The 922746-nt window shown below is 55.1% G+C and carries 803 protein-coding genes, 10 tRNA genes, 12 pseudogenes and 4 riboswitches (1 of these 829 running past the window's edge); of the genes and pseudogenes, 306 read left to right on the top strand and 519 right to left on the bottom strand.

The window, feature by feature from the left end; translation table 11 throughout:
- The first annotated feature begins 4 nt into the window (after window positions 1–4).
- Together CPH65_RS18070 and hspQ are read left to right on the top strand one after the other, a co-directional pair.
- Complete coding sequence (locus CPH65_RS18070; RefSeq protein ID WP_096175142.1) at window positions 5–1045, top strand: CoA ester lyase; 1041 nt, start codon at window positions 5–7, stop codon at window positions 1043–1045.
- A gap of 198 nt (window positions 1046–1243) precedes the next feature.
- On the top strand, window positions 1244–1576 hold the full coding sequence (gene hspQ, locus CPH65_RS18065; RefSeq protein WP_172891546.1) for a heat shock protein HspQ: 333 nt from the start codon (window positions 1244–1246) through the stop codon (window positions 1574–1576).
- 121 nt (window positions 1577–1697) lie between these two features.
- Here the strand turns inward: hspQ and CPH65_RS18060 are convergent, their stop codons facing one another.
- Window positions 1698–2345, bottom strand: coding sequence for an invasion associated locus B family protein (locus CPH65_RS18060; RefSeq protein WP_197703885.1), 648 nt, complete (start codon window positions 2343–2345; stop codon window positions 1698–1700).
- A gap of 385 nt (window positions 2346–2730) precedes the next feature.
- On the opposite strand from CPH65_RS18060, the gene CPH65_RS18055 reads away from it, so the two are divergent.
- The 3 genes from CPH65_RS18055 (at window position 2731) to CPH65_RS18045 (ending at window position 7899) form a co-directional block, all read left to right on the top strand.
- Window positions 2731–4635 (top strand): extracellular solute-binding protein, encoded by a 1905-nt coding sequence (locus tag CPH65_RS18055; protein ID WP_096175141.1) that lies wholly within the window; start codon window positions 2731–2733, stop codon window positions 4633–4635.
- Between the two features lie 131 nt (window positions 4636–4766).
- Entirely contained in the window at window positions 4767–6473 is a 1707-nt protein-coding gene (locus tag CPH65_RS18050) for an AMP-binding protein (protein WP_096175140.1), read from the top strand.
- 79 nt (window positions 6474–6552) lie between these two features.
- On the top strand, window positions 6553–7899 hold the full coding sequence (locus CPH65_RS18045; RefSeq protein WP_096175139.1) for a hypothetical protein: 1347 nt from the start codon (window positions 6553–6555) through the stop codon (window positions 7897–7899).
- A 26-nt stretch (window positions 7900–7925) separates the two neighbouring features.
- Here CPH65_RS18045 and mfd read toward each other — a convergent pair whose 3' ends face one another.
- A complete protein-coding gene (gene mfd / locus CPH65_RS18040) occupies window positions 7926–11423 on the bottom strand; it encodes a transcription-repair coupling factor (protein WP_096176495.1) in 3498 nt (1165 codons plus the stop codon).
- Window positions 11424–11523: 100 nt separating this feature from the next.
- Window positions 11524–11823 carry a succinate dehydrogenase assembly factor 2 gene (locus tag CPH65_RS18035; protein WP_096175138.1) on the bottom strand — a complete coding sequence of 100 codons (300 nt, stop codon included), beginning with the start codon at window positions 11821–11823 and terminating at the stop codon, window positions 11524–11526.
- Between the two features lie 278 nt (window positions 11824–12101).
- On the opposite strand from CPH65_RS18035, the gene recG reads away from it, so the two are divergent.
- Window positions 12102–14207, top strand: coding sequence for an ATP-dependent DNA helicase RecG (gene recG, locus CPH65_RS18030; RefSeq protein ID WP_096175137.1), 2106 nt, complete (start codon window positions 12102–12104; stop codon window positions 14205–14207).
- Between the two features lie 49 nt (window positions 14208–14256).
- Here the strand turns inward: recG and CPH65_RS18025 are convergent, their stop codons facing one another.
- The gene (locus CPH65_RS18025) at window positions 14257–15078 is read right to left on the bottom strand and encodes a DUF502 domain-containing protein (RefSeq protein WP_096175136.1); all 822 of its coding nucleotides are present in this window, start codon (window positions 15076–15078) and stop codon (window positions 14257–14259) included.
- Between the two features lie 210 nt (window positions 15079–15288).
- Between CPH65_RS18025 and CPH65_RS18015 the strand changes: the two genes are divergently transcribed.
- Window positions 15289–15672, top strand: a complete 384-nt coding sequence (locus CPH65_RS18015) for a YbaN family protein (RefSeq protein ID WP_096175134.1) — start codon at window positions 15289–15291, stop codon at window positions 15670–15672.
- 33 nt (window positions 15673–15705) lie between these two features.
- Here the strand turns inward: CPH65_RS18015 and glmS are convergent, their stop codons facing one another.
- Both glmS and glmU read right to left on the bottom strand, forming a co-directional pair.
- Window positions 15706–17532, bottom strand: a complete 1827-nt coding sequence (gene glmS, locus CPH65_RS18010; protein WP_096175133.1) for a glutamine--fructose-6-phosphate transaminase (isomerizing) — start codon at window positions 17530–17532, stop codon at window positions 15706–15708.
- Between the two features lie 130 nt (window positions 17533–17662).
- The gene (gene glmU, locus CPH65_RS18005) at window positions 17663–19012 is read right to left on the bottom strand and encodes a bifunctional UDP-N-acetylglucosamine diphosphorylase/glucosamine-1-phosphate N-acetyltransferase GlmU (protein ID WP_096175132.1); all 1350 of its coding nucleotides are present in this window, start codon (window positions 19010–19012) and stop codon (window positions 17663–17665) included.
- Between the two features lie 168 nt (window positions 19013–19180).
- Between glmU and CPH65_RS18000 the strand changes: the two genes are divergently transcribed.
- Together CPH65_RS18000 and CPH65_RS17995 are read left to right on the top strand one after the other, a co-directional pair.
- A complete protein-coding gene (locus CPH65_RS18000; protein WP_096175131.1) occupies window positions 19181–20257 on the top strand; it encodes a hypothetical protein in 1077 nt (358 codons plus the stop codon).
- A gap of 153 nt (window positions 20258–20410) precedes the next feature.
- Window positions 20411–21334, top strand: a complete 924-nt coding sequence (locus tag CPH65_RS17995) for a DMT family transporter (RefSeq protein WP_197703884.1) — start codon at window positions 20411–20413, stop codon at window positions 21332–21334.
- Between the two features lie 4 nt (window positions 21335–21338).
- On the opposite strand, the gene CPH65_RS17990 is transcribed toward CPH65_RS17995, so the two are convergent.
- Window positions 21339–22076, bottom strand: a complete 738-nt coding sequence (locus CPH65_RS17990) for a cytochrome c biogenesis CcdA family protein (protein WP_096175130.1) — start codon at window positions 22074–22076, stop codon at window positions 21339–21341.
- Between the two features lie 415 nt (window positions 22077–22491).
- Between CPH65_RS17990 and CPH65_RS17985 the strand changes: the two genes are divergently transcribed.
- The 3 genes from CPH65_RS17985 (at window position 22492) to CPH65_RS17975 (ending at window position 23755) form a co-directional block, all read left to right on the top strand.
- Window positions 22492–22567 (top strand) — tRNA-Lys (locus CPH65_RS17985).
- Between the two features lie 214 nt (window positions 22568–22781).
- A tRNA-Lys gene (locus tag CPH65_RS17980) sits at window positions 22782–22857 on the top strand.
- Between the two features lie 430 nt (window positions 22858–23287).
- Window positions 23288–23755: a DUF4864 domain-containing protein gene (locus CPH65_RS17975; protein ID WP_157747779.1), complete on the top strand. Its 468-nt coding sequence runs from the start codon at window positions 23288–23290 to the stop codon at window positions 23753–23755.
- Window positions 23756–23841: 86 nt separating this feature from the next.
- Here the strand turns inward: CPH65_RS17975 and tgt are convergent, their stop codons facing one another.
- The 5 genes from tgt to coaD form a co-directional block, all read right to left on the bottom strand.
- Window positions 23842–25002, bottom strand: a complete 1161-nt coding sequence (gene tgt / locus CPH65_RS17970) for a tRNA guanosine(34) transglycosylase Tgt (protein WP_096176493.1) — start codon at window positions 25000–25002, stop codon at window positions 23842–23844.
- Between the two features lie 83 nt (window positions 25003–25085).
- Window positions 25086–26135 (bottom strand): tRNA preQ1(34) S-adenosylmethionine ribosyltransferase-isomerase QueA, encoded by a 1050-nt coding sequence (gene queA / locus CPH65_RS17965; RefSeq protein ID WP_096175128.1) that lies wholly within the window; start codon window positions 26133–26135, stop codon window positions 25086–25088.
- Between the two features lie 267 nt (window positions 26136–26402).
- On the bottom strand, window positions 26403–26876 hold the full coding sequence (locus tag CPH65_RS17960) for a peptidylprolyl isomerase (protein ID WP_096175127.1): 474 nt from the start codon (window positions 26874–26876) through the stop codon (window positions 26403–26405).
- Window positions 26877–26975: 99 nt separating this feature from the next.
- The gene (locus CPH65_RS17955; RefSeq protein ID WP_096176492.1) at window positions 26976–27473 is read right to left on the bottom strand and encodes a peptidylprolyl isomerase; all 498 of its coding nucleotides are present in this window, start codon (window positions 27471–27473) and stop codon (window positions 26976–26978) included.
- Window positions 27474–27517: 44 nt separating this feature from the next.
- On the bottom strand, window positions 27518–28018 hold the full coding sequence (gene coaD, locus CPH65_RS17950; RefSeq protein ID WP_096175126.1) for a pantetheine-phosphate adenylyltransferase: 501 nt from the start codon (window positions 28016–28018) through the stop codon (window positions 27518–27520).
- Window positions 28019–28241: 223 nt separating this feature from the next.
- On the opposite strand from coaD, the gene CPH65_RS17945 reads away from it, so the two are divergent.
- Window positions 28242–28466 carry a hypothetical protein gene (locus CPH65_RS17945; protein ID WP_157747778.1) on the top strand — a complete coding sequence of 75 codons (225 nt, stop codon included), beginning with the start codon at window positions 28242–28244 and terminating at the stop codon, window positions 28464–28466.
- A 125-nt stretch (window positions 28467–28591) separates the two neighbouring features.
- Here the strand turns inward: CPH65_RS17945 and gyrA are convergent, their stop codons facing one another.
- Window positions 28592–31426, bottom strand: coding sequence for a DNA gyrase subunit A (gene gyrA, locus CPH65_RS17940; protein ID WP_096175124.1), 2835 nt, complete (start codon window positions 31424–31426; stop codon window positions 28592–28594).
- A 218-nt stretch (window positions 31427–31644) separates the two neighbouring features.
- Between gyrA and CPH65_RS17935 the strand changes: the two genes are divergently transcribed.
- Window positions 31645–32274 carry a MarC family protein gene (locus tag CPH65_RS17935; RefSeq protein ID WP_096175123.1) on the top strand — a complete coding sequence of 210 codons (630 nt, stop codon included), beginning with the start codon at window positions 31645–31647 and terminating at the stop codon, window positions 32272–32274.
- Window positions 32275–32355: 81 nt separating this feature from the next.
- Here CPH65_RS17935 and CPH65_RS17930 read toward each other — a convergent pair whose 3' ends face one another.
- Complete coding sequence (locus CPH65_RS17930; protein WP_096175122.1) at window positions 32356–35562, bottom strand: efflux RND transporter permease subunit; 3207 nt, start codon at window positions 35560–35562, stop codon at window positions 32356–32358.
- A gap of 9 nt (window positions 35563–35571) precedes the next feature.
- Window positions 35572–36588, bottom strand: coding sequence for an efflux RND transporter periplasmic adaptor subunit (locus tag CPH65_RS17925; protein ID WP_096175121.1), 1017 nt, complete (start codon window positions 36586–36588; stop codon window positions 35572–35574).
- Between the two features lie 169 nt (window positions 36589–36757).
- On the opposite strand from CPH65_RS17925, the gene CPH65_RS17920 reads away from it, so the two are divergent.
- Window positions 36758–37705 carry a cation diffusion facilitator family transporter gene (locus tag CPH65_RS17920; RefSeq protein ID WP_096175120.1) on the top strand — a complete coding sequence of 316 codons (948 nt, stop codon included), beginning with the start codon at window positions 36758–36760 and terminating at the stop codon, window positions 37703–37705.
- A 174-nt stretch (window positions 37706–37879) separates the two neighbouring features.
- A protein-coding gene (locus CPH65_RS17915) for an IS630 family transposase (RefSeq protein WP_096171592.1) occupies window positions 37880–38946 on the top strand; the annotation gives its coding sequence in 2 pieces (ribosomal slippage) (window positions 37880–38384 and window positions 38384–38946; 1068 coding nt in all).
- Window positions 38947–38962: 16 nt separating this feature from the next.
- Here CPH65_RS17915 and CPH65_RS17910 read toward each other — a convergent pair.
- On the bottom strand, window positions 38963–39478 hold the full coding sequence (locus tag CPH65_RS17910; RefSeq protein ID WP_096176491.1) for a single-stranded DNA-binding protein: 516 nt from the start codon (window positions 39476–39478) through the stop codon (window positions 38963–38965).
- Window positions 39479–39877: 399 nt separating this feature from the next.
- On the opposite strand from CPH65_RS17910, the gene uvrA reads away from it, so the two are divergent.
- Window positions 39878–42757: an excinuclease ABC subunit UvrA gene (gene uvrA, locus CPH65_RS17905; RefSeq protein ID WP_096176490.1), complete on the top strand. Its 2880-nt coding sequence runs from the start codon at window positions 39878–39880 to the stop codon at window positions 42755–42757.
- Between the two features lie 658 nt (window positions 42758–43415).
- Window positions 43416–43568 carry a DUF1127 domain-containing protein gene (locus CPH65_RS17900; RefSeq protein WP_096176489.1) on the top strand — a complete coding sequence of 51 codons (153 nt, stop codon included), beginning with the start codon at window positions 43416–43418 and terminating at the stop codon, window positions 43566–43568.
- Window positions 43569–43875: 307 nt separating this feature from the next.
- Here CPH65_RS17900 and CPH65_RS17895 read toward each other — a convergent pair whose 3' ends face one another.
- A complete protein-coding gene (locus CPH65_RS17895) occupies window positions 43876–44508 on the bottom strand; it encodes a hypothetical protein (protein WP_197703882.1) in 633 nt (210 codons plus the stop codon).
- A gap of 179 nt (window positions 44509–44687) precedes the next feature.
- On the opposite strand from CPH65_RS17895, the gene trmFO reads away from it, so the two are divergent.
- Window positions 44688–46130 carry a methylenetetrahydrofolate--tRNA-(uracil(54)-C(5))-methyltransferase (FADH(2)-oxidizing) TrmFO gene (gene trmFO, locus CPH65_RS17890; RefSeq protein ID WP_096175119.1) on the top strand — a complete coding sequence of 481 codons (1443 nt, stop codon included), beginning with the start codon at window positions 44688–44690 and terminating at the stop codon, window positions 46128–46130.
- Here the strand turns inward: trmFO and CPH65_RS17885 are convergent.
- The 4 genes and pseudogenes from CPH65_RS17885 to yajC form a co-directional block, all read right to left on the bottom strand.
- Window positions 46122–47024: a squalene/phytoene synthase family protein gene (locus CPH65_RS17885; protein WP_096175118.1), complete on the bottom strand. Its 903-nt coding sequence runs from the start codon at window positions 47022–47024 to the stop codon at window positions 46122–46124. The two genes, trmFO and CPH65_RS17885, sit on opposite strands and share 9 nt — an antisense overlap.
- Window positions 47025–47039: 15 nt before the next feature.
- Window positions 47040–47549 carry an Mth938-like domain-containing protein gene (locus CPH65_RS17880; protein ID WP_371359348.1) on the bottom strand — a complete coding sequence of 170 codons (510 nt, stop codon included), beginning with the start codon at window positions 47547–47549 and terminating at the stop codon, window positions 47040–47042.
- Between the two features lie 4 nt (window positions 47550–47553).
- Window positions 47554–50169 (bottom strand): annotated as a pseudogene (secD, locus tag CPH65_RS25085) (protein translocase subunit SecD).
- Between the two features lie 101 nt (window positions 50170–50270).
- Window positions 50271–50567, bottom strand: a complete 297-nt coding sequence (yajC, locus tag CPH65_RS17870) for a preprotein translocase subunit YajC (RefSeq protein WP_096175117.1) — start codon at window positions 50565–50567, stop codon at window positions 50271–50273.
- 279 nt (window positions 50568–50846) lie between these two features.
- Here yajC and CPH65_RS17865 point away from each other — a divergent pair, with 279 nt between their 5' ends.
- The 3 genes from CPH65_RS17865 (at window position 50847) to CPH65_RS17855 (ending at window position 54111) form a co-directional block, all read left to right on the top strand.
- Window positions 50847–51725, top strand: a complete 879-nt coding sequence (locus CPH65_RS17865) for an ATP-binding protein (protein ID WP_096175116.1) — start codon at window positions 50847–50849, stop codon at window positions 51723–51725.
- Between the two features lie 49 nt (window positions 51726–51774).
- Window positions 51775–51990, top strand: a complete 216-nt coding sequence (locus CPH65_RS17860; protein WP_096175115.1) for a hypothetical protein — start codon at window positions 51775–51777, stop codon at window positions 51988–51990.
- A gap of 438 nt (window positions 51991–52428) precedes the next feature.
- Window positions 52429–54111: a methyl-accepting chemotaxis protein gene (locus tag CPH65_RS17855; protein WP_096175114.1), complete on the top strand. Its 1683-nt coding sequence runs from the start codon at window positions 52429–52431 to the stop codon at window positions 54109–54111.
- Window positions 54112–54290: 179 nt separating this feature from the next.
- On the opposite strand, the gene CPH65_RS17850 is transcribed toward CPH65_RS17855, so the two are convergent.
- From CPH65_RS17850 to CPH65_RS17830, 5 genes are all read right to left on the bottom strand, one after another.
- Window positions 54291–54758, bottom strand: coding sequence for a DUF1203 domain-containing protein (locus tag CPH65_RS17850; protein ID WP_096175113.1), 468 nt, complete (start codon window positions 54756–54758; stop codon window positions 54291–54293).
- Window positions 54759–54909: 151 nt separating this feature from the next.
- Window positions 54910–57768 carry a valine--tRNA ligase gene (locus CPH65_RS17845; protein WP_096175112.1) on the bottom strand — a complete coding sequence of 953 codons (2859 nt, stop codon included), beginning with the start codon at window positions 57766–57768 and terminating at the stop codon, window positions 54910–54912.
- A 287-nt stretch (window positions 57769–58055) separates the two neighbouring features.
- Window positions 58056–58796, bottom strand: coding sequence for a PopZ family protein (locus tag CPH65_RS17840; protein ID WP_096175111.1), 741 nt, complete (start codon window positions 58794–58796; stop codon window positions 58056–58058).
- A 309-nt stretch (window positions 58797–59105) separates the two neighbouring features.
- Window positions 59106–60491 carry a TolC family outer membrane protein gene (locus CPH65_RS17835; protein WP_197703881.1) on the bottom strand — a complete coding sequence of 462 codons (1386 nt, stop codon included), beginning with the start codon at window positions 60489–60491 and terminating at the stop codon, window positions 59106–59108.
- Window positions 60492–60860: 369 nt separating this feature from the next.
- A complete protein-coding gene (locus CPH65_RS17830; protein ID WP_096175109.1) occupies window positions 60861–61514 on the bottom strand; it encodes a protein-L-isoaspartate O-methyltransferase in 654 nt (217 codons plus the stop codon).
- A gap of 324 nt (window positions 61515–61838) precedes the next feature.
- Between CPH65_RS17830 and CPH65_RS17825 the strand changes: the two genes are divergently transcribed.
- A tRNA-Cys gene (locus CPH65_RS17825) sits at window positions 61839–61912 on the top strand.
- A gap of 57 nt (window positions 61913–61969) precedes the next feature.
- On the opposite strand, the gene CPH65_RS17820 is transcribed toward CPH65_RS17825, so the two are convergent.
- A complete protein-coding gene (locus tag CPH65_RS17820; RefSeq protein WP_096175108.1) occupies window positions 61970–62701 on the bottom strand; it encodes a Card1-like endonuclease domain-containing protein in 732 nt (243 codons plus the stop codon).
- Between the two features lie 231 nt (window positions 62702–62932).
- Between CPH65_RS17820 and cobD the strand changes: the two genes are divergently transcribed.
- Both cobD and cbiB read left to right on the top strand, forming a co-directional pair.
- Window positions 62933–63961 carry a threonine-phosphate decarboxylase CobD gene (cobD, locus tag CPH65_RS17815; protein ID WP_096175107.1) on the top strand — a complete coding sequence of 343 codons (1029 nt, stop codon included), beginning with the start codon at window positions 62933–62935 and terminating at the stop codon, window positions 63959–63961.
- Window positions 63958–64965, top strand: coding sequence for an adenosylcobinamide-phosphate synthase CbiB (gene cbiB, locus CPH65_RS17810; protein WP_244574444.1), 1008 nt, complete (start codon window positions 63958–63960; stop codon window positions 64963–64965). Before cobD ends, cbiB begins: the two co-directional genes overlap by 4 nt.
- 27 nt (window positions 64966–64992) lie before the next feature.
- Here the strand turns inward: cbiB and CPH65_RS17805 are convergent, their stop codons facing one another.
- The 3 genes and pseudogenes from CPH65_RS17805 to CPH65_RS17795 all read right to left on the bottom strand — a co-directional run.
- Window positions 64993–66462, bottom strand: coding sequence for a cobyric acid synthase (locus CPH65_RS17805; protein ID WP_096175106.1), 1470 nt, complete (start codon window positions 66460–66462; stop codon window positions 64993–64995).
- Window positions 66463–66501: 39 nt separating this feature from the next.
- Window positions 66502–67056, bottom strand: a complete 555-nt coding sequence (cobU, locus tag CPH65_RS17800) for a bifunctional adenosylcobinamide kinase/adenosylcobinamide-phosphate guanylyltransferase (RefSeq protein WP_096175105.1) — start codon at window positions 67054–67056, stop codon at window positions 66502–66504.
- A 125-nt stretch (window positions 67057–67181) separates the two neighbouring features.
- Window positions 67182–67385: pseudogene (locus tag CPH65_RS17795) on the bottom strand (hypothetical protein); the annotation flags it as partial.
- A 286-nt stretch (window positions 67386–67671) separates the two neighbouring features.
- Here CPH65_RS17795 and CPH65_RS17790 point away from each other — a divergent pair.
- From CPH65_RS17790 to CPH65_RS17740, 11 genes are all read left to right on the top strand, one after another.
- A tRNA-Asn gene (locus CPH65_RS17790) sits at window positions 67672–67747 on the top strand.
- Between the two features lie 116 nt (window positions 67748–67863).
- Entirely contained in the window at window positions 67864–69444 is a 1581-nt protein-coding gene (locus tag CPH65_RS17785) for a DUF6538 domain-containing protein (protein ID WP_096175104.1), read from the top strand.
- 288 nt (window positions 69445–69732) lie between these two features.
- Window positions 69733–70185 carry a hypothetical protein gene (locus CPH65_RS17780; RefSeq protein WP_157747777.1) on the top strand — a complete coding sequence of 151 codons (453 nt, stop codon included), beginning with the start codon at window positions 69733–69735 and terminating at the stop codon, window positions 70183–70185.
- A gap of 334 nt (window positions 70186–70519) precedes the next feature.
- Window positions 70520–72988: a class I SAM-dependent DNA methyltransferase gene (locus CPH65_RS17775; protein ID WP_096175102.1), complete on the top strand. Its 2469-nt coding sequence runs from the start codon at window positions 70520–70522 to the stop codon at window positions 72986–72988.
- Entirely contained in the window at window positions 72978–74261 is a 1284-nt protein-coding gene (locus CPH65_RS17770) for a restriction endonuclease subunit S (protein ID WP_096175101.1), read from the top strand. The genes CPH65_RS17775 and CPH65_RS17770 overlap by 11 nt, the downstream gene beginning before the upstream one ends.
- Before the next feature lie 17 nt (window positions 74262–74278).
- Window positions 74279–77545 carry a type I restriction endonuclease subunit R gene (locus tag CPH65_RS17765; protein ID WP_096175100.1) on the top strand — a complete coding sequence of 1089 codons (3267 nt, stop codon included), beginning with the start codon at window positions 74279–74281 and terminating at the stop codon, window positions 77543–77545.
- Window positions 77545–78297, top strand: coding sequence for a M48 family metallopeptidase (locus CPH65_RS17760; protein ID WP_096175099.1), 753 nt, complete (start codon window positions 77545–77547; stop codon window positions 78295–78297). Before CPH65_RS17765 ends, CPH65_RS17760 begins: the two co-directional genes overlap by 1 nt.
- A gap of 651 nt (window positions 78298–78948) precedes the next feature.
- Window positions 78949–81387, top strand: a complete 2439-nt coding sequence (locus tag CPH65_RS17755; protein ID WP_096175098.1) for a MobA/MobL family protein — start codon at window positions 78949–78951, stop codon at window positions 81385–81387.
- 189 nt (window positions 81388–81576) lie between these two features.
- Complete coding sequence (locus tag CPH65_RS17750; RefSeq protein WP_096175097.1) at window positions 81577–82143, top strand: hypothetical protein; 567 nt, start codon at window positions 81577–81579, stop codon at window positions 82141–82143.
- Between the two features lie 84 nt (window positions 82144–82227).
- Window positions 82228–82632 carry a hypothetical protein gene (locus tag CPH65_RS17745; RefSeq protein ID WP_096175096.1) on the top strand — a complete coding sequence of 135 codons (405 nt, stop codon included), beginning with the start codon at window positions 82228–82230 and terminating at the stop codon, window positions 82630–82632.
- 290 nt (window positions 82633–82922) lie between these two features.
- Window positions 82923–83240, top strand: coding sequence for a hypothetical protein (locus CPH65_RS17740; RefSeq protein ID WP_096175095.1), 318 nt, complete (start codon window positions 82923–82925; stop codon window positions 83238–83240).
- Window positions 83241–83380: 140 nt separating this feature from the next.
- On the opposite strand, the gene CPH65_RS17735 is transcribed toward CPH65_RS17740, so the two are convergent.
- Complete coding sequence (locus CPH65_RS17735; RefSeq protein WP_096175094.1) at window positions 83381–84559, bottom strand: Fic family protein; 1179 nt, start codon at window positions 84557–84559, stop codon at window positions 83381–83383.
- A gap of 678 nt (window positions 84560–85237) precedes the next feature.
- Between CPH65_RS17735 and CPH65_RS17730 the strand changes: the two genes are divergently transcribed.
- The 4 genes from CPH65_RS17730 to CPH65_RS17715 all read left to right on the top strand — a co-directional run bounded on the left by CPH65_RS17730 (window position 85238) and on the right by CPH65_RS17715 (window position 88598).
- Complete coding sequence (locus CPH65_RS17730; RefSeq protein ID WP_157747776.1) at window positions 85238–86380, top strand: OpgC family protein; 1143 nt, start codon at window positions 85238–85240, stop codon at window positions 86378–86380.
- A 424-nt stretch (window positions 86381–86804) separates the two neighbouring features.
- Window positions 86805–86921 (top strand): multicopper oxidase domain-containing protein, encoded by a 117-nt coding sequence (locus tag CPH65_RS24845; RefSeq protein ID WP_096176485.1) that lies wholly within the window; start codon window positions 86805–86807, stop codon window positions 86919–86921.
- 178 nt (window positions 86922–87099) lie between these two features.
- Complete coding sequence (locus CPH65_RS17720) at window positions 87100–87633, top strand: L,D-transpeptidase (RefSeq protein ID WP_096175092.1); 534 nt, start codon at window positions 87100–87102, stop codon at window positions 87631–87633.
- 398 nt (window positions 87634–88031) lie between these two features.
- Window positions 88032–88598, top strand: coding sequence for an exopolysaccharide biosynthesis protein (locus CPH65_RS17715; RefSeq protein ID WP_157747775.1), 567 nt, complete (start codon window positions 88032–88034; stop codon window positions 88596–88598).
- Between the two features lie 218 nt (window positions 88599–88816).
- On the opposite strand, the gene CPH65_RS17710 is transcribed toward CPH65_RS17715, so the two are convergent.
- Both CPH65_RS17710 and CPH65_RS17705 read right to left on the bottom strand, forming a co-directional pair.
- Complete coding sequence (locus tag CPH65_RS17710) at window positions 88817–89674, bottom strand: SDR family oxidoreductase (protein ID WP_096175090.1); 858 nt, start codon at window positions 89672–89674, stop codon at window positions 88817–88819.
- Between the two features lie 69 nt (window positions 89675–89743).
- A complete protein-coding gene (locus CPH65_RS17705; protein ID WP_096175089.1) occupies window positions 89744–90538 on the bottom strand; it encodes an SDR family NAD(P)-dependent oxidoreductase in 795 nt (264 codons plus the stop codon).
- 383 nt (window positions 90539–90921) lie between these two features.
- Here CPH65_RS17705 and CPH65_RS17700 point away from each other — a divergent pair, with 383 nt between their 5' ends.
- From CPH65_RS17700 to CPH65_RS17685, 3 genes are all read left to right on the top strand, one after another.
- Entirely contained in the window at window positions 90922–92610 is a 1689-nt protein-coding gene (locus CPH65_RS17700) for an alpha-amylase family glycosyl hydrolase (protein WP_096175088.1), read from the top strand.
- A 27-nt stretch (window positions 92611–92637) separates the two neighbouring features.
- Window positions 92638–94323, top strand: coding sequence for an alpha-glucosidase (locus CPH65_RS17695; protein WP_096175087.1), 1686 nt, complete (start codon window positions 92638–92640; stop codon window positions 94321–94323).
- A gap of 556 nt (window positions 94324–94879) precedes the next feature.
- Complete coding sequence (locus CPH65_RS17685; RefSeq protein WP_096175085.1) at window positions 94880–97288, top strand: ATP-binding protein; 2409 nt, start codon at window positions 94880–94882, stop codon at window positions 97286–97288.
- A 12-nt stretch (window positions 97289–97300) separates the two neighbouring features.
- On the opposite strand, the gene CPH65_RS17680 is transcribed toward CPH65_RS17685, so the two are convergent.
- A complete protein-coding gene (locus tag CPH65_RS17680; RefSeq protein ID WP_096175084.1) occupies window positions 97301–98014 on the bottom strand; it encodes a response regulator in 714 nt (237 codons plus the stop codon).
- Window positions 98015–98178: 164 nt separating this feature from the next.
- Between CPH65_RS17680 and torC the strand changes: the two genes are divergently transcribed.
- The 5 genes from torC to CPH65_RS17655 all read left to right on the top strand — a co-directional run bounded on the left by torC (window position 98179) and on the right by CPH65_RS17655 (window position 104501).
- Entirely contained in the window at window positions 98179–99363 is a 1185-nt protein-coding gene (torC, locus tag CPH65_RS17675; protein ID WP_096175083.1) for a pentaheme c-type cytochrome TorC, read from the top strand.
- The gene (gene torD / locus CPH65_RS17670) at window positions 99356–100051 is read left to right on the top strand and encodes a molecular chaperone TorD (protein ID WP_096175082.1); all 696 of its coding nucleotides are present in this window, start codon (window positions 99356–99358) and stop codon (window positions 100049–100051) included. Before torC ends, torD begins: the two co-directional genes overlap by 8 nt.
- Before the next feature lie 62 nt (window positions 100052–100113).
- Window positions 100114–102579 carry a trimethylamine-N-oxide reductase TorA gene (torA, locus tag CPH65_RS17665; RefSeq protein ID WP_096175081.1) on the top strand — a complete coding sequence of 822 codons (2466 nt, stop codon included), beginning with the start codon at window positions 100114–100116 and terminating at the stop codon, window positions 102577–102579.
- A gap of 74 nt (window positions 102580–102653) precedes the next feature.
- Window positions 102654–103634 carry a GTP 3',8-cyclase MoaA gene (gene moaA / locus CPH65_RS17660; protein WP_096175080.1) on the top strand — a complete coding sequence of 327 codons (981 nt, stop codon included), beginning with the start codon at window positions 102654–102656 and terminating at the stop codon, window positions 103632–103634.
- A 60-nt stretch (window positions 103635–103694) separates the two neighbouring features.
- Window positions 103695–104501: a hypothetical protein gene (locus tag CPH65_RS17655; RefSeq protein ID WP_172891543.1), complete on the top strand. Its 807-nt coding sequence runs from the start codon at window positions 103695–103697 to the stop codon at window positions 104499–104501.
- Between the two features lie 115 nt (window positions 104502–104616).
- Here CPH65_RS17655 and recJ read toward each other — a convergent pair whose 3' ends face one another.
- The 5 genes from recJ to CPH65_RS17630 form a co-directional block, all read right to left on the bottom strand.
- Window positions 104617–106422: a single-stranded-DNA-specific exonuclease RecJ gene (gene recJ / locus CPH65_RS17650; protein WP_096175078.1), complete on the bottom strand. Its 1806-nt coding sequence runs from the start codon at window positions 106420–106422 to the stop codon at window positions 104617–104619.
- A gap of 144 nt (window positions 106423–106566) precedes the next feature.
- Entirely contained in the window at window positions 106567–107556 is a 990-nt protein-coding gene (gene glpX / locus CPH65_RS17645; protein WP_096175077.1) for a class II fructose-bisphosphatase, read from the bottom strand.
- Window positions 107557–107632: 76 nt separating this feature from the next.
- Window positions 107633–108952 (bottom strand): homoserine dehydrogenase, encoded by a 1320-nt coding sequence (locus CPH65_RS17640; protein ID WP_096175076.1) that lies wholly within the window; start codon window positions 108950–108952, stop codon window positions 107633–107635.
- Window positions 108953–109159: 207 nt separating this feature from the next.
- The gene (locus CPH65_RS17635; protein WP_096175075.1) at window positions 109160–110338 is read right to left on the bottom strand and encodes an LL-diaminopimelate aminotransferase; all 1179 of its coding nucleotides are present in this window, start codon (window positions 110336–110338) and stop codon (window positions 109160–109162) included.
- Between the two features lie 199 nt (window positions 110339–110537).
- On the bottom strand, window positions 110538–110876 hold the full coding sequence (locus tag CPH65_RS17630) for a hypothetical protein (protein ID WP_096175074.1): 339 nt from the start codon (window positions 110874–110876) through the stop codon (window positions 110538–110540).
- 427 nt (window positions 110877–111303) lie between these two features.
- Between CPH65_RS17630 and phaC the strand changes: the two genes are divergently transcribed.
- The 4 genes from phaC to CPH65_RS17600 all read left to right on the top strand — a co-directional run bounded on the left by phaC (window position 111304) and on the right by CPH65_RS17600 (window position 122009).
- The gene (gene phaC, locus CPH65_RS17625; RefSeq protein ID WP_096175073.1) at window positions 111304–113160 is read left to right on the top strand and encodes a class I poly(R)-hydroxyalkanoic acid synthase; all 1857 of its coding nucleotides are present in this window, start codon (window positions 111304–111306) and stop codon (window positions 113158–113160) included.
- Between the two features lie 974 nt (window positions 113161–114134).
- Window positions 114135–119618 (top strand): glutamate synthase-related protein, encoded by a 5484-nt coding sequence (locus CPH65_RS17610; RefSeq protein WP_172891542.1) that lies wholly within the window; start codon window positions 114135–114137, stop codon window positions 119616–119618.
- Between the two features lie 51 nt (window positions 119619–119669).
- On the top strand, window positions 119670–121421 hold the full coding sequence (locus CPH65_RS17605; RefSeq protein WP_096175069.1) for a sulfite reductase flavoprotein subunit alpha: 1752 nt from the start codon (window positions 119670–119672) through the stop codon (window positions 121419–121421).
- A gap of 267 nt (window positions 121422–121688) precedes the next feature.
- Window positions 121689–122009, top strand: coding sequence for a YARHG domain-containing protein (locus tag CPH65_RS17600; protein WP_157747773.1), 321 nt, complete (start codon window positions 121689–121691; stop codon window positions 122007–122009).
- 131 nt (window positions 122010–122140) lie between these two features.
- Here CPH65_RS17600 and malQ read toward each other — a convergent pair whose 3' ends face one another.
- The 11 genes from malQ to CPH65_RS17545 form a co-directional block, all read right to left on the bottom strand.
- Complete coding sequence (gene malQ, locus CPH65_RS17595; protein WP_096175068.1) at window positions 122141–124228, bottom strand: 4-alpha-glucanotransferase; 2088 nt, start codon at window positions 124226–124228, stop codon at window positions 122141–122143.
- The gene (gene glgX, locus CPH65_RS17590) at window positions 124225–126324 is read right to left on the bottom strand and encodes a glycogen debranching protein GlgX (protein ID WP_096175067.1); all 2100 of its coding nucleotides are present in this window, start codon (window positions 126322–126324) and stop codon (window positions 124225–124227) included. Before glgX ends, malQ begins: the two co-directional genes overlap by 4 nt.
- Window positions 126325–126345: 21 nt before the next feature.
- Window positions 126346–127785, bottom strand: coding sequence for a glycogen synthase GlgA (glgA, locus tag CPH65_RS17585; protein ID WP_096175066.1), 1440 nt, complete (start codon window positions 127783–127785; stop codon window positions 126346–126348).
- Window positions 127786–129051, bottom strand: coding sequence for a glucose-1-phosphate adenylyltransferase (gene glgC, locus CPH65_RS17580; RefSeq protein ID WP_096175065.1), 1266 nt, complete (start codon window positions 129049–129051; stop codon window positions 127786–127788).
- Window positions 129052–129097: 46 nt separating this feature from the next.
- Complete coding sequence (gene glgB, locus CPH65_RS17575) at window positions 129098–131299, bottom strand: 1,4-alpha-glucan branching protein GlgB (protein ID WP_096175064.1); 2202 nt, start codon at window positions 131297–131299, stop codon at window positions 129098–129100.
- A gap of 190 nt (window positions 131300–131489) precedes the next feature.
- The gene (locus tag CPH65_RS17570; RefSeq protein ID WP_244574443.1) at window positions 131490–133871 is read right to left on the bottom strand and encodes a glycogen/starch/alpha-glucan phosphorylase; all 2382 of its coding nucleotides are present in this window, start codon (window positions 133869–133871) and stop codon (window positions 131490–131492) included.
- A 494-nt stretch (window positions 133872–134365) separates the two neighbouring features.
- Window positions 134366–135781, bottom strand: a complete 1416-nt coding sequence (locus CPH65_RS17565) for a phosphomannomutase (protein ID WP_096175062.1) — start codon at window positions 135779–135781, stop codon at window positions 134366–134368.
- Window positions 135782–135970: 189 nt separating this feature from the next.
- Window positions 135971–136645, bottom strand: coding sequence for a DUF459 domain-containing protein (locus tag CPH65_RS17560; RefSeq protein WP_157747772.1), 675 nt, complete (start codon window positions 136643–136645; stop codon window positions 135971–135973).
- Window positions 136646–136914: 269 nt separating this feature from the next.
- A complete protein-coding gene (locus CPH65_RS17555) occupies window positions 136915–137205 on the bottom strand; it encodes a hypothetical protein (protein WP_157747771.1) in 291 nt (96 codons plus the stop codon).
- Between the two features lie 15 nt (window positions 137206–137220).
- Complete coding sequence (locus CPH65_RS17550) at window positions 137221–138627, bottom strand: MBOAT family protein (RefSeq protein ID WP_096175059.1); 1407 nt, start codon at window positions 138625–138627, stop codon at window positions 137221–137223.
- Between the two features lie 63 nt (window positions 138628–138690).
- Entirely contained in the window at window positions 138691–141063 is a 2373-nt protein-coding gene (locus CPH65_RS17545) for a GDSL-type esterase/lipase family protein (RefSeq protein ID WP_096175058.1), read from the bottom strand.
- A gap of 593 nt (window positions 141064–141656) precedes the next feature.
- Between CPH65_RS17545 and CPH65_RS17540 the strand changes: the two genes are divergently transcribed.
- Window positions 141657–143321: a CapA family protein gene (locus tag CPH65_RS17540; protein WP_157747770.1), complete on the top strand. Its 1665-nt coding sequence runs from the start codon at window positions 141657–141659 to the stop codon at window positions 143319–143321.
- 40 nt (window positions 143322–143361) lie between these two features.
- Here the strand turns inward: CPH65_RS17540 and CPH65_RS17535 are convergent, their stop codons facing one another.
- The 14 genes from CPH65_RS17535 to uxaC form a co-directional block, all read right to left on the bottom strand.
- Window positions 143362–145836 carry a glycoside hydrolase family 3 C-terminal domain-containing protein gene (locus CPH65_RS17535; RefSeq protein ID WP_096175056.1) on the bottom strand — a complete coding sequence of 825 codons (2475 nt, stop codon included), beginning with the start codon at window positions 145834–145836 and terminating at the stop codon, window positions 143362–143364.
- Between the two features lie 42 nt (window positions 145837–145878).
- Window positions 145879–148305, bottom strand: coding sequence for a glycoside hydrolase family 2 protein (locus CPH65_RS17530; RefSeq protein WP_096175055.1), 2427 nt, complete (start codon window positions 148303–148305; stop codon window positions 145879–145881).
- 286 nt (window positions 148306–148591) lie between these two features.
- On the bottom strand, window positions 148592–149215 hold the full coding sequence (gene eda / locus CPH65_RS17525) for a bifunctional 4-hydroxy-2-oxoglutarate aldolase/2-dehydro-3-deoxy-phosphogluconate aldolase (protein ID WP_096175054.1): 624 nt from the start codon (window positions 149213–149215) through the stop codon (window positions 148592–148594).
- A gap of 8 nt (window positions 149216–149223) precedes the next feature.
- Window positions 149224–150156 carry a sugar kinase gene (locus CPH65_RS17520; RefSeq protein ID WP_096175053.1) on the bottom strand — a complete coding sequence of 311 codons (933 nt, stop codon included), beginning with the start codon at window positions 150154–150156 and terminating at the stop codon, window positions 149224–149226.
- A 74-nt stretch (window positions 150157–150230) separates the two neighbouring features.
- Complete coding sequence (gene kduD / locus CPH65_RS17515; RefSeq protein WP_096175052.1) at window positions 150231–150989, bottom strand: 2-dehydro-3-deoxy-D-gluconate 5-dehydrogenase KduD; 759 nt, start codon at window positions 150987–150989, stop codon at window positions 150231–150233.
- A 26-nt stretch (window positions 150990–151015) separates the two neighbouring features.
- Window positions 151016–152476, bottom strand: coding sequence for a tagaturonate reductase (locus CPH65_RS17510; RefSeq protein ID WP_096175051.1), 1461 nt, complete (start codon window positions 152474–152476; stop codon window positions 151016–151018).
- Window positions 152477–152521: 45 nt separating this feature from the next.
- A complete protein-coding gene (locus tag CPH65_RS17505) occupies window positions 152522–154063 on the bottom strand; it encodes a UxaA family hydrolase (protein ID WP_096175050.1) in 1542 nt (513 codons plus the stop codon).
- The gene (gene uxuA / locus CPH65_RS17500; RefSeq protein WP_096175049.1) at window positions 154063–155244 is read right to left on the bottom strand and encodes a mannonate dehydratase; all 1182 of its coding nucleotides are present in this window, start codon (window positions 155242–155244) and stop codon (window positions 154063–154065) included. The genes CPH65_RS17505 and uxuA overlap by 1 nt, the downstream gene beginning before the upstream one ends.
- Before the next feature lie 134 nt (window positions 155245–155378).
- Window positions 155379–156203: a 5-dehydro-4-deoxy-D-glucuronate isomerase gene (kduI, locus tag CPH65_RS17495; RefSeq protein WP_096175048.1), complete on the bottom strand. Its 825-nt coding sequence runs from the start codon at window positions 156201–156203 to the stop codon at window positions 155379–155381.
- Between the two features lie 119 nt (window positions 156204–156322).
- Complete coding sequence (locus tag CPH65_RS17490; protein WP_096175047.1) at window positions 156323–156640, bottom strand: cupin domain-containing protein; 318 nt, start codon at window positions 156638–156640, stop codon at window positions 156323–156325.
- A gap of 10 nt (window positions 156641–156650) precedes the next feature.
- Window positions 156651–157931, bottom strand: a complete 1281-nt coding sequence (locus tag CPH65_RS17485; protein ID WP_096175046.1) for a TRAP transporter large permease — start codon at window positions 157929–157931, stop codon at window positions 156651–156653.
- A 4-nt stretch (window positions 157932–157935) separates the two neighbouring features.
- Complete coding sequence (locus CPH65_RS17480) at window positions 157936–158460, bottom strand: TRAP transporter small permease (RefSeq protein ID WP_244574442.1); 525 nt, start codon at window positions 158458–158460, stop codon at window positions 157936–157938.
- A 75-nt stretch (window positions 158461–158535) separates the two neighbouring features.
- Complete coding sequence (locus CPH65_RS17475; protein WP_096175044.1) at window positions 158536–159510, bottom strand: TRAP transporter substrate-binding protein; 975 nt, start codon at window positions 159508–159510, stop codon at window positions 158536–158538.
- A gap of 28 nt (window positions 159511–159538) precedes the next feature.
- Complete coding sequence (uxaC, locus tag CPH65_RS17470; protein WP_096175043.1) at window positions 159539–160945, bottom strand: glucuronate isomerase; 1407 nt, start codon at window positions 160943–160945, stop codon at window positions 159539–159541.
- Between the two features lie 180 nt (window positions 160946–161125).
- Between uxaC and CPH65_RS17465 the strand changes: the two genes are divergently transcribed.
- Complete coding sequence (locus CPH65_RS17465) at window positions 161126–161827, top strand: GntR family transcriptional regulator (protein WP_096175042.1); 702 nt, start codon at window positions 161126–161128, stop codon at window positions 161825–161827.
- Between the two features lie 175 nt (window positions 161828–162002).
- Here CPH65_RS17465 and CPH65_RS17460 read toward each other — a convergent pair whose 3' ends face one another.
- The 9 genes from CPH65_RS17460 to CPH65_RS17420 all read right to left on the bottom strand — a co-directional run bounded on the left by CPH65_RS17460 (window position 162003) and on the right by CPH65_RS17420 (window position 174101).
- The gene (locus CPH65_RS17460) at window positions 162003–163517 is read right to left on the bottom strand and encodes an aldehyde dehydrogenase (NADP(+)) (protein WP_096176483.1); all 1515 of its coding nucleotides are present in this window, start codon (window positions 163515–163517) and stop codon (window positions 162003–162005) included.
- A gap of 164 nt (window positions 163518–163681) precedes the next feature.
- Window positions 163682–165349 carry a hydantoinase B/oxoprolinase family protein gene (locus CPH65_RS17455; RefSeq protein ID WP_096175041.1) on the bottom strand — a complete coding sequence of 556 codons (1668 nt, stop codon included), beginning with the start codon at window positions 165347–165349 and terminating at the stop codon, window positions 163682–163684.
- A gap of 3 nt (window positions 165350–165352) precedes the next feature.
- Entirely contained in the window at window positions 165353–167422 is a 2070-nt protein-coding gene (locus CPH65_RS17450; protein ID WP_096175040.1) for a hydantoinase/oxoprolinase family protein, read from the bottom strand.
- A gap of 104 nt (window positions 167423–167526) precedes the next feature.
- Window positions 167527–168504 (bottom strand): ABC transporter permease, encoded by a 978-nt coding sequence (locus CPH65_RS17445; RefSeq protein ID WP_096175039.1) that lies wholly within the window; start codon window positions 168502–168504, stop codon window positions 167527–167529.
- Window positions 168505–168506: 2 nt separating this feature from the next.
- Window positions 168507–170033, bottom strand: coding sequence for a sugar ABC transporter ATP-binding protein (locus CPH65_RS17440; protein WP_096175038.1), 1527 nt, complete (start codon window positions 170031–170033; stop codon window positions 168507–168509).
- 134 nt (window positions 170034–170167) lie between these two features.
- The gene (locus CPH65_RS17435; RefSeq protein WP_157747769.1) at window positions 170168–171160 is read right to left on the bottom strand and encodes a sugar ABC transporter substrate-binding protein; all 993 of its coding nucleotides are present in this window, start codon (window positions 171158–171160) and stop codon (window positions 170168–170170) included.
- A 116-nt stretch (window positions 171161–171276) separates the two neighbouring features.
- On the bottom strand, window positions 171277–171834 hold the full coding sequence (locus CPH65_RS17430; protein WP_244574441.1) for a GAF domain-containing protein: 558 nt from the start codon (window positions 171832–171834) through the stop codon (window positions 171277–171279).
- On the bottom strand, window positions 171834–173072 hold the full coding sequence (locus tag CPH65_RS17425; RefSeq protein WP_096176481.1) for an amidohydrolase family protein: 1239 nt from the start codon (window positions 173070–173072) through the stop codon (window positions 171834–171836). The genes CPH65_RS17430 and CPH65_RS17425 overlap by 1 nt, the downstream gene beginning before the upstream one ends.
- 27 nt (window positions 173073–173099) lie before the next feature.
- The gene (locus tag CPH65_RS17420; protein WP_096175036.1) at window positions 173100–174101 is read right to left on the bottom strand and encodes a 4-hydroxyproline epimerase; all 1002 of its coding nucleotides are present in this window, start codon (window positions 174099–174101) and stop codon (window positions 173100–173102) included.
- 229 nt (window positions 174102–174330) lie between these two features.
- Here CPH65_RS17420 and CPH65_RS17415 point away from each other — a divergent pair, with 229 nt between their 5' ends.
- The 6 genes from CPH65_RS17415 to CPH65_RS17390 all read left to right on the top strand — a co-directional run bounded on the left by CPH65_RS17415 (window position 174331) and on the right by CPH65_RS17390 (window position 180209).
- Entirely contained in the window at window positions 174331–175053 is a 723-nt protein-coding gene (locus CPH65_RS17415) for a GntR family transcriptional regulator (protein WP_096175035.1), read from the top strand.
- Window positions 175054–175295: 242 nt separating this feature from the next.
- Window positions 175296–176225 (top strand): dihydrodipicolinate synthase family protein, encoded by a 930-nt coding sequence (locus tag CPH65_RS17410; protein WP_096175034.1) that lies wholly within the window; start codon window positions 175296–175298, stop codon window positions 176223–176225.
- 196 nt (window positions 176226–176421) lie between these two features.
- The gene (locus tag CPH65_RS17405; protein ID WP_096175033.1) at window positions 176422–176805 is read left to right on the top strand and encodes a hypothetical protein; all 384 of its coding nucleotides are present in this window, start codon (window positions 176422–176424) and stop codon (window positions 176803–176805) included.
- A 211-nt stretch (window positions 176806–177016) separates the two neighbouring features.
- On the top strand, window positions 177017–177688 hold the full coding sequence (locus CPH65_RS17400; RefSeq protein WP_096175032.1) for a response regulator transcription factor: 672 nt from the start codon (window positions 177017–177019) through the stop codon (window positions 177686–177688).
- Window positions 177689–177718: 30 nt separating this feature from the next.
- Window positions 177719–179125 carry a sensor histidine kinase gene (locus CPH65_RS17395; protein ID WP_096175031.1) on the top strand — a complete coding sequence of 469 codons (1407 nt, stop codon included), beginning with the start codon at window positions 177719–177721 and terminating at the stop codon, window positions 179123–179125.
- Window positions 179126–179132: 7 nt separating this feature from the next.
- Entirely contained in the window at window positions 179133–180209 is a 1077-nt protein-coding gene (locus tag CPH65_RS17390) for an ABC transporter substrate-binding protein (RefSeq protein WP_096175030.1), read from the top strand.
- A gap of 9 nt (window positions 180210–180218) precedes the next feature.
- Here CPH65_RS17390 and CPH65_RS17385 read toward each other — a convergent pair whose 3' ends face one another.
- The 10 genes from CPH65_RS17385 to CPH65_RS17340 all read right to left on the bottom strand — a co-directional run bounded on the left by CPH65_RS17385 (window position 180219) and on the right by CPH65_RS17340 (window position 189735).
- Window positions 180219–180827, bottom strand: a complete 609-nt coding sequence (locus tag CPH65_RS17385; RefSeq protein ID WP_197703879.1) for an alpha/beta hydrolase — start codon at window positions 180825–180827, stop codon at window positions 180219–180221.
- Window positions 180828–180925: 98 nt separating this feature from the next.
- Complete coding sequence (gene citX, locus CPH65_RS17380; RefSeq protein WP_096175029.1) at window positions 180926–181480, bottom strand: citrate lyase holo-[acyl-carrier protein] synthase; 555 nt, start codon at window positions 181478–181480, stop codon at window positions 180926–180928.
- Window positions 181477–182457: a triphosphoribosyl-dephospho-CoA synthase CitG gene (gene citG / locus CPH65_RS17375; RefSeq protein WP_096175028.1), complete on the bottom strand. Its 981-nt coding sequence runs from the start codon at window positions 182455–182457 to the stop codon at window positions 181477–181479. Before citG ends, citX begins: the two co-directional genes overlap by 4 nt.
- Window positions 182454–183962, bottom strand: coding sequence for a citrate lyase subunit alpha (gene citF, locus CPH65_RS17370; protein WP_096175027.1), 1509 nt, complete (start codon window positions 183960–183962; stop codon window positions 182454–182456). Before citF ends, citG begins: the two co-directional genes overlap by 4 nt.
- Window positions 183963–183978: 16 nt before the next feature.
- Window positions 183979–184851, bottom strand: coding sequence for a citrate (pro-3S)-lyase subunit beta (citE, locus tag CPH65_RS17365; protein WP_096175026.1), 873 nt, complete (start codon window positions 184849–184851; stop codon window positions 183979–183981).
- Window positions 184848–185144: a citrate lyase acyl carrier protein gene (gene citD / locus CPH65_RS17360; protein WP_096175025.1), complete on the bottom strand. Its 297-nt coding sequence runs from the start codon at window positions 185142–185144 to the stop codon at window positions 184848–184850. Before citD ends, citE begins: the two co-directional genes overlap by 4 nt.
- A 183-nt stretch (window positions 185145–185327) precedes the next feature.
- Window positions 185328–186371, bottom strand: coding sequence for a [citrate (pro-3S)-lyase] ligase (citC, locus tag CPH65_RS17355; protein WP_096175024.1), 1044 nt, complete (start codon window positions 186369–186371; stop codon window positions 185328–185330).
- Window positions 186372–186701: 330 nt separating this feature from the next.
- Window positions 186702–188243, bottom strand: a complete 1542-nt coding sequence (locus tag CPH65_RS17350; protein WP_096175023.1) for a tripartite tricarboxylate transporter permease — start codon at window positions 188241–188243, stop codon at window positions 186702–186704.
- Between the two features lie 12 nt (window positions 188244–188255).
- Window positions 188256–188687, bottom strand: a complete 432-nt coding sequence (locus CPH65_RS17345) for a tripartite tricarboxylate transporter TctB family protein (RefSeq protein WP_096175022.1) — start codon at window positions 188685–188687, stop codon at window positions 188256–188258.
- Between the two features lie 64 nt (window positions 188688–188751).
- A complete protein-coding gene (locus CPH65_RS17340) occupies window positions 188752–189735 on the bottom strand; it encodes a tripartite tricarboxylate transporter substrate binding protein (RefSeq protein WP_096175021.1) in 984 nt (327 codons plus the stop codon).
- A gap of 374 nt (window positions 189736–190109) precedes the next feature.
- Here CPH65_RS17340 and CPH65_RS17335 point away from each other — a divergent pair, with 374 nt between their 5' ends.
- The 6 genes from CPH65_RS17335 to CPH65_RS17310 all read left to right on the top strand — a co-directional run bounded on the left by CPH65_RS17335 (window position 190110) and on the right by CPH65_RS17310 (window position 196905).
- A complete protein-coding gene (locus tag CPH65_RS17335) occupies window positions 190110–191855 on the top strand; it encodes an ATP-binding protein (protein ID WP_096175020.1) in 1746 nt (581 codons plus the stop codon).
- Complete coding sequence (locus CPH65_RS17330) at window positions 191852–193192, top strand: sigma-54 dependent transcriptional regulator (RefSeq protein WP_096175019.1); 1341 nt, start codon at window positions 191852–191854, stop codon at window positions 193190–193192. The genes CPH65_RS17335 and CPH65_RS17330 overlap by 4 nt, the downstream gene beginning before the upstream one ends.
- Before the next feature lie 161 nt (window positions 193193–193353).
- Entirely contained in the window at window positions 193354–194364 is a 1011-nt protein-coding gene (locus tag CPH65_RS17325) for a C4-dicarboxylate TRAP transporter substrate-binding protein (RefSeq protein ID WP_096175018.1), read from the top strand.
- 112 nt (window positions 194365–194476) lie between these two features.
- Window positions 194477–195109, top strand: a complete 633-nt coding sequence (locus CPH65_RS17320; protein ID WP_096175017.1) for a TRAP transporter small permease subunit — start codon at window positions 194477–194479, stop codon at window positions 195107–195109.
- Between the two features lie 11 nt (window positions 195110–195120).
- Window positions 195121–196521 carry a TRAP transporter large permease gene (locus CPH65_RS17315; protein ID WP_096175016.1) on the top strand — a complete coding sequence of 467 codons (1401 nt, stop codon included), beginning with the start codon at window positions 195121–195123 and terminating at the stop codon, window positions 196519–196521.
- A 165-nt stretch (window positions 196522–196686) separates the two neighbouring features.
- Window positions 196687–196905: a hypothetical protein gene (locus CPH65_RS17310; RefSeq protein WP_096175015.1), complete on the top strand. Its 219-nt coding sequence runs from the start codon at window positions 196687–196689 to the stop codon at window positions 196903–196905.
- A gap of 20 nt (window positions 196906–196925) precedes the next feature.
- On the opposite strand, the gene CPH65_RS17305 is transcribed toward CPH65_RS17310, so the two are convergent.
- Window positions 196926–197423: an ATP-binding protein gene (locus CPH65_RS17305; RefSeq protein WP_096175014.1), complete on the bottom strand. Its 498-nt coding sequence runs from the start codon at window positions 197421–197423 to the stop codon at window positions 196926–196928.
- A 48-nt stretch (window positions 197424–197471) separates the two neighbouring features.
- The gene (locus CPH65_RS17300) at window positions 197472–198209 is read right to left on the bottom strand and encodes an NAD(P)-dependent oxidoreductase (RefSeq protein ID WP_096175013.1); all 738 of its coding nucleotides are present in this window, start codon (window positions 198207–198209) and stop codon (window positions 197472–197474) included.
- A 100-nt stretch (window positions 198210–198309) separates the two neighbouring features.
- Here CPH65_RS17300 and CPH65_RS17295 point away from each other — a divergent pair, with 100 nt between their 5' ends.
- Window positions 198310–199215, top strand: a complete 906-nt coding sequence (locus tag CPH65_RS17295) for a LysR family transcriptional regulator (protein ID WP_197703878.1) — start codon at window positions 198310–198312, stop codon at window positions 199213–199215.
- Here CPH65_RS17295 and CPH65_RS17290 read toward each other — a convergent pair.
- Complete coding sequence (locus CPH65_RS17290; protein ID WP_096175011.1) at window positions 199202–199690, bottom strand: heme-degrading domain-containing protein; 489 nt, start codon at window positions 199688–199690, stop codon at window positions 199202–199204. The two genes, CPH65_RS17295 and CPH65_RS17290, sit on opposite strands and share 14 nt — an antisense overlap.
- A gap of 121 nt (window positions 199691–199811) precedes the next feature.
- Entirely contained in the window at window positions 199812–200705 is an 894-nt protein-coding gene (locus tag CPH65_RS17285) for a LysR family transcriptional regulator (protein WP_096175010.1), read from the bottom strand.
- A 102-nt stretch (window positions 200706–200807) separates the two neighbouring features.
- On the opposite strand from CPH65_RS17285, the gene CPH65_RS17280 reads away from it, so the two are divergent.
- The gene (locus CPH65_RS17280; RefSeq protein ID WP_197703877.1) at window positions 200808–201713 is read left to right on the top strand and encodes a DMT family transporter; all 906 of its coding nucleotides are present in this window, start codon (window positions 200808–200810) and stop codon (window positions 201711–201713) included.
- Between the two features lie 83 nt (window positions 201714–201796).
- On the opposite strand, the gene CPH65_RS17275 is transcribed toward CPH65_RS17280, so the two are convergent.
- From CPH65_RS17275 to CPH65_RS17255, 5 genes are all read right to left on the bottom strand, one after another.
- On the bottom strand, window positions 201797–202744 hold the full coding sequence (locus CPH65_RS17275; protein WP_096175008.1) for an ABC transporter substrate-binding protein: 948 nt from the start codon (window positions 202742–202744) through the stop codon (window positions 201797–201799).
- A gap of 49 nt (window positions 202745–202793) precedes the next feature.
- Window positions 202794–203771 (bottom strand): ribose ABC transporter permease, encoded by a 978-nt coding sequence (locus tag CPH65_RS17270; RefSeq protein WP_096175007.1) that lies wholly within the window; start codon window positions 203769–203771, stop codon window positions 202794–202796.
- Window positions 203772–203805: 34 nt separating this feature from the next.
- The gene (locus CPH65_RS17265; protein WP_096175006.1) at window positions 203806–205350 is read right to left on the bottom strand and encodes a sugar ABC transporter ATP-binding protein; all 1545 of its coding nucleotides are present in this window, start codon (window positions 205348–205350) and stop codon (window positions 203806–203808) included.
- Window positions 205338–206117, bottom strand: a complete 780-nt coding sequence (locus tag CPH65_RS17260) for a DeoR/GlpR family DNA-binding transcription regulator (protein WP_096175005.1) — start codon at window positions 206115–206117, stop codon at window positions 205338–205340. Before CPH65_RS17260 ends, CPH65_RS17265 begins: the two co-directional genes overlap by 13 nt.
- Before the next feature lie 456 nt (window positions 206118–206573).
- Window positions 206574–207596, bottom strand: a complete 1023-nt coding sequence (locus CPH65_RS17255; RefSeq protein WP_096175004.1) for a LysR family transcriptional regulator — start codon at window positions 207594–207596, stop codon at window positions 206574–206576.
- Window positions 207597–207765: 169 nt separating this feature from the next.
- Between CPH65_RS17255 and CPH65_RS17250 the strand changes: the two genes are divergently transcribed.
- From CPH65_RS17250 to CPH65_RS17240, 3 genes are read left to right on the top strand one after another with little or no spacing between them, the layout of a single operon-like run.
- Window positions 207766–208857 carry a GNAT family N-acetyltransferase gene (locus CPH65_RS17250; RefSeq protein WP_172891541.1) on the top strand — a complete coding sequence of 364 codons (1092 nt, stop codon included), beginning with the start codon at window positions 207766–207768 and terminating at the stop codon, window positions 208855–208857.
- Between the two features lie 15 nt (window positions 208858–208872).
- On the top strand, window positions 208873–209169 hold the full coding sequence (locus tag CPH65_RS17245) for a hypothetical protein (RefSeq protein WP_096175002.1): 297 nt from the start codon (window positions 208873–208875) through the stop codon (window positions 209167–209169).
- Entirely contained in the window at window positions 209162–209371 is a 210-nt protein-coding gene (locus CPH65_RS17240) for a hypothetical protein (protein ID WP_096175001.1), read from the top strand. The genes CPH65_RS17245 and CPH65_RS17240 overlap by 8 nt, the downstream gene beginning before the upstream one ends.
- Before the next feature lie 52 nt (window positions 209372–209423).
- Here CPH65_RS17240 and CPH65_RS17235 read toward each other — a convergent pair whose 3' ends face one another.
- The 3 genes from CPH65_RS17235 to bla form a co-directional block, all read right to left on the bottom strand.
- Entirely contained in the window at window positions 209424–210269 is an 846-nt protein-coding gene (locus tag CPH65_RS17235; protein WP_096175000.1) for a glycosyltransferase family A protein, read from the bottom strand.
- A 2-nt stretch (window positions 210270–210271) separates the two neighbouring features.
- Window positions 210272–211537: an FAD-dependent oxidoreductase gene (locus CPH65_RS17230; protein ID WP_157747767.1), complete on the bottom strand. Its 1266-nt coding sequence runs from the start codon at window positions 211535–211537 to the stop codon at window positions 210272–210274.
- A gap of 441 nt (window positions 211538–211978) precedes the next feature.
- Window positions 211979–212860, bottom strand: a complete 882-nt coding sequence (gene bla / locus CPH65_RS17225; protein WP_096174998.1) for a class A beta-lactamase — start codon at window positions 212858–212860, stop codon at window positions 211979–211981.
- Between the two features lie 193 nt (window positions 212861–213053).
- Here bla and CPH65_RS17220 point away from each other — a divergent pair, with 193 nt between their 5' ends.
- Window positions 213054–213926: a LysR family transcriptional regulator gene (locus CPH65_RS17220; RefSeq protein WP_096174997.1), complete on the top strand. Its 873-nt coding sequence runs from the start codon at window positions 213054–213056 to the stop codon at window positions 213924–213926.
- A gap of 201 nt (window positions 213927–214127) precedes the next feature.
- On the opposite strand, the gene CPH65_RS17215 is transcribed toward CPH65_RS17220, so the two are convergent.
- A complete protein-coding gene (locus tag CPH65_RS17215; RefSeq protein WP_096174996.1) occupies window positions 214128–215453 on the bottom strand; it encodes a class I SAM-dependent methyltransferase in 1326 nt (441 codons plus the stop codon).
- A gap of 591 nt (window positions 215454–216044) precedes the next feature.
- A riboswitch (cobalamin riboswitch) is annotated at window positions 216045–216255 on the top strand.
- A gap of 127 nt (window positions 216256–216382) precedes the next feature.
- On the opposite strand from CPH65_RS17215, the gene CPH65_RS17205 reads away from it, so the two are divergent.
- Genes CPH65_RS17205 through CPH65_RS17185 form a run of 5 tightly spaced genes read left to right on the top strand, consistent with a single transcriptional unit; the run spans window position 216383 to window position 221254 of the window.
- Entirely contained in the window at window positions 216383–217522 is a 1140-nt protein-coding gene (locus CPH65_RS17205) for an ABC transporter substrate-binding protein (RefSeq protein ID WP_096174994.1), read from the top strand.
- A gap of 39 nt (window positions 217523–217561) precedes the next feature.
- Window positions 217562–218617, top strand: a complete 1056-nt coding sequence (locus tag CPH65_RS17200) for an ABC transporter substrate-binding protein (RefSeq protein ID WP_096174993.1) — start codon at window positions 217562–217564, stop codon at window positions 218615–218617.
- Entirely contained in the window at window positions 218617–219741 is a 1125-nt protein-coding gene (locus tag CPH65_RS17195; protein WP_096174992.1) for an iron ABC transporter permease, read from the top strand. Before CPH65_RS17200 ends, CPH65_RS17195 begins: the two co-directional genes overlap by 1 nt.
- Entirely contained in the window at window positions 219738–220511 is a 774-nt protein-coding gene (locus tag CPH65_RS17190; RefSeq protein WP_096174991.1) for an ABC transporter ATP-binding protein, read from the top strand. The genes CPH65_RS17195 and CPH65_RS17190 overlap by 4 nt, the downstream gene beginning before the upstream one ends.
- A complete protein-coding gene (locus CPH65_RS17185; protein WP_096174990.1) occupies window positions 220508–221254 on the top strand; it encodes a (2Fe-2S) ferredoxin domain-containing protein in 747 nt (248 codons plus the stop codon). The genes CPH65_RS17190 and CPH65_RS17185 overlap by 4 nt, the downstream gene beginning before the upstream one ends.
- Window positions 221255–221609: 355 nt before the next feature.
- On the opposite strand, the gene CPH65_RS17180 is transcribed toward CPH65_RS17185, so the two are convergent.
- From CPH65_RS17180 to CPH65_RS17165, 4 genes are all read right to left on the bottom strand, one after another.
- Window positions 221610–222089 carry a DUF1636 family protein gene (locus tag CPH65_RS17180; RefSeq protein WP_096174989.1) on the bottom strand — a complete coding sequence of 160 codons (480 nt, stop codon included), beginning with the start codon at window positions 222087–222089 and terminating at the stop codon, window positions 221610–221612.
- 32 nt (window positions 222090–222121) lie between these two features.
- Window positions 222122–222352: riboswitch (cobalamin riboswitch) on the bottom strand.
- A 454-nt stretch (window positions 222353–222806) separates the two neighbouring features.
- Window positions 222807–225323 (bottom strand): ferrous iron transport protein B, encoded by a 2517-nt coding sequence (gene feoB, locus CPH65_RS17175; RefSeq protein WP_096174988.1) that lies wholly within the window; start codon window positions 225321–225323, stop codon window positions 222807–222809.
- A gap of 16 nt (window positions 225324–225339) precedes the next feature.
- Window positions 225340–226406 (bottom strand): IS630 family transposase gene (locus CPH65_RS17170; protein ID WP_096171592.1). Its coding sequence is split into 2 segments (ribosomal slippage): window positions 225340–225902 and window positions 225902–226406, totalling 1068 coding nucleotides; the frame shifts between segments, so codons are not numbered across the junction.
- A gap of 82 nt (window positions 226407–226488) precedes the next feature.
- Window positions 226489–226752 (bottom strand): FeoA family protein, encoded by a 264-nt coding sequence (locus CPH65_RS17165; RefSeq protein WP_096174987.1) that lies wholly within the window; start codon window positions 226750–226752, stop codon window positions 226489–226491.
- A 258-nt stretch (window positions 226753–227010) separates the two neighbouring features.
- On the opposite strand from CPH65_RS17165, the gene CPH65_RS17160 reads away from it, so the two are divergent.
- Both CPH65_RS17160 and CPH65_RS17155 read left to right on the top strand, forming a co-directional pair.
- Window positions 227011–227325 (top strand): hypothetical protein, encoded by a 315-nt coding sequence (locus tag CPH65_RS17160; protein WP_096174986.1) that lies wholly within the window; start codon window positions 227011–227013, stop codon window positions 227323–227325.
- A 159-nt stretch (window positions 227326–227484) separates the two neighbouring features.
- A complete protein-coding gene (locus tag CPH65_RS17155; protein ID WP_096174985.1) occupies window positions 227485–228270 on the top strand; it encodes a DUF4198 domain-containing protein in 786 nt (261 codons plus the stop codon).
- A gap of 300 nt (window positions 228271–228570) precedes the next feature.
- On the opposite strand, the gene CPH65_RS17150 is transcribed toward CPH65_RS17155, so the two are convergent.
- The 5 genes and pseudogenes from CPH65_RS17150 to CPH65_RS17130 all read right to left on the bottom strand — a co-directional run bounded on the left by CPH65_RS17150 (window position 228571) and on the right by CPH65_RS17130 (window position 232734).
- Window positions 228571–229329 (bottom strand): ABC transporter permease, encoded by a 759-nt coding sequence (locus CPH65_RS17150; protein WP_096174984.1) that lies wholly within the window; start codon window positions 229327–229329, stop codon window positions 228571–228573.
- Window positions 229326–230243 carry an ABC transporter permease gene (locus tag CPH65_RS17145; RefSeq protein WP_172891540.1) on the bottom strand — a complete coding sequence of 306 codons (918 nt, stop codon included), beginning with the start codon at window positions 230241–230243 and terminating at the stop codon, window positions 229326–229328. The genes CPH65_RS17150 and CPH65_RS17145 overlap by 4 nt, the downstream gene beginning before the upstream one ends.
- Window positions 230244–230252: 9 nt before the next feature.
- Window positions 230253–231740, bottom strand: a complete 1488-nt coding sequence (locus CPH65_RS17140) for an ABC transporter substrate-binding protein (RefSeq protein WP_096174983.1) — start codon at window positions 231738–231740, stop codon at window positions 230253–230255.
- A gap of 228 nt (window positions 231741–231968) precedes the next feature.
- Window positions 231969–232186: riboswitch (cobalamin riboswitch) on the bottom strand.
- Window positions 232187–232409: 223 nt separating this feature from the next.
- Window positions 232410–232613 (bottom strand): annotated as a pseudogene (locus tag CPH65_RS17135) (IS3 family transposase); the annotation flags it as partial.
- Window positions 232597–232734 (bottom strand): transposase, encoded by a 138-nt coding sequence (locus tag CPH65_RS17130; RefSeq protein WP_096174982.1) that lies wholly within the window; start codon window positions 232732–232734, stop codon window positions 232597–232599. The pseudogene CPH65_RS17135 and the gene CPH65_RS17130, both read right to left, overlap by 17 nt.
- 565 nt (window positions 232735–233299) lie before the next feature.
- Between CPH65_RS17130 and CPH65_RS17125 the strand changes: the two genes are divergently transcribed.
- Window positions 233300–234058 (top strand): DUF6538 domain-containing protein, encoded by a 759-nt coding sequence (locus CPH65_RS17125; protein WP_371359462.1) that lies wholly within the window; start codon window positions 233300–233302, stop codon window positions 234056–234058.
- 31 nt (window positions 234059–234089) lie between these two features.
- On the opposite strand, the gene istB (CPH65_RS17120) is transcribed toward CPH65_RS17125, so the two are convergent.
- Both istB (CPH65_RS17120) and istA (CPH65_RS17115) read right to left on the bottom strand, forming a co-directional pair.
- Complete coding sequence (istB, locus tag CPH65_RS17120; RefSeq protein ID WP_096174980.1) at window positions 234090–234848, bottom strand: IS21-like element helper ATPase IstB; 759 nt, start codon at window positions 234846–234848, stop codon at window positions 234090–234092.
- A 13-nt stretch (window positions 234849–234861) separates the two neighbouring features.
- Window positions 234862–236391 (bottom strand): IS21 family transposase, encoded by a 1530-nt coding sequence (istA, locus tag CPH65_RS17115; protein WP_096174979.1) that lies wholly within the window; start codon window positions 236389–236391, stop codon window positions 234862–234864.
- A gap of 204 nt (window positions 236392–236595) precedes the next feature.
- Between istA (CPH65_RS17115) and CPH65_RS17110 the strand changes: the two genes are divergently transcribed.
- Window positions 236596–237282, top strand: coding sequence for a hypothetical protein (locus CPH65_RS17110; protein WP_172891539.1), 687 nt, complete (start codon window positions 236596–236598; stop codon window positions 237280–237282).
- Window positions 237283–237631: 349 nt separating this feature from the next.
- Here CPH65_RS17110 and CPH65_RS17105 read toward each other — a convergent pair whose 3' ends face one another.
- On the bottom strand, window positions 237632–237982 hold the full coding sequence (locus CPH65_RS17105; protein WP_096174977.1) for a transposase family protein: 351 nt from the start codon (window positions 237980–237982) through the stop codon (window positions 237632–237634).
- A 96-nt stretch (window positions 237983–238078) separates the two neighbouring features.
- Here CPH65_RS17105 and CPH65_RS17100 point away from each other — a divergent pair, with 96 nt between their 5' ends.
- Entirely contained in the window at window positions 238079–238291 is a 213-nt protein-coding gene (locus tag CPH65_RS17100) for a hypothetical protein (protein WP_096174976.1), read from the top strand.
- Window positions 238292–238345: 54 nt separating this feature from the next.
- On the opposite strand, the gene CPH65_RS17095 is transcribed toward CPH65_RS17100, so the two are convergent.
- The gene (locus tag CPH65_RS17095; protein ID WP_096174975.1) at window positions 238346–239149 is read right to left on the bottom strand and encodes a DUF2066 domain-containing protein; all 804 of its coding nucleotides are present in this window, start codon (window positions 239147–239149) and stop codon (window positions 238346–238348) included.
- A gap of 291 nt (window positions 239150–239440) precedes the next feature.
- Here CPH65_RS17095 and CPH65_RS17085 point away from each other — a divergent pair, with 291 nt between their 5' ends.
- The gene (locus CPH65_RS17085) at window positions 239441–240064 is read left to right on the top strand and encodes a LysE family translocator (RefSeq protein ID WP_096174973.1); all 624 of its coding nucleotides are present in this window, start codon (window positions 239441–239443) and stop codon (window positions 240062–240064) included.
- Between the two features lie 166 nt (window positions 240065–240230).
- Here CPH65_RS17085 and CPH65_RS17080 read toward each other — a convergent pair whose 3' ends face one another.
- The gene (locus tag CPH65_RS17080) at window positions 240231–241130 is read right to left on the bottom strand and encodes an NAD(P)-dependent oxidoreductase (RefSeq protein WP_096174972.1); all 900 of its coding nucleotides are present in this window, start codon (window positions 241128–241130) and stop codon (window positions 240231–240233) included.
- 436 nt (window positions 241131–241566) lie between these two features.
- Window positions 241567–241702, top strand: a riboswitch (TPP riboswitch).
- Window positions 241703–241816: 114 nt separating this feature from the next.
- On the opposite strand from CPH65_RS17080, the gene thiC reads away from it, so the two are divergent.
- Window positions 241817–243619 (top strand): phosphomethylpyrimidine synthase ThiC, encoded by a 1803-nt coding sequence (gene thiC / locus CPH65_RS17075; RefSeq protein ID WP_096176478.1) that lies wholly within the window; start codon window positions 241817–241819, stop codon window positions 243617–243619.
- Window positions 243620–243672: 53 nt separating this feature from the next.
- Here the strand turns inward: thiC and CPH65_RS17070 are convergent, their stop codons facing one another.
- Together CPH65_RS17070 and CPH65_RS17065 are read right to left on the bottom strand one after the other, a co-directional pair.
- Window positions 243673–244131, bottom strand: coding sequence for an NUDIX hydrolase (locus tag CPH65_RS17070; RefSeq protein WP_096174971.1), 459 nt, complete (start codon window positions 244129–244131; stop codon window positions 243673–243675).
- 55 nt (window positions 244132–244186) lie between these two features.
- A complete protein-coding gene (locus CPH65_RS17065; protein WP_197703873.1) occupies window positions 244187–245071 on the bottom strand; it encodes a LysR substrate-binding domain-containing protein in 885 nt (294 codons plus the stop codon).
- Window positions 245072–245252: 181 nt separating this feature from the next.
- Here CPH65_RS17065 and CPH65_RS17060 point away from each other — a divergent pair, with 181 nt between their 5' ends.
- Entirely contained in the window at window positions 245253–245870 is a 618-nt protein-coding gene (locus CPH65_RS17060) for a LysE family translocator (protein ID WP_096174970.1), read from the top strand.
- A gap of 67 nt (window positions 245871–245937) precedes the next feature.
- Here the strand turns inward: CPH65_RS17060 and CPH65_RS17055 are convergent, their stop codons facing one another.
- Window positions 245938–246483 (bottom strand): carboxymuconolactone decarboxylase family protein, encoded by a 546-nt coding sequence (locus tag CPH65_RS17055; RefSeq protein WP_244574439.1) that lies wholly within the window; start codon window positions 246481–246483, stop codon window positions 245938–245940.
- Between CPH65_RS17055 and CPH65_RS17050 the strand changes: the two genes are divergently transcribed.
- Window positions 246469–246954, top strand: a complete 486-nt coding sequence (locus tag CPH65_RS17050) for a MarR family winged helix-turn-helix transcriptional regulator (protein WP_096174968.1) — start codon at window positions 246469–246471, stop codon at window positions 246952–246954. The genes CPH65_RS17055 and CPH65_RS17050 overlap by 15 nt on opposite strands.
- A 47-nt stretch (window positions 246955–247001) precedes the next feature.
- Here CPH65_RS17050 and CPH65_RS17045 read toward each other — a convergent pair whose 3' ends face one another.
- Window positions 247002–247880: a LysR family transcriptional regulator gene (locus tag CPH65_RS17045; RefSeq protein ID WP_096174967.1), complete on the bottom strand. Its 879-nt coding sequence runs from the start codon at window positions 247878–247880 to the stop codon at window positions 247002–247004.
- 93 nt (window positions 247881–247973) lie between these two features.
- Between CPH65_RS17045 and CPH65_RS17040 the strand changes: the two genes are divergently transcribed.
- Window positions 247974–248438, top strand: coding sequence for a cupin domain-containing protein (locus CPH65_RS17040; RefSeq protein ID WP_157747762.1), 465 nt, complete (start codon window positions 247974–247976; stop codon window positions 248436–248438).
- A 50-nt stretch (window positions 248439–248488) separates the two neighbouring features.
- On the opposite strand, the gene CPH65_RS17035 is transcribed toward CPH65_RS17040, so the two are convergent.
- Window positions 248489–249382 carry a LysR family transcriptional regulator gene (locus CPH65_RS17035; protein WP_096176476.1) on the bottom strand — a complete coding sequence of 298 codons (894 nt, stop codon included), beginning with the start codon at window positions 249380–249382 and terminating at the stop codon, window positions 248489–248491.
- 235 nt (window positions 249383–249617) lie between these two features.
- Here CPH65_RS17035 and CPH65_RS17030 point away from each other — a divergent pair, with 235 nt between their 5' ends.
- From CPH65_RS17030 to CPH65_RS17020, 3 genes are all read left to right on the top strand, one after another.
- Complete coding sequence (locus CPH65_RS17030) at window positions 249618–250844, top strand: MFS transporter (RefSeq protein WP_197703872.1); 1227 nt, start codon at window positions 249618–249620, stop codon at window positions 250842–250844.
- A 246-nt stretch (window positions 250845–251090) separates the two neighbouring features.
- A complete protein-coding gene (locus CPH65_RS17025) occupies window positions 251091–251543 on the top strand; it encodes a GNAT family N-acetyltransferase (protein ID WP_157747761.1) in 453 nt (150 codons plus the stop codon).
- 38 nt (window positions 251544–251581) lie between these two features.
- Complete coding sequence (locus CPH65_RS17020; RefSeq protein WP_096174964.1) at window positions 251582–252121, top strand: DMT family transporter; 540 nt, start codon at window positions 251582–251584, stop codon at window positions 252119–252121.
- Here CPH65_RS17020 and CPH65_RS17015 read toward each other — a convergent pair.
- Window positions 252072–252563 (bottom strand): annotated as a pseudogene (locus CPH65_RS17015) (transposase); the annotation flags it as partial. The gene CPH65_RS17020 and the pseudogene CPH65_RS17015 overlap by 50 nt on opposite strands.
- An 11-nt stretch (window positions 252564–252574) precedes the next feature.
- Between CPH65_RS17015 and CPH65_RS17010 the strand changes: the two are divergent.
- Window positions 252575–253798 carry an IS256 family transposase gene (locus CPH65_RS17010; protein ID WP_096171596.1) on the top strand — a complete coding sequence of 408 codons (1224 nt, stop codon included), beginning with the start codon at window positions 252575–252577 and terminating at the stop codon, window positions 253796–253798.
- Here CPH65_RS17010 and CPH65_RS23985 read toward each other — a convergent pair whose 3' ends face one another.
- On the bottom strand, window positions 253799–253957 hold the full coding sequence (locus tag CPH65_RS23985) for a hypothetical protein (protein ID WP_157747760.1): 159 nt from the start codon (window positions 253955–253957) through the stop codon (window positions 253799–253801).
- The gene (locus CPH65_RS17005) at window positions 253942–254493 is read right to left on the bottom strand and encodes a winged helix-turn-helix domain-containing protein (protein ID WP_157747456.1); all 552 of its coding nucleotides are present in this window, start codon (window positions 254491–254493) and stop codon (window positions 253942–253944) included. The genes CPH65_RS23985 and CPH65_RS17005 overlap by 16 nt, the downstream gene beginning before the upstream one ends.
- Here CPH65_RS17005 and CPH65_RS17000 point away from each other — a divergent pair.
- Together CPH65_RS17000 and CPH65_RS16995 are read left to right on the top strand one after the other, a co-directional pair.
- Window positions 254482–254976 (top strand): DMT family transporter, encoded by a 495-nt coding sequence (locus CPH65_RS17000; RefSeq protein ID WP_096174962.1) that lies wholly within the window; start codon window positions 254482–254484, stop codon window positions 254974–254976. The two genes, CPH65_RS17005 and CPH65_RS17000, sit on opposite strands and share 12 nt — an antisense overlap.
- Before the next feature lie 301 nt (window positions 254977–255277).
- Complete coding sequence (locus tag CPH65_RS16995) at window positions 255278–255697, top strand: hypothetical protein (protein WP_096174961.1); 420 nt, start codon at window positions 255278–255280, stop codon at window positions 255695–255697.
- Between the two features lie 32 nt (window positions 255698–255729).
- Here the strand turns inward: CPH65_RS16995 and CPH65_RS16990 are convergent, their stop codons facing one another.
- Entirely contained in the window at window positions 255730–256389 is a 660-nt protein-coding gene (locus CPH65_RS16990; RefSeq protein WP_096174960.1) for a transglycosylase domain-containing protein, read from the bottom strand.
- Window positions 256390–256715: 326 nt separating this feature from the next.
- Window positions 256716–257521, bottom strand: a pseudogene (locus tag CPH65_RS16985) (PLP-dependent aminotransferase family protein); the annotation flags it as partial.
- Window positions 257522–257652: 131 nt separating this feature from the next.
- On the opposite strand from CPH65_RS16985, the pseudogene CPH65_RS16980 reads away from it, so the two are divergent.
- The 3 genes and pseudogenes from CPH65_RS16980 to CPH65_RS16970 form a co-directional block, all read left to right on the top strand.
- Window positions 257653–257895, top strand: a pseudogene (locus CPH65_RS16980) (LysR substrate-binding domain-containing protein); the annotation flags it as partial.
- 103 nt (window positions 257896–257998) lie between these two features.
- A complete protein-coding gene (locus CPH65_RS16975; protein WP_096174958.1) occupies window positions 257999–258571 on the top strand; it encodes a TetR/AcrR family transcriptional regulator in 573 nt (190 codons plus the stop codon).
- Window positions 258564–259541 (top strand): NAD(P)-dependent oxidoreductase, encoded by a 978-nt coding sequence (locus tag CPH65_RS16970; RefSeq protein WP_157747759.1) that lies wholly within the window; start codon window positions 258564–258566, stop codon window positions 259539–259541. The genes CPH65_RS16975 and CPH65_RS16970 overlap by 8 nt, the downstream gene beginning before the upstream one ends.
- 316 nt (window positions 259542–259857) lie before the next feature.
- Here the strand turns inward: CPH65_RS16970 and CPH65_RS16965 are convergent, their stop codons facing one another.
- The 3 genes from CPH65_RS16965 to CPH65_RS16955 all read right to left on the bottom strand — a co-directional run bounded on the left by CPH65_RS16965 (window position 259858) and on the right by CPH65_RS16955 (window position 262950).
- Window positions 259858–261081: an IS256 family transposase gene (locus CPH65_RS16965; RefSeq protein WP_096171596.1), complete on the bottom strand. Its 1224-nt coding sequence runs from the start codon at window positions 261079–261081 to the stop codon at window positions 259858–259860.
- 96 nt (window positions 261082–261177) lie between these two features.
- Window positions 261178–262578, bottom strand: a complete 1401-nt coding sequence (locus CPH65_RS16960; protein ID WP_157747758.1) for a hypothetical protein — start codon at window positions 262576–262578, stop codon at window positions 261178–261180.
- A 60-nt stretch (window positions 262579–262638) separates the two neighbouring features.
- A complete protein-coding gene (locus CPH65_RS16955; RefSeq protein WP_096174956.1) occupies window positions 262639–262950 on the bottom strand; it encodes a hypothetical protein in 312 nt (103 codons plus the stop codon).
- A 208-nt stretch (window positions 262951–263158) separates the two neighbouring features.
- Between CPH65_RS16955 and CPH65_RS16950 the strand changes: the two genes are divergently transcribed.
- A complete protein-coding gene (locus CPH65_RS16950) occupies window positions 263159–264109 on the top strand; it encodes an IS481 family transposase (RefSeq protein WP_096174221.1) in 951 nt (316 codons plus the stop codon).
- Window positions 264110–264312: 203 nt separating this feature from the next.
- Window positions 264313–265379 (top strand): IS630 family transposase gene (locus CPH65_RS16940; RefSeq protein ID WP_096171592.1). Its coding sequence is split into 2 segments (ribosomal slippage): window positions 264313–264817 and window positions 264817–265379, totalling 1068 coding nucleotides; the frame shifts between segments, so codons are not numbered across the junction.
- Between the two features lie 215 nt (window positions 265380–265594).
- Here CPH65_RS16940 and CPH65_RS16935 read toward each other — a convergent pair.
- Both CPH65_RS16935 and CPH65_RS16930 read right to left on the bottom strand, forming a co-directional pair.
- Window positions 265595–265684, bottom strand: a tRNA-Ser gene (locus CPH65_RS16935).
- A gap of 203 nt (window positions 265685–265887) precedes the next feature.
- Window positions 265888–266514, bottom strand: a complete 627-nt coding sequence (locus CPH65_RS16930) for a TetR family transcriptional regulator (RefSeq protein ID WP_096174954.1) — start codon at window positions 266512–266514, stop codon at window positions 265888–265890.
- A gap of 179 nt (window positions 266515–266693) precedes the next feature.
- Here CPH65_RS16930 and CPH65_RS16925 point away from each other — a divergent pair, with 179 nt between their 5' ends.
- Entirely contained in the window at window positions 266694–267788 is a 1095-nt protein-coding gene (locus CPH65_RS16925; protein ID WP_096174953.1) for an efflux RND transporter periplasmic adaptor subunit, read from the top strand.
- 12 nt (window positions 267789–267800) lie between these two features.
- The gene (locus tag CPH65_RS16920; protein WP_096174952.1) at window positions 267801–270881 is read left to right on the top strand and encodes an efflux RND transporter permease subunit; all 3081 of its coding nucleotides are present in this window, start codon (window positions 267801–267803) and stop codon (window positions 270879–270881) included.
- A gap of 142 nt (window positions 270882–271023) precedes the next feature.
- Here CPH65_RS16920 and rpsI read toward each other — a convergent pair whose 3' ends face one another.
- The 3 genes from rpsI to CPH65_RS16905 all read right to left on the bottom strand — a co-directional run bounded on the left by rpsI (window position 271024) and on the right by CPH65_RS16905 (window position 273113).
- Window positions 271024–271506, bottom strand: a complete 483-nt coding sequence (gene rpsI / locus CPH65_RS16915; RefSeq protein WP_096174951.1) for a 30S ribosomal protein S9 — start codon at window positions 271504–271506, stop codon at window positions 271024–271026.
- Window positions 271503–271970, bottom strand: coding sequence for a 50S ribosomal protein L13 (gene rplM, locus CPH65_RS16910; RefSeq protein ID WP_096174950.1), 468 nt, complete (start codon window positions 271968–271970; stop codon window positions 271503–271505). The genes rpsI and rplM overlap by 4 nt, the downstream gene beginning before the upstream one ends.
- A 231-nt stretch (window positions 271971–272201) precedes the next feature.
- Window positions 272202–273113, bottom strand: coding sequence for an aminoglycoside phosphotransferase family protein (locus CPH65_RS16905; protein ID WP_157747757.1), 912 nt, complete (start codon window positions 273111–273113; stop codon window positions 272202–272204).
- A 220-nt stretch (window positions 273114–273333) separates the two neighbouring features.
- On the opposite strand from CPH65_RS16905, the gene CPH65_RS16900 reads away from it, so the two are divergent.
- The 3 genes from CPH65_RS16900 to CPH65_RS16890 all read left to right on the top strand — a co-directional run bounded on the left by CPH65_RS16900 (window position 273334) and on the right by CPH65_RS16890 (window position 276196).
- A complete protein-coding gene (locus CPH65_RS16900) occupies window positions 273334–274149 on the top strand; it encodes an enoyl-CoA hydratase (RefSeq protein ID WP_096174948.1) in 816 nt (271 codons plus the stop codon).
- A gap of 11 nt (window positions 274150–274160) precedes the next feature.
- Window positions 274161–274586, top strand: coding sequence for a CoA-binding protein (locus CPH65_RS16895; protein ID WP_096174947.1), 426 nt, complete (start codon window positions 274161–274163; stop codon window positions 274584–274586).
- A gap of 329 nt (window positions 274587–274915) precedes the next feature.
- The gene (locus CPH65_RS16890; RefSeq protein WP_096174946.1) at window positions 274916–276196 is read left to right on the top strand and encodes an O-acetylhomoserine aminocarboxypropyltransferase; all 1281 of its coding nucleotides are present in this window, start codon (window positions 274916–274918) and stop codon (window positions 276194–276196) included.
- A 72-nt stretch (window positions 276197–276268) separates the two neighbouring features.
- Here the strand turns inward: CPH65_RS16890 and CPH65_RS16885 are convergent, their stop codons facing one another.
- Window positions 276269–277366, bottom strand: coding sequence for a COX15/CtaA family protein (locus tag CPH65_RS16885; protein WP_096174945.1), 1098 nt, complete (start codon window positions 277364–277366; stop codon window positions 276269–276271).
- Between the two features lie 303 nt (window positions 277367–277669).
- On the opposite strand from CPH65_RS16885, the gene CPH65_RS16880 reads away from it, so the two are divergent.
- Window positions 277670–277867: a DUF2842 domain-containing protein gene (locus tag CPH65_RS16880; protein ID WP_096174944.1), complete on the top strand. Its 198-nt coding sequence runs from the start codon at window positions 277670–277672 to the stop codon at window positions 277865–277867.
- Window positions 277868–277870: 3 nt separating this feature from the next.
- On the opposite strand, the gene CPH65_RS16875 is transcribed toward CPH65_RS16880, so the two are convergent.
- Window positions 277871–279691 (bottom strand): hypothetical protein, encoded by a 1821-nt coding sequence (locus tag CPH65_RS16875; protein WP_157747756.1) that lies wholly within the window; start codon window positions 279689–279691, stop codon window positions 277871–277873.
- 249 nt (window positions 279692–279940) lie between these two features.
- On the opposite strand from CPH65_RS16875, the gene CPH65_RS16870 reads away from it, so the two are divergent.
- From CPH65_RS16870 to CPH65_RS16825, 10 genes are all read left to right on the top strand, one after another.
- On the top strand, window positions 279941–280498 hold the full coding sequence (locus tag CPH65_RS16870) for a polysaccharide biosynthesis/export family protein (protein WP_244574438.1): 558 nt from the start codon (window positions 279941–279943) through the stop codon (window positions 280496–280498).
- A 188-nt stretch (window positions 280499–280686) separates the two neighbouring features.
- Complete coding sequence (locus CPH65_RS16865) at window positions 280687–282222, top strand: undecaprenyl-phosphate glucose phosphotransferase (RefSeq protein WP_096174942.1); 1536 nt, start codon at window positions 280687–280689, stop codon at window positions 282220–282222.
- A gap of 158 nt (window positions 282223–282380) precedes the next feature.
- A tRNA-Pro gene (locus tag CPH65_RS16860) sits at window positions 282381–282457 on the top strand.
- A 506-nt stretch (window positions 282458–282963) separates the two neighbouring features.
- Window positions 282964–285138 (top strand): EAL domain-containing protein, encoded by a 2175-nt coding sequence (locus CPH65_RS16855; protein ID WP_244574436.1) that lies wholly within the window; start codon window positions 282964–282966, stop codon window positions 285136–285138.
- Between the two features lie 269 nt (window positions 285139–285407).
- A complete protein-coding gene (locus CPH65_RS16850) occupies window positions 285408–286181 on the top strand; it encodes a LuxR family transcriptional regulator (RefSeq protein ID WP_096174941.1) in 774 nt (257 codons plus the stop codon).
- 84 nt (window positions 286182–286265) lie between these two features.
- A complete protein-coding gene (locus CPH65_RS16845; RefSeq protein ID WP_096174940.1) occupies window positions 286266–287171 on the top strand; it encodes a proline iminopeptidase-family hydrolase in 906 nt (301 codons plus the stop codon).
- A gap of 3 nt (window positions 287172–287174) precedes the next feature.
- Window positions 287175–288116, top strand: coding sequence for an ABC transporter permease (locus tag CPH65_RS16840; RefSeq protein ID WP_096174939.1), 942 nt, complete (start codon window positions 287175–287177; stop codon window positions 288114–288116).
- A complete protein-coding gene (locus CPH65_RS16835; RefSeq protein ID WP_096174938.1) occupies window positions 288116–288967 on the top strand; it encodes an ABC transporter permease in 852 nt (283 codons plus the stop codon). The genes CPH65_RS16840 and CPH65_RS16835 overlap by 1 nt, the downstream gene beginning before the upstream one ends.
- The gene (locus CPH65_RS16830; protein WP_096174937.1) at window positions 288964–290631 is read left to right on the top strand and encodes an ABC transporter ATP-binding protein; all 1668 of its coding nucleotides are present in this window, start codon (window positions 288964–288966) and stop codon (window positions 290629–290631) included. Before CPH65_RS16835 ends, CPH65_RS16830 begins: the two co-directional genes overlap by 4 nt.
- A 38-nt stretch (window positions 290632–290669) precedes the next feature.
- Complete coding sequence (locus CPH65_RS16825; RefSeq protein WP_096174936.1) at window positions 290670–292187, top strand: ABC transporter substrate-binding protein; 1518 nt, start codon at window positions 290670–290672, stop codon at window positions 292185–292187.
- A gap of 168 nt (window positions 292188–292355) precedes the next feature.
- On the opposite strand, the gene CPH65_RS16820 is transcribed toward CPH65_RS16825, so the two are convergent.
- Window positions 292356–293909 carry a D-aminopeptidase gene (locus tag CPH65_RS16820; protein WP_197703871.1) on the bottom strand — a complete coding sequence of 518 codons (1554 nt, stop codon included), beginning with the start codon at window positions 293907–293909 and terminating at the stop codon, window positions 292356–292358.
- Between the two features lie 248 nt (window positions 293910–294157).
- Between CPH65_RS16820 and CPH65_RS16815 the strand changes: the two genes are divergently transcribed.
- Window positions 294158–294451: a hypothetical protein gene (locus CPH65_RS16815; protein WP_096174935.1), complete on the top strand. Its 294-nt coding sequence runs from the start codon at window positions 294158–294160 to the stop codon at window positions 294449–294451.
- Between the two features lie 891 nt (window positions 294452–295342).
- On the opposite strand, the pseudogene CPH65_RS16805 reads toward CPH65_RS16815, so the two are convergent.
- The 6 genes and pseudogenes from CPH65_RS16805 to CPH65_RS16780 all read right to left on the bottom strand — a co-directional run.
- Window positions 295343–295583: pseudogene (locus CPH65_RS16805) on the bottom strand (MerR family transcriptional regulator); the annotation flags it as partial.
- Window positions 295584–295747: 164 nt separating this feature from the next.
- Window positions 295748–296053, bottom strand: a complete 306-nt coding sequence (locus CPH65_RS16800) for an integration host factor subunit alpha (protein ID WP_096174934.1) — start codon at window positions 296051–296053, stop codon at window positions 295748–295750.
- 208 nt (window positions 296054–296261) lie between these two features.
- The gene (locus CPH65_RS16795) at window positions 296262–297239 is read right to left on the bottom strand and encodes a beta-ketoacyl-ACP synthase III (protein ID WP_096174933.1); all 978 of its coding nucleotides are present in this window, start codon (window positions 297237–297239) and stop codon (window positions 296262–296264) included.
- A complete protein-coding gene (plsX, locus tag CPH65_RS16790) occupies window positions 297240–298292 on the bottom strand; it encodes a phosphate acyltransferase PlsX (protein ID WP_096174932.1) in 1053 nt (350 codons plus the stop codon).
- Window positions 298293–298467: 175 nt separating this feature from the next.
- Window positions 298468–299070 carry a DUF177 domain-containing protein gene (locus CPH65_RS16785; protein ID WP_096174931.1) on the bottom strand — a complete coding sequence of 201 codons (603 nt, stop codon included), beginning with the start codon at window positions 299068–299070 and terminating at the stop codon, window positions 298468–298470.
- Window positions 299071–299232: 162 nt separating this feature from the next.
- Window positions 299233–299778, bottom strand: coding sequence for a ubiquinol-cytochrome C chaperone family protein (locus tag CPH65_RS16780; RefSeq protein WP_157747754.1), 546 nt, complete (start codon window positions 299776–299778; stop codon window positions 299233–299235).
- A gap of 288 nt (window positions 299779–300066) precedes the next feature.
- Here CPH65_RS16780 and CPH65_RS16775 point away from each other — a divergent pair, with 288 nt between their 5' ends.
- The gene (locus CPH65_RS16775) at window positions 300067–300543 is read left to right on the top strand and encodes an outer membrane protein assembly factor BamE (protein ID WP_096176471.1); all 477 of its coding nucleotides are present in this window, start codon (window positions 300067–300069) and stop codon (window positions 300541–300543) included.
- Between the two features lie 99 nt (window positions 300544–300642).
- Here the strand turns inward: CPH65_RS16775 and thiL are convergent, their stop codons facing one another.
- The 12 genes from thiL to CPH65_RS16715 form a co-directional block, all read right to left on the bottom strand.
- On the bottom strand, window positions 300643–301638 hold the full coding sequence (thiL, locus tag CPH65_RS16770; protein ID WP_096174929.1) for a thiamine-phosphate kinase: 996 nt from the start codon (window positions 301636–301638) through the stop codon (window positions 300643–300645).
- A 54-nt stretch (window positions 301639–301692) separates the two neighbouring features.
- Window positions 301693–302193: a transcription antitermination factor NusB gene (nusB, locus tag CPH65_RS16765; RefSeq protein WP_096174928.1), complete on the bottom strand. Its 501-nt coding sequence runs from the start codon at window positions 302191–302193 to the stop codon at window positions 301693–301695.
- Window positions 302190–302648, bottom strand: a complete 459-nt coding sequence (gene ribH / locus CPH65_RS16760) for a 6,7-dimethyl-8-ribityllumazine synthase (RefSeq protein WP_096174927.1) — start codon at window positions 302646–302648, stop codon at window positions 302190–302192. Before ribH ends, nusB begins: the two co-directional genes overlap by 4 nt.
- A 128-nt stretch (window positions 302649–302776) precedes the next feature.
- Window positions 302777–303388 carry a riboflavin synthase gene (locus tag CPH65_RS16755; RefSeq protein WP_096174926.1) on the bottom strand — a complete coding sequence of 204 codons (612 nt, stop codon included), beginning with the start codon at window positions 303386–303388 and terminating at the stop codon, window positions 302777–302779.
- Window positions 303389–303394: 6 nt separating this feature from the next.
- On the bottom strand, window positions 303395–304549 hold the full coding sequence (gene ribD, locus CPH65_RS16750) for a bifunctional diaminohydroxyphosphoribosylaminopyrimidine deaminase/5-amino-6-(5-phosphoribosylamino)uracil reductase RibD (RefSeq protein ID WP_157747753.1): 1155 nt from the start codon (window positions 304547–304549) through the stop codon (window positions 303395–303397).
- A gap of 54 nt (window positions 304550–304603) precedes the next feature.
- Window positions 304604–305089, bottom strand: a complete 486-nt coding sequence (gene nrdR, locus CPH65_RS16745) for a transcriptional regulator NrdR (RefSeq protein ID WP_096174924.1) — start codon at window positions 305087–305089, stop codon at window positions 304604–304606.
- Window positions 305090–305157: 68 nt separating this feature from the next.
- Window positions 305158–306468, bottom strand: coding sequence for a serine hydroxymethyltransferase (gene glyA / locus CPH65_RS16740; protein WP_096174923.1), 1311 nt, complete (start codon window positions 306466–306468; stop codon window positions 305158–305160).
- Window positions 306469–306895: 427 nt separating this feature from the next.
- A complete protein-coding gene (locus CPH65_RS16735; protein WP_096174922.1) occupies window positions 306896–307087 on the bottom strand; it encodes a serine hydroxymethyltransferase in 192 nt (63 codons plus the stop codon).
- A gap of 18 nt (window positions 307088–307105) precedes the next feature.
- Entirely contained in the window at window positions 307106–308428 is a 1323-nt protein-coding gene (locus tag CPH65_RS16730; protein ID WP_096174921.1) for a murein L,D-transpeptidase, read from the bottom strand.
- Window positions 308429–309112: 684 nt separating this feature from the next.
- Window positions 309113–309625 (bottom strand): transcriptional regulator LdtR, encoded by a 513-nt coding sequence (gene ldtR, locus CPH65_RS16725; protein WP_096174920.1) that lies wholly within the window; start codon window positions 309623–309625, stop codon window positions 309113–309115.
- Between the two features lie 389 nt (window positions 309626–310014).
- Window positions 310015–310437: a hypothetical protein gene (locus CPH65_RS16720; RefSeq protein WP_096174919.1), complete on the bottom strand. Its 423-nt coding sequence runs from the start codon at window positions 310435–310437 to the stop codon at window positions 310015–310017.
- Window positions 310434–311462 carry an enoyl-CoA hydratase/isomerase family protein gene (locus CPH65_RS16715; protein ID WP_096174918.1) on the bottom strand — a complete coding sequence of 343 codons (1029 nt, stop codon included), beginning with the start codon at window positions 311460–311462 and terminating at the stop codon, window positions 310434–310436. The genes CPH65_RS16720 and CPH65_RS16715 overlap by 4 nt, the downstream gene beginning before the upstream one ends.
- 371 nt (window positions 311463–311833) lie before the next feature.
- Here CPH65_RS16715 and hemB point away from each other — a divergent pair, with 371 nt between their 5' ends.
- Window positions 311834–312832, top strand: a complete 999-nt coding sequence (hemB, locus tag CPH65_RS16710; protein WP_244574655.1) for a porphobilinogen synthase — start codon at window positions 311834–311836, stop codon at window positions 312830–312832.
- A gap of 13 nt (window positions 312833–312845) precedes the next feature.
- Here hemB and CPH65_RS16705 read toward each other — a convergent pair whose 3' ends face one another.
- Both CPH65_RS16705 and CPH65_RS16700 read right to left on the bottom strand, forming a co-directional pair.
- Window positions 312846–313376 carry a GNAT family N-acetyltransferase gene (locus CPH65_RS16705; RefSeq protein WP_096174917.1) on the bottom strand — a complete coding sequence of 177 codons (531 nt, stop codon included), beginning with the start codon at window positions 313374–313376 and terminating at the stop codon, window positions 312846–312848.
- Window positions 313373–313939, bottom strand: coding sequence for a helix-turn-helix domain-containing protein (locus tag CPH65_RS16700; RefSeq protein ID WP_096174916.1), 567 nt, complete (start codon window positions 313937–313939; stop codon window positions 313373–313375). The genes CPH65_RS16705 and CPH65_RS16700 overlap by 4 nt, the downstream gene beginning before the upstream one ends.
- Window positions 313940–314089: 150 nt before the next feature.
- Between CPH65_RS16700 and CPH65_RS16695 the strand changes: the two genes are divergently transcribed.
- The 5 genes from CPH65_RS16695 to CPH65_RS16675 all read left to right on the top strand — a co-directional run bounded on the left by CPH65_RS16695 (window position 314090) and on the right by CPH65_RS16675 (window position 320302).
- Window positions 314090–315328: a threonine ammonia-lyase gene (locus CPH65_RS16695; protein WP_096174915.1), complete on the top strand. Its 1239-nt coding sequence runs from the start codon at window positions 314090–314092 to the stop codon at window positions 315326–315328.
- Between the two features lie 257 nt (window positions 315329–315585).
- Window positions 315586–316113: an RDD family protein gene (locus tag CPH65_RS16690; protein ID WP_096174914.1), complete on the top strand. Its 528-nt coding sequence runs from the start codon at window positions 315586–315588 to the stop codon at window positions 316111–316113.
- A 372-nt stretch (window positions 316114–316485) separates the two neighbouring features.
- The gene (locus CPH65_RS16685) at window positions 316486–318315 is read left to right on the top strand and encodes an SLC13 family permease (RefSeq protein WP_096174913.1); all 1830 of its coding nucleotides are present in this window, start codon (window positions 316486–316488) and stop codon (window positions 318313–318315) included.
- Window positions 318316–318403: 88 nt separating this feature from the next.
- Complete coding sequence (locus tag CPH65_RS16680) at window positions 318404–319150, top strand: arginyltransferase (protein WP_096174912.1); 747 nt, start codon at window positions 318404–318406, stop codon at window positions 319148–319150.
- A gap of 123 nt (window positions 319151–319273) precedes the next feature.
- A complete protein-coding gene (locus CPH65_RS16675) occupies window positions 319274–320302 on the top strand; it encodes an endonuclease/exonuclease/phosphatase family protein (protein WP_096174911.1) in 1029 nt (342 codons plus the stop codon).
- Between the two features lie 6 nt (window positions 320303–320308).
- Here the strand turns inward: CPH65_RS16675 and parC are convergent, their stop codons facing one another.
- From parC to rpoZ, 10 genes are all read right to left on the bottom strand, one after another.
- On the bottom strand, window positions 320309–322549 hold the full coding sequence (parC, locus tag CPH65_RS16670) for a DNA topoisomerase IV subunit A (protein WP_197703870.1): 2241 nt from the start codon (window positions 322547–322549) through the stop codon (window positions 320309–320311).
- Between the two features lie 224 nt (window positions 322550–322773).
- Window positions 322774–323850: a hypothetical protein gene (locus tag CPH65_RS16665; protein WP_096174910.1), complete on the bottom strand. Its 1077-nt coding sequence runs from the start codon at window positions 323848–323850 to the stop codon at window positions 322774–322776.
- 155 nt (window positions 323851–324005) lie between these two features.
- Window positions 324006–324746: a DNA repair protein RecO gene (gene recO, locus CPH65_RS16660; RefSeq protein ID WP_096174909.1), complete on the bottom strand. Its 741-nt coding sequence runs from the start codon at window positions 324744–324746 to the stop codon at window positions 324006–324008.
- A 135-nt stretch (window positions 324747–324881) separates the two neighbouring features.
- Window positions 324882–325814 (bottom strand): GTPase Era, encoded by a 933-nt coding sequence (gene era / locus CPH65_RS16655; protein WP_096174908.1) that lies wholly within the window; start codon window positions 325812–325814, stop codon window positions 324882–324884.
- Between the two features lie 33 nt (window positions 325815–325847).
- Window positions 325848–326555 carry a ribonuclease III gene (gene rnc, locus CPH65_RS16650; protein ID WP_096174907.1) on the bottom strand — a complete coding sequence of 236 codons (708 nt, stop codon included), beginning with the start codon at window positions 326553–326555 and terminating at the stop codon, window positions 325848–325850.
- Window positions 326556–326797: 242 nt separating this feature from the next.
- Window positions 326798–327553, bottom strand: a complete 756-nt coding sequence (gene lepB / locus CPH65_RS16645) for a signal peptidase I (RefSeq protein ID WP_096174906.1) — start codon at window positions 327551–327553, stop codon at window positions 326798–326800.
- Between the two features lie 254 nt (window positions 327554–327807).
- The gene (acpS, locus tag CPH65_RS16640; protein ID WP_096176468.1) at window positions 327808–328224 is read right to left on the bottom strand and encodes a holo-ACP synthase; all 417 of its coding nucleotides are present in this window, start codon (window positions 328222–328224) and stop codon (window positions 327808–327810) included.
- A 40-nt stretch (window positions 328225–328264) separates the two neighbouring features.
- Complete coding sequence (locus CPH65_RS16635; protein ID WP_096174905.1) at window positions 328265–328876, bottom strand: DUF2062 domain-containing protein; 612 nt, start codon at window positions 328874–328876, stop codon at window positions 328265–328267.
- 219 nt (window positions 328877–329095) lie between these two features.
- Complete coding sequence (locus tag CPH65_RS16630; RefSeq protein ID WP_096174904.1) at window positions 329096–331324, bottom strand: bifunctional (p)ppGpp synthetase/guanosine-3',5'-bis(diphosphate) 3'-pyrophosphohydrolase; 2229 nt, start codon at window positions 331322–331324, stop codon at window positions 329096–329098.
- A 466-nt stretch (window positions 331325–331790) separates the two neighbouring features.
- Entirely contained in the window at window positions 331791–332195 is a 405-nt protein-coding gene (rpoZ, locus tag CPH65_RS16625) for a DNA-directed RNA polymerase subunit omega (RefSeq protein WP_096174903.1), read from the bottom strand.
- A 375-nt stretch (window positions 332196–332570) separates the two neighbouring features.
- On the opposite strand from rpoZ, the gene CPH65_RS16620 reads away from it, so the two are divergent.
- Entirely contained in the window at window positions 332571–333158 is a 588-nt protein-coding gene (locus CPH65_RS16620; protein WP_096174902.1) for an NYN domain-containing protein, read from the top strand.
- Window positions 333159–333305: 147 nt separating this feature from the next.
- Here CPH65_RS16620 and CPH65_RS16615 read toward each other — a convergent pair whose 3' ends face one another.
- From CPH65_RS16615 to CPH65_RS16595, 5 genes are all read right to left on the bottom strand, one after another.
- Window positions 333306–334352, bottom strand: a complete 1047-nt coding sequence (locus CPH65_RS16615; RefSeq protein ID WP_096176467.1) for a dipeptidase — start codon at window positions 334350–334352, stop codon at window positions 333306–333308.
- A gap of 151 nt (window positions 334353–334503) precedes the next feature.
- Entirely contained in the window at window positions 334504–334800 is a 297-nt protein-coding gene (locus CPH65_RS16610) for an AzlD family protein (protein WP_096174901.1), read from the bottom strand.
- Entirely contained in the window at window positions 334800–335552 is a 753-nt protein-coding gene (locus tag CPH65_RS16605) for an AzlC family ABC transporter permease (RefSeq protein ID WP_244574434.1), read from the bottom strand. Before CPH65_RS16605 ends, CPH65_RS16610 begins: the two co-directional genes overlap by 1 nt.
- Window positions 335553–335723: 171 nt before the next feature.
- On the bottom strand, window positions 335724–336185 hold the full coding sequence (locus CPH65_RS16600; protein ID WP_096174899.1) for a YtoQ family protein: 462 nt from the start codon (window positions 336183–336185) through the stop codon (window positions 335724–335726).
- Window positions 336186–336263: 78 nt separating this feature from the next.
- On the bottom strand, window positions 336264–336695 hold the full coding sequence (locus tag CPH65_RS16595) for a helix-turn-helix domain-containing protein (protein ID WP_096174898.1): 432 nt from the start codon (window positions 336693–336695) through the stop codon (window positions 336264–336266).
- Between the two features lie 84 nt (window positions 336696–336779).
- On the opposite strand from CPH65_RS16595, the gene CPH65_RS16590 reads away from it, so the two are divergent.
- Window positions 336780–337550 (top strand): cation transporter, encoded by a 771-nt coding sequence (locus CPH65_RS16590; RefSeq protein ID WP_096174897.1) that lies wholly within the window; start codon window positions 336780–336782, stop codon window positions 337548–337550.
- Window positions 337551–337728: 178 nt separating this feature from the next.
- Here the strand turns inward: CPH65_RS16590 and CPH65_RS16585 are convergent, their stop codons facing one another.
- Window positions 337729–338040, bottom strand: coding sequence for a hypothetical protein (locus CPH65_RS16585; protein ID WP_096174896.1), 312 nt, complete (start codon window positions 338038–338040; stop codon window positions 337729–337731).
- A gap of 316 nt (window positions 338041–338356) precedes the next feature.
- On the opposite strand from CPH65_RS16585, the gene CPH65_RS16580 reads away from it, so the two are divergent.
- The gene (locus CPH65_RS16580) at window positions 338357–338905 is read left to right on the top strand and encodes a GNAT family N-acetyltransferase (protein ID WP_096174895.1); all 549 of its coding nucleotides are present in this window, start codon (window positions 338357–338359) and stop codon (window positions 338903–338905) included.
- A 39-nt stretch (window positions 338906–338944) separates the two neighbouring features.
- Here CPH65_RS16580 and CPH65_RS16575 read toward each other — a convergent pair whose 3' ends face one another.
- Window positions 338945–339238, bottom strand: a complete 294-nt coding sequence (locus tag CPH65_RS16575; RefSeq protein WP_157747751.1) for a hypothetical protein — start codon at window positions 339236–339238, stop codon at window positions 338945–338947.
- 267 nt (window positions 339239–339505) lie between these two features.
- On the opposite strand from CPH65_RS16575, the gene CPH65_RS16570 reads away from it, so the two are divergent.
- The 3 genes from CPH65_RS16570 (at window position 339506) to CPH65_RS16560 (ending at window position 344712) form a co-directional block, all read left to right on the top strand.
- Complete coding sequence (locus tag CPH65_RS16570; protein ID WP_096174893.1) at window positions 339506–340096, top strand: PadR family transcriptional regulator; 591 nt, start codon at window positions 339506–339508, stop codon at window positions 340094–340096.
- Between the two features lie 182 nt (window positions 340097–340278).
- Complete coding sequence (locus tag CPH65_RS16565) at window positions 340279–341349, top strand: efflux RND transporter periplasmic adaptor subunit (RefSeq protein ID WP_197703867.1); 1071 nt, start codon at window positions 340279–340281, stop codon at window positions 341347–341349.
- A gap of 3 nt (window positions 341350–341352) precedes the next feature.
- A complete protein-coding gene (locus CPH65_RS16560; RefSeq protein ID WP_096174891.1) occupies window positions 341353–344712 on the top strand; it encodes an efflux RND transporter permease subunit in 3360 nt (1119 codons plus the stop codon).
- A gap of 81 nt (window positions 344713–344793) precedes the next feature.
- On the opposite strand, the gene CPH65_RS16555 is transcribed toward CPH65_RS16560, so the two are convergent.
- The 8 genes from CPH65_RS16555 to CPH65_RS23980 all read right to left on the bottom strand — a co-directional run bounded on the left by CPH65_RS16555 (window position 344794) and on the right by CPH65_RS23980 (window position 351078).
- Window positions 344794–345684 (bottom strand): phosphatidylcholine/phosphatidylserine synthase, encoded by an 891-nt coding sequence (locus CPH65_RS16555; RefSeq protein ID WP_244574433.1) that lies wholly within the window; start codon window positions 345682–345684, stop codon window positions 344794–344796.
- A gap of 74 nt (window positions 345685–345758) precedes the next feature.
- Window positions 345759–346460, bottom strand: a complete 702-nt coding sequence (locus CPH65_RS16550; protein WP_096174890.1) for a phosphatidylserine decarboxylase — start codon at window positions 346458–346460, stop codon at window positions 345759–345761.
- Window positions 346461–346675: 215 nt separating this feature from the next.
- On the bottom strand, window positions 346676–347341 hold the full coding sequence (locus tag CPH65_RS16545; RefSeq protein WP_096174889.1) for a gamma-glutamylcyclotransferase family protein: 666 nt from the start codon (window positions 347339–347341) through the stop codon (window positions 346676–346678).
- Between the two features lie 14 nt (window positions 347342–347355).
- Entirely contained in the window at window positions 347356–347907 is a 552-nt protein-coding gene (locus CPH65_RS16540) for an N-acetyltransferase (protein ID WP_096174888.1), read from the bottom strand.
- A 33-nt stretch (window positions 347908–347940) separates the two neighbouring features.
- Window positions 347941–349317 (bottom strand): glutathione-disulfide reductase, encoded by a 1377-nt coding sequence (gene gor / locus CPH65_RS16535; RefSeq protein ID WP_096174887.1) that lies wholly within the window; start codon window positions 349315–349317, stop codon window positions 347941–347943.
- 263 nt (window positions 349318–349580) lie between these two features.
- Window positions 349581–350114, bottom strand: coding sequence for a DUF2059 domain-containing protein (locus CPH65_RS16530; RefSeq protein WP_096174886.1), 534 nt, complete (start codon window positions 350112–350114; stop codon window positions 349581–349583).
- Window positions 350115–350170: 56 nt separating this feature from the next.
- Window positions 350171–350869 carry a ribose-5-phosphate isomerase RpiA gene (gene rpiA, locus CPH65_RS16525; RefSeq protein WP_096174885.1) on the bottom strand — a complete coding sequence of 233 codons (699 nt, stop codon included), beginning with the start codon at window positions 350867–350869 and terminating at the stop codon, window positions 350171–350173.
- A gap of 59 nt (window positions 350870–350928) precedes the next feature.
- On the bottom strand, window positions 350929–351078 hold the full coding sequence (locus CPH65_RS23980) for a hypothetical protein (protein WP_157747750.1): 150 nt from the start codon (window positions 351076–351078) through the stop codon (window positions 350929–350931).
- 101 nt (window positions 351079–351179) lie between these two features.
- On the opposite strand from CPH65_RS23980, the gene gph reads away from it, so the two are divergent.
- Window positions 351180–351857, top strand: coding sequence for a phosphoglycolate phosphatase (gene gph, locus CPH65_RS16520; RefSeq protein WP_096174884.1), 678 nt, complete (start codon window positions 351180–351182; stop codon window positions 351855–351857).
- A gap of 219 nt (window positions 351858–352076) precedes the next feature.
- Entirely contained in the window at window positions 352077–352394 is a 318-nt protein-coding gene (locus CPH65_RS16515) for a hypothetical protein (RefSeq protein WP_157747749.1), read from the top strand.
- Window positions 352395–352439: 45 nt separating this feature from the next.
- Here CPH65_RS16515 and CPH65_RS16510 read toward each other — a convergent pair whose 3' ends face one another.
- Together CPH65_RS16510 and fumC are read right to left on the bottom strand one after the other, a co-directional pair.
- A complete protein-coding gene (locus tag CPH65_RS16510) occupies window positions 352440–353087 on the bottom strand; it encodes a GntR family transcriptional regulator (RefSeq protein WP_096174882.1) in 648 nt (215 codons plus the stop codon).
- Between the two features lie 195 nt (window positions 353088–353282).
- Complete coding sequence (gene fumC, locus CPH65_RS16505) at window positions 353283–354674, bottom strand: class II fumarate hydratase (protein WP_096174881.1); 1392 nt, start codon at window positions 354672–354674, stop codon at window positions 353283–353285.
- Window positions 354675–355055: 381 nt separating this feature from the next.
- On the opposite strand from fumC, the gene CPH65_RS16500 reads away from it, so the two are divergent.
- Window positions 355056–355631 (top strand): DoxX family protein, encoded by a 576-nt coding sequence (locus CPH65_RS16500; protein ID WP_096174880.1) that lies wholly within the window; start codon window positions 355056–355058, stop codon window positions 355629–355631.
- Window positions 355632–355722: 91 nt separating this feature from the next.
- On the opposite strand, the gene CPH65_RS16495 is transcribed toward CPH65_RS16500, so the two are convergent.
- On the bottom strand, window positions 355723–356097 hold the full coding sequence (locus tag CPH65_RS16495) for a DsrE family protein (protein ID WP_096174879.1): 375 nt from the start codon (window positions 356095–356097) through the stop codon (window positions 355723–355725).
- Window positions 356098–356126: 29 nt separating this feature from the next.
- The gene (locus tag CPH65_RS23975; protein ID WP_157747748.1) at window positions 356127–356342 is read right to left on the bottom strand and encodes a hypothetical protein; all 216 of its coding nucleotides are present in this window, start codon (window positions 356340–356342) and stop codon (window positions 356127–356129) included.
- 220 nt (window positions 356343–356562) lie between these two features.
- Between CPH65_RS23975 and CPH65_RS16485 the strand changes: the two genes are divergently transcribed.
- Window positions 356563–358179, top strand: coding sequence for a fumarate hydratase (locus tag CPH65_RS16485; RefSeq protein ID WP_096174877.1), 1617 nt, complete (start codon window positions 356563–356565; stop codon window positions 358177–358179).
- Between the two features lie 92 nt (window positions 358180–358271).
- On the opposite strand, the gene tnpA (CPH65_RS16480) is transcribed toward CPH65_RS16485, so the two are convergent.
- From tnpA (CPH65_RS16480) to CPH65_RS16470, 3 genes are all read right to left on the bottom strand, one after another.
- Window positions 358272–358706, bottom strand: coding sequence for an IS200/IS605 family transposase (tnpA, locus tag CPH65_RS16480; protein WP_096175682.1), 435 nt, complete (start codon window positions 358704–358706; stop codon window positions 358272–358274).
- 342 nt (window positions 358707–359048) lie between these two features.
- A complete protein-coding gene (locus CPH65_RS16475) occupies window positions 359049–360353 on the bottom strand; it encodes a hypothetical protein (protein WP_157747747.1) in 1305 nt (434 codons plus the stop codon).
- A gap of 368 nt (window positions 360354–360721) precedes the next feature.
- Window positions 360722–362026, bottom strand: a complete 1305-nt coding sequence (locus CPH65_RS16470) for an autotransporter outer membrane beta-barrel domain-containing protein (RefSeq protein WP_096174875.1) — start codon at window positions 362024–362026, stop codon at window positions 360722–360724.
- Window positions 362027–362570: 544 nt separating this feature from the next.
- Here CPH65_RS16470 and CPH65_RS16465 point away from each other — a divergent pair.
- On the top strand, window positions 362571–363167 hold the full coding sequence (locus CPH65_RS16465) for a L,D-transpeptidase (RefSeq protein WP_096174874.1): 597 nt from the start codon (window positions 362571–362573) through the stop codon (window positions 363165–363167).
- Window positions 363168–363277: 110 nt separating this feature from the next.
- On the opposite strand, the gene CPH65_RS16460 is transcribed toward CPH65_RS16465, so the two are convergent.
- Window positions 363278–363634 (bottom strand): gamma-butyrobetaine hydroxylase-like domain-containing protein, encoded by a 357-nt coding sequence (locus CPH65_RS16460; RefSeq protein WP_096174873.1) that lies wholly within the window; start codon window positions 363632–363634, stop codon window positions 363278–363280.
- A 279-nt stretch (window positions 363635–363913) separates the two neighbouring features.
- Here CPH65_RS16460 and moaA (CPH65_RS16455) point away from each other — a divergent pair, with 279 nt between their 5' ends.
- The 3 genes from moaA (CPH65_RS16455) to CPH65_RS16445 all read left to right on the top strand — a co-directional run bounded on the left by moaA (CPH65_RS16455) (window position 363914) and on the right by CPH65_RS16445 (window position 367304).
- Window positions 363914–364939, top strand: coding sequence for a GTP 3',8-cyclase MoaA (gene moaA / locus CPH65_RS16455; protein ID WP_096174872.1), 1026 nt, complete (start codon window positions 363914–363916; stop codon window positions 364937–364939).
- Window positions 364940–365001: 62 nt separating this feature from the next.
- Window positions 365002–365967 carry a DMT family transporter gene (locus CPH65_RS16450; RefSeq protein WP_096174871.1) on the top strand — a complete coding sequence of 322 codons (966 nt, stop codon included), beginning with the start codon at window positions 365002–365004 and terminating at the stop codon, window positions 365965–365967.
- A 128-nt stretch (window positions 365968–366095) separates the two neighbouring features.
- Window positions 366096–367304 (top strand): multidrug effflux MFS transporter, encoded by a 1209-nt coding sequence (locus CPH65_RS16445; protein WP_157747746.1) that lies wholly within the window; start codon window positions 366096–366098, stop codon window positions 367302–367304.
- Between the two features lie 23 nt (window positions 367305–367327).
- On the opposite strand, the gene apbC is transcribed toward CPH65_RS16445, so the two are convergent.
- Window positions 367328–368482, bottom strand: coding sequence for an iron-sulfur cluster carrier protein ApbC (gene apbC / locus CPH65_RS16440; RefSeq protein ID WP_244574432.1), 1155 nt, complete (start codon window positions 368480–368482; stop codon window positions 367328–367330).
- Between the two features lie 243 nt (window positions 368483–368725).
- On the opposite strand from apbC, the gene mobA reads away from it, so the two are divergent.
- The 5 genes from mobA (at window position 368726) to CPH65_RS16415 (ending at window position 372942) form a co-directional block, all read left to right on the top strand.
- Complete coding sequence (mobA, locus tag CPH65_RS16435) at window positions 368726–369466, top strand: molybdenum cofactor guanylyltransferase MobA (protein WP_244574431.1); 741 nt, start codon at window positions 368726–368728, stop codon at window positions 369464–369466.
- Window positions 369467–369513: 47 nt separating this feature from the next.
- The gene (gene mobB, locus CPH65_RS16430; protein ID WP_096174869.1) at window positions 369514–370086 is read left to right on the top strand and encodes a molybdopterin-guanine dinucleotide biosynthesis protein B; all 573 of its coding nucleotides are present in this window, start codon (window positions 369514–369516) and stop codon (window positions 370084–370086) included.
- A 457-nt stretch (window positions 370087–370543) separates the two neighbouring features.
- The gene (locus tag CPH65_RS16425) at window positions 370544–371317 is read left to right on the top strand and encodes an ABC transporter substrate-binding protein (protein WP_096174868.1); all 774 of its coding nucleotides are present in this window, start codon (window positions 370544–370546) and stop codon (window positions 371315–371317) included.
- A 66-nt stretch (window positions 371318–371383) separates the two neighbouring features.
- Window positions 371384–372094: an ABC transporter permease gene (locus CPH65_RS16420; protein WP_096174867.1), complete on the top strand. Its 711-nt coding sequence runs from the start codon at window positions 371384–371386 to the stop codon at window positions 372092–372094.
- The gene (locus tag CPH65_RS16415; protein ID WP_172891538.1) at window positions 372091–372942 is read left to right on the top strand and encodes an ABC transporter permease; all 852 of its coding nucleotides are present in this window, start codon (window positions 372091–372093) and stop codon (window positions 372940–372942) included. The genes CPH65_RS16420 and CPH65_RS16415 overlap by 4 nt, the downstream gene beginning before the upstream one ends.
- Before the next feature lie 103 nt (window positions 372943–373045).
- On the opposite strand, the gene CPH65_RS16410 is transcribed toward CPH65_RS16415, so the two are convergent.
- On the bottom strand, window positions 373046–374083 hold the full coding sequence (locus CPH65_RS16410; RefSeq protein ID WP_096174866.1) for an aldehyde reductase: 1038 nt from the start codon (window positions 374081–374083) through the stop codon (window positions 373046–373048).
- A 188-nt stretch (window positions 374084–374271) separates the two neighbouring features.
- Between CPH65_RS16410 and CPH65_RS16405 the strand changes: the two genes are divergently transcribed.
- From CPH65_RS16405 to CPH65_RS16395, 3 genes are all read left to right on the top strand, one after another.
- Window positions 374272–374790 (top strand): TetR/AcrR family transcriptional regulator, encoded by a 519-nt coding sequence (locus CPH65_RS16405; RefSeq protein ID WP_096174865.1) that lies wholly within the window; start codon window positions 374272–374274, stop codon window positions 374788–374790.
- A 313-nt stretch (window positions 374791–375103) separates the two neighbouring features.
- A complete protein-coding gene (gene glyS / locus CPH65_RS16400; RefSeq protein WP_096174864.1) occupies window positions 375104–377176 on the top strand; it encodes a glycine--tRNA ligase subunit beta in 2073 nt (690 codons plus the stop codon).
- A 108-nt stretch (window positions 377177–377284) separates the two neighbouring features.
- Complete coding sequence (locus CPH65_RS16395; protein WP_096174863.1) at window positions 377285–378157, top strand: NAD(P)-dependent oxidoreductase; 873 nt, start codon at window positions 377285–377287, stop codon at window positions 378155–378157.
- Window positions 378158–378392: 235 nt separating this feature from the next.
- Here CPH65_RS16395 and CPH65_RS16390 read toward each other — a convergent pair whose 3' ends face one another.
- Together CPH65_RS16390 and CPH65_RS16385 are read right to left on the bottom strand one after the other, a co-directional pair.
- The gene (locus CPH65_RS16390) at window positions 378393–378872 is read right to left on the bottom strand and encodes an Lrp/AsnC family transcriptional regulator (RefSeq protein WP_096174862.1); all 480 of its coding nucleotides are present in this window, start codon (window positions 378870–378872) and stop codon (window positions 378393–378395) included.
- 166 nt (window positions 378873–379038) lie between these two features.
- Complete coding sequence (locus tag CPH65_RS16385) at window positions 379039–379671, bottom strand: uracil-DNA glycosylase family protein (RefSeq protein ID WP_096174861.1); 633 nt, start codon at window positions 379669–379671, stop codon at window positions 379039–379041.
- Between the two features lie 170 nt (window positions 379672–379841).
- On the opposite strand from CPH65_RS16385, the gene CPH65_RS16380 reads away from it, so the two are divergent.
- The gene (locus CPH65_RS16380; RefSeq protein ID WP_096174860.1) at window positions 379842–381377 is read left to right on the top strand and encodes a HAMP domain-containing sensor histidine kinase; all 1536 of its coding nucleotides are present in this window, start codon (window positions 379842–379844) and stop codon (window positions 381375–381377) included.
- Window position 381378: 1 nt separating this feature from the next.
- Here the strand turns inward: CPH65_RS16380 and CPH65_RS16375 are convergent, their stop codons facing one another.
- On the bottom strand, window positions 381379–382236 hold the full coding sequence (locus CPH65_RS16375) for a DMT family transporter (RefSeq protein ID WP_096174859.1): 858 nt from the start codon (window positions 382234–382236) through the stop codon (window positions 381379–381381).
- A gap of 320 nt (window positions 382237–382556) precedes the next feature.
- Window positions 382557–383570: a nicotinate-nucleotide--dimethylbenzimidazole phosphoribosyltransferase gene (gene cobT, locus CPH65_RS16370; RefSeq protein WP_096174858.1), complete on the bottom strand. Its 1014-nt coding sequence runs from the start codon at window positions 383568–383570 to the stop codon at window positions 382557–382559.
- 244 nt (window positions 383571–383814) lie between these two features.
- On the opposite strand from cobT, the gene cobS reads away from it, so the two are divergent.
- The 3 genes from cobS (at window position 383815) to CPH65_RS16355 (ending at window position 385872) form a co-directional block, all read left to right on the top strand.
- Window positions 383815–384678, top strand: coding sequence for an adenosylcobinamide-GDP ribazoletransferase (cobS, locus tag CPH65_RS16365; RefSeq protein ID WP_096174857.1), 864 nt, complete (start codon window positions 383815–383817; stop codon window positions 384676–384678).
- A gap of 148 nt (window positions 384679–384826) precedes the next feature.
- Window positions 384827–385027, top strand: coding sequence for a DUF1289 domain-containing protein (locus CPH65_RS16360; RefSeq protein WP_096176463.1), 201 nt, complete (start codon window positions 384827–384829; stop codon window positions 385025–385027).
- Window positions 385028–385191: 164 nt separating this feature from the next.
- Window positions 385192–385872: a TIGR02281 family clan AA aspartic protease gene (locus CPH65_RS16355; protein WP_096174856.1), complete on the top strand. Its 681-nt coding sequence runs from the start codon at window positions 385192–385194 to the stop codon at window positions 385870–385872.
- A 13-nt stretch (window positions 385873–385885) separates the two neighbouring features.
- Here the strand turns inward: CPH65_RS16355 and dusA are convergent, their stop codons facing one another.
- Window positions 385886–386842 carry a tRNA dihydrouridine(20/20a) synthase DusA gene (gene dusA / locus CPH65_RS16350; protein WP_096176462.1) on the bottom strand — a complete coding sequence of 319 codons (957 nt, stop codon included), beginning with the start codon at window positions 386840–386842 and terminating at the stop codon, window positions 385886–385888.
- A gap of 143 nt (window positions 386843–386985) precedes the next feature.
- Between dusA and CPH65_RS16345 the strand changes: the two genes are divergently transcribed.
- The gene (locus CPH65_RS16345; protein WP_096174855.1) at window positions 386986–387672 is read left to right on the top strand and encodes a hypothetical protein; all 687 of its coding nucleotides are present in this window, start codon (window positions 386986–386988) and stop codon (window positions 387670–387672) included.
- Between the two features lie 180 nt (window positions 387673–387852).
- Here the strand turns inward: CPH65_RS16345 and istB (CPH65_RS16340) are convergent, their stop codons facing one another.
- Complete coding sequence (gene istB, locus CPH65_RS16340; RefSeq protein ID WP_096174854.1) at window positions 387853–388611, bottom strand: IS21-like element helper ATPase IstB; 759 nt, start codon at window positions 388609–388611, stop codon at window positions 387853–387855.
- Between the two features lie 11 nt (window positions 388612–388622).
- Window positions 388623–389456, bottom strand: coding sequence for a hypothetical protein (locus CPH65_RS16335; RefSeq protein ID WP_096174853.1), 834 nt, complete (start codon window positions 389454–389456; stop codon window positions 388623–388625).
- Between the two features lie 72 nt (window positions 389457–389528).
- Between CPH65_RS16335 and CPH65_RS16330 the strand changes: the two are divergent.
- Window positions 389529–390751 (top strand): annotated as a pseudogene (locus tag CPH65_RS16330) (IS256 family transposase).
- Here the strand turns inward: CPH65_RS16330 and istA (CPH65_RS16325) are convergent.
- Window positions 390657–391472: an IS21 family transposase gene (gene istA / locus CPH65_RS16325; RefSeq protein ID WP_157747745.1), complete on the bottom strand. Its 816-nt coding sequence runs from the start codon at window positions 391470–391472 to the stop codon at window positions 390657–390659. The pseudogene CPH65_RS16330 and the gene istA (CPH65_RS16325) overlap by 95 nt on opposite strands.
- Window positions 391473–391787: 315 nt before the next feature.
- Here istA (CPH65_RS16325) and CPH65_RS16320 point away from each other — a divergent pair, with 315 nt between their 5' ends.
- Window positions 391788–392882, top strand: coding sequence for a transposase (locus CPH65_RS16320; protein WP_096176461.1), 1095 nt, complete (start codon window positions 391788–391790; stop codon window positions 392880–392882).
- Here CPH65_RS16320 and CPH65_RS25080 read toward each other — a convergent pair.
- The 4 genes and pseudogenes from CPH65_RS25080 to CPH65_RS25075 all read right to left on the bottom strand — a co-directional run bounded on the left by CPH65_RS25080 (window position 392866) and on the right by CPH65_RS25075 (window position 395231).
- Window positions 392866–393036 (bottom strand): integrase core domain-containing protein, encoded by a 171-nt coding sequence (locus tag CPH65_RS25080; protein WP_197703916.1) that lies wholly within the window; start codon window positions 393034–393036, stop codon window positions 392866–392868. The two genes, CPH65_RS16320 and CPH65_RS25080, sit on opposite strands and share 17 nt — an antisense overlap.
- The gene (locus CPH65_RS16315; RefSeq protein WP_197703865.1) at window positions 392975–393676 is read right to left on the bottom strand and encodes a DDE-type integrase/transposase/recombinase; all 702 of its coding nucleotides are present in this window, start codon (window positions 393674–393676) and stop codon (window positions 392975–392977) included. The genes CPH65_RS25080 and CPH65_RS16315 overlap by 62 nt, the downstream gene beginning before the upstream one ends.
- On the bottom strand, window positions 393673–393990 hold the full coding sequence (locus CPH65_RS16310; protein WP_096174851.1) for a DUF1153 domain-containing protein: 318 nt from the start codon (window positions 393988–393990) through the stop codon (window positions 393673–393675). The genes CPH65_RS16315 and CPH65_RS16310 overlap by 4 nt, the downstream gene beginning before the upstream one ends.
- Window positions 393991–394279: 289 nt before the next feature.
- A pseudogene (locus CPH65_RS25075) lies at window positions 394280–395231 on the bottom strand (IS630 family transposase).
- 158 nt (window positions 395232–395389) lie between these two features.
- On the opposite strand from CPH65_RS25075, the gene CPH65_RS16300 reads away from it, so the two are divergent.
- Window positions 395390–396147 (top strand): IS5 family transposase gene (locus CPH65_RS16300; protein WP_371359346.1). Its coding sequence is split into 2 segments (ribosomal slippage): window positions 395390–395722 and window positions 395725–396147, totalling 756 coding nucleotides; the frame shifts between segments, so codons are not numbered across the junction.
- A 134-nt stretch (window positions 396148–396281) separates the two neighbouring features.
- Here CPH65_RS16300 and CPH65_RS16295 read toward each other — a convergent pair.
- Entirely contained in the window at window positions 396282–397268 is a 987-nt protein-coding gene (locus CPH65_RS16295) for an IS30 family transposase (protein ID WP_096174849.1), read from the bottom strand.
- A gap of 309 nt (window positions 397269–397577) precedes the next feature.
- Between CPH65_RS16295 and CPH65_RS16290 the strand changes: the two genes are divergently transcribed.
- The 3 genes and pseudogenes from CPH65_RS16290 to CPH65_RS24685 form a co-directional block, all read left to right on the top strand.
- On the top strand, window positions 397578–398285 hold the full coding sequence (locus CPH65_RS16290) for a hypothetical protein (protein WP_172891537.1): 708 nt from the start codon (window positions 397578–397580) through the stop codon (window positions 398283–398285).
- Between the two features lie 18 nt (window positions 398286–398303).
- Complete coding sequence (locus CPH65_RS16285; protein ID WP_157747744.1) at window positions 398304–399119, top strand: hypothetical protein; 816 nt, start codon at window positions 398304–398306, stop codon at window positions 399117–399119.
- Window positions 399120–399331: 212 nt separating this feature from the next.
- Window positions 399332–399415: pseudogene (locus CPH65_RS24685) on the top strand (transposase); the annotation flags it as partial.
- A gap of 30 nt (window positions 399416–399445) precedes the next feature.
- On the opposite strand, the gene CPH65_RS16280 reads toward CPH65_RS24685, so the two are convergent.
- The 3 genes from CPH65_RS16280 to istA (CPH65_RS16270) form a co-directional block, all read right to left on the bottom strand.
- On the bottom strand, window positions 399446–400114 hold the full coding sequence (locus CPH65_RS16280; RefSeq protein ID WP_157747743.1) for an IS30 family transposase: 669 nt from the start codon (window positions 400112–400114) through the stop codon (window positions 399446–399448).
- A 217-nt stretch (window positions 400115–400331) separates the two neighbouring features.
- Complete coding sequence (istB, locus tag CPH65_RS16275) at window positions 400332–401114, bottom strand: IS21-like element helper ATPase IstB (RefSeq protein ID WP_096171584.1); 783 nt, start codon at window positions 401112–401114, stop codon at window positions 400332–400334.
- Window positions 401115–401143: 29 nt separating this feature from the next.
- Window positions 401144–402697 (bottom strand): IS21 family transposase, encoded by a 1554-nt coding sequence (gene istA, locus CPH65_RS16270; protein WP_096171585.1) that lies wholly within the window; start codon window positions 402695–402697, stop codon window positions 401144–401146.
- A 136-nt stretch (window positions 402698–402833) separates the two neighbouring features.
- On the opposite strand from istA (CPH65_RS16270), the gene CPH65_RS24680 reads away from it, so the two are divergent.
- Together CPH65_RS24680 and CPH65_RS24315 are read left to right on the top strand one after the other, a co-directional pair.
- Window positions 402834–403502, top strand: a complete 669-nt coding sequence (locus CPH65_RS24680) for a transposase (RefSeq protein ID WP_256385224.1) — start codon at window positions 402834–402836, stop codon at window positions 403500–403502.
- Window positions 403480–403884 (top strand): integrase core domain-containing protein, encoded by a 405-nt coding sequence (locus CPH65_RS24315; RefSeq protein ID WP_244574654.1) that lies wholly within the window; start codon window positions 403480–403482, stop codon window positions 403882–403884. Before CPH65_RS24680 ends, CPH65_RS24315 begins: the two co-directional genes overlap by 23 nt.
- Window positions 403885–404066: 182 nt before the next feature.
- Here CPH65_RS24315 and CPH65_RS16260 read toward each other — a convergent pair whose 3' ends face one another.
- The 19 genes from CPH65_RS16260 to CPH65_RS16165 form a co-directional block, all read right to left on the bottom strand.
- On the bottom strand, window positions 404067–404864 hold the full coding sequence (locus tag CPH65_RS16260) for an IS30 family transposase (protein WP_157747742.1): 798 nt from the start codon (window positions 404862–404864) through the stop codon (window positions 404067–404069).
- A 453-nt stretch (window positions 404865–405317) separates the two neighbouring features.
- Window positions 405318–405803: an Lrp/AsnC family transcriptional regulator gene (locus CPH65_RS16250; protein WP_096174844.1), complete on the bottom strand. Its 486-nt coding sequence runs from the start codon at window positions 405801–405803 to the stop codon at window positions 405318–405320.
- 115 nt (window positions 405804–405918) lie between these two features.
- Window positions 405919–407298, bottom strand: coding sequence for an aspartate aminotransferase family protein (locus CPH65_RS16245; protein WP_096176459.1), 1380 nt, complete (start codon window positions 407296–407298; stop codon window positions 405919–405921).
- Window positions 407299–407366: 68 nt separating this feature from the next.
- Window positions 407367–408854, bottom strand: coding sequence for an NAD-dependent succinate-semialdehyde dehydrogenase (locus CPH65_RS16240; RefSeq protein ID WP_096174843.1), 1488 nt, complete (start codon window positions 408852–408854; stop codon window positions 407367–407369).
- A 156-nt stretch (window positions 408855–409010) separates the two neighbouring features.
- Window positions 409011–410174, bottom strand: coding sequence for an acetylornithine deacetylase (argE, locus tag CPH65_RS16235; protein ID WP_096174842.1), 1164 nt, complete (start codon window positions 410172–410174; stop codon window positions 409011–409013).
- A 120-nt stretch (window positions 410175–410294) separates the two neighbouring features.
- Window positions 410295–411488, bottom strand: a complete 1194-nt coding sequence (gene doeA / locus CPH65_RS16230; RefSeq protein ID WP_244574653.1) for an ectoine hydrolase DoeA — start codon at window positions 411486–411488, stop codon at window positions 410295–410297.
- A 46-nt stretch (window positions 411489–411534) separates the two neighbouring features.
- Complete coding sequence (gene eutC, locus CPH65_RS16225; protein WP_096174841.1) at window positions 411535–412518, bottom strand: ectoine utilization protein EutC; 984 nt, start codon at window positions 412516–412518, stop codon at window positions 411535–411537.
- Window positions 412519–412527: 9 nt separating this feature from the next.
- On the bottom strand, window positions 412528–413514 hold the full coding sequence (eutB, locus tag CPH65_RS16220; protein WP_096174840.1) for a hydroxyectoine utilization dehydratase EutB: 987 nt from the start codon (window positions 413512–413514) through the stop codon (window positions 412528–412530).
- A 67-nt stretch (window positions 413515–413581) separates the two neighbouring features.
- Complete coding sequence (locus tag CPH65_RS16215) at window positions 413582–414346, bottom strand: aspartate/glutamate racemase family protein (protein WP_096174839.1); 765 nt, start codon at window positions 414344–414346, stop codon at window positions 413582–413584.
- Between the two features lie 48 nt (window positions 414347–414394).
- Window positions 414395–414841 carry a universal stress protein gene (locus tag CPH65_RS16210; RefSeq protein ID WP_096174838.1) on the bottom strand — a complete coding sequence of 149 codons (447 nt, stop codon included), beginning with the start codon at window positions 414839–414841 and terminating at the stop codon, window positions 414395–414397.
- 18 nt (window positions 414842–414859) lie between these two features.
- Window positions 414860–416143, bottom strand: a complete 1284-nt coding sequence (locus CPH65_RS16205) for a TRAP transporter large permease (protein ID WP_096174837.1) — start codon at window positions 416141–416143, stop codon at window positions 414860–414862.
- 9 nt (window positions 416144–416152) lie between these two features.
- On the bottom strand, window positions 416153–416722 hold the full coding sequence (locus tag CPH65_RS16200) for a TRAP transporter small permease (RefSeq protein ID WP_096174836.1): 570 nt from the start codon (window positions 416720–416722) through the stop codon (window positions 416153–416155).
- An 89-nt stretch (window positions 416723–416811) separates the two neighbouring features.
- Window positions 416812–417843, bottom strand: a complete 1032-nt coding sequence (gene dctP / locus CPH65_RS16195) for a TRAP transporter substrate-binding protein DctP (RefSeq protein WP_172891536.1) — start codon at window positions 417841–417843, stop codon at window positions 416812–416814.
- Between the two features lie 267 nt (window positions 417844–418110).
- Window positions 418111–419520, bottom strand: coding sequence for a PLP-dependent aminotransferase family protein (locus CPH65_RS16190; protein WP_096174835.1), 1410 nt, complete (start codon window positions 419518–419520; stop codon window positions 418111–418113).
- Between the two features lie 112 nt (window positions 419521–419632).
- Window positions 419633–420412 carry a FadR/GntR family transcriptional regulator gene (locus tag CPH65_RS16185; protein WP_096174834.1) on the bottom strand — a complete coding sequence of 260 codons (780 nt, stop codon included), beginning with the start codon at window positions 420410–420412 and terminating at the stop codon, window positions 419633–419635.
- Window position 420413: 1 nt separating this feature from the next.
- Complete coding sequence (locus tag CPH65_RS16180; RefSeq protein WP_096174833.1) at window positions 420414–421394, bottom strand: ABC transporter ATP-binding protein; 981 nt, start codon at window positions 421392–421394, stop codon at window positions 420414–420416.
- Entirely contained in the window at window positions 421387–423324 is a 1938-nt protein-coding gene (locus CPH65_RS16175; RefSeq protein ID WP_096174832.1) for a dipeptide/oligopeptide/nickel ABC transporter permease/ATP-binding protein, read from the bottom strand. Before CPH65_RS16175 ends, CPH65_RS16180 begins: the two co-directional genes overlap by 8 nt.
- Window positions 423324–424268 (bottom strand): ABC transporter permease, encoded by a 945-nt coding sequence (locus CPH65_RS16170; protein ID WP_096174831.1) that lies wholly within the window; start codon window positions 424266–424268, stop codon window positions 423324–423326. Before CPH65_RS16170 ends, CPH65_RS16175 begins: the two co-directional genes overlap by 1 nt.
- Window positions 424269–424444: 176 nt before the next feature.
- Window positions 424445–426001: an ABC transporter substrate-binding protein gene (locus CPH65_RS16165; protein ID WP_096174830.1), complete on the bottom strand. Its 1557-nt coding sequence runs from the start codon at window positions 425999–426001 to the stop codon at window positions 424445–424447.
- A gap of 158 nt (window positions 426002–426159) precedes the next feature.
- On the opposite strand from CPH65_RS16165, the gene CPH65_RS16160 reads away from it, so the two are divergent.
- Entirely contained in the window at window positions 426160–427407 is a 1248-nt protein-coding gene (locus CPH65_RS16160) for a Zn-dependent hydrolase (protein WP_096174829.1), read from the top strand.
- Between the two features lie 7 nt (window positions 427408–427414).
- On the top strand, window positions 427415–428359 hold the full coding sequence (locus CPH65_RS16155) for an acetamidase/formamidase family protein (RefSeq protein ID WP_096174828.1): 945 nt from the start codon (window positions 427415–427417) through the stop codon (window positions 428357–428359).
- A gap of 74 nt (window positions 428360–428433) precedes the next feature.
- Here CPH65_RS16155 and CPH65_RS16150 read toward each other — a convergent pair whose 3' ends face one another.
- From CPH65_RS16150 to CPH65_RS16080, 15 genes are all read right to left on the bottom strand, one after another.
- Window positions 428434–429438 carry a TIGR03842 family LLM class F420-dependent oxidoreductase gene (locus tag CPH65_RS16150; RefSeq protein ID WP_096174827.1) on the bottom strand — a complete coding sequence of 335 codons (1005 nt, stop codon included), beginning with the start codon at window positions 429436–429438 and terminating at the stop codon, window positions 428434–428436.
- Between the two features lie 45 nt (window positions 429439–429483).
- Window positions 429484–430152 carry an NADPH-dependent F420 reductase gene (gene npdG / locus CPH65_RS16145; RefSeq protein WP_096174826.1) on the bottom strand — a complete coding sequence of 223 codons (669 nt, stop codon included), beginning with the start codon at window positions 430150–430152 and terminating at the stop codon, window positions 429484–429486.
- The gene (gene cofE / locus CPH65_RS16140) at window positions 430149–430919 is read right to left on the bottom strand and encodes a coenzyme F420-0:L-glutamate ligase (RefSeq protein WP_096174825.1); all 771 of its coding nucleotides are present in this window, start codon (window positions 430917–430919) and stop codon (window positions 430149–430151) included. Before cofE ends, npdG begins: the two co-directional genes overlap by 4 nt.
- Window positions 430916–431530, bottom strand: coding sequence for a 2-phospho-L-lactate guanylyltransferase (cofC, locus tag CPH65_RS16135; RefSeq protein WP_197703863.1), 615 nt, complete (start codon window positions 431528–431530; stop codon window positions 430916–430918). The genes cofE and cofC overlap by 4 nt, the downstream gene beginning before the upstream one ends.
- Before the next feature lie 35 nt (window positions 431531–431565).
- Window positions 431566–432546, bottom strand: a complete 981-nt coding sequence (gene cofD / locus CPH65_RS16130; protein ID WP_096174823.1) for a 2-phospho-L-lactate transferase — start codon at window positions 432544–432546, stop codon at window positions 431566–431568.
- Window positions 432543–433808, bottom strand: coding sequence for a 5-amino-6-(D-ribitylamino)uracil--L-tyrosine 4-hydroxyphenyl transferase CofH (gene cofH, locus CPH65_RS16125; protein ID WP_096174822.1), 1266 nt, complete (start codon window positions 433806–433808; stop codon window positions 432543–432545). The genes cofD and cofH overlap by 4 nt, the downstream gene beginning before the upstream one ends.
- On the bottom strand, window positions 433805–435028 hold the full coding sequence (gene cofG, locus CPH65_RS16120; protein WP_096174821.1) for a 7,8-didemethyl-8-hydroxy-5-deazariboflavin synthase CofG: 1224 nt from the start codon (window positions 435026–435028) through the stop codon (window positions 433805–433807). The genes cofH and cofG overlap by 4 nt, the downstream gene beginning before the upstream one ends.
- Before the next feature lie 220 nt (window positions 435029–435248).
- The gene (locus tag CPH65_RS16115; RefSeq protein ID WP_096174820.1) at window positions 435249–436244 is read right to left on the bottom strand and encodes an ABC transporter substrate-binding protein; all 996 of its coding nucleotides are present in this window, start codon (window positions 436242–436244) and stop codon (window positions 435249–435251) included.
- A gap of 71 nt (window positions 436245–436315) precedes the next feature.
- A complete protein-coding gene (locus CPH65_RS16110; protein WP_096174819.1) occupies window positions 436316–437161 on the bottom strand; it encodes an ABC transporter permease in 846 nt (281 codons plus the stop codon).
- On the bottom strand, window positions 437158–438021 hold the full coding sequence (locus CPH65_RS16105) for an ABC transporter permease (RefSeq protein ID WP_096174818.1): 864 nt from the start codon (window positions 438019–438021) through the stop codon (window positions 437158–437160). Before CPH65_RS16105 ends, CPH65_RS16110 begins: the two co-directional genes overlap by 4 nt.
- A complete protein-coding gene (locus tag CPH65_RS16100; protein ID WP_096174817.1) occupies window positions 438014–438820 on the bottom strand; it encodes an ABC transporter ATP-binding protein in 807 nt (268 codons plus the stop codon). The genes CPH65_RS16105 and CPH65_RS16100 overlap by 8 nt, the downstream gene beginning before the upstream one ends.
- An 80-nt stretch (window positions 438821–438900) precedes the next feature.
- Window positions 438901–440355 carry a dihydropyrimidinase gene (gene hydA, locus CPH65_RS16095; RefSeq protein WP_096174816.1) on the bottom strand — a complete coding sequence of 485 codons (1455 nt, stop codon included), beginning with the start codon at window positions 440353–440355 and terminating at the stop codon, window positions 438901–438903.
- A 134-nt stretch (window positions 440356–440489) separates the two neighbouring features.
- Window positions 440490–441731 carry a Zn-dependent hydrolase gene (locus tag CPH65_RS16090; RefSeq protein WP_096174815.1) on the bottom strand — a complete coding sequence of 414 codons (1242 nt, stop codon included), beginning with the start codon at window positions 441729–441731 and terminating at the stop codon, window positions 440490–440492.
- Window positions 441732–441933: 202 nt separating this feature from the next.
- A complete protein-coding gene (locus tag CPH65_RS16085) occupies window positions 441934–443424 on the bottom strand; it encodes a CoA-acylating methylmalonate-semialdehyde dehydrogenase (RefSeq protein WP_096174814.1) in 1491 nt (496 codons plus the stop codon).
- A gap of 3 nt (window positions 443425–443427) precedes the next feature.
- Entirely contained in the window at window positions 443428–444735 is a 1308-nt protein-coding gene (locus CPH65_RS16080; protein WP_096174813.1) for an aspartate aminotransferase family protein, read from the bottom strand.
- Window positions 444736–445023: 288 nt separating this feature from the next.
- Between CPH65_RS16080 and CPH65_RS16075 the strand changes: the two genes are divergently transcribed.
- The gene (locus CPH65_RS16075; RefSeq protein WP_096174812.1) at window positions 445024–445650 is read left to right on the top strand and encodes a TetR family transcriptional regulator C-terminal domain-containing protein; all 627 of its coding nucleotides are present in this window, start codon (window positions 445024–445026) and stop codon (window positions 445648–445650) included.
- A gap of 95 nt (window positions 445651–445745) precedes the next feature.
- On the opposite strand, the gene CPH65_RS16070 is transcribed toward CPH65_RS16075, so the two are convergent.
- The 10 genes from CPH65_RS16070 to CPH65_RS16025 form a co-directional block, all read right to left on the bottom strand.
- Window positions 445746–446246: an MgtC/SapB family protein gene (locus CPH65_RS16070; RefSeq protein ID WP_096174811.1), complete on the bottom strand. Its 501-nt coding sequence runs from the start codon at window positions 446244–446246 to the stop codon at window positions 445746–445748.
- A 71-nt stretch (window positions 446247–446317) separates the two neighbouring features.
- Window positions 446318–447349 (bottom strand): sodium:calcium antiporter, encoded by a 1032-nt coding sequence (locus CPH65_RS16065; protein ID WP_096174810.1) that lies wholly within the window; start codon window positions 447347–447349, stop codon window positions 446318–446320.
- 193 nt (window positions 447350–447542) lie between these two features.
- Window positions 447543–448427 carry a dihydrodipicolinate synthase family protein gene (locus CPH65_RS16060; protein ID WP_096174809.1) on the bottom strand — a complete coding sequence of 295 codons (885 nt, stop codon included), beginning with the start codon at window positions 448425–448427 and terminating at the stop codon, window positions 447543–447545.
- 46 nt (window positions 448428–448473) lie between these two features.
- Window positions 448474–449742 (bottom strand): four-carbon acid sugar kinase family protein, encoded by a 1269-nt coding sequence (locus CPH65_RS16055; protein ID WP_096174808.1) that lies wholly within the window; start codon window positions 449740–449742, stop codon window positions 448474–448476.
- A gap of 103 nt (window positions 449743–449845) precedes the next feature.
- Window positions 449846–450919, bottom strand: a complete 1074-nt coding sequence (locus tag CPH65_RS16050) for an exo-alpha-sialidase (protein ID WP_096174807.1) — start codon at window positions 450917–450919, stop codon at window positions 449846–449848.
- A gap of 100 nt (window positions 450920–451019) precedes the next feature.
- Window positions 451020–452027 (bottom strand): ABC transporter ATP-binding protein, encoded by a 1008-nt coding sequence (locus CPH65_RS16045; RefSeq protein WP_371359345.1) that lies wholly within the window; start codon window positions 452025–452027, stop codon window positions 451020–451022.
- Window positions 452024–453025 carry an ABC transporter ATP-binding protein gene (locus CPH65_RS16040; RefSeq protein WP_096174806.1) on the bottom strand — a complete coding sequence of 334 codons (1002 nt, stop codon included), beginning with the start codon at window positions 453023–453025 and terminating at the stop codon, window positions 452024–452026. The genes CPH65_RS16045 and CPH65_RS16040 overlap by 4 nt, the downstream gene beginning before the upstream one ends.
- A 27-nt stretch (window positions 453026–453052) precedes the next feature.
- Entirely contained in the window at window positions 453053–454006 is a 954-nt protein-coding gene (locus CPH65_RS16035; RefSeq protein ID WP_096174805.1) for an ABC transporter permease, read from the bottom strand.
- Window positions 454006–454962, bottom strand: coding sequence for an ABC transporter permease (locus CPH65_RS16030; RefSeq protein ID WP_096174804.1), 957 nt, complete (start codon window positions 454960–454962; stop codon window positions 454006–454008). The genes CPH65_RS16035 and CPH65_RS16030 overlap by 1 nt, the downstream gene beginning before the upstream one ends.
- A gap of 76 nt (window positions 454963–455038) precedes the next feature.
- A complete protein-coding gene (locus CPH65_RS16025; protein WP_244574428.1) occupies window positions 455039–456652 on the bottom strand; it encodes an ABC transporter substrate-binding protein in 1614 nt (537 codons plus the stop codon).
- Between the two features lie 250 nt (window positions 456653–456902).
- On the opposite strand from CPH65_RS16025, the gene CPH65_RS16020 reads away from it, so the two are divergent.
- The gene (locus tag CPH65_RS16020) at window positions 456903–458798 is read left to right on the top strand and encodes a sigma 54-interacting transcriptional regulator (protein WP_172891535.1); all 1896 of its coding nucleotides are present in this window, start codon (window positions 456903–456905) and stop codon (window positions 458796–458798) included.
- 5 nt (window positions 458799–458803) lie between these two features.
- On the opposite strand, the gene CPH65_RS16015 is transcribed toward CPH65_RS16020, so the two are convergent.
- From CPH65_RS16015 to CPH65_RS15975, 9 genes are all read right to left on the bottom strand, one after another.
- Window positions 458804–459727, bottom strand: a complete 924-nt coding sequence (locus CPH65_RS16015) for a BREX system ATP-binding domain-containing protein (RefSeq protein WP_096174801.1) — start codon at window positions 459725–459727, stop codon at window positions 458804–458806.
- The gene (locus tag CPH65_RS16010) at window positions 459724–460449 is read right to left on the bottom strand and encodes an HAD family phosphatase (RefSeq protein ID WP_096174800.1); all 726 of its coding nucleotides are present in this window, start codon (window positions 460447–460449) and stop codon (window positions 459724–459726) included. Before CPH65_RS16010 ends, CPH65_RS16015 begins: the two co-directional genes overlap by 4 nt.
- Before the next feature lie 57 nt (window positions 460450–460506).
- Entirely contained in the window at window positions 460507–462120 is a 1614-nt protein-coding gene (locus CPH65_RS16005) for an FGGY-family carbohydrate kinase (RefSeq protein ID WP_096174799.1), read from the bottom strand.
- Window positions 462121–462241: 121 nt separating this feature from the next.
- On the bottom strand, window positions 462242–462973 hold the full coding sequence (locus CPH65_RS16000) for an SDR family oxidoreductase (protein ID WP_096174798.1): 732 nt from the start codon (window positions 462971–462973) through the stop codon (window positions 462242–462244).
- 40 nt (window positions 462974–463013) lie between these two features.
- Window positions 463014–463739 carry an SDR family oxidoreductase gene (locus CPH65_RS15995; RefSeq protein ID WP_096174797.1) on the bottom strand — a complete coding sequence of 242 codons (726 nt, stop codon included), beginning with the start codon at window positions 463737–463739 and terminating at the stop codon, window positions 463014–463016.
- Window positions 463740–464076: 337 nt separating this feature from the next.
- The gene (locus CPH65_RS15990; RefSeq protein ID WP_096174796.1) at window positions 464077–465057 is read right to left on the bottom strand and encodes an ABC transporter permease; all 981 of its coding nucleotides are present in this window, start codon (window positions 465055–465057) and stop codon (window positions 464077–464079) included.
- Window positions 465047–466549, bottom strand: a complete 1503-nt coding sequence (locus CPH65_RS15985; protein ID WP_096174795.1) for a sugar ABC transporter ATP-binding protein — start codon at window positions 466547–466549, stop codon at window positions 465047–465049. The genes CPH65_RS15990 and CPH65_RS15985 overlap by 11 nt, the downstream gene beginning before the upstream one ends.
- A 70-nt stretch (window positions 466550–466619) precedes the next feature.
- A complete protein-coding gene (locus tag CPH65_RS15980) occupies window positions 466620–467537 on the bottom strand; it encodes an ABC transporter substrate-binding protein (protein ID WP_096174794.1) in 918 nt (305 codons plus the stop codon).
- Window positions 467538–467637: 100 nt separating this feature from the next.
- The gene (locus CPH65_RS15975) at window positions 467638–468522 is read right to left on the bottom strand and encodes an AraC family transcriptional regulator (RefSeq protein WP_096174793.1); all 885 of its coding nucleotides are present in this window, start codon (window positions 468520–468522) and stop codon (window positions 467638–467640) included.
- A gap of 400 nt (window positions 468523–468922) precedes the next feature.
- On the opposite strand from CPH65_RS15975, the gene CPH65_RS23970 reads away from it, so the two are divergent.
- On the top strand, window positions 468923–469183 hold the full coding sequence (locus CPH65_RS23970) for a hypothetical protein (protein WP_157747741.1): 261 nt from the start codon (window positions 468923–468925) through the stop codon (window positions 469181–469183).
- 112 nt (window positions 469184–469295) lie between these two features.
- Here CPH65_RS23970 and CPH65_RS15970 read toward each other — a convergent pair.
- The 25 genes and pseudogenes from CPH65_RS15970 to nifH all read right to left on the bottom strand — a co-directional run bounded on the left by CPH65_RS15970 (window position 469296) and on the right by nifH (window position 490548).
- Window positions 469296–470517, bottom strand: a pseudogene (locus CPH65_RS15970) (FGGY-family carbohydrate kinase).
- Window positions 470483–471526 carry an NAD(P)-dependent alcohol dehydrogenase gene (locus CPH65_RS15965; RefSeq protein ID WP_096176455.1) on the bottom strand — a complete coding sequence of 348 codons (1044 nt, stop codon included), beginning with the start codon at window positions 471524–471526 and terminating at the stop codon, window positions 470483–470485. The pseudogene CPH65_RS15970 and the gene CPH65_RS15965 overlap by 35 nt, the downstream one beginning before the upstream one ends.
- A gap of 392 nt (window positions 471527–471918) precedes the next feature.
- Window positions 471919–472806 (bottom strand): nitrogen fixation protein NifM, encoded by an 888-nt coding sequence (gene nifM, locus CPH65_RS15960; RefSeq protein WP_096174792.1) that lies wholly within the window; start codon window positions 472804–472806, stop codon window positions 471919–471921.
- Window positions 472803–473312, bottom strand: coding sequence for a nitrogen fixation protein NifZ (locus CPH65_RS15955; protein WP_096174791.1), 510 nt, complete (start codon window positions 473310–473312; stop codon window positions 472803–472805). The genes nifM and CPH65_RS15955 overlap by 4 nt, the downstream gene beginning before the upstream one ends.
- 8 nt (window positions 473313–473320) lie before the next feature.
- Entirely contained in the window at window positions 473321–473635 is a 315-nt protein-coding gene (gene nifW, locus CPH65_RS15950; RefSeq protein WP_096174790.1) for a nitrogenase-stabilizing/protective protein NifW, read from the bottom strand.
- Window positions 473632–474180 carry a hypothetical protein gene (locus CPH65_RS15945; RefSeq protein ID WP_157747740.1) on the bottom strand — a complete coding sequence of 183 codons (549 nt, stop codon included), beginning with the start codon at window positions 474178–474180 and terminating at the stop codon, window positions 473632–473634. The genes nifW and CPH65_RS15945 overlap by 4 nt, the downstream gene beginning before the upstream one ends.
- On the bottom strand, window positions 474173–474955 hold the full coding sequence (cysE, locus tag CPH65_RS15940) for a serine O-acetyltransferase (protein WP_096176454.1): 783 nt from the start codon (window positions 474953–474955) through the stop codon (window positions 474173–474175). The genes CPH65_RS15945 and cysE overlap by 8 nt, the downstream gene beginning before the upstream one ends.
- Window positions 474901–476079 carry a homocitrate synthase gene (gene nifV, locus CPH65_RS15935; protein ID WP_096174788.1) on the bottom strand — a complete coding sequence of 393 codons (1179 nt, stop codon included), beginning with the start codon at window positions 476077–476079 and terminating at the stop codon, window positions 474901–474903. The genes cysE and nifV overlap by 55 nt, the downstream gene beginning before the upstream one ends.
- A 71-nt stretch (window positions 476080–476150) precedes the next feature.
- Window positions 476151–477359, bottom strand: coding sequence for a cysteine desulfurase NifS (nifS, locus tag CPH65_RS15930; protein ID WP_096174787.1), 1209 nt, complete (start codon window positions 477357–477359; stop codon window positions 476151–476153).
- A gap of 13 nt (window positions 477360–477372) precedes the next feature.
- Window positions 477373–478350, bottom strand: a complete 978-nt coding sequence (gene nifU / locus CPH65_RS15925) for a Fe-S cluster assembly protein NifU (protein WP_096176453.1) — start codon at window positions 478348–478350, stop codon at window positions 477373–477375.
- Window positions 478351–478417: 67 nt separating this feature from the next.
- Entirely contained in the window at window positions 478418–478741 is a 324-nt protein-coding gene (locus CPH65_RS15920) for an iron-sulfur cluster assembly accessory protein (RefSeq protein WP_096176452.1), read from the bottom strand.
- 260 nt (window positions 478742–479001) lie between these two features.
- Window positions 479002–479337 (bottom strand): ferredoxin, encoded by a 336-nt coding sequence (locus CPH65_RS15915; protein ID WP_096174786.1) that lies wholly within the window; start codon window positions 479335–479337, stop codon window positions 479002–479004.
- 33 nt (window positions 479338–479370) lie between these two features.
- Complete coding sequence (gene fdxB / locus CPH65_RS15910) at window positions 479371–479718, bottom strand: ferredoxin III, nif-specific (protein WP_096174785.1); 348 nt, start codon at window positions 479716–479718, stop codon at window positions 479371–479373.
- Between the two features lies 1 nt (window position 479719).
- Window positions 479720–479935, bottom strand: coding sequence for a CCE_0567 family metalloprotein (locus tag CPH65_RS15905; RefSeq protein WP_096174784.1), 216 nt, complete (start codon window positions 479933–479935; stop codon window positions 479720–479722).
- A gap of 27 nt (window positions 479936–479962) precedes the next feature.
- On the bottom strand, window positions 479963–480445 hold the full coding sequence (locus tag CPH65_RS15900; protein ID WP_096174783.1) for a NifX-associated nitrogen fixation protein: 483 nt from the start codon (window positions 480443–480445) through the stop codon (window positions 479963–479965).
- Window positions 480446–480448: 3 nt separating this feature from the next.
- Entirely contained in the window at window positions 480449–480943 is a 495-nt protein-coding gene (locus tag CPH65_RS15895; protein WP_157747739.1) for a NifB/NifX family molybdenum-iron cluster-binding protein, read from the bottom strand.
- Complete coding sequence (gene nifN / locus CPH65_RS15890; RefSeq protein ID WP_096174781.1) at window positions 480897–482315, bottom strand: nitrogenase iron-molybdenum cofactor biosynthesis protein NifN; 1419 nt, start codon at window positions 482313–482315, stop codon at window positions 480897–480899. Before nifN ends, CPH65_RS15895 begins: the two co-directional genes overlap by 47 nt.
- A 4-nt stretch (window positions 482316–482319) precedes the next feature.
- Window positions 482320–483723 carry a nitrogenase iron-molybdenum cofactor biosynthesis protein NifE gene (nifE, locus tag CPH65_RS15885; RefSeq protein ID WP_096174780.1) on the bottom strand — a complete coding sequence of 468 codons (1404 nt, stop codon included), beginning with the start codon at window positions 483721–483723 and terminating at the stop codon, window positions 482320–482322.
- A 149-nt stretch (window positions 483724–483872) separates the two neighbouring features.
- Window positions 483873–485105, bottom strand: a complete 1233-nt coding sequence (locus CPH65_RS15880) for a DUF6129 family protein (RefSeq protein ID WP_197703862.1) — start codon at window positions 485103–485105, stop codon at window positions 483873–483875.
- Window positions 485102–485803, bottom strand: coding sequence for a dinitrogenase iron-molybdenum cofactor biosynthesis protein (locus tag CPH65_RS15870; protein ID WP_096174778.1), 702 nt, complete (start codon window positions 485801–485803; stop codon window positions 485102–485104). Before CPH65_RS15870 ends, CPH65_RS15880 begins: the two co-directional genes overlap by 4 nt.
- Before the next feature lie 95 nt (window positions 485804–485898).
- Window positions 485899–486096 (bottom strand): 4Fe-4S binding protein, encoded by a 198-nt coding sequence (locus CPH65_RS15865; protein ID WP_096174777.1) that lies wholly within the window; start codon window positions 486094–486096, stop codon window positions 485899–485901.
- A gap of 52 nt (window positions 486097–486148) precedes the next feature.
- Window positions 486149–486361, bottom strand: a complete 213-nt coding sequence (nifT, locus tag CPH65_RS15860; RefSeq protein WP_096174776.1) for a putative nitrogen fixation protein NifT — start codon at window positions 486359–486361, stop codon at window positions 486149–486151.
- A gap of 81 nt (window positions 486362–486442) precedes the next feature.
- Window positions 486443–488014 carry a nitrogenase molybdenum-iron protein subunit beta gene (gene nifK / locus CPH65_RS15855; protein ID WP_096174775.1) on the bottom strand — a complete coding sequence of 524 codons (1572 nt, stop codon included), beginning with the start codon at window positions 488012–488014 and terminating at the stop codon, window positions 486443–486445.
- 102 nt (window positions 488015–488116) lie between these two features.
- The gene (gene nifD, locus CPH65_RS15850) at window positions 488117–489589 is read right to left on the bottom strand and encodes a nitrogenase molybdenum-iron protein alpha chain (protein WP_096174774.1); all 1473 of its coding nucleotides are present in this window, start codon (window positions 489587–489589) and stop codon (window positions 488117–488119) included.
- Window positions 489590–489663: 74 nt separating this feature from the next.
- On the bottom strand, window positions 489664–490548 hold the full coding sequence (gene nifH / locus CPH65_RS15845) for a nitrogenase iron protein (RefSeq protein WP_096174773.1): 885 nt from the start codon (window positions 490546–490548) through the stop codon (window positions 489664–489666).
- A gap of 454 nt (window positions 490549–491002) precedes the next feature.
- On the opposite strand from nifH, the gene CPH65_RS15840 reads away from it, so the two are divergent.
- On the top strand, window positions 491003–491854 hold the full coding sequence (locus CPH65_RS15840) for an SIR2 family protein (RefSeq protein ID WP_096174772.1): 852 nt from the start codon (window positions 491003–491005) through the stop codon (window positions 491852–491854).
- A 104-nt stretch (window positions 491855–491958) separates the two neighbouring features.
- Here the strand turns inward: CPH65_RS15840 and CPH65_RS15835 are convergent, their stop codons facing one another.
- The 8 genes from CPH65_RS15835 to CPH65_RS15800 form a co-directional block, all read right to left on the bottom strand.
- Window positions 491959–492558 (bottom strand): nitrogen fixation protein NifQ, encoded by a 600-nt coding sequence (locus CPH65_RS15835; RefSeq protein WP_157747738.1) that lies wholly within the window; start codon window positions 492556–492558, stop codon window positions 491959–491961.
- Window positions 492558–492917: a 2Fe-2S iron-sulfur cluster-binding protein gene (locus CPH65_RS15830; protein WP_096174770.1), complete on the bottom strand. Its 360-nt coding sequence runs from the start codon at window positions 492915–492917 to the stop codon at window positions 492558–492560. The genes CPH65_RS15835 and CPH65_RS15830 overlap by 1 nt, the downstream gene beginning before the upstream one ends.
- Before the next feature lie 72 nt (window positions 492918–492989).
- On the bottom strand, window positions 492990–493280 hold the full coding sequence (locus CPH65_RS15825; protein WP_096174769.1) for a 2Fe-2S iron-sulfur cluster-binding protein: 291 nt from the start codon (window positions 493278–493280) through the stop codon (window positions 492990–492992).
- A 126-nt stretch (window positions 493281–493406) separates the two neighbouring features.
- Window positions 493407–494669, bottom strand: coding sequence for an FprA family A-type flavoprotein (locus CPH65_RS15820; RefSeq protein ID WP_096174768.1), 1263 nt, complete (start codon window positions 494667–494669; stop codon window positions 493407–493409).
- Window positions 494670–494679: 10 nt separating this feature from the next.
- Window positions 494680–494955, bottom strand: a complete 276-nt coding sequence (locus CPH65_RS15815; RefSeq protein WP_096174767.1) for a 4Fe-4S binding protein — start codon at window positions 494953–494955, stop codon at window positions 494680–494682.
- A 10-nt stretch (window positions 494956–494965) separates the two neighbouring features.
- Window positions 494966–496579 (bottom strand): nitrogenase cofactor biosynthesis protein NifB, encoded by a 1614-nt coding sequence (gene nifB / locus CPH65_RS15810; protein ID WP_096174766.1) that lies wholly within the window; start codon window positions 496577–496579, stop codon window positions 494966–494968.
- Between the two features lie 227 nt (window positions 496580–496806).
- On the bottom strand, window positions 496807–498438 hold the full coding sequence (nifA, locus tag CPH65_RS15805; protein ID WP_096174765.1) for a nif-specific transcriptional activator NifA: 1632 nt from the start codon (window positions 498436–498438) through the stop codon (window positions 496807–496809).
- A 25-nt stretch (window positions 498439–498463) separates the two neighbouring features.
- Window positions 498464–499294 (bottom strand): ATP-binding protein, encoded by an 831-nt coding sequence (locus CPH65_RS15800; RefSeq protein WP_096174764.1) that lies wholly within the window; start codon window positions 499292–499294, stop codon window positions 498464–498466.
- A 316-nt stretch (window positions 499295–499610) separates the two neighbouring features.
- Here CPH65_RS15800 and rsxA point away from each other — a divergent pair, with 316 nt between their 5' ends.
- From rsxA to CPH65_RS15765, 7 genes are all read left to right on the top strand, one after another.
- Window positions 499611–500192: an electron transport complex subunit RsxA gene (gene rsxA / locus CPH65_RS15795; RefSeq protein WP_096174763.1), complete on the top strand. Its 582-nt coding sequence runs from the start codon at window positions 499611–499613 to the stop codon at window positions 500190–500192.
- 22 nt (window positions 500193–500214) lie between these two features.
- Window positions 500215–500751, top strand: coding sequence for an RnfABCDGE type electron transport complex subunit B (locus tag CPH65_RS15790; protein ID WP_096174762.1), 537 nt, complete (start codon window positions 500215–500217; stop codon window positions 500749–500751).
- Window positions 500752–500777: 26 nt separating this feature from the next.
- On the top strand, window positions 500778–502316 hold the full coding sequence (rsxC, locus tag CPH65_RS15785; protein ID WP_096174761.1) for an electron transport complex subunit RsxC: 1539 nt from the start codon (window positions 500778–500780) through the stop codon (window positions 502314–502316).
- Window positions 502313–503404, top strand: coding sequence for an RnfABCDGE type electron transport complex subunit D (locus CPH65_RS15780; RefSeq protein WP_096174760.1), 1092 nt, complete (start codon window positions 502313–502315; stop codon window positions 503402–503404). The genes rsxC and CPH65_RS15780 overlap by 4 nt, the downstream gene beginning before the upstream one ends.
- Complete coding sequence (gene rsxG, locus CPH65_RS15775; RefSeq protein WP_197703861.1) at window positions 503401–504138, top strand: electron transport complex subunit RsxG; 738 nt, start codon at window positions 503401–503403, stop codon at window positions 504136–504138. Before CPH65_RS15780 ends, rsxG begins: the two co-directional genes overlap by 4 nt.
- Window positions 504135–504827 carry an electron transport complex subunit E gene (locus CPH65_RS15770; RefSeq protein ID WP_096174759.1) on the top strand — a complete coding sequence of 231 codons (693 nt, stop codon included), beginning with the start codon at window positions 504135–504137 and terminating at the stop codon, window positions 504825–504827. The genes rsxG and CPH65_RS15770 overlap by 4 nt, the downstream gene beginning before the upstream one ends.
- A gap of 99 nt (window positions 504828–504926) precedes the next feature.
- The gene (locus tag CPH65_RS15765) at window positions 504927–505187 is read left to right on the top strand and encodes an RnfH family protein (protein ID WP_096174758.1); all 261 of its coding nucleotides are present in this window, start codon (window positions 504927–504929) and stop codon (window positions 505185–505187) included.
- Window positions 505188–505210: 23 nt separating this feature from the next.
- On the opposite strand, the gene CPH65_RS15760 is transcribed toward CPH65_RS15765, so the two are convergent.
- Window positions 505211–505867, bottom strand: coding sequence for a class I SAM-dependent methyltransferase (locus tag CPH65_RS15760; protein ID WP_096174757.1), 657 nt, complete (start codon window positions 505865–505867; stop codon window positions 505211–505213).
- A 156-nt stretch (window positions 505868–506023) separates the two neighbouring features.
- Complete coding sequence (locus CPH65_RS15755; protein WP_096174756.1) at window positions 506024–507616, bottom strand: MBL fold metallo-hydrolase; 1593 nt, start codon at window positions 507614–507616, stop codon at window positions 506024–506026.
- 253 nt (window positions 507617–507869) lie between these two features.
- On the opposite strand from CPH65_RS15755, the gene CPH65_RS15750 reads away from it, so the two are divergent.
- Window positions 507870–508595 carry a TIGR00730 family Rossman fold protein gene (locus CPH65_RS15750; protein ID WP_244574426.1) on the top strand — a complete coding sequence of 242 codons (726 nt, stop codon included), beginning with the start codon at window positions 507870–507872 and terminating at the stop codon, window positions 508593–508595.
- Between the two features lie 25 nt (window positions 508596–508620).
- On the opposite strand, the gene CPH65_RS15745 is transcribed toward CPH65_RS15750, so the two are convergent.
- Together CPH65_RS15745 and CPH65_RS15740 are read right to left on the bottom strand one after the other, a co-directional pair.
- On the bottom strand, window positions 508621–509028 hold the full coding sequence (locus tag CPH65_RS15745; RefSeq protein WP_096174754.1) for a hypothetical protein: 408 nt from the start codon (window positions 509026–509028) through the stop codon (window positions 508621–508623).
- 2 nt (window positions 509029–509030) lie between these two features.
- A complete protein-coding gene (locus CPH65_RS15740; RefSeq protein WP_157747737.1) occupies window positions 509031–510326 on the bottom strand; it encodes a DUF2793 domain-containing protein in 1296 nt (431 codons plus the stop codon).
- A gap of 166 nt (window positions 510327–510492) precedes the next feature.
- Between CPH65_RS15740 and CPH65_RS15735 the strand changes: the two genes are divergently transcribed.
- Window positions 510493–511518 carry an adenosine deaminase gene (locus CPH65_RS15735; RefSeq protein WP_096174752.1) on the top strand — a complete coding sequence of 342 codons (1026 nt, stop codon included), beginning with the start codon at window positions 510493–510495 and terminating at the stop codon, window positions 511516–511518.
- A gap of 21 nt (window positions 511519–511539) precedes the next feature.
- On the opposite strand, the gene hemH is transcribed toward CPH65_RS15735, so the two are convergent.
- From hemH to CPH65_RS15710, 5 genes are all read right to left on the bottom strand, one after another.
- Window positions 511540–512574 (bottom strand): ferrochelatase, encoded by a 1035-nt coding sequence (gene hemH / locus CPH65_RS15730; RefSeq protein ID WP_096176450.1) that lies wholly within the window; start codon window positions 512572–512574, stop codon window positions 511540–511542.
- Window positions 512575–512845: 271 nt separating this feature from the next.
- Entirely contained in the window at window positions 512846–513586 is a 741-nt protein-coding gene (locus tag CPH65_RS15725) for an RlmE family RNA methyltransferase (protein ID WP_096174751.1), read from the bottom strand.
- 74 nt (window positions 513587–513660) lie between these two features.
- Window positions 513661–515514, bottom strand: a complete 1854-nt coding sequence (locus tag CPH65_RS15720) for a Ppx/GppA phosphatase family protein (RefSeq protein WP_371359344.1) — start codon at window positions 515512–515514, stop codon at window positions 513661–513663.
- A 340-nt stretch (window positions 515515–515854) separates the two neighbouring features.
- Entirely contained in the window at window positions 515855–516649 is a 795-nt protein-coding gene (locus CPH65_RS15715) for a hypothetical protein (RefSeq protein ID WP_157747736.1), read from the bottom strand.
- Window positions 516650–516691: 42 nt separating this feature from the next.
- Window positions 516692–517021, bottom strand: coding sequence for a hypothetical protein (locus tag CPH65_RS15710; protein WP_096174749.1), 330 nt, complete (start codon window positions 517019–517021; stop codon window positions 516692–516694).
- 580 nt (window positions 517022–517601) lie between these two features.
- On the opposite strand from CPH65_RS15710, the gene CPH65_RS15705 reads away from it, so the two are divergent.
- The 4 genes from CPH65_RS15705 (at window position 517602) to CPH65_RS15690 (ending at window position 521284) form a co-directional block, all read left to right on the top strand.
- Window positions 517602–517675, top strand: a tRNA-Gln gene (locus tag CPH65_RS15705).
- Between the two features lie 542 nt (window positions 517676–518217).
- Window positions 518218–519585: a four-carbon acid sugar kinase family protein gene (locus CPH65_RS15700; protein ID WP_096174748.1), complete on the top strand. Its 1368-nt coding sequence runs from the start codon at window positions 518218–518220 to the stop codon at window positions 519583–519585.
- A 2-nt stretch (window positions 519586–519587) separates the two neighbouring features.
- Window positions 519588–520415 carry a DeoR/GlpR family DNA-binding transcription regulator gene (locus tag CPH65_RS15695; protein WP_096174747.1) on the top strand — a complete coding sequence of 276 codons (828 nt, stop codon included), beginning with the start codon at window positions 519588–519590 and terminating at the stop codon, window positions 520413–520415.
- Between the two features lie 14 nt (window positions 520416–520429).
- Window positions 520430–521284, top strand: coding sequence for a class I fructose-bisphosphate aldolase (locus tag CPH65_RS15690; protein WP_096174746.1), 855 nt, complete (start codon window positions 520430–520432; stop codon window positions 521282–521284).
- Between the two features lie 153 nt (window positions 521285–521437).
- On the opposite strand, the gene CPH65_RS15685 is transcribed toward CPH65_RS15690, so the two are convergent.
- The 10 genes from CPH65_RS15685 to CPH65_RS15640 form a co-directional block, all read right to left on the bottom strand.
- Window positions 521438–522610, bottom strand: a complete 1173-nt coding sequence (locus CPH65_RS15685) for a M20 aminoacylase family protein (protein ID WP_096174745.1) — start codon at window positions 522608–522610, stop codon at window positions 521438–521440.
- A gap of 3 nt (window positions 522611–522613) precedes the next feature.
- On the bottom strand, window positions 522614–523081 hold the full coding sequence (locus tag CPH65_RS15680) for an L-2-amino-thiazoline-4-carboxylic acid hydrolase (protein ID WP_096174744.1): 468 nt from the start codon (window positions 523079–523081) through the stop codon (window positions 522614–522616).
- A gap of 13 nt (window positions 523082–523094) precedes the next feature.
- A complete protein-coding gene (locus tag CPH65_RS15675) occupies window positions 523095–524405 on the bottom strand; it encodes an FAD-binding oxidoreductase (protein ID WP_096174743.1) in 1311 nt (436 codons plus the stop codon).
- A 178-nt stretch (window positions 524406–524583) separates the two neighbouring features.
- Window positions 524584–525291: an ABC transporter ATP-binding protein gene (locus tag CPH65_RS15670; protein ID WP_096174742.1), complete on the bottom strand. Its 708-nt coding sequence runs from the start codon at window positions 525289–525291 to the stop codon at window positions 524584–524586.
- Window positions 525291–526043, bottom strand: coding sequence for an ABC transporter ATP-binding protein (locus CPH65_RS15665; protein WP_096174741.1), 753 nt, complete (start codon window positions 526041–526043; stop codon window positions 525291–525293). The genes CPH65_RS15670 and CPH65_RS15665 overlap by 1 nt, the downstream gene beginning before the upstream one ends.
- A complete protein-coding gene (locus tag CPH65_RS15660; protein ID WP_096174740.1) occupies window positions 526040–527041 on the bottom strand; it encodes a branched-chain amino acid ABC transporter permease in 1002 nt (333 codons plus the stop codon). The genes CPH65_RS15665 and CPH65_RS15660 overlap by 4 nt, the downstream gene beginning before the upstream one ends.
- Window positions 527034–527945 carry a branched-chain amino acid ABC transporter permease gene (locus CPH65_RS15655; protein ID WP_096174739.1) on the bottom strand — a complete coding sequence of 304 codons (912 nt, stop codon included), beginning with the start codon at window positions 527943–527945 and terminating at the stop codon, window positions 527034–527036. The genes CPH65_RS15660 and CPH65_RS15655 overlap by 8 nt, the downstream gene beginning before the upstream one ends.
- Before the next feature lie 73 nt (window positions 527946–528018).
- Complete coding sequence (locus CPH65_RS15650; RefSeq protein ID WP_096174738.1) at window positions 528019–529131, bottom strand: ABC transporter substrate-binding protein; 1113 nt, start codon at window positions 529129–529131, stop codon at window positions 528019–528021.
- A 172-nt stretch (window positions 529132–529303) separates the two neighbouring features.
- Window positions 529304–529813 carry an L-2-amino-thiazoline-4-carboxylic acid hydrolase gene (locus CPH65_RS15645; protein WP_096174737.1) on the bottom strand — a complete coding sequence of 170 codons (510 nt, stop codon included), beginning with the start codon at window positions 529811–529813 and terminating at the stop codon, window positions 529304–529306.
- An 80-nt stretch (window positions 529814–529893) separates the two neighbouring features.
- Window positions 529894–531582 carry an aminotransferase class V-fold PLP-dependent enzyme gene (locus CPH65_RS15640; RefSeq protein WP_096174736.1) on the bottom strand — a complete coding sequence of 563 codons (1689 nt, stop codon included), beginning with the start codon at window positions 531580–531582 and terminating at the stop codon, window positions 529894–529896.
- Window positions 531583–532009: 427 nt separating this feature from the next.
- Here CPH65_RS15640 and CPH65_RS15635 point away from each other — a divergent pair, with 427 nt between their 5' ends.
- Window positions 532010–533119 carry an endonuclease/exonuclease/phosphatase family protein gene (locus CPH65_RS15635; RefSeq protein ID WP_157747735.1) on the top strand — a complete coding sequence of 370 codons (1110 nt, stop codon included), beginning with the start codon at window positions 532010–532012 and terminating at the stop codon, window positions 533117–533119.
- 62 nt (window positions 533120–533181) lie between these two features.
- Here the strand turns inward: CPH65_RS15635 and CPH65_RS15630 are convergent, their stop codons facing one another.
- On the bottom strand, window positions 533182–533787 hold the full coding sequence (locus tag CPH65_RS15630) for a TetR family transcriptional regulator (RefSeq protein WP_157747734.1): 606 nt from the start codon (window positions 533785–533787) through the stop codon (window positions 533182–533184).
- Window positions 533788–534031: 244 nt separating this feature from the next.
- Between CPH65_RS15630 and CPH65_RS15625 the strand changes: the two genes are divergently transcribed.
- Together CPH65_RS15625 and CPH65_RS15620 are read left to right on the top strand one after the other, a co-directional pair.
- The gene (locus CPH65_RS15625; RefSeq protein ID WP_172891534.1) at window positions 534032–535165 is read left to right on the top strand and encodes an efflux RND transporter periplasmic adaptor subunit; all 1134 of its coding nucleotides are present in this window, start codon (window positions 534032–534034) and stop codon (window positions 535163–535165) included.
- Between the two features lie 16 nt (window positions 535166–535181).
- On the top strand, window positions 535182–538295 hold the full coding sequence (locus tag CPH65_RS15620; protein ID WP_096174732.1) for a multidrug efflux RND transporter permease subunit: 3114 nt from the start codon (window positions 535182–535184) through the stop codon (window positions 538293–538295).
- 138 nt (window positions 538296–538433) lie between these two features.
- On the opposite strand, the gene phnN is transcribed toward CPH65_RS15620, so the two are convergent.
- The 14 genes from phnN to phnG all read right to left on the bottom strand — a co-directional run bounded on the left by phnN (window position 538434) and on the right by phnG (window position 551492).
- Complete coding sequence (gene phnN / locus CPH65_RS15615) at window positions 538434–539039, bottom strand: phosphonate metabolism protein/1,5-bisphosphokinase (PRPP-forming) PhnN (protein WP_157747733.1); 606 nt, start codon at window positions 539037–539039, stop codon at window positions 538434–538436.
- 34 nt (window positions 539040–539073) lie between these two features.
- Window positions 539074–540228, bottom strand: coding sequence for an alpha-D-ribose 1-methylphosphonate 5-triphosphate diphosphatase (locus tag CPH65_RS15610; protein WP_096176448.1), 1155 nt, complete (start codon window positions 540226–540228; stop codon window positions 539074–539076).
- A 75-nt stretch (window positions 540229–540303) separates the two neighbouring features.
- A complete protein-coding gene (locus CPH65_RS15605) occupies window positions 540304–540993 on the bottom strand; it encodes a DUF1045 domain-containing protein (RefSeq protein ID WP_096174730.1) in 690 nt (229 codons plus the stop codon).
- 38 nt (window positions 540994–541031) lie between these two features.
- On the bottom strand, window positions 541032–542612 hold the full coding sequence (gene phnE / locus CPH65_RS15600) for a phosphonate ABC transporter, permease protein PhnE (protein WP_096174729.1): 1581 nt from the start codon (window positions 542610–542612) through the stop codon (window positions 541032–541034).
- Window positions 542613–542626: 14 nt separating this feature from the next.
- On the bottom strand, window positions 542627–543610 hold the full coding sequence (gene phnE, locus CPH65_RS15595) for a phosphonate ABC transporter, permease protein PhnE (RefSeq protein WP_096174728.1): 984 nt from the start codon (window positions 543608–543610) through the stop codon (window positions 542627–542629).
- 212 nt (window positions 543611–543822) lie between these two features.
- A complete protein-coding gene (gene phnD / locus CPH65_RS15590) occupies window positions 543823–544737 on the bottom strand; it encodes a phosphonate ABC transporter substrate-binding protein (RefSeq protein ID WP_096174727.1) in 915 nt (304 codons plus the stop codon).
- Window positions 544738–544822: 85 nt separating this feature from the next.
- Window positions 544823–545668, bottom strand: coding sequence for a phosphonate ABC transporter ATP-binding protein (phnC, locus tag CPH65_RS15585; RefSeq protein ID WP_096174726.1), 846 nt, complete (start codon window positions 545666–545668; stop codon window positions 544823–544825).
- A 262-nt stretch (window positions 545669–545930) separates the two neighbouring features.
- Entirely contained in the window at window positions 545931–546587 is a 657-nt protein-coding gene (locus tag CPH65_RS15580; RefSeq protein ID WP_096174725.1) for a DapH/DapD/GlmU-related protein, read from the bottom strand.
- A 7-nt stretch (window positions 546588–546594) separates the two neighbouring features.
- Entirely contained in the window at window positions 546595–547368 is a 774-nt protein-coding gene (gene phnL, locus CPH65_RS15575) for a phosphonate C-P lyase system protein PhnL (RefSeq protein ID WP_096174724.1), read from the bottom strand.
- 13 nt (window positions 547369–547381) lie between these two features.
- Window positions 547382–548158 (bottom strand): phosphonate C-P lyase system protein PhnK, encoded by a 777-nt coding sequence (gene phnK / locus CPH65_RS15570; protein WP_096176447.1) that lies wholly within the window; start codon window positions 548156–548158, stop codon window positions 547382–547384.
- A gap of 59 nt (window positions 548159–548217) precedes the next feature.
- Window positions 548218–549168, bottom strand: coding sequence for an alpha-D-ribose 1-methylphosphonate 5-phosphate C-P-lyase PhnJ (locus CPH65_RS15565; protein ID WP_096174723.1), 951 nt, complete (start codon window positions 549166–549168; stop codon window positions 548218–548220).
- Window positions 549165–550322 carry a carbon-phosphorus lyase complex subunit PhnI gene (locus tag CPH65_RS15560; RefSeq protein WP_096174722.1) on the bottom strand — a complete coding sequence of 386 codons (1158 nt, stop codon included), beginning with the start codon at window positions 550320–550322 and terminating at the stop codon, window positions 549165–549167. Before CPH65_RS15560 ends, CPH65_RS15565 begins: the two co-directional genes overlap by 4 nt.
- 1 nt (window position 550323) lies before the next feature.
- Window positions 550324–550980 carry a phosphonate C-P lyase system protein PhnH gene (phnH, locus tag CPH65_RS15555; RefSeq protein WP_096174721.1) on the bottom strand — a complete coding sequence of 219 codons (657 nt, stop codon included), beginning with the start codon at window positions 550978–550980 and terminating at the stop codon, window positions 550324–550326.
- On the bottom strand, window positions 550980–551492 hold the full coding sequence (gene phnG, locus CPH65_RS15550; protein WP_371359343.1) for a phosphonate C-P lyase system protein PhnG: 513 nt from the start codon (window positions 551490–551492) through the stop codon (window positions 550980–550982). Before phnG ends, phnH begins: the two co-directional genes overlap by 1 nt.
- Before the next feature lie 243 nt (window positions 551493–551735).
- Here phnG and phnF point away from each other — a divergent pair, with 243 nt between their 5' ends.
- From phnF to CPH65_RS15530, 4 genes are all read left to right on the top strand, one after another.
- Window positions 551736–552494, top strand: a complete 759-nt coding sequence (phnF, locus tag CPH65_RS15545; protein WP_096174720.1) for a phosphonate metabolism transcriptional regulator PhnF — start codon at window positions 551736–551738, stop codon at window positions 552492–552494.
- A gap of 230 nt (window positions 552495–552724) precedes the next feature.
- A complete protein-coding gene (locus CPH65_RS15540) occupies window positions 552725–553189 on the top strand; it encodes a YbhB/YbcL family Raf kinase inhibitor-like protein (RefSeq protein WP_096174719.1) in 465 nt (154 codons plus the stop codon).
- Window positions 553190–553308: 119 nt separating this feature from the next.
- Complete coding sequence (locus CPH65_RS15535; protein ID WP_096174718.1) at window positions 553309–553647, top strand: hypothetical protein; 339 nt, start codon at window positions 553309–553311, stop codon at window positions 553645–553647.
- Window positions 553648–553854: 207 nt separating this feature from the next.
- Window positions 553855–554478: a response regulator transcription factor gene (locus tag CPH65_RS15530; protein WP_172891533.1), complete on the top strand. Its 624-nt coding sequence runs from the start codon at window positions 553855–553857 to the stop codon at window positions 554476–554478.
- 15 nt (window positions 554479–554493) lie between these two features.
- Here the strand turns inward: CPH65_RS15530 and CPH65_RS15525 are convergent, their stop codons facing one another.
- Window positions 554494–556401 (bottom strand): hybrid sensor histidine kinase/response regulator, encoded by a 1908-nt coding sequence (locus tag CPH65_RS15525; protein ID WP_172891532.1) that lies wholly within the window; start codon window positions 556399–556401, stop codon window positions 554494–554496.
- A 327-nt stretch (window positions 556402–556728) separates the two neighbouring features.
- Between CPH65_RS15525 and CPH65_RS15520 the strand changes: the two genes are divergently transcribed.
- The 3 genes from CPH65_RS15520 to menA all read left to right on the top strand — a co-directional run bounded on the left by CPH65_RS15520 (window position 556729) and on the right by menA (window position 559719).
- On the top strand, window positions 556729–557382 hold the full coding sequence (locus CPH65_RS15520) for a DUF4202 domain-containing protein (protein ID WP_157747732.1): 654 nt from the start codon (window positions 556729–556731) through the stop codon (window positions 557380–557382).
- Between the two features lie 400 nt (window positions 557383–557782).
- Window positions 557783–558538, top strand: a complete 756-nt coding sequence (locus tag CPH65_RS15515; RefSeq protein WP_096174714.1) for a CbiX/SirB N-terminal domain-containing protein — start codon at window positions 557783–557785, stop codon at window positions 558536–558538.
- Window positions 558539–558792: 254 nt separating this feature from the next.
- Window positions 558793–559719, top strand: a complete 927-nt coding sequence (gene menA / locus CPH65_RS15510) for a 1,4-dihydroxy-2-naphthoate octaprenyltransferase (RefSeq protein WP_157747731.1) — start codon at window positions 558793–558795, stop codon at window positions 559717–559719.
- Between the two features lie 82 nt (window positions 559720–559801).
- On the opposite strand, the gene CPH65_RS15505 is transcribed toward menA, so the two are convergent.
- Entirely contained in the window at window positions 559802–560284 is a 483-nt protein-coding gene (locus tag CPH65_RS15505; protein ID WP_096174712.1) for a copper chaperone PCu(A)C, read from the bottom strand.
- A gap of 287 nt (window positions 560285–560571) precedes the next feature.
- Between CPH65_RS15505 and CPH65_RS15500 the strand changes: the two genes are divergently transcribed.
- Window positions 560572–561459 (top strand): bile acid:sodium symporter family protein, encoded by an 888-nt coding sequence (locus CPH65_RS15500; protein WP_157747730.1) that lies wholly within the window; start codon window positions 560572–560574, stop codon window positions 561457–561459.
- A gap of 182 nt (window positions 561460–561641) precedes the next feature.
- Here CPH65_RS15500 and CPH65_RS15495 read toward each other — a convergent pair whose 3' ends face one another.
- The 5 genes from CPH65_RS15495 to CPH65_RS15475 form a co-directional block, all read right to left on the bottom strand.
- On the bottom strand, window positions 561642–562757 hold the full coding sequence (locus tag CPH65_RS15495) for an ABC transporter ATP-binding protein (RefSeq protein ID WP_096174710.1): 1116 nt from the start codon (window positions 562755–562757) through the stop codon (window positions 561642–561644).
- Window positions 562758–562806: 49 nt separating this feature from the next.
- Window positions 562807–564453, bottom strand: a complete 1647-nt coding sequence (locus CPH65_RS15490; RefSeq protein WP_096174709.1) for an alpha-glucosidase — start codon at window positions 564451–564453, stop codon at window positions 562807–562809.
- 55 nt (window positions 564454–564508) lie between these two features.
- Window positions 564509–565666 carry a carbohydrate ABC transporter permease gene (locus CPH65_RS15485; RefSeq protein ID WP_096174708.1) on the bottom strand — a complete coding sequence of 386 codons (1158 nt, stop codon included), beginning with the start codon at window positions 565664–565666 and terminating at the stop codon, window positions 564509–564511.
- A gap of 2 nt (window positions 565667–565668) precedes the next feature.
- On the bottom strand, window positions 565669–566679 hold the full coding sequence (locus CPH65_RS15480; RefSeq protein WP_096174707.1) for a carbohydrate ABC transporter permease: 1011 nt from the start codon (window positions 566677–566679) through the stop codon (window positions 565669–565671).
- Window positions 566680–567074: 395 nt separating this feature from the next.
- The gene (locus CPH65_RS15475) at window positions 567075–568436 is read right to left on the bottom strand and encodes an ABC transporter substrate-binding protein (RefSeq protein WP_096174706.1); all 1362 of its coding nucleotides are present in this window, start codon (window positions 568434–568436) and stop codon (window positions 567075–567077) included.
- A gap of 430 nt (window positions 568437–568866) precedes the next feature.
- On the opposite strand from CPH65_RS15475, the gene CPH65_RS15470 reads away from it, so the two are divergent.
- Window positions 568867–569859, top strand: a complete 993-nt coding sequence (locus CPH65_RS15470) for a substrate-binding domain-containing protein (protein WP_244574425.1) — start codon at window positions 568867–568869, stop codon at window positions 569857–569859.
- Window positions 569860–569942: 83 nt separating this feature from the next.
- On the top strand, window positions 569943–571307 hold the full coding sequence (locus tag CPH65_RS15465) for a GH1 family beta-glucosidase (RefSeq protein WP_096174704.1): 1365 nt from the start codon (window positions 569943–569945) through the stop codon (window positions 571305–571307).
- A 248-nt stretch (window positions 571308–571555) separates the two neighbouring features.
- On the opposite strand, the gene CPH65_RS15460 is transcribed toward CPH65_RS15465, so the two are convergent.
- From CPH65_RS15460 to CPH65_RS15435, 6 genes are all read right to left on the bottom strand, one after another.
- Window positions 571556–572002: an Lrp/AsnC family transcriptional regulator gene (locus CPH65_RS15460; RefSeq protein WP_096174703.1), complete on the bottom strand. Its 447-nt coding sequence runs from the start codon at window positions 572000–572002 to the stop codon at window positions 571556–571558.
- Between the two features lie 451 nt (window positions 572003–572453).
- Window positions 572454–573809, bottom strand: a complete 1356-nt coding sequence (locus CPH65_RS15455; RefSeq protein ID WP_096174702.1) for an amidase — start codon at window positions 573807–573809, stop codon at window positions 572454–572456.
- 264 nt (window positions 573810–574073) lie between these two features.
- Complete coding sequence (locus CPH65_RS15450) at window positions 574074–576284, bottom strand: anthranilate synthase component I (protein WP_096176445.1); 2211 nt, start codon at window positions 576282–576284, stop codon at window positions 574074–574076.
- Window positions 576285–576665: 381 nt separating this feature from the next.
- Window positions 576666–578810: a methyl-accepting chemotaxis protein gene (locus CPH65_RS15445; protein WP_096174701.1), complete on the bottom strand. Its 2145-nt coding sequence runs from the start codon at window positions 578808–578810 to the stop codon at window positions 576666–576668.
- Between the two features lie 261 nt (window positions 578811–579071).
- Entirely contained in the window at window positions 579072–581219 is a 2148-nt protein-coding gene (locus CPH65_RS15440) for a methyl-accepting chemotaxis protein (protein WP_096174700.1), read from the bottom strand.
- A 267-nt stretch (window positions 581220–581486) separates the two neighbouring features.
- Window positions 581487–582188 carry a response regulator transcription factor gene (locus CPH65_RS15435; protein ID WP_244574424.1) on the bottom strand — a complete coding sequence of 234 codons (702 nt, stop codon included), beginning with the start codon at window positions 582186–582188 and terminating at the stop codon, window positions 581487–581489.
- 420 nt (window positions 582189–582608) lie between these two features.
- Here CPH65_RS15435 and CPH65_RS15430 point away from each other — a divergent pair, with 420 nt between their 5' ends.
- The 3 genes from CPH65_RS15430 (at window position 582609) to CPH65_RS15420 (ending at window position 589746) form a co-directional block, all read left to right on the top strand.
- On the top strand, window positions 582609–584042 hold the full coding sequence (locus tag CPH65_RS15430; RefSeq protein WP_096176443.1) for a short-chain fatty acyl-CoA regulator family protein: 1434 nt from the start codon (window positions 582609–582611) through the stop codon (window positions 584040–584042).
- Window positions 584043–584347: 305 nt separating this feature from the next.
- The gene (gene pepN, locus CPH65_RS15425) at window positions 584348–587041 is read left to right on the top strand and encodes an aminopeptidase N (RefSeq protein WP_096174699.1); all 2694 of its coding nucleotides are present in this window, start codon (window positions 584348–584350) and stop codon (window positions 587039–587041) included.
- 188 nt (window positions 587042–587229) lie between these two features.
- Window positions 587230–589746: a PAS domain-containing sensor histidine kinase gene (locus CPH65_RS15420; RefSeq protein WP_096174698.1), complete on the top strand. Its 2517-nt coding sequence runs from the start codon at window positions 587230–587232 to the stop codon at window positions 589744–589746.
- Window positions 589747–590072: 326 nt separating this feature from the next.
- Here the strand turns inward: CPH65_RS15420 and CPH65_RS15415 are convergent, their stop codons facing one another.
- The 36 genes from CPH65_RS15415 to CPH65_RS15240 all read right to left on the bottom strand — a co-directional run bounded on the left by CPH65_RS15415 (window position 590073) and on the right by CPH65_RS15240 (window position 626222).
- A complete protein-coding gene (locus CPH65_RS15415) occupies window positions 590073–593054 on the bottom strand; it encodes a bifunctional [glutamine synthetase] adenylyltransferase/[glutamine synthetase]-adenylyl-L-tyrosine phosphorylase (RefSeq protein WP_096174697.1) in 2982 nt (993 codons plus the stop codon).
- 49 nt (window positions 593055–593103) lie between these two features.
- On the bottom strand, window positions 593104–594612 hold the full coding sequence (locus CPH65_RS15410) for an ATP-binding protein (RefSeq protein ID WP_244574423.1): 1509 nt from the start codon (window positions 594610–594612) through the stop codon (window positions 593104–593106).
- An 84-nt stretch (window positions 594613–594696) separates the two neighbouring features.
- The gene (locus CPH65_RS15405) at window positions 594697–595374 is read right to left on the bottom strand and encodes a response regulator transcription factor (protein WP_096174696.1); all 678 of its coding nucleotides are present in this window, start codon (window positions 595372–595374) and stop codon (window positions 594697–594699) included.
- Window positions 595375–595629: 255 nt separating this feature from the next.
- On the bottom strand, window positions 595630–597150 hold the full coding sequence (locus tag CPH65_RS15400; RefSeq protein ID WP_096174695.1) for a Do family serine endopeptidase: 1521 nt from the start codon (window positions 597148–597150) through the stop codon (window positions 595630–595632).
- A 355-nt stretch (window positions 597151–597505) separates the two neighbouring features.
- Complete coding sequence (locus CPH65_RS15395) at window positions 597506–598771, bottom strand: Hsp70 family protein (protein ID WP_096174694.1); 1266 nt, start codon at window positions 598769–598771, stop codon at window positions 597506–597508.
- 106 nt (window positions 598772–598877) lie between these two features.
- Window positions 598878–600098 (bottom strand): alpha/beta fold hydrolase, encoded by a 1221-nt coding sequence (locus CPH65_RS15390; RefSeq protein WP_371359342.1) that lies wholly within the window; start codon window positions 600096–600098, stop codon window positions 598878–598880.
- 133 nt (window positions 600099–600231) lie between these two features.
- A complete protein-coding gene (locus CPH65_RS15385) occupies window positions 600232–600765 on the bottom strand; it encodes a cytochrome c-type biogenesis protein (protein ID WP_244574422.1) in 534 nt (177 codons plus the stop codon).
- Window positions 600758–602749, bottom strand: coding sequence for a heme lyase CcmF/NrfE family subunit (locus tag CPH65_RS15380; RefSeq protein ID WP_096174692.1), 1992 nt, complete (start codon window positions 602747–602749; stop codon window positions 600758–600760). The genes CPH65_RS15385 and CPH65_RS15380 overlap by 8 nt, the downstream gene beginning before the upstream one ends.
- A gap of 62 nt (window positions 602750–602811) precedes the next feature.
- Entirely contained in the window at window positions 602812–603267 is a 456-nt protein-coding gene (gene ccmE / locus CPH65_RS15375; protein ID WP_096174691.1) for a cytochrome c maturation protein CcmE, read from the bottom strand.
- A gap of 71 nt (window positions 603268–603338) precedes the next feature.
- Window positions 603339–604559, bottom strand: a complete 1221-nt coding sequence (ccmI, locus tag CPH65_RS15370; RefSeq protein WP_096174690.1) for a c-type cytochrome biogenesis protein CcmI — start codon at window positions 604557–604559, stop codon at window positions 603339–603341.
- Between the two features lie 206 nt (window positions 604560–604765).
- Window positions 604766–606163, bottom strand: a complete 1398-nt coding sequence (locus tag CPH65_RS15365; RefSeq protein ID WP_096174689.1) for a hypothetical protein — start codon at window positions 606161–606163, stop codon at window positions 604766–604768.
- 182 nt (window positions 606164–606345) lie between these two features.
- Window positions 606346–606819, bottom strand: a complete 474-nt coding sequence (locus CPH65_RS15360; RefSeq protein ID WP_096174688.1) for an RT0821/Lpp0805 family surface protein — start codon at window positions 606817–606819, stop codon at window positions 606346–606348.
- A gap of 303 nt (window positions 606820–607122) precedes the next feature.
- A complete protein-coding gene (locus CPH65_RS15355; protein WP_096174687.1) occupies window positions 607123–608532 on the bottom strand; it encodes an ATP-binding protein in 1410 nt (469 codons plus the stop codon).
- Window positions 608533–608543: 11 nt separating this feature from the next.
- A complete protein-coding gene (locus CPH65_RS15350) occupies window positions 608544–609209 on the bottom strand; it encodes a response regulator transcription factor (RefSeq protein WP_096174686.1) in 666 nt (221 codons plus the stop codon).
- A 68-nt stretch (window positions 609210–609277) separates the two neighbouring features.
- Window positions 609278–609586: a PepSY domain-containing protein gene (locus tag CPH65_RS15345; protein ID WP_096174685.1), complete on the bottom strand. Its 309-nt coding sequence runs from the start codon at window positions 609584–609586 to the stop codon at window positions 609278–609280.
- A 291-nt stretch (window positions 609587–609877) separates the two neighbouring features.
- Window positions 609878–610147, bottom strand: a complete 270-nt coding sequence (locus CPH65_RS24130) for a hypothetical protein (protein WP_172891531.1) — start codon at window positions 610145–610147, stop codon at window positions 609878–609880.
- Between the two features lie 11 nt (window positions 610148–610158).
- Window positions 610159–610368, bottom strand: a complete 210-nt coding sequence (locus CPH65_RS15335) for a hypothetical protein (RefSeq protein WP_096174683.1) — start codon at window positions 610366–610368, stop codon at window positions 610159–610161.
- Between the two features lie 56 nt (window positions 610369–610424).
- Window positions 610425–614306, bottom strand: coding sequence for a glycoside hydrolase/phage tail family protein (locus CPH65_RS15330; RefSeq protein WP_096174682.1), 3882 nt, complete (start codon window positions 614304–614306; stop codon window positions 610425–610427).
- 27 nt (window positions 614307–614333) lie between these two features.
- Window positions 614334–614816, bottom strand: a complete 483-nt coding sequence (locus CPH65_RS15325; protein WP_096174681.1) for an NlpC/P60 family protein — start codon at window positions 614814–614816, stop codon at window positions 614334–614336.
- Window positions 614791–615681 carry a DUF2163 domain-containing protein gene (locus CPH65_RS15320; RefSeq protein ID WP_096174680.1) on the bottom strand — a complete coding sequence of 297 codons (891 nt, stop codon included), beginning with the start codon at window positions 615679–615681 and terminating at the stop codon, window positions 614791–614793. Before CPH65_RS15320 ends, CPH65_RS15325 begins: the two co-directional genes overlap by 26 nt.
- The gene (locus tag CPH65_RS15315; protein ID WP_172891530.1) at window positions 615678–616304 is read right to left on the bottom strand and encodes a DUF2460 domain-containing protein; all 627 of its coding nucleotides are present in this window, start codon (window positions 616302–616304) and stop codon (window positions 615678–615680) included. The genes CPH65_RS15320 and CPH65_RS15315 overlap by 4 nt, the downstream gene beginning before the upstream one ends.
- Window positions 616305–616505: 201 nt before the next feature.
- A complete protein-coding gene (locus CPH65_RS15310) occupies window positions 616506–617105 on the bottom strand; it encodes a phage tail tape measure protein (protein WP_096174678.1) in 600 nt (199 codons plus the stop codon).
- The gene (locus tag CPH65_RS25070) at window positions 617095–617304 is read right to left on the bottom strand and encodes a phage tail assembly chaperone (protein ID WP_371359461.1); all 210 of its coding nucleotides are present in this window, start codon (window positions 617302–617304) and stop codon (window positions 617095–617097) included. Before CPH65_RS25070 ends, CPH65_RS15310 begins: the two co-directional genes overlap by 11 nt.
- 26 nt (window positions 617305–617330) lie before the next feature.
- The gene (locus CPH65_RS15300) at window positions 617331–617720 is read right to left on the bottom strand and encodes a gene transfer agent family protein (RefSeq protein ID WP_096176440.1); all 390 of its coding nucleotides are present in this window, start codon (window positions 617718–617720) and stop codon (window positions 617331–617333) included.
- Between the two features lie 27 nt (window positions 617721–617747).
- Window positions 617748–618167 carry a phage major tail protein, TP901-1 family gene (locus CPH65_RS15295; RefSeq protein WP_096174676.1) on the bottom strand — a complete coding sequence of 140 codons (420 nt, stop codon included), beginning with the start codon at window positions 618165–618167 and terminating at the stop codon, window positions 617748–617750.
- A 43-nt stretch (window positions 618168–618210) separates the two neighbouring features.
- Window positions 618211–618618, bottom strand: coding sequence for a DUF3168 domain-containing protein (locus CPH65_RS15290; RefSeq protein ID WP_157747729.1), 408 nt, complete (start codon window positions 618616–618618; stop codon window positions 618211–618213).
- 2 nt (window positions 618619–618620) lie between these two features.
- Window positions 618621–618884, bottom strand: a complete 264-nt coding sequence (locus tag CPH65_RS15285; RefSeq protein WP_096174674.1) for a hypothetical protein — start codon at window positions 618882–618884, stop codon at window positions 618621–618623.
- Window positions 618877–619233: a head-tail adaptor protein gene (locus tag CPH65_RS15280; RefSeq protein ID WP_157747728.1), complete on the bottom strand. Its 357-nt coding sequence runs from the start codon at window positions 619231–619233 to the stop codon at window positions 618877–618879. Before CPH65_RS15280 ends, CPH65_RS15285 begins: the two co-directional genes overlap by 8 nt.
- Before the next feature lie 9 nt (window positions 619234–619242).
- Window positions 619243–619803 (bottom strand): phage head-tail connector protein, encoded by a 561-nt coding sequence (locus tag CPH65_RS15275; RefSeq protein WP_096174672.1) that lies wholly within the window; start codon window positions 619801–619803, stop codon window positions 619243–619245.
- Between the two features lie 121 nt (window positions 619804–619924).
- Window positions 619925–621181 (bottom strand): phage major capsid protein, encoded by a 1257-nt coding sequence (locus tag CPH65_RS15270; protein WP_096174671.1) that lies wholly within the window; start codon window positions 621179–621181, stop codon window positions 619925–619927.
- Window positions 621182–621225: 44 nt separating this feature from the next.
- Window positions 621226–621936: an HK97 family phage prohead protease gene (locus CPH65_RS15265; protein WP_096174669.1), complete on the bottom strand. Its 711-nt coding sequence runs from the start codon at window positions 621934–621936 to the stop codon at window positions 621226–621228.
- A gap of 180 nt (window positions 621937–622116) precedes the next feature.
- Window positions 622117–622299, bottom strand: coding sequence for a hypothetical protein (locus CPH65_RS15260; RefSeq protein WP_096174667.1), 183 nt, complete (start codon window positions 622297–622299; stop codon window positions 622117–622119).
- Window position 622300: 1 nt separating this feature from the next.
- Complete coding sequence (locus CPH65_RS15255) at window positions 622301–623551, bottom strand: phage portal protein (RefSeq protein WP_244574421.1); 1251 nt, start codon at window positions 623549–623551, stop codon at window positions 622301–622303.
- A 27-nt stretch (window positions 623552–623578) separates the two neighbouring features.
- A complete protein-coding gene (locus tag CPH65_RS15250) occupies window positions 623579–624850 on the bottom strand; it encodes a DNA-packaging protein (protein ID WP_244574420.1) in 1272 nt (423 codons plus the stop codon).
- Window positions 624834–625382 carry a hypothetical protein gene (locus CPH65_RS15245; protein ID WP_096174659.1) on the bottom strand — a complete coding sequence of 183 codons (549 nt, stop codon included), beginning with the start codon at window positions 625380–625382 and terminating at the stop codon, window positions 624834–624836. The genes CPH65_RS15250 and CPH65_RS15245 overlap by 17 nt, the downstream gene beginning before the upstream one ends.
- Window positions 625383–625670: 288 nt before the next feature.
- Entirely contained in the window at window positions 625671–626222 is a 552-nt protein-coding gene (locus CPH65_RS15240) for a YcgN family cysteine cluster protein (protein WP_096174657.1), read from the bottom strand.
- Window positions 626223–626457: 235 nt separating this feature from the next.
- Between CPH65_RS15240 and CPH65_RS15235 the strand changes: the two genes are divergently transcribed.
- The 3 genes from CPH65_RS15235 (at window position 626458) to CPH65_RS15225 (ending at window position 630036) form a co-directional block, all read left to right on the top strand.
- On the top strand, window positions 626458–628650 hold the full coding sequence (locus CPH65_RS15235) for a transglycosylase domain-containing protein (protein ID WP_197703858.1): 2193 nt from the start codon (window positions 626458–626460) through the stop codon (window positions 628648–628650).
- 274 nt (window positions 628651–628924) lie between these two features.
- On the top strand, window positions 628925–629479 hold the full coding sequence (locus tag CPH65_RS15230) for a DUF1214 domain-containing protein (RefSeq protein WP_157747727.1): 555 nt from the start codon (window positions 628925–628927) through the stop codon (window positions 629477–629479).
- Complete coding sequence (locus tag CPH65_RS15225; protein WP_096174652.1) at window positions 629476–630036, top strand: DUF1254 domain-containing protein; 561 nt, start codon at window positions 629476–629478, stop codon at window positions 630034–630036. The genes CPH65_RS15230 and CPH65_RS15225 overlap by 4 nt, the downstream gene beginning before the upstream one ends.
- Before the next feature lie 59 nt (window positions 630037–630095).
- On the opposite strand, the gene CPH65_RS15220 is transcribed toward CPH65_RS15225, so the two are convergent.
- Window positions 630096–630956 carry a hypothetical protein gene (locus tag CPH65_RS15220; protein WP_157747726.1) on the bottom strand — a complete coding sequence of 287 codons (861 nt, stop codon included), beginning with the start codon at window positions 630954–630956 and terminating at the stop codon, window positions 630096–630098.
- Between the two features lie 371 nt (window positions 630957–631327).
- Between CPH65_RS15220 and CPH65_RS15210 the strand changes: the two genes are divergently transcribed.
- Window positions 631328–634456, top strand: coding sequence for a DUF2336 domain-containing protein (locus CPH65_RS15210; protein WP_157747725.1), 3129 nt, complete (start codon window positions 631328–631330; stop codon window positions 634454–634456).
- Window positions 634457–634531: 75 nt separating this feature from the next.
- On the opposite strand, the gene CPH65_RS15205 is transcribed toward CPH65_RS15210, so the two are convergent.
- From CPH65_RS15205 to CPH65_RS15195, 3 genes are all read right to left on the bottom strand, one after another.
- Window positions 634532–634888, bottom strand: a complete 357-nt coding sequence (locus CPH65_RS15205) for a DUF1491 family protein (protein WP_096174642.1) — start codon at window positions 634886–634888, stop codon at window positions 634532–634534.
- A gap of 30 nt (window positions 634889–634918) precedes the next feature.
- Entirely contained in the window at window positions 634919–635746 is an 828-nt protein-coding gene (locus tag CPH65_RS15200; protein ID WP_096174639.1) for a peptidoglycan-binding protein, read from the bottom strand.
- 83 nt (window positions 635747–635829) lie between these two features.
- Window positions 635830–637659, bottom strand: coding sequence for a PAS domain-containing sensor histidine kinase (locus CPH65_RS15195; protein WP_157747724.1), 1830 nt, complete (start codon window positions 637657–637659; stop codon window positions 635830–635832).
- A gap of 813 nt (window positions 637660–638472) precedes the next feature.
- On the opposite strand from CPH65_RS15195, the gene CPH65_RS15190 reads away from it, so the two are divergent.
- Complete coding sequence (locus CPH65_RS15190) at window positions 638473–638778, top strand: DUF5330 domain-containing protein (RefSeq protein WP_157747723.1); 306 nt, start codon at window positions 638473–638475, stop codon at window positions 638776–638778.
- Between the two features lie 334 nt (window positions 638779–639112).
- Complete coding sequence (locus CPH65_RS15185; RefSeq protein ID WP_096174631.1) at window positions 639113–639538, top strand: SufE family protein; 426 nt, start codon at window positions 639113–639115, stop codon at window positions 639536–639538.
- A 39-nt stretch (window positions 639539–639577) separates the two neighbouring features.
- Here CPH65_RS15185 and CPH65_RS15180 read toward each other — a convergent pair whose 3' ends face one another.
- Both CPH65_RS15180 and CPH65_RS15175 read right to left on the bottom strand, forming a co-directional pair.
- A complete protein-coding gene (locus tag CPH65_RS15180; RefSeq protein ID WP_096174628.1) occupies window positions 639578–640435 on the bottom strand; it encodes a DUF6456 domain-containing protein in 858 nt (285 codons plus the stop codon).
- An 11-nt stretch (window positions 640436–640446) separates the two neighbouring features.
- A complete protein-coding gene (locus CPH65_RS15175) occupies window positions 640447–640863 on the bottom strand; it encodes a helix-turn-helix domain-containing protein (protein WP_096174626.1) in 417 nt (138 codons plus the stop codon).
- A 247-nt stretch (window positions 640864–641110) separates the two neighbouring features.
- Here CPH65_RS15175 and CPH65_RS15170 point away from each other — a divergent pair, with 247 nt between their 5' ends.
- Entirely contained in the window at window positions 641111–641476 is a 366-nt protein-coding gene (locus CPH65_RS15170; protein ID WP_244574419.1) for a DUF6477 family protein, read from the top strand.
- Window positions 641477–641544: 68 nt separating this feature from the next.
- Here CPH65_RS15170 and CPH65_RS15165 read toward each other — a convergent pair whose 3' ends face one another.
- The 8 genes from CPH65_RS15165 to CPH65_RS15130 all read right to left on the bottom strand — a co-directional run bounded on the left by CPH65_RS15165 (window position 641545) and on the right by CPH65_RS15130 (window position 648332).
- Window positions 641545–641958 (bottom strand): MucR family transcriptional regulator, encoded by a 414-nt coding sequence (locus tag CPH65_RS15165; protein WP_096174623.1) that lies wholly within the window; start codon window positions 641956–641958, stop codon window positions 641545–641547.
- Between the two features lie 323 nt (window positions 641959–642281).
- Window positions 642282–642626 carry a monovalent cation/H(+) antiporter subunit G gene (mnhG, locus tag CPH65_RS15160; protein WP_096174620.1) on the bottom strand — a complete coding sequence of 115 codons (345 nt, stop codon included), beginning with the start codon at window positions 642624–642626 and terminating at the stop codon, window positions 642282–642284.
- Between the two features lie 2 nt (window positions 642627–642628).
- On the bottom strand, window positions 642629–642979 hold the full coding sequence (locus CPH65_RS15155) for a cation:proton antiporter (RefSeq protein ID WP_096174617.1): 351 nt from the start codon (window positions 642977–642979) through the stop codon (window positions 642629–642631).
- A complete protein-coding gene (locus tag CPH65_RS15150; protein ID WP_096174615.1) occupies window positions 642979–643458 on the bottom strand; it encodes a Na+/H+ antiporter subunit E in 480 nt (159 codons plus the stop codon). Before CPH65_RS15150 ends, CPH65_RS15155 begins: the two co-directional genes overlap by 1 nt.
- Window positions 643458–645113, bottom strand: coding sequence for a Na+/H+ antiporter subunit D (locus CPH65_RS15145; protein ID WP_096174612.1), 1656 nt, complete (start codon window positions 645111–645113; stop codon window positions 643458–643460). The genes CPH65_RS15150 and CPH65_RS15145 overlap by 1 nt, the downstream gene beginning before the upstream one ends.
- Window positions 645114–645126: 13 nt before the next feature.
- Window positions 645127–645504, bottom strand: a complete 378-nt coding sequence (locus tag CPH65_RS15140) for a Na+/H+ antiporter subunit C (protein ID WP_096174610.1) — start codon at window positions 645502–645504, stop codon at window positions 645127–645129.
- Between the two features lie 6 nt (window positions 645505–645510).
- Window positions 645511–645918 (bottom strand): MnhB domain-containing protein, encoded by a 408-nt coding sequence (locus tag CPH65_RS15135; protein WP_096174607.1) that lies wholly within the window; start codon window positions 645916–645918, stop codon window positions 645511–645513.
- On the bottom strand, window positions 645915–648332 hold the full coding sequence (locus CPH65_RS15130; protein ID WP_096174604.1) for a putative monovalent cation/H+ antiporter subunit A: 2418 nt from the start codon (window positions 648330–648332) through the stop codon (window positions 645915–645917). Before CPH65_RS15130 ends, CPH65_RS15135 begins: the two co-directional genes overlap by 4 nt.
- A 466-nt stretch (window positions 648333–648798) precedes the next feature.
- Between CPH65_RS15130 and msrB the strand changes: the two genes are divergently transcribed.
- Complete coding sequence (gene msrB, locus CPH65_RS15125) at window positions 648799–649200, top strand: peptide-methionine (R)-S-oxide reductase MsrB (protein WP_096174602.1); 402 nt, start codon at window positions 648799–648801, stop codon at window positions 649198–649200.
- A 153-nt stretch (window positions 649201–649353) separates the two neighbouring features.
- Window positions 649354–649872: a DUF3592 domain-containing protein gene (locus CPH65_RS15120; protein WP_096174600.1), complete on the top strand. Its 519-nt coding sequence runs from the start codon at window positions 649354–649356 to the stop codon at window positions 649870–649872.
- Here the strand turns inward: CPH65_RS15120 and CPH65_RS15115 are convergent.
- Window positions 649862–650197 carry a 5-carboxymethyl-2-hydroxymuconate Delta-isomerase gene (locus CPH65_RS15115; protein WP_157747722.1) on the bottom strand — a complete coding sequence of 112 codons (336 nt, stop codon included), beginning with the start codon at window positions 650195–650197 and terminating at the stop codon, window positions 649862–649864. The two genes, CPH65_RS15120 and CPH65_RS15115, sit on opposite strands and share 11 nt — an antisense overlap.
- Window positions 650198–650299: 102 nt before the next feature.
- Between CPH65_RS15115 and CPH65_RS15110 the strand changes: the two genes are divergently transcribed.
- From CPH65_RS15110 to CPH65_RS15095, 4 genes are all read left to right on the top strand, one after another.
- Window positions 650300–650818 (top strand): GNAT family N-acetyltransferase, encoded by a 519-nt coding sequence (locus tag CPH65_RS15110; RefSeq protein ID WP_096174594.1) that lies wholly within the window; start codon window positions 650300–650302, stop codon window positions 650816–650818.
- Window positions 650819–650912: 94 nt separating this feature from the next.
- On the top strand, window positions 650913–653033 hold the full coding sequence (locus tag CPH65_RS15105) for a S9 family peptidase (protein WP_096174591.1): 2121 nt from the start codon (window positions 650913–650915) through the stop codon (window positions 653031–653033).
- 211 nt (window positions 653034–653244) lie between these two features.
- The gene (locus tag CPH65_RS15100) at window positions 653245–654312 is read left to right on the top strand and encodes a glycosyltransferase family 4 protein (RefSeq protein WP_096174588.1); all 1068 of its coding nucleotides are present in this window, start codon (window positions 653245–653247) and stop codon (window positions 654310–654312) included.
- Between the two features lie 218 nt (window positions 654313–654530).
- Window positions 654531–655130, top strand: coding sequence for a superoxide dismutase (locus CPH65_RS15095; protein WP_096174586.1), 600 nt, complete (start codon window positions 654531–654533; stop codon window positions 655128–655130).
- A gap of 115 nt (window positions 655131–655245) precedes the next feature.
- On the opposite strand, the gene CPH65_RS15090 is transcribed toward CPH65_RS15095, so the two are convergent.
- A complete protein-coding gene (locus CPH65_RS15090; protein ID WP_157747721.1) occupies window positions 655246–655593 on the bottom strand; it encodes a hypothetical protein in 348 nt (115 codons plus the stop codon).
- Between the two features lie 256 nt (window positions 655594–655849).
- Entirely contained in the window at window positions 655850–656704 is an 855-nt protein-coding gene (locus tag CPH65_RS15085) for a branched-chain amino acid aminotransferase (protein ID WP_096174582.1), read from the bottom strand.
- A gap of 420 nt (window positions 656705–657124) precedes the next feature.
- On the opposite strand from CPH65_RS15085, the gene CPH65_RS15080 reads away from it, so the two are divergent.
- Window positions 657125–657802 (top strand): haloacid dehalogenase type II, encoded by a 678-nt coding sequence (locus CPH65_RS15080; RefSeq protein ID WP_244574418.1) that lies wholly within the window; start codon window positions 657125–657127, stop codon window positions 657800–657802.
- On the opposite strand, the gene CPH65_RS15075 is transcribed toward CPH65_RS15080, so the two are convergent.
- From CPH65_RS15075 to CPH65_RS15055, 5 genes are all read right to left on the bottom strand, one after another.
- A complete protein-coding gene (locus tag CPH65_RS15075) occupies window positions 657799–658305 on the bottom strand; it encodes a hypothetical protein (protein ID WP_096174580.1) in 507 nt (168 codons plus the stop codon). The two genes, CPH65_RS15080 and CPH65_RS15075, sit on opposite strands and share 4 nt — an antisense overlap.
- Complete coding sequence (locus CPH65_RS15070) at window positions 658305–658892, bottom strand: TIGR00730 family Rossman fold protein (RefSeq protein WP_096174578.1); 588 nt, start codon at window positions 658890–658892, stop codon at window positions 658305–658307. The genes CPH65_RS15075 and CPH65_RS15070 overlap by 1 nt, the downstream gene beginning before the upstream one ends.
- A gap of 108 nt (window positions 658893–659000) precedes the next feature.
- On the bottom strand, window positions 659001–659321 hold the full coding sequence (locus tag CPH65_RS15065; RefSeq protein WP_096174575.1) for a heavy metal-binding domain-containing protein: 321 nt from the start codon (window positions 659319–659321) through the stop codon (window positions 659001–659003).
- Between the two features lie 134 nt (window positions 659322–659455).
- Window positions 659456–661615, bottom strand: coding sequence for a methylmalonyl-CoA mutase (gene scpA, locus CPH65_RS15060; protein WP_096174573.1), 2160 nt, complete (start codon window positions 661613–661615; stop codon window positions 659456–659458).
- Between the two features lie 12 nt (window positions 661616–661627).
- On the bottom strand, window positions 661628–663484 hold the full coding sequence (locus tag CPH65_RS15055; protein ID WP_096174570.1) for a methylmalonyl-CoA mutase subunit beta: 1857 nt from the start codon (window positions 663482–663484) through the stop codon (window positions 661628–661630).
- A gap of 866 nt (window positions 663485–664350) precedes the next feature.
- Between CPH65_RS15055 and CPH65_RS15050 the strand changes: the two genes are divergently transcribed.
- Window positions 664351–665088 carry a helix-turn-helix transcriptional regulator gene (locus CPH65_RS15050; protein ID WP_096174567.1) on the top strand — a complete coding sequence of 246 codons (738 nt, stop codon included), beginning with the start codon at window positions 664351–664353 and terminating at the stop codon, window positions 665086–665088.
- A gap of 128 nt (window positions 665089–665216) precedes the next feature.
- Here CPH65_RS15050 and tnpA (CPH65_RS15045) read toward each other — a convergent pair whose 3' ends face one another.
- The 3 genes from tnpA (CPH65_RS15045) to CPH65_RS15035 form a co-directional block, all read right to left on the bottom strand.
- Window positions 665217–665651 (bottom strand): IS200/IS605 family transposase, encoded by a 435-nt coding sequence (gene tnpA, locus CPH65_RS15045; protein WP_096175682.1) that lies wholly within the window; start codon window positions 665649–665651, stop codon window positions 665217–665219.
- A gap of 184 nt (window positions 665652–665835) precedes the next feature.
- The gene (locus CPH65_RS15040) at window positions 665836–666246 is read right to left on the bottom strand and encodes a DUF4332 domain-containing protein (RefSeq protein ID WP_096174565.1); all 411 of its coding nucleotides are present in this window, start codon (window positions 666244–666246) and stop codon (window positions 665836–665838) included.
- A 125-nt stretch (window positions 666247–666371) separates the two neighbouring features.
- On the bottom strand, window positions 666372–666758 hold the full coding sequence (locus CPH65_RS15035) for a hypothetical protein (protein ID WP_096174563.1): 387 nt from the start codon (window positions 666756–666758) through the stop codon (window positions 666372–666374).
- Between the two features lie 315 nt (window positions 666759–667073).
- Here CPH65_RS15035 and CPH65_RS15030 point away from each other — a divergent pair, with 315 nt between their 5' ends.
- The 7 genes from CPH65_RS15030 to CPH65_RS14995 all read left to right on the top strand — a co-directional run bounded on the left by CPH65_RS15030 (window position 667074) and on the right by CPH65_RS14995 (window position 676631).
- Entirely contained in the window at window positions 667074–668663 is a 1590-nt protein-coding gene (locus CPH65_RS15030) for a helicase HerA-like C-terminal domain-containing protein (RefSeq protein ID WP_096174560.1), read from the top strand.
- A gap of 220 nt (window positions 668664–668883) precedes the next feature.
- Window positions 668884–669738, top strand: a complete 855-nt coding sequence (locus tag CPH65_RS15025; RefSeq protein ID WP_157747720.1) for a hypothetical protein — start codon at window positions 668884–668886, stop codon at window positions 669736–669738.
- A gap of 135 nt (window positions 669739–669873) precedes the next feature.
- Window positions 669874–671262: a M20/M25/M40 family metallo-hydrolase gene (locus CPH65_RS15020; protein ID WP_096176436.1), complete on the top strand. Its 1389-nt coding sequence runs from the start codon at window positions 669874–669876 to the stop codon at window positions 671260–671262.
- A gap of 379 nt (window positions 671263–671641) precedes the next feature.
- On the top strand, window positions 671642–672244 hold the full coding sequence (locus CPH65_RS15015; RefSeq protein ID WP_197703857.1) for a DUF1131 family protein: 603 nt from the start codon (window positions 671642–671644) through the stop codon (window positions 672242–672244).
- Between the two features lie 107 nt (window positions 672245–672351).
- Window positions 672352–674214, top strand: a complete 1863-nt coding sequence (locus CPH65_RS15010; protein WP_157747719.1) for a hypothetical protein — start codon at window positions 672352–672354, stop codon at window positions 674212–674214.
- 211 nt (window positions 674215–674425) lie between these two features.
- Window positions 674426–675433: a methylmalonyl Co-A mutase-associated GTPase MeaB gene (gene meaB / locus CPH65_RS15000; RefSeq protein WP_371359341.1), complete on the top strand. Its 1008-nt coding sequence runs from the start codon at window positions 674426–674428 to the stop codon at window positions 675431–675433.
- 349 nt (window positions 675434–675782) lie between these two features.
- Complete coding sequence (locus CPH65_RS14995) at window positions 675783–676631, top strand: response regulator (RefSeq protein ID WP_096174550.1); 849 nt, start codon at window positions 675783–675785, stop codon at window positions 676629–676631.
- Between the two features lie 13 nt (window positions 676632–676644).
- Here CPH65_RS14995 and CPH65_RS14990 read toward each other — a convergent pair whose 3' ends face one another.
- From CPH65_RS14990 to CPH65_RS23965, 3 genes are all read right to left on the bottom strand, one after another.
- Window positions 676645–677682, bottom strand: coding sequence for an asparaginase (locus CPH65_RS14990; RefSeq protein ID WP_096174548.1), 1038 nt, complete (start codon window positions 677680–677682; stop codon window positions 676645–676647).
- A 124-nt stretch (window positions 677683–677806) separates the two neighbouring features.
- Entirely contained in the window at window positions 677807–679105 is a 1299-nt protein-coding gene (locus CPH65_RS14985; protein WP_096174545.1) for an SDR family oxidoreductase, read from the bottom strand.
- Window positions 679106–679399: 294 nt separating this feature from the next.
- The gene (locus CPH65_RS23965) at window positions 679400–679657 is read right to left on the bottom strand and encodes a hypothetical protein (RefSeq protein WP_157747718.1); all 258 of its coding nucleotides are present in this window, start codon (window positions 679655–679657) and stop codon (window positions 679400–679402) included.
- Between the two features lie 156 nt (window positions 679658–679813).
- Here CPH65_RS23965 and CPH65_RS14975 point away from each other — a divergent pair, with 156 nt between their 5' ends.
- Complete coding sequence (locus CPH65_RS14975) at window positions 679814–680737, top strand: LysR family transcriptional regulator (RefSeq protein WP_096174539.1); 924 nt, start codon at window positions 679814–679816, stop codon at window positions 680735–680737.
- 88 nt (window positions 680738–680825) lie between these two features.
- Here the strand turns inward: CPH65_RS14975 and CPH65_RS14970 are convergent, their stop codons facing one another.
- On the bottom strand, window positions 680826–681305 hold the full coding sequence (locus CPH65_RS14970; RefSeq protein ID WP_096174536.1) for an Rrf2 family transcriptional regulator: 480 nt from the start codon (window positions 681303–681305) through the stop codon (window positions 680826–680828).
- A 357-nt stretch (window positions 681306–681662) separates the two neighbouring features.
- Here CPH65_RS14970 and CPH65_RS14965 point away from each other — a divergent pair, with 357 nt between their 5' ends.
- The 4 genes from CPH65_RS14965 to CPH65_RS14940 all read left to right on the top strand — a co-directional run bounded on the left by CPH65_RS14965 (window position 681663) and on the right by CPH65_RS14940 (window position 687797).
- The gene (locus tag CPH65_RS14965; protein ID WP_096174534.1) at window positions 681663–682655 is read left to right on the top strand and encodes an SLAC1 anion channel family protein; all 993 of its coding nucleotides are present in this window, start codon (window positions 681663–681665) and stop codon (window positions 682653–682655) included.
- Between the two features lie 681 nt (window positions 682656–683336).
- Window positions 683337–684932 (top strand): acetyl-CoA hydrolase/transferase C-terminal domain-containing protein, encoded by a 1596-nt coding sequence (locus CPH65_RS14955; RefSeq protein WP_096174529.1) that lies wholly within the window; start codon window positions 683337–683339, stop codon window positions 684930–684932.
- 703 nt (window positions 684933–685635) lie between these two features.
- Window positions 685636–686229 (top strand): transglutaminase-like cysteine peptidase, encoded by a 594-nt coding sequence (locus CPH65_RS14945; protein WP_096174525.1) that lies wholly within the window; start codon window positions 685636–685638, stop codon window positions 686227–686229.
- Window positions 686230–686543: 314 nt separating this feature from the next.
- The gene (locus tag CPH65_RS14940) at window positions 686544–687797 is read left to right on the top strand and encodes a TIGR03862 family flavoprotein (RefSeq protein WP_096174522.1); all 1254 of its coding nucleotides are present in this window, start codon (window positions 686544–686546) and stop codon (window positions 687795–687797) included.
- On the opposite strand, the gene CPH65_RS14935 is transcribed toward CPH65_RS14940, so the two are convergent.
- A complete protein-coding gene (locus CPH65_RS14935; RefSeq protein ID WP_096174519.1) occupies window positions 687798–688652 on the bottom strand; it encodes a D-amino-acid transaminase in 855 nt (284 codons plus the stop codon).
- Between the two features lie 323 nt (window positions 688653–688975).
- On the opposite strand from CPH65_RS14935, the gene CPH65_RS14930 reads away from it, so the two are divergent.
- Window positions 688976–689890, top strand: a complete 915-nt coding sequence (locus CPH65_RS14930; RefSeq protein ID WP_197704068.1) for a cation diffusion facilitator family transporter — start codon at window positions 688976–688978, stop codon at window positions 689888–689890.
- Between the two features lie 3 nt (window positions 689891–689893).
- Here CPH65_RS14930 and CPH65_RS14925 read toward each other — a convergent pair whose 3' ends face one another.
- The gene (locus CPH65_RS14925; RefSeq protein ID WP_096174517.1) at window positions 689894–691111 is read right to left on the bottom strand and encodes an oxidoreductase; all 1218 of its coding nucleotides are present in this window, start codon (window positions 691109–691111) and stop codon (window positions 689894–689896) included.
- Window positions 691112–691304: 193 nt separating this feature from the next.
- Here CPH65_RS14925 and CPH65_RS14920 point away from each other — a divergent pair, with 193 nt between their 5' ends.
- Window positions 691305–692264 (top strand): nitronate monooxygenase family protein, encoded by a 960-nt coding sequence (locus tag CPH65_RS14920; RefSeq protein WP_096174514.1) that lies wholly within the window; start codon window positions 691305–691307, stop codon window positions 692262–692264.
- A 54-nt stretch (window positions 692265–692318) separates the two neighbouring features.
- On the top strand, window positions 692319–692732 hold the full coding sequence (locus CPH65_RS14915; RefSeq protein WP_096174512.1) for an MAPEG family protein: 414 nt from the start codon (window positions 692319–692321) through the stop codon (window positions 692730–692732).
- Between the two features lie 70 nt (window positions 692733–692802).
- On the opposite strand, the gene CPH65_RS14910 is transcribed toward CPH65_RS14915, so the two are convergent.
- A tRNA-Pro gene (locus CPH65_RS14910) sits at window positions 692803–692879 on the bottom strand.
- Between the two features lie 256 nt (window positions 692880–693135).
- Here CPH65_RS14910 and CPH65_RS14900 point away from each other — a divergent pair.
- Window positions 693136–693210, top strand: a tRNA-Gln gene (locus CPH65_RS14900).
- Window positions 693211–693312: 102 nt separating this feature from the next.
- Here the strand turns inward: CPH65_RS14900 and CPH65_RS14895 are convergent.
- Window positions 693313–693915: an exopolysaccharide biosynthesis protein gene (locus CPH65_RS14895; RefSeq protein WP_157747715.1), complete on the bottom strand. Its 603-nt coding sequence runs from the start codon at window positions 693913–693915 to the stop codon at window positions 693313–693315.
- Between the two features lie 427 nt (window positions 693916–694342).
- Between CPH65_RS14895 and CPH65_RS14890 the strand changes: the two genes are divergently transcribed.
- The 3 genes from CPH65_RS14890 to CPH65_RS14880 all read left to right on the top strand — a co-directional run bounded on the left by CPH65_RS14890 (window position 694343) and on the right by CPH65_RS14880 (window position 696936).
- Entirely contained in the window at window positions 694343–695374 is a 1032-nt protein-coding gene (locus CPH65_RS14890) for a substrate-binding domain-containing protein (RefSeq protein ID WP_157747714.1), read from the top strand.
- 165 nt (window positions 695375–695539) lie between these two features.
- Complete coding sequence (kdsB, locus tag CPH65_RS14885) at window positions 695540–696334, top strand: 3-deoxy-manno-octulosonate cytidylyltransferase (RefSeq protein WP_096174503.1); 795 nt, start codon at window positions 695540–695542, stop codon at window positions 696332–696334.
- Entirely contained in the window at window positions 696331–696936 is a 606-nt protein-coding gene (locus CPH65_RS14880; RefSeq protein ID WP_096174501.1) for a histidine phosphatase family protein, read from the top strand. The genes kdsB and CPH65_RS14880 overlap by 4 nt, the downstream gene beginning before the upstream one ends.
- Before the next feature lie 114 nt (window positions 696937–697050).
- On the opposite strand, the gene CPH65_RS14875 is transcribed toward CPH65_RS14880, so the two are convergent.
- From CPH65_RS14875 to CPH65_RS14835, 9 genes are all read right to left on the bottom strand, one after another.
- Window positions 697051–698685 (bottom strand): FGGY-family carbohydrate kinase, encoded by a 1635-nt coding sequence (locus CPH65_RS14875; protein ID WP_096174498.1) that lies wholly within the window; start codon window positions 698683–698685, stop codon window positions 697051–697053.
- A 167-nt stretch (window positions 698686–698852) separates the two neighbouring features.
- On the bottom strand, window positions 698853–700475 hold the full coding sequence (locus CPH65_RS14870; RefSeq protein WP_096176432.1) for a fucose isomerase: 1623 nt from the start codon (window positions 700473–700475) through the stop codon (window positions 698853–698855).
- Between the two features lie 129 nt (window positions 700476–700604).
- Window positions 700605–701606, bottom strand: coding sequence for a TRAP transporter substrate-binding protein (locus CPH65_RS14865; RefSeq protein ID WP_157747713.1), 1002 nt, complete (start codon window positions 701604–701606; stop codon window positions 700605–700607).
- 57 nt (window positions 701607–701663) lie between these two features.
- Window positions 701664–702941 (bottom strand): TRAP transporter large permease, encoded by a 1278-nt coding sequence (locus CPH65_RS14860; RefSeq protein ID WP_096174493.1) that lies wholly within the window; start codon window positions 702939–702941, stop codon window positions 701664–701666.
- Window positions 702941–703453, bottom strand: a complete 513-nt coding sequence (locus tag CPH65_RS14855; protein ID WP_096174490.1) for a TRAP transporter small permease — start codon at window positions 703451–703453, stop codon at window positions 702941–702943. Before CPH65_RS14855 ends, CPH65_RS14860 begins: the two co-directional genes overlap by 1 nt.
- 86 nt (window positions 703454–703539) lie before the next feature.
- Window positions 703540–704493 (bottom strand): phosphoglycerate dehydrogenase, encoded by a 954-nt coding sequence (locus CPH65_RS14850; RefSeq protein WP_096174488.1) that lies wholly within the window; start codon window positions 704491–704493, stop codon window positions 703540–703542.
- A 16-nt stretch (window positions 704494–704509) separates the two neighbouring features.
- Window positions 704510–705463: a dihydrodipicolinate synthase family protein gene (locus CPH65_RS14845; RefSeq protein WP_096176431.1), complete on the bottom strand. Its 954-nt coding sequence runs from the start codon at window positions 705461–705463 to the stop codon at window positions 704510–704512.
- Window positions 705464–706028: 565 nt separating this feature from the next.
- On the bottom strand, window positions 706029–706955 hold the full coding sequence (locus CPH65_RS14840; RefSeq protein ID WP_096174485.1) for a dihydrodipicolinate synthase family protein: 927 nt from the start codon (window positions 706953–706955) through the stop codon (window positions 706029–706031).
- Between the two features lie 75 nt (window positions 706956–707030).
- A complete protein-coding gene (locus CPH65_RS14835) occupies window positions 707031–707909 on the bottom strand; it encodes a ribokinase (RefSeq protein ID WP_096174482.1) in 879 nt (292 codons plus the stop codon).
- A gap of 111 nt (window positions 707910–708020) precedes the next feature.
- On the opposite strand from CPH65_RS14835, the gene CPH65_RS14830 reads away from it, so the two are divergent.
- The 3 genes from CPH65_RS14830 (at window position 708021) to CPH65_RS14820 (ending at window position 710090) form a co-directional block, all read left to right on the top strand.
- Window positions 708021–709103, top strand: coding sequence for a LacI family DNA-binding transcriptional regulator (locus tag CPH65_RS14830; RefSeq protein ID WP_096174479.1), 1083 nt, complete (start codon window positions 708021–708023; stop codon window positions 709101–709103).
- Between the two features lie 160 nt (window positions 709104–709263).
- Window positions 709264–709647, top strand: a complete 384-nt coding sequence (locus tag CPH65_RS14825) for a biopolymer transporter ExbD (RefSeq protein WP_157747712.1) — start codon at window positions 709264–709266, stop codon at window positions 709645–709647.
- A gap of 26 nt (window positions 709648–709673) precedes the next feature.
- Complete coding sequence (locus tag CPH65_RS14820) at window positions 709674–710090, top strand: biopolymer transporter ExbD (RefSeq protein WP_096174474.1); 417 nt, start codon at window positions 709674–709676, stop codon at window positions 710088–710090.
- A gap of 140 nt (window positions 710091–710230) precedes the next feature.
- Here the strand turns inward: CPH65_RS14820 and CPH65_RS14815 are convergent, their stop codons facing one another.
- The 7 genes from CPH65_RS14815 to CPH65_RS14785 form a co-directional block, all read right to left on the bottom strand.
- Entirely contained in the window at window positions 710231–710803 is a 573-nt protein-coding gene (locus tag CPH65_RS14815; protein WP_096174471.1) for an EF-hand domain-containing protein, read from the bottom strand.
- A gap of 280 nt (window positions 710804–711083) precedes the next feature.
- Window positions 711084–712748: a thiol reductant ABC exporter subunit CydC gene (gene cydC / locus CPH65_RS14810; protein ID WP_157747711.1), complete on the bottom strand. Its 1665-nt coding sequence runs from the start codon at window positions 712746–712748 to the stop codon at window positions 711084–711086.
- On the bottom strand, window positions 712741–714531 hold the full coding sequence (gene cydD, locus CPH65_RS14805) for a thiol reductant ABC exporter subunit CydD (RefSeq protein WP_096174467.1): 1791 nt from the start codon (window positions 714529–714531) through the stop codon (window positions 712741–712743). The genes cydC and cydD overlap by 8 nt, the downstream gene beginning before the upstream one ends.
- A gap of 146 nt (window positions 714532–714677) precedes the next feature.
- Window positions 714678–714821 (bottom strand): cytochrome bd-I oxidase subunit CydX, encoded by a 144-nt coding sequence (gene cydX / locus CPH65_RS14800; protein WP_096174465.1) that lies wholly within the window; start codon window positions 714819–714821, stop codon window positions 714678–714680.
- Window positions 714822–714847: 26 nt separating this feature from the next.
- Window positions 714848–716005 carry a cytochrome d ubiquinol oxidase subunit II gene (gene cydB, locus CPH65_RS14795; RefSeq protein WP_096174463.1) on the bottom strand — a complete coding sequence of 386 codons (1158 nt, stop codon included), beginning with the start codon at window positions 716003–716005 and terminating at the stop codon, window positions 714848–714850.
- 24 nt (window positions 716006–716029) lie between these two features.
- The gene (locus tag CPH65_RS14790) at window positions 716030–717616 is read right to left on the bottom strand and encodes a cytochrome ubiquinol oxidase subunit I (RefSeq protein ID WP_096174460.1); all 1587 of its coding nucleotides are present in this window, start codon (window positions 717614–717616) and stop codon (window positions 716030–716032) included.
- Window positions 717617–717728: 112 nt separating this feature from the next.
- Window positions 717729–718133, bottom strand: a complete 405-nt coding sequence (locus tag CPH65_RS14785; RefSeq protein WP_096174458.1) for a hypothetical protein — start codon at window positions 718131–718133, stop codon at window positions 717729–717731.
- 435 nt (window positions 718134–718568) lie between these two features.
- Here CPH65_RS14785 and CPH65_RS14780 point away from each other — a divergent pair, with 435 nt between their 5' ends.
- Together CPH65_RS14780 and CPH65_RS14775 are read left to right on the top strand one after the other, a co-directional pair.
- The gene (locus tag CPH65_RS14780) at window positions 718569–719600 is read left to right on the top strand and encodes a four-carbon acid sugar kinase family protein (RefSeq protein ID WP_096176430.1); all 1032 of its coding nucleotides are present in this window, start codon (window positions 718569–718571) and stop codon (window positions 719598–719600) included.
- 25 nt (window positions 719601–719625) lie between these two features.
- Window positions 719626–720381: a FadR/GntR family transcriptional regulator gene (locus CPH65_RS14775; RefSeq protein WP_096174456.1), complete on the top strand. Its 756-nt coding sequence runs from the start codon at window positions 719626–719628 to the stop codon at window positions 720379–720381.
- A gap of 116 nt (window positions 720382–720497) precedes the next feature.
- Here CPH65_RS14775 and pdxA read toward each other — a convergent pair whose 3' ends face one another.
- From pdxA to CPH65_RS14745, 6 genes are all read right to left on the bottom strand, one after another.
- Window positions 720498–721484: a 4-hydroxythreonine-4-phosphate dehydrogenase PdxA gene (pdxA, locus tag CPH65_RS14770; protein WP_096174453.1), complete on the bottom strand. Its 987-nt coding sequence runs from the start codon at window positions 721482–721484 to the stop codon at window positions 720498–720500.
- Window positions 721485–721540: 56 nt separating this feature from the next.
- Window positions 721541–722506 (bottom strand): phosphoglycerate dehydrogenase, encoded by a 966-nt coding sequence (locus CPH65_RS14765; RefSeq protein WP_096174451.1) that lies wholly within the window; start codon window positions 722504–722506, stop codon window positions 721541–721543.
- The gene (locus tag CPH65_RS14760; RefSeq protein ID WP_096174448.1) at window positions 722506–723387 is read right to left on the bottom strand and encodes a dihydrodipicolinate synthase family protein; all 882 of its coding nucleotides are present in this window, start codon (window positions 723385–723387) and stop codon (window positions 722506–722508) included. Before CPH65_RS14760 ends, CPH65_RS14765 begins: the two co-directional genes overlap by 1 nt.
- A gap of 4 nt (window positions 723388–723391) precedes the next feature.
- Window positions 723392–724894, bottom strand: coding sequence for a tripartite tricarboxylate transporter permease (locus CPH65_RS14755; RefSeq protein WP_096174445.1), 1503 nt, complete (start codon window positions 724892–724894; stop codon window positions 723392–723394).
- A gap of 121 nt (window positions 724895–725015) precedes the next feature.
- Complete coding sequence (locus tag CPH65_RS14750) at window positions 725016–725981, bottom strand: tripartite tricarboxylate transporter substrate binding protein (protein WP_096174442.1); 966 nt, start codon at window positions 725979–725981, stop codon at window positions 725016–725018.
- Window positions 725982–726016: 35 nt separating this feature from the next.
- Window positions 726017–726478 carry a tripartite tricarboxylate transporter TctB family protein gene (locus CPH65_RS14745; RefSeq protein ID WP_096174440.1) on the bottom strand — a complete coding sequence of 154 codons (462 nt, stop codon included), beginning with the start codon at window positions 726476–726478 and terminating at the stop codon, window positions 726017–726019.
- Window positions 726479–726881: 403 nt separating this feature from the next.
- Between CPH65_RS14745 and CPH65_RS14740 the strand changes: the two genes are divergently transcribed.
- On the top strand, window positions 726882–728000 hold the full coding sequence (locus CPH65_RS14740) for an iron-containing alcohol dehydrogenase family protein (protein ID WP_096174437.1): 1119 nt from the start codon (window positions 726882–726884) through the stop codon (window positions 727998–728000).
- A 1073-nt stretch (window positions 728001–729073) separates the two neighbouring features.
- Complete coding sequence (locus tag CPH65_RS14735) at window positions 729074–730471, top strand: bifunctional enoyl-CoA hydratase/phosphate acetyltransferase (RefSeq protein ID WP_096174435.1); 1398 nt, start codon at window positions 729074–729076, stop codon at window positions 730469–730471.
- Window positions 730472–730578: 107 nt separating this feature from the next.
- On the opposite strand, the gene CPH65_RS14730 is transcribed toward CPH65_RS14735, so the two are convergent.
- A protein-coding gene (locus CPH65_RS14730) for an IS630 family transposase (RefSeq protein ID WP_096171592.1) occupies window positions 730579–731645 on the bottom strand; the annotation gives its coding sequence in 2 pieces (ribosomal slippage) (window positions 730579–731141 and window positions 731141–731645; 1068 coding nt in all).
- 620 nt (window positions 731646–732265) lie between these two features.
- Window positions 732266–732421, bottom strand: a complete 156-nt coding sequence (locus CPH65_RS23960) for a hypothetical protein (RefSeq protein ID WP_157747710.1) — start codon at window positions 732419–732421, stop codon at window positions 732266–732268.
- A gap of 300 nt (window positions 732422–732721) precedes the next feature.
- Here CPH65_RS23960 and CPH65_RS14725 point away from each other — a divergent pair, with 300 nt between their 5' ends.
- The 7 genes from CPH65_RS14725 to CPH65_RS14695 all read left to right on the top strand — a co-directional run bounded on the left by CPH65_RS14725 (window position 732722) and on the right by CPH65_RS14695 (window position 740953).
- Window positions 732722–734209: a YdiU family protein gene (locus CPH65_RS14725; protein WP_096174433.1), complete on the top strand. Its 1488-nt coding sequence runs from the start codon at window positions 732722–732724 to the stop codon at window positions 734207–734209.
- A 216-nt stretch (window positions 734210–734425) separates the two neighbouring features.
- Window positions 734426–735337, top strand: coding sequence for a pirin family protein (locus tag CPH65_RS14720; protein ID WP_096176429.1), 912 nt, complete (start codon window positions 734426–734428; stop codon window positions 735335–735337).
- A gap of 73 nt (window positions 735338–735410) precedes the next feature.
- On the top strand, window positions 735411–736010 hold the full coding sequence (wrbA, locus tag CPH65_RS14715; protein ID WP_096174430.1) for an NAD(P)H:quinone oxidoreductase: 600 nt from the start codon (window positions 735411–735413) through the stop codon (window positions 736008–736010).
- A 210-nt stretch (window positions 736011–736220) separates the two neighbouring features.
- Window positions 736221–737210: a glutathione S-transferase family protein gene (locus CPH65_RS14710; RefSeq protein ID WP_096174428.1), complete on the top strand. Its 990-nt coding sequence runs from the start codon at window positions 736221–736223 to the stop codon at window positions 737208–737210.
- A gap of 245 nt (window positions 737211–737455) precedes the next feature.
- On the top strand, window positions 737456–738586 hold the full coding sequence (locus tag CPH65_RS14705) for an S-(hydroxymethyl)glutathione dehydrogenase/class III alcohol dehydrogenase (RefSeq protein WP_096174425.1): 1131 nt from the start codon (window positions 737456–737458) through the stop codon (window positions 738584–738586).
- A 296-nt stretch (window positions 738587–738882) separates the two neighbouring features.
- Complete coding sequence (locus CPH65_RS14700; protein WP_096174423.1) at window positions 738883–739764, top strand: DMT family transporter; 882 nt, start codon at window positions 738883–738885, stop codon at window positions 739762–739764.
- A gap of 358 nt (window positions 739765–740122) precedes the next feature.
- Window positions 740123–740953: a universal stress protein gene (locus CPH65_RS14695; RefSeq protein WP_157747709.1), complete on the top strand. Its 831-nt coding sequence runs from the start codon at window positions 740123–740125 to the stop codon at window positions 740951–740953.
- Between the two features lie 22 nt (window positions 740954–740975).
- Here the strand turns inward: CPH65_RS14695 and CPH65_RS14690 are convergent, their stop codons facing one another.
- Entirely contained in the window at window positions 740976–742136 is a 1161-nt protein-coding gene (locus CPH65_RS14690; protein WP_197703856.1) for an iron-containing alcohol dehydrogenase, read from the bottom strand.
- Between the two features lie 645 nt (window positions 742137–742781).
- On the opposite strand from CPH65_RS14690, the gene pflB reads away from it, so the two are divergent.
- Complete coding sequence (gene pflB / locus CPH65_RS14685) at window positions 742782–745028, top strand: formate C-acetyltransferase (RefSeq protein WP_244574414.1); 2247 nt, start codon at window positions 742782–742784, stop codon at window positions 745026–745028.
- A 156-nt stretch (window positions 745029–745184) separates the two neighbouring features.
- The gene (gene pflA, locus CPH65_RS14680; RefSeq protein ID WP_197703855.1) at window positions 745185–745964 is read left to right on the top strand and encodes a pyruvate formate-lyase-activating protein; all 780 of its coding nucleotides are present in this window, start codon (window positions 745185–745187) and stop codon (window positions 745962–745964) included.
- Window positions 745965–745967: 3 nt separating this feature from the next.
- Here pflA and CPH65_RS14675 read toward each other — a convergent pair whose 3' ends face one another.
- Window positions 745968–746981, bottom strand: a complete 1014-nt coding sequence (locus CPH65_RS14675; RefSeq protein ID WP_096174414.1) for a Gfo/Idh/MocA family protein — start codon at window positions 746979–746981, stop codon at window positions 745968–745970.
- An 85-nt stretch (window positions 746982–747066) separates the two neighbouring features.
- Entirely contained in the window at window positions 747067–747942 is an 876-nt protein-coding gene (locus CPH65_RS14670) for a LysR family transcriptional regulator (RefSeq protein ID WP_096174412.1), read from the bottom strand.
- Between the two features lie 98 nt (window positions 747943–748040).
- Here CPH65_RS14670 and CPH65_RS14665 point away from each other — a divergent pair, with 98 nt between their 5' ends.
- A complete protein-coding gene (locus CPH65_RS14665; RefSeq protein WP_096174409.1) occupies window positions 748041–749000 on the top strand; it encodes a TDT family transporter in 960 nt (319 codons plus the stop codon).
- A 98-nt stretch (window positions 749001–749098) separates the two neighbouring features.
- On the opposite strand, the gene CPH65_RS14660 is transcribed toward CPH65_RS14665, so the two are convergent.
- Window positions 749099–752542, bottom strand: a complete 3444-nt coding sequence (locus tag CPH65_RS14660; protein ID WP_096174407.1) for a pyruvate carboxylase — start codon at window positions 752540–752542, stop codon at window positions 749099–749101.
- Between the two features lie 613 nt (window positions 752543–753155).
- Here CPH65_RS14660 and CPH65_RS14655 point away from each other — a divergent pair.
- Together CPH65_RS14655 and CPH65_RS14650 are read left to right on the top strand one after the other, a co-directional pair.
- Window positions 753156–753536 carry a hypothetical protein gene (locus CPH65_RS14655; protein WP_096174405.1) on the top strand — a complete coding sequence of 127 codons (381 nt, stop codon included), beginning with the start codon at window positions 753156–753158 and terminating at the stop codon, window positions 753534–753536.
- Between the two features lie 48 nt (window positions 753537–753584).
- Complete coding sequence (locus CPH65_RS14650; RefSeq protein ID WP_096174402.1) at window positions 753585–754145, top strand: TetR/AcrR family transcriptional regulator; 561 nt, start codon at window positions 753585–753587, stop codon at window positions 754143–754145.
- Here the strand turns inward: CPH65_RS14650 and CPH65_RS14645 are convergent.
- Entirely contained in the window at window positions 754123–755805 is a 1683-nt protein-coding gene (locus CPH65_RS14645; RefSeq protein WP_096174400.1) for a tetratricopeptide repeat protein, read from the bottom strand. The two genes, CPH65_RS14650 and CPH65_RS14645, sit on opposite strands and share 23 nt — an antisense overlap.
- A 495-nt stretch (window positions 755806–756300) precedes the next feature.
- Here CPH65_RS14645 and CPH65_RS14640 point away from each other — a divergent pair, with 495 nt between their 5' ends.
- Window positions 756301–761856 carry an alpha-2-macroglobulin family protein gene (locus tag CPH65_RS14640; RefSeq protein ID WP_172891528.1) on the top strand — a complete coding sequence of 1852 codons (5556 nt, stop codon included), beginning with the start codon at window positions 756301–756303 and terminating at the stop codon, window positions 761854–761856.
- A 110-nt stretch (window positions 761857–761966) separates the two neighbouring features.
- On the top strand, window positions 761967–764108 hold the full coding sequence (pbpC, locus tag CPH65_RS14635) for a penicillin-binding protein 1C (RefSeq protein ID WP_096174396.1): 2142 nt from the start codon (window positions 761967–761969) through the stop codon (window positions 764106–764108).
- Between the two features lie 27 nt (window positions 764109–764135).
- Here the strand turns inward: pbpC and CPH65_RS14630 are convergent, their stop codons facing one another.
- From CPH65_RS14630 to CPH65_RS14620, 3 genes are all read right to left on the bottom strand, one after another.
- Window positions 764136–764732 (bottom strand): TetR/AcrR family transcriptional regulator, encoded by a 597-nt coding sequence (locus tag CPH65_RS14630; protein ID WP_096174394.1) that lies wholly within the window; start codon window positions 764730–764732, stop codon window positions 764136–764138.
- A 458-nt stretch (window positions 764733–765190) separates the two neighbouring features.
- A protein-coding gene (locus tag CPH65_RS14625) for an IS630 family transposase (RefSeq protein ID WP_096171592.1) occupies window positions 765191–766257 on the bottom strand; the annotation gives its coding sequence in 2 pieces (ribosomal slippage) (window positions 765191–765753 and window positions 765753–766257; 1068 coding nt in all).
- A 493-nt stretch (window positions 766258–766750) separates the two neighbouring features.
- Window positions 766751–767485 (bottom strand): glutathione S-transferase family protein, encoded by a 735-nt coding sequence (locus CPH65_RS14620; RefSeq protein ID WP_096174392.1) that lies wholly within the window; start codon window positions 767483–767485, stop codon window positions 766751–766753.
- A 558-nt stretch (window positions 767486–768043) separates the two neighbouring features.
- Here CPH65_RS14620 and CPH65_RS14615 point away from each other — a divergent pair.
- Window positions 768044–769276: an NAD(P)/FAD-dependent oxidoreductase gene (locus CPH65_RS14615; protein ID WP_096174389.1), complete on the top strand. Its 1233-nt coding sequence runs from the start codon at window positions 768044–768046 to the stop codon at window positions 769274–769276.
- A gap of 11 nt (window positions 769277–769287) precedes the next feature.
- Here CPH65_RS14615 and guaD read toward each other — a convergent pair whose 3' ends face one another.
- On the bottom strand, window positions 769288–770592 hold the full coding sequence (gene guaD / locus CPH65_RS14610; protein ID WP_096174386.1) for a guanine deaminase: 1305 nt from the start codon (window positions 770590–770592) through the stop codon (window positions 769288–769290).
- Window positions 770593–771023: 431 nt separating this feature from the next.
- Here guaD and CPH65_RS14605 point away from each other — a divergent pair, with 431 nt between their 5' ends.
- The 3 genes from CPH65_RS14605 to nagA all read left to right on the top strand — a co-directional run bounded on the left by CPH65_RS14605 (window position 771024) and on the right by nagA (window position 774122).
- Complete coding sequence (locus CPH65_RS14605; protein ID WP_157747708.1) at window positions 771024–771959, top strand: BadF/BadG/BcrA/BcrD ATPase family protein; 936 nt, start codon at window positions 771024–771026, stop codon at window positions 771957–771959.
- The gene (locus tag CPH65_RS14600) at window positions 771952–772812 is read left to right on the top strand and encodes a GntR family transcriptional regulator (protein ID WP_172891527.1); all 861 of its coding nucleotides are present in this window, start codon (window positions 771952–771954) and stop codon (window positions 772810–772812) included. Before CPH65_RS14605 ends, CPH65_RS14600 begins: the two co-directional genes overlap by 8 nt.
- A 149-nt stretch (window positions 772813–772961) precedes the next feature.
- Window positions 772962–774122 carry an N-acetylglucosamine-6-phosphate deacetylase gene (gene nagA / locus CPH65_RS14595; RefSeq protein WP_096174379.1) on the top strand — a complete coding sequence of 387 codons (1161 nt, stop codon included), beginning with the start codon at window positions 772962–772964 and terminating at the stop codon, window positions 774120–774122.
- A 240-nt stretch (window positions 774123–774362) separates the two neighbouring features.
- Here the strand turns inward: nagA and CPH65_RS14590 are convergent, their stop codons facing one another.
- Window positions 774363–775214: an SDR family oxidoreductase gene (locus tag CPH65_RS14590; protein ID WP_096174377.1), complete on the bottom strand. Its 852-nt coding sequence runs from the start codon at window positions 775212–775214 to the stop codon at window positions 774363–774365.
- 140 nt (window positions 775215–775354) lie between these two features.
- Here CPH65_RS14590 and CPH65_RS14585 point away from each other — a divergent pair, with 140 nt between their 5' ends.
- Entirely contained in the window at window positions 775355–776266 is a 912-nt protein-coding gene (locus tag CPH65_RS14585; RefSeq protein ID WP_096174374.1) for a LysR family transcriptional regulator, read from the top strand.
- Window positions 776267–776331: 65 nt separating this feature from the next.
- Here CPH65_RS14585 and pntB read toward each other — a convergent pair whose 3' ends face one another.
- The 8 genes from pntB to CPH65_RS14545 form a co-directional block, all read right to left on the bottom strand.
- Complete coding sequence (gene pntB, locus CPH65_RS14580) at window positions 776332–777738, bottom strand: Re/Si-specific NAD(P)(+) transhydrogenase subunit beta (protein ID WP_096174372.1); 1407 nt, start codon at window positions 777736–777738, stop codon at window positions 776332–776334.
- A gap of 15 nt (window positions 777739–777753) precedes the next feature.
- A complete protein-coding gene (locus tag CPH65_RS14575; RefSeq protein ID WP_096174369.1) occupies window positions 777754–779325 on the bottom strand; it encodes a Re/Si-specific NAD(P)(+) transhydrogenase subunit alpha in 1572 nt (523 codons plus the stop codon).
- Between the two features lie 436 nt (window positions 779326–779761).
- Window positions 779762–780448 carry a 6-phosphogluconolactonase gene (pgl, locus tag CPH65_RS14570; RefSeq protein ID WP_157747707.1) on the bottom strand — a complete coding sequence of 229 codons (687 nt, stop codon included), beginning with the start codon at window positions 780446–780448 and terminating at the stop codon, window positions 779762–779764.
- A gap of 256 nt (window positions 780449–780704) precedes the next feature.
- The gene (locus CPH65_RS14565) at window positions 780705–781712 is read right to left on the bottom strand and encodes a glucokinase (RefSeq protein ID WP_096176427.1); all 1008 of its coding nucleotides are present in this window, start codon (window positions 781710–781712) and stop codon (window positions 780705–780707) included.
- A gap of 247 nt (window positions 781713–781959) precedes the next feature.
- Complete coding sequence (locus CPH65_RS14560) at window positions 781960–782502, bottom strand: biotin transporter BioY (protein ID WP_096174365.1); 543 nt, start codon at window positions 782500–782502, stop codon at window positions 781960–781962.
- A 29-nt stretch (window positions 782503–782531) separates the two neighbouring features.
- Complete coding sequence (locus CPH65_RS14555; protein ID WP_096174363.1) at window positions 782532–783197, bottom strand: energy-coupling factor transporter transmembrane protein EcfT; 666 nt, start codon at window positions 783195–783197, stop codon at window positions 782532–782534.
- On the bottom strand, window positions 783197–784039 hold the full coding sequence (locus CPH65_RS14550; RefSeq protein WP_197703854.1) for an energy-coupling factor ABC transporter ATP-binding protein: 843 nt from the start codon (window positions 784037–784039) through the stop codon (window positions 783197–783199). Before CPH65_RS14550 ends, CPH65_RS14555 begins: the two co-directional genes overlap by 1 nt.
- Before the next feature lie 135 nt (window positions 784040–784174).
- On the bottom strand, window positions 784175–786082 hold the full coding sequence (locus tag CPH65_RS14545) for an acyl-CoA synthetase (RefSeq protein ID WP_197703853.1): 1908 nt from the start codon (window positions 786080–786082) through the stop codon (window positions 784175–784177).
- A gap of 322 nt (window positions 786083–786404) precedes the next feature.
- On the opposite strand from CPH65_RS14545, the gene CPH65_RS14540 reads away from it, so the two are divergent.
- Together CPH65_RS14540 and CPH65_RS14535 are read left to right on the top strand one after the other, a co-directional pair.
- On the top strand, window positions 786405–786743 hold the full coding sequence (locus CPH65_RS14540) for a metal-sensing transcriptional repressor (protein WP_096174360.1): 339 nt from the start codon (window positions 786405–786407) through the stop codon (window positions 786741–786743).
- 7 nt (window positions 786744–786750) lie between these two features.
- On the top strand, window positions 786751–788085 hold the full coding sequence (locus CPH65_RS14535) for an MFS transporter (RefSeq protein WP_096174357.1): 1335 nt from the start codon (window positions 786751–786753) through the stop codon (window positions 788083–788085).
- 69 nt (window positions 788086–788154) lie between these two features.
- Here the strand turns inward: CPH65_RS14535 and CPH65_RS14530 are convergent, their stop codons facing one another.
- From CPH65_RS14530 to CPH65_RS14500, 7 genes are all read right to left on the bottom strand, one after another.
- A complete protein-coding gene (locus CPH65_RS14530; protein WP_096174355.1) occupies window positions 788155–788976 on the bottom strand; it encodes a sugar phosphate isomerase/epimerase in 822 nt (273 codons plus the stop codon).
- 54 nt (window positions 788977–789030) lie between these two features.
- Complete coding sequence (locus CPH65_RS14525) at window positions 789031–789864, bottom strand: carbohydrate ABC transporter permease (RefSeq protein ID WP_096174353.1); 834 nt, start codon at window positions 789862–789864, stop codon at window positions 789031–789033.
- A complete protein-coding gene (locus CPH65_RS14520; protein WP_096174351.1) occupies window positions 789861–790730 on the bottom strand; it encodes a carbohydrate ABC transporter permease in 870 nt (289 codons plus the stop codon). The genes CPH65_RS14525 and CPH65_RS14520 overlap by 4 nt, the downstream gene beginning before the upstream one ends.
- A gap of 153 nt (window positions 790731–790883) precedes the next feature.
- Window positions 790884–792164, bottom strand: a complete 1281-nt coding sequence (locus CPH65_RS14515; RefSeq protein ID WP_096176424.1) for an ABC transporter substrate-binding protein — start codon at window positions 792162–792164, stop codon at window positions 790884–790886.
- 78 nt (window positions 792165–792242) lie between these two features.
- Window positions 792243–793328, bottom strand: a complete 1086-nt coding sequence (locus CPH65_RS14510; RefSeq protein ID WP_096174349.1) for an ABC transporter ATP-binding protein — start codon at window positions 793326–793328, stop codon at window positions 792243–792245.
- A complete protein-coding gene (locus CPH65_RS14505; protein WP_096174346.1) occupies window positions 793325–794119 on the bottom strand; it encodes a DeoR/GlpR family DNA-binding transcription regulator in 795 nt (264 codons plus the stop codon). Before CPH65_RS14505 ends, CPH65_RS14510 begins: the two co-directional genes overlap by 4 nt.
- Before the next feature lie 364 nt (window positions 794120–794483).
- The gene (locus tag CPH65_RS14500; RefSeq protein ID WP_096174343.1) at window positions 794484–795551 is read right to left on the bottom strand and encodes a GlxA family transcriptional regulator; all 1068 of its coding nucleotides are present in this window, start codon (window positions 795549–795551) and stop codon (window positions 794484–794486) included.
- 196 nt (window positions 795552–795747) lie between these two features.
- Here CPH65_RS14500 and CPH65_RS14495 point away from each other — a divergent pair, with 196 nt between their 5' ends.
- Window positions 795748–796272 (top strand): isochorismatase family protein, encoded by a 525-nt coding sequence (locus tag CPH65_RS14495; protein ID WP_096174341.1) that lies wholly within the window; start codon window positions 795748–795750, stop codon window positions 796270–796272.
- A gap of 22 nt (window positions 796273–796294) precedes the next feature.
- Here CPH65_RS14495 and CPH65_RS14490 read toward each other — a convergent pair whose 3' ends face one another.
- The 9 genes from CPH65_RS14490 to CPH65_RS14450 all read right to left on the bottom strand — a co-directional run bounded on the left by CPH65_RS14490 (window position 796295) and on the right by CPH65_RS14450 (window position 807441).
- On the bottom strand, window positions 796295–797836 hold the full coding sequence (locus CPH65_RS14490) for a sulfatase-like hydrolase/transferase (protein ID WP_172891526.1): 1542 nt from the start codon (window positions 797834–797836) through the stop codon (window positions 796295–796297).
- 7 nt (window positions 797837–797843) lie between these two features.
- Window positions 797844–798617: a phosphonoacetaldehyde hydrolase gene (phnX, locus tag CPH65_RS14485; protein ID WP_096174339.1), complete on the bottom strand. Its 774-nt coding sequence runs from the start codon at window positions 798615–798617 to the stop codon at window positions 797844–797846.
- Entirely contained in the window at window positions 798614–799852 is a 1239-nt protein-coding gene (locus tag CPH65_RS14480; RefSeq protein ID WP_096174336.1) for a 2-aminoethylphosphonate--pyruvate transaminase, read from the bottom strand. Before CPH65_RS14480 ends, phnX begins: the two co-directional genes overlap by 4 nt.
- A 36-nt stretch (window positions 799853–799888) precedes the next feature.
- Window positions 799889–801061: an ABC transporter ATP-binding protein gene (locus CPH65_RS14475; protein WP_096174334.1), complete on the bottom strand. Its 1173-nt coding sequence runs from the start codon at window positions 801059–801061 to the stop codon at window positions 799889–799891.
- The gene (locus CPH65_RS14470) at window positions 801058–802059 is read right to left on the bottom strand and encodes an ABC transporter ATP-binding protein (protein ID WP_096174332.1); all 1002 of its coding nucleotides are present in this window, start codon (window positions 802057–802059) and stop codon (window positions 801058–801060) included. Before CPH65_RS14470 ends, CPH65_RS14475 begins: the two co-directional genes overlap by 4 nt.
- Before the next feature lie 21 nt (window positions 802060–802080).
- Complete coding sequence (locus tag CPH65_RS14465; RefSeq protein ID WP_096174330.1) at window positions 802081–803256, bottom strand: ABC transporter permease; 1176 nt, start codon at window positions 803254–803256, stop codon at window positions 802081–802083.
- 2 nt (window positions 803257–803258) lie between these two features.
- A complete protein-coding gene (locus CPH65_RS14460; RefSeq protein ID WP_197703852.1) occupies window positions 803259–804254 on the bottom strand; it encodes an ABC transporter permease in 996 nt (331 codons plus the stop codon).
- Window positions 804255–804364: 110 nt separating this feature from the next.
- Window positions 804365–806419, bottom strand: a complete 2055-nt coding sequence (locus CPH65_RS14455; protein WP_096174327.1) for an ABC transporter substrate-binding protein — start codon at window positions 806417–806419, stop codon at window positions 804365–804367.
- 149 nt (window positions 806420–806568) lie between these two features.
- On the bottom strand, window positions 806569–807441 hold the full coding sequence (locus CPH65_RS14450) for a LysR substrate-binding domain-containing protein (protein WP_096174325.1): 873 nt from the start codon (window positions 807439–807441) through the stop codon (window positions 806569–806571).
- A 254-nt stretch (window positions 807442–807695) separates the two neighbouring features.
- On the opposite strand from CPH65_RS14450, the gene CPH65_RS14445 reads away from it, so the two are divergent.
- From CPH65_RS14445 to CPH65_RS14425, 5 genes are all read left to right on the top strand, one after another.
- Window positions 807696–809171, top strand: a complete 1476-nt coding sequence (locus CPH65_RS14445) for a UbiA family prenyltransferase (RefSeq protein WP_096174322.1) — start codon at window positions 807696–807698, stop codon at window positions 809169–809171.
- Window positions 809172–809185: 14 nt separating this feature from the next.
- Complete coding sequence (locus CPH65_RS14440; RefSeq protein WP_244574413.1) at window positions 809186–810538, top strand: FAD-binding oxidoreductase; 1353 nt, start codon at window positions 809186–809188, stop codon at window positions 810536–810538.
- A 115-nt stretch (window positions 810539–810653) separates the two neighbouring features.
- Window positions 810654–811136, top strand: coding sequence for an EamA family transporter (locus CPH65_RS14435; protein WP_096174320.1), 483 nt, complete (start codon window positions 810654–810656; stop codon window positions 811134–811136).
- A complete protein-coding gene (locus tag CPH65_RS14430; protein ID WP_096174317.1) occupies window positions 811136–812158 on the top strand; it encodes an NAD(P)-dependent oxidoreductase in 1023 nt (340 codons plus the stop codon). Before CPH65_RS14435 ends, CPH65_RS14430 begins: the two co-directional genes overlap by 1 nt.
- Window positions 812159–812313: 155 nt before the next feature.
- Window positions 812314–813669: an aspartate aminotransferase family protein gene (locus CPH65_RS14425; RefSeq protein WP_244574649.1), complete on the top strand. Its 1356-nt coding sequence runs from the start codon at window positions 812314–812316 to the stop codon at window positions 813667–813669.
- A 99-nt stretch (window positions 813670–813768) separates the two neighbouring features.
- Here CPH65_RS14425 and CPH65_RS14420 read toward each other — a convergent pair whose 3' ends face one another.
- Complete coding sequence (locus CPH65_RS14420) at window positions 813769–815415, bottom strand: hypothetical protein (protein WP_096174312.1); 1647 nt, start codon at window positions 815413–815415, stop codon at window positions 813769–813771.
- A gap of 240 nt (window positions 815416–815655) precedes the next feature.
- The gene (locus tag CPH65_RS14415) at window positions 815656–816285 is read right to left on the bottom strand and encodes an NAD(P)-dependent oxidoreductase (protein WP_096174309.1); all 630 of its coding nucleotides are present in this window, start codon (window positions 816283–816285) and stop codon (window positions 815656–815658) included.
- Between the two features lie 84 nt (window positions 816286–816369).
- On the opposite strand from CPH65_RS14415, the gene CPH65_RS14410 reads away from it, so the two are divergent.
- Window positions 816370–816963, top strand: a complete 594-nt coding sequence (locus tag CPH65_RS14410) for a TetR/AcrR family transcriptional regulator (protein WP_096174306.1) — start codon at window positions 816370–816372, stop codon at window positions 816961–816963.
- Window positions 816964–816997: 34 nt separating this feature from the next.
- Here the strand turns inward: CPH65_RS14410 and CPH65_RS14405 are convergent, their stop codons facing one another.
- Window positions 816998–817228: an RND transporter gene (locus CPH65_RS14405; RefSeq protein WP_096176420.1), complete on the bottom strand. Its 231-nt coding sequence runs from the start codon at window positions 817226–817228 to the stop codon at window positions 816998–817000.
- Between the two features lie 298 nt (window positions 817229–817526).
- Here CPH65_RS14405 and CPH65_RS14400 point away from each other — a divergent pair, with 298 nt between their 5' ends.
- On the top strand, window positions 817527–818327 hold the full coding sequence (locus CPH65_RS14400; RefSeq protein ID WP_096174303.1) for a tellurite resistance TerB family protein: 801 nt from the start codon (window positions 817527–817529) through the stop codon (window positions 818325–818327).
- 4 nt (window positions 818328–818331) lie between these two features.
- Here CPH65_RS14400 and CPH65_RS14395 read toward each other — a convergent pair whose 3' ends face one another.
- On the bottom strand, window positions 818332–818826 hold the full coding sequence (locus CPH65_RS14395) for a GNAT family N-acetyltransferase (RefSeq protein ID WP_096174300.1): 495 nt from the start codon (window positions 818824–818826) through the stop codon (window positions 818332–818334).
- A 12-nt stretch (window positions 818827–818838) separates the two neighbouring features.
- Window positions 818839–819516: a helix-turn-helix domain-containing protein gene (locus tag CPH65_RS14390; RefSeq protein WP_197703851.1), complete on the bottom strand. Its 678-nt coding sequence runs from the start codon at window positions 819514–819516 to the stop codon at window positions 818839–818841.
- A 204-nt stretch (window positions 819517–819720) separates the two neighbouring features.
- Between CPH65_RS14390 and gcvP the strand changes: the two genes are divergently transcribed.
- From gcvP to CPH65_RS14375, 3 genes are all read left to right on the top strand, one after another.
- Window positions 819721–822588 carry an aminomethyl-transferring glycine dehydrogenase gene (gene gcvP / locus CPH65_RS14385; protein WP_096174298.1) on the top strand — a complete coding sequence of 956 codons (2868 nt, stop codon included), beginning with the start codon at window positions 819721–819723 and terminating at the stop codon, window positions 822586–822588.
- 43 nt (window positions 822589–822631) lie between these two features.
- Window positions 822632–824047, top strand: a complete 1416-nt coding sequence (locus CPH65_RS14380) for an L-serine ammonia-lyase (RefSeq protein ID WP_096174295.1) — start codon at window positions 822632–822634, stop codon at window positions 824045–824047.
- A 497-nt stretch (window positions 824048–824544) separates the two neighbouring features.
- Window positions 824545–824814, top strand: a complete 270-nt coding sequence (locus CPH65_RS14375) for a hypothetical protein (protein ID WP_096174293.1) — start codon at window positions 824545–824547, stop codon at window positions 824812–824814.
- Between the two features lie 25 nt (window positions 824815–824839).
- On the opposite strand, the gene CPH65_RS14370 is transcribed toward CPH65_RS14375, so the two are convergent.
- From CPH65_RS14370 to CPH65_RS14340, 7 genes are all read right to left on the bottom strand, one after another.
- Window positions 824840–825541 carry a GntR family transcriptional regulator gene (locus CPH65_RS14370; RefSeq protein ID WP_157747705.1) on the bottom strand — a complete coding sequence of 234 codons (702 nt, stop codon included), beginning with the start codon at window positions 825539–825541 and terminating at the stop codon, window positions 824840–824842.
- A 302-nt stretch (window positions 825542–825843) separates the two neighbouring features.
- On the bottom strand, window positions 825844–827064 hold the full coding sequence (gene nqrF / locus CPH65_RS14365) for an NADH:ubiquinone reductase (Na(+)-transporting) subunit F (protein WP_096174288.1): 1221 nt from the start codon (window positions 827062–827064) through the stop codon (window positions 825844–825846).
- 12 nt (window positions 827065–827076) lie between these two features.
- Window positions 827077–827685: an NADH:ubiquinone reductase (Na(+)-transporting) subunit E gene (nqrE, locus tag CPH65_RS14360; RefSeq protein ID WP_096174286.1), complete on the bottom strand. Its 609-nt coding sequence runs from the start codon at window positions 827683–827685 to the stop codon at window positions 827077–827079.
- Window positions 827686–827687: 2 nt separating this feature from the next.
- Window positions 827688–828347: an NADH:ubiquinone reductase (Na(+)-transporting) subunit D gene (locus CPH65_RS14355; protein ID WP_096174283.1), complete on the bottom strand. Its 660-nt coding sequence runs from the start codon at window positions 828345–828347 to the stop codon at window positions 827688–827690.
- Window positions 828347–829162: a Na(+)-translocating NADH-quinone reductase subunit C gene (locus CPH65_RS14350; RefSeq protein ID WP_096174281.1), complete on the bottom strand. Its 816-nt coding sequence runs from the start codon at window positions 829160–829162 to the stop codon at window positions 828347–828349. Before CPH65_RS14350 ends, CPH65_RS14355 begins: the two co-directional genes overlap by 1 nt.
- Entirely contained in the window at window positions 829155–830363 is a 1209-nt protein-coding gene (locus CPH65_RS14345; protein WP_096174279.1) for an NADH:ubiquinone reductase (Na(+)-transporting) subunit B, read from the bottom strand. Before CPH65_RS14345 ends, CPH65_RS14350 begins: the two co-directional genes overlap by 8 nt.
- Before the next feature lie 3 nt (window positions 830364–830366).
- Entirely contained in the window at window positions 830367–831716 is a 1350-nt protein-coding gene (locus CPH65_RS14340; protein ID WP_096174276.1) for a Na(+)-translocating NADH-quinone reductase subunit A, read from the bottom strand.
- A 321-nt stretch (window positions 831717–832037) separates the two neighbouring features.
- Between CPH65_RS14340 and CPH65_RS14335 the strand changes: the two genes are divergently transcribed.
- Both CPH65_RS14335 and nqrM read left to right on the top strand, forming a co-directional pair.
- Window positions 832038–833069 (top strand): FAD:protein FMN transferase, encoded by a 1032-nt coding sequence (locus CPH65_RS14335; protein WP_096174274.1) that lies wholly within the window; start codon window positions 832038–832040, stop codon window positions 833067–833069.
- A 42-nt stretch (window positions 833070–833111) separates the two neighbouring features.
- Window positions 833112–833381, top strand: a complete 270-nt coding sequence (nqrM, locus tag CPH65_RS14330; protein WP_096174272.1) for a (Na+)-NQR maturation NqrM — start codon at window positions 833112–833114, stop codon at window positions 833379–833381.
- A gap of 134 nt (window positions 833382–833515) precedes the next feature.
- Here the strand turns inward: nqrM and CPH65_RS23955 are convergent, their stop codons facing one another.
- Window positions 833516–833704 (bottom strand): hypothetical protein, encoded by a 189-nt coding sequence (locus CPH65_RS23955; RefSeq protein WP_157747704.1) that lies wholly within the window; start codon window positions 833702–833704, stop codon window positions 833516–833518.
- 103 nt (window positions 833705–833807) lie between these two features.
- Here CPH65_RS23955 and CPH65_RS14325 point away from each other — a divergent pair, with 103 nt between their 5' ends.
- The 5 genes from CPH65_RS14325 to CPH65_RS14305 all read left to right on the top strand — a co-directional run bounded on the left by CPH65_RS14325 (window position 833808) and on the right by CPH65_RS14305 (window position 840011).
- A complete protein-coding gene (locus CPH65_RS14325) occupies window positions 833808–835145 on the top strand; it encodes an MATE family efflux transporter (RefSeq protein WP_096174269.1) in 1338 nt (445 codons plus the stop codon).
- On the top strand, window positions 835142–836104 hold the full coding sequence (locus CPH65_RS14320; protein WP_096174266.1) for a S9 family peptidase: 963 nt from the start codon (window positions 835142–835144) through the stop codon (window positions 836102–836104). Before CPH65_RS14325 ends, CPH65_RS14320 begins: the two co-directional genes overlap by 4 nt.
- A gap of 146 nt (window positions 836105–836250) precedes the next feature.
- Window positions 836251–837144, top strand: a complete 894-nt coding sequence (locus tag CPH65_RS14315; RefSeq protein ID WP_157747703.1) for a DMT family transporter — start codon at window positions 836251–836253, stop codon at window positions 837142–837144.
- Window positions 837145–837250: 106 nt separating this feature from the next.
- On the top strand, window positions 837251–838213 hold the full coding sequence (locus CPH65_RS14310; RefSeq protein WP_096174261.1) for an alpha-1,2-fucosyltransferase: 963 nt from the start codon (window positions 837251–837253) through the stop codon (window positions 838211–838213).
- A gap of 166 nt (window positions 838214–838379) precedes the next feature.
- Complete coding sequence (locus tag CPH65_RS14305) at window positions 838380–840011, top strand: alpha-D-glucose phosphate-specific phosphoglucomutase (protein WP_096174258.1); 1632 nt, start codon at window positions 838380–838382, stop codon at window positions 840009–840011.
- 79 nt (window positions 840012–840090) lie between these two features.
- Here CPH65_RS14305 and CPH65_RS14300 read toward each other — a convergent pair whose 3' ends face one another.
- Window positions 840091–841251 (bottom strand): methyl-accepting chemotaxis protein, encoded by a 1161-nt coding sequence (locus tag CPH65_RS14300; protein WP_096174255.1) that lies wholly within the window; start codon window positions 841249–841251, stop codon window positions 840091–840093.
- Between the two features lie 68 nt (window positions 841252–841319).
- A complete protein-coding gene (locus tag CPH65_RS14295; RefSeq protein WP_096174252.1) occupies window positions 841320–841871 on the bottom strand; it encodes a PAS domain S-box protein in 552 nt (183 codons plus the stop codon).
- A gap of 481 nt (window positions 841872–842352) precedes the next feature.
- Here CPH65_RS14295 and CPH65_RS14290 point away from each other — a divergent pair, with 481 nt between their 5' ends.
- On the top strand, window positions 842353–843267 hold the full coding sequence (locus tag CPH65_RS14290) for an MBL fold metallo-hydrolase (protein ID WP_096174250.1): 915 nt from the start codon (window positions 842353–842355) through the stop codon (window positions 843265–843267).
- A gap of 48 nt (window positions 843268–843315) precedes the next feature.
- Here the strand turns inward: CPH65_RS14290 and CPH65_RS14285 are convergent, their stop codons facing one another.
- Both CPH65_RS14285 and CPH65_RS14280 read right to left on the bottom strand, forming a co-directional pair.
- Entirely contained in the window at window positions 843316–844203 is an 888-nt protein-coding gene (locus CPH65_RS14285) for a DUF1499 domain-containing protein (RefSeq protein ID WP_096174247.1), read from the bottom strand.
- 193 nt (window positions 844204–844396) lie between these two features.
- Window positions 844397–844984 (bottom strand): flavodoxin family protein, encoded by a 588-nt coding sequence (locus CPH65_RS14280; RefSeq protein WP_096174245.1) that lies wholly within the window; start codon window positions 844982–844984, stop codon window positions 844397–844399.
- 138 nt (window positions 844985–845122) lie between these two features.
- Between CPH65_RS14280 and CPH65_RS14275 the strand changes: the two genes are divergently transcribed.
- The 8 genes from CPH65_RS14275 to CPH65_RS14240 all read left to right on the top strand — a co-directional run bounded on the left by CPH65_RS14275 (window position 845123) and on the right by CPH65_RS14240 (window position 856826).
- Window positions 845123–846121 carry a LysR family transcriptional regulator gene (locus tag CPH65_RS14275; RefSeq protein ID WP_096174243.1) on the top strand — a complete coding sequence of 333 codons (999 nt, stop codon included), beginning with the start codon at window positions 845123–845125 and terminating at the stop codon, window positions 846119–846121.
- Window positions 846122–846138: 17 nt separating this feature from the next.
- Window positions 846139–846636 (top strand): GNAT family N-acetyltransferase, encoded by a 498-nt coding sequence (locus CPH65_RS14270; RefSeq protein ID WP_157747702.1) that lies wholly within the window; start codon window positions 846139–846141, stop codon window positions 846634–846636.
- Window positions 846637–847039: 403 nt separating this feature from the next.
- Entirely contained in the window at window positions 847040–849103 is a 2064-nt protein-coding gene (locus CPH65_RS14265; protein ID WP_096174239.1) for a bifunctional diguanylate cyclase/phosphodiesterase, read from the top strand.
- Window positions 849104–849274: 171 nt separating this feature from the next.
- Complete coding sequence (locus tag CPH65_RS14260; RefSeq protein WP_096174236.1) at window positions 849275–851062, top strand: PhnD/SsuA/transferrin family substrate-binding protein; 1788 nt, start codon at window positions 849275–849277, stop codon at window positions 851060–851062.
- A complete protein-coding gene (locus tag CPH65_RS14255; protein WP_096174234.1) occupies window positions 851059–851676 on the top strand; it encodes a response regulator transcription factor in 618 nt (205 codons plus the stop codon). The genes CPH65_RS14260 and CPH65_RS14255 overlap by 4 nt, the downstream gene beginning before the upstream one ends.
- Window positions 851677–851863: 187 nt before the next feature.
- The gene (gene dsrO, locus CPH65_RS14250; protein WP_096174231.1) at window positions 851864–852625 is read left to right on the top strand and encodes a sulfate reduction electron transfer complex DsrMKJOP subunit DsrO; all 762 of its coding nucleotides are present in this window, start codon (window positions 851864–851866) and stop codon (window positions 852623–852625) included.
- A complete protein-coding gene (gene nrfD / locus CPH65_RS14245; RefSeq protein ID WP_096174228.1) occupies window positions 852625–853740 on the top strand; it encodes an NrfD/PsrC family molybdoenzyme membrane anchor subunit in 1116 nt (371 codons plus the stop codon). Before dsrO ends, nrfD begins: the two co-directional genes overlap by 1 nt.
- An 11-nt stretch (window positions 853741–853751) precedes the next feature.
- A complete protein-coding gene (locus CPH65_RS14240; RefSeq protein WP_096174226.1) occupies window positions 853752–856826 on the top strand; it encodes a molybdopterin dinucleotide binding domain-containing protein in 3075 nt (1024 codons plus the stop codon).
- 90 nt (window positions 856827–856916) lie between these two features.
- On the opposite strand, the gene CPH65_RS14235 is transcribed toward CPH65_RS14240, so the two are convergent.
- Complete coding sequence (locus CPH65_RS14235) at window positions 856917–857786, bottom strand: transglutaminase family protein (protein WP_096174223.1); 870 nt, start codon at window positions 857784–857786, stop codon at window positions 856917–856919.
- Between the two features lie 337 nt (window positions 857787–858123).
- Here CPH65_RS14235 and CPH65_RS14230 point away from each other — a divergent pair, with 337 nt between their 5' ends.
- Complete coding sequence (locus CPH65_RS14230) at window positions 858124–859074, top strand: IS481 family transposase (RefSeq protein ID WP_096174221.1); 951 nt, start codon at window positions 858124–858126, stop codon at window positions 859072–859074.
- Here the strand turns inward: CPH65_RS14230 and CPH65_RS23950 are convergent.
- Window positions 859071–859220, bottom strand: coding sequence for a hypothetical protein (locus CPH65_RS23950; RefSeq protein ID WP_157747701.1), 150 nt, complete (start codon window positions 859218–859220; stop codon window positions 859071–859073). The genes CPH65_RS14230 and CPH65_RS23950 overlap by 4 nt on opposite strands.
- Before the next feature lie 2 nt (window positions 859221–859222).
- Here CPH65_RS23950 and CPH65_RS23945 point away from each other — a divergent pair, with 2 nt between their 5' ends.
- The gene (locus tag CPH65_RS23945; RefSeq protein WP_157747700.1) at window positions 859223–859624 is read left to right on the top strand and encodes a hypothetical protein; all 402 of its coding nucleotides are present in this window, start codon (window positions 859223–859225) and stop codon (window positions 859622–859624) included.
- 266 nt (window positions 859625–859890) lie between these two features.
- Here CPH65_RS23945 and CPH65_RS14225 read toward each other — a convergent pair whose 3' ends face one another.
- Window positions 859891–860241, bottom strand: a complete 351-nt coding sequence (locus CPH65_RS14225) for a hypothetical protein (RefSeq protein WP_096174218.1) — start codon at window positions 860239–860241, stop codon at window positions 859891–859893.
- Between the two features lie 292 nt (window positions 860242–860533).
- Between CPH65_RS14225 and CPH65_RS14220 the strand changes: the two genes are divergently transcribed.
- Both CPH65_RS14220 and CPH65_RS14215 read left to right on the top strand, forming a co-directional pair.
- Window positions 860534–860740 carry a cold-shock protein gene (locus CPH65_RS14220; RefSeq protein WP_096174216.1) on the top strand — a complete coding sequence of 69 codons (207 nt, stop codon included), beginning with the start codon at window positions 860534–860536 and terminating at the stop codon, window positions 860738–860740.
- 76 nt (window positions 860741–860816) lie between these two features.
- On the top strand, window positions 860817–861026 hold the full coding sequence (locus CPH65_RS14215; protein ID WP_096174213.1) for a hypothetical protein: 210 nt from the start codon (window positions 860817–860819) through the stop codon (window positions 861024–861026).
- A 73-nt stretch (window positions 861027–861099) separates the two neighbouring features.
- On the opposite strand, the gene CPH65_RS14210 is transcribed toward CPH65_RS14215, so the two are convergent.
- Complete coding sequence (locus CPH65_RS14210) at window positions 861100–862671, bottom strand: inorganic phosphate transporter (protein ID WP_096174211.1); 1572 nt, start codon at window positions 862669–862671, stop codon at window positions 861100–861102.
- A gap of 365 nt (window positions 862672–863036) precedes the next feature.
- Window positions 863037–864386, bottom strand: coding sequence for a sodium:alanine symporter family protein (locus tag CPH65_RS14205; protein WP_096174209.1), 1350 nt, complete (start codon window positions 864384–864386; stop codon window positions 863037–863039).
- Between the two features lie 351 nt (window positions 864387–864737).
- On the opposite strand from CPH65_RS14205, the gene CPH65_RS14200 reads away from it, so the two are divergent.
- The gene (locus tag CPH65_RS14200; RefSeq protein ID WP_096174206.1) at window positions 864738–865046 is read left to right on the top strand and encodes a Dabb family protein; all 309 of its coding nucleotides are present in this window, start codon (window positions 864738–864740) and stop codon (window positions 865044–865046) included.
- Window positions 865047–865151: 105 nt separating this feature from the next.
- On the opposite strand, the gene CPH65_RS14195 is transcribed toward CPH65_RS14200, so the two are convergent.
- The 8 genes and pseudogenes from CPH65_RS14195 to CPH65_RS14160 all read right to left on the bottom strand — a co-directional run bounded on the left by CPH65_RS14195 (window position 865152) and on the right by CPH65_RS14160 (window position 875659).
- Window positions 865152–866099 carry an MYG1 family protein gene (locus CPH65_RS14195; RefSeq protein ID WP_096174204.1) on the bottom strand — a complete coding sequence of 316 codons (948 nt, stop codon included), beginning with the start codon at window positions 866097–866099 and terminating at the stop codon, window positions 865152–865154.
- A gap of 144 nt (window positions 866100–866243) precedes the next feature.
- Window positions 866244–867195 (bottom strand): annotated as a pseudogene (locus CPH65_RS25065) (IS630 family transposase).
- A gap of 156 nt (window positions 867196–867351) precedes the next feature.
- A complete protein-coding gene (locus CPH65_RS14185; RefSeq protein WP_096174201.1) occupies window positions 867352–870381 on the bottom strand; it encodes an efflux RND transporter permease subunit in 3030 nt (1009 codons plus the stop codon).
- 3 nt (window positions 870382–870384) lie between these two features.
- Window positions 870385–871464: an efflux RND transporter periplasmic adaptor subunit gene (locus tag CPH65_RS14180; protein ID WP_096174199.1), complete on the bottom strand. Its 1080-nt coding sequence runs from the start codon at window positions 871462–871464 to the stop codon at window positions 870385–870387.
- A 469-nt stretch (window positions 871465–871933) separates the two neighbouring features.
- Window positions 871934–872578, bottom strand: a complete 645-nt coding sequence (locus CPH65_RS14175; protein WP_096174197.1) for a nucleoside triphosphate hydrolase — start codon at window positions 872576–872578, stop codon at window positions 871934–871936.
- Window positions 872579–872930: 352 nt separating this feature from the next.
- Window positions 872931–873007, bottom strand: a tRNA-Pro gene (locus CPH65_RS14170).
- A gap of 279 nt (window positions 873008–873286) precedes the next feature.
- Window positions 873287–874894: a bifunctional UDP-sugar hydrolase/5'-nucleotidase gene (locus CPH65_RS14165; protein ID WP_096174195.1), complete on the bottom strand. Its 1608-nt coding sequence runs from the start codon at window positions 874892–874894 to the stop codon at window positions 873287–873289.
- Between the two features lie 336 nt (window positions 874895–875230).
- Window positions 875231–875659 (bottom strand): YchJ family protein, encoded by a 429-nt coding sequence (locus tag CPH65_RS14160; RefSeq protein ID WP_096176418.1) that lies wholly within the window; start codon window positions 875657–875659, stop codon window positions 875231–875233.
- 153 nt (window positions 875660–875812) lie between these two features.
- Between CPH65_RS14160 and CPH65_RS14155 the strand changes: the two genes are divergently transcribed.
- The 3 genes from CPH65_RS14155 (at window position 875813) to CPH65_RS14145 (ending at window position 877877) form a co-directional block, all read left to right on the top strand.
- On the top strand, window positions 875813–876796 hold the full coding sequence (locus tag CPH65_RS14155; RefSeq protein ID WP_096174192.1) for an aldo/keto reductase: 984 nt from the start codon (window positions 875813–875815) through the stop codon (window positions 876794–876796).
- Between the two features lie 46 nt (window positions 876797–876842).
- Window positions 876843–877502, top strand: a complete 660-nt coding sequence (locus tag CPH65_RS14150) for a GDSL-type esterase/lipase family protein (protein WP_096174189.1) — start codon at window positions 876843–876845, stop codon at window positions 877500–877502.
- 114 nt (window positions 877503–877616) lie between these two features.
- Entirely contained in the window at window positions 877617–877877 is a 261-nt protein-coding gene (locus CPH65_RS14145; RefSeq protein ID WP_096174187.1) for a hypothetical protein, read from the top strand.
- 12 nt (window positions 877878–877889) lie between these two features.
- Here the strand turns inward: CPH65_RS14145 and CPH65_RS14140 are convergent, their stop codons facing one another.
- From CPH65_RS14140 to CPH65_RS14130, 3 genes are all read right to left on the bottom strand, one after another.
- On the bottom strand, window positions 877890–878645 hold the full coding sequence (locus tag CPH65_RS14140; protein WP_096174185.1) for a crotonase/enoyl-CoA hydratase family protein: 756 nt from the start codon (window positions 878643–878645) through the stop codon (window positions 877890–877892).
- A 145-nt stretch (window positions 878646–878790) separates the two neighbouring features.
- Entirely contained in the window at window positions 878791–879027 is a 237-nt protein-coding gene (locus CPH65_RS14135) for an exodeoxyribonuclease VII small subunit (protein WP_096174183.1), read from the bottom strand.
- A 257-nt stretch (window positions 879028–879284) separates the two neighbouring features.
- Window positions 879285–880220 carry a histone deacetylase family protein gene (locus tag CPH65_RS14130; RefSeq protein ID WP_096174181.1) on the bottom strand — a complete coding sequence of 312 codons (936 nt, stop codon included), beginning with the start codon at window positions 880218–880220 and terminating at the stop codon, window positions 879285–879287.
- 365 nt (window positions 880221–880585) lie between these two features.
- On the opposite strand from CPH65_RS14130, the gene CPH65_RS14125 reads away from it, so the two are divergent.
- The 4 genes from CPH65_RS14125 to CPH65_RS14110 all read left to right on the top strand — a co-directional run bounded on the left by CPH65_RS14125 (window position 880586) and on the right by CPH65_RS14110 (window position 882994).
- Window positions 880586–881080 (top strand): DUF805 domain-containing protein, encoded by a 495-nt coding sequence (locus CPH65_RS14125; RefSeq protein ID WP_096174178.1) that lies wholly within the window; start codon window positions 880586–880588, stop codon window positions 881078–881080.
- A gap of 242 nt (window positions 881081–881322) precedes the next feature.
- Entirely contained in the window at window positions 881323–881820 is a 498-nt protein-coding gene (locus CPH65_RS14120; protein ID WP_096174176.1) for a twin-arginine translocation pathway signal, read from the top strand.
- Window positions 881821–881828: 8 nt separating this feature from the next.
- On the top strand, window positions 881829–882461 hold the full coding sequence (locus CPH65_RS14115) for a ferric reductase-like transmembrane domain-containing protein (RefSeq protein WP_096174173.1): 633 nt from the start codon (window positions 881829–881831) through the stop codon (window positions 882459–882461).
- Between the two features lie 95 nt (window positions 882462–882556).
- Window positions 882557–882994, top strand: coding sequence for a DUF805 domain-containing protein (locus tag CPH65_RS14110; protein WP_157747699.1), 438 nt, complete (start codon window positions 882557–882559; stop codon window positions 882992–882994).
- 105 nt (window positions 882995–883099) lie between these two features.
- Here the strand turns inward: CPH65_RS14110 and nadC are convergent, their stop codons facing one another.
- The 3 genes from nadC to nadA all read right to left on the bottom strand — a co-directional run bounded on the left by nadC (window position 883100) and on the right by nadA (window position 886972).
- Complete coding sequence (nadC, locus tag CPH65_RS14105; RefSeq protein ID WP_096174167.1) at window positions 883100–883993, bottom strand: carboxylating nicotinate-nucleotide diphosphorylase; 894 nt, start codon at window positions 883991–883993, stop codon at window positions 883100–883102.
- A gap of 90 nt (window positions 883994–884083) precedes the next feature.
- Complete coding sequence (locus CPH65_RS14100; RefSeq protein ID WP_096174165.1) at window positions 884084–885727, bottom strand: L-aspartate oxidase; 1644 nt, start codon at window positions 885725–885727, stop codon at window positions 884084–884086.
- A gap of 165 nt (window positions 885728–885892) precedes the next feature.
- Window positions 885893–886972, bottom strand: a complete 1080-nt coding sequence (gene nadA / locus CPH65_RS14095) for a quinolinate synthase NadA (protein ID WP_096174162.1) — start codon at window positions 886970–886972, stop codon at window positions 885893–885895.
- Between the two features lie 888 nt (window positions 886973–887860).
- Between nadA and CPH65_RS14090 the strand changes: the two genes are divergently transcribed.
- Window positions 887861–889081 carry an MFS transporter gene (locus tag CPH65_RS14090; protein ID WP_096174159.1) on the top strand — a complete coding sequence of 407 codons (1221 nt, stop codon included), beginning with the start codon at window positions 887861–887863 and terminating at the stop codon, window positions 889079–889081.
- Between the two features lie 37 nt (window positions 889082–889118).
- On the opposite strand, the gene CPH65_RS14085 is transcribed toward CPH65_RS14090, so the two are convergent.
- A complete protein-coding gene (locus CPH65_RS14085; protein ID WP_096174157.1) occupies window positions 889119–889529 on the bottom strand; it encodes an RT0821/Lpp0805 family surface protein in 411 nt (136 codons plus the stop codon).
- A 146-nt stretch (window positions 889530–889675) separates the two neighbouring features.
- Here CPH65_RS14085 and pdxH point away from each other — a divergent pair, with 146 nt between their 5' ends.
- Entirely contained in the window at window positions 889676–890272 is a 597-nt protein-coding gene (gene pdxH, locus CPH65_RS14080; protein WP_096174155.1) for a pyridoxamine 5'-phosphate oxidase, read from the top strand.
- Between the two features lie 247 nt (window positions 890273–890519).
- The gene (locus CPH65_RS14075; RefSeq protein WP_096174153.1) at window positions 890520–891143 is read left to right on the top strand and encodes a LysE/ArgO family amino acid transporter; all 624 of its coding nucleotides are present in this window, start codon (window positions 890520–890522) and stop codon (window positions 891141–891143) included.
- A 258-nt stretch (window positions 891144–891401) separates the two neighbouring features.
- On the opposite strand, the gene CPH65_RS23935 is transcribed toward CPH65_RS14075, so the two are convergent.
- Together CPH65_RS23935 and CPH65_RS14070 are read right to left on the bottom strand one after the other, a co-directional pair.
- A complete protein-coding gene (locus CPH65_RS23935) occupies window positions 891402–891584 on the bottom strand; it encodes a hypothetical protein (protein WP_172891524.1) in 183 nt (60 codons plus the stop codon).
- Between the two features lie 564 nt (window positions 891585–892148).
- Window positions 892149–893141 carry an MDR family oxidoreductase gene (locus tag CPH65_RS14070; RefSeq protein ID WP_096174151.1) on the bottom strand — a complete coding sequence of 331 codons (993 nt, stop codon included), beginning with the start codon at window positions 893139–893141 and terminating at the stop codon, window positions 892149–892151.
- Window positions 893142–893466: 325 nt separating this feature from the next.
- Here CPH65_RS14070 and CPH65_RS14065 point away from each other — a divergent pair, with 325 nt between their 5' ends.
- Window positions 893467–894195: a hypothetical protein gene (locus tag CPH65_RS14065; RefSeq protein WP_096174148.1), complete on the top strand. Its 729-nt coding sequence runs from the start codon at window positions 893467–893469 to the stop codon at window positions 894193–894195.
- A 39-nt stretch (window positions 894196–894234) separates the two neighbouring features.
- Here CPH65_RS14065 and CPH65_RS14060 read toward each other — a convergent pair whose 3' ends face one another.
- The 8 genes from CPH65_RS14060 to CPH65_RS14025 form a co-directional block, all read right to left on the bottom strand.
- Window positions 894235–894858, bottom strand: coding sequence for a class I SAM-dependent methyltransferase (locus CPH65_RS14060; RefSeq protein WP_157747695.1), 624 nt, complete (start codon window positions 894856–894858; stop codon window positions 894235–894237).
- A 442-nt stretch (window positions 894859–895300) separates the two neighbouring features.
- Window positions 895301–896356: a ribonuclease I gene (locus tag CPH65_RS14055; RefSeq protein WP_157747694.1), complete on the bottom strand. Its 1056-nt coding sequence runs from the start codon at window positions 896354–896356 to the stop codon at window positions 895301–895303.
- Window positions 896357–896526: 170 nt separating this feature from the next.
- A complete protein-coding gene (locus CPH65_RS14050) occupies window positions 896527–897009 on the bottom strand; it encodes an ATP F0F1 synthase subunit B (protein WP_096174141.1) in 483 nt (160 codons plus the stop codon).
- An 11-nt stretch (window positions 897010–897020) separates the two neighbouring features.
- A complete protein-coding gene (locus CPH65_RS14045) occupies window positions 897021–897602 on the bottom strand; it encodes a F0F1 ATP synthase subunit B (protein WP_096174138.1) in 582 nt (193 codons plus the stop codon).
- 174 nt (window positions 897603–897776) lie between these two features.
- Window positions 897777–898004 (bottom strand): F0F1 ATP synthase subunit C, encoded by a 228-nt coding sequence (locus tag CPH65_RS14040; RefSeq protein WP_096174135.1) that lies wholly within the window; start codon window positions 898002–898004, stop codon window positions 897777–897779.
- A 96-nt stretch (window positions 898005–898100) separates the two neighbouring features.
- Window positions 898101–898853: a F0F1 ATP synthase subunit A gene (locus CPH65_RS14035; RefSeq protein ID WP_096174133.1), complete on the bottom strand. Its 753-nt coding sequence runs from the start codon at window positions 898851–898853 to the stop codon at window positions 898101–898103.
- A gap of 119 nt (window positions 898854–898972) precedes the next feature.
- Window positions 898973–899335, bottom strand: a complete 363-nt coding sequence (locus CPH65_RS14030; protein WP_096174131.1) for an AtpZ/AtpI family protein — start codon at window positions 899333–899335, stop codon at window positions 898973–898975.
- Window positions 899336–899705: 370 nt separating this feature from the next.
- Window positions 899706–900656: an IS481 family transposase gene (locus tag CPH65_RS14025; protein WP_096172544.1), complete on the bottom strand. Its 951-nt coding sequence runs from the start codon at window positions 900654–900656 to the stop codon at window positions 899706–899708.
- A 319-nt stretch (window positions 900657–900975) separates the two neighbouring features.
- Here CPH65_RS14025 and CPH65_RS14020 point away from each other — a divergent pair, with 319 nt between their 5' ends.
- On the top strand, window positions 900976–902592 hold the full coding sequence (locus tag CPH65_RS14020) for an insulinase family protein (protein WP_096176417.1): 1617 nt from the start codon (window positions 900976–900978) through the stop codon (window positions 902590–902592).
- Window positions 902593–902608: 16 nt separating this feature from the next.
- Window positions 902609–904078 carry a pitrilysin family protein gene (locus tag CPH65_RS14015; protein WP_244574411.1) on the top strand — a complete coding sequence of 490 codons (1470 nt, stop codon included), beginning with the start codon at window positions 902609–902611 and terminating at the stop codon, window positions 904076–904078.
- Between the two features lie 38 nt (window positions 904079–904116).
- Here the strand turns inward: CPH65_RS14015 and CPH65_RS14010 are convergent, their stop codons facing one another.
- Window positions 904117–904959, bottom strand: a complete 843-nt coding sequence (locus CPH65_RS14010) for a DUF2066 domain-containing protein (RefSeq protein WP_157747693.1) — start codon at window positions 904957–904959, stop codon at window positions 904117–904119.
- A gap of 28 nt (window positions 904960–904987) precedes the next feature.
- Window positions 904988–906784, bottom strand: a complete 1797-nt coding sequence (locus CPH65_RS14005) for an acyl-CoA dehydrogenase (protein ID WP_096174126.1) — start codon at window positions 906782–906784, stop codon at window positions 904988–904990.
- A 368-nt stretch (window positions 906785–907152) separates the two neighbouring features.
- On the opposite strand from CPH65_RS14005, the gene CPH65_RS14000 reads away from it, so the two are divergent.
- The 3 genes from CPH65_RS14000 (at window position 907153) to CPH65_RS13990 (ending at window position 911090) form a co-directional block, all read left to right on the top strand.
- Complete coding sequence (locus tag CPH65_RS14000; RefSeq protein WP_096174124.1) at window positions 907153–908178, top strand: L-threonylcarbamoyladenylate synthase; 1026 nt, start codon at window positions 907153–907155, stop codon at window positions 908176–908178.
- Between the two features lie 206 nt (window positions 908179–908384).
- Entirely contained in the window at window positions 908385–908837 is a 453-nt protein-coding gene (gene mscL, locus CPH65_RS13995; RefSeq protein ID WP_096174122.1) for a large conductance mechanosensitive channel protein MscL, read from the top strand.
- A gap of 231 nt (window positions 908838–909068) precedes the next feature.
- Window positions 909069–911090 carry a bifunctional UDP-sugar hydrolase/5'-nucleotidase gene (locus CPH65_RS13990; RefSeq protein WP_096176415.1) on the top strand — a complete coding sequence of 674 codons (2022 nt, stop codon included), beginning with the start codon at window positions 909069–909071 and terminating at the stop codon, window positions 911088–911090.
- A gap of 63 nt (window positions 911091–911153) precedes the next feature.
- On the opposite strand, the gene CPH65_RS13985 is transcribed toward CPH65_RS13990, so the two are convergent.
- The 3 genes from CPH65_RS13985 to CPH65_RS24875 all read right to left on the bottom strand — a co-directional run bounded on the left by CPH65_RS13985 (window position 911154) and on the right by CPH65_RS24875 (window position 914675).
- Window positions 911154–911561, bottom strand: a complete 408-nt coding sequence (locus tag CPH65_RS13985) for a VOC family protein (RefSeq protein WP_096174119.1) — start codon at window positions 911559–911561, stop codon at window positions 911154–911156.
- Window positions 911562–911686: 125 nt separating this feature from the next.
- Window positions 911687–913093, bottom strand: coding sequence for a hypothetical protein (locus tag CPH65_RS13980; RefSeq protein WP_096174117.1), 1407 nt, complete (start codon window positions 913091–913093; stop codon window positions 911687–911689).
- 127 nt (window positions 913094–913220) lie between these two features.
- The gene (locus CPH65_RS24875; protein ID WP_096174114.1) at window positions 913221–914675 is read right to left on the bottom strand and encodes an OmpA family protein; all 1455 of its coding nucleotides are present in this window, start codon (window positions 914673–914675) and stop codon (window positions 913221–913223) included.
- Between the two features lie 263 nt (window positions 914676–914938).
- Here CPH65_RS24875 and CPH65_RS13970 point away from each other — a divergent pair, with 263 nt between their 5' ends.
- A complete protein-coding gene (locus CPH65_RS13970; protein WP_096174112.1) occupies window positions 914939–916174 on the top strand; it encodes a winged helix-turn-helix domain-containing protein in 1236 nt (411 codons plus the stop codon).
- Here CPH65_RS13970 and CPH65_RS13965 read toward each other — a convergent pair.
- Window positions 916171–916623, bottom strand: a complete 453-nt coding sequence (locus tag CPH65_RS13965) for a MarR family winged helix-turn-helix transcriptional regulator (protein WP_157747692.1) — start codon at window positions 916621–916623, stop codon at window positions 916171–916173. The two genes, CPH65_RS13970 and CPH65_RS13965, sit on opposite strands and share 4 nt — an antisense overlap.
- Window positions 916624–916692: 69 nt before the next feature.
- Here CPH65_RS13965 and CPH65_RS13960 point away from each other — a divergent pair, with 69 nt between their 5' ends.
- Both CPH65_RS13960 and CPH65_RS13955 read left to right on the top strand, forming a co-directional pair.
- Window positions 916693–917256 (top strand): cytochrome b, encoded by a 564-nt coding sequence (locus CPH65_RS13960; RefSeq protein ID WP_197703849.1) that lies wholly within the window; start codon window positions 916693–916695, stop codon window positions 917254–917256.
- Between the two features lie 645 nt (window positions 917257–917901).
- Window positions 917902–918546 (top strand): HAD-IA family hydrolase, encoded by a 645-nt coding sequence (locus CPH65_RS13955; RefSeq protein WP_096174107.1) that lies wholly within the window; start codon window positions 917902–917904, stop codon window positions 918544–918546.
- A 31-nt stretch (window positions 918547–918577) separates the two neighbouring features.
- Here the strand turns inward: CPH65_RS13955 and ybaK are convergent, their stop codons facing one another.
- Together ybaK and CPH65_RS13945 are read right to left on the bottom strand one after the other, a co-directional pair.
- Entirely contained in the window at window positions 918578–919054 is a 477-nt protein-coding gene (ybaK, locus tag CPH65_RS13950) for a Cys-tRNA(Pro) deacylase (protein WP_096174105.1), read from the bottom strand.
- A 94-nt stretch (window positions 919055–919148) separates the two neighbouring features.
- Window positions 919149–920141 carry a DnaJ C-terminal domain-containing protein gene (locus tag CPH65_RS13945; RefSeq protein WP_096174103.1) on the bottom strand — a complete coding sequence of 331 codons (993 nt, stop codon included), beginning with the start codon at window positions 920139–920141 and terminating at the stop codon, window positions 919149–919151.
- Between the two features lie 197 nt (window positions 920142–920338).
- Here CPH65_RS13945 and CPH65_RS13940 point away from each other — a divergent pair, with 197 nt between their 5' ends.
- Window positions 920339–921391, top strand: a complete 1053-nt coding sequence (locus CPH65_RS13940) for a M42 family metallopeptidase (RefSeq protein ID WP_096174101.1) — start codon at window positions 920339–920341, stop codon at window positions 921389–921391.
- Between the two features lie 327 nt (window positions 921392–921718).
- On the opposite strand, the gene CPH65_RS13935 is transcribed toward CPH65_RS13940, so the two are convergent.
- Window positions 921719–922300, bottom strand: coding sequence for a helix-turn-helix domain-containing protein (locus CPH65_RS13935; protein ID WP_096174098.1), 582 nt, complete (start codon window positions 922298–922300; stop codon window positions 921719–921721).
- Window positions 922301–922422: 122 nt separating this feature from the next.
- Window positions 922423–922746, bottom strand: the 3' end of a protein-coding gene (locus CPH65_RS13930; protein ID WP_096176413.1) for a glutaminase. It continues 609 nt past the right edge of the window; the window shows 324 of its 933 coding nt (coding positions 610–933); its start codon lies beyond the right edge, outside the window; it ends in the stop codon at window positions 922423–922425.

Genomic DNA, 922746 nt, shown 5'->3' with positions numbered 1-922746 from the left:
AACCATGAAAAGCCCAAGTGCCTTCTACAAGCCGCTCGCAATCGGAGCGCCTGCTCCTTATCGGGAGAAACCGGTTCGGGTCGAGCGCATGATTCACTTTGTGCCGCCGCACATCGAGAAAATGCGCGCCAAAATCCCGGATATGATCGCCAAGGTGGACGTGATCCTTGGCAATCTGGAAGACGCGATCCCGGCCGATATGAAGGAAGAAGCAAGAAAAGGCTTTATCCGACTGGCGCAGGACAATGAGTTTGGTGAGACCGGGCTCTGGGCGCGCGTGAACTGCCTCAATTCGCCATGGCTGCTCGACGATATTACCGAGATTGTCGGAGCCGTTGGGGACAAGCTGGATGTGATCATGCTGCCCAAGGTCGAAGGGCCTTGGGACATCCATTATCTTGATCAGTTGTTGGCCCAGCTTGAAGCAAGGCATGCGGTAAGCAAGCCGATTCTGATCCATGCCATTTTGGAGACCGCCGAGGGCGTGAACAACGTCGAGGCGATCTGTGCTGCCTCCCCGCGCATGCATGGCATCTCTCTTGGTCCGGCGGATCTGGCAGCTTCACGGGGTATGAAAACCACAAGGGTCGGTGGCGGTCACCCCGGTTATCGGGTCTTGGCCGACCATGCCGAGGGTGTAGAACGCAGCTTTTATCAGCAGGATTTGTGGCACTATACCATCGCCAAGATGGTTGATGCCTGCATGGCCCATGGCTTGAAGGCATTTTACGGCCCGTTCGGCGACTTCTCCGATCTTGACGCCTGCGAAGCACAGTTCCGCAACAGCTTTCTGCTTGGTTGCATGGGCACCTGGACGCTCCATCCCAGCCAGATCGGCATCGCAAAACGGGTTTTCAGTCCCGAGGCCGATGAGGTGAAAATGGCGCTAAGGATCCTTGAAGCGATGCCGGACGGGAGCGGTGCGGTGATGATTGATGGCAAAATGCAGGATGATGCTACATGGAAGCAGGCCAAGGTGATTGTTGATCTAGCCCGGCAAGTGGCTGCAAAGGACCCTGAAATGTCCAAGATCTACGGGCTTTAGGAGCGATTGACGACTTGCGTTTCTGGCTGGATCTGAAAAGAAACTTGACTCTGCCTGCTCACCATGGCTTTTTGCGCCCCTTGTTTCCTCCCCTTCTGCATCTGTCTGCAATGGACATAGCTTGTCAGCCCAATCATATGTTAGGCTAGGCAGAACGGCCCTGGGAACAAAACAGAAAGGGTATCGGAGCCTGGTACAATGGCAGAAATGAAAACCGCAAAGTTCCAGATCGGTCAGATCGTGCGCCATCGGGTCTATTCGTTCCGAGGCGTGGTCTTTGACGTTGATGCGGAGTTTGCCAACTCCGAGGAATGGTATGATTCCATTCCTGAGGATGTGAGGCCGCGCCGTGACCAGCCCTACTATCACCTGTTCGCAGAGAATGACGATACGGAATATATCGCCTATGTCTCCGAACAGAATCTTCTCAGAGATGATAGTGGCGAGCCAATTCGGCATCCACAGGTGCGGCAAATCTTCAAGGGTATCAAGGAAGGCATCTATCAGCCTGAAGACGACCTCTTGAATTGAGACAGATAGGACAGTCCGACATCGAGAGCGGACAATCCGGAACGATGAATCAAAAAACCGCGATCAATTGGATCGCGGTTTTTTGATTCATGAAGCTTTTGCTCGTGGGCTGTGGTCAGCCCTATTGAGCGCCGTCTTCGGATTTTTTCTTCTGCTCAAGCAGTTTCTGGCGCTGCTCTTCAGCACGCTTGCGCAGCTGTTCCTGCAGCTTTTTCTGATCTTCTGCCGACTTCTGAATGTCGATCGGCTCGCCATCATAGGCAGCCGTGAAGCCGCTGAGGGTGAGATCGAAGCGAACGGGCTGTGCCTGCTGGTTGAGGGCAGTCACGGAAATGGTCGCGCCCTTCTTCATCTGCTCGATGTAATTTTCATCAACGGCCAGATCAGAGAAGCAGGCGTTGGGGAAGCAGATTGAGAAAGTGCCTTTAAGCTGTTTTCCCTTGTCGATTTGAACCGTCAGACCGTGGCGCAGGAGCATGCCGGGCGTAATCGCGATGACCAGTGCCTTGCGCTTCGCGCCTTCCAGTTCCCGCACCGAAATGGAGGCAAGGAACTGACCGGTTGAGGCTTTCTTTTCCTGGGTGATCGCGCAAAGCTGCTTCTGGCTTTTTTGATCCGTATTGCAGAATTTAAGCCAGTTTTTCACTTCTGGAACTGCGTTTGTATTGTCTTGAGCGTATGCGGACGGTGCCGCAAGCGAAACGAGCGCAATTGCTGCGGCTGCGGTAGCTGGCTTGATAAGTTTTAAAGCCTTGTCAATCATGACCATGAAAGAGAATCCCGATTTTTCATTCAATTTTGATTGGGAGGCGAAAGTCCCGAAATCTGGTTGTCAGTTCGATGGAACCGATATTGAAGCAATGGACATTGCACCACTGGCAAGACTGAGACGTAAGCCAACGTGAGCGATAAGCGAACAAAAGCCACTCATCCATCCAATAACAGACCCGAACCCCGTTGCGAACCTCTTCATTCACAATGAATTGGGCAGAATAGTGACTGCCGTAAGACTTCTACAGACTTGTTGCAAAAAATTCCAGTGCGCAGAAACGCTGTGTGGTCGTTTTCCCGCCTGTGTTAGATTTGTCAGCAAATGATTCTGAAGATGAAGTAACGCCTGTTGCACCGGATGCCAACGGCGTGAGGAGCCCCCAATGTCCCACTCCCTAGTGTCGTTTCCACCGTCGGCTGGTCGTCTTTGCTCGAAGGTCTTGTCCGGGAAAGTCATTGATCAGGGATTGAAAGTCTTCTCGGTTTTATCCCTTGCTGTGGGGCTGCTGGCCGGAGCGTCTGTTGCCTCGTGGGGCGAACCGGTGCACGGCATAGCAATGCATGGCGAGCCCAAATATCCAGCTGACTTTGTGCATCTCGATTACGTCAATCCGGACGCGCCCAAGGGCGGGAAAATAACCTATGGCGGTCAGGGCAGCTTTGACAGTCTGAACCCCTTTATTCTTAAAGGGGTCGCTCCGCGGGGATTGTGGGACGATAGCTACGGCCTCAATGTTTACGAGCCACTCCTGATGAGGACCGCTGATGAGGCCTTTTCGCTGTATGGATTGATCGCGGAGTCGGTCGAGTTGCCCGAGGATCGGTCTTCCATCACCTTCACCTTGCGCGACAATGCCAAATTCTCGGACGGTCACGTGATTGATGTGGAGGATGTGAAATTTACCGTCGATCTGCTCAAGGAATACGGGCGTCCGGCATATCAGAGCCGCCTCAAGCGGGTGGTTTCCATCGAAGAACCGGGGCCAAGACAGATTCGGTTCGTGTTCGAGAATGGTGAAGACCGTGAATTGCCGCTACTCATCGGTACGCTGCCGGTTTTGCCAGCCCATGTGATCGATCCGGAAAAAATCTCCAAATCAGGCATGTATGAGTTCATCGGGTCCGGGCCTTATGTGCTGGACAGGATCGATGCGGGCACCAAGATTGTTCTCAAGCGCAATCCGGATTATTGGGCCAAGGACCTGCCGATCAAGATCGGGCAGGACAATTTCGATGAAATCCATGTCGAGTATTTCCGCGACAATACGGCGATGTTCGAGGCCTTCAAAAAAGGCGTGTTCGATGTGTTGCCCGAATCCGATCCGGCGCGGTGGGCCAATCAATATGACTTTACCTCTGCCAAGGATGGCCGTGTCAAACAACGGGTTTTTGAATCGAGGTTACCCAAGGGCATGTCGGGTTTTGTCTTCAACACGCGCAAACCTGTGTTTGAGAACCGGGCCGTGCGGCGGACGCTTGCCAAACTGTTCGATTTCAACTGGGTGAACAAGAATCTCTACTACGGCCTGTTCACACGCTCTTCGAGCTATTTTGAAAGCTCGATCCTATCATCGGTCGGCGTTGAGGCAAACGAGGCGGAACGGGCCCTGTTGGCGCCCTATATCGACAGCATTGATGCGGACATTCTGGACGGTACCTATAGGCCGGTTTCGGCTGAGGATGGCCGGGAAATGCGGCAATTGATGCGCGGGGCGATCGCCGATCTGGCCGCCGAGGGTTATGTGCTCAAGAACGGGGTGATGACCCACGCAGAGACGGGCCGTCCGCTGGCGTTCGAGTTTTTGGCAACATCCAGCGAACAAGAGCGTCTGGCACTTACCTACAACCGCATCCTGCAGCGGATCGGGGTCAAGATGTCGATCAGAACCGTGGATTCAGCGCAGTATTGGGAGCGGCGCAAGACCATGGATTTCGACATGATGAAGATGTCGTGGAGCGCGTCGCTATCACCGGGAACTGAACAATATTCTCGCTGGCACTCCTCACAGCGCGACCAGGACGGCTGGTTCAATCAGGCCGGTGCAGATGATCCGGCGGTCGATGCCATGATCGAGGCTCTGCTTGCTGCGCGTTCGCAGGACGAGTTCACCGCCGCCGTGCGTGCGTTTGATCGGACCTTGATCAATGGCTACTACGTGTTGCCCCTGTTTCACAAGAAGGATCAGTGGGTCGGCATTTGGACCCGGATCGGCATCCCCGGCAAAGAGGTCAAGGGACGTCCGCTGTCCGGTTATCGTCCGACGGTCTGGTGGTATCGGGGCGAATAAATCCTGTTTTTAGCCAATAACATGGTTAACAAGGCTTCTGTTCTTTCCCAAGGGGATATGTTCGCTTTTGTGGAATCAGGTAGACTGTGACGTGAACCAACTAAGAGTCATTGATTCTCAAGAGGCTGTACATGCTGCTCTCCACTCCGGACGAAATTGAAAACTATCGGACTTCCGGTCTATGGGGAGATGCGCGTATCGATCAATTGTTCGTCGGGCATGCGCAGGACAGAGGCGATGAAATCGCGCTGATTGATGATCAGGATCATCATGCAGTGACCGGGCGCAAACCTCAGTGTTTGTCGTTTCAGCGCACCTGGCGACGGGTGGTTGGGCTTTGCAACTTTCTGTCCGGCGTTGGCATGAAGCCCGATACCGTCGTGGCGGTTTTGCTGCCCCCTTGTGCTGATGCGGCGGTCCTCAGTCTGGCTGCAAGTCGTATGGGCTATATTCTTGCGCCCCTGCCTCTGACCGTTGGCGAGTTGGAGATGCGCGAGAAGATCGAGCAGCTCGGAGCCAAAGCCATCGTTTGCTGCGCCCATTATGAAAATGAGCCGGTTGCCGAGCGTGCCCGCAATGTCGCAGCGGAGCTTTTCTCCATCCGGTTTGTCTTCTCCATCGGTGACGGGGCCCCGGAAGGGCTGATCGAGTTGCAGGGTGTGCTGGACGATGAGGACAGCGTTGATGACGAGCAATTGTGGGATGTCCCTGCCCTGCCGTCTGCCGACGTGGTTCTGAGCGTCAACTGGTCTGCCGCGTCCGCCCAGCCTTCACAGGCGTTGGGGCGCAATCACAACCAGCTGCTTTCCGCCGCGCGCCATGTGCATGAGCAGACTGACCTGGAGGCTGGTGATTGCCTGATGCTTGTTCATCACATGACAGGGCTTGTGGGCCTTGCCGTGGGCCTTGTCGGAGCCTTTGACGTCGGGGCTCGTGTGCAGTTTCATCATTTTCGCACTGCGGCGAAGCTCTCCCAGACCATGTGCGAATTCGGCACGCAGCATGTCTGCATGCCCGGCGTGCAGTGGCCGGTGCTTCACGGCATTCTGCCCATGGAGGTGCGGGAGCAGCTCAAGAGCGTGATGCTGGTCTGGAACCGCAGCCATCGCAGCAAGCGGGTGTTCGGTCAGAACGAAACCGCAGCCCGGCTTCTGGACATCACCAATTTCGGCGAGTTGGCGTTGTTCTGTCAGTTGCGCCGCCATCCCGACGAGATCGGCTCCATTCCACTTGGTGAGATCCCTTCTCGCGCTGCGTCAGAAGCTGCATGGATGGAAACCCATCTGTTCGGTATGGATGAAAGCCGTCTGGAAACCGATGGCCAGATCGTTGCGGGAGAATTGTGCCTTAAAAGCGCGATGTTGCCCAGCAGCAGCTATCCAATTGCTGGCGCCATTGATGGCGTCCCTCTGAATGCGACCGAAGAAGGGTTCATTCACACTGATATCGGCTGCCATCTCGTGACCGAGGAGCATGGCGAACAACGCGCGCTGTTCCGTCCTCTGGGAGAACTGTCTGACATCCTGACCATGGGCGCGCTCAGTGAACGGGCCTCCGATCTTGATGCCCTCTACAAGGAGTGCGTCGGGGTTCACGATGCCGGGGCGTTTCTTGTGGCCGGGGCGACCGATGGTCCATCGCGCCTGATGGCGGCTCTTGTCGTAGATGATCGAGATGTTGCCCGCGAGAACTTCTATGCCTTTCTCAAGGAACGCAAGGTTTCCCCCACCCGGTGGCCGCGGGACATCATCTTTGTCGAGGCGATTCCGCGCAACACCAAAGGCGTCGTTCAGCGTGACAGTCTGATCGAGGCGGCCGAGCTTGAAAAGGTCGCATAGAATTTCTTCTTTTGCCTGCCAGCCATTGTCAGCCGATTAGTGCCTGTCAGCTTGTATCAAAGGGTTTTCAGTAAGCGGTATGGCCAAACAAACGCTGATTTTCACGCATCATGATTGCGGGCTGGACGTTCCTCAATGGGCCGAAATGCTGATCGAGGCCAATTTTGCCTGTTGGGCACATTGTGTGCATTCGGAAGAGAAGCCGGACGATGTGTCGCTTGCGGCTGATATCCTGATGCTGGATCTGCTCGATGTTCCGCAGGAAGAAGTGGCTGACGTGATCATGCGCGCCTCTGACTTGCGGCACAGCCTTGGCTTTGCAGATGCGCGGGTGCCAATGGTGGCGATCGCTCATCCAGCCGTCATGTTTGACGAGGATATGCTCAAGCCCTTCTCCGATGTTATCAAGCCGCCGCTTACCTTGGATCTGATCGCCAATCGGCTGATTTCCCTGATGCGGCTTGCGACCATGCGGCGCGAGGCTGAAAGGCGATCCCAAACATTCAAACGGTTCGGGGTTGGCCTGCCCGTGGTGCCACCTCCTCGTCTGATGGAAAAGCAGGAGCTGCTCTACTTGGGCGCGGGCACGGCCCTGTTGCCGATTGAGACCGCTCTGCGAAGTGAAATCGAGATTGTCGCGGCGCTCAGCCCCTCGATGGCGCTGCATTATCTGGAGACGCATCCCTTTGATGCCCTGATTGTCGAGGTCAGGGATTACAATGAGCATCTGATCCAGTTTATTGCGGATCTCAGGCGCAATTCGAACTATTTCTCGTTTCCCATCATTGTTGTCTGTCACAAGCGGGCGACCGAGGATGGGTTGGCGGCGTTGGCATCCGGGGCCAACGATATTGTTTCCTTTCCCTTCTCCGAACGGTTTTTCGAGAACCGCATTGAAATTCTCGTGCGGGAAGAGCGTTACCGGCGGCAATTGCGCAAGATTTTCACCGAAGCCCGGCTTCTGATGCCGACGGATGAGGTAACGCGGCTTTATTCGGAAGAGTTCCTGAAGACCCATCTTGATGTGCTCAATGAACAAGACGGGGCCGTCTCAATGACGTTTGCCGGTCTTGACGTCAGCTTTGACGCGCCGGATGGCACGCAGGCGGAGGTGCCTGAGCCTTCGCTTCTTGCGCGCGTTGGACGGTTCGTGTCCTCGCTCATGCGGGCCGAAGACATGCTGACCCGCCTCGACAACGGTCGCTTTGTGGCGTTCTTTCCGGATACGGATCTGTTCGAAGCACGAATTGCCCTGCAGCGGATCCGCTCGATTGTTCACCTCAGTCCATTCGTGCAGAAAAACGCCAGCTATGGTGTGACGGTGACGCTCGATTTCTCTTTGCATCATTGCGATACGCATCAGCCGGATTTCGACCCGGACCGGATCCTAAAGGATCTATTCGAAAATCCGGTGATCCGCTTCTAGAACAGCGCGCGCGACGGAAGTTGACCTCAGCTCTGCTGGGCCAACTTTGCAAGTTGCGTCATGATCACGGCTGTGCCTTTCAGGCGGGCGTTGGGCGTTGCCCAATCGCGTGCAAGAAAGATCTTCTGATCGGGACGGATTTTGGCCAACAGCCCCTGCTCGGTGATATAAGCGACCAACCCGGCGGGATTGCTGAATTCGTTGTTGCGGAAGGCAATGACCGCCCCTTTGGGGCCAGCGTCGATCTTCTCGACATTGGCCTTGCGGCACAATCCCTTGATATAGACGATCCTCAAAAGATGCTTGACCTCGTCCGGCTGCGGGCCGAAGCGGTCGGTCAGTTCGGCTGCAAAATCGTCGATTTCATCCGCTTCAATCAGATCGGCCAAGCGGCGATAAAGATTGAGGCGCAGTTGAAGGTCGGCAACGTAGGAATCTGGGATGAGAACCGGGGTGCCAATGGCGATCTGCGGCGACCATTTGTCTTCCATGATCGTCAGATCACCCGAGCGCAGGGAGGCAACAGCTTCTTCCAACATCTGCTGGTAAAGCTCGTAACCGACTTCTTTGACATGGCCGGATTGCTCTTCGCCCAAGAGGTTGCCCGCGCCTCGGATATCAAGGTCGTGGCTCGCCAGCTGGAAGCCTGCACCAAGAGTATCGAGGCTTTGCAGGACTTTGAGGCGGCGCTCGGCGGTGGGCGTGAGGGTCTTTTTGGCCGGAACGGTGAACAGCGCATAGGCACGGGTTTTGGAGCGCCCTACCCGTCCGCGTAGCTGATAGAGCTGGCTGAGGCCAAACATGTCGGCCCGGTGGACGATGAGCGTGTTTGCGGTCGGAACATCGATGCCGGACTCGACAATCGTTGTCGACAACAGCACATCAAAATGCCCGTCGTAGAAAGCGGTCATGACGTCGTCGAGCTGCCCGGGGGGCATTTGTCCATGGGCGACGGCGACCTTGACCTCAGGCACCTGCTCGGTGAGGAACTGATGCACCTGAGCGATATCCGTGACACGCGGGCAGACATAGAAGCTCTGGCCGCCGCGATACCGTTCACGCAAAAGCGCCTCGCGGATGGTGAGCGCGTCGAAGGGGGAAATGAATGTCCGCACAGCGAGGCGATCAACCGGCGGGGTGGCGATCAGCGACAACTCGCGGACGCCGGTCAGCGCCAATTGCAGGGTGCGCGGAATTGGGGTTGCCGACAGGGTCAGCACATGCACGTCGGCCTTCAGTTCCTTGAGGCGCTCCTTGTGCTTGACCCCGAAATGCTGCTCCTCATCGATGATCAGCAGACCAAGGTCCCGGAAGTCGACACTCTTGCCAAGCAGAGCGTGGGTGCCAACGACGATATCGACGGAGCCATCCTTGAGCCCCTTCTTGGTCTCGGACAGCTGCTTGGGCGTAACGAGCCGTGATGCCTGCGCCACGTTGAGTGGGAAACCGACGAATCGGTCGGCAAAAGTCTTGTAATGCTGGCGAGCGAGCAGTGTCGTGGGAACGACAACAGCCACCTGGCGACCGTTCATGGCCGCGATGAAAGTGGCGCGCAGAGCAACTTCGGTCTTGCCAAAGCCGACATCACCGCAGACGAGCCGATCCATCGGACGGCCCGAGCCCATGTCGTCGAACACCTGCTCGATGGCATTGAACTGATCTTCGGTTTCGTCGAACGGGAAGCGGGCTGAAAACTCGTCATAAAGCCCTTCTGGCGGTGTGATCCGTTCGGCCTGTCGCAATTCGCGCTCCGCAGCCACCTTGATCAGCTCGTCCGCCATCATGCGGATCCGGGCTTTCATCTTGGATTTGCGGGCCTGCCAGGCAACACCGCCGAGCTTGTCCAGTTGGGCTTCGGTGTCCTCCGAACCATAACGTGACAAAAGCTCGATATTCTCTACCGGCAGAAACAGCTTGTCTCCACCCGCATAGTGGATCTCGAGGCAATCGTGCGGCGCGCCGGCTGCATCGACGGTTTGCAGTCCTTGAAAGCGTCCGATGCCGTGCTCGATGTGAACGACGATATCACCCTGCGTGAGGCTGGCTGCCTCGGTGAGGATATCGGAGCTTTTCTTGCGGCGGCGCTTGGAGCGGACAAGGCGGTCGCCCAGAATGTCCTGCTCGCCGATGACGGCATCTTTTTGCGTCTCGAAGCCGCTTTCAAGCTCGAGAACCGTGATGCCGACCTGTTTGGGCATGATCACGGTTCGGGTCGACCAGCTTTCATAAGGAACGAGGCCTGTCATGCCGTGGTCGGTAAGCACCTGATGCATCCGTTCGGCTGATCCGGCAGACCAGCAGGCGATGGTGACGCGTTTCTTGTCGGTCTTGAGGGTCTTGATGTGCTCGATAACCGCATCAAAGACATTCACACTGTCGGCGCTGCGCTCAGCGGCGAAGGTCCGCCCCTGCTTGCCGCCCAGATTGACGATTGCGCCGACGCCCGTTTCGGGCACATCGAAGGGCGACATGCGAACCCGCGGCAAGGTGCCGATGAGACCGGTCCAGTCTTCCCGGGTAAGATAGAGCAGGCTTGGATCGATGGGTTTATAGGGAACCCCCTGCTCCAGCCCGGCTTCCACCCCTTCCTTGCGGGATTCGTAATGGTCCTTGATCAGCGTGATGCGTTCATCGATGGCATCATCGCTCAAGGGATCGAGTATCAGCGGCGCTTCGCCCGTGAAATCGAACAGGGTCTCAAGATCGTCATTGAAGAAGGGAAGCCAATGCTCAATGCCCTGATAGCGCCGACCATCGCTGACGGCCTGATAAAGAAGATCGTCCCGGGTGGCGGCTCCGAAGCTGGACGTGTAGCGACGACGAAATTGCGAGATCGTCTCCTCATTGAGGATGACTTCTGACGCGGAGACCAGATCAAGGCTTCTGAGCTGACCGACCGTGCGCTGGCTCTGAGGGTCGAAGCTGCGAATGCTTTCGAGGGTGTCGCCGAAGAAATCAAGGCGCACGGGTTCTTCGGCTCCGGGCGCGAAAAGATCGAGAATGCCGCCTCGAGCAGCATATTCGCCGTGTTCACGCACGGTTGGCGTGCGCAGAAAGCCGTTGGCTTCCAGCCAGACAATGAGGTCGTCCATGTCGACTGAATTGCCCGGTTTTCCGGACCAGCTTTGTTTCTTGACCGATGAGCGGCTCGGCACGCGCTGCAATATCGCATTGACCGAGGTCAGCAAGACGACTGGACCATCGAACGTGTCATAGGCAAGGCGTGACAATGCCGTCATGCGGCGCGCGGAAATCTCACTGTTGGGTGACACCCGATCATAGGGAACGCAATCCCAGGCGGGAAAAGACAGGCACGAGATCTTTGGTGAGAAGAACCGCAAGGCCTGTTCAATGGCCGCCATGCGGCGGTCGTCCCGCGCAATATAGACCGACACCACGCCTTGCGCTTTTGTCTTCATGTGGGCATGTGCCACTTCGGACACGGCAAAGCCTTCCAGCCCGTCAGGGACATGGCTGATGTGAAGCATCATGGAGCTTTGAAGGGCGTCTGAAATGGCGGTCATGAAGGGAGCTGTCAGTATAAAGAATGGTGCGCAGAGCGCATCGGGCATGGCAGAGTTCTGTCATGCCCACGGAGGGAAAGCCAAGATTGATCGAGATTGATCAGAGCAGGCCGCTTTCGAAATTTTCGTGGTAATTCTTGATCTTGTGGAACGTCGGGCAGTCAAAGGCTTCAGGTACGGGGATCTCATCGGTGAACCACTGCATGAGATCGCGGTCGAACTGATCCATCAGCATTTCCAGTTCCGTGAGCTCCTGATCCGTCAGGTTGTGAATCTCACCATCAACGAAACGACCGAGCATCAGGTCCATTTCCTTGATCCCTCTGTGCCAAGCGCGCATGAGAATTTTCTTGCGGCGGACATCGAGGCCGTCGCTGCTAAGGGTGCTGCCATGGGACATCGGTCTTGCTCCTTGTTAAAGCATTTTGCAAAGCGACTGTTTCACGCTGTGCGGGCTTCGTCTGGCGGTCTTGTCAAATGTTGGCCCTGTATAACCCCTGCGGACTGGTTTGTCAGCTACAGATCGGCGAGTTGTGATAAAACAAAGAGAGAACATTGCTTGACGAGACCGGTGCGTTTGGCCATGTTTGTATTGATGGCGATGTTGCCGTGATTCAGGACCTGAATGACGCTCGTCGTTGTCATCTTTATCTCACGTGGAAAAGCAGTCGGTCGGTCATGCGCCCCAATCATCTCAACAGCTATTTTTCTTCTCTAAGCTCTTTGAAGGGGGTGGGGCCGAAAATGGCGCAGGCCTTTGCCAAGTTGCTCCGGGGCGATGTCCTTTTGGAGCCGCGACGGATCGATCTGCTGCTGCATATGCCGGTCTCCGTCATTGATCGCAACCTGCGTTCATCTCTTGCGATGACCCCGGACGGGGTGATCGTGACGGTCAAGGTGACGATAGACAAACACCTGCCTCCACCACGAAACAACAAGCGGGTGCCCTATCGCATTCTGGCGCATGATGAGACCGAAGAGCTCACGCTGACCTATTTCCACGCCAAGGGAGGCTATCTTGAGCGGCAGATGCCTGTTGGTGAAGTGCGGTATGTGTCGGGGCGGCTCGAGCGCTTTCAGGGCGCGCCGCAGATTACCCATCCTGACTATGTTGTCGATGAGGATGATTTTGCCACCCTGCCGCTGATTGAACCGGTCTATCCCCTCACCGCAGGGGTATCGGGAAAGCTGGTGCACAAGACATTGCTGGCCGCGTTTGAGGGGCTAGAGCCGCTTCCTGAATGGCAGGACGGGGTTCTGCTCGACCGGGAGCACTGGCCGTCCTTCCTTGATGCGCTGCACACACTCCATGCCCCGATGGGCCTCGACGATCTGGCCTTCGAGTCTCCTGCTCGTCAGCGGCTCGCCTATGATGAATGTCTGGCAAGCCAGCTCGCGCTTTCACTTGTTCGCAGCAATGTGAAAAAAGTCGCCGGTCTTGCAAGGCGGTGGGATGGCCGACTGAAGACCGCCCTGATTGCTGCCCTGCCCTTCACGCTGACTGGCAGTCAACAGTCGGCAATTGCCGACATCGAGGCAGATTTGGGTGTGGCGGAGCGCATGCTGCGGCTTGTTCAGGGGGATGTGGGCAGCGGCAAGACGATGGTGGCGCTGATTGCCGCGGCGGACGTTATCGAGTCTGGATCGCAAGCCTGCATGATGGCGCCGACGGATCTTTTGGCGCGACAGCATTTCCAGTCCGTCAAAGGCCTCTGCGAAACCGTCGGGATCCGGGTGGCGGTGTTGACAGGCAAGGATACCGCAGCAACCAAACGCACCACTCTTGCGGCATTGCATAATGGGGATATCGACTTTCTCATCGGCACACATGCGCTCTTCCAGCAGTCGGTTGATTTCGCCGATCTTGGGCTTGCCATCGTTGATGAACAGCATCGGTTCGGCGTGCACCAAAGGCTGGCGCTTTCATCCAAGGGGCAGGCGACGGACCTTTTGGTGATGACCGCAACGCCCATTCCGCGCACGCTCGTCCTCACCCATTATGGTGACATGGATGTTTCGCTGCTGACGGAAAAACCGGCTGGACGCAAACCCATCGATACTCGCACCATGAGCGTTGATAGATTGGGCGAACTGGTTGCGCGGCTTGATCAGGCTCTGGCACAGGGCGCCAAATGCTATTGGGTCTGCCCGCTGGTCGAGGAATCCGAGGTGCTCGAGGTCACGGCGGCGCAAGAGCGTTTCGAGAGTCTCAAACCGGTGTTCGGGCACAAGGTCGAGCTTATTCATGGCCGGATGACGAGCGAAGAAAAACGAACCGCTATGGACCGGTTCAAGGATGGCGATGCGCAGATCCTCGTTGCAACGACGGTGATTGAGGTGGGTGTTGACGTGCCCGAAGCGACCATCATGGTGATTGAACATGCCGAACGGTTCGGGCTGGCGCAATTGCATCAGCTCAGGGGGCGTGTCGGGCGGGGAGATCGTGCCTCGTCCTGCATCCTGTTGTTTCAGGGGCCGCTTGGTGCCATCGCCAAGGAACGGCTGAAGATGATGCGAGAGACCGAGGATGGCTTCGAGATCGCCGAGGCGGATTTGCGACTGCGCGGCGAAGGTGATGTGCTGGGCACCAAACAGTCAGGCATGCCGGGTTTTCGTCTGGCGGACGCCGAAGCGCATAAGGGTCTGATGGAGATGGCGCGCAAGGAGGCGCGCCTGATCGTGGAGAAGGATCCCCAGCTTGAGGGGAGCCGAGGCAAGGCCTTGCGAGATCTACTCTATCTGTTTGAGAGAGAATCCGCGATCAGGCTTTTGAAGTCGGGCTGATCATCACCAATGGTTTTGATAGCGTTATCGATGCCCTCTTTCGGGATATCTATCGCGCGGCATGATCATCGGTCAGGGCGGGGCTGCCCTTATCGGATGGAGTGCTCACGTTCTCCGAGGGCATATCAAGCGGCTCAGACCGGAACAATTGCGCAACCTTTTCTTCCTCTTCGGCAGCGGCGTTCTCCTCGATGAAATCGGGGCTGACAAGGCCGGCTGAGATCACCAGCTTGGCTGCGTCTTCGACACCCATGTCGAGCAAGATGACATCCCGGCGCGGCACGAACAAAAGAAAGCCAGAGGTCGGGTTGGGAGTCGTGGGCAAGAAGACGGACAGATAGGTGTCGCTGGTTTCATCACTCTTGCGAAGCCTGTGGTCGACTTCCCCCTTGGTTTGGGTCGCGATGAAAGCCAGCGCCCAGATGCCGCGGCGGGGATATTCGATGACGGCTGCCTTGGTGAAGGTCTTGCCTTTTTGCGAAAGAGCCGTCTGGAAAATCTGCTTCAGCGCATTGTATAGATTGCGAACCAGAGGCATTCGGCCAACCATCAACTCACCGAATGTCACAAACGAGCGTCCGACGAAGTTGGCGGTCAGGGCACCAAGGATGGTCAGGATGAGGATCGAGAAGATCAATCCGACACCGGGCACCGAAAAGGGCAGGTAATTGTCCGGGTTATAGATGTGCGGAATGTATGGTTTTACCTGCGCATCAACCCACTTGATGAAGGACCACGTAATGTAGATCGTGATGCCGATGGGTGCTGCAATCACCAGACCAGTGAGGAAATAGTTGCGCATACGCGCGCCAAACCTCAGCCTTACGTGATCGGGCAGTTCCGCAGTTTCTTGATGTTTCTGTTTTTTCATTACTTTTTATCGCGTTTTGACACCCGGAACTTTCGCATCATGCAAGCCGGTCCTATATAAATAGTGTGGTTGGAGAAATGTTCAAAGCGCTTAAGACGCAATCCAGAAAGAATTCTATGCACATCCTGTTGCGAAAACGAGCAGTCGTCGCTATCTCCGGCAAGACCGTCCGCTCGCTTTGGCGATGTCCCCCCTCGCAGGAACCTGTCCATGGATAGACTGAAACGACCTTTCTTCTTGGCGCTGGGTCTCCTGCTGTGTGCTGTTGGCGTGGTGGGCGCGTTTCTCCCCCTTTTGCCTTCGACCATTTTTTTCATCATGGCCGTCTATTTCTTTGGTCGATCTTCACCCAAGCTTGAGGCCTGGGTGCTGGATCACCCCATATTCGGACCACCCGTGATTGCCTGGACCGAACACAAGGCGATACCGCGCAAAGCCAAGCTTTTGGCTTTCGCGGGAATGGCCTTCGGATTTGCCATGTTCATCTATCTCACCCGGCCTGACACTTTGTTGCTGGCGGGTGTCGCGTTGTTTTTTATTGCGAGCGCCGCCTATGTCGGCACGCGCCCAGAAGGGCCGAAGTCGGACGAATAGTCTGACTTAAGCTTAGGGCATTGCGCGACCGGACTACTCGACGGTGACGGATTTTGCGAGGTTTCTGGGCTGGTCGACGTCGGTGCCCATGAAATTGGCCGTGTGATAGGCCAGAAGCTGAACCGGCATGGCAAAGACGATTGGCGCAATGATCTCGGGCACTGTCGGCATCTCGATCACCTTGCAATCTTCAAGGCCGTTCTTGTAGGCCCCCGCCTGATCGGTGATGAGAATGATGCGGCCATCCCTTGCCGCGACTTCCTGCATGTTCGAGACGGTCTTGTCATAATAGCTGTCGTGCGGCGCGATGACGACCACCGGCATGGTCTCGTCAATGAGGGCGATGGGCCCGTGTTTGAGTTCGCCTGCTGCATAACCTTCCGCATGGATGTAGGAAATTTCCTTGAGCTTCAGCGCGCCTTCCATGGCGAGCGGGAAGTTGGTGCCGCGCCCCAGATAGAGCACATGCTTGACCTTGGAGAGGTCGTGGGCCAGCTCTGCAATGCTGTCCGATGCCTTCAATGCCTCGCGGATATAGCGTGGCAGCTCGCTGAGCGCCTTGGTGTAGGCCTGTTCTTCTTCCGACGTGATAGTGCCGCGGGCGCGACCGGCCATAATCGCGAGTGATAGCAGCACCGACAGCTGGCAGGTGAAGGCCTTGGTCGAGGCTACTCCGATTTCGGGACCGGCAAGGGTCGGGAAAATGGCATCGCTCTCGCGAGCGATGGTGCTTTCCGTCACGTTGACGATGGACGCGATATGCTGACCTTGCGCGCGGCAATATCTCAGGCACGCCAGCGTGTCGGCTGTCTCGCCGGACTGGGAGATGAACAGCGCAAGGCCGTCCTTTTCCATCGGCATTTCGCGATAGCGGAACTCGGATGCGACATCGATATCGACCGGAAGACGAGCCAGCTTCTCGAACCAGTATTTGGCAATGACCCCGGCATAATAGGCTGTGCCGCAAGCGCTCATGGCGATGCGGCTCAGTTTGGCAAAATCGAACGGCAGATCCTGCGCAAGGCGTACGGTGCCGCCGGCAAAGTCAACATAGTGGGCGAGCGTGTGTTGGATGACTTCGGGCTGCTCGTGCATTTCCTTTTCCATGAAATGCTTGTAGTTGCCCTTCTCGACAATGTTGGCAGACGCCATTGCGGTGGTTGCCGCACGGGTGACCGGATTGTTGGCCTCGTCATAGATCTGCATCGAAGTGCGACCAAGAACCACCCAGTCGCCTTCTTCGAGATAGGTGATCTCGTCGGTGAAAGGCGCCAGCGCAAAGGCGTCCGAGCCGAGGAACATCTCGCCATCGCCATGGCCGACGGCAAGCGGCGAGCCGCGACGGGCGCCGATCATCAGATCCTCTTCCCCGCCGAAGATGATGCCAAGCGAAAAGGCCCCGTGCAGACGACCAAGAACCGCCGCAACGGCATCGACCGGAGCCTTGCCAGTGTTCAGCTCTGACTGAATCAGATGGACCACGGTCTCGGTGTCGGTTTCGGTCTCAAACGCATGGCCCTTGGCAGTCAGCTCGTCGCGCAGCTCGCGGAAATTCTCGATGATACCATTGTGGACCGCGGCGACGTTGCCAGCCTGATGCGGATGGGCGTTGGTCTCGTTGGGGATACCATGGGTGGCCCAGCGGGTGTGGCCGATGCCGATATTGCCCGGCAGCGGGCTCGCCTCCAAGAGCTGTTCGAGATTGCGTAACTTGCCCGGCGCGCGCCTGCGGCCCAGCTGACCATCGGAGATTGTCGCGACACCAGCGGAATCATAGCCGCGATATTCAAGTCGCTTCAGCGCATCCACCAGTTGGGGCGAGACAGGGGTCTTCCCCAGAATTCCGACAATGCCACACATAGCAATCTCTTTCCTGAACAATGAATTTGGTAAACATTGGGTAACGCAGAAATGCGGTTTCGCGGAAATCAAATCCCGTTGCAATTTCTAACGATGGTCTGCTTGATCATGCTGGCTTTCAAGCCGGGTATCAGTGTTTCTTCTTTGCCGCCTTCTTTTGCCTGAAGGACGCGGCCCATCCGGATTTGACGGTCGGGCGGGCGCGGGTAAAGGCGAGGTCATCTGCTTCAACCGGGTCCGTTATGGTGCTTCCCGCGCCGATGATGGCGCCATCCCCGATCGTGGCCGGAGCGACAAGCGCGGTGTTGGATCCGATAAAGGCTCCTTTGCCGATGTCGGTCTTGAACTTGTCGAAGCCATCATAATTGCAGGTGATGGTGCCTGCGCCAATGTTGGCTTTTTCGCCCACACGGGCGTCGCCAATGTAGGACAGATGGTTCACCTTCGCGCCCTTTTCGATGCGGGCCTTCTTGATCTCGACAAAGTTGCCAACCTTGGCCCCCTCTTCCAGTACGGTGCCCGGACGCAGCCGGGCATAGGGGCCGATGACGCAGCCGTCTGCGACCTTGGTAGACTCGACGTAGGAAAAAGCGCGAATGGTGACATGGTCGGCAATGGTGACACCGGGGGCAAAAATGACGTTCGGTTCAATCAGAACATCGCGGCCCAGCTTGGTATCGTAGGCGAAATAGACGGTCTCGGGCGCGACGAGCGTTGCCCCTGCGGTCATGGCTGCGTCGCGTGCGCGCCGTTGAAATGCGGCTTCCACATTGGCCAGATGCTGGCGGTTGTTGACCCCCTGCAATTCGTCTTCATCGGCTTCCACGGCTGTGGCGCCGAGCCCTTTTGCCAGGGCCTTTTCAACCGCGTCGGTCAGGTAATATTCTTTCTGGGCGTTGTCATCATCAATGGCATCGAGCAATTCGAGCACATGCTTTCCGGAAAAGCCCATAATCCCGGCATTGCAGAAGGAAATAGCGAACTCTTCGGGCGTGCAATCCTTGGCTTCGCGAATAGCAACCAGCTTTCCGTCTTGCTCGATGAGACGGCCATAAGGATCGGGCACGTCAGAGCGGAAACCGAGCACAACGACATCATGCCCCTCGGCTATGCTGTCACGCACCGACTTGAGGGTGTCGGATGTCAAAAGCGGGGTATCACCGAACAGCACCAGCACGTCATCCTTGGGATCGATGAGATCTGCCCGGGCGGCAAGCACGGCATGGGCGGTTCCCAGACGGTCTGTCTGTATGTGCGCATTGACAGCGGGATGGATTGCCGTTGCTGCCCTTTGGACCGCTTCCATGTCTGGACCGACAACAACCGAGATCAGATCAACACCGGCTTCGCTTGCCGCCTTGGTCACGTGACCAATCATCGACAGCCCTGCGATCTGGTGCAAGACCTTTGGTTGGTCTGATTTCATGCGAGTGCCCTGCCCCGCGGCCACGATAATTGCCTGACATGTGCGCCGGGTCATGAATGCTCTCCTTGCGTCGGAATCGTTTTGATATATATCGGTAATCCAAGATTAACTAAGGATCAATTGAGACAGTTGTGAGAACAGCCTTGCGGGACTGAGAAAAAAAGACTTTGCTTAACGAAGCGTGAAACAAAAGATTCGCGTGGTACGGAGGCACTTGAAGAGATGGCGCTGCCAGGCAAAACCATCTTCGACGTGACCATGATGGCTGGTTGGGCATTTGCGGCAGTCCTGATCGGTTTGGTTGCGTTGACGTTGGTGGATGACAATGGCGACACCGCAGACAAGTCCAGTGTTGTAGCAACATTGGACAATGCTGAAACGCGTCTTGTTACCGGATCTGTGCCTGATCCGTCCGACGCGCCGGGCAGAAAACCTTCGTCAGAGCTGATTGAAGAGCAAAATCAATCTTATGATCCCTTCATCAAATCAGCAGAACAGAATGCCAATCAGATGCAGGACGTGCTGGCAGAGCTTCGCTCTCTCAAGCAGGAAGTCGCCTCGTTTCATGTCAGCATCAGCCGAATGCGAGTCGAGAACAATCGTCTGAGACAGCGGTTGGCCAAGGTCGAGCTGGGCGATGGTACCGGTAAGGACAATGTTCGTGTGGTCGAGTTGCCGCGTCGCGACGATCCAACTTCGATCATCCTGAACGGCCGCAAATTGCCCAAAGAACAAGAGATTGATTTTTCTTCGACAGGATCGATCCGCCCCGCACAAAACATACCCGAGGCAGGCCAGAGGCAGGCATCCCCCAAGAAACCTGTTTCAAAGCTGAATGCATCCAGAATTCAGGTGAGCGAGGAACCACTCAGCATGGATCTGGTTGAAGGGGATCAGGCGGACAAACCGATGATGCCTCGCATAAAGCCCATCGACCTCGTAGGGGATGGCAAGCTCCCGGAAGGGGCTGAGGATCCTGTGAGTGAAGTGGTCGACAACCCTCCTCTTCCCGGCAAGGCAAGCCAAACCACCTTTGCCGTCGATCTGGGTCAGTTCATCTCTTTTTCCGAAATCAAGGCGGCCTGGAAGGAAATTTCAAACTCTCAGAGCGAGCTCTTGGGGGATTTGTCCCCGCGAAGCTGGGTTTCACAAGGTGAAAACAATCGGCTGGCTCTCGATTTGATCGTCGGCCCGCTGCAAAATGCAGCCGATGCCGCGGCTCTTTGTGCCCGCCTCAAGTTTCAGGACTATGCCTGCAATGTCGCAACCTATCGCGGGCAAGAGCTTGCCGAGATGTAGCCGGAGAGGTCAATATCCTCCCGACTGTCTCTGAGACGCCCGTACAACGGGCATGGAGATGCAGCCCCCGGCGAAATCTAACAATTGCTGGTGTCTTCTTTTGGGTATAGACACTGGGATCATCTTGTCTGACATTTGAAAGACCCTTCTCCCGTGTCTCCCACCACTCTGGCCTATGCCCTGTTGGCGTTCTGTCCGTTCTTCATGGCGTCCAATATCATCATCGGTGCCGTTGCCGTCCGGACCGTCGAGCCCTTTACGCTGACCTTCCTGCGCTGGGGGCTGGCCTTCTTGATTATCCTGCCGTTTGCATGGCGCGCGATGATCAAAAGTCGTGAAACCTTGATCCGGCAGTGGCGGTTGGTCTTGTTGAACAGCTTTTTGTTGATGGTTCCGTGCGGAGCGGGTGTCTATTGGTCGTTGAAATACACTTCCGCGACCAACGGAACGCTGATCTATACCGCCACGCCTGTGCTTATTATCGTGATGGAATGGCTGTTTCGGGGCCGCGCGATTTCAACGCGGGAAATCATCGGCATTCTTTTTGCCATGTGCGGCATTCTCTGCATCATCTTCAAGGGCAGTCTTGCGGTGATGATGGATGTTCAGTTCAATGCGGGTGATCTATTGTTCGTGGTGGCTGCAAGCGGCTTTGCGATCTATTCGGTGGTCTCCAAGTCCAAGGCCTTGCAGCCGGTGCCAATGGTGGGGATGTTCGCCGTTGTCGCGGTCGTCGGTGCCTTGATGCAGATCCCGGTGATGGCGTTCGAACTGGTCGAATATGGCTTTCCGCAGGCGCTTGATCAGTGGCTGAGCATAGGCGGACTGGCGCTCGTTGCCTCTGTTCTCGCCTTCATCACCTATCAGTATGGCATCTTGGTTCTCGGGCCTTCTACCGCGGGCATGGTGATGTATCTGTTGCCGCCGGTCGGGGTGTTGCTGGCTGTGGTGTTCCTGGGAGAGGACTTCAAGACATTTCACTTGTTTGGTCTTGTGCTGGTCATGTCGGGGATCATTCTTGCGACCTTCCCCCGGCGCTATCTGCCTCAGATGTTCACCGGTTCCAAAGTGTCCTGACCGATCAGCCGATTGTGCTGAGCCCCGGGAGCATTTCCTGCAGCCAGAATGCGGCATTCTGCACCTGCCCGGTGACGAACAGAATGCCGGTCAGCACGAGCATTCCGCCCATCACTTTTTCAACTGTTCCCATATGCTTGCGCAGGCCGCTCATGGCGCTGGTGAATTTGCCGGCAAATACGGCTGCGAGAAGAAACGGAATGCCAAGGCCAAGGCTGTAGGCGGTCAGAAGGATCATTCCTTGCTGGATGTTTTCCTCTGTTCCCGCAATAGCCAGAATGGTTGCCAGAACCGGGCCGATGCATGGGGTCCAGCCAAAAGCAAACGCAAGGCCGATCAGATAGGAACCAACAAGGCCTGCCGGTTTGCGCGACACATTCACCCGTGCTTCGCGGTAAAGAAACCCGATCCGGAAAACACCCAGAAAATGCAGTCCCATGATAATGATGACGGCGCCAGCCACATAGGACAGCATTCCCATATGCATCTTGAGATACTGTCCGATCACGGAAGCGCCCGCACCAAGCAGCACGAAGATCGTCGAAAAGCCGAGCACAAAAGCGAAGGCCGAAAAGAACACCTGAGCGGCAGCTCTCTGCTTGTCTTTGGTCCCGGTGAATTCATCCATCGAGACGCCAGCGATAAAACACAGATAGGGTGGAACCAGCGGCAGGACGCAAGGTGAGATGAAGGAGATCAGACCGGCCAAAAATGCCCCGGGGATAGTTACGTCGAAAGCCATGGTATCTTTTCTTCTTTCTTCACGCTCACTGTTTGCTAGGGCCGGACGGTCGCAATAACGGTGCGCAATACGGCTCGCCCCCTCATTAGCGACATGTCGTAAGCATGTCCAATCACGCCCTTGCGACTGCGTGTGAAACTCTTGGCATCCACTGTGCCCGGCGATGCACCGGACATGATAACTGAGTGAGAGCATACCCCTGTTTGCGCCGTAAACGACATGAGACAGGGCGTCGCTGTCGCTACGGATGAGGCCACATCATAACACCAACACTTTGGCGGCAAAAACGTCATTCTATAGAAGCAAATCACGGATTTATGACCTTGGTCGAGTTTTCCCACGAAAATTCAAAGGAATTTGGTGTTGGTGTTGACTGAGCGGAAAAATCCGTTACAAAGGCGCTCACCAACACGGAGTGCCCGTAGCTCAGTTGGTAGAGCATCCGACTTTTAATCGGACGGTCGAAGGTTCGAATCCTTCCGGGCATACCATGCTTTCCCAAAAATTCGCCAATGCCAAACGCTTCCGAGCGATTGACGATGCTTTGATTTTGTTGCAGAGGTTGGTGAAACAAGTGTGTGCAGGAATTAGCTGTAGAAAACAGCTTTTTGCAGCAGCGGCCTCTCGACTGGGAGGATTTATCTGTTACAACAGGCACACTTCATGATTTGATGACGGGACGGTTTTTCTCGTTGTTTGTGGTATGTGCCCGTAGCTCAGTTGGTAGAGCATCCGACTTTTAATCGGACGGTCGAAGGTTCGAATCCTTCCGGGCATACCATCCCCTTTTCTTCCCCAAGATTGCGTTCCCTCATCGCTGCGTTGGCAGGTGTTCTCGCTGTTCGAGTCTGTCCGATTCCTCGCTTCGTCATTTACCGACTTGCAATGCCGGACAATCTCTTTCCGTGAAACAAGTTTATTCACAGCGCAGTCTGCTTCGGTGACTGGGATGTAATGTGACAATCTAGTGACTTGTAATCGCTACATTGTGACGCACAAAGTGCGTCATTTGTCGCCTGTTGGCAGTCTTTAGTTTTCGCCCATCCATATAAAATTATTGTGATTTCTCTAGGAAAGCGCACAAATTGCGTTACACTTTTCTGTGCGTACAAGATGAAGTGCCCCAGGGATGCTGGGATAATGCAAGGAGAAGAAGCCAACCAGATACGGAGTCATGTCATGAAACATGTCCTATTTGCGCTGGTATCTGTTTGGCAGCGTTCGTTGCCCAACCGGCTATCAGTGCCGAGAATGCCGCTCCCAAAGAGCCCCCGAAGATCGTTGTAGCCAAAGCCGAGCAGAGCGATGCGGAGCGCCTGCAGGTGGCGAATGTTGATCGCAAGACCATCAAGTTTGTGGTGAAACTGCACATCGCGAGCCTCAACCAGCAACGCGCCGATCTGTTCTCGCAGACCTTTACCAAGAAGACGCAGGAAGCATTCGAGTCCCCCGGCCATATGCTGGCGTTTTTCTCGATTCGGTATATTCCGGTGGTGCATGCCAAATCGTTCGACTTCGATGGTCTCGATCTGGAAGGCAAGGTTCCTGTTCAGCATGGCTATCTGACGGATTCAAAAGGCAACCGGTGGCGCCTGTCCTATGGCTTGCAACATATCGGCAATGGTGACTGGCGGATCATCTCAACCATCATAGAGCATGCGCCGGGCAATCCGACGTAGCTTTTCATGATCGGTGTGACCGTGTCCTCCCGACTGCGGGATGTCGTCTCAGTCTGCGCCATGTTCTGCCAAGAGGACTTGCGGCGCTAGAGAGCAGGAATGTCTCCCCGGGTCCAGGCTTCCTTGACGGATGCCTTGTGATCTGTAAACCGGCCTTCTGAGATGGCATCCCGCATACCCTGCATCAGGTCTTGATAGTAGGCGAGATTGTTCCATGTCAGCAGCATGGATCCGAGCGCTTCATTTGATTTCACAAGGTGATACAGATAAGCGCGGGAATAGTCTCGCGCCGCCGGACAGGCACTTTCCGGATCAAGCGGGCGCGGATCGTCCTTGTGGCGGGCGTTCTTGAGGTTGATCTTGCCAAAGCGCGTGTAGGCAAGGCCGTGCCGCCCTGCCCGCGTCGGCATGACGCAATCGAACATGTCGACGCCGCGACTGACCGATTCAATCAGATCATCCGGCGTGCCGACACCCATCAGATAGCGCGGCTTGTTGTCTGGCAGCAGCGGACAGGTAATGCCGAGCATATCGAGCATGACCTCCTGCGGCTCACCGACAGCAAGACCGCCGATAGAATAGCCTTTGAGGTCCAAAGCTTTGAGAGCGAGAGCTGATTCCTCGCGCAGACGCGGAATATCGCCGCCCTGCACGATGCCAAACATGGCCTGCCCCGGACGGTCGCCAAACTGGGTCTTGCAACGCTCTGCCCATCTTAGGGAGAGCTGCATCGCCTTTTCGATTTCTTCTTCACTCGCCGGCAGCCGGGTGCATTCGTCGAGCTGCATCTGGATGTCGGAGCCAAGGAGGCACTGGATCTCGATGGAGCGCTCCGGTGTCATCATGTATTTGACGCCGTCGATGTGGGATTTGAACTCCACACCCTTCTCGCTCATCTTTCTCAACTTGGCCAGCGACATGACCTGAAACCCGCCGGAATCGGTGAGGATCGGATAGGGCCAGTTGGCGAATTTGTGCAAGCCGCCAAGCTCTGCAATGCGCTCCGCGCCGGGCCGCAGCATGAGATGATAGGTGTTGCCAAGGATGACATCGGCACCGAGATCGCGCACTTGACCGGGATACATGAACTTGACTGTCGCAGCCGTTCCCACCGGCATGAAGGCCGGGGTGCGGATGGTGCCGCGTGGCATGGTGACCTCACCGCAGCGGGCCGCACCATCGGTCGCATTGAGCTTGAAGGTGAAGTCAGTTGGGCGCGGCTCGGGCAATGGCTGTCCTTTGCCCATGCGGTCGGAACCCAGGGGCGGTGTTGCTGTGGCGGATGTGGTTTGCTCTGTCATGATGCTTTGACCTCCTGCGCTTTGGCCCGTCATTTCGGGCGTAGCAGCAGCGAGGAATCTCCGTAAGAATAGAAACGATAACCATTTTCAATGGCATAGGCGTAAGCAGCCTGCATCCGCTCCGGTCCCATGATGGCAGACACCAACATGAAGAGCGTGGATTTGGGCAGGTGAAAGTTGGTCATCAGGCCATCAATGGCACGGAAGGCATAACCCGGCGTGATGAAAATATCCGTGTCCCCACTGAAGGGCCGAATGGTGCCATCAGCGTCCGCTGCGCTTTCCAGGAGGCGCAAGGAGGTGGTGCCAACCGCGATGATCCGGTTGCCGCGGGCACGGACTGCATTGAGATGGTCGGCAAGCTCCGGCGTGATGACGCCCCATTCGGCATGCATCTTGTGGTCGTTTGTGTCATCGGCCTTGACCGGCAGGAAGGTCCCTGCCCCGACATGCAGTGTCACGAAATGCCGTTCGATGCCTTTTGCGTCGAGCCGCTCAAACAGACGGTCAGTGAAGTGCAGACCGGCCGTAGGGGCGGCAACGGCGCCTTCTTCTCGGGCATAGATGGTTTGATAGTCTGACTTGTCGCGTTCGTCTTCTGCCCGCTTCGAGGCGATGTAGGGCGGCAGGGGAACATGCCCGACCTCCGCAATGGCCGCGTCGAGCTGTTGGCCTTCGCAATCAAAGCGCAGAACCACTTCGCCCGCGTCACCCTTCTCGCAGATGGTGGCTGACAGATGTGCTCCGAATTCGACGCGGTCGCCGAGTTGGACCTTCTTGGCTGGCCGGGCAAAGGCGCGCCAGGTCGAAAGGTCTTCGCGCTTATGAAGATTGAAATGCACACCGGCCCGGATGTCGCCGCGCACGCGTGTGCCCTCGAGTTCAGCCGGGATGACCTTGGTGTTGTTGAAGATCAGCGCGTCACCGGGCGCGAGAAAATCAGGTAGATCGAGCACCTGATAGTCTTCAAACGCCCCTTCGGGCGGGACAAACAGAAGCTTGGCTTCGTCTCGCGGATTGTGCGGTCGCAGCGCTATGCACTCGGGCGGGAGGTCGAAGTCGAAGAGATTGACAAGCATCGGTTCTGATGATCCTGAAGGCGATATCCGGCCCAGTCGGCGGCGCCTCTCACTGGTTCTGGCACGATTGGCGAGCCGCGTTCATCAAAAGATGAGATGATCCCGGGGCGTCATGAATGGGCGGGTTCTTAGCCCGCATTTCCCGCAAGTTCAAGCCGTTTGTGTGCCGGCAAGCCGCGCTGCTGCGCATTTTAGGTATCAAAAAGCCCGGAGGGGTGAGAGACCAGTTGGTCTCCCACCTTGATCCGGGCTTTTAAGCTCTTGGCTTTAGAGGTCTGCTGCGACCTTCATTGAAACAATGCTGTCGGGATCCTGAACAGGTTCACCGCGCTTGATTTTGTCGATGTTTTCCATCCCTTCGATGACCTGACCCCAGAAGGTATACTGGTTGTCGAGCCAAGGGGCCGTGTCAAAGCAGATGAAGAACTGGCTGTTGGCAGAGTTGGGATCCATCGCGCGAGCCATGGAACAGGAACCGCGCACATGTTTGGTTGCACTGAACTCTGCTTTCAGGTTCGGCTTGTCGGAACCGCCGGTGCCGGTGCCATGCGGGCAGCCGACCTGTGCCATGAAGCCATCGATCACCCGGTGGAAGACGATGCCGTCGTAGAAGCCTTCGCGCGACAGTTCCTTGAGGCGCTCACAATGGGCCGGAGCAAGATCGGGGCGCAGTTCGATGACGACTTTGCCCTTGGTGGTTTCCATGACGAGCGTGTTTTCGGGATCTTTGATTTCAGCCAATGGTCTGTTCCTTGGTTTTAGATGGTAGCTCTCCGGGCGGTGCCTTTCCATGAGTTCCGCCAGGGTGTGTCGGTAGATGGTGCGGATCTCCGTCGCGGTCTATTCGTCCACGACCTGCATCTTGACGATGACGTCCGGATTTGCCGGTGGCTCACCCTTGTTGATCTGGTCGATGAACTCCATGCCTTTTTCAACTTCGCCCCAGACGGTATACTGGCCGTTTAGCCAAGAAGCGTCAGCGAACATGATGAAAAACTGGCTGTTGGCGCTGTCCGGATTTTTGGAGCGTGCCATGCCAAGCACGCCGCGCTCAAAGGGGTGCGCGTTGAATTCTGCCTTGAGATCAGGGAGATCGGAGCCTCCGGTGCCATTGCCTCGCGGATCACCGGTCTGGGCCATGAAGCCGTCAATGACACGATGGAATTTGAGGCCGTTGTAGAAACCTTGTTTGGTCAGGGTCTTGATGCGTTCGACATGGTTGGGAGCCAAGTCGGGGCGCAGCTTGATGACCACACGGCCATAGGCGGTGTCGAGATAGATTTTTTCCTCTGCCTGTGCGGACAGAGGGGCTGTCAGCAAGAATGCGGCAAAGAGCATAAAGAGGGCTGCAAATGTACGACGCTCGGTCATGATGGTTCCTGTCAAGATGTGAGCTTCTTGTCAAAGGCGTCTTTGACTGCCTTGGGTACAAAGGGAGAAATGTCTCCCCCCATGATGGCAACCTGGCGCACCAGACTGGCAGCAATGTGGCGCACAGCACCACTGGAGGGCAGATAGACGGTTTGCACGTCGGGGGCCAGAGTTTCGTTCATTCCTGCCATCTGCATTTCATAGTCGAAATCCGTCCCGTCGCGAAGTCCGCGGATCATCATGGTCGAGCCGGTGCGCACCGCCGTCTCAATGACCAGATCATCAAAGGCGACGACTTCGAACTCCGTTCCGGTTTCACCAGCGATCGGTGCCACGACGTCATGGACGAGCGTGAAGCGCTCCTCGGTGGTGAAGAAAGGCTTCTTGCCATGGTGGACCCCGATTGCAATCACCAGCTTGTCGACGACGCGACAGGCCCGGTGAACAATGTCCAGGTGTCCAAGCGTTATGGGATCAAACGATCCGGGATAGAGTGCGGTTTTTTTCGACATGGTCCTCCTCCATACCGTTCCCCCTCTTTTATCACAAGCAGGAATCGACTAACGGATCGTGCCTGTAAAAAAATGAACCATTTGATGCCTGCGAGTGTCTTATCTCTGTGGCCATGAAAAAACATGAATGCCACATGAACAAAAAAGTCAGGGCTCTTTCATGTACACAGAGCTAAAAGTTTGTTAACTGCATAAGGGCAAAATCGGGGCAAGGGGTAGGATTATGGCAACTTTGACAAAAACTCAGTTGATGGTCGCAACAGGAATTCTGATCTGTGTTTTGGGGCTTTCATTCATCGCGATGAGCGAAAGTTCAGCGCTTTCTGATGGTTATGGCACGCCAATGACACTTTCGAGCGTGGAGTTTTCCTTGACGGCGAGCAATGACGAGTGCGTTGCCATCAAAGGATCCCAGGGCTGCGAAGTCCGCAATGTGTCGATGTTCTGAGCTTTCTCATTGGGCCTTATTGGCAAAATGAGAACTCTTTATACCGGTCTCGTTCGCTGGGGCTGATTTGGAATTTGAAAAACGGGGCCTTTGAGGCCCCGTTTTCTTTTCCACTGGAATTTTCATCATTCGTCTTCAGAGGGTCCATCTTCAGAGGGTCCATCTTCAGAAGGCCCGGTTTCAGACGGTCCATCCTCTGATGGATCGGTTTCCGGTGATGTTTCATCAAGCTCCAGCCCTTCGGCCTCCTGATGATCCACTTCAGAGATCAACTCAACCGAGACGACCTGTTCATCATCGCGCGTCTTGAAGACCGTCACACCTTGTGTCGACCGTCCAGCGATGCGGATACCGTCGATCGGGCAGCGAATGAGCTGTCCGGCGTTGGTGACAAGCATGATCTGATCGCAGTCCTCTGCCGGGAAGCTTGCAACCAGACGGCCATTGCGATCATTGACCGCCATGGCCGCAATGCCCTTGCCGCCACGACCGGAGGTCCGGTATTCGTAGGACGAGGTCCGCTTGCCATAGCCATTCTCGGAAATGGTCAGAACAAACTGCTCCGAACCACCCATTTCGGCATAGCGTTCAACCGGCAGGGATGCCGCTGAGGCTTCGAGCGGTGCTTCGCTTTCCTCGCCATTGAGTGCTCGCCGCGCCGCGCTGGCCTGACGCAGATATTCGGTGCGTTCTTCCGGCGTTGCTTCGAAGTGATGCAGGATCGACATGGAAATAACCTTGTCATCCTCTTCCAGACGGATACCGCGCACTCCTGTGGAGCCACGAGACTGGAAGATGCGCACATCCCCGACAGGGAAACGAATGCACTGGCCTTTGGCCGTGGTGAGCATCACGTCGTCGATAGCGTCGCAGGTTTCGACCCCAACGATGCCGTCTTCAGGCACGCCATCCGGGCCGTCCTCGAATTTCATTGCGATCTTACCGTTGCGGTTGACCAGCTTAAAGTCCGAAAGCTTGTTGCGACGGACCGAACCGGAGATCGTCGCGAACATCAGATCCAGTTTTTCCCAGCTCTCCTCGTCTTCGGGCAACGGGAGAATCGAGGTGATCCGCTCACCCTGCTGCAGCGGCAACAGGTTGATCAGGGCCTTGCCCTTGCCTTGTGGTGCGGAAAGCGGCAGACGCCAGACCTTCATCTTGTAGGCGATGCCGCGGGACGAGAAGAACAGCACCGGTGTGTGGGTGTTGCCCACGAACAGCCGGGTGACGAAATCCTCATCCTTCATGGCCATGCCTGCGCGACCCTTGCCGCCACGGCGTTGAGCCCGGTAGGTGGACAGGGGAACGCGCTTGATATAGCCGGCGTGGGACACGGTGACGACCATGTCTTCACGCTGGATCAGGTCTTCGTCGTCAAAGTCTGCGCCACCTTCGATGATTTCGGTTTTGCGCGGCGTTGCAAACTCTTCCTTCAGCTCGATCATCTCGTCCTTGACGATCGTGTAGATCCGTTCGCGAGACCGCAGGATGTCGAGATAATCGGTGATTTTCTCACCCAGAGCATTCAGCTCGTCGCCCACTTCGTCGCGGCCCAGAGCCGTCAGGCGCTGGAGGCGGAGGTCGAGAATGGCACGGGCTTGCTCTTCGGACAGGTAATAGGTGCCGTCTTCATTCAGCTTGTGCCGCGGATCATCAATCAGGAGGATCAGTGACTCGACATCACGTGCTTCCCAGCGGCGCTCCATCAATTGCTGACGGGCCGTCGCAGGATCGGGCGCCTGACGAATGAGCTTGATCACTTCGTCAATGTTGGCCACAGCAATGGCCAAGCCAACCAACACGTGCGCCCGCTCGCGGGCCTTGTTGAGCAGATATTTGGTGCGGCGGCTGACAACTTCTTCGCGGAAGGCATTGAAAGCCAGCAGAATGTCACGCAGGTTGAGCAGCTCAGGCTTGCCGCCGTTCAGCGCCACCATGTTGCAGCCGAAAGACGTCTGCAACTGGCTGAAGCGGTAAAGCTGGTTCAGAACAACGTCCGGCACGGCGTCGCGTTTCAGTTCCACGACAACACGCATACCCAGACGGTCCGACTCGTCGCGGATGTCCGAAATGCCCTCAATGCGCTTGTCACGCACGGCCTCGGCGATCTTTTCGATCATCGTGGCCTTGTTGACCTGATAAGGAATTTCCGTGACCACAAGGGCCATGCGATCCTTGCGGATCTCTTCCACATCGACCTTGCCGCGCATCATGACCGAGCCGCGACCGGTGTTGTAGGCGCTGCGAATGCCTGCACGGCCAAGGATAAGGCCACCCGTCGGGAAATCCGGACCGGGCACAATTTCCATCAACTCGTCAGCCGACAGGGTCGGATTGTCAATGAGCGCGATGGAGGCATCAACCAGTTCACCCAGATTGTGGGGCGGAATGTTGGTTGCCATGCCGACTGCGATGCCCCCTGCCCCATTGACCAGAAGGTTGGGGAAACGGGCAGGCAGAACAACGGGCTCGCTCTCGGTCGAGTCGTAGTTGTCGCTAAAGTTTACGGTATCTTTGTCGAGGTCACCCAGAAGAGTCGTCGTGACTTTCTCAAGACGACATTCCGTGTAACGCATGGCCGCGGCGCTGTCGCCATCGATGGAGCCAAAGTTACCCTGTCCATCAATCAACGGGACGCGCAGGGAAAAACTCTGCGTCATGCGCACGAGCGCTTCATAGATCGCACTGTCGCCATGGGGATGATATTTACCCATCACATCACCGATGACGCGCGCTGATTTACGGTAGCCCTTGTTCCATTCGTAGCCATTTTCATGCATAGAATAGAGAATGCGGCGATGAACGGGTTTGAGACCATCCCGAACATCAGGCAGCGCACGGCTGACGATCACGCTCATGGCATAATCGAGATAGCTGCGTTTCATCTCTTCGGTGATGGAAATGGGCTGGATATAGGCGGTAGATCCGTCGCCCGGTTTTGTATCGTTTGTATCTGTCAAAGGCGTGTCTCGAATCCTTGTCAAAAAGGTAGTTCTGTATAGCCGATTTATGGTCTGTCGGCAAAATTTTGACCGCACCCTGTGAGCAAGTTTTCAGTGGATTGATGCATCGGGTGGTTCCTGCTATTCGAGCTGAACGCGCACAGGCCTTATTGATACAATCTATCTTAATTGCCATGGCGGTTTTGTCGCCCCTGAACCAATGGAAAGCCCCGGAAATGCTGCCCTTTGACATGATGCTCAATGCTTTTGCCACTTTGTTCGTGACAATCGACCCGATTGGTCTCGCGCCGATCTTTCTGGCTGTGACCAGCGAAGCGACGAAGCAGGAACGCATTCAGATCGGCATTCGCAGTGTGGTCGTGGCGGCTGGCATTCTCCTTACCTTTGCCTTGGTGGGGCAAGTGATTCTCTCGGTGCTGGGTATTTCGCTGCCGGCGTTTCGGATCGCGGGGGGCATTTTGCTTTTCGTCATCGCCTTCGAGATGGTTTTCGAGAAGCGCAAGGAGCGCAAGTCGAAATCGGCGGAACGGGTTATGTCTGATGACGAGATGCATAATATCGCGGTCTTTCCGTTGGCAATTCCTCTGATTTCTGGACCCGGAGCAATTTCTGCGGTTCTGCTGCTCTCGTCTCAGACGTCCAACTGGGTCGAGATGGGGTCGGTTCTGTTTGTCGTCGCTTTTGTTTTGTCTCTGGTGCTTTTCACCTTTGTCGTATCGGGCTGGGTGGAAAAGATGCTTGGCGACAATGGCCGCAATATATTGACCCGCCTTTTGGGCGTGCTGCTGGCGGCGCTGTCGGTGCAGTTCATTGCGGACGGTGTGAAGGCCCTCATAGTTGGCTGACTGAATGACCTCTTGCTCAAACAACAAAAGCCTGACGCGGTGCGCCAGGCTTTTTTGTTATATGGATCTCAGTGACCGGGATCACATCTTCCTGTCCACGCCTTTCAGGGCGATATAGATCGCGGGGATGACCAGCACTGTGAGGAGCGTCGACGAGGCCAGCCCGAAGAGCAACGAGATTGCCAGCCCCTGAAAGATCGGGTCCGCCAGGATTACCGCCGCGCCGATCATTGCCGCCAGAGCGGTGAGCATGATGGGTTTGAAGCGGATGGACCCGGCCTCAAGCAAGACGTCCTTCAAAGGCCTGCCGGAGCCCTTTTCATGCCCGACAAAATCGACCAGAAGGATAGAGTTGCGCACGATGATGCCGGCAAGTGCGATGAAGCCGATCATCGATGTGGCTGTGAAGGGCGCGTTGAACAGCCAATGACCGATCATGATGCCGATCAGCGTGAGCGGAATTGGCGTCAGTACAACCAGCGGAACCCGGAACGAATGGAACTGGGCCACCACGAGGGCGTAGATTGCCAGAATGGCGATGGCAAAGGCAGCCCCCATGTCGCGGAAGGTAACCCATGTGACTTCCCACTCGCCATCCCACAACAGAGCGACTTCGGTTTCATCCTTGGGCTGGCCATGGAGGATGATGTGCGGTTTGGGCAGATCGCCCCAATCGTGGGCGTCGATCTTGTCCTGCACGGCAAGCATGCCATAGATCGGGGCTTCGAAGTCTCCGGCTAGGTCTGCCACGACCATCTCGGCGGATCGGCCATTGTGCCGGAAGACAGGGAAACTGGCCTTTTCGCGATCAATGCGGACAACATCACCAATTTCGACGACACCGCGATTGCCGGGGATGGCGTTTTGCGGCACGGGAATGGTGAGTAGCCGCTCGGACAGCGTCAGATCGGACCTGTTCGGTTTGACCGCGATCTCAACTGGACGACGCCCGCCTCCCTTGTGGGAATAGCCGACAACCTGACCATTCAAATAATATTGGATGGTCTGGTAGACATCGCCCTGTTCGACTTGATGATATTCGAGATTGTCCTGATCGATGCGGATGCGGGCCCGGTCCGAGGGGGTGCCGAAGCTGTCATCGACGTCAACAATGAAGGGGACGTCTTCGAACAGCTTGCGCACTTCGGTTGCCACGGCGCGACGGGTTTCCGGATCAGGACCATAGATCTCTGCCAACAGTGTCGATAGAACCGGCGGTCCGGGTGGGACTTCCACCACCTTGATGCTGGTGCCGTCCACTACGGGCAAATCTTTCAGTCTTTCGCGGATCTCAAGTGCGATGGTGTGGCTGGAGCGTTCCCGTTCGCCCTTCTCGGTGAGATTGACCTGCAGGTCGCCCTGCTCTGGATTGGCGCGCAAGAAATAGTGGCGCACAAGACCGTTGAAGCCAAAGGGCGCTGCTGTTCCCGCATGAGACTGGATCGAGAGAATTTCCTCGATGTCGTCCAGACGATGAGCGGCTTCCATCAGAGTGCGGTCTGTTGCCTCCAACGTTGCCCCTTCAGGCAGATCGACGATGACCTGCAGTTCGGACTTGTTGTCGAAAGGCAAGAGCTTCACGGTGACGTGCTGGGTGTAGATCAGCAGGGTTGAGGCGATGGTCGCCCCGCCCACAATGAGCAGGAAGGCCCATGACCGTCCCCTGCCCGACAGAATTGGGCGGGCGATCAGGCGATAGGCGCGACCGAGAATGCCTCCGTCTCTGTCTTCGCTGTGGCCGGGCTTGCCGAAGATGTTCATCAGCCATGGCGTCAGCATCACTGCAACGAAGAAGGACAATACCATCGCAGCGGAAGCAACCGCGGGAATCGGGCTCATGTAAGGGCCCATCATGCCCGAGACGAACATCATGGGCAGAAGCGCTGCCACGACGGTCAGTGTTGCGATCACGGTGGGGTTTCCAACCTCGGCTACGCCTTCGATTGCGGCCTGAATCTTGGAACGACCGTCTCCCATTGCCCAGTGGCGGGAGATGTTTTCGATCATGACAATCGCGTCATCAACGAGGATGCCGATGGCAAAGATGAGCGCAAAGAGCGAAACGCGGTTGATCGTGTATCCCATCAGATAGGCGGCAGCGAGCGTGAGAAGAATGGTCGTGGGAATGACGATGAAGACCACGATGCCTTCGCGCAGGCCGATAGCGATGCTGACCAGAATGACGATCGAAATAGTCGCAAGACCAAGATGATAGAGAAGCTCGTTGGCTTTCTCGTTTGCCGTTTCCCCATAGTTGCGCGTGACATCAACCCTGACGCCGTCGGGAATGATCTGGCCCTTGAGTTCGGAGACGCGATCCTCGATGGCGTGCGCAATATCGACCGCGTTGGCACCCTTGCGTTTGGCGATGGCAAGCGAAACCGCAGGCATGCGATTAAAGCCGCCCCCATCCTTTTTCGTGAGATGCCAGACGCGATGATCGGTCTGACTGCTGCCAACGACAACCTTTGCCACGTCCTTGACATAGACGGGACGATTGTCTCGGGAGGTGAGCAGCAACAGGCCGATGTCTGGGATGCCATGAAGGGTCTGACCGACGGCAACCGGAAGGCTCGTATTCGTTTCGCGCAGATTGCTGACCATGAACGAGGTGTTGGCCGCCTGAACCTTGCCCACAAGCTGTTGCAGGGTGATGCCGTAAAGCGCCAGCTTTTCAGGGTCTGGTTCGACGCGGATCTGGTCGGTCTGGCCGCCGACAATATAGGTCAGGCCGATATCGTCCAGTTTGGATAGTTCGACGCGCAATTCGTCAGCAATATTATAAAGAGCGGTATCATTCCAGCGATCAGCGACGGTCTTGTCCGGTGAGAGCGTCAGCACGGTGATTGCGACATCGTCGATGCCTCGGCCAATGATCAATGGCTGCGGGATGCCCACGGGGATGGACGTCAGATTGGCGTTGATCTTGTCATGAACACGCAACACGGCAGCATCGGAACTGGTGCCGACCAGAAAACGGGCTGTGACAACCACACGGTCGTCGTAGGAGTTGGAATAGACGTGCTCGACGCTATCGATGCTTTTAACAATCGTCTCCAGCGGCTCGGTAATGAGCTTGACCGCATCTTCGGCCTTGAGGCCGTCCGCGCGGACCTGAATGTCAACCATCGGCACCGAAATCTGCGGTTCTTCCTCACGCGGGAGCGCCATCAGGGCGACAAGTCCCAAGGCAAAGGACGTTATGAGCAGAAGCGGTGTCAGTGGGGACGTGATGAAGCTTCGAGCCAGATTGCCCGAGATGCCCAGATGCTTGGATTTGGTTTCCATGATTGATCCTCAGAGCTCGAGCAGCACGTCGCCGGCTTCAAGGCCGGACAGGATCTCGATCATCGGCTTGCCATCCTGATGATGGACCTGGCCAATCTGGACCGCGATCTCGGAACTGGTGCCATCCGGTTCTTTGAGGCGTACGAAATCGACACCATAGCGGGTGAAGACCAGATCCTGAGGCACAAGATAGGTGTCCCGCAATCCAGCCTTAATGCGCACCTGAATGCGCTCGCCGACGAAATAGTCGCCAAGCCCCTCAACGTTTGCATCTGCCAGAACGCGGCCATCCGCAATTTGTGGGTAGACCTTGGCGATTTCGCCGCGTCGGGTGCAACTACCGTCGCAATTGGCTCCTCGTTCGGCGATTTCGATCATATCCGCCTTCTTGAGGAATTGCGCATGCCTTTCAGGCAGAGACAGGCGCAGAATATAGTTGTCCCGGGCGATGGTCGCGACAGCCTCGCCGTTCATGACCACCGAGCCAACTGTGATGGGGACGTCCAGAACGCGCCCGGCCTGAGGTGCCAGTACGGCCCCTTCCTCGAGTTGGCGGACGATTACGGCACGCTCGGCCTCGGAGGCTTCGAGCCGACTGTTGGCGACGTCAAGCTGGGTGTTGACCTGATCAAGCCTCGATTTGGTTGCCGATCCGCGCTTGAACAATTGGTCAACTCTTGCCTTTTCGGTCTTGATGTTGTCGATCTCGCGTTCGGCTGCACGAATCTGCGCCTCAATCGCATCGATGCGCAGATCCAGCTTCGGATCGCGAACAACCGCAATGGTTTCCCCTTCTTTCACGAAGCTGCCTTCGGTTACGGTCAATTCCGTGACTGTTCCGGCGGTGCGCACCCTCGCTGGAATGGAATCTGTGCTTTCCACGGTTGCGTAAACGGCCTTCTTGTCTTCGATGGCCTGTTTGGTGACAGTGAAGTCGGCGGCATGCGCAACTGAACCGGTCACGGTGAGAACGAATAGGCAGGCAGAGAGAAATGCCTTGCCTTTTGGTGTCTGTGCCTTGCACATTGCGGTTCACTCCTGACGGTGAATTGTAATATTAGAAAATACGAATATAAGAATTATAAGGAATTGTCAAAGGGCTAAGCGTGATTTTGGCTGTTTTCCTCAGGCTTGGCATCCGGTATTAACGTTATGTGACATTTCATCTGACCGAGGCATTTCAAGGAGACTGGTATTGGCTTCCCACGGATCAAAAAAAGTAATCTATGCGGCCCTTGCGGGTAACAGCCTGATTGCTCTGACGAAATTCATAGCAGCCTCTATTACGGGATCATCCGCGATGCTCTCCGAGGGCATTCATTCGCTCGTCGATACAGGTAATCAGGGGTTGTTACTCTATGGTATGAGAAAGGCCGCAAAACCGGCTGACAAGAAGCATCCGTTCGGATATGGCGCCGAGCTGTACTTCTGGGCTTTCGTGGTTGCACTGCTGATTTTTGCGGTTGGTGCTGGCTTGTCGATTTACGAGGGTGTCAACAAGGTTCTTGAGCCGCATCCCGTGGGTGACCCAACCATCAACTTCGTGGTTCTGGGGGCTGCGCTTTGTTTCGAGGGATGGGCCTGGTGGATTGCTTTGAGAGAGTTCAGCACCACCAAGGGCAAGATGGGCTGGCTGGAAGCGGTAAGTCAATCCAAGGATCCGACGGTCTTTACGGTTCTGTTTGAAGATTCCGCAGCCATGCTCGGTCTTTTCGTGGCGGCCGTTGGGATTTCCATTTCGCACTATTTCCACATCCCGTGGATGGATGGCGCCGCTTCGATTGTCATTGGCATCATTCTGGCGTGTACCGCCTTCCTGCTTGCCTATGAGACCAAGGGCTTGCTGATCGGCGAGGCTGCCTCGGACGAGATGGAGCAGGAAATTCGGTCCATCGCTTCATCGCATCCGTCCGTGACCATGGTCAACGAACTAAGGACACTGCACCGCGGTCCCAAGGAGATCCTTGTTACGCTCAGCATCGACTTTGAAGACACGATGCAGGTCTCCAAACTTGAAAGCGTCATCGCTGATCTTGAGGAGCATATCCGGGAGCGGTTTCCCCAGATCCGTCGCCTTTTCATCGAGGCACAATCGCACAAGGATCATGAGACCGTCGCCAAACTATTTGACGATCCCGTGTAGTCCTGCATTTGCACTGGTGGACCTACGAAAAAACCCGGCTTTCGAGCCGGGTTTCTTGTATTTTGCGATCATTCGATCAAGATCGGCAGTCATACCAAGGGCGTGAAGTTCTGACTCTTTAGGGATTCCATTTTTAGCACTGGCGTGATTCAACATGGCAAAGGAGATTTTGCCATGTCTGCCGCTTTGATTCTTAGCGATGCTTTTGACGCCGATAGTTTGCGCCGTCTTGCCAAAGGATGCCGCAATGCCAAACAGAGCCGCCGCCTACTGGCCATTGCGGCTGTCTATGACGGCATGAACCGTGCTGATGCCGCCAAAGTCGGCGGTATGGACCGCCAGACTTTGCGAGATTGGGTTCTTCGCTTCAATGAGCAAGGCACCGATGGTCTTGTCGACATCAAAGCAACCGGCGCTCCCATGCGCTTGAGCCCAGAACAGCTCGAAGAGTTTGTTGCTATCGTTGAAACCGGTCCTGATCCTGAGAAGGACGGCGTCTCTGTCTGGCGTAGCCAGGATCTGGTGCGTGTGATCCAAGAGCGGTTTGGGGTCTCCTACAAGGAACGTGGAGTACGGGATCTTTTGCGCCGCATGGGGTATGTGCGCATATCTGGTCGACCTCAACATCCAGAACAAAAGCCTGAAGTCATTGATGCTTTCAAAAAAACTTCTCCGCAACGTTGGCAGCGCATGTAGGCCATTTGCCAAAGAACAAGCCCATCGAGATTTGGTGGCAAGATGAGGCTAGGCTTGGTCAGAAGAATGGACTGGCCCGACTATGGGCAAAAAAGGGAACCAGACCACGTCTGCCAGCCGATCAGCGATATAAAAATGCCTATCTGTTCGGTGCAATATGTCCAGCGCGTGGCGTTGGCGCGGGATTGATGATGCCTTTTGCAAATACACAGGCCATGCAAATGCACCTCGAAGAAGTCTCAAGGACAGTGGCGCGCGGCGCTCATGCCGTGGTGCTGATGGATCGTGCCGGATGGCATACGACAAGCAGACTCAACGTGCCCAAGAATATCACCATCCTCCTGTTGCCTTCCAAATCACCGGAACTGAACCCAGTTGAGAATATTTGGCAGTATCTGCGCGGTACCTTCCTGTCCAATCGGGTCTTCGAAGACTATGCCGCCATTCTTGATGCTGGTTGCCAAGCATGGAAGAGCCTCTCCGCCAACCCAACCATCATCCATTCAATAGGTATGAGAAAATGGGCTCAAGAAGGTCAGAATTAAATGCCGTTGGTATCAATCAAAATGGAATGTCGTCGTCCATTTCGTCGCGGAAATTGCTCGATGGCTGGCTTGGGCTGGATTGCCGGCCATAGGATTCTTCTTGCGGCTCGCTGGCGAAGCTCCTGCCCGGCCCGCCGAAATCGTTGTTCTGCTGACCGGCAAAGCTGCCGCCGCCTTCATTGCGGTTGTCGAGCATGGTCAGGGTCGAGTTGAAGCCCTGTAGAACGACCTCCGTGGAATAACGATCCTGTCCGTTCTGATCCTGCCACTTGCGGGTCTGAATCTGGCCTTCAACATAGACCTTGGAACCCTTGCGCAAATAGCTCTCCGCAACACGGGCAAGCCCTTCACTGAAGATGACAACGCGGTGCCATTCGGTGCGCTCGCGGCGTTCGCCGGAATTGCGATCTTTCCAGTTTTCGGATGTTGCGATCGACAGGTTGACGATCTTCCGGCCGTCTTGCGTGGTGCGAATGTCGGGGTCAGCACCCAGATTGCCCACGAGAATGACTTTGTTGACGCTTCCGGCCATTGGTTTGTCCTTTGTCTGCTTCTGTCCGTCGCCTTTCGAGCTGACGTTGAGTTGGAGGTCAGCATAGGCGGGATTGGACGACAGTTCCATACGGGATTGGTTCAATCCCCATGCTTTGGTTGGGTCAATGGTGCGGTGTTCCATCTGACCCGCTGTGCATGATTGTAGAACAAAGTGTGTACAAAAGCTAGGCCAGACGCTAGTATGCGTGCACCGGAATCACCTTTGAAGCCTGATTGTCTTTGCAATTTATAACCCTATATGGGAGAGGAAGGCCATAAAACGGGTCTGAGGGATCACCCGGTGATCCAAGCAAAGCCCGACGACCGTACCATCCCGAACGACCAATCATACGACGAGCGGTTCAACCGTTCGACCGATAAATTGATAGATAGCGATATGGATAAGCCAGCAATTTCTTCGAACAAGTTCATTTCGATTCGCGGTGCCCGAGAACATAACCTGAAGAATGTCGACGTTGATATTCCGCGCGATCAATTGGTTGTCATGACCGGATTGTCAGGCTCGGGCAAGAGCTCGCTGGCGTTCGATACGATCTATGCAGAGGGCCAGCGCCGGTATGTAGAATCGCTGTCGGCCTATGCACGGCAATTTCTGGAAATGATGCAAAAGCCGGATGTCGACCAGATTGACGGCCTGTCTCCCGCCATCTCGATCGAGCAGAAGACCACCTCGCGCAATCCGCGCTCGACGGTGGGCACGGTCACTGAGATCTACGACTATTTGCGCCTGCTTTATGCCCGTGTTGGCATTCCCTACAGCCCGGCGACCGGGTTGCCGATTGAAAGCCAGACGGTCAGCCAGATGGTTGACCGGGTGATGGAGCTTCCCGAGAAAACCCGCTTTTTGCTGATGGCTCCCATCGTTCGCGGACGCAAGGGTGAATTTCGCAAGGAACTGGCCGAATTGGTCAAACGCGGTCTGACGCGTTTTCGGATCGACGGGCAGATGTATGATGACGGCGAGTTGCCGACACTCGACAAGAAATTCAAACACAATATTGATGTCGTCGTGCACCGGATGGTGGTCAAGGAAGGCATCGAGAAACGGCTGGCTGATTCGCTTGAACTCAGTCTTGAACTCGCCGAAGGCCTCGCGGTGGTCGAGCTGGTTGACGAAAAGACCGAAGACGGTGAGCCAAGGCAGATCACCTTTTCCGAAAAGTTTGCCTGCCCGGTCTCAGGGTTCACGATCTCCGAGATCGAGCCACGGCTGTTCTCGTTCAACAACCCGTTTGGTGCCTGCCCTGTTTGTGATGGGCTCGGCAGCGAGTTGAAAGTCAGCCCGGAGCTGGTCGTTCCGGACATGTCCCTTAGTCTCAAGGATGGCGCGATTGCGCCTTGGGCCAAGGGCACATCTCCCTTCTACCGCCAGACCCTCGATGCGCTCGCCAAACATTACGATTTTTCACTGACCGTGCCGTGGGAACAGCTTTCCTTCAAGGCGCAGGAAGTCCTTCTCTACGGCACCGGCAAGGAAAAGGTCCAGTTCGTCTATGACGATGGTGCCCGGTCCTACAAGACCCAGAAGCCGTTCGAAGGCGTGATCCCCAATCTCGAGCGCCGGTTTCGCGAGACCGAAAGCAACTGGTCGCGGGAAGAGATCAGCAAGTATCAATCAACCCATCCCTGCTCGGCCTGTGATGGGCACCGGCTGAAGCCGGAGGCGCTTGCAGTCAAGCTGGACGGGCGTCACATCTCGCAGATCGCGAGCCTGTCGATCCGTGAGGCGCGGCGGTGGGTCAACGAGTTGCCGGACACGCTGACACCCAAGCAGTTCGAGATTGCCGAACGGATCCTCAAGGAAATCCGCGAGCGCCTTGTCTTTCTCAATGACGTTGGGCTCGACTATCTGTCGATGTCGCGCAACTCTGGCACGCTTTCGGGCGGTGAAAGCCAACGCATTCGTCTTGCCTCCCAGATCGGGTCCGGTCTGACCGGTGTGCTGTACGTGCTTGATGAGCCGTCCATCGGTCTGCATCAGCGCGACAATGCGCGCCTCTTGGAGACCCTCAAACATCTGAGGGATCTGGGCAACACGGTGATTGTTGTCGAGCATGACGAGGATGCGGTGCTGACGGCTGATTATGTGATTGATGTTGGGCCTGGGGCCGGGATTCACGGTGGCCGGATCGTCAGTGAAGGCACCCCAGCTGAAATCATGGCCGACCCGGCTTCCCTGACGGGGCAGTATCTCTCCGGCGTCAAGGAAATCAGCGTCGACAACGATCTGCGCAAGGGCAAGAAAGGCAAGGCCATCAAGGTGGTCAACGCGCGCGGCAACAATCTCAAGAATGTCACAGCCTCGATTCCGCTCGGGACGTTTACGTGCGTGACCGGTGTGTCCGGCGGCGGCAAATCGACCTTTTTGATTGATACGCTCTACAAGGGCGCTGCGATGAAGCTCAATCGGGCGCGCAACATGCCCGCCCCGCATGACCGGATCGAGGGGCTGGAACATATCGACAAGATCATCGATATCGACCAATCGCCCATCGGGCGGACGCCGCGATCGAACCCGGCGACCTATACGGGCGCTTTCACGCCGATCCGGGACTGGTTTGCTGGCTTGCCCGAAGCGAAGGCGCGGGGCTATGCGCCCGGTCGCTTTTCCTTCAACGTCAAGGGTGGGCGTTGCGAGGCCTGTCAGGGCGACGGGGTGATCAAGATCGAGATGCACTTTCTGCCCGATGTCTATGTCACCTGCGACGTCTGCAAGGGGCATCGCTATAACCGCGAAACCCTCGAAGTGGAATTCAAGGGCAAATCCATTGCTGATGTTCTCGACATGACCGTCGATGAAGCTGCGGATTTCTTCTCGGCGGTGCCGTCGGTACGCGACAGGATGGTCACGCTCCAGCGTGTGGGGCTGGGATATATCAAGGTCGGCCAACCGGCCACCACCCTGTCGGGTGGCGAGGCCCAAAGGGTGAAACTCTCCAAAGAGCTATCGAAACGCTCGACCGGTCGAACCCTCTATATCCTCGATGAACCGACGACGGGCCTTCACTTCCATGATGTAGCGAAGTTGCTTGAGGTCCTGCATGAGCTGGTCAATCAGGGCAATACGGTTATCGTCATCGAGCATAATCTCGAAGTCATCCAGACTGCCGACTGGATTCTTGATCTTGGTCCAGAGGGTGGAGATGGAGGTGGTGAGATCGTCGCCGAAGGGACACCGGGCGATGTCATGGCGGTTGAACAGAGTTACACCGGGGTCTTCCTCAAGGAGATGCGCGACCGCCGGAAAAAGGTCTGACCGCAAGATGGTCTGACCGCGCCTCCCCCCGCCAATGCGTGTGCCATGCATTCGAGGACTCGAGAGAAATACTTATCCAGTCAGTGCCGAGGGCGGGTTTTTCGGTCGCTCGACCGGGTTAATATAAGTGCGTGACCTTATGCTGTCGCCTGATCCGATGCGCTTGATGCATGCTGGGCGGCAGGTTCTGCTTTTCTTCAACCCTTGCGCTGTGATGCACGGCAATTTGGCGATTCACTTGTCGTTGTGCGCCGCACCAAAGTGGTGTTTTCCCTGTTTCGCATAGCTCGATGCCTAGGTATTTCTCCGTTAAAACTGCCACTTTATGAGCTTGACAAACTGCACATACGTATAACTGCATATAATTTGGCCGATTTGCGCCCAATGCGTTTCTTCGGTGGTTTCGTTTTAAACCACTGAATTAAAGAGATAATATTTTCCGCTATGTGAAATTGATGGGGCGGCATGAAGTTCCATTCTTAAATTGCATGAGTTGCAAGGCAGCTATGCATTATCTTGCAATGCACATTAAAAAATTTTGCGCTATATATCAATTCAACGAAGCGAGGCGAGTGTTTTAGGCGTCTAGCGAATAGATCTCGCAGAAGAACGAACTTGTACCACGACTGAGTTAAACATCTTAACTAGAGGATAGATGATGATTGACAATGTTATTCATAGCTATCGTCAGTGGCGCAATTACCGTGACACAGTCGATGAGCTTAGCCGTTTGAGCAGCCGCGATTTCGAAGAAGTCGGCATCAGCCGCGCTGACATTACCCAGATCTCTCGCAGATCTGTCGGACGATAAAATTCAGGAATTCAGACTTCTACCTCCTCCCAGAAGTCTGGACAGTTTCAAAACGTCTCCTCCCCGTTTTGGAACACCATTAGAAGCCCACCGGACCTCCTCCCCCGGTGGGCTTTCTTCTTTTCAGACCATCCCCTTCCAATTCATGGCTCCAGCAATCCTGGAACTGGCGCAGTTTCTGCCGCGGTTGCATACTGCATGCATGTCAAACCGTCCTTGCACATCATGGCGATGCGCATGAGAAACCGTGCCTTCTGTTGTCACAGTAAGGTACACTAGGGTGAAAACAGCTGGATGGTGTTTTTGATCAGGAGGAAGTTGACTCGCTCAACCAGACGTCAAGTGGCTTGATAACCGGGAAGACACCGTTGTCGAACTTCCAGCTGTCGACCGCGTAGCGCTTGCCACTTTTCTTGTTCTTGATAACGGCTGTTGCGTGAGGATAGCGACCATCCAGAAAAAAGCCGCGAGCGACGGGGGCCTGATACTTGTAGTGTGTCAGCAAACCGTGCTTTTGCGCGAAGACGAGAAGGGATGTGGTGTTGCTGGCTTCGTCGATGCAATCCATTTGGCCGGGCACGCCGGAATTGTACATATCAAGGCCGCCCTTGTCCTTGTCGGATCCGACTGCCGGGCCGACACGCTTTTCGAACCAGACGACAGCCTTGCCGATGGCCTTGCGCTCTGCTTTCGGGCTTCTCTTACCCCGTGCAAGAATGCGCTTAAGTTTTCTGATGTCCTTTTTTGTCGGATGGAATGCATATTTGAGTTTGCAACCGAAGGCGTGACAGACATAAATGGTCGACTTGGTCACCGGACGATTGTTCATCGTCTTGATCCAGCGATCGGGCGAATCCGACTTTTGTGTTGCACAGCTGCCAAGGGCTGTTGCGACGATAAGGGCGAGCAAGGATCTGTTCCACTTTGATATGGCGACCATTATTTTTTGCGAATCCCTTGGCTGGTTAGAATTTCTAACTGAGATATCACTTCGAATTGTTCCTGCCAATTGCAAATCGGCGGGTTTCAAGGGCATCGCGGTCTTGAATTTTGATGTAGGAGTGGTAGTAGTCCCATTTCGTCAGAACAGCTTTTCTCGCGTGTTTTGACAATGCACTCATGCAATCGGAAGGACCGGACAAGGTGAAGCAATCCAACAGACCCGTTACGATTATCGGAGCCGGCCTTGCCGGTTCGGAAGCCGCCTGGCAGCTTGCAAACCATGGCATTCCGGTCGTCCTTCACGAAATGCGCCCGGTAAAGTCGACGGATGCGCATGTGACGGACCATTGCGCCGAACTCGTGTGTTCCAATTCGTTCCGCTCGGATGACCATGAAGCGAATGCCGTGGGCCTTCTGCATCAGGAAATGCGGGAGGCGCAGTCCCTGATCATGACGGCGGCTGATGCCAATGCGATCCCCGCAGGGGGGGCCTTAGCCGTTGCGCGTGAGGCTTTTTCGGAAGCTGTCACCGAGAAACTTCATGCCCATCCCCTGATTGCGATCGAGCGCGGCGAGGTGGATTCACTCCCCGACCCGGATGATGGCCTCAGTCTCGTGGCAACGGGACCGCTGACGTCCGAAGCCTTGTCGCAATCGATCCTTGCGGCAACGGGCGAAGAAGCCCTTGCCTTTCATGATGCGATTGCGCCGATCATTCATTTTGACTCAATCAACATGGACAAGGCCTGGTTTCAGTCGCGCTACGACAAGAAGGGACCAAACGGCACGGGCGCGGACTATATCAATTGCGCCATGAATGAAGATGAGTATCGCGCGTTCATCGAAGCGATGCTGGCAGCAGAGAAAACCGAATTCAAGGATTGGGAAAAGGCGGCCTATTTCGACGGCTGTCTGCCCATTGAGGTGATGGCGGAGCGGGGATATGAAACGCCGCGCTTCGGTCCGATGAAACCGGTTGGTTTGACCAATCCGCACAAGCCCGATGAAGATCCATACGCTGTTGTGCAGTTGCGTCAGGATAACAAGCTGGGCACGCTTTTCAACATTGTCGGCTTTCAAACCAAAATGAAATATGGCGCGCAAGCAGAGGTCTTCCGCATGATTCCCGGCCTTGAAGAGGCGCAATTTGCCCGGCTGGGCGGCATTCACCGCAACACGTTCCTCAATTCACCCAAGCTGCTTGATGAGACCCTGCGCCTTAAATCGCGCCCATCCCTGCGCTTTGCTGGCCAGATCACGGGTTGCGAGGGTTATGTGGAATCCGCCGCCATCGGCCTGTTGGCGGGACGGTTCATCGCGGCTGAAATCCATGGGTGTGATTTGTTGCCACCGCCTGAAACCACCGCCTTTGGCGCGCTGCTTGGCCACATCACGGGTGGGCATCTGATCGATTCAAATGGTGGTCGACGGTCCTTCCAGCCGATGAACGTCAATTTCGGCCTTTTCCCGCCTGCAGAGTTTTCGCGGCGGCGAGAGGATGGGTCCAAGATGCGCGGTGTTGAGAAGCAGCTTTCCAAGAAGAAGGCCCAGACCCACCGAGCCTTGCAGGATGTTCGTGTCTGGCTTGACACGATCGCAATGTCTGATGCACTAGCCTAAAGCGGCCATGCGGACGACGCTCGCATAAAGCCGCCAATTGGGGACTTTGAGCGCAGCGAGAGGTGCTTTTTCTCGTTTTTTGAGCAGGAGAGCAGCGGGCGCCAGCATGAGATAGGCAGGCAGCAGATGCGCCTGACCTTCCGATTTTGCGGGTCGGAGGTAGGCTATCGCCTTGCTGTGATGCGCGTCAGCCAATTGGCACAAGTCTCTGATTGCGCTAGATAGTGCGGTCTCTTGTTTTCCTGCCCAAATATCATTGGTGGATAGCCCATAACGCGAAAATACCTCGACTGGCAGGAACAGTCTTTGATGGCCTGCGTCTCGCTGCCAATTGTAGAGATGGTTCGACAGGCTGATTGCCATGCCAGCATGTCCGGACAAATCAGCAATGGAGGTGAGCGGCTTGCCGTCATTGAGAATTTGCGCTGCGAGCATGAGCGGCAGCGCCCCTGTTTCCCCGGCATAGGTTTCATAGGCAGCGAGATCCGGCATCGGGTCGTTGTAAAGATCGAACCGTCGCGCTTCAAGAATGTGCGTAAAAGTCGCCAGTGGCAATTGATATTGCCTGATCACGGATCGGATTGCCGAGGCAAGTGGGCCGATATTGGCTGCGCCACATCCTTGCGCATCTCGTACCTGAGTATCCCCCGTTGCAGTCGCTTCGAGCGTATCCTTCCACCACTGTAGGCGGATTTCACCCATAGCGGGTTCCGAAATCTGTTGAGATAGACGGGCAATCTCTGCAAGAAAGGCATAAAGCACCATCAGGGCGGGGCGATGCACATCCGGCGCGACCAACGCAATGAAATGGGCGAGCGGATCGGTTCGCTTCACCTCGGTCTGACAAAATGCAAAAGATGGATCGGTCGCATTCCTATGGTCGATCCGTGCCATGACCTCGCCCTCCCGTCAATCCACTGGCAAGAGAGCAGCAGCGACGGCACGATCCTCTGACAACAGGATGTTGAGAGTGCGAACAGCCGCGCCGGTGTCCATGATATCCAGCTTGATGCCTTCGGCGCGAATGGCGCTGCAAAGAGCGGGGTCGGGTGGAGTCAGTGTCTTACCAGTGCCAATGAGGAGGATTTCGATCTCGTCCTTTTCCTTCATCAAAGCCGCGAGGCTCTGAAGCGTCGGTGTTTCTTCCACATCCCAGCGTCTGATGCCGCTTGGCAGGAACAACAGCGCGCCTTGATGGGACATGGTGCCAAATCGAAACCCGCCATCGCCATAATAGTCGATGGGGTCATGGCCGGGGTAGAAGACTTCGGTCATCTCAAGGCCGGCTGCCAGCGCGACGGCGTTTTCAACGTGTCCGTCAGACTGGTCTGCGAAATCGGGCAGGTTTGTGCCCTGCCCGATTTCGGATTTTGGGGTCGCGGGCGTGTCTTTGTTGCCCTTGAGCCATTTGAAAATCATGCAACTAAGATGCTGTCACGTTGCCGGATCCGTCTGTTTCTTCCTCTTGGTGCACCTGTTCAGCACGCAGATTGAGGAAGATGAGCAGCGGCGCCGCGATGAAGATCGAGGAATAGGTGCCGACAAAAACACCCCAGATCATCGCGAAGGTGAAGGATCGAATGACCTCACCACCGAGGAAATAGAGCGAACCAAGCGCAAGCAGGGTTGTCACGGACGTCAGCAAGGTCCGGGATAGCGTCTGGTTGATCGAAAGGTCGAGTACCTCTTTGAGCGGCTTTTTCTTGTATTTGCGAAGATTTTCGCGAATGCGGTCATAGACCACCACGGTATCGTTGAGCGAATAGCCCACGATCGTCAGGATTGCGGCGATGGTTGTCAGGTTGAATTCGATCTGCAGCAAGGCGAACACACCGATGGTCAAGAGCACGTCATGCACCGTTGCGACCACCGCACCGAGGGCGAATTGCCATTCAAACCGGAACCAGATGTAGACCAGTACGGCAAAGAGTGCGGATAGCACCGAGATGGTCCCGGCGCTTGCCAGCTCACCAGACACACGGGGCCCGACCACCTCGACACGGCGATAATCGACGCTGCTGCCGAGGGTTTCCTTGACCTGATCGACGACGAGCTGTTGTGCCTCTTCGGCGCTCAGTTCGTCGGTTGGCTCCTGGGTCTGAATCCGGATGAGGACATCATCGGGTGCCCCGAATTCCTGTACCTCGACATCGCCAAGGTCTAGCGCGTTTAGATTGGCTCGGATGTTGGCAACATCTGCAGTCTCTTCCGCGGTCTTGATTTCGATGAGCGTTCCGCCCTTGAAGTCGATACCGAAGTTGAGGTTGAAGATCAGATAGAGCACCATCGAGGCAACGATGAGCAATGAGGACATCGGGAAGCTCCAATAACGGTGCTTCATGAAGCCGATGTGGGTGCCATCCGGGATAAATCGAATAGGTTTCATGAGATTATCTCCGGTCGGTCAAATGGGCAAGCCGGACGGACGGCGATACTTGAGCCAAGTCGCGACCAGCAGGCGGTTCAGGGTGAAGGCGGAGAAAACGGTCGTCAAAATACCAACGGCCAGCGTCACCGCGAAGCCTCTCACAGGGCCGGAGCCAAGGGAGAAGAGGATCACGGCAGCAATGAAGGTGGTAATGTTGGCGTCCAGAATTGTCCCAAGCGCGCGGCTGTAACCGGCGTCGATGGCGGCAATGGTTGAACGTCCGAAATTGTTTTCTTCGCGTATGCGTTCATAGATCAGCACGTTGGCATCCACTGCCATACCGACCGTCAGCACGATACCGGCGATACCGGGCAGTGTCAGTGTTGCTCCAAGCCCTGACAGGACTCCGAGGAGCAGGGTGACGTTGAAGACCAGCGAGACGTTGGCAAAAAAGCCAAACAGGCCATAGCTGATGAACATGAAGACGACGACTGCGGCTGCGCCAACCAGACCAGCCACCTCACCAGCTTCGATTGAGTCCTGGCCGAGGCCCGGGCCAACGGTCCGCTCTTCGACAATCGTCAGGTCGGCAGGTAGAGCCCCCGCCCGCATCAGCACGGCCAGATCGTTGGCGCTGTCCACCGTGAACGAGCCGGAAATGACCCCGGAGCCACCACGAATGGGTTCACGAATGGAAGGGGCCGAAATCACTTCATTATCGAGGACAATGGCGAAAGGACGGCCAACGTTGCGCTCGGTCACGCGGGCGAACTTGGTCGCGCCAGAGGTGTTGAAGCGGAAGGAGACGACCGGTTCGTTTGTCTGCGGATCAAAGGACGGTTGCGCATCGTCGAGCTCATCGCCGGAAATCAGGACCCGTTTCTGAACCAGATACGGGGTGCGCTGATTTTCGGGCAGCGGATTCTGCGGATCTGCCGTTTCATACAGAACTTCGGAGTCAAGCGGTGGGCGGGATTGCAGTGCCGACTCGGCGGACATGGTTGTATCGACCATGCGGAAGGTGAGCTTCGCAGTCGACTCCAGAATATTCTTCAGGCGATCCGCGTCCTGCAGCCCGGGAACCTGAACCAGTATGCGGCTTTCGCCTTCACGCTGAATGGATGGTTCCGTTGTGCCCAGTTCGTCGACGCGTCGGCGGATAACCTCGATGGACTGAGACACAGCATTGGAGACGCGAGTGGAAATGCCCTCTTCGGTCAAGGAAAGACGGAAGATACCATCGTCGCTGACATTGAGTTCGGCTTCGTTTGCTCCGCCACCGGTCAGCATGTTGCTGGCAACCGGCTGGACGAGCGTTCTCAATTTGGTGGTTGCTGCATCAATATCCGCCAAGTCCCTCAGACGGACCTGAACCGCGTTTTTGCGGATCGCAAGGCCGGTATAGCCGATCTTGTCCTCGCGCAGCAGCGTGCGGACATCCCCACGCAGGATATCAAGGCGCTCACGGATCACGCCTTCCTCTTCGACCTGAAGCAGGATATGAGCCCCACCCTGCAAATCGAGGCCCAAAACCAACTTTCCGTTGGGGAGCCAGGAGGGATAATATTCATTCAAGGTTTTGTCGGAAAAGAGATTGGGCAAAGACAAAAGAATACCACAGAGTACTGTGGCTAGCACCAATCCCACCTTCCATTTGGCGAAATGTAGCATGCGGCAATCCTACCATATTGGCAGAGCACCCGGTTTGTGATCCGGGTGCGTTGGGTCATTATCAGGGGCTGATCCCTGTCGAGATCAAGAGGGGTGCGCGATTATTTCGCGTCCCCAGCCGGCTCGCCTTTGGCGCGGACTTCGGCGATGTTCCGGCGAACGATCTTGACTTTGACGCCGTCTGCAATTTCTACCGTGATTTCATTTTCGTCTGTCGCATTGGTGATCTTGGCAACAAGACCGCCTGAGGTCACGATGGTGTCGCCGCGGCGCACGTTCGCAACCATTTCTGCATGCTTTTTCACCTGCTGGCGCTGCGGACGAATGATCAGGAAATACATGATCACGAAGATCAGGACAAAGGGCAGAATTTGTAGCACGGGACTGGTAGCGTCCATCGAAGACTCCTTTTGCGACCCCACGCTTATCGCTCGGGCGCTTACTGAATTATGTCGGACCACCCGGGGTGGCCACCGTTTGATTTGAGCGGACTATAGCGTTCCAAACGGACTTTGCAAACATCGCGTTTGGCGGTTTGCAAGGCGCGGTCCAACTCTGCTAATCAGGGCCTAGACATAATGATCCTTTTGACAAGATGAAAGGGAAAAAGGGCAACTATTGACCCTTTATCGCCGACTTCGTTTGTCAGAGTCGAAATATTTGGAGTTGGATAGCCCATGTCAGCCGTTGAGTTGGAAAAAATCGCCGCTTTATTACAAAATATTCATGCAGCAATCGAGCGGGCGGTGCCGCCCAAGCAGGAGCCCACTGATCTTTCAGCAGCAGATGCGTTTGTCTGGCATGCCACCCCTGCCCCACACTTACAGCCCGTCTCCAGAGTCAATCGCGTAGCACTCTCCATGCTCAAGGCGGTTGATCGCAACCGGGACATGATTTTGGAAAACACGCGGCGGTTCAGTCTGGGGCTTCCAGCAAACAACGCGCTGTTATGGGGTGCGCGCGGCATGGGCAAGAGCTCATTGGTCAAGGCCTGTCATGCGCAGGTCAATGAGGAGCGGTCCGGGGAACTTGCTCCGCTCAAGCTGATCGAGATTGCGCGTGAGGATATCGAAACCTTGCCAATCTTGATGAACATTCTGCGCGGCCGGGACGAGCAATGCATCCTCTTTTGTGACGATCTGTCGTTTGATACCGGTGACACCGCCTACAAGTCCCTGAAGGCCGTGCTTGATGGCGGCATTGAGGGGCGCCCGGACAATGTGCTCTTCTATGCGACTTCGAACCGTCGCCATTTGATGCCGAGGGACATGATCGAGAACGAGCGGTCCACTTCAATCATGCCCAGTGAAAGCGTGCAGGAAAAGGTCTCCCTTTCAGATCGGTTCGGTCTCTGGATCGGGTTTCACAATTGCAGCCAGAGCGACTATCTCGATATGGTCAATGGTTATGTGTCGGAATACGGCATCGAGGTTGACGCGGACGAGCTTCGGGCATCAGCCCTTGAATGGGCCACGACGCGTGGTTCCCGATCTGGCCGCGTCGCGTGGCAGTTCATTCAGGAACTGGCCGGAGCGAAGGGTGTCAAGTTGGGGTGAGGTTCGCCGAGGGCTTGTTCGCAGCGCTGCACATGGCTATCATCCGTTCATGAAAATTCTTCTCTACATCGTCGCAGCTATTGCGTTTGTCATTCCATTTTTTGCATGGATGTATCTAGTCGGCCTCGCGAATGCGTTTGGTAGTGTCAATGCCACACAGACGTTCAGTTCGGCTGACTATTTTGATTTGGGTTTCTTGGCTTTCGCAGCCGTGCCTTGGCTTATCAGCATCGTCTGTGTGTTTTTTGCGTCGAGAATGCCTTGAGCTTAATGCCTTGATTGTGTCTGCACTCTCACTTTGCGGCCCCTTTGACAGGATTGCGAACTCTTGCAGCCGCAAGATTAGCTACTGTACATCTTGCGATGTTGCCGGTTCGCATATTTCCTTGAAATGACGGGACTTGATAGAATCGATGCGTTAACCAGTCGTACTGGCAGGGCGGCGTGATTGTTTCGATTGTTGCTGGATGGTTTCCAAAGACAAGCGTTCCTAGAAAAATGCCTAAGTACATGTACTTCAACGACAAATTTACTTGCAGTCACGTGGGAATTGCTGTTGCCGATTAATGGTTTTTTCATACGACTTTAGCATAGATCAGATCTAGAAGGTTATAGCCAAAACACCATTTCTAGGCTTTGTGGTTCCGCCAGGAAGTTTAGTTATTTCGATCTAAATGATCGGTTTCTGGTCGGAGAAGATGACATGAACTGGTTCCTCAAGACAGTATCCGCAAAGCTTTATGGGCTTGTGTTCTTTTTCAGCATTGCTTTTGTGAGCATGCTCGCATTCCAGATGTGGATGCTTGACATAAACCTGCACGACTTCAAGAAGCAAGAAGTCAAGTCCGTGGTGGAAGCGGCCTACAATATTGCCAACCAGCACTACCAGATGGCGCAAAGCGGCAAGCTTAGCGAAGCTGAAGCCATGGAAAGGGCAAAAGATGCATTGCGTGGCATACGCTATGCAAAAAATGACTATGTGTTCGTCTACGACTTCGATGCGACCACTGTGGTACTTCCTAGCAAGCCACACCTGGAAGGCGTGAACAGAGCTGACGACCGCGATGCCAACGGCAAGTATCATGTCAAGGAAATTATCAATACCGCACAGCAAGATGGCGGCGGTTATGTGGATTATACTCTGAAAAATTCTGATGGCGAAAAATACAAAAAGCTTAGCTATGTAAAGGCGTTTAATCCTTGGGGTTGGGTTTTCGGATCTGGCGTCTTGTTGACGGATGTTGACGATGCTTTCGTTTCCTCGGCGATCGAAAGTGGCAGCATCGCAGCCATTTTGATAACCATTTGCGCCGTAATGGGGTTCTTGCTGGCACGTGCAATTGCAACGCCGATCAGGGGGCTGAATAGCTCCATGTTGGCGATTGCTGGCGGCGATCACGATGTTCAGGTGAACGGAACCGATCGGGCGGATGAGATCGGTGATATGAGCCGTGCGGTCGAGACCTTCTGTCAAAATGCAGTCGAACGCAAGCGGCTCGAATCTGAAACCGGCCAGAACTCCGAAAGGCAGAAGCAGCGCATGGCGCGTCTCGAAACCCTCATCCACTCGTTCCGGGGGAATGCTGATCGTGCATTGGAACTGGTCAGTCACAACACCGAAAAAATGGATGAGGCTGCTGGCAGGGTGAAAAGCATTGCGGCTGAGACGGAGCATGAGACGATGGCTGCCGCCAGCGCCGCGGAGGAAGCGACCAGCAATGTCGAGAATGTTGCGTCTGCAACGGAAGAATTGACCGTGTCCATCTCCGAAATCATGGGACAGGCGACAAGAAGCAAGGACATGGTCGCAAAGGCCAATGCCGGTGCGGAAGAATCCAATCACAAAGTAGCGAGCCTCGAAGTGGCCTCTCACAAGATCGGTGAGGTCGTCAGTCTCATTCAGGCGATTGCGGAACAGACGAACCTGTTGGCGCTGAATGCGACGATTGAAGCTGCTCGTGCTGGCGAGGCTGGTCGGGGCTTTGCCGTTGTTGCCGCAGAGGTCAAGGAGCTTGCTACCCAGACCTCCAAGGCAACCGAGGAAATCAGCGCTCAGGTTAGCGCCATTCAGTCCTCAACCAATGAGACGCTGACGTCGATCACCGGGGTTTCGGAGATCATGCGCGAAGTCGATATGTACACGACTGCCATTTCCACCGCTGTCGAGCAACAGGGCGCGGCAACCGGTGAGATTGCGTCCAATGTTCAGGAAGCCGCTCAGGGTACGCAATCAGCAACGGCCAATATGCATGCGGTAAGCGGCAAGGCACGAGACACCACCGGTTCAGCCGATGTCGTGTTGACCGCAGTGACGGAAATGAAAGTCAGCACCGATGAATTGAAAGGCCTTATCGGTGAATTTCTTGACGAGGTCAGCGCTGCATAGCAAAGGCCTTTCAAGCAAAGTCTCTCCCGTTAATGAAAGAACCCCGGCGACATGCTCGTCGGGGTTTTTCGCACTGCGGTCGGTCTTGAATGGGTCGAGATGACTAGTCGCCTCTCAAGGCTTGGCGAGGTCGACCGAGGCTAAAACCATGAGGCCCAAAGTTCTGAAAAGAACCAGCGCTATGCTCGGTCAATCCGGGCAGCAAAGCATCCTTGCTTGGCGTAGTGGGCGTGAATGTAGCGCACCGAACTAGCCGAAAACATTTCCTTGATGGTCGCCGCGATCTCTTCGCCGGTCGCCAGATCAGCGGTGAGCATCATGTCGGCTTCGTCAAAGGCTCTCAGAGCAATCATGCGCCGCTTCATCACATCAGGCACAATATCGGTCAGAGAGGTCGCCTCTTTTGCGTCTTCCCAAACATAGATGGCGTGGGAGGAGCGATAGGGCGACGACGTTGGCAGGTGCTCGTAATTGAGCAGTATGGCACTCTCTCCGATGTCGAGATCGCGCAAGCAGATGCGGTCTGGCAAGCCCGGGTTGTTCGTTGCCACATGCCGCACCGCGTTGTGCTGCGCCAGCGCCTCATCTGAGAGGCCGAAGAGATGGCGAAAGCGGTCTGGGCTGAGGCCTTCGATGCGGAAGCTCATGGGGGAGATCCTTTAAAAGTCGTGATTTTTGGGATCTTCCCCTGCCCTTCACGCCCATGCAGCCCGTTTCTTGCTTATCCAGATGGACGCAACAAAAAAGCCCCGGTGAACGGCTCCACCGGGGCTTTGATAATAGTCGAGTTCAACAGGCCTAACTGGCGGCCAGAATGCGATCAAGCGCTTCCTGAACCTTGGCTTTGAGAGCATTTTGCTCTTGAAGCTTTGCTTTCTGTTCTGCGACGATTTCCTCAGGCGCATTGGCGAGGAATTTCTCGTTGCCGAGCTTGGCTTCGAACTTGGCCGCGACCTTGGCGATCTTGTCGAGCTCTTTCTCCAGACGCGCCTTCTCTGCGGCAAGGTCAATGACACCTGCAAGCGGCAGACAGACGGTGGCTTCGCCGACAACAACCTGAGCTGAACCTTGAGGAACCGTGTCGGAGACCTTGATGTCTTCACAGCGCGCAAGGCGTTTGATGACGGCGTCCTGAGCGGCAAGGCGGGCCTTGGTTTCATCCGATGCGCCGACGATTTCCAGTTTTAGCTGGGTCGACGGGGTGATGTTCATCTCTGAGCGGATCGAGCGAACCGCAGAAATGAAGTCGACCATCCAGTTGATCTCATCGGCTGCACCGGTATCCGGGATGGAATAGCTCGGCCAGTCTTCAAGTGCCAGCAAGCTGTTGCGTTGCGGGCCACTCTTGCCGGTCTCCGCCCAAAGCTCTTCGGTGATGTAGGGCATGATCGGATGCAGCAGCAGGCAGATCTGATCGAGAACCCAAGCCGCGCAGGCCTGAGTTTCCGTTTTGGCTGCGCTGTCTTCCTCGGTCTGCAACACCGGTTTGGACAGCTCGATATACCAGTCGCAATAAAGGTTCCAGACAAAGCGATAGAGCGTGTTTGCCGCATCATTGAAACGATAGGTCTCAATGGCGTCGGACACCTCATCGGCTGTCTTGGACAGCTCAGTGACGATCCACTGATTGACCGTTTCCTTGACGGCGGTCGGGTCGAAGCCTTCTGAGCGCGCGCAGCCGTTCATCTGGGTGAAGCGGGTGGCGTTCCACAGCTTGGTGCCGAAGTTGCGATAACCGGCGACCCGGCTGGTGGCCAGCTTGATGTCGCGCCCTTGAGCGGCCATGGCCGTGAGGGTGAAGCGGACCGCATCGGCCCCATATTCGTCGACCAGATCAAGCGGATCAATCACGTTGCCCTTGGATTTGGACATCTTGGCGCCGTGCTCATCACGGACCAGCGCATGAACATAGACCGTGTGGAACGGTTCTTTCTTCATGAAATGCATGGACATCATCATCATGCGGGCAACCCAGAAGAAGATGATATCAAAGCCGGTTACGAGAACGTCGGTCTGATAATAGCTCTCAAGCTCGGGCGTTTTGTCGGGCCAGCCAAGGGTTGAGAATGGCCAGAGCGCAGAGGAGAACCACGTGTCGAGAACGTCCTCATCGCGGGTCAGTTCGACATCCTTGCCGAATTTTTCTTTGGCCTGAGCCTTGGCTTCGGCCTCATCATAGGCAACGAAGACAGATTCTTCGGGTCCATACCATGCCGGGATCTGATGGCCCCACCAGAGCTGGCGCGAGATGCACCATGGCTCGATGTTTTCCATCCACTCGAAGTAGGTCTTCTCCCAGTTCTTGGGAACGAAGTTCGTGCGGCCTTCCTTGACCGATGCAATGGCGGGTTTGGCCAAGGTCTTGGCGTCGGCAAACCACTGGTCCGTCAGCATCGGTTCGATGACGACGCCGGAGCGGTCGCCGAACGGCTGCATTATCTTCTTGCTTTCAACGAACGGGATCTCGTTGCCTTCATCGTCCTTGGTGAAAACGCAGAGGCCTTCTTCGTTGATGGCTTCGACGATCTTCTTGCGCGCTTCAAAGCGATCAAGGCCGCGATATTCATCCGGAACAAGGTTGATGGAATCGACGAATGCTTCATCGGGAAGCTCGCCGGTTTTCGCAAGTTTTACAGCTTCTTTCGCGCAGAACTCATAGGGTGCGCCATCGGCGCGCAAGGCGGCCTTCTCGTCCATCAGACGATAAAGCGGGATCTTGTTGCGGCGAGCAACCTGATAGTCGTTGAAGTCGTGGGCGCCGGTGATTTTAACCGCACCGGAGCCGAAATCGGGATCGGGATATTCATCTGTGATGATCGGGATCAGGCGGCGGTGTTCTTTGGGGCCGACCGGGATTTCGCACAACTTGCCAAGGATCGGTGCATAGCGCTCATCGGACGGATGAACGGCAACGGCACCATCGCCCAGCATGGTTTCGGGGCGCGTTGTGGCAATCGAGATATAGTCGCGCTCTTCTTCAAAGATGACGTTGCCGTCTTCATCCTTCTCGACATAGGTGTAGGTTTCCCCACCAGCGAGCGGATATTTGAAGTGCCACATGTGGCCGTCGACTTCTGTATTCTCGACTTCGAGATCGGAAATCGCGGTTTCGAATTTGGGGTCCCAGTTAACGAGGCGCTTACCGCGGTAGATCAGGCCCTCATTATAGAGCTCGATGAAAACCTTCTGAACGGCTTTCGAGAGGCCCTCGTCCATGGTGAAGCGTTCGCGCGACCAGTCAGCGGTCGCTCCAAGGCGGCGGAGCTGATTGAAGATGGTTCCGCCAGACTCGGCCTTCCATTCCCAGACGCGGTCGATGAATTTTTCGCGGCCCATATCGCGGCGGCTCGGCTCGTTGTTGGCGGCCAACTGGCGCTCGACAACCATCTGCGTGGCGATGCCTGCATGGTCCATGCCGGGCTGCCACAAAACGTCCCTACCCTTCATGCGGTAGTAGCGGATCATGACGTCCTGCAGGGTGTTGTTGAGAGCGTGGCCCATGTGCAGGGACCCGGTCACATTCGGCGGCGGGATCACGATGCAGAAACTGTCCTGCCCGTCTTTCTTGCCAGCACCAGCCTTGAAGGCACCAGCCTGTTCCCATGCCTCGTACAAGCGCGGCTCAACGGCCGCAGCATCGAATGTTTTCTCCAGCATTGTTCTTCCATATCGCAGGGCTTGCCAAAGCCAGAGCGCTTTGGCGGCCTGTCCATCTAGAGTCCCGATCGGCTTCACTCAGTGTTGGTGAAACGGATCGCACACTGTCTCGGGTAAGGTGTAAATCCCATTCTCCCCATGCATGTCAACCATTTGCAGCCATCATGCGGGTTTCTAGCCGATGCACAGAGGGTTTTGTAGGGATAAGTGTCGTTGCGTGCCGCACACGACCGCACACGCCAACTGTCAAAGAGTGGGGGAAATAACGTTGAGATTGGTGCGGGTGGTCAGCGGAAATGCTGCTCACCCCTTGACACTCGCTCAATTTCGGCGCGCACGAGCCGTTCGACCATCACGGGAAGATTTTGGTCGAGCCATGCCTTCAGCATCGGACGGAGCATGTCTTCAACGACATTTTCCATGGTCCGTGTGTTGTTGGACAGGATTGTGTGCGTCAGGTCTCCAAAGGCGCTGTGAACGGCCTTGGATGTGTTGTCAGACACCAATGGTGCGCCGCGCTCGACATCTGGCAGCGGGCCGTCCGGCGTCGGGGACGCATCGAAGGTTGCCTTGAGCATTTCCGGGACTTTTTCGTCCAAAGTCTCCTGAATGGCCTTTTCGAACGCAGATGCAGGGTCTTGCTCCGGCTCGTCTTCTTCTTCCTGCTCTTCAGCTTCTTCGTTCGCGAAGACCAGATCCTCTTCCTGAGGTTCAACCAGATCGGTTTCCTGCCATTCGGACTGAAGTTCCAGGACGTCGTCGGAGGATTCTTCTTCCTCCTCCTCCTCCATGGCGGCCATGGCCGCAGCCATGTCGTCTTCAGGCTCCTCCGCCGGGGCGGGGCTGTCAAACAGAGCGTCGAGATCGTCCTGACTGAGCATGCTCGTGTCAGACTCGTCCTCTTCTGCTGCCTTTTCTTCGGGCGCGGGATCGTCGGCTATTGCAGCTTCTTCATCGGAAATGATCCGGCGAATGGACGCCAGAATTTCCTCCATTGAGGGTTCTTGAGCTGCACTTGTATTGGACATGGCCTCACCCGAAACTACCGACTACAGGTCTCAACGCTGATCATATACCGCCGCGGATATGATTCGCGCATCCTATAACTATAGGCTGTTTGCGAAATTGTTGAAATGCGTTCCGAAAAAAAGCAGGATTGTCATGTGGAGGGAAGCGATAATCCGTTAATTTCCCCGTTATCCATCAAGTAAAGAAAGGGAAATTCGGATTTCTGAACCCTCGCCTATTCTTGTTGCGAAGCGCTGATTGCTGTGGATTGAAACACGAAGACCGGACTTTCAAAGCCCGGTCTTTGCGGAATTCTATCCTTGCTAATCTTACCGACCATCCGGGGTGCGAAGGCCAATCCACTTGTCACGAACAGCCTCGTAGTGCTCATTCGGATTGTACTGTGAAACTTTGAGCTTCAGATTCTGAGCGCTCAATGTTCCCACGGCCGATGCGACCGAGAAGGATGCGACGATGCGATCATGCTGCACCTGGACGAGGGAAATCCGCGCATTGATCAGTTCTGCCTGCGAGTCGAGAACGTCTAGCAAGGTGCGCTGGCCAACTTTCTGCTCTTCAATCACCCCTTGAGTTGCGAGGCGAGAAGCCCTGACCGTTGCCTGTGCCGCCTCAATCTGGGGAATGGCGGCGTTCAAGATCGACCAAGAGGAAACGATCTGGGCGCGGATCTGATTGCGGGCCAAGTCTAGTTGGATCCGGCGCTGACCAAGCGTTTCCTTGGCCTGACGTACCTGAGAGTGCGTGGCGCCACCCTGAAAGATCGGGATGTTCACCGCACCAGTGATCGATGCGGAATTGGTCGCACCGTCAATGTTGCGACCACTGTTGTTGTTGCTCCAAGACCGTCCAGCATTGGCACTGACTGAAACGGTCGGCAACAGAGCGCCTTCGGCAATCTTCACGTCAAGCTGAGCCTGATCGACTTGATGCAGGGCTGCGAGAATAGAGGGATGGTTCGACAGGCCCTGTGACAGCGCAGCTTCGAGCGATTTTGGGAACAGGTTGTCCACAGCATAACCGGCAACCAGCGTGTTTGGCTTCTTGCCGACAAGCAATTCATAGGTGGCCCGGCTCGACGCGAGCTGTGCTTCTGAAAGCTTGACCAGAGAGATGGCACTCGACAGGCGCGCCTCTGCCTGACTGACATCAGTGCTGATGGTCTCTCCGACCGCAAAGCGGTCACGGGCTGAACGTGCCTGTTCCTGAAGGAAGGCAACATTCTGCTTGCGCAATTCGAGGATGGCCTGATTCTGAAGGATATCCATGTAGGCGGTTGCGACATCGAGAAGAACGGCCTGTTCGGTTGCCTTGAGATTTTCACGCGCTGCCTGAACCGCTGATTCGGCCTTCTTGACGCCATTTTTGGTGCGGTTACCGCGATACAGAATCTGTTGAACTTCCATACCGATGTTGGAGGAATTCTCCTGATTTCTGCGGCTCGTGCCACTCACGAATTCGCTTTCGCGCCATGACCGCGTTGCCGATGCACTGCCATTGATGGAAGGACGGTATCCCGACAATGCTTGGGGGACGTTCTCGTCAACGGAGCGCAGACCCGCGCGTGTTGCGTTCAATGTTGCATTGTTCGTATAGGCCAGCGAAAGAGCCTCTGAAAGGCTCTCGGCACTGGCAAAACTTGTCATGAATAGCAACGCGGAAACGCTGCCAAGGGTCAATTTACGTAGACCAGCCACACCGGATACTCCCACAGGATTTCGCCCGAAGTTACACATAAACTGTGAACGGGCATTCTGTTTTTTCGATTTCGGTGGGACTTTAGCCGCTGAGCTTTGATTTTCCTAGAGCCAGAATGTTTGATTCCTTTAAAAAAGCCTTAATGCAGCTTTGAGGCAACAGGTTACGTGGTACGTAAGCTCCTATGGGGTAGGCACAGACGCCCTTAGGGTTCCCTTGACGTCGTCACCATCTCGTCCTCTGCCGGCATTGGGGACGAAAGAGACTGCTAGCACCTCTAAAAAGATGTGGAGATTAGGAATAGCGTCTGAGCTGAACCTAGCGATATGAAACCCGTGATTGGTAGGTTTTACAAGGCAATCACTTTTTTACAGCGTAAAAGTCTCGGGCTTGCTGAACTCTTTGAGAATCGGAGCGTTGGTATCAAATGCTGCAATGCGGGAGAAATGATCTCCGGTTCTGAGAATCTTCACCGCCTCGGCACGGCGATCATTGCCATCGACTGTAACGAGGCGGCCACCGTCCTTGAGCTGCTCAAGCAGATGTTGCGGGACTTGCCCGACGGTTCCTTCGATAAGGATGACATCATAAGGCCCCTCTGAGGAGACGCCTTCGGCCAGATCGCCGGAAATGACGGCAACATTGTCATATCCAAGATCAGAAATTGTGTCCTGCGCGCGCTGGACGAGGTCCTCGTCGTTTTCTACCGCGACTACCGTATTGGCAAGATGCGACACGAGCGCAGCGGAGTAGCCGGAGCTCGCCGCAATGACAAGAACCAGATCATCGGTTGCGATGTCAGCCAGTTGCAGCAGTTTTGCCAGTGGTGAAGGCTGCATCATGATTCGCTCATCGGAAATCCGGATGTCTGCATCCGAATAGGCAAAGGCCTTGCTGCTTGAAGGGACAAACAGCTCTCTTGGTACGGTGAGAAAGGCATCAAGTACGTTATAGGCTGTCACGTCGGTCGTTCGGATCTGGGTATCGACCATCTGACGCCGCGCCTTGCTTGTTCCGACCATGTTTGCACTCCCCGTGTCACCATTTTCTGATCCGGCAGTCTTGCCGTCAGGGCGTTGTTTGTACCAGCCACGCAAAAGCCGTCAGAATTTCGCGATTCCGATGCAAGGTTTCACATCACACCCTATTGTCCTTATCGCCGTGCCGGGAAGGTTGCAAGGTTTGAGTTTTGGGAAATTGGTCGATGGTCCTCTCATCCCTTGCCCATTTTGTGCCCTTTCCGGTGGCGGAATTGTGCGTTGTTCATAAAAAATACAAAATACCTTGGAAATAGACTTGAGTAGCCATGAGCCTTTTGCTATTGAGCTCGCACCACTCGATCGGATGGCTCGATGGCGGAGTGGTGACGCAGCGGATTGCAAATCCGTGTACGCCGGTTCGATTCCGGCTCGAGCCTCCAACCCTTCTCCTTGATACTATTATTTCGTTTCAGACGCGCAAGCGATGTGGCTTCGCATCAATTGTTAGATTTTGGGCGGCCCATTGCTTCGACCAGATGTGGCCATTCGAGCTCTTCGAGCGTGATGAGATCGACCTTCAAGGCACGGGCCTTGCCGAACAGCCCTTCGTATTTCGGTTCTCTGGCGATCTCGTCATAAAGATCTGATGAGATGATCAGACCGACATAGGCCTTCTCTCCCCCGAAATGATCGCCAAGATTGTCCGCTTCGTGCAGCGCCTGCATCAACTTCTTGCGGCTACGGTCGTTCGAGCTCTTGAAAGTCGCGCCATAGGCTTTGCAGGAATAGAAGGCCAAGCGCTCGCCAAATCGGGCAATGACGTCAACTTCGTTCTCACCGTGGTAGCCATCGATGCTCCAGCGGATGTGCTGCCCGAAAAGTGCTTGGTCGGCACCCGCTTCGAGAGCCGCGAGACAACTGACTTCTTCGAGCCATCCGCCGGTGATGAATCGGCGCGCGCTTGATGTTAACGCGCCGAGCGTTCCCTCAGGCGTCTCACCCGCAAGGCCAACCGCCTCCAGAGCCTTTATGATTCTCGCTTCCGTCTGGCTTAGACCGCTGCGTTGCAATTGCCCCTTGAAAAGGCGCTTTCTGATCCGCTCGAACACACGATAGTCATTGGCAATCGCGATGGAGGCGGGTTTGTGGGCTTGTGCTGCGACAAGATCACCAGAGTTGCGTATGTCGAGTGTGGCACCATGACCTTCGATCAATTTTTCAATTGTCATGCAAACGTTCCAAGCTGTTATTATAAAGCGCATGAATCGGCTGGTTCTGAGGGGCTTTCAAGGGCTAAGCATGAGTTAAAGCGCATATTGTGTGCTCAGAAAAGGGCCTCAATTGCATGAACAGTCAAGAAGGTGGGCTTATACCCATTTTGGGGCTTTGCATTTGCATCCAAAGTCCAAAGGGGCTATGTCCTAGTCGAAATCTCAAAAATATAGAATGGATGTCGGGTTATGGTTGCCAGCGACGATAATATCATGATGCACGGCGGGGATCTATCTGTTGCCATAGCGCGCTTCGGCGGGGCTCGTGAGGACTGGCTCGATCTTTCCAGCGGTATCAACAAGACAAGCTATCCATTTGACAGAGAAATCGCTCTGGATGCGATTGATTGTCTGCCCAACCAGGTCGATATGGTTGATTGTCTGGCGGCGGCGCGCCGCGCCTATGGCGTTCCTGATGAAGTTTCCATTGTCGCCTCTCCCGGCACACAGTCTCTCATTCAGTCCATGCCTGTACTTTTGGGGACCAACCAGAGCTGCCTCATCATTGGTCCCACCTACAGTGAGCATCAGCGCTCAATGGCGCGTGCTGGCGTCGATGTGGCAATGGTTCAGGATGTTCCCAAGGAATTCTTCCCCGGTGATTGCCTGCTGATCGTCAACCCCAACAATCCCGACGGTCGCCAGATCGAGGCGGGCAAGCTGATTGAGCTGGCGAACAAGCTGCAAAAGCAGCGCGGGCTTCTGATCGTCGATGAAGCTTTTGCCGATGTTGTTCCGGACAACAGCATCGTGTCCCAATTGGGCGCGTTGCCCAACACCGTCGTTCTGAGATCTTATGGCAAGTTCTTCGGCATGTCGGGGATCCGCCTAGGGTTCCTGCTGGGCCATGAAGTCCAGTTGAGCAAGATTCGTGACATGTTGGGCCCCTGGGCCGTGTCGACCCCTGCCCTTCGTGTGGGAACGCAGTCGCTCAATGATATTGAATGGCAAAAACAGCAGCGCGCCTTCCTCACCGGACGGGCCGAGAAGCTCGACGAGGTTTTGGAGAAGCGTGGTCTTTATATCGCTGGTGGCACGCCGCTGTTCCGGCTGGTGATCAACGAAGAAGCGCGGGCGCTTCATCGCAAGCTGGCGGAAATGCACATCTGGACCCGCATTTTCGACTATCGCGCCGACTATTTGCGGATCGGCATTCCGATCGATGACGAGGCTCTTGAGCGGCTTGATGATGCATTGAGCAAGGTTTCTTTGCGGTGATCCTCTCCGGTGGCGGTCTTCTTTTTGCCGTTGTCATTGCTTTGCTGGTTGATGCTCTGTTTGGCGAGCCCGAGTGGGTCTGGCGCAAGGTGCCGCATCCTGTTGTATGGTTCGGCAAGCTGATCGATATCTGGGATCATTGCTTTAATGATCCCAATAAACATATCTCATCCTCCTCCCGTCGTCTTTCAGGTTTTGTTGGCCTGGCGCTGGGCATTGTGTGCCTTGGTCTTGCTGCATGGTTGATCGAAGCCGTGCTTTTGATGGCTGGCTGGGTCGGATATCTGGTAATCGGTGTTGCCGGATCGGTTCTTGTGGCCCAGCGTAGCCTTTATGATCATGTTCAGGCGGTGCAGGATCCGCTCGCCCTTCACGATATCGCGGGTGGACGGCAGGCTGTTTCGATGATTGTCGGCAGGGATCCAAAAAAGCTGGACGAGCCGGGTATTGCTCGAGCGGCGATTGAGAGCCTTGCGGAGAATTTCTCCGATGGCATCGTTGCTCCCGTTTTCTGGTTTTGTCTTTTCGGGCTGCCCGGCCTCATCATCTACAAGTTCGTCAATACCGCTGACAGCATGATCGGTCACAGGACCGAGCGATATGAGGCCTTTGGCTGGGCGGCAGCCCGGTTTGACGATCTGCTCAATCTGGTTCCGGCGCGATTGACCATGGCGCTGTTGCTATTCGCGCCTTTCCGCTCCGAAGCGTCTATGCGCTCAAAGGCTGTTTCTCAACTGTGGCAGGGCATTCTGGCAGATGCGCCCCGTCACCGCTCGCCGAATGCTGGCTGGCCCGAGGCCGCGATGGCACAGCGGCTTGATATCGCGCTTTCCGGCCCGCGCTACTATGGTGACGCACTGACGGATGAGCCATTCGTCAATCCGGATGGCAAGCGCGAGATCGGAGCTGCGGAGATCGAGGCATCGCTCTCGCTTTATCATTCTGCCTGCTGGATCGAGGGTGGATGCGTTGCCGCCTTGGCGCTTTTTTCCAATCTTCTCTAGTCACCAATTTCCAGACATCAAGCCCGTTCAAAGCCCGCCTTGGGCAATTGCAAGCAGGCCATCCGTGTCGAGATTGTTCGCGACGTGATCGGCCAATAGGTCCAATGTTTCATCCACCATCGCATCGTAGGAATGGGCGGAGGTCTGATGGCCCAGACTCTTGAAGAATTGCCCGCGGAAGGTGTCCTGATTGAAAAGGCCGTGAATGTAGCTGCCCATGATGCGCCCGTTGGGGGATCGGGCCCCTTCGCTTTGGCCTTCGATCTCAAACAGCGGTCGGGAGCTATCCGGTCCATCACTCGACCCGATATGGATCTCATAGCCATGCATGGGGCTTTGGCTTTCAATGTGGGTGCCCTCTATCCGCACCGTGCGTTTCTCTCCGTCCATCACGGTTTCGATGTCGAGCAGGCCGAGGCCTTCGCATTTTGAGCCTGCAGGTCCTTCGACCCCTTGCGGATCATGAATGTATCGGCCGAGCATCTGGTAGCCACCACAAAGGCCGAGCACATGACCACCCTTCCGAGCATGGGCCTTGATATCGATATCCCATCCTTCGCGCTTCATGGCTTCGAAATCGGCAATGGTGGATTTTGAACCGGGCAGGATGACAAGATCAGCGTCGAGCGGAAGCGGTCTTCCACTTCGTATCATTTCAACCGATATGGATGGATCCGAGCGCAGGGCGTCTAGGTCATCGAAATTGGCGATGCGCGGCAAGACCGGCACGACGATTTTGAGGCTTCCATCCTCGTGAGTACCTTTTGCATCGCGGGACAGATCTTCGCTGTCTTCAGCTGGAAGCTTTGCTGCATGGTCGAACCAGGGCAGAACTCCGAAAGAGGGCCAGTCTGTTTCACTGGTAATGATATCGAGACCCGATGTGAACAAGGTCGGATCACCGCGAAACTTGTTGATGACATAGCCGCGGACGAGCGCGCGGTCTGCGGCGGGCAGAATGTGACGTGTGCCCACGAGCGAAGCGATGACGCCGCCCCGGTCGATGTCGCCGATGAGAATGACCGGTAGCTTGGCTGCTTCGGCAAACCCCATGTTGGCAATGTCCCCTGCCCTCAGGTTGACCTCCGAGGCGCTGCCAGCACCCTCAATCACGACGATGTCGGCATCTGCCTTGAGATGGTCATACGAGGCCATCACGGCGCTGAGGAGCGATTTCTTGTGGCTTGCGTAGTCGCGGGCCTTCATCTGGCCGATTGCCTTTCCCTGCACCACCACCTGGCTTCCCGTGTTGCTCTCTGGTTTTAGAAGAACCGGATTCATATGGATGCTCGGTTCGAGCCCGCAGGCTAGGGCCTGAAGCGCCTGAGCGCGGCCGATCTCGCCGCCTTCCATGGTAACCGCTGCATTGTTCGACATGTTCTGTGGCTTGAAGGGGGCGACCTTGAGGCCTTGATTCTTCCAATGGCGGCAGAGGCCAGCCACCATCATGGATTTGCCGACGTTCGATCCGGTGCCCTGAAACATGATGGCGGTCATGATGCTGTCTTTCCGATTGTCTGCGCTGTGCGGTTAGCCTTAGAGGCTTATCTGTGGGGTGGGTGACGGTTTGAGCAAAAGAGGCAGTCCGGCCCGGATCTCAATGACGCGGTCGCAGGTTCTGGCAAGCTTCTGGTTGAGGCTGCCCTGAAGGTCCCGAAAGGCGCGCCCGTCTGCTGTCACCGGCACGATCCCCTGCCCCACTTCGTTGGAAATGAGCAGAATGTGTGCCTCGCACGCCAAGAGCGCCTGACAGAGGCTTTCCACATGGTCCTCCAACGGGTGGCCGTGAAAAAGGAGATTGTTCAGCCACATGGTCATGCAATCGATCAGGATGACCTGTCCGGGGTGACAGGCTTGTGTGAGGACGTCAGCAAGCATGATTTCTTCTTCGACGCATTGCCAACGGGGACCGCGTCGGAGCTCGTGTTGCCGGATTCGCTCGGCCATCTCTTCATCGTGTTCAAATCTGGGAGATGTTGCCACATAGAGCAATTCATAGGGGCTTTGTGTGCAGAGAGACTCTGCAAAGGCGCTCTTGCCGGATTTGGCGCCACCAAGAATCAGCGTGGTTCTTATGTCCTGAGCTGTCATTGGTCTGATATATCCTTGCGGGATGAAGGGTCCTTGGGCGCTTGTCTGGCGCTCGCTTCTTCATCCGGGGCGTCCGGGCCATCCGGTACTTGCGAGCGGCGGCGCTTTTCAAGCTTCACATCCCACTTTCTGCGATATTTGCGCAAGTAAGGCAAATCGATCGAAAGGACCATCAGACCCAAGGGAATCATCCAGAAGCCCAGCACCGGCAAAAACCCAAGGATTCCCCCTACAATCAACGCGCTTCCGAGTGATTTGCGTGCGAGCGGCGTTCCGGGTATCGGAATCCTCCAGCGGGCAATCTGAATCTCTCGCTTTGGTTTGATCATCGGGCGGGGCGTCTTTGGCTTGGTGTCAGGCTGGTGACATGCCTTTATGGCACGAGATGCAAAGCAGTTAGCATGGAAATGTGCGGAAAATACACTTTTTAGCGAGATATACCGCCTTCTTGGAATGCTGCTCTTTCACAAACAGGTGACAAACCTGTCAGCCCGGTCTATTCTTCCACAAGAGATGCGATAAAGTTCAAAAAAGGGGCTTGGCAATCGGGCAAAGCTCGATTAGAAACCACCACACCAACGTTGAGGCGCGCAAGACGCTTCGCGGCAAAAGTTTTCCCCAGTAGCTCAGTTGGTAGAGCAAGCGACTGTTAATCGCTGGGTCGCTGGTTCGAGTCCGGCCTGGGGAGCCATATTAGGGCCTTCTGATTGATTTCAGGAGGCCCTTTTTCGCAGAAATCAGCCATCTTCATTGAATCGCAAGGACTATTGCAATAGAAAATGCAATAGGAATGCAATAGAAAATGGGATGGATTCTGCCATGGGCAGCATGCGAGAAACAAAATACATCACCAAAAATCGTGGCGTGTTCTATTATACCCGATCTATTCCCAAAGATGTCCGTGGTCTCGACGACAGGCCCAACCCTATCCAGAAATCGCTTAAGACAAAGAATGCGGATATCGCCATGTCTCGCCGAGACGTTCTCGCCGATGCGGACGAACGTTTTTGGCGATCGTTGCGCGTGACCGGAAAGCCCTTTCAAAGCGCCACAGACCTCGCTGTGGCAAGCAATGACCTCATGCAGCTCTTTGGTACAGAAAGGGTGCCGATGAAGCTTCCCAGCCTGCCAAATGGCAAAGCTGGCGCTACCTTGCATGAACATTATCAAGAAGAGCTGAAAGAAATTTTTGCAGGGCCAGCTGATGGCCAGCTGAGCAGATTCGATTCCTGGCTTGATACTTTGCCTGCCGATATCGCGGATATGTATCGCGGGATCATGCATAATGCGCAGAAGGTTGGTTCCGTTGCCATAAATTTTGACGACCCATCTCAGTTTGTTCGGGCTTCCATGGGAGACTACAGTCAGTCAGACGACGAGAATCTAAAGCTATCCGAAGCACTTGAGGATTTCTTTGAAAAGTTTGCGGTAGCCAAGATGGAGGGGATGTCGAAAGCGCAGAAGAAGAACCACAAGAACCCCAAAAAGCGCGCTGTGGTAAGATTCATAGAACTGGTGGGCGATGTGCCGTTGAAGAGCATAACACGCCATCAGGCCATTCTGTTCAAGGATCACTGGCTCAATTTGATCCATAGACCTGTGGAGGGAGCAAGGCCACTCACCCGTTCCGGCGCGCTCAAAGAGCTGCAGGACCTTTCCTATATATGGCAGTGTTATGCGGATGAGCATAACTGGTTGAACAAGTATGGCCAACGGAAAGAAAACCCCTTCGCAGGCCTGAAGAAGCAATTTCCGGCTCCGCAAAAGACTTCGCCACGAGATTCTACCGAAACGCGCGTAACATTTTCAACCGCAACAATACGGGATAAATGGCTGCAGGGAGTCGGATTGACCGGAACCAACGAACAGGCACGGCGAATTTTGTATACAATCGTCGAGACCGGCTGCGGACCCCAGGAGCTCCTTCATCTGACGGCCGAGAAAATCTGCCTCGATCATCCTATTCCTCACATCCTGATAGCCCCGACGTTGCAAGGCGAGCTTAGAAATATAGTTAAAACCAATAGCAGGGTCAGAGCAGTACCGTTGGTCAGTATTGCTTTGGAATCGATCAAAAGGCACCCTGAAGGCTTCCTGCGCTATTACGACAAGTCAAATGCCTTCAGTTCGGCCGCCAATAAGTTTCTCTTGGGCAACGGCCTTCGCACCGAGAAAACCACAGTATATTCCCTGCGACATGAGTATACTGAACGGTTGCGCCAAAATGCGGTGCCTGAGCATATTCAGCGCCACATCACGGGGCATGCAGATGATATTCATGGCAGATATGGTGCTTTTCCCGACGATCCTGATTTCGATGACAAACTGCAGGAGATGGCATGCTGGATGGAGAAGGCCGCCCTGCCCTTCGACGTCAATGTGGTTTAGCAAGTTTCGGCTTTTATCCAGGTTTGGAAATAGTTGCTGTGATTGCGGCAACTGGACGCGCAGATTGGAGCTTTGCGATGTGTATCGTTTCGTTTGCGAAATAAATATTGTTTCATTTGATGTGAAATTTTATTATATGACTAATTTTGTGGTGATTTTTGTTTGATGAATATAGTGAATTCGTTGGATTTCGCGCTTCTGGTCTGAGTTCGAAGCCTCTGCCGCCCCTGATTGCTGCCTTCATGGGTAAATCAGCAATCAGAGACGGCAGAAAATGGAGAATGTATTGTGACAGACCTGTTTATCTCTATGGGCCATGACATCAGCGTGAAGAATTTAGGTAGTGGATCATTCAGATGTCGAGAACTGGCGTCTGATGAAGTTGCCAAGGTGATCGCTGAGACAAGAGCTAGTGGTGGTGAAATCTCGGGTTACTATAAATTCGACTCCGATTTGTCCGATGATTGCATGAAGCAGTTCGATGAGCTGCTCCTCGCTTTTGAAGCTATCACGGGGACAAGATTGACCAGAAATGATTTCATGAGTGAGCCCGACGAGGATGGCGATCAATTACCCAATCTCAACTATATGACAGCGGTCGATGAAACCTGCCGCATGCTGGTGGTGGGTTACTTCTTCCAATTCAATCCACCCTCAAACATGTCTCCAAAGGCGTGGAAGGAGAGTTTCATGGTTGCGCGGGATCATATGGAATTTAATCTAATAGAACAGGTGCTCTAAACGTGGGCTGCAAACAGCGATGAAATCCTGGCCGAAGTAGCCCAAGAACCTCTAGTTTCGCGGATAGTGGCGAACGAGTTAACGTTGTAATGTCTACAGGACTGTTGGAAGCGTGGCTCAAGACATACCTACCAGAATCCGGGATGCCTTCGAGGTAGAGATCGAATGGCTTCTGGAGTGAGTGTTTTAGGTGCTAGATGGCTTATTTCACTAAATATTATTGACACTTGCAACCGCCGACGCAAGGCGTATAGATCTGATTATTATAATCGCTGCGTTCTGAAACAATACTGGTCCACTATCGGACGCAGTCAAACAAGACGAGAATAACAATATGCCTTTGACGCTTGCTCAGCTTGAGCGACACCTTTTCAGTGCTGCAGACATTCTCCGCGGTAAGATGGATGCATCCGAGTTCAAGGAATACATTTTCGGCATGCTTTTCTTGAAGCGCTGTTCAGACGTGTTTGAGCAGGCTCGTGAAGCCGTCATCCAGAAACGGATTGCAAGTGGAGCTTCGCCCGAACAGGCCGCAGAAGATGCAGAGAACAAGGTGTGGTACGGCAAGAGTGGGACATTCTGGGTGCCCCCTCACTCCCGCTTCTCTTATCTCGTTGATGAAGCCCATGAGAATATCGGCGACAAGCTCAACAAGGCACTTGGCGGCATTGAAGAAAACAATATCGCGCTGGAAGGTGTGCTGGAACATATCGACTTTAACCGTAAGGTCGGCCAAAGCAAGATCAGTGACCAGAAATTGCGTCAATTGATCACCCATTTTGGAATGATCCGCCTCCGAAACGCTGACTTTGAGTTTCCTGATCTTCTTGGTGCAGCCTATGAGTATCTGATCTCTCAATTCGCTGATTCAGCAGGGAAAAAAGGCGGTGAATTCTACACGCCGCGCTCAGTTGTCCGGATGATGGTCCGGCTCCTGAAGCCTGCCCTAGAACATGATATCTATGATCCCTGCTGCGGGTCGGGCGGTATGCTGATCGAGGCCAAGGACTATATCGATCGACATGGCCAGGACGGCCGCAAGGCCAACCTCTTCGGCCAGGAGAATGCGGGCACAGTCTGGTCCATTGCCAAGATGAACATGCTGTTGCATGACATCAATAGCGCAGATCTGCGCAATGACGATACCCTGGCAGCCCCACAGCATGTTGAGAACGGCGAGCTGCGACGGTTCGACCGGATCCTCACCAATCCGCCTTTCTCGATCAATTGGGGATCGAAAGACAAAAACACAAAAGGTGAATTCGTCTGGAAGCCGCAATTCCCCGAACGTTTCTTCCATCAGGTTCCCTTGGGTTCCAAAAAGGCCGACCTCATGTTCCTCCAGCATATGCTGGCGGTTACGCGCGACGGCGGTATGGTCGCCACGGTCATGCCTCACGGCGTTCTCTTTAGAGGGGGTGACGAAGGCCGGATTCGGCAGCAGATCATCGAGAAGGACATGATCGAGGCTGTTATCGGCCTTGGTCCGCAGCTTTTCTATGGAACCAGCATTCCCACCTGTGTGATCGTGTTGCGCCAGAATGTCTCCAATGGTGCCAATCGCGTCTCCGGCAAGCCGAAGGATCGTCAGGGCAAGGTGCTGTTCATCAATGCCGACCGCGAATATGCTGAAGGTCGGGCGCAGAACCATCTCATGCCCGAGCATATCGAGAAGATCGTCACCATCTTCGAGGAATTCCGCGAAATCCCAGGTTTCTCGACGATTGTCGACGTGAAGACCCTGAAAAACAATGACTGGAACCTCAATATCCGCCGCTATGCCGACAACGCTCCGCCGCCGGAGCCACATGATGTTCGGGCGCATCTGGTTGGTGGTGTTCCTAAGGTCGAAGTCGAGAGCAAGGCTGGGCTTTTCACCTCACATGACCTCGATCCGATGGACCTGCTCGTGCCGCATGATGAGCACTATCTGGATTTCCGGGCTGAAATCGCCAAAAGAACCGATATCAAGCCTATGGTCGAAGACAATGCTGGCCTCAAGGCGCGTGAGGCGGCCATCCTTGAAAGCTTCAATGCCTGGTGGCGTGACCATTCGGATGACATCACAGCCCTTGCCGGAACAGAGGATGCCGAGGCACTCATCGGCTTGCGCAGTACTCTGCTCAATAGCTTTTCGACCACGCTTGAAAAGTTGAAAATGCTGGATCCGTTCACCGTGCGCGGTATCATCGCCCAGTTCTGGGAGCAGTCCCATTTCGACTTTCTCACGCTCATGGCGCGCGAATCCAAAGGCGTGATCGATGCCTGGCGTACATCCATTGTCACCGCCCTTGACGACAAGAGTAGCAAGGAAAACCCGCTGGACCACAAGCTTGTCTCTTTCCTGATGGCCGATTTCGTGCGGGAGCTGACCGAGCTCGAGGCCCGCAAGGCCGAGCTTGATGCCGAGATCAAGGCCGCAACCTCCACGCCCGAAGAGGACGAGGAAGAGAATGACGATGCCGAGCCCGTGGATGAGACTCAGATCAAGAAATGGAAGGCAGAGCTGAGGAAGGTCAAGAAATCTCTCAAATCCCGGCAAGATGCGTTTTCCGAGACCCTCAACCGGGACGTCGACGGGCTTTCGCCTGAGGCCGCCTCTGATCTGCTGCTGACTATCCTGCATGATGACATAGAGAAGATCCTCTGCCGCTACATTGTTGCACAACGCAGCCGGATCGTTGCGTCATTCGAGACTTGGTGGGACAAATATCACGAGACTTTGATGGAAATCGAGGACAAGAGGTCCAAGGCCACTGAAAAGCTGGCAGGGTTCCTGAAGGGGTTGGGCTATGTCGTCTGAAACTATTAATCCGCTAATGGCCTCATTGCCTTTGCGGGAACTCTTCAGGATCAATACGGCTCAGATAAATCCGAAATCCTCTCGCAACTCTCTATTTACACATTACAGTATTCCTGCCTTTGACAAATTCGGTGGTCCTGTGACTGAACCTGGAGAAGAAATTGAGAGTAATAAGTTTCTTTTGAATAAACCATGCATCCTCGTATCAAAGCTGAACCCTAGAAAACCACGTGTAAAAGCGGTTTTTCCAATCGAAGAGAATACATGTGCGTCGACTGAGTTTATTTGTTTTGAGCCAATCAACCAAGATGTTAATTTGAGATTCTGGGAATCATATTTTGAAAGTCGACGTTTTTCTTCTGTTCTTGCCAAAGTTTCTGTAGGGTCAACGAATAGCCACACTCGTGCGTCACCTCGGGAAACGCTACTCTGGCTAGTACCAAACCCTTCTATTGCTCTTCAGAACAAGATCGCCGAGCTCCTTGATACTCTGGATGAGGCGATACGGGAGACTGAGACGGTGGTGGCCAAGTTGAAGGCCATGAAGCAGGGGCTGCTCAATGATCTGCTGACCCGCGGCATCGACGCCAACGGCAACCTCCGCCCCACCCTGTCCGAGGCTCCCCATCTCTACAAACAAACCCCTCTCGGCTGGCTGCCGAAGGAGTGGGATGTATCTTATCTGCGAGACATTACAAGTTTGATTACCAGCGGATCCCGAGGGTGGGCAAAATACTATGCTGCGGACGGGCAATTATTCATCCGAAGTCAAAATGTTCGGATGGGAAGCTTTGATCTAACAGATAGACAGCACGTGAATGTTGCAGCTTCTACCGAAGGGGCGCGAACTGAAGTGGAAGCATCTGACTTCTTGGTAACGATTACCGGGAACGGTGTGGGCAATGCTTGTGTTGTTCCGGACACATGGAACGAAGTGGCTTTTGTTAGTCAACATGTCGGATTAGTTCGCTTTTATAACAAAAGCCTCGGCGCATACGCTGGGCGCTACTTTGTCGCTGGAGGGCCAGGGAACTCTCAAATCCTTGACGCACAATATGGGCAGAGCAAACCAGGACTAAATCTCACAAGTCTTCGAGAGCTACGAATGGGGATTCCACCAGAGCGTGAGTGCTTGCGATTGATGCGGATTTTGGCAGATGCTGATGTAAAGATTTCTGTCGAATGCACGCTTCTCGAAAAGCTTCGCCTTCAGAAAACCGGCCTGATGGACGACCTGCTTACTGGTCGGGTGTCTGTCAAACCGCTGCTATAAACCGAGGGGGGCAGGTTATGGGTCATGAATATACCGATGTTGAAAAACCCTTCATGGACCAATGTGTCGCCATGGGTTGGCAGGCGCAGACGGGCAACATGGATGACCCAACCCTGACGGGACGAGCGAGCTTCAAGGCGGTCATCGCCGAGGCAACCTTGCGCGAGCGCCTTCGTTCCATCAATCCCGGCCCTGATGGCCAGCCCTGGCTTGACGATGCCCGCATCTCCGAAGCCGTCAGCGCCCTCACGCGCCACGGCAAGCAGGGCCTGATGGAGGCCAATCAGGCGGTAACCGAGCTGCTTCTGAAGGGGCTGACCGTTGATGGTCTGCCGGGCTGGGACGGCGGGCGCAGCCAGACCATCCGTTACATCGCCTGGGATGATGTGGACGCCAACAGTTTCACCATTGCAAACCAGTTTCGCGTTGACTGTCCTCCCGGCTATGACACGGGCAAAGGCTTCATCATCCCAGATGTCGTTCTTCTCGTGAACGGCATTCCCCTGGTGGTGGTCGAAGCCAAAAGTCCCGGAATCCCGGAACCTTTGGCCGAAGCGGTCAAGCAGCTCCGCCGCTATCACAATGCCCGCAAGGCGGCGTTGGAAGTTGAGGAAAACGAAGGCGCACCGGCCCTTTTCGCCTCTGCTCAGCTGTTGATTGCCACAAGCTTCGATCAGGCCCGCGTCGGCTGCATTGGGGCCGGGCTGGACTATTACGGCCAGTGGAAGACCGTTGTCGGCCCGGATGGTTCCGGCTCTGAGGATGACATTGCCAAGGCAATGGGCAAGAAGAGTCTGTCGGAGCAGGAGCGTCTTGTCGCCGGTTTGCTGCGCCCTGCCCATCTGCTGGATATCGTTCGGCACTTCATTCTGTTCATGCAGGCCGGTGGCCAAACAATCAAGATTGCCTGCCGGTATCAGCAATATCGGGCCGTGAACCGAGCCCTTGAAAGGCTGAAAACCGGCGAGACACGCGCAGAAGATGGCGAATATGATCGCCGGGGCGGCATCGTCTGGCATACGCAGGGCTCGGGCAAGAGCCTGACCATGATGTTCATGATCCGCAAGATGCGCACCGATACGTGCCTGCGGAAATTCAAGGTGATCATGGTCACCGATCGCCGCGATCTTCAGAGCCAACTTTCCGAAACAGCGATGCTGTCGGGCGACGTCGTAGAAATGGCTTCATCCTCTGGGGCCTTGAAAGAACTGGCCCGGCGGAAGGGGCCGGGACTGATCTTTGCCACGATCCAGAAATACCGCACCGATGAGGATACCGCAGATGCGGCTAAAGGGCCGGTCTTCGAGGTATTGAACGAAGACGAGTCTATCCTCGTTGTTGTCGATGAGGCCCATCGGACCCAGGCGGGCGATCTGCATGCCAATCTGCTCGCCGCGCTCCCCAATTGCGCCCGGATCGGCTTCACTGGCACACCCATCATTATGGGAGAGAAGAAGCGCACGACCCAGATTTTCGGCGAATTCATCGACAAATATACGATCAAGGAAGCCGAAGCCGACGGTGCCACCGTTCCCATCCTCTATGAGGGACGCACGGCCAAGGGAGCCGTCAAGGACGGTGCCACGCTGGACGATCTGTTCGAGGACATGTTCAGTGATCGAACAGAAGAAGAATTAGAGGCAATCCGCCAAAAATATGCCACCAAAGGCAATATTCTCGAGGCCCCGGCACTGATCGCCGAGAAGGCCCGTGACATGTTGCGGCACTATGTGACCAACCTTCTGCCTAATGGTTACAAGGCGCAGGTGGTGGCCTATAGCCGGACCGCAGTGATCCGATATTACTCGGCCTTTCTCGTGGCCAAAGAAGAGCTTCTGGCCGAGGCAGAGCACTTGTCAGATAGCGACAAGGCTCTGGATGATGAAGAGCTCTGCACAAGGCCGCCGCGCCTGCAGGCGCTGGTTCAGGCCTGGCGATATCGGGAAACCCTCGCAAAGCTGGAATTTGCGGCAATCATGTCCGGCGACAATAACGACGATGCGAGCTGGAAACAGTGGACTGACGGATCTGCCCAGGAAGCTAGGATCAAACGGTTCAAGAAGCCCCTCTTTCACAAGGATGAGACAAAGTCTGATCCTCTGGCTTTCCTGATTGTCAAATCCATGCTTCTGACAGGCTTCGACGCTCCGATCGAGGGTGTGATGTATCTTGACCGATCGATCAGGGAAGCCGAGCTTTTACAGGCGATTGCGCGCGTGAACCGGACCGGGTTCGGCAAGACATGCGGGATTGTTGTCGATTACTTCGGTGTCGCCCATCACCTTAAAGCCGCTCTTGCGGCCTATTCCGATGAGGATATCGATGGTGCATTGGCAAGCCTGAGCGATCAGGTTCCTGTCTTGAGAGACCGATATATCCGCGTTATCGACATTTTCAGGCATGCCGGGCTGGATGACATTTCAAATGACGAAGACTGCCTGAACGTTCTCGCAACCGAGAAAGTGCGTGCAGAGTTCACCGTGAAGCTCAAGGATTTCCTGAAGTCTCTTGAGATCATTCTGCCGCGCCCCGATGGCCTGCCCTTCGTGAAGGACGCTAAACGGCTTGCCTATATTCATGCCCGCGCCCGCAATCGCTATCGTGACGTTGCAGTCATCGGGTCGGATGTCGGCGCCAAGGTGCGTAAGCTGATTGACGATCACGTCATCTCCCTTGGGATCGATCCCAAGATCCCGCCGGTGCAGTTGACCGATGCCGAGTTCGAACATCAGGTCGAACAGGCAGCGGGCAATCGCGCCAAGGCGTCGGAAATGGAGCATGCAATCCGCTCCTTCATCCGGAAAAATCTCGATTCAGATCCCGTTCGGTTCAAGAAAATCTCCGAGCGGTTGAACCAGATTCTCGATGGCTTTGGGCAGCAGTGGGATCAGATCATAGATCAGCTTCAGGCAATCATTGACGACTTGCGATCGGATTCTCAGAAGGCAGATAACAGTGGAGCAGATATTCCTGACATCTATGTTCCATTCTTGCGGACTGTTCTCGACGCCTGTGGGGCAGATGAGGCCAGCTCTGCAGCGGAACTTCGCGCCTATCATGTTTTGACCATGGTGGTCGTTGATCGCATCGTGGAAGAGATCTTGGCCAATCGATCCATATGGAGTGGCTACAAGATGGCTGATCAGGAAAATCTTCGCGCCGAGATTTTCGAGATCATCCTAGACCAGCCGGTGAAGGGAATGGATGTTGTCTTGGCCGAGAGACTTGCCGACAAGATCATGCAGCAAGCCAAAGCCAACGATGACAAGCTGAGAGGTATCTGATGCCGGACTTACCACTGTCACCAGTAAGAACTGGAGGAAAGTCGGCACGCGAGAACGATCACAGGATCACAGTTGATGATCTTGTCTTTGCGGTTCAACGCAGCGATCGCCGTAAAACCATACAGATAACAGTCGAACGGACCGGCGATTTGTCAGTGACCGCCCCGACACAGGTTGCCGATCAAGATCTCGTCGATTTCATAGAAGAGAAGCTTCTCTGGATTCACACAAAGATTCAGGAGAAGGCAAGACTGCAACAACGGACACCGGTCAAGGAGTTTGTTGAAGGTGAAGGTTTCCTTTATCTCGGAAAGAGCTACAGACTTAAGCTCGTCGAACGGCAGCTTGTTGATCTCTCACTGAAGAACGGTCGCTTTTGCCTTCGAAAGCCGTCGGTTAACAGAGGACGTGATATTTTCGTTTCATGGTACATAAGGCGGGCCCAACAGTGGTTTGAAAAGCAGGTATCGGAAAACGCAAGCCGCATGAGCGTGAAAATAAAAGAGGTAAAGGTGCAGGACCTTGGCTATCGATGGGGCTCATACGGCAGCGATGGCCGAATTCTCTTCCATTGGAAGGCCATCCTCTTGCCGCCACGCATAGCTCAATATGTTGTCATTCACGAGCTCGCTCATGCGCACCATCCCGACCATTCTGCAGATTTCTGGATCAAGGTCGAGCAGCATCTTCCCGACTGGAGATGGCGGAAGGCATGGTTGGCAGAAAACGGAATTCAGGTTGAAGGGTTATAGAAACTCGCCATCCCTGGTCGTTCCAAAAAAGATTGCTGACAAACTGGTTTGTTGTGGGAGTTCTGAGCCGAAGACTGCGCATTTGATTTGCGCTATCTGACGTCTTAGGTGAAACAATCCGTTGCTGCAAATGCCTTCTTAAGGTCGAGTCTTGCATCTCCCTGCGATGACATTTTGCGTTGACACGCAGATCAAGTTTATCTGGCTACCGCGGCCTACCTCTCTCTTTCCATATCTCATCCAAATTAACGTAGCAGATCTGTTATAGCGCACTAACATGGGCGTGGAACTATAGCTTTGTTGCTCCCAATCTCGGCGCCAGTCGTCTTGTTCACCTGATCGAAGTTAAAGGTGATTCAGCGATCGAATGCGCGAACCCGTCCGGCTGAACTTGCGCGTAAAAGTGTAGCCGCACAAAAAAATCTACACAAGACGTAGCGGGATTCCGCAAAGGCCCCAGCTTCCTTCTCAGAAGCTTGAGAAGAGTAGCCCCCCTCGGCGATTGAGAGGGCGCAATAGATGATTCCAAGGGTCTGATTGAAAATCAGCTGCCTTGGAATCCCTCCACCTGAACGGTGGCCTTGCGCGCTGTCTGCGGATCCTGCCGGAGGCCTTTTCTCGAGCAACACGCTCGAGAAATGAGGTCTGCCCTTGCCCGCAGAATTCTACGAATTCCACTCTGCCTTTGAGACAATTTCGACCGACACCCGTTCGAAGGCGTCGGTGAATTTGTCTCAAGGCAAACAGCTGGCAATGGCAAACCTCAATTACATCCTGCGGCCCAGCGCCACTCGATACGAGCAATGCCAACATATATTTGCTCGCACGAATGGCGTGACCTACGGATGCGTGGACAGCGTCGCCGACAAAAAAGAAATGGTGAAGCGTTGCGAAGAGGCCCTTAGCAAGCGGGCCCAAAAGTCTGCCAAAAACAGGTCGGCGAAAGGTGGCGGCCTGGGCAAAGCTGGCGACAAAAACAAGGCCAAAATCAAAGGCGTCGCGCTCTGCTATAAAGGCGTGATCGCTCTGCCCGCTGACGCCAATCCGCTACATCTGATGCATATGGCCCAGGAAATCCTTGAACATCTTGCTGCCGACTCTGAGGCTATGGTCGTAGCGGCGATCCATTATGATCGGCCCGGTAATCCTCACCTGCATTTGTGGATCGTGGACGGTCCTGAGACGATGGAATCGGCACGAGCCAGAGCTGAAGAAAGAAAGGCGCAACGATCTGAAGACGATACAAAAAAGACTCGTGTTAATCGCCGGGATCAGGTGCGTCTCAATGAAAGATACGGCTACAAAAACGGGCGACATGAGATTGGTCAGATCATCGATCGGATCTCCGTGTGTGAAGGTTTGCGTCGGCCTCAACTGCTTACGCTGGCAGAAAGAGGGCTCGACAAACTGCCTCAGGTGCATGAAGGGCCAGAGCCAAAGCATAAGTTCGAAAGATACGGGCCAGATGCCGATCTGTCCTATCAAGCGCAGGAAAAGCTGCTTACAAATTTCTGGCGAATTTTGCGGAACAATTATGATGTTTCAGCGTGGGATCCGGCCAAACCAATCGTCGCTGACATTGAGATCTTTCCAGATCGTCTGCGTTCCTTCGCAGGCTGGGCGATCGAGCAGATCAATGAATACGTCGACAAGGGGCACCATCAAACAGTCTATGCGGCAATGCCAACTTTGGCACTGACCCAACAATTACTCGGCCCATTTTGGCAAGGTTCTCGGGCGCAAAAGAAGAAGAGTCTTGCTGAGCATGCAGCAACTCCGATAACTGAAATATCTGGCGATGGGGCCGATCAGCAGGCAACCGAACAGCAACCGCCGCTGCAGAAAATGCAGCTGACAATGGAGCCCGCAGAAATCAGCTCTGCCAAAAATATCCAGCCCAAGATTGAAGAAAGCCTTCCCGCCGAACCTGAGCATCCCAAAGCTGTTTTGGGTGAGAAAGATACTACTTCGAGCCTTGAAGAATTTAAAAGCGTTGAGTTGGAATTCGATCAGATTTGTAGCTCTTTCTGGTGTGAGTTCCTCGAGAAGGAATGGGACGCTCTGGATGCGCAACCCATGGAACTAGGTTCTGGACGATCACGAAGTTCAGTGCAACGGGTCCATCAGGCAGCAAAAGCTGCAATTGATCAAGACGGTTCAACATTATCTCGTACCGAGGGTCTCAACTCGTCTCGGCAACATCAGGAAACTCATCGAGAAATGGCCTATGCAGACAAGCTACTGTCATCAGTGCCCACTCTCGTAATCGAACGGTTGATGGGGGAAATTGATTACCAAGAATTCGAGAAAGAACTGGATCTGGATGGGACGGAAATTGCTGCGGCGCCATCAATTATCTCGCCACAGGCACCACTTTTGCCATCTGCGCCAAACAAGGCCGTTACAAAAGACGCATTTTCATATGAACCGATCAAGACAACTCAACTGGATCCAGATTGGGAGGAGTGGGATGAGGAATGGAGTGCTGTTGAGATTGTCGGCATTAACAGCAGAAATCATACCCCCAGTAAAACCTTGGCAGCAGAGCCTGCCCCTCAGATCAGGACACCGCTGAATAAAGAAAGTCTTCCGCCTGCAACGATTGGCGCGATAGACAACGTCAGTAAAGAATCTTCTACGGCACAGCCACCTGCGCAGACAGCTCGCAAATCTCCTCGAAAATCCCTTCAGGAAGGAATTCAGATGTGTCTTGATCGACAATCTCTTCGATCATCTTCAGACCCGATCAAAAACGCTCAGGCCGACCATGCCCGTACTTGCGAAGTGTATCGTCGCAGAGGTTTATTCAAGGCCGTATTCGATAAAGATACTGCTCGCTATGACGCTGTATTATCGCCCGAAGAAGACAAAGATCGTCTCACTTGGCATTTTTATGACCTGTGCCACAAACAGCTCCATGATCTCATCCAAAAGCTTCCTGAGCTCAAGCGGCACATGGTAGTTTATTCCCGATCCAGTTCGAAAGTTCGAGATGTGACGGGAGCTCCGCCCTCTTGGTCTGAAATTAAGGAAATCGTCATACAGCGTCTCCGGAATTCAAGTCGACATAGGTCTGATGATGAGAGATAGCTACATCCTCAAGGAGGAAATTATCTTCCCCTCTCCTTAGAATTTTTATTTCATTTGAAGTGAATTGCCATTCGGGCAACCGAAATGTGCGCAGCGGGTCTGGTGACGCCGCGCCCGATCCGGTTCGCCAGAAAGAGAAAACAGAAAAGGCAGGTGTCAAAATCCCTTCAACCAAGGTCGGAGATATTTATGACCACCGCCAATAATTTGTCTGCGAAGCACGCCAGCAACTGGCAAGACACTGTCAGCTGTGGCGACATTGTTGCCTTTGAGATGCCTTCAGAACATCTCCACAATCCTCTACAACCACCCAAGAAGGCATTGCCATGGCTTGTTGTCGACGAGGCAATCTATGTCGGCACCCGTTATCTGACCCTCGCACGGGGACATGCCATCGGGACAACTTTCAACCACGGAGCCCAAATCCGGGTCGAACATTCTGCCGCCTTTGGTGCTGCAGGTCTCTCACAGCCAACAGTCTACAATCTGCGTGGCCTTGTGATTGTCTCTGTCAACCATGAAGGCTTTGCACCCAACAAGGATGGAACACCAGTCCTTGGTCGGTTGGTTGGCGACGAGCTCGTTCAGTTGGAACACCTTAGAGCTCGTATCCATGCCATCAACGTTGAGCACGCAGAAGGACGAGCCGATCTGCTCAAACTGCAAGCCCTGCTTGCCAAGAGATCTGGCCGCCAAATGTCCGGGATGATTATCCCTGCGCCGATTGCCATCCCGACACCCGATCCCCAGCAGTAGTCACAGAGTGCTTTGAGATTTGTCCGACCAGCCACGGTGTCGGCCGGACAAATCACTAAACCAATCTCTACGAAAGGAAGTTACATGCCCCTTATTCCCGAAACCTATCGCCACAATATTTCGCTTCTTGTTGATCAGCACAAGACCGATGCCAGCCGCATCATCGATATCGGAGCCGATGCAATCTGCGCGGCCCGAAGGGCGTTATCCTCTATGCCCGATATTGCAGTCGGCGATATTTTCGACGACATCAGGCCATTACATGCCCTGATCGATGCTGTCAGCAATCGCTGTGTTCTGGATCCGCAATTTGACGAGATCGTCGACGATTTGCTGGAGGCTTTGCCCAACCTGGATGAGGCCGATCCTTTGGCTTCATCCTACGCCAGTATCCGCGCTGATCTGCAAGAAGCTCAGTATTTTGCCAATCGGTTTCTGGATATCATTCACGCTGAGAAGCGACGGGCACAATCGTTCAGAGAGATGTAAATCAAGTAAAGCGCACCGAACAACCTCGCCATCCATAACGTGATGGCGAGGCCAATGAGACAGCATCGACGGCAAAGCAGATCGTTGCGACGGAAACGGCAGAAACCTAGAATAAACCCTCATGAATTCAATTGGTTAACTTTATTGTCAATTTCATTTGGGTTTGTGAAAATTTTGCCCTATGAAAAGCCGCACATATTGCGCCCATCGCCAGCGATCACCGCGGCCTAAATAACGCACATCGGGACTGACAAGATCCCTGATCTCTTCGAATATATCAGGAGAACGAGGTGATCAAAGAGCTTTTCGGCACAAATCTCGGTCTTGAGAGCGTTTTTCTCTCGAAATTGACGATTTCTGGTTTGGGAGGCTATTGCCGTTTTCCCTATTTGCTGAGTGGTCAATCATTGACAGGCCCTCGGCAGCACAAACGCTTGCCGCAGAAACACCAAATTGGTTTGTTCTTCATGGATAATTCTATCGATGTCGACAAGAAAGACAATAATACGCGCCGTAAAGCACCTCGGGAGCTGAGTGGTGAAGATTATCTGATTATCTTCGATGTCATGAACAAGGAAATCAGACGCCGTCTCCTATCCGACAGTTGAAGGAGGCGTTTGAAATACAGGAAAACATCTTTGATAAACTTATGTTTGTGCGAAGAGATGTTGGATTCACATCCGAAGTTCGACACCTGCTGATGGCGCGATGGATTGGGGGCTGTTGACGTCCTGATTTTCCCTGTGAGCTAGTATTCCAGCGGTTCGCTGCCGTGGTTTAGGATGTTGAGATATTGACGGTAGGCAAAGACTTTGTTGCGCTCCTTGCCGGTTATCTCATGCACAATTCCAAGTTCTTCTAATGTTGTGAGGCTGCGCAACACGGTAGGCAGGGAGATGCCACATGCGTTTTTTAATCTGGTGGTATTGGTGACAGGTTGCTTTTGTAAATAGGCATGGATTGAGAGCGTCGCTGCTGTGGATTTGCCCGACTCTTCAATTCGTGTTCGATCTGTATCGAAAAGCAGAATCATGTGTTTCGCTGCCTGTGTTGCTTGATTGGCTGTATCGATCACTCCGGTAAGAAAGAAGGTAATCCAGTCTTCCCAGTTTCCTGTCTCGCGTACATTCTGCAGATGATCGTAATACGCTTGCCTATTGGCCTTGAAATACAAGCTCAGATAGAGAAGCGGCGCTTGTAGCACTCCTTCGGCGCACAATATGAATGTGATCAGCAGGCGCCCCAGTCGTCCATTCCCATCCAGAAAGGGGTGGATGGTTTCGAATTGCACATGAGCCAGTGCCGCCTTGATCAGAACTGGAAGGCGGACAGTTTCATCGTGAAGGAACTTCTCAAATGAATCGAGGCAGTTCATCAACTCTTCTGGTGGGGGAGGAACAAATTTCGCTGTGTCTGGTCGTGTTCCTCCGATCCAGTTCTGGCTAACTCGGAATTCTCCTGGGCTCTTGTTGCCGCCTCTTGCGTTGTTTAGCAACTTTGAATGGATCTCGCGAATGAGCCTTAGTGAAAGCGGAAACTCTTTAAGACGTTCCATGCCATAGTTCATTGCTGCAACATAGCATGAGACTTCTGTCACATCGTCAAGGGGGGCTCCGGGTGCCGCTTCCGCTTCGAACAGAAGCAAATCAGAAAGTGATGACTGGGTGCCTTCAATTTGGGATGAAAGAACCGCTTCTTTCCTGATATACATATAGAGAAATAAGGACGGGTCCGGCAAAATAATGCTGATGCCATCCAGTCGCCCAAGAGCCGTGCTCGCACGATCAAGCAGAGGATAGAGCTCTTCCATCCGAAGTGGTGGGTTGGGAGGCAGCGGTTTGGGAACATATGAAAAGTAGGATGTCCGACCACCAATTGAACATTCTTTTTTCGTTCCAATACGGGCTGTAAGGTCAAATTCGGTCATTAAATAACGTTTTCTCTGATTTTTGTTAGTTAATTACTGTAACTAACACGCATGAAAGATGCAAGAGAACAACTAACGTAAAGTGCGTTTTTCGTTATTTAAAATTGATATTCTGCCTTGTAGTCGAAGGTGGTAGAGGCGCGAGGTCATGCTGCCGTGACTGCTCGGGAGTAATGTTTGAAGTGATGCCGTTGCTTGACGGATATTCACATGAGGCTACCGTTTTCCAGCAGATAGGTTCCGGATTTGACGGTTCAGACACGCTCTGATAGTACATATTCACAGGTGTTTGGTGCAATAGAAAACGCAATAGAAATGCAATAGGTTTTTGAGGTTTGATTGGTTGAAAAATGGCCAAAATTGGCCATTTTAGAGGTCGGTTCGAGTCCGGCCTGGGGAGCCACTTTAGGGCCTTCTGATTAAGCTCAGGAGGCCCTTTTTCATGGAAATGTGGCGCAGCTTTTCGCTTTGCACTGGTCGGCGTTTTTCTTTGTATAATCCCTGTCGCTAGATAGTCCGCTTAAGCAGGCTTTTTTTGCCCCAGGCGATGGACTCATGGCTAACTGCTCGTTCCATTTTTACGACATGATTTCCCTCTACGTTACCTACCTGCTTGACAATCAAACGAGGCGGCCTCGCCCAGGAGGGGATAGCGGGAGGAGTGAAGGAACAAAGCAGGTGGGTGAAGAGCCGACGACCAAAGGCGCTCAGACTTCTGGACGCGATCTCAGAATTGACGTTTTGCGGGGCTTGGCGCTGGTTACGATTTTCATCGACCATGCGCCAAAGAACCCTTGGGCATCCTATACAATAGGAAAGTTTGGTTTCTCCGACGCTGCCGAAGCGTTTGTCCTCATGTCAGGCATCGCCGCGGGCCTTGCCTATTCTCGCCCTTTCTTTGGCGACAACAGCAAACAGGCCTGCATCAAAATCTGGCGGCGTGCCGGCGTGATCTATGGGGCGCATATTTTCGCGACAGTCGCGGTTATCGGTCTTTTGTTGGCGCTTTCACTGATCTGGCCCTTGATGCCTTTGATCAAGGAACTGAATGTTGCACCTTTCCTGCAGCATCCGATCCAAGCCACAACCCGCCTGTTCTTGCTGACCTATCAGCTGGGCTACTTCAACATCTTGCCGCTCTATACCGCATTGTTGCTGGTTTTGCCGTTGTTCTTGCTGGTTGGCCGGTGGCGCTTGGATGCGCTGTTGGGACTATCCGCAGGCCTTTGGTTGGTGACCCATTTGATCGGTCTTTACGTGCCCGGATGGCCGTCCGGGGCGCGCTGGTTTCTCAATCCGTTCGGATGGCAGTTGCTGTTTGTTTTTGGGCTGATGGTGGGCATTCGCAAGAAACAGGGCCGCATGCTGGTACCTTTCGCCGGATGGTTGTATGCCGCCTGCATCGCATTCGTTATTGCTGGTTGCTGGTGGCAGCTTTCCGGTCGGCCAGCCCTGCCCCGCGTCAGCCTGATGCCGGGATTTGTCTATGACATGACCAAAGACAATCTAGCCTTTTTGCGCCTTCTGCATATCCTCGCGTTGGGGTATGTCATCGCGCATTCGAAGTGGCTAAGCTGGCTGCTGCAGCAGCGCTTTTTCATCCTCTTTGCCGTACTCGGGCAGGTCAGCCTGACGACCTTTGTCACCGGCTCCCTGATCGCGGCTTTCCTGCATATGCTGCGGGTTGTCGTGCCGCAGGATGTTTTTCTCGACACAGTGTTGCTGTTGCTTGGTGTCGCCATTCAATACGGCCTCGCCCGTCGAGCGCTCAATGCAAAGAAAACCGCCCGCCTCAATAAAAGGACGCTCAGCGCGGCATAGCTGATGGCGGCTGCCTGCAAAGAAAACTCATGTGGGAAGACTAATATTCTGGGCGCAGAAGCTACGAAACCAAGAAGGCGAAATTCCGGTTTGCCTTCGAGAGCCTGCGAGAATGTAAAAGAAAATGCCGATCAATCCTGTTTTGGCCTTACTGTTCATGGAACCTTTCGCCTCTTCGCGAATTTGTGACTCTGTAATGCGAGCTTTCGTGCCGTGGTGGCGTGCCGGCGCGTAAGGTTCACAATCTGATTGCTCTGGTTTTGGCACCGGAGCCTCCGCCTGCCCGGTCCGCCTGATTGAATTTTCAGGGACAAAGCTATTTTAATCGAAGGCCAGAAATCATGAAAAAGACACTTGTATCTGCTGCTATCACGTTGACTGCGGCACCGACAGCCTTGGCCTCTTTCGCTCTGGCCCATAAGGGCTGCTGAGGAGTGGCTGCCTCTTCATCGCCGACAATCCTGCAAATCGGCTTCTGCACTGTCATATACTCGAACATGCCGCTGACGGCATTGCCACTTGGTTTGAAGTAAGTGAATGATTTCAATATGAAAAAGAATAGAAAAATGCGTAATTCTCACTCAGCAGATCATAAAGAGGTTTCACGTAGGGCTCTTTTGAAAGGTACGATACTGACAAGTTTCGGGCTTTTGGCGGCCTGTAGTACGCGTTCCGAGCGGCCTCGGGCGAACCTGAACCCACCCGATCCATTCCAGGCAATGTATGGCCCCCTCCCCTATGAGCGGTTCCCGCTGCCTGCGGTCGATATATCAAAGATCGACAGAAAATTTCTGCGACAGGAAGTGCCCTATAGAACGAATGAAAAGGTCGGAACACTTGTTGTCGATACGCGCAATTTCTTCCTTTATCTTGTTCAGGAGCATGGCCGCGCCATACGATACGGAGTGGGGTTGGGACGTGCCGGATTTGAATGGTCAGGGCGCGCGATTGTCGCACGAAAAGCCATCTGGCCGACTTGGACCCCTCCCGAAGAAATGATTTCAAGAGAGCCAGAACTTGAACAATGGAGTTACGAGAATGGTGGCATGCCTCCCGGACCGGACAATCCGCTAGGGGCTCGTGCGCTCTATATCTTTCAGGATGGCAAGGATACGCTTTACCGAGTTCACGGTACCGCCGAAGTCTGGTCAATCGGCAGAGCTGTCTCCTCTGGCTGCGTGCGGCTGCTCAATCAAGACATCATTGATCTTCACCGCAGGGTTCCCAACCAAACCCCGATTGTCGTGATCTAGAGACGGGCAGCGCTTGGTATCTTTGACCCAGTCTTTAACCTTTGAAGCAAGTCGATGATATGAACGGCTCGCTTCTGATGCCAAGGGAGATAATCGCAACAATCAGAGCCAATTCACTTTATGTCTTTCCACCATTTTTAGATGTCGTACATCCTAAATATATTCGCCGTTTTCCCTGTCTTAAGGCGCGTGGTTTCGACCGATAATTTGCAATGGGTCAACCCAAAACCAAATTCCAGCAGTCCTTCTCAGGTTCAATTTTTACTGGAACCATACGAGTTCAAGTGAGTTGTTCCTGAAGAAATTGAAGGAAATGAAATGGAATTTGGCGCGTTAAGAACAAAAAGAAGTCAACACAATGCCCAGCACAAACTAAGGACTTCGAAATGCGTGGGACGATGAAATTAACGGATATATTGAAGAAAATTCATAAGGATACGGACGGCAATAAAATCGAAGCCGGAGAAATGGTGGATATTCTGGAGCATCGAGGTTTCGGTCCGTTGTTGCTCGCGGCTTCCTTGCTTACTGTTTTGCCGACCGGCGGTATACCCGGTGTGCCGACGGTCACCGCCATTCTCGTAATCCTCATCGCCGGACAAATTCTTTTCGGCCGTCAATGTCCTTGGGTGCCAGAGTTTTTGCGCAAACGCTCGATCGAGAAAGAGACCTTCGAACAGACGCGTAAAAAGGCCGAGCCTTACACAAAATTTTTTGATCGTTTTCTAAAGCCGCGTTTGAAAGGCTTGATGTCGAGTGGCGTCGTCAAAGCAGTCGCTGTTTTGTGCATTGTCTTGGCATGTCTTATGCCGCCTTTGGAAGTGGTGCCATTTGCTGCGATCTTGCCAGCTTTGGCTATTGCTTTGATGGCCGTGAGTTTGAGTGCCAAAGATGGAATTGTTATGATTGTCGGACTTGTCATCGCATCTGTCGGGATTTTGACTTCCGGATATCTGTTATTCTAGAAACTGGATATAAGCCCTTCGGATTTTGAAAATCATCGTTGGCGCTGTGACTGTGAGTATAATGCGGTCGCCAGCAAATTTGCTCCGCCCTCCCAAGAGGATGTGCAATACGGTATCCCCTATGTTCTTTTGGACAAAACAAAAGCCCCGTCGCGTGTTCGCGGCGGGGCTTTTTGTTCTTTTACACGGAGTAACCGCTTCGGGCGACTGCAAGTTATCTATGCTCCGACGATCTTGCCTCCGTTGGGATGCAGGGTTTGTCCGGTGAAGTAATTGCCATCGGATGACGCAAGGAAAAGATAGGCGGTTGCGACCTCCCAAGGCTGACCCGCCCGTCCCAACGGGGTTTGCACACCAAAGTCATCGATCATTTCGGGCGGCATTGATCCGGTGATAAAGGGCGTCCATATCGGGCCCGGAGCAACTGCGTTGACGCGAATGCCCTTCTCGGCCAGATTGAGTGCCATCGAGCGCGAGAATGCAAGCGTCGCACCTCGCGTGGTGGAATAGGTGATGAGACTGTCATTGCCCTTGAAAGCATTCACCGAGGTCGTATTGATGATCGATGCGCCTTCCTTCAGATGCGGCAAAGCTGCCTGAGTGCAGAACATGTTGGCATGGATATTGGAATCGGTCATGCGTTTGAGCCGATCTTCGGTAAGATTGGCAAAGTCACTGTCTATCCATTGTAGAGCAGCATTGTTGATCAGGATATCGAGCTGTCCGAAACGATCAATTGTCTGGTTTATGGCATCAAAGGCATGGTCCCTTCTGGAAAGGTCGCCGCGGATAAGCAGGGCTTCACCGCCCTCTTCTTCTTCGACGATGCGACGGGTTTCTTCGGCATCGCGATCCTCATCAAGATAAGCAATGGCAACTTTTGCTCCTTCTCGGGCAAAGAGCACGGCGACGGCTCGGCCTATGCCGCTGTCACCGCCCGAAATGAAGGCGACTTTGTCATTCAGTTTCCCCACTCCCGGATGTCGGGGCATGTAATCCGGCTTGGGGATCATTTTGTGTTCGTCACCGGGCATGCTGTCCGGTTTGCGATCGGGCGTTGTATGTTGTTCATTCATCTCTCTGTCCTGTTGGTTTATTCAAATCCGTTCTGGTTTTCAGAGCTTGAAATTGGTGCATTTTGATTGTCAGCTATTCATCGCGCCGACAGCGCCTCCATCGACGCGGTACGCAGAGCCATTGGTAAAGGAAGCTACATTTGAACACAGCAGTGCCATGACAGAGGCCACCTCTTCGGGTTGTCCTCGTCGCATCAAAGTCAGATATGGGCGCTCTTCCTCAAGGAAGCTTTCGATTGCTTCTTCCTTGGATACACCCAGATCATCGCTGCGCTTGTCCATCATGCCATCGGTCATCGGGGTCTCGATGAAGGCGGGAGCAACTGCGTTGATCAGGACGCCTTTGGGTCCATAGGCCAGAGACGCGGATTTGGTGTAGTTGAGAAGCGCTGCCTTGGATGCATTGTAAACTGCTTCTTCTGGGTAGGGCTGAACCGCATTCTCAGAAACAGTGAACACGATGCGCCCCCAGCCTTTTTCGACCATTTGCCCGACCAAGGCGCGAGCGATGCGTACGGAGCCGAGAAAGTTGATCTCCCAACAAGCGCGGAACTCCTCATCGGTCATTTGCAACGGATCCCCCTTGGCGCCGGTGATCCCTGCCGTATTCACGAGGATGTCGACGCCACCGGCCGTCAGACCTGAGGCGGCCAGAACATCAGCGCCGCTTTGATCCGTAACATCGACAACAACTCGGTCGACAACATTCGGGATATCATCGGTATCGCGTTCAAGAGAGTCTGCGTCGCGTCCGGTCAGAATGAGTCTTGCGCCTTCTGCTGCGAGAGCTTTGGCACTTGCCTTAGCGATGCCTGAAGAGGCTCCTGTGATAACGGCAAGCTTGTTTTCGATTCCTAGATCCATGTTACAATCCTTCCGTATCCTTGACATTGTCCAACGTGCGCGCCACAGCCTAGCCTGTTGCATCGGCGCTTCTGACCATAAACATGGCGGGCGATGCTCGCGTGTTGGACGCTTTCATTTGGCCAACGTGTCGTCATGAAGAATGGTTCCCTTTTTCACTCAGTGAGCTTTTTTTTAAAAAGGCCGGGTCGAAGGGTCGGTTTTGGCTGTTGTTTGGTCGATAAGGAACAAAATCGAATTCCGATGGTTTCATACAGAAGGGTCATGCAGGCCGGGATCTCACTAGCATGATACTGCAGCGGCCCCGGCGCCAAGCAGACCATGACTATCCCTGATCACATGCGTCACGGGTGATCGGGAGCACAAATCGAGCAGGATTCAAAATGCCAGCAACAGAACGCGACGCTGAACTTGTCTATGCAATCACGCACTTGGGGCGCCCGCCGCAACCACCCGAATGGTGGCGGGGCGCTGTTTTCTACGAAGTTTATTTGCGCTCGTTTATGGACAGCTCCGGGGATGGCCTTGGAGATTTGCACGGGATCATCAACAAGCTTGACTATATCCAAGCGCTCGGTGTGGAAGGCCTATGGATCACCCCGCCCTATGCATCGCCCCAGACAGACAACGGGTATGATGTGAGTGGATTCCGCGAGATACATCCGCCATTCGGCACGCTTGACGATGCCAAGGAACTCATAGAAGAGGCACACAAGCATGACCTGAAGATCATGTTCGATCTGATCATTGGGCATACATCCGAGGAACACCCTTGGTTTCTGGAAAGCAGCTCCTCACGCGACAACAACAAAGCCGACTGGTATGTCTGGTCCGACCCAGCTCCGGATGGAGGCCCCCCCAATAACTGGATCAGCTCCTTTGGTGGCCGCGCATGGCGGTGGGTGCCGCAGCGCGCGCAGTTCTGTTATCGACCATTCCTACGCAGCCAGCCAGCCCTGAATCTTTTCAATCAGGACGTTCTCGATGAGATGCTGGATGTCATGCGTTTCTGGCTCGATATGGGGTTGGATGGCTTTCGTCTGGATGCGGTGCAATGCCTGACGTATGATCAGGATTTGCGCTCCAACCCCTCCGCGCGGCACTCAGACAACCCCTTCGTCGGGGGCGGTCCCAACAACCCGTTCAAGCAGCAGCTTCATCTGTTTGATCGCGATGTACCGGAGACGATTCAGGTTCTGCACCAGATCCGGGCGGTGGCCGAAGAATATGATCCCCCAAAAGTCCTCATCGGTGAGTTGGCCGACGTCGACAGCTCTCGGCTTGCTCCCAAGTATTCGGTTGGCAACGAACGTCTGCACGCGGTCTATGATTTTGATATTATCAATCGCTGCAATTCCCCACGGGACTGGGAGGAATTGCTCGAAGTACGTTCACGCTATCTCGTTCCAGGATCGAGCCTTAATGTCTTCACAAACCACGATTCAGAACGCTCTGTCTCCCACCTGATGAAGGAGGCTTGCGCGAATTGCCAGAGAGATGCAGCAGCCAAACTGTTGCTGTTTCTGCAAGGCACTCTCGCTGGAGGGGCTATTCTGTTCCAGGGTGAGGAACTTGGCTTGCCGCAGCCTGTTCTGGACAAGGACGAAATCAAGGACCCCTGGGCCAAGGCCCTCTGGCCAGACTTCACGGGGCGGGACGGTGTTCGGTGTCCCATGCCCTGGGAGTCCCAATCACCCCATGGCGGCTTTACGCAGGCAGACCAGCCTTGGCAAAAGCTTCCAGACGAGCATATAGCTCTCAGTGTTGATCGGCAGGAAGACGATGATGACTCCGTCTTGCGTTTCACGCGCCGACTGTTACGCTGGCGTAAGGATCTGCCCCTGCTGAAAACCGCAGTTGAACGCTTGCTACCTACGACGACGGACGATGTGATCGCTTTCGAGAGAGAACGATCAGGTGAAAATCTGTTCTGTTATGCCAATTTCAGCCTCGAAGCGCGCGAGATCGAGCTGCCTCACGCGGCTCTGCGCGTGGAATTCAGCAATGGCGAAATTACCCTGGCAGGCGACACCCTTCATCTGGGCCCACTTGGTGTGGCTGCCCTCGCCTAACTTAATTCCAATTATCAAGGAGCTCTCATGAACGTCGTTGATCATCCCCGCTCCCCCTTGAATGATTCATCAAACCGGTCTGTGCACTGGTGGCAGCGCGCCACCGGCTATCAGGTCTATCCCCGCAGTTTTGCCGATAGCAATGGCGATGGCATGGGGGACATTCCCGGCATCATCTCCAAACTCGGTCATCTGGTCGATCTGGGCGTCGGCTTCATCTGGCTCTCCCCGGTTTATGTGTCTCCCATGGTCGATAACGGCTATGATATCTCTGACTACCGGGATATCGCGCCCGAGTTCGGAACGCTGGATGACATGGACAGGCTAATTGCCGAGGCAGAGGAACGCGGAATTGGCATCGTGATGGATCTGGTCGTAAACCACAGCTCCTCCCTACATGAGTGGTTTCGCACAGCGAGGGTATCGCGGGATGCTCCCGAGCATGATTACTACATCTGGCGCGATCCTGCTGATGATGGCGGGCCACCAGATGACCAGACTGCGGCCTTTGGTGGCTCTGCCTGGACCTGGGTTGAGGAAGTCGGCCAATATTACTTTCATTATTTCAGCCCCGCACAACCTGATCTCAACTGGCAGAACCCGACTTTGCGTGCCGAGATTTATGACATGATGCGCTGGTGGCTTGATCGAGGCATCGCCGGTTTCCGGATGGATGTCATTAGCCTGATCGGCAAGGATGTCGACGCGCGTATCTATGAGGAAGGCCCCGATCTGCATCGTTTCTTGCAGGAGATGCACGAGGAAGCACTAAAGGAGCGTGACATCCTCACCATCGGCGAGAGCTGGGCTGTTTCTCCTGAAACCGGACTTCTTTATTGCGGTCGGGATCGCAAGGAACTCGATATGGTGTTCGAATTTTCTCACATTCGCGAAGGTTGGGATCCAGAGCATGGCAAATTTGCGCCCAAGCCCTTCGATCTGGTCACTCTCAAGCGGGCCATATTTGAATGGCAGGACTTGTTTCGAGAGGATGGCTGGAACGCGTTGTTCCTGTCCAACCACGATCTGCCGCGACAGGTCTCGTTCTATTGCGATGATACCACCTATCGGCGGGATTCGGCGCGCATGCTTGCAACGGTCCTGCATCTGCTCAAGGGGACGCCCTTTATCTATCAAGGCGAGGAAATTGGCATGACCAATGCCCGTTTCACCCGCATTGACCAGTATAAGGACCTTGAAACACTAAATCATTTTGAGGATCAGATTGCGAAAGGTGTGCCACCCGAGCAGTTTATCGCCGGAGCCAACAGAAACAGTCGCGACAATTCCCGCACGCCCATGCAGTGGACGTCAGCTCCCAATGCCGGCTTCACTGCCGGTACGCCATGGATCGAGATGAACCCGAATGCGGACGAGATCAATGTCGAGCAGGATATGGCGCATCCAAAAAGTATTCTGGCCCATTACAGGAAACTGGTTGAGTTGCGTCTGAATCTTGACGTGATCGCGTTCGGCCAGACAAAACCGTTGCTCGAAGATGATCCGTCAATCATGGCCTATTTACGTGAGCTGGATGATCAGCGTGTCCTTGTGGTAGCAAACTTCACTGCGGAGACACAGAGCGTTATGCTGCCTGCCGATGTTCGTGGACTTGGAAAATGTCTGGTTGCATCTCATGACCATCACGAGCGTATCGGTCCCGATCTTGAACTGGCACCCTATGAGAGCTTCGCGTGCCTGATGGAAGCATAAAGAGTTTGCGAACATCAAAGAGCGCCAAGCATTCGGACTGAACACCTTGATGGAGTGTGGCTCTCGGTGACTGGATCTTCGGGTTGCCATACTGCAGATCCTGCCAGCAACGATGTCTGAAACAAACTGAAGTGTATTTGCGGTGAAGGTTCAGAGCGTCTGGCAGCTCTCTTGACACATAACTCAGCTGATTTGAGAAAACAGTTTGTCAACGGTACCTAGGAGAACAACGAGGACGACCGGTAGCATTTCACGCCCCGCGTGGTGATCCACCTCGTGACCCATGTTGTCTTCTGCCCGGACAAAGACAAGACGATCCGAAGGCAATATGATTTCGATAAAGATACCGGACATAAGGAATTATGCGTAAACAAATTGAAACCGGTCGGCGTTGCGATTGGAAAATTCATCGCAACGGGTTTAGCCAGATCCATACGGACAACGAAGATCAAACAGAAGGCCCGCAGATCTGCTACACTGATCCGATTGACTGTCCCGGATTTTGGCAAATTGGCAATCGGGGCTGGCGCGGACTATCACCGGACGGATCCCGAGAATGCAAAGCTTGAAGCGCCTGATTGAAGAGCACGAAGACTGGTTGATAACGCGTGTCGTGGACTATGCCAAGGCCCTTGGTTACGCCGAATATACCTCAACCCTCAAGGAGGCCTGGCGGGCTTCGATATGCGGTTTGAGCGGCCCCATGATCGCAGCCATCGAGCTCTATGATGAACCGCCTGAAATCATCGCAGGTGATGATTTCAATCGCCATCCGATTACCGCCTTCGGCATCGAACAGGCGCGCCATCATCGCGCCCGCGGCATCACTCTGGCCCAGTTTCTTGGACTTACGAAATATTATCATCAGAGCTATGCGGATCTCGTTGACGAGATGGGCGACAGTCTCAATGACCGCAAGAAAGCTCGGCTATTTGTCGACCGCTTTTTCGATCTCGTTGAAATCGGCTTTTGCTCGGAGTGGCGCAGCGTCCCCGAAAACGCCAAGCTCCTCGAAGTCCAGAATGAGAATCGCCAGATTACCAATGAGAAGAACAAGTATCTCACGATCTTCGAAAGCCTCAACGACCCGGTGGTCCTTCTCGATTCCAGTTACAAGATCCAGAACATGAATCTCGCTGCCCAGACGTTGTTCGTTGGCTGGAGTGAACCGGGGGCGATCTATTATTCCAGCGGGCAAAGCGCCAGATTGGAAAGCCAGCTGGATAGCCTGATCCCCTACGCCAAAAGCAAAACAAATTTCCAAAGCGTGCTCCAGACCAATGAAGGCGCGCGGCATTTCGATGTGCGCATTCAGGATATGCTCGACATCAGCGAGAAGTTTCTGGGCACCGTGATGATCTTCAATGACATCAGCGAGCACAAGCGCGCACGAGAAGCTGCCGAAGAGGCCAATAGGGCCAAATCGGACTTTCTTGCCACGATGAGCCATGAAATCCGGACACCGCTTAACGGCATTCTTGGACTCGCAAGGCTTCTTGCCGATACGGAAACATCGGAGCGCCAGAAGAACTACATCAACGGTATCCGAAGTTCGAGTGAAGTGCTGCGCTCGGTTATCAATGACATCCTCGACTATCGCAAGATCGAAGCGGGTGTGCTGGAAGTCGAGGTCATGGACTTCGAGTTGTCTTCGATTGTCAAACGGGTGACCGATGCTGTCGACGCCACGGTGATCAACAAGGCCCTCGACTTTTCCGTGCAGATTGATGATCAGCTGCCGCATGCCTTGCGCTCTGACCCGACAAAAATCTGCCAGATCCTGCTCAATCTTGTCGGCAATGCGGTCAAGTTCACCGAAGAGGGGCGCGTGGACGTTCGCATTGGCCATGAGGAAATCTCGGATGCAACGGGCGAAAAACGGACCAATGCCGTCCGCTTTGAGGTTCGCGATACCGGAATCGGAATTGGAGAAACGGACAAGGCGCTCCTGTTCGAGCCCTTTACGCAGGCAGGAAACGCTCACAGCAAGTTCCTTTTCGGAGGAACAGGTCTGGGCCTTGCGATCTGCAGAAAATTGACGGCGTCAATGGGTGGCACCATCGACTGTGAAGCCCTTACCGAGGGTGGCAGCCTGTTCTGGTTTACGGTCCCCTACGATCATGTCTTTGATGCTGACGCTTCAAATAAGCGGAAACGCATCGACGCAGCAGCGCTCTCCGGACTCAGGATTCTTCTTGTTGAGGATAACCCGGTCAACCGCATGGTCACCGAAGGCTATCTCGACAATCTGTCTCACACATGCACCAGCGTGACCAACGGCAGAGAGGCGCTTGAGCTCCTCGAAAGGCAATCCTTCGATCTGGTCTTGATGGATGACCGGATGCCAGTCCTTACAGGCCTTGAAGCCCTTACCCGGCTACGTGCCCATCCCGATGCGTCCCGCGCCAACACTCCCGTCATCATTCACAGCGCTTGCATCACCAAGGACGAAGTCGACCGGGCTTTCACCCATGGCGCCGATGGCTTCCTGAGCAAGCCCTTCACGCCTGATGATCTCGCCCACGCCATCGTTGACTGTATGGCCGCCGAGTTGCAATCAGCAAGACCCAAGGAGCCAGATACATTAGAGGAAGCCCCGGAAGTTCCTCCCGACATCATCGACGAGGCACAGCTTCGTCAACACCTGAATGCGCTTGGAGAGGACCGGACCAAACGCATTGTCGACGCCTATCTGACTTCGTCCACCCATCTGATCGATCAGATCCGTGTTGCAACGGGGAAAGACGATTTCGATGAGCTGAGACACGCGGCCCATTCGCTTAAGGGTGCTTGTGGCAATGTCGGGCTTTCTTATCTCGCCGATCTGGCTTTCGATCTGGAAAAGGCGTCGGAATACCGCAACGAGGACCGCGCGCAATTCCTTGCACAGAAGATCTGCCACATCGGTAAGGACGCATCGCAGAAACTGCTCGATAGCTGGCAAACCATGATCGAAACGGCGTGATCCGTCTCTGGATCAGGCCGCTCGTGCCCCACCGGTAAATACATAGCCTACACCATGCACTGTCACGATCAGTGACGGAACCTTTGGGTCGTGCTCGATCTTCTTGCGCAACCGGGCGATCAGCACGTCAACCGTCCGATCACTGGGATCAAACTGCCTGTGGTCGAGATGATCAAGAAGGTTGTCGCGGGTAAGCACCTGTCCCTTGTGGGAGGTCAGGGCAGAAAGCAGCTCGAATTCGCCGCGCGTCAGATGCACCGGCTCGTCGTCCATGTCGATGAGCATCCGCTGATCCAGATCGAGCCGCCAGTTGGCAAACTGGACAACGCGATGCTCCGTGTTGTTGTGACGTGCCGCCCTCACCCGCCGGATGACATTCTTGGCCCGCGCCAGCAATTCGCGGGGATTGAAGGGCTTGGTCACATAGTCATCCGCTTCCATTTCGAGCGCAACAATGCGATCGATATCATCTGATTTTCCCGTCACCATGATGATGCCCACATCGGAAATGCGACGCGTGTCCTTGAGCAGAGTTAGCCCGTCTTCATCGGGTAGATGAATATCGAGCATGATCAGATCGATCTTCCCCGCAGCAAACGCCCGCCGCATCTCCGCTCCGGTCTCCGCCTCGGTTATGAGATAGCCTTCGGATTCGAAATAGCCCGAAAGCATCGTACGGCTGGTCGGCTCATCCTCGACGATCAGAATGTGTGCTTTTTCAGACATAAAGGGTCCCTTCGGTCGAAATATTACATTCTGTTAACATGATTTTACATCCAGTACACACCCGCAGCGAACCTTATTAACACCGCGAGCCTAAATATCTCTCAGACAAGGGGAATCGATACCGGAGACACCGGGATTCTACGAATGAGCAAGGGAGATCTTTGATGAAACTGTTGCGAGCATTGTGGCGCGCATTGTGGAGCAAGCATGCTGCAATTCCGATAGCAATTCTATTGGTGGGTGCGTTCGGCACAGGCATCATTTTCTGGGGTGGATTCCATTGGGCAATGGAATCGTCCAACAGCATAGAATTCTGTACGTCCTGTCACGAGATGGAAAGCACCGTCTATCCCGAATATAAGCAGTCCGTGCACTATTCGAACCCCTCGGGCGTCCGTGCCATCTGCTCGGACTGCCACGTGCCCAAGGACTGGTATCACAAGGTCCGCCGTAAGATTGTGGCCTCGAAAGAGCTCTACCATCACCTGATGGGCACCATCGATACCAAGGAAAAGTTCGAAAACCACAGGCTTGAGCTTGCCCAGTCGGTATGGGCGGAAATGGAAGCGAACGACAGCCGTGAATGCCGCAATTGCCATTCATTCGATGCTATGAACTTCGAAAAGCAGCACCCGGATGCCTCCAAGCAGATGATGCAGGCCAAGGAAAACGGCGATACTTGTATCTCCTGTCACAAGGGCATCGCCCACAAGATGCCGGACATGTCATCAGGCTACAAGAAGCTCTTCAAAGAACTCACTTCCGTATCAGCCAGTGAGGTCGAAGGTGCTGACAAGCTGATCACCGTTCAAACCAAACCCTTTTTCCTCGACAAGGATGCTGCCGAGAATGATGGCAAGGCATCAGGCAAACTGCTTTCAGCCACTGAAGTCTCTGTTCTCGAACGATCCGGTGACCTGCTCAAGGTGCGTCTTGAAGGCTGGCAGCAGGATCAGGTTGATCGGGTGATTTATGCCATGAGAGGCCAACGCATTTTCGAAGCGACCCTCGCCAAGAGCAGTACAGATGCCGTTGAACGCCTGTCAACAGAAACGGATCCTGATACCGAACTCGTATGGCACAAGATGCAGGTCGAAGGTTGGGTTACTCAGAATGACCTCGTCAGTGACGAAGAGAAGCTCTGGAAATACGCCGATGAACTCTATGGCGCCTCCTGTGCGACCTGTCACTCTCGCCCTGATCCGGGACACTATCTGTCGAACCAGTGGATCGGCGTTCTGAAATCCATGAAGCGTTTCGTCTCCATCGATAAAGAGCAATATCGCTTCCTGCAGAAATACCTCCAGCTGAACGCCAAGGACACAGGCGGAGCGAGCCATCATGAATAAGCCGCTCTCACCGAATGTCTCTCAGGACATGGTGGAAACGCACAGCCCCGCCGAGGAATCGGCGGGGAACAACGAAGAAGCAGACACCCGTCGCGCCGTGATCTATCGCTGGCTGGGTAGCCTGTTCGCCCGCGAGCTGTCGCCGGACATGCTCGCCGCCTACGACACCGAAGAGGGACAAGCCTTTCTCGATCTCCTGATGGAGACCGACGAAACCCTCTTCGCCGAGCTGCGACGCTTCGTTGATCCCAACGAAGCGTCCGCTCAGGCGATCGACGCTCTGGGCGGCGACTTTTCCAGACTGTTCCTCGGAGCAGGTGGACGGCACAGCGCCCCTCCGTATCAATCTGCATACGAGGGCGAACACGGGCGGCTTTATGGCGACGCAACCGGTCGGATGACAGTCGTGTTGCGCGACCTGGGCATGCAATTGCCTGACGACTTTCCCGAACCGGCAGACCACATCAGCATTCAGCTCGATGTCATGGCCCTGTTGGCTCAGACCGCCTCGCAAGAGCAGCAGATCGCATTCATCGATACGCATCTGATCCCATGGCTCCCGGCCTTTGCCGAGCGCTGTAAGGCATTTGATCATAACGGTTTCTACGCCGCGGCATCTGCGGCATTGGTCGCGATGATCGAGATAGACCGGGATCGGCTCGAGAAGAGCCTGGACCCGAAGAAATAAGCAGGATGTTGACCCCGGTTATGGGGCCAAATCAAGACTAGAAATCCAAGGAGGACAGCTTCATGTCAAATCCATTCAATAGCTACAAATCCAGACGCGACTTCATGAAGGGCGCCACTGCACTTGGCGCATTCGGGGTCTTTGCACCATCACTTCTGCGCGCTGGCGCTGCCCGCGCTGCTGGACCGGACGGCCAGGTTCTGACCGGCTCGCACTGGGGTGCTTTCAACGCCATCGTCAAGGATGGCCGCTTTGCAGACATCACGCCTTGGGATGGTGATCCCGCTCCGAGCGATCAGCTTCCGGGCATTCTCGACTCGGTCTATTCCCCGAGCCGCATCAAATACCCAATGGTTCGCCGGGCTTATCTCGAAAACGGACCGGGCGCTTCTGTTGAAACCCGTGGGCAGGACGATTTCGTCCGCGTCTCCTGGGACAAAGCTCTTGAGCTTGTCGTTTCCGAGTTGAAACGCGTAAAAGAAGAATATGGCTCTGCCGGGACCTTCGCCGGTTCCTATGGCTGGAAGAGCCCGGGCAAGCTGCACAACTGTCAGGCCCTCCTGCGCCGTGCTCTCAACATCGGCCTTGAAGGCGCTTTCGTGAACAGCTCGGGCGACTATTCGACCGGCGCCTCCCAGATCATCATGCCGCATGTTCTCGGCACGCTGGAAGTCTACGAACAGCAGACCGTCTGGCCTGTCGTTGTTGAAAACACCGACACACTGGTCTTCTGGGGTTGTGATCCGCTCAACACCAATCAGATCAGCTGGCTTGTTAGCGATCATGGCAACTTCCCATACTTCGATGAATTCAAGAAAACCGGCAAAAAGGTCATCGTCATCGATCCGATGAAGACCAGAACAGCCAAATTCTTTGATGCAGACTGGATTGCGATCAAGCCGCAGACCGACGTTGCCATGATGCTCGGCATTGCGCATACGCTTTATGCCGAAGAACTACATGATGCGGACTTCCTCGACGAATACACCTCGGGCTTCGACAAGTTCGTGCCTTACCTGACCGGTAAAAGCGACGGCACGCCGAAAACCGCTGAATGGGCAGAAGGCATTTGCGGTGTTCCGGCTGATACCATCAAGGAACTGGCTAAACTGTTCCAGTCCTCGCGCACGATGCTTTCAAGCGGCTGGTCGCTTCAGCGTCAGCACCATGGCGAACAGGCCCACTGGATGCTGGTCACCCTTGCTTCCATGCTCGGCCAGATCGGTCTGCCCGGTGGCGGCTTCGGTCTTAGCTACCATTATGCAAACGGTGGCGCTCCTTCCGCCAACAGCCCGGTTCTTCCCGGCATCACCGATGGTGGACAGGCTGTCGATGGGGCAGCATGGCTTACCAGCGCCGGTGCAGCATCCATCCCGCTTGCGCGCGTTGTCGACATGCTCGAAAATCCGGGTGCGGAATTCGACTTCAATGGCACCAAGTCAACCTACCCCGAAGTCAAACTGGCCTACTGGGTCGGCGGCAACCCGTTCACCCACCATCAGGACAGGAACCGCATGGTCAAAGCCTGGCAGAAGCTGGATACCTTCATCGTGCAGGACTTCCAGTGGACACCGACGGCTCGCCATGCGGATATCGTCCTGCCGGCAACAACGGCCTACGAACGCAACGACATCGAACATGTCGGTGACTACGCCATGCGCGCCATCATCGCGATGAAAAAAGTCATCGATCCAGTCTTCGAAGCTCGCACCGACCTCGATATCTTCACCGAAATCGCAGATCGTCTTGGCAAGAAGAAAGAGTTCACCGAAGACAAAGACGAAATGGGCTGGATCAAGTCCTTCTACGAAGAAGCGGTCAAACAGGGCGAAGCCAAGAATATCGACGTGCCTGATTTCGACACCTTCTGGGATGCGGGCATCAAAGAGTTCGAGGTCACCGACGCAGGCAAGAGCTATGTTCGGTATGCCGATTTCCGCGATGATCCGTTGCTCGAGCCACTCGGCACCCCAACTGGTCTGATCGAGATCTACTCGCGCAATATCGAGAAAATGGGTTACGACGATTGCCCGGCCCATCCGACATGGATGGAACCGATAGAACGTCTCGATGGTCCCGATACCAAGTATCCGCTGCATGTAGACACCAAACATCCTGAAAAACGCCTGCACAGCCAGCTCTGCGGTACGAGCCTGCGCAAGGAATATGCGGTCGCAGACCGTGAACCTTGCTTGATCAACACCAAGGATGCTGAAAGTCGCGGGATTGCAGACGGCGACGTCGTCCGCATCTTTAACGACCGTGGTCAGGTTCTTGCCGGTGCCGTTGTGACCGACGAGATCCGTCCGGGTGTTCTGCGGTTGTCTGAGGGTGGCTGGTACAGCCCGGTTGAACCCGGTAAGGCTGGTAGCCTTGATGCCTATGGCGACGCCAACTGCCTGACCGTCGACATCGGAACGTCCAAGCTGGCACAGGCCAACTGTGGTCACACCGCTGTCGCGGACGTCGAGAAATTCACCGGTGACCTGCCTGAGATCACTGTCTTCTCGACACCGAAAAACGGGTAACCGTTAAGCATTAACGACTTGAGGAACGGGCCACGGCCCGTTCTTCCCAAAATAACAAGGGCGGAGTGATTACAATGGCCTGGACGGACCCCTTCGGACGACAGATCGACTATGTACGGCTCTCGGTGACGGACAAATGCAATATCCGTTGCTTCTACTGCATGCCAGAGCGCCATAACTCCTTCATCACGCCAAGCCATTATCTTACCTTTGACGAAATCGAGCGCGTCGTTGCCGCCTTCTCCGATCTTGGCGTTTCGCGCATCCGCCTGACGGGCGGTGAGCCGCTGGTTCGCAAGGGTCTGCCTGATCTCATTTCCCGACTCTCTGCCGTTCCCGGCATCCAGGATCTGTCCATGAGCACCAACGCCATGCTGCTCGGGAAACTGGCCGATACGGTATTCAAGGCCGGTGTGTCGCGACTTAACGTCAGCCTTGATACTTTGAAGGCGAGCCGTTTCAGCGAAATCAGTCGCGGCGGCAAGCTTGATGACGTGCTCACAGGCCTTGCCAGCGCCAAACAGGCTGGCTTTGAGCCCATCAAAATCAACATGCTGGTTATGAAGGGCATCAATGACGATGAAGTCGTGGACCTTGCCAGCTTCTGCATTGCCAATGGCTTTGCCCTGCGCTTCATTGAAACCATGCCCATGGGCGCGAGCGGACAGGAGGCCTATGGCCACTATCTTGACCTTTCCGTCATCCGCGACCGACTTTCTGAGCGCTTTGACCTCGTCCCCAGTGTCATGGCAGGCGGTGGCCCTGCGCGCTACTTCCGCGTCAATGGCACCGAGACCAACATCGGCTTCATAACGCCTCTCTCTCAGCATTTCTGTGCAACCTGCAACCGTGTTCGTATGTCGGCGGACGGTACGCTCCATCTGTGTCTCGGCAACAGCCACAATATGGCCCTGCGCCCTCACCTGCGAGACGGCATTTCGGATAGCGGCCTTCGTGACCTTCTGATCGAAGCGTTGGCATTGAAACCATGGCAGCACAATTTTGAGGACCGGCCCGACCACGTCACCCGCTCCATGGCGACGACGGGCGGCTAGGAAACGCCTCCAAGACGACCGAACAAGCTTGTTCTAAAGCGTGTCGCAGTTAATGTGGATTTGATCCCGATTTTCGGTACGGACGCGAGTGCCGGGACTGAGCACTGTATCAACTTTGGATATGGTGAGGGGCGTGGTGTCAGTTTTGACGGTCTGGACTACATCGCGTCCAATGCCGATCTGCTCCAGGTGCTGGGTGCAAATGATGACGCCGGTGCGATGCATTATATCAATTACGGCTATCAGGAAGGACGCGGCAGCTGGTTTGACGGGATCACCTATCTGGCTAGCAACTCGGATCTCATCGGCGTGTTTGGTGCAAATGAACAAGCCGCTGTCGAGCACTACATCACCTACGGCTTTTATGAAGGTCGTGAGGCTGATTTCGATGTTTATCAATATCTGGAGAACAACAGCGATCTGGCCGCGATCTTCGGCAACAATTATGCCGCAGCCACAGAGCATTATGTAAACTGGGGATTTAATGAAGGTCGGACCTGGTACAACGGGCTCGAGTATATCGCCTCCTATACCGATTTGATGAATGCCTATGGGGCGGACGCGGATGCCGGCATGAACCATTATCTGTCGTATGGTAGAGGACAGAACCGAACCCAAACCTTCGACGGGCTTGAGTATATTGCCTCCTATTCCGATCTGATTTCCGTCTTCAAGGCAGATGAGGATGCGGGAGCAACTCACTTCATTGAATATGGGCGATTTGAAGGGCGTGAGGCCACCTTCGATCCTGAGGCCTACTTGCAAGCCAATGCTGATCTGGCGTCCGTCTTCGGGTCAAATCTGGAAGCCGCGACGGAGCATTATATCAATTATGGCTTTGAAGAAGGCCGAGATGCGGGGGCTTGATCCACGCTCCGTTTAGCGTGGCGTCTTTATGAGCTTAATCTAGCTGAAAAATGATGAAGTCGTCCCGTTAAGCGGGGCGACTTTTTTGGTTCGGATCAAGCTGAATTGGCGGATCTCAAAGCGTCGCTTCGGCGGCATCGATGATACGCACTTGCACAGTTGGTCTGCCTTGCCAGTAGTCGAGGCTGAGACTGCCGGCGATGTGGATGCTCTGTCCTCGCTTGTCGAGGAGCAACTTGCCCAAGGGCTCCTCAGCGGCGCGGAAGCAAATGCCTTTCAGCTTGCCACCCGAGGCATTGCCGATGGTGCAGCGGACGTGCCCCCCCTGCCCGACGACATCGGCAAAAGTGATCTTGTGCGACGGGAATACGAACACCGGCTCGGGATTTCCCGCTCCATATGGCCCTGCCTTTTCAAGCAGCTTCACCAGGTCTTCCGTCGCGCCTGATGCGGTAAGGGCCGCATCGATTTTCAAGTCGTCAGCCGACCAGGAGTCCTTGACCTGCTGAGACAATTCATCATTCAGGAAGCCGTGAAAGGCCTCAATCTGTTGTTGTTCGATGGTCAGGCCTGCCGCCATGGCGTGCCCACCTCCCTTGACCAGCAATCCCTTGTCACACGCGGCTCTAACCGCTGCGCCAAGGTCTGAACCGGGAATGGACCGGCCGGACCCCGTGCCGATGTTGTCGGGGTTGAGCGCGACGGCAAAGGATGGGCGGCGAAAGCGTTCCTTTAGCCTTGATGCCAGCAGTCCGACGATCCCCGCATGCCAGTCACGGCTGTGCGTGATGAGGCTGACACTGTCCGGATTGTCCATCAACTGGCGGTCCGCTTGAGCAATGGCTTCTTCAAGCATGATCTGCTCAAGAGCCTGTCGCTCCTTGTTGAGGCGCTCCAGCTCATTGGCGAGATGATCCGCCTCGTCCTTGTCATGGCAGGTCAGCAGTCTTGATCCAAGAGCGGCGTCGCCGATCCGTCCGCCTGCGTTGATGCGCGGTCCAAGCAGGAACCCAAGATGATAGGGGCTGACGGGCCCCGAAACCCGCGAGACGCCTTGCAGGGAAGAAAGCCCGATGTTGCTATGCGCACGGATGGCCACAAGGCCCTTGACGACAAAAGCCCGGTTGAGGCCAATCAGCGGCACCACATCACAAACGGTTCCAAGGGCGACCAGATCAAGCCAGCTGAGAAGGTCAGGTGCCGCGCAGCGCGACTGATACAGGCCCCGCTGTCTGAGAAGCCGGTTGACGGCGACAAGGGTCATGAATGTCACGCCAACAGCGGCGAGATGCCCGAGTTGGCTGAGATCATCGTGCCTGTTCGGATTGACCAGCGCTGCGCACGGGGGCAAGGTCTCTCCGACCTGATGGTGATCAACGACGACGATGTCAATGGCACGTTTTTGCGCCTGCTCCAGGGCCTCGAACGATGTCGACCCGCAGTCGAGGGTCAGGATCAGTTGGTGTCCCTGATCGATAAGCGTATCGATCGCGTCGGGGTTGGGACCATAGCCTTCAAATATGCGGTCCGGGATATAGATGCTGGCTTCACAGCCGCAATGGCGCAGAAAGAGAGCCATCAAGGCACTGGACGTTGCTCCGTCGACATCATAATCACCGAATATGGCGATCTTTTCGCGCTTCTCGATTGCCTCAGCGATACGCGCGGCGGCTGTGTCCATATCTGTGATATCAGACGGGTCCGGCATCAATCGTTTGAGACTGGGTTCCAGATAATGCGCCGCACTGTCCAGTGTCTGGCCACGCGCGGCCATGACCCTTGCCACGATATCCGGAACATCAAGGCTCTGGGCAATCGCACCTGCAAGCTCAATGCCGCGCACGTCGAGCTGCTCTACCCAGCGACGCTGTTTGGCGGAGCGGGCGACGCCCAGATAGGGTGGCGATTTGACTGCAGTCATCTGCGAGGCGCTTCTTTTAACGAAAAGGAATCACGGGGTGGTCGCGGTGAATTTAACACGGCGCGCCCGAGGCAACAGAGAAAAGGCGGACTTTCCAGCCCGCCTTGGTGTCTTATGCAACTTAATCAATGATCCATGGTGCGATCAATCGAGGTGGAATTTCTCGAACTCGCGATGCTCGGTTTTCACCCAGCGCACGGTGCCCGTCGACGAGCGCATCACGACTGTTTCGGTCTTGATGACGTCACGGCCGAATTTCACACCTTCCAGAAGGTTGCCATCGGTCACGCCGGTTGCGGCAAAGGTCACATCGCCCCCGGCCAGTTCGATCATTTCGAATTTTTTGGTGGGATCTGCAATCCCCATGCGAATCGTGCGGTCGCGCTGTTCTTCGCTATTGATGACCAACCGACCCTGCATCTGACCGCCGATACAGCGAAGAGCCGAGGCGGCAAGTACGCCCTCAGGCGCGCCCCCGATCCCCATGTAGATGTCGATGCCGGTCTCGTCCGGGTCTGTCGTGTGGATGATACCCTGAACATCGCCATCACCGATCAGCCGGATGGCTGCGCCGGTGGTTCGAATTTCTTCAATAAGACGCGCGTGGCGTGGACGGTCGAGCACACAGACGTTGAGTTCGTTCACGGCAACACCCTTGGCCTTTGCTAAGGCATTGAGGTTGTCGATCGCGCTCGCGTCAAGATCAATAAGGCCTTTGGGATATCCCGGACCGATAGCGATCTTGTCCATATAAACATCGGGCGCGTTGAGCAGGCTGCCTTCGTCGGCAATCGCAATGACGGCCAAGGAATTGGGCTGGTTCTTGGCGCAAAGGGTAGTGCCTTCAAGCGGATCAAGAGCGATGTCAACCTTGGGGCCGTTCTGATTGCCGACCTCTTCGCCGATGTAAAGCATCGGGGCTTCGTCGCGTTCGCCTTCGCCGATCACGACTGTTCCCATGATGGGCAGTTGGTTCAATTCTCGCCGCATGGCATCGACGGCTGCCTGATCTGCTGCTTTTTCGTTGCCTGCGCCGCGGAGGCGAGCTGCTGAAACAGCCGCTCTCTCTGCCACACGTACGATCTCCAGCGTCAGAATTCGATCCAGTACTGCGGCTTCTCTGATTTCACTCATATCTGCCCCCCTTTGCAATTTGCGATTGATGCCCGACCAAAATTCAATGGGAAATCCAGACGTAATCAGGAAAACCCTATAACCTTTCTATTCTAATCATCTGGGGTGACGCTACAATATGACCATCATTTTCCATGGCTTGCAGCGCTTTACGCACAGCTTCCTCGGTCGTTTTATACGTTAGGAGCACAATATCCTTGTATGGAGGCTCGGCTTTCGGGCTGGACGGTTTGGATGATGCACGTTTTCTTTGCACGATGCTCTCGAGCGAAATGTCTTGCTCAGCCATTCTTTGCGCGATGGCTGCAAAGGCTCCGGGGCGGTCGTTGACCGTCACACGGATGTAGTATCCGCCCGAATGCGCACGCATTTTGGCGCGGACATTTGGCACCAGTTCGCTCACCGGAAGCCCCAGCGGCTTGATCATCAGTCCCCGTGCAATATCGACAACATCGGCAACGACGGCAGAGGCGGTTGCGTCACCCCCTGCTCCCGGTCCGGCCAAGGTGATCGAGCCTATGGCATCGCCGTCAATGGCAACCGCGTTGGTCACATCAGAAATCTGCGCAATCTCGGATTCTTTTGGCACCATGGTCGGATGCACGCGCTGTTCGATGCCCGTGTCGGTCTTCACGGCAACGCCAAGCAGCTTGATGCGAAATCCCAGATCGTCCGCTGCCGCAATATCCGCCGTCGTGATCGAGGTGATGCCTTCAAGGAAGATCGTGTCGGCTTCGATTTCGGTACCGAACGCAAGGCTGGCCAGAATGGCCAGCTTGTGTGCCGTGTCGTTGCCTTCAATGTCAAAGGTCGGATCGGCTTCGGCATATCCCAAGCGCTGTGCATCCGCGAGGCAATCGGCAAACGAGATGCCCTCATCTTCCATACGCGTCAGGATATAGTTGCAGGTGCCGTTGAGGATGCCATAGACCCGGGTGACATTGTTCGATGCCATGCCTTCCCGCAAGGTTTTGACAATCGGAATGCCGCCAGCCACTGCGGCTTCGAAGTTGATGCAGACGTTGTTTTCTTCAGCCAGGCGGCTGAGCTCATTGCCATGCTTGGCAAGCAGCGCCTTGTTGGCGGTCACGACATGCTTACCGGCTTTTATGGCGGCACGGACCGAGCTTTCGGCCGGACCGTTGTCTCCACCGATGAGTTCGACAAACACATCGATATCATCGCTCTTGGCGAGATCCGCCGGGTCATCAAACCATTCATAACCGGACAGATCGACACCCCGATCCTTGTTGCGGCTGCGCGCGGAAATGGCGGTGATCTTGATCGAACGCCCCGATTTGACAGCCAATTCGTTTTCCAACTTGTGCAAGCGTTTCACAACAGAAACGCCTACCGTACCAAGGCCTGCCAGGCCGAGCTTCAAGGGGGCGACCATTGAATCGTTATCCAGTCTTATCTTGTTCGTTGTTTGACCAGTTCAGCCAGATGAAACGCACCGTCGGCTCTTGGGATAGCCTGCGATCCATCAATGCTGTGGTGAAATGTCCATCTCAATCATGCGTCGTCCGCAAACAGCCATCGGCATGACGCTCTCAGGCAGTTCGCGGACGACAGAATTTATCGGTTGGGGTTGTTGCACACTTTAGTCGGCGGATGCAAGAAACCGTCGGATATTTCTTGCGGCCTGACGGATGCGCTGTTCGTTTTCAACGAAGGCCAAACGCACATATTCATCACCATATTCGCCAAATCCGATACCCGGGGCGACTGCGACATTGGCCTCTTCGACCAGACGCTTGGCAAATTCCAGCGAACCTGCTTCCTTGAACCGCTCCGGCATAGGCACCCATGCGAACATTGTTGCCGAGGGGCTCGGGACTGTCCAACCGGCGCGGGTGAAGCTTTCCACCATCACATCGCGGCGTACCTTGTAGACTTGACGCGCTTCCTCAATGCAGTCTTCCGCGCCATTGAGGGCCGAGGCAGCCGCAACCTGAATGGGCGTGAAAGCACCATAGTCCAGATAGGATTTAACCCGAGTAAGGGCCTTGATCATGTGTTCGTTACCGACAGCAAACCCCATCCGCCAACCGGGCATGGAAAAGGTCTTCGACAGCGACGTGAACTCGACCGCAATGTCCTTGGCGCCCTCGACCTGCAAGATCGATGGTGGTGGATTGTCATCGAAATAGATCTCGGCATAGGCGAGATCGCTGAGGACCATAATGTCATGTTCCTTGGCGATCTTGATGACCTTCTTGTAGAAGTCGAGATCGACCGTGTAGGCCGTCGGGTTTGACGGGTAGTTGACGATCAGCGCAATCGGCTTGGGGATCGAATGACGGACCGCGCGATCAATGGCGCGGAAGAATTCATCATTCGGCTCGGCGGGCATGGAGCGGACCACGCCGCCCGACATGATGAAGCCGAACGAGTGAATCGGATAGGTCGGATTGGGCACCAGAACAACGTCGCCCGGGCTGGTGATGGCCTGCGCGATATTGGCAAAGCCTTCCTTTGAGCCAAGGGTGGCAACGATTTCGGTTTCCGGATCGAGTTTTACACCGAAACGGCGCTCATAATATGAGGCCTGAGCACGACGCAATCCGGGGATGCCGCGCGACGTGGAATAGCGGTGGGTGCGTGGATCCAGTACGGTTTCGCTGAGCTTGTCGACGATGTGTTTGGGTGTCGGCAGATCGGGGTTGCCCATTCCAAGATCGATGATATCCGCACCCGCCGCTCGTGCCTTCGCCTTAATCCGGTTGACCGGTTCAAAGACATAAGGTGGGAGACGGCGAATCTTATGGAATTCATCCATGGTCAGGCTCCTCGATAGATTGCTGGAGACGGATAGTTAGGCTAATGCCGGTGAAATGATACCGAAAATGGCGTCAGTCGCATCAATATGCCACCTCTATTTCCATTTTTGCACATCCCATTTATCGCAAGGGCCAAGGATGTGGGGAAAGACCGATCGCGGTTACAAAGGGGGGGGGGTGGCTGAGCGATGCGCTTGACTAGTTGGCGTTCTTTTTGGCGAGGTTTCGCAATTCCTGCTCAAGACGGAGACGTTCCTGCTCGCTGTGCAGTTCCTGCCGGTTGGTGGTGATGTCTCGAATGGGTGGGAAGTCGGCAGTGCTCTCTGGCTCGGTGAGAAGGTGTACGGAATAGCGCATTTGTGAAGGGGTAGCCGTGTTAACATAGTCGTTTACCGGCTTTCCCTCCTCAAGCAATTTTTGCTGCTTGGTCACCGGGGCGTCCGTTTGGGCGGGTCGCGCAAGTGATTGCTGCTGGAGCGGTTCGACATCAGAGGTTATGCAGCCTGCGAGAAAAACAGGCGCAAGAATTGCGATCATTGCCGCTCGTATCGTCGCTGATGAAGTGGTGCGTGTCATATTCGTCAAACTCGTAAAGTCCAGCGCAGGTGCCAAGTCGCCATTTCGGGTGCGCGTTGCGGGGCAAAACACAAGGGTGATTTGCTCTACACCCAGTCTGTCATAAAGATAGGTATTTGAGGACCAGAATTAAGTGGCGATGTGTCACCCCCTGTCGGAATTTTCCAGTTATTCCCTCAAAACGACGCGGTCAAGCTAGAATAAGTTTAAAAAACTCCCACAATGTAACCATAGGGCGACTTGTCAAAGGCCTGCCTTTTGCGTCCTAATGCCCCAAGGAGGAGCGGCAAATGGCTCGATCTTGGCGTCGTGCGCACCAGCGAAGGCGTTATCGGTCTTGAGCATCAAGCGCTGGCCCTCAGTCACAGGAGCGTTGTAGCGGGGACCCATGGCCAACGACACAAAGCGTGAGAATCAAGACAAGGACAAGACGCCCAATGCCCCCGACGAAGAGCGGGGTAAGGATCTTGTCCAGTATATGGTTCACGATCCCGAGAAATTCGCGGTCAATTTAGCCCGAATTGTCGAGGAAGCTGGCAAAGCAGCTTCGGCCTATCTGAAGCCACGCGAAAATGGCAAGGACGACGCAACGGTTGAAACCGTCAATCATATGGTCCGCACCTTTGGTCAGGTCGGGCAATACTGGACCTCGGACCCTCAGCGGGCGATGGAAGCGCAGACCCGGCTCTGGGGACGCTATATGGATCTGTGGGGCCAGTCGGTGCGCAAGATGATGGGCGAGGAAGCCGAGGATGTGGCGCCTCCCCCCAGCACCGATCGCCGTTTTTCGGATCCCGAATGGGAAAACAACCAGTTCTTCGATTTCATCAAACAGCTCTACATCATTACGTCCGACTGGGCCGAAGGCATGGTCAACGATGCCGTAGATCTGGACGAGCACACACGTCACAAGGCCCATTTCTACCTTGAACAAATCCTCGGTGCGCTGGCGCCATCCAATTATGTGCTGACCAATCCGGAGCTGCTGCGTGAAACCATGCAGAATGACGGTGAAAACCTGATCAGAGGATTGCGGATGCTGGCGGAGGATATCGAAGCCGGTGGTGGCGATCTTCTCATCCGACAGTCAGACAATTCAGGGTTCGAGCTTGGCAGAAATGTCGCGGTGACGCCGGGCAAGGTAATCGCTCAAAGTGACATTTGCCAGATCATCCAATATGAAGCCAAAACCGATGAAGTCCTCAAAACCCCACTGTTGATCTGTCCGCCGTGGATCAACAAATTCTATATTCTCGATCTCAACGAAAAGAAGAGCTTTATCAAATGGTGTGTCGAACAGGGGCACACTGTTTTTGTGATATCGTGGGTCAATCCAGATGAGTGCCTCAAGGACAAAGGCTGGTTTGACTATATTGAGGACGGAATTCTTTTCGGACTGGATACGGTGCACCAAGCCACAGGCGTGCGCAAACCCAATGTCATGGGCTATTGCGTCGGCGGAACGCTGCTCGCCAGCGCCCTCGCCTACATGGCATCGAAGCGCATGGCGCGCATCAACAGCGTTTCGTTTCTAACGACACAGGTCGATTTCTCCCAAGCAGGTGATCTCAAGGTCTTTGTTGATGAAGAGCAACTGACCGAGCTGGAAGCGCAAATGGCGCGCGATGGTTATCTGAATGGCAAGAACATGGCCAGCGCCTTCAACTCGCTGCGCCCCAATGATCTGATATGGCCCTATTTCATCAACAATTACATGCGCGGCAAGGAACCCTTCCCGTTTGACCTGCTCTTCTGGAACTCCGATTCCACCCGCATGACGCCTGCCAATCACTCGTTCTATTTGCGCCAATGCTATCTTGAGAATGCACTAGCCAAGGGAGAGATGGTCGTCAACGGCGTGAAACTCGATCTTGGCAAGGTCAAGTGGCCGATCTATTCACTCGCGACCAAAGAGGATCACATAGCACCGGCGCGTTCCGTCTTTATCGGCAGTAAGTTGTTTGGAGGCCCGGTTGATTATGTCATGTCTGGCTCCGGCCATATCGCCGGGGTGGTCAATCCACCTGACAAAACCAAGTATCAATATTGGCACAGCGGTTCATTTGATGGAACGTTGGAGGATTGGCAGGCAACAGCAAAAGAAGTGTCCGGCTCGTGGTGGCCACATTGGCATGAATGGGTCAGGCGACAAGGCGATGAAATCGTGCCTGCGCGATCGGTCGGGGGCAAAAAATGCACGCCCATTGAGGATGCTCCGGGAAGCTATGTTCGGATGCGGTCCTGAGCCCTCTCTTTTTGCTTCTCTCGAGATGTGCGAAATTGGTTTGAACTCACTGCGGCTTCATGGCGTCCAACAAGACATGGGTCATGACAGCAATCGCCAGAGGAGTTCAACTCCATGCCATACACCGACAGCAGACAAGGCTCGGGTCCGATTTTGATTGACGAAAAGGCAATCCCCCTTAAAGGCTCTGTCCTGCTACAGGCACTTGTGCTCAGCGGATACAGCCGCGTCAGCACTTCAAAGCCAGACCGGAACGGTGCAGGCGGCGCTGCCACAACGTCAGGAACGCCTTCAGCGTCTTCCCGGCGAGGATAAACAAACACGGATGCTCTCTGGTTGGCCTACATTTTGCTTATAATAATCTATAACCAAATCCTTTGGTTGCGTGCTGATTGTTGGCTCAAGGAATTTGTACGTGACACATTGATTTTTAAAACCAGTAGCCACAGCCCTCACGGGTTGTGGCTTTTTGACGCAAAAAATGCGGAAAACTCCTTAGTTTTCCCTAAGCTTTGCGTTCCGGAACAATTGTATTTAATTCACGGAGATAGAGAAACAAATGTGCTGTTTGGCATGAATTTCAGCTCCCCGGTGCAATTTTTCTCCGCTTTTGCAAGTAAGGCGCTTGACGCCTCTCTGCTTAACAATTACGCAGACACTCAGTTCTGAAATCCATTTTCTCGGCATTTGTTCTATAGTTAGATGAATGCTCAGGATACTTGCGCCTCTTTTTACAGGGCAAGCGGGTTCGTGCTTGGCGTAGCGACAGGATCTGCCGCAATGCTGACCATAAGCTCTCAGCGTAAGCACTGCCTTAGGCAGTTGGAGATGAAAGGAGCCGGATCGTTTGTGTTCCGGCGCTCAGATGGACAAGTCAGATTGTCCAGTTTCGAAAAAACGTCGGCGCTCAGCGCTTTTGACCTGATCATCAGGTCAGGAGTATGGAGTGCAGACCACAAGTGAGGATGAACGGTTTGGATCAGTCTCAGAATCAATACGGCCTTTATGATCACAGCTTTGAGAAAAGCAGTTGCGGCGTTGGTTTCATGACCTACAAGTCTGGTGTGCAAACCCATGACGTACTGGACAAAGGTTACGAGGCACTTTGCACCATTCCCCATCGTGGCGGCATGAGCGCCGAAGGCGTGGGTGATGGCGCCGGGGTTTGTATCGATCTGTCTGTTTCCTTCTTCCGCAAGATCACCGGTATGCCCAAGCTGGAGCTTGGCGAGTTCGGCGTTGGCAACTTCTTTTTGCCTGAGGATCGTAAAGCCTGGGGCGCTGCGGACAAGCTGATCAAGGAAAGCCTTGAGAAGCACGACCTCAAGATCATTCTGGTGCGCGATGCGCCGGTCAACCAGACCGTGATCCGTCCTGCAGCCCTCAAATACATGCTGACCGTTCATCAGGTGGTCTTTGTGAAGACCGACGAGATGGATGCCAAGACGTTTGATCGCAAGATCCATGATGCATTGATGGATATCGAGGCCGTTGCCTATCTCGACCCCGCTCTCAAGGGTCTGTATCCGGTTTCCATGTCTGCCCACACGCAAGTGTATAAAGGCCGTCTGAACTCCAACGAGATCATTCCCTATTTTCTTGATCTGATGGACGAGGATCACGAGATCCACTCGATGTTCTTCCATACGCGTTTTTCGACGAACACCGAGCCGCAGCCATCCATGGCGCAGCCGTTCCGTCTGATGGCACACAACGGCGAGCTGAATACGGACAAGAAAAACCGTCTGTCGGAAGCTGCCATCGCGCAGATGAAAAACCAGCAGATCTATTCTCCTCCGGGACAATCGGACTCGGCCCGTCTTGACCAGACGCTAGAGCGCCGCCTGATCGAGGACGATCTCGACCTCATCACCGCCGTGGTTGCGATGATGCCTCCCGCATGGGAAAATGACAGCCGCGTCTCCGATGATGTCAAGGTGATGCTCGAATACTTCTCCCTTTATGAGGAGAAGAACGACGGACCGGCGGCGCTTATTTTTGGCAACGGCACGGTGATTGGTGCGCGTCTCGACCGGCTTGGTCTGCGTCCCTTGCGCTCGGTTGAAACCGATGAGTATCTTTGCGTCATGTCCGAGGCTGGCCAGATCGATTTCCCGGCAGCCTCCATCACGCGTCGCGGGCGCATCGAAGCGGGCGGCATGCTTTACTTCGATCATGCGACCAAGAAGTCCTACACCTCGACTGAAGCTCTTGAAATGCTCGCCACGAAGCGGGATTATCGGGCGCTGTTGGAAGAGGCTCGGAACAATCTGTCTGACCTGCCGAAGGTTGAGGGCGAAACCGAAGTTGCCGAAAGCTTCAACGACAATCAGCGTTCTGTCGCCTATGGTCTCAATCAGGAAAGCTACAAATTCCTGATGGATCCGATGATGCAGCTGGGGTCTGAGAAGATTTCCGCGATGGGGTATGGCGTTGCCATCAACTCGCTCACCGATCAGGAAGGCGGGATGGCGAAGTATTTCTCCCAGCGCTTTGCTCAGGTGACCAACCCGCCACTCGACAGTTTGCGTGAAGCGGATGGCATGACCTTGCGCGTTGCACTCGGTGCGAAGCCCAATTTCAACAAGGATGCCACCAAACAGCTCGTGGTCCAGACGCCTGTCCTGTCGCCTGATGATCTCGCGACGATCCGGTCTCAGTCGGATGTCAAAGTCACCGAAATCGAGGCGGTATTCCAGGCTGATCACAAGGCCGATTCAGCCAAGGCTGTTTCGGATCTTCTTGCCGCGGTCCATGACGTTTGCGATCAGGTTGAAGATGCGGCGCGCAACACCGGTGGCATCGTCATTTTGTCGGATGCCATGGTCGATCAGACTCTGGCGGCCATTCCGCTCATTCTGATCATTTCGGCTGCAAACCAACGCCTGATTGAACAGGGTTTGCGCTTCCGCGTTTCCCTTATTGCAGAAAGCGGGCAGATTGCTTCTGCGCATCAGGTTGCAACGGCGCTTGGCTTTGGGGCGGCGGCTGTGATGCCGATTGCTGTTGAAGCGCGTGCCCGCGAATTCGCAAAAGGTGATCCTGCCGAAACGCGCGCTGGCATTGCCCGCTATATCAAGGCGGCCAACAAGTCTTTGATGAAAACGATGGGTAAAGTCGGTCTGTGTACTGCGGAAAGCTATATCGGCGGCGAGTTTTTCGAGCCGAACTTCCTTGATACCGATGAACCTCTGCTCAATCGCTTCTTCCCCAACATGAAGAACACGGTTGGTGGGGTCGATTTTGCGGCAATTGCTGACAGTACCCTTCGTTGGCATGAGCGTGCCTGCGAGGTGAAGTCCGAGGACGACATTCCGCTTCTTGGTCTTTTCAAGGAGCGGGCGGACGGTGCTGGCCATACCTACGGAACGACCGCGGTGCGCGGGTTTGTCGATATGACCGAAGAACAGGTCCAGTCAGACAAACGGGCTCCGGAAATGGGCGACGCGGACGAGACGGATTTGCGTCTTTTGCCCGTTGCGCGGCTTACGGATGCGTATGGCAAGGATTCTGACGCCTACCGGAACACCAACTTTGCGCGCCTGATGCCTGAAGAAATCGACGCCTTCAAGATTACGCAGGCCTATCGTCAGTTCGTGCTAGATCTGAGCAAGGAGCGTGAAGCACGCCCTGCGGCCCTGCGCGATGTTTTGGCCTTCCCGGCCGACGTCATCTGGGCGCACTCTGCGGACGAGTTCAAACAGGAGCTCTTCAAGCACGACCTGATCGGCAACAACAACTTTGTTGTTCGTGGCATGAAAGTGGTTTCAAAGGGCGAAGACCGTTTTGTAGTCAGCCTTGATTGCCCGGTTGGCAATCACGACAGGGTGGTCGCGCTTTCGGTTGCCTTCAAGACCAAATTCGGCGACGAGATTCTCGCGCTTGAGACCAAAGAACATGAAATCCTGCTCACAGTCAAAGGCGTCGCACTTGGATATTTTAACAATGTGATCGAAGCCAATCCGATGGTTGATCTCGATGCCGTCCAGCCAGCCCATGAGATCTCAGCGAAGCTTGCGTCCGGCGCGATGTCGCACGGGGCCCTCGTTGCTCCGGCGCACGAAGCTGTGGCCCATGGCACGAACATGGTTGGCGCCTTCTCCAACTCTGGTGAAGGCGGCGAGCACATGTCTCGCTACGGCACGATCCGTTCCAGCCGCATCAAGCAGCTGGCATCGGGGCGCTTCGGTGTCTGGACCGGGTATCTGGCCGATCCGACCCTTGAAGAGCTGGAAATCAAGATTGCTCAGGGTGCCAAGCCCGGTGAAGGCGGACAGTTGCCCGGCAAGAAGGTGACGGTGGAAATCGCTGCGGCCCGTGGTGGAACGCCCGGCGTCGAGTTGATCTCGCCTCCTCCGCATCACGATACCTACTCCATTGAGGATCTCGCACAGCTCATCCATGACGCCAAGGCGGCGCGTGTTCGCGTGGTCGTCAAGCTGGTATCATCCGAAGGGATCGGCACCATCGCTGTTGGTGTTGCCAAGGCTGGTGCCGATGTCATCAATATTGCCGGCAATACGGGCGGCACCGGAGCCGCGGCCGTGACGTCGCTCAAGAATACCGGTCGTGCTGCAGAAATCGGCCTTGCCGAAGTGCATCAGGCCCTGTGTGTCAACGGGCTGCGAGACAAGGTTATCCTGCGTTGCTCAGGTGCGCACCAGACCGCATCCGACGTCATTAAGTCCTGCCTTTTGGGCGGTGACAGCTTCGAGTTTGGCACGACGGCTCTGATGATGCTCAAGTGCGTCATGGCCAAGAACTGCAACGTCAAGTGCCCGGCTGGTCTGACGACGAACTCGGAAGTGTTCGACGGTGACCCGCGTGCCCTTGCCCAATATCTGCTGAACATTGCACATGAGGCCCGCGAAATTCTCGCCTCTCTGGGCTTCAAGTCCATGCGTGAGGCACGTGGGCGGTCCGATTATCTACATCTCGTGAAACATCCTCGCGCCATCGGCCAGATGGATCTGCGCAAGATGCTGACGGTTGTCGAGGAAGTCCATATCAAGGAACCGGTTTATCTCGAAGCCAATTTCGAGATCGACGACATGCTCTTGAAGGAATTCCGCAATCAGGCCATCCAGCGCCATCAACGCAGTGCCAAACTGGTCGTCGCGCGCAAGCTGGACAACCGGCACAAAACGGTTGGTGGACAGCTGGCCATCGACATCGAGCGGATGCTGCAGCATGAAATTTCTGAAAAGCATGTGAAATCCATGCCGATGGTCTACACCGATGACCGTGGCCGCAACCTCATCAAGCCCGAGCTGCTGCAGATCTATACGCATGGATCTGCTGGTCAGTCGTATGCTGCTTTCTGCAACTCCGGCATGGTGTTCCAACATACGGGCACTTGCAACGACGGTGTTGGCAAGGGCGCGTCCGGCGGCAATATCGCCATCCATTGTGCTGGGGGCGGCGAGAAGGAAAATTATCTCATCGGCAACTTCGCCCTGTTTGGCGCGTCGGGATCATCGCTGTTCGTTGAAGGCGGCGCTGGTGACCGGTTTGGCGTCCGGAACTCCGGTGCGACAGCCGTCGTCGAAGGGGTTGGTGATTTCTGCTGCGAATATATGACCAACGGTGCGATCTTGAACCTTGGCGGTTTCGGCAAGGGCTTCTGCAACGGCATGTCCGGCGGGGTGGCCTATCAGTATGATCCGTATGATCAGCTGGAAAGCCTCTATAGTCACGACTCGGTCAAGCTGCACCGACTGGATGCAGACAGTGATCGTGCGAGACTGCACCGGATTGCCGTCGAAACGCTTCTCGAGCGCCATATCAAGTTCACTGGCTCGAAGAAGGCACAGTTCCTTCTTGAAAACTTCGAGACCGAAGTGTGCAACTTCAAATTCGCAACGCCGTTGGCACTTGAGACCTATCAGAACTATGAGGCGATCCTCAAAGCCAACACGCGCAAGGAGCTGGTCGAGGAACTCGCCAACGCTCTGGTGTCATTCCAGATCCGCAAGTTCAAGGAAGCCTATCGGGATGGCCGGATCATTGCGGATGGGGCCGTGCCGCAGCATGGCGAAAGCGACACGCGGCTGATGTATGAGCTGATCAACAACTTCACGGTGATCAACATGGCTCAGCAAATCGTCAAGGGCCGGTATCGTGGAGAAGACGTCGCGCAGAACATTCTTGACGCGGGTGTACGCAAGCTGATCCTGACAGAAGACTTCACCCTGATGACCAAGCTGTCAGGCATCGCACGTCAGGCGATCGCGGACTATTCCGACATGGAATTGGCCGTGATGGTTTCAGACAAGCGTATGAAAGACTACAAGACGGCACTGTCCAACCGAAATGTCCGGCTGATGGATTCCATCGGAACCTATGGCTGGATCCTGCTTCAGGATCGGTTGAACCGTGCAGCAATGGGCGAGCTGCCGGACTTTGAAGTTCTTTTTGCTCGGACTTCCAGCATGGAATTGGTCAAGCAGGTGTCTTAAGGCACTTGCTCCCACTCCCTACCAGCCATTTCATGAAGACGGACAAGAGTAATGAAAGTTCCATACCTTCCCAAAGATGCGCCTTTTTCCGACGATCAGAAATCCTGGCTCGCCGGGTTCTACGCCGGCCTGCATACGCAGATGGCGCAAGGACAGCAGACCGCTCCTTCCAGTGACAAGGCAGCCCTGACGGCCAATGTGCTATTTGGCACCCAGACGGGCAACTCCGAAGGGGTGGCCGAAGACCTTGCTGCTGTCATGAAGGCCAATGGCGTCAATGCCAAGGTGTCGTCCCTTGATGACATCGAAGCTGAAGACCTGACCAAGATGGACTATGTGTTGCTCGTCACCTCGACCTATGGTGAGGGCGAAATGCCGGACAATGCCGAGCTGTTTTGGGATGCCTTGAAGGCGTCCACGATGCCGCGTCTTGAGCATATGCACTTCGCGGTTCTGGCGCTGGGCGATACGGCCTATGATGATTTCTGCGAAGCGGGCAAGCAGTTCGATCTGCGCTTCGAGCAACTTGGCGCGAAGCGCTTGGTGCCGCGCGTGGACTGTGACGTGGACTTTGAGGAAGATGCCGAAGGGTGGAGCACCGCTGTCATCGAGGAACTCTCGAAGTTCAAGCCCGAAGGCAGCGATGAACCCGTCGCCTCTGCGGATGAAGTGGCCAAACCGGGCAAGTCGAAATGGACGCGGAAAAATCCGTTCTTGTCGCCCGTAACGACCAACCGTCTGCTGTCCGGCGAAGGATCTGCCAAGGAAATCCGCCACTACGAGTTTGATCTGTCCGAAGACGGGCCAAGCTATGTGGCCGGTGACGCTTTCAACATTATCCCCACCAACGATCCCGAACTGGTTGCTGCCTGGCTCGGCTATATGGGCGTTCCGGGTGACACCGACCTGCCCGGCAAGGATCTGCCATTGTCGGACTTGCTGCTCAACCAGCTTGAGATTTCGACGCCGAACAATGACTTCATCAAGGCCGTCGCCGAACGCACGGATGATGACCACCTGAAGCATATTGTCGGTCATGGGGACAAGGAAGCCATGGAGGCCTATCTGTGGTCCAAGGATGCGCTTGATGTCGTCATGCTGCATCCGAAGGCCCAGTTCAGCGTCGCTGAGCTTGTTGATCTCTTCAAGCCATTGCAGCATCGTGCCTATTCGATCTCGTCAAGTTCGAAGATGCATCCGGACAGTGTGCATCTGACCATTGCTTCGGTGCGCTACAACAGCCATGGTCGCAGTCATGGTGGCGTTGCGTCCTGTTTTCTTGCCGATCGGGTCGGATCGGACGCTGCGCGGGTGTTCGTCTCACCGAACAAAAGCTTCCGCGTGCCGGAAAACAACGATGCTCCCATGATCATGGTTGGTCCGGGCACCGGTATTGCTCCTTTCCGTGCGTTCCTTCAGGAACGTCAGGCGATTGGAGCTCAGGGGATCAACTGGTTGTTCTTTGGCGATCAGCATGAAAGCTGCGATTTCATCTACAAGGATGAACTCATGGACATGCAGAATGCTGGTGTTCTGCATCGTCTGGATCTTGCCTTCTCGCGTGACCAGAAGGAAAAGATCTACGTCCAGACCCGCATGCGCGAGAATGCCAAGGATCTTTATGCTGCGCTTGAGGAAGGTGGACACTTCTATGTCTGCGGTGATGCAACGCGCATGGCCAAGGATGTGGATCAGGCACTTCTGGATATTGTCGCTGAGCAGGGCGGCCTTGGCGAAGACAGTGCGATTGACTATGTGAATGCGCTGAAAAAAGACAAGCGTTACGTCCGCGACGTTTATTGATACCTCTCCGCGACACGAACACAAAAAAGCCGGCCCATCGAGGCCGGTTTTTTATTGGGTACGCTGTGCTTTCAGGTCCTATATTTTCATCCAACCTGTACCCATGCGCATTAACTGACCGTCCGTTTTGAACAAAGTTGCGCTCGTTTTGCGCTATGCTACTAGTACATCCAATCGCATTGTTAGTTTGTCTCGACTTGCGTATAATTACGATGCGGCTTTGGACAAACGACAACGGGGCCACCCGTTTTGTCAGGAGGTATTCAGATGGCCAATCTTCTTTCCTTCTCACGCAAGATGCTGATTGCGACCGGTTTTCTGCTTGCTGCGACGGTAACCACTGTTCCGGGCACGGATTTTTCCTTTGTCAGCAACGCCAATGCGCAGGGTTATCGGAATATGACCTGTGGCGAGCTCTGGTATGAGCGCAACGCGATTTACGCTCAACAAGGCTATTGTTTCAAAACACGTCGAGCCCGCCAGACCTTTGGTCCCCGATGCTATTCGCCATGGGGCCGGCTGACCGCTTCACAACAACGCCGCGTTAACCGCATCGTGGGTTGGGAACGCCGGTACGGCTGTCGCTAGTTTGCCGACGGCTGCAGCAATGGTCTTTACTTTGCCAATTTGACCGATTGGTTCGGTAACAGAAAACCCGCGAGCTTTATGGCGCGCGGGGTGTTTCTTTATTTGCCTTAAAAAGCGAGCCTAAGCGACCGCTAATCCACTTGGAGTGATGGGGACGGATGGATGTTCCTGCCTGCCTCTTCCATCATTTCCGAGACGCTTTCGAATGCGGGTTCTTCGTGCATTTCATCGAGGGTCAGCGGGCATTTGCGACGCCAGTTTGGATGTTGGTCGATGGTACCCGGAAGGTTCTGGGCCTCTTCTTGTGACAGAATGTCATCAAGGGAGAGCGCGATCATCGCGACGTCCGAATGTGCCAGTGAACCATGGACCACTTCGAACAGATGTTCAAAGCTCAAATCCTCATGCCGCGCCGGATCGGGATCCAATTGTGCAAGTGCCTGCACATCGGCCTGACGCTGCTCGAGTGCAGCATCGGACTGGCGGTTTTCTTCTTCGGCCAACCGATCCCGCCATTTGATGTCGGTGCCGGACATGAAGCCTTTGAGCGTGGGTGTGTCGTGCGTACTAAAGCAGGCAAGGCTGTATTTTCTCAGATCATTGGGGTGCTTGAAGCTGCCGTCATCCCATTTTTCATACTGCAGAACCGAATAGCCGTAGATGCCACGGGATTGAACCTGATCGCGGAAACCGTCCGGCACCAGCCCCAAATCTTCGCCAATGATGGCGGTCTTGGTTTCATTGGCCTCAATCGAGAGGATGGCCAGCAGGGTGTCCAATGGTTGCGTGACATAGGCGCCGGGGTTGCCATCTTCGGGGATCCAGAAACTGCGATTAAGACCGAGAACATGATCAATTCTCAATATGCCCGCATAGCGCATCGCAGAGCGGAAGATATGCCGCAAAGACTTGTAGCGTGTTTCTGCCAGCTTGCGGGGCGCGTAGGTCATCAGTCCCCAATTCTGGCCATCGGGTCCGAGCTGATCCGGCGGAGCCCCGAGTGAGACGCCATGCGCAACGCTGTCATACTCGCACCAGCTCTCTGCTCCATCACGGCGTGAGCCGACGGCCAGATCGAGATAAAGGCCCATGCCCGAACCATTGTCCTTGGCGGAAGTCTGTGCTTCTCCGAGCTGAACATTGGCAACCCACTGCAGCCAGCAATAGAACTCGATGCGGGCCGAAAACTGGTCCGTTGCATCTTCAAGCGTTTTGGGGTCACGGTCCCTTAACGGCGCGGGCCACTTCTGCCATTCCTGACCGTAGCGTTCAGCCAGCGCCTCGAACAGGGCAAAGCGTTGCAGATAGTCACCCCGCCGCTCCTTGAAGGCCTCATAGGCCTGTCGGGCCTGAGGCTCAGCATGTTGCAGGAAGATCGTGTAGAGGTCGCGCAAAGCGGCGTTGTGGCAGGTGCGGTGCGGGATATAGTCCACCCGCTCACTGGCGCGCAACTCTTTCCATTGGGTTTCAACGGCCTGAAGGATGGACTGCGCCTGAGGTGAGCCCTTGATCCCGGGAATGGCGTCTGTTGCGATATGCTGCGTGTTGAAGAAGCCCCTGTGGCTTGGCGAATAGGGGCTGATGGCGTAGGGGTCTGAAAAGCCCAGCGAATGGACCGGGTTGATGCCGATGAAGCTGCCCCCCAGCCCCTCGATGAACTTGACCATATTGGCAAGGTCAACATAGTCGCCGATGCCGGAGTTTCGATCGGACCGAATGCCATATTGAGGCACGGTGACGCCCCATATGCGGCTGCCGCCACCCAATTGCTCAATTGATGGAGCAAGGATTGGCGCCGATATGATTGTCACAATTTCCACCCGGTCGCCAACTTCGCAAACCAGATCATGGATCCCTGCGGGCAAAGGAGGCAGAGAAATATGAGTGTCGGCGATTCCGCTTAGCGGCGCTCCCGTGTAATGCGATGCGACCCGGTCATCAAGACGGATGTGCCACCGGGCGCCTAGACCAAAATGGCATTCATATCCATACCCAGTGCTGGTGATCAGTTCGCGCGGAAACCACCGATCCTGTTCCGCAAGGACGAAGGCGTCGACCGCCTCCTTGATCATGGCGTCATTGTCCAGTTGCAGCCCGTTTGCCTGCAAAAGTGCCCTTTGTGTTTCTGGTGATGTGTGGACTTGGTGTCCGTCAAAGTCGTAATAGAAAGGATGGATCCCGAAATGCGCAGCCAGGGCGTTCAGATTTTCCACAGTCATGCAAGGGCACTTTCAGATTGTAGTATGAGGGCAACGACAGATGAACCGGACACTTCTGTGACTTCATCGCGGGTTTCTCGGCTCGGATACTGAATGTGACGCGCCGTGTCGATCGCCCTCACCCAGTGATAGCCGTCAGGAGCCGATGGTAGAACGACGCTGGCTGCTACATTGCTGCGATTGAAAATGGTGAAAACCACGTCATCGTCTTTTTGCCAGACAGGGGCCTCTGCCGAGCATCGCAAGGTCAGGCAGAAGCTAGACAAGCCCGGATCACGCCATTGCAAGGGGAACCCACCGAAATCGGTCCATTCCACATCCTTCAGATCGTCTTGCTCGCGCTTGGCACCATGTAGAAAACGGTCCTGCCGCAAGGCTTTGTGTTCTTTGCGGAATTCAGACAGATAGCTGACGTATTCCTTCAACTCCTCATCCGTCTGGTCCCAACTTACCCAGCCAATTTCATTGTCCTGACAATAGGCATTGTTGTTGCCCTGCTGACTGTTGCCGATTTCATCACCGGCCAGCAACATCGGCGTGCCCTGACTGAGAAACAAAGTCGCGAGCAGATTGCGCTGGCGACGATGACGGCGCGCATTGACAACGGGATCGTTGGTTTCTCCCTCATAGCCGCAATTATCGCTGAAGTTGGCTCCATGCCCGTCCATATTGTTCTCGCCGTTGGCAAGGTTGTGACGGTTGTTGTAGCGGGTAATGTCAGCGAGGGTGAAGCCATCGTGGGCCGAGATGAAGTTGACCGATGACCAGGCGCGGCGCCCTGCCCTGTCGAACTTGTCAGCAGACCCCAGAAGACGTGAGGCCAGATCCGGAGTGGTTTGCGGGTCGCCCTTCCAATACCGACGGGTGGTGTCGCGATAGGTGTCGTTCCATTCGGAAAATTCGGGCGTGAAGCCGCCAACCTGATATCCGCCGGGGCCAATGTCCCAGGGTTCTGCGATCAAACTAACCTTGTTGAGCACCGGATCCTGTCTCAATGCGTCGAGAAAACCGCCTCTGGGGTCGAAGCCATATTCTTCCCGGCAGACCGTTGTCGCGAGATCGAACCGGAAGCCGTCAATCCCCATTTTCTGTACCCAGAAACGCATGGAATCGAGAACCAGCCGCAGCACGTAGGGATGCGCCACATTCATCGTGTTGCCACAGCCTGTATCATTGGCATAGTAGCGCGGTTGCCCTTGAATGAGGCGGTAGTATGAGGCGTTGTCCAGACCTCGGAAACAGAGTGTAGGGCCATTCTGGTCACCCTCGGCGGTGTGGTTGTAGACCACATCGAGATAGACCTTGATGCCCGCTGCCTGCAGTTTCTTGACCATCGATCGAAAGCCGAGAATGCCCTTGGGGCCGAAATAGCGTGGCTCGAGCGCGAAGAATCCGATCGAGTTATAGCCCCAGTAGTTGCGCAAACCCTTGTTGATCAGAAACTCATCATCCAGAAAGGCGTGGCAGGGCATCAACTCGATTGCCGACACATTCATTGTCAGCATGTGATCGATCATGACGTCGCTGCACAGTGCTTCATAGGTTCCGCGAACAGTCTCATCAATGCCCGGATGGAGCATGGTCAGCCCCTTGGCGTGGGCTTCATAGATAAGATCCCTATCGTTGAATTTGCGCGCTTCATTTTCCATGAACGAGAACAGGGACGGATCGGAGACAACCGACTTGGGCACGCAGCTTGCGCTGTCCGCGGCACCAAAAGTCAGATCCCCCCCGGATGCGCCCTTCTGGTAGCCAAACAGGGTGGCTGATGGTGTCCAGCCGCCATGCATTTCGGAGGTGTAGGGATCGAGAAGCAATTTGTTGGAATTGAACCGATGACCCTGTTCAGGCGCATAGATGCCGTGCGCTCGATAGCCGTAAAGCGCGCCGGGTTTAATGCCATCAACATAGCCGTGCCAAACCGGGCCGGTTCTTTCGGGCAACGATATGCGGTCAAGCTCACGTTCACCATCTGGCGAAAAGAGGCAGAGGTCAATGTGGCTGGCGTTCTCCGAAAAAACGGCGAAATTGGTGCCCTCTCCATCGAAGAAGGCACCCAACTTATGCGGACTCCCGCTCGACACTTTATATTTCATGCACTAGTCGATCCTGGTGGCTTACTCTTTGGTCAATTCTTTAAACAAGTTTGCATAAACCTCGGCCGAGCTGTTCCAGCCCACTTCCTGTGCCATGGCTTTACGAATCATGGTTTTCCAAATTTTGGTATCTTTAAACAAATCACATGTGCGGTGAATAGCCCGGTCGAGAGCCTCGACGGTCACCGGCGTAAACTGAATGCCCGTTGCGCATTTGGATGTGATAGCAGCTGCGTTGGCATCAATGACCGTGTCGGCCAATCCGCCCGTGCGGGCAACCACCGGAATGGTGCCATACCGCAGGCCAAACATTTGGGACAGGCCACAGGGCTCGAACCGGGACGGCATCAATATTGCGTCCGATCCACCCTGCATTTTATGGGAGAGTTCCTCGTCATATCCGATCTTCACACCGACCGAGCCGGGGAACCGTTTGGCCATGGCGAGATAATTCTCTTCCATATGCCGTTCACCCGATCCCAATACGATTAGTCGCGCACCACGCTTGATGATGGTGGGGATCGAATCGAGCAGAAGATCGAGCCCCTTTTGGGTTGTCAGGCGTGAAATGACGCAAAACAGCGGTGCATCCTCGCTTGGCTCGATGCCGAAATGCTGCTCCAGATAGATGCGGTTTGCTTCCCTGCGATTGAGCGAGCGTGGGCTATAGGTGTTGACCAGGCTCGGATCGTCTTCGGGATTCCAGGTGTCAAGATCAATCCCGTTGAGAATGCCAACGAGATCTGTCTGACGACTGCGCAAAAGGCCTTCAAGACCCATGCCATATTCCGGGGTCAAGAGCTCCGTCGCATAGGTCGGACTGACAGTGGTGATCTTGTCAGCCAGCGCAATGCCACCCTTGAGAAATCCTACATGCCCCCAGAACTCGAACCCGTCGGGCGTGTAGAGCCCTTCGGTCAGTCCGAGCGTTTCTCGTATTTCCCCGTCAAAGAGGCCCTGGAAGGCAATGTTGTGAATGGTCATCACAACTGGGGGCGCCTTCCGGCCGGACTGCTGCAGATAAACGGGCACCAATCCGGCTTGCCAGTCATGGGCATTGATGACATTCGACTTCCAGCCTCCCACGCCATCAAGGCCGATCTTTGCGCCCAAAAGACAGAGAGCACCAAAGCGGAGGGCATTGTCTTCCCAGTCATAACCCTCTTCATCCAAATAGATGGATCCACCACGATCAAACAGATGATCGGCTTCAAGCAGAAGAAGGTTTATTCCCTTTGCCCGAACCGAGACAATTCTGGCTGGGCCACCAAACAGGTCCTCAAGTTCCAGCTCAACATCACCATGTTTGATCCATTGCTTGAGCGCAGGATAGGCTGGCAGGAGTACTTTGACCGTATGTCCCAATGCCTCAAGAGCCTTGGGGACTGAGCCGATGACATCGGCCAGCCCGCCGGTCTTGACAAATGGTGCACATTCAGACGCAACAAATAAGATGTTCATTTACAGATCCAGCTTGTCAATCATCGACTGGGTTATCAAACAAATACCATTCTCGGTGCGCCGGAATCGCTTGGCATCCAGTTCGGGATCTTCCCCGACTACCAGACCTGGCGGGATGACCACATCGCGATCAATGACAACATCCTTGAGCTGGGCTTTGCGGTTGATTTCAACATTGGGCAGCGCAACAACGCCACTGAGTTTGGAATAGGAGTGGGCCATGACACCGGTAAACAAAAGGCAGCGATTGAGCGACGCACCGGAAATGATGCAGCCACCACAGACCATGGACGAGACCGCATGACCGCGGCGCCCTTCCTCATCGTGGATGAATTTTGCAGGCGGGGTCAGTTTCTGATAGGTCCAGATCGGCCAGTCATTGTCATAGATGTCAAGTTCAGGAATGAAATCCGTCAGATCGATATTGGCTTCCCAGAACGCATCAATGGTTCCCACGTCGCGCCAATAGGGCTTCTGTTCGAGGCCCGTACGGACACAGGAGCGACTGAACGGATGGGCAACAGCGGTTCCCAGCTTGACAAGTTTTGGAATGATATCCTTGCCGAAATCGTGATTGGAATTGGGATCATCCGCATCTTCACGCAGGAGCTCATAAAGGAATTTCGCTTCAAACACATAGATGCCCATGGAGGCAAGTGCGCGCGTCGGATCGCCGGGCATGGAAGGCGGATTTGCCGGCTTTTCAACGAAATCAAGGATGCGGTCGTTCTCGTCCGTGTGCATGACACCGAAAGCAGTGGCTTCTTTCAGCGGGACTTCGATGCAGCCGACGGTCACATCCGCACCGGTCTCGACGTGCTGGCGCACCATCAGGGCATAATCCTGCTTGTAAATGTGGTCACCGGCCAGAACCACCATATATTTCGGACCGTAGCTTTCCAGAATATCAATATTCTGATAGATGGCGTCCGTGGTGCCCTTGTACCAGTTCTCATCATCCATGCGCTGGGATGCCGGTAGAATATCCAGAAACTCGTTACGCTCCTCGCGCAGAAAGCCCCAGCCCCGCTGCAAGTGACGAATGAGACTGTGTGCCTTGTACTGAGTTGCGACACCAATTCGGCGAATACCGGAATTGACCGCATTGGACAGAGCAAAGTCGATAATGCGACTTTTACCGCCAAAATACATGGCTGGCTTTGACCTTTTTTCGGTCAGTTCTTGCAGACGGCTTCCCTTGCCGCCGGCAAGAATGAACGCCATTGACTGGTTCGCCAGTTTGGATGTCTCTCGATCTAATTTCATTGCAACCTCCCGCCTTTTGTCTGATCTTGTGTGATCATTGTCTGTCTCATGCCTGTTCCAACTGGAAGTAGAGCGTCGACAGTGGTGGCAACGTCAGGGACAAAGATTGGGTCTGACCGTGCGATGCCGTGTCTTCAGTTTCTTTGAATCCGAGGTTCCCTCGGCCTCCACCGGCATAAAGACTTGAATCCGTATTCAGAATTTCATTCCATTTTCCGGGCTTGGGAACGCCAATCCGGTATTCCTGACGCTCGACCGGCGTCATGTTGCTGACAACCAGAACCGGAGCGGCTCTATCCCGGCCCCAACGCACCCATGCGAAAACGGAATCCTCATGAGCGTTGACCTCGATCCACTGGAAGCCTTCGGGCTTTGTATCCAGTTCGTGCAGAGCCGGAGTTTCGCGATAAAGCGTATTGAGTTCCCGCACCAGTGACTGAACACCGCGTTGAAAATCATGATCCAACAAGTGCCAATCGAGGCTCTTGTTGTGGTTCCATTCGGCACCCTGCCCAAACTCACCACCCATGAACAGCAGCTTCTTGCCCGGATGCGCCCACATGTAACCGTAGTAGGCGCGCAGGTTGGCAAACTTATCTGCAGGATATCCTGGCATGCGGTCGAGCAGCGAGCCTTTACCGTGAACCACTTCATCGTGACTGAGCGGCAAGATGAAGTTTTCTGAAAAGGCATAATGCAACCCGAAGGTCATGTCATGATGATGATACTTGCGATGTATCGGCTCTTGCGCCATGTATCGCAGGGTATCGTTCATCCAGCCCATGTTCCACTTGAAGCCGAACCCCAGACCGCCATAGCTGGTCGGAGCGCTAACGCCTGGAAATGCGGTCGATTCCTCTGCCACAGTCATGATGCCTTCAGCTTCCTGATAGGCGATCGTGTTCATGTTGCGCAGGAAATCGATGGCTTCGTAATTCTCGCGTCCCCCGTCCTTGTTTGGAACCCATTGGCCATCCTCGCGAGAATAATCGCGATAGAGCATCGACGCCACAGCGTCGACGCGCAGACCATCAATATGGAACTCCTTGAACCAGTATAACGCATTAGCCGACAAAAAGTTCGCAACTTCGGCACGACCAAAATTGTAGACGAGCGTATTCCAGTCCGGGTGGAACCCTTCCCGACGATCCTCATGTTCATAGAGTGCCGTGCCGTCAAAGCGACCAAGGCCGTGAATGTCTTCAGGAAAATGCCCCGGAACCCAGTCTATCAGAATGCCGATATCAGCGGCGTGACAGGCTTCCACGAACCAGCGGAATTCCTCCAGCGTGCCGTGCCGGATGGTCGGCGCGAACAGGCCAATCGGCTGGTAGCCCCATGATCCGTCGAACGGAAATTCCGAGATCGGCATCAGTTCGATATGGGTGAAACCCATATCCTTGACGTAGGCAATCAGTTCGTGAGACAGCTCGTGATAGGACAAAGGACGATTGCCTTCGTCCGGAACCCTTTTCCAAGAGCCCAGATGCACTTCATAAATGGATATCGGCTTGTCGATGCTGTTCAGATCGCCACGCTTGCTCATCCAGTCGCCATCCTGCCATTCATGGCCGTCAAGCTTGCGCACGATAGACGCAGTCCTAGGTGGATGCTCTGAACCGAACCCGACCGGATCGGATTTCAGCGGCAACAGATTGCCCTGACGATCAAGGAGCTCATACTTGTAGGGCTCTCCATCGGAAATGCCGGGTAGGAAGATTTCCCAGACCCCTGTCACGCCGCGCTGGCGCATCAGATGCAGGCGTCCGTCCCAATTGTTGAAATTGCCAACCACGGATACACGCCGCGCATTCGGTGCCCAGACCGCAAAATGCGTCCCCTCGACGCCCTGATGCGTCATGACGTGGGCGCCAAGCACCTTCCAGAGTGAATGATGAGTGCCTTCGCCGAGCAGATATTCATCCAACTCGCCGATCACCGTGCCAAATCGGTAGGGGTCTTCCTGTATCCAGACATGGTTGCCTGTACTAACGCGGAGCTTGTAGGCAAACCAGTCGGAGCGGTTCTCAATCACATTGCAGAAAACATCGCCATAATCGGGATCTCGCTCGAGTTCGACCATCGAAGATCCGGTTTCCCAATCGATGACCTCGACGGTTGCAGCCGAGGGAATGAAAACTCTGATGACCAGCTTTCCTTCCCATTCCTGCATTCCAAGAACACCATAGGGGTTGCCGTGGGTTCCGAACTGGATGGCTTGTGCGTCTCGTCGGGATATATATGTCATAGATCCGCCTTCTCCCTCAATTTTCTTTTCACGGTAGAGCAAATACCGGTCAATTGGAACCGTTAGTGCGATATATCCCTTTGTTTTCATGCCGGTTCTTTAGGCCCATTGCGTCTTGCCGACGTAAGTGCCACATACGAAAACCGGCCGATCCAGCAAGTGGACCGGCCGGATCAAGACCCTGATTAATTTAGTAAAGTGAACGTGTGTTCCAAATGTCCTTGGCATAACCCATGATGGTACGATCCGACGAGAACCAACCAACATTGGCCGTGTTAAGGATGGCCATCTTGGTCCACATTTTGGTGTCCTTGTAGGCTTTATCCACCTTGCGTTGACAGTCGAAGTAGGCATCGAAGTCACAAGTGACCAAGAAATAGTCGCTCTCGTACATCATCTGCACGATGGATCCGTAACGATGCTGTTCATCGGGGGAGAAGACTCCGCTGGCGATCTGGTTGAGGACCCGATAGAGCCGCGGACTGGCCTCAATTGCCCGGCGGGCATATTCGGGCTGCTTGCGGCGCTCAACCACTTCAGAGGCAGTCAGACCGAAGAGGAAGAAGTTCTCAGGTCCGACATGCTCGCGGATTTCAACGTTTGCACCGTCAAGTGTCCCGATTGTCAGGGCACCGTTGAGGGCAAATTTCATATTCCCCGTACCGGAGGCTTCCTTGCCAGCGGTCGAAATCTGCTCAGACAGATCAGCCGCCGGGATCAGAACCTCAGCCATAGACACATTGTAGTTCGGCGGGAAGACGATCTGCAGATAGTCTTTGGTTGCCGGGTCGTTGTTGATCACCGTCGCGACATCGTTGATCAGGTGAATGATCTGCTTGGCCATGGCATAGCCAGGGGCTGCCTTGCCGCCGAAGATCTTGACGCGCGGGGTCCATTTCTTGTTCGGGTTGTCCTTGATCTCGTTCCAGTAGGCAACGGTCTCGAACAGGTTCATCAGCTGGCGCTTGTATTCGTGGATACGCTTGATCTGAACGTCAAACATGGCGTCGGGGTTGATCTCAACCTTGGTCTTGCCTTGCAGCCAAGTGATCAAGTCATCCTTGTTCTTGCGTTTGGCAGCCATGAATTGTTCCTGAAAGGACGCATCTTCAGCATACTGGCTGATACGCTCCAGGCGTTCGAGATCGTCGGGCCAATCCACCCCAATCGTCGAATTGATCAGTTCGCGCAAGGGCTGGTTGCAGTTATAGAGCCAGCGGCGCGGCGTGATGCCGTTCGTTTCATTGATGATTCGATCCGGATAGACCTTATGCAGATCACCAAAGACCGTTTCCTTGACGAGTTCGGTGTGCAAGGCCGAGACACCATTGACTTGATGGGCCATGATGAAGGCCAACTCACCCATGTTGACATTGCCATGATCAATGATGCGAATGTCCGAACCGGTTGCCTTGAGATGCTGATCCTGAATTATTTCGATGATGCGATAGTGGCGCGGCAGGACGCGAGCAAACAGGTGTTCAGGCCAGCGTTCCAAAGCTTCTGGAAGCAGAGTGTGGTTGGTATAGCCAAGGCACTGACGGGTGACGTCAATGGCGTCCATCATGTCCATGCCATGAACATCGCTAAGCAGACGGATAAGCTCTGGGCCAGCAATCGCCGGATGGGTATCGTTGAGCTGAATAGCGGCCTTTTCCGATAGTTTGGAAAGATCTTCATTGGACGAAAGATACCGACGGATCAAATCCTGAATGGAGGCTGAGGTGAAGAAATATTCCTGCTTCAACCGCAACTCTTTACCGATATCGGTCGTATCATCTGGATAGAGCACGCGGGAAATGGTTCGAGCCAGCGCTTCAGGCGCGGTGGCACCGAGGAAGTCCCCCCTATTGAAGCTCTCCAGGTCGAAGGCACGGGTGGGTTTTGCCGCCCACAGACGAAGGGTGTTGCACCATCTGGCCTGCCATCCGAGTACCGGGGCATCATAGGCTTGCGCGCGCACCGTCTCGGACGGATGCCAGACGGCCTTGCCGTCGGATTCGCTAACATGGCCACCAAAGCCGATGGGGTAAGAGACTTCGGGGCGCTCGAATTCCCATACGTTGCGTTGCGCAAGCCAGCCTTCGGCTGTTTCGACCTGCCGCCCGTTTTCGAAATGCTGTTCGAACAGACCGTGCTCGTAGCGGATACCGTAGCCGTGTGCCGGAATGCCAAGGGTCGCGAGCGAGTCAAGGAAACAGGCTGCGAGGCGACCAAGGCCACCGTTGCCGAGTGCTGCGTCCGGTTCATTGGAAACGATGGTGTCGTAATCCTGACCCAGATCGTGCATGGCCTGGCGCGCGACATCCTCGAAGCCGAGGTTGATGGTCACATCTTCTACCAATCGCCCGATGAGAAACTCCATGGATAGATAGTAGACGCGCTTGGCATTGGCTTCATAGGTCTTGCGCGTGCTCTCGAACCAGGGATCAACAACCATGTCCCGAATGGCGAGAGAAAGGGCAACCCGCCAGTCATAAGGTGTGGCGTGTCCGGCGTCCTTGCCCAAGGAGTATTTCAGGTGGCGAAGAATGTCCTGCTTGAGCTTGATTTGAAAAATCTTTGTATTCATGGGTCCCATCGTCCATCTGTTGTCTTACGGGCTTAACAATCCCATATGCGGCCAAAATGGCTCATCTGGTGAATTCTGTGTCGCTTTAAAGGTGTCTATTCAAAAGGGTCTCATTATCTGTCTATAAGCCACGCCTATGTCATGAAGGTCTATCGTGAATATATATTTTAAGTACACCTTATTCGCCTGAAACTACGGCAAAATTGATAGCTCGTCCAATGCTGTCTGCGCTATTGGATCCAATTTGCTCTTTTTGAGTGCAGATTCCTGTTTTTTCAGCACCACTCAAGAAAGATTGCTCAACCGGCAAGCAAATGCAAATGGTTACGGAATCGAAATGATGCGATATCCCCCACCCAATGACGCTAATTTTATCGCTCGGCGCCGTGAATTGACCGCAACACATGCGGGCTATAATCCGGTTGCCTATTCCGAACGCCCCATATGCGACGATGAAACACATCAGAGGGACCAATTGGGGTAACTGGCGGCGCTCATGAGAAAGCGCGAATAAGATCAAGGCCTTTTTTAAGCAGAGCGCTTGCGGCCTCTTGGGTTGGCGCTTCAACGTAGCAGCGCATTTCGGGCGCATTTCCCGAGGGACGAAAGTGGATGACCGTGTCGTCTTCAAGCGTCACCCGCAATCCGTCTATATCGCTTGTGCTTTGTGGTGTGCCGACGGGTGCCAGAAATTGTGCCAAATTATCTTTTGATCCACGCAGATGGGCCATCAGGGCTGCACTTCTTTCCTGAGCGAAATCGGTCACTCTTTCAGCGGCTGCAACAGGCAAATTGTAGGCGCTCACGAGATCGGAGAGTGCCCCGCCCCTCGTCCGTGCAAGGTACAGGGTTGCCAGAATGGGGAGAAAGCAATCCCGCGTTGGCAACGGGGCAAGTGTACCCTGTGCCACAGTCATGGGAGACGCCGTCAGAAAGCCGCCATTGGCTTCAAATCCAACGATGCCGTTTCGGCCTTCTTTTACCTCTTGTTCCATTCCTTCAATCACGAAGGGTGAGCCTACCTTGGTTCGGATGACGTCGAGCTTGAGACAGCGTTCGATGCCTGAATTGGATGTAACCGGTGTTACAATGACACCGGCGCCAAGGAACTGCGAAGTCAGAACGCCCAGGAGGTCCCCTCTCAAGGGTTGACCTGTTTCGTCGGCAACCAGTGGCCGGTCGGCGTCCCCGTCGGTGGAGACAAGGGCATCCAGACCATGCTCGCTTGCCCAACCTTTCAACAGCGCCACCGTCTCGGGCGATACGGCCTCAGTGTCAACCGGAATGAAGTGATCCGAGAACCCCACCTCAACAATGCTGGCACCGTAGGCTTTCAGGCACTTGGAGAGCATATCCCGTCCGACCGACGAATGCTGATAGACGCCGACTTTCATGCCTTGAAGGGCTTCTTTGCCGAGAATGCGAGCATTTCGAGCTTGGAACAGCTCCATGGCCGCGTCGTCATCGCTGATTTCGGGCGCGTCGCGGCACACCTCGACCGAGCCGTCCAGCTTCGCGGCCCATCGGGACAAGGCCAATTCGTCGCTCTTGTTGATTTCACCGCTCGGCAAGTAGAATTTGATGCCGTTGCGGTCGGCAGGAATGTGCGATCCGGTGATCATCACGCTGGCGCATTGGTCCTGAAGCCCCTTGAGCGCCAACGCTGGCGTTGGAATTGTTCCGCAATCAACCGGCACGAGCCCGCAGGACCGAATGGCGCCGAAGCAGATGGCTGCAATGTCAGGACTTGACGGGCGAAAATCCTGCGCCACGAGCATTGGATCTCCTTGCTGCGCAAGGTCCTGTTCCAACAGGTAACGACAGAAGGCCGTCAGGTACAAGGCGGCTGGCATTCCGGCAAGCTCTGTGGACAGTCCGCGCAATCCGCTTGTGCCGAATTTTACCTGCATTTTGTACTCCTGACTTTCAAAATAATGGCCTCTGCCTCAGTTCGGATGCACTGACACGGTGGTCTCCGATATCAACCGTGACGTTCTGCTTGTCAACTCCTGTCGGTTGATTTGGGACTGTTTCCATAGGCATGAAAAAGGGCCGCATCTTGGCAGCCCTTTTCATAATCCATTGCGGATTTGATCGGATCAATTGCTGATCTGCATTTCTTTTGCCACACGAACGCCAAGGTCTGCATAGCCAGCTGGTGTGAAATGCACCTTGTCCTTGGCCCTCAGTAGACGCTTTTTGCCATCAGCGGTCTCGCCGCTCATCTGGAATTTGCCGTTGCTGTTGGCGAACCAGTCCCAACTGTCGATATAGGTGATGCCATTGAGCTTGGCGCGCGCTCGGAACATGTCATTGAGATACTGGTAGCCGTCGGCGAAGTTGCTTTTGCCTACGATGGGCAGGCCGACCCAAAATACTTCTCGCCCCGGTTTCTTCACCGCATTGGTAATCTCGTCGATACGCTCGTTGTAGTGCTTGACCCACCCTTTGGACTGGAAGTGATAGGCTTTGGAGTTTTCCCGGATCGACTGAAGATCGTTCGCTCCAAACATCAGAATGTAGATATTGGAATCGTCGGTTTGAGAAATCTTTTTCGCGGCTTTGGACCAGTCGTATCGGTCATAGCGAACAAGGCCGGTGTTAACGCGGGAGTATTTCTGAACCTTGAGCTTTTCGTTCTTTCGCGCCAGATGAGTGAGGCCGATATAAAGCCCGACCGCCAGAGAATCCCCCAGAATTGCAACCGAAGCGGTGTCCCGCTTTTTGATTGTCTGAATTTTGGGGACTTTCTTTTCTTCTTCAATCTTGAGCACGGAACTGCCTGCGGCGCAGGCAGACGTCGCAACACCAATTCCTACTAGGCAGGCGGTTATCTTAAAAAAATTTAGAAATTTCATGTCAGTTATCATGTTCATCATCGCTCTGGCTCTGAACAGAAGTAATTTTATGCTGCAAAAGATACTTAGCAAATCGTTATTTCACAACCGGAAAGACAAACCGACATCCAAGATTTTCTCAATCACGCTTAATGTGAAAACTCGGTTTTGAGTCTGTCAGTGTACATATGAGCAGAAAAATTGGCTCAAAATGTGTAGTCCTGCAAGGACAGGATGAAGTCTCCGACGTGCTCCCCTACGTTTGTGGCACCAATCTCCTGCATCAGCTGATGCCAGCTTTGTGCCGCAGAGATAATCTCTTCCGCGAGAGGGCTTGGCGGTAGATCATAGGTCCAGCTTACCAGCCCGCCTGATTGAAAGGCAGCCAGAAGCAGCGTTGTTGCGATCAGGATGGCCATGGTTTGGCGCACGCGCTTCATCGTTCTGTCATCCGGCTTGCCAGTGCCGTGTGTTAAATCCTGTCTGGTGTTGCTCATTGTCATGGGTCATCCCTAGAACTGGAAATAGATGAAAGGCGCGGTTCCGAACGGGGCAATCTGCTGTATGGCCACCATGCCAAGAGTAAAGATGACCATCATCCCTAAGGTTCCGGTTTTTGACAGGGCCCAGTAGCAGCGCTCATAGCTGCGTTCCGGCATGAACTGGCCGATGGCGCACACGAGGATCAGTCCGGCGATAAAGGGTGTGAACTGGAAAATATCGGTGGTGCCAAAGGTGATGCCTTGCAGATAAGCAAGCGCCAACTCAAGGGAGCTTGCGCGGAAGAAGATCCAGGCAAGGCAAACGATATGGAAGGTCACGAGCACGCCAATGATGCGCCCTGCTCCCTTATCCACCCAGCGACGGATGCCAAGCAGCCGCTCGATGATCAGAGCCAGCCCGTGGATCGTTCCCCAGATCACGAATGTCATCGCAGCACCGTGCCACAATCCACCCAGGAACATGGTTAGAAACAGGTTGCGATAGGTTTTCAAGGGTCCGTGCTTGCTGCCACCAAGGGGAATGTAGAGGTAATCCCGCAACCATTGGGACAGAGAGATATGCCACCGGGTCCAGAATTCCTGCAAGGATGCCGACCGGTATGGCTGGTTGAAGTTGCGCTTGAAGTGATAGCCGAGCAAGGCGGCGATACCGATGGCTATGTCGCTGTAGCCGGAGAAGTCGCAATAGATCTGTGCGGCGTAGGCATAGACGGCCATGACCAGCTCAAAGCTGGAGGCCATCTCCGGCGCGACGAAGATGTTATCGACATAAAGGGTTGCCAGATAGTTGGCGAGTACCATCTTCTTGAGCATTCCAATGAGAATGAGGAACAGACCCTTGCTCATCATCAGACGTGTCAGCACCGGTGTTGCATCGAGCTGCGGCATGAAGTGTGCAGCTCTGACAATCGGGCCAGCAACCAATTGCGGGAAAAAGGAAATATAGAGCGCAAGATCGCTGAAGGAACGGGTTGCAGGTATCTCGCGCCGGTAGACATCGACGACATAAGAGATGCTCTGGAATGTAAAGAAGGAAATCCCGACAGGGAGAATGATTTCAAGAATCGGCAGGTCGCGTTCGAGGCCGATCCGGAAAAACAGCTCGCGCAGGCTTTCCATGAAGAATCCGGCATATTTGAAATAGCCGAGCAAGCCGAGATCGATGGTCACCACGAGGGCAAGGATTATCTTGCGCCGTCGCGCTTGGTCGCTGCCATCGATCCAGAGGCCGCCGATGTAGCTGACCAGCGCGTTGAACAGGAGCAAGAAGCAAAAGGCCCAGTCCCAGTAGCCATAGAAAAAATAGCTTGCAATGAGAAGCAGGTGCTTTCTGTTCTCGGCTCGCTCGCGCAATAGCCAGGACGCAAAAAATACGACCAGAAAGAATATGCCAAAATCGACAGTCGGAAACAGCATGAACCAATACGCAAATCAGAGAACGAGCCCCATCGAGACCCAACGATTGGCCGACATTGGGGGCTAATTCGAGGCTATTTTCAAGCTGTTTTTAACCTGCTGTTCCAGATAGTCGACAAAGGCACCGGCACTGCGATCATAGCCGCGCGGCGTCAGATGAACCCGGTCTTTGGCTGCCAGACGCGGATTGCTGGTCGACCATTTGGTGACACCACAGCGCCCGCCCATGGCCGATGACCAATCCCAATAAAGGGCGTCATAGCGTTTTGCCAGAGTCTTGAGCGTATCTCGGACTGTACCCAGTTTCTTGGGGGTGTACCAACCTCCACCACAGGACGGACCACCAGAGCGGCGGCGCGCACCATCGGACGGACCAACGAACATCAGTGCGGCATTGGGAGCGGCGGCACGCATCTTGTCCAGAAGCGACGTGGCTGTTTTGGTGTAACGGTTCATGTTCAGGTTGTCGTTATAGCCTTCGTTGGTGCCATAGCCATAGACGATCAAGTCTGGATTGATCCGTTTGATGTCATTGGCAATAAGCTTATCGGACCAGCGGTCGGTAACATCGACCGTCGCTCCGGAAATGCCAAAGTTCACATACTGGATCCCCGGGTTGTCCTTGCCGCTGGCCCAGTTCAGAACCGTCGTCTTGCCGCCACCGGCGTGCGTGACCGTGAGGGTCTTGGAGCGACCGGTGATGCGAACAGTTTTCGATCCGGCCTTTGCGGCATTGGCTGAAACGCGTTTGCTACCTGCCTCGGTCGCAATGGTCGCGCTTCCCTGATTGGGGCCGACGTAAAGCGTGACTTCCGCCCAGTCAAAGGCACCAGTTTTCGACGTCAGTGTCATTTTGGCGCCTCTCGACGAGGTTGCAACGCGAACACCAGATAGACCGTACGGTCCACTCTTGACCTTGAGAGAGTTGGCTGAAGACCAGCCGCGACTTGCTGTCAGTGACAGGCCGTCGGCATGCGCCCATTTATAAGCCTTTGCCGGGATAACAGCACCGCGCCCCGCGTCTCCATAGATTTTCTGAAGACGCTTGCGGATGCCGCGTGTCAGTGAGTCCGAGGCGATGTGACTATCACCGATATGCAGAATGCGAATCGGCCGATCGGAATTGCCCGCGCGGAGTGCAGCCATCTTGGACAGGAAGCTTGCTGCTCTGCCGCTCACCGGTGCACGAGGTTGAACCGGTTCGGGGTCGGCTTCAAACCCGGTCGTTGGCGCGATAGATGCCAGTTTGACTTCCCGTGCCTTTTGCAAGGCGATCAGTTCCTCGGGCTTGGACAGCGGCAGTTTGAGAAGACGGGCTCCCGTTTCCACGGGATCGGCAATCGGCGTTTCCGGAGCGGATTCAGGAATTGTCTTGATCGTTGGCAGGGCGGCGAGCACCATCTTGCTTTTGGATGCGTCTTCCTGAGGGGCTGCCTCAGCGCCTGTGTCAGCCTTCATCAGCGCCAGAGGATCGCGAATTTTCTGCGTGGTTGCCTCGGGCGTATTCGTCGTTGCAAGACCCGCTGTTTCGACGCGGTTATAATCGCCTTTGAAGGACAATTCGCTGTCGACATCGTTGTTGAGATCCGACAAGGCAACGGCTTTGAAGGTCTGTGTTTCCGCGAGCATCGGGAAATCAGCGTAAAGCATCCGCGCATGAGGAGGCGCCGCGCTGGATGCCGTTCTGGCGCGTGCCAGATCTTCTTTTGTCAGGGCCCAGCTGCTATCGATCCGCACACGCGAGTAAAGAGACTTGAGCTCGCCGAGTGCGCGCGTCATGTCAGCCTTTTCTTGTTGCAGCATGGCGATCTGAAGCTGCATGTTGCGATTTCTCTGCTCCAGCCGAGCAATAGTCTGAGCACTGGACTGGAGTGTTGCTTGTTGCCTAGAGAACCCGCTGACGTCCGGACCGATCTCCATTCCCTCAATTGATGAGTCGGACGGATTGATCTGGTTCATCATATTGTCGGACTGAAGCAGAAACAGGCCAACGAATGACAAGATGACAAGGATTCCGAGAAACCCCAGAGCCACAAGCAGGGCCGCGGTCAGTCCTCTCTCGTCCCGATGACGCCTTTGTGCCTGTGTCCGCTGGAGTTGATGTGCGGTCGGCAAATTTCGCTGCACCTGGCGGATTCGCGCAGGCTGAGGCATTCCGGGCTGATGATGCGGCGCGTTCTGGTTCGGGAACAGAGGGATTGGCTGGGCGACGTTGGCCGGGTTGGCGGCTGCGGGGTGCTGATGCACCCTACCCCTTGGCTGGCCGCTCTGAGGCATTCCGGGATTGGCTCCCTGCGCGTGACTGGCATGGTTGGCTGTTGCCTGCCGCATGGTTGCCTGATGCGATGGACCCGTCTCTTGCGGAGTGGGTGCTGGCTGGTGCGGCATCTGCTGCCCGTCCGCTGTGACCCATTGCTTCATTTGAGTTTGAGACATGAAACTGAACTCTGCTTACACGAGGGATGATCCATCCCGATAAACGGCAACCAAGACTTAATTCACGAACCTTGCGCCAGCCCTATTCAATTAAAACATGCGCTTACATGCTTAATATTCCCTAAAGACGGTTTTTGCCATCGCATGGGCCAGTAACAAGTCGACAATTTCGCTGACCACTTGTCGCAAAAGAGACCTTTCAAAAATCAGACACCAAATTTCGCATAGACTTTTGGCAACAATAGGACCGCATATAACAGTCCGCGCCCGAAATATTAACATCAGTAGGACGCAATTAACAGTTGCCCAATTCACTCGATAGATTTTCTAAGTGCTGTTTTCATGCGGCGACAATTTACCAAAGACTCATATATTCAAATACTTCATCGTTTTTTAGTCGGTTTCGTATTATTTTACATACAACCTGATATTGGAATTTTGTATTTTTCGAGGTCTTTGTAATGATTGCTCGAGTATATTGCAGATCAAGGTCGCCATTCAAAATATCTCTTCGACTGAGTCTCTGGTTCTCAGCGAGCATCTATTCATTGCTTTGTACTCAGCCTGCTTGGAGCGACCTCATCGCACCCGACATGGCAACAATGACAAGCTCGACGCTCGCGTCACTCGAAACCGACGTTCCTGCTGATTCTTACCGTGCTCACCAGACAGCTCCACCCGCAACTCACCTTGTCCTCGTGATGGTTGGTGATACAGGCTTTGCGCCCAGCCGGGCCAAACCTCATCCTATCCGCGTCGTTAAGTACGGAACGGTTCTGACGTTTGCAGAAACCCTTAAATACATCCGAGACGATATTGATGGAGACATAAACTTTGCCAACATGGAATCTGTTGTCTCCGCATCGGCAAGCCTGAGACCCAGACCCAAGAAATACAATTTCGTCACGCATCCGAATGGCGCCAAAGCGTTGGTGGACGCCGGGTTCAACCTGTTCTCCCTAGCCAACAATCACGCCTATGATTATGGCAACCAAGGCGTGATTGATACCTTGCAGAATGTTGAGCCGCTCAAGGCGCATGGTCTTCTGGCCTATGCCGGTGTTGGTAAAACCCGGCTACAAGCGGCTCATACACCTGTTTTTATGGTCAAATCAATGAAAGTGGCGTTTGGCTCCATCGGGATCGGAGGCGGCGGTGCCGGTCGCGCTGCCGCCAACAAGGTAGGTCAGCTCAGCCTTTTTCATCAGCCGGACAAAACACTTCTTGCCAACAACCTCAGGCTTGCTCCAGCCGATCTGCGGCTTCTGTCAGTTCATCATGGACCAGAACGTCATATTCGTCCGTCCGGGCATGAGGTGGGTTTTCAGCGCAAGTTGGTCATGGATGCCAATGCCAATGTGATGCTCGGACACCATGCGCACGTCGCTCGCGGGATCGAAATGATCGACGGGCGTCTGATTGTCTATGGTCTGGGGAATTTCAATCATCAAGGCACAGCCAACATGAATGGCAAGAGCGGATGTCATGACTACAGTCTGATGGTCAAGGTGCATTTGGTTCACGAGACAGGCCACGCCCCCGCGATCGCTGCGGTGGAGGCGCTGCCAATCAACTGGACGCATATGCAGCCGCGGCGCGTTACGGGGAAACAAGGTGCCCGTCGCATTGCGATCCTCAACGGACTATCCGCGCAGTTCGATGATGCCCGGGTCGGTTCAAAAGGCGTCCGGTTCATGGCACAAACAGACGGATCGGGGATTTATTGCACCAAGGCTGCCACTGGGCACCCTGCCACTCGCCAGTTATGCTCAAATTTCAGCCCGATGCATCTGGCGAGTGCGGGCGTCTATCGACGTGCTGTTGCGACATGCGGGCGCTCGGCCCCAACGACAATGATCGCCAACGCCCTTGGGCGTGACACCAACAAGGGAACCCGCCTTGCCAGCTTGAATGCTCCTCGTGCGATAACCGCCTTGCCATTTGAACACATTGAGAATCAGGTGCCCACCTTGAAGCCGGGCCTTTCAATGCTGGGTGTATCGAGTGTCTTTTCCCTCAGTTTTCCCCCTGAGAAAGAGGGCAAAAAGCCCATAAAAAGCGCACATGCCATGGCGCGCGACATCCCGGACACTTACCGGCTGGCTCAGAATCCCCGCCACTGGCCAAAAGGCATGCCGCTTGCGTGGGCGGCACCTGAAGATGAAAGCCAAGCGGCCAAAGCCAAGCGCTGGCGAGCCCGGCACTATACGGTTGCCGAAGTCGAAACCCTTTTGCGCAAGCGTGGCCTGATCGAATAGTCCTCAAAGTAGAGCAAGAGCGCTGCCTTAAAACCCTGCCTCACACTGGTATCGTCAACCCGGGCATGGAAACCGTTCCTGTCTGGTGGATGTCGGTTACCGAAAAGCCGATATCGATTTGAAATGCGCCGGCCTCGACGCGCCAGAGGCCTTCGGTTTCATCGAAGAATGCAAAATCTCTCGCGCCAAGGTCGAACGTGATTTGTTGTTTTTCATCAGGGGCAAGCGTGACTTTTCTGAAGGCCTTCAGCTCGCGTTTGGGACGATTGACCGATGCCTCGATGTCCCGCACATAAAGCTGGATCACGGTCGAGCCTTTACGCAAACCGACATTGGTGAGGACAATCGATACCGACGCCCCATCCGCTTTTGGTGTAACCACCATTTCGGACAAGGTAAATTCGGTGTAGCCAAGGCCGTGCCCAAAGGGGAAGAGCGGCTTGAGATCGTGTTCCAGATAGTGGCGATAGCCCACAAAGACCCCTTCATCGTACCGTACCGTTCCGTCCTTGCCCGGATAGACGGCGGGATCTTTGGACCAGGTCGGGTTTTCCTCCCAATGCATCGGGAATGTTTGCGGCAACCGCCCTTGCGGCTCGACGTCGCCAAAGAGCACGTCTGCAATGGCGTTACCGGCTTCCTGTCCTGGATACCACGCCTGCAGGATTGCGCGCACGTCAGTATCCCAAGGCATTTCTACCGGCCCACCGGTTTGCAGCACAATGATCGTGCGCGGATTGGCCGTTGCAACCGCGGTGATGAGTTCATCCTGCCGTCCGGGCAAGCGGATGGATTCCAGATCCGAGCCTTCGGTGTCCCATTCACCGGACCTGCCGACAAAGACCAACGCCACGTCACTCTCATTGGCAGCAAGGGCCGCGTCCACGATATCCTTGTCTTTCATGCGCGCGGCGATACCAACTCGAAAGGCGGCATAGACAAGAGTGGATGCTTCATTGGAAATGAATTCGATGGTGATGGTGTAGGCCTTACCGGCCTCGAGAGACAAGGTCCCGATTACCGGATCACACCCTTCTTCAAAGAAGGTGCGCCCCTTCTTCCAATCGGTATGCGCATCGACGACAAGCTCGCCATCGACGAAGAGTTTGGTATAGCCGACGGTATTGACGCCAAATCGATAGGTGTCAGTTTGCTCGGGGGTAAATGTTCCCGTCAGGCGGACTGAGAAGCGGCGCGGATTGACTTTCCCATCTGCGATGGGAGGCGCCCACAACACCTCTGCCTCGGAGAGACGTTCCTTATGGACCGGCTCTCCTGCTAGTTTCTGATTGTCAAAGAATTCCGCCTCAAGATCGCCTGTCCAGAGTGGCTCGAAACGGTGATTGTCGCATCCCTTGGCATAAACGATACCGTCTTCGCCGAACTTATCGACAATCGCCTCATGCGGAGACACAGCGTAATGGGCATTGAGCATGGCCGAGCCGCCGCCCATGATCCGCGCTGTTTTGGCGTTGGGGCCGATGACCGCGATCTTTTTGATGCTCGGATGAAGAGGCAGGAGTTGGTTTTCATTTTTGAGCAAGACTGTGCCCGCAGCACCTGCGCGGCGTATGAGCGCTTGGTGGGCGGGATTGTTGTCCGATGCCTCAGCCGCCGTGCCATCGTCGTTCAGCGCACCGGTTCTCTTCATGAAAGTCAGAATATTGAGCACGCGGGACCGGATCGTCTCGCGAGAAACCTCCCCGCTTTCGACCGCCATGATGAGCTTTTTGCCTCTGTCGCGGGTCGGGCCGGGCATTTCCAGATCGAGACCAGCATTGACCGTCGCTGCAGTGGAATGGGAGCCGTACCAGTCGGACATGACCAACCCGTCATAGCCCCAATCACCACGCAAAACGCCTTCCAGAAGCCAGTCATTCTCAGATGCAAACGGTCCATTGAGCCGATTGTAAGACGTCATGACGCCCCATGTTCCGGCGATCTTGACTGCATCCTCAAATGGTCGCAGATACACTTCCCGCAAGGCACGCTCTGAGATTTGCGAGTTCATGGTCGTGCGCTCGACTTCACTTTCATTGCCAACGAAATGTTTGATCGTGGCGGCAACGCCCTCATTTTGCAGTCCTTTGATATAGCTGACGGCCAGCGCTGCAGTCAGTTCAGGATCCTCTGAGAAACACTCGAAGTTCCGACCGTTGGTAACGGACCGGTGAATGTTGACCGTTGGAGCGAGTAGCGCATGAGCCGCCTTGGTTTTCACCTCTTGAGCAAGTGCCGCGCCGATTTCACCAATCAGGTCCACATCCCAGGTTGCGCCAAGGGCGATACCGCAAGGAAAGCAGGCCGCAGGGATCCCCTCCATGATACTGCCGCCGTTCCCGGCCCCTCTGGCGCCGTTCGGCCCGTCCGTCACCCTCAAGGTGCCGACACCGAGCCGCTCGATTGGATTGACCGACCAGAAATCCTGTCCTGACAGAAGCGACACCTGCTCTTCCAGCGTCATGCGGTCCACCAGTTGGTTGAGGTCTTCCGGTGGCAACGTGGGATCAGTCATCTGGCTTCCTCTCTTGGACAAACTATTTGGTTCCACACCATGCTAGGCGCATGTCGCAGCGTGCAGGTCCTTTACAGATATTATAACGCTAGACACAGGTTCAAGAGGCTTGAAAAAGACCTCGACCGGCTCACCGGGGAGCATGGTGAATGCATTGTCGGAAAACCGCCCGGCCACATTGGCCTCAAGGGCGACAAAGAAAGCCGGTTTTTCACAACGCAGCCGGACCTTAAAGCCATCGTTCACCTCGGAGATGTCCATGAGGATGGCGGCTGGCTGCAAATCATATGTCTTGTAGGGCTGAGGCGCATAATGATCGTGGCACCATGTTTCATCATGCTCGTGCTTCCAGCGGAAGATCAGGATTTCCTGCTCCGCAACACCATCGATCCGCGCAATCTCCTCTGACCTATCCGGTGACAGATCGATTGTTTCATTGGCGATGATCCGGTCGCCACCACGCGGTGAAATCGCCGAAATCTCGAGGGTAACCCTGGTATTCTCCGGCAGGTCGCTCACCGCAGTGAAGACCAGTTCACGCGCATCTGGCATGACCGACACATAGACCGGGGCATAGAATTTCTTTGCCATGTGGTGCAACAGCTTCCAGCCGCCGCCATAATCGAGAGACGACCAGGAACAGACGGGCCATGTGTCATTGAGCTGCCAAATCAGCGTACCCATGCAATGGGGCTTCAAGCTGCGCCAATGGCTAACCGCTGTCTTGATGGCAAGCCCCTGCTGGATTTGGGACAGGTAGACGAAGTTCTCGAAATTATTGGGGAAGCGGAAATAGCGAAACATCGTCTCGGCTATGCGTGCATTGCCGCCAGCGTTCTTCTGGTGGCTTTCAAACACAGGTGCCGAGATGTTGAAATCCTCCGGCCCGGCAAACGTGCGAATGACATTCATCGACGGATAGGACTGGAAGCCGAATTCAGAGCAGAAGCGTGGTGACACGTCGCGATAATGTTCGAAGTCGCGCCCCTCGTGCCAAACGGACCAGAAATGCATGTCACCCGAGCCATCAGCATGCCACGCATCACCGAAGTTCATCGGCCCCGGCGTTGGTGACGACGGCCACCAGATGGCAGTGGGATCAGTTTTCAGCAACTGATGCTCAATGGCCCGGTTGAGCCGATCATAATTGACCAGATAGCAATCACGGTCCTTTCTGCTTTCCTCGAACCAATTGAGCGCGCCGACAAGTTCATTGTCGCCGACCCAGAGCGCCGTCGAGGCATGGTGGTGCAGGCGGGCGACGACCTCGCGAACTTCCGCTTCGACTTCGGTGACAAACGCGGGCGTTGAAGGATAGAGATTGCATGCGAACATGAAATCCTGCCAGACCAAAAGTCCCAGCCGGTCGCAGGCGTCATGAAACCAGTTCGGCTCGTAGCGTCCGCCTCCCCAAACACGGATCATGTTCATATTGGCATCAACCGCCGACTGCAGCAGATCCTCCACGCGATCCGGTTCAATCCTGCCGAACAAAGCGTCGGCGGGAATCCAGTTTGCACCCTTTGAGAAAACGGGGCGTCCATTGACCTTGAAGTAGAAGCTCCGGCCTGCTTCGTCCGGTTCGCTGACCAGTTCAATCGTGCGCAGACCTATACGCCGGTGTTCCGATTGCCCATCGAGGGAGACGATCAGATCATAAAGTGGCTGATCCCCCTGCCCGACTGGCCACCAGAGCCTGGGATTTTCGATCTCGAAGCTGGCTGATACCGTTGGATTGTCCGCGCCAGAAGGCACCGGAACGGAGAGCGTCTTGTCGGCAAATTTGAATGTCAGCGCATTGCTGCCCTTACCGCGCCCCTCCAGATGCGCGTCAATGGTGACTGTTACAACATCGTCCTTGTGAGCCTGTGCGATGGCAAGCCGGTTGATACGCATGTCGGCCTTCGGTTCAAGCCGGATCTTTCCTGCAATGCCAACGGGAGCGAGGGCAATGTTCCAGTCCCACCCGAAATCACATTGGGGTTTGCGCAACATATTGCCGTTGGCAATGGGTGAGTTCTCGGCGTGGTAAGGGATGAAAAAGGGCTGCGCTGCCTGTCTCTGATTCGCTTCCTTTGTGACGGCATGCAACCGGATCTCAAGGGTATTGTCACCAACAGTCGCGTGATCGGCCAAATCCACCCGATAGGTGCGATGAGCATTCTGCGTTTGCAGAACAACCTCACCATTCAGAAAAATCGTGGCGACCGTATCGATTTCGCCAAGGACAAGAATGGTTTCCTTGCTGTCCAGTCTGAATGTTTTAGACAGGATCCAGTCGCGCTCTGATATCCAACGCAAGCCATATTCGTTGCGCGCCCAATAGGGATCATCAATCAGTCCCGCGTCCCTCAGCCCGGTGATGACATCTCCGGGCAAGAGCATCGAAAAGTCGTATTCTCCCAGCCCATCGGAGATGTGCCATGCGCCTCCCAGTTCAATTGCGTCTGCATGTTCTGAAAATTTCATGGTCGTCCTCCGCGGACTGTTATGTGGGCTTTGTCTGCGGATTGAACGCGCACATGCGTGCATGCTCCGCTCCATACACGCTTAGCATCGGAGGGCGTTCAGAAAAAGCCGATTTGTACGGAGGTCCAACACAAACTGATCGACCGCAAGATACGGTTTGGGTGGTTTGATACTGATTATGATGCGTCGAACCAAGCCCGGATTGGGTTCTGGCTAGTTACCAATAATTCAGTTTGATACAAAAAGGCCGCGAGCAAGGTTATGCGCGCGGCCTCAGGTTGGTTGATCAGATTTTGCTGGCGGCCGCCGCACGTTCGGCGATGGCATCCCAGTTCTTGTTGTTCACATCGTCAAGCGGCGCTATCCACGTGCCGCCGACAGCAAACACATTCTTCTGCGACAGGAAGTCGTTGGCATTGTCAGGTTTGACGCCACCGGTCGGGCAGAAGGAAATGTCGGATACCGGCCCCGCAACGGACTTGATCATATTGATGCCGCCCACGACAGAGGCCGGGAACAGCTTTTGTTCTATAATGCCGGCATCGCGCAAGGTGAGCATTTCACTCAAGGTAGCGGCACCGGGCAGGAACGGCCAATCGGAGATTTCCAAAGCTCGAAGCAAAGAGAAGGGCGTCCCCGGCGAAACACCAAAGTGCCCGCCGGCTGCCTGTGCCTGGCTGAGGTGCTGCGGTGTCAGGATTGACCCAACACCGATCACGCATTCGGGAACATGTTTCGCGATTTCCTCAACAGCAGCAAGGGCAGCCTCGGTGCGCATGGTCACTTCAACGACGGGTAAGCCGTTTTCGACAAGGCACGAAGCAAGAGGGACCGCATCTTCGACATTTTCGATGACCACGACCGGGATAACACGAGCCCCTTTGCAAAGGGATGAAACTTGAGTTCTCATATCGGTTCCTAAAATTCTACGCGCGTCCAAAGGGACGGATCAATGACAGCTCCGGGATGCATGATGACCTTCCCTGCGATGGTGTGGGCCATTTGTGCCGCTTCGGCAAAATCATGTCCCAACGCCCGCATGCCAAGATAGCCGGCAGCGAAGGAATCCCCTGCCCCGGTCGTATCCTTGGGTTTAAGAAGCTCCGGCGGGGGAGCATCATGAAAGCCTTCACTATCGAGCACAATGCAATTGGCGCCACCTTCCTTGACCACGACTTCAGCTGCACCCCACTGGCGCCAGCGATCAGCAACGGACTGTGCTGTTTCATCGGGCCACAAGGCCTGATGATCATCGATGGTTACCAGAGCGAGATCAGCAAGGGACGCCGCACGTTCGTAGGCTGCGCGGCAGATATCACTGTCCGGCCATAGCTTGGCGCGATAGTTGGGATCGAACCCAATCTGGACCTTGCCTTTTACAGCGGCCAAAGCCTCAAACAGGTTGTTGCGTTGTTCCTCGTCCAGAATGGCGAGGGTAATACCCGAGAAATACACCAGATTGAAGGTTTCCAGAAGATCCTTGATCTTGTCAACGGACCAGCCTGCGAACATCTGCTTGGCGGCTGCATCATTGCGCCAATACTGGAAAAAGCGTTCTCCGCTTTCATCATTCTCGATCAGATACAATCCGGGTGTCTTGTCTTCCACCATGGTAATGGAATCGACATTCAACCCCTCATCCACCAGCAATTTACGGATGCCATTGCTTTGCGGATCACTTCCGAGGCCTGTAACATAAGAGACCTCGATCTCCGGCGAAAACTGGCGGGAGAGATAGATTGCGGTATTGAAAGTGTCTCCGGCGAAACCCTGTTTAAACAGGCCTTTGCCGGCGGGGGATAATTCGATCATGCACTCGCCGATCGAGGCAAGTCTGACAGTCTTGTTCATGGCATCTCGGCCAACGGCCCCTTCGTCCCCCGCGCGGTATGCCCGCACAGGGTAAGGGGTGTTTGGCCGCCCTGTTATCGAGCTAACCAACCGCCATCGACGGCAATTGTGTAGCCGTTGATATAGGAAGATGCTTCCGAGCACAAGAAGACGACCGGTCCGGCAACGTCTGACGGCAGCCCCCAACGATCTGCAGGGATGCGGCTGAGGATTTCTGCACTGCGAACAGGGTCTTCGCGCAGCGCTTGAGTGTTGTTGGTCGCCATGTAGCCCGGCGCAATGGCATTCACGTTGACATTGTGCTTGGCCCATTCATTGGCCAACAGACGGGTCACGCCCATCACAGCGGATTTCGAGGCCGTGTAGGACGGCACACGAATGCCACCCTGGAAGGACAGCATGGATGCGATGTTGACGATCTTGCCGCCGTCACCCTGTTCGATGAACTGTTTTGCCACGGCCTGAGACAGGAAGAACACCGACTTGATGTTGATGTTCATCACGTCGTCCCAGTTTTCTTCGGAGAACTCGATGGCGTCTTCGCGGCGAATGATCCCGGCATTGTTGACCAGAATGTCGATGCGTCCATATTCGGCAACCGTTTTGGAAACGATATCGGGGATATCGTCCATTTTCATCAGGTTGGCTCGGATGTCGAGGAACTTGCGGCCAAGGCCCTCGATCATGTCCTTGGTTTCGGTTGGTTCTACAATGTTGACACCAGCGATGTCACAACCGGCTTGAGCAAGGCCGTAAGCCATGCCCTGTCCAAGCCCCGTGTCGCAGCCTGTTACGAGGGCAATCTTGCCGCCCAGGTCAAATTTCTCTTTCATGACATAGTCTCCAATTGGCTTGGTGATCAAAGGTTCATCCACTGGTCGAGACGATCCAGTGTGAAAGGTTCGGCTTTGAGGAAATCATATGCGGCCATGACGGTCGCAACGAGTTCCTCCGATGCAAGGCTTTTGCCCCAGAAGGCTTCATCCGCGAGATAGGCTTCCACCATGGCGGCCAGCCCTTCTGTTTCGCCTTTTTCCCTGAGTGCGCTGAATCGCACGATGACATCGTCCGCATCGCGCGGCGGATAGGTTTCGGCATGGGCATAGTCGCCCGTGTAGAAGGCCAGCCAAGCGGCAAGAGACAGGCTCATATGGCTTGGTGGTTTACCGCTCGCCTGCCAATGCTTTTCGAAGCGCGGCAGGTTGCGGGTGTGGAATTTGGCGACGCCGTTAAGTGAGATGTCGTGCCAACGGTGCAGGATGTAGGGATTGGCGAAGCGGCGCAGGACATCGGCACAGAACTGCTTTAACTCATCTTCTGGCAGCGACAGGTGCGGCATGATTTCCTGCTCGAGCATCCCCAGGAGAAACCTGTTGGCAGCCTCGTTCTGCATGGTTTCACGAACGGATTCGACTCCGGCAAGCAGAGCGAGCGGGCAAAGGCCCGTGTGCGCCCCATTGAGAATGGCAACCTTGCGTTCCTTGTAGCCATCGGCATTCTCGACGATGATGGTGCCATCATCGTTATCGGCCAAGGGCAGGCAGAGATCTGGCTGATTTGCGCGCTGTTCGATGACGAGGAAGTGGAACAGTTCGGTCGCGACCATCAGCGGGTCATGATAACCAAGCTCCGCTTCGATGCTTTCGACCTCGTCACGCGGATAGCCCGGCACGATCCGGTCAACGAGAGTATTGTAGAAGGCGTTCTTGCCTTTTACCCAAGCAATGAACACATCCCCAAGGTTCCAGTCTTCGCAATGTTTGAGGACGCATTTTTCCAACTCGTCTGCATTGTGATCAATGAGTTCGCAAGGGAGAAAATGAAATCCGGGCGCTTTGGCTTTTCCGCACGTCTCAAAGCGTTCCAACAACAGCCGGGTGACTTTGGCCGGGAAAGATGCCGGTGGCGTGTCATCGGCCTTGCAGCTGGCATCGTAGGTGATCCCGGCTTCGGTGGTGTTGGATATGACGACAGAAAAGTCGATATTACGCGCAAGTCCTAGAAGCGTGTCCCAATCATGAACCGCAGAGATCTCGCGGCGGATACAGCCGACTTGGCGGGCTTCGGAAACAGCCTTGCCATCGCCATCCACGCCGCGGGAAAGAACCGTATAAACGCCATCGCTGTCATTGAGGGAAACAGGGATGCCCCCGTCGATGGGACGCACCACAACGACGCCGAAATCCTCTCCAGCGTGCTCGTTCATCCGGTCGATTTTCCAATCCATGAACGCCCGGAGGAAGTTGCCTTCGCCGAACTGGATGATCCGTTCGGTGGGACGTTGGCGCCCTTGGAGTTCTTTTTCGTTGATATGTTCCATTCTGATTTCACCTGATTTTCTGGCTGATAGAGATGTCTGGCGGGGTCACATCACTGCGCCGACCTGCCAGGGAACAAACTCGTTGTCGCCAAGACCCAGCAGTTCTGATTTGGTTTTCTCGCCTGACGCCACCTTGATGATGAGATCGAGGATTTCTGCACCCTTGGCCTCAAGAGACACGCCAGCGCTCAGGATGTCCCCGCAGTTGATGTCCATATCGTCGGGCATCTGCTTGAACAGCATGTCGTTGGTGGCGACCTTGATGGTCGGGGCCGGTTTGGACCCGAATGCTGATCCGCGCCCGGTGGTGAACACCACCATATGAGCCCCCCCTGCAATCTGGCCTGTGGCGCAAACCGGGTCATAGCCGGGCGTATCCATATAGACGAAGCCCGGTTCGGTGACCTTTTCGGCGTACTCATAGACAGCCGTTAGCGGTGTCGAGCCAGACTTTGCCGTCGCGCCAAGGGATTTCTCGAGAATTGTGGTCAAGCCACCGGCCTTGTTGCCCGGACTGGGATTGTTGTCGAGGCTGCCTTCATTGATGGCGACGTAATTCTCCCACCACTTGACCTGACTAATCAGCTTGTCGGCGATGTCTTTATTGGCCGCACGGCGGAGCAAGAGCTGCTCGGCTCCATAGATTTCTGGCGTTTCCGACAGGATCGCCGTCGCGCCAAGTCCTGCCAGCATGTCGGTGGTCTTGCCCAGTGCCGGGTTGGCCGTGATGCCCGAGAAGCCATCCGAGCCGCCGCACTGCAGCGCAATCTTGAGTTCGGAAACTGAACATTCCTCCCGTTTTGCCTTGTTCACTTCGGGAAGCAGTTCGAGCACTTTAGCCTTGATGGCATCAATCGTCTGTCGCGTGCCGCCGACTTCCTGAATAGCGAGGCTGTGGAAGGTTTCCATGGTGCTCTGGTTTTTGGCGTCGAACAGCGACTTCATGCGGGCGATCTGCATCATCTCGCAGCCAAGGCCGACAAAGATCGTCGCACCGGAGTTGGGATGGGTGGCGTAACCCCACAGCACCCGCTCCAGCAGCTCATAGCCCTTTTGCGCACTCATGCCACAGCCGGTTCCGTGCGTCAGACCGACAATCCCATCGACATTCTCATATTGATCAAGGACACCCGATGCGAGCAGTTCCTGCGAGGCGTGCTGAATGACGGTTGCCGAGCAATTCACCGTTGCACAAAGTGCGATCATGTTGCGCGTTCCAACCTCACCATTCTTGCGGCGATAGCCCATGAAAGAACGCGGTTTCATGCTTGGAATAGCAGCTTTGGCCGTTTCCAGATCCTTGCCGATCTGATAGTCCTGCCCATGATCGGTGAAGGCACAATTGTGAGAATGCACGTGATCGCCAGCAACAATCGCCGATGTCGCACGACCGATGATTTCGCCGAACTTGACGATGGCATCACCCTCGGCATGATCCTTGAGTGCGATCTTGTGACCGGCCATGACATTGTTCGCAAGGGATGCTCCGATTTCAAGCGGATCATCGCCCTTCTTTGCCCCTGAAGGCAGAATGGCGATGGTATCAATCGGATTGAGAACAATGTGCTTGCTGGTGCTGCTCGTCATCAGTTCTGTCTTTCGTGTTTGATGCCGGCTATGACGCCGCGCAATTCGGCGAGACCACGCAGACGGCCTATCATCGGATAGCCCGGATGGGTCTTCCGGTCGGCATCGCTGAGCAGCTCGTGGCCATGGTCGGGCCTCAAGACAATGTCGCAATCATCTCGCCCTTCGTCTTTGCGGCGCTGTTCCTCGGTCAACAGAACCGCTACCAATTTGGCCATGTCGGTATCGCCTTCCAGATGCGCAGCTTCTTCGAAAGAGCCGTCGGGGAATTTTCGGACATTGCGCAAATGAGCAAAATGGATCTTGTCGGCAAATCGTTCAGCAATTGCCGGGATGTCATTGGCCGGATTGGCCCCGAGCGAGCCAGAGCAGAGGGTCAGGCCATTGTTGCGGCTTTCATGCGCGCCCAGAACCCAGGCAATATCATCGCCGGTGGAGACAATGCGCGGCAGGCCGAGAATGTCGCGCGGAGGATCATCGGGATGGACAGCCAGTGAAATGCCAAGTTCTTCAGCGGCAGGAATGACTTCATCCAGAAAGCGCTTGTAGTTGGCACGCAGAGCGTCCTTGTCGATATCCTCGTAGAGCTCAAGACCCTTGCGCAAGCCTTCGATATCGTAGCGATCGTAGGCTCCGGGAAGTCCGGCCATTACGGATTGCATCAGAAGATCTCTGTCAGCCTCGCTCGATCCGTCAAACCAGATGCGGGCGGCCTCAAGTGCTTCAGGGCCATAATCATCTTCGGCGCCGGGCCGTTTGAGCATGTAGATCTCAAGCGCGGCCATCTTGCCAGCATCGAAGCGAAGGCAGGAGCCGCCCCGTGCGACGGGAGCCGTCAGGTCCGTGCGGGTCCAATCGAGCAGCGGCATGAAATTGTAGCAGATGACCTTGACGCCTTCAGCGGCCAGATTGGCCATGGACTGACGATAGTTCTCGAAGAACTGGCCAAGGTCCCCTTCCCCGCGCTTGATCTGTTCATGGATCGGCAGGCTTTCAACAATGGGCCAGTTGAAGCCTTCGGCCTCGATTGTCGCGCGCATTTTGGCGACGACATCGCGCGGCCAGACTTCGCCATACGGAATTTCATGCAAGGAGGAAACGATGTCCGTCGCACCGCTCTGTGCGATTTCAGGAAGTGAGATCCGATCAAAGGATCCGTACCAGCGCCAACCTTCTTTCATCTTGATCCCCTACTCGTCTGTCATATGATCTATGCCCTTCATCGTCCGATGAAGGGGTAAAAAGCCCGAAAGGCCCCTTTGCGGGGTCTTTCGCGGATTTGCACTCTTGAAGCCTTAGCCCCGACTTTCGCGGCTTAACGCAGGTCTTCCATGGCAACGAAGTCCATGTCGGTATAGTCGACATTGTCGCCGGCCATGGCCCAGATGAAGGTATAGCTGCCAGTCCCGGAGCCGCAGTGGATCGACCACGGCGGAGAGATGATGGCTTCTTCATTCTTGATCACCATGTGACGGGTTTCATCCGGCTTGCCCATGATGTGGAAGACACGGGAGTCAGGATCCATGTCGAAGTAGCAATAGGCTTCCATGCGGCGGTCATGATGGTGCGCTGGCATGGTGTTCCAGACCGATCCGCCGTGGAACTGGGTGTAGCCAAGGATCAACTGGCAGGATTCCATCACCAGCGGATGAATGAACTGGTTGATCGTGCGCTCGTTGGCGGTTTCCGGTGCTCCAAGCTTAAGCTTGGCGGCATCCTCGATTTTCACCAGTTTGGCGACGAGCTCCTTGTGAGCCGGTGCAGAGGTGATGTAGAAACGCCCGTTGCCGGAATAGGTGACCGCGCCTGAGCCTTTTGGCAGATACAGAACATCGCCACGATCCAGCACATAATCCACGCCAGCAGCTGAAACCGTGCCCTGTTCGCCAATATTCACGACACCCATTTCACGGCGATCAAGAATGCTGTCGGTGCCGCATTCAGCGACCTTGTCGAGCGTCAGGCTGCCTCCATTGGGAACAGCGGCACCAACGATCATGCGATCGTAATGGGTGTAATTGAGGCGAATTTCTCCCTCGGCGAACATGTTTTCGAACAGGAAATTGTCGCGAAGACCCTGAGTGTCCAGTGTTTTGGCATATTCAGGATTGACCGCCTGATAAGTCTTTACAGTTAGCATGAAACATCATCCTTTTGAATTGAGCCGACACCGCGATGGCAAAGCAACGCAGTTGGCCTCGGCTTTAGAGGCTCAAGGGCACAAGGGAAAGTCCCTATGTACCTGAGATCCTTGATGTATTAGAGGAAGTCGTCCCGGCGCGGCGTGAAGCTGTCAATGAGTGTGCCGGGTTCTATGCACACACAGCCGTGCCTGGCATCGGAGGGGATGACAAAGCTGTCACCGGGCCCAACTTCGAACTGATGCTCCCCAATCGTGAAACGAAACCGGCCAGATTTGACAAAGGTTGACTGCACGTGGGGATGGTTGTGAAGGGCACCTTCGGCGCCCTCCTCATTGAAATTGAAAGCCACCACCATCAACTCGGGACTGTCAGCGATGACCTGACGCGACACCGGCTTGCCGTCATCGACGAGTGGAAAGGATTTTACATACATTTCGTCTCTCCTAATGGAACAGGCTCGGCAGCCAGAGGGACAGGAACGGGACATAGGTCACCAGCATCAGAACAGCAAAGGCTGCGCCATAGAATGGCCAGATGGTCCGAATGACGTCCCAAACCGGTATCTTGCCGACCGCACAGCCGACAAAGAGAACCGTTCCCACCGGAGGTGTACAAAGGCCGATACCGAGGTTGAGGATCAGGATCACGCCGAAGTGGATCGGATCAACACCAAAGGCCATGGCAACAGGCAAGAAGATTGGCGTGGTGATGACGATCAGCGGCGACATGTCCATGAACGTACCAAGCATCAGGAGCATCAGGTTGATCAGCAGCAGAATGACAATCGGGTTGTCAGAGATGTGCTTGAGGATTTCAACCAGTGTTGCAGGAATCCGCAAGTAGGCAAGCAGCCAGCCAAAGGATGCAGCACAGCCGATCACCAGAAGCACCATCGCAGTGGTGCGCACTGCCGCATTGGTCGCACCGACAAACTCTTTCCAGTTCAGCGTTCTGTATCCAAGCACAGTGACCAGCACGGCATAAACCGCTGCGATGCAGGAGCTTTCAGAAGCGGTGAAGACACCGGAGCGAACACCACCGAAGATGATGCCGATCAGCATGATGCCCGGAACCGCGTTTATGAACATGCCGCCAAGGGCTTTCCAGCCAGCGAACGCTTCTGTCGGGTAGTTGCGTTTCTTGGCAACGAAGTAGGCCACAATCATCAGGGCCAGAGCCAGAAGAAGACCGGGAATAATCCCCGCGGTAAACAGATCGGCGATCGAGAGTCTGCCGCCTGCGGAAATGGAATAGATGATCAGGTTGTGAGAGGGAGGCAGCATCAGAGCAATCAGAGCTGCGAGAACCGTGACATTGACACCATAGGAGACATCATAGCCGCGTTCTTTCATCTGCGGGATCATGATGCCGCCAATGGCAGTGGCGTCAGCGGCTGCTGATCCGGAGATGCCGCCGAACATGACGGAGGCCATAATGTTTACCTGACCAAGGCCGCCCCGTATGTGTCCGACCATACCACCGGCCAGCCCAACAAGCCTTCGGGCAATATCACCTCGCACCATCAATTCACCGGCAAAGATGAAGAAGGGAATCGCCATCAGCGCGAACACCGAAACACCAGAGTTGAGGCGCTGGAAGACAACGACGGGAGGGATACCGAGATAGAGAATGGTGGCAAAGGAGGCAACGCCGAGGCAAAACGCAACGGGGGTGCCGATCAAGAGCAGCACAATGAATGTGCCAAAAAGTACCCAGATTTCCATCGCATTATTCCTCGTCGATGCTGGTTTCGGCAAAACGAGCGGTGGGCAGTCCAGCCGCACGACGCGCCAGTCGTTCAATGGAGAAAAGCATCATCAAGACACCACCACCTACCAGAGGCATGAAATTGACCGCGTCACTGAAGCCAAGCGATGGGATTTTGATATGCCAGCCAGCAAGCATGAGCTGGGATCCGTACCAGGTCATGCCAAGTCCGAAGGCGGCGACAACGACGTCGGACAAGCTGTAAAAGACCAGCTTGAGCTTTTCCGGGATGAACATGACAAGGACGTCGAAACTGAGGTGGTTGCCCTCGCGGATACCGACAGCGGCACCGAGAAAAATGAACCAACCCATAAGGATAACGGCTGCGGGTTCACTCCAGACAATGGAATCGTTCAGCACGTAACGAACGAACACCTGCGAAAAGACGAAAATCGTCATCAAGATCAGACCGGCACCAGCCAGCCAAAGTGCAAGAGTTGAGATGAGGCTCGTTACTCTTGCTATGGATTTCAATTGGGCCTGCACGGGATCCTCCAAACAAGGAAAAGGTCCATGGCGCCCTGCCCGGTTGAGGCAAAGCGCCATGAAACCAGTTTTCTATCAGTCAGTCGCGCGGATGCGTTTGACCAGATCTTTCAGGTTGTCGGAGGTAACGTGTTTTTCGTACACCGGATCCATGGCATCCATGAATGGCTGCTTGTCAATTTCGGTGATGATTTCAACACCAGCTTCACGGACTTTTTCTTCGGAGGCTTTTTCGCGAGCGGCCCAGAGTTCACGCATTTTCGGCGTGGAGTCTTTGGCAGCTTTACGAACGGCGGCTTTGTCTTCGTCGCTGAGTTTCTCCCAGGATATTTTCGACATAACCAGAATTTCCGGAACGATCAGATGCTGGTCGAGGGTGTAATAACCCGCAACGTCATAGTGCCCGGACGATTCAAAGGAAGGCCAGTTGTTTTCAGCTCCGTCGATAACGCCGGTTTGGATGGAAGAGTAGACTTCACCGTAAGGCATCGGCGTGGCGTTTGCACCAAGAGCGGTCATCATGTCGACGAAGATGTCGGACTGCATGACGCGGATTTTCATGCCTTTCAGGTCATCGATGGACTTGATGGGCTTGACGCTGTTGTAGAAGCTTCGTGCGCCGCCATCATAGAAGGTCAGGCCAACATAACCATGCGGCTCGAATGCAGCCAGGATCTGATCGCCAATCGGGCCATCAACAACGCGGTGCATATGGTCGACATCTTTGAAGATGTATGGCAGGGATACAACTTTGGATTCCTCAACGATGTTGTTGAAAGGACCGAAAGAAACGCGGTTGAGATCGATCACACCGAATTTGGTCTGTTCAATGGAGTCTTTTTCTTCGCCCAGCTGAGCGGAATGAAAGACTTCAACACAGATACGACCGTCGGTGCGTTCCTTGAGCAATTCCCCCATGTATTTCACTGCTTCAACCGTCGGATATCCATCAGGATGGGTATCGGAAGATTTCAGCGTAATCTCGCATGCGCTTGCAGCCGTCATCATCGCGACGCTTGCAACCAGTGCAGCTGATAGTTTCTTAAGCATTCTTCTGTTCCTCCAAGAATGTGGCTCTTCAGAGCCGGTAGGCCTGCTTGGCAAGCCGATAGGTGAGATCAGTAGCGACCTCAAAAGCCTCGTCCTCAACCAGTCGCCCCGAAGCAACCAGCGTGGCGAGGAAGGCACTGTCCACCCGGCGCGCCACATCGTGACGAGCCGGAATGGAGCAGAAAGCGCGGGTGTCATCGTTAAAGCCGACAGTGTTGTAGAAGCCCGCAGTTTCGGTATTCATTTCGCGGAACCGGCGCATACCTTCTGGACTGTCATGGAACCACCATGCAGGACCAAGGCGGAGCGCTGGATAAACACCAGCAAGCGGGGCCAGTTCGCGAGAATAGCTTGTTTCATCAAGGGTAAAGAGCACAACCGTCAGGTCACGTTCCATCCCGACAGCATCAAGCAGAGGCTTGAGTGCGCGCACATAGTCGGTCTGAGTGGGAATATCGAACCCCTTATCGAGACCAAATGTATCAAATACGGGCGTGGAATGGTTGCGGCTGCTCCCGGGATGGATCTGGAGCACGAGACCGTCCTCAAGGCTCATGCGGGCCATCTCGGTGAGCATGTGTCCACGGAAGATGTCAGCCTCTTCAGCAGAGCATTGTCCTTGCAAGGCTTTTGCGAAAAGAGCGGCAGCCTCGGCCTGAGGCAAGTCTTCGGTCCGGGCTGTTGGATGGCCATGATCTGTCGACGTCGCTCCCATACTTTTGAAGTATGCCCGACGATTTCGGTGAGCGGCTAGATAGCCATCCCAACTCGTCGCTTCAACACCGGCCATCTCGCCGAATTTTTCAACATTCCGGGTAAAGTCTTTGTAATGGGGATCGACAACAGGATCGGGACGATAGGCAGTGATGACTTTGCCTTTCCATCCGCTTTCCTTGATTGTGCGGTGCCATTTCAGATCATCAAGCGGCGATTCTGTCGTTGCCAACGCTTCGATGTTGAAGCGTTCAAACAGTGCACGGGGTTTGAATTCGGGCTTTTGAAGACATTCTGCAATATGATCGTAGGCTCGATCCGCATTGTCTTCATAAACCCACTCGGACCAGCCAAACACCTGTTCAAATGCATGGGATAGCCACATCCGGGACGGTGTCGCCCGGAACAGGTGAGAATGCTTGGCGAACAGACGCCAGATCTTGCGGCCATCCGTTTCGGTCAAACCGCCATCGATGCGCGGCACGCCCAAATCTTCAAGCTTGACGCCCTGAGAGCAGAGCATGCGGAATACATAGTGATCGGGGGTGATAAAGAGCTGAGCGGGATTTGGGAAATTCTCGTTCTCCGCAAACCAGCGCGGATCCGTGTGCCCGTGAGGACTGAGAATGGGAAGTTCTTTGACGCTGTTGTAAATATCTCGCGCCAGAGTCCTTGCAGACTCTTCGATTGGAAACAGACGATCAGGATCGAGCTTGCGCATGATCTTTCCTTACTTATGACACCCGCAGCCTAGCAGTATTTTCATTTTCAGGCCACTAGTATCTAGGATCCTAGTTTTTTTTAAGCTAGGATCCTACTAACCCAATCGGTAAAGTTTGTAAAGACGACCATATCTTTGTAAAGACGACAATACCGAAGATACCAAAGAGCGGAGTGTTCAATGGCCATAGACTCTCTACAGGCTGCTCCTTTAACCATCCAACGAACGGCTATTGCCGATCGTATTTTTGATGAACTGCAACATCAGATTCTGTCACTTGACCTCAAACCGGGTACAAAGGTCTCAGAGGCAGATGTTGCAAAGGTTTTTGGCGTCTCCAGACAGCCAGTGAGGAACGCTTTTTTCCGCCTTTCAAAAATGGGATTTCTCGATGTTCGTCCGCAGGTTGCCTCGCGCATATCCTTCATATCCGAAGAGGCTGTTTTAAAAGCCCGTTTCATTCGCTGCGCACTCGAATCAAAAGCTGTAAAAATGGCCTGCGATGAACTGTCGGAAGAGGATATACATGCCTTGACCGGGCAGATCGAGCAGCAGGGAAAGGCAGTCGAAACCAAGGCTTCGGATCTTTTCCACCGGCTGGATGAAGATTTCCACCGGGAAATCTACGAGCGTGCCGGCGTTGGTTTCGTGTGGGATTTGATAAAAGAAAACAAGGCGCACATGGACAGGGTCCGCTATCAGTCCCTCCCGCTCAATCTGGACAATGCATTCCAGTGCCACAAGAAAATTCTCGCTGCGATCAAGGCAAGGGACAAGGAATGGGCGGCACGGGAGATGGACCTCCACCTCTCAGAAATATTCTCTTTGCTCAAAACCGTGCGCGAGGAGTATCCCGAATATTTCGAAGAAGAAACTGCCTGACCTCGCTCCTCTTCGCAAGGCCATCCCATCTTTGAGAAGCGATGGCTTGTAGCGAATCTCTGTGCGTCCCCCGCCCTGAAGATTCCCCCCCGAAAAACAAAAAACTCCCCACCGCGATCACGTCACCGCAGCGGGGAGTTTGTTTTTTATTATCGTATATCTTTGCCGGTCCGGACTAGACCAGATCAGAGGGCAGGATGGCCGCCGGGATGTTCTGGTAGCAGACGGGACGCAAGAAACGACGGATGGCAAGCGTGCCAACAGACGTAGCACCGAAGTTCGTTGAGGCGGGGTATGGGCCGCCGTGGACCATGGTGTCGCAAACCTCAACGCCCGTGGGGAACCCGTTGGCCATCACACGTCCGGCCTTGCGCTCCAGTACCGGAAGAAGTTTGCCCGCATCATCCATGTCGCCTTCATCCATGTGAAGGGTCGCGGTCAGCTGACCTTCAAACGACTTGGCAAGCTCGACCATCTGTTCGATATCCTTGGCGACCACGACAAGACCGAGCGGTCCGAACACTTCTTCACTCAGCGTTTCGTTGCCGAGCCAATCTTCAGCAGAGACCTTGAACAGGAACGGTTTGGCTTCGCGCCGGTCGCACATGGAGGTCAGGAGCTGCTGCACACCGGGCTGTCCCTGAACCTTTTCAGCACCAGAGCGGTAGGCATCGGCGATGCCGTCGGTCAGCATGACCTGGCTTCCGGTCTCGGACAGCGCTGCCAAGGCGGCATCAACGAACGCGTCATAGGCCGGGCCTTCCAGAACCACCGCAATGCCCGGATTGGTACAGAATTGCCCGGCTCCCATGGCAAGAGATCCTGCCCAGCCCTTGCCCATGGCTTCACCGCGAGCAGCAACGGCCTGAGGCAGAATGAACATGGGATTGACCGAACCAAGTTCGCCAAAGAACGGAATGGGTTCGGGACGGCTGGCGCAGAGATCGTAAAGCGCACGGCCACCAGCAAGCGAGCCGGTGAAGCCTGCGGCCTTGATGAGCGGATGCTGAACCAGTGATGTGCCTACGACCCGCGATCCACCATGCACCATGGAGAACACACCCTTGGGCATGTTGCAGCGTTCGATGGCGGCCTTGAAGGCATCGGCGACGAGTTCGGCCGTGCCCGGATGGGCATCATGCCCCTTGACGACGACGGGGCACCCTGCAGCCAAAGCAGACGCGGTGTCACCACCAGCGACCGAAAATGCCAACGGGAAGTTGGACGCTCCGAAGACTGCCACGGGACCGATGGGCCGCTGCATCATGAAGAGCTCGGGACGCGGTAACGGCGCTCGTTCGGGAAGGGCTTCATCATGGCGACGGTCCAGATAGTCCCCTTTGCGAATGTGCGAGGCAAAGAGTTTCAGCTGGCCAGTGGTGCGGCCGCGCTCTCCTTCAAGGCGCGCCTGGGGAAGCGCGGTCTCTGCCATCGCCATTTCCGTGATGTCAGCACCGCGACTTTCGATTTCCTCTGCAATGGTTTCAAGAAATACCCCGCGATCTTCGCGGCTTGAATAGCCATAGGTCCAGAATGCGTCTTCAGCCGCCTTGACCGCAGTATCAACCAACTCCGGCGATCCGTGGAAAAAGTCATATGCTCCACCGGTTGCCGGGCTGGACGAAAAGGTCTTGTCTCCTTCGATCCATTCGCCTGCAATCAGATGTTTGCCATGAGGTTTGTATGCCATTGTTGCCTCCTTGGGGGTGGCTTTTTCTAGAATTGATGTGTTCGTCATGCCAAAACCGCCCGTTGCCGGGCGGCTTGATTTTTGTTTGACTGCTTTACAGGAACAAGGCCCGTTGTTGTTGCAGTCCGATGATCTTTTGTCGCGTCTGGTCCCGCTCAGGGTGATCAGGCTCCAGACGAATAGTCGTAAATCTCGCGAGCGCGTTCCTCTGTCAGATAGTCATTCTTGATGTCTTTTGCGATGGCTGCGCGGCTTCGATCCTGTGGATCACCATATCCGCCTCCGTTGCCAGTGACGAGACGAATGATGTCCCCTTCGTTGACAACCACGTTGGTTGCAAAGGAAAAGCGCTCTTTGGTGCCATCAGTGCGGCGAAGCTCGACATAGTTGGTTGATCCATCGAGCCCTCCGGCAACACCCCAGGGCGGAATGCGGGAGCGGGTATAGCCAACCGAGAAGAAATTGTTGTTGGCACGGACACGATAGTGAACATCGATGCCCTTGCCGCCGCGCCATTCGCCCTCGCCGCCCGGCTCGGCGTTTAGGGCGATCTGGTCAACGCCGAGGCCATACCGCGCTTCTGCTATTTCTGCCGGACAATTGAACGTTTCGCCATGGAAGCCGGAGAATTGCCCGGAAGGACCATCGCTTCCCTGCCATGCGCCCCAACCGCCGACTTGCGGCTCGACGATGGTGTAGTGACGCCCGGTATCGGGATGCGGCCCACCCACGTTTGTGCCGCAGATCGAAGCAAAGTTGCCTGCCGGGATCACTCCGGGGAAATGGTTAGCCAAGGCCCGGAGCAGCATGTCAAACAGTCGGATTTCGACCTCGGAATAATAACCAAGGGCGCCGGGCATCTCGACATGAAAGATGGTTCCGGGCTTGGTGATGACATTTAGTGGCTTGAAAAAGCCGCCGTTGCCTGGCGCATCCGGATCGGTGAAGGCCTTGAAAGCCAGCTGCACAGCGATCTCGGTTCCCTCACGGGAGGAGTTTGACGATCCAGCTTGTATCGGGTTGTCGGTGAGATCCACAATGAATTCATCATCGGTGATGGTCAGCGCGACCTTGTGAATGTCACCGGTGTCCTGTTCTTCCTCAAAGGTGTAGGTGCCCTTGGGTATGGTCTTCAGAGCCACCCTCGCCCGGCGCTCGCCAAGAACCATATAGTCCGCGACGGCGGCCTCATAGGTATCGGCGCCGTATTTGGTCGCCAATTCGAGGATGCGCCGCTCGCCGATCCGCAATCCTGCAATACCGGCCCACAGATCGCCTTTCAAATAATCAGGCAAGCGGGTGTTGGTGTAGAGGATATCGAACACGGCCTTGTTTTCCCGGCCTTCTTCAAAAAGCTTGACCGCAGGAATGCGGATGCCTTCCTGAAAGATCTCTGTGGCCTCTGAGGACATGGACCCCGGAACGTTGCCGCCAACGTCGTTCCAGTGGGCAATATTGGAAACCCATGCGATCATCTGGCCTTCATGAAAAACCGGGGCGGCCAGCACCATGTCATTGAGATGCGTCACGCCGCCATAATAGGGATCGTTCGAGGCAAAGACATCACCGGGCTTGATATCCTCAAGCGGGTATTTCTTGAGGATGCCCATGATGGCCTTGTCGAGTACACCGATGAAAGCGGGAATGCCAGCGCCAGAGGCCGCAATCTCACCGTTCTTGTCGAGCACCGAGGTGGAAAGGTCGAGCACTTCATAGATGATGGCGCTCATGGAAGTTTTCACCTGAGCGTAGAACATTTCATCCGCCACAGCTTCCAGAGCATTCTGGATGATGTCGAAGGTGACGGGGTCGTAGGTTTTCTCTGTGGTCATGGGTCAGCCCCGAAAATCGATGTGCGTGTTGCCGAAGTCGTCAATGGTGACGTGGTTGCCCGGATGAACCACAATAGTGGTTCCCGGATCCTCAATGATTGCCGGACCATCGAACGTCATACCCGGCTCGAACATGGTGGCGTCGTAAATCGTCGCCTCATGAACACCCTCGGTCGCGTAGTCGACTGGACGCGTGCCCTTGACGGCATCCTCGATCTGTTTGCCTGTGGTTGGAAGCGGCACGATTTCGAGTTTGCCGACCTCGGATGACGCGATGAGATGGATGCCGACAATCTCAACGCCGGCATCGAGGCGATAGGTATATTCGCGCTCGTAGACCTCGTGGAAATCCTCGATCATCTTTGTAATGACATCTTCGGTGACTGTGGTGGACGGGATCTGGACCTCGACGCCGAACTCCTGGTTCTGGTAGCGACAACGCACTTGCGGTTTCATGATGACCTTGTCGCGCGCAACCCCTTCACGGCCGAATTCATCACGCGCCAGCTCCATGACCTGAACGAGAAGCTCATCAAGGCCGTCGTGGTCAGTCGCTTCCATCAGGCGGGTGACAAAATAGTCCCGGCGGAGGTCGGACATCATCATCCCCCAGGCGGAGAACACCGGCGCACCGCGCGGTACGACGACCTTCTTGACGCCCAGCTCCTGACCGAGCGCAACACCGTGCATAGGACCACCGCCACCAAAGACAACCAGCGTGAAGTCTCGCGGATCATAGCCACGGTTGACCGAGACGAGCTTGAGCACATTGACCATGTTGGAGTTGGCAATCCGGACGATCCCGCGGGCCACGTCTTCCGGGCTGGAATTGAGCTTTTCGGCCAATTTTCCCAGGCTGTCATCGACCGCGCCCATGTTGGCAACAACGGAGCCGCCGCAGAAATAGTCCTTGTTGATGCGACCAAGTGCGAGGTTCGCGTCGGTCGTTGTGGCATTCTCACCGCCACGACCATAGGCTGCTGGTCCGGGCGAGGCACCAGCTGATTGCGGCCCCACATGCAGTTTGTCGAAGTCATCAACCCATGCGATGGATCCGCCGCCGTTGCCGATTTCAACGAGATCGACCACAGGCACCATGATCGGATATCCTGCCGACTTGCCATTGCGCTCGATCCAGTAGTCGGTCTTGATGGTCACTTCGCCATTCTCGATCAACGAGCATTTGGCGGTCGTTCCACCAATGTCGAGTGCCAAAACATTGGGCTCTCCGATGATGCGGCCAAGCTCGGCAGCACCCCAGAACCCCGAAGCGGGACCACTTTCGACCATGGTGATCGGCACGGCCTTGATGGCATCGACCGAGTCCACGCCACAGTTGGATTGCATGATGAAAAGCTGCCCTTTGTAGCCCTTGTCATTGAGGCCGGTTTCCAGCTTTTCAAGATAGCGTTGGGCCTTTGGCTGCACATAGGCGGACAGGATTGTAGTGTTGGTGCGTTCATACTCGCGCCATTCACGCGTGATCTGATGGGAGGCGACCACGGTCACTTCCGGCCAGCGCTTTTTCAGCTCTTCGGCAATCGCTTTTTCATGCTCGGGATTGGCATAGGCATGAAGCAGACAGACCGCAATGGCCTCGATGCCTTCGGCCTTGAACAGAGCGATGGTTTCATCGAGCGAAGACAGCTCGAGCGGAGTGACGATGTTGCCCTTGTAATCCATGCGTTCGACGATTTCACGGCGCAGGTAGCGTTCCACGAACGGCGTCGGCTTCTTGTACGTCAGATTAAAGAAATCAGGACGGTTGCCTCTACCGATTTCAATCGAATCCCGGAAGCCCTTGGTCGTGATCAGGCCGACTTTCGCGCCTTTGCGCTCAGTCAAAGCGTTGATGACAACGGTGGTTCCGTGAGCAAAAAAATCAACCTCGGTGATGTCGACATTGCCTTTTTCGAGAACGTTCAACACTCCCTGCTCGAAATCCGGCGGTGTCGTATCAGATTTGGCGGTTCTGACGGTTTGAACACCGGAGGCTTTGTCTGTTTCGAAATAGACGAGGTCGGTGAATGTCCCGCCAACATCCGTTGAAACTCTGGTTATGGTGTCACGCATGGATTGCTCTTCTTGGTTTTCGACCCTGTCCGCTCTTTTGCCCGCGGGGCGTCTTTTTAGCGAACGGGTCAAGTCCGATTTGTTTTGTTGCTTTGGATTGGCTCTTAACGACGTCTCGCGCCTGACGCAGCGAGGGCAACAGCGATCACGATGATCACACCCGTGGTCAGGTCCTTGAAGAAGGGATTGACGTTGAGAATGTTGAAACCGTTGCCAATGAGGGCCATCAGCAGCACCCCGGCCACGGATCGCCAGATAGCCCCCGAACCACCAAGGATCGAGGTGCCACCCAAAATGACAGCGGCGATGGCTTCAAGCTCCATGCCGGCACCGGCCTGAGGCTGGGCCATGGAAATACGCGAGACGGCGATCACACCGGCGAGCCCGGCAGCCATGCCGGTCAGGCTGAACGTTGCGATCTTGACCAGATTGGAGCGAATTCCCGAGAGGATTGCCGCCTCTTCATTGCCACCAACCGCAAAGACACGGCGACCGAAGGTCGTGGCATTGAGCAGAACCATCATGGTCAGCATGAAAAGAACCAGCACGATCACGGCGACATTGACGAGGCCAATGCGCTCGCGGCCAAGCCAGGAGAATTCGGCGATGCGAACCGGGATCAAGGTGCCACCGGTGATGAGGATCGCCACCCCGCGATAGACCAGACTGGTGGCAAGGGTCACGAGGAAAGAATGCACCCCAAAGCCGGTAATGATTGCGCCATTGATAAAGCCCAGACAAAGGCCAATCAGCGGCCCGATAAGGATGGCCAGATAGGGATCGATATTGATGGCGGTCCAGCCGGCGGCAACAGAGGCGACCCCGAAGATGGCACCTGTCGAGAGATCGAATCCGCCGCCGATGATGACGAGCGTCAGGGCGCAGGCGATGATCGCCAGCGGCGTGCTCTGATTGAGAATGTTGAGCAGGTTGCGGGCGGTAAAGAAGCTGTCAGATGCGAAGCTCAAGCCGACAAGCAAGGCAACGATAATGATCAGCACACCATATTCTCGCGCAATCTGACCGGGAGACAGTCTGGAAAAGCGCGAACCGGTGCTGGAGGATGAGGAAATGTCGGTCATGGTTATGATGCCTTGGAAACTGCTTGTTGGCCCTGCTGCTGGAAAATCCGCTTGAGCGCCACTTCGACACTCAGATCACTGGACGGACTTTCCGCAAAGATGCGGCCTTCGCTCATGAGATAGGCGCGGTGGGACAAGTTGAGGACTTCTTCCAGTTCGGAGGAAATCAGCACAACGCCAACCCCGTTGGCGGCCATCTCGACGATAAATTCATGGATACGCTGGCGCGCTCCGATGTCGACGCCCCGGCTCGGTTCATCAAGAATAAGCAGCTTGGGTGTCTCGGCAGCCCATTTGGACAGAAGAACCTTCTGCTGGTTGCCGCCCGAATAGAAAGCGACTTCACCGTCGACCTTGGAGGGAACAATACCGAAATGATCGATCATGCGCTGCGCACGGTCGCGTTCACGGCTTGGAGAAATGAACCCAAACTTGCTGATCGCCGCGAGGGATGCCAGCGAAATGTTGGGGCGGGTTGTCTGCGTAAGAACCAGCCCCTGTTTGCGCCGATCTTCCGGCACAAAGGCGATGCCCTGTTTGATGGCCTTGGCCATTGTCAGATCATGCTGTTGGGCGCCGCGAATGATATAGTCTCCGCTCGCGATCGGGTCGGCTCCGAACATGGCCCGGCCGAGTTCTGTCCGGCCCGATCCAACCAATCCTACCAATCCGACAATTTCACCGGGGCGCACCTTGAGAGAAATGTTCTGAAGGCCGGTATCCGTCGAAACGTTGATCAACTCGACGACGCTTGGCTGATGGATTTCGGGCACCGGCGGCAGTTTTGGCCAGATGATCTCGGACGCTTCGCCCAGCATGGAGTCAACCAGTGACTGCTTGGTCTCACCTTTGATCGGATCGGTACGGATCACTTCGCCATCGCGCATGATGGTCACCTGATCGCAGTTTGCAAGAATGTGATCGAGGAAATGGCTGACATAGATCACCGTCACGCCCTGCTCTTTCAGGCGTGCAATCAGAACATGCAGTCGGTCGGCTTCATCCTCGGTTAGAGAGGATGTCGGCTCGTCCATGATGATCACCTTGGCCTCGCGCGCAATGGCGCGCATGATCTCGACCTTCTGTCGTTCTGCGATCCGCATGTCAGCAACTCTGGCCGAGGGATCAAGGCCGAAGTCGCAGGTCTTCTCGAGTTGATAAAACCGCTCCAGATCACCTTTTACAAGCAGGCCTGCACGGTTGGTTTCGAGCCCGAGAAACACATTTTGAACCACATTGAGGTCCGGCACGAGTTGCAGTTCCTGGTGGATCATGGCAACACCGCGGCCCAGTGCGTCGCGCGGAGAAAACCGGGTGACGGTTTCACCAAAAATCTCGACGCTGCCTTCATCGGCTGAATAATATCCACCGACGATCTTGCCAACGCTCGACTTGCCAGCGCCATTCTCTCCAACGAGGGCATGCACCTGACCCTTTTTGAAGTCGATATTGATATTGTTGAGAATGCGTGTGCTGCCGAAACTCTTGGCCACGGCCTTGACACGCACAGCAATGTCACTTGCGGACATGATGATCCTTCCTTCCGAGCAGAGTACCGGATTGGCAACAGCAGGATTGGCCGTGCCAGATCTGACAGAGAAAGCGTGAGCCGGACGGCTGCAAATGCCCGGCTCAGCTCCTTCTGACTTTCAAGCAGGTGGGGTTAGCCCTGCCATTCGGCCTTGAAGTTAGGATGTGCGTCGAGCCATTCCTTGGTGACAATGGCAGGAATATCACGAAGGGAGGATTCGTCGATCCATGTCGGCACGTCTTCGCCCTCGAGGGATTTCACCATGGCATCAAGAGCGGCTGCCCCCATGGATTCGGGGAACTGCGCCAGAGAGGCATCGTAGGTTCCTGCACGAATTGCATCGACCGTGATCTGATTGAGGCCACCACCGATCATGTAGATGCCAGAAATGTTGAGACCTGCATCCTCGATAGCGATTTCAGCGCCCATGAGATGCTGGTCGGCATTGGACAGGACAGCATCGATGTCCGGGTTGGCCTGCAGAATGTCCTGCATGGCGACCAGAGAGGCATCCGGGCTGTAATTGCCTTCTCCGGTGGCGACGATCTCGATATTGTCGTGCGCGCCGAGAACTTCCTTGAAGGTGTCGTTGCGCAGATTGTCGAACGGATAGATCAACTGGCCTATGAGCACGACAACCTTGCAGGGATCCTTGTCTTCACAGAAGTCTACAACGGCTTCGGCCTGCTTTCGCGCGCCAATCGATGGGTCGGACGCAACTGTGGTGGTTAGGCCGGGTACCTGCGGTTCCATGTTGGAAAGTTCAGGACCGATCGGGAATAGTGTTGCACCGACCTTGACGCCAGCCTTGACGGAATCTTCCAGCGCGGTTGCGATCCCGACAGTGTCGTTCGGGGTGACGATGATGGCCTGAAAACGTCCGCCGGCGGTCAGATCCTCGACCTGCGAGAACTGCGTGGTTGCGCTGAACTCGCCATCAAAAATCTCGGTGGAGACGTTGTCGTATTTCGCTGCGGCCTTTTTGATGCCTTCGTAGATGGCCTGGTTGAAGCCATTCTGGGAGGATGCTGCGAGGAATGCGATATTGATATCTGCGGCCTGAGCTGCGCCAAACGGAATAGCGGCAAGGCACAAGACGGATGCCAGTTTATTCAGAATTTTCATCGGTTTTGATCTCCTGAGAGGTGAATGCTGTTTTCGAAGACCTTTTCGGCCTTTCGTTGTTGTTGTCTTTTCACTCAGCTTCATTGTGTGTCTGAGTTTTCATGACTTGAACTGCTTCAGGCGGCTCCTTCCATCTCCTTGGGCCCATCGACAGAAAGCCCTGAATGGAAGGTTGCTGTTTCGATGTCCTTCATATGCAGCAGGAGGAACGCCAGTGTTGCGACGGGCTGCCACGCCCGGGCCAATTTCACACGTTCGGGCGTGAAATGACCTTTGACATTCAGCAGATTGACCGTTCCGATCACTTCGCCGTTGGCAATGGCTGGCAGGTTTAGATTGGATTCGAACCCGAGTGCCTGAATCTTTTCCCAATCGAAAAACACTTTGGCAATCTGTTCTATCCCGGTCGACGAGAAAATCTGTTTTTTGGCGATCACCGTGTCGAAGAAGAGATTGCGGTCAAGGCGTTTGAAGTTTCCGACTGGATAGGCCTCCAGATCCTCAGAAAAGACACGTCGGGACCGCATGTTTTCAAGATCGTAGATGGAAGCTGTCATCAGCTTGTTGCCGACCAGATCATTGATTCCGGTCTGAAGGGAGGCGAACACCTTGGCGGCGGCGTCTTCCTCATGCATGAGGCCGGACAGCTCGGTTATATCAAACGGGGGGATCATCAAGCCACCTCTTTGTAGTCACGCGCAACAACGCCATTCTTGACCACCAGTTGAAGATGATCCTTGGGCCGACCGAGCAGCGTGATGTCTTCGAACGGATCGCCGTCAACAACGATAAAATCAGCCTTGGCACCCTTGGCAATGACACCGACTTCGCCTTTGCGCTTGCAAAGCTCAGCGCCAATTTCCGTCACCGACCGCAGTATTTCGGTGGGTGTCAGAACCTTGGCAAGCAGGTCAAATTCCATGCCGCCATATATCCGCAACTGGCCGAGTAGATCGGTTCCGAATGCCATGGGCAGTCCGGCGTCCTTCATGATCCGAAGGGATTCCAGACCCTTGTCGCGCACGACATCGATCTTGGCCTGTTCTGATTGACCAAGACCGAGGGCTGCGCCTTCAAGCTTGAGTCCTTCGTAGGCGACAAGGGTTGGCACTGCAGTGCACCCCAGATCCGCCGCTTTCTTTGCGGTGTCCGAGGAGATGAGGTTGCAGTGCTCAAGAGATGTGACACCCAGATCAACACACCGGCTAATGGCCAGATCGTGGTAGGTGTGCGCCGAAACATAGGTGTTGGCATTTGTTGCCTCTTCCACCATGGCGAGGATTTCGGCGTCCGAATATTGCAGCGAGTCGATCGGGTCATTGGGGGAGGAAACACCGCCATTGGCCATGACCTTGATGAATTTTGCGCCTTCCTTCAGCATCTTGCGGCAAGCGCGCCTGACGTCATCAACCCCATCGACCAGAACACCCATGTTGCCCAAACGCCAGCCCAGACTGTCGGGCCGAATGTCCGTGCGATTGCGCAAATCCGTATGGCCGCCGGTCATAGACAGACCCTTGCCGCAGATGACGAGGTCAGGGCCATCAATCAGACCATCCTCTACGCCCTGCACAAGGCCGAGATCGGCCCCACCGAGATCACGCACGGTGGTAAAGCCCGCATCAAGAAGGCCGTTCATCACCCTGACCGCGCGCAGTGCCGCGAGACTATCGGGCGCAATGGCGTTCGACCAAAGATCGAGAGAATGGGCAACGACATGGAAATGACAATCAATCAGCCCCGGCATGAGGGTTTTGCCGGCAAGATCGATCACCTTGGATCCTTCAGGATGACCGCATCCAGCGCCGATGTCGGAGATAAGATCACCCTCAACAACAACGGTGCTCGGAGCGGTCAGTGTGCCGTCCTCAAGGTCCAGCAATCTTGCATTTGTGTAGGCTGTGATTGTCATTTCCATTCCTTTTGACCGCCCGCGTCTTCAGACTACGGTGAACCCGTGTGCGTATGGGTCGCGATCATCGATAAAGATTGTATTGAAGCCGGTCTGCCTGGCCCAACCACCGATAGAGGGGATAATGGCGTCCTTGTCCCCTACCCTTGCCGCCGCCTCGACCCGTCCATGAAACAGACTGCCGATGATGCTTTCGTGGACGAAATCATCCCCGACATTGAGGCGCCCCTTGGCCACCCAATGGGCCATTCGAGCCGAGGTCCCCGTGCCGCATGGTGAGCGATCTATAGCTTTCTCGCCATAAAAGACGGCATTACGTGCGGTGGCATCAGACTGGGTGGGCTTGCCGGTCCAGAGAATGTGCGAAAGCCCGTTGATGGCGGGATTTTCAGGGTGGATGAACTGATACTTTTCATTGAGTGCTGCCCGCAGTTTCGGGCTGAATCCGACGAGTTCACCGGCCGAAAAATCAGCCATATCTGCAAAGCAATCCTGTGGCTCAACGATGGCGTAGAAGTTGCCACCATAGGCAACATCAGCCGTTACGCTGCCCAATCCTTCAACCTCGGCACTCAGCCCTTCGGCATAAAGGAACGCGGGAACGTTGGTGAGACGAACCTCCTCGACAAAACGCCCTTCCTGACGATACTCGACCGTCACAAGCCCTGCGGGGGTATCAAGACGCAGTTTTCCGGGCTCTTTGGGCGAGACAAGTCCATTTTCGATGGCCATCGTCACGGTCCCGATCGTGCCATGACCACACATGGGCAGGCAGCCGGATGTCTCGATGAACAGCACCGCAACGTCGCAATCATCGCGCGTCGGAGGATAGAGGATCGAACCCGACATCATGTCATGACCACGTGGCTCAAACATCAATCCCGTGCGCACCCAATCGAACTCGGCCAGGAAGTGCGCGCGTTTCTCGATCATGTTGGTGCCTTCAAGGCGCGGTCCACCACCAGCAACCAGCCGAACCGGGTTGCCACAGGTGTGGCCATCAATGCATTGAAACGTGTAATTCGTCATTTTGATTGTTCCGACAAGCTTGAAAATCGCGCTCTGAAGGGATTGGAAGGACGAGCGTGAAGGGTGTTTATAAACCCGTACTAGTCCTTACAGGTGGCCTGTTGTCGCAACCGTAGCAGCTTGCATTCTCATTGTCGACAATAAATATTTTGTTTTTGATATAGCGTTGCATCCAAATATTATGCAGACTGTACTTTTGATGTTCAACTCATTGGATGACAGATCATAAATGACGAAATCACCGACCAAAAAAAATGGCAAAACGCCATCAACCCACCGCCGTGGTTCCGGCGTTTCCCATGTTTATGAAATCCTTAGGAACGAGATCATCGAGCTCAAACTCAAACCGGGCAGCCCCATCGACGAAGTGCAATTGTCCGAACGCTTCTCTCTTTCCCGCACGCCCATCCGCGAGGCGCTGGTTCGTCTGGCAGCCGAGGGACTGATCACCACTTTGACGAATCGATCAACGATCGTTTCACAGATCGACTTTCTCAATCTGGGCGATTTCTTCGATGCCCTCACGCTCATGTATCGCATCACGACACGGCAGGCCGCACTCAATCATAGGCCCGAAGACATTACCGACATCCGCGCCTTGCAACAGGGTTTCGCCGAGGCCGTTGAACAGCAAGACGTGCTGACGATGATTTCCGCCAACAGGGACTTTCATGTCCGCATCGCCCAAGCTGGCGGCAACCACTATTATATTGATCTGTTCACGCGTTTGCTTGATGAAGGTCGGCGGATCCTTCGGCTCTATTATTCGTCTTTCAATGACAAGCTGCCACAGCAATATGTCAGTGAACATGAAGACATGATCAACGCAATCCTTGCGCGCGATGTCGAACAATCCGATGTATTGGCAACAGCCCATGCGGATCAGATAGTCAGACAGATTCGGTCCTACATCACCGCCGACAATCGGCCCAATGCATCCCTATCAATCTAGGCAAGCAGAAACACAGCCTCGACATAACCCTATAAAATTACAAGGTTTTGTGCTCTGTTGCGCACGAATTCACATTAAATATTTTATTTGTCGACAATTAGTCGGCATTGATGTATAAATTGGTCAACACCATCGTGGCGATGGCGGTTGCTCCGAGGTCGCCAGCAAGACAAAACCGGGCCTTTTCACAGCTGTTCCGACACTCAGCTTTCGCAGGCCATGGTTCCAGAAAGGCAAATTTGATGACTGAGACTGTTTTCACTGGCTGCATGCCCGCGTTGATGACCCCCTGCAAGCCGGACCGCACGCCCGATTTCGACGCCCTTGTCGCGACAGGCAAGGAACTGATCGAAGCAGGCATGTCCGCTGTGGTTTATTGCGGGTCCATGGGCGACTGGCCGCTGCTCAACGACGAGGAGCGCATGGAAGGCGTGGAGCGTCTCGTAAAGGCTGGCATTCCGGTTGTTGTCGGGACAGGCGCGATCAACACCAAGGCAGCAGCAGCAATCGCGGCTCATGCAGCAAAGGTCGGGGCCGCCGGTCTGATGCTTATTCCACGCGTGCTGTCGCGCGGTTCTTCCAGCTCAGCGCAGAAAGCACACTTCTCAGCCGTTCTTGAAGCTGGCAAAAGCCTTCCGGCCGTGATCTACAACAGTCCCTATTATGGTTTTGCAACCCGTGCCGACCTGTTCTTTGCCTTGCGTGAGAGCCACCCCAACCTCATTGGTTTCAAGGAATTTGGCGGGACCAAAGATCTGACTTACGCCGCAGAACACATCACTTCGGGTGATGACTCTCTCACCTTGATGATTGGCGTCGATACCACCGTTTATCATGGCTATGTCAATTGTGGTGCCGGCGGCGCCATCACCGGCATTGGCAATGCGCTACCCAAGGAAGTGCTGCATCTGGTTGACCTTTGCCAGAAAGCCGCCACAGGGGATGCGGACGCGCGCCGCAAAGCCCAGGAGTTGGAAGAAGCCCTTCATGTGCTCTCAACCTATGACGAAGGCCCGGATCTCGTTCTCTACTACAAGCACCTGATGGTGCTCGCTGGCCACCCCGAATATGAACTGCATTTCAACGAAAGCGACACTCTGAGCCCGGCGCAACGTGGATTTGTTGAAATGCAGTATAATCAGTTCAAGTCTTGGTACGCCAACTGGGCCTAAAGCCGTTGCGTCTGTCAGCCCAGACTTCAACTGTAGCAACTGTAAATGCACTTAGAAATCATGCCGCGCCCTTTTGATCGGGCGCGGCCTTTTTGTTCGCTGGCCAGAATTAACCAAAAATTCATATTAAAATTGAACCACAGCAGACGACGTGCCATGTAAATAGATGAACAAAGCTCCCACTAGCAGAAGCACAATGTATTTATTTATCGGCCGTTTTTTCTGGATTGCTTATAGCGGAGCCCTGATTTTACTCGGCATGCTTTACTTCGACGTGCCCCGCCTTCTTTTGCTGCTCTTTTTGCTTGTTCTGATCGGGGCCTTTGCGCTGAGCCTGATCATCCAACTGCTGACGCTTGAAGCCAAGCCTTCCGAATTTGATGTAACCGATGAGGGCAAAAGCGAAGAGAAGACGCTCAGTTTCCGGCCCTTGCGCACAATCACACCGATCGCCAGCGGATTTCATCCCAGTCGCCTTTACATGTTGGCGACCGTGATCGGCTCATCCAGAAAGCGTGGTGCAAAGGATCAGCCTATTTCCAAGCATACCGGGTTACCCGGCAGCAAGGCACATCACTAGGCACCAATGGCACATGAAAAGCCCGCTTGTCGCGGGCTTTCTCATGGTCTCATCGCCGCGCAACCGCCGGTCTCCTCGACAGAACAGACATTGAGCGAGCTTGACCGCGATTTGTTTCCATCTAAACTCGTCGTCGGTCATGCCAAACAAGGACCGGCGGATTGCCAATCCATGTCTGGCTTCGGGGAGGAATGGAACCAAAGCGGCCCATATGCGAATCTTGCTTGTAGAAGACAATTGCGCCCTTGCTGAAACCGTGGTGGAGCGGTTCCGGGCTGAAGGGCATGTCATCGATCATGAAGGCGATGGCGAGGAAGCGGAGTATATCCTGCGGCACAAGCAGTTTGATCTCGTACTACTCGACATCAACCTGCCGAACCGAAGCGGCTTTGAGCTGTTGCGCGGCATCCGTGCGCGCAATTTGGACACGCCGGTTCTGGTTCTCTCCGCCCGCTCGGAAATCGATGACCGTGTCGTGGGTCTTGAAGCGGGCGCAGATGACTATCTCACAAAGCCCTTTGACTTCCGCGAGTTGATCGCGCGATGCCGCGTGCTCGCGCGGCGCAAGTCTGGCGTTGCCAAGAACCTCTTTCGGGCTGGAAACCTGACCTTCGACTGGGGGTCGAAACTGGCCAATATCGACGGTGAGGACGTTGAGCTGCGCAACAAGGAAGTGCAACTGCTCGAAATGTTTCTGGTCAATCTAGATCGCGTCGTCACCAAGGAGGAAATCGCAGACAGAATTTACTGCTTTGACGAGGTACCCACGCACAACGCCATTGAGCAGACGGTCACACGGCTACGCCGCAAGCTCGAAGGCTCGCCCTTCCTGATCAAGACGATCCGTGGTCTGGGCTACATTGGCCATATCGATGACACTTGAGCTCCGCACCGATCGACACCGGCACCCCGCATGACACCTCACCCCAAGCGCCTCAAGCAAAAGTCCCTGCGCCATCGCCTGCTCCTGAGCATGGGCGCGGCGTTTCTGGTGATCCTGACCGTGATTTCCATCGGCCTTTGGGGGTATGCGCGGCAGGCTGCGAACAAAGCCTATGATCGCCTTTTGCATGGCGCAGCGCTCTCCATTCTGGAACGGGTGAGCTATTCTGCGGATCAGGTGCGGGTTGACCTGCCCTACTCTGCTTTCGAAATCCTTGGCCTCGCCATGGATGATCGGGTTTTCTATCGCATTTACACCCGCGAGAATGGCACCATCACGGCGTCACATGACCTGCCAATGGCCAAGAATTACGAGCCAGCAGAGCGGCCGGTCTATTGGGACAGCCAGTTTAGTGGTGAAATGGTGCGCTTCATGCAGCAGTCTCGGCTAATCACCGAGGGTGAGCGCTCCTTTTGGGTGATCGCAGAACTGGGCCAGACACGCATCGCAAGAAACGCAATGACGGCAGATCTGTTCTGGCGCGGGTTGGCCGTCGCGGTTTTCATCACAGCGGTCGGCCTGTTGTTCGTCTGGTTCGGCATCAATCGTGCTTTGCACCCACTCATCTATGTTGAACGGGATCTTCGTAAGCGGGACATTTCGGATTTCACGCCCCTGCCTGTGACGCCACCAAGGGAGGTGGCCAGTCTCGTCATGTCGATCAACAGTTTTATCACCCGGCTAAAGAACAACCTCGATCACTCACAGACCTTCATTGCGGATGTCACCCACCAGATCAGAACCGCCTTGTCAGCACTGCAAGGCCAGTTGGAACTTGCGACCAAGGAGACGGATTCCGATGCGCTGGCGGTGCGCATCAATAAGGCCGAGCAACAAAGCCGCAACACAATCCGGCTCACCAATCAGTTGCTGGCCCACGCAATGGTGATCCACCGGGCTGATCAGAAAATGATGGCAGATTTTCATCTCAAGGATGTCTTAAAAAACACTCTGGAGACGATCCTCCGGGAGCATCTGAAATCCAATATCGAATTCACCTTCGACATTTCGCCGCGCATTGAGAATGGACCTGAGGATGCGGACCTGTTGTTTGGCGACCATATATCCATTCGCGAAGCGCTCAAGAACATCATCGACAATGCCATCAAGCACGGGCCGCCGGACAATCACATTAGGATTTCGCTTGATCTTGTTGGAAATGATATGGTTTTGGAAGTTGCGGATTCCGGCCCGGGCATTGCGCCCGATGATCGCGAAAAGGTGCTCGAGCGGTTCTATACCACGGCTTCTGATGGAGAAAATTCCGGTCTGGGGCTCAGCATCGTTGATGAAGTGGCGCGCAGTCACAACGCGCAATTGGTTCTGAATCAGTCGGATCTGGGCGGTCTCAGTGTCAAACTGGTGTTCGAGAGATAGGGTCATCATGCATCACACCAAGCGACGAGTTTCAACCATCTTCGCCTTCAGCCGTATGTCTGTCGCTCTGCTGTTCGGGCTGTTCCTCACTGGATTGATCGGACAAGCCAGCGCCGAGACAAAGCTGAACATCTGGGGCAGTACAGACACCTCGGCCTTTACAAGCCTGATCCTGACCTTTGAAGCGCAGAACCCGGACATCGACATCATTTATCACGAGCTTAGTTCCAATGAGCTTTATGATCAGGTCAAGACTACCCAGAAAAAAGGCGATGAACCCATCGATCTCGTCATCAGTTCGGCGATTGATCTTCAGGTCAAGCTGGTCAACGACGGCCTCGCGTCCCCTTATGTGTCCGATGCTACAAATCTGGTGCCGGACTGGGCCCGCTGGCGAAACGAGCTTTTCGGTTTTACCTATGAGCCGATCGTTCTTGCCTATAACAAGGCAGCCTTCAAGGGCTATCCCTTGCCCAAGAGCCACGCCGAACTTGCCGAGTTGATCATCAGCAACATCAACTACTTCAAATTTAGGGTCGGCACCTATGATGTTAACTCATCCGGCGCGGGGTATCTTTTCTTCACGCAGGACGCCCTGCAAAGCAATCAGATCTTCAGGCTGATTGAAGCCTTGAGCCGCGCCCAGATGCGCACTTTTGGCTTTACAGCCGCTATTCTGGATGCCGTGGCGTCCGGCGAGCTTTTCCTTGGCTATAATGTGATCGGCACCTATGCGCTTGAACGGGCGAAAAATGACCCCAATCTCGGTGTCCTGCCGTTCAAGGATTACACAATCGTGATGGCCCGCACGGCCTTCATCTACAAATATTCTCCCAATCGGGACGGTGCGGAGCGCTTTTTGGAATATCTTCTGTCCGATCAGGGACAGCAGGTCATTGCCGACGATTCTTCGCTCATCCCGATCTCCCCAACCTTGCGGAGAGAAAGACTGCCCAAGGATGGAACCAACGCCTATCTTCCCATCAAACTGGGCGTGGGCATTCTGACCTATCAGGACAGCCTCAAACGGCAGTCTTTCCTTGAAGTATGGAACAGTATTTTCAGCCAGTCCAACTCTGACTAGCTCGTTGGTTCAAGCATCAATCTTGGCTGTGGCAGGGGCGTTTTCATCAATGCGTTCAGCAAGATCAAGCAGAATGCGAAGCCCATAGGGCCAGCGCCCGAAACCGGCTTCGGAGTTTATGTGTCCCGCTTCGCCAAGATCGATGAAGTCCGCCCCCCAGCCCTTCGCCAAGACCTGTGCGCGCTGGAAAGAAATCAGCTTGTCGTTGTGACTGGCCACCAGGGTTGTCGGGACATCAAGGCGTATGTCAGGAATACGTCCCTCGGCTTCAAAACGGACTGGTTCTGCCGGTGCAACAAACATCGCCCCGGAAACGTCAGAGTCGTGTTCGGCGATGACGCAGGCCGATGCCAAAGCGCCCAGAGAATGGCCAATGAGGATAGAGGGGCGGTCCTGCTCTGCGACAGTGCGCTTGATGGCATCAATCCAGAGATCGATATCGCGCTGCTCCCAACGCCGCTGTGCAATGCGCTCGAATATTTCGATATCCCGTTCCCAGAAGCTTTGCCAGTGCTCGGGCCCGCTGTTCTTGAAGCCGGGTACGAGAATAAATGAATATTTTTTCGAATAACCCTCAAGGGCCTCAATAAGCTGCGGGTCTGTTATCTGCCTGACCACTTAGTTGCTCCAAATCATCGCCCTGTTCATCAGGTCGTGAACATACTTTATTCTCTTCCTCTTCAATCTTCAACGTGTGACGGTCAAATTGCAACCATTCAACGATGTTCGCTATCCTCAGGCTGCCAACCCGTCACGATGGCTTTCATTCCTTCGCGCAATTCCTCAATCGTATGTGCTCGGGATCTGGCGCAGGCGTGGGCCTCTTCGTCGCAGAGCAGGCATTTTCGCGGCGGAAAGCCTACCTGCTTGCGGGACAGGCCCTCCCCTTGAGCGCTATGCACATCAAGGTCCCATAGTCTGCCCAAGGGATGAGACACTTCGATCGCCACCATCGCGCGTTTTAGTGTTTCAGGCGTCGCATCGACAAGATAGAGACATTCTGGACCCGATGCCACCTCGCCAGTCCAAACCGTCTCGTATGACCATCCCTGTTGTTTGAAAGATCGATCAATCGCGGTCCGCGCTTGATCGGCAAGAAGGAGAGAAAGAGCACAGGTCTTGATGGCGCCGGGCATGACGATTGTCATGGTCAGACTCGGCAAGTGATGCCTTTGTTGCGCCGCGACCCGCCTCTGGACGCGCTGGTCTTTTGCAGAAAGGATCTCCGGCACAGTGACGACCGGACCATCGAGGAGCCCAGACTTCTTCATTCGGCGGCCTCCCGATCACTTGCTTGCATCACACGGGGGATTTGGCTCAAAAACCATGTGACGGCAACAAGATCCGCACTGCCGCCGGGGCTGAGATTGCGTGCGATGAGATCATCATCCATTGCCATCAGATCCTCATGGAAACGGTCCGAATTGACGCCCCCAGTCTTTCTAAGATCCCGTGCCAGCCGGCGCACCAGAAACAGCTCTTCGATCCCGCCTCTCGTAACCAGATTGGTGTCGCGATTGTGAGCGAGCAGCTCAAGCATGGCCGCCAAGAGGGCGCTTTCTGTGTCGTGGCCATTTTGGATGGCGCGGGAAAAGGCTGGCAACGCGTAGCGCATGACAGTCGGAAAGCCGCCCTCGGCCTCCCCGCGCGCGCCAGACAAACCGTAGCGGCGGAAGATATGCTCACCTGCCGTTGTCGCGGTGTGGCGTTGTCTCACCAGTTCCCGATCCACCAGACCGGACAGCATTTCGGCGACTGATTGACAAAGCAGCTCCGGTGTCAGAGACCTGCCCTGCCCAATACACCGTCCGGCAGCGCCCAGCAGAAGGCCAAAGGCGAAAATGGCTCCCTTGTGAGTATTGATGCCGCCCGTTCCTCGGTTCATGGCGTTCTCACAGGTGAGACCATGGCTGCGCAATTGCGCAAAGGCCTGTGGTGCCGGATCGTGAGATGTATCCCGCCCAAGAGTGACAAATTGTGCAAAGTGAGGATGAAGCACCTCCGCGCTCGCCATGAAGGTGGTGAGCGTCATATCCTCGTGCGAGCCATTGTTGCGCCTGTCCACGAGACCCGGTTTGGGCGTGAGGGTGGCTTCCGCAATCAGGGCTTCGTGGGCCAGATCCGCCAGCGCCTGATCAATGTTGCCTTCTACCCCGACCTGCAGACCTTTTGCCTCAGTGGCAATTGGTGTCGCAGCCCGAAGGGCTAAATTGATGTTGGCACTGGCTGGGATCTCAAGTTTCGTCATGAAGCGACCTGATGCACCTGATCAATGACCGTTCCATCCCGGTAGCGAACGATGCCAACGACCTTGTCGAGAAACTCGATTGGCTTTGGCTTACCGGTGATGTTGATGGCACGGCTGTGCAATTCCTCGATTGACATAACAGGCAGGTTTGCGGCCTTGAGCCGTTCAGCAACGTCTGGCCGGTTCGGATTGACCGCAATGCCGTGATCGGTGACGAGTACCCCGATGGTCTCTCCGGGCGTCACCCGAGTGGTGACCTTTTCAACGACGGTGGGAATGCGTGAGCGGATCAACGGAGCGGCAACAATGGACAGCTTGGCTCCTGCGGCGGCATCGCAATGGCCACCGGACGCCCCCCGCATCACACCGTCGGACCCGGTCAGAACGTTGACATTGAAGTCGAGGTCAATTTCCAGCGCCGACAGGATTACCATGTCGAGCCGGTCAACAACGGCGCCCTTGGAGAGCGGGTTGGCGTAATAGTGCGTCGAAATCTCGACGTGCTTTGACGAGCTTTCCAGAGAGCGGGCCGCGGCGCTGTCAAAACTCTGTGTGTCGAGCAGCACATCGATCAGCCCCTTTTCGTGCAGATCGACCATACCGCCGGTCTGGCCACCAAGAGCCCATGCGGCCTTGATGCCCTTCTGCCGCATGCGATCTTCGATGAAGCGCACTGTAGCCGTCGAGGAGCCGCCCGTACCGGTCTGCATGGAGAAACCATCTTCGAAATAACCGCCATTGACCATCACTTCTGCCGACAAGCGCGCAATCAGCAGTTCACGCGGGTTGGTGGTCGCGCGGGCCGCTCCGACGCTAATCTTGGCCGGATCACCGACTTCATCGACCTGTACGATATAATCAACCTGATCATGGCGGATACTGGCCGGAGTGTTGGGGAACGGCACAATGTCCTCGGCCAGCATGATGACTTTCTTGGCATAGTGGGCATCGACCATCGCGTAACCGAGAGAGCCACACCATGACCGGCCAGAGACACCATTGGCATTGCCGAACGGGTCGCAGGCCGAAACGCCAAGGAAGGCAAGGTCGATTTCGATTTCGCCGCGTTCGATTAACGCCACACGGCCACCATGGGAATGAATGGTGATCGGCTCATCCATCAGGCCGTGGGAAATTGCGTCCGCGAGCTTTCCGCGCATACCGGAGGTGAAGATCTTGCGGATCACGCCGGACTTGATGTGCTCGATCAGCGGCGAGTTGGCGGTTACCAGCGAAGACGAGGCCAGCGTAAGATCGTGAAAGCCCATTTCAGCCAGAATGCCAACAACCATGTTGATGACCTTGTCGCCTTCGCGGAACGCATGGTGGAACGAGATCGTCATGCCATCTTCGAGGCCAGCAAGTTTGACGGCTTCCTGAACCGTTTTAACAAGCTTGCGATTGAGCTTGGTCTCCTCGTCGGCCAGATATGGGACGTGAGCCGCAAACCCGGCATAGGGTTCGAGTGCACTCAGACGAGCGCCTTTGTCATTTTGCGATGCCATTTTCTGATCCACTTTCCTACTGTCTCACCCCGGAAGCCTGCGCCTTGCTCAGCACGCGCTTGGCATTCTCAACGATCGGCGCATCGATCATCTTGCCGTTCAGCGCAATGACCCCGAGCCCTTCGGCTTCGGCCTTTTCGGCTGCGGCAACAACGCGATTGGCATAGTCGACATCTTCCTGCGTCGGTGCATAGGCATTGTGAAGCAATTCGATCTGTCGCGGGTTGATGAGGGATTTTCCGTTAAAGCCCAGTCGCTTGATGATCCCGACTTCCCGAAGAAAGCCTTCTTCGTCATTGAGGTCCGAGAAGACCACATCGAAGGCATCGATCTTGGCTGCGCGCGCGGCATGGAGCACGGCACAGCGGGCATAAAAGAGTTCGGTCCCGTCCCCGCGTTCGGTCTGCATGTCCGTTACATAGTCAAAGCCAGCGAGCGCAATGCCCATCATGCGCTTGGAAGCCTTGGCGATATCTACGGCGTTGACCACCCCGGATGCAGACTCGATAGCGGCCATCAAAAGCGTCGAGCCAACCTCTCGGCCACAAGCTTTCTCAATAGCCTCAACCTCTGCTTCCAACTCATAGACATCATCTGCGGTTTCGGTCTTTGGCAGGCGAATGACGTCGACCCCACCGCGCACCGCGGCCTCCAGATCGTCTCGTCCGAAGGGCGTTGAGAGCGGATTGATGCGCACGACCCGTTCAACATTTTCATAAAGATCGGATTTCAGGGTGTGGTAGACCAACAGGCGAGCAGCATCCTTCTCCCTCAGGGAGACCGCATCTTCAAGGTCAAACATGACCGAGTCCGGTTTGAAGATGAAGGCGGTCGACAGCATCGCCGCGCTGGAGCCGGGGATGAACAGCATGGAGCGTCGCAATGTCATGACAGTACCTCCCAATTGATGGCTTTGTTGCCTGCTGCGCGCATCAGGGCTGCCTCAACGCGCGCTTCAATCACGCAGTCCAGCGCCCCCTTGTCCTCAATGATGACCGTGGCCCCCTCCGTCACCCCAAACTTGGTGAGCGCGTCTTCGACGACCTTTCGGATCTGATCGCCGAACTGATGCGCAACTTCGCTATTTACGATCAATTCCAGGGGACCGTCTATTGGTGAGACCCTGACAAACAGATCACTCGATTCGAGCGTGCCAGCCAGCGCCTCCTGAACGACCTTCATATTCGACTCCTCTTAATCAAAATGCAGTGTCTACTCCGAGATACGGAGCATGCCGCGAGGTCGGGGCGGGAAGCGGTCTGGCGGACAGTGTGCCACACAACACTTGGCGTCCCTGTTTCCTTCGTGAAACGGCCGGTGAGGCGGACTGCGCAAAACTGGCCACCGCCCTCACCCGGCTTCACGCTAATTGTTGCTCCGTTTGGACCTGTCGAGATATTTCTCGACAATCAGGTTGTAGGTCGGCTCCGGAACGAGCTTTTTAACGCGGTCCATATTGCCAGCCTTTAGCAGTCGGCGAACCTCGGAGGCAGACACGGCAATGCCGTCTCTCTGCGTTCGCTCCAGCTCCACGACATTGACCGGCCAGGCAACAGAGCTGGGTTCCTGAAGCCAGTACATCATGTCGTTGTTGTATTTTCTTGTGGTATCGCAAAAAGGCTCTGTGCCAACGAAGCGGTGAGTGATGCCCAGAGCCGGTGCGATGTATTTTCGAAACAGCAATAGATCCACTGCGGTACGGCACTTGCCCACCATGCCCTTGTCCTTGAAGAAATAGGCCGGGAACGTCGCCCGCGAGATCATGTATTTCGACCCTTCGTGCAAGGTCAGATTGGGGATGTCTTTCGTCATTTCCTGAGCCAGAGCAAACCGGTCCTGATAGGAAAAGAGAGACGCGTCTTCCTTGACAATGAACAGATGCAGCCAATCACTCGCCTTGGCCGCTTCCCTGATCAGGTATAGATGCCCGAGCGTGAAGGGATTGGCATTGGCAACGACGCAGCCAATCTTTTTGGCCTCCACTCTCTGTCGAGTAAGGGTTTCGCAGTAGGAACGAATGCCTACCGGCGTGTTTTCCAGCAAAGTTGTCTGATGGGGCACTTCGACAAGCGGGTAGAAACCGCACCCGAGGAAAAAGTCCGCTGTGTGGGGCTCGGTATAGACGAACAGGATCGTATGGCCCTGTTCCTGGGCCAGATAGACCACCTCGCTCACGAGCCGGAGGCTCAAGGCACTGCCGCGCAACTCGGGCGTGATCGCCACATCCTTGATGATGCCCTTTTCAAAGCCGGCACAGGCAACAATCTTGCCGTTATCCCTGCAGACGACAAAGGCCTCGATATGCTTTTCATAATCGAGACCGCAATCTGCAAGCAATCCGACGATTTCCTGACGGGCATGCGGGTCGAATGCGGGTTCGACCGTCTCAAATTCCAATCCGTCGCTCACTCGCGCTTCTCCTCCGGCCACAAACGGAACAGCACGTTCCAGCTTAAGACCTTTCTGGCGCTCTCTGTGGAGCACTGGCACAGAGCGAAGGTTGTTTCAACGCCCGAACCAGCAGGTCAGGCCTTAGTCCATTCTCGCCTTTTCCTGCCGCATCGTCGCGCCGGAAAATCGATGGCAAAGGGATCTAGCAAGGCCTCATTCATTGCGCATGATCGCCTGTCTTTGTTGGCGATCTTCAAGAGGCGGGCGTTGTCACCCGCCTCTGATTTTTCTGATACAAGAGCGCATTGTTGATAGGTCACAATGCCAGCGTCAACAGGGCCCTAAGGCTCAGTTAGACCCTTCGTCCTGAGCTTCTTCGGTTACCGTCTTCATCTTCTTGGGCAGGAACCGACCAACAAAGATTGGCAACACAAAGCCGATGATGGAAATGCTCCAAAGCGTGATGGCAAGCGGGCTCTGGAAGAGAACGGTCCAGTCACCGTCAGAGATCGTGATCGCGCGGCGCAGGTTGCTTTCCATATTGTTGCCTAGCAGCACCCCGAGAATCACCGGCACAAGCGGCACACCAAGTTTTCTAAGTGCCCAGCCCACGACACCGAAGGCGATCATGATGAGCAGGTCGAAGGTGGAACCAGCAATCCCGTAGATGCCGACAAAGCTGACCATCGCAACGATTGGCATCAGAATGCGCGGCGGCACCAGCAACACGCGAATGAACATGCTGACAAACGGGATGTTCAGCAGCAACAGAATGAAGTTGCCAATGAAGAGCGCGGCAATCAGACCCCAGACCACTTCAGGGTTGTTGTTGAAGAGCAACGGCCCCGGCGTGATGTTGAGCGCCAAAAGCACAGCCAGCAAAACCGCTGTCGTCCCTGACCCCGGAACACCAAGCGCAAGCATTGGCACGAGCGCACCACCGGCAGCGGCGTTGTTCCCCGCTTCAGGAGCAGCGACACCGCGTGGGTCCCCCTTGCCAAAGGTGCCGTCCTTGTCGAGAAGGCGTTTCTCCATGGAATAGGAGATGAACGATCCCAACGAGGCCCCGGCCCCGGGCAGAACACCGGCAATAAAGCCGACCACACTGGTCCGCAAGATGGAAGGCACACTGCCCATGAAGGTCTTCATCGACGGGGTCAGACGCCCCAGCTCGACTTTCTTGCCTTCAGCATCGGCACTGCCCTGGCGGTTTTCAATGAAGATAAACACTTCAGACAGGGCAAACAGACCAACGATGGCAACAAGGAAATCGATGCCGTCATAGAAGTGGACCATGCCGAAGGTGAAGCGGGGAACACCGGTTTGGGTATCGACCCCGACCATTGCAAGGCCAAGGCCCAACATGGCAGCGAAGGCTGATTTTGCCTGATTGGTTGAAGACACGCCGCCAAGCGTCGCAAAAGCGAGCGCAAACAGCGCGAAATATTCTGCTGGTCCAAAGGCCAGAGCAATCTTGACGAGCTGCGGCGCCAAAAGCACCAAGCCGCAAGTGGCGAGGAACGACCCGATGAACGAAGCAAAACCGGAGAGCGAGAGAGCTTCACCGCCCCGCCCCTGCTGGGCCATCGGATAGCCATCGATACAGGTCATCAAGGCCGGTGCATCACCGGGAATGTTGAGTAGGATCGAGGAAATACGGCCACCATACATGGCACCGTAGTAAACGGACGTCAGCAGGATCAGAGAAGGCGTTGCCCCCAGCCCCAGCGAGAAGGCCAGCGGAATGAGAATTGCGACACCGTTCGAGGGCCCAAGGCCCGGAAGCGCGCCCATGATGGTGCCAAGAAAACAGCCGACAAAGGCCAGCAGCAGATTCTGCCACGTCAGCGCAATGGCGAAGCCGTCAAGTAGCGAAGATAGAGTATCCATTGTCAGCGCACCCTAAAAGCCTAGTGGTCCCTTGGCCAAGGACAGGCCAAAGAGCAAATGGAAGATGACGTAGATGCCGACCGAGATCGACACACCGACGATCAGGGAGCTGATCGCTGACGTCCCAAGACGCCAGGTCAGATAGGCCGAAACCACGGCGGTCGCGATAACGAAACCAACGACGGTCAAGAATTCGGCATAAAGCACCATGGCAATAATGGCCGCGACGATCTCAGCAAACCGGTTGAGCGTCGGCCACTTGGGCTCGGCGTCTGGTTTGATGATGATGAACACGGAAGAAATTGCCAGAATTGCCGCGATGATCAGCGGGAAAGCTTTGGGGCCGACCGCATCGGAGAGGAAACTTTCCTCAATCAAAAAAGCGGAATAGGCAAAGAGCGCGGCGAGCAGAAGGCCGCAGATACCGAAGATACGATCACTCATAATGTCCCCCTCAGACAGGAGCTGTGGCGGCAAGCTTGGTACCGCCACAGTATAAGTTCAGAAGTTATTTGATGATGCCGATATCGCGAGAGATCTTCTGGATCTTTGCAACGGATTCCGCAACGAAGCTCTGGAATTCTGGGCCCTGCAGGTCAAGAGGAGCCAAACCGTTGTTTTTCATGACGGCTTTCCATTCCGGCGCATCGTAAAGGGTATCAATTTTGGAAACCCACGCTTCATAAGCTTCATCGCTCATGTCTTTGGGAGCATAGAAGCCGCGCCAGTTGGCACCAATCGCATCGATGCCCTGTTCTTTTGCAGTCGGGAAGGCAGCATAGTCGCCATCAAGGCGTTCGGGAGACAGAACGGCAATCACGCGGATATCACCAGAGTCTACAAAGCCTTTTGCTTCGGAAATATCACCGGAGAATGCCTGCACGGAACCGGCCAGAAGCTGTGTCACGGCTTCTCCACCACCGTCAAAGGCAATGTATTTTACCTTGCGAACATCGGTGATGCCCGCAGCGTTGGCTGCAATGAGAACCTTGAGGTGGTCCCAGCCGCCGACAGCAGATCCACCGGCAACGGCGACCGAAGACGGTTTGGTCTTCAGCGTTTCCATCAATTGGCCCAGATCCTTGATCGGGCTGTCTTTGGCGACAGCAATCACACCATAGTCAGCGCCGATGGCACCAACCCAGCGGACCTGATCCATCGTGTTGCCCGGATAGGCACCCTGAGCGAGACGAGTGGCCGTTGCCGAGGAAGCTGCCACGATCAGGTCATTGTTATCGTTACGTTTATTGACAACTTCGGCAAAGGCAACACCACCACCGCCACCGGCTAGGTTGCTCACCTGCATGGTCGAATCGAGCAGGCCAAGATCCTGCATGGTCTTGCCAACCTGACGGCAGGTGAAGTCCCAGCCGCCGCCCGGGTTTGCGGGGGCTATACACTCTGGATTTTCAGGCTCAAAGGCCTGAGCAGCGACTGGGACAAGTGCGAATGCCGCCACGGCGACAGCCGTGCGTACAACTTTGGAAATCATGTTTTCTCCTCCACATAGAACCGGCACAAACTTTTGCGCCGGTCAACTGGAGGGATCATAATCGCCGAACCTGACACCTAGCTGTCACAGATCGTGCTTCTGAGGCCTTATACGCACATTGAGCCGCCATTCGTAGCATTCGACCGGCTGTGATCTCGTCTTGCGGTTCAAATACTGTCTCAAAAAGCAGACGATGCTGCTTTGCCTTTTCTATTGAGTCGCCATCAATGCTTGCCAACCCCGGCCGCCTTGCACTCCCCGTTCGGGATGCAAGGCGGCTTTCGTTGACTTAGCGGCAACTTGTCGGTTTGGAACGAGGTGGATATAGTGCTCGCTAACTTTCGCGTCTCTCGTTCCGTTCCAGAGCTGGTGTCATGCGTTCCGTTCGACCTTTTGTGATCCTCTTTGTCGTCGTCGCTCTGGCCAGCAGCATTTTCTGGGCGTCCTCACGCTATTTTCAGAGCCTTGAACTGACGCAAGGTGAAGGCCGGTTGTCACTTTATCGCAGCACCGTCACCGCCGTGCTTCAACGCTTTTCACATCTGACACATATTCTGGCGCGGGATCCGATCGTGATTGCGACCGCTGAAGGTGGCGACACGGAGCGGCTCAACAGGCGCCTGAGGGACTTTGTCGAAAAGTCCGGGCTCAATTTCATCTATTTGATGAACACCGATGGTGTCACGATCTCTGCTTCGAATTTCGACCAGCCATCCAGCTTTGTCGGTGAAAGCTATGCTTTTCGTCCCTACTTCCAGATGGCGATGCAAGGCAAGCAGGGCCGTTTTTACGGCATCGGAGCCACAACGGGGCTGCCGGGATATTTCATTTCCAATGCGGTTCTGAACAGACAAGGCGAGACGATCGGCGTGATCACGATCAAGATTGATCTGTCCGAGTTGCAGGAAAGCTGGCGCGAGGCCGGAGAGAATGTCCTTCTGGTCAATTCCGACGGTGTCGTTCTGCTCGCCTCAAGTCCCGAATGGCGCTATCGCACCCTGTTCGATCTAACCGAGGCGCAGAGGAAACGCATCCGCGCCTCGAAACAGTTTTCAAACAAGGTTCTAGCCCCACTCGACTGGCACCCGATCAATCGGACGCGCGCCGAGATTGGCGGGCGCCAATATCTTCATCTCATTTCCAATGAGCTCCCGCATGACTGGGCATTGCACTATTTCGCCAGCGATGATCGGGCCACCGCTCGCAGCTGGTTGGTCTCCGGTGTCGTGGTCATCCTGGCGGGTCTCATGATCATGTATTTGCAATTGCAGCGTACGAGACGCATCGGGGCCGCGCTTGTCAGAAGCGAGCAGAACGAGGCCCAGTTGCGCCAGTCGAACGAGCGCCTTGCTATCGAAATTACGGAGCGCCGGGAGGCGGAGCGCCGCCTCAAAAAGACACAGGACGAGCTGGAACGTGCCAGCCGTCTCGCGGCACTGGGGCGTCTGGCGGCGCTTGTCACCCATGAGTTGGGCCAACCGATTGCCGCCATGCGCAATCATCTGGCGGCAGCCGAGCTGACCGAACAGGCAAATCCGCAAGTTACAAGCCGGATCGAAGGCCTCGTTGACAGGATGGAAGGCATCACCAGACAGCTCAAATTCTTTGCCCGCACGCAGGAAGAAGAGTTTGAAGCGGTCGATCTACGGCAAGCCATGCAGGTTTCCATCGGCCTTGTCGATCCCAACTTGTCTGAACATGATATAGAGGTGTCTCTCGACATGCCGGACCATCCCGTGCTGGTCTATGGCAACCGTCTGCGGCTTGAGCAGATCATGACCAATCTCGTGCGCAATGCCGCCGATGCGGTGGAAGATACGGACGATCCAAAGATCTATGTCGAAATTGGCCAAGCGCGCGAAACCGCGTGGTTCGAGATATCCGACAATGGACACGGGCTTGGCGAGGCCACGCTGGATGACTTGCAGGAACCTTTCGTCACCACACGGGAAAGCGGGCGCGGCATGGGGCTCGGCCTTGCCATCAGCGCCGGGATCATCAAGGATCACCACGGCCAGATGACAGCCCGCAATATTGCCAGCGGCGGCGCGCTTTTCCGTGTCGCCTTTCCCCGCCATCAGGCTGATGAGCGAGACAGGCCGGAAGGGATACAGACGTGAGTGACAAACGCCAGCACAGCATCCTCATTGTCGATGACGACAAGGCCATGCGCCAATCCCTGATCGAGTTGATGGAAGCCGCGGGATGGCGCGTGGAAGCAGTTTCTCGTGCCAACCGGGTTGCTGGTGTGCTCTCCGACTTCACTCCCGATGTAATCTTGTCGGATGTTCGTATGCCGGGCATGTCGGGCCTTGAACTCTTGGCAAGTCTCGATCTGCCGCTCTCGCCACCTCTGGTGCTCATCTCTGCCCACGGCGACATCCCGATGGCCGTGCAGGCCATTCAGGACGGGGCCTACAGCTTTGTAGAAAAGCCCTGTGAGCCAAGACGTCTCCTGACGATCCTGCGCAACGCCGCCCAGCAATATCGCATGAAACAGAGCAACAATCGTCTCAAGAAGCGATTGATGCGCCTGTCCGGTTTGGATCGGGTGCTTATCGGTCAGAACAGGGAAATTGAGGCCCAGCGGCAGGACATATTGGAGCTGGCAGACATCCAGACCTCAGTGCTTGTTCAGGGAGAGACGGGAACGGGTAAGGAGGTTGTTGCACGAGCCTTGCACGATCTCGGCCCCAATGCTGACGGGCCTTTTCTTGCCATCAACTGCGCCATGCTGTCCCCCGACACGTTCGAAACGGAGATGTTCGGCATATCGGAGGGCAAGGACGGACGCCTGCTGGCGGCGGCGGGCGGCACATTGTTTCTTGATGAAATCTGCTCCTGTCCCATGCCAGTGCAGGCTCAGCTCCTGCGCGTGATCGAGAACAAGAGAATCTTACCCGTAGGCAGCACGGCCCCCATCCCGGTCGACTTCCGCGTGGTGTCAGCGAGCAATGAAGACGTCAACGATGCTGTCGCGGACAAGAGGCTAAGGCAGGATCTTCTGTTTCGGATCAACACCTTCGTTTTGTCGGTTCCTGCGCTCAGGCACCGCCGAGATGACATCATGCTGTTGATGACGCATTTTCTTGATGAGTTCGCCAGGATCTACGACTGTGCACTGCCGGAATTGCAGCCAGACGACATCGCCATGCTGATGGCCCATGACTGGCCGGGCAATGTGCGCGAGTTGCGCAGTGTCGCCGAGCGGCGGGTGCTGGCAGAAAGGCGCGGCAAGCGGTCCATGTCTGATGTCATCAATGCGGAATTGACGCTGGATGACGGTCCCAACAGCCTGCGCGATGCGGTGGCGGCACTGGAACGGGAATTGATCAGCAAAGCCATTCAAGTGCATGAGGGACGCATGGATTCCGCCGCCGAAGCTCTGGGAATCGGCCGTAGAACACTTAACGAGAAAATCGTCAAACTCGGCTTGGACAAAGACTCGCTGCTGTAATACTTTGTATTAATGCCGCGATATCGTGTATTTCTCAACCTTGCGGAAATCCGCAGGCACCCTCATACGAATTGCGCAAATTTCTTCCTAGTCAAACGCGATCAAATGAATAATGCTGTTCGGTATATTATTCATCGCGTGCTTTTTTGGGAGGAACAATCATGCGAAATCTTCTTGGCGGCGTCGCCATTGCTGCTCTTTCTTTGTCTTTTGCTGCTGAAGCCTATGCCTTAGAGTGGAATGTCTCTCTATGGGGCAAACGCCGCGCCTTTACTGAAAATGTCGAAAAGCTGGCGGAGTTGGTGAAAGAAAAGACCAACGGCGATTTCATCCTCAACATCAGCTATGGCGGTTTGTCCAAAAACCGCGAGAATCTCGATGGCATCTCGATCGGTGCCTTTGAGATGGCTCAGTTCTGCGCTGGCTATCACCGCGACAAGAACCCGTCCATCACGGTTCTCGAATTGCCGTTCCTTGGCGTCTCTTCGCTGGAGCAGGAAGCCAAGCTTTCCATGGCCGTCTACAATCATCCGGCGGTGAAGAAAGATCTGGCGCGCTGGAACGCCACGCTCTTGATGCCGTCTCCGCTACCGCAGTATAATATTGCCGGTGTCGGTGATGCACCCAAGACCTTGAAGGATTTCGAAGGTTTGACGGTCCGCGCGACAGGCGGCATCGGTTCGGCCATGGAAACAGTGGGTGCCGTTCCCACCTCCATGTCTGCATCAGAAGTTCGTCAAGCCATGGACAGCGGTGTCATCAAGGCCGCAGCCTTCGCACCGCATGCCCACATGTCCTTCGGCACCATCGAAAATGCGACATGGTGGACCACCAACCTCAACCCCGGTTCGGTGAACTGCCCGGTCGTGGTCAACACCGATGCACTCGATGGCCTGTCCGAGGAGCATCGCGAAGCCCTGCTTGGGTCCGTCGATGAAGCCATTGCCTATTACATCGACAATTATAACAATAAAACGATGAAGGCTTGGGGCCCTGCTCTTGAAGAACGCGGCATCGAGAAGGTCACCTTCTCGGACGAAGAAATTGCCAACTTCAAGAAAGCAGCCGCTGATCCTGCCGCCACGGCATGGATCGAGGAAAACACCCGGCGCGGTCTTCCTGCCCAAGAGCTGTATGATCTTGTCACCGGCATGATCGAAGCGGACAAATAACGCACAATCCCGGCCCTGTGTACTCATTGCACAGGGCTTCCTGATCCATGCGTATCCCATCAGCTGATGGTCTTGCTGATGGGGCACGCATTCGAATGCATGGAGGCTCGCCATGGCCGGTCGCTCACTCCTGTTGACCGACGACAGCATACTTAGCAAAATCGATCAATCTTTCAACAAGCTGGAAGCCACACTCGCCTTCATCAGCGGCTTCACCGTGTTCCTTCTGATGATTCTGGCGGTCATTTCCGTTGGTGGCCGAAATCTCTTCAATCAGCCGCTTTCGGGGTATGTTGACTGGATCGAACAAGCCATGCCGCTGATCGCGTTCATGGGCATTTCCTATGTTCAGCGCAATGGTGGCCACATCCGGATGGATATGGTTGTTGGCGTTTTGCGCGGGCGACCGCTCTATCTGGTCGAATGGATCACGACTTTCGCCATCCTGATTTTGATGGCGCTCATGGTTTGGGGAACGTGGGCGCATTTCCAGCGCTCCTTCGACTTCAACATGCCCATGTGGAGCCGTGATAGTTCGATGGATATCGCCCTGCCAATCTGGCCTGCCAAACTCTTGGCCCCGGTCGCCTTCTCGGTTCTGTGCGTCAGGCTCGTGCTTCAACTTTGGGCTTATACGCGGGCTTTCATTCGTGATGACCAGGCGCCAATTGCAGTGCCGCTCATCGCAGATGCGGCAACGCTCGCCGCAGAAGAAGCTCAACATGTTTCCAGTCAGAACGACTAAGGAGTGCTGATATGAATCCCCTTGATATTGGCCTCATCGTTACCGCGGGCCTTCTTGTGATCGTGCTGCTTGGCATGCGCGTTGCCTTCGCTGCCGGCTTGGCTGGACTGATTGGTCTAGTCTGGATCTTCTGGGCAAAGCGTGGCTATGACATGGAGCACCTGACTTGGGCGCTCACAGTGGCCACCAAGACCGCCGGTCAGGTGCCCCACTCCAAGATCGCCTCGCAGGCGCTCAGCCTCATCCCGACCTTTATCCTTATCGGTTATCTGGCCTATTACGCTGGTCTGACAAAAGCGCTGTTTGAAGCAGCAAAGAAGTGGCTTGCCTGGATGCCGGGAGGACTAGCTGTTTCGACCGTCTTCGCTACGGCGGGCTTTGCAGCCGTATCTGGCGCGTCGATTGCGACATCAGCTGTGTTTGCGCGCATCGCCATTCCTGAAATGCTGGCCATCGGCTATGACAAGCGCTTTGCCGCCGGTGTGGTTGCTGCGGGTGGCACACTCGCTTCGCTCATTCCGCCTTCGGCCATCCTTGTCATCTATGCCATCATCGTCGAGCAGGATGTCGGCAAGCTGCTGCTTGCAGGGTTCATCCCCGGGGCCTTTTCGGCGCTTGTTTATGGCTTGCTCATCGTTGGCATGGCAATGGCGATCAAGGGCTTTGGCCCGTCGCTTAGCGGCTTTACATGGCGAGAACGGTTTGCCGCCCTGCCGCCAGCTCTGCCCATTGTGGTGGTTGTCCTGACCATTATCCTCTTCGTCTACAATCCGTTTGGCGGCGATGCATGGGGGACACCGACCGAAGGTGGAGCCATCGGGGCCTTTGTGGTGTTCCTGATGGCGGTCTATCGCGGCATGCGTTGGGAGCAGTTCAAGGACGCCCTTTTGGAGACGGCAAAACTGTCGGTGATGATCTTCACGATCATCTGGGGCGTGCTGATCTACGTCCGCTTCCTCGGCTTTGCCGATTTGCCGGGTGCCTTCTCGGCGTGGCTGACATCACTCACCCTGTCTCCGATGCTGATCCTTGTCTGCATTCTGCTCGCTTATGCAGTGCTGGGCATGTTCATGGATGCCATCGGCATGTTGCTCTTGACCCTGCCGGTCGTCTATCCGGCGGTGATGGCACTCAATGGCGGCGAGTTTGTCTCAGCGGCAGACAGCACATTTGGCATGAGCGGTCCCATGTGCGCGATCTGGTTCGGCATTCTGGTGGTCAAGATGGCAGAGTTTTGTCTCATCACGCCGCCAATCGGGCTCAACTGCTTTGTTGTGGCCGGGGTTCGAGATGATCTGTCGGTGCAGGATGTCTTCAAGGGGGTTACGCCCTTCTTCATCGCCGACGCCATCACGATTGCCTTGCTGGTCGCCTTCCCGGCGATTGTCCTGTGGCTGCCGTCGCAGGCTTAGCGGACATCATCTGAGCTAAAGATCAGCAGCGCCGGAGTGTCTCTGGCGCTGTTTCTTTATCTGCCAGTAGGTATTAGTCCCGATCTCGCAGCACCTCGACATTGCCCGGAATTGCTGTTTATCATTGGGGTCATGGAACCATTGGCCACAAACACCAGCTCCCCAATGCTGGACGCCGTCGCGTCAGGCGGTCTGCCGCATGTGCTGCTCGGCATCGTGGTTGCCGTTTTGATGGGGTATCTCTATCTCAGGATTGCCCGGCATCGCTCAGCATGCTCGTCCTGCAACAGTGGTTCGGCCGGATGCTCATCCTGCAGTCTTCTCGGTCAGGTGACGTTTGACACGACTACGCCTCTATCCTCAAAGTCGGACGATCAATCCTGAACTTGAACCAGACAAGCGGTCTATGACTCCACCCGATGCGTGACAATGGTAAAGCCTTCCTCGGGTGTCGGCGGGACAAAATGCGCCGAGAACCGTTCGAATTGCTCTTGTGTGACAGCGAACGGATGCTCGCCGCTTGCATTGCGTTTCTGAAGCCTTTTGAGACAGACATCATCTGATGCATCCAAGAGGTGTAACGCGTGATCTGCATCTGTCTGTGCGAGGATGTCGCGCATCCATTGGCGGGTTTCGACCGTGTTGGCGGGGAAATCGAGCACGACGGAAACACCGGCTTTCAGCAATTCGAGGATATGCGGGCCCATGACGGATTGCAGTTTGGCAGCACAGCGCAAATAGTCCTTGCCCGTTGCCATCTGGTCCGCAAAAAGAGTGCCCAGCCAATCATCTTCAGAAATCCGGACCGTCTTGTCTCTGCTGGCCAGCTCTGATGCCAATGTTGATTTTCCAGCCGCGATCTTGCCGCACAACATATGCAGTGTTGGCTTCATGGATGTCATCAGTCTTTCCCTTTGTTGTTTGATTTGATGAGCTCCGCAAAGAAACCATCAATCCGTAGAAGGTTCAACCCGGTTGTAAATAACGGGCATTTGGCCCTTCCATTGGCGCCAAACCGCATCGGAACAGATCAATTCGGCCATGAAATGCGCCACGTTGATGCGACTTGTGGTGCCTGCGTCAAAAATTGCACTTCTTGTTGGCGACGGGTGAAGGGTGTAGGCCGTGACCTCCTCCAGATCGATCAGCCCATCGGGGCGAACGGCAACCCATTCAATCCGTTCATCGTCTTGGCCGATCCGAGTACGCAGAAAATCGGCTGCCTTTTCATTGTCCAAGTGGGGCGGCAAGAAGACCCGCAAAAGGCCGATCACCAAACGTTGGGCACAGGAGACGTGCTCTTCAAGATCCCGATTGCTGTTGCCTGTCGTGTTCATCAGAACAAAGCGCACAGGCGCATTGGCATTATGCTGTTGAATGGCTCTGGCAAGACGACGCGTTGCATCTGTTACCAGACGGCGTGGATGGCCGAACATGCCCTTGAAGGTGAGATTATGCCCCAGGCAAGAGGCCACGGCGGAGCATCCGTCCACCAGTTTGGCCATCTCTTGGTCATCAAGATCAAGAAGGCTTGCCTCAATCAGGTCAAGCCCTTTGTGATGTCGTAGTTTGTCCGGCAAGCTTTCAGCTGAGCGAACCACCGCCCTCACCCGCTCGCCCCTATTGAGCAATTGCTCCACCAGCCGCAGCCCCGTTGCGCCACTTGCTCCCACCACCAATGTTGTCATGTCCGTTCCGATCCTGCTCGTTGCTTTGGTAGGAGAGATTTAGAACAGCGCTCTGATTATGCAAATTGACTAATTTCTGCATTTTGATATGCATATATGCATGGATTGGCGTTCGGTAAAATTTGATTGGAACAAGGCTCGGGCCTTTTTGGTGACAGCCGAGGAAGGCTCGTTGTCGGCTGCGGCGCGGGCATTGGGTATGGCTCAGACGACTCTTGGCCGACAGGTTGAAGGCCTTGAAGAGGAATTGGGTGTCATTTTGTTCGAGCGGGTGGGCAGAGGTCTCACTCTGACGCCGAGCGGGGTGGATCTGCTTGAGCATGTCCGCGGCATGGGTGAAGCAGCTGGACGCGTGTCTCTTGCGGCTCTTGGACAGACACAGGCTCTTGAGGGGACGATCTGCATTTCGGCCAGCGAGACCTATGCGGCTGTGCTCCTGCCGCCGATCATCGCAAAATTGCGAAGGCAAGAGCCGGGTATTCAGGTCGAGATTGTCGTTGCCAATCACGCCAGCGATCTAAGGCGCCGGGAGGCCGATATCGCCATCCGCAATTTTCGCCCGACCGAACCTGACCTGATAGCCAAAAAGCTCGCCGATGCCTATGCAGTCTTCTACGCCACGCCGGACTATATGGCCCGATTGGGCGAGCCTGTGCAGCTTGAAGACCTGAAGCGCGCTGACTTTGTTAGCCTCGATCACGCGGGCATGATGATGAACGCCCTCAATGGTATCGGACTCGGCCTGACCAAAGCGAATTTCCCGATCCTTACAGAGAATTATCTGGTCATGTGGGAACTGGTTCGCCAAGGCGCGGCGATTGGCATTCTGGATTCTGTCATCGGCGATGCGGACCCTGCAGTCAGGCGGGTGGTCCCGGACATGGACCCATTGGTCTTTCCGATCTGGCTTGTTGCCCATAGAGAGCTGACAACGAGCCGACGAATCCGAATGGTGTTTGACTTTCTCGCCGATGAGCTGAAGCGCGCGCCTGTCAAGAAGCCTTGAGATAGTCCTGCAACACCTCAACAACCAGCGCATGATCCTCGATCTGAGGCAGGCCGGAGACTGTCACCGTGCCGATCACCGCACCGTCTTTCAGTCGGATCGGAAAGGCTCCGCCGTGAGCGGCGAACTGGTTGTCCGGCAGCATGTATTTCTGCTCAAGGCTCTGCCCGGCCAATCGGCACGTCGCACCCATGAAGAGCGAACTGTGGTGAAACCGGTTCACCACCCGCCTCTTGCGCAGGATCCACTGAGCATTGTCAGGCGAGGTGCCCTTGAGGGCCATATGAAACAGGCAATGGTCCCCGCACGTAATATCAATCGCGATCGACAAAGACCGCTTTTCCGCCAAGGCGACCAGACGACGTCCCACCTCGTGAGCATCGGCAACAGAAAAGGTTTCGAACCGAAGGTCTTCCTCGTGGGCGGACAATTCCGCCAGAAGATCTGTATCGTTGAGGTCGGTTAGCTTGGCCATATCTCACTCCCTATTGTCTTTGCATTCGTCGCGATTTGATTTTGAACGCCCTTTGACCTTCACCCTAAGGGCTGCACAGTTACTTTGGCAAACGCTTCAGGCAACAATAAGAAAAAACGCCTCACGCAAGTTCCGATCTAAGCCACGCAATCAATTGGTCAACCGCGGCATGGCGCGTTCGCTTGGTGCCGCGGAATATGGAAATCTCGTTTGGTCGGCGCAAAGAAAGGCCTCCGAGCTTGCGCAACTTTCCCTCTTCCAGCATAGCCTCGACAGTTCGCCCCCAGCCAAGGGCGACACCCTGCCCTGCCACGGCTGCCTGAAGCACAAGCGGGTAGCTGTCAAAATAGATCATCTGAATATCTGACGGACGCGCTTGTCCGTTGGCGGCAAACCACTCAGGCCAATCGAACCAATCCTGCGGCACGACCCGATGGGACAAGAGCGGCACCTGCGTGATGTCTATCTCGGCGTCACCATCCGGCGATTGAGACACCAGCGCGGGAGCACATACGGGGAAAATTTCGTCTGTTGCGGTAAAAAGGAGCCGCGCCGAACCAGAAGCACGCCCTGTCGTTTGCAAAGCAACATCGAATGGTTCCCGTGCCTTGGTCAAAGGCTCAAGCGCACTGACAATCTGGAGCTGGATTTCCGGGTATTTCGCATGAAAACGCGAAAGACGGGGCATCAACCAGTAGAAGGCTTCACACAACTGACAGCGCAAGACCACGGTTTCGGGATCATTGGTTCCGGTGATTGTTTCGACTTCCGCTCTGATCATGGCAAGAGCCTCGGTGATCACCTGACCCAATCGTCGCCCCTCGTCTGTGAGGAACACGGCGCGGTTCCGACGTTCGAACAACGCGACACCAAGCTCGGCTTCCAGTTGGCTGATCTGACGGCTGATGGCGGTCTGGGTCAGACCGAGCTCGTCAGCTGCCTGCGTGAAACTCTCATAGCGTGCGGCAGCCTCAAAAGGCTTCAATCTGGACAGTTGGAACTGATCATTTTGCATGCGAATTAATCATGTATTTTTCATAATACTCATTATCTTGTGCGATATATTACATGCTTTCATGCACAAATGACATTCTTATTGTTCCCATCCGATCACCCCTTGAAGCAAGGACTCGGTGCTCTTTCCATCACGTGCGCCGTGTTGTTGCTATCGCTGTCTGATGCTCTCGTGAAGCTCAACAATCAAAGCTTCGCTTTGGGGCAATTGCTTCTCATCCGGTCCCTCGTGGCGATGGGGCTTTTGATGGCGCTTCTGCTGGCCTGCCAAACATTCCAGTCCGGTTTCTCTATCCGTGCGTTCCTAGTCGCACACAAACGACCTTGGCTCTGGGCGCGCAGCATGTGCCTTGCTCTGATGTGGGGCTGCTATTATGCCTCCCTGCCCTTCTTGTCTTTTTCATTGGCTGCGGCTTGCTACTATACCGCGCCGGTCTGGATGGCTATTCTGTCGTCTGTCCTGCTCGGTCGGCGCATGCGGGGGCGCGAGATTCTTGCGATCATTCTGGGGCTTTGCGGGGTCATGACGATCCTGCGACCCGGTCTGGAGAACGTTTCCATCGCAGCTATTCTGCCTTTGCTCGCCGGTTTCTTGTACGCGCTTGCAGCCATCATCACGTCACGCCACCTCAAACAGGTTCCCGCCCTTGTTGTTGCCATCAATCTCAATCTGGTGATTGCCAGCACGGCGGCGGTTTCTGTCGCAGGGCTGATGTATTTCGGTCCCGAGCATCAAGCGAGCTTTTTGCTATCCGCATGGTCCAGTGTGGATTGGAATGGTGGTCTCCTCCTTATCGGGCTTGGGGGCCTGCTGGCTATCATCACCTTTTTGGTCGCGGTCGCCTATCAGTCATCACCGGCTCCGATTATCGGATTGTTCGATAACGGGTATCTCGCCTTTGCGATCCTGTGGGGCATCCTGCTGTTTGAGGATTGGCCTGACCTCATCGCGTGTCTTGGGGTCATGCTGATTGGCGCAGGGGCGCTTCTGGCATCTGCGAGGCAATAAAAACGCCGGGCCTTGCTTTCAAGCCCGACGCTTTGTGTTTCATGTGCTAGTGAGGAAGAAACGCCCTCCTCTTCCCGCATGCCTTAGCGCGGGGACGTCCAGCCTTTGTAATCATCGATATTATCTGCAGTGATCAGCACCGGATCGATGAGCACAGTGTCCTTCTCGGGCACGCGACCGTTGAAGAAGTCGTAGCCCATTTTGAGCGCTTCACCAGCCATCACATACGGATCCTGAGAGGCAGATGCCTTGAGAAGTGCATCCGGGTCTTTCAGGGCTTTTTCGGTATCTGGAGCACCATCAACACCGGTGATGATGATTTCGGTGCGGCCAAGCTGCTTGGCGGCAAGCTGTGCGCCCAGAGCCATCGGATCGTTGGCACCGAAGACTGCGTCCAGATCGGAGAAGCGGGTCAACAGGCCCTGCATCACATTCATGCCGCCTTCACGCGCGGCAAGACCATTCTGGTCGCTGGAGACAACATTGATGCCATCATTTGCATTGAAGACATCCAAGCAGCCGTTGAAGCGGTCGTTGAGGGACGATGAGGACGGTCCTTTGATAATCGCGACATTGCCTTTGCCATCCAGTGCATCAACAATGTACTGGCAAGCCTTGGTCCCGGCTGCGATGTTGTCAGTCATCACGGTGACATCAGCCCCCGGCGCAGACACGTCGAAGGCAGCGATGGTGATGCCAGCCTTCTTGGCGCGGTTCACCGCTGGTGCGATGGCCGTGTCATCGACTGCGTTGAGCATGATGATGTCCACGCCCTTGGCGATGAAGCTGTCAATCTGGCTGACCTGCTTGTTGAGATCATAATCTGCCGAAACAGAGGTGATTTCCACGTCCGGATTGATTTCCCGCGCGCGGTCCTCGATGCCCTTGATGGTGGCAACAAAGAAGGGGTTGCCCAGAAGTCCGACAGAAATACCGATGCTGTTGAGCGGTTTGTCTGCGGCCTGAGCACCGCCAGTCACGATGGCCAGAGCGGTGGCTGCTCCGATCAAAAGTTTTGATGCAATACGCATGTTTTTTCCTCCCATTTGTAGTTGCTGGATTGAAAGAGCCCGTCAGTTGTCAAGTTGCACTCTTGCCGCGGAAGCGGTCGAGAGCAACGGCTACAATAATGACAAGCCCCTTGATGATGAACTGCCAGATATCCGATGTACCGGTTAGGATCAGGCCGTTCGAAAGGACAGCGATGATCAATGCACCGATCAGCGTGCCCGTGATTGAGCCGACACCACCGACAAAGCTGGTGCCGCCCAAAATGACCGCCGCAATGGCGTCAAGCTCATAGGATTGGCCAAGCTGCAATCCGTTGGCCGCATAAAGCCGCGCCGCAGACATCACGCCGCCAAGGCCGGACATAAGCCCCGACATGCCATAGACGAACAGCAGCACAATCGGCACCTTGATACCGGTCAGTCGGGCGGCCTCCTCGTTGCCGCCAACCGCGTAAATCCAAGTGCCCAGCACGGTTCGGCGCAGAATGAACCATGACAGGATGATCACCAGAATGGCGATGATCGCAAGGATCGGAACGCCCAGGATAGTCCCGTCGCCGATCACGGAGAATGGCAGATCGGAGTTGAAAACTGTCGTATCGCCCCCCATCAGACGCGCCACACCGCGCACCGCCGTCAGGGATCCGAGCGTGACAATGAAAGGCGGCAATTTCAAAAGCGCCACCAATGCGCCGTTGGCCAGACCGAACACAAGACCAATTGCCATACCGGCTGGCACCCCCAGCCATCCGATGCCGGGGACAAGCGAAATGACGACTGCGGCCATCGCGGAGGCCGCCAGTATGGAGCCGACGGACAGGTCGATCCCGCCCGTCAGGATCACATAAGTCATGCCCGCAGCCAGCACGATGTTGATCGAGGCCTGCTGCATGACAATGGACAAGTTACCGGCGGCGAGGAACTTGCCGGATAACAGGTGAAAGCCGATGGCCAACAGGATCAAAACGGGCAACATGCCCAGCGCCCTGATGAGCCCGCCGAACTGCGCGGACTTCTTTTTGTTTTCGGTATCTGAGGCGACGCTCATTTGTAACAATTCCTTCCCAAGCAATGCTCACGTCTTATGCTGATTTGGCTTTCAGAGAGCCGGTGGCCAGACGCATGATGGCTTCCTGAGCGATGGGGGCGTCCGGGCTTGCCTTCATTTCTCCGGCAATCTCGCCCTCTCGCATGACCAGCACTCTGTCTGCAACTCCGATGATCTCTGGCAGCTCGCTCGATATCATCACGATCGCCAGACCATTGGCGGCCAATTCGTCGATCAGGCGGTAGATTTCAGATTTCGCTCCCACGTCCACGCCGCGGGTGGGTTCATCAAGAATGATAACCTTTGGGCGAGCCTCCAGAAGTCGGGCGAGAAGCACCTTTTGCTGGTTGCCACCGGACAGGGATCCGACGAGGACGGTGGGGTTCTGTGCCTTGATTGACAGGGTATCGAAGGCCTTGTCAGCTCGCTTGCGCGCGGTGTTGAAATTGCGCATGCCCATCGCGCCTGCGTCCTCTTGCATGACGCACATGTTGATGTTGTCTGAAATAGACATTTCCAAAAACAGGCCAAGTTTCTTGCGGTCCTCAGTGAGATAGACGATGCCCTGATCAAGGGCGTGACTGGGACTGGTTGGCGTTGCATTCTTGCCATCGATCTCGATGCGTCCGGTCAGCGCCTTGTCCGCGCCGTAGATCATGCGGGCCAGCTCTGTCCGGCCTGATCCAACCAACCCGGCAATCCCGAGCACCTCTCCGTGATGGACGACAAACGAACAGTGCTTGACCTTTTTGTCGTCCCCCAGATCTTCCACCGACATGGCGATTTCGCCAAGGGTTTCATCGGGGTGATGCTCCTTCTTGTAGAAGGTTGACAGCTCGCGCCCGACCATCATGGAAATCAGCCTCTCGGCATTGATATCCTCTTTGTCCAGCGTGCCGATATAGTTTCCGTCTCTCAGAACCGAGCAGCGGTCTGCCAATCGGTACACCTCCTCCATGCGATGGGAAATGTAGATAACGGCAATGTTGTCCTTCTTGAGGGCCTCGATGACCTCGAACAGTTTTTCGGTTTCCCGGTTGGAAAGAGCTGTTGTCGGCTCGTCCATGATGATGATGCGGGCATTCGAGGACAGAGCCCGTGCAATCTCGACCATCTGGCGCTCCCCCAGCGACAGATCGGCGACACGCGTTGATGGTTCAAACTCGACGCCAAGTCGATCAAGTATCGGTTGCGTTTCCTGGCGCATGGCCGCTCGGTTGACCACACCACGGTTCGCGCGTTCGTTGCCCAGAAAGATATTTTCAGCGACGGTCAGATTGGGAGCCAGTGATAATTCCTGATAGATCACCGCGATGCCCTGAGACTTGGCAGCCTTGGGGTTGCCGGTGATCACCGGTGTCCCTGCCACCAGCACCTCTCCACCCCGATCCGAAACATAGGCTCCCGACAGGATTTTCATCAGCGTCGACTTGCCCGCTCCGTTCTCCCCCATCAGAGCATGAACCTCGCCGCCGTAAGCGGACAGGGCAACACCGGACAGGGCTTTCACCGTACCGAACGTTTTCGAGATATCGCGCATTTCAAGGATTGGCTTGTTCTGGTTATTCATGCTGCGCATCCTCCATTTTGTTCCGCCACCAAATAGTCAACTCCCTCATTTTCGAGCATACGGGCATCTTTATCGGACAGGCCGTCATCTGTAATCAGCTTGGAAATCCGGTCAAAAGGCACAGCAAGCGTGCTCGGACTATCGATGAATTTACGGCTATCCACCAAAACGATAACCTCTGTGGCCAGTTTGATCATCTCGCGGGTCAAGCGCACCAACATGGGGTTTGTTTCCAGAAGCCCAAACGCATTCACACCTTGCGCCCCGACGAAGAACTGATCCGCGTAGAACTGGTCGTCCGGCTGGGCTGCACTGAACAGGATACCGGGTTCGCGATAAAGCGCACCTCCGCCGACGAGCAACTGGCAATTGCTGTGTTCAAACAGATAGGCTGCAAGCGGCATGGATTGGGTAAAGATGCTCAGATTGCGCAGTGCGATCTCGACTCCGAAGTGAAAACAGGTCGATCCGCCATGGATGATAATGGCGTTGCCATCCCGAACCAAGCCGCTGGCTTTGCGTGCAATGGCCTTCTTGGCGTTGACCGCCAGATCACGATTTTCAAAGAAAGGCAAAGAGGGTCGGTCGCTCGTGGGCACGGGCATGGCCGCGATCCCCCCATGAACCTTCTGTCCCATGCCAGCTTCGACGAGTTTGTCGATATCCCGCCTCACCGTTGCCGGTGAAACACCGATGGTCCGAACAAGCTCGTGTACCGACAGGAATGGCTGCTGCTGCAGCAACTCCACGATCGTGCGATGCCGTTGCGTCTCCATTGTTCCCGCCCTCCCCTGCGGGATCAAATTTTGTCAGAGTGTGAACGATATAGCTCACAGCAACAACAGCACAGCTGGGGCGCAACAGTATATTCTATAAAAATAGCAGTATAATCTATATTAGCCGTAGAATGGATGACAAAATTCAATCACTGACTTGTAATTTTCGCAAGCAAATTGATACTATAGTTCTATAATGCCGCCACTACAAAATCCAAACAAACGTTTGCTTTCTCTGTAAAAGATGAAAATGAAGAGAACATTTTGCTGATTTTCCCTTCTGTATCGACATGTTGTTCTTTGTTATATTTGCATTATTCAATATATCATCAGAAAATACCAATGATTGTAAGTTTTTATCAACGCAACTAGAGAAAAAATTCCAACACCCGCCAACAGTCGGAGCGCAGGATCGGAGCGCTCCTTTCGATCGGTTGCCCGGGTTATCAGGTTGGCCTAGCCCGACTTGACAAAATGGCTTGTCCCGGCGACGAAACCGTCGAAATATTCTTTCATGCGCACCGGATCTTGTTGTTCCTCGATCTGCTCCGGGGGTAGAAACTCATCATGGAACCAAGGGTATGTGTTGGCGTTGAAGCAGGATGCGAGCCAATCGACAAAGCGTCTGTGCCGCGCGGATTTCAGAACTTCCGGATGGCACGTCATCCAGATATCAAGAGACAACCTGAGGCCGGGAATGTTGACAGGCTCGACATTGCCGCCGATGAGACGCGCATAGCTGGGCAACATACCAACGCCCACGCCTTTTGCGATCGCCCAATAGTGGGCTGACGAGAAGTTGGTCTTGATTGCGACCATGCGCTCGGCCACCCCCGCACCGAACAATTCTGCCAGATCGAAGTTCTTCGGCCGGTCGGCATCCTGTTCCACGATGCGATGCTGGGCCAGATCGACGATGCTCTTGGGCACGCCGAAACGCTCGATATAGTGTTTGCTGGCCCAAGGCACCAGATGCAGCTTACCAAGCTTACGCCGGATAAGATCGGGGTTGGTTGGCTCTTCGAGCTGGACGGAGATGTCCGCCTCCAGACGCATCACATCCACAGACTTGATCGCGCACTGTAATTCGATCCGGTTGATCCCGGCGACATCCTCGACAAACTCACTCAGTTGCGGAATGAGCCAGAAGGTGCCTAGACCTTCGGTGATGGCAACACGGATCGGCCCTTGCATTGTGTTGGTACTCGCAGATGCGGCCCGCCACAGATCGTGCATGGAATTCTGGACTTCCCGGGCAGAGACAACAACCCGCCGCCCTTCTGCGGTCAGCCTCAGCCCGTTCGGCTCGCGGAAAAACAACGGATAACCAAACTGATCCTCCATCCGTTCGATCGTCTTGCGAATGGTGTTGAGGGACATGGAAATGGTATCCGCAGCACCCTTGAAGCTACCTTTCTCTGCGACCGTGAGAAAGACACGGACCAGATCCCAATCCATATTTGCCCATGGATTATTCATTTATGCACATCCCCTAATCAACATTTGCTCACGCGAAAACACCAAGCACTACGATAGCATACTTCCATATTGGCAGAACCAGAGCAGGATGTGCAACATGATCCGACAAACACCATCAGACGACTTGGTAAATAAGAAGGCGCTGCAGCGAGCATTGAGCCGCGTAAAGGTGACAAATCAGGTTGACTTGGCAAATGTCTCCAGACTTCTCGTTCAGGCCGAAGCGGCGATTGGAGCTTTGACCAGTCCCGAGGTCATTTTGAAAGTCGCCGACCACAATCCTGACTCCATCTGGCTTTTCTCGCGCCAAAACGCCAAGCGGCCCGAAGGGTTTCATGCGTTTCTTCTGCTCAATGAAAAGGGCCGGCGCGGGCTGCTCGATGGCACGCTTGATCTGCAGGACCCTCCGCTCGACTGCATGGTCTGTCAAGGCGAGTCGCCTGCTCTGATCTATGTCTGGGCGCTCTATACACCGGGCATACTCGCTGCAGGCATGGAAACCATGCTCGACCATTTTGCCTCTCCACGCTACGCGCATGTTGATATGATCTCACGCGCAGCGACGGACCATGGCGAGCGCGCCATGCAGCGTCTCGGGTTTGTCAAAGGCTGCACACTTGACGGGTTCGCACATCCCGACCTTTTCATCTTGGCTCGGTCTTCACGCACCGTGCAATCACTTCGCCCTCGCTATGACAGCTATGAGCCGGGTCAGCACCGGACGGGCATCACAGTCGTTCACGAAATTTCCGATCTGATGAAAGTGGCCGCGATCCGCAGTGCGGTTTATATCGGCGAACAAAGCTGCCCCTACGCAGAGGAATTCGATGGCAATGACTTTGCCGCGACCCATCTGCTGGCCTATGTCGACGACGAGCCGGTCGGTTGCATGCGGCTTCGTTTCTTTGGTGATTTCGCTAAGCTTGAGCGTCTCGCGATCCGCAAGGAATACCGTTCCAGCCGCGTCGCGTTCCAACTGGTGCGGGCGTCTGTTGATCTGTGCCGCGCGAAAGGCTTCCGCCGGATTTACGGCCATGCACGCAAGGATCTGCTGCATTTCTGGAAGCATTTTGGCTTCAATGTGAAGGGCAGCGCAACAGAGTTTGATTTTTCCGGCATCGATTTTGTCGAGATGCTTGATGAAATCCATCCAACAAACGATGCAATCTCGCTGACCGACAGCCCCTATCGCATCATCCGTCCTGAAGGCCAATGGTCCAGACCGGGTGTTCTGGAAGGGCCGATGGCTTCAGCGTCATAACGTGTGGAGGACGCCATGAGTGATACAGGCCAAGTTTCGGAGCTGATACGCGATTTGACGTCCTGCAAGCAGCAGGCCGAGCGCATCGGGCTGGGCTTTCTGAGCGACTTGCTGGCTATGGCTTTGTTGGAAACCGCCTTGCAGGCGATCGGAGGCAAAGAAGCCTTAGCCAACCCGAATATGAGACTGGAGCGGTTGATAGAGCTTAAGCTCCGCACCGCGCTAGGAGGCGGTTCGGGACAGAATATCGTCCCCATGTGTCCCGAACCGCATTCCCCATTAAGAAGCAGGAGAGAATGGTCCGATGAATAGCACCGCGCAAGAAGCAGGCATCAATCTCAGTAGGCCAACTATCGCGGACATGGCCGAAGACACATATGTCAACATTCTCATGGCACTTGAGGGTGCCAAGGTGATTGGCGACGCCACACTCATCTATCTTTTGAAGATGTCGCTCGAACAATTGTGCTCGGAGAGAACGCCTTCCAAAGGACCGATGAGACGGCGCCGCTGATCAGGGTGTCGCTGCAAAAGCCTTGGTTGGCCCTCAAGGCACCGCATTGCGCCTAGACAGCCATCGCCTCCTGAAATGCAGCTCTTAGATAAGATGGCGTTTCCCGCACCTGATTGGGGTCCTTCCTGTGCTCGATCAATGCGTCAACAAGAGGGTCATCGTGCAGACGCATCCGCGCCAGTGATCCGAGCGTTTCGCAATGGGCGTCCCACGCCTCAATCAGTTCGTCTTTGGGAATTTTTTCCCAAGCCGTATGTGTGTTGCGATTGTTTGAATTCTTGAAGTAGAGGGGCTTTGGCACGCGCCGCAATTCCCCAAGGAGTGCCTGCTGAAGAATCCATGTCGTATCGACGCAATAATCGGTCGGTGGATTGTAACGCATTTTCAGCATGGGCCAATTCGACCGCTGCCGTCGCATCAAGGCCCGATAGCAATAGCCATTGTAGAGATTTTCCATCACGTGGCGCGTTCGGTCTTCAAGCTCTCCCAAAACTTCGGATGCCTCCATGATGCCGCCCGCATGCTCGATGTCGCTGTAGGCTGCGAACGCCTGTGGATTCTCTTCAAGGCAGGCAAGGCACTCTTCTACGTAAGTTGGCGACAAAACATCATCGTGCGGAAGCACCATGAAATACTGCCCCCTCGCCTTCGATAAAACGAAGTTGGTGTTCTGGACCCAACCCAACCGTTTGGGCTGGTCAATCACCCTTACCTTATCGTGGTCGCGGTAGCGATCCAAGGCCGGCGTGGGGATGCCGTCATCATTGGAGACCACGATCTCGATATCCTCGACCGTTTGCATCAGAGCGCTATCAAGCGTGGATGCAATGAAGGCCTGTGCGTCATAAGCCGGTATGCATATGGAAACCAGCGGGCGTTGTTTGCGAAACCAGGCCATATCTATCGTCCCCTTACCCGTTGGCTGCACTCATGGGCGCACCGAGCTGCAGAGGTATATTTTCCTGTTTCAACGCTCCAATAGCCGGGAGCCAGCTCAACCGATCCATAACTGTGTCGTTCATGCAATTTGCTTTGCGGATCTTGAATATCCGATTGCGCCCTTGCGGCGATAAAATCGCCAACAATGTGGGCATTTTCGAGCGGCTTGCTGGAAAGCAAAGCCTCGAAGGTTGTATCCATGGCTGAATAGCCCTTCCATGTTTTTAGTATTGCCTTTTCAGGGTCATCAATTCTTGGCGGTTCGTCCTTTGCTAGGTCAGTACTGCTGAAACACATTCCAACCGGATACCAACTGCAATAGTGCGTGTCTTCCACTGAGTGGTAAACACTGTCCCCAAAGGCCCCAAGCACCGCGGTGCTGTTCCTTGGCGGTTCACCTCCAAATGCCGCTCGGGCATTTTTCAGAACAACACCAAACTTGTAACGGTAGAACCATTCGCCGTCATCGGGGAAACCTGATGCGGCATCTAGGCGTCTGCGCCCTGCCCAAGCACAATTGACAATCTGGTCAAAAGGCCCCTCGTCACGGAGATCGGACGCTTCAAAAGTGACAAACCAGGCATTCCGTTCTGAGCGGATTTTCGAAATGGCAGTGCCGACCCGCACCTCAATTTTCGGATGCAAAGAGACACATTCGCGAATCTTTTGTGCGATTGCCGCGGGCCATACACCCTGCTCCGGGGTGCTGAAGCGCGCCTGAAGATTGGTGTTATCCGTTCCAGACCGCACGACCGGCTGCAAATTGCCCTGTCCCAGATACGATGCCGATTTGGTCGCCACCTGCTCTTTGAGATACTGCATGACCAAATTGAAATGGGCCTCGATGGCGTCGGCGGATAGCATGGACGAATTCGGCACGAGATAGTCGAACCTGTCATACAGCATTTCGTCAAACTCACGGGATGAGATCCATCGCTCCAGAACCGGTCTGAATTGCAGGGCGTCATCAATCATTCGCTTTGCTGTGCGAAAACTCGTATCCGCGGCATAGACAAAGCCCAGATGGATCTTCCCCTCGTTCGCGTACGATGCGCGTGTCAGGATCTCGGCCTCTTTTTCAAAGAGAACGACACTCCGGCCAGATTCGGCGAGTTCCAAAGCAATGAGGCAGCCGGTTAAACCACCACCAACAACAGAAATGGACATGAAGGTTACAAAAACACTTTTTCTATGGGGCCAATTATCGAAACGGGCTGAATAGAACAATCCATATCAGATGTTCAACCTCCCTTAAAAATCGGCAGGTGTTGTCAGTTTTATATCGCTTTGCCCAATAGGGTCAATGGAGTGCTGCGTTGATGACGACGCAAGTGTATCAACATCCCGACCGAGCGAAACCGTGAGAGCGACTAAGGTACACATCCAGCTCGATCTTGCAATCAGTGTAACCACGACCAACCAGTGTCTGGCCCTGATCAACCCTACTTGGGTGGTCCGGTTTGAATGCTAGCCCGTTCGCCATACCGGAAGGGCTATAAAGGGCTGCTATTCGCGAATACCCTCAAAGAAAGAGCACATGATTTTACGGGCGGTCTGAGTACTTCAGACCACCCGCACGGGTGTCCCCTCTCCCAAAAATCAATGTTAGTTGTGTTGGCCTGATCACTGACATTGTTACAAACGAGAGGGTCGTTGCTGTTTTGCCCGCTAGCGGCGCTCTCTGATCTCGGAAATGATGGCCTTTCCTATGTCTGAAATCACCTGATTTCGCAGCTCAAAAGCGGCCTTGGTTTGCGTGATGTAGATGGCCGCAAGATAGGTCTGGCCTTCTGGCGTTTGGATAAAGGCGACGATCCCCCGTGTGCCATTTCCTCCAGCCCCGGTCTTGTCTCCGATGATCCACCCATTCGGCACATGGGGGCGGATCAACTTATCAGCGACCTTATCATCAATCATCCACTGCTTCAGATGTTGAGCGGAAGCAGGTTGAAGGGCGTTGCCAAATAGAAGCTTGTCCAAAGAGGTCGCTATTGCGCGCGGACTTGTTGTGTCTCTCGGATCCAAGGGAGTGGCTTCATTCAACTCTGGTTCCCATCTGTCCAAACGGGTTGTTGTGTCTCCGATCTGACACAGAAAGTCAGTCAGGCCTTCTGGTCCCTTGACACGTGATAACAACAGGTTCGCCGCAGTATTGTCGCTCATCGTGATCGCCGCCTCGCACAAATCAGCGAGCTTCATTCCACCAGTCACATGCTTTTCCGTTATCGGCGCCCAAGAGAGCAGATCTTTTTTGCTGTAGGTAACCAACTCGGCTAGACTTTCTTGTCCGTCATCGACGCGCCTGAGAACCGCACCGCACAACAACGTCTTGAACGTGCTGGCCATAGGAAAGCGTTCATCGGCACGATAGCTGATTTCCCAGTCCGACGAGCCATCGCGCAGGATAACACCGATGCGCGCATCGAGCTTGCCTTCCCATGTCGAGACGGTCGTCTTGAGGCCCTGAGCCGCCACAACGCTGGACAACGTCGCACATAGGGCGAGGCTCAGCCCGGCGGCCCTGAGGAAAGAAAGGCAGTTTCTAGTCATTGATAATCTCCTATTAGCCTTATGCGGAAACACCATGCGAGTGATGTCCTGCACGGGGTCACGCTCAAGGGCAAGAGCCAACACGAGGTGTCGCTCGAACATTAAGTGATGTCATTTTCTGTACTATGGTCATGAGTTGTTCTAGGATCAAACGACTAATTTTCGTATGTAGCATTATATTGAGTCATGTAAGATGGATCGCCCCGATATTCCTCTCAACGCGCTGCGCACCTTTGAAGCAGTAGCAAGACAGGGCAGCTTTACAAACGCTGCAATAGAACTTCGCGTCACTCAAGCGGCTGTCAGTCATCAGATTGCGCGGCTGGAGGAGCTCTTGGGCTTTCAGCTCTTTCACCGCACGCGCGGAGGGCTTTCGCTTACGTCAGAGGCCAATCTGCTATTGCCCGTTCTCACCTCCAGCCTTGACCGCATCGGGGGTATGCTCGACAGGGTTCAGGGGCACCGCTTTGAAGAAACGCTGAATGTTGGTGTCGTGACCACATTTGCCGCGGGTTGGCTTTTAGAACGGCTTGAGGAATTCGAGAGCCTTTACCCAGAAATCCGCATCAGGCTATTCACAAACAACAACAGGGTGAATATCGCACAGGAGGGACTGGATGCTGCGATCCGGTTTGGTGACGGCAGGTGGTCAGGTCTTGAGGCAAAGCCGCTCATGACAACACCCCTAACGCCGCTGTGTGCACCGTCAGTTGCAGCGCGCCTTGAAGGGGATAAGACACGCCTGCCCGATCATGTTCTGCTCAGATCCTACCGCGCGGATGAATGGCCGCTCTGGTTCATTAAGACCGGGATGGTTCCGCCGCTTTTGGAAGGCCCCGTTTTTGACTCGTCAGTGGCCATGGCAGATTTGGCAGCTGGTGGATATGGCATCGCATTGCTGCCAGTCAAAATGTTTCAATCCCGCGTAGCTATGGGCAACCTTGTGCGGTGTTTTGAGGAAGAAATTGTGACGGGTAGTTACTGGATTACCAGGCTTTCCACGAAAGAGCCGAACCCGGCATATGCAGTGTTTGAAAGCTGGTTGATACAAGCGACTTCGTCTTGACCAAACCGTTGTCATGAATGGTCTGTGTTATCTGACTAAAAGCTTTTACCTGTATTCCGCACTATTTATGCTTTCGCAAGCGAAATGCTTAGCAAAACCACGTCCTCATTCCCGCCATTCGTGCAAGGCGCAGCATTTTTATCGACCGGACGACGTTTAGAGGGGGCGGCTTTAAATATCAGGTTCGCCTTTGGCCGCCGTTCAGCGATAGAGATCTGCCCGGCTTGGCGGCAGATTTGCCGGCCCCTTGGGATTCTTGCTTACCAGCACCTGATAGAGTCTGGCCGAGCCGCGCAGGAAGGCAAGCGATGAGCCGGACAGATAGGCGCTCCAGATGCGGTAGACGTCCTCTCCCACCAATTCAACCGCCCTGTCGCGGTTAGCCTCCAGCCGATCAAGCCAGAGTTTTGTGGTCCACTGATAGTGCTCGCGCCAACCTTCCACATCCATCACCTCGAACTTATTCCGCTCAAGGCTAGAAATGGTTCGGCCCAGATCGATTAACTCGCCGCCGGGGAAGATGTATTTCTGTAGTGCGCGCTGCTCGGGGCGGGAGGAGAAGCGGTTCTTTCCCTTCTGGCCCTTCTTGGCCTTGCGGGAAATGGCGTGGTTGAGAAACAGTCCCTTGTCGACGAGCAAACGGTTGATGGTGGCGCAATAGGTGTCGAGATTGTCTTCCCCGACATGTTCCATCATACCGACCGAGGCGATCTTGTCGAAGGGGCCTTCGAGATCGACATAGTTCTTGAGCTCCACACTGACGCGGTCTTCAAGACCCTTTGCCTTAATCTGTTCGCGGACATGGATCAACTGGGCATCGGACAGGGTAACGCCATGGGCATGCACACCATAATTCTCGGCGGCATGAAAGATCAGGGCGCCCCAGCCGCAGCCGATATCCAGAAATCGCTCACCGGGTTTGAGGCGCAGCTTGCGGCAGATCATATCGAGCTTGTCATGCTGGGCCTGATCTAGCGAATTGTTCCAGTCCGAGAAATAGGCGCAGCTGTAGAGACGCCGCTCATCGAGGAACAGTTCATAGAAATCGTTACCGACATCATAGTGGAACTGGATGAACTCGGTCTCGTCGCTCTTGGGCCGGTTTTTTCCATGGTCACTCTCGTCACCGGAAAAGGCCCGACCGGCGTTAAGGTCAACACCGGGAGCGAAGAGGAAGGCGGACAGGAAGGAAAGGATGGTGCCCTTCGGTATCCTTTTGAGGCGTTTGCGCGAAGGGGAAAAGGCGAATAGCAGGCCGACATCATAAAGCGTACCGCCCTTGATATCGATTAGACCCTTGATATAGGGGCGGATAATGCGGTCAAGGCCGGGGCGGCGCAGCAGCGACGCGATGACGCCCGGATCGGCGATCCGGATTGTGAGGTCGGGGTCAGGCTTCCTACCCAGCGGCACCCTCGTCCCGTCCCAGAGTTCAATGGCGATGTCGGCATCGAGTGCCTTGGCCACCTCGTCAAGAAGGGCAAGTGTTGCCTTCAGTTGCCGCTGCGTTCCATTTTGCCCTGTCATGATGATCCCGTCCGTTCGTTCCGGAGGCAAAGGATACCAGCCGGTTCCGACATGAATAGGCCGCAAGTGTCACCGGAATATGGCGGAGGAGGGAAACGTCTTCTTTCTTGTGTTGCTTGACCAATGGAACAATGACTCCTTCTCAGACAGCGCTCGAAAGGCCGCAGAATTGGTTCCCGCCATGCGAAAGGGGATTTTGGACGAGTTGCAGGCACTGAAGCTCCTTCAGGATCAGCCTGATAGTGCAGATGCCTACCGGGCTGCTCAAGAGATCGTCAAAAAGCGAGGTCTCGAATTTGCCCCCCATGCGATTGTGCTAGACCATCCGATCCAGAGGTGGTCCTGGTTTCTAAACCAGTTTGCAGCCCAAATCAGGTGGGTCGGGTTTTCACATCAGGATGCTAGTCTCTCCATACCATTCGTCGTGTCATATGCCTCACTCGGTTCCGCAGGATCGAGAGACCTTTGAACGAATTTTATTCGAAAACTGATGCATCTGGTATTATTGATCGAATAAACAGAACTCGCTTCTCGCACCCATCCCTTTGATCAAATTGAGAGGGGCTACGATTGACAGCTTTTGTCAAAGGTCGCATAAAAGTGTTCGTCGGTTTCCTTGACGGAATGAAAAGGGAATCCGGTGCGTGGCAGATGCTTGAGCCTGTCGCCAATCCGGAGCTGTCCCCGCAACTGTAAACAGAGAGCGCCCTCAAGCTGGCCACTGGATCGAAGTAGATCTGGGAAGGTCGGGGAGCGTAATGACCTGTAAGCCAGGAGACCTGCCGACGTCCATTCATTCAACCCGGGCGGGGTGTCCTGGAGGAGGGTCGCATGACAATGCGCATATCTTTGCGTCTTCGCCATATCTTTTCTGATTGCATCAGACTTGCCCGACTTCGGTTGCTTCGCCGCATCTGGAGCACGGGATTATGCTTTTATCTTCCCTCGGTTCGGGATTGGTCCGCGTCGCTTTTACGCACGGAACGACCACCCCGCAGCTGCCCTACGTATTTCAATCAGGTCTTTCCGCTCGACAGATTGCCGGTGCCATCATCGCCTTCATGGTCGGGCTGTTCTTGTTTTTAGGTACGGCGCTGGCTGCACCCATTTCAGTTACTGATGAATCCGATGTAACCGTCACTTTCGCCGAGGCTGTCGACCGGATCGTGGCCTTCAATGCCTATAATGGCGAGTTTGTCCGGGCCGTTGCCGGGATCGAGACCCTTGTCGGCATGGATGGCAATGCGCTGAAGGAAGTTGGCTATTGGCCGGATGACGGATCTGTCGCGGTTGCTGGTGTCAATCAGCGTGAACCCGACTATGAGGCGATCATCGGTCTGGAGCCGGATGTCGTGATCTTTCCGCGCAACGGGGCATGGCAGGAAGCGCGCGACAAGCTCGCAACCTTCGACATCCCCGTTCTGGTGCTGACGGGTTGGGATCCCTTGCGTCACACAGCCAACGTTGCCGCCATTGGTGATATCACCGGTCATCCCGACCGGGCAGAAAAGCTCAATGCCTTTTTCACGGGTTATCAGGACCTGCTCAAAGAGCGTCTCAAAGGCGTCAAGAAGCGCTCGATATATGTGGAGCATGGTGCTGACTATCATGCTCCGACCCCCGGTTCCGGCTGGCATGACATGATCGCCGAAGGGGGCGGTGACAGCATTCTGTCCGACATTGACATCGCCAAACAGCCTGCTTCGAAGGGGTCAGTACATTCCTTTGTGCTCGAACCGGAGTTTATTCTCAAGAAAGATCCCGAAGTCATCATCAAGTTTCATCAGCGATCCTATCTTCCAGCCTCCAAGGCAGCGCAGAAGGTGCATTTCGACAGTTTGCTGGCGCGTCCTGGGTGGTCGGACTTGCAAGCCGTGAAGAATGGCGAGCTCTATACCGTCAACTGGTTCGCCTCTGGCGCATGTTCGAAAATCATCGGGTCGCTCTATATCGCCAAATGGCTGTACCCGGATCAATTCGAGGACGTTGACCCCGATGAAGCGATGCGTGTCTGGCTGGAAGAGTTCCAAGGCGTCAAGGATCCAAGCGGATACAGTTACCACGAATAGATTTTCATCCAACCCACTCCCAGAAACATGAGAGATCATATGAAACACCTCTTTCGGCTGCTCGCAGCAGCAATCGTAACACTCTGGTCGTTGGCTGCCATCGCGGCCCCGATCGAAATCACCGATGACAGCGGTCGGACGATTATCTTCGACAAACCACTGAAACGCGCGGTCGTCTTCAACCGTTACAATGCTGAGTTCATTCGTGCTGTGGCTGGCATGGACGTGATCGTCGGCGTCGACAGCTGGGTAACCCGCGATCCGACCTACTGGCCCAACCTAAAGGAGGGGATGCTGGTCGGTGAAGGGCAGAGAGAGCCCAACTATGAGGCCATCATTGCGCAAGAACCGGACGTGGTCATTTTTCCGCGCAACGGCAGCTGGCAGGAAGCCATCAAGACGCTTGAGCCATTCGACATCCCCGTTGTTGTTCTCACCGGGTGGGACGTGCTGAAGCATGTCTCCAACATTACCTCTTTCGGCAAAATGTTCGACGCTGAGGAAAAGGCGGCCCGGCTCAACGAGTTCTACACTGGCAACATGGCTCTACTCAAAGAGCGGCTAGAAGGTGTGGAGCGCAAGGACGTCTATCTCGAAGAAAAGACGCCGTATCGCTCAGTGCTGCGTGGCTCCGGCTGGCACGACATGATCGAAGCCGCTGGCGGGCGCAACATCTTTGAGGATGTCGACATCGATACCCAGCCCAAGGAGCGCGGCAGCGTTCACAATCACGAAGTGGACCCCGAAGCGATCCTTAAGGCGCAGCCTGACATGATCGTCAAATTGCAGCTCGGCTCCTATCCACTCCACCCGCAAAGCTTCACCAAAGCCTTCTTTGAAGAATTAGAGGCCCGTCCGGGCTTTGACGAAGTGCCAGCGGTGAAGAATGGCGAGGTTTACCACATGAACTATTATCTGGCAGGTGGCTGCTCCAAGATGATCGGCGCCTTGTCGATTGCCAAGTGGCTCTATCCGGATCGCTTCGAAGACATTGATCCCGATGCAGTCATGAAAACTTGGCTGGAGGACTTTCAGGGTGTGACCTATCCGGGACGCTACTGGACCAAGATCTCTGAACTGGAAGCGGGACAGTGATGAACAGGGTCTTCCCTCCATCGGAGGTCGCTCTGTCCGGTTCGTCATCCAGTGATCAATCGGCAACCATCCGGCGGGCTTATGCTCGCCGGACCGTTCGTGCCTCGCTGACCTGTCTTGTGGGGCTGGTGTTGTTGGTGCTGCTCTCTGTTTTTGCGGTTTCCCTTGGTGCCAATGACATTTCGCTGGCTGAAGCCTTTCAGATTCTTCTGGGACCTGTTTTGCCTGACAATCTTATTGCCGAGGTCTCCGTTCTACAGGAGAAGGTCGTGTTGCAATTGCGCCTGCCGCGCATAGTTATGGCCATCGTTGGTGGAGCGGGTCTGTCCGTCGCGGGCGTCATGATGCAGGGGATCACGCGCAATCCGCTCGTCAGCCCCTTTACCGTCGGATTGTCCCCGGCAGCGGCCTTTGGGGCGGCATTGGCTATCCTGTTCGGAGCGCTGCAGTTGCCCCACGTCGGCACCTATATGATTGTTGGAGGGGCCTTCGCGTCTTCTCTCATTTGCGCTGGGATTGTCCTTGGAATCGCAGGATTTAGTGGCATTTCGGCCACGACAATCATTCTCGCAGGCATCGGGCTAACCTATCTGTTCAGCGCCTTCACCGCGACCCTGCAATTTGTTGCCACGCAGGAGCAACTGGCTGCCATCGTCCACTGGACATTCGGCTCGCTCAATGCTGCCGGTTGGGAGGAAGTTGGCTTCTCTGCGGTCATGCTCGCCATTGCGGCTCCTGTGTTTTGGCGTATGGCGTGGGCACTCAACGCCATGGCTGCGGGAGAAGAAACGGCTGCTTCCCTTGGCTATGATCTCAAGTCGATCCGGCTGGTGACGGCGCTCCTATCGGTGCTCGTCACAGCCTGTATCATCGCCTTCACCGGGGTGATCGGCTTCATCGGGCTGGTCTCGCCCCATATCGCGCGCATGTTGATCGGCAATGATCACCGCTGGCTGGTGCCGTTCTCAATGATCGTGGGCGCCGTCCTGTTGCTGGTCGCCGATACGATCGGCCGATCCCTTTTCTCACCTGCAGTCATTCCTGTCGGCATAGTCGTTGCCTATGTGGGCGTTCCGCTCTTCGTGCATCTGATCTTGAGACAACGCCGGAGGGCCATGCAATGATCCGTATTGAAAACCTATCTCTTTGCTATGGCAAACGCACCATCCTTGACGACATTTCCCTCGCCGTGGAGAAGGGAGAATGCGTCGGTCTGCTCGGGGCCAATGGTGCTGGCAAGAGCACGCTTCTCAGGTGTCTTGCGCGGCTTGCTACGTCGGACAGCGGCAGCATCGAAGTGGACGGGAAGGCAATCGACACCTATCCACGCCGCGCGTATGCCCGCCATGTGGCCTATGTGCCTCAGCATATCCCGGATGATGTGGCGCTATCGGTGGTCGATCTGGTTCAGCTCGGACGGACACCGCACCTGAACGGTGCTTTGGGAGCGCGTGATCGCGACATGGTGATTGCTGCCCTTGAGCGGGTCAACATGGCCCATCATGCATTCTCTGAGGTTTCAAACCTATCCGGAGGTGAACGCCAGCGAGTTGCCATCGCACGGGCCCTAGTGCAGGAGCCTCAGCTTCTGCTGCTCGATGAGCCCACCTCGGCACTCGATCTCAAATATCAGATGGAAACGATGGCCTTGATCCGGACGCTTGCGACCGAGACGGACATGACCATCATCATCGCGGTTCATGATCTTTCCCTTGCCGCCCGCTATTGCTCACGGTTGGTTCTTCTGGCTGAGGGGCGCATTCGTGCGCGCGGAGACTGGCAGCACGTTCTCACAGCCGATCATATCTATCATGCCTATCAGGTCGAGGCCCTCGTAGGCGAAGTTCAGTCCTACCCTTATGTGTTGCCAATCGAAAGCGGAGATGTGCGATGAAACCTTACATTCTATTGCTGGCCAAGGCGGCCATGGCTGCCAAACCCAGAGAGGAATTGCAAGGATTGTGTGAGGCGATCTCTGCAAGAAATCCTCACTACACGACAACATATGCCTTGCAGGAACTTGGAACACCGTCGCTGCGCGCCCGCCTCGGCGAACTTGCCGATCTCAAGGTGCCCGAAGTTATCATCGTCTCGCTGATCTTTCCGATGGAGCCAGCCTTTCCTGCTTGGATCAGAAAATCGGTTCATCGCTGGATCGAACAGCGCGGCGATGCATTTTTCCCGCGCATCAGGATCGCGCATCCTCCCATCGGGGAAACTGACCGGCTCTGCGACATGATCGAGGCGCTGACCTTTGCGGCGGATGAAAGCGACATTGTTCAGGAGCGTGTTAAGGTGCCAAAGGGAACCGTTGTGCCCGATCAGAAATATCGTCTGCTGGTCTGTATGGGGGGAGCCTGCAATGACGCTGGAGCGAGCGTCCTCTACAGTCATCTGCGATCCGAACAGGACCGTTTGAAGCTGAGGGACAGCGGCGCTGGCATGATGAGTTGCAAAACCAGCTGCCTCGGCCCGTGCAGTCTTGCTCCTGTCGTTCAGGTCTGGCCAGAGGGCACTGTCTATGGCGGAGTGGACGAGAAGGATATCGACGAAATTCTCGACAACCACATCCAGAATGGAGCGCCGATAGATGATCTCAGCTATCCAACGAATGGCAAAAAGCAGACACTGAAATGAACGGAGCCTTTTAGCTGGCTTCAACGTGAGAAAAGAAGCGATCAGGTCGGAAGATCCTTTGTTGAGAAAGGACCCCTACCCCGTTTGCGGAATGGGTACGGCTCCGACTCTGATCGCAAGTGAGACCGAAACAGCCAAAAGCACCAGACCAGTCTCAAGATGAGCTTTGAGATAGGAAAGGATGGTCGACCTTCTGACTAAGGCCGAAAAATTGGCTGTTCCGGTCATCCTCGGTAACTCCTGTGCGCCTTGAACGGCGTTGGAGTGGTTCCTTGAGCGTCCCGTGTGAGGACGTCGGCTTTCTTCAGGGCAGAGATAGCAGAAGCGGTCGCCAGCATTTTGAATTGCGCAGCTCTCATGCCGCTTTGCTCTTTTCTTCATTGAGTTCGATGACGTATATGGCGGCGGGCACCAGAACAGGCTTGTCGATGTTCGACTTCCGCGCGGAGCTCGACTTGCTCCAGCCGCTACCGGGCGCAACTATTGACTGCGCCAGCTCGACAAGAACACCGAGGTCCTGATTCTCGGTGACATCGCCAAACAGATAGATATGATTGCGGGTGGCGAGCCATCCGACGAGACACTTTTCTGGACATTGGGGCAGGTCCGAATATCCAGAGATCTCGAACGCGTCCTCAATCATCGGTCGAGCTCTGTGAATAGCCGTGCTCAGTGCCTCAACAAGCCCATAGCCTGCCGTGCAAGCGCCTTGCGTGCGCTGACATGTGGTGCATAACGAGATCTGATGTGAAGCAGTGACGTCCAAGCTCTCCTCCGCTGAGTTGCGGGGAAAAGGACGACTGTTTAGATAGTTGGCAATGGCCAAATCGAGCATATTCAGTCACCTTCCGGAACACCCCGTCCGGGTTACGTTGATAGAAAGATGGCAGGTCTCCTGACTTGCGGGTCATTGCTCAATCGACCTTCCCAGGATGACTTCGGATTTCTCCAAATCCCAGTGGCGTATCGATTCTCACTCGCCGCTTACAGTTGCGGGGGCAGTCACGGAGTTGGCGCCTTTTGGCTATTCCTCACCGTGTTCCCTTTTCATCCCAATGGCATTTCAGCCGATCGGAAACCATCGCTGCTATGTTGGTCTCACCGATGTGCTATAGCAAGCAGGAAATCTCACTTGATGTGGAAAAGAGGAAAAGGAACGAAGTGTTTCCGAAAATCAAGCCATTCTTGCCCCAAAGTGCTCCTACCGCCCTTTGGGGGCGGTGAAGTTGAGATCGCTATAGATCGTACGCTCGCCATATCTGTGGCAGAGGCCTTTGACTTCAATCGCCGTTTCGCTTTGGAGCATCTTGACCTCCGAAAGGTGGGTCCAGAGGGGTTTCACTGTCAAATTCGAAATTGCTTGTGCTACAACCCGAGCAGCCCGGCCCTCCTGTCGGGCATGAAGAGCAGGCTCCCCTGCCGCGCCAGAGCTTGATATAGAGATAGCCAAGCGCTGCGGCTACGACCAACCCGAGCAAGGCAAGATCCAGAAAGCCCGAACCTGCGGCGTCAAACACAGATGTGGTAGACTGATTTTGAGTGGGATCCATAGTTAGTCCTCCCGCGAACTGATGAGCGTGCCAAATGAGACTGGCCTCTCGTGCCGTCCACTAGCCAGTCCAACGACAATCAACAAGGCAAGGGCCGAGAAATAGACGATCGACATCATTTGAATGCCCGTCAGTTCAAACAGATTGCCCAAGGTGTAGACCAGACTTGAAACAGCAAGGCCAAGAGCTGTCGGGAACAGGATCGAGAAAACCATCCACTTGTAGGATCCGGTCTGAACCTTGACCATCACCGTTGTGGCAAGGCAAGGCGGATAGAGCGCAAAGAACAGGATCATCGACACGGCAAGCAAAGCAGTCGCACCTGCTGCTTGTGTCTCAGAGCCCATGCGCTCTTCTAGGGTGGCATTTTGGTCCTCGTCCTGCTGGAATAGAACGCCAAGTGTGGCAACAGAGCTCTCTCGGGCGGCGAAAGACGACAGCAGAGCCACATTGATCTTACAGTCGAAGCCAGCAAATTGTGTAACAGGCTCGAGCGATCTGCCAATAGAACCAAGGAAAGAAGTCCTGATCCGTTCCTCTTTCATGCCCCGCCGGATCGATTTGCGCGCTTTGGAGAGAGACCTTAGAGATCTGCTTGCCTTTTTAGCGACCTTGTTCCCCTTCGGTGGCTTTACCATTGAATAGAAGGAAGGGTTTTGCGCTTTAAAGCTGACATTCACGGCCTTCGAACTCGCCCCCCCGCCCGCATTCAGTTTGGCCCGTTTGTAGTCATTGTAAAAATTAACTAGATCAACGACATTTTCATTGCTCGCCTGTTCCTCGAACTGGGTTCCCTTAACACTCTTCTGGAACTTGGCGATGGCCGCAGCACCCTGAGCCTCAAATTCAGCCATACGCTCACTGGACAGACCGGGGAACTGCAACAGCGTGAACACTACGACCGCGACGGCGACCACGATGGTTCCCACTTTCTTGATGTAAATCCACGTGCGTTCGATTGAGCGTCTGAGCACGGCAGAAACGGTTGGGATGTGATAGGCGGGTAACTCCATGACGAAGGGAGAGGTTTCCTGCCCCTTAAGCAGGGTCATCGTGAGCAACTTGGAAACCAGCAGTGCAAAGATTACCGTCATCGTCGAGATGTAGAACATCATCAGGGATTTATCTTCGACAAAGAATATGCCGAGCAGCAGGGTGTAGAGAGGGACTTTGGCAAGGCAATTCATAAAGGGCACGGCGAAGATGGTCGCCATGCGGGCTCGGTTGTCCGGAATGCCCTTGGTAGCCATGATGCCAGGTACGGCACAACCTCCGGCAAACACGCCACCAAGTATGAGCGGAAGGGTGCTTTGTCCATGCAATCCAAAGCGATGTAGTACCTTGTCGAGAATGAAGGCGATCCTCGCCATATAGCCCGAATCCTCGAGGATGGCGATGAGTGCGAACAGTATGATGAAGATCGGCACATAGTTGAGAAGCGTGTTGGCGGAATCAACCAGCCACAGCCCCATTGCACGGACATAAGGGTCTTCAAGAAAGCCTGCATTGGGCAAAATGCCCGCAACCAGCTCGCGGAACTTGGCCAGAATGGGCCATGTATAGTTGGTTAGCTCGTAGCCCCAGACAATCGAGATCTGATAGATCAGAAAGACGGTCAGGATGAGCACCAACGGAGCAAACCAGCGATGGAGCACCACGCGGTCGATTTTGTTGGTAATGCTCTCACCACCATTGTTGTTGCCCATGACATAGGCGTCCATTAGACCGGCGACCTGCTTGTCGCGCTTCGTGATAATGTGATCCGATGCGCTGGTACCTCCGGACTGCCTTGAGAAAAGCTCGGACAGTTCATCGGCCTTGGCTTTGATGTCCTCGGCCCATTCAAATCCGGCGCTTTCTTCGAGCAACGCCCGAACCTGCTGATCCTGTTCAAGCAGCTTGATCGCCAGCCAGCGTTCGGGAAGGTTCCACTCCGCTGCGCAATCGCGTAGAAGCACCGCAAGGTCGGCAATCATCGGCTCGAGCGATCCGTAGTGAACGACATTCATTTCCCTCGCCGGGCGACTGGCCTCGTCCTCAATCGCGTTCCGAAGCGAATCTCGGCCGATGCCGCGGCTCCCGATCGTCTCGACAACCGTCAGACCGAGCCGCTTCGATAGACCCTTCACATCAATCTCGATGCCGCGCCCCTTTGCCATGTCCATCATGTTCAAGGCCAGAACGGATTTCAGCCCCATCTCCAGCAGCTGGAAGGTCAGATGCAACGAGCGGCGCAGGTTGGAGGCATCCACAACGTTGACTGCGACATCGGGTCGCTCCTTGATTAGATAGTCTCTGGCGACCCTTTCTTCGAGGGAAAACGAGGTCAGCGAATAGGTGCCCGGCAGGTCAACAGCAAGCACCGACGCGCCGCCATAGGAGTAGCGCCCATACTTCTTGTCGACCGTCACACCAGGGTAGTTGGCCACATGTTGTCTCGCGCCGGTCAACAAGTTGAACAGTGTTGATTTTCCTGCGTTTTGTTGACCCGCGAGTGCAACTTTTATTATCTGCGTCATATCATACCAACGGCATTTAATTCTGACCTTCTTGAGCCCATTTTCTCATACCTATTGAATGGATGATGGTTGGGTTGGCGGAGAGGCTCTTCCATGCTTGGCAACCAGCATCAAGAATGGCGGCATAGTCTTCGAAGACCCGATTGGACAGGAAGGTACCGCGCAGATACTGCCAAATATTCTCAACTGGGTTCAGTTCCGGTGATTTGGAAGGCAACAGGAGGATGGTGATATTCTTGGGCACGTTGAGTCTGCTTGTCGTATGCCATCCGGCACGATCCATCAGCACCACGGCATGAGCGCCGCGCGCCACTGTCCTTGAGACTTCTTCGAGGTGCATTTGCATGGCCTGTGTATTTGCAAAAGGCATCATCAATCCCGCGCCAACGCCACGCGCTGGACATATTGCACCGAACAGATAGGCATTTTTATATCGCTGATCGGCTGGCAGACGTGGTCTGGTTCCCTTTTTTGCCCATAGTCGGGCCAGTCCATTCTTCTGACCAAGCCTAGCCTCATCTTGCCACCAAATCTCGATGGGCTTGTTCTTTGGCAAATGGCCTACATGCGCTGCCAACGTTGCGGAGAAGTTTTTTTGAAAGCATCAATGACTTCAGGCTTTTGTTCTGGATGTTGAGGTCGACCAGATATGCGCACATACCCCATGCGGCGCAAAAGATCCCGTACTCCACGTTCCTTGTAGGAGACCCCAAACCGCTCTTGGATCACACGCACCAGATCCTGGCTACGCCAGACAGAGACGCCGTCCTTCTCAGGATCAGGACCGGTTTCAACGATAGCAACAAACTCTTCGAGCTGTTCTGGGCTCAAGCGCATGGGAGCGCCGGTTGCTTTGATGTCGACAAGACCATCGGTGCCTTGCTCATTGAAGCGAAGAACCCAATCTCGCAAAGTCTGGCGGTCCATACCGCCGACTTTGGCGGCATCAGCACGGTTCATGCCGTCATAGACAGCCGCAATGGCCAGTAGGCGGCGGCTCTGTTTGGCATTGCGGCATCCTTTGGCAAGACGGCGCAAACTATCGGCGTCAAAAGCATCGCTAAGAATCAAAGCGGCAGACATGGCAAAATCTCCTTTGCCATGTTGAATCACGCCAGTGCTAAAAATGGAATCCCTAAAGAGTCAGAACTTCACGCCCTTGGTATCAGTCCTCGCTGACTTCGATCGTTGCCGCTTCACGGCGGCGCAAGGTGATGTCGGTTGCGTCGAGCCGCAACTCCAGCGGGTCATTGAGAGGGGCTGCTCGGACCACCAAAACCCGCGTCTCCGGCATGAGGCCAAGGTCGAGTAGCCTTTGGCGCACGGCCTCCGTTGAATGGTGTCGTCGGATGGTGACTTTGTTGCCTGGCATAATATCGTTTAAAGTCAGAGACTTATGTTCCGAATTGGGTGGACTATTTTTGCTCATGAATGACGCCAATTCCGTGTTCAAAGGTTCAACATAGATAGGCCGGAGGGCGTGGTCTTCGGTCTGGTCTGAATGCGATTGCGAATGATTACCATTTACAACATGACGCTCGCATAATAAAGTAAAACTTGAGACAAAAATTCAGATTAAAGAAAAGTTTTGGTCTCCGCACCGATTTTTGGAATGATTTTAAAGTAAAAATCTATCCGAAGGAGGTGTGCGACATTTTGTTACATGATAAATAGGGAGTGGTACTTAATGAAACGTCTCGTCTCGAGCTTTGCTTTCTCAATACTTCTATTGACAGGGGCAGCTTCAGCCCACACGCCTATCTGTGCATGCTATGACAACGGAGATGGAACCGTACTGTGTGAGGGTGGATTCTCCGATGGGTCCTCTGCCTCCGGCGTCGCCATGAAGATCTTTGATGGCAGCGAAAACCTGATCCTGGAAGGAAAAATGACCGTAGATAGTGAATTCGAATTCGATAAGCCAGATGGCGACTACAAAGTCATTTTCGATGCAGGCCCCGGCCATGAAGTTGAGATCAACGGTAGCGATATTGTCGAGTAAATCCTGAATCCCCCCATGTCGCCTTTTTAAGTGGGCGGCATCACTTCCAAACCAATCCGAGATGCCTTGCCGTGAGTTGGATGACAGCTTGCTGACGGGAGGACTCGTTCTTTCTGAACTTGAGAACAATTTTTCTGAAACGCTGAGGAGCGCAGAAACATGAAAAAGCTTTTGACAGGGGTCGCGCTGGCCGCCATTGCAATGTCCAGCACAGCTGAGGCCCATTTCCAATTGCTCTATACGCCGGAAGTTATGCTCGACAAGGCGGCGAAAATTCCCTTGAAAATGATGTTTGGCCATCCGATGGAAAACGGCCATGCCATGGATATGGGCCAGCCGGAAGCCTTTGATGTCTATTTCAAAGGCAAAAAAACCGATCTGCTACCGACATTGAATCCGATCGTCTGGAAGGGCGCCCACAATGACGCCAAAGGATTCGAGACCTCATACAAGATCAAGCGCAACGGGGATTATATCTTTGCCCTGACCCCTACGCCCTACTATGAGGAAAGCGAAGACATCTACATCCAGCAGATCACCAAGAGCTTCGTTAACAAGGCCATGCCGACCGACTGGAATGAGCCTCTGGGACTTGCGACAGAGATCGTTCCTTTCAACAAGCCCTATCAGATCTTTGTTGGCAGCTCATTCACCGGCCAGGTACTGTCCGAAGGTAAGCCTGCCGCAGGCATCGAATGCGAGATCGAATATATCAATCCGACGGTCGATCTGGAAGCCAACGCCTTCTCCAAGGAAGCCGATGGGCCGGTTCCCGACAGCGCAATTGTTGCCTTCACCGATGCTAACGGCATGTTCAGTTTCGGCCTGCCACGCGCGGGCAAATGGGGCTTTGCCTGCATGGGTGCGGGGCCCGCGACCGAACATGAAGGCAAGGAACTTTCTCAAGATGCAGTGCTCTGGATCGACGTCACAGAGTTCAAATAGGCCTGTGCCGACCGTCCAATCGCTAGACATAGCTCTTTTCGGGCTTTAGCTGGCATTAAAAGGTGCCATGGAAAGTCTCTCACGACTTGATTCCCGCAGATGTTGCCATCCGAGATTTTATTCACGGGTGGCTTAACTCTTTTCCGCTCAGGGTAGAGCTGCCGAAGATTTAAGCAGCTCCCCGATACAAGCTTATCCTTATACCTGCTATGTTTTTATCGACGCCCGTTTCAAAACGCCATAACGCCCCAAATGTGGCCGTATCCCGAACTGCTTTCGCAATGAACACCTTTGCTTTGTTCAGTCATGATCAAAGGTGTGATGGAGAGTGAATACCACGACTGACAGAGCAATACCTGGCCAGATCATTAACATCGGATGATCGAATATGAACATGCGATATTCAAACAACATGCTGCCCCAGTCTGGCTTGGAGGGATCCACGCCAAGCCCGATGAAGGCAAGAGAAGCATAGGCGACTGCGGCGGCTCCCATCTGATTACCAAGATACGTGAAAAGCGTTGGCAATGTGTTTGGCAAAACATGGCTGAAAAGAATCGCTGTGCGGGATAGTCCCATTGCATGGGCAGACAGAATGAAAGGCTGGCCTAGCAAGCGCTTCGTCAAGCCGTGCGCCATTAGGGTTTGTTGGCCAATCCCGGCCAATCCAAGGGCCAAGCCACCCGTAACGGGCGACAGGCCCAAAATGGACGCAGCGCAAAGAGCAATGATCAGAGTTGGCACCATCAGAAAAAGCTGGGTCGTGCGCAAAACTCCCTCTTCAGCCCAACCACCAAGAAGAGCGGCCATACTGCCAAACATCGTTCCGTTGACAAAGCCGATAAGCGCAACAAGACACAGAACCGTCCCGGTTCTCCATCCCCCAACCATGATCCTGGATAGCACATCTCGCCCCAAATGATCCGTCCCCAGAAGGTGATCGCGACTGATTGGAGCAAACTTGGACAAGACATCGACAGCATCAGGATCAACCGGTTGCCAATAGCCACACAGGCACAGCAAGACAAGAAGCAGAGCTATTCCATAGAATCGGTTCATGAAACCCTCGGATCCAACCAGCGCTGGATAACCTTGACGAGAACCGAAATGAGGACCATCCAGAGAGCGACCACCATGACGTAGGCCTGCAGGATCATCTGATCTCGTGCCTCGATGCTTTTAACGAGAAACTGGCTGATGCCGGGAAAGTTAAACAATATCTCCATGGTCGCGGTGCTGCCGATCACCCAGCCAGCTTCTGAATGGACCGCAGAGAAAAGCGCGAACAGCGCACTCTTGTTGCAGTGGTGCCACAATGCCTGCCGTCTCGTGAGACCCTTGGAGAGGGCCGTTGCAAAATAGGGTGCGGTGATGCAGTCGCGCAGGGCTTTGCGATAAACGCGAGCAAATACTGCCGTTGAATGCAGCGCGATCAGGCAGATCGCCAAAAATAGAGTTTCGACGTCTTGAGAAAAGGGGCGTAGCCAATGCAATTTGGCACCCAAGACCCATAGCAACACCAATCCGCTCCAGAATGCAGGCACTGTTTGCACGAAAACCGACAGGGTGCGACTAAAGTGATCGACCACACCTCCCGGTTTAAGCGCAGCAAAGAAACCAAGAGGAATGGCCATAATGCCGGCAAGGGCCAAACCGCAAAACCCTAACAAGAAAGAGATTGCTAGCCGCTCAAGAAACTCAGCAAAGACCAGTTGGCCGGATTGGAAAGAGCGCCCCCAATTTCCTGTTACAAAGCCCAGGAGCCAATTGAAATATCGAATTAGAAAGGGCTGATCCAATCCCCATTCCTGACGAAGGGCCGCGACAGTTTCATCCGTCGCGGCCAGATTCCAGGCTCTAATTGCAATGTCGACCGGATCGGAAGGCATGTTGATGATGACCGCAAAAGTGATTATGGAAATCACCAACAAGCTTGAGAGAATACCAGCCGTCTGTCGCAAAAGAGCTTTCATTTTTTGAGACTATTCACCAATATCGGCGCGCAGCACGTGATAGTCAGAACCCCATGGCTGGTAGTTCTCCAAACGTTTGGACATCCCGGCATACCAGACCGGAGAGACAAGGAAACTGATCGGAACATCCTCGAACAGTTGTGTTTGTGCTTCCAAAGCCAGTGCATTGCGGTTGTTTGCGTCGCTCTCACTCGCAAATTTGGCGACAATGGCATCAAATGCCTTAGACGAATATTTGGCGTGGTTCATAGACGCACCAGTAGCCAGCATGGAGTTAAGAAAGAACGCCGGATCTCCGCTTGGTGCGGTATGTTGCGCCCACAAGGCGATGTCATATTCCCCTTCGCCAACGACTTGCGAAATGTTGTCGACAATTCGGGTTTCGAGAGCAATACCAACACGTGCCAACTCCGCTTTGACCACCGGCAGCATCGTGACGAGATCAGGGCGTTGTGGGTAGGTCAAAGCTAACAGCGTCAGGGCTACGCCATCCTTTGTGCGCACTCCATCAGATCCTTTCACCCACCCCGCTTCCTCGAGCAGAGACGCGGCTTTTTCGAGATCCGTAGGTCGAGCTTGTTTGGCTGCAAAGGGGAAGTAAGGAGCATAGGCGCCAATTGCAGGCAAGCCACCGTTGATCGCAGCAACCAACTCTTTGCGATCAAATGTTAGATCAAGAGCTTGACGCACGCGCTTGTCGGACAAGGCCGGGCGAGTTGTATTTAGCCATGCAAAATACTGATAGCCGACAGGGAATGACTTGACCGTGAGATCAGGATTGGAATTGAGCCGAGAGACCGTCTCGGAGGGTAATCCGAATGCCAAATCGAGTTCGCCGGATTCCAGCGCCAAAGTCATTGCTTGAGCATCGCCGAATTTGTGAATAGTGACAGGCGAGCGGTTTTCGGCACCTTCATAATAGGCATTGGGAACCAACTCGATGTCAGAGTCCGCCTTGAAGCTAGTGACCGCATACGGACCGGAAAAAACAGCCTGCCCATCACCCGTAGGCTTGAAGGCAATCAGAGGCCATTCGGCAAACAGGGCTTGAATGCGTGGCACAGGCTTCTCAGTGGTCACTTTAAGGGTGAGATCAGCCAAAGCTTCAAAGCTCAGTTTGCCTCCTGTTGCCAATGCAGCTTTGTTGTCGGCAAAGACTTCTTCAAAACCGGCAGCCAGAGTTTTCGCATCAACAGCAGAGCCGTCAGAGAAGAAATTGCCGGGTGCGAGCTCGATTTCCCAAGTCAGATCACCTGTCCTTTTGGCATCGTTTGCGAGTTGGGGCACCAACGCGCCTTTCTCATCAACGGAGAACAGATTCTCGCCAATGCCATGGCTGACCAGAGCCCAGCCATTGGACCCCTTGGTGGGTTCAACGCCTCTAGTGAGATAGGTTTGGCCGACTTCGATCGGTTCTGCCGCCCAAGCCGTGGCAGCGCCGATAATGCCGACCGCGATTAGTGAGGCCTGAATAAAGCTGGTTTTGCTGAAGAGCATAATGCATTCCTTGACATAGTGACCACGCGCTCTCGTTAGAGAGACATCATGGTTTTGGCCAATAGAATCGAGAAATGGAGTGGATTGATCCCGCCAAGCACAGGCCGTTGGTCATCCTCACTTCACCCCGAAGCTTTTTTGACAATGAGCAAGGCAGCAGCAGAAAGCGCGGATAGAGGCCCATCCTTCACAATCGCCGGAGCACCCCGCCCGGTTGATAAAAGGCTCTTTGAAGAACCCCTCGAAGGCAGGTCTCCTGGCTTGCGGCATATCAGATCTAAGCGCCTTCCCGGGGGCTTTGCCCCAGTGGCATGTTGCTCAGTCCTATCCGCTTACAGTTGCGGGGGCAGCTATGGCATCGGTCCCGAGTTGGGTCACCCTCACCATATTCCCTTTTCATCTCCCGTAGCATTCGCCTTGGGAGAACCTTCGCCAGCGTTTTTACATCACGCGCCCGCGGTGTCAATTGCTCACTTAGGCACAATTTTTACTGAAACAAACAATCGAACTCAGTACTCAAGATCGAGCCACGAATTTTGAGAATAACAAAACCGGCGAACAGGCTTAATTCTGCGCTCGGTCTCGTGAGGAAGCCTCAAGATAGTCTGGAGGGTGTGGCTGAGATTTTTCCATATGAATTGCCCCTAGAATTGTAGACACCTCGGGGCTTCAAATTTTTAGTCGCTCATATTCGACGGGCGAGAGCATTCCGTTTGTAGCGTGTTTGCGTTTTGGATTGTAGAACATTTCGATGTAGTCGAAGATGTCCTGTCTGGTATCAGCCCTTGTTTTGTAGACTCGTCGCCGGATGCGTGCTCTCTTGAGCAGGTTGAAAAAGCTTTCGGCAACAGCATTGTCATGGCAGTTTCCACGCATAAAGCGAATGGCTACTGACACCAAGCCGCTCAGATACCTCTGCAACGGAGTACCCTCGCTCGGTGATTTGCTTGACGGCTTCAATCTTGAATTCTTCAGTGAAATGGGAATTGGGCATCGTAGTCTCCTTGCCTCATTTTTAGGGGACATGGTGTCTACAATTCTAGGATTTCAGCAAGAAATCTGAGTGCAGCCCTTTTTAAACGGAAGCCGCCCGACCTTGCCGCTGCTGTCAGGTCTGGAACCGAGATACCTCGAATGAACGCTTTTAGTTCGCGGCTCTGGAGATCTCGCAACTGCAGAAAATGGCAGCTATCCGCCCGGAACAGACCTGCTGTAAAGCAGGCGCATAATCGCATGCTGCAATTCATGTAAATCGACCAATGCCGAGCTACTTAGCTTGAATGCATCCCTTGCAGGTTGAAGCGCTCAGTCTGCTCCATCAACATGGAAAATTGAAGAAAACCGTGGAAAGGACCATAGACCTTTGCATAGATTTGTGTAGCAAATTTGGGGATCTTGCGGGAGCTCGCGCATCGAGCGATTGAATTTACTATAGAAATTTCAATTTATCGCTTAGAAAATGGCGGAGAGGAAGTCCTTCTGGTGGATCTGGCCGATATTGATTTCTCTTTTTGTTTCTAGAAGTTTAGCCCTACTTGCATTGTGAGCATTCAAACGGAATGTGTAGCAAAAAGTGTAGCAACCGTCGTTGGCCGGACGACGTTGCAACACTGGTGAAAAGGGTACAATTCATGAGCGGTTTGATCAAGCGCGGAAAAGGGACTTTCCATTTCAGGATGCGGGTCCCGAAGGAATATGTCGGTATCGCCGGAAAGACCGAGATCCATCGAACATTGAAGACAGACAGCGCTCGCCAGGCCGCCGAATTGGCTCCAGCCATGAGGAAGGGAATCTTGGACGAGCTTGAGGCTTTGAAGCTTCTTCAGGACCAGCCGACTAGTACCGATGCCTACCGGGCTGCTCAAGATATCGTCAAAAAACGAGGTCTCAACTATCTGCCGTCTGAGTCATTGCTGTTGGCTCCGCTGGAGGAGACCCTGGTTCGCTTCGAAAAACTTGCGGAAGGAGATGATGTTGGGGCTGCCCGTGCTCTTCTCGGAGGTGTTGAAGAGCCAGGTTTGCGGTTGTCAGAATTGGTGGGCAACGTTGAAGAATTCTGCGCTCATGACAACAGGCACAAGAATGACGACCAATTGCGCAAATGGCGTAACCCAAGGAAAAAGGCGGTCCGAAATCTGATGAAATCAATCGGAAACAAGGACATCCTCGTATCAGAAATCGACGCCGCCGCTGTCCAAAAACACAAGATGTTCTGGCAGAAAAAAGTCTCTTCGGGAAAAACTGCGGATTCCGACGTATCCGCGCAGTCATTCCAACAACATCCGCGCACCCATTCCGGGCTATCCGCGCGGCTCTGATGCATTGCCGTGAGGCGGTTGATTTTTGATATCAGTTCTGGCCGGTTTCGTCATCCATTTTGACGTGAGTTTTTCGGAAGGATTGCCCCTCGAGTTCGATGCGATAGGAGTTGTGCACGAACCTGTCGAGGATGGCATCTGCGAAGGTCGGCTCGCCAATGACATCATGCCATGTGCTGATGGGCAGTTGGCTGGTAATGAGCGTCGAACTATTGCCATATCTTTCTTCGACGATTTCAAGCAAGTCGCGCCGCTGGCTGGCATTGAGGCGATCCGGTCCCCAATCATCAAGAATAAGCAACTGTGCTTTCGTGAGGGTCCTGAACAGACGTGGGAAGCGCCCATCGCCGTGAGCCAATTCCAGCTCATCGAACAGGCGCGAGGTGCGCTTGTACAGGACCGTGATGCCATCCCGGCAAGCAGCCTGTGCAAGGGCGCACGCAAGCCAAGTCTTGCCGACCCCGCATGGCCCGACGATGCTCAAATTCCTTTTGTCGCCGATCCATTTGGACGTCAGTAAGGTCTGGAACAGGGCTTTGTCGAGACCGCGCCGTGCCCCATAATTGACGTCTTCCGGTGAGGCGCCGACATGACGCAGGCGAGCAGCCCGCATTCTGCTTTCAAACCGCTTGGTTTCGCGATTGACGCTTTCCCGCTCGACCAGAAGAGCCAACCATTCGGCATGGGTCAGGTTAGCGGAGCCATCTTGCCCCTCAAGCTCGGCAAAGGCCTCGGCCATGCCATCGAGTTTGAGGGATCGTAATTTGTCCAGGGTTGGATGTATCAGCATTGTTATCTTCTCCTTAATGGAAGTATTGAGACCCACGGATATTGGAGTGAGTGATCACAGGGCCGTCCGAGGGCTTTTCTCGACGTTTGCGATCCAGCCCACTTTTGAGAATGGACTGTACGGATGTATAGGAATGGGCATTGATGACGAGTGCCGGCTCGCAGGCTGCATCGAGGCGATCGGACCCAAAACTCTTGGCTAACCGAAGGACACCCATGCAGGTGCGATAGCCTTGTTCAGGATGGTTTCGTTTGCGCATGACGACATCCACGAAGGTCTCAACATGGGGGCCTATCCTGACAGCTTTCTCGCGCATGGCCTCTGGTGTCCAGCCTGAACGGAAGCGATGATTGGCTGGCATATGCTCCCGCAGTGTCGTATGTTGGCGGTTACCCGATGACCGGGCATGTGCGGCAACTCTCTGACTTTTATGGAAAATCTCGATGGTGCGGGCTGTAATCCGAACCCAGAGATCCTGACGCAGCAATTGATAGGGCACCGAGTAATAATGGTGATCAATGTCGACATGATAATCGAGCCCGGCCCGGCACTTCTTCCATTCAGCATAGACATAAGGCTCTTTGGGTAACGGCTTCAGAGCTGGTTTGTCCAGGGTCTCGAACAAGGACCGGCGGCTTGCACCCAGATGCCGGGTCACCTTGCCATTCAATTGATCCTGTAATGGCCGGATGGCGGCATTCAGTTCATCGAGGCCAAAGAATTGGTGATTGCGAAGCTTGGCCAGAATCCAGCGCTCGGCCAATTGCACAGCCGTCTCGACCTTGGCCTTATCGCGTGGTTTGCGGGGCCGGGCTGGCACAACGGCAGTATCGTAATGAGCTGCCATATCGCCATAGGTGCGATTGATCACCGGGTCGTAAAAGCAGGCCTTCGTCACCCCTGACTTGAGATTATCAGGCACGATCATACCCGGCACGCCGCCGAAGAAGGCAAGAGCCCGGGTGTGGCTGCCAATCCAATCCGGCAGGCTCTGGGTCCAGGTCGCCTCACAATAGCTGTAGCTCGATGCGCCGAGCGTGGCCACAAAGATTTGGGCCGTCCTGATCTCACCGGTCTTGGGGCAGGCCACATCCACAGTCTGGCCTGCATAGTCGACGAACAATGTCTCGCCGCCTGCATAGCGCTGGCGCATCACAGGCCTGAGTTTGCCTTCCCAGCGGGTATAGAGTTCGCAATACCGACTATAGCCATAACCATCAGGATGGGCTTCACGGTATTCCTGCCACAGGAGCATCAGCGTCACGCCCTTGCGGCGCAGCTCCGCATGCACGCAAGTCCAGTCTGGCAACGGGATCGGCTTGGTGTCATCCTTGTCCCGGATGGGATAAAGCAATTTCTCGAGATCGGAATCGCTCAGATCTGCAGGCAACGGCCAGGATAGTCCGGCCTCTTTCGCGCGGTACAGATACTCGCGCAATGTCGTGCCACCTATCGACAGACTGGAAGCGGCCTGACGGGTTGACATACCCTCACAAGACAGGCGGAGAGCTTCTCTTATTTTTCGCATTGGCAATCTCTTCATTGGGCAACCTTCCAGTCCAAAAAAAGGAAGGGTAGCCTGCTGCTGATTGCCTCGCAGCATTACATCAGGGGGGGCGCGGATGCCCCGGAATCACTGCGCGGATCCGATCGGAATCGGTGCGCGGATAAAATTGGAATCCATGCGCGGATGTGCCCGGAATGCGCAAAAACAAAGCCTGATACTGCCAACAAGGATTTTATCCTCATGCGTTCGATGCTAAGCGCCTATTACGAAAGCATCGGAATGACTGAACCGCCCAAGCTTTATCAGGGCATTGGCATCAAGAAGGACCGTTATGATAAACCCAACCGGAAACTCGAGATCCCGGTAAACTGGATGACGGAGAAATGGTTTGCCCCTGGTGCTTTGGATGGTATCAATGACGAAGTGATCGACATTCTGCTGATTTCCATCGAAACAGGGTGCCGTCAGAGTGAGATTTCAAATTTGCCCCCGCATTCGATTGTACTGGATCATCCGATCCCGCACCTTCATATCAAGGTGGAAGAAGGAGACATATGTCGCGAGGTTAAGAATACAGCCTCTCAAAGGATGGTACCCCTCGTCGGTGTCGCTCTGGCAGCAGCCAAACGGCACCCAGAAGGATTTCCAAAGTATCGTGGCAACAGCAACTATTCCAACACGATAAACAAGACTCTCAGGAAAAAAGGCCTGCTGCCTTCAGAGAAGCACACAGTCGGCGGCACAAGGCACTCGTTTGAATCTCGCCTCAAGAAGGTTCAACTGCCCAATGACGACCGTGGCGAATTGATGGGCCACAGCGTCAAGGCCATCCGGGATCGCGAACTCTATGGCGATGACATGACCCTTGAGGACAAATTGGCCTTGCACAAGCTTATCGTACTTCCCGTGCCCAAACATTTGGAATGACCCCTGCCCCTTAACACCATGACCAGAACACCACAACCGAAAGCACTTCCTTGCATGAGGCGCTCCCGTCGTTGATCCGTGAAAAGACGGTTCTCATTTGGCGGCTTTGGCGATCTATTTATGAGCCGAAATGTTCCCCGTCAGCGCATATGGGTCCAAATAGGTTGATTTGCTAAGAGAGGTATTTTGTCTCATCGTAATCCCATAGGAGTGGGTATGAGACAGACATCAGGTAAAGGGCGCAGCGCGTCCGAGAAGATAGTCAAAGAAATCAAGCGAGCCACCCGCAGCAAAGTATCGGCATCATAAGACGATTGGCAAAGGCCGCTGCAGGTCTCCCATCAAGCGCTCAGCCGAGGTGGTGAACGATAGTCTCCAAGCGTTGGGTTCGCCGACTGTAGCGAGCCAAGGCACGGTCATCAAACCTCTCACAGACTATCCGTCGCCCGCACAGAACTTTGCCACACCAGAAACGACGGACCTTGATAACCAGTTGTACGCACCGCCCGCCGAGGGGAAGGTCTGCAACTCGTCTTATATATCGGCTTTGAATGCGTCGACTTGGCTGCCCGCAGTCGGGACATACCCCTGAACGAGAACGTGGCCGCAGCTGAATTTGCACACTCCCTCCGGCGATTTGGATTGAATTTACTGAAAAGCCGTAAGGCACGAGGCTTTCGCACTGAAATCGATGATGCATAGCGGATCCTCCGATGAATCAGCCAAAGCATGCACTACATCTTCAGCAAATATGAGCTAGAACCAATTTTAAGTACTGAAGGTGGCTTAATTTTGAATGATCATTGACAGTGTGGTTCTCTCCTCCGTCATGGAAACCTCCTGTCTGAAGATCGAGAACACCTCAATCGTCAGTCAGACGACGATGATCGCAAAACAGACTTATCTCAGAGTGTTAACGGCACCAGCCACCCGCACCCTTGCCGCGAGTGCGGCTTCGTCCATGGGCCGAAATTACGGTAATTTCTCCATTTCTAATGGGCTCAGGTAGAAGGTCCTTTTATACATTAGCCCGTTATATCAATCAGCATTTTTTGCATTCCGCTCATCTTGACTGCGATAGAATCTCAGCAACGGTACCAAGAGCGGCACGAAACGAGCTATCAAAGGTTTCTTCCGTCCCCTCCCACTGGTTATCCTGCCCGGCAACTCGCATTTGCCAGCGCGATTTCCAATGAAGATAACTGTCATCCCATGTAAGAACTCCGCGCAGGGCAATATCGCCGCCCAGATATTCAGCAAATTCATTGAGAGTTGTCGAGGACAAATTTTCCATTTTTACCTCCTCTAGCTTTGCGATGTCTGGTAGGGCGACTTCAAGCCCTAACTTGTCCGCTTCGGCCATCAATGCTTCGCGTTGACCAATGCCCTTATCCGTGTCATTAGCAAGAAAGAAGCCGCTTCCCTTGAACTCGACTTTAACGAGAGACAAAATTCTGGGGCGTGGCAACTGCCACTTGTGAAACCCGAACTTGCTGATTATGGCATCGATCTTTTCTGGATCGAAGTGCACCGTCAGATCAAATGGGCGGTCTCGCGAGCCCTGTTCATCATGGTGGGGAATCCCTTCCATTCGGTCGCGATAGCTGTATCCAGCCACATAATCGCCAGCCTTATCTATTTCGTCCTCAAGGTTGCTGACCTTCAGGAGACTAGACGTTCCTGAGACCTTTACAAGAACCTGCCTGAAGGTGTCTTGAATACTAGGTATCCTTGTTTCTTCACGCTCTCCTGTTACGAAAGTGGTGGCTCTGTATAGGTCGGCATCTTCCGAAGCCGCTGGTATGCCCGGATGACAGAGCAGCAGCACCGGAAAAAGGAACTTTAGATTCTCTGCAATAAAACGCATCCGCCAATCCCCCACTGAAGGCTTTCTACCTAGTGTCGCAACCGCAGTCTGCACCAAACGACCATAGCCTAGCAAGGGTGATACCACAGCTTCTAGAGAAGGCCACAATCATAGGCCTCTTTGACAATTGTTATCTCATATTCGCTTTGCTATGGAGCATCTTGCTCTTTCAGGATACTCCAGATATGGTTGTTCTCTTGGATATTGTGCTCATTGGATTTGGAGCCGTTCTGGCCTCCACAAGATCAGAAATTAGCGGTTTGGACTGAGCGCAAATAAAGGATCAAGTAAATGGCACTGGACACATGGCTAGCCTACACGATCGCTTGTATTGTGTTGACCCTAATTCCGGGGCCTAGTGTTTTGCTCGTGATCAGCCTGTCACTGACGCGAGGGCGACTGGCGGCATTGATGTGTATTCTCGGTGACGTCATAGGCAGCATAATCCTCATGGGGCTGTCATTTGCAGGTGTTGGTGCGATCCTGGCAACCTCTGCATTTGTGTTTCAATCCGTCAAATGGGCGGGAGTGCTGTATCTGGCTTATCTTGGCTACAAACAAATCCGTTCAGCGCGCCTGAACACCGCTGAAGCCGCCCCTCTCACTCATGAAGGGCATGGTGGTTGGAACAGCTTTTGGGTTGGTACCGTAACTGCCATCCTCAATCCCAAGGCGATTGTCTTCTATATCGCCTTTCTTGCACAGTTCATTGATCCGAACACAAACCTGTCTGTACAACTGGGCCTTCTAACGCTGACGTCCAGTCTTGTGGTCATCATATTGCTTGGAGGCTACGCCTTCATCGCCGATAAGGCACGTGCGGCCCTTAAAAGCTCAGAGGCACTAAAGCGTGTGGAATATGCTGGTGGAGGTCTCATGATTGGCGGAAGCGTTCTCATGGCAACGACGCGATGAGCATTGGGATCAAAGTGATTTGGTCTGCGAAAATAGGTCGCAGGACAAAAGCTATTCAGACGTGATCAGCGAAGACCAGTTGTTTTTGGCATAACGCCGACCACCATTGTTGCAACCTTCCGAGTGCTTCATAACTGGTGAAATGATGATTGAGGAATAGAGCTGATTACATTTTAGAACCAGCGATGTTTTTTCTCTTCTTCAATGCCTTTCCCACCGAAATCATATCCTCCTTTTCCAAACCCATCTCGACGGCCTCTCGATAGAGGCTTGAACAAACCTTCATCAAGGGTGATGGAGCTTCGACGGAGCTGGCGCTTTCCATCACGAGTTGGCAATTCTTCCAAACATCCTGAATGCCTGCCTGTCGGGACATATCACCGGTACAGAGCTTGGCAAGTTTGGTTCTGGAAACATCACTCGCCATCGGACCTGCATTCAAGATGTTTGTGAAAAGCGCAGTGTCCAATCCGTTTTGTTCAGCCAAGTTCCATGCTTCGGCCAGCCCGGTGACCATATTGATCAGGTAGCTGTTTACTGCAAACTTCATCTGAAGAGCCTTGGGGATCTGTCCGCACTCAAAAACGTCTTTGCAACATGGCTGAAGAAGCTGGCGGACCACCTTCGTTTCCTCATCGTTGCCCGCCAGAAGACTGACAAGTTGTCCAAGTTGAGCTGGTTTCTTGGAACCTGAGACAGGGGCTTCGACATATCTGCCTCGTGCCAGAGAAATGTCCACGGATAAGGATTCTGAGTAATCCGCAGATACGGTTCCCATTGAAACTACGAGTTTATTGGCCACCAAAGATGCGAAGCCATCTGTATTTCGGGACAGAACAGCATCAATAGCGACCTCATCAGCAAGCATAAGCAGGATGGTCTGGCATTGAGCAAACACATCTTCTGCAATTGCAGCAATAACTGCGCCCGCTTCTCTCAGCGGATCGGTACGAGAGGATGTTCGGTTCCAGATGACAAGCGGTACACCTGTTTCTGCGAGCCTAAGAGCGATAGGCGTTCCCATGGTGCCAAGGCCAATAAAGCCGATCGCATCACTTCCGTGCATTTCTCTTCTCCCGAAGTTGAACCGTTAGAAGAAAATTTAGCCAAATATGGACGTGCAGAAAAACGAATAATTTAAAAGGTTCAGTTCAAATTTTCTGCACTATTCAACCCATCACTACGGGTCGGTTCATCTGGAAATACAGATTGGGGAAAGCCTTGAAATATTACTAAAGCAGTCCCCAAAAGAGCAGTTACCCAGCACCAAAAGCGCTAAAATCAGCGGAAAATTGGCGCACCTTCTGCAGAGGCGACCCTCATAATTCAATCAGAGTGAGGCACCCTAGAACGATACCTCGTCATAAAAGTCGTATCAGAAAAAGGCGATGAGCTGGGCAAGAAAGAAAGAAAAACTTTGAACTAATACTTCAATAAAACAGATCCATTCCACGCAACACTTCAAATTAATTGACAAATATGAAGAAGATTCGTATTCTACAAATCCTCACACGGGGGGTCTCGACAAGAAACTGAGATACTGCTGGCACCTGAACCTCTTGAGTTCGAACGCAGCGCAGTGACCCGATGAACCTGATCCAGTTCATACTGGCGTAGGGATGGTGTTCTGGCTGCACAGCTTCAGGGAAGAAGGTCTAACCACGCATCCTTTTTCCGGACTGCTTCGCAGCCTTCTCTCCACTCAACGCGGAACTGGGTCTCCAATGCTTCAGAGCTATGGAGGCTCCAACCATGCAGAATCTCTCATTTACCGTCACCACTGGCCCACTACCCGCATCACATCGCATATGGATTGATGGCGCCCAATACCCCGATATTCACGTCCCGATGCGGGCCATTGCTGTCCATCCGACCGCAGGCGAGCCGCCCGTGATCGCATATGACAGCTCCGGCCCTTACACCGATCCAGATGCTGACATCGAAATCAGCAGAGGGTTGGCTCGTCTGAGAGAAGACTGGATCGCAGCACGAAACGATACCGTTTCCTATCAAGGCCGAGTGATAAAACCAGAGGACAACGGATTTGCGGAAGGGGAACGGCTCACACCGCCTTTCCCGATAAGGCACACACCGAGACGAGCGGCGAATGGCGAGGCGGTCACCCAAATGGCCTATGCCCAAGCGGGCATTATCACACCGGAAATGGAGTTTGTGGCCATTCGCGAAAATCTGGGCCGAGCCGCGCAAAGCCAATCTCAGGCTCCTGATGGCGAAGCATTCGGCGCCTGCATTCCGGACGTCGTAACCGCTGAGTTTGTCCGTAGTGAAATCGCCAAGGGCCGGGCCATTATCCCCTCCAACATCAATCATCCCGAAGCCGAACCGATGATTATCGGTCGGAATTTTCTGGTAAAGATCAACGCCAACATCGGCAACTCCGCCGTCACCTCTTCCATGGCTGAAGAAGTGGAGAAGATGGTTTGGGCCACCCGCTGGGGTGCCGACACGGTGATGGATCTCTCGACCGGGCGCAACATCCACAATATCCGCGACTGGATCATTCGCAACTCTCCAGTACCAATCGGAACGGTGCCCCTGTATCAGGCCCTCGAGAAAGTGGGCGGCATTGCCGAAGACTTGAGCTGGGACGTATTCCGCGACACCCTGATCGAACAGGCAGAACAGGGCGTGGACTATTTCACGATCCATGCGGGTGTACGCCTGCACATGATTCCGATGACCGTCGAGCGTGTCACGGGCATTGTCAGTCGGGGTGGATCGATCATGGCGAAGTGGTGCCTGCACCATCACCGGGAGAGCTTCCTTTATGAGCATTTCGAAGAGATCTGCGAGATTGCCCGCGCCTATGATGTCAGTTTCAGTCTGGGCGATGGCCTTCGCCCCGGCTCTATCGCCGATGCCAATGATGAGGCCCAGTTCGCAGAGCTGGAGACACTTGGTGAACTGACGCAGATCGCGTGGGACAAGCAATGTCAGGTCATGATTGAAGGCCCCGGACATGTCCCGATGCACAAGATCAAGTCCAACATGGACAAGCAGCTTGAAACCTGCGGAGAAGCACCCTTTTACACTCTTGGACCTCTCACAACCGATATCGCACCGGGCTACGACCACATCACGTCGGGGATCGGCGCTGCGATGATTGGCTGGTTTGGAACAGCGATGCTCTGCTATGTGACCCCAAAGGAGCATCTGGGTCTACCCGACAGGGATGATGTCAAAACAGGGGTGATTACCTACAAGATTGCCGCCCATGCAGCCGATCTTGCCAAGGGTCACCCGGCGGCCCGGATCCGTGATGATGCCTTGTCGCGCGCGCGCTTCGAGTTTCGTTGGGAAGACCAGTTCAACCTGTCCCTTGACCCGGAAACCGCACGATCGATGCATGATGAAACCTTGCCAAAGGAAGCACACAAGGTTGCGCATTTCTGCTCCATGTGCGGTCCCAAATTCTGTTCCATGCGCATCTCCCACGACATTCGTGCCGAAGCACAGAAGGAAGGCATGGAAAAAATGGCCGAGAAATTCCGGGAAACAGGAGAGCTCTATATGCCATTGGATTCTTCCCACTAAGAAGGAATCTCCAAAGCCCTGATCCTGATGGCTTCTGGATCAGGGCGCCCTGCCTAGCGCTGTGGTTTCCCCATCATTTGGGCTGCTTGCCGTACTAACTCGGCGAGATCAAAACTGCGCGCAAGGTCAAGCGTGCGTAGTTGATCCAGCTCCACCCACCGCGCATCAACGGCATCATCGCCAGCTTTCAAACTCCCCCCAAGATATTGGCACAAAGTAACGATGAGAATGAAATGCTGCTCCACCTCTCCGTCTGCATTCTTGTCAAAAGCGTCGACGGCCGAAAGGATCTTGAGGCCCTTGCCAAGGACACCCGTTTCTTCGCGCAACTCTCGCATGGCAGCGTCTAGCAAAGGCTCTCCTTTTTCCACCTTGCCACCCGGGAAGACCCAACGTCCAGCATCCGGCCGGTTTGCGCGGCGCACAAGGAGCACTTTGTTATCCCTGATCACGGCAGCAAGAACTCCGGCAATCGGTCTGTCTGTGGGGAGGGGCGTTTGAGATGCACACATAAGGGCCTCGTCGAGTAAACCAATCTGGAACCAGCCACAACCACAGCGCGGACGTTCACCCGGCCGTGTTGGACCCGACACGTTCAAGGGTCTCTTGCCGCAAGATTGCAGCCAGAGGCTCTGCAACAGGCGAGATGTTCGGGGCGCGAAGCAAACGAAGCTCTATCGCCGGCAACTCAGGCAATCCGAGTTCCTCCCGCAAAGACACCATATCCTGCGGCCTTCCATAGTCTGTGCGCACTGCGATGCCCAAACCCGATCGTAAAGACGCCCAGACACCCGGCAAGCTGGGTGTTGTCAAGGCAGCTCTCCAGCGGACCCCTTGCCGCTCCAGAGATGACAGGGCAGCTTGCCGAAACAGACAGGGATGGTTGAACAGGACCAGAGGAATAGCCTGCGGATCAATGATCCTCTCTCTCCAATTCTCGTGCGCGAGCCATATCATGGGAAGCTCGAACAGCAGCTCGCCCTCCATGGGGCTGCCTGATTTGTAGAATGCAATCGCAGCGTCCAGACGACCTGCCCTGACCTCTTCCGCAATCCGATGGTTTTCGCCAGCACGCACCTCAACATGCACGGCATCATGCCGCTGCCCGAAGGTGGCCAGTGTCGCGGGCATGACATCATCAAAGAAATCCTGAGGCATCCCCACACGCACAGATGCTCTTGTCGTGGCCGCTCCCATGGCGAGAGCAGCCTCATCGTTGAGCGCAACGATGCGTCGGGCATAGGCGACGAATGCCTCACCCGCTTCAGTGGGCACCAGACCACGCCCCTTGCGCGTGAACAGCTGCGTCCCGGCCTGCTGCTCAAGCTTTTTCAGTTGCATGCTAACCGCGGATTGCGACCGGCCGAGCTGGATTGCCGCGCGTGCGAAACTGCCAAGATCTATGCCTGCAACGACCGTACGAAGAGCATCAATATCAAAAGACGGGGACACTTCAAATTTCCTGAACTGATGATTTTAATAAATTCAATTTTCGCAAGCATCGCATTTCAATAGGCTGGAATCAAGACTTGAACCCTTCCTATGGAAACCGCACTCAATCGGTTGGCGGCCGATTTGGCTCATAACCTCACAGCCCACTCCCTTTCGCACTCGACAAAGCGAACCTCTGATCATGGTCCAAAACCTTGTCCTTCTTCTTCTCGCGGCGCTTCCCCTGATGGGAAGCCCGGGGCCGGCAACACTCAGCCTTGCCAGTCTGGGATCTGCATTCGGCTTCACTTATTCTGTACGTTACCTTCTGGGAATTATTCTTGGGACCAACTTCGTTCTGCTGATCGTCGCCACCGGGCTGACGGCCGTGATAACCGCCCAACCAACAATTTTTGCTGGCCTGCAACTGTTGGCCGGCACCTATATTCTTTATTTGGCCTATAGGATCGCCACGGCACCGACGTCTGGTGGAGCGAAACCGCAGCCCATGGAGACAGCCTCACGATCACCACTATCCTTTTGGGGCGCCTTGGGTTTGGCAACAACCAATCCCAAAGCCTACGCGGCCATTGGTGCAGTCTATGGTAGTCATTCCATCTTTCCGGCTAACTTTACCCTCGACGTGACGGTGAAAATCCTGACTCTGGGCAGCGTCATTGTTGTTGTGAACACCATTTGGCTGGCTTTTGGTGCAGCCTTCTCAAGGCACCTGCAAAGCCCCCGCATCGGGCGGGCAATCAATGTCACCTTTGCAGTGATGCTGATCGCATCTGTGGGCATTGCTGTGTGGCCAAACTAGGTGCATCTCGTTGCGCGTTCCGTATCATGATTATATTTTGAAGCCGTCAAGGCAAACTAGACCGCTGTCACCCTCGCGAGAAGTGAAGGGCTCCGGCGATGCGGTTCCAGGCATTGATATTCGCAATTGCCACCGTCAGATGGACAATCTCGGTCTCGCTGAAAGCGGCCTTGATCGCATTCATCTCACTCTCAATCACGGGGGCGGTGGGCGAATATGTGACATGTTCCGCCCAAAGCAGCGCAGCCCTCTCCCGATCTGAGAAGACCGTTGAATCCCGCCACACCGAAACAAAGTCGAGCTTGGCTTCATCAACACCAACACGCCGTGCGGCGTTAAGATGAAGCCCATTGCAAAAAGCGCAACAATTGATCTGCGAAATCCGGATCTTGATTATCTCGGTCAGGGTCTTTTCGAGCCCGCCCCCGTCAACTGATTTGCTCATCGCAAGCAGAGCGGCATGTGCCGCTGGGGCCAGCTTTTCGAATGAAGAGTAGGAAAGTGAGTGCTCGCTGAAACCTGAAAGCGCATTCATGTTGTAACCTTTCATCATTTGATATATTGTCAGAACTCTTACATTAATATCAGAGTTCTGACAATGATCAAGAGACACGCCCCGTCGAGCCTCCCAGAGAGCGGAGAAGGAAAGCGCGGAGAAGACGGATATCTGGGCTACTTGCTCCGCCAGGCGGCGAACATATATCGCTATCAAGTGGAAAACGTCCTCTCCGACCTCCCTCTCACCCAGCCACAGTTTTCCGCTTTGGTGATGCTCGAAGCCTATCCGGAGCATTCCAGCGCTGATCTGGCACGCATGGCTTTTCTTACCCCGCAAACCATGAGCGTCATCCTCAATAATCTATCAAAGGCGGGCCTGATCACCCGAAGACCACACGATCATCATGGAAGAAAGCAGCATATTGAGCTTACCGATTTGGGGGGTGACGTTCTGAGCTCGGCAAAGGATCGAGTCTATTCGCTCGAGAAGGATCTGCTTGAGGGCATGTCCCGTGGCGAAGAGAGCACCATAAGACGATGGTTATCGAGAATGGCCAAGAGTGGCGATATCTCCCAATCTCAATAGTCTCAATTTTGAGGCCCGAACTGGGCATGCCAACTTCACTTCCCCAATCAGGGTGAGCCCAGCCGCATCTGAGCGACCAAAACGTCAGCGAATGCGCGAACCCGCGGCGTGATGTCGGCGCGACTGGGAAATGTGATATTTAGTTGCGTAGCTCGAGATGTAGCGTCCTCAAACACTGGCCTAAGGGTTCCCTCAGAGACCGCATTTTTGCATACTCCTGCAGGCAGCAATCCCACACCGACACCGGCTATAATGAGATCGCGAATGAGAAAGTGGTTATCCGCCGTGATGATACCCTCTGGCAAAGCTCCTTCAGCAAGCACGAACCGTTCAAGAAACGCGCGCAGATCTTCAGGGGGCGCAATGAAGTCCTGAAGATCTTCAAGCCTTGAAGGCAAACCTCTCCGATCAATCCATTGCGCGCTTGCATAGAAGCGCCATGTCACATCAGTCAGTTTGCGCTCCACTCTATCCAAGTCTCCTCGATCTCCGACCCTGAGGGCAATATCGACATTGTCACCAATCAGGTTAAGCGCGCTGTTTGTCAGCATGAGATCGAAGAAGACGGCTGGATGATCTCTGCGAAAGTCCGCTATTGCGTTAACAAGCACGCCGGTTGGAAAATCGGCTGGAGCCGTAATCCTAATAAGCCCGTTCAGATGCCCCTGTTCGTTGCGAACATGGTCCAGTGCACTCTGCAGTGTTCCGAGCCCCGGCTCGACGCGCTCAAACAACAAACGCCCGTCATCCGTCAGCGAAACGGACCGTGTGGAACGTTTCAACAATCGAACCCCGAGCGCTCTCTCAAGGGATCTCACATGCAGGCTCACAGTGGAGCGCGGCATCGAGAGCTTCCTTGCTGCTGCAGAGAAACCGTTGGATAGCACCACTTGAACGAAGGTTTGAAGATAGTCCAGCTTTTCCATTGTGCAGAATATTGCCCATAGATGATGAAGTTAGGTATCTTATCTGAACAAGCTTCTGGGTCTAGGCTTCTCCTAGAAATAAGGAGAAGCCATATGTCAAAGTCATCACCACTACAAAACGCACCTCAATCAGGCCTCTTGACCTCAAGTGGCTTGGCACAATTCTCCGGCATCGATGCAATCATCCTTTTGGGAGGTACATCAGCGCCATTCACCGTTATGGACCTGATCATCAAACCGGGAATGGGAGCACCGGCCCACATCTCGTTTCACGAAGACAAACTCTTTCATGTCTTCAATGGCACCTTACTCTTTCTCTCTGGGGAGGAGCGCATTCAGATACAGCCCAACAACCATGTATTCATTCCCAAGGGTACCATTCACGGCTTCAAGGCTCTTGGAGATGAACGCGCTCGCATGACACTCGTCTCAACGCCTGCCGGGCATGATCGCTTTTTCGCAGCAATGTCAGAGCTATCGGTCCCTCACACTCCCGAAGAGGTCGCAAGCGTCTGCAAACGCCATGGCCAAGCGATTACCGGCCCTCTGGTTTCATGAAATCGTGAACTGCCTGCAGAGGATGGGCACAGCACAGTTGGAGCTAAGGACTACATCGCGGGGGAGAGCAATCTCGTTGTCATAAAGTCAATAAAGACCCGCAGCTTTGGTGAAGGATACCGGCTGGACGGCCACAAGACATGAAAGCTTCCAGTGTTCCGGACGGCTCCCCCCAGAACACGCATGAGAGCCCCATTGGCCACGCCATGCTGAACGACAAAATCGGGAAGGCACGCAATACCCAGTCCATTCTCTGCCATATAGAGTAACGGATCGACTGCGCTCGCGGTTGCTGCACAAGGAATATCGACGAGTTCCCCAGCGCTCTCATCAAAAATGAGCCATTCTTCAATCTTGCCGGTTGAAGGGTAGCGATGGCGCAGGCAACGATGATCTGCGAGCTCGATTGGCCGTTCCGGAACTCCTCTTTCCCCAAAGTAGCTCGGAGACCCCACAAGACTATATCGGAAGGCACCAACCTTTCGCGTCATCAGTCTGGAGTCTCCGGTTTCACCCGTTCTGACAACTACATCGAACCCTTCCTCGATCACATCGACGACACGATCACTGAAGTCGAGATCAAGCACGATGTCTGGCCATTCCCGCATGAAGGCCGACAATGCAGGCATCAGGAGCATGCCAACCATCGGCAGGCTGATACGCAGCACGCCGCTCGGAGTGGCGTGAGATTGGGACAACTCTGCCTCTGCAGCTTCGAGCTCCCCCAGGATCCGGCGGGATCTCTCCAGAAGCAGGGCACCCTCGGACGTCAATGTGATGGCACGGGTGGATCGATGAAACAACCGCACCCCCAGCCTCTCCTCCAACCGCGCCACTGCTTTGCCAACCGCTGATGATGACGTGCCAAGGCGATGCCCTGCGGCAGTAAAGCTGCGGAGTTCCGCCGCATGAACAAACACGTGAAGCGTCGTCAGGCTATCTATGGATGCAACATCCATAGCGGACATATTAGTCCGAAGTCATCGGAATTGCAGCCTATTTTTCCGCAATCATGGCTGTGCAAGCATCGGCCTTCGCTACAACACACCATGAAAGGTCTATTTATGCCCGCACTCTGCGCATTGATCATTCCAAAGCTGGATCTTCCCAGCTTCACCGATGGAAGATCCGAGACTCTGCGATCCCTCAACCCAGCCTGCGTCAGCGAGGACATCAGTCATGACTTGCACTAACCGCATCTCTGAAGGCGCCGCGCCCTCAGGCTCTGACAAGCTTCCCTTGGGCGGATTGCTGGCCCTGTCCATGGCTGCCTTCATCACCATCCTGACCGAAGCGCTTCCTGCAGGCTTGCTCCCACAGATAAGCGCAGGCCTCATGGTATCCGAAGCTGAAGCAGGGCAGCTTGTCAGTGTGTATGCCCTCGGCTCGCTCACGGCCGCAATACCGCTGATGCTTCTCACCCAAGGAGTGAGGCGCCGTCCCCTTTTGCTGACCGCCATTCTGGGATTTCTGGCTTCAAATTCGGTTACAGCACTTTCAGACAGTTATGCGCTAACGATGGTTGCCCGCTTCATCGCCGGGGTCTCGGCTGGGCTGCTATGGGCCCTCATTGCCGGATACGCGACGCGCATGGCACCACCTCATCGCAAGGGACGGGCCATTGCGATCGCGATGGCGGGAACTCCTCTTGCGCTTTCACTTGGTGTGCCCTTGGGCACCTTCATGGGTGGAGCATTAGGCTGGCGCGCCTGCTTCGCCCTTATGAGCATCCTGACAGGTCTCCTGATCATATGGATTCTTGCCGTGGTTCCTGACTTCTCTGGTCAGCCGGCACGGACGCGTCAATCATTAAGACACGTCTTTCGCCGCCCCGGCATTGCCGCGATATTGTTCGTCATGTTCGCCTTTGTCCTTGGCCACAACATTCTCTACACCTACATCGCCCCACTGCTCGCTCAGGCGAGGATGGCAACCCGCATAGATGTGGTTCTGCTGGTATTCGGGATTGCATCCCTCGTCAGCATCTGGATTGTAGGCCTGTTCATTGACGGTCGCTTGCGCCAGCTTACCCTTGCAAGCATCCTGCTATTTGCATGCGCCGCCGCCATCCTGTGGTGGATGAAAGACAATGCCTCCATGATCTACATTTCTGCCGCCATATGGGGCCTTTCCTTCGGAGGCTGTGCAACCTTGTTTCAAACAGCTAGCTCAGATGCCGCAGGACCCGCCGCAGACCTTGCCCAATCGGTTCTCGTAACCGTTTGGAATGCGGCTATTGCGGGTGGCGGTGTTGTCGGCGGACTGTTGATCAACTCGATCGGGGTCAGCTCGTTTGCACCGGTTGTGTTGGTGTTGATCACCTTATCCTACATCGTCACCCTTTTGTCCTACCGATCTGGCTTTCCATCGGAACGCTTCACCCACATGAGGCAATCGGAGTCATAAAGCTCTCATGAGCCGGAGAGAGAGACATTGCGTTCACGCCGAAGCCTCTCTCCGATAATCAGTAGACTCGCGTGTTTGAGGAAAAGGCTCCATCGCGAACACTTCTGAATTTTCAAACTGACAATTTCGCATAATTCGATATTCAAAATCGTCATGACTGGCTAAAATGCAATACACAACTCCAAGACGTCTATGGAACGAAGAATAAAGCCAAGCATAAGATCCCAAGAAAGCCACTTGTCGAGAATGATAGAGAACAATCACCTGAATACCGTGTACGAGGCCACATGTGGCAGCTTCACGATTACAACAGATCAATCTCTTCTGGACATGCATCATATCGTTGATCGACTGAAGAACGAAGCTTATTGGGCACAAGACGCAAATGCCGACATGATCGCCAAAGCGATGAGAAATTCATTGGTTTTCTGTCTTCGCAATGAGGAGGGAGCGCAGTGTGGGTTTGCGCGCGTCGTGACAGATTTTGCCCTTTTCGCCTATCTCAGAGACGTGTTCATCGACCGAGGCTATCGTGGTCAGGGGCTGGGGTCATGGATCACAGAAACAGCTCTGTCCCACCCGGAGCTCAAAGATATTCCCAGTTGGATGTTGGCGACAGAAGACGCTCACGGTGTTTATGAGAAGATGGGTTTTCACCCGCTAAAGCGACCAGACAATTACATGCAACGCCTGACCTGACGGCCGGTGGCCTCAGCACATACTTATAAGAAGGAAACGTGTCAGATCTTCGCACCATCAAGGCCCAATCCACCTTCGGTATCTTGCTCATTGCCACAGCGTCGCTGACCGTACCGATCGTAGATGGGATTGCCAAATTGCTGGCGGAAACATACTCGCCTTTGTTGATCGCCTGGGCTAGATATGCGGTTGCTACTCTCATTGTGCTGCCTGTGGCTTTCAGCAAAATGGGCAGGAGCCTGTTTCCAAGAACAGCGCTTTTGCTCCAGGTCCTGCGGACGATTTGTCTCGTTGTTGCGATGACGCTCTTCTTCTTCTCACTGCAGAGCACACCTCTTGTGACCGCAATCGCAGCCTATTTCATTGGCCCAATCGTTGGGATGATATTGTCCATTTTCTTCCTCAACGAAGAGCCTTCCTTGGTCAAGATAACGTGCACCCTGCTATCAATCGCGGGCATGCTCATCATTTTGAACCCACTGGAAGACGCTAGCTTGGGAGTTGGCCTCGCTCTCATACCAACGGCATTTAATTCTGACCTTCTTGAGCCCATTTTCTCATACCTATTGAATGGATGATGGTTGGGTTGGCGGAGAGGCTCTTCCATGCTTGGCAACCAGCATCAAGAATGGCGGCATAGTCTTCGAAGACCCGATTGGACAGGAAGGTACCGCGCAGATACTGCCAAATATTCTCAACTGGGTTCAGTTCCGGTGATTTGGAAGGCAACAGGAGGATGGTGATATTCTTGGGCACGTTGAGTCTGCTTGTCGTATGCCATCCGGCACGATCCATCAGCACCACGGCATGAGCGCCGCGCGCCACTGTCCTTGAGACTTCTTCGAGGTGCATTTGCATGGCCTGTGTATTTGCAAAAGGCATCATCAATCCCGCGCCAACGCCACGCGCTGGACATATTGCACCGAACAGATAGGCATTTTTATATCGCTGATCGGCTGGCAGACGTGGTCTGGGGACTATGCAGAATTTTGTGCCCTGGCGTGGTAACTCTAATATGAGGAGACCCACGTATGAGCATCGACAAAGCCCTTTTGGATCATCTGATGGAAGGCCGCAAAGCGGGCGATCTGTTCGGAGAGGACGGGATTCTGCAAGAACTGACCAAGGCGCTGGCCGAACGAGCCCTGAGCGCCGAACTGGACGAGCATCTGACCGAAGAACGCGCCGATGCGCCGCCTGAAGGCGCGAACCAGGCGCTAAATCGTCGCAATGGCCGCAGCCAGAAGACGGTGACCACCGACAGCGGGAAGGTCATTCTCGACATTCCCCGTGACCGCAACGGCAGCTTTGATCCTCTGCTGATCGCCAAGTATCAGCGCCGCTTTCCCGAGTTCGACACCAAGATCATCAGCATGTACGCGCGCGGGATGACGACCCGCGAGATCCAGGGGCATATCGAGGATATCTATGGTATAGAGGCGTCCCCGAGCCTGATTTCGGCGATCACCGATGCCGTGATGGAGGAAGTGACCGCCTGGCAGAACCGCCCGCTGGAACCGTGTTATCCGATTGTGTTCATGGACGCGATCCGGGTCAAGATCCGCACCGACGGCGTGGTTCTGAACAAGGCGGTTTTTGTGGCCCTGGCTGTTCTCCCGGACGGCACCCGCGACGTTCTGGGGCTTTGGTTCCAGGCCAATGAGGGTGCCAAGTTCTGGGCTAAAGTTCTCAGCGATCTGCGCAACCGTGGCGTTCAGGACATTCTCATCGCCGTCGTGGACGGTCTGAAGGGCTTCCCCCAGGCCATCGAGGCAGCCTTTCCTCAGACCCAGGTCCAGACCTGTATCGTGCATCTGCTGCGCCATTCCATGAGCTTTGCCAGCTACAAGGATCGCAAGGCCGTCGCAGCGGCTCTTAAGGCTGTCTACACCGCTGTGGACGCCACAGCCGCGGAGGCGGCGCTGGCGGAGTTCGAAAACAGCGACCTTGCCGCCAAATACCCGGCAATCGCACCGAGTTGGCGCCGGACTTGGAACGAGGTGATCCCGTTCCTTGACTATCCGCCCCAAGTGCGCAGGCTGATCTACACCACGAACGCCATTGAAGCACTGAACTCGAAAATCCGCCGGGCCGTTCGCTCCCGCGGGCATTTCCCCAGTGACGAGGCAGCTGCGAAATTGATTTATCTCGCGCTAAATGCTACCTCTGTGGAATGGAAACGCTCCGTGCGCGAATGGCACTCAGTGAAAAGCCAGTTCGCAATAATGTTCGAAGATCGTTTCCAAATGGCGTAATTAATGCGCCAGGGCACAAAATTCTCCATAGCCCCGTGGTCTGGTTCCCTTTTTTGCCCATAGTCGGGCCAGTCCATTCTTCTGACCAAGCCTAGCCTCATCTTGCCACCAAATCTCGATGGGCTTGTTCTTTGGCAAATGGCCTACATGCGCTGCCAACGTTGCGGAGAAGTTTTTTTGAAAGCATCAATGACTTCAGGCTTTTGTTCTGGATGTTGAGGTCGACCAGATATGCGCACATACCCCATGCGGCGCAAAAGATCCCGTACTCCACGTTCCTTGTAGGAGACCCCAAACCGCTCTTGGATCACACGCACCAGATCCTGGCTACGCCAGACAGAGACGCCGTCCTTCTCAGGATCAGGACCGGTTTCAACGATAGCAACAAACTCTTCGAGCTGTTCTGGGCTCAAGCGCATGGGAGCGCCGGTTGCTTTGATGTCGACAAGACCATCGGTGCCTTGCTCATTGAAGCGAAGAACCCAATCTCGCAAAGTCTGGCGGTCCATACCGCCGACTTTGGCGGCATCAGCACGGTTCATGCCGTCATAGACAGCCGCAATGGCCAGTAGGCGGCGGCTCTGTTTGGCATTGCGGCATCCTTTGGCAAGACGGCGCAAACTATCGGCGTCAAAAGCATCGCTAAGAATCAAAGCGGCAGACATGGCAAAATCTCCTTTGCCATGTTGAATCACGCCAGTGCTAAAAATGGAATCCCTAAAGAGTCAGAACTTCACGCCCTTGGTATCATTGCGGGCGCATGCCATGGCGGATATCTCGTTCTTACAAAGAAGGCTTCTCGAGCAGGCAACCCGCTTCAAACGCTTTGCTTTCAATGCGCGGTCGGAACTTTGCTGCTTAGCCCGCAGGCTTTTTTTACATTCGAGCTGCCACCCGTGAAGACGATTTGGCTTTTTGCGGTGATGGGAGGCTTTTCGGCGCTGGCGCATTTCATGACCATCAAGGCATTCCAATATGTTGACGCGTCAACCTTGTCGTCATTGGTCTACCTTGAGCTAGTGGGTGCCGTGATCTTTGGCCTCTTCGTATTCAGAGACATCCCCGACATACCAACGATACTTGGGGCCCTGCTCATTGCTGCATCTGGCTTCATTCTTCAGCGCTATCATTCAATGATGGAAAGGCGCGCGCTTTCAGCAAGTCAGGGACTCGGGTAACGAGAAGATCAAACATTGAGGCCCTTCTCTAAATAATTATATCAACTTTATTGAAGTAACAGTTCTAATTTACGCATTCACTACGCCCATATTTATACAATCATTCAAATTGACTCCTGAATAAATTACCGATCAAATGGGAATATATTTCCTACCTTCGCATACTAAATTCAACATAACGTCAAAAAACAATCCTATTTAAGCAAACAATTCTGCGCCATGTCGATTTTTTATTTAATCCGAAAAGTTGGCACAGCCTTTGCCTACTATCAAGATCATAATACAAAGGAGAAAATCAATCATGAGCACAATAGGATCAAGCTACAACTTCGTCACACTCAGCACCTTCAACAATTCGAAACAATCTGCATCTGAAACCAGATTTGACAGCAGCCCGAAGCAAGCCGAAGAGGCTGTAGGTCCAAAAGGATCGGAGCATCTGTCAGAATTGATGACCGATCTGAAAGACCTGAAACAGCAACAGGTCCACATGTCTCCGAGAGAATATCTCTCCGCTTCTTTAACGCTGAAAGAACAGATATCGTCCGAGAGGATAAAGGCCGGAGAGCAGCTTGACGTGTTTGATGTCCAGTTTGAGGGACAGATCTTCCAGTTGGCTGGCAAGATCTACGGCCCGGAAACACTGAACGCCATCAAAGATTTGAGCTTTGGAGAACAGGATCAGTTTCGAATGCAGCATTCCGTCGACATCAAGAGCTAGCATGCATGATGCAATGGTGGCGGACCTCAAGGTTACTCGCGACATCCTTCCAACCACACATCAGAATTGCTGAGTGCGGAACACGATCCCGCCACCAGCCGTGATATACGCTCAACGCGCTGTTTCAAAGCAGCATCTTGAGCATGGAGATTGTAACGACTGGGCGCAATGATCACGGCGACAAGGGTTAAAAACTGATCATCGTCTAACTCAGCGGGTTGAAGGCCATAGACAATTTCGCTCGCATGATGAAACCCGGTTAGCCAGCCATCGGGCCCCTGCCCCATTTCAAGGGTATCAAGCCACAAGGCCATGATCTGCTTTTTGGATAGCTCCTGTTCCAATCCAAAGGCATAGCCAGTCTGCCGGATCTTTCTTATCCCAGGTTTGAACTGCTTGAAGCCTACGCGCTTCGCCAAGGACTGGCTGATGGTCGTTAGTCCTGCACCCGGCGTTGTGACATCTACGCCGTTATGGTGTTCAAAATTAGGGTCTTGGACGAGCAGAATTTGCCGGTATCGATCGGCTCCAAGTGAAGCCCCACCGCGGTTTTCGGAGAGTATCGTGTTAGCGCGTTGCCGTAATGCCGCACTGTCGCCCAATGCGTCGAAGTAGCCAAGTGCCCCATACAATGCTACCGTCGAAATGCATATGAATAGAAAGAGGAGTGTGATCTTGAAGAACCGTCTCATGGCATAACCCTGTTCTCGGGGAGCCAGAGGAGCAATCCCCGTTGGCGGTCCCGTTTCCAAAGTAGATATTAGTCAGGCATGACAGGGAGGAAAATTGAATTTTCCGAAATTCTCAATCCGCCTTTGCTGAAGCATCCGACGGGGACGCGAACCTGTTGACTGCCTCCTCCTCCCAAGACGCGCGTGCACCATTACTTCGCGGTTGAAGGCACATAGTTGCACGTCAAAACGGACCTATTCACAGCAAACGCAAAAACGGATTCATAAACACAACTCGCTCAATAATCCCCCCATACAACGTGACCATTATGAAGTTGGAAACCTATTCAATGGGCTCTCTTCATGGCGTCAACCAAGATTGCGAACAGTCTGTCATCGCCGCTTTGAGCAACGTTGAAGCGCATGAAACCGCTTGCAGCCCGGGACAGGCTGAAGGCATTACCCGGCGTAAGGACGACATCCTGTGCCAATGCATGGCGGGCAACATCTGCAGCATCAAGCCCATCCGGCAGTTTACACCATAGGAACATGCCTGCAGTTGGCTCGAGCCATGGGGCCAGTCCAATCTCAGCAAGGCGAGAGATTGTCTCACTCATGGAGCGTGACAATCAAGAACGCAGGGCATCCATATGCTTGCGATAGCTGCCGTCCTTGAGCAGGGTCAACACCAGCTCAGCGGAGAAATGCCCTCCCCCAAAAGACGTCGCGATCTTCAAATCAGCGAGATCCTCGATCCAGTCCTTGGGCGCGGTGAGGCCTCGACTTCAAAATCAGCAAAGATATCATCCTCAATGATTGTCATCTCGGACAGTTCAGCCAACTTGAGCAAGCGATGAGTCACGACCGGTGACAGTGTTGCGTCTGTTGGATTGTGCAGCGCCGAATTGGTGATGTAGATCCGCGGCTTGTGTTCGGTTATCGCTTGTTCGAACAAGGTGAGATCCGGGCCCGATGGCGTGTAAGGCACACTGATGATCTCGGCTCTATGGGCGCGCAACAAGGCATGGAAATTGAAGTAGCAAAGATCGTCGACCAACACCTTGTCGCCCGGTTCGATGAGAAATCGGCAAAGCAGATCAACCGCTTGGGTGCCTGATTCCGTCAGGATAATCTAATCGGGAGAAGCCTCGATGTATTGACCCATTGAAAATCTGCTCATGCTATAAGTGAGGAAAATAGCGATGAGTATTACGATGGACGGCAAGGACAGGCCCAGCGAGTGTCTCCGTCAATCCGATCCTCAATCTGGCATCACACGTCATGGTGCGCGATGCGGTCAGGATGGGAGTGGGGGCTGCGCGCCTGCCGATATCCCTCGTCAGTCCTGACATCGCCGATGGCACGCTGGTCCATTGGGGCGATGTCGAAGGATCGGAGATCTCATTGTGGACGCTCTACCCGACGCGCCGGCTGCTGAGCGCCCGCGTGTCTGCCTTCCTCGACCATTTGAGGGAGGCCTTCCCGAAGGGAACACCGGACGAGCTCGCAAACTATCTCGGAAGATAGAGCATCAAGTCTCCTCCGGCAGTGCCGCCGGAGGGCCAGCGCCTTGACAGTTGATTACTCCACGTTTATATCCGAACGGTCGGTAATAAATAAGGAGAGCATTATGCCCCGTCCTCGCATGCATGATCAGGAAAATATTCTTGATGCCGTGGAACGTGTGATCGCCCGCGATGGTGTTCTGACGCTGGGCGCCGTTGCGAAAGAGGCGGGGGTTTCCAAGGCGACTGTTCTTTACGAGCACACCAGCAAACGGGATCTTCTGGCTGCCCTCGTCGCACGGACGATCAAGGCTGATAATGCGTTCAATGCGCGTTGCGAAGCAGAATTCGCGGGACAAGAGGACGCGCCGTTGCTCGGCAGGGTGGAGGCCACCAAGCGAACGCTGTGGGGCAATGAAGGCAACGCCGCCGTCCTCGGACTGATCTCTGCGCTGATGCAGGATGAAGCGCTTCGCAGCGTGTTCCGTTCCAACCAGACAAATCTGCGCGAGACGGTAATTGAAGCCGCAGCCGATGCCCGCACCACACGTCTCGCCTGGCTTGCTCTGGAAGGCCTCAAGTTCCAGCAGCACATGGGGTTGGTTGAATGGAGCGAGACCGAACGCACCGAAATCCTCGAAGACATAGAAACGCTGGTCCGAAAAAGGACACTCACCGGGGAGAGCTCAAATGACTAAACGTCATATCTTTCTCACCGGCGCGAACGGCTATGTAGGGCGAAACCTCATTCGACATTTCAAGAATGGCGGACATCAGGTAACTGGCCTCGCGCGCAGCGACCAAAGCGCAGAGCTGATAGCCGGATTGGGAGCCAACGTGGTTCGGGGTGACCTGCTGCGCGACGACCTTTCACCGCTGATGACCGGAGCCACAGAATTGGTTCACGCGGCCGCCAACCTCGACCATGGATCTGGTCGGAACGCTTATGAACAAAATGCCCGTGGTGCCGAGGCCGTCATTGCCGCAGCCTCAGATGCGGGAATCCGACGCCTGGTTCACATCAGTTCGGATTCCGTGTTGCAGGATGGCCACCCACTGAGGAATGTCGATGAACACCATCCCCTTCCCCGCCGTCCCGCCGGTGCCTACTCTTGCGGCAAGGCCGAAGCAGAGCGGATCGCACTGAATCGCAACAGTGACACCATGGCCGTCATTGCCCTTCGTCCCCGCATGATCTGGGGGCGCGACGACACCACGGCACTGCCGACGCTGGCGGCCATGGTGCGAAACGGACAGTTCGCCTGGATCTCCGGAGGACATTATCTTTGCTCCACGACCCATGTGGGCAATCTGTGCCATGCGGTAGACTTGGCACTAACCAATGGGCGAGCCGGTGAAATCTATCATATCTCCGACGGTCCGGCCCGATCATTTCGGGAAACTGTGACGGGCCTGCTGGCAACGCAGGGGATTTCGCCCCCCAACAAATCAGTCCCGCGCCCCATTCTGCGCCTGATTGCGCGTGTGGGCGATGGTCTCTATCGTCTGTCTGGAGGCCGGCTGCGCGGACCTCTGAGTTTTCAGGAATATGCGACGAGTGCTGTTGAGATCACGCTCGATATCTCCAAGACTAAACAGGAGCTCGGCTATCTACCGATCGTCGGCTGGCAGGAAGGACTGGAAGAGCTCAGGGTTCGAAACCGATAATCTGCCGGAAGGAAAGCCGTTCATGAAGTGAGCTACCACAATTGGACTTGATATAGCCAAGAGTGTTTTTCAGGTTTACGGGATCAGCAAGGAAGGCGCGGTCATTGTTCGCCAGAAGTTACGGAGCAACACTGTCAACGTCTCTGGAATTGAAAAGTGCCCGTTGGAAGGAAGCGAACAGCGATACACCGGGACACTTTGCCCGTAGACGTTAGATACACGCGGCAGATCTCCTTGCTTGTGGATCGTTGCGTTATTTCAGTCTTCCCGGATCACCCAATGGGGCTATGGAGAATTTTGTGCCCTGGCGCATTAATTACGCCATTTGGAAACGATCTTCGAACATTATTGCGAACTGGCTTTTCACTGAGTGCCATTCGCGCACGGAGCGTTTCCATTCCACAGAGGTAGCATTTAGCGCGAGATAAATCAATTTCGCAGCTGCCTCGTCACTGGGGAAATGCCCGCGGGAGCGAACGGCCCGGCGGATTTTCGAGTTCAGTGCTTCAATGGCGTTCGTGGTGTAGATCAGCCTGCGCACTTGGGGCGGATAGTCAAGGAACGGGATCACCTCGTTCCAAGTCCGGCGCCAACTCGGTGCGATTGCCGGGTATTTGGCGGCAAGGTCGCTGTTTTCGAACTCCGCCAGCGCCGCCTCCGCGGCTGTGGCGTCCACAGCGGTGTAGACAGCCTTAAGAGCCGCTGCGACGGCCTTGCGATCCTTGTAGCTGGCAAAGCTCATGGAATGGCGCAGCAGATGCACGATACAGGTCTGGACCTGGGTCTGAGGAAAGGCTGCCTCGATGGCCTGGGGGAAGCCCTTCAGACCGTCCACGACGGCGATGAGAATGTCCTGAACGCCACGGTTGCGCAGATCGCTGAGAACTTTAGCCCAGAACTTGGCACCCTCATTGGCCTGGAACCAAAGCCCCAGAACGTCGCGGGTGCCGTCCGGGAGAACAGCCAGGGCCACAAAAACCGCCTTGTTCAGAACCACGCCGTCGGTGCGGATCTTGACCCGGATCGCGTCCATGAACACAATCGGATAACACGGTTCCAGCGGGCGGTTCTGCCAGGCGGTCACTTCCTCCATCACGGCATCGGTGATCGCCGAAATCAGGCTCGGGGACGCCTCTATACCATAGATATCCTCGATATGCCCCTGGATCTCGCGGGTCGTCATCCCGCGCGCGTACATGCTGATGATCTTGGTGTCGAACTCGGGAAAGCGGCGCTGATACTTGGCGATCAGCAGAGGATCAAAGCTGCCGTTGCGGTCACGGGGAATGTCGAGAATGACCTTCCCGCTGTCGGTGGTCACCGTCTTCTGGCTGCGGCCATTGCGACGATTTAGCGCCTGGTTCGCGCCTTCAGGCGGCGCATCGGCGCGTTCTTCGGTCAGATGCTCGTCCAGTTCGGCGCTCAGGGCTCGTTCGGCCAGCGCCTTGGTCAGTTCTTGCAGAATCCCGTCCTCTCCGAACAGATCGCCCGCTTTGCGGCCTTCCATCAGATGATCCAAAAGGGCTTTGTCGATGCTCATACGTGGGTCTCCTCATATTAGAGTTACCACGCCAGGGCACAAAATTCTCCATAGTCCCGCATTCGACCGCAAAAAGCAAAGAACTGGAATGAAATTCTATGCCAAAAAAGTTTGCGACAGGCCCGTATCAATCTCTGACGTTACATGTGCGAAAGATGCAATATTCTGATCAAAGACATAGTCTAGTGCTCTTCCGTAGCCTGAATTGGTCTGAGACATATCAAACCCCAGATCGCTAAGTGTTTGCGAAATTGATCCACCAATATGGGCGTCAGCATTCCGGAGGTCAGCGGTCAGAAACAGCGGAGCCAGTCGAGAATCTCGACCGGTCACCTCAGCGTCTTGATGTCCGGCATCAAAGCTAGAGACTGTCTCGCGGTTGCTATTAAGCCTCTCAAGAACATTCGTCAGAACCTGTAGAAGTTTTAGACTGCCGAAGCTCTTGTATTTTTTGCTGTCATGACCGGCTTGATCGATAACTTTTCTAACGACGCCATTGGGAAGTTTTTGCCATAACTCATGAATTTCTTTACATCGTGAGAGAAACTGTTGCTCGGTCATGTCAAGAGGCGCAACCTGAGCAAGACGGCTAAGTTTAGGATATGGCAACCACCGCTCAGCGCGTAGCTCTTCACGGGATATACCAATCAACTCTTCGGAGGATAGACCGTCGCTCCCCAACTCCCCCGCTAACCATGCGAGTCCATCTGCCAGGTCCAGAAGCGTATCAAGAAAGCGCTGGACTTTTGCAACGATATGCTCTTCTTCCAAGTCAGTTTGATCGACACCCCCTAGAGCAACAGTATGCGAGTGCGCCCAAACTATTTCTCTATCCGGCTTGCCTTTGTACAATTCACGGAGGCGAACCTTTATCAAGTTTCGTCCTATGCGGCGGCAATCAGTGAAGGACCATTGCCCAGAGTAAGATGGATTGCATGTCCAACTGCCATTGTCTTCAAAAGGAGTGGTCTCGTAAAAGCTGTTCTGTTCATAGCGCTCCAGAAAGCGGTCGTCGAGGTATATGATTGAAGGATCTACCAGTGCATTAGCACGTTGATGATTCATCACCCCACTCACACCGGGCCAAGTCAAGCTATCCGCCGATTGTAATTGGCATTTCTCGGGAGAAATGGAACAAACTACAGCCCAAAGCTGAACCAAAATCTTGCCATTGATGCGCCGAATGCATAGATCATACCATCCACCGTCAGGCTTGAAATTTATGTGTGTTTTCGCCCCCAGCAGTGTCGTTATGTCTGGAGTGTCAGTGATGTTAGCTTCATAGAAAAACACTCTCGTTCCGTATTTTCCACGCATCCAAAGGTAATTCCTAAGATATTCATTGGACATTCGCCAACTGATGTTTCTGCTAGAACTAAAATGATACGAACTAGAAACCTCCCCTTCGGCCACACTAAATTCGGGAAGGGCCAAGTCATCATATATGATTTTTTGGTCGTTTCCGCCGACACATCGGGGTGACAAGCCGAGTGTCATCCATACCTTTTCAGCTAAATTATAGGTATAGAATGCCCCATTTCCGCAAGATGCTACGACTTAATCATAGCCCGATATGTTTGGCGCAGGATCAACCAGCCCGCCACATTCATCAACAATAGGAGTTGAAAAGTTCACGACACCGTCAGACGTTTCATGGAAGTCGTCCAATGAAATCGTATCGGGCCCATCTGTTAAGGCCAAAATCATGTGTATGTATTCGTAATGTGGGCCGTATTGATCATGCTCATAGCGCGATGATATTTCGGGGCGCTCAAATGAGTCTAAGCCGATTGGTGTGAGCAGCGCCTTTAGCTTCGGTGAAATACTGTCGTCTGGGAGCGGCAAATCATGAATGAAGTTTGGGAACATAATTTTTCCGAAGGTTCAATGGTGACGTTTGGGCAAATAAATTGAGCAATAGCAGAAAGAACTGAATAGTCGTTCAAAAAAACTGATGGATCGGAACACTCAAGCAATTTAAGGAAATTCGGCCGCTATGCAAGGTCTGCTTAGAGGTTAGGTGTTTGATCCCATGCTTTGATGGTGCACCTTTCTCATTTGAATGGAGGGAAGCACTATGGGCCAAGTTCTACACGGCAGCGCCACGACGACAGAGGCAGTCCGTCGAGCAATACAAAATAGTCAAGAGAGCCTGAGAGTGCTTTCCAAGCGATACGGCATCAATCAGAAAACGGTCGTCAAGTGGAAGACGCGCACCTCACAAGCGGACTTAAGAACCGGACCGAAGGAGCCACGTTCGACTGTGCTTTCGCGGCAAGAAGAAGCGACCATTGTCGCCTTCCGCAGGCATACCTTGTTGCCTCTCGACGACTGCCTTTATGCACTCCAGCCGACAATCCCGCATCTGACGCGCTCTTCACTGCACAGATGCCTGCAACGACACGGAGTTTCGCGACTACCGAGTGTCGAAGGCGACAAGCAGCCAAAGAAGCGTTTCAAGAGCTATCCGATCGGCTATTTCCATATCGATATTGCCCAGGTACAGACAGCTGAAGGCAAGCTCTATCTCTTTGTGGCTATTGACCGGACTTCCAAGTATGCCTTCGTTGAACTCTATACCAAGGCAGGAAAGATGAATGCTGCACAGTTCCTGCGCAATCTGGTCGCCACTGTGCCCTATACCATCCATACTGTTCTGACCGACAATGGCATCCAGTTCACCAATCGGTCTCGCGATCTCCATGAGTTCCAGCACATCTTTGACCGGGTCTGCACTGGAAACGGCATTGAACACCGCCTGACAAAAGTGAAGCACCCATGGACCAACGGTCAGGTCGAGAGGATGAACCGGACTATTAAGGATGCCACCGTCAAACGGTTCCATTACGACGATCACGAGCAACTCCAGAAGCATCTGGCTGTTTTCATAGATGCCTACAACTTCGCTAGACGATTGAAGACGCTAAGGGGCCTGACCCCATACGAATTTATCTGCAAAAAGTGGACAGAGGATCCGGAAAGATTCAAAATGAATCCGATCCATCAAATCCCGGGACCGAACAGTTAGGCTTGAGTGTGGTTCGCCCTTGCAGCGAAGGGCAACTTCCCGCCCGGAACAGACCTGCTGTAAAGCAGGCGCATAATCGCATGCTGCAATTCATGTAAATCGACCAATGCCGAGCTACTTATACCAAGGGCGTGAAGTTCTGACTCTTTAGGGATTCCATTTTTAGCACTGGCGTGATTCAACATGGCAAAGGAGATTTTGCCATGTCTGCCGCTTTGATTCTTAGCGATGCTTTTGACGCCGATAGTTTGCGCCGTCTTGCCAAAGGATGCCGCAATGCCAAACAGAGCCGCCGCCTACTGGCCATTGCGGCTGTCTATGACGGCATGAACCGTGCTGATGCCGCCAAAGTCGGCGGTATGGACCGCCAGACTTTGCGAGATTGGGTTCTTCGCTTCAATGAGCAAGGCACCGATGGTCTTGTCGACATCAAAGCAACCGGCGCTCCCATGCGCTTGAGCCCAGAACAGCTCGAAGAGTTTGTTGCTATCGTTGAAACCGGTCCTGATCCTGAGAAGGACGGCGTCTCTGTCTGGCGTAGCCAGGATCTGGTGCGTGTGATCCAAGAGCGGTTTGGGGTCTCCTACAAGGAACGTGGAGTACGGGATCTTTTGCGCCGCATGGGGTATGTGCGCATATCTGGTCGACCTCAACATCCAGAACAAAAGCCTGAAGTCATTGATGCTTTCAAAAAAACTTCTCCGCAACGTTGGCAGCGCATGTAGGCCATTTGCCAAAGAACAAGCCCATCGAGATTTGGTGGCAAGATGAGGCTAGGCTTGGTCAGAAGAATGGACTGGCCCGACTATGGGCAAAAAAGGGAACCAGACCACGTCTGCCAGCCGATCAGCGATATAAAAATGCCTATCTGTTCGGTGCAATATGTCCAGCGCGTGGCGTTGGCGCGGGATTGATGATGCCTTTTGCAAATACACAGGCCATGCAAATGCACCTCGAAGAAGTCTCAAGGACAGTGGCGCGCGGCGCTCATGCCGTGGTGCTGATGGATCGTGCCGGATGGCATACGACAAGCAGACTCAACGTGCCCAAGAATATCACCATCCTCCTGTTGCCTTCCAAATCACCGGAACTGAACCCAGTTGAGAATATTTGGCAGTATCTGCGCGGTACCTTCCTGTCCAATCGGGTCTTCGAAGACTATGCCGCCATTCTTGATGCTGGTTGCCAAGCATGGAAGAGCCTCTCCGCCAACCCAACCATCATCCATTCAATAGGTATGAGAAAATGGGCTCAAGAAGGTCAGAATTAAATGCCGTTGGTATTAGCTTGAATGCATCCCTTGCAGGTTGAAGCGCTCAGTCAGCTCCACTCAACATGGAGAATTGAAGAAAACCGTGGAAAGGGCCATAGACCTTTGCATAGGTTTGTGTAGCAAAATGTGTAGCAAATTTGGAGGATCTTGCGGGAGCTCGCGCATCGAGCGATTGAATTTACGATAGAAATTTCAATTTATCGCTTAGAAAATGGCGGAGAGGAAGGGATTCGAACCCTCGAGACAGTTACCCGCCTACGCCCTTAGCAGGGGCGCGCCTTCGACCACTCGGCCACCTCTCCGCAGTCGTGTTTAAAGATCAAGGAGGTGTGAAGCAACGTCTATTTTGTCATGTGTTTGACATTTCCACATGAGCCTAAGCCCTTGGCTGATGTGCGCTTGTGGTTTTGTGCCAATCTTTGTTGACTTGCGGTGACTGAACGAACCGGATGGGCGGCTTCTGCGATCGGTCGGGCCTCGACCATATTGGTTCGCGAGAAAGAATTCATTTGGATGGCTTCAAGGCACCGTCGAGAAAGTCAATCATGATGATGTGCCCGTCCGTTCCGACATCGAGATAGCGAAATGGCAGCAGTGACTGGTGGACCACCCCAAGCAGCAGACAGAAGAAGCTGAGCGATGCGTGCTTTGTATTCAGGGAATCACGCAGCTGCCCTGCCCTGTTGATCGCATCGAAACTCTGTTGCAAGGTATCCAGGACCATCGCATGGGCTTGTTTCAGAAAGTCCAGCAACTGACCATCCTTCACGGATGTTTCCATATTGTGCATGAGTATGAACAAGGCCCGGGCCAGGCGCTGATCGCTGGCGATGAGGCTGAGCAACCTTGATACTGCAGCCCGAAAGTCTTTTGCCGGATTGTCCTCTGACAGTTCGTTGAGTCCGAGGCTGATCGGATTGAACACCGGCTCTGCGTGATGCTCCCAGATTGCCTGCACAATGTCGGACTTGCTTGAAAAATGCCAATAGACCGCCCCACGCGTCATGCCAGCGTGACGGGCGATTTCATTGAGTGTCGTCTGCGTATAGCCCTGATTGTAGAAAAGCTCGGACGCAGCATCCAGAAGCGTGTGGTAGGTCTGCTCCGCCTGTTTCTTGGTCTTTCGGGCCATTGCGTCTCCTATATGGTGTTTATGGATGGTGTTTATGGGCTTGTCGTTAACGACGCTTGATTGAAAAGTCTCGGTACCTTTGACAATTCACTTTACAATTATACATACATGTATGTATTTAAATATTCAAATCACAAATTCGAGTCCTCCTCTTTTCCTCAATCCTGTGATAGCGAGCCATGATCAAACATTTCGCCATCGTTCTCGTTTCTGTCGGCTTGCTTGCCGGTTGCAGTGACGGTCTTTTTCCTGTCGGCGCGCAAGAGGCTCAGAAAGAAGATCCCCTTGCCCGCCCTGCCAAGATAGCAACGGCCCAGAAGGTCGCCTTCAGCATTCACAAGACGTTCCCCAGCGTCACGCATGCCTCGCGCAGTTCCGTTCTGGCGTTCCGCGTTCCCGGCCAAATCAGCGACTTGCCGGTTCGCTCAGGGGAGGCCCTTAAGGAAGGTGACGTTATAGCGCGCCTCGATGACGCGACCTACCAGAATGCTCTGGCCGAAAAGCAAGCCAGCTTCGATCTAGCCAAGACACAACTTGAGCGAACAAGAACCCTGTTCAAACAAAATCATGTCGCCAAAGCCTCGCTCGACACGGCCCAGTCCACCTTTGATTCTGCGGCGGCAGCCTTGAAAAGCGCCAGAGAGAATGTTGACTATGCCACGCTCCACGCTCCCTATGACGGCACGGTCGCGACGGTCGATGTGGAGCGCTACCAATATGTGGGCGCTGGCACCACTGTTGTGAACTTTCAGGATGGCGACAATATCGACGTCATTTTCAACGTGCCTGAAAAGATCTTCCTGATTTTCAATCCGATGAAGCTCGTCGTCAAACCACAAGTCAATGTGCGCTTTGACGCGCTGCCGAACAGGGTCTTTACCGCCGTCTACAAGGAGCACGAGGCGCAGCCTGACGCAGTGACCCGTTCTTTCAGGGTTACGGTTACGATGCCGCGACCTGAAGACATTACGGTTCTTCCCGGCATGAGCGTCAGTGTCGATATAGACATGGTAAAGGCGATGAGTAGTCAGGGCATTAAGGGTCTTGTCGTCCCGCTCGGCTCTGTTTTTGATGAAGGCGGTAAAAAGTGGGTCTGGAGGGTCGACGAGAACAACCAGACCCGAAAGACCGCAGTGGATGTGTTTGGTATTGAGGAAGGCGCCATTCGTCTCAAGTCCGGCCTTGATGAAGGTGATCGCGTGGTTGCCGTCGGGGTTGCTCATGTCACAGAAAGCATGAAGGTGCGTCCCTATAAGAAGGAAGGCGGCCTGTAAGGGTTAAATCTCATGAACTTGACAGATTACGCCATCGAAAAGAAAACCGTCAGCTGGATGATGACTATCCTCCTGCTGGTTGGAGGGGCTATTGCCTTCATGGATCTGGGACGCCTTGAAGATCCTGAATTCACCATCAAGCAGGCTGTCATCGTAACCGGTTATCCGGGTGCGTCAGCCCTTGAGGTTGAAGAGGAAGTCACGCTACCCATTGAGACAGCCCTGCAGCAGCTCGCCTATGTCGACAATATCACCTCGGTTTCATCGGCTGGTCTCAGCCAGGTTACCGTCGAAATGAAGCCCTCCTACCGAAAGGATGATCTGGCCCAGATCTGGGATGAGATGCGGCGCAAGATCCGGGACATGCAGGCAAGCCTGCCGATCGGTTCGGGCACCCCGATCATCAATGACGATTTTGGCGATGTCTACGGCATCTTCATGGCGGTCACTGGCGATGGCTACAGCCATCAGGAACTCAATGACTATGCAGATTTTCTCCGACGCGAACTTGTGCTGGTGGACGGCGTCGGCAAGGTCTCTGTCAGTGGCGAACTGCAAAAACAGATCATCCTTGAGGTCAGCCGCGCAAAATTGAGCGCCTATAATCTTTCTGTTGCCAGCCTGCAGAAACTTCTTCAGGACCAGAATCTCGTTTCCAACGCCGGCAACATCAAGGTCGGCAGCGAGTATATCCGGATCAGCTCGACCGGCTCATACGACGATGAAAGCAAGATCCGCGACGTTCTGTTGGGCCAGACAGGAGATCAGTTGATCTATCTGTCAGATGTCGCTGACGTCAAAACCGGCTATAAGCAACCGCCTGATCATGTCTACCGTTTCAACGGCAAACAGGCACTGTCTCTGGGTATTTCCTTTTCTTCCGGTGTCAATGTGGTCGAGGTCGGTGGGCGTATAAAGGACCGACTTGCCGAGCTGGACTATCAGCGCCCGGTCGGGATCTCGCTTTCAACGATCTATGATCAGCCCGCTCTGGTTGCTGCCTCGATCAACAGCTTCCTCGTCTCGCTTGCGCAGGCGGTTGGTATTGTCATCGTGGTTTTGCTCGTCACGATGGGTCTTCGGTCCGGTATCCTGATGAGCCTTGTGCTGTTGCTGACCATCTCAGGCACATTCATCGTGATGAAGATTGCTGCCATCGACCTGCACCGCGTTTCGCTGGGCGCGCTGATCATTGCGCTTGGGATGCTCGTTGACAATGCGATCGTGATCACGGACGGGATCCTGATTGGTCTCAAACAAGGTTTGACGCGTGTACAGGCTGCACGCAGGATCGTCTCGCAGACCGTCTGGCCGTTGTTCGGCACAACGGTCATTGCAGTGGTTGCCTTTGCGCCTATCGGCTTGTCACCGGACCAGTCTGGTGAATTCACGGGCTCTCTATTCTGGATCCTTCTGATTTCGTTGATGATCTCATGGATTCTGGCCATCACGTTGACGCCGTTTTTGGCGTCGCTGATGTTCTCGGAAGCAAATGTGAAGACGGACGGAGAAACGGAAGACTCAGATCCATATCAGGGCGTTTTCTACCATCTTTACAAATGGGGATTGCTTCTCGCCCTGCGGTTTCGATGGCTGACTGTCATTGTCCTTCTGGGCGGCCTCGCTGGCGCCATTTATGGCTTTGGTTTTGTTAATCAGGCTTTCTTCCCGCCGTCCAACCTGCCGTCCTTTACGGTGGACTACTGGCTACCGCAGGGATCGGACATTCGCAAAACCATCAAGGACATGACCCAACTGGAGGCTGTGCTTGAGAAAAACGACAAGATCAAGCAGATCACGACGACCATCGGTCAGGGCGCGGCACGGTTCATGCTTACCTACAATTCAGAGCGCAGTTACGCCAACTATGGCCAGTTCATCATTGAGGTGAACAAGTATGAAGACCTGCCCGGGGTGCGGTCCTGGGTCGATAAAACACTCAAGGAGCGTGCTCCTCAGGCGTTCATCAAGTCGGATCGGTTCCAGATCGGGCCAGCCAATGCAGCCAAGATCGAGGCGCGCATCAGCGGGCCGGATCCGGCAGAGCTGCGCCGGATCGCGCGTGACATCATGGCGATTTACCGCAAGGATCCTGACACGATCAATGTGCGTCATGACTGGCGGGAACGCACCAAGGTTTTAAGGCCTCAGTTTGCCGAAGCGGAAGCCCGACGCTTGGGAATCTCCAAAGCGGATGTCGACAGGGCCATCCTGATGAATGTGAAGGGCATTGAAATCGCCAAGGTTCGCGAAGGCTCCACGACCTTGCCGATTATCCTCAGGCCACCGCTTGATGAACGATCAAGCGTCGAAGATCTGGGCAACATTCAGGTCTACAGCCCGGTTCTGAAACGCTATGTCGGCATTGATCAGGTGGTCTATTCCATTGATCTTGAGTGGGAAGACCCCTTGGTGATGCGCCGCGATCGCAAGCGCACCATCAAAGTCTGGGCCGACCCGGATCCGGACTCGGACACCAACAGCTTTGCCCTGTTCGAGCGACTGCAGCCGCAGGTCTCAGCACTCGAATTACCGCCGGGCTACGCCCTTTCGTGGGGTGGCGAGCATGAGTCCCAGTCGATGGCGAACGAAGCTGTCTTTACCTTCGTGCCGCTGGGAGTGCTGGTGATGTTTGCGATCACCGTGATGCTGTTCAATTCCTTCAAGCAGACCCTTGTGGTCTGGCTGACGGTGCCGCTCGCCATTATCGGTGTGACCGCCGGGCTGTTGCTGTTCGATCAGCCATTCAGCTTCACCGCTCTTCTTGGCTTCCTGTCGCTTTCGGGCATGTTGCTCAAGAATGGTATTGTTCTGATCGAGGAGATCAAACGGCTCAATGAGGAGGACGGGCTCAACATGCATGATTCCATCACGCGTGCCGCCGTTTCGCGCCTCAGGCCGGTGACCATGGCGGCATTGACGACCGTTCTTGGCCTTCTGCCTCTGCTGTTTGACATTTTCTTCGCTCCGCTCGCGGTTACGATCATGTTCGGGCTGACGGCAGCAACGGTCCTGACGCTGATTGTCGTTCCAGTGCTTTTTGCCCTCTTCTACGGCATATCCTATCGGCAGGGCGAAACCATCACGTCGTGATCTTTGTGCCAGCGACTTAACGCATCAAAAAGGGCTGTCATGAGACAGCCCTTTTTTGTGGACGACACGCATAGGACAAACAAAAAAGGCGGCCCGAGGACCGCCTTCTTGAAACTTGATTGTTCTTTCGAACTCCGTGCGATTAACGCTTGGAGAACTGGAACGAACGACGAGCTTTTGCGCGACCGTATTTCTTACGTTCAACGACACGAGAGTCGCGAGTAAGGAAGCCGCCCTTTTTGAGGACAGCGCGCAGGCCCGGCTCGTAGTAGGTCAGAGCCTTGGAAAGGCCGTGACGGATGGCACCAGCCTGACCGGACAGACCACCACCAGCAACAGTGCAGATGATGTCGAACTGGCCAGCGCGATCAGCTGCGATGATGGGCTGCTGAACAACCATCTGAAGAACGGGACGACCGAAATAGTCGGGCATCTCTTTCTTGTTGACGGTGATTTTGCCGGAACCTGGTTTGATCCAGACGCGGGCAACAGCATCTTTACGTTTGCCGGTTGCATAAGCACGGCCAAGGGCATCGAGCTTCTGAACATGAACCGGAGCAGACTCTTCAGCTTCAATGCCAACTGCGGAGCCGAGATCTTCTAGAGACTGGACTGAATCACTCATTTGACGACCCTCACGTTTTTGGCATTCAAGGATTTGACGTCCAGCACTTCAGGAGTCTGTGCTTCATGCGGATGCTCGGAACCGGCATAGACGCGCAGATTTGAAAGCTGGGTACGGGTCAAAGGACCGCCCGGCATCATGCGCTGCACGGCTTTCTGAAGCACACGCTCGGGGAACTTGCCCTCGATGATCTGGCGTGCGGTACGCTCTTTGATGCCGCCCGGATGGCCAGTGTGCCAGTAGTATTTCTTGTTCTCGTATTTGCGGCCGGTCAGCATGACCTTGGCAGCATTGATGACGATAACATTGTCACCGCAATCCATGTGCGGTGTAAAGGTAGCTTTGTGCTTGCCGCGCAGACGCATCGCGATCAGCGAAGCAAGGCGACCCAGCACCAGATCTTCCGCATCGATCAGAATCCATTTCTTCTCGATATTGGAAGGATTTGCAGAAAAAGTTTTCATTGCTCTTCCGTTCTCAGTGTCGTTATGACAACGCGAAACGGCGACCGTTGAGCTGGTCGCCGCAATGTCTGGCGCTGTTTATATGGATCTCTAAAACTTTGTCAAGCAATTTCACTCGAAAAACATCAATGAAATCAATAGTATGATTTTACGGTATTTATTTACCACATAAAACACTCTGTTTGTGGCGGAAAATGACCCGCCAGTTCATGCCTGTCGGCAAACAATGCCTCATGAGGTCGCACGATCTCGGCCACCTCCCTCCTCCATCAACCACCTCACGGTTTCGCAATGCATCTTTTCATGCGGGCTGCCCTGACACCATGCGACCGTTTGAAGGATGGTCCAACCCAAGGCTCGCTCCCTGTTCAGATGAAACATGCGGCACAATTGGTCCAGTCTGGTCATGGTCTCTATTTTGCTGTGGCCAAACTCGAAGCCTCTGACAATTGAGGCAAGAGCAAATTCACGCTCGCCAATCAGCGGCTTGGGGTCGATTGCCAGCCAGGGCGTACGTTCTGCGGCAAGAACATTGTGCCCATGCAAATCCTGATGCAACAGAACCTGCTCTCCTTGTGTATCGATCAGACGTGTACCCCAATTCAGCGCGCAGTCAATGAGGGGCACCATGTCCGGGCTGCTTTGCTCGCGGATCAGGTGCAGATTTTTCATCCACATGCGGGCTTCCTCTTCGAGACGCCTTACGGGTTCATCCGTTTTCACCCACAGACGCGGCAGGATATCGGCATAAACCGCCAAAGCAGTCCGCATGCCGCCAGCCAGAAAGGTGCCGGGCCGACAGGCCTCAAGCAACAGGGCGTGATTGAGAGGATCATGATCAAGCAGATAGATTGCGCCATTGCCATTCCAGATTCGTAAGGCTGCGGCTTCATCACGGCATTCTCGATGGGGCCACTGGATCTTGAGAACCATGGGCGTGGCAATCCCTCGCTTGACCACAGGCAGGACCAAAGACACAGATCCGCCACCATGCGGCTCTCCAGCCAATTCAAGCCCCCACTGCCAACACACATGCTGCAGCGTTGTTGGGAGGCGATTAAGCCAGTCCTGCCCTGTTTCTACCTCCGCGAGCCAACCAAGTGACTGACGGACCTTTTCGTGCTGGGTAATCGGTTTGATCACAGAGCTGCTCTCCCTCGTCCCTATTGGTGCCACTGGAAAAGCTGCTATGCAAGAGGACAACTTGACTCTCTTCTTGGCCCGTGATCAATCTCCGAACTCGTGTGAAATGCCGCCGCGTTTCTTGGCCGCTCGCACTCGATTTTGTTGCTTCAACCGACATGCGCTTCAATCCATCAAGCAGAAGAAGTGCAAGCATGAACTTGAATTGAGGAGACCGAATATGTCGGCCATCACCCCCGAAAAAGCCTCTCTTGTCCTTGTTGAACAGAATGGTCCCGTGCGGCGACTAACCATGAACGGGCCAAAGGGGCGCAACCTTCTGACCGAAGAAATGATGGCCAGCCTCATCCTTGAGCTTGAACGTGCCGGTCAGGACGAATGCACGCGCGTGATTATTCTGGCAGCCAACGGCCCGGTCTTCTGCGGTGGCTACAATCTCAACGACTTCACGGCGCACCGGTCGGATTCGGATGGCGGCAAGCATTTCTTTGCCCGGATCACGCGTACCAGCGTGGCGCTGATGCAGACCATCATCAACATTCCCAAGATGGTCATAGCTGAAGTTCAGGGACCGGCCTATGCAGCGGGTTGTCAGTTGGTCGCGACTTGTGATCTGGTCATCGCTGTCAATGAAGCGACGTTCCGAACGCCGGGCGTTGATATCGGCGTGTTTGGCACGACCGCCATGGTGGCCCTCACCCGCCTCATTCCGCCCAAACAGGCGATGGAAATGCTGATCACCGGCGAGCCGATCGACGCCCATACTGCCAAGTCCTACGGGCTGGTCAACCGGGTTGTTCCGCTTGAATATCTTCAGACCGCTGTTGACAAATATGCCTCCGAGATTGCCAACAAGTCGTCAGACGCCATCAAGTTCGGTAAAGAAACCTTCTATCGACAGGCTGACATGACCCTCAATGAGGCTTATGATCTTGCGTCCCATGTCATGACAGAGAACCTTCTGCATGCCGACGCAAAAGAAGGAATCAGCGCCTATCTCGAGAAGCGCGACCCTGTCTGGCCCAGCAAAAAATAGAGGCAGCTCTCGTGGACCACACGCATTATTCCGACGACTATATCCGAACTATTCTTGACGATGTCAGAACCATTGCGCTCGTGGGCGCAAGTGACAAGCCATCTCGCCCGAGCTATCAGGTGATGGAATTTCTGCTTTCCAAGGGATACATCGTCATTCCCGTCAATCCGGGACAGGCAGGCGGCGAAATTCTCGGGCGCCCGGTCGTTGCCACATTGGCGGACATCAGCGATCCGGTTGATATGGTCGATGTCTTTCGCAATTCCGAAGCTGCTGGCGGTGTCACGGATGAAGCCATCGCGGTCGGGGCCAAGGTTGTCTGGATGCAGGTGGGCGTGATCAATCATGAGGCCGCGGCGCGTGCAGAAGCAGCGGGCCTCAAGGTCGTCATGAACCGCTGCCCCAAGATCGAATACCCACGCGTCGTATCTGACTAGCCCCACCCTCGGGCTCTCAGCTCGCCCAGCGATTTCGCAGTCTGGCGCGATGGAATGGCGCACATGCCGTGTCGTAATATTTGATTGCAGCGAATGCGCGCTTCAAACGCCATAGGTTTTCGCCTCACTATTTTCGGTCAGATGAAATTAGAAAATATGTGCGCCGATGACTTTAAATTTGAAATTCAATTTTCATATTTGAATTAGCGAACGATGGCGCGCTGAGATAAAGTCCTTCCACATATTGCCACCAAACGCTGGCCGCCAACCTCCTCAAGGAATGCGCGGCCCCAATCGTCATTGAACAAGAATCGAACAAGGGGGATATCATGAGCAATGAAACCACGCCCGGCTTTGCAACTCAGGCCATCCACGCAGGTTCTGCTCCAGATCCGACAACCGGAGCACGGGCAACACCGATCTATCAGACCACGTCCTATCAGTTTCGCGATACCGATCATGCTGCAGCCCTGTTCGGGCTTCAGGAATTCGGGAACATCTACACCCGTATCATGAACCCGACGCAGGCTGCGCTTGAAGAGCGGATTGCAGCGCTCGAAGGCGGGACCGCAGCGCTTGCGGTCGCTTCCGGCCATGCCGCGCAGCTCGTCACCTTTCACGCCCTGATGAGCCCCGGTGACAACTTCATCGCTGCCGACAAGCTCTATGGCGGTTCGATCAACCAGTTCAACCATACCTTCAAGAGCTTTGACTGGAAGGTCAAATGGTCCGACGCGAGCAACCCGGAAGCCGCACGCGCCCTGATCGACGAGAAAACCAAAGCGATCTATATCGAGAGCAATGCCAACCCGGGCGGGTTCATCTGTGACATCGAAGGTTTTGCCAAGGTGGCGCATGACGCCGGCATTCCGCTGATCGTCGACAACACCATGGCCACGCCTTACCTGTGCAAGCCGTTCGATCATGGCGCGGACATCATTGTCCACTCGATGACCAAATTCATTGGCGGTCACGGCAATTCCATGGGCGGAATCATCGTTGATGGCGGTAAGTTCGACTGGTCAGCAAGCGACAAGTTCCCCATGCTGAGCGAGCCGCGCCCTGAATATAATGGCGTCAAGATGCACGAGACGTTCGGCGGCATTGCGTTTGCCATCGTTTGCCGTGTCCTTGGCCTGCGTGACCTTGGCCCGGCTATTTCTCCGTTCAACGCCTTCCAGATCCTGACCGGTTGCGAAACCCTGCCACTGCGCATGGACCGTCACTGCGAAAACGCCATGGCGATTGCCAAATGGCTCGAAACACATGACAAGGTCAGCTGGGTTTCCTATGCCGGTCTGGAATCGAGCGAACACAATGCTCTGGCGCAGAAATATATGCCCAAGGGCGTCGGCTCGGTCTTCACATTCGGGCTCAAGGGTGGCCACGAGGCCGGGGTGAAATTCATCACCAGCCTCAAGCTTCTGAGCCATGTTGCCAACATCGGCGACACCCGCTCACTGGCCATTCATCCGGCATCGACCACGCACAGTCAGCTCACGGATGAGCAGAAGTCTGCTGCAGGCGCTGCTCCAGACACGATCCGCCTGTCCATCGGCATCGAGGATCTGAAAGACATCAAGGCCGACATCGAACAGGCGATGGCCTGATCAAATCGGAATAACGAAAGCCGGGAGCGATCCCGGCTTTTTTATTGCGGTTATCTGCGTCAGACATCTAAGTCAGAAGCGCACCGCATTGTCATAAAGATCGCGCACCTTGATCGTTGTCACCCCCAGAAGAATAACGGCTAGCGCCTGATGGGTCATGGCGGCATGTAAAGGCACCACGAGCAACAACGTGACGATTCCGATGATAATCTGAAGCGCCACAAGCACCCCCACCACCGTCGCTGCGATTGTCATCTGCGCCGCATAGGGATCACGCCAGGTTCGCACCCAGATGAACAAGGTCCACAAAGCGATGACATAGGCCAGTATGCGGTGGTTGAACTGGATGGTCATCCGGTCCTCGAAGGCGGCGAGCCAAGGCGGATCGAACACGAACAGACCATCCGGGATCAACTGTCCATCCATCAAGGGCCAGGTGTTGTATGTCATCCCCGCATGGGTGCCAGCAACCAGACCACCTAGGAAGATCTGCATAAGCAGGAGCAGGAGCAGGATGCTCGCAGGCAGGATGTGACGGTCGGCACTGACACACTCCGGCATCCGATCAGCGCGCCGATAGCCTCGCGCCACCCAGATCAGCATGACAAAAATGACAGCGGCAAAGGTGAGATGGGTCGCAAGGCGGTATTGGCTGACATCAACCCGGTCAACAAGGCCGGACGCCACCATCCACCAGCCGACGCCCCCTTGCAGGGCGCCCAGCCCCAACAGCACCAATAGACCGGGCTTTATGCCATCAGACAGACGCCCCGTCAGCCAGAAGAACAGCATGGGCACGAAAAAGGCGACCCCGATGAAGCGCCCAAGCTGGCGATGGCCCCATTCCCACCAGAAGATGAATTTGAACTCATCAAGCGACATGCCTTTGTTGACGCGCTGATACTCGGGATATTGCCTGTATTTCTGGAATTCCTCAGTCCATTCAGCAGCGGACATGGGAGGAATAGCGCCGTGGATCGGCTTCCACTCCGTGATCGAGAGGCCGGAGTCCGTCAGGCGCGTCGCTCCCCCCACGACAACCATCAACAGCACGAGAAAGGCGACGAAATAGAGCCAGTTTCGAACAACCGGGCGGGCTCGTCCGACTTTGCTGGGCGCCCTGTCTACATATCGGCTGGCCCTCTCGGCCGCAGAGATCTGCTCGTCCATGGGTTGGATTCTCCCTCGATCTGACCGTGTTCTCACCTCTCGGTGTGAAGCGATTCCCTGTTCGGCAACAAATGTCTAAAAGAGTTATACGCGATGGAATTGCCGTTTGCCCATGGGGTGCTGTGCAAAATATCGAGAATGCCAACAGAGTGCGCACAGGCATGTTCGTCCAAAGTCGCGACCGTCGTTTTTCCCGGTCCTGACGGTTTCGGCTTTTCTCTGCCTGCAAGCTGGGCTATCACGTCCAGACGGCTTTGCACGCTCAAGCCCGCAACGCACCATAGACAAAGGCCCGGCTGACACATGAACAAACGCACCCGTAAATTCTTCGGAATGATCGCTCTTGTGAGCCTGATCGTGTTCTATGCTGCTATTGGTATGACACTTGGCGCCGTGGTTGTGGCGCGGGCCGAACCGTGGATGCAGATCCTGTTCTTTATCGTCACTGGCGCGCTTTGGGTGATCCCTGCCGGCTTGATTATTCGCTGGATGGAGAAGTAACGGCTATTCTGCCGCAACAGGGGTTGGAGACTGCCGCATCTTGGCGATCCGTTGCTTGAGCAGCCGTGGTCCGAGCGGCAGGATCAGGCTCTCGCTATAACCAAAATCACACATGACGTCATTGATCTGCTTTATCAGGTTGATGTCCGAGAGCGGGGCATGAATGCACGCGACAGTGCTGCGTCCTCCGCCAAAGGCCCTGAGTGCTGCCTCATCGCTATAGAATGGTCCCAGATCCACAAACACAATATCGAAAACGGTCTCCAGCGCTTGCATGAAATTGGCAAGTTTTTCGCTCGCGAAGTCTTCTGAATGCAATGACCGATATCCAACGGACACAGAGCAGATCCCCGTGGCCCCATCGCCATGGATGAGGTCTCCTCCCCGTGCCAGATCATCGATCAGATCAGAAAGGCCCACGCGCAGCTTGCCGCTCTGTTTGCGGTTGAAGGTTCTATTCTCGTCAAGGCCGACATGAATGATCCGCAAGCCTGCATTGGCAAAGCTTTTCAGCGTGTCCGTTCCCAAATCTCCCCAATCCGGTTCTTCGGAGATCAAGACAACGCGCTTGGAGGTATGCTTGGACGCCAAACGGGCAATGTCTGAGACATGGCCACCCACGCCACTGAGAGCCAAGCGATGAAGAGCCAACCGATTGTTGGGTCTTGGCTCAATGGGTTCGGTCTTTTCCCGTTCACCAGATTGCTCTGCAGGGCTCTGCTCGTCATCTGAACGACCCTCACCTGCATTTTTAGCAGTCAGGCCCACCTTGCTTTTGATCTTGACAGATATGACCTCTGACCATTTGGGGGCCTGGCGCTTTGCAGCTTTGGGTTTTGCCGAAACATCACCCGATGCTTTCGACATCAAACGGAACCAGCGCAGCGCATTGGCGGACAAGAACAACAGCGCCACCAACAGACCATAGAGTGCGGCAGGGTCATGGATGACCCGGGTTGGCGCAGTGGCTTGCGATAGCAAACGGGCGCGGGGCGGCAACAAGTCCAGTTCCAGTCTGGTTTCCGCCTCGCGTTGCCGAGCCATCATGCGGTTGAGCATGCTTTTCTGCGCCCGCTCCTGAGCGATGAGCGACACCAGTTGCTCCCCTTCGTCCAAGCCAGGTTCGGCTGTGGCGAGGTTGGTGCGGCTCAGCTGGGCCTGAATCCGCCGAATGCGGTCCAGCAAGCGGTTGCGATGGGATGCGAGTTGATTGACATCCTCAGCCAGTTTGTCGACAGCCTGCTGCAATTCGGCTTTTTGATTATCCTTGAGGTTTGCGAGATAGAGCGACGCCAGCCGGTTGGCAATTTCCGCAGCCTGCTCCGCATCTGGAGCGAGAAACCCGAGCTTGACGATACGCTTTTCCGGATCGGGCTGGACGATAATGGACTGGTTGATATTGCTCGCTAGCTGCGCAGAGCTTTTGCTAATCAGCAAATCTGCTCCCAAAAAGGCCAGAATCCTGTCCAGTACGGATCTTCGTGCAAAATAGGGATCCGATCGCAGATCAAAGGCGTCAGCGATATCAATTGCGACGGATTGCGACGGCAAAAGCGCGTCCAACTCTTCGGCGTCGATGCGTGCCTTGGCTTTCTCTTCGACCACAGCAGCCTGTTTTACAAGATATTGCTCCTGCTGGCTGAGCAGAAGCACACGTGCCGTTGCCTGATAAACCTGGGCTGGATGTTTCATCGCACCATAGACACCAGCACCGATCAACATGGATGCCACCAGCGTCAGACATAGCCTGCGTTTCCAGTTCGGCAGCGAAAAGCGAGGTTTTGATACTCGCTCCCCTGCCCGATCAATTGGGGCATCGCTCACTTGTTCTTTTTGGTGCTCGTGTGTTGGTCGAATCGACATTGGCATGCAGCTCGAAGAGTCGTTTTTTCAATTGCTGCAGGAATATAGTAACCAAGTTCTTAACAAACCCTACCAAGCGTCCCAAAATCGACCAAAATCGTGCAATTTGCAAACATCAAAAGTTAATTTTTGGCGTTTGAGGCAAAATTTTACGACCCATTAACCACAATATCGTTAGCTACGGGCAGTCTATCAACCCGAGTCGATTCCATGTTTTTACGCGTCTTCCTTGTTATGATCATCGCGATTGGTCTTTCTGGCTGTACAGGCTATCGACCGGCCGGGGATGCCTTTCACAAGTCACTTGTCGGACCTTACCTTTTGGATTCTGGCGACAAGGTGCGGGTCATCGTGTTCAATCAGACCGAATTGAACAACGAGCACACGGTTGATCAGTCGGGTTACATCAATGTGCCGCTCATCGGCAATGTGGCTGCGCGCGGCAAGCAAACCAGCGAACTTGCTCATGATATCGCCACCCGGCTCAGCAATGGCTATATCCGCAATCCGGATGTATCGGTTGAGATTTCGCAATATCGGCCCTTCTTCGTGATGGGCGAAGTCAACACGGCCGGGCAATATGCCTTCGTTACCGGCATGACGGTTCAGACGGCAATCGCCATCGCGGGCGGGTTCACACCACGCGCCCAGCAGCGATTTGTTGACATCACGCGCCAACTCAATGGCAAGATCCTGACAGGCCGTGTGCGCCTCACCGCACCTGTGCGCCCGGGCGACACTATCTATGTCAAAGAGCGCTTTTTCTAAAGGTCAACACCAGTTTCAGCCAATCATAGCTCAAGTATCTTTTCCTATCGGGTGATCTTTGCTTTTTTTTTACCCTATGGTCCAAAAGGTAGCTCGTAGAGACATAAAAAATATTCTATTAAATCTTCCTCATAATTTGACTGATATCTGTGCTTGTAGAACAAAGTTCAAAGGCATGGTGTCAAAGAATGCAAGCTCTGGATCCCAATACAGCTTTCTCGCCAAACGCAGTGCGTTCGGTTCCCTTTGAGGAAAGCCCGAATCCGAACAAGCAAATTTCAGATATGGCACGGGATGTGGCGTCGGAGTTTTCCGCAACCACATATGCGTCTTCCATGGTTCGCGGCATCATCCAACTGACCGACTTTGTCCTTATGACAGTGCTCGGTGTGGTCGCGTCCCTGATTGTTGGGGGTGGCTATCTCTTTGACATGCAGATACCGCTTCTCTTGTCGATGCTCGGTGCCGGGATTTTTGTTCTCTTTCTCCTGGCAGCTGACGGGTATCAGATTCACGCGCTAAACTCCGTTGCACCGCAGATCGGCAAGGTTATTGGCGCTTGGACGCTGGTAACCATCCTGTTTTTGCTGATCAACTTTCTTTCTGGCACGCCCCTTGAAGAAAACCGTAGTTGGCTGGGTCTTTGGTTCATCGTTGGGATCGGTGCGTCCGGTGTGGCACGTGCCATCGAAAGCACGCTCATTCTAAGGTGGAAAAACAACGGGCGGCTCGAACGTCGGGCCGTCATCGTCGGAGGCGGCAAGCCCGCGGCCGATATCATTCAGACCCTCGAAAGTCAGGATGGCAACGACATCCGGATTTGCGGCATTTTCGATGACCGCGACGATGAGCGGTCTCCTGCGATCGTGGAAGGCTATCCGAAACTCGGCGACGTCGACGATCTGGTAGAATTTTCACGCCTGTGCAAGATCGACATGCTGATCGTGACGATTCCCGTCACCGCTGAGAACCGCGTTTTGCAGATGCTTCACAAACTGTGGGTTTTGCCGCTCGACATTCACCTCAGCGCGCATATGAACAAGATGCAGTTTCGCCGCCGGACATACAGCTATGTGGGCAAGCTGCCGACCGTTCCTGTCTTTGCCAAGCCGATTGCGCACTGGGGATCGCTGGGTAAACGGCTGTTTGACCTGTTCTTTGCCACCCTCGCTTTGATCGTTCTCTCGCCTGTGTTCTTGATCACGGCAATCGCCATCAAACGGGACAGCGAAGGACCGATCATTTTCAAGCAGAAGCGCCTCGGCTTCAACAATGAGGAAGTGGTCGTCTGGAAGTTCCGCTCTCTCTATCACAATCAGAGTGATCAGACCGCGAAGAAGTCCGTCACCAAGAATGATGACCGGGTGACCCCGGTCGGCCGTTTCATCCGTCGCACTTCGATTGATGAACTGCCGCAGCTGTTCAACGTGTTGTCCGGTACCCTGTCGCTCGTTGGTCCGAGGCCACATGTATCGCATCAACAAACCAATAATCGCCTGTTTGAAGAAGTTGCTGACGGCTACATGGCCAGACACAAGGTCAAACCCGGCATCACCGGCTGGGCTCAAATCCATGGCTGGCGCGGTGAAGTGGATGACGAAGAGAAGCTCAAGGAACGTGTCCAGCACGATATCTATTATATCGAAAACTGGTCGCTGGCGCTCGATTTCTACATTCTTTTCATAACGCCTTTCAAATTGCTGTCTCAGGAAAATGCTTACTGATCATAGGCTTCTCAAGTGATATCAAGCAGCGCGCGCTCCGGCGCGCGTTTGGCGTTCAGCGCTTGAAAGCATCAAAAACAGAAAGCTTGAGGATAATAGAAATTCCGTTCAAGAGATTGTTGCAAGCCGATGACATTGCGACTATAAAGCCCTCGTGTCGGAGCGTAGCGCAGTCTGGTAGCGCACTTCGCTGGGGGTGAAGGGGTCGTAGGTTCGAATCCTATCGCTCCGACCATTTTCTTCCCCCCAAAGCCTAGGTGGCATGGGACTATCCTTAGGGATATCCAACCAGCGCCACTGGCATCTGTCCCAAAATAGCTTGACATCGATGATTTCATCAACTCCACCTGTCGAGTTGATCGGGTCGTCGCGGCCGTTCAGCAGGTCATCGCGTCCATTCCCGGTTATTATGTCGTCGTCATCTTCACCGAACAGTTTGTCCGCCTGGTCTGACCCAACGATCGATCGTGACCGCCACCACCATAAAAGACAGTTCTGTTTGCTAAGCTTGTGTTTTCTGAGTTTGTCACCACCTTCACGTAGAGCGCAACATCCGAGCGTTTTCACTTTATTCGGAAGGTTAGTAATTAGTTATTCACCTAAACCAAACGTTTTTTGGTCATGCTAACTGTCTGTTACCGCCATGATGTCAAGGATAGCGGGCATATGGGGGTGAATAGACTATTGGCTCTGGTCTGCATCGTTTAAACCGCAGGCCATCCGCAGAGAGTGGTGTTGTTGATGAACCTAGATCTCATGCGTTTCAATCGGCTCACTGTCCGCGTGACAGCTTTGTTGATCGTGATGGTATCACTTTCAATCCTTGTGATGGCTCATCTGAGCTACACAAAGCTCCATGAAGTGACAGAGGACAACGCTTCGATCCGGATTGACCGGGCGGCGCGCGCCGCTGCGTCCATTTTCAGCCACAGTCTCGACCACGAATTCGAGATCATCCGGGATCAAATGGATAGACCTCAGGCGGTCCACATTGTATCCGAGACAGTCGAGACAGCCCTTACCTTTCGCCCTGAGCATGATGTGGTGCTCAAGGAAATCGGGATGACCAATCAGGGAGCAGCGAACCTGTTCAAGCTCAATCCCGAAACAATGAGCTTCGACCGCATCGCCACCACATTCCGCAGACCGGACGGCTCCATGCCGCCACCCATGTCCCTGTCTGAGGGCCACCCAGCCTATAAAAATCTGATCGCCAACAAGCCGTTCACTGGCGATGTTCCCGTCATGGGGCGATTGCGGCTTGCCTATCTTACTCCCATCCAGTCGCGCGAAGGTGCCGTAGCAGGCGCTCTGGCGGTCGACGTGGGATGGGTTGATGATCTTCATATAAACCGCATAGAAATGCAGACGTTGATCATCGGCTATGCCATCGTCATCCTGTTGCTCGTCGTGGGGGTCGGCGTATGGCAAATGACAGCCGAACTGCGTCCTTTGAAGAGACTTGTGCGCTTAGCAAACGATCTGGCGGCAGGAAAGAACACAGGTGATGTGCCCTTCACTGAGCGCTCCGGGGAAGTCGGCGCGTTGGCTCAGGGCCTGTCGCGTGTCGTCGAGATGCAACAAAAACTGAGCTATCTGGCCTACACCGACACTCTGACCGGACTGGGAAACCGCAGCCGATATCTGACCGATCTGCGTGAGGCCGTCTTGCAAAGCAAGAAAGGCGAGCGCGAATGGATGCTTCTGCACATTAACATCGATCGGTTCAAGGACGTGAATGTCGCCTTCGGTCAGTCAGTGGGCGATACGCTTCTGAAGTGCGTTGCCAAAGCCATCGAGGCAGTCGCAGGTAAAGAGGCTCTGATTGCGCGTCTTTCTGCTGATCATTTCACCGTTCTGCTACCACAGGACGGCTCGGGTAGCACTTCAAGCAACTACGGCGACCTGTTGCTGCGTCTTTGCAAGCCCATCGAACTCGGTTCTACCGAGGTTCACATGAGCGCCGCCATCGGCGTTGTCCATCTGGCACGCGATGCCGACACAGCCGATGATGCTCATTTGAAAGTCGATCTGGCCCTTCGTCAGGCGAAGGAAGACGGAGGCAACTGTTGCGCTGTTTTTGCAGAGGAGATGTATCTTGTCCTTCAGAGCCAGATAGAGCTTGAACGCGCTCTTCGCGAGGCAATAAGAAAACGGGCCATACAGCCCTATTTCCAGCCCCAGTTCGATCCCTCAACCAATCAATTGACCGGCCTTGAGGCTTTGGCGCGCTGGCATCATAAAACCAAGGGCATGATCTCACCGGGAGCGTTCATCCCGATTGCGGAATCGACCGGACTGATCGTCGATCTGGGGACACTCATTCTCGACCAGACCTGCAGCCAAGCACGGAGCTGGCGCGATTCCGGCTTCGATTTCAAACATCTGGCCGTGAATGTGTCGCCTATCCAGCTCCTGCAACCGGACTTTCCCCATATCGTCCGAGGGCTTCTCGAAAAGTACGAACTGGCAGGAAGCAACATCTGCCTTGAGGTCACTGAGAATCTGTTTCTGGATCAAGATGAAGGTCATGTTGGGAGCATTCTGGATAGGCTCAAAGCGCTCGGTCTGCTCATTTCCCTTGATGATTTCGGCTCGGGCTATTCATCGCTGGGCTACCTCAATCGCCTTCCCTTCGATCAGTTGAAGGTTGATCGTACCTTTGTGATGAATGTCGACAAGGATCATAAGAACCAGCAGTTGCTCGCCGGCATTGTGACGCTGGGCCATGGTCTGGGTCTCACGATTGTTGCGGAAGGAGCCGAAACACGCGAAGAGGTCGATTGCGTTGCAAAGCTTGGCTGCAATTCGGTTCAAGGGTTTGCCTATGCCCATCCGATGCCTGCAAAAGACATCCCGGCAGCCTTGAAGGCCATTCAATCACAAGACCATATCATGACACGCAGGAGCGCCTGACGCGGCATTGCTGCGGCCGGAGAAGGGCCTGATTTCAAGACAGCCAAGCAAGCAAGTCAGCTCACTCCTCCATGCAGTCTGGCAGCGTCTCCAGACGTAAGTTTCTTGCCAGCAGGGGCTCTCTCCAACGCGATTTCAGGCCAAGCACAACCTTCGGTTATCGCTAGCAAAATCTCTTTTTTCGGGCTCGCGCAGGCGTGATCAAGCCCCGCCCTTTTAGTGGCACGGCATTTGCTTGGTAACCGTGTCGTGCATGAAAGGAATTGTCGATGAGCATTTTGAACAAGGAGGCCTTGATCAATCTTTATCCCGGTATTGCATTGGAAGATGCGATGCAGGTTGCACAAGTGGCATTGGAGGATTTTGGTTTTGACGTTTCGACTTATGATTTCTCACCCGTTCCTTTGACCTATGAAGGCAAGTTCATCTTCCCCACGGTCTATGACATGCGCAACGCTCCCAGCGACATGGTCGATCTGTGGTGCGCCGAACGTTACTATGAGCAGGATCCGGTGATGGATGCCTCGCGTGAGATCACGCGCCCTTTCACATGGACCTATGACGGTCGGCAAAGCGATGTGATGGAGAGAATTCTTGATGACAGGCATCAGCCGGTGATCAACTACCTGTGCGACACGGGCATGCGATGCGGTATCACCGTACCCATTCGTTGCCCCGATGGAGCGCTGGCCACATTTACCGCCATGAGCACGTCCAGGATCGACAATGCGGATCTTGATTATGCCGTCTCCTCAGTCGGTTATCTGGCTCATGCATTGCACGACGCGGTTATTGACGGCTTCGAGGATGACGCCTTTCTCACCCCTCATGTGTCCCTGACGAAGCGGGAACAGCAATGCCTTGCACTGTGTGGTCAAGGTCTGACTGCAAAGGAAATCGCCCATCATATCGACCGATCGATTCCCACCGTTACCCTGCATCTGACGTCGGCGACGAAAAAACTTGGTGCCCGCAACAGATTTCAAGCTCTCGTGATGGCATCACACTATCGATTGCTCGAAACGAGCCATCGGACACATTGAAAACCTATAAAATTCCATAGCTATTTTCGAAAGCCTTAGTGTGGTTTGCTTTACCTCTGAACCAAGAAATAAGAGGTACATGTCGTGGCGGATTTCGAAACACAAGAGGGTTTTTCTCCTTATCAGGGCTACCAGACCTGGTACCGCATTAGCGGAAATCTGAAATCCGACAAGCTGCCGCTGGTCATCGGTCACGGCGGCCCCGGCTGTGCACATTACTATGTCGACAGTTTCAAGGAACTGGCAAAGACTGGGCGCCCGGTCATCCATTATGATCAATTGGGCAATGGCCAGTCGACACACCTGCGCGAAAAAGGGCCTGATTTTTGGACAATTGACCTTTTTTTAGGCGAACTGGATGCATTGCTTTCGCATCTCGGCATTCAGGACCGCTATGCCTATCTGGGGCAAAGTTGGGGTGGAATTCTGGGGTCAGAACATGCAATTCAGCAACCTGAAGGCCTGAAGGCTCTTGTAATCGCAAACTCACCATGCTCTATGCCTGTTTGGCTCAAAGGTGCATCCGAGCTTCGTTCGAAGCTGCCTCAGGATGTTCAGGATACCCTGCTTTTGCACGAGACAGCTGGCACCCTTGACCATCCCGACTACAAGGCAGCGACGGAGGTTTTCTACGACCGCCATGTCTGCCGCATGAAGCCCCGTCCGGTAGAAGTCCAGAAGACATTCGATGTAATGGATGAAGATCCCACCGTATATCACACGATGAACGGTCCGACCGAGTTTCACGTCATCGGCACATTGAAAGACTGGTCTGCCGTTGGCCGTCTGCATCAGATCTGCGCGCCAACCCTCGCGTATCGCGGTGCCTATGACGAAGCTACCACCGAGTGTTTGCAGCCCTTCTGGGACGAAATTCCTGATGTGACTGCGCATGTTTTTCCAAATTCGAGTCACATGCCGCATGTCGAAGAAAAAGAAAGTTGTATGGCCGTTGTTGAATCCTTCTTGTCCAAATATGACAGCGAGTGAGCAATGCTAGGTCGCTATCGCTTTGTCCTGTTCCGCCCTTTTCAGCTGTTGCCGGTATTGTTCGGCATCTCGGTTGTTACCTTTATTCTCGTTCGGCTCATCCCGGGTGATCCGGCACGGGTGTTGCTCGGCACGCGTTCCACGCCAACGGCCATTGCCAAGATTAGGGCGCAGTACGGCCTCGATGAATCGATGCTGACGCAGTATTTCTATTTCCTCAAGAATCTTGCAAACGGCGAGATGGGGCGCTCAACCCTTTATAAGATTGACGTTCTGGATCTGATCCTGACGCGTATCGAGCCGACCCTCATGCTGGTGTTGTTATCGGTGCTGCTGTCCTTGATCATCGCCGTGCCTCTAGCCGCTTTGTCGGCTCGCAATCAGGGCCGTGCGGCTGACCATGTCGCCCGCATTCTGGTAACAGCCGGGCTCGGTTTTCCGCAGTTCTGGCTTGGGGTCATGCTCATCATTCTGTTTGCAATTCAGCTCGACTGGCTGCCAGTGTCTGGATATGGGCGCACCTTCTTCGATAAATTCACCCACCTTGTCCTGCCGTCGTTGACGGTGGCCCTGTCGCTGTCCTCGGTGATCACGCGCAGCCTCAGGTCTGCCATGATTTCCGGTCTCAGTTCGGATGTGGCCACAGCGGCCCGGGCCCGCGGGGTTTCGGAAAAAATGGTCTTCTGGCGCCATGTCGTGCCCAACGCTCTTGTACCAACCATCAACCTTCTGGCGGTCAACATCGGTTGGCTGATTGGTGGCACGGTCGTTGTCGAGAGCGTTTTTGCGCTGCCGGGCATGGGCCAATTGCTGGTTCGAGGCATTTTCTCGCGCGACTATATGGTCGTGCAGGGTGTAGCCATGGTGTTCGCGGTTGCGACCCTTTTGATCAACTTCGCGGCAGACATTCTGACAGCCGCCCTTGATCCGAGGGTGAAATTCTGATGACGAACACAAAGCATTCCTTTCTTACGCCCAACTGGCGCGCCATTCTGAGCAATCACAGCACCCTCACGCTGGGCTGTTGCATTCTGGCTCTGTTCGTCATTGCTGCGGTGTTTGCGCCTCTTCTGGCTCCTTATGACCCGATTTTGCAGGATCCAACGGCACGCCTTCATGCGCCGTCCCTGCTGCATCCGTTCGGGACCGACAACTTCGGACGCGACGTTTTCTCCCGCGTGATCTGGGGCGTTCGCATCGATTTGCAGATTGCGCTGATTGGCGTGCTGTTCCCGATGATCATCGGCACCCTGCTTGGCACTGTGGCCGGGTTCATGGGCGGCATTGTCGATACCATCCTGATGCGGATCATCGATATCGTGCTTGCCTTCCCCTTTTTGGTTCTGATGCTCTCCATCATCACCATTTTGGGGCCGGGCCTGACCAGTTTCTATATCGCAATGGCGCTTGTCGGCTGGGTGAGCTATGCCCGCCTGGTGCGTGCACAGATCCTTGTTTTGAAAACGATGGATTTTGCCGTTGCAGCCAAGAGCCTCGGCTTTTCGAAACTGCGCATCATGTTCCGTCACCTGTTGCCCAACGCCCTTACCGGTTCCATCGTCTTTGCGATGTCGGACGTCATTCTGGTGCTGCTCAACGGTGCCGCCATCAGCTATCTGGGACTGGGTGTTCAGCCTCCCGCCGCAGAATGGGGCATCATGGTTGCCGAGGGACAAGGGTTCATCTCACAAGCCTGGTGGATCACCTTCTTCCCCGGCGTGTCCATCGTCATTCTTGCCCTTGGTTTTTCGCTTCTGGGTGATGCCCTTGGCGACATGTGGGAGGCAAAGACATGAGCGCCCTTCTTTCGGTACAGGATCTTTCGGTTGAATATAAGGACCATCTTGAGACGCGGTCTCTGCTCAAAGACGTGACGCTAGATCTTGGCAAGTCTGAGATCGTCGGGCTGGTGGGTGAGAGCGGCTCTGGCAAGAGCTTGCTGTGCCGGGCTATCATCGGCCTGTTGCCCTCGCCCAAACTCTCCATCACCGATGGTGACGTGCTGTTGCAGGGCCGGTCTTTGTTGGCGCTTGATGAAAGCGCCATGACGCAAGTCCGAGGCGGGCGCATCGGCATGATCTTCCAGAACCCGACGAGCCATCTCGACCCGGTGATGCGCATCGGCGATCAGATCTGCGAAGGTCTTTTCCGGCACGGCACATACACCAAGGCTCAGGCGAAAACCGAGGCTGTCAGTCTGCTTGATCAGGTTGGCTTCCCCGATCCGGCACGCGCCTTTAGAAGCTTTGCGCATGAATTCTCGGGCGGCATGCGCCAGAGAGCCATGATAGCCATCGCTCTGGCCTGTGAGCCCGACATCCTGATCGCGGATGAACCAACCACCGCCCTTGACGTCACGGTTCAGGCACAAATTCTGGAGCTTCTCGTCGAGTTGCGGGAAAAACGGGGTCTCTCGATAATTCTCATCACCCATGATCTGGGTGTCGTTGCCCAGACCTGTGACAGGATCGCCGTCATGCAGGCCGGTGAGATCGTTGAGATGGATGAGAAGCGCAAACTGCTTGCCTCCCCTTCTCACTCCTACACTCGCACTCTGATCGCCTCCCATCCATCCTTTGATGCTGACGAAGCACCTCAGACAAGTCTGGCTATCGAAGACGATGAGCATTCGCTTGCGCCGATCTTCGAAGTTGATGATCTCGTAGTTGAATTCAATTCCGGCAAGGGCTGGTTCTCGAACAAGCAGTCGTTTCAAGCGCTCGCAGGTGTCAGTTGCCAGATCTTCCCGGGGGACACCGTCGGGATTGTCGGCGAAAGTGGCTCTGGCAAAAGCACGATGGCCAGAGCCATGATCGGCCTCACTCCGGTTACGGCGGGGCATGTGACCTATGATGGCTCGGTTTTGACGCTCAACAAGGATCTGGCTCTCAAACGCCTGCGCCGTGAAGTCGCGATGGTGTTTCAGGATCCCTACAACGCGCTCAACCCGCGCCTGACCGTCGAGGCCGCCCTGCGCGAGGTTCTGGAAACCCAAGGCGAGATTGCCAAGAATGCGATTAGCGCACGGATCGACGAGTTGCTTGATCTGGTCGGGCTCGACAGGAGCTTCAGGGACAGAAAACCCAAGAGCCTGTCTGGTGGCCAATGTCAGCGCGTTGGTATCGCCCGCGCCCTCGCCGTCAATCCCAAAGCGATCATTGCCGACGAATGTGTAGCGGCCCTTGATGTCACCATTCAGGCGCAGATCATTGCCCTGTTCAAAGACCTTCAGGAGAAGATGGGCCTTACGATCATCTTCATCGCCCATGATCTGGCGATCGTCAGAGAGCTTTGCGAAACCGTGATCGTGATGCATCACGGACGCATTGTCGAAGCAGGCCGAACAGAACACGTGTTCAACAATCCCAAACAAGACTATACCGCCAATTTGCTGTCCGCGATCCCCAACATCGATCCGGACAAGCCGATCGGCACAAAACTCGCCGCTCTCGCAGAATAAAACCAATAAAAATCGCTCAACAGAAGGAACTAACATTGATGCTTAAACGATTTACCCGAGTGGGACTTATAGCTCTTACCATGGCCATGGGAGCCGTCACATTGGCTGATGCCGCTGGCGTTCTGTCCATTGGTCGTCGTGAGGATTCCAGCACCTTTGATCCGATCAACACGGCTCAGAACATCGACTTCTGGGTGTTCATGAATGTTTATGACGTGCTTGTACGCGTCGATAAAACCGGTTCCAAACTCGTTCCCGGTCTGGCCGAAAGCTGGGACATCTCCGACGATGGCCTGACTTACACGTTCCATCTCCGGGACGCAAAATTCTCCGATGGCTCGCCCATCACCGCTGAAGATGCAAAATTCTCTCTGGAACGCATTCGCGATGATGAGCTTTCCCTATGGTCTGACGGTTACAAGATCATCGCCGACATGAAGACACCAGATGACAAGACGCTGGTCATCACCCTGTCTGAACAGTCCGCACCGTTCCTCTCCACGCTTGCGATGCCGGCAACCTCTGTCATTTCCAAGGCAGGCCTTGAAGAAATGGGTCAGGAAGCCTATTCCCAGAACCCGATTGCTTCAGGTGCCTTCACTGTCAAGGAATGGCTGCGCGGTGATCGTGTCATTCTGGCCAAGAACCCGGAATTCTGGCAGGCCGACACTGTAAGCCTTGATGGTGTCGAGTGGATTTCCATGCCAGACGACAACACCCGCATGCTGAGCGTGCAGTCCGGCGAGCTGGATGCAGCTATCTATGTGCCCTTCTCTCGCGTTGAGGAGTTGAAAGCCAACAAAGATCTGACCCTTCACATCGAGCCTTCCACCCGCGAAGATCATCTGCTGATGAACCATGAGCACGATTATCTCAACAACGTTCATGTCCGTGCAGCCATTGACTATGCGATCGACAAGCAATCCATCGTTGATGCCGTCACCTTCGGTCAGGCGACTGTTGCCAACAGCTATGTTCCGGCTGGTGCTCTTTACCACAGCGATGAAAATGGCGCTCGTCCGTTTGATCTGGAAAAGGCCAAGGCTGAACTGGCTGAAGCCGGTGTGTCCGACATTTCCCTCGACTATCTTGTGAATGCCGGCAACGAAGTCGATGAACAGGTTGCCATCCTCATCCAGCAGCAGCTGTCTGCAATCGGCATCACCGTCAATCTCATCAAGATGGACGCAAGCCAGACCTGGGATATGCTGGTTGATGGCGAGTATGACCTGTCCATGATGTACTGGACCAACGACATTCTCGACCCGGATCAGAAAACCACCTTCGTTCTGGGCCATGATGTCAACATGAACTACATGACCCGATACAACAACGAAAAGGTCAAACAGCTGGTTGCTGATGCCCGTCTCGAACTGGATGCGGACAAGCGGAAAGCGATGTATTTCGAAATCCAGAAATTGGCCAAAGCCGATGCCCATTGGATCGACCTGTTCTACAGCCCGTTCATCAACGTTAGCAGCAAAAACGTTGAGAATTTCTACCAGAACCCGCTCGGTCGGTTCTTCCTGGAAGACACTGTCAAGAATGCTGAATAAGGGAGTTTGATGTCGCGTACCGTGTCCCCCCCAAGGAAATAGCGGTACACTGATCATGTTTTAAAGGTTCAAACCAACACTTGATCAAAGGCACAAACAGAAGGCCGGCTGCTCACATATGGCAGCCGGCCTTTTTCATGTCTGGGTGGTGATGATTAAGAGCGCAAATTACAGACGGCGATAGGAAATCTTCCGGGCCAGCCAGCATCCGATTGTCAGGCTTTCGATTTTGCCCGATGTATCTCGTTTGGCCAAAACGGTCCAGTCACCCGGCGCGGGCGCATCCATGGAGCGCAATGTAACCATGACCCAGGCATCAGGACCAACCGGATGAATCCGCTCCATTATGCCCACCCCAAGAATTCCTTCGCAGCGCGCATAGAGACCGCCCCCCTCCGCCACGATCGTCAATGTCGCGTCGAGTTCGTCACAATAGTAACGCCCTTCGAGATCAGAATCCGGTGTGATAGGCTCAGTGGGTAGTGGCGTCAGGCTGGCTGTGAGGTTTTCGCCCGAACGTGTCATGGTCAGGGTCTCTCCACTGCGGGAAATGGCCAGTTCCTCACCTTTCAACCCCTTGTCGCCATCGCAAAATACGGCTTCTTCCGACGTGGAGTATGTCAGGACACCACCAGAGCGATTGCTCTTTATGCGGGCGAGCATGCCAGTTTCTTCACAAAGCCATTGGCCTTCCCACTCAAGTGGGATCGGGCTATGGCTTTCGGGCTGATGCCCGATTGCGGTGTGAAACAATGAAGCCGCAGCACCAAATGTATCCGCTTCATGGTTGAAAATCACCACGACCGACAGACGTTCTTCAGCACAATGCATGCGGAACGCGCGAAAGCCACGCAAGGCCCCTGCATGGCCGGTCACTTTCCGTCCAGCCATTTCCATATGTGCCAGCCCATAGCCATAGCTTGCGGGACTGCCATCTTTGAATGTTGGCTCGACCGAAAGACGCTGATAAAGACCATTTGGATCATCAACCGAGCTGTCGATCCAACTTTCATAGGCCAGCATGTCTTCCAAAGAGGCGGAAATGCCGGCATCACCGAACCAGTAAATACCGTTATCGGCGGGCATGAAACCGGTGGTCTCGCTACCTTCATACCCAACGACATCATCTGCCGGCACCCGGCTGTCTGGTGTGAGCGCAACGGTTTTCATTCCGGCTGGACCCCAGATGATCTCGTTATAGAGCCCCTGCAAAGAACGGCCGGTTTCTCGCTCGATCACTTCGCCCAGAAGCCGGAAGTTGCCATTGCAATAGGAATAGCTGGTGCCAGGTTCGAAGTGACAGCTTTTTATCCGATCAAACATTTTGAACGCATCATCGCGAGCAAAAGTCTGTTCCGCCTTGGCCCCTTGCAGAATGGTCAGAGCCCAATAGTCGCGCAAGCCTGACTGGTTGTCGGCCAGCTCCTTGACGGTCGGCAGCGTCCCTTTGAAATTGGGAAGAAGATCCGCCAATCGCTCATTCAGAGGCGTGAAGTCCTCGAACGCATGAAGCATGACACCACAGGTGAACTGCTTTGAAATCGAACAGATTGGCAAACGTGTTTTGGCTGACATTTTTCGGTGTGAGGAGAGATCTGAATAGCCCCATGCACGCGATGCAATAACCTTTCCGTCCTTAACGACACCAGCGACGCCGCCCGGGCCCCGATAACTATTGGGGAGCGCATCAAGGGCCTTTTCCAACTTGGCTAAATCTACCATGATCAATCCAAACTATTACAATGAAATCAGATAGATAGAATAGCAAAACACCTTTATGAAAACAATCATTTAAGGGCAAGAAACAGCGGCAAATCTTCCTCTTCTGAGGCATTGCTTTTCGGTTTTCGAGCGGAGACCGTCCAACTGCAAACGGTTGATCCCTCCCCAATGCATCGAACGCCCAAATCATTCGAATTTTAACGATCTGCATAGCGCTTTCTTAAAATCTGCGCTTTAAACTGCACGTCATGATCAACGCTCTGAACATCTCAACCGCAGGCATGCAAAATGCCGCCAACAGGCTCGAGGATATCGCTGCAGGTATCGCGAATCCTGTGCCGGACCGCACGCAACAGCCTGCTGTCAAGGCAGAGCGGGAGGTGAAACCCGAGGAACCGATTGCACCTGTCAGTGCATCGCCCAGTCTGGAGCCGGAACGTCTGGTTGAGTTGATCGAGACCGAGCAAGCCTTCAAGGCCAGTGCACTCGCAACCAAGTCAATCGTGTCGGCATCGCAAGAGCTGATGGAAGCCTTGCGCTAAAAACCTCAATTTATCAATATTTTATAGGAAATCAGTCGTTTCGCGCCTGATCGAGAAGCCGTTTGCATTCGAGCAATTCGAAAAGCGTGGATTGCAATCGGCGCACGTCATCGCGCGCGATGCCTTGATCTTCGGTCTTGGCGTGACCCTGCTGTGTGCTGTCTGCACGCACCCGAAAACGCGAGAACAGCCCGGTTCTCTGCTCTTCTTCCAACAAGCGCGCTCGGCCATCCTCCACACTGATCGAAGCACTTTCCCCGCGCAAAAACTTGGGGTCGCCTTCTCTCAGACCTCTAGGAGACGGGGGATTCTGAGCGGGGCCATTCAGGTCTGGCGCTGGAGTTGGTGCTTGTGGCGATGGCGCAAAGGCAGGTGCCGCCTGTTCATGGGGCACGAACGATTGTTGTGGGGGCGCTGCAGCCGGAGGAACTTGTGGCTGCGGGGCTTGCTGCTGAGGCTGGACCTGAGGTTGGTGCTGAGGTTGCTGGTCCGTTGCAGGCTCTGCAGGATAGGCATATGCCGCGCTGGCGGTGGGGCCCGCTTCCACTTTCCTTGCCGCTTGCGACAGCATCTGCTGAGCGGATGCTGGCGGTTGCTCTGCAGGATGATGATGAACCGGATATGGATGTTGCTGCGGTGGGGCAACGAACGGATGGCCGGGCGCCGGAGTGCCTTGCATTGGTGCTGTCGGCTCCTGCCGGGCCATTTGTGGCGCAGCGGTCTGGGGCGCTTGGGGCATCACAAGGGGTGGCCGCTGCAGCTCCAACTGGTTCGGTTCGGCGGCGTTGGCGTTTGCCGGGTGCACAGGAGACGCTTCGCCCTGTTCCCCTGTGCTGGCCTGCACATCACCAGCAGCCCCGTCCTCATTGACCGTGTCGATCACATGGCGCGCACCCTGTTCCTTGAGAATGCGCTGAACGCCCTTGATGGTGTATCCTTCATCATAGAGCAAATGGCGAATGCCGCGGAGCAGATCCACATCATCGGGGCGGTAGTAGCGCCTGCCACCGCCGCGTTTCATGGGTTTGATTTGTGAAAATCGCGTTTCCCAGAACCGAAGCACGTGTTGAGGCAGGTCGAGGTCTTCCGCGACTTCACTTATTGTTCGGAATGCATCAGGACTCTTGCGCAAGCTATTCACCTAACACGCTTTTCCACCGCTATCAGTGTATTTTTGAATATAGTTATCGCAGGCGAGCATCACTCACTCGTCAAACGAAGACTCACGTCTCAAAACGAATTGATATTCAAAATGATCCGACCCAGACAGTACCGCTCTTTGTGTTGATATCAGGGCTATTTGGGCGCCAGAGAGTCGTTGATCTTCTTCTTCAGAACGTTGGAAGGCTTGAACACCATGACACGTCTCGGGGAGATGGGCACCTCTTCACCGGTCTTTGGATTGCGCCCGACCCGTTCGTTTTTGTCGCGCACGAAAAAGGTGCCAAAGGAAGACAATTTGACCTGCTGGCCTTCAACGAGGCAGTTGCTCACTTCTTCCAGTACCATTTCAACCAGTTCGGCGGATTCCGTGCGGGAAAGCCCGACCTTCTGATAGACAGCTTCGCACAAATCTGCGCGCGTTACCGTTTTGCCCCCCATGTCATAGTCCTCTTATTATTTAGCTAGATTTCTCAATGACTCATCTAATCAGTGAAGGGTATTGCTGTAATGCGAATCCGTCAACTGTCGTGATGCGTAAAAATGGTGCGGACATGGTAGCATTGTGTCGCAAAGAGCGCCATTGTGAAAACAAGCGGAACACAATCCCGTACAATTCTGTTCAGATATGTTTATGAAAGCCTGAATCCTACCAGCGCAGCAGCACGGATCCCCATGTAAACCCGCCACCCATCGCCTCGAACATGACCAGATCACCTTTCTGGATTCGTCCGTCGAGAACAGCTTCATTCAAAGCAAGGGGTATAGAAGCAGCCGAGGTGTTGCCGTGCCGGTTGACCGTGACCACCACCTTCTCCTGTGGGATCCCGAGTTTTCTGGCGCTGGCATCAATGATGCGCTTGTTGGCCTGATGCGGGACAAACCAGTCAAGATCATCCGCTTTTACACCAGTCGCTTCGAAGGCATCGGTAATGACGTCGGTGATCATGCCGACCGCATGCTTGAAGACTTCTTTGCCTTCCATGCGAAGGTAGCCCGTCGTCTTTGTGGTCGATGGGCCTCCGTCAACAAAGAGCTTGTCCTTGTGGCGGCCATCAGAGCGGATGTGGCTGGTCAGAATGCCCCGGTCGGACACGTTGCCTTCCCCCTCCTCGGCTTGGAGCACGACGGCACCTGCGCCATCGCCAAACAGCACACAGGTGGTCCGGTCCTCAAAATCAAGAATACGGGAGAATGTCTCGGCGCCAATCACCAGCGCCGTTTTCGCCTTGCCGCACTGGATGTAGAGATCGGCAGTGGAGAGCGCAAACACGAAGCCGGAGCAAACAGCCTGCATGTCAAAGGCCGCACCATGGTTGATACCAAGCCTGTTCTGAATTTCAACAGAAGTGGCCGGAAAGGTATTGTCCGGCGTTGCTGTCGCACAAATAATCAGATCAACGTCCTGGGCATCGATACCGGCATGCTCAAGCGCTGCCCGTGCAGCGTTGTAGCCTAGGTCTGATGTATATTCGCCTTCGGCAGCAAAATGCCGTTGTTCGATGCCGGTCCGCTGACGGATCCATTCGTCTGACGTATCGACTGTTTTGGCCAACTCGTCGTTGGTAACACAATTTTCTGGCAAGTAGGATCCGGATCCTACAATGACGGACCGTAACACGCTCACTTATGCGTTCTCCTCGTCAACCGCGATGCGGTTTTTATGATAAACAGACAGATCCTGTTCAATTTTTTCGGTTAGGCCATTTCTGACCATGTCGTACGCGAGACCGATTGCGCCGGCGAACCCTTCACCATCGGTGCTGCCGTGGCTCTTGATCACGATGCCATTGAGACCAAGAAAGACGCCGCCATTCACCTTGCGCGGGTCCATCTTCTCCCTCAATCGGTCAAAGGCAGACTTGGCAAACAAATAGCCGATTCGAGACATCAGCGTGCGGGTCATTGCGGAGCGCAGATATTCACCCAGTTGCTTTGCCGTACCTTCTGCTGTTTTCAGGGCGATATTGCCCGAGAAACCTTCGGTCACGACGACGTCGACCGCGCCGGTGCCCAGATCATCGCCCTCGACGAATCCCTTGTAGTTGAGATGGGGCAAGTTGAAATCGCGCAGCATGCGCCCTGCTTCCTTGACTTCATCCAGACCCTTGACGTCTTCCTCGCCGATGTTCAGAAGTCCAACGGTTGGACGATCAATGCCAAACAGCGAACGCGCCATCGCGCCACCCATCATGGCAAAATCAAACAACTGTTGGGCATCCGCGCCGATGTTGGCCCCCACATCAAGCACAACGCTCTCGCCGCGCAGGGTTGGCCAGATCGCAGCGATCGCCGGACGCTCGATGTCGGCCATCGTACGCAGGCAGAATTTTGACATGGCCATCAGAGCGCCAGTGTTTCCTGCAGAAACGCAGACATCCGCTTCGCCGATTTTGGTGGCTTCGATCGATTGCCACATGCTCGACTTGCCGCGACCACGACGCAAGGCCTGACTGGGTCGTTCATCCATCTGGATGACAATCTCGCTGTGATGAAAGACGCTGGCCTGTTTCACACGGGGGAAATTCTCGAGCAACGGTTCGACCTGATCCTTGTCGCCGTAAAGCACATAGCGAATGTCCGGGTGTCGGACGAGCGCGATGTCGGCTCCTTCCAGCACAACGGACGGCCCGTTGTCGCCCCCCATCACGTCAAGCGCTATATTGATTGAATCGGCCATTCTTACTTCTCTGTGCGGCTTTGATCATCCGACCGGATGGTTGGGTGATAGCGTTAAAACTGGTCAAAAACAGGACACCTGCCCAAAAGTCATGCGCTGTTGCAACAGACCCGGTGGACAATATCTGTTTCCCGAGAAGAAACAACCGCCTTCTTGGTGAAACTGCCCAAAGGCCCTAGTTCTGATCGTCTTTTGTCAATTTGTCCTTGAGGCCGGCAAGTGCCGCAAAAGGCTTGTCTTCGGTTGCCTTGGCGGGATCATCTTCGAGATGACCATCAAATTCCACTCCGGGAACACGCGGATAGTCATCAAGCGCCATGGTGAAGAATTCTTCGGCGTAGCGTCCCACATCGATCTCATCACCGGAGAAGGTTTCGGGGGGATCCTCGCCTTCCGGATCGACCACCATTTCACCGCCGGATTCGGCATTGTTCGGACGCAGGGCATATTTGGATCCTTCGGGAACCAGCGTCAAAAACAGGGGTTCGTCGATGGTTTCCGGAACTGGCTTCAGCGTTACGACACAGGCCTGCTCGACCTCGCCCATTACGCGCCCTTCGATCCTTGCGCCAGTCTTCTTCCAGGGCAAAACCTTGGCGTCAATGGCATAGGTGTTGACTGCCAGGACGCCCAGACGCTCGCGCAATGCTTCACGCACTGCGGCATCAGCGGTGACCTTCACGGTTTCACCCAAACTCTTGAGCCGTGGGATCGTTACCGGGAGTGACAGGACGGGGTCTATGATGGGGGCGTCTTCCATCTTGTCTTTCCTTGTCATGGGTTCAACCCTTCCTTATTGCTCTGACGCGGTGGTTCGTTTTCATTCTTCTTCTGCTACAAATGCTGCATCCATGGCAATGGACTGACAGATATTTATGGGAGTTTTCCGTATGGTTCTGTCTTGTTTGGCCGTATTTCAAACGGAGCCCGGCGGTCACGCTCAGGTGTTGTGGTCTGGCAACGACGCAAATTCGATCTTGCCGGATGCAAAATCTTCAACGCTCTGACCGTCAAGCTCAGTTGCACTGGCAAATACATAATTCGCCATTTTCCGGGATTCAACGGTTACATCCTGTGATCGCGCAAAGACATTGCGCTCGATCGCTTCTGCCAGTCTTTCCTCACTATCGGCGCGTGCTGCGTCATAGGCTTCCACGCGGCCATAGAAATGTTGGGCCATCTTCTTGATTTTCTTGGGCACCGAGAGGTCGCCGACACCGCGCTCCCGCAGGGAATCATCCATATCGCGGAAGAAGCGATCAAACACCGCCTGTCCCAGTGTCTTGGCTGCGCTGTCTTCCTGCCGCAGGCGATAAAGAAGCATATAGGCATGAAGGACAATCATTTCGAACCGGCCATTGGTGGAATCTTCCACGCCATAGTCCAAATAGAACTCCGGTTGCCTCGCCTGTGCCACGATTGCCTCATAGAGTTCCGCAGCAGCTTTTTCCCGGTCGGTTTCCTTGCGGAATAGTCTAAAGATCATCAGCCTGCCTGTTTGAACCTTAATTTCTTGCTGGCCTGATGCATTGCCTCGTAAAGGTCGGGCAAGAACAACAAGCGAATTGAACACATTCCTAACCGATATGGGATAGGATTTGCCAGAATTCATTGCTCCTTTTAGCAACAAAGATTGCATTTGAGGAGCAAAACGGATACCGATCAAGACCAAAAGTGACCCGCCGGGGCTCAAGTTACCATTCGGCGGCAATCTGACTGGAACAGTTACCATCAGGAGTATCAGGCTCACATGCGCAGTTCGAGCTTCAAGACCATGGAAAATGGCACATCATCCAGCAGTCGTTCATCTTTTTCCTTGCGCTCTGCCTGCCTTGCCGCTGCGTGCTGCGGCAGCTTGCTGTTGGCCGGATGCATGACGGAAACCACGTCGGTGCACGGCTTTGTTCCGTCCGACTATACCCTTGATCAGATCGTCGAAGGTTCCAGCCGCGAACAGGTGTTACTGACGCTCGGATCGCCATCAACGACGGCTGACTTTGGCAACGAAGTTTTCTACTATATTTCTCAGACGCGCAAACGTCCCGTTGCCTTCATGAATCCCAAGCCCGTCGACCAGACCGTTGTTGCCGTCTATTTCGATGAGGAACAAAGGGTTTCGCGGACCATCAAATATGGTCTGAAAGATGGCAGATTGTTTGACTTCACCAATCAGGTGACACCGACCGGCGGTGAAGAAGTCAACTTCCTCAACCGCATCATGAGCAATGTCGGACCGCAGATTGGCGGCTGATTCCTCCAGATCGCATTATGCCGAATGATATCAGGGCTCTCGCATTTGATTGCGAGGGCCTTTTCTTTTGGTCATTCTGGGAATGCAGACGCCGTGCGATCAGAAATGCTCGTAGGAAGGGTGGTCAGTCTGTGGTTTCACATTGCCCTTGGCATCAACGCAGTTGACCCCTGCCCCGTCGCGCACCCGTCCAATACGGGTAACAGGCACAGTGAGTTCTTCAGCGTGTCTCTCGATGCTGTCCCGCATTGTCGGACTTGCCGTGAACAGAAGTTCATAGTCGTCGCCACCATAGAGCACGCGATCAAACAGGGTTTTGTCCTGCTCCAGGGCGCTTTTGGCCGCGTTGGACAGAGGAATGGCCGCCTCGTCAATTTCAAGACAAACACCAGCGGCTCGCGCCATCTTGCCCGCATCACCGACCAGACCGTCTGATATGTCCATGGCCGCCTTTGCTGTGGCTTTGAGCAACGTTGCGCATTCGGTCCGGGCTTGCGGAAGGAGAAAGCGATCAAGCAGCCAGGCCTCTTGGTCCTTGCTGATGCGGCCGGAAAGTTCACCCTTGCGCACCATAAGCCCCAGCGCTCCGTCGCCGATGGTTCCTGTCGCATAAAGATCATCGCCGGGGCTCGCATTCGGGCGCACAATCGTGCGGTCTTTGGGCACCGTTCCAAAGGCCGTTACAGAAAGGATGAGACGCTCCGGGCTTTTCACCGTATCGCCACCAAGCAGGGGAAAATTGAACGCGTTCTGGTCGAGCCTCAGTCCCTCGCAAAAGGCTTCAAGCCAGCTTTCGGTCCAATCGGACGGCAGACCCAGTCCGAGCAGATATCCCAATGGCTTCGCCGCCTTGGCAGCCAAATCCGAGAGATTGACGCGCAACGCCTTGCGCGCGATGTTGACGGGATCATCGTCCCGAAAGAAATGAACATCGGCAACGATCATGTCCTTGGTGATGACCAGCTGCGTGTTGTCTGGAACGGTGAGGAATGCCGCGTCATCCGTCAGCCCGAAGGAGGCATCTGGATCGCAAAGAGGGGCAAAATAGTGCTCGATCGTTGCGCTTTCACTGCGCCGGACGGCCTTGTCTGCCATTCCCCTCAATGCCTTTCCCATCCATGTCTGCCCGCAATCAGAGTGCGGTCAGCGTCATTGTTTTGTGGCTGATGGTTTGTGCTTGACTTCATCGGGCCGAACTTTGCGCGCCAGCGCATCAAGGACGCCATTGACCATGCGGGGTTCCTCACCTTCAAAGAAGGCTTTGGCGACATCCACATACTCGGTCAGGATCACAGCGGCGGGCACATCTTTGCGGCTCTCCAATTCATAGAGGCCGCAGCGCAACAGCGCCCGCATGGTGGAATCGATTCTGGCAAGCGGCCAGCCTTTTTCCAACGCGAAGTGGATCATCGGATCGAGGGTACGCTGTTCACGCACCACACCGCAGACGAGATCCTTGAAATAGTCGAAATCCGCCGGAAGGTAGAGCTCTTCGTCCACTTCCTTGCCGAGCCGATAGAGTTCAAACTCTTGCAACACGTTAGTTAGCGGTGTTCCGCCGATGTCCATCTGATAAAGGGCCTGGACGGCGCCCAGACGGGCCGATCCGCGCTGATTTGCGGTGCGTACCGGTTTATCCTGCTCGCTCATTCTTCAATACCGAATTTTGATCGGAGCTCCACCATAGCCAGTGCGGCCTGTGCGGCGGCTCCACCTTTGTTCTTGTCGCTCACACGGGCACGCGCCCAAGCCTGATCGCCATTTTCGACGGTTTGAATACCATTGCCGACAGCAATGCATCCTTCCACCGAAAGGTCCATGATGGCGCGTGCGGATTCATTGGAGACAATATCATAGTGGGATGTCTCGCCACGGATCACGACGCCCAGAGTGACGTAGCCATCATAGTCATTGATGCCTTCTTCAACCGAGGCAAGCGCCATGGAAAGAGCGGCGGGGATTTCCAACACACCGGGAACCGCAATCCGCTCGTAGGAGGCGCCAGCTTCGTCCAGCGCGGCCATTGCGCCGCGGGCCAGTTCATCCGCCAGATCCTCATAGAACCGGGCTTCGATGATCAGAATATTCGTGGCTTTGTCGCTCATTGACGTGATCCCATAGACTTAATCGGCGAAGTGCCGTGAGCGCGTGTCAAATCATGTCCGGGCTGGTTTGTCCAGTCCTATTTGCGAGTGCCTCGGGCAAATTCCAAGCTGCGGATGGTCCGGTTGCATCAGCTCGGTTTGTATTCGCTCAGCCGCGCGATATAGCGCGCCATCATGTCCACCTCAAGATTGATCTTGTCGCCGACCTGCTTTTCACCAAATGTGGTGTGAGCGATGGTATGGGGAATCAGAAAGATGGTAAAGTCATCCCCGTCAACGTCATTGACCGTCAACGAGCAGCCATCAAGGGCGACTGAGCCTTTTTGTGGAATGAAACGGGCAAGCTGATCCGGGGCGCGGAGCTTGTAGAACACGCTGTCTGGGTGATCGACACGCTCGACGATCTCTGCCATGCCGTCCACGTGGCCCAGCACCAGATGCCCGCCCAATTCATCACCCATCTGCAGGGAGCGTTCGAGATTGAGTTTGCGTCCAACTGCCCATTCGGAGGCCGTGGTCAGGTCAAGTGTTTCCTTGGCGGATTCGACCACAAAGAAGTTGCGCCCGTCATCCATAGCCCCCGCCTCGATGACGGTGTGGCAAACGCCGCTGCAAGCTATTGAAGCGCCCACGGCAATGGTCTTGGGGTCAAAATGTGTCGCAATGCGAACGCGCTGGCCAGCCGGAATGTCTTCGCGTACCACGACTTCACCGACGTCCGTAACAATACCTGTAAACATAAGTCTTTATTTCCTCTGATATAATGCGGAAAGACTAGCGGCTCGCACATAAGTCTGCAAGCGATCCGTACCAGCGTGTTTTGTTCTCTCCAAAGAAAGCCCGGCTGCCTGAAGCATCGCGTCGGGATCATCGCCCAGCCCCTTCAGCCCGTGCTCACCAACCGTCTTGGAGCCACGGTAGAGATGAAACTCATCAACAAAAGCCCCTGTCAGCAGAGCTTCAGCAAGCTTTGCTCCGGTTTCGGCAAAGAGCCGATTGATGCCCCGGTCTCCAAGCAATCGAAGAGCTGCGTCAAGGTCCACCCTGCCCTCTTTATCTGCTTCAACCAGATGCACGGTGCAGCCATGGTCTTCGAGCAGCAAGGCCTTTTCCGTTGAAATTGCACCTGTAGTCAGGATCATCACCGGCACGTCCCGTGCCCCATGCACCAGAGCGCTGGTCTCTGGTGTACGGCCCTTGCTGTCAAGGATGACACGGAGCGGAGAGCGATGCTCAAGCCCCGGGAGACGCACGGTCAGGCTCGGATTGTCAACAAGAACCGTCTCAACCCCAACAAGGATGGCATCAGCTCTTGCCCTCATGGCATGGGTATGGCGCTTCGCCTCAACACCCGTAATGGGATAGTTGCCGACGCCCTGCTTGCCGATCATTCCATCTGGAGACAGGGCCATTTTGGCTTCAAGCCAAGGCGTCCCTCGCGTTATCCGAGACAAAAAGCCGGCGAGATTTCGATGGGCGACGGGTTCCAAAAGACCCGTTTCGACAAGGATACCGGCCTCCCTCAGCATAGCAAAACCGAGCCCTGAAACGCGAGGATCCGGGTCCGGGTGGGCACAGACGACACGGGCGATCCCCGCCTCTATCAAGGCTTCTGCGCACGGTGATGAGCGTCCATGGTGTGAACAGGGTTCGAGCGTCACATAGGCAATTGCGCCTCTGGCAGCAGCACCGGCCTCGGCTAGAGCAACACGCTCTGCATGCGGTCGGCCACCTTGCTGTGTCCAGCCTATGCCCAGAATGTCCGTGTGGTTGGGATGATGGCGAGCGATCACGCAGCCGACGGCGGGATTGTCACCCGTCGCGCCAGCAAAGCGGGCCCCGAGCCGTAGGGCCAGATCCATCAATTGATGATCGGTCAAGGCTTGTGAGACCTGCTGCATCCTCATCCCTTGTTCGTCACGATCTGCCAATCGAAGCGAGGGGGACCCTGCAGGCTAGTCTTCGTCCTGCCCGGGATCGTCCTCGTCCTGATCGGATGACATTTCGTTGAGCATGTCCGAGAAGTCTTTTGCCTCCCGGAAATTCTTGTAAACCGAAGCAAAGCGAATATAGGCGATTTCGTCGAGACCTTTAAGCCCTTCCATCACCAGCGTGCCGATATGCTCGGCCTGCACCTCCGCATCCCCCGTGCTCTCAAGCTGGCGAACAATGCCCGAGACCATACGCTCGACTTTTTCGATATCGACGGGACGTTTGCGCAACGAGACCTGAACGGACCGCATCAGCTTGTCGCGATCAAAGGGAACCCGACGTCCGGTGCGCTTGACCACCGACAATTCGCGCAACTGTACGCGCTCGAATGTGGTGAAACGCCCGCCGCAGCCGGTACAGACCCTGCGGCGGCGAATGGCGGTGTTGTCTTCTGTAGGTCGAGAATCCTTCACTTGTGTGTCATCACAACCGCAATAGGGGCATCTCATGGCTCGACCTCTTCGGTATTGCGCTGGCACCGGCCAGTCATGGGGCGATGCCAGCGTTGGAAACGCTTTTAGAGATCCGTGTAGATCGGGAAACGGTCGGTCAGTGCGATGACCTTTTCCTTCACCGCTGATTCCACGGCTCCATTGCCTTCTTCCCCATTTGCGACAAGGCCGTCAAGGACTTCAATGATCAATTGTCCGATCTGTTTGAACTCCTCAACACCAAAGCCGCGCGAGGTGCCTGCCGGGGTACCAAGACGGATACCGGAGGTGATGGCAGGCTTTTCGGGATCGAAGGGAACGCCGTTCTTGTTGCAGGTGATGTAGGCCCGCCCCAGAGCAGATTCCACGACTTTACCGGTCAGGCCTTTGGGGCGCAGATCAACGAGCAGCAGATGGTTGTCGGTACCGCCGGACGACAGTTCTACACCACCGGCATAGAGCGTGTCGGCCAACGCGACAGCATTGTCCTTCACTGCCTGTGCGTAGACCTTGAATTCCGGGGTCAGCGCTTCACCGAACGCAACGGCCTTGGCCGCGATGACGTGCATCAGCGGTCCACCTTGCAGACCCGGGAAGACTGCCGAATTCACTTTCTTGGCAATATCAGCGTCATTGGTCAGGATCAGACCACCGCGGGGACCACGCAGGGTCTTGTGGGTGGTTGAGGTCGCGATATGAGCATGCGGGAACGGGCTTTCATGCAGTCCCGCTGCCACGAGGCCAGCAAAGTGAGCCATGTCGACCATCAGGTAGGCGCCAATGGAATCAGCAATTTCGCGGAAACGTTTGAAATCGAACTCGCGGCTGTAAGCGGAGCCACCGGCGATGATCAACTTCGGTGAATGTTCTTTTGCCAACTCTTCGAGCTGTTCAAAATCAATGCGGCCGTCCTGCTTGCGCACGCCATACTGGATGGAGTTGAACCATTTGCCGGACTGGTTGGGCTTTGCACCGTGGGTCAGGTGACCACCAGCGTCAAGACTCATACCCAGGATGGTATCACCCGGCTTGATCAGCGCCATGAAGGCGGCCTGGTTGGCCTGCGAACCGGAGTTGGGCTGAACGTTTGCGAATTCGCAACCGAACAGCTTGGTAACGCGTTCGATCGCCAGATCTTCGGCAACGTCTACATGCTTACAACCACCGTAATAGCGACGGCCCGAATAGCCCTCGGCATATTTGTTGGTCATCACCGAGCCCTGCGCTTGCAAGACGGCTTTGGAGACGATGTTTTCCGAAGCGATCAGCTCGATTTCGTGCTTTTGGCGACCGAGTTCATCCTCGATTGCCTTGGCAATGGCCGGGTCGGCACTGGCGAGATCACGTGTGAAAAATTCCGGGAAAATGGCTCCCGATTTGGTTTCGGTTGCGGACATGGAACCTACCCCTTCTCTTGACGAGAGCGTATCCACTGCGCTTGGATCACCAAGAGGACGGGATACGTTTCTTTTCGCATTGAACAGCAATTCCAGCGACAAGGTCACCGGAACAGCCTAGCTGACTTGAAGCGCCGTCTTGCTTGAAGAAACCGTTATTCTTCCGACAAGACCGGGCGTGATCGGGTGATGCAAAAGACATTGATCCGAAGGCCCTTTGCTACCACAAATGCCCACTCTCTGTCTGCCATCAATATCTGAGTGGATGTCAACGCAATGGACACATTTCAGCATCATTATGTACTAAAAATGCGATCCGACTGCAGAGACATCAATCCGAATTAGCACAGTCGTTTTGCAAACCCAAGCGGATTTCACTCTGTGTCACGCGTTACGAAATGAATTCTATTTAACAATTGGAGAGGCCCTAGTGTCCCAATTGCTTCAGCCGCATCTTGAGCTTGCGCACGGCAAGGTTCTGAAGCTCGAGTCGCGAGACCGTTTTCGGGCCAAAAACGGTCACTTCAACGCCAGTTGCAGCGTCAACGGCAACCGCCTTCATTTGCGGGCCGATGACGAAGAACTCAATGTAGATTTCACCAGCGTTTGGTGACACCATAAGGTTGGCTCCCGCCTATTATTGCTGTATCTGGCCGCTTTGGGCGACAACCGGGGTCATGGCATTGAGACCATCACGGTTATAGATGTCTTCGCGGAAATGGATCATGCCACCCGAGGTCGCCCAGGCAGTGATGTAGGTCATGTAGATAGGCACCTTGCCACGAACCTTGACGTCTTCTCGCTCACCGGAGCGGATAACATCGTCAATGGCCATGCGATCCCAACCAGGGGTGTCTTCCAAAACCCAAGTCACAAACTCTCGCACGTTCTGAACGCGTACACAGCCCGACGAGTGGAAACGGTAGCTGTTGCCAAACAGAGTCTTTGAAGGCGTGTCGTGCAGGTAAACGGCGTGCGTGTTATGAAAGTTGATCTTGATGGACCCCATGGAGTTCTTGGCACCCGGCTCCTGACGGAACTGGTAGTTGAGGGCGTCATCCGTGGTCCAATCCACCTGAGTGGCATCAAGCTCGACGTTGTTCTTCAAGTCCCGGATCTTGATCTTGTTGTCGCGCAGATAGTTGCGATCCTTCTGCATTTTTGGGATCAGATCCTTGAGAATGATGCTTTTGGGAACATGCCAATAGGGATTGAAGTTGATTTCATGGATGCGCGATTTCAGAACCGGGGTCTGACGGTCGATCTTGCCAACGACGCCAGTGTGGCGAGAATGCACGAAGCCGTTTTCCACCGTTTCAATTTCAGCAGCCGGGATGTTGACCATAACGTATCGGTCGCCGAGATAACCGGACATCGAACGGACGCGGACCAAGTTGGTCTCCAACTGGCGCAGGCGAATTTCGGCCGGCACATTCATGGCTGCAAGCGTATCATTGCCGACGATGCCGTCGGGATCGAACCCATGCCGCGACTGAAAGCGCCTTACGGCAGCATCGACATAGGAATCAAATACATCGCTCACACCGATATCCTGCTTGAGATCACCGGACATGGTGAGCCTCTGCCGAAGGATATTGACAGCGTTCGAGCGCATGCCGATGCGCATCGTTTGACCATCAGGAACAATTGGCCATCCGCCTCGCTGCACGATGCCATAGTAGAACTGCATCGCGTTTTCGATGTTCTCGGCGGTGGATTTCGACAAGGTCGGCTCTGCAGACCGTACCGCGGCGACCGTCTGACCGGGCGTATCGAAACGATCCCCCCACTCGACCTGGTTTTGTCGAATCACATCATCGATCGGATTGATGGCCTGAGCCCATACCGGGCTCGATGCCGTGACCGCAAAGCCAGCAAGCAAAGACCCACTTGCCGTGAGGAATGTGCGGCGGGACGTCCCGGCGTCAGAGCCGAAATTGCAGTCTTCGGGGGTGGACATCTTTTTGGTCTTGATTACCACTTATCACTCCATCGTTCGATTGATCATCCCACATTCGGGGACGTATCGAACCTTGCATTGGTCAATTCTGTTCCGTTCAACTCATAAACACATGGAATCACGATACTATGACTCGGGCAGTGCTTGGCAACACATTGCTTCCCGATGCTGTCACTTCCATGTGAATGATATACTCTCATAACAATCCCAAACACCTTTGGTTCCGTACATTAGCCAAGGATGCTTGTCGTTCTCAGCCCTAAGGTCGAGCATGCCGAGCATTGCGATTGGGATACGACGCGTCCCGAAACGAACAGAAACGTCGTTCGAGAGTTTGTGATGCTCCAGCGATGCCAAGGGAATGTGGCAAATTCAGGATGAACGCAAGATGAACCGGCCTGCCGCTTGTTAACGTTGGCGGGTATGACTTTTTTGCAACAGAAGTGCAGAGGAGGCTTAAGACTCTCGTTTGTGGCCGATTATTTCTGACAGCAGCAAGGGCCCTGCCCAAAACGATAAAAGCCCCGCAGGGGAGCAACCCTGCGGGGAACTGGTCATGAGGTCAGTTTCTGAACGTGCACGTCGTCGGCACTTGTGTCGCGTATCATACCGGACGATTTCGTTGTCCACGTTGTCGTGTTGAAGGCCAGGCCTTCATATCTCTGCCAAGCGCGTCGGCAGAAACTAGAGCCGGTACAGGATCTGGTCGGTCCAGAAGCGTTCCAGTCGCTGAAGTGATTTGTTCAGCGCGGCAAAGTCTTCCGGCGCGATGCCTCCAACCTGCTGGATCGTGGCGATGTGGCGCTCGTAGAGCTCACTCACGATCTTGCGGATCTCAAGTCCTTTATCGGACAGGGAAATGCGGACCGAGCGGCGATCAACACGTGAGCGCTCATGATTCACATAGCCCATGTCGACCAGTTTCTTGAGGTTATAGGATACGTTCGACCCCTGATAGTAACCACGGGAGCGAAGCTCACCTGCCGTTACTTCGGAATCGCCAATGTTGAACAGGAGCAAAGCCTGTACGCTGTTCACGTCTGTCCGGCCGCGGCGTTCAAATTCATCCTTGATCACATCAAGAAGTCTGCGATGGAGTCGCTCCACCAAACGAAGGGCATCCATGTACAGCGGCTGAAGATTCATATCTTCTTCGGTCTGGCCAGTCGTGTCCACTGCTCTCTGTGCTGTCATCATTCTACTGAGCCTCACATTTTTTTCTGTCTGACTGCTGGCGGTTTCCCCGCTTCTTGTGTGACATTAGCTCGCCAGACATAAAAACTGCTTAAATAACTGCCTTAACAAACACTTAAGTGCAAAAAAGCCAGCATTTTGGCGCGTCGACTTGGAATGGTGGTAAACAGTAAGTTATAGTTTTCGTTTCCGGGCTCATTTTCTAAGTACTTGTACCGCCACCCTCATACGATTCTAAGGTGCCAGGAATCTACAGCCCGCCATGATGCTCTGCCAAAAAGGCTTCATTAAGCACATTTGCACCGTCTCCGAGGGGCGTGTTAACGCCTTCAGACGTGCTGACAGATGCAATAGAAACGATATTGAAAGGCTGCGTTTCGCCAGCGCGACAGCTATTCGGCTTGGTGGCGTCTTGCTTTCATATAGATCACGCCACAGCTGACAGCCAGAGCCACAAGCGCAAGCAAGTGCAGAAAAGAGACCGCTGCAGGCTGAAAAACAAAGTCTTCAAACCAGATGATGGCAGTGGTCTGGGCTATGGCGCTCAAGCCCCACATGACCACACCCCAGAATGTCAGTTGCCACACGCCTACGGATGCGATGAGGAACGAGCAGGCCAGCAACACATGCATAGCGGCGATCCGCCAATCATTCGCTTCGAGCGAGCTCACCCCGAAGGCGCCAATCAGCCCTACCCAGTAGAGCAACCCGGTTATCATCAGAAACAGACTGGCGAGGCGCGCCAGAACGACGAACCAGAAGGGCAGGTTTTCTCCCCATATCTGGGGGGCATGATCTGTCAGTTTAAGGGTCATTGCGAGTTGAACGTCAATTCCTGATCTTCAAGCGGCGCGAAATGGTCTTTAATGTGCGCTGCGTCTACCTTATCAAAGTTATCCGGATTCCAGTGCGGTTTCTTGTCCTTGTCAACCAGAGTCGCACGCACCCCTTCATAAAAATCGCTGTCCTTGAGGATGCGCTTGACCATGCGATACTCCATTTGCATGCACTCCTCAAAGGATTGATCTGTTCCGCGCCTAATTTGTTCAAGGGTAAGATGCACCGATGTCGGGGACTTTTCGACCATGCTGTCCAGCGTTTTACGCGCAAAGTCGCTTTCACTTGCCCTAAGGGCCGCGAGCACGTCAAGAGCATTGTCGCTGGCGAACAGGTCATTGAGCTCATCAAGCGTTTCTGACGGGCTTTCGGGGTCGACAGGTTTGTGCATCGCATCTAGGAGCGCTTCGGGATCTTCGCCTTCAGACAGGCGCTCGATGATCTCGTCGAAGCGTTCACCGGCAATCGCGTGCGTACCAAGACCAAATGCAAAGCAGTCGCCGCGCTTGACCCGCGCCCCTGTCATTCCACAATAATATCCAGCGCGTCCGGTCATGCGGGACAACAGGTAAGAGCCACCAACATCGGGGAAAAAGCCGATGCCCACTTCGGGCATGGCAAACAGGGTGTTTTCCCCGAGCACCACATACCGCCCGTGCATAGAAATGCCGACACCTCCGCCCATGACGATGCCATTGATCAGGGAAATGTAAGGTTTGGGGTAGCGATGAATGGCCTGATTGAGGGAATATTCGTCGTAGAAAAAGTCATAAAGAGGATTTTCACGCGAGTCATACACGGCGCGAATGTCGCCGCCCGCACAAAAGGCCTTTTCACTTGCAGATGTGACCACAACGGCCGAGATAGTGCTGTCGTCACGCCAGACAGTCAACTGACCGGCCATGGCCTTGACCATGGGCTGGCTCAGCGCGTTGAGTGCCTTGGTCCGGTTCAGCGTGATCAGTCCGATGCATCCACGTTGCTCGAAGAGAATATCGTCCATCTGGTAATCAATCCTTTTGCAGGCCTTATGCTCGCGGCCTCATCGTCAATCTGTGATCTTCCGCATTTGCCCTGCCCGCATAGCAAGCCGCGACTGTTTGGGCAAGCTGAGTAATGGCACCTATGTGTGCAGTCAGAGCGCACGTTTCCAGCGCGCTGTTTTGTCGGCTCTATCGCGCAGTTTTCGATCCTGAACGATCATTACAAATTGGTCAGTTTTCTTGTTCCTGAAATGTGATAAGCATGGGCCAACATCCGGCAGGAAGTGCCGCAACCCGCGTATGTTTCGGCATGCACTCTCACAACAAGACAGGACGAAGACAAGCCATGACCCGCTCTACCCGAACCCATGTGGAAAATCCTCTTACCACGATGTTCGATGTAGGAACGATCACGGGCGGCAGACGCATGCGGCGCAACCGCCACAGCAACTGGTCTCGGCGTCTCGTGCAGGAAAACGCCCTGACGGTCAATGATCTGATCTGGCCCTTGTTCGTGGTGGATGGCCAAAACCTGACCCAGCCCGTTAGCTCCATGCCAGGGGTTGAACGGCTTTCGGTTGATAATGCGGTGCGCGCTGCGGAAAAGGCGGCAAAACTGGGCATCCCAGCCATTGCGCTCTTCCCCTACACCGACCCGGCCCTTCGAGATGACGTTGGCAGCGAGGCTCTTAATGAGAATAATCTCATCTGCTCTGCCTTGCGTGCCATCAAGCGTGAAGTTCCCGATATTGGCCTGATGACCGATGTCGCACTCGATCCTTACACCAGCCATGGTCATGACGGTCTTTTGCACGACGGCGTCATCCTCAATGATGAAACCGTCGAGCAGCTCACCCGTCAGGCGCTGGTTCAGGCCGAAGCGGGTGCGGACATCATCGGTCCGTCTGACATGATGGATGGTCGTGTCGGCGCCATTCGCGAGACCCTTGACGGCGCGGGCTATCGCCACAAGCAAATCATGGCCTACACCGCCAAATATGCATCGGCCTTTTATGGCCCGTTCCGGGATGCTGTGGGTGCCAATGCAACACTCACCGGAGACAAGAAGACTTATCAGATGGATCCGGCCAACAGCAACGAGGCCCTGATCGAAGCCGAACTCGATATCAATGAGGGTGCGGACATGCTGATGGTCAAGCCTGGCATGCCCTATCTCGACATCCTTCGCCGGCTCAAGGACAACTTCTCGATGCCGACCTTTGCTTATCAGGTGTCCGGGGAATATGCGATGATCTGCGCAGCCGGTCAGAATGGCTGGCTCGATCAGGATCGCGCCATGTGGGAAAGTCTCTTGGCCTTCAAACGCGCCGGCGCAGACGGGATTCTTACCTATTTTGCACTCACAATCGCCGAAGAACTGGCCAAATAGGGTTTGTCCGGTTCTATCGCAGAATCTTGTACATGTAGGTCGTTGAATCCAGACGATCACTATCGGTCGCGCGGGCAAAATTGGGAATGCGCCCGCCGATCTTATAGTCGAGCAGGATATAGAGTGGCTCCGCCTGATCGCCGGATCTTGTGTCGAGCGTGATCAGCGTCTTGTCGAGGCTGCGGGCCTCCTTTTCGAGCATCTCCATCAAAGACGTCGCAATGCCGCGCTTTCGAAAATGGGGATGGACCAGAAGCTTTGATACCTCGCAGCGGTGCGCCTGATTGGGCGGCAGATCGCTGTTCATCTGGACCGTGCCGACAATGCGCCCGTCGATGCGCGCCACAAACAGTGTAGCTCCGCCTTCTTTCACCTTCGGAAACACCTTGTCTTGCCAGAATTGCGCCGCCTGTTCGGCATCGAACGGCTGGACAAAACTGACGCTTGCTCCACTTGTTACACAGGCGAATAGGATTTCGGCAAGATCAGCGAGAGACGGGTCCAGCGCATCGACTGAGAGTTTCTCGTAGGCAATTGAGGTCATTTTCTTTCCTGGGAGATGATGACAAGCAGATAGTGCGCACCCATTTCGGGGTCGGCTCGAAACTCGCTTGCTTGTGCGAGCAAATAACGAAGGCAATCACCGGGGCCAAGCCGATAGCGATTTTGATCAACGACGATATCAAGACCGCCTTCATGCATATACAGATGATGCTCGAGATTTGGCCTGACGGGAGTGTCATAAACCAGATGCGCGCCCGGTGGAAGGCTGCATTCAAGCAACTCCCCGGCCAATTGGGGGGATGGCGGCGAAATTGAGCGCCGCTTGAAGCCATTCGCCGGATCAAGCCAGACCGCTTGCTGTTCGGGCGAGATGAGCGGCGTCATCGTTTCCTCCGCCATCATCATCAAGCGAGAGACCGGCATACGGTACGCCGTGCAGATTCGATTCAGCATCTGGGCTGTGGGCGAAACGTCCCCCTTCTCGAGCCGGGAAAGCGTTGCCCGGCTGACGCCACTCTTTTCAGCCAATTGGTCGAGAGACCAATCGCTTTGTTTGCGCATCTGCAGAAGTCGGCCAGCAATGCGTTCACTTAAATCATCCATGAAATTTCCATATAAGAGATTTCCTCTCGTATATGAGATATGGCATTTTTGACCTCTGGTAAAGACCAAAAACCAATTCATTGTATTTGAAACCAGAGCCCTCTTGAGGCACAGTCTGCGCACGCCGGTTTGAAAAGGACAGTATGATCAATGACAGACAAGACCCAGTTTCCCGCCCGTCCGTCCCTGACCGATATTCTCAAGGCCGCTGAGCAGATCAAGGGATCGGTTCTGCGCACGCCCACCCTGCCCGCACCCAAGCTGTCGCAGATCCTAGACACCAATATTTACGTCAAATACGACAATATGCAGGTAACCAACGCCTTCAAGGAACGCGGCGCACTGAACAAGCTTTTATCCCTGAGCGAAGACCAAAAAGCCTGTGGCGTGATCGCCATGTCGGCCGGCAATCATGCCCAGGCCGTGGCGCTGCATGCAACGCGCCTTGGCATTCCTTCAACCATCGTGATGCCCGAATTCACGCCCTTCGTAAAAGTCGCTGCGACCAAGGCAAACGGGGCCAATGTGATTCTCGAAGGCGAGACCGTCGCCGAGGCGGGCGAAGCGGCCATGAAACTGGCTGAGGAAAAGGCCCTCACCTTCGTGCATCCCTATGACGATTTTCATGTGATCGCAGGACAGGGCACCGTGGCGCTGGAAATGATCACCGATGTTCCGGATCTTGATGTTCTCGTCATTCCGATCGGTGGTGGCGGCCTGATATCCGGGGTCTCGATTGCTGCCAAGGGACTCAAGCCGGAGATAGAGATCATTGGCGTGGAAACAGAACTCTATCCGACCATGTATAATGAACTCAAGGGCGTTGACCTCGCCTGCGGCGGCCAGTCGCTGGCCGAAGGAATCGCGGTGAAAAAGGCCGGGCAGCTGCCTGCCCTCATCGCGGCAGATCTTGTCTCTGACATCATCCTCGTCTCGGAGCGACAGATCGAGCAGGCAATCAACGCCTATGCGACGCATCTCAAGACCATGGCAGAAGGGGCTGGCGCTGCGGGGCTAGCCGCAATCATTGCCGAGCCACATCGTTTCAAGGGCAAGAAAGTGGGCCTTGTCCTGTGCGGAGGCAACATAGATCCGCGCCTCCTGTCCTCGATCATCGTGCGCCAGTTGGGCCGCAAACAACAGATCGTCGGTTTGAGGATCACCATCCCGGATCGTCCCGGAATCTTAGGCGAAATCTCCACCGTGATCGGCGATCTGGGCGGCAATGTTCTGGAAGTTGATCACCACAGGACTTTCCTCAACGTGCCGGTTCGGGGGGCGTCCATCGACATCACAATTGAGACCCGAGGTGCTGATCATGCCCGCGAAATCATCGAGGGCATTGAAGCCAAAGGACATCATGTCGAGCATCTCAATCCACCCGAATGACGGCTCCCCTATTTAGAGTAACACATGAGGAATTTTCCGTATCCTATTGCGAACGAATCATAATCGTGAATCGCTGAAAGGCGGCTTTCTGATTTGTGGGGATGCCATCCCATCGGCTTCACCATCAAACAGGCGGGCCTCTCTTGAAATGGGATGGCGGCATCACAATCTGTTGAAAGACGGCGCAGCCACGAGGTGAGAGCGACAGGTTTGTGCCATCTGCATTGCTCTTGTGACCAGAGAGGATCGACCATCCGATGACCCCAGCCGAAACGGCTCACGACCATACCAGTGACAGACAGCAGGCTTTTGACCCGTCAAAGCATCCTGCCTTGTTCGATGGAATTTTGTCCCGCAGGGCTCTGGCGTTCCTTTTTGATGCCGTCATGATCATGATTCTGATGGTCATCCTGTCTTTTGTGATCGCGGTGCTCGGCGTCGTAACTCTCGGGCTTGGCTTTTTGCTTTATGCCATTCTCTTCCCGGTAGCAGCCCTTGGCTATGCGGCCTTGACGCTCGGCAGCTATAAGGCAGCCACACCGGGAATGCGTATGATGGGCCTTGAAATGCGTCTGTGGTATGGTGCCAAGCCCTATGCATTGCTCGCAGTCATGCACAGTCTGCTGTTCTGGGTTGCCGGGTCTATATTGACCCCGTTCATCATTCTTGTCGGCCTTTTCACCCGCCGCAAACAATTGTTGCACGATATCGTGCTGGGCACTGTGGTTGTTGACAGGGATGCGCTGCGCGAACTAGAACACCAAAGGACGTATCAGGCCTCCTGATACGACACGGCAAAGGGCCCGACATTGTGCGGGCTTTTTTTGTGCCCTGAGCGACCAAAAGGGCCGTTGATATTTCGATTTTACACTTTTGTATGCGCCGAATTGTCCTTACGTTTTCATTGAAAACCTGCTTATAGTCAGAATCACGATCAGGCCGAACCAGACGGGATTGCGACTTCCATGTCCACAAGGATGCATTTTGACAGGGCAGTCTACGCATCCGTAGACTTGCAATAAATGCCTGATATAATTGATACAAGAACTTTCCCTTCGGCTCACGGGACCGGGCCGTTTTGAAAGGGTTCTGGTTTTTCCTTTTGGGGAACACTGACAGACCGCCCCCAGTCCCGACTAGCAAGGATCGTCCATTTGATGCAGCTGACCGTCGAGATGCAAATGTGGCTCACATTTGCGGTAATCGGACTGACAATTGTTTCATACGCTTTGGAATATTTCGCCATCGAAGTAACGGCACTCGGCTCTCTTTTGCTGCTGATGCTGATCTTCGTCGGCTTGCCTTCAGGCAATGATGCTGCCGAGCTTCTCGCCGTTGACGATCTGCTCTCGGGATTTGCCAATCCAGCTTTGCTTTCGGTTCTTTCCCTTCTGGTGATCGGGCAGGCCCTGTTTCAGACCGATGCCCTTGATGGACCGTCGCAATTTATAACCCGTCTGGCAAAGAGGCAGCGCTATCTCGCATTCATAGGCGTCTATATCACGGTCGCAGTCATCAGCGCCTTCATCAACAACACGCCGGTTGTGGTGATGTTCCTGCCGATCATGACGGTCGTTGCCTCCAACCTGCGCCTTTCCACCTCCAAGGTCCTCATGCCGCTATCGTTCGTCTCGATTCTGGGCGGCATGACAACATTGATCGGCTCCTCGACCAACTTGCTCGTTGCGGAAGCTGCGCGTCAGGAAGGGGTGGTTGATCTCTCATTCTTCGACTTCACTGCCATCGGATCGATGGTGGCCGGGATCGGTGCGATCTATGCCTTGTTCATCATGCCGCGCATTCTCATACGCCGCGAAAGCATGCGCGATGAGCTCGGCCAGACCACAGGCAAACAGTTCATTGCGCAAATTCCAATTTCCCATGGCGATGCCCTTGTGGGTCAGAAGTCCGTGGCTGGAATGTTTCCCATGCTCAAGGACATGACAGTTCGTCTGGTACAGCGGGGAGAGACCCCTCACCTGCCACCCTTTGATGGCATTGTTCTCAGACCCGGCGACACTGTGGTGGTCGCAGCGACCCGTCAGGCCCTGACGGCAGCCTTGAAAGGCGGTCACACCGTTGCACCGGATGGCAAGGATGAGGAAGTGGCCAACTTCTCACCCAAATCCGACTTCACGCTGGCCGAAGTTATTGTGCCGCCCGCCTCGCGCATGACCGGCCTGACCCTTGAGTTGTCCGGCATGCGCGCCAAGACCAAATGTCTTGCTCTTGGCGTCCAGCGCCGCTCGCGGATGCCCAGAATGGCCATGAGCGACATACGGCTCGAAGCCGGCGATGTTCTGCTGGTCGGCGGCGCACGGGACGACGTTGAAGCGCTACGCATGAACAAGGACCTGCTTTTGATCGAGCTGTCCAAGACCGAGATACCGCAAAGACGTTACGCGTTTCGTGCATTGCTGATCTTTCTTCTGACTGCCCTCACGGCCTCAACGGGCATTTTGCCGATTGCCACGGCGGCCCTTGGCGGGGCTTTCCTGATGATCGTCAGCAAGTGCATCAACATGAGGCAAGCCCTTCGCGCACTCGATAGCCGGATCTATATGCTGGTTGGATCATCTCTGGCCGCAGCCGTCGCGATGCAGAAAACGGGGGGCGCGACCTTCATCGCAAGTGCTTTTGTCGATCTGATGCAAGGGCGTTCCGTGCCGGTGATCCTCTCCGGCCTCTTCCTGCTCGTTGCAGTCCTGACGAACATCCTGTCCAACAATGCAACGGCGGTGCTGTTCACCCCAATCGCCCTGTCGATTGCGCAACAGTCGGGAATGCCCGCTGAGCCGTTCATCATTGCCGTGATCATCGCGGCCAACTGCTCCTTTGCCACCCCGATCGGATACCAGACAAACCTGCTCGTCATGGGGCCGGGCCACTATCGATTCTTCGACTTTCTCTATGCTGGCATTCCGCTGATGATCATCGTATGGCTCAGTTTCTCCTTCATCGCACCATGGTACTATGGCATCGGCTAGCGGTCATGAGAGATCAGCCCTCAAACGACTCTTTTCAATTCCTGTGAAACGTGTTTTCATAAGACTGCAATAATTGAGTCCGGGATATATGACGAGCCACCTTCTAGAGCATCCTCAATTCTATCTGACCGCCCCGCAGACATGTCCCTATCTTGAAGGGGAAATGGAGAGAAAGGTCTTTACCTATCTGGTGGGCGAGGAAGCTGCTCGGCTGAACAACATCCTGTCCCTTGGTGGCTTTCGCCGCAGTCAGACCATTGCCTATCGCCCGGCCTGCGAGCGCTGCCGGGCCTGCCTATCAGTCAGGGTGTTGGCGCCGCTCTTTTCTCCCACACGCAACCAGACCCGTGTCCTCAAGCGCAACAGGGATCTGATCGCCCGAGTTGGCCCGCCCGTGGCAACCAGTGAACAATATGAGTTGTTTTCGCGCTATTTGAATTCGCGCCATGAAGACGGTGGAATGGTTGGGATGTCGCACGGCGATTATGCCGAAATGATCGAGGAAACCCATATTGATACCATGGTGATCGAATATCGCCTGCGTGATCCGGACAGTGGCATAACGGGACGCTCGACGGGGGACCTCGTGGGGGTCGCGCTCACCGACCGCATCGAAGGTGGCACCTCTATGGTCTACAGCTTCTTCCGTCCGGACATGGAAAAAAGAAGCCTTGGCACCTTCATCATTCTTGACCATATACGCCGCGCCCAGCAGGAAGGCCTCGACCACGTCTATCTGGGCTATTGGGTCAAGAATTCTGACAAGATGGCCTACAAGTCGCGTTTTAAGCCGCTGGAATTTCTCGGCAATCAGGGCTGGGAACTTCTTGAATAGGCACTTTTGTGACAAATTCGGCGCTGCGAGGTGGACCACGGTTGACTGGTCACACCATTGCCACAAAGCTGCACGATCCAGACGCCTTTCAAACGACCCGCAACGTGAGGCTCCAATAGCAACATGATATCAAGAGTGCGTGCGTTCCTCGACCTTGCCATTTTGGTCGGAGCCATTGTGGCTGCGTTGCTGGCGGTCTCCGGTCTCTTGGGCGGTGTCTTCGCCATCTTTGATCTGGTCAATCACTTCCAGCTGCTGATTTTTATTGCCACCATCGCCGGACTTGCCGCCAGTCTGATCTGGCCTTTTCAAAAGTCGGCCTTTCGTCGCCCTGTCCAGCTTTTGCTCCTTGTTCCCCTCATCTGCTCAACACTGCTCCTTGGCCCGGACGCCGTCCGCCGCGTCCTTTCTGCAGAAGCTGACCCATCGATGCTCATTGAGCAAAATCGCGCCCCTCTCAAACTCATGAGTTTTAACATCTATCTGGGCACATGGGATGGAAACGGACTTGCGCGATCAATCCTTGCGCACAATCCTGAAGTGGTGAATTTGCAGGAGTTTCCGCCCAAGCGGTTCCGCAGGCAGCAGGCTCTGAATAAGGCCTATCCGCATCAGGCAAAGTGTGACGATTGGAAAACCTGCACGCTCGGCATCCTGTCGAAATATCCGCTCACAGACATCAAGCATTTTGATCTCAATGATGGACCTGGACGCAATCCCATTCACGGCAAGATGCTCGCGGCAACCATCAATGCGCCGGGGCGAGCGCCGCTAAGACTCTACAATGTTCATTTTGGCTGGCCGCTGCCGCTGTCAGCAAAGCAGACACAGTTCAAGCGTGCGGCTGAGATCATCGCAGTTGACGCCGCCAACAACCCCAACCAGATTGTCGCCGGTGACTTCAATGCCACCGGATGGTCCTTTGCGGTTGACGGATTTGCCGATCAGCTCGGCTTTTCGCGCCGGAGCCAGTTTTTGCCAACTTTCCCGGCCCCCTTCTCCAAGATCAAGGGGCTGTCACCCCCGGCGTTCCTGAGCCTTGATCACGTCCTCACGGGCCCAACCCTATCGTCAGGTCCCGTTGTCAGGGCATCGGCGCTCTTGGGTGACCATTGGCCGATCCTCACAACGCTCTATATCCCGAAACGCTGAGACGGCTTAGTTTTCGAACTTGTTGCTGCGCGGGAAGCCGTTGGGCGGCATGCGTCCGGCCTGAGCCCGCTCGCCGAGCCATTCTGTCATCTCATCCAGTGATCTCGTAAAGGTGCGGCCCGAGCTATCATGCCAGCTTAGTCCGTCCTCTGCCTTGAACACCTTGGCATCGGATATGCCGCCGTCCTTGTAGCGCTGAAGCATCACGCCCCTGCCGCGGTTCATCTCCGGCAGTTGTTCTGCTTCGAACACAAGAAGCTTGCGGTTCTGGCCGATCACCGCAATCCGGTCCCCATTGGCCTCAACACAGATCTTGGCCTCATTGGGAGCCGACACATTGAGCACCTGCTTGCCCTTGCGGGTGTTGGCGATGAGATTGTCTTCGTTGACGATGAAACCGCGCCCATCCGTTGAGGCCAGCAAAAGCTTGCGTCCGGGTTTGTGCACGAACATGTCGACCACATCGATGCCGGGCTCCATCTCGATCATCACGCGGATCGGCTCGCCATGGCCGCGCCCACCGGGCAGCTTGTCGGCCTGGAGCGTATAGAAGCGCCCGCATGTGGCCATGAGCAAAAGCTTGTCGGTCGTCTCTGCGTGGAAGGCAAATTTGAGCTTGTCCCCGTCCTTGAAGTTGAGGGTCGAGAAGTCGGTTATATGTCCCCGTAATGCACGGATCCAGCCTTTTTCCGACAGCACGAGCGTCACGGGCTCGCGCTCGACGAGTGCCATATTGATGTCTTCGATGTCACGTTCGGAAGCTTCGCCGAACCCGGTGCGACGAGCGCCAAGGTCCGTTTCCGGGCCAAAGGTCTTGTAGATCTCACGAATCTGCTTGGAAATTTTCTTCCATTGCAGGTCTTCCGATCCCAGCAGTTCGATGATCTGGTCCCGCTCCTTGCTGAGATTATCATGCTCAGTGCGGATTTCCATTTCTTCGAGTTTGCGCAAGGACCGCAAACGCATGTTGAGGATCGCGTCGGCCTGTACCTCGGTGAGATTAAAGGCCTTCATCAATTCGTTTCTTGGCTCGTCCTCGAAGCGGATGATACGGATCACCTCATCAAGATTGAGATAGGCAATCAGATAGCCATCGAGGACTTCAAGGCGATGCTCGATCTTGGCAAGGCGATGCCGCGACCGACGCTGCAAGACATCACGGCGATGATCAAGCCAGTGCTGAAGAACCGAGCGTATCCCCAGAACCTTAGGCACGCCAGCATCCGTCAGCACGTTCATATTGAGCGGTATGCGGCTCTCAAGGTCAGTGAGTTTGAACAGGGCTTCCATCAGAAGATCCGCATCGACCGTGCGGTTCTTTGGCTCCAGCACCACGCGAATGTCTTCAGCGGATTCGTCCCTCACGTCCACCAGAAGCGGTAACTTGCGGTTCTGGATCAGATCGGCGATCCGCTCGATAAGGCGCGATTTCTGAACCTGATAGGGAATTTCGGTGACGACAATCTGATAGGCGCCACGAGCCATCTCTTCCTTGTGCCATTTGGCGCGAACCCGGAACCCGCCTTTGCCTGTCCGATAGGCATCGAGAATTTGCTCTCTGCCTTCCACCAGAATGCCGCCGGTCGGGAAATCCGGTCCGGGGACCAGTTCGAGCAGCTTTTCATCGGAACAGTTGGGATATTTGATCAGATGCAGCGAGGCTTCGCACAGCTCGGACACATTGTGCGGCGGAATCGATGTGGCCATGCCGACAGCAATCCCACTTGAACCATTGGCCAACAGATTGGGGAAACTGGACGGAAGGACGATGGGCTCGCTGTCTTCGCCATCATAGGTCTCACGAAAATCAACAGCGTCCTCATCGATGCCTTCCATCATAAGGCGGCCGACTTCGGTCATGCGGGCTTCGGTGTAACGCATCGCGGCGGCGCTATCACCATCGATGTTACCAAAGTTGCCCTGACCATCAACCATGGGGTAGCGCGAGGCGAAATTCTGCGCAAGGCGCACCATGGCATCATAAACGGCGGTATCACCGTGCGGATGGTATTTACCGATCACATCACCGACAACACGTGCGGATTTCTTGAAGCCGCCGTTTGGGTCCATCTTGAGCTGCCGCATGGCAAACAGGATGCGTCGATGTACCGGCTTCATGCCGTCGCGAACATCCGGCAGGGCACGCTGCGTGATGGTGGACAGGGCATAGGCGAGATAGCGCTCTTCCAGCGCTTCGCGCAGGTTGATGCTCTCGAGTGTCCCAGACTTTACGATATCGTTTCCCAATTTCGGTCTCCTGTGGGCCTCTGATTAGCGAAATTGGCCGATTCGTGCAATTGCAAGACTTCGTTTCACCCCGAGTTACCCCAAAGGATCGACGCAGTCTCAAACAATCGCTTTGCTTGCGGTGGTTCCACTTCTTGCCGCGGCGTTGGGGCCACGGAAAAACGCCTGATGCTTGAAAGCCCGAGCGTTTCCATTTCCGAGTCACCATGACATCAAGCGTTGCCTTAGCGAACGACTATTCCCAAATTCGCCAGCTTCGACAGTGTGCCCGACGGAACAGATACCAGACGCCAGTTCAACTCATTTGCAGGCCAGACGCGCACATAATGCTTCTTTATTGTTCCAAGCATGTCGTTGCGCGTTGCATAGATCGTGGATGTAGCGGTGCATTTCGGTGGTTTTCTTGAGCTGTAGAAACTGATTTTCTCCGCCACGCCAACATTCTTTTTGTGCTTGCTGTGATCAAGCATATCTTGCGTCACAACATCGAAATAGTAGAAATTATGTACCTTGAGCAGGCCATTGCCCTCTTTGACTGCATCGCGCTTTGCAGTGCGCTGCTCGTTTTGGCGCGTCGCCTTCATCAGATTGTCCGTGATCGCCGACTTGAGGTCAACATAGCGCCAGCATTCCAGCTGCAAAGGCATGCCGGAATAGACAAGCTCTCCCTTGGTCCCTTGGTCAGCGGCCTTGGCTTTCGCCTTTTGAGGTTTGGCAGATTGGGTCTTGGCGGACTTGGATTTGGCGACCTTGGGTTTGTTCTTGTTTGGGTTTGCTTTTGACCTCTGAAAGCTGAGTTTCATCTCAAGCGCTCTGATGCGGAAATTGTTTGAGTGGTCACGACGCTTTGCCCAGTCAACGAGATTTTGGGCGGTCTTAAAATTCTGCTTGAGATATTCACCGGACGCAAATTCCTCAGCCAGATCGATAGCCGCATTGATTTCGCCTGCATCTGCTGAGTCGAAGAGATACTCCTTGCCCTGTTTGATGTTGGCATCAAATCCGCCGGTGCCCCTGATCATATTCCGTCCCACGGTTCGTGCCGCGCCTGCATCTCCCGCATCAGCCGCCATCAACAGCAGCTCTTTTGCCTTTGACTTTGAGCCGGTGTAGGTGCTTTCACATTTCTTGTTCATGTAAAGCCAGCGAAGCCAGAGCATCGCGCTGGGCGATTTCCTCTCATAGGCCCCTTCCCGGATTTCTTTCAGACCACTGAGCTTGCCAGAGCAGGTCGCTTTGGCGATGTCTGCATAATTGGAGTTCGCTGACGCCTCGGAGACAGAAAAACCAGTAGCGGTCACAACAAACAGTGATAAGAATAATTTTCGTGATTTCATATATTTGAACAAAGCATACACCCCGAATTTGGACGCCCACCATCCTAAGTATTTTGGCGTAACAGGCAAGATGCGATATGTGCGTTCTGAGAGGGTTTCGGCCACCCCATCAGATGTGGTCACTCTGAGAGGTCAAGATCCCGGCGGATGGCATCAATGAAGCTGGCCCGGATCGAAGGCGATGTCGCCCCGTTCGGCTGATAGAGATGCTTGTCAAGGAAATAGGCACTGAGGCGGAAACCGTCCGACAGTTCGGCAAAGGTCAGCCGGTTGCCCAAAGCTTGCCCTTTGAGAAATGCCGGGAGCGGCAGCATCCGGTCCTGATAGGGCCGCCCTGCCTCAGCGGAAACCGCCCTGCCCGACTTTGGCGAAACATAGATGAGATCCCCGGTTTGTCCCGTGGCAGCGCAGCGATCCAGCGACAAGCCAAACCCGAGTTCGGTGAGCAGCGCAAGTTCGTAGCGCACCAAGAGCTCGCCGGCGATATCGCCTTCTTTGAGTTCATCAACGATCACGCTAAGAGCATTAAAGAGATAGGGGTGCGGGTCTCGTTCAGGCAGCAGGCGCGTGAGTTCCGCAAGGAATTGCATGCCGTATGTCCCGAGCGGTTTGGCCATCAGGGCCGCTGCTCGTGAGGTGTCAAGTTCTGCCGTGAATTGGCCGATATGATTCTCAAGGCGTGCGCGCCACGTAACACGAAGACCATTGCCAGGCTGAAGAACCGGCTGAAGTCGCTTCGAGCGCCCTCCCCGCACCAGCCCCATATGACGGCCGTGACTGCGCGTCATCACCTCCAGCAAAACCGAGGTTTCGCCGTGACGCTTGGTGCCCAGAATGATTGCGTCGTCTGTCCATTCCATGGCTCAGAGATTGAACTGATTTAAGGGGAAAGAAAAGCCGCGAAACAGGTCACGCACATATGGCGTGCGGCAGAGGCTCTGGGTGAGGCATATTTATGGTCAGCCTCACCCTTTATTGCCTGATTGTGGGCCAGATTAAAGCGGGAAATCCAGTCCCATTTCGCGGTAGCGTTCCGGATCATCGACCCAGCGCTCACGAACCTTGACGAAGAGGAACAGATGGACCTTGGTCTCCAGAAGCTCGCACAACTCTTCGCGCGCGGCCGTAGAAATGGCCTTGATCGACTTGCCGCCCTTGCCCAGCACAATCATCTTCTGATTGTCGCGCTCGACATAGATCACCTGTTCGATCTTGACCGAGCCATCTTTTTTTTGCTCCCACGTCTCTGTTTCAACGGTCGAGGCGTAGGGCAGCTCCTGATGCAGGCGCATGAAGACCTTTTCGCGGGTGATTTCAGAGGCCAACTGACGCATGGGCAGATCTGAAATCATGTCTTCGGGATAGAGCCACGGTCCAATGGGCATCTTGTCGGCGAAATAGTCGAGCAGATCATCGGTGTGATCGCCATTGAGAGCGGACACCATGAAAGTTGCTTCAAACTCGACCTGTTCATTCAACCTTGAGGCCAACGCCAGAAGGCTGTCGCGCTTCACCAGGTCGATCTTGTTGAGGATCAGGACCTTTGGCAGTTTGATGTCTGCGAGGCGCTCGAGAATATTCTCGATCTGCTCGTTTATGCCCTTGCGGGCATCAACAATCAGGCCGATGCAGTCAGCATCCTTGGCCCCACCCCAGGCGGTGTTCACCATGGCGGTTTCCAAGCGACGCTTGGGTGCGAAGATGCCGGGCGTGTCGACGAAGATCATCTGCCGATCATCCTTGAGCGCAATGCCGCGGATGAGGGATCGGGTGGTTTGCACCTTGTGCGTCACAATCGACACCTTGGAGCCAACGAGCTTGTTAACCAGCGTTGACTTACCCGCGTTGGGTGCGCCGATGAGGGCGACATAGCCGCAACGGGTCTTCATATCGGGTGTCTGTGTGTCTTGAGAGGATGTATCTGTCATATGTGTCCTAAGCGGTAGGTAATCGGAACGGGATCAGGCTTGATCGTCGTTCCACTGTCCTTCTCTGATGAGCATCGAGCGGGCCGCTTCCTGTTCTGCGATCCGCTTTGACGAGCCCTTGCCCACGGCCGGTTCAAGGGATGGTACCTTGACCTTGAGGGTGAATTCTGGCGCATGATCTGGGCCGGTTCGTTCCATGAGGCTGTAAACGGGTGGCGGCAACTTGTTGCCCTGAACCCATTCCTGCAAGGTGGTTTTGGGATCGCGCAACGGTCCGGACCAATCCAGCATCCGCTTTTCCCAATATCGGGTCACAATCTTGCTGGCTTCATCGAGGCCACCATCTATATAGACCGCACCTATGATGGCTTCGCAGACATCGCCCAGGATGGCTTCTTTTTTGCGACCACCGGCCTGTGCCTCGCCTTCGCCGAGACGGATAAAGGGCCCGACGCCGATTTCCCGAGCAACATCAGCGCATGTTTCATTGCGCACCAGCCCGTTGAAACGACGTGCAAGTTCTCCTTCATCAGCCTTGGGGAAGGCCTTGAGCAACATATCGGCAACCACAACAGCCAGCACACGGTCTCCGAGGAATTCGTGCCGCTGATAGGTCTGCTCAACCTGCATTTTTGGTGATGCAACCGTGCTTGTATGGCAAAGCGCTCTTTCAAGCTGGCCCACATCCTTGAACTTGTAGCCAAGATGATCTTGCAGCTTGCCTACGTCTAGCCGTTTCATCCTTACCCTTTCTTCGTATTCTCTTCTACTGGCAGCCCACAGCCAGCGATCGTATGAGTGCAATGGAGTCGTTTCCGTCTATATCACAATTCAGGCGGAAAACCGACAATGCCGCGAGAGGGATCCATCCTCACGCGGCATATCTCGACCAGTGGTCGCACTTGTCTATCAGCTTTTGATGCGTCGTCAATCAAAACCGGACGACTGACAGGCTCTGGCGATGAAACCCGCTTGTGCTGTTCTCAAAGACCGGTGAACCAACGATCCCAACGAGCAGCACTCGGCCACGTCCAGATCTGCCATGGAGCCTTGCCCTCTCCGATGGAGAAGAAGATCACCTGAGCCTTACCGATCAGATTCTCGAACGGCACATAGCCGACGCCGCTGAGAACGCGACTGTCAGAGGAATTGTCCCGGTTGTCGCCCATCATGAAATAGTGCCCTTCGGGCACTTCGTAGACAGGGGTGTCATCAAGATAGTTGTTCTCGCGAAGATCGAGCGTGTCATAGCTGACGCCATTTGGAAGGGTTTCCTCATAGCGCGTCACGCGAACCTTGTTGCCCTGTTCGTCCTCGTCGATGAAATCTTCGATTTTGGTGCGCTCGACACCCTTGCCATTGATATAAAGCTGACCGCCGATCATCTGAATCTTGTCACCGGGAAGTCCGATCACGCGTTTGATATAATCGGTGGCATTGTCACGCGGCAGCTTGAAGACCACAACGTCGCCGCGCTCCGGCTGGCTGCCGAACAGGCGACCAGAGAACAGCGGAGGACCGAAGGGGATTGAGTAGCGCGAGTAACCGTAGCTGTATTTCGAGACAAAGAGATAATCCCCGACCAGCAAAGTCGACTTCATCGAGCCCGAAGGGATCGAAAAGGGCTGGAACAGAAGGGTCCGTACCACCAGAGCCAACACCAGGGCCTGGGCAATCACCTTGATGGTATCACCAAGACCGCCCTCGGTTTCTTTCATGCTATCGTCCGACACGCTCATTCTCTTTTCCACTCGGGGCCCGATCCTGTCGGGGCCGCCTGATATCCGGGGCAGGCACGAACGATCCTTTTAAATAGGCCATAAGCAACGAGAGGCAAGGTCTCGAAGCGGTCAAGATGGCGGGCTCGTTCCTGTCCTATTACTCAGAGTGCATAGGCCATCGAAGGGCTTCATGCAACAAAATTTAGGCCCATTGAGTTGCACCCAAGTTGGGCAAACCTGTGTTTAGAAGAAAAGAATGACAAGAAAGATGTCTATTGCGGCGCAGGCCAACTATCCGGGCGTGCTGAAATGATCACATAGGCCTGGGCGATTGGATACTCGTCGGTGATTGTCAGGTCTATCTGCGGCGTGAAACCATCCGGGATCATTGCATTGAGCCGGTCAAGCGCGCCGCCGGTCAGAACCATTGTCGGTTTACCCGATACCAGATTGGAAACACCCATGTCGCGCCAGAACACGCCATGGGATAGCCCTGTGCCAAGCGCCTTGGAACAGGCTTCCTTGGCAGCAAACCGCTTGGCATAGGAGGCGGCGCGCTGGGCTCTTTTCTCGGACTTGGCTTGCTCGCGTGGCGTAAAAATGCGGTTGATGAAGCGGTCCCCGAACCGTTCGAGGGACTTTTCGATACGGCGAATATCGATCAGGTCGTTGCCGGTGCCAATGATCATGTCTGTCTCAGCCACCAAGTGTTTGTTTTGAATGGGTAATCTAGACCGCGTGGTTGTGATCTGTTCCACCCGCTTCGTGCTCAGCAATCGCGGTGCGCCAGCGGCCAGCCTCGAAGGCCTTACGCGCCAGAAAGGCTTTGCGGCGCTTCTGATAGGCTACGGCCGCTTGTCGGGTAATGAAATAGAACAGGACAGCAAAAACCAGTCCCACCGGTATAGCGCCAATCGCCATAACCTTGATCGTCGGCCAGATTGCGGAAAATGACTCGTGCACCAGATCGTGCTTGAGACTGTGCATCTGGCCTTCGACAATGCGCCTGCCCGTCAGGAAACAGCCTGTCGAATAGGTTGCGCCCCAGATGAAGGGAAAGGTGATCGGGTTGCCGACTGCCGTTCCGATTGCCGCCGCGAGCAAATTTCCGCCAATGAAAAAAGCGATGGCCCAACTGATGAGGAAATGAAATCCCAGAAAAGGTGTGAAGGATGTAAAGACACCCGCCGCCACACCTGCTGCGATCATGTACGGTGAGCCGGACAAGCGCAGGATTCGTTTGATGAAGTACTTGCCTGATCGGAGCCAGTTGCGGCGCGGCCACAAAAAGATTCGAATGCGCTCAAGGAGCTTAGGTTTATTTCTGCGTCGAAAAAGCACGAGCCCTTACGCTTCCCTCACTCTGTCCAGTGGATTTGTCACCAGATCATTACTCCTGAATTTGCGTGTCTTGGGTATACAGCCCCCACCTGTCAGCGACCAGTGGTGAAATCAAACTATACCGAATAAACACAAACAATTTGCTCACAAGATGTCATCTACACGAATTTTATTGCCGTTAGGCAAACCCCAAAAGCGCTCCGCCAAACCCGCCCGAGATTAATTGACCCTTTCGACCTTGGAGATTGATTTCTTGCTCCTCACCTGCTCGATGATCCGGTTGAGGTGATTGAGGTTCCAGACCGAAACATCGATGATCATTTCAAAGAAGTCACTAACCCTCTGATCCATCTTGATATTTTCGATATTACCGTCATTATCAGCGATGACGGTTGCGATTTCTGCAAGACCACCCGGCTCGTTCAAAACACTCACCTTGAGCCGTGCCGGGAAACGCTCGGAGTTTTCTTCGTCAATCTCCCATCGCACATCCAGCCAGAGATCGGGACTGTCGTCGAAATGGCTCAGGGATGGGGAATGAATCGGATAAATGGTTACCCCCTTGCCCGGCGTCAAGATTCCGACGATACGATCTCCGGGGACAGCACCCCCTTCGGGTGCGAACGAAACCGGCAGATTGCCCGAAAGCCCTCGGATGGGGATCGAGACATTATCGGCGTCGTTTTTCTTTTTGGTACTGGTGCCGGGAATGCGGAATTTCATGGCCGAAGCCTGCTTCAGGCCAAACCAGCCCTCACCGCGTTCTCCCTCGCTCTGCGCTGCGCGCTGATCCTGATAGTCCGGGAAGACGGCCTCAAGCACCATGCGAGAGGGCAACTCGCCGCGTCCGACAGCGGCCAATGCATCCTCGACAGTCTGATAACCCAGACGGGTAAGACCGACCTTGAGCTGGTCTTCTGAATAGGCGCGATCTGCACGCTTGAAGGCATTGCTCAAAATCTGCTCGCCAAGGCCCGCATATTGCGCACGCACCGCAACACGAGTGGCCTTGCGGATCGCGGCTCTTGCCTTGCCGGTCACAACAATGCTCTCCCACGCAGCTGGTGGTGTCTGGGCCTTCGAGCAGATGATGTCAACCTCGTCGCCGTTATTCAACTGGGTAACCAGAGGCATGATGGCGCCATTGATCTTGCAACCGATGCAGGTGTTGCCGATACCGGTGTGAACCGCATAGGCAAAATCGATGGGAATGGCCCCACGCGGCAGCGCTATGACGCGACCTTTGGGCGTAAAACAGAAAACCTGATCCTGAAACAGCTCAAGTTTGGTGTGCTCCATAAACTCTTCAGCCGAGTTGCCAGACGCGAACAATTCCACCGTCTGGCGCAACCATGCATAAGCCTTGCTGTCCTTGGCCAACTTGCCAAGAGACCGCCCGCCCTTGGTCTTGCCGGTGACGTCCTTGTAAAGTGCGTGGGCGGCGACACCATATTCTGCGAATTGGTGCATCTGGTGGGTGCGGATCTGAAGCTCGACACGCTGCCGTCCTGGTCCGATCACCGTTGTATGGATCGATTGATAATCGTTTGGTTTTGGCGTCGAGATGTAGTCCTTGAAGCGCCCGGGAACAGAGGGCCAAATCGTATGAACGATGCCAAGTGCCTGATAGCAGCTCTCGATATCATTAACGAGGACGCGAAAGGCGTAGATGTCGGACAACTGCTCGAAACCGATGGATTGGCGCTGCATCTTGCGAAAAACAGAGTAAGCCTGCTTCTCGCGCCCGCGCACCCTCGCGTTGAGCCCCTTTTCTTCAAAGACTTTGGTCAGCTCGCCCTCAATTTCTTGAATGAGCGACTTGTTGGTAACGCGGACTTCTTCCAGCTTTTGGGAAATCGCTTCATAGGCTTCGGGGTTGATATATCGAAAGGACAGCCCTTCGAGCTCTTCCCGGATATCCTGCATCCCCATGCGTTCTGCCAGAGGGGCATAGATATCGATGGTTTCCTGAGCGATGCGAGAGCGCTTGTGCTCTGGCACGAAATGCAGCGTGCGCATGTTATGCAGACGGTCGGCGAGCTTGACAATCAAAACGCGGACGTCATCGGAAATCGCCAGCAGGAGCTTGCGCAGGTTTTCCGCCTGCTTGGTTCTCTTCGAGACGAGATCAAGCTGGGCAATTTTGGTCAACCCCTCAACGAGCTTGCCAATTTCCGCGCCGAACAGATTGTCGATTTCGCTGCGGGTTGCGTCGGTATCCTCAATCGTGTCATGCAGCAAACCGACCGCGATTGTGCCGTCATCGAGCCGCAGATCGGTCAGGATACCGGCCACTTCCAGAGGATGTACGAAATAGGGATCACCAGAGGCGCGTTTCTGCGCTCCATGCTTTTGCATGGAATAGACATAAGCCTTGTTCAAAAGGGCTTCATCGGCATTTGGATTGTAGCTAGAAACTCTTTCAACGAGCTCATACTGACGCATCATGGCAAGTGAGGTACCTTACAAACCCTGACCCTTTCGATGGATCAGACGTTCTGACTTTATTGTTACACGATTTTGTGGAAGAACAACGTCCCCTAAAGATATGTGATCCGAAGGCAGAAAGGCAAGCACCTTCCGTTCTTCTTTTTGGACAGGTCCTTCCCTCTCTCATGGCAAATGATAGAGGTGAAATACTTGCCAAATACCTGCCATCAATGAGATTCTATAAAAATACCACACCTGAATGTGAGGGCCACCCGGACCACTGGACAGGTCCGAGTTGATGACTGTTGCGCCGCATTACACACCCGTCCGGCACAGGTGCGATCGCGTGCACGCATCGGTTTGGCACCGATGTTACCGAAAGGATCGAAGGAATTGACCCAACGACAGTCATAAAAAAAGCGGGCCGCTCTGGCCCGCCTGAATTTTGTCTTGTCTTGATCGACGACTTCAGTCGTCGCGCAGATCAATCATCGCTGCGATCTGGCGGAACGAGGCTTTCGAGACCGCGCAGCAGCTCTTCTTCTGACATCTGATCGAAGACCATCTCGTTCTTGGGCTCGCTTACGACATCTTCATATTCGGTGGTCGCAGCTTCATCAGCCGTGATCATCTGAACATCATCGGTTTCCGGCTCGTCCACTTCCACATATTTCTGCAGGGAATGAATGAGGTCTTCCTTGAGGTCGCCCGGAGAAACGGTCTCATCTGCGATTTCTCGCAGGGCAACGACGGGGTTCTTGTCGTTGTCGCGATCAACGGTAATGGATGAGCCGCTTGAAATCATGCGAGCGCGGTGGCCCGAAAGCAGCACCAGTTCGAAGCGGTTTTCAACCTTATCAACGCAGTCCTCAACGGTCACGCGTGCCATATAGCATCTCCTGAATGGGGGGATTCACCCCTTGCAATAAAGCTTATACCCTTGCTTGACAAGGCCAGAAACGTGTTTTTCAATTGGAATAACCGAATTTTTTGGGGAGTTTTAACGTTGGCTCGTCAAATTTTCGCTCAATTGCTCTGGCAAATTTCAACTAATTTGCTTTAGAGCATAGTTATTCTCATGTTTTCAATATAGAATAGGAATCGATTTGATTTCATGTGATTGCAGTTTCTGTTTCCATTGATCAGACGCATTAAAGAGCGTTTCATTCTTTTCAGGCAATTTTCGCCGCGCCATGCGACAAAGTCAACTCCCCTCACGTGAAGCCGGATCCAACGAGAACCATTATATAAGAAGGAAGCCCCCGTGTTCGATCCTCGAGAAAAGGTTGCGCTGTTCATAGACGGCGCCAACCTCTACGCCACCACAAAGACGCTTGGGTTCGATATCGACTACAAGCGCCTGCTCAAAGAGTTTCGCGGTAAAGGGTATCTGCTGAGAACCTATTACTACACTGCCTTGGCGGAAGATCAGGAATATTCCTCAATCCGGCCTCTCATTGATTGGCTCGACTACAACGGCTATCATGTCGTAACCAAGCCGACGAAGGAATTCACCGACTCAGCCGGCCGCCGCAAGATCAAAGGCAATATGGACATCGAGCTGGCCATCGACGCGATGGAACTGGTCGAGCATGTGGACCATTTTGTCATCTTTTCCGGCGATGGCGACTTCCGCAAGCTTGTTGAAGCCTTGCAGCGTCGTGGCCGCAAGGTGAGCGTGGTCTCCACCATGTCGACCCAGCCGCCGATGATCGCCGACGAGTTGCGTCGACAGGCAGACCATTTCATTGATCTCGCCCATATCGCGGATCGGATTGGTCGCGACGCCTCTGATCGTCCGCAGCGCGCGCCGGTGCATGATGACTACGAAGATCAGGATTTGGAAGACTGATTTCCTGATCCCCTTCCCGTCAGCAGGCTCTCGCCGACGCAGATGTCAATCAATCGGCCCCTCAACTGTCAGGTTTGATGCGCTTTGGCGCATCAATATCCCTTTTGGAGCTATGTCCAGAGCTCCAGATTTGGGGCCTGTGAGGCGTCAGATTCCAGTCTTTTCGAGCATCGAAATCCAGTTTCGATAGGCAATCTTCTCGATCAGATCATCGCCAAAGTCACGCGCGCGCATCTGGGCAATCAAAGCCTGATTTCCAGACACATCATTGATCTGGTTCGGAACCATCGCGCCATCAAAATCAGAGCCAAGCGCCACCCCGTCTTCTCCAAGATAGTCAAGAAGATAGGCGATGTGATCGACCATCCGATCCAGCGAAACATCCCGGTTGAACTTGTCCCCATCGGAGCGCAGGAAACCGACCGCATAGTTCAGGCCGACCAAACCTTTGCTCTCTGCGATCGCGGTAAGCTGGTCGTTGGTTAGATTGCGCGGTGACTCGCAGAGCGCGTGGACGTTCGAGTGGGTGGCAACCAGAGGCTTTGTTGAAACGCTGTTTACATCCCAGAAGCCCTGCTCATTGAGATGGGACAGGTCGATCAGGATACCGAGCTTGTTGCATTCTCGAACCAGCTCTTTTCCTGCGTCGGTCAGGCCCGGACCATGATCGGGCGACCCGGGGAAATTGAATGGCACACCATGACCGAAAATATTGCTGCGGCTCCAGACAGGCCCCAGTGACCGCAAACCAGCGGCGTAAAGAACCTCGAGCGCGTCAAAGTCAGCATCAATCGCCTCAGCGCCCTCAATATGGAGCATGAGCGCAACGGCTCCGTCTTCCATTGCCATCTTGATTTCGAGGCTGGACCGACAGATCTGTACCCGAGCTTTGGACTGCCGCGCCAAGCGAAAGGCGCCAGCCATCATCGACAGGGTCTGGTTCAGTGCATACCCCTGATCAAGTTCCTGCTGCATTTGCGAGAACTCAAGCGGTTTGCCGGGTTCTTGAGGCGGCGGCACGAAGATGGCGAAGAGACCGCCGGCCAAAGCGCCGGCCTGCGCTTTTGGAAAGTCGATATGAAGGCTCTTGTCGCCCTTCAAGAAAGAGATCGTCTTATTGGAGCGTCTGGCCATGTCCAGGCGAAGCAGTGTGTCATTATGGCCATCAAATATTGGAACTGCGTTATCTGTCATACCGCCTTGGGGCATCCTCGTCAGCTTCAAAGCACCCCGCGAATGGAGCGCCCTTTTGGTTGTTAAACGAGGTTACCATAGTAGCCAAGGATCGAGTTGACCATCCTTAGTGGCGTCTTTCCTTGAATAGTGGCCTTGAATTCAGGCTTTTTTATCCTGAAAAATGGCGCAGGATGACAAGCAAGAAAGTACCAATCGCCACAATATAGATAAGCGAGAATCGAAAACCGGCGAGAATCGCAACGGCCATGACGATCCATTCATTGGGCCCTGCGTTGATCGTCGCGGGCGCGACGAGCGTTGTCAGGACGGCTGCGGGCACGGCATCAAGACCTGCCTGAACACGCGGGTGAATGCGGTCGAAACGCGAAAGAACCAAATGGCCCCCAATACGCGTGAGATAGGTGACCAGAGCGCCGCAAAGGATAAGGATGACATTGTAGGACATCACTGGCTACCCTCTTTTGCACCGTGCGATGGATTGGGCGTCTGACCGCTATCATCTTGATTTTTGGCTTGGGCATTAGGCGAGAATATTGCGGCAAACAGAATGCCGCAGATCGCACCAATGGACACATGCCATGGAGACCCGATCGTATAGTTGGCAACAATCGAAGCTGCCGCACTGATAGCGACAACCGGCAGCCAAAATGTTCTTTTTCTAAAACTGAGCACAAGACCTGCGAAATAGATGGGCAAAATGAAATCAATGCCCCAGGTGTGGCTGTCTTCAAGAAAATTGCCGAAGATTGCGCCCAGCCATGTCATGCTGACCCAGCCAATATAGGTGACGATCACGAGGCCGAAATACCAAGGAACCTGTATTTCCTCGCCAAATTCAGATCGACGTTCAGCTTCGGCATAGGCCGGATCCACCAAAAAGAAAAAGGCCAGCATCTGGCGACCAAATGACCAGTGGCTGATCTTCTGGCCAACGGATGCAGAGTATAGGATATGGCGGAAATTGACCGCAAAGATAGACAGGACAATCAACCAGCCCGGGATATTTTGCCCAAACATCTCAATGCCGACCAATTGGCTGGCACCGGCGAAGATCGTGGCGCTCATCAAAACCGCCTCGAACACGCTCATGCCGCCATCCACGGCAACGGCTCCGAACAGGGCACCAAATGGCCCCGCCGTCAGAATAACCGGAATGGACCGCTTGGCGCCATCCAGAAACAGGAGTGTCGGTGTCATGCTATCGTCGGGAAGGCGCTTTTTTGTCATGAACCTTCTATAGGACAGTATCGTCCAAAGGTCACATGAATTCGATTGAAGCATTCATTCCGCAAATCAATGAATCAAGGGGATGCATTGCCCCTTCGCTCGATCATCGTCTTGTATAGCCCGCAGTTTGGCGCGTTGGGTTCAAGTCCCCTGCCCCAATTCGCCTTTGATCACATAGGACAGGATCTGAACGATCTGCTGGGATGTTTCTGCAACTGCCAAGGCGGCGGCATCCACTTCCTTAAGGGCATGACGATGCTCGTCTGAGTGCATGACAATCAGCGGCTTGCCAAGGGCAGCGGCATATCCTGCGTCAAACGCTGCATTCCACTGGCGATACTTCTCGCCAAAGCGCACGACAACGATGTCGGCCTGTTCGATCATGGTCCGGGTGCGAATGGCATTGAGCTTGGCTCCCTTGTGATCATGCCAGAACGGTTTGTCCTCGGCACCGAGAATGGCAACGCCACAGTCGTCAGATGACGCATGATCAGTAACGGGAGCACCAAAAGAGACAGGAAGGTTCAAGGCATTGGCTCCCTGTTCGATTTCCTCGCGCCAATTGGTGTGGATTTCACCGGACAGATAGATGGACCAGACCATCGGGACCTCCTTTTTACATCTCATTTTGCTGTGCGACCTGAACGGTCCTGAGGAACCGAACAGCCCTTTTGCCGTGGATCAGAATCGTTCGGGCAATGGGCTGTGATCATGCAGACAGTGGTCATGATCGGCAAGGCTTTCAAGCACCTGACATTCTTTGACGCATCGGCCATTGCAACAGGACATGCGCTCCAGTTCATCCTCCAGACGCTTCAATCTCTCGATCCTCTCGCGCACGTCGTCCAGATGGCGGATCACCATTTCATGAGCCATATGGCACGGATTGTCATCATCACCATTCAGCAGCAACAGAGACTTGATATCGTCAAGCGGAAACCCGAGTTCCCGTGCATGGCGAATGAACGTCAGCCGCTTGAGGCCGTCCTGATCATAACGGCGCTGGTTGCCCTCGCTGCGAATGGCAGGAGCCAAGAGGCCGATCTGCTCGTAATAGCGGATCGTCGGCACCTTTACGCCGCTCGATTTGGACAGATTGCCGATCGTCAACATTCTGAATTTTTCCTCTTGAAGCTATAGTCACTAGAGGGATTATAGTCCCATCCAACGGACGTGATCCATAGGATAGTGCAAAAAATGACTCTCAACCACGCTCAGGAAATCGATCATCATTCGGACTGTTGTTCAGGCACGGATGCGTCATGCGGTTCCGCCACACACACACATAATCACGCGCATGGTCAGGTGGAAACAAAGGAACAGGGCTGCTCGGACCATGCCTGCGGCTGTTCCGGAAACCCGGTTTTTGACGGCGTTGATCCGCGCTACAAGATGGTATTGTGGACCGTCATCGCTTTGAATGGCGGCATGTTCCTGATCGAATTGCTTGGCGGTAAGTTGGCCGGGTCACAAGCCCTTCAGGCCGATGCACTCGATTTTCTGGGGGATGCCGTCACTTACGGCATGAGCCTTGCTGTGATCGGCATGAGCCTTCGGGTCCGTTCGACGGCCGCCATGGTGAAGGGGGTCAGCCTGTTGCTGATGGGGATTTGGATCTTTGCCTCAACGCTTTACCAGATCTATTTTCTCGATGTGCCGCGTGCCGAAATCATGGGTGTGATCGGCTTCATGGCCATTGCTGCCAATGTTGCCTCGGTCTTGCTCTTGATGCGCTACAAGGACGGCGATTCCAATGTGCGGTCTGTTTGGCTGTGTTCGCGCAACGATGCGATTGGCAATCTTGCGGTTCTGGGCGCGAGCCTGTCGGTCTATTTTACAGCTTCGGCATGGCCGGATATTCTGGTCGCTTTGATAATGGCAGGCCTGTTCCTACGCTCGGCTCAACTGATTTTGGTGCAGTCGTTGGGAGAATTCAGGCAAAGCCATTCCTCTGGCGCTTCGGCCTAGGCAAGCGACTCGCCTTGGCCAAAATGATGCCCTCAGCGTCCAGAGGGATCGTGTTAAGACCCAGATAGACTTGGATCGATAGCAACTTGAAAGACAAGAAAAGCACCGGCTCATACAATCTGTCGGTGCTTTCTGATATGTGCTTTTAGATTTGCGCGACTATGTTTCTTGCGACGGATTATTTCGTTTCCAAGCGCAGGCTTGCAGTTCTCACGCTTTTTGGCGTGTTAACGGCTATGACTTCCTGACTCATTTCCGTCATCTTGGTGTGAATGATCCCCATGAGGATTTCACTGCCGGTGAATGTCACACCAACCGCACCCGTCAGGATCATGGCATAAAGGCAAAGCTGGATCGTATATTGCCGGCCCATCTTCATGACAACGCCCAGCTTCTGCCTGTCGATCCTCATGTCGGCTCGACGCTCATTCCAGTATTGCTTGCCCTGCTTCTCCAGGCGGTGAAAGGCCTGTTTCAAACCGTTGATCATACCCGTCGTCCCCGCAGTCAAATTGTCGTCAGTCAGACAATTCTTGCCACCCGGCGATTATTCAACCGATAAAATCATCGTTTTTTCATGATGTTAGGGATCAAAATCTCCGGCCATGGTTTGCACGAGGTTAAGACCCGCACCTCTTGGTTAAGGCACGGTTTTTATCACTGCCAAAATGCATTGGTCATTGAAAGGGAGTGGTTTACCATCCGTTTCACTCTCAGGCAGATTGCAAATTGGCACGCGTGGCGTCATGGTGCTGAGGCGTCGGCGCATAATCTTCTTTTGCTTTCACCTTTGACAGACCGTTCAGATGCCCCATTCCACAATCAAACCCGCCCCCGCCTCATCCGCCTTCACTCTACGCCCTGCGTTGGCACCTGATTCTGAGGCCATACTGCGCATCTATCAGGACGGAATTGATACAGGCAACGCCACGTTCACATCTGCGGTGCCGTCATGGAAGGACTGGAGTGATGCTCATCTTGATTGCTGCCGCATCGTCGCGATGGAGAAGGACGCGGTGGTTGGCTGGGCCGCGTTGTCACCGGTTTCCGGACGCAGCGTTTATGCGGGCGTTGCCGAAGTGAGCGTCTATGTTGCCGCTAGCCGGTGCGGCTGCGGCCTCGGAGGGCTCCTGCTCGAACGGCTGATCAAGGAAACGGAGGCACATGACATCTGGACGCTGCAGGCCGGTGTCTTTCCTGAAAACAGCGCCAGCCTCAATGTGCACAAGAAGCATGGCTTCCGCGTCGTTGGCATCAGGGAACGGCTGGGAAAGATGACCTATGGTCCGATGGCAGGCAAATGGCGGGATTTGGTTCTGCTCGAGCGTCGCAGTGATGTCTCGGGCACAGACTAAACGCGTCGCTCATCCGAACCGTTCAGACAGCGCCATGGGCTAGAGGTCATCCCTTGGCAAGCTCATCACGGCAGCCCCCATCGCGACACTACAGAAGGTGATCAGCAGGCCAAAGAACAGCAGTGCCATGGGCACAATGGGATTTTCGCTTTCAAAAATCAGGATCTGAAGCCCGGCTGCGTTGGTGATCAGCAAACCCGAGAAGATGACGATAGTCGCCACCAAGCCGATCAACCAGTTGATTGCCAACAGGCGAACCAACGGGTTTTGAAACACGCCCATATTTCCAGACTGCTTGCGCTTTTCTTCTGATATCAGATCAGTAATCGGCATGATCGTCCCTGTTGGTTGGTGACGCGGGTGGTTGGTGACGCTGGGCATTTGTAATCATTCTAAATCAATAATGGTTTTTCCTTAAGACAAAAATGGTCTCAACGGTAGAGACGCATCGACGCATATCAAACAATCATATGCTCGTTTGATATATGATCTGGACAAATATATCAAACGTATATATACGATAGTTGCAACCAAACAGTTCGTTGGCGTTGCGATTCAAGAACCGGTTTTTCGCAAGACCTGCGAAATGAAAGATAGATCATGAATGTAAGTAGCATATGTCTGGCAATCCTGTTCTGTGGGGACATGACCGGTTACGATATTCGCAAAATTTCGACCGAGGGCAGTTTCTGCTTCTTTGTCGAAGCGAGTTACGGTTCAATCTACCCTGCCCTCACACGGCTGGAGCATGAGGGTTTGGTCACCTGCAGGCATGAAGCGCAGAACGGAAAACCGGCGCGTAAAGTGTACTCTATCACGGAGAGTGGTCGGCAGATGTTCCTCAAGGAGATGCTGCAACCACACAAGGAAGATATCTACAGATCGGAATTCCTGCTGCTTTCCATTTACGCCAGCCTGCTCGGCCCGGATGTGGTGCAATCAGCGATTGATCGACAGATTGAGCTTCTTGAACAGGAACAGCAGCTGATCAACGCATGCGACGGGCCGATTAGCGGCGCAACCGCCGAAGATGCCCCCAAAGATGTCAATCAAGTTCTGGTTGAACAGGCGGGAAACTGGGCTCGCAGCTACGGCAACTATTGTGTTTCAGCTGGAATTGACTATTTGAAGAAGCATGGTGTGGAATTGGTGGAAATTGCTCGCAAGGGACAATCCACCGTTGAAAGTTAGAAGTGTTCTTGGGTGACTTTTCGGATCGCAGAGTCTGATCTGCGACCACTGAGCTAATTTATTGTTTTTGCCACCCCCACAAATCTGTGACGCGTGGCCTATTCGAGGGAAAAACCATGGCATTGCGATTGAAGGGCTCATACGGGCTTGCATTGCTATTTACGACTGGAATTATCGGTTGGATGGCAACTGGTGAAACGGTCTTTAGTGGGCAACCAAACGAAAATGCGAGCCCGCCACCCGCGGTTCGCAATCAACAGGCGGACGAAGAGACCATGCGCGTTGCCGTCAAGCGTTTCACGGCACAGCAACGGGAAAATCACCTCATCATCCGTGGCCGGACCGAGGCGGACACAAAAGTATCTGTCAGAGCGGAGACGACTGCCATCGTTCGTGACCGTCTGGTCAACAAAGGGCAAACTGTCGAAAAGGGCGATCTTCTCTGCCGCCTTGATATCGGGTCGCGCGAAGCAAGCCTTGCAAAAGCCGAAGCCTCACTTGCCCAAACCGAGTTCGATCTCAAAGCAAAGCAGACGTTGGCAAAAAAGGGTTTCGCCTCAGAGACCCAGATTGCGGCATTGAAGGCCAGTCGTGATGCATCTCTGGCCGATGTGAAGGATGCAAAACTTGAGCTGGCACGCACCGAAATTCGCGCCCCGCTCGCAGGCATCGTTCAGGGGGCCCTGGCGGAAGTGGGTGACCAACTTGCGGTCGGCGGTGTTTGTGCGGAAATCATGAAGTCTGATCCGATGCTTGTTATCGGTCAGGTCTCCGAACGGAATGTTCAGAAAGTCAAAGTCGGAACCGAGGCCGAGATCACGCTTGTTTCGGGTGAGGTCACAAAAGGCAAAGTCCGCTATGTCAGTTCGGCATCTGATGTCGAGACTCGTACCTTCCTTGTTGAAGTGGTGATCGACAACAAGGACGGACGCATAAGGGATGGCGTCACGGCTGTCGCCAATCTGGAATTGGAGCCGCTCAAGGCCCATTTCATGAGCCCGGCCCATCTGACGCTTTCGGACGCCGGACAAGTGGGCGTCATGACGGTTGAGAATGATATTACCAAGTTCACGCCGGTTGCCATCCTGTCCAGTGATCCGGAAGGGGTCTGGGTCACAGGCCTCCCCGACACAGCCGAGGTCGTGATCGTGGGCCAGGAATATATCAAGGACGGCCAGTCAGTGGTCGCCGTTCCCGCCGGCTCCCAATTCGAAGGCGCGAACAAGAATGCGCTCCTCAAGGAAAAGGGCTGACCTATGAACGGTATTCTTGACACAATCCTTCGGGCAAGACGCACGGTCATGACCATGATGCTGGTCCTGATCGCGGCGGGGTTTGCCAGTTACATCTCCATTCCCAAGGAGTCCAATCCGGACATTGACGTCCCGGTTCTCTATATCTCGATGTCACAGAACGGTATCTCGCCTGAGGATGCGGCACGTCTGTTGATCAAGCCGATGGAGAACAAGCTGCAGGCGCTGGATGGCGTAAAGGAAATGACAGCCACCGCATCGGAAGGCCATGCCTCCGTTGTGTTGGAATTCGATGTCGGGTTCAACAAGGATCAGGCCCTTGCGGACGTGCGCGACAAGGTGGATCAGGCCAAGGCCGAACTCCCCAGCGACGCGGACGAGCCAACCATCAATGAGATCAACTTTTCGCTTCAGCCAACTATCTATGTGACCCTTTCGGGGGCCGTTCCTGAACGCACGCTCTATCAGCACGCCAAGCGTTTGCAGGATGAGCTGGAAAGCGTTTCTACGGTTCTGGAAGCCAATCTGAGCGGATCTCGGGAAGAAGTTCTTCAGGTCGAAATCGATCTTTTGAAGCTGGAATCCTACAACGTCACCCAGACCGAACTGCTCAACGCCGTTTCTCTCAACAACCAGTTGGTTCCCGCCGGCTTTCTCGACAATGGCAAGGGACGGTTCAACCTCAAGATCCCCGGCCTTATCGAGACCGCGCAAGACGTTTATTCCATCCCGATCAAGCAGAATGGCGAAGGGGTTGTCACCCTTGGTGACATTGCCCAGATCAAGCGGACCTTCAAGGACCCTTCTGCCATTACCCGCGTGAATGGCAACCCTGCCATCTCGATCGAGATTAAAAAGCGCACGGGTACGAACATCATCGAGAACAACGAAGCCGTCAGAGCCGTTGTCAAAAAGGAGATGGCCAACTGGAACCCGGCGATCAAGGTTCGCTTCATGCTCGATGAAGCCAAACCGATCTTTGATACGCTTGGCTCTCTTGAATCCTCCATCATGACCGCCGTCGCGCTCGTCATGATGCTGGTTCTGGCGGCTCTCGGATTCAGGTCTGCCCTATTGATCGGCATCGCGATCCCCACCTCCTTCATGACGGGCTTCCTTGTGCTCTCGGCGCTAGGCATGACCCTCAACATGATGGTGATGTTCGGCCTTGTGCTGACAGTGGGGATGCTGGTTGACGGTGCCATCGTGATCGTCGAATATGCTGACCGCAAGGTGGCGGAAGGCATGGAACGCAAGGAAGCCTATATCAGGGCTGCCAAGCTTATGTTTTGGCCGATCACCTCCTCGACCGCAACAACGCTTGCTGCCTTCCTGCCCATGCTTCTCTGGCCCGGTGTTGTTGGCGAGTTCATGAGCTATCTGCCAATCATGGTGATCATCGTACTGTCGTCGGCCCTGCTGACGGCGATGATTTTCCTGCCCGTTACTGGTGGTTTTATCGGCCGGAACAAGGCGAGTGCGGAAGAGATCGCCAATGCGGAGCATCTGTCGGGCACGCATAAGTTCAATGCCAAAGAAATAAAAGGCTTCACGGGTATCTATGCCCGTTTCCTGAATGCTCTGGCCTCGCATCCGATCGGCAACCTTGGCACCATTGCCGCTGTCTGTCTGATCGGTTTCGGGATTGTTGCCAGCTTCATGCAGCACAGCAAAGGCGTCGAGTTCTTCGTTGATGAAGAACCGCGCATTGCGATGGTCTATGTGTCGGCTCGCGGCAATATGAGTGCGGTTGAAAGCCGTGCATTGGTCAAGGCCGTTGAAGAAGAAGTGCTTCAGGTCGAGGGTGTCCGCGATGTGGTGTCCAACTCTGCGCCATCGGGCTTCAGCTCCGGTCCCGCTATGGGGGATATCGGCGGAGGCGGCTCCAAGCCCGTCGATGCCATAGGCACACTCAACCTCGAGCTTGACGACTATTGCTGCCGTCGGCCCTCCAAGGAGATCTTTGCCGAGATCCGCCAGAGGACAGCGGACATTCCCGGCATCCGCATTCAGGTCTCCAAGGTCGAGGGTGGCCCGCCAACCGGCAAGGACGTCAACCTGCAGATCACATCTGCCAACTATGATCAGGTGGCAAATGTCACCGCTCTGGTGCGTCGGCATTTTGATACTGTGCCCAAGCTGATGGAGATTGAAGACACCCGTCCCCTGCCCGGTATCGAGTGGGAGCTTCTGATCGACCGAGAGGAAGCCGGGCGTTACAACGCCTCGATTGCCCAAGTCGGTTCAATGGTCCAGCTCGTGACCAATGGATTGTTGATTGGCAAGTATCGACCGGATGATTCCGACGACGAGCTCGATATTCGTGTTCGCCTGCCGGAAGACCAACGCAGCATCAGTCAACTCGACCTGATGAAGCTGATGACGCCCAACGGCCAGGTCCCCATCGGCAACTTCGTCAAGGTCGCTCCCAAACAGGAGGTCTCCTCGATCAGTCGCGTCGACGGCTTCTATGCCATGAACGTGAAAGCAACCGTTGACCAAAGTGACGGGACCACCGTCGACGAGAAGGTCAAGCAGATCGAGAGCTGGATCGACACTCAGGACTGGCCTTCGGGCGTGATGTTCAAGTTCCGCGGTGCGGATGAGGATCAGGCAGAATCCAGCCAGTTCCTCGGCTATGCCGCTATCGGATCCCTGTTCATCATGGCGATCATCCTGATCACCCAGTTCAACAGCTTCTACCAGACAGCCCTGACGTTGATGACTGTCATTCTCTCGATCTTCGGCGTGCTTCTTGGCATGCTGATCACGGGACAGAAGTTTTCCATCGTCATGTCGGGCACCGGCGTCGTGGCTCTTGCCGGTATCGTGGTCAACAACGCGATCGTGCTTATCGATACCTACAACCGGTTCCGGGCGGACGGTATCGACATTGTCGACGCGGTGGTCAAGACCGCTGCCCAGAGGATCCGTCCGATCCTCCTGACGACGATCACCACAATCGCGGGTCTGATCCCGATGGCGACGGGCATCAACTTCGATTTCTTCAATCGGGTGATTTCCGTCGGCTCGATCACGGCTGACTGGTGGGTTCAATTGTCAACGGCCGTTATCTCCGGTCTTGCCTTCTCGACCCTATTGACGCTGATCCTGATTCCGGTTCTGCTGGCTTTCCCTTCCGTCACGCTGAAACCCTTCTTCCTTATGATCTGGCGTTTTGTGAGCAGAAAGGTATCGGCTTGGAAGACGAGTGATGGCGAAGCGCCTCAAGACGGAGATACGTTTACCTCCGAGGAGAGCGACAACAGCCGGTTGGTCACTCTTGACGATCACAAGAAGCGAAAGAAAAAAGAGCTCCCTGATCCCCTGCCGCCAAGCGAAATGCCGCATGCTGCGGAATGAAATTAAAAAGAAAGCCCGCCTTTGATCAGGCGGGCTTTTTCTTGATAACGTCAGCCAACGGTTAGTCTCAGGCAATCCTGATCAGGCTGCGGGATCGTCTTCATCATCCGTTCCGATTTCATCCTTGCCGTCCGCTTCCGTCCATTCACCCGAGAGCATGCGCTCGTTGGCACGATACCAGGAACGGCGCGCAAAAGGGATGGACAGAAGATAGAGCAGCACAAAGCCGGACAGAACCAGCCAAGGATAGGAAAACAGCAAGGCAACCGCAGCGACAAGCCCCACCATCAGCGGCAACACTTGCGCGCGCGGTATCCGCAATCCGATGGTTTTTCCCGAAAAGGTCGGAATGGAGGAGACAACCAGCATGGCGATGAACAGAGTATAGAGCATCACCACAGCAGCAAAGGCGTCGTAATGGGGCACACCGGCAAGCTCGACATAGATCGGCGCGAGCACAGCAAAGGCGCCAGCCGGTGCGGGAACGCCCACGAAATAGGCCTTGCGCCATGACGGTCTGTTCTTTTCATCGAGCGCGACGTTGAAGCGTGCGAGACGCAGAACCATCGCAATGGCAAACAGAAGCGATGCGATCCAGCCAATAGACGGAATGGCGTGCAGAATCCAGACATGAAGAATGATGGCTGGAGCCACGCCGAAATTGACAAAATCCGTCAGGGAATCCAGCTCGGCCCCAAACCGCGATGCGCCATTGAGCATGCGCGCCAATCGACCGTCGATACCATCGAGAAAAGCAGCGGCCAGGATCGAGACAAGGGCTAGCTCGAACCGTCCTTCAATCGCCATCCGCACGCCGGTCAGGCCGGCGCTCAGGGCCAGCAATGTGACAAGATTGGGAGCGATTGAGCGGAAGGGCACTGCCCTGAAACGACGCGGTGATGCAGGCTCCTCCGGCTCGAAAGACTGGAACGGAATCCCCAGACCATGGTCGTGGTTTTCTTCCTTTTTCACGCTGCTACTCCCCTGCTTATTGGCCGGTTTCAGATCAAGCCGTGTGACGGTTCTGGCACCTGCATTGGTCGCGATTATTGTTCGCGATGGGTCCCTGCCTCACGCTGAGGTCCTTCGAGATCGGCGATGATCGTCTCACCAGCCACCATCGTCTGGCCGATTGCGACTTTGGGAACAATGTGCGTTGGCATATAGACATCAACCCGGCTGCCAAAGCGAATGAGGCCGAAGCGCTCCCCGACGGGCAGCATCTCTCCTTCTTGCGTCCAGCAGACGATGCGGCGCGCGACCAGCCCCGCAATCTGAGTGACGCCAATGGCACCATGTTCGCTCTCGATGATCAGGCTGTTGCGTTCGTTATCTTCGCTTGCCTTGTCGAGCTCGGCATTGAGGAATTTGCCCGGTTTATATGCCACCTTGCTGATCTTGCCCGGTACAGGCATACGGTTCACGTGGACATTAAAGACATTCATGAAGACGGAGACGCGCATCATGGGCTCTTCGCTCAGGTGCAATTCTTGCGGCGGAACAGCCAGCCCAACGCTTGAGACCATGCCATCGGCGGGCGAAATCACCAGGCCCTTGCGCGTGGGTGTGATGCGCGCAGGGTCGCGGAAGAAATAGGTACACCAGAGGGTGAGGAAGAGCCCGATCCAGAACAGCGGCCCGATAAACCAGCCAAGAATGACGGTCGCAAGAGCAAAAAGGGCAATGAAAGGATAGCCCTCAGGATGAATGGGTACCACGCTTTTTTTGATGGAATCGATGATAGTCATTGAGATCTGCCCCTAACCCTCTGAAACTTGCGTCTCGTCCTATTTGATCAAGCATCTGTCCCTGTTCTCGGGATTTGTTGTGTGCTCCGAACGCTTTTAGCGAAACTTGACCGTCCAGCCAAGTGAGAAAGCGGACCAAGACCGACTCTCCATCGCCGGGTTGCCCCATAAGCGCATCAATCGTTGATAGGCGCCTCTCTCAAGGCAAACACTATCTAGAGGACTGAACTGTGCGACAGGGCTTCGTCCACGGTGACCATCGGTGCGCCACTGAGCCGCTGGTAGTGATCAAGAAGCTCAGCTTCTTCGAGTGTGAGCGTAATACTGCGTGGATAGAAGGGACGATCCCGATCCTTTACGATGGGTGTTTTCCACCCCTCAGTTTCCTCCACAAAACGGTCAAGACCGGGTTTTCCGAACTTGTGCAGAAAGCCCTGCATGACCGCATCGACATAGGATTGAAGGATCGGATAAGCGGGATCGACTTCTTCCGTATGCGCTGGCTGACCGACGTAAATGTAGCAATCAAGCCCGAGAGGAATGGTATCAGAGGTCGAAAAGTTCGATAGATCGAGCTTGACGCGATCATACATCGCCTCACGCACATCGACCTGAGGCAAATGCGATTTGAGATCGAAGACCAGCAGGCCATCACAGTAGGCATCCGGATCCGCAACGACAGATAGCGCAGCGGTGCCGCCAAAACCGAATTCGCGTCGTTCGGCGCTTTCGCGCCAAATCGACCAGCGGCGGCGATAGCCTTTCAACCGGCCAGAAAATCCGAAGCTTTCGGGATTGCGGGTGTCGTCATTGACGAGGGAGCCATAGCCGAAATAGCCAATCCAATCCTCGGGGTTGGCTGCGATGTCTTTTAGGGTCACTGGCTTTCTCTCAGTTATTCGGCCATCACCGCATTAGCGGTATGACGCGTTTGGTCTTGTGCGGTCAATGGAACTTGCAGGATGATCGTTGCCAAGTCGCGTTGCAGGAATGGATCAAATTGCATGATCCGCTCTTCCTCGACAAGTCCTTCTTTTTCATAGAAGGCCAAAGCCCGGCGATTGCCTTCCAGAGCCGTCAGTCGCATGTGATCATGGCCGGCCTGCCGCAGCCTGTCACGCGCGTCGGACAGGAGTGCACTGGCAATCCCCTGCCCTTGCCAGTTGGGTGCAACCCAGAGGTTCTTGAGCGCTCCCTTGCTGCAATCGCATTCACAATGACCGACAATCCGCCCCCCAAGATCCGCAATAACGAGGCATTCGTGACAAGCCGCCTCACCAGACATATGATAGAGGAAGGAAAACCGAAAAGCCTGTTCTAGACGCAAAATATCATGCGTATTCAACGTCTCTATCGTGAACGACATAGCGTTCAACCAAGCCGCCACGCCGCATTGTGTCGCCGCCTCGATGTCGTCATGGTCTATTGAGCGCAGTTTCAGGGTCATCGGGCTTGACTTGCTCTACTTTTTTCCGCTGTCTCAGGCGCCTTTGCGGATGCGGGAGGTCGGTTCCTTCATCGTCACAAGTTCCTCAGCAGCGGTCGGATGAACAGCCATTGTGGCATCAAAATCGGCTTTTGTTGCACCCATTTTGATAGCAATGCCAAGCAACTGGGACATTTCACCCGAATCCGGCCCAAGGATATGACATCCCAGCACCTTGTCGTTATCGGCGTCAACGATAACTTTCATCAGCATTTTTTCGTCATTACCCGCAAGCGTGTTCTTCATCGGGCGGAATTTGGCAAGATAGATATCGAGATTTTCATGTGCCACTCTGGCTTCGGCCTCGGTCATGCCCACCGTGCCGATCTCCGGCTGCGTGAAGACGGCAGTGGCAATATTCTCGTAGTCTACGGTCGTCGGGTTGCCGTTAAAGAATGTCTCGGCCAGCGCTGCCCCTTCGCGGATTGCCACCGGCGTGAGGGTTACCCGGTCAATCACATCGCCAACTGCAAAAATGTGATCAACGTTGGTGCGATTGTGCTCATCCACCTTGATCGCGCCATTCGCGCTGATCTCGACCCCCGCCGTTTCAAGGCCAAGGCCATTGGAATTGGGTGAACGACCAATCGCGCAGAGCACCTGATCGGCCATGATTTCACGTTCAGCCGTGGTCTTGACCCGAATTCCGTCGTCCGTTTTGGTCAATTCGTCCACTTCATCATGACAATGAATGGTAATGCCGCGTTTTTCCATTTCCTCATGCAAGGTGGTGCGGATGTCTTCATCGAAGCCACGCAGGATTTCATCGCCGCGATAAAGGACAGTGACCTCGGACCCGAGGCCATGGAATATGCATGCAAATTCGAGGGCAATATAGCCAGCGCCAACGACGACCACACGGTCAGGCTTTTCCTCAAGATGGAACACCTCGTTGGAGGTGATCATCAATTCCTTGCCCGGCACATGCAACTCGTTTGGCACACCACCTGTTGCGATCAGAATGTGGCGCGCGCTTACCGTCCGGTTTTCACCCAACAGGCGGACCGAATTGGGTCCGACGATTTCCGCTCGGGTCTGAATGATCTCGACATTGTTACGCTCAAGGTTCTTGATATAGAGGCCATTGAGGCGGTCGATTTCCGCATCCTTGCGGCTGATCAGTTTTGACCAGTCAAAACTGGGTTCATCAACGCTCCAGCCAAAGCCGGCAGAATCTTCAAAATCATGGGCAAACTTGGAGGCGTAGACCATCAGTTTTTTGGGAACGCACCCTCGGATCACGCAGGTGCCACCCACTCGGTATTCCTCTGCGACGGCAACCTTCGCACCATAAGTCGAGGCCATCCGCGCGCACCGTACTCCGCCAGATCCGGCCCCGATCACAAACAGATCATAGTCAAATTCGCTCATCACTTCGCCTCTTAATCCTGTTGGCACACTGCCGCCCTACCGCCTGACCTTAGCCGGGTCTGCTTTGACGGCATAGATGTATCAAATGCAATTGGTTGCCTTCAACATAAGCTGACGGGCACAGAATAAAAGGCCTTTAGCTCACCTGAGCGGACAAGTTTGCTTGAAACCCGCGTTATGGCCTGTGGCAAAAAGAGTCAAGGCTCAAAAAAAAAGGCGCACCCAGTCTGGATGCGCCTTTCGTGGAAATCCAAAAGTCAGGATTACTTCGAGAACTTGTGACCCTTTTTGGTCAGTTCGTCCTTGGCCTGTTTGACCATGATCTGTGTGACGATCTGGGACCATTGCTGAATGCCACGGACAGATTCACCAATGATACGCGGCTGATACTGCGCGAATTTCTGACCGGTTTCAGTCTTGAAGAAAGCCAAAATCTCTTTCAGTTCGTCTTCCTTGAGATATTTTGCCCAGACAGTAGCAACAGCCTTGATCATGGAATCCTGATCGTTTTTGTATTTTTCCGACACGCGATCAACGGTTTCGACGATCTCGTCTTCGATATTCGGGTTCTCCCGGATCAGCCAGATCTTGGTGTTGCGGGTGATCAGCTTCAGCTGATCTTCGAAAGGCGGCAGCGTGTTGGTCTGCAGGATTACATCCTTGGCAGCCTGAAGATGGCTGTCAAGTTTGACTTCCGCTTTTGGGGTCTCTGCAGCGTCCTGTGCAGCAGCCGGCAGGATCGTTGCGGCACTCATCGCGGCGCCAACGAACAGGGCGGCAAGGGCAGATTTCTTCATGTCTCAGTCCTTTTGCAATTCTTTGTTACTTCATCCCGATCATCGGCCATGCTGTCTCAGACCTGAGGGTCCAGAATGGTAATGCCATTCGCGCCAGCAACAACTGCTTTGGTCGCGATGCCAACGAACAAGCCGGTTTCCACGACACCCGGGATAGCGCGCAGCGCCATGTCCAGTCCGTCTACATCCGAAATACGGCCAAATGTGGCATCAATGATAAAATGCTGACCATCGGTCACAAAATTCGAGCCGTCAGGCTTCTTGCGCTGAACCAGATCGCCCTTGAGGCCAAATCGGGCACAGACATTTTCGAGCGCGACCCTGGTCGCCCCAAGGCCAAACGGCATGACTTCAATCGGCAGCGGAAACTTGCCAAGGGCATCAACCACCTTGGTACCATCTGCAATGACAATCATGGAGCTGGAGGCCGAGGCAACTATTTTCTCGCGCAACAAGGCTCCGCCGCCGCCCTTGATCAAACGAAGCTGCGGATCGATTTCATCCGCACCATCGATTGTCAAATCCAGTTCGGGGGTTTCATCAAGCGTCGTAAGCGGAACCCCGACCTTGGTGCAAAGCTCGGCGGTGGCTTCGGAGGTCGGCACGCCAATAACCGACAGGCCGGCTGCGACCTTTTCACCCAGGAGTTCAATGAAATGAACTGCAGTTGATCCAGTGCCGATACCGAGTTTCATGCCATCGGTCACAAATTCAAGGGCAGTGGCTGCCGCCTGCCGTTTCAATTCTTCGCTCATCGTCTTTGCCGATTTTCCTGCCCGAAACGAAGGATACCCAATGCTCTTCTGTCCGGGTGCTAAAATTCTTGGTTCAGGCAGTTGGCCACCTCGCCAGCTGCGCTCAAGCTCATATCACGCCAACCATGGCAGATAAAGGGGCGTTTTGGCTTCTCCGGCACGACTGTCTGCTCTTTCGTTTGTCGCGCGCCGCTCAGCTCAATTGCCATTTGCCAGTTGATCCCGCTTTGTCCATAAGCTAGTTGATGGGCTATCCAGTCTTCAACTATTGTCGAACCGAGACCCTACCTTTTCTTCGGAGCCACTGAACATGACGAGCTACCCCTTCTCTTCCATCATCTTTGATCTTGACGGCACACTCGTCGACACGGCTCCAGATCTGACCGGCGCTCTCAACCATGTACTCGGGCTCAACAATCTCGATCCGGTTTCCGTGCAACAGGTCCGGGACATCGTTGGATATGGCGCGCGGATCACCATCGAGCGCGGCTTTTCGCATTATGGCATCAGACTCGATACGAGTGCCCTTGATGAGGCGCAAGACCAGTTTCTGGCGCATTATGCAGCCAACATCTGCAAGACGAGTACGCTTTATCCCGGCGTTCAGGATGTCATCAAGGAATTCGGCCATGCCGGCATCCGCATGGGTGTCTGCACGAACAAGACCGAGGTTCTGGCGGTTGACCTGCTCACGCAGCTTGGTGTTGCTCCCTCATTCGCGACGATTTGCGGGTCGGACACTGTGCCGAACAAGAAACCGCATCCCGATCACGTGCTGACTGCGCTCGACCGCATGAGCGGCGAACCATCCACCAGCATTCTGGTCGGTGACAGTCAGGCTGACGTACAATCCGGTCAGGCAGCGGGGCTGCCGGTCATTGCCATGACTTACGGCTACACCGCCATCCCAACGGAGGCGCTGGGAGCCGACGTCGTACTGGATTCCTTTGCCGACATTCCCAAGACACTGGAGGCTTGGGTCCGATAGCCCATATCTGCCGACGAGCGGCCCTTATGGTCAGCAATTCAAGGACTTAACAAGTTATTTCCATCCCACAGGCCTTTACACTTGAGCAAGCATAGCGGCAAGAATCCCCCCGAACAGGCCACTTTTCGTCCCTTCATCTGTTGGTTTGTGGGGCTATGTTCATCCTTTTGGATCATCGTCATTTGATCATTTCAGCTGCGATCAAGACAGAGGATGACAATGACTGGATGGGTTGGATCAAAAAAGGCCATAGTTTCGAGCGTACTCGCGATCGGGATTTTTGCTGCGCTCTGCGGATCCTCTCAAGCCTTTCCGATGCTCCGGGCACCCATGCTTCAGGCAGAGGTGCCAGCCGCTATTGTCCCTGATGCTGGCGTTGCACGACAAGAGCCAGCCAACCTCAGCCAGTCCGAAGACGGCGAGGTTGACGAGCGCAGCCCGGTCGTCATCCTGATCGGAGCACGTGAGCATCTGTTCGATGGGCAGTTTCTTTGCCGTTTGAGCGATATGCCATCGCTTCTGTCTCGTATTCTGTAAATCCACAGCAGCATTGTCGGCCATCAATATCCAACGTTGCTGCCTTCAGCTTTTGCGAATGCTGGCAAGCAATTCCTGTTTTGTGGTCAGGATGTGATCGGCAAGGCACGATCTGGCCGTCTCGGCATTTTTGGTGCGAGCCAGATCCACCAATCCCTGCAGCTCATTGTGGATGTTTTCGAGCGCTTCGGGCTTGGATGAAATCAGAAGTCGGATATAGCGATCAATATTCTGATGAATGCGCTGGACGATCTTCAAAGTCGCCTTCTTTCTCGCGGTTCTGTAAAGAAGCTCATGAAAGCGCCAGTTGTGCCCTCCCCAGCTCTGAAAATCCTTGGCGGCCTTCATGCTTTCAACCTCGGCTTCGGCTTCAATCAGGTCGGCCTCGGTCAAATGGTCGAGCGCGTGTTCGAACAGCCAGCTTTCGAGCATAATGCGCACATCGAACAATTCCTCAATCTCTTCGATTTCTAGGCGGGTGACGACAGCGCCCTTGTGTGAAACGAGCGTGATCAACCCTTCAGCCTCGAGCATTTGCATGGCCTCGCGCACCGGAATGCGGCTGACTCCGAGTTCGTTTGCGATGGCCTCCTGTTTAATCTGCTCGCCTTCCTTGAACTGACCCGAGAGTATGCGCTGGCGCAATTCGTCTGCAACAATGCTCGTGGTGGTCCGTCGCACGATCTGGGCCATATGGGAATCCTATCTTGTGTCTGGTCCAGAGGCTGCAAACCTTTGCACCTCGTTTTAAAATATAATATTCAATATTCGTTGGTGTGCAAATATGCATGACCAATATCAATTGGGCGAGACATTTTACCTCACCGCGGAAACAACAAAGGCTGCCGTTGGGGCAGCCTTTGCGGTTCAGATCATCAATGATCGGGTTTATTGCGGAGCGATCATCTTTTCGGGTCGGACCAGACGGTCATAGTCTTCTTCCGACACAAAGCCGAGTTTGACAGCTTCTTCCTTCAGCGTCGTGCCGTTCTTATGCGCCGTCTTGGCAATCTTGGTGGCGTTGTCATAGCCAATATGCGGAGCAAGAGCGGTAACAAGCATCAGGGAGCGCTCCATCAGCCCGCGAATATGGTCTTCATTGGCTTCGATCCCAACCACGCATTTGTCGGTAAAACTGTTTGCCGCGTCAGCAAGCAGGCGAATCGACTGCATGACATTATAGGCAATCACTGGTTTGAACACGTTGAGTTCGAAATGCCCCTGTGAGCCTGCAAGGGAAACCGCAGTGTTGTTGCCCATGACCTGAGTACAAACCATTGTCATGGCTTCGCACTGGGTGGGGTTGACCTTGCCGGGCATGATCGATGAGCCCGGCTCGTTCTCAGGCAGGGCGATCTCGCCAAGGCCGGAGCGCGGTCCAGACCCCAACAAACGGATATCACTGGCGATTTTGAAAAGGCTTGCTGCCACCGAGTTGAGGGTGCCGTGCGCCTCGACCATGGCATCGTGGGTGGCGAGCGCCTCGAACTTGTTGGGGGCACTGACAAATGGCAGTCCCGTGTAACTGGATACTTCATCAGCGAAGGCTTCGGCAAATCCGATCTTGGCGTTGATGCCCGTACCAACGGCCGTGCCGCCTTGTGCCAGAGCATAAAGAGCAGGTAGAGCTCCCCTCACCCGGCGAATGCTGTTCTCGACCATGGCCGAATAGCCGGAAAATTCCTGCCCCAGCGTCAGGGGCGTGGCATCCTGTAGATGCGTGCGTCCGATCTTGATGATGTCCTCAAAGCTCTTGGACTTGTCCGAGAGGGTGCCTCCGAGCTTTTCGAGCGCGGGAATGAGGCTCTTGTTGATCTCTTCAGCCGCCGCGATATGCATCGCCGTGGGGAACGTGTCATTTGAGGACTGGCTGCGGTTACAATGATCATTAGGGTGAACCGGCTCCTTGGACCCCAGCTCGCCACCGAGCATCTCGATAGATCGGTTGGAGATCACCTCGTTGCTGTTCATGTTGGATTGGGTGCCCGAGCCGGTCTGCCAGATCGACAACGGGAAATGGTCATTGAGCTTGCCGTCGGCAACTTCTTCCGCAGCGGCTATAATCGTCTTGCCGATGGCCTCGTCTATATTGTCGAGCTTGAGGTTGGCCGATGCGGCGGACCGCTTGATGATGCCAAGAGCCCGAATGACGGGTTTGGGCATGGTCTCCTCGCCGATGGGGAAGTTGATCAGGGAACGCGCGGTCTGGGCACCGTAATATTTGTCGGTCGGCACCTCGAGCGGTCCAAATGAGTCGGTTTCTATTCGCACGTCTGTCATGATCTTCCTTTCCTTGGATCAGGTCGCCTTGAGGAAATCGACTGGCATGATCCCTTCAACAGGAACTGCGGGCCGGTCACCATGTTGTTTCTCTTGAACTTAGGTCTTTGAAACGGCACTTTGAAGGCATATTTTGAGTTTTACATTCAAATTTATTTCACACTCCCGTTTCATCGCTGACTTGTCCTTGAGGCAGCGAGTGTTCCGGGCTCTCATATGGTCAATTCAAACGCGCATGTGAGGTTCCAAACGCGGTTGATTTATTTGTTTATTGGGGGAACTTTTGTACGCCGGTACGCGTTATAAACGACAAGAACCAAAACTTTAAGCGCTGTCCACTCTATACGGTCAGCGACAAAGGCAGACACGGAAAGCCACCTCATGACCACGTCTTCACCACTTGAAGTCAATAGAGACAACCTGATCATTCCCGCCCTGGGGCCATTCTATGAGAAGTTCGCTCAACCTTTGGCTTGGTCCGTCCTACGCATCGCGCTAGGTCTGGCCATGTGCTACGAAGGATACGACAAAATCCTCAACCCCATGGGCATGACAGGCTTTGTCGAGGGTCTAGGATTTACTCCGGGCTGGTTCTGGTCGCCTCTTCTGGCCGGCCTTGAGTTCTTTGGCGGCTTATTGCTCGCTTTTGGCCTTCTGACACGCCCTGTTGCACTGGCGCTCGGCACCATGTTGCTTGTGACGCTATACTACCACATAGCGAACCCTTACCCAGAAGTGATCCTGTCGCAGGCTGGAATTGATGCCCTCAATGCCAATCTTGACCTGTTCCACCCGGATGCAATTGGCAACCTGCAAGATGGCGGTCGTTCCATGATGGGAATGGTACAGCAAAAAGCAGTCACCAACTCGCTCTTCTGGTCGGGTGCAACGCTGCTCTATGCCGCCTTTGGCGGAGGGTATTTCTCGCTCGATCGCTTGATCAAGAAATACTTCTAAACCAGAACTCTCCTCCCAAAGCAAGAAAGCCGCCCTTGATCCCAAAGGCGGCTTTTTCTTTTGTCTTTTCCGGTTTGACTGACCACGCGCATCAGGTCAGTTGCAACGAGCCCTTTGCTCCCATCAGCATGGGGATCACTTCGGGGGCGGAGATCACCGTAAAGCGTGGATCGATCTCGTCTTCGCCTACACCATTATGAACCATGCAGGCCTTGCAAACGAGAATCTGGCCGCCCTCAGCAAGAAAGGCTTCCTGCATTTCCTTGGCAGGTTTGAAAGGTGCGCCGATGTCGATCGGATCAAGTGTGCCAGGTTTGGCGAGATGAACCGCATCGACCATCAGCATGATCGTCGCGGAATGCCCCTGATTGAGCGCTTCGACACCCATCGTGAAAGCGACGGTGATCTTGTTGGGATCGTCGATGTTGCTGAACAGGGTGCTGACATAGTCTGTCTGAGTTGCCATGAAAAACGCCTCTTGCCTACCAGGGAGAGCTACCGGGCACTGTGATGCCCGCTCTCACCTTCTGCGGCTTGTTGGATTTGGATATTGATCAATACGTTGATTACCATCCGGCTATAACAAGCCACGTCATTAGTTGCAATATTTTGAATATTAAAAAATGGAAATTTATATACCAGATTTTTCCAGACAAGTGGGTGTTGGTTCTGCTCATCTCGATGGTGGCTATCGCTTGGTTGCTTTGCCATAAGGCGCACTTGAAATTCCCATCAAATGATTGCACCAATTGTGGCGACCTTCTTCGCCTTGCCCGGTTGTGAACTTGTGCTCTTTGGGCCAACCAGATCAAAGACAGCTCGATACCACATCGATAGTTTGCAAGACGAAAGAGCGACCCGGACCATCCCCGAGCCCTTAACGGCTAGTCGCCTTCCCCTAACTGGCGAGATCTTTAAACAAGGACCGACAATGAGCTATCAGGCAAACAAACTTTTTCCCTTAGGAAAAGACGAAACCCCTTATCGGAAGCTGACATCAGATTACGTTTCCGTTGAGAGCTTCAAGGGCAAGGATGTTCTTGTGGTTCAGGAAGAAGCCCTGCGCATCCTGTCTGAACAGGCCTTCATCGACATCGCGCATCTGCTTCGCCCGGATCATCTGGCTCAGCTGACCAAAATCCTTGATGACGACGAAGCCACCAGCAACGACAAGTTTGTCGCGCTTGACCTGCTCAAAAATGCCTGCATCTCCTCTGCGGGCGTCCTTCCCATGTGTCAGGATACAGGCACCGGCATCGTCGTTGGCAAGAAAGGCACTCAGGTCTGGGTTGAAGGCACTGACGAAGGTGCGCTGAGCAAGGGCGTGTTTGATGCCTACGACAAGAAGAACCTGCGCTACAGCCAGTTGGCTCCGCTCTCCATGTTCGAAGAGAAGAACACCGCCAACAACCTGCCCGCCCAGATCGACATCTTCTCCGAAGGCGAGAACGAATATAAATTCCTGTTCATGGCCAAGGGCGGCGGCTCTGCCAACAAGACCTTCCTCTATCAGGGCACCCCTTCCCTTCTGACCAAGGATCGTCTGCTTGCCTTCCTTGAAGAGAAGATCAAGACGCTGGGGACCGCAGCCTGCCCGCCGTATCACCTTGCCATCACCGTTGGCGGCCTGTCGGCTGAGCAGAACCTGAAGACAACCAAGCTCGCCTCCGCCCATTATTATGATGAGCTGCCAACGTCTGGCGATGAGACTGCGCGTGCCTTCCGCGATCTGGAGCTGGAAAAAGAAATCCACGCGATGACCCAGTCCACGGGCATTGGCGCTCAGTTTGGCGGTAAATATTTCTGCCATGACGTGCGCGTTGTTCGCCTGCCACGCCACGGTGCGTCGCTGCCGATCTCCATCGGTGTCTCCTGCTCCGCCGACCGTCAGTGCAAGGGCAAGATCACCAAGGACGGGGTCTTCATCGAACAGCTTGAGGAAAATCCGGCACAGTATCTGCCAGAGATCGACGCTGAAGAGCTGGGCGGCAACGTCGTCAAGATCGACCTCAACCAGCCGATGGAAGAGCAGCTGAAAATTCTGACCCAGTATCCGGTCAAGACCCGCCTCAGCCTCACGGGGCCGCTCATCGTCGCTCGCGACCTGGCTCATGCCAAGATCCGTGCTCGTCTCGAAGCTGGCGAACCGATGCCGGAGTATCTGAAAAACCATCCGGTCTATTATGCAGGCCCTGCAAAGACCCCGGCCAACTATGCCTCTGGCTCCTTCGGTCCAACCACCGCTGGCCGCATGGATAGCTTCGTTGATCAGTTCCAGTCCTTCGGCGGCTCCATGGTGATGCTGGCCAAAGGCAACCGCTCCAAAGCCGTGACCAATGCCTGCGAAAAGCATGGCGGCTTCTACCTTGGCTCCATTGGCGGACCAGCTGCGCGTCTTGCCAAAGACTGCATCAAGAAGGTCGAATGCGTCGAGTATCCAGAGCTTGGCATGGAAGCTGTGTGGCGTATTGAGGTCGAAGACTTCCCCGCCTTCATCGTCGTCGATGACAAGGGCAACGACTTCTTCGCCGAACTCAATCTCGGCTAAAACACCTTCATTTCAGACCAAGTCATGACCTCCCCCAGAGGGGGAGGTTTGAGACGCTTCGCTTGAACCACTAGAAGTGGTTTTGTTAGGTTTCAATAATTAGGCTTGAACATATCGGCATAGTCAGATGCCTTGTCCTGCTTCTCCTGATTACGGATATAGCGTCTGACGACCTCCTCTTGATAGCCCGTTGTTGAGACAAAGTATCCACGTGCCCAAAAGTGATATCCCTTGTAACGACGTTTCCGGGCATATTTGTTTGCCACGTAAAGCGCCGTTTTTCCTTTCAAGAACCCCACTATATGGGCCACAGAATATTTGGGTGGGATCGAGATCAACATATGAACATGGTCAGGCATCAGATGCCCTTCCTCAATATGGCATCCTTTCTGGGATGCCACTTTGCTAAATTGATCTCGCAACTCAAGCCGCAAGTCTCCGTAGAGACGTTTGGTGCGGTACTTGGACCCGAAGACCACGTGATATTTGCAGTCCCAAGTGCTGTGTGATAGGTGATTTTTGTCCATAAAAACCTCCTCGCTTGCTTTCTTAAAACCACGCCAATGGTTCAAGTGAGGAGGTCTCTTACTGAAAATGTAGAACCTGTCCAGTCCTCCACCGGAGGTGGAGGTTTATTTCAGATAGAATAATGAAAAGCCCGGAGCGATCCGGGCTTTTTTGATTCTTTTCAGACTCTTGTGCGATGCCTTGCATCTGTCCCTCGAATGTCAGGGTTCTTCCGCGCGAGCAACTTCACAAATAGATTCAGGTTGCTCACACATTGATTCAAGCAGGCTATATCCGCACAACTTGATTCATCAAGTCAATATAAGCGCATGTTCTTATTGCACTATTCCCCAAAACCCCTCCTAACCCTGGTTTTTCTCGGTAATGGGCTGCGTTTGGTCTTCCTTGTAGGTTTTGATGTCGTGGAAAATTTCGTGAATATCCTTATTCAGCCACATAGCAATCGTTTGTTGGGCGTGAATAGGGGCAGGAGCTCTTCCTTCAAGCCAATCTTCCAGCACCCCATTCGTCTGGTTGAACAAATCTCTCAGGCGCTGCCAGTCGGCGGCGTCTTTCTCTGCGGCCAGCTTTGCAGCAGAGTTTTCCCCTTCGGCGATGGCCCAGCGCTGATGTGCGGTTTGGGAGTTTGAGCGAAAGACGCCCAGTCCAGCTTCCTGAATATTCTGGATCGCATTCTGAGCAAGAAGACCAGAAATAATCCCAAGAAAAGAGACAAAGAATGGACTTAGCGGAACGCCCTCGCTCATCTGCTGTCCTGCGACAACCAGCATTCCCGCTTTGACAAGAATGAAAATCGCGAAGGCTGCGAGGATCCCGAGAGTTGGGCGAAAGACATAATAGGCAGCCGTGACCCTTTGATCGTTGGAAAGATATTCTTGCGTCAGATGGATGAGACCACCCACGGCACCCATAATCATCACCAGTATTAGAGTCAGGATCTCCGAACGTGTCGTGGCTAGATTTTGGAAGGGACAGAAGGGCTGAATATCGCCTCTGGTCTTTCCAATACAAAAGCGATTTTCAAGTTCACCAAACTCCATAGACAGCATAAATATGCGCTGGACGAAATCCTTGTCTGCATTATCAATGTATTTCTTGATGTATTCGCGCGTCTCGAATTCCCGTTCAGTTTTCTTGTTCATCTGCTCTCTGGCTTGTATTTCACGCAATCCTTCAAGCTGCAACTCGATTTTCTTGTTTTCGTCATAGGACTTTACAAATGCATCGTGTAGTTCTGTGAGTGTTGCTGTATTTATTGCGTATTTACCAGCATTTTTTAGTGCGAAGTTATGTTTTGTACTCGGCAAAAGCCATGTTTCCTCATTTTGCTCTTTAAGCAAAATCTGCCCACGATCTCCGATGGATTTATTAATATAGGAAACTAGATCGCTTCTTTTTTTATTCGTTTCTATGCTTTTCGCGGTGTTGCTTTTGATGAGTTTGATGATCTTTTTATTAAGTTCGGTTTCGGTCGTACCAACGGATGACGTCGAGCCATCATATTGGTTTCTATAGAAATCAGAGGCCTTTTTTATCAGCCAGAACTGAACGGAATCGGATACTCCGGGAATATTGGCGACCTTGTGTTGGATTTGGTGGGTTGCCAGCGTCAGGACCGCCAGATAGATCGCCAGAGCGTAGAGCACGAACAAATAGGCGGCCGTTGCGCCGGACTTGAAACGATTGTTCCTGAAATTTTTGCAATCATAGTTTGCATGTTGAGAGATTTGGTCTGACCCCCATTCATGTCTGCACCATTGGGCCCTTGCTTGGGATCTTCGTGTTTTTGTCCGACTGCGCCTTCTGCCCCTTTGTCCGGCTTTTTCATCCTCGTAATTCCCCCTGTTGCTCCCCCGAGCGGGGCATTCTGCGTCAAGCGCAGCAATGCAAGCAAAAGAATTATACTCCCATAACTACACTTATGATTGTATATAATTGCGCAAGGATACCCTGCGACAGGGCACCACACGCTTTAGGAATGACAATAGATTTTGAACGAATTGTTTGGCCGGGCTTACCAGCGAACGCGCAGGGCGAGGTTGCCTGTGTGGTTGCGTTCGATGCTGTTGAAGGAAGCATAGTAGCTGGCAGACAGCGCAACACTGGGTGTCAGATTTGCAAGCACCGAGGCGTAAACGTTGGCGACATCAAGCGGCGGCTTGGATCCGACAAACTCATAGGAAGATCCCAGATCGGTCGAAATGCGGTTGGCATTGGACAATTCACCAAAGCGATGGCTCCAGAAGCCGCCTATGGTTGGCACGATGGTGATCTGGTCCCCAAGAATAACCGTTGACAGATTGGCCCCAAGACGGGTTTTGCCAGTCCGGGTGGTGTTCTTGTACGTCAAGATAGCCAGATCGCGATTGCCCTCTTCGATAACCTGATCCTGCATCAGCCAGTTGACATCCACACCCGCGAGCGGCTGGACGACAAAGCGGCCTGCGGTCAACCGAAACCCGGTCTCGAACGCAGCGCTGATGCGGCGGTTGGTATAGTGCGAACGCATGGAGCGAAACGTGCCGCTCCCGTCGATATCAATGCTACGACTGGTCTTTGTGCGCTCCGTGCCATAGGTCCCAAGGCCATCGAGATACCATTTTCCCAATTCCAAGGTTGCTGACACGCCGCCCGTTGCTGCTGTAATATCAATCTGATTGTTGTTCTCGTTGATGTCGACTGCGACATCCTGAATCGAACCGAGCACACCGAACCGGAAGAATTCATTGGAGTAGAGATCCGTTCCAGCCATGATGCCCATGGATTCAACCTTGACGCTTGCGACATCCGGCGTAGCGTTCTTTCGCCCGATGGTCCCGAGCAGTTTCACCCAGATCGCCTTTTCCAGTGAGGGGCGGCCGTCGTCGGCACGATCAGAAAAATCGGTTGCAAGAATTGAGGTGCCGTCATCATCAGACAAATCCGGCGCGTAGCTCAAGACCATGGCTCCTGATGTGATCGCACTGGAAGGCGTCAGCGTCAGGCTCCCTGAGCCATTCACCTTGCTGGCCGCGCTGGATGTGGATGCCGCCGACGCGCTGGAGGACTTACCATTGGCGACCACCTCGCCCACCTGTGTCTGATATTGCCAGAAGGACGTCGGAATATTCCGGCATTCATGTGGTCGGCTCGCAGTCGCATAGAGGAACTGGAAATAGTCCGTCAGATTGCACTCGTCATAGCATTTCTTGTCGTAGTTGGGATGGGTGGGGTCGGTGCTGCAACTGCTGACAGAATTGGCATTGGCAAAATCAGGCGAAGCAATCTGAACCACAAGGCAAAGAGAAAAGGCCAATGTGAGTTTGAGAAGTGTTTTCATTGCTTCAAGCTTTCACTGAGGCCATCGCTTTTGTCGGTCTTTTACAAAGGGACTGACACCAGCTGCCTGCATTCGCCCGTGCGCCCTTGCGGAATCATGTGTGTGATGTCCGCATTGCATTTGGTACATTGTTTTATCAGGGAATGCCCAAATTTCAACACTGACGCGCGTCGACTGTCGTTCGAATCAAGTAAATCGTAATTTAGAATGCCATCGACAACAAAACCAAAAGGCGTTCAATCACTTCAGTGCAACTTGAAATAAACCGATATCACTTCGTATTGAAACGTATACGAACGCGTTGCGCCATCCAAACAGCCAAGACATGCCAAAACTGTTGCTCAAAGACAACATGTCGCAATTTCGATGCATTGAAAACAAAAATGTGATCGAAGAATGACAAATATTTCTTGCTCTTGGTAACCATATTTAGAAAATTACAGGTCAAAATCCTTCGGAATTTCAGAATTGCCTCAGCGGGGGGACATTGTGTTCCACCACACAGCTCGGGCATAACCGTGGTTGTAGAATTCGGGATAAACTAATGCGGAAACTTTTGACTTTTGCTGCCAGCCTTGCATTGGGTGTGGCTGTCGCCCTCACCAGCGCTCAGGCTTCAAAATATTATGACGTCGCCACCAAGAGCTGGAAAGAATCGGGTCCTTATCGCGGACGCTCTCCGATCAAGCGCAAAACCGTCAGCTATGACGGCCCTCATTCCAAAGCCAGAGCAGGCACGATCGTCATCAACACCAAAGAACGCCGCCTCTATTACCTGCTGGGTAATGGCAAGGCCGTGAAATACGGCATCGGCGTTGGTCGTCCGGGCTTCCAGTGGACTGGCACCCATCGCGTCAGCCGCAAAGCGGAATGGCCGGGCTGGACCCCTCCGCCCGCCATGCGCAAGCGCGTGCCCGGCCTGCCGCACCATATGAAAGGCGGACCGAACAACCCGCTTGGCGCACGCGCGCTCTATATCGGCTCCACCATCTATCGTATTCACGGCTCCAATGAGCCTTGGTCCATCGGACAGGCCGTATCCTCCGGCTGCATTCGACTGGCCAACGAAGACGTGATTGATCTTTACGAACGCGCCAAAGTCGGTGCTCGGGTTCACGTTATTCAGGCGAACCAGAAGTAACCTTTTGGTCTTCGGTCAATAATGAAAAAGCCGGTCCTCATGGGCCGGCTTTTTTTCGTCTCAATCGACAGAGGGCTCTGTCAGCGTTTATCCGGCCGCGATCGTTGGATTTAGTCCCGTGAAAGCCCCTTGGTTTCCAAATCGTCGAGATAACCCTGCCAGATAGCTTCCATGTCTCTGCCGGATTTCAGAAAATAATCCCAGGTGAAATAGCCGCTATCGTGAAGATCGGTGAAGAACAGGCGAACAGCATAGTTTCCGATCGGATCGATCTTCATGATCTCCACATCCTTCTTGCTGGCTATGGTCTTCTTCTGGTCCGCACCATGGCCCTGCACTTCAGCGCTAGGGGAAGTGACGCGGAGGAATTCGGCGGCAAAGTCATAGGTTTCGTCGTTGTCGAAGGTGACGGACAGGGTTTTCTTGTCCTGTTTTAGTCTGATTTCCGTCGGCCATGGAGCAGTCATCACAATATCCCATCAAGGTTGATCGGTTGGGCAGTCTAGCGTGCAAACTGAGCATCAATTTGACAGGCTTGCACGGTGTTGAGCGCGTCTGTCACTCACTGACACCTAGACGTGTGATGGCAAAAGGTCAAATTCCAGACCCTGATGCGTAGTATTGACGAGCCATGCCCCTGCTGCTGCATCGAATCTGTTGGCAGCACAGAAAAGTGAGTGGTCCTCCTGATCATGGTGCCTATAATCGCCCCTTCAGAAAGACAAGGAAGACAGAAGGAAATAAGCATGCAATTTGAAGCCGAGACGCAAGGCACCCCTACGTTGATTGATCCCTTTGGTCGCCAGATCGACTATGTCAGGGTGTCCGTCACGGACCGGTGCGATTTTCGCTGCTTCTACTGCATGGCAGAGAATATGCATTTTCTGCCCAAAAAGGACATTCTCAGCCTTGAAGAGCTGGATCGGCTTTGCTCCGCCTTTGTTGATCAGGGTGTTCGCCGTTTGCGTCTGACTGGTGGCGAGCCTTTGGTGCGCAAGGGCATCCTGACGCTGATATCGTCCCTTTCCCGACACTTGGACAGCGGTGCTCTTGATGAGTTGACCTTGACCACGAATGGATCACAACTCAAACGCATGGCGCCGGAGCTGGCTGCCATGGGTGTCAAGCGCATCAATCTCTCGCTCGACAGTCTGCGGGAAGATCGTTTTCATTCCATCACCCGTTGGGGCAAATTCGGGTCCGTCATGGAGGGGATCGAGGCAGCACTCGCCGCCGGAATCAAATTGAAGCTCAACATGGTGGCGCTCAAAGGCGTCAATGATGACGAGTTTGACGACATGATCCGGTTCTGTCATGCCCGCGGAATGGACCTGACGATCATCGAAACCATGCCGCTCGGCGAAATTGACCATGATCGCCTCGATCTTTATCTGCCCCTTGATCAGGTCAAACAGCAGCTCGCGCAAAGCTGGACGCTTTCTCCTTCCCGCCACAAGACCGGTGGCCCTGCCACCTATATGCAGATTGCAGAGACAGGTGGGCGGATCGGCTTCATCACGCCCCTGACGCACAATTTCTGTGAAAGCTGCAATCGGGTGCGGATCACTTGTACCGGAACGCTCTACATGTGCCTTGGACAGGAAGATGCGGTGGATTTGCGCGCGCCATTGCGGGCCTCTGAAAGCAACGATCTGTTGGTTCAGGAAATCCGTGGTGCCATCGCCAGAAAGCCCCTCGGGCACGACTTTGTCATTGACAGAGAGAACAATCGTCCGTCTATTGGCAGGCATATGTCTGTAACCGGCGGGTGAGATAAGGCTTTCTCCCGTGCCCCGTACAATCAGCCGGTCTTCCTAATTTCAAGGTCAATCGAATGACAACTGCTCCGCAAGGATCGGAATCCGGGCGCACGACCACCAATCACCCTCGCATCGACAAGGGCAACATCTACGGCATCGTCATGATGCAGATGACGATGTTCTGCTTTGTTACTAATGACACTCTGTCCAAGTTTGGGGGATCGGACCTGCCGCCGGGACAGGTGATCTTCATTCGTGGATTCATTGCCGTTCTTGTGATTTTGCTTATTCTGGCTTTCACGGGTGCCTGGCGCAGGTTTCGGGACGCGAAGAACCCGATCGTTCTACTCAGGGCTTTTGCAGAGGCAATCAGCGGGATCCTGTTCATGATCGCGCTGCAAAGGCTGCCCTTGCCCAACGTATCTGCGCTTCTTCTGACCATTCCGCTGGTTACAACTGCCTCGGCAGCGATCTTTCTGGGTGAAACGGTCGGCATCCGGCGCTGGACCTCAGTCCTTGTCGGCATGCTCGGTGTGCTTGCCATCGTCCGACCGGGACTTGAGGGCTTCAACTTCTATTCCCTGTTCGTGCTGGGTGCTGTCGCGGCTGCTTCGACGCGCGATCTGATTGCGCGCAAGATCCCCAGCGGCTCTTCCCTTTGGGTCGTAACGATGACGACCATGACCTTTTCCTGTCTGGCTGGTGCCGTTCTGGGGACGAGCGAAGGTTGGGTGCCTGTGGGGACTTCCCCCTTGATTGTTCTTTCAGCAGCGGCGATCTTCCTCACCCTTGGTCAGTTTCTCGTGGTCATCGCCATGACCCACGGAGAAGTCTCTGTGGTTTCGTCCTTCCGATATATTTCGATGCCGATATCGCTGTTCTATGGCTATATGATCTGGGGCCACATTCCCGATGCGCTCACATGGCTCGGTATCATTCTCATCCTGTCAGCTGGTATTTATACCATGTACCGCGAACGTCAGATTCAAAAGATCAAGCGGCGGGAGCAAGAAATACTGGCATCCCACGGACCGGTCTGATAGCGATAGGCAACCATGGCGACACTCCACCGCAGGGACTCTGCGCATTGATTTGATGCATGTCTCGCTGGATTGTTGCCGTCTGCCTCATTCCGCGCGACCGCCCGGTTGCACCCTGGAGACACCAAATGACCACCGCAGTTGACCGCCCGCCAGCCCCGTCCGGCGCGCTCAGTCCTTCTCTTGCGATTCTGGTTGCCGTGACGGCGATCAACCCGCTCGCGCTCAACATCTATGTCCCCTCGATGCCCAGCGTGCAGGATACGTTCGCGGCGCCGGCCTCGATTGTCCAGTTGACCCTTTCGCTTGGCTTGGTCGGCACGGCCCTCATTCAGATTGTCGTGGGTCCGATGTCGGATCAGTTCGGGCGGCGCCCGGTGCTTCTCACCGGCCTTGTCTTTGCGCTCATAGCCTCGGTTTACTGCGCTGTAGCGGGCAGTATAGAGGGGCTGATTATCGGACGGATCATCCAGATCGCAGGCGGGGCGGCAGGGCTTGTGTTGGGACGCGCCATTGTGCGCGACCTGCACGAACCGAAAGACGCGGCAAGCATGCTGGGCTATGTCACGATGGGCATGGCGATGGCACCAATGGTTGCTCCGACGATCGGCGGTATGCTTGATGACTTCTTCAACTGGCGCGCCGGTTTCGTCTTCTCTTCTGTCATCACCGCGATTGTGCTCGTTGCCAGTTGGTACACCTTGCCTGAGACAAACGTGAACCGTGGGTCTGCCAGCTCGTTGGGGGCCTTTGGCCGCGACGTTCGCGAACTGGTCACAATGCGGACGTTCTGGATCTACACCATGACCATCTCGTTCGTCGGTGCCACCTTCTTTGCCTTTGTGGGCGGTGCACCCTATGTCGGGGATCACATTTTCGGCCTGTCGAAAACCCAGTACGGTCTGTTCTTCATGCTGGTTGCGATCGGCTATGCTGTTGGGAACTACATTTCGGGCCGCTTCGCTTCTCGCGCGGGGCTTTTTCGCATGATTCTGCTGGGCAGCCTGCTCACAGCCATTTTTTGCTTCGCGATTGTTCTGCTCAGCCTGATTGGCATCGAGAACGCGCCCATGCTCTTTGGCGCCATGTTCTTTGTCGGCTTAGGCAATGGGCTGGTGTTTCCCAGCTGTATTGCAGGGGTGGTCAGCGTCAACCCTCGCCTTGCGGGCAGTGCGTCGGGCCTGTCGGGTTGCATCATGATGGGCATTAACGCGGCCTTCAGCTATTTTGTCGCGTTTCTGCTCAGCGACAGCCTGTTGCCCATGGCCTTGTTGATGACGGCTTCGGCGGTTGTCGCGGTAGGCTTTTCGCTGCTTGTGCCGCGCTCAGTCGATTAAACTGGCGCGACACAGAAACGACTTTACTCAATAACGATCTTTGGCGCTGCTTTGACCGCGCCCTCGAGTGATTGCGCGACTGTCGTTGCGATGGCGCGATAGATCGTGCCGAACTCGCCCTCGGGTTCGATGGCGACAATCGGTTGACCATCGTCTGAGCGTTCTCTGATCTCCATGTGCAACGGGATTTCACCCAAAAATGGCACGTCGATATCGCTGGCCGTTGCGTGCGCGCCACCGTGGCCGAAAATGTCATGCTTGGAGCCGCAATCCGGGCAGAGGAAGTAGCTCATGTTCTCGACAAGGCCGAGGATGGGAATGCTCACCTTGCGGAACATCGCGATGCCCTTGCGCGCATCAATGAGCGCCAGATCCTGCGGTGTCGAAATGATGACCGCGCCCGACAAAGGCACCTGCTGGGCCATGGTGAGTTGAATGTCTCCGGTCCCCGGTGGCATGTCGACGACAAGAACATCGAGCTCCCCTTCCATATCCCATGCGACATCTCGCAACATCTGGGTGAGCGCCGAGACCACCATCGGACCACGCCAGACCATGGGGGTGTCTTCCTCGACAAGAAGGCCTATGGACATGGCCACAAGACCATGAGCCTTGAGCGGCTTGAGGATCCGCGTGCCGGGATAGGTTTCGGGCTTTTCGGTGATACCGAGAAGGCGCGGAATGGACGGACCATAGATATCCGCATCAAGGATGCCGACCTTGAGGCCGTTGGCCTGCATGGCCAGCGCCAGATTGACGGCTGTGGTCGACTTGCCGACGCCGCCCTTGGCCGAGTAGACGGCAACGATGTCCTTCACACCCTTGACTTCGAGTTTGGCAGGACCGCCGCCTTGCTGTGGTCGCGCAGGGCGCTGCGCAGCAGCCGACGGTGCCGGTTTAGCCGCACCGGTACTAGAGCCGGGCGCCCGTTCTGCCGTGAGGGCCACCATGACCTTTTCAACCCCATCCAGAGACTTGACCAGATCCTCGGCCTGTTTGCGCACAGGTTCCATGTCATCGGCCTTTTCGGCCGCCACGGATAGGGAGAACATGACCGACCCGTCCTTGATGAAAATATCCGACACCATGCCAGCCGAGACGATATCGCCCTGACTGCCGGGCAAGGTGATGGTCTGAAGTTGTTGCTGAATGACTTCTTTGGTTAGGGGCTTGCTCACTTTGCGATCACTCTTGCTGTTCCAGAACACGGGGGGCTGACCTCACTTTGTGGTGTGGACGATCCGGCGGTTATCCGGAGATGATGGTGACATTTTCGGCTATTCGCGCGCGAAGCTGCAGCCAGGCCTTGAAAAACCGGTTTCTATCTTTCATAGCTGGAACTTTCCGGGCCCCGCGTCAAGGGGTTGGGACGGATTTGTGTCCTCCACCAAGGCCCGCACAGTTCCCTTCGAAAGGCTACCATGAAACCAAGTCCTGAAGACCTCCAACGACTGGATTCTCTCGCCGTTGATTACGCGGCACGGCTGATGGAGGGCGAGACCCCTGAAGGTGCGTCCAATCGCTGGGCGCACAGAACGCTCGGGGTTGTCCTGGCTGGCGGGCAATCACGCCGCATGAACGGTATCGACAAGCCACTCCTCGAAATTGCCGGTGAAACCCTGTTGTCTCGCGTGGTCAGTCGCCTCTCCCCGCAAGTCGGCGGGATCGTGATCAGCGGCAACGATGATCTCTCACGCTTTGGAACCGCACACCCCGTTCTCGCGGATGGCATATCCGGTCATTTGGGTCCACTGGCGGGAATTCTGGCCGCGATGCGCTGGGCCGAGGTCAACGCCGCTCATGTCCTCTGGGTCATCAGCACTGCGGCAGACACACCCTTTTTCCCGCACGACCTGGTGGACCGGCTGATCATGGCCATGGGAGGCCCCGGCCCTGCGATCACTCTGGCCCAATCCGGCGATCAGATCCATCCCACATTTGCACTCTGGCCGGTGGCTCTGGCCGATGACATAGAGCGCTATTTGAATGCGGGCGACCGTAAACTGCGGGCTTTTGCCGCTCAGCACATCAACAGCTGTGCAGTGTTTCAGGGCATGATGATTGACGGCTTGGAGATCGATCCCTTCTTCAACCTCAACAGCCCCGATGATATCGAAGTTGCCGAAGCCATTGCAGCCGGACTTGCCGAGCAAAGCGCGTAGACAGACTGTATCAAGAACACAAACAAGATAGAAAAGCCAAACACGTTATGGACAAATCCTTTCAAGATTTTCGCTGGTATGGACATCGGGTCTTCGGCGTAACGGGCTGGAAGAACTCCGGCAAGACGACACTCGCCACCCGCCTCATTGCCGAGCTAACAGCGCGCGGCTATCGCATTTCCTCGGTTAAGCATGCGCACCACAATTGCGACATCGACAAGGAAGGCACCGACAGCTATCGGCATCGTGAGGCCGGTTCGGGCGAAGTGGCGTTGGTCGCGGCAGGCAAGCGCTGGGCGATCATGCATGAAGCGCGCGATGATGAAGAGACGAGCCTAGGTGAGATTCTACCTCGCCTTGCCCCTTGTGATCTGGTTCTTGTTGAAGGCTACAAGACAGAGCCTTTTCCAAAGATTGAAGTGCGGCGTGCTGACGCCAAGCACACCACCCCCATTGCGCCTGACGACAACAGGATCGTCGCTGTTGCCAGTGACCAGCCCGAATTGCTTGAGGATGCTGCGGGGCTCGATTGCTTCCAGATCGATGATGTAAAAGGCATGGCTGACATGATTGTCGAACAGATGGGCCTCGAGGTGGCGCGCGCCGATGGCGCGCATTAACGTGCCTTTGCGTGAGCAATCAGCCCCCTTCGTGGTCAGCTTTGCTGGCATGAAACTGGATCGATTGGTCTAGGGCAATTCACTGCAAATTCTTTGCAGGTACCACTTGAACCTGCCTAATTGCTAAGCAAAGCGGGCAGGTTCAAGTGAGCTGAGGCGACGCCGCCGCAATCACATCAATCACTTTTCCCAAGAATACCGCATATGGTTTCACATAGCTTTGCCTAAACGCGCTTTTCTTTCAGAGAAGGCTAGATTTTAGGCGAAATTGATTGCTATTCTCAAATATGCGGGATTGTCTGTTGTCAAAAGACTTAAAATAATGGGATTATGCCTTCACGCGGCTTAACACCGCCAAATCCAGAGAAACCTAAAACAGGTCTTGATATTGTAGAGCGGTCTTCGGAAATGGGTTCCGTGATTGGCTCGCCACGCAATATGTTAAAGGGAAAATCGCATGCGTCTCCTGAAAAAACTCGCGCTCACTGCTGCTGCTGTCATGATGGTAGCCGGTGGCGCTCAAGCTGCTGACAAAATCCTCATTGGGACCGAGGGTGCCTACCCTCCGTTCAACGAACTGACATCCGACGGTAAACTGGTCGGCTTCGATATCGATATGGCCAATGCGCTGTGCGAAGAAATGAAAGCCGAATGTGAATTCGTTATTCAGGATTGGGATGGCATGATCCCGGGCCTGATCGCCGGCAAATTTGACGCCGTGATCGCGTCCATGTCCATCACCCCGGATCGCTTGAAGAAAGTTGACTTCTCCAAGAAGTATTACAACACCCCGGGCGGTCTTGCTGTTCTCAAGGACTCCGACATCACGAGTGCTGATCCTGCTGCGCTTGAAGGCAAAATTATCGGTGCACAGTCTTCCACCACCCATTCCAACTTCGCCGAACAGAAATTGCCGGGCATCGAGCTGAAACTCTATCCGACCACCGACGAATATAAACTCGATCTGGAATCCGGTCGTCTTGACGGTGTTGTTGACGATATCGTGCTGCTGTCCGATTGGGTGAATTCCGATACTGGCACCTGCTGCAAAGTGGTCGGGTCTTTCCCGATCGTGCCGGAAATTCATGGCGAAGGCGCAGGCATCGCTGTTCGCAAGGGCGAAACCGAGCTGGCTGACAAATTTTCCGATGCCATCGCCGCCATCCGCGAAAACGGCAAATACAAGGAAATCAACGACAAATACTTCACATTCGACGTTTACGGCGAATAAGACAGTTTGTTGAAGACAGTGCCCGGCGGTATCACCCGCCGGGCTTTTTACAGGTACGCAGTATTGATGACAGACTATCTCACCTTGTTGTCCTATGGACCAGATGGTTGGGGCGACGAAATTGTTTCGGGTGTTCTTGTCACGGTGTTCTTGGGGCTTGCAACCCTGCCAATCGGCTTGGTGCTGGGGTTTTTCCTTGCTCTGGGTATCAATGCCAAAGAAAAGACCGTACAGGCCAGTGCCAAGATCTTCACAACGATATTCCGGGGCCTGCCTGAACTGCTCACCTTGTTCATCGTCTACTATGGCGGTCAGATCCTCATAAATCTCCTGTTCCAGAAGGTCTTCGGGATCCACGTCGAAGTGAATTCGTTTGTCGCTGGCATGATCGCCCTATCCTTCGTCTTTGCCTCCTATTCGAGTGAGGTCTTCCTGTCAGCCTTCAAGGGGATCAATCAGGGACAATATGAAGGGGCCTTTGCGTTGGGGTTATCCTGGCCCAAGACCATGCGGCTTATAATCATACCTCAGTTGATCAAACTGGCCCTTCCCGGCCTTTCCAACCTGTGGCTGATCATGCTCAAGGAAACATCGCTTGTCTCGGTCATTGGTCTTGCCGATACCATGCGTCAGACCGGTCTTGCGGCGCGGAATACCAAAGAAGCCTTTCTGTTCTTCTCCATTGCCTGCCTGATCTATCTAGCGCTCACCTTCCTGTCTTCGGTCGGCCTTGAGCGCATCGAAAAGCGGGTACGGCGCGGTGAGGTGCGGTCATGAACACCGAACCCTATATCTCTAGTGGCCTGATCGAGGCGCGGCGCGCTCCGGACGCCATCCGAGGCAAGCTCCTGACAAAAAGCCGGGTTTCCGGACTCTTCATGCTCGCTGCATGGGGTGCCTTCTTCATTGGCATCGTCTGGTTTCTTTACAGCTCCTATGACGCCGACTACATGGCGCGTTACGCGCCCAAGTATGTGGCCGGTTTTTGGACCACGCTCCAACTCGTCTTTTTATCACTCGTGCTTGGCGGCCTTATTTCCTTGCCCATCGCCTTTGGGCGTATGTCGTCAAACCTGCTGCTCAACCGACTATCGTTCGCCTATATTTACTTCTTCCGTGGCACGCCGCTGCTAGCGCAGCTTTTTCTGCTCTATTACGGCTTTGGGCAGTTTCGACCCTTCTGGCAAGACCTTCATCTGTGGTGGCTGTTCCGTGACAGCTGGTCCATCGCGCTGCTGTCGTTCACCCTGAACACCGCTGCCTATCAGGCAGAGATCCTCAGGGGCGCGATCATGAACGTGCCGCGTGGCCAGATCGAGGGGGCCAAGAGCCTTGGTCTTCCCAAACTGGTGACCTTTTTCAAGGTGATCCTGCCGCAGGCTCTGATTGTTGCGCTGCGTCCCTATGGCAACGAGATCATTCTCATGGTCAAGGGCTCTGCCGTGGTATCCATCATCTCGGTTTATGATCTGATGGGTGAGACACGCCGCGCCTTCTCCCAGACCTATGACTTTCAGGCCTATATCTACGCGGCGATCTTCTATCTGCTGTTTGTCGAGATCATGCGGCGGTTGTGGGATATTATGGAAGACCGTCTGACGCGCCATTTGCGGCGGGACGGCTAGGGTCGAAACTTTCCCAGCAAGGGGCACTCCCCCGCGTTGCCGCAGGGTGTGGCATACACCCCAACTGGCACCGTCCCGGCGCTGATATCCCTGTTCTGATCTTTTAAACCAGCTTGTTGGCGATCAGGGAGTTGCCCATCGCTTCTGTCATTTCGCGCAAGGGGATCAGGTCTCGTCCAAGCATCGATTTCGCCAATGATGCGTCAAGATGATGCCACTCACCAATACGGTCGCGCACCGAGCGCGTCTGGGCATCGAACATCGACATCAGACTGACGAGCAAGGCCGGGACAGTGCGGGTCGGCAAAGCCTTGGCGTAGGCGGGAAACAGCTCAGCCAGCAGTTTGGCAACGTCGGCCATCAGAACCGGGTTTCCTGCCGCAAGGATGCGCTGGCCTTTCGCCTCTTCCTGTTGCAGGGCCAGAACATGCAGTCGGGCCGCATCACGCACATCGACACAGTTGAAGCTGATTTTCGGGGATCCGGGGAAACCGCCCTTCATCATTTTCTGGATGACGGCACCCGACGTGCCCGGATCTTCGTCGAGCATTGGCCCCAGAATCAAACCGGGATTGACGACCGACAAATCCTGTTCCCGTCCAGCGGCTTGCATGAGCTGCCAAGCTGTGCGCTCTGCGAGCGTCTTGGACCGGAAATAGGGAACCATATCCGGCGCATCCGGGTTGGACCAATCCTCGGGGCCATACGATTTGACTTTGCCTTCTTTGCCATGCCCATAGCAGACAGAGGCCATTGACGACGTCAAAACGATATGCTTCACACCGCTCGCAAGAGCTGCTTCCAGCGCCCGTCTCGTTCCGTTCACCGCAGGCTTGATGACCTCGTTTTCCGGGTCCTTCGGAATGTAGGTTATGAAGGGAGAAGCTGCGTGAATAAGATAGTCCACGCCTGTCATGGCAACGGACCAATTTGCATCTTTCATCAGGTCGAGTTCAACAAACGTGAGCGCCTGATCATCCACACCAGCGGTTTTCATCGTCTGGCGCACATGATCAGCCTTGCTCAGGGAGCGAAGAGAACCGCACACCCGGTATCCCTCTTCAAGCAATTGTGCCACGATATGACCCCCCAGAAACCCCGATGCCCCCGTGACCAAGACCTGTGTGTCCGTTTTGTCCATAATTCTATTCCCCCTCGTAATATTCTAAACACTTGCCCAAAATCGTTGCCAATCAACCAGAATTTCGCTGCGAACCGGAGATCGACATTCTGACACTTTACATATATAATGTCATATTGTCACTTCAAGATTTTCCCGAACCATTTGTCTGCTTGATTTGGCCAAGAACAATGGACTAGAAGTCGACCATGACCAATACCCGATCAGATATCCTTGGTGCTGCCAAACAGTGCTTTCTGCTCTATGGCTTTCGCCGCAGCTCGATGGACGATATCGCGCAGACTGCGGGCATCTCCCGTTCGGCGATCTATCAGTATTTTTCCAACAAGGAAGACATCTTCTCGCATCTGCTTGATGTCGTGATCGAAGAAGCGTTTGACGCCGCCGAGCTAGCGCGATCTGAGACGAATAACCCTCATGAGGCCCTTGCATGCTATCTGGTCGGCTACATGCTCTACTACTATGATCTTGTCATGACCGGACCGCATTCAGATGAGCTGTTCGAGCAGAACCGGTCTCTGGGCGTTGAAAAATCTCAAGCCGCCCGTCTGCGGCTGGCCATACGGCTCAACAGCCTGATGGGCCGAGACCAGGAGGACGAAATGGGTACGGTGCTTGTCCGCTCAGCGGAAGGCATCAAAATGTTAGTAAAAAGCAAAGAGGAATTGGAGCGCCAGCTTCGTTGTCTGGTCAATCTCTTTATTTGACCGTTTGGCCCAGCCTTGGGTTTTTATTCGGACCGAGCACTTGGTCATGTGTGTGATCGAGAACAGACGACGCGCCCTTCTCCCAACTGTATCCGCAGATTATTCTCAAGCTCTCGACCTTGAACCGATCAGGCTGACGGTTCGATGTGATATCTTGCCCCATAACGACAGCCGGTTGCTTCAATCAGCGTCATAGGGTCATTTTGCCCTGCTAACTCCTCGCCAAACACATTTTATCAGTGACATTTCTGGCTCACCTTGCTAGGTCAGACACCCGAGACCCATCCAATTCAGATCTTAAGTCGAGACCACCATGCCAGACCTTCTGCTTGAGCTTTTTTCCGAAGAAATCCCGGCCCGAATGCAGCGCCGCGCTGCTGACGATTTGCAAAAGCTGATCACCGGCGGTCTCGTGGAAGCCGGTTTGACCTATGAAGGAGCGCGCGCCTATGTGACGCCGCGCCGACTGACGCTGACTGTCTCGGGCCTGACCGCTTCGTCTCCGGACATTTCGGAAGAGCGCAAGGGACCGCGCGTGGGTGCTCCGGAAAAGGCGCTCGCAGGCTTTCTGCGCGGTGCAGGGCTATCGTCCATTGATGAGGCGACCATCCAGTCCGATCCCAAGAAGGGCGACTTCTATGTCGCAATAATCAACAAGCCGGGACGTAAGGCTGAAGAGATCATTGCCGATCTGGTGCCAGATGTCATCCGCAAGTTCCCATGGGCCAAAAGCCAGAAGTGGGGACAGGCCGGTGAAGGCGCCCTGCGCTGGGTTCGTCCGCTGCATTCAATCCTCTGCACGCTTTCTGTCGAAGGTGATGTGGCCGAGGTTGTCCCCTTCGAGATCGAAGGCATCAAGAGTGGCGATGAAACTCGTGGTCACCGGTTCCACGGCAAGGAAAGCTTTGCTGTGAAACGGTTCGAGGATTATGAGGCCGAACTCAAGGCCCGCAAGGTCATTCTTGATCTTGACGAGCGCAAGGATATTATCCTCAACGACGCCAAGACCCTCGCCTTTGCGCAAGGGTTGGAGCTGGTTGAAGATGCGGGCCTGCTGGAAGAAGTCGGCGGCCTTGTCGAATGGCCCGTCGTACTGATGGGTGAATTCGAGCAGAGCTTCCTCGACATGCCAGACGAAGTCATCCAAACCTCCATTCGCGAGCATCAGAAATGCTTTGTTCTCAAGGACGGCAAGAGCGGCAAACTGGCCAACAAGTTCATTCTGGTCTCCAACCTGATAGCGCCCGACGATGGTGCGACCATTGTTGCGGGCAACCAGAAGGTCGTCCGCGCACGTCTGTCCGACGCCAAATTCTTCTGGGAAACCGACCTCAAGACCGGTCTTGAAACCCGCCTTTACAAGCTCGACAATATGGTCTTTCACGAGAAACTGGGCACCCAGAGTGAACGCGTTTCCCGTCTGGTTTCACTCTCGGGCGCACTTGCGCCACTCGTCGATGCCGACGAGGACAAGGCGGTCCGCGCGGCGACCCTTGCCAAAGCCGATCTAGTCACGGACATGGTGTTTGAATTCCCTGAGCTTCAAGGGCTTATGGGCCGCTATTATGCATTGGCACAGGATGAGGACGCTAGCGTCGCAGAGGCCATCGAGCTGCATTACAAACCGCAGGGCCCGTCTGATGCCGTGCCGACCAACCCGGTTTCAATTGCTGTGGCGCTTGCTGACAAACTCGATCTTCTGACCGGCTTCTGGTCCATTGATGAGAAACCGACCGGTTCAAAGGATCCGTTCGCCCTGCGCCGTGCCGCCCTCGGCGTCATACGCATTCTGGAGGAAAACCAGATCCGGTTGCCACTGCTTGAAATCTTCAAGACGGCGCGAGATGGCTTCGCGGAAGGCGATGATCTCTTGTCCTTCTTTGCAGACCGGCTCAGTGTCCACCTTCGCGACAAGGGTGCCCGGCATGATCTTCTCGATGCTGTCTTCGCACTGGGCAATCAGGATGACATCCTGATGATTTCCAAGCGGGTTGAAGCGCTTGGCTCCTTTCTTTCAACCGAAGACGGTGCAAACCTTCTTGCCGGCTATCGTCGCGCCGCCAACATCCTGCGGGCAGAAGAGAAGAAATCCGGCATGACCTTCGCGGGTGATGTGGAGGAAGCCCATCTTCATGTACCCGAAGAAGTCGCTCTCGCGTCCGCAATCGAGAAGGCCAGTGTTGCCGCAGCTGAGGCCGTTGCTGCCGAGGATTTTGCAGCAGCGATGACCGCCCTTGCGATCCTGCGCGATCCGGTCGATGCCTTCTTTGACAAGGTTCTGGTCAATGACGAACGCGAAGATGTGCGCGCCAATCGCCTGAAGATGCTGACGCAAATCCGCAAGACCACCCTGACGGTTGCGGATTTCTCGAAAATCTCCGGGTAAGCCGGATTGAAGTAACAAGGGCAGCCCACATGGCTGCCCTTTTCATTCAAAGGTCCCGCTGATCGTTTAGGCGTGTCGCGGACGATCCGAATTTGAAGGGAGGCATCAATGGCAAAGGTAACGTTTCTCGGCCTCGGGGTCATGGGATACCCGATGGCAGCCCATCTCAAGCACAAGGGTGGCCATGAGGTAACAGTCTTCAACCGGACCGCAGCCAAGGCTGAAAAATGGGTTGAAGAACATGGCGGAGCCTGTGCAGCCACTCCCGCCGAAGCAGCAGAAGGAGCGGATTTCGTCTTTTGCTGTGTGGGTAATGATGACGATCTGCGCGAGGTCACCATTGGTGAGAGTGGTGCCTTTGATACGATGAAAGCCGGCTCGATCTTCGTCGACAACACGACCGCCAGTGCCAAGGTGGCCCGCGAGCTTTATGAAGTGGCCAAAACGCAGGATATAGGCTTCATCGATGCTCCAGTTTCCGGCGGACAGGCTGGCGCCGAAAACGGTGTCCTGACCGTCATGTGTGGCGGAGACGAGGATGTCTATGCCAAGGTGCAGCCTGTCATCGAATGCTACGCACGCATGGTCGGCTTGATGGGCCCGACAGGGGCTGGCCAGCTAACCAAGATGGTCAATCAGATCTGCATAGCCGGGCTTGTGCAGGCCCTTTCGGAAGGTGTGCATTTTGCCCAGTCCGCAGGGCTCGACACAGACAAGGTGATTGATGTGATCTCCAAAGGGGCGGCAGGCTCCTGGCAAATGGAAAACCGCGCATCAACAATGGCCAAGGGTGAGTTCGACTTTGGCTTTGCGGTCGACTGGATGCGCAAGGATCTGTCGATTGTTCTGGATGAAGCCCGCAGCAATGGCGCTCGCCTTCCTGTTACCGCGGCGGTCGATCAATACTACGCACAAGTTCAGGCCATAGGCGGCAAACGCTGGGATACCTCGTCCCTCATCGCGCTGTTGGAACGGGACTAATCCGCCCCTAACCGTTGGAAGTGAGCCGACGGTCATTCCGGCGATAGGCTTTCCTCGCGATGCTCGGGCCTATCTTCTGGGCGGCGAACGCTGGGATACCTCGTCCCTCATCGCGCTGCTGGAGCGGCACTAATCGGCCATGGCCATCGGCACGAAAACCTGACATGTAAAATCACGAAGCCCGCAATCGATATCGCGGGCTTTTTCGCATCTTGGCGAACGTTCAGGAGAGGCTTTAGCGCGTTTCCTTTTCAGGCAGATAGTTGAGCGGCAGTGCCGTTGTGTATTTGATCTGCTCCATGGCGAAGGTTGTCGAGATGTCTCCAACTTCGATCCGTGAAATCAGTCGCTTATAAAAAGCATCGTAGGAATCGATATCCGGCACCACGACGCGCAGGAGATAATCAACCTGCCCGGCCATACGGTAGAATTCCACCACTTCAGGGAAATCGCGGATCACGTCTGCAAAGCGCTTCAGCCATTCAGCCGAATGCTCGCTGGTCGTCACGGCAACAAAGGCCGTCACCTTTGCATTGACCTTTTCCGGGTCAAGCAGGACGACACGACCGGTGATGACGCCCTCTTCTTCCATTTTCTGGATGCGGCGCCAGCACGGCGTTGTCGACAGACCCACACGACGACCGATTTCCGCAACAGGCATCGTCGCATCTTCCTGAAGGATTTGCAGAATTCTACGATCAAGGCGATCCAGCATGGCGAAGCTCCACTCTTCCAGTTGCTGCGACTTGATTCAAACGGCCACCAAATCGGTCAGAACAACTTAGGTAAGCTATAACCTTATAAGAAAACTATTCTATATTCAACTGAATTGGCTCAATCAGCATCCACACATATAGGACATACAATGACCTTTGAGCAAATTATTCCTCTATTGCGAGGAGCGTCTGCACCTGTTGTTTTAGAAACGGCAGCACGTTCTGCTCGAACCATGAGTTCCGCTTGAGCCATCCGGTGTTCCTCCAAGACGGGTGCGGCAGCGGAATCCGTTTTGGCGTTTGTGGGTACCGCCAATGCTCCATGGCAGCGGCAACGGTTGCGGTGAGGGTCTTCTGCCGCTGGGCACCGAGGTGATAGCGCTGGGCATACTGCCCGATCACCAGAACAAGCTCCAATTGCGGCATCTTCTGAAAAATCTGATCATGCCAGGTTGCTTGGCATTCCCGTCGAGGGGGCAGATCGCCGCCTTTCTGGTCATATCCGGGAAAGCAAAACCCCATGGGAACGATCGCGATCCTGTTACGGTCATAGAAGGTTTCGCGATCAACGCCCATCCAGTCTCTCAGGCGATCTCCGGACGGGTCGTTGAAGGGGATACCGGTCTTGTGCACTCGCATTCCCGGCGCCTGACCTGCGATGCAAATTCTGGCTGTATCGGACAGGCGAACGACCGGTCGCGGCTCATGCGGCAAAGGCGATCCGAGCGGATCTTCCACGCACAGGCGGCACGCTTCAATTTTTTCTTCCAACCTCTTGATCCGACCCACCGCTCTCAACCACCCTATCACTCTGATTTATTGACGCAAATTCACTCAATAAGGACTATAACACCTGCTGTCAAATTCCACATTCATTCTTTATTAACCACGTTTTTCAGCAGCTTTTTAAGACAAGTCAGCGACTATGAAAACCAAACAATTTTATACAAATCGTGGGAAAATCCCAAATGGCTGGTGTTTCACCCACCAAAGGGGCGGCAGACAAGAAGAAAGATACCAACGGCACGCGCGCTGCGCGGCGTCGAGCGGTGCTGCGTACTGTCCACGATGTGCGTGAACAACTCAACAGCCAGCAGGGCTACAGACCGACCTTTCAGCATGAATTGATGCTGATGTATGCCAAGAACCGGACGTCGGCTGGTCTCGCCATTCCCATTCTTCTACTGATCGTTGGTGCCATCTCGACACTCTGGGCTGATCCCGTCCATTCGCTGGCGTGGATTGGTGCTTCGATGTTGACACAGACCGTCCTGTTTCTTGTCGCCCGCCGGTTCGAACGCCTCAACAGTGAAGAAATCGATCTGGCTGTCTGGCGACGGCGGTTTCTCATGTGGGAGGCGATTGGCGGTGTTGTCTGGGCGAGCATTCTGCTCCTGCCCTCGACCAAAGGGGCTGCGTATCTGGTCGAATACCAGTTCGCGATCATGCTTGTGGTCGTGGCGGTTACCACGATGCTTGCCTTCTCGATACCAGCCGCGGTCTGGGTTGCGTCGGTGCCGATCTCCTCGATCATTATCTATCAGACGATTCTCAATGCTGGCAGCGTTGATACAACGCTTTCGCTGATGTCCATCGGGTCACTGGTCTTTTTCATGATGCTGTCGAAGCGTCTTTATCACTCGACCCTTGCGATGATGAATTTCCGCGTCGAGAAGGATTTCCTGATCACCGAGCTTGAACAGGCCAAGGCAATTTCCGACGAGTCGCGCCGTCAGGCAGAAGAAGCCAACACCGCCAAGAGCCGGTTCCTGGCCACCATGAGCCACGAGTTGCGCACACCGCTGAACGCTATCCTCGGCTTCTCCGAAATCATGCAGAACGAAGTGTTTGGCGCCGTGGGGAATGCCAAATATCTGGAATATGTCAACGACATCCACTCTTCAGGCGCGCATCTGCTCAATCTCATCAATGAAATTCTCGATTTGTCGCGGATCGAGGCTGGACGTTACAAGCTGAACGAAGAGGCTGTAACCCTCGCCTATATCGCAGAGGATTGCGAGAACCTGCTGCGTATACGAGCACGCGCGAAAGACATCAGCATCAAGCTCAAGCTTGATGAGTCCCTGCCCAAACTCTGGGCCGACGAGCGGGCCATCCGCCAGATCATTCTCAATCTGCTGACCAACGCCGTGAAATTCACGCCACTGGCGGGCCAGATCACCCTGTCTATCGGAGCAACCAGTGAAGGTGGGCAGTTTGTTTCGGTCGAGGACAATGGCCCCGGTATCCCGCAAAACGAGATTGCAACGGTCCTGAGTGCCTTCGGTCAGGGCTCTGCTGCGATCCAGAGTGCCGAGGAAGGCTCCGGTCTTGGCCTTTCCATCGTGCAGGCCCTTGTCAGTATGCATGGTGGTTCGTTTGACCTACAATCCGAGCTGCGCAAAGGTACCATCGTCACCGTGACATTGCCCAAGACGCGCGTCATGGACATCGGGCCGCCAAAATCCAAACAAAAGCAGATCGTGCTCAAGCGGGCGGGCTGACCTATCCGCCAGTCGCCAAAATGGCAACCCCGGCAAGAATGATCACGGACCAGAGCAGCCGGTGCCTCACATCCCCCTCCCCCAGCAAAAGACTCCCTGCAAGCACCGAGAAGACAACGCTCATTTCTCGGATGGGAGCGACATAGATAACTGGGGTGAATGTCATCGCCACCAGCGCCAGGATGTAGGCAAGCGGATTGAAAACCGCGATGATCATGATACGCGCCTTGTGCTCGGTCCAAAGAATGCGCACTGCATTGCGTTTGCGCCAGGCGACAGGTGCAAGCAGCCCGACCCGCCCGATGCTGGACGCATAATCAAGCAGCAGCGGTGGGATCATCAAGGTCGCCACCGCGTGGGCGTCCCAGACGGTATAGCTGCCGATCAGGGTGCCCGCAGCAATCCCGAACAGCAGAGAGCGGCTCTGAGCCCTTGAGCCTTTGCGAAAGCCCCCTGTCAGCATCAACACCCCTCCGATGATGATGAAGCCACCCAATGCAATTCTGATCGTGAAGGCCTCGCCGAGGAGCAGGACCGCAAACATGCCTGAAAGCAAGGGGCCTGTCGCTCGTGCTGTGGGATAGACAATCGAGAGATCGCCCGCCCTGTAGCCGGTTTGCAGCAACAAAAAATAGCCAAGATGCAACAAAGTGCTGCCCACGATGAACAGCATGGCCTCAGGCGGGAGTTGCTCGACGCCCAACGCAAAATAGATGGCGACGGGGCAATAGAGAACAACGAAGATGAGTGAGAAGAGCCAGACAAGTTCGGCGCCAGCATTGATGCGCTTGACGCAAAAGTTCCATGTCGCGTGGCAGAGGGCCGCGGTCAGGACGAGCAAAAAACCTAGAGAAGTCACGTTACACCTTTTTCAGACATTTGGATTGGACACACGCATAGCGTGCCTGTCCATCCCCCCTAGTCTTTTCGTCTTTAAGGTGTCTGCCCACACGGGCTCATAGCAGCGCTCGGTCCAGACCTGCAAACACGCAGCGGAACCCTAGCTCAACATGGATAAGCGGTGACACGTTAGGACCTGCCTGATCATCCTGTCAAGAAGGTCGTCCTGCAACGTTTCATAGGTTTAGGCCCACTGACACAAAAAAGCCGGGCACAAAAAAGCCGGGCACAGGCCCGGCATTTCTATTGATCATGAAGTCGTTGGCTTCTGGCCAGCGATCAGAGGCCGACCTGCTCGAAGGTGGACATGCCTTCATGAAGCTGGCAAGCCGCCTTGACCAAACCGGCAGCAAGCGCAGCGCCAGTGCCTTCACCAAGGCGCAGTCCAAGATCAAACAGGGCTGTCTTGCCCATGGCATTGAGCGCATTGCGATGCGCGCCCTCGGCAGAGCAATGGGAGAAGATGCAATGGTCGATGGACCGCGGATCGAGCTTGTAGAGAACCGCGACTGCAGCGGTGGTGTTGAAACCATCGACGATCACCGGAACATTGTTCAAACGAGCAGCGAGAACGGCACCGACCATCGCGGCAAACTCGCGACCACCAAGACGGGCCAGAACTTCCAGCGGATCGTCGAGATGCCCCTTATGGGTCTCGAGCGCCTGATCAACAAGATCGATCTTGAGCTGGACGCCTTCATCATTGACGCCAGAGCCACGTCCACACCAGTCAGCGCCGGTGCCGCCAAACAGGGCCGCAAAGAGCGCCGCAGAAATGGTGGTGTTGCCGATGCCCATTTCGCCAAGGCACAAAAGATCCGTGCCGCCCGCGATGGCTTCCATGCCATAGGCAATGGTGGCAACGCAGTCTTTTTCCGTCAGCGCTGGTTCGACAGAGATGTCCCCGGTTGGATATTCAATTGCCAGATCAAAAACCTTAAGTCCCAGATCATAGGCGGTGCAGATCTGGTTGATGGCAGCCCCACCGGCTGAGAAATTTTCCACCATGATCTGGTTGAGCGCTGGCGGGAAGGCAGACACGCCGCGCGAGGCAATGCCATGCTGGCAGGCAAAAACCGCCACGAGGGGACGAAGAACCTGCGGGACTTCCTTGTTCTGCCAAACAGCGGCCCATTCAGCAAGTTCTTCCAATTTGCCCAAAGACCCGGCAGGCTTGGTCAGCGTTGCATCCCGCTCACGCACCTTGGAGCGGATCTCTTCATTGGCTTCGGGCATTTTGTCCAGAAGGGCGCGAATATCATCAAATGGAAGTCCGGATACGGAAGTGGTCATGGAATCACCTTTGCGGCTTGCGTCTGGCAGGGGCCTTTACTCGTCACCGAGGGGTGCGAAGTTGCAGGACTGCGACTTCTTGAAATGGTCTGCAGCATTTCCCTTGCGAAGTGCGAATGGCAGGGCCATAACAGGCCTATTGGCAAGAGAACGTTCTCTCCGAACAGCTGCTGCCCGAGGTATACTGAGCGTATCGGGCAGGAGCAACATCGAATTTTCCCGATAGGGCCAAAAGGGGGATGAAATGGAAGATAAGCACAATGAAGACCTGAAGACCGCTACAAGCTCATCCGGTTTTCGAGGGCTATCCGACTGGTGGCAGGACTTCATAGATTGCATAGCCTTCTTCTCTCGGCTGCCGGTTCCGCCTTTCCTTGGCAAGGCAACCGAGGGCATGCCGCCCATGCCGCGCACCTGTCGCGCGTTGCCGCTGATCGGTCTGCTGCTGGGCGTGGTTGCCATTGCACCGGCGACCATTTTCGATGTGCTTGCCCTGACTGCCCCCTTGCCCAATCTGTTGCTCGCCGCGATGACCATTGCAACCATGGTGATGATCACCGGCGGTCTGCATGAAGATGGATTGGCCGATGTTGCGGATGGTTTCTGGGGTGGTCACACGATTGAGCGCAAGCTCGAAATCATGAAAGACAGCCGTCTTGGCAGCTATGGTTCCCTCGCCCTGATGCTCAGCCTTTTGATGCGAATCAGTATCCTGTACTATCTGTTTGACAATTACGGTGTCGAAACGGGAGGCATCGCCTATCTGGCCTCGTGCCTCGTTTCGCGCGTTCCGATCCTTCATGTCTGGTACACCCTGCCCCCTGCCCGTTTGAACGGACTTGCAGCGAGCCTTGGACAACCCCAATTGACCTCCTACGCGACCGGCATCGCAATGGCCGCGATTGCGACTGCCCTGATGGTCATTCCTCTGTTCGGGTTTCTGTCTGGACTGTCGGCCTTTGTGATGGTGGTGCTGTCGAGCCTGTTGATCGTCTCGTTGGCGCAAAGGCATATCAAGGGACAGACCGGTGATGTGCTGGGCGCCTCTCAACAGATGGGCGAAATTGCCTTTGGCATCGGGCTGTTGCTGTTTGCCAACGCCGGATGAGTGAGAATGCGTCTCAACCAGCAAACGCCCTTTGCAACAACCGGGTTTGTGGCCGGTTGATCATGGCGTGCATCATTCCTATCTAGAGACAAACCCAGTCGCCCTCTTTTTGAGCGCTGACACCTCTCTCCATCAACCCGGACCCTTCATGAGCATCAAGTCGCCGTGCATACAATTGTGCAAAATCGATCGCAAAACCAACCTTTGCCGCGGCTGTGCCCGCAGTCTGGACGAGATCGGGCGCTGGAGCAGCATGTCCGATGCCAAACGCGATGCGGTCATGTCCGAGATCGACGCGCGCATGCAGCATCATTTTGGAACCACTCGGGGTCGCCAGACAAATAGTTGATGGTCTTTTTGCGCGAAAAGCTAAACCCTCCATGATAGATGTGGCAAAGCCCATGAAGCAGTCCATCCGTTTCTCCCAGCATGGTTTTCGGATCTGCCATGGAATTGCCATGACTGATCACCTATATCAGAAATACTGATGCACTCCAGCGGAGACCCCCATTCATGTTTTATGTGTTGCTCGGCATCATTGTTACCGCGGTTGCTTTGCTGACCTTCAATCACGAGTCCGGCGAGCTGTTTGGCTTACCCATCGAAATGGTTGCAAGCATAGCGCTTTCGTCTTCGCTCCTGCTCTATCTGGTGTCGGGGCGGTTCGGGCGCACCAATCTCATGCAAAGTATCAAGCAAGCTTCTGTCTGGATCCTGATCGCCATTTTGCTCATTCTCGGTTACAGCTTCAAGGACGATGCCCAAATGCTACTCAGCCGCGTTAAGGGCGAGCTCGTGCCTGGTGCCGCTGTCATGCAGGAGGATGGTGAGGTAACCTTCCGGCGCTCGAGCAATGGCCACTTCATGGTCCGCGCGACCATTGACGGTCAAACCATTCCGATGATGGTCGACAGTGGGGCAAGCTCTGTGGTTCTGACGCAAGAGGACGCTCAGAAGGCGGGCATAGACATCGCATCCCTTAGCTACACCTCCCCCGTCAGCACCGCCAATGGCCGGGCTTTCTCAGCCCGCATCTGGCTTCCGCGCATTGCGGTCGGCGGCATCGAGGCGCGCAATGTTCCTGCCATGGTCGCACAGGAAGGTGCCCTTCGGGAGAGCCTTCTTGGCATGAGCTATCTTGATCAGCTGGGTGGTTGGTCTGTCAGCGGCGACCGCCTGACCTTGAAGCACTGATTGATCACTCGCCTCACCTGAGGGCCGCAATCGCCTCCTTGACGACAGCAGACGTAGCCTCAGGTTTGACGCTTTCAACCGTCAGAATCTGCCGCCAGCGACGCGCGCCGGGGCGGCCCTGAAACAGCCCCAGCATATGGCGGGTGATCTGATTGACCCGCCCCCCCTTTGCGACATGTTCGTCGATATAGGGGATCATTGCCTCCGCGACAGCAAACAGGTCGGGTCTTCTCTCATCCCCAAACAGATCGGCATCGACATCGGCGAGCACATGCGGTGCGTTGTAGGCCGTCCGCCCCATCATGACACCATCGACATGCTGGAAATGGTCGTTGGCGGCTTCCATGCTCTGAATGCCGCCATTGATCGCAATGTGAACGTGGGACAAACGGTGCTTGAGGCGATAGACACGGTCGTAGTTGAGCGGTGGAATATCGCGATTTTCCTTGGGGCTAAGACCCTGAAGCCAAGCCTTACGGGCATGGACTGTCAGGCCATCACAGCCAGCGGCCAGCACCTGATCCACCAGTTTATCAAGGGCTTCTTCCTCGTTCTGGTCATCAATCCCGATGCGGCATTTGACGGTGACCGGCACATTGGTTGCCCTTTTCATCGCTTCAACACAGCGCGCTACCAGATCCGGCTCGGCCATGAGACACGCTCCGAATTTGCCGGACTGAACACGGTCTGATGGACAGCCAACGTTCAGGTTGATCTCATCATAGCCCCAATCGGTTGTGATGCGCGCAGATTCGGCCAGTTCAACCGGCTCGGAGCCGCCCAATTGAACTGCGATCGGGTGCTCGGTATCATGAAAGCCCAACAGCTTCTGCCGGTCGCCATGGATCACCGCAGGCGTCGTCACCATTTCGGTATAAAGCAACGCCCTTTGCGACAGCAGCCGATGAAAATACCGGCAATGCCGATCCGTCCACTCCATCATGGGTGCAATAGAAAACACCTTAGCCATTGACTTATATGGATTATTTATATTATTGACGGTCAATTTATAGCCCTGTTTTTGCACTCTTGAGTGCTTGATTTCTGCGGATTTTGGTATATCGTCGCCTATTGAGTACTAAATTTTAGTACCGAAATTGGAGATTTCGTACCATGGGAACTATTCAGCCGCGAAAACGCAAAGACGGAACCGTTGTTTATGGCGCTCAGATCGTCATAAAGAAGGGCGGAAAAATTGTCCACCGTGAAAGCAAATCCTTTTTGCAGCTCAAAGCGGCCGACCGATGGATTCACAGACGAGAGGATGAGCTTAACCGCCCCGGCGGGCTCAAGCAGATCTCCGGCAAGACCCTGGCGGATGCAATCGAGAAGTACATCCAGACCAGCCAGAAAAAAATCGGACGAACCAAGGCGCAGGTTCTGGCTACCATCAAGAATGAATATGAACTGGCGGGAATGGATTGCTCTGACATCGACAGCACAGCCATCGTTCAATTTGCTGAGGAGCTCAACAACCGCGCTGCGCCAACCACCGTGCAGAATTATATGTCACACCTCGGGGCCGTATTTTCGATCGCAAAACCCGCGTGGGGGTTGCCACTCGACAAGCAGGCACACAGTGACGCTCTGGCAGTTTGCAAGCGATTAGGACTCACTGGCAAGGGAGCGAACCGCGAACGCCGCCCTACATTGCAAGAACTTGACTTGCTGATTGATCATTTCAAGGCAAAGGCAAAGTTTCGCAAACAGAGCATTCCCATGCAGGACATCATTCCTTTTGCAATCTTCTCGACAAGGCGGCAAGAGGAGATCTGCACGATCCCCTGGGATGATCTGTGAGCAAAGCTTCGTAGCGACAAACGTGTCAACGATGGCCTTTCAGAAAGCCAGATCTGGTATTTCTCAACCCGCTTGCGCATTCCGGAGCATTCGGCCGGCCATTCCGATAACATCCGGCCACCTAATCCGGAGTATCCGGCCACCTTTGGCGTGCCGTCTTGAGGCCTGAAGATTTAGGTATCAGCTTTTGTTGTTTTCGTCACCCGTTTTGACATGGGTTTTTCGGAAGGACTGGCCTTCGAGTTCGAGGCGATATGCGTTGTGCACGAGCCGATCGAGGATAGCGTCGGCGAAGGTAGGTTCGCCGATAACCTCGTGCCAGGTTTTCAGCGGCAATTGGCTGGTGATCAGGATTGACCCTGCACCATATCGTTCTTCGACGATTTCCATGAGGTCCCGTCTCTGGTTTGCATTCAGACGGTCGGGTCCCCAGTCATCGAGGATCAGGAGTTGGGTTTTGGTAAGGCTTCGAAAGAGGCGCGGGAAGCGCCCGTCTGCATGGGCCATCTCCAATTCGCTAAACAGACGCGGCACACGTTTGTAAAGCACGGTGACACCACTTCGACAAGCGGCCTGGGCGAGCGCACAGGCTAACCAGGTTTTACCGACGCCACATGAGCCGGTGATCATCAAGTTCCGTTTGTCCCGTATCCATTTACCTGTCAGCAGTTGCTGGAACAGCGCCTTGTCCAGCCCACGTCTGGTTTTGTAGTCGACATCTTCTGGGGCGGCTCCGACATGGCGCAGACGTGCGGTTCGCATTCGGCTCTCGAACCGCTTGGTCTCGCGGCTGGCAGCTTCTCTGTCGATGAGTAGCTCCAGCCATTCGGCGTGGGTCAGATCAGCCGTTCCGTCTTGGCTGGCCAGCTCGGTGAAGGCCTCTGCCATGCCGTCGAGCTTGAGGCTATTGAGCTGCTCCAGGGTTGGATGTGTCAGCATATCCTGTCCTTTCAATGGAAGTAATCTGCACCACGGATATTGGGGTGGGTGATCGCGGGGCCGTCCGTGGGCGTTTCTCGGCGTTGTCGATCCAGACCATTCTTGAGAATGGAATGCAGGGATTGGTAGGTGTAGCTGTTGATCTCGAGCGCGCGTTCACAGGCAGCATCGAGGCGAGCATTGCCAAAAGATCGGGCAAGCTTGAGCACGCCCATGCAACTGCGATAGGCTTGTTCTGGGTGTTTGCGTCGGCGCATGACGACCTCAACATAGGTATCGACATTGGGGCCGATGCGGACGGCTTGCCTTCGGATGCTTTCCGGCGTCCAGTCGGCACGATGGCGATGATTGGACGGCATATGTTCTTTCTGGGTGGAATGTTGGCGGTTACCAGAGATGCGGACGTGAGACGCAACCCTCTGACCTTTATGGAAGACTTCGATGGTCCGCGCGGCGACCCGCACCCATAGCCTTTGTTTGATCAGCTGGTAGGGTACCGAGTAATAGTGCCGGTCCACATCGATGTGATAGTCAATCCCAGCACGACACTGCTTCCATTCGGCATAGACGTATGGCTCCCGGGGCACTGGCTTCATGGCTGGTTTGTCCAGGCTCTCAAACAAGGCCCGGCGGCTGGTACCCAGATGCCGGGTGACCTTGGCATTGAGCTGATCTTGTAGAGGGCGAATTGCTGCGTTCAGCTCGTCCAGGCCAAAGAAGGTCTGGTTGCGAAGTCGAGCCAATACCCAGCGCTCGGCCAATTGAACCGCCGTCTCGACCTTGGCTTTGTCCTTGGGTTTATGCGGACGAGCGGGCACAACGGCGGTATCGTAATGTGCAGCCATATCCCCATAGGTGCGGGACTATGGAGAATTTTGTGCCCTGGCGTGGTAACTCTAATATGAGGCGACCCACGTATGAGCATCGACAAAGCCCTTTTGGATCATCTGATGGAAGGCCGCAAAGCGGGCGATCTGTTCGGAGAGGACGGGATTCTGCAAGAACTGACCAAGGCGCTGGCCGAACGAGCCCTGAGCGCCGAACTGGACGAGCATCTGACCGAAGAACGCGCCGATGCGCCGCCTGAAGGCGCGAACCAGGCGCCAAATCGTCGCAATGGCCGCAGCCAGAAGACGGTGACCACCGACAGCGGGAAGGTCATTCTCGACATTCCCCGTGACCGCAACGGCAGCTTTGATCCTCTGCTGATCGCCAAGTATCAGCGCCGCTTTCCCGAGTTCGACACCAAGATCATCAGCATGTACGCGCGCGGGATGACGACCCGCGAGATCCAGGGGCATATCGAGGATATCTATGGTATAGAGGCGTCCCCGAGCCTGATTTCGGCGATCACCGATGCCGTGATGGAGGAAGTGACCGCCTGGCAGAACCGCCCGCTGGAACCGTGTTATCCGATTGTGTTCATGGACGCGATCCGGGTCAAGATCCGCACCGACGGCGTGGTTCTGAACAAGGCGGTTTTTGTGGCCCTGGCTGTTCTCCCGGACGGCACCCGCGACGTTCTGGGCTTTGGTTCCAGGCCAATGAGGGTGCCAAGTTCTGGGCTAAAGTTCTCAGCGACCTGCGCAACCGTGGTGTTCAGGACATTCTCATCGCCGTCGTGGACGGTCTGAAGGGCTTCCCCCAGGCCATCGAGGCAGCCTTTCCTCAGACCCAGGTCCAGACCTGTATCGTGCATCTGCTGCGCCATTCCATGAGCTTTGCCAGCTACAAGGACCGCAAGGCCGTCGCCGCGGCTCTTAAGGCTGTCTACACCGCTGTAGACGCCACAGCCGCGGAGGCGGCGCTGGAGGAGTTCGAAAACAACGACCTTGCCGGCAAATACCCGGCAATCGCGCCGAGTTGGCGCCGGGCCTGGAACGAGGTGATCCCGTTCCTCGACTATCCGCCCCAGGTGCGCAGGCTGATCTACACCACGAACGCCATTGAAGCACTGAACTCGAAAATCCGCCGGGCCGTTCGCTCCCGCGGGCATTTCCCCAGTGACGAGGCAGCTGCGAAATTGATTTATCTCGCCCTGAATGCTACTTCTGTGGAATGGAAACGCTCCGTGCGCGAATGGCACTCAGTGAAAAGCCAGTTCGCAATAATGTTCGAAGATCGTTTCCAAATGGCGTAATCAAAGCGCCAGGGCACAAAATTCTGCATAGTCCCGTGCGGTTGATCGCCGGGTCATGGAAACAGGCCTTGATCACAGCTGACTTCAGATTATCTGAGACAATCATCGCAGGCACACCGCCGAAGAAATCGAAGGCCCGCACATGGCTCGATATCCAATCCGGCAGGCTCTGGGTCCAACTGGCCTCCACATAGGTGTAGTTCGGCGCCCCAAGCGTGGCCACAAAGATCTGAGCTGTGCGCACTTCACCGGTCTGAGGACAGATCACATCCACGGTCTGGCCCGCATAATCGACAAACAACCGTTCACCAGCGGGGTGACGCTGGCGCATTACCGGCGAAAGCTTGCCTTCCCACGCTGAATAGCGGGCACAATATTGGCTGTAACCATAGCCGTCAGGATGAACCTCGCGATATTCCTGCCACAACAGAGCCAGCGTCACACCTTTGCGGCGCAGCTCGGCATGCATATGAGCCCAGTCCGGCTGCGGTACCGCGCGAGAGGACGCCCCAGGTTGGGATGGGTAAAGAAGAAGTTCCAGATCACTGTCAGACAAATCAACCGGCAGAGGCCATGCCAAACCAGCCAAATCCGCGCGACGGAAATAGTCCGATATCGTTGCTCGTCCTATCGAAAGGCTTTGCGCCACTCGGCGTCCTGACAAGCCTTCTGCCCGAAGCCGAAGGGCTTCCCGGATCTTGCGCATTGGTAATCTCTTCATGGGGCTTTCTCACGCTCCAAAAGAACACAAGATAGCCGGTGAGTGATTACCTCAAAACGGTCGGCAAATCCCCTTCACAAGGGGGGCCGAATGCTCCGGAATCAATGGCCGGATCAAATCGGAATGGGTGGCCGGATGCTGTCGGAATCAGTGGCCGGATAAGACCGGAATGCGCACCCGCTTTTTCGTGGACGAACTTAAAAGCTCATTCAGCCCACCCTTGGTCTGATGATTATACCGTGGACCTTGCTGAACAAAGAGCTCTGCCATCTTACGCGATGGAAAGACGTGGTGGGCTCGATTTTTGCCGACGCCATGAAGCTGGAGACCCGCAAAAACCGCTCGCAATTTGAACGTCTTAGCAAGCATGGTGATCCTCTTGAGGTTCTCGAAGTCACGATCGACTTTGAATATTTCCGTGGCTGGCTTGTTGAAGGTCTCGGTTACGGTGATGGGTCCAAGGTTGGTCGCCCTCCGTTTGATCCTGTGTCCATGTTCAAAATTCTGATCCTGCAGGCTCAGCACAATTTGTCCGATGCCAAGATGGAATTCATGATCCGTGATCGGCTATCCTGGATGCGGTTCCTGAACTTTGAACTTGGCGGCGCCACTCCCGACGAGAATACCAACCGACACTTCCGCAATCGCATGACGGAAACAGGCACCCTGAGGCGTGTCATGAAAACCTTTGATTGGCAATTGCACAAGAAGGGTTACATCCCAATGTCAGGCCAGATTGTGGATGCCACGCTGGTTCCCGCTCCCAAGCAACGCAACACGGATGGTGAGAAGGAAGCGGTCAAGGCAGGCAAGCCTGCCAAAGAGATTTGGCCAGACCAGCCTAACAAGGCCGCGCAAAAGGATACCAACGCCCGCTGGACACTGAAGGTTGGCGGAAAAGTGCGCTATCGGCCAGACGGAACGCCATTGCCTCAGATTGCCCTTCCAGTATTTGGCTACAAGAACCATATCAGCATTGATCGCAAATTCGGCTTCATAAGGGGCAGCACAGTGACATCGGCCGCTGATGCGGACGGCCGTCAGTTAAGGCATGTTTTGCGTAAGGACAATACTGCCTCCGATGTCTGGGCAGATAGTGCCTATCGTTCTCAGAGCAATGAGAAATGGCTAGCCAGCAACATGCTGACAAGCCAAATCCATCGACGCAAGCCAGCAGGAAAACCTATGTCGCAGGCAACATCTCGTGCCAATGCAAAAAAGTCATCGATACGTGCCCGTGTCGAGCATGTCTTTGCTCATCAGAAGAACCGTTATGGGTTGTTAATCCGAACAATAGGTCTGGCACGGGCTGAAACAAAACTGACACTGGCCAATCTCGCCTACAATTTTGATCGTTCGAAGGGTTGTATTGACCCATCGGAATCTGCACAGTTTATGCTGCTAATTTGAATGCCTCAGCGGGTGTCCGCATGGCGAGTGCTTGGTGCGGGCGGTAATTATTGTAAAAGGCAATCCAATCGCTTATAACCCGATTTGCATGTTTAATGGTTTCGAAGCGGTGTCTGTGAATGCATTGTTCTGATAACACGTTCGACCATTCCATTCTGTTGCGGGCAATGCGGAGTTATGAACTCCTGTTTAAGACCATAACTTCGAACCATGGCTGTGAAGTGCCTGCTGGTAAAAACCAATCCATTGTCAGAGCGGAGCTGGAACTCGCGATCAACTCGACCAAGAGTTCCAAACCGACTGATCAAGGCATGTTCCAGAGCGGCTGTCGCAGTCGTCGCTTTTCCTGTGCGTGATAGATGCCATCCAAGAAGCTCTCGAGTATGGCAATCAATCACCAACGCCAATGATGCCCAGCCGTCCTTTCCCGTCCATACTCGGGCTAGGTCTGTTGACCATCTTTCATTGGGCGCGGTGGCGACAGAAGGCACGGCCTCTATCCGGGGACGCATTCCGACGGCCCGTTTGCGAACGTGCCACCCCTTGATCTGGAAGATGCGCTGTACGGTATTTTTGTTAAAACCCAAGAGCCAGGCAACTGTCCGATAGCCGAAGGACGGTTCCTTCTCGACCATGGCTTTGATCGGCTCAGCAAACCGGGGATCGACTTTGGGTGCTGATTTGGTTGGCCGGTAATAAACGGTCCTGCGAGGAACGCCAAACCATGCGCAGAGCTTGGCAATCGGCACACGCACACCTTCCGATAGGAGGCCCTCATGAAGCGTCCGGATCAATTGTCGTCCTCCCGCTCCATGAGGGCCTGCAACTTTTTTCGTGCACGCAATTCAAGCATGGCCTCGCCATAGGCTTCCTGAAGATCCTTCAATTGCTTCTCATATTGGGCGTGAATGTCGAGCGGATTGGCTCGAAGAGAGTTCTCCATGCCTCGTTTGGCATCCTCAACCCATCCTTCAATCTCAGAGGGGGAGAGATCATAAGAGCGGCTCGCCTCTGAAACAGATGTTTTTCCCTGAATGATCTCGATCACAAGCGCTGATTGGCGCTTCGCTGTCCAACGTTTGACCTTGCCGTCCATCGTAATACTCATCGCTATTTTCCTTACTTATAGCATGAGCAGATTTTCAATGGCTCAATACAGATCTTCCATGAACGCAGAAGCGCCATGGCATGAGTCTGTCTGAAAGGGTAGAAAAAAGACGAAACCTGATAGAAACAGCGCAATCAGCGCAATCAGCGCGACAATGAGCCATGGCTGGCATTCATGGCGAAATTCCAGCGGTCAAATTAAGCGGTTTTTGCGGGTCTTCAGCTTGGCGGCATTTGCATGCTTATGGCGAGTTGCATGAAGCAAGAAATGGTACTAAAGCATATCGCAATTAATTAACCTCATACCCGGCAGCTTTGAAGTAGTTCAGACACTCCTTGGCAGAATAGAGGTCACAAATGTCACCGATCGCGTCTGAGATTGTATCGAAGCTTCTGGCTGCTCGCTTGCGCAGCAGTGTCTTGAGTTTGGAATATGCCATTTCGATGGGATTGAGGTCCGGTGAATATGGCGGAAGAAACAGCAGCCATGCTCCCTTTGATCTGACGAGCTTTTGAGCTTTCTCACTTTTGTGGAAGGCGACATTATCGAGGATGACGATGTCGCCAGCTGACAGGGTCGGCAGTAGTTGAGTTTCAATCCAAGTTTCAAAGATACGTCGGTTCATCGGAGCATTGACGATCCAGGGCGCAACCATCCCACGGGATCTCAAACCAGCGATGAAGGTCTGGGATTTCCAATGACCAAAAGAAGCGTGAGCGCGATAGCGCTGTCCTTTTGGTGACCATCCAGACCGTTTGGTCAGCTTCGTGTTGGTTGATGTCTCATCGATAAAGATCAATCGGGACAATGCTTTGTTGAAGAAAGGCCGGCGCTGATTGATCCATACATACCGATCATGAGCAATCGCGGCCCGTAGCTGTTCAGTGGCTACCAGACTTTTTTTTATGGCTCAGGCCGAGCCTGTGAAGCACGCGCCCAACGCTAGAGCGATGCACATGGACCCCGCGTTCAGCCAATTCCAGACAAAGCTCATCAAGCGTCAGATCGCCATTCTCAGACATGCGCCTTGTGATCCATTCATGATGCACACCCAATTTGCCTTTGTCTGGTCGGCCTTGCTTGCGAGGCTGCACAGAACCCGTCTCTTTCTTGAGAAGCATCAGGTTATTGACAAACCGTGGTGACACGCGGAAATGGCTGGCGGCCGCCCGATGCGAATGACCGGCATCAACAAATGAAGCAACACGTTCGCGCAATGCAATAGGAAGTGATTTGCCCATGATGATCCCCTTTTCTCAAAGGGAATCACAATTGGCAAAAAATGGGAATCCTGAATCTCATTAACTGCGACACGCTTTAGGTTCAAAACCCATTGATACCATTGAACTGGCAAAGCAAATCAGATTTAATCTGCTCAATCAATAGATTGGAGGCTTGAATGGGACACCTGTTTTGGTTGTCGGATGCGCAATGGGCGTTTATTGAGCCGCTTTTGCCGAATAATAAAGGCGGTGCCCGCCGGGTAGATGATCGCCGAGTGATTTCCGGTATCATCCATGTTTTGAAGGTGGGCTGCCGCTGGTGTGACTGCCCTGCAGAGTATGGCCCCTCAACAACGATCTATAACCGGTTCAACAGGTGGTCGCACAAACGGTTCTGGGTTGATCTTGTTGAGGCTCTGGCAACTTCAGGTGCCGTGACCAAAAGCACGGCTATCGATAGCACCTATGTCAAGGCACACCGCTCTGCACATGGCGGTAAAGGGGGGGGGCGAAGAATCAGGCTATCGGGCCGTCGCGGGGTGGCCAAACCACTCAGATCCACGTTCTGACCGATGTCATTGGTCGCCCCTTTGCGTTTAAGTTGACTGGTGGCAATGCGGCAGATAGTCCGATTGCGCCTGTATTGCTGAACAATTTGAAAGGTGCGAGATACTTACTCGCAGATAAAGGTTATGACGCAAACAGCCTGCGAAAGCACTTGCGTCAGTCAGCCATCGTCCCGGTCATTCCAGGTCGCTCAAACCGCAAGCGCTCAATCCGATATGATGAGCGCCGTTACAAAGACCGTCATCTTATCGAAAATGCCTTCTGTCGCCTCAAAGACTTCCGCCGCGTTGCAACCCGTTATGACAAACTCGCCAGAAACTTCCTATCCGCAGTCGCGTTGGCAACCCTCATTGCATTCTGGATTTGATTGAGTCTGGAGCCTAGTAAATACTTGAAATTTTATAATGCCATTTGTCTTCATTCAACGCTGGATAGGTTCCACTTCGCCGAGGCCCCCGCTGGATATCGCAAGGGTGGATTCCATCGCGAAGTGCAACACGCTTAAGCAAAACAGATTTTGGCGTCTTTTCCAAGGTCTTGCAGCAGCGCCTGGACTGGGGTTTTAAATCCGAGGCATTTTCTCGGGGTGAGGTTCATGGTGAAGATGATGTCCTGCAGCTCCTCGTCGTCCATCGCATGAATATCGAAGTCCCTTGGCAACCATCGCCTCAATCGACCATTCGCATTCTCTACTCCCCCCTTTTGCCAAGAGGCATAGGCATCGCAAAACCATGTCGTCATATTGAACATGGAACGCAGTAGGCTGTGCTGGGCGAAGGTTGTGTCATTGTCGAATGTGACTGACTTGCGCAAGGCCGGATCCAGGCGACGGAAGATAGACATCATCACCGAGACTGTTTCGGCCGCGCTCTTGCCGGTCATGCGAGCAGCCAGGGTAACCCGGGATTTTCTCTCGTGGATCACAAGCACAAGGCGGGTTCGCTTGCAGATGATCAGATCCGCTTCCCAATGCCCTGCTTCTTGGCGGTTTTCTGCCGCTTCTGGCCGATCATGAATGGATACCCGATCCTTGATCCTGTCGCGTGAACGGCGGGCACGCATAGGCCTGCGGATGCGATGTCCACGGGTCAGAAGCTTCCACAATGCTTCACTTTTCTGGCCAGCTCGATAGATGAAGCCGTAGATCGTCTCAAAGCATATAGGGCGCAAACCCTCCTCGTTACCTGCCTTCAGCCAGCCTGCAATCTGCTCCGGCATCCAGCCTTCCGACAGTCGGTCCCGAACAAACTGGCCGAGCTTCTCATCATCCTCAAGAATGGCAAGACGCTGCCGACGAAGCATATAGCTCCCATCGGCATGGCTGGGTGAATAGCGACCTGAGGGCAGCCGATTACGGCTCAACTCGCGACTGATCGTGGATTTGCAACGACCAACAAGCTCGCCGATTGAACCGATCGAGTGACCGGAATGTCTCAAGGTGGAAATCTGTTCTCTTTCATCTATAGAAAGATGGGAATAGCATGGCATCGCAACACTCCTGACGGTCTCGACAACCACCTCGATACCATATCGAGGCGGGAGTGTTGCACTTCACGACGGAATTCAGGAAGGCCGGAGCCACTTGTAAAAACAGTACAAATCTGTTCAGTTTTCCGGGGCTACTTCTATTCTCCCAACACCTCTAAGGAAGGAGCTGTTATGCTAATTTGTTTCGTCCACAATAATGAGACAGATCGTCTCCAAACTCTTGTTCCCAATATACAAAAGCTTGCGCACTCTCTCGCAAGCATCGGGGAAGTTTGCAAGATAATTGATGTTGGTCCCGATGTGTCGGGGATGAAGGAACAGGCCAATTCTGTGGGGTTACGGCACAAGCTGACACGGGCCTTGGGGTTTTCGTTGACCGTTTACCACAATCTGCGTAAAGAGCCCGAATACTCCTTTTTTCAAGCAATCAAAAAGTTTGTATCCTCTCTGAATTACTACGGATTAAAATATACACGAAGCATCGCCGTTGAGCAAGAAGTCTATTACGCCCACAAATATTGCTGGGACATCTCTGCTAAGGACCATGAAGATATATTGGTGCTTGAGAGTGATATCGTTTTTAATGCTGCCAGCATTGAACTTGTGAAACAAACAATCCGATTTGTTCGTGATCAAGCGTCAAATGATTTATTTTATGTCAATTTGGCTGTTGGCTGCATTGATGCAAACAAAGTCAAAGATATGTGGCAATTCTCACCGGAGCATCTCGCCGGGCAATATAAGGTTGAAGCTTCTCCTCCAATTGAGGTTTTTCAGCCGCCTGTTCTCGTGACAGATTGTGTTGCCGGCTATTTCATGTCCCATTCCTTTGCAGATGAACTGCACAAGACAATACGCAGCCATATGAATCCTGTTTTGCCACCGGATTGGTTTTTGGATTATTTCTCGCATTTGAATACAAAACTTAATCAAGCAAAGTGCTTCTTTGTCAGCCCTTGCCCCTTCAGTCAAGGTTCTGCAACGGGCATCTACCAGTCATCCATTGAGGGGTGCTAGAAAAAAATGGCAAATCGCATGAAGTCAATCGGACGACATTTCAGAAAAATCTTTGGTTTGCAATCCGAAGAGGATCTGGCCCGCGAAGCAGCTAAACGGCAATGGAAGAAAGACATTGTTGTTGCCGCGCAGTTTGTTCTGCCGCTGGTCGAATTACTGAGACCAGTCTTAGTTGAAGGATGCGAATTGATCAGAATCGGAAACAAAGCTGGCGATGGAGGGTATGTTTGTGCGGATCCAAAAGGGCGGGTCGATGCTACCTACTCGTTGGGAATCAGTGACGAGTTCAGCTGGGATGAAGACATCGTTTCCATGAACATCCCCATCTATCAGTTTGATTGCACCATTGCCGAAGGCCCAATGAAGCATGAATTGGTAACCTTTTACAAAGAATGTCTGGGGACATTCAATGGTAAGAAGGTCACTTCTATTGAACAGGCACTGGCGCGTCATAGCCATTTGGAAAATGACCGATTATTCCTGAAAATGGATATAGAGGGAGGTGAATGGTCAATCTTGGATTATATCGCAGAGCAAAAGCACCCAAATTTCTGGCAGATCGCATGCGAATTACATGACTTATGCGACCCTAAAGTGATGATGCGTTTCTTCAAGATAATGAAGAAGCTATCGGTGCATTATTATGTGATCCATACGCATGCAAACAATGCGGGTAAAATGATGCCGATCGGAGAGGTGGTATTTCCCGAGTTGCTGGAAGTCACATTGTTGCGTCGTGATGGGCAAGCGGCTCAGCCATGCAGCTTGAGGCGCGATCTGGATCATCCGAATGTGACAAATAACCGGGATCTGTCAACAGATCATCTTTGGTGAGGCCGCCGGATTTGTTTTTCTGCTGTAGGCATTGAGCTTATATGGCTTTGGAGGTATTGCGTAAAGCATACCATCTCAAACGGGAGGGTATACTGACAACCTTCGGTGTCTTTACTTGGAAAAATCTTTTCTAGGGTCAAAACCCATTGATGCCATTGAACTGACGATTCAAATCAGATTCAATCTATCCAATCATTAGATTGGAGGCTTGAATGGGACATCTGTTTTGGTTGTCGGACGCACAATGGGCGATTATTGAGCCGCTTTTGCCGAATAATAAAGGCGGAGCTCGCCGGGGGTAGATTCCATCGCGAAGTGCATCACGCTTAAGCAAAGCAGATTTTGGCGTCTTTTCCAAGGTCTTGCAGGATCGCCTGGAATGGGGTTTTGAATCCGAGGCATTTCCTCGGGGTGAGGTTCATGGTGAAGATGATGTCCTGCAGCTCCTCGTCGTCCATCGCATCAATATCGAAGTCCCTTGGCAACCATCGCCTCAACCGACCATTCGCATTCTCCACTCCTCCCTTTTGCCAAGAGGTATAGGCATCGCAAAACCATGTCGTCATGTTGAACATGGATCGCAGTAGGCCGTGCTGGGCGAAGGTTGTGTCATTGTCGAATTTGACTGACTTGCGCAAGGCCGGATCCAGGCGACGGAAGATAGACATCATCACCGAGACTGTTTCGGCCGCGCTCTTGCCGGTCATGCAAGCAGCCAGGGTAACCCGGGATTTCCTCTCGTGGATCACAAGCACAGATCGGGTTCGCTTGCAGATGATCAGATCAGCTTCCCAATGCCCTGCTTCTTGGCGGTTGTCTGCCGCTTCTGGCCGATCATGAATGGATGCCCGATCCTTGATCCTGTCGCGTGAACGGCGGGCACGCATAGGCCTGCGGATGCGATGTCCACGGGTTAGAAGCTTCCACAATGCTTCACTTTTCTGGCCAGCTCGATAGATGAAGCTGTAGATCGCCTCAAAGCATATAGGGCGCAAACCCTTCTCGTTACCTGCCTTCAGCCAGCCTGTATTGACCCATTGAAATTCTGTTCATGCTATAGGTAAGGAAAATAGCGATGAGTACGACCATGGACGATAAGATCAAACGCTGGACTGCGGATTTCAGAAATACCGGACAACGATTTCACGAAAACCCGGACAGCGATTTCAGTAATTCGCGAACAGCTGAGTAATGGCTGATCCTTTACCTGGTTCAGGTTTGTGGATTGATGGTTTCCTGTTCTGTTTGTTGGGTCAAGTTCTGATTTTCTTCTGATCGCCTCATACTGTCCCCTTTGAGCTCTATTCGGTGCGCATTGTGAATAATTTGATCAAGGATGGCATCGGCAATTGTCGGCTCGCCGATCATCTCGTGCCATGCCGAAACGGGAAGTTGAGCCGTGATGATGGTTGATTTGCGTTGGTATCTTTCCTCGAAGAGCTCGAGCAGATCGAGGCGCTGCTGGTCTGTGAGCGAATGGGTTCTCCAGTCATCCAGGATGAGCAACTGGACGCGAGCAAGTTTGTCGACCAGCCTTGGAAAGCGCCCATCGAGACGGGCCATGGCCATGTCCTCAAACAGGCGGGGCATTCTGACATAAAAGACGGAATAGTCGAGCCTGGCGGATTGGCGTCCGAAGGCGCAGGCGAGCCATGTTTTGCCGGTTCCGGTTTGCCCTGTGAGAATGATTTGTTCATGAGCCTTAATCCAGTCTCCTTGAGCGAGAGAAAGGATTTTGCTCTGATCAAGGCCACGATTGGCAGCGAAGCTGATGTCTTCGATGCATGCATCAGGAAAGCGCATTTTTGCATTGCGCAGCCTGTTGGCAAAACGCTTGTCGGCTCGGGATGCTACTTCCTGGTCGAGCATAAGGCCAAGCCATTCATTCCGATCTAGGGATTGCCCAGGATCTTGTTCATTCAGGCTCTTCCAAGCTTGTGCCATTCCGGTCATGCCGAGTGCGGCCATTTGGTTCAATGTCGGGTGTGTCAGCATTCTTTCTCTCCTGTTTTGATGTTTGTTGATTACTGGTAGTAGGTTGCGCCTCGGATATTGTCGTGGCTCGGTGCTGGAGGGGCGGGTTCCTGGTGCGCGGGTGCCTTGTCGAGACCGGATACCAGGATGGATTGAACGGATTTGTATCTGACCGTCTCGCATGTCAGAGCCCTTTGACAGGCTGCTTCCAGTCTGTCTGTTCCGAACCGGCGTTGTAGGCTCACCCCCCCCAGTGCCGAGCGGAAACCCTGCTCGGGGTGTGGCCGATCTCGCATCAGGCGTTCCACCAACAGGGCGGTGTGATATCCAATGCGGGCAGCCTGAGCGACGAGGGTTTGAGGCGTCATGCCTGCGTGACGCTGGTGGGCCTTGGGCATATGCTGTGTAATCGTGGAATGGCCACCCCGATCCCGCCTGCGCTGATGAACTGCAACCCGCTCATGATTGCAAAATATCTCGACAACACGATGGGTTAGCCGGACATCAACCTGCCGTCCGATTAGCTTGTGAGGGACGGAATAGAAACCTCGTAAAATCTCGACATGATAGTCGAGATGCACCTTGGCCCGTTTCCATTCGGCATATTCAAATGGAGTGTCGGGCAACAGACGCAGGGCAGGCCGTTCAATCTCTTCAAACAGTTCCTTGCGGGATCTTCCGATCCGCCGCATTTGCTTGTTGTTGAGCACCACCAGCAATTCCGCGATGGTATTGTTCAACGCTTCAATCGAGAAGAATTGCTGATTGCGCAGCCGGGCCAGGATCCAACGTTCGACAATCAGAACCGCTCCTTCCACCTTTGCCTTGTCGCGCGGCTTACGTGGTCGTGTCGGCAAAATGGTCGTGTCGTAATGGGTTGCCATGGCTTCAAAGGTGGCAGTTAGCGATGGCTCGAACCACAATGGTGTGGCCACGGCGGCCTTGAGATTGTCGCAAATGATGGCCTTGGTAACGCCGCCGAAAAACTTCAGTGACCGAACTTGCGCATCAATCCAGTCCGGCAGCTTCTGGCTTCGAGAGGCCCAGGCAAATGTGTAGTTCGAGGCTCCGAGGACTGCGACGAAAATCTGGGCCTGATATGCCTCTCCGGTCGCAGGATCAAAAACCGGAATAGTGTGGCCGGCATAATCGGTCTGAATGGCCGCACCCGCTTCATGCCGGTTGCGAAAACGGGGATTGGCCCGGCACTCGAATTCCCTGAAACGAGTGCAGAACCAAGTATAGCCGTAACCTTCGGGATGGACCGCCCTATATTCCTCCCAGAGCAAGGTCAGGGTCACACCCTTGCGCTTCAATTCCGTCGCAATATGGCGCCAATCAGGTTCTGCATCGTCACGCGGTGGTCGACCTACATTCTGAAACAGGGCTGCCCGCAATTGCTCGTCATCATCGCGATCGGCTGGTATTGGCCAGCTGTTCAAGCCAGCGTCACGGGCTCGGTGAAGGTAGGTGGCAACGGTTGTCTTGCTCAGCTTCATTCGCGCAGAGACCTCTCGTGTAGAAAGCCCCGGATCATGCGTCAGCCGTAATATCTCTCGTATATCTTGCACAGTCGTGCGCCTCACTTGCTTGCGTCGGGGCATGCTCCCTCCTGATCTGTTCTTCGACCAAAAGAGTGCCCCAATTAGGCAGGTAAGGATCAACCAAAATTATGCCTTGAAAACTGTCCGGGTTTTTGTGAAATCGCTGTCCGGTATTTAATGAAACGACTGTCCGGGAATTACTGAAACCCGCAGCTGGACAGCGAAGCGGAAATCGGCATTGGTTATTGAGATCATTCAGGGCAAGACAACGGTATCAGAAGCAAGCCGCTCTTTTGATTTGTCGCCCTCCGAGATTGAGGGATGGGTTGAAGATGCCAAGCGAGGGTTGGAGAATAGCCTGCGTGCCAATCCCCTCGACATTCACGCCCAATATGAGAAGCAATTGAAGGATCTTCAGGAAGCCTATGGCGAGGCCATGCTTGAATTGCGTGCACCGATTGCCAAGCTCTGCGCATGGTTTGGCGTTCCTCGCAGGACCGTGTATTACCGGCCAACCAAATCGGCCCCCAAAGTCGATCCCCGGTTTGCTGAGCCGATCAAAGCCATGATCGAGAAGGAGCCGTCCTTCGGCTATCGAACGGTTGCCTGGCTCTTAGGATTCAACAAAAATACCGTTCAGAGGATCGTCCAGATCAAGGGATGGCAGGTTCGTAAGAGGGCTGTTGGAATGCGTCCCCGGATCGAGGCGGTACCGTCAGTTGCCACTGCGCCTAATGAGCGCCTCCTCTCGGCATTTGCTTCGCAATTGCCTGCCGGGCAATGGGTCGACAGACTTGGCACGTGTCTGGACCGGAAAAGATGGTTGGGCATCGTTGGCATTGGTGATCGATTGCCATACCCGTGAACTCCTCGGTTGGCATCTCTCACGAACAGGCAAGGCGACGACGGCTACAGCAGCCCTAGAGCATGCTCTGATCAGTCGATTTGGAACACTTGGTCGTGTCGATCGGGAATTCCTTCTCCGCTCGGACAATGGTTTGGTTTTTACCAGTCGGCACTTCACCGCAATCGTCAAAAGCTACGGGCTCAAACAGGAGTTTATCACGCCTCATTGCCCGCAGCAAAATGGAATGGTGGAGCGTGTGATCCGAACGATGAAGGAGCAGTGCATTCACAGACACCGCTTCGAAACCATCCAGCACGCCAATCGCGTTATTGCCGACTGGATCTTTTTTTTACAACAACCAACGGCCACATCAGGCGCTCGCGATGCTAACTCCGGCTGAGGCTTTCAAATTAGCAGCATAATCTGTGCAGATTCCGGTGGGGGTGGATACACATTTCAAGCGCAACACCGAAGTTTTCCGCGAAAGCCTGGAATGGGGTTTTGAATCCGAGGCATTTACGCGGTGTTGAGTTGATGATGAATGTCAGTGTTTGAATGTCCTGATCTGTCCATTTTTCAAGATCAGCTTTTCTTGGCAAGTCTCGGCGTAACTCTGCCATTGCCATTCTCAATGCTGCCTCTCTGCCACGGGCTATGTGGCTCACAGAAGAAAGCACGCAGGCCAATTTCATCAGTCAGTTTTGAATGCTTTGCGAACTCACTTCCGTTGTCAAAAGTGATCGTTTTCCGGGCTTTCGGGGGAAGGTTTTCCAACTGATCGATGATGGAGTTGGCGGTTGTTTCAGCGTCCCTGCGCGGTAATTTCTGCATCAGCCAAACCCTTGTGCGTCGTTCCTGAAGCGTCAAAAGTATGTCGTTTTGCTTTCGGAAGAGCATACAATCTCCCTCCCAATGCTCTATCTCTGAACGAAGATGGGCCTTCGTCGGCCGCAGCCAAATCGGCAGTTTATCGCTGTTCTTAGCCTGTTCTCGTCTCTTCTTTGCCCGATAGCCTCGCTTGGCTTTCTTCTGCGTCAAATATCGATGCCAACCCAACTTGCGACCCGCAGCACTATAGATGAACCGATAGATGGACTCTGCGCTGATCCTATGGTCTGATTGGGTCAGCTGCAGTCGACCGGATATCTGTTCTGGGGTCCATCCCATACCAAGTTGGGCTTTGACCAGATCCTTCAGTTGGCTGCTGCGCTCAAGGCTGGAGCCGCGAAGCTTCCGAGCCCAGGCAATGCGATTTGCCGTATCAGGCAGGTATCCGCTGGCGCTCCTGTTCCGTTGTAATTCTCGGCTGATCGTCGAGCAAGATCGCTTCAATTGCTTGGCGATCATACCCGCTGAAAAGCCTTGGGCGGAAGACTGCAAATCTCGCAGCGTTCCCGCAAATCAAGGTGTCTATATCTCGTTCCCATACCACCTGCCATAATAGCAGGTGTTGCACTTCGGATGTGAATCTAACGGGTCAATACACAACTGCAATCTGCTCCGGCATCCAGCCTTCCGACAGTCGGTCCCGAACAAACTGGCCGAGCTTCTCATCATCTTCAAGAATGGCAAGACGCTGCCGACGAAGCATATAGCTCCCATCGGCATGGTGGGGTGAATAGCGACCTGAGGGCAGCCGATTACGGCTCAACCCGCGACTGATCGTGGATTTGGAACGACCAACAATAACAACAAGCAGAAGTGCAGACTCAAAAAGGGAATCCCGAACTTGAGTCTGCACTTCTGCTTGTTGGTATTAGTTGTCTGAACGAGCGCCATGTCATAAAGCCGGAGGCCGTGCTTGTCCAGCGGAAGAATTGAGAGATTGGCGGATCAGCTCAGGGCATCAAGGGGCAACGCGGTCGTGTTCTTGACCGGCTTGGTTACGACATAAGTAAAATAGCGTCTGAGGCCTATTTTGGCGTCGAGCATCTGGTCGATGAGGCGCTGGTAGTGGTCTACATCCTTGGCGACGATCTTGAGGATGTAATCAAGCCCACCGCCCACAGCCCAGCATTCGAGAACTTCGGGATAGGTCTGAACAGCGGCCTCAAAGCGCTCGAAATCCTCGGCGCGGTGACTGTCGAGTTCGGCCTCAACCAAGACAACAGCAATGGATCCAAAGGCCTTGAGCGACAGGCGTGCCTCAAAGGCTTCGATGATCCCGGCGCTTTCGAGCCGCTGGAGGCGCTCCCAGCAAGGGGTCGGCGACAGATTGACCCGGCGCGCCAACTCCGCCTTGGTTATGCGCCCTTCGGTCTGAAGGATCTTGAGGATCTCCCAATCCCGTTCATCCAGTTTGAGGCCTGTCGGAGCCATTGTCTATGCCTTCCACCACGTGCTTTGCGTTTTGCCCATCTGTCCTAGCATGACAGCACACAAAATAGAAATGGCGGGCATTGATCTGCCCGCCATCGTCATTGTTGGTGCAAAACTAGAGCTTGGCAGCGATGCTTTCAATGGCATCCTTGGCTGCGGCGACAATGGTGTCGGCTTCCTCGCGGGTGAGGCAAAGCGGTGGGGCAAAGCCGAGGATATCGCCCTGAGGCATCGCCCGGCCGATGACCTTGGAGCGCTCGAGCAAAGCACCTGCGACCTGATAGCCAACCTTGTCGGACGGATCGAAGAAGGTGCGCGTGTCCTTGTCCTTGACGAACTCGACGGCCGCCATGATGCCTTCACCCCGAACATCGCCGACGATGGAGATGTCGCTCAAGGCATCCTTGAGGCTCTGGTTGAAGTAGGCGCCGGTTTCCTTGGCGTTGGAAACGATGTTCATCTCGTCGATGAGCTTGAGGTTGGCAACACCCGCAGCCGCGCAGATCGGATGGGCGGAATAGGTCCAGCCGTGGCCGATGGCGCCGAGCTTGTCGGTGCCTTCTTCGAGCACTTTCCAGACCTTGTCAGACACGATGGAGCCGGACAGCGGCGCATAGGCGGAGGTCAGGCCCTTGGCGATGGTGATGATGTCGGGTTTGATGCCATAATGCTCGGAGCCGAACATGGAGCCAAGGCGACCAAAGCCGGTGACCACTTCGTCGGCGATCAAGAGGATATCATATTTGTTGAGGACCGCCTGAATGGCTTCCCAGTAGCCAGCCGGAGGAGGCACGATCCCGCCGGTGCCGAGCACGGGCTCACCAATGAAGGCGGCGACTGTGTCCGGCCCTTCCTTCTGGATCAGGGCGTCGAGATTGTCGGCACATTGCTTGACGAAGTCGGCTTCGGACATGTTGAGATCGTCACGGCGGAAATAATAAGGTGCATCGGTATGCACGACATATTCGAGCGGCAGGTCGAACTTGTTGTGGAACAGCTCAAGACCGGTCAGAGACCCGGTCATCAGGCCCGAGCCGTGATAGCCGCGCCAGCGGGAGATGATCTTTTTCTTTTTCGGGCGATCAAGAACGTTGTTGTAGTACCAGACGAGCTTGATGTTGGTCTCGTTGGCATCCGATCCGGAGAGGCCGAAATAGACCTTGGACATATGATCGGGCGCACGGTCAAGGATCATTTTGGCAAGGGTGATCGACGCTTCGGTGCCGTGACCGACATAGGCGTGATAGTAGGCCAGTTCCTTGGCCTGCGCTGCGATGGCGTCGGCCACTTCGGTCCGGCCATAGCCGATGTTGACACAATAAAGACCGGCAAAGGCGTCAAGCAGCTTGTTGCCTTCGCGATCTTCGATGTAGACGCCCTTACCGCCGGTGACGATGCGGTTGCCCAGCTCGCCGCGCGCAAACTGGCCGAGCGGCGTAGAAGGATGGAAGAAATTCTCGCGGTCCCATTCGGCCAACTGATCATTCTTGAGCATTGTATTCTCCTTATTGTGCGCCTTGAGGCGCATGGTCTGATGGTCCGTCACGGCTTTGCAAATGTGAATTAAGCAAAGTCGCGGCAGACATATTTGATTTCTGTGAAAGCCTCGAGGCCTTGTCGGGCCCCTTCCCGGCCAAGCCCGGACTGCTTCATGCCGCCAAAGGGAATTGGCGCGCCGGTGACTTTGGTGCGGTTGATCGCAACCATGCCATACTGGAGCGCACGCGAGGCTGCGTAGATGCGTGAGACATTCGTTGTGTGGACGTAGGCCATGAGGCCATATTCGCTGTCATTGGCCATGGCGATGACGTCTTCATCCGCATCAAACGCGATGAGCGCCGCGACTGGTCCGAAGGTTTCCTCTTCGTTGATCAATGCGTTGCGCGGCACGTCGCCCAGCACGGTTGGTTCATAGAAGAGCGGACCGGCTTCATGCACCTTGCCACCACAGAGCAGCTTGGCGCCCTTGGCGAGGGCATCCTCGACATGTTCCGTTTGTTTGGCGATTGCCTTGTCATTCATCAGCGGGCCAATGTCCGGATCATCAAGGCCACGACCGACCGTCAGGGCTTTTGTTGCCGCGACGAACTTCTTTGAAAATTCGTCATAGACCGACCGCTCGATATACATGCGGTTGGCACCAAGACAATCCTGACCGGAGGTGGCGAATTTGGCGGCTATGGCGCAGGTCACGGCCCGGTCGATGTCCGCGTCGCCAAAGACGATAAACGGCGCGTGGCCACCAAGCTCCATGACCAGCGACTTGACCGTTGAGGAACACTGATTATAGAGCAGCCGACCGATGCCGGTCGACCCCGTGAAGGAAAGCGCGCGGACGCGGGCATCCTCAGTCCAGGGTTTAACCACGTCCGGCGCATGGCCAGTCACGATATTGAAGACACCCTTCGGCAATCCGGCCTGCTCGCCGAGTTCGGCAAGGGCCGTCGCGGAAAACGGGGTTTCGTGAGAGGGATGCACGACACAGGTGCAGCCCACGGCAAGGGCTGCAGCGGCCTTGCGCGTGATCATCGCGCACGGGAAGTTCCACGGCGTAATCAAGGCGACGACCCCGATGGGTTCGCGCCAGACCTCAACCTCACCATCAGGCAGATGGGAGGTGACCCCTTCGATGTTGGGGCGTTTGGCTTCTTCGGCGTAGAATTCCACAAAGCTCGCAGCATAGTCGATCTCGCCGCGCGCTTCCGAGATCGGCTTTCCCTGCTCCAGCGTCATCAAGAGCGCCAGATCCTCTTTGTTCTCAAGGATCAACTCAAACCATTTGCGCAGGATAGCGGCACGCTCTTGAGGCAGCTTTGCCGCCCAGAGGGGAAATGCCTTGGTCGCTGCATCAACGGCCATTTTGCTATGCTCAGGGCCAAGAGCGGGAATGGTTCCAACGAGGGAGCCGTCCGCAGGGTCATTGACCGGTATCGGCTTTGAGCCAGCCTCAGAAACCCACTCGCCATTGATATAGGCGAATTCCTTGAACAGGCGCAGGTTGGAAAGCCTTCCCAACGCTTCTGAGCGGTTTTTCATCATAGCATCGTGCATGGTTTACGCCTCCTCGAATGCTGCCAGTCTAGGGTAGAACCAAGCGAAGGTGCCTCCAAAGATCGCCTCCAAATCAGACCAACCCTCTGCCATATCGACATGCGGCAGACGATTCATCTTTTCTTGTTGCAGCCATGAAGGACGCCGCGACAAAAGCTACTCCGACAGATGATCGGCAACCTGCTGCATAAAGGTCAAACAGTTCGATATTTCAGACAGTTCGATATATTCATCAGGCTTGTGGGCCTGCTCAATCGAGCCCGGACCGAAGACAATCGTCGAGATCCCGACGCGATCAAAATGGCCAGCATCTGTGCCGAAAGAGACGACTTCGCTGCTGTTCAAACCGGTGACCGAGCGAATGAACTGAACTGCCGGCGATGATTCATCTGCACTGAGGCCGGGCACGTCGGCCTCAACGGCGGTTTTCACCGATGCGTCGGGATAGACCGCGCGCATCAATGGCAGCAATTCGCTGTCGACGAAATATTGCAATTCGGCAAGGATCACCTGCCCGTCTTCACCGGGCATGGGGCGCAACTCCCAATCAAGCGCACAGGCGTTTGCCGTGATGTTTCGCGCCACACCGCCATTCAACGTGCCGATATTGAACGTCGTATAGGGCGGCTCAAAGGGAGAGTCATGATAGGGGGCAATGGAGCATCGATTGGCAATCTCGATGATCTTGTTGATGAAGCGGGCGGCAAATTCCACCGCATTCACTCCTTTGCGCGGGTCCGAAGCGTGAGCGGCAAACCCGGTGAATTCGGTGCGCAGCTCAAGGCCTGCCTTATGCCCGCTGACGAGGATCATGGTGGTTGGCTCGCCGACGATGGCAACGGCCGGTTTAGGGCCTCGCTCGATGATATCGTTGGCGAGGATTGGCGCACCGAAACCGCCAATTTCTTCGTCATAACAGAAAGATATGAGGATCGGCTTTTTGAGGTCAGCCGCCTGAAATCGGGGCACCATGGCAAGGGAGCAAGCCAGAAAGCCCTTCATGTCGACCGTGCCGCGTCCAATCAACCGGCCATCCCGTTCAATCATCTTGAAAGGATCCTGTGACCAGTCCTGCCCCAGTGTCGGCACGACATCTGTATGGCCATTGAACAGCACGCCGCCATCGACATTCGGGCCAATGACGGCGAACAGATTGGCCTTCTCACCCGTCTCGTCATGGGAGATCATCGGCTCAACGCCAAGTCCGATCAGATAGGACTTGATATAGTCGATCATATCGAGGTTTGGCTCGCCTGACAGGCTTTCGAAGCCGACGAGACGGGCCATGATCTCTTTTGTGGTTTCAACGAGCTGCTGCATTCAACTCTCCGCCGGCGTTCCTCTGAACGGCCATTTTCTTTATGGGGGCCTTTGCTCGGACCAATGAAGAAGGCATCCTGCCGGTGGCAGGAATGCTCTCCCCGATCCGTTGCGATGTGCTTATTCGATGACGACCAGCTCGCGCGGCACATTGGCCAGACACTCAGGCCCATTGGTGCCAATGGCAATGCTCTCGGTGATTTCGAGACCCCAGCCATCCTGCCAAAGACCGGTCATGAAGTGGAAGGTCATGCCTTCCTCCAGCTCCGTCCGGTCACCGGGGCGCAGGCTCATGGTGTGTTCGCCCCAATCGGGGGGATAGGCCAGACCGATCGGATAGCCCGTGCGGTTGTCCTTGACGATGCCGTATTTCTTCAAGACATCGAAAAAGGCATTGGCGATGTCTTCGCAGACGTTGCCGACTTTTGCCTGCTCCAATCCGGCTTCCATGCCTTCCAGCACTGCCTTCTCGGCATCAAGGAACTGCTGTGTCGGTTTGCCCATGAAGATCGTGCGCGACAGCGGGCAATGATAGCGGTGGTAGCTGCCTGCAATCTCGAAGAATGTGCCCTCTCCCAGAAGGAAGGGTTGCTCGTCCCATGTGAGATGGGGCGCTGACGCATCGGCCCCTGACGGGAGCAAAGGCACGATGGCGGCATAGTCTCCGCCAATGCCATCAACCCCGCGCAAGGAAGCATCATAAATCTCGGCGACCAGTTCGTTCTTGGGCATACCCGGCTTTGCGTGCTCGCGAATGCGCGCATGCATGGCTTCGACAATCCGGCCAGCCGTGCGCATCATGTCCAGCTCCGGCGCGGATTTGGCGGCGCGCTGCCAATGGACCAGCACGTTGCAGTCCTTGAAATTGGCGTTCGGCATATGCCTCAAGAGGGAACAATAGGCCGCGGCCGAGAAATAGTAATTGTCCATTTCAAGGCCGATGGAGGCAGAGCCAAAGCCTTTGTCGATGAGGATCTGGGACAGAAGATCCATCGGATGGCGCTCGGTCGACTGCACATAATGATCCGGATAATAAAGGATGTTGTCGTGATCGAGGAACGTCGTCAGCTTGGCACCATTGGCGTCCTGCGTGCGGCCAAACCACAGGGGCTGGCCTTCCATCGTGACGATCACGCACTGATGGACATAGAAGGACCAGCCGTCATACCCGGTCAGCCACGCCATGTTGGCTGGTTCGGTGCAGATCATCACATCCACACCCTTTTGCTGCATGGCCTTGCGGGTCTTGGCCAGTCGGCGATCATATTCCTGCGGGCTGAAGAATAGTCTCGGCTTCACGTTTTCCATTGTCATAGTCATTCCCTTCTCTTCAGGAACATTGTTATTGGGGTTTGTTTTTTTAGAAAGTCTGGCCTGCCTTCAAGTCGAGGGCACGTTCTCGGGCAAATGCTGCAATGGCGGTGTCCTGCACACCCATACCGGTTAGGTCACATATCGTGATGGAGGCCTCCACTTCACGGCCCGGTCTTGTGCCTGCCAGCACTTCGCTGAGTTCGGGAATAGAGGACGTATCCGAAAGGGTCTTCGCGGCAAGGGCGCTGCGCAATTCTCCCAGCTTTTCGGTCTGGCTGATGCGGTCGGCGACGTAGAGATCGGCACGAGCAAGACAGGCCGGATCCAGTTCATTCTTGTAATCAGCATCCGAGCCCATGGCGGTGATGTGCTGGCCGGGCTCCAACCAGTCCGCCATCAAGACCGGCTCTTGGGATGGTGTTGTCGTTACGATGATGTCCGATCCCTTGGCTGCCTCCTTACCATGCTCGGACGCCGTCACTTCAATGCCCAGTTCGGACGACAGGCTGGCGGCAAGCGCCTTGGCCTTGTCGAAGTTGCGGCCCCAGATGCGGGCCTTGGTGATCGGGCGCACCTTGCACAGAGCTTCAAGCTGCATGCGCGCCTGAAGGCCGGTGCCGTAAATGGCCGCTTTACTGGCATCCCGCCGCGACAGCGCTTGCGCGGCGACCGCACCGGCGCAGGCGGTTCTGAGGTCGGTGAGGTAGCCATTGTCCAAAAGAACGGCTTCTACGATACCCGTCTTGGCAGAAAACAGGACCATCAAGCCATTCAGACTGGGGAGGCCAAGTTTTGGATTGTCAAAGAAGCCGGGGCTGATCTTGACCGCAAAACTGTCAAGGCCGGGGACATAGGCAGTTTTGACGTCGACCTCGCCGTTTGCTTCGGCAATTTCCATGGACAAGATCGGAGGCATGATGACCTTTTTGGTCGCCAATGCGGTGATTGCCTTCTCGACACAAGCGATGCTCTCGAGATCTAGAGAGAGTGCTTTTTTCAGTTCCTGTTCGGACAGAATGAGAATGGACATGAATTCTTCCTAGAGTTCGACGTTTTCGCCGGAGATCAACCGGTGATGCATGGACATGTCGATGTTGCGACCAGAGAGGAGTGCAACACAGCGCCCGGGATTGTCGATCTTGCCAGCAAGCAAGGCTGCGATGCCGACAGCACCGGAGCCTTCGATGATTTCTTCTTCCCTCCAGTAGGCATGGCGGACACCTTCGGCGATTTCTGCCTCATTGAGCAGGATGGTCTCGTCAACAAGAGACTGTGTCATCGCAAAGGTGTAGCGGTTATCAAGGCCAATACCGCCACCCAACGAATCCGCCAGCGTCGGCAGTTCCTCAACCTGAACCGGCTTACCCGCATCAAGGCTGGCGTGCATTGCAGCGCCGCGTTCCATGGTGATGCCTACGACGCGGGTTTTTGGCGACAAGGCCTTGATCGCACAAGCCACGCCAGAGATAAGCCCGCCGCCGGACAATTGAACCAGAACGGTATCTATGTCGGCGAGGTCCTTGAGCATCTCCAGCCCCAGCGTCCCCTGCCCGGCGATGACATCTGGATGGTCGAAAGGAGGAATGGTAACCATGCCCTCCTCGCGCACCATCCGGTCCACCACCTCTTGGGCTTCATCCTGTGAGCGGCCATGAATGACGATTTCGGCCCCTTGGGCCTTGATGCCATCGAGCTTGTTTTGCGGCACCAGTTCGGACATGGCGATGACGCAGCGGACACCGGCCTGCCGCGCCGCATAGGCCAAACCGCGACCGTGGTTGCCAGTCGAAACAGCTGCGATGCCGCATTTTTTCTGATCATCGGTAAGCGACAGAACAGCGTTTGTCGCGCCACGCAGTTTGAAGGAGCCGGTGTGCTGGCGATGTTCGAACTTGAGGTGGATATTGCACCCAAGCCCATCTGACAGAGACTGTGACCGCTGCATCGGCGTTTGCAGAACAAGCGGCGCAATCCGGCGCTCTGCCCTGAGGATGTCGGCAACAGACACGGTTTCTTCAATTGGCATGCGACCATCCTTGGACTGTTTGCTGTCGGAGATGTGGCATCCCCCAAAAGCATGATCTGGAACGTTTTCAGAGCCTTTCGGGCAGTGTTTCAAACAATCGGCACGCGTTTCGGTCGGGCCGAGGCAGGCCCAGAAGACGACAAACGGACCAGACGGCCGCCTGATTGCTTGTGATGACCGGCTTGCCCAGTCTCATCTCCAATTCAGTGGCGACCTCAATGGATCTCAAAGCCGTGCAGGAGATAAACAGAGCATCGGCCTGTGGGTCATCAGCATTCTCGGCGGCCCGGATGAGGCTATCCGCATCAAGGCGCGCCATGTCTCGATCGTCTTCCAATCCGAGGCATGAATGCCGCTTCACAGCGATGTTGTGCGACTCGAAATAGGTTTCGAGCGGCTCGCTTGTGGCTGGCAGATAGGGCGTCAGAAGTGCGACGCTGCCGATCTTCAAATGCTCAAAGGCTTCCATTGCCGCCGACGTGGGCGTGATCACCCGGGCCTTGGGTTTGACCGCATGGATCGCCTCTTCAACCCGCTCATTGCCGATAACGAACGATGCAGCCGTGCAGCCATAATAGACGGCATCCAGATCTGATCCGGGCAGTATCTGCTCCGCCCTCTGGCCCAGTTTTGGCAGCATCGCCAGAAGGTTTTCTGGTGTTGTCGGATTGGCATACTCCACGCGATTGCAATAGACGCCGACCTTGTCATGCGGCATATGGCGCGCAAATTCGAGCTCGGTGGTGTGATCCGTCTCGAGCAGCAAAAGGCCGATCCGAAACGGCACCGGTCTGTCCCTATACGACAGTGCAATATCCAGCCTCTTTACCATGTCCGACTATCTCTTCTCACCTTGCGTTGCAAACCCGATGCTGCACAGCTAACGCACCACCATCACCGGGCAGTGGGCCATGCTCGTTACCTTGTGCGAGACACTCCCCAAAAGCAGCGCCTCAAGATCCCCATGTCCTCTCCCACCGATGATGATCAGATCGATGCGCCGATCTTCAGCGAACTTGATGATCGTTCGGGCGGTTGGACCGGACAGCACATGTGCGCCAACATTGACCGACCCCAGTTCGATTGCCCGATCCTTGGCGGCCTGTACAACTTCCCTCGCATAGGACGACAGGGCCTTGTCGATGCTTTCGGGAGCCGTTGGACGAACCATGGAAACCGAGGATTCCATCTGTCCCTGATGCCGATAGACATAGACGATGCGGATCTTCGTTGTCGGTCCGCACAGCTTTTGCAAGGCGATGGCCTTCTCCAATGCCATATAGGAACAGGGAGACCCGTCCATTGGCACCATGATATTTTCAAACATTGAGTAATCTCCTCCCCATCATCGGAACGCAATGTCGCGCAGGAACAGTGCAATCTGAGGAAAGGCGATCAGCAGCACGGATACCAGCAGCAGCATAAAAATGAACGGAGGCGTTCCCTTGATTACATCGAAGTACGGTCTTCTGAATATCGCCATCGCCGTGAATATGTCACACCCGAAGGGTGGCGTTGCGGAGCCAATCGCAACCTGCAGCGTGATGATCGTTCCGACCAGAACCGGATCAAGACCAACCGCTTTGACCACCGGGGCAAAGATCGGCACCAGGATCAGGATGACAACGATCGGGTCAACGAACATGCAGCCAACGAAGAAGGCGATAGAGATGACAACCAACACGCCAACCTGCCCCATCTCCGAAATCCCGATAGCCGCCAGAATATGCTGAGGGATCTGGGCGAACGAAATCACCCACGAAAAGGACGCGCCGGCAGCAACCAGAATGAACACCACAGCGGTGATCAATCCCGTCGATTTGGAGATTTCGAACAGGTCCTTGAAGCCGAGCGAACGGAAAACGATCATTTCAAGCACGACTGCATAGAAGACGCAAACGGCAGCGGCTTCTGTGGGCGAGAAGATCCCGCCATAGATGCCCCCGACGATGATGACCGGGAACCCGAGGGGCCAAATCGCATGCAGAACGGCGCTCAAACGCTCGTTCCAACTGGCGCGCGGCTCGGTCGGCACATCATTGATGTAGGCATAGATGATGCTGTAGCTTGCGAACATCAACAGGATGAGCACGCCGGGCCCGATACCGGCAATGAACAGCTCTGCGATGGAGGTGTTGGACACCACGCCGTAGATGATCATGCCGATGGACGGCGGGATCAGGAAGGCGATATCGCTGGAGTTGACGATCAGGGCCAGAACAAAGGAATCCTTGTATCCAGCCTTGAGCATTCTTGGCCGCAAGGGTGAGCCGACGGCAACCACGGTTGCCTGAGTGGAGCCGGAGACCGCACCGAACAGGGTGCAGGCGGTTGCTGTCGTGACAGCAAGCCCTCCCTTGACGTGACCAACGAAGCTCATGACCATGTCGATCAACCGACCGGCGGACTGGCCACGCGTCATGATATCCGCGGCAAGAATGAACATCGGCACAGCAATCAGCGATGCGGGCCGAATGCCCGCCATGAACTGCTGGACCATGAAGTCCATTTTGCTGATACCGCCAAACATTTCGTAAAAACCGATGGAAGCCCCGATCATCAGCGGGATCATCATCGGGAAGCCGACGAGCAGAAGCGCCAGCATGACGAGAAACATTACCAGTGCCATGGGACGCTCCTAAATCTCGTACTCGTCTTCAGAATAGCCCTCAAGCACCTGACTTGAGAGGTAGATATCCTTTGAGACGACATTCTTGATGGCAGTCAAAACATATTGCAGTCCGGTCAGCGACAACCCGATCGGCGCCCACAGATAGATCCAGTAGACAGGGATTTGCAAAGCGGGCAACACGCGTCCGGATTTGGCGACCGTCAGAATGTAGGAAATGGAAAAATAGGCCAGAGAGAACATGACCGCCGCCGTGACCAGCGCAATCACGATCATCATCACCTTGCGCGCTGGCGGCATCATCTTGTCAAAGATCGCCGACATTCGGATATGACGCCCATGCCGTGCGGCATAGGAGATGCCCGAGAAGGTGATCATGACGATGAGCAGACGATTGAGCTCTTCTGAGAAAAACAGGCTGTTTTGAAAAACAAAGCGGCCGATAACGTTGGCCACGGTATTTGTGGCCATCAAAATGACGCCCAGGGCCAGCAATGCTGCTTCAAGTCGCGCGATGGCGACATCAACGACCCCCAGCACGCCCGGCAGGGCGGTTTCCGGTTGATTGTCCTGCGACATATCACGCTCCCGACAGATGCGAAAACCAATGGTGGCGGAGCCGATCCAAGACTGACCCCGCCACCTGAAACATCAAGATGAAACCGCGCTTACTTGCTGACAGCTTCAAGATCGGCTTTCAGCTGGTCAAGGATTGCCTTGCCGCTTTCGCCGGTCATTTCGATGAACTTGTCTTCAACAACGGCTGCGGCTTTTTTGAACGGAGCACGCTGCTCTTCGCTCAGAACCGTCACAACCATGTCGGGTTTGGCTTTCTTGATCTTGTCGAGGGCTTCTTTCTCGAGACCCTTCTGGTAATCGAGGATATATTCAAACGCGGCGTCTGCAGCATCCTGAACCAGTTTCTTGTCTTCATCGCTCAGGCCATCATAGAAGTCCTTGTTGGCCATCACTGCGGTCGTGAAGTTGCTGTGGCCAGCATAGGTGATGGCATCGGTCACTTCGTAGAGCTTGGTGGATTCGATGAAGGATGTCGGGTTTTCCTGACCCTGAATGATGTTGGTCTGCAGCCCACCATAAACCTCACCCCATGGCAGCGGCGTCGGGGTCGCTCCGAAAGCCTTGTAGCTTTCGACCAGAAGCGGGTTGGTCATGACACGGAACTTGACCTCATTGAGGTCATCCGGACCCATGACCGGCTTTTTGGTGGTCATTGCCACTTCGCCTTCCGGGAACATCTTGAGCAGCTCAAGACCCTGATCGGCATAGAGCGATTTGAAGTCCTCGTTGATGGCTTTGGACGTGCGGAAGAATTCGTTCAGCTGCTCGGTGTCAGTCGGCAGCAGGTAAGGCACAAAGAAAACCTGTGCTTCAGGAATCAACGCACCGGTAAATCCGGGGGACTGGTCAACAAACTGAAGGATCCCGGCCTGGGTCTGCTCCATGGTGTCGGCGGATTCACCGAGCGTCCCATATGGGAAGATCTGGACTTCATGGTCCGAGTTCTTCTCGATCTCTTCCTTGAATTTGGTGGCATAGACACCCTGAACTTCGTTGATTGCCTCTTCAATGGCATATTTCCAGGTATCGGCCTGCGCCGCTGTTGGCAACAGAGACATGCTGGCAAGGACACCAGCTGCCGAAGTGGCCATCAGGACTTTGCGAACAAGTTTGGTTGTCATGTCTTCCCTCATTATAGAATGATCATTTTAGGTATTATTATTTTGGCAACACAATCAAACAGAGACAATTCAACGTCAAACAAAACATTAAATCATGACAATTTAAATCCAATCACATGAAAATATCTGCTTCAACTGTATGCAATTGAACAGAAAAGACGCAACTGCGGATCATTTGATAAGCATATGAACCCGTTGCCTTCTATCCGCGCCTTATTTCAGAGCAGAGACAGGCAAGGACATGAGAAGCCTCTCGGGACATAATGACTAGAAAAGCGGGAGTGGGGCCTCGGAACCGGCTCCGATCAGAGAGGCGATCACACGCAGAGCCGTGCTCAACTGCTCCTCTCGGCAAGGGCCAAGAGCAATCCGAACCGCGTTCATACGGATCGCATCGCCCTCGTTGGACTGGTCAGACATCATGAACGGCAGGCTTCCGGCGATGGCGACCTGATGACGTCTGGCTTGCGCGACGAAGTCTCCCTCCTGCCAGTTGGGCGGCAATGGGAGCCAGATATGGGGTGCATATTTATGGCTGTCATAGTCAACACCCGGCAGCAGCTTCGCGATCAGTTTCTGGCGCTTTTGCAAAGCATTGCCCTGCCAGTTGATCAGCTTATCCACGGTGCCGTCCTGCATCCACAAGGTGAGCAAATCCACGGCGAGCGGATTGGCCATCCAATTGGTAACAAGGTGGCGATTCTTGCCCACGACACGCATGGAGGGCGGGAGCACGAGGATGCCGGCCCTCAGACCGGGCATGATGGTCTTTGAGAAGGATGTCAGATAGAATACGCGATCCGGATCAAGCTGCCACAGCGTTGGCGGCGCGCCTTTGACCATGGTGCCGAGCACATCATTCTCAATGATGTGGACCTTGTTGCGGCGGGCAATTTCAAGGATTTCCTGCCGTCTCTCTAAGCTCATCACATGGGCGCGGGGATTACAAACGGTGGGCGAAATCACCAGTGCGCGAATGGATTGTTGGCTGCATATTTCCTCAAAGGCCTCGGGCAACAGTCCCATGCGATCCATTCTGGTGGCATGAATGCGCACACCCAGATATTCGCAAAGGGGCCGCAGAATATGAAAGCTCAGCTCCTCGACACAGATTGCAGATCCGGCCGGTGCTGCGCTCATCACGGCGGACAAAAGCGCAGGAACAGCGCCATTTGTGAAAATGAGACTCTTCCAGTCAACATCCATGCGATGCCCCTGCAGCCAGCGGCTGGCGACCTTCGCATGATCCCGAAAGGCTTCCTCCGGCCTGAAGGACTGCACCAGATCCCGGGTCAAATCATCGGACAATTTTACCAAACCCTTTTGCATCGCGTCATAATGCAAGCGATCCGTGACGGGCTTGAGCATGGAGAGATCGATCAGTTCTTCGTGCCGTGTCGGCAAGAACGGCATCGCCGCCTCCGATGAGGTATCCCTGATCCGAACGAACGTTCCGCGCCCCACTTCGCCAACCAGATAGCCAAGCCTGCAAAGCGCATCATAGGTGCGTGAAACAGTCTGAACCGAGATTTTCATCTGAAAGGCGAAATCCCGGTGCGTTGGCATCCTTTCGCCGGGACGCAATTCACCCGCATCAATCGCGTCGATGATGAGTCCCTGCAGCGTCTTGTAGACGGGGCGCTTCAATTTGTCTGGATCAGGAAACCACATTGTCATGATTATTGCTTATCAGGACAATTTACACCTTTCAAGCAATTTGCCCTCTTGCTTGACCTAATAGAGGGTGCGATCGCAGCTCGGGTCCAGCCTTTACAATCCCAGACAGTGATTACCGCCGCAACATAACCGCGCGCTTGATCATGAAACTCTCTGCCTCGATCATGTGATCACGCATCAGGGTGCGCGCGATCTGAACTTCCCCAGCTTTCAAGGCTCTGAGCAGACGAACCTGATAGTTGAGGCCGGTATCCCGCATCGCCCATGGTGTCGGTTCGGAATAGATCGCCCGGCATTCGGTCTTGTCACGCAAGAGACTGAGCAGAAAGTTGCAAACGAACCCCAAAAGCTGATTGGGACTGGACCGGGCCAAGCAGGTATGAAAGTCCAACTCTGCCAGGCGTTGCCGATATTCCTCATCCGCAGATGTCGGCTCATCCTCATAGAGATGGATACAGGATTGCAGCTCGCTGATCTGGTCTTTCGATAAACTGCCCGCAAGTCCGGCCGCCAACTCAGGCTCAAGCACTTTGCGCAAGGCATAGATGTCAGGGATGGAGGGTGGATTTGACAGAAACAGGTTGTCGAGCAGACGAATGGCATCATCCTGTTCGATCGTCGAGACAAACAACCCTCCCCCCGGACCGGTCTTGCTCGTGATGAGTCCCTGAAACTCTAGGATTTTCAAGGCTTCACGGATTGTACCGCGTGAAACATGGAGTTCTTCCGGCGACACCCATTCCGAAGGGATGCGCTCACCAACCGTCAGACCGGCTGTCACGATCCGATCACGGACATGATCCGCAATGATGTCAGGTCGCTTGCGGCGTTTCGAGTAGGCCGTTTTGTACAGAGGGGCTGAACGCTCCTCAGGATTGTTGTCTGGGGTCATGTCATGTGCGCGGAAGGGGGTTATAACAAGCACTGAGGTGATCCGCTTTTGCACCATCATCGTCAAGGATCGGCGGGCTCGTTTTGCACAGCTCCTGACGTCTGTCACAACGGGCATAAAAGGCGCACCCCTTTGGCGGATTGTAAGGGTCCGGCAGTTCGGTGTCGGCGTCTTCGGACGCTTGCGATTTGCGCCCCGGCACCGGAGCGGATTGCAGCAGGAGCTGCGTGTAGGGATGACGAGGATTGGCAAAGACCTCTGCGGCAGTGCCGAGTTCGACCAACCGGCCGAAATACATCACTGCCACGCGATCGCTGATACTCTCGACCACGGAAAGATCATGGCTGATGAAGATGTAGGTCAACTCGAACCGATCCTTGAGGTCATCAAGGATGTTGAGCACCTGAGCCTGCACCGAGACATCAAGTGCAGAGACCGGTTCATCAAGCACGATCAGATCCGGATCGGCAGCCAGCGCGCGCGCAATGCCAATCCTCTGGGCTTGCCCGCCCGAGAATTCGTGGGGATAGCGATCAAGAAACTCAGGCGCAAGGTTGACCGCTTCCATCAGTTCCAGAAGGCGCTTTTCTCTTGCCTCACCATTCAGGCCAAGAAGCTTGATCAGCGGCGCTTCAAGGATGGCGCGAATCCGCTTGCGCGGGTTGAGAGAGGCGACAGGATCCTGAAACACATATTGCACCTTGCGCGCCAATGCCCTGTGGTCGCTCTTGGCCTCTGCCACCAGATCCTTGCCATCAAGAGTGATGGTGCCTTCAGTCGGAATATCGAGGCCAACGACAAGGCGCGCGAGGGTCGACTTGCCACAGCCGGATTCACCGACCACCCCCAGCGTTTCACCCTTTTTGACATCAACGGAGACGGATTGCACCGCGTGGACGGCAGGCAGCGGCTTGCCCAACAGGGTCTTGCCGCCACCAAACAGGCGACTTGCGCCCGCGATATCGAGAAGCACGTCAGACATCCGCCCCTCCTTTGGAAACAGGATGAAGACAGCGCACGGCGCGGCCCTCGCCATGGCTGGTCAGTTCAATGTCGCCCTTGCGGCAATCATCTCGTACGGATGGGCAACGATCTGCAAAGGCGCAGCCGTCTGGCAGATTGTTGACGACCGGCGGGCGCCCGCTGATGGCATCAAGCCGCCGGTTTGGCTCGCCCAGCACAGGGACACAGGCGATCAGCTTGGCGGTATAGGGATGGGCAGGATTGGCGAGAATTTCTTCGGTTCTGCCGGTTTCAACGATCTTGCCACCATACATCACAGCCACCCGGTCGCACATGTTGGAGACCACGCCGAAGTCGTGCGTAATGAACAGGATGCCTACATCACGCTCCTCGCGAAGCTTGTTGAGCAAAGCCAGCACCTGCGCCTGCACAGTCACATCGAGCGCGGTGGTCGGTTCATCAGCGATGATCAACTTGACGTCATTGGCGAGCGCCATGGCGATGCACACCCTTTGGCGCATGCCGCCGGACAGTTCGTGCGGGAAGGCCTTCAAGCGCTCGGACGGGTTGGGAATGCGGACAATGGAGAGAAGATCCTCGGCTTTCTTGTAGGCGTCCGCCTTGCTGAGGGGCTGGTGCGCCTGAATGGCTTCGATCAGCTGATCCCCGACGGTGAAGAGAGGATGGAGCGTTGAGAGCGGATCCTGAAAGACATGGCTGACAGCGAGACCGCGTAAGGCGCGGATTTCTTCATCGCTCTTGGCAAACAGATCCTCGCCTTCAAGCAGAGCCGCGCCGCCAACGATGCGCCCCGGAGGAGTTGGCACCAAGCCCATGATCGACATGGCCGTCACAGATTTGCCCGACCCGGACTCGCCGACGAGACCAAGGCACTCACCCTGCTTGACCGTCAGATCGACACCGCCGACAGCCTTGTAGACATCGTCGCCGATACGAAATTCGGTGCGCAGGCCTTCCATATCAAGCGTCACATCATCAATCGGCGTGATATCAGGCACTGCGTCGCGTTCAACGGCGGTGCGCATGCCCGGACGGGCCAGAGCGCCAGACTTGAGGCGCGGGTCGAGCACATCACGCACGCCATCGCCCAGAAGATTGATGCTCATGACCAGTGCAAAGATCATGACGCCAGGAATGATCGAGACATGGGGCGCGGTGAAGAGGATCTTGCGGCCATCCCCCAGCATCGAGCCAAGATCGGCCTGTGGTGGCTGAGCCCCGAGACCGAGGAAGGACAGACCGGCGGTCTCAAGGATCATCCAGCCGATGGTGGTCGACATGGTGATGATGATCACCGGCAACACGTTGGGCAGAACCTCGCCAAACAGGATGCTGGCGTTGGACTTGCCAGACAGGCGGGCCGCTTGCACGAACTCGCGGCGAGACAGACCAACCGTGATGCCGCGAATGTTGCGGGCAAAGAAGGGAATGTTGACCACAGCGATGGCGTAAAGCGCATTGAGCAAGCCCGGCCCGAGCGCGGCGACGATGGCCAGCGCCAGAAGGATATAGGGAAAGGCCATGATCATGTCGATGCCGCGCATCAGCCAGTTGTCCACCCGTCCGCCCGCATAGCCAGCCACAAGGCCGATGAGCGAGCCGATGAAGGCGGCGATGAGGGTCGCGGATATGCCCACAGCGAGGCTGACCCGCGTGCCCCAGATGAGACGGGAGAGGATATCGCGCCCAAGGGCATCGGTGCCCAACAGGTGCCCGTCGGCGAAGATCGGCTGCAGCCGGTTGGCCGGTTCGGTAATATCGGGATTGACCAGAGGCAGCAGCGGCGCAAGCAAGGCAATCACAATGACGAAGCCAAGGACAATAAGGCCAGCGGTTGCGAGGCTGTTGTTGAAGAGCAGGCGCAAGGTGCTGGGGCGCCCTCCCCGCTTTTTGCTCTTGACGGGGGTTTCAGCGGTCGTATCAGCCATCAGCGCAACCTCGGATCAAGCATGGACTGGATGACATCGACAACCAGATTGAACAGCACATAGGCACTGGCAACAACGAGAACGCCCCCTTGCACCAGCAAAAGGTCGCGTGTCGAGATGGCCTTGACCAACATCGAACCGATGCCCGGCCACTGGAAGACGGTTTCGATATAAACTGCGCCACCCAGCACAAACCCGGCCTGAATGCCGATGACGGGAATGACACTGACCAAAGCGGCCTTGAACGCATGAAGATAGATCACGCGGCGCTCGCTGATGCCCTTGGCGCGGGCGGTTCGGATATAGTCCTGCCGCAGGATCTCAAGCATTGAGGTCCGCGTCAGGCGGGCGATCACGCCAGTGGCGACCACGGCGAGCGTCAGAGCGGGCATGGTCAGGTGATGCAATAAGTCGGGCAGATCACCACCACCATAGATCGCATACATGCCGCTGGCTGGAAAGAGACGCCACTTGACGGCGAAGGTAAAGATAAGCAGCAGGCCGAGCCAGAATGACGGCATGGAGATGCCGATCAGAACGACAAAGGTAACGATCTTGTCTGCCCAGCCATATTGGCGGACGGCAGAGACTATCCCGGCCAGCAGGCCGAAGACAGAACAGAGCAACAGCGCGGGACCAGCAAGAATGAGCGTAGCGGAAAAGCGCTCGAGCACTTCATCGAGCACGGGGCGGTTGAGCGTATAGGAACGACCGAAATCGCCTTGCAGCATGTTGCCAAGCCAGATGAAATATTGCTGTACAAGCGGCTTGTCGAGACCAAGGTCCTGATTGAGCTTGGCCACATTTTCGGGCGTGGCAAAGGACCCCAGAATGGCAAGCGCCGGATCGCCGGGGATCATCGCCATGATGACGAATACGATAATCGACAGTCCAAACAGGACCGGAATGGCAGCTAAAAGCCGTTTCAGGACATAAGCGCCCATGCGGCGACCTCCATCTCACTCGGGTGGTCGGGTTGATCGGCCCTATCAGACTAGACTGGCAGGATAGACTGGTCCTTTATCCTGCGCGACATCAAGAGGACACCGCAGCTCAGGTCGATCACATATTGAGTGGACTTCCCCGCTCGCGTCTCATGCGAGCGGGGAAGCGGCCTCCATCAGGGTTTTGCGACTTTCTGAAGCATCAGGAAGAAGGAAGGTTGAAGCTTGAAGCCTTCCACCTCGGCGCGAGTCACAGCATTCTGTTTCCAGTTGGCCACGAAGACCCATGGGGCATCTTCATAGACAATCTGCTGCATTTCCTTGTAGAGCGTGGCGCGCTCTGCCTGATCCGTCGAGGTGCGGGCTTTTTCGAGCAATTCATCCACTCTTTCGTTGGAATAGTAACCCGAATTGAAGCCGCCCTGGTCGGGGAATGCCTCGGTACGAAGAGCAAGGAACGGCAGGGTGTCCGGATCGTTGGTCATCCATGCCATTTCAGCCATATCGGCCTTGCCTTCAAGACCCGGGTTCACCTTACCAAGGAAAGTGTTCCATTCGTAGGTCTCGATCTTCACACTCATGCCAACGGCTTCAAGGTCGGCCTGAATGGCCGTCCCCATGGCGGTCGGATCGAGCATACCGGAGCCACCTTCGGTGACGTAGAAGGTCAGCTCTGCGCCGTCATAGCCAGCCTCTTCAAGCAAGGCCTTGGCTTTTTCCGGATCGTATGGATAGGGCGACAGGCTTTCATCATAAGCCCATGCAAAGGCCGGCGGGGTCGGCCCTGCGGCCACTTCGGCAGTGCCTTGCAGGATGTTCTCGACCAAAGCCTTCTTGTTGATGGCGTAGTTGGCGGCCTGACGGATTTTCTTCTTGGCGAAAGGGCCTTCCTTGGCATTGAGGATCAAGAACCACAGATGCGGACCGGCCTGCTCGTGTACCTTGAAGCTTGCATTGTCGCGAAACTGGGCAAGGTTATCGGGTGGCACTTCAACCATCACATCAAGACCACCGGAAAGCATCTCGGCAACACGCGTGTTGGCGTCGGTGATCGGACGATAAATGACCGCTTCAAGCGCCGGTGCACCATCCCAGTAGTCGGGGTTTTTCTCCAGCACGACCTTGGCGTTGGATTCCCATTCGGCGAACTTGTAAGCGCCGGTACCAGCAGGATGTCGACCAACGTCCTTGCCATTGTCCATCACGGCTTTAGGCGAGATGATCAACCCGGTCGGATAAGCAAGGTTGGACAGGAAGGGGGCATAGGGGTCCGTCAGATCGAACTTGACGGTGAGGTCATCAACAACCGTCACTTCACTAACGGACGAGAAGAAGAAGGCCAGCGGGAACGGGCCGGTGTCATGATAAGGATGATCTTCCTTCAGCATGCGGTCGAAGTTGAACTTGACCGCTTCGGCGTTGAAGTCGGTTCCATCGTGGAACTTGACCCCTTCACGCAGCTTGAAGGTATAGGTCTTGCCATCGTCAGAGATGGTCCAATCTGTGGCGAGAGACGGCTCGACTTCGAGCGTGCCATCCTTGTAGCGGACAAGACCGTCATAGAGATTGACCAGAATGCGGAAGTCGTTCACCGCCGTATCCGCTGCCGGATCCAGCGATTTCGGTTCTGCGATCTGACCGACAATCAGGACATTGGGTGGTGTTTGCGCGTAACCTGGTGATGCAAACAGCAACGAGGCCGCCGCAAGTGCAGCGGTTAGCAACCGTTTCATAGCGTTCTCCCTCATTTTTATCGCTCCCTTGATTAGTGCGCAGAATTGTTTATTTTTCAAGCATTGATTATGATAAATTAAGATCCGCCGCACAAATGCCCATAATTTATGCATAAAATTAGCATCTGCTTATGCCGCGAACAGGAGGGGAATACCAAATGACCAGCAGCGAGGTACAAATCAGACCGGACCGCCTGAAGACCCTGCTCGACGGCATCAACAAGTTCGGCTTCAACCGGCAAACCGGCGGATACAATCGCGTCGGTTTTTCCGATATGGACATAGCTGTGCGTTCATGGTTCCGTGAGCAAATGAAGGAAAGCGGACTTGATGTCAGCGTGGATGCTGCGGGCAACCTGTTCGGACGGTTGGGCACGAGTGGCAAACCCTGCGTGATGATCGGCTCCCATCTTGATACCGTGCCAGAAGGCGGTGCTTTTGACGGGGCTTTGGGCGCGGCCATCGGCCTTGAATGTGTGCGCAGTCTCAAGGATCATGGCATCGAGCCCGATTTTCCCGTTGTTGCTGTTGCCACCTCCGAGGAAGAAGGACGCTTTGGCGGCATGCTCGGCTCCCAAACCATCAGCGGTCAGTTGGCGCCCGGTTGGGTCGAGATGGCCAGCGACGCGGATGGCGTCAGTCTTGTGGAAGCCATGGCGGCGCAAGGCTATTCAGCGGACACCCTGCGCGAGGCAGCGTGGCCAAACGGCTCCATTCGCGCCTTTCTCGAACTCCATATCGAACAAGGGCCGGTGCTGGAAAGCGAACAGCTTTCCATCGGCATTGTCGAGAGCATTTCCGGGGTGCTCGTGCTCGGTGTTAGCCTTGAGGGCACGGCAAACCACTCGGGCACAACGCCGATGCCGCTTCGGGCCGATGCCTTCGCAGGGTTGGCTGAAGTCGGGGTTGCCATCCCGACCATCATCAAGGATATCGGCACGGACCAGTCCCGCGTGACCATCGGCAAGGTCGATCTCAGCCCCAATTTCCCGCACACAATACCCGGCAGAGCCGATTTCACCATCATCATCCGCGATACTTCGGCTGAGGTCATGGCCACGTTACGCAGCCACATCGAGGCGTCAATCACGGATGCTGCCGCCCGCAACTCCCTCAAGGCGAGCATTGAAGAGCGCAGCTATCTGCCACCAGAAAGCCTTGATGGCTCAGTCCGGCAAGTGCTTTTGGAGGAAACCAAGCGGCTTGGCTACTCCCACACAGTGATGCCATCAGGTGCCGGGCATGACGCCCAGACGATGCAGGCCTTTTGTCCATCCGGACTGGTCTTTGTTCCCAGCCGAAACGGCATCAGCCATGCCCCCGAGGAGTGGACAGACTGGACCGACATTGAAAAAGGGGCGCAAGTGATGCTCAATGCGGTCCTGCGCCTCAGCAAAGGAGACTAACCCGCCCATGTGCAGACAGTGCGATTATACCATTCATGCCGCCCAGCATCATTTCGGCTGGGACAACAGCACCGCCCCCGTCGAGCGTGTCGCTCCGGGGTCAACCATTTCTTTCCAGTGCAAGGATGCCTCTGCCGGTCAATTGGGGCCAAAGAGCAAAGTAGCCGACCTCGTTGCCATGGATCCGGGCAAAGCGAACCCGGTCACGGGGCCGGTGTTTGTCGATGGGGCAGAGCCTGGCGACGTCCTCAAGGTCACATTGGAGCAGTTCACCCCTTCGGGCTTTGGCTGGACTGCCAATATCCCCGGCTTTGGACTTCTGGCTGACCAGTTCAAGGATCCGGCGTTGCACATCTGGTCCTATGATGCAGCGGGCATGACCCCTGCCCTTTTTGGCAAATCGGCACGGGTGCCGCTCAAACCCTTTGCAGGAACGCTGGGCAATGCCCCCGCTGAAGCGGGCACCCATTCCATCATTCCGCCGCGCCGGGTTGGCGGCAATATGGACATCAGGGATTTGTCGGCAGGAACCGAGGTCTATTTGCCGGTCGAGGTTGCCGGTGCGCTCTTCTCCATTGGCGACACTCACGCAGCCCAAGGGGATGGCGAGGTCTGCGGCACGGCGATTGAAAGCCCGATGGATGTGGTGTTGACCCTTGATCTCATCAAACAGACGCCGCTTGCGATGCCGCGCTTTACAACGCCGGGGCCGGTCACCAATCATCTTGACCAAAAGGGTTATGAGGTGACCACGGGCATTGGACCGGACATGATGTCAGGCGCCAGAGTTGCGGTCGCAGGCATGATCGATCTTCTATGCGCCCAGCATGGCATGTCCGCGATTGACGCCTATATGCTGTCTTCGGTCTGTGGTGATCTGCGCATATCGGAAGTGGTCGACGCGCCCAACTGGGTGGTGTCTTTCTATTTCCCGCGCTGCGTGTTTGACTGACCAGCCCAATTTTCAAGCAAAAAGGACCGGCTGCGAGACAGCCAGTCCATTGCTTTTAAGCACTCAACAAATCCCTATTTCGAGAATGCGGGGATGATGGTCTCGCCATATTCGGCGATGATCTGCTCTTCCTTGCCGTTATCGAGATAGATGTTGAACTGGGTGACGCCTGCGGCTTCCAGCTCTCTCAGTTTGGAAATATGGTCGTCGGGAGCGCCGAGAACCGAGAAGCCCTCGATAATTTCATCAGTAATGAAATCAAGATAGGGGTTGTCGCTCTGGCCGTGCTTGGAATAGTCATAGCCCTTGCGATCCTTGACGTAAGCCGTTAGCGAGTCCGGGATATCATCGCGCTCGGTGCCGTATTTTTCAACGATATCTGCAACATGGTTCCCCACCATGGCCGGGAACCAACGGGTTGCCTCGATGCATTCTTCCTTGGAGCCGAAGTAGGCAGGGGCAGCCGCCATGACACGATAGTTGCTCATGTCGCGGCCTGCTTTCTCGCCTTCCTCGATTGCCGTACTGGCCAGCCATTTGACGATGCTTGGCTCCGCGATTTGCAGGATGAGACCGTCACCCACACGTCCGGCAGAACTCAGCGCCTTCGGGCCGTAGGCCGCGACCCAGATCGGCAACTCATAGCCTTCCGCCCACGGGAATTTGACCGGTTCGGGACATTCGCCATATTGGGCTTCATCGCCGCGCACCAGAGCCTTGACCACATGGGTGAATTCTTCAAGGCGCTTGAGCGGCGCGGGCTTCTTGCCCATCACACGAACGGCGCTGTCACCACGGCCAAGACCGATGTCAAAGCGGCCTTCGGACTGTTTGGCGAGCGAGCCAAACATGGAGGCGGCCAGCGACCAGTCGCGGGTGTTGGGGTTGGTCACACAAGGGCCAAAGCGCATCTTGGTGGTGTGCTCCATGCACATGGCCATGGCCATATAACTCTCGCGCCACAGGATGTGGCTGTCATAAAACCAGCAATAGGTGAAGCCAGCATTCTCGGCCTGACGAACAAGGGCGCGCGCCCGCTTTGGTTCGACAAAGCCTTTGAAACAAATCGCGAATTCCATCTCTCTCTCCAAAGTTTCGGTGATTGTTGTTTGTTGTTTTTATGTTTAGTGATCCGGTGCCCAGATCTTGATCCCCGCATGGGTGAAGGGCACCTGTTTTGAAATATTGATGCGAATGAGAATGGGGGTGATCGCCTCTATACAACGGGCCGCTTCGGCGTCACCGGCATTGTAGGCTGTCACGCCCAGCTTCCCGATCAGAGCCATAACCTTCTTGCGGGCATCAAGGCTGTTGCCACAGACAAGAATGTCGCAATTGATGTCCCAGCCGAGATTTTTCAGCGTTGTGGCAGAGACATTGTGGAGGGCCCCGATGACCGGAATATCCGGGCCGAGCAACGCCTGTGCGGCTTCCGTTGCAGACCCTTCCGGGGGCATTGAAACCTTCTTGGGATCCTTCTCCGACAGTGGCACCACGATATCGACCAGGATCTTGCCGGCCAGATGAGGTTTCAAGGCCTCCAGCGTGGCGTTATGGCCCGCGAAAGGCACGGCCAGAATGACCAGCTCATCAGCGGCCTTGACCGCGTCCTCATTGGCAAGGCCTGTGATCTTGGCGGGTGCGTCTTCCAACTGGGCCATGAGTTCTGAACCAATTTCGGCGGCACGGCCCGCATCGCGAGACCCCAGCGCGACGGGCACTCCAGCACGGGCAAAGCGCAGGGCAAGCCCCTGCCCTTGTGGACCCGTTCCCCCTATGATTGCGATTGTCATTTGAACATATCCTCTTTTTTAACTCTCAGAAGGTCTTGAGCACTGCTTGTCGTCGGGATCCAGTCGAGCCCGCGAAACAGCACAATGGGAGTTTTGGCCGCCTTGCGCACGACAAGGCCGGATGCGGCTGCCAGCTCGTCGGCGAAGGCCGCTTCGGTGACGGTCATCACACGCCCCCACGCATCCGCATTGCCCTGCTCGCGCAAGGTGGACGGAACACCAGACAGGCCGATGGCGACATTGACCTGACCGATCCGCCATGGACGGCCAAAGGTATCGGTCATCACGACACCAACCTCACAGCCAAACCGCGTCTTCAAAGCATCCTGAAGACGGGCCACACTGGCGTCAGGGTCGGGTGGCAAGGTCATGACGGCATCGGTTTCTTCAAAGTTGCTTTCGTCCACCGCTGCGTTGGCGGAAATGAAACCAAGGCGATGGCGGCAGATAATGGTGCCGTGCTCCTGACCGGGATGACGGAAGGAGCGGACCACCTCGGAGCTTTCGCGCAGCACGATCTCGACCTTGCGGGCGTCCTTGTTCAGCTCGCTGGCATAGCGTTCTGCTTCCGGGGAAGGCGTGATGCTCGCCAGCGGAATGATGCAGTCCTCGGCTTTTGAGAAGACTTTTTGCGCCACGCAGAGAATGTCCCCGTCTTGGGGGGCGAGATCGCTAGCCACAAGACAATCGCCAATGATGCTGGCAAGGTCATCACCGGCCCTGATGTCGGGGACACCGGGGATGGCGCTAAGGGAAACCTGCATCATCGGCCATCACTCCAGAAGGCCACATCAGGGCGTCTGTGCTGCAGATCGTGCCAATCACGCACCGTATCGACGTCGCGCTTCAGGCTGTTCAGGGGCAGGATGACCGGCACCAGCCCGGCTTCGACAGACGCTTGATAGTGGCGATGGAAAGACCGATCCCCGTAGGCAAAATCGATGGGACACGGCAGCGGCAACAGGAGCGCGTTGGTGCCCAGATCGCCGGATGGACAGATCACGACGTCCCGCCCACTCTTGGGATAGTCGAGCAATCGGGCAATGTCCTTGTGCGACGGATCGGCCAGATCTCCGGGCAAGACACAAAGGATGTCATAGCCCTGTTCATGTGCAATCTTGGCAGCTTGATCAACAGCGCACGACAGGGTTGAAGCGCCTCCGTCATCGATCCATTTGACATCGAGACCGGCGACCAGATCCCGGATCGTTTCGCTGCTCGTGATGACGCCGATGTCGATGTGACTGTCTGGAAGCAGTGTCAGCGCGCGCTTGACGCATTCCACGACGTGAATGAACAGCGCGGTCGCAAGACGCGCTCTTTCCTGCTGAGTGAGGGAGATCGACAGGCGGGTCTTGGCGTCAAGTGGATCCTTCATCGGGATCGCGAGAAGGCATTTTTTGGTATGTGCATTCATCCTGCCCTGCCCTCCTTAAGCTGCTTCTTGAGCCATTGACGACCAAGACCGACAATCTCGCGTCCAAGGCGTGCCTTGTCGGCCTGATCCTTCATCAGGATATCGGAGCAATGGGCCGAAATACCGTGTGCATTGATGTCCGCGCTGAGGGCTTCATCCTGATGGTCGATGATGAGGCAGTCGAGCCAACCGGCATAACGCTCCGCAACACCGGCGGCATCCGCGCGCAAGCCAAGGGCAGCCATCATGCGATCGGCGGGGCCCTTGACCACTTTGCCAGCAATGAAGGGGCTGACGGCGATTTTCGGAGCCTTGGCACGAGCGACAGCACCACGGAGGCCTTTTGTCTCAAGGATCGGCGCGATGCTGACCAGCGGGTTCGAGGGAGCAATGACGATCAGGTCGGCCTCACCGAGCGCCGTCAGGGCTTCCTTGGTTGGCTCGGCCTCTTCTATGCCGTCAAACTGCAATTCGCGCACTTCGGGTGCGCATTTGCGTCTGACGAAATAGTCCTGAAAGCTAATCCAGCCATCGTCTGTACGCACGCGGGTTTGCACCTTGTCATCGGTCGGCAGCAAGATTTGCGGCTTGACGCCAAAGGCCTTGGCAACATCCCGGGCAATCTCGGAGGGTCTGTCGCCCTTCGCCCGGCGCATGGTGCGGTATATGTGAAGACCGAAATCCTTGTCGCCCAGCATCATCCATGTATCTTCGCCAAGCATGGTCAGAGTGTCGAGCGCACGTGTTCCCTCGTCCGCCAGCCCCCAACCCTGCTGGCGGTTGATCATTCCGCCAAGCGAATAAGTCAGCGTATCAATGTCAGGGGAGACCCAAAGACCATGGAAAGCATCATCGTCCGCGACATTGCCGATGATCGACAGTTCGATATCGCCGAGAGCCGCGAGACCTTCGGCCATTTTCGCGCCGCCAACGCCTCCAGCCAGAAGCGTGACCTTGAGAGCCGCCTCACGCTTCATTCAGCAGCCTCCAGCTTGCCCGATTGGTCGGGGAACCTGGCCAGAAAGTCGAGCGGGTCGGAGCCATTACGATCGATGAGTGGGTCCAGACGCACCGGATCATGATCATCAAAGACTTCCAGAATGCGATAGTCACTGGACCGACGCGCAGGCGTGCGGCCCGAGGCGCGGACGATTTGCACCAACTCATGGGCGGTGATTTCCTGTCCATGATCGGCACCGGCCGAGCGGGAAATGCTTTCCTCCATCAGGGTGCCACCCAGATCGTTGGCCCCGCGGGAGAGCATGGCCATGGCGTGCTCTGCTCCCAACTTGGTCCACGAGACCTGGATGTTGTCAATGAACCCATGCAACATGATGCGCGCAACCGCATGCATCAGGTCGATCTCGTCCGTGCTGGGGCCCAGACGCACCTTGTCGGGATTTTCCATATAGAGCGCAGTGCCCACATGCTGGAACGACAGCGGCACAAATTCAGTGAAGCCGCCCGTGTCCTTCTGGATGGAACGCAACAGATCGATGTGTGCGGCCCAATGCTCGGGCCCGTCGATATGGCCATACATGATGGTCGAGGTCGTCTTGATGCCGACCTCATGGGCCGTGCGGACGATTTCGACCCATTTTTCGGTGCTCAACTTGTCCTTGGTGAGTTGTTTGCGGATGTCAGTGTCGAGGATCTCGGCTGCGGTGCCGGGCATGGTTCCGAGACCTGCATCCTTCAATTCTTCGAGAAATTCCCGGTAGGGCTTTTTGCTTTTCGATGCGCCATACCAGATTTCGAACGGTGAGAAGGCATGCAGATGCATGTCGGGCAGTTCGGCCTTGATGGCGCGGCACAGATCCGCATAGTAGGAGCCGGGAAGCTTGGGATGCAGTCCGCCCTGAATGCAGACCTCGGTCGCGCCGCGGTCCCATGCCTCGTGACAGCGCTGCAAGACCTGTTCGACCGATTGCCACTCGGCCCCGTCTTCATCAGACCGTTTGGCGAAGTTACAAAACTTGCAGCCCATGTAGCAGATGTTGGTGAAGTTGATGTTCCGGTTGACGGTGAAGGTCACCCGGTCGCCATGAACCCGCTGTTTGAGACTGTCGGCGGTCTCAAAGATTGCCTGTTTGTCGCTTTGGCTCGCCGCGCGGAAGAGCACCACTCCCTCGGCCTTAGAGATTTCCCTTCCCTCAAGCACGCGATCAAGAATGTCACGGACAGGGCTGGACACCTTGGTCACACCTTTTGCGAAACTGTTTTCGGATCCACTCATCATTGCCCGGCTCCTTCTGCCTTTGGGTTGAAGGCGTGTGCAAGGCCGTCTGAATCGGCCATGGCGGACACGCGCGGCTGCAGGTCGGCACTGAGGAAATCGCCCGATCCTTGCAGATATTTGGGATAGATGGTCAGCCGCTCGCGCAGGCGATAGCCTGCTTCCTCGCAGGATTGGGCCAGTTGGTCGATCTGCGGCCAGGCGTGCTGGGGGTTTATAAAATCGATGGTCACCGGCGAAATGCCGCCCCAGTCATTGATCCCTGCATCCAGATAGGCCATGTGGCGCGCACTCAGATTAGGCGGGGCCTGCAGGCTGATATCAGGGGACAGGATGATCCGGGCGGCGGCGATGGTGCGCAGCATTTCATCGAGCGCAGGCTCTGGCGAGTTGGCCATGGCGATGTCCGGCTTGCGCTGGAAATTCTGGATGATGACTTCCTGAATCTGCCCATATTTCTGATGGGTCTCGTTGATGGCATGTAGCGCTTCGATGCGTTCTTCGAAGGTCTCGCCAATACCGATGAGAAGACCGGTCGTAAACGGCACCTGCTGGCGACCGGCGCGCTCCAAGGTCCTGAGCCGTTGCAGCGGCACCTTGTCCGGGCAGGCGTAATGAGGACCGCCCTCCTTCATCAGGCGGCGGGAGGTCGTCTCCAGCATCATGCCCATGGAAGCAGCGACGGGACGCAGTTTTTTGAGTTCGTCTTCCTCCAAAGTGCCCGCATTCACATGGGGCAGAAGGCTCGTTTCTTTGAGCACCAATGCGCACATGTCGGCCAGATAGTCGGTCATACGCTCATAGCCGAGCATGGCCAAGGCGGCACGGGCCTTCTCATATCTCAGTTCTGGTTTTTCACCGAGGCTGAAGAGCAGCTCTTTGCAGCCCTGATCCTCGCCTTCCCGCGCGATGGCGAGCACTTCATCCGGCGTCATCAGCTTGGCTTCGGGATCATCGGGATGCTTGACAAAGGTGCAATAGCTACAGGTGTCGCGGCACATATTGGTCAGCGGAACGAAAACCTTGCGCGAATAGGTGACATCGCGGCCCCAATGCTGATCGCGAATGTTACGCGCCGTTGCCATCAGTTCCTTAAGCGGGGCGCGCGTCAGATCGATGGCGTTGTGCTCGGGCGGCGCACCATCGATCAGGCCAATGCGTGCGGCGCGGTGTCGATCAAGCCTTTGTCCGGTGTCACTCTGTAAACTGGCGTAACTCTGCATTCTGCTCACTCATGGCTGTCTGTCGGTTTGATACCGATTTAGAAGACAGCTTCCCCGTTGCGCAGCCTTATGGGTGCGCCAATGCCGTTATGTCTTGGAATTTAGTTCACCGCGCCCGGCGGATGAGTGCATTGCCATCCGCCGGAGCTAAATTGCGCTCAAGGTCTGCGCTGCGGCTCGATCTTTGGATCAGCACCGGAGCACAGACATCCGAGTAACCCTATTTGAGGGCTGCGTCGGTGATCTTCAGGGTATAGGCCCCTTCCGGTTCCTTGGTGATGACCGGCGCGGACCCACCGCTCATCAGTGTCTTGACGGTGCGCTCATAGTCGGCCGGATCAAGCGCGCCGTTGGAACCAGCGGTCAGTTTGGCCACTTCACCCATCATGCGCTTCTGATGTTTTTCGGTCTGGGCGCCGGTTTCGTCATATTCCAGAACGATTTCAGCGGCTTCATCTGAGTTTTCTTCGGCGTATTTCCAGCCTTTCATGGATGCACGAACGAAGCGGACCAGCTTGTCGACTTCGGCTTCATCATCCAGTTTTTCTTCAAGCACATAAAGACCATCCTCGAGCGTGGCCACGCCCTGATCTTCATATTTGAAGGTGATCAGCTCGTCCGGAGAAATGCCTGCGTCGATAACCTGCCAATATTCGTTGTAGGTCATGGTGGAGATACAGGCCGCCTGTTTCTGCAGCAGCGGATCGACGTTGAAGCCCTGTTTCAGGACAGTCACGCCATCGTCGCCACCTTCGGTCGGGATGCCCAGGATGCTCATCCAGCTCAGGAAGGGATATTCGTTGCCGAAGAACCACACGCCAAGGGTGTTGCCGGGGAAATCTTCAGGAGACTTGATGCCGCTTTCATTGAGGCACGTCAGCATCATGCCGGAGGATTTGTAAGGCTGTGCGATGTTGACGAGCGGCAGGCCCTTTTCGCGAGCAGCCAGAGCGGATGGCATCCAGTCGACAACCACATCAGCACCGCCACCGGCAAGGATCTGGGTCGGCGCAATATCCGGCCCGCCCGGTTTGATCGTCACGTTGAGGTCTTCTTCATCATAGAAGCCCTTTTCCAGCGCGACATAGTAGCCTCCAAACTGAGCCTGCGTGACCCATTTGAGCTGAAGGGTCAAATCATCAGCGGCAGACGCGGCACCAGTAAGCGAAGCGGCAAAGACCGCACCAGCAGCGAAATGTTTCAAAGTGTTCTTCATAGTCAGTTCCCTATGGGTTTGCTTTGTTTTGCTTTAGGTGTTGCTATTATTTTGGTTGTTATCAGGGCTTTTTAGCCCCTTTGAGAAGGATGCCAGAAGGTCACCCCTCGTTCGATGACAGCGACGGTTCCATAAAACAGGGAGCCGGCGACTGCCGCGACTGTGATTTCAGCCCAGACCATGTCGAGACCAAGCCTTCCCACCTCTGTCGAGATGCGAAAACCCATGCCGACGATGGGCGAGCCGAAAAATTCGGCCACGATGGCACCGATCAGCGCCGAAGTGGTTGAGATTTTGAGACCATTGAAAACAAATGGCATGGCTGCAGGCAGGCGCAGCTTCAAAAGCGTGTCGCTGTAGCTGGCCGCATAGGTCTTCATCAGATCGCGCTGCATGTGATCACTGGAACTCAGCCCCTGCACGGTATTGACCAGCATGGGAAAGAAGACCATCACCACCACGACAGCGGCCTTGGAGTGCCAGTCAAACCCGAACCACATGACAAGGATCGGCGCGATACCGACGATCGGCAGGGCCGCGACAAAATTGCCGACAGGCAGCAGCCCCATTTGCAGGAACGGGACACGATCAATCAGGATCGCTGTCAGGAACGCGGCACCACAGCCCATAATGTAGCCGCTAAGCGCGCCCTTGACGAAAGTCTGGAAGAAGTCAGCCAGCAAGATATCCGTTGACGTTGATATCTTGACGCCGATGTCAGACGGCGGCGGCAGGATCACGGACGGAACCTCAAGCCCACGAACCAGCAGTTCCCAGCAGATCAGCACTGTGACGCCAAAGATGAAAGGCACCAGAAAGCGCACAAGCAGTGTCTTGTTGGCCTTTGATTTGGACAGGTAGACATTGAGAATGCACGCACCGATCCAGACCGCGAAAGCGAGAATTGCTTCTATCATCGTGTCATCCCCATTCGCTTGAGTGCCGCCCTCTCGGCAACGCCGACGATGGCAACCAGTCCCGCAGCAAGCAGCGCTGCTGCAAACAGTGCCGCCCACATCTGAATGGTCTGGCCATAATAGGATCCGGTCAGCAATCGGGCTCCGAGGCCGCGAATGGCACCCGTGGGCAGCTCACCAACGATGGTACCGACCAGAGAGGCCGCGATGCCCACCTTCATCGAAGTGAAGAGATAGGGCATGGAGGACGGCAGGCGGAGCTTGAAGAATGCGTCGCTGTTGGAGGCGTTATAGGTTTTCAAGAGATCAAGCTGCATGTGATCTGGTGCCCTAAGGCCACTGACCATACCAACGAGCACCGGAAAGAAGCTCAGATAGGCGGAAATGATGGCCTTGGGGATCAGCCCCTGAACACCGATGGAATTGAGCACCACGATGATCATCGGTGCAATGGCGAGAATGGGCACGGTTTGCGAGGCAATGGCCCAAGGCATGACGCCCATGTCCATGGCCCGGATATGAATGATGCCAACCGAGAGGACGATCCCCAACATCGTGCCGATGATGAAGCCGAGCAACGTGGCCCGCAGGGTGATCCAGCCGTGAAAGATCAGTGAACGCTTGGACGTGATCTTCTTGCCCACCGTCCCGTCCCACAATTCTGCAACCACCTGATGAGGCGCAGGCAGAACGGGGCGTTCCTGTGTCCAGGTCTGCTTGATCATTTCGCTGGTCGACAATTCGACCTTGGCGCGCGCAGCCTGATCATAGGCCCATTTGGCATTCATCTTGATTGCGGCGGCATACCAGATGATGACGATTGTGAAGACGACCGTGGCGATCGCAAAGAGCTTACGCATCGGCGCTGTCTCCCTCGTCGCCGTGACCTGCGCGCAAGCCCTCACGGACGCGGTGCGCGATGTCGATAAACTCCTGACTGTCACGGATGGACAGCGGGCGTTCATCGGGCAAAGTGCTTTCGATGATGTCGGTGATCCGGCCAGGACGCGGGCTCATGACGACGATCTTGGTCGACAAATACACGGCTTCAGGGATCGAATGGGTCACAAAACCGATGGTCTTGCCGGTGCTGCGCCACAGGTGCAGAAGCTGTTCGTTGAGGTGGTCTCGGACGATTTCATCGAGTGCCCCGAACGGCTCATCCATCAGCAGAATATCGGCATCGAAGGCAAGTGCGCGGGCGATAGAGGCACGCTGCTGCATACCGCCCGAAAGCTGCCATGGGAATTTGTTGCCAAAGCCTTCGAGATCCACGAGCTTTAAAACGCGCTCGACGCGCTTGTTCTGCTCGGCACGGGTGAACCCCATGATTTCGAGCGGCAATTTGATGTTGCGGGCAATCGTGCGCCACGGATAAAGGCCCGCAGCCTGAAACACATAGCCGTAGGCGCGATCCTGACGGGCAAGTTCTGGCGTTGTGCCGTTGACCAGCAAGGAACCTGAGGTGGGATGTTCAAGCGCCGCGATTGCGCGCAAGAAGGTCGTCTTGCCACAGCCCGAGGGGCCAATGAAACTGACAAAGTCGCCCTTGTCGACGGTGATGTTGACATCCTTGAGGGCATGAACCGGCCCGTCATTGGTCTCGAATGTCAGGCAGAGATCCTTGGCAGAGACCACGTGGTAGTGGGATTCGATCATGTGTTGTTTTCCCGTAGCCCTAATCACAATGGGGCCGGATTCCGGGCGGCAGACACCGCCGGAACCCGATCAGTTCTGGCTTACACGCCGGAGGCCGGAATGCCGGTGCGCTCGACTGGACGCGGAGCAACCAGTTCTTTCCACTTGGAAAGCGACTTGTTGACTGCGGTGAACGGTTGCCGCCCGACGAACTTGCCGTGGCCAGCCTCGGTCTTGAGCGTGCTTTCCTCGACCAGAACCTTGCCGCGCGACAGGGTGAAGCGCGGCAGGCCGGTGACTTCCTTGCCTTCGAAGACGCTGTAATCGATGGCGGACACCTGATTGGCGGCGCTGATGGTTTTGGACCGCTTGGGATCCCACACGACGATATCGGCATCGGAGCCAACAAGGATCGCACCCTTTTTCGGGTACATGTTGAGGATCTTGGCAATGTTGGTCGAGGTCACGGCCACGAACTCATTCGGGGTCAAACGACCGGTTGCCACCCCATGGGTCCAGAGCATTGGCATACGGTCTTCAAGGCCGCCGGTGCCATTCGGGATCTTGGTGAAATCGCCGACGCCATAGCGTTTCTGATCGGTGGTGAAGGCGCAATGATCGGTTGCCACGCAAGAGAGCGTGCCTGACTGCAGTCCGGCCCAGAGACTATCCTGATGCTTCTTGTTGCGGAACGGCGGGCTCATGACGCGGCGGGCGGAATGATCCCAGTCCTTGTTGAAATATTCGCTTTCATCAAGGGTCAGATGCTGGATGAGCGGCTCACCATACACGCGCATGCCTGCCTGTTTGGCGCGGCGGATGGCTTCATGGCTCTGCTCGCAGGAGGTATGCACCACATAGAGCGGCACGCCTGCCATATCAGCGATCATGATGGCGCGGTTGGTGGCTTCGCCTTCAACTTCGGCCGGGCGCGAATAGGCATGGCCTTCGGGGCCGGTGGTGCCTTCGGCCATCAGCTTGGCCTGCATCTGGGCGACAACATCGCCGTTTTCGGCATGGACAAGCGGCATGGCGCCCAGCTCGGCGCAGCGCTGGAAGGAGGCAAAGAGCTCATCATCGTTGACCATCAAGGCACCCTTGTAGGCAAGGAAGTGCTTGAACGTGTTGATGCCCTTTTCCTTGACGACCGTCTCCATTTCATTGAAGACCTGCTCGCCCCACCAGGTGATGGCCATATGGAAGGAATAGTCGCAGGTCGCGAGGGTTGACTTGTTGTCCCAACGCTTCAGCGCATCCATCATGCTTTGCCCCGGATCAGGCAGGCAGAAGTCAACGACCATGGTGGTGCCACCGGAGACCGCAGCGCGGGTGCCGGATTCGAAATTGTCGGTGGAGTAGGTTCCCATGAATGGCATTTCGAGATGCACATGGGGATCGATGCCGCCCGGCATGACATAGCAGCCAGCCGCATCGAGAACTTCGTCGCCGGACAGGTTCGGTCCGATTTCGGTTATGATACCCTCTTCGATCTTCACGTCGGCATCATAGGTCAGATCGGCGGTGACAATGGTGCCGCCCTTGATCACTGTGCTCATGTTGCTGTTCCCAATAATCTGTGTTCTTTGACGAATTGCTTTGGTGATTGAGGAAGACCGAACCGGGCAAGCTTTTGCCTGCTTTTTGTTGTTCGAATTCCGGTCTTCCGAATTTTGTACTTTTTCACTCGCTGTTATTCGACGATCTCGGCGGTTTCCAGCACGGCGCGGAGCATGACGTCAGCACCGGCGGTGGCCCAGCCTTGCGAGATATCTTCCGCTTCGTTGTGGCTGAGGCCATCAACGCAGGGACACATGATCATCGTGGCCGGGGCGACCTTGGCCGCCCAGCAGGCATCATGACCCGCACCTGAGACAAGATCCATGTGGGAGTAGCCAAGCTCGATTGCTGCATTGCGCACCTTGTCAACGAGTGCGGGATCAAAGGTGACGGGATCGAACTGGCCGACCTGCTCGACCGAGCAACCAACACCCAGCTCCTCACAGATGACTGCGGCCTTCTCCTTGATCTGGTCGCGCATGGAGTTGAGCTTGTCGATATCGACGGTGCGGATATCGACCGTGAAGGTCACCGTACCGGGCAGCACGTTGCGCGAGTTGGGCGAGAAAGTCACCTGTCCTACCCCGCCAACGGCGTTCGGCTGGGCAGCCATCGTGACGTCCTGCACCATCTCGAAGATCCGCGCCATGGCCAGCCCTGCGTTGACGCGCATCGCCATCGGGGTTGAGCCGGTGTGGGCTTCCTTGCCAGTGAGGGTGAATTCGAGCCACCACAGACCCTGACAGTGGGTCACAACGCCGATTTCCTTTTGCTCGGCTTCAAGGATCGGGCCCTGCTCTATGTGATATTCGAAATAGGCGTGCATCTTGCGTGCACCCACGTCCTCATCGCCAACCCAGCCGATGCGCTCCAGCTCTTCACCGTAGGTCTTGCCTTCCAGATCGTGACGACCGTAGGCATAGTCCAGCGTGTTAACACCAGCAAAAACGCCAGAGGAGAGCATGGGCGGCGAGAAACGCGCGCCTTCCTCGTTGGCCCAGTTGGTCACGACGATTGGATGTTTGGTCTTGATATCGGCGTCATTGAGGGTACGGACAAGTTCAAGGGCGCTCAGCACACCGAGCACACCGTCATATTTACCGCCCGTGGGCTGGGTATCGAGGTGCGAGCCAACATAGACCGGCAGGGCATCGGGATCGGTGCCTGCGCGGGTCATGAACATGGTGCCCATCTTGTCGACGCCCATGGTCAGGCCAGCATCATCACACCAACTCTTGAACAGGGCGCGGCCTTCCGCGTCTTCATCAGTCAGTGTCTGGCGATTGTTGCCGCCTGCAATGCCCGGACCGATTTTTGCCATGTCCATGATGGACTGCCAAAGGCGATCGGAATCCACTCGAAGATTTGATTTCATAGTCTTGTTCCCTGTTTTGGCGCCACATGATCCGACATGGATATCCGACATGGGTCGATCACCATGATGAGGCGCCTGATTTTAGATACACCTCGCCTGAGAACCGCCAATAGCGTTTCGCGAAGTGCATTCTATGCTCTGGAAGGCCCCGCCGTTTGGCCGGCTTTTATGGGGCTCATTTAATCAATAAAGGTGCCTTCCCCTAACTGGGGAAGGTAAAGACCGCGCCCTCGGACAGGCCTTCGGGCCAACGGGTTGTTGTCGTTTTCAATCGTGTATAAAAATGAACGGCTTCAGGGCCGTAGATGCCATGTGAGCCAAAGCTCGAACGCTTCCAGCCGCCGAAGGAATGGAAGGCCACGGGCACGGGAATTGGAACATTGATGCCGACCATGCCGACTTCGATGCCGCTGGAAAATTTGCGGGCAGCGTCACCATTCCGGGTAAAGATGGCGGTGCCGTTGCCATATTCGTGATCGTTGATCAGCTTGACTGCGCTCTCAAAACTCTGCGGCTCCAGAACCGACAGGACCGGGCCGAAAATCTCGGTCTTGTAGATGTCCATGTCAGGCTTGACCTTGTCGAACAGGGTTCCGCCGAAAAAATAGCCGCCTTCATAACCCTGAAGCTGGAAGCCGCGGCCATCGACCACGAGGTCAGCCCCCTGCTCCACACCACTATCGATAAGGCCGGTAATGCGAGCCTTGGCTTCGGCGGTGATGACGGGGCCCATTTCAGCGGCTTCATCCGTCGAGGGGCCGATCTTGAGCGCTTCCACCTTGGGCTTGAGCGTATCGACAAGTTTGGTTGCGGTTTCCTCGCCGATGGGCACGGCAACGGAGACAGCCATGCAGCGCTCGCCAGCAGAACCGAACCCGGCCCCCATCAAGGCATCGGCTGCCTGCTCCATGTCCGCATCGGGCATGATGATCATGTGGTTCTTGGCCCCACCCAGCGCCTGAACGCGCTTGGCGCTATCGGTCCCGCGGCGATAGACATATTCGGCAATCGGCGTCGATCCAACAAAGCTGACGGCCTTGATGTCCGGATGATCGAGCAACGTATCAACGGCGCTCTTGTCACCATGCACGACGTTGATCACGCCCTTGGGTAACCCAGCTTGCACCAACAGCTCACAGACGAATGTGGCCGCAGACGGGTCACGCTCAGAGGGTTTGAGGATAAAGGTGTTGCCGCAGGCAATAGCCATGGGGAACATCCACATCGGCACCATTGCGGGGAAATTGAACGGCGTTATCCCGGCAACGACCCCAAGCGGCTGGCGTTCGGAATGGGTGTCGATGCCTGAGCCGACATTGCGGGAGAATTCACCCTTGAGCAGCTCGGGAATGGCGCAGGCATACTCGATGACTTCCAGCGCACGGGTGACTTCACCCAGAGCATCATCATGGGTCTTGCCGTGCTCGCGGCTGATTTCCCGCGCGATGTCGTCGGCCTTCTCGCGCACCAACGCAGCGTAGGAGAACATGACGCGCGCTCGTTTTGCGGGCGGAAGAGCTGCCCATGCGGGCAATGCAGCCTTGGCCGCTGCCACGGCTTGATTGATTTCCGCCTCGCTCGACAGTCCCACTGCGCCGATCTGCTCTCCTGTCGCGGGGTTGAAAATGGCGTTGTCCCGGCCGGAGGTCGAGGCGACCATGTCCCCGTTGATGAGATTCTTCACCTGATACATGGGTTAGTCGAGCTCCTTGAGGATTGTCGCGAGGGTGTCGAAGATCTGGTCGATCTGTTCTTTTTCGATAATGAGCGGCGGTGACAGGGCGATGATGTCGCCAGTGGTGCGAATGAGCACACCTTTCTCAAAGGCCTTGATGAAGCACTCAAAGGCGCGTTTGGTCGGCTCGCCAGGGATCGCTTCCAGCTCAATCGCACCAATCAGGCCGATGTTGCGGATGTCAATCACATGCGGCAGCCCCTTGAGGCCATGCAACGCGTCTTCCCAATAGGGAGCCAGCTCATTGGCACGCTCGAACAGGCCATCCTCGGCATAGGTTTCAAGGGTTGCGATGCCTGCTGCCGACGCAATCGGATTGCCCGAATAGGTATAGCCGTGGAACAGCTCGATGAGATGTTCCGGCCCATTCATGAAGGCATCATGGATCTTGGGCGTGCTCAGCACCGCGCCCATGGGAATGACGCCGTTCGTCAGGCCCTTGGCGCAGGTAATGAGGTCAGGCGTCACGCCGAAATAGTCAGTTGCGAACGGTGCACCGAGGCGACCAAAGCCGGTGATGACCTCATCAAAGATCAACAGAATGCCATGCTGCTCGGTAATGGCCCGCAGGCGCTCGAGATACCCCTTGGGCGGGATGAGCACACCGGTAGAGCCAGCGACAGGCTCAACGATAACCGCAGCAATCGTCTCCGCCCCATGCAGCGCAATCATGCGCAGAAGCTCGTCGGCGAGATCCGCGCCATGCTCGGGCATGCCTTTGACGAAATTGTTCTGGTCAGGCAAATGGGTCGAGGACAGATGATCAACGCCGGTCAGGAGCGAGCCGAACATGCGGCGGTTGTTGGTGATACCACCAACGGAGATGCCGCCGAAATTGACGCCGTGGTAGCCACGCTCGCGACCGATAAGGCGCGTGCGCTCCCCTTGCCCATTGGCGCGGTGGTAGGCCAGTGCAATCTTGAGTGCCGTCTCGACACTCTCGGAGCCGGAGTTGGTGAAGAAGACATGCTCCATGCCTTCAGGGGCCATGTCGCGAAGCTTGGTTGCCAGCTCGAATGCCTTTGGATGACCGATCTGGAAGGCCGGAGCATAATCGAGCTCTTCGGCCTGCGCCTTGATCGCTTCCACAATCCTGGGACGTCTGTGTCCCGCATTACAACACCAAAGCCCCGCCGTGCCGTCCAGCACTTGACGATTGTCTGCGGTCTGGTAATGCATTCCCTCAGCCGACACAAACATCCTTGGTGCCGCCTTGAACTGCCGATTGGCAGTAAAGGGCATCCAGAATGCCGAAAGATCATTTCTCATCGCTCTTCCCCTAATCCTTCACGGATGAATTATTGCCTATTCCGGCTTTTGTGATAAGAACGATTGCATTAGCTGCACGATCGGTCAATATATTATCTGCACGATCGGTCAGAATTATACTTTATTGCTTGGCCATGAGCCATTTGCTCAAAATACAGGCTGTGATCGGCACAAAAAACAGACGGTTTTTGTTGGAACGACTAGGCATTTCACGAAGACCACCGAGAAAAACTTGGTGCAAAGCACTGATATTGCGTGGAAACACGATAAGTATGCACAGGATCGTTCATGGAAGCTCACCCCGCAACTAAGCAGCAACTGAACCGCGAGAAGAATATAGAAAAGATTCTGTCAGCAGCAGAAATCATATTTGCAGAGTTCGGCTATAGTGGAGCATCCATCAGCAAGATTGCAGAGGCCGCAGGCTTACCGAAGTCCAATATTGTTTATTACTTTTCGACCAAGGAACTACTCTACCGCACTGTTGTAGAAGACATTTTCACTGTCTGGCGAGAAGCGGCCGACGAGCTCCATGTCGATGCCGACCCGAAGTTCGCTCTATCCAGTTATATCGATACCAAGTTGGAACTCGCGCGCACACGCCCCTACGGCTCGAAGGTGTGGGCAAATGAGATCATTCAGGGCGCACCCATCGTGCAGGATTATCTGGAATCCGAGTTGCGCTCCTGGACCAATGAGCGTGTTGAAGTGATCAACAAGTGGATAGCAAATGGCAAGATCCGCCCCATTTCTCCCAAACATCTCTTGTTCGCCATCTGGGCAACGAGCCAGCACTACGCCGACTTCAAACATCAGATCACGACCCTCAATGATGGCAACGACCTGTCCGATGCGCAATGGCAGGAAACAAAACAGGCGGTCAAGGAATTGCTGTTGTTTGGCGTTTGCACATAGGGCGCAGTCCTTGATGCCAGCACACCCCTTGATGATTGTGCCAGCTTAACGCCAAGTCCCAATCGGCGCCATTGACGCACGGATTGGGCGTTCGCCTACTCTTCTTCCAATTTCTCTTTTTTGTGCTTGAGCAGGCGTGCTTCCAACAGCCCCAACAGGCCGAGTACGACGAAGGCGAGAACCGTGGCCAGAATGGCCACCTGCCAGAGGCCAAATCCGGACGCAAGGCCAATGGCGGCAGCGAGCCACATTCCGGCGCCGGTGGTCAGGTTTCTAACGCGTCCGCGGTTGAACACAATCAAACCCGCGGCCAGAAACGCCACACCGGATGTGACCGCCTCGATCAGGCGGAAGGGATCCGTGCGAACCGCTTCATCATTGAAAACCGATAGATGGGCTATGTCGATCGAGAGAATGGCAAGCGTGGCCGAGGCGAGGCTGACCAGAATATGGGTGCGCAACCCTGCGGAATTTCTTTGCCACTCTCGTTCAACCCCAACAACCGCTCCCAGGAAAAGCGCGACGAAAAGCCGGATGGCAATGACATCGATTCCAAGCCAGGTATCGGTTCCCCAGAAAAGCAGTTCAGAGTTCATTTGCTTTCTCGCTTTTTGTTGTTCTCAAACCATTTTAATCGTGGGTTCATCAGCTTTCCAAGCTTGATACCCTAGCCCATGTAGGATTGCAGAGCGACCGCCGCGCCAAAGACACCAAACAGCGCCACGCTCTCAAAGCCAATTCTCGCCGTGCCCTGCTTTTGGCGGAGCAGCAATCCAAGCATCAAGATTGCAGTCATCACGAGGGCGACAGCATTCCAAAACAGATCTGAATTTCCGATGGCATGATAGATTGACCCGTCCCTATATCCTGCGTCCGAAATCGTCAGGAACAGGGTATCAAAGGTATTTCCGCCAATGATCCCACCGACTGCCAACTGAAGCGCACCGCGACGAACCGCCGACAAGGTTGTGACCAGCTCAGGAAGAGACGTAATGACTGCTGTCATCAAGGCCCCGACGAGGGTTTCGGACAATCCGATCCGATCAGACAGAACCGCACCACAGCGCGCGATGGCCCACCCGGCGAGCGCAAGAAAAACGGCCATTATGGCAAAGGCCAGCAACAGTCGGGCAGAGCTTTTTTCGGGAGTGCTTTCATCGTCCGGCATATCAAAGCGCGTCAGCTCGGTATCGACGGGCTCCCACATGGGATTTTCCTTCACCCAACGCGTCGCGATCAGGCCAAAGACGTAAAGCACCGGGATCGCCAACGATAAGGGATGCATGCCAAAAATCGCCATTTCCGGCGTGGTCGATGCGAGAAAAGGGATGGCCAGCAGAAGGATCAGCATCCCGCCCTGGAAGAGATTGGTGATTTCAGCCGAGGCATGCTCAAGATTGGCCCGGCGATAGACGAGATCACCGACAGCAAGAAAGACCGTCTGGGCGGCAATACCGCCGATGCTGTTGGCAAAGGCGAGAGACGCGCGTCCATCCAGCGCGGACGTGAGGGACACAATCGTGCCCGAGAGCGATGTTGCGGCTCCCAGCAGCACGCCACCAATCAGGGCTTCGCCCAGCCCCGTACGGTCTGCGATCTGGTCCGCCAATGTCGTCATGCGCAACCCGCAGACGAGAATAACCAGCGTTGCCGCTGTCATAATGGCCAGAATGTAAAAATTCGATAGCTCAGCGATCATGCGCGGGCCGTCTCGATCAGACAGCAGCTACAGGATCGCAGTGATTTAGGCCGTTTGGCAAATTGCGACACGTGTCTGTTCTCCTTGTCATTAACAAGAGAAACTGCGCTGGCTCTGGTTTGTTCCATAGTTTTAAGGCTTGAGCGGAATGGGCAGGGTCCGAAACGCCAAGGGGATCGGAAAGTCCGCTTGCTCAGACGAGAGCATATTTCTCAATCATGGCACCCAGCTTGCGATCAAGGTCAGGCGTTGATATCGGTGCGGGCTGGCGGCCCGTCCCGACGTTCTCGTTCATCCGGTATAAAAGCTGCTTGATAACATGGGGCTTGGGGCCGAGTTCTTCGAGATCCTTGCCCAACTCGCAATAAAGCGATAGCCGTTTCACAGCTTCCTGCTCTCGCCCTTCCCTGAAGCTTGTGCAAATGCGGTTCAGTGTTTTTGGCAAAATGTTGCCCAGATCGGACATGCATCCCGCTGCCCCCTGCCGCAGGGCCGTATGGATCAAGCCCTCCCCCCCAACATAGACCGAAAAGTCATCACGGCGCGCAGCAATGGCAAGATAGGCATCGAGCTTTGCCTCATCGCCCCCTGAATCCTTGATGCCCAGAATATTGGGATGGCTGGCAAGCTCAAGAGCTGTTTCCGGGTCAATCGTGTTGGTTGAGCGAGATGGGATATTGTAAAGATAAACAGGCCTTTCAAGACTGTCTGCGACCTTGCTGTAGTGGGCCACCAGATCGGCCTGACTGCACTTTTCAAAGAAGGGTGTGATCACGGTGACGCCGCAAATGCCGAGCTTGGCAATCTCGCGACCGAGCAAGACGGATTGATAGGTCGAAGGCATTCCGACATTGGCATAGATCTGCACACGGTTATCCGCCTCCTCCACCACTTCGGCACACAGTCGCACTTTCTCGGCTTGGGTCATGCTGGTGAAATCGCCAATCGTGTCACAGACGAGAATGCTGTTGCCAGCATCGAGTTGGCGCCGAACCTGAGCGCGAACCGCCGTGTAATTGATAGTATCGTCGCGATTGAAACAGGTAATGATAGGAACGATGGGTTCCGGACTTGTCATGCGCACCTCCCAACCGGCCCATCGCTTGAGACAGTGCTGCGCTTTGTCAAAGGCGTTCGGCTAGGCATGGCGTCTTGATCCTTGATGTGATGTCAATCAGCAGGTCTTCCGGTCCGAACCCGCCAGCCTTCGATATGAAGCCGTCAATCCCATTCGTGTTTTTCTGGCACTTTCCCAAGACAATACCCGGCAAGAGTTCGGTGATGAGGTGAACGGACCGGATGCCCAGAGCCTCTGCCACCGCAATAGCGGTACTGCCTCCGGTGCTGAAAACGGTCCTGCAGGAGGTGATGCTGCAGATTTCGGCAGCAGTCGCTCCCAGCAGCGCGGACACCCGTTCGCCCTCCCGTGGCGAGACCGGCGGATTGTCTCCGTCAGCCTTGATGCACAGTAGGACGTTGGGCTCTTGCATCCCTGCCTCGGCCAAGATCTTTTCGCATTTGGCGCGCATCTCGTCATGGGAGCCGCCGGCTTTCAGCGTGATGACCGTGAACAGACCGCTTTGTTCGGCCCGCTTGGCTTGCGCAAGAGAAACAGGGGTGAGACTGCCCACGATGGCAAGCAAAGGCCCATCAAGCGAAACAGTCTCCGGCCTCCCCGTTTTTCCTCTTGCCCACTCATCCGCGAGCGCGCGCGCGAAGCCTCCAGCGCCAACGGGCAACAGATCCTTGGACATGACGAGCCGGGCGAGCGTGGACATATGGGAAAACTCACTTGCGTCGGCGATAACGAGGCGACGTCCCTCGGCAACAAGCGCATCGAGACGTTTTGAGAGATGGCTCTCACCGGCCTCTATATCCTCCAGATCCAGCGTCCCCATACCAAGCGCCGTCTGGCTTTGAAGAAGCTCTGCGATGCTCGATGTGGCAAGAGGATGGAAAGGGTCCTTGCCGATATCGGACAGATGTAGCGGCTTGCCATGGATCCAGATTGCTCCTCTCACGCAAATCCGGCCGGTTTCAGGCATCGCGGGGCAGATGATGGCAGCCGTTTGTCCGGTGGCAGCCAAGGCAGCCTCGATCTCGCTGCCGGGATTGCCGCGCATGGTCGAGTCAATCTTCTTGTAGATCGACCCATACCCCGCCTCGCGGCACAGGCCGATGGTGCGCGACACCGTTTTGGCTGCATCTTCTGCAGAAAGAAATCGCGTTTCTGTCGTGATTGCAACGGCATCCTGTTCCTTCTGAACGCTTGCAAGGCTTGCAATGTTGAGGATCAGATCAGCACGTGAGCCACCAAGGGCAAAATGGATGCCGGCATCCCCAGCGCCGGTAAAATCATCGGCGATGATGGCCAGTTTTTCAGCCTTTTTCACAACTGTCCCCTTTCATGGCATGCCTTCTCTTTGCGGATTTCTAGATCAAACACTTTATTGTCAGCCAGCAGCGCCGACCCTTTGGTCCTCCTCTCCTGTTGCGCTAAAGCGTCAGTTTGACGTGCTTGATATAGTCCCTGAGGTAGGAAAAGCTGATGTGCAATTCCCCTTCGGGTGCCTCGATGATTGATGGATAGGAATAGTCGCCAACAAACGCGCCATGTTCGTCATGTTCAGAGCGCAAGGTCGCGTCGTCCTCGATGGTCAGCTCATGTGTCCAGCTTGCCCCCAGATCGGTTGAACTGGCGATCATCAGCGGATTGCGCGGCACGCCCCAGATGGCGCTGCTGTCGGTGATGTCACATTGCCGAAGGAAAGCGTCCCGGTCCTGCACCCATGGCGGGATTGAGCTTTCGGAGGACCGACCGGCTGCCGAGATGTGGTTGTAGACGATGTAAATGCGGCCATTGCTGGCCTCACAGGCCTGAATTGACGCGTTGTTGTTTGGCAAGGTCGTAGGCTCTGGCTTTGACCAGTTGAGGCCGTCATCATCTGACAGCGAGCGGTGAATAAAGTCTGATCGCCGACTGCGGAAAAAGGCCACCTTGCAACTTGGCAGGATGTTCATGTGCACGCACCCGCCACTCTGGGGCACTTCCCGCAAATCCCAAGTCTCTCCTCCGTCTCCAGATGCATAGACAAGGGAATTGTCGTTGCCAAAGGCGTTTTTGATGTTGGAATGCCAGATCGGCAACAACAGCGTGCCTTGCGCATTGACCACCGGCGGCTGGCGAATGAAGGTGCCTTGCCTGTCGAACAGGGTCTCGATCGGCGCCCAGCTTGTGCCGCCGTCCTGCGATCGACGCCGACGCACGATGGCCGTGCTCTGATCCGTCTTCAATTGAGCGGTATAGAGTAGCCAGATTTCTCCTGTCGGGTGACGGAAGAGAGCGGGGTTTTGTTCAGAGCGATCAGGATCCCTGCTCATCTTGTCCGGCTCAAGCCATTGTCCGGAATTCGCATCATATCGACTGAGATAGATGCTGATATCAGACGTGCCCTCCATGGTTCCGCCGAACCATGTGCAGAGCAAATCGCCATCCCCCAAGGCCAAAAGATTGGACGCATGGTTGCTTGGACACGGAGTTGGGATTGTCTTGATACCTTCGATCTTCATGGCCTTGCCTTTTGCGCTTTTTTCTGCCCTGCCAACAGGTGTCCTGTCGGCAGGGCTGCCCGTGCTCCTTGGGAGCCTTAAATGCTTGCGGTGTCTTGCCTCAGACGCTTTCGTGTTCGATTTCCGCCAGCCTTATGCAGGCAACCTGATGGCCTTCACCATGATCCTCAAGTTCGGGCATGGTCAGGGCGCATTGCTCGGTCGCATAGGCACAGCGCGGATGAAACCGACAGCCAGAAGGCGGATCAATGGCGTTCGAGACATCCCCCTTGAGGATGATCCTTTTGCGATCCCTCTCGATGTCGGGATCCGCTTCGGGAACGGCTGACAGAAGCGCCTTGGTATAGGGATGCATGGGGCGCTTAAAGAGGTCGGCCTTGTCCGCAATCTCCATGATCTTGCCCAGATACATGACTGCGATCCGGTCCGAGATATGCCGAACAACCGCCAGATCATGGGCAATGAACAGATAGGTGAGATTGTATTTCTCCTGAATGTCCATCAGCAGGTTGATGATCTGGGCCTGGATCGACACATCAAGCGCGGAAATCGGCTCATCACAGACAACGAACTCGGGATTGCAGGCCAGCGCTCTGGCGATACAGATCCTCTGGCGTTGGCCACCAGAGAATTCATGCGGATAGCGGTTCGCGACGTTGGGGTTCAGGCCGACATCCCGGATCAGCTGGGATATCCGCGACTGGATTTCGCTATCGGGGCAAATCTTGTGAACCTTCATGGGTTCAGCGAGTGCTTCACCGATGGTCATGCGCGGATTGAGGGTCGAATATGGATCCTGAAAGACGATCTGCGCCTTTTTGCGCATCGTCCTGAGCTCCTTTGCGGACAGGCTCGCCAGATCCGTTCCTTCAAACTCGACGCTGCCCGATGTGGAGCGGTAGAGCTGGAGAATTGTGAAGCCGGTGGTCGACTTGCCGCAGCCAGACTCGCCCACAAGGCCGAGGGTCTCACCTCGATAGATGTCAAAGCTGACATCGTCGATGGCGTGAACCACGGCTTTTTCGCTGCCGAAGGCTCCGATCTTGATGGGGAAATATTTGACAAGGTTCCGAACTGAAACCAGAGGCTTCTTGACGCCGATGTTCATTTTGCTTCCCCCTTTGTGGTCACGTCCACCCAGCAGGCAATGCGATGCGCAGGGTTGCCCCCCTCTCCCTTCACGGGTTCAAGCGTTGGGATCTCCTTGGTGCAGCGGTCGATCCGGTAGGCGCAGCGCGGGGCGAATGGACAGCTTTTCGGCTGGACAAACAGGTTCGGCGGCGCACCGGCAATCGATGGCAGGCGACTGCCCGTCTCGGTCTTGATGCTCGGGATCGATTTGAGCAGACCGATGGTGTAGGGATGGCGCGGCGAGCTGTAGATCTCATCAATGGGCGCTTCTTCAATAACGCTGCCGCCATACATCACCATGATCCGGTCGACCATGCCCGCCAGAAGGCTGAGGTCATGGGTGATCCAGATGATCGACATATTGAGCTTTTCGCGCAGCTCCTTGACCAGTTCGACGATCTGGGCCTGAATGGTCACATCAAGCGCGGTGGTTGGTTCGTCGGCGATGACCAGTTCCGGCTCGCCCAGAAGGGCCATGGCAATCATCACACGCTGACGCATGCCGCCCGATAGCTGATGCGGATATTCGTTCAGCCGGTGAGTGCTGTTTGAGATTCCCACCAGATCAAGATATTTGGCCGCCTGTTTCATGGCGTCGGCCTTTTTCATCTTTTGGTGGTAGATAATCCCTTCGCACAGTTGGTCCCCTATCTTCATGAAAGGGTTGAGCGAGGTCATCGGATCCTGAAAGATCATGCCGACCTTGGACCCGCGCACCGCGTTGATTTCGCTCTTGCCGGCCTTGGCGAGATCCTGCCCGTCAAGGACAACATCTCCCTTTGTGATTTCTGCCGCTGGCGGCAGCAGTTTGATGAGGCTCATCATGGAGACGGACTTGCCGCATCCGGATTCGCCGACCACACCCAGCATCTCTCCCTTGTCGAGGGTGAAGGACACGCCATTCACCGCATAGAGATAGCCATTGCGCACCTTGAAGCGCGTGTGCAGGTCTTTCACTTCCAATAGTTTGGTCAAAGCGCCCTCCCTTTTCGTTGCTGGTCTCTATTTCCACTGGCGTGGATTGAGCGCGTCATTGAGGCCATCACCAAGGAAACTGAACGCAATGGTGACAAGTGCGAGGACCGCAGCCGGGGCCGCGAGGATATGCGGGTAGAGCTGCCAAACCCTCAGCCCGTCACTGATCATGTTGCCCCAGCTTGGAATGGGCGGACGGACGCCAACACCGAGGAAGGAAAAGGACGATTCAAAGACCATGGCTTCCCCAAGAGCGGCACTGATATAGACAATGATCGGGCCGAGGGAGTTGGGTATGACATATTTCCAGACGATCTTGGGCGTCGGGACACCGATCGCTTCAGCGGCAACCACGTAGTTCTTGTTGCGCACCGACAGGATCTGACCGCGAATGATGCGGGCGGCCTTGGGCCACTTGATCAGTGCGAGCGAGCCAAAGACGAGCACAAAGTCCACCCAAATGGTGTTTCGGTAGAACGAATTTCCGGTCAGGAGGAATTGCTCGTCCATCCAGTTCACGAGGCGCGGTTTCATGGAAACGTTGATCACGATCACCAGCAGCAATGAGGGAATAGACATGGTGATGTCGATCAGCCAAACGACGAAGGCGTCGATCTTGCCGCCGAAATAGCCACCCAGAGACCCCATGAAGAGGCCGATGATCAAGCTGAGGAAGGTGGTGGAGAATGCGACCACCACAGCGGTCCGAGCACCATAGATAACGCGACTGCAAATATCGCGCCCTAGATCATCTGTCCCCATCCAATGGGCCAGCGATGGCCCCTGATTGCGGGCAAGCAGATCCTGAGACAGGAAGTCATACGGAGTGATCGACGGGCCAAAGATGGCGATGAAAAAAAGGAACAGCACCAACAGCATGCCGACCACGGCGAGTTTATTGGCGATCAGTCGATCGAAGGCGTCCTTGACCAGACTGAACTGCTTTTCGTCCTGTTGCAGATCGAGCGTGTTGTCGGTCATTATTCGTCTCCTGTCTTTTTGGCTGCTGCGCGGGGGTCAAGCAATGGGTAGGAAATGTCCACCAGAAGGTTTGACGCCATCACGACCGTCGAGAAGATCAGCACGATTGCGAGAATGACTGGATAGTCCGAAGACTTGATCGCGGTTTCGGTCAGGCGCCCCAGACCGGGCAGCCCGAAGACCTTTTCAATCAGGATCGAGTTGTTGAGTGTTGCGATGACCAACAGGCCAATCTGGCTGACCACCGGCGTGAGCACCGGTCGCATGATATGCTTGACGACCACCTGATAATTGGGGATCCCCTTGGCGCGGGCAGTCCGAACAAAATCTTCACTGAGCACTTCGAGCACACCGGCGCGGGCCTGACGAATGATCAGGGCCATGGGATTCAAACCAAGAACCAGAAGGGGGACGATCACTTTGAAACTTAACAGGCCGCTCCAGCCATAGGGCACGTCCTGGTCGAGCACGAGCACGAGAAAAACGATAATCAGGGGTCCAGCAACAAAGACCGGAATGCCCCAGACGATCAGCGCAAAGCCGACGATGAGGTTATCGAGAAACTTGTTCTGGTTGAGCGCTGCGATGACACCTAGAATGATGCCTATGATCGACAGAAGGAAAATGGCGGACAGGCCGAGTTTGAGCGTTACCGGCAGAGCGGCCATGATCATCGAATTGACGGATCGGCCAGAGACAAGAGAATTGCCGAAATTCCCATGCATGATGTTCATCAGATAGTCTGTAAACTGCACCAGAAATGGCCGGTTGAGCCCCGCTGCATCCCTGATGGCCTCCACCCTTACCGGATCGTATGCGACATCGCCCGGCGCCTGCAGGAAGATCAGCTTGATCGGATCGCCAGCCCCGAAGAAGACCAGCGCATAGATCAGCAACAAAAGAATAAAGACGGAGGGAACCCACTTGAGCAGTCGGAATAAGATGTAGCGTCCCATACCAAGTCATCCTCGCTGGTTTGACGAAAAAAGGACGGGAAGTGAGAGGTTCACGACCCGTCCAGGATCGTTGTCCTTACGGACGCTTGCTTTCGTCGATGGTTACATTCCACGGCTCGATAACCTGCCAGTCATCGTTCTTGTCGAAATTCTGAACCCATGGCATGGCCCATTTCGACATCACGTCGTAGTAGTAGGGAATGTAGACCCAGTCATCGCGGAACAGCCTCTGGGCTTGTTGCGCCAGCTCGATCCGTTTGGGATCCTTGACGCCTTTGACGGATGCGTCTTCCAGAAGAGCATCGATTTCTTCGTTCTTGTAGCCACCCAGCTTGTTGCGGGCGTTACCGGATTTCGAATAGATCGACCCCATCAGGTAGGAAACGGCATCGGGAACACGGGTGCCAACATCGTCACGGAAGATCTGAACGCTCTTCTGATCCGGGCCGGAATAGGTCTCGATGGCTGGTTTCATTTCGATGCCCTGAATGCCGAGGATCTTGCGCCATTGTTCTGCAATATATTGTGCAGCGGCTTCATGGGTCGGGGTGGAAATACCGACAAACATGATTTTCGGCAGGCGGCTGGCATCCTTATATTTTGATGCAGCAAGGGCAGCCTTGGCAGCTTCGGGATCAAATGGATATTTCTTGAAGTCCGGATCCACGCCAGGCACCTTGTTCAGGATCTGGGTTGCTGCAGTGAACGGGCCATCCGGGAAGGCGGCCAGAGCGAGCTCTTCAGGATTGACGGACATGATCAGCGCCTTGCGAACATTGATGTCATCCATCGGTGGCTTGTTGGAGTTGATCCAGAACTGCTGTCCTTTGGCAAGCGCCGGACCACCAAGGAAGTCGGCACCAAGATCCTGAATGATCGTTGGAGTGATGAGCTCTGTGTGCGCATCCATCGTTCCGCGTTTCAGCATCAGGGTGGCGGTGCTGGCATCGGAAACAGTGGTCAAGACGATCTTTTCAAGTTTTGGAGCCGGCCCGAAGAAGTTCGGGTTCGGGATGAGCGTCACGACGCCCTGATCGAGGTCGATGCTTTCGGGCATGAAAGGACCGGATACGACGACGCCATTTTCCGGCATCCACCAATCCTGCTTTTCCATGCCGTTTTCATCTTCGGCCTGAGAGATTTTCACCGGAGCGATCAGCGCGGTGGCAATCTTCTGGTCAAAGATCGGATCGGGGCTGGCCAAAGTGACGCTCACGGTTGCATCGTCCTTGATTGCCAGACCTTCCATGTCTTTCGCTTTGCCAACGGCAACATCGTTGAAGCCTTTCACACCGCCAAGGAACAGGTTGACGCGGGCATGTTTGGTTGCTGGTCGTGCGGAGAGATTCCAGGTGCCGACGACATCTTGAGCTGTGATTTTCGAGCCATCGGAGAAGACAGCTTTCGGGTTCACATGAAGGGTCCAGTTGGTATAGCTGTCGTCAGAGTCAACGCTCGAAAGGACATAGGGCGTCAATTTGCCGTCCTTGTCGAAATACATCGGAGCGGCCCAGCTGAGTGACTGCCAACGCGCGCCGTGCCCTCCTCCCTGAAGGGGTGACCAGTTTTGTTGCAGCACAGGATGGGCGATGTTCAGAACCTGGCCTTCTGACGCGGCCTGCCCTTGGATCGGGGATATCCCGAGCACTGCAAGCCCGAGCAAAAGGACTTTTAAAAGATCCCTTTTCATTGAAAGTGTCTCCTCTCTCATTATCTAGTCATTTAGACGGATGGCGGTTCTTCTCGCGCCTTACCCCATTGTTAGCAATGGCCGTGCCAACACAATCAAGCCATTGATGTAATTATATACTATTGGAAATTACACATTTCCCGGGCTACGACTTGCTGCAATGTGCTGCGGAAGACGATGCATCGCGCATCATCAATTCGTTGCAATCGAAATTGTCCCAGCGCATACTTCCGAGCTGGGAGGACAGGTCATGGTTATCGCGTTTATTGCTCCGTACGAGCAAATACGCGTCAAGGCCCAAAGCATCATTGATACATCCGATTATCCTGCCAAAGCCTTTGAAGGAGACCTCCAGCAGGGGGTGAAGGCGGCGCGACAGGCTATGGAAAATGGTGCGAAGATCATCATCAGTCGCGGTGGAACAGCGCGGATGATACGGAGGGAACTTGATGTCGAAGTGATCGAAGTGGAGGCTTCGGTTCAACGAACACTCGCCTACATTCATAAGGAGACGGACGAGAACACCCGCATCGCGGTTGCCGGCTTTGCGCCCCTGATCAATCTGGTCGAGCCGATCTGCACGATCCTGACGCGCACGTATCGCTGTTTCGAGTTGCGAGAGAAAACAGAGTTTCAGGAGCGCCTCGACAGTCTGGTCAAATGGAAGCCGGATGTCGTGATCGGGGATGCTGTGGCCTGCCAATGGGTCAAATCAAAAGGCCTCAATGCCTATTTGATCGAGTCCAGCATGGAAACCATCGTCGATGCGTTCGAGCGGGCGATGCTGGTCTACAAGAACCTCAACCGCTACATCCTAGCGGAACGCAAGCTTTCAACCGTTCTGGACTGTACCCGCGATGGTGCTGTGCTGGTGAACAAGCTGGGCCGTATCGAGGAGGTCAACCGACAGGGATGCGAGATCCTGGCCCATCCCAAGCGGAAAATTCTGGGCGCGGCGATTACGGATTTCTTTGTTTCACCCGAGCTGGAGCGCGCCTTTCAAAAGAGCATGGACACCCGCAACATGATCGTCTCCTATCGAGGAGACCCGCTGGCGCTCGATCACATCACGATCGCGTCGGGCGATTTCTCGGATCAAGCCAGCGTGGTGCTGTTCCAGCCGGTGCAGAAGATTCAGGACACCGGCAATGTGATCCGCAAAAAACTGACCCAGAGCGGCTTCTACGCCAAATACTCCTTCTCGAGTATCCATTACCGCTGTCAGAAGATGAAGCGGCTCGTTGAGATGGCGCAACATTATAGCCAGACGACCTGCAATATCATGATTGTCGGGGAGACAGGCACTGGCAAGGAGCTGTTCGCGCAATCCATCCACAATGCAGGACAGTTGGCCGATGGCCCCTTCGTGGCGGTGAACTGCGCCGCTCTGCCCGGCGATCTTCTGGAAAGCGAGCTGTTCGGCTATGCACCGGGAGCCTTCACCGGTGCCTCCAAATCGGGAAAGATCGGCCTATTTGAACTGGCCCATGAAGGAACGCTGTTTCTGGACGAATTGACCGAGATGAATGTCTTCTTGCAGGCAAAGTTGCTCAGAGCCCTGCAGACGGGCGAAATCATGCGCATTGGCGATAACAAGGTCGTACCGATCAATGTGCGCATCATTGCCACGACAAACAAAGTCCCGCAGGAGGAAATCAAGCTTCACAAATTACGAGCGGACCTGTTTTATCGGCTCAACGTGCTTGATCTCAGCATCCCTGCCTTACGCGAGCGGGACGGAGATGCGGAGCTGCTTTTCAAGCGTTTCCTTGAGAAGTCCTGTCAGAAAAGAAAGGCTCCTACACCCCATGTTCCAACGCGCGTTCTCAAGCAATTGAAACACTATTCCTGGCCGGGCAATGTGCGCGAATTGGAGAATTTTGCCGAAAAATATGCAACCCTGCAGAGCCTGTCGGACTTTGAAATGCCCGCTCTTTCAGCGGCAGCACTGATCAACGGACCGGATCGCGATGCGGATCTTGATGACAAGTCCCTTGATGAGATCATCGCATCGAAGGTGCATAAGGTGTATCAGCTGGAGGACGGCAACATCACCAGGACCGCACAACGTCTGGCGATTGATCGGAACACCGTCAAACGCTGGCTGATGAAAAGTGACAAGGACAGGCAGCAGAACCAGCATTGAGACAATCAGCCAACGCGGGCGAAATCCTCAATGGTGAGGCTCGGAACGGTAATCACCATCGGGGCCAATTGCGCCTGCAAGTCGTTATCAGGGCCCCGACAGACGTTCAGGTTCCAAGGTTTGTTTTGGTTGCTAACCCCTTCAACAACGACAGCCATTGACTGGGGCCGCATCGGCAGCACGGCCCCGAACTCGTCAGCCCCGTCTTGAATGGCCTTGGCAATGCTCTCGACCAACATGCCAAATCCATCAGGCGATGTGGTGGCGTTCGGCGTTCGGTTGCTATCTTCTCCGAACAGGATAAGCCCGTTATAGCCGCTCGTCCGGATCAGGGTGGAAAGCAGGCAAAGAAGCTCGGACAGACTGAGATCCGCCAAGGGCATGTGCACGTCATTCAGGTCATCAGAAGAGCCGGTCACCAGAGCATTCAGAACCGCTTTCATGCGGCTATGGTCCCCGGCCTGATAGGCGATGCAGTAGCTCGAAAGACAGGACGCCAGTTCTGCTCCACCTTGCAACCCGACAATGTCTCTACATGCCCTCTCGATGGCACAGATCAGAGTGCCATTCTCAAGGCGCGCTTCTGCGATGCAACGGTCTGCAAAGCGGCGAAACACCGCCTCAAACGCATTGCAGTTCGGCTGTTGTTGCGTGCTGAGTGATGCAAGGAGACACTCGACACGCCCGGCGCGGGACGACGAAGACACCGTCTCATCCCAGCCCTCTTCAACCGGCAGCGACAGGGTTACGAGATTCTTGGTCAAGGACCGTTGTCGCGCGATGCGCACAAGAAGGCTCATGCCGAACGCGGCTTCCCCACACAGAAACCGCATAGTCGATGCCCCGTTGGCGACCCGCTCGATAAAGAACAGAAGCTCTTCGATCGCGACCGAGTGATTCATTTCGGTGGTCGCGGTCCAGCGGCTCATGACATAGCCTCACGAGCTTTCGCCGAGCCGTCCTCGGCCACGCCCATGATGTGGTCGAACAGGTCCATGGCGTTCTCGCATACAGCCTCAGCCCCCTTGGAGAGGAGCAATTCGCGGTGCTGGTCCCGGATGCCATCAAGATGGGAGCCACCGGTGAAGCCGAAGGCCCGCATGCCCGCGGCCACGGCACCTTCAATGCCATGAGGGGAATCTTCCACGACAACACAGGTTGAGGGTTCGAGCCCCAGCTTGCGGGCTGCATAAAGAAACAGATCGGGAGCCGGCTTGCCGCGCTCCACTTCCTCGCCGCTGTAAGTGCGTCCTTCAAAGCGTCCCATGAGCCCCGAAGCGTTCAGGGAGCGGACAATTCGATCAGGAGATCCGCCTGAGGCAATGGCCGTGACCAGCCCTGCTTCAAACAAACGATCATGCAGGGCGACCATGGTATCCACCAACGGCAAGCCATCTCGTTCATATAGGGCAAAGAGGCGCTGGTGGTATTTCTCTGAGAGATCCGGCGGACAGGGTTTGCCAAGTCGTTTGGTGACATCCTTGCTGACATCCGTCAGAGACCAACCCAGATAGTGGTCGCGCGTCATTTCATAACTTGCGCCAGGAACACCGACCTCCTGCATCTCCGATGCCAGTGATTGCAGCGAGAGTGGCTCGCTGTCAACAAGGCATCCATCAAGGTCAAAGAGAACGGCGTTTGGTTTGGTCATAATGTCTCCACTCCGGGCTGAACCCAGCCGTCGGATCAATAGCGTGTCGTTGAGGTTTCAGTGTCTGATGGCCGCTTCGCGAGCAAGTGCCTGAAACCGCTTGAAAAGGTCATAGCGGGTCTCGTGGAAGGCTCGGATCTCACCGCTATCCGGCTCATAACGCTGGGCGATTTCGCTCATTGCCGTCATGGCATCCTCAACCTGATCGAAGTCACCGGCGGCAACCGCTCCAAGTATGGCAGAGCCCAGAAGGACCGGTTCATCGGTCTTGGGAGCGGCAATGGCAACGCCCGTCGTATCTGCCAGAAGCTGTCGGACGAGATCGCTGCGCCCTGCACCGCCACTGATGACGATGGTCTTAATCATCGCACCGGCTTCGGCCTGCGTATCAATGATCTGACGAAGGCCATACCCAAGGCTGCTGACACCGGCGATGTAGAGGGCGACAAGATGATCGACATCGCTGTCCATGCCGAGGCCCGCAATCACGGCCCGGGTGTAGGGGTCGCCATAAGGGGCTCTGTTGCCGATAAATTCGGGAACGACATGAAGCCCTTCAGCCAATCGAGCGGCATTTTTAACCGATCCGGCGAGTTCAACGGCGCGGACAGCCAGCCAGTCAGGCAGGGATTTGCCAGCCGCCTTTGCGTTCGCGGTTGCCTCGGCCGTGGCTGGGTGGAATTTAAGCAGTTGGGCGATAGCCGCACCGGCGGCGGACTGGCCACCCTCGTTGAGCCATGCACCGGGAACCATCGCAGAATAGTAGGGCCCCCAGACGCCGGGCACGAAAACAGGCTCGCTGGTCGTGGTCATGGTGCAGGAGCTGGTGCCAAAGACGTAGCCCAGATTGTCCTGTGGTTTGCCGCTGTCTTTTGCTCCGACGGTGCCGATGCCGCCTGCATGGGCGTCGATGAGGCCTGCTGCGACCTGAGTGCCTGCAACAAGGCCGAGATCAGCGGCGGCGGCTTCGGTCAAGCCCGAGCCAAGCGGCGTGCCCGCATTGACGATGTCGGTGCCGATGCGCTCGAACTTCTCATCAGCCAGTGCATCCAGCCCGATCTGACGGAAGTAGCTTTCATCCCAGCTGTCTTCATGGCCCATGTAGGTCCATTTGCAGGTGACGGTGCAGATCGAGCGGGCTTCGCTGCCGGTCGAGCGCCATGTCAGATAGTCGGACAGATCAAAGAAGCGCCAGGCACCTGCAAAGGTTTGCGGGCGGTTTTCCTTGAGCCAGAGCAGCTTGGGGGTTTCCATTTCAGGGGAAATGATACCGCCCACATAGTCCAGCACACGGTGCTTGGTCGCGTTGATCCGGTCCGCTTGGTCAGTCGCGCGATGGTCCATCCAGACGATGATATTGCGCGCCGGATCCTCACTTGAGCCGATCGCCATCGGAGTGCCGCCCTCACCAAGCACGACAAGCGAACAGGTGGCATCAAAGCCGATGCCCACCACATCAGACGGGTCCACACCGGTTGCTTGCAGCGTTGCCTTGCTGGCCGTGCAGACCGCGTTCCAGACTTCGTCTGATGATTGCTCAACAATGGAGCCCGCTTCCTGAAATAGCGTTATGTCCTGCTTCTCGGCGCCCAGCATATTGCCTTGAACGTCAAAAATGCCGACACGCGCGCTGCCAGTGCCGACATCAATCCCCATATAATAGCGTGCCATTTTTCTCTTCCCATGCTTCTGCGTCGTCAACCCGAGATGGCGGTGTCAGACCAGTTGATCCGACCGAAGCGACAATGCCTGAAACGGAGCGGCCCTTGGTGAGCCGCTCCGCGTCAATTCATCAAACCCGATCAAAATTGGTCGGCAGGACCAGCATGTCACGGATAGTGACCTGGCGTTTTCGGGTCAATATGTACATAACCGCATCGGCCACTTCCGATGCCTCTATGAGGCTACCGGATTCTTTTGCCTTGCGCAGGTTTTCTTCAGGCCAATCGGCCAGAAGGGCAGAGATGACCGGCCCCGGAGAAACCTGTGCGACGCGAATGCCGTGCGGGATCATCTGACGACGCATGCCCTGAACAAAGCTGGTAATGGCCCACTTGGAAGCGGAATAGACAGGCTCCCAATAGGTCGGGAAGTGACCTGCGATCGAACAGGTAACAACGATATCACCGGTTTTGCGTTCTGTCATATGCGGTACAACATCGCGGACGTTTTTCAGCACGGCATTGACGTTGAGGTTCAACATGCGATCGATGGTCTGAGTATCGGTCTCGGTGAGGTCACCACCGATGTAAGTGCCAGCGTTGCAATAAAGAATGTCGATGTGATCCACCTTCTTGAGGATCTCAGGGACCATTGCTGCACAGCTGTCAGGATCGATCAGGTTGGTGACCTGCGCGATAGCCTTGTCGCCCAGACGAGCGACGCATTCTGTGACGGCTTTTTCGTCATAATCGACCATGACAACGGTCGCGCCAGCCTCAATCAGGGCTTCGGTGGTTGCCAGGCCGATGCCGGATGCAGCTCCGGTGATAACGGCAACTTTGCCTTCTAGAGATTCTGCCATTTTCTTGCTCCTTTGATATCAATTTCTTTCAGTGCGTGGGTCAGACGGCAAGGAAGCCGCCGTCCACTGCGAGGACCGAACCGTTCACCATGCACGCGTCATCGCTGAGCAACATGGCAACGGCCTTGGCTACGTCTTCAGGCTCAGCAAAGCGGCCAGATGGGTGGCGCACCATCATGGGCTCGCTTTTCACCGGGTCACTCCAGGCCACAGCAGCCAGTTCGGTCATGGTGATCGTGGGTGCGAGGCACACGGCACGAATGCCATGCGGGCCCAATTCCTTGGCCAGAACACGGGTTGCCCCTTCAAGACCAGCTTTGGAGGCGGCATAGGCAACATGCTCATCGAAACCGCGATGACCTGCGATGCTGGTAATATTGAGGATCACGCCTCCACCACCGGCGGCAACACGGGCTTTTGCGAATTCCTGTGCGCAGATGATGGCGGCCCGCAGGTTGATGTGAAGCACGGCATCGAGGCCGCGATCACTCAGATCGAGCACCGTTTCAAGAACATTGGTCCCGGCACAGTTGACGAGATAGTCAGCGGTGCCTGCCTCTTTCATGGCGCGGCGCACCTCAGCGGCGTCGGAGAAGTCTGCAGTGATGCATTTGGCACCTGTTTCCTCGGTCAGACCCTCAAGTGACTCGAGCGAGCGGCTAAAGCCGACGATCTTGGCGCCACGTGACGCGAGCGTCCGAGCCGTCGCGCGACCGATGCCTTTGCCTGCACCGGTGATCAGAACTGTTTTTCCATTGAAATCCATTGAATTCCTCACTTTATCTCTGGCCGCATGCGGCGCAGTTGTAGTGGTTCTGTGGGGCCCGGCGGCTCTGTTTGCTCGCCCTGTCCGGCCCGTGGGAAGCCGGAATTGAGCATAAGAGCCCCCCGTCCCTCGGCGATGGAGTTCGTCGAAGGCAAAGCTTTGTTCTTGGGGTCGTCTTTCAACTTACTGAGAGTTCAGAGCGAGGCGACCGCCTCATGCAGGGGATTGGCCCCCCTGCCCTATTGAGTGCGCACTAAAAGCTAAGGGTCAGGGAAAAGCGCCACTGGGAAAGCACAAGATCATGTGAAGCTGCATCAGATAGACCCTTTCGTATCGGCTATCGCCACTCGCGACCAATGTAGATGGCCAGAAGGATGATGAAGCCCTTGATCACGTCCTGCAGATAGGGGTTGATGCCCATCAGGTTGAGACCATTGTTCAGGATACCCAAGAGGACCGCACCGATCAGCGTTCCCAGAATGAGACCACGCCCGCCGGAGATGGCCGTACCGCCCAGAACAACCGCCGCGATGGCGTCAAGCTCGAAGCCGACACCGGCGTTCGGCTGCCCACTCATAAGGCGGCCGGTCAGAACGATGGCTGCCAGCGAAGAGGTCAAACCGGAGATCGTGTAGATGCTCAGCTTGATCCACTGGGTTTTGACACCAGACAGACGCGCTGCGGTTTCGTTGCCCCCAATCGAGTAGACATGACGACCGAACGGCGTGCGCTGCAACAGAACCCATGCAAAGCCATAGATGATGAACATGATGATGACCGGCACAGGAACATTGGCAATCCGTCCGATGCCGAACCAGGAAATCCAGGATGGCAGCCCGGAGATGGGATAGCCACCCGAGTAGATCAGGCCAAGGCCGCGTGCGACACCCATTGTGGCAAGTGTCACGATGATCGCGGGCATCCGGCCCCAGGCGACGAGAGCACCGTTGAAGAGGCCAAAGCAGACCCCGACGAGCGTACCGCCAGCAAGACCGACAATGCCCGGCATGCCCATGTTGACGACAAGTCCGGCGCAAATGGTGCCCGCAAGCGCCATGACCGCCCCGACAGAGAGGTCAATGCCGCCGGTCAGGATGACGAAGGTCATGCCAACCGCGAGGATACCGTTGATTGATACCTGCCTGAGCACATTGAAAATGTTCGAGACCGAGAAGAAGTTTTCGCTTGCGAAACTCATCAGGATCGAAACGACAATCAGGCCGGCGAGAGGCAGCACGAGAGGCGAATGCAGAAAGTCGGCAAACTCAAAACGGCTCTTTTTATTGGTTGTTTCATTGATCGTTGTGTCATGCGACATTTTTCTGTCTCCCCGTCGTTGCGAGAGTCATAATGTGTTCTGAATTGATGTCCTCACCTTCAACCGTGTCGACAATGCCGCCATCGCGGAAGACACAAACACGGTCTGACATGCCCAAAACCTCAGGCAATTCGGAGGAGATCATGATGATTGAACACCCTTGTTCCGTGAGATCGCGCATCAGCTGATAGATTTCAGCCTTGGCGCCAACATCAATGCCGCGGGTGGGTTCGTCGAAAATGAGAACTTTCATGGTGTGATTGAGCCAGCGGGCAACAACAACCTTCTGCTGGTTGCCACCGGACAAGGTGTCCAGACGATCATAGGGACTGTTAGACTTGACCTTGACTTGCGCAATCGCTTCCTTGGTGCAAAGAAGTTCCTTTTTCAGATCGATAAAGAACTGGTATGTGCGATATTTGCCGTAGTTGTTGATCGAGATATTCTGGAGGATCGAGAAACTGGTGATCAGCCCCTGTTCCTTGCGACTCTCAGGCAAGAGGCCAATGCCATTGGCGAGTGCGTCAGCCGGTTCCTTGAAGCGGATGTCATTGCCGTTGAGCTTGATCTTGCAGACCTGCGAGGGATGCGCCCCCAAAAGAGCGAGCGCGGTTTCCGTGCGTCCCGATCCAACAAGACCGGCAAAGCCGAGCACCTCACCCTTGCGCAAATCAAACGACGAGACCGGGCCGTTCTTTTCGAGCTGGATTTCCGAGATTTCCAGAACAGGTTGAGCTGCGGCATTGATGTCCGGTTTGGGCGGGAAATTCTGATCGATGCGACGCCCCACCATCATTTCGACGAGACGGTCATTGTCGACATCGGACACGTTGCAGGTGTTGATGTACTCGCCGTCGCGCAACACGGTGATGCGATCGCAAATCTCAAAAATCTCTTCAAGGTGATGAGAGATGAAAACGATGGCAACGCCATTGCGCCGCAGTTCCCTGATCACCTTGTACAAATGCTCCACCTCGGAAGGCGTCAGCGTTGCTGTCGGTTCGTCAAGGACGAGGATACGCGCATCAAGAGAGAGCGCCTTGGCGATCTCGACAAACTGCTGTTCGGCGACGGAAAGATGTGTGACAGGCACGTTCAGCGGGACATCCACATCCAGCCGCTTCATGATTTCTTCGGCACGCTTGCGCATTGCGCGAAGATTGAGAAGTCCGAGTGAATTGGTGATTTCTCTTGCGAGAAACATGTTTTCGACAGCCGTGAGATAGGGAATAAGGCTGAATTCTTGAAACACGATGCCGACACCGGCCTCGATTGCTTCGTCATAATCGGCGAAATCACACACTTCATTGTTGATCTTGATTGTGCCTTCGCTTGCCTTGATGATGCCGCAGAGCACTTTCATCAGCGTCGATTTACCGGCGCCATTTTCGCCGAGAAGCGCATGCACTTCCCCGGCTCGCACTTCTAGATCAACTCCATGCAAGACTTCGATGTTGCCGAAGCGTTTCTTGATCCCGTTCATTTCCAGCATGGGACAATCCGCATAGTTTGAGAAATGGCCACCCCCGCGAACTTAGCGGGAGTGACCTTGGGAGAAGAGCTTACCAGCTGAAGCCTTCGGCGTTTTTCGCATCGATGACACGTACATCGATCGGAACTTCAGAAGGAACAACACGAGCACCCCAGTACTGAGCCAGTGCCATGCCGAGGCCAACGCGGATCTGGTCGCGTGGGAACTGAGCCGTGGTTTCGATGAACGGTGTGCCTTTAGCAATTGCATCAACTGCTTCAGGAGCACCATCAACCGAGGTCAGTTTGATGTCTTTGCCTGACCCCTGGATCGCAGCGAGTGCGCCCATTGCGCCACCGTCGTTGACGGAGAAGATGGCTTCGAGTTTCGGATGAGACTGGATCATGTTTTCGACAACGCCCAGAGCAACAGAGCGGTCCTGACGACCATTCTGGGTGTCAACGAGTTTGATATCTGGGAATTCCTCGAGAGCAGCCTTACAGCCTTCAACGCGCTGCAGGATGGGGATCACGGGGATACCGTCAAGGATTGCGACTTCACCGTCACCGCCGATGGCTTCCCCCATGTATTTGCAAGACATGTAGCCTGCATCACGGTTTTTGGAACCAACGAAGGTATCAACCGGACCGTTCGCGTTGGCATCCACTGCCACAACAATCACGCCAGCTTCTTTGGCCATGGTGACCGCGGACTCGATACCAGCACTATCGGTCGGGTTCAGGAGCAGAATGTCGATGTCCTGCTGCAGCATGTCTTCCACGTCAGAGATCTGTTTGGCAACGTCATGGCCAGCATCGGTGATGACCAGATCAGCGCCGAGCATTTTCGCTGCGTCTTTAAGAGCTTCATGCATGGAAACGAAGTATGGGTTGTTCATTTCCTGGAAAGTCATGCCGATTTTCAGCTTGCCATCGGCAGCCATAGATACGCTGGCCGAGAGCGCTACGCCAAGAGCGGCAATGGAGATGGATTTGAGAATAGACTTCATTTTAGGATCCTCCCTAAAGGTGGTTTTGGACAATACTACCCGTTTGCGCAGACCTCCATATCTGCAACACGAGCAATTCTAATAACTTGATTTCAGGACACTAACCGGTCATGCAAGCCACGTTGTTTGCTGCGAATGTGGATCGAAATTCAGATGGCGACATGCCCTTCAACTTGAGGAAGTGGCGATTGAAGTTGGACAGATTTGCAAAGCCAACTTCAAAACAAATATCAGCAACGCGGGTATCGGGGTCGGTCAGCAGCATGTGGCAGGCCAAGTCAATCCGCAGTTGGTTCTTGTAGCGCACAAGGGTCATACCCGTGTGGCGCTTGAATGAGCGCGAAAAGGAGCTCGCGCTTTGTCCCGTCAGCTCGGCCAACTCGGCCTCTGTGATCGGACTGGTGAGGTTCTCCCTCAAGTAGTGGATGGCGCGATTGACGCCAGTGTCTTCTGCGCTGCCCATTTCGATCTGGAAATTCAGGCTCGCAAGAATTTGCGGCTCCGGCGCATGAACAAGGCGATCAACAACCTCGCAAAACAATGCAATGCGCTTGATGCCGCGGGCATCCATCAACTCGCTCATAATCGGCTCGAGCGCCTTGCCGGTCTCATTGTCAAACAGCAGACCGCGGCGGGATCGGCTTAAAAGGGTACGGAAAGCGTCCATCTCCGGAACGACTTCCAGCGTGGCTTCAATGAAGCTTTCAGGAAACTGAATGACCTGACTGCGACGTCGCTCAAACTTATCTTTCGGGATGTTGCTGATCCAGTTCTGAGGCAGATAGGGACCAGTCATGACCAGCTGGCCAGGTGCGAAATGCCCGATGTGATCGCCGATGTAAAATTTGCCGGTCGTGGAAACGACGAGGTGAATTTCATACTCCGGATGGTAATGCCACCGCACGGTGCGGAAAGGATAGCCATGCTGCCATGCAGCGAACGACTCATCTTTACGAATATGCACCAATTCAAGATCAGGCTGCACTTCACTCCTCCTATCAGCACGAAGCTCGATCCCTCCCAAGATCTCGGTTGAGCCTACCGCTGTGTTGTATTGGAGTATATTAGGAAAACTTTTTAGCGCTCCACATCACTACGGAGAAATATATAATACGTTTTTAACCTCGACTTGTGAAATTTCGCACAATCTAGTCTATAAAAGACCCTGCAACGATTTCTAACTTCACGTGTTTTCATGCAACCAATTTATGCAGCAGCGCAGAGATTGGGCACATCTGCGCCTTTAGTCTTACGAGATCGCACGATTAGGTTTAATGCGACACGGCACAACTCGATCAAAATCCAAGGGCAAAGTTGATCTATAGGGAGTTTCATTTGATACTTTTTTGACCGTTTCGACAAATTGACACGGAAAATCAATCAAAATGAACGACCGGCAAAAAAGCGTATTTCTAGTTGCATGCCGCTGCGATGCTGATCGCGTTTGCGGTCATTTATCCGGTCCTCAACAAGTATTGGGCCGGGAACAATTGGCTCAAACAAATTTCGAACGAAAGCGCTTTTTTCTGGAAAAATCTGTGCAAAAAAAAGAAGGGCAGTCCCTGCCCTTCTTTTCCGTAACCGGAGCATGTGTTCGCAATGTTGCCGGGCGTCGCGACACCCGCTATAGGATCAACCAAGATTGAAGGATACTGATCCCAATCCTGCTGCGACTCCGCTCGGCAATTCTCGCTCTCGCCGGGCTGATGAACGCCTATTTGGCTGGCTCCTCTATTTGAGAGCCCGACGGCGGTTCGCTCACCGTTCTTTTTGCAAATTCAGATAACTGTCTCTGTAAGCTTGATATTTCGGCATGTATTTTTCGGCCAAATCAGCGTCGGGCTTGAATTCCAGATCGACTTTCGGTGAAGCAAAGATCGCTGCCGAAGTGTCACCAGTTGCACAGGCAGTCCCCAATCTTGCCGCTCCGAATGCCGCTCCGCAGTCGCCGCCTTCCGGTTTCAACAGTGTCAAGCTGGTGACAGCAGCCATGATTTGCTGCCACAGATCCGAACGCGAACCACCACCCACGGCATACGCCGCTTCGATTTCTGTTCCGGCAGCCTTGAGCACACGAACACAATCGGCAAATGCCATTGCCACCCCTTCCATGGTCGCCTGAACGAAGTCTGGCACGCGCGTCACGCGCTGCAATCCAACAAACGCTCCGGTTGCATTCGGCTTGTTATGAGGTGTTCTTTCACCTGAGAGATAGGGCAGAAATGACAGGTTCGTCGGATCGATGATTTTTTCCGGCAGCAAACCGGCCAGTTTGGCAGGCTCCTGACCCGTTATTTCGCTGAGCCAAGTGAAGCTGTCAGTAGCAGAAAGTATCACTCCCATCTGGTGCCCAGTTTCCGGCACTGCGTGGCAGAAGGCATGAACAGCGTCCTCGGTGTTGGGCGCGAAGCGATCTGCTGCGGCGAACAGAAGGCCCGATGGACCAAGGGAGAGGAACCCTGTTCCGGGCGTTATGACCCCCATGCCACACGCGGTTGCAGCATTGTCTCCGCCCCTGGCTTCGCCCAACTCGGCACGCAACATGCCGGAGCCCTCAGACCCTTCAACAAGGCCCGGCATGTGACTGCTGTTAAGCCCGGTTGCTTCGAGCAATTCAGGTGACCAACGCCGTTCAGCCACATCGAGCCAGAGCGTCCCAGCCGCATCCGACATTTCGGCAACATGCTCACCAGTCAGCCACAATCGGACATAATTCTTGGACAGCGCATCCTTGTTGGTGCGTGCAAGCTCGGCAATTGCGCTTTCGCAGGCCTTGATCCAGCTGGTCGGGGTCTTGCTCCGACCAGCCCGGATGCGGCCGCTCGACGGTGAGAGATGCGGTGGTGATCGCCACCGCATTGAAACTCTCGTCGACCAGCATCGCCTTGACACCAGATGTGCCAATATCCAGTCCCGGATACGCTTGTCGCTCCTGACCCTGTCGCCTAGTCAGACGACACTTCGATCTGAATTTTGACATCCGTATCGCGGGCTTCAACGGCACGGTCAAAGGCAGCAATGCTGTCGGCAAATGGCAGGGTGGCCGAGATGAGCGGATTGAGGTCGACTTTGCCAGCCCCGATCAGCGCAATGGCACGGTCATAGATGTTGGCATAACGGAAAACCGTTTCGAGGCGCAGTTCCTTGGCCTGAAGACCAACAATATCCATCGGAACCGGTTCAACGGGCATGCCGACCAGTACAATGGCGCCGCCCGGACGGGCGCATGCGGGCACATCAAGAATGGCAGGAGCAGCACCGGAGCATTCAAACACCACATCCGCACCCCAATTGTCGGTTGCTTCCGCAATGGCCTGTGCAGCTGGCTGTTTGGTGATGTTGATGGTCTCGATGCCTTCATACTTGGCGATGATGTCGAGTTTTGGCTGAGCGAGGTCTGCGACATAGACTTTTGCGCAGCCACCGGCCAGAGCAGCCAGTGCGGTCATCATGCCGATGGGGCCGGCACCAATCACCAGACCGATATCGCCGGGCTGAATCTTGGCGCGTAATGCTGCCTGCATGCCAATGGCGAACGGCTCGACCATGGCGCCTTGGGCATAGGAGACCGTTTCCGGCAGCTTGTAGGTGAAAGCGCCCGGATGAACGACTTCGGGGGTCAGGCAGCCGTGGATCGGCGGCGTTGCCCAGAAGGTGACGGCCGGATCAACATTGTAGATGCCGAGTTTCGATGCGCGAGAGGTCGGATCAGGAACACCCGGCTCCATACAAACGCGATCCCCGACGCTGAGATGTTTGACATTGGCGCCAACTTCGGTGACCACACCGGCAGCCTCATGCCCCAGAACCATCGGCGCATTGACAACAAACTGGCCGATCTTGCCGTGGGTGTAATAGTGAACGTCAGATCCGCAGACACCGACGGTGCGAATGTCAATCCGCACGTCATCCGGGCCAAGATCGAGCGGCAAAGGGAAATCCCGCAAAGAGAGTTTTCCTTTTTCTTCCAAGACGAGTGCCTGTACCATCATTTTCCTCCTAACATCGCGAATTCTCGCGTCGTGATTTGACTTTTGAGAGACCATCCGCCTCGTCGAGGCGTACTCCCATCTCAAGCAAGGAGGATATGGACGAATGCCAGCCCGTGTAAATCAGCCCAGTGACTTACTAGTAGGCATTTTACCAAACCGGTGAAGAGAGTATCACTCCCGACACGGCAATCGTGTGAGCCAGAGGGTCTGCGGACGCTGTACGGATTGAAACGACGCCCTGTTTGCGCCGTGCACGCATCAGTCGCGCAACAATCGAAAAGCCTAATTGGTGATTATTAAATCAATATTGCCCAGCGCATGTCATATGCTCTATGCGCCCAGACAAAGCGATAAACTAAAGTATCAGCCGCGACTCTTAGTTTTCCTGTCTAGTCGGTGCCAAAACCAGCCTTGGCGTGGCTTGACCGACCCTGCTGAGCAAGTCGCATGAGGCCAGACATCCATCGTTTCTGGATCAGGGCTTTGCGCTTCTTGTTCATGGCATCGATGATTTTCGGGGCCGCTTCTTCAAAACTCGCGGACTGGGCCGGATAAACCGCCTCGCACAGAAGGATATGATAACCGATTGATGTTTCGATCACCTCACTGATCGTCCCTTCCGCCAGACCGAACAGGATGTCATCGAGTTCCGGGAACAATTGCCCGCGCCCTATCCGCCCCAAAGCGCCTTCTTCGAGTGCACTGGGACATTCAGAATGGCGCAGGGCCAGTTGCCCGAACTGCGCAACCGATCCATCAAGATCCGCGTAGATGCCGCTGATGCGGCGGGCCGCCTCGGCGCGTATGTTTTCAGGATAGTCGTCGTTGATGGTAATGAGAATCTGACGCGCGGCACGTGTCTCATCAAGGCTGAATTTCTCGGGATAGCGATCATACCAGTCACGGGCTTCCTCGATCGTCGCTGGAGCTGCTTCGGCTGCGACTTTCTCCAACACGGCATCGACCTGTAATTCACGACGCAAGGCATCGCGCAGGATCTCCTCGGTTAGGGCGTTGCGCCGAAGATCCTCGCTGAACTCGTCCTTGTCACCGTAACGAGCGCGCACATTCTCCACGGCCCGATCCAGCATCGGGTCGGGAATATGGATGTCTCGGGCTTCCGGGCTTTTCAGGACCATCGCCTCGATGGTCAAAGAGCGTCTGGCATTTTCCTCGGCAATCGCCTTTTCGGTTCCGGCCAGTTCGTCATAGCGACACTCGAAATGAGAGAGGGCGGCGCGCATAAGATGATGCGCCAACAGTCCGGCATCATTCATGCTTCCAGTACCCCCTCGCCGCCGGTGCCTTGTGCATCGCTATCGTCAGGCGACAGGGCGCTCTCGGGCACCATCAATGTGCGGCCCGGAAAGCGCACGTGATAGGCGACACTGCCAAGCGCTTCAACGACATCATCGTCCCGAATAACCTTGATGATTTCGCCCTGATCCCCGACACGCGCAACGACTTCACCCTGAATGCCCAGAGGAATGCGCGCGACAACCTTTTCGCTGAATTCAAAACGGCTTGGCGTCCAAGGTGCATCCACGGGGATCAGTTCCTTGTCGCGACACCCGACGATCCGATCCTCATCGGTAAAGTGGATCGTGTAGATCACCTGATCCTGCAAAAAGGTTCCGATGTCGCGCACAACGCCCGTCGAGCCGCGCCGGATCAGGAGCGTTCCGGTTTTGGCTCCGGGATAGGTGCCATCATTGCGCACATTGCGCGTCACACGGACCACGTCACCATATTCAAATCGTTCTGGGGGCTGGCTTTCGATCATCGGTTCAACTATTTCAACAAATCTTCAAGGGGTACAAAGGCGGGTTTGGCGGGCTGGAAGACTTTAAACACCTTCTCCGTGAGGGCATCGGATTCGACAAAATCCTGATAGGCCTGTTTGAGATTGCGGGTGTAGTAATCCCACCAGGACTCGGCGTTGACCGGCCCTTCGTGATCGATAGTGAGATAGTCATGAAACCGCTGCAGGATGTGCAGGCGATTGACCATGACGACATGAGGATCAAAGTCGATGTCGAAATAGTCCAGAAATTCCTCTGCGCTGCTCAGATCGTCGATTTCGGATTCCAGCTCTTCATTTCTCATCGTATGTCTCCTTCAAGATCCAACAACCTCTCGCGGGTCAGGGCGAGCAATGGTTTGCAATTCAGCCGGTTGGCATGGTCGAGTTCGATCAGTTTCTCAAGGGGGCCGAGCGCCTCTTCAAAGCGACCAAGGCGCATCAGCAGATAGGCCCGGCCCTTGAGCGCCCAGAGATAGAAGCGCAGCATTGGCATTGCCTCACCGCTTGTCCGGTTCACATCATCCACGGTCAACAGACGCCAGTCGGCGGCGACGTTGAGCCGCTTGCCTGCTTCCCTCATGGCAAGATCTGCGATAACCAGAGCCTCTTCGAAGGCTTGCAGAAAATAGTGATGGCGGTAGAGCGCCACGATGACATTGAGGTCTTGGGGTGCCAATCTTTGGGCATCTCCCAGCGCCGCGACGCGATCCGATGCAGTTGCAGCGTTGCTCGCCTTGTCCAGCAGGGCGGCGACAATCGGTTCGGGAGCCTCATCGAAATAGAGCGCACCGCTTTCGAAATCGAGCAGATCCCGCGCAGTTTGTGCGGATGGGGCTGTCTCAAGCATTGGCGGCCTCCCGCAAGAGGTCTGCGTCCGGCTCGCAGACATCGGCTGCATCGCAAACGTCGCAATCGTCATCTTTCTCTTCGTTGAGCGCAGCTTCGAGGGTTTCAACCCGCTTGATCAGGCAAGCGATGGCGTCAGAAACCGGGTCGGGGATAAGGTGATGGTTGAGATCGATGCCGTGGGGATCGAGATAAGACACCTTGTCCTTGCGGCGCACGATGCTGCCCGGCACACCGACGACGGTGGCACCCGAAGGAACATTACCGACGACAACCGAATTTGCACCGACCTTCGCATTGCAGCCGATGCGCACCGCGCCGAGTATCTTAGCACCGGCGCCGACAATCACATTGTCGTCCAGCGTCGGATGCCGTTTTCCCTTGTTCCAGGTCGTCCCCCCCAGAGTGACCCCGTGATAGAGGGTCACCCCGTCACCGACTTCGGCTGTTTCGCCGATCACGACACCGGCCCCATGATCGATGAAAAGGCGTTTGCCGATGGTCGCGCCAGGATGAATGTCAACGTTGGTGAGAAAGCGCGCGAACCATGACAAGAACCGCGCGCCGTAACGCCAATTGGCGTGCCAGAGCCGGTTGGCGATACGATACCAGATCAAGGCATGGACACCGGGATAGATCGTGGCAATCTCGAAGAAGGATCGCGCGGCCGGATCCCGCTCGAACACGCATTGGATGTCCTGACGAATGGCGATGATCAGACTCACGCCCCCCCCTCCTCTAGGGCCAGCTCGGCGCTGCCCTCCTCTGTAAGGCATTCGTCAAGATTGCGATGAAGGGCGATGAGATCGTCGAGGTCCGGAGCCCTCTTGTAGGCTTCGGCAAAGCGCCGCACGTGAGGGATCAGGTCCATGGCCTCGGCCAGCGTGAGCGCGATGCCGAGTTGGCCATAGACATGCTGAACTGCCTTGGTCCCGGAATGCTTGCCTAGAACGAGTTCATGCTTGCGGCCGAACCACTCCGGATCGACACCTTGATAGTTCAGTTTGTCTTTTATCAGGCCATCAATGTGAATTCCGCTTTCGTGCGTGAAGACACTCGAACCGACAAGGCTTTTCTGCAAGGGCACGGGACGACCAGATGCTTTGGCAACCATTCCGGAAAGGGCGTTGAGGCTACGCTGATCAACACCGGTTTCAAACCCATAGAGATTGCGCCCGGCAGTAACGAACTCCTCTAGGGAGGCATTGCCCGCCCGCTCGCCAAGCCCATTGACCGTGGTGTTCACATGGGTCGCGCCACCGAGCGCTGCGGCGAGACTGTTGGCTGTCGCGAGGCCGTAGTCATCGTGGGCATGCATCTCAAGCTCAAGGCCGGAATTGGCACCAAGGGTGCGGAATATCTCAATTGTTGCGAAAGGCTCAAGGATGCCGACTGTATCAGCGAAACGGAAGCGCTTGGCCCCTGCCCGTTCAGCAGCCTCGAGAACCTCAAGCACGAAATCGAGATCGGCCCGGGAGGAATCCTCCCCGCCTACCAGCACTTCAAAGCCTTCGTCGAGCGCTTTGGGAACCATATAGGCGATCTGTTTGAGGACATAGGCCCGATCGCGCCCCAGCTTTGAGCTGATCTGCTGGTCTGACATGGGCATCGACAGATCGATCATGTCGACGCCCAGATTACAGGCGGCGGCAAGATCCCCTTCGCTCATGCGGCACCAGACGATTGTCCGGGCCTTCAGGTTCATCGATGTGATCGCGCGGATCGTATCTCGCTCATCCTCGCCCATTGCCGGAATGCCGATTTCAAGCTCGGGTACACCGGAGGCAACAAGTTCACGAGCAATTTCGCATTTCTCGCGCCGCTTGAACGCCACGCCAGCCGTCTGTTCACCATCACGCAAGGTCGTGTCGTCAATAATGATGGGGCGATTAACAAGCATGGCACGCTCCTTTCGAGCAATCGGTTTTCTAGCCATCAGACGTAGACTGGCCATCAGGCGTAGGCAGGCCATCAAGCGTAGGCAGGATTAAAAGCCTGTTCGGGATTGGTGACAGGGCCGTTTTCACTCCAATAGGGAGAAAGCTTGCGCAACTGGGCGATGATCGGCGGCACGGCTTCGATGACGGTCTCGATTTCACTCATGGTGTTGTAGCGCGATAGCGAGAAGCGGATGGAGCCGTGCGCGGCGGTGTAGGGAATATCCATCGCGCGCATAACATGGGAAGGTTCGAGCGATCCCGATGTGCACGCCGAGCCGGAAGACGCTGCAATCCCCAGCTTGTTGAGCAGCATCAGGATTGCTTCCCCTTCAATGAATTCAAAGGCGATGTTGCAGGTGTTGGGAAGGCGATTGTCGGCATCCCCCGTCACGAAGCAATGGGAGACGGCCTCAAGAATGCCCTCTTCAAGACGGTCGCGCATGGCGCGGACGCGTGTCTGTTCCTCGTCCATATAGAGCTGGGAGAGTTCGGCAGCCTTGCCAAGAGCAACAATACTCGGGGCGGCTTCAGTCCCCGCGCGACGCCCCCGCTCCTGATGGCCTCCCCTGAGGAGCGGACGAAAGCGGGTTCCGCGGCGCAAATACAACACACCGATGCCTTTGGGCGCATGCAGCTTGTGGCCAGACAAGGATAGCATGTCGATGGGCGTTTTCTTCAGGTCAATAGGGATTTTGCCCACTGCCTGCACGGCATCGGTGTGAAACATGACACCGGCATCATAGGCCATCTGGGCCATCTTCTCGATTGGGAAGAGCGTGCCGGTTTCGTTGTTGGCCCACATGATGGAGACAATCGCCACCTTGTCAGACAACAATTTTTTGAATTCGCCAAGATTGAGACGACCCTTCATGTCCACCTTGAGATAGTGAACGATGTAGCCGTCTTTCTCGAGGCTTTCGCAGAGCGCCAGCACGGCCGGGTGCTCCACATTGGTCGTGATGATTTCGCGGCGGGCCGGTTGCGCCTTCAACGCCGAGAGAATTGCGGTGCTGTCGGACTCGGTGCCGCAGGAGGTGAAGATGATTTCACTGTCGTGGGCCGCGCCGATCAGGCTTTGCACCTGCGAGCGGGCGGTTTTCAGCGCGCGGCCAACCTTGTTGCCAAACTGGTGCATGCTGGAAGGGTTACCGAACTGCTCGGTGAAATAGGGCAGCATGGCGTCAACGACGGCCGGATCGACCTGAGTGGTGGCGTTGTTATCAAGATAGATGCCTTGCATGGTGATCCCTCCCTTACGCTTTCAACAGTTCGCTAACGGGCATGATTTTGCCCGATGCCGCAGGCATAGATGCAGCGGACTCCGCGGCAGCTTTCCTTGCAGCGACCTTCTTCATCTGGCTGGCCGGGAGGACACGAACGAACTCGCCCAGTTCCTCAACCAGTTTTTCCTGAATGCCGTTGAGCGTCACCGAGGCGAGCTGACAACCGACACAGGCACCCTTCATGTTGACGAAGATCTTTTCGTCCATGACCTCGACCAGCTCCACGTCGCCATTGTCGGCCTGCAGCATTGGGCGCATGCTGTCGATCACCTCATCGATCTTCTTGATGCGCTGAACTCCGGTCATGCCGGATACCAGCGCCTCTGGAGTTGCGGCGACAATGGGTTTGGCTGCATTCTCGGGATTGAAGCTTTCGCCCTGTTCGGCCATCACGCGGGTCAGGATGTCCTCAATGCCCTCATGGCAGGAGGCGCAGCCCCCGCCGGCCTTGGTGTAATGGGCAACTTCCTCGACTGTGCTGAGGCCATTGGCACGGACGGTTTCCTCGATCAGCACTTCATCAACGGCGAAGCATTTACAGATCAACGCCCCTTCCTCATGATCGTCTTTCCATTCCTCGCCATGGTAGTTGGCGACAGCGGCCTGAAGCGCTTCGCGGCCCATGACCGAGCAATGCATCTTCTCCGGCGGCAGACCATCGAGATAGTCGGCGATGTCCTGATTGGATACCGATAGCGCCTGATCAACCGTCATGCCCTTGATAATTTCGGTGAGCGCAGATGACGAGGCAATCGCCGAACCGCAGCCAAAGGTCTGAAAGCCTGCGTCCTCGATAACGCCGGTGGCTTGGTTGACCCGTAGTGTCAGCCGCAACGCATCACCGCAAGACAGGGAGCCCACATCGCCGGTCGCATTGGCCCCGTCCACGGCGCCTGCGTTGCGCGGATTGTAGAAATGTTCCTTGACGGTCTCCGAATAGTCCCACATGTCTCTCTTTGTCCTCGGTTCGGCGTTATCTTGTTTGGTCTTGGCTTGGATCCAGTCAGGGATGAAATCAGGCAGCAAAGCTCTTGCCACAGGAGCATTTGGACGCGGCGTTCGGATTGGCGAAGGTGAAGCCGGAGCCTTCGAGACTTTCAGCAAAATCGATCACCGTACCGATGAGCATTTCTGCGTTGTCCGGAACGATAAAGAGCTTGATGGAACCGCTCTCCACGAGATGATCCCCTTCTTCGGGACCAGTCACCAGATCGAGACGATATTGCAATCCGGCGCACCCGCCATTGACTGCGGCGATGCGCAATCCAGCCAGCGGCTTGTCCGAATTGTCCATCAACCGTTGAAGAACTTCCTGAGCATTCTGTGTCACTGTCAGCATCATTCTCACCCTTGCAAACTGTCCAAACTGTTGGTTGATCAGAAATTTGCAAGAGCCGTGCCAGCCCGCAACGTTCCTTCTATTCCATTGAATTAAATAATCTAATTTTCATTTCGCCACTTTCAGGCGATCTGATTTCTTTGTCGTAAAGCCGACATTGTCACACCCAAACCTCCCCTTGAGATCGGATAGCAAGGCTTACAAATGCCAACAAAAAAGCCGCCTCAAAAGGCGGCTTTCTTTTGCTTCGATTGGGCTGCTCAAGACCAGATGTCTTCCGGCACCTTGAGGCGCTCGACCGGCTCGCCCCCGATCAGATGCTCGTTGAAGATTGCTTCAATGGCTTCCTGGGTCTTGATGCTTTGATATTTGACGCCTTCGGGATAAACCAGAACGCTGGGACCGGCCTTGCACGGTCCACCCTGACAGGAGGTGCCGGTAACCTGCACCTTGCCGCCCAGATCGCGCTTGATCACTTCGGTGTTGAACTTGGTATAGATGTCCTGAGCCTTGTCTTCCGAACAACTGCCGAACGGATGTCCATCGGGGTGTTGCTGGATGCAGACGAACACATGCTTTTCGGGTTTGCCAGCCATGAAGGCCTCCTTATGCGAAATGGGGGATGATTGTCAGGCCGCATCTGCGGTCATGTGCGAGAAGCAACCCTTGGGGCAGATCTTGGAGCAGGCTTCGCATCCGATACAATCATCGCGGTTCTTGAGCGACATCACCATGCTGGTGTCATCGGAAAAGCCGTCATCATCGTCGTCGTCATCGCCAAATGGATCATCATCTTCGAATTCGTCATCACTGTCGTCATCGAGATTGAGGCTTTCGCGCTCGACCAGTTCGAAGACATCCCGCGAGCAGACCCGGAAACAGCGGCCACAGCCGATGCATTTCTTGGCATCGAGCGTCTCCACGAACTGGGGCGTCCATTCCGCTCCACCAAGGGTCAATCCAACCACTTCAGCCATCTTATGCTCCCTTCGCTTCTGCCTGTTTGAGTGCGCTCTCCGCATCGGCCCATGCCTTGCAGGCGGCATAGGTGTCTTCTGCGATCGACGGAAGATCCTCATAGGCGGCCGGGAGGCGATCCTCCACGAGATCATGCAACTCCATCGCCTTTTCCGAGGCGATGCGCTTGGCTTTTCTGGCGGCTTTGGTGAGCGCCTTCAGATCTGCTTCATCCATAGCTTTGGTCCTTTGGGTTTGGCTTTGTTACAGCTTGGCGACGTCGCGGTGGGCCTCGACAAGGGCGGCGGCCTTGTCGATGATTTTGCCCGCCTCGTCCTGCATGAGATCAAGCGATTTGAAGCCGAAGCGATGCACGTCTCTGAGGTTCCTGTCGACGACGATCAGCTTGCCGACCGCGATGAGAGCGCGGCCGAAGCCTTCGTGACTGATGTTGATGATCGGCACCGCCATCAGGCCGGTCTTGCCCTCGATTGAGACGGCCAAGGCGTTGTACCAGGCCTTAACGCGAGCGATGACCTCTTCGTCGGGATCGCCGATAATGGGCACCTGACGCTTTCTTTCCTTGGTCATGACAAAAGGATCAATGATTTCATTCTCGCCCGCGTTGTCCCACACGCCATAAGCATCGATGGCACGCATCTGGCGGATGATTTCGCCGACAATCGGGTGTTTCAATGCGGGGTCATCCTTGGTGACAACCAGCTCGTCTTCCAGATCAAGTATCATGTCTCACTCACTCCAACCTTCCATTTCCATATCGTCGAACCGCGCCGGGTCGTTGCGGGCGTCATTCACGGCATTAAGCGCCCGCAGGATCCAGAAGGACGGATCGCCCCTGAGTTCATCCTGAAGCAGCGCCAGTTGGGCCTTGATCGGTGTGCCGTCAGCCACCTTGACCGGCTGAACCCTGATCTGCTTGAGCTGGGCAATGGCCGAGGCACCAACCGCTCGGCAATAGACGGCTGCACAATCTTCCAATGCCTTGAGGCGAACATCGAGCTTGTCCTCAGTGCCGTCCATTTGTGCCTCTTCAAACCCGACCGTCTGGTGGAAGTGGGCCTCGTCCCGTGTCACCAGATAGACCGAAAGAAACTCGCAGGTGCCGAAATGCTGATCGACATGCTTCTGATCGGTTGTTGCGAAGGCAACCTTGAGCGCCCGACCCGAGAAGTCGTCCTCAATGGTGCTGTCGTGCAAGGTCAACGTGCGAGCGATCTGGCCCATGGGTTTCACCTTCCATGTCTTGAATTTGCGAGTAGATGGATCTGTAGGGCTCAACGGCATCGTGATCGGCCTCGACAAGCAGATTGGCGAGTTCGAACAGGGTCTGGCGGCTACCGCGATAGCCAATCCAGACGCGCGCTGCGGCCCCGAACCGGTCGAACTGCGGGAAGCCTGCCCTGAGCAGCGGCAGGCCGAGCCGCTTTGCACTGGCCGCGCAATGGGCATTGCCGATGACTATTTCGGCCCCTTCTTCCCTTGCGAATTTTTCCAGTTCTTCAAGATCGCCTATTTTGACAGCCTTTGCTGGCAAAGAAGCAAGGCTGGACGCATTGGATGGCGCGATGGCCGTCGTCATCTCCGCCCCCATGCCTGCGAGCAAATCCCCGAAGGCTGACAACAAGTCGGGGTCACCGGCCACAGCAGTGCGGGTCATGCCAATGTGAAAATGGGTATCGAGCATGGCGTCCTGCAATTGCTTGCGCTGGCGTTCGATGCGCGCAGGCACCGGCTGGCCGGAAAGCGTGTGTAGCAGATGGATGAACTGGTCGACCCTGTCAAGGCCGAACAAATGGCCGAATTGATGGCTTGGTACGCCAGTGCGCTCGGTCAGGAGATCAGCCGCTGCACACATGCTGCTGCCGATGACGAGCGTGGCGCACGCTTTGTAGAGGATCTCGAAGTCACCGACACAGGTGCCGCCGGTGGTCAGAGGATTGTAGTCCCGCTCATTGAGATGTCCGTCAAGGCTGGTTGAAAGATCGGGAATGACGAGCGGGATCAACCCGAAGGCCTCGACCAGCTCCTTCAGCTCTTCAATGTCGCCGGGCGTCATCGTTGCATTGACGAGAATATTGACCTGCCGATTGGAGGCCACACCGCCCTTTTCCTCGGCCTCGGGGACGAGCCGATTGATCATTTCGCAGACTGCCTTGGCAAAACCGGTCTCAAGCGACCCGGCATAGTCAGGCGTCTCGACCGGAATGACCGCTGTAGCCGCACATTCGGGATGGTTTTTGCGGAAGGTAGCGACAGCGCCGCCGACATCTGAGCCTTGGGTCTCGGACAGGCCGGTGGTCGGAACACCGATCAGGGAAGGCGCGAACTTGTCGCAAATGGTCTTGAGTCCCTCGACCACATTGTCATCAGCACCCATGACGGTGCTGACCTGATCCATGGCCGTGGTCTGCAGCGGGACCGGTTCGCGGAAATGGCCGATGAGAAAAATCTTGCCATAGGCAGTGCAGCCTTGCGCGCCGTGCAGCATGGACATGGCATTGCGGATGCCAAGGAAGGCCAGCGATGCCCCCATCGTGCTGCTGGTCTTGAGCGGGCTGACGGACAGGGCCTTGTTGCGTTTGATAATCTCGGTCATTGTCCTACTCCGCCGCTTCGATCTGGCTGTTGTTGGCCCATGGGGCCGGGTCGCGTACAGCTGACCAGATCGGGCTTTCGACTGATTGAAGGATCTGTTCTGCAAGGGTGATCATGCCGTCGTATCCGGCATAGGCGAAGTCGCGCTCCTGATTGATATGGAGGAACGGGATGCGGGCCTTGAGCGCGGTATACATGTTGCGGCCCCCGGCGATCAGGATGTCGGTGCCCGTGTCATAGACCATATCGATTAGTGCCCGAGGCCCCTGACTTTCATCGAGCATTCGAGTGTTTTCGCCCATCAGTTCGCGGATCTTCTGCTTATCCGCTTCGGTCGATTTGCGGGTTGAAGTGGCAACCACCTGCATGCCCAGATCCTGAAGGGCCGAGACAATCGACCATGCCTTGACGCCGCCGGTGTAAAGGAGCGCCTTCTTGCCTTGCAGCTTTTCGCGGAAAGGCTGTAGTGCTTCGTATATGCGGGCTTCCTCACGGGCGATGAGGGCTTCGGTTCGGTCCGTTAGGGACGGATCATCAATGAGGCGAGCGATATCGCGCAGCGCAAGGCTCATATCCCTCACCCCATAGAAACTCCCCTCAAACCACGGCGTGCCATAGCTTTCCTTGAGCTTTCGGGCAACATTGATCATGGCCTTGGAGCAGACCATCATGTTGACTTCCGAGCGGTGCATGGTCTGAACCTCGCGGAAGCGGGCATCTCCGGACAGGGAGCCAAGGACTCTCAGGCCCAGTTCATCAAGGATCGGCAAGACATGCCACAATTCGCCCGCGATGTTGTATTCACCGATCAGCGTGATGTCATGAACCTTGATGCCGTTGCGGACAAGATGCTCAGGCACCGGATCAGGTTCGCGGGTGCCGATGACATAACGAACCATGGCGTCGCCAGCGATGCGGTTGCCCAGATTCTTGGTGCCATAGAAGCCCGCGGCATCAACGGGGACGACCGGGGCGCCCCACTTTTCCGCCGCAACCCTGCACACTGCTTCGATATCATCGCCAATGAGCGCTGGCACGCAGGTGTTATAGACGAAGACCGCCTCGGGCGCGTAGCTGTCGATGGCTTGCTTGATGGAATGAAACAGGCGTTTTTCGCCACGCCCCATAATCACGTCCTGCTCGGTCATGTCGGTGGTAAAACCGAGCTTGTAGAGCTTGGCTCCAGAGGAGCGGCTGCCGCGGTTGTCCCAAGCACTGCCCGCGCAGGCTATCGATCCGTGGACGATATGGGCGACGTCGGCGATGGGTAGAAGCGCAATCTGAGCGCCGTCGAAACAGCAACCACCGGCAGCAGCTCCGGGCTTCGGGCGGGCACAGCCAGACTTTTCCTTGAGGTTGTGCTCACAGGCAGGCTCGTCGAGGAGTTCCGCTATCTCTTTTTGTTTCATCTGCCACAAACCTCGCTGATTTCATGTCGTTTGTTATGAAATTGCAAGGTCTGTGCCAGACTTTAAATAGCTGAATTACCTTAGCTTTCACAAACGTGTCTTTGTAGCAAATGTTACAATTTGGCTGAACCGACGGGGTGCATGCTGGATCAGAAGCTGTAGGGAGACCGGATCCAGTGCTCAAGCACCGCAAGATCCTTTTCCGGCATGTAGCTATATTTGTCCTGATGCTCGGCAACGACCTTCATGGCGATCTGTGGCCAGACCTTCTTGTCGATCAGCATGGCAAAGAACCATGCCATGGGATATCCAGCCTTGCGATCATAGCCATGCAGGAAGTTTGACAAGGCAGGTCCCTCAAGATGCAGGACACTTTCGCCCGGCATATGAAGTGGTTTGACCGGAAGCGGCGTTGCTTCCAGCTTGCGCTCACCGAAGCGATCCATGAAGGGCAGCAGCCTGAGCACGAAATGATCACAAAAGCGGGCTTTTGCACCTGCGCTGCATTTGTCCCATTCTTCAAGAAAGCGGATATAGCGCAGGTCCGATCCTTCGGAGGCGAGTTGCCTGTCAACGAGGTCGCTTACATCCGTAATGGAATGAAAATCATATTTGGGTGGCGACAAGGTGACAGGTTTATGCCGCAGCTTTGTTGCTCCGGGCGGGTCGAGCAATTCCTCTATCGTGTCAGGGATCTGATCATCGATGAAAAGATCATGATCGACAACTTCCACCAATTCTTCGACTTGGAGCTGGACGAAATCCGCAGCACCCTCGCCTTTCGCCGCGACGAAATAGTGGGTTTTGCCATCAAACCGTGTCGTCAGATAGCCTTTCGAGCCATATTGCTCATAGAGCGAGAACATGTCGAAATCCGACTCCATCTCGGCCCATTGCCGCACATTGGTGGCCACGCGCTGATGATCCGCGTCGACGATACCACCGATGCGGTACCAGCCCGCACGGGTTACCCGATAGCGAAAGGGAAAGTCGGGCAGAACGGAGCTGATCGCTTCGACCAGCGAAAGATGATGCGCGCCCGGAGAGACGCGGTTACAGATTTCTTCAAGGTTCTTTGTCCGTGGTTGCAGATCACTCATGATGGCTTTTACTCCTCCCAGTCTTCGATTTCCGCCACGACGATACCGGTTGCCCGCTCGCTCTCCCCGGTGTAAGGCAATGCATCCTTCTCCGCCAGCAACGAGATACAGATTGAATGTCTCGCACTCGCGCACCGGCTTTGCGGCGGCAATGTCGTCATCCTGACAATAGGTGAAATGAATGTCGGGCCACTGTTTGCGCAAGCGGGCCGTGATCCCCTCCTCGAGATCAAGGCTGATGATCGCTGCTGCGACCTCGTCCAGCGTCGGCTCTGCAATCATTCGTCCACCTCTTCGAGGAACCCGGCCATAGACTTGGCCTCCTGCCCCATGATCCGCGCAAGCCACGGTGGTGGCGAGGACGCCAGGACCTGTTGCAATTTGCCCAGCACATTGCGGGCCTCACCGCCGGTGAGATGTTTGACGGGGTGAATGTTGGCGCGCACGACCTTGGCGGCCGCCGGCCCACCAATGGAGGCGACATACACCACATCGCAATCGGCAATGAGCGACGCGCGCCATTTGTTCTTGTCCTCTACGTCGTCCGGTTTCTCCGTCGACCGTTCGTCAATTAGGCGCAACTCCGTTGCGGACACCTGATAGATCACAAAACGATTGCAAGAGCCGAAGTGGCCATCCAGCTCCTCGGCACGGTTGGAGGCACAAGCCACCCGGATGGATCCGGGCATATCGCCATCCTCGTAGGTATCGAGGGCAAGAGCGGGTTCTTCTGCCTCGATCCCCTCTCCCTTGAGAATGCGCAGCGCCGCCTTGACGTGGTCAGACGGGACTTGCATCAGCGCTTCACCACCGGCCTTGCGAAAGGTCTTCATGCCAAGATTGGCAAACTTCTCCTCGGTCATCGGAACACCGACGGCCTCACTTAGAATTCCAATGAGGGAGCCGGTGTCGAGCTCCGGCATCTGATTGGCGGCAAGCCCGATGCGCAGGGCCAATTCGCGGGACAATGGTGTGGTCATGGCGTTCACTCCCGATCTCGGACAACTAGAAAAAGTGGGGCGCAAACCGGCGCAAAATTACAGCGCATGACGCCAAAATGCGCCCCAGTGGGCAGCTATGCCGCAGGGATAATGCAGCCATCTTCGAAGCAAAGCTCGACGCATTTGGGATCGTCGTGCACGCCTTCACACTCGGTGCATTTGGATGCGTCGATGGCATATACGCCTTTGGATGGGAAAATCGCGCCCGTCGGGCAGTCCGGTTCACAATCGCCGCAAGCGGTGCAAAGGTCGGATACAATAGTCATGGCCATGGTCTGGTCTCCTGAACTAAAACATAAAAAATCCGCGCCTCAAGCGTGTGGTCTAGCCACGTTTGAAACGCAGGGTCACGGGAAAGTCAGGTCGTGGGGAAATCGGATCGACGTAGTATTTCGAGCCATCCGAAAGCTCCACCGTGCCGCCCCAGGTGTCGCTCGTATCGGTCTCGACGGAAGAGATCACTTCCTCGAGATCCTTTTTGGCAACGTAGAACAGCAACTCACCTTTATCGTTGTGTCGCAGCATGACGCTCGGCATGAGGGTCTCCTTGTCAAACCCGCCCCCCCCCCATCACGCGCATTGGCGATGAGGGGGCTGGGAGGATCAAATTGCACAGAGCTAGCGAACCAAATCGTAGTTGTAGTCTGTGGTGCCCATGCCCATAGTTTCCTTGTCCAACTGCTCAAGAACAGCGTTGGTCAGGGTGGTCAGGATGGTCATGGCCCCTTCATAGCCCAGCGTGGTGGAGCGATGCAGGTGATGGCGATCAAAGATCGGGAAACCGATGCGGATGAGCGGAACACGGAACTCTTCGCCCTTGAACAGGGTGTCGCGTTCAATGAACTTGCCGTAGGAATTGCCGATCATGAAGTCGGGCTTGTCGGTGAAGACCAGCGAGCGCATGTGCCACAGATCCTTGCCGTTGTGCACTTCGCAATCCTTGCCGTAAGGGCTTTCGGAGAGGATTTTGTCCATCGCCTTCTTCCAGCGCTTGTTAGCGTGGTGGCAGATGATGTGACGCGGTTCTGCACCTAGCTCAAGCAGGAAGGTCGTCATGCCCATAACGAAATCAGCATCACCCCACAGCGCATATTTCTTGCCATGAAGCCATGCGTGACTGTCGGTCATCATATCGACAAGGCGGCCACGCTCCAGTTCAATCGACGCCGGGATGTCCTTGCCAGAGATCTCGGCCACCTTCATCAGGAATTCATCGGTCGATTTGAGGCCCATCGGGATGTTGATGGCCGGGGTCTCGTGTTTCCAGGTACCCTTGGTGTATTTGCGGGTCTTGATCAGTTGCCAAGGCTGCAGTAGCAGGGTGTCTTTAGCGTTCGGAGCGTCCTTGACTTCATCCTGCGTGGTGCCACCGGAATACATGCGATACTTGCCGTCGGCAGGGGTATCGAGCACCTCGGAGGGATCGCAAAGAAGCGAGTATTCGACACCCATTTCCTGCATATAGCGATGCATCACGCGATAGTTGCCAAGGTAGGTTTCAAAGCCCGGCACGATGTTGATCTTGCCGTTCTTGCCAACTTCCTTGTCTTCCATGTGATTGAGGGTGAAGTAGCGGATTGTGCCTTCAAACATATTGTCCCAACCGGTGGTGTGAGAACCAACGAAGCTGGGTGTGTGAGCGAAGGGAACCGGATAGTCTTCGGCGATGTGGCCTTCCTTGCGGGCATTGCCGATGAAGGCGTTGAGGTCATCGCCGATGACTTCGGCCATGCACGTGGTGGAGACCATGATCATGTCGGGCTTGTAGAGCGCCTGAGCATTTTCAAGACCATCAAACATGTTCTTCTGACCACCGAAGACGGCGGCGTCCTCGATCATGGAATCCGATACGCAGGCAATCGGTTCCTTGAAATGGCGGTTGAAGTAGGTGCGGAAGTAGGCAACGCAGCCTTGGGAGCCGTGCACATAAGGCAGGGCATTTTCGAACCCGAGCGAGCAGAGCACGGCACCGAGCGGCTGGCAGGCCTTGGCCGGGTTGATCGTCAGAGCCTCACGGGAGAAGTTCAGCTCCTTGTATTCCTCGGTCGTCGTCCAGGTGAAGACTTCTGCGATCTTGTCCGCATCGGCCTTCTCTTCGAAAAGGGCCTGCTTGTTGGTGAGCGTGTCTTTGTAATCCTCATCACGGAAGAGAGGATAGCTAGGTTTGATATTCTCTACAGTCTGACTCATTTGGTCCTCCTTCGCGCCACTCATGCGTGGACGGGCGAAAGGTTTGAGAGAGGGAGGTCGGCCGCCGCTAAATCAGGAGACAGGGCCGACCCGGGCCAATGCTTATTCCGCTGCGATCGCAGCCGGATCGCCAGCACGTTTCCATGGTGGTGTGATGCTGTCCCAACAGGGATTGTTCAGCGTCATGTCCATGTCGCGTGCGAAGATGGCGAAGCCGTCATAGCCGTGGTATGGGCCGGAATAGTCCCACGAGTGCATCTGGCGGAACGGAATGCCCATCTTCTGGAAGATGTATTTTTCCTTGATGCCGGAGCCGATGAGATCAGGCTTGACGCGCTTGACGAACTCTTCGAACTCGTAGCCAGTCACGTCATCATAGATCAGGGTCGCATTGCCCATCTCCGGAATGGTGCGGTCATAGTCATCGTTGTGGGCGAATTCGTAACCGGTTCCGACAACTTCCATGCCCAGATCTTCATAGGCGCCGATGATGTGGCGCGGGCGAAGACCGCCGACATAAAGCATGACCCGTTTGCCTTCCAGACGCGGGCGATATTTGTCGACCACGGCCTGCCATTGCGGCTTGTATTTCTCGATGACGCGCTCGGCGCCTTCCTTGATCTTGTCATCAAAGCGATCAGCAATGGCTCTGAGGGCTTCTTCGATCTTGGTGGGGCCAAAGAAGTTATATTCCATCCAGGGCACACCGAACTTCTCTTCCATATAGCGGGAGATGTAGTTCATGGAGCGGTAGCAGTGGAGCAGGTTAAGCTTGGCTTTTGGTGTGTTTTCCATTTCAGCCAAAGTGCCGTCACCAGACCACTGAGCAATCACACGCAGGCCCATTTCTTCGAGCAGAATGCGGGACGCCCATGCGTCGCCGCCGATGTTGTAGTCACCGATGATGGTGACGTCATAATCGGTTGCTTCGAATTCCTTGCCCGTTGCCGGATCAATCACCCAGTCACGGATGGCATCGTTGGCAATATGGTGGCCAAGGGACTGGGACACACCGCGAAAGCCTTCGCAGCGGACGGGAACCATGGTCTTGCTATGCTCTTCCGACTTGTTCTTGGCAACGGCTTCAATATCGTCACCAATCAAGCCGATGGGGCATTCGGACTGGATGGTGGTTCCCTTTGACAAGGGGAACAGCATTTCGATTTCATCGATCAGCTTGTTGAGTTTCTTGTCACCGCCGAAAACAATGTCCTTTTCCTGAAAATCAGACGTGAAGTTCATCGTGGTGAAAGTGTTCACGCCCGTGGTGCCGACATAATAGTTGCGGCGACCAGCGCGGGAATATTGACCGCAGCCAACAGGACCGTGCGAGATATGGATCATATCTTTGACCGGACCCCAGACCACGCCGCGAGAGCCGGCATAGGCACAGCCGCGGATGGTCATAACGCCGGGCTGGGATTTACGGTTGGACGTAATGCACTTGCTGGATTTCTCGACTTCCTGATCATTGAGGGTCAGGTGTGAAGCACGCTCTTTGCGCGCTTTCTCAGGATAGACTTCAAGCACCTCCTGGATGAGGGCTTCGGTCTCGTCTTTCGTCAGATTGGTCATGACTTGAGGTCCCGTGGCAAAGGTGAGGGCTAATCTGCCCCACACCTTGATCAACAGTTGGGGTGAAAACGAAGTTAGGCAGCAGCGCCAGCATCAGTCGCGGTCTGACCCACGATGGCTTCGTCTTCGGGTTCCATGATGCCGAATTCCATCAGCAGATCTTCCAGATCGTCCATGGAGATCGGCTCAGGAATAACGAACTTGTTGTTATCGATGATTTTCTGCGCCAGATCGCGATATTCCTGAGCCTGCTTGGCTTCCGGATCGAATTCGATCACGGTCATGCGGCGGATCTCTGCGTGCTGAACGACGTTGTCGCGCGGTACGAAGTGGATCATCTGGGTGCCAAGCTTGGCGGCCAGTGCTTCGATCAGCTCGTCTTCGCGGTCAGTGTTGCGCGAGTTGCAAATCAGGCCCGCCAGACGAACACTGCCGGAATTGGCGTATTTCACGATGCCCTTGGAAATGTTGTTGGCCGCATACATGGCCATCATTTCACCAGAGCAAACAATGTAGATTTCCTGCGCCTTGTTCTCGCGGATCGGCATGGCAAAGCCGCCGCAAACAACGTCACCAAGAACGTCGTAGAATACGAAATCGAGGTCTTCTTCGTAGGCACCCTCTTCCTCAAGGAAATTGATGGCCGTGATCACACCGCGACCAGCGCACCCGACTCCAGGCTCAGGACCACCGGACTCGACACACTTGATGTCGCCGTAACCGACTTTGAGAACATCTTCCAGTTCCAGATCTTCGACGGAACCAGCTTCAGCGGCCAGATGCATGATGGTGGTCTGCGCTTTTGCGTGCAGGATCAGGCGGGTTGAGTCCGCTTTCGGATCACAGCCGACAATCATGACTTTCTTGCCGAGCTCTGCAAGTCCGGCAACGAGATTTTGCGTGGTGGTGGACTTACCAATGCCACCCTTCCCGTAAATTGCGCATTGACGAAGTGCCATAGGTCTTCTCCTTGGAGGCTTGTTGAGAGTCGTTGGTCTCACAAACAAGGAACGGATCGTGAGACGGTGTCTGCCAAGGAGATTTGCAAAGGGTGTGCCAAGTTTTAAAATTCTCATTAAGTTATTGTTTTTACTTTATAACAATATTTCTATTACGGGTTTTTACGTGGGTTTGGATGGCGACATAAACCCGCTTTGTTTGTCGGACAGTCGACAGATTGTCTGTCGCGTTTGTCAGGTTTTCCAAGCCGCCTGCCTCTTATCTGGAGTCTGCAAGAAATCCCGCCAACAACGACGGTGAAAAGACGACAAAGGCAGGATTTGTCCTGTTTGCGACAAAACGTGAAATCATGCAAGTTCGCATCAATTCAACAGCTTAGGTGATCCATTTGCACTTGGTTCGGTTCTTGCTTTGCTATTGTGTCAACAGAGTAGAGAAACAAGTGAGGACGGAATGGCTCATCCAGACCTTCAAGACATTATCGGCAAGATCGCCTGCGGCGATGTGGTTCCCTATCTGGGGCCGGGCGTGTTGTTTGACGTTAAACATGCGGTCTCCGGCGATGCCATGCCTGCGGACAGTGACAGCCTGATCATAACCATGAACCGCGGACGTCCCATGGCCCCCAAGCTGATGTATGAATTCCCCCGCGCGGCGATGAACCAGGAACTCAAGCGCGGACGGCGGTTTATTGAACAGTTTCTGACCAAGCTTTATGGCGAGCAGGAATGGACGCGGGCGGCCCTGCATGATTGGCTGAAGGATATCAAGCCTGCCTATGTCATCGACATCAACCGTGACACACAGTTGCAGGACAGTTTCGCCGATAAGCCGCATCTGCTCATTCAAGGAGTGGCGCGGGTCGGAGGGACGGACTTCCGGTATATCCTCAATGAATATGATGGCGAGAGCTATCGTGCGGTCACAGTTGAAACGGCTGCGTTCGGACTGCCCAAGCTGTTCAAACCGCTTGGCTCCCCTGCCCCGCAGCCGACCTATATTGCGTCGGATGCCGACTTTGTCGACTATATCACCGAGTTGATGGGGGGCTTTGGCGTACCGTCCTTTATCAAGGATTATCGCAAGGGCAAGCAATATCTGTTTCTTGGCATGCGCTTCACGCGCGATACCGAGCGCATGGTGATGTCAGACATCATCCACGACGCTGCCGAGCCTGCTGGCTGGGCGCTGATCGCCGAGCCAACCGAGAAGGAACGGCGCTATTGCAAGAAAAAGAAGATCGAGATCATCGAGATGGATGTGCCTGCATTCCTTGAGGAAACACGGGGCACGGTTGCGGCCTGATGAGCAGGCGGCCCCATTCCTTTGTGCGCCCTTCAGTTTGAGCGGCGCACAAATGCCTCTTCGAACCGGCATCTCTTCGTACTGGCACCTATACAGACTGGCACCTATTCAAACTGGCCGTCTTCAGCAAAACAGACCTTATACTCCGAGCAGGTTTCGCAACTGGGGGAGCGGCAGAGGATAAAGCCCTCCTTGGCACAAAGCTGACGGTAGAAGAATTTCTTCCAGCGCATATTCTTGTCGTTCAACTCGGCCAGAGCGCAGAAATTGTGTTTGAGCATTGTACCGAGGGTCTTGCGCGAGAAAAGGCCGAGATCAGTCCAGAGATGGTCCGAGCCCATGCAACCGGTCGCGACAATCTGGGCAACCCAGATTTCCGCTTCGGAGCGACCCGTGCGATGCTCAAGCAGGAGGCTTTTCACATCATCAAGCTCTGGCCCGCGTTCGGGTTCGATCCGGCTTTGCGCGCTCGTCTCGGGCGGGGCCATGCCGGGAAACAAGCACGCAAGCATCGCATCGAAATCTGGTCTTTCCAGCCCCAGATCTCGCGGCATCGCTCCCTCGCCAGCCAGCCAGCTGGCCAGAATCTCGGAGAGAAACAAAGCATTCGGATCATCCTTCAGGGCATGGCCCATCAGGCGCTGGTAAAGCGCCTGATGCAAGGACACCGAATGATCGGACACATCCTCAAAACGACCATACATCATGCACGCTCATAGGTGATGCGGATGTCTTCGTCGCGTACGATCATCTGGCAGGCGAGGCGCCAGTCGCTCGGCATGTCATTGACGATCACCTTTTCAAGCTGATCCTTTGTCAGCTTGCCGATTTCGCGCAACACGGTTTTTTCCTTGTCTGTCATGTGGACACCCATGTGGGTGGGTCCGCCGTCGATGTCGGTCACCTTGATGACGCAGGAGCCACATTCGCCATCGCCACAATCAAAGCGAACGGGAATGTTGTGTTCCTTTGCCAGCGAGAGAACCGTCTTCTTGTGGCTCGCGGCAGGGGCGTAGATTTCCATTTCGTCGAATTCGGGATGCTGGAAGATGATTTTCGGCATCTCTCTGGTCCTTTTCATATGTCTGCTCGGAGCGCTCCGATGAAGCGCTTTGCGTGCAGCACTTGATCGGCCTCAGGCCGGTTTGACGATGGTTTCCCCTTCGCCGATGATCTGCGCCTGACAGGCCAGACGCATGTCCTTGCCGGCCATGTTCTCCTGCAGAACCTTGTCCTCAAGAACGGACGGTTCTGACAAGTTGTCCATGCCACCATCCACCTTCATCAGGCAGGTGCCGCAGTCCCCTTCGCGGCAGCCATATATGATGCCAGCCCCCACTTTTTCCGACACCTCGATCACGCGCGTCCCGGCGGGGACGTTGACCGAAACATCGATATCTTCAAACGTCAGCTTTCCTTTTGCCATTATCTTCTCCTTGGTCAGAGCATAGACACAGAAGGACTGGTCTATCCTTCAAGACGCTATGCAACATGGCTTTGTTCTCCTCACCTGCCTCCCCGCAATCCCGGGCGAGCGCAACTTCGGAAACCTTCATAGATCCGCGAAGTCGATGACTTTCGGCTTCGCCTTGCCAGACAAGGACTCGGCTATCGCGCGACCGAAGGAAACGCAGTCGTCAAGCTCCTGTTCAGTTGGATGAAACTTGATACGCAAACCCTTTTCGGGCACGCGCATCTTGAGGCCGCGCAAACGGTCCTCGATCATGGGAACGGCCTCGCCAGACCAACCGTAGGATCCGAACGCTCCGCCCATCTTTCCTTTTGTTTCGATGGAAATCAGCGAGGCAAGGACATCCCAGACGGGTTTCACGGCGTCGCCATTGATGGTTGGTGAACCGAAGACCATACAGTCGGCGCTTTCGATCAGATCGACAAAGGGCTCGACCTCACCGCCCTGCAGATCATAAAGCGAGACACGCACACCATCGATCGCGCCAGCGCCCTGATAGACAGAGCGGGCCATTTCGGCGGTTGCTCCATAGGCGCTCATGTAAAAGATCAAGAGGCTCTTGTCCTTGCCCTCAACTTCGTTGGGTAGATAGGAATGAGATAGCGCCCGGTACGAGCGGACATAGTCCATGGGTTTATCGCGCAGGATTGGACCATGGGAGGGGGCGATCAGGACCGGTTCGAGCGGCTCGATCTTGTCCATGCCCTCCAGCACCCAACGCTTGAAGGGTCGCATGATGTGGCGGAAGTAATATTCGAACGAAAAACGGAAATCGCCGACAAGATCGTTATAGAGCCGGTCATCGCAGAAATGACTGCCAAAGACATCGCAGGAAAAGAGGATCTTCTCTTTGGGCAACCAGGTGCATTTGGTCTCGGGCCAATGGAGATAGGGCGTGTGGATGAACTGCATCGTCCGACAGCCTAGGTCGATCTCTTCGCCATCCGCAGTCATGGTGTAGCTGTAGTTTTCCAGCTCGTCCTTAAGCGTAGCGTGCAGAAGCTTCATTCCGCGCTGGGAAATATAGATATGAGCCTGTGGCGCGCGGCGCATCAGCTCAGGAACCGCACCAGCGTGGTCCGGCTCCATGTGATTGAGAACAAGTGTGGTGATTTCATCGTAGCGGCAGGTTTGCTCAAGACGGGCGAAAAACTCATCAGAGAATTCCTCCTTGACCGTATCGATGATGGCAACCCCGTCCGTGCCCCGCACCGCATAGGCATTGTAGGTGGTGCCGTTGGCGGTCTTCAAAATCAGATCGAAGGTGCGCAGCTCGGGGTCAAGAGCCCCGATCCAGTGCACATTTTCGGCGATTTCAACTGCAGTCATAGCCTTGCTTGGCATGTGTTTGGTCCTAGAGAATTCCCTGTGCGACAAGTTCCCGGATTAGTTGAGGCGGGATGCCTGTCAGGGAGCCCGGCGGGTTCACAACCTCACCGAAGTCATTGAGAATGGCGCCTTCAACAGGGCATATACTTGCGCACTGAGCGTCCGCATGATCGCCCTCGCAATGGGTGCAGGTCTTGGATGAGACGACGAAATGCGCTTCGCCCTGACTGATAGCCTTGGACGGACAGACGTCCATACAGGCGTGGCAATTGACGCAAAGATCGGTGATCGAATAGCTCATTGCTCTCTCCTTACGCCGTCAGGGGCCGGGTTGCGTTGTCTGCGAGCGAGCCGGCTTCAAACATCTCGAGATAGACATCCATGACCGCCTTGGCGATCGGCTCCATGGCATGCTCACCACTCGGCACAATGCCCGCCGCTTCCAGTTGGTCCCACGGCTCGTAACCGATCTTGGAGCAGAGCACCGCCTCGCAATCGGAAAGCATGCGGATAGTCTTTTGCAGTGAGGTTTCCGCATCGCCGCAGGTCATGTCGCCGCCGCAATATTGTTCAGTCTTGCGATGGCCGACAAAGCGAGCCCCGCGCGGGGAGGCCTCATAGATCATGAATTCCTTGGCATGGCCGAAATGCTGATTGATGACCCCCTGCCCGCTGCTCGCCACGGCCATGAAGACCGGACGGCTGCTTGATGGCACGGGGGTTGGGGCATCAGTTGCGCCGCCAAGGGCAGCTGCCAAATGCGAAGGGATAGCATTGCTGTTGGAGAGGCTTGCCTTGGCGCGTTCCTCGGTGGTCTGGCCATTGTAGGTAAAAAGTGTCCGGCTGCCGGATGTCGCAAGCTGTTGCTTGAGATTTTCGTGACGCTCTTTCTTGCGGGTTCGCTCGGCCTCAATGCCCTGTTGCACCTCGGCGCGCTTGAGAATGGCCGCTTCGTAATCGATATCCATATCCTCGATTTTGGCGAGCGAGAATTCCTCGCCGCGATCCTCACCAAGCAGGCCAACCGCATCGGCGCGGCATTGACGGCAATGGCGCATCATATTCATATCACCACAGGCGTCCTGAAGCGCGGTCAGTTCCTGCTGGTTGGGGCTACGCTGTCCCATGACGCCATAATATGTGCCGTGTTCGGCTTCCGCGATCAGCGGCATGACATTGTGCAGGAATGCGCCCTTGGACTTGATGACCTTGCTGACTTCTTTGAGATGCTCGTCGTTGACGCCGGGGATCAGGACCGAGTTGACCTTGACCAGAATGCCGCGCTCGATGAGCATTTCCAGCCCCTTCTGCTGGCGTTCAATGAGGATCTTGGCCGCCTTGACGCCGCGCATGCGGCGGTTGTTCCAATAGATCCACGGATAGATCTTGGCGGCGACCTCCGGATCGACGGCATTGATGGTGATGGTCACGTGGTCGACATTGTGTTTGGCGAGTTCATCCACGCAATCAGGCAAAGAGAGTCCATTGGTCGACACGCACAGTTTGATGTCGGGCGCTTTGTCCGTCAGTTGGCGGAAGGTCTCGAAGGTGCGTTCGGGGTTGGCGAGCGGGTCGCCCGGCCCCGCCACACCCAGAACGGTCATCTGGGGAATGGTCGCGGCGACGGCCAGTGTCTTCTTGACTGCCTGATCCGGTGTCAACAATTCGGAGACGACGCCGGGGCGGCTTTCATTGGCGCAATCATATTTGCGATTGCAGTAGTTGCACTGGATGTTACAGGACGGAGCCACGGCCACATGCATGCGGGCATAATGATGGTGGGCTTCTTCGGAATAGCAGGGATGGTTCTTGACCTTCTCCCGGATGCTTTCAGGAAGTTCTGCAACATGATCCTGCGAGCTGCCGCAGGATACTTGCGTGCATCCGTCGCCATTATGATCGGCTTCATGGTCCGAAAACTCCATCGCATGGCATCCTTTCCGGTTCGTTGCATTTCTGCTTTGAAGGATGCTTTGCAAGGGCTGTGCCACACGCGAAAGTTATTTTATGTTATTGAATTTAATGTATTTTTCATATGCCGCAAAGACCTGATTTTTGTCGCAGATGTAACAATCATTGAGCGCGGTTGTTGCGCGTTTTGTGACAATGAATGACAATGCCACCGATGGCTTGCGACGGGGATCAGGCGAAGTCAGATCTTGCGCACGGGAATGCCCAGAATTTTGATGCGATAGGCGATCTGGCGCGGGGTCATATCGAGCAGTCGCGCGGCCTTGGCCTGAACCCAGCCGGCTTCTTCCAGCGCCGCGATCACACGCTCTCGCTCATCGAGTTCTTCATTCTGCCATGCCTTGTCGGCAGAGACCGGTTCAGGGTTTTGCGACTTGAGGATCGGCGGCAAGGGCTGAGCGGGTACACCGGTCAACGCCTTTTCCGGAAGCCCTGCCAGCGAAACCGCATCGCGGTCGATGATGCCATTCGGGCTCATGACCGCCGCGCGCTCAAGGCAGTTTTCCAGCTCTCGCACATTGCCCGGCCAGGTGTGGCGCAGCAACAGGCGAATGGCGCTGTCCTTGAGTGTCAACTCCCTGCCCTGCTGCTCAGCCACCTTGCCAATCAGGAACCGGGCAAGCTCCGGGATATCATCCAATCGATCCTTGAGAGACGGCATGTTGATTGCCATCACATTCAGGCGATAGTAAAGATCTTCACGGAAGTCGCCACTTTCAATGGCGGTTTCCAGATCCTTGTTGGTGGCAGCGATGATGCGCACGTCGACCTTCAGCGTCTTGTTGCCGCCAACGCGTTCGAATTCTCCTTCTTGCAGAATGCGCAGAAGCTTTGACTGAAAGGCCGCAGAAATCTCGCCGATCTCGTCAAGAAACAGCGTGCCGCCGTCTGCCTGCTCAAACCGTCCCTTGCGCTGGGCAGTGGCACCGGTGAAGGCACCTTTTTCATGGCCAAAGAGCTCGGATTCCAGAAGATTGTCAGGCAGCGCGGCGCAATTGAGTTTGAGATAAGGCTCCTTGGCGCGCGGCGAATTGTAGTGGATCGCATTGGCGATCAATTCCTTGCCGGTGCCACTCTCACCCCGGATCAAGACGGTGGTATTCCATTTGGCCACCATGCGAACCTGATCAAAAACCATGCGCATGGCGTCTGTCTCACCGACGATGTTATCGAAGGCATGCAAACGCTTGACGCGGCGACGCAGGCTGTCCCGTTCCGCGCGCAGTTCACTGGTCTGCTGTTTGACGGCACTGGACAGAAGGATCGCCTGACCGATCAGCGAGGCAATCATCTGCATCAGCTTGGCATTGTCTTCCAGAAACTTGTCGGAGAAATTGGGCTGCGCTGCGAGCACACCAACAGGATCGTCATTACCAATAAAAATCGGAGCTGCGATGAACGGTCGCTCCGGATCATACATGCCGAGGCGATCCAGAAAACGCGGCTCCTGAGAGACCCGTGGCACAACAATGAGCTTTTTCTCGCGTAGGATCGCGCCGACGATGCCTTCTCCGGGTTGATAGCGGACATTCTTGGTAAAGATGGCATGGTCCTGATGCACATCCGTGATTTTCAGATCGCCGGTTTCCTCCTCAACCAGACAGATCATACCGTAATGCAGCCGCCCTTCTTCATGCAGCAGCTTGAGGACCTCTTGCGAGGTCTCCTGAAGGTCCAGAGACCGGCCCAGAAGCTGACTGACCTTGTATAGGGTCTCCAGCTCCCGTCGGTAGAACGAGCAGAAAATCGGCTTTGGGCAAACCCGACTTCCACTCTGCGCTATGGTTGAGCTTGAATGTGCGTTGGCGGTCATTGATCACTCATAGTCCCTGTTGAATTCAGCAGGCTGGCAATGTGAAGCTGACGAAGGTCCCTATGCCTCCGCCATCTCTGATTTCGATCTCACCATGAAGGTCCGAAAGAATCTGATGGGCGATTGCCAGCCCCATTCCCGAGCGATGGGGTCCTTCGCTCCATGCGGTAAAGAAGGGCTCGAAAACCTTGCTTCTCAACCCCCGGTCGATGCCCGATCCGGTATCGTGGATACAGACTTCGATCAGCCCGTCATCAGCGGTGCGCGACGTCACGCCCACTTCACGGGCTCTGGCATTGTCCTGCGCCACGGCGATGATTGCATTGTCAATCAAGATGCGCAGCAGCACTCTCAAACCAATCTCATCGCCAAAGGTCATGGCAAGGTCCGGCTGGGCACGCCAATCGACGACAATCCCTGCCGCGGCCAGTTGGTCTGCCATGATAACAAGGCAGTCGCGGATTGCCTCGTTGACGTTGATCGGGCCATGCACCATCGATTTCTTCTCGGGGATCGCCAATGAAAGCCTGTTCTTTGCGGCCTCACCGGATTCCAGAGCCTCCTCGACAGCACAGCCCATCGGCGCGCAATGAAGGACCTTCTGCTGGCAGGTTTGGCGTTCCATGTTGTTCGACATCGCCTGAATGACATTGAGCGGTGCCTGCAACAGATAAAGAGCCCCGTCGATCATCTCGCGCGTTCTGTATTCCATCTCCGTCTCGGCCATCCGGGCACGAATGACATTGAGCCGCGCCTTCTCATACTGGCGCTTCTGGTAATCGACCAACTGGCAATGAGAGGCGCATTCCATCGTGTGCAATGGCACCTTGATATTGTCTGTAGAAAGTTCAGCCATGGTTTTTTCGCTTCTTGCTCTTTCTCTTACAAGAAAAGGTCAATGCAAGTTGCGTGCCGAAGTTTTTGGGCGCTTTTCGACCATTCCAGACTGTGATGCTTGTCGGATTTGCTACATTTTTCGGCGACTAAAACGGGAAATTGTCGGAATTCCAGCACATATAAGTATTAACACTAAGTCCATGAAATTCAACGGAAACTCTTGGCTTTATCGATCTCGGCGCAGATTGCCCGTCAGCAAGTCTGACTTGGCACAGGAAATGCAAATCATCTTCCAACCACCTCAAAGCCGACCCACATCATGATCGGAAGATGCCATGGACACCATGTTGCTCATCCTGTTGGAGACAGCCCTCGTCAACAATGTCGTGCTGGTCAAGTTCCTCGGACTTTGCCCCTTTATGGGGGTTTCCAACAAACTGTCCGCAGCTCTCGGGATGGGATTTGCGACGACCTTTGTCCTGACAATCGCCGCGACGGCTGGTTGGTTGCTCGAGACTCTGGTGCTGCAGCCTTTGGGTCTGGAGTATTTGCGCATCCTGACGCTCATTCTGGTTATTGCCTCTGTTGTGCAGTTTACCGAGTTGGCCATTTGCAAGCTTTCGCCACTTCTGCATCAGGGGCTAGGCATCTTCCTGCCCCTCATCACCACCAACTGCGCGGTTCTGGGGGTGGCACTGCTCAACATTCAGGAAGATCACACTTTTATTGAAAGCGTCCTGTTCGGCTTTGGCTCTGCTGTCGGCTTTTCGCTGGTGCTGGTCTTGTTTGCCGGTCTCAGAGAGCGCCTCAAGCTCGCCGATGTCCCGACGCTTTTCGCAGGAACGCCAATAGCCTTTCTAACCGCCGGATTTCTGTCCCTGTCCTTCATGGGCTTTGCCGGCCTTGTCTCGCACTGAGATGCGCTAGGAGAGATGCGCGATGTATGAAGCAATGTCCGCACTGTTGATCATGGGGATCGTGCTGGGAGGGAGTCTCGGGCTGGCCGCCTACTATCTCAAAGTTGAGGGCAACCCCATCGCTGGCGAGATCGAAACGCTTCTACCCGGCTCCAATTGTGGGCAATGCGGCTTTTTGGGGTGTTCAGATGCGGCCAATGCTCTTGCAACCAATAACGCGCCCGTCACTCTTTGCCCGCCCGGAGGCAAATCTCTGGCGACCGATCTCGCCAACAAGCTGGGCATCGAGGCTGACCTCTCCGATATGGAAGATAGTGGCCCTGTGATCGCCTTTGTCTTTGAAGATCTTTGCATTGGCTGCACCAAATGCATCAAGCGTTGCCCAACCGACGCGATCATCGGGGCATCCAAACAGATCCACGGCGTTGTCGATGACGCCTGCACCGGTTGCAGGAAATGCGCCGATGTCTGCCCGACCGGCGCAATCACCATGCGCCTTGAAACCCCAACCCTTCAAACATGGCACTGGCCCAAGCCTGACCTTCCGTTGGCCAGTTGACAGGGGCACGATAACAGGAACTCGCGATGAAACTGTTCAAGATCAGAGGGGGTGTTCACCCCAAGGGACGCAAGGAACTGGCTGCGGACAAGGCCATCGAACCGATGCCGATGCCCAGCCTCTTGCGCATACCATTGCAGCAACATATCGGAGCCCCCGCGACCGCCATCGTGGACAAGGGGGATGAAGTGAAGAAGGGCCAGCTTCTGGCTGCGTCTCGCGGTGCAGTGTCGGCCAGCATCCATGCGCCCACCTCGGGCCGTGTCATTGCCATTGGTCGCTTTGTGGCGCCCCATGCGTCCGGTCTTCCCGGCCCGACCGTTACCTTGCGGCCCGATGGCAAGGATGAATGGGGTGATCTCGCCGCCGCTCTGGATCCGGAGACAGCGAGTGCGGACGATATCGCCAAGCGCGTGGGCGAATGCGGCATCGTGGGCATGGGTGGGGCGACCTTCCCGTCAGCGGTCAAACTCAATCTGAGAAACCGCAACAAACTGCACACGCTCGTTATCAATGCCGCCGAATGTGAACCCTACCTCACCTGTGATGAGCGGCTCATGCGCGAACGCACGAACGCCGTGTTTGATGGCATCCGCCTGATGCACCGCACGCTTGGTGTTGCAAAAACAATCATTGCCATTGAAACAAACAAGCCAGAAGCTGCCAGGCAGCTCAAGGCCGCTTGCTCATCGCGAAACGATCTCAACATCTGCGTGACCGAGGTGCCTGCCCGCTATCCCATGGGATCGGAAAAGCATCTTGTCCAGACCCTTACGGGCAAGGAAACTCCTGCCCGCGCGCTGACTGCCGATATTGGTGTTGTCGTGCACAATGTTGCCACTGCCTATGCGGTGCATGAGGCTGTCGTGCATGGTCGTCCACTCATTTCACGGGTCATGACCGTCAGTGGCGAGATGATCAAGAGGACCGGCAATTACGACGTGCTGATGGGCACGCCGATCTCACACATTCTCGAGCATTGTGGTGGGTTCGTGCAGGAGCCGGAGCGGCTGCTCCTGGGCGGGCCGATGATGGGGCAGCCGATCCACAGCACGCGCGCGCCGATCATCAAGGGCAGCAACGGCATCCTCGCCCTCGGCGTAAAAGAAGTGAAAGCCAAGCCGCAAATGCCCTGCATTCGCTGCACGGCCTGCGTGGCGGCCTGCCCGTGCGGCTTGATGCCGTTTGATATGGCCCAGCGCATTCGCGGCGATGAACTCGACAGTGCGGTCGACATCGGGCTTCTGGACTGCATTGCCTGCGGCTCCTGTGCCTATGTCTGCCCGTCCAACATCCCGCTGGTGCAATATTTCAATTACGCCAAGGGCAGTCTGACGGCCAAACAGCGCGCCGACCACAAGCAGGAAGAGACCAAGCGCCTGATGCAGTCCCATGACACACGCATGGAAAAGATGCGCCTTGAGAAGAAGGCTGCCATGGCCAAGATGAAAGCGGAACGGGAAGCCAAAAAGAAGCAACAGGAACAGGCCAAGCTCGACAAGGCCCGTGCGGCGGTCAAATCTGCAAACTCGGGCGAGAGTGACAAGGTGAAGGTAAAGGCATGAGCGCGATTGACATCCTGAGCGGCCCATACACCCATTCCGGAGCAAGCGTCTCCCGCACCATGGGGCTCGTCATGGTGGCGCTGCTGCCCTCCACCCTGTTCGGCTTTTATCAGTTCGGTTGGCCGGCGGTGTTTCTGTTTGTCGTGACGGTGCTGGTGGCTCTGTTGTGCGAGGCCCTTTGTCTGCGCCTTGCGGGGAAACCGGTCAAAACCTTTGTCATGGACGGATCCGGGCTTCTCACGGGTTGGCTCCTTGCGATGACCCTTCCGCCGTGGGCTCCATGGTGGGTTGGTGCCATCGGTGCGATCATAGCCATATCGCTGGCGAAACACGCCTTTGGTGGTCTTGGCCAGAATATTTTCAACCCGGCGATGGTGGCGCGAACAATCCTCCTCATTTCCTTTCCCGTTCAGATGACGCAGTTCATTAACCCCGTCCCGCTCGGCTCGGCCGGTGCGCCCAATCTGATTGAGGGGCTTTATGTGACGCTGATTGGCCATACGCAATTGGATGCATTCACCGGTGCATCAATGCTGGGATCAATCAAGACACAACTCAGTCAGGGGGAAATGCTGCCCACGATCCTGTCGCAGAGCTTTGACTTGCGCGACATGGCGGTCGGCATGACGGCCGGATCAATGGGCGAAACCTCCGCTCTGCTGGCTCTACTTGGGGGCCTGTTCCTTATCGCAACCCGGGTTATCACCTGGCACACATCCGTCGCCATGACGGTAGCGATGGTTGCCCTCTCTGGTCTGTTTCATGCCATCGATCCCAACCGCTATGCCGATCCAATGGTTCACCTGGTTTCCGGCACCTTCGTCTTTGCCGTGTTCTTCATCGCCACCGACTATGTCACTGCGCCCGGCACAGCGCTTGGCAAGCTGGTGTTTGGCGCGGGTGTCGGAACGCTGACCTTCATCATCCGCACATGGGCGGCCTATCCCGAAGGGGTGGCGTTTGCGATCCTCTTGATGAATGCGACGGTGCCGCTGATCGATACCTACATCAAGACCCGCGTTTATGGCCGCACCCGCAAGGGCACGCCGATCGAATATGACGACAAGGATGTGGAGAGACCGGTATGAGCCGTCGCAACAAGACCCTTATCCGTTCCGTCGGCATGGCCCGGCGCCTCGCGCGCAAAGCGGGCAGCATCTATGACAGGATCAGAGGCAATCCGGCCTATCTTGCCACTCTTCTTGGCGGATTTTCGCTGGTTACCGCGTTCATTCTTGCCTCAAGCCATATGGCGACAGAGGCAGCGATCCAGCAGCGCCAGAAAGAAGACCTGCAAGGCTCGCTTTCACTCGTGATCCCATCCGCCCTGCACGACAATGATCTGGTGCGGGACTCCTATGTTCTGGCAGATGCCGGCGGTGTGTCCAAGCGGATCTATCCGGCCACTGTTGATGGCGAACTCACGGCGGTTGCCTATCAGGTTACAGGACTAGGCTATGGCGGCCCTATCCTTGCGCTGCTTGGCGTGGATCGCGATGGCACCATTCTGGGGGTGCGCGTTCTCCAACACGCAGAAACACCGGGCCTTGGCGACAAGATCGAGGCCAACCGCAGTGACTGGATCAAAAGCTTCACTGGTCAGTCCTTCGCCCTCCTGTCGCCAGACCAGTGGGAGGTCAAGAAGGACGGCGGCTATTTCGATCAGCTGTCTGGCGCAACGATCACGCCACGGGCGGTTGTTCAATCAGTCAAGGGCGGTATCAGCTTCTTCACCTCTCATATGGATGAGCTGCTCGAAGGCGGTCACAAGGCAGAGCCGAACGTCACCGAACCGATCAAGACACAAGAGGAGCCGTCATGAACAGATATCTCGACATAACCCTTGAGGGTCTATGGACCAACACGATCGTCTTCTCCCAAACCCTTGCGCTCTGTCCCCTTCTGGCGGTGACCAGCACGGCGACAAACGGGCTCGGGCTCGGCCTTGCGACAACAGCGGTTCTTGTGGCCTCGGGACTGCTCATCGCTCTGTTGCGCAACATCATCGAGCCGGAAATCCGCATTCCTGCCTTTGTTTTGATCATCGCAGGGCTGGTGACCATCGTAGATCTCTACATGAACGCCTATATGCACGATCTTTACAAGATCCTCGGGCTATTCATTCCCCTGATCGTGACCAACTGCGCCATTCTGGGCCGCGCCGAAAGTTTTGCCTCGAAAGCCAAGATTCTGCCAGCGATGGTGGACGGCTTGATGATGGGCGTGGGGTTTACCCTCGCGCTTGTCCTTCTGGGTGGAGTCAGGGAGATCATAGGCTCTGGGACGCTCTTCTCGGGTGCCTCGCTCTTGCTCGGACCCGCTTTCAGCTTTCTGGAAATCACGGTCATTCCCGACTATGGCGGTTTTCTGATTTTCATTCTGCCGCCTGGCGGGTTTATCATGCTTGGCCTCATTCTGGTTGTGAAACGGATGATCGACGCCAAGTTCGCCCAGCAAGACCAGATCGACACCCAGCCCAGCGAACCCATGCGCAAGCAAATCACAATCTGAGTGCAGATTGGGCTGCGTGGGGGATCCGGCCACCCAGCGCACGAGGCCCCTCGTTGAGCACCAGACGCCATGTGCGCAGTTGCGGAAAGGAGCGTTCCAATGAATATCGGCGTTGCCTATGTCACCCCGACCCACAAGGTCTGGATGCGGATGGAGATGCCCACGGGCAGCACAGTGGAAGATGCGATCAATCTGTCCGGCATTCTGAACCAGTTCCCCGAAATCGACCTCGAAAGGCAGAAGGTCGGCATCTTCGGCCGTATCTCAAAGCTCAACAAACCTCTGGAAGAAGGCGACCGGGTTGAAATCTATCGCCCGATCACAGCAGATCCGGATCTCGTCGAGCGCAGGGACCAGTAAGCCACATCGCTTTGGAGCGAGGATCAGGCGCGTTCATATTTCCAGATAAAGGCTGGCGGAATCGACTGCCAAACGGCCCTGTCGCACTTTGCCTTCAGACCGAGATTCTCATAAACCTCTTTCTTGATGGGCGACTTGAGACGGTAGGTCAATTGGACAAAGCTTGCATCCTCTGCCATGACGTCGAGCATCGATCCCAGAATTCGGTGCTGAAGTGCGTCATCGAACAGCTTGATCGGCAAGGTCGAAACCACAGCCCCGACCTTGGGGCTTTTTCGTTTCAGCCAGAGATCGGCGATCTCTTCTGCACCCATGTTCAGCACATCGACACCGGGGTACTTTCGGGAGAGAAAGCTTGCGAACTCCCGATCCAGCTCAACCGCCGTCAGATCGTGCGCCTTGATGCCGCTGCCGAGCAACTGCCGCGTGATAGCACCGGTGCCAGCCCCCAGCTCGATCACTGGCTTGCCGTTGCACTCCCCAACCGCTTCGCACATGCTTTTGCCGACGGATGGCCGGGACGGAAAGACACTACAGATCTGGACGGGATTTTTCAGACTCTGTTGCCAGAACAACAAGGATGACGAGAGTGGGCCTGCACCTTCGGAGACAGTCCCGAAAATACGGTGAATCTGCGTACGCAGCGCTTGCGCCTTTTCCAAAGCGGCTGCCTTTGGCATGTCAAGATTCTCCTGTTCAAATCAACACACACCTACCCGTCTAATTTTCTTATGCTTCAGTTTTGTGACTGACGATTGCATTATCGGGGATGGGTCTGGTTTGAACAGATTTCAGCGAGGCGCCGCACCCATCGGCACCCCGATTGCTTCTGATGGCTAGGCTTTTTCCAGCGCGCGTTTGATGCGGCGAGCAAGGGCGCGTCTTGCCTTCTCGTCAGCGAGCTTGTCGAAAGCTTCCTTGAGGTCGATCTGCAGCTCGGCAAACTCGTTGTGCGCATCCCAGCCGCCAAGATCCTGAGGTTTCAAGCGGTGCGGAATGTTTTCGAAATAGTCCGGCTTGCCCTTGCGGCTCAGGCGCACTTCATCATCGATTGAGGGAATGGAAATGAGCTTCTCAGGCATCCCTTCAGCAATCAGGGCCGCCTTCAGTGCCTTAGCCGCCTCTTCCTCGCCATGGCACAGATACAGCCCATGCCTGATGGGTTTGCGCGAGGTGATCCAGTCAACCAGTTCGTTTTCATCCGCATGGCCTGAATAGGTCTCGATCTGCCTGACCTTGCCGCGAATGGTGATTTCCTCGCCCTGAATGCGTACCTTTCTGGCGCCTTCGAGCAGCAAACGCCCCAGAGACCCTTCAGCCTGATAGCCGACCAGCAATAGTGTGGTGTTGGTGTTCCACATGCGGTTCTTGATGTGGTGGCGGATGCGCCCGGCGTCGCACATGCCGCTTCCAGCCATGATGATGGCACCGGATTTGATCCGGTTGATGGACTTGCTCTCCTCCACCGTCTGAGTAAAGCGGATATGGCCGGTATTGATGTGATCAAGGTGGCCCGCGACATCTTCCAGTTCACCCGCATGTTTCTTGAAGACCTCAGTTGCCTTGATGGCGAGAGGACTATCGAGAAAGATCGGCACGTTTCTGAGCTGGCCTGTCTGCTGCAGGATCAGAATATCGGCGAGGAGTTCCTGTGTCCGTTCAACGGCAAAGGCCGGAATGAGCAACATGCCATCGTTTTTCAGCGCCGCTTTGATTTCTTTGAGCAGAATGTCGCGCTTTTCCTCTGAGGTCACAACCGGACGGGTGCGACCACCGTATGTGCTTTCTGAAATCACATAATCATAATCGGTTGAGGCGTCCGGGTCGGGGTGGAACAGCTTGTGATTGGGCCCCAGATCGCCGGACCACAGCAGGCGCAGGCTGTCCTCGTTGGGATCGGCTGTAGGGACTTCGATCTGGATGGAGGCAGAGCCCAGAATGTGCCCGGCATTCCAGAACTTGACCCGAATGCCATCAAGATCCAGCCATTCCTCATAGTCAACACTGACGAAGTCCAATTGGCAGGCTTCTGCGTCTTGCTGCGTGTAGATCGGCTCGATCTCCGGTTTGCCGCGCCGCGCGTTGCGCCGGTTGAGATGCATGACATCCATTTCCTGAATGTGCGCACTGTCGGGCAGCATCGCAGCCAGCAGATCCTTTGTCGGCTCCGTCATATAGACTGGCCCCTTGAAACCCTCCTTGAACAGCTTGGGCAACAGGCCCGAATGGTCAATATGGGCATGGGTGAGCAGAACGAAATCAATCTCGGCGGGATCGAAGGGAAAAGAATTGTAATTCAGAGACCGGATGGTCTTGGTGCCCTGAAACATGCCGCAATCGACCAGAAAACGGTGACCGGCCGTTTTCACCATGTAACAGGAACCGGTGACTGTCCCGGCGGCGCCACAGAATTTTAGTGAGACATCCATTGTTTTCCTCCAACCCCGACTGCACCGGCCTGTAAGCGAGGGGTTCGGCTTGCACATCTCCGGTGCACTAAAATCATTTTTCCACAATTGATCGCAATTGCAACATCGCTTTGAAATATTTTGGCTATTCTAATCCCTCAAGCAATACTTGCCTGTCGTTTTCCTGATACACCATGCTGGTTGGATTCACAGGTTCAGCCGGACCAAAAAGAGACGTTCAAAGATGACAAACCACTCGACCTCGCGCCCAAAAATGAAAAATGACATGCTCGCTTTCGAGGATATCGACTTCCTGAAACGCGAGGAGTTGCGCGGAGCCCGATTGGAGCTTGAATTCTCAAAGGCAGATCTGGGGATGCGGGATCATGGCATCCTGTCGACCGTCGTCGTTTTTGGCAGTGCACGAACACCTGAGGATCATCTGTTCTATCAGCAGTCGCGCGAGCTGGGGCGCATCGTGTCCGAGCGTGGCGGCGCGCTTCATCCGGAAAATGGCCATCACAAGAATGTAATCTGCACGGGTGGCGGACCGGGTATCATGGAAGCGGCCAACCGGGGTGCGCATGACGCAGGAGCGCTCAACATCGGGCTGAACATTCAATTGCCCCACGAGCAGCATCTCAACCCATATGTGACGCCGGAACTGAGCTTTGAGTTTCAGTATTTCGCTCTCAGAAAAATGCATTTCGCCATGCGGGCCAGCGCGCTTGTTGCCTTTCCGGGCGGGTTTGGCACGCTGGATGAGCTGTTTGATATTCTCACTCTCAAACAGACCGCGCGGATCAAGGGCATGCCGATCATTCTGGTTGGCAAGAAATTTTGGGAAAATGTGCTGAATTTCGACGTGCTGATCGAACATGGCACGATTGCCCCGGGCGATGTCGACTATTTCATCATTGTCGACACGCCAGAGGAAGCTTGGGAGGTCATGGTGGATCATGGCATCCTGACCATGGGTTTCAGCAAGAACGCGGTCTAGCGCCTCCCGAAATGCCTGCTGCGACCTAAGTGTCTTGAGCCGATCGCCACAGCGTTTCGGTTTCACTCTCAGAGAGCCCCAGAGCGAGCCTGATGCTCTCAACAAGTGGATTGTCTGGCTGATAGAGGCTTGCGTATTGCCATTCGATCAAGGCCTCCTGCCGCTCGGTTGGATCTTCGATGGCCTCAAGGGCTGGCTCGACGAGATCAAGATAGCCAGCCCGAGACAAGGCAAGGCGCAACTGGCGCGGCGTCAGTGCCACCAGCTTTTCGTCTCCTTCGTCATAGGGCGCGATGCTATGGCCGTCCGCCTCCCATGCCGCAATCCCCTTGCGATGCCGGTTGGCCATATCGTCTGGGATCGAGACCGCCTGCCCGTCGATGGTGGCCTGAATGGTTCCGTCCTTGGTGAAGGTTGCCGTTTCAATTTGCATTGTTAAATCTCCGCATCGATCTGAACCACCGCCGTATAGTAGGCGTCCCCCACCACCAGCGCCGACGTATAAAGACGAAAGCCGACTGGCGAGATTGGAGACGCGACAACGGCCCCGACATTGTTGCTTTCCAGCACATTGACAAAGGACACAGTCGGGCTGATCCGCTTGACCGAGCCAAAGGTTATGTAGCTGCCGAAAAGCCCTGCTGCTGAATTCGGGGATTGAATGAGCGCCACGGTCATGAACTCGAAATAGCGCTGACACATGGCCAACTCTTCAAGGTCGTTTCTGTCTTCAAAGGGATCAACCATTGAGCGGCAGTCCCCTGAACAGACAGAAACGCGCGTTGCGTCCGCTGGCACGACAACTGAGGTTGCCCCTCCCGCCAGACCGGTCACATAGATCGGACTGGGTGCCGTGGTGCCGCCAATGGTTCCCGCTCCATTGCTGGCGCTTTCGAAGGTCAGGGTGTAGTCACCGGCAGGCAAGCCCGCAATCACCTGCTCCAATCCACCAGCATGCCCTTTCCAGCGATCAAAGCCATAGACACCGACGCCTGGGGTTCGCGTGCCGCCGCGCTGGTTGACCGTGAAACCGCCATTGATGATCCAGTTTTTGGGCTTGAGATTGTCAACACCAGAGGGGAAGGACACCACGCCGGACGCCGCCGCAATTCGGAGGCCGTTCTGCCAACTTGCGCCATCCGGGCTGACCTTGAAGGAGAAATTGTCTTCCCCCGCAAGCCCCATTTCCGCCCTGCCGGACCAGTCCGTCTGAAACAGAAAGGATCCCGTATTGGCGGTGGCGCTTTTGTTGAGCTTGACCTGAATGTTCCCCGTTCCCGGTGTGACGTCATCATGACTGATCAGCACCGCGTCGGATTTGATGGCAAGGCGATTTGTTTCATCCGCTGCCGTATTGACACCCCATAACGACACGCCGCCACCCGTCACAAAGTCGGAAAACAACACCCAGTCCGTACCGTTGAAAACGCAAATCGCGCTTTCATCTTCAACCCACGCGAACCAGCCGACATTTGGAACAAGCCGTGTCCATCCGCCGTCAAGGAAGGCGGCAATGCTTTTCTCCCAGCCCGCCCAAGCGCCGTTTGCGCCGCTGGCTACAATATAGCGCACCCCTTCAGAGGGATCGGCTGGCGGTGTGGTCAGGTTGCGATCAATCACCGACAACTGAACGACCGCATCGAGAATGCGCAAGGCTTCGTTGTGCGTGATGTGCTTCTGGTCTTGCGACCCCGTGATATAGGGCAAAGACAGATAATTCGTGTTTTCCATGGCTCCAATGTTCCGTTGATTGACATTGGGCTGATTATTCGGGTGCTTAAGCCGCATGGGGATTGGGAGAATAAGTCGAACCCAATAAGCTTTACTCTTTCGCATTCGGGCAACTTCTGTAAAATCGCGGATATTGATTTATTCGCATTTGCCCTCGGAGTGCTTCATGACTGATCTTGCTAATGCCCTGATTGACCGCCTGCCCAAAGCCGAACTGCATTTGCATATCGAGGGCACTCTCGAGCCGGAATTGATGCTGGCCCTTGCCAAGCGCAACAATGTAAAACTGCCCTATGAGACGGTCGAGGACGTCGCCAAAGCCTATGAGTTCGACTGCCTGCAGGACTTCCTTGATCTCTACTATATGGGCATGAGCGTGTTGCAGACTGAGCAGGATTTCCATGACCTGACATGGGCTTACCTCCTCAAGGTCCATGCGGACAGTCTCACTCATGTGGAGATGTTCTTTGACCCGCAGGCCCACACGGATCGCGGTGTTGCGTTTGAGACCGTGCTTGGCGGGATTGTCTCAGCACTGGAGAAGGCCAAGAATGAGCTGGGCATCACGTCGAAACTGATCATGTGCTTCCTGCGTCACCTGCCCGAGGAGCAGGCTTTTGATGCCCTGGAGTGCGCCTGCAAGCACAAGGACCATATCCACGCAGTGGGCCTCGACAGCTCTGAAAAAGGCTTCCCGCCGCCCCTGTTCGAACGGGTTTTTGAAGCCTCTCGCAAGGAAGGCTTTATCCCCGTCGCCCATGCGGGCGAGGAAGGCCCGGCGGAGAATGTCCGCACGGCGCTTGACGTGCTCAAGGTGGAGCGCGTGGACCATGGCAACAGCGCCCTCACAGATCCGGCGCTTGTCCAGCGGCTCGCAAAGCAGCGCACGCCGCTGACCATGTGCCCACTTTCCAACCTAAGGCTCAAGGGCATCCCGACCATTGGCGACAGCCCGGTGAAAAAGGCCATGGATGCGGGGCTTTTGGTGACGGTGAATTCGGATGATCCGAGCTATTTTGGCGGCTATCTCAACGACAATTATCGCGCCATCCACAAGGCGCTCGACCTTGACGAGCATGACCTTATCACGCTGGCCAAAAACAGTTTCGCGGCCAGTTTCATCCCGGACCGTGAAAAACAGGGCCATATCGATGCCATCGACAAGGTGGTAGAGGATGTCAAGAAGGGCTGATTAAGCCCTTCCCGTTTGGCATCAGACCCAGCCGTTCAGCTCATTAAGGGTCAGAGTTTCGAGCATGTCCATGCCTTCGTCGCTGTCGTTGAGACAGCGGATGTGGGCGAATTGCTCGCCGCCATGCTCCATAAAGATCTCGCGGTTTTCGCCGTCAATTTCCTCAAGCGTCTCAAGACAGTCTGCCGAAAAGCCGGGATTGACGATCGCCATGCGTTTGACACCGCTTTCGGCCAGCTCGGTGACTGTTGCGTCGGTATAGGGCTTGATCCACTCTTCCCGCCCGAACAGGGACTGGAACGTGGTTTTCAGATAGTCATTCTGCCAGCCAAGTTTTTCGCGGATGAGGCGTGATGTCTTCATGCAGTGACAGTGATAGGGGTCGCCATTCTCGAAATAGCGTTTGGGGATGCCGTGGTAGGAGGCAAGAATGATTTCTGGTTCGAAATCAAGGCTCTCCACGGCTTTCTTCATGGAAATCGCCATGGCCTCGATATAGGCCGGGTCATCGTAGTAAGGCGGCAGCGTGCGCAGGGCCGGTTGCCAGCGCATCTCTTTGAGAACGTCAAAGACCTTGTCGTTGACCGTGGCCGTGGTGGCGGCGGCATATTGCGGATAGAGCGGCAAAACCAGAAGGCGCTCGCAGCCCTTGTCCTGCAAGGCCTCGACGCGGGACTTGATGGACGGATTGCCGTAGCGCATCGCAAAATCAACCACGACCTCACGCCCGAATGACTTTTGTGCCAGTCGCTCCGCAAGCTTTTCGCTTTGGCTGCGTGTGATCGTCAGCAACGGCCCTTCGTTCTTCTCGTGATTCCAGACTTGGTCGTAGATCTTGCCGGATTTCTGCGGGCGGGTCTGCAGGATGATGCCATTGAGGATCGGCCACCATTTCCACTTGGGCACTTCGATGACGCGCTGATCGGACAGGAACTCCTTGAGGTAGCGGCGCATGGATTTGTAATCCGTACCGTCTGGTGTTCCCAAATTGACCAGCAGAACGCCAATCTTGCCATAGGCGATTTTGGGGTGATTGTCTGGCCAGTTTGCAGTCATATCGATGTCCTTGTCGTCGAGTCTTGCTTGCGCCGGGGTGGCTTCATGCACCTGAACCAGCCAACCCAGTGTCTCTTGCATAACAGTGGATGTGCATCCTCGCATCAACGAGTTCGCACGCCATACATGAAAATAACGCAACATTCCTTGAGCTTTTTGGCGAAAAACAGAAGTAACCAAAAAGACTGAATCTCACCTTGTTCGAGCCGGATCGTCCGTTGGATCACCTGCCTAGAGCACTCTTGAGCTGTCAACACGTCTCGGGCTGAGATTATTTCTCTGCGCTCATTGCATCCCCTTCAGACCGTCCCCGGAAGCCCTTGGCGAAGACATACATCTCCGGGCTTTCCTTGCGGCTTGCCGGCGGTTTGATGTGATGGATGGACTGATAGTCACGCTTCAGTTCGGCCAGCATTTCATGCTCTGTACCGCCCTTGAAGACCTTGGAAAGGAAGCATCCGCCCGGCCGCAGGTTTTCCTTGGCAAACAGGGCTGCCACCTCGAACAGATGCACCGTGCGCAGGTGATCGGTCTGTTTATGGCCCGTGGTGGGTGCTGCCATGTCCGAGAGCACCACATCGGGCCTGTGGCCACCAAGGGCGTCCATCAACAGTTGCGGCGCATCGTCATCCAGGAAATCTTTGAGCAGCACAGTCACACCGGGCAGCGGATCCATACCAAGATAATCGATCCCGACCACGAGGGGATTGTCGCTGTTGGACTGCACGCGGCGGGCCGCGATGTCGCACCAGCCGCCCGGCGCACAGCCCAGATCGACCACACGCATGCCCGGCTTCAAAAATTGGAACCGGTCATCCATTTCAATGAGCTTGAACGTCGAACGGGAGCGGAAGCCCTCTTTCTTGGCCCGCTGCACATAGGGGTCATTGAGCTGACGCTGCAACCAACGCGTCGAGGAGCTTTTGCGCCCACGGGCAGATTTCACCCTCACCTTCTGAACGCGAAGTCCCCGGCTATCCTGCCCCTCACCGCCACCTGACTTTTTTGCCATTTGTTCTTCTCCGGCTGTCCTTTTCGACAGCGATCACGATCCTGTTCGGGGATTGGCTGACAATCCGGTTCGGTTCATTCTGCTTCGGGCGATGCGGGCTGTCTTGATTGGCCGCCGCGGCTGCCTCGTCCGCCTCTTCGGCGGTTGCGGCGCTTCTTGCCGTTGCCCTTCTTGCCCGGCTGCTGCGTCCAGACGCCATCGTCAATCATCATTTCCATCAAAATCCCTTCACGCAGGCCGCGATCGGCAACGCGCAACTGGCCACAGGGCCATTCGCGATGGAACGCCTCAAGGATGGCGCAACCAGCCAGCACGAGATCTGCACGATCCTGACCGATGCAGGGATTGTTGATGCGCTCTTGGAAATCCATCGACAGAACGCGATTGATCATGGCCCGCAATTCCTCGGCCGTCAGCCATGTGCCATCCACCTGCCGCCGATCATAGCGTTCAAGGCCCAGATGCACGCCTGCAAGTGTCGTGACAGTTCCAGACGTCCCCAGCATATGAATATGCTTGGTCTTGATGGCTTCAGCCAGAGCTTCCCGCTCTTCGAAATGCTCGAGCATTTCGCGCACTTCAGCCACCATGGCCTCGAAATTATCCCGCGTGACAAGCTGGCCGCCATGTTTCTCAGACAGGGTGACAACACCAACCTGCAAGGAAGCCCAGCAGCGGATCCGTTCAGACAGGTGGCGCATGGCGCGGCGTGTCTGACGATTGCGTTTTTCGCCCGGAAGGGGCTGGGCTTCATCGTTAAGGGGATCAAGATCAAGCCACACGATCTCTGACGAACCGCCGCCAATATCGAACAGCACGACTCCGTCGGCCTCAGGATGGACCAGAGACGCGCAACCCGCGACAGCCAGACGCGCTTCTGTCTCGCGATTGACAATCTCCAGCTTGAGCCCGGTTTCGCGATAGACGCGCTGCAAAAAGGCACTGCCATTCTGGGCGCGGCGGCATGCTTCGGTCGCGATCAGACGGAAACGTTTGACAGCCCGATAGGACAGTTTGGATTGGCAAACCTTAAGAGCGCCGATCGCGCGATCCTGAGCATCTTCGCTGAGGAAACCGGTCTGGGACAGCCCCTCTCCGAGCCTGACAATGCGCGAGAAGGCATCGACCACGCGAAAACTCTGACCATGGGGTTCGGCGACAAGGAGCCTACAGTTGTTGGTTCCAAGATCAAGCGCTGCGTAGGACTGTCTTTGCTCACGGGGCACATGCGTCGGTGAGCGCGTTGGTGAAGACGGACCGGACCGCTGACCATTGACAGGTGCGCCATTCTGGGTCCGGCCATCCTGCCTTTGATGGTTGTGCTTTCCAGATCTGTTATGCTGACCCTTGGATGCGGACTGATGGTCGCTGTTGTCGCGCCCGTGGCTCGATGCAGCCCGCCCGTCGGTAGAGGCAAGATCGCGTTGATCCTCACTTCCTGATTGGCCGGAGTGGTTGGTGCGATGGGGCTTTTTTGATGGTGAGGCGACGTCGGGTTCATGGGTTGAAGCGGCTGGCGCGTCGCTGCTGACAATCTCATCAGAGACCTGAGATGCCGGCTTGTGCTTTGCATCGACGTGACTCTTCGTCAAAACGTCCGACTGGCCGTTCTGCTGCAGATTTGGCGGTTGGTTCTTCCCACCACGCCGCCGTTTCGAGCGTGATCGGCGCTTTTTGTTGCGCCCTGGCTGCTGGCTCTTCTGGTCCTCCGCGCTTTTAACGACGGAGTCCCCCTGTCGAGAGGTATCGGACATGGCAAGGCCGTTGGCTCTGCCTGTGTCCCCGGTGCCCTGTTTGACAGGTGCCGCTTTTGCCCCTCCACTCTGCTTATGACCATGTCCATGGTTTGCAGATTGTCGGTCCGGGCCGCGCGCAAGGCCAGCAGCTGAATGGCTCCCGCGAGGGCTGCCTTCAGCATCCTGTGCCAATTGCTGTCTCCCGCTGCGCTGCAAACATGAGGACAAGGCATGGCGCGCAGCATGTGATTCAATCAGTTTGTCATTCACCACTCTATCAGCATGACGCAAAAGGGCAAGTCGCGATTGGCGGCCAGACACAGCACCCGACCTGCTGTGTCAAACAAAGCAATTTGCACGCGCCTCGCTTCCACATGACCGATCGTTGAGATGCAACGGAAAGAGGCGCAGTGACTTGTAAAATCCATTACGGAAACAGGTCGTGCCGCTGAGTTTCGACCCATCTATTGCGCCGAGTTCATCACCCAACCCCGAACAGAAATACTTGTTCTGTTATAACGAAACTCTGAAATCAAATACGGGTTCTAAACGAAGACGGCACTGTCGCAATACCTGCGATACGCACTCTTTCTTGACCAGAAGAGGGCACGTTTGATTGAAAACAATCGAATTCCCAGCATCGTGATGATTGCTCCAAACTAAATTTCAGTAAGCACTTCTTGCGCAACGGCACCTGCATAATAGATTCATTCAAAACTATTGGCACCGATGTGAACATGAACTTGCCTTCTTGACAGTCCCGATGCTTGGTTGCAATCGCGTATTCATTGCCATTGATGCTCAAGCGCAGATTGGAACTTAATAAATCCGACGCCAAATATATACATATAGGAAACCCGTCCAGCTCGACTTCAAGAGAATTCGAATGGTCGATCTCAAGATAGTCCACGGAAAAACGTCTGACTGAAATGGTCTCCACTTGACACCCCCGTCCCGCAGCGACCAACCCCTTGGCATCAATATATGACGCGAAATTCGTGAGTTTTTTTGATGGTACCTGCTCTATTCCGTTCCTCTTGAGCGCCAGTAGAAAGAAGGCTTTTTCAGCAAGCGTCCTCCCGATAAGGGCACAAACGAAACCTCGGTGAAAATGAGCGGCATCTGAATAGAGAAAGCCTGGTGGCGTTTCTCCAAACATACTATAAAGCTCACGCCTTATATCGTGATAGTAGATGCCATACTGGCGAAAAAAGTCCAACTCCGCGTCGTAAACATAATTAGGGACCGAAAGATTATAAAACGGCTGAGACGTTATTATGAGCGGCAAAATCAGCGCATTTGGAAATTTTTCATTTAAGAAACCCAAAGTTATTCTGAGAAATTCTCTCTTCTTGTCATAAGGATAACTTCAATGATTAAGATGCCCGCCATCATTTAGCGAGTATTCATACAGGATTATGTCTGGATCAACATCTATATTGTCTATCGATCCAATTGATGTTAGCGACGTTGTGGCACCAGCGGCCCTGTTTACGATTGTTACGGCTTCAAATTGTTCTAGCAGCTTTTGCCTGAAGTGATGCACGTATCCGTCACGGATGAATGAGTTTGATCCCCCAAGAACCAACACGTTGGCAGACTTACCAATCGCTTTTTTCATAAACTTGCGGAAAAAACGTTTTATCATCGCCTTATTGTCCTTGAAGGTATATCGGCCATTTTTTCCATTTGGGTCCATCAGCGCTCCTCCTAAGGAGACGTTGTCGACATCAGCCAGTGTCGCATTACGTGCACGCAAATAAAAGGGCCACCCAAGCGCGAAAGTCAAACAAAATGCCGAAATTATGTCGCCGAATCTGGCTTTTTGCAGACATGCAAAGCAAAAGAAACGTTGCAATCTTTAGAACTGCCAAGGCCTCACAACGGAAGCTTTTTTGACGGTCTGGGACAAAATCAAAGCGGACCTATCAAGTGGTGCGCAACATCAGTGACGACTTATTACCCCTTCCATATCAGGCAGCTGCGCATCGAAAAACGTATCTTTGAGCACGAAACGAATAGCCCGAAAGGCTCACCGGATCACACCTACGAGTAAAAAGGGGCCGTGGCAGAGAGGTATACGAGTTCGCACGACCAGAGGAAAACAGCCAAGGAAGTCATTGCGCTGTGGGAAAAAAGCGAAAAACTGCAACCGCCACACGATTTTCAAACAACCCCTATTGACGCCCCATCCGGACAGAGATAGAACGCCCGCACACTTAATTTGTAAAACGTTCTACCGCGTTTTGTGAAACAAGGATTTAAGTCTTTGTTTTTGCTGGGGATTAGTTTAATGGTAGAACAGCGGACTCTGACTCCGTCGGTCCTGGTTCGAGTCCAGGATCCCCAGCCATTTCTTCCATAAAATGCAATAGTATAAGACGCTAAACGTCGCGCCAAAAGCGCTGCTCTAGCGTGGGTCGGTTCTGCGCCCTAGCATTGAGAACAACGTCCATCCGTCCTATCGCGCGTTGATGCGACAGCGACACAGATCCCGCCGGTTCATTATCCCATCGCGCCTTCTCCCGAATGGTCAGGCATCAAAAGGGATGGCCCGGGTGCATAGTGACGCCCTTTGAACTTGAAACAATTATTCTGTTACATTTTCTATATAAGTTGTTTTATTTCGAACTAGATCTCTCTTAAAAGGATCGACACGCTGGCTATGCAGTGAAGGAAATTGAACAGGCAATAGCGTTCTGACCCAGAAGAGACAACGAATAAAGCGGCTTCACTCGAAGGGCTCTGTCGTCCCCTTCCGCCACGCCAAATGTAACACAATGTTTGTTATTATTATTTGTTTCTGTGTTGTTTTTTGGTCATTACGTGGTATTAGTTGTTGTAGAAGGGCGCACTGCCCCGCCATAAAGAGATGCACAGAGACATATTCTAGCCATGACAGACACAGGCAATTCGCAAGATCTTCTGCTTTCCTTCTATGGTGACGACTTCACCGGCTCGACAGATGCCCTTGAGTCCGTAACCATGGCAGGCATCCCGGCGATGCTGTTTCTGTCTCCCCCCACGGTGGAGGATTTGAAAGCCTATCCGCACATTCGCGCTGTGGGTGTGGCCGGGACGAGTCGCAGCCAGACACCGGAGTGGATGGACGACCATCTCTCGCAAGCCTTTTCGTCGCTCAAGGACCTGGGCGCGCCGATCTGTCACTACAAGACATGCTCCACTTTTGACTCCGCTCCGCGGATCGGCAACATCGGTCGGGCGATCGAATTGGGTCAGGACATCTTCGGCACGGCCGTCCCGGTCGTGGTCGGCGTCACGCGCCTTAAGCGGTATGTGGTCTTTTCCAACCTTTATGCGGCGGCGAGCGTCGCAGGGGACAGCGAGGCTTTCCGCATTGACCGCCATCCCACGATGAGCTGCCATCCCTCTACACCGATGACCGAAGCTGATCTGCGCCTGCATCTGGCTCAACAGACAACGCGCGCGATCGGGGCGTTCGACTTCCGGCAGATGCTGTCCGATGACGCCCCCGCTGCTTTCGCGAAGCTGTGCGAAGAGAACGCGGCTGTCATTCTGGATACCTTTGATGAGGCCACGACGACACGCACCGGCCAGTTGTTGCATGAGCGCAGTCTGATTGAACCAACCTTTGTGGTCGGCTCTTCCGGGGTTGAATATGCGCTCGCCGACTATTTAACCAAGGAGGGTATCCTGCCGATTGTCCCTCCTCCGACCCATCGCCCCGCTGTTGATCGCATGATTGCGATCTGCGGCAGTTGCTCACCAACAACCCGGCGCCAGATCGAATGGGCAGAAAGCAACGACTTTGCAGTGGTGGCAGTCGATACGGTCGCTCTGGTTGAACAGGGCGAAGCCGAAGAGCGACGCATTGCCGAGCAGCTGGTTGCGCTGACCTCTGAACACAAGGGCGTCGCCCTGCACACAGCAAAAGGCCCGGACGACCCGCAAATCGCGGCAACCCGTGCAGCGCTTGAGCGCAAGGGCCTGACATCGGCGGACAGTTCCCCCGTGATGGGCGGCAGTATGGGACGCGTGCTCAAGCATGCCATCACACAGACCGGTTTGACCCGCGCCATTCTCGCAGGGGGCGACAGCTCCAGTCATGCGGTGTCGGCGATGGGGGTTAAAAACATGGAAGTGGCTGGCCCGCTCGTGCCCGGTGCGCCGCTTTGTCGTGTTCATTCCATGGATAGCGCTGTCGATGGCGTTGAGATTTCTCTCAAAGGCGGCCAAGTTGGAGACGATAACTTCTTCGAGCGAGTCATGAGCGGACAATAGACATGTCGAAACGCGAGCCAGACCAACCTGCGGATCCTTCCCGCCAGGAAGACACAGACGCCAAGCAACGCCTGAAGGCGGAAGACCGCCGCCAGCAGATACTCAGCATGGTTCAAGCCCAGAAGACCGTGCAGCTTGACCAACTGGCCAAGACTTTGGATGTCAGCCGCATGACGGTGCACCGGGATCTCGACCTTCTGGAAAGCAGAGGTCTGTTGCGCAAGGAACGCGGTGGCGCAACGGCGGAAAGTTCGCTGTTGTTCGAAAGCAACTTTCACTATCGCAGCCAGACCGACGAAAGCTCCAAACGAAATTTGGCGCGCGAGGCGGCCGAGCTGATCGAGCCGGGCAGCGTCGTGATGCTGGATGACAGCACAACCACGTTGATGATGTGCCAGTATATCAAGCAGATTGACAATGTGACAGTCATCTCCAATTCGCTGGCGGTGTGTGAGCAGCTGCGTTCAGCGTCAAATGTGAAATTGATCATCACCGGCGGCAACTATAGCGAAACCCATCAGAGCTTCTCCGGCATCATCTGCGAACAGGGGTTGGGGCAACTTCGCTCGGATTGGGCGTTTCTGTCCGCCTCATCGGTGATCGACAACCGGCTTTATCATCAGGATCAGGAAATCGTACGCGTAAAACTTGCCCTCATGGCGGCTTCCGAGCGCAAGGCCCTGCTCCTGACCTCTCGTAAATTCCAAACGCGCGCTCTCACCCATTTCGCCGATCTGACTGAATTCGACAAGCTATTCATTGATCGCCAACTGGATGAAGCAACGAAGCAGAGACTGACTCAATCGCGGATTGATTTTGATCTCGTTTAGCAAGGACAAGAACAATGCTTCAGAAACTGGGCCAACAGATTCGCCTATCTCGAATCGTGAAACCGAAAACGCGACGCGGATTTTGCATCGCCTTTGACCATGCCCTGCAACTGGGGACCTGTCAGGGAATGGAAAATCCCGAGCAGATGCTCGACCAGATGGCAGAAGCTGGTGTGGATGCGGTTATCCTGCCTTTGGGGTCTGCGCTGCATTTTGGTTCACGGCTGGTGGAAAATGGAGGTCCGTCGCTCATCCTGCGCCTTGATCAGACAACCATGTGGCGCGAAGGCACGCCCCTTGCCTATCAGGACGGCTACACCCGGCCTGTCGCCCGAGTTGAAGACGCTGTGGCGCTGGGCGCAGAAGCGGTGATCACCTATCTGTTCGTGGGACACAATGATCCGAATGTCGAGACAGCAGCCTTCAGAATGAATGCCGACGTGAACGAAGCTGCGCGACAGCACGGCATCGTTCACATCATCGAGACCATGGGTGCGCGGCACGCATTGGCCGAGGATATCAATGATGGAGAATTCGTTCGCTTCCACGCCCGCATCGGGCTTGAAATGGGGGCGGACATCATCAAGACCGATTGGCCAGGCAGCACAGAGGCCCTGAAGAAAATCACCTCGGAATTGCCTCTGCCAATCATGCTGGCCGGCGGCCCGAAAACCAACAGCGACTTCGGAACGCTGCAACTGGTCTCGCAAATTGTCGAAGCCGGTGCGGCAGGCATCCTGTTCGGTCGCTCCATCTTCCAGTCCGACAATCCGCTCGCGCTCATGAAAGCCTGCCGTTCGGTCATCCATGACAACACATCTGCGCAAGAAGCGGCTGAATTGGCAAAACTGAGCCGCCCAGCCACATGACCCGTTAGGAATTCGCGTCCGGCCTCCCGTTCCTCCAGCGCCGATCTCGCGGAAAGGCAAAAGCCCGATCAGGGCGATTGCTCACGATGATAAGGCCGGGTTCACCCTACAGGTGTCCCGGCCTTACGCTTTTGATTGGACTGGTGCGCCGTCTCAGGCAGAACCGGAGAGCCGATCCCTGACAAGCTGGCCCCAGAAGGAAGCACCCCAGCCGATGACCTCATCGTTGAAGTCATAGGCGGGGTTGTGCAACTGGGCGGATGGGCCATTGCCAACATGGATCATCGCGCCGGGCACCTTGTTGAGCATGAAGGCGAAGTCTTCACCGCCTAGGGTCGGCACCATGTCGACGCTGACATTATCCGTACCGGTGACCTTGGCTGCCGCTTCGGCGGCAAAGCGGGTCTCGTCAGGGTGATTGATCAGCACCGGATAGCTGCGGTCATAGTCGAGCTCGCCAATGCAGCCGTGACCGGCAGCGATCTGCGTGATGACAGTCCTGAGACGCTTTTCGATATGATCGCGCACGCCTTCATCAAGGGTGCGAACCGTGCCTATGAGACTGATTTCATCAGGGATCACATTGTGTGTGAAGCCACCTTCGACCGCGCATAGGGACACAACGTGCGACTCGAACGGATCAACGCCGCGGGCGCTCAGACCATGAATGGCCTGAATGATGCCGGCCAATGCCGGGAACGGATCAACGGTGTTGTGCGGTTGGGCGGCATGTCCCCCCCTGCCCTTGATGCGGATGTTGAGCATATCCACCGCTCCCATACTGGGGCCCGGGGCGAGTGTGAAATGGCCGACCGGCATGTTGGGCATGTTGTGCATGCCGTAGACTTCATCGCAGGGCCAACGGTCGAACATACCGTCCTTGATCATCGCATCGGCTCCGGCACCGCCCTCTTCGGCTGGCTGGAAGATGACAATGACGGTGCCATCAAAAGCCCGCGTCTCGGCGAGATGCTTTGCAGCACCGAGTAGCATCGTCGTATGGCCGTCATGACCGCAGGCATGCATCTTGCCGGGCACCTTGGAGGCATAGGGAGCACTAGTCGCCTCGAGAATTGGCAGGGCATCCATATCGGCTCTGAGGCCGATGGTCTTGCCAGACGTGTTGGTCTTGCCTCGGATCAAACCCACAACACCCGTCTTGCCCAAGCCTTCGGCCACCTCATCCACGCCCGCATCGCGCAAGGCTGCCGCGACCTTTTCTGCGGTGCGGTTGCACTCATAGAGCAGTTCGGGATTTTCGTGCAGATCGTGGCGGAATGCGGTCAGTGCCTCGATTTCTCGTGATACCCAGTTTTCGACGGCCATGGCTCAGTCTTTCTTCATCTTGTAGCGGAAATCACAATGGGACGCGCCCTTCATGATGGTCTGCGTGCGGGTGAGTTCGATCTCCGGGTTATAGCCGATGCAGAAATCACCATCGCGATTGCAGGACAGGAGATGGCCAATGTCACCGACACCCATTTCGCGATACATCTCAGCATAGCGACAACGGGTGACATTGAATTCCATCGCGTCCTTCTCGGTCTTGATGACGTCCATTTGCAGCGCATCTTCCTTGGTCCAGTTGGGAAGGATGGCAGCAAAGTCACTGAGGTCCGGCGCGTGGTCTAGATCGGCGGCAAGGCTCTGGCCCTGCTCAATGGCAGAGCGCGAGCAGGTTTCGCCAATCACCGCTTCGGCTTCTTCGCAGCCGGATCGTTCGGAAATCACATCAAAGGCATGTTTGAGGATCATCGCTTCGATGCGGCGGCGTTCGAGAATGGGTAGGTCCTTCATTGGTCTGGCTCTCTCAGAGTTTGGGTTCCATGCGGTCTTTGAACTTGTACCAAGCAAGGTAGTAAGGTGCGATGGCGCGGCCAATGGCGTGGAATGGCAAAGGCTTGGGCTCGGTCGTTGGCAGAGCAAGACCACTGATATCCTCTCCATCGACGGCACGCGCCATTTCGCGGCCCAGCGCATAGCCGAGCGCAACGCCGCGGCCGTTGCAGCCGATCCAGGTCCAGCCGTTGGGGCCAAGACTGTGAACGCGCGGGAAGCGATCCCAGTTCATCGACAAATAGCCGTTCCAGATGTGGGTCATCTTTGGCGGGGCAAGCTGGGGGAAGCTGTCGGCGAGATTGTTGGCGGCCTTGTTTGCCATGCGTTTGGCGAGATCGCCAAAACCCATGATGGCCCCACCGGTGATCAGACGATTGTCGCGATCATAATGGAAAAAGCGCAAATCGCCGCGCGTATCAGAGACGGCCTGCCTTCCGGGAAGGATCGTTGCGCGGATGTCATCGGACAGCGGCTCGGTCGACATCTGCCATGAGGACACCGGAACGATGGAATGGGCAAGACGGCGCGCAAGGCGCGGCACCAATTCGCCGGTGTAGGCGTTGGTCGCAAGGATCAGCGCACGGGCGGTAACCGTGCCACCTTCGGTCTTGACGATCCACTTTGTACCATCATGCTCATAGGACAGCACCGGTGTGTTCTCGTGAATGGTGACGCCATGGCGTTCGGCAGCTTTGGCCAGCCCACGTGCAAGCCCCAGCGGGTTGATGTGGCCGCCGGAGGGCGCCAGCATGCCGCCGTACCAATGATCCGTGCCGAGCAGATCGGAGGTTGCCTTATGGTCGAGATACGCCACCTCAAGGCCAAAACGGCTCCAGGCATCCACGCGCTTCTGGCTCAGTTTGGTGCGTCCGGGAGAATGGGCAGGCTGGAACCAACCTGTTTGCTCGGCATCCGCATCAGAGACGATGTCTTCTTCGCGAATGGCATCATAGAGCATGCCAGCGGAGGCACCGATCATCTCCGCAAAGAGTTTGCCAGTATCGCCAAAGCGCGACACCCATGCATCGGGTTCTGCGGCCGTCAGGGTCGGGATCACCTGACCATTGTTGCGGCCAGAGGCACCCCAGCCAACACCCTGCCCTTCGAGCAGCAAGACATCGCGCCCCGCCTTTGCCAGATGCCGGGCTGCCGAAAGGCCGGTGAGACCACCACCGATCACCACTGTGTCCGTTTCGGCATTGCCGGATAGAGCGGGGGCTGGCGCGCGTTCAGGCGCGGTTTCCAACCAGATGGTGGGGGGAAAGGGAAGAGAAGTAGACATCCTGATCATTCCAATCAAATGCGTTGGGACCGAATAGTGGAACCCGTCCGGTCATTGCATCGGGCGATAGCAGGCTCGGCATATGTATTGTGAGCGAGCCGCCGCCAGACGTCATTTGTGCTGGTTTAGGTCCGGATGCCAAGTTGCTGGCATCCGGTCGCTTTCTTGATCTTGCCCTCTAGTGAACGTGCCCGCCCAGATAGGCCTCGGCAACGCGGGGATCATTTGCCAGATCCTGCGCATTGCCCTCGATCACGATCTTGCCGTGTTCGATGACATAGGCATGGTCCGAGATGCGAAGGGCCGCTTTCACATTCTGCTCGACGAGAAGCACAGAATATCCCTCATCACGGATCTTGGTGACAAGTTCGCAGATGAAGCCAACGAGGCGCGGAGCCAGCCCCAATGAAGGCTCATCAAGCAGCAACACCTTGGGTTTGCGCATCAGGGCGCGACCGATACAGAGCATCTGTTGCTCGCCACCGGACATGGATCCTGCCTGCTGCTTGAGGCGCTCCTTGAGCACAGGGAAGAGCGTCAAGACATGATCGAGTTCCTGTTTGCCAATCGGCCCAGCTCCGATGAGCAGATTCTCCAACACGGTCATGTTGGAGAAGATCTGCCGTCCTTCTGGTGCCTGCATGATCCCTTGGTCGACGATTTCATTGCTTTTGAGTTTGGAAATAACCTTGCCCTCAAGCAAAATTTCGCCGCCCGTTGCGCCATAGACGCCGGAGATGCAACGCATCAGGGACGTCTTGCCAACGCCGTTGGCACCGAGCACCGAGACGATGCCCTTTTCAGGCAAATTGACGGTCACATCATGCAGGATGTCCTGAACACCGATCTGCAGGGAGAGATTTTTGATTTCGAGAATGTTGCTCATCAGTCGTCACTCCCCAGATAGGCTTCGAGCACGGCCGGATCCTTGCGCACGTTGGCAGGTACATCATCCGCGATCTTGGCCCCCGAGGCGAGAACCACGATGCGGTCGCAAATGCCCATGACAAGGCTCATGTCATGTTCAACCAGCATGATCGTCAGGCCGGTCTTGTTGAGATCGGTGATGAACTGGGCCAGTTCTGCGGTCTCGGAATCGTTCATGCCGGCCGCTGGCTCATCAAGGATCAGCAACTCGGGATTCATCGCCAGTGCGCGGGCGATTTCGAGATATTTGCGCTTACCATAAGACAGGTTTGCGGCAAGATCGTCTGCATGTTCTGCAAGGCCGACCTTTTCGAGCATTTGCCAACTGCGATCAGAGATTTCCTGTGCCTTGGCCTTGCCGCCAAACAGCGAGTTGAAGGGATTAACCCCGATCATGCCGAGCGCGCCAACGGAGATGTTGTCGAAAACGGTCATGTTGGGGAAGACGCGCAGGTTCTGGAACGTGCGTGACATGCCCTTGTGGGCGATCTTGTGGGCGGAAAGCCCGGTGATCTTTTCGCCCTTGAACAGCACTTCGCCGGAACTTGGCGGTGTGAAACCCGAAATCAGATTGAACAAAGTGGTCTTGCCCGCCCCGTTCGGCCCGATCAGGCCCATCAGTTCGCCTTCGTTGAGCTCGACGTTGACGTTGTCCACGGCATGCAGGCCACCAAAGACGCGGGTCAGGTCTTTCAGCTGAAGTAAGCTCATCCTTTCCACCCGATCCCTTTCTCTCCCTTATCGGAGGACCAAGCGGCGCCCAATTGCCGGCGGACGAAGTTCAGCGCGTTGATCTCGCCAAACAGTCCTTTTGGGAGGAAGAGGATGGCGCCGAACATCATCACACCAACGATAATGTTGCGGATGTCACCGACGCTGCGCAGCACTTCTGGAAGTAGGATGAGCAGCACCGCACCGATTAGAACACCGGGCAACGAGCCAAGCCCCCCAACCACCACCATGGTCAGAACCAGAATGGACTGGGAGAAGTTGAAGTCGTTGGGAGAAATATAGCCGGTCGTGTAGGCCCAGAGAGCACCCGCAATGCCAGCGAAGAAGGCTGAAATGACGAAGGCCTGGATTTTCATGACCGTGACGTTGATCCCCATGGCAGAGGCGCATTGGTCATCCTCGCGCAGGGACCGCAGCGCATTGCCATAATAGGAATGGCTCAAGCGGTTGATGACAAAGATCGACACGGTCACCACGGCAGCGACCACATAATAGATACCCAGATCACTGTTGATCTCGATCCCGAACAGGTCAATGCCGGAGAAGAGCATCACGCCATTCGGTCCCTTGGTCACTGCAACCCAGTTCTGAAAAATCAGAAACAGCATCTGCCCGATGCCAAGCGTGGCAACGGCAAAATAGATGAACACAAGGCGCATGGTCGGTAGCGCGACGAGAAAGGCAATGAAGGCCGAGACAATACCGGCGAGCGGCAGACCGATGGTAAAGCCGATATCATACTCAGCCCCGAGCAATGCCGCCACATAGGCCCCGACCCCATAAAGAGATGCATGACCAAGGTGCAACAGGCCCGCAACGCCGGTGACCAGATGCAGGGATGCAGCCAGAAGCATGAAGACGAAGGCAATCATCGCAACCTGATAATAGTAGCCCTTGTCGAAGCCAACGAGGATGGCGGGAATCGCCGCAAAGACGACAAGCAGGATGGCGCTTTTGATCAAAAGAGGCTTAGACACGTTCCCTCCTCGCTCCGAAGAGACCTTGCGGGAAGAAAATCAGTGTAAGCAGCAGGAAGGTATAGGCAACCATATCGGACCACACCGAAGACATGAAGCTCGTCGCCAAGCTTTCGGACAGGCCGAGAATGATGGCGCAGATCACCGCTCCGGGGATGGAAGACAGGCCTCCCATTACCATGGCAACAAAGGCCTTGATGCCCGGTGTGAAGCCCATGGCGGGGAAAATCGCACCATAATAAAGACCAACCAGCATGCCAGCGAGGGCGCCCATGGATGAGCCGATAATAAAGGTGAAGACGATCGTCCGGTCGGTGTTGATACCGCAATATTTTGCACCAAGCGCGTTGTTGGAGACGGCCCGGATATTGAGACCCACCGAGGTGTGTTTTAGCACCCACTGAAGCCCGATCAGCATCACCAGTGTCACAACGAGAATGATCACGTCACCGTTCACGATCGTGACAGGGCCGATGTTGATGTGCTGGTTGATGAGATAATCAAGGTTGATGGTCTGGAACTCAGACCCGAAGATCAGTTCCATGCCTTCGCGGGCGATGATGGACATCGCCAGCGATGACATCAAGGTTGCCTCGCGCATGGCCTTGGATTTGAGTGACGCCTCATCGGAGAACCGCCGAAATGGGCGAAACGCCAGTCGTTCAAGGCCAATACCCGCAAGGCCACCAGCGGCCAAAGCGATGAGCAGAACAACGAAGATCGGCGGTGCGAAAGCGGTGATGGCCAGAAGACCAGCATAGGCGCCGATTGTGTAGACTTCGCCATGGGCAAAGTTGACGACGTTCAGCACACCGAAAATCAGGGTGAAGCCAATAGCGATCAAGGCATAGATCATGCCCAGCGATAGCCCGATGGCCAATTGCTGCAATATATACGGATCCAAGGTGAAATCCCCAATTCATCTATTCCTGCCAGCCCGGACAATCCAGGCTGGCAGAGCAATATGATTTTTGTTGTTATTTCATCTCGACAAAAGCGCCATCCTTGACGGTTGCTTTGGCCAGAGATTTTTCCGGCTCGCCGTTTTCGTCAAAGGAGGTGTCGCCGGTGACGCCAGGGAAATCCTTGGTTTCGGCAATGGCTTTGCGAAGGCTTTCGCGGGTGATATCCGGATAGGCCTTGGCCACTGCATCAAGCATGATGTTGACCGCGTCATAAGCCTGAGCGGGGAACTGTCCCGGTGCCAGATCGTGGGCTTTCTTCCATTCGGCGACGAATTCCTGAACATGGTCTTCCTGACGGTTCGGCAGGAAGGTCACGGTGAGGAACATGCCTTCAGCGGCATCGCCAGCCAGTTCGATCAGCTTGTCGTTATAGGCAGCAGAGGTCGAATAGATGGGGATGGAAACGTCGAGCTGCTTCATCTGCTTGAGGAACTGGGCGCCATCTTCATAAAAGAAACCGGTGTAGACCGCGTCGGGCTTCTGGTCGGCAATCTTGGTGATGATAGAGCGGAAATCGGCAAGACCACGGTTGAAGAATTCGGTGTAGACGACCTCACCGCCAGCAGCTTCAAACGGCTCAGCAAAGCCCTTGACCACTGACTGACCCCAGTCGCTCTGCTCGGCGATGACGGCAACCTTCTTGATGCCTTTGCTCATCAGCCATTCAGCATTCACGGCACCTTCCTGGTTCTGAGTGGTGATGTTGCGGAACTGCCATTTGGAAATGCGCGCGAAATCCGGATGGGATGCGGTCTGGGAAAGCTGAACCATTCCAGCCTTGCGATAGACCTGAGCAGCAGCCATGGACACGGTGGAGGTGAAATCACCAAGCACGCCGACGATTTCGTCGTCATCGACGAATTTGCGCGCAAGGGTGACGCCTTCCTTGGCATCGGAACGGGAATCTTCAAAGATGATCTCGACGGGAACGTCGATTTTGCCGGACGCGTTGAATTTTTCCAGAGCGATTTCCGCAGCATCCTTGAAACCCTGACCATACTGGGAGTGGCTCCCGGTCAAAGGCAGTTGATATCCAATTTTCACGCTATCGGCAGCCTGAGCCGAAACAGAACCAAAGGCGGTTGCAGCAGCAATTGCGATAACTGTTCTGCGAGATAGTTTCATCGGTATGTTCCTCAATGGGTTGGTGATCGCATTGATGATCTGTCTGGTGTGCGCCAGACTATCTAGAGGTGACGCCCGTTTTAACGGGTCTATCTTATGTCCGGTACTCCGGATCCTTAAATAGGCGTCCGGTTTTCCGGATCGCCTTGTATACTAATATTATTTTCTCTTATTAGGCTTGAGAATCAGAACCAGGTTTCACAATCAGGCGACAACAGCCCGTTTTGCCCGGTTTCCAGGTCTCCCCTTCGAAGGTGAACCCAGCAGTGCTGAACATGCCCGCATCAATGGCCCCTGCGGAGCGGCAGAGCATTTCCAGATGATCGCCCTCGATGCCATCGGCTTCCCACGACGTTTTCAGCGGGCAGGTATGGAACTGGATTTCCATGCCTTCCTTGTCGCATTTGCGCAATTCCGGCGCGAAGAGGTGATCCTTGCAGGGAATCCCTTGCAGAAACTGCTCCGTCAGAGCCTCGATGTTGGTCGGGCCGTGCGGCTTGAGTTTCTCGCCCATTTCAGAGCCGAGACGATAGGTCGCCTTGCTCATCAGCTCGATGGCGGTGTCATCACCATAGGTTTCGCGCAGCACGTCGAACATGTGCTTGTAGAATTTGGCGCGCATGGTATAGGCGCCCGAGAGCTGCTCAAGCGTGATTTCGGGGGTAACTTCAGTATCGGACATATTGGTCTCCGTTCTTCTGGTCCTTTGCTCCGTCAAGGTGGTCAATGTGTCGCCAAGCCGGACTGGTCAACTCGAACCGTTCAATTGTTGTTATTATAATTGCTGTCAATTGCATCTTGAGGCATCCAGAAATTTCTCAATGCTTCCAGATCGCTGCGGAATATTTCATTTTGCCCGAGCTTTGGCTGGTGACGATCTTCGGCCAGCTTTGCCGCTTCGACCAGATAGCGCTTCACGTCACTGCAGTGGGCTTTGCTTTTGCTCGGATTATACTGCCAGAAATTGCGCAGTGTCGCCGGAGCTTCGGTCAATTTGGTCTTGTGCTGCCAGACGCCCTGCTGGACATCGACGTCATAGTCTTCAAGGAACAATAACCCATTGCGCCCAATAAAGAGAATTGCCTCGGTAATATAGTCAATCGTTTCCTGATCGAAAAAGTAATTATAGCCGAGCCTAACCCATCCCGGACGCAGCAGGCTTTTGCCTTCCTGAATGGCGGCTTCATATTGCAAAGCGCGCGCTTCGGGGATGCCAAGCAGCGCATGGGCATAGGGCCCGGCGCAGGAACAGCCCCCTCGCGCCTGAATGCCAAACAGATCGTTGAGCAGTGCCACGACAAAACCATAATGCAACAACTGGCCATCTATGGAAATGTTGAATGACACCACGCCGATGCGTTCCTGATCCTGTGGGCCCAGGATGATTACATTCGGTTCGGCAGACAGACGCCTGAGCACGTCCTTGATGATCACGCCTTCGCGGTCTTCGATTTCCGATGAGCCAACCGCTTCCTTTAGCGCCATGACAGCCCCTGCCCGGATATCGCCTATGATACCCGGCGTCCCGGCTTCTTCGCGTCGCTCGAGGTTTTTGACATAGGTGTGATGCTCAGCGGTGACGTAACTGACCGTCCCGCCGCCGGTGACGCCCGGACGATCCGACGTGAACAGAGCCTTGTCGGCGACCAGAACCCCCGAAGCTCCCGGACCACCAACAAACTTGTGCGATGAATAAATGATCGCATCAATATGCGCGCCGGGCTGATCGTCATCGAGCGTCAGCTTCATGGAAATGTAGGGCGCTGCGGCTGCAAAATCACAAACAAAAGCCGCACCATTGGCATGCAGAAGCGTGGCGATGCCGATCAAGTCACTGCGCACACCCGTTACGTTCGATGCCGCCGAAAAGGCACCTATCTTGAGGCTGGCATCCGCATGGGCTTCAAGCCGATCAGCCAGTTGGCCCAGATCGATGCGACCACTGTCATCAAGATCGATATGCTCGATCTTGGCACCGCTTTCGCGCCAGGGCAGATCATTGGAATGGTGCTCGTAGGGCCCGACAAAGACAACGACATTGTGCCCGTCGCGTGCTTTCTCTTCGATACCAGTGCCCCGCACAAGACGATCAACCGCAGCGGTGGCCCCGGCTCCGGTGAAGATCACCATGTGCCGGTCATCCGCTCCGACAGCTTCTGCAATAACGTGGCGCGCCTCCTCCCGCAGTGCGGTGATCTTGCGGCCGGTAAAGGAGGTTTCGGTGTGGGTGTTGCCATAGACGGGCAGCACAGTATCCTCAATGGCTTCCTCGATGAGACCGAGAGATCGCCCGGATGCGATATAGTCGGCATAAATCAGGGGACGCGGTCCGAAGGGGGATGAAATGTAGCTGCGTTCACCAATAACGTTGGACCGAATCTGAGCAACCAGTTCATCCTTGATTGCTTTGTCGTTTGAGGTTCCGCTCTGACTACTCGGGTGGCAATCCATCCTTTAATTTCCTTTAAAGCTCGTATAAAAATAGACTAGAAATATACGGCGGCGCGCACAATACCGGCAACCCAATCAATGAAGAAAATTATTGTTCAAAAGTATTTTTATACGCAACAAAAAACTAATTTAAAGATCTATAAAGCAATATAGTACCATAAATGCGATATTTTTTAGAACCTGATTTATACAAACACCCTCAAAAAGGGGGCTCCAAAAAATATTTTTCCTCACTTCATTGCAAAAACCGGCACAATCTTCTGCATGATCCGGGACAATTCTCATTCACACGAACCCGGTCCCCGGACCATGTTGCATATTCCTTCCTTGAAGTTTCGTGCGTTGGCGCAAAAGATCTCAGGAACCCTATGGCGACTGTAACATTGACTCAGTTCAACCGGGAACGATCGTCAGGACCGATTCAATCATGGACACTCTCTTTGCTCTCACCGTGTTCCTCACAGGCCTCTCAGCTCTGTGTCTTGTGATGAGTCTTGTGCCTTTGGTTCCGGAGCCGCACGGGATGATCAGATCCTTTGACTTCGTTCGGCTACAGGTCTTCACGCTCTCGGCCATGATGCTCATCGCCAGTCTCGTGTTGCTATGGTTGGGTGATCGGGTGGCGCACGACTTGATCGTTTTGAGCGCCACCATGGCTGGTGTCGCCATGCTCATTCAGTTCGCACACATTCTGACCTTCACGCCTTTGTGGCCCAAACAGACCGCGCGCTTTACGGGCAATCTTGATGATGTGGACACGATCTCGCTTCTTGTCTGCAACGTCAAGCAAAGCAACCGAGACTTCGACAAGGTCGCCAGCCTGATCAAGACCAAGAAACCAGACATCGCGATCTTCATGGAGACCGACGAGGCATGGGCAAATGCATTGAAGCCGCACCTGTCGGGCTTTGCGGATGTTCTGTCCTACCCCCAATCGAACAGTTATGGCCTGATGTTCGCCAGCCGATTCACGCTCGGCGAACAGCAAATCCAGTTTCTGCTAAATGATGAAGTCCCCAGTGTTTCCTGTACGATGACCCTTCCGCGGGGACGATCCGTCAGATTCGTAGCCCTGCATCCCGAACCGCCCGTTCCTGTGCGCGACACGATGGGACGTGATGCCGAGATTCTTCTTATTGGAGAAAAGGCCCGCAACGAAAAAATGCCGATGATCGTGACGGGTGACCTGAACGATGTCGCATGGTCCCGCACGACGCGCCGCTTCCTGCGCCTGTCTCGCCTGATGGACCCGAGACAGGGCCGTGGTGTCTTCAACAGCTTCGATGCGCGGCACTGGTTCTTGCGCTGGCCGCTGGACCATGTGTTTCATTCACCGCATTTCGAACTGGTCACAATCGAACGACAGCCGTTTGTTGGTTCGGACCACTTCCCCATGTATTTTTGTTTTGCCCTCACCGGAGACAACGAAAACGATTTGCCCCCCAAAGCGGAGGAAGACGATTTCAATGAAGCCGATGGAATCGTTGAAAGCGAAAAAAGCCGAAGTCGCAAGCCGGTTGGAGTCGATTGGGAATAGGCTTTCCAGATGACTTACTCGCAAGCGTGAACCGAAGGCTTCCTCTGGAGGGTTCTGGTGCTCTAGTCTTTCCTATTGAGTGCTTCTTCTCCATTGAGTGCCGCGAAATTCTCGACATCAATCGAGTGCCTGAGAATCTCTTTGGTATCAATTGTCTCAAATTCAATTTCTTCCAGCATGCCCAATCCAAGAGAGAGTGCAATCAGAGACATGCTGAGCCTTGGAATATCCAGTTTTGCCGACAGTTCACCCGCCGCTTGCGCTTGCTGCAACAATTCGACACGTCGGTCATAAGCGCTTTTCAAAACGCGCTGCCTCACGTCAAGAAGCACCTTGCTCATCTTGGCTGCTTCGGCCAGATCCGCATAGAAACGCTTGAAGGATTCCATCGTTTCCGGGTCTTCACCACCGGCTATCATACTGACGATCGTGTCGAGTTTGGTATCCTTTTGCAGCTGATCGTAGTATTTCTCACGAAGGCGGTTCCAAAGCTCGAGAAAGGCTTCAGCGCGCAAAGCATCAGCTGAGTCAAAATGATGATGGATCTGACCGGGCGAGACGGGAATAGATTGCGCCACGCGCCTCACTGTTGCCGCCGCGATCCCTTCTGCATCAATGACTTTGATTGCTGCCTCAACGATTTCCGCCCGTCGTTGGTCTTTTGGCATATATGACATCTTGTTACCCACCGCCCATATGGCCTATTATTGTCGTTCTTCATTCACAAATAAAGCAGCAACAAAAAGAAAACAATCTGGACATGCGTCCAATTTAATCATAGGTACAGAATAGAAACTATTTGTGCATATGTTCTAGTGCAATCGTTTATTTGCTCCCAACCCCCGTACGCAAAATTTCCGTTCAGGAGGCAAAATGCCCCAATCATTGCGCAAGGCACTTGGCCTTGGATTCTTGAGTCTAGCCATTGGATTCACTGCAAGCTTTACAGTCGGTGTAACAGACAGCTGGGCACAAGGTGGTCAAACACCGCCAGCTGTCGTCACAACCAAAGAAATCAAACCCGAAACCGTGACCCTCAGCATGGAGCTGCCCGGTCGTGTGACAGCCCTGCGGACCGTCAATATTCGTCCGCAAGTTGGCGGCATTGTCGAGAAGCGTCTGTTCGAACAAGGCATGATGGTCAAGGAAGGCCAGCCACTGTTCCAGATTTTTGCCGAGCCATTCCAGGCCGAAGTCGACAGCGCCAAGGCTGCGCTGGATCGGGCACTGGCGGCTCGCGATCTGGCCCAGACCCAGCTTGACCGTTCCAAACAGCTTCGCAGCACCAATTCGCTTTCTCAGCAGAGCTATGATGCTGCGGAAGCAGAAGCCAAAAACGCCGAAGCCAGCGTTGCAGAAGCACGCGCGATGCTGCGCTCCCGACAGATCAATCTGGATTTCACGACCATTCGCTCTCCGATCTCGGGCCGTGTTGGTGCCGCATTGATCAGCGAGGGGACCCTCGTCTCTGCCAGTCAAGGTGATCCGCTGGCCATCATCAAACAGATCAATCAGGTCTACGTCGACCTCAGACGCCCCACCAGCAACCTGCGAGAGTTGCAACAAGCGGCTCAGGATGAGGCAAATGCAGGCACGTCTGAACCAACGATCGTAATTCTTGATATGAACGGCGTCCAACATAGTGAAAAAGGCACCGCGCTTTTCACCGACATCTCGGTCGATGAGTCCAGTGGCGACGTGACCATGCGTGTGCTGGTCGAGAATCCGGAGCACACGCTGCTTCCGGGTATGTTCGTCCGCGCCATCGTGCCACGCCAGACCATTGAGAATGCGCTTTTGGTACCGCAACAGGCAGTTATCCGGGATACGCAAGGCAATCCCACCCTTGTCACCGTTGAAGATGGCAAAACCGCCAAAATCAAGAAAGTGACGCTCGGAGAACTCGTCAACAAAAGCTACATCGTGACCAGTGGGCTGGAGCCCAATGAAAGTGTGGTTATTCGTGGCCAGACACGGGTATCTGAGGATGGCGCAGCCGTGATGGCGAAGCTTGCCGATCAGCCTGCACAGAAGCCGCAGCAATGACCCCGGAGATCACCTAATGCCCAGTTTTTTCATTGATCGCCCCGTCTTTGCGTGGGTCATCGCCATATTCATCGTGCTTGCGGGGGTTCTGACGCTCTCGCTCTTGCCCGTAACACGCTACCCTGACATTGCACCGCCAAGCGTTTCGATCCGGGCCATCTATCCCGGTGCCTCACCTGAGGTGATCAGTGATAGTGTGATCAGCATCATCGAGCCCGAACTCTCCGGCGTGCGCAACCTGCTGTATTTTGAGTCTTCCGCCGATACATCCGGGTCTGCCACCATCACGGCTACGTTCGAATCCGGCACTGACCCGGATCTGGCCCAGGTTGATGTACAGAACAAGATCAAGTCGATCGAGCCGCGCCTGCCCGAGGCCGTACAACGGCAAGGTTTGACCATCGAGTCCTCCTCCTCCGGCTTCCTGATGGTCGTTGCCCTGACCTCACCAGATGGCACATTCAATGCGCTCGATCTGGGTGACTATATGTCCCGAACGCTGGTCCAGCCACTGAACCGTGTTTCCGGGGTTGGCCGTGTGCAGTCTTTCGTGTCGAAAAAGGCAATGCGGGTGTGGGTCGATCCACATAAACTGCTTTCCTATTCGATTTCCCTGTCGGACGTCACATCTGCCATCAGCGCACAGAACGTACAGGTGTCGCCGGGACGTGTCGGTGCTCAGCCCACCCTGCCCGGCCAGAGGGTTAGCGTGCCGCTCCGTGTGTCGGGCCAATTGTCGACCGTGGACGAGTTTGACAATATCATCCTGCGCTCCGATCCTGACGGATCACGGGTGCTGCTTAAGGACGTTGCTCGGGTTGAAGAAGGCGCTCAAACCTATGCCTTCTCCTCTCGCATCAACGGCGCAAACGCAGCAGGGGCCGCCATTCAGCTCTCCCCGGGTGCCAACGCCATGCGCACCGCCGAAGCCATCAGAGAACGACTTGAGGATCTCTCGACGTCCTTCCCCGAGGGGATGGAATATCTGATCCCCTACGACACCTCGCCCTTCGTTGCGATCTCCATTGAAAAGGTTGTTCAGACACTGGGCGAAGCCATGGTGCTGGTGTTCCTGGTGATGCTTCTGTTCCTGCAGAAGATCCGCTACACCCTCATTCCCGCCATCGTCGCGCCCATAGCCTTGGCCGGTACTGTGATGGTGATGTATGTCTCGGGTTTCTCGATCAACGTGCTGACCATGTTCGGCATGGTGCTGGCGATCGGGATCATCGTCGATGACGCGATCGTTGTGGTGGAGAATGTCGAGCGTATCATGGCCACAGAAGGGTTGCCTCCTCGCGAGGCGACCAAAAAGGCGATGAAGCAGATCACAGGGGCTGTCATCGGTATTACGCTGGTGTTGACAGCGGTGTTCATTCCGATGGGTCTTGCCTCCGGTGCGGTGGGTGAGATTTATCGCCAGTTCACCATGTCGATGGCCGTCTCAATCCTGTTCTCGGCCTTTCTGGCTCTGTCTCTCACGCCAGCGCTTTGCGCCACGCTGCTCAAGCCTGTCGATGTAGACCATCATGCAAACAAACGGGGTTTCTTCGGCCTGTTCAATCGCATGCTCGACAGAGCGACCGATACATACGGAACGACGGTGAGCTTCTTTGCCCGCCGTATTCTCATTATGCTGGTTCTCTATGTCGCCGTCGTGGTTGGCCTGGGTTACAGTTTTGTGCGCCTGCCGACGTCCTTCCTCCCCGTCGAGGATCAGGGCGCGTTCATCACGCTCTTCACACTGCCTTCCGAGGCAACGACTGAGCGAACAAAAGAAGTCGTACAAATGTACGAGCAGCATGCAACATCTCGAGAAGCGACCGAGAACGTTGTCTCGGTTCTGGGCTTCAGCTTTGGCGGTTCGGGAACCAATACCGGTCTTGCATTCACGACGCTGAAGGATTGGAGCATTCGCGAGACGACTGCCGCGGATGAGGCCAATGCGGCCAACAAGACCATGTTCATGGCGCCCGAGGGCCAGATTTACAGCCTGCTGCCGCCATCCATTCCTTCGCTGGGCACCTCTTCAGGCTTTGCCATGCGATTGCAGGACCGGGCGGATCATGGCTATGAAGCCTTGATAAATGCCCGCAACATGGTTCTTGGCATGGCAGCTAAAAGCCCGCTTCTGACACGAGTCAGGCCGGATGGACTGCCTGATGGGACGAGCGTAAGGCTCAACATCGACCGGCAGAAGGCGGAATTCCTTGGTGTTCCCTTCTCCCGGATCGCCAGCACACTGTCTTCAGCCATGGGGTCAACCTATGTGAACGACTATAGCTATGATGGACAGTTGCGCAATGTGATCGTGCAAGCGGATGCCGCCTATCGGATGCAGGTGCAAGACGTTCTGAAGCTCAATCTGCCAAGCAAAACGGGTGCGATGGTTGAGCTGTCTGAAATCGTGAAACCGGATTGGGAAAGCTCGCCTCTGCAGCTTACACGCTATAACGGCTTCCCTGCAGCCCGGATCAGCGGCAGCGCGGCACCGGGTGTCTCCGCAGGTGAAGCCATGGCGGAAATGGAGCGGATTGCCGAGAAACTGCCGCAGGGCTTCGGCATCGAATGGACCGGCCAGTCCCTGCAGGAACAGAACACGTCAGCCCAGACGCCCTTGCTTCTGGCACTTTCGATGTTCGTCGTGTTCCTTGTGCTTGCCGCTCTTTACGAGAGCTGGACCATCCCGATTTCGGTCATGCTGGTTATCCCGCTTGGGGTCATCGGTGCGGTTCTGGCGGTGCATATTCGTGGTATGGAAAACGATGTGTTCTTTAAGGTTGGCCTGATCACCATCATCGGTCTTTCCGCCAAGAACGCCATTCTGATCGTGGAGTTCGCGCGGGCTCTCTATGACGAAGGCAAATCCCTGCACGAGGCGGTTCTGGAAGCGGCGCGTTTGCGTCTCAGACCAATCCTGATGACCTCGCTTGCCTTCACTCTCGGTGTTACACCGTTGATGCTGGCACGTGGTGCAAGTGCAGAAACCCAGCATGCGATCGGAACCGGGGTTTTCGGCGGAATGATCTCCGCCACCTTCCTCGCGATCCTGTTCGTGCCAGCGTTCTTCGTGTTGGTGATCAAAGTCTCGAACTGGATCACGGGCAAGAAGGAACGGCCCAGCACCTGAGATCTCACGAAACGACAATAGCAAAAAGGCCCGCATTTTGTGCGGGCCTTTTTATGTCTCTTGCTAAGGGTTCGTTCCTGAAGCCGAGATTTGGAAAGCTGAGCGGGTGCCCGATTGCTCTCGACCAACAGCATGGTCTCAGACGTTCACGGCAACCAGCCCTTCTATCAGTTCGACAAAGGCTCTCCCGGCCTTATCCAGACTGCCGGAATTATCCAGATGGATGGTCTCGTTGCCGAACAGATCTTCGTTCTTGAGTTTGGCGGTCCGTTCGAGGCGTTTCTTGATGTCTTCGGCACTTTCACGCCCGCGCCGGGCCAGACGCTGGGCAAGGATGTCCGGCTGAACGGTCAGATTGACAACAAGCAAGTTCGGGAGTTGCTCTTTGAGAACCGGGATCGTCTTGCGTGATCCGTTGGCGATTGCGACACCGCCTGTTTCCAGATGATCCAGAAGCGAAGCGGGCAGCCCATAAAACAACCCGTGGGCCTCCCAAGAGATGACGAATTTTCCCAGCATTTGGGCTTGTTGAAAGTCCGCCACGGTCATGCTTTCATGATCCTCGCTCGGATCCCCTGTCTCGCGCGTGATACAGCGACGCACAAAGAGAATGCGCGGATCATCAGCGAGCTTGCCGCGCGCCCAATCGAGCAGGCTGTCTTTGCCAGAACCACTGGGGCCAACCAGCAACACGAGCGTTCCGTAGCCGTTCTGTTTCAGTTGCTCGGTGGTGCGCTCAAACATCATTCTCTCCTGAAACCCCGTTCACCTTGAAGCGTCACACAATCCGCTGACCCTGTCGCCAGACCTGTCGGATCACCGGGGTGGTACCCGACTTCTTGACATGGACAAGGTCGGCACGTTTGCCGATTTCAATGGCACCGCGATCCTCAAGCCCCGTTGCGCGTGCGGGCGTGTCGGAAATCATGCGCACGGCCTCAGGCAATGTGATGGCCTTGTCATCGTCCGCGAGCATGAAGGCCGACTGAACCAGCGACATCGGGATATAGTCGGAGCTGAGAATATCAAGAACACCCGCATCAACAAGGTCGCCTGCTGCGATATTCCCCGAGTGTGACCCCCCACGCACAACATTCGGCGCGCCCATCAGCACGGCAAGACCGGCATTGTGCGAGGCCTTGGCCGCTTCCATAGTGGTGGGAAATTCCGCCACATGGATATCCTGCTCAATCGCCTCCTCAACATGCTCGATCGTTGCATCATCATGGGATGCGAGGATCAGGCCGCGCTCCTTGCAAATACCGGAAATCTGCTGGCGATGGCGATCGGAGTTGCGTTCGGATGCCTCAATTCGGCGCTTGCAGAAAATGTCGAACTCCTCGTCCGTCATTTTCAGCTTGCCCTTGTAATAGATCGCGTAGGCTTCGATTTTGGCAAATTGACGCTGGCCGGGCGCATGGTCCATGACAGAGATCAGTTTGACCAGCGGATAGCCATCAAACTGATGAAAGGCGGTGATGCAATCATCTGCCGACACCTCGCAGCGCAGATGCAGAAAATGATCGGCCCTGAGGATGTCCTCATCGACGCCGCGATGGAAGGCATCAGCCAACGCCTTCATATCCGAGTATTGCAGGTCCGCATCGGAATCGAGCCCCACACGCAGCGCGTCAAAGACGGTGGTAATGCCGCATGATGCGATCTGGGCATCATGAGACAGCACAGCGGCCATCGGATTCCACCGCACTTTAGGGCGAGGTGCATAATGGCCCTCGACATGATCGGTGTGAAGCTCGACAAAACCGGGCAGCAGATAGTCCCCCTGCATATCATGGGCGATCCTGTCTGCGGCACCGGACAGCGCGCCCTCACCTATATCGGAGATCTCGCCGGCCTTTATGTGGACATGGCCACGAAGCTCTTCGTCCCGCAGAATGATGCGGGCATTCTTGACGATCATTTCGGCTGTCATATCAGTCATTTATCCTGTTGCGAAGCGCGCTTCGCTTCAATTTTTCGCGGCCCTCTGCCTTATCGGGCGGGCTCGTCAGCCAATGGGGAACTGCTTGTACAAAGAAAAAGGTGCACCGCGCTCGGGTTCAACGAACACAGACAATGCGTCAACACTTTGCGGCTCTGCCATAAAGGGTTCGAAATGCCTGCAAGCCGCAGTTTGGAAGGCTTGCGACAACGCGTCTGGAACCGGATTGGTCAGAGTCATGTGAAAGCTGAAATCATCGAGAACATAGGGGTAGCCCCAGTTCAGCAGGTTGCCTCTCTGGCTTGCTGACAGTTTGTCCGGATCGCGGCGCGCGATATCGGCGGCACTCAGAGGCGCGCGAAACCCATCGAACCGTATCACCAGATCGGATGCGAGCGCCGCAAGGGGTTCGGATCGCTCGGTCGGCAGCAGGGCGAAAAAGGGCCCCAGTTGACCGACTCGAAACTGCGGCAGAGCAAACGGAGCGAGCGTTTTGGCATGGGCTTCAACCGCATCCGCGAACGCCTCGATGGTCCTTCCCTCGGCCAACTCGAACGGGGCCTTGAGTGTACCGTGGAACCCGTAGCGGCGGGGCGATTGGGTCAGGGACTGAAAGGTCTCATCGTCAGCATCCGCCACCGGGGATGCGCGGTCAATCGGCACGCCCGTGAAGACATCGCGACCAAGCCACTGCGCTGCCGCTTCATTGAGCGGGTTGCCGGAAAGGGGAACGAAATAGATGGCATACCGTAGCACTGGTTTATCCTTTGTTGCTTGTTCTTGAGGGCGCGCGGTCAGCTCTTCGTGAGCATCGAGCGCAGCTTGCCCGAAATGCTATCAAAAACATAGACGACGGCCAGAATGAGGATCACCATGTAGAAGACATTCTCCCAATCCTGATTGGTCCGCATGGCCTCCCATAGTTTGAGGCCGATGCCCCCTGCTCCGACCGCGCCGATGATCGTTGCAGAACGGGTATTGGATTCCCAGAAATACAGCGACTGGGAGAGGAAGACCGGCAAGACCTGAGGCATGACGCCGTAGCGCTGAACCAACAGCGGACCCGCCCCCAGCGACTTGACGCCTTCGCGCTGTTTGTCGTCGATATTCTCCAGCGCTTCTGAATATAGTTTCCCCAGCGTGCCAGTATCGGTGAAAAAGATCGCCGACATGCCCGCAAGGGGTCCGGGGCCGAAAGCGCGGGTAAAGAACAGGGCCCAGATCAGCATGTCGACCGAACGCAGGAAGTCAAACAGGCGCTTGAAAAACTGGTTCGATATCGTGCTTCTGGTGATGTTGCGCGCCGCAAGAAATGAAAGCGGAAATGCAAGCGCGGTGGCAAATAGCGTGCCGATGAACGCCATGACGATGGTCTGCAACATTTTGGTCCAGACGTCGAGATGCTGCCATTCGGCGTTGTATAGGATGTTGCTGATTGCCAGTGACAGGTTGGATTGAGAAGGATCAATGCGCTCACCGTTGGTGATCAGCGAGAGAACCTCAAACGTGCTTTTGCCCCAGAAGGGAGAGTTGGTATCGAAGATGAAATTCTCCCAGCCAAAGAAGCGGCGACGGATTTTGACTTCATCGCTTTCCACCTCGACGCGCCCATCAAGGCCCATGTCAGCGATGATCTTCTCATTTTCGTATTTCTGGATAGCCCATTGAGGCAAAGGCCCTCGGGCTTTGACGCTTTCATCCCTGACGATATCAATGATCAGTGTTTCATCGCCTCGCGTGAGCGTGACAACGGTCGGTTCCACGAGGACCGTGCCAGACCCGATATGGATTTCCGCTTCTGTCGTAACCTCACGCTCTTCTGGCTCACTTGCTTGCGTGGTGGAGATGTCGGGCGTCGCAGGATTGTTAGCCGTGGGCGCTTGAGGGGCCATAAAGCTGATCGCGGCTTCGGGCTTGGAAGCCTTGGGTTTTGATGGCTCGACCGGTTTGTCGTCCGTGCCCGTTTCGGGCGCCATGAAGCTGAAGGCCTGTTGTTTCTTGCTAGGTTCGGGCTCTTTGACCGGGGCCTCCGCCTTGATCATCATCGTTTTTCTGGTTTCGCTGATCCAGTCCGGCTTAGGATCGGCTCCAAGCGGCGAGAAGCGCGGGAACTCCACACGCACGAACCCGTCGTCAAACTCGATGTCGGGACGCACCTCATAGGACACCCAGTCCGCCAGATAGGCCCCGGCGATTTGCCAGTTGCCGTTGCTCAGCACCTGACCAACATGGAAAAATTGCCATGCGAAAATCAGATAGATGATGATGCTGGCCGAGATGATCCAGCCGCGAAATCGCTTGAAAAAGCCGACCCTGAAGACATCGGGATAGCGATCGATGAGATCGTTCAGGTCACTGGCGGAAAGAGCAGTCATGAGGAGTCCTCCAATTATGCAGTGCCGCCGAAGGCAAAGGCCTGATTGCCGACGATCTTCTTGCGCAGCCAGGCAGAAAACTGATCAATGCAGATGATAGTCACAAGCAGCAGAAGGATAATCGCAAGGGTTTTGGCTTCGTGACCGCGACTGATGGAAAGTCGAAGTGCCTCTCCGATACCGCCACCCCCGACGGCCCCGATGATGGTTGAGGCGCGGACATTAATTTCAAGGCGCAAGAGCGAATAGGACAGGAAGTTGGGCAGGATCTGCGGCACAATACCAAACCAGACCCGCTCGACCCAGTTGCCCCCGACTGCGCGCAGCCCCTCGTCCGCTTTCATGTCGGCATTCTCAACCACCTCGAAAAACATTTTGCCCAATGATCCGACGGTGTGGATGGTCACCGCCATCATCGCCGGAATGGCTCCGATGGTCAGCACGGCGACAAAGAAACCGGCGATCACGATTTCCGGGAAGGCGCGCAGAATCTCAAGGAATCGCCGCACAAAAAAGCGCAGCCAGCGCCGGGTGGTGAGGTTCGACGCGGCCAGGAAGCAGAGGATGAAGCCGAAGAAGAAACCGAAAAGGGTGGCGACAATGGCGATGTTGATCGTCTCAAGCATCTTGTAGATATATTCGGGCATGTAGAGCGAGCCGATCAGATAGACCCGCCCCTCGGGATAATCGAATTTCAGGGAACCGTCCGCATAGGGCGTGTCAAGATCGAACAGTGCGCGCCATATCTCCCAGCCATCTCGCGGGATCATGTCGCCGAAAAAGTCGAAGAAGTAGGGAAGCCGATCAAAGAACTTGCCCGCATTGGTCTCATTGGCGAACCAAAGCGAGGACATGACGGCAACCAGCAGGATCACGACCGAAAGAAGCGTATAAGTCCGACGCCTGCGATTGAGTTCCTGCCAATGGCTTTCAATTATCACACTAGCCGCCGAAAGAGACTTTTCCGGACTGTTTTCGTGAGACGTTGCGTTCGTCATGTCTTCATCCCCATGATGGGCATTGTCCCTTGGTCTTGACCGGACCACGACCCTCTTTGAGAGCGCGCGGCGCTTTAAGTGTGCGGGCAGGAATTAACCGGAATTCGATTGATTATTCAGTCTTGGGACAAAGTGGCAGATGGTCCGGGACTGGCCCGAACCATCAAAGTCATGTTCAAGTTTTGAGTCAGAAAATCAAAGCAACGCTCTGATCAAGAACCAATTTTTGCCTTACGTGCGGCGATGATTGCCTGATAGAAGCTCTCATCCACTTCGGTGAAGCCTTTGTAGTCGCCGCCCTGAATGGCAGAGAAGCAAGCCGGATCGCTCTCGGGCAGTTTCATCATGAAGTCTTTGAATTTGGCCTTGATGTCTTTGTCGAGGGTCGAGCGCACAACAATCGGGCCATTCGGGATCAGCGGGGACTGCCACAGCTGAACCAGATCACCCATGTCGAGAATGCCCTTGTCAACCATCTTGCGCAGGTTGCCGGAGGTGTAGCCATCGCTGAAATCGCCCACGCCCGAAGACCAGGTGGTGCCAGCATCGAAGTTGCCTTTGACGACTTCAAGAACCAGGTTTTCGTGACCGCCGCCGAAGCCGGTTTCACCGAAATAGTCCTTGATGTCAGTACCGACAGCTGCGGGCAGGGTCACGGACGGCACGAGGAAGCCGGAGGTAGAGTCAGGATCGGCGAAGCCCAGCTTCTTGCCTTTCATGTCTTTCAGCTTTTCCATGCCCGAATCCTTGCGGGCAACCATGACGGAATAGTATCCGGTGGAACCATCGGTCTGGACAGTGGTGAGGATGGGCTCAACGGCTTTGGGATTGTTGAGGTATACCTTTGCATAGCCAGACGCGCCGAGTTCTGCATAATCGAGCGTACCACCAAGCAGGCCCTGAATAACGCCGTCATAGTCAGCAGCCGGGAAAAGAGAAACCTTGTCAACGCCCAGAGTGGAAGGCAGTTTTTCGACGAGGCACTGGAAGTTGCGAAGACGGTCGGCTTCGTTTTCGCCGCCCAGAATGCCGATACGGAATTCCTTGTCTGCAGCAAAGGACGGCGTGGTTACGCCTGCGGCCAACGCAGCCACGGAAACGGCGGTAAGAATTGCTTTTTTGAACATGAAAATATCTCCTGGTCTCAACCGGCCTTGCCGGTTTCATCCCTGTCAATGTGAAACACTATGAACGCGATATTGATTGGGCCTGTTACGCTGGCGAAGCGATCTGTTGGGCAGGCATCGGTGTAACCGGGGCCGAAGGCTGCGTTGAAGATTGCTTGATCGAGGTTGATGTGATCGCCTCGGAAATTTCCGCATTATCCTGCGAGCCGTAGATCTGTCTCACCGCCTCGCGGGTCAAAGCCGAAGACGGGCCGTCAAAGACAACCCGGCCCTGATACATCCCGATGACGCGCTCACAATAGGTGCGGGCCGTATCAAGGGTGTGCAGATTGGTGACGACGGTGATGCCGTCACGTTCGTTGATGTCCTTGAGGCTATCCATCACGATCTGCGCGTTGAGTGGATCAAGCGACGCAATCGGCTCATCGGCCAGAATGACCTTGGGGTTTTGCATCAGAGCGCGGGCAATGGCAACGCGCTGTTGCTGGCCGCCAGACAAGGTTCCTGCTCGCTGCAGTGCAGTCTGCTCGATACCGAGGCGTTCGAGGGCCAGCAGTGCCTGCGCCCGTTCTTCCGGCGTGAAGATATTGAGCAGATTGAGGATGGTGTTGCGATGGTTGAGACGACCGAGAAGAACATTCGTCAGGACATTGAGGCGCGGCACGAGGTTGAACTGCTGAAAGATCATCGCACAGTCGCGTTGCCAGTCACGCAAGTCCCGTCCCTTGAGTGCCGAGACCTGTTTCTCACCGAAGCGAATATCCCCTTCGCTCGGATCGATCAGGCGATTGATCATGCGCAGAAGTGTTGACTTGCCTGCACCCGAGCGACCAATGATGCCAACCATCTGTCCTTGAGGAATGGACACTGTCACGGAATCCACTGCTGTGTTCTTGCCAAATCGGCGCGTGACGTTCGACAGTTCGAGCATTCAGTCCTCTCCTCATGGTCTTGCGACCTTTGATACTCCCGTCGTTGCCCGATGCGAGACGGCCACAACGGCCCTGTCGCGGGCAACAACCACGACCAAAAATCCGGTCTGTGCGATCAATTCAGATTTCAAATAGCTGTTCTTGATCTACGCATTTTGTGTGAAATGCTCATGTCTCGGGCGTTTCAGTTTTGTGACAAGCGCAGCTTTCCCGCGGACAAAATGGACTGGTCAAACTCTTCGCCCTTCGCCAGTGACCGGCTCAGGAGGCTTCATATTTTTCAAGAAAGTCTTCAATCCCGAGCTGGCGAAAATCATCGAGCGCAGACCGCAGGGCATCGTGGCTCCAGTCCCACCAGGCAAGGGCTTTCAGCCTTTCGGCAATCGCATTGGGGAAGCGTTCGCGAATGGGTTTTGCTGGCACCCCCGCGACGATCACATAGTCAGCGACATCCTTACTGACAACGGCCCCCGCTCCAACGATAGCGCCGTCTCCAATGGTCACACCGGGCAGGATCGTCGCCCCATGACCGATCCAGACATCATGGCCGATGGTCACCGCATTGTCCCGTCGCCAGTCAAAGAAGGCCTCATCCATGTCGACCTCGTCAAAATAGTCGGAGGCTCGATAGGTGAAGTGATGCTGCGTGGCCCGCCAATGTGGATGGTTGGGCGCATTGATACGGACCGCATTGGCAATGTTGGCGAACTTGCCGATGGTTGCGGTCCAGACGTCGCCGTCCCGCGTGATGTAGCTATAATCGCCAAGGCTGCTGTCGGTGATATGGGTTCGATCACCAATTTCGGTATATCGACCAAGCGAGCAATTGGTGACCTTTGCATTGGGGTGGATCGACGGCTTTGGACCCAACCGCGCGGTTCTGCTGTCAGCGCCGGACACTTCAGGGTTCTGGGTCATGATCATTTCATCCGACAAGGCTCGTCATCTCGCCAACACGTCGTGCACCAGCGAGAAGTCCAGCCTCATCTTCGACGCTCTTTGCGAAACGGGAGACATCGACGATGACGTCCGCCACCGCGTCGCGCACGACCTTGTCATGGAAAATCCCCAGCAGGGCGACCCCTTGCCTCTTTTTCTCCTTGATCAGATCGATGACGATGGCGCGGTTGGCGGCATCGAGCGAGGCAGTTGGTTCGTCGAGCAACAAAACCGGATGCTCCGTGAGGAACCCGCGTGCGATATTCACGCGCTGCTGCTCACCACCAGAAAAGGTGGCCGGGGGCAGTTGCCAGAGTTTTTCGGGCAGGTTGAGGCGTGCCAGCATATTGCCCGCCCTTTCCCGTGCGCTGCTGACACTCTCGCCTTGCTCAACGAGCCCCTCGGCTGCCACGTCAAGCGCAGGGACACGCGGCATGGCACGCAGGAACTGGCTCACATAGCCGACCATTTCACGGCGGACCGCAAGGATGGTGCGTGGATCCGCCCTCGCGAGATCGAGCATGCGGCCATTAAAATAGACCAGAATCTGGCCGGTGTCGGTGCCGTAGTTGCCATAGATCATTTTCAGGATGGAGCTTTTGCCAACGCCGGATGGCCCGCCAAGCACGGAGCATTCGCCCGCGTTGAGCACGAAGTTGACCCGAGCAACCACGGGGATGGTGACCGATCCGCGCAAATGCATCACGAAGCTTTTGCCAACATCGGTGACGATCAAGGGTGTTGATTGGAGATCAGTCATTGGATCACCTTTCCTAGACCTGAAGAATGGAAGAGATAAGAAGCTGGGTGTATGGCGCTTGCGGGTCGTCGAGCACGCGATCGGTCAGACCGGTCTCGATCACCCTGCCCTCTTTCATCACCACGATTCGGTGAGAGAGCAGACGAGCGACCGCCAGATCGTGCGTGACGACAATGGCAGCAAGCCCCAATTCGGCAACAAGGCCGCGCAGGAGATCAAGCAGGCGAGCCTGCACCGACACATCAAGGCCTCCGGTTGGCTCATCCATGAAGACAAGGCGCGGACCGGTGACCAGATTGCGCGCAATTTGCAGACGCTGGCGCATGCCGCCGGAAAAGGCCCGCGGTTCGTCATCAATCCGGTCCGGTGAAATTTCGACCTGTTCGAGCCAGTCAGCAGCTGTCTGGCGGATGTTGCCATAGTGACGCTGGCCGATGGCCATAAGCCGCTCGCCGACATTGGCCCCAGCGGAAACTGTCATGCGCAAGCCATCAGCCGGGTTCTGATGTACAAAGCCCCAGTCGGTGCGCATGAGAAAGCGTTTTTCGGCCTCATTGAGCCGGAAGACCTCACGCATCGATCCATCGCGCATGCGATAGCTGACCATGCCTGAGGTCGGCATCAGGCGAGTCGAGATGCAATTGAGCAAGGTGGTCTTGCCCGAGCCGGACTCGCCAACGATCGCGAGCACTTCGCCTGGCCAGAGATCAAAGTTGATCTCTTCGCACCCGACACGGCGGCCATAATACTTAGACACTGAGCGCACCTGCAGAAGTGGCTCTTCCGTCAGATCCATTGGTCGGGGCGGAACGAGCGAAGAGCGAGACACACCTTTGTTTGCCGTCCGGTTCAGCATGGGTCGGTCCTTCCGGTGTCTTGGCTGGACGAGGCCGGGGGCGCGGCGGTTTCCTGCAAGGGTGCCATAGGCCCCGTGTGGCCCTTGTCACGGCGATCTTCGCAATAGTCGCTATCGGAGCAGACAAACATGCGGCCGCCCTGATCATCGAGGATCACCTCGTCAAGGAAGACCCCGTTGCCACCGCAAAGGGCACATGGCTCATCGAAGGTCTGGATTTCGAACGGGTGATCCTCGAAATCCAGACTGACCACATCGGTATAGGGCGGGATGGCATAGATGCGCATTTCTCGGCCTGCACCAAAAAGCTGAAGGGCCTCGTTGTTATGCATCTTGGGATTGTCGAATTTCGGAGTCGGGGACGGGTCCATCACATAGCGACCCTTGACGCGCACCGGATAGGCATAATTGGTGGCGATGTGTCCCTTCTGGGCGATGTCTTCATAAAGCTTCACATGCATGAGACCATAGTCCTCAACCGCGTGCATCTTTCGGGTCTCGGTTTCTCGCGGTTCAAGGAAGCGCAAAGGCTCGGGGATCGGCACCTGAAAGACGATCACCTGCCCTTCCTTGAGGTCTTCTTCCGGGATCCGGTGACGGGTCTGGATGATTGAGGCGTCAGCGGTGTGGGTCGTCGTCTCCACCTTGGCCATTCTGGCAAAAAAGGCCCGAATGGAAACCGCGTTGGTGGTGTCGTCCGATCCCTGATCGATGACCTTGAGGATATCATCAGGCCCGATGATCGAAGCCGTCACCTGCACACCGCCGGTTCCCCAACCATAGGGCATGGGCATTTCGCGACTGGCGAAAGGCACCTGATAGCCGGGAATGGCGATGCCCTTGAGGATGGCGCGGCGGATCATGCGCTTGGTCTGTTCATCGAGATAGGCAAAATTGTATTCGGCGATGGTGGGGCCGCTATCCGCTTCATTCACGATGCTCATTGTGCCGCCTCCTCTGTGTTTTCGGCCTGCGAAGCGCTTGCATCGGATTGACTCGCGTAGAATTCGGCCTGCATGCGGCGTACAAGCTTCAGCTCGGCCTGAAAATCCACATAGTGCGGCAGCTTGAGATGCTCGACGAAACCGGTGGCCTGAACATTGTCGGCATGGGAGATGACAAATTCTTCGTCCTGCGCCGGAGCGATGATGTCTTCGCCCAGTTCTTCGGCCCTCAGAGCGCGGTCGCACAAAGCCATGGACATCGCCTTGCGTTCGGACTGGCCAAAGACCAGACCGTAGCCGCGGGTGAATTGGGGCGGTGCGACCTTGGATCCCTTGAACTGGTTGACGAGCTGGCATTCGCTGATCTGGATGCGTCCAAGGGAGACATCGAAGCCCAGTTCCGGCACAGTCATCCGAACATCCACCTCACCAATGCGGATCTCACCGGCAAAAGGATGGGTGCGGCCATAGCCGCGCTGGGTGGAATAGCCAAGCGAGAGAAGAAAGCCTTCGTCGCCGCGCGACAGGGCCTGTAGACGGAGCTGACGGTCGAGCGGATACTGGATCGGTGCGCGGGAAATATCTCCCGGTTCCGGCCAGTCTGCTCCGTCTTCTGGCGGCGCACTATCGGGTTCCATGAGCCCCTCGCCTGCTATGAGATCGGAGACGCGCGGCATCGGTTCCTTCTCGGCCTCTGGATCTGCTCCCGGCACGGGATCGACGCGCAAGGCTTCAGGCGGTTCTTCATCGCTGGCAAGACTGGGGTCGAGCAAACGATGCGTATAGTCAAAGGTTGGTCCCAGAATCTGCCCTCCGGGGAGATCCTTGAAGGTTGCCGAGACACGGCGTTCAATCTGCATCTTGCCGGTGTCGATGGCTTCGGAATAGCCAAAGCGTGGCAAGGTCGTGCGATAAGCACGGGTAAGGAAGACGGCCTCGATAAGGTCGCCCCGGGACTGCTTGACCGCCAAGGAAGCCAGCTCCCGATCATAAAGCGCACCCTCGCTCATGACGCGATCAACGGCCAGCGAGAGTTGTTCGCCGACCTGATCGAGACTAATGGTAGGAACATCCCTGTTGCCACGTCGCTTGTCGGCGAGCAACTGATGGGCGGCACTGATGGCGGCTTCCCCGCCCTTGACGGCTACATACATGTCAGCCTTCCTTCCCGGAGGGGTCCGGCATCGCAATTGTTGTGGTTCTGGGGAGGCAGGCTATCGCGTCCGGTGCAACGAGAATGACATCGGCACCGCGTGGATAGAGCGCATGATTTGCCCGCCACTGATCAAGAAAATGCGGTGAGATTGGCTCGACGGAAAGCGCGTGGCGGTCCTTTATGCCCGGCCCTCTCAACTCCCAGCCCGCGCTTACCTTCAGGCTTTCCACCTGAAGGATCAGCGTGGCGGACTGGTCCGGATAGTCCTGCAATCCCTTCGAGAAGACATCAAGAAAAGGCATGCCTTCCGCATCCGAAATCAGTGCAAAAGTCGCGAACGCGGGGTCTTGGACAATCGGGCAACCGACATGGAAGGTCAGCCAGTCCGCAACCGATTGTTCTCCGGCCAATGGCTCATCCATCCATATGGGTGTATCGGCATCCGAGACCGTGTAGAGAACCGCCGCGGCGAGCGGCATCAACGGCAATGGCGGCATGGCATCGGTTGCAACCGGCATGATCTTGCCGGGTCGCGCCATGGCTTCCATGATCACCCGGAAGATGCGCTGGCTTTGCAGCACCGGCTCACCCAGACCACCCTGCATCGCGCCCTGCGTCACCCCGCCTGTCGTCTGAATTTCACTAAATACCGACATCAGTCATCCCCTCTCACCATGGTGAAGAAATTGACCCGTGTCGCCTGCGCTTTGGCCGCTTGATCGCGATCGCGTTTGGCGGCAATCATCGCAAGCGGCGTCAGGATATTATCCTCGATTTTGCCCGACATCGCGTCATCGGTTGCAAGAGCATCAATCACCGCAGCCAGTTTGACCTTGCCAGCATCGCGGCCGAGCATCACGGCGTGTCCAATGGCACCACATGCCATGCGCACTGTCGCGCGGGTAACGGTCGCTTCGCCAAAATTGAACGGCGCACCACCGCCGCCAATGCGGCCACGCAGGGCAATCAGGCCCGTTTCTGGTCCTCGCAAGAGTTCCACCTCAGGATCGATATCAAGGCACTGCCAATGGTTGACGAGATCCCTGGCACTGGCGTTACCAAGGATCGACATGCGTCTCTGTCGTGCCTCATCTTCACTGGTCAGCGAGCTTTGCATTCTGGCATCAACACCGTGATCGCCAGCCTGTTTTTGGTCACTTTCAAGCAAGTCAAACCTCTTGTCCGTTGCAGGCTCGTTCCCAAGGGTCGGAGCACCGAAATCCCTCTGTCATATTTGTCTATTTATATAGACAACCTTGTTTGACGCAGTGATAGCTCCCTGCGGTGACAGCATTGTGACAAGCAGGATTATTTGTTGTTCCACCGGATTTCAAATATGCGATAAGAGTGCATAGGCTGGCGGTTGCTCTGACCTATCCGCCGACCTGCTGGCAAGCAAAGGACCGAGCCGATGGCATCCGATGTATTGAAGTCTCCCGTGACAAGGCGAAGCGGTATAGCCTTGTGGCGCCAGATTGCCGATGCCATCAGAGCGGGCATTTCATCCGGGCTTGGCGATGAAAGCGGAAAGCTGCCGCCGGAAACAGAGCTTGCGGCGTTGTTCGGGGTCAATCGCCACACCGTTCGCTCGGCTATTTCCGCGCTGGTTCAGGAGGGTATCCTGCGCGCAGAACAGGGTCGCGGCACCTTCATCATAAAACCGGAGCGCGTGACCTATCCGATCGGCAAACGCACACGCTTTTCGGCAGGCCTTGCCGAACAGGGACAGCAAGGAGCCAATCGGCTGCTCAAGGAAGATGTCACCGAAGCGAACACGGAAGTCGCCAAAGCTCTCGGCCTTGCCAAAGGGGCCCCCGTGCTGCGTATCCGCACCATTGGGACAGGGGATAAAGTCCCCTTGAGCCGGTCGACCCATTTCTTTGATGTGAAGCGCTTTTCCGACTTCGCCGAACATTATAGACGGCTGGAATCTGTGACCAAGGCCTTTGCCGCTTGCGGCCTAGATGATTATGTCCGCCAATCCACTCTGGTTGAGGCCTACCACGCCACCATCGACGATATAGAATTGCTCGGCCTTGTGCCCAATGCCATCGTGCTGGTCACCCATGCCATCAATGCGGATATGAACGGCAACCCGATCCAATATTCGAAGACCCGGTTCTCCGCCGACCGTGTCAATTTGCATATCGAGCTTGGAGCGCTGGATTGAGGGTGCGTCAACTGACAGATTATGCAGCGGATATGAACCCGTTTGGTACATTTTCCGATTGCCGCATTTCTGGTCTGATGATTGACTGAAGAGCGTGATGCGCGGAACGAATGTCGGAGACATTCGTTCATGACTTAGAGCAGACAAGGCGATGGTCGATCCGGCCACAGTCTTGCTTGCGTGAAAATGTGACTTATCGACATATCATAGATATCCAACGGAGGATCATCATGCAACTGACGAGCCCCGACTTTCATGACGGCGATCCGCTACCCGCCAAATCGGTTTCTCAAGGACTGGGCGGCGAGGATCTTTCCCCTACCCTGCAATGGTCAGGAGTTCCGTCGGAGGCAAAAAGCCTTGCGCTGACCTGTTATGATCCGGACGCCCCGACCGGCTCCGGGTTCTGGCACTGGATTATCGTCAATCTACCCGTATCAGAGAATGGCGAGATTTCGAGTGCGAGCCTGCCGGACATGGCAAAAAGCGCGCTGAATGACGCCGGCACGGAGAATTTCACCGGCGCCTACCCGCCGCCGGACGATCCAGCTCATCGCTATATCTTTACCCTTCATGCACTGAGCCTTGAAGAAATCGACCCATCGAACATAACCGGAGCCTATGTGCGCTTTAATATCATGCGCAACCAGATTGATTCTGCGAGCATAACAGGTCATTTTAAGAACAACGGATAGGTTGAATGGGCTAGCATCCGCCAGGATGCTGCCAGCAGCCTCGACAATTCAGCCGGTCGGACGCCTCCGGTCGGCTGTTTGTCGTTCACAGCAAGCAAACAAGACCACAAGGAACAAGCATGAAACGCGTCAATCCGCTCAAACTCAACAAGTTGCAGCTGCGTACACTGGTGCTCACTCAGATCATCGCCCGCTCCCAGCCCGATGAAAGCTGGAACAAGGACGGTTCGGTGACGATTCTGCGCCTGCCGCACGCTCACGGTGACCACGTCCACGTGGGTGAATTCGTGGTCAACGCCGCGGAGATCACCGGCTTCAACAACAGAGCGGTCTGGACAGCTTTGGCACGTAAGGGTCTTGTTGCGGACAAGACTATTCCCCCCATCGTCCTGACACGCGAAGGCCTTGACTATGATACCGGCCTTGGCCACCACTTCTTGCAGAAGTCCGACCACTAGACAGCGTTTCCCGAGCGCTTGAAGGCCCGTACAAGTGTAGCAGTGGACAGGAAACAAGCATGGGCGGAAAGTGGACTTTGGAGTGGCGGAAGCGACAAGACGGGCGCGCGCTAACGCGCAACCGGCGATGCGTTCGTCACCATCCAGAGTTCAATGCATATTTGCCGGAGTCCTTTGCACAGAACCGGTGCTTTGGAGGATCAGTCGATGAGGATCATTCTAGCTGATGACCATCCACTTTATCGTTCGGGATTGAAGCAGTTGCTTGAGCAGTTGTTCAATGGTGCAGTCGTTGATGAAGCTGGCGACAGCGCGGCCCTCGAAGCACTTCTGAACCGACCGCCCGTGCCGGATCTCATCATTACCGATCTGATCTTTCCCGGTTTTGACTATATGCGTGATCTCAAACGATTGCGCCGCACCTTCTCGCTTTGCCCGATCATAGCCGTGTCGATGATGAATGATCCGGCTGAAATCGAGCAGATCATGGACCTTGGCGTCAATGGATTCATTTCCAAGTCCGTCCCCTCCAATCTCGTTTTGACGGCAATTGAGAATGTCATGCAGGGACAGATTGAGGTTCGGATCAGCGACACAGCTCTCAATATGGATCATGCGTTGCCGCAACATGTCTCACTGGATGAGCTGACGCCCAGGCAGATCGAGATCCTCAAGCTCTTGCGTCATGGATTGTCCAACAAAGAAATCGCCAGAGAGTTGGGACTGTCGCCCTTCACCGTCCGCAGCCATGTCTCGGCTCTGATGAAAAATCTCGGTGTTTCCAACCGCGCTGCCGCCTCTGCAATTGCGGCCAGCTACTGCCTCACCTGATCATGACGGCTCGCATCAGGATATGACCTGCTGGCGATCATCCCGCGCCAGAAAGGCATTGAGCATAGCCGATCGCAGTTGAACCGGTTGCACCGGCTTCTGAATGAGCAACAGGTTAGCCGCCTCCAGCTTTTTTTGCACCATCTCGGATGATTCTCCGGATATGACCAGCGCTGGCAGATGTGGTCCGAGCCGTTTTCTGGCGCTTTGGACGATATCGATTCCCGTATAGTCCGCGCCAAAGGAATAGTCGCTGATCAACAGATCGAAAGGCCCGTCTATAGCATCAAGTTGCGCCATGCCGTTGGCGCACATGACATCGCATCCCCATTGAGAGAGAAGGTTCGCCGTTGCCTCGAGCGTTTGGGCATCATCGTCAACCACCAGCAACCGCTTCTGCTTGAAGGGCGATGACATGCGTTTTGTAAGATTGGGGTCATGTTCAGCGGAGCGTTTGAGTTCAACCGCTTGCAGCCCCTTGATCATGACAGATGTGCCTTCGTGACTGGATATCAGATCGAGTTCAAGATCTTGCAGATCCGCCAACCTGCGGACGATGGCAAGTCCCAGACCCAATCCACGGTCCTCTCTTTCGACACTATCAAGTGAAGACGCCTCAGAGGCTGTGCGGCGGGAGATTTGGGTGAATTCCTCAAAGATGATCGCTTGATGTTCAGTCGCGATCCCCGGGCCGTCATCAATGACCGCAATATCGATCCGGCCAGCTGAGCTCCGGCCATCAATACGCACAGATCCGCCATTCGAATGTCGGATCGAATTGGAAACGAGATTCTGAACCATGCGCCGGATCAGGATCGCATCACCGTTGACCCCGACCTTCGGACATTCCATGGTCAGCGTGACATGTGCGATTTCGGCCAACGGCTCGTAATCGTCCAGTATGTGGTTGAGCATGTCGCGCAGATCGAATTGGCCGGGTCGCACTTTGATCTTGCCACTGTCCAGCAGACTGACATCGAGTAGAGAGTTGAAAAGCTTGGAAAGACTATCGAGGGAATTGCGAATGCGGCCAAGGGTATCTCGGCTTTGCTTTTCCATCCGGTCGATCGGCAAGGCTTCCAGATAAAGCCCTATCGCATGGATCGGTTGGCGGAGGTCATGGCTTGCAGCGGCCAACAGTCTGGTCTTTTCCCGGTTGGCATGATCGGCCTCATCTGCCGCATCGCGATAGCGGCGGGCGAGGTCGAGATTTTCATTGCTGATGGCGATGTATTGGCGCACTGACTGCAACACGTCATCCCCAGAGCGCAGAAGCATCAGCAGGAAGATTATCACCAATCCGCCAAGCAGGACAAATTCACCCCCAAAGAGCATCAATCGCGTCGCCAGAAGCCCCAAAAACGGAATGGCATAAAGGGCAAAGGAGCGCGGGAAGATGGCCAGCGACCGGATCGCAGCTGCCGTCGCGCCCGCGGCAACGGACATTTGGATCGCGAAATGAGCGGAATTGTCTGGATTGAGGCTCCAGAAGGCCATGACGCCCCAACTGACCCCAACGATCAAGCTGAGCATATCCATCAGGCGTATCCAGAGATAGGGACGTCGCTCGGAAGAAAGCTTACGGGTGTAGCTTCGGCGCCAGAGCTCCATCATCGACGGATAGAAACCAAGTTCCAACGTCGCCCAGACAAAAAGAAACCAGATGGGCACAACGGGGTTGTTATGCGCGATATACAGCAACACCAGCGCGCTGGCGATGTGTCCGATGTATATTGACGTGGGCATTTTCAAAAAAGCATTCACATGCTCGGCAACGGTATCCTCGGGCAGCGGCATGAAGAAGCCACTGAGCAGGCGCGTCCGTTCCTTGCCGGTTACGCCTTTCTCGCTGCTGTCCGTATCGGTTTGCCGTGCCGTTACCGCCGGCTTTGCATGCTCGAAGACCGCCATATCTTTTGCCAAATCCGCCCTACTCTGCCATGAGCAACCATCACCCCCTGTTGGTCTCGCAGCCCACACGATGGCATCAGCGCATCGTCGGACCGCAAATTGCGACTGGTCGAACAAGGCATATGTGTCCGGCGGCTTTCCTGGATTGCCTTTCATTCATAGTTGCACAGTTACTAATCAAATCAAGTAAAACTGAGCGAGATGAAACGTGTGGCCAAAATTTCCCGACCGAAGATGCTGTCTTGAACAGTCAGTGCGGGATTTTGAATGACAAACTGTCGTCTGAGGCAAAAACCCGATAGTATTCTCAAGAGATTCTCGCTTTTTTGGAGATGTCCGATGTCCGCGTTCGAAGCCGTCATTGAAGAGATTGATCAGGCGAATGCCAAGGATCCCCGTTTTTCTAGCGAGGAAGGCAGCGCGCCGATTCCGGTTGAGCTGTTGTATGGCATCCGCATGAGCAAGATGTGCGAGCTCTACGCTCCCGAGGCTGACGAGCTTGTCCAGATCGCCGCGCGTGGCCAGCATATCGAACGGTGGATCATTCCCAGAGACGAGTATCCGCTCGGCAAACCGGGCTATTTTCGCTGGCGCAACGAGTTGAAGCGACATCATGCCAAGCGCGTGTTGGAAATCATGGCGGCTCATGGCTATGATTTGGAGGCCCAGACCATTGTCTCCGACATCATCATGAAGAGAGACCTGAAACGAGACGAACGAACCCAGCTTGTTGAGGATCTGGCCTGTCTGGTCTTTCTTCAATACAACGCCGTGAGCTTCGCCAAAGGACATGAACACGACAAAGTCGTGAGCATCATTTCCAAAATGATACCCAAAATGAGTCCCAAGGCTCACTGTTTCCTCGCAAGCCTCGATCTCGACAAGGGGCTGAGGGATGCCATTGATCTGGCCAAGGCGAGGATTGCCGACACTTTCAAGGTGCCTGACACACTCAATACCAGTGACGAAACCAGTGACGAACGCAGGCCCTGAGGCAAAGGCGCATCCCGTTCGACCGTTTCAATAAACCGCTTCAGCCAGAAGCGGTTTTTTTCTGCCTTCCCTTGGCTTTTCCTTATCGCACCGGATGTTGGAAATCACTGCCAAGATCAGTGGCAACTTTGAAAAAGCGTTACCTCTCGCCTCGCCCTCTCGCATCCGTCTTGATGCTAAGGTCCTTTCATGCAGAAGGCGCGCGAGCACCCGGTCAGCAAGCCGACGCTAACAAGCATGTCAGTCAATGAAACTAGATTGATCTGGATGCGTTGATACAGCGTAACGAAACAAAGGGCATTCAAACGCTCACCCTTTCGTTGCGTAGGGGCATGATGATTGCCCAACGCTGGATTGTTATGTAGAATTACGAATAACTCTTGGCAGGAGCCAACCGCTCATGAGCACATCACGGCCTATCAATGCAGTTTTGATCGTTGCCCATGGCGAACGTGGCGGGCGGCTCAACAACGCGCGCCTGCTCGAGCTTGCCGATGAAGTGCGGTCCAAGCTAGGTGACGTCGAGGTGTCTGCCGGCGTGTTGCGCGGATCGCCAAGCATTGCCGATGCATGGTCGTCTCTTGAAGCGCCCAACCGGTTTATCTATCCGTTCTTCATGAGTGATGGGTATTTCTGCAATCGGATCCTGCCCAAGAAAGTACGCGAAGCGATTGGCGAAGACGACGTACCTTTTACGATGCTCCCCCCTTTCGGTGTTTCCGACGATCTGGCGGCAGGCATCGCTAAGGCGCTTTCCAATGAGATCGAGAAGCTTGACCGCCCGAGGGACAAACCGCCCATCCTGATCGCAGCGCACGGTGCCTCAATCGATAAACAGTCCAGCACCCGGGCACGCGAACTTGCACATCAACTGGACAAAACCGGTCTGTTTGGCCCCATTTCCTGCGCCTTCCTCGATGAGGCGCCGCATCTTGAGGATGTCATGGAGACTGTTGATCCGCGCACGCTCGTCTTGCCTCATTTCAATGGCCTTGGCTCGCACTCCGTCGACGATATGGCCAAACTGTCCCGCCGGGCGCCTGAAGGCTGTCATTTCGTGATGCCAGTGGGCGGCCAAGACTGGGTCGGTGAGGTGATGACGGCTGACATTGCACGCGCCCTTGACTGGGCCAAATTGGCAGAAGCGGCAGAATAGTCTGAAAGTGATCGGAGGCTTGCAGGTCTCGAGATCGGCCGATGATCCGCGAACATCGCAGCTCCTTGAGAGATCCAGCTCAAATTGTGCGCGAATACCGGCTGTTTCGTGCCTACTTATCCAGAAATTGCTGCTTCACCCTCAACGCGTTTCGATTCAATCTGGATTTTCCTATACGTCGAAAGTATGGTGCGGGCGCAAATTAGCCCCCTGTCAGTGTTGGCAAGGATTTTTAGGATGGAGCATTGCCGATGATGGCCGGACAGACACTGCAAGAGCGAAGCAAGGGGTTCATCTGGCTATTGGCTATGCGCCCGAAGACGCTTATTCTGTCGATTGCGCCTGTGCTTCTCGCTGGATTGCTGGCCTTTGAAGGCAGATCGACCGTCGCTTGGCTTGTATTTCCGATTATCCTTATATCTGCAACATCGATACAGATCGCCACCAACCTTTGGAACGATGCCGCGGATGCCGGAACCGGCCTTGATCAGGCAGAAACCCGCCTTGGACCGCCGCGCATGACGAGTCTGGGATTGCTGCAAGGACATCATGTCCGCTTGGCTGCCGTGTTCTTTTTGGGCCTGTCAGCGCTTTGCGGCCTGTTTCTGGTGTTTTACGGTGGCATGCCGATCCTGATGATCGGCATTGTTGGCATCGTCTGTGCCTTTGGCTATTCCTCCGGCCCCTATCCGATCTCCGGATCTCCATTTGGAGAACTCTTCGTCATTGTCTTTTTTGGCATCATGTCGGTGATGGGCAGCTACTACCTGTTGACGGGTGAATGGACGCTCCTGAGCTTCTGGTCCGGCTTTTATATCGGTCTGCCCGCCGCGGCGGTGCTCACCGTGAACAATCATCGCGACCGGGTTGGAGACAAGGAAGGTGGTAGACGAACGCTGGCCATCCTGTTGGGCCCTGAGAAAACCAAGCAGCTCTACGCTGCGTTGCTGCTTTTGAGTTGTGTCGGGCTCATTCATATCTCGAACCTGCTTGATCATGGCACATTGAGCCTTGTCAGCCTGCTCGTAACGGCTCTGGTCATGGCCTTTGCAGTTGCGTTTCCGATCCGGAAAATGTTTTTGGCGACCACACCATACGATCACATCAAGAGTCTGATGCGGACGTCTCTCTTCCAGTTTGTCCTGATTATTGCCTTCTTTGCCATTCAGTTTCTGACCTGACAAAGCAAAAACCCGGGCGCAAGCCCCCGGGTCTTCAATCGCGTGATCAGGCCATCCGGCACCCCGGTTGACCAGCAGACCTCTATTCTGACTTCATTTTGGAATGGTCCATGCCCGGAGCCATCTTGGCACCGATCCCGGCAACTTCGACATCGATTGTCACCTTGCCAGCTTTCTCGAACGTCAGTTCAAGCGGGAATGTTTCGCCTTTCTTGAGCGGCTCCTTCAGCTTCATGAACATGACATGATAGCTGCCCGGTTTCAGCTCAACGGACCCATTCGCCGGAACCTCAATGGCTTCGACCTGGCGCATCTTCATCACATCCCCCTCGCGAATGTGCGTATGCAATTCGGTGACCGCACCAACATCAGCGTGCGCCGCAATGAGACGATCTGCCTCACCCGCGTTCTCGATGGAGAAAAACCCGCCGCCCGCAGACGCCATGCCAGCCGATGCCCGCGCGAAGGGGTTGGAGATGGTCAAAGTGCCGAGCTCATAGTCAGCGGCCTGAGCAACGGTAACGGACGTCGCTGCCAGAAGGGCAGCCAAAAGCAGTTTCTTCATGGATTGTTCCTTGCGGTTTGTCTTTGCGGCCGCATCAAATGCGATCCAGACAATCGGGTCAATACGTAAATGGAGTAAAGGTCGGCGTTGACCGCAGGGCGTAGAAACCGATAAAGCAGCGACACAACCGTGCTACTACACTTCCGTCGTATGTGAAAAACCTTAAGATGCATGACTCTGGTCAAAGCCATACGAAATGGCAGTGGCTATTGTCCCCGCAACAAGTCACACGACATGTACCTATAAGACCCTCGCGAAAAGCGTCGTATTCAGGAAGGTTTGTTTTCGTGAACACCCCCCTTATTCCAATCGGCCTTGCTCTTATCATGATGACTGTGGGCCTGTCTGTCCGCCTGCAAGACTTCAGGGCGCTTGGGAATCAATTGCGCGCCGTGAGCGCAGGGATCGTTGCCCAGATCCTCTTCCTCCCAGCCATTGCCTTTTTTGTTGCACTGATCACCAAACTCGACACCGTCTATGCGATCGGGCTGATCATTCTGGCGTCCGCTCCGGGGGGCATTTCGTCCAACCTTCTGACCGTTCTCGCCCGAGGCAAGACCGCGCTGTCGATTTCGCTGACTATCGTTACAAACCTTGTTGCGTTCGTTACCATCCCGACCGCCCTGTCGGTTGCGTTCATGGTCTTTCAAGGTGTCGGAGACGGGCCAAGCAGCAGTGAACTCTACAGCCTGCCGTTTGGCGAAACAGCGATGAAAGTCCTTGCCATATCGGCCCTGCCACTGGCTATCGGGATGGCAATCGGTCATTTCTTCCCCAAACTTTCCCAGCGCGCTTCGAACCCGGCAAAATTCGTCGCCTCGGCAATCTTTGCGGCCATTGTGATCAACAGCTTCTACAGCGAATGGAGCAACATCACCGCTCATTGGAGCTCGGTAGGCCCGGCGGTCATCCTGCTCAATGTCATGGCTATTGGATCGGCCCTGCTGTTCAGCCGCCTGTTCCGCCTGTCGTCTCAGCAGGCCCTGACGATTGCCATCGAATGCGGATTGCAGAATGTCGCCCTCGCGCTTGTCATTGCACAGTTCATGGGAGATGGGCGTTTCATGATCCCCTCTTCGATCTATGCGCTCATCATGAATGTCTCGGTGCTGATCCTCATCGCCGTAGGCAACCGCCTGCCTCGGGAAGACGAAGAGCTCGTCACAAAGCGCTGATTGATCACTCAACGGCTCCAGCATTGATCAGGATATGATGGCCCGCTCATTCGAGCGGGTCTCTCTTTTTGGGCTGACGTTTTGCAAGATTACGAGAAACGGACGCAAAAAACCCGGTCGGCATAACCGATCCGGGTTTCCATATCGTCTTTGATCGTCAGTGTCTTTGATCGTCGTGCGGCCTAGTCTTCAACGCCAAGCCAGCGGAACGACTGGTCATCTTCGTTGAACAAGTGCCGCTTTTCGATGTCAGCAGACAGGCTGACAACATCGCCACGGGTGAAATCGTGGTTGCCCGGGATCTTTGCGATCAGGGGCTCTTCATCGCCATGGGGCGGCTCTAGATAGAGCAAAGTCACCTCACCCAGCTTTTCAACGATCCGAGCGGGGCAGGAGTAAAGCACTTCGTCACCCTCCTCTGCGAGACGCAGATCTTCCGGGCGCACACCGAATTTGGCTGTTTTTCCCTTGAACTCAGGCGCGCTTTTCACATCAACGGTGAAACCCTGTTCATCATCCTTGAAGGCAACACGCGTCTGGTCACCAGTATCCGTGATCATGCAGTCATAGATGTTCATCGCCGGAGAACCGATGAACTGGGCCACGAAGACGTTTTTCGGATTCTGATAGAGCTCCATTGGAGCACCGCACTGTTCGATGAACCCACGCGTGGAAAGCACGACAATACGGTCGGCGAGCGTCATGGCCTCGACCTGATCGTGGGTCACATAAATCATTGTGGTATCTGGCATGCTCTCATTGAGCTGCGCAATCTCAATGCGCGTTGCAACACGCAAGGCAGCATCAAGGTTGGACAGAGGCTCATCGAACAGAAAGACCTTGGGATTGCGCACAATCGCGCGGCCGATGGCCACGCGTTGACGCTGACCACCGGAAAGAGCTTTGGGCAGTCGCTCAAGATATGGTGTCAGCTGCAGAATATCTGCAGCTTTTGTGACCCGGTCCTTGATTGCATCTTTCTTTGCTTTGGCGATCTTCATGCCGAAAGCCATGTTGTCGTACACCGTCATATGCGGATAAAGCGCATAGGTTTGGAAGACCATGGCGATGCCTCGCTTTGACGGCGGGATTTCATTCATGCGCTGGCCATCGATGAGCAGCTCACCGCCAGTGATGCTTTCAAGGCCCGCAATCATGCGCAGGAGGGTTGACTTGCCACACCCGGACGGACCAACGAAAACAATGAATTCCCCCTGATCGATTTCCAGGTTGATATCTTTGAGAACCTTGGTAGCGCCATAGGCTTTTTCTATGTTTGTGAGCTTCAGGCTTGCCATCCTGTCCTCCCGTTGAATATGTCTTTCGCAAGACTGCACAATTGCATCATCATGACTTCTTGATTGACCCGAAGAAGACGCCATAGGCCTGCAGTTTCAGCAGGTCATTGTCCACTTCTGTATAAAAATCGAGTTTGTGGTCCAGTGGCTCAATCGTGTTGCCATCAAACGGAATTTCCCGTGTTTCCGGCGACAGGTTGAAGGCGCAATAGACTTCGTCTCCCTCATGGGAACGCACAAAGGTTAGAACGTCTCCGTCGGTGCGATCAAAGTCCATCGTTCCCTTGCGCAACGCAGGATGAGCCTTGCGGAAAGCCAGCATGGCCCGATAATGATTGAGCAGCGACGTCACATTCTGCTCGGCCAAGCCAACGGCTGCGAAGAGATGCTCTTCTGGAATTGGAAGCCATGGTTTGACTTCAGAAAAACCCGCATACGTACTGGTTTGATCCCAAACCATGGGTGTACGGGCACCGTCGCGGCCCGGAAAGTCCGGCCAGAATTCGATGCCATAGGGATCCTGCAGGTCTTCATATGGCACATAGGCTTCCTGAAGGCCGAGCTCCTCGCCCTGATAGAGGCACGCAGAGCCGCGCATCGTCAGCAACAGCGCAATGTGGAGCCTGTTGGCGTTGTCCTGAAGGTCAGGCGCAACCTGCCAGCGAGAGGTGTAGCGCACCACATCGTGGTTCGAGAACGCCCAACAAGCCCAAGCATCCGGAGCTTCGGATTCCAAATCGTGGAATGCCTTCCAGACCTTGTTGGGTGTTGGAGCCCCACCTCCGAGGAAATCAAAGGCGTAGCACATATGCATCTTGTCGCCGCCCGATGTGTAGTCGGCCAGAATCTGCAAACCGCGCTCATCATCCCCTACTTCACCAACGGCAGCCGCTGCCGGATATTCGTCAAGCAGGGCGCGGAATCTCCTAAGGAAATCAAGGTTTTCCGGCTGGCTCTTATCGTACAGGTGCGACTGGTAGCTGTAGGGGTTAACGCTCGGGGCAGTGTTGTAGCTCTGCTTCTCAGGTGGCAGCGCCGGATTGTCTTTCAGGCTTTCACTGTGGAAGTAGAAGTTGATCGTATCAAGCCGGAAGCCATCCACGCCCTTGTCGAGCCAAAAACGGGTCGCATCCAGAAGCGCATCCTGAACATCGGGATTGTGGAAGTTCAAATCCGGCTGCGACTTGAGGAAGTTGTGCAGATAATACTGTTTGCGACGGCTATCCCACTGCCAGGACGACCCACCAAAGATCGACAGCCAGTTGTTGGGCACGGTTCCATCGGGTTTCGCATCTGCCCAGACATACCAGTCGGATTTGTGGTTCGTCTGGTCCTTGCGGCTTTCGATAAACCATGGGTGCCGGTCCGAGGTATGAGACAGCACAAGGTCGATCATGACCTTCAGGCCAAGATAGTGAGCAGCCGAAACCAGTTTTTCGAAATCGGCCAACGAACCGAACATCGGATCGACGTTGCAATAATCCGAGACGTCGTAGCCGAAGTCGTCCATTGGCGAGGTGAAGAAAGGCGAAATCCAAATCGCATCGACACCCAGAGACGCAATATAGGGCAGACGGCTGGTAATCCCGTTCAAGTCACCAATGCCGTCGGCGTTGCTGTCTTGATAGGAGCGCGGGTAAATCTGATAGATAACCGCACCACGCCACCATTCCTTGTCAATTGCTGTTTCGAGCATATCTTTTTCCACTTTGCTGATTGTTTTGTAGGGTGGATGGCCCCTTTAATGCGACCTAACCACCTTTGACAGATCCGGCCAGAAGCCCACGCACCAGATAACGCTGGAGCGAAAAGAAGACTCCCAACGGGACAAGAATGGTGATGAAGGCCGAAGCCGTCAGAATTTCCCAATTGCCACCGCGTGAGCCGAGCATTTCGCGCAGCCTACCGGTCAAGACCAGTTGATCTTCACCATTACCAAGGAAAACCATCGCAACCAAGAGGTCATTCCAGACCCAGAGGAACTGGAAGATCGCGAACGAAGCAAGAGCGGGGAATGACAGCGGCAAAATAATCTTGAGGAAGATATCAAAATGGCTGGCACCGTCGACGCGCGCGGATTCGATGATTTCCCGAGGGAGTTCGGAGATATAGTTACGCAGCAAATATACTGCAAGAGGCAACCCGAACCCGGTGTGTGCTAGCCATATCCCCAGATAGGTCTTGGCAGGCACCCCGAAGGCAGAGCCGATCGAGTTGTATAGTTTCAATAGTGGAATGAGTGACATCTGGAGTGGCACGACGAGCAACCCGACGACAACCGCGATCAACACCGCGCGCCCCGGAAACTGCATCCACGCCAGTGCATAGGCCGCAAAGGCTGCAATCAGGATCGGGATCACTGTCGAGGGTATGGTCACCGTGACGGAGTTGATGAAGGATCGACCGATGCCTTCGGCGGTCAGTACCTCGCGATAGTTATCGAGCGTGAAGATGGGAGGCGATTCCACCGTATAAAATATGCGATCTCCTCGCTTGCCAGACCATTCCTCAGGAGAAGAGATGACATAGTTGCCTTCGGTGTCGACAGTCATTGTTTGACCATCGCGCATCTCAGCAACTTCACCAGGCACATATGCCTTGGGTTCCTGCGCCCGCCAGCCAAAGGCGGTAAGCGTTCCCTTGTTGCCTGATTGCTCAAGGACATTGCCTTTGAGAACGAAACTGCCGTTCTCCTCGACCTGAGCATCCGGGCTGACGGAGCGTCCGATTTCGTTCTGCGCGCTGGTAAACATGGCAGTCCACCAGCCAGAGACAGCCAGCTGATCCTTATCGCGAATGGAGGACACGAACAGACCGATAGTCGGAATGGTCCAGATCAGCACCAACAGCACAACGGAGAGATGCACCACCCACACCAAAGGGGATTTTGTATTGGATCCTGAGATCATTGTTAGTGCCCTCTATTCTCTGAATTCACCTGACGAATGTTCCAGATCATGATCGGAATGACGAGTAGCATGATCACGACGGCAATCGTAGCGCCGCGACCGGCGTCGCCCCCGCCCCTGAACATCCAGTCATACATGAGATTGGCCAGAACCTGGGTGTCCCATTGCCCGTTGGTCATCGCGAAAACGATATCGAAAACCTTGAGCACGGTGATCGTGATGGTGGTCCAGACGACCGCAATGGTTTTCCAGATCTGCGGCACCATGATGTAGAAGAAGATCTCAACCCCATTGGCGCCATCGATCACGGCAGCCTCTATGGTTTCTTCAGGAATACCGCGCAAGGCAGCGGACAGGATGACCATGGCAAAGCCGGTCTGGATCCAGACCAGAATGATCATCAGGAAGAAGTTGTTCCAGAAGGGGATCGTGATCCAGGCCTGAGGCTCAAGCCCGACCGCCTCGACGATCGCATTGAGCAGGCCAATCTGTATCGACCCTTCACCGCGATATTCATAGACGAACTTCCAGATGATGGACGCGCCGATGAAGGAAATCGCCATGGGCATGAATATCAGCGACTTGGCAATATTGCCCCACCAGATTCTGTCGGTCAGCGCTGCGATCACGAGACCAAAGAAGGTTGACATCGCAGGCACGAACAACAGCCAGAGCATGTTGTTGAACATGGACTGCTGAAAGCCGTCATCCCGAAAGAGCCAGATATAGTTACCAAGGCCGACAAAATGTTCGCTGTTGCTATCGTAGAAAGACAGAATGATAGACGCAACGGCCGGATAGACCAGATAGAGGCCAAGGGTGAACATGGCAGGCCCCAAGAACAGCCATGGTCTGATCTGATGAGCCCGCGTCAGGTTCCGAATCCCATCTTCCGCGGTCTCGGCATCGGCCGGATACATACGGTCTAGGAGCCAGTTCGTGCCGTAGAAATAGGCGACGCAGCCCAGAACCCCGATAATCACGGTTCCGAATGCGGATGCTAATTGCTCCATTTAGTCACGCTCCACCTTTGTTTGGCGAGATACCCATCAGTTCGGTCTCAGCCGAAAATTCATTTCGGCGTCTTCGCAATCCGAGAAGTTCAGCCATTTTTTTATCACGTCCCCTACCCCGACAGGACAGAGCAGTTGAACAACATTAAAACCAGTCCCCACAGGATGCGGTAGATTTACCGACTTGTAAAATATTCTCTGTGACTGTTTTGGATAGGAAGGCTCAAGCACCTTTGGAAAGCTCAGTCGCTGCCTCTTTTCGGGCAATTGTTCACAGTCTGCTTGTCTGTTTCTACTTGTCTGTTTCTACTTGGCGCATCAATTTGATTTTCACCGGCCTCCGCGAACGGAGGCCGGAAATATTGTTTTTTCGTGCATTGCCCGAGGCAATTCCACTATTTCAAAGCATCCCAGGTTTTCTGGATTTCGGTTGCCACTTCTTTGGCATCCTTGCCACCAGCATAGTCAACCATGCCGGTCCAGAAGGACCCTGCACCGATCTTGCCGGGCATCAGGTCAGAGCCGTCAAACCGGAAAGTGGTTGCATTGAGCAGGATCTCACCCTGTTTGTGCAGAGCATCGTTGGCATAGGCATCGAGGTTCACACCCTTGAACGCAGTCAGAAGGCCGGACTGAGCCATCCATACTTCGTGTGCAATCGGGGTTTTCAGGAAGTCGATGAAGGCCTTGGCGGCTTTGGAGTCCTTGGTGATGGCGAACATGGTGCCTGCACCGAGAACCGGTTTACCAAGATCCTTCTCTGCATAGGCAGGGAAGTAGAAGAAGTCTGCATCTGCATCCACACCCAGCTCGGTTCCTTCGGGGAAGAAGCTTGGGATAAAGGAAGCCTGGTGGTGCATGTAGCACTTCGGCGGAGAAGCGAACAGACCTTTGGGGCTATCGCGGAAGTCGGTCGTTGCAACGGATCCTGCTCCACCATCGACAAATTTGTCGTTGCGTGCAAACCAGCCGAATTCTTCGATGGCACCGACCACTGCCGGATCATCAAACGGGATTTCATTGGAAACCCATTTGTCATAGGTCGACGCAGGCTGTGTGCGAAGCATCATATCTTCAACCCAGTCCGTTGCCGGCCAGCCCGTCGCGCCGCCAGATCCCAGACCGATACACCAAGGCGTACCACCGTCTGCGGCAATCTGCTTGGTCAGAGCCTTCAGCTCTTCCATGGTTTCGGGAACTTCGTATCCACCGTCTTCGAAGTTCTCGGGAACAAACCAGACCAGAGATTTCACGTCGGCCTTGAACGGGAAAGCAAAGAAGTCGCTGTTGCCGCTCTTGTCCTTATAGGACCCGAGGTCAACCCAGGAATCACCTGCAGCGTAGTTTTCGGCGAGCCAGGACTTGGTTTCATCACCAAGCGGCGTCAGATAGCCTTTGGAAGCCAGGTCGGAAGCCAGACCGGGCTGTGGGAAAACGGCAATGTTCGGAGCGGAACCAGCTCCGGTATCGATCACGATCTGCTGTTCAAAGCTATCGGAGCCAGCATATTCGACCTTGGCGCCGGTTGCGGCTTCAAAATAGGCGGTGACGCTGGTGAACAGATCCTTGTCGACGCCGAGCCACGGGCCCGAAATCGTGAGGGTCTCACCGGACAGATCAACAGACGCCTTGAAGTCTTCATAGGATTTCCAGGTGAATGTCGCATCTTCGCCCGGCTTAAATTTGAGCTCAGCAGCCTGCAAACTACCTACGGTCAGTGCAGCAACTGCGGCACCGAGCATTAGAGTCTTGAGCATTTTCTACCTCCCAAGGATGGTGGCTGTTTGCCACATCACTTCAGTATTGAAACGAAATTTACGCTTTCTCCAAAGCGCTTTGAATGGCGCTAACATTGGTTTGGATACACCCAAGAGTCAAGGATGAATTTCCAGCAACCCCTGTAAACCTGTTTATTTAGAGGGGTTTTGCCTAATCTATATGCATCGATCACCTCCCCTTTGCTATTTTTACAGACAAACAGGATTGCAGTAAATTCCTATTTGTGTCTAAGATGCATCTCAAATTTGATAGGGCTTTGGAGGACTTTCCGGAATAAAAGTCAGCCCGCACTGACACGTATTGCCCGGAAAAGCCAATTGGACTAGTTATCTGACCCAAATGAAACGGGCCAGATATTAGCTTCGGGTGAGGACTGTGAATCTCAAAGAATTGTCCAGCATTCTTAATTTGTCTCAGACAACAGTCAGCCGTGCTCTGAATGGCTATCCAGAGGTCGGCGAGAAGACGCGCCTGCGCGTGATGGAAGCTGCACAGAAGTATAACTATCATCCCTCCTCCTCGGCCAAGCGTCTTGCCATGGGGCGCGCTCATACTGCTGGGCACATTGTACCCCAGAATGAAGACCATTCCATGATTAACCCGCACTTCTCTGATTTTATCGCCGGTGCGGGTGAGACCTACTCCCGATTCAGCTATGATATGCTGATTTCCGTCGTACCTGAAGAGGATCAGGAAAAAACATATCGAGAACTTGCCAAATCGGGACGGGTTGATGGTGTCATTGTCCACGGCCCCCTCAAGGATGACCCACGGATCGAAATTCTCGAAGACCTCAAGCTGCCATTCGTGGTGCATGGTCGCACGGAGAATTTCAAGGATCGCTATTGCTGGCTTGATGTGAACAGCCGCAGTTCCTTCAAGCGCGCGACCAACTTCCTGCTCGATCTGGGGCATACGCGTATTGCGCTGCTCAACGGGCTTGATGAAATGGATTTCGCCTTCCGGCGTCGCATAGGTTATGAGTCGGCCCTTGTGGCACGAGGGCTCGAGGTGGTTCAGGACCTGATGTTCTCATCGGAACTAATCGAACCGTATGGATATGACGTGACAAAGAAGCTGCTGCGCCAATCCCCCATGCCGACCGCCATTTTGACATCATCGGTGCTGACGGCGCTTGGCGTGGTTCGGGCTGCGCAGGAAGCAGGACTTCAGGTGGGACGGGACATTTCCGTGGTGACCTTCGATGACCAACTGTCCTTCATGCAGTACCCCGGGGTCCCACTCTTCACATCAATCCGCTCCTCCATCAAGGATGCAGGACGACGGGTTGCAGAAATCCTGCTTGACCGCATTGCCAATCCCGATGCCGAATTGGTGCAGGAACTTTGGGAAACCGACCTCGTCGTCGGGCGCTCTACGGGACCTTGCCGATCGACCTAGACCTGCCTTTCTGAGCCCCTTCTACTGCCGACGCACTCATTTCATTCCAGTAAGGCGCCCATGAATGCGCCGGAGATCCAGCCATGCCAGTCCTCGCCCGCCAACCCGCCTTCACTGTTTCGCGTGGTCAGTTCCCCGACGATTTTGTCTTTGGTACATCGACCTCCGCCTATCAGATCGAGGGTAGCTCGTTTGGTGGCTGCGGCCTGTCTCACTGGGACACATTTTCTGCCACACCAGGCAATGTCGTCCGATCCGAGAACGGCTCGATCGCCTGCGATCACTATCACCGCTGGGAGGGCGACCTCGATCTTGTGCGCGATGCGGGCCTTCAGGCCTATCGCTTCTCCACATCATGGGCGCGTGTGATGCCGAAGGGATGCGGAGCCATCAACCAAGAGGGTCTCGACTTTTATGACAAGCTGGTCGACGGGATGCTCGAACGCGGCATTGCTCCGCACCTTACCCTCTATCATTGGGAAATGCCGAGCGCTCTTGAAGCCATCGGTGGTTGGCGCAATCGGGATGTAACGGACCATTATGCCGACTATGCGCAGGCCGTGACAAAGCGTCTGGGCGACAGAGTGGCAAGCATTGCCACCTTCAACGAGCCATGGTGTATCACCTGGTACAGCCACTATTATGGCGCTCATGCACCGGGGCTCAGGGACATTTGCGCAGCAAGTCGCGTTGCCCATTTTGTACCGCTCGCTCACAGCAAAGCCATAGCTGCGATGCGAGCACTGGGATTGAAGAACCTCGGCATCGTCTGCAATTTCGAGCATATCAGCCCGCTTGACAATTCACCCGGCTCGATCAAGGCTGCCAAGGTCGCTGAAGGGATCTATAATCGGTGGTTTCTTGGCGGCCTGTTCAAGGCTGAGTATCCTGCCGATATCGTTGACTTGATCGGCACTCACCTGCCGTCAGGCTGGGAGCAGGACATGGCAGACATTGCCGCGCCACTCGACTGGTTGGGTATCAATTATTACACACGGGCGCTCATCTCAGAGGGTGACACACAGCCCGGCAACGCCTTGCCCATACAGGTCGGCAACAAGGGTGATCTGCCACGCACCGAAATGGACTGGGAAGTTTACCCCGAGGGCCTTGGCAACATCCTTGAATGGATCCGGGACACTTACACCGGCGACCTGCCGCTTGCCATCACCGAAAACGGCATGGCGAACAAGGACAAGCTCGTGAATGGCGCGGTTGATGATCAAGAGCGCATCGCTTATCTCGACGCACACTTCAAACAGGCGCTGGCTGCCATCGACAAGGGCATTCCGCTACGGGCCTATTTCGTCTGGTCGTTGATGGACAATTTCGAATGGGCGCTTGGATATGACAAGCGTTTCGGCATGGTGCATGTGGACTTTGATAGCTTCGAACGCACACCCAAGGCGTCCTACCATGCTCTAAGGACAATGCTGTCCGCCCTTTGAGGCGCGAAGGACAGGATGCGAGCACACCAGGCCTTTGCCTTTGTGGCCGGCAGTCCCTGCGCTGGCCGCCGCTGTGGGGGACAACGACGACCAGCTTGCAAATCTTAGCTGATTTGCATTTTCGGGCCGTGGGGCCCTACGCGCAGGAGTGTACCCATAGAGGGCAGCGACACCAATTGGGGGACTGGTCGCTTTTCCCCTGCCCGTTCCTTATGCCTATCACGCCACCAACCGATCTTCGCCGGCGGCTAGAGAGGCAAATTCAAGGTTTCCTTTTGTGTACTTAAGGCGATCAGCGTTTCGGTCGATCGAACACCCGGAATGCACTTTATCGACCTATTCATGAAGGCATTCAAAGCTTCGTTGGTGCGCTCCCGCACTTTCAACAGATAAGAATGCGTCCCGGTTACATGATGCACTTCGAGAATTTCACTACACGCAGCAACCTTTGAAACAAAAACATCCTCGCTGGATGAATAGTCCAGATCGACAAACACGAAAGCCGTAACTCCAAAGCCTGACCGGACAGGATCGACGACTGCCTCTACGGTCCTTACAAGGCCTGTGTCTAGCAACTTTCGGACTCGTTCATTTGTGGCGGAGACTGAAAGCCCGATTTCCTTTGCAAGATCTGCACTCGGCCGTCGGCCATCACGTTGCAACAAATTCAGCAGTTCTCGATCTGTCTTATCCATGTAGGAACATTCCCATACAACAGATGGCGGATGGTTAAAGGAGATGATGGCGTTACGCAAGCGTATTGCTGCTGTGCGCAACTCTTACGTTTATGCATAAAAGTACCGACCACCAGAAAAGCAACTTTGGATCACTCAATCTCATATCCTTGGGTATAAATGGTTTTTCCTCCCACATCCGAGCACTATTGTTTCGCAGACGCCCTATTTCACAGGATGGTAGCCAGCATTTTATCTTGTGGATAAACATCTCAAATGCGAAATTTTAGATCGATATGACGTCTTCGCCTTGTGTCGAACACAACTGATTCACAAATCAAAGAACCCAGAACACGAGAGTTTGCCTAACTTTCCAGCAGGTGAAGCAGCGTGTATTCTATTTAGGCAAGCGTGGCTATTATACTTTTCTCCTACCCAAAGAAAAAGCACATTGATTGCACACCATGTTCCGTCAAGCCTTCAGAGTCTCATCAATCGCCTCGGCAATGTTAAGAACCTTATCATCGGCCTGCATTTCCCCCATGACCATCAGGCCGATGGGCGCCGAATCCGCAGCTCCAATCGGGATAGTCGCGCACGGGCGTCCCAAAACGTTGCCGATCGATGTGTTGCGCAAGGACTTGATGTTCGCATCACGATACACGTCATCGGAAGCCAGCAATGGCTTGATTTCAGGTGGGATCATGGCGACCGTTGGCATCAGAATCGCATCATAGTTTCGCGTCGCAAAATGGGTGCGCTCTTGCATGTCCTTTTGAAGATCGAGCATCTCGATATAGTCGGCGGCCGAAATGGTCGATGCGGCCGCGACTCTGCTGGCCACGCGTGGATCCACTGCCTGAGCATTTTTGGCCAGAAAGCCGCGAAGGCCATGATGGGCTTCGCCCCCGACCAAACCACCGAGTTGGGCGATATCCGTAAAGCGATGAATTGCGTCAACCTTGATCCTCTCAAGACGCGCGCCAGCTTTGGAGATGGCTTCCAGTGCGCGAACAAAACCCGCAGCAACCTCCACCTCCAGACCGTCCAGCGCGATGGTCTCAAGAATGCCAAAACGCAGCCCCGCGATTGGCCTCACGTCCGATTCAGGCACCGGCAACCCTGCCATCACATGATCAAGAATCCGGCAACACTGCAGCGAGTTGGCAATCGGCCCAGCCGTATCAAGCGAACGCGCCAGACCGAAAACACCCTTCAGGGAATGGCGCCCATAGCTGGGCTTAAAGCCGTAAAGCCGGTTGAACGCAGCAGGAATGCGGACCGAACCACCCGTGTCGGAGCCGATCGCCGCGACAGCCATCTTCTCAACAACCGAAATTGCGGCCCCAGAGGACGACCCTCCCGGAACACGACCGATCAGTCGATCCCAGCGATTGAGCGGCGTTCCATAGTGCGGATTGATACCAAGGCCGGAATAGGCAAACTCTGTCATGTTGGTGTGACCGAGGAAAATGGCACCAGCTGCACGCAGACGCGCGATAATGACGGCGTCCTCTTTGGCTGGTTCAGCATTCTCAGCCACGGCCTTGGACCCGGCTGTAGTCGGCTGGCCCTTGATATCGAACAGATCCTTGATCGAAAGGGGTATACCAGCAAGCGGTCCTTGCGGGACATTCATCTTGCGCAGTGCGTCCGATGCAGCGGCCTGGGTGATGGCTTCATTCTTGAAGGTGCGGATGAAGGAGCGGGCCCCCTCCCCTTCTTCGCGCTCGATTTCATTGAAGGCAGCGCTCACCAGATCGACCGAAGAGATGTCGCCATTGACGAGCGCCTGCCTGAGTGATGAGATTGTCCAGACCTCTGTCATATGTCTTCCTATTCCTGATTATGTGCATCTCCCGTTCAGGGACGCACCTCTTCCGCTCGTTCGGAGCAGTCTTTGACTGCTTGCCGCCGCTTCGCGGTAGGGCCAGGCTGCTTCTGTTCAGCCGGAATTTGTAAATTTGGCATATGTTAGCGGCAAAATGCACGCTTGTCGCGCTCGTCGAAACCGAACAGCGGATTCACCGTGCACGAGTGGGGAAAAGGCTCGGAGCGCAAGGACTTATGCCCCATGTTCCGAGCCCGGATGTCATGATTTTTTGGTTTTTGCCGCCTTGGTGGAGGCTATGACATTCTCGATGATGGTCATCCCGGCATTGCCGCCAAGCGTCATGATGGATTCGGGATGGAACTGCACCGCGGAGATGGGCAACGTGCGATGTTCAATCGCCATGATCACACCATCTTCAGCGTCCGCCGTAACATCGAATTCGTCAGGCAGCGTCGTGGGATCAGCAAACAGGGAGTGATAGCGCCCCACCACAATCTGGTTGGGCAAGCCTTTGAACAGCATTCCCTTCTGCAAGCGGATGCGCGACGGCTTGCCGTGCATCGGAACATGCAGCTGGCGCAGGGAGCCGCCAAAAGCCTCGGCAAGCGACTGCAATCCCAGACAGACACCAAAGATCGCGATGTCGCGTTCACGCGCCTTGGCGATGGTGGTTTTGGTATCGAAATGTTGGGGCGTTCCCGGTCCGGGAGACATGACCATCAGATCGGGTTGAACCTGATCGAAAAGCGCATCTGCCACAGGCGTCCGCACCGTGACGACTTCAGCTCCGGTCTGGCGGAAATAGTTTGCCAACGTGTGCACAAAGCTGTCCTGGTGATCAACGAGCAGGATTTTCAAACCTTCGCCGGACAGCTTCTTCTTCACACTTTCAGTGACTTTTTCTTCTTTGGCGGCATCCCGGATCGCAGACAGCATCGCGGACGCCTTCAATTCGGTTTCTTCTTCTTCGGCAACCGGATCGGAGTCATAAAGCAAAGTGGCGCCAGCGCGCACCTCGGCAATACCATCCTTGATGCGAACGGTGCGGAGCGTCAGGCCGGTGTTCATGTTACCATCAAAACCGATAGCGCCAATGGCTCCCCCGTACCATGCACGCGGCGAGCGTTCATGCTGCTCGATGAATTCCATCGCCCAGAGTTTGGGGGCACCGGTCACCGTCACTGCCCATGCGTGGGACAGGAAGGCATCCATGGCATCGAGACCTTCGCGCAGACGGCCCTCGATGTGGTCGACCGTGTGAATGAGACGCGAGTAGAGTTCAATCTGACGCCGCCCCTTGACGCGAACAGAACCGGGTACGCAGACACGGCTCTTATCGTTTCGGTCGACGTCCGAACACATGGTCAATTCACTCTCGTCCTTTTTGGAATTGAGCAGGGTGAGGATCTGTTCGCTGTCCTCAATCGGATCATTGCCGCGCTTGATTGTCCCCGAAATCGGGCAGGTCTCGACCAGATTGCCGTCGCTGACCTTGACGAACATTTCAGGGCTTGCGCCAATCAGATATTCCTGTTTCCCAAGGTTGATCATGAAGCCGTAAGGGGACGGATTCGTCTTCTGCAGACGGCGAGAAATCAAAGACGGTTTACATTTGACGGGCTCGTAAAAGGTCTGACCGGGGACACACTCGAAGAGATCGCCGCGCTTGAAATAATCGACCGCTTTGCGGGCGACATCCGCATACTCGCCCTTCTTGTGATCCCCGGCAGGAGCATTGCGATCTGTCTGAACAAAAGGCTCGCTCGTCGTCTCCCGCTCCATGCCTTCGGTTGTGTTGCCCTCGAAGGCAAAGTCATAGCGATAGCGTGTCGCCTCTTCGGCATAGAGATCGACGACAATAATCTCATCGGGAAGATAGAGCACCATATCGCGCTGGTCGTCAGGCCGCTGGAGATGCATTTCGATGGAATCGAACTGGAACGCCAGATCGTAACCGAAGGCCCCATAGAGCCCCAGAATGCTGTCCTGACCGGATTTGAACAGACCGACGATCTCGCGCACGATCGAGAAAACACTGGGTACGCGACTGCGCTCTTCCTCGGTGATCAAACCATCGGGTTCATTGACCTCCAGTGAGATGCTGGTTTCGCTCGCCTCGTAGCTCTTGAGGACAAACAAATCCTTCAGCGTCTTGTGAAGTGCCGGGATCAACACCACACCACGATCATTCAGCGCTTCGAGCGTGACGGATCGGCCGCACGCAGTGATGGCGAGCGGCGGATTGGCAAACCCCAGTTCCCAGCGCGTGTAGCGACCGGGATACTCATAGTTTGAAGACAGTACCACGCCTCGTTCACTATCCAGCCGGGTCATGCAGTCTCGCAGAGCCGTATGGAAATCGTCCCTTCCCGCAAGGCGGATCACTTCAATTCCACCTTCGGTGATGTAGTCCTGATCGGGAATGAAATCGATCTTGGCGCTCTCAGGATCAAATGTCTCGTTGCTCATCTTTACCTCGTTGATATGGAAAGAAGCGTATGCCCTTTCCATGCCTTTCCTAATCTGCTGCCACCTTCATCCGACGGACCTTGCACATATGACTGCCAGATACACAAAAGCCGCCGGAAATCCGACGGCTTGGTCTCTATTCTGATTGCATCAAATACACGAAGAGGGTCAGCCGCCGTTATTGCGTCTGCCACCACCAACCAGTGTTGTTTGATACAAATAATGTCATGGTTTCGGTTTACCCCATTTCCCTGCCCCGGGCAAGAGACATTCTACCGCCGCACATCTTTCGGCCAGATGCCTTGCACACATAGAGCATAGAGCACAAAAAAGCAGGACCCAATGGCCCTGCTTTTCTTTATCGGCACCTGCGTTTTAATATCAGGCCGAGGCCACGTTTCTCAGGAAGGTGTCGACTTCACTGCGAAGCTGATTTGTCTGGTTGGCCACGTCGAGAGAATTCTGTTCGACCTGATCAACAGACTGGCTGGTCTCTGCCACTGAAGCGGAAAGGTCGGACATGTTGCCAGCCACCTGCTGCGTGCCATTCGCTGCCTGAGCAACGTTGCGGCTGATTTCGTAGGTCGCGGAGCCTTGCTCATCAATTGCGTGACTGATGGAGCGGGTATATTCATTGACCCGTTCCATGGTGTCGGCGATGTCCTGAATGGCATGAACCGCTTCGTCAGTCGCTCCCTGAATGCCCTGAATTTGGCTCGAAATTTCTTCGGTTGCCTTCGACGTCTGGTTGGCAAGTTCCTTGACCTCGGCAGCAACCACCGCAAAGCCCTTGCCGTGCTCGCCTGCACGGGCAGCCTCAATGGTAGCGTTCAGTGCCAGAAGGTTGGTTTGTTCGGCAATCGCCTGGATGAGAGAAATCACATCGCCAATCTTCTGCGCTGAATGAGACAAACCTGACACCGTGTCGGTGGTATGCCGTGTCGCCTCGGTTGCCTTGTGGACGACCTGAGTGGTCTCCTCGACCTGCCGCTTGATTTCTTCGATTGAGGACGAAAGTTCCTCAGCAGCAGAAGCCACCGTCTGGACATTATGAGAGGCATCTTCGGATGCTGTAGCTGACGTACCGGCCTTGGCTTCGGTTTGCTCCGCAATGTCGGAGAGAAGTTTCGCCGTGCTCTGCATGTTGTCCATGTTGCTGGCGACGTTGTTCAGTAACTCGGTTGACGCCGTGCGGAACTGCTCGATCATCGTTTCAATCGCAGTTTGACGACGTGCGCGCGCTTCCTGCTCTTCGTGACTCTGATCCTCAAGACGATGGCGCTCGAGCGCGTTGTTGCGCAAGACTTCAACAGAGCGGCTCAATTCGCCCACTTCATCCTCACGGGTCTGATCAGGAAGATCAACTGCATAGTTCTGCTGGGCGATTTCCATAACACTCTGGTTCAATTTGCTCAGAGGCATAAGAGAGGAACGAACAAACCAGAAGCCGATACCGCCCATCACGAGCAACATCACGAGACCAAGAAGAAGCAAACTGTTGGTCAACTCGCTGGATGGTCCGAGCAACTCATCATAAGACTGCTCGGCGATGATGGCCCAATTGGTACCCAAAACGTTCATCGGAACGGCAATCGCACGATACTCTTTGTCGTCAACAAAGACATCATCCGCGGCGACCTTTCCAGAGAGCGCAGAGTTGGCAAGATTTGCCATCGAAGCCGGCAGTTCGGAGACCGTTTGATCCCTGAAGTTGATCACCTTGTTGTCGGAAGAAATAAGCTGAACGGATCCCGTTTCACCCAAGCCCGTCTTGTCGCTCATCAGAGCGGCAAGCTTTGTTGTGTCCATTTCAAGCGCCACGGCGCCAAGGGTCAGCCCCCATTTCTTCATCGGAGCGACCATGTACCCGGTGATGCGGCCATCCACCTCAACAAATCCGGTAAAATTGAAGCCCGAGAATTCTGCTTTGGGATCATCCTTGGCGATCGCTACAATCGGCGCGGCAGCTGCAGCGAGTTTGGGATTCATGCCGCCTTTGTCCGCAATGTTATGTGTCAGCTCATCGCCCTTGAGGTAGGAATAGTAAGCATATCCTTCTTTATCGAAGGCGATGAGATCGCGGAATGAACTGCCTTCCAGAAGTTCCCCAATCAACTGCTGATGCTTGCCATGAGCTCTCACATAAAGGATGGTTTCGTCCGATGCGTCCGCCAGCTTGTAGCGGTCTTTTTTTGAATTTTCATTCTCGTCGATATAGAGCCGCCGAACGGTCGAAGCGGCCTCGTCTTTCAGCGACTTCCAACCACTCTGCAACTCCGTGCTGGCGTTGGCGACAGTCGTGTGTGAAACGAGCGACATCAGTTTTTTCTGAAACTGATCCATATAGACGGAAGCGGTACTGGTCCGGCCCTTGGCTCCATTGAGCAAAGCGGTTTCAGTCAATGCTACAGATGTGTTGCCACCAATCCAGGATGCAACGGACACGAACAGCGCGACCATCACAACAACAGACAAAACCATCAAGAGTGGAATCTTGGTCGACAGACGCTTTGGCAGAATTTGCATACTAATCCTCGAACCTCCTCAAAGTTGCATGAATTATCGAGGACAAGCATTTTATGATTGGTAAACATCGTAGGATTTTGAACGGTCCCAATAGTAGATTTTCGCATTATCTTGCAGGCAGCTCGTCTGTTTACGCATTTATCCCTATCTTCTTATCGAGCAGGTGCCAGAGAAACGGCACACGGGCCTTTTACACGAACAAAAAAAGAGCCCTTTCGGGCCCTTCATTGCTTGGCGTTACCGCCGATGCGCGATTGCTGGCTAGGCATTTGCCACGCTCTTTAGGAAATCATCGACCTCTTCACGCAATTGCATTGTCTGGTTCGCGACATCCTGAGAGCTCTGATCAACCTGCGCCACAGATTGGGTGGTTTCGGCGACTGAAGCAGATAGCTCAGCCATGTTGCCTGCCACAGCTTTGGTTCCCGAAGCAGCCTGTGCAACATTGTGGCTGATTTCAAAGGTAGCCACACCCTGCTCGTTGACGGCATGACTGATGGTGTGGGTGTACTCATTGACCCGATCCATCGTTTCTGTGATGTCCTGAATGGCCTGAACCGCCAGTTGGGTGGCACCCTGAATATTCTGGATCTGGCTCGCGATGTCTTCTGTTGCATTGGAGGTCTGGGTTGCCAGTTCCTTGACCTCGGCTGCAACCACAGCAAACCCCCGTCCGTGCTCGCCAGCACGCGCCGCCTCGATTGTCGCATTGAGTGCGAGCAGATTGGTCTGTTCGGCGATTGCCTTGATGAGCGAGACGACATCACCGACTTTCTGAGCCGAGGATGACAGGCCGGAGATTGTTTCCGTGGTGCGCTGGGTTGCCTCGGTCGCCTGCTCGACGACACCAGAGGTTTCGCCTACCTGACGCTTGATCTCCTCAATGGAAGAAGAGAGCTCTTCGGCGGCAGTCGCCACCGTCTGAACGTTGCTTGACGCTTCTTCCGACGCGTGGGCCGATGTATTGGCCTTGTCCGCCGTCGTCTCGGCAATCGTTGAAAGCAGTTGGGCCGTGCCTTTCATCCTGTCCATATTGTCCGACACATGGTCAAGCAACCCCGAAGATGCGACACGGAAGCGCTCAATCATGGCTTCGACAGCCACTTGACGCTCAATCTGCTGCTTCTGCTGAACCTTGCCTTGCTCTTCCAAGCGCTGGCGCTCAAGTGCACTGTTGCGCAAGACCGCGACCGAACGGCTCAGCTCGCCGATTTCATCCTCACGTTCATGATCGGGCAAATTCACCGAGTAGTTTTCTTTTGCAATCTCCATCACACCATTGTTGAGTGTTTGCAGTGGTGCAATCGCGCGGCGAACGAAATAGGCGCCGAAGCCACCAAGAATCACCAGAAGCAACGAACCCGCGATAAGCAAGTTTCGCGTCAGTGCGTTGGCCGGTGCCATCAATTCATCATAAGACTGCAAGGCAACCACAGCCCAGGATGTGCCCATCACACTCATCGGTACTGCGATGGCACGATAGTCCTCGCCGTGCACGGCAACATCACCGGATGCGACGCTTCCCTTCAGGGCCGACGTTGCGATATCGAGCTGAGAGCCTTCCAGACTGCTGATCGTGTTCCGAGCAAGATCGATTTCTTCAAGATTGGCCGATATCACCTGTAGCTTGCCGGTCTCGCCCAGTCCGGAGCGATTCGCCACAATCTCAGCGAGCTTTCCGGTCTCGACCTCGAAGGCGACCGCCCCAATGATCTTGTTCCACTTCAGGATCGGAGTGACCATATAGGCAGACACACGGCCATCGACATTTACAAAGCCCGTGAACCCCTGAATGCTGACAGGATCCTTGGGATTGTCATTGGCCGCCTTGATCAACGGTTCGATCTGAACCTGAAGCTCGGGGTTTAGGACATCATCTGTTGCGAAATTTCGGCCGAATTCTCCACCTTTGCGGTAGCTGTAGAAGATATCGCCACTTTTGCCGACCATCAGCACATCGCGAAAGAGACCGCTCGAGAGAAGCGCCTGAATGCGCTCCTGGTGCTTTGCATGGACTTTCTCATAATAGATTTTGGTGTCTTCCGAACTCCTGAGCAGCTTGTATCGCTCGTCTTCCGTGTTGGGATTTTTCTCGATGAACGTGGCACGCAAGATGTCTGGCGCGTCGCTTTTCAGCACATTCCAGCCGCCAAACAATTCCGTTGCCGCATCGACCATCACGGTGTGAGAGGCCATATCGCGCATCTTGGCATTGAGCTGGTTCATGTAGAGAGTAACTGTGCTGGTGCGCCCTTCGGCAGCGTTGCGCAGGGCTGTTTCAGTCAGGCTAATCGAAGTCTTGCCGCCCATCCAGGCAGACAGAAAAACCAAGGTCGCAACCAGCAACGACACCGATGCAATCATGATGACCGGAATTTTCGTGGACAATCTCTTGGGAAGAATATGCATTTCATCTCTCCGGGGGAAGTTCTTAAAAATTGAACCTCAGTCTTGGAGAGGAAGCTTACTCAAGCGTAAATTCACAAAGCACTTTAAGGTTGCACGGTCAATTCAAGCCCTATCATCCAGCATGAATTTTCACCACGCCGACGCAATTTTGTGCAGTCAGTTGCACACGTAAGGGTTTCACCCACAAGCGCTTCTAGGGCAGCAGACAAAAAAAGGAGCGTGCCGAACACGCCCCTTTTCCTCTTCTCCACCCAGTCATTCGGGAGATCACATCATCCGGTTTGCAATAGCAACGGCCTGTGTTCGGCGGTAGCAATTGAGCTTTTTGAGAATGAGTGAAATGTGATGCTTGACCGTCGCCTCGGTCAGACCCAGCTCGTAGGCAATCTGCTTGTTCAGCAAACCTTCGCGTAAGTAGCGCAGGATGGTCATTTGCTTGGGAGTGAGGTTGGCCAGTTTGGAGTAGAGTGTTGAACGCTCCAGAATGGCTTCACATTCTTCGATGGCAGCTTCATCTGCAATGCCGGAGCAAATGCGGCGCGAAACCGCGCGCAATTTCGAAACGGATGCGGTTTTGAAGACAACCCAGTCAGCGCCGTTGCCGAGTGCATAATGTGCCAGCCCTTCATCGGCCTCATTGCAGATCAGGATCAGCCGGGCGTATTTGTAGTTCTTGCGTACGTCGTTGAGGGCAGCGGCACCGCGACTTCCGGTCGATTCCAGATTCAGCACCAGCAAGGTATCCTCGCGATCGGGCGCTGCACTGAGCAACTGGTCAAGGCCGACGCAATCAAGCACCGGGGTGTATTCTCGCTTTATGCCGAGCATATTGAGAAGGCATTCGGTAAAAATCGGGTGCGGCTCGGCAAGGACAACCGTACGATAGTTCACGGTCCCTTGGGCGTTCTGTTCAGCCTGAAAGCTCGTTCCACGTCGCAACTCACCACCGACTTCATCCAGCAATAGCATGCTTATCCCTCCTATTTTCCCAACTGGAGAGTAACTCTCCAAATGCAGTCCTGGATCGTACGCCAAGCATGGGAGCAGCTCAGGCCTTCTCGATCCGCCTGCTAAAAAGTCTCAGTAAAATTCCTAGGTTTAGCTCCACTGTACCCTCACAACTGGCGGTTCGCCTTTGACACATGTCATGGTTTGCGCCATTCCTTTCCACACTCTTTGGCAGAAAGGGAGAGGCGGAATGAACTCGTCGCCTCAGGAATCTTCAACTATGTCCCCCGACACTAGCCTTTTGGCCAATAGCTGGTCGCATATGATGCCAGCCCTGCAAGATTGTCAATGAACGGCTTGATTTTATTGAGCTAATTTGCGAATGTTTTTGCAAACATTTTTTTGCAAATTGCAAATCTTGCAAACTTTCGGAGGGTCACCTTGGCAGAGAAGCTTTTCGTCGGTCCAAAGGTGCGCACATTGCGCGAAAACAACGGCCTCACCCAATCCGGTTTCGCCGACCGGATCGGAATTTCAACGTCCTATCTCAATCAGATCGAAAACAATCAGCGCCCTTTGACTGCGCCTGTCCTGCTCGCCCTCAGTCACCAATTCAATCTCTCACTGAGCGACCTTGCATCGGCAGATACCAGCAGAATTCTGGCCGATCTCAAGGAAGCTCTGGCCGATCCGCTGTTTCGGGATACGTCTCCGGGATTGCAAGAGCTGAAAATGGCGGCCTCCAATTCTCCCTGGCTTACGCAGGCGTTTCTCACGCTGCATCAAGCGCATAGACGCGCCAATGAACGCCTCATGGTGCTCGATGACGCCCTGTCCGCACATAACATGGAAACCGAAGAACGAGCCATGTTGCCCTATGAGGAAGTGCGCGACTATTTCCATTATCATGACAATTATATCGACGAGCTGGATCAGGCAGCGGAAGACCTCGCCCGTCGTCACGGCATGCTTGATGGCAATCGCCTGACCCAGCTACAAGACTATCTGGAGCAGCGCCACAATGTCCGAATCCGCTTCACCGAGCACCCTGCCGATGATCAGATCATGCGGCAATTTGACAAGGAAAGCCGGATACTTAGCCTCAATGCCGCGCAGGACGCATCTTCGCTGTGCTTTCTTATGGCTCACCAGATTGCCATCATGGAATATGGCGATCTGATCGAAAGTCATTTGGCAAAGGCGGGCTTACGCTCCGAAGCCGCCGAGGCGATCGGGCGGATCGGTCTGGCCAACTATTTCGCGGGAGCCATAACCCTTCCCTATCGTCGGTTTCTGGAAATTGCCCGCGAAACCCGCCACGACATTGACCGCATACGTCATCACTTCGGGGCTTCAGCGGAACAGGTGGGGCACCGTCTGTCCAGCATGCAGCGCCCCGGCGCGCGCGGAATTCCCTTCTATTTCCTGCGTGTAGATCGGGCGGGTAACGTTACCAAGCGGCATTCCGCAACCCGCTTTCAGTTTGCCCGTTTTGGTGGGGCCTGCCCTTTATGGAATGTCCACGAAGCCTTTGAGGCTCCCGGGCGTTTTCTCGTTCAAACCGCTGAAATGCCTGACGGATTGCGATATTTATGTATCGCGACAAGCGTGACCAAACTCGGAGCGGGCTATCATTCGCCCGTGCGTCGCTATGCAATCGGGATGGGATGCGAATTGTCCTTCGCGGACGACATCGTCTACTCGGATCGTCTGAACGTGAAAAGCGACACGGGGATCGAACAGATCGGCGTATCCTGTCGCATTTGCGAACGCCACACGTGTCATCAGCGCGCCGTCCCTCCGGTTGATCGCAAACTCTTCGTCAACCCGCATCGTCGGCAGTTCGTCCCGTTCGAGCTATCGAATTCCAAATGATGTCCAAGTCAAGCATTGTTCAGATTGCACAGCTTTTTCATTGAGCGTATGCATATTTTGACCAATGTTTCGACAATTGCCTTATCCTTACGTATAACACGCATGGCTGCAATGCGGACAGGGCAATTCACAGCAATCTTGTAAAGTTTGCAAATCCTGAATTTGAAGACTTCCCTTCACTTTGCCTCCCCATCATGCCGGAGACAATCTTGAAAAGTGAGCCTTCTATCTAGCTTGCACACTCGCCCCCGCCCCCGATAGGGTTCACTTGGGGATTTGAGCCAAAACAGTTGAGAAGAAAAAGAATGCAAGAAGCGAAAAGCATCGTCCGGTTGGAAGACTACCAGGAAACCCCTTACACCATCGACCATGTGTCCCTGACCTTTCGCCTTGAGGCGAATGCTACTCTGGTCACCGCATGCCTGAGCATTGCACCACGGCCTGAAACACTCGCAGGCACGGCGCTCCATCTGGATGGAGAAGAGCTTGATCTGGTGTCCACGCACCTCGATGGTGAACCACTGGCTAATTCGGCTTTTGAGACAACCGATCGTGGTTTCTGCCTGTCTTCGCCCCCGGCAGGTGCTTTCACACTGCAACTGGTCACGCGGATTTCTCCTGATACCAACACTCAGCTTATGGGCCTTTACCGCTCCAACGGCACCTATTGCACACAGTGCGAGGCGGAAGGTTTCCGGCGCATCACCTATTTCTATGACCGCCCAGACGTGCTCTGCCGCTATGATGTGCGCATCGAAGCACCGGTCAGCGTTCCCAAACTTCTTGCCAATGGCAATCTGATCGAAGAGGGGCCGATGGATACCCCCGCCGGAGTGGATAGTGACGAAGCATGGCACTATGCCGTTTGGCAGGACCCCTACCCCAAACCGTCCTATCTGTTTGCAATGGTCGCAGGCGACCTTGCGCATGTCGAGGACCGGTTTGTGACCCGGTCAGGCCGGGAGGTGACCCTTGCCATCTATGTCGAGCACGGCAAACAGGACCGTGTCTCCTATGCCATGGATGCGCTAAAGCGCTCGATGCGCTGGGACGAAGAGGTTTTCGGACTTGAGTATGATCTTGACATCTTCATGATCGTCGCTGTTTCGGACTTCAACATGGGCGCCATGGAGAACAAAGGCCTTAACATCTTCAATGACAAATATGTACTGGCCAAACCGGACACGGCAACAGATACCGATTACGCCCTGATTGAAGCGGTTATCGCGCACGAGTATTTCCACAACTGGACAGGCAACCGGATCACTTGTCGCGATTGGTTCCAACTGTGCCTGAAGGAAGGCCTGACGGTCTATCGCGATCAGGAATTCTCGTCCGACATGCGGTCACGTCCGGTCAAACGCATCTCGGATGTGGGGCAATTGCGAGCGCGTCAATTCCCTGAAGACAGTGGACCGCTCGCGCATCCGGTGAGACCGACGGCCTACTCTGAAATCAACAACTTCTACACATCGACAGTTTATGAGAAGGGTGCCGAGCTTTGCCGAATGCTCGAAGTGATCCTTGGCCAGTCTGGTTTCAAGGCCGGGCTTGATCTCTATTTCCAGCGTCATGATGGTCAGGCTGTGACGATAGAAGACTTTATCGCCTCGTTCGAGGTTGCGACCGGTGCTGACCTGTCTCAGTTCGCCCTATGGTATGAGCAGGCAGGCACCCCTGATCTTGTGGCCACCTATGCCTATGATCCAATTCGGAAGCAATTGTCACTGGCCATCGAGCAGTCCTGCATGTCAACTCCGGGACAGCCGAACAAGAAAGTGCTGCACATCCCGATCCGCTTCGGCCTCATCGCGCGCGATGGAAGCGCGGCAGCTTTCACCAAGGTGCGTGACGCAAAAACGGGAGAGATCATTGGTGATGGCCAATGCGACTTGTTGGAGCTTCGCGAACGACAGCAGAAATTTCTGTTTGAAGGGGTCACGAAAGAGGCGGTTCCCTCGCTCTTGCGCGGCTTCTCGGCTCCGGTTCATTTGCGCACCAATCTGACGCGCGAAGACCATCTTTGCCTGATGCAATATGACGACGATCCCTACAATCGCTGGGAAGCCACGCAGTATGTGCTGATGGATCATCTGATCCGCCGGACTTATATGATACGGCGCGGCGATCAGGATGCCCATAAGGATGCTCTGGACAAGCGCCTGCTCTCAGCTATAGGGCAGACGATTGCCGACGAAAGCCTCGAGCATGCATTCAGAGCGCAGATTGCGACAGTGCCCAGCGACGCGGATGTTGCGAGAGAAATCGGCAAGGATGTTGATCCCGATGCCATTCATGCGGCAAGACAGGGGATGGTCAAGGAGCTTGCGGACTCCCTTTTCGATCAGGCCATCGCTCTCTACGGATCGCTGGAGAACCGGGGGGCATTTGCGGTGGACGCAGCGAGCGCAGGACGCCGTGCGCTTCGCAATGCGCTGTTGAACCTCATCATCGCCAGTGACAAGAGTGTCGGCAGCAAACTGGCATCAAAGCAGTATCATGACGCTACCAACATGACGGATCGCTTTGCAGCCCTTGCTGCATTGACGCGCAACGGATCGGAACTTGCCGAAGAGATGCTGGAAGACTTCCATGCCCGCTATCGCAATGATGCGCTTGTCATCGACAAATGGCTATCTTTGCAGGCCTCGACAGCCCATGACGGGACTATAGAGCGGGTGAAGCAGTTGATGGAGCATCCGTCATTCTCAATATCAAATCCCAATCGCGTTCGATCGCTGATCGGATCGTTTGCCATGAACAATGCCATTCAGTTTAACCGCGCAGACGGTCAGGGCTTTGCCTTGGTGGCTGACATCATCCTAACGCTTGATGCCAAAAACCCGCAGACAGCGGCACGCCTTGCCAACAATTTCCGCTCATGGCGGGCATTGGAAGCACCTCGGCAGGCCAGTGCGGAAGAGCATTTGCGCAGAATCGGCGAGACGCCCAATCTGTCGGAAGATGTCGCGGATATCGTCAATCGCTGCTTGCAATAGAGAAATCGGCCGATTCATTAACAGAATCAAAATCCGTTAACAGCTAACTGAGACTTGTTAATCTGTCGTTAACCAAAAAATTCCTTGTCGACTCTAGACAAATCACCCCGAGTTGATTCAAATGTATGTATTCGGAGATGCGGCACACCTCCGGTACAGTTTTGAACACTAGACCAAGGGGATAGGGTATGACGCAGGCCGAGGTCGCCAGCGCGCCCAAGGGAGCACGATTCGGTTTTTTCGGACCGAGACAGGGTGACACGGCCACTGGCGTCGCCGGCCCTGCTCGCCTGATCGCCGATCCCTCCTATTTTGAGCGCGTTCGGGAAGAGCCATGGCTCAGACGCATCATCCCCGTCATCATTCTCACCTTCATCGCCTTGGTGGGCATTTGGCGTGGCACCGAATTGATGGCCGAGCGCGCTGACATCGAAAGTTCGATCAAACAGGAAATCCAACTAATGGCGGCGCTTGTTACCGAAAAGGTCGGTAGCAAGCTAAACGCCTTTGCGCAGAGCGTGGAGAAGCAACGGCTGGACAATGCCACGCGCATCACGACCGGCAATCCGGCCAAGGCCGTCATCCCGCCCGGTTCATCGACAACATCTCCTGCAGACAATTCAGCAACACAAACGCCAACGCAACGAGCAACCATCCAGACAACGCCAAGCAGGCTAATCTATCAGGAGTGGCTATTCGCGGCTCTGCCGTCGCTCGGCCTTGCCGAGAATTATCAGATTTACCTGACTGATAGCACGGGCATGATCGTCGCCTCAATTCCACGCGCGGCACAGGACATGCGCAAGACGCTGGTTGACTTGCTGGGTAGAACGCAGGCTCTGTCGACGTTTGGCGCAAGCGCAGGTGTGTTCGATATCACTCTTGGAGATGACATCTCAGCGCTCGCCACCGTACACCACCTGGGTGGCGGCCGCGGATCGGTAACCGTCATCCGCGACACCGCTCACATGATGCGGCAATGGCGCTCTGCCGTGGCTGGCAACGTCATCATCTTCGTTATGATGAGTTCAGTCATCCTGCTGGTCGTCTATGCCTTCTTCAGCCAAGGCGCCCGGGCCAAGGAAGCGGACAGCATTTATGCTTCGACAATCCGGCGCATGGAAACGTCTCTGGCACGATCCCGATCGGGTCTATGGGACTGGGACCTTGCGAGCGGGCATATCTACTGGTCAAAATCGATGTATGACCTGCTGGGCATGGAGCCACGCGATGACCTGCTCGGTGTTGCCACCATCAACAACCGTCTGCACCCGGAAGACAGCAATCTTCTGCAATATGTAGACTCGCTTCTGAGCTCCGGTCAGATCATGCTGGACCACCAATTGCGCCTGCGTCATGACTCCGGGCATTGGGTCTGGTTCCACTTGCGTGGCGAACTCACGCAGTGCCGCAACAACCGGCTGCATCTGATGGGTGTTGCCATGGACGTGACCGAACAGATCGCCAACAAGGAACAGCAGATGCTCGCGGACATTCGTCTGCGCGACGCGGTCGACACCATCCCCGAGGCCTTCGTGCTATGGGACAAGAACAGCCGCCTGGTCCTGTGCAATCGTCCTTACAGGCAGCTGCATAACATAGCCGATGATGAAGCGATTGCAGGCCTTAGCTACAGCGAATTGATGGACCATGGAGAGCCTCGAGTTGTTGCTGTCGATGAAGATGACGCTGCGTTCGATCCTTCACTGCAGACGATGATGGAGAGCGATTGGCCCAATCAGGCTCGGACCTACAAGGTTCAGCTCATGGATGGCCGCTGGCTACAGATCAGTGAGCGACGCACCCGCGACGGAGGGTTTGTCTCTGTTGGGACCGATATTTCCAAATTGAAGGTTCAGGAGCAACGACTGGTCGAAAGTGAACAGGAACTGATCGCAAGCGTCGACGATCTGCGTCGCTCACGCCAGACCCTTGAGACCCAGGCGCAGCAGTTGGTGGAGCTGACTGAAAAATACGCCAAGGAAAAAGACAATGCCGAAGCAGCCAATCGTGCAAAATCACAGTTCCTTGCCAACATTTCTCACGAGTTCCGGACGCCGCTCAACGCGATCATCGGCTTCTCCGAAGTCATGAAGCAGGAGATCTTTGGCAAACACAAGACAGACAAGTATCGGGACTATTCTTCAGACATTCATCGCAGTGGCTCGTATTTGCTGCATCTCATCAACGACATTCTCGACATGTCACGCCTTGAAGATGGTGAACTTGATGTGAAACCGGAACCTACGGAGCTGGTATCCATCATTGCATCAATCAAAGAGGAAGGGCTGGGTGAGTTAGCAGCGGAAAGAGAGCTCACGATACAAGAGAAGCTGCCCGAGACCATGGCGGCATTCGCCGATCCGCATCTCATAGAACAGGTGCTCCACAAGCTTCTGGACAATGCCGTGAAATTCACACCCAAAGGCGGTGATGTGACGCTGAACGGCTACGAACGAGATGGCTGGTCGGTCCTGACAATAACGGATTCTGGCGTTGGCATACCGCAATCAGCGCTCAACCGCATCGGCAAGCCATTTGAACAGGTGCAGAACCAGTTCACCAAGAACCACAAGGGTTCCGGCCTCGGCCTCGCCATTGCGCGGACAATCGTGCAGCTCTCCGGTGGCACGATGAAGATCCGCTCACGGATTGGTCAGGGCACGACTGTAATCGTCAAATTGCCAATGCACGCAAACGATTAGCCTTAATTACCTTTGTTTGATAAATCACAAAGTAACAAGGGCGAATCGCAGGCAGAGTTAAAAAGTAAATTGCGACAGATAGCCGTTCTAGTGCTTACCGGTGTTTTGTTTGCAACTGTTCAGGATGGCGACATCCAGACTTCTCCCGAGGAGGCGCTCAGGCGGACACCAGTTCCCAATGGGCAACAGCAGCCGCCTCCATATTGCTGGCAACTCGCCCCGGACCCCAAAGGTTTCTATTTTGTCCGGGGCATTTTTGTGGGGCGAGCCATGCCCTTCCACCACCACGCCATAAATCGGGCACCACGCCATAAAACTGGTAGAGTCTAGCCGCTGACCGGGCCGATTATGCGCTCAAAGCAAGCGCGCACTTCAGCCTGATAGTCTTTCAGACGGACCTGAAGCTGGTCTATGGTTGGGTCCTCAGATGCCGCGACCACGACGTCACGCAAGCCTTTTGCCGAGGCAGCAGGATCAAACGCACCGGACAGGCAAACCCGCAGAATTTGCGTCAGATCATGATATAGCTTGATGGCTGGCAAAAGGATCTCACCGTCGCCGCGATCAATGAGGCCGTGCTCGACACAGAGCCGCAAGCATTCTGCCGTGTTGGGATGCAGGATCTCTGGATGCGCACGCCCGTGGATCAGTTGGTGTGCCTGCGCGATGAACTCGACATCAACCAGACCGCCCGCAACTTGCTTGATGTTCCATATGTCCGAAGAGCCCTTTTCCTTCTCAATACGCGCCCTCATCTTGGCTACATCGGACCTGATTGCGTCAGCGTCCCGCTCCCGACCAAGGACGGCCTGAATTTCAGTCCTTACCCTCGTGGACAGCTTTTCATCCCCCGCGATGACCCGCGCCCGAGAAAGCGCCATATGCTCCCACGTCCATGAATCTGTCGCATGGTAGCGCTTGAAGGACCGAAGGGATGTTGCAAGCGGTCCAGAATGACCAGAAGGACGGAGACGGAAATCCACCTCATACAGATCGCCCTCCCCTGTCGGGGCGGATAGAGCGGTGATCAACCGCTTGGTCAGACGGGCATAATATTGCGTCGGAGCCAAAGGTTTTTCACCGTCTGACATCTTGGCGTCCTCGTCGTGATCATAAAGGAGGATCAGGTCGAGGTCCGACGTGGCGGTCATCTCCTCACCACCAAGCTTGCCCATAGCGAGCACAACAACCGCGCCTCCGGTAAGCTTGCCGTGGCGCTGCTCTAGCTCTTCGCAGCTGTAATCGAGCATGAAGCGAATGATCACACCGGCGAGCATGGCATAAGCGGCACCGGCCTGTGAGGCCGAAATGGACCCCATCAGAATACGCACCCCGATAAGGAACATCTGCTCCTGCCCGAAGATGCGGGCTGCATCGAGGGCGTCCTCATAACAGGTTGCTTCACCCAGACTGCGACCCAGTTGCATTTCCAGCGTTTCGCGTTCCAGCATGTCGCCGAGAAAAGCGGGATCCAGCAGCGCGTCGATCACACGTGGACGCCGCGCAACAATATGAGCAAGCCGAGGAGAAGCACCGAGCACAATGGCAAGTATTTCAAGCAATTGCGGGTTGTTGCGCAGCAGGGAAAAGACCTGAACACCGGACGGCAATGCCGCAAGGAAGCTGTTGAAGGCATTGAACGCAGCATCGGCATTGTCGGTCTTGCTGAGAGCCTTGAGAAGATCGGGCGTAAACTCTGTCAGCCGTTCCCGCGCCTTGGTTGATCGGGTCGCCGGATAGCGCCCAAAATGCCAGCTGCGGATCGCTTTGGTCACTTCTGCAGGTCTCTGAAATCCCATTTTAGCAAGGGTCTCCAGCGTGTCAGGATCGTCATCCTCCCCGGTGAAGACAAGGTTGCCACCACTTTCGCCGCCAAGCTCCTGTTCTTCTTTGAAGAGATTGACATAATGGTCCTGCACGCATTCGAACCATTGACGCAAATCACGCTTGAACGCTTCGGCGTCTTCGTAGCCCATCATGCGCCCGATTTCTGCAATTCCTTCATCGCTGGTAGGCAATGTGTGGGACTGTTCGTCGCGTTGCATCTGGATGCGGTGCTCGACCTTGCGCAAGAAGGCATAGGCCTTGCCAAGCTCGTCTCTTGCTTCTGGTTCGATCCATGTAAGATCGACCAGTTCGGCCAGCATCGGAAGCGTCTCCCGGCCACGCAATTGCGGATTGCGCCCCCCCGCGATCAACTGCTGGGTCTGCACGAAAAACTCGATTTCCCGGATACCACCGCGCCCAAGTTTTACATTGTGCCCATGGATGGCGATCTTGCCATGCCCTTTATGGGCATTGATCTGGCGCTTGATGGAATGCACATCGGCTAACGCTGCATAATCAAAATACTTTCGCCAAATAAAGGGAACAATCTCGTTGAGAAATCCTACACCGACCTTGATATCACCGGCACAGGCCCGTGCCTTGATCAACGCCGCCCGTTCCCAGTTCTGACCCATGCTCTCGTAATATTGCAAGGCCGCGAGCACGGAGACCGCCGGAGGCGTTGCTCCGGGGTCTGGTCGCAGTCGCAGATCTGTGCGGAAGACATAGCCGTCCGATGTGCGCTCTTGCATGAGCTTGACGACCTGTCGTGTGAGGCGAACAAAGGTTTTGCTCTTCTCCCACTTGTCCTCGCAGCAGCTGTTTTCGCTGTCATAGAGAATGATGAGATCGATGTCAGAGGAATAGTTGAGCTCGCCAGCCCCATGTTTTCCCATGGCCAGCGCGACATAGCCGCAATCCAGCTCCGGATCGTCCGGGTTGGCTAGGGTCACTTTCTTGCGGCGATGAAAGTCGCGCAGGGCAAATCGCAATGCGCCGCGCAAAGTAGCATCAGCGATGTCGGTCAGTGCGTTGGTTGTCTGCTTGACCGACCATTGCCCCGTCAGATCGGCAAGCGCTATGGTCAGGGCGGCGTCCTGCTTAACAAGGCGCAGGTGACGCATCGCAGCAGCCTCGTTTTCCTGAGCTTCGCTGATGGCTCTGGTGCAGAGCATGGAAAGATGCTCGCCAGGATCTTCAGACAAGATCACACACAGGCTCGCGAGGTCCTTCAGGATAAGGTCCTTGAGATAGTCCGACGTTTCGAACACGGCAGCAAGCAGGCGTTTGATGACCGGTGTCTCCAAGGCCACATCGATGAGCGCAACGGCATCGACGGCATCAGGATCCTTGTCAAGCAGCACTTGCCGGCGCTCATGGAGAGTTTCCAGCAATTCGTCCGCCTCACCCAACAGTGGCAGCGCAGCACTCTGTTGCCAAAATGAATGAATGGCAGCCCCGCAGGATGGCGTGTCGGTCATGCTTTCCCCCTCACTTCTCTTTCGTCAGGCTTCGGGGGTACCATCTCACTCATTCATCTGCAAGATCGGTGATCGCGTCGTCCGCCGCTTCTGGTGCAAGGGCCGGAAAGTGGATGGAAAAGATGAGGCCCGGTTCATTATCCTCGAGTTCGATACGAGCCTCATGCAGACTGGCCACCGCGTTGACAAGACTGAGCCCCAGCCCAGATCCGGGCTGCGTGCGGCTTTTATCAAGGCGAACAAAGCGTTGCAGAACGCGCGCCCGGTCTTCCTTGGCAATCCCGGGACCGTTATCCGAGATGCTCAAGATGATCGAAGGTCGAATGGGCGGTTTACCCGCGGCCTCGGTCTCCTCGGCCACTTTGACATGGATACGTGCCTGATCGGGCAACTCCCCTTCATGACCGGACGTTTCGCAATGAGCGGCGACATGTCGAACCGCATATTTCATGGCATTGTCAATGAGATTTGCAACCGCCTGCGAGATCAACTCCCTGTTGCCCAAAATCATGTATCCGGGCTCAGCCTCCCATGTCAGGAGCGCGCCCTCGTCTTCGGCGACAGGTTCGTACAACTCAGCCATATCTGCAGCGAGGAAGCCGATATCAAGCGGGGCTTTCTCGATCTGAACATTTTTGGCCTCGACGCGGGCAATCCGCAACAGGGCATCAAACGTGCGGATGAGCGTTTCGGATTCGTCCAGTGTCTGCTCAAGCGCCTGACGGTAGCCTTCCATGTCGGCACTCTCGGTGCTCAGCGTCAGTTCAACCCGATTGCGAAGGCGGGTCAGCGGCGTTTTGAGATCATGGGCGATATTATCGGAAACTTCCTTAAGGCCCTGCATCAACGCTTCAATGCGCGATAGCATCGTGTTGAGGCTTTCCGATAGCCTGTCAAACTCGTCGCCAGCTTGGGTCACAGGAAGACGCTCATCAAGCTGCCCACGCATGATACGATGCGATGCATCCGTGATGACATCGATGCGCTTGAGAACCTTGCGAGAGACAAAGAACCAGGCCAGCATCGCAAGGACAATCATCAGGATGGCCGAGACGATGAAGGCCTGCTCGACGACTTTGCGAAACAGTTCCCGTTCGCCAACATCTCGTCCGACGAGCAATCGATAGCCGCCAAAGATCTCATAGACGCTGACTGCTGCGTTGTATTCGTTACGGCTGGTGTCTCCCAACCTTTGATACGGCACAGACTGCTCGACAGCCCCCCGTTTGTCGAGCACCCAGTCGGGCAGAGCCGCCACATTACCGGCAACATAGTGGCCACGAAAGTCAGTGACGAGATACAAGCTGGCTCCGGGCCTGTTGGATCGGTCCTCAATGACCTTCACGAGACCTGGCAGACCACTGGATCGGTATTGTTCAACAAGCCCCCGCACCTCGGCATCGATCGTGGAGTTGAGTTGTCGCGTGATCAGAATCTGGGTATTGAGCGAAATATAGACGATGAGGAAGATGGCAAAGATCGTGAATATGATCAAATAGATTGCGGATAGCTTGAAGGCCGTCGTCCGCATGATTTTATTGATCGATCCCACTGCCATGAGGGTTGTGCTTTCCTGTACTGCCTTGTTCGCCCCTCGAAGCGCAGGGCATCGCTTCGATCTGTCATCGCCAATGGGGTGAGCCTAGTCGGGCACACGTAGACTGTAACCGGATCCACGCACGGTCTGAAGCAATGCGGGGTCGAATCCCTTGTCGATTTTGGCGCGCAACCGCGAGATATGAACATCAATCACGTTGGTCTGCGGATCAAAATGGTAATCCCACACATTTTCCAAAAGCATCGTTCGTGTCACCACCTGCCCTGCATTTTTCATCAGATACTCGAGCAGACGAAACTCGCGCGGTTGCAAGAGAATAGATTGACCTGCGCGCTTGACGGTGTGTGACAGGCGATCCAGCTCAAGGTCTGCAAGCCGGTACATGGTTTCGACTTCACTTGTGTTTCGGCGTCGCGCCATAACCTCGATACGAGCAAGAAGCTCGGAGAAGGCATACGGTTTGGTGAGATAATCGTCTCCACCCGCCCGAAGCCCTGTGACACGGTCATCAACCTCACCAAGTGCAGACAAGATAAGGACTGGCGTCTCATCACCTTCCGCGCGTCGGCTCTCGATGATGGAAAGACCGTCTCGTTTGGGAAGCATTCGATCGACGATCATGATGTCGAAACCACCCTCCTGCGCACTTTCCAGCCCTTCGTCTCCGTCGGAAGCATGCTCACAGACGTGGCCGGCTTCCTTCAGACCCTTGATCAGGTAGCTGGCAGCCTCGATGTCGTCCTCGATAATCAGAATACGCATATTAAGCCTCTTTCACACCGCACCTCTGGTCAGGTTCTTTCAACGGCGATGCTTCTCTGTTTGGCCTGCGATTATAGCGCTCTTTGGCCATCGGCAAAGAATGGTATGCCGTGAGTAGCCGAAAAAAGCAACCAAGTTGCAGATAAGCTCTTCAGAAACAAAAAAAGAGGGGCCCAAGGGCCCCTCCAGGTCTTCGTTTCTGACTTCATGAGTGCCGAAAGAGTGTGAGAGTATGGCACTCATCAGAATCCTGGGTCAGGATTTGCCAAGTGGCAAGGCAACAAAGCGAATGTTGCTCTGACGCTTGAGCTGGAGCAGCAGGGTTCTGCGGCTGCTGTTCTTCGCTTCAGCAATCTGCTTTTCGAAATCAGCAACGCTCTTGATCGACTTGCCGCCGGCTTCAAGGATGATATCGCCACTTGCCAAACCTTTTTCGGCAGCGACACCATCAGGGGTGACATCAACAACTTCGATGCCAGTTCCATCCTCAGCCGATTGCAGCTCCAGACCAAATTCCTGAACGCTGGCCGGCTTGGCTGGTTGCATCGGGGCCGGAGACGCCTGACCGCTATCGCTGATCTCTTCAGGGAAGACACCAAGGTTCACGGGCAGCTTCATTTCATTACCATCACGCCAAAGCGTCAGTTCCACGTCGGAATTCGGATCGGCACGACCAATGGCCCTTGCCAGTTCACGGGTGTTCTGCACTTTATTGCCATCAACGGCGAGGATTACGTCACCCACTTCAACACCTGCCTTGTAGGCTGGAGCCGACTCATCAGTATGGGTCACCATGGCACCGGATGCTTCATCCAAGCCAAGGCTTTCTGCGATGTCGTCACTCACATTCTGAATGTGAACGCCGAGCCAGCCGCGCTCAACCTTGCCACCGGTTTTCAGATCAGACACCACATCCTTTGCAACACCAGCAGGGATTGCGAAAGCGATGCCGACATTGCCGCCAGACGGAGAGAAGATTGCCGTGTTCACACCGACCACCTCGCCCTTGAGGTTAAAGGTCGGTCCGCCAGAGTTGCCCTTGTTTACAGCAGCATCGATCTGGATGAAGCTCTCATAGTTGCGCGCATTGATGTCGCGGCCATGGGCTGAAATGATACCCGAGGTCACCGTTCCGCCAAGGCCAAACGGGTTGCCGACAGCCAGCACCCATGACCCCACTGGGGGAACTTCGTCAGCAAAGCGAACATACTGGAATTTCTGTTCAGGGTCTTTCACTCTCAAGAGCGCAAGATCTGAACGTTTGTCGGAGCCGACCAGATCCGCGTCCAGCTCTGTACCATCGTCCATGACAAGCCGGAATTCCGATCCATTGTCCACAACATGGTAGTTGGTTACGACGAGACCGTCTTCGGAAATGAAGAAACCAGAACCTTGAGACTGAGCATAGCGAGGCCGTTTGGGAGCTTCTTTCTTGCCGTCACCCTCGGACTCGCCAAAACGCCGGAAAAAGCGATTGAACGGATGATCTTCAGGCAAATCACGAAACTCAGGAAAGCCCGGGAACGTGAAGTTCTGGTTTGGATTGTCGATCTGTGTTTTAACCTGAACAGATACCACGGCGTGCTTGACTGCTTGCACGACACCACTGAAATCGACAGGGGCGACGGGCGTTGCAACTTCCACCGGAGCGGCCTTAGCGGCCGGTTCACCGGTCAGAAGCGTTGGTACTGTGGCGCCAGCCACAACACCAAGTGTCAATGCGGAAGCAATCACAGTGGTTTTCACCGGGGTTTGTTTCAACTTCAGTTTTCTCATCAATAGGTCTCCGCTCATTCTTTTCCTTCGCCGCTCAGGTCACAGGGGCGATATCTTATGAAGGTCAGTTTAGTCTTGCCACAGCGGGTTTATCCGCAATTCGATTGGATCAGATTATGTCGCGTAATCTGGCCATTGATTGGCTTGTCTTATCTATATGGGGCAAAATGGGCCATAGAGGAGCCCATTGAATTAAACTTGCGTAATGTTGAGAAATCAAATTTTCTCTTTTAATATCAGATAGATAAAAATATCCTTGCGACCCCGATGGTTTAACGCACATGAGACTTTGGGCACGACTGCGAGAAAATGGCACGGTTTTGCCATATTCGTTACCGGAAAAGCGGCAGTTCTATCAAGCAAATCGCCGACGTGCCTCAAGGGCCAGACCTATACCAACAGAGCCAAAGGCATCGCCATCAATAACCCGGGCATTCGGCACCATGCCCGTCAGGCTCGTCCGGATATAGGGCACCTTCGTTGAACCTCCCGTCAGAAACACAGCTGTGATGTCCGACCCTTTCAATCCCGCTTTCTTAAGCCCTTCTGAAATGGTGTTCTGAATCCGTTTGGTTCCATCCTGAAGCGCCTCGATCAGATCGTCACGGGACATCTCAGCCTCAAGGTCCTTCTCGACGAAATCAAGTGGCAGACTGGCCTTCAAAAGCTCGGACAAGGCAACCTTGCATGCTTCTACGCCCAGCGCCAAGCGGTGCCCTTCCCGCAATTCAAGAAGATGAAGCAACCGGTCAATCAGATGTGGCTCTTTGGCTTCTCTGCGTAGATAGCGCAGATCTGTCTTGGTTTTATGGTCATAAAGGAAGTTGATTTTCTGCCATGTGGCAAGGTCATGATAATAGCCCACTGGCATCAAACGCCCTGCCTTCAGCATTGGGCTCCGATAGCCGAAAAACGGCATCACTCTGGCCAATGACAACCAGCGATCAAAATCGGTACCGCCAACATGAACACCCGTGTTGGCAAGAATGGCATCCTTGCTGTCCTGCGAGGATTGCCCCAATGAACCCGCGCCAACCTTGAGGATCGTGAAATCCGAGGTACCACCACCAATATCGATGATCAGAGCGATCTCTTCGCTGTTGACGGTCTGCTGAAAATCGCGAGCAGCGGCCACAGGCTCAAACTCGAATTCAATTCGGGAGAAGCCGGTCTCCTGGGCGATCATTCGCAAGGTTTCTTCGGCTTCGCGGTCGGAGTCAGGATTGTCATCCACAAAATGAACAGGCCGCCCCATGACGACGTGATCGATCTCCTTGTCGATCTCTGCCTCTGCAGAACGCTTCATACGGCTTAGAAAAAGACCCAGCACCGCTGTAAAAGGCATTCGTTCATTGCCGATCATGGTGGTTTCATGAATGGTTGGTGAGCCAAGGATCGATTTGAGCGCTCGCATCATGCGTCCCTCGCCGCCTTCCATATAGGTGGCAATCGCGTCGCGACCGAAGTGGGTGCTGTGCTCTTCGAAATCAAAGAACAGGGTCGAGGGCAGAGTGACCTCATCTCCCTCAAGTTCAACCAGCCGCGCCTTTCCGTTATCGATCAGTCCGAGGGTTGAGTTGGAGGTTCCGAAGTCAAGGCCACAAAATGGTTTCGTGCTCATAGTTTCGTCCTCTCCTGCAAACAGAAAAGCACCCGTCCGGAGGGCCGGTCGGGTGCGGGAATGGCGTCCTAGCATGGGATGAGGTTTTTGAAAAGGTCAGAGCCTTCTATTCCACGAGTTTGGTTTTGACCTTGGCGCCCTTCTCCATGGTCTGGTGGACCGGGCACCTGTCAGCGATGCGCAGCAATGAATCCCGATCGTCATCTGTCAGATTGCCTTCGAGGGTAATCATGCGTTCAAATCGATCAACCTTGCCTTTGCTGTTGGCCATGTTTTCGATTTCTACCTTGGTGCAGGTGTCGCAATCATCTGCATGAACCTTATTATGGCGGACTTCAGTTGCAATGTGATCGACAGGGAGCTTTTTCATCTCGGCATACATCCGCAGCGTCATCGTGGTGCAGGCACCCAGAGCAGTTGCCAGATAGTCATAGGGTGAAGGGCCGCTATCGAGCCCCCCAACGGATGTCGGTTCGTCTGCGATCAGGCGATGATGACCAACTCGGACATGGTTCTGGAACTTACCAAGCCCCGTTTCCGCAACATATGCCCCTTCGGGAACATCCTTTTCCGGTTCACCGGCCGCCTTAACAAACCGCCCTGCCCAAGCAGCGATCACTTCCGCCACGTAGACAGCATCCTCAGCCCGGCTCAGAAGATGGTCAGCCGTGTCGAGCGACACAAAGCTTTTGGGGTGTTTCGCAGCTAGGAAGATCTCGGATGCGTTGTCAATTCCGACCGTTTCATCAATGGGAGAATGCAGCACCATCAGCGCCTTTTTCATCTTGCCAATACGGTCTGTCAGGCTGTGATTGTCGAGATCCTCTAGAAACTGTTTCTTGATCGTGAAGGGACGACCGGCAAGGCTGACCTCGGCCTTGCCCTGCTCTCGAATGTCATCAAGATGAGGAGAGAAAGAATGCTCAATGTGATTGATATCAGATGGTGCGCCGATGGTCGCGACCGCTTCCACCTCGGGAATTTCCGACGCAGCCGCCAACACCGCAGCTCCGCCAAGTGAATGCCCGACGAGAAGACTTGGGCCTGCAATCGCCTCGCGCAACATCTCCGCGGCCCGAACAAGATCTGCAATATTTGATGTAAAATTAGTATCGATAAAATCGCCGTCGGATGTACCCAACCCGGTAAAATCGAAGCGCAGAACAGCAAAGCCCCGAGCAGCAAGCCCAGTCGAAATCTGGCGAGCCGCAAAGATATCTTTCGAACAAGTGAAGCAGTGCGCGAAGATCGCAGTCGCACGAATAGGACCGGCAGGCAGCTCCAAACGTGCCTGAAGCTCGTCGCCCAAGGCTCCTTCAAAACTCATTCGTTGTGTGGAGTGCTCTTTTCTGGCCATTCTGTACCGCCCCGATGTTTCTGCGAGATGGGGCGATACTCATGTTTCGCCCTTCCACCTCAATGTAGGTTCAGGGAGAATGAATTGCCAATCAGACCGAGTTCTAGTCCGATAATATTTTCTTGAGCCGAGCTTGTTCCTCATCGCTGAGTGTGGCGTTCCCAGACGTCTCCGCGCGGGCGGCTGCGCGTTTGTTTTTGCGGTAGAGCTGCAGGACAGCAAACAGACCCAACAAAAGCACCAACGGGCCGAATCCCCATAAAATCAGGTTCTTTGCAGAGAATGTTGGTTTGAGGAGCACGAATTCTCCGTAGCGACTAACGAGAAAATTCCTGACCTCCGCATCGCTATCCCCCGCCTCCAGTCGCTCTCTGACCAGAACCCGCAAGTCATGGGCAAGCGGTGCATTGGAATCGTCAATTGACTGGTTCTGACAAACAAGACACCGCAACCCCGCCGAAATATCGCGCGCCCGGCTTTCAAGCACCGGATCATCAAGCATTTCCTCGGGCGTCACTGCATAGCTTGATGCTGTCGGAGCGATCGCCAAAATCGCCAGCAAAAGTACAGCCAGAAACCGGTGAATATTGAAGGGCTTCATATCAGATCTATCCCTCTTCGCGGTCTGTTCAAGCATTGCCGGCAGCCTCTTTCGCCCGCCCTTTTCGGGCCGGAGCGCCGATCCTCAGACGTCTGTCTGAAAGCGATATCCCACCGCCAATGAACATGACGATCGTTCCCAGCCAGATGAAGGTTACCCAAGGCTTGTAGTAGATGCGCACAGCGATGCCGCCATCCGTCTGCTGATCACCGAGTGACATATAAAGCTGTGTCACACCCCAGACCGTGTGAATAGCCGTTTCGGTGGTGGGCATGTTGCGCGACGTATAGATCCTTTTGGCCGGATGCAGTTCAGCAATTTGGCGATCGCCGGTTGTAACCACAAAGGTTCCTGACAGATCGGCAAAGTTGTAGGCTTCGTTTTGCTTGAAGCCAGTGAACTCGAACTCATAGCCAGCCAAGTTGGTCTTGTCGCCCGGTTTCATTATGAGGATGTTTTCGGTCTGATACGTGCTGGCAACTACGAGACCAAGAACTGTCATTCCCAAACCGAAATGACCAAACGCAGTTCCCCACACTGTGCGCGGCAACCCTTTCAGTCGCGATAGAGAGATCGCGAAAGGTTGCTTGAACAAGCCGATCCGCAAATGTATCTCAGCAAGAGAACCGATCATCACCCAGACCGCCAGACCGATCCCGAGAGGTGCTAGAGCCGACCCGCCATACAGCAGGGCATAGCACATCAAAATGGTCAAAAGACTGAGGCCAAAAGCGGCGTAAAGGCGCTGGACTGCGCCATAAAGATCGCCGCGTTTCCATGCCAGCAAGGGGCCAAACGGCACGGCGATGAGAAGCGGGATCATCATGGGACCAAAAGTGGCGTTAAAGAAGGGAGCCCCAACCGAGATTTTGGCCCCTGTTGTTGCCTCCAAAGCGAGAGGATACAAGGTCCCAACCAGCACGGCAGCTGTCGCGGCCGATAGGAATAGATTGTTGAATACCAGCGACCCTTCGCGAGAGATGGGAGCGAAGATACCACCTTGTTTAAGCAAGGGAGCTCTCCAGGCAAACAATGCAAGCCCCCCCCCAATAAAGCCAACCAGAAGCGCCAGAATGAACACGCCGCGCGAGGGGTCTGTTGCAAAGGCGTGCACCGACGTCAGCACTCCGGAGCGCACAAGGAACGTTCCAAGCAGTGAAAGAGAGAACGTGAGAATGGAAAGCAGAATGGTCCAGACTTTCAATGCGCCCCGCTTTTCCATCACAACGGCGGAATGCAACAGAGCAGTGCCGCAGAGCCAAGGCATAAAGGATGCGTTTTCAACCGGATCCCAGAACCAATAGCCGCCCCAACCAAGCTCGTAATAAGCCCAGTACGAGCCCATCGAAATGCCCAAGGTCAAAAGCGCCCACGCGACCAGAACCCATGGCCGGACAAAGCGTGCCCATGCCGCATCGATCCGCCCCTCAAGCAAAGCAGCGATAGAGAAAGCAAACGCGATTGAGAACCCTACATAGCCGAGATAGAGAAGTGGCGGGTGAATAGCGAGACCGATGTCCTGCAGAATCGGATTGAGGTCGCGTCCCTCAATCGGCAGGTTGGCCGTCGAAATCCGACGAAACGGGTTAGAGGTCAACAGCACGAACGACAGGAACGCTGCAGTGATCCAGCCTTGGACAGCAAGGGTATTCGCCTTGAGCTTGGGTGGCAGGTTGCGACCAAACACGCCAACCAAAGCGCCGAAAATCACCAGGATGAAGACCCAGAGCAGCATCGAGCCTTCGTGATTGCCCCAAACCGAGGTGAATTTGAACAGAAGAGGCATATCCGAATGGCTGTTTTCCCAGACATTCTGAACCGAAAAATCTGACGTTACATAGGCATGTGTAAGCGCGGCGAAAGACAAGCCGACAAAAAGAAACTGAGTAACTGCGATCGGTGTCGCTACAGCCATCAATCGACTGTCCTCAATTTGTGCGCCCCAGATCGGCACAACAGACTGAATGAGAGCCAAAACAAAGGCAAGAATGAGCATGAAGTGGCCAAGCTCAACAATCATGAGGTCTCTCCGGTTCTGTCAATTGTGTCATTCCGCATGCTGTCTTGCCGTCCCGAGTTGGTTCAATTGGATTGGATTTCTTGCTCTTCACCTTGCCAGTGCCCCTGTTCTTTAAGGGCCGCAGCAACCTCTTTTGGCATATAGGTTTCGTCGTGCTTGGCGAGCACAGTATCCGCGGCGAAGACACCTTCTGGCGTGAGACTTCCCTCGGTCACGACGCCCTGCCCTTCACGAAACAAGTCCGGCAAGATGCCGTTGTAGGCGACTTTTACATCGGATCCACCATCTGTCACGACGAATGAAATTTCGGTGCCTTGCCCTCGCATTACAGTGTCTTGTTTAACCAGACCGCCGAGGCGAATTCGTTGACCGGGCTGAACCCCTTTTTCAACAACGTCGCTGGGACTATTGAAAAAGACAATCTGATCCTGCAACGCAAAAAGAATGAGTCCGACAGCGGCGAAGAGAACAGCTCCCGCCCCACCAATCATCGTCATCCGACGTTGTTTTCTCGTCATATCTCGACCCTTTGCTGACTGCTTTCAACTGACCGACACCGATTGTCGTTCATCAGTTCTTCGCCAATGTTTTATTGTGTTACCGAAATTCCCAACGAACGGGCTGCCGCTTTTACTTTTTCAAGGCCCTCAAGATCCGACTGCAAGGCAACCAAGGCCTTGCTGACAGTCTTGGCAGCCATGTCAGGACGATTAAGAACCAGTTCTGCCCTGATCAGTCGAACCCATTCCTCCGCGGTGCCACCCTGCTCGTCCAGACGTTCCGCCAAGCGGGAAACCATGCCCTCGATCATTGCCTTACGATCACCGGCATCCATTTCTGCGGCAGCTTCCACGTCATCCTCCGTCGGACCGGGAGCTTGAGCGGCTAGTTCGTTACTCTGATCGGAGGTGGTAGAATCGTTTTGGGGTAATGCTTTGGCATTCTCAATCCGATTGCGGATCGCGGATATCTGGTTCTTCGCAAAAGACACCCACGGTGCGTCAGCTGGCGAGCCATTGATCATTTCCTGCCAGGCATTTATGGCCTCTTGATCCTTGCCTTGCTGCCCAAGTGCTATCGCGAGGAAGAAACGAGGCTTGGGATGATCGGGATCAAGCTTGTTTGCGCGCTGAAACAAATCGAGCGCTTCCTTGGATACAATCCCGGCATCTTTGACAACCAAGGCCTCACCTAGGTTGGCCAAGCCCAGCATGCTTTCTCCTTCCAACCGCAGGACATTGCGATAAGCTTTTGTCGCTTCTTCCGTCCGGCGCATGGAGAGATAGATCGGAGCCAAGCGCTGCCACCCCTGCAGATCGTCTGGATTGGCTTTCAGTCTGCGTTCTGCGGAGGCAACAAGCTCCGTCATGCTTTGCTCTTGAGGGGGTTTGCTCAAGCGCTCTGCCAGAGGCTGCCCAGAGGATCCGGGCGAACCAAGCGCTATGTAAAGGCCAAGAGAACAAAGCGGTATAACGAACAACGCAACAACCGCAGCAATCAGGCCGTTTGTCATACCAGCCGTCGGAGCAACATCTGGATTGATCGATGCCCCGTGCGTGTTTTGACGCTGCTTTTCCAGAGCATCTTCAGCACTGAGCAGACGGCGCCCAACTTCTGCCCTAGCAGCGTCTGCCTCATTCTGTTCAATGAGGCCACGCTCGACATCACCTTCAACCTCTTTGAGCTGTGAGGCATATACGGTCAGATCATACGAATCAGCGCTCGCCATTTTGCGCGCCTTGCGCGTCAATGGATAGACAACAACAGCAACTGTAATAGCGGTAATAACCCCCGCAACAATCCAAAACATAAAGGCCCTGCTCTCACTTCGGTTTGGCCAAAGCAATCCGCTTTTGCCATGGAAGTCAAATTAACTCATGTTCATCAGGCCCTAGTATGGAATGAATCAAAAAAGCTCCATTGTTACGAAGTTTTAATGTGCACGCATCTCCCCAGTCACAAAGCTGGAGAGGAAACCGTGAGCATCAACAAATCAAGAAGGAGATCTTAGGAGGGTTACGCTTCAACAGCCTTCTTTTCAGGCGTGGAAGCTGCGGCATTGAGCTGGCGCTGCAGGGCAGCGGCATATTGCTCGTCGAACAGTTCCTTGGCAAAGAGAATTGCCGCATCACCCAAGGCCTTGCAGACGTCGACATTGGGTCCAGAGGCCTGCCTGGTCCGTTCAACGATTGACGTGGAGAGAACTTCGAAGGACTGATCCAGATCCTTTCGAGCGCGCACGACAGGACCGTTCAGGGCAAGTGTTTCTTTCATGCGCTCAGTGTGATGGAAAAGCAAAATCGCTCTGGTTGCGTCTGAGACCGCAATTTGATCGAAATGCTCATCAGCACCACTCTTTGGTGCCTTTAGGGCTTTTCGCATCAATCCTGGTGCAGCTTCAATTTCCGCTTTCAAAATATCAGAAAGTCTGAATTTCATATCCGCAAGAGCTTTACCCCAAGGACATTGAGGGTGGACTTCCATCTCAGTTTCAACGGCCTTTGCCAACCCTCGCCAAGTTGACAGGTTTTTGATGAGGGTATCGAAATCGTCATGATCATTGAATGAAGTTTCGAAAGCCACTAGGCAGGCTTCCATATCCGCAAACACCTGATGGATCGCAGGAGAATACACAGTCGCCGAGATCTGAACCGCATCGTCCGAGCCAGCCAGTTTGGACGCCAATTGGACACGCAATCTGGGTGATGCCAACCTTTCGGTGATTGCGGAGAACAACCAGGCTGTTTTCATAGGAAATTGCTGAACATACTTGCAAATCGTCGCGTAGGCTTCTTCACCTTCGGGAGAACTCCAACTGAGTATCTCAGCTGGTACTTTGGACAAGAAAGGCGCCAAAGGCTTCACTTGATCGGATGAAGACAGCACTTCCAGAAGATCTTCATACACCGTCTGACCGCCAAGATGATTGCACAGCTTCTGTTCGCCCCCAAGATCCTGCAGCTTGGATTTGACATACCTGTTGGTTGTACCAAACATCTCTTCTCTGAATTTGATACAGCGTCCGGCGATATCCTTTTGGTCCATGCCATTACACGGCATGTTGAGGCGCTCCTGCTGCGCTTCTGTCGCGATGTCTCGCTCAATCCAGGCCCAAATTTTGTCGATGGACGAAGGGCTTATTCTCGCCTTTTCTTTTTCAACAAGGTCGATGGCGGTAATGAAAGGCTGACATGATTTGAAAAACTCCTCTTTTGCATAGCGCCGGAACGCGACGATCGGCTCGTCGTCGCACAAGACTTCGCGCAAGGCTGCAAGAATGAGCATAGAGGCAGCATCACTCTTGCCTTCGCGCTCGCCGTTTTCCAGGCTGCGCAGCAAAAGCCGTTGAGCACTTTCTGACAAAGTTGAAAGATAAAGAGAAAGCTTCTCCTTCAGCTTTTCAGCATCTGCCATCCTTCACCTCTGAACCAGGTTGTTTTTCGAGTTTTTCGATCCCTTATTTATCTCTCGTAAACCATTAATATTTTCTATCTTCAGGCTGGCTTATTCACGCTCACAACCAAATAGGAAAAGAAAAAGGGGACAGCTGTTGCTAGCTATCCCCTTGTCGCAAAAACTGTACTCAGTCGGGCAAATTAGCCAACCGGACGCCATGTACCATCAGACTGGCGGCATGCCTGTCCGCGAGCGGTCTGCGGCTGCCCATCAATGTAGATCGTATGCGTATAGTCGCGGCATTGCAGATTGTTTGTGGTGTATGCCTGCGTCGGAACCACCTGACCATAGTGACCATTGTCTGGATTGTTCCAGGTCACAGGAGCGCCGGAACGACCGTATTCGAGGGCGCGGCTCTGCGCCTGATAGGCAAGGCGACGGTCATTGTCGTCCATCATTTTACCAATGGAAGATCCAACGAACGCACCAATCACAGCGCCAGCAGCTGTCGCCACTACGCGTCCATCACCATCTCCGATCTGGTTTCCCAGCAAACCGCCAGCAACAGCGCCGGTCAAACCACCGATGGTCTGCTTCGGCCCCGGTCCGGTCCCCTGACAGCCAGCCAAGCCGACGCCCATTACTGCAACAACTGCAATCAAGCTCTTTTTCATTACTAGCCCCTATTTATTTTGAGCAGCCCTCAAGGCACCGCTACTTGATATTCCCTGAACCCGTTCTTTTCGGATTTCTTACCGGATAGAATTCTCGCTTTAGGTAACTAATGCGTGAATAGCTGAAAGGGTTCCCAAAAATTCTATGTGCATGAAAAACATGCTTGGTCCACTATAGGCGATATGGTTCGATCATGTCGAAAGTTTGACGTATCTTGGTCTTTTCACACATGCAGCTACCTCTGTTTCCCAAACGCTTTCGCTTTCATCGCTCGCCTCGCTTCCGGTTTTATATGCCAGCGCCTAGCGGGTGTCATGTTTTTCAATTGCAGGCAAGCTAAGAACGGCTCTGACACCCCCAAGCGGCGCGCGTGAGAGCTGAAATCGCCCCCCATATAATTCGACCAATTCATCAACGATCGAGAGGCCTAAACCGGTTCCGGGTTTACTCTCGTCCAGCCTTTGTCCACGCACCAACGCGATCTTCGTCTGCGTCTCGCTCATCCCCTGACCATCATCATCCACCAAGATCGACAACCAAGTTACTTGCGCCTCTGAAGCCGTTTGCGTCTTCTCGATACCATCTGGTAAGCCATCAACAACACTCACGCAGACGCTCGTTTGTGCCCACTTGCATGCATTGTCAACGAGATTGCCAAGCATCTCTTCCAGATCCTGTTCCTCCCCCCTGAAGAGCATGTTTTTTTCGGATTCTGCGCGAAGATTTACGTTCAAGGCAGGATGGATCTTCTGCATGACGGAAACAAGCTTCTCGATCACAGGTCCGGGATCGGTAACCGTTCCGATGACGTTGCGCCGCGCCGCCATCCTCGCTCTTTCGAGGTAGAGCTGGATCTGATCACGCATGATGTCCGATTGTTGATTGACCAGCTTGGCCTTTTGGTCATCAAGGTCTCTGGTTTCATTCATGATCACCGACAAAGGTGTTTTCAGCGCGTGAGCGAGATTGCCGACCTGTGTCCTTGCGCGCTCCAATGTGTCCTTGTTGGATTCGATAAGAAGATTGGCTTCATGTACGAGACCTGAAACCTCGTTTGGGTAGTCTCCCTTTATCAGATCAGATTGACCTTCGGAGACATCACGAACCTGTTGTCTCAGGATATGCAAAGGGCGCAAACCCGTTCTGATCAGAACAAGCATGACGGAAACGAGAATGACCCCAAAAGCAGCCATGATCAGCCACGCCTTGGTCTGAAATGCGCTCACCTGTGCTTCGAGAGCTTCGGCATTACCCGTAATGCGCAAGATAATTGGATCTGCGTCTGCAAATGAAATCCTGCGCTCCAGAACACGCAATCGCTCACCTTCCGGACCAGTCCCGTAACCGTTTAACCCGACACCATTTGCATCCCGATCTGCCAAACCATCAGCCGTGAAGACGCCGCCGACGAGTGAAGGAGAGGCCAGAAGAATTTCATCACTGCCTTCCCTCTGAACCGTCCAGTACCAACCAGAAAGGGGCAACTCATAACGAGGCTCACCAACATTGCCCGGGGGCTGAAGCTCTTCTCCCGTTGCGAGTTCCGCAGCCAATTCACCAACTAGGATCTTCAACACGATATCAAGCTGCTCATCGAAGCTCTGTTCGGCATAGGTGCGGAAAAAGTGTGTCAGCACAAGCCCCGACCCAAAGGCGATGACGATCGCCCAGATAGACACATTGACCAGCAGATAGCGAGTTATCGACTTCATCGCGGATTGTTCTACTTTTCTGGGGCGACCATGTTGTAGCCAAGTCCGCGCACCGTTTGGATGACATCCACCCCAAGCTTTTTGCGCAATCGACCAATAAACACTTCTATAGTATTGGAATCTCGGTCAAAATCCTGATCATACAGATGCTCGACAAGCTCGGTTCTAGAGATGGTCTTGCCTTGATGGTGCATGAGATAGGACAGAAGACGGTATTCGTGGGAGGTGAGCTTGAGCGCCTGACCATCGACGCTGACGCGGCCAGAGCGCGCATCAAGGCGAATAGGCCCACATGTGATCTCATTGGAGGCCAAGCCGGCCGACCGACGCATCAGAGCGCGCATACGCGCCACCACTTCTTCCATATGGAAGGGCTTGGCGACATAATCATCTGCGCCAGCGTCAATTCCCTGCACCTTGTCGCTCCATCGATCACGGGCTGTCAGAATCAACACGGGCATTGTTTTGCCCTCACGACGCCATGCCTCGAGGACACTGATGCCATCCATCTTGGGTAGACCTATATCGAGGATAACCGCATCGTATGGTTCGGTATCGCCCAGGAAGTGGCCTTCTTCGCCATCGAACGAACAATCGACAACATAGCCGTTTTCTTCCATCTCTTCCTTCAATTGGCGGTTCAAATCCACTTCGTCTTCCACGATCAGTATTCGCATTCCAAGATTCCCAGATTAGTTTTTATTTTCGAACAACCGTGCCCATTGCCGGCGAGAGGGCGATGTCATCATCCGCCTCCTTTCGACAATACTCTACCCGATTTTGCATCAAGCGTGATGCGGGCGACAGCTCCCTCGCGCGAGAGTGTGACCAACTCATAGACCAGCCCAGCCCCACTCCTGCAGAGGTTGGCCTTGACCACATCACCGCGCACGGCTTTGCTCGCCGCGACCTTGATCGCAGCCAGATGCTGTGCGTGACCTTGCTCGATCGCCGATCTGGTTTCAGCAGACGACAGGCATTGTGCCGCCGCCGCTCCATTTATGAAGATGGAAAAGAAAACAACTATCGAGACCAAGGCAAATCTTGTTGTCATGTTGGTCTGGTTCGTCATACTGATAATTTAGAGGGCAGTCACTGAACTGAAGATGAACATCAATCTGCCCGGGTTACAAAAGGCCCTACGGACTGTCAAGAAGTCCGATAGTCTCTTAATTACAAAGACTTACAGTACAGTTCAAGGGCTTTATTGTATTGTTTCACCTTGATAATCGTCTGATCTGTATCATGGCTTGACCAGCTAATTGGGTCAAAAAGAAGGCACGCAGCAAGACGACCTTCGCTTGAGAATTGCTTGGCCTGATGCCGTGTAGGCCTGATCGATGTTTCAGTCTCTGCGGTATCCGTCAGAAATGCGCAGGCATTCAGCGTCAGGAGCAGAATCATCGTCGCAACGCTCTTCACCCAGGTTTTCATTGTCTTCCTCACGCACGTGCCATTTCACCCTCGCGGCACGTTCAAGGTCACTCTCTGTCGATCTAGCCACGGTCTCGAACGGCTTATCCGCCTGAGCTGAGTATCTTTTATGTTTCGGTCCAAACAGCGAAGCCAGCAACGGAGCCAGCTTCGCCATGATACCGAGAAGCAGGAGAAGCACTCTCATCCGACCTACTTCAGCTTTTTGGTTGTAAACCAGGTCCGCCAGATGATGGTGGCGGCCCCCGCGAGACTCGAAATTGCCACAGCGAGCCTTGCCTGAAGGTCCGGATCGAGATCAACCCCGAACATGGTCAGTCCCATTGCGATCACGGAGATGATCTGCGTCCAATTGACCTTGGACTCCCAAGCGGGTTTGCTTTCGGAAGTTGCAAACGTCATGTTTGTGTTCCTTTCGTGGTTGGCCTTATTTTGAAATATTGGGTTTATTCTGCTGATCAGGCAGCGTCGCTGATCATGCCGCTAGCACGGTCGATTCGACGCGAAAGCGGGTCGCCAGGTCCGAGCTTCTGACTGATCTGGGCGATAGTCACGGTGAAGGCTTCCAGTGAAACGAGATTGTCACTGACCTGATCTACGGATGAATATGTCCACTGTGGCTCCGCCACTTCGATCTGCCTTATGAGTGTTACCCCGTCGGCAGTCAGGATCGTGACTTCGTAGCGCTCGGATGCTTCGCTCATGGGAGTTGCACTTCCAACCCAACTATCAGCATCAATCCGATCTCTCCGGATCCAGCTAAAGCTGACTGCGCCGCTGTTCTGTCGCCTGATGCGCAAATGCACAGGAGATAGGGGTCGCAAACCGCGCCCCGGAACTGCGATGGCGACATCGAGGTTCGACGGGTCAGAAAGACCAGCGCCAGATCGGACAGCCCTGTGGGGCAGGTCCTTCCGCAGTTGGCTCACCTCCACATGCAGGGATGCGATTGCGGAGTCCAACAAGATGAAGCGTGCACCGACCTTGGCGCCTGATATCGCAGAGGCTTCCGTCCCCAGAGCTCCCCGCAGCAAACCTTCGAGACGCCATTTGTTGGCACCAAACAATTCAACGGTCTGGAATTGGAAAACCTCCCAGTTACCATTGCTGGCCTGAACGGCTGCAGCGTTGGCGCCCGCGAAGAGAGCCTCCATTTCGACACTCGACAGATCCCCGCCCAGAAGCTCAATATCCAAGGTTGTCGTGCGGTCAACAACATAGCTGTTGTGGCCAGGAAGCTCGGTGAGCAGTTCTCCCATGACAGCAGGGACATCAATAGACTGGCGATAGGCAAAACCACGGTCGCCATTGCCTGAATAGAGCGCGAAACCGGATTTCCAAGGCTTGGAGTAGACCGCCAGATAGGGCGCATGTGGATAATCTGTCATTCCCGGCAGGATCGGCAGATCCAGACTTTCGAGGACAGGAATAATGATATCTGGAACAACCACTTTGCCGGTTCGAACACGGGGCGTGATCTGCGGAGCGTTCCGGGGTGCGCACAGCGTTGCTGTTACATGACGCAAGCCACCCTCTTCAATCTCATCAATGCGATAGGTGTGGCCTATCTGTCCTTCAGAGAGCGATATCACGTCTCCGGGCTCAATAGCCATGAAGGACGGTGGCAGCGAAAACTGCACGGAATGGCGAGCAAAAGTCTGCGTGCGCAGCCAGTCTTTTGCGACATTTTCCATAATGGGCTGAGAGGAGATTGCTGCAAGAGATAGTGAGCTGTCCTGCCGTGTCCGCGCGGCAGGTTGTTCATAGCGAGCCACCGATTGTCTGTAGTCCAGAAAGATGTCGTTGAACGACATGGTGACGCTGGCAGACATATCCTCCCAGGCGCGGGCCTGCTTTTCGATAAGTGCCTTTTCGGCTTCTTCGGCAAGATCGTCTTCGTCAATGCTCAGGACAGATCGCCTCACCTTGGAAGAGAAGGACAAGGTTCCTCCGCGTACAGTGAAGGCAATCCCGAAGCCTTCACAAAGGCTTTCAAGAGCAGCACGGGCAGACATACGCCGATCAAGAACGAAGCCGTCAATCACCGGTAGCGCGGATCGGATATCAGGAGCATCAAGACCGTAGTCTGACAGAACGTTGCGGATGACACCTTCAATCGGCGCGTTACCCAGACGCCCGGTGAGCCAATGGCCCCGATGCCAACTCTCGCCATCGGACCAGGTATCCAAATCGACAGGAAATGTCGGAAAGGGGCGCGCATCCCAAGCCCAAAGAAACATTCGATCCGGATCCACCATGGGCCCGCCATATTCTGACGAAACCGGATTGGAGGTGCCGACCTCATCCGCCCAATAACCAAGAATGGCGTCAATCAGAGCTCTTTGTGCACTATCGTCCCGAGCCCCCGAAGAATAATAGGGCAATCCGCTTTCGGCGGATTTGGGATCGGGAAATCGATTGGGCTGATTTGGGCCAAGATGGACGGCGGGGCAACCCAATTCTGTAAACCAGATGGGTTTGGATTGCGGTATCCATTCGGTAGGCACGTCCTGCTCGAAACCGCCGTCCCGATCATAATGCTCGTTGGACCACCAATTTCGGATATCCTTGTAACGGAAGACCCATGGCTTGCCCGCTGAGCCGTCCGTGATCTCTGTGCGGTTTTGCTGCGCCCGGTCCTCTTGGTTGGCATAATACCAATCATATCCTTCCCCGCCAGCGATATTGCCTTTCAGATAGTCCAGCTCAAGCCCTGTGTCACTCAGCTCCTGATCGAGCTGGCTGCCCGTCGCTCGCCAGTCCGACAGGGGCATGTAATTGTCGATACCAACAGCATCAATGTTTTCGTCTGCCCACAAAGGGTCCAGATGATAACGGACAAATCCGCTCTCATTGCTTGGCTGGTGACCAAAGTATTCTGTCCAATCCGCTCCATAGGTTAGCTTGCAATCTGGCCCGACTATTGCGCGCACGTCGCTTGCGAGGGTCTTCAAATGGCCAACAAACGGATAAGCGCCCGTCTCATCGCGCACAGTTGTCAGTCCTACGAGTTCGGAACCGATCAGGAAAGCATCGACACCTCCGGCGGATTTCGCAAGGTTTGCGTAGTGACGAATGAAATCACGGTAGTTCCACGCAGTGCCCGAGTAGAAATCTGATATCTGAGCTGCAGCACTGGCGGTCAGATCAGCTGTCTCCGGCTGCCCTGTTGCCGGATCGCACGTGATATGCCCACGCCAGGGATAGGGTGACTGTTCCAAATTTCCGTAGGGATCCGGCAGACCATTGTTGTCAGGAATATCCATCATCACAAACGGATAAAGGACAACCTCAAGCCCCTTGGCCTTGATGGCTGCAATGGCATTCTTGACAGAATTGTCCGAAGGCGTGCCACCATACGCTGGCCGACCATCTATGAGGCTGAGCAGCTTGGCTTGAGATCGATCAAGTCCGGCCACCGACCAGCTTCCGCCTTTCGTGGGCTTTGAAGAAGCGTCCACACAGGGACGGATGCCGCACTCACCTGCCCTGAGATCGCTACCAAACCAACTAACCACCAATGCAACGCGTTCGAGGTTGGGGCACAGCGCCGTGAGATGATCAAGAGAGGCAATAAAATCCGTGTCGCCCTCGAAAGTATGTCGGTTCTCGGTCAACCATTGTCCTTCGGAACCTTCACGCGACACTTCCTCAGTATCATAGCCAAATTCTGTGGCGCCGGGGATCATGACCATAGACTTGATGTTTGCCTCGGTCTCTCCGACACTTCGGATGACCTCAAAACTGAGCTGAGGAATGCGATTGCCAAAAGCGTCAAGGGGAAGCTCTTCAAACACAACATAGGCAAGACCGCGATAAGCCGGGCTGTTTTCCGAGCCTTCCTTCGCCTCGATCAGACTGTCAGGCAGTTGCTCTTCGGTGCCGAGATAGACGCGGTAGGCCACATCCCTGAGATCCAACTCTTTGCCGTTCGCCCAAATGCGCCCCACATGCGCGATCCGGCCTTCACACAGGCCGACCGCAAAATTGGCATAGTAACTGTATGTGGTGGTTGTCGCCTTGCTGCTGCTACTCCCTTTCGAGGCACCCGTCTTCTGCTCGCGTACAGTCACCCTTTCGACATAGTCAGTGGCCCAGATAAGTTCACCTGTCAGCCTTGTGCGGCCATAAATACGCGCAATCGGGCTACCCTCGGTGGACGTCTGAACCTTCAAGTCCGACAGACGGGGACCCTTGACCGAGCGACTTTCACCGAACAGCGATTGATCGATGGAGTAGCCTACTCCGGCTCCCAAAGCCCCACCGATCAGTGCGCCAAAGGGACCAAAGAGTGCGCCACCGATTAGGCTGCCCGCAGATTTGAGGACAAGTGTGGTCATGATAGAGATCCTGAAGTCACCGGATGATCAAAGACCATCGGAGGGGAATGAAAAGACAAAGGCAATATGGCGCAGCCACCACGAATTGAGCGAAGCGAGCACAACGGAACCGCCATGCTGGGCATGAAGGAACTGCGTCGGGTTGATCAATATGCCCGCGTGTTTGGCTGGAAAGCCGCGCTTGTATCGGAACAGCAGAACATCACCGGGCGTTCTTGCTGCAATCGGCACCGGAATGAGATAGCGGTGCGCCGCTTCGGCTAATGTTTCCCTGCCGCCCGCTTCGGCCCAATCAGGGCTGTAGGGTGGTGGTGTCTCGGGCTCGAGCCAGAAGGCGCGGTAGACACCCCGGATCAAACCGAGACAATCGCACCCGGCGCCTTTGCAACTGGCCTGATGCGTGTAAGGCGTTCCCGTCCAACTCAAGGCTTCATCGATGACGCGCTGGCGCAAGACCGTATCGGCTCGCCCTAGCCCCTGTTTATTATAGCAAACCAAGGCTCTCACCATTGCTAGAACTCCGCTGCTCGGGGTAGCTGATGATGAAATCGTTGCCCGGCATGTGCGGAAAGCCGCGAAAATTGTTTTGATTGGCAAAACACTCGCGACAGGTCCGGAAGGTCTTGTCACACCCCACAGTGACGCGAACCATATCTCCGACTTTGGCACCCGAATGGATGGGCAGCCAAAGCTCGAGATTGTCAGCATTACCCTCCGCCGAATGACCAAGGACATCGAATGACATGCCTTCAGCATCGCCGGATTTGATGTGCAGCGATCCTCTGGCAAAACTCATGTTTGGCATACCCGACACATCAACCGAAACAAGCGTTGGCGAAGACATGGCAGCAATCGTCCCCGTAAACCCATGGCTTGCAGCGGAAAGATCGACCCCGCACCGCGCATCCCCGAGTGTCGCGTCACATGTGTATTGATAAACCCGGCCCCTCTCCTGTTCGAGTGCGACAGACAATGATCGAATTTCAACCTGAAAGGATTGTCTGTCCCGCTTGATCTCGCCAAGATAGCCTTCGCGCAGCAATACCGTTTGCGTGGCATCGGTCCAGTTGACCCGCCAGGTTTCGATCCTGGCACCGTCATAGCGCCCACTGATCAGATCTGTTTCCGTGATGCGATCAGACGACAGGACCCCGGTCACCTCCTGATCATCGCTTGCAAAACTCGCACTTTGGCGGATTTCAGTGCCATTGAAGCCAGATGCAGGTTCACACGTCACGCCATTCAGCTCGATCGGCATGTCATGATCCGTAAAGCCCAAAGCCACGCCATCACCGCGACGCAGAATCCAGCAGAAAGCAAGGGTTGCAACACCGCTTGCCAGATGATTTTGAAGGGAAGGGTTAAGGTCTTTCACAAGCGTATCTCCACCAAGGGTATTGAGGGAATGTCGCCAGCATCAAAACCGCTGATCGAGAATTCCAGCTTGTCAGTGTCAAACCGGACAGGCACGTCGAACATGAAGCCAGCGGTGATGGAAACACCGGTTTCGGGAGCCATCATCAAACTGATGACGCCCTGCGTGGTATCGATGGAAAAGTCATGCGTTTCGATGCCCGCAAGCGCCAAACGAACGGTTCCTTGAACCGGCTTGGCAATCAACCGCGCATAAGGAGCAAAAAGTCCGCCGTAAGTCTTTTTCAGCTGAAAGGTTTGCGTCTCGCCGTCACCAACCGCAATGACCTGATCAAGGGGCGAAATGATAGATCCGGTCGCACAGGAAGAATGGTCGAAGGGATCGCGGAAGCGAAAGCCATTTAATCGACCCCGTCGCTCTTCGAAGAAGGACAGCACCGATTGCAAATCAGTGAAGGACCTTACCCCGGTTCCAGCATCATAGCTCCGCCTTGGGTTTTGCCAGCGGGCGTTGCGTTCCTCATAGCCTGATGACAACGTCGCTATGTCGGTGCGGCGTTCAGGCCCACCTGATGCACCGAAACCGACATCAAGCGGAAAAAGTGTTTCGTGAAATCCGTTCATGGGCATAGCTCTGGAATGAGTTTAAGGGGAGCGTACGGTTTGACGTTGATCAAAGAGAGGGCACACGGTGCATGGGATAGTGTCCGCGCTGTGCAGAGTGTCGTGTCTATGAGGCTACCGGGAGCTGACCGGGCATGACCTGTCGAGTTTTCTCCCTGCCAGCTTGTTGGTGACCGGGAACCTCCTCGTCAACTGCCAACCTTATAGCCCGCGTCGTCCCCGTCCGACGGCGCGGGCGAGTTTGGTTGCGATTTGATTTTCCGATTTTGCGAAGGAGGCCGCGTCCGGTGTTGTGACGTTCATCACAATCGAAACGGGCCTTGCGCCATTGCCACTCGTGGCTACACCAAGCCGGCCGTCCGATCCTCGCTGCAACGGCATGATCGCCTCGGGCCCGGCCTCTCCCATCATGCCCAGTCCGGACTGCATGGGAAACAACGTCGTTCCTGCGACTACACCTCCATTGGCGAAGGGAAAAATACTCCCAAAAAGAGAGGATGAGCCCGAAGCCGACAACCCCAGTGCGGAGAAGAGACCTGATACAACGTTGGAAACGGAACCGGAAACCAGATCCTTTAGCGGAGAGATGCCGGCTGAAAAAGCACTTCTTGATATATCAAGCGCGAGATTTTTGAATACCGTCTCCAGATCAGCACTCCCCATCAAGGCCTTTTGCATGGCGCGGGAAACCTTATCGCCAAGCATATCGGCTTCTTTTTGAGCGGCTGACATATCTTTCGCGAAGGCTGTGATATCGGCTTCAATCTGCACAACGGCAGTTTCGACGACTTCATCTGTCATGTGTGCTCCTCATATCAGGAAAGCGGGCCGCCAGGGCATCCAGCTCGTTTCGACTTGGTGTCTTCGATGCGCTGAGGGATGTTGCTGTTGCCATAAGCACTTCCCTTGGTGTCATTTGCCAGACATGGTATGGCGGCCAGCCAAACTGGCGCATGGCGACGGTAAGGACGAGTTCCCAAGGAAAATTGCTGGCTTTGATGGCCGATCCGGCTGTGTCAGACCGGCCTAGGCGGGGTTTGCGTTGCTCGCCTCCCCGTTTGATCCGAGAGCTGTATCAATGGAATGCGGTGGGTGCTCGTTGCCTGACGCGGGATCAAAGGCCAGACGCAAGACATCGACCAGCGCCTTTGTCAGGGCCGCAGCCCCTCCTTCGCAGCGCATGCGTGCAGCCTGTTGGTCCGTGATGTTTGTGCCGCCAGCTCTTAAGGCGGCTCCCAGAATCTTGACCAGATCGGCGCTGCGGACTTTGCCGGCAGAGAAACGGTCGGCCAGTTCGCCAATATTGGCAAGGCCCATGCTGTCTTCCAGCTCGGCCAGAGCACCAAGAGTGAGGCAGAGGATAAGGGGGCTACCATCAAGGATGAGCGTTACTTCGCCCCGACGTCGGTTCGCCATGTTCATTGCCTTTCGGATTGGTTGAGATCAGCTCGAGGCTGGAACAAAGGCCAGCGCACCTGCAGATTCCATGGCCAACTCGAACGTGACCTCGGCGTCGTGATTGCCCGAATATTCCAGAGCCGTGATCTGGAAAGGGCCGATGAGCTCACCGAAATCCGGAACGATAATCTGCCAACTGACAATTTTGCCGTCGAAGAACAGCGAACGGATACGCTCATCGCTTTCTTCATCCTTGAACAGCCCGCTACCTGACAGGCTGGCACGGCGCATGCCTGCCCCTTCCAGCAACTCCCGCCAACGTCCTGCAGACTCGGCGTGGCTGATATCGACGCTTTCGGCATTGAATGAAATGGAGCGGGCCCGCAATCCCGCAACGGTGACGTAGGCATCATCACTTTGATTGCGAACCTTGAGCAAAAGGTCCTTGCCCTTCTGAGCTGTCATGAATGCATCTCCTTGAAGTGAGACGAATGTCTCGATGTTGAAGTCAGGATGGAAGGTCTTCGGTTACCGCACGCAACTGGAGAATGCCCTGCGACAACCGATTTTTGCGATCAGCACGAATGTCAAAGCGCTCAATCATCAGGAGAACCAGATGATGATCCGCCAGCGACAGGGCCGGGTCATCAAGAATCACGCGCAAGCGGGCGAGTATGTCCTGCAGCAGCTTGCGATCTCTGGACCCGGCCCATACGGTTATGAGGATGCGATGCTCTTCTCCACGCTCTGTGCCTGTACTTCGGTCCCGCGAGTAGCTGGTTGCAAGTGTCAGGTAGGGATAGGCACTATCGCGACGTGGTTCGTCATAGAGCCTGAGACCGCCCAGCAAGGACGAGAGCGTGCTGTCCGCTTTCAAAATCGCAAAGAGCGCCTGTTCTAGACTTCGAGCTGCCAAAATCATCTTTCTTGCCTTTGTTTTTGAGCCAGCGACTGGATGAGACGGCTCACCAGAAGATCGGGCGCTTCGTTTCGGCTGCCAAAATGGCGTTCGAGGAGGCGCTTGGCTGACAGAAGCAACCTCTGGCCACGACCGTCGCCACGTTCGGGATCAACGAGAACGGAGAGAGCTTCACCTTGCTCTCGCGCTTCATTCTCGAGAGCGGCGGCAAGGGAGGAAGCCTTTTGCGCAACAATGCGATCAACCAGTCGCTTGCTATTCATGGCCCAAAGCACTCCGAGCCTTTACAACGAGCCAATGCTTGCATCCGTCCGGGTCATGAAGCGTAAGCAGGTCGAACATCTGCCCCTCAAACATCAGCCTCGTTGCGTCGCCGAGATCGTCGCCATAGCGCACAACAAAGCTGATCTCGCGGCTTGTTGAACGCTGATCGGCCTCGGCTCTTTCGCTTGCGGCGACTTCGATCAGTCCAGCCCAGACTTCTGCAATATCTTGATATCCGCTCTCCCGGTCCCAAGGTGCATCGCTTGGAAAAACCGGTTTTGAAAAAGCGATCCGGTGTTTTAGTCCGGCCGGATCGAAAATGAGGCGCTCAATGGGAATGCTAGCCATCATCATCTCCTATAAACGCACCGACTTGTAGGGGCCTATGAGTGGCTGCAGCGCCGCCGCAAGAGACGGCAACCGGCTCGGATCGGCAATCAATCGGCGTTCATACCATTCGGCCACGACCAGTTTCATCGCATGGCGCAGAGGAGATGGCACATCTTCTGCCGTCGGTCCGAAGCCAACCTCAAGATCCAGTTGCAGGCGCTGCCCGGTTGTGAGCAGAAGACCATTGAGGTTGGACAGTGTTGCCGGACAATCGCGTTGGTAGATCGCGAAGCTTTGGCTGCCCAGTCCGATGAGATCACCAGTGTCATTGAGAATTGCTGCTTCAAGGATTGATGAGACCGGCTGAACAGGCAGGATTATGCGGTCCGGAAGCGGCCCTTCCAGCAGCAGGCGCCAGCTCTGGGTGATGAAGCGCTGGCCCGTCAGATGCTCGAGATGTACACGGGCAGCACTCACAAATGCCCGAAGAAGATCGTCATCGTGATCCTGTTCGATTTTCATGAAGGCCTTCGTTTCGGCGAGGCTGACCGGCTCCACCAATGGTGGAGAGAGGAGACTGAGGCTCATGGATCGTGCCCTTCAACAAAGCTGGAGACGAAAAGAATGACGCCCTCACCGGCGGGAGGCACTCCGGAAAGGGCGTCAAGGTAGGGTGGGCCCGATGGCCCGCCCTCTGGGGAGGTCAGGATCAGGCTGCGAACTGCAACAGCTTGATCGCGTCAAAGTCCTGGATGCCGCCACCGACACGTTTGGTGGTGTAGAAGAGGACATAAGGCTTGGCAGAGTAAGGATCACGCAGGATGCGCAGCCCGAGGCGGTCGACGATCAGATAGCCACGTTTGAAATCGCCGAACGCGATGGCGTAGGCATCAGCTTCCATATCCGGCATATCCTCGGCTTCGGTGATGGCAAAGTTCATCAGGGAAGCCTTGGCACCAACAGACGCTGGAGGCAGCCACAGATAGTTGCCGTCACTGTCCTTGAGCTTACGGACGGCCGCTTGCGTGCTGCGGTTCATGACGAACTGGGCATTCTGGCGATAGCCCGCCTTGAGGGTATAGATAAGATCGACAAGGTGATCACCCGGATCACTTGCAGCAAACGCACCGGCCACACCAGTGGAGATGGAGCCCAGCTTGCCCCAGGTCCAGCTGTCTTCGACAACCTTGGTGGCCGACATGAAACCGGTGGGCTTGTTGATCCCGTCACCGGTGACGAATGCAGTGCCTTCCTGCTGGGCAAAGGCGGTTTCGACTTCTGCCGCGATCCATTCATCAATATTGACAGCGGCATCATCGAGAAGGCTCGGCGTTGCTGCTGGCATCGCATAGAGTTCCATCGTCGGGAAGCTCAGCTCTGCGAGGGTCGAGGCATCGGTCTGCGGCCGAGACGCCGTCTCACCGACCCAACCGACAGCAGGCCCCGCGATGGAGAAGGGTTTCTTGAGAACCGAACCGGATACTTCGCGAACATCCGCGATGGCTCGGATGGGCGAGACAGCGGCGAGGCGTTTGCCGACCTCGGCTTCAACCTGTTCGGGGACGAGATAGCCGCCATCTGGATCGGAACTGATCGACATGGCCTTGGCTTCGAGCTGCCGAAGATCCGCGTCCGAGCCGTTGCGGATGTAGCGATCAAACGCAGCCTTATGTTCGACGGCATTGACCGAAAGCCCTGCCCCACCGAAGGTTGCGGCAAGGTTCGGGCGGCGAGCCTTCAGGATAAGATTGTCGAGAGCCGCCTGCTGATCGTCGAGTGCTTTCGAAATGCGGTCAACCTTGTGGTCGGTCAGAACATCTGCAGACCGTTTCTCGATCTGGTTCAGCCGTTCGTCATTGGCATCCTTAAAGGCCTCGAACGAGTGCAGGAAGTCTTCGAACGCCCCGCTGATATCAGGGTCGCTGATTGATTTCGTCTCGGGAGACGACGGGAAATGATTGGTCATGAGTGTTGCCTCATTCTCTGAAATGGTCAGAATTGTGATGGGTGTCAGGCCAGCTTGCGGGTCGCATGACGCACCATCAGCGTCATGCGGTGCAGATTGGCCAGAGTGGATTGCGGCGTAAAACGGGCAGCGTCCTGCTTGCCATTAAGGCCGGCGTACCCTTCGGCCAACAGGCCTCGGGCTTGGGATCGCGTCAGCCCAGCGTCCTGCATGAGCTTGCGTTCCAATTCGCGTTTGCTGAAGGTAAAAGCGGCGTGATGCGCTGCTCGATCATCAGTTTTAATTGAGGAGATGCGGGCATCGGGCTGCATGGGAAATGTCACGATGGAGATTTCCCAAAGATCAAGCTCGCTCAAATGGCGCACGCCAGCCTTCTTGTCGGTGCGCCCTCGAATGGTGCGGAACCCGATGGACAGACCATCCAGGATCCCAGCCTTCATCATGCTGTGGACCTCGCGCGCCTTGGCGACATCAAGCGCCAACTGCCCGCGGACAAAAAGCCCGGTAGCATCCTCTCGAATGGCCAACCACTGTCCAACCGGCTGTGCAGGATCATGCTGATAGAGCAGCTTCACGCCCTTGGCACCGCGACGTTCAAGGCTTTTGGCAAAAGCCCCCTTTCGGATGATGTCGCGGCCAAGATCCTCCTTGCCAAAGAGACATGCGTATCCCTCGAACAGGCCATCCTCGCCAATCGAGCTGAGTTCTGCAGGCACAGCCTTCTTCTCTCGCAGCACAGACATGGTGCGGGTCATGAAACATTCCTTTTCATTCGAAGCTTGGGGATGAATTCGTTCAGTTGATCAGCCGGCAGCGGCACTCATTTGATCTGCGCTTCCAGACAGCAGGCAAAGCGGGCGAAAACCTCCTTGTGACACTGCGGACCATATTCATTGTGACGCATGGATTTCCGCTTTGACCGGGCCGATGCGCCGTCACTCTTCGAGCATTCCAGTGAGAAGGGCGATCTGTTCGACAAAGTCCTGGAAACGCTGGTTGGACGCAGCCAGTTCGCGCAGACACCAGACGAGGAGCGCACTGGTTGTACTTGCCCAGAGAAAAAGGGCAACATGCGCCAGATCCCCTTTGGTGGCAAAGATTTGCAAAGCTTCTGCCACATCAGTTCCCCCCCTCCTCAGCAGTGAGATCGAGCTCATCCCCGGTGCGCGGCGCATAGCCCACGGCCATGCGCTTTTCGTCTTCACTGAGGAAAGCCGCATCCCCTACCCGTCGCCAAAGAGCTTCCCGTTCTCCGGCCAGAGCCGAGATCTGGTCCAGATCGATCCTGAGTTCAAAAGGTGTGTCATAGGCAGGAGATAACCATCGAGACAAACTCTGCAGGCATCGAGATGCAAGGGGCAGAACGGTTTGCCGCCAAAAGGCGCGGTTGGCTTCGGCATAGTTGGCATAGGTGTTGTCACCGGGAATCCCCAGCAGCATGGGAGGCACGCCAAAAGCCAGCGCAATCTCTCGGGCGGCACTGTTCTTGGCATCGATGAAATCCATATCTCGCGGCGACATGCTCATGCTTTTCCAATCAAGTCCGCCTTCAAGAAGGAGAGGACGACCGGCATTCATCGCACCTTGATAGCCTTCTTCGAGTTCTTTCCTGAGGCGCTCGAACTGTTCATCGGTCAGGTTTCCCGCTTCGGCTGCGGCATAGACCAAAGCGCCTGATGGACGGGCCGAATTATCCAACAGGGCCTTGTTCCAGCTCGCCGCAGCATTGTGAACATCAAGGCTCGTCTGGGCGGCTTCCAGTGGGCTGAGGCCATAATGGTCATCCTGCGGATTGAAAAGGGTAAGATGCAGGATGGGTGGGATCGTGCTGTCGGGTTCGGTCTGGCGGAACCGGATGGATCTGCCTCCAACCGAATAGTCATAGGCGTCCGGCCAGCCATCCGGGCCAGGCACGACCTTCATGCGGTCTGGCCTGAGGCTGTGAAGCTCCAAGAGGTCCTGACTGCCAAACACCGCTTCGGCATAGGCGTTGCCGGACACAAGCAGGTGGCCGACGATCTCCTCCAGCCAATCCGCTCCGCCCTGTTTGGGATTGGGTCGCGCCATCAGGTGCAAAGCAGGATGATCAGTAAAGCGTTCCTCACCAATCTGGCAAAGAATCGGCACAGAGGCGGTCGCTTCAGAAATCATGCGGATGGAACGATAGACAATCGGATTGCGCGCGTAACCTTCTCTTGCGAGAGTGCCATAATCGCGCGGCGTCCACATCGGGCGGCCTGTGCGATGAAACGCCAGCAAAGCCCCTGTTCTGGAGCTCTTCGCTTCCAGCTTTGTTTCCGGCTGATTTATAGCCGTTGGATCATTGGATCTGCGGGGCCATAGCGGTCCCTTCAAGGTCCAGCCAAGCATGCGCATTTTCCTTCTTTTCAAGAGAGCTTATGAGAGCGAGCGAACCTTGGGTTCTGACTGTTCGCCCAGACACAGATGGGTTACCGCCCAGACCATTGCATCGAGCCGATCCGGGCTTTTTCCCGATGTGAGGCCGCTGAGGCCGAAGTCACACATTTCATCTTCCAGCTCGGCAAGATTGCCGACATGGTGCACTCTGCCCTGCTCGTAGAGTGCCGAAACCGGTTCAGCTCGCAGGTATTTGCCGCGATTGGCACGCACCGGATGAACGGCGACGGACGCATCGATTCCCGCAAGGATCGTCGTGACCATTTCACCACCCTGATTGACCTCAGCAATGACGCTGTTGGCCGCAAGACGGTGATAAAGCCCAATGGCCTTTGTGGCCCACCCGGTTGGGCTGACCTCCGAGAGACTGCTGTCCCTAAGGATGTAGCAGGTGCCCTCAGAGGTGATGCCAGCCGCGATGATGCCGCAGGCGTCCGCTCCCTTGGTGGATGTCGCAGGCGGATCGATGGCGACAACAATGCGGGCAAGCCCTTCGGGAGCTTCGTCCACCCGCAGTCGGTCGAGTTGATCCCGTTGCCACAAGGCATCAGCGCGATCCTCGATCAATTCCCCGTTCAGCTCCTGACGACCCAACCGAGAGCCTTCGTAGCGGCGCACGATGGTTTCGAGAAATCCCGGTGCCAGATTGGCTACATTGGCGCGGGTTTCCGCATGGGTTGTCACCGTTTTCGGGTCCTTGAGCAGCCGCTTGATGAGTGGGGTTGGCCTTGGTGTCGTGGTTGCGATCTGGCGCGGCCGGGAACCGAGCCTCAGCCCGAATTGCAGCATGTCCCACGTCGCATCGGCGCGTTTCCATTTCGCCACCTCATCACCCCATGCCGCATCGAACTGTGGTCCCCGAAGGCTTTCGGGGTCTTCGGCGGAGAAGATCTGAGCAATCGCGCCATTGGGCCATTCAAGCCGTCTGCGGGTTGGCAGCCAAGTCGGTCGTTCATGCCGCGCGTGGATTGATAGAAGACCCGAGACGCCTTCTACCATTACTTCCCTAGCATCATTGAGGGTCTCACCGATCAGAGCGATCCGCCCGTAGGCATGATCCGTGAATGGAGCCCGCCCTTGAACCAGCGCCTTGATCCATTCAGCACCGGTGCGGGTTTTGCCCGCGCCCCTGCCCCCCATAACGAGCCAAGTGATCCAGTCTCCGGGCGGCGGCAATTGGTCGGGACGAGCCCAGATCTCCCAATCGCTGAAGAGTGCCGCCAATTCTGTTCCGCTAAGACTCGACAGCAATTGTGTTTTTTGTTGCCTGTTGCAAGCGGTCAATGCGCTGCGCAAGATCCTGGCGGAGGGCGTCAAGATCGGTTGCGTCACTGGCTGCTCCATCTGCAGGCTCCGTCTTTGCGGTTGTTTTGGATTTGCCGTTGGTCCCTTTGTCTTCTCTGGGCTGCAGCGCGAGAATTTTCTCAAGCGTCCGTGCGATCGTCCCGAGCATACGGGCTTCCTTCTCATCGAACGCTGCTTCACCGCTCACAAACTGCCCTTCGAGGTGTCGGATCTGACGATCGGTTGCCTGATAGAGGCGCTGGACCAGAGACTGATGCTCTGAAGAACCGGATGTTTGCGCCGGATCTTCATCAGTTTTCGGTTTGTCCCCGTTGGTTGTCGTTTCGTCCGCCTCGGTCCAACGCTTCCGCATATGGCGCAGCTTGGTGATCGATATGCCGTGCTGTCGAGCAATCGCTGCAAAGCTTGGTCGGTCAGCCTGATTGCATTGGCACCGAATGGCTTCCCAATCGGTGCCTAAAGGCTTGTCTTTTTTCATGGAGTTTCCTGAATATTTGCCGCATCATTAGGCTCCAATCCAAACCACCCAAGGGCATCGCCCCTTGAGGACTGGACGGCAGGCACAAAAAAACCGCAGCGCCGATTGGCGTGCGGTTTGGGGGCCATGCGTGAACACAAGACCCAGAAATAGTAAAAGCCGACTGCGAAGAATTTATCCGCACCATTCCGACTGTAGCTAATGTATAGCGCAAGACCGTTCGGTGGTCAAGTCATTTTCTCTTTAAAGTTGTATTTTTCTATCAATGATTGAATTTCTTGTGTTTTATCAAGTGCCTTGTTCATCGTTTTGGTGGACGGGAAGAGGCTGAGGCGCTTCTTCATAGTCTTCGCCGGGCCACATCGCCAGATGGTTTTCATAGTCCTCCGGTTCCATCCCGTCTTCTGGCACCGTGCGACCGCGTACAGATATTCCGGCTTGATGGATCGTATCGGGATCGCCAGAGACGAGCGGGTGCCACCAATAGAGATCATAGCCTTCATCCAGCAAACGATAGGCGCAGGTCGGCGGCAACCAGATGATCGATTGCACCTTTTCAACATCAAGCGGCACGCAATCAGGAATCGTCGCCAATCGATTGTCATAGTCACGGCACCGGCATGTCTGATCATCCAAAAGAGTGCAGGCGACATTTGTCCAGGCGATATCCCCGGTATCCCAGTCTTCGAGCTTGTTCAGGCAGCAGCGCGCGCAACCATCACACAGCGACTCCCACTCTGGACGGGTCATCTCATCGAGGCGTTTGACTTGCCAAAAGGGTTTTTCGGGCTCTCCATCGCCGGGCGTGGATGCAATGGAAAAATCCGACTGCTTTTTCATTTGATTATTGCTCGCTGAGGCTTGGGAGGTCATCGGTGGAAGTGCAACAAAGATGCCCCGAAAGAGTCAGCATTGTGTTACACAAAAGTTACGTCAAAGTTTGGCACTGCGCTTGCTTCTTGCCAAGCAATGATTAACAGAGTTATATCAGACTTTCCACTATCGGACAGAGATCTGTTTTATCGTGCGCGATCCGTATCAAAATAAGACAAAAGCCAAATTCAAGAAGCGACTGTTGGCTTTCGATGCTTCGATTGACACCGGGATGTACCACTTTTGGGGCATGCTCGCACGTGCGCTTGATAACGCCAACACGTTTATGCGTCGATTCACGGTGACTGGTTGGCGGTTTTGGCTGGTGCAATCTCTCTCTGGCGGCCTCACTATGGCTGTGTTTGGTTCTATCCTCGCCCTGACGCTTGCTCTGAGCAATTTCGATTTGACGGTTGATGGTCTTCCACCACAGGAAGATTACGCGGTCACGTTCCTTGATCGGTATGGCAACGAAATCGGCAAACGCGGCATTCTTCAGGATGATTCCTTCGAGCTTGAGGAATTGCCGGATAATTTCATCAAGGCAGTTCTGGCAACTGAAGACCGCCGCTTCTTCGAGCATTTTGGCATCGATTTTGTGGGCCTTGCCCGTGCGATGCTTGAAAATGCGCGAGCCGGCGGCGTGGTACAAGGCGGCTCCACCCTCACCCAGCAGCTCGCCAAGAACCTTTTCCTGAGCAACGAACGGACATTGAAACGCAAGATTGACGAAGCGTTTCTTTCCCTCTGGCTGGAAGCGCGTCTGACGAAACGCGAAATTCTGAAGCTCTATCTCGACCGCGCCTACATGGGCGGTGGTGCTTACGGTATCGCGGCGGCGGCCGAGTACTACTTCGGAAAATCAGCAAAAGATCTGTCGCTGGCCGAAGCTGCCATGCTGGCAGGCCTCTTCAAGGCTCCGACGAAATACGCCCCGCATGTCAATCTCCCCAGAGCTCGTGCCCGGGCCAAGCAAGTGTTGGTCAACATGGTTCAGGCGAAGTATCTGACAGAGGGTCAGATCGTTGGTGCGTTGCGCAATCCGGCGGCACCGATTGACAAGAATGACGCGTCAACTCCCAACTATTTTCTCGATTGGGCGTTTGAAGAAGTCAAACGCATGTCGGGTGGCAAACACCGTGTTCTCACAGTGAAAACGACCATCGACATGACGGTGCAAAAGCAGACCGAACTTGCAGTAAGCCGCAATCTGCGTGATTACGGCAAGCAATATGGTGTCGGTCAGGCCGCGGCTGTTCTGATGGAGCCTGATGGAGCCGTCGTTGCCATGTATGGCGGGCAGGACTATGGACGCAGTCAGTTCAACCGGGCAACCGATGCCAAGCGCCAGCCGGGTTCATCCTTCAAGCCTTTCGTTTACACAACTGCGATGATGAACGGCTTCACGCCGAACTCGGTGGTACAGGATGCCCCTCTGACGATCGGCAACTGGTCGGTTCGAAACTATGGCCGCCGATACTCTGGCCCTGTTACGCTAACGAATGCGTTGCGACGCTCGATCAACACCGTTCCGGTTCGCCTTGCAGAAGCAATCGGGCGAGACAAGATTGCAGATGTTGCGCACAAGATGGGCATCAATTCTAAGCTTTACATAACCCGTTCCATGCCTCTTGGCGCGTCCGAGGTGACCGTCATGGACATGGCAGCCGGTTATGCAGTCTTTGCGTCAGGCGGGAAAAAGGCCACCCCACACGCGGTGTTGCAGATTATTGATTCTCAGGGTCGGATCATTTTTGACCACCAGCGGGATTCGCAGCCAGAACAGATCATACCTGAAGAAGCCATCGCGGACATGAACAAGATGCTGGTCACGGTTATTCAGGCAGGCACGGGAACCCGGGCCCAATTGCCGGGCATCACTGCTGCAGGCAAAACCGGCACCACATCAGCCTACAAGGACGCATGGTTCTGTGGCTATACCGGCAACTATGCCGCCGCTGTCTGGTATGGCAACGACAACAACCGTCCGACCAACCGTTTGACTGGCGGTCGTCTTCCTGCCATGACATGGCAAGCCATCATGTCAGCCGCCCACCAACAGGTGGCCCTGAAACCATTGCCTTTCGTCGACAATCCGGTCGATTTTATGCCCAATGCGGATGGCATTCAGCTTGCCAGTGGCGGGCGCATCAAGGATATCAAGGCGAGACGCGGTGACCAGCGCCTATCTCCCGCGGTGGTTCGACAGCTTGATGAATTGTCCAACCTATTCGACGTGGATACATCCGACCCGATCGTTCAGCCCACACGACCATCGAAGCGGGACGCGGCTCAGGGAAATCCCGAACCACAACAACTCTCGGGTCTGATGCCCATGGAGCGTCCGGAACGTGGTGGTCTGATGGAAGTTGGCCAGAGCTGGCGCACAAACTGATCTTGCCTGACAGGCCGCATTCGAACGGTCCATTTTTCAACGAATGTGCAATCAGGCGGCGAAGCGGCCCAAAGTTTGGTCCGAGCAATTGACCTTTGAAAGAATACCTGTACGGATTATTTCAAAGGATTTTTAAAGAATCCTGTGTGGCATTCACGGTGCTATGATCGCTAACACATTGTGAAATCTTGCTGGGCGAGGCATGCTAGCGAAGCTTGCTGACCCAATTCGAAGGCTTAAACACGTGCTTTTGTTAAGAGATATCGTTCTTTTCATGATTATAGCCGTGGGCCTAGGCGTTGGCAGCGCTTATTTTGCCGTCAACCATGCCGACCGTCTCGAGCGGATTGAAATTGGTCCCTGGCATAGCTGGCTTGATGCATCTGGCCCGGACGCCAACCCTTACGCCAAGGCAGATCAGGCCCGCAAAGGGTCTCTTCCTCTTGGTTCTGGTGAGGGGCTGTCCTTTGTCGCCGAGACAGACAATGATGGCACACCGCTCGATGGTGCCTGCCAATACCGGATTTATGGCACCCAGCTCCCCGCGCGCCTATGGACGCTGTCGCTGATCACATCAGACGACAAACTCGTCAACAACCCATCCAATCGATATGGCTTTCATAGTCAGAACATCGCTCGCCTGAAGGCATCTGACACCGAGCGATACGAAATTGTCACGGCACCGGAGGTAATGGGCGGCAACTGGCTGAAAAGCGAGGCAGCCTCCTCGTTCCGATTGATTTTGCGGCTTTATGATACGTCCCTGAAGAGCAGCGGTGGCCTCGGCGACATCAAGCTGCCGAACATTGCATGGGACAGTTGCCAATGATCCGCTTCGGTTTTGTCATCCTTGCAGCGCTCATCGCTGCTGTCGTTATTCACATCGCGACTATTTTTTCCATTCCCTACAACTCGGTCAACGACGTGTGGCACAAAGCCTTGCAGTTGGGGCCCGTTCACAAGGTCTTCACGATCAGCGATCCAAAGGCAGCAACCAATCTATCGCGTGATCTCGATCCGTTGTTTGCCTACGGCATTTGTCGGGCCGATGTAACCTCTGCGCCGATTGCGCTCAAAGGTCAGGTTCCGTCGGACTTCTGGAGCCTGAATTATGTCGACAGTCTGGGACGGAGCCAATTCAGTCTGACAAACCAGACATCAGGATCGCGGGTCAACATCGTGCTTGCGTCCCCAGGACAACAGCGCCTTCTCGCAGAGCGACCGGATCTGATTGATGATACATCGATCATCATCAGCTCGACGGAGGATCGCGGGTTGCTTGTCCTTCGGGCCTTTGTCGCCTCTGAGCAGAAGCGAGACATGATCGCGGATGCAATCAGCGCTTTGACCTGTTCTCCCCTTTGGGATCCCCAGTCCTTTGAATAGACAGTCCTTTGAATAGACAGTCCTTTGAATAGGCTGGCAGAAGTACCGTTGTCGGCTGACTATTTTACGAGATTTGGGTCTTCCTTGGCCCATTGGCGTCGGGTGTATCTCGATGGCCGCGGCGTGTCGTTCGCGATTGTGAATTTTTCCTGACCAAAATCGCCGCTTTGCGCGAGAAACTCGGCATGTAGCCGCCTCAAGGCAGCATTGGCTTCTGCCACCTTGGGCGAGGGCGTTGCGATTTCCAGCCGTTTGATGGCATAGGCATAGGCGCGCATGCGGAATTTCATCGCACGCCAGACCCAGCCGATGAAGCGCCGGTTCTCATCCACCCGGGCATAAGCATTCTTGAGCTCTCCAGGTTCCATATCGGCGGCCCGGTTCAGTGCAGACATGCGCTCGCTATCCATCTCCACCACCCGCTCAGCCACCGGAACAAACGCAGCAAACACATCCCGATCCTGATTGATATCTGTAGTGATGCGATCATAGCGCACATGATGAGAGGCATAATCCTCTGACCTAAGCGCGCGGTAATAGTGTTTGGCATTAAAGGCGGTGTCGATGACGGGGGTCAAGCGCGTGCGCTGGGCGTCTGTCAGCACGTGCAGCGTCGCATATCGGATCGAAGGAATGAAATCCCAAAGATCGGACGAAATCCAATCCTGCGCATGGGGCGGCCGGATAAGTGCCCACGCCTTATCACGCATCAAGATTTCCTCATCGGTCATCTGGAAATCGGAATAGAGCTCACCCTGTATCTTGGAACGCCATTTGCCACCAAATTTCATGATGGACTCATTGGCCACATTGCGATCCGCACGACCAAAATCACCCTCGGTCGACGTTATGCAGGCGGCCAGGCTCCCCAAAGTCGTGATGACCATGGCCACTTTCACCGTCGATGCGGCGTATTTCAATCTGTTGCGAGATAATGAAATCTGGCTCTTTTCCAAGGCACTCGTGATCCTGTTGCCACATCGGGATGATGGTGCGCCCAACATCTGCGCGCACCTATCCCCTCCCTTTTCAGGGCCGAATCGTTTCGGAAAATATTGTTTCGCAGTTGCGTCTCCATGCCAAGACGCAAATCCGCATGTGTAAGCTTCTTTTGATCCATGTTTTCCATTGGTGGATAATTACTTCGATGCCATCATGGTTAACAACAAATTAAAGTTTACTCCTGAATATGGGATCATTGATTTTCAGCGTCACCTCTTTGCGGATATTTTGGGATGCTGGCTCCATTTCGCAGCACTGGTTTTGCGTGGTTGATGAAGGCTTTGGACGAATGAAAAGCAAGGAAGAGACTCGGCTTATCGCTATTACCGAGCGTTTTCTGGCTGCTGGTCGCTTTGACAGCCATGCCTGCCGTGCATTCTCTATGGCATTTCATCGCCAGTATTCGAGAACGCCCGTTGGCGAGCGTATCCGAATTGCCGAGTTGCTTTGCCGCTGTGATGGCGTGCCGCTTGATGTCCTGACGCTGCTGTGCTGTGATAATTCAAAAGTCGCTTTTCCGATCCTTTCAAACTCAAAAAGGCTGAGTGAGGCGGATCTGACAACTCAGATATTGCAAGGGACAACCGAAGAACGTCGCGCCATTGCACAGCGCGCAGATCTCAATTCGGTTTTGATCTCTCACCTGTTGTCTTACAGCGAGCGACCGGTCGCGCGCAGTCTCCTTGACAACCATGCTATTGCGGCACGGGTTTCGGAAACGCAGCGCAAAAAAATGACTCGCCTTGCAGGGGACACAAATGGGCAGACGGGGCAACAAGCAATGACGACGAACAAGGATAGACTCGACGCGCTGGTTTCTTCGATGGAACAGGATTGGGCTGAGCATTATCAACCTGCAGCAGAACCCGAATTGCCGAAAGATGCGTCAATCGCGACCAGCACTGACGATGTCCCCGACCCCGGCGCATCCGCAAGTGTAACCGATCATGAAGCAGCCCTGCCGGGCGACGATTCCTTTCTCGATGCCAATGACATGGCCATGCTTGAGCAGCTCGCTGGAGAAGACTGGGATCAACTCGATGACGACGCCATTGAAGCCCTTGCGCGATCTTTGGCCGAATCCGATGTGCACGATGTTCAGCCAGCTCAGTCAGAGGTCATTGTAGAGCCGTCTGCTGAATTCGCAGACCAAGTCAATCAACCAGCTCCACTGACAGAAGAGGCGGTTGCCGGCGCTTTCTTCGGTCTTGCGGATCAAGACCTTGAAGCTCTTGCGCTGTCGCTGGCCGAGGAAGATGTGCTGGAACTGCAGCTTGGTGAAACGGAGCCGCTGCATTCGTCTCAAACCGAGATCTATGAGCCGACGCATTATGACGCGGGTGACGATGATCTGGAGGACTGGGAAGGTCCACGCAGGATGTCTTTCCGCATCGGCGTGAACGACCCGGAGAATGCCCCCTTCCCGCCGCTGGAACGGTTGGACCCGCGAACACGCGCGGCAGCCATTTCATTTCTTGGATCACAAGTTGACCCGCTGGATGAAGCAAATCCATCAGAGGCACCCCTGTCCATTCCTGCGCCAGCAACCGCCTCGCAGCCTCAGCCAGACATCGGTTTGCCCGAGTTCTCGCCTGAGCTGTTGAATGCGCAACAGATGATTGAGGAACACGCCTCTTCCAATCTGTCACTTTATGCTGCTGATATCGTCCAGCAAGACCCTGCACCGCACAATGAAACGCAGTCGGACCGCAAGGCTCAGATCACACTTACCATTCGCAAACGCTCCGGAGAGACCAAACAAACCGAAGAGCTTCCTTCTGCGACCGCTGCAGCCCGGGTTGAACTGGAATCAGCCACAGAAGATGATTGGCAACAGGCCCTTTCGTGGTTGAAGCGTGAGGTCGTCCCCTACTCGAAGCCAAATTCGAAAACTGCAACCGTTTCTCATGCATCACCCGATAGAAGCGCTGATCCGGTGAAGACAGCTCAAGAGGCCGTGCTCCGCAGTGCGGGTGCTGCACCAATTGTGAGTGCCACGCCCGACGTAGATACAATACAGATGGCACCGGAGCCGACCATCGTGATGCCAAGCAGAGCGCTCTCCGATGATAAGCCCAATGACATATCTGCTGCCGTGCAAGATGACGCAAGGCAAGACGGTCTGATGTTTGGCAATGCACTTGCAGAACCGGACACACTGGGCCAAAGCGCTCAATTCCAAGAAGAGCCGCCTTACGAAATCGTGGTTCCCACACAAAGGCCAGAGACGCAAGGACCGCTGGTTCATGAACATGCGCCGATGGGATTCATGCCAGATATGGTGTCTTTCGACGGCCTCGAACTCATGGAAGCCGAACCCGATCTTCCATCTGTCACCGATGTATTGATGGAGCAGCATAAGCAACGAGCAGCTCCGGTCGTCGAGCTTGTTGAGCCGGTGGATCTTGCTTTCATCGAAAATGGCAAGGTCACAGCGATAGACGACATGGCGGTTGCCCCGATGCAGGTCATTGTCGAACAACTCGCGGCTGAACGCGTTGCCCATGAAAGCAAACCTGTCAGCGAGACCCTTGCGGTAAATATTGAGGCAGAAAGCACTCTGAATCAACAGGCCGGGATTCCCATGTCCGAGGCTCCTGAAGCATATGAATCCCAGACATCGGAAATGATCGACTTGCCCGCGATGGCCGAGCACCATCTCGTCGATGCAGACGAGTTCTCTGTTCTTCGCTCCATGGAAGCGTCTCACGAGGCCGAACCCGCCGCATCGGATGAAAGTGGCTCGGTCACGATCCACGAGACCCGAAGTGTCAGCCTGAGAGAAATCACAGGCTCCAATCTCAATGCCGAAGGCATGGCCGATGCATTCTATGCCTATGATGATGAAAGCCGACTGACGCTGCTGCAGAACATCATTTCCGAAACGCTCGTCGATGCAGCCCGCCTTGAGCATGATCGGTCCGCCCGCAAGATGCTGGACGATGAAGAAGCACGCAAATTGGTGATGGCTCGTTTCAGCAATGATCGTATCGCTCTGGCTGACATGCTGCACGACCTGTCGGGCCACCGTAGGCTCGATATGACGCGTTTGCTGCAAGACAAGGGTGGCGAAGCGATGGTGGTCTATCTCTACCATATCGGTCTTGATGAGAGTGGCAGCCTCTCCATGCTGCTGCACGGGCCGGATGCCGTCTCGCACCATTATAACAAAATCGCCCAATTGATGACGCTTTATCATCAGCTCTATCCGGCCGCGGCCAGCAAGATTGTGACCCAGTTGTTTGGCACCGGCCGGGCGGTCGCTTCGCCTGCGCATGAAACAGTCTATGATGATGGTGCCGGGGATGCATCGCCAAGGATGCGCAGGGATGGCCAGGCCACACAGACGCTGCACAACGGTCATCACGACATTCAACAGGCGCCCTCATTTGGACGGCGCGTCAACTTTTCCGATTGATGTGACTTTAGACAGAGCGGATTGCAGGCCGAGACCATCCGATCTCGGTTCACTCCGCTCTGGCCGTAAAGTGGGTCAAAACATGTCTTCGTTTGCAAGCGGCAGATCATGACTGCCCTCGGCGCATTCGGTCTCGACGATCCAACAATCAGAATCGAATTTCAGTTCCGATTCCATCCTGTCCATGACATCGAACACCGTCACGCCGTCGAGCGTTTTGGTGAAAAGGCGATCGCCCTTTTTGATGCTCTCATCATCATAGGCAAACTGACTTGCCGGTTGATAAAGATCGTAGGTCCCATCAAGCCGATCAATGCGAACATAGATGGCACCAGCTTCCACGGCGCCTCGATGCATGAGTACAGAGGGTTTGTTTTTTGCATTTCGGGTACGCAAATAGGCGGAGACCCAGAATTCGGAGGTAACGCGCATGTACCCTACCAGACTTGTTTTAGGGGGTGTCTATCCAAGTTCGAGATAGCCAAGGATCATCATATCCTGCAACAGGCGATCATTGACCTTACCGGTGACGGCAAGGCCGCGACTGCGCTGGAAACCAGCAATGGCAGACTGGGTACGGCTACCCATCAGGCCATCGACCGTGAGATCTGCATAGCCGAATTTCTGCAAGGCCGACTGAACCTTGGCCAGCATCGGATCAGCTTCGGGTGAAGCAGGTATCTCGGCTGGTGGCGTCGGGCCAGTGTTGACACGGACGCTTGCAAGCCGAACCGTTGGCACAACGACATCGGCGCCAGAATCGGCCTGTTGCATCGGCTTGGAGCGAGGCAGGGCATCCAGATCACTCTGTGTGGGCTCGGGCTTAGGAGCCGCAACGGCTTGCACCGAGGGGGTGTATTGCTTGCGGCCAATCAGAATGTTGTGCAGTTGAAGGCTGGCTCGACCATTGGCGGGCATTCCGATTGCATCCTGAAAAGCAAGGATGGCTTCCCTGGTCTGGGCACCCTCCATGCCGTCGAGCGGTCCCATATAGTAACCGGCCATGGTGAGCTGGCGCTGAATGGCAAGAACCATCGCTGCGTGATCGTTCTTGAGCGCGTAGCCCGAAGCATTCTTCTTGGCAATTGTCCCGGTTGCTTCCTGACTGACCTGTTGTTCCTGCGAAGCCCGGTTGATCATGTCGATTTCGGCAGACTTGGGCTGCATGAACAAGGCATTGACCATGATGGCCGCCGTTGTGAGCAGCATGACCAGAATGCCAACCAGGGCTACGGGGCTGTCCTGGCCCTCGTCTTCCCAATTGTCATAATTGTCAAATGTCTCTGACATGCGTTCAGCCTCGTTTTATCCCCACTCTCCCTTGGTCCCTTTGGTCCATTGGGAAGCGGCCCACTATCATTGTTCTTATTGCGTCAGGCTACCTTCGTGCCCGACGTTGGGTTTTCTTTCTGCTCGGTCCTAAGCTCGGTCGGTTCACTGGAAAGGGGAATGCTAACCAGCGAATTTGGCGTGAGTTTGTCTTCCTCGTCGCTCACGGTCTCCATGTCAACCGGCAGCGTGACGGTTACACAGGTTCCTTGACCACGTTCGCTTTCGATGCGCATCGATCCCTTGTGCAATTCCGCAAGGCCACGAACGATCGACAAGCCGATCCCGGCACCTTCGTACCGACGATCAAGACTGTTTTCCGCTTGTACAAAGGGTGTGCCCAGTTTCGGGATATCCTCTTTGTTGATGCCGATGCCATTGTCTCTTACAGACAACTCCACCCATTGACCGGTTGAGGTCTTGTGATCCTTACGAGCCCATTTCAGCGCAACTTTAACCTGATCGCCACTGTCACTGAACTTAACCGCATTGGATATCAGGTTGAGCAGGATCTGGCGGCAGGCTCGCGGGTCCGCGTTGAACTCGGGCATGGATTTGTCACACTCGCTAAACAATGTGACATGGTGCTGATCAGCCTCAGCCTGCATCATCTTGCAACAGCTTTGTGTGAGGTCGCACAAGTTGAACTGTTGCGGGGTAATCTCGAAGTTCCCCGATTCAAGGCGCGACATATCCAACAGAGCATTGACCAATTGCAACAGATGATGCCCGCCGTTGTGAATGAGCGAAGCATATTCGCGGTTTCGCTCGTCATTGTCCTTTGACAACTCGGGATGCGACAGGATTTCCGAAAAGCCGATAATCGTGTTGAGCGGTGTGCGGAGTTCATGCGTGACGTTGGCAAGGAACCGGATCTTGCCTTCGTTGGCTTTCTCCGCCTCACAGCGCGCCTCCTCCAGCGCAGCCTGGTGGGCTTTTCTGGTAGAAATGTCACGCGTTGTCGCGATCGCACCGACAACGACACCCTGCTCATCGCGCTCCGGCATGCATTTGAACTCCACCCAACGCACCTCTGCTGCCTCTTGAACGTCGTCCAGATGCTGTTTCGCAGGGGATGCGATCATGATGCGCAGCTCTGCGGTCAGGATCTTTTCCTCTCCCGCCGTCTGGTTCATGCAATCTGACAAAGTACGCAAATAGGCCGGACGATCGGGAATATGAATGTGCTGGAACAGCTTGTTGTCCAACAGGTCTTCCGGGTTCGTATTCAATAAAGCCTTGGATGCCTCGGAGACAAAGGAGACATCGCCCGACCGGTCATGATGGGTGATAACATCAGACAAGCTATAGGCATTGCTGCGGTAGACCATTTCCTGCGTTTCCACACGCCCGAGGGGCATATCCGTCAACTTTCGCAGACGAACGGACAGCAGCCCAGCATAGAGGATTGCTGCCATGACCGAGAGACTACCGATCACGGCCGTCAAAGAGGGATTGACCGGGGAGGCCTCACCCCAGACTGTCAATTGCAACACCCAGACCGCAGCAATTGCTGTGGCGCAGATCATCAGGGCCTGCTTGGCAATACGTCCGTTGCCCGACAAGGCCACTTCAAGCGGAATGACCCCCAACCAGATCAGATGTGGAGACTGAACCCCACCGGTAAAACCTGAGATCCAGACGAGAAATGCCGCAGTCAGGGTGGCGGTGATCAGAAAAGCTCCGGACAGACGCCCGGTCTTTGACAGATAGGCAACCGAAAGCAATGGGGTCAGCATCCATAGCGGCAACAGAAAGAAGGAAGATACCGCTTCGGAAGAATCGGAGCGAGACAACAGAAGGAAAAGCGGCAGGGTGGCGAGCGCCAACAGGCCGACCAAAAGATGAGCACCGACAAACGCTGTATGGCGCATGCGGTCCTCTTCTGAGATCTGACCGGAGTTATGGAGCAGGCCCTCAATCACGGACTGAAAAGGGATTTTGGACCAAAATGCGTCTTGCACTTGCTTACCTCACCTGACGATGGTCGCTATAGGAACAGGCGCGACCATAACATTACGCAACACCAAACAGGTTTCCGGCGAGTCGCCGGACGGTATCGTTTGCAGATTACAGTGCCATCAAGACTTTTAAGGAACGCTAAAAAAGAAGATGCCAAACGTGATGAACAGAACGTAACAACCAAATTCTGTCCAAATAGGCCCTGAAAGCGGCATTATGGTTAAGAAAGCCCTGACAAATTGTTGCAATAGATCAATTTATATATATTTTTCAATTACTTAACTCCTGTGATTAAGTGTTGACGGCTCCTTCGCACCGTTCTTTCACTGTCGTGGCTTGCAGTTAATGCGGTTCAAGCCCGTTGCAGAAATGGCGGAATTCCTAGCCTCTTTTGAATGGTTAGCAAGAGGTTATGATTTGTCTCGAATTTGCTTCTAATTTGAAGTTCTCTTTCAAGTGGAGTTTGACATCCTTGCCCTATGTTATGAAGCGACCCAAACGAAGGGTGTCCAAAACGAAATGGTTTGGCACCATTCAGCGATCCGGGAAGAGATCGGTCCTTTGGGTTAGCAGGACGTGAGGCAGCTCTCTTCATGGCAAAGGGCCTTGAGCTGCATAGTGGGAATGAAAGGGCATCAGACATGTCATTTTTGATCAGAGCAGCATTCTGGCTTTCACTGGTCATCTTGATACTGCCGACTGAGAAAGGCTCAGAGGAGACAAGCATGCGTTTGTCAGCTACTCAGGCCATTACGGCAGCTCAGGCAACCTTGAGCGACTTTACCTCCTTCTGTTCGCGGCAGCCCGATGTGTGCGCCGCCGGAGAGGTCGCGCTGGAAAATTTCACCGCAAAAGCCCGTTACGGCGCCAAGCAGCTTTATGTGTATCTTGATGGCGAGGAAGCCACCCCGGAGACCACTGATGTTGCTGATGCGACGGAGGCGACAGGCCTTATTCAGGCTCCCGGTTTTTCGGATGACCAGGGGCTGGAGCGTCAGGAGCTTTCGCAGTTGGTCAATGACCTGCAATAGGATTTCGCGACACACTCGACCCTAGTGTCGCACAACAGTTCGGATCGGAGACCTCAACCCCTCGATCCGTTTCCCCAAGGCCGGTACTCCTGGTGAGGGACGACTTGTCAAACCAATGGCAACCACCTCATCACCCTGCCCTCACCAGGCGCCTGCCATACTCGTCCCTTTGGCCTCAGGCCACGCCGAAATGAATTTGCCCTTCATTTCGGCGTTTTTCTTTTTGTACGTGCCTTTCCCCAGTGAGCCCTTGCTCCCATTCCGTCGCTTGGATAATGTTCAAATCAGCACATCGATTGTTGTTCATAGTCCCATTCATCCAACCGAGCACACCATGTCCCTAAGCATTGACGAAATCATTGAGAACTTCTCCTTCATTGACGATTGGGAGGAGCGCTATCGCTACGTCATCGAACTGGGCCGAGAACTGCCAGGCTTGTCAGACGAAGAAATGAATGATGCCAACAAGGTTCAAGGGTGCGTGTCGCAGGTCTGGCTCACGTCACAGACTTCCGGCGAAGCAACCAACCCAATTCTAACCTTCAACGGTGACAGCGACGCTCATATCGTCAAGGGATTGGTTGCCATTGCTCTGGCCACTTTTTCAGGCAAGAGTGCCAAGGACATCATGACCATTGATGCCGAGGCAGTCTTCAACCAGATAGGCCTGCGTGAGCATCTCACACCGCAGAGATCCAACGGGCTTTCTGCCATGATCGGACGCATCAAGTCAGATGCAGAGAAAGCATTGGTGAGCTGACCAGCGTTTCAGAGCTTTACTCTGATCGACAACCGCGCTCTATTTCTCTCGCCCAAGACTTGGGCGATAGCTTTCGTCACCCCAATGAAGCATTCGGTTTCTGGCCCGTCCTTTGGCTTCGTCCGACAGACCGTAGTGACGTGCCAGTTGCGCCAATGCCAGCCGCATGATCTGCTTGGCCGACCGTGCAGGCCATTGATGCTTGCGCTCGACCTCTTCTAGGCCGCATTGGTAGCAGCAAAAATCGACAACCGCGTGCGCCGCTTCTTCTCCGAGGTCATCAAGTGCCGAATAGAAACGTGCGCGCGCTGCCATTGCACTGTCCGTGATCTCGGCTGTTTTCCCCTTGCCTCTGGCCTTTTTGGAACTCTGTCCCCCTGCTTCACCGAGCCGGCCCCAGTTCATTCCGACCGACGACATCATCTGGGACCGCTCAAAGTCGGCGCGCAGGCGTTCCCCGGCGGTATATTGGCTTATGGTCAACCAGGGAGAACCATTCGCGCGTTTTCGATTGGCCAGGGTGGCGAGCGGACTTTCTGATCGATTGATCCTGATCCGATGCGACGCGTCCCCAGCACCGTTGCAATTCTTAACATCGCCGCCATTGCCTTGCACCACATCGACCCGTTCCTGATGCTGAGCTGCAAAGATGTTCTCCTCTTCGGTCGCCAGTTTTATGCGCCTCAGGGCCTGCTTGCCATCTGATGTCAGGACGTATGATCCGTCTCTTGATTCAAACGCGCCACATCGAAGCAATCGATTGACACTCTTGTCGACCTTGTCGGCATCGGTTTCGCGAAATGCCTTCAGACCACGGGCGATTGCCTTGAGCAAACGGATATCGTCCTTGGAAAGGGGCTGGTTCGCGTTGTTGTTGTCATGGTGCTGGCTTTGCATGGTTTCCCCCGTTACGGCCTTGTGCAGGTGAGTGGCGTGAGCAACATGATCGTCTCCAGAGCGCTTTCCATGCTGTTGATGAGAAGCTCGACGCCCTCTTCCTCGCGCCGGTCTTCGACCACACGACAGGCATAGGCAACCGTGGTCCGGTCACGGCCATAGTGGCTGGCAATGTCCTTGAGCGGATAGCTAAGGCAGACATGACCGAGATACATGGCAACCTGACGCGCAAAGGCGACAGACTTTCGGCAACGAGTGCCGGCGTGCAAGGCGGAACGAGGCATCCGAAAGGTCCGAGCTACCAGCTGGTCAACCAGATCCAGTGCTTGGTATTGCGTTTGCCTTTCTGCAAATTGCCCGGAAAACGGCGCGACATCCTCGCGAATAAAGCAGTCTTGCAACATCTCCGAAGTCGTATTCATTGCCATGAGAAACCCTCTTAGGTTGTAAATAGGAATTTATACCCCAATAAATACAACCTATACGTGCTTCTAGGATTAATTACTCTCAAAAAAGGAAGAATATTTTTAGGTATGAGCCGCAAAGGCATTGAAGTTGTTCGATTTCAGGCAAGGACAGGTGGCCTTTTGGGTGCCAAAGCCCATACTACTTGTACCCTTTATCCACCAACGCGCCGCACACTCGTATCCTCGCGGCATGACCAAATTTGAAGCAATGCTCGCTACGAGCTCAGGTCGCCGTTCTTTTGCGCCGTGCGAAGATGGGCGACCTTCACCGATCGCGCCGCCCTCTCCCCGGGGCCTTGTTGAAGCACAGTTAAGACATGGAGAAAGCGAATACAGGCGGTATCGTGACCTGCCCGGATTGCTGCATCTGTTTCCCGACGAAATCAAGGCAATGGAGCATCGGGATTTGCTGAGCCGCTTGTTGTTGGCGCTCAGAGCCGAAAGGCGGCGAGGCCGGGCCAGCCACTGGAGGTATTCCCTATCGCGCCATATCGCTCTCTGGCAGGCTTTCCGCAGTGAAAGCCGAAAGTCGCCCAAAACCGAGGCGACAAACAGGCGCAACATCCCGGTTTGAGCGTTAGGGATAAAGAAAAAGGCAGCCAAAAGGCTGCCTTCTGTTCTTCTGAAACAATGATCAAACCATCATTTCTTGCGGCGCTGTTGACCAAGGCCCATTTTCTTGGCGAGGTTCGAACGCGCTTCTGCATAGCTTGGAGCAACCATCGGATAGTCGGCAGGCAGGCTCCACTTTTCCCGATACTCTTCAGGAGACAGATTGTAATGAGTCCGGAGATGTCGCTTTAGGGATTTGAACTTTTTACCATCTTCAAGGCAAACGATATAGTCAGGCGTGATCGATTTCTTGACTGAAACTGCAGGTTTCGGTGCCTCGGCAATTTCCTCAGCTACAGGCTTCTTGGTTTCTTCCAAAGCTTTGTAGATGTCGCCGATCAGACCGGACAGATCGTTGACCGGCACAGCATTATTACTAACATAGGCCGAAACGATGTCTGCTGTCAGTTCAATTAGAATATGATTACCTGAGTTTTCCGACATATTGCGTGTCTTTCCAGTTGTGTCTGAAGCTTATGGGGAGGAATAACGAGCATTTTAGCTCAATGAATAATTCCTCGCACACCATTTGCGATTGAAAGGATTTGCTCCATTGGTAAATGAAGTGAGGTTTTACTTCAAGAAATAAAGCTGCATGAGCCGATTTGTTGTGGGAAAATGAAAAACCCTTCCTGAATCTCCAAGCACAAAGTAAGTGAAATGCATAAATTGATTAGGGTAAAAGAAAAGAGCGCGGGTTCTTTCGCTCCCGCGCCAATTGATTCATTTTCTCAACTCAACTCATTCAGACAAAAAGGCTGAAAAAATCAATCTTTCTCAATGCTGCTACCATATTCATCGATTACCGTAGTTTTACAGGGCTTCGTTCCACTTAAGTAGGCAGCGCGGGCAATTAGATGCCCTGATATCGTTACCGTCAGGAAGAGGAATAAAATACCGGCAAAGGCTTGTATTGCCACACTGAAATCAGCCGAGTGGATGACGAGGGCCAGCATCGCAAGGCCAGATCCGAGCGTCCCGGCCTTGGAAGCGGAATGCATTCGGTTGTAAACATCGGGAAACCGGTTGAGACCGATTGAAGCGGCCAGCACGAACAAGGCGCTAATCAGCAGCAGTACCCCGACAACGAAATCTGAAATCTCAGTCAGCATGATCACTCCCCTTTCCGAGCCTTGGCAGCATCGGCATTCGCCTTTTCCGCATCGCGCTCGTCGATGAATTCTGAGCTGTCACCATGGTGCAGCATGAAACGTGTGAAGGCCACGGTGGACAGGAAGCCCACCAGCGCCAGCGCGATGGCGATGTCGATATAGAGATAATAGTTGGTCTTGGCCCCGATCACGGCAATAAAAGCAATGCCAACCGAGACCAGCATGTCTAGCCCTACAATGCGGTCTGCCACGGTCGGTCCCTTGATGATACGCACGGACGTCAGAAGAAATGAAATGGCCAGAATTCCCAAGGTGATCAGGATGGCTATATCAAGAAACGAAGAATGCTCCATTATCTGAAAGCCTCCATGATCTTTTTCTCAAAGCCGTTTGCGATGTCGGCGCGCATTGCGTCGAGGTCATCGATCGTGACCGCGTGAATGTAAAGGTATTTCTTGTCATCTGACACATCGACAGACAAGGTGCCCGGGGTCAACGTAATGAGGCCAGCCAGCAGACTGATTTCACCGTCGTTGTCCGTATTCAGCTCGTAGGCGAAAAATCCGGGTTTGAGATCGTCGAGATTGGGCTTGAGCGCAAGAAGCGCAACGCGCGTCGCCGATTTGACCAACTCGACCAGAAACAAAAGGAAAAGTGACAACACGCGCCTGGCGCGCTGCAGGTGGCTGAGCGTGCCCATCTGTTCGCGGATGATGAACATGGACACCATCCCGATCAGAAACCCGAAAATCAGGTTTGGCAACGAGAATGCGCCACTCATGGCCGCCCAGGCAATAGCCAACAGGATATTGGCGAGAAACATCCGGTTCATCAATGCGCTCCTTCCTGTTGATCTTCATGCTCTGTTGCGGGCCGCAGCGCCCGTTCGAGCATTTGTTGCCGTGCTGCACCAAAAACGGATTCGACATATCGGTCGGGCTTCAAAAGCGAAGCGGCTCCGGTACGGGCGATCGAGTATAGAGGCGAGGGGAAAAGGCCAATGATACAGACCAGAACCACCAGCGCTGTCACAGGCAAGAAAGCCTTTTTGACGACAGATTCTGCAAGTTGGTTCAAGGGTGCGGCATCCCGCCCGTCTTCGGTGCCAATGGGTCCACCGCGCCAGAAGGCATGCGCCCAAACCCGTCCCATGGCTATCGTGGTCAGGAAACCGGTCAAAAGGATCGCAAAGGTCACCCAGCCCTGCGCCTCGTTCAAGCTGGCTTCAACCAGCACCAGCTTCGGCCAGAAGCCCGAAAATGGCGGCAGACCGGAGACCGCAAAGGCCAGAACCAGAAACAGGATCGACAGCCATCCCGATGCTGTGTAACCGCCGCCAAGCTCGGACAAGGTGCTGCGGCCTCCACTCATGCGCATCAAGATACCAAAGACGAGGTAAAGCGCCGTCATCACGATGATCGAATGCACAGCATAAAGGATGGCACCCGTCAGGCTGCTCTCGGTGCCAATCGCGAGACCGGCCAGCATGGATCCGATACCGGAAATGACGAGATAGCCAAACAGACGCCGCACATCATTTTGAGCCAATGCGCCAAGAGCACCAAGCAGCATCGTCAGCACGGCTATCAGCAAAGGCACACCGCCCAATTCACCCAACGTGTCGGGCAAAAGCAGCAGCATTGTCCGGATCAACGCATAGACACCGACCTTGGTCAGCAGGCCAGCAAACACGGCCGAGACGACAATCCGCGGTGTGTGATAGGACGCAGGCAGCCAGAAATTCACCGGGAAAGCTGCGGCTTTCATGCAGAAGGCAAAGAAGAAAAGCGCTCCGATGGAGGCAAGCGGTGCCTCACCTTTGGGCATGGCACGAACGATCGTGGCGATATCGGCCATGTTGAGCGTTCCGACCGCACCATATAATAATCCCACCGCGATCAGAAACAGGGTTGTTGCCGTGAGGTTGAGCACCGCATATTTGAGAGCACCATCAATCTGGTCTCTCTCGCCACCCAGCACGATCAGGCCAAAAGACGAGATAAGCAAGACCTCGAACCAAACATAGAGGTTGAACAGATCACCGGTCAGGAACGATCCGCTCACACCCGTCATCATCACAAGAAGAAAGGGATAGAACCCGAAGCGACGCCCCGTGGGGGGAATGTCGATCAGCGAATAGACACAAACCGCAAGCGCCACAATCGCGGAGATCGTCGCCATGAGTGCCCCAAAAGCATCCACGGTGAACGAAATGCCGAACGGTGGCAGCCATCCGCCCATGGTCATGCTTATTGGCCCGTTCTTCATCACTCTCAGGAGCAATAACAGATCCGCTAGCAGCAGAAGCGAGAGAAACCCGCAGGCCATCACACCGTGATACTTGGGACGGAGCCGCATCATCAGGATGACAGCACCGCCAACCAGGGTGATGATAATAGGCAGGATAACCAGCCAGTCCCCCAAGGGGACGGGTGCCATCAACATGCCAGCGCCGAAATCGACGGGATGATCGGTGTTAGCAGCCATACTCCGCCTCCTCCTAGTAGCTTACCGGCGGGAGCGGCTCATTGGCCGGCTCCGCTGCGCGCATGTTGACCGTGTTGTCCGTTCCCAGTTCCTGATAGGCGCGATAGGCGAGCACGAGCAGGAAAGCGAGGAAGGAGAAGGAGATCACGATTGCCGTCAGGATCAGCGCCTGCGGCAAAGGATTCGCTGTCGCTCCGGGAGGAACCATCGCGTCGGGTGGAATGATCGGGGGAACCTCACGCGTCAAGCGGCCAGCCGTGAAGATCGTCAGGTTTACCGCGTTGGCGAGGACAGAAACCCCGAGAATGATGCGGATGATATAGCGTGACATCATCAGATAGACGCTGACAGAGAAGAAAATGCCAACAAGAATGGCAAGCATGTTTTCCATGATGGCCTACTCCTCCAGCTTCAGGGCGATAGAGGCCAGAGCCCCCAGGACAACCAGATACACACCAATGTCGAACAGCATTGGCGTCGACAGGGCAATTTCCACTCCCATGATCTCAGGGAAAGCCCATTGACTGGTGAGATATGCCTGGTTCTGAAAGATGGATAACAGACCGGACGTTGCAGCCAGGAAAAGGCCAAAGCCAGCAATGCTGAGGGGCTGATAATGCAGCGCCCGCCTGACATAGCTTACTCCGGCGGCAATCCCATACATTGCAAAGGCCGAGGCACCAATCAAACCGCCGATGAAACCGCCACCTGGTTCATTGTGACCGCGCAGGGTGATAAAAACGGAAAAGAGGATCATCAGGGCCGCCAAGAAAGGGGCGATGGTTCGGAATATAAGGGTTCTCATCGATCCGTTCCTTTCTGTACGGCTGTCTGATCGGCGGGGTCTTTTACGACCTTCTTCAAGGCCCGGCGAATGCGCTCGTTGCCTGAGCGATATTTGATTGCGGTGCCCCTTGTCAGGGTGACGACGGCCAGCGCAGTGATCATCACAACCGCGATTTCACCAAGGGTATCAAGCCCGCGGAAGTCGACGATAATCACATTGACGATGTTGCGTCCATGGGCGATGACGCGGGCGTATTCGGTGAAGAAGTCCGACAATTTGGAATTGAACGCGCCCTGCGTCACAGACATCAACAGCAGGCCAATGCCTGAGCCGACCGCGATCGCAACGACCGCATCTCCGATCGCTTGAGCTGGAGGCCGTTTGTCCCTTTCGATCAGAGAGAGGCGCGTCATGACAAGAGCAATGAAAACGACCGAAAGGGTTTCGACCATGAACTGCGTGAAACTCAGATCGGGCGCGCCAAACAACAGGAAGATGAACGCCACGGCAAAGCCCTGAATGCCAAGCGAAATGATCGCATGGAGCCTTGTATGTGCGATGAGGATGGCAGCCAGACCAAGGATGGCCAATTCGAAAATGGCCCATTCATAGAAATAGAGATCCGGAATGGCCGGCCAGCTGGGCAATTCCCCGAAGGCTATCATCGGAACCCAGAGGATCAGCGCCAAGAGGATAAAGGTCGCGGCAAGATAATATTCCATGTTGCCGCTCTGAACCACATTCGTGACCCGGGTTGAGAAACGGATCAGTCCGGCGATGAAGGTGTCGAAGAATTTGTCTGGCCCCTCCCCGACCAAGAGGATAAACCGGCCTTTGGCATTGCGGACTGTCTCGACCTTCAAATAGAAGCCGATCCCAAGTGCAATGGTAACAAGCGACAGGACGAAGGCGAGATTGAAGTGAATGCCGAGCCCGACCGTCAGATGCCCTTCCTGGCCATGAATAGCATTTGCCATCGGGCCGAGGAGGCTGTGGCCCGTAAAACCACCAGCCAGCATGGAAATCAGACCAAGGCTCGACAAGATGATCGGCCCGGCGATGAGCAGTGCCGGTCCTTCATGCGCTTTTTTCGGCGTGACTTTTTCCGACCCCAGAAACGGCTTGAAGGCAACCATAAAGCCTGCGGCGAACATCATGCCATTGCCGACAACGGCAGTGAGTGTCAGAAGAATGGCGCCGATATCTCCCCCGACAATGCCGGCGTAGATTTCCTCTTTGGCGAGAAACCCGATCATCGGATAAAGGCCACCCATCGACCAGGCACACAGCAGCGCCGCGACAAAGGAGATCGGCATCAACTTGCGCAAGCCACCAAGTCGGGTGACATCGCGCGTCCCGGCTTCGTGGTCAATGGTGCCGACAATCATGAACAGGCCACCCTTGAACAGCGCATGCGCGAACAGATAGAGGACGGCTCCGGTGATCGCCACTTCTGAAGAGGTCCCCACCAGCAAGACCAGCAATCCCAATGAGGCAACCGTGGTGTAGGCGAGCGTCAACTTGAGATCCGTCTGTCTCAGGCTCATCCATGTTCCCATCAGAAGCGTAAAGCCACCAAAGACCGGCAGGATGGTCATCCACAGAGTGGTGTCGCCCAGAACGGGATGGACGCGCATCAGGAGATAAACGCCTGCCTTGACCATGGTTGCGGAATGTAGATAGGCCGATACGGGCGTGGGGGCTTCCATGGCGTTGCGCAGCCAGTAGTGAAACGGGAACTGCGCCGATTTGGTAAAGGCCCCGCCCAGCACCAAAAGGAGGATGGCTGTGTAAAGGGGGCTGTCGCGCAGCGTGTCACCGCCATTCAGCAACTCGCTCATCTCCATCGAGCCGCCGACATGATACATCAGCACCAGACCGGCAAGAAGCGCCAGACCACCGCCGCCCGTCACCACCAAGGCTTGAATGGCCGCACGACGGGAGCGCTCTTCGCGATGGTTGAACCCGATGAGCAGGAAGGACGTGATGGAGGTCAGTTCCCAGTAAATGAACAGGGTAATCAGGTTGTCCGCCAGAACCACGCCGAGCATGGAGCCCATGAACAGAAACATGAAGCTGAAGAACCGTCCCTGCTCCGAATGCCCTTTCATGTAGCCGCCCGAATAGAGAATGATGCAGGCACCAATCCCGGAAATCAGCAAGGCAAAGACCAGACCCAGACCGTCAACAAACAACGAGTAGTTGATGTCATATTGGGGAAGCCAGGGTATCGGTGTGGAACGCACACCCTCGCCCCCATGGGAGACAGGTCCGATAAAACCGCAAAGGTAGATGAAAATCGCAGCGGGAACCAAAGCCAGCAGCCAAGCTGCGTTGTGGCCCATAACCCGCTTGGCAAAAGGAGCAAGCAATGCCGCGGCAAAAGGAGCGGCCATTGCCCAGTTTAATCCATCACTGAATTCAAACGCCATGCGTTAAAACCCCATCCAGCTCATCGTTTGGGCCAAGCATTGCCGGTCTATGCCAGCATTACGAGGCGATTTTCAATCGCATTGGGTTCCAGCAGGCTTTCCCAAATTCCCGCTGAAATTCCAATTTCAGGCCAATTATGAAACATGCGATTCCTTTTTTTTCTTCATGTAACTGTAGTGGAAACCCCACCTAACGCTGCATGAAATTCGCTCAAAAAGTACTACTTTCGCATAAGTCGAAGGCCCTCTTCTAATCGAATTTTGACTCAAAACCTATACCAATTTCCCCATAGAGAGGTTAATAAGATATAGACCACTCACCTGACTACCAATCGGATTGTGACGAGCCTTTTGCTGCCACATTCCGCCTATACTGATATCACCCCATTTGACCGTGTCGATTGAGCAATCGTCTATTCAGTGCAATCGATATGGGTGCTCGCAGCACGCTTTTCAGGAGGCAGATATGACCAAAATCGAAAAAAGTAACGAAGAATGGCAGCAAGCGCTGACCGACGAGCAATTTCACGTCACCCGGCAGCACGGCACCGAACGGGCAGGCACATCTCCGCTCAACTTTGAAAAACGCACCGGGACCTATCATTGTGTTGGCTGCGGCAAGGAGCTGTTCCGTTCAGAAACCAAGTATGAATCCGGAAGTGGGTGGCCAAGTTTTTATGCGCCTGTGGATGATGAAGCTGTCTCAGAACATGAAGATCGCAAGCTTTTCATGAAGCGCACCGAGGTTCGCTGCTCTGATTGCGATTCGCATCTTGGTCATGTCTTCGATGACGGGCCGGCGCCCACCGGACTTCGCTACTGTATGAACGGGGTTGCACTGGAGTTCGAGCCAGACGAAAACGCATGAAGGCTTAGCGGGCCAAAAGCCCGCTTGTCTTTGAGAGGGATAGACTCCGGGGAATAGGCTCTGGATGGTGCCTAAAACGCTCCGCCTCACCTCTTGCAATTGACTGCTAGAGGCGTATGGTCTCTCCATCTTTTCCATAAGTTGGATGACGCCATGACCGACGCCAATACTTCAAACAGCCGCACGCCCAGTCTTGCGGCTTTTCTGTTTCTCGCCATAGCCATTGGCGGTTTTGTCTATGCTGGCCTTGGTTTCATCGGCCTTTCCGAGGCGCAAATCCCGGATGGCTGGAAGAGTACGCCAGGTCAAGTGATGGAAAGCGGTGTCGAGATCATCAAAGGCACGAATAGTGATGGCGAAACCTATCGCCCCACCATCCGCTACCGCTATGAAGTGGACGGCTCATTCCTGTTCGGGAACCAGATCAAGCGCCATCAACAGGAGCGAACGCTGAAAGGCGTAGCAGAGACCGAAATCGAGGATCTCAAACAGGGCACCAATGTCACCGTTCACTACAATCCGGCGGATCCGTCCGAGGCGGTGATCATGAAATCTGATACCATCGGTCCGATGCAGGCCATATCTGCAGGGCTTTGCATCGGGATTACCTGTTTCGCGATTTTCATCGTTTCCCTGCGCAAGCGACAGACGGCAAAGTCAGCTACCGCTTGACGTAAGTGGCCTTTTCCATGTCGTGGGGCTCGACGCTGATGGCGACGGACGGATCGACAATGCCAGCAATGCAATCGAGCAACATATCTGCCATCATCTTCTTTTGCTCTTCGGTACGCCCGGAGAACAATTTCGCTTCAAGATAGATGAAAGGCTTGCCGCCCCCCAAGGCATGATAGTAATCCACAGGAATCGCTCGCACACGAATGGCTTCCGGGCTGAAAAGGCCAGTCTTTTCAGCAGTTTCCAAAACCTTCTGCATCAAGTGATTCAGATCGATGTCAGCTTCGATCGAACGGGCATAATTGATCACCATATGGGGCATTTGGGGAACTCCTCGGGTTTGCGCTTTCGTATGCCTTAAAGTTGACCTATAGCTATCATGTGCAGGGAAGAATGCAATCTCAAGAATGAAGGCGAACGTGTCATGACCCCCATACCGCGGATTGAAACCGAACGACTTGTGCTTCGTCCAATGGAAATGGCTGACTGGCCTGCCTATTTCGAGATGATGCAAAGTGATCGATCGGTTGGCATGGGCGGTCCGTTCAACTTGCGTGAAGCGTGGGGAATGTTCTGCCATGACACCGCCCTTTGGGTCCTCATGGGTCATGGTGCCCTGATGTTCGATGAGAAAAGCACCGGGCAGTGTCTGGGACAAGTCGGTCTCAATCAGGGGCCTCTGTTCCCCGAGCATGAGCTTGGCTGGTTTGTCTACCCTCATGCGGAAGGCAAGAGTTATGCCTTTGAGGCGGCTTGTGCGATCCGCGATTGGGCCTTTTGCGAGTTGGGCATCCCAACACTGGTGACCTACCTCAGCGCAGACAACATGCGATCGCGTCGTCTGGCCGAGCGTCTGGGGGCCGTGCAGGACTTCGACGCGCCCCGTCACGATCCGGCAGATGTTGTTTACCGACACCCCAATCCAAGCTGCGCTACCGTTTGATGCTTCAGACAGTCTCTTGCTTCCGGCCTTGCAGAAGTGCGTCAACTGCCTTACCTGTAGCGCCAATACTGACAGTTTTTCAGAGTGAGTGATTATGTCCACAAGCAATCCATCTGCCCAGACAAGGGCTGCTTTCCCCTCAGACGCGCCCCGCGCTGACAAGCGCCCATCTTCCGTCAGCCATCACGGCATCACAGTGCATGATGACTATGCCTGGCTCCGTGCGGACAACTGGCAGGAGGTCATGCACAAGGGCCGCGAGGTTCTGGACAAGGACATCGAAGCCTATCTTGAGGCCGAGAATGCCTATACCACCAAGGAAATGTCGGACACGGAAGATCTGCAGGCCAGCCTCTTTGAAGAAATGAAGGGCCGGATCAAGGAAGATGACAGCTCGGTCCCCTCACCTGATGGTCCCTACTGCTATAGCCACCGCTTCGTTCAGGGCGGGCAATATCCGCTGGTCGTGCGCGCACCACGCGAAGGTGGCGATGAGCAGATCATGCTCGATGGCAACAAGAAAGCAGAAGGACAAGCTTTCTTCCGCCTCGGAGGCGCAGACCACAGCCCGGACCATACAAAGCTCGCATGGGCCGTGGACCTCAAGGGATCAGAATTCTTCACAATTCGCGTGCGGGATCTGGCAACCGGTGAAGACCTTTCTGATCACATAGAGGGAACAACCGGCGGCACCGTGTGGAGCGCCGACAGCACACACATCTACTACACATTGCTCGATGACAATCATCGTCCTTGCAAGGTTTACCGCCACGAGATCGGCACCGAACAAAGCAACGATGCTCTCATCTATGAGGAATCCGATGCCGGTTTCTTCGTCGGGATCGGCGAAAGCCAGTCCGGTGACTATATCATCATCGATTGCCACGACCACGAAACCAGCGAATGCTATCTTCTTGACGCCAAGGACAATGCTGCCAAGCCAAAGCTTGTGGCTCCGCGCGAACCGGGAATCGAATATTCCATCGATGAAGGTCTGGGGGTTCTTTACATCCTGACCAATGCCGATGATGCCGAAGACTACAAGCTGGTCACCGCCGCTCCCAATCAGCCGGGACGCGCGCACTGGCAGGATCTGGTCCCCCATGAGTCCGGACGCCTCATTCTCAGCCATGGGATCTACAAAAACCATCTGGCCTGGATCGAGCGCACCAATGGGTTGCCGCGTATCCAGATTCGCAACGTCACCAATGGAGCGCAACACGCCATTGCCTTCGAGGAAGAAGCCTATGCGCTCGGTTTGCAAGGCTCGCTCGAGTTCGATACGGACACAATCCGCTTTTCCTATTCGTCCATGACGACCCCGTCGCGCACTTACGACTATAATATGAACAGTCGCAGCCGGACGTTGCGCAAGGAGCAGGAAGTTCCTTCAGGGCACAATCCGGAAGACTATGTCACCCGCCGCCTGATGGCCCCGGCTCATGATGGTGAGCAGGTGCCCGTGACACTGCTCTATCACAAGGATACGCCGCTCGACGGATCTGCCCCCTGCCTGCTTTATGGCTATGGCTCTTATGGCATTTCCATTCCAGCGGGGTTCTCCACCTCGGCGCTGTCTCTGGTGGACCGCGGCTTTGTCTATGCCACTGCGCACATTCGCGGCGGCAAGGACAAGGGCTTTGCCTGGTACAAGAATGGCAAGCGTGAGACAAAGACCAACACCTTCAAGGATTTCATCTCTGCAGGTGAGTTTCTTGCCAAGGAGAAGTTCACGTCACGCGGCAAGATCGTCGCCGAGGGTGGATCTGCAGGCGGCATGCTGATGGGAGCCGTGGCCAACATGGAACCATCGCTATTCTCCGGCATTCTGGCTCTGGTGCCCTTTGTTGATGTGCTCACGACCATGCTTGATGAAACATTGCCGCTGACGCCGCCGGAATGGCCAGAATGGGGCAACCCGATTGCGTCCGAGGATGATTTCAAGATCATTCATTCCTATAGCCCCTATGATCAGGTGAGCGCACAGGACTATCCAGCCATTCTGGCAGTCGGTGGCCTGACGGATCCGCGCGTGACCTATTGGGAGCCGGCAAAGTGGGTTGCCAAATTGCGTGAACGCCGCACCGACGACAACCTCCTGCTGCTCAAGATCAATATGGAAAGCGGGCATGCGGGTGCCTCCGGGCGCTTTGATCGCCTGAAGGAAACGGCCCTCGAATATGCCTTTGCACTGAAGATTAGCGGCAAGCTCTGACAACAGGGCTACGTTTCATGCCAATCAAGGGGACGTCGCCCGGCTCGGAAGCGGCTCCCCTTCAAGGCATTTCCTAAAATGGAGGAGCCAAGCAAGTGATGTTGCGGGGCACCTCGAAACCTGTCATAGAATCACTACGGGAATCAGCCGGGTCGTGCCAACGAGATTCGCACGCACCCCGGACCGCTAGGACTGCCGGAGGCAAGGGCAAATGAACAATGGTAATGGCGATGTCGCAGCGGAAATGCCGCGCCAGTCCCTATTGTTTTTTGCACCCGAATGCTTCAATACGAGCATCCTTGACGCTTACGATCTCTATCTTGATCACCTGAACAGGTCAGGTCACTTCGATGTGACCATCATGGCACCCAATGGCTCGCCCTTTGCAGAAAAAGCTCGGCATAATGGCGCGCTGATGCACCCCGTATCCGACTTTTCCCGCAAGCTTCTGCAACGCACGCCACAGCTGTGGCCGATCCTTACAGCCACGCGCCGCTATCGCTTTGATATCGCACTGGCGCATGATTCCTATGGCTGTCGGGGCTTGTCACAGATCGCGCGCCGCGTGATTGGCGTGTGCCACAACGACCAGTTCAACGGCTTCCAGTCAGTCGAAAGAGTGATCGCCCTCACCTCGGGGGCATCAGATCTGGGCCGCCACATTCTGGACGATGCGGTTCCCGTTGAAGTGTTGCCCTATCCCTACAGGCAGCAGTTTGACGTGCCCGTTCCACCAGCCGAGGACGACAAGCCACTGGTGGTCGGAACCAGTGGTCCGTTTGTGGATGGAGACGGTCTTGGAACGTTCATTCATGCGGCGCAACTGCTGCATCAGAGCCATCCTGACACACGCTTCGTGATCGTCGGCTCGGGACCGACAGAACATGAGCTCAAGGAGCTTTCCGATCAAATAGCTCCCTTCATCGACTTCACGGGCCCTCTCAACGCTTCGGAGATGGCAGACCTCATTGATCTCTATTGCCTGACGGCACCGGAAGCATCCTATTCTGTGCCTTTATGCGAGATGATGGACGCCGGGGTAGCCTGCGTTGCCACTTGTACCAACGGTGCGATGGATATTCTGAAGGGTGGTATGGTGGCCCCTATCGTGCCCATCGATGATGCCTTTTCCCTCGCGGTACAGCTTCAGGAACTGCTGGATGACCGCCCCCAGATCAAACGCATCAAAAAATCCTGCTTCGAGCGCATCCGGGAAGAAGATTTTGATCCCGACGAGTTTAACCAGCGTCTCATCACGTTGTTGAGCGAAGCGCGATAACGCCCCATCAGACCGAGAAATTCTTCACAACCGCTTGGAACCATTTGGGGTGCCAGACGTTGTCATGACAACGATTGTGAAGTCATCACAATTGCGAAGGGGAAACGCCCTTCCACCACTTGTTGTCAGAATAGAAACTACCTATTTTGATATGCATCAATTTCCAAACATCCTGTCTTGGATGTTTTCTGCTGCCTTTTTAAAAAGGAGATTTTTCAATGGCTTTTGAACTTCCCGAACTCCCCTATTCCTACGATGCACTTGGCGATTTCATGTCTGCCGAGACTCTCGAGTATCACCATGACAAGCACCATCTTGCCTATGTAACCAACGGCAACAACCTGCTTCAGGATTCTGGTCTGGAAGACAAGAGCCTTGAAGAGATTGTCAAGGAAAGCTACGGCAAGAACTCTGGTCTGTTCAACAACGCTGCTCAGCACTTCAACCATGTTCACTTCTGGAAATGGATGAAGCCTGTGGCTGAGGAAGGCAGCGTGCCGGGTGCTTTGGCTTCCAAGATCGAGTCGGATCTGGGTGGCATGGACAAGTTCCGTGCAGATTTCATCAACGCTGGTATCACGCAGTTTGGTTCGGGCTGGGCATGGCTTGCTCTGGTTGACGGCAAGCTTGCTGTTACCAAAACACCGAATGGCGAAAACCCGCTGGTTCACGGCGGTGTACCGCTGCTTGGTTGTGATGTGTGGGAGCATTCCTACTACATCGACTACCGCAACGCGCGGCCGAAATATCTCGAAGCTTGGTTCGACAATCTGGTCAACTGGGAATATGTGGCCGAGCTGCTCGAAGCAGCATCCTAAGAATTTCGGGCTGCCGTTTGCTGCCCGACTTATCAAAATAAGAAACCCCGCCTTCATCGAAGGCGGGGTTTTCGCTTTTATGGGTCATATCCTGATCCTCTCGATCACCACAAGGCTAAAGCCCTTTGCGGCATGGCTTGGCAATGCGAAACTCCGGATATTCAGTGCGTTTCCAATACAGCCAGTCCTCACAATCCTTGCGAGAGCGGAAGCAACCAATATCGTTGAAGGTTTCCTTGCGAGGTCCCCATTCAAAAATGTCGCTGCGTTCACGGTAACCAATATGCTGACCCCACCAGACGCGGGAGGCTCCGATTGTCTGTGCCAGAGACAGGCAGCGTGCCGGCTCCGGATTTGGCCGGTCATTGGCCAGAGCAACAGGCGCAAAAGCTGAGAATGGCGTCAGTCCGGTTGTGAGAAAAGTTGCTAATATCAGAATCGAAGAGAGGCTTCTTGGGGCCATTATCGGACTCCTGACGGTCCATGCCCATTGAGAAAATCGGGCATTGATCTGATCAGAGCGGGTCTGATCTGATTGGCTTGTCATTGTTCGCTCAGAGTCCTAAAGCAGCAAAATGTCAAAAGCTGGGCAGGCACTGGCTTGCATTGTCTTTGATGAGATTTTCTCCGGGTGTGAAAGACCAAGACATATAACAGGACATAAAAAAGGGGAGCCCCTGCTCCCCTTTCGATGCTCAAAAGCGCGCACGAATGCAGCCTCACTTGTGGGCAAATTCCCAGTATAGCTCGCGAGCCTTTTTGGCAAACGGGCCGTGATCGTATTGGCGCTCGTCAAATTCGAAGATCGGCACGACCTTCGAATAGTTGCCCGTCGAGAACATTTCATCCGCTTCCTTGCAGTCCTCAAGAGTGAGGGTGCATTCCACAACGGTTTCGCCTGCCTCACGCAGCAGCTGAATGGTTCGCTGACGGGTGATCCCATTCAGGAAGCAGCCGTTAGCGACGGATGTCTTGACCACGCCATCCTTGACGATGAAGAAGTTGGCCGTCGCAAGCTCGGCGACGTTGCCCTGCATATCGCAGACAATTGCGTTGTCAAAGCCCTTGCTCTTGGCTTCCCTCAGGCAGCGCGCATTGTTGATGTAAAGACCGGATGCTTTTGCAGTGGTCGGCATGGTTTCCGGTGTCGGACGACGGAAACGGGTGGTCGTGACCCGCACCCCCTTGTTGGCATCCGGCATTGGTGCGTCGAACATGGTGAGGCAGAATTCGACATCATCGGGGTCGACATTGATCACGCTATCAAGGCTACCGATCCCGAAGTAGGTCGGGCGGATATAGACAGCATTGCCGCCAAATTTCTGAGCCCCTTCTGCAGCCAACTCCATGATCTCGCCAGCTTTCATCGTCGGCTTCATGTCGAGCGACAGACAGGAGCGATTGATGCGCTCGCAATGGAGATCCAGATCGGGCATCACGCCCTCGAAATAGCGCGCTCCATCAAACACAGTGCTCCCTTGCCAGAAGGCATGGGACCGAGGCCCCAAAATCGGCGGGTTGCCTTCGTGCCACTCACCCTTGTACCAAGTCCAGGTTTTGGAAAACTCAGCCATTGCTTCTCATCCTTACTAATCGGCGGCGATCCGCCATGTCTTGTCTGTTTACTTACCGCTCAAACCAGATCTTGCCAACTGCGACATGGCACCTTGGTTCTCGTTAAAGGCAATCGGCGGGGAATTGGGGTCTGGTGGGCTGGAAGATGCGTAGATCTGAATGGAAGCGCTTCTTGCTCGCCACGTCAAGCCATTCCGCTCACTTTGATCCATTCGAATGATTTCTTCCTCAACCTAGTTGGCACAGAAATGCTCTCACTCAGAAATGCGCTCACTATACAATTTTCCAACTTCGCGATGCAGCGGATTATATCCGCCGGGGCTTTTCAATACCTCTCTATTGTGCGATTGGTGAGTAACGGAGAGGCCAACTTTTGATAGAGACCAGCCTCCGCAGCTATCGGATGGGAGGAGCCCCCCATGGCACCGACGATGACGACCCCAAGCACGGTGTATGTCTTTGATGCATACGGCACGTTGTTTGATGTTCATGCCGCTGTGCGTCTGCATGCCGGGCACCTTGGCCCCGATGCTGCCCGGCTATCCGGGATATGGCGCGCCAAACAGCTGGAATACAGCTGGACTCGGTCCCTGATGCATCAGTATCTGGATTTCTGGACCCTCACCGAACAGGCTCTCGACTTTGCGTTCGAAAAGATGCCCCATGTGGATCGTGCGATACGCCCTGATCTGCTTGATGCCTATCGCACCTTGTCCGTTTATCAGGAGGTCAGACCGGTTCTGGAAGGGCTGAAAGGACGGGGTATGCAACTGGCAATTCTGTCAAACGGGTCGCCAGCGATGCTGAATGCGGCGGTCGCGGGAAATGGTCTTGAGGGTTTGTTTGACGAGATCCTGTCTGTCGATCCGCTCCGCACCTACAAGACAAGCAAGGAAGCCTATGATCTGGTCACGACGACCTTTCGCTGTTTTCCCGACACGGTCTCGTTTCAGTCATCGAACCGATGGGATATTGCGGGTGCCGCAGCCTATGGTTTCAGGGCAACATGGATCAACAGGGACGGAGTACCAGATGAATATCGAGATCTGGCACCAATGGCGCAATTCAAGGATCTCAAGGGCTTGCTGACCTACTAAAGCGCCTTGCCCAGCACCCAGTGTTCCCGATCGTCTTTTGTGAATGGCTCGATCTCGCTGTATCCGAGCGCCTTGTAGTGCTTTGCATCGCTCGACTGCACAAAGATCTGCGAATATCCCATCTCGTCGGCCAGTTCTTCGACCTCGGCGCAAAGATCATCAATCAGCGAACCGTGATCGATGGCCGGATCCACGAGAGGGGCTGCCAGCCATGGTCCCAGATCTTCAAATGCTTCCATTTCCGACTTGACCAAGACCGCAATCGCCACGATCTGCCCGGTACGAAACCCGGACGAAATCAGCCCCACCACGGCATCTTCCTCTTCGCCATCAAGAGCCAGCTTCCGGAATGCCGCCTTGCGCATATCCATCGCGGCTTTCTCATCCCTTTCCCCTGCCCCGTCACCAATAGACAGGGCGGCGTGGAAGTGGGCGCAGTCAGGCACCAGATCTGGCACATCGGAGAGGCGAACAAACTCAATATCGGGGATAGAATTGGCCATCAGGTCTGGCTCTCTCGTTTGATCCATTTGGGAATATCACCCGGCGGTGTGTAACCCTCCATGCGATCCAGCACGCTTTTGGCATCATGATCGATGATCAGCATATCGCGATGAGGCTGCTTGACGAACTGCTCCTCAGCGGTCTTGTCAAGAAAGCGCACGAGATCATCGTAATAGCCATTTACATTGAGCAGCGCTGACGGCTTGTCGTGCCAGCCGAGCATTGCCCAGGTCCAAACCTCGAACAGCTCGTCCATTGTGCCTATGCCTCCGGGCAAAGAGACGAACCCGTCGGACAGCTCGACCATGCGCGCCTTGCGCTCATGCATACTGTCAACAAGGATCAACTCGGAGAGACCCGCATGATCGATTTCCTTGCGCTTGAGAGCATTTGGCAGAATGCCAATCACCTCCCCGCCTGCACTCAGTGCGGCATCGGCGCAGATGCCCATCAGGCCAACGGAAGAGCCGCCGTAAACGAGCTTGTAGCCCCTTTGAGCTATCTCTCTGGACAGGGCAACTGCAGCAACCTCAAATTCCTTGCTGCGTCCCCAACTGGAGCCGCAGAAAACACAGATGCTTTTCATGGTTATCTCTCCATCTGTCGTCAATTGGATCTGCCGTTTTCGCTCGCCAACAGGCTTAACGAGCTTGCCGTTTGACGGGGTATGAACTGGGTCACTATCGCCGATTCGTTACCCGATGACGACAGCCGTACCGGATGCTGCAACCATAAGCATAGATCCACGCTCGCCTACGGTTTCGTAATCGACATCGACGCCGATGATTGCATTTGCGCCAATGCGCTGGGCATAGTCCGTCATTTCCTGAACAGCAATATCGCGGGCCCGCTGTAGCTCGGATTCATAAGACCCGGAACGCCCACCAACGATATCGCGAATTCCGGCAAAGAAGTCTTTGAAAACATTGGCACCCAGAATCGCCTCTCCATTCACCATGCCCTTGTATTCGCGAATGGTGTAGCCTTGAAGTGAATCCGTCGTCGTGATGAGCATGGCCTTTTCCTCAGTTTAGTGAATGTATAGAGCCTCTTAAACATGGCCATTGGCCGAACCGGATCAAGGTGCCATTGGAACAAAAAAGCCGCCCAATTGGGCGGCTTTCTTAATGTATAGATTGCGACAGCTGCTTATTCAGCGGCTTCCTGGCTGTAGCCAAGGCGTTTGTTGAGCTGATGGATCAGGTCAACAGCTGCCTCGGGAATCACGGTTCCCGGAGGATAGATCGCGGAAGCACCGGCTTTGTAGAGCGCATCATAATCCTGCGGCGGGATAACACCACCGGCCACGATCATGATGTCGCCACGGCCTTCCTGTTCCAGAGCAGCCTTCAGCGCTGGAACGAGGGTCAAGTGACCCGCAGCCAGCGAAGAGGCAGCAACGGCGTGCACGTCGTTTTCAACGGCCTGACGCGCTGATTCTTCAGGGGTCTGGAAGAGCGGTCCGATGTCGACATCGAAACCAAGGTCAGCAAAGCCCGATGCGATCACTTTCTGACCGCGGTCGTGACCATCCTGGCCCATCTTGGCGATGAGGATACGAGGACGACGGCCATCATTGGCCTCGAACTCTTCAACCAGCTTTTGCACTTTCTGAACTGCGTCGGACATGGCTCCAACCTCCTTGCGATAAACGCCGGAAATGGACTTGATCTCGGCGCGGTGACGCCCGAAGACTTTCTCCAGAGCTTCACTGATTTCGCCAACAGTTGCCTTGACGCGAGCAGCTTTCACCGACAGGTCAAGCAGATTGCCATCACCAGCTTTCGCAGCGTTGGTCAGAGCTTCCAGAGCGGCGTCGACATCAGCCTGACTGCGCTCTTCGCGCAGGCGTTTCAGTTTGTCGAGCTGCTGGTGACGCACTGCGGTGTTGTCCACCTGAAGCACTTCGATGTCTTCGGCGTGGGTTGGCTTGTATTTGTTGACGCCAACCACGGTCTGGGATCCACCATCGATGCGAGCCTGTGTCTTGGCGGCTGCTTCCTCGATGCGCAGTTTTGGAATACCGGCTTCGATGGCTTTTGCCATGCCGCCCAGTTCCTCGACTTCCTTGATGTGGGCCAGAACCTTGTTGGCCAACTCTTCAGTGAGCTTTTCAACATAGTGCGAACCACCCCAAGGATCGACAACTTTGGTCGTGCCGCTTTCCTGCTGCAGGAACAGCTGGGTGTTACGAGCAATACGCGCCGAGAAGTCGGTCGGCAGAGCCAGCGCTTCGTCGAGTGCGTTGGTGTGCAGCGACTGGGTGTGCCCTTGCGTTGCGCCCATGGCCTCGATTGCGGTACGGCCCACGTTGTTGAAGACATCCTGTGCGGTCAGGGACCAACCGGACGTCTGCGAGTGGGTACGCAGCGAGTAGGATTTGGGGTTTTTCGGATTGAACTTTTCCTTGACCAGTTTGGCCCAGACCAGACGGGCTGCGCGCATCTTGGCCACTTCCATGAAGAAGTTCATGCCGATTGACCAGAAGAAGCTGAGGCGAGGAGCAAAGGCATCCACGTCCAGACCCGTATCGACACCGGCTTTGATATATTCAAGGCCGTCGGCGATGGTGTAGGCCAGCTCGAGGTCAGCGGTCGCCCCGGCTTCCTGCATGTGATAGCCGGAAATCGAGATCGAGTTGAATTTCGGCATATTCTGCGAGGTATAAGCAAAAATGTCCGAAATGATCCGCATGGAAGGAAGCGGCGGGTAGATGTAGGTGTTGCGGACCATGAACTCTTTCAGAATATCGTTCTGAATGGTACCGGCCAGCTTATCCTGCGAGACGCCCTGCTCTTCTGCAGCGGTGATGTAGAGCGCCATGATGGGCAGCACAGCGCCGTTCATGGTCATGGACACGGACATCTTGTCGAGGGGGATACCGTCGAACAGGGTGCGCATGTCGTAGATGCTATCGATCGCCACACCGGCCATGCCGACGTCGCCCGGCACTCGAGGGTGATCGGAATCATACCCGCGGTGGGTGGCAAGGTCGAATGCGATCGACAGGCCCTTCTGACCGGCAGCAAGGTTGCGGCGGTAGAAGGCGTTGGAATCTTCAGCGGTCGAGAAGCCGGCATACTGACGGATCGTCCAGGGACGCTGGGTGTACATGGTCGGATAAGGACCACGCATGTAGGGTGCCAGTCCCGGCCAGGTGTTCAGGAAGTCAAGAGAAGCGATGTCGCTCTCTTTGTACACGTCCTTCACATCGATGCCTTCTGGCGTGTGCCAGATGGCATCAGACCCTTTGGCAGCGGGCCCTGCGGCCTTGAATGCAATCTCGGCAAAGTTTGGGATCTTACTCATTCTTCCTGTTCCTCAGCCTTGCGCCAGAGGGGCAATGCCCAGCTCGGCGTGAATCTTGGTAAGCTCAGCGAGAACGTCGCAGCCTTCAAATGCGAAAGCGTCAACACCGGCAGCGCTCAGAGCGTCCATGAGGTCTTTGGGACGTCCGGCAATATATACCATTTTCGCCCCTGCGTCTTTCAGTGCCTTGGCAAAGGCGGCGCCATTCTCTTCGTAAAGACCATCGGGACCGACAATCGCCACGATCTGTGAACCCGACGCCTTGAAATCGGCAACAGCGGCTTCAGCCTCTGTATACCCTTTATCAGACAGGGATTTGATGCCACCGGCCTCGAAGAAGTTTTTCGTCCAGGTCGCCCGTGCCGTGAAGTCGGCAATGCGACCGAGGTTCGCGAAGAACACAGTCGGCTGGCCAGCAGCCTTGGCGGCAAAGCGCAGGGCTTCGTACGCCTCGGACGTGCGAACGACTTTCAGCGGCGTGCAGCTTTCACCCTCACCAAGCTCGGGAGCGGGAAGCGGAGCAACATCGAGCACTTCGGCTTGGCCTTCGTCGATGTTCGGGAACGCAGATGCGCCAGTCAGTGCGTTTTTGCGTTTGGCAACCAAAGCAGAGCGGGTGGCGTTTGATTTCGCGATGGCATCAAGGACCAGATTGCCTTTCAGCGCTTCGACAATACCGCCAGCCTTTTCGATCTCCTGGAAGAAGCCCCAGGCGATCTCGCCTTCCTGATCGGTCAGAGATTCGACAAAGCCGGAACCGGCTGCCGGGTCGGTGACGCGATAAAGGTTCGATTCCTCGATCAACATGGTCTGCAGGTTGCGGGAAATGCGGCGCGTCAGAGGCGTCGGCAGACCAAGCGCCAGCGTATAAGGCAGGACGCAGAGGCTGTCAGCCCCGCCAACACCAGCAGCAAAGGTCGCCGTGGTGGTGCGCAGCATGTTCACGGCTGGGTCCAGCTTGGTCATCATGGCCCAAGAGGTTTCGGCGTGAATTTTCAATGGCGTGAAGTCCACTCCGGCAGCGCTCAGCAGGTTGGCCCACAGGATGCGCATTGCGCGCAACTTACAAAGAGAGCTGAACTGGTTGGCTTCAACAGAAAGCGTCACGTCAATTGCAGAGAGCGCCTCGGACGCCTCGAAACCGGCATCCTCAAGGACGCGCCAGTAGGCAACGATGGTTGCGATAACCGCACCCAGTTCCTGAGCTTCGGTTGCGCCAGCATCGTGATAGGGACGGCCATCAGCGGTGACGAACGGTCCCTTGAAGCCTTTGGCTTTCAGATCCTTGATGGTTTCAACCATGGTAGCCGCACGGCCAGCCCAGTCAGGGGCAATCGTACCGGTCGAAGCAAAGGCTCCAATCGGATCAAGACCGAATGCAACGTCGAGCGTGGAAGCATCGAGGCCCTTGTCGGCAACATAGTCGGCAAAGGCAGTCGCGGCAGCCCGGCCGGTCACACTACCCTCAAGGCGTACTGCGATCAGATCGAGCAGCACTTCGTCGAGAACCTTGGCTAGCGTTTCCTTATCGGCCTTGATGCCGAACCCACGGGCGCTCGCACAACCCGCGAACGGAATGCAGAGCATGTTCGCGCCATTGGCCAGATCAGTCAAAGCCTGTTCGTTGGCTTTCTCAGCATCCGGATGATCAACGCGCTGGCAAATCGCCCATGGGGTATCTTCGGGCCGCATCGCCAGAGGCGCCTTGCCTGTTGCGCGTTCATAGATAGGATTGATCTCAGTCCCATCAATCATCTTGGTTGAAATACGGGAGAGAGGCTGTCCCTTGAGGGCTTTTTCGACTACTTCGACCCAATCGTCATGGGAGTAGTCGGGAAAGGTCTCGGAAATCCTCAGAGCTTCGCTCATCTTGTTCGCTCCAAATTGTTAAGGAGGTAAGGGGCGCGGGGGTCCCTCGAATCCTCCCTTCTGACTTTAATCCAGTTTCCCAAGCGCTTGCCTGCCCTCTTGCGGGTCGAGGCTTCGCTCTCCTTGAAATATCTTGCGGATGGCCGCGATCTTATCCACTTTCGTCCTAGGTGCTTTGTCCTAGCGCAAGCGATTGTCGAAAAAATGTCATTTGCGCCAAGAGTGTTCAGCTTGTGCAAAATTCGGCAAAAAGGGAGGAGACTCCACCGAGCCGGGATACTCATATTATGTTAAAAGCCAGCCCCACTGCATGCAAGCTCTCCCAATGGTGCTGTTTATGACCTCTCCTTGCGTAATCTCTCCACATTGCCATGGCTCTTCCCGATAAAGACGGGTTGCGATTCGGAAAAAGCTCGGGTCAACAGACAAATACTTATGCGAGTATATATTTCATACAATACAATAGATTGCACAAATACTGTGCGAGCACAGTTATAAAACGCGCGATTCGTATTAAGCCATCCCGGCGCAGATCAAGTTGCAGATTGACTATTGTCAGATCTTTTCAGCGCGAATTTTGACAAGTGTCCAACTTCATGCACAGGCTATCGGCATTTTTATCAATATAGTTGAGCCAATAATTCAGGTATTTACAGTCATAAATCCGATTTTGTCGCGCTTGCCCACTATTTGAGGTTGCTCCTTGTTACACAATTAGTGCAATCTTTCGGGGGCAAGAATGGGGTGTGCGACAAGATATTGGTATCGTAAGACCGGTCCTGAATCTGCCGTTGCATATAGTAAATCACGCCGCAAAACCTTTTGCGGCAGACCTAATTGTAACCCAACAACCGCAGATCAGATAGATGAACGATACACTATGGGACCATCCCAATAACGTTTCCTACATCAACCGTCTGGACACGAGCCCCCAATCATTGTTTGAAACCTATTTTCCGCGTTTCCAAGCAATTGGTGCGAACCATGTTCTGGCTGCGGGGGTGCCTCTTCCCGGACGCGACCTCGTCAAACTCGCCTTGTTCCAGAAATGGGGCGAAGAGGAAATCACGACCGGCCAGTTGGCGCAGATCAAGGGCGGCGATCCGCTCCTGCGTCAGATCGCGGTTCTCAAGGAGCCAACAATCTGGCGTCTTCAGGATACGAACAACCAATGGCTCGCTAACTCCAGTCTTATCTCTTTGCTCCGCCGCAGTGCGCAGCATCCGGATGAGTATCGCACGATCGCAGGTCTGCATATCCATGTGTTTGGCCATTTCCAGATCGCGCTTTGTCTGGCTGGTGCAGATATCGTAGCGACACGGCGTGAGTTGCTATCGATGGCGACGGAAATCCGCTTCGCCCTTGAAGATGCAGATGCCATCAAACCGATCCTGAACCGCCCAGGTGAACTGTCCGCACGCGAGCGCACGATTCTGGCTCTGACCGCAGAGGGAAGAACCGCCAGCGACATCGCGGCTCAGCTGGACATCTCCCAGCGGACCGTCCATGCTCACCTGCAGAATGCATCGGAAAAGATGCAGGCATCGAACAAGACCCAAACGGTTGTCGAAGCCTTGCGCTACGGCCAGATTGAACTTCTCTGACATCAAACCCGAGGGAGAACAGCCTGTTCGCGGCCCCTCGCCTGCTGATATTGCAAAGTCATGACCTCCCCCAGAGGGGGAGGTTTGAGACGCTTCGCTTGAACCACTAGAAGTGGTTTTGTTAGGTTTCAATAATTAGGCTTGAACATATCGGCATAGTCAGATGCCTTGTCCTGCTTCTCCTGATTACGGATATAGCGTCTGACGACCTCCTCTTGATAGCCCGTTGTTGAGACAAAGTATCCACGTGCCCAAAAGTGATATCCCTTGTAACGACGTTTCCGGGCATATTTGTTTGCCACGTAAAGCGCCGTTTTTCCTTTCAAGAACCCCACTATATGGGCCACAGAATATTTGGGTGGGATCGAGATCAACATATGAACATGGTCAGGCATCAGATGCCCTTCCTCAATATGGCATCCTTTCTGGGATGCCACTTTGCTAAATTGATCTCGCAACTCAAGCCGCAAGTCTCCGTAGAGACGTTTGGTGCGGTACTTGGACCCGAAGACCACGTGATATTTGCAGTCCCAAGTGCTGTGTGATAGGTGATTTTTGTCCATAAAAACCTCCTCGCTTGCTTTCTTAAAACCACGCCAATGGTTCAAGTGAGGAGGTCTCTTACTGAAAATGTAGAACCTGTCCAGTCCTCCACCGGAGGTGGAGGTTTATTTCAGATAGAAGAAAAAGCCAGCGCTTGCGCTGGCTTTGTGTTTTCTGGGCGCGACTGGCAGACGCCAACCACTGCTAGTAGGTCATCATAGGCGTGAGATCTTTGGCCTGCGCCACCCATTTTTCCACATTGCTCTGGGCAGGGACCTGACGAACGAGTTTCTTCTGGTCGTTGGCTTCCTTCATTGCCTTGGTGAGGTTTTCCGCATTGCGATTGCGCAATTCCTTGACGGTATCAACCCCGGCGGCTTCCAGCAGTTCGGAAAATTTCTCCCCCACACCCTTGATCCGCATCAGATCGGACATGTTGGCCCATTTCAGAATGCGCGCGTGTTCAATTCCGGTTTCTTCTTCCAGCGCCTTGCGACCCGCAGGATCCTTGGCTCTTGCCAGATATGCTTTGGTGTTGCTGATTCCCACTTTCTTGAGTTTCTCAGCATAGGACGGCCCAATACCTTCGATTTTCGAAATTGGATAAGATGACATCGTGTTCCTCCATGATGGTACCAACCGGTCAGGGAGCCAAGCGTCCTGACTTACACGTCTTGTTGGTTGAGCGTTAACAGAGTGTTACAAATCCGCATTGCCCGCAAGAGCCGCATTGATCAGATTTACAATATCTGATTGAGCGCAGGTACAGAGTTGATGACATCATCGACCGCCTGCTCGTCTGTATTCTCTTTGGCGACGTCGATCATTTCACGCGCAACCGTTTTGACCTCACCCATGCTGAGGCCAGCGCTAGTCAGTTCATTCAGAGCGGCCATTGCCGACCCCATGCCGCCCATTGAACCAAGCATGCCGCCCAAAAGACCACCACCGACATCGGCGGAAGACGTGTCGACCAGTTGGTTTGCTCCCAACGCATCAACGATCATCTGAACCTTGTCCTGCGGCCCTTCCTTGGCCAAAAAGTTGAGAATGATTTCTACGGCCTGTTTTGCGAGTTCTTCCGAGATTCCGGCTGCAGAAGCGATGCGTGCGATGATTTGATCCATTTGTGTCTCCCAATTCGATCTGTTGCGATCCGTGGCGTTTTTGCCATCCTTACGCTGGCGTAAACTTGCACAGCCAGCGAACCATGACAAGGCTCAGCTTGTTTGCTGAATGCATACTATTGGCTGAGTATTCTTCAAGTCGGTTGCAGCCTTTTGACAACGGTCGTAAAAATGATTCCGGATGATGGTGATCTGCCGGAGTATGCAGCAAGACGTAGCGCGGCGGGAATGAATGCAAACTGAACAGATCGACGAGGCTGTCATGCATTCGGGATCAAGTCGATAGATGCACACAACACGGGATACGGGGTCACCATGTTTAAGGACGGTGAAATTTATCTGGGCACTTCCTTTTTGAAGGATAGTGACGGTCAGGAAACCAGCCAGGGGGAATATCTCAATCTCAAGCGGGCCAATCGCCATGGCTTGATCACAGGGGCAACCGGCACCGGCAAGACCGTCTCCTTGCAGATTCTGACGGAAGGCTTTTCCAGTGCCGGAGTCCCGGTTTTCTGTGCGGACGTCAAAGGCGATCTTTCCGGCCTTGCCGCCAAAGGCGAACCCAAGGACTTTCTTGCCAAACGCGCCGAGCAGATCGGCTTTTCTGACGATTACAGCTTCGATTCTGTTCCGACCATCTTCTGGGATCTGTTCGGCGAGCAAGGGCATCCCGTCCGCACCACCATCACGGACATGGGGCCATTGTTGCTCGCCCGTCTTCTCGGTTTGAACGATACGCAAGAGGGCATTCTCAACATTGCCTTCAAGCTCGCCGATGATGAGGGCATGCTGCTGCTCGATCTGAAGGACCTCAGAGCGCTGCTGGTGAACATGGAAGAGCGGCGCAAGGAACTCTCGGCTGAATATGGCAACATCTCGACAGCCTCGATTGGCGCGATCCAGCGTGATCTTTTGGTTCTGGAACAACAGGGTGCGGAACAATTCTTTGGTGAGACGGCGCTCGATATTCTCGATCTGATGCGCACAACGCGTGACGGGCGCGGCGTGGTCTCGATTCTGGCCGCCGATAAGCTGATGCAGTCCCCTCGCCTCTATGCCACCTTTTTGCTCTGGCTGCTGTCCGAACTGTTCGAGGAATTGCCCGAAGTCGGCGACCTCGACCAACCGCGTCTTGTCTTCTTCTTTGATGAGGCGCACCTCTTGTTTGAAGATGCTCCCAAGGTGCTGGTCGACAAGGTAGAACAGGTGGTCAAATTGATCCGGTCCAAGGGGGTTGGCGTCTATTTTGTCACCCAGAACCCGCTTGATGTGCCCGATGGCGTCCTGTCCCAGCTTGGCAACAGAGTGCAGCATGCATTGCGCGCCTTCACGCCGCGCGACCAGAAGGCCGTAAAGGTGGCGGCGGATACCTTCCGACCCAATCCAGCGCTCGACACCCGGCAGGTGATCATGGAGATGGGAGTGGGTGAAGCGCTCGTCTCGACCCTGATGAAAAAGGGTGTGCCCTCGATTGTTCAAAGAACACTCATTCGCCCGCCAAGCTCGCGCATCGGCCCTCTGAGCGAGGCGGAACGGCGCGATGTGATTGCCAACAGCCCTGTGTTTGGGCTGTATGACAAGGTTGTTGACCGCGAAAGCGCCTACGAAGTGCTCAAAGAACAGGCCGAACAGAAGGCAAAACGCGAAGCTCAAGAGCGCAAGGAAGAAGATCGCCAACGCGAAGCACGTGGTCGCCCAAAGAAAAGCCGGACCGGTTTTACACTGCCAGATTTTGATCGTGACGACAGGCCAACACGAACGGCACGCAAGAAGGCCTCAAGACGCCGCTCCAATCGTCAGACAGTAGCGGAGACTGCAATGAAATCGATCGCCCGCTCTGTTGCCACCTCTTTGGGAAAAGCGCTTGTGCGCGGCATTCTGGGCAGCCTCAAAAGCGGTCGGTAGCATTCCGCTACGAATTTTTAACCCCAACGCGTTTGGAAAGTGAATATTTACCGATTACAAGGAATTCCAATCCACAATGGGCCAACCTTGCAAAAAGGTTGGTCCTTTTTAGTTCTGTTTGGCTAAAATAGGCCAGCAGTTGGGGGAAATAGGCCGAAATTAATCAGTGATTCGATCGATTTCAGCCAAAGTCTTGAGTGAGGCCATATTGTCGCGCCGCTTGAAACCGATCAAAGATCTATCCGTTCTCGTGCTTGCCCAGCGCAAACATGATCGCCAGTTGTGGGCGGAATTACTCAAGAACTGCGGCATCAATCACCCACTTTCCATGTCCGAAATCGAGCAGGCTTCGGCAACGGTGGGGTCCGGGCAGGTCGATGTTGTTTTCGTTGATGAAGCCTATGGTCCCAAGGGGATTGCCAGTGTGCTCATTCCGGCCCGCAATGTGGAATTTGCCGGAGGTCGGGGCATTTGTCTTGTTCTTTGCTCCAAACGGGCGACCACCCAAGACGTCATCAACGCGCGCAATCTCGGATTTGCGTCGCTGATTATTTTGCCTGCCTCCACCGATACGGTCCGCAAGCATCTGGAACTGGCTACCCGATACATTCCCAAGAGCGATGAAGAGTTGGGCTGGTCCGCTCCGAAAATCATGGCCAAGCGCGAGCAGGAAGCCCCTGCTCCGCCGGAGCCGAAAGATAGCCCCGAGGCCACGATGCCCCGCAAAGGCAACGCGACGTCGCGGGGTAGGCAATCAGGAACCAGCACAGCAGCGGCTGAGATATCGTCGCCCCCCTCTTCAGAGCCTGATAGCTCGGAGCTTGCCAAAGACCTCAAGGCCTGGGGCGATGATCTGGACAATGAGCGGCAGCCGCGACCAAATGGCGCCCCCCGCTCCAACAGCCAATCAGAGCCATCGTTGTCTGAAACCGCTCAAAGTGCAGCCAATGTCGGACAAAAGCCCCAGACACAAACCCGATCTCAAAGCGATGCCGATCATGAAGATGGTTTGGTGGCCGTAAAAATCACGGGCCGGTCGGGCAAAAGCGCTGAAGAGGAAATGGTGTATCTGTAAGGCACCGGCTCTTGGTTCCTATCCGGTTGGCGCGTGTGCAGAAGGCCTTTGGGCCTCTGGTCTGTGAGCTTGGAAGCTGATAGCCTTGCCCAAACCGACCACTGTCGCGTTCAATCTCCCCCGGAAGAGGACTCCATGACCCAGATTGATGATGTTCTGGCGCATATCGACGCCAATATTGATGCTTCCCTTGCCCGAATGGAAGCCCTTGTGCGGTTCAAATCCATTTCAACCGACGCTGCGTTCAAGGATGACTGCCGCAAGGCTGCAGAATGGCTCGCCGCGTCGCTGCAGGACATCGGTTTTGACGGTTCGGTTCGCGAAACCTCCGGCCATCCCATGGTTGTCGGACATGACGGGGATGAAGGCGAAAAACCGGGGCCAGATGTTCTCTTCTATGGCCACTATGACGTACAGCCGGTGGATCCGCTCGAACTTTGGAACAGCGATCCGTTTGGGCCTGCCATCATCGAAAAAGACGGCGTCAAGATGATGACCGGACGCGGCACATCCGACGACAAGGGCCAGCTGCTGACCTTTCTTGAGGCCTGCCGCGCCTATAAGGCCGTCAAAGGCAGCCTGCCGGTCAAAGTCTCGATCCTGCTTGAAGGCGAAGAAGAGAGCGGCTCGGGTAGCCTGTTGCCATTCCTTGAGGCCAACAAGTCAGAACTGTCCAAGGATCTGGCGCTCGTTTGCGATACCACCATGTTTGATCCCGAAACCCCGGCCATAACCACCATGCTGCGTGGTTTGGTGGGTGAAGAGATCACCATCACGGCGGCGGATCGTGACCTGCATTCCGGCTCCTACGGCGGACCGGCAGCCAACCCGATCCGGGTGCTGGCGCGCATTCTTGCCGATCTTCATGATGAGAACGGCCGTGTGCAGATCCCTGATTTTTATGACGGCGTCCCCGAGCTGTCCCCCGAGGTCAAGGCTCAATGGGATTCTCTGCCTTTTGATGGCGACGCCTTTTTGGGCAATGTCGGGCTATCGATTCCGACCGGGGAAACCGGCTATTCGATCTACGAACAGATCAGTGCCCGCCCGACCTGCGAGTTCAACGGCATTACCGGCGGGTATACCGGAGATGGCTTCAAAACAGTGATCGCATCCAAGGCATCCGCCAAGCTTTCCTGCCGCCTTGTAGGGCAGCAGGATCCCCATGCGATCCGCAAAAACCTGCGTGCGTTCATCAAGGCTCGTGTCCCGGCCGATTGTTCGGTTGATTTTGCCGAGCACGGGGCCAGCCCGGCTCACAGCCTGTCGCCCGACTTTGCTCCTCTCAAACAGGGGGCCAAGGCGCTTCAGGACGAATGGGGCAAGGCACCCATCCCGATGGGTATGGGTGGCTCAATTCCGATTGTTGGCGAGTTCAAAAGCATTTTGGAGATGGATTCCCTGCTGATTGGCTTCGGACTTGACGATGACAACATCCATTCGCCCAACGAGAAATATAACATCGAGAGCTATCACCGCGGCATTCGGTCCTGGGCGCGTGTTTTGGCAGCGCTTGCTGAATAGGCAGTGTGGAGCGGTTTGACGTGATGCGAAAAGAGCCGGCTAATTGTCGGCTCTAATCATTTCAAGAACGGGCCGTTGCTGGTGGATCGTCCTTCGAAGGCACACCGGAGGCTTTCTTGTGCTTGTCTGTTCCGACCGCGCTCAGCCAGAACCACAGGATCCAATCTGTGCCTTTTAAAAAAGGCTTTTCCCCATTTAGTCACGAACGACTACTTTTCCTTGCCGAGTGGAAATGATAACTTTTTAATCAAACAGGGGGATGCCAGGCAAAATTTGCGGTTGGGTGGCCCTGCTCATCGAATCTGATAAGGATTGATCTGGCGCATGTGACATCCATTCGCCAGTCGGTTGGTTTTGTTCTCAAATTCAGGAATTTCTATTGCGCGGATTATTCACTCAATGGCGTCTGTTTGTGTTGCGTCTTACTGCATTGGTCGCCGCGGCTTTTCTGCTCTCTAGCTGTAGCAGCCCGACAGGGCGTCTGGTCGGCCCCGGTGGGGCCCCTCCGCCGCAGGCGGTGCTGGTCATCTCGGATGCTGGTATTTCCAATTTGACACCAGAAACCCGCTACGGCCCCAAATCCATCGGCGAGGCGATGCCGGGTTTCGAAATCGAGACAATTCAAACCGCGGGCGAAACCGGGACGCAATGGACCTATGCGGCCTTTCTTGATGGCCTGCAGATCGCCCAGATATTCAAGGGTGAAAACGGCAAGATCGGGGTCGTGCACGGCGTTGGTGACGCCGTGGCGGGGCCGAACGGCGAGCGCCTCGGCATGACCTTTGCCCAATCAGGATTGTCACGCAGATCCTGCCGGGTGGGTACAAAATTGTGGCGCGGCATGGCGATTTGCGACGCCCGAAACTCCGAAAAGATCAAGCTGGTTTTCGCCATTGCGGAGTTTGATGGACCGTTCGACAGACTTGCCCCCTCTTCGGAGCTGGATCGAGCCACTCTGCAACGCATTCTCTGGGTGCCCTGATCTTCTCAAATCGAATCCCAGCTTCATTGTTTCGCCGCAAAGTCCGACAATTCTGTCCAGCCTCAAAACTTCCCTGAAAGACCAGAATCGTGACCAAGTCCGCAATCATGTCCCTTAAGACAAGCCATCGAAAGGCCTTGCGTCTTTTATCGGCTAGATCTGGAATTGGTGCTCTTTGGCTTTCGTCCGGTTTGCTGGCTGCGCCAGTTCTGGCACAGGATCCATATCTTCCTGTTCGTGTGGTTCCGGTGTTGCCCGGAGCTACCTTGCAAGTGAACACGCCGGTCTCAATTCTCGATCTGCCACCTATCGTGCGGGATGTTGAGCCGGGCTTTCGCGACCCTATCTTGTTCGATTATAGCCAGAATAATGAGGGCTTCACGATATTCTCGGCGCCGGGTTCCATGTTGTCGCCTATGTTCAATCCCGTTCCGACGATGGCCCAGACCACTCAATCGACAGACACTTCGGGCCAGAACACGGAAGAGCCAGTCGATACATTGAACAAGAGTATGCCGTCGGCTTTGACAACGCCCGTACTGCCCAATGTACCGTCCTCCCTGCCAGAAGGCGATGGCACGGCACCAACGGGCGAGACGGCTCCAGCAGTGCCGCCAGTTATGGATCCAATTACTGCACCGGCTGTCGATCAGGAAACAAAGCCCAGTGAGCCCGCAGCTCCGTCTGAAATTGGATCAGAAGCGCTCGACGCGCCTGACGCGTCTCCTTCTGCATCCAACCAAGCAGAAGACGATGCGCGGCCCCCTTCGAGCCACAGGCCAGTTCTGCGGCAGAGCCTCTCTGTGCTTTATACAGAACAGCGCCCTTTCCTTCTGTATGCGAGCGATGCATCGATCACCTATTTGATGCCCAATGCAATCGTTGGCAATCCGTCTCTTAGCCGTTATCTGCGCGACATCCTCGAGCAGCGAGCCCTGATCAGTTGGCAGGAAATGCGCACGGAACGCGCAGCCGAGGCCACAGAGGCGCAAACAGCGAACGCGCCTTCCGGAAAAGAAATTGAAGCCGTCGAGCGCCCTTCGCTCGTGATCACCGGCAGAGTCGAAGACCAGTTCGCTTCATCGAACTACATCTCGCTCTATCTTGAAGAACAGCGCAGTCTGGGGGACGTCGGCTTCCCCAAAACGCTTCTAAGCTTCAATTATGACCTCACAAGCCGGTCTGCGTTCGGACTTGCGGATCTATTCCGGAACGAGACTAACAACGCCCTGAATTCGGTTGCCCAGTTGCTGACCGCCTATATTCAGGCGGATATCGTGCGCCAGAAATCCATCAGGCTGGGAACACAAGTCACACCGCAGCAGGATTCTTGGCTGAGCAACATGCGCCCGGATCTTGACTTCCTGAGCACCTTCACGCTGGTCCCATCACGGCAAAACGGTCAAATTGCAGGACTGAAGTTCCATTTCAATCCCGGCCTTCTGGGTGCCGAGGCCGATGGTGCCTATGACGTCTATGTTCCTGCAGCGATCTTTGCCCCGTCTCTGGCCCCCCGGTTCGCCGACATGTTCGGGGGAGAGGCCATGATGGCCTCACGGCACTATGCCTCCGGTTTCTCGACAGCGAGTGTCAATCTGGCCGGATTGCGCTCCGATGCAGATATCGGTGGCGACATGGTGCTGGAAGGCGAGGTTCCGGCCAGTTGGTGCGATGGCTTCCATTTGTCTTTGACCGACAAAAATAGTGGACAGATCGTGGCTGAGGCCTTTGTCAACAAGCTCCCGGACGTCCCATCCTTTGGTCTGGCGGACAATATGCTGCGCTTTCGGGCGGAGCTATCAGCACCGGGCAATGGTGGAACCACCGGAGAGCTGGTGTTCGAGCCCTACAAAATCGAGGTGAAGAACGGACGCCTTCAGCCGCGATCAGGCAGTGTGTGCCGTAGTGATGAGGAAATCACTCCCCCCGACCCTGAGCAAGACACGGTTTCAGTTCCGGTGACCTACTGACTTACAAACCCTTACTTGCGATATTAACTAACGTCATGGAAGCCTTGTTGTGCATCTCCATTTGGGCAGGCAGACAAAATGTCCAGAATGGTTTAGACAAGGCCCATGAGATCAATGAGGCGGCGCGCCTCGCGTCCATCAGTCTTGCCAAGCAGGCCGGGGCGCTTTCACGAAAGACCGAACACAAGGGCCTGCGACCTGCGGGCCAAGGATGATCATGGTACCTGCAAATCTCACTGCCGACGAACTTGCCGAAAAAATTCTCGAAGGAAACCGTGCTGCCCTCGCCCGGGCGATTACGCTTGTGGAAAGCCGCAAGGCAGCCCACAGGGTCGTTGCCCATGATCTACTGACCAAACTTCTGCCCTACAGTGGCAAGGCGCATCGCGTCGGCATCACCGGTGTACCGGGGGTCGGGAAATCCACGACGATCGATCAATTAGGCACCAACCTGACCAATGCGGGCAAGAAAGTGGCTGTTCTCGCCGTTGATCCTTCCTCAACGCGTACAGGTGGTTCGATTCTGGGTGACAAAACCCGTATGGAACGGCTTTGTGGTGATCCCAATGCCTTCATTCGCCCCTCCCCGTCCGCAGGCACCCTTGGCGGTGTCGCAGCCAGAACCCGCGAAACCATGTTTCTTTGCGAGGCAGCCGGATATGATGTCATCCTCGTTGAGACCGTGGGCATTGGCCAGTCCGAAACCACCGTTGCCGATATGGTCGACTTCTTTCTGGTGCTGATGCTGCCCGGTGCCGGGGACGAACTTCAGGGCATCAAGAAGGGCGTTCTGGAAATCGCTGACATGATTGCAGTGAACAAGGCGGACGGAGATAACTGGGCTCGCGCCAGAAAGGCAGCTGCCCAGTATCGAGCAGCCCTTCATATCATGACACCGATCAGTCAGAACTGGACGCCACCGGTCATCACGGTGTCCGGTCTGGCGAACGAAAGCCTTGATAAAATGTGGTCACGCGTCGAAGATCACCAGCAAAAGCTGGGCAAAACAGGCGAGCTCGATGCCAAGAGGAGCGGCCAGCAAGTACGCTGGATGTGGTCCATGCTTGATTACCGGATGATGTCTTTGCTCAAGGAGAGCGAAGGCGTTGGCCGAATGCTGCATCAGGTTGAACAATCGGTCAGGTCTGGCACCTTGCCCGCATCGGTTGCAGTCGACCGCGTGATGAGACGCCTAATTGACGGGTTCAAGGACGTCTGATCTTTTGCTGTCCATATCCCCACTGATGTGAAGGGCCGCAGGCCAGATCGAACTTTATGGGCGCTTGCACAAAGCGCCCATATTTACGTAATATTTCAGAATTTTCATTAAGTTGTAGAGACTACTTTTCTTATGACATAATTACTGCATTGGTAATTATGCATTTGATTTAAGGTCAAGCCCCCTCTTGCCGTAAAGCGCAACGAGGGTATATGGGTAAACGTCAAAAAAAATTCTCGTTGAAAAGCCGATACATTCCTTTACCTGAAGGATGTTCGATTTTCTTCAGGTTGTATAAAATCGTCGAGTTTTTGAATTAATTTGAACTTGAAGTGGGGATCAAGTTTCAATGCAGTCAGATGCCAAATCTTTTCTTATAGCGAACCCGGATGCCGATGATGCGTCGGCGCTTAGCACTGCATTGAAGAGCGCTAACCCGAATGTCATGGTCCATCAAGCCAACAGCGGCGAGGCATGTCTCGACGCGCTAGGTAATGGCGCGCACAACCTCTGTTTTATAAATGTTGCCTTTCTGGATACCGATTGCTTTTCGCTCGTTGCCAAGATCAAGGAGCTTAAGTCTCCGCCGCTTTGTGTGCTGACATCTGAAGAATATGATCTGGAGATGGTTGAGAAAGCCAAACTGCTTGGCTTTTATGACTGCATTTTAAAACCCTATGCCAGCGAAGACATGGAGCGGCTTGTGCGGCGCCTTGGGTTTCAGGATGACAACTATCCTGTGCTGATCGTCGATGATTCGAGAGTGACTCGCCGGGTCATTTTCAAGGTGCTGGAAGAGAGCTCCTTTCAGATGACGCTCTCTGAGGCGGCCTCGGGCAAGATGGCCGTCGCTCTTTGCAAAACGATCCCGTTCCACTTTCTGTTCATCGACTATTCGATGCCCGGTCTGAATGGTCTGGATGCGGCCAAAGAGATGCTAAAGAGCTTGCCAGACAGCAGCATCGTGCTCATCACGGCAACCAAGGATCCGAAGCTTCAGGAAGATGCCCTTTTTGCCGGACTGGCGGGTTTTCTGCACAAGCCCTTTTTGCCGCATGATGTTGATGCGATCCTGCATCCGCTGCTCGGACTGCCGCTGCCTAACATTCACAAGCAAGACTTTCTCGATGCTCTCACGCATGCCAACGTCTATGAAAACATTCAGGATAACTTCCGAGACAACTACCTGATGATCTGACGAAAGCGTGTGGTCAGACGGTTTTTCTCTGCATCAGGTGAGACAGCGCTCCGTCGACAAGCTTGATATCGCCAACATGCAGGCCCTTGCGGTTTTTCAGTTTGGGCGCGCGCAAATCCTCCATGGCAACAGCCTCTCCTTCGCTCATGGGCAAAAAGGCATCAATCACCGCCGCCATCATGACTTCCGAGGCTCGTGATGCCCCGTCCCAGCATTTGATGGCAACGCCCAGCCCCTGTTCAGGCAAACTGGCGCAGAAAACCCCTTCTGCACCGGTTTTAACGAACGCACGCTCGCCGAAGATCTCCATGATAGAGGTACAAAAGCGCTTCTTTCCTGCCACCATATAAGGTTCGGCGGCCACTGCCTTTCGTAGACGCGAGGCAGCTTCCGCTCGCTTCGCATCAAGGCCATTGCCTGTGCCAAAGCGCGCGAAAGCGTGGGCCATATTCTGCAAGGGTGTCGCATAGGTAGGAATTGAGCAGCCATCAATGCCGCACAGATCGTGACCGCTTTCGCCTCCGAGTGGCCAGCCTGTCATTTGCTCATAGACCGCGCGGACCTCGCGCTGCACTGGATGCTCGTAGCCTACATATCCGGCTGGATCAAATCCGGCAGCCTGAGCAAAGCACAGAAAGCCGGCATGTTTGCCCGAGCAATTGTTGTGGAGTGGCGATGGCTCAAGGCCCGCCTTGTGCAACCGGGCCTGATCCTCTTTCAGCTCGGGCATCTGGGCACCGCATTCAAGAGCCCCTTCATCGAGACCGCAAGCGGCAAGCATTGCTTTTACGGTCTCCACGTGGACAGGCTCGCCGTTGTGGGACGCACAGGCAACCGAAATCGCCTTGTCATCCAGTTTAAAGGCTTCGACAGCGCCGGATTCGACAAATGGCAATGCCTGCAGCCCCTTGATCGCCGAGCGCCCAAAGACGGGGCTTTCGATATCACCGATGGAAGCGACCAGATTGCCCGCATCATCCACAACGGCAATTGCACCCAAGTGCCAACTTTCCACCCGCATTCCGCGGGTTACTTCTACAAGAACGGCCATTTGGAAGGCTCCCCAAGGTTTACTACGCGCGCCGCATTCAGCATGCCGAACGACTCCGAACAGACCCTAGCGATTGCGCGCTTTGAGGGCAAGCTGTGTGAAAACGGAGAAAGATAAATGAAGTCTAGTGACCGGTGATCAGGCTGCGCGTGAGGATTGCGAGCATCATCGCAGGCACAGCCTTGAGTAGCGCACCGAGCGGATCAATCCAGAGATCCGGAACAAGAAACGTTGCCGTACCCAAATAGATGAGCGTCATCAGAACCATAGCCATGCAAACCTTGCTGGCGAGATTTCTGAACAGGATTGCAATGCCCAGCGCGATATCAATCAACGCCGCGCTGGCCAGCATGAACTGGGATTGCAGGAGCGTCGTTCCCGACCCTTCAAGAAGGGTGGTGGCTTCCTGCATTTGAAACAGCGTTATGATCCCCGTCATCAACCAGAAGAGCGAGAGAACAAGAACCAGCAATGGCAACATCAGTGCCAGTTTCGAGAACCATCGCTCCTGCGTGGTGCTCGGCATCATGTTGAGCGTTTCCTCATAGGGGCGACAATAGCGACCGGAGATGGAATGCCAGAGTGCCGGGTCGCCATTCACGTGCCCCTCAAGCACTTGCAGCGCCGTCGAGCGCAAGGGTGACCGCCAACCAAGATGGCCAAGGCCGTTGGCAACAAGGCTGACAATCCGGCTGCCGCCCTCGCCAAGGCGGATTGTGCGCACTGCAGGTGAAAAGCCAAGCCAGTTGCGCATGCCCGCGACGAGGTCTTCGAAGGTGTGGCTCTCGGCTTCGACAAGATCGATATCAGCATGCGCCGGTATTCGCCCCTCGACAGCCATCAGCGCCGCTTCGGTCAATTCATCGACATGCACGGTCTGCAAGCGCCGATCCGACATGACCAGAGGCTGAAAGATTGGAAACCCGGCGAGCAGCCGCATCAGCGCTGTACCGGAATAGGCCGATGGGGCAAGCACCAGCCCGGGCCTGAGAATAACCCAGTCAATCGAGGAATCCATAACCACGTCATCGCCAGCCGCCTTGGTACGCATGAAGGCGGTGGGTGCATTGGGTTCAGCTCCGGTGGAGGAGATCTGGACGAACCGGACAATGCCGCGTAACTCGCAGGCTTCAAGACAGGCTTTGACGGAGAGATGATGCACGGCGTCAAGATCGATCATCAGACCGTCCTGAAGAGCACTGGCCGCATTGACCACCGCATCCACGTCATCAAGCAAATGGGTCCATTCGGCGTGATTGAGCATGCGCCGCATGTCGCCGGTGTGCCATTCGACCTGCGGCAGAAGGCGTGCAGCAGCCTTGGGCGAGCGCGATAGGCTGACCACCTCGTGCCCTGCCTTCAACAGTGACCGGCAAATTTCCGATCCGATGAGGCCGTACCCCCCTAGAACCAGAATGCGCATGGCTCTTTGTCCATTCTTTATGCGTCACGCGACCAGAGTCGGCTTCAACGACAATTTGTCGACTTTGTCAAAAACACAATTGCAAGACAAAAATCTTGCATGAAATCAATGCTCAATAGGATGCAGGCGAGACTTTAGACGGCAATGCACTCTAGGTCACCACCCCAATTAGCATTAGTCATTGGTCCAGACTGTTTTTCACAGTTGTGTTGGCGCTTGCGAGCAGAAGTGAGGCCAATGGCGGCTTCGTGAGGCTTTGACGCTGTGGTGTCTGCTACTGGCGCGAGGGGGGCATCAAGGATCCTGACCTTTCTGGTCAACGCAGTGGAGAAATTCTCTGGGGATATCATTTGTTTGTTGATGAAACACTCCTCGGCTCTCGCAAGCGCTCAGCAAAAGCAACCAAGACTGCGCGGCGCTTTGGCTGTCATTTGGTGCCCGCTGGAGACCAAAGCTTTCTTGAATCAGGGCCAGCTGAGCCACCGCCGTTTTGGAAAAATTTTGCTCTTTTACTTTGCTCTTTTCCTCTGGCACATATCCGATCTTAATCACCTATAGTTGCGCTCCCGTGCGCGAGGGCAGACGCAGAATGCAGCCGATCATGTGGTCTGCTCCGCTTCCTTGAAACAGGCGTTTTTTCCGTCCGGTCGTCGGTCTGTTTGGTTCACCGGTCGGTTGTGCAAACGCTCCAGTGGACGATTAAATCATATGCGCCATCAAATCGATCTTCTCCGCCCAGCCGCGGTTTTTGCCTCGGTCGTGCAGCATGGCAGTTTTCGGGCTGCTGCCAAGACACTCGACATGTCAGCTCCTCTGGTCAGTCAAATGATCACCGATCTCGAAGCCCGCCTTGGTGTGCAATTGCTCCATCGCACCCAGCAAAAGCCGACCCTTACAGAAGCGGGAGAGCAGTTCTTCGAAACCAGTTCCATGTTGCTCGATGGCTTTCGAGAGGGGCTGGGCAACATCGCTCCGCATCATGCCCATGAGGAAGGCATATTGCGGGTATGGGTGCAATGCAGCTTGGCTTGTGCCCCACTCGCTAAATTCATGAGCCGCTTTCAAGCGGACCATCCAGACATCAAACTTGAGCTTTCGTTCGATGACGAGATCAAACCCAATCAGATTGACGGATTTGACCTCTCTCTTCGTTTGGCTCCACTCGACAGCAAACAGAAACAAGCGCATTTGCTAAAGGAGGTGGAAAGCCGCCTGATCGGCTCAACCTCGCTGGCCCTGGCCTTGAGATCCGCATCGCAATTGTCAGAGCACGACTGGATCAGGCAACCTCTGGTCTCATCGAAGCTGTTGATGCGTCGGCGCGTGTCAGTCCAAACCACTCAGATAAGGGCGCGCCGTCATCTCGTGGTCAACAACAGCGCGATGATCAGTGAACTGGTCGAAGCGGATGCCGGATTTGCAGTGCTGCCGGATGTTGCTATCGATCAGGCCGTTGCAGATGGAACGCTTGTCGACCTGATGCCGGGTTGGATTGCCAGCCGACAGGGGCTCATTGCGACGATATCGCGCGACTGCGGTCAGAAGGCTTTGGCGCGCAAGCTGGCGGATGCGCTTGGAGACTTTCTTCATCACACTGAGCGCCGTTCGATTGTGAATGGTTTGGACCATTGAGAAGTGCTCTGCCGCGCTCTTCCTCGAGCGAAGACCCGCTGCGCGTCTGTTCAGCGTTGCTCAGCGACGGATAGGGGCGACGGATCATTCAGCTGCACTGGGGCTGGTGAATCTTCGTTAAGTCGCTCAACTGCGTATTCAAACCCAGCAGCGGTTTCAGACATTCGGGGTGTGCGATCAGATCTTCGAGCGTATGAGCATCGAGCACTTTGAGGAAGGCGGCTAGTGCGTCCTGCAACAGGACGCGGAACCGGCATTCGTTGATCAGAGGGCAGGTGTTTGTCTCTTCGGAAAAGCACTCGACAATTGTCAGGTTCTCTTCGGTTTGACGCAAGATTTGTCCGACGTTGATGTCGGCGGGATTCTTTGCAAGGCGGATGCCCCCATTGCGGCCTCGAATGGCGTGAATGACCCCGACATGGGCCAGCCGCTGGGCTATCTTGTTGAGGTGATGGCCCGAAATATCATAGGCATCGGCGATTTCAGCGAGGCGAATGGGCTGATCAGGCTTGAGCGCACAATACATCAGCAACCGCATGGCGTAGTTTGAATGCTGGGTCAGTCGCATCGGCTCTCCTCAATCCCCTTCGTACTCAATGTTGATTTCTGCCCGATTCAAGCAAATGCGGAATGTTGACTATTAGACTCCGATTCGGCTCTTTCGAACAGCAATCATGCATTCCCGATCCATGAAGCGCAAAAAACTGTCACCCAGTCCAGCAAGAGACCGGGAATGGACTGGGTGACAGCATCGGCTCTCCTCGTCGGAAAGCGATGGGATATAAATCTGGTCGTTAATTTCAATAATTCGAAAATACTAGAATTTAGCAGTTTCGCACAATTGTCTGATTGCATATGTTGTAGCAGGTAATATAACAAGTATCAAGTTTACTTCTTTATATAGCGCCTTGGCACGGAGGGCAGAATGACGCAACAGGACTCGCAGGCGGTAAACACAGAAACGGAAGTGGTCTCCCGTCTGGAGCATTTTCCCAATGCCTTTTTCGCCATGATCATGGGGCTTGCCGGCTTCACGCTGGCCACCGAACGTCTGGAGAAAAGCCTCGGCCTTGTGCATCAGGCCAGTCTGGTTTTGTTGGTGGTGACAGCCGTGATCTTCGCACTGCTGCTGTCAATTTATGGCTTGAAGGCAATAAGATATCCAGCTGCGGTGAAGTGGGAATGGAACCACCCCGTGCGCATGTGCTTTTTCCCCGCCATTTCCATCGGCCTGATCCTGATGGGAACTGCCATCGGCCCGTTTTCCAAAGGACCGTCGGTCATGCTGTGGGGCGTTGGAACAGCCCTGCATCTTTTCGGCACCCTCGCCGTCGTATCCACCTGGATCGGACAGCGAACGTTCGATACGCCGCAGTTGACCCCGGCCTGGTTCATCCCGGCAGTTGGCAATATACTGGTGCCGATCGTCGCGGGCCACTTGGGCTTTGTTGAAATCGGTTGGTTCTTCTTTTCAGTCGGCATCATTTTCTGGATCGTGCTTCTAACCCTTGTCTTTAACCGGCTCATTTTTCATCACCCGCTGGCAGAACGCCTGCTGCCGACGCTGATGATCCTGATCGCGCCTCCTGCTGTCGGCTTCGTGGCTTATGTCACCATGACCGGTGCGCTCGATCCCTTTGCTCGAATTCTTTATTATTCCGGCGTCTTCTTCCTGCTCATCATCCTGTCCCAATTGCCAAAGCTCTCCCGCATCCAGTTTGCCATGTCGTGGTGGGCCTACAGCTTTCCGATGGCGGCTCTGACCATTTCGACTTTGCTGTATGCGGAAAAGACGCAATCGGAAATGCACGAAATCGCCGGCATCGCATTCTTCGGCCTGCTCGTGCTGATTATTATCGGTCTGCTGGCCAGAACGGCAAAGGGCATTGCTCGTCGGCAAATCTGCAAACCGGAATAGCCGACACTAGACTCAAATAAGAACAAATACCGCTTGGCACACGATCGTGCAGCGACCCGCCATTGGCGGGAAGATGGCGCGGATTTTCGTGCCAAGCAGGTTTCGTGATGATGCGACGATTTATACCGACTTTATCCTCACCTATTTCGTCAAAAAATATCCATATGTTTCAATTACTTAAACGGTAGAAAAATTTACCAGCCACCAAACACCTCCTTATACTTTTGTACGAATGATCATCCTCAAAGACTGAAATATCTACTAAGGGTATGTACCTCCATGTTCAGGACGCGACAAAGAGACGCGACAAGGCATTGGGTAGGCTGTCCACGTGGGAGGTGGGAGTGGCTTTATTTGCTGACTTCAGCAACGACACACCAAACAGCAAAATCTGTCAGGCTCCAAGCCTGAAACAGGACGCATGCCTTCGCACTTATCGCACCAAAGGCGCTATCGATAGCGATCGATACCACAAGGCATCCTTGTGCCCCGCTTGCTCCTCTTATCGTCCGTCCACGTCCTTTCTGCTTCATGCGAAAAATCAGATCGATCCCCTCCGCCGCTGCGGAGGGAAGAAAGATCGCCTCTTTACTCACATGATTGCATTTCGGCCACGCGTGACCCGCTCCCAATCCGCATGGCTCCCCGTATATGAGAGAATCCTGACAGGAGAATACAAGAATGGGTAAGTTTGGAACACTGGAAGAACGCGTCCGTTGCCAGTTCCTTATGAACAAGGTCATGAAGGTCGAGGATACGCTCGACATGTTCAAGGACGGCATGAACCTTGGCTGGTCCGGGTTCACCCCGGCGGGCTATCCGAAGGCGATCCCCATTGCTCTGGCTGATTATGTCGAGGAAAACAATCTGCAGGGGAAGATGCGCTTCAACCTGTTCATTGGTGCATCTGTCGGCGCAGAGACCGAAGACCGCTGGGCTCAGCTGGATATGATCGACCGGCGCTGGCCCTACCAGACTGGCCGCAACATCGCCAAGGCCATCAACGAGGGTCGCATTCGCATGGGTGACAAGCACTTGTCGCTCTTTGCTCAGGATCTGGCCTATGGTTATTACACCAAGGACACCAAGTCTGGTAAGCTCGACGTTGCAATCATCGAAGTATCCGGCGTTACGGAAGATGGTGCCCTGATCCCGTCCGCGTCCGTTGGCGTGATCCCGGAACTCATCCAGACCTGCGACAACATCATTCTCGAAGTCAACACGGCGATGCCATCGTTCGAAGGCATGCATGACATCATGGTGTTGCATGCACCTCCGCACCGCGAAATCATTGGCATCACCAAAGCGAACAGCCGCATCGGCATGCAGTGCGTTCCTTGTGATCCGTCCAAGATCGTCGCTATTGTCGAATCCGAGTATACCGACAAAGGCCGTGCGCTGTCTGGTGCTGACGAAGGCTCTATCGCCATCGCCGGTCACCTGCTCTCCTTCTTCGAAGACGAAGTGAAGGCCGGCCGCCTGCCCCACAACCTGCTGCCGCTGCAGTCCGGTGTGGGCTCCATCGCCAACGCGGTTGTCGGTGGCCTTGCGAAGGGCCCCTTCTATGACCTTAGCGTCTATACCGAGGTGCTGCAGGATGGCATGCTGGATCTGTTCGACTCCGGGCGCCTCAGTTACGCCTCCTCCTGCTCGCTATCACTCTCTGAGCACGAAGGCATGCCACGCTTCATCGAGAAGCGGGAGTTCTATCAGGACAAGATTATCCTGAGACCGTTGTCGATTTCCAACAACCCCGAGGTCGCCCGGCGTCTTGGTGTGATTGCGATGAACACCCCGATCGAGATCGACATGTATGGCCATGCCAACTCGACGCTCGTCGGCGGCACACGCATCGTCAACGGCATCGGCGGGTCTGGTGACTTCCTGCGCTCGGGCTTCCTGAAGATCATGCATACCCCTTCGGTTCGCCCAACCAAGACCGACCCGACCGGCATCAGCTGCATCGTGCCGCATGCCCAGCATATCGACCATACCGAGCATGACCTCGACGTGGTCGTGACCGAGCAGGGTCTGGCTGACCTTCGTGGTCTCTCGCCAAGGGACCGTGCCCACTCGATCATCAACAATTGCGCCCATCCGGACTACGCAGACATCCTCAACGAATATTTCAATATGGCCGAAAAGGATTGTCTTGCTCGGGGTGTTGGCCACGAGCCGCAGCTTTGGGATTGCGTCTTCAAGATGCAGCTCAATCTGGCAAAGAACGGCACCATGAAGATCAAGGATTGGGACGTCAAACTCGATCTGTGCGAATAAGCTCGACGGCGCGAGGCAGGCCAAAGGCCCTGACCTTGTCATTGGGATAATGAGGAAGAACGGCGAGCTTTGGCTCGCCGTTTTTTTACATGAAGACTATTATCGTTGAAATTTCATATAGTTAAGCTGAAACATTGAAGGTTCGATTCGCCGACTTAATGTCGTGATTCATGCATTTGAGAGATTGATTCAGCTTGCTGAGAGTCCGATTCAAGTTCCTTACAAAGTGATTCAGACCAGCCGCCCGGAGTTACGCCTTGCAAATGCGAGGCTTTTGCCAGCGCCTTAACAAACTCCTGTCGCAATCGCTCAAATTTTTGATCCGCGATCAACGCTTTCATAAGCATGACCGAACAAAGCGGTGCAGTCTTTGAATTTTCGGTCCGTGCCGAATGCCGATGAGCCCAGAGCTGTCGAACTCACTCATAGTGAACGAAGGCTAAACGCAAAGGAACCACACCCCAGTTTTTGCCGTGAGAACAACAGCTTGCGATGCGGCCAGTCCAGCATGAGAGAAAACGCGTAACCTTGCCCGCAGCCGCTGTTGAGCAGGGTTAATGAACACTGAACTCTCAGTCCAAAAACTCAAGTAATTTCAAAGACCTTCTTTAAAACGCAGCCGTAACCTGAACCTCAAATTCAAGACGAGAGGTTCGAGTTGAGCGTTCGCACCAACATTTCCAGATATCAAGCCGTGGGAAGCATGGCCTTGGGGGTGCTTTACAGCATACTGTTCAGCACTGGCCATGCTGGCGCCACAGGCACCTTCATGCAGGTTCGCGAACTGACAAGTATTCCAGCAGGACATGCTTACTATTGTGCAAGCAACCCCAAAGCCTGTGCGCGATATGGCCGTGGTGTCATAGCGCTCACACAACAAAGCTGGGATCAGCTCGTTGAGATCAACGCCCGTGTAAATCGATCCATTACTCCGGTTGAAGATGGCATCGACGACACATGGTCGGCCTACGTCAGCCAGGGGGACTGCGAAGATTATGCCCTCACCAAACAGCGTGAGCTGTTGCGCGCCGGTTGGCCATCAGATGCTCTTTTGCTAACGACGGCCTATCTGAATGATGGAACCTATCACGCTGTCTTGCTGGTTCGCACCGATTGGGGCGAGTTCGTGCTCGACAACCTCAACCCTGAAATCCTGCCATGGCAGGATGTGAGATATCACTGGAACAAGCGTCAGGCGGTGGGCAATCCGCATGCCTGGCAACGCATTGCCGGGGCACCGGTCACCAGCGCAGACCAGCCACTTGCCGGGCTTCAACTGCGCCCAGCACAGCCCTAGAGGCACACAGAAATTGGTGGCAAGCAGCCACAGCCTCTTACTCCCGGAGGTAAAGACGACTGCATCGATTGCAGTGTCGGGACTATGGACCCTTTGATGATCTGGCGGAGGAGACCCCCAAGCATTCGGCAGGGCCATATTCAGGGAGACCAATCCAACCTGAGCTGGGACGGCTCACTCACACGCTGTCCTCACTGACCCCGGACTTTGTTCGGGGTCCTTCTTGTTTTCTGCGTATGTTTTTCATCAGCATTTCCCAACCGGTGCAATTGGTCTTATGAAGAGAGACCAAACACATAAGGGAATCATGACACATGCCGCATAAGCCTGACGGGAAAACAACCAACGTCGCCATCGTCGGCGCTGGTGCGGCGGGCTTGATGGCCGCCGATCATCTTTCTGCCCTCCGGCCCGATCTTGCCGTAACGCTTTTTGATGCCATGCCCTCTCCAGCGCGCAAGATCCTGATGGCTGGCAAGAGCGGCCTCAACATTACCCATAGCGAAGGCCTCTCTGATCCCGCACGCTTTGCCAAACGTTATGGTGCACACGCTGACTGGATGGCACCAATGCTGGATGCGTTCGGGGCCGCTGAAGTTGTCGCATGGATGTCCGAGCTTGGTCAGGAAAGCATCACCGGATCATCGGGGCGCGTGTTCCCCACCAGCATGAAGGCGTCGCCACTGTTGCGGGCTTTGATGCGCCGGCTCGAGGCGCGTGGCGTTACGCTCGTCCCGCGCCATCGCTGGCGTGGATGGGACGAGACGGGGCAACTGGTTTTCTCGACTGGTCAGGACAGCCCCCCTTCTTCCGTACAAGCTGATGCGACACTCCTGGCGCTGGGTGGGCCGAGTTGGTCACGCCTTGGCACCGACGGCGCCTTTCTCCCAGTGCTCGCAGAGCTTGGCCTTGAAACCAGCCCCTATCGCCCGGCAAATTGTGGATTTGATGTAGACTGGCCGGAAGACTTCATCGACCGCTGGGCCGGTCAACCGGTAAAATCGGTCCGGCTGCATTTTGATGGACAGTCTGTACCGGGGGATTTCGTTATCACCCGCAATGGCATTGAAGGCGGCCCGGTCTATGCACTCTCGGCGGCTTTGCGCGACCAGATCGAAGCAAAGGGCGAAGTGCAGCTCGTCATCGACCTGCGCCCAAACCAAAGCGAAGACGAGCTTGTCGCTCGTCTCTCGCGACCGCGCGGCAAGCAATCAATGGCCAACCATTTGCGCAAAAGTGCCAAGTTGCAGACCGTCGAGACCGCGCTGCACAAGCTGCTCACCGACCGGGATGTGATGTCCGATCCCGAGCGCCTTGCCCGGAGCCTCAAGACATTGTCCCTACCCTTGCTGCGCCCTCGCCCGCTGGATGAGGCGATCAGCACGGCAGGCGGCGTGTCGGTTGATACATTGGATGACCAACTGATGGTCAAGGCAAGACCGGGGCTGTTCTTGGCTGGCGAGATGCTGGACTGGGAAGCACCCACAGGGGGGTATCTGCTCACCGCGTGCCTTTCGCAAGGCTACAGGGCTGCCAAGGGCATTGATGATTATCTCGCCAAGGCCTGATCAGGTGCAGCTCTTCAAGGCAAAGTCGATATAAAGCTCTCTCAGGCGTTTGGCGACCGGTCCGGGTTTGCCATCGCCAATCGGCTTGCCATCAAAACTGACAACCGGCGTGACGAAGGTTGAGGCGGAGGTGATAAAGGCTTCGGCTGCGGCTTCTACTTCTTCAGGCGTGAATTTGCGTTCTTCAACCACGATGCCCGTTTCCTCTGCAAGCGCAAGAACCGCCTTGCGGGTAATGCCGTGCAAGATCTGGTTGCTGAGATCGCGGGTGATGAGCTTGCCTTCGCTCGTCACGATATGGGCATTGTTCGACGTCCCCTCAGTGACGAAACCGTCTTCAATCATCCAGGCATCATTGGCTCCGGCATTGAGAGCGGCCTGTTTGGCGAGCGAAGCCGGCAGCAGACCGACGGTCTTGATATCGCGCCGTTGCCAGCGAATGTCGGGCAGGGAAATCACTGAAAGGCCAGTCTCGGCTGCTGCGGACTTGATCACTGGACGGCTCTGGGAGAACATGACGAGAGAGGACTTGGCGTCCTTGGGAAAGGCGAAGTCACGATCCGCAACCCCGCGTGTTACTTGCAGATAGAGGCCACCTTCCTCGACATCATTGCGCTCCAACAATTCACGCTGGATCTGCTCGATCTCTTCCATCGAGCAAGGCGCGGCCATGTCGAGCTCGCGAAGGGAGCGCTCGAGGCGGGCCAGATGAGCCTCATTGTCCACCAGCTTTCCGCCCAGAATGGTCGAGACTTCATAGACCCCGTCGGCAAACAGGAACCCTCGGTCAAAGATCGAAATGGTAGCCTTTTCCTCTGGCAAGAATTCTCCATTCACATAGACTGTGCGTGACATTTGGGGCCTTTCCTGACGCTGCGGGGAAACTGGGTTTATCCGATCAAAGACACGGGTCGGATCAGAGGACTGATTGAGCCATCCCAACTCGGATGTGGCGGGATCGACGCGATCGCTTGCGACCAGCTTAGGGTCTGCCTTGCAGCTTGACAATCACTCGTCTCGCGCCCAGCATTTCTTGCACCGGTTATTCACCTTTATCGAATATTGCAGACAAGCGTCTGGGAATCATGTCCCAGCTATGCAAGAAGGAGCGCATGGTCTGCGAGGCCATGCATCTACACCTGTTTCCAGACGACCCGATTTCGAGTGATCCTCTTGCCATGACCTCCAAAGCTGCCATTTTCACCCCCAAACAGCTTGCGATCGGTTCGATCATTGTTGCGGTTCTGGTGTTGGGTTTGAAATATCTGGCCTACGCCATGACCAACTCGGTCGGGCTCTATTCGGATGCTCTGGAATCCATCGTCAATCTGGCTGCGTCCATCGCCGTGGCAATTGCCATCTGGCTGAGAGACAAGCCCGCCGATCACAATCATCCCTATGGCCACGACAAGGCGGAGTATATCTCCGCCGTCCTTGAGGGCGTTCTGATTGTTCTGGCGGCCGTTGCGATTTTCATGGAAGCGAGCGAGGCCCTGCTACATCCGCGTGCGCTCGATATTCCGGTGCTCGGGCTTGGTCTCAATGCCTTGGCAGGTGTTTTGAATGGCGGCTGGGCGATGGTTCTCATCCGGCTTGGCCGCAAGATGCGCTCACCGGCGCTGGTGGCTGATGGCAAGCATCTCTTCACAGACGTGATTTCATCGCTCGGCATTCTCGTCGGCATCGTCATCGCGTTGGTCTCGGGGTTGAATTGGCTCGATCCGCTGCTCGCCTTACTGGTGGCGATATTGATCTTGTGGACCGGGTGGGGCCTCATTCGAAACTCTCTGGGGGGCCTGATGGACGAGGCAGTCGACGAGGAAGAGCTTGAACACATCCAGCAGGTGATCACAGATCATGCGCACGGTGCGATCGAAGCCCATGATTTGAGAACGCGTCATGCAGGCAGAATCACCTTCATCGAGTTTCATCTGGTCGTACCAAGCAACATGACCGTCTTTAGCGCGCACGAAATCTGCGACAAGATTGAGGACGGGCTGGAAGCGGCCATTTCCAGCGCCCATGTGGTCATCCATATTGAGCCGGAGGACAAGGCCCACGAGCCAAACGCCGATGGCAGCATGGTGATCTGACGCCTAGTTTTGGCCTCCGAACCGGGCCTTCCAGCGCTTCACACGCTCCTGATCCCTTGCTTCATAGTCGGCAACCGCTTGCGGCAAGGCGCGGCCAGAGGCGCTCTGGTCTTCAGCCCAATCGGTCATCCGCATGGTATACCAAGCGGTGATCCCGCCTTCAGGGCGCGCGTCAAATCTCGGAAAAGGTGGATCGAATGCCGGATCGGCCTGCCATTTGTGTGGCAGTTCGGGTTCGATGACCAAAGCTCGTGCAAGGCCTATGATATCGGCCTTGCCTGACGCGATGGCGTCTTCGGCATCATGCCTCTTTTTGAACCCGCCGGTGACCATCAGCGGCTTGGCGGTCAGTTTCTTTGCCTTCTCGGCAAAAGATAAAAAATATGGCCCGCCACCGCCCGCATCGGATGCGGATTTGGCTCCGGGAAAATAGGTGCCGCCGCTGATATCGATGAGATCGATAGATGTTGTCTCAAGCGAAGTGACCAGTTGCAGGGCTTCTTCTTGAGAAAAACCACCTTCGAGCTGATCTGTTGCGTTGATCTTGATCGCTATGGGAAAGTCTGGTCCCACCGTCTGACGGACGGCGGCGACTGTTTCGAGGATCAGTCGCATACGGTTCTCAAGCGATCCGCCATAATCGTCGGTGCGTTTGTTGAACAATGGGGAGAGGAACTGGCTGAGCAGGAAGCCGTGTGCAGCATGGATTTCGGCACCGCCAAAGCCAAAGTCCCGCGCAAGAACAGCTGTTGCGGCGAAGTCTTCCGGCAGCGCTCTGATCTCCTCAAGGCTGAGGGCATCGCACTGAAGACCGGGCAGGTCGAGTGCGCTAGGGCCTTTGGGCGTGCTGATTGGAGCGTGCGCCATGGCGCCTGCATGGCCCAGTTGAAGCCACAACAGCGCCCCTTCTGCCGCTCCAGCCTCAGCCAACGCTTTAAAAGGCGCAGGATCCTGATCCATTGACAGAACCAGATTGCCCGGCTTTTCGGCAAAGTGGCCATTGCCCTGCACCTCACCGATGATCGCTGCGGCTAGTCCACCCTCGGCCCAGCGGGCATACAGACGCATCTGCTCTCTGGTGGGCAAGCCGCATCCGTCCCCAAGCGAATCCGACATGGCGGATTTGATAATGCGATTCTTGAGCATTACCCCGCACGGCAACCGCAGTGGCTCAAACAAAGGGCTGTTGTCATTGGCGGAGGTGGTGACGTCATCGATCATGAAAATCCCTTGGTTTCTTGCAAGAATCCTTAAAATACAAAGCCAGTATGAGGACAGGAGGTACAGGTTTCAACCGCAGGCCGATGCCGACGCAATGAGACCCCATGCCTTTGACTGATTTACAGCCGCTCAGGCCTTCGCTAGCCTGCCGTTAACGTAACATGCAGCCAACAGCAAAAGCGAGACTTCCCAGATGAGCCTTCCTGCCCTCTTTGATCCCCTTCGCCTGCCCGTCGTGGCCTCACCCATGTTCATCATTTCCAATCCGGCGATGGTCGTTGCCCAGTGTAAAGCTGGCATCGTGGGGTCCTTCCCGGCCCTCAATGCCCGGCCGCAAGAAGCGCTTGATGGTTGGTTGACTGAAATTGAAGAGGCGCTCGACGCCCACAATCAGGCCAATCCGGATAGTCCAGCCGCACCCTATGCGGTCAACCAGATCGTTCATCGTTCCAATGACCGATTGATGGCGGACCTTGAGGTCTGCGTGAAACATCAGGTGCCGATTGTCATCACCTCACTGGGCGCGGTGGAGGCAGTGAACGAGGCCGTGCATTCCTATGGTGGCATCGTGCTCCATGATGTCATCAACAATCGTTTTGCTCGAAAAGCCATCGAAAAGGGCGCGGATGGTCTGATTGCCGTGGCTGCGGGTGCAGGCGGTCATGCTGGCACCTTGTCTCCACTCGCCCTGATTGGCGAAATCCGCAGTTGGTTTGATGGCCCGCTTCTGTTGTCCGGTGCCATATCAACCGGCTCTTCCATTCTCGCCGCACAAGCCATGGGGGCCGATCTTGCCTATATGGGATCAGCCTTCATCGCATCCAAAGAAGCCAACGCCGAAGAGGCCTACAAGCAAATGGTCGTGGACTGCGCAGCGGACGACATCATCTACACGGACAAATTCACCGGGGTGCATGGCAATTACCTTAAGCCTTCGCTGGTTGCTTCAGGCATAGATCCTGCTGAGCTTTTGAAAGAGGAGCGCAGTGCGATGGACTTTGCCAAGGCCCCCGGCAGCGAGGCCAAGGCGTGGAAGTCGATCTGGGGCTCTGGTCAGGGCATCGGCACGGTGAAGGCCGTTGAGTCCATTTCCGATATCGTCACGCGCCTCACAGCGGAGTATGATGCTGCCAGAGCCCGGCTTCTTGCCTGAACCGGCTCCCCTGATAGCCCCGATCTCCAACGCCTGTTTGAGAAGGACAATCGCATGGCAACCGTACTTTACGCCGGGCTTCTGGCCCTTCTGTTTGTGGGCCTTTCCGCTCGTGTCATTCAAGGACGCTATCGCTATCGTGTGGCGCTGGGTGATGGCGGACAGGACGATATGCAAAGGCGCATTCGCAGCCATGGCAACTTTGTCGAATATACGCCGATGTTCCTGATTCTGCTGGCCCTCGTCGAGTATCACGGTCTGCCCTCGCTGGCAGTGCACGGACTTGGCAGCCTCTTTCTGGTTGGGCGTCTGTCTCATGCTTATGGCGTCGGGGTCAAGGAAAGGATCGGCAAGGGGCAGTTGCAGCACCGTATCTATCGGTTCAGCGGCATGCTGTGCACTTTGTTTGCGATCAGCTTTGCAGCGCTCATTCTGCTGGCCCAATTCACCTTTGACACGATGGAATGATCAGCGGATGCAACGCGCATCGCGAACAATGGCATCGGGACAAAAATATTCCATTTTGGGGGAAGTACCTTGGTCGGAGCGAGAGGATTCGAACCTCCGACCCTCTGGTCCCAAACCAGATGCGCTACCAGGCTGCGCTACGCTCCGTACCTTCGGTGGAGGCGCTTATAGCCTTCCCCTTGCCCGATGGCAAGGGCCAATCTGTGCAATTCCATGAAGAGGTTGAGATTTCCACGTTTCCTATTGCACCAGCTTTCCGGCTTCAGCCTGACGACATGAGCACTTCGGGTTCACAGGCCCCTTTTGCCTTGTGAAAAAAACGCCTAACGGGCATTGCGTCCCTCAATCCCGTTATGTATAGAAAGCCTACTCTGGACGTGGGCTGATTTGCCTGTTGTCCTGCTGGGGTGTGGCCAAGTGGTAAGGCATCGGTTTTTGGTATCGTGTATCGTAGGTTCGAATCCTACCACCCCAGCCAATTCTCTTCCATTCAATTGAATAAGCAAGCCGAGCTTCTTTGCCATTGGCGCCTGAGTCTGCAAACGGTCTCATCGCTTATCCTCGAGCGGCCGGGCCTGGCTCAAAGAAATAGAAATAGCACAGCGACGGCAGCTCCGCTCAAAATCAGCAGACCAAGCACGGCCAGCAACCCGTCCCGAACGATAAGAGCGGTGGCAAGAAGGCTCACTGCGGCCCCGAGGATCGATGAGGAGAAGGGAATCAGCTCCATAAATGGCATCGTCAGCCCGCAGAGCATACAGACCAGCTTCATCAGCGTCCGTGCCGGTGGTTGAACCAGAAACGAAAAGCGTTTTTTGGTGAATCGGTCGATATAACCCGCCGGCTTTTGCAGCGATGTCATAGCGGACCTGAATTTCTCCGTATCCACCTTGCGCCTCAGAAGCCATCCGGGAAACCAGAATTGTTCTCGCCCAAGCAGGGCCTGAAATGACACCAGCGCAATGGTAATCCCCAGAAAAGACGATGCTGTCGGAATACCGCTCAGAGGCGATACCGCAAGCAAGGCAGGCACGAGGATCAGCGCAACATAGGACTCTGCGCCGAGGGTATCCATTGCCTCCCCGACCGACGTCTTTTCTCCATTCGCCGCTTCATTCGTCTGTTCTAGAATGGAAACGACGGAAGCATCCTGCTCAGTGGTCTTGGTCGATTGGTCAGACATTTGTCCCTTTGGCAATCGTTTCAGCATATCAGCCTTGGTGAAACACAAGCAGTCATCCACTGCCCTTTCAACAAGAACCCTTGAAGGTGGCAATTGGTTCCCCCGTGGGGTTTCAAAAAATCGACGGTCGACAGCCCGAATGTGCCAAGCCTTTCACCCATGCCTCCCTGCTTTGCTCTCAAGGGTCGTGACGGCTAGACAAATGCGCTCATCTTGACGAAGCACGTAGTTTTGTTCATTGCCTCGGCGGAGATAAGTCACTATATTTCTTGTATCTTTGAAGCTTTCTTGTCGTTCATGGGCCAATTGCATGGTTTGCCCAAAAGACAGAAATGAACCCTGCGAGGGACCGGCTCTATCCTGACCTTTTTCGAGGTTGTCATAGACTTCGATGCTCTCAGCTCACTTTTGTGATCGATTGGACCTCATGCCAAAAACAATATCGGAAATCGCTGCTGCAACAGGATATTCCAGAACGACAATCACCCTGGTTTTAAAAGGACAGGCAAAGACCTATCGCATCAGCGATCAGGCCCAGAAGACCATTGAGCAATATGTCGCCGACCATGGTGGCTATACGATCAACCAGACGGCGCGCAATTTGAAAATGAAGCGCAGCTATACGGTCGGATTTGTCGTGCCGGATCTGGCCAACACCTTTTTTGCCAATCTCATCGCCTATCTTGAGGTTATGTGTCGCGCCGAGGATCTCGTGCTGATCACGACGTCGAGCGGTGAAGACCCTGACCTGGAACTCAAGGCCATCAACAGCATGCTGGGACGCGGCGTTGACGGTTTGATCATTGCCCCCTGTTCTCAAAAAAGCTTTACCGCAGGACTGAAACGGGCCAAAAAGACACCATTGGTCGCAATCGACCGTTACTATCCGGACGTTTCAGCCCCCTTTATCTCAAGCAATCATTCCGAGAGCGCCCGTATGATCACCAAGCGCATAGCCGAGCATGGCTGCTCGCGCATTGCGCTCCTGTGCGGTCATCCGGAAAATCCAAGTATCGAGTATCGTATCGCCGGTTTTCGCGAAACGGCGCGTGAAGCAGGCTTGAGCGATGAAGATGCCGTGGTCCTGTCAGTTTCGGACGACAGCATCGAAGCAGGCAAGGAACTTGGTGCGATGCTGCTCGCAGACAATCAGGAGCTGCCGCCAGCCATTCTCTGCTCGTCTCTTCTGGTCTTGGAAGGTGTTCTGGATCAGCTCAAGTCACAGCTGGGTCAGGTTCCGTCCGATCTTGTCATCGGCACGTTCGACTATGACGGCTTGCTGGAGTTTTTGCCCAATCTCGTCTTCGCGATCAAGCAGAATGAAGAGGGACTGGCCCAGTCCATTTTCGCGCAATTGAAATCGCAAATGGACAAACTAGAAATGGATATCGAGCCACAGATCATCGATACAAGACTCGTGCGGCTTTCCTCTCGCAGCCAACATGCGGATGCTGGCTGAGGCGATCCACTGGCAGGAACAGGCGCGGTCCGGCTCCGGTAAGATGAGACACGGCACAATCTGGCCCCCAGCTGTTCACAAAGACAGAATTGTTTTTGCCGCTCTCTGGCCATTCATGGCCTCAGTTCGTAAAACAACGACAGGTCCGAACCGGAGGAACGCCTGATGTCGACTGCAATCATTATCCCAGCCCGCTATGGTTCAAGCCGCCTGCCCGGCAAGCCGATGCTCGGCATTCTCGGCTTGAGCATGCTCGAACGTGTCTGGCGCATTGCGAATGCGACGACCGGGTGCTCCCGCGTCGTTATCAGCACCGAGGATCAGCGTGTTGTCGACCATGCCAAGACGTTCGGAGCGGAAGCCGTCCTGACACCAGAATCTTGCCGCAACGGAACGGAGCGGACGTTTGCGACCATCGAAGCGGCCAACATCGAAGCGGACGCCGTGATCAACTTTCAGGGCGATGCGGTCCTGACCCCGCCGTGGGTGCTGCAGTCGATGATTGACGAATTCGAGAAGGCCGAAGGTGATTTCGATCTCGTCACCCCGGCAACAAAGCTCACTGCCGAGGCGCTCGAAGCGCTGCGCGAGAGCAAAAAGGTCAATCCTGCAAGCGGCACGACCGTGGTGTTCGATGCCAAACAGAATGCGCTCTATTTCTCCAAAACCATCCTGCCCTATTTCAGAAGTCAGGGCTTTGCGTCTGTCTATCGCCACATCGGGCTTTATGGCTATCGGGTCCCGGCGCTCAAACGCTATGTGTCCCTGCCCCCCTCTCCGCTTGAACAAACTGAAGGTTTGGAACAGCTGCGCGCCCTTGAAGCTGGCATGACGGTGCGCGTGGTCATTGTCGACTATCGCGGGCGCACCCATGCGTCTGTTGATGCCGCAGAAGACATCACAATCGCCGAAGAGATCATCCGCCGCGAAGGCGAACTGGTTGAAGGGAGCAAGGCATGAAGGTGATTCTTGTCAGACACGGCAACACGTTCGGTCCCGAGGACAAGGTCGTCTGGGTCGGTGCGCGCAGCGATCTTGATCTTGTCGAGAAAGGCAAGGAACAGGCGGCAGCTGTTGGCGAGGCACTTAAGCAAAGTGGCCTCAAGCCATCGGTGATCTGTTGCGGCCCGCTGAAGCGCACCATCCAAACCACGGATATCGCGTCCAAGCATGCCGGATGGTCCGACGTACCGATTGAGATTACCGATGCCCTGAAGGAAATCGATTATGGCGACTGGGAAGGCAAGAGCAACGAGGACATTCGCGCCGAATTCGGAGACGCAGCGATAGACGCATGGCAAAAAGACAGTGTCTGGCCGGAAGGGTTGGGATGGCTGCCGGGGGCAGAGGTCATTCAGTCCAACTGGAACGCCATGATGGTCTCGATTGAGGGCCGATATGGACTGGATGCGGTCGCCGTGATCGTCACCAGCAACGGCATACTGAGGCTGGTCGCCCCGCGATATGGCATTTCGGCATCTGATGCCAAGGTCGGCACAGGGCATATTTGCCTGATAGAAGACGGCGTGGTCAAAGTCTGGAATTCCAAAACACTCTCCTGAAACCGCCAGCCTCCACCCGACGGCATATTGTTTCGGCCCTCCTTCCGGGCCGATCCAATCAGTTTGCCCCGCTCCTCTGATCTCAACCAGAGGAGCGGGACACGCTCACCAAATCTACTTTTTCACCAGCCCACGGATCTTGCGGTCAGCTGACTGCAGCAAGCCGAAAGCTTCGAACTTGGCGTTGTGCAATTGCATCACGTCGCCGGTGTCGGGTTCAACGAGGTCCTTGATCCGCGACATGGTCTGGCCCGCCTCGACAAGATCCTTGAACGTTCCTGCAGCAACAGCACCCACGATGGCACCACCGAGGAGAACGGGCTCGGCCGTCTCGGGAAGTGCGATCTTGAGGCCGGTTGTGTCGGCAAGAATGCGGCGGAAGAGACTGCTCTGCGCTGCACCGCCACTGAGCACCAGCGTATCAATCTCGACGCCAGACTTGCTGAGCGCTTCAACGATCTGGCGCGTGCCATAGCAAAGGCCACAAAGACCCGCGACGTAGAGCCTGACAAGGCCATTGGCCGATGCATCAAGTGTGAGACCAGAAATCACGCCGGTCGCTTCAGGGTCGGCATAGGGAGCGCGGTTGCCAAGAAACTCGGGCACGACCTGAAGATCCTGAGCCAGCCAAGCCACCTTATCCATGGAGCCTGCGAGTTTGAGAGCCTGTTCTTCAAGATGCACGAGGATCGGCTTGTCGCCTGCGGCCGCTTTCACCTCGGCATAGGCCGGATGGAGCGTAATCAGGTGATCGAGGGCCGCGCCATAAGCCGACTGCCCCCCTTCGAGCAGCCAGTATCCCGGCACCATGGCACCATGATAGGGCCCCCAGACGCCGTCAACGAAGGTCGCGTCCTTGGCCAAAGCCATCGCGCAAGCTGATGTCCCCATGATCAGGGACATCTGTTTCTCCGGTTCAAGGGTCGTGCCGTCGGGCAGACGACCGGCAAAGGTTCCCACGCCACCGCTGTGGGCATCAATGAGAGAGGCCCCGACCGGCGTACCGGCACTAAGCCCCAATTCGTCGGCCGACTTTTCGGTCAACCCATTGCCAAGAGGCGTTGCGATATCGACAATCTCGCTGCCGATACGGGCAAAATTTTTGTTGGTCAGGTCACCCAGACCGATGGAATGGAAATAGTCCGCATCCCACTTCTTCTCATGGGCCATATAGGTCCATTTGCAGGTGACCGTGCATACCGAGCGGGCGGTCGAGCCGGTGGAGCGCCATGACAGGAAATCTGCAAGATCAAAGAAATGCCCCGCTGCCGAGAAGACATCTGGCTTGTGTTCTTTGAGCCAGAGCAATTTGGGCGTTTCCATTTCAGGTGAAATGGTGCCGCCGACATAATTGAGAACTTCGTAGTGGCCGCAATTGATGCGGTGCGCCTCTTTGATCGCACGATGATCCATCCAGACGATGATATTGCGCTCGGGATCATCAGACGGCCCCACGGGGAGCGGCGTGCCTTGGGAATCGAGCACCACCAGAGAACAGGTGGCATCAAAGCCAACGCCCTTGACCTCAGAGGGATCCTTTATGCCGGCATCAGCAAGGACCTTGCGTGTGCAATAGCAGATTGACTGCCAGATATTTTCAGAGGACTGCTCGACGATATGCCCGTCTTCGCGCCAGGTCTGGATGTCTTTTTTCGCAACACCAAGCAGCGTTCCGCTCTCGTCAAATAGGCCGGCGCGTGCGCTGCCGGTTCCTACGTCAATGCCGATGAAATAATTGCTCACGCTCATGTCTCCACTTTACGGAATGAGATGGCTCCCCTTCCGCGCTTTCGATTTCGAAAATCTGTCTGTGTAAGAACCGTGGAATTTGTGCTTAACGAAATTCCCATGCGATGGCACTGCCAACCTTGGGTCGGCAGCGCCTGATTTTATTAAACAACCCTCTTAAGGGCAGATCAGGACTTGAGCGGTCCGCCATCAGCGGCGGTTCCGCAAAGGCTGACTTCCATGCCGAGTTCGCTTGCAAGCGCGGCTTTGGTTGCCATGGCCTGATCGGCAGCATCGGCATCGGTTGCGTAGACCACCTGAATGTGGTTGGCCTTATGGCGCGCCATCATCTGGTCACGGGTAACGCCGTAAAGAACGCCATGCATCATGGGCCAGGCATAGTCCGTCTGGGTCCAGCGACGCTCGGTTTCTTCTTCAGGCAACGAGATCGCCTTACCGCGGCCAAGGTCCATTTTCAGCTTGCCATCTTCAACGAAGATGCGCGACCAAACGATTTCGCCGGGCTTGGCGATACCGCGCAAGGTGCCGCCACCTGCGGGAAAGAACATGGCGGGTTGCCGCATGGAGGAACTCATGCTGTACCCGCCATGATGGGCTGCCGGAGCAGCTCCAGAAATCTCGAACACCCAGACATACTCGTCCGTCGTGCCCGACTGATCAAAGTCACCCCAGCGCAGATCGTGCAGCGTGGTCTCCACTGGCTGGCCGAGCGCACGATGAATACGATTGGTCATCAGGGCATCAAGACCGGCGCACTCATCCACTTCGTTGAAATGCACAACAGCTTGTCCATCGCGAATGACCTCGCCTTTGGCATTCTTGACCGGCGGGCGTTCATCATTGTTGAGGAGGCCTTCGACAAGGTCGGAGGCAGGCAGAAGGTCTTTCAGGCCCTGCTGATACTGGATGCCGATAGTCTCACAGCCGAAGTCTTCAGCAATGCGGACCGCGGCAATGTACATTTTGCACTGCAGCAGCACCTGCTCTTCGATGAGATCCGTCGCACCGTCCTTGCCATAATGGAAGGTGATGCCGCTCTTGACGAGCCAGTCATAGGCTTCGCGTGCGTCTTCATCGGAGACCTGCGTGGTGGCGTAATAGAGCGCGGATTGGGACAGGCGTTCCTTGAAGATGCCGAGGGGGAACAGCATTTCATCGGGAATGATGGCATTATACATGCCCATGCAGCCTTCATCGAAAATGCCCATGATGGAGCGTTTTTCGCGCAGATCGCCTGCAATATCCTTGGCCAGAGACACAGCCTTTTGGTTTGCGGAAGGCGTGTAGGCGGTGACGTGGCTGGTATCGTGGGAGACGGATCCGGTTTTCAGCCATTCACCGAGGCGTTCGATAAACCACTCGTCCTCGAAGTCGACACTCCAGAGCGAGGAATATTTCACGCCAGCTTTGGTCAGCGAGCCGTTCAGGTTGAGCAGGCCAACCAAACCGGGATAGGTCGGAGACCAGTTGCCTACTGTCAGGATCGGGCCTTCATGGGCGATCAGACCGGCCAGCAGGTGCTGGGAATATTGCCAGACAGCTTCAGCGACGATCAGCGGCGCCTTGCGATCCAGATTGGCGAAAACTTCAAGCCCTTCCTTCTGGCTCGCAATGAAGCCATGTTTGAGGTCTTCCTTGTAGGGATGGGCTCTCGTAACGGAGCCGCCAAGGGTTTCGATTACCTTGGTCAGCTTCGCTTCCATTTCAGCTTGCGCAGGCCAACAGGTTTCGTTCGCGCTTGGGCGCAAGTCACCACTTGCGACCAGATACGACGTTTTTTTATCTGTCATAAGCTCACTTTTCAGGCGGATAATTTGCAGAAGCATTCATTCTGCGGCACAGGATCGAGATGATCGCCGCAGGTGGTTGCCGCCAGTCCGAGGGGAACCGGCGACAACCCTTCTTGGGAGAGTTGGAACTTATTTGATTTCGTTCATCAGAGTATCGACGATTTCATCGCCAGCCGTTTCGCGAACCAAGTTCGCAACATCGGCGGTTTTATCCTGAAACTGCTTCAACTCTTCCGGGGTCAGATCGATGATGGTCATATTCTTGGCCAATTCAGCACGCTGGGAATCTTCCAGCTCTGCCTGAACCTTCCACTGGAAGTCGGTTGCAGTTTTGAAACCGTCATCGACAACTTTTTTCAGATCATCAGGAAGGCTTTCGTACCAGCCTTTGTTGATCATCGAAATGTTGGCGAGGAAGATGTGACGGGTATTGGTCAAGTAGCCCTGAACTTCGTAGAAGCGCTGGGACAGAATATGGCCATAGGGGTTTTCCTGACCGTCAACAACACCCTGCTGCAGGGCTCCATAGAGTTCCGGGAACGAGATCGGGGTCGGAGCTGCGCCGAGGTCTTTCCAGATCTTGATGTGAACAGGGTTTTCCTGAACGCGGATGCGCAAGCCTGCATCAGCGATATCTTTTGGGCTATGAACTTCGGTTTTCGCAGTTGTCAGGTTACGGAAACCACCGTTCATGATGCCTTCGTAGCGCAGTCCTTTGGCATCAAGTGCCTTGGAAATTGCTTCGGCAAGCGGGCCGTCGTTGACCAGAGCCTTACGTTCCGCATCATCGGTAGGCATGACGTAAGGAATGTCAAAGACGGACAGTTCTTTGATGAACTGGGTTGCACCAGAGGTAGACATCGGGCCGAACTGGATATCGCCAAACATGGTCGATTCCATGATCTCGCGGTCACCACCCAGAGCACCACCACCCTGATCGATCACTTCGATGCGACCGTCAGATTTTTCCTCGATCTCGCTCTTGAGTTTCAGGAATGCCTGATAGATCGGATGTTCGGTGTCTGACAGCGTATGAGCCATGATCATGGTATAGTCTGCAGACCATGCTGGACCCGTAGCGGTCATGGCGACGAGCGCCACACCGGCAAGAAGTTTGTTGAAATGTTTCATGGTTTCACTCCCTTTTGTTGAACTGGTTTGGAATTGAGAGAACTTCGTCATTTGGCTTTACCCGAAGGCATTTGGAAGCCACAGGGACAGCTCCGGAACATAAGTGATCGCGGCCAGCCCCAAGATCAGCAGGAACAGCGGCACGGGTAGACCCTTACAGATGTCCACGACACTGAGCTTGGTTAGTCCCGTTGCAATGAAGATGTTGGCGCCGACCGGCGGGGTAACAAATCCGATTGCAAGGTTGGTGGTCAAGATCAGACCGAAATGGAGCGGATCAATGCCATATGGCAACACGATGGGCAGGAAGATCGGCGTCAGCACAATGATCGCAGCCAGTGTTTCCATGAACATGCCGATAAGCAGCAGCATGAAGTTGATCAGCAGCAAGAGCATGATTGGTTCGCTGACGATGCTGTTGATCAGATCACCAAGCATGACCGGCACACGCAGGAGGTTGAAAACGCGGCCAAGAGCTGCACCCGTGCCTGCAATAATCAGGATGGGAGCCACCGTCAGCGCCGTCCGGCCAACCGTGTTGACCAATTGCATGAAGGTCATCTCGCGGAACACGAATATCGAGATAACGGCACTGTAGGCCACAGCAATCGCGGCAGCTTCAGTCGGGGTGAAGGCACCCGAATAGATACCACCCAGAACAACGACCGGAGCCAGCAGAGCCCAGACGCTCTGGCGCATAGCCGTCATAAGCGGAATGTTGCCTGCGGTTGTCTTGATTTTGTCTTTGTGCTTGGTGCCGTACCAGAATGCCCAAGAGCACAGCAGGAAGGCGATGGTCAGTGCAGGGCCGATCCCAGCCATGAACAGACGGCTCACGGACACGTTCGCTGCCATACCGTAGATGATCATCGGGATACTTGGCGGCACGATCACCCCAAGGGTTCCTGCGGTCGTCACAAGAACGGTTGCGAAGCGTTTGTCGTAGCCATTGCTCACCAGCAAGGGGATTGCCATGGCGCCGATGGCGGCAACGGTCGCAGGCGAAGAGCCTGAAATAGCACCGAACAGCATGCAGGCCACAACGGTCGAGATGGCGAGACCACCGTTCAGTCGACCCAGCAAGGCATCAGCGAAGCTGAACAGACGACGGGCGAGACCGCCCTGAGTCATGATGTCACCGGCGACCATGAACAGAGGCACAGCCAGCAGGGGGAAGGAGTCGATCGCGGTTACGATCGTGCGGACCACCTGGCTGGAGTTGATCGGCGCGCCCATCCAGCCCGGCACAAACGCAGCCAGACCCAACGACATCGCGATGGGGATTGTCAGAAGAAGAAGGAACAGGAACGAAGTCAGGGCAACTATCGGATACATTAGTCAGCCTCCTCCACAGGGGTGCCCAGAACAACGTCTGCATCGGGCTTGCGGGTTTCTTTGTAGATTGCCTGAATGGTACGCAGAGCCGCCATGCCACAGCCAACCGGCAGTGCGAGATACACCGTCCACATGGGCACTTGCAGCGTCGGAGAAAGCTGCCCGATGGCCATGACCCGCTGCACAAACGGGATGCTGTAGTAGAGAATGACAGCACAGAAGACCAACACCCCGGTATGGGAGATGATCGAGAACAGCTTGATTGAACGAGGACCGAAGAGAACGGGAGCAAAGTCCACGATAATATGGCGGGATTCTTTCACCGCCAGGCTGGCACCAACCATCGTGCACCAGACCAAAAGATAGCGCGCCAACTCCTCAGCCCAAACGAGCGGTTCGGCGAGCACGTAACGCATAAACACCTGGATCACCAGTGTGATCGTTGTCGTCATCAGAACGCCCGTGACGACTATTCGCTCCAGATGTCGGTCCAGAAAACCGAATATATTCATAAAACCCTCCCTTTTTAGCCTGTTGTTGGTTAGAGTTTTTTTTGCGGGAGTGAGCGCAGCAAGCTGCGCTCACATCATTGTTCTGCCTAGAGAAGGTTTTTCGGCTCGCGTCCTGCAAAAACGTCAAGAATGGCGTTCGCGGTCAACAGCCCCACTCCGTGGTAGGTTTCGTAGGTTTCTGCTGCCGTATGCGGTGTTGTCACGATGTTGGGAATGTTAAAGAGCGGGTTGTCCGGAGACGTTGGCTCCTGTTCATAAACATCAATGGCTGCGGCACGCAACTTGCCGCTGTTCAGAGCATCAGCGAGTGCTATCTCGTCGACAAGGGCCCCGCGCGCGGTGTTGATCAGATAGGCACCATCTTTCATCTTGCCGAAGGTTTCGGCGTTCATGAAATGCTGTGTCTCGGGCAGGCTTGGCAGCATCATGCAAAGAACATCCGCGGATGAAATAACCTCATCGGCTTCCATCATGGCAACATTCAGTTCATTGGCTGCTTCCATGTTCGGAAACTTGTCGTAAGCAACGACATTGACGTCAAAGCCCTGAAGTTTCTTGGCGATGAGGCGTGCGATATTGCCGAAACCAAGCAGACCGACCGTGCGATTGACAATCTCGTCACCCACGAAACGATCCCATGCGCCCTGCCTTGTCGTCACATGCAGCTGCGGAACATGTCTCATCGCGCCAATGATAAGCCCGATTGTCAATTCCGCAACGGCATTGGAGTTGCCACCAGCCGCGTTTGTAACCTTGACATCGTATTTCCGTGCGGTTTCAACATCGATATTATCGACGCCAACACCAAAGCGCGAGATGACCTTCAGATCCGGAGCGATCTTGAAGACATCTTCATTCCAGTCATCAACACCGGCAACAACCGCCTCGACACCGGAAATCCGTTCCTTGATTTCATCGAATGTCATCGGGCGACCGAACGGGCTTTCGATGATTTCGCAGTCATTCTCTTCGAGCAGCGCCTTGGCGGCACCGCAGAGTTTTGAATAGTTGGTGGCGGTAACGAGTACTTTATGTCCCATTGATCCCTCCTAATCCCTATTTGACGTCGAGACCAAGCATCTCGGCAAGTTTTTCACCGAGCGCAATTGTCTGTGCAACGGTCGTGGGGAAGTGGTTTGCATAGTAACCACCGGTGGGCCGGGTGCGGCAAAGATCGGTCGCGAAATTGCCGATCGACTTCTGATAGCTTTTGGCACAGACCGGATAATCCAGAGCTTCAAGCATAGCAGCAGACGTCAGATACTGAGACAATGTCTCTGCTTTCTCGGGCTCGGTCTTCCAGTTTTCAAGCAGCCACACCCAAAGCTGAGGATGGAAGTTTGCCATCACACCACTATAGCCATGACAACCTGCCTTCAGGCTTTCCAGCACGGTCTGGGCATTGGCGTTGGCGATATGCAGCTCACTGCCTTCGACCAGCTTGGCCCGGCGCTTGAGCATTTCCGGATCGCAGCAAGTGTCCTTGATGAAGGTGTAGCGACCGGATTGGGCGCACCATTTGACAGCTTCATCGGGAAGCAGGCGCTTGTAAGGATAAGGGCACTCATAAAGCCCAACACCGACTTTTTCGGGAATCTGCGCGGTCATGTCCTGCAGACGCCGCAGGAAGACTTCACCGGATTCATCAGCCGTCGCAAGACGGTTGCTGATCATGATCACGCTGTCGACACCGGTTTCAGCCTGCGCCTGAAGCTGTTCAGCCTGATGGGAGGGAGAAGACGCGGTGTGACCGGAGGCAACGACAGGAACGCGACCATTCGCATGATCGACCACGAATTTGGTTAGCTTGAGCGATTCCTCTTCGGACAAGAAGAACATTTCGCTCGACTGACAGTTTGCGAAGAGGCCGTGAACACCACAATCAATATACCAGTCAATCAGCTTCTCGAGCGATTTCCAGTCGATTTCCAGCGTGTCAGTAAATGGGGTCAGCATCACGGGCCATACGCCGGAATGATGCTCGAGTGCCGCGTTGTCTTTATCAGTCATCGTTGCTGCCTGTTCTGTATAGTCACGCGAGTGAGAAAAGGCCGGGAAGACGGTTCGGGGTCTGCTCATCGCGCATCGAAAGATACTGCTGGCTCGACATCTGCTTTTTGTGGAATGACGTGCGATCCATCCGCTGATCAACTGCCGCGGAACTTGATCCCGACATCTTCGCCAATAGAAAATCGGGCGAGATGGACGGGTCTTTTCACACGACGTGCTCAAACTTTGGTTTTTCGCAAATCCTCCCAGAATTGCTTGCTGTTACGAGTTAGCAATCGACATCTAGTCCATTTTAGGTCTGTTGGCAACCTCTTCCGGACGGGTTTTGTGACTTTGTGATCCGATCATCACCAACTTTTTTATAGCCCTATCCTCAGGTCGGGCCACGCATGGAGAAATCTGAAACAAGTCACGGTTCAAGACTTCCAATTCCTTGCACACTTTAAATTTGAAGCAGAGGGCGTCCAGTCCCGACCTTCTCTGTTAGGAGGATCATCAAACCATGCGCTGGTATGGTCGATTGATCAGGGTCGTAGGACGGCGCCCTCCGCCGCGGGGACTCTTTTTACAGAGCCTTGATCTTTGCGCGAAAGGCGTTTTGCCCCTCAACGATCTTCGCCAGCAGGACATCAAGCGCCCAGAATTTTTCGACGATGTCGAACGTGACTGCGCGGCTTTCAATCTGGGCGAATGTGCCAAGCTGCTGATGATAGAGTTTTGCGAGCTTCGGATAGCCCATCGGCTCGGCCATTGCTGCCAGAGCGAGATAGACAGAGAGCTTATCTGCCAGTTCCGGATGATCCTGATGGCTGATCATCAGCCACTTGTAGAGATCGGGATGGAAGTTCGTGAAAACGCCAGTGAACCCACGCGAGCCAGCCTTCATTGCATCAAAGGCGATGGCAGCATTGGCGTTGACGATTGCCAGAGGGGTGCCTTTGGTCAGTTCAACACGCCGCTTGACGGTTTCCAGATCACAAGAGACATCCTTGAGAATGACAAAGCGACCGCTGTCGGCACAGAATTTGATTTCCTCGTCCGTCAGCAACCGGCGATAAGGCGCCGGGCATTCATAAAGACCAAGAGGCATATCGGCCGGAAGAGCGGCGAGAATTTCCTTCATGTCATCGATGAACTTGGTGCCACCCTGCTGTTTGGCATCAAGGCGGTTGGTCACCAGAACGATACCGTCAACACCAGTTTTGGCGATGGCGGACAATTCGGCGATCTGGTCTTCAAGGCTTTCGCTCACATGACCGGAGGCAATGACGGGAACGCGGCCTGCAACGACCTTTGCGACATGTTCAGCCAGTGCGATACGCTCTTCGAGGTCGAGGAACAGCATCTCGCTGGACTGGCAAACGGCAAACAGCGCATCAACGCCATTGGCAATATACCATTCCACCAGATTGGTCACACCCGGATAGTCAATCTTGCCGTCTTTGAACGGCGTGATCATAACCGGTATGATCCCTTCGAATTTCTTGGTCATCTTCTTCTTCCTGCTTGAATTCCGACCCACCGACTAAGGCTCATGTAGCCGTACATAGGGCCGGTCTGGTATTGCTTATGCCGCCTTCACAAGCTCATCGGCCCATGGCAGACTGATCTGACTGCCGTGGCGCGAGCAGCAAATCGCCGCTGCGAGGCTCGCCTTCTCCATCGCGTCTTTGAGCGAAAAATTCTGGTCAAGGAATGATGCCAGCGCTCCGACGAAGCAGTCGCCAGCAGAGGTGGTGTCCTTTGCATCAACGCGGACTGCGCTGACCTTGAACACATCCTCGCCGTCTGCCGCTTCAGCGCCATCAGATCCGAGGGTGCGGATCACGCAGATACCGAGTGTCTTGCTGATGCTTTGAGCCGATGGATCACAGGCCAGCCACTGAGCAACAAATTCGGCTTCGTCTTCATTGACAACCAGGATGCCGCAGGCCTTGAGCGCCTCAAGATCGATCTTCACCGCAGGTGCCAGATTGAGGATGCTCTTCACACCGGCCTCTTTGGCCCGTTTCAGAAGTGTTTCGACCTCAGCCTTGCCGCTCTCCATCTGAAGAAGCAGAATATTGGCCCGCTGCAGCAATGCGTCATCGACGCTCGTCGCGCGCGCCAGCTCGTTCGCGCCCATGGCGACGGCAATCTGATTGTGAGCACTTGAATCAACGATAACGGAAGCGCAACCGGTGGGGTGATCAACGACAGCCACGCGGCTGACATCACAGTTGGATGCCTTGAGATGTTCGAGGGCGACCTGCGCAAGCGCATCCGAGCCAACAGCACCGACCATGGCCACTTCACCACCAAGGCGCGCGGCCGCAACGGCCTGATTGGCGCCCTTCCCTCCAGCACTCATCGTGAAGGAGTTTGCCAGCAGGGTTTGCCCCGACTTCGGAGCTTTATCCATTTGGAAGGTCATGTCCGCATTCAGCGAACCAAAACAGATGATCATTACGGGCCTCCATTTGTAAGCGCTTACATTACGCTGTAAGCTCTGGATGTCAACCTTAGAATCGCGCAACAGTGTGGGGCGACAGGGTTCGTGAACAGAAAGAAGCTTCCTATGAACAACAAAAAATCAACAAAAAACGGATCTTCAGAACAGAGGACCCGCGGCAGCAAAGGGTTCGTCAGGTTGGCTGATGTCGCCGCGCTTGCGGGGGTTTCAACAGCGACAGTGTCGCGCACATTCAACGAACCCCAGAAGGTGAAAAAAGAAGTCAGAGAACGGACCCTCAAAGCGGCGGCAGAGCTGAACTGGATTCCGAATGCAGCGGGAAAGGCCCTCGCCTCAAACCGAACCCACATCGCCGGGGCCATCATTCCCACCCTCGATAATGAAGTTTATGCACGGCAGATTTCAGGCCTTCAAAGCGGCCTTTCCGACCATGGCCTGACGCTGTTTCTGGGGTGCACCAACTATGACCCCGAGCAGGGTTTGAAGCAGGCGACAGCCATGCTCACGCGCGGCGTTGAGGCACTTGTTCTGGCGGGTGAAAACTATCCCGAAGCGCTATTCACGGCCCTCGAGACACGCAAGGTTCCGTTTCTGATCACCTATGCCTTTCGCACCGATCTTCCCTATGCGTTCGTTGGCTTTGACAACCATGCCGCCTTCTACAGGATGACGCATCATTTTCTCTCGCATGGCCATCGCCGGTTTGCCGCGATATTTCAGCCGCTCGAGAACAACTCCCGTGCCACGGAGCGTCTGCGAGGGCTCAAAGATGCTCTGTCAGAGGCCTGCATCACGCTCTCTGACGACGCTCTTTGCGTGGGCAGAGCCTCGCTAGATTTCGGAGCCAGAAGCTTCAAGGAATTGATGGACAAAAAGGCTGATGAACGCCCCACCGCGATTGTTTGCGGTAACGATGCGCTCGCCATTGGTGCCTTGATGGCTGCCAAAGAAATGGGGTTGAAAGCACCGGATGATTTTTCCATTTCGGGCTTTGACGATCTGGACATGGCTTCTCGCTTCACACCGAAACTGACGACGATGAAGGTCGACAACCAGCGCATCGGTAGCCTAGCTGCTCAGATTCTGGGACAGGTTTCGAAGGGCCCGGTCGACAAGAGCAAGTCCATCGAGATCAAGCCGATCTTTCAAATTCGCGAAAGCACCGGCCCTGCTCCCACCCGCACCTGAACCCAGCTCCCTCTTGACTTGGAGCCGGGAGAAAGCGGGCTTCATAATATATTCTTGACATTTTCACTCAAGTTTAATTACGGTCCAGCCAAGCAAATGATCGAGAGCCGATGCGCAACAGGCTTTTGCTTCTGAACACATGCTTGCAGGAACCCGAACCATGCGCCTTACCATGCCAACCAGACGCAGATCCATTGTAGGGCTGACATCGCTAATCGATGTTATCTTCCTGTTGTTGCTGTTTTTCATGCTGACATCCACCTTCTCGAAATTCAGCCAGTTCGACCTTGGTGTCGCCGGGGTTGGAAGCGGTGCTGGCGAACGGCCAAAGCTGATTGTTGCAGTATCCAGGGATGGTTCTGTGCGCCTCAACGGGCAGCCTGCAGAGATCGCAGCGCTCAATGACGAGATAGCAACCTTCACAGAGAAAGGCGTAGAGAGCGCCGTCGTGGTGCCAAGGGATGGCGTTAAGCTGCAAGAGCTGGTGACAGTGCTCGAAACATTGAAGCGCTCCGGCCTTAGCAAGGTCTCGCTGGCTGACTAGCCAGCAAAGCCAAGGGATATTCTTTCATGCAGATGCACAAGGCCAAAGCACACCGGCGGGTGCTACCGGAGAACACCATACCGCTCATCAACATCGTCTTTCTGATGCTGATCTTCTTTCTCATCGCGGGGACAGTCGCGCCGCCGATCTCGCCAAGTCTCAGCCCCCCGTCTGCGGTCGATCTGCCACAAATGCCCCCGGCCGACAATGCAATCGAAATTCTTGCCGACGGCACACTTGTGCATCGCGGTGATCGCCTCACGCTCGCCGATGTTCTGAGCCGCTTTCCTGTGACAGGTGAAAGAGGAGAGCCCGAAACTGACGTGGTGAAGATTGTTGCCGATAAAGCCTTGCCCGCAGACAAGCTGATGCCAGTACTCAAAGCTCTGCGTGGTGTTGGCCACCGTTCCATTCGTCTGGTGACGCTCAAGACAGACACCTAGAGACCCGAAAACTGGAACCAATACAGACACGCCATCACCGCCACCCATAAGGATGGCGGTGTCTGGCTCACGGGGGACAATGTCACCTATCGCATCAGCGATAGGGCCGCCAGATCATTATGGCGAAACGGATGGCCCTGTTAGCGCCAACGGCACTGTGGGCAATCGGCGCTATCAATCCTGCCGTCATTGTTGACATCCCGCCGGCTGAACATGGCAGATCCCGGTGCTGTCATTTCGGACAGGGTAATCTTGCCATCACCGTTGGCATCCCTTTGCTTGAAGGTTTGAACCCGCATGGGTTCGGACATGGTGCGCCAGCGCGGCTGAAATTCATCGAGCGTGATGGCCTGATCGCCATTTTTGTCCCGTTCCTTGAAGTAGGACGTGACACTGCGTGAGAGTTCAGTTTTCAACAGCGCACCGTTGTTGTCGGCATCATATTTTTGCACCATGGATACATACCCGACGCCCCGCCCCATTCTGCCATAGCGCGGGCCCATATTGGCGGGTCGATTGCGATAGCGCTGTCCGGCAAAAGCGCCACGATTGCCATAACGCGGGCCGCGCCATCCCTGTTTAATGTTCTGGCAATTGTAGCCATATCCCCGCCCCCAACCTGCGGCCGAGGCAGACTGGACATCAAACGCAATCGCGGTGGTGCCAGCCAACAGCGCAAGGGCAATGAGGCATTTGGTTGTGTTCCTGAACATTTTGTCCCTCCTCTTTCAAACCTGTTCGTTTCAATTAACAGTCGAGGAACTCTTTACTTTGAAACCGTTCAAGAAAGTAAAGTATTATTACCTATAAATACCCACCCTGAAGGTTTCCGAGCAACGGCTGCAAGATGAAGATACACGCACAGTGTCGCACAACTTTGCCAGCTGCTTGGAATAGTGTCGGGGTTTGTGTCAGGAAACCGCCTGGATACACTTCGTTACCATTGCTTGGGCCGGTGGCTTATCACTTCAGGTTTTTTAGCCTGACGCTTAATCACCCACGGGGCTGTTCAAGATCGCAGGTCTGATCAAACAGCGGCAGGGCGGCTGCATTGTGGGTGATCAGGATGATAGATCTTTGTTGGGCAAAAGCGATGATGTCCTCGAGCATGGCAAGTTCCATCTCGGGATCCAGCCCCTCACCCGGCTCATCCAGAACCAGTATGGGCGAAGGAGAGAGCAAAGCACGGGCAATCGACAGGCGGCGAACCTGGCCACCCGACAGGCTGCTGCCCGCCTCGCCGACATAGGTATCCAACCCTTTGGGCAAGGTTTCGACGAAGTCGTTCAGGCGGGCGATATTGCACGCCTCAAGCATCTGTTCATCGCTGGCAGTTTCATTGGCCAACAGAAGGTTACCGCGCAGGGTCGCGTTGAAAATATGGGGCTTTTGGTCAGCCACCGCGAAAAAGGCCCGCAACTGGTCTCCGGACATTGTGTGATGCGGTGTCCCATCAATCAGGATCTGACCAGAATCCAGCGGCCAGAACCCGCAAAGGGCGTTGATGAGGCTCGATTTACCGATCCCGGACGGGCCAACGATGGCAAGCTTGCTCCCCGGTTCAAGGGAAAGAGAGAGATCTTTGAAAACACTTGTTTTCTCACCCGGATACCGGAAGCTGATCGCATCACACTCAATATGCGGCACGCCTTGCGGCATCTGCTCTGCACGATCGGCGGAAGCGGTTGGCGCGAGCACCGGCTGATCGGCGAGAGCAAAAAGCCGCCCAGCCGCCATGCGGGTGGACACCAAAGACTGCACCGCGAGGGGAAGCGGCAGAATGGCCTCGAAGCTGGCAAGCACGAACAGCGCCAGCATCGGCAGAATTGGCCCTTCAATCGCGCCAGCAGAGACAAGCGGTATCATGGTCAGCAGAACCATCAGAATGCCGAAATTGGCGGAAAGGGCAATCACGCTCTGAGAGACAGATTGCAGATTGGCCAGTCCCTTCTGGCGGGCTGCAAGAGCATCAGAGCGTTTGGCCATGGCCATCTGATAGTCGGCCTGCTGGCCGTAGACGAGCATTTCCCGCATTCCCTGAAGCCCCTCGACGACTTCAGTGCGAAGTTCTGATTGGAGCTGCAGCTCATGTTCACCTGCCTTGCGACCAAGGCGATGCACGGCAACGGGTAACCCGACACCGGCAACGAGATAGAGCGCAGCAAGTCCCAGTCCGAGCAATGGCGAAAAATAGGATGCCAGAGCAACGAAGGCGGGCAGAGCGATCAGAGCAACCACCATGGGCGCAAAGGTGCGCAGATAAAAATTCTCGAGCACGGAAATATCGGATCCGATGCGGGAGAACAAATCCCCTGCCCGTGCCTTGCTGAGACCGGCTGGTGCCAGTGGCTCCAACTGGTCATAGAACCAGCGGCGCAGGTGTGCCACGAGCTTGAGGGTTGCTTCGTGCGTAATCAGCCTTTCCACATAACGACCGACCGTGCGCGTGATCGCCATGGCGCGGATCATGGCGGCCGGTGTGAAATAGTTGAATCCGATGCCCGTCAGTCCGGCGAGAGCCATGGACGCGATGAACCAGCCTGAGATCGCCATCAAGGTCACATTGGCAACAAGGGTGATCACCGATAGAGCGATGCCAAGAGCGATCCAGCCCGCCCAAGGGCGCATGAGTCGAAGGAGGCGAAAGATGTCAGTCATCGCGGCTCTCCCCTGCGGCAACAGCATCTTTCGGGATGGTCAGGCCGAACTCACTCTTGACGAGCGTGCGGTAGAGCCCCTCCTCTGCCATCAGTTCTTCGTGGCTCCCGTTCTGAACCACGTGGCCCCTGTCGAGCACGAGGATCCGATCCGCTTGACGGATCGTGTAGAGCCGGTGGGCAATGGTGATTGTCGTTGCTGCTTCATTGAGGACTTTCATAGCCTCAAGAAGTTTTTTCTCGCTCTCGCGATCGAGATGGGCAGACGGTTCATCGAGCAACACGAGTGGTGCGGCGCGCACCAGAGCCCGCGCGATGGCAATGCGCTGGATTTGCCCGCCGGACAGGCCTTGGCCTTTCTCACCGATGTGGTGATCGTAGCCATCGGCGAAATCGCGGACAAAATCCTCAACACGGGCGGCCTTGCCCGCAGCCTCGACAGATGCATCATCCGCACCCGGAGCGCCATAGCGGATGGCCTCGCGGATCGTGCCGGAGAATAGTGTCGGTGTCTGAGGAACATAAGCGAGCTGTTTCCTCCATGCTTCCATCGAAAGATCCGAAAGGCTTTGCCCATTGATGAGAATCTCGCCAGAGGTCGGCTGAACAAAGCCGATCAGGAGGTCGATGAGCGTTGATTTGCCCGCACCGGACCGGCCGACCAGCGCCAGACTTTCGCCGCGCTTCAAATCAAAGGAGATGCCTTCGAGCGCCGGAGAGCCGTCTTCATAGGCAAAGGATACGTCGCGAAATTCAAGCGCGATGCCCGCCTTGCTATCAGGCAGGGACAGGGAAGCAGGCGTTTTGGTTTGCGGGGATTCCTGCATCAGATCCGCCATTGTCTCGGCGGCACCTACCGCTTCCATGCGCGCATGATAATGCCCGCCCATGTTGCGCAAGGGAGCATAGAAATCCGGAGCAAGGAGCAGCACATAAAAGCCGGAAAAGAAGTCGATTTCGCCATACAGCAGCCGGAAGCCGATGAAGACAGCAATCAGCGCGATCGAAATGGTGGCGAAAAATTCCAGCACCAGCGAAGACAGAAACGCCACGCGCAGCACACTCATGGTGGTGCGGCGATAATCTTCTGCCATGCGCGATACGGTTTCGGCTTCCTTGCGTGAAGCATTGAACAGCTTCAATGTGGTCAGCCCCTGAATCATATCAAGGAAATGCGCTGACAAACGCGCCAGCTTGCGCCACTGTTTCTGATTGAGTTTTTCGGTGCCCTTGCCGATGAAGATCATGAACACCGGGATCAGGGGCGCCGTGACAGCCATCACCAGAGCTGAGACCCAATCCATAGACAGGGTGACCACTAGGATTGCAAGGGGCAGCAGCGCCATCATGACCATGGCAGGGAGATAGCGGGCGAAATAGCCTTGGAGTGCCTCCAGACCTTCGGTCAACATCGTGGCCTGCTCGCCAACGGATGCTTCCTCGCCGCGCTTGATGATCGGCCCCTTCTGGAGGAGGCGCGCGAGCAACTCTGCTCGCAATTGGGCCTTGAGATCGATTGCGGCATGAAGCGCAATCCGTTCGGACAAATATGTCAGAGCAGCTCGAGCGATAAAAATCGCGGGAAGGATCGCAAGCGGGACATAGAAGGCCGATAGCCCGCCCCCTTCGATCAGCACGCCGTTGATGATATGAGCAAGAAAGCCCATCTGGACAATCAGCAGCAGGCCTGATGCAAAAGAGAGGGCAATGGACCAGTTGAGTGGCGTCTTGGCTTTTTTGGACTGTTGCTTGAGATAGGTCTTTGTTGTTGCGGTTGCTGACATATCCGAATCTGGTTTGCTGCAGGTGTAACGCCGACTTTGGGTGCCAGCTTGGGGCAATTTTGGCTTCAATAGCCCTATATGGCATGACCGGGCAAGCCCGGTCATGTTATCGTTTGTTCATATAGTCAATTGCAGTCTAAACCGCATCAGCCCGATTTGGCCTTTGCAGCATCAGAGCCATCCGATGCATCGGTATCGTTATAGCTGTCCTGCGCTTCATACCACATGACATTGATGACGCCGACAGCCAGAGCCGCCGTCAGCCCCAAGATCCATGCAAAATACCACATTTGGGTTTCCTTTCTATCTTGAGGCGTTAGTAGCCTGACGTTCCCGGAGCGTTCATCTCTTCGGTTGTGATCCGCCCCCACATCCGCACATAGCACCAGATGGTGTAGAGCAGCACGATGGGCACGAAGATGGCCGCGGTCCAGAACATGACTGTCAGCGTGAGATGGCTCGAGGTGGCATCCCATACAGTCAGGGACGAAACCGGATCAGTCGTCGATGGCATGATGAAGGGGAACATCGACAGACCAGCTGTCGTGATGATCCCGGTCATGCCGAGTGCGCTGAACACGAAGGCAAAGCCACTCCGACCTGCCCGGCTCAGGGCAGCCATCAGCAAGGGGCCTGCAATGCCCAGCAAGGGAGCCAGCATGGCAAGCGGATACTCGCTGTAGATGTTGAACAATGCACCGGGCTGTTTGGCGACAATCTTGTTGAGCGGATTGGGCATGGCGTCAAATGGCGGTTGGCTGACGATGACAAAATACTCCATATTGCCCAGCCAGATCCAAAGGCCGCCCAAGGCGAACAGGGCCGCCGTGACAATGCCCAGATAAAAGCTCGTCGTTTTTGCCCGCTCGGCAATGACTGGATCGGCACGCAACTGCAGCCAGGTGCTGCCATGGGCAGTCAGCATGGCGACCGAAACCAATCCTGCCAGAAGGGCAAACGGATTGAGCAACGGAATGAGTGCCCAGATAAATTGGGCGTCATAGGTGACGCGCAGGAATTCATCCAGATGGAAGGGTACGCCCTGCAGCAGATTGCCAAAGGCCACACCAAAGATGAGCGAGGGAACAAACCCGCCAACAAACAGGCCCCAGTCCCAGGCGTTGCGCCATGTCGGGTTTTGCAGTTTGTCGCGATAGTCAAATCCCACCGGCCGCAAGAACAAGGCAAACAGCACAAGCAGCATGGCGAGGTAGAAGCCGGAGAATGCGGCTGCATAAACCGCAGGCCAAGCAGCGAAGATGGCCCCACCGGCAGTGATGAACCAGACCTGGTTTCCCTCCCAGTGAGGGCTGACGGATTCGATGATGACACGGCGTTCGGAATCGGTGTGGCCAAGGAATGGCAGCACGTTGCCGACACCCATATCCATCCCGTCTGTGATGGCGAAGCCAATCAGGAGGACGCCAACGAGCACCCACCATGCCAGCTTCAGGACTTCATAGTCAAATAACATGAGATAGTTCCTTCTGATTGGGCATCATTCGGCGGGAGCCAAAGTGGATGGAGGGGTCTGTTCGTGATGGTAGCGACCCGTGTGCAGGGAGCTTGGTCCCAGACGCGCGAACTTGAACATCAACCACATTTCGATAACCAACAGAATTGTATAGAACAGCATAAAGCCGGTGAGCGAGAAGATCAGATCGGCGATCGTCAGGCTTGATGCCGCCAGGAAGGTCGGAAGAACCTCACCGATCGCCCATGGTTGGCGACCGTATTCGGCCACAAACCAGCCAAGCTCACAAGCGAGCCAAGGCAGCGGAATGCACCAGACAAGGGTCCGCAACAACCAACGCTTATTTTCAATGGTCTTGTTGGCTGTGTAGTAGAAGGCCATACCGAAGAGCAGCAGCATCAGGAAGCCGAAGCCGACCATGATGCGGAAGCTCCAGAACAGATAGGGCACCGAGGGGATGGAATCCTCTGCGGCGGCCATGACCATTTCTTCCGTTGCCAATGCCGGATTGTCGATATAGCGCTTGAGCAGAAGGCCGTAACCGAGGTCCGCCTTGTGTTCTTCGAATCTTGCCAGAGTTTCGGGTGTTTTCTGGCCCGCACGCAGGCGTGCAAGATCCTCATAGGCGATCATGCCCGAGCGAATACGCTCTGCATGCTGCTCCTTGAGATCCGCAAGACCGGTGACCTCTTTGCTAATCGAGCGAGTCGCGATCAGGCCCATGGCCCATGGTATCTGGACGGCATAATCGACGGTCTCGGTCTTGTCGTTCGGGATGCCGATGAGGTTGAACGCAGCAGGCGCTTCCTGCGTGTGATACTCGGCTTCGATGGCGGCCAGCTTGACCTTTTGCACGTCACCGAGTTCATAGCCGCTCTCATCACCAAGCACGATCACGGACAGGGCAGACGCGAGACCAAAGCCGGCGGCCACAGCGAAGGACCGTTTCGCAAAGGCGAGATCGCGGCCTCTGAGGATGTAGAAAGCGGAAATGCCAATCACGAACATGGAGGCCGTTACGTAACCAGCGGCGACCGTGTGAACGAACTTGACCTGCGCAACCGGGTTGAGAACCACTTGTGCAAAGTTGGTCATTTCCATCCGCATCGTTTCGGCGGAGAATTCCGAGCCTGCCGGGTTTTGCATCCAGCCGTTCGCCACAAGAATCCAAAGCGCCGACAGGTTGGAGCCGAGCGCCGTAAAGAATGTAACCGCCAAATGCTGGCGCTTGGTCAGCTTGTCCCAACCAAGGAAGAACAGACCCACGAAGGTTGACTCTAGGAAGAATGCCATCAGGCCTTCGATTGCGAGAGGCGCTCCGAAAACATCGCCCACATAGTGGGAGTAGTAGGACCAGTTGGTGCCGAACTGGAACTCCATGGTCAGGCCGGTCGTCACCCCGAGGGCAAAGTTGATACCGAACAACTTGCCCCAGAATTTGGTCATGTCCCTGTAGATCTCTTTACCGGTCATAACGTAGACCGATTCCATGATCACAAGAATCCAGGTAAGCCCCAAGGTCAGGGGAACGAAAAGAAAGTGATATAGCGCCGTGGCGGCAAATTGCCAGCGCGAGAGATTGACGAACAGATCGTCATAGATAGGTTCCATAATGGCTCTCTTGCTTGGTTTTCATCAGTCCCGAATCCCTGCCCCAACGGCCCTAAAGCATGCGTTGCGAGGCATTCGACGGGTTCATTGTTTGAATAGTAAAGGTTAGCGATCAGGCGAAAGGGGGAGATCGACTGGATCCAGCACCTGTCCAGTTGCCCCAGACGCGATCACTCACTGCTGCAACTCGAAGAAGTTTGACATAGAAAGCGGTGAGTTGAAAATCGCGACTGCCCGATGCAATTGCCGCAGCTTCGTCGACGACATTATTGCGATAGAAGATGCAGGCGTCGGAATGCTGGCTGTTCGCAACACTTTTCCGCGTTAAATCATGCCCATAGAGCGTCGATCCTGAGCAGATCACCCGAACAGCTGCGCGTTCATCTGTCGCAGAAAAAACAGTGAAGTGTGCAGCAAGAGCAAGGGTCGAGAGATAAAACTGCAGCGCAAACGCAAAAAGCGCAAGACATGTGCCGGCATGCCTAAGTCTGCAAGGTGCTGCGAATCGACCACTCACTTGGTGTATCCCCTAAAGGTGACTGCGTTACTTTGAACATACGCACATAAAGGACAAAAACATTCATCCTACTTACCTATTTAAAAGTGGCGGGGTATAATAGCAGACAAAGCGTCGCACCTTGCGCAAACGTCAGTCTTCCATGGCTCGCTCTGATTTTTGCATTCCCGACAGATGCGGATCATTTGCGTCACATGTGCACCATTTTAAGCGGCTCTTCGTCTTTGTCAGCAGGCAGATTGTCCCGGCTTCGGATGGACAGTTCCGATGAGCAGCGGCCAGATACAAATTTGATAATTTGTAAATCAATCCTTCTAATCTCCATATGAATTTTCCAGATTGATCGGGTATTTTTTCTTGTATATTCAACATTAAATGCGATATGATACGAAGAGATTTGCTAAAAATCAGAATTAACAAATATTGGAAATCGGCATGGAAGTGGTGATTGTCGCTGATGACTTGACAGGGGCGCTGGACAGCGCCGTTGCCTTTGCGGATCAGGGATTAAAAGTCCTGTGTGCACTCGGCCCAAGCCATTTGGAGACCGCCTTGGCCATGGATGCCGACGTTGTTGCGGTTTCCACTGGCTCACGAGAAATTGAGCAAGAGACTGCCGTCAAACGGGTCCGTCAGGTGCGCGATATCGTGAGCGACAGCAAGCATGGTGAAACGGCGCGCCTGTTCAAGAAAGTCGACAGTCGCCTCAAGGGGCACGTTGCCGCCGAAACCGAAGCCTTGCGAAGCCCCGATCAGCCGATTCTCGTCTGCCCGGCGATTCCGAAACTTGGCCGGTTCGTTGAAAATGGCATGCTCTGCGGCGCAGGTGTCGTCACGCCACGCTCGGTTGCCGACATCGCCAAGGTTCCGCTGTCCGCCTGCCCCGATGCAAACTCTCAGGAAGACATCGCCAAGGCGCTGGAGGCCTTTCCTGAAGGAGGGCTTCTCGTCGGTGCTGCAGGCCTTGCAGAAAGCCTTGCAGCTCGCTCCATCAAGCCCGACAGCACGCTTCGTGACATCCGCCCCCAGTCTCCTGCCCTGTTTGCCATAGGATCACGGGATCCAGTGACCCTGGCACAGCTGGATAACTTCGCGCCCCTGCCCGCTCCCAATGGGTCTGTTCCCGACCCCACCCCATTCTCCGATGACGTTCAAGTCATCCAGATGACCTCGGGCGAGACAGAGATATCCAGTCAGGAGGCGGGAGACCAATTCGCAAAGGGCATCGCCAACTGGATAGCCACAATCCGCCCCGCAAGTTTTCTTGCGAGCGGTGGTGAAAGTGCCGCGGCCATCTGTGCGCGTCTTGATATCGGCATTCTTGAGATCCTTGGTGAAGTCCTGCCCGGACTACCAATGTCAAAATCACTTAATGGACAAAGGGACCTGTTTATCATCACCAAATCCGGCGGTTTTGGCACACCGGATACACTTGTAAATCTGGCTGCAAAGCTAGTAAAAAGATGAGTCAATCACCTGTGCCGGGAGGGGTATGTTTGCTGTGACTGAAAACAATAATGCCAAAGAAACCAAGAGCAAACCGCGACGCCTTCTGGCAGACAAGGTCTATCACAGCCTGTTCAGTCGCATCTCCAATGGCGACTATCCTGTCAATCAACGCCTGCCGTCAGAACATCAACTGTCTGAGGAGTTCGGTGTATCGCGTCCTGTGCTGCGGTCCGCGCTGGAGAAGTTGCGCAAGGAGGGCGTGATCTACGCCAGGCAGGGTGCTGGCAATTACGTGCGCGCACCGTCGGTGTCACCGGTTGGTTTTGCTCGTGTAGAAACACTGGCCGACATTCAGCGCTGCTATGAATTCCGCCTCAATCTGGAAACCACCGCAGCGGTTCTGGCAGCCGAACGCCACAACACCGCAATCATGGCTGACCTTGAGGATGCGCTCGAGTTGATGCGCACCGCGACTGGCAGCCAGATCCACCGCGAAGACGCTGACTTTGCCTTTCACATCGCCATCGCCAAGGCAACGAACAATCATTATTTTGAAGCGGCAATGCGTGCTCTGAGGGAACATATCTATGTCGGCATGCAGATGCACGGCCAGTCCCTCCTCAACGAGGGCGGCAAGGCGCTGGCTTTCGTGTTCGAAGAACATCTGGAAATCAGCAACGCCATTCGTGCTCGCGACGGCGCATTGGCATCAAAGCTGATGCGCTCCCATCTCGAACATTCGCGAGATCGACTGTTCGGCGGCGGCCTGATCAACCTCAAAATGCCGGATCCGTCCTAAAGCCCGACAATGGCCATGAGATCCCACGCCGCGCAGTATGCGACAGCTTGCAGACACAAAAAGGGAGCCTTTTGGCTCCCTTTGCAATTTCGACTGAGATAGTAGCGAACCGACATCTAGCGTTTCGAGCGGGTCGCCGCCAGTTTGGCGGAATAATCCAGCGCCGACAGCATGTTGACATGGTTGGCCTTGTTTGTCCCGGCGATATCAAAAGCGGTTCCATGATCCACCGAACAGCGATCTATGGGCAGGCCCAGCGATACGTTGACGGCGCTGTCGAAGGCGATCAGCTTGATCGGGATATGGCCCTGATCATGATATTGGGCGATGACCAGATCGAAGGCGCCGGTGTTGGCACGGTGGTAGACCGTGTCTGCGGGAATTGGACCAACGACGTTGATGCCTTCCTTCTGTGCCAACTCGACACCGGGCAGCGTCTGAACATCGTCTTCATCGCCAAACAGTCCACCCTCACCACAATGGGGGTTGATACCGGCAACGGCGATGCGCGGGTTTTCATAGCCCATGCGCTTGAAGTGTCTGTCGCCCATGCGGATGGTTGCGAGCACCCGCTCAGGCGTAGACCGCTCGATTGCGGTTTTCAGAGACACGTGCGTTGAGATATGCAGCACATTGAGCGTTTCAGACGCGAGCAGCATCCAAGAGCTTTTTGACCCGGTCAGATGGGCCAGCATACCCGTATGGCCATCGAAATGATGCCCGGCAGCATTGAGAGTTGCCTTGTTGATCGGTGCGGTGACGATACCGACGGCCTCGCCGCCCTGAACCATCTCGACGGCTTTCTTGATATATTGATACGAAGCCTCACCACAAGCCGGGGACAATATACCAAACTCACCGGGCAGATCTGCGACGGGGATGTAAACGATAGCCAGCGAGCCCACGGCTCCCTTTTCACCGTAATTATGAAGCGGCAGATCAACACCGCAAACGGCTCTGGCGCGCTCCAATGTATCCATGTCGCCGATCACCGCATATTGCGCCCGATCAGCGGCAGGCAAGGTGGCCATGGCCTTGACGATTACTTCGGCGCCAACCCCGGATGGATCTCCCATCGTTATGACAACTGGGTTGTTTGACATGTCTTTCTCCTTGACTTGAGCAAGTTGAGGGAGGGGGCAGAGAAAGCCCCCTGCCCTCACTTTTTCAGTTCGGCTGCGTTCAGGCAGCGCTTCGGCGTGCCGCCATCAAGAATGGTTGCGATATCTTCGACGACCATGAGGCCAACATTTTCAACCGCCTCCTTGGTGTCCGCGCCGGAATGAGGCGTGAAGATCGCGTTGGGATGACCAAAGACCGGATGGCTGGTTTCGGGCGGCTCGGTGACGTAGGCATCAATTGCGACACCTCCCAAATGACCGCTTTCAAGCGCTTCGGCCACGGCATCAAGGTCGACCACCTCGCCACGGGCAAGATTGATCAGCTTGGATCCGGGCTTCATCTTTGCGATGGTTTCCCGATTGATCAGCGCTGCGTTGTCCTTACCGCCGAAAATATGGAGCGACACATAGTCCGCCTTGCCGAGCAGGTCCTCGAGTGGCAGAATTTCGATATCATGCTCCTTGGCGAAGTCCATATCCGCATAAGGATCGGTCGCAACCACCTTGATCCCCACACCAATTGCGTGACGAGCCAATTTCTTGCCGATGTTGCCGAGGCCGACGATGCCAAGCACCTTGCCGGAGAGTTCGGTTCCAACCCGGCGGTCCCATTTGCCCGAGGTTACCGAGACATGCCCCTGAGGGATGAAACGCGCCATGGCATACAATAGACCCATGGCCAGCTCGGCAACTGCGTTTGCATTGGCCGCAGGCGTGTTGCAAACCGGCAGCCCTGCTGCCGTGCATGCGGGGATATCGATGTTATCGACGCCAACGCCATGCTTGATAACCGCTTTGAGATTGTCTGCACCAACGAGGGTTTCTGCGGTGGCGGGCACGAGGCCCACCACGAGAATATCCGCATCGGCAATCTGATCAGAAACGCCACCATCGGGTTTGGAGGCATCGTCACAGCGAACCAGATCCCAGCCCATTTCGGCGATCCGATCAGGAACCCGGCCGTGTTTGCCAAAGCCGGGAGAGGTCGTGAGGACTTTCACCATCAAATCAGCTCGTATTTCTTGAGAACAGCTTCAACCAGTTTGTCCTGCTCGGGATCAGGCAGCAGCGCGGGCTGGCGGGAAGCACCAACGGATTTGTCCATCACCCAAAGAGCACGCTTGACCATGGCTGGCGGGAAGCCGAGGCCATAAAGATCTTTGCGGAAGTTGCCATAGGTGACCTGAGCGGCAGCGGCGCCCTCTTCGTCCCCTGCATTGAAGCAGGAAATGATCTTGGCGAGCACATGCGGCAGCACGTTGCCAAGGCCGGAGATCGCACCGGCTGCACCGTTCTGAAGCGCCCAGTGGACGAGATGGTCCGGGCCGGAATAGACGCCGAAGCCTTCGACCTCGTTGCCGACTTTGAGATATTCGGACAGGGTCTCCTGCTGGCCGCCGCTATCCTTGATCCCGGCAATATTCGGGTGCGCGGCAAGTTTGCGCGCGGTTGCCGGTTCGATGTGGTTCTGGGTGCGGGCCGGAATGTCATAGAGATAGATCGGCGTATCGACGCTATCGGCAACCGTCAGATAGTGACGTTCCAGACCATCCTGCGTGCAGGCAATGAAGAATGGCGTGATCACCGCAATGCCATCAACACCGATCTTGTCACATTCCTTGGCCAGCTTGACGGTCTCGAAGGTGGCTGGCATCCCGGCGTTGACGATCACCTTGCAACGGCCTTTGGCCTCATCAACGACTTCTGCGGTCAGCTTGACCTTTTCCTCGAACGTCAGGGCAGAGAAATCGCCGTTGGTACCAGCGGCAAGGATGTTGTTGCCAGCTTCGATCTGGCGGCGGACCTGAGCGCGGGTCGCCTCGTAGTTCAGCGTTTCGTCGTCGTTGAAGCAGCTAACGAGGGCCACATAGGCTTCTTTGGTCATGGATTTACTCCGTTTCGTTCAGGGCCACACTGGAAGTACCAGACTTGGAGCGCGCCTTGGAGATGAGCGGCCAGGCAAGAGACAAGACTGTCAGGCCGAGGAACAGAAGGGTAATCGGGCCGGAGACAAAGGCGATGACATCATCACCAGTCTGCAACAGGCCACGGCGAAGGTTGGATTCCATCATCGGACCGAGGATTAGGGCGATACAAAGCGCAGCCTGACTGAAGCCGAATTTCTGCATGCCCCACCCCAGCACACCGAACCCGACCATTGTGTAGAGATCGACCGGGTTGAGGTTGATGGAGAAGGAACCGATAAAGCAGAAGATGACGATGGAAATGGTCAACATGCGGCGCGGAACCATCAGGATCTTGGAGAAGACCGGAATGAGCAACATACCGAAGATGAACATGAAGATGGTCGCCAAGAAGGTGCCGCCGAAGATACCGACGACGATATCCGGGTTGGTCTGGAACAGCATCGGCCCGGGTGCTAGGCCCTGAATCATCAGGCCACCCATCAGAACAGCGGTAACCACATCACCCGGCACACCAAGCGCCAGCAGCGGAATAAGAGCAGACGCACAGACCGCATTGTTGGCGGACTCGGTCGCAGCAACGCCGGGCGCATATCCAGTGCCGAACTTCTCGGGCGTCTTGGATGTCCGGCGCGCTTCGTTGTAGGAAATCCAGGAGGCCGTTCCGGAGCCGGTCCCCGGCACGATGCCAATAAAGGTGCCGATGATAGACCCACGGATGAGGGCTGGTGCGCTTTCCTTCATTTCTTTCATGCTGGGCCAACGGTTCGCCACGTTGCTGATGATACCGTCATCTTTGTTGGACAGACGCTCAAGCTGGGTGAACACTTCGGACAAGGCAAACAAGCCGATCAGGGCGGGGGTAAAGGCAAATCCGGATGCAAAGCCATTGATGCCGAAGGTGTAGCGCATGACACCGGAAATCGGGTCGGCGCCGACGCAGGCGATCAGAATCCCCAGACAACCCGAGATAGCCCCTTTGACAAGGTCACCAGACAAAGAAGCAATGATGGTGAGGCCAAACAGGGCAAGAGCGAAATATTCAGGCGCGCCAAATTCAAGCGCGATGCTTGCAAGTTGCGGCGCGAGCGTTGCCAGAACAACAGCGGCGATCAGCCCGCCGATCGTTGAGGCGATGGTCGCCATGCCCAGCGCCTTACCCGCTTCGCCTTTTTGCGCCATCGGATAGCCATCAAGGACGGTGGCAGCAGAGGCTGGCGTGCCTGGCGTTCTGAGAAGGATCGAGGAGACACAGCCGCCATAGATGCCGCCGATATAAATGCCGATCAGCATATTCAGCCCCATAACCGGGGTCATGCTGAAGGTCAGAGGGATGAGAAGCGCCACACCCATTGTGGCGGTCAATCCGGGAAGTGCGCCGATCACGAGACCGCCGAGGGTACCAAGGGCAATGGTCCAGATCACATCAAACTGGAGAAGCGGCGCAAGATAGGAGAGCGTTTCCATGCTGCACTTTCAGGCAAGTTGGCTGAGCGTCCTTAAGACGTAGCGATCATTTGCGAGGGAATGGGGAGCGCACATCGCGCGCTCCCCTGTCAGATCGAAGCGGCCACAGGGCCGTTCTCTGTTATTTGTTCATGCCCAGCATGCCGAGCTCTTCAAGAACCGTCTTGGCGACTTCGCTGTCATTGTGAACGCGTTTTTCGAAGGTTGAAGCGTCCTCAAAGGTTACGAATTCGCCCATGTCGGTCATCTTGGTCACAAAATCCGGATCGGTTGCGACTTCTTTCACAGCATCGCGCAGCCATGCAAGCTCTGCTTCAGGCGTGTCTTTTGGCGCAATCAGGCCTTTCCAGGAAGACCAAGTGAAGTCGACGCCTTTTTCCACTGCAGTTGGGGTGTCGGGGAACAGATCGATCCGTTTTTCTTCCATCACAAACAAAGGCGTCATCTGGCCTGCATCTGACGCCGCTTTGGCTTCAGCCGGGGAAGCAACCATGGCATCGATGTGACCACCGATACATGCGGTCCGTGCTTTGGATGACCCCTGGAAGGGGATGGATTCGATCTTGATACCAGCAGCCTTGGCAAAGGCTTCGGCTGACACCTGGTTTGCGCCACCGGCACCGGAGTTACCGACCTGCGGCTTGTTGCCCTTGGCGTATTCTACGAAGGAGTCATAATCGGTGAACGGAGCATCCTTACAAGCCACCATAACCTGCAAGGAGCGAGCAAAGAGACCAACGAAAGCCAAGTCATCAACCTGATAATCGGTGCCGCCGATATGCGGCTTGATGGCGATCGGGCCCTGCGCAGCTGCGCCAAGGGTATAGCCGTCAGCGCGACCATGCGCTGCTGCAGACGTACCAATGGCACCACCGCCACCTGGCTGGTTGCGAATAACCATCTGCTTGCCTTCGAACTTTTTCTCGAACGTATCAGCAAACACGCGCAACGAAAGATCCGTGGATCCACCTGCGGAATAAGGAACAACAACCTGAATGGGGCGAACCGGGAAGTCGGCAGCGGAGGCTACACCGGTGGCCATGATGGCCGTTGCTGCAACAGACAGGGCGAGTTTTGAAATGTTCATCTTTGTATCCTCCCAAGGATATATTGTTGATGGTTTTACGGAAGCCAAACAGTCAAAAGGCGGGTAAAGCCGAAATAGACAACAAAGGTCATTATCAGCGGAAACAGCACCAGAATGTACCAGCGCCGCTCGCCCAAGAGCCACAGACCAACAACGAAGGTAATCAGCGTCGCGGGAATGTAACCAACGGGATAGAAGGCTGCTGCATATGCGGTAAGCAACAGCACGAAGCCAAGCATAATCAGCAGAGTGCGGGCATCAGGCATTGAGATCTTACTCTCTTCGCCTTCTTTATTGCCACCCAATGAGCGACCAATCAGCACCAACGACAAAAAAGCCACTGCGCCAATCATCATCCATGGGATCATAGAGGGCCCAGCAGACGAGCTACCCATACCGCTCTTGATGGAAAGGGTTAGCCAGGCAACCACAATACAAAAGACCAGCAAGCAGCCACCGATCCACATATCACTTTTGCGCGGTGAAATTGTCGACATTGAATCCTCCGAAAAAGGCCAATTGTTGGCCGAAGGGCACCCCGCCCTCGAGGCAACTCCTGCCTTAGGGGTCACCTTGTATAGAATTTGATAATTTGTCAATATCTTATCGGAAATTTTCTAACTTTATTCCTATGGAAATTCACAAGCGCGCATCAAGGCCAATTTATTCGCAAATCAAAAAATTTATATTTCATTGTTTTTATTGCTCTTTAATCGCAAAAATCAACACAAAACCAAAACTCCCGCCATTTAGAATATCTATAGCCAGCGAAATTTTACATGTACAAACATTATTGACAAATTTTTATAATGCGCGTCTTATGCATCCAACAGGAATAGAAAGGCCGCCATTTCGAGACGCCAAATATGTCTGCTGCGGCCCAAGCGGAGGAATGAGGATATGTTACCCCTTACGTCGCCCATTGAGATGCAGTTTCCACCCATCGTGCGGTTTGGAGACGGGACCATCAAGACGCTCAAGGATTGGGTCGCCCAAAAGGGTTACAAGGCCCCGTTCGTATTGGCAGATGCTGCCAACGCAGGTCGGCTCGACCTTCTTGATCTTGAGAATGTGACCTGCTTTTCCGATGTTGTCCCCGAGCCGGACATCCCCAATCTTTACAAGGCGATCGAAGCAGCCAAAGGCTGTGACGTGGTCATCGGGTTTGGCGGCGGCTCGGCAATGGATCTGGCGAAGCTGGTTGCTGTCCTGATCGCGCAAGACTGCAGCTTTGACGACATTTCCGGCCCCCACCGCGCCCTGCCGCGCAAGGTCGGTTTGGCCCAATTGCCAACCACGGCAGGCACAGGTTCAGAGGTTGGCACACGTGCGCTCATGACCAATCCGGAGACCCTGAGCAAAGTCGCCACCGAAAGCGTCCACATGCTGGCCGACCTTGCGATCATCGATCCGGCGCTGACCATGACGGTCCCTGCCCGCGTGACAGCCGCGACCGGCGTTGACGCCATGGCCCATTGCGTTGAGGCCTTCACCTCCAAACGTTCCCATCCAATCATCGACAATTACGCGATGATGGGCATTGAGCTGGTCGGACGCTTTCTCAAACGTGCGGTTGAGGATGGTTCTGATGCGGAAGCACGAACCGGGCTGGCGCTCGCGGCCTTCTACGGCGGGGTCTGCCTTGGACCGGTCAACACAACATCCGGCCACGCGGTTTCCTACCCGCTCGGCACGCGCCACAAGCTGCCCCATGGCATCGCCAACGCTCTGGTTTTCCCGCACACTCTGGCTGCCAATGCTGCGGTTGTACCGGAGAAAACCGACAAGGTTTGCCAAGCCCTTGGTTTTGAAGGCGGCAGCAATGAAGCCGTTCTGGCGGGTGCCAAGGCTTTCTGTGAATCGCTAGGCCTCGACATGCAACTCAGAGCCTATGGTGTTCCCGAAGACGATCTCGCTGCCATGGCAGAAGAATCCCATGCCATCCGGCGGCTGCTCGACTGGAACCCTGTAGACCTTTCGGTCGCGGACATCGAGGCAATCTATCGTGCCGCCTATTGAACAAACGCTTTCGCTCGGCCCTGATTTCGGGACGAGCGAAAGCACCCGCAAAGTTTCAAGACAAGAGACCCTGTCGCCCCGCTTTAGGCGTGATCTAGGTTTTCCTACCCCGACCGGAGGATCACGTCGACAGGGTCAATGGAGATCGTGACAGACAGAGTCCAGCCTTATGTCTGTCACGATCTTTTTATTTTAGAGGGCGTAAATGTCCAATCGAATGGACTCCAGCAAGTGACCGCCTCCGATTTTCAGATCCCCTGCCACAAAAGGACAGGCATTCTGACGTTTATCGCCCCAAAACGGTCTCTATCCACAAAGCAAAATTCACGAAATTATTCGCATTTTTTAAATGACTTGCAATTCACTCAAGCCAGACATGCTAGAATCGCATATCGGCGGCTCTTTGTTTTTCTCGTTGTTTGAATCCTATGTTGACCCGAGAGTGAGCCTTTGCATTTCTCCGTATAAGTGCAGAATGCAGTTCCGCTCGTGTTTCGACCACAGTTTGGGCAAGGATTTTCAGCAAGGACAATCACCTTTTGGGAATTAGACCTTCCCTAACGTAAGACTTTCGAGATGATCATGCTTTTCCATCGAATGAATTTCGATCACATCACGACAGGCAAATTTGTCTATTCGTGCCCGCCATAATTTGCTGCATTGCGTCATTGTTTAACGCTCCGCAGCAAAAGAATGCAGAAGGGACATGTCAGCCATGTCCATGACGCAAGATCGCACTTTAGCCTTTTGACCGATATCAATGTTACAAAGACCGCAAAACTGCTTCTTAAGTCCTAGGCCCTAACCCTTATCCTGGGACATTACGTCAGCTTGGAGGACGAACTCTGTGTCTAATAGCGGGTGTTTCGCACGTGCAAGAGATAACGGAGCGGTGTCGTGAGTTCGACAGTGAGGAGGAAGCCTTTTCTGGCAGGCCGGTTTGGCAGGCATGGATTCACCCTTTGGGATGAATGCTTGCTTCTGCATTTGCCGGGCTGATCTTTGCAACTGACCCTGAACGGTCAGTGTACCTTTTAACCTCTAGTGTATTTGACAGTTAGAGCACTCTTCCTATGCCCAACCATACCACTTTTGAAAACAAGACTTACGATGAAATCAATATCGGTGATGAGGCCGCCCTCACCCGCGTCGCCACCGAGCAGGATTTTATGGTCTTTGCCAATGCCTCGGGAAACCTGAATTCGCTTCATCTTTCGCGCTATGTACAGAATGAAAACGGCAAACGCGAGGCCTACGCGCCGCCGCTTTGGGTTGCCTCTCTGGTTTCGACGATTTTCGGCAACATCCTTCCGGGTGTCGGAGCCCGCTATCGTCATCAGACCTTCAACTTCGGCCCGCGCTGCGTTGCCGGTGATGTGCTTGATGTCAAAGTCAAGGTAACGGACAAATTGCCGGACAACGTGATCCGCTTTGATACCGAGATCCGTCGTCATGCTGACAATGAAGTGCTGGTTTCGGGCCCTGCAGAAATCTTTGCACCAGCCAAGAAGCTCTGCTTTGATGCGCTTAAAACACCGGAACTGATGCTGGAAACGCATCCCTACTTCGAGGCGCTGATCCGCAAAGCCCAGAATGAACCTCAAGTGGTGACCGCTGTTGTCGCTCCAGAGGAGGAAAAATCGCTCGGCGGAGCCATTCTGGCCATGCAAAGCGGCATCATCACGCCGATCCTGGTTGGTAGCAAAGCAAAAATCGAAGCAGTTGCCAAGGCAAATGACTGGAACCTTGATGGTGTCGAGATCATCAACGAGATCGACCATGCACGGGCTGCCAACATTGCCGTAGACCTTATCTCAGAAGGTCGCGCTGGTGCCATGATGAAAGGCCACCTGCATACGGATGATCTGTTGAAAGCTGCTCTGCGCAAGGTCAATGGCCTGCGTGCCGGTCGTCGCTTCACCCACGTTTTCGTCATGGATGTTCCGGGCGTCGATCATCCGATCCTCGTCACCGACGCAGCGATCAACATTCAGCCGGATCTGAAAACCAAAGCCGATATTGTTCAGAACGCCATCGATGTTGCGATCTCTATCGGGATTGAAGTTCCCAAAGTCGGCATCCTGTCGGCGGTGGAAACCGTCAACCCGGACATCCCGTCCTCTCTGGACGCTGCGCTTCTGTCCAAGATGGCTGAACGCGGTCAGATTTCTGGCGGTGTCGTCGATGGTCCTCTGGCCATGGACAATGCGGTCGATCTTGCTGCCGCTCGCACCAAGGGCATCACGTCCGAAGTTGCTGGCCATGCGGAAATCCTTGTGGTTCCGAACCTTGATGCAGGCAACATGCTGGCAAAACAGCTTGCCTATATCTCTCATGCGGAGCCCGCTGGCCTCGTGCTTGGTGCCAGTGTGCCGATCATTCTGAACTCCCGTTCGGATGGTGATATGGCGCGTCTTGCGTCCTGCGCAATTGCTTCCCTGCATCACGCCCGCACCGGCAAAAAAGCTTAAGGCACAAAAGCCAAGACGAAATGCATGACAAGAAAAGGGTGGGTGATCAACGGATCGCTCACCCTTTGTTTTTCTCTGATGTCAACAGTGCCTCATACCAACGGCATTTAATTCTGACCTTCTTGAGCCCATTTTCTCATACCTATTGAATGGATGATGGTTGGGTTGGCGGAGAGGCTCTTCCATGCTTGGCAACCAGCATCAAGAATGGCGGCATAGTCTTCGAAGACCCGATTGGACAGGAAGGTACCGCGCAGATACTGCCAAATATTCTCAACTGGGTTCAGTTCCGGTGATTTGGAAGGCAACAGGAGGATGGTGATATTCTTGGGCACGTTGAGTCTGCTTGTCGTATGCCATCCGGCACGATCCATCAGCACCACGGCATGAGCGCCGCGCGCCACTGTCCTTGAGACTTCTTCGAGGTGCATTTGCATGGCCTGTGTATTTGCAAAAGGCATCATCAATCCCGCGCCAACGCCACGCGCTGGACATATTGCACCGAACAGATAGGCATTTTTATATCGCTGATCGGCTGGCAGACGTGGTCTGGTTCCCTTTTTTGCCCATAGTCGGGCCAGTCCATTCTTCTGACCAAGCCTAGCCTCATCTTGCCACCAAATCTCGATGGGCTTGTTCTTTGGCAAATGGCCTACATGCGCTGCCAACGTTGCGGAGAAGTTTTTTTGAAAGCATCAATGACTTCAGGCTTTTGTTCTGGATGTTGAGGTCGACCAGATATGCGCACATACCCCATGCGGCGCAAAAGATCCCGTACTCCACGTTCCTTGTAGGAGACCCCAAACCGCTCTTGGATCACACGCACCAGATCCTGGCTACGCCAGACAGAGACGCCGTCCTTCTCAGGATCAGGACCGGTTTCAACGATAGCAACAAACTCTTCGAGCTGTTCTGGGCTCAAGCGCATGGGAGCGCCGGTTGCTTTGATGTCGACAAGACCATCGGTGCCTTGCTCATTGAAGCGAAGAACCCAATCTCGCAAAGTCTGGCGGTCCATACCGCCGACTTTGGCGGCATCAGCACGGTTCATGCCGTCATAGACAGCCGCAATGGCCAGTAGGCGGCGGCTCTGTTTGGCATTGCGGCATCCTTTGGCAAGACGGCGCAAACTATCGGCGTCAAAAGCATCGCTAAGAATCAAAGCGGCAGACATGGCAAAATCTCCTTTGCCATGTTGAATCACGCCAGTGCTAAAAATGGAATCCCTAAAGAGTCAGAACTTCACGCCCTTGGTATCAGGTCTAGTAGACCATCCTGCGCATGGTGATGTCGTCCCAAACGTCATAGACGACTTTAGGCGTCATTTTCGGGGATCAACTTGGTGTTGGATCAAACACACTTACCCGGCGGCAAGGTGATATTGCGCGCGCACTTTTTACAGAAAAACTAAAGAATCGCCTCAAAAAGCCCTTCGAATAGTACGCAATCACTCAGTTAGAACATCAAAGCTCCGTAGACGGCCAGAGCATATTTGGCGAGCTTGTACATCGAGCAACTTCGCAGAAGTCCCTCTTGGTCTAATTTGTGCAGGAAGGGGGCTTGGGCGGGATGGCAGACATGCGAGGATTGGCGGATTGCAGTTTGCCCATGCAAACGCAGCGCACACGTAGGTGAAGCGCCTTGAACCATCGATTGTCGGGAAGAGAAAGGCGACAAGGAATAACGCGCCGCTATAGTGAGGCTGGGCTATCTACCCCCGTAAGGGGGAGTCTTTTCGCCCGAAAGAGCCTCATCTGGTACTTGGGAGTACCGTCAGGCTTGGCAGACTTTATCTTAGAACTGGATGTCAGTCGGAATACCAAGGCTCTGAAGGTCTGCTTCGTTTGGAGTGCGTCCGCGTTCGATGTCGCCTGCGATACGGGCTGCGGGAGGAAGAGAAGCGAATACCATACCGATGGTGCCAACTGCGCCTTTGATGCTATCAAACATTTGAAACTCCTTTGCTGATTTCTTTATGTGCCCAGACCATACTGCAGCAGGAGCTACGCGAATATAGCCGATCTGTTCTGGTGGCTATGCGCCATTCGCATACCTTAGACTTCCAAGCCAACATTCTGCATCCGGTGCCTTTCACTCTTCGCGGTGGCGTGTTCCGCTGAATAGGCAGTTCGTCTCGGTGCCGTATGCAGCAGACGCGCAGCAAGTTATTTGCTGTCAAGACTTGATCACGCGCACCATTACCCTCAGCTTTAGGGGAGAGGAAGAGCCCAACAACTGTCAGGATCATTCATGGATCTCACTTCAGATCGCCAGCCTTTTGCCTTTGACAACAGCTACGCACGCGAGCTCGAGGGCTTTTATGTGCCGTGGCAGGGCAGCAAGGCACCCAAGGCTCGCATTGCGCTCTTCAATGCTCCGCTGGCAGAAGAGCTGGGCCTCACGCTCGATTCGAGCGATCCGCACCTTGCTGAGATTTTTGCCGGCAGCGATGTCGCCGATGGCTCGATGCCGCTGGCGCAAGCCTATGCCGGGCATCAGTTCGGCGGCTTCTCGCCGCAACTCGGGGATGGCCGCGCCCTGCTTCTGGGGGAAATACTTGACCCATCGGGTGATCGGTTCGACATCCAATTGAAGGGATCTGGGCCGACGCCCTTTTCCCGAGGCGGCGACGGCAAGGCGGTGCTGGGACCTGTGCTGAGAGAATATCTCATGGGCGAGGCCATGGCAGCGCTCGGCGTCCCGACCACCCGCGCCCTTGCGGCGGTGACCACGGGCGAGCAGGTGCCGCGCGAGGGCTTGAAGCCCGGCGCTGTGCTTGTGCGGGTTGCTGCCAGTCACTTGCGCGTCGGAACCTTTCAGTTCTTTGCAGCGCAACAGCAGTGGGACAAGCTGAAGGTTCTGGCCGACTATGCCATTGCGCGACACGACCCGGCGCTCGCCGATGCGGACAATCCGTACCTTGCTTTTCTGGCTGCAGTTGCGGAACGGCAGGCGCGCCTTGTTGCCAAATGGATGCAGGTGGGGTTCATCCATGGGGTGATGAATACCGACAACATGGCCATTTCGGGCGAGACCATCGATTACGGCCCTTGCGCTTTCATGGATGCCTATGATCCGGCAACGGTCTTCAGTTCCATCGATCACATGGGGCGCTATTCCTATGGCAACCAGCCGCAGGTTGCCCGCTGGAATCTGGCCCGGTTTGCCGAAACCCTTGTTCCCGTGATCGATCCTGATGACGAAGAGCGCACCATCAATCTCGCGACCGACGTGATCGCCGATTTTATGCCTCTTTATAAAAAGGCTTTCCACGAGGCCATGGCTGCCAAGATCGGGATGTCAGCGCTTGAAGAGGGTGATGAGGCATTGATTGATGGGTTTCTTGGCTGTCTGAGGGGCGAGGCCATCGACTTTACCGATGCCTTCCGGATGCTCGCGAACACTCTGACCTCCGACACCTCGCCACTGCTCACCAATTGTGAGGATCCCGAACCGCTCGCCGACTGGCTGGGTCGCTGGCGCAGCCGCCTTAAGCGAGAGAAGCGCGCGCCTGCGCAAGTGGCCGAAGCTATGAATCAGATCAATCCGCTCTATATACCCCGCAACCATCTGGTCGATGAGGCCCTGATGAAGGCGGAAGACGAAGCGGATCTCGGGCCATTCAAGGACCTTTTGTCCGTTCTTGATGATCCATTCACGCGGCGTGACGGTTTGGATCGCTATCAAGGCCCTGCGCCTTCCGGGTTTGGTCCCTTTGTCACCTATTGTGGCACCTGATCAGACGCACAGCCCCAAAACGATTCATCAAAGCCGGCGCAATCATGAACACCAAGTCATGACACTCATGACGTGTAGCCCCCTTTAACCCAAGCCTACTGTGATCTACCTATAGAGCAACACAAGTCACACACTCATCTTTGACGATCAGGCATGCCAGAATGAATTTGGCATTCGGTCCAAATAAAGATGGGGCAACGGATTGGAGCAATCCTCATGTCTATCAGACCGGTCGTTTCTTCAACCCAGGCCACTCCGACGATGGAAGGAGCCGGGGTCAAACTCCACCGCGCATTCGGATTTCAAAATCCGGAGATGGCTGATCCATACCTTCTGTTTGATGACTTCCGCGGTGACAATCCGGATGACTATATCCGTGGTTTCCCATGGCATCCGCACCGGGGCATCGAGACCATCACCTATGTTCTCAAGGGCTCCGTCGAGCATGGCGACAATCTGGGCAACCACGGCACGCTTGGGCCGGGCTCGGTGCAATGGATGACCGCCGGTTCGGGCATCATGCATCAGGAGATGCCAACCGGTAATGACAAGGGCCAGATGCACGGCTTTCAGCTTTGGGCGAACCTTCCGGCCAGCCTCAAGATGACCTCGCCGCGTTATCAGGATATCCAAGGCAAGGAGATCCCGCAGGTGATCGACGATGACGGCACAAGCGTCAAGGTCATTGTCGGCAACTTCTGGGGCAAAAGTGGTCCGGTCGACGGTATCGCTGCAGATCCGCTCTATCTCGATGTGTTCGTTCCTGCCGGTGTCCGCAAACGGTTCAAGATCGACACCTATCGCAATTGTTTCGCCTATGTCTTCGAAGGCCGGGGCCAGTTCGGCAACGCGTCAAACCCGCGGGGCATCCTTCTTGAAAAGGAAGTCGGTGGCGAGGAAGTGAACATTCGCGACATGTCCGGCAACCGCACTCTGGTGCATTTCGGCACCGGTGACGAAGTCGAAGTTCACGCTGGACCGGAAGGGGTGCGCTTCCTTCTGATCTCAGGCGCTCCCTTGCAGGAACCAGTCGCCTGGCACGGCCCGATCGTGATGAACACGCAGCAGGAAATCCGTCAGGCAATCAAAGAATTGCGCAACGGAACATTCATACGGCCCGCGCATTAAACAGCAAACGGTGTCGAGTCCTAGAGCCCGCCCCATAAACAAACAATCTCAATCCGAGGAAATGGATTTCACAATGACAAAAGTTCTCGTTCTTTACTATTCCGCTTATGGCCACATTGAAACCATGGCGAAAGCCGTCGCTGAAGGCGCAAAAGCAGAAGGCGCTGACGTAACCATCAAACGCGTACCCGAGCTCGTTCCTGAAGACGTTGCCAAGGCATCCCATTACAAAATGGATCAGGAAGCGCCGATCGCCGACCCGAACGAACTTGACCAGTATGACGCCATCATCGTTGGCGCAGGCACCCGTTTTGGCACCGTCGCTTCCCAGATGCGCAATTTCTGGGACCAGACCGGTGGCCTGTGGGCCGAAGGCAAGCTGACTGGCAAAGTCGGTTCTGTGTTCACCTCAACCGCCACCCAGCACGGCGGTCAGGAAACCACGATCATGGGCTTCATCCCGACCCTTCTGCACCAGGGCATGGTCGTCGCAGGTCTCCCCTATGCCTTCCAAGGCCAGTCTGGTCTTGAAGAAGTCAAAGGCGGCTCCCCTTACGGCGCGACAACCCTCACCGCGACCGACGGCTCCCGCCAGCCTTCTGAAATCGAACTCGAAGGCGCTCGCTATCAGGGCGGCCATGTGGCCAAACTGGCAGCCAAACTTTCTGCCTAAGGCACAGCGCAGTCACGCTCGCCTTACGGAACAATCATGCGGTTCGTTCATTGACCGTATGACCTTCATGGCTAGACATGCCAAGCAACCGGATGTCCGTTCAGAAGAAGCCGTTTGATAGCCCTGACGGTGGACAGACAGCCATTGGCAAGAGGGGGCGCAAGCCCCCTCATTTGTATTCGGATACACAGACTTCAAAGGAGAAAACCCGTGGGACTTCTTGTCGACGGAAAATGGCACGATCAGTGGTATGACACCAAATCAACCGGCGGCCGATTTGTTCGCAAGGAGTCCGCCTTTCGCAACTGGATTACGTCGGACGGATCTGCCGGACCCAGTGGCGAGGCAGGCTTCAAGGCCGAAGCGGGTCGCTATCATCTCTATGTATCGCTCGCCTGCCCATGGGCGCACCGGACCCTGATCTTCCGCGCCCTCAAGGGCCTTGAGGACATGATCTCGGTTTCGGTCGTCAATCCCTACATGGCCGAGCATGGCTGGACCTTTGATCCGGCAGAGGGGGTTGTTGCTGATCCATTTTTCTCTGCAGATTATCTACACCAGATCTACACCAAGGCAGATCCGGACTATACGGGCCGCGTCACCGTTCCGGTGTTGTGGGACAAGCAAAAAGGCACGGTTGTTTCCAACGAGTCGGCTGAAATCATTCGCATGTTCAACACGGCGTTTGACGGCATCGGTGCTGCGGAAGGCGACTATTATCCTGAAGACGACCGCGACGAGATCGATGAGATCAACGAGCGGGTCTACAACACGGTCAACAACGGCGTCTACAAATCCGGTTTTGCGACCACCCAAGAGGCCTATGAAGAAGCTGTGATGCCACTGTTCGAAAGCCTCGACTGGCTCGAAGACATCCTGTCCAAATCACGCTTCCTGCTTGGTGACCACCAGACCGAAGCGGATTGGCGGCTGTTCACGACCCTTGTCCGGTTTGATCCAGTTTATGTGGGCCACTTCAAGTGCAACATCCGCCGGATCGAGGATTATCCCAATCTGTCGAATTATGTCCGCGACCTCTATCAGACGCCGGGTGTTGCCGGGACGGTCAATCTTGATCACATCAAGCAGCACTATTATTCGAGCCATGAGACCATCAACCCGACCGGGATTATTCCGGTTGGCCCGGATATTGATTTCTCGGCTCCCCATAACAGGGCTGAGATGCCCAAAGCTTCCTGACCGCTCGCCCCTTTCGAGCGACGTGCATCTGTTTGCAAACAGACTGGTGCTTTGAGAAAAGACTTGCCCGGCCCCTGTGGCCGGGTTACGTCGTTTCAGGCGTGGCGCGGCCCACGCTCTTTCCCGCAAACATCTGCGACGTCTCAAGCCTTTAGATGCTGCTTATTTGCAGTTGACGCAAAGGATTGGATGTCTCAGTGTGCCGCAATAAGCAGATATACATAACAGAGTCTAGGAGATGACCCATGCGGACACGCGCAGCTGTCGCACTGGAGGCCGGAAAGCCTCTTGAGGTTATGGAAGTGGAACTTGACGGCCCGAAGGCTGGCGAGGTTCTCATTGAAGTGAAAGCCACCGGGCTTTGCCACACGGATGAATTCACCCGATCCGGCGCCGATCCGGAAGGGCTGTTCCCTTCGATCCTAGGCCACGAGGGCGCAGGTATCGTGTTGGAAGTGGGTGAAGGTGTTACCACGCTCAAGCCGGGCGATCATGTCATCCCGCTCTACACCCCAGAATGCCGTGAGTGCCCCTCTTGCCTGTCAGGCAAAACCAACCTGTGTACCGCGATCCGCAACACGCAGGGTCAGGGCCTGATGCCGGATGGCACCACCCGTTTCTCCATGCTCGATGGCACCCCGATCTATCATTATATGGGCTGCTCGACCTTTGCCAATCATACGGTTCTTCCCGAGATTGCCCTCGCCAAGGTGCGCGATGACGCCCCCTTTGACAAGATCTGCTACATCGGTTGCGGCGTGACCACCGGCATCGGTGCCGTGATCAACACTGCTGGTGTCGAAATCGGCTCCACGGCTGCGGTATTTGGTCTTGGCGGCATCGGACTCAATGTCATTCAGGGCCTTCGCATGGCCGGTGCTGACATGATCATCGGTGTTGACCTCAATGACGACAAAGCCGAGATGGCCAAGAAATTCGGCATGACCCATTTCGTCAATCCCAGCAAGATCGATGGGACGGTGGTCGAAGAGATCGTCAATCTCACCAAACGTGGCGCGGACCAGATCGGCGGCGTGGACTATTCCTTCGATGCGACAGGCAACGTCAAGGTGATGCGCGATGCGCTCGAATGCTCCCATCGGGGCTGGGGTGTGTCTGTCATCATCGGCGTTGCGCCTGCTGGTGCAGAAATCTCGACCCGTCCGTTCCAGCTCGTCACAGGCCGCGTCTGGAAAGGCACCGCCTTTGGTGGCGCTAAAGGCCGTACGGACGTACCGAAGTTTGTTGACTGGTATATGGATGGCAAGATCGATATCGATCCGATGATCACGCACAAACTGTCGCTTGACCAGATCAACGAAGGCTTCGAATTGATGCATCAGGGCAAATCCATTCGCGCTGTCATCGAATTCTAAGACATGAGGGTGCGGATGGCTTGCGCCTGATGGTCTATCAGGACAACGCGGTCCGCGCCCTCTTTGCAATCTGAACCGGCGCACTACGCCGTGTTATTCAGCAAAGCCCGTTTCGCTTCATTTCACTAAGCAGTTTTCTCTCATTCGGTCGACAATGCTGCAAAAGCAGCTTTTTTCATTTGACAATTCGGTGCTGCTCTCGCATCCAGAAGTGGGATCCCAGTTTTCTTCTTGAAAAGATCCCTTCCCTCTAGCGCCCCCGCCTCTTGGCGCTGCCTTCCGGAAAGTATTGCACCATGCCCACCCTGTCTTCAAAAGCCCTCGGCATTCTCTTTGCCATTATGGCCACCCTGATTTTTGCGTCGGGAGATGCCGTATCAAAGACACTGGTGGTGGACCATTCCGTCTGGTTCATCATGATGGTGCGTTACTGGTTTCATCTCAGTGTCGCCCTGATCTGGGCGGCGAGCAGCAAAAAGGGCATCAAGGGGGCATTCCGATCCGAGCGGCCGGGCATCCAGCTCATTCGCGGTGTCCTGTTGTTCACCGAAATCGCGCTGATCATCATCACCTTCAGCATGCTTGGCCTTGCTGAAACGACAACCCTTATCATGGTGCATCCGCTGATCGTGACGGCGCTGGCTGCTGTTTTCCTTGGGGAATATGTGGGATGGCGACGGGTTATCGCGCTGCTCATCGGCATGTCGGGCCTTCTCATCATCATGCAGCCATCGGGCAACATCTGGGGACTTGGCGGCCTTGTCGGCCTTTGTGCGACCAGCGCTTTTGCGGTCTATCAGTTGTTCACACGCCTTGCCAGCCGCACCGATGACGCGTTGACATCCTTTCTCTACGCCGGGCTGATTGGCATGATCATGAGCACCGTCGTCGGCATTTCTCACATACCACCGCTGGATCAGATCAACTGGTTCCTTCTGGCCCTTGCCTGCATCAGCAGCACGGCAGCGCACTTCTGTGTCATCAAGGCCCTAACCCTTGTCGAGGCGGTCCAGATCCAACCCTTCACCTATCTTCAGATCGTCTGGTCGATCCCGATCGGCTTCATCGTCTTTGGTGCCTTGCCGATCTGGTCGACGGTCCTGGGGGCGGCACTGATTGTCGGGGCCGGTCTTTACTCAATTTACCGGAAGAAAGCGGTCGTAAGCGAGACCGACTAGACTTGCGTCTTCAGGGCTATGACTAAGTTCGCATTGTTATGGAGTGGCTCGAGGCGTATTCTCTTGCCACGGGTTGGTTGACGGAATGGCGAAGTGAGGATGCTCCTGCTGCTCAAGCGTCGCCGCCCGGGACTTCGCAGACGTCATGCGCAAAAGCTGAGGCCTGCGACCCTCTCCCGGACGCACCGACCAACATCATAAGCAGCACGCATTCGCGCCAAGCAAGCGCCTCTACCTTTCTATTGTCTTTTCCCTTTCCGTTTACCGTCCACGGCATCGCCACACCAAGCCGTATCGCTTGGGGTTTGCCAGAATGGCAAGGCGGGGTGGCCGATGCCTTTCAGGGAGGAGATCGATCATGACCATCAAGAGCATTCTTTGCGCATACAGTGGCGAGCAGGACAAGGGCAGCGTGCTGGACTATTCCATGATGCTTGCCAAGCGCCATGATGCCTGGCTGACGGGCATTCTGCGCCATGGCTTTTCAAAGATGGAGCGCCGGATCGCAACGATTGTGGCCGATGAGGTGCACCGGGCGGTGAAGGCAGCCGAGTTGAAGCGGATCAACGATATCGTCAAGCGCTTCCATCAGATCATTCAGCAGAACGGTTTGGAGGACCGATCCAACTTCATTGATATCGAGCCGGAAATGCTGATGACCCTGTCCGAGATCGCCCGCACATATGATCTGGTTGTTACCGGAACCCATGCCGATGACGAAAACTACGGGTTTCTTGCCGCCTATCCGGACCGGATCGCATTGCAGAGCGGCAGGCCGGTCATCGTCGTCCCGGACGATCACACCCCCACCGGATGGACCGATCATGTTCTGATCGCTTGGGATGGTCGGCGGACCGTTGCACGGGCTGTCGGCGACCTACTTCCCTATCTGCACAAGGACAGCAAGGTCACGCTGCTCACAGTCGGGGCGTCCCATACGGTTGATCGATACCCCGGCGGCGGCATCATGACACTGTTCGAACGACACGGGATCGAAGCGGAGCATATTCATGATCGCGGGTTGGAGAAATCAACGGCCATCGCCATTCTGGACTGTGCCATGGAACTCGAGGTTGACCTGATCGTGATGGGCGCCTTCGAGCACTCGAAATTCACTCAGGACATTTTCGGCGGCGTTACCACGGAAATGATCAGGGAAACCAGAATACCGGTCTTCATGTCCCATTAGCCCGAACCGGCAGCTTCGGTGATCACAGTGCTTTGTTGAGTATGTCGGCGAGTTCGGCGGCGGAAAGTGGCAGTGGATTTCCTTTCATGGAGGAAGAGGCCTGTGATGCTTCGGCAATAGCGGGAATGTCTTCCTCTTGCAGGCCAAGCTCTGACAGAGAGGGCAATCCATGCGCTGCGGACCAGCGCTGAAGGCACATATAAACGTCCTCAGAAGAGCAGCTCAAGGCGGCTGCGAGCCAGCCGCGCACTTCGCTAAAACGAGCGAGGCTGTCTGACGCGCTCCCCTCTGACCGAAGACGAGCCTCGTTGTGCTCCAGAACATGGGGCAACAGCGTGCCGCATAGGGCGCCGTGCGGGGCCGATGTCACCCCTCCGAGCACGCCAGCCAAGCCATGCACCGCTCCAAGTCCCGAATTGGCCAATGCCAGCCCGCCACAAAGACTGGTGAAGGCAAGTTGATCCCGCGCTTCGCTGTCCTCGGTCTCCATCAGGCGCACCAGAGCGGCCATGCCGGAGGCAATGGCACTGCGGCACAGAGCGTCGGTCATCCAGTTCGCCTTCGATGACAGATAAGGCTCAATGACCTGCGTCACCGCATCAAGGCCACTGGCCAGTGTGATCGACTTCGGACATCCGTCGGTCAAGCCCGGATCAACGATTGCCAGATCCGGCAGCATGCGGTCATCCCTCAAAGAGACCTTGCGTTTGGCCTCAGGGACAGAGAGCACGGCGTTTTTGGTCACCTCGGCACCTGTGCCGGACGTGGTTGGCAGGGCGGCAAAGGGAAGCGGCTCTTCTGACAGGGGCAGCCCCTTGCCCACCACCTCGAGATGATCCATGGCCGGGCGGAGCGCTGGCACAAGGGCAGCCAATGCCTTGCCTGCATCGATCACCGCACCGCCACCAAGGGCAACGACGGCTTTAACACCGGCCTGCTTGGCGACTTTCACGCCATCCTCGATCATAGTGACATCAGGTTCGCGCGCCACGGCCAGACTGGCAACCTCCGTCCCGGCCAACGTCAGGGCGTCGATCAGCCACTGCGCGCGGCTTTTGTCGCGCCCATGCACCAACAGGATTGGGGACCCCAGACGCGCAATATCAGAAACGGCCACCTTGGCAACACCCCGACCGAATCGAATGTGCTTGCTCGTGAGGAAGCCAAACGACGAACCTTGCATGGATTTCTCCATTGTTGAGCTAATTGGAAAACCTTCGGATGCGAAGATGGAACGCGTCCGAGACTACAGACAAACGGGGCGTGGAACCAGCCATTTGAAGCGCGATTCACGACAGAAGCACCGCTCGAATGCGAAAGTTGCACTGCGTGCCTCTTTCTCCCTTTTCTTGGAATCGATCCGATGGATTTTCTCAGGGGGCTTGACAGTAGAGGGTTGTTTTCGTTTAAATATAAGTGTTTGTACTGAATACTTTTGTCCGTTTTATAGTGCGTTCGGATTGCATTTTTGAGCTTTTTTTGCCTCGTCAAGCTATGCGTTTACTGCAAATCGCTCATTCCAGCTATTATGCCATTGAAATTAAAGGATTTTCAAAAGCCCCAGTGGAACCATATCGTTTGCGAAGCAGGTAGTCTTTCCTATATACTAAGGTAGAACAGACGATAGGGCCTATGCACGAGGACAGCGGCAAGCACTGAGATCACAGACCCGAAGTCAAAGACAATCCAAGCGCTCCCCCCTTTCAATCGGTCAGCTCCGCTTCGACCGGCAGGGAGGATTTCGCCTAAATGACGGTCCGCCGTCTATTCGATGTTTCGGAACCCCGTTCCATCCGTCTACACAGTGAGGAACCTTAATATGAATTTCATGAGTGATAAGCCTATCGTCGCCAATCCCTGGCAGGGATTTTCTGACGGCGCATGGCGCACCAAGATCGACGTGCGCGGCTTTATTCAGGAAAACTATACTCCTTATGAAGGTGACGATAGCTTTCTTGCCGATGCGACCGACCGTACCAAACAACTCTGGTCCGAGCTTGGCGAGCTTCTGAAAGCTGAACGCAAAGCTGGCGTTCTGGACGTCTCTCCGGTTCCTTCCTCCATCGTTGCGCATGACGCAGGCTTCATCAACGAAGAGCTCGAAATCATCGTTGGCTTGCAGACAGAAGCCCCGCTCAAACGTGCCATCATGCCAAATGGCGGTTTGCGCATGGTTGAAGGCGGCATGGAAGCATTCGGCTTCAAAGCAGACGAAACGGTTCATGACGTATGGACCAAATATCGCAAAGATCACAACCAGGGCGTCTTTGACGTATACAGCCCTGACATTCTGGCTGCTCGTAAATCCGGCATTATCACCGGCCTTCCCGATGCCTATGGCCGCGGACGTATCATCGGTGACTATCGCCGCATCGCCCTTTACGGAATTGACGCTCTGAAAGAGCAGAAGCTGTCCGAGAAAACCGAAATCAACGATGCCGTGTTCGACATGGACACCATCCGTCTGCGCGAAGAACTCTCCGAGCAGTACCGCTCGCTTGAAGAGCTGCGCGAAATGGGCCTGAAGTACGGCATCGACATGTCCAAGCCGGCCACCAACGCTCGCGAAGCCATCCAGTTCACCTATATGGGCTACCTTGCTGCCGTGAAAGAACAGAACGGCGCTGCGATGTCCTTTGGCCGGACCTCGACCTTCCTTGATATCTACCTCAACCGTGACCTCGAAGCTGGCCTCATCAACGAAGCCGAAGCTCAGGAAATGATTGATGACATGGTCATCAAGCTTCGCATCATCCGCTTCCTGCGCACGCCGGAATATGATGAGCTGTTCTCTGGTGATCCGACCTGGGTAACCGAATGCATCGGCGGTGTTGGCCTTGACGGTCGTTCGCTGGTTTCCAAAACTTCCTTCCGCTTCCTGCATACCCTTTACAACCTGGGTGCTGCACCGGAGCCGAACCTCACCGTTCTGTGGACCAGCAAGCTGCCCCGCGGCTTCAAGGACTTCTGCGCCAAGGTCTCCAAAGACACCAGCGCAATCCAGTATGAGAACGACGATCTGATGCGCCCGAAATGGGGTGACGACTACGGCATTGCCTGCTGTGTCTCTGCCATGGCGATCGGCAAACAGATGCAGTTCTTCGGTGCTCGTGCCAACCTCGCAAAAGCCCTGCTCTATGCGATCAACGGCGGCGTTGACGAAAAGAGCGGCAAGAAAATCGCTGAGGGTCTGGAGCCGATCAACGGTGACGTCCTTGAATATGATGAAGTTGTTGCCAAGTTCGACAAATCCATGGACTGGCTCGCCAAGACCTACGTCAAGGCGCTGAACACGATCCACTATATGCATGACAAATATGCTTACGAGCGGATCGAAATGGCGCTGCATGACCGTGATATCCTGCGCACCATGGCTTGCGGCATCGCTGGCTTGTCCATCGCAGCGGACTCGCTGTCTGCCATCAAGCATTCCAAGGTTGAGGTTATCCGCAACGAAAACGGCCTCGCAGTGGATTACAAGATTGCTGGTGAGTATCCGGCATTCGGCAACAACGAAGACTCGGTCGATGACATCGCTGTCTGGCTGACCGAAACCTTCATGAAAAAGATCTCTGCACAGCCTTACTTCTACCGCGATGCGATGCCGACCCAGTCGATCCTGACGATCACGTCCAACGTGGTATACGGCAAGAAAACCGGCAACACCCCGGATGGTCGCCGTGCTGGCGAGCCGTTTGCTCCGGGTGCCAACCCGATGAACGGTCGCGACAAAAAAGGCTTTGTGGCTGCTGGTGCATCGATTGCCAAACTGCCATATGAGTATGCGCAGGACGGCATCAGCTGGACCGCATCTGCAACGCCTGACTCGATGGGCCACAATGACAATGAGCAGATCCGCAACCTTGCGAACTGCCTGGATGGCTTCACCAATGCTGGTGGCTTCCACGTCAACGTGAACATGCTGCGCAAGGAAACCCTTGAAGATGCCATGGAGCATCCTGAGAAATATCCTCAGCTGACCGTGCGTGTTTCCGGCTATGCCGTGAACTTCATCAAGCTCAGCCGTGAACAGCAGCTCGACGTTCTGAGCCGCACGTTCCACAGCCACATGTAAGCCAAGCCGTCGCTGGCAGCGAGCCTTGCCGCTCGCAATAAACTGAACTCAGACGAGCCGGAAAGCCCTTGCTTTTCGGCTCTCTCTATACCTATCTACAGATCAAGAGCTGAAAAGCCGCCCTAAGACCCGAGCCACCGAACAGGAGACTTGATATTGACTGTCAGCATCCATGAAACCCACCTGCAGGACACCCATGACCATTCGAGCCATGGTTTTCTGCATTCCATGGAATCGGGCGCAGCAGTCGATGGTCCTGGAATGCGGTTTGTCTTCTTCATGGCTGGCTGCCTGTTTCGCTGCCTCTACTGCCACAACCCCGATACGTGGAAGCTGCACAATGGCACCTATATCGATATTGATGGGGTTCTCAAGGAGATCAAGGGCTACGCTGGCTTCCTCAAATTCGCGGGCGGTGTGACCTTTTCCGGCGGCGAGCCCATGATGCAGGCGCAATTTGTCGGCGAGGCAGCAAGCGCGATCAAGCAGCAATTCGGCCTGCATACCGCGCTCGATACGCAAGGGTATCTGCACAAGAATGTCGATGATGCATGGTTCGATGCATTTGACCTGATCATGCTGGATATCAAGCATATTGATCCGGATCGCTACAAGGAACTGACCTATCAACCCTTGCAGCCGACGCTGGATTTTGCCGAGCGCATGGTGCGCCTCAAGAAACAGATGCGCATTCGCTACGTTCTGGTGCCTGAGTGGTCCGACGCGACCGAAGACGTCGAGAAGATGGCCGACTATGTGGCCAGCCTCGGAGATGTGGTTGAAATGGTCGAGGTTCTGCCCTTCCACCAGATGGGCACGTCAAAGTGGGATCAGCTCGGCATGGAATACAAGCTGAGGGATTTGCGCACCCCGACCCCTGAGGAAGCCGAAGCTGCCCGCAACATCTTCCGTTCGCGCGGACTGCAGGCGACCTGACAATCAGATAAGGACGCGCTGACCATCAAGCTTGCTTGAACGGGTTATGCCATCGAGCAGTTTCTGCACTTCCAAGGCGTCACGCCAAGAGCAGATCGGCTCAGCCGTTCCGTCCACGCAATCGGCGAAATTCTCGATGATCGCCTTGTGCCACGCACAGGGGAAGGCCATCGGATCGCCAGAGCCGCCAGAGGCGCTTTCCTCGCCGAATTCCTCGGTCTTGCCATCACGCCAGCGCAAGGTGAGATGACCAGCCTCAAGAATGGCTGATCCCTTGCTACCATCGATGTAAATGCTCTCGGCATCGCCGGGGAAGCCCGCAGTGGTCGCACAGATGGACCCCACAGCGCCGTTTTCATAGATCACGCCTGCGGTCGCGAAATCCTCGGTTTCCATCTTGTGAAGCGCCGTGGTCGCCAGCATGGCCTGTACGGCACGCACCGGGCCGCAGAGCGACAGCATCAGGTCGAGCACGTGAATGGCCTGAGTGATCAACACCCCTCCCCCGTCCTGCGCATATGTGCCGCGTCCGGGTTCGTCATAATAGGATTGGGGCCGCCACCACGGCACATTGGTCCGCACCATGGCGATCTCGCCCAATGCCCCATCAGCCAAGAGCTGAGACAGGTGAAGCGAGCCTTGCCGCGCGCGATGCTGGAAAACAGTGCCCGTGACAATGCCTGTAGCTTCGGCCAGCGCGACCAGCTCATTGGCGGCATCAAGGCTGCGTTCGAGTGGCTTTTCCATCAGGAGATGCTTGCCCGCTGCGGATAGCTTGGCGATGATCTCCTTGCGGGCGTTGGGAGGCGTCAGAATGAGCGCTGCGTCGGTGCCATCATCCTCGGCAATGGCGTCAATGCTGGCAAATGCCTTGGTGCCCAGCGCATCGGCTGCCGCCTTGCGCTTTTCTTCATTACGCATGTAAAGCCCAGAGATGCTGATCCGGTCCGAGAGTTCCTCAAGGGCAGCAATGTGGGGCTTTGCCGCCATTCCCATTCCGATGATTGCCAGCTTCATGATTGCTCCTGTGCGTTATACTGTCGGCTTCTGTTGCAGGCTAACATGCGATAAACAAACGACTTTGACAAGCGCAGCCAGCCACTCATTCTTGCATTTCAAGCCTTCTTAATTGGTCGATGAAACTGCGCATCAGGGCATTGTGGAATTTCTTCTTGTGCCAAACGAGGCTGAGGCGGCGGGTGTATCGCCTGCCAAGATCAAGCTTGACCAACTGGCCCGAGGCGAGCCGTTGACGCACAGCAAGGCGGGATACAAAGGTCAGGCCCAGATTGTTCTCCGCAGCGCTCAGCACCGCCTCAAGGGCGTTGAGGACTAGCAGCCTCCCCTTGGGCGCGACCAGTGGTGCAAGCTCCGTATCAAACTGTTCCCGGCTCCCCGAATGCTTCTCGCGCACAATCCAGTCGCATTCGGCCAAATGCTCCGGTGTGATCGGGCCAGCCTGCGCCAAAGGATGATGTGGGGCTGCAACAACCAGCATCTCATCGTCGAGCCAAGCGCTGGAGACCAGATCCTCGCGATGATTTGCCCCCTCAATGAGAGCCAAATCCAATTCGAAATGGCCAACCATTTCGCACAGGTCATAGGTGTTCTGGATTTCCACGGCGATATCTGTCTGTTGCATCCTTGCGAGCAGGCTGGGCAATAGGTAGTTGCCAATCGTCTGGCTTGCCCCGATCTTCAGATGCCCGACATGCGCCCCTCCCCCGTCAAACAGATGGCGGATGTTTTCGACGCGATCCACGATTTCCTTGGCAAGTGGTTGCAGCAAGCGACCCTGCTCATTGATCTTCAGGTGTGGATGCACCCGGTCAAAAAGCGGTGTGCCGAGGCGGCGTTCGAGCTCACCAAGTGACTGGGATACTGCTCCCTTGCTCAGGCAGACCTCCTGAGCCGTGTCACCCAGATTTCCATGACGGGCCAGCGAGGCAAAGACGCGCAATTGTCTCAAGGATGGCATTTAGTTTTTCCAAACATTTCGTTCTAATCATTTAGATATCACGAACACGCGGAAAGGTCTATTATCCGAGCAATTCTTCTTTCAGGACCATAAGCACCATGACCGGACCTCATCTCGACCTTGAAAAGCTTCCCACTCCCTTGGCCGGCCTCGCGCTTGGCATCGGCAGCCTTGGCTGGTGCTGGGAGAATAGCGGCCTGTTTTCCGGACAGGCGCAAATTGCAGGCGCCATGGTTGCGGCCACCCTGTTGTTGTTGTTGCTGCTCAAATTCGTCTTCCACCCCAGAACGCTGGTAGCAGACCTCAAGCATCCTGTTGTGGGGAGTGTGGTTCCGACTTTTGCGATGGCCAGTATGGTCGTCTCCAAGGCTGTTGGCGGAGAGCTGGGCAACGCCCTTTGGCTTGCCGCGGTTGCCATTCATGTGGTCTTTTTCGTCAATTTCACCTGGCATCGCCTCAAGGCATTCGAATTGCACCATATGGTGCCGAGCTGGTTTGTTCCGCCCGTCGGGATCATTGTTGCGGATGTGACCAGTCCGGGTGGCGCACTGGCGACGTTGGCTCAGCTGTTGTTCTGGTTCGGTCTTGCGAGCTATGCCTTGATGCTGCCGATGATGATCTACCGCTTCATTTTCGCTCAGGAAGTCCCCGACGCAGCCAAACCGACCCTTGCCATTCTCGCGGCCCCCGCCAGCCTCTCCCTTGCGGGTTATCTGACAATCGAGACGGATCCGTCCGCTTTGCTGGTTGTTGTGCTTATTGGGGTTGCAATGCTGATGACCGCGATCATCTATGTGGCTTTCTTCCGGTTGCTGCAGTTGCCTTTCAGTCCGGGCTATTCTGCCTTCACCTTCCCGATGGTGATCGGTTCAACCGCGCTGTTCAAATCCGCCGCGCAGTTTGACGTCTGGGGAGCCAAGGCCGCAACCGTTTCGCAGCTCCTCTGGCTGGCAAGGATGGAGCTCATTGTGGCGACGGTCATCGTGGGCTATGTCTCGCTGCGGTATCTGATGGCTTATCTCGCCACATATGCAGCCCCGGCCAGCAGCGAGGCCTGACGCTTTCCCTTTGCCCTACAAGTAAAAAGACCCGGCCCATATCGATGAGCCGGGTCTTTTTGCATGGTGTTGCGGAATCGGCCTCAAGCCAATCGAGATCAGTCCTCGAATTCGACCAGCAGATCCTTGGCGTCGATCTGACCGCCGGGGCTGACATGCACCGCCTTGATCACGGCGTCACGCTCGGCGTGAATGCCGGTTTCCATCTTCATCGCTTCGATGGTCAAGAGCAGATCCCCTTCATGCACCGACTGACCGGCGGAGATGCCGACGGACGCCACAACGCCGGGCATTGGAGCACCGATGTGGTTGGGGTTGTTGATCTCGGCCTTCGGACGCTGGGTGGCGGTGGCCTTGACCATCCGGTTGGGCACGCGAATAACACGCGGCTGACCGTTCAGCTCGAAGAAGACACGCACATCGCCGTCCTCGTTGGTCTCGCTCACGGCTTGCAAGCGGATTTCGAGGGTTTTGCCCGGATCAATCTCTGCAGAGATCTCTTCACCCGGCTTCATGCCATAGAAGAAAGTCTTTGTGGGCAGGGTGCGAACCGGGCCATAGGTGCGATGCCGCCCCATGTAATCCAGAAACACCTTGGGATACATCAGATAGCCGTTGAGATCCTCGTCATCGACCTTGAGGCCTTCCAGCTCCTTGGAGACTTCGCTACGCACGCTTTCCAGATCCACCGGTTGAAGATGTTTGCCCGGACGCTCGGTGTTCGGCGCTTCGCCCTTCAGAACCTTCTTGACGATGTTATCTGGAAAGCCGCCTTCGGGCTGGCCCAGATTGCCGCGCATCATGTCAGCAACGGAATCCGGGAAGGACAGATCAATGGTGGGATCTTCCACCTGTTTGCGGCTGAGACCCTGACTGACCATCATCAGCGCCATGTCGCCCACCACCTTGGAGGAAGGCGTCACCTTGACGATGTCACCGAACATCTGGTTGACGTCGGCATAGGTCTGAGCCACGTCGTGCCAGCGCTCCTCAAGACCGAGCGAACGGGCCTGTGCCTTGAGGTTGGTGAACTGCCCGCCGGGCATTTCATGAAGATAGACCTCGGACGCTGGTGCCGGTGTTCCGCTTTCAAAGGCGGCATAATGGTTGCGGACGGTTTCCCAATAATCGGAAATCTCGCGAACGGCCTTGATATCGAGGCCTGTGTCACGATCGGTGTGGCGCAGAGCTTCAACAATGGAGCCAAGGCACGGCTGGGACGTGGAACCGGAGAAGGCATCCATTGCAGCGTCGGCGGCATCAACACCCGCTTCTGCTGCGGCCAGAACCGTTGCACCGGCGATACCGGAGGTGTCATGGGTGTGGAAGTGGATCGGCAGGCCGACCTCTTCTTTCAAGGTCTTGATGAGAACACGGGCCTGTGCCGGTTTCAAAAGACCAGCCATATCCTTGAGACCAAGGATATGGGCACCAGCCGCCTTTAGCTCCTTACCCATCCTGACATAATATTTGAGATCATACTTCGCCCGCTCGGGATCGAAAATATCGCCGGTGTAACAGATCGTGCCTTCGCAGACCTTGTTGTTCTCCAACACCGCGTCCATCGCAACGCGCATGTTCTCGACCCAGTTGAGGCTGTCGAAGACGCGGAAAACATCGATATTTTTCGAGGCTTCCTTGACGAAGAACTGCACAACATTGTCTGGATAATTGGTGTAGCCGACGCCGTTCGAGGCGCGCAGCAGCATCTGCGTCATCAGGTTTGGCATGCGAACACGAAGATCGCGCAAGCGCTGCCACGGGCATTCCTGCAAGAAGCGATAGGCAACATCAAAGGTCGCCCCGCCCCAGCATTCCATGGAGAAAAGCTGCGGCAGGTTGGCCGAATAGCTCGGCGCCACCTTGATCATGTCGATCGAACGCATACGGGTCGCCAACAGGGACTGGTGACTGTCGCGCATGGTGGTATCTGTCAGCACCAGTTGTTTCTGCTCGGACAACCAGTCAGCGACGGCCTGAGGGCCTTTTTCCTCAAGCAAATTGCGGGTGCCATAGCCGGGCGTTTCACTCTTTGGCTTGGGCGCCACCGGATCCGGCAAGCCTTCGGCTGGCTTGGAACGATCCTTGGTTTCGGGATGACCGTTGACCGTGATGTCGGCGATGTAGGTCAGAACCTTGGTGCCCCGGTCACGCCGTTTCTTGAAGTGGAACAGCTCGGGCGTGGTATCGATGAACTTGGTGGTATAGCTGTAATCAAGGAACGTGGGATGCTTGAGCAGGTTCTCGACAAAGGCGATGTTGGTTGAAACCCCGCGAATACGGAACTCTCGCAAGGCACGATCCATACGCGCAATGGCCTGCTCCGGGGTCGGAGCCCAAGCGGTGACCTTGGTCAGGAGGCTGTCGTAGTAGCGGGTGATCACGCCGCCTGCATAGGCCGTGCCGCCATCAAGACGCACACCCATGCCGGTGGCTGAACGGTAAGCACTGAGGCGACCATAGTCAGGAATGAAGTTGTTCTGCGGATCCTCGGTGGTCACGCGGCACTGAAGCGCATGGCCATTGAGCTTGATTTCATCCTGGCTGTTCTTGCCTGTCGCCTCGGCGATGGTCTTGCCTTCGGCGATTTTGATCTGGGACTGAACAATGTCGATCCCGGTCACTTCCTCGGTGACGGTATGCTCGACCTGAACGCGCGGGTTCACCTCGATGAAGTAGAAAGAGCTGCTTTCCATGTCCATCAGGAACTCGACAGTCCCGGCGCACTCATAGTTTACATGCTTGCAGATCTTGTAGCCAAGCTCACAGATCTCCTGGCGTTGCTCTTCGGTCAGATAGGGAGCGGGTGCCCGCTCAACCACTTTCTGGTTCCGGCGCTGTACCGAACAGTCACGCTCAAACAGATGATACATGCCGCCGTGACTGTCGCCCAGAATCTGGACTTCGACATGGCGAGCCTGCGTGATCATCTTTTCAAGGTAGCCTTCACCGTTGCCAAATGCGGCTTCGGCCTCGCGGCGACCCTCAAGCACCTTGTCTTCCAGTTCGTCAGGTCCAAGGATCGGGCGCATGCCGCGTCCGCCACCACCCCAGCTGGCTTTCAGCATCAGGGGATAGCCGACCTCTTCAGCCTGCTTGCGGATCAGGTCCATGTCGTCGCCCAGAACTTCAGTTGCGGGAACAACTGGCACGCCGGCTTCAATGGCTACGCGGCGCGCGGACGCCTTGTCGCCAAGCGCGCGCATGGTATCGGCCTTGGGGCCGATGAAGGTGATGCCGTTCGCCGCGCAAGCGTCTACGAAATCGGGGTTTTCCGAGAGCAGTCCATAGCCGGGATGAATGGCGTCGGCACCAGCCTTTTTGGCAACGCGGATGACCTCGTCAATCGAAAGATAGGCCGCTACCGGACCGAGACCTTCGCCGATGCGATAGGCTTCGTCGGCCTTGAAGCGATGCAAACTCAGCTTGTCTTCTTCGGCATAGACCGCAACTGTCCGTTTTCCCAGTTCGTTGGCGGCACGCATGATGCGGATCGCAATTTCGCCTCGGTTGGCAATCAGGATTTTTTTAAATTCGGCCATTTCTTTTCCCGTAGCTGACCACCGCATACCTCCAAAAGCATAACCTTTCGGGATGGGTGGATAAGTGATGTTGACGCAACGTTCAGGGTCTTGATGCCCACAGGTGCCCTTGTCTATCGAGAGCGGTCTCTCCTTACCGCTTCATTCCAAGAGTGTCACCAATTCAGAGTTATAGCAGGCATTTTGTCTTTGTGGAGCAATTTTAGCGTTTTTTGGATTGTGCTGTTTTCAAATATCTAAGCTATAGGAGATCGATTGGATCTCGGGTCAAACAGTCGGCTCCACCTGAAAATCCCATAGATTTCAAAGGCACATCGCGTCGATCACACAACGTCCCCATGTGCCATGCCTCTTTGACAGCCTATATTGCACTGCAGCAAAATGCAACAGAAGCGAGCAATTCTGATTTGGCCCGGGCTTCTGCTGTTAAGAACATTTCCTGATCGTCAAGGCCATCCCGATCCCTCTTCAAGCCGTGGTCAGTCAGCCTACGCGTCCAGTTCCGTGTAGATCGTGCCGCTGGGTTCGACCTGCGACAGTCGGCCTCATTTAACATACCATACAATATGGTATGTATTGGCGTCAGCAATATTCACACTCTGGTTCTCCTCCCATGACACATCTTCAAAGTGGACTGCTGATCGCAGCAGCAATTATGTCCGGCACAACGACGTGCCTTCATTTGATTCTGGGCGGTAAAGGTATCGTTCGACCGATGCTGGCCTCTCAATTGCCCACGCATGTAATACACACGCTCTATTTCTGTTGGCATCTTGTATCCCTTGTTTTGCTGGGGATGACGATCGCCTTCATTGTTCCCTTCTTCCATGGCAGCGCAGATGTTCTGGTTGCGTCCGCATCCCTGCTTGCATGGCTGATTGCGGCATGGAATATTGCGTATGTCGTGAAAAAGGGCCTCGCATTCGGCGTGCTACCGCAATGGATTCTGTTTGTCGGCATCGCACTGCCCGGAACAGCCAGCCTTGCCCTATAGCAGCCGTTCAGTGCAAGGACAGGCCGCTGCGTGGGCCGGAAATGATAGATGGCGAAAACCCGTTTCAAAAAAGAAGACTGGATCCAGCTCGGTCTGGACGTGCTCAAGTCAGATGGTCCGTCTGCCTTGACGGTTGAAAATCTGTGCCTCAAAGCCAACCGGACGCGCGGCTCGTTCTATCACCATTTTGCCGATCACGACGCGTTTCTGATCGGCCTCGCCGAACACTGGCGACAGCATTTCAACCTTGCCTTCTTTGAGCGCTTGACCGACGAGCCACAAGGCGTGACACGGCTTTCGGCGCTGAACACCATGGCATCGGATCTGGATCTGGGGCTCGAGGTCGCGATCCGTCAGCTTGCCCAGCGATCAGAACCCGTTGCGCAGCTCATCCACGAAATAGACCAGATGCGGCTGGATTATCTTGAGCAGATCTATCTTTCGATGGGGCGGGACTTTGCCGTTTCGGCCCGCCAGATCACCGAACTGGAATATGCATCATTTCTCGGGGCAATCCTGTTATGGCCGGATATGGGCAAAGACCGGCAACAGGCCTTTGCCAAAGTCATCCCGACCATGCTGGGCCTCATTGAGCGCGAGAGAACTTGATCAGAGCATCGCGGGTGCCTCTCCCGAAATCGCCATCAATCGCGCTTCTGTAAAAGCCTTCCGCTTTGAGGCGGGTCTGGATTTCCTTGCGCATGGGCAGAGACATCGCACCGGGTGCCTCGAAGAGAAGTTTCCGGGCTTCCCTGTCCTTGAGACGATAAGCGCGCATGATGAGCCTTGTCGCCTCGTCAATATCCTTCTCAACGCCCAGACCACGGTCATGGAAGATTGCAAGGCTTGTCATCGCCTCGGCAACATCAAGCTCCGCCGCCATTTTGTAAAGCTCGGCGGCGCGTTGATAGTCTCGCTCGGTGCCGGTGCCATCACGATACATGGCGGCGGCAAAGATCATGCCCCCCGGGTTCCCCTTTTCGGCGGCTTTCTCATACCACTCAAGCGATTTGGCATCGTCTTTCGCCATGATTTTGCCTTGAGAATACATGACACCGAGAAAAGCCATCGAGTGGGCACTGCCAAGCTCGGCCCCTTTTTTCGTGGCTTCAAAGGCTTCTTTGAGCCGACCAGCCTTGTGCAAACCACGGGTCAGCTGGGTATAGAAACGGGGGACGTCTGGCAGATCGGCGATTGCCTGTTCGCAGGCTGTTATCACCTTTTCCGCGTCCAATTGCTGATATTCGACGCCTGACGCAATCGCTTCGGGATCGAAGGGATGGGCTGCCAAGGTGTCACATTCGGTCACGTCCGAAGGGTCTTTTATTTGCTCGGGCTCGGGTTCGGCCTTCGCGACCTCTTCTTTTGCACTGTCTGTGGCTTTTGGCTCAGCCATTTTTTCAGCGGTTTCGACTTCAGCAGTTTCAATGGCGCGTTCGTTAGAGGGCGTCTCGGCCTCGACAGGTTCAGCCGCTTTTGTGCTTTCCGTCGACGGCTTGGGCATCTCGGCCTTCACGTCTTCAGGCATTTCGCCGGTAGATGTCTCGTCTTTGGCCACGCCTTCTGTGGCCATGCCTTCTTTGACAACGTCTTCTGTGGCCATTTCTTCGGTTGGCTCGCCATCGACTGCAGCGTCTTCGACTGCCGTATCGTCAGCTACGGCGGTTGCGTCATCGACGATTTCGGTTGTGGTATCTTCGGTTGTGGTGTCTTCGGTTGTAGTGTCTTCGACTGTGGTGTCTGGAGCTTCGTCTGACAGCATGTCGACAGCGTCTTGGGCTGATGGCTCGGGCTTGGATGCCACTTCGGCTTCAGGTTCGGGAACAGCTTCCGGCTTCGCATCAGTGGGCGTTTCAGCCTTTTCGTCGGATGCCGCGCTCTTTTCTTCGGCGTCCATTGAGGCAACCTGCTCGGCGATGGTATTGATCACCGCCTGATACCCGACTTCGGGGTCGCTGGTTGGCTCACCATCGGGCCTCGCTTCAATGACACTGCCTTTGATCGCCTTGATCGTCCATCGGGTCTTGATGGCCACAGGGTCTTCGCCAGAGGTCTGAGCTTCAAGGCGCACTTTGTCTCCCACCATGACGCTCGTATTCTCTGGCAGGCGCAATTCAATCTTGCCTTCGTCTCCCACTTTGGTCACCGAGGTCTGAATTTCGGCAGCGCTCGCGACGCTCCCCCAGACCGACATCATCAGCGCCGCAGCCAAGACAGCGTGCATTTTCATGGATCTCCGGCTCATGCTCAGCCCCGGTTTGAAATTCATTTTGTCCCCTCTTCGCTCGTCAACGAATCTAATCCCTCATCATGCATATCATCTAGACTTGCGCAATTCACGGGTATGACTGTCCAATGATCCAACAAAGTGTGCGGCGCGGACCTCGATGGCTTCAAAGGCCCATCAATCCGCTGCTTTCGCCTGCCCGCGGGGCTGAAACCTTGCTTCTATTGACAGAAAACCCGCATTGGATCACGCAATCGTGATTCCGTGTTCGCGCGGCCTGACTTTTCTTTTTTTACTTATTACGGCCACATGCTTACACATAATTGCCGCAAACTTATCCAACACTGACCATATCTTGCCGAAACGCCAATCGAGCGCCGAAGCAACGCCACATTTCGCGGGCGAAGATTTCGTGTTACCAAGCATCCCTGCTTTCAGGCATCACCGGGAGCCATAAGTTTATATTTTTTTGACCGCCAGTTCCTCAAGACCAACACCAATATGGGACAAACGGCGGATTGCTTACGGGAGGGGTTCATGACCCGCGCTGTTGTCTCACTTTTGATCAGCCTCTTGGTCATCGCCGGCACCAATATTGCCGCGCAGGCCGAACAGTCAGGAGGCTCCGGACAGGGGAACGCCGCGGCCCGCGAAGTCCAGATCGAGAGAGACACGGACTATTTCGGCTATGACCTCGAAACACGGAAAAAGATCTCACTTGATCAATGCCAGACCGCCTGTCTCGACATGGCGACCTGCCGCGCCTTCACTTACAATGTCAAAGCGAAATTCTGCTTTCTCAAATCCGACATTGCGCAGGCGACACCTTACAAGGGCGCGATTTCGGGCCGCATTCTCGACCATGGCCGCAAACCGGGCCTTGGCGCACCCGACCGCCTGACGTTTTTGCCGGACAACTGGCATCGCTCGGCGCGTGAGCTCAAACAGAAAATCTCAACGGGAGCATCCCCGCGCGGCGGCTTTGCCGAGATGATCGAGCGCGGCCATTCGCAGCTTGGTCTCGACAACCCCAATGGGGCCATAAACGATTTCCGGGCCGCCCTCAGCATTGCGCCTGATGACAGCGGTGCATGGTATGCCCTTTCGGTTGCCTATGGCCGTCATGCGTTGGTGGAACGTGATCAGAGTAAGGCGCGCCGCAGCCGCAGCTCTGCGGTATCGGCAGCTCTCAACGCCTACACCACCTCGCGCTATCGGCCAGAACGTGCCGAAGCCCTGTCTCAGCTGGCGCTCAGCCTGCAAAAAGCCAGTTGGTTCCGTGAGGCGCTCGACAGTTACAAGCTGAGCCTCGAGCTCGACGAAAGTCCGGTCGTTCGTGCGGACTATGAGGCCCTTCTTGCGACCCACGGCTTCCGCATGACCAATCATACCCTTGATTCCGACATCAAGGTGCCAAGGGTTTGTCTGCAATTCTCCGAAGAAGTGAAAAAGGGCTTTGGCGATTATGCCTCCTATATTCGCGTCGACCAGCAGCCCCCCAAGGCGCTGGACGTCTCCGAGAGCCAGATCTGTGTTGAGGGTCTCGCCCATGGCCGCGCCTATCAGGTCGACCTGCGCGAGGGACTGCCAGCAGACAATGGCGAGGCGCTTTTGTCCAACATCCAGCTGGATGTCTTTGTTCGGGATCGTGCACCCAGCGTCCGTTTCTCGGGCAACAATTACGTACTCCCCGCCAGCAATCGTCGCGGCATTCCGCTGATTGCTGTCAACAGCGATGAAGCCAAGCTCAAACTCTACCGTGTAAGCGACCGATCTCTGGCCAACCTGATGCGCGGCTCGAACTTCCTCAGTCAGATGGACAGCTGGGAAATCAGCCAGCTAACGGAAAATCTGGGCAGCCCGGTCTGGTCCGGAAGCATCGATATCCGGCCCAAGCTCAATGAAGAGGTGGTCACCGCCATTCCGATCGACGAGGCGTTGCCAGACCGGCAGCCCGGCGTCTATCTGATGACCGCAGCAACCAGCAAGCGTGACATCAAGGACCAACCAGCCCTTGCCAGCCAATGGTTCGTAATCTCCGATATCGGCCTGACCACCTTTGCCTCGTCTAACGGCAGCGATGAGAATGATGCTGACGATCTGGGAGGATTGCAGGTCTTTACGCGGTCTCTCGCCTCTGCGGAGCCACTCTCCGGACTCAAGGTTGACCTGATCGCGCGCAACAACGAGATTCTTGCCACAGGTTCCAGCGATGAGAATGGCATGGTGACCTTCGACGCTGGTCTGGTGCGCGGCGAAGCCGGTCTTGCACCTGCCGTCATCACAGCGAGCAATGGCAGCGATGATTTTGTTTTTCTTGATCTGACACGAGCGGGCTTCGATCTTTCGGACCGAGGTGTGACCGGTCGCGAGTCGCCACAAGGTCTTGATGTCTACGCATGGACCGAGCGGGGTGTCTATCGCCCCGGTGAGGCGGTGCATCTGAATGCACTGGCGCGCGACAGCAGCGCGAATGCGGTAGATGATCTGCCGCTCACCTTCATCATTGAGCGACCTGATGGGGTCGAAGCGGCTCGCCTTGTTGGATCCGGTGAGAAATTGGGTGGCTATGCGGTCAGCTTGCCGCTTACCACCAACGCTCGCCGAGGCACATGGCAGGTGCGTGTGTATACGGACACCGACAAGCCGGCCCTTGCCAATCTTATGTTCCTTGTCGAGGACTTCATTCCCGATCGCACCGATATGGATCTGACACCAGACGAGACGACGGTTAGCCTTGGCGAGACAGCAACGGGCCAGATTGAGGGTCGATACCTCTATGGCGCCCCCGCTGCGGGCCTTACTGTAAGTGGTGAGGTTCTCGTGCGGGAGGTCCGCTCACGCGAAGGATATGACGGCTATGTCTTTGGCCTTGATGATGCAGCATCCGTTGGGCTTGAACGCGTCGACCTTGATGCCCTATCCACGCTTGATCAAAACGGGCTGGGGACTTACAGCTTCACGTTAGGCAGACTGAAGTCTTCGACCCGCCCCCGCGTTGCCGACCTGGTGCTGCGCATGCAGGAAGGATCGGGCCGGGCCATCGAACGCCGGGAGCGCTACCGCGTCACGCCCGAAGACACGATGCTGGGCATCAAGCCATTGTTTGATGAACGCAAGGTGCGCGAAAATTCGAATGCGGATTTCAAGCTTATCGCAGTGAAGCCTGACGGGTTGCGTGCGGCTGCAACAAACGTGGATTGGTCGTTGGTGAAGATTGATCGGCATTATCAGTGGTACCGTGATGGTGCACGCTGGCGCTATGAAACAATCGATATCGAAAGCAAGGTCGCGGACGGTCAGGTCGACCTCGAAAGCACCGACCCTGCGACACTGTCACTCCCGGTGGAATGGGGCCGCTACCGGCTGACCCTCGGAGACGCCACAAGCGTCGAGTTCAATGCAGGCTGGAGCAGCGCGGCAGGCTCCATCGATACGCCAGACGGACTGGAACTGGCGCTCGACAAGCCATCCTACAAGGCCGGAGAAACCGCAAAGCTGAAGGTTTCACCACGCTTTTCCGGACAATTGTTGCTCGCCATCGGCACAGATCGCATCCGGCGCACCATGACCCTCGACGTTCCTGCCGAGGGCACGACGGTCGATATTCCCGTCGAAGAGGACTGGGGGGCTGGAGCTTACCTGCTGGCCACACTTTTCAGACCAGCCGACGCGGAAGCATCTCGCAACCCGGCGCGTGCCATCGGTGTGCAGTGGCTCAGCATCGACCCGGATGACCGGGCCCTGACCATCGCCATGGACGCACCGGACACGGTCCGCCCGCATGAACAGTTGGTGGTGCCGGTCAAGGTGAATGGCATCAAGGCAGGGGAAGAAGCCTATGTCACGGTCGCTCTTGTGGATGAGGGCATTCTCAATCTGACAAATTACAAGACGCCAGACCCTGTGGGCCGATACTTTGGTCAACGCAAGCTCGGCGTTGCCATACGCGATCTCTATGGTCGCCTGATCGATGGCTCCGCCGGTGTCTTCGGAACCCTGCGCACTGGGGGGGACGGAGGCGGGCCGCGCATGCAGTCCGCTGGAGACAAGCCGACACAGGAACTGGTGGCCTTTGTCTCGGGCATCGTGCGTGTCGATGAGGATGGCGAGGCTGAAGTTGCCTTCGATATCCCGCAATTCAACGGCACGGCGCGCCTGATGGCGACCGCCTGGACGGCAAAAGCCGTCGGCAGTTCAGACAAGGACAAGATCATCCGCGAACCCATCGTGGTTCACGCCAGTTTGCCCAAGGTGCTGGCTCCGGGTGATCAATCCGAGGCGCTCATTGAATTGACCAATCTGGAAGCCCCGGTTGGAGACTATCGCATTGAAGTCACGACGAGCGATGCGATTTCGCTCGACAAGGACCAGATGCCTCAGAGCGTCACACTGGAAAAAGACAAGATGGTTTCGATGTCGGTTCCGCTCAGGGCTGAAAAGACCGGTGTTGGCGATCTGACGGTCAAACTTGTATCGGCAGCCGGAGACGGTCTTGGCGTGTTGCATGAAGCCATGGTCCCTGTCCGGTCCGGCATGCTCCCGGTGACCCATGTCACCCACGTGCCCCTGCCCGCCAATGGTGGCGAGATCGTTCTCGGCCCGGACCTTCTTTCTGGGTTCAAGCTTGATGGGGCGGAGCTGTCACTTTCGGTTTCTGAGGAAGGCAGCTATGACATCGCCTCTCTTTTGATGCAGTTGGACCGCTATCCCTATGGCTGCGCCGAACAGACAGCCAGCCGCGCCCTGCCCTTGCTTTATGCCAAGGATATCGCGCTCCAGTTGCCGCGTGAGCTTCAAACTCTCAGCGGCAAGCAAATGGAAGAGCGGTTGCAAAAGGCGGTCGATAAATTGCTGACCTACCAGTCGAACCGGGGTGGGTTCACGCTTTGGGGCAATGGATATGTCGACGATCCTTGGCTGACCGCCTATGTCGCCGATTTCCTGACCCGTGCCAAGGAACGTGGACTTGATGTTCCGTCCAAGGCACTACAATCAGCCCTTGGTGAAATCCGGAACCTCTTGGCCTATCAGAATGATCTTGGCCGGGATTCCGGCACGGTTGCCTATGGTCTTTACGTGCTCGCCCGCAACAGGATGGCCTCGGCAGGTGACCTTCGCTATTATGTCGAGACCAAGCTTGAAGAGTTCAAAACCCCCATGGCTCGGGCTCAACTGGGTGCCGCTCTTGCTCTTTACGGGGATCGCACGAGAGCCGAAAAAGCCTTCAATTCGGCGCTCTATCTCGCTGAACAGATCTACAAACAGAACACCAAAGTTCCTGAGGAAAATTCCTACAGCTTCACGTCCTTGCAACGGGATGTGGCAGCCATGCAGGCCCTTGCGGGCGAGGTCGCTCCTGCCCTTGGCAGCCTTTCGGGCATCAAGGCACTGGCACGGTCACTCTATGATCCGACAAAGCGGCTCAATACGCAGGAACAGGCATGGATGGTGCTGGCAGCACGGGCCGGGATCGTCAATCAGACAGATCTCGGGATCGAGCTGAATGGCGAGGCGGTTGAGGGCGCTCTTGCGACGAGCCTGACCGGCAAGGAGCTTTCGGAGCAGCCGATGACCGTTGTAAACAGGGGCGACAAGCCGCTTGTGGCCCGCATCACCACGATTGCCACACCGGATGTGCCGCTTCAGGCCGGTGGCGACGGGTTCGTCATTGCCCGTTCCTACAACAGACTTGACGGAAGCCCGGTTGCCGTCGGGGACATCAAGCAGAATGAGCGTCTTGTTGTGGTCATCAACGCCAGCCAGATCCCTGATCTGCCTGCCCGGCTGATGATCAGAGACCTTCTGCCCGCTGGCCTTGAGATCGAAAATCCGCATCTTTTGAAAAGCACCGATATGGACGCTTTCAACTGGTTGCCGAAAACCTCAGTGGCACATGTGGAATTTCGCGATGATCGAATGCTCGCCGCCATTGATCGCAAGATCGGCGATCCGCAGGACTTCACAATCGCCTATACGGTGCGCGCGGTAACGCCGGGCAGCTATATGCATCCAGCAGCCGTGATCGAGGATATGTATAGGCCGTACTTGTCGGCCCGGACTGCAAGTGGGTTCCTCAACGTGACACGCTAGAGCTATTCTCGGGAACACTCGTTCACGAGAATGCGATAACATACTGAGAAATGGCGTTTAAATCTAAACCGGTGCCCCGGTTTATCTTCAAATCGCCTAGGCAAGCCGGAATGACCAAGTCTCTCAAGACCTTGCTTCAAACCATGCCGAAGCCCCTCTTCGGCATGGGCGCTGCGCTTGGCCTGCTGCTTTTCCTTATGGTTGGCATCGCGGGAGGCTTTTGGCTGTTTGACCGCTACAATTCGCCTCCGCTTGGGATACTTGAGAGCCTGTCGGAGGAAGTGCTGGACCGGGATGGAAATCTGCTCAGGGCCTTCACAACCGATGAGGATAGATGGCGACTAAAAGCTGATTTGGACGCTGTGGATCCGGAATTCATCGATATCCTGCTGGCTTATGAAGACAAGCGTTTCTTTTCCCACCATGGCATCGACCCACTCGCGGTGCTCCGCGCCAGTTGGCAATTGCTCAGCAATCGCGAGATCATCTCGGGAGCCTCGACGATCAGCATGCAGCTCGCCCGGTTGATCGAGCCGAGAGAGAAGCGAACCTTCACAGCCAAATTCTGGCAAATGGCGCGCGCGATCCAGCTCGAGCAACGCATGAGCAAGCGCGAGATCCTCAGCGCCTATCTGACCCTTGCGCCCTATGGCGGCAACCTTGAAGGGATCCGGGCCGCATCACTTGCCTATTTTGCCAAAGAGCCGACGGACCTCAGCCTCGAGCAGGCAGCCTTGCTCGTTGCCCTGCCCCAGTCCCCGGAAGCAAGGCGTCCTGACCTCTATCCGGACCGTGCCCGTCGCGCCCGCGACAAGGTGCTCGAACGCATGGCCCAATCGGGCACGATTGCGCAAAGTGAAGTTGCCCGCGCATCAGGCCACCCGCTGTCGGCCAAACGCCACGACATGCCACAACTCGCCGCGCACACCGCAGATCGCCTGCGCCGCCAAGCGCCGAAGGATAGCGTTCACCAAACGACGCTCAATGCCGATTTGCAACAAAGGATGGAAGCCGTTGTTCGTGACGGTGCTGATCGACTGGGTACTCGTCTATCGGCGGCTCTGGTGCTGGCTGACGCAAAAACCGGCGATATCCTTGCCGAGGTCGGCTCGCCCGATTATGTCAGCCCTGCCCGGTCGGGCTGGATCGACATGAGCCGCGCCCTCAGATCACCTGGGTCAGCCCTCAAGCCCTTCATATATGGTCTCGCCTTTGAAGAGGGGTTGGTTCGCTCGCAAACGATCATCACTGACCAGCCGGTCAACTTCAGCGGCTACCGACCCAAGAATTTCGACATGGACTATCAGGGTGACGTCAGCATTCATGACGCCCTGTTGCTCTCGCTCAATGTGCCTGCGGTGGCGCTGCTTGATGCTGTCGGCCCGGCACGCCTGATGGAGCGACTTCGGTCCGGAGGTGTCACGACCGAACTGCCCGAAGGCGGAGATGTGGGGCTAGCCATCGGGCTTGGTGGCCTTGGTATCACGCTCAAGGATCTGACCCAGCTCTACACCACATTTGCCAATCGCGGTCATTCCACCATTTTGACCGACCAACCGCGCTCCAGCGCCGAGCGCCAAGCGGATGCCAGTGCAAGCCCCATCCCTGTTCTCGATCCGGTCGCCAGTTGGCATGTCAGCGGTATTCTGAAAGATGCCAGCCCCCCGAGAGGGGCGCCCAATCTCCCGATTGCCTACAAGACCGGCACCTCCTATGGCTATCGAGACGCATGGTCGGTGGGATTTGATGGTCGATACGTGATCGGAGTCTGGGTCGGGCGGGCAGACAACAGTGCGGTGCCGGGCATCACTGGCAGAACGGCTGCAGCTCCCATTCTATTCGAGGCCTTTTCACGCTCTGGCCTCTCCCTCTCGCCATTGCCTTCCAAACCATATGGCGCACAAGAGCAGACGCTGGCAGAATTGCCGCCGACGTTGCGCCGGTTCGAGATATCAAAAAGCTGGCTGACAAATGATTCCCTGCCGGAACCGGCCCCCAAGATAGACTACCCGCCTCGCGGTGCCCAGATCGAGATGACCCGGACAGCCAGTGGTCAGGTTCTCCCGGTCCTTGTTAAGCTACAGGACGGACGCCCGCCCTTCCGCTGGCTGGTCAACGGCAAAGTTCTTCAAGCAAATGGCAACAGACGCAAGGTCGCCTGGCAACCGAGCGGGGCCGGGCTATCAACCCTTACGGTCATAGACTCAGCCGGACGGGCAGACAGCGTCAGCATCTATCTGACGCTTCCCTGATCCGACATACCTCGTCAAGTTTTTCTATTACTGAGAAGCCTCACCGCTGAGAATGGCAAGGGTACCGGGGATCATGAAATTGGCAGCCTGATAGAATGGCTCAGCCGTGTCGTTGGCACGGGAGACCACCCAAGCCCCCTCGATCAACATCAGCAGCTTCCGCGCGATGAGAATGGCCTGTTCTTCCGGCACGCCAAAGTCCATGGCTTCTGACACGAAGGCGACGCGCCAGATCGAATAGATCTCGCGAGCGGTGTCGCGCACTTGTGTCTCAGAGTCCTGATCCAGAAGCATCGCGGTCATGGGGCTAAAATCCCAGCGCTCGTCCGAATCGAATTTCACGGCGAAATGGCCACAAATCCTGCGGATCACTTCAATAAACCCCGCCCCGTCGGCACGGGCGGTTTCGAAGCTCAGTTTTATGAATTGCAAAACCCGATCGGCTGAATGCCGAGCGGCAGCAATCGACAAATCCCGCTTTCCACCGGGAAAATGGTGATAAAGCGATCCGCGTGGAACATCTGCCAATTCCAAAATGTCGGAAACACTGGCAGCGACGTAGCCTTTCTTGTGAAACATAACCGCAGCGGCCACGACAAGCTTTTGATATGTGGAATGAGCCATTCAGAATACTTTACAGCCACGTGCACAACAGTCTAGAGTGCAGCTAGACCGCTCGGTCTATTGACCAAGCCTGATTGCTAACCCTACCACATCCTTAGCAACAGCCTAATAGTTTAGATTCATTTTCAACTAAAGAGCACAAGTATACGCATCAACCCATTCGGTAGTAATACTCAAACGCTTCATTGAACATTGAAAATCGAGCGGGTAAGTCGGCGCAATCTTCTGGCTTTATCGCCTCTTTTAGCTTTGCTTTCTCATGACAGATCTCTTCAAAATTCGACTTTCCTGCACTGATCGGATTGGCATGCTCCCTCACTGTCCCCACGGCTATGGGTGCTTGTCATAGACCATACCGCGCCATCCCCCAATACGGCGCGGTATGGTCGCCTTTTCAGAACGGTTGATGCTGCACACTTGAAATACTGTTCGCGGCAAACTTCTTATACCAACGGCATTTAATTCTGACCTTCTTGAGCCCATTTTCTCATACCTATTGAATGGATGATGGTTGGGTTGGCGGAGAGGCTCTTCCATGCTTGGCAACCAGCATCAAGAATGGCGGCATAGTCTTCGAAGACCCGATTGGACAGGAAGGTACCGCGCAGATACTGCCAAATATTCTCAACTGGGTTCAGTTCCGGTGATTTGGAAGGCAACAGGAGGATGGTGATATTCTTGGGCACGTTGAGTCTGCTTGTCGTATGCCATCCGGCACGATCCATCAGCACCACGGCATGAGCGCCGCGCGCCACTGTCCTTGAGACTTCTTCGAGGTGCATTTGCATGGCCTGTGTATTTGCAAAAGGCATCATCAATCCCGCGCCAACGCCACGCGCTGGACATATTGCACCGAACAGATAGGCATTTTTATATCGCTGATCGGCTGGCAGACGTGGTCTGGTTCCCTTTTTTGCCCATAGTCGGGCCAGTCCATTCTTCTGACCAAGCCTAGCCTCATCTTGCCACCAAATCTCGATGGGCTTGTTCTTTGGCAAATGGCCTACATGCGCTGCCAACGTTGCGGAGAAGTTTTTTTGAAAGCATCAATGACTTCAGGCTTTTGTTCTGGATGTTGAGGTCGACCAGATATGCGCACATACCCCATGCGGCGCAAAAGATCCCGTACTCCACGTTCCTTGTAGGAGACCCCAAACCGCTCTTGGATCACACGCACCAGATCCTGGCTACGCCAGACAGAGACGCCGTCCTTCTCAGGATCAGGACCGGTTTCAACGATAGCAACAAACTCTTCGAGCTGTTCTGGGCTCAAGCGCATGGGAGCGCCGGTTGCTTTGATGTCGACAAGACCATCGGTGCCTTGCTCATTGAAGCGAAGAACCCAATCTCGCAAAGTCTGGCGGTCCATACCGCCGACTTTGGCGGCATCAGCACGGTTCATGCCGTCATAGACAGCCGCAATGGCCAGTAGGCGGCGGCTCTGTTTGGCATTGCGGCATCCTTTGGCAAGACGGCGCAAACTATCGGCGTCAAAAGCATCGCTAAGAATCAAAGCGGCAGACATGGCAAAATCTCCTTTGCCATGTTGAATCACGCCAGTGCTAAAAATGGAATCCCTAAAGAGTCAGAACTTCACGCCCTTGGTATTAGTTATTGAATTTTCTCTATATTTTTCACGCACCCGGCAAAATTGGGTTTTATCCGCTCCCATCAATCCATGGTATAGCCGGTTTATCATGCCCTTGACGCAATAGGCGATATCATGTGTTTCACAGCTAAAAGTCGCAGGCAAATCGACCATCGCGGAACCATCGCCATTGGCTGGCACCTGAGTTCAAGGCGAACTTCGCATCGCGATTCAATCCAAAGGCAAAACCAGACTGGCTTGCTGGAACCTTTGTCTCATCGTCAAAGATTAGTGAGTGAGTGCATATTTAGAATTGCCGGAGCACAGAACGTTTTCAAAAAGCTGAAATATATCCGAGCGTTCGCTCGCCCTGTCGACCCATGGATGCCGAATCAAGCCCCTGACCTATCTGTGCAAAAAAGGCGCTGGTTCACGTCCTTGCGGCAGGGTCTATCCCAACTTCATCCAGCATCGAGCGGATGGATTTCTCTATTTGACCACCGCAGTAGAGGTCACCCCAAGTCTGGCGCTGCTGAAACTCGAAAACGGAGATCGCCGGCATCGCAAAAACACGCCGCGCATGCGCAGCAATGATTGGTGCCGTTTCGACCACAAGCGGTTCGATCTTGGGCAGACGATCCATCATAGTGTACCACAGGGACGCCGATGCGATATCGGCAAGACTGATATCGTCAGTTCCGAGTATCGTTCCGCCCTCAAGCGTCGCGCCATGATCGGCAGCTGTGCGTTCGAAAATCGCGAGCCAACGCGGCAGGCGATCGCCAATGAAGCTTTGCCATGCCTCTTTGGTCCACATGGATCGGCCACCAAACAGCGAGATTTCATCCAGAACATCGTTGGTGTCGCAGAGGATCTTGAGCGTCTTGGCGCGCTTGATCGCATCATCGGGCATGAGATCACGTTTGTCGGCGAGATACACCAGAATGGCTGACATCTGCGACAGGAACACGTCTTCCACCGGGTCGATGAGAAAAGGCGGTGCCATGGATGGCCCGGGCTGATCTGATACCGGCAGGTCTTTCATCTCGGATATGTGGGCGCTGTCGGCCTCTTCCCAATCTGCTCCGACGTGAGAGAGCAATGCACGGATCGGCTGGCCCCGAAAAGGGATCGGCCAATAGTAAAGCTTGAGATGTTTGGTCATGTTCACCCTCTGCCGGCGCGGATTCAGTAGTGCGCCGGTGTATGCCAAGTCCCGGAAGACCGGAGTGTCACGGGATATATCCAACGAGATGATATCCTCCCGTAAAGCGCCCTAACGTTTGCTCTGATCAACCGAGTGTGCGCCACCCCTTGATGCGCCGATTCCGGCACAGCTGGGGTTGCGCGTTCTATTTGCGTTCTTTGCCTTCTCTGGGTTCCTTGATCCATCTGACAGCAAGCCACAGGACTGCTAGCGCAATGACAGCCCAGAAGATGATCCAATAGATATTTTCAAACATGTCTTCCCTCCTCGTCATCCTTAACCATCCCTAACATATTCGGTTCCACTCGCAAATGATGATCAAGCAGCTTCTAAACAAGTTCCGGTTTTAAAACGCATTGCACGTCCTTTTCTCATTGCGACAGTTTGATGCAATTCGGTACATGGCGACGATTGACTTGCTCTGGTCTTCCGGTTAGCCAACATCCATATGAGACCTGATTGGAACAGGGTGCCGTCAATCGAGTGCCTTAAATCAGGAATGCGAAGGAGACGGGGATGCGCCAAGCTGAAAGAATCGTAGTGGTCGGGGCTGGTCAAGCCGGAGCAACGCTGGCGCAGCGACTGCGTGATCTGGGGTATGATGGTGCTCTGACGCTCATCGGCTCGGAACCCTATCTACCCTACCAGCGCCCGCCCCTTTCCAAGGCTTATCTGCTTGGCGACATGGATCTTGACGGCCTGACCTTGCGACCCCAATCCTTCTATGATGATCTGAACATCGAGGTGCAGACTGGCCGGGCGGTCACCGCCATCGAAAAGACCGAAAAGCTTGTTTCCATCGGTGATGAAACCCTTCCCTACGACCATCTGGCGCTCGTGACAGGCTCCGATCCGCTCCGCCTGCCCGAAGCGCTGGGCGGACATCTTGCCGGTGTGCATGTGGTTCGGGGCCTTTCGGATATTGACGCGCTTGAGCCGGAAATCGTCGAAGGGCGAAAGGCACTCATCGTGGGAGGCGGCTATATCGGTCTTGAGGCCGCTGCTGTCTGTGCCAAGCGCGGGCTCGACGTAACGCTGATCGAAGCTGCCCCGCGCATCCTGCAACGGGTGGCGGCCAGGGAAACATCGAACTATTTTCGTGCTCTGCACGAGAGTCATGGTGTCAAATTGCTCGAAAACTCACGGCTCGCCCATTTCGTGGGGGACGAGCGCGTCACCGGGGCGTTGCTCGATGATGGCATCATGCTGGACGCGGACTTCGTGATTTGCGGCATCGGCGTCAGACCATCCACGGGCCTTGCCGAGGCCGCAGGGCTTGATATCGACAATGGGATTGCGACCAACGTCTTTGCCCAGACATCGGTGCCGAATATATGGGCCGCCGGTGATTGCGCCTCTTTCCTTTACAATGGCGACCGCATTCGCCTTGAAAGCGTCGGCAACGCCATCGATCAAGCCAAAATCGTTGCCGAGAACATTGTTGCAAGCCTCAAGGGTGAGACACTCAAGCCCTATGTGGCCAAGCCCTGGTTCTGGTCGGATCAGTTTGACGTCAAGCTGCAGATTGCGGGGCTGAACAGGGGCTATGACCGGATCGTGACCAGAGACAGCGGAGCCGGTGTGATGTCCTTCTGGTACTATCGTGGTGATCAGTTGATTGCCATTGACGCCATGAACGACCCGCGGGCCTACATGGTCGGCAAACGCCTGATCGAAGCGGGAAAAACGGCTGACCCAAATGTGGTCAGAGACGCAAGCACCGATCTCAAGTCCTTGATGAAACGCTAGGCGTGACCCCATCAACGGGGCTTTTTCATCGGCTCTCCGGCAACATAGGTTTGCGTCACCGAGCGATCATCTGCCATGATCTGAAGAATGAACAGCTCCTCGGCCAATGTCTTGCAGGTCTCCATGCGCAGGGCCATCGCGGGTGTTGCGGTGCTATCCAGCACGACAACATCGGCCTCGCTGCCGACATTGAGCGTTCCGATCTTGTCTTCCAGCCCCAACGCCACCGCGTTGCCAAGGGTCATCCAGTAAAATGCGCGGTAGGGATGAAGTTTCTGTCCGTCCTTCAACGCCAGCACTTTGTAGCCTTCATTGAGGGTCTGGAGCATAGAGTAGGACGTCCCGCCGCCGATGTCTGTTGCAATGGCGCACTTGGCCCCGCGAGCACGCAAGCCCTCGTAATCGAACAGTCCCGACCCCAGAAAGAGGTTCGACGTGGGGCAGAAGACCGGCTTTGATCCGGTCTCGATCATCACGCCTATTTCCCGGGGCCGCATGTGAAGGCAATGGCCAAGCAGGGTTTTGGGACCGAGCAGACCATAGTGTTCATAAACACCGAGATAGTCCGGCGCATCAGGATAGAGGGCCTTTGTTGTGCGGATTTCTTCCAAATTCTCATCGAGATGCGTCTGGATAAAGCAATCGGGATGCTCGCGCGCCAGCGCTCCGGCCGCTTCGAGTTGCTCCGGGCTTGAGGTGATCGCAAAGCGGGGCGTGATGGCATAAAGCGCCCTGCCCTTGCCATGCCAGTCGGCGATGAGGGCCTTGGTGTCATCATATCCGCTCTGTGCGGTGTCCGAGGCCTCCGGCGGCGCATTGCGGTCCATCATGGTCTTGCCCCCGATCACTCGCATGTTGCGCCGTGCCGCTTCGGCGAAATAGGCGTCTGCAGAGGTTTTGTGCGCCGAACCATATGCCACCGTTGTGGTGGTGCCCTGAGAGAGCAGCTCGTCAAAAAAATGCACAGCCATGCGTTCAGCATGCGCAGCATCGGAATAGCGCGCCTCGGCGGGAAAAGTGTAGTTTTCTAGCCAGTCGAGCAATTGCGCACCCCAACTGGCGATAACCTGCACCTGCGGGAAGTGCAGATGGGTGTCGATGAAGCCGGGCATCAACAGGCAGGGCCGGTGATCGACGATTGCACAATCGCAGGCCAATTGCGTCTCAAGGTCCGCAAAGTCTCCGCGCGCAATGATCAGTCCATTCTCGATCAGCAGCGCACCATCCTCGATATAGCTATGCGCGCTGTCATCATCCGGGCTTTGCGGTTCAGCGTGAAAAGCGAGGATCCGTCCGCGCAAGCATGTCTGGGCCATAGTCAACCTTTGTGCCGTCCGTGTCAGTGTGTTCCATTACCGGCAGTTCGGGCCGGGCCGCAGGACAGTATGCCCAAGTCGCATTCAAGAAGCCAGTGCGCGTTGATGCTTCCGTTCTTGTTGGGAGGAGACAGGCACCTTCGCGGGGCTTAGCCTCGGTCTGGCTCTTCTGCGGTTACCAATATTCAACAATCGAGATAAAGGCGAGCAAGCTCGTTTTAATTTGCACATACATATAGATGCCAATAGAAATCCAATTTTGCGTACCATCACCCTATTCCGTTGCGTTTTATACGTAAATATACGGTCAACCATTTGAAGCATTGAAATTGGTTTTAATTGGCATTCTACTGCAGACCAGACCTTTCATCTGATTTCAGGGATCATACTGACCGTGCAATCGGGTGTTGAACATTGCGCGAGGCAAGGTGATGACACAGCAAGAGACCCTATATCTTGGTATTGATGGAGGCGGCACCAACTGTCGCGGTCGTTTGCGAGATGGCACAGGAGCGCTTCTGGGAGAAGCAATGACCGGACCGGCCAACACGCGCCTCGGGCTTGAGCTCGCACAGCAGCAGGTTGCCAACGTGGCACGCGAGACGCTGGTCAACGCCGGATTTGGTGAGGAAGCGGTTGCACGCACCCACGTCGGAATCGGGCTGGCCGGACTGCACGTGGCGGCAGATAAGGAAATTTTGCGCACCTGGGAACATCCCTTCGCGAGCTTGCGGATCGAGAATGATGCACATATCGCGTGTCTCGGCGCCCACGCCGGCGCCCGCGATGGCGGCATCATGATCATCGGCACAGGGAGCTGTGGTTATGGCCTTGTGCGCGGCCATCCGGTCAATGTCGGCGGCTGGGGATTTCTGCTCTCTGATGGGGCCAGCGGTGCCCAAGTGGGCAGAGCAGCCCTGCGCCACGCTCTTGCAGCGCTCGATGGCATCCGCGACGTCAGCCCGATGACCGACAGCATCATGTTCCATTTCGGTGACAGTCAGGAAGACATGGTGATCTGGTCAGAGCACGCCAAACCGGCCGACTATGCCAAATTTGCCAAAACGGTTGTTGAATTTGTTGAAAAGAAAGATCCGGTCGCCCACAAGCTGATGCGGGACTGCGGCTCCGAAGCGAGCGCCATTCTGCGTGCCCTCGCTTGGCGGGGCATCAACCAGATTGCCCTGATGGGTGGCTTTGCAGAATATGTGGAGCCTTGGCTTGAAGCTGACGTTACGTCCTTGCTGGTTCCACGCCAGTATGATGCAAGGGATGGCGCTGTTCTGCTTGCGGGCGGCGTCCTGCCCAAACTCGAACCCGGTTTTGAGCACCAGATCGGGCATAGCGAGAGCGCCAGTTATGGCTGACACGGCCCTGTTTCTCGAGCATTTGCGCGCCGAGACAATCAAGGATCATGCCAGCTCGACCCCTCTTTATCTGCGCGTGCAGAGGGGAATTGAACAGGCCATAGACTCCGGCCTCGTCGAAGTCAGCGACGCACTGCCCGCAGAACGCGAGCTGGCAGCGCAGCTGGGCGTATCACGAGTGACCGTGCGCAATGCAGTTCGTGCGCTGGTCAAAAAAGGCATTCTCATTCAGCGCCACGGTGCGGGAACGTTTGTCGCCTCACGCGAGGCCCCGAGGCCCCAGCCCCTTGCCAGCTTTTCCGAAGATATGCGGACGCGCGGTATCAGCACCAACTCCATCTGGCTCAATCGGTCAACCGGTCTTCCCAGCCCGGAGGAGTGCGAAGCACTGGAGATCATGCCTGATCAGCTCGTCAGTCGCCTCTATCGATTGCGGTTTGCCAATGGTAAACCCATGTGCCTCGAACATGCCGTTCTGCTGGCAACCATTCTGCCGGACCCGAATGTGATCGAGAGCTCACTTTATGCTTGGCTGGATGCACATGACCGCCGACCGACCCGGGCCATCCAGGTTGTCTCCGCACAGCTTGCAGACGCCTCTCAGGCTCATCTACTTTCCGTGCCGACCGGCTCGGCATGCCTCCATGTCAGGCGCAGGTCCTATCTGAGCATCAACAAGCTGTACAAGCTCTACAAGATCCGCATCACAACCGAACGTGCGCTCAAAGACGAGCCGGCTCCGCCGGTCGATGCCAATGACAAAATCCTGATTGAGCGGGACAGGCCCATCGAGTTCGTCCGGGCCTACTATCGCGGTGATCTTTACGAGCATGTCAGCGAGCTTCATTATTGAAGACGGATCGACGTTGATTGGTCGCAAATCCTCGGCTGGCATCAAGGATCGAGCCGGTATCCGCGCATCGAATTTCGTTGCCGCTTCTGGCCCGATCTGCTAGCCAGAAGAACCAAACTGTCTGACCCCGACATGACGGATTCGCTCCGATGCAACAGATCCTCGTCCATGCCCGCCTGTTTGATGGAAACCAGTTCCACGCTGGCAAGGCGGTGATCCTTGACGGGGGGATCATCGGCGACATCGTGGACCGGCCCAAATCCATTGGGGGCTTTGAGCCCTATGACCTGACTGGCCTCGTGCTGGCTCCCGGGTTTGTCGACACTCAGGTCAATGGCGGGGGCGGTGCCATGCTCAATGGCGGAACCACTCTTGAGGGGCTTGAGACCATCGCAGATGCCCACCGGGCCCACGGGACCACCTCGATGCTGCCGACCCTTATCAGCGATCGCTGGCAAAGCATGGAGCATGTCGCATCGCTCATCTCGCGCGCTCACCGCAGTTGGGGCGAGAACAATTCGCTGAGCGCCATCAAGGGCGTCCATTTCGAGGGACCCTATGTTAATCCAGTTCGCAAGGGCGTGCATGATGAGGACGTGATCCGGCCGGTCGACGAAGGCGCGCTTGATCTCCTCACCCATCCGGATCTTGGCGTCAGGGTGATCACGGTCGCACCGGAAAAGGTTGGCTCGCACTTCATTGCAGAGTTGACCCGGCGCGGCGGTATCGTCTGCGCTGGACACACAGCAGGAAGCTATCAGGATATGCTTCCGGCCCTGCGCAACGGTCTGAGGGGCTTTACGCATCTGTTCAATGCCATGTCACCGCTGGAGAGTCGGGAACCGGGCGTGGTTGGTGCGGCGCTGGATGACGAGGACACCTGGTGTGGGCTGATCGTCGACGGATTTCATGTTCATCCCGCATCCATGCGTCTGGCCCTCAAGACCAAAGCCAAAGGCAAGATCATGCTGGTGACCGATGCGATGGCATCGGTTGGAGCGCGCAACAAGAGCTTCGACCTTCATGGCGAGCGCATCTACGCTCAGGATGGCCAGTGCCGCACCGAGGATGGCGTCCTTGCCGGATCAGACCTCGACATGATGACAGCCGTGCGCAATGCCGTCGAGCTTTTGGGTTTGCCGATCTCAGAAGCGCTGCGCATGGCGTCGAGATATCCGGCCGCCTTCATGCGCATGGACACATCCATCGGATCAATCGCACCGGGTTTTGCCGCAGATCTTGTAGCCTTCGATCCAACGACATGGACTGTTCGGCACAGCTGGATCAATGGCTACCATCGCGCCCATTAAAGAGGGCCTTGCGCGATCCGGATCAGCGAAATTGCGGCTTAACAGTTTGATTCAACAGCTTCACTTGAGCTTGTTAAAGCACTTTAACAGACGTGAATTTGTCGAGTCTTTTGAATCGGTTGGAAGTCCTTGCAAAGACGGCGCCCAAAGACGCCGTCCTAATCTGACGTATCGATTCAAGTGGTTCACAGATTGATTCAAAAGTGTTGATTCAACCGTCAAACCTGGTGCCGCCCAAGATCAAAGCGCGGCCTTGATGCTATCGCTGATCGGTGTCGTGGGACGACCTATAAGGCTTGAAAGTGATCCGGATGCACCGTTCAACCAACCGCCCTTGATTGCCTTGTCCGCATCGGCAAGGACTGTCGCGAAGCCCTCGGGCACGCCTGCGCCAACCAGCGCCTGCACATAATCATCAAATGCCATGTCGGCATAGACAACCTGCTTGCCAGTGGCCTTGGTAACCTCGGCGGCGTAGTCCGCCATGGAGAAGTCAGCGTCCCCGCAAAGCTCATATGTCTTGCCCGCATGCTCATCGCCACCGGCCAGAACGACAGCCGCCGCGGCTGCATAATCGGAGCGGGTTGCCGTCGCCACACGACCATCACCGGCATTGCCAATGACGGCTCCATGAGCCAGAACCGGAGCGAGATTTTCGGTGTAGTTCTCGCTGTACCAGCCGTTGCGCAAAAATGTGTAGGCGAGCTCTGAGGCCTTGATCAACTCCTCTGTCGCCTTGTGTTCCTCAGCCAGCAGGATCGGTGAGCTGTCAGCCTTAAGGATCGATGTGTAGGCAATCAGTTTGATGCCGTTGGCTTTGGCCGCTTCGATGACGGTGGTGTGCTGTGGTATGCGTTGCCCAACCGCACTGCCGGAGATCATCAGCAGTTTGCCCACCCCTTTGAGGGCTTCCAGGTAGCTTTCGGGCTGATCATAATCCGCTGTGCGTACGATCACGCCCTTGTCTGCAAAGTCGGCAACCTTGGAGGGGTCACGCACAAGCGCGATGATGCTTTCAGGGCTGGTTGTCTTCAAAAGATGTTCGATAACAAGGCGGCCTAGATGGCCCGAGGCTCCGGTTACTGCAATCATGTCTCTCTCCTGTTGCGTGCTTCGATCCTGTCTGGCGAGCACGGCATGTCTGTTCGGGTTTTCGATTCCGTGTTGACCTGAATATGGATGCGGCGCATTGTTATCACAAGGAAACAAATTCAGAATGGTTAGTTCGGAAATTGAGTACAATCGGATTTCAACACTTTCGCCCGCTGGCGATCTTTGTCTGTGTGGTGGATGAAGGCAGCTTTGCAGGCGCGGCCCGTCACCTGAAGACCAGCCGCTCGCGTGTATCCGAGCAGATCACCCAGTTGGAAGAGGATCTGGGGGTCCGCCTGTTGCAGCGGTCGACCCGAAAGCTGTCGCTCACCGAGGAGGGACGCCGGATCTATGACCGGGTGCGTCCTTTACCTCAGTTGCTGGAGGAGACAGTGGCCATCGCCACGCAGGAGCGTCCCACCGGGCGGGTTTCCATAACCGCGACCCATGACGTAGGGGTGACGCAACTCCTCCCTGCCCTGTCCCGCTTTCGCGCGCGCTATCCCGATGTGGAGCTTGATATCATCCTCAGTGACCAGCGGCTTGACCTGATTGCTGAGGGCATCGACATGGGCATCCGCATCGGTCTGCCGCGCGATGACAGTCTGATTGGTCGGATTTTGTATGAAGATCGCTTTCGGCTCTATGCCAGCCGTGACTATCTCGACGCGAGCGGCATTCCAGAGACCATTGAGGCCCTTTCCAGCCATCACTGGGTCTGCCTCAGCCATGTTAGCCCGGGCGGCCTCAATCGGCTCTATAGGGATGGTGAGAGGGTGTCTATTCAGGCACAACATTATGAGCTGTGCAATTCTCCGCAAATGGTCATTTCGATGGCGCTTGCGGGTATGGGAATAGCGCAACTGTTTCCATCGACCGTTCGCAAGGATGTTGCCTCCGGTGCCCTCGTGCCGGTCCTTCCTCAACTGACTGGCGAAAACATGGTCTTTTCGCTCGTTTATCCATCACGCAAACACGTCCCGATGCGAACCCGTGCGCTGATTGATCACCTGATGGCCAGTCGGCTGTTTGACGGCAACGTTTGCGACTGAGCCCGAAGCCATAAAAAACGCCCGGCCAATGACCGGGCGTCGTATTGCTTTAAGCGTTTGAGCTCCTACTGAATCTGCTGCAGCAGAGTATTCAGAGAGGCCTTGGCATCGCCGTAGAACATGCGGGTGTTGTCCTTGAAGAACAGCGGGTTCTGGATGCCGGAATAGCCAGTGCCCTGACCACGTTTGGAGACAAAGACCTGCTTTGCTTTCCAGACTTCGAGAACCGGCATACCAGCGATGGGCGAATTGGGATCGTCCTGTGCAGCAGGGTTCACGATGTCGTTCGACCCGATCACGATGGCAACATCCGTTTCGGGGAAGTCGTCATTGATCTCGTCCATTTCCATCACGATGTCATACGGCACCTTGGCTTCAGCCAAAAGCACGTTCATGTGGCCGGGAAGACGGCCAGCCACCGGATGGATGGCGAAGCGTACATTTTTGCCCTTGGCACGCAAACGACGGGTCAGTTCCGCCACACTCTGCTGAGCCTGAGCCACGGCAAGGCCATAGCCCGGAATGATGATGATGCTGTCTGCATCATCAAGAGCAGAGGCAACACCGTCGGCATCGATGGCGATCATTTCGCCTTCGACTTCCATTTGCGGGCCGGTCGCGTTACCGAAACCACCAAGGATCACCGAGATGAAGTGGCGGTTCATGGCTTTACACATGATGTAGCTGAGGATGGCACCGGAAGACCCCACGAGGGCACCGGTGACGATCAGCAGGTCGTTGCCAAGCAGGAAGCCCGTAGCCGCGGCAGCCCAACCGGAGTAGGAGTTGAGCATGGAGACCACGACAGGCATGTCGGCACCGCCGATGGCCATGACCATGTGCACACCGATCGCGAAGGCGATCAGGGTCATCACATAGAGGGTCCAGCTGCCTGCGCCCTGCATATACATGATGAGCAGGACAAAGGAGACAACCACCATGGTCAGGTTCATCAGGTGACGACCCGGCAAGGTGAGTGCCTTGCCGTCGATGCGACCATTCAGCTTGCCCCAAGCGATCAGGGAGCCGGTGAAGGTGATCGCACCGATGAAGACGCCGAGGAAGACCTCGATTTCGTGAATGACCTGCTCTGCGGGCGTTGCGAAGGTATGCACGGTCATATCAGAGTTGAGACCGATGAAGACAGCGGCAAGACCAACGAAGCTGTGCAACAGGGCAACCAGTTCAGGCATTCCCGTCATTTCAACGCGCTTGGCAACCAGAACACCGATCACGGCAGCAATCGCCACAGCGATAACCAGAATGATCGGGTTGGCGGCAAGCACCGTCCCCAGAGAAGCGTTGTGCGGGTCGATCGGGCCAAAGATGGTGGCAAGAACGGCAATCGCCATACCGACGATACCGAACCAGACGCCCCTTTTGGCACTTTCCTGATCCTTCAAGCCACCCAAAGACAGGATGAAGAGAACAGCAGCCGCGATATAGGCGGCGGTTTGTAGTTCAGGTGTCATAATTACCTCCGCCTATCAGGACTTCTGGAACATTTGCAGCATGCGCCGCGTGACCATGAAACCGCCCACGATGTTAATCGAGGCAATCAGGATGGAAATCCCCGCGAGCAGCAGCACGATCCAACTGGACGAGCCGATCTGCAACAGGGCGCCAACGACGATAATGCCCGAAATGGCGTTGGTTACAGCCATCAGAGGCGTATGCAGCGAATGGCTGACACCCCAGATCACCTGGAAACCGACGAACACGGCAAGCACGAACACGATGAAGTGTCCCATGAAGGCAGCCGGAGCATAAAGCCCAACAAGGCCCATCAGCGCCGCACCAACAACGAGCAACCCGATCTGCTGACGACCAGCCTTGCGGGCGGCTGCAGCTTCGGCTTCTTTCTGCTCTTCTGGTGTAAGTTCTTTGGTCTCTTTCTTCGGCTGGGCGGCAATCGCCTGAATTTTCGGAGGAGGAGGCGGGAACGTGATCTCACCCTCGAAGGTGACAGTCGCCCCGCGGATCACGTCATCATCCATATTGTGATTGACCTGACCGTCCTTCTCGGGGGTAAGGTCTGTCATCATATGGCGGATGTTGGTTGAATAGAGCTCAGAAGACTGCGCGGCCATTCGGCTTGGGAAGTCGGTGTAGCCAACGATGGTCACGCCATTGTCGGTGACGACTTTCTCGTCCTTGACTGTACCTTCGGCGTTGCCGCCGCGTTCAGCAGCAAGGTCAACGATCACAGAACCGGGTCTCATCGCCGCGACCATATCCGCAAGCCAGAGCTTGGGAGCTGGCCGGTTCGGAATGAGCGCAGTGGTGATCACGATATCCATCTCGCCAGCAATTTCGCGGAATTTTGCGAGCTGGGCATTGCGGAATTCTTCCGACTGCACCGAAGCGTAGCCACCGGACGAAGACCCGTCCTGCTGCTCTTCCTCAAAGTCAAGATAGACAAATTCAGCACCCATCGATTCGACCTGCTCTGCCACTTCGGGCCGAACGTCAAATGCGTAGGTCACGGCACCGAGCGCTACCGAGGTCCCGATTGCGGCGAGACCGGCAACACCAGCACCGACGATCAGAACCTTGGCTGGCGGAACCTTGCCCGCAGCCGTAATCTGACCGGTAAAGAAGCGGCCGAAATTGTTGCCTGCCTCGATCACGGCACGATAGCCCGCGATGTTGGCCATGGAAGACAGGGCGTCCATCTTCTGGGCACGGGAAATACGCGGCACCATTTCCATCGCGATCACATTCGCGCCGGATGTCTTGGCCGCTTCCATGCCTTCTTCGTTGCCAGCTGGATTGAAGAACGAAATCAGAGTCTTGCCTTTGGCAAGATATTTCAGTTCTTCGGGCTCAGGTTGACGAACCTTTGCCACAATATCAACAGCCTCCCAGAGGGCATCAGCACTGTTTACGATTTCAACGCCGGCCTCCACGTAGACTTGATCGTTAAAACCGGCCTTTTCGCCCGCGCCGGTTTCGAGGACACAATCATAGCCCAACTTCTGGAGCATCATTGCAGAGGACGGCGTCATCGCAACGCGATTCTCCCCCGCAAAAAGCTCTTTAGGTGTACCTATCTTCACGACAGACTCCCTTCTCACACATGGTTTGTTGCGCCAACAAAATGGCGCAGCATTTTTCCTCCGTCTTTATAGTGCAGACGTAAGACGAATTGCCAAGCCTCAGTTGTGGATCAACTGCTCTTTTGTAGGCAAAGAAAGACAACAATCACCTGAAAAACATATCATTTCGCTCAGGCGCGGCATTTTGTATTTGTAGAAATACGTTCAAGGCTGGCAAATCGTTACCCCTTTTCGCCACTTATCAACGGATGATTATTCATGCGTCGAATGCACTCGGCATTTCTGGAGTGGCAGATCTAGAAAAGACTCACCTATTTGAGCTGCGACAGGCAGGCCAGAACCGATAAGCACGACAGGCCGGCGATCCTGCCGCATGACATATGCGCGGTCCGTTGAGTGATGATCTGGTGCGCGAGATGAGCACCACAAGGCGAGGTCAATCCGCGTAATGAATGCTTGTTGCCCTAGCACGGTTCAGGATAACCCGAATGGGAGCGTCCTCGACCAGACCAATCTTCTGGGCCTCTCGCAGGGCCTTTTTCTTTTCTTCGCCAAAGATCAGAATATGCGCCTTGCGTGCGCGCTCCAGCACGGGGGCAGTGAGCGTCAGACGGGCTTCAGGGAGCGTGGGTTCATACATCACCATGACGTGTGGGGCCCAAAGACCGACGGCTTCCTCGATGTTTTCGGCGCCGGGAAAGAGCGAGGCCGTGTGCATGTCAACGCCCATGCCGAGAATGCAGACATCGATTGGAAGCACCTCTTCCAGATCGATTGCAATCATGGGCAAGGCATCCTCGACCCGTTCAACCTCGCGATAGTAGGGATAGAAATTCGCGTCCTCTGCCTTGTTCTGCAACAAAAGCTCCTTGACCACGCGGGCGTTAGACCGGTCGGAGCGTTCCGGGACGAACCGCTCGTCTGTCAGGATGACTGAAACAGACTCCCATTCGACGTCCTGTTCGCTGAGTGCTGCGAGGAATTCGCGCGGTGTTTTGCCACCGGGGACGGCAAGGGTTGCGCGGCCGCGTTTCTTGATCGCCTTGTTCAGCTCTGAGGCCACCTGTTCAGCGAGGCCACCGGCCAAGCTGCCACGATCGGGATAGACTCGGGTTTCGCTCACATTCGTCTCCTGCTTGTCGTGTTGTCTTGCTTCGTGCATGGCCGGCATCAAATCAATAGCCGGGTGCCCATGGTGATAGGCATCTCATGTTGCAGTTTTATGATTTTGCCAAAGCGGGATCGCGGGGGCTCGCCACCCCGACGTCAAACGCGAAGCCTTAGCCGGGACGCTCCCACAGCTGGAGGCAAGCGGACCTGAAGGATTGCGAGAAAGCGGTTGTGATACAATCCGGCATTTTGGCAGGATAAAGTGCGGTCTATTCCATGGTGGGATCGTAGGTCATGGCATTGATCGCGCCCTGAAGGCCGAAATTGTTATTGCGATAGAGGTAAATCGGCATATTGACACGGAATTTGGTGTGCCGACCGCCCTGATTGAACGCTTTGAGAAAAGCGGGGCGCAGGAAGATCCACTCATTCTTCAACAGCACGCCCCCGGTCAGGAAAACGCCGCCGTAGGCTGAGATATAAAGAGCAAGGTCGCCCGCAACAGCTCCCAGATGGTGACAGAACATGTCGACCGCCCGGACCGCCAAGTCGTTGCCTTCGGTGTGCGCTACATCGAAAATATCTCGTGCGGACATGTTGCTTGGACTGCGCCCGTCGAGCAATTCAAGGGCTCTCATCAGGTAGGGCATGCCTGTGCCCGAGACAATCGCCTCGGCTTCAAGTGATAGGCACTTGCCCGCATCCATCTGGGTTTCGGGCCATAGCTCGGCCAACTTCTGGAAAATAGGCACTTCGTCCATCGTGTGAGGAGCGATGCGCACATGCCCGCCCTCCCCTTGCAGCACTTCGGGTTGCTCGGCAGCCCAGGCCAGCGTGCCAACGCCAAGTCCGGTGCCGGGCCCGACGATCAGCCGGGGCGGGGTCGGCAGCGGCGGCATTTGCAATGGCGCGGGCAACTCCCCCTGCACGAGGGTCAAATCTTCGGGCTCTGCGGTTACCAAAGACCAAGCGGCAGCTTCGAAATCGTTAAGAATTCGCGCCTTTCGCGCTCCTGCAGCAACGACGAGATCGGCTTCGGAAAACCCTTGCTGGCCGGCATTGGTCAGGGTCACATAGCCGTTCTGGATGACCCCTGCGGCGGCGACTTCAACAAAGCGAGGTGCTGAGCCGATCTTGGCCACGAAGGTTCGTACGGCGTCTGTCAGGTGCAACTCGCCAGTGGTATCGAATGTGTGCTGCTCCTTGATGCCACCATTCTCGGCTGCCGCCAAACGCATGTTGGTTCCGCCCACATCGGCAATCAAATCCCACTGCATGTTTGTTTTCCCATCGCTTGTTTGCTGTGTCTTTTCTTCGTCGCCGTTCAGAAGTCCTTGCCGCATATCGTGCCTCGTACAGGCTGCAAGGTCGAGTGTTTTTTGAACAATTTCAACCCAGCGGCCTGAGCAAGGAGGCAATCACCACTCGCTCCGACTGCCCCGAAACTACAGGAGGATCGCTTGTGTTTCACCCCCCAAATGAGATCGGAGCTTTCAAAGCGTTAGGCTGCTCGCGGACGCCTGTTTAGCGGGACAGCAGAGCATTCGGACGCGCCTTGGCGATGGCCTGCGTGAGGAAGCCAGCCACAATTGCCTTGATGATATCGCCGGGGACATAAATGATTGATCCCATGGTCGCTTCCATGACGCTCAGCTTGGTGTTGATGATCAGGCCAACCACGCCGCACAGATACAAGACCACGATGCCGCCAATGATGGATGCTACGGATGCAACGAGGAAGAGATTGCCCTTACGCCATGTCCCGACGATCAGTCCGGAGAAATAGGACGCGATGGGCCAGCCGAGCAGGAAGCCCACAGTCGGGCCTTGCAAAAGTCCAAGACCGCCGCGCCCGCCGGACAGGAGCGGCAGCCCCATCAGAACGATAATGACCAGAAGCAGTGAGGCAAGCGCCCCCCGTTTGGCGCCCAGAATGGTCCCGGCCAACATGACGCCGAGCGTCTGGGCGGTGATCGGCACACCGGTCGGTGTGGGGATTGGCGGTAAAAGCCCGAGAGCAGCAATCAGGGCCGCAAACAAGGCGATATAGGCGATTTGGCGTTCCATGATATTTTCCTTCTTGCTCCGATTGAGCGTTAAGTCTGTGTCTCTGTGCCGCTCATGTGACCCTTCTGCGCTGAGCCGTCATCACCATTGATCGCAGTGGCCAGACCGCCTCTTGCCCGCAGGGCGTCGGCAACCCGATCCGCATCATCCAATGCACCGAGCGCCAAAGGCACGATCACGCGCGGGCTTGTGCCGCGGGGCCGACGCGCGCGCCAAGCTTCATTGAGCAGCCCGGCTTTTTGCAGAAACACCGGCGTAAAGCGGATCACAAGTCCCATCGCCAAACCCATAGCGCGTGGCGGCAGGCCAAAACGGTAAAAAGGACGGCTTAGCCAGTCAACCACCGCCATCATGTCATCAAGGCGCGAGCTCATGGTGACAAGGTTGGCCAGCCCGACCATGGCGAAGATCTTCAGGCAGATGGCAAACCCCTCTTCTGCCCGATCCGTGACGACATGGTAGAGAAAGATCAGCCCAAGCAACCAGACAAGCGGGCGGAGATGCTTAAGGCCTGCGCGTGCAAAGGCCATTCCTGCTGAAAGGTATAGACCTGCGACTATCAGGGTCAGAAGAGAGGCACTCAGCCAGCCGTTGATCGGCAGCATCAGAAGTGTGATGATTGCCAGAAGTCCGAGCTTGAGCGGGACGGATATGCCGTGCAGCCAGGTCTTTTCATTGACCGTGAGAGACAGCATCAGGCACCCTCCTCCGTATCCTTGCGATCCATCGCAGGCGGCGGCGTCTGGCCAAAGGCATCAACTGGCAGATGATCATCGAACGCGACGAGCGACTCCATGGCCTCCAAGTAAGCTGGCAGCACCGTGTCCGGTGCACCATCGGCCATCACGCGCCCCTGTTCGAGCCAAATGATGCGATCAAACCGTGACAGATGGTCAATGTCGTGGGTCACGAGCAGCAATTGCTGTTCCAGTCCATCAAGCCAGCGGAACAGGTGCCGCGTTGTGGGCAGATCCAAACCGGCAAACGGTTCATCAAGCAAGATGACGCGTGGCTCCATCGCCAGCACGGCCATCAGACAGACCAGATGCCTTTGCCCCTGAGATAGGGTGTAGGTGCCGCGCTCGGCCCAATCTGCACGACCGAAACGCTCCAGAAACGCCCGCGCCTTTTGTCGGGCCTCTTTCTTGTTGCCCAGCAGGCTTTCCAGCCCGAAGGCCACTTCTTCCTCAACCGTGGGGAAGATGATCTGATGATCGGGGTTCTGAAATATCAGGCCGATTGTCCTGATGGCGGCCGCCCGGTCGTCATAGACGTCGATGCCATCGACCTTGATCGAACCGGAATCGGGTTTGACCAGACCACAGATCAGGCGTGACAGGGTCGACTTGCCAGATCCGTTGCGCCCGATCAAACCGACGCGGCGCTCGGGAAGATGCAAATTGAGGCCGTCGAAAAACGGCTTGTCTGCAATCTTGTGAGACAGCCCGACAAGCCGCACGCCATCACGCGCACCGATTTCCGTTTCCGTGGTATGAGAAGAATAAGACAGCGAAGTTCTCGCTCCAACCGGTTTCAAACCTGCCCCAAGGGCAAGGCATACATATGGTTCCGGTCATAGCCAAATTTTCCGATAAAAACCAGTATCACAAACCGTCCTTTTGGTGAACTTTGTGGAGAAGCGCCCGCTTTTTGTCATGCCATGAGGCACACCTCAAGCGGGATCGTTGTTTGCCCATTCCCAAGGACGGGTGAATTGCCCAATCGAATGGCACAGCGCGTCTTCATCAAGCCCGTTGGTCCTCTCGATCTGGGCAACAAGTCCGCGTTTCTTGTCTTCGATGACGCCGACAACGCAGGTATCCAGACCGCTTTCCTTGAGGGCTTCATTATAAATGCGGGTGATGGCAAGCTTTCTCAAATCGGGTTTGAAGACCTTTCCAACCGCGGTCTTTGGGAGCTCCGGCAAGACTTCGATGTGTTTTGGGATCGCAGCCCGTTCGTGGATATGGCGGCAGGCATAAGCCATGAGCTCATCATCCTGAACTTCCGCGCCCGCAACCAGCTCCACATAGGCGCAAGGGATCTCGCCCGAATGCGCGTCGGGCTGTCCAATGGCTCCGACAAAGGCCACCGACGGATGGCCCGCCAGCGCCTCTTCGATTTCGGCAGGATCAATGTTGTGCCCACCGCGAATGATCAGATCCTTGGCGCGCCCCGTGATCCAGAGATAGCCATCCTTGTCGATCCGCCCCAGATCGCCCGTGCGCAGATAGACATCGTGATGGAACAGATTGTGGTTCTTGTCTGCCTCGGTGTAGGTGGACCCGGCGTAAACACCCGGACTGTCGACACAGATCTCGCCCACCTCGTCAATTGCACATTCCACCGGACCGTCTTTGGTGTGATCCAGAATCTTCACGTCGGTATAGGGGAAGGGAAGCCCCACCGAGCCGATCTTTTTGTTGCCATCAACCGGGTTGCAAGAGACAAGACATGTTGCCTCCGTCAGGCCGTAGCCCTCAATCAGCGTGATCCCCGTTGACTGTTCAAAGCGTCGGTAAAGCTCGATCGGCAAGGGAGACGAGCCAGAAAAGGCCTGTTTTACAGTGGAGACATCGGCATCGACATCGCGCTGCATGAGAACGGAAATAGCCGTTGGCACAGAAATGATGAAGGTGATTTTCCAGCGCTCACATAGCTTCCAGAAATTGTCCATGACGCCATCGCCGCGATACCCCTTTGGCGTGGGCATGACCACATGCGCGCCCGAGCAGAGCATGGACATCATGATCACGTGGCAGGCAAAAACGTGGAACAGAGGCAACGGACACATCACGTTGTCCTCAGCCTGAAACAGGAGATTGCTGCCGATCCAGCCATTGTACAGCATGCCCGAATAGGTGTGCTGAGCGACCTTCGGCATGCCGGTGGTGCCTCCGGTGTGAAAGAAGGCGGCAACGCGATCTTCTTTGGAATCAGAGAAGATCAACTGATCCGAACGTTGCTTCTCCAATTCGCGACCAAAGCTGTAAACATCGGCGTGATGGGACTTGGCACCGGGATTTGAGGGGCGCACAAGCGGAATGATCCATCGCTTGACCCCATCGATATAGCGCAACATGTCCACTTCGAGCACCGTATGCGCCTTAGGCGCATGCTTGACAGCCTCGGCGACCTTTTGTGCCACGTCGCTTTTTGGGAAGGCCCGCAAGGTGACAACAACCCGCGCCTCGGTTTCGCGCAGGATGGCGGCGATCTGCTCGGTCTCCAACAGTGGATTGATCGGATTGACGATGCCCGCAATCATGCCGCCGAACATGGTGACCAGCGCTTCACAACAATTGGGGAGAATGTAGGCGACGACGTCCCGCTCGCCGATCCCGAGACTGCGGAACAGGTTGGCTGCCTGTATCACTTCACTCTCAAGCTCTTTCCAGCTGTAAGTCTCGGCACTGTCCCCCACGCCCGAGAACATCTGAAAGCTCATCGCCTTGTTGTCCGGATAGAGATCCGCCGTGCGTGTCAGCTGCTCATAGATCGTAACGGCGTTGCCACGTTGTTCATACGGACTCTCGTCTTCGATCGCTCGGCAGCTCGCCTGCGTTGCAAATTTCAACATTCTTTCCTCCCCGTCGGCACCCTTTTCCCGCTGTTCTGTCGCTGACTCTTTTTGTGTTGGTCGGACATTGCGAACAGTCAGGGCACCATCATCCTCTCTTCCACTATAACTAATCACGTTACGTAAGATGGAGACGGACTTTAGTATCAAACAAACATATGTTCGTTTAATCTCCCCAGAGCATGCTTAACCTTCTCATTTGTTTCTTCTTTTTACTTTTACTCCCATGAGTTCCGTTAGGTCAACCTGATACTGTGTGACATATTTTACGAGACCCAACTGCTTTACCTATCCTCCCCCGGGGGATATAATTCTGTTTTCCATGCAATCGCTCACTTTTGGGATTCTCATCGTGCCCCATTCTGCCGACTCACTCACTTCCGCTCCCGGAGCCCATCTTCACGAGAGCCATCCTGCGATCACAAAAAGGCTGAAACGTGCCGCCGGGCATCTGGATCATGTGATCGAGATGATCGAAGCCCACAAGGGATGCACCGAGATCGCCCAACAGCTTCATGCGGTGGAAAAGGCGATTGCCAATGCCAAGCGGGTGCTTATTCAGGATCACATCGACCATTGTCTGGAAGACAGTTTCGGTGCGGATGAAAATGTCCGTGCCAAGTCGCTGGACGACTTCAAGACAATCACGAAATATCTGTGAGGCGACCATGCTTGAAATTCTCGGCAATCGCAGCTTCCGACATTTGTTCATGGCCCAGATCGTGGCGCTTTTGGGCACGGGTCTTTCCACTGTTGCGCTTGGGCTGTTGGCCTATGATCTGTCCGGCGGCAACGCGAGTATGGTCCTGGGGACCGTCTTTGCGCTCAAGATGGTGGCTTATGTCGGCATTGCCCCTATCGCCGGGGCCTTTGCCAATCAGGTTCCAAGGCGCACGATGCTTGTGGCGCTGGATTGTGTCCGCGCCGCCGTTGCCTGCCTGCTGCCCTTCGTTGCCGCTCCTTGGCAGATTTTCACACTGATCTTCATCATGCAGGCGGCCTCTGCTGCCTTCACACCGACCTTTCAGGCCACCTTGCCGGATATTCTGCCCAATGAGAAAGACTATACGCGTGGTCTCTCTCTGTCCCGGCTTGCCTATGATCTGGAGAGTCTGATCACCCCCAGTCTGGCGGCCTTCGTGCTCATCTTTGCGAGCTACCATGCGCTCTTTTATGGCACCGCGCTTGGGTTCATCGGTTCCGGGCTGCTGATCGTTTCGGTTGCTCTGCCCAAACCCGCGGCGGACGAGAAGCGCCGCTCGATCTACGAGCGCACCACGCGCGGCATTCGCATCTATCTTGCGACACCGCGCCTTCGGGGCTTGCTGGCGCTGTGTCTGGTGGTTGCGGCCTGCGGATCCATGGTTCTGGTCAACACCGTTGTGCTGGTGCAATCGGTACTAAAGCTTGATGCTGTGCATGTTGCCTACACGCTTGGGGCCTATGGTGCTGGGTCGATGCTGACAGCCCTCGCCCTGCCCCGCCTGCTTGATCAGTTCCGGGACCGTACCGTCATGCTCAGTGGCAGTGTCTTGATGATCCTGCCGCTGCTTGCCCTCATGGGTCTGGACAGAAGCGGGGTCTTTGTCTGGCCGATGCTGTTGGTGGCGTGGTTTGTGGTCGGGTGCGGCTACTCTGCTATCCTGACACCCTCGGGGCGTCTGTTGCAGCGATCATCCCACCAGCCCGACAGACCCGCTCTCTATGCTGCGCAATTTGCCCTGTCCCATGCCTGCTGGCTGATCTGTTATCCCCTGTCGGGCTATCTACAGACCGTATTCGGGATGCAGATGGCACTGGGCAGCCTTTCGCTTCTGGGCATCGCCGGGCTTGGGCTTGCCTTCTGGCATTGGCCGACCGCGGGACAACATGATCTCTTCCATGTCCATTCGGACCTGCCGGAAGATCATCCGCATCTGAAGGAAAGCCCCCATGATAACGGGCGTGGACACAGTCACGTCTATATCATTGACGACATGCACACATCCTGGCCTAGACATTGATACGCCAGAAATGAAAAAGACGGCGCAGTTGATACTGCGCCGTCCTGATCAAACTGATCTCAACGGCTGCTATTGAGCAAGACCAAGGGCTTCAAGCCGTGCGACCGTTTGCGGCAAGAGATGCTGCCGATCGCGCACTTCGAGAATGAGGCGCGGCGCGGCCGGGATCTCGGCCAAGGTCTTGAAGACGGCACCCCAAGGGATATTGCCTTCACCGGGGTGCCAATGGCGGTCGGCATAACCGTCGGCATCCTGAAGATGAACATGACCGAGCAGACTGCCAGCAACCGTGATGAAATCTGGCACCGGAGGCGCATTGAAACTGCCATTCGCCATATGCGCATGACCGGTGTCGATGGAGACCTGAAACATCGGGCTGTTGAATTCCTCAACCAGATCGTTGCGCAGGGTCGGATCGGTGTCCTCGATATTCTCCAGCATCAGACAACAGCCAATCTCTTCGGCGCGCTTGATCACCGGTGCCAGTGTTTCGGCAGCGGCTTCAAACAGTGACGGGCGCATGAAGCTGAAGTTGACGAAGTTGAGCGACAGCCACGCAGAAAACGGGCTGTGAATGACCATGTGGGTCGCGCCGAGACGCTCGCATTTGTTGAGCGCATCGAGCAGACGAACCGTGACGACATTCTGAACCAGCTTGTCGCTGGCGGCGAGATTGAGACCGAGGAAGGGACCATGGATGCCGTAAAGCCCGGTGAAGCCGTCGAGCAATGTCTTGTAGGCGTCGATCAGGTCGTCCTGATCGTCGTCCAGAATATCAACCGGGCTGAAATCCTGCAGCTCCAGCGTCCGGTTCTTCTCGAAGATCCAGTCCTTGAGAGAAACGACATCATCATAACGGAGGGCTGCGCCCAAGATAGGCAACGAGGACATAAGGCTTTCCTTTGACTTCAGGGGCTTTTTGCCCCGTGCGTATTGGCAAAGGCGCTATTTGATACCAGCGCGCATGAAACTTTGAACAAATTGACGTTGAAACAGCAAGAACCCAATGAGCAGTGGTGCAGACGTCATCAGGGTCGCCGCATTGATCACGGACCATTCGACCCCCGACTCCGTCATCGAGAAGACCGACAGGCCAACCGTCAACGGTCGGGTCTCAACCGAGTTGGTCACGATCAGCGGCCACAGGAAGTCATTCCAATGGGCTGACACCGAGACAAGACCGAAGGCAAGATAGGTCGGCTTGGCGAGCGGTATATAGACCCGCCACAGGGTTCCGAGCAAGCCCTCCCCTTCGATCCGCGCTGCGTCATCAAGTTCCTTGGGGATGGTCATAAAGGTCTGGCGCAACAGGAAGATACAAAAACCGGATGCAAAATACGGCAGACCGATTGCAAGGATCGTATCGACAAGCCCCAGAATTCGCATGGTCTCATAGTTCTTGACCAAGAGAATGTCCGGCGTGACCATCAATTGCAGCAGCACCAGCGTGAACAGCACATTCTTGAGCGGAAACTTGAGCCGGGCAAAAGCATAGGCCGCAAGGGTGCTCAGGACCAATTGTGCGATGAGGGTCATGGTCACGAGAATGACCGTGTTGAGGAAATAGCGCGCAAACGGCGCCTGCGCCCAGGCCTTTGGGAAATTCTCAAGCGTCAATGGAGCCGTCAGGGTGAAATTGGTCTCATAGGCCGAGGGGTGGAACGCTGTCCAGACCGCATAGAAGAGCGGCAGGATCCAGAGCAGAGCCAACGTCCATGCACCGAGCGTCAAGAGCCCACGGTCGAGACGGGCGGCAAAATTGGTTTCAGTCGCTGTCATCTGTAATGCACCTTGCGATCAAGCCAGAAGAACTGTCCGATGGCCAGAAGGGACAGAATGAAAAGGATGACCACAGTCATGGCGCTTGCCGAAGCGGTGTCCCAATATTCGAACGCGACCTCATAGATGTGATAGAGCAGCAGACGGGAGGCATTGCTCGGGCCACCAAGGGTCATGATGAAGATATGATCGATCAGACGCACCGAATTGATGATGGCATTGACCAGAACGAACAGGGTCGTCGGCATGATGAGCGGCAGCGTCACACGGCGGAAAAAGCTCCAGCGTCCGGTGCCCTCAAGGCTCGCGGCCTCGCGCAGCTGCTCGGGGATCGTCTGCAGCGCGGCAAGATAGAAGATCATGAAAAACCCGGCATTTTTCCAGACCGCAACGACAATGACCGTATAGAGCACGGTCTGGGGTGTGCCGATCCAGTTTTGCGCTGGAAGATCAAACAAAGAGCGGATCTGATCGATGAGGCCAAAGCTTGGGGTGTAGAAGAACAGCCAGATGTTGCCCACCGCGATCATCGGCAGAACCGTTGGCGTGAAATAGGCCATACGCAAGAAGCCAAGACCGCGCATCTTGCTGTGAACGAACAGCGCCATGGCGAGCGCGATGATGATCGACGCGGGAATGGTGATCGCGGCATAGATCACGTTGTTCATGCAGGCCTTCAGAAAGACTTCATCGTCCAGCAGGTAGGCGTAATTCTCAAGTCCAACGAAATGAGCCGGGCGACGGCCGGTTGGCGTTGAGAAGAAGCTGCTGACCAGAGTTTCCACCGCGGGGATATGGGTAAAGCCCAGCAGCAGCACCATCGCCGGCAACAGAAACAACAGAGCGTATATCCAGTCTCGTCTCATTCCTTGCCTCGCTGGCTCATGCCTTGTAGGAGCTTTTAAAAAGTGAGGAGCTGTAGCGCTCCCCAAAGGCTTATGGAGATACGAGGGGATTGGCTCCCCTCGTGCTTTTGTTCTATTTCGAAGGGCAACACTGCCCCTCGCGCCAATCAGGGATTAGCGGTATTTCTTGAGAATGCGGTCAGCCTGTTTCTGGGCTTCCTTGAGCGCTTCCTCAGGGGTTTTCTCGCCAGCGATTGCAGCATGGATTGCATCGTTGAGGAAGTTGGTGACGCGCTGGTTGTCATAGGTGGAGAGTTCGGCAACCGCATATTCAAGCTGATCGCGTGCGACCAGTGCCTGCGGCACGTCCTTGACATAATCCTTCATCAGGTCGGTTTCCCATGCAGCCGGGCTCGGGGCGACATAGCCAGTCGCGATGGACCATTTTGCGGCCTGCTCAGGAGCGGACATCCATTTCACGAAATCGACAGCGGCCTTTTTCTGCTCATCGGTTGAATCCTTGAACAGAACAAAGTTGCCGCCACCGGTTGGAGCGCCGAAGCGTTCTTTTTTCGGAAGGAAAGCAACACCGAAGTCGAACGGCGCGTTGCTGCGAATGTTGGTCAGGTTGCCAGTGGTGGTCCAGATCATGGCGGCTTCACCCTCGAAGAAGGCTTTCGGCGTGGCAGCCCATGCGGTCACACCCTCTTCCATGATCTTGTATTTCTGCTGCATGTCGACGATGAACTGCAGAGCCTCAACGACCTTGGGATCGTCGAAATTGGTTTCGTTGCCGTCCTGATTGGCCAGAATGGCACCTGCCGGGGTGGAGAGCCCCTGGAACAGCCAGTAGGGGAAGCCGTCAAGCGGGATACGCAGGCCCCACTGAGAAACATTGCCGCTGTCGTCTTTCTTGGTCAGGGTTTTGCCCATGTCGACCATTTCGTCCCAGCTGCTAGGCGCCTTTTCCGGATCAAGACCAGCGGCCTTGAAGGCTTCCTTGTTCCAGTACATGACAGGCGTGGAACGCTGGAAGGGAATGCCATAGGTTTTGCCGGCCGTCTGGCTGTTCAGCATGAAGGCCGGATAGAAGGACCCAAACCATTTTTTTCCCTCTTCTTCGGAGACAAAATCATCAAACGGCTCGATCAGATCCTGATCGATGAGGGTGAACATGTCGGTGGACAGCAGAACGCTGAGCTGGGGTGCCGTGCCGCCGCGTGCTGCCGTCATGGCTTTGGTGAGGGCATCGGTGTAGGAGCCGGCATAGATCGCATCGATCGACACATCATCATGCTCCTCGACATATTGGTCTGTCAGAGCCTTGATGGTGTCGGCTGCCTTGCCGCCAACAGAAACCGGAAAGTAGAACTGAAGATCAACAGCAAAGGCCGGAACGGCGGTCGCGGCCAGCATTGCAGCAACAAGAGTGGATTTTACGAGATTGGAAGCCATGAGTTTGGAAGCCATGAGTTTGGAAGCCATGAGTTTGGACCCTTTTAATCTAACGTCAGTGGGAAAGATGGCGTTTGATCAAGGCTTGAGCGCCTCAACCATTGTCGTGGACTTGACTAGACGCGCACCTGATGCCTTGTCGAAAAAGGCCAACTCCTCAGGTGCAAAGGAAAGACGAACCGGGGAACCGGGCGAGTAGCTTGATCGTCCGGATGCACGCACGTTGATGGACTGTCCGGCGATATCGCAAGCAAGCATGGTGTCGGCACCCAGAAACTCGACAGATTCAATGGTCGCCTCGACCATGCCTTCGTCCGCAGGACTTACGGCTTCAGGCCGCAGACCGACGAGCACATCGGCTCCGGCGAGTTGTTTGAGCTTTGCCCCCCGCTCTCCGAAAGCATCGGCATCGAACAGGCTCATGGGCGGCGTGCCGATGAACCGGGCAGCAAATGTCGTGCGGGGTGTGTCATAAAGGGCGCGCGGTGCATCGACCTGCTCGACTTGTCCATCCTTGAGGAGCACCACCTGATCGGCCATGGTGATGGCCTCGGCCTGATCATGGGTGACATAGACCATGGTGAAACCAAGCTTTTGTTGAAGGGCGCGGAGTTCAAGGCGCATTTCGTGACGAAGCTTTGCGTCAAGGTTGGAGAGCGGCTCATCCATCAGACAGATGGATCGCTCGGCGATCACTGCGCGGGCCAACGCGACGCGTTGCTGCTGGCCACCGGATAACTCACCGGGTTTGCGGTCCAGCAAATGCCCCAGCCCCATCAAGTCAGCAACAGCAAGGAGCTTTTCGGTGCGCTGCTGTTTGGGCTCGCGCCGTGTACGCAGACCAAAGATGATGTTTTCGGCCACATCCAGATGCGGGAACAGGGCATAGGACTGGAACACCATGGACAGGTCGCGCTTGTCCGGAGACCGGCGGGTCACATCCTCGTCACCGATCATGACCTTGCCTTTGGTTGCCACTTCCAGACCGGCAATGATGCGCAGAAGCGTCGACTTACCGCAGCCCGACGGCCCCAGGAGGGCCGTGAAGGAGCCTGCCGGGATCGAGATGCTTACATTGTCGAGCGCGCAGACCTGATCCCAGGTTTTGGTGATGCCATGTAGCTCGATTGAGCGCCCGTGATGGGCGGGATGTGCATTGATCATGCTTCCCCCTCCTCGCCCCGCTCGGGGGCAGCAATGATGAGACGGGTCTTGCCCAATTTGTCGGCGAATATTTCCGGGATCGGCTTGTCACAGAAAATGGTGTCCACGTCGGAAAGATGCCCGCCACGAACATGGGCGGGGCGTCCGAACTTGGTGTGATCCATGACAAGAAAGGACGACCGGCAGTTTTTCACAATTGATCGACGACAGCCGACTTCGGCCTCTGAGAAGTCGAGCAAGCCGCCGTCTTGCGAGACACCGGCAACACCGAACACACCGAAATCGACTTCGAACCGATTGAAAAAGGCCTCGACCTCAGAGCCGAGAATGTCGCGATCACCGGACCGAACGGCACCACCGGCAATGGTCACGGACCAGTCGTGGCGCTCACTTGCCTGCATTGCGACATTGAGATTGTTGGTGAAGACCTTGATATTGGTCTTCTCCTGCAGGGCATCGATGAGCATTTCTGGTGTGGTGCCAATAGACAGGGCGACCGAGCTTCCGTCCGGGATCTCTCTGGCGACTTCACGCGCGATCTGCCGTTTGGCCTCGACATTCATGATGCGGCGCTTGGCATAGAGCAGGTTGCCGCTAAGCGGGGGCGGTTCGACCCCGCCCCACACCCGGCGCAATTCGCCAAGTTCACACAGTGCGTTGACATCGCGGCGGATGGTCTGGGTCGAGACATTGAACTGTGCGGACAGGGCATCGATGGCCGAGAATCCGGTCTCCGTCACGGTTTCAATGATCTGGACCTGCCGGTCGCTATATTGCTTGGCCAGAGCCATAGACACCCCTTCGGCTGCCTTTCGCAGGCACCCGTCGCCGCAACAGCCCTTCAGGGCTGCCCGTTCTGTTTGTTCTTTTTGAAGGACAGACACAGGACCTGCATCCGTCGTTGGGCGGGACGTTAGGGGGGGAATATTTCAAGCATTTGAACGTTATGTGACATTCAAATGAAATCTCGCCTGGCCTCAGATAGACAACAGATTTTTCGAAAAATCGCAGTTTTCTGCCGTTTACCACCAACGCCATGCTAAGGCGCATGTTCACATGCTCAAATTGCACTCAATTTGAACATGACGGACAAGCAAGACCGATCTTAGCCAAAAGCCAGCAAAAATACGTCGTTCCAGTCGCTGTTATGGCATGCTATTGCAACATATGCGTTACACTCAGATCCCCATCAGCAGCTATCGCCGGTTCTGCGACAACGCGGAAGGTTCTCCGCCAGTCGAGCGGTGATCGTTTGAATTTCTGCCGAAAGTGATGGCGAAGAGAGGCTGCAGTCCTAAAACCGGCCTGCTCGGCGATCTGCTCTATCGAGAGTCCGGTGCTCTCGAGAAGGTCCTGAGTGCGGCCAAGCCGCTCATCCAGAAGCCATTGGGTGAAGCTTGTTCCCATCTGCTTTCTGAAGGCACGGGTGAAGGTGCGCCGGCTCATGTGGCAGCGAGAGGCCATGACTTCTATATCCCAGTCCTGATGCAATTTGTCCCGAACGCTTTGAACCGCGTCAGCAAGCCTCGTTTCGTTGATCTCTTGCGGCAGAGGTCGCGCGATGAATTGTGACTGGCCACCATCCCTGTGGGGTGCCACGACCATAGACCGGGCGACCTGATTGGCGAGTGCGGAGCCAAACTGGCGGCGCATGAGATGCAGGCAGCAATCAATGCCAGCGGCAACGCCCGCTGAAGTGACGATGGTGCCCTCATCGACATAAAGCTGATCAGCGCACAAGGTCGCCATGGGATAGTCCTTGGCAAACCGGTCTGCATATGCCCAGTGGGTCGTTGCTTTTTGGCCGTCAAGCAAGCCCGCCGCCCCAAGGACGAATGAACCGAGACAAAGCCCGACAATGGTCACACCGCGCTGATGCGCATTTTTGAGCATGTCGATCAGAGGCTTGTCTGGCAGCGCCTTGTCTGGTAGCTCCTTGTCTGGCAGCGCGTCCAGATCATGCCAGGTGGGAACGACAATCAGGTCTCCCGCGGCGAAGTCGTCGCAGTCTGAGTAGTCATGCTGGACAACGAGCGTATAGCCGTCCGATGTCTCGATCGGGCCACTTTTCTGGGCACAGAGGAACGGGTGATAGCTCCCGCCCGATCGCGCCCCCTGTCCGAACACAGTCATGGGGATCCAGAGATGAAAGGGGCTCATCTGATCGACGGCAATCACCGCAACTTTGATGGTTCTTCCTGACGCGGCGGGTTGGCTGGTCATGGCTGTCTGTTGTCCTGTCGAACCGTGCATTGGATTGGCACCTTGGAAAGATTGGCCCGATATTAGCATATATTGTCTTTCGGGTCACTTTTTCCAACACACCATCCGGCATAGGCTTTAGCCGCACGATCAGCGGCTTCTCTTTCCCAAGCAAAAGACAGCCTCGATTTCCCATCTCTTAATCGGACATTTCCCCATGAGTGACACACAATCCGCCCTTGTCGTCATCGACATACAGAACGACTATTTCGATGGTTTTGCATTCCCTCTGTGGCAGGCCGAAACTGTGCTGGAAAAGACCCTTGAAGCCGTCGAGAAGGCCCGCAAAATCGGGCTACCGGTTGTTCTGGTTCGCCATGTCGCCGATCCTGCGAACGGACCAGCTCCCTTTTTCAATGACGGAACGGCAGGGGTCGCAATCCGTCCGGAATTGCTGGCGGCCTGTCCCGATGCCCCAGTCGTGACCAAGCGCCACGCAGACAGCTTTTATCAAACCGACCTGTCGGAGCGGCTCGCCGAAATCGGAGCAACCAAAATCCTGATCGCAGGGATGATGACGCAGAACTGCGTCACTCACACAGCAATCTCCCGCCAAGCCGACATTTACAATGTGACCGTGCTTGAAGATCTCTCAACGAGTGTGAGTGAAATGGTTCACAAGATCGCCCTTAACGCTCTCGGTCCTCTTGTCACGGTCTGCTCATCAACGGATGTCTTGTGAGCGATCATGAAGACGGGCGGCGCTACTCGATCAACGCCGCTCCGTCGTTGCCGACCACATAACGGGCGAGCGTTTCATCAAGGTGGCGCGCCCTGAGATCGAGCATCCTCTCGGCATAGGCCAGTCTTATTGCCAGATAGTCGTCTTCATCGGCAACATTGACCAGACAATCCGGATCCTTCTCCAGGTCGAAGAGCACGGTTGGCATGCCGGGGCAATGCACATATTGGAAGGCTTCGTCCCGCAACACCGCCAGACGACAATCTTGCTGCCGGTTTCGTGCCCTAAGGTCGGGGTTGCTCGCCCGCATGGCACGAAAATCGAATTCATAAAAAGCCGCATCGCGCCAACCCGAGACCGGCTTGCCCTGTACATGCTCCATCAAGGATGCGCCATCAAGACTGTTTGTCGCCTCTTTGTCGAGCACGTCAAGCAGCGTTGGAAAGATGTCTGCGCTTGAGGTGAAGGCATCGACTGTTTTTCCACGTCCGCCGCCGGGCGCGCGGATAATCAGCGGGATGTGATAACTGCCCTGATGGAAGCCGCCCTTGCCGAGCATCCAGTGATCCCCCATCATTTCCGCATGATCGGAGGTGAAGATGAAAAGCGTCGTCTCCCAGAGTCCGCGTTGTTTGAGGTTGGCAATCAATCGGCCGATCTCTTCATCCACTTCCGAGATCATGCCATAATAAAGAGCGCGGATGCGCGCAATATCGTGGCCAGACAGATCTCTAGCGAGATCGGTCGGTCCCGCTTCGCCATCAGCGCCATAGGGAAGAAAGCTCGACATTTTCTGAGCCGACTGAATGAGCGCTATCAAGGGATGAGATTGCCCCTCAGCCTCCGATGATGCCAGACGTGCGTAAGGCGGCCCGCCGCCGGGATCGTACATCTCATTGAATGGCTCGGGCACAACGAACGGCGGATGCGGTCGCAAGAAGGACAGGTGGGCAAAGAAGGGACTCTCCGCCCCTTCCCGCTCATCGAGCCAATCGTCAAACTTTTCGAGAAGGAATGCGGTCTGGGTTTCGTCTGCGCGATAGAAAGGTGCCTTCATGGAGACGCGCTCGTTCCCTTCCATATCGGGAACATGCACCTGATCGGCATTTTCGATGCGATGGCCGCGCCGTTTCAGCCAGGTGATCCACGGCTTGTCGTCCTCGGGCAGCATCTGGCCCACATGCATGCCGGGAAGAACCTTTTCATAGGTGGTCAGATCCGGATCATTGGGGTGAAGGCATCGCGGGTCCTGTGATGTATCGGTATAGCCGAACAAGGTTGGCAGATATCCGGCGCGGCGCGCGGCCTTGGCGAGATTATCCAGTCTGGCCAACAGTGGCGCTCCATTCTGCACGACCCGATGGTTCATCTGGTAAAGGCCGGTATAGAGACTGGCCCGCGCCGGAGAACAGGGAGCCGTTGCGCTAAAGTGAGAGCGGAACAGCACCGCGTCCGCTGCGAGGGCGTCAATGTTCGGGGTCTTGATGACCGGGTGTCCCGCTGCGCCCAGACAATCGCCGCGCCACTGGTCCGCCGTGATGAGAATGATGTTGGGGCGATTCATGGCTGGATCATATCCTTTCCAGCAGCGCGGGGAGATCCGCAACCGTGTCGATGACATAATCAGCGCCGCCATCCTTGAGCATTTCGCTTGCCCTTGCGCGCAGCCGTTCCACGTCCTCTTCGGGCATAGATGCCAGTTCGTCACGTGTCTTCCCGACGAAATTACCAGACAGGGCAAGGCCAACGGTCAGGCATCCGGCGGCGCTCCCTTCGAGAAGTCCGGGGACGGTGTCATCAACCTTGATGACCGCAGATGGTGGATAGACGGCAAGATCGACGAAGGTCTGGTACATGCCCAAGGGGCCCGGACGACCTTCGCTCAGATCATCCGCACAGATCAGATTGTCAGGCACATAGCCTTGCGCGGCGGCGACGGGCAACACCTGTTCCATGATCGAGCGGACATAGCCGGTTGTTGATCCGATCTTGATGTTGCGCGCTCGCAAATACCGAACCGCTTCAAGGGCACCGGGAATAAGCTCGGCATAGTCGGCGGCAACTTTCTCGTTCATCGGCACGAATATCTTGTACACCCGGTCGACATCCGCATCCGTTGGCGCTGCCCCATGTTTTGTCTGCCATTGGGCTGCGATATCCGCATCTTTCATCATTGCGTTGATGTGGTCCCATTTGGGCAACCCCATCGGTGCGCGGGCTTGGTCGATGGTGGCTGTGACGCCGAACTCTTCGAAGCATTTCACAAACACGCCCATGGGCGCGAAGCTGCCAAAATCGACCATGGTTCCGGCCCAGTCGAAGACAACGGCTTTGATCGCTTTCATGATGTCATCCCCATTTCATCAGGTCGAGATTGGAGTTTCTGGCGTTCTTGCAAAGCCTCACGGGGCGGGGCGGCAGAAACGACACCCATTTGCTTAAGGCTGAGGTCAGCCGCTGTGACGACGCGTCGCATGATGGTTGTATCCATCTGGCCGATGCAGCCGATGCGGAAGCTGTCCACCACAGTCAGTTTGCCCGGATAGATGATGAAGCCCTGATCTTTCATCAGGTCATAGAACCGATCGAAAGAGAATGCCCCGTCAACTGGACAGAAGAAGGTGACAATGATGGGGGACAACCAGCGGTCATCGAGCAGGGTTTCAAACCCGAGTTGACGCATACCGGCGATCAGTGTGTCGCGGTTTGCCTCATACCGTTCGCCGCGAGCCGCAATGCCGCCTTCCACTTCATGGGCTTTCAATGCCGCAAGGAAAGCAGCAACCGCATGGGTCGGCGGGGTAAAACGCCACTGACCGGTCTCCTCCATCGCCTGCCACTGGGCATGAATATCAAGGCTGAGGGAATGGCAGTTGCCAGCACTTGCCTCCAGCTCGGATCGTCGGGCAAGCACAAAGCCAAAGCCCGGCACCCCTTCGATGCATTTATTGGCCGAGGAGACAAGAGCCTCAAAGCGGATCTTGTCCGGCTCTACCGGAATGGCTCCGAAGGCGGACATTGAGTCTATGAGGAGCTTGCGGCCGGCGGCGTAGGTGGCTTTGGATATTTCGTCAATCGGGTTGAGAATGCCTGAGCTGGTTTCGCAATGGATGGCGAGGACATGCGTGATGGCCGGATCTGCAGCGAGGATTTGGCCAACCTCCTCCCCGCGCGGCGGTAGATAATCGCCCTTATCGAGCAAGTGACAGGCGCGGCCGAGATAATCCATGGTTTTGGCGGCTCGCAGTCCATAGGCACCATTGGCCAGTACCAGCAGTTTGCCGTCTTTGGGAACGAAAGTTCCCAGCATGGCTTCAACCACATAGGAGCCAGAGCCTTGCATGGGCACACATTCAAAGGCCTTTCGTTCGTTGCCCAGCAGGTCGACGAGACGGCGGCGCAGCTCGGCGGTCATGGCGCGGAAGTCACCATCCCAACTGCCCCAGTCCCTGAGCATCGCCTGCTTGACCGCATAAGACGTGGTCAGCGGTCCGGGCGTCAGCAGAAATGGCTCGCCTTTTTCAGGGTCAGGCAGGGAGTTGGCTTTGATTGCCAGTTCGTTTGCAACCGTCGCAGTCATTGTCTTGTCTTTCTATCTCTTAACTCTGTCATTGCATTATTCGACCGCGTGAGCGACCGGGGCCGGACCACGGGAGAAATCGAGCTCGTTCACGCGGTGGCAGGCAACAAAGTGTGTCGGCTCAATTTCCTGCCATTCCGGCTCGGTTTGCGCGCATTGCTCCGTCGCATAAGGGCAACGGGTGTGAAACCGGCAGCCGGTCGGCGCTGCCAACGGATTGGGGATTTCGCCTTCAAGACGAATGGGGTCGAAGTCTTCGTCGGGATCAACGGTCGGAATGGCCGACAGCAATGCGTGGGTATAAGGGTGCCGTGGCTTGAAGAAGAGGTTTTCGGTCGGCGCATATTCAACGAATTTGCCCACATACATCACCGCCACCCGGTGAGACATCTGGGCGACAACCGCCAGATCATGGGCGATAAACAGGAAAGCCACCCCCATCTCTTCCTGAAGGTCCTTGAGCAGGTTGACGATTTCGGCCTGAATGGACACATCGAGCGCCGAAACGCTCTCATCACAGACGACAAAGTCCGGCCGTGTCACCAGTGCGCGGGCGATGCAGATGCGTTGGCGTTGTCCGCCAGAAAAAGCGTGCGGAAAGCGGCGCAAATGTTCCAGATTGAGCTTGCAGCGTGCGGCAATCTCGCGGACGCGTTCGTCGATCTTGTCCTTGTTCTTCATCATGCCAGACGCGACCAGCGGCTCGGCAATGATATCGCGAACAGTCATGCGCGGGTTGAGCGAGGAATAGGGATCCTGAAAGACAAGGCTCATACGCGGGCGAAAGCTGCGCAGGATATCGTGCCCCATCGATGCTAGGGAGTGGGCGCCTTCGGAGAAGACCATGCCCATTTTCTTGCGAAACTGGCGCAACTCCTCCCCTTCCAGATCCACAAGATCAATATCTTCCATGCGGGTATGGAAAATCACATCGCCATCGGTCGGATCAATTGCGCGCAAAATCGCGCGCCCCACGGTGGTCTTGCCCGAACCGGACTCGCCCACCAGCCCCACGGTCTCCCCTCGCCTAATGTCGAAGGAAACATTGTCGACCGCCCTGACATATTGCACCGTTGTCGAGAACAGCTTCTTTGTCTTGACCGGAAAGCGTACTTCGAGATTTTTCACCTCGATAAGCACATGCGGCTCGGTTTCCCCGCCCTTTGTCAAAGCGGTTCCTTGTTCCAAATGGAGCTCTGGTTTGGTCATGCAACGGCCCTTCCCTTTTCTTCATGCAGGAAACAGCGCACGGACTGGTCCTCTCCCACCTGCAGATCGCCGGGGGCCTGATGGTCACACAGTCCCGGGATCACCTTGCTGCAGCGGGTATGGAACGGACATCCGGTGGGCCGCTCGTTGGGGCTCGGGATATCCCCCGGAATCGGACTGAGGCGAGAATGGAGGCTATCGACACTCGGCAGTGCCTTGATCAGCCCTTGGGTGTAAGGATGCTTGGGATTGTGAATCACCTTTTTGGTCGGGCCGCGCTCCACGATGGTGCCCAGATACATCACCGCAACATCATCGGCGACATGAGAAATGACACCCAGATCATGGGTGATGAAAATCATGCCCATGTTGAGCTCGCGTTGCAGATCACTCATCAGTTCGAGAACCTGTGCCTGAATGGTCACATCAAGGGCCGTTGTCGGCTCATCGGCAATGAGAAGCGCCGGACCGGCGGACAGTGCAAGCGCGATCATGGCCCGTTGCCGCATGCCGCCGGACATTTCGTGCGGATACTGATCGATCCGGGCTTCTGCGTTGGATATGCCGACCTTGTTGAGCATCTCGACGGCAATCTCGCGTGCTTCCCTTTTCCTTACGTGGCGATGCAGACGGATCGCTTCGATCATCTGGTTGCCAATGGTATAGACCGGCGAGAAGGAGGCCATCGGCTCCTGAAAGATCATGCCGATTTCCCCGCCCCGAATATGACGGATCTCTTTACCCGTCTTCCTGAGCTTGTTGATGTCGATCTGACGGCCCGCCTTGTTGGTGTAGATCATTTTCGCATCGGGCGAGAGAATGGAGTTGCCCGGCAGAAGCTGCATCAGCGCTTTGGTCGAGATGGACTTGCCAGAACCGGATTCGCCCACGATCCCGAGTGTGCGCCCGGGGCGAACCTCGAACGAAATATTCTGCACCGGCGTGATCAGACCTTCATCTGTCTTGAAGGAGATCGAAAGATTTTCGACTTTCAACATGGTTGATATCTTTCCCGTTTTCTATCGTGCATCTGAGTATGGATCGGCCGCGTCACGCAGACCGTCGCCCACCACCGTGAAGGCAAGCACGGCGACCACGACAAATATGGCTGGTATGAACAACCATGGTGTTTGTTCGATCACCCTCACCGACTGGGCCTGTTGCAGCAGAACGCCCCATGAGACGGTCGGTGGGCGCAAGCCAAGCCCAACGAATGACAGCGCCGTTTCCGACAGGATCATGTAGGGGAAGGAAATCACCAGATCGACGATGATGAAGCTGGTGAAGCTGGGCAGCATATGCTGGGTGATGATGCGAAAGGGCCGCGCCCCCGCGAGCCTTGCGGCAATGACATAATCCTCGGTGCGGATCGACAACAGCTGGGAGCGAATGCGGCGGGCAAGTGTCGGCCAACCGAATAGCCCCAGAATGATCGTCATGGCGAAATAGACCTCGGTGGTCGACCATTCCTTTGGCATGGCGGCGGCCAGTCCCATGTAAAGAGGAATGATCGGCACGACCCGGATCACCTCTGTCACGCGCTGGATCAGGTTGTCGATGAGGCCTCCGGCATAGCCCGCAACACCCCCGATGATCAGGGCCAGCACAAAGGAAATGAGCACCCCGAGGACACCGATGGATAGCGATGTGCGGGTCGCATAGATCGTGCGCGAGAAGACATCGCGCCCCAGATCGTCAGTGCCCCACAGGTGCAGTTGCGCCTTTGGATCATCAAGACCGAACAAGTGCGTTTTTGTGGGAAGGAAGCCCAAAACCTCGGTTGCCTCGCCTTGAACAAAGAAGGCGACAAAGACCCGTGTTTCCGGGTCTGGGACGGATATGGCGCGCAGTGTCACCGGATCCCGCTTGGTTGACACACCATGCACGAAGGGGATGACAGAGCAGCCGTTCTGATCGCAGACCATGGGGATTTGCGGTGCCCCGTCGATATATTTGGAATCGCGTGTGGTCGGGCTGTAGGGAGCCACAAACTCGGCGAACATGCCCAATAGGCCCATGAAGATCAGCAAGCCCGCCGCGATCATCGCGGCCTTGTGACGGCGAAAGCGCCACCAGATGAGCGTCCACTGACTGGCGGAATAGTAATCAAGCCGCCGCTTGCGCTCTTTTTCGCTTTCCACTGGGAGTGCGGGGCCGGCTTGGTCGCCAAATTCACCTCTGGTTGCATCGGTCATGATCAGTTGCTCCCCAGTTTGATACGCGGATCCAGCCAGGCCAACAGGATGTCGGAGACGAAATTCATCAGCACGATGATGAAGGTGAGCATCAGAAGGATGGCCCCGGCCACATACATGTCGAGATCGACGTAGGCCTTTAGCAACAGCTCACCCAGCTCGCTCAGGCCAAGCACCACCGCCACAATAGGCAGCTCGGAGAAGATGCGGTTGACGTCAAAGCCAATGGTCGAGACCACCGGGTTGATGGCAAGGCGGGCGGGATATTTGATCAGCAGCTTGCCCTCTGGCACGCCGCGGGCGCGGGCTGCGGTCACCGAGAGCTTGTTGAGCTCATCGGACATGGTCGCGCGGATGGTCTGAATCTGGTAGGCGACCGCTGACCAGGCGAGAACAAACGCTGGCAACCACAAATGCTTGATGAGATCCCATGCCTTGGCAAAGGACCATGGTGCGTCGGACATCTCAGACGAAAACAGCCCTCCGATATCGGCGCCGAACCAGAGATTGGCAAAATAGAGCATGATCAGCGCCAGCAGGAAGTTGGGCAGTGCCAGCCCCAAATAAGAAAAGATCGTCAGGCCATAATCGGCCATCGATGCACGGTGGATCGCGGCATAGATGCCGATCGGTATTGAGACCAGATAGGTGACGATCAACGTGCCGAACAGAATGGCCAATGTGAGCCAGATCTTGTCGCCGATGACGTTGGTCACGTCGGTCTCGAAGGCAAAAGCCTGACCGAAATCCCCATGCATGACGATGCCACCGATCCAGTCGAAATATCGGAGCACCATTGGCTTATCGAGGCCGAAATCGTGCCGGATGCTCTGGATATCGGCTTGAGTCACGCTGACGCCGGTTCCCGAGAATTTGCGGAATGCATACCGGTCGGCGTAGTCTCCGGGTGGAATTTCCATGATCAGAAACACCATCACGGAGACCAACGCCATGGTAACAACCATGCCAAGCAGTCGTTGAAAGATGAAACGAAGCATTATTTTGGTCCCCACAAAACAGCCTTTTCCATCGTGACGGACGAGGCATGGTCGGATGCGGGAAGGTGCGCCCCCCGCATCTTGTGTTTTAAGAATAGTTCCCTTGCGGCTTACTTCTCCAGGAACCACTGCTGAGGACGGTATGGATAGGTCCAGTAGAAGTCGTATGTTTTGGCCTTGATCGGTTTGACGTTTTTGAGATCATTGCGATAGAGGAACGGTGCAACGATGTCGCCAACGGTGCCGATCTTGAGCATGTTGTCCGTGTGGATCTTGGTGATCTCGGCACCCAGCTTGTTGGATTCGTCCGTACCCATGGCCACCTGACGGAAGCGCTCGGACAGATCATAGAGTTTCAGGATGTCTGCCGGAGGCTTGGTGCCCTGTGCGCCATCGGACTCTTTCCATGCAGCCCAGGCAAAACCGGTACCGGGGTTGAAGACATCACCAAATGGCGGAATGAAGACGGTCACATCCTGAGAAATGGTCGGGCCAGCATTGCCGTCATATTTCCAGGTGGTCAGGTCCAGATCATTGTTGTTGCCAGCGGCGCGATATTCGTCGGAAGAGACTTCCTTGAGATCAATGCGGACGCCAACGGCAGTCCAGTAATCGCGGACCAGCTCCATCATTTTCACCGGAACGCCCTGTGCGGAATAGACAAGACGAAGAACCAGAGGCTTGCCGTCTTCGCGTTCCAGCGTGCCGTCGCCATCGCTGTCTTTCAGGCCAATTTCTGCCAGCAGCGCTTTTGCACCCTCGACATCATAGTCGATGTCTTTATTGAGCTCTTCGTCGGTAATGAAGGATACGGTCTTGGGTTCAGCCGGCACGCCCTGCATCGGTGTACCCTGACCGAGGTAGACGATCTCATTGATCTCATCACGGTCCATGGCGATGGACATGGCGCGGTTGAAGCGGATGTCGTTGAACAGTTTGGCCAGCACCGGATCCTTGTGGGTACGGTTGAAGGAGAAGAAGACATTCTCGCCAAAGGTCGGAGCGTAGGAGACCGTGTAGTTGCCCTTGGCTTCGTTCTCTTTCAAAAGCGGGAAATCCTCAAGGAAGACAGCCTGCTGCTTCCAGACAACCTCGCCATTCATGATCTTGAGATTCTGGACTTCCTTGTCGCCCACATAGGTTTCCTGAATTTCAGGAATGTAAGGCAGCTGCTGGCCAGCAGTGTCAACCATGTGGAAGTAGGGGTTGGCGACCAGTTTGCGGCCTTCAGCACTTTCCTCGACAACGATGTGCGATTCCAGCGTCGGCACAACGGCACGGCCGATCTTCATCGCCATTTCAGCATCCTTGAGCAGCGGGCTCGGCACGTCTTTCCAGTCGGAACCGCCATAATACATGTTCACGGCAGTGGTGCCGCTTTCAAGGCCGTATTCCTTGGCCAGCTTGTCCGCGTCCTTGTTGTATTTGGACATGAACCGGGACAGGAAGTGTTTGGGTTGGAAAGGCTGACCGTAGTCGGTTGCAAAGCGGTTCAGGATGCCAGGAGCCTGCACCGGAAAGCTGAAGGACAAGGTGACATCGTCTTCGGCAACCACCTTTGCAGGCTTGCCATCAAACAGCCAACGGCCGGAGGTTTTTTCGAAGATATCCTTGTTCAGGATCAGATCATTGTACCAGAACGCCACATCTTCGGCGGTGAAAGGCTCGCCGTCAGACCACTTGTGCCCCTTGCGCAGCGTGAAGGTCAGCTTGGTGTAATCGTCGTTCCATTCCCAGCTCTTGGCAATGTTGGGAACGATGGTCTGCAGATCGTCGGAATAGCGCACGAGGTTCACGTGTCGCACGGACAAGAGATCCGAGGTGCCGGACTCGGTGCCCTTGGACAGGCCGGTGATCACGCCACCATAGTTGCCTTTGACCTCATATGGCGCAACGACCAGCGGTTCGGCAGGCAGACGGTCAGCAACATCGGCCAGATCATTGTTGCCAACGATCCGGTCGTTGAAGTCAGCAATGTTCGGGTTTTGGGTGAAGGTCAGGTCGCAGTCAGCGGCTTTTTCGAATTCGGCCAATTCGAACTGCTGAGGGTAGACCGAGGTCAAACCCTTCATGTCGGCCACCGTAGCAACCGGACAGGCTGCATCGGCGGTCACGCCAAGTGCAAGAAGCGCGGCACTTGCGAGAAACACAGATTTCGGACTCATGGATGGACTCCCTGTTTGTATCGAGCAATCCCTGTCCTAAGCAGCTTATTTAACAGTTTTATGAAGTCATGCTTACTATAGCTTTTTACTATACATGAGGCGTTGACATGTAACCGTCACACTCACGACGGCGACACATGAACCTAATGTCAGGGAGTATGGTTTTGTGCCGTTGAGATCATCGCCTTGATCGCAGCCACTTGCTGCATTTCAGGCAGGCAGACGAGATAGTGACCGACCATCAGATTGCTGTCCTCAATCAAGATGGTATCGAGGTTGTCCGCTTCACTCACCTCACCCTGCATGGCAACACCAAAACCCATCCCGGCGTGAATGGTGGACACGATCGACCCCCAGGATCCCAAAGCAAGCACCGTATTGAGGTTGGCACCGACACGGGCAGCTGCCTGTTCAAAAACCTGACGGGTGCCCGAACTCTTCTCGCGCTGAAGCAGCGAAAAGCTCGAAATCTCGGCCCAGCTTACAGCTTCCCTTGCTGTCAGGGGATGGCCCTTGGGCACAACAAGCGAGACATTCTGCGTGCAGATATGGGTACTATGCAGATCGGCGGGCGGCTCCTTGGCTGTCAAGAAGACAACATCGAACTTGCCATCCAGAAGCAGGGGCAGAAGATCATTCGACGCCATTGCCCGGGCCTCGATCTCGACGTCGGGAAATCGGGTCATGAATGCGGACAGGATCGGCATGGCAAATTGATGGGCCGAATAGCCAAGTCGCAGAGATCCCGATTTCAGGTTCCGGCGCCCTTCGAGAGAATGCTCGATCTCATTGGTGATGGCCAAGACGGACCGAATCCGCGACAGAACCTCGCGGCAGGCCCCTGTCGGTTCAGCCTGACGCCCATTGCGGTGAATCAGCTGGGTATTATAGTGCTTTTCCAGCGCTGACAGGTGGTTAGAAACCGATGGTTGGGAAATGCCAAGTTCCTTGGCTGCAGCCGAAAAACTGCCGGTCCGGACAACCGCGTCAACAGCCCGCATCTGATTGATTGATAGCTTCATTCTCACCAAGACTTTCTTCTTTCCAAGCAAGATCTACGGGATGTTGGATGACACCGGCATGACAATCCGGGCATTTGCGCAATGTGTCCGCATATTTCCTGTCACACCACGATTGTACCTTAAGTCAGTATTAACCGTAAAATTGCATTGCGGAATTTTGGAAAGCATTAACCTAAATTCTAGAACTGAATTTAGGAATTTGATGACACTATCGAAAACACCGAAAGACTAAACAACAAAATGATTATTCCAAAATGAGCAATTCCTCACCAGAACGTGTTGTTACTTCGTCGCCGGAATCACGGGAGCGACCTCTTTGTGTAGATCTCGACGGATCCTTGATCCGGACCGATCTGCTGTATGAGGCCGTCCTGTTGCTGCTGCGCAATCACTTTCATCTCATCGTGATGCTTCCGCTCTGGCTCATGCAGGGCAAGGCACATCTGAAAATGCAGATCGCCAAGCGAGTGACGCCTGACGTGACGTTGTTGCCCTATCGGATTCATCTTGTCGAGATGTTGAAAACCGAGCGTGCGCGCGGACGTAAACTCGTGCTCGCAACGGCATCGCCCTATCCGTATGCAAAGGCCATTGCCGAACACTTGCGCTTTTTTGACGGCATCGAAGCAACCGATGATGCGGTCAATCTGGTTGGCAAGACCAAGGCGGACCGCTTGAGTGCTCTTTATGGTGAGAAGGGCTTTGATTATGTCGGCAACAGCCGAGCCGACTTTTCCGTTTGGGACAAGGCCGGTGAGGCCATCGTCGTGGGAGACGACCGCGCCGCCCTGTCCTACTGCGAAAAGCAAGACCATGCGCGGCATGTTTCCAGCAAACAGCCTTCCAAACCACGCTGGCGTGTCTGGCTGAAAGCCATCCGGGTGCATCAATGGCTGAAGAACTCGCTGATCTTTGTTCCGGCAATTCTGACGAGCCAATTGGTGACCCTGTCAAACATTCCGGCGCTCATTCTGGCGTTTCTGGCCTTTTCCCTTTGCGCCTCCAGCGTCTATCTGTTCAATGATCTGCTCGACATTGAATCCGACCGCAAACATCGCAGCAAGCATGCGCGTCCCATCCCATCCGGATTGGTTTCGCCCGCCCATGCCATCGTCGCAGCGGTGTTGTTCATCGCGGTCGCTTTTAGCATCTCGGTGCTGCTGCCACCGATTTTCTCTGCGGTGCTGCTGATCTATCTGGTGGTGACGACAACTTACAGCTTCCTGCTCAAGCGGATGCTGCTGATCGATACACTTACGCTGGCTGGCCTTTTCGCAATCCGTGTGATCGCGGGGTCCGCGGCCATTGCCGCGCCCATCTCCACCTGGTTGCTCGCCTTTTGCATGTTCTTCTTCCTCTCGCTTGCCTTCGTCAAACGCTATGTCGAACTGGATCATCAGGTTGAGGTGAAAGGGCGCAAGGACACTGGGCGCGGTTATCATTCCGAGGATGCCGAGACAATTTCGCAAGGCGGTCTGGCATCGGGCTTTGCGGCGGTGGTCGTTTTGGCGCTGTTCATAGACACGCCTCAAATCTCGGAAAACTATACCTATCCGGAGTTGATCTGGCTTGTCTGCCCACTGGTGCTCTATCTGATTTTGCGCATCTGGACCCTAGCCCGTCGGCAGGAGATGAACGACGACCCGGTCGTCTTCCTGATGACCGATTGGCGCAGCCAGCTCATGATCGCGCTTGGCGCTGTGGTCATGCTCGTGGCGCAAATGATTTGAGGATGGCGGAACCCATGGCAATGAAAGAAACCAATAGCTGGGGACGGATCGACACGAGGGCACGCGAAATCATCGCGTTTGATGCCTCGGTTCAGCGCGACGGATTGCTTTCCCAGTCTCAAAGCTACCTGCCGTATGGCAATGGCCGCTCCTACGGTGACAGTTGTCTGAATGACGTCGGCACCCTGTTGGATGGCCGGCACCACAATCGCGTCCTGTCACTTGATCTGAATGCAGGTATCCTGCGGGCGGAAAGCGGCATCCTGCTGATCGAGCTTCTTGATGCGCTCAAGGATAGCGGCTGGTTCATACCTGTTGTTCCAGGCACGAAATTCGTCACGCTGGGCGGTATGGTCGCCAACGATATTCACGGCAAGAACCATGGTCATCGCGGCACCATCGGCTGCCACGTGCGTCAATTCTCACTTTTGCGATCGGATCGCGAACGGCTCGTGTGCGCTGCTGATCAGAACAGCGATCTATATGCTGCGACCATCGGGGGCATGGGCCTGACCGGCTTCATCGAGTGGATCGAGTTGTCTTTGATCCCCGTTGCTTCACACAAGGTGCTGGAGACCAAACTTCCGTTCGACAGCCTTGAAGAAGGCCTTGATCTGCTTGCTCAGGAGGATCCCGAGCATGAATATTCCGTTGCCTGGATCGACTCGCTTGCCACCGGTGATCGTCTGGGACGCGGCATCCTGATGCTCGGGGATCACATCGAGAGCCCCACCCCGCCCAAATATGGCAAGCCGCTTCTTTCCGTTCCCTTCACACCACCGATCCCTCTGGTGGCGGGACCGGCACTGTCGGCTTTCAACAAGCTCTATTATTGGCGCAACGCCAGTCAACAGGCGCCCCATGTAGCAAGACCGGACAGCTTTTTCTTCCCCCTTGATGCGGTGGGTGGATGGAACCGGCTTTATGGCCCGGGCGGTTTGCATCAGCATCAATGCTCCCTCCCGCTTGAAGGCGGTGAAGCGGCCCTGCGGCGGATGCTCGAAGCCAGCCACGATGCCAATCACGGTTCGTTTTTAACGGTGCTCAAACGGTTCGGATCGGTACGGTCGCCGGGGCTTCTGTCCTTTCCGATGGAAGGCTTCACCCTGACGCTCGACTTCCCCAATCGGGAACCGGCGACCCATGCCCTGCTCGACAGGCTCGACAGGATCACCCTTGAGGTGGGAGGCCGGGTTAATCCTTACAAAGACAGCCGCATGCAACCCGAAACCTTCCGATCTGGCTTCAGTCAATGGCGCGCGCTTGAGCGATTGCGCGATCCGGCGATGATGAGCGATTTCTGGCGTCGGGTGAGCCATCAGACTGAAGAATTCAGATCGGAAATAAAGGCCGAGAAAGCATCTTAACCATCTCTTGAACCGGCAGGTTTCCGTCGCGTCTTCAAGAGCGTAAGTAATTTCTTGTAGCACCGCAAAGTAAGAGCCCTGAAGAGTTATTCGTTAAAGGAAGATAAGACCCAACATGACTTATTTGCCATTCATTCTTTTCACCGTCCTGACCAATGCGGCGGCACAGATGATGCTCAAGCAGGGCATGTTGACTCTGGGGCCAATCGCTCCGGCTGACGGGATATCGGTGCTGGGCGTCATCACCATGGTGCTCAAGATCGTTTTTCATCCATGGGTGTTTGCTGGTCTGGTAACGTTCGTCATTTCCATGGCCTCTCATCTTTATGTCCTGAGCAAGGTTGAACTGTCCTTTGCTTATCCCTTCCTCTCTCTGGCCTATGTTGCGGTGGCTGTCGCGGCATGGTGGCTATTCAAGGAAGACCTCAACAACTGGCGGATCGCGGGCATCGCTTTCATTTGTGTCGGGACCTACCTGATCGCACAAGGCGGGTCGGCCGAGCACGAGCAGCCCGACGGAATTGCGCAACAAATCGAATTGCAGAAAGACCATGCCGAGTTGGTGGCCTCGCCGACCGGTGACAAGGAGTTGGTGTAATGAAGCACATTATTTTCGGCGGAGATGGCTTTGTGGGTCATGTTCTCGCGGCCAAGCTGATTGCAGAAGGCGAGACAGTGATCGTCTGCGATATCAAGAACAGCAACTATCCGCATTATAATCACGAGCTTTGCACATGGATCGAGCTGGATGTCACCAAACGGGAGGCTTTTGAGCCGCTCGACATGCAGCCTGAGGATGCCGTTTACAATCTGTCCGCCAAAATGCTGTCGCCCATCGTGACCCGCGCCGAACGGCACGAGTTTTTCTGGCCGGTCAATTATCATGGCACGGCCCATATTCTCGAAGCCATGGAGAAGGCCGGGGCCCGCAATCTGGTGCATTTCACCACTGACATGATATATGGGCACACCAAGACCGTGCCGATGTATGAAGATCATCCGGTGTCGCCCCTTGGTGAATATGGTGAAAGCAAGTGGGAGACCGAGAAGCTTGCCAGCGTCTGGCGCGCAGAAAAGAGCTTCAATATCTCGCTTTTCCGCCCGCGCCTGATCATCGGCCCCGGTCGGCTGGGCATCCTGTCCAAGCTGTTCAAGCTGGTGGACTATAACCTGCCGGTTCCAATGATCGGATCGGGCAAGAATCCCTATCAATTCATCTCGGTCTTTGACTGCGCCGAAGCGGCGTATCTGGCTTGGAAGAAAGGCTTCCCGAACGAGGCCTACAATCTGGGTTCGTCCAATCCACCGAGCGTTCGCAAGCTCTTGAAGCGGCTGATCGACGATGCGAACAGTTACTCCATCCTGGTACCAACGCCGGGCTGGGCGGTGAAACGCACACTCGATTTTCTGGACATGATCAACCAGCCGATCATGGATCCGGAGCAATATCTGATTGCAGACGAGGAATGCCTGCTCGATTGCTCCAAAGCCGAACGGGATCTTGGCTGGAAAGCCCGCTATTCCGATGACGACATGCTGGTTGCGGCCTATCGCGAATATCGCCACGGCCTCGATGAGAAAGCCGGTAAATTGACCGCCTCTCCCGAAGCCGCTGAATAACCATTTCAACAAGGACTGACTTCATGCTCCTCAAGCTCCGCAAACGGAACAAAGCAACCAAGCAAGCCAGCCAACCGATTGTTATCGATCCGGGTGAGGAAGTGAAAACACCCGTGCCTCATCCCGCGCTGATCAGCGTCGAGGACGCCAAGGCGATGGATATCGACCGGATCGCCGAGCTTTTCAAGGCCCATCTCAATCCCGGCCAGTTTCATTTCATGAAGCTTTTAGGCTTTCACAAGGTGAAAATCGAGAGCGCCAAAGGGCTCCACTACCGGGACCAGAACGGGCGCGACATTCTCGATTTCTTCGGCGGTTTTGGCACACTGGCCATCGGTCACAACCATCCCCGTGTCATCGAAGCACGGCGCAAGTTCGGCGAAGAGGACCGGCACGAGGTCGCCATGGCCTTCCTGTCACAATATGCCTCGGCTCTTGCGAACAACTTGGCCGCCATTGCACCGGGTGACCTCGACATGGTCTTCCTTGGCACCACCGGGTCGGAGGTGATGGAAGCTGCGATCAAGGTTGCCGAGAAATATCAGGGCCCGGACCGCTGTAAGGTGCTCTATGCGGAGAACAGTTTCCACGGCAAATCCAAGGGCGTTCTTTCGATCACCGACAGCGAGCTCTATCAGTCCGATTTCAAGCTGGTAGAGAATGTGACCAAGGTGCCTTTTGGCGATCTCGATGCCATTCGTGTGGCGCTCGACAATGATCCCGCCATCGGCATTGTCTGTCTTGAGACCATTCAGGGCGGTGGCGGCATCATCGAAGCTCCCGCCTCTTTCTGGCAGGGCCTGCGCAAGCTGTGTGATGAACGCGGCGTCTTGTGGGTGGCTGATGAGGTTCAGTCCGGCACGGGCCGTACCGGCCGCTTCTTTGCCTTTGAGCATTATGGCGTGGTGCCCGATGTGACCGCTCTAGCAAAGGCACTGGGCGGCGGCAAGACCGCCATGGCGGCCATGATTGCGCGCCGCGAGATCTACATGGGTGCCTACGGCAAGCCAGCCACGGCGCTTATCCATGGTCCGGCAACTTTCGGCGGCATTGGTGAGGCTTGCATCACCGCCATCGAGACGCTGAATGTGATCTATGAGGAAAACCTCCTGGAGAATGCTCAGGAGGTTGGCAACTACATGAAAGAGGAGCTCAAGCGCCTTCAGGCAAAGCATCCGAGCCTTATCAAGGATGTGCGCGGGCGCGGCTTCATGCTTGGGCTTGAGTTTCAGGATTTCTCGCAAACGATGCCGATGGCCGTGCGTCCGATGCTCGGCATGCTGGATGACAAGCTCAAGGGATCACTCTCGGGCTTTATCGGCTCGGCGCTTCTGCGCGATCATGATGTGCTGGTCGCCTTCACCGAATACAACCGCAATGTCGTGCGCTTGCAGCCACCGCTGATCACCACGAAGGAACATGTCGATCAGTTCATCACTGCCTTCGACAAGGTCCTGTCCGGCGGTGTGGTCAAGATCGTCACCGACTTTGTGAAAAGTCAGGCGGGCTAAGTCTTCCGAAGGCACAGTCAAGAGAATAGAAAAGGCCCGCTTGCAGCGGGCCTTTTTCGTTTCAGACTTGGCATCATGGCCGGCCCTGAGCCAAATTGGTCAGGGCTGCTTGCGCGCGTAGAAGCTCCAGCATTGGGTCAGCGGATAGCCGTCAAATTCGGCTTCGAGCACATTGGCAAACATCTTGTCGAACTCCTCGTTGTGGAGATCGCAATGGCCAACGAAAACACCGTCTACGGTCTTGAGGTAGTCGTGTGCCTGCTCATCATTAAAGCGCGGAACGGTTCGGTCGGCATCCATGGTCAACATGGTGCCCTTGGCTGGCATCAAACCCAGCATCATTCCGAACGGATCCGAGAAATAGAGCGAGGCATAGTGATTGGCGAGTTTGCGATAGCCCCGTTCCTCAAACAGGCGGGCAGCTTCAATCGTATCCATATGAAGAGCCAACTGGGCAGCCGGGGCGTTTGACGTGGGATCGAGGGTGATGAAGAAGCGATTGTTCTGTACTTCTCGCGTCAGCTCAAGCTTGTCCCTGAAGATCTCGCTAAAGAACCGGGCCCCCTCATAGGTCGTGAACGGGACGCGCGTGCCCTTGACCATGGGTTCAAGCGGCTGCACGGGAGCCGGTTTGTTTTCGCGCACATAGGCTCTTATCGAACGCTTGACGGCCATGTCAGCAACCGGGAAGACAAGCGCCGCCAGAAGGGCCATGTTGACCAGACGATACTCGCGCCAAGCGGCGGGATGAAAGAAGATCGCGGCAGCCGGGATCAGGCCCAGACTTCCCGTGTTCTGGCTTTCTGCCCCCCACACGGCAACGGTAATGAGGACGGCATCGACAATGAAAGCTTCGCGCTGCCATACCGTGCGCGTAAAATCAACAAGGCACAACCTACTAAGCTCGCTGCTGGACACCGCCTTGTAGAGTGCAGAAAGCACAAGAAGCCCCAGCAGAAACAGCACAAGCCAGTTGTTGAAACCATAGTAGAAAAGCTTGTAAAGGCCTCCACCTTCGTTGAGCGCAATCATCGTTCCGATGTCATGGAGATAGCCCGAAACCATACCTGTCGAGACATCGAGCAGAAGCAATACCGCAACCAAGAGGCAGAGCGCTTCAATCGCGATGCGCAGGCTCGCTCGGCCAAGGATCACCGCACAGATAAGCATCCCCAGACCGACCATGCCAGCGGTGATCTTGATAAAGGCCATCAACAACAACAGGTACGCCAACAGCACCCCGTCTATCCGCCCCTTCGGCAACACAAGCCAGAGGCTGAGGAGGAACAGAAGCCCCGAGGCAAATCGGTTGTAGGAGGCAAAATAGCTGATTTCTGACAGGTAGGTATCATCCAGCGTCATCGGCAGGAGGATCATCACTGCAAGCAGGGCAAAGGCGCCAGCAAAGGCCAGCCCCGAGCGAAGCCGCAACGACAGGACGGCCATCGGGGGCAGCATGAACAGCCAGGTTATGGCATGGTAGGTGACATAATCATGGCCGGCTGGCCAGAGGATTTGCCCCCAACGCATGAAATAGAGCAACAAAGGGCCGATTGGAGAGGCGAAATCGACCCCCGGCAATTGCCCGACAGAAACCCGATAGGCCCCATCGAGCAGTGTAAATAGGTCATGAAACGCGCGACCATATGGAAGGGTGGTCATCATTGAGGCGATCAGCGAAATGACAAGTGCAGATGCCACGATGGTGCCCAGCCGCGTGACCACGACCATTTTGTTGCCAGACATAAAAGCTCCCCGAAAAGTCTGGTGACGAACGCTCTGTTCCGACACATCCTGCCCCACTTTTAAAGGTGTTTTATTGACATTTTCTTGTCTTTGAACGCCTGAAGGCCTTGCAAAATGTCGCATCTGTATAAAATCCCGATCACTCGCACAGCTCCTCTCGCTCACCTTCTGACCAAACCGGGGATCAGAGCGACAGCTTCTGATCCCCGATGGTTACTCTGGCCTTGTCCGCTATCTGTTTCACGAAGATATGGCCGTCGCGGCCTTGAGATGCGACCGTGTGATAAGCTGACCAAGCATGAAGTGCGCCACATCCTTGAAACTGATCTTGAATTTCATGCCCTTTTCAACCTTGTCGAAATCGATCCTGTAGCTGTCGGTGCGTGGACCGTCGAACAAGTTGGACGGGCGCACCAAGGTCCAGTCGAGACCGCTTGCCCTGACCAGTTTCTCCTGCTCTTCGTGGTCGGCATAGACATGGTTGAGCACCAGCGGCATGATGACCCAGCGATAGAAGCGCGGCAGCTTTGCATAACTCTCCCCTGCCCCATAGCCGGACAGGCAGACAAGGCGGCGGGGTCCATGCTGCTGCATGGCGGCAATGATGTTGGCGGTGCCTCGGGTGCGCAATCGATCCTTGTTGCGCAGCGGTTTGCCCAACGCCACAAACACCGCGTCATGATCCTTGATTGCGGCTGCAACGTCGGCTGGATTGAGCACATCTCCCAGATGATGACGAAGTTTGGGATCTTCACCCAGATCGCCGCTCTGCTTGCGGACGAATGCTGTTACGTCGTGACCCTCACTCAGGGCCTGTGCCGTGAGCTGTCGTCCAACTTTGCCGGTCGCTCCAAAAATGATGACTTTCATGGGTCTCTCTCCTGTTCCCAGAGTTTTTAATATCTTGACACTGTGTAAAGTTGACACCGTGTCAAATACTGTTAACTTGACACCATGTCAAGAACCGAAAGTGATACCAGAGAAAAAATTCTGAAGGCCTGTCTCGCCCTGCTCGAAGAAGGAGCAGGCAGCGGCATCCGCATGTCCGACATCGCAAAGCGAGCGGGCGTCTCCCGCCAAGCGCTGTATCTGCATTTTCAAAATCGGGCAGATCTCATCATCGCGGCGACTCTTTTGCAGGACGATGCACAAGGGGTAGAGCAGCGGCTTGAGGCCAGTAGGCAGGCGACGACCGGGCGCGAGCGCCTTGTCAGCTTTGTCAGGGCCTGGTGCTCCTTTATTCCGCACATGTATCCGGTCGCGCGCACCATTCTTCATCTGGCTGAACATGATGCCGAAGTGGAGCGGGCGTGGCGCAAGCGAATGGAGGATATGAGAGAGGGATGCGAGGCAGCAATTCGGGCGCTGGAACGCGATGGCACGCTCAGCGACGCCTATGACGCAGAGACGGCAACGGATCTGCTTTGGGCAATGATCTCGGTTCGCACATGGGAATTGCTAAGCCGTGAACGACAGTGGGCAGACGAGAAAATTGTACATCATCTTGAGACGGCAGCGACAAAACTATTCTGCAAAGCGGAACAATAATCGGGTTAAACCGTTATAGGGTTACACGTTTCTTCTAGGATTCGTGTTTGCTGGTCGTTGCGATACGCGCGAGCTTGGCCAGCAACAAGACCCACGGGAGACCATGAAACAAAAGATCGAAGACATCAATGGGCCGGGTCAGGGTGCCGGAAGCGAGCATCTTGAGTTTTTCCCATATGTGCGGCTCCGGCACGAATGGCGCGAGGCCAAGGGTCAGCGCAGCAACGATCAATGTGCTCAGCGGGATGCGATCAATAAGGGTCAACAAAGCCAAATCCCCAAACAGTCTCTCGGGTTCACGCGCAAAGAGCGTGCAATTCAATGTCACTCCATAGCGATATTTCATAACTTTCGCAACTATCACTTTCTGACCCTTCGCTCTGCCCCCCGAAGACCCCTACCACTAAAAGCGGAAAAAGAATTTTTGGACTCCGGCCCGATACGCCCTATATTTCTGTGAAACACTTTGTGAACTCTCAACCTGTTCGAGAGCAAAACGCACATCCTGCACACGACGTGGGGACTGCAAGAAGAACAACCAAATGAGGAGACTCTGAAACCGAATGTTTGATGCATCGAAACTGATCAATGAAATTCTTGGCGCAACCGGTGGAGCGGGCCAATCAACCGCAAGCAATCAAACAAATTCGGGAGATCTTTTACAGCAAGGACGAAATTACCTGAGCAACAACGCAGGCGGCATCGGTGGTGGTGCTGTTGCTGGCGGTCTCGCCGGCTATATGATGGGGTCCAAAAAGGGTCGCAAAATGGCCAAGAAGGCGGCGACCTACGGTGGTTTGGCGCTCGTTGCGGGTCTCGCCTACAAGGCCTATTCGGACTATCAGGGCAAGAAGGCAGGCGTACCTGTGGTTGATGGCCAGGTCGGGCGAGGTGAAAACACTATTCCCGCCAGCATGCACCAGACACTCGGTTCGCAAGCCAAACTCAAACATGTGCCTATCGTGCCCACAGGGTCGGGCTTTGAAGTCAACGAAATGACTGATCGGGCAACCGGCGTTGGGGCAACACTTGTCAGCGCGATGATCGCGGCGGCCAAAGCGGATGGGCAGATCGACACCGCAGAGCACAAGGCCATTTTCGATAAGATCGAAGAGATGCAACTGTCCTCGGAGGAAAAACTGTTCCTGTTCGATCAGCTTAATAAGCCGCTCGACATCGACAATATCGTGGCACACACGCGCACCCGGGAACAGGCCATTGAGGTCTACATGGCCTCCCTGATGGCCATCGAGCCGGACACGCCGTCCGAACAGGCCTATCTGGCGATGCTGGCAGCGCGTCTCGATCTCGAACCGGATCTTATCAGCCAGATTCATCAGACACTGATAGAAGCCGAAGAATAGCCTTTCAACCGAAGCGAAACTCCATGAAGGTAAGGTCCAACCAGCGCCCGAATTTGGTGCCGACCTCATGGAGCGTTCCGGCCTCAACGAAGCCTAGCTTTCGGTGCAACGCGATTGAGCCGGCATTCTCGGCTTCAATTCCAGCGATCATGACATGGATGCCGCTCGCGCCCGCCTCTTTAAGCAGGGCGTCCATGAGCTGACGTCCGATCCCTTGGCCGCGATGGTCTTTTTCAACATAGACCGAATGCTCCACCGTGTGGCGGTAGCCGTCAAAGGCCCGCCATGGGCCATAGCTGGCATAGCCCGCAATGTCTCCAGCCTCATCAACGGCCACTAGGACAGGAAAGCCCCCTTGCTGACGCCCGGTGATCCAGTTGGCGCGGTTGTCCGACGTCACCGTCGCTTCGTTCCATATGGCCGTGGTGTGCTCGACCGCATGATTGTAGATGGCGGCGATGGCCGCTGCATCGCCTGGCTCGGCGTTTCTGATGATCATCCGCAACGTCTCTTATCGTTCTAGACTGACCCAGAGGACGACGGCGTCCTCCTTGCTTGTTGTCACGCAGCAATGCCCCATGGAGCTGTCATAGTAAATGCTGTCTCCGGTCTTCATGGCAAGGGGGCGGTAGTGCTCGGTGTGCAAAACAAGCTCGCCGGAAAGGACATACATGAATTCCTCGCCGCGATGGCGGATCCAGTCGCCAAAATCCGAAATGTCACGTGCCTTGATGGTGCTGACATAGGGCACCATGGATTTGCTGATCAGCTCATTGCACAATAGCTCATGGGAATAGGTCGCGGTAATCTTCGGCTCCCCCTGCCCTTTTCGGGTCAGGTCGCGGCGGCCGGACAGATCGCTCTTGCCGGATTGCAGAAACAGGTTGGGGGTTTCAAGCTCCAGCGCCTTGGTGAGACGGCGCACGATATCGAAGCCCGGCTTTGTCTGGCCATTTTCGATTTTTGACAGGGTCGATCGCCCGATGCCTGCTTGCCTGCCCGTTTCCTCAAGCGTCCAGCCCTTCTTCTTGCGCGCTTCACGCACCATCTGGCCGATTTCCTCAAGGCCGGGTGCCTCTTGCGAGGAAAGGGACAATGGTCCTGGGGAAACACCAATTGCTTCCGTCACGCTGACGCCATCATCGATTCGCAGCTTGCCGTCCTCGTCTTGTGTCACAATGCCGCTCATCTTTCGGATCTCCTTGGCGCTCCTTCCAAATGGCGGTGGAGCATTCGCAATTTTGGGCCTCAAGTCAGGTATCTCATATAACACATTATTGCCCAAGAGGGAAATTTCCCCTATAAGAAACACAACTGCACTTGCAACATTGTCCCTCGCCACTCAGACTACCCCGCAACGGCGAGCCGCTCAAAAAGACAGAGGACAGAGCCCATGGCATTCCAACTGACCGACTACGAAGCCTATGATTTTGCCAACCGGCGCCACATCGGCCCGAGCCCGTCGGAAATGGCAGAGATGCTGAAGGTCGTCGGGTTCGAAACGCTGGATGCGCTCATCGATGCCACCGTTCCTCCTTCGATCCGTCAAAAAGAGCCGCTGGAATGGGGCGGTGCACTGACGGAAAAAGACACCCTGCACCACATGCGGCAGGTCGCCTCCAAGAACAAGCTTCTCACCTCGCTGATTGGTCAGGGCTATTATGGCACCACCACGCCGCCGGTGATCCTGAGAAACATCCTTGAAAATCCGGCTTGGTATACGGCCTACACTCCCTACCAGCCCGAAATCAGTCAGGGTCGGCTTGAAGCCTTGCTCAATTTCCAGACCATGGTGTCGGACTTGACCGGTCTGGAGGTCGCCAACGCCTCACTCCTAGACGAAGCAACGGCAGCCGCCGAAGCCATGACCATGGCCAAACGCGCCTCCAAGACCAAGGCCAATGTCTTCTTTGTCGACGAGAATTGCCATCCGCAGAATATCGCCGTGATCGAGACACGGGCAGAGCCACTTGGCATCGAGGTCAAGATCGGCGCACCGGAAGATCTCGACCCCAGCGAAGTATTCGGGGCCATCTTCCAGTATCCCGGCACCCATGGTCATGTGCGCGATTTCTCAGACCTCATCGCGAGCCTGCATGAGAATAAGGCCCTTGGCATCGTCATCGCCGACCCGCTGTCTCTGGCGCTGCTCAAGGCACCGGGCGAGATGGGCGCGGACATCGCCGTCGGCTCCACCCAGCGCTTTGGCGTGCCGCTCGGCTATGGCGGACCACATGCCGCCTATATGGCTTGTCGCGACGCCTACAAGCGCTCCATGCCGGGCCGCATCATTGGCGTGACCATCGACAGTCAGGGCCGCAAGGCCTATCGCCTCGCGCTTCAGACCCGCGAGCAGCATATCCGCCGCGAAAAAGCCAATTCCAACGTCTGCACCGCACAGGCCCTGCTGGCCGTCATTGCCTCGATGTATGCGGTCTACCACGGACCGGACGGCATCAAGGCCATCGCGCAATATGTTCACCGCCGCACCGTCCGCCTCGCAGATGGCCTTGAGAAACTAGGCTTCAAGGTCGAACCGGATGTCTTCTTTGACACCATCACGGTCGAAGTGGGCGCGCTTCAAGGCGTCATCATGAACGCCGCGGTTGCCAACGGCATCAACCTGCGCAAGGTGGGGTCCAGCAAGATCGGCATCAGCCTTGATGAACAGACACGGCCGGAAGTCGTGGAAGCGGTCTGGAAGAGTTTTGGCGGCGATCTTGACTATGGTGCGGACGAATATGCCCGCGAGGAAGACATCGCCTATCGCTTGCCACAGGCCAACCTGCGCGAAAGCGATTATCTCACCCACCCGATTTTTCATCTCAACCGCGCCGAGGCCGAGATCACCCGCTACATGCGCCGCCTCGCCGACCGCGATCTCGCGCTTGACCGGGCGATGATCCCGCTCGGTTCCTGCACGATGAAGCTCAATGCGACCATCGAGATGATCCCGGTGACATGGCCCGAATTTGCCAACCTGCACCCCTTCGTGCCCGACGATCAGGCGCTTGGCTACAAGGAGATGATTGACGATCTCAATCACAAGCTCTGCCTTGTCACCGGTTATGACGCCATCTCTCAGCAGCCCAACTCCGGCGCGCAAGGGGAATATGCGGGCCTCATCACCATCCGCAACTATCAGCAGGCTCAGGGTCAGGGCCACCGCAACATTTGCCTCATTCCGACCTCGGCCCATGGCACCAACCCTGCCTCGGCCCATTTGGCCGGCTGGAAGGTGGTGCCAGTCAAGTCGGCAGACAATGGCGACATCGATCTTGAGGATTTCCGGGCCAAGGCGGAGCAATATTCCGATCAACTCGCCGCCTGCATGATCACCTATCCCTCCACCCACGGGGTGTTCGAGGAGACGGTGCAGGAGGTTTGTGCCATCACCCACGAGCATGGTGGGCAGGTCTATATCGATGGTGCCAACATGAACGCCATGGTGGGGCTGTCCCGGCCCGGTGACATCGGCGGCGACGTCAGCCATCTCAACTTGCACAAGACCTTCTGCATCCCCCATGGCGGTGGCGGACCGGGCATGGGGCCAATTGGCGTCAAATCCCATCTTGCTCCTTATCTTCCCGGCCATCCGGAACGGGACGCGACCATCGGACCGGTTTCGGCGGCGCCCTTCGGCTCTCCTTCGATCCTGCCGGTGAGCTGGGCCTATTGCCTGTTGATGGGTGGCGCTGGCCTCACCCAATCCACCAAGGTGGCGATCCTCAATGCCAACTACATCGCCGAAAGCCTCAAGGATGCCTTTGACATCCTCTACACCTCCAAGACGGGCCGTGTAGCGCATGAGTGCATTCTCGACACCCGCCCCCTCGATGAGGCCTGCCATGTGACCGTGGATGACATCGCCAAGCGCCTGATGGACAATGGCTTCCACGCGCCGACCATGAGCTGGCCGGTGGCGGGCACCCTGATGGTCGAGCCGACCGAGTCCGAACCCAAGGCCGAGCTTGATCGTTTCATCGCCTCGATGCTCGACATTCGTCGCGAAGCGCAGGACATTGAAGACGGCAAGATTGACAAGGACAACAACCCGCTGAAAAATGCGCCTCATACGGTGCGCGATCTGGTTGGCGAATGGGACCGTCCCTACAGCCGCAAGCAGGGATGTTTCCCGGCGGGCGCTTTCGAGGTGGACAAATATTGGCCGCCAGTCAACCGCGTCGACAATGCCTATGGCGACCGCAATCTCATCTGCACCTGCCCACCGGTGGATGCCTACGAAGAGGCAGCTGAATAGGCCGTCCAATCTGAACTCTACGACCCCGATCTGAGGCATACCCATGTTCCTTTCCGTCTTTGACATCTTCAAGATCGGGGTTGGCCCCTCCTCGTCCCACACGATGGGGCCGATGAATGCGGCGGCGCGGTTCATGGATGACCTGCGCGGCGGTGTCTTCATGGGCGTCAGCGCTGAGCAGGTGCGACGTGTCTCCTGCTCGCTGCATGGCTCGCTGGCCTTCACCGGCAAGGGGCACGCGACGGACCGGGCCGTGATCCTCGGGCTGATCGGCATCACGCCAGACAAGCTCGATCCGGACGAAGCCGAAGGGCTGGAAGCGCGCATCCGCGAAGAAAAACACATTGAGCCGGATGGCTTTGAGCGCCTGCGCTTCAACCCTGACGAGGATCTCGTCTTTGACTATGGCCCGCCCCTGTCCGGCCATGCCAACGGCATGAAGATCTTTGCTTATGGCGAGGGCAACCAGCAGCTCGCCAGCGCCACCTATTATTCCATCGGCGGTGGCTTCATCGTCACCGCCAGCGAGCTGGATGAACAGATCAGCCATGACCCCATGGATCTACACAAGGAGCAGAAGGCGGCGGGTTATCCCTATCCCTTCGGTTCTGCAGCAGAGATGCTCGACATGGGACAGCGCTCCGGGCTCAGCATCGCGGCGATGAAGCAGGCAAACGAGGAAGTGGAGCTCGACCGGGAGGCTTTGCTGACAGGCCTTGATCGCCTGTGGCACACGATGCGGGCAGTGATCGATAGAGGGCTTGAGAAGGATGGCGAATTGCCGGGAGGCCTCTATGTCAAACGCCGCGCAAAAGCCATCCGCGAGCGGCTGATTGCCGATCGGGGCAACAATCAGCCTATGCCGCATCAGGTCAATGACTGGCTGAGCCTCTATGCCATGGCGGTGAATGAGGAAAATGCTGCGGGTGGGCGCGTTGTCACCGCGCCGACCAACGGCGCGGCTGGCGTCATACCGTCCGTACTGCGCTATTACCGCGATCAATGCCCCGGTTCGAGCGATGAAGGCATCCGCACCTTTTTGCTGACGGCGGCAGCCATTGGCGGGCTGATCAAGCACAACGCCTCCATTTCGGGCGCAGAAGCAGGTTGTCAGGCCGAAGTTGGCTCTGCGGCGGCAATGGCTGCTGGCGGTCTCTGTGCGGCCCTTGGCGGCAGCAACGAGCAGATCGAGAATGCAGCTGAAATCGCGCTGGAGCATCATCTGGGCATGACTTGCGATCCGGTGAAGGGGCTGGTTCAGGTGCCTTGCATTGAGCGCAACGGCCTTGGGGCCATCAAGGCGGTGTCAGCGGCGTCCCTCTCCCTTCATGGCGATGGCACCCACTTCATGCCGCTCGACAATTGCATCGAGACCATGTGGCAGACCGGCCAGGATATGGGCGAGAAATACAAAGAGACGTCGCTCGGCGGGCTTGCGGTCAATCTCCCCGAGTGTTGAGCTACGAAATTAGCCCGCCTCGCTTCTTTTCTGGCGATAGGCTTTGCGCCGCTGGATCCAACGGCGGCCTATCTTGTGGCGGGCTTGCCGTGAACCTGCCCGAGTGTTGAGCTACGAAATTAGCCCGCCTCGCTTCTTTTCTGGCGATAGGCTTTGCGCCGCTGGATCCAACGGCGGCCTATCTTGTGGCGGGCTTGCGGTCAATCTCCCCGAATGCTGAGCTTCGGAATAAGCCCGCCGCGCTTCTTTTCTGGCGATAGGCTTTGCACCGTTGCGACCAACGGCGGCCTATCTTGTGGCGGGCTTGCCGTGAACCTGCCCGAATGCTGAGGCCATACCCTCCTCGCCACGCCTTTGCATGCACGCCTTTGGATTTTGCACCGCAGCGTTGTTAACCTCAGTTTATTTTGCAGTGCAAAATTAGTTTGCCTGCTAAATTTATAGATGCACACCCGCTCACAATCCGCTATTTACCTATACATAAGTAGGAGAAACAAATGGTTGGATACGACAGACGCGCGGAATGCAGCAAGGCAGCCCGCGCCATTGCATTGGAAGCTGAAGCCATTCCATATTGCGACTGCACAGATCACTATTCTGCGGCGCACCCCAATCTCGACAATACCCTGCTGGCCTACAGCATCGGAGCAGACCGTGTCCGGACCGGTGCCGTTCCCTTTGGTTGGGACGAACTGATGCCAGCCATCGAGCATGTGATCGACGACGCGTGGAGCGCAGACCGGCATCCCCTCGCCATGAGCGCCTAAGATCGAAACGCCGCAGGGCTATTCCTCACCCTTGCGAAATCATTTCATAATCGCTGCGGTAGATCCTGCGGAAAAAGCAGACCGTCTTGGACGACCACGATCCATGATAGCTTCTAAAGAGCACAGGGTCACCAGTTGCGATATCCAGACACTTTGCGACATGCTTGTGCGCGGCCTGTGCTTTCAGGTAGAGCGTCGTGTCAAGAAACGGCATTTCCCGCAGCACCCAGTTGAAGGGGTCCTGCTTGATGAAATCCATATCAACAACTTCCGGATAGTCCGTCGCATTCAGCCAGGCTTCCTGAAACTGGAATGGTTGGTCATCCGCAAAGTGCAGGCTTTGCAGATACAGCATCTCTATGTCTTTTGGCAGATCGACTAGATCGCAGAGCCACTCGGGCGCCAGTCCAAAGCTTCGTCTTAGCTGCTGATAGCGATAATCGGTGCCTTTCGCCTCAATTTCCCGCATAGCACAAACAATATTGACGCGCACACTTCGCTGCGGCAGGGAATTTACCCGGCTGCCTGCCTTGCGCCGACGGTCAATGATGCCATCCTCAGCGAGCTGTGCCAGTGCCCGGTTGACCGTCGCTCTGGCACAGCCGAATTCCTCCGCAAGCTGGATTTCGGTTGGCAGCAGCGACCCCGGAGGCCATTGCTTCTGTTTGATCCGTTCTAAAATGAGCTCTTTGATCGCCAGATACTTTACCGCTGTTTGCGATTCCACATGCAACCTCCCCCGGTTCAGTGCCTGAGCACAACCGATTGTAATGGATGATCTCAGCTATTGAAGTGACTATTTGTGTCTCACGCACCGACCACTTGAACGCTAAACAGGGTGAGACAAAGCAGGCTCTTGCAACCGAAGGTTAAGTCATTCGCCATGGGGTTACAACAGAAAGGAGTAGTATTAGAGAGATTGCATAAACAAAGTCTCCAAATGGTTGACTTGCCTCTGCCCAGAAGAGACATAGAAAAAGGGCCGGGTAGATCCCGGCCCTTTTTCAGAATGTTCAAGGATTGCGCGACTTAGCCGCCGAAATCATCAAGCATGATGTCTTCGCGATCAACGCCCAGATCGAGCAACATGTTGATCACGGACTGGTTCATGATCGGAGGACCGCACATGTAATATTCGCAGTCTTCCGGTGCCTCATGGTTCTTCAGATATTGTTCGTATAGAACATTGTGAATGAACCCGGTGTGGCCATCCCAATCATCCTCTGGCAATGCGTCAGACAGTGCGACATGCCAGGTGAAGTTCGGGTTTTCTGCCGCCAGCTGATCGAAGTCTTCGACGAAGAACATCTCACGCTTGGAACGGGCACCATACCAGAAGGTGATCTTGCGATCGGTGTGTATCCGCTTGAGCTGATCGAAGATGTGCGAACGCATCGGAGCCATACCGGCACCACCGCCAATAAAGACCATTTCCCTTTTGGTGTCGCGGGCGAAGAATTCGCCGAACGGACCGGAAATGGTGACCTTGTCACCCGGTTTGAGGTTGAAGATGTAGGACGACATCTTGCCCGGAGGTACGCTCGGCATGCCCGGGGGCGGGCTTGCGACACGTACGTTGAGCATGATCAGGCCTTTTTCTTCTGGATAGTTGGCCATCGAATAGGCGCGCTCAATCGGCTCATCAACCTTGGAGACATATTGCCAGAGATTGAACTTGTCCCAATCCTCGCGATATTCCTCCTCGACGTCGAAGTCCTTGTAGTTGACCACGTGCGCAGGTGCCTCGATCTGGATGTAACCACCGGCGCGGAAGTCAACATTCTCGCCTTCCGGCAATTCCAGAACCAGGTTCTTGATGAAGGTGGCAACGTTCTCGTTCGAGCGAACGGTGCATTCCCACTTCTTGACCCCGAAGACCTCTTCGGGAACTTCGATCTTCATGTCCTGCTTGACGGCCACCTGACAAGACAGGCGATCGCCTTCGCGGGCTTCACGCTTGGTGATGTGGGTTTCCTCGGTTGGCAGGATGGACCCGCCGCCTTCGAGAACCTTGCACCGGCACTGGGCGCAAGTACCACCACCACCGCACGCGGAGGGAACGAAGATCTTTTGTCCAGCCAGCACACCGAGAAGCTTACCGCCTGAAGGAACGGTAATCGTACGCTCCCCGTTGATGGTGATGTTCACGTTGCCGCTTGAGACAAGGCGACTACGCGCAAACAGGATCAGGAACACCAGCGCCAATACGATAATCGTAAAGAACGTGATGCCTAGGGCGAACTCTTGCATCTTTTGTCTCCCTTACAGCTTCACGCCGGAGAAAGCCATGAAGCCCATGGCCATCAACCCTGCGGTGATGAATGTGATACCCAGCCCCTGAAGGCCATCAGGAATATCGGAGTATTTCAGCTTTTCGCGTACGCCAGCCATTGCTGTGATCGCAAGAGCCCAACCGATACCGGATGACAGACCGTAGACCGTGCTTTCGGCAAAATCGTAACTGCGTTCCACCATGAAGAGCGAGCCACCAAGGATGGCACAGTTGACCGTGATGAGCGGCAGAAAGATGCCAAGCGCGTTGTACAGCGCCGGGAAAAAGCGATCGAGGATCATTTCTAGGATCTGAACCATGGCCGCGATCACACCGATATAGGAGATCAAGCCGAGGAAGCGCAGATCTACATTTTCGAGACCGAGCCACGACAGGGCTCCTTCGTCGAGAAGATAGGTCAGGATCAAGTTGTTGGCTGGAACCGTGATGAGCTGTACGACGGTCACAGAAATGCCAAGTCCTAATGCAGTTTCAATCTTCTTGGATACGGCCAGAAATGTGCACATACCCAGAAAGAAAGCCAGTGCAAGGTTCTCAATGAAGATCGCCTTGACTGCGAGAGAAATGAGACCTTCCATTCTTAGTGGCCCCCTTCTTGTTCTATGATCTTGAAGTCACGTGCTTCAACCTGTGCCGGCTTCCAGGTCCGGAACCCCCAGATGATGAAGCCAATGATGAAGAAGGCGCTTGGCGGCAACAAAAGCATGCCGTTCGGTACATACCAGCCACCGTTGTTCACGGTTTCCAGAATGGTGATGCCGAACAAGGAGCCCGCTCCGAAGAGTTCGCGGATGAAACCGACCAGCATCAGGATCAGCGAATAGCCAAGTCCGTTGCCAATCCCGTCAAGCAAACTCGCAATCGGCGGATTCTTCATGGCGAAGGCTTCTGCACGTCCCATCACGATGCAGTTGGTGATAATCAGGCCGACGAAAACCGAGAGGGTTTTCGAAATCTCGAAGGCATAAGCCTTGAGCATTTGGTCAACCAGGATCACCAACGATGCAATGATGACCATCTGCACGATGATGCGGATGTTGTTGGGTACATGGTTGCGGATGATCGAGATGAACAGGTTCGAGAACGCAGTCACCATTGTCACCGACAATGCCATCACGAACGCCACCTTAAGCGAGGACGTCACGGCAAGTGCTGAACAGATGCCCAGAACCTGCAAAGTGATGGGGTTGTTGTCGACCAGCGGGTCGATCAGCATTGTTTTTCTGCTTGGCTCAGACATCAGACCGTCCCTTCTTTGAGGTTTTCAAGGAAGCGCTTGAAGCCTTGTTCGCCCATCCAGAACTGGACAAGGTTATCAACGCCACGGCTTGTCAGGGTTGCACCTGCCAGACTGTCGATATGGTACTGGGCCATTTCGCCGGAAGGAGATCCCTTTGAGACAGTGATTTGAACATCGCCATCTTCGCCGTAAATTTTCTTGCCGGGCCACTGTGATTTCCAGCTGGGGTTATCAACTTCAGCACCCAGACCCGGAGTTTCCGCATGTTCATAGAACTGGAAACCGGCCACTTCATTGCCATCAGATTTCAAAGCAACAAAGCCGTAAAGCGTGGACCAAAGACCATAGCCATGGACGGGAAGAATGATCTTCTCGACCTCACCTGCGTCGTCACGAACCAGGTAGATGGCTGCCAGTTTGGCCTGACGGCCGATACCGGCAATGTCATTCTCCGGGGCAACAGATCTGGTCGGATCGCTTGCGGCCGCACGTTGGTCGTAGGTTGCCGGATCCGCAGCATCAGAGAAGGTGCCGGCTTCGATATCGACAAGGCGCGGTTCAACCCGCTCGCTGAAGGTCTTGTTGACGTCCATGCCGGACTGATAGAGGCCAGCCACTTCGAGAATATTGCGGCGCTTGTCGAGAACCTTGTTCTGTTCCTGAACCGGTCGCAGAGCAACGGCGGCTGCGGACACGATCATGGAGCAGAACAGACACAGGCCCACGGCGACGATGACCGTTTTGACGGGATTGTCGGCTGGCATTGCCAGAAAACGACCCCAGGGACCGAGTTTCTTTTCAGATGCCTCAGGCATTGCGAGCAGCCCTCCGCTTGATGTTGGCACGCACAACGACATAGTCGATGAGCGGCGCAAAAATGTTACCGAACAGGATTGCGAGCATCATGCCTTCCGGGAAAGCCGGGTTGATGACACGGATCATGATGACCATGAAGCCGATCAGGACCCCGTACCAGAAGCGGCCCGCATTGGTATGTGCGGCAGAAACAGGCTCAGTGACCATGAAGACCAGACCGAAGGCCCAACCACCCAGAACCATATGCCACCAGAAGGGCATTGCGAACATCGGGTTGGTATCGGAGCCAATCAGGTTCAGCAGCAGAGAGAAGCCTGCCGTGCCGGCCACGCAGCCCGCGATGAGGCGCCAGTTGGCGATTTTGGTGTACATCAGGAAGACGCAGCCAATGAGGCAGGCAAGCGCCGAAGTTTCACCAAGAGACCCCTGCATGATACCGATGAAGGCATCCCACCAGGTCAGATCAATGGAGCCGAGCGCCTGATGTCCCTGAAGTGCGGACACGCCAAGTGCTGTTGCCCCTGAAAAGCCGTCTACCGGCGTCCAGACGGAGTCGCCGGACATGGCTGCCGGGTAGGCAAAATAGAGGAACGCACGACCCACAAGCGCCGGGTTGAGAAAGTTCTTGCCGGTTCCGCCAAACACTTCCTTACCCAAGACAACGCCGAAGATGATGCCAAGGGCAACCATCCAGAGTGGAGACGAAGCAGGAAGGATCAGCGCATAGAGCATCGAGGTAACGAAGAAGCCTTCGTTGATCTCGTGACCACGCACGATGGAGAAAATCACTTCCACGATGCCGCCTGCTGTCAACGTCACGATATAGACGGGCAGGAAGTAGAGCAGCCCGTGCATGATGTTGGCGAACAGACTGTCAGGATTGAAGCCGACGCCGAGCGCGGACAGGATCCAGGCGCGCCAACCGGGCACATCCTCGATACCCAACTGCGACAGGGCCATGTTGGTCTGATAGCCGGTGTTATAAAGAGCCATCAGGACACAGGGGAATGTGGCAAGAACCACGTAGGACATGACACGCTTCAAGTCGATATCGTCGCGCGCATGTGGCGCGGCGCGTGTTACGAACTTGGGCGTATAGATGAAAGACTCCACCATCTCGTAAATGGCAAAGAATTTTTCCAGCTTGCCGCCTTTATGGAAATGCGGCTCGATGCTGTCGAAAAAACTGCGCAGACCCAAGGTTTAGCCCTCTTTTTCGATTTTTGTGAGATTGGCACGCAAGGCTTCACCATACTCATATTTCGAATGGCAGATGAAAGTGCACAGAGCGAGATCCTCTTCATCCAACTCCAGAGCGCCAAGCTTCTGGGACTGGTCGGTGTCCAGCGTGACCAGTGCCCGGAGCAACTGGGTCGGCAGGATGTCCAGAGGAATAACGCGCTCATAGGACCCGAACGGCACCATCGCACGACGTCCACCACGCTGGTTGGACGTGAATGCGAACTTCTTGTCGCCTCCGAAAAGAGAGGACAGATGCACGTTATTGAAGGACCAGTTGTTCGGCGACGCGTTCACCCAACCCAGAACACGCTGTTTCATGTCTTCTTCGATCAGGGTGATCTGAAGAGCAGAGCGCGACAGGAAGCCGAAGTGATCATGGGCATGCACGCCGGACAGAACCGAACCCGAGACAACGCGGCAGTCAATGCCGATTTCGGCTTCGCCTGCGGTGAGCTCATCGGTCGAAGCGCCGACCCGGGTCTTGATCAGACGCGAATTGGTCGCCAGCGGCCCAGCAAGCGCAATCGTGCGGTCCGTGTCGATCTTGCCGTTCTTGAACAGATTACCGATGGCGATCACGTCAGCATAGGAAATGGACCACACCATTTTCTCAGGCCCGACAGGATCAAGGTAGTGAATGTGCGTCCCGGCAAGACCGGCCGGATGCGGACCTTCGAAGGTTTCGAACACGGCGCTTTCGGTGGTCACACCCGGCATCTTGGCATCCGGAGCGTGACAGACATAGACATGGCCGTCGGTCAATCGGGAAATCACGTCAACGCCGGCGCCAAAGGCTTCGGCATTCTCTGCAATAATCACCTTGGGATCCGCAGCGAGCGGGTTGGTGTCCATTGCCGTGACAAAGATCGAGTGAGGAACGGTGTCCTGCTCAGGTACGTAGGAATAGGGCCGGGTCTTGAAGTAGGTCCACTGGCCGCTTTCGTAAAGGCGTTTCTGAACCGCCTCACGTGGCAATGCACTCAGTTGGTTGAGCGCATAGGCCTCATACGTGACTTCCTCTTCGGTGTCGTCGAGAGTGATCACGATGGTTTCGAGCACGCGGCGGGGCCCTCGGTTAATGGCGGTAATCGTACCACCACCGGGAGCGACATACATCACATCCTCAGAAGCCTTGTGCAAAAAGAGTGGTTGACCCTTCTTGACCTTATCCCCTTCTGCGACCAGCATCTTGGGTTTGAGGCCGATGAAGTCCCGACCATTCACAGCCACCTTGGTGATTTTTGGCCCTTCATGAATGGTCTGGACAGGAGCGCCGGCTATCGGCAAGTCCAATCCTTTTTTTAGCTTCATAGCATACCTTGACTAAATGTGTGTTCTTTTTGGCCGCGAGCGCTAGTCTTGCCCTGCGAAATAGCGTCCTCTTGCTAACTGTGGACGCAGGACAATTCAAGTCCAATTGCCGCGAGAAGGGTTGGTTTTGCAACGCGATGGGATATGGATAGAGAAAATGAAATAATTTTCCCTTTAAATCCGCTAATCCTTCTCATTGACGTTGGTGAAAATACCTTGACTTCGATCGAATAGGAAAGGCACAAAGCGATCGAATCCTGCCGAGATATCCTAAGGGATAGTGTTAAGAATTGCACTCCAGCCTTTTAAGGAAAAGACCTTATGCGCGCGCTCGTCGCCCTTGCCTTCCTTGCCGTTATCATGAGTCTTTCGGGTTGCGACCTGCTCAGCGAGCAAACCGATGAATATGTATTGCGCGGCAATACAATGGGCACGAGCTATACGATCAAGGCTTTACACGCCCGCGGAAAGGTGGATGAGGAAGCCCTGTATCACGATATCAAAAAGACACTGGATGAAGCAAATGACAAACTGAATAACTGGACCGATGACTCGGAAATATCGGCATTCAACGCAAGTTCTACGACTAATTGGCTAGAGATATCCCCACCCTTTTTGGAAGTCCTTAAAGAATCACAGCGAATTCATGATCAAAGCAACGGGCGATTCGATATCACTCTGTCGCCGTTGATCGATATGTGGGGATTTGGTCCTGGCGATCGCGACACGGCACCGAGCGAGGTGGAAATCCAGGCTGCTCTCAACAATGTGGGGCAGAGCGAACTCCTTGAGATCAGGGACAATCCCCCCGGCATTCGCAAGAAAAAAGCGCCCGTTTCGATCAACCTTGGCGCAATTGCAAAGGGATATAGCGCGGATTTGATCGCACGCACCCTTGAGAAACATGGCATTTCGAACTATCTGGTTGAGATAGGTGGAGACCTGATCGCGCATGGTAACAATGATTATGGCGTGCCGTGGCGGGTCGGCATCGAAAAACCGGACGAAAAGGGACGCTCTGTGCAACTGATCGTCTCGGTTCGCGACATGGGCATGGCCACGTCGGGGGACTATCGCAATTTCTATCTCGATGAAGATGGTCAGCGCATGTCCCACATCATCGACCCGGTGACAGGCCATCCCGCGCGGCACAATCTAGCGTCTGTCACGGTTCTTGCGCCATCGGGCATGCGAGCCGACGGACTGGCAACGGCCCTTCTGGTGCTGGGTGAGAAAGCCGGACGGGCGCTGGCCAACAAACTATCGATTCCCGCCTATTTCATCACGCGGGAAGCGGACGGATTTGCGACATCGAGCAGCGATGCATTCGATGCCCTGATGGCCGCAAATTAGGACACCCCGGCCCTTGAAGCCGGGTAACGAAGGAACAGTCCAATGGAAACCTTTCTGATCGCATTCTTCGCCTTTTTGGTGGTCATGTCCGGCATGGCCGTGGGCGTGATGTTCAAGCGCAAGCCAATCGCCGGCTCCTGCGGTGGCCTGAATGCCATTTCCGATGCCGATCACTGCCTGATTTGCGGCTCGGCTGTCGACAAGGACAGCCCGTTGAAAGATCGCCTCAATGGCGAATGCCCCCGCAAGAAAGCGATGCGCGAGAAGCTCGAACGCGAAGCGGCCATGGAAGGGTCGGCAGGCAAGGCCTGATCGTATCCCCCTCGCCTCGGCTTTTTGGAGCTATCTGGCAGATGGAGCGTCGCGGGCGTGCAGCTCGCGGCCATGACGCTTATACTTCGTTGCTAGTACTTCGTTGCTGTCGTGCCATTGTGATGGACACCCGATCACGGCAAGAAGGGGACAAAGGCCAGAACACCAAAGCAGGCTGCTGCGACCAGACCGCTCAGCCAGCAATTCCGCTTCCAATGCGCCCCTCCCAGCTTCCAGTTGTCTCTGAAAACCTTGCCTGCGATCACGAAGATCACGAGAACGGTCATCCCGACAAAGGGACTGGTTATGGCTATGTGAGACACGATCGCTCCGACCTTATTGTTTTGAACATTGGAATCGCAGCCAATTTATCCTAATGTCCTGCTCACGCAAGCCAATTGACGTTGCAAGGTCTCATCAAAACCCGTGACAAACGCCTCCCCCCCACAAGATCTCTTTGATCGTGGCACTCCGTCGATCCTGCGGCTCGCCGGGTATCTGTCGCTTTCAGGGCTGCTGGCCACTTCTGCGATTCTCATCGATGCCAACATGGTGGCGCCTGTCGGTGACGAAACACTTGCAGGCCTTGGTCTGTGCGCCGGGCTCTACGGGGTTTTCATGGCGCTTTTGTTCGGCATGGGATCAGCCGCACAAATCCTTTTGACGCGCGCCTTCGGAGCCGGGGACACCGCGCTGTTCTACAGCCGACTGTTTCGCATTCTGGCACTCGGACTGGCATGCAGCCTCGTTCTTGTGCTCCTGTTCCGCTTCAATATCAATTTTCTGGTCGATCATCTGGCGACCACATCTGGCGTCGGCTTTGCCGCCAAGCGCTATCTCGAACTGATGGTCTATGGCTTGCCGATCAGTTTTGCCGCCTATCTTCTTTCCCTTTCATTTGACGTCAGGCGGCAGGCCAAGAGAGAACTCAAAGGCTATATCATCGAGCTGCCGATCAACGTCATTCTCAATGCGCTTTTGATCTATGGTTGGTTCGGAGCGCCGGAATTGGGCGTCAAAGGCGCGGCCGTGGCGACACTTGTCAGCCAGAGCGCCCGTCTTTGCTATCTGATCGGCCTCACGGTCATCGATTTCCGCCAACAGGATGTCGGACGGACATCAATCGATCCGCAATCTGAACGAACGATCCTTGTGCCGGTGACCCTCAACGTCGCTTCGCTGATCGTGGGCTCGCAAGCCTATAATCTGTTGTTCTCGCAGTTGCCCTATCTGTCCTTTGCAGCCCTTGCATTGATGGTTCCCTGGCTGTCGGTGTCTAATGTTCTGGGGCGGGCCGTGGCGCTTTCGGCCACCATCTCTTGTGCTGATTTGCCCTCGGGCAGCCGCAAGCTGGACAATACCATTGGTGCAATCCTCAAGGCGCTCAAGATACTCGCGCCGCGCCTTGCGCTGATCTTTGTTGGCGTGACACTGGTAGTCGGCGGTGTGAGCTGGCACATCTCAAGCGCTGTACGGATCAATTTCATGCTGCTCATTCCGTTTGCCGGATGTATGGTGATTATCCGCACAATATCGGTGACGATCGGCGCTATCCTTCGGGCAACCGGTTGGCCACGCTGGGTGACGCGGGTTCAAGTCGGTTTACAATGGGGGGTTGGCCTGCCCCTTCTGCTTGTTCTGACCTTGTCGTTCGACCTGTCTATCTATGTGGCTTTCAGCGTGCTTTTGCTTGAAGAAACGATCAGAGCCGGTATCATGTGGCGAAAATTGTCCCGCACCACCGACACCCGGATATCTGAATGATCTTCGTTTCTGCGCGGCCTGTCCGCACACTGCTCCGGACCGGCTTACGGCTCGTCACGGGATGCTCTCTTTCTTCCGTTCTAGCCGCCCTTTTGATCGCATGCTTTGCGGTCATCGCAACCGCCACTCCCGGCCATGCGCTTCGCCTCTCGTCCTACAAGGATCGCCTGTTCCGCTATCCCGGCATCCTTGAAAGCAAGTATGGAGGCGACCTCGTTCTCGTGGATTACGACGTCGCACGCGACATCAATGAACGGGATGAAGTCCCGGTTCGCAAGGTGAAGAGCTACTATGTCTCGTTCAAGCCGGGCCGCAGCCGAGTGAGCCGCGGGTTTAGCGTGAACGGGCGCGGCCTGAAATATGAAGCGGTCGGGAACACCGATGGCGGCGCGAACATTATCGTTGTCTACCTTCATGGCAAGGGTGGCAATCGGCATCAGGGCATCGACGACTGGAGCTTTGGCGGGAATTTCAATCGCATCAAGAACCTGATGGCGCGAAACAGCGGGCTTTATATCTCGCCTGATTTCTCGGACTTTGGATACCGGGGCACAGAGGAGATCAAGGCTCTCATCCTGAGCCAGAAAGCCAAGTCACCAGCCGCACGCGTCTTTGTTGCCTGCGGCTCCATGGGGGGAGAGATTTGCTGGCGGCTTCTGTCCGATGCGCATATGTCGCCGATGCTGGATGGGCTCTTGTTGCTGGGGGTCGCGCGCAATGATTCTCTTTTCTCCTCTCCTGCCTTTCAATCGGCCGACAATGCCATTCCTCTTTATATCGGGCATGGCACATGGGATAGCGCCTTCCCCTGGAAAAGCCAGCTTGATTTTTTCGAGACGGTGAAGAGCCTCAAACCCGGCTATCCAATCCGACTGGCCCTCTTCAAGACCGGCAAACACGGCACGCCGATCCGGATGGTTGACTGGCGCGACACGCTGAACTGGATGCTGGCCCAGTAGGCTGCGCGCCCGGTTTGCACGGACTTTTCGTCCGGGATGCGCCTGCAGGCGTGTTTTTACGCTTTTGCCCGGGTTCAAAGTGTGTAAAGGAATTGAAGCCTCCCCTTTCTCCGGCATTTGCCGGCACCTCTCGTCAAGTGCATCCGATGAAGACCAATCAGACCATCCTCGCCTTCGCTCTTCTTGCCACAGCAACGCTGGCTTGGAGCGGCAATATCGTCATCGGGCGCGCCGTCCGCGCCGACTTGCCGCCTCTGGGCATGTCATTCTGGCGCTGGTTCCTGTGCTGTCTGGTATTGCTGTTTTTCACCGCGCCGAAGTTTCCGGCCAATTTGCCGATCATCAAGCGAGAGTGGAAGCTGTTGCTCGTAATGTCGGCGCTTGGCATCGCCACGTTCAATTCCTTGCAATATTATGCTCTTCAGACCACCACAGCAATCAACGTCACACTCATACTCGCAACCAGCCCAGCGCTGATGGCGCTGTTTTCGGTGCTTTTCCTCAAGGACCGGATCGGCTGGTCACAGATCACAGGCATCATCATCTCGTTTATCGGGGTCGCGATCGTGATCACCAATGGCAATTTGGCGCGATTGCTGGAGGTGACGTTCAGGGTTGGCGATCTCTGGATGCTTGCAGCGGCGCTTGTCTGGGCGGGCTATTCTATCACAGTAAAAATGCGCCCTGACGATCTGGATCCGCTGGTCATGCTGACGCTGATCACAGGCACGGGCGCAATTCTCTTGCTACCATTCTACATTTGGGAGAGTCTTGTTTTCAAACCGATGCCCATCAGCCCGCTGTCGCTCGTGACAATCGCATATTTGACGTTCATTGCCTCGCTTCTGGCCTTTGCCAGCTACAATCGCGGCGTCAGTCTGATTGGACCGGCAAAGGCTGGCGTGGCCATCCATCTGATGCCGGGCTGGGTTGCTATTCTCGCCTTCATCTTTCTGGGTGAGCGTCTTCAAAGCTTCCATATTCTGGGGATTGCATGTATTGCTGTGGGCATAGCGCTCAACAGCCGCCGATCGCGTTGATTGATACGCGCTGGGCGCACATTCGGCGACCCGTCTCAGAAGGTGGACAGAGGTGACCAGATACGCTAGGAATTGAATAATCCTCAAGACCTGCCGAAGGCGACGAATGCTCACTGTGAATCATGGTACCCATGCCCGCCGCCCGACCTGCCTTGCCGATATGGAGCAGGTGGATATCGATCAGGATTCGGTCCAAAATTACATTTGCTCCCAGATCAATGCCGGTCTTGGCAACCAGATGTTCTTCTACGCAGCCGGGTTTGCGCAAGCCAAAAGGCTCGGCCTTGATCTGGTCCTCTTCGTCAAATCAGCGAACAAAATTGCCCACACCGAGTTTGGTCTTGATATCTTCCCGATCAGCGCAAAAATCTGGCGTATAGAACAACGCAATAGGTCTCGAAAACTCATTCGACTGATCAAGAGGGAACCAAAAGGCTTGTCACTGATAGACCTTTGGCCGGGCACCAGTTTCGTCGATATGAGCTCTGCCTACAATCCCGATATCGAGACGATCTCACCGGGCTGCTGTCTGCAAGGAAACTTCTCCTCAGAGCGCTATTTCAGTGATTACAGCGAAGCAATCCGGCAGGAATTCTCGCTTGCCTATCTCCATGAGGAATTGGATACCGGGCTGCTCGCGGACATGCAAACGCGACCGACGGCGTCAGTCCACATCCGGCGAGGAGATTATCTCAATAACCCGGAGAATTTGAAGGACTTCGGCATTCTTGATGCTTCCTACTACGAACGGGCGCGTGCACTCATTGAGCAACTTGTTCCAGAGTGTCAATTCCTTATTCTCAGCGACGATCAGGACGCCGCGAAGAAATTGACGGATCACTGGCCCCGTCGCCTGATGCCTGAAGGTCAGGAACGCGCCCATGATTTGGCATTGATGACCCTTTGCAATCATCATATCGTGGCCAACAGCACATTTAGCTGGTGGGGAGCGTGGCTCAATCCGTCTCCGAGTAAACATGTGATTGCGCCACGCAACTGGTTTTCGCGTTCAAAGATGCAAAATCACTTCATTGACGACATTTGTCCAACTGGCTGGCTCCTGATCTAGAGCCACCCCGCTTTGAGTTTGTCGGGTTTGCATTACAAAAACTTCGCATTCTCACCCCCAAAGAGGCGATAAAATGCATTTCTTCGTCTCCAATTTGATTCAAATCTATGTTCGCTTTGCAATGTGAACGATAAGCTTGCCAAATATTCGACCTGGAGTCTGCAAAATGAAAATCGATACCATTTCCTGCAAGCCCATCGCAGGCCAGAAACCCGGCACATCCGGTCTTCGCAAGAAGACACGGGTTTTCATGGAGCCTGGATATCTTGAGAATTTCATTCAGTCGGTGTTCAACGCGATCGACGGAGCGCAAGGCAAGTGCTTCGTGGTTGGTGGGGATGGCCGTTATTTCAACCGCCAAGCCATTCAGAAGATCCTGAAAATGGCTGCAGCCAATGGCGCGGCGAAAGTCATCGTCGGGCAGAATGGGCTTTTGTCAACGCCCGCGGCATCGAACCTTATCCGGAAATACAAGACCGACGGCGGGCTCATTCTATCCGCAAGCCATAACCCCGGCGGGATCGACGAGGACTTTGGCATCAAGTACAACGTCCCCAACGGCGGGCCAGCCCCCGAGAATATCACAGCGGCGATTTATGATCAGACCTGCTCCCTTAGCGAATACAAGATCGCAGACGAGCCGATAATCGATCTGGGTTCGATTGGTGAGCGCAAGATGGGGGAGATGATTGTCGATGTCATCGATCCGGTTGCCGATTACAAGGCGCTGATGGCATCTCTGTTCGACTTCGTCCATATCCGCAACCTCTTTGCGGGTGGTTTCACAATGGTCTTCGACGCGATGCACGCGGTGACCGGTCCCTATGCCAAGGCAATTCTTGAAGGGGCTCTCGGGGCGCCGGAAGGCACTGTCATCAACGCCATTCCAAGCGAAGATTTTGGTGGAGGGCATCCCGATCCAAACCCGGTCTGGGCCAAGGGATTGATGGATCTCATGATGTCGACCAACGCGCCCTACCTTGGTGCGGCATCAGATGGCGATGGCGACCGCAACATGATCATCGGTCGAAATGCCTATGTCACCCCGTCCGACAGCTTGGCAGTTCTTGCGGCCAACGCGCACTTTGCGCCAGCTTATCGCGAGGGACTTTCGGGCATTGCGCGTTCCATGCCAACCAGCGCTGCCTGTGACAGGGTCGCAGCCAAGATGCATATCGGCTGCTACGAGACACCGACAGGATGGAAATTCTTCGGTAATCTGCTGGATGCTGACAAGGTCACCATTTGCGGTGAGGAAAGCGCCGGCACCGGCTCAAACCATGTGCGGGAGAAAGACGGTCTTTGGGCGGTTCTTCTCTGGCTCAATATCCTTGCAGAGCGGCGCGAACCGGTGAAGGATATTCTGCTCGATCACTGGAAGCATTACGGCCGGGACTACTATTCCCGCTATGACTACGAAGCCATTCCTGCTGAAGACGCCAACAAGCTCGTAGACGACTTGCGTGCTCAGCTCGACAGCCTTCCAGGCAAGAGCTTTGCAGGTCTGAAGGTCACCAAGGCCGATGAATTTTCCTACAATGATCCGGTCGACGGCTCCGTTAGCACCGGTCAGGGGCTCAGGGTCTGGTTCGAGGGCGACGCCCGCGTTGTCTTCCGCCTGTCCGGCACGGGCACGGAAGGCGCGACCTTGCGGGTCTATCTGGAGCAATATGTTGACACCCATGGGAACCACACTCAGGATCCGCAGGTAGCCCTTAAGGGCGTTGTCGCCGCAATGCTTGAGATGACCGACCTTGGCAACCGCATTGGGCGAACAGAACCGAACGTCATCACCTGATCCGGCCTAAGATCTGAAAACAGCAAAACGGCGCTACAGTGTGTAGCGCCGTTTTTTCTTGCACCCACCACATTATTTTCTATCCGACCCGGCGCACCTCGACGAGGAACTCGAGCAATTCCTTGCGCAGGGTATCAAGGCTTTCTTCCTTTTCGGCCATACGCTCGGCAACTGTCAGGACGTTCTTCGCTGTTTCTTCGGTCGCTGCGGTCGCTTCATTCACTTCGGTGATGCCGGAGCTGACATGCCTCGTGCCGTTGGCTGCCTCTTCCACATTGTTGGCGATTTCCCGCGTTGCCGAGCTCTGCTCTTCAACGGCCGCCGCGATGGCAGCAGAAATCTCGCTCACCCTTTCGATGGTTGCGGAAATCTCATCGTTGGCCCGAACAGCGCGCGATGTGGCGGCCTGAATGCCGTCGATCTGCTTGCCGATCTGCTCGGTCGCGTTTGCAGTCTGTGTCGATAGGCTCTTGACCTCTTGCGCAACAATGGCAAAACCCTTGCCCGCTTCCCCGGCCCGAGCTGCCTCAATGGTCGCGTTCAGTGCCAAGAGGTTGGTCTGGGCGGCAATGTCCGATATCAGTGCAATGACATCACCAATTTCCTGCGACGCGGTGGCGAGACCGGAGATTTCCCCGCTCATATCGCGCGACTTGTCAACGGACTGATGCGCAATGTCGGAGCTGGTCACAACCTGTGTGTTGATCTCGGCGATGGAAGCGCTCAGTTGCTCCACGGAGGACGCGATAGACTGCATGTTGGTTGAGGCCTCTTCCGCCCCGGAGGCTGCCACGAGGGACTGCTCCTTGGCGCTGTTCGAGGCGTTCGACACTTGTTGGGACGATGACTGCAGCTCGTTGATCATTGCGGTCATATCTCTGATGATCGTATCCAGATCGGTTTCGAACCGTGCTCCCATTTCGCAAAAGCCATCGTGACGTGTCTTGATCTGGTAGGTCGCCTTGTTGATGCTTTCTGCGGCGGACTTGAAATTGCCGATCATGCCCTTTTCGGCAATCAGGCGAAAATGCTGGTTTCTGGATACATAGTCCAGACAGGCCTTGGATTCTCTGATGTAGGCATCCGTGCGGTCGATCATTTCGTTGATGGCATCCATCAACTCAGCGGTCTCACCACGCTCCGGAATATTCAGGATACGGGCTTCGAAGTCTCCACGAGCAACCGCTTTGCAGACCTCAATGGCTTGTCTGATCGAAGCCTTTTTGCTTCCAAATTTCATAGATGCGTACCCCAAAAAATCCTTAAAGTCGTTGTGACAGTCCTGCCCTGTTTGCCGCCATCACCACGTCAACGAAAACCGCGTCGCCGGCGCTGACCGAGAGTGACGATAAACTCCGTGTAATCCACGCCCTTTTCGACCAGAATTTCGTTCATGGCCTTTTCGCTTGCCAACAGGCCATCCTTGCGATTGGTATGCTTATCTTCAATCGACTTTAATTTTGCATAGAGAGGAAAGACGTGGCTTTCCAGAATTTTGCGGTCCGGAACACGGCGATTGGAGTGATACCCTACCACCTTACCATCGACACTCAGGCTTGGCGTGACATGCGCGTAGACCCAATAATTGTCTCCGTTCTTGGAGCGATTGTTGACGTAAGCGAAGATTTCATTGCCCGTCTCTATCGCGCCCCACAGCACCTTGAAAATGCAGCGCGGCATTTCAGGATGTCGGATCATGCTGTGAGGCTGTCCCAGAACTTCCTTTTCGGTATAGCCGGATAGATCGAGAAAGAGACGGTTGGCGTAGGTCAGGCGCCCCTTGAGATCTGTCTTGCTGACGATGATGTCATCTGCATCGAAGTATCTTTCGACACCGGAAACGTAAACTGACTGTCCCATGGATAAGCAGCACCTGACAAATAGTTATGATCAAAATTTTCTTTATCCAACCATAGCTCACAAAGAAGAGACTCAACTATCTTCTATCCTTGCCACACCAGGTTAAAAGACAATTAAACCAAAGCTTGTACAAATCATCAAAACACTAAATACAGCGACCACCCTTGCTCAAAACTCCATTCACTTATTAAAGGTCTGGATCTTTACACTATTTCGGATTTCAAATTTGGACTCATGTTCAATATTTTTGCGGCAAAAACCAGTCATCCCAAATTGAATATTGGTTGATGCTAGGCAGAATAGCGAAGCGGTTTTCTGATTAATAGTACCTAAGCATATTTACGCAATTTAGTCTTACATCGAATAAATGTACGGCGCAGATGAAAATACACCACTATTTGAAGGGCATAGGGTTATCTGATAGGAAATGGCATCACCGCGCCAGACGCGACTGACGAAATTTGAAAGGCAACGACATTTCATGGCCAAGCTGAGGTTCAACACCACGCCCCTCACCGATCATGGTTCCGCGATCGAATTGGCACCGGGGGTGCGGCGCGTGACGTGCAACAATCCCGGCCCCTTCACCTTTTGTGGCACCAACAGCTACATAATCGGTGAAGGCGATGTCATGCTGCTTGATCCCGGCCCTGTGGATAGCGTGCATATCGATGCGCTGCTTGCTGCCACCAAAGGCGAACGCATCGACAAGATACTGATAAGCCACACCCATGCGGATCATTCGGCGGGCGCGAAATTGCTGCAGGACCGTTGCGGCGCCCCCATTTATGCAGAAGGGCCGCATCGCGACTCCCGCCCGTTGCATCTGGGCGAGGTTAATGCACTCGACGCGTCCAGTGACCGGGATCTTGTCATTGATCATCAGATCAAGGATGGCGACCAGATCAACGGCGATGGGTGGGCGCTAACCGTTCTGCATACACCCGGCCATGCCATGAACCACCTGTGCTTTGCCTTCACGGATGGAACGGGCCTGTTTTCCGCCGATCATGTCATGGCCTGGTCCACCTCGATTGTTGCGCCGCCGGATGGCTCGATGGCAGACTATATGTCCAGTCTGGACCGCCTGATCGCGCGGAATGATCCGGTATTCTGGCCGGGGCACGGGGATGTGCTTGAAGACCCGAAACCGTTTCTTGCAGGACTGAAGGCGCACCGGGTGCAAAGAGAAGCAGCGCTTGTTGATCGTCTCACAGCGGGCGATGAGACCATCGCGGAGATGGTTGCGGTGGTCTATCGAGATGTTGATCGATCCCTACATGACGCTGCCAGCCTGTCGATGTTCGCCCAGCTCGAGTATCTCATGGCGCAGGAGCGCGTCGTGTGCCTTGACGAAGCCCCTACCCTTTCGGCGCGCTACAGGCTGGTGGACTGATCCCGCATGATATCGCCGTAAAGCATTGTCACGAAGCCTTACGCTGCCTTAGCTGTTCGCGGCGTCATCGTTGATCAGATCAAGAGGCTTGGGTCGCGGCATCGGCCCCAGTTGCAGCCTGCGTTGACGCTGAATTTCTTCGAATTGCAGCTCAAAGGCCGCTATGCCCTGAGCGACCCTTTGTTCGACCGAACTGAGGAAACCGGTAATGCTGTTGGCATTGCGACCGAGATCGTGCGGCCCCCACAGGTTGGCGGATCGCATGTCCAGTATGGTCGCTTCTTCGCCATCTGGACGCAACCGAATGGCAACAACATAGCGCAAGCCCGTGATGACGGAGCGGTAATAGGCCTCAAAGCGGCTTCCGTCGGCGGACAAAGCATGGTCGGTCGCAGAAATCAGCTTCCATTTCTGCTTGGCAAGCTCATCGGCAACCAGAAGATAGACGACTTCGATGGGGTGATCGATCCGGATGCTGGCAAGCTCCGGATAGGCGAGCGCCTGCTGCTCTCGCTCGGCAAGGCTGACCACATCAAGGCTGTTGTCGGCATCTTCACGCATCTGCCATGCAGTCTCGAACTCGGGCGGGTCAATCGGGTTGGTAGAGAGATCGGAAAAGGCGGGGCGCGTAAAATAAAGATAGGCAAGCGCCAGTGCGGGCAAGATCACCACCATGCTCCTGAGCACAGTGCCGATAATGCGCTGTCCGCCAACCTGCCCTTCGGACCAGATGGCTGGAATGGCTGCGAGACCGACAAGGATCGACAGCAACGCCAGCACCAGCGATGCCCCGAAACAATAGACCGCCAGGGATGGGTGGATGCCGCCAAACCGCATCAAAAGAAAAGACAGAATGGCTACCGGAATAGTCAGGCGCGACAACCACAATGCCCAACGGGCCAACCGGGAGGTTTTAAACTTGTAGACCCCTGCCATTTCAGTCGCTTTTCCTCGAACGCAAAATTTGGGCACGCTTCGAGCGCCGACGGGCGGCGCAAATCTGTTCGTGGATCAGCATAAGTCCAATCGTGGACAATCTCAATTCTTCGCTGTGCTCCCTTGGAAATAAAAAAAGCAGAAGGCATCAACCCTCTGCTTCTTTACTGTTTGTGAGCCAAACGAAGCTTGATTAGGCAGCAGACGCCCAACGCTTGGCGCTGGCCGCAACGTTCGCTCCGAATTTCTCTGCGGTGCGATGATCGGTGGACTGCGGAGCAACGTCCGGGCCTTCATCAGCGTTTGCCTGCGCCATCAGGCCGGTGGCGGCGCCGAGGCGGTTGAGGTCTTCGATGCTGGCGGTTGAGCTGTTGTTGCCCGGAAGCATGCCGAGCGGAACCCAGATCATGCTGTGCTGTCCTGCAAAAATCTGAAGCTGGGTCAGGGTGTTGAGTTTGTCGCCAGACTGCGAGCTGGATACGGTGAACCCTGCTGCGACCTTGTCTTTCCAACCCTGCGTAAACCAGACCTTGGAGCTCTCGTCCATGAACATTTTGAACTGACCTGAGACCGAACCCATATAGGTGGGGCTACCGAAGACGATGGCGTCGGCGGCGGCCAGAACGTCCCAATCCTTGTCCTGATCGTCGGCCTTGATCATCGTGACCTTGACGCCTTCGACGCTTTGCACGCCCTTTGCAACGGTGTTGGCGATGGATTCAGTATGGCCATAGCCACTGTGATAGACGATAACGACAGATGTTTCGCTGGTTTCGGACATCCGGAATTCCTTTTTGATTTTTCGCTTCTGGTGAGCGGTAAATTTTCTAATTGGCTTTTGGATCGGGAGGAGATCCAACTGGTTCGCCACAATAGCCATTGCTCTTATTAGGGCAAATGCATTATAAACATCGGTATCATGAAGAATATCGATTACTTGTCCCTTGACGGTCGCTCGCTCTACATGCTCAAGCTGATCTACGAGCACAGATCCGTTACGGAAACCGCGCGCATCCTTGGCGTTACCCAGTCATCGGTCAGCCATTCTCTGGACCGGCTGCGCAGCCTGTTGGGCGATCCGCTGTTCATCAAGGTTGGCCGCTCGATGGTGCCGACCGAACGGGTGGAGGCAATGGCCCCCGAAATCGATCAGGTGCTCGAAAATTTCGAAGCTCTGTTTCACCAGACCGAGTTCGATCCGTTCAAGTCCAAGGACCGGTTTTCTATCGTCTGCAATGACTTCGAGCACGACCTGATTGTCCCATCCATCTTTGAACGACTGAAACGGGAAGCCCCCGACAGCACCCTGCGCACCCATCAGCAACTGTTGTCGGGGAACATGCATCTCAAGTCGGGCATGGCCGATCTGGAGCTTTGCCCCTTCCCGCCTGAGGATTCCTCGGACATTGTGGTCACCAAGCTGTGCTCGGACCGCTCGATCACCTATTATGATCCCACGCAGCGCGATGCCCCTTGCACCGTTGATGAGTTCAGCGCATCGGAACATGCCATCCTTGCGTTCGGCAACAACGAGACGACCAACATCGACCAAGCGCTTGGCAAACTGGGCCACACGCGCCGGGTTGCCTACATCGGTCCGACCTTCAACTCCGCAGCCATGGTCGTGCGCGGAACCCGCATGCTGGTGACGGGCCCATCCCGCATGGCCTCCACGATCTTTCGGGATCTGGCATGGGTGGAGACGCCGTTTGAACTGGAGCCGACCCACTTCTATATGGTCTGGCACGTGCGCAATCGACATTCGCCACGCCATAAATGGTTCCGGGAGTTGGTGAAGTCTGTTGCCAGAGATCTGCCCGAGATTAGCGAGGCCTGCCAGCTGGTTCTGGCCAAACAGCGCGAAATGGCCGAACTGGACAGTGACACTCTTTCTTCTGCTTCTTCTGTGGCAAGCTAACCATGGAGCGACTGGCGATGGGTAACGTGCTCATTCGCGCGGCAAAACGGTCAGACTACGAAGCTCTGGCGCAGTTGCAACTGGACAGCTGGCAAACAAGCTACAACCGATTTCTGCCCGCCCGCTATCTTCATGATCAGGCGCCCTTGGATCTGATGGATCAGTGGCGAAACATGCGCCTTAAGGCGGATGACTTCATTCTGGTTGCCTTTCGGGATGACCATACTGGCCCTGCGGGGTTCCTGTCCGTTCGCTGCCGCCCGGCCCCCTTCATCGACAATCTTCATTGCGCGACAGCCATCCGATCAAGAGGAACCGGTCAGGCCCTCATGCAAGCAGCCTTTGATCGACTGCGTTCGAGAAACAAGACATCTGCATCCCTGAGTGTCCTAGTCGGCAACGACGCAGCTAAGCGTTTCTACCTGCGACTCGGCGCAACTCCGGGCCGGGTGTGTCGGGAAGTGATAGGCGATTATCCCGTCGATACGGAATATATGCACTGGGCAAATTTTTAGTTGTGAACACCTTTGCCCCCAACCATTCACAATACAGTTTATGATTGTAAATTTTATTATTTTTCTACCAAAAGTAGGAATTTTTCAGCAGAACATATAGATAATTACCTAGGCATTGATGCACAAATTGGAAGTGTTACTTACGATATCAAAAGCCTCAAATGCCCGAAAAGAGGTGCTTATTTTTTGCAAGTTATTCAACACTAGCAAGTTAAGTTTTTTTTTACAGCTTAACGGGTTTAATGGGGTCGAAGATACAACCCGATTTCCGTTTTGCTGAATTGCTCGTCAGTTAAGAAAAGAACTGGGCGGGTGAGTAGGGGACACAGCAAGACAAGCAAAAAGTCGCGGTGAGAACGATATCAGGGAAGGGACCTAATCGAGAGGTTAGGTGTACGGTAATATGTCCCAAGGTCAACCCAGTGAGGTGACGGTGAATCTAGGCCACTCCGATTTGATGGAATTGGCCGTTCCCTTATGGATATTCGACGTCGACAAAGCGCAGGTCGTCTGGGCCAACGAAGCCGCACGGCTCCTTTGGCAGGCGTCCACTCTTGACGAGCTCTACCAACGCAACATGCAAGCAGACATGAGCAGCGGGATCGAGAGCCGGCTCAAGCAGTACATCACAGCCTTCGAGACAACCGACGAAACCTTCCGCGAGCTCTGGACCCTCTATCCGAACGGCGAGCCGGCAACCTATCAAATTGCGTTCCGTGGCTACCACCTTCCCGACGGGCGCGTCGGCCTGCTCTGTCAAGCCAATGCGGAAGAGGACCATGTTCCGAACAAGATGCGGAGCGCGGAAGCTCTCAACCACATACCGATCAGCATATCCCTTTTCACGCGCGATGGTGCGCTGCTTTATGCCAATACCGAAGCCAATCGCATCTATGGCTGGGGAATCCGCCCCCTGACTGCTCTGATTAGCAAAGACAAGGCTTTCGCCGCGGCGCTTGCAACGGCCGAAGAAAATGATATTGCCGTGATGACGTGCCGGATGCTCACACTCGATGGGGTGCGCTGGCGTGAAATCTCGATCCGAGCCTGCCGCGATTCTGTCAGTGGTGTTCCGGCGTACATTCTCTCCGATATCGATGTGACGGACCAGAAACTGCAGCAACAGAAGATCTCCTATCTTGCCCATCACGATATGCTGACGGGGCTGCACAGCCGGAATTATGTAAACCATCATTTTCCGGAGGTATTGGCAAAGGCAGGCCAAGCTCAAAAGCGGCTGGCCTTGCTGCTGATCGATCTTGATGACTTCAAGGCAATCAATGACACGCTTGGACATCTGTCAGGGGACGGGTTGCTGATCCATGTCGCCCGTCAGCTCAAGACCTCGATGCACGGCAAGGGGCATATTGCCCGCCTTGGCGGCGATGAGTTTGCGATCCTGATACCGTTCGAGACAACAGAAGAGCTCGACTTTTTCTGTAATGACATCATGTGTGCCATCTCGTTCGAGACGAAGCTGAATGGTCACCTCCTGAACACCCAGGCCTCCATCGGGATCAGCCTGTTCCCCGAACATGGCACGACGCTGCCCGAACTCATGCAGCATGCGGATCTGGCGCTGTATGAGGCCAAAGACAATGGCCGCAAGACCTTCCGCTATTACCGCCCTGCCCTGCAGCAGGCTGCCGTTCTCAAACGCACATTGGAAAAAGACCTTGATCGGGCGATCAAGGAACGAGAATTCCGGCTTTATTATCAGCCTCGCGTTGATTGTATCTCGCAGAAAGTTCTGAGCGTCGAAGCCCTCATGCGCTGGTATCGCCCCAATCAGGGTGTCGTTTCACCCGCTGTCTTTATCGAGGTGCTGGAAGAAACCGGCATGATCCATGACGTCGGAGACTGGATCACCATGCAGGCCGGATACGATCAGCAGATTCTCAATGAGAATGGCTATGACATTCCCATCTCGATCAACGTGTCGCCGGAACAGTTTGCCCATCCGCAATTCGTCCATCGGCTGCGTAACAATCTTGGCCAGACCGGATGTTCGCCAAGCAAGATCGAAATCGAAATAACGGAAAGCATGCTCATGGGGCATGGCTATGATGCGAAAGCGGTGCTGAAGGATCTGCGCAAGGCCGGCTTCTCGATTGCCGTGGATGATTTCGGCACCGGTTATTCCAATCTCGCCTACATTCAATCCTATCCAATTTCAAGCCTGAAGGTGGATAGCTCCTTCATCCAGATGATCGAAGATCAGTCTCCGGTGGTCAACATGATCCTGTCCCTGTGCCGCCTCCTTGGTATTTCCGCCGTCGCGGAAGGGGTTGAAACCATTGATCAGTTGGCATGGCTACAGCTCAACCACTGTGATGAATATCAGGGCTATCTCTATTCCAAACCCCGGCCGCTTCACCAGTTGCTCCACCTGCTCAACAACCCGCCCCTCTGGGCGAAGGATGGCATGGTGATCGGGTTCGAGGAGCAGGATCTCGCCTGGGCCTGACCTAGCTGGCCCGGTCCCAGGATCCGGTCTCGAAATCCGGTCATCGCTGTTCCGTGGCAACTGCGATATGGGGCATGACAGCCCCACCCAAATGCACTAGGCTTTGTCGCGAACAGGCATGTCATCCCCTTTCCTGCCCATTCCTTCTTCAAGACGCCTGCCGGACCGGACATGTTGAGCCATCGCCTTCTCTCTCTGCTCATGGGACTTCTGATATCCGTTGTCTGGCTCTCAGTGCCCTTTGCAAGGGCAGACGAGCAGGCCGTGAAGCGGATCGGCGTTCTGGATTTTCTTGGCGGCGATCATTCCCTGAGACATTGGGGGGCAACGGCGGCCAGTCTTGACGCTGCCTTTCCTCAACTCTCCTTTGAACTCGTCGCGCTTGATATCGATGGCCTCGACAAGGCGCTGGCCGAAAACCGGCTCGACTTTGTCATCACCAATCCGGGCAACTATGCCGAGCTGGAATATCGCTACCACATCAGCCGCATCGCCACCGCACAGGAGGATCAGCCGGTCGCGTCCACATTGGTGACCAACAAGGGTTACAAGGATCTGGCGGATCTGGTCGGCAAGCGTCTGGCGGTCGTCACGCCAGAAGCCTTTGGCGGATTTCAGATCATTTGGGCCGAGATGGACAAGGTCGATCCGTCTCTCTCCCGCCGCGTCGAGGTGGTTGCTACGGGCTATCCGATGCAAAAGGCGGTGAACGCCGTCCTCTCGGGAGACGCTGACGCAGCGGTTCTGCGCACCTGTACGCTGGAGTATTTGCAGGCGGAGGATCCGGATCGCTATGGTTCGCTGCATGGCTTTGGCCTCGTTGAAACGGATGAGACTGACTGCGTGGTTTCCAGTCCGCTGTTTCCAAATTGGCCCTTTGCCAAGACACGCAAGACAGACAGCGAGCTTGCCAAAGAGGTCGCGGTCACCCTGATGAGCATCAAGGAAGGCAACCTCTGGACCGTTCCCCTCGACTATCAGTCCGTCCATGCTGTTCTGCGGCGTCTTGAGATCGGCCCCTATGCCCGAACAGGGCTCATTTCGCTTGCCGATTTCATCGAGGACTACAGCGAATGGCTGTTGTTGATCGCCTGTGCCCTGATTTTCTGGGCGATCTATTCGGTCCGGATCGAAAATCTGGTACGGCGGCGGACACGGGCGCTTAACGAAACCAATGAACAGTTGGTGCTGGAAATCGCCGAGCGCAAACGCGCCGAGGAAGCCGACCGGATGCACAGGCGAGAGCTCGAACATGTGGCCCGCCTGTCCATATTGGGCGAGATGGCGACATCCATCGCTCATGAATTGAACCAGCCGCTGGCGGCCATCTCGAATTATGCTCAGGGCTGTGCCATGCGCATCAGCACCGGGCGTTTCACGCAGGATGACATGGAAGTCGCCAGCAACGAGATTGCCCAACAGGCTGAACGGGCGGCGTCCGTCATCCGGCGTATTCGGGCCTTTGTTCGCAACAAGGAAAGCCAGAAGGTAACGGTCGGCATTGCTGGCCTCATCGCCGATTGCGCTCCGGTCTACGAGGCCTCGGCCCATCGGGCCGGGGTGGCGGTCGAGGTGACCATCGCACCGGGCCTGCCCACCATTGAGGCCGACCGGATCCAGCTACAACAGGTCATTCTCAATCTCGTCCAGAACGCCATCGACGCCATGATTGACGCCCCCGCAGACCAAAAACGCGTGCGACTGAATGCCCGGCGAGCAAGTGGCGACGCTCCGGGGATCGTTCTTTCCCTTCGCGATTTTGGCCATGGCATGGATGAAGAAGGCCTTGGGCATTTTGCCGAAGCCTTCTACACCACCAAGGAAAATGGCATCGGCCTCGGCCTTGCCCTTAGCCGCTCGATTGTGGAAGCCCACGGCGGCACCATGCGCGCCGAGGCACCAAGCGAAGGGCCGGGCCTTGTGGTCATACTCTTTTTGCCGACAGGAGACGCTCCATGAACGAAGATGCCGTCATTCATATCGTTGATGATGACCGCGCCGTCCGTGAAGGGCTCGGCTTCATGCTCTCCTCGCTCGGCCTTGGCATTCAGACCCATGGCTCGGCCATGGACCTGCTCGACCGCCTTGATGACGCGGTTATTGGCTGCATACTGGCCGATGTGCGCATGCCCGGCATGACGGGACTGGAATTGCTCGATGAGCTGAACCGGCGCGGCTGTGCTCTGCCGGTGATCATTATCACCGCCCACGCAGACGTGCCCATGGCGGTCAGAGCCATCCAGTCCGGAGCGCTCGACTTCTTTGAAAAGCCGGTCAATGGCATGGCGCTTGTCGAACGCATCAATGAAGCTCTGAAAACAGCCCGTGCCAGCGCTGGCGACGCCCAGAAAAAGGCTCAAATTGCCGAGCGCATCGCCAGCCTCACCAGCCGTGAGATGGACGTGGCCCGCGCTGTCATGGATGGCAGACAGAACAAGCAGATTGCCGCCGATCTTGGAATCAGTCCCAAGACCGTCGAGATTCATCGCCATAACCTGATGGCCAAGATGGAAGCGACCACCACGGCCGACCTGGTGCGACAGCTTGTCACGGCTGATTGGCCCCAAGATTAGGGGTTAGCCCCTAAAGCCATTGGGTTTGCTCTGATTCACTCCTTATCGCTCTGCTCCTAGGCTTGGTTCAAGATCAGGCCAGCCCTCCCGCACGCTCTTATCAAGCGTGTTTTGGTGGCTGGCACATCAAGGACCGAGAGCCTTTCGCGCCACTTAACGCAAAAGGCCTTGAGCGAAAGGACCAACCATGGACACCACACGCCGCCACTTTCTGGGATCGGTCGGCCAGGTGACGATTGGCGCTGCGGCCACAGTTGCCGGAGCCAAACACGCCAACGCCAAGACCCCTTCACCCGACAGCAATGACATCCAATCCCCCCATTGGGGCATGGTCGTCGACCTGCGCAAATGCATCGGCTGTCAGGCCTGTACCGTCGCTTGCGTGATGGAAAACGCCGTGCCGGAGGATGCCTTCCGCACCCATGTTTCCGTCTATGAGGTGATCAAGGACGGCGGCGATCCTGCCATGGTGATGCTGCCGCGCCTGTGCAATCACTGCGACGAGCCACCGTGCGTGCCGGTCTGCCCTGTCGAGGCCACCTACAAGCAGGAAGGCACCGGCGAAGTGCTGGTTGATGCCTCGCGCTGCGTTGGCTGCGCCTACTGCGTTCAGGCCTGTCCCTATGACGCTCGGTTCATCAATCATGAAACCCAGACAGCAGACAAATGCACCTTCTGCTTTCACCGCACACAGGCCGGGTTGCTTCCTGCCTGCGTCGAGACCTGCGTTGGTGGGGCCCGCAATTTTGGCGATCTCAACGATCCCGACAGTTCGGTCTCAAAGCTCCTCAAGGAAAACACGGTATCTGTCCTGCGCCCCGAAATGCACACCGATCCCAATGTCTATTACATCGGGCTGGATGAAGCCCTCAGCGGCCGGGTCGCAGGGGAAGCCGCCTACAGACCGCCACTGACGTCCGAACTCGAACATCACGGGGAGAGCCGGTAATGCAAATTCAAGAACTCGTCGGAGCCGTTCACGAAGCCGCATGGCTTCCCTGGGCGGTCCAGTATTTCTTCCTCATCGGTATGTCGACCACGGCCCTCTTCATGACCTTGCCGGGGTTCGTTTTCGGCAAGACGTCTTTCCTGCCCATGGCAAGATTGGCCCTGATTACAGCGGTGACGACCGGCATTTCCGGCCCCGTTGCTCTTCTTGCCGATTTGCATCAGCCGTTCCGCTTCTGGGAATTCTTCGCTTACACCAACGCCAGCTCCTGGATGGCATGGGGATCATGGATCGTCGTCTCCTACGTCACCTTGCTGCTGCTCTACACCTGGGCGGTTCATCGTCCGGCGCTTTATCGCTGGGGCAATGAGGACTGGCGCTTTGCGTGGCTTTACCGCTTTCTCGCCTTTGGCAGCAGCGCGAACAGCTTTGCCCGTCCGCTCGGCCTTGCTGCCTGTCTGTCCGCACTTGGCATTTTGACTTACACCGGCGCCGAAGTTGCCATCGTCCATTCCCGTCCCTTGTGGAACACACCCCTCCTGCCCGTGCAGTTTGCTGCCACCGGTGCCGTGGGTGCTCTTGGTGTTATGCTGGTTCTTGGCCGCCTGCTGGGGTCTGGTTCCGATTGCGAATCACGCATGAACCGATTGCTCGCCACGTGTCTGGCTTTTGTCGGCGTGCTTGGTGCCCTCTGGTTCGGTCTGGCCCTTTCTGGTCTCAGCCCCGTCCATGCAGAAGCGCTCGCCTCGGTTGCCGGGTTCCCTGTCTGGCAGATGATCGCGATCTGGGCGACGCTCGCCATCGCTCTGCCCTTTGTCATCGCCTTGATCTCTCCGGCCCATACGGGATGGATCACCGGCATCATCGCCATTCACGCGGCATGGATGTTCCGCTGGACCGTCTTCATGGGCGGCCAGGCTGTCCCCAAAGTCGGGTCAGGTCTTTATGACGCCCTGATGCCCACTGGCATCGACGGCATGATGGGCGTGATCGGCACGTTCGGTCTTTGGATCTTCCTGCTCATCCTCTACACCACCTTTGTTCCCTGGGCCGAAGCCGAGACGCCTGTCGCGCCTTCCCAAAATCATTCCGCCCAACCGGTCCGCACAGCCTGAGGAGAAAATCCATGTCTACACGCCGCAACATACTCAAGGGCGCAGCCGCCATCGGAGCCTTTGGCGCGTTCGCTGCAGGCTATGCCGAACCCGCCAGCAAACTGGTCAAAGGCAAATGGTCAGGCAAGGTGCCGCGCAAAAATGTAACGGGCGACGCCCCGGAGCCGGAATATACCGTCAGTGCCAATGGCGATATCACACTCAACCCCGATCAAGCCATCAGCTACGCCATGTGCATCGGCTGCACCACCATGTGCGGGGTGCGGGTGCGGGTCGACAAGGCCGCCAACAAGGTCTTGCGTGTTACCGGCAATCCCTACAATCCGCTCAGCACCACCGAGTTTCTGCCCTATGAAACGCCTGTGAAAGACAGTCTGGTCGCGCTCGCCCATGCAGGTGCGAACGACGGCCAGCTGCGCCGCTCCACCGCTTGCGGACGCGGCAACGCAGTGCTCGAACAGCTCGACAATCCGCACCGTGTCCTCAAACCGCTCAAGCGGGTTGGTCCACGCGGCTCAGGCAAATGGGAAACCATCAGCTTTGAACAGCTCGTCGAGGAAGTCGTCGAAGGCGGCGACCTGTTCGGAGAAGGCAAAGTTGCCGGCTTGCGCGAGATTCGCGATCTGGAAACCCCGATCCGGGCCGATGCGCCGGAAATGGGGCCCCGTGCCAATGGGGTCGTGATGCTCAGTTCGGTCAATGATGGCCGCGACAACATGAACATCAGGTGGCTCAAGAAAAGCTATGGTTCAACCAACTACGCCCGCCACGGATCTTATTGCGGCGGCTCCTATCGCTCCGGTTCGGGCGCCATGTTCGGCAACGTGAAAAAGATGCCTCATGCCAAGCCCGACTTTGAAGAGGCCGAATTCATCATCTTCATCGGCACGGCGCCGGGCAATGCGGGCAATCCGTTCAAGCGCATTGGTGCGTTGGTGGCCGAAGCACGCAGCGAGGGCAAGCTTGATTATGTGCTCGTCGATCCTGTGCTCAATCATGCCCAGAGTGGCCCGGCAGGCGACCGGTCCCGTTGGCTGCCCATCGTGCCGGGCACCGACGGGGCACTCGCCATGGGAATGATTCGCTGGATGTTCGAGAATGACCGCATCAATGCGGACTATCTCGCACAGCCCTCCAAGCCAGCCGCTGACAGCGCCGGTGAAGCCAACTGGACCAACGCCACCCATCTGGTGATCACGGATGAGGACCATCCGCGCATGGGCAAGCTCTTGCGCGCATCCGACATGGGGCTAGAGTTTGATGGTGAGCCCTATTCCGATGCGGATGCCTATATGGTCGCGTCGGATACTGGTCCCGTGCCGGTTGGCCCGAATGCTGCACCGCTGTTCTTTGACGGCAAAGTTGAGGGCAAAGATGGACCGCTTGCGGTGAAGACCTCCCTCACCTTGCTGCGCGAGGAAGCAATGAGCCGCAGCTATGAGGATTATTCTTCTGCTTGCGGGATTCCGGTCGCCTCGATCACCGACCTGGCCGACAAATTCACCAGCCACGGACGCAAGGCCGCAGTGAACAGTCATGGCGGCATGATGAGCGGATCGGGTTTCTACAATGCCTTTGCATTGATGATGCTCAACACGCTGATCGGCAATCTCAACTGGAAGGGCGGCACCCTGATACTGGGCGGATGGTATCCGGACACCAACGGTCCGGCCTATGATTTGGCCAAGGTGAAGGGCGGCGTGAAACCCAAGGGTCTCCCCCTTGGCCGTAATGTGCCTTACGAGAAAACCAGCGAATTCATAACCAAGAAGGCGGGCGGCAAGCCCTTCCCCGCAGAAGCGCCTTGGTATCCCAACGCACCGGGGCTGGCGACCGAATGGTTCTCGGCCATGGTCAACGGCTATCCCTACAACATCGAAGCGCTGATCCTGCGCAATGCCAATCCGGTCTATGGCATTGCGGGCATTGACCATCTGGTCCCCAAACTCAAGGATCCAAAGGTGGTGCCGCTCATCGTCTCCATCGATCCTTTCATCAACGAAAGCTCCGCCCTTGCGGACTATATCGTGCCAGATACGGTGATGTATGAAAGCTGGGGGTTCGTCAAACCGTGGAACGGAGTGCCAACGAAGATCACCACCGCCCGCTGGCCGGTGGTCGAGCCCAAAGTTGCCCGCACGGCGGAGGGCGTGCCGATCGACGTGGACATGTTCCTGATCGCCACGGCCAAACGCATGGGTCTTCCCGGCTTTGGTGACGAGGCCATTCCGGATGCAGAAGGCACCATGCATCCGCTCAACCGGCCCGAAGATTTCTATTTACGCGGTGCGGTCAATGTCGCCACGGTTGGCGGCTCGAGCGTGCCGGATGCCAGTGACGAGGATCTCGAAGTAACAGGCGTCACCCGCATCCGCTCCGCACTGGAAGATGTACTCAAGCCCGGCGAATGGCGCAAGGCCGCAACCATCTATGCCAAGGGTGGGCGCTATGAGAATAAGGATAAGAGCTATAAAGGGGATCTGGGCAGCCACGCCTTCAAGAAACCAATGCTGGTTTACAACGAAGGCATTGGCAGCACACGCAATGCCATGACCGGCAAGCGATCCCCCGGCGTACCGAGCTGGCGTGAGGCCGAGTTTGCCGACGGCAGCAAGGTGGCTGATCTCTATCCGGCGAGCGAATGGCCGGTGAAGGTCATCAGCTTCAAGTCACCGTTGCAGAATTCCTACTCGGTCGGAGCCAAGTCTCTGCTCAGGATTGTGTCGAGCAATCCGGTCAATGTCGGCCGCGACCTTGCCGCGTCTCTTGGCATTGAAACCGGTGACAGGGTTCGGCTCACGACGCCGGGTGGCCGTTTGGAAAGCGTCGCGGTGGTGCGAGAAGGCGTTGCTGGCAACACTGTGGCCATCGAGCACGGCTTCGGGCATCGCGGTTTTGGCGGCAGCGACATCACCATTGATGATGAGACCCTGCCTGCGGATCCGCGTCTTGCGACTGGTGTGTTGCAGAATGACCTTGGTCTCATGGACCCAACCCGCAAAGGCATGCCCGGCGTCTGGGTTGACCCGATTTCGGGTGCTGCCGTGCGTCAGGGCCTGCCCGCCAAGCTGGAACGCCTCTCCTGAGTTTCCTCCAAGCCCCTGCCCTTCGATCCCATCGCGGACCGGGGGGCTCCCAAGCATCGGCCCCTAGCCTCCAGCCTCATGCCTCAATTCTCATGCCGCGCTGATAACAGAGACTTTCACCGCCATATCGATGAAGTCGTCATTTGATCCCTGAAAACTGCCTGATATCGGCGCAATTTGGCTAATACAGCGCCCAACAGCGACCGCGATGAGATGACCGGAGCCGACGGCGCGGTTTGTGGGATCAAAAGAAATCCAGCCCGCTCCAGGCACATAAACCTCAACCCAAGCATGGGACGATCCCTCGCGATCAGAACCGGTCAGGCTCTGTTCGGGATCAAACAGATATCCCGAAACGAGCCGCGCGCCCAAGCCCAGAGACCTGACGGCCTCGGCAAACAGGACGGCGAAATCGCGGCACGAGCCAGATCGGCAGTTCAAGGTTTCGATCGGGCTTTGCGTTCCCTCGGCATCCCGGGCTTGGTAAGTGATTTGCTCGAAGACGCCGTTGGCAATGTCTTTCAGCAACGACAGCGTGTCGGTCGGTCGCGTCATGACAAAGCCTTCGGTCCAAGCCGCCAATTGGCCTTGCGGGTCCGCATATTGCGGCAAGGACAGAGCGCCAAGATCGGTCAATTCGTCGCTGGAATAGAGAAAGGGAAAATTGATCGCCGATGCAGCGATATCGAACACGGGCCAGACCGGCGCGGACAGGTCAACGACAGCCCTGCTCTTGATGAGCAAGCAGTCACTCGGTGCGGAAACATCGACCGAGGCGATCGAGTTGCCGGCAACATCATGTGCCCAACCGATATTCGCTTGAGGGGTCACGTCAATATCGAATGAAATCAAACTGAGATCGCGTGTTTCGCGTGGCCGCACCATCAATCTGTGTCTGCTAAGCCCTACCGGCTTTTTATAGCGGTAAGTCGTGTCGTGTTGGATCGTCAATCGCACCATCGAGTTTCCTTACACTCCGCTGATCGCAGGGGATTAGGCCATCACCATACAGGCTGAGCTCTGATTTTCCTAAGCTTGATTGGAACACACACTCTCTCTTTTGGTTGGTATCGCCGGTCACACGATCTCGCGGATGCCGCAACGAGCCAGTCCTGCGCTTGATGAACAATGGCAGGGGCAAAGGTAAGGGAAGGCCGGTTGCAGTTTTTGAGTTCATCGGGTGTCGTGACAAAAAATGCCGTGGTAGCAAACCCGTCAGCGGCAACTTTTTGTTTGGCTGATGTTTGATCCCATGCTTTGATGGTGCACCTTTCTCATTTGAATGGAGGGAAGCACTATGGGCCAAGTTCTACACGGCAGCGCCACGACGACAGAGGCAGTCCGTCGAGCAATACAAAATAGTCAAGAGAGCCTGAGAGTGCTTTCCAAGCGATACGGCATCAATCAGAAAACGGTCGTCAAGTGGAAGACGCGCACCTCACAAGCGGACTTAAGAACCGGACCGAAGGAGCCACGTTCGACTGTGCTTTCGCGGCAAGAAGAAGCGACCATTGTCGCCTTCCGCAGGCATACCTTGTTGCCTCTCGACGACTGCCTTTATGCACTCCAGCCGACAATCCCGCATCTGACGCGCTCTTCACTGCACAGATGCCTGCAACGACACGGAGTTTCGCGACTACCGAGTGTCGAAGGCGACAAGCAGCCAAAGAAGCGTTTCAAGAGCTATCCGATCGGCTATTTCCATATCGATATTGCCCAGGTACAGACAGCTGAAGGCAAGCTCTATCTCTTTGTGGCTATTGACCGGACTTCCAAGTATGCCTTCGTTGAACTCTATACCAAGGCAGGAAAGATGAATGCTGCACAGTTCCTGCGCAATCTGGTCGCCACTGTGCCCTATACCATCCATACTGTTCTGACCGACAATGGCATCCAGTTCACCAATCGGTCTCGCGATCTCCATGAGTTCCAGCACATCTTTGACCGGGTCTGCACTGGAAACGGCATTGAACACCGCCTGACAAAAGTGAAGCACCCATGGACCAACGGTCAGGTCGAGAGGATGAACCGGACTATTAAGGATGCCACCGTCAAACGGTTCCATTACGACGATCACGAGCAACTCCAGAAGCATCTGGCTGTTTTCATAGATGCCTACAACTTCGCTAGACGATTGAAGACGCTAAGGGGCCTGACCCCATACGAATTTATCTGCAAAAAGTGGACAGAGGATCCGGAAAGATTCAAAATGAATCCGATCCATCAAATCCCGGGACCGAACAGCTAGACCCCTGTCGCAATCATGCAGAAGGGTCGCTTTTTCGAGCCTGCATAGCTGATGCCGTGAGCCTCGAGTACGCGGAAAACCGAATCATCCAGCGTGGACCAAACCATAACCACTGCACTCAGCTTTTTCCCGGAGATGGATTTCATGAATGCGTCACACGCGTCCTGAGCACCAAATCCGGTTTCACTCAGTACGCATGTTCGTCGCTCCGGCTGACTACGCAATAGGATTTTTCTATTTCTTTTTTGGAAAACCGGCAGGCTTGGAACTCGCCATTTGCTTTTCAAATGTGCTGGTATCCGCAGTCTTGGCGGTTTTGTCTTTTTTGGGCTTGCGTGCTTCCTTGTTGCTGCGTTGTTGTTTCTTGGACATGGAATTAAACCTCACAGTTGGGGACGGTTTGAAACGTCCGATTTCACATTTTAGGTGCCGTGAAACTCAGGGTGCGTTCGATACGGCCCTTAAATTTCTTTATTTGTTTATTTTCGAATTTTTAAATTCAACAAGATCTGACGGAGCGTCTGCTCAAGCGACCAGCATCAAATTCTGAATTTTCAGGATAGTGACATCACACCGCGCGAAAGGTTCGTGCTCAGTCTTAAGCATGCATTTTTCAATGCATGTGATTCCATTTGTATGCGCTTTAGCTGGCTGCCGGATGAACCCTCAATTCAAAGAGAAAGGGTCGAACCCGGATGCCTTTTCGTGGCTGACAGTCCGCTTGATATCAGGATTGGCCATTCACAAATTGCTATGCCGTTTGGTTGGCCTGGGTTCGGAGACAGTTCGAGCGTACGGTGCGATCGTCAGCAGACCTTACATCGCTTTGACAAGTTCTATCTGACAGGCCTGCGCGAGAAAACCATTTGGCTTTTCGGCTCCCGTTGGTGTGGCCCAGCCGGCTTCCTCGACAATCGACTTGCGCTGATAGCTGTTCGCCGCCTTGAGATCCGCCAAGACTTTAGAAGCCATCGGATCCGATTTTGAGCTTTCGATGCAATAAGGCGTGAGTGCCGAAACGACCGCCGTTCTCGATGCACTATCAGATAGCTCTTCAGCAGAGCTGCTTGTCATCCAACCACCCCAATTGAACCCCACGACCGCAAGCGCAATAGCACCAGCTCCCGCGCCCATAAGGGCCGGTTTAATCCATTCAGAAATTTTCATGATGTGTGTCCAATCGGTATTTTAAGATGCACAATTTATCTCGTGCAAGAATTGTATGGTAGCACAATTTCCTGCAAAAATTGCATAATAAATGTTTGGCTTGTTTTTTATTCGAAAAGCAACTATGTATATGAGCATGTGTTACAGCCATCATTGGCTATCTAATCTCCCGGCTATCCGGTATGCTTGATATTCCCCTGATTTGTGACCGTACGAGCCCGCTGGTGTTTTCACCTGCGGACAATTTTCCCGTTCGCTTCAGGCTACGGGCATTCTTAAAAAGGAATTTGCCATGACTATCGGCACCGTTAAGTTTTTCAACTCTTCCAAAGGCTTTGGCTTCATTGAGCCAGAAGATGGTTCCAAGGACGCTTTTGTACACATCTCCGCAGTTGAGCGCGCAGGTATTGCGAATCTCGCTGAAGGTGCAAAGGTTTCTTACGAGCTGGAAAGCGGCCGTAACGGTAAAGAATCTGCAGTTGACTTGAAACTTCTGTAATTCAATACCAGCCAAGGCCGGTCAACTCGACTGGCCTTGGCTATCTCCACCGAGTGCCCCCCACAGAGGTGTATATGTGATTAGCATTGCTAAGAAAAAAGCGGAAGAACGTCTGGCGGCAGTTCAAAAGTCCCAGAAGGCTGCATTGAATGAACAGGAAGAACGCGTCTCCAAAGTTAGAGCAAATACCGCTCGCTTGAAGGCCATGCGTCTGGCCAAAGAAGAAGAAGACAGCAAGAATCCCCCTCCGGCCAAAGCCACCCGCAAACGGGCAAAGCCCAAGTAGCACACAACTTTCTCATTGATTTGATTATAGACGCTCACTTCTCGGCGAGACCCCATCGGTTTTACGATGGGTCTTAAGGCAGCATCATGCCCCGCAGAGCGAAGAAGAAGAGCGCCGCCAGTGCACCGGATACTGGCACGGTAATCACCCAGGCAGATGCGATTTTCAAAAGCGATGACCGTTTAACCAGCTGACGCTTGAGTGCCTTGCGCAGCTTTTTGCGTTGCGCTGCCGAAATAACGGCTTCCGGCCCCATTGCCTTCAAAGCGTCCAGCATGCGGTGCTTTTCCTCGGGTGGCGCATTGCGGAAGTCCATCAAAACGGCTTCCACCTGATCGAGGTTGGGATCTCCTTCGTGTTTTGCCAGCACATTTTCGACCACTCTGCCCAAGCGCTGTTCCAGAAATTCCCGCAAAAACCCAACGCCAAACACCGCCCCTAGAGCCACGTGGGTTGAACTGATCGGCAGGCCCAACTGGCTGGCAATAATCACGGTGACCGCTGCTGCGAGCGCAATACAAAAGGCGCGCGAGCGGTCGAGCTCGGTGATTTCCGAGCCAACGGTGCGGATGAGTTTGGGGCCGAACAGCGCCAAACCAAACGAAATTCCGATCGCGCCGATGACCATCACCCACATGGGAATCGCCACCTTGCCGCCGCCGCCCCCTTGGGTCAGCACATCGACAACACCGGCGAGCGGGCCAACCGCGTTGGCCACATCATTCGCCCCATGGGCAAAGCTCAGCAAAGCTGCCGCAAAGATCAAGGGCACGGTGAAGAGCCGGTTGACGCTGGACCGATCCGGCGAGAGATTCTGAGTCGCACGGACGATGAAGGGGCGGACAGAAACGTAACAAAGGACAGCGACCGCCGCACCCACAAACAAGGCTGTCATAGTATCAAGCTTGACCAGATGCTTGATCCCCTTGAGCGCAAGATAGGTGGTAAACACCCAAGCCATGATGGCATTCATGAAGGGAACGACCTTTCGCGCCGCGCTCACAGGGTCCGATTGAAAGAAGATCAGCTTTTTGAGTGCATAGAGAATTGTGGCCGCAATCACGCCCCCCATCAGAGGAGAGATCACCCAACTGGCAGCGATCTGAGCCATCGAGGTCCAGTTCACGATGTCCCAGCCGGCAGATGCGATCCCTGCCCCCATGACCCCGCCAACAATGGAATGGGTTGTCGAGACAGGAGCCCCCAGCCAAGTCGCGGCATTGAGCCAGATCGCGGCCCCCATTAGCGCACCCATCATGACCCACACGAAAACGTCCGTATTGCCCACTCTGGCAGGATCGATAATGCCCTTTTTCACGGTTTCCACTACATCGCCCCCGGCGATGATGGCCCCGCTCGCCTCAAAGATGACCGCAATCAGAATCGCTGATGTCAATGTGATCGCGAAGGAACCGACTGCAGGTCCGACATTGTTGGCCACATCGTTGGCTCCGATGTTCAGAGCCATATAGGCGCCAATAACAGCAGCAGCAACCAACAGAAATGCCCGATCAACATCGGCAAACTGGGTGCCGGTGTAGATCATCACGCCCACGATAAACAGGACGGCAGTCCCAAGTCTTCCAACTTCTGTTCTGCTCAAATCAGCGGCATCCTCGATTTTGAGATAGTCTCTGACTTTCATTGTCCCCTCCGAGGCTCAATTGGGCATTCGGCCTTAGCGCGCAAGAGCGAGCCCGTCGATTGCCGAGTTGACGGCAAGCTATTCGTCGAGCAATGGGGTAGAGTTGCGTTCCGTCAAATACAAGGGATTATGTGTCGTAATTTCGGGACATATCGACAGATATTTTTAGTTTTATTCACCGAAATTCTTTTCAACTTCACGAGACATCAAGAATAAGTGCAAGATGTGCGCATTCCTAGACTCAAGAGAAGGAAGGTTAATTTTGCGAAGATTTGAGAAAATGCCGCAATTATTGCACCTATTCATAAAAAAGGAGCGCGCGCAGCGCCCCTTTTAGTTGTTTCCCAGGAAAACTCAGCTGATGGTTAGCCTTTTGAGCCGTTGGATGCGAAATAATCTCTGGTCAGTTTGAAGACAATCGGGCTCAGCAAAGCCAACGCAATCAGGTTGGGGATGGCCATCATGGCGTTGAGCGTGTCGGCCAAAAGCCAGATAAAGCCAAGATCGGCGGTGGCGCCAAAATAGATCATGACGATCCATGCAATGCGATAGGCGATCAAAACCCTGGTTCCAAACAAATACCCCACGCATTTTTCACCATAGAAGGACCAGCCCAGAATGGTGGTGAAGGCGAAGATAGACAAGGCGATGGCAATCAGATATCCGCCGACACCCGGCAAGGAGTTTTCAAAGGCCAGAGACGTCAGGGCCGCTCCCGACTCACCACTCGTCCAGGCTCCCGATGTGATAATGGCAAGGCCGGTGATCGAGCAAACGATGATCGTGTCAATGAAAGTGCCGAGCATGGCAACCAGACCCTGATTGACCGGGCCTTTGGTCGCGGCTGCAGCGTGAGCGATCGGGGCAGACCCCAGACCGGCTTCGTTGGAGAAGACCCCACGCGCCACACCAAACCGAATCGCAGCCCAGACGGCCGCACCAGCAAAGCCGCCTTCTGCGGCGGAGGGCGTGAAGGCATGAGAAAAGACCAAACCAAGTGCCGCACCGATGTTGCCGATATTGAGCAACAGCACCAGCAGGCCGGCAACAATGTAGGAAACGGCCATGAACGGCACCAGCTTGCCGGCAACAGCACCGATTCGGGTGATGCCACCAAGAATGACCATGGCGGTCAGTACCATCAACACAACGCCGGTTATGGACGTGTTCAGCCCGAAGCTGACTTCGAGCACCTGAGCCACACCGTTGGCTTGCACCCCATTGCCGATACCAAAGGCAGCAAAGGCACCGAACAAGGCAAAGGCGAAACCAAGCCAGCGCCAGTTATTGCCCAGGCCATTCTTGATATAATACATCGGGCCACCGACATAATTGCCCAGTGTGTCCTGTTCGCGATACTCAACCGCGCAGACTGCCTCGGCATATTTGGTGGCCATGCCGATCAGCGCGGTCATCCACATCCAGAACAGCGCCCCCGGGCCACCCAGAAAAACAGCCGTCGCAACACCTGCGATGTTACCGGTGCCGATTGTGGCGGACAGGGAGGTCATCAAAGCATTGAACGGGCTGATCTGCCCTTCACCCTGCTCTTCGCGCCCCTTGAACAGGAGACGAAAGCCTGTGCCTAGTTTCATGATCGGCATGAACTTCAGTCCAAGCTGCAAGAAAAAACCGACACCAAGAATGAGCACCAGCATCATCGGCCCCCAGACGATGCCGTTGATGCTGGTTACAATTGAGTTCAACGTTTCCATTGTTATCCTCTCTGTGCGTGTATTTTTTTCGTTTTTTGCCCGCCATCGCGACCGGCCCAACACTCAGTTGCGTTTATTGGATTTTTGTTTGCACGGTGGATTTCGAGGGTCAAGTTAGTTAAATGAGCCAATCTGTCAGTTGTACCTATTCCTCCCTGCGCCCGAATGACGCAGGCAGGACGACTATTGCGCTCAAGACCCATGAATACACCTGTTTCCGGGTAGTTTTTTTAGGGGTTCGTTTGCTTTCGCGTCAGGTGCGGATTAAGCGGAGAGAACAGACAGCTCGGGCTTTCTCGCGCGCGTCATTCATGTCAACGTGATCACATGACAGTATGGGAGGAATGGAAGATGATCCGTCATATCGTTCTGACAAAGTTCAAACCGGATGTGCCAGAGAACCAGATCAAAAGCCTTTACGCTGCGCTTTCAACGCTGACGGGTCGGCTTTCCGGTGCACACGGCTTTACCGGTGGCCGGTCAGAAAGCCCCGAGCAAATCGAACGGGGCTATATGCATGGGTTTGTGATCGACTTTGACAGTTGGGATGATCTCAAGATCTATGCCGATCATCCGGATCACAAGGCTCTCAGCGCTCAATTGGTTGAAAATGCTGTTGGCGGCGCGGAAGGGATTCTCGTGCTGGATTTGGACGTGTGAGGCTTGTCCTGTTTTATGGGAGGATCGCGCCAACGCATTGCCTCTCTCCTGCCGCACCTGGCCCAGATAGGCATCATGCGTCGTTGATAACAGGGGACTTGAGGCTCAAGCCTTTTGCGTGCGTTCCTCTCGCTCGCGCCGCACCTCTTTGATCGCGATATCGGCCATTTGCAGTATCGCTTCGCGAGAACCGGCCACCGCGATAAACCGCGCGCTGTGGCAAAATTTCGCTCCGCTGACACCAGAGGCCGCTTCGAGCGCTTCGTCGGACAGCCCCGCCCATGCGGCAGGCAGATCAGCGCGCTGGTCGAATGTATCTCTGGACAGCTTTATACCATTCAAAGTCCAGTCTTCTCCGCGCGGATGAATTTCAAACAGAATATGGTCAGCGCCAGATCGCTTTAAGGCCGAGAGATAGGGCATGCCCCTTGGCAGTTCGAGAATAGGCCCCTCTCCCGCTTTGGCGATTGCAGCGCGCACGATCCCCCTCGCCCGCTCCTTGGCGACAAGGTTGCGGATGAACCCTTCCAGAAAGCTGCGAGCGATGGGTAGCGCGGCCATGAAGGCATCATCATCCGCCGTTGGCGATGGATCGTCAAAGACGGGTTTGAGGTTTGCCAGCAGCGAGGGCAGCGTCAGGCTCGACAAGGGGCCAGCCACGGACGGCTCGATGGTTCCGTTGTCCAGAAGATCGATCGGCAACACAAAATCTGCGTCGAGGGCAGCATGGATCGCCTCAAGGTCCACATCCGGCACCTCGATTGCCGCCAGATAATCCCGTCCGAAATGCTTCCAGATAAGACCGAAGGAACTGAAGGGTTGCCCATCCTGCCGAAGAGGACCGGGTTTCTGATGATGGTCAAAGATCTGCCGGGCCTGATCATAGGCACCTCCGACATCAAAAACGATCTTTTCGGGTGCCGGCGCGATATGCTCTCTGTTGCGACTGCGGATCAGGTGCGCATCCGGAAACAGATGCGTCAGAACCACCGAGGACAGGACTTCATCCGCGTGAAAACCGCCGGAATGGGTGACAAGCTGAGTAATGATCATCGCGGTGTTCCATGTCTTTCAGAGGTGTGCTGCCCCCGTGAGGGAGCGCGTCGCTTGTCTCCTCTTCACACCAATTCCTTGAAAGATCAACCGGTTTATCTCATCGCGGTGAAAGCAAAGCAAACGAACTAAAGCATATCGCAATTAATTAACCTCATACCCGGCAGCTTTGAAGTAGTTCAGACACTCCTTGGCAGAATAGAGGTCACAAATGTCACCGATCGCGTCTGAGATTGTATCGAAGCTTCTGGCTGCTCGCTTGCGCAGCAGTGTCTTGAGTTTGGAATATGCCATTTCGATGGGATTGAGGTCCGGTGAATATGGCGGAAGAAACAGCAGCCATGCTCCCTTTGATCTGACGAGCTTTTGAGCTTTCTCACTTTTGTGGAAGGCGACATTATCGAGGATGACGATGTCGCCAGCTGACAGGGTCGGCAGTAGTTGAGTTTCAATCCAAGTTTCAAAGATACGTCGGTTCATCGGAGCATTGACGATCCAGGGCGCAACCATCCCACGGGATCTCAAACCAGCGATGAAGGTCTGGGATTTCCAATGACCAAAAGAAGCGTGAGCGCGATAGCGCTGTCCTTTTGGTGACCATCCAGACCGTTTGGTCAGCTTCGTGTTGGTTGATGTCTCATCGATAAAGATCAATCGGGACAATGCTTTGTTGAAGAAAGGCCGGCGCTGATTGATCCATACATACCGATCATGAGCAATCGCGGCCCGTAGCTGTTCAGTGGCTACCAGACTTTTTTTTATGGCTCAGGCCGAGCCTGTGAAGCACGCGCCCAACGCTAGAGCGATGCACATGGACCCCGCGTTCAGCCAATTCCAGACAAAGCTCATCAAGCGTCAGATCGCCATTCTCAGACATGCGCCTTGTGATCCATTCATGATGCACACCCAATTTGCCTTTGTCTGGTCGGCCTTGCTTGCGAGGCTGCACAGAACCCGTCTCTTTCTTGAGAAGCATCAGGTTATTGACAAACCGTGGTGACACGCGGAAATGGCTGGCGGCCGCCCGATGCGAATGACCGGCATCAACAAATGAAGCAACACGTTCGCGCAATGCAATAGGAAGTGATTTGCCCATGATGATCCCCTTTTCTCAAAGGGAATCACAATTGGCAAAAAATGGGAATCCTGAATCTCATTAACTGCGACACGCTTTAGGTTATAGCGCAGAGGGAATTTCTCCCCTCCAGCCCGATTGAAAACCAGGAGGCCCATCCCCAATAGCCTCTACGGCTCAGGCCTCTTTGCTGAAGAAGAGGCGATAGAAGACGGGAGCTGCCAACAGGGTAAGCACGGTGGCAAACCCCAATCCACCCATGATCGTGACAGCCATCGACGCGAAGAAGGCATCCCACAACAGGGGGAGCATTCCCAGAATCGTGGTCGCAGCGGCCAACGTCACAGGCCGAACACGAGTGGTGGATGCCCGAACAATCGCCTCGTTAAGCGCCAGCCCCTCGGCGCGGACCAGATCAATCTCCTCGACCAGAACGATCCCGTTCTTGATCAGCATCCCCGACAGGCTCAGCAGCCCAAGAAGCGCGGTGAAGGAGAAGGGGATCCCGCTCAGCAGCAAACCGATCGAGACACCATTCACAGCCATCGGCACGAGCAACCAGATGATTAACGGTTGGCGCAGTTTGCCGAACAGAACGATCGAGATGACAATCATGATAATGAGTGTGATAGGAAGCTTGAGGCCGAGGCTTTGCTGCGCCTCGGTCTGGGTTTCATATTCCCCGCCCCATTCGAAATTATACCCGGAGGGCAGGTCCATCGCCTCGATAGCCGGACGAACCTCTTCAAAGACCGCAGAAGCATTGGCATCTTCAGCCACCCCGGAGAGAACCGTCAGGTTATAGACCCTGTCTCGTCGCTGGATGTGGGTATTCTCCGTTTGGGGCTTCAGGCTCTTCACAACACCGGAAATGGGCACATAGCGTGATGCAGCAGAAGAATAGATCGGCTGGTCAAGCAAATGAATGGCCTGTTTGTCGTTGCGATCAGTCGTACGGATCTTGATCGGGATGCGGCGATCTTCCTCACGATAGATACCCGCAGTCAGACCGTCAGTCGCCATTTTGAGGGTGTCGGATACATCCGCACGCGTGATACCTGCGATCAGGGCCTGATCCTCGGCATAATCCGGACGAAGTGTGAGCTCCTGTTCATACCAGTTTTGTCGGATGTTCTCGACCCGGTCGGAGCTTTTCCTCATCAGGTTCTCTGCTTCATGCGCAAGGGCACGAAGAACCGTTGGATCGGGCCCGGAGAATCTTCCCTGGATGGGCGTGCCTCCGCCGGGGCCAAAGGTCAGCCGCTCCGTTCTGAACAGGCCGTCGGGCAATGCCCGTTCGGCAAATTCGGTGAGGTTTTCTCGCAATGCAGGAATTGCATCGAGATTTTTGGCCCGGATTATCAAATGGCCGTAGCTGGCAAGACTTTCCTCCGCCTTATAGGTCAGCATGAAGCGCGAAGCGCCCCGGCCGATGAAGGTTGCGGTGGAAACCACCTCGTCCTGCTTGGCAAGCCATGATTCCAGCACTTCCAGATCCGCAGACGTGCGCTCGATACTAGACCCCTGTGGCAACTTGTAGTGAACGAAGAAAAGAGGTGTATTGCTGGGTGGAAAGAATTGTTGTTTCACCTGTCCGAAACCGACATAGCAGGCAACGGTTAGCAAAATCAGGCCGATCACAACGAACCAGCGACCGCGCAAAGCGCCACGCAGCATTTTGGCGTAGGCGCGGAAGACAGGGCCGCCATAGGGGTCCTTGTCACGATCTTTGCCGTGTTGAAAGAGATAGTGGCCCAAAAGCGGGGTCACCGTAACCGCCAGCACCCACGATATCAAAAGCGAAATGGCGATGACCGCAAACAGCGAGAAGAGGAATTCTCCCGTTGCGTCATTGCTCAACCCTATGCCGGCAAAGGCCATAATCCCGATCACCGTGGCACCCAGTAGCGGAATCTGCGTTTTCGCGGCTACCAACTGTGCCGCATCGCGCGATTCATTGCCCTGCTCCATTTCACTTTGCATGCCTTCGGCCACCACGATGGCGTTATCAACCAGCATGCCCATGGCAATGATGAGGGCACCAAGAGAGATCCTCTGCATCTCGATGCCGAACCACGCCATGAAGAACAGACTGCCCACCACAGTGAGCAACAGGGTGGATCCGACCACGATTGCGGCCCGCCATCCCATGAACAGCCCCAGCACGATAATGACAATCGAAACCGACAGCGCAAGATTGATCAGGAAGCTGTTGGAGGCCTCCTCGACGACCAGATGCTGCTGATAAATCGGATGCAGCTGGACACCATGGGGAATGTTCTGCATCAACTCATTGATCCGGTCGTCGACACGGTGGCCGATATCAACGATATTGAGATCTTCCCGCCCTGCGATGCCGATAGTGAAGGCTTCCTCTCCATCAAACCGGATCAGACGATGGGGCGTCTCCGTTTCGGAACGTGTAACGTTGGCAAAGTCATGAATGGAAATCAGCTTCCCCGACGCACCAATGGTCAGGTTGCCGATCTCTTCCACCGTTGAAGAAGCCACGGGTGCGGCAAGACGCGTGGTTTTGTCTTCTCCATGGATCGTGCCGGTATCAGTCACTGGATTGGCGATGCTCAGCGCCTGAATGATAGCGGCTGGTGAAAGCCCGATATTGTTGAGAATGGCTTGGCGGGGTTCGACATAGATGACCTCTTCGGGCAGCCCGTCGAGGGTAACGCTCGCAACGCCGTCAACGGCCAGAAGGTTGCGTCGCATATACTGGGCTAGGTCGTGCAGTTCGGAGGCCGCGAAGCCCGGCGCTGTCACAGCCATGAAGATCCCATAAACGTCACCAAAGGAGTCATTCACCGTGGGTTCTCTGGCTCCATCGGGCAGCTCTCCTGCAGCATCGGAAACCCGGTGACGCAATTTGTCCCAGATCTGGGGAAGTTGATCTGGGCCGAATTCCATGCGGATGTTGACCGTGATGCGGCTAAGGCCGGGCGCATTGGACGATGAAATATAATCGATCTCGGACATCTGCTGGATCGCGGATTCAAGAGGCTCTGAAACCTCCTCTGCCACATCTTTAGCCGATGCACCGGGATATTGGGTGATCACGACCGCTGTCTTGATAGAAAAGGCGGGATCTTCAAGACGTCCCATGGTCATGAAGCCCCAAAGGCCGCCAAGCAAACAGCCAAGAATGAGCATCCAAGTCAGGATGGGATTGTCAATAGAGGCACGGGATATCGACATGACTTACTCTCCGAACCCGGTGAAGCGACGAACAGATTGGCCTTCCTCCAGCAGTGAGGCACCAGCGGACACGATTTCGGACCCTTCTGGCGGCCCCTTTTTCAGCACGATTGCAGCATTGTCATCCGTCTCAATCTCGACCGGCTCGCGGCTGACCGTGCCGCTATCCTCATCCCCGTTCGATGGGTGATAGAGCATCACACCGGGGGCACCTTCGCTGTCATAGATGAGCGCGGTCTTGGGCAGGACGATCCGATCCGGCTTGTCTGAGGCGGACACAACCCTTACCGAAACGGAGGAGCCGGGCAGGATGGTGTGATTTTGGGGAGCGTCGATCAACGCCAAAGTGAGCTTGTAGGTCTGTGTGATCGAGGTGGCATCGGTTTCAAACTCGCGGATTTGAAGAGGGAAGCTTTGTTTGTCTTCAGGAAACTGCGCCTGAAACGCGACGTTGCCCCGATTTGAGCGTTGGGCAAGTATTTCGGGAATGTCGATATCCACCCGCCATTCCGAAATATCCTGCAGGCGTACAATGGCAGTGCCCGCTGAAACGGTCGTGAAATTGGGCACTGCGCGACGGGCCACAAGTGCATTGAAGGGCGCGTGCAGTGTCGCATCTTCCAGTTGGCGTTCAGCTTGCTCGACCTCGATTTCTGCCAGTTCAAAGGCCGTGCGGGCATCTTCAACCTGCGTCCGCGAGATGCTGCTGCCCTGAAGCTTTTTGTAGCGCTTCAATTCTCGTTCCGTCTTTTTCAGATTGAGTTTGGCCTGCCGCAGAGCACGCTCGAAGGTTTCGGTATCCAGACGGGCAACCAATTCCCCCTTTTCCAATTGGGAGCCTTCCTTGACGGGGAACTCGACGATCTGCCCGCCCACCTGAAACGCCAGATCAACGGTTTCTCGCGCACGTATCTGGCCGAAAAAGCGGCGCTCCACCCTCTCTTTCTGAGGCTCGAGTTTCATGAGTTTGACGGGACGTTTCCCGGTCTGGGCCCACGCGTACTGGCAAGCAAGCAGGCTGGCAACGATCGGCCCTGCAATGAGGAGAGTGGCTCTGCGCTTCGTCAGGATGTGCGGCTTCATGCGTTTATTTCCTCGCTTCCGCCCGGGACTGTGCCGCGGATCATCAATTGAGAAAATCTCCTCGCCATGTCCGCAGATGTGCGGGCCATATCCGAAGAGATGAGGTCGTTGGGGTTTGGCATCCATATGCATGATGCCAACAGCAGCTTCAGTTGAAGTAATACACGACCACCAAACATTGTTCCACGTTCATCTGCACAATCTCGGCATCGTCTTTTGTCCCAGAAGCTTGAGCACGAATGGAGCGAAGCGACGTCCCAAAAGGATAACAGGGGGTGCGACATTGCCGCCTTGCCTCAGCGTCAAGGCCTTTGCGACCACGCGCGCCAGCGCCAGCTTCGCGGTTCCTACACGCGCCGAAGGTCAGTCACCCCTGTCATAACAAAGGTAAGTGGACAACATCGAACCTGAACCAAGACACAAGCCAAAAGAAGAGACGCATTGCGTGTCGAGAGGCTTTCGCCCTTCGCTAGGGTCTCGTTCCATCAATGCGAATGTCTGGATTGCTGCTGTTCGAGATCACCATACGGGCGTTTAAAAGGTCATTTTCCTCGACCTTTTTCCGGGCAGCTTCTTGGGAGAAGTTCAGCTCCAGCCAGCGCCGCATGAGCCGCTCCCGCAGGATGTCTTCGGGCACATCAATAAAGACTGAAACATCGAAATGCTGCCGTAAACGGATCCACGGCTCGTCATCCAGCAGCAAGTAGTTGCCCTCAACAACGATCAATCTGGTGGATAGAGGGATCAGACGGGCACCTGCACGGGCGATTTCTATGGACCGGTCAAAGATGGGAGCGGCGATCCTGTCTTCGCGTCCCCCGCGAAGGCGATGGAGGATCGAATCAAGCCCGCCCACATCGAACGTGTCGCTGGCACCCTTTCGCGCTTTCCTGCCCATATCGTCAAGCACGATATCGTCATAGTGATAGCCGTCCATTGGCAGAAGCGTTGCCTGTTCGGCATGCCCGACATTCAGTTTTTCGACCAGCTTCTCAGCGAATGTCGACTTGCCCGATCCCGGGGCCCCAGCCAAACAAACGATAAATCTCTCACCATTGAACCGCTGCAGTATGGCATCTGCCAGACCATCGACTTGATCCACTTCCCTTGTCATCTTGTCTTCACCTTGTTGGAAAGCACTTCTTCGCCTCTCCTGTTCATCCCGCTGGGTGCTTCAGAAACGAGGACTGACGAATGCAAAGCGCCATGTGATCCGATGGTGTGCAAGTCTAGACCATCGCCCGGCTTCGTGCCATCTCAATGATGGCTTTCCACGATGAGACCCAGCGCAAGCATGATGGCGAGGTTGCGGATTTTTAATAGGAAAGCAAAGACCGGTTGGGACTGCGAACCACTCAAGACATGTCTCAAGCGATTACTGGTCGTTAGGCATTCGACACAAGATTTTTTGGGGGAAGCGTTTGTCTTTTCACCGAGACGGGAAAGACCTAACCTTTTGAAAAGGTTGGTCGGAGTGAGAGGATTCGAACCTCCGGCCCCTGCCTCCCGAAGGCAGTGCTCTACCAGGCTGAGCTACACTCCGACGCTGTTCGAGATGTGCATACTCCGAACGTCACGCAAATGCAACAATGGCTGACGATTTCTCACCAAATATCAAAAGTTTCCACTTTTCGTGTGTGTTTCAGCAGCGACATTGCCCTGACCCCGGTTGGCGCTTCACTCTGGGTAAAACCCAAGCGATAGGTGAGTGCGCGTTACCCTCTTTGATCGGTCTCGGTGACGATCATTACAAAGCCTCGGCAATAAAAACCCGGCGACAAAGCTGCCGCCGGGAGATCATGATCCAATCGCATAAGCCGAATTATTCTTCGGTAATGCGATCGTCGAGTTCGGGCGTGTAGTCCGGATGGGCCGAGATGTAATCGGCAACGACATTCTCGAGGTTCGGACCGTAGTCATAGGCGTTCATGCCGTTGGTTGCGAAGACCTTGTAGCCGTCACCGCCAGAGCGCATGTAGTTGTTGGATGCAACGCCGTAGGTGGCTTCGGGATCCAGCGGAACCCACTTGCCATCCTGCATGACTTCAGCCGAGATCACGCGCTCACCAGCAGGCTTGGATTTGGTCCAAGTGTATTTGAGACCGGCAACTTGCGGGAAGCGACCTGCGACCTCTTCGACCTGCGAGAGGCCATTTTCCAGAGCAGCGATCACATCGGCGCCCTTGAGCTGGAAGGTGGCGATTGTGTTTTGGAACGGCAGGACCGTCAAAACTTCACCCATAGTGACTTCGCCAGCATCGATGGAGGCACGCAGACCGCCCCCGTTCTGAATGGCGATGGAAATGCCCTGATCCTTCACGCGATCAAGCATGGCGTCAGAGACGAGGACACCCATTTCACAGAGTTTGACGCGGCAATTGTCGCGGCTGCCGTCGATCTCATCAGCAACAGAGCCGATGACCTTGACCTTCAGCTCTTCGATCGGAGCGCCCAGTTCGTTGACGCGAGCCAAGAAGCCTTCGTCAGGGGTGACAGACTTATCAAGAATGATCGGATCGCCCTTGGCGGAGATGACTTCGCCGTCATCGTCCCATGTGACGACAACATCGCCGACATATTTGGAATAGGCGTAGGCCTGAACGATTGGCACATCTTTGCCATCAGGGTTCTTGACCATCACCGGATAGGGGCCTGCTGCCTTGTCGTCGGTGTTGGACAGAAGCGTGTGGGAGTGACCACCGACGATGATGTCGATGCCAGACACTTTGGATGCCAGATCCATATCCTTGGGCAGACCTTCGTGGGTGACCGCGATGATCTTGTTCACGCCCTGCTCGGTCAGTTCCATGACCGCCTGCTTCAGATAGTCCTCGGAGGAGGAGAAAATGACTTTGTCTCCGGGGGACGAGGTTTCAACGGTGTCTTCAGCCAGTGTGGAGACGAGACCGATTTTCTCACCGCCAACTTCCTTGATGATGTAGCCCTTGATCTTGCCTTTAAGGGCTGGCTCACTGGAGACATCAATGTTGCCGGAGATGATGGGGAATTCGGCCTTGTCGACAAAAGCGGACAGTGTTTCCGGTCCATCATCGAATTCGTGGTTGCCGACGGCCATGACGTCAAAGCCGATGCCGTTCATGAATTCAACGGCGGCGTCGCCCTTGTAGGTGGAATAGAAGAGTGAACCCTGGAACTGGTCGCCGGCATCGATGACGAGAAAATTCTTGCCGGCATCGGAGAGTTCGCCTCGGCGCTGATTGATCATGGTCTTGACGCGGGCGACGCCACCAAAGCACTTGCCTTCTGCTTCGCTCTCGTCGTCACAGGTGGAATCATATTTGTTGATGGATTCAATGCGGGAATGCAGATCGTTGATATGCAGAATGTTGAGAGAATAATCCGCATGCGCCGAGCCAGCAAAGCCAGCAGTCAGCGCCATGGCAGCAACACCGGTGAGATATTTTTTCATACTATTTGAAACCTCCAAACGATTGAATACTTCCTTGCGCCACTTATCGATGGCGCAGGATCCTCCGCTGCTTTTTCGCAGACAGATGGACCCTTTCGGGAGACACTTGCAGAGCCGTTTGCCGGGGAGGCTCTGACGTGCAGGAACGTTATCGAACCTCAACAACTTTTTCATGACAACTACGACTTGGGCAGTGGCCTCTGACGCAATCCCCAGAAATATGTCGATTTTTGCCGACATGGGGCGGTCTATGGGTTTTTACGAGGGTTATTGTCCCCCATTCGGCCATTTAGAAGCGCCAAAAGTCAGCAATGACACCAAGACTGCCCCACCGCCTCAGCTTTCGGGCAGAGCTTCGCAATAGTACCAGCGGCCTTTGGATTTGCGAAAAAGACTCAATTCGCGATGAGTATGAAGGCTTCCACCGGCCAGATATCGGGCCTCGAACAAGACCATGCCGCGACGGTCTGTCGCCTCCCCTTCCCTCACATCAAGAATGTCCAGTCCAACCCAGTGATTTTCAGCGGCCCATCGCGCCGTGGCGAAGTGATCGAACCCGGGTTGGTATTTCGGCCAGAGTGTCTGATACAGATAGTCGATATTCTCATGCACAAAAGCTGTGTAGCGAGACCGCATGAGGCTTTCAGCGCGTGCGGGCAGCTCTTTGCCGTCGAGATAGGGTCCGCAGCAGTGGGTAAGTGGCTTGCCGCTGCCGCAAGGACACGAAGCATCGCTAGGGGAGCCCTTGGTATCAGTGCCGTTCATCATCTCTTTTCCTTCGCCGCATCGTTGTAAGGTTCGGCTTTTTATTTTGCCAATTTCCGCTAAAATGGCATTCTCATCTCGGCCAATGCAAGTGGACCGGCCTCAGTTGATCCCGGTCCCGCCAAGACGCAACTTCCACGAAAGACACTTATCATGCAATATGCAAAGCTCGGCCACACTGGCCTCGATATCTCCCGCCTGTGTCTGGGCTGCATGTCCTACGGAACACCGGGCGCTGGCTCACATCCCTGGTCGCTCAACGAGGAAGACAGCCGGCCCTACATCCGCAAGGCACTGGAGATGGGAATCAATTTCTTCGATACGGCCAATATGTACTCGGATGGCTCGTCAGAAGACATCGTTGGTCGGGCCCTCAAGGATTTTGCCCGGCGCGAAGAAGTGGTGATTGCCACCAAGGTGTTCAATCGGATGCATGAAGGACCCAACGGCGCAGGGCTTTCCCGCAAGGCCATCATGCAGGAGATCGACAACTCCTTAAGGCGTCTGCAAACCGATTATGTCGACCTCTATCAGATTCACCGCTTTGATTATGAAACGCCAATCGAAGAGACGCTGGAAGCGCTCAATGATGTCGTCAAGGCGGGCAAGGCGCGCTACATCGGCGCCTCATCCATGTTTGCCTGGCAGTTTGCCACCATGCTGGCGACGTCCAAAGCCAATGGCTGGAGCCGATTTGTCTCAATGCAGAATTTCGTCAATCTCATTTATCGCGAGGAAGAACGCGAGATGCTGCCGCTTTGTGAGGCTGAGGGAATCGGTGTCATTCCCTGGAGCCCGATGGCACGCGGTCGTTTGACCCGGCGCTGGGATGCTGAGAGCACGCCAAGAACCGAGACCGATCCACTCCGCCGCAGCCTGTTTGCCGATATGGAAAAGGCGGACCGGCTTGTGGTCGACGCCGTGGCAGATGTGGCCGAAGCACGGGGTGTTCCAATGGCTCAGATCGCACTGGCGTGGGTGCTTCGCAAATCCGTAATCTCGGCACCGATCATCGGGGCCACAAAGTTGCATCATCTTGATGACGCAGTGGCTGCGCTCGACATCGAACTGACAGATGAAGAAGTCGCCAAGCTCGAGGCCCCTTACGTACCGCATCCGGTTGTCGGTCACTCTTGAGGTGACACCGAACAGTCAGGATCCATTGAGGCGATAGAAAAAGACTATGCGGCAAATTTGCTTTATCGGAGCATCCACCGTCGAAGGCATGGGTGACGAGGCCGGTCTTGGCTGGCCGGGGCGACTGTGGCGATCGCATCGTGACACGCTAAACGCCTTCGTTTTGTACAATCTGGGCATTCGCGGTCAGACACTTGGCCAGATCCGCAAGCGGGCACGAGCAGAGTGCGAGCCCCGGCTCCAGGGGACGATGGGTCCGTTGATCGTGCTGGGCACCGGTGCCAATGATCTTTCACGTTTCATCGATGGCGATTATCGCGGCAAAATGCGGACGCCCTACCGTGCCCTTGATCGCAATTTTCGTATGCTCATCGACAACCTGACAGATCTCGCCCCCGTGATGGTGGTTGGGCCTGCGCCTGTTGATGAAGCACGCGTTCGCCTGCATCCGGCCAATCAGATGATGTTCGAGTTCCGCAACGAGGATATCGAGACCGGGAGCCTCCTCTATCGCGACATCTGCGATGACCTTCAGATCCCCTATTTCGATCTTTATACGGCTCTGGTCGACAATGCCGACTATCTCAGCGCTCTGGCCGAGGGCGATGGCCTCCATCCGACCGGGGCTGGCTATCAGGCTGTGGCTGATGCCGTTGCCAACTGGGTCGGCTGGCAAAAGACGCTGTCCGAAGGGTGGGTCAAATAAAACTCGCTCTTGGCCTATTGATGGTTGCCATGTGCGGTGAAGTTGCCTACATCAGCCCAGATCAAAGTCCCAAGTGAAGACCATTCACCCACACCGCCAGCCAAGGAGCCCGCAATGCAAAATCTTCCCGCTCTCTTCCAGATCGGCAGCTATGAGATGATCGTGGTTCAGGTGTTGTTCCTGGCAGGTGTCATCGGTGCCATCACGGCGAAGGCCAAGGGACGATCCGGATTTGTCTGGTTTGTCCTCAGCGTGGTGAGCTGTGGCGCGGGCATACTTGTCGTGCTCTTCCTGCCGGTGGTCAAGAATGAAAAGACCGGACCGGCAGAGACTGAAACGAAATCCGATATGAAAACCGGGTCTCGCGAAGACTAGCCCGACGCTCTGCTATTTGCGATTGAAAAACGCGGCGAAAGCCGCTTGCGCCTCGGCCGACTGGAGCTGTTGGGCAAAGCTTTGTGCCTCGTCTCTGATGCGCTGTTTGACGTCTTCCACTGATGCCTTTCGCATCAGGTCACGCGCCATGCGCATGGCGCCAATCGGTTTGGCCGCGATCCTGCTGGCCGCTTGCATGGTGACCGGCTCCAGCTCGTCAGAATGCGTAACCTTATTGATCACACCCGCTTTTTCAAAGCTTTGAGCGTCGAACGCCTCGCCAATGCACAATAGCTCAAAGGCTTTGGGATGCCCCATGATACGCGGGGCAAGGAGAGAGCTTGCGGCTTCAGGCACCAATGCAAGATCGGTGAAGGGCGTCTTGAAGAGCGCGCGGTCCGAGGCCACAACATAATCGCAGTGGAACAGCATTGTGACGCCCACACCGATGGCGAGCCCGTCCACGCCAGCAACAATTGGCTTTTCGGCCTCAGCGAGCGTATCCAGAAATGCAATGATCGACTCGCCGAGGCCCCCTTCTCTCGCCATGTTCGCGAATTCACCAATGTCGTTGCCCGCGCTGAAAGCGCCCGGCACGCCGAGCAGGACCGAGGCGCGCGTGTCCGGATCTTCATTCGCCTTGGTCAGAGCCTCAGCGATGGCATCATACATGGGGATCGTGAGGGCATTTTTCTTCTCGGGCCGATCCATTCGGATCACGCGAACGCCGTCGTTGATGGACACTTTGACATGATCACAGGCAGACATGATTTCCTCTTCGCTTTGCGCTCACTCTCCACTTAACGTAAAGGGAAATGCAAACTCAGACAAGTTGAATTGCACGAAGCAGACGCTTCATGCTCCTAGACCATGGCATCAGGGGTATGGTGTCAAGTTCGGAAAAGACCGATGATCAATCCACGTCGAGCGGTTCGGTGCCCATGGCTTGCCCCTCAGCCGACAGACGGATTTTCTCCACCTTTTCCTCGGCCTTTTTGAGAAGAGCGTCGCAGTGGCTTTTGAGCGCCTGTCCCCGCTCATAGGCTTCGATCGACTTTTCCAGCTCCACGTCGCCGCGTTCAAGGCGTTGAACGATCTGTTCAAGTTCCGCAAGAGCCGCTTCGAAGGTGAGGTCGGACAGATCAGTCATTGGGGCGCAGGTCCTTTTGCTTATTTTGGATGTGGATTGATGAGCGCCCCCGAGTGAGGGCAAGTCAGCAAGGGCATCCATGAAAATCGTATCTCAGAATCGCGTCGTTTCAGAGATTTGGCCTTTTCTTTTATTGCATGGAAAGGGTGCTTTGCAAATGCCTCTGCTTCTATCGCTATGTTCATCCTCATCCGTCTTGTGCGCGAGCACGCACGCTCTCAGCCACACGGCCAATAGTGCTTAAAAGCCCTCCCCTTCTAGCCATGCATCAACCGGTCAACATGAACCGCCACCGACCGGGCAAGGGCCGTGAGATCATAACCGCCCTCGAGCAGGGAGACGATCCGATTGTCACAGCATTTGTCGGCAACATCCATGAGCTTGCCGGTCATCCAGGAGAAATCGGCCTCGGTACAAGTCAGATCCCCCAAAGGATCGCGAATATGTGCATCAAAGCCTGCGGAAATGATCACCAGATCGGGATTGAAATCATAGAGTTCGGGTAGCAGGCGCGCTTCGAACGCCTCGCGTATCTTGTCGGAACCGTCGCCGATGCCCAAGGGAGCATTGACGATGTTGCCCATGTCATCCTTGCCCGCTTCGTTCAAAGCCCCCGTGCCGGGATAGAGTGGCATCTGGTGGGTTGAACAATACATGACGCTCGGATCATCCCAGAAGATATCCTGTGTGCCATTGCCATGATGCAGATCCCAATCGATGATGGCGATCTTTTCCGCACCATATTTGGACTGGGCATAGCGAGCGGCAACCGCTGCATTGTTGAAGAAACAAAAGCCCATGGCCTTATTGATCTCAGCATGGTGGCCCGGCGGACGGATACCGCAGAAGGCATTGTTCACCAGCCCTTGCATAACCTCGTCGACCGCTTGCGTCGAAGCGCCGATTGCATAGAGTGCGGCGTCGAACGTGTCCGGGGACAGCGTCGTATCCCCATCGATGGCCACCAGCCCTTCTTCGGGGGTCAGAGTTTCGAGCTGGTCGACCAATTCGGTCGGGTGGCATCGCATGATATCCTCGCGACTGCCCATGCGGGCCTCCTCGCGGGGCAGAAAATGGAACTTCTCGTGTTCGAGTGCCATATTAACTGCCCGCATGCGATCCGGGCGCTCCGGATGCCCTTCCGGTGTCTTGTGTTTGAGGAAGGCTGGGTGGGTGATGTAAACGCTGGTCAAAGGCCGGATGCTCCTCCATGGAGTGCAGCGCCTTATTTTATGGCGGGCGACTCCCTTATCCGTGTAGGTGTAACACCTCATCCAACGATCCGGATGGTTGCAAGTCAATGCAACATTCGAGGCAGAGAGGATCACTCTGTCATGGCGTGGCCCTCCTCATGGCATTTTCTCCCCCTGATGCCCTTGGAACGGTCGATGCGTTTGGGTCACGCCTGTGTATGTTAACCATGTTGCCCCAAAAGCATGTGTTCACGATTGATTAACCATAATCCCTTTCCTAGACTGCGCACGGACGATCGTAGCTGGATCGCCCTTCACGGCCTTGTGGAGGGGTTCGGGCTTGGCTGCCTGACAGGAGACGGTGCATGTTCGCACTCTATGGAAAACTCTATTCGATCCTGAAGCGCTCCTTTAGCTTTTCCGGCCGCAGCCCACGCAAGGACTTCTGGTTTTTCTTTGTTGTCTATGCCCTGCTCTATTTCGCCGCTCTCGGAGCCGATGTGAGCTATTATCGTATGACGGAGCCCACCGGTATTTTTCTGACCCTGCAAACGCTTTTCGGCGGCAGGGAGCCATTTGTCTGGCTGCACCTGATCCTTCTGTCTCCGGCCATGCTTGCGGTAATGATCCGCCGCCTGCATGATCGCGGGCGCAGTGGATGGTGGAGCCTTGTCTATCTGGTGCCGTTGCTTGGCCTTGTTCCAATGGTCGCAATGTTGGCCCGAAAGGGGCAGGACGGGTTCAACCGCTTCGGGGCCAATCCCCTCAGCGTTGCCCAGATTGAGGCCGCGGACCGACTCTCGCAGAGACCGAACGGCGACGCTCCTGCCGCATCCGGCCAATATGCAGCGGCTGAATAGCCCGGAACCATCCATCTCGTCCCTCTTTGCTCTCCACTGCATCCTCGGGGCCTTTGCCCCTTGTCAAACCAGACACCGAGAACACAGTCTGCGAACCGTGTTCACGAAGCTTTGACTGTCATTTCTGGTCTTTTGTTCCATTCCAGCCGTAGGAAGGGGAGCAAACATGATAGGATTTGCTCGATTGACCACCAGCTCAACCGGCCCTGCTGGCTATCGAGCGAAAGATAGGAGAGTCTTGCATGCCACCAGTTCTGTTCACTCGCCGATCCTTGCTTGTCGCAGGCAGCACCGCCCTTGCTGCGGGCGTATCAGGTCCACTTTTCCGCACGGTTCCGGCAGAAGCCCGAAGTTTGGACCCCACCCCATCGATGCGGAGCGGAGCCAACAACTACATACCCGGCGCTCCGATCGTCGAGCGCATTGGCGCGGGGGGCTTCATGATGACGGGAACCGTTCGCAGAGCGGGAGACGGAACACCGCTCGCCGGTCAACGCATCCAAATCTGGGCCCACACGACCGAGGGCTATGAGAGCGATCCAGAGAGCCACGGTGCAACGCTAACCGATAAAAACGGAAACTTTCGTCTCGAAATGCCGCAGATCGTTCCCGCTTTTGGCCAGCCTCATGGACATCTGGCCTATGACAGCGGGGACTTCGAAACGGTATTCCTTCGCCCTGTCATGGCGAGCTCCAGAGACACGAACCTCAGCGCTCATTTCGTTCTGAAGCCCGTCTGATCGCACCGATGTTCAAGCCCTCAAGCAGGACACGTGCCCTGCTCATCTGGATCGGCCTCCTTGCTGTCATTCTCGTTCCGCTCATTGCATCGGCCATGAGCCCTTTGCTGGCGTGGCGAAGACCTGCCTATATCATCGCGGGATTTTCCGGCGTGATTGCTATGTGCCTCTTGCTGCTTCAGCCGCTGCTGGCTGGTGGCTTACTTCCCGGGCTGTCCCTACTGCGAGCAAGGCGGGTTCACCTCTGGACCGGCATAGCCCTTGTCGGTGCGGTTCTGGTTCATGTCGGAGGACTTTGGATCACCAGCCCGCCCGACGCGATCGATGCGCTTTTGTTGAGGGCTCCGACCGCCTTTTCCTATTGGGGTGTCGTCGCAATGTGGGCGCTCTTTATCGCCGCCCTGTTGGTTGCCCTCAAGCCCCGCCTGCCTCTGCGGCTACCGACGTGGCGCCTGCTGCATAGGGCACTTGCTGTCGTGATCGTCATCGGCAGCGTGATTCATGCCTGGCTGATTGAGGGGACCATGGAACCCGTTTCAAAAGCTGTCCTTTGTCTTTTGACATTGGCAGCAACGATCAAAGCCGTCGCGGCCCTGCGTATTTGGAGGCGTCCCGGACGTGGAAAGAAAGCCCGGCAATAGAGCCAACGGGCAACCGTCGATTAACCAAACATTTGACTTTGCTTCCTATAGTGCCATGACAACCAATGGTGTCGATTAGTGTTGGAGTTCGACCGATGAACATCTTTGACTCTGTCCGGTCAGCCTTGTCGCAATATACCGGATTCAAGGGGCGCGCCTGCCGTTCGGAATTTTGGTGGTGGCAGCTTTTTTCCTTTATGGTTCTGGTGTCTGCTGCCCAGTTTGACACCATGTTTCTCAACGTGGTCAATCTGTTTGCATCGACACCACAATCCAGTGAAGGCCCGTTCCAGATGATCTGGCTGATCGGGACAGCGGTCCCGTCACTCAGCCTTTGCGTGCGCCGCCTGCATGATATCGACAGGCGCGGCTGGTGGGTTTTCATCGTTCTGGTCCCGGTTTTCGGCTTTCTCTATCTGCTTTATCAATGCACGAAACAGGGCAGCCGCTCCTTCAACCGGTTTGGCGACAATCCGCTGGGCAATCGCCGGCCCGCCTCGCATGCTCGCGAGTTCATGCCCCAATTCGGTTAGGCGTTCCGGGCCTTGTTGGCCCGGCGGTCGATACAAAAAGCCCCCGAACCTGACGTGCAGGCCGGGGGCTTTTTCTTGTCGATATCCAGAGCGCTCGTTTCGTGATCAGCTCACGGAGATATCCAGTCCGAGATCGAAGTTCGGCGCGGAGTGGGTGATGTATCCTGCGGAAATGTAATCAACACCGGTTTGGGCAACGGCGCGGATGGTTTCCGGGCTGACGCCGCCGGACGCCTCGGAAACGATATCGGTTCCATCCATCAAAGACAGGGCCTCACGCAATTTGTCCGGTCCCATGTTGTCGAGCATGATGACGTCGGGCTTGTTGGAAATCGCTTCCTTGAGCTGCTCGATCGTATCCACTTCAACTTCGATCTTGACCAGATGGCCGATATATTCGCGCGCACGCCGGATGGCTTCTGTTACAGAACCGGCAACCGCTATGTGATTGTCCTTGATCAGGATCGCGTCGTCCAGACCAAAGCGATGGTTGGAACCGCCACCACATTTGACCGCATATTTCTCAAAGGCCCGAAGCCCAGGCGTGGTCTTGCGTGTGCAGGTGACCTTGGCTTTCGTGCCCTCGGTCAAAACAACCATCTGATGGGTTGCCGTTGCAATGCCGGACATGCGCCCCATGAAGTTCAGCGCAATGCGTTCCGCTGAGAGCACAAGACGAGCCGGGCCAAAGATGCGGGCGACAACGTCTCCCTTGCGGACTTCGGTGCCGTCTTCCATCTGGGGCAAAAAGGTCACGATCTCGCCATGCCATTTGCCGATCTGACGAAACGCGCTGTCCGCAAGCGGAATGCCGGAGATGACCCCCTCGTCGCGAGCGGCAATGACGGCCTTGGCGTGTGCAGTCTCGGGAATGGTTGACAGCGTGGTAATGTCTCCAGCGAGACCCAGATCCTCTTTCAGTGCGGCCAGCACCGCCTCGTCGATAATTGGCTGAGGCAGATAGAGCTTGTTTGCGGAAAAGGTAGTCGCTTCGCTCATGGGCGAGATGTCCTCTTGGTCGACAGTTGATCGATAGATTGAATGGTTACGTGTGTTCGGTCTTGGCGGCAAGTCCAGCTTTCGTAAAGACTAGATCAGATCCGGTTCTTCTTCTCTTGCCTCATCCTTCAAAATGTCGGCCATGACAGCCTCTGCCTGTTTGAGCGTGATGTAGGTGCGCTTTTTCCAATCAGGAGAAGGGGTAGGATAGTCCGTGCGGTAATGGCCACCCCGACTTTCGGTGCGCAAGAAGGCAGCGACCGTGATCAGCTTGCTCGTGATAATCTGGTTCCGGAAGCTCTCGGAAATGATCTTTCTTTCAAGCTTGGCAATGATGCGAAGTGCCCTCTTCAGCCCTTCAGCGTCGCGCTCGACGCCGACATACCGGCTCATGGCCTTGCGCAGCTTCTTGATATCCTTCTTGGGCTGGCTGGCCTTGGGCAACTGTGCGTCGTTGGCGATCGGTTCGAGAACCCGGATTTGCGGAGCGTGAAACTGGCCCTTGATGTCATCGGCGACGAGGGACGCGAAAACAACGGCTTCCAACAGGGAGTTGGAAGCCAGACGGTTGGCGCCATGCGCGCCGGTCGATGTCACCTCTCCTGCGGCCCACAGGCCATCAAGAGATGTGCGCCCTTTCGCGTCCGTGAGGATGCCCCCCATGTGATAGTGCGCGGCTGGCGCGATCGGGAGTGGTTGGGTGACCGGATCGATGCCCGCATCCTGCGCGTGGCCATAAACGGTGGGGAATTCCTCAGCAAAGCCCTCGCCGATGGCTTCCCGGCAATCGAGAAAGGCCCCATGGCCCTCTTCAACCTGGCGATGGATGGCACGGGCCACAATATCGCGCGGAGCCAATTCTGCGTCCTTGTGCTCGGACAGCATGAACCGTTCCCCTGCCGCATTGATCAGGTGCGCGCCATGACCGCGCAGGGCCTCGGTTGCCAGTGGTGCTGGATCCTTGCCCACATCAAGCGCGGTGGGATGAAACTGCATGAATTCGGGATCGGCGATGATTGCACCAGCGCGCGCCGCCATGGCGACGCCATCGCCGTTGGCTTCGGGTGGATTGGTCGTGACCCGGTAAAGATGACCGGTGCCGCCAGACGCCAGAACCACAGCCCGCGCCGGAAACAGCACCGTGCTAATGCTCTCACCGTCGCCCTGTTGTCCCGTGCGTTTGCGCGCGATCACGCCGGACACGTAACGGCCATTCATTTGCAGGCTTTCAGCCTGATAGCCCGACACGACGCGGATTGACGGTATTTCGACAACGCGCCGGATCAGCGCCTCCATGATCGCAAAGCCAGCCTTGTCACCCGACACGCGCACGATGCGATCTGCCGAATGCGCCGCCTCGCGGCTCAACTGGAGTTTTCCTTCCAGATTCTTGTCGAACGGCACGCCAACCTCAAGAAGGTCCAGAATACGCTCGGCGGCCTTGGACGTCATGAGCCGTGCGATATCCTCATCGACAATTCCGGCACCGGCTTCGATGGTGTCCGCCAGATGCGAGGCGATGCTGTCCCCTTCGGACACAGCCGCGGCGATCCCCCCTTGCGCCCAAACCGAGGAAGCCCCCTCCCCGATCGGAGCTGCTGAAATCAGGGTCACAGGTCTTGGTGCAAGCTTGTAGGCGCAGAAAAGCCCTGCCAGCCCGCCACCAACGATAATCACATCATCATGTTGCTGCCAGCTTGCAGGGCGGAAATCATCGGGAGCGGAGAATATCATTTTTGGATTTGTCCCTGAAGGGTGAGACAGGCAGACCTGAGAGCAAGAAACCACAGGACGCCTGCGGGAGCAAATGAAAGGGCCCGGCTGTCCATTGCATCAGTTTGTCTTTCTGAGCATTTCGTTTGGACGTCCGGGCCCTTTCCTTTTATCGGTTTATGGCCATTATGATTTGAGATTGATCATACGTTCGACCGCTTGGCGCGCTTTATCCGCGACCATCGGATCCACCGTCACCTCTTCCTGCATGTAGAGCAGGCTGTCGAGGATCTTGGGCAGGGTGATCTTTTTCATGTGCGGGCACAGATTGCAGGGCCGAACGAAATTGACCTCCGGCGCTTCACTGGCCACATTGTCGGCCATAGAGCATTCCGTGATCATCATGACCTTTTCGGGCCGGTTGGTTTTGACCCAGTCGATCATGCCCTTGGTGGAGCCGGAAAAATCGGCCTCATCGACCACTTCGGGCGGGCACTCGGGATGGGCGATAACCTGCACATCCGGCATCGAGCGCCGGTAGGAGCGGATTTCATCGGCGGTGAAGCGCTCATGCACCTCGCAGGAACCGGCATAGGTCAACACTTCCACATCGGTCTGACGCGCAACATTCTTGGCAAGATACTGATCAGGGATCAGAAGCACGCGATCCGTGCCCATGCTTTCAACCACTTGAACAGCATTGGACGAGGTGCAGCAGATATCGCACTCTGCCTTTACGTCAGCGCTGGTGTTGACATAGGTGATGATCGGCACGCCGGGGTAACGCTCACGTAGTTCGCGCACGTCAGCGGCGGTGATCGAGGAGGCCAGCGAACAGCCAGCGGTGCTGTCCGGGATGAGCACGGTTTTCTCGGGGCAGAGGATCTTGGAGGTCTCGGCCATGAAATGCACACCGCACTGGATGATGAGGTCCGCATCCGAGCGGGCCGCCTCGATTGCCAGTTGCAGGCTGTCGCCTCTGAAATCGGACACGCCATGGAAGATTTCCGGGGTCTGGTAATTGTGCGCGAGGATGACCGCACCGCGCTCCTTTTTCAGCCGGTTGATCGCGGCCACATAAGGCGCATGAAAGGGCCATTCCATCGGCGGGATGACATGCTTGACCTGCTCGTAGATCGGGGCGGTCTCGGCGGCAATCTCATCGGTATATTCAAGCTCCGGCATTGGCAGAACGCCCCGTTGCAAAGCAGCCTTGCTCGGCTTGCGGGTGGCGAAGTCGGTTGCGGTTTGTGCAGGCATCATCATGCGACACTTACCTCCTTTGCTAGAGTGCACCCGGCCCGATGGCCCATGGTCATCCGGTCAAACAGGTGCTCGTGTTCAAAGACACTCAGCCCCAGTGTTCGAATTTGCACTGAAGACTCTGGTTGTGTCGTACCATTCGAAACGTCCTTATCAACGTTCCCATTGCTTCCTTGTTCCTTCTTCGCACTCTTTTTGCGCGAAAAAGCAGAGCCTTTGCAAGAACAATCACAAAGGTCTGTTTTGGAGCTGAAATCGAAAGATTTTGACCAACTCCATATTTATGCTCATTTTGAGCATAAGGGGAGACATAAAACGACCAGCTTGGATGCTGGTCCTGTTGCGGATCGTCAAGGATCCCTTGCTTCGATGCTAATGATCCCTTGCTTCGATGCTAATATAGGATCAACCTGTCCACTTTTCCAGACCCTAAGAGCCATCAGGGGATAAAATGCCTTGGCCTATAGGCCCTTGCAAAAAGGTTCATCCGAAGCATGCTTTTAGGCAAGACAAGATGCCGCAGGGCAGAAGAGACGGGCGGAACAAAAGAAAGACCCGTGAACCAGAGGAACACGGGTCAATCCATGAAAAAAAGAAATAAAATCAGGTGCTGAAATCAATACACGAATGTGAAATCCAACGAGAGCTTCTCTGTTAGAGAGACAATATCGCCGTTGCATGTCAGATAGATGACATCTCTCATTGCTGTTGGTTGGCGCCTTAATTGCCTCGTATGTGATCTGACTTGCGCCCTTGACGGTCACACCATTTCGGCCCGTGTCCATCAGCAGATTTGATCATTCCATCAAGAACAATCGCTTTTACTTAGGAATAAACGCCCCTACACTCCGTCGTCCAATGCAGAGCGCCCTTCCCTGAAAGGACCACGACATGAATGCAGAGAGCAAGACACGCCTGCCCTACGGGATGATCATCCTGCTTGGTTGCACCATTGCCGCGCTTGGATTTGGTCCACGAGCAACAATGGGGTTCTTCCTCACACCGGTCACCAATGAGAATGGCTGGAGCCGCGAGATTTTCTCACTCGCCATTGCGATCCAGAATCTTGTCTGGGGTTTGGCACAGCCGTTTGTGGGCATGATCGCTGATCGATTCGGGACTGCGCGCGTTCTTGTCGTGGGCGCCCTTACCTATTCAGCGTCTCTGTTCTGGATGTCCACCGTTCAGGATCCCTCATCTTTTGTGATGAGCGCGGGCGTGCTGATGGGCATTGGTATTGCCGGTTCAGGATTCTTTCTGGTGCTCGCGGCTTTTACCCGTCTGCTGCCGCTTCACATTCGCTCGGTTGCCTTCGGTCTTGGAACGGCTGCGGGCTCGATGGGGCAATTCCTCTTTGCACCGATCAGTCAGGGCTTGATGAATAGCTATGGCTGGCGCGAGACCCTGATGATCATGGGGGTCATCGTGCTGATCGTCCCTCTCATTGCGCCGGTATTCCGCGGCAAACCACAATCAAGCAGCTTGGCCGGTGAACGCGAACAGAGTCTTTTGGAAGCCCTGCGAGAGGCCTTCGGGCACAATTCCTATGTTCTGCTCGTCTTCGGCTTTTTCGTTTGTGGCTGGCACCTTGCCTTCATTACCACCCACCTGCCACCCTTCATTGCTGACTACGGCATTGATGCCAAGTGGGGTGGCTGGGCAATCGCGCTCATTGGCTTGTTCAACATGGTCGGCGCTTTTCTATCAGGGATTCTGGGCCGCAAGATGCCTTTGCGCTACATGCTTAGTTTCATTTATTTCGCTCGCTCGGTGGTGATTGCGATCTTCATCATGATGCCGATTTCAGTGGTATCAATTCTGATGTTTTCCGCAGCCATGGGTCTGTTATGGCTCTCCACCGTACCGCCCACCCAGGGGCTGGTTATCAAGATTTTCGGCACGCGCTACATCGCGACGCTGTTCGGTTTCGTCTTCCTCTCACACCAGATCGGGTCGTTTCTTGGCGTCTGGCTTGGAGGGCTGCTGTATGACATTTACGGCAGCTACGATGTGATCTGGTGGATTTCTGTCGCTCTGGGGCTCTTTGCCGCCCTCATCCACTGGCCTATACGGGAAGAAGCGGTCGAGCGACCGCAACCTTTGGAAGCGTAATCAGCCATGAGATGCAAGCGTCAAGCAGAGTTCGGCCTCAGGCCGTCGTGCCGGACGCGAAGCCAGTAATCTGCCATTCGCCGTTTGGAACGCGACAGATTTCGCCCTGAATATTCTCGACGCCGGTTACCCGATGCATGGAGCTTTTGAAGAAGCGGCATTCCGAACTGAACTGGGAAGGCTGAAGCTTAACCTGGGTAATCCGGCCTTTCGATCCCGTAACCGGATTGTTCCAGTTGCCGGTTGCCTCACCGGATTTGAGGTCTGCCTTGTCGAAGGAGGAAATCTTGGCCAGCAAGATTTCCCAATCGGATCGTTCGATGCCTGCTAGAAGGGCCGTATCCGGCAGAATGGACCCAGTTGTTGTGTGATCCACTGCCAATTCGGAACTGCCAAGACCGATTGAGGCGCAGGCTCCGAGTGAACACGTTACAGCCAGCACCGACATCCGAGCAGACGCTTGCAAAGCGCTGTATATAGATGTTTTGAAACTATGGCCAATCACGACGCTGTCCTTTACTCTGAAAGGGAAATCCTGCAAAACTGCAGGATCCCACCTGTCACACCCTGTCCCATTGTCTGCTAGGAAGGTTAATGTCCAGTAACTTTATTGAGGCAAAGAAACCGCTTTTGCTGTTTTCTGAATGGCTTAAAGATGCGGAAGCCAGCGAACCCAATGATCCCAACGCGATGGCCGTCTCGACGGTAGACGAAAGCGGCATGCCGAATGTGCGCATGGTGCTGCTGAAGGACTATTCCGAAGAGGGCTTCGTTTTCTACACCAACTTCGAAAGCGCCAAGGGCCGGGAACTGCTCGCGTCCAAGAAGGTAGCCCTGCTGTTTCACTGGAAAAGCCTGAGGCGTCAGATAAGGATCCGCGGAAATGTCGAGGTTGTCTCTACGGATGCAGCCGACGATTATTTCTATTCGCGTCCGCGTGGCAGCCGCATCGGTGCGTGGGCATCGAAACAATCCCGTCCACTTGAAAGCCGCTTTGCCCTAGAGAAGGCAGTGGCGGAATATACGGCCAAATTCAATATCGGCAAGGTGCCACGCCCGGACTACTGGTCGGGCTTTCTGGTTCGCCCCACCGAGATTGAATTCTGGCACGACCGACCTTTCCGTCTGCATGACCGGGTGGTCTTCAAGGGTGTCGAAGGTGGTTGGGAAAAGACCCAGCTTTATCCCTGATTGTCGCAAGGGCTTTATCTGAGGCGTTGGGCCTGCTGGCTGAGCTTGAGCTGGTTGCCAGGCCCAACTGTTTGTTCACTCCCTCCGTGCTCGTCGATCCTGAGCCGCCCGGACCGCCCATTGATCGTTCGGCACAACACTTTGCTCTCACAATAGGCGGCAATGGCGCATTGACATCGTGCGCCAGTTGCTTAGAAAGAGCAGTCCCTCCACTGCCCTCTCTTTCCAATTTTTGAGGCTTTTCTTCATGTCATTTTCAGAGGTTTTCGCACCCCTGTTGCAGGGCTTCTTTCTTGGTGCCTCGCTGATCATTGCCATCGGCGCGCAAAATGCCTTTGTGCTGCGGCTTGGTCTTCAACGCCAACATGTCTTGCCGGTGGTTCTTGTCTGCGCCTTTTCTGACGCTTTGCTGATTGCGGCAGGGGTTGCTGGTATGGGTGCACTGGTGCAGCAATCACCCATCCTGCTCACGATCATCACGTGGGCCGGGTTTGCCTTCCTGATGGGATATGGATTGCAAGCGTTCCGGCGCGCCCTGAAGTCTGAAGAATTGCAAGTTGGCAGCGGCGGCGCGGTGAGCCTCAAACGTGCCATACTGACCGTGCTTGCTTTCACCTATCTCAACCCGCATGTCTATCTCGATACGGTGTTGCTGGTGGGAAGCCTGTCGGCGCAATGGCCGCGTGCCCAACAGGGCGTGTTTGCCATTGGTGCGATACTGGCGAGCTTCGTCTGGTTCTTCGCGCTTGGCTATGGGGCCCGTATTCTCACGCCGCTGTTTGAAAAGCCGATTGCGTGGCGCATTCTGGATTTCACCATCGGGGCCGTGATGTGGCTTCTCGCCCTGTCGTTGCTGGGCAATGTGCTTTGATCTAGACGCATCAGAGTGCTGCGTTTGGCGCTCCCAAACAAAAAAGCGCATGTCCCGCGGACATGCGCTTTTTTCATGCTGAACTTTTTATCAATCCAGCAGCAGATCAGTGCATACTCGACTGTGCTGCAGTGGCATCAAATGCCAGCTGCCCCGGAGTGGCAACCGAATTGGCTCCCTTGCGTCGCAAGCAGGAGATGGCCACTCTCCTGTTCCTGTCTTTTACCATCAATTGACGGTGTCGAGCAGGAACAGTGATCAATAGTCTTCTACATGCGGATCATAGTCGGCGTGTTTTTTTTGCTGATGCGACCGTTTCACGCAACAAGCAGCAGCAATCGCTTCGATGCCGATCTCATGATATTCTTTTTCAAGCAGGTCTTGGGATGCTGGTGCACTTTTAGATTGTTCAGACATGGCTCTACTCTCTTTTTTTGCCATTGTTGGTTTCATCTATTGATTGCAGTTTAACGCCAAGCCTTCGGCAAAAGTATGATTTACGCCGGAACTTCCGAGCTATCCCCTGAAATCTTGAAGTTGGTCTGCATCGCTTTCAAATGGTCCGCATTGCAGCAATGCAGAAACTTCATTGCTGTTTGAGGTCCATTTTCACGTAATATATATTAATATTTTCCTACTGATGGCAAGTTTAGTTTCTAAATAGCCACAAATTCTTTCCATAAATTTCTTGTTGACAAGCATCTTCAATCCTGACGTTCGTAGCGTGCTAGACGTCAACCCACTCGCAAAAGTGGCCGAAAGTATGCTCTGCGTTTTCTGCATAGCCGATATTACACACGCTCTTGGCTCGCCATAAGGCTAGCACCCAGTGCGCCGCGAGACTCAAAAAGCTCGCCTTTAGGCGAGGAAAGCTGAGGTGCGTGATCCACAATCACGCGGTAACTGATACGATTATGACATCGCGATGATAGTCAGACAAAAAAAGAGGGCCGGAGATCCGGCCCTCAATGCAGCTATCGTTTAGGTGAAATTCGTTCGCGATGATCAGCCGTTGATGTCGATAATCACTCGACCGCGAATATTACCGGCAATGATGTCTTCTGCCGACTTGATGATATCGTCAAAACCGATGGTCTTGGTGAGGCTATCAAGTTTTGCTGTGTCGAGATCACTTGCCAGGCGCTGCCAGGCTTCGACGCGTTTCTCTTTGGCTGCCATCACCGAGTCGATGCCGAGCAGGCTGACACCGCGCAGGATGAAGGGCATCACTGTGGAAGGAAGATCGAACCCTTGCGCAAGGCCACAAGCGGATACCGCGCCACCATACTGGGTTTGAGCAAGCACATTGGCAAGCGTCTGGCTACCAACGGAATCCACCGCACCAGCCCAGCGTTCCTTACCCAAAGGACGGCCAGCTTCAGACAGTTCGTTCCGGTCGATCAGTTCAGCGGCTCCGAGGCCCTTGAGATAGTCGCCTTCGCTCATCCGGCCAGTCGAGGCAATGACATGAAAGCCCAGCTTGGAAAGAAGAGAGATGGCAACAGAGCCAACACCACCGGCAGCACCGGTGACAAGCACAGGGCCCTTGTCCGGGGTGACGCCAGCTTTTTCAAGCGCCATGACGCACAGCATAGCCGTATAGCCGGCCGTACCAATGCCCATGCACTGAGCAGGGGTCAGGCCTTCAGGCTTATGAATGAGCCAATCTGACTTCACGCGCGCAACTTCGCTGAAAGCCCCCATGTGGGTTTCACCGACACCCCAGCCATTAAGGATGACCGCATCGCCAACCTTGAATTCCGCATTGTCCGAGGCGATGACTTCCCCTGCCATATCAATGCCCGGAACCATTGGCCAGCGGCGAACTACGGGGCTCTTGCCGGTGATCGCCAGTCCATCCTTGTAGTTGACCGTCGAGTGGCTCACCTTGACCGTAACATCCCCTTCCATGAGATCAGCCTCGGTCAGGTGTTTCACCGCCACACTCTGCTTCTTCTGATCATCCCGATCGATTACGATGGCTTTGAAGTCATCCATGCTGTGGTCTCTCCTATAGAGTTTTTTTGTTGCTTGCTCACAATGGCCCGACATCATCTTAGTGTGACTGAACCGATTGCCTCGTGTTGGCATCTATGATGCCGGAAAAATTGGTCTCACATGTGGCAGATATGGAACCCATGCGCCAGAGACAGTCCTGAAAAGCCGTTATGCGGCTGGCTCAAAGCAAAATGCGCACTCAGAACACCTACCACATGTTGTTATTCGGCGCTCTTAAACCATAGCCGTTGATTTTCTCCCGTATTTTTGGCTCAATATAGACAGGAAATGGATTTCATCGAACGATTCTCCGGAAGCAAGTCGAATGATTTATGACAGTCCATCAGACCCTGCGTTAACCGACTGGCTGACCATTGGTGAGTTTGAGGAGCTCTTTTGGGAAGAGAGCATACGAATCCAGAACCATGATCGGGCCTTGGTGAACGAGAGGCCCAGCTTCGTTCAGCAGCATCCTTCAACATCTCATATCGGACCGGGAGCCAAGCATGTCGATGAGTGGCTCCCGCTTTTGCTTTTCGGCAAGCATTATGTCGGTGACCTCAGAAACTGGGACACCACGATCGAGGTTTGCGCCACGCGCACGGGCAGCGGCGACCCAAAGACGATCAATGGCTGCAGCTTCGATGCGATGTATCGCATAGCCTCGAACCAGCCTCACATCACACCGGATCGGGCGGGCTATGTCGAAATCACGCGCGCGATGAATCCCCGGCAAGGCGCCGCCCTTGTCAGGCGCGACAGGGAAATGTCGCGCATCGGTCAGATGATGGACACGAACTGGCATTTCGGCTACGGGGTGCGAGAGGTTGAGCAAGAGGTGTTGCGGGCGGTGTTGCGCAAGGCCGCAAAAAGGTATGAACCCAACACGGCCCTTCTGATCTGGCTGCGCGAGGATCCCCCCAACATCGCCAAACGGTTGAAAGAAACGCGCTTTGTCGAGCATGTCGTCCGTGCTTCGAACGGGATTTTCGCCAACATCTGCGTCGTGGGCATCAAAACCGGTGTCATATGGATCGTCGGAGACGGAATCTAGAGTGCCGCCTCTGTCCTCTCCTGGCCGGAGAGCCCGATTTCAAAGCACTTCGAGTATGAGAATTTTGCAATAGGATTGCTCGCTACCGATATAGAGCTCCGTTCTCACTTCGCGCAGATCAATCCGCCCCGCATTATCCATATCAAGCACCAATTGACCAAAGTTCGTTTCGTTCCAGTAGCTATCACGGACGGTGACGCAGACGATCCCGCCCTTGCGTGTGATGCGCACAAGTTCCTTGATGGCTTCCGGGTGAATGTGTGATGCGGTGAAGGTGCCAGCACATGTGACGATATCATATGTCCCGTCCTTGACGCTCAAGGGCAGGTTCAGATCGATCTGATAGAGATCGCTGTAGACACCTTTGTTCTTTGCCTCGTCCAGCATGCTTTGGGAATAATCCGCGCCATCGATTGTCTTGAACCCGCTTTTGGCGAGCTCCTGCCCGACCAACCCGGTGCCACACCCTGCATCAAGGATCTTTGCGCCTTTGTCCCGATAGGCGGTCTTGACCAGTTGCGCGACACGCTCGGGCGCTTGGTAGCCCCAGTCCTCAATGAGATCCTGATCATAGCTGGCGGCCCAATCCTGATAGAGGCCCATCAATTCGTCTGTCGTTTCGGCTTTCAAAGCCCGATCATGAATGTCGGTCCGTGTGCCCATGACTTTCCCTCCTTGTCGCTTCGATTGCCTCAACTGGCTTTGGATGACCGTTTCCAACGCGAAGTCGAAGCCCGGCCCCGACACCAAATGGATTGGTGTCTGACGGCTTGGAACGAGCATTCCGCACGCACGTAAATGCGCGCAGGTTCACGAAACACAAGCCCCGCCCCACGAGGCGTGGACCGATGTGGAATGCGTTGGCCATCCCTTTAAGCCGACTGGTATTGATTCCATGCTAGGCAATCGCGCGCCTGAACTGAACCGTCTCAGCACGCCAGATTTCCGGATTGTTGATGACTTCTGCCCAAATTTGTCGCAACACGACAAAAGGCCTGCCACCTTTTCTCTAAAGCAGCTCGTCAGATGCGATTGAAAGACAAAATGGGCTCGCTCGCTTGACGCGCGCGAGCAATTTCTCGTCGCAGAGCAAAGTGCACTTCAGCTATTCAACCGCCAAAATGCGCCCCTTGTTGCAGGGCTCATACTTGCTGAAGCTCTTTCGTTTTGGAGACGCCAGCATCAGTCCGCCAAGATCACTGTCCTTGGAGATCGCGCCACCCAGTCCAATGAAGAGCTGCGATATGACATTTTCCCCGTCGACCTTCTTGCATTCAATATTAACCCGCTCGCTTGCCCCCTCACCAAAACTCTCGTCGAGCGCCGTCTCGATTTCCTGACGGGTGACGACTTCGCCCAGTCGCGCCTTGAACAGGGTGCCGACAGCAGACGCATTGAGCTGATCGATGAGACTGAGGGTTTCCTCGAAATATTCGTCTGGATCGGACTCGCGGTCCGCCGTGCTCAAAAAGTCTTCATAGCAGGTGCCGTGCTTGTGCCACTCGTGATATTGCAGATCGGATTGGACACCCGGCATCGTGACGGCAAGCCGTTTCATGATAGCGGGATCAATGGCGACCGGAGTCCGATTGGATTCTCCACCCTTGCAGGATTTCGGGCCGCTCCCATCGCAAAAGCAGGGGAATTGCTCCCGATCATCAAGATCATCTGGCCAAAGTCCATGGATCGAGAATTGCGTTGCGTCTGGTCGGTCAGCGGTCTGGCTCTGACATTCGGCTTTGCTTTGGCCTGTTTTTGTCGCACAGAAGGCCGGCTCCCAACTGGCTGCGAGTTGGTTCTCGATACTGTCCGGTTCAACCGTGGTGGTGACATGAGTGGGGGTGTCAGGTGATGACGGGCCATCTTGCGGCTGTACTGTGAGAATGCCGCAAGATTTGGCCACCCAGCGCTCCTTGGGTGCCGGTGCATCGGGCAAAACGATGCGGTAGTGGGTTGCGTCTTGCTTGTTTTTCGACAGGAGGCGATAGACGCTGCCGGGGTTCGTTTTCATCCCGCCCGGATTGTCACTTGTCAGTTTCCTGTTGGCCTCGCAGGCCTTGGTGGCAACAAAGGATGCGCTCATTTTTACTTCAGCTTGTGCGTTGCCCACACAAAGCGCTGCTGCAAGCACCACAGCAAGCCCCGAAACGTAATATTTCATTGCTCCCTCCCTAACCCCACGATTATCTTTCATACGCCACCATACACGCAATAGATGTATGAGCAAGCCCATAAGTTGTGTCAGTGTTGTGAAGGGCGCAAAGAAAAAGCCGAGGCACTTAGGCCTCGGCTTTTGAAATCTCTTATCATCGCGTGGTTGCGTAGTCAGAATCAGTTGAGCTTGGTACCAACCTCGGCAATAGATGTCTGCACGAGGTCTGAACCGGTCTGCCCTTCCATCTTTTTTGCAAGGATCCGTTCGGATGCCTTGATGGCCAGATCCGTTGCCGCGCCCTTAACGTCAGCGATTGCCTGAACTTCGGCCTGAGCAATCTTTTCCTCAGCCTGCTTGGTGCGACGGGCCACATATTCGGAAATCTTGGCCTTAGCGTCCTTTTCCATGGCTTCGGCTTCGCGTTTGGCCAGCGTGATGATCTCTTCCGCTTCGCCTTCGGCTTCGCGGGCCTTGCGCTGATATTCTGCCAGCAAAGCTTGGGCTTCTTCGCGCAGGCGACGAGCCTGATCGAGTTCATCCTCAATCAGCTTGGCGCGTTTGTCGAGGCTCGAGGTGATCATGGAGGGCCCCCCCATCTTGATCACGATGCCAAGAAAGACCACCAGTGCAATGAAGGCCCATAAAGTTGCGTCACCCATCAGGTCCCTCCTCAGTTTGCCTTGGCGGCCTTGATGGCCGAATTGATTTCACGCTTGCCGACGCTGGATCCCATGATGGCTTCCAGAACGGCTTCGGTCGTGCTCTGGGCGATTGCATCCACTTCGCTCATCGCCTCTTGCTTGACAGAAGAGATCGTCTCATCTGCCTCAGAAAGCTGTTTTGCGATGCTCGCTTCAACCTTTTTCAACTCAGCATCGCTGTGGGCTTTGGCCTCCTCGCGTGCTGTATGAGCAATGGCATGGGCTTTCTGGCGCGCTTGAGCAAGCGATTCTTCGTACGACGCAATCGCTTCGTCCGTTTCCCGTTTCAAGCGTTCGGCTTCACCCAGATCACTTGCGATCCGATCACGCCGAACTTCCAGAATGTTGGCGATGCGCGGCAGCGCCATCTTGGACATCAGATAGTAGAGAAGTCCAAAGGTGATGGCCAACCACAGAAGCTGCGACCCATACGTGGTCGCATCGAATGGAGGAAAAGCCGCACTATGTTCGCCAATATCCACTTGCTCAGTGGCACCATGCGTGTTTGCTGCCAGAGGACCCGTTGCTGCAGTGGTCTCGTGCTCAGCCATCCTTGTCTCCCAGTCAAAAGCCAGAGCCGCCGTGAGATCAGATCCCGGACTTACGAGCTGTCATCGATTGGCATCCTGCGTCAGGAGACGTGTGTCTCTTGACGACTGATGCAAGCCGAGACGGCTTCTGACGTCATTTGATTCTTCTGTCTTGCCTAATCTCGAGAAGTGAAATTAAGCAACGAAGATGAGCACAAGTGCGATAACGAGCGAGAAGATGCCAAGACCTTCTGCAAGAGCGGCACCAATCAGGGCGTTGGTGAACTGTGCAGGTGCGGCGGACGGGTTACGCAGAGCGCCGCTCAGATAGTTCCCGAAGATGGTCCCAACACCGATACCGGCGCCACCCATACCGACACATGCGATACCAGCACCAATCAGCTTTGCTGCTTCAGCTTCCATTGTGATCTCTCCTATTTACGTCAATTCGAGAATTCGAGTTTGAGATTGTTTGTATGTTGGTTCGAAACTGTTCCACACGGACCTGGTTGCTTCGCCTTAGTGAGACGGGTGGATCGCATCATTAAGATATACGCAGGTCAGGATCGTAAACACATATGCCTGCAGGACTGCAACCAGGAATTCCAGAGCTGTCAATGCAACCGTAAGGGCGAACGGGAACAATGCCGCGAACCAACCCAGTGCACCTGCCGCAGACAGCGAGACCACAAAACCGGCAAAAACCTTGAGCACGATGTGGCCTGCAAGCATGTTACCGAACAGACGCAAAGAGAGGCTGACCGGACGAGACAGGAATGACAGAACTTCAATGAGAGCGATAAAGGGCGCAAGAGCAACCGGCAGACCGGACGGCACGAACAGCTTGAGGAAGCCGAAGCCATTGCGCATGAAACCGTAGATTATCACAACGGAGATCACCAAAAGCGCAAGAGCACCGGTCACCACAAGGTGGCTCGTCACGGTGAAGAAATAAGGCATGAGGCCAATCAGATTGGCAAACAGAACGAACGCGAACAGCGAGAAGACAAAGGGGAAGAACTTCATCCCTTCGGTCCCGGCTGTGTTTCGTAATGTACTGGCTACCAACTCATACATGAGCTCGGCCATGGACTGCCAACGGGTCGGCACAAGGCCGCGACCAGACGTGGACAGGATCAGAAAGGCGGAGATCGTCAAAACAATTGCGATCATGAATAGTGCGGAGTTCGTCATTGCGAACTCAACGCCACCGACTTCACCCAGAGAGAAGAATTTCTGAATCTGGAACTGATGAATCGGATCGTTGGCCACGTCGCCTGCCCTCTTTCAATCTGTTGCTTTTCGGATCTGCCCCATGACAGTCCGATCACTTATCATTTTTGGACAGATCCCTAAAAGGGGGTGCCTATCCGATTAACTTGCTGCACCAATCATGCCCCTCCCGGAGGAGGTAATTTACCCGCAGCACGAAGCATGTTTAGCATGCCTGCCACGAAGCCGAGAAGAAGGAAAATGATCAATCCCCAAGGCGACCAGCCAAGCCACATATCAATCAGATAGCCGATAACACCGCCAACGAGCACTCCCGCGATGAACTCTGCACCCAAACGCCAGGCCAATGCGAACCCGGAGCTGTTGCTTTGTCTCTGCGCCTGCTGCCTTTGCTCGGCGTCCTCCTGCGAACGGAGTGTCGAGAGTTGGGCATTGAGTTGTTCGAGACGTGTATCTAGCTTTCCGTTGTCCTGACCTCCGGTGGATCGCTCCGAATTTTCAGCGTCTTTGTTGCCTTCCATTCCGATGCCATCCCGCAGTAGTTCAAGACGGGCGCACCATAATCGCGGGGCCGTGGGGTGTCAAGATAACTCCCCCCTACCTTAGTTCATTGTTATATATGTATTTTTCTTTGTTTTAGACAAAAATAGCAAACAATCTTCGCCCAATTGCGAATGCGGCTGTGCAATAAGCCCACATAAATTAGGTGGAAATCCTGAGATATCGTCAAAAGAATCACGCAACAGGGAGTTTCAAGGCCGGGATTTCGGCCAACTGGCCGGGTCCCAGAGCGCTCTCTGTCTTTACTTTAGTTATAAATCGATTACATCACGTTCATCGCAACCTGATTCCTCGACTCAACGCACGTCTCACCAAGACACCGCGAAGACACTAGTTGTTCGGTCCCGGGATTTGATGGATCGGATTCATTTTGAATCTTTCCGGATCCTCTGTCCACTTTTTGCAGATAAATTCGTATGGGGTCAGGCCCCTTAGCGTCTTCAATCGTCTAGCGAAGTTGTAGGCATCTATGAAAACAGCCAGATGCTTCTGGAGTTGCTCGTGATCGTCGTAATGGAACCGTTTGACGGTGGCATCCTTAATAGTCCGGTTCATCCTCTCGACCTGACCGTTGGTCCATGGGTGCTTCACTTTTGTCAGGCGGTGTTCAATGCCGTTTCCAGTGCAGACCCGGTCAAAGATGTGCTGGAACTCATGGAGATCGCGAGACCGATTGGTGAACTGGATGCCATTGTCGGTCAGAACAGTATGGATGGTATAGGGCACAGTGGCGACCAGATTGCGCAGGAACTGTGCAGCATTCATCTTTCCTGCCTTGGTATAGAGTTCAACGAAGGCATACTTGGAAGTCCGGTCAATAGCCACAAAGAGATAGAGCTTGCCTTCAGCTGTCTGTACCTGGGCAATATCGATATGGAAATAGCCGATCGGATAGCTCTTGAAACGCTTCTTTGGCTGCTTGTCGCCTTCGACACTCGGTAGTCGCGAAACTCCGTGTCGTTGCAGGCATCTGTGCAGTGAAGAGCGCGTCAGATGCGGGATTGTCGGCTGGAGTGCATAAAGGCAGTCGTCGAGAGGCAACAAGGTATGCCTGCGGAAGGCGACAATGGTCGCTTCTTCTTGCCGCGAAAGCACAGTCGAACGTGGCTCCTTCGGTCCGGTTCTTAAGTCCGCTTGTGAGGTGCGCGTCTTCCACTTGACGACCGTTTTCTGATTGATGCCGTATCGCTTGGAAAGCACTCTCAGGCTCTCTTGACTATTTTGTATTGCTCGACGGACTGCCTCTGTCGTCGTGGCGCTGCCGTGTAGAACTTGGCCCATAGTGCTTCCCTCCATTCAAATGAGAAAGGTGCACCATCAAAGCATGGGATCAAACAACTAGTGCCGCAGGTCTGTCTGGCCATTTATCTGCAGGTTCGGGGTAAAGTCTTACGAAGTTTTCATTTGGGTATGGTCAGTTTGCTTCTTACTTATGGAAGAGCTGCCACAGCTTTGCCGCATCTGACACGTACCTGAGGGATGAATGGTCGGGACGAGCGATGCGCCCGCCCGACGCTGAGAGATCCTCATGCTGCTTAATTTGGAGAGATGAATGCCCGCAAGAGCCCATTCGCGCAAATTGACCGCGACACTTCTGTTGATGACCGGCAGTCTTATGAGTGGAGCGCCTCTGGCGCTCGCAGCGTCTCAAGAAACGAACGCTCCGCCGATCGCTTCCGAAACCGCCGTGCAGCCCATTGCGGGAAGCAACACGGTCAGCCAGTTGATCGGCTCATCTCTGTCCGAACTTCCGGACTTTGGCAGTAACTTCTCTTCCTTTACTCTCGACAACGGGCTTCAGGTCGTTGTCATTCCAGACCACCGGGCTCCGGTCGTCACGCACATGGTCTGGTATAAGGTCGGGGGCGCTGATGAAAAACGCGGCGAATCCGGCATTGCCCATTTTCTTGAACATCTGATGTTCAAGGGCACACCGGACCATCCAGACGGAGAATTCTCCAAAATCGTCGCTTCTATCGGCGGTGAGGAAAATGCCTTCACCGGTCATGACTATACGGCCTATTTCCAACGCGTTGCCAAGCAGCATCTAGGGCTGGTGATGGAGATGGAAGCGGACCGGATGGCCAATCTGGAACTGAGAGAAGATCAGGTTCAGCCCGAGCGCAAGGTGATTCTGGAAGAGCGCGCGATGCGCATTGACAACAATCCCTCTGCCCAGTTGAGCGAAGCTTTGAGCGCTGCTCTTTATCGCAACAATCCCTACGGCGTTCCGGTTATCGGCTGGGAGCACGAGATGGAGCAGCTTGATCGCAAGAAAGCCCTCGACTTCTATAATCTTTACTACACGCCCAACAATGCAATTCTAGTGGTTGCTGGCGACGTGACCGAGAAGGAGGTGCGCAGCCTTGCCAAGCAAACTTATGGCCAGGTCAAGCGCCGAGCCGAGCCGGGTGAGCGCGTGCGCGCTGTCGAGCCGCCTCAACTCACGGCGCGCTCCTTGGTGCTTCGCAATGAACGTGTGCGCCAACCAAGTGTCCGCCGCAGTTACATGACCCCGTCTGAGACCACGGCCAAAGCGGGCGAATCATCGGCGCTGGATCTGTTGGGCTACATCATGGGGTCGGGTACCAATTCCCGGCTTTACCAATCGCTGGTGGTCAAGGATGGTGTCGCGGCCTCCGCCGGGGCCTATTATCAAAGCGGCGGGCTGAACGACACACGCATGATCTTCTATGGCACGCCCTCGGCCAACCATACGGTTGACGACGTGCTTGCAGGAATCAAGGCAGAGATCAACCGTCTGGTGACCGAAGGCGTTACCAAGGAAGAGATGGAGCGGGCCAAACGCTCCCTTCTGAGCGAGACCTTCTATGCTCAAGACAATCAGGCAGCCCTTGCGCGGATCGTCGGCTCCAACCTGACAACCGGCTCCAGCCTTGAAGACATCAAGAGCTGGCCAGACCGCCTTGCCAAGGTGACGGCAGAGGATGTTGTCGGTGCCGCAAGAACCTATCTGCAGGAACATCGCTCCGTGACCGGCTATCTGCTGCCGCCGGAAACGAAGGTCGCCGCTGCATCACCTATGCCGAAGGCGCGCGATATGGGCAAGCCGAAGGAAGCGCCGCGGGCGTCGGTCAAAGTACCCAATCCGAAGTCGCGGCCGGTCGGGCATCCCAAGCCCAAACCAGACACATCCGACCAGACGCAGCCTGAGGCCGCAAGCAAAGCCGGCCCAAAAGCAGAACAAGCAGAGTAGAAGGACAGGGCAACCGATGATTAAGAGACATTCGAAACTTGCTTCCCGCCCTCATCGCACCTCGCGTGCCAAGGCTGCGGTGGCATCCAGACAGCAAGCCGCCCATCGCGTCTTCATCATGGCCAGCCTTGGCTGCCTGATACTGCTGCTCAGCTGGTCACTGGCACAAGCCACCGAGGTGAAACGCGTTGTCAGCGACAAGGGCGTGGTCGCCTGGCTGGTAGAAGATCACACGGTGCCGATCATCGCGATGGACTTTTCCTTCTCCGGCGGCACGGCACAGGATCCGAAAGGCAAGGAAGGCACGGCAACGCTGTTGACCAGCCTTCTTGACGAAGGCGCGGGAGACCTCGACAGCGTCGCCTTCCAGACAGCTCTTGAAGAAAACGCCATCAAGCTCAGCTTTGATGCCTCAAAGGACCGATTCTACGGCTCCTTGCGCACCTTGAGCCCCAATCAGGATATGGCCTTTGATCTTCTTGCAAAGTCGCTGCAAAGCCCGCGCTTTGATAAGGCGCCGGTTGAGCGCATGCGCGCAACCTGGATCGCTGGTGTGAAACGCAATGAACGTGACCCGAATACGATTCTGGCTGAGAAGTTCCGCGAGGCCGCCTACCCCGGTCATCCTTACAGTCGGCCGTCGAAGGGAACCGTTGAATCCCTTTCCGACGTCACGATCGACGATATCAAATCCATGCACTGGGCGATCATGAGCCGCGATGACCTGACCATTGGCGTCGTCGGAGCGATTGATGCTGACACCCTGAAAGGATTGCTGGACGAGGTCTTTGCTCCGCTGCCGGACAGTGGCTCCTTAAAGCCGATCGAAGATGTGACCCTTGCCCGCTCTGGCTCCATTCACGTCCCGTTTGATGCACCACAAACCTCGATCCGCTTTGCCGGCCCCGGCATTGACCGCCACGACAAGGATTTCTATGCAGCCTATGTGGTCAACCATATTCTGGGTGGTGGCAGCTTCTCGTCTCGCCTGCATGAGGAGATTCGCGAAAAACGCGGCCTCGCCTATGGTGTCTCTAGCTATCTGGCCGGTTATGATCACTTGAACCTGTTTGCCGGAGGCATGCAGACCCGAGCGGACAACACCGAACAGGCCGTGCAACTGGTAAAGCAGGAAATCGCCCGTCTCGGCAAGGAAGGCCCGACGGCGGAAGAGTTGGAGTCGGCCAAGAAATACCTGATTGGCAACTATCCCTTGCGCTTTGACAGCTCGTCCAAGATTTCCCGGCAACTGGTCGCACTGCAGGATAGCGATCTCGACATTGACTATTTCGACAAGCGCAACAGCTACATTGAGGCGATTACGCTTGAAGACGCCAAGCGGGTTGCCAAGCGGTTGCTTGATCCGTCCAAGCTGCTGCTGGTCACCGTCGGGCAGGAAATGAAACATGCTGAGGCCCCGAAAGCAGAACCCGACAATGACAATCTTGTTGCGCTAACGGGCTCTGAAAAGGCCGCAGGCCAGTAAGAAACAAGCCGCGCCGGACTGTGTCGATCCTCAATTGATCAGTCCGGCGCGGCGGACAGCATCTCGACGCTGGCCCAAACCGCGTCCGCCAGCACCTTGTCGAAGGTGCCGATGTCAACGCTCCAGTTGATGAGCCCCTTTTGATTGTCCGCCATCAGAGGCATGGGTTCGCCATCGCGCAACAAAGCCCAACTGGATGACCAGTATCCTTGCTTCGTGACATCCATTCGGCCCGTAAGCATGACTGGCTTTGCGCCTGAAGCGGCTTCATTGCTGGACGGCAGGTGAAGAGAAACGGCGGTGCGCCCTTCAAGGCTTTCAATCACGGCCCGCTGTCCCCACCCACGTTTCGATGTCTGGGTCAGGCGATAGGTTTCCATACCGTCGTTTATGGTCAGATCGATGCCAATGGTGGGCCGCCCCGCGAGCCAAGGCGAAACCCCTTCCCTTGCCAGCAAGGCATCAATATCATCCCGACGAAACGCCACCGTGAAGAGAAAAGAGCGATCTCGTGTCCCCTGTTCGTCGGAAATCTGAATGCCCTTTTTGCGGTCAAGATAGGTGAAGTGGTCGACATAATCGCTGGCGGCTTTTCGGGCAGCCATCAAGGCGGGTAATGCCATCAGGTGTTGCCGCCCCGAAACCTTGGAAAGCACCAGTTCGAAGCATTCGCGAATGCCGCGGGCGCGTTCGGAGAGATTGGTCTCGCCGGTGATGATCGTGGTTGCCTGATAGAGCTTGGCGGTCTCAGTGGACAATTCGGATGCCGCAACGGGCTGGGCTGACCACACCATCGAAAACAAGATCATGAACCGGGCAATTGTTTCGCTGCGTTTTCCTTTGGCCTTGATGTCAGATGACGAAGGTGAGCGATTGAACATGGGCGTTCTCCAGCAAGAAGATATCCGCCTATTCAACCTTGAATAAGGCATCACTGTCCAGTACAGCTTTTGCTCCATTGACCACGACGTCCATCAAAGCGGTCGTTTCCGTAGCCAGATTGGTGGCAAAGAAATGCGCCATGGCAAGGCGTCTATCGGCAGATACGTCGCCAAGCTCGCGAGCTTTCATGGCGCCTTTCAAAAGCAGAATACCGCCAAGGGTCAGGCCGAAAAGGCGTTGGTATGGCGTCGCGCCAGCGAGGGCCTGTTCCATGCGCCCTTCCTTCAATGCTGCCTGCAGCCAATCGGTCGTGAAACGCAAATCAGCGAGGCTTTCTGCCAATAGCGCTCCCACCTTGGCCAATGACTTATCTTCGCCGGTTTCGGCGAGCGAGGCCCAGCTTGCCAGTTCGGCCATCAATTCCTTGACCGCAAGACCCTCTGAAAGCGGCAGCTTGCGTGTGACGAGGTCAATCGCCTGAATACCGTTGGTTCCCTCGTAGATGGACGCAATGCGACTGTCGCGAAGAAGCTGCGCAGCGCCCGTCTCCTCAATGAACCCCATGCCGCCGTGCACCTGTATGCCGAGCGAAGCGACCTCGGTGCCCAGATCTGTCGAAAGGCTCTTGGCCAGCGGTGTCAAGATGCCCGCGCGAGCGCTCCAGACTTTAGCAGCCTCAGCATCGCCTGCGCTGTCAGTTAGAGCGGCCCGGTCCAACGCGTTGGCGCAGGTGTAGCAAATGGACCGAATGGCCTCTGTCTGTGCCGCCATGGTCATCAGCATCCGGCGCACGTCCGGATGGACGATGATCGGCTCCATTTCGCCGCCTTTGGGTGCACCGACCGACTGGCCCTGCCGCCGATCCATGGCATAGTCGCGCGCCATCTGAAAGGCGCGTTCCGCGATACCGACCCCTTGGGTTCCGACCATGAGGCGGGCGTTGTTCATCATGGTGAACATGCAGGCGAGACCGCGATTTTCCTCGCCGATCAGCCAGCCGATCGCGCCGCCATTGTCGCCAAATGACATGGTGCAGGTCGGTGAGGCATGAATGCCCATCTTGTGTTCAAGACCAACCGCCCGTACATCATTTCGCTCGCCAAGGCTCCCGTCATCAGAAACCGGATATTTGGGAACAAGAAACAGGGAAATGCCGCGTGTGCCCGCCGGAGCATCGGGCAGACGGGCAAGCACCAGATGAATGATGTTGTCGGTCAGTTCGTGCTCGCCATAGGTGATAAAGATCTTCTGCCCGGAGATCCGATAGGACCCGTCCCCCACCGGCTCGGCCTTGGTTCGCATGCCGTTCAGGTCGGACCCGGCTCCCGGTTCAGTCAGGTTCATCGTGCCCATCCACTCGCCAGTGACAAGCTTTTCAAGGTATTTGGCCTTGAGCTCGGAGGACGCGTGTTTTTCAATGGCCTCGACGGCACCGGTGGTCAGCGTCGGGCCGATGGCAAAGGCCATGGATCCCTGATTCCACATGTCCGCGGTGGCTGTTCCCAGTTGAAGAGGCAGTGCCTGTCCGCCAAAGTCCGCCGGTCCTGTGAGCGCGTTCCAGCCACCTTCGGCCCAATCATGATAGAGGTTTTTCCAGCCCGGCGGGGTCGTGACCACACCGTCTTTGAGGGAACACCCATGCCGATCCGACATGGCCAGCTTTGGTGCGATTTCTTCGGTGTTGAAACGCCCGGCTTCTTCGAGGATGGCATCGATCAGGTCATCGCTCAAATCGGGATAGCAGTCTTCCGCGATCATTTCGGACAGCCCTGCCACGTGTTTGAGCGTGAACGCCATGTCCGTAACAGGTGCGCGATAAGCCATTTGTTTCCTCCTTGTGACACATCCGGCTCATCAGCCCGATACGGCACTCCCTTTGTCATTCCCCATCCATCATCAACACGACGGGCAGTCATCCATCACCAATCGACCGCCTTCAGGATTTGTATTGTGCGGCATTCAAGCGACGGCAACGATCCGTGGCACAGTAGAAAGTCATTGACGTAAACGTCAAGTCGCACCATCTCAGCCCTTTGTTCTACAGAACGGCTTTATCCACGCATGAAGCCATCAACAATGCTCCGGTCGGCCACATTCGCAAGAAGCTCTGGACCCGAAAGCCCAAGTCTCTTAAAAGACATTCACTTTTCGGCCCCTTATGCTGCGTGACAGCGCGCAAGACATCGAGTGCAATGACAGACCAAACGCCCCTGTGGCACCCGCATTCCTTTTCGATTGATGCCCGGAGTGGCAAGGCCCTTGAACCGCTTGCGGATGAAAGCGGCTTTGAGGTGGCCTGTCAGTTGCTGGAAAAAGGGGGACTGGTCGCGGTTCCAACCGAGACCGTCTATGGCCTTGCGGCCGATGCGACCAGTCCGGCAGCGGTGGCGCGTATCTTTGCGGCCAAGGACAGACCGAGTTTCAATCCGCTGATCTCCCATTTACCGAGCCTTGAGGCCGCCAAGGCCCACGGCCAGTTCAACGAGGCCGCCTTGCGGCTCGCCAAGGCCTTCTGGCCCGGCCCCTTGACGCTGGTCGTTCCGCGCGCCCCGGCAAGTCCGATCGCCGATCTGACGTCTGCGGGTCTCGAAACAGTGGCTCTGCGCGTGCCGGATGCGCCCTTGATGCGCGCCCTTGCCTATCGGCTCGACAAGCCGTTGGCGGCTCCCTCAGCCAACCGCTCCGGACGGGTCAGCCCGACCACTGCCAGCCATGTGGCCGAAGAACTCAACGGACGGGTGGATTTGATTGCTGACCTTGGTCCTTGCCGGGTGGGCGTTGAATCGAGCGTCGTGCTTTGTTCTGGCGATCACCCGGTCACGCTTCTCAGGCCCGGAGGCATTGCGACCGAAGCTCTTGAAGCGGCTCTCGGGGCGCCTCTGATCAAGGCCGGAACAGATGATCAGGCGCCGAGCTCCCCCGGCATGCTCAGTTCACACTATGCACCCTCGGTGCCGGTTCGGCTCAATGCCACGCATATCAACGCGGGAGAAGCGCTGCTCGCCTTCGGTCCTGATTTGCCGGAAGGCTCGGCGCATGCCGCTGTGATCCTCAACCTGTCTCCCGCCGGCGACAGTTTTGAAGCCGCGCAAAAGCTCTTCGCTGGCCTTCGGACTTTGGACCGGGACGATGTCAGCGGCATTGCCGTTGCTCCCATCCCCAATGAGGGCCTTGGGGAAGCGATCAACGACCGGCTGCGGCGCGCGGCGCATCGTTGATCAGGCCACCGGGTCACCTCTCACGCTCATTTCCGACTGTCAGTCATTTTGCTCAATTACAGATTGTGAACCCTGCGGTCTTGACGTAGGGTTTTCGCGTGGACGCTGCGTGCCTGAAGGTCGGGCCGCCACGTGCATTTTGAGAAACTGCGATCCAGCCTTCAAAAGGCGTATGGGGAAAAGCACCGCCCCTTGAGGAGATGTGGATGATCCAAGAATTCAAAGAATTCATTGCCAAGGGCAATGTCATGGATCTGGCGGTTGGCGTCATCATTGGCGGCGCCTTCGGCCTGATCGTCAAATCATTGACGGCTGATATTATCATGCCGATTGTCGGCATGATCTTTGGCGGTCTCGATTTTTCCAATTATTTCATTCCGCTATCCAATACCGTCACCGCGACAACCCTTGATGCCGCCAAGGAACAGGGCGCGGTGTTCGCCTATGGCAACTTCTTCACGGTCTTCATCAATTTCCTTATCCTTGCCTGGATCATATTCCTGATGGTCAGGATGGTGAACAGGATTCGCTCCGAAGCCGAGGAACGCACGAAGAAGGCGCAGGAAGAAGAAAAAGTCGAAGAACCCGCCGCGCCGCCTCCGGCAGACGTTGCTCTTTTGACCGAAATCCGCGACCTCCTCGCCAAGCAGTCGAGCTGATACCGCGCGACGGATTCTGCTCCAAACGTCAGCCTGTACACCATCAAGCACCCGCCTCATCCATTGGGGCGGGTGTTTGTGCATGAAGCCAGTCTCATCCGCCAACGAGGCCTTTTGGGTGCGTTGTCATCAAAAGTTTATCTTGCTGTCGTGCATTCGAAATACGGTGATGATGAAGGTCGCGTCATCATTCCTTTTTGGCGATTCCCAAATCAGTTGAAAGACATTGAGATGACTGCTTCCCACAAAGATGCCGCCTCAGGCCTGAGCCGCCGCGGCCTTCTGCTCGGTGGCGCTGCCATTGCAGCGACCGCCGGACTTTCCCCGTTTCTGACCTTCCGCGCCGAGGCCAAACCATCCGTTGGCGAATTGGCACTTGTCCCCGCAACGCCGAACCCGCTTGGCACCATCGACAAGCTGTTCCTTCTCAAGGGGGATCCGCTTGCCTCTCCGATCAAAGCCATTGTCGCTGAAGACGGAAGCGCGGTTCCCGCTGCGGTTCTTGATGAAGGCGAACGCCGCGTCCTGCGCGTTCTGCATTTCAACGACATGCACAACCACATCACCGACCTGCATGGCAAGAAGGGCGATACACACCGCCTCGCCCAGATGGTCAAAATGGTCAAGGAAGCCAAAGCAGGCGCGGCTGAAAACGAATCCGTCCTGTTCGTCTCTGCTGGCGATGACCACACCGGTTCGGTCTTTGACGAGTTGATGGGCTGGAGCCCGGACGAGTTCATCGCCGATGCCAGCTACCGGGCCTATAGCGCCGCCGGTGTCGATATCGCCGCGCTGGGCAACCACGAGTTTGACCGTGGCGCAGAGCTTTTGAAAAAGGGCAAGGATGTGGACGCGAAATTCCCGCTCCTGTCCGCCAACGTCCATTCCTCGGCCCATATGAAGCGCGATGAGGATTACACCGCTGCGGCCGTCGCCGACATCAAGGGCCTGCGTGTCGGGCTCATCGGTCTGACCACCAACATCGACACCCGCGTTGGCCAGCCTGAAGACCCGACGCTTGCGGTCGAGCGCCCGATCAAGGCCATCAAGAATGTGCTTCCAGCGGTTGCCTCCATTTCCGACGTGGTGGTGATCTTGTCCCACTGCGGCTACGGCATCGGCAAGCACACGTCCGGCAAGGCCGCGACCGAACGCGAGATCGGTGATGGCGATTTCGCCATTGCCAAGATTGCGTCCAAGCTCACAGACAAGCCGATTGTCATCGTTGGTGGCCATACCCACACCGAGCTCAACACCGATGGCATCGACGAGACCAACCTGATGGATGGCGTTCTCATCACGCAGGCCAAGGCCCACGGAGCCTTCCTTGGCGACATCGCAATGTCGATTGCCGCTGGTCAGGGCCGCAAGGACTGGTATAGCTCGGTCTCTCTGCACGGCATCAAGAAAAGCGATGTACGCGTCAAATCTGACGATGAGACATATACCTCCCTGCAGCAAGCTGGCGATTGGGATGCCAAATTCAAGGACGGAGTTGTCGCACCCCTCCTCAAAGTGCTGGAAGTCAAACTGGCTGAAACCATCGGCATGGTCGAAGCAGGCACCCTCAACAAGGATGCGACCATTGCAAGCCGCTATATCGGCGAGAATGCGCTCGCGAACTTCATGAATGATGCAGTGGTTGCCCGCTCGGTGACCTTCCCCAATGGCAAGGTGGACTTTGCCCTGTTCAACGCGACCGGACTGTCGGCCGGTGTTGCCAAAGGCCCGTTGACCTTCAAGGACTGGTATGACGTCATGCCCTATGCGGATGCGATCCATGTGGCGACCATGACCGGCGCCCAGATCCGCGATCTTTTGCAGAACAACGTCACGCGCCTGTTGCGCCCGGAAGAAGAGGAAGCCACCGACAAGAGCGGCTTCGTCTCACGCGGCTTCCTGCATTTCTCCTCAGGCATTCGCTACGAGATTGAGCTTGGCGAGAATGCCAAATCCGCAAAGGCGGTCAATATCACGCTCAATGGTCAGCCGATTGAAGATGTGCTCGACATGGAATTCACCATGGCGATCAATACCTATATCGCGCTTGGTGCGTTCGGCGAGACATGGAATGGCAAGCCGATCAGCGGCGGTGTGAAGGGCGACATCGCCAGCATGGACTTGCGGGCGCTCGACTATGACCACACCGGTCTTGTCTATCGCAACGAGGTCATCGGCTACATCCGTGACCAGAAGACGGTGACAGAGGCCAATGGCGCAAGCCTTGATGGCCGTCTCGCCGTTCTGAAGTAAGACAACAATGGCCGGTGAGACAAACACTCACCGGCCATCTCGCTTGTCGCAGCACCAAAAGTGCTAGCGCGGCACGTAGCTCAGCTCGAGGCGATTGCCGCCCGGCTCATAAACCATGCAGTGGATCTTGGGGCCTTTGCCCGAAAGCTCGGGTGCGAATTCCACCGTCACATCCGGCCAGTTTTTCACATCCTCGAACAGTGCATTGAGCGCTTCTTCGCTTTCCATCTTGAGCGCAAAGTGATGAAGGCCGATGTTGGTCTGGCGATCAAAGCCCGTCGGGCTGTCGGTTTTCGCCTGCCAGAGCGTGATCATGGACGTGCCATCGGAGATGTAGGCGGATGGATAGTCGGGATTGCCACCGACCTGCTTCCAGCCAAGACAATCGGTAAAAAAGGAAAGTGAGAGCATCAGGTCTTCAACGGTCAGCCCGAGATGATCGATACCGAGGGTTCTTGCCGTTTCTGCCATATATTGGCCTCCTTGCTTTCTAGGAAACATCGCTTGGTGGCGATGGAGCAAAAAATGGCGCGGATCGCTCCGCGCCATGTTCTTAAATTTGGCTGTCTTCTTGACAATCAGATCCGGAGATTGAGCTATTTCGAGCTGTCCACATCGCCCTTGTCAACGCGTTTGGAAAACTCGGTTTCCTCCCCTGCTGCCAACAACTTGGCCTGTTCGATCCAGTCTTCTCGATCAATCCGACCCTTGAAGCTGAGCAAGGTGGACACCCAGTTGATGTGCGCGCGATTCCACTTGGCGATCTGATCAAAGTGATAGATGCCCACATCATTGAGCTTGGTCTCGATGACTTTGCCCACCCCCTTGATGCGTTTAAGGTCATCGGCGCCGCCTTTTCGCGCCTGTTTCATTGTACGAGGCTTCTTGCCTGCCACATTGGCCTTGTCTTCGGCTGAGGCATCCTTGGGCAAAGCAGCAATGGCGGCTGCAATCTTGGCGTCCTCATCCTCCTCGGAGGTGGCCTCTGCCTTGGGTTTGGCAGTCGCTTTGCTGGCGGTGGCTTTCTTGGATTTAGGCTTTGCTGCAGGCGTTGTGGAATCCAGCTCTTTTTCGCCGGGGGCTTCCGCATTTGCAGCGGCTATGCGCTCGTCTTCGCCCACCTTGGAGGCAGCGGCCTCTTTGGGTTCGAGAATGCCATCGATATTCAACTGCGCCGCGTCAGGTTCGCCGACTGCAATGGCGTCGTCTGCCGACAAAAGCCCCTTGGCCTGCGGTATCCACTTTTCGCGATCAATCCGGCCCTTGAAGCTGAGGAAGGTGGTCACCCATGCAACCTCGTCCCGGCTCCAGTTTGCAATCTGATCATAGTGGAAGATGCCCAGATCGTTGAGCTTGCCTTCAATGACCTTGCCCACGCCCTTGATGCGTTTGAGATCGTCGGAATTTCCCTTTCGGGGTTTCTTCAGCGCTTTTGGTTTTTTGCCAACGGCGTCCGCCTTCTGCTTGCTCGTTGCATCCTTGGGCACGGTCAGAAGCGCCGCTGCAATGCGCGCTTCCTCGGCATCAGGGTCGACCTCGGCGCCTTCCGACATCTCGTCGAGCTTCACATCCGCGCTGGCGTCCACACGGGCCATCAGACTGTCTTCATCGACATCTTCCTGAGAGGACAAAGCCGCCTTGGCAGCCTCTGCGGCCTTGAGCACGGCTTCAGAGCGCTCTTCCGTCTCGTCGCTGATAGACGCCGCCTGCTGGTCCGCTTTCTCATCCTGATTTGCCTGTTCGGCAACCAGAGCCTCTTTGGTCTCCTCAGCCAAAGCTTCCGCCACCGCTTCTTGATCTGCAGCAAGCGCTGCGGTGGAGGCACCAACAGCGACACCCGGCGTCGGCGTGGCAGCGGTTTGCAGCTGGTAGGCCGTTGTCTTTGACGGCTCGCGTGCTTCAGGCTTGGCGCGCATTGCCTTGCGTACGACATAACCGATGAGCATGCCAATCAGCACTGCGATGATGATCAGGACGAGAGCCTGCCAGAAAAATGCTGTCATGATGTCCCCCTATTTACCTTCCGGATCACAGGCGATCCAGCCAATAACCACGCCAAGCATCAGCCCCAGAAGGAGCATTGGATAGAGGTTCGCGATAAGAAATCCCATGTCTTCAACTCCTTTGGTATCACTGTGTCAGAATGACGAATTCAATGCGGCGGTTCTTTGCCTTGCCTTCGGGGGTGTCATTGCTGGCAACCGGCTGATCTTCGCCAAAACCCTTGGCTTCGAGACGATCAGCGGTGATGCCTGCACTGACGAGATAGTCGGCAACCGCCCCCGCCCGACGTTCGGACAGGGCCTGATTGGCGGCGTCATCGCCGTCGCTGTCGGTGTGGCCTTCAATCTGAATGCGATTATCGGTGCAGCGGCGTGCAGTATAGATGAGCGTATCGAGCAGGCCGAAGGAGTCGGGTGAAATGGCTGCCATGCCGGATTCAAACAGGATGGTGTTCGTCTCGAGTGATGATCTGAGCAGGCGCTGGCATTGCTCGGCATCGACTGTCTCTCCCGGAGCGGCAACGCGCAGATCGGTATTGAGTGCTACACTCGCCGGCAAGGCGTCCTGCAACCCACGCATCACGTCTTCAAGAGCTCCGCCGTAGAAGGCACCGCCGGTCAGATCAAGACCATTTTCGGTCAGGCTGGCGGATCCCTCTTCAAGGCGGCTGACCGCCTGCAGAATGGCGACCGAAGACCTGCGATAGTCATCGTAGCCCAGATTGGCAATCTTCTCGCCTTCGCGCACATCAAGCCCTTCCGTCACCACGCTGGTGCCGAACTTGCGATTGGCAAGATCGATGACCGTGTCCTTGATCTCCTGGCTCGGCATCAACCCCATGATCCGGACCCCGTCTGCACTGCGCGTGATCTCCAGCCCGTTGACTGTAGTCGCAACCGGCTTGACCATGTCCTCAGGCGCCTTGGGCTCGGGTATCTGGAAGTCAAACGATATGCCTTCCAGGTCAGCGGCTGCGATCTTTTCCTGCGCCGCTTTGAATTTGGCAATATCGGCGGGATTTCCGTCTTCCAGCTGTCCCGTGATGGTCAGGGTGTTATCGAGCAGGAACGCCTTGGCATTGTCCAGCGATGACAGAAGGTCCGTCGTGAATTGAACGACATTTTCAATGTTGGCGGGGGCACCGCGCGCCGCCTCGACCTGTGTCTGGACCAAAACGCCGGGCATCTTTTCTTCCATTTCCGACGGCAGGGTTCGGGTCAGGCGATAGGGAAGATAGCCGATGATCGACACCTGATCATCATCCCGCACCAAGCCCCATGAATAAGGAGATTGGGTCTTGAGTTCTTCGGTCTCGTTGCTGACCGTTCGAACGCCCCACTCGGCATCGAGAAGCTCAATCGCCCAGCTGGCTTCATTTTTCTCTGGTTCGATTCCGGTAAGGGTGCCATCGCGGCCAGAGAAGGAGATGTTCGCCCAATCCATGCCTTTATCCTGCAGAACAGCCTGAGCCCTCTTGGTAAGATCCGCCTCGATCTTATCGGTTTCGCTGAATAGCGTGATGGCTGTAACAGCACAGACCGCCACGACGCCCGGGACAACCCAGCGCTTTAGGATTGACATTGCGACTGCTCCTTCGTTCGATCCGGTGCGCGATATGATGTTGCATCGCCCACCGGTCCCTCATCGTCCAATGATCAAACACACTAGCCATTTTCCGAGTAAGGTCAAAGGCAATCCACAGGGTCGCAATCCTAAATATTGCTTTTCTTCTGCCGATCAGACGCTAGACTCGCGCTTATTGATTTGCAGATCGACCTCATTGCAGTTTGACAACACGGCTCCTGTCAAACGCGCCCGTTTCAATCCGTTTTTGCGATGGTCTCATGACACTTCAGAGTCTCAGCCAACGTCAGGCCCGCCGAATCGCTCTCAAGGCACAGGGCTTTTTGCCGCAACTGCGCGGCGTGAAACGTCATGACCGCAGGCATCTGGAGGCAACGTTCGAGCATGTGGGTCTGTTGCAGGTTGACTCGGTCAATGTGCTCGATCGGGCACATTACCTGACCCTTTTTGCGCGTCTCGGAGCTTATGACCGGAGCCTCATTGACCGGGCCGCTCATATGGTGGCCCACCCGGTCAGCAAGAAACGTAAAGCCTTTTTTGAATATTGGGGGCATGAGGCGTCGATCCTTCCCGCCTCCCTTTATCCGGCCATGCAATGGCGCATGGAGCGCGCCGCGCGTCATGAAGGCCTTTGGGGCAATATCTCGCGCTTCGCAAAGGAAAATCCGAAAGAGGTGGAGCGGGTCTTTCGCGAGATAGAAGCAAGGGGACCGGTGTGTGTCTCCGACCTTGAGAAGCGCGGCGCACGCTCTGGTCCCTGGTGGGGCTGGGACGACAGCAAGCTGGCACTCGAGTATCTGTTCTGGTCCGGCAGGATCACATCTGCGGGCCGCAAGGCCTTCACACGCTATTATGATTTGCCCGAACGGGTGCTGCCCGAAGACAGTTTCGCACGCCCTGCCCTTGAACCGTTTGCCGCGCACAAACTGTTGATGGAGATCGGCGCCCGATGCCATGGGGTGGGGACGGAAAAGTGCTTCCGTGACTATTTTCGCCTGTCACCTTCAGATGCGCGTCCGGCTCTTCAAGCCCTCATCGAAGAGGGAACCCTCGAGCCCGTCGAGGTCGAGGGATGGAAAGCCACGGTCTATAAACACAAGGACGCCCAGTTGCCTTCGCGGGCAACCTGTCAGGCACTGCTGGCTCCGTTCGACTCGCTCATTTGGCTAAGAGACCGCGCAGAAAGCCTGTTCAACTTCCGCTATCGCATCGAGATCTATGTGCCCAAGGAAAAGAGGCAGTACGGCTATTATGTGCTGCCTTTCCTGATGGGGGACCAGTTGGTGGCCCGGCTCGACCTCAAGGCCAACCGACAGGACGGCGTGCTCGAGGTCTTTGCTGCCCATGGGGAGCCCACCATCGATAAGGGCAAGGTATCGGCGGCGCTGGCTGGCGAACTTGCCTTGATGGCCGGATGGATGGAACTTGACGGCATCCGGGTGCATTCGTCCGGGGATCTTGCCGCTGCGCTTTTCAGCGAGGTTGCCGCGCTCTAGGTCTTCTGGGAGACATGCTTTTGCCCGGTCTCCTCGATGCGTTCGAGAAGAGAGAAAAGCGTGTTTTTCTCGTCTTCAGAAAAACCTTCCAGAAACATCGCATTGATGTCCTCATAGAAGTTCTCGAGGTGGCGCAGGTTCCGGCCTTTTTGCGTCAATCCGATCACAACGGCCCTGCGATCCTTGGTGTCGGTGACACGCACCAACAGACCAGCTGCAATCATGCGATCGACGATCCGCGATGTGGCTGGCGGGGCGTTGCCGGTGTAGCCGGAGAGCTCTTTGACACTCAGATCACCATTTCTCCAAAGCGCTGAAAGCACCACCCACTGGGCCAGACTGAGCCCATGAGGCTCCAGAACGCGGGCGCTCATGTTGTTGACGGCACCCGTCGTGAAATTGAGCAAACGCCCCAACGACCTCGGCGGATTCAGTCTTTTAGTTGACATGTAATCTATTTCCATGTAAATTATATTATATCACGGAAAGTTTAGACGCAAGCGTCAACGGAGCAAACCATGAATTCCACCTCTATGAAAAAAGAAGCGGGCAAGCTGCGAAGCACACCCAATGGCTATGGCCGCGTGGCAAGATTTCTGCACTGGGCAAGCGCTTTGCTTGTGCTGGTGCTCATTGGTAGCGGTTTTGGGTCCGCCTTCAGCTCGGACGCCTCTCAGAAGGCAGCAGCCCTTCGGGTACACTTTCCGCTCGCCCTGTTGGTATTCCTTCTAACTCTGGCAAGACTCATCTGGTGGCGCGTTGATCACAAACCGGATGCAGTGACCAGCGACCCAAGATGGCAACAGTCTACCGCCCGATGGACGCACCGGGGGCTTTATCTCGTTCTGATCGTTCTGTTGGGAAGTGGGATTGCGATGTCTCTGGCGACGGAACTGCCGCTCGCGCTGTTCGGATCAAAGCCGTTGCCCGACTTTTCGAACCTGGCACCCCGGATCGCACACCGGATTGCGGCTCTGACAGCGGTCGCGCTGATCGCACTGCATGGGGGCGCGGCCATCTATCATCATTGGATCAAGAAGGATGGGACCCTGAAGCGTATGTGGTCAGGCGATCCGTCATAGTGTCAGTGCAAGCGGCCGAAGACGTGACGAAGTGGTGTGCCCAAGCCGCATAATGGCAGCGGCGCACACGTCACTTGCTGCAATTGCAGGTGTCACAGATGGAAGGGGCAAACAGCGAGCAGACGAGCGCCCAAAACGCATGACGCAGGGACTTCAGTCGGTTGTACCTCTGGTGCGGGAACAGATGCTCGTTCATGGCCGGATCCTTTCTCGGAATGGCTGCAATATAAAGGTGGGCCGCGCTAATTGGTAGAGGGTCCGGTGTGTCGGGAGTGGCCATCCCAGAGGATAAGCCAAACCGACAGATTGCATCGGCTGCGGGAACTTGAAGGCCGAAACTCGGTATTTGTCCAAGCGTACAACAAAAGCCGGACATTCCACAATCACGACCCGCTACCAGACAATCACAAACCTGTGATACTTTCAAATAATATATCTTTTCAGATAGTTACTTATTTTTAAAACCTACCGTCGGCTACAAATCAGCTGATTTGGCTCGCCTTGATCGTGAGGCGCAAACAGGCTAGATGTAACGCACAGGTGATGAAATTTCCGCAATTCACCACTCTTGAATAGCGGCAAGCTCCCTCAGCGTTCGCCATGACAGGCCCCCGCAAGCCCTGAAAACTGCAAGAAAGACACCCCATGCAGACCCTAGAACTGGACCGGATCGAATGCCTGATTTTCGATCTAGACGGAACGCTTGTCGACAGCGAGGTGCTCTGTCTGCAGGGCTATTGTGATACCGTCCCGGATCTTGACTGGGATGCCAATTACATCGCGGCCCATTTCCGGGGCAACAAGCTCAATTATATCGTTGAGCAGATCGAAAAGCATATCGGGCGTTCTTTGCCGGAGACCTACGAGGAGACCTATCGGGCACGGGTCGCCGAGCTGTTCGAGCAGAGCCTTCAGTCCTTCCCGGGTGTCGAGCAGACCATTCTGGCCCTTCCCCATCCGCGCTGTATTGCGTCAGCAGGCCCCCTCAAGAAGATGCGGCATTCCCTTGGCCTCACCGGCCTTCTGCCGCTTTTCGAGCCTCACCTCTTCAGCTCCTACGTGGTTGGGAGCTGGAAGCCTGAACCGGATCTCTTTCTCAATGCGGCCAAGGCCATGGGCTTTGCGCCAGAAGCCTGTCTGGTGATTGAGGACAGCCCGGTGGGCATCGAAGCCGCCCGCAGGGCCGGGATGCAGTATCTGCTGCATTGCCCTGACGGACACGAGCCACCTGCCGATTATGATGGCCCCTGTTTCTCGCGCTATGCGGACTTCCCTCTTTTGCCAAAGTGATCAGTGATCAGCGAGCGGTGGGTGAGCGAAGCTAGCGCACCAGATCCGCGGTCGGGCATCCAAGCAGATCAACCAGATGATCGGGTGCCATTCTGATCTGATAGCCGCGGCGGCCACCATTGATGTAGATGAGCGCATGCTCAAGGGCTTTTGCATCCAGAACCGTCCGCACGCTCCGGCGCTGACCGAGCGGGCTGATGCCTCCAACCTTGTAACCGGTGAGACGTTCGGCATCAGGGGGCGGCATCATCTGGGCGGCCTTGCCCGCAAAGGCCTTGGCCAGTTTCTTCATGTTGACTTCGCGATCAGACGGCACCACGGCACAGACTGGCTTGCCATCAAGCATGATCATCAGTGTCTTGAACACCTCGCCCGGCTCCGCCCCGATCGCCTCGGCAGCCTGAAGCCCAACCCTGTCTGCATCCGGATCATAGTCATAGGCAACCAGCGAAAAATCGATAGCAGCCTTTTTCAGCACTTGCGTTGCGGGAGTGGTTGTGCCGGACATGGTTGTGTCTCTTTCTCAGTTTTTTTGACCATCTGCAGGCGCTCTGCTTAAAGAAAAGGCGGCCTTGCGCCGCCTTTGCTCGATCAATGTCAGATCAGTTGAATTCCGGTCCGCGCGGGCGATAGGGACGCGTGTCCTGCCAATCCTCCATGAGGGCGCGCAGGCCGGGATCGCCTCCTTCGGGCAGCATTATCTTGGCCGTAACCAGCAGATCACCGCGAGTGCCGTTGCGGTCCGGCAGTCCCTTGCCCTTGAGGCGCAAGCTCTTGCCTGAGCTCATGCCGGCGGGAATCCGCACTTCGACCTTGCCTTCGAGCGTGGGGACGCGGATCCGGGCACCCAGAACCGCTTCATAAAGGGTTAGCGGCAGCTCGAGCCGGATGTTGAGCTCTTCCACCTTGAACAGGCGGTGCGGCAGGATCTCGATTGTCACGAGGGCATCACCAGCCTGACCGTTCACGGTCTCGAAGCCCTGCCCCTTCATGCGGATGGTCTGGCCATCCTTGACGCCTTTGGGCACACGCATGTCGAGGGTCTTGCCGGTCGGCAGATGGACACGGCGTTTCTCTTCCGACACAAGGTCTTCAAGGGTTACGCTGAGCTTGGCCTCGGCATCCTGGCCTTTCTGAGGGCGGGCACGCTGCTGCGCGCCACCAAAGGGATCGGCTCCATCGCTGAAAGGATTGCCGCCAGAACGCCCACGCGCGCGGCCAGCCCCGCCGCCCATGTTGCCGAAGATTTCATTGAGAATGTCTTCGGTAGCACCGCCACCGAACGGTCCGCCGGACTGATTGCCGAACGGGCTTCCTGATGATCCGCCGCCCCCGCCGAAGGGATGGCCGCCACCGAAGCCCTGAAAGCGTTCCTTGCCATCAGCGTCGATTTCACCGCGGTCGAACTTGCCGCGTTTTTCCTTGTCACCCACGATCTCATAGGCCTGATTGATCTCGGCGAATTTCTCTTGCGCCTTGGGATCATTCTTATTTTGATCGGGGTGGTATTTCTTGGCCAATTTGCGGAACGCGCTCTTGATGTCGCGTTCGTTGGCCGACTTGGAAACCCCAAGTACGCTATATGGATCTCTCATATATTATACCCTTACCCCTGCCGAAAAGCCCGTGCAGGCACTTGCCGACAGTGTCTGTCTGTTGAAGATAGGAACAGCGTGGCCCATGCGGTCCTTCAACAAGCAACCGCGAGGCTGTTGCAGGCGCTGTCAATTTCACGTTACCCCTGATATAGAGAGTTTCAAATTAAATTTCCATAGGAAGGTTGTTACAAACCATGAACATCGATCTTCTCCGCAATCTTTGTGAAACTCCGGGCGTCCCGGGGCGTGAACATCGGGTGCGTGCGCTCATCGAAAAGGAAATCGAAGGTCTCTTCGATGAATCCTATGTCGATCCGATGGGGTCGCTCATCTGTACCCGCTATCCCACCGCTGATCTGGATGAAGACACCGCGGCCAAGCGTGTGCTTCTGCTCTGCCATATGGACGAGATCGGCTTTCTCGTCAGCCATGTCTCCGACAAGGGTTTCATTCATATAGATCCGGTCGGCGGGTTTGACCCGCGTACGCTGTTTGCCCGCCGGGTTCTGGTTTGCACCAATGACGGCGACTACAAGGGCGTGATGAATGCGGGCGGCAAGGCCCTGCATATCTCCTCCCCCGAAGAGCGCAAGAAGATCCCGGAGGTGACCGATTTCATTGTTGACCTCGGTCTGGGTGAAGAAACCAAGGACAAGATCAAGGTCGGTGACTTCATCGTCATGGACGAGCCGTTGCTCGATCTGGGGTCAAAAGTTGTCTCCAAGGCGCTCGATAACCGCGTGGCCTGCTGGCTCGGTATCGAGGCCATTCGCCAGTTGGTCAATGCGGGCGAGACTCACGCCTATGAAATCGTGGTTGCCTTCACCGCACAGGAAGAAGTCGGTCTGAGGGGCGCACGCACAGCGTCCTTCGGTGTCGCTCCAGATATCGCAATCGGTGTCGACACCACCCTGTCTTGCGACACGCCGGGCACGCCTGAAAAGGACACCGTGACGACACAGGGTCAGGGCTTTGGTCTGCATGTCAAGGACGGGTCCTTCATCGCCGACATTGATCTGGTTGAAGAGCTGGAAGCACTCGCCAAGGAAAAGGACATTCCTTTCCAGCGCACCATGCTGGCCCGTGGCGGTCAGGACGGGGCCGCCGGTCAGCAGTCTGGTTCCGGTGCCAAGGCTGCCGCGGTCGCGGTCGGCACGCGCTACATCCACACCGTCACGGAGATGGTCGACAAAGTCGATCTGGAAGCCGCACGCGACATTCTCGCAGCCTATCTGGCGGCAAAATAAACGCTATAAAAGAGCCGGTTCTTCCGGCTCTTTTCTCCCTCTCTCTCCCCTCTTCTTCATGTGACGCTTAAGCGATTTCTCACGGACAGAATCAACTGTCTGAGGGTTCCTCATGTTGCGCTTAAAGTCTCGAACCATCACTTTAAAAGCGATGAATCATGAGTCTTATGAGTCGCTTAGGCGATGATGCTAAAAGATGAATTCGAAGGGTTAAAGCATTTGTTAACCATGATTGAACGACTTCATGCAGCGATTCAAGTGCAGGCCGCCGCCCCGCTTGCGCGTTGACGGCGGCGTTTTTTCTTCAGATGCAAAGTGCAAACAGGCTTAGTTGCGGCGTCTCATCCGGCGCTTGATTTGCCTGCGCTCCCAGTTGTCGCCGAAGAAGTTGATCACTTCGAAAACATTGAGCCCGTGGATCATCAGGCCAATCCCCCAGCCCATGGCTGGCCAGACGACCCAGAGGTAATCCGGGTTTGTCACCAGATTGATGATCAACAAGAGAACCATGACAAGGGCGTATTGGATGGCGTGGGTATAGAACGATTTTATATCGCGAACATATTCCATCGCTTGGCGCTCCTCGTCGGACAACCCGGTCGTCTCTGATAGAGGTTGGGCTTCAGGTTGGGCTTGAAGGTGTGGCCGGGTATCAGCCTGCGTCATTGAAGCTGCGTGCTGGTGTTCGGGATCAATCGGGGTGGAGCGTGTCGGCTCGGTCATCATCATCTGTTCCTCGCGTAGGGTTGTAAAATCCACTTCGAGAACAGCAGCCAGACATTTAAGGGTCTCAGGGCTGGCCTTGGCTCCGCGTTCGATGCGCTGAAGAGTGCGCGTGCTGACGCCTGCCATGTCGGCCAGTTGTTCCTGAGACAGCCCCTTGTCGAGGCGAAGCTTGCGAATAATCATGTGTCTACCGCTTCGGTTTCCGTTTGCTGTTCGTCTTGCGAGACTCGCATCAAGAGGGACAGATTGACCACGTCATGAAGGTGACAGAGAGGCGACATATCCGCGACAACCATGCCACGCAGTCAGAAAACGCCCCACCCGAGATCCCGTGACAAGCGTTCGGCGGCATAGGTGCCCATGAGGGAGTTGCCATGGCTATCAAGCCCCGGTGACCAGATCGCAATCGAGCCTCTGTGCGGCACGATCACAAGCAGCCCGCCTCCGACGCCAGACTTTGATGGCAGGCCGACACGGAATGCGAATTCGCCCGACCCGTCATATTGTCCGCAGGTCATCATCAGGGCATTCAGAGAGCGCACCTTTGCCGGTGCAATCAGCTTTGGCACATCGTTGAGGCTGGCAAGAAAGCGCCCTGCCCGTGCGAGCTGAACGGTCGTCATTTCGAT

The organism is Cohaesibacter sp. ES.047, from assembly GCF_900215505.1.
Taxonomy (GTDB): domain Bacteria; phylum Pseudomonadota; class Alphaproteobacteria; order Rhizobiales; family Cohaesibacteraceae; genus Cohaesibacter.
The sequence above is the reverse complement of the archived record's forward strand: the minus strand, read 5'-3'. Positions and strand labels throughout refer to the sequence as shown.

Excerpts from the sequence above, each read along its gene's own strand:
- CPH65_RS23975 (WP_157747748.1), bottom strand. The coding sequence starts at position 356,342 with ATGGCAAAGCAACCAAGCGATAGCCACCATCGAGATGAGCAGAACCAA.
- mscL (WP_096174122.1), top strand. The coding sequence starts at position 908,385 with ATGATCCAAGAATTCAAAGAATTCATTGCCAAGGGCAATGTCATGGAT.
- CPH65_RS14695 (WP_157747709.1), top strand. The coding sequence starts at position 740,123 with ATGACCATCAAGAGCATTCTTTGCGCATACAGTGGCGAGCAGGACAAG.
- CPH65_RS16175 (WP_096174832.1), bottom strand. The coding sequence starts at position 423,324 with ATGGCTGATACGACCGCTGAAACCCCCGTCAAGAGCAAAAAGCGGGGA.
- CPH65_RS14335 (WP_096174274.1), top strand. The coding sequence starts at position 832,038 with ATGCGCGCGCTCGTCGCCCTTGCCTTCCTTGCCGTTATCATGAGTCTT.
- CPH65_RS15240 (WP_096174657.1), bottom strand. The coding sequence starts at position 626,222 with ATGAAAAAGCAGTCGGATTTTTCCATTGCATCCACGCCCGGCGATGGA.
- CPH65_RS17430 (WP_244574441.1), bottom strand. The coding sequence starts at position 171,834 with ATGATCCCCCCGTTTGATATAACCGAGCTGTCCGGCCTCATGCATGAG.
- CPH65_RS14740 (WP_096174437.1), top strand. The coding sequence starts at position 726,882 with ATGTTACCCCTTACGTCGCCCATTGAGATGCAGTTTCCACCCATCGTG.
- CPH65_RS16070 (WP_096174811.1), bottom strand. The coding sequence starts at position 446,246 with ATGAACTCTGAACTGCTTTTCTGGGGAACCGATACCTGGCTTGGAATC.
- CPH65_RS15395 (WP_096174694.1), bottom strand. The coding sequence starts at position 598,771 with ATGAGCACGAAACCATTTTGTGGCCTTGACTTCGGAACCTCCAACTCA.
- CPH65_RS14890 (WP_157747714.1), top strand. The coding sequence starts at position 694,343 with ATGCCAAAAACAATATCGGAAATCGCTGCTGCAACAGGATATTCCAGA.
- CPH65_RS17775 (WP_096175102.1), top strand. The coding sequence starts at position 70,520 with ATGCCTTTGACGCTTGCTCAGCTTGAGCGACACCTTTTCAGTGCTGCA.
- CPH65_RS14355 (WP_096174283.1), bottom strand. The coding sequence starts at position 828,347 with ATGTCTGAGCCAAGCAGAAAAACAATGCTGATCGACCCGCTGGTCGAC.
- CPH65_RS16465 (WP_096174874.1), top strand. The coding sequence starts at position 362,571 with ATGCGGAAACTTTTGACTTTTGCTGCCAGCCTTGCATTGGGTGTGGCT.
- CPH65_RS16245 (WP_096176459.1), bottom strand. The coding sequence starts at position 407,298 with ATGCTCAAGAATGATCAGTTGGCCGAATGGGACCGCGAGAATTTCTTC.
- CPH65_RS14350 (WP_096174281.1), bottom strand. The coding sequence starts at position 829,162 with ATGCCTGAGGCATCTGAAAAGAAACTCGGTCCCTGGGGTCGTTTTCTG.
- CPH65_RS16420 (WP_096174867.1), top strand. The coding sequence starts at position 371,384 with ATGACAGACTATCTCACCTTGTTGTCCTATGGACCAGATGGTTGGGGC.
- CPH65_RS14000 (WP_096174124.1), top strand. The coding sequence starts at position 907,153 with ATGACAGACCAAACGCCCCTGTGGCACCCGCATTCCTTTTCGATTGAT.
- CPH65_RS16310 (WP_096174851.1), bottom strand. The coding sequence starts at position 393,990 with ATGAGTATTACGATGGACGGCAAGGTCAAACGTTGGACAGCGAAGCGC.
- CPH65_RS14915 (WP_096174512.1), top strand. The coding sequence starts at position 692,319 with ATGGCAACCGTACTTTACGCCGGGCTTCTGGCCCTTCTGTTTGTGGGC.
- CPH65_RS14970 (WP_096174536.1), bottom strand. The coding sequence starts at position 681,305 with ATGCGACTGACCCAGCATTCAAACTACGCCATGCGGTTGCTGATGTAT.
- CPH65_RS16410 (WP_096174866.1), bottom strand. The coding sequence starts at position 374,083 with ATGGACAAAACGGACACACAGGTCTTGGTCACGGGGGCATCGGGGTTT.
- CPH65_RS15735 (WP_096174752.1), top strand. The coding sequence starts at position 510,493 with ATGACTGATCTTGCTAATGCCCTGATTGACCGCCTGCCCAAAGCCGAA.
- menA (WP_157747731.1), top strand. The coding sequence starts at position 558,793 with ATGGCCGGACAGACACTGCAAGAGCGAAGCAAGGGGTTCATCTGGCTA.
- CPH65_RS16060 (WP_096174809.1), bottom strand. The coding sequence starts at position 448,427 with ATGACAAGTCCGGAACCCATCGTTCCTATCATTACCTGTTTCAATCGC.
- nagA (WP_096174379.1), top strand. The coding sequence starts at position 772,962 with ATGCAACAGATCCTCGTCCATGCCCGCCTGTTTGATGGAAACCAGTTC.
- CPH65_RS16575 (WP_157747751.1), bottom strand. The coding sequence starts at position 339,238 with ATGCCGATTACTGATCTGATATCAGAAGAAAAGCGCAAGCAGTCTGGA.
- CPH65_RS17160 (WP_096174986.1), top strand. The coding sequence starts at position 227,011 with ATGAAACGTCTCGTCTCGAGCTTTGCTTTCTCAATACTTCTATTGACA.
- istB (WP_096174980.1), bottom strand. The coding sequence starts at position 234,848 with ATGCTGATACATCCAACCCTGGACAAATTACGATCCCTCAAACTCGAT.
- CPH65_RS14075 (WP_096174153.1), top strand. The coding sequence starts at position 890,520 with ATGTCATTTTCAGAGGTTTTCGCACCCCTGTTGCAGGGCTTCTTTCTT.
- coaD (WP_096175126.1), bottom strand. The coding sequence starts at position 28,018 with ATGTCGAAAAAAACCGCACTCTATCCCGGATCGTTTGATCCCATAACG.
- CPH65_RS16150 (WP_096174827.1), bottom strand. The coding sequence starts at position 429,438 with ATGGAATTCGCGATTTGTTTCAAAGGCTTTGTCGAACCAAAGCGGGCG.
- CPH65_RS14545 (WP_197703853.1), bottom strand. The coding sequence starts at position 786,082 with ATGTTGAAATTTGCAACGCAGGCGAGCTGCCGAGCGATCGAAGACGAG.
- CPH65_RS17855 (WP_096175114.1), top strand. The coding sequence starts at position 52,429 with ATGAACTGGTTCCTCAAGACAGTATCCGCAAAGCTTTATGGGCTTGTG.
- CPH65_RS17390 (WP_096175030.1), top strand. The coding sequence starts at position 179,133 with ATGCATCACACCAAGCGACGAGTTTCAACCATCTTCGCCTTCAGCCGT.
- CPH65_RS14420 (WP_096174312.1), bottom strand. The coding sequence starts at position 815,415 with ATGTCTGGCAACAAAATGGTCGTGGTCACGCGGCTGGGCACCATCGTG.
- CPH65_RS16345 (WP_096174855.1), top strand. The coding sequence starts at position 386,986 with ATGGGAACTATTCAGCCGCGAAAACGCAAAGACGGAACCGTTGTTTAT.
- CPH65_RS16415 (WP_172891538.1), top strand. The coding sequence starts at position 372,091 with ATGAACACCGAACCCTATATCTCTAGTGGCCTGATCGAGGCGCGGCGC.
- CPH65_RS16510 (WP_096174882.1), bottom strand. The coding sequence starts at position 353,087 with ATGGCCCAGATCGTGCGACGGACCACCACGAGCATTGTTGCAGACGAA.
- CPH65_RS15815 (WP_096174767.1), bottom strand. The coding sequence starts at position 494,955 with ATGAGCTATTCGATCACCGATCTTTGCGTCAATTGCCACGCCTGTATG.
- CPH65_RS17910 (WP_096176491.1), bottom strand. The coding sequence starts at position 39,478 with ATGGCCGGAAGCGTCAACAAAGTCATTCTCGTGGGCAATCTGGGTGCT.
- CPH65_RS18035 (WP_096175138.1), bottom strand. The coding sequence starts at position 11,823 with ATGTCCCATGGCAGCACCCTTAGCAGCGACGGCCTCGATGTCCGCCGC.
- nadC (WP_096174167.1), bottom strand. The coding sequence starts at position 883,993 with ATGAGCGAAGCGACTACCTTTTCCGCAAACAAGCTCTATCTGCCTCAG.
- CPH65_RS16035 (WP_096174805.1), bottom strand. The coding sequence starts at position 454,006 with ATGACCGACAACACGCTCGATCTGCAACAGGACGAAAAGCAGTTCAGT.
- CPH65_RS15065 (WP_096174575.1), bottom strand. The coding sequence starts at position 659,321 with ATGCTCATCACGACGACGGATTCACTTCAAGGCTACACCATTCGCGAA.
- CPH65_RS15315 (WP_172891530.1), bottom strand. The coding sequence starts at position 616,304 with ATGAACGGATTTCACGAAACACTTTTTCCGCTTGATGTCGGTTTCGGT.
- CPH65_RS15685 (WP_096174745.1), bottom strand. The coding sequence starts at position 522,610 with ATGGCCGTCGAAAACTGGGTATCACGAGAAATCGAGGCACTGACCGCA.
- CPH65_RS16360 (WP_096176463.1), top strand. The coding sequence starts at position 384,827 with ATGAGCATCAAGTCGCCGTGCATACAATTGTGCAAAATCGATCGCAAA.
- CPH65_RS16015 (WP_096174801.1), bottom strand. The coding sequence starts at position 459,727 with ATGAGCCGCTGGACCGCGACCACCGAAATGAATCACTCGGTCGCGATC.
- dusA (WP_096176462.1), bottom strand. The coding sequence starts at position 386,842 with ATGGCTAAGGTGTTTTCTATTGCACCCATGATGGAGTGGACGGATCGG.
- rpsI (WP_096174951.1), bottom strand. The coding sequence starts at position 271,506 with ATGAGTGATTCAGTCCAGTCTCTAGAAGATCTCGGCTCCGCAGTTGGC.
- phnD (WP_096174727.1), bottom strand. The coding sequence starts at position 544,737 with ATGTTCAAAAAAGCAATTCTTACCGCCGTTTCCGTGGCTGCGTTGGCC.
- CPH65_RS15980 (WP_096174794.1), bottom strand. The coding sequence starts at position 467,537 with ATGAAGTCTATTCTCAAATCCATCTCCATTGCCGCTCTTGGCGTAGCG.
- CPH65_RS16495 (WP_096174879.1), bottom strand. The coding sequence starts at position 356,097 with ATGGCAACTCAGACAGACTATGTCAGCACCCTGTTCAGCAACATCGAC.
- CPH65_RS14470 (WP_096174332.1), bottom strand. The coding sequence starts at position 802,059 with ATGTTGAAAGTCGAAAATCTTTCGATCTCCTTCAAGACAGATGAAGGT.
- nifT (WP_096174776.1), bottom strand. The coding sequence starts at position 486,361 with ATGCCGAGCGTCATGCTGCGACACAACGATAAAGGTGAGTTGCTGTTC.
- CPH65_RS16630 (WP_096174904.1), bottom strand. The coding sequence starts at position 331,324 with ATGATGCGTCAGTATGAGCTCGTTGAAAGAGTTTCTAGCTACAATCCA.
- CPH65_RS14640 (WP_172891528.1), top strand. The coding sequence starts at position 756,301 with ATGACCCGCGCTGTTGTCTCACTTTTGATCAGCCTCTTGGTCATCGCC.
- CPH65_RS15280 (WP_157747728.1), bottom strand. The coding sequence starts at position 619,233 with ATGGCTAGCATTCCCATTGAGCGCCTCATTTTCGATCCGGCCGGACTA.
- CPH65_RS15765 (WP_096174758.1), top strand. The coding sequence starts at position 504,927 with ATGAATATCGGCGTTGCCTATGTCACCCCGACCCACAAGGTCTGGATG.
- citF (WP_096175027.1), bottom strand. The coding sequence starts at position 183,962 with ATGGCATCGCAAAATGACAAAGGCGCTCGTCTGAGTGCACTCGAACCC.
- CPH65_RS15255 (WP_244574421.1), bottom strand. The coding sequence starts at position 623,551 with ATGCTTGGCTGGACCTTGAAGGGACCGCTATGGCCCCGCAGATCCAAT.
- cydX (WP_096174465.1), bottom strand. The coding sequence starts at position 714,821 with ATGTGGTATTTTGCATGGATCTTGGGGCTGACGGCGGCTCTGGCTGTC.
- CPH65_RS15190 (WP_157747723.1), top strand. The coding sequence starts at position 638,473 with ATGCGTTTGTCAGCTACTCAGGCCATTACGGCAGCTCAGGCAACCTTG.
- eda (WP_096175054.1), bottom strand. The coding sequence starts at position 149,215 with ATGAGAACTCAAGTTTCATCCCTTTGCAAAGGGGCTCGTGTTATCCCG.
- CPH65_RS15300 (WP_096176440.1), bottom strand. The coding sequence starts at position 617,720 with ATGGCGAACCGACGTCGGGGCGAAGTAACGCTCATCCTTGATGGTAGC.
- ybaK (WP_096174105.1), bottom strand. The coding sequence starts at position 919,054 with ATGTCCGGCACAACCACTCCCGCAACGCAAGTGCTGAAAAAGGCTGCT.
- CPH65_RS14315 (WP_157747703.1), top strand. The coding sequence starts at position 836,251 with ATGAAGACCAATCAGACCATCCTCGCCTTCGCTCTTCTTGCCACAGCA.
- CPH65_RS15800 (WP_096174764.1), bottom strand. The coding sequence starts at position 499,294 with ATGGCTGAACTTTCTACAGACAATATCAAGGTGCCATTGCACACGATG.
- glyA (WP_096174923.1), bottom strand. The coding sequence starts at position 306,468 with ATGTCCGCAACCGAAACCAAATCGGGAGCCATTTTCCCGGAATTTTTC.
- pepN (WP_096174699.1), top strand. The coding sequence starts at position 584,348 with ATGCAAGAAGCGAAAAGCATCGTCCGGTTGGAAGACTACCAGGAAACC.
- CPH65_RS16950 (WP_096174221.1), top strand. The coding sequence starts at position 263,159 with ATGGGCCAAGTTCTACACGGCAGCGCCACGACGACAGAGGCAGTCCGT.
- CPH65_RS14510 (WP_096174349.1), bottom strand. The coding sequence starts at position 793,328 with ATGATCAATGCACATCCCGCCCATCACGGGCGCTCAATCGAGCTACAT.
- CPH65_RS14475 (WP_096174334.1), bottom strand. The coding sequence starts at position 801,061 with ATGACCAAACCAGAGCTCCATTTGGAACAAGGAACCGCTTTGACAAAG.
- CPH65_RS14540 (WP_096174360.1), top strand. The coding sequence starts at position 786,405 with ATGCAATCGCTCACTTTTGGGATTCTCATCGTGCCCCATTCTGCCGAC.
- CPH65_RS14660 (WP_096174407.1), bottom strand. The coding sequence starts at position 752,542 with ATGGCCGAATTTAAAAAAATCCTGATTGCCAACCGAGGCGAAATTGCG.
- CPH65_RS15150 (WP_096174615.1), bottom strand. The coding sequence starts at position 643,458 with ATGAACCGGATGTTTCTCGCCAATATCCTGTTGGCTATTGCCTGGGCG.
- CPH65_RS14390 (WP_197703851.1), bottom strand. The coding sequence starts at position 819,516 with ATGAGCGGCATTGTGACACAAGACGAGGACGGCAAGCTGCGAATCGAT.
- CPH65_RS17550 (WP_096175059.1), bottom strand. The coding sequence starts at position 138,627 with ATGCTGTTTCCGACTGTCGATTTTGGCATATTCTTTCTGGTCGTATTT.
- CPH65_RS15835 (WP_157747738.1), bottom strand. The coding sequence starts at position 492,558 with ATGTATGGTCGTTTTGAGGATGTGTCCGATCATTCGGTGTCCTTGCAT.
- CPH65_RS15995 (WP_096174797.1), bottom strand. The coding sequence starts at position 463,739 with ATGGATTTCAATGGAAAAACAGTTCTGATCACCGGTGCAGGCAAAGGC.
- CPH65_RS16185 (WP_096174834.1), bottom strand. The coding sequence starts at position 420,412 with ATGACCCCAGACAACAATCCTGAGGAGCGTTCAGCCCCTCTGTACAAA.
- CPH65_RS16080 (WP_096174813.1), bottom strand. The coding sequence starts at position 444,735 with ATGAGAAATGATCTTTCGGCATTCTGGATGCCCTTTACTGCCAATCGG.
- CPH65_RS16785 (WP_096174931.1), bottom strand. The coding sequence starts at position 299,070 with ATGACAAGGAAAGACAAGATGGAAGACGCCCCCATCATAGACCCCGTC.
- CPH65_RS14020 (WP_096176417.1), top strand. The coding sequence starts at position 900,976 with ATGACCGGCAGTCTTATGAGTGGAGCGCCTCTGGCGCTCGCAGCGTCT.
- CPH65_RS14560 (WP_096174365.1), bottom strand. The coding sequence starts at position 782,502 with ATGGAACGCCAAATCGCCTATATCGCCTTGTTTGCGGCCCTGATTGCT.
- CPH65_RS15450 (WP_096176445.1), bottom strand. The coding sequence starts at position 576,284 with ATGAGCAACGAGACATTTGATCCTGAGAGCGCCAAGATCGATTTCATT.
- CPH65_RS16920 (WP_096174952.1), top strand. The coding sequence starts at position 267,801 with ATGAACTTGACAGATTACGCCATCGAAAAGAAAACCGTCAGCTGGATG.
- CPH65_RS16200 (WP_096174836.1), bottom strand. The coding sequence starts at position 416,722 with ATGTCGCAGGACAATCAACCGGAAACCGCCCTGCCGGGCGTGCTGGGG.
- CPH65_RS15185 (WP_096174631.1), top strand. The coding sequence starts at position 639,113 with ATGTCCCTAAGCATTGACGAAATCATTGAGAACTTCTCCTTCATTGAC.
- CPH65_RS16180 (WP_096174833.1), bottom strand. The coding sequence starts at position 421,394 with ATGTCTGACGTGCTTCTCGATATCGCGGGCGCAAGTCGCCTGTTTGGT.
- nifS (WP_096174787.1), bottom strand. The coding sequence starts at position 477,359 with ATGCAAGGCATCTATCTTGATAACAACGCCACCACTCAGGTCGATCCG.
- CPH65_RS17750 (WP_096175097.1), top strand. The coding sequence starts at position 81,577 with ATGACCACCGCCAATAATTTGTCTGCGAAGCACGCCAGCAACTGGCAA.
- CPH65_RS17180 (WP_096174989.1), bottom strand. The coding sequence starts at position 222,089 with ATGCTCGATTTGGCCATTGCCAACTATCTAAACAGTCGTCCTTTTCCC.
- CPH65_RS16190 (WP_096174835.1), bottom strand. The coding sequence starts at position 419,520 with ATGACAATGTGGTTTCCTGATCCAGACAAATTGAAGCGCCCCGTCTAC.
- CPH65_RS16675 (WP_096174911.1), top strand. The coding sequence starts at position 319,274 with ATGATATCAAGAGTGCGTGCGTTCCTCGACCTTGCCATTTTGGTCGGA.
- CPH65_RS14985 (WP_096174545.1), bottom strand. The coding sequence starts at position 679,105 with ATGCGCATTCTGGTTCTAGGGGGGTACGGCCTCATCGGATCGGAAATT.
- CPH65_RS17040 (WP_157747762.1), top strand. The coding sequence starts at position 247,974 with ATGTCAAAGTCATCACCACTACAAAACGCACCTCAATCAGGCCTCTTG.
- rsxA (WP_096174763.1), top strand. The coding sequence starts at position 499,611 with ATGGACACCATGTTGCTCATCCTGTTGGAGACAGCCCTCGTCAACAAT.
- kduI (WP_096175048.1), bottom strand. The coding sequence starts at position 156,203 with ATGCTAACTGTAAAGACTTATCAGGCGGTCAATCCTGAATATGCCAAA.
- CPH65_RS14295 (WP_096174252.1), bottom strand. The coding sequence starts at position 841,871 with ATGGGACAGTCAGTTTACGTTTCCGGTGTCGAAAGATACTTCGATGCA.
- CPH65_RS16595 (WP_096174898.1), bottom strand. The coding sequence starts at position 336,695 with ATGTTGACGATCGGCAATCTGTCCAAATCGAGCGGCGTAAAGGTGCCG.
- phnE (WP_096174728.1), bottom strand. The coding sequence starts at position 543,610 with ATGACGAACGCAACGTCTCACGAAAACAGTCCGGAAAAGTCTCTTTCG.
- CPH65_RS15535 (WP_096174718.1), top strand. The coding sequence starts at position 553,309 with ATGAAACGCGTCAATCCGCTCAAACTCAACAAGTTGCAGCTGCGTACA.
- CPH65_RS16990 (WP_096174960.1), bottom strand. The coding sequence starts at position 256,389 with ATGAGACGGTTCTTCAAGATCACACTCCTCTTTCTATTCATATGCATT.
- doeA (WP_244574653.1), bottom strand. The coding sequence starts at position 411,488 with ATGACAATGGAAAACGTGAAGCCGAGACTATTCTTCAGCCCGCAGGAA.
- CPH65_RS14205 (WP_096174209.1), bottom strand. The coding sequence starts at position 864,386 with ATGGAAACGTTGAACTCAATTGTAACCAGCATCAACGGCATCGTCTGG.
- cofG (WP_096174821.1), bottom strand. The coding sequence starts at position 435,028 with ATGCAGAGTTACGCCAGTTTACAGAGTGACACCGGACAAAGGCTTGAT.
- CPH65_RS17540 (WP_157747770.1), top strand. The coding sequence starts at position 141,657 with ATGGCAACAATGACAAGCTCGACGCTCGCGTCACTCGAAACCGACGTT.
- CPH65_RS16955 (WP_096174956.1), bottom strand. The coding sequence starts at position 262,950 with ATGTTCCCAAACTTCATTCATGATTTGCCGCTCCCAGACGACAGTATT.
- CPH65_RS14265 (WP_096174239.1), top strand. The coding sequence starts at position 847,040 with ATGTCCCAAGGTCAACCCAGTGAGGTGACGGTGAATCTAGGCCACTCC.
- CPH65_RS17895 (WP_197703882.1), bottom strand. The coding sequence starts at position 44,508 with ATGGTCGCCATATCAAAGTGGAACAGATCCTTGCTCGCCCTTATCGTC.
- CPH65_RS13965 (WP_157747692.1), bottom strand. The coding sequence starts at position 916,623 with ATGTCAACTAAAAGACTGAATCCGCCGAGGTCGTTGGGGCGTTTGCTC.
- CPH65_RS16540 (WP_096174888.1), bottom strand. The coding sequence starts at position 347,907 with ATGACCCTGAAACTGCGCTCAATAGACCATGACGACATCGAGGCGGCG.
- CPH65_RS17680 (WP_096175084.1), bottom strand. The coding sequence starts at position 98,014 with ATGTCTGAAAAAGCACACATTCTGATCGTCGAGGATGAGCCGACCAGC.
- CPH65_RS13985 (WP_096174119.1), bottom strand. The coding sequence starts at position 911,561 with ATGGCAGAAACGGCAAGAACCCTCGGTATCGATCATCTCGGGCTGACC.
- cobU (WP_096175105.1), bottom strand. The coding sequence starts at position 67,056 with ATGACAGCTCAGGACATAAGAACCACGCTGATTCTTGGTGGCGCCAAA.
- CPH65_RS14320 (WP_096174266.1), top strand. The coding sequence starts at position 835,142 with ATGATCTTCGTTTCTGCGCGGCCTGTCCGCACACTGCTCCGGACCGGC.
- CPH65_RS17410 (WP_096175034.1), top strand. The coding sequence starts at position 175,296 with ATGACTGAGACTGTTTTCACTGGCTGCATGCCCGCGTTGATGACCCCC.
- nifV (WP_096174788.1), bottom strand. The coding sequence starts at position 476,079 with ATGCTTGTTAATCGCCCCATCATTATTGACGACACGACCTTGCGTGAT.
- CPH65_RS14535 (WP_096174357.1), top strand. The coding sequence starts at position 786,751 with ATGCTTGAAATTCTCGGCAATCGCAGCTTCCGACATTTGTTCATGGCC.
- CPH65_RS14025 (WP_096172544.1), bottom strand. The coding sequence starts at position 900,656 with ATGGGCCAAGTTCTACACGGCAGCGCCACGACGACAGAGGCAGTCCGT.
- CPH65_RS16215 (WP_096174839.1), bottom strand. The coding sequence starts at position 414,346 with ATGGTAAAGAGGCTGGATATTGCACTGTCGTATAGGGACAGACCGGTG.
- CPH65_RS16395 (WP_096174863.1), top strand. The coding sequence starts at position 377,285 with ATGGCAAAGGTAACGTTTCTCGGCCTCGGGGTCATGGGATACCCGATG.
- CPH65_RS14090 (WP_096174159.1), top strand. The coding sequence starts at position 887,861 with ATGAATGCAGAGAGCAAGACACGCCTGCCCTACGGGATGATCATCCTG.
- CPH65_RS25080 (WP_197703916.1), bottom strand. The coding sequence starts at position 393,036 with ATGGAATGGTCGAACGTGTTATCAGAACAATGCATTCACAGACACCGC.
- CPH65_RS15825 (WP_096174769.1), bottom strand. The coding sequence starts at position 493,280 with ATGGCAAAAGGAAAGCTGACGTTTGAAGATATCGATGTTTCGGTCAAC.
- CPH65_RS15350 (WP_096174686.1), bottom strand. The coding sequence starts at position 609,209 with ATGCGAATACTGATCGTGGAAGACGAAGTGGATTTGAACCGCCAATTG.
- CPH65_RS14990 (WP_096174548.1), bottom strand. The coding sequence starts at position 677,682 with ATGGCCGTTCTTGTAGAAGTAACCCGCGGAATGCGGGTGGAAAGTTGG.
- CPH65_RS14230 (WP_096174221.1), top strand. The coding sequence starts at position 858,124 with ATGGGCCAAGTTCTACACGGCAGCGCCACGACGACAGAGGCAGTCCGT.
- CPH65_RS17715 (WP_157747775.1), top strand. The coding sequence starts at position 88,032 with ATGAAATTAACGGATATATTGAAGAAAATTCATAAGGATACGGACGGC.
- CPH65_RS16565 (WP_197703867.1), top strand. The coding sequence starts at position 340,279 with ATGGCAACTGGTGAAACGGTCTTTAGTGGGCAACCAAACGAAAATGCG.
- CPH65_RS14240 (WP_096174226.1), top strand. The coding sequence starts at position 853,752 with ATGTCTACACGCCGCAACATACTCAAGGGCGCAGCCGCCATCGGAGCC.
- CPH65_RS17520 (WP_096175053.1), bottom strand. The coding sequence starts at position 150,156 with ATGAACAAGACTGTCAGACTTGCCTCGATCGGCGAGTGCATGATCGAA.
- CPH65_RS17535 (WP_096175056.1), bottom strand. The coding sequence starts at position 145,836 with ATGACTGATCCCACGTTGCCACCGGAAGACCTCAACCAACTGGTGGAC.
- recO (WP_096174909.1), bottom strand. The coding sequence starts at position 324,746 with ATGGAATGGACAGACGACGCAATCATTCTGGGCACCAAGCGTCACGGC.
- CPH65_RS14120 (WP_096174176.1), top strand. The coding sequence starts at position 881,323 with ATGCCACCAGTTCTGTTCACTCGCCGATCCTTGCTTGTCGCAGGCAGC.
- CPH65_RS15985 (WP_096174795.1), bottom strand. The coding sequence starts at position 466,549 with ATGCTGGAAATGAACGGGATCAAGAAACGCTTCGGCAACATCGAAGTC.
- mobB (WP_096174869.1), top strand. The coding sequence starts at position 369,514 with ATGGACAAATCCTTTCAAGATTTTCGCTGGTATGGACATCGGGTCTTC.
- CPH65_RS14940 (WP_096174522.1), top strand. The coding sequence starts at position 686,544 with ATGCCGCATAAGCCTGACGGGAAAACAACCAACGTCGCCATCGTCGGC.
- pflB (WP_244574414.1), top strand. The coding sequence starts at position 742,782 with ATGAGTGATAAGCCTATCGTCGCCAATCCCTGGCAGGGATTTTCTGAC.
- CPH65_RS14440 (WP_244574413.1), top strand. The coding sequence starts at position 809,186 with ATGGCAATGAAAGAAACCAATAGCTGGGGACGGATCGACACGAGGGCA.
- CPH65_RS17765 (WP_096175100.1), top strand. The coding sequence starts at position 74,279 with ATGGGTCATGAATATACCGATGTTGAAAAACCCTTCATGGACCAATGT.
- CPH65_RS14305 (WP_096174258.1), top strand. The coding sequence starts at position 838,380 with ATGAAAATCGATACCATTTCCTGCAAGCCCATCGCAGGCCAGAAACCC.
- CPH65_RS16695 (WP_096174915.1), top strand. The coding sequence starts at position 314,090 with ATGACAGACAAGACCCAGTTTCCCGCCCGTCCGTCCCTGACCGATATT.
- CPH65_RS15170 (WP_244574419.1), top strand. The coding sequence starts at position 641,111 with ATGCTCGCTACGAGCTCAGGTCGCCGTTCTTTTGCGCCGTGCGAAGAT.
- cydB (WP_096174463.1), bottom strand. The coding sequence starts at position 716,005 with ATGTTATTTGACTATGAAGTCCTGAAGCTGGCATGGTGGGTGCTCGTT.
- CPH65_RS16965 (WP_096171596.1), bottom strand. The coding sequence starts at position 261,081 with ATGAGCATCGACAAAGCCCTTTTGGATCATCTGATGGAAGGCCGCAAA.
- CPH65_RS14085 (WP_096174157.1), bottom strand. The coding sequence starts at position 889,529 with ATGTCGGTGCTGGCTGTAACGTGTTCACTCGGAGCCTGCGCCTCAATC.
- CPH65_RS16850 (WP_096174941.1), top strand. The coding sequence starts at position 285,408 with ATGAGCATTTTGAACAAGGAGGCCTTGATCAATCTTTATCCCGGTATT.
- CPH65_RS18070 (WP_096175142.1), top strand. The coding sequence starts at position 5 with ATGAAAAGCCCAAGTGCCTTCTACAAGCCGCTCGCAATCGGAGCGCCT.
- CPH65_RS17565 (WP_096175062.1), bottom strand. The coding sequence starts at position 135,781 with ATGCAGGTAAAATTCGGCACAAGCGGATTGCGCGGACTGTCCACAGAG.
- CPH65_RS16610 (WP_096174901.1), bottom strand. The coding sequence starts at position 334,800 with ATGTCCTACAATGTCATCCTTATCCTTTGCGGCGCTCTGGTCACCTAT.
- CPH65_RS14880 (WP_096174501.1), top strand. The coding sequence starts at position 696,331 with ATGAAGGTGATTCTTGTCAGACACGGCAACACGTTCGGTCCCGAGGAC.
- CPH65_RS15530 (WP_172891533.1), top strand. The coding sequence starts at position 553,855 with ATGAGGATCATTCTAGCTGATGACCATCCACTTTATCGTTCGGGATTG.
- citX (WP_096175029.1), bottom strand. The coding sequence starts at position 181,480 with ATGAAGAAGTCTGGGCTCCTCGATGGTCCGGTCGTCACTGTGCCGGAG.
- CPH65_RS14815 (WP_096174471.1), bottom strand. The coding sequence starts at position 710,803 with ATGTTCAGGAACACAACCAAATGCCTCATTGCCCTTGCGCTGTTGGCT.
- CPH65_RS16960 (WP_157747758.1), bottom strand. The coding sequence starts at position 262,578 with ATGACACTCGGCTTGTCACCCCGATGTGTCGGCGGAAACGACCAAAAA.
- CPH65_RS16090 (WP_096174815.1), bottom strand. The coding sequence starts at position 441,731 with ATGAAATCAAATCTTCGAGTGGATTCCGATCGCCTTTGGCAGTCCATC.
- CPH65_RS17145 (WP_172891540.1), bottom strand. The coding sequence starts at position 230,243 with ATGAAAGCTCTTTTGCGACAGACGGCTGGTATTCTCTCAAGCTTGTTG.
- CPH65_RS14030 (WP_096174131.1), bottom strand. The coding sequence starts at position 899,335 with ATGGAAGGCAACAAAGACGCTGAAAATTCGGAGCGATCCACCGGAGGT.
- CPH65_RS14290 (WP_096174250.1), top strand. The coding sequence starts at position 842,353 with ATGGCCAAGCTGAGGTTCAACACCACGCCCCTCACCGATCATGGTTCC.
- istA (WP_157747745.1), bottom strand. The coding sequence starts at position 391,472 with ATGAAGAGATTACCAATGCGCAAGATCCGGGAAGCCCTTCGGCTTCGG.
- glpX (WP_096175077.1), bottom strand. The coding sequence starts at position 107,556 with ATGAGTGAAATCAGAGAAGCCGCAGTACTGGATCGAATTCTGACGCTG.
- plsX (WP_096174932.1), bottom strand. The coding sequence starts at position 298,292 with ATGGCCGATTCAATCAATATAGCGCTTGACGTGATGGGGGGCGACAAC.
- CPH65_RS17085 (WP_096174973.1), top strand. The coding sequence starts at position 239,441 with ATGGCACTGGACACATGGCTAGCCTACACGATCGCTTGTATTGTGTTG.
- CPH65_RS17190 (WP_096174991.1), top strand. The coding sequence starts at position 219,738 with ATGATCCGTATTGAAAACCTATCTCTTTGCTATGGCAAACGCACCATC.
- CPH65_RS14375 (WP_096174293.1), top strand. The coding sequence starts at position 824,545 with ATGGTTGGATACGACAGACGCGCGGAATGCAGCAAGGCAGCCCGCGCC.
- CPH65_RS14055 (WP_157747694.1), bottom strand. The coding sequence starts at position 896,356 with ATGAAATATTACGTTTCGGGGCTTGCTGTGGTGCTTGCAGCAGCGCTT.
- CPH65_RS14725 (WP_096174433.1), top strand. The coding sequence starts at position 732,722 with ATGGATCTCACTTCAGATCGCCAGCCTTTTGCCTTTGACAACAGCTAC.
- CPH65_RS15740 (WP_157747737.1), bottom strand. The coding sequence starts at position 510,326 with ATGGAAAACACGAATTATCTGTCTTTGCCCTATATCACGGGGTCGCAA.
- CPH65_RS15445 (WP_096174701.1), bottom strand. The coding sequence starts at position 578,810 with ATGCAAATTCTGCCAAAGCGTCTGTCGACCAAGATTCCACTCTTGATG.
- CPH65_RS17070 (WP_096174971.1), bottom strand. The coding sequence starts at position 244,131 with ATGTGTGCATCTCAAACGCCCCTCCCCACAGACAGACCGATTGCCGGA.
- CPH65_RS14270 (WP_157747702.1), top strand. The coding sequence starts at position 846,139 with ATGGGTAACGTGCTCATTCGCGCGGCAAAACGGTCAGACTACGAAGCT.
- CPH65_RS17490 (WP_096175047.1), bottom strand. The coding sequence starts at position 156,640 with ATGTATGTAAAATCCTTTCCACTCGTCGATGACGGCAAGCCGGTGTCG.
- CPH65_RS17295 (WP_197703878.1), top strand. The coding sequence starts at position 198,310 with ATGGATTGGCGTTCGGTAAAATTTGATTGGAACAAGGCTCGGGCCTTT.
- CPH65_RS14285 (WP_096174247.1), bottom strand. The coding sequence starts at position 844,203 with ATGGCAGGGGTCTACAAGTTTAAAACCTCCCGGTTGGCCCGTTGGGCA.
- CPH65_RS16870 (WP_244574438.1), top strand. The coding sequence starts at position 279,941 with ATGTTTTTACGCGTCTTCCTTGTTATGATCATCGCGATTGGTCTTTCT.
- CPH65_RS15440 (WP_096174700.1), bottom strand. The coding sequence starts at position 581,219 with ATGCATATTCTTCCCAAGAGATTGTCCACGAAAATTCCGGTCATCATG.
- CPH65_RS14235 (WP_096174223.1), bottom strand. The coding sequence starts at position 857,786 with ATGGTGCGATTGACGATCCAACACGACACGACTTACCGCTATAAAAAG.
- gcvP (WP_096174298.1), top strand. The coding sequence starts at position 819,721 with ATGGCATTCCAACTGACCGACTACGAAGCCTATGATTTTGCCAACCGG.
- CPH65_RS17130 (WP_096174982.1), bottom strand. The coding sequence starts at position 232,734 with ATGCCCAATTCCCATTTCACTGAAGAATTCAAGATTGAAGCCGTCAAG.
- istB (WP_096174854.1), bottom strand. The coding sequence starts at position 388,611 with ATGCTGACACATCCAACCCTGGAGCAGCTCAATAGCCTCAAGCTCGAC.
- CPH65_RS16050 (WP_096174807.1), bottom strand. The coding sequence starts at position 450,919 with ATGAAGATCGAAGGTATCAAGACAATCCCAACTCCGTGTCCAAGCAAC.
- CPH65_RS15460 (WP_096174703.1), bottom strand. The coding sequence starts at position 572,002 with ATGGATAAGACAGATCGAGAACTGCTGAATTTGTTGCAACGTGATGGC.
- nifD (WP_096174774.1), bottom strand. The coding sequence starts at position 489,589 with ATGACCAATCTGACGAAAGACGAGACCGAAGCCCTCATCCAGGAGGTG.
- CPH65_RS17695 (WP_096175087.1), top strand. The coding sequence starts at position 92,638 with ATGAACGTCGTTGATCATCCCCGCTCCCCCTTGAATGATTCATCAAAC.
- cofE (WP_096174825.1), bottom strand. The coding sequence starts at position 430,919 with ATGATGCAGGTTTCCCTTAGCGCCATCCCCGGTGTCCCCGACATCAGG.
- CPH65_RS14400 (WP_096174303.1), top strand. The coding sequence starts at position 817,527 with ATGTTTGATGCATCGAAACTGATCAATGAAATTCTTGGCGCAACCGGT.
- lepB (WP_096174906.1), bottom strand. The coding sequence starts at position 327,553 with ATGAGCGTGTCGGACGATAGCATGAAAGAAACCGAGGGCGGTCTTGGT.
- thiC (WP_096176478.1), top strand. The coding sequence starts at position 241,817 with ATGCAGAATCTCTCATTTACCGTCACCACTGGCCCACTACCCGCATCA.
- CPH65_RS15695 (WP_096174747.1), top strand. The coding sequence starts at position 519,588 with ATGTCGAAACGCGAGCCAGACCAACCTGCGGATCCTTCCCGCCAGGAA.
- CPH65_RS15330 (WP_096174682.1), bottom strand. The coding sequence starts at position 614,306 with ATGACCACACTTGTCCTCAAATCTGCGGGCAGCCTAATCGGTGGCGCA.
- torC (WP_096175083.1), top strand. The coding sequence starts at position 98,179 with ATGAAACTGTTGCGAGCATTGTGGCGCGCATTGTGGAGCAAGCATGCT.
- cofD (WP_096174823.1), bottom strand. The coding sequence starts at position 432,546 with ATGAAGCGTGAGGCGGCTCTCAAGGTCACGCTTCTGGCTGGAGGCGTT.
- CPH65_RS15365 (WP_096174689.1), bottom strand. The coding sequence starts at position 606,163 with ATGGCAGATGCTGAAAAGCTGAAGGAGAAGCTTTCTCTTTATCTTTCA.
- CPH65_RS17570 (WP_244574443.1), bottom strand. The coding sequence starts at position 133,871 with ATGAATACAAAGATTTTTCAAATCAAGCTCAAGCAGGACATTCTTCGC.
- CPH65_RS13935 (WP_096174098.1), bottom strand. The coding sequence starts at position 922,300 with ATGATTATTCGCAAGCTTCGCCTCGACAAGGGGCTGTCTCAGGAACAA.
- CPH65_RS17820 (WP_096175108.1), bottom strand. The coding sequence starts at position 62,701 with ATGACAATTGAAAAATTGATCGAAGGTCATGGTGCCACACTCGACATA.
- CPH65_RS14225 (WP_096174218.1), bottom strand. The coding sequence starts at position 860,241 with ATGAAAATTTCTGAATGGATTAAACCGGCCCTTATGGGCGCGGGAGCT.
- CPH65_RS16075 (WP_096174812.1), top strand. The coding sequence starts at position 445,024 with ATGGAAGCTCACCCCGCAACTAAGCAGCAACTGAACCGCGAGAAGAAT.
- eutC (WP_096174841.1), bottom strand. The coding sequence starts at position 412,518 with ATGTCCATTCTCATTCTGTCCGAACAGGAACTGAAAAAAGCACTCTCT.
- CPH65_RS15165 (WP_096174623.1), bottom strand. The coding sequence starts at position 641,958 with ATGTCGGAAAACTCAGGTAATCATATTCTAATTGAACTGACAGCAGAC.
- CPH65_RS17475 (WP_096175044.1), bottom strand. The coding sequence starts at position 159,510 with ATGCTTAAGAAACTATCAGCTGCACTGGTTGCAAGCGTCGCGATGATG.
- CPH65_RS17935 (WP_096175123.1), top strand. The coding sequence starts at position 31,645 with ATGCTGCCCTTTGACATGATGCTCAATGCTTTTGCCACTTTGTTCGTG.
- CPH65_RS14775 (WP_096174456.1), top strand. The coding sequence starts at position 719,626 with ATGTTTGCTGTGACTGAAAACAATAATGCCAAAGAAACCAAGAGCAAA.
- istA (WP_096171585.1), bottom strand. The coding sequence starts at position 402,697 with ATGCCCCGACGCAAGCAAGTGAGGCGCACGACTGTGCAAGATATACGA.
- CPH65_RS13940 (WP_096174101.1), top strand. The coding sequence starts at position 920,339 with ATGAACATCGATCTTCTCCGCAATCTTTGTGAAACTCCGGGCGTCCCG.
- rplM (WP_096174950.1), bottom strand. The coding sequence starts at position 271,970 with ATGAAAACTTTTTCTGCAAATCCTTCCAATATCGAGAAGAAATGGATT.
- CPH65_RS14690 (WP_197703856.1), bottom strand. The coding sequence starts at position 742,136 with ATGCAAGGTTCGTCGTTTGGCTTCCTCACGAGCAAGCACATTCGATTC.
- CPH65_RS14765 (WP_096174451.1), bottom strand. The coding sequence starts at position 722,506 with ATGGTGAAAGTCCTCACGACCTCTCCCGGCTTTGGCAAACACGGCCGG.
- CPH65_RS15200 (WP_096174639.1), bottom strand. The coding sequence starts at position 635,746 with ATGTCAGAGACATTTGACAATTATGACAATTGGGAAGACGAGGGCCAG.
- CPH65_RS14840 (WP_096174485.1), bottom strand. The coding sequence starts at position 706,955 with ATGACCAAGAAATTCGAAGGGATCATACCGGTTATGATCACGCCGTTC.
- CPH65_RS14845 (WP_096176431.1), bottom strand. The coding sequence starts at position 705,463 with ATGACTGATAAAGACAACGCGGCACTCGAGCATCATTCCGGCGTATGG.
- CPH65_RS16045 (WP_371359345.1), bottom strand. The coding sequence starts at position 452,027 with ATGAACATCGGCGTCAAGAAGCCTCTGGTTTCAGTTCGGAACCTTGTC.
- cobD (WP_096175107.1), top strand. The coding sequence starts at position 62,933 with ATGGTTGCCAGCGACGATAATATCATGATGCACGGCGGGGATCTATCT.
- CPH65_RS15665 (WP_096174741.1), bottom strand. The coding sequence starts at position 526,043 with ATGAGCTTACTTCAGCTGAAAGACCTGACCCGCGTCTTTGGTGGCCTG.
- CPH65_RS17425 (WP_096176481.1), bottom strand. The coding sequence starts at position 173,072 with ATGACAATCACAGCCTACACAAATGCAAGATTGCTGGACCTTGAGGAC.
- CPH65_RS15840 (WP_096174772.1), top strand. The coding sequence starts at position 491,003 with ATGGCTCATCCAGACCTTCAAGACATTATCGGCAAGATCGCCTGCGGC.
- CPH65_RS13960 (WP_197703849.1), top strand. The coding sequence starts at position 916,693 with ATGAATTCCACCTCTATGAAAAAAGAAGCGGGCAAGCTGCGAAGCACA.
- moaA (WP_096175080.1), top strand. The coding sequence starts at position 102,654 with ATGGCCTGGACGGACCCCTTCGGACGACAGATCGACTATGTACGGCTC.
- glyS (WP_096174864.1), top strand. The coding sequence starts at position 375,104 with ATGCCAGACCTTCTGCTTGAGCTTTTTTCCGAAGAAATCCCGGCCCGA.
- CPH65_RS17110 (WP_172891539.1), top strand. The coding sequence starts at position 236,596 with ATGCGTTCGATGCTAAGCGCCTATTACGAAAGCATCGGAATGACTGAA.
- CPH65_RS16560 (WP_096174891.1), top strand. The coding sequence starts at position 341,353 with ATGAACGGTATTCTTGACACAATCCTTCGGGCAAGACGCACGGTCATG.
- CPH65_RS15770 (WP_096174759.1), top strand. The coding sequence starts at position 504,135 with ATGAACAGATATCTCGACATAACCCTTGAGGGTCTATGGACCAACACG.
- CPH65_RS16615 (WP_096176467.1), bottom strand. The coding sequence starts at position 334,352 with ATGACAGATAACGCAGTTCCAATATTTGATGGCCATAATGACACACTG.
- glmS (WP_096175133.1), bottom strand. The coding sequence starts at position 17,532 with ATGTGTGGCATTGTCGGAATTCTGGGGAAGACCCCTGTCTCGCCCCAA.
- CPH65_RS15540 (WP_096174719.1), top strand. The coding sequence starts at position 552,725 with ATGCAACTGACGAGCCCCGACTTTCATGACGGCGATCCGCTACCCGCC.
- feoB (WP_096174988.1), bottom strand. The coding sequence starts at position 225,323 with ATGACGCAGATAATAAAAGTTGCACTCGCGGGTCAACAAAACGCAGGA.
- CPH65_RS18045 (WP_096175139.1), top strand. The coding sequence starts at position 6,553 with ATGGCCAAACAAACGCTGATTTTCACGCATCATGATTGCGGGCTGGAC.
- CPH65_RS16830 (WP_096174937.1), top strand. The coding sequence starts at position 288,964 with ATGAGCGCCCTTCTTTCGGTACAGGATCTTTCGGTTGAATATAAGGAC.
- CPH65_RS15515 (WP_096174714.1), top strand. The coding sequence starts at position 557,783 with ATGAGCACATCACGGCCTATCAATGCAGTTTTGATCGTTGCCCATGGC.
- CPH65_RS17415 (WP_096175035.1), top strand. The coding sequence starts at position 174,331 with ATGACGAAATCACCGACCAAAAAAAATGGCAAAACGCCATCAACCCAC.
- CPH65_RS14670 (WP_096174412.1), bottom strand. The coding sequence starts at position 747,942 with ATGCCATCCTTGAGACAATTGCGCGTCTTTGCCTCGCTGGCCCGTCAT.
- CPH65_RS16550 (WP_096174890.1), bottom strand. The coding sequence starts at position 346,460 with ATGACTATCATCGATTCCATCAAAAAAAGCGTGGTACCCATTCATCCT.
- CPH65_RS14735 (WP_096174435.1), top strand. The coding sequence starts at position 729,074 with ATGCCCAACCATACCACTTTTGAAAACAAGACTTACGATGAAATCAAT.
- CPH65_RS16930 (WP_096174954.1), bottom strand. The coding sequence starts at position 266,514 with ATGGCCCGAAAGACCAAGAAACAGGCGGAGCAGACCTACCACACGCTT.
- CPH65_RS14875 (WP_096174498.1), bottom strand. The coding sequence starts at position 698,685 with ATGAGCGTGAGCAATTATTTCATCGGCATTGACGTAGGAACCGGCAGC.
- CPH65_RS14975 (WP_096174539.1), top strand. The coding sequence starts at position 679,814 with ATGCGCCATCAAATCGATCTTCTCCGCCCAGCCGCGGTTTTTGCCTCG.
- CPH65_RS17770 (WP_096175101.1), top strand. The coding sequence starts at position 72,978 with ATGTCGTCTGAAACTATTAATCCGCTAATGGCCTCATTGCCTTTGCGG.
- CPH65_RS15410 (WP_244574423.1), bottom strand. The coding sequence starts at position 594,612 with ATGGCAGTGGGATCGATCAATAAAATCATGCGGACGACGGCCTTCAAG.
- CPH65_RS16380 (WP_096174860.1), top strand. The coding sequence starts at position 379,842 with ATGGCTGGTGTTTCACCCACCAAAGGGGCGGCAGACAAGAAGAAAGAT.
- CPH65_RS16825 (WP_096174936.1), top strand. The coding sequence starts at position 290,670 with ATGCTTAAACGATTTACCCGAGTGGGACTTATAGCTCTTACCATGGCC.
- CPH65_RS16405 (WP_096174865.1), top strand. The coding sequence starts at position 374,272 with ATGACCAATACCCGATCAGATATCCTTGGTGCTGCCAAACAGTGCTTT.
- CPH65_RS15345 (WP_096174685.1), bottom strand. The coding sequence starts at position 609,586 with ATGACAACAAGATTTGCCTTGGTCTCGATAGTTGTTTTCTTTTCCATC.
- CPH65_RS15055 (WP_096174570.1), bottom strand. The coding sequence starts at position 663,484 with ATGAGCGAAGCTCTGAGGATTTCCGAGACCTTTCCCGACTACTCCCAT.
- CPH65_RS14745 (WP_096174440.1), bottom strand. The coding sequence starts at position 726,478 with ATGTCGACAATTTCACCGCGCAAAAGTGATATGTGGATCGGTGGCTGC.
- CPH65_RS16865 (WP_096174942.1), top strand. The coding sequence starts at position 280,687 with ATGCAAGCTCTGGATCCCAATACAGCTTTCTCGCCAAACGCAGTGCGT.
- nqrM (WP_096174272.1), top strand. The coding sequence starts at position 833,112 with ATGGAAACCTTTCTGATCGCATTCTTCGCCTTTTTGGTGGTCATGTCC.
- CPH65_RS14870 (WP_096176432.1), bottom strand. The coding sequence starts at position 700,475 with ATGACAGATAAAAAAACGTCGTATCTGGTCGCAAGTGGTGACTTGCGC.
- kdsB (WP_096174503.1), top strand. The coding sequence starts at position 695,540 with ATGTCGACTGCAATCATTATCCCAGCCCGCTATGGTTCAAGCCGCCTG.
- CPH65_RS16570 (WP_096174893.1), top strand. The coding sequence starts at position 339,506 with ATGAATGTAAGTAGCATATGTCTGGCAATCCTGTTCTGTGGGGACATG.
- CPH65_RS17100 (WP_096174976.1), top strand. The coding sequence starts at position 238,079 with ATGATCATTGACAGTGTGGTTCTCTCCTCCGTCATGGAAACCTCCTGT.
- CPH65_RS15630 (WP_157747734.1), bottom strand. The coding sequence starts at position 533,787 with ATGCCAAAAGACCAACGACGGGCGGAAATCGTTGAGGCAGCAATCAAA.
- CPH65_RS14925 (WP_096174517.1), bottom strand. The coding sequence starts at position 691,111 with ATGATCGATGACGTCACCACCTCCGCCAATGACAACAGCCCTTTGTTT.
- CPH65_RS14200 (WP_096174206.1), top strand. The coding sequence starts at position 864,738 with ATGATCCGTCATATCGTTCTGACAAAGTTCAAACCGGATGTGCCAGAG.
- torA (WP_096175081.1), top strand. The coding sequence starts at position 100,114 with ATGTCAAATCCATTCAATAGCTACAAATCCAGACGCGACTTCATGAAG.
- glgA (WP_096175066.1), bottom strand. The coding sequence starts at position 127,785 with ATGAACATCTTATTTGTTGCGTCTGAATGTGCACCATTTGTCAAGACC.
- nrdR (WP_096174924.1), bottom strand. The coding sequence starts at position 305,089 with ATGAGATGCCCCTATTGCGGTTGTGATGACACACAAGTGAAGGATTCT.
- cobS (WP_096174857.1), top strand. The coding sequence starts at position 383,815 with ATGGAAGATAAGCACAATGAAGACCTGAAGACCGCTACAAGCTCATCC.
- msrB (WP_096174602.1), top strand. The coding sequence starts at position 648,799 with ATGACCAAAATCGAAAAAAGTAACGAAGAATGGCAGCAAGCGCTGACC.
- CPH65_RS17930 (WP_096175122.1), bottom strand. The coding sequence starts at position 35,562 with ATGGAAACCAAATCCAAGCATCTGGGCATCTCGGGCAATCTGGCTCGA.
- CPH65_RS14010 (WP_157747693.1), bottom strand. The coding sequence starts at position 904,959 with ATGTTCAATCGCTCACCTTCGTCATCTGACATCAAGGCCAAAGGAAAA.
- ribH (WP_096174927.1), bottom strand. The coding sequence starts at position 302,648 with ATGAGCGACAAAGCCACGAATATTCTGATCATCGAAGCCCGGTTCTAT.
- CPH65_RS15465 (WP_096174704.1), top strand. The coding sequence starts at position 569,943 with ATGCCAGTCCTCGCCCGCCAACCCGCCTTCACTGTTTCGCGTGGTCAG.
- CPH65_RS15130 (WP_096174604.1), bottom strand. The coding sequence starts at position 648,332 with ATGGCGTTTGAATTCAGTGATGGATTAAACTGGGCAATGGCCGCTCCT.
- CPH65_RS16335 (WP_096174853.1), bottom strand. The coding sequence starts at position 389,456 with ATGGCTGCACATTACGATACCGCCGTTGTGCCCGCTCGTCCGCATAAA.
- CPH65_RS17760 (WP_096175099.1), top strand. The coding sequence starts at position 77,545 with ATGCCGGACTTACCACTGTCACCAGTAAGAACTGGAGGAAAGTCGGCA.
- argE (WP_096174842.1), bottom strand. The coding sequence starts at position 410,174 with ATGCAGCAGCTCGTTGAAACCACAAAAGAGATCATGGCCCGTCTCGTC.
- CPH65_RS16780 (WP_157747754.1), bottom strand. The coding sequence starts at position 299,778 with ATGATCTTTAGACTATTCCGCAAGGAAACCGACCGGGAAAAAGCTGCT.
- CPH65_RS14860 (WP_096174493.1), bottom strand. The coding sequence starts at position 702,941 with ATGTATCCGATAGTTGCCCTGACTTCGTTCCTGTTCCTTCTTCTTCTG.
- CPH65_RS14275 (WP_096174243.1), top strand. The coding sequence starts at position 845,123 with ATGAAGAATATCGATTACTTGTCCCTTGACGGTCGCTCGCTCTACATG.
- CPH65_RS16390 (WP_096174862.1), bottom strand. The coding sequence starts at position 378,872 with ATGCTGGATCGCCTTGATCGTAGAATTCTGCAAATCCTTCAGGAAGAT.
- CPH65_RS14480 (WP_096174336.1), bottom strand. The coding sequence starts at position 799,852 with ATGACTGCGACGGTTGCAAACGAACTGGCAATCAAAGCCAACTCCCTG.
- CPH65_RS15090 (WP_157747721.1), bottom strand. The coding sequence starts at position 655,593 with ATGGCCCCAAGAAGCCTCTCTTCGATTCTGATATTAGCAACTTTTCTC.
- CPH65_RS15760 (WP_096174757.1), bottom strand. The coding sequence starts at position 505,867 with ATGCCAAAGGCAGCCGCTTTGGAAAAGGCGCAAGCGCTGCGTACGCAG.
- queA (WP_096175128.1), bottom strand. The coding sequence starts at position 26,135 with ATGCTTGTCAATCTCTTCGACTTCGACCTCCCGCCCGAGTGCATAGCG.
- CPH65_RS15265 (WP_096174669.1), bottom strand. The coding sequence starts at position 621,936 with ATGACCCGCACCATGTCTGTGCTGCGAGAGAAGAAGGCTGTGCCTGCA.
- hemH (WP_096176450.1), bottom strand. The coding sequence starts at position 512,574 with ATGACTGCAAACTGGCCAGACAATCACCCCAAAATCGCCTATGGCAAG.
- CPH65_RS15325 (WP_096174681.1), bottom strand. The coding sequence starts at position 614,816 with ATGGTGAGAGCCTTGGTTTGCTATAATAAACAGGGGCTAGGGCGAGCC.
- CPH65_RS15965 (WP_096176455.1), bottom strand. The coding sequence starts at position 471,526 with ATGGTACAGGCACTCGTCTTGGAAGAAAAAGGAAAACTCTCTTTGCGG.
- CPH65_RS13970 (WP_096174112.1), top strand. The coding sequence starts at position 914,939 with ATGACACTTCAGAGTCTCAGCCAACGTCAGGCCCGCCGAATCGCTCTC.
- CPH65_RS16105 (WP_096174818.1), bottom strand. The coding sequence starts at position 438,021 with ATGCGTAAGCTCTTTGCGATCGCCACGGTCGTCTTCACAATCGTCATC.
- CPH65_RS14165 (WP_096174195.1), bottom strand. The coding sequence starts at position 874,894 with ATGAAAAAATATCTCACCGGTGTTGCTGCCATGGCGCTGACTGCTGGC.
- recG (WP_096175137.1), top strand. The coding sequence starts at position 12,102 with ATGCGCCCCAATCATCTCAACAGCTATTTTTCTTCTCTAAGCTCTTTG.
- CPH65_RS15400 (WP_096174695.1), bottom strand. The coding sequence starts at position 597,150 with ATGAGAAAACTGAAGTTGAAACAAACCCCGGTGAAAACCACTGTGATT.
- CPH65_RS14435 (WP_096174320.1), top strand. The coding sequence starts at position 810,654 with ATGACTTATTTGCCATTCATTCTTTTCACCGTCCTGACCAATGCGGCG.
- nifU (WP_096176453.1), bottom strand. The coding sequence starts at position 478,350 with ATGTGGGACTATTCGGAGACCGTCAAGGAACATTTCTACAATCCGCGC.
- CPH65_RS15675 (WP_096174743.1), bottom strand. The coding sequence starts at position 524,405 with ATGTCTACTTCTCTTCCCTTTCCCCCCACCATCTGGTTGGAAACCGCG.
- CPH65_RS16010 (WP_096174800.1), bottom strand. The coding sequence starts at position 460,449 with ATGACCAAACCAAACGCCGTTCTCTTTGACCTTGATGGATGCCTTGTT.
- CPH65_RS15565 (WP_096174723.1), bottom strand. The coding sequence starts at position 549,168 with ATGAGCATCGTGAATGAAGCGGATAGCGGCCCCACCATCGCCGAATAC.
- CPH65_RS15475 (WP_096174706.1), bottom strand. The coding sequence starts at position 568,436 with ATGCTCAAGACTCTAATGCTCGGTGCCGCAGTTGCTGCACTGACCGTA.
- nqrE (WP_096174286.1), bottom strand. The coding sequence starts at position 827,685 with ATGGAAGGTCTCATTTCTCTCGCAGTCAAGGCGATCTTCATTGAGAAC.
- CPH65_RS15010 (WP_157747719.1), top strand. The coding sequence starts at position 672,352 with ATGTCCCTTAAGACAAGCCATCGAAAGGCCTTGCGTCTTTTATCGGCT.
- rpiA (WP_096174885.1), bottom strand. The coding sequence starts at position 350,869 with ATGAGCGAAGAATTGAAACGGCAGGCGGCAGCCACTGCCCTTGAATTT.
- CPH65_RS17925 (WP_096175121.1), bottom strand. The coding sequence starts at position 36,588 with ATGTGCAAGGCACAGACACCAAAAGGCAAGGCATTTCTCTCTGCCTGC.
- CPH65_RS14455 (WP_096174327.1), bottom strand. The coding sequence starts at position 806,419 with ATGAGTCCGAAATCTGTGTTTCTCGCAAGTGCCGCGCTTCTTGCACTT.
- CPH65_RS16720 (WP_096174919.1), bottom strand. The coding sequence starts at position 310,437 with ATGACCCTTAAACTGACAGATCATGCCCCCCAGATATGGGGAGAAAAC.
- trmFO (WP_096175119.1), top strand. The coding sequence starts at position 44,688 with ATGCAATCGGAAGGACCGGACAAGGTGAAGCAATCCAACAGACCCGTT.
- CPH65_RS17200 (WP_096174993.1), top strand. The coding sequence starts at position 217,562 with ATGAAACACCTCTTTCGGCTGCTCGCAGCAGCAATCGTAACACTCTGG.
- CPH65_RS16580 (WP_096174895.1), top strand. The coding sequence starts at position 338,357 with ATGCCCCATTCCACAATCAAACCCGCCCCCGCCTCATCCGCCTTCACT.
- CPH65_RS16160 (WP_096174829.1), top strand. The coding sequence starts at position 426,160 with ATGACCAGCAGCGAGGTACAAATCAGACCGGACCGCCTGAAGACCCTG.
- CPH65_RS17320 (WP_096175017.1), top strand. The coding sequence starts at position 194,477 with ATGGCCGGTCGCTCACTCCTGTTGACCGACGACAGCATACTTAGCAAA.
- CPH65_RS14155 (WP_096174192.1), top strand. The coding sequence starts at position 875,813 with ATGCAATATGCAAAGCTCGGCCACACTGGCCTCGATATCTCCCGCCTG.
- CPH65_RS16460 (WP_096174873.1), bottom strand. The coding sequence starts at position 363,634 with ATGACTGCTCCATGGCCGACGGAAATCAGACTAAAACAGGACAAGAAA.
- CPH65_RS14395 (WP_096174300.1), bottom strand. The coding sequence starts at position 818,826 with ATGATCATCAGAAACGCCGAGCCAGGCGATGCAGCGGCCATCGCCGCC.
- CPH65_RS16885 (WP_096174945.1), bottom strand. The coding sequence starts at position 277,366 with ATGGACGAGCAGATCTCTGCGGCCGAGAGGGCCAGCCGATATGTAGAC.
- dctP (WP_172891536.1), bottom strand. The coding sequence starts at position 417,843 with ATGACAACCAAACTTGTTCGCAAAGTCCTGATGGCCACTTCGGCAGCT.
- CPH65_RS14720 (WP_096176429.1), top strand. The coding sequence starts at position 734,426 with ATGTCTATCAGACCGGTCGTTTCTTCAACCCAGGCCACTCCGACGATG.
- CPH65_RS17440 (WP_096175038.1), bottom strand. The coding sequence starts at position 170,033 with ATGTCCGCAAGTGACATTGCTGTGCGTGTCAAGGCCGTGGCCAAGAGT.
- citG (WP_096175028.1), bottom strand. The coding sequence starts at position 182,457 with ATGACGAAACTTGAGATCCCAGCCAGTGCCAACATCAATTTAGCCCTT.
- citE (WP_096175026.1), bottom strand. The coding sequence starts at position 184,851 with ATGACATTGCGACGCTCCATGCTGTTCATCCCCGGCTCCAGCGCGGCG.
- CPH65_RS16840 (WP_096174939.1), top strand. The coding sequence starts at position 287,175 with ATGCTAGGTCGCTATCGCTTTGTCCTGTTCCGCCCTTTTCAGCTGTTG.
- tgt (WP_096176493.1), bottom strand. The coding sequence starts at position 25,002 with ATGGGCAAAGGACAGCCATTGCCCGAGCCGCGCCCAACTGACTTCACC.
- CPH65_RS16165 (WP_096174830.1), bottom strand. The coding sequence starts at position 426,001 with ATGAAACGGTTGCTAACCGCTGCACTTGCGGCGGCCTCGTTGCTGTTT.
- CPH65_RS15285 (WP_096174674.1), bottom strand. The coding sequence starts at position 618,884 with ATGAATAGCAAGCGACTGGTTGATCGCATTGTTGCGCAAAAGGCTTCC.
- CPH65_RS16170 (WP_096174831.1), bottom strand. The coding sequence starts at position 424,268 with ATGGGCGCTTATGTCCTGAAACGGCTTTTAGCTGCCATTCCGGTCCTG.
- CPH65_RS16085 (WP_096174814.1), bottom strand. The coding sequence starts at position 443,424 with ATGTATCAGGTGAAGAATCTCATCAACGGGGACATGGTCGCCTCGACC.
- acpS (WP_096176468.1), bottom strand. The coding sequence starts at position 328,224 with ATGATCATTGGCACCGGCAACGACCTGATCGATATTCGCCGTATCGAA.
- CPH65_RS16590 (WP_096174897.1), top strand. The coding sequence starts at position 336,780 with ATGACTCTCAACCACGCTCAGGAAATCGATCATCATTCGGACTGTTGT.
- CPH65_RS15725 (WP_096174751.1), bottom strand. The coding sequence starts at position 513,586 with ATGGCAAAAAAGTCAGGTGGCGGTGAGGGGCAGGATAGCCGGGGACTT.
- CPH65_RS16925 (WP_096174953.1), top strand. The coding sequence starts at position 266,694 with ATGATCAAACATTTCGCCATCGTTCTCGTTTCTGTCGGCTTGCTTGCC.
- CPH65_RS15690 (WP_096174746.1), top strand. The coding sequence starts at position 520,430 with ATGCTTCAGAAACTGGGCCAACAGATTCGCCTATCTCGAATCGTGAAA.
- CPH65_RS17165 (WP_096174987.1), bottom strand. The coding sequence starts at position 226,752 with ATGAGCAAAAATAGTCCACCCAATTCGGAACATAAGTCTCTGACTTTA.
- CPH65_RS14450 (WP_096174325.1), bottom strand. The coding sequence starts at position 807,441 with ATGAAGCTATCAATCAATCAGATGCGGGCTGTTGACGCGGTTGTCCGG.
- CPH65_RS15355 (WP_096174687.1), bottom strand. The coding sequence starts at position 608,532 with ATGAAGTCGATAACTCGCTATCTGCTGGTCAATGTGTCTATCTGGGCG.
- CPH65_RS14490 (WP_172891526.1), bottom strand. The coding sequence starts at position 797,836 with ATGAATCGCCCCAACATCATTCTCATCACGGCGGACCAGTGGCGCGGC.
- CPH65_RS15580 (WP_096174725.1), bottom strand. The coding sequence starts at position 546,587 with ATGACCCAGAACCCTGAAGTGTCCGGCGCTGACAGCAGAACCGCGCGG.
- CPH65_RS17265 (WP_096175006.1), bottom strand. The coding sequence starts at position 205,350 with ATGCGCAGCATGAATAACCAGAACAAGCCAATCCTTGAAATGCGCGAT.
- CPH65_RS17630 (WP_096175074.1), bottom strand. The coding sequence starts at position 110,876 with ATGATCGCAATTCTTGCGCCTGTTTTTCTCGCAGGCTGCATAACCTCT.
- CPH65_RS16585 (WP_096174896.1), bottom strand. The coding sequence starts at position 338,040 with ATGATCAACGGTTTGAAACAGGCCTTTCACCGCCTGGAGAAGCAGGGC.
- CPH65_RS17545 (WP_096175058.1), bottom strand. The coding sequence starts at position 141,063 with ATGTCTCAAACTCAAATGAAGCAATGGGTCACAGCGGACGGGCAGCAG.
- CPH65_RS13945 (WP_096174103.1), bottom strand. The coding sequence starts at position 920,141 with ATGAGAGATCCATATAGCGTACTTGGGGTTTCCAAGTCGGCCAACGAA.
- nifE (WP_096174780.1), bottom strand. The coding sequence starts at position 483,723 with ATGAAACAAAAAGAGATAGCGGAACTCCTCGACGAGCCTGCCTGTGAG.
- CPH65_RS14410 (WP_096174306.1), top strand. The coding sequence starts at position 816,370 with ATGTCAAGAACCGAAAGTGATACCAGAGAAAAAATTCTGAAGGCCTGT.
- CPH65_RS14995 (WP_096174550.1), top strand. The coding sequence starts at position 675,783 with ATGCAGTCAGATGCCAAATCTTTTCTTATAGCGAACCCGGATGCCGAT.
- CPH65_RS15480 (WP_096174707.1), bottom strand. The coding sequence starts at position 566,679 with ATGGAGCAATTAGCATCCGCATTCGGAACCGTGATTATCGGGGTTCTG.
- CPH65_RS14175 (WP_096174197.1), bottom strand. The coding sequence starts at position 872,578 with ATGACAAGGGAAGTGGATCAAGTCGATGGTCTGGCAGATGCCATACTG.
- CPH65_RS14930 (WP_197704068.1), top strand. The coding sequence starts at position 688,976 with ATGACCTCCAAAGCTGCCATTTTCACCCCCAAACAGCTTGCGATCGGT.
- CPH65_RS17030 (WP_197703872.1), top strand. The coding sequence starts at position 249,618 with ATGACTTGCACTAACCGCATCTCTGAAGGCGCCGCGCCCTCAGGCTCT.
- CPH65_RS17745 (WP_096175096.1), top strand. The coding sequence starts at position 82,228 with ATGCCCCTTATTCCCGAAACCTATCGCCACAATATTTCGCTTCTTGTT.
- CPH65_RS17460 (WP_096176483.1), bottom strand. The coding sequence starts at position 163,517 with ATGGCATACAAACCTCATGGCAAACATCTGATTGCAGGCGAATGGATC.
- CPH65_RS15610 (WP_096176448.1), bottom strand. The coding sequence starts at position 540,228 with ATGACAGCCGAAATGATCGTCAAGAATGCCCGCATCATTCTGCGGGAC.
- CPH65_RS14530 (WP_096174355.1), bottom strand. The coding sequence starts at position 788,976 with ATGTCCTCGTTGCCTATCTTGGGCGCAGCCCTCCGTTATGATGATGTC.
- CPH65_RS23945 (WP_157747700.1), top strand. The coding sequence starts at position 859,223 with ATGCGTCACACGCGTCCTGAGCACCAAATCCGGTTTCACTCAGTACGC.
- guaD (WP_096174386.1), bottom strand. The coding sequence starts at position 770,592 with ATGGCCCAGACATGCTTGCGCGGACGGATCCTCGCTTTTCACGCTGAA.
- CPH65_RS14280 (WP_096174245.1), bottom strand. The coding sequence starts at position 844,984 with ATGTCCGAAACCAGCGAAACATCTGTCGTTATCGTCTATCACAGTGGC.
- CPH65_RS14255 (WP_096174234.1), top strand. The coding sequence starts at position 851,059 with ATGAACGAAGATGCCGTCATTCATATCGTTGATGATGACCGCGCCGTC.
- CPH65_RS16290 (WP_172891537.1), top strand. The coding sequence starts at position 397,578 with ATGAAGGAACAGGCCAATTCTGTGGGGTTACGGCACAAGCTGACACGG.
- CPH65_RS17700 (WP_096175088.1), top strand. The coding sequence starts at position 90,922 with ATGCCAGCAACAGAACGCGACGCTGAACTTGTCTATGCAATCACGCAC.
- CPH65_RS17215 (WP_096174996.1), bottom strand. The coding sequence starts at position 215,453 with ATGACAGGGCAAAATGGAACGCAGCGGCAACTGAAGGCAACACTTGCC.
- CPH65_RS14040 (WP_096174135.1), bottom strand. The coding sequence starts at position 898,004 with ATGGAAGCTGAAGCAGCAAAGCTGATTGGTGCTGGTATCGCATGTGTC.
- CPH65_RS16485 (WP_096174877.1), top strand. The coding sequence starts at position 356,563 with ATGAGCTATCAGGCAAACAAACTTTTTCCCTTAGGAAAAGACGAAACC.
- CPH65_RS16735 (WP_096174922.1), bottom strand. The coding sequence starts at position 307,087 with ATGGTGTCACCAAACGCTGGTGAAATCTACATTGAGTTCTTCGTCATC.
- CPH65_RS16425 (WP_096174868.1), top strand. The coding sequence starts at position 370,544 with ATGCGTCTCCTGAAAAAACTCGCGCTCACTGCTGCTGCTGTCATGATG.
- moaA (WP_096174872.1), top strand. The coding sequence starts at position 363,914 with ATGCAATTTGAAGCCGAGACGCAAGGCACCCCTACGTTGATTGATCCC.
- torD (WP_096175082.1), top strand. The coding sequence starts at position 99,356 with ATGAATAAGCCGCTCTCACCGAATGTCTCTCAGGACATGGTGGAAACG.
- CPH65_RS14565 (WP_096176427.1), bottom strand. The coding sequence starts at position 781,712 with ATGCAGTGGGATTTGATTGCCGATGTGGGCGGAACCAACATGCGTTTG.
- CPH65_RS17000 (WP_096174962.1), top strand. The coding sequence starts at position 254,482 with ATGTTGAATCACGCCAGTGCTAAAAATGGAATCCCTAAAGAGTCAGAA.
- CPH65_RS14100 (WP_096174165.1), bottom strand. The coding sequence starts at position 885,727 with ATGATATTCTCCGCTCCCGATGATTTCCGCCCTGCAAGCTGGCAGCAA.
- CPH65_RS15080 (WP_244574418.1), top strand. The coding sequence starts at position 657,125 with ATGGCACCGACGATGACGACCCCAAGCACGGTGTATGTCTTTGATGCA.
- CPH65_RS14065 (WP_096174148.1), top strand. The coding sequence starts at position 893,467 with ATGATTTATGACAGTCCATCAGACCCTGCGTTAACCGACTGGCTGACC.
- CPH65_RS17080 (WP_096174972.1), bottom strand. The coding sequence starts at position 241,130 with ATGCACGGAAGTGATGCGATCGGCTTTATTGGCCTTGGCACCATGGGA.
- CPH65_RS14260 (WP_096174236.1), top strand. The coding sequence starts at position 849,275 with ATGTTGAGCCATCGCCTTCTCTCTCTGCTCATGGGACTTCTGATATCC.
- CPH65_RS15635 (WP_157747735.1), top strand. The coding sequence starts at position 532,010 with ATGGACACTCTCTTTGCTCTCACCGTGTTCCTCACAGGCCTCTCAGCT.
- CPH65_RS17605 (WP_096175069.1), top strand. The coding sequence starts at position 119,670 with ATGAAAGTTCCATACCTTCCCAAAGATGCGCCTTTTTCCGACGATCAG.
- CPH65_RS15275 (WP_096174672.1), bottom strand. The coding sequence starts at position 619,803 with ATGAGCCTCAGTCTCCTCTCTCCACCATTGGTGGAGCCGGTCAGCCTC.
- mnhG (WP_096174620.1), bottom strand. The coding sequence starts at position 642,626 with ATGCTGACTGAGATTTCAGATTTCGTTGTCGGGGTACTGCTGCTGATT.
- nrfD (WP_096174228.1), top strand. The coding sequence starts at position 852,625 with ATGCAAATTCAAGAACTCGTCGGAGCCGTTCACGAAGCCGCATGGCTT.
- CPH65_RS15070 (WP_096174578.1), bottom strand. The coding sequence starts at position 658,892 with ATGAAAAGCATCTGTGTTTTCTGCGGCTCCAGTTGGGGACGCAGCAAG.
- CPH65_RS15905 (WP_096174784.1), bottom strand. The coding sequence starts at position 479,935 with ATGGATGAAGCAGATCTGAAGGCGCTCACCAAAGCCGCCAGAAAAGCC.
- CPH65_RS23980 (WP_157747750.1), bottom strand. The coding sequence starts at position 351,078 with ATGGCAATTGAGCTGAGCGGCGCGCGACAAACGAAAGAGCAGACAGTC.
- CPH65_RS18060 (WP_197703885.1), bottom strand. The coding sequence starts at position 2,345 with ATGGTCATGATTGACAAGGCTTTAAAACTTATCAAGCCAGCTACCGCA.
- CPH65_RS15180 (WP_096174628.1), bottom strand. The coding sequence starts at position 640,435 with ATGCAAAGCCAGCACCATGACAACAACAACGCGAACCAGCCCCTTTCC.
- CPH65_RS15750 (WP_244574426.1), top strand. The coding sequence starts at position 507,870 with ATGAAAAATGACATGCTCGCTTTCGAGGATATCGACTTCCTGAAACGC.
- gph (WP_096174884.1), top strand. The coding sequence starts at position 351,180 with ATGACGAGCTACCCCTTCTCTTCCATCATCTTTGATCTTGACGGCACA.
- CPH65_RS14115 (WP_096174173.1), top strand. The coding sequence starts at position 881,829 with ATGTTCAAGCCCTCAAGCAGGACACGTGCCCTGCTCATCTGGATCGGC.
- istB (WP_096171584.1), bottom strand. The coding sequence starts at position 401,114 with ATGCTGACACACCCGACATTGAACCAAATGGCCGCACTCGGCATGACC.
- CPH65_RS17485 (WP_096175046.1), bottom strand. The coding sequence starts at position 157,931 with ATGGAAATCTGGGTACTTTTTGGCACATTCATTGTGCTGCTCTTGATC.
- CPH65_RS14895 (WP_157747715.1), bottom strand. The coding sequence starts at position 693,915 with ATGTCTGACCAATCGACCAAGACCACTGAGCAGGATGCTTCCGTCGTT.
- CPH65_RS18050 (WP_096175140.1), top strand. The coding sequence starts at position 4,767 with ATGCTGCTCTCCACTCCGGACGAAATTGAAAACTATCGGACTTCCGGT.
- CPH65_RS18055 (WP_096175141.1), top strand. The coding sequence starts at position 2,731 with ATGTCCCACTCCCTAGTGTCGTTTCCACCGTCGGCTGGTCGTCTTTGC.
- CPH65_RS17720 (WP_096175092.1), top strand. The coding sequence starts at position 87,100 with ATGTATGGCCCCCTCCCCTATGAGCGGTTCCCGCTGCCTGCGGTCGAT.
- CPH65_RS16445 (WP_157747746.1), top strand. The coding sequence starts at position 366,096 with ATGACCACCGCAGTTGACCGCCCGCCAGCCCCGTCCGGCGCGCTCAGT.
- CPH65_RS14050 (WP_096174141.1), bottom strand. The coding sequence starts at position 897,009 with ATGGGTGACGCAACTTTATGGGCCTTCATTGCACTGGTGGTCTTTCTT.
- CPH65_RS16835 (WP_096174938.1), top strand. The coding sequence starts at position 288,116 with ATGACGAACACAAAGCATTCCTTTCTTACGCCCAACTGGCGCGCCATT.
- CPH65_RS15955 (WP_096174791.1), bottom strand. The coding sequence starts at position 473,312 with ATGATCGAAAGCCAGCCCCCAGAACGATTTGAATATGGTGACGTGGTC.
- malQ (WP_096175068.1), bottom strand. The coding sequence starts at position 124,228 with ATGACTGTGGAAAATCTGAACGCCCTGGCTGCGCATTTCGGGATCCAT.
- CPH65_RS17735 (WP_096175094.1), bottom strand. The coding sequence starts at position 84,559 with ATGACCGAATTTGACCTTACAGCCCGTATTGGAACGAAAAAAGAATGT.
- CPH65_RS23950 (WP_157747701.1), bottom strand. The coding sequence starts at position 859,220 with ATGAAATCCATCTCCGGGAAAAAGCTGAGTGCAGTGGTTATGGTTTGG.
- CPH65_RS15640 (WP_096174736.1), bottom strand. The coding sequence starts at position 531,582 with ATGGATTGCCACCCGAGTAGTCAGAGCGGAACCTCAAACGACAAAGCA.
- fumC (WP_096174881.1), bottom strand. The coding sequence starts at position 354,674 with ATGACAGACGTGCGAATAGAAACCGACTCATTTGGACCGCTCGAGGTG.
- ldtR (WP_096174920.1), bottom strand. The coding sequence starts at position 309,625 with ATGATGACAGCACAGAGAGCAGTGGACACGACTGGCCAGACCGAAGAA.
- CPH65_RS14835 (WP_096174482.1), bottom strand. The coding sequence starts at position 707,909 with ATGATCATCTGTTTTGGTTCGCTGAATGCGGACATGACCTTCCAAATG.
- hydA (WP_096174816.1), bottom strand. The coding sequence starts at position 440,355 with ATGAGCACAGTGATCAAGGGCGGCACCATTGTCACCGCCGATCTGACC.
- eutB (WP_096174840.1), bottom strand. The coding sequence starts at position 413,514 with ATGCCAATTGAAGAAACCGTGTCTGTTGCCGACATCCTCAGGGCAGAG.
- CPH65_RS17050 (WP_096174968.1), top strand. The coding sequence starts at position 246,469 with ATGATCAAGAGACACGCCCCGTCGAGCCTCCCAGAGAGCGGAGAAGGA.
- CPH65_RS16450 (WP_096174871.1), top strand. The coding sequence starts at position 365,002 with ATGACAACTGCTCCGCAAGGATCGGAATCCGGGCGCACGACCACCAAT.
- CPH65_RS17125 (WP_371359462.1), top strand. The coding sequence starts at position 233,300 with ATGTGTAGCAAAAAGTGTAGCAACCGTCGTTGGCCGGACGACGTTGCA.
- CPH65_RS15020 (WP_096176436.1), top strand. The coding sequence starts at position 669,874 with ATGACCCAGATTGATGATGTTCTGGCGCATATCGACGCCAATATTGAT.
- CPH65_RS17945 (WP_157747778.1), top strand. The coding sequence starts at position 28,242 with ATGGCAACTTTGACAAAAACTCAGTTGATGGTCGCAACAGGAATTCTG.
- CPH65_RS15790 (WP_096174762.1), top strand. The coding sequence starts at position 500,215 with ATGTATGAAGCAATGTCCGCACTGTTGATCATGGGGATCGTGCTGGGA.
- CPH65_RS15140 (WP_096174610.1), bottom strand. The coding sequence starts at position 645,504 with ATGGAAAACATGCTTGCCATTCTTGTTGGCATTTTCTTCTCTGTCAGC.
- CPH65_RS16970 (WP_157747759.1), top strand. The coding sequence starts at position 258,564 with ATGACTAAACGTCATATCTTTCTCACCGGCGCGAACGGCTATGTAGGG.
- CPH65_RS14135 (WP_096174183.1), bottom strand. The coding sequence starts at position 879,027 with ATGACTGATCTGTCCGACCTCACCTTCGAAGCGGCTCTTGCGGAACTT.
- nifH (WP_096174773.1), bottom strand. The coding sequence starts at position 490,548 with ATGGCACTTCGTCAATGCGCAATTTACGGGAAGGGTGGCATTGGTAAG.
- CPH65_RS17635 (WP_096175075.1), bottom strand. The coding sequence starts at position 110,338 with ATGGATGAATTCCATAAGATTCGCCGTCTCCCACCTTATGTCTTTGAA.
- CPH65_RS16880 (WP_096174944.1), top strand. The coding sequence starts at position 277,670 with ATGAACAAACGCACCCGTAAATTCTTCGGAATGATCGCTCTTGTGAGC.
- CPH65_RS15225 (WP_096174652.1), top strand. The coding sequence starts at position 629,476 with ATGATCCGCTTCGGTTTTGTCATCCTTGCAGCGCTCATCGCTGCTGTC.
- fdxB (WP_096174785.1), bottom strand. The coding sequence starts at position 479,718 with ATGGCTGAAGTGGTTGGATTGACCCTTGGTGGAGCGGAATGGACGCCC.
- CPH65_RS16100 (WP_096174817.1), bottom strand. The coding sequence starts at position 438,820 with ATGATCGAATCCCACTACCACGTGGTCTCTGCCAAGGATCTCTGCCTG.
- CPH65_RS17105 (WP_096174977.1), bottom strand. The coding sequence starts at position 237,982 with ATGCATCATCGATTTCAGTGCGAAAGCCTCGTGCCTTACGGCTTTTCA.
- CPH65_RS17395 (WP_096175031.1), top strand. The coding sequence starts at position 177,719 with ATGACACCTCACCCCAAGCGCCTCAAGCAAAAGTCCCTGCGCCATCGC.
- CPH65_RS16500 (WP_096174880.1), top strand. The coding sequence starts at position 355,056 with ATGACCACGTCTTCACCACTTGAAGTCAATAGAGACAACCTGATCATT.
- CPH65_RS16515 (WP_157747749.1), top strand. The coding sequence starts at position 352,077 with ATGACTGGATGGGTTGGATCAAAAAAGGCCATAGTTTCGAGCGTACTC.
- cobT (WP_096174858.1), bottom strand. The coding sequence starts at position 383,570 with ATGACCACTTCCGTATCCGGACTTCCATTTGATGATATTCGCGCCCTT.
- uvrA (WP_096176490.1), top strand. The coding sequence starts at position 39,878 with ATGGATAAGCCAGCAATTTCTTCGAACAAGTTCATTTCGATTCGCGGT.
- CPH65_RS16605 (WP_244574434.1), bottom strand. The coding sequence starts at position 335,552 with ATGACACCGACACTCCTGTTTCTGGATGGCGCCAAGCGGTCCATTCCG.
- CPH65_RS16755 (WP_096174926.1), bottom strand. The coding sequence starts at position 303,388 with ATGTTTACAGGTATTGTTACGGACGTCGGTGAAGTCGTGGTACGCGAA.
- phnF (WP_096174720.1), top strand. The coding sequence starts at position 551,736 with ATGGCATCCGATGTATTGAAGTCTCCCGTGACAAGGCGAAGCGGTATA.
- CPH65_RS17860 (WP_096175115.1), top strand. The coding sequence starts at position 51,775 with ATGAAAATTCTTCTCTACATCGTCGCAGCTATTGCGTTTGTCATTCCA.
- CPH65_RS15105 (WP_096174591.1), top strand. The coding sequence starts at position 650,913 with ATGTCCACAAGCAATCCATCTGCCCAGACAAGGGCTGCTTTCCCCTCA.
- CPH65_RS17990 (WP_096175130.1), bottom strand. The coding sequence starts at position 22,076 with ATGGCTTTCGACGTAACTATCCCCGGGGCATTTTTGGCCGGTCTGATC.
- CPH65_RS17530 (WP_096175055.1), bottom strand. The coding sequence starts at position 148,305 with ATGAAATTTTCAGAACATGCAGACGCAATTGAACTGGGAGGCGCATGG.
- CPH65_RS15155 (WP_096174617.1), bottom strand. The coding sequence starts at position 642,979 with ATGGAGCATTCTTCGTTTCTTGATATAGCCATCCTGATCACCTTGGGA.
- CPH65_RS14495 (WP_096174341.1), top strand. The coding sequence starts at position 795,748 with ATGAGTGACACACAATCCGCCCTTGTCGTCATCGACATACAGAACGAC.
- rnc (WP_096174907.1), bottom strand. The coding sequence starts at position 326,555 with ATGAAACGGCTAGACGTAGGCAAGCTGCAAGATCATCTTGGCTACAAG.
- CPH65_RS17465 (WP_096175042.1), top strand. The coding sequence starts at position 161,126 with ATGGCCATAGACTCTCTACAGGCTGCTCCTTTAACCATCCAACGAACG.
- CPH65_RS14605 (WP_157747708.1), top strand. The coding sequence starts at position 771,024 with ATGACACAGCAAGAGACCCTATATCTTGGTATTGATGGAGGCGGCACC.
- CPH65_RS15405 (WP_096174696.1), bottom strand. The coding sequence starts at position 595,374 with ATGCGTATTCTGATTATCGAGGACGACATCGAGGCTGCCAGCTACCTG.
- phaC (WP_096175073.1), top strand. The coding sequence starts at position 111,304 with ATGGCCAACGACACAAAGCGTGAGAATCAAGACAAGGACAAGACGCCC.
- recJ (WP_096175078.1), bottom strand. The coding sequence starts at position 106,422 with ATGACTGCAGTCAAATCGCCACCCTATCTGGGCGTCGCCCGCTCCGCC.
- CPH65_RS14210 (WP_096174211.1), bottom strand. The coding sequence starts at position 862,671 with ATGAAAGTCAGAGACTATCTCAAAATCGAGGATGCCGCTGATTTGAGC.
- CPH65_RS16890 (WP_096174946.1), top strand. The coding sequence starts at position 274,916 with ATGAGCAATGAAACCACGCCCGGCTTTGCAACTCAGGCCATCCACGCA.
- cydD (WP_096174467.1), bottom strand. The coding sequence starts at position 714,531 with ATGTCAGCAACCGCAACAACAAAGACCTATCTCAAGCAACAGTCCAAA.
- CPH65_RS16855 (WP_244574436.1), top strand. The coding sequence starts at position 282,964 with ATGAACCTAGATCTCATGCGTTTCAATCGGCTCACTGTCCGCGTGACA.
- nifW (WP_096174790.1), bottom strand. The coding sequence starts at position 473,635 with ATGAGAAATGAAGAGCTGGAATCCGAAATCGACGATCTGAGCAGCGCA.
- CPH65_RS17450 (WP_096175040.1), bottom strand. The coding sequence starts at position 167,422 with ATGCGTGACACCATAACCAGAGTTTCAACGGATGTTGGCGGGACATTC.
- CPH65_RS14505 (WP_096174346.1), bottom strand. The coding sequence starts at position 794,119 with ATGGCTCTGGCCAAGCAATATAGCGACCGGCAGGTCCAGATCATTGAA.
- wrbA (WP_096174430.1), top strand. The coding sequence starts at position 735,411 with ATGACAAAAGTTCTCGTTCTTTACTATTCCGCTTATGGCCACATTGAA.
- CPH65_RS17290 (WP_096175011.1), bottom strand. The coding sequence starts at position 199,690 with ATGGCCAAGCTAACCGACCTCAACGATACAGATCTTCTGGCGGAATTG.
- CPH65_RS17235 (WP_096175000.1), bottom strand. The coding sequence starts at position 210,269 with ATGGCCTGGTTTCGCAAACAACGCCCGCTGGTTTCCATATGCATACCG.
- CPH65_RS17555 (WP_157747771.1), bottom strand. The coding sequence starts at position 137,205 with ATGAGCAACACCAGACAGGATTTAACACACGGCACTGGCAAGCCGGAT.
- CPH65_RS15455 (WP_096174702.1), bottom strand. The coding sequence starts at position 573,809 with ATGACAGAGGTCTGGACAATCTCATCACTCAGGCAGGCGCTCGTCAAT.
- CPH65_RS15145 (WP_096174612.1), bottom strand. The coding sequence starts at position 645,113 with ATGGCTGCTAACACCGATCATCCCGTCGATTTCGGCGCTGGCATGTTG.
- CPH65_RS17350 (WP_096175023.1), bottom strand. The coding sequence starts at position 188,243 with ATGGATACTCTATCTTCGCTACTTGACGGCTTCGCCATTGCGCTGACG.
- CPH65_RS16690 (WP_096174914.1), top strand. The coding sequence starts at position 315,586 with ATGACCCCAGCCGAAACGGCTCACGACCATACCAGTGACAGACAGCAG.
- CPH65_RS17955 (WP_096176492.1), bottom strand. The coding sequence starts at position 27,473 with ATGCTCTTTGCCGCATTCTTGCTGACAGCCCCTCTGTCCGCACAGGCA.
- CPH65_RS14760 (WP_096174448.1), bottom strand. The coding sequence starts at position 723,387 with ATGACCAAAGAAGCCTATGTGGCCCTCGTTAGCTGCTTCAACGACGAC.
- CPH65_RS17255 (WP_096175004.1), bottom strand. The coding sequence starts at position 207,596 with ATGAATAATCCATGGGCAAATATGGATTGGGATCTGGTCCGTGTCTTT.
- nifK (WP_096174775.1), bottom strand. The coding sequence starts at position 488,014 with ATGAGTCAGACTGTAGAGAATATCAAACCTAGCTATCCTCTCTTCCGT.
- CPH65_RS17335 (WP_096175020.1), top strand. The coding sequence starts at position 190,110 with ATGCGTTCCGTTCGACCTTTTGTGATCCTCTTTGTCGTCGTCGCTCTG.
- CPH65_RS15820 (WP_096174768.1), bottom strand. The coding sequence starts at position 494,669 with ATGCCAAGCAAGGCTATGACTGCAGTTGAAATCGCCGAAAATGTGCAC.
- CPH65_RS16820 (WP_197703871.1), bottom strand. The coding sequence starts at position 293,909 with ATGGTAGATTTAGCCAAGTTGGAAAAGGCCCTTGATGCGCTCCCCAAT.
- CPH65_RS14525 (WP_096174353.1), bottom strand. The coding sequence starts at position 789,864 with ATGACAGCGACTGAAACCAATTTTGCCGCCCGTCTCGACCGTGGGCTC.
- CPH65_RS14700 (WP_096174423.1), top strand. The coding sequence starts at position 738,883 with ATGCCCACCCTGTCTTCAAAAGCCCTCGGCATTCTCTTTGCCATTATG.
- CPH65_RS16020 (WP_172891535.1), top strand. The coding sequence starts at position 456,903 with ATGGTTATCGCGTTTATTGCTCCGTACGAGCAAATACGCGTCAAGGCC.
- CPH65_RS14750 (WP_096174442.1), bottom strand. The coding sequence starts at position 725,981 with ATGAACATTTCAAAACTCGCCCTGTCTGTTGCAGCAACGGCCATCATG.
- CPH65_RS14630 (WP_096174394.1), bottom strand. The coding sequence starts at position 764,732 with ATGGCTCATTCCACATATCAAAAGCTTGTCGTGGCCGCTGCGGTTATG.
- CPH65_RS15920 (WP_096176452.1), bottom strand. The coding sequence starts at position 478,741 with ATGCTGACAGTGACACAGAATGCTCAGGAAGTTCTTCAACGGTTGATG.
- CPH65_RS15100 (WP_096174588.1), top strand. The coding sequence starts at position 653,245 with ATGAACAATGGTAATGGCGATGTCGCAGCGGAAATGCCGCGCCAGTCC.
- CPH65_RS17885 (WP_096175118.1), bottom strand. The coding sequence starts at position 47,024 with ATGGCACGGATCGACCATAGGAATGCGACCGATCCATCTTTTGCATTT.
- CPH65_RS16030 (WP_096174804.1), bottom strand. The coding sequence starts at position 454,962 with ATGGGACGCTACATCTTATTCCGACTGCTCAAGTGGGTTCCCTCCGTC.
- CPH65_RS15560 (WP_096174722.1), bottom strand. The coding sequence starts at position 550,322 with ATGTATGTAGCCGTCAAGGGCGGGGAAGCCGCCATCAGTGCCGCCCAT.
- CPH65_RS17455 (WP_096175041.1), bottom strand. The coding sequence starts at position 165,349 with ATGACCACAGAGAAAACCTACGACCCCGTCACCTTCGACATCATCCAG.
- CPH65_RS15900 (WP_096174783.1), bottom strand. The coding sequence starts at position 480,445 with ATGATACTTGATCTGGAAGACGAGCTGGTTGTCACCAAGGATGACCCC.
- CPH65_RS14310 (WP_096174261.1), top strand. The coding sequence starts at position 837,251 with ATGCTCACTGTGAATCATGGTACCCATGCCCGCCGCCCGACCTGCCTT.
- CPH65_RS14600 (WP_172891527.1), top strand. The coding sequence starts at position 771,952 with ATGGCTGACACGGCCCTGTTTCTCGAGCATTTGCGCGCCGAGACAATC.
- phnN (WP_157747733.1), bottom strand. The coding sequence starts at position 539,039 with ATGTTTGAGCGCACCACCGAGCAACTGAAACAGAACGGCTACGGAACG.
- CPH65_RS14185 (WP_096174201.1), bottom strand. The coding sequence starts at position 870,381 with ATGTCGATATCCCGTGCCTCTATTGACAATCCCATCCTGACTTGGATG.
- CPH65_RS15505 (WP_096174712.1), bottom strand. The coding sequence starts at position 560,284 with ATGAAGAAACTGCTTTTGGCTGCCCTTCTGGCAGCGACGTCCGTTACC.
- CPH65_RS16530 (WP_096174886.1), bottom strand. The coding sequence starts at position 350,114 with ATGAAGAAATCTGCCCTTGCCGCCCTGTTCGTTGGCGCCGCGATGAGT.
- CPH65_RS14110 (WP_157747699.1), top strand. The coding sequence starts at position 882,557 with ATGAACATCTTTGACTCTGTCCGGTCAGCCTTGTCGCAATATACCGGA.
- ccmE (WP_096174691.1), bottom strand. The coding sequence starts at position 603,267 with ATGACGAGAAAACAACGTCGGATGACGATGATTGGTGGGGCGGGAGCT.
- CPH65_RS15650 (WP_096174738.1), bottom strand. The coding sequence starts at position 529,131 with ATGAAACTATCTCGCAGAACAGTTATCGCAATTGCTGCTGCAACCGCC.
- CPH65_RS14430 (WP_096174317.1), top strand. The coding sequence starts at position 811,136 with ATGAAGCACATTATTTTCGGCGGAGATGGCTTTGTGGGTCATGTTCTC.
- CPH65_RS16205 (WP_096174837.1), bottom strand. The coding sequence starts at position 416,143 with ATGGCACTGGTAATGTTTCTCGTCATGCTGGCGCTTCTGCTCGTCGGC.
- uxuA (WP_096175049.1), bottom strand. The coding sequence starts at position 155,244 with ATGAAAGAAGGTTGGCGCTGGTACGGATCCTTTGATCGGATCTCACTT.
- tnpA (WP_096175682.1), bottom strand. The coding sequence starts at position 665,651 with ATGGACAAAAATCACCTATCACACAGCACTTGGGACTGCAAATATCAC.
- CPH65_RS16025 (WP_244574428.1), bottom strand. The coding sequence starts at position 456,652 with ATGAAAAGGGATCTTTTAAAAGTCCTTTTGCTCGGGCTTGCAGTGCTC.
- CPH65_RS14300 (WP_096174255.1), bottom strand. The coding sequence starts at position 841,251 with ATGAAATTTGGAAGCAAAAAGGCTTCGATCAGACAAGCCATTGAGGTC.
- scpA (WP_096174573.1), bottom strand. The coding sequence starts at position 661,615 with ATGAGTAAGATCCCAAACTTTGCCGAGATTGCATTCAAGGCCGCAGGG.
- CPH65_RS13955 (WP_096174107.1), top strand. The coding sequence starts at position 917,902 with ATGCAGACCCTAGAACTGGACCGGATCGAATGCCTGATTTTCGATCTA.
- CPH65_RS15880 (WP_197703862.1), bottom strand. The coding sequence starts at position 485,105 with ATGATTGCAGAGCCGACGCTGGACGAGGTCGCAGCAGCGATCATCAGC.
- citD (WP_096175025.1), bottom strand. The coding sequence starts at position 185,144 with ATGAAGGTCGTTCAGGAGGCGCTGGCTGGCACGCTCGAATCGAGTGAT.
- rpoZ (WP_096174903.1), bottom strand. The coding sequence starts at position 332,195 with ATGGCACGCGTGACCGTTGAGGACTGCGTTGATAAGGTTGAAAACCGC.
- CPH65_RS14340 (WP_096174276.1), bottom strand. The coding sequence starts at position 831,716 with ATGAAGCTAAAAAAAGGATTGGACTTGCCGATAGCCGGCGCTCCTGTC.
- CPH65_RS16815 (WP_096174935.1), top strand. The coding sequence starts at position 294,158 with ATGATCAACGCTCTGAACATCTCAACCGCAGGCATGCAAAATGCCGCC.
- CPH65_RS17805 (WP_096175106.1), bottom strand. The coding sequence starts at position 66,462 with ATGACCGCCATCATGTTTCAGGGCACCGGATCGAACGTCGGCAAATCC.
- CPH65_RS17640 (WP_096175076.1), bottom strand. The coding sequence starts at position 108,952 with ATGGTCGCCCCCTTGAAGCTCGGCCTGGCAGGCCTTGGTACGGTAGGC.
- CPH65_RS14520 (WP_096174351.1), bottom strand. The coding sequence starts at position 790,730 with ATGAGACGAGACTGGATATACGCTCTGTTGTTTCTGTTGCCGGCGATG.
- CPH65_RS24875 (WP_096174114.1), bottom strand. The coding sequence starts at position 914,675 with ATGTCAATCCTAAAGCGCTGGGTTGTCCCGGGCGTCGTGGCGGTCTGT.
- CPH65_RS14445 (WP_096174322.1), top strand. The coding sequence starts at position 807,696 with ATGAGCAATTCCTCACCAGAACGTGTTGTTACTTCGTCGCCGGAATCA.
- thiL (WP_096174929.1), bottom strand. The coding sequence starts at position 301,638 with ATGGCAGACAAGGCCGTCCGGCGCAGTGAAAGCGCAACGATCGAGCAC.
- CPH65_RS17140 (WP_096174983.1), bottom strand. The coding sequence starts at position 231,740 with ATGCTCTTCAGCAAAACCAGCTTTATTCAGGCCTCACTAATCGCGGTC.
- CPH65_RS14865 (WP_157747713.1), bottom strand. The coding sequence starts at position 701,606 with ATGAAACATTTCAACAAACTTCTTGCCGGTGTGGCGCTCGTCGCCATG.
- CPH65_RS14425 (WP_244574649.1), top strand. The coding sequence starts at position 812,314 with ATGGATATCGACCGGATCGCCGAGCTTTTCAAGGCCCATCTCAATCCC.
- CPH65_RS17300 (WP_096175013.1), bottom strand. The coding sequence starts at position 198,209 with ATGACAACATTGGTGGTGGGAGCAAGTGGCGCAACGGGGCTGCGGCTG.
- glgB (WP_096175064.1), bottom strand. The coding sequence starts at position 131,299 with ATGACATATATATCCCGACGAGACGCACAAGCCATCCAGTTCGGAACC.
- kduD (WP_096175052.1), bottom strand. The coding sequence starts at position 150,989 with ATGAAAGAGAAATTTGACCTGGGCGGCAAGATTGCCCTCGTAACAGGC.
- CPH65_RS14140 (WP_096174185.1), bottom strand. The coding sequence starts at position 878,645 with ATGTCTGCCTGTGATCATGTCAAAGTGTCCATCAACGACGGCGTTCGC.
- CPH65_RS17830 (WP_096175109.1), bottom strand. The coding sequence starts at position 61,514 with ATGGTCGGAACAAGCAAGGCGCGGCGTCAGATGGTCGATACCCAGATC.
- CPH65_RS15870 (WP_096174778.1), bottom strand. The coding sequence starts at position 485,803 with ATGACCACACCATTGTCCCGCGAATTGGCCCTGCGCATCGGGCTTGCC.
- CPH65_RS17345 (WP_096175022.1), bottom strand. The coding sequence starts at position 188,687 with ATGAGTGATCGTATCTTCGGTATCTGCGGCCTTCTGCTCGCCGCGCTC.
- CPH65_RS15360 (WP_096174688.1), bottom strand. The coding sequence starts at position 606,819 with ATGAAAAAGAGCTTGATTGCAGTTGTTGCAGTAATGGGCGTCGGCTTG.
- nifN (WP_096174781.1), bottom strand. The coding sequence starts at position 482,315 with ATGACCGAGATTATCAAACGCAACAAGGCCCTGTCCGTCAGCCCGCTC.
- CPH65_RS14460 (WP_197703852.1), bottom strand. The coding sequence starts at position 804,254 with ATGCTTCGTTTCATCTTTCAACGACTGCTTGGCATGGTTGTTACCATG.
- CPH65_RS16005 (WP_096174799.1), bottom strand. The coding sequence starts at position 462,120 with ATGGCACGCTATTATATGGGGATTGATGTCGGCACTGGCAGCGCGCGT.
- CPH65_RS17340 (WP_096175021.1), bottom strand. The coding sequence starts at position 189,735 with ATGATTTCCAAAGTTGTACGCACGGCTGTCGCCGTGGCGGCATTCGCA.
- glgC (WP_096175065.1), bottom strand. The coding sequence starts at position 129,051 with ATGAAATTAGATCGAGAGACATCCAAACTGGCGAACCAGTCAATGGCG.
- CPH65_RS16110 (WP_096174819.1), bottom strand. The coding sequence starts at position 437,161 with ATGATAGAAGCAATTCTCGCTTTCGCGGTCTGGATCGGTGCGTGCATT.
- CPH65_RS14820 (WP_096174474.1), top strand. The coding sequence starts at position 709,674 with ATGCAGATGCACAAGGCCAAAGCACACCGGCGGGTGCTACCGGAGAAC.
- CPH65_RS15040 (WP_096174565.1), bottom strand. The coding sequence starts at position 666,246 with ATGTCATCTTATCCAATTTCGAAAATCGAAGGTATTGGGCCGTCCTAT.
- CPH65_RS17445 (WP_096175039.1), bottom strand. The coding sequence starts at position 168,504 with ATGACCGACATTTCCTCATCCTCCAGCACCGGTTCGCGCTTTTCCAGA.
- CPH65_RS15700 (WP_096174748.1), top strand. The coding sequence starts at position 518,218 with ATGACAGACACAGGCAATTCGCAAGATCTTCTGCTTTCCTTCTATGGT.
- CPH65_RS14650 (WP_096174402.1), top strand. The coding sequence starts at position 753,585 with ATGGCGAAAACCCGTTTCAAAAAAGAAGACTGGATCCAGCTCGGTCTG.
- CPH65_RS13980 (WP_096174117.1), bottom strand. The coding sequence starts at position 913,093 with ATGACAGCATTTTTCTGGCAGGCTCTCGTCCTGATCATCATCGCAGTG.
- CPH65_RS14855 (WP_096174490.1), bottom strand. The coding sequence starts at position 703,453 with ATGAATATATTCGGTTTTCTGGACCGACATCTGGAGCGAATAGTCGTC.
- CPH65_RS15895 (WP_157747739.1), bottom strand. The coding sequence starts at position 480,943 with ATGGGCCAGATCGCTCGCACGTTGACCTTGCACGACAGCACCATTGAG.
- CPH65_RS15095 (WP_096174586.1), top strand. The coding sequence starts at position 654,531 with ATGGCTTTTGAACTTCCCGAACTCCCCTATTCCTACGATGCACTTGGC.
- CPH65_RS15075 (WP_096174580.1), bottom strand. The coding sequence starts at position 658,305 with ATGGCCAATTCTATCCCCGATATTGAGTTTGTTCGCCTCTCCGATGTG.
- CPH65_RS14620 (WP_096174392.1), bottom strand. The coding sequence starts at position 767,485 with ATGACCAAACATCTCAAGCTTTACTATTGGCCGATCCCTTTTCGGGGC.
- CPH65_RS17275 (WP_096175008.1), bottom strand. The coding sequence starts at position 202,744 with ATGCGTATTGCATCAAAACTTTTGATCGGAGCAGCCACCGCTCTGGCC.
- CPH65_RS14380 (WP_096174295.1), top strand. The coding sequence starts at position 822,632 with ATGTTCCTTTCCGTCTTTGACATCTTCAAGATCGGGGTTGGCCCCTCC.
- CPH65_RS23970 (WP_157747741.1), top strand. The coding sequence starts at position 468,923 with ATGAACGACCGGCAAAAAAGCGTATTTCTAGTTGCATGCCGCTGCGAT.
- CPH65_RS17420 (WP_096175036.1), bottom strand. The coding sequence starts at position 174,101 with ATGACGAATTACACGTTTCAATGCATTGATGGCCACACCTGTGGCAAC.
- glgX (WP_096175067.1), bottom strand. The coding sequence starts at position 126,324 with ATGAAATATAAAGTGTCGAGCGGGAGTCCGCATAAGTTGGGTGCCTTC.
- istA (WP_096174979.1), bottom strand. The coding sequence starts at position 236,391 with ATGAAGAGATTGCCAATGCGAAAAATAAGAGAAGCTCTCCGCCTGTCT.
- CPH65_RS15210 (WP_157747725.1), top strand. The coding sequence starts at position 631,328 with ATGAAAAGCAAGGAAGAGACTCGGCTTATCGCTATTACCGAGCGTTTT.
- CPH65_RS15110 (WP_096174594.1), top strand. The coding sequence starts at position 650,300 with ATGACCCCCATACCGCGGATTGAAACCGAACGACTTGTGCTTCGTCCA.
- CPH65_RS15490 (WP_096174709.1), bottom strand. The coding sequence starts at position 564,453 with ATGCTCGAAACAGCAATTGACAAGGAATGGTGGCGTGGTGCGGTTATC.
- phnE (WP_096174729.1), bottom strand. The coding sequence starts at position 542,612 with ATGACTGCTCTTTCCGCCAGTGACCTGAACGATCTCATCGATCGCTAT.
- CPH65_RS14465 (WP_096174330.1), bottom strand. The coding sequence starts at position 803,256 with ATGACCGATGCAACCAGAGGTGAATTTGGCGACCAAGCCGGCCCCGCA.
- CPH65_RS16240 (WP_096174843.1), bottom strand. The coding sequence starts at position 408,854 with ATGCACGATGCTATGATGAAAAACCGCTCAGAAGCGTTGGGAAGGCTT.
- CPH65_RS15710 (WP_096174749.1), bottom strand. The coding sequence starts at position 517,021 with ATGGACCCAAATGGAAAAAATGGCCGATATACCTTCAAGGACAATAAG.
- CPH65_RS15230 (WP_157747727.1), top strand. The coding sequence starts at position 628,925 with ATGATTATAGCCGTGGGCCTAGGCGTTGGCAGCGCTTATTTTGCCGTC.
- CPH65_RS17045 (WP_096174967.1), bottom strand. The coding sequence starts at position 247,880 with ATGGAAAAGCTGGACTATCTTCAAACCTTCGTTCAAGTGGTGCTATCC.
- CPH65_RS15085 (WP_096174582.1), bottom strand. The coding sequence starts at position 656,704 with ATGGCTGAGTTTTCCAAAACCTGGACTTGGTACAAGGGTGAGTGGCAC.
- CPH65_RS15645 (WP_096174737.1), bottom strand. The coding sequence starts at position 529,813 with ATGTCCGATACTGAAGTTACCCCCGAAATCACGCTTGAGCAGCTCTCG.
- CPH65_RS17270 (WP_096175007.1), bottom strand. The coding sequence starts at position 203,771 with ATGAGCGTCGCCTCAGATACCGAAAACAAAAAGAAGTCCGCGCAGTTC.
- CPH65_RS15030 (WP_096174560.1), top strand. The coding sequence starts at position 667,074 with ATGTTTAAGGACGGTGAAATTTATCTGGGCACTTCCTTTTTGAAGGAT.
- CPH65_RS14070 (WP_096174151.1), bottom strand. The coding sequence starts at position 893,141 with ATGGATGACTTCAAAGCCATCGTAATCGATCGGGATGATCAGAAGAAG.
- CPH65_RS15115 (WP_157747722.1), bottom strand. The coding sequence starts at position 650,197 with ATGCCCCATATGGTGATCAATTATGCCCGTTCGATCGAAGCTGACATC.
- CPH65_RS17505 (WP_096175050.1), bottom strand. The coding sequence starts at position 154,063 with ATGACGAGCAGCACCAGCAAGCACATTGTTCTCAATCCGATTGATACC.
- CPH65_RS17710 (WP_096175090.1), bottom strand. The coding sequence starts at position 89,674 with ATGAATGAACAACATACAACGCCCGATCGCAAACCGGACAGCATGCCC.
- CPH65_RS15335 (WP_096174683.1), bottom strand. The coding sequence starts at position 610,368 with ATGACGTTTGCAACTTCCGAAAGCAAACCCGCTTGGGAGTCCAAGGTC.
- CPH65_RS23935 (WP_172891524.1), bottom strand. The coding sequence starts at position 891,584 with ATGGCAAAAAAAGAGAGTAGAGCCATGTCTGAACAATCTAAAAGTGCA.
- CPH65_RS17315 (WP_096175016.1), top strand. The coding sequence starts at position 195,121 with ATGAATCCCCTTGATATTGGCCTCATCGTTACCGCGGGCCTTCTTGTG.
- CPH65_RS15865 (WP_096174777.1), bottom strand. The coding sequence starts at position 486,096 with ATGGCCATGACTATTGTATCCGACCTTTGCACCGCTTGCGGCGATTGT.
- CPH65_RS14145 (WP_096174187.1), top strand. The coding sequence starts at position 877,617 with ATGCAAAATCTTCCCGCTCTCTTCCAGATCGGCAGCTATGAGATGATC.
- bla (WP_096174998.1), bottom strand. The coding sequence starts at position 212,860 with ATGACTAGAAACTGCCTTTCTTTCCTCAGGGCCGCCGGGCTGAGCCTC.
- phnL (WP_096174724.1), bottom strand. The coding sequence starts at position 547,368 with ATGACTGATCTCCAATCAACACCCTTGATCGTCACCGATGTTGGCAAA.
- rsxC (WP_096174761.1), top strand. The coding sequence starts at position 500,778 with ATGAAACTGTTCAAGATCAGAGGGGGTGTTCACCCCAAGGGACGCAAG.
- CPH65_RS17865 (WP_096175116.1), top strand. The coding sequence starts at position 50,847 with ATGTCAGCCGTTGAGTTGGAAAAAATCGCCGCTTTATTACAAAATATT.
- CPH65_RS14500 (WP_096174343.1), bottom strand. The coding sequence starts at position 795,551 with ATGACCAGCCAACCCGCCGCGTCAGGAAGAACCATCAAAGTTGCGGTG.
- CPH65_RS17155 (WP_096174985.1), top strand. The coding sequence starts at position 227,485 with ATGAAAAAGCTTTTGACAGGGGTCGCGCTGGCCGCCATTGCAATGTCC.
- CPH65_RS15830 (WP_096174770.1), bottom strand. The coding sequence starts at position 492,917 with ATGCCGAAAATCATCTTCCAGCATCCCGAATTCGACGAAATGGAAATC.
- CPH65_RS17705 (WP_096175089.1), bottom strand. The coding sequence starts at position 90,538 with ATGGATCTAGGAATCGAAAACAAGCTTGCCGTTATCACAGGAGCCTCT.
- CPH65_RS17195 (WP_096174992.1), top strand. The coding sequence starts at position 218,617 with ATGAACAGGGTCTTCCCTCCATCGGAGGTCGCTCTGTCCGGTTCGTCA.
- CPH65_RS14060 (WP_157747695.1), bottom strand. The coding sequence starts at position 894,858 with ATGGGCACACGGACCGACATTCATGATCGGGCTTTGAAAGCCGAAACG.
- CPH65_RS15390 (WP_371359342.1), bottom strand. The coding sequence starts at position 600,098 with ATGAGTTTTGAAGGAGCCTTGGGCGACGAGCTTCAGGCACGTTTGGAG.
- CPH65_RS17185 (WP_096174990.1), top strand. The coding sequence starts at position 220,508 with ATGAAACCTTACATTCTATTGCTGGCCAAGGCGGCCATGGCTGCCAAA.
- CPH65_RS14830 (WP_096174479.1), top strand. The coding sequence starts at position 708,021 with ATGAACAACAAAAAATCAACAAAAAACGGATCTTCAGAACAGAGGACC.
- CPH65_RS15915 (WP_096174786.1), bottom strand. The coding sequence starts at position 479,337 with ATGGCTGGCAAACCCGAAAAGCATGTGTTCGTCTGCATCCAGCAACAC.
- CPH65_RS16320 (WP_096176461.1), top strand. The coding sequence starts at position 391,788 with ATGAAGCTGGAGACCCGCAAAAACCGCTCGCAATTTGAACGTCTTAGC.
- CPH65_RS16600 (WP_096174899.1), bottom strand. The coding sequence starts at position 336,185 with ATGGTCTGGTCCATCTATCTGTCCGGTGAAATCCACACCAATTGGCGC.
- ccmI (WP_096174690.1), bottom strand. The coding sequence starts at position 604,559 with ATGTTTTGGATTGTTGCGGGGGTTATTACCGCTATTACAGTTGCTGTT.
- CPH65_RS17325 (WP_096175018.1), top strand. The coding sequence starts at position 193,354 with ATGCGAAATCTTCTTGGCGGCGTCGCCATTGCTGCTCTTTCTTTGTCT.
- CPH65_RS16000 (WP_096174798.1), bottom strand. The coding sequence starts at position 462,973 with ATGGCAGAATCTCTAGAAGGCAAAGTTGCCGTTATCACCGGAGCTGCA.
- mobA (WP_244574431.1), top strand. The coding sequence starts at position 368,726 with ATGAAACCAAGTCCTGAAGACCTCCAACGACTGGATTCTCTCGCCGTT.
- CPH65_RS18000 (WP_096175131.1), top strand. The coding sequence starts at position 19,181 with ATGGCGCTGCCAGGCAAAACCATCTTCGACGTGACCATGATGGCTGGT.
- nifB (WP_096174766.1), bottom strand. The coding sequence starts at position 496,579 with ATGGAGTTTTCGGACCATGAAGCCGATCATAATGGCGACGGATGCACG.
- CPH65_RS14180 (WP_096174199.1), bottom strand. The coding sequence starts at position 871,464 with ATGAAGCCGCACATCCTGACGAAGCGCAGAGCCACTCTCCTCATTGCA.
- CPH65_RS17400 (WP_096175032.1), top strand. The coding sequence starts at position 177,017 with ATGCGAATCTTGCTTGTAGAAGACAATTGCGCCCTTGCTGAAACCGTG.
- CPH65_RS15620 (WP_096174732.1), top strand. The coding sequence starts at position 535,182 with ATGCCCAGTTTTTTCATTGATCGCCCCGTCTTTGCGTGGGTCATCGCC.
- CPH65_RS16355 (WP_096174856.1), top strand. The coding sequence starts at position 385,192 with ATGTTTTATGTGTTGCTCGGCATCATTGTTACCGCGGTTGCTTTGCTG.
- CPH65_RS18015 (WP_096175134.1), top strand. The coding sequence starts at position 15,289 with ATGGATAGACTGAAACGACCTTTCTTCTTGGCGCTGGGTCTCCTGCTG.
- CPH65_RS14415 (WP_096174309.1), bottom strand. The coding sequence starts at position 816,285 with ATGAAAGTCATCATTTTTGGAGCGACCGGCAAAGTTGGACGACAGCTC.
- CPH65_RS17785 (WP_096175104.1), top strand. The coding sequence starts at position 67,864 with ATGGATTCTGCCATGGGCAGCATGCGAGAAACAAAATACATCACCAAA.
- CPH65_RS16115 (WP_096174820.1), bottom strand. The coding sequence starts at position 436,244 with ATGAAGAACACTTTGAAACATTTCGCTGCTGGTGCGGTCTTTGCCGCT.
- CPH65_RS15420 (WP_096174698.1), top strand. The coding sequence starts at position 587,230 with ATGACGCAGGCCGAGGTCGCCAGCGCGCCCAAGGGAGCACGATTCGGT.
- phnX (WP_096174339.1), bottom strand. The coding sequence starts at position 798,617 with ATGAAAGCGATCAAAGCCGTTGTCTTCGACTGGGCCGGAACCATGGTC.
- CPH65_RS14220 (WP_096174216.1), top strand. The coding sequence starts at position 860,534 with ATGACTATCGGCACCGTTAAGTTTTTCAACTCTTCCAAAGGCTTTGGC.
- CPH65_RS14675 (WP_096174414.1), bottom strand. The coding sequence starts at position 746,981 with ATGAAGCTGGCAATCATCGGAATGGGAATGGCGGCAAAGCCCCACATT.
- CPH65_RS16730 (WP_096174921.1), bottom strand. The coding sequence starts at position 308,428 with ATGTCCACCCCCGAAGACTGCAATTTCGGCTCTGACGCCGGGACGTCC.
- tnpA (WP_096175682.1), bottom strand. The coding sequence starts at position 358,706 with ATGGACAAAAATCACCTATCACACAGCACTTGGGACTGCAAATATCAC.
- CPH65_RS16680 (WP_096174912.1), top strand. The coding sequence starts at position 318,404 with ATGACGAGCCACCTTCTAGAGCATCCTCAATTCTATCTGACCGCCCCG.
- CPH65_RS16705 (WP_096174917.1), bottom strand. The coding sequence starts at position 313,376 with ATGACCTCAATTGCCTACGAGAAACTCTCAGTCGATGCGCTGGACCCG.
- era (WP_096174908.1), bottom strand. The coding sequence starts at position 325,814 with ATGACAGATACATCCTCTCAAGACACACAGACACCCGATATGAAGACC.
- CPH65_RS17840 (WP_096175111.1), bottom strand. The coding sequence starts at position 58,796 with ATGTCCAATACAAGTGCAGCTCAAGAACCCTCAATGGAGGAAATTCTG.
- CPH65_RS14005 (WP_096174126.1), bottom strand. The coding sequence starts at position 906,784 with ATGGCTTATCGCGCACCTGTTACGGACATGGCGTTCACGCTCAAACAC.
- uxaC (WP_096175043.1), bottom strand. The coding sequence starts at position 160,945 with ATGCGCAAGCTCGATCCTGATCGTCTGTTTCCAATCGAAGAGTCTGCA.
- cofH (WP_096174822.1), bottom strand. The coding sequence starts at position 433,808 with ATGATGAGTGGATCCGAAAACAGTTTCGCAAAAGGTGTGACCAAGGTG.
- CPH65_RS17240 (WP_096175001.1), top strand. The coding sequence starts at position 209,162 with ATGAATAGCACCGCGCAAGAAGCAGGCATCAATCTCAGTAGGCCAACT.
- CPH65_RS17510 (WP_096175051.1), bottom strand. The coding sequence starts at position 152,476 with ATGGAACATATCAACGAAAAAGAACTCCAAGGGCGCCAACGTCCCACC.
- CPH65_RS14850 (WP_096174488.1), bottom strand. The coding sequence starts at position 704,493 with ATGGGACATAAAGTACTCGTTACCGCCACCAACTATTCAAAACTCTGC.
- CPH65_RS17850 (WP_096175113.1), bottom strand. The coding sequence starts at position 54,758 with ATGAGCTTCCGCATCGAAGGCCTCAGCCCAGACCGCTTTCGCCATCTC.
- CPH65_RS15745 (WP_096174754.1), bottom strand. The coding sequence starts at position 509,028 with ATGCAAATTGAAACGGCAACCTTCACCAAGGACGGAACCATTCAGGCC.
- CPH65_RS14945 (WP_096174525.1), top strand. The coding sequence starts at position 685,636 with ATGGCCTTGGGGGTGCTTTACAGCATACTGTTCAGCACTGGCCATGCT.
- CPH65_RS15520 (WP_157747732.1), top strand. The coding sequence starts at position 556,729 with ATGTCCGCGTTCGAAGCCGTCATTGAAGAGATTGATCAGGCGAATGCC.
- mfd (WP_096176495.1), bottom strand. The coding sequence starts at position 11,423 with ATGACCGCCATTTCAGACGCCCTTCAAAGCTCCATGATGCTTCACATC.
- nadA (WP_096174162.1), bottom strand. The coding sequence starts at position 886,972 with ATGATGATGCCTGCACAAACCGCAACCGACTTCGCCACCCGCAAGCCG.
- CPH65_RS14555 (WP_096174363.1), bottom strand. The coding sequence starts at position 783,197 with ATGCTGTCTCTCACGGTCAATGAAAAGACCTGGCTGCACGGCATATCC.
- hemB (WP_244574655.1), top strand. The coding sequence starts at position 311,834 with ATGTTCGATGTAGGAACGATCACGGGCGGCAGACGCATGCGGCGCAAC.
- CPH65_RS17150 (WP_096174984.1), bottom strand. The coding sequence starts at position 229,329 with ATGAACCGATTCTATGGAATAGCTCTGCTTCTTGTCTTGCTGTGCCTG.
- CPH65_RS15780 (WP_096174760.1), top strand. The coding sequence starts at position 502,313 with ATGAGCGCGATTGACATCCTGAGCGGCCCATACACCCATTCCGGAGCA.
- CPH65_RS14125 (WP_096174178.1), top strand. The coding sequence starts at position 880,586 with ATGTTCGCACTCTATGGAAAACTCTATTCGATCCTGAAGCGCTCCTTT.
- CPH65_RS15295 (WP_096174676.1), bottom strand. The coding sequence starts at position 618,167 with ATGACAGCTCAGAAGGGCAAGGACCTTTTGCTCAAGGTTCGCAATCAA.
- CPH65_RS14920 (WP_096174514.1), top strand. The coding sequence starts at position 691,305 with ATGAGCCTTCCTGCCCTCTTTGATCCCCTTCGCCTGCCCGTCGTGGCC.
- CPH65_RS16900 (WP_096174948.1), top strand. The coding sequence starts at position 273,334 with ATGTCGGCCATCACCCCCGAAAAAGCCTCTCTTGTCCTTGTTGAACAG.
- CPH65_RS17305 (WP_096175014.1), bottom strand. The coding sequence starts at position 197,423 with ATGACATCCATGAAGCCAACACTGCATATGTTGTGCGGCAAGATCGCG.
- CPH65_RS14015 (WP_244574411.1), top strand. The coding sequence starts at position 902,609 with ATGATTAAGAGACATTCGAAACTTGCTTCCCGCCCTCATCGCACCTCG.
- CPH65_RS15485 (WP_096174708.1), bottom strand. The coding sequence starts at position 565,666 with ATGATCTCAGGATCCAATACAAAATCCCCTTTGGTGTGGGTGGTGCAT.
- pdxA (WP_096174453.1), bottom strand. The coding sequence starts at position 721,484 with ATGTCAAACAACCCAGTTGTCATAACGATGGGAGATCCATCCGGGGTT.
- CPH65_RS13990 (WP_096176415.1), top strand. The coding sequence starts at position 909,069 with ATGACTGCTTCCCACAAAGATGCCGCCTCAGGCCTGAGCCGCCGCGGC.
- CPH65_RS17900 (WP_096176489.1), top strand. The coding sequence starts at position 43,416 with ATGATTGACAATGTTATTCATAGCTATCGTCAGTGGCGCAATTACCGT.
- CPH65_RS15195 (WP_157747724.1), bottom strand. The coding sequence starts at position 637,659 with ATGCGCCATACAGCGTTTGTCGGTGCTCATCTTTTGGTCGGCCTGTTG.
- CPH65_RS16715 (WP_096174918.1), bottom strand. The coding sequence starts at position 311,462 with ATGGACGATATTCTCTTCGAGCAACGTGGATGCATCGGACTGATCACG.
- CPH65_RS17245 (WP_096175002.1), top strand. The coding sequence starts at position 208,873 with ATGAGTGATACAGGCCAAGTTTCGGAGCTGATACGCGATTTGACGTCC.
- CPH65_RS14615 (WP_096174389.1), top strand. The coding sequence starts at position 768,044 with ATGCGCCAAGCTGAAAGAATCGTAGTGGTCGGGGCTGGTCAAGCCGGA.
- CPH65_RS16155 (WP_096174828.1), top strand. The coding sequence starts at position 427,415 with ATGTGCAGACAGTGCGATTATACCATTCATGCCGCCCAGCATCATTTC.
- nqrF (WP_096174288.1), bottom strand. The coding sequence starts at position 827,064 with ATGCAAGAGTTCGCCCTAGGCATCACGTTCTTTACGATTATCGTATTG.
- CPH65_RS14935 (WP_096174519.1), bottom strand. The coding sequence starts at position 688,652 with ATGTCACGCACAGTCTATGTGAATGGAGAATTCTTGCCAGAGGAAAAG.
- CPH65_RS16250 (WP_096174844.1), bottom strand. The coding sequence starts at position 405,803 with ATGGCTCCGACAGGCCTCAAACTGGATGAACGGGATTGGGAGATCCTC.
- cydC (WP_157747711.1), bottom strand. The coding sequence starts at position 712,748 with ATGACTGACATCTTTCGCCTCCTTCGACTCATGCGCCCTTGGGCGGGC.
- CPH65_RS14790 (WP_096174460.1), bottom strand. The coding sequence starts at position 717,616 with ATGGAACCTATCTATGACGATCTGTTCGTCAATCTCTCGCGCTGGCAA.
- CPH65_RS14515 (WP_096176424.1), bottom strand. The coding sequence starts at position 792,164 with ATGGCTTCCAATCTCGTAAAATCCACTCTTGTTGCTGCAATGCTGGCC.
- cofC (WP_197703863.1), bottom strand. The coding sequence starts at position 431,530 with ATGAAGGATCCACTTGACGCCAAGACCCGCCTGTCGATCTCCCTCACT.
- CPH65_RS15175 (WP_096174626.1), bottom strand. The coding sequence starts at position 640,863 with ATGGCAATGAATACGACTTCGGAGATGTTGCAAGACTGCTTTATTCGC.
- CPH65_RS14160 (WP_096176418.1), bottom strand. The coding sequence starts at position 875,659 with ATGAACGGCACTGATACCAAGGGCTCCCCTAGCGATGCTTCGTGTCCT.
- CPH65_RS17220 (WP_096174997.1), top strand. The coding sequence starts at position 213,054 with ATGGATCGCCCCGATATTCCTCTCAACGCGCTGCGCACCTTTGAAGCA.
- CPH65_RS17405 (WP_096175033.1), top strand. The coding sequence starts at position 176,422 with ATGTATTTATTTATCGGCCGTTTTTTCTGGATTGCTTATAGCGGAGCC.
- CPH65_RS15435 (WP_244574424.1), bottom strand. The coding sequence starts at position 582,188 with ATGCTATTGCTGGATGAAGTCGGTGGTGAGTTGCGACGTGGAACGAGC.
- CPH65_RS15380 (WP_096174692.1), bottom strand. The coding sequence starts at position 602,749 with ATGATTGTTGAGCTTGGCCACTTCATGCTCATTCTTGCCTTTGTTTTG.
- CPH65_RS15680 (WP_096174744.1), bottom strand. The coding sequence starts at position 523,081 with ATGAAGGACCTACCCATTCTCGAACGCCGCCGCATCGAAGCGATGATC.
- CPH65_RS14150 (WP_096174189.1), top strand. The coding sequence starts at position 876,843 with ATGCGGCAAATTTGCTTTATCGGAGCATCCACCGTCGAAGGCATGGGT.
- CPH65_RS14825 (WP_157747712.1), top strand. The coding sequence starts at position 709,264 with ATGCGCCTTACCATGCCAACCAGACGCAGATCCATTGTAGGGCTGACA.
- CPH65_RS14590 (WP_096174377.1), bottom strand. The coding sequence starts at position 775,214 with ATGATTGCAGTAACCGGAGCCTCGGGCCATCTAGGCCGCCTTGTTATC.
- CPH65_RS16685 (WP_096174913.1), top strand. The coding sequence starts at position 316,486 with ATGCAGCTGACCGTCGAGATGCAAATGTGGCTCACATTTGCGGTAATC.
- CPH65_RS15270 (WP_096174671.1), bottom strand. The coding sequence starts at position 621,181 with ATGACCAATCATTTCCCGTCGTCTCCCGAGACGAAATCAATCAGCGAC.
- gor (WP_096174887.1), bottom strand. The coding sequence starts at position 349,317 with ATGAGCGAATTTGACTATGATCTGTTTGTGATCGGGGCCGGATCTGGC.
- CPH65_RS14665 (WP_096174409.1), top strand. The coding sequence starts at position 748,041 with ATGACCGGACCTCATCTCGACCTTGAAAAGCTTCCCACTCCCTTGGCC.
- CPH65_RS15385 (WP_244574422.1), bottom strand. The coding sequence starts at position 600,765 with ATGCTTGAACAGACCGCGAAGAGGGATAGATCTGATATGAAGCCCTTC.
- CPH65_RS17845 (WP_096175112.1), bottom strand. The coding sequence starts at position 57,768 with ATGCTGGAGAAAACATTCGATGCTGCGGCCGTTGAGCCGCGCTTGTAC.
- CPH65_RS14655 (WP_096174405.1), top strand. The coding sequence starts at position 753,156 with ATGACACATCTTCAAAGTGGACTGCTGATCGCAGCAGCAATTATGTCC.
- CPH65_RS15050 (WP_096174567.1), top strand. The coding sequence starts at position 664,351 with ATGAACGATACACTATGGGACCATCCCAATAACGTTTCCTACATCAAC.
- CPH65_RS15670 (WP_096174742.1), bottom strand. The coding sequence starts at position 525,291 with ATGAGCAACATTCTCGAAATCAAAAATCTCTCCCTGCAGATCGGTGTT.
- CPH65_RS15120 (WP_096174600.1), top strand. The coding sequence starts at position 649,354 with ATGACCGACGCCAATACTTCAAACAGCCGCACGCCCAGTCTTGCGGCT.
- cysE (WP_096176454.1), bottom strand. The coding sequence starts at position 474,955 with ATGCCTTACAGAGGAGGGCAGCGCCGAGCTGGCCCTAGAGGAGGGGGG.
- CPH65_RS15945 (WP_157747740.1), bottom strand. The coding sequence starts at position 474,180 with ATGCTTGAGACAGCCCCATCCGCACAAACTGCGCGGGATCTGCTCGAT.
- CPH65_RS17095 (WP_096174975.1), bottom strand. The coding sequence starts at position 239,149 with ATGCGTTTTATTGCAGAGAATCTAAAGTTCCTTTTTCCGGTGCTGCTG.
- CPH65_RS16800 (WP_096174934.1), bottom strand. The coding sequence starts at position 296,053 with ATGGGGGGCAAAACGGTAACGCGCGCAGATTTGTGCGAAGCTGTCTAT.
- CPH65_RS14965 (WP_096174534.1), top strand. The coding sequence starts at position 681,663 with ATGACGCAACAGGACTCGCAGGCGGTAAACACAGAAACGGAAGTGGTC.
- npdG (WP_096174826.1), bottom strand. The coding sequence starts at position 430,152 with ATGACAATCGCAATCATAGGGGGAACGGGTCCACAAGGGCAGGGGCTT.
- CPH65_RS16975 (WP_096174958.1), top strand. The coding sequence starts at position 257,999 with ATGCCCCGTCCTCGCATGCATGATCAGGAAAATATTCTTGATGCCGTG.
- CPH65_RS16775 (WP_096176471.1), top strand. The coding sequence starts at position 300,067 with ATGGAAAATGGCACATCATCCAGCAGTCGTTCATCTTTTTCCTTGCGC.
- CPH65_RS16295 (WP_096174849.1), bottom strand. The coding sequence starts at position 397,268 with ATGCCATGCTATTCCCATCTTTCTATAGATGAAAGAGAACAGATTTCC.
- CPH65_RS14705 (WP_096174425.1), top strand. The coding sequence starts at position 737,456 with ATGCGGACACGCGCAGCTGTCGCACTGGAGGCCGGAAAGCCTCTTGAG.
- meaB (WP_371359341.1), top strand. The coding sequence starts at position 674,426 with ATGATCATGGTACCTGCAAATCTCACTGCCGACGAACTTGCCGAAAAA.
- pdxH (WP_096174155.1), top strand. The coding sequence starts at position 889,676 with ATGTCCAGTAACTTTATTGAGGCAAAGAAACCGCTTTTGCTGTTTTCT.
- CPH65_RS16210 (WP_096174838.1), bottom strand. The coding sequence starts at position 414,841 with ATGTTTGAAAATATCATGGTGCCAATGGACGGGTCTCCCTGTTCCTAT.
- CPH65_RS14195 (WP_096174204.1), bottom strand. The coding sequence starts at position 866,099 with ATGATCATTACTCAGCTTGTCACCCATTCCGGCGGTTTTCACGCGGAT.
- phnC (WP_096174726.1), bottom strand. The coding sequence starts at position 545,668 with ATGCTCGAACTGTCGAACGTCACGCGCCGATTTGGCAAGAACACAGCA.
- CPH65_RS15135 (WP_096174607.1), bottom strand. The coding sequence starts at position 645,918 with ATGAGAACCCTTATATTCCGAACCATCGCCCCTTTCTTGGCGGCCCTG.
- CPH65_RS17880 (WP_371359348.1), bottom strand. The coding sequence starts at position 47,549 with ATGATTTTCAAATGGCTCAAGGGCAACAAAGACACGCCCGCGACCCCA.
- pntB (WP_096174372.1), bottom strand. The coding sequence starts at position 777,738 with ATGACACCTGAACTACAAACCGCCGCCTATATCGCGGCTGCTGTTCTC.
- CPH65_RS14645 (WP_096174400.1), bottom strand. The coding sequence starts at position 755,805 with ATGAATTTCAAACCGGGGCTGAGCATGAGCCGGAGATCCATGAAAATG.
- CPH65_RS17205 (WP_096174994.1), top strand. The coding sequence starts at position 216,383 with ATGCTTTTATCTTCCCTCGGTTCGGGATTGGTCCGCGTCGCTTTTACG.
- yajC (WP_096175117.1), bottom strand. The coding sequence starts at position 50,567 with ATGGACGCTACCAGTCCCGTGCTACAAATTCTGCCCTTTGTCCTGATC.
- dsrO (WP_096174231.1), top strand. The coding sequence starts at position 851,864 with ATGGACACCACACGCCGCCACTTTCTGGGATCGGTCGGCCAGGTGACG.
- CPH65_RS15245 (WP_096174659.1), bottom strand. The coding sequence starts at position 625,382 with ATGAAAAAAGACAAGCCTTTAGGCACCGATTGGGAAGCCATTCGGTGC.
- CPH65_RS15495 (WP_096174710.1), bottom strand. The coding sequence starts at position 562,757 with ATGGCAAGCCTGAAGCTCACAAACATAGAAAAAGCCTATGGCGCTACC.
- CPH65_RS17685 (WP_096175085.1), top strand. The coding sequence starts at position 94,880 with ATGCAAAGCTTGAAGCGCCTGATTGAAGAGCACGAAGACTGGTTGATA.
- CPH65_RS14755 (WP_096174445.1), bottom strand. The coding sequence starts at position 724,894 with ATGGAAACGCTCTCCTATCTTGCGCCGCTTCTCCAGTTTGATGTGATC.
- CPH65_RS17060 (WP_096174970.1), top strand. The coding sequence starts at position 245,253 with ATGGTCCAAAACCTTGTCCTTCTTCTTCTCGCGGCGCTTCCCCTGATG.
- CPH65_RS16285 (WP_157747744.1), top strand. The coding sequence starts at position 398,304 with ATGAAGTCAATCGGACGACATTTCAGAAAAATCTTTGGTTTGCAATCC.
- phnH (WP_096174721.1), bottom strand. The coding sequence starts at position 550,980 with ATGTCGGTATTTAGTGAAATTCAGACGACAGGCGGGGTGACGCAGGGC.
- CPH65_RS16065 (WP_096174810.1), bottom strand. The coding sequence starts at position 447,349 with ATGATCGCTGAGCTATCGAATTTTTACATTCTGGCCATTATGACAGCG.
- CPH65_RS15035 (WP_096174563.1), bottom strand. The coding sequence starts at position 666,758 with ATGGATCAAATCATCGCACGCATCGCTTCTGCAGCCGGAATCTCGGAA.
- CPH65_RS15205 (WP_096174642.1), bottom strand. The coding sequence starts at position 634,888 with ATGCGCGTTACCTCCGAATTCTGGGTCTCCGCCTATTTGCGTACCCGA.
- CPH65_RS16700 (WP_096174916.1), bottom strand. The coding sequence starts at position 313,939 with ATGGATGATTTAAGTGAACGCATTGCTGGCCGACTTCTGCAGATGCGC.
- CPH65_RS17010 (WP_096171596.1), top strand. The coding sequence starts at position 252,575 with ATGAGCATCGACAAAGCCCTTTTGGATCATCTGATGGAAGGCCGCAAA.
- CPH65_RS17285 (WP_096175010.1), bottom strand. The coding sequence starts at position 200,705 with ATGCAAAATGATCAGTTCCAACTGTCCAGATTGAAGCCTTTTGAGGCT.
- CPH65_RS14780 (WP_096176430.1), top strand. The coding sequence starts at position 718,569 with ATGGAAGTGGTGATTGTCGCTGATGACTTGACAGGGGCGCTGGACAGC.
- CPH65_RS17260 (WP_096175005.1), bottom strand. The coding sequence starts at position 206,117 with ATGGAGACGCAACGGCATCGCACGATCGTGGAGTTGCTGCAGCAGCAG.
- hspQ (WP_172891546.1), top strand. The coding sequence starts at position 1,244 with ATGGCAGAAATGAAAACCGCAAAGTTCCAGATCGGTCAGATCGTGCGC.
- glmU (WP_096175132.1), bottom strand. The coding sequence starts at position 19,012 with ATGACCCGGCGCACATGTCAGGCAATTATCGTGGCCGCGGGGCAGGGC.
- CPH65_RS17435 (WP_157747769.1), bottom strand. The coding sequence starts at position 171,160 with ATGAAAATTCTGAATAAACTGGCATCCGTCTTGTGCCTTGCCGCTATT.
- CPH65_RS15310 (WP_096174678.1), bottom strand. The coding sequence starts at position 617,105 with ATGACAGATGAAGTCGTCGAAACTGCCGTTGTGCAGATTGAAGCCGAT.
- CPH65_RS14045 (WP_096174138.1), bottom strand. The coding sequence starts at position 897,602 with ATGGCTGAGCACGAGACCACTGCAGCAACGGGTCCTCTGGCAGCAAAC.
- ribD (WP_157747753.1), bottom strand. The coding sequence starts at position 304,549 with ATGCAGCAGGTCTCACAAGCCTTGACCGATCATCAATTGATGGATCTG.
- CPH65_RS14955 (WP_096174529.1), top strand. The coding sequence starts at position 683,337 with ATGGGTAAGTTTGGAACACTGGAAGAACGCGTCCGTTGCCAGTTCCTT.
- nifM (WP_096174792.1), bottom strand. The coding sequence starts at position 472,806 with ATGAATGATGCCGGACTGTTGGCGCATCATCTTATGCGCGCCGCCCTC.
- CPH65_RS16995 (WP_096174961.1), top strand. The coding sequence starts at position 255,278 with ATGAGCACAATAGGATCAAGCTACAACTTCGTCACACTCAGCACCTTC.
- nusB (WP_096174928.1), bottom strand. The coding sequence starts at position 302,193 with ATGAGCGAGCAGGATAAACCGGTACGCACCGCAAATCAGCGCGGATCG.
- CPH65_RS18025 (WP_096175136.1), bottom strand. The coding sequence starts at position 15,078 with ATGAAAAAACAGAAACATCAAGAAACTGCGGAACTGCCCGATCACGTA.
- pbpC (WP_096174396.1), top strand. The coding sequence starts at position 761,967 with ATGACCAAGTCTCTCAAGACCTTGCTTCAAACCATGCCGAAGCCCCTC.
- rsxG (WP_197703861.1), top strand. The coding sequence starts at position 503,401 with ATGAGCCGTCGCAACAAGACCCTTATCCGTTCCGTCGGCATGGCCCGG.
- CPH65_RS23960 (WP_157747710.1), bottom strand. The coding sequence starts at position 732,421 with ATGTTTGATAGCATCAAAGGCGCAGTTGGCACCATCGGTATGGTATTC.
- CPH65_RS17310 (WP_096175015.1), top strand. The coding sequence starts at position 196,687 with ATGCTGGACGCCGTCGCGTCAGGCGGTCTGCCGCATGTGCTGCTCGGC.
- CPH65_RS15990 (WP_096174796.1), bottom strand. The coding sequence starts at position 465,057 with ATGTCGCATGACACAACGATCAATGAAACAACCAATAAAAAGAGCCGT.
- CPH65_RS15415 (WP_096174697.1), bottom strand. The coding sequence starts at position 593,054 with ATGACCGACACGCCATCCTGCGGGGCTGCCATTCATTCATTTTGGCAA.
- CPH65_RS15755 (WP_096174756.1), bottom strand. The coding sequence starts at position 507,616 with ATGGATGTCTCACTAAAATTCTGTGGCGCCGCCGGGACAGTCACCGGT.
- CPH65_RS17600 (WP_157747773.1), top strand. The coding sequence starts at position 121,689 with ATGGCCAATCTTCTTTCCTTCTCACGCAAGATGCTGATTGCGACCGGT.
- CPH65_RS17025 (WP_157747761.1), top strand. The coding sequence starts at position 251,091 with ATGATAGAGAACAATCACCTGAATACCGTGTACGAGGCCACATGTGGC.
- CPH65_RS16470 (WP_096174875.1), bottom strand. The coding sequence starts at position 362,026 with ATGAAAACACTTCTCAAACTCACATTGGCCTTTTCTCTTTGCCTTGTG.
- nifA (WP_096174765.1), bottom strand. The coding sequence starts at position 498,438 with ATGACCGCCAACGCACATTCAAGCTCAACCATAGCGCAGAGTGGAAGT.